The following is a 906078-nucleotide window of genomic DNA, read 5'->3' on the forward strand; positions in this document are numbered from 1 at the left end:
CGGTCATAAAACCGCCGCGAAGCAGTCGACCGATCATTCGAGTTCTACCTTCTTGTTCAGCAGCCTTGAAGCGCGCCAGTAAATCAGCAGCATCAGGCCCATTACCACCGTCAGGGTAATGCTGGTGGCCGAGCCGAACGGCCAGTCACGGATGTTGAGGAACTGGCTTTTAATGACGTTACCAATCAGCAGGTTTTTCGCTCCGCCCATCAGGTCAGAAACGTAAAATAGCCCCATCGCCGGCAACATCACCAGCAGACTGCCCGCGATAATACCGGGCATGGTCAGCGGGATGATAATGCGGGTAAAGGTCTGCAGTTTATTTGCACCCAAATCTTTAGCCGCTTCAAGCAGGGGTTTATCCAGCTTTTCAATGCTGGAGTAGAGCGGCATGACCATAAACGGCAGCAGGATATAGACCAGTCCAACGATCACTGCGCCCGGCGTAAACATGATGCGCACTGGCGTATCAATCACCCCCAGCCACAACAGAAACTCGTTGAGATAGCCTTTAGTACTCAGGAAGATTTTCAGCCCGTAGATGCGAATGAGCGAGTTGGTCCAGAAAGGCACTATCAGTAAAAACAGCAGCACCGGGCGGACCTTTTGCGGCAGATGCGCCAGAAACCACGCAAATGGATAACCGAGCACCAGACAGGCAACGGTGGCGAACAGCGCCATATTGAGTGAATGAAGAAGCACGTCAAAATAGAGCGGATCGAGCAGGCGCGCGTAGTTTTCCAGCGTAAAGACCAGCGAAACGAAGTTTGTATCGTCACGGGTCAGGAAGCTGGTGGCAATGATCATCAGGTTGGGTAAAAAGACAAATAACACAAGCCAACCGACGATAGTGGCAATCACCACATTCTGGAATTTACTTGTGTTCTTCATCAGCCAGTACAACCTCCCAGCTTTCTACCCAGTTGATAACCATTTTCTGGTCGAGAGAGTGGTCGAAGTCAGGATCATCCTCATTAAAGAACTCGCTGACCATCACCATTTTGCCGTTCTCCAGTTCGACGACGGATTCCAGCGTCATCCCTTTATAGTTCCGCTCGCGGATATAGCCGATAAGCCCCTCAGCCTCCGTATTACCGTGAATTTCATCGACACGCAGATCTTCCGGCCGCAGCAGAACGTTGAGTTTTTGTCCCTTTTCGACGGGGAAATTCACCGTGAGATTGCACTCGCGACCTTCAACACTGGCGCGCACCCGCTGGTCGTCCAGGCGTTCAATCACCGTGGCATTGAAGATATTGATCTCACCAATGAAGCTGGCGACAAACAGATTTTTCGGCTCTTCGTAGATTTCGCGTGGCGTACCGTCCTGTTCGATTTTGCCGTCGCGCATGACCACGATACGGTCCGACATGGTCAGCGCCTCTTCCTGGTCGTGGGTCACGAACACAAAGGTGATGCCAAGCTTGCGCTGCAGGGCTTTAAGCTCGTTCTGCATCTGCTTGCGTAATTTGTAATCCAGTGCTGAAAGAGACTCATCCAGCAGGAGCAGACGCGGTTTATTCACCACGGCGCGGGCGATGGCCACACGCTGCTGCTGACCGCCGGAAAGTTGATGGGGCTTACGCTGTGCGAACTCTTCCAGTTGCACCATACGCAGCGCGTCAGTGACACGCGGAGGGATTTCGCCGGCCGGCGTTTTTTGCATGCGCAAACCAAATGCCACGTTCTCGAACACGGTCATATGCGGGAAAAGCGCATAGCTCTGAAAGACGGTGTTAACGTGACGATCTTCAGCGGGGACCTGGGTAATATCCTGGTTTTCAAGATGGATTGTGCCGCTATCGACATTTTCCAGCCCGGCAATAAGGCGTAGTACGGTTGTCTTGCCGCAGCCAGAGGGGCCAAGCAGCGTGAGGAACTCACCGTCATTGATGGTCAGGTTGAGCTCTGAAATAACCTCTTTACCATCAAAACTCTTACGAATTCGTTCCAGTTGCACCAGCGGTGAACGTGAACGGGATTGTGTATTCAATTTTTGCGCTGTCCCATATAGACGCCTCAGGCAGCAGACTGAAGCGGGGTTTGTGTGTAACCACCTTGGTGACTCGTAATGAGGGCGGACATTCTACGGTAAACCACTGGAATCGCCAATCCTTGTCACTGATTCATAAGCTACATTTACTAGCGTATAACGATATAAACGGAAAATATTCTCGTTTGCGGGATAAAAGTGACCTGACGCAATATTTGCGTTTTGATGCTTATTGATAATGTTGTCACAAAAAGTGAGGGTGACTGCATGGATAAATTACTTGAGCGTTTTTTACAGTACGTTTCGCTGGATACCCAATCTAAACCGGGTGTCCGCCAGGTGCCGAGCACCGAAGGCCAGTGGAAGTTATTAAACCTGCTTAAAGAGCAGCTTGACGCCATGGGGCTGGTGAACGTCACGTTAAGCGATAAAGGCACTGTGATGGGAACGCTGCCTGCAAATGTCCCGGGCGATATTCCGGCGGTTGGTTTTATCTCCCATGTCGACACCTCTCCGGACTTTAGCGGTAAACACGTGAACCCGCAGATTGTTGAAAACTACCGCGGCGGTGATATTGCGCTGGGCATTGGTGATGAAGTGCTCTCTCCTGTAATGTTTCCGGTGCTGCACCAGTTACTCGGCCAGACGTTGATCACCACCGACGGGAAAACGTTACTGGGGGCGGATGACAAGGCGGGTATCGCGGAAATCATGACCGCGCTGGCGGTACTGAAGGGCAAAAATATTCCACACGGTGATATCCGCGTGGCCTTCACGCCTGATGAAGAGGTCGGAAAGGGGGCGAAACATTTCGATGTGGAGGCCTTCAACGCGAAGTGGGCTTATACCGTCGATGGTGGTGGTGTAGGTGAGCTGGAGTATGAAAACTTCAATGCCGCATCGGTCACGATCAAGATTGTCGGGAACAATGTTCATCCAGGCTCCGCCAAAGGGGTGATGGTGAATGCGTTGTCGCTGGCATCACGCATTCATGCGGAAGTACCTGTAGAAGAAAGCCCGGAGCAGACGGAAGGCTATGAAGGTTTCTATCACCTGACCAGCATTAAGGGCACAGTCGACAGCGCGCAGATGCACTACATCATCCGCGATTTTGACCGCAAAGCGTTTGAAGCGCGCAAGCGTAAGATGATGGAGATCGCGAAGAAGGTCGGGAAGGGCTTGCACCCTGACTGCTATATTGAGCTGATCATCGAAGACAGCTATTACAATATGCGTGAGAAGGTGATGGCGCATCCGCATATTATTGATATCGCCCAGCAGGCGATGCGCGATTGTGACATTGAACCGATCTTAAAACCGATTCGTGGCGGCACTGATGGATCCCAGCTGTCGTTTATGGGTTTGCCTTGCCCGAACCTGTTTACCGGTGGCTACAACTACCATGGCAAACACGAATTTGTGACGCTGGAAGGGATGGAAAAAGCAGTGAAGGTGATTGTGCGGATAGCGGAGTTAACCGCGAAGCAGTAAGACATTGCCCGGTGTCGCTACGCTTACCGGGCCTACGATCAGAATGTAGGCCGGGTAAGGCGCAGCCGCCACCCGGCGTTAAGGCAAGGAATGCCCATGTCAAACTATCGTCGCCACTACATCCCTGGTGGAACCTGGTTTTTCACCGTCAACCTGCAAAACCGCCAGAGTGATTTGCTTACCCGCCATATCAATAGCCTGCGTTCCGCCACTTCAACGGTTAAGCGAGCTAAAGCCTTCACCATCAACGCTTGGGTTATCCTTCCTGAACATATGCACTGTATCTGGACCTTACCGGAAGGAGACTGTGATTTTTCGGCTCGCTGGCGGGATATCAAAAAAACGTTCAGTCGTAACATTGAAATGCGTCACATCTGGCAGTCGCGCTTCTGGGAACACACCATCCGTAACGAAGAAGACTATCGGCGGCATATGGATTATATCTACATCAACCCGATGAAGCATGGTTATGTTAGCAAAGTTATCGACTGGCCGTATTCAACGTTTCATCGTGAAGTACGGGAAGGGTTGTATCCGGTGGATTGGGCTGGAGAGATTGAGGATTTTGCAGCGGGTGAGCGCAAATAATAATGCCCGGTGGCGCTGCGCTTACCGGGCCTACGGGATCGAGCTTTTGTAGGCCGGGTAAGGCGCAGCCGCCACCCGGCAAATGTTTACAACTCAGTCCTCAAAGAACCAGTACCCGCTGTTTACAAGCGCAGAGAGCATCGCGAGGAAAGAGGGATCTTCCAGCGCATCGCCGAAGGTATCAGCAGTCAGCACCAGATGGCTGGCGATGGCGTCGAGGGCAGGACGGTGTGGCGAATCCAGCTTCTCGCCATTGACGAACACCTCTTCGCCAATCCGCAGAACGCGCAACCCGCCCAGACGAACCAGCTTGTCGCCCTGTTGCAACGCATCATAAATTTCATCGGCCTGATACGGAGGTTCTGGCGGCGCAACGTCCAGCTCATGACGCGACTGGCTGATAAACTCACCAAACCACTGACGGAAATGTTCGGGCTCGTTGATCAAATCCAGCATCATGCCGCGCAGTTTATCCAGCTCTTCTGGCAGAATATCAGCCGGGTGCTCGCGCGCTGGGACATCGGGATCGCTGTAACGATAACTGCCCAGTTCGCGTTGCAGAACATAGTCGGCAAAACCGCTGATCATCTCGCGACCGCTTGGCGCACGGAACCCGACAGAGTAGTTCAGCGAATTTTCCAGTGAATAACCTTCGTGCGGGAATCCTGGCGGAATGTAGAGAATATCCCCCGGCTCCAGCTCTTCGTCGATGATCCCTTCAAAAGGGTCTACCTGCAGCAGGTCCGGATGTGGGCAGTGCTGTTTCATCGGCACTTTTTCGCCCACGCGCCAGCGGCGGCGGCCAGTTCCCTGAATGATAAATACGTCGTACTGATCCAGATGCGGACCCACACCGCCGCCAGGTACGGAGAAGGAGATCATCAGATCGTCCATTCGCCAGTCAGGCAGAGCACGGAACGGACGCATTAATGCGGCAGTCGGCTCGTGCCAGTGGTTGACCGCCTGCACCAGCAGTGACCAGTTGTTTTCACCGAGATGATCATAGCTTTCGAAAGGACCGTGGCTGACCTGCCATTTCCCGTCCTGGTGGCTGACCAGGCGGCTGTCGACTTCGTTTTCCATGGCCAGACCGGCCAGTTCGTCTGGAGAGATGGGGTCGATAAAATTGCTGAACCCGCGTTTCAGAACCACCGGGCGTTTTTGCCAGTAATGTTCAATAAACTCAGGCCAGTTAAGTGTTAAGTGATAGTCCATATTTTTTTATTCCGCAGGCTCTTACTGACTCGGATTATAACGGAAGCTCAGGAGCCTGGGTGCGAGATCCTCGCATTTTTCACATAACGGGTTAACTATCGTTCAATATGGGCTGCTGACGACCAAAAATCACTTCCATTCTGGCGCCGCCCAGTAAGCTATCACCGGTTTCGATGTTGCCATCGTATTGGTCGACAATCTCACGTGCGACAGATAATCCCACGCCCTGGCCGGGACGCAGTGTGTCGGCACGCTGGCCGCGATCGAACACCATTTCACGTTTATTAAGTGGAATGCCCGGGCCATCATCTTCAACAATAATGTGCAGTTCGTTCTCTGTCTGACGCGCCGACACTTCTACAAACTCCAGGCAGTACTTGCAGGCATTGTCGAGCAGGTTCCCCATCACTTCCATAAAATCATTTTTCTCGCCGACGAAGCTGATCTCCGGCGAGATATCGAGGCTGATATTTACCCCTTTTCGCTGGTAAACCTTGTTCAGCGCAGACGTGAGGTTGTCCAGCAGTGGCGCTACAGGATGTAATTCGCGGCTTAATAACGCGCTACCCGAGCGCATACTGGCGCGATGCAGATAGTAGCCAATTTGCTGAGAGATACGGCTGATTTGTTCAAGCATCACCGGTTCAGCATCATCGACGCTGAGTTTTGAACTGCGCATTGAACGCAATGTGCTTTGCATTACCGCAAGCGGTGTCTTGAGGCTGTGCGTCAGGTCGGTAAGTGTGGTGCGGTATTTGTCATAGCGTTCGCGCTCGCTTTTCAGCAGGCGGTTGAGGTTCCGCACAAGGCTTGTCAGTTCACGCGTGGTTGCAGGGTTGAGCTTTTCACGGTGGTGTTCTTCCAGTTCGCGAACCTCTTTCGCCAGTGATTCGATGGGGCGCAAGCTCCACCACGCCGCCACCCACAGCAGTGGGATCACCAGCAGCAGATTCGCGGCCAGAACATAGATGAACCAGCTCCAGACCATATAAGAACGTTTCAGTTCCACAGGAATGGTGTCGATCACTACGATGGTCAACTGCGGCATGTTCAACGTCGCCGGATAAAGATTGATTGCAACGGAGTGGGTCATTTCCGTTTCGGCATCATCGGCGCGGATCTCATTCAGTTTCTGTTGCAGAGAGCGATCTTCACGAATCAGCGAGCTGGTGGTATTGAGATCGGCTTCAATTTCATGAAATCCGTTGGTTTTAAGCCACTCAGGACGAATGCTGTTGACCAGCCAGGGAATATCGCGCTGTGCCCAAAGCAATTTTCCCTTTTCGTTATAAATCAGGGCCAGCGTTGGACTCTGTTGGTTGAGGTTTTCCGGCATTTCAACGGTGATTTTGTTGTTTTCCCACTTTGCCAGGGTATAAAACAGATTACTTTCACCGCGCAACAGCCGGAAAGTCGTTTTATCGAAGCTGACGCTGTAGCCCACCAGCGCCACCATACCGTACGAAAGCGACAAGACCAGGACAACGGCGGCCGTTGCCAGTAAAAAACGAACCCGCAGGGAAAGCGGCAGTATGTGGCGCAAAATCCGTCTCATTTAGCGTAATTCGAACAGGTAGCCCTGACCACGGACGGTGGTAATCACATCCTGTGGATACTGCGCCTGAATTTTCTTACGCAAACGTCCCATCAGTACGTCAATGGTATGGCTCTCGCGCAGTTCAGCATCTGGATAAAGCTGGAGCATTAAAGAATCTTTGCTCACCACTTTGCCATTGTTACGGATCAGCGTTTCCATAATGGTGTATTCGAAGGCGGTTAGCTTGATCACTTCATCGTTGATGGCTAATTCCCGCCGGGAGAGATCAACCTGGAACGGAGGGATAGAAATGACCTGCGAGGCCAGCCCGCTGTTGCGGCGTAACAGCGCCTGCATGCGCGCCGCCACCTCTTCAATATGAAACGGCTTGGTGACGTAATCATCTGCACCCGCACTGAGCACTTCGACCTTGTCCTGCCAGCCTTCACGGGCAGTCAGAACCAGAACCGGGAGAGAAACATCATGGCTGCGCCAGCGACGAATTAACGACAAACCGTCTTCATCAGGTAACCCTAAATCGACGATGGCGATATCCGGCAGGTGTTCATTGAGATAATAATCGGCTTCTTTTGCATCTTCGGCATCGTCCACCTGATGTCCCATCTCCTGAAGCTGTACTTTCAGGTGATGGCGTAGCAATGCATTATCCTCAACAACCAATACGCGCATCATCTCTTCTCCCTAAATTAATGGTATGAATAGTTTAACGCTGATTATGTTGTTGTGGGGATAAACATTTAGTAAACCGGGGGAAAGCAACCCTCTTTCCGGGCGGAAAGAGGGTAGAGGGCCTTTACTTCAGTTCATCAACCATGGTGATGGCGCGACCAATGTAATTCGCCGGGGTCATCGCTTTCAGGCGGGTTTTCTCTTCTTCTGGCAGTGCCAGACTGTCGATAAACTGTTTCATGCCTTCAGCGTCAACGCGTTTACCGCGAGTCAACTCTTTCAGTTTCTCGTACGGTTTTTCGATACCGTAACGACGCATCACGGTCTGGATTGGCTCAGCCAGAACTTCCCAGTTGTGATCCAGTTCGTCCAGCAGACGGTCACGGTTCACTTCCAGTTTGCTCACGCCTTTCAGGGTGGACTGGTAAGCAATCAGCGCGTAGCCAATGCCCACACCCAGGTTACGCAGAACGGTGGAGTCTGTCAGGTCACGCTGCCAGCGGGAAACCGGCAGTTTGCTTGCCATATGTTGCAACACGGCGTTCGCCAGACCCAGGTTGCCTTCAGAGTTTTCGAAGTCGATTGGGTTCACTTTGTGCGGCATGGTAGAAGAACCAATTTCACCGGCGATGGTTTTCTGTTTGAAGTGGTTCAGCGCGATGTAGCCCCACACGTCACGATCGAAATCGATCAGAATGGTGTTGAAGCGGGCGATGCAGTCAAACAGTTCGGCGATGTAGTCATGTGGCTCAATCTGGGTAGTGTACGGGTTCCACTGAATACCCAAAGAGGTGACGAACTCTTCGCTGAACTGATGCCAGTCCACTTCCGGGTATGCGGCGATGTGGGCGTTATAGTTACCGACCGCACCGTTGATTTTACCCAGAATTTCAACCTGTTCCAGCTGACGATACTGGCGCTCCATACGGTACGCGACGTTCGCCATCTCTTTACCCATCGTGGATGGGGTAGCTGGCTGGCCGTGGGTACGGGAGAGCAGCGGAATGTCGCGGTATTCCACGGACAGCGCTTTTACCGCGTCGATGATTTTACGCCAGTAAGGCAGTACCACATCTTTGCGTGCGGTAGAGAGCATCAGCGCGTGAGACAGGTTGTTGATATCTTCTGATGTGCAGGCGAAATGAATGAATTCAGATACGGCATGCAGAGCAGGCACAGCAGCCACTTTCTCTTTCAGGAAATACTCAACCGCTTTCACGTCATGGTTGGTGGTGCGCTCGATGGTTTTGATACGCGCGGCATCTTCTTCGTTGAAGTCAGCAACGATTTTATCAAGGTAATCGTTTGCCTGGGCGTCAAAAGCAGGAACTTCCTTGATTGCTGCCTGGGCGGCTAGCTTTTGCAGCCAGCGTACTTCAACCTGAACACGGAACTTCAGCAAACCATATTCGCTGAAGATCCCGCGCAGCGCGCTGACTTTATCGCCATAGCGTCCATCGACAGGGGATACGGCGGTCAGTGAGGATAATTCCATAATTCGCAACTCCGGGAGGTTAACAATGAGCAAGAATTTGTTTTGCCTGAGTAGTCAGGCGATTACGAGAAAACATTAACTGCAGGCGGCCGCCGCCAACCTGATGCCACAGCACAGCGGCGCGGATCCCGGCCAGCAGGGAGGCACGCACTTTTGCCTGGACCTGAGGGCTTTGCAGAACAGCAGGGGAACCGGTGACCTGAATACGCGGGCCAAGTGGGCTAATGACGTCAACATAAATGGCAGCCATGGCACTCAGCAGCGTTTCGGACTGCAGATCAAAATGGTCGAGCTGACGTTGCAACCCGGCAATGCGGTCACCAAGCGTATTGAGCGCACCTTTCGCTGCGCTCAGTTTACGCTCAAGCACCATCAGGCTTAACGTGTAGCGGGTCAACTCTGCGTTTAATCCCTGACGGCTACTGGCGTTCAGCACGCCAAGCAGGGTTTCAAGACCGAGACGAAGATTAGTTTCACTCCCACCGAAGACACCCAGGGTTGAGCCGGGGTTGAGGTCGATAACGCTGTTGAGTGAAACGTGCAGCGCATCAGCGTCGCAATGACCCTGATGCGCCAGCTGTTGCACCAGACGGGCAGACTGGCAAATTCCCGCCAGTGCCAGGGTGATGTCATAGTAGTTCTTCGCCACACGGTCTCCTTTATGTGTGCAATCGTGTTAAACAGCGGTCAGCGGCAGGCGCTGTTCAATGATCCCGCCACCCAGGCAGATTTCGCCGCTATAGAAAACAGCAGACTGACCCGGGGTGACAGCAGCAACAGGCTCGTCGAAACGCACGGCAATGCGATCGTCATCAAGCGCGGTAACGGTGCAAGGAATATCGGTCTGACGGTAGCGCGTTTTCACCGTGCAGCGCAGCGTGCCTTTCAGCGGTTCGCGATCGACCCAGTGCAGCTGTTGCGCGATCAGGCCAACGGACATCAGACGCGGGTGGTCGTGACCCTGAGCGACAACCAGAATATTGTTTTCGACATCTTTGTCGACCACGTACCACGGATCTTCGCTACCTTCTTTCGTCCCGCCGATACCCAGGCCTTTACGTTGGCCTAAGGTGTGGTACATCAGCCCCTGATGCTGGCCAATCTCTTCCCCGTCGACGGTAACAATTTTACCTGGCTGCGCAGGCAGGTAACGCCCCAGGAAATCGCGGAATTTGCGCTCGCCGATGAAGCAGATACCGGTAGAGTCTTTTTTCTTCGCGGTGATCAGGTCCAGCTCTTCGGCGATTTTACGCACCTGCGGCTTTTCCAGCTCGCCGACCGGGAACAGGCTCTGAGCGATTTGCTCGTGGCTCAGCGTATAGAGGAAGTAACTTTGATCTTTGTTACCGTCCAGGCCGCGCAGCAGCTGGCTTTTGCCATTCACATCGGCACGACGCACGTAGTGACCGGTCGCAATGAAGTCTGCGCCCAGATCTTCCGCCGCGAATTCCAGGAAGGCTTTAAATTTGATCTCTTTGTTGCACAGAATATCCGGGTTTGGCGTACGGCCTGCTTTGTACTCTTCCAGGAACAGTTCAAAAACGTTGTCCCAGTATTCTGCGGCAAAGTTAACGGTGTGCAGTTCAATGCCGAGCTTGTCGCATACGGCCTGCGCATCGGCGAGATCCGCAGCGGCAGTGCAGTATTCCTCGCCATCATCTTCCTCCCAGTTCTTCATGAACAGGCCCTCCACCTTATATCCCTGTTGTTGTAACAGGTAGGCGGAAACGGAGGAATCGACACCGCCGGACATGCCGACGATTACTTTTTTCTGGCTGTTATCTGACATGGAATACTCACGACATTGAACTTCAAGGCGGCGTATTCTATCACGCCCCCCCACCATTGACACCCTCTGTAAACGGCCAGTTAAATTCTCCGATAACATCCAGCGGTAAGCGGCCAGAAGACTGCCAGCAGCGAATGCTTTCCGCAACCAGCGGCGAGCGCAGGTTTGGCGCGTTCAGGATCTCGTCAGCAGTGACCCACAGGCAGCGGTCGATATCATCATCCTGCGGCTCTGTGGCGCACATTTCGTTAAGCTCAACGGCGAATAAAAAGCGCAGGAACGGCGTGTGGTCAGGCGCTATCCACTGGTGCAGGCGGATGAAGTGCTGAGGTTCGGCATGGATCCCCGTCTCTTCCCACAGCTCGCGTTTTGCGGCCTGCACCAGCGTTTCGTTTTCTTCGAGGTGTCCTGCGGGCTGGTTCCATAAGGCTTTGCCGCCAATCGTCTCCTCGACGACCAGGAATTTACCTTGCGCGTGAACGACACAGGCGACAGTGACATGAGGTTTGAACATAGTGACTCCTTAGGAGGTAGCGTCCCGCCATTCACCGTTAGCCAGGCTCTCCAGCGTGTAGTTGCCCATGGCGTAGCGAATCAGGCGCAGGGTAGGGAAGCCAACGTGTGCGGTCATGCGCCGAACCTGACGGTTTCGGCCTTCATAAAGGGTAATTTTGAGCCAGCTTGTCGGAATGGATTTGCGTTCGCGAATGGGCGGGTTACGCGGCCACAGCCACTCCGGTTCATTCACGCGTTCAATACCTGCCGGCAGAGTGGGACCGTCATTCAGCGTGACGCCGCTGCGTAATGTAGCCAGCGTCTCTTCATCCGGTTCACCTTCTACCTGTACGAAGTAAATTTTACCCGTGCGCTTCCCCGGCTGCGTGAGCTTCGCCTGTAGGGCGCCGTCGTTAGTTAAGACCAGCAGGCCTTCGCTGTCACGATCCAGACGCCCGGCAGCATAAACGCCCTGGACTGGAATGTAATCCTTAAGCGTGCTGCGCCCGGCTTCATCAGTGAATTGCGGCAAAACATCGTAGGGTTTATTGAACAAAATAACCCGCTTCGGCTGGCTTTCTTGCGGTCTTCTGGCGGCTTGTCGCGAGCTGAATCGCTCAACCCGGTGTTTTGTAAAAGAAGTTTTCTTCATGGTATTTTCAGGCTCTATCAATTGCCGCATTATAGCCTAATAACGAAGACCTTTCATGGCGTCGGACAATCAGGTACTATCGAAGGGCTCATTACAATTTATTAACATAAGATCAGTAACAACCAGAAGCGCTCGAAGGAGAGGTTAATGGAAAGCAAAGTAGTTGTTCCGGCGGAAGGTAAAAAGATCACCCTGCAAAACGGCAAGATTAACGTTCCTCACAATCCGATTATCCCGTTCATCGAAGGTGACGGTATCGGTGTAGACGTTACCCCGGCAATGCTGAAAGTGGTTGATGCCGCTGTTGAGAAAGCCTACAAAGGCGAGCGTAAAATTTCCTGGATGGAAATTTACACCGGTGAAAAATCTACTCAAGTTTATGGCCAGGACGTCTGGCTGCCAGCGGAGACGCTGGACCTGATCCGCGACTACCGCGTTGCTATTAAAGGCCCACTGACCACACCTGTCGGTGGCGGTATCCGTTCTCTGAACGTTGCACTGCGTCAGGAGCTGGACCTGTACGTGTGTCTGCGTCCGGTTCGTTACTACCAGGGCACACCAAGCCCGGTTAAGCACCCTGAACTGACCGACATGGTTATCTTCCGCGAGAACGCAGAAGACATCTACGCAGGTATCGAATGGAAAGCTGACTCTGCAGACGCAGAAAAAGTGATTAAATTCCTGCGCGATGAGATGGGCGTGAAGAAAATTCGCTTCCCTGAACATTGCGGTATCGGTATCAAGCCGTGCTCCGAAGAAGGCACCAAGCGTCTGGTACGTGCGGCCATCGAGTACGCCATCACCAACGACCGTGACTCTGTGACCCTGGTTCACAAAGGCAACATCATGAAGTTCACCGAAGGCGCGTTCAAAGACTGGGGTTACCAGTTGGCGAAAGAAGAGTTCGGTGGTGAGCTGATCGACGGCGGCCCGTGGCAGAAAATCAAGAACCCGAACACTGGCAAAGAGATCATCATTAAAGATGTGATCGCCGATGCGTTCCTGCAGCAAATCCTGCTGCGTCCTGCTGAATACGACGTGATCGCCTGTATGAACCTGAACGGTGACTACATTTCTGATGCCCTGGCGGCACAGGTTGGCGGTATCGGTATTGCCCCGGGCGCGAACATCGGTGACGAGTGCGCCCTGTTCGAAGCGACCCACGGTACTGCACCAAAATATGCAGGCCAGGACAAAGTGAACCCAGGTTCTATCATCCTGTCCGCAGAAATGATGCTGCGCCATATGGAATGGTTCGAAGCCGCAGACCTGATCGTTAAAGGCATGGAAGGCGCTATCGCTGCCAAGACCGTGACCTATGACTTCGAACGTCTGATGGATGGCGCTAAGCTGCTAAAATGTTCAGAGTTTGGTGACGCGATTATCGCGAACATGTAATCCAGATTCTGGGTTAAACGAGAGCGGGGGCCTGAGGGTTCCCGTTTTTTTTACCTCTGCCTGCAGGAGACAATACGATGTTAGCCACTGTCCTTATCGCTGTCGTTGCATTCATCCATCTCTACATTCTTGTGCTGGAAATGTTTCTGTGGAACACCGAAACAGGGCACAAGGCTTTTAATCTGCGTCCCGATTTTGCGCGCGACACCCGCGTGCTGGCCGCAAATCAGGGGGTGTATAACGGTTTTCTGGCGGCTGGTCTGCTCTGGAGCCTCTGGCTCGGTGAAAAGGGTGTTCATGTGGCCATCTTCTTCCTGAGCTGCGTGCTGATCGCCGGGCTCTTTGGCGCAGTCACCGCCAGCCGAAAAATTTTGTATGTACAGGCCGTGCCCGCTTTCGCTGCGCTGCTTGCGTTACTCATCTGAAGCAATGCTTTGGTTGAGGTAAGGCGTCCGATATACTGATGGCTTTACCCTTACAGGTTAGCAACGAGATAGTTATGAATAACGATATCCCACTGAAATATTATGATATTGCCGATGAGTACGCGACGGAAGCCGCAGAGCAGGTCGCTGAATCAGAGCTCGATGCGCTGGCACATTATTTCCAGCTGCTGCTCACCCGTTTATCAAATAACGAGGAGATCAGCGAGGAAGCCCAGCAGGAGATGGCCACTGAGGCCGGGATCCGTGCTTCTCGCATTGATGATATTGCGAATTTCCTCAATCAGTGGGGGAATGAATAGTCTTCCTCAAAAGCCATTATGCTGATGCTTTGCTATGCAGCTCAGCATCACGCTATCAGACCACATGCATTTTTTACGCAGAATATGTGAAGCGGGTGCGTCGATAAACAACGCGAAAATAACGGTCAGACAGAAAAGTACCACTGGTAATAGTAAGGATAATTTCACGTTTTTAACCAAAATAAGAGTGTGCTTCAGGGTAATCTACCGTCTGATTGTTACAACTATATGTTTTTGGGCGAGGAATGAAAATGCCTGATCCGAAAAAACATGGGCACGCCAGACATCAGTGGCTACCGCGCGACTCCGACAAGTTTCTGCGCCAGCTCACTGCGGGTCAGTGATTTTGAGAAATACCATCCCTGAACCAGGGCATCGGGATATCTGTCGGCAATAAAACGATATTGTATTTCATTCTCTACCCCTTCAAAAACAAGGGATTTATTCAGTCGGGCGAGGGCATCACTAAAAATAACAAAGATGTTCTGTTTATAATGTTCACTGATGCCATCGACCAGCGATTTGTCGATTTTGATTTCATCATATTCCAGAAGTGACAGTCTGGCCAGATTTGAATTTTGCACACCAAAATCATCTATTGATACTTTTATGCCAAGGGATTTTAATTCCCGACAGAATTCTTCAAGAATATCTACAGTGGAAACGGCCTTTTCAGAGAGTTCGATTTTTATCAAGGAGAGTGGAATGCGATGAATTAAACACGCGCGACGTAAGATAGCAATGAATTGCCCGTCTTCAATTTCCGTTCGGCCAACGTTGAGTGAGACGACCAGTTGATGTTTTGTTGCAAGTGGTGCAATTTCTAAAAGGGATTTTTCGATAATATTAATGTAATATTTTTTATACAGGCCGATCTTCTTGATTAATGGAATAAAAAGCTCCGGGGAGACATCACCGTGTTTTTGATCGTGCCATCTCGACAGAACCTCAATGCCCACTATTTTTTTATCCTGAATTCGAATGATTGGCTGATATTTAACACTGATGGTATTGGTGATGACAGCCTTGACCAGCGTTCGTTCGAGAGAAAAACGGTCTTCATAAATGCGGAAGAAAAAGAACGTTATCGCTACCCAGATAAAATACAAAATGACCACAAGAAACGTAAACACAACGGGAGATAGCGAAGCAAGCCCTGCGTTGTGATGTTTCACAATGACGCATAAATCCCAGAAAGTGCTGCACTGCGTGAGGATGATGGTAAACAATGCCGAATGCAGCAAGTCCTGTTGCTTAAACGCAGGGGGGGTCGAAAAAAATGTTCTGCCAAAGTCTTTGGTGGTTGCGCTCAGAGAGTAACTCTCTGTAACCGGAGAGAATTTATCGTAAGCGTAGCGGGAGGTGAAGATAATAATGTTATGATAAATTGCCGCATTACCGGTAAAGAACTCTTTTTTGTCAAACTGGGCCAGGAGAAAGCCCCTTGGGGTTTTATGCAGTTCTGCAGGAAGTGCAACAGGAGTAGCGAGTTTACCCCAAAAAGCAGTACAGACTATTTTTCCTTTCTCTATGAATCCGACGTCACCAAAATAGAGACTGTCGAGTTTTATTTGCCTGTAACTATCAAGACTGGTTTTATCACATCCCTGTGTAGTGATGCTTTTGAGAGCCAGCGCCACGTTTTGGGACAGGTCTTCTGAATATTGTAAAAGCGTATGGGAAATCTCGAGCTGTTTGCTCTTCTGCTGGCTAACGATAACCGCATTGACCGCATAAAGAGACAGGACGACCAGAAGCGTTGAAATGATAGCAACAGCAATGATCTTTTTCATTTTCCCGTTATCCTGTTTGCTCCCTCATTTTACAAATCCTAACACAGACAGGACCAGGCACAAGCCTGATAGTCACGCCCGTTGATCACATTCAGAACGATAACTCATGCAAAAGCATCAGTTTTTTAAGATAGCTTTTGACTAAGCTATTTTTAATTCTATATGCAACGCTGAGTTAAACATAGCGCCTTTTTCAGGAACCCTACTTGTTTTTCTGGTAAGGAAAAATCATGCGCAACCTTATGATGCCCATCCTCTGCGCTTTATTTCTCTTTCTGAGTGGCATGTTAATTATTAACTGGCAGTTATGGCATATGGCTACACTCAGTTACACCCAGACCGCCGCCGCAAGCACTCAAAAAATAGATAATATTCTTGCTGAAGCTGTCAGTGCCGCCAATACCGCTAAGCATGTTGCTGCACAGGGATGTACCCGTGACGGACAGCTGGAGCTGGGGACAGAAGCCGCACTGAAACCGCATCTGCGTGCCGTGATGATCCAGCAGCAAGGCCAAATCATTTGTACCTCACTGCCGGGAAATGGCGTATTAATTGTTCGTCCTCAAACGTTACCCAACGAAACATTGATGCTGTTACCGGGTAATCGACTGGTGAATGGTATTCCGGTTCTCATTTTCCAGATGTCGATCGCGGATGGGCGCGTGATTGTCAGCGTAAGTGACGCACATTTGCGGGATGTGATTGCAAGCGCAACAAATAGCGCTGACATGGCGTTGGTTGTAGGTGAAAGAATGCTTGCGCGCACCGGTGATGTGAGGGACTGGAAAGCCGCCTCATGGGCAGGGGCGTTAACGGCATCGGCGCATTTCCCGTTTAGCGTGGTCTGGCAGCCACCCGCTTTTTTCAGTCTGACGCGATTACTGCAACAAGGATGGAGCCTGATACTGCTCATTCTCGCATTGTCCGTTACGGTTGGATTTTTGATCCGTCGTTACAAGGGGAAAAGCTCCTCATTTGAAGACGATCTGCGGAAAGCCATTTTGCACGGAGAGATCGTTCCTTATTATCAGCCGATCGTCAATGGTGATACCGGTGGGCTGTACGGTGTTGAGGTATTAGCAAGATGGAAGCATCCAAAATCGGGTTTTATCCCGCCGGATGTTTTCATTCCGATTGCGGAACGGAGCGGTTTGATTATTCCTCTGACCAAAGGGTTAATGGCGAAGGTGGTCAACCAGCTAAAGCCGCTTCTGCCTAAGCTACCAGACGGGTTTCACATCGGGGTTAACATCAGCGCCAGACATATCAATGCACCTTCTTTCATTGGTGACTGTCGTGTCTTCGGAAAGGGGTTTCAGGGGAAAGAAGTTAAACTGGTCCTCGAGGTAACGGAGCGTGAACCGTTGATCGATAATCCTCATCTTGTGGAAAATCTCAACACGCTACATAACGCTGGCTTTGTCATTGCACTGGATGATTTTGGGACGGGCTATTCAGGGCTTTCGTGCCTTAATGCACTGGCTATTGATTATATTAAAATTGATAAGAGCTTTGTAAACCGGGTCTCTGAGGAGAAGGATTCAACGATTCTGCTGGACTGCGTCATTGATCTGGCTAAAAAACTGTCATTGCGCATTGTGGCTGAAGGCGTAGAAACGAGGGAGCAACTGGAGTATCTCAACCGTAATGAGATTACCCTTTTGCAGGGATACTATTTTGGTAAGCCCGTCTCCTATATTGACTTTATTAAAGTCATTTTATCTAAGCCCAGGGAGACTATGAGTTTGTAAAATGCAATTAAGGCCAGCTTCTGTTGTATGCTTAAGTGCAATTCATTTTCCTCTTATCCTGAGCTTTGTTACAGTGACAAGAGTTGTCAGCCAGGGATGTCAGGCGTGATAAGGTGGAAAAGCTCGTGCATGTAAAAAATACTTTCTACACAACAACCATTACCGTCATCATTGTCTCATTGATCATCTCGCTTTCGCTTGCTGTCCAAATTAGCACATCCAGACAGCAGTCAATCCAGCAAATTAATACCAGCGTTGCCAACCTGAGTCATACCCTGGATGTGTATACTGAGGGGATCATGCGCCAAAGCGAAATGCTGATTACGACGGTTTCCGACATAATCGAAATTTATGGCATGACCCCACAACAGGCGACAAATATCCAGCGGATGATAAGCAACCAGGATAATCTCCTTACCCAGATTAATAATGTGGCTGTTTACGATGTCCGGGGCGAACTCTTTACCGCATTGCACGAAACTTTTTCTGGCCTCCGGAAAGGAGCGGACAGGGCTTTTTTTATCTACCACAAGAATAATAAGAGTCAGCAGATTTTTATTGGTGAGCCTGTGGTAAGCAGAACTAATGGTAAATGGGTTATCACCATTAGCCGACGCCTTGAAACCCATACCGGAGCGTTTAATGGTGTCGTCGTTGTGACACTGGGCATCGAAAACTTTCTGGCGCTCTACGGGCAGATTAATATTGGTCATTCTGGCGTCATTGGCTTAACGACACAGTCAGGCGTCTTGCTGGTCCGTTATCCCTTTAAAAATAACTATATTGGCGCGATTGTCTCTGATTCGCCTCTCTTCAGAAAATATCTCAAGGTACAAAATACCGGGATCGCCAGTTCTATTTCCCGGTTTGATAAAATCGAACGCATTTATGCCTATGAGAAAAACACACGTTACGGACTGGTCACCACGGTGGCCGTCAGCACCGATGAAGCACTCTCTCCCTGGCGCAAGCAGGCTATTCAGCTTGCCGTTCTTATTTTCGTTTTTACCGTAATACTCATTGTGGCGTCGTATTTCCTGTATTCGGATTTATCACGAAAAACCAGAGATAACAAAGAGCTGAAGATTATTGCCTCTGAAGATGCGCTGACGGGCCTTTTCAACCGCCGCAGTTTTGATGAAAAAATACTCTCGGAAATTGCGGGTTGCATAGCGCGCGGTGCGCCGATTTCGGTGCTGATCGTGGATGTGGATTACTTCAAAAAATACAATGATAACTATGGCCATCCTGAAGGGGATCGTTGCCTGGTTCTAATGGGAGACACTCTCAGGAAAAGTCTTACCCGTGATAACCAGATTGTGGCGCGGTATGGCGGGGAGGAGTTTGCGCTGATCTTACCTGATGCAGATATCCAGGAGGCGCGGCGTATTGCTCAGACGATTATTCGCAATGTCTTCTCTTTACAAATTGAACATGCTTTTAGTCCTTTTGGGCGAGTAACGGTAAGCGTAGGGGTCTCCACTGCACGTGCTGTAGAAATAGCCGGTAGCCAGCAGAGTATTATCATTGCTGCAGACCAGGCGCTTTATCAGGCAAAACGCGCCGGCCGTAACCAGTACGCTTTTGTTGGGGTATGAGCAGAAAAAAAAGCCCACTCAAGAGTGGGCAAGAAATACTGGAAGCAATGTGAGCAATGTCGTACTGAATACTTGAGTCTTTTACTCAACTACTCAGTGTTGAGAAAGATAATCTTTCTCAACAAAAGATGCAACCCCACAATTTATGTGAAACGCTCTTTTTTGTTGGTGAATAAACAGACGCTCTCTCACTGTGATGCTTATCACAAATTTTCTTTCTCTGATCCTGTGCTATTCTTTTTGTGTCGTTGATTTAATGACAAAAACCATACAGAGAGGAAAGTTATGGGAATTTTATCCTGGATTATCTTTGGGCTTATTGCGGGTATTCTGGCGAAGTGGATCATGCCGGGCAAAGATGGCGGTGGGTTTATTGTTACCGTAATACTGGGGATTGTCGGCGCGGTCGTCGGCGGCTGGATCAGTACGCTGTTCGGTTTTGGCAAGGTCGATGGCTTTAACTTCGGCAGTTTTGTCGTTGCAGTGATTGGTGCGCTGGTTGTTCTGTTTGTCTACAGAAAAATCAAAAGCTAAATCTGAACGCGTTGAAAAAGGCTGCCAAAGGGCAGCCTTTTTTACGTAGCGGGTTTACCACCAGCCGAGCTGTGTACCGGCAAAAGCCGCAATGGCAACGATCAACATAATGAGGGTTGTTTTTCTCATTTATGCCCCTGGAGCCGCGTAACCACCGACAAAAAACCACGCCAGAAAAACCACAGCCGTTATAAAAATAACGACCGGGAAGAGGATCCCTATTCTCATATCATCACCTGTTTCGGTTTCTATAACGCCGTAGAGTGTACGGGGTTAATCCATAGTGAGAAAGCGTGTTTTGCTTTTTCCTTTCTTATCCTGATACATCGCGATATCAGCGGCGTGTAACGCACTGTCCGGATCGGTTACGTCAGGATCAACTTCTATAACGCCAATGCTGGCTCCCGGGTAAATGATATGGACACTGCCCAACCAGTATTCACCCGCAATGCAGGCGCTGAGGCGTGTTTTTAGCAGGCTTATCTGCGTGCTATCACCTTCATTGCCCGTTTTGCTCAGAGAAGCCACCAGGAACTCATCGCCGCCCAACCGGCCAATGATATCGTCCTGCTGTTTTTCTTCCGTCAAACGCTTGCCCACTTCAACCAGGAACTGGTCGCCAGCTTCATGCCCGTAACGATCGTTAATCAGTTTGAAATCATTCAGGTCGATAAACGCGATGATGGCATTACGTTTCAGGTGTCGCGCCAGAGAAAACAGGGTCGTCAGATCCTCAAAAATGGCTCGACGGTTGGGTAAGCGGGTAAGGGCATCGGTATAAGAGTGCGCGATGAGCGCGGCATTGGCTTCCCGAAGCTGGGCCACCAGAGACTCTTTCTGAATGTACTGGGCAATCAACCCGGCGAACAATTTCAGAACCTGTTCGCCTCGCTCGCTGAGCGGCTTCTTTACCGTGCTGGTGGCGCAGAGCGTTCCGTAAAGTGAACCATCAGCAAGATGAACAGGAATACTCATGTAGGTGGTAATGCCAAGCGCTTTCGCAGCCTCGCAATCAGGCCAACGTTCAGGAACATCATTGCTGAATAGCGTGTTGCTATCCAGTGCGCGCTTACACAGTGTTTCATCCCATGGAACACTCAGTCCCTCCGGGATCTCCATCTGCTTGCTGTTGCGGGCATAGAGAATATTCTGCAGTCGTGCTTTGATATCGACCTTCGTCAGGTAAGTCGACTCCATATCGGTCACAATCTCCAGCATCTCCAGCAGCTGACGAACGAGACTTTCAAGGGATTGTTCAGTGGCGAGGGTTTCTGAAACACGGGCAAGGATGATATCCGACATGACGTAGAATGACTCCCATGCAGAAGGCGTCTGCATCTGCATGTTATGCTGAATTTTTAGACTTCTGGCATAGTAAAACATGAATATAGAAAATTTAATATATGCAGGGGGAGAGGTGCAGGCGAAAAAAAGCCCCGTTGTTGAGACCGGGGCAAAGACATCTTGATTACGGAATGATGTTCTCTGGTCATGTTGAGAACACGCCACACTATAGCGTTGAAAAGTGCAGTTAAAATGGAGAAACCATGGAGAAAGCGCGAGTGACCCGTTACCCTTACACTATTGATGATGTCAAAAGGATCAATAAGATGAGATTTCTGCTTCTGGCGCTGGCACTTCCCTTGGCCGCCTGCACCACCAAAACACCACCACCTGATGCCCCGAAACCGCCTCACGTTGTCGGTATGGCAAACCCGGCCTCCGTTTATTGTCTGGAGAAAGGCGGGGAACAGATCCCGGTTCAAAGCCCACAGGGTGTCCGCACGGAGTGCAAGTTACCGAGTGGCGAAGTGATCGATGAATGGACGCTTTATCGTCGCGATCATCCGCAACCCACCAGGTGACAATGACATATTGACTGCGATACACTTCTCTTTAGGATTATTCTTAGCCAGTTTCTGGCCACCTTTACCGTGAGAGAAGTATGTTTCAGCTTAAACCGGGCAGCATGGCGATGATCATCGGTGCCCGCACAGCCTCTGGCCGTCGCAATATTGGTAAATCCGTTGAATTGTTTGGTCTTTGCCAGCCCGGCTTGCGTTTCGTTAACCCGGTCAATGGTGTTATGACGGAACTGCCCGCGACGGCGGATCGCGCGCTATGGCTGGTAACGGGAGATGTTTACGCCTTTGACAATCAGCACGGCTTTGCATTTGTTCGCCCTGAACACCTGATGCCGCTTACCCCGGATGAAACACCGCAAACCCTTGATGAGCTGATGATCGACTGATTACAGATGGCGCAGCCAGTCGGCTAATACCAGGGCATGATTTTGTGTCTTATCTTTTGCGCCGTAGAGCAGGGTGACGGTCTGCTTTTTTGCCCGCGCCGCCAGGCGCATTCCTTCCTCTTTGTGCTGCGCCAGCTCTTCACGATAGGCCTTACTGAAGGCTGCGAAATCAATGGCTTCTCCGTGAAAGGCCTTGCGTAATTCATTTGATGGCGTGAGCGTTTTACACCATTCATCATACGCGAGGTCCGTTTTTTTAACCCCTCGCGGCCAGAGCCTGTCAACCAGAACCCGATAACCATCGTCCGGGCTTGCCTGCTCATAGACGCGTTTGCATTGAATCATATTTCCACCCTCCTAATTTAAGGTATTGTGATAATTGCAGAAGATCGGTAGTCTGAGGTTCCTTATGTTATCTGATAATTCCCTGGCATAAGGAACCTTTCATGGAACACCTCCCGGTAAAAACGACGCTGCGCATTGCGCTGGTTGGCGATTACAATCCTAATGTTATTGCACATCAGGCGATTCCGCTGGCCATTGACGACGCCGCAGCAGTCCTCGACCTCACCGCCGATTACGACTGGCTTGCCACAACCGAACTGACCAGTCCTGAAGATCTGGTAGGGTACGATGCCATCTGGCTGGTTCCTGCAAGCCCCTATAAAAACACGGAAGCTGCCTTTATCGCTGCACGCTATGCCCGTGAAAACAGCATTCCGTTCCTCGGTACCTGCGGTGGGTTCCAGCATGCGTTGATTGAGTATGCCCGTAACGTATTGGGCTGGAGCGATGCGGCACATGCCGAAACGGATACCGAAGGCACCATGGTGATTGCGCCGTTGGCCTGTTCGCTGGTGGAAAAAACCGATGCCATTGAGCTGCGTAATAACACGCTGATCGCGAAAGCCTATGGTAAGCCGGAAATTGAAGAGGGCTATCATTGTAACTATGGCGTATCGCCGGCGTTTGCACAGGCGCTTGAAAACGGTGATATGCGCGTTACTGGCTGGGATGATCAGGGTGAGATCCGCGCCGCAGAGTTGGTTACCCACCCCTTCTTTGTGATCACCTTATTCCAGCATGAGCGTGCGGCACTGGAAGGTCGCCCGGTGGTACTGGTACAGGCGATGCTGCGCGCGGCGCGCGGCTAAAAAAGCAGGCCCGACGGCCCGCCACAATGTTTAACGGGGCGTGATCTCTCGGTCACGCCCGGCGAGCATACCGCAGATGGCCATGACCACCGCAGCCAACGCACAGCCCAGAAGTGGGATGCGCCAGTCTCCCGCAGTATCGTGAATTTTTCCCATCAACGGTGGACCGCAGGCAGCGAGCAGATAGCCAATTGACTGCGCCATACCGGATAACGCCGCCGCCTGGTGTGCAGAGCTGGCGCGCAGGCCGATGAACGTCAGGCCGAGGATCATCGTTGCGCCGGTGCCAAAGCCGAACACCAGTGTCCACAGGACTGCCATCTCAGGTACGAACCACAATCCTGCCGCGCTGACTGCACACATGAGGGCCACAACCCCGGCGATTATCCGCTGATCCTTCAGACGGTGGAGGATCAACGGCACAGCAAGACCAGGTACGGCGGTGGCGAGCTGTAACAGACCATGCACCGAGCCGGCCTGTGCTTCGCTGTATCCGTGGCTGAGTAATATCGCCGGCAGCCAGCCGATGATAACGTAGTAAATCAGCGAGTTAATCCCCAAAAACAGCGTCACCTGCCAGGCGAGAGCAGAGCGCCAGATCGCGCGATTATGCAACGCCCCAGCGCCCGTTACCGTCGCGACGTGTTTCTGACGCCACTGTGGCAGCCAGAGCAGCAACGCGATCAGCGGAAACACCATCAGCATCAGCAATGCGCCATGCCAGCCAGCGTCACCTTGTGCCAGAGGAACAATCAGCGCAGAGCCTAACGCCGCAGAGACCCCCATCGTCAGGGAATAGGCCCCGGTGAGACGGGCTACCTGACCTGGAAAATCACGCTTAATTAATCCCGGCAGCAACACATTACCCAGCGCAATACCGCAGCCAATTACCGCCGTACCCATGAAAAGCAACGTTGCCGAGGGCAGGGAGCGAACCGCAATCCCGGCGCAAATCAGCAGCAGGGCGATAAACAGGCTTCGCTCCATGCCGATACGCCGGGCGACACCTGCGGCGAGCGGGGAGACAAGCGCAAAAGCCAGCAGAGGCAGGGTGGTCAGCAGACCGCTTTGTGCCGTGCTTAAGCCATAATCAAGGCGAATAGCGTCGAGCAGCGGGGCTGCCCCGGTGAAGGTAACGCGCAGTGTGGTGGCAATCATCAGGATGCCTGCAATCAACAGCGCGCTTTGTTTTCCAGAGATGCGAATAGCAGTTGTCATTGTGTTCTCATACGTTCAAGCGAGGGCACACAATACCGATTTTCTCAGTGGTTGAAATCAGGCTAAAATGACAGTTTATCGCTAATATCGGACAACATGATGATCGGTCTGGGACTGGATGGCTACGATCCTGATAGCCAGCACGATGCGGCCATCGCGTTCCGCATCCGCGTGGTGGCGGAGGAACAATATATTCCATTGCATCATCACCGTAAGGGGCAGCTGATTCTGGCCCTTGGTGGTGCTATCACCTGCGAAGTAGAAAATGCCATGCTGATGGTACCGCCTCAGTATGCTGTCTGGATCCCCGGCCAGATGCCGCACAGTAACAGGGCTACGCCGGGAGCACAGCTCTGTTTTTTATTCATTGAACCCGGTGCTGCCAGTTTGCCCGATCGCTGCTGCACCCTGAAAATCTCTCCCCTGGTACGGGAACTGATTTTATCTCTGGCAGAAAAGTCGCGTGAACAGCTTCATCTTGCGGCTACGTCACGCCTGGTGGATGTCTTATTTGATGAACTGCCGCTGCAGCGTCAGGAGCATTTGCAGTTACCCGTTTCACCTCACCCCAAAATTCGGCTGATGAGTGAAAAGATGGCGGAAGAACCTGCCGCCTGGCAGACGCTGGCACAGTGGGCGAGCCACTTTGCCATGAGCGAACGCAATCTGGCGCGGCTGGTGGTGAAAGAAACCGGTTTAAGCTTTCGCCGCTGGCGTCATCAGCTGCAGTTAATTGTGGCGCTACAGCATTTGATTAGCGGGAAGTCGGTACAGCAGGTGGCACAGACACTGGGCTATGACTCTACCACCGCATTTATCACCATGTTCAGGAAGGGGCTTGGCCAGACACCGGCACGTTATATGGCTAACCTGACTACGACTTCCCAATAAACAGTGAGACCAGCCCCGCTGCAATCAGCGGGCCCACTGGCACGCCGCGAAACAGCGCTACACCCAGCACAGTTCCCACCAGCAGACCCGCCACCAGCGAGGGCTGACTGCTCATCAGCGTGACGCCACGACCACCCAACCACGAGACAAAAACGCCGACCGCAATCGCCACCAGCGATTTCCAGTTTACAAACGAGTGCAGCAGCGTTGAGGCAGGCAGCGTACCGCTGGCAATGGGAGCCATCACACCAATGGTAAGTATGATTATCCCGATAGTGAGGCCTTGTTTTTCTATCCACGGGAAAAAGGTGTTTAAGGGCGTCACGCGCACGATGATAAGCACCAGAATCGAGATGGCGACGGTGGTGTTATGGCTGATAAAGCCGAGCGCGGCGAGCGCCAGAAGAATGAGCAGAGTAGGGTCAAACATAGGGAATCCTTGCCAAAAAAATCATCCTGCTTACTTTACGCGGAAAAACGGCGGAGGACAGTTTTTAAAAGATCTCATCACTGTCATAACCTTGTCATTTACGCGGATTAAAACGAAGACAGAAATCGCAAAAGGGGTCGCTATCATGAACGATCACATGTTTGTTGAGACGCTAATTATCTCATCGTCGTTTTTCGCAATTGCCGTTATTCTCGTTGCCTCTGTTCTGTTTCTGGAAAGAAAAGGCTGACAGAAATGCCAGCCTGTGTGATTAGGCCTTATGGAACGTCACAAGCTCAGGACGGGCGATACGCAGATAATCCTGGGTATCCATAATCACAGATTTATCCAGCAGACCGGCGTTGAACGCGATCTCGTCAAAACGCTCGAACAGCAGCGGGTCGGCAACCAGCGTCAGATCGGGATGGAAGCTGAAAGGCGGGATAGCGCCGAAAACGCAGGCGGTCAGAGTATCAACTTCGGCCGGGCTGGCGAGAGACGCTTTTAATCCGCCAAAATGGCTGGCAAGCTGGCTCAGGTCGGCCTGCAGATCGGCGGCCAGGATCGCCAGAACGTGTTTTTTTACACCGTTTCCCTTTACTTTGCAGACCAGAGCTTTAGCGCCTTGCCTGAGATCGGTCCCGCGAATTTCACTCACCGCCTCACATTTCCCGACCGCCTCGTGCTCCATGACGCGAAACCGCGCGCCCTGTTCGGTGAGTAAAGCGATCAGCTGCTGGTGAGTCCCTGTCCCAATAACGTCATCAGACATAACGATTTTCCCGGTGATAATTCAGTATGCAGTTTTCTACATTAGCACGGGATGAACGGGGTCGAAAGAAAACAGCCAGCGAATTCGCTGGCTGTAGGGTCAAGCATTGCTGGTTGCAGACTGCTTGTGGAACAGCTCCCTGAACACCGGATAGATGTCATCCTGGTCACGGATATGCTGCATGGCAAAGTTATCGAACATAGATTGCAGATGTTCATATTCCCGCCACAGGGTCTGGTGCGCACGACGGGTAATTTCGATATAGCTGTAGTAACGCACGACGGGCAGAATTTTCTTCGCCAGAATTTCATGACACAGCGGCGAGTCATCTGCCCAGTTATCGCCATCCGAGGCCTGCGCGGCATAAATGTTCCACTGCGCCGGGTCGTAACGCTCTTTTACCACTTCATCCATTAGCTTCAGTGCGCTTGATACAATGGTTCCCCCGGTCTCCTGGGAGTAGAAGAACTCATGCTCATCCACCTCTTTGGCCTGCGTGTGGTGGCGAATATAGACCACCTCCACGTTCTTATAGGTTCTGCTCAGGAACAGGTAGAGCAGAATATAAAAACGCTTCGCCATATCTTTGGTGGCCTGGTCCATTGAACCGGAGACGTCCATTAGACAGAACATCACGGCCTGGCTGGACGGCTCCGGACGTTTTTCGTAGTTCTTGTAGCGCAGGTCGAAGGTGTCGATAAACGGCACCCGATCGATCTTCGCCCTCAACTCAGCAATCTCTTTACGCAGGCGCTCCTCTTCCAGCAGTTGTGCCGGTTCCGTGTTTTCCACGACTTTCAGGTTGCTTTCGAGTTCGCGCAGTTCGCGACGTTTACCTGCCGTCATGGCCGTGCGTCGCGCCAGTGAATTCTGCAATGAACGCACGACGCTGATATTGGCGGGTACGCCATTGGCGGTATAGCCCGCGCGATGGGTTTTGTACTCGTTAAGCTGACGATGCTGATTCTTTCTCAGATTCGGCAGCGCCAGATCCTCAAACAGCAGGTCGAGATATTCATCTTTCGAAATCTGGAAGACAAACTCGTCCTGACCTTCACCATCCTGGCTGGCCTGTCCCTGACCGCTTCCTGAACCACCGCCGCCGCCCTGAGGACGCTCAATTCTGTCGTTCTGAACGAAGTGGTCATTACCTGGGTGTACGCGATGGCGCAGTCCGCCACGCCCCTGATGAAACATCGGTTCGCTGATGTCATCGGTAGGGATGGAGACAGATTCGCCGCTGTCGACGTCGGTCACCGAGCGTTTGTTGATGGCCTCGGAGATAGACTGTTTAATTTGCGCTTTATAACGGCGCAAGAAGCGCTGGCGGTTCACCGTGCTCTTGTTTTTGCCGTTAAGACGCCGGTCAATAAACCAGGTCATATACCCCCCGTACTGCATTTGCCAACTTGCATTTTGTAGGCCCGGTAAGCGCGAGTGCCTACCGGGCACTTGTTTTAAGACGATTTACGCACACGCAGATACCATTCGCAGAGCAGGCGAACCTGCTTGCGGGTGTAGCCTTTTTCCATCATACGGTCGACAAAGTCGTCGTGCTTTTTCTGCTCATCGGTTGAGGTTTTGGCGTTAAACGAAATAACCGGCAACAGCTCTTCGGTATTGGAGAACATTTTCTTCTCAATAACCGTGCGCAGTTTTTCGTAGCTGGTCCAGTTCGGGTTACGTCCGCTGTTATGCGCTCTGGCGCGCAGCACGAAGTTCACAATCTCGTTGCGGAAGTCTTTCGGGTTGCTGATCCCGGCAGGTTTCTCGATTTTTTCCAGCTCTGCGTTCAGGGATTCACGGTCAAACAACTGGCCGGTATCCGGGTCGCGGTACTCCTGATCCTGGATCCAGAAGTCAGCATAGGTGACATAACGGTCGAAAATGTTCTGCCCGTATTCTGAATAGGATTCCAGGTAGGCCGTCTGGATCTCTTTGCCAATGAACTCGGCGTATTTCGGGATCAGGTAGCCTTTCAGGAACTCAAGGTAGCGTTCAGCCTGTTCCTGCGGGAACTGCTCACGTTCGATTTGCTGTTCCAGTACATAGAACAGATGAACCGGGTTAGCGGCCACTTCCGCATGGTCGAAGTTAAAGACGCGGGAGAGGATCTTAAACGCGAAACGCGTAGACAGACCGTTCATCCCTTCGTCGACCCCGGCGTAATCACGGTATTCCTGATACGACTTCGCTTTCGGGTCGGTGTCTTTCAGGCTTTCACCATCGTAAACGCGCATTTTCGAGTAGATGCTGGAGTTTTCCGGCTCTTTCAGGCGCGACAGGATGGAGAAGCGTGAGAGGGTCTCCAGAGTACCGGGCGCGCAAGGGGCATGTACCAGCTCACTGTGGTTAAGCAGTTTCTCGTAAATTTTGATCTCTTCAGAGATCCGCAGGCAATAAGGCACTTTGACGATATAAACACGGTCAAGGAACGCCTCATTATTTTTGTTGTTACGGAAGGTCACCCATTCTGATTCGTTTGAGTGTGCCAGAATGATGCCGTTAAACGGCAGGGCGGAGATACCTTCCGTCCCGTTGTAGTTCCCTTCCTGGGTGGCCGTCAGCAGAGGATGCAGCACTTTAATCGGTGCTTTAAACATCTCTACGAATTCCATGATCCCCTGGTTTGACCGGCACAGCGCGCCAGAATAGCCATAGGCATCCGGGTCGTTTTGCGCAAAGTTTTCCAGCTTGCGAATATCGACTTTCCCCACCAGTGCTGAGATGTCCTGGTTGTTCTCATCGCCGGGTTCCGTTTTGGCGATGGCAATCTGTTCCAGAATGGATGGCCACACTTTCACTACGCGGAATTTGGTAATGTCGCCACCAAACTCATGCAGACGTTTTGCCGCCCACGGCGACATAATAGTGCCAAGATAACGACGCGGGATGCCAAATTCTTTATCCAGAATTTGCGCATCTTCCTGCGGGTTAAACAGACACAGCGGATGGTCGTTTACCGGGCTGCGTTCTCCGTTCGCACTCAGCACATAAATAGGGACGCGCTGCATCAGTGATTTCAGGCGTTCAGCCAGAGATGATTTACCACCCCCCACTGGACCCAGTAAATAGAGGATCTGTTTCTTCTCTTCCAGACCCTGGGCGGCATGCTTCAGATATGAGACAATCTGTTCGATGGCATCTTCCATACCATAGAACTCTTCAAACGCCGGATATCGGGCGACCACCCGATTCGAAAAGAGACGGGAAAGCCGGGGTTCCAGGGCAGTATCAACCATGTTTGGCTCACCAATAGCCATTAATAGCCGTTCTGCCGCATTGGCATAGGCACTGCGATCTTGCCGACAGATGGTAAGAAACTCCTGCAGTGTGAACTCTTCGTCCTTGGCAGCTTCATAGCGCTGGCGATAGTGATCGAATATATTCATGGCATGCCGTCCTTTTGTATAATCTGGGAACATTTGTGAATCAGCACTTTTAGCTTAATTCTTCAACGGGATAAAAAATGCTCCGTCCTATATGTTATGAGAGAGTTTCAACAATCTATCAAGCAGTGATGGCAAATGGTTTGGACGACCAACGGTCATCTTTGACAGCATATTTAGACCGAAATGCTGGAAAATTCAGTGATGACAGGATTTTTATACAGGACGCAGGATTATCGGCATACAAAAATGCCAACATTTCAGCTACGTCGAATCTTGGTAAATTTTTACAGGATGTGCGGGATCGCAAGTACGGTAAGGGTGACGCACTTATAGTCATTAGCCTTGATAGGTTATCGCGTCGTTCAAGTTGGGCTGAAAGTACTATCCAGTTCATCGTGAATAGTGGGATAGAGATTCACGACATTTCTACAAACCTTGTGTTACGGGAAGATGACCCCATGTCGAAGATTCACATGGAACTGATTCAACACCGTTCACACAACGAATCTTTAATGAAGTCTGTACGTGCTAAGTTAGCTTGGGATAACAAAATTTTACGTGCATTACAGAATGGTGAAGTGATTTCCAATCGTATGCCTAACTGGTTAAGGAATGTTGATAACAAGTATCAGGTGATCTCAGAACAGGCTGAACTTATTGTTAAGTGTTTCGAGTGGTATCGGGAAGGTCTTAGTACTGGAGAGATTGTTAAGCGTATCGGTAAAAAGTGGCAGATGGTAACCGTGTCAAGGCTGATACGTGACCGCCGCTTGTTGGGTGAACATGAGCGATACAATGGTGAGGTTGTACCAAATGTTTACCCAAAAATCATTGATGAAGACTTGTTCCTAACGGCGAACAGGATGATGGATCGCGTTATGCTGGAGAAGAAAAAACCAGCCGAGGATCTGTTACTTGAACCTGATGTAGTTCGTGAAATTTTCAATCTATATGAAAGTGGACTTGGCTCAGGGGCAATTGTTAAACGCTTGCCTAAAGGGTGGAGTACTGTAAACGTACTGCGAGTACTACGCGATAAGAAAGTAGTTACTATGAAGATTATCGATAATCTCACTTTTGAACGAGTAAATGCAAAACTCACTGCAAATGGTGTTGCAAACCGCATAAGAAAAGATGTAACCATTGCACAGGATGATTATATTACTAACCTCTTCCCAAAAATTTTAAAGTGTGGTTGTTGCGGTGGTAATATTGCAATCCATTATAACCATGTAAGAACTAAGTATGTAATTTGTAGAACGAGGGAAGAGAAGAAAAGATGTGATGCTAAATCTATTCAATATACTCGTATTGAGAAGAATATACTTAGTGTTGTGATGAATGTTGATTTTGGTAAGGTATTGAGTGAAGACTCAACAAAAAAAGACAAAGTACTTCAAGCGTTGAAAGTTGAGTTGTCAGCACTTCGAAAAGAGGAAAATACTTATCAACTAAAAATTGATGAACGTAAAAAAAGTGGGAAGAAAACATCATTACCTCTTATGGAAGGTCTTACAGATGTACAAGATAGAATTGAAGAAACGGTAGAACAAATAAGTAGATCATCAACAATTAATGAGTTACCTAAATTTGATTATGACATTAATTGTTTACTCGACCCAATGAACGTTGAACTAAGAGCGAAAGTACGGAAGGAACTAAAACATGTAATTTCCAAGGTGACATATCAAGTGATTGATAAGTATATTTTAGTGAGACTGCATTATTATACTGATGTGCTATCACATGTATTGATTATTGATAATAAACGTGGTGGCGGTGATATTGTAAGTCAAATTGCCATTTATACTAAAGATAGTACCACTATCTATACAACACCCTCATTTGCATTGACTACATCTAATGATGAAATTCCACGTATTCATTTTATGGAAAACGTACCACTTAACCAAATTGATTATGAATTATTACTAATTTCTGCTGACTCTGTTGAATGTTCAGATTCTGTTACCTCGTGGATGCGTCATAATCACAATTTCCTCTTTGCAAACAATTAAGCCTCGAAAGGGGCTATTTTGTACCTATTTTTCATCATTCATGATAAATAGTCATGTAATAACAACTTACATTCAATTGAGTACTTCAAGAATGAGGATGCTTTTTGACTGTATTTTTAAGATGGTGAAAAAAAGGAATTAACAAATGGAAAATAAAAATGATGTTGCTCAAGAAGAACTAACACATACTGTAGCTCAAGATGTAGAAAGAAAAATTGTTTTGTGCTATCGCTGCCTAAGTTGTTACGATCTTAATAATGCACCACTTAAAAAAGTAGATAGTTTGAAAAACAAAGAACCGGTATGCCCTCGTTGTGGTTGTAAGGTTTATTTCAGTTAATGAAAAGAACTAAACTTTAAAATCCAGTAAGTACGATAGTGAATTAAAAATATCATTTGAGCATGATTTTGAAGGTTTCGAATAAATATCTATACGATAACTAAAGAGGAACCTCAAATGAATTTTCTAATAGAAGTACTCGCAGCCATTCTTTACATTTTGGTTATATTCCCCATGTACATAGTCTGTTCAATCATCTTTATGGGGTTATGTATCATTACATTACCTTTGAAGATACCAGTGATAAATAGATGGGTTAGGAACTACCTGAGACGGGAAAAATAAACATGGTATAATATAGGTGCTATGTACATAATGCTTTCTCTCAACTTCTTCAGTACTTCCAGATTAAATCAACCATAGGATTTAAAAATCTGTGAAATGATTTTGAATAAAATCCTATACTAAAAATGTCTTCACATCTCTCGCATGTTTCGAAGAATAATAATAAATAATATATAGATTGTGACTCATCTATCCTTCCATTGAAAAGATACCCTACGCCGTAGGGTTCTTTTTACATGGGATTTATTACGAAATCGAAATCATTTAATAAGGAAAAGCAAATGAAAAAAAAGGATGTAAAAACTAATTGTGTGACCGTGCGATTAACTGACGCTCAGTTAACCGCATTGCAGGAACTATCTAAGAGTGGAGTCTGCGAGCGTGAAACACTCGCAAGTGCTTTTCAGTACTTACTAAACCAACACATCATTCTAAAAAAGGGCTAACTCTCACAGGCCAAGTAGATGTGAGAAACGCGATCAAAGGATTTGACGCGTTAATTATAAAAGGAAGTTCAAATGAAAAAATGGAAAAAAACGCAATATGAAAACTACATAGTAAGCTCTGACGGTGAAGTTTTTAATACTAAGACTAATAGAAAACTTAAAAACTCATTAAGTAAATCGAATGGGTATTATAAAGTATCATTATCTGTAAAAGGATATGGTAGTAAAGTTATTGAGGTACATCGACTTGTAGCCGAAGCATTTATACCACGCAATCAATCGTTGAAATTAGTTGTTGATCATATTGATGATAATCCGTTAAACAATGAAGTTAGTAATTTACAATGGATTACTCAGAAAAATAATATTGCAAAAATTAAAAACAGAAAGCCTGGTGTTCGTTTTACAAAGGAAGAGAAAGAAGAAATTATTAGTACTTACAAAACTGGCAAGTACTCATTGATTGGAATAACAAACCATTTCAATAATCTTTGGAATCGTTCAGTATCACGTCAAGCGTATACCAGAATTATAAAAAAAGCAGGGCAATAAAATACAAATGGCCTGTAGTGGGTAGAATTACTACAGGCCAATTATTAATTACATTTATACAGGAGTATTTATCATGGCAAAAACCTATTCAAGTTTTGATAATAGAAACATAAAAGCACTAATAAGTCAGTACAAGCTATACAAAGATATCCCATGTGAAGATATCAAAAACATTATGAAGGATTCAGTGGCTAAACTGGATGTGAGGGATAAGATTAGTGTATACGATGTGTTTACAGTATTGAGTAATGAAGATGAAATACGAAATGATTTACTATTCAATACGATCAATCTTATTAAAGTAAAACAGAATAAGAAACAAGTAAAAGAACGTATGATTAGGTACTACGGGGCAGCGATAACGGATGCAGCAAAACGAATAGAGCAGTATATGATGGAGCACCCTGACGCACTACCAGCACCAACATATGGACAAAGAACGCTAACTTATAAAGAGGTAGGTAAGCTATTAGAACTACAAAAACAAGGTAACTTTATTGATGACATGATTGAGTACTTAAAGAGCTTGCGTTAATTGTGCCTTATTACGGCATAATACGGCATATATCCATGCCGCATTACGGCAGAAAAAGCCCCTGAAACCCGCGTCTTACCATCAATACGGCAACTAAGTATAGAGATACGAAATCCATTCCATTTCATTACATGTATTTCTTTCTCTATCAGTATTCAATGAAACTGTGACTGGCGTCACGAATACTACTCGTCGTGAACTCCTCGTAGTATTGGTTAGAAACGTTCCGTTTTTCTCGCTGTACTCGAAAAGACGGAAGGCGTTTCTTCTCGCTTTGCTCGATAGGTGTTAGTACAGCAAGTGAAGTACCTAAAGTGAATTGGTAAGTACGAAATGCCCCGCCAGTTTCGCACCTCTCGCTCCGGTCATTTCCCCTTACTATGATGCCATTTGATAACTACATAAAGTACTGGATCAAGTGTGCAATTTTTGTGTACAAAGAGGTACTTAAGAGAGGGATAACATGAACAGAAAACAATTCATCCAGTCGCATGGTGCTACTTGTAGTAACTGGACTTGGAGTTGGTCATTTGTTAATCACGACAAGAAGATGGTTATCTTTGGTGCATGGGATGTCGAGAGCGAGCAGGAGCGGTCAGTAATTCTTCGTGAGAGATGGGAAACTAACTCAAATAACAAAAAGCAACCGGGCTATACGCAAGCACTCGAACATATCCGTTTAGTCCATGAAGGCTACGAACTATATACCTTTAACATGATATTCTCTGAACATCCTGATAACCCAGAAGTTGCAGTGATCAAGGATTTTGAGCGAAAATTAAACAGGCGTTACCTTCGAAAAGAAGGTACAGTTTGGTATGCAGACTTCTTACCTAATCCGTTTCCTGATGAAATTACCTCACCTGAAAACTACGCTGAAGGTGCAAAAAAGCAAGTTACAGTAAACTCCTACGAGCGTGATCCAAAGGCACGGCAGGCGTGTATTGACCATCATGGTACGACCTGTGGGTGTTGCGGTTTCGATTTTGAGAAAGTATACGGTGAACACGGTAGGGGCTTTATACATGTTCATCATATCAAACCACTGTACACAGTAGGTGATAATTACACAGTGAATCCCATTACTGATATGGTTCCTTTGTGTCCAAACTGTCATGCTATGGTACATCACAGTGCTAAAGTTTTGACTATCGAAAATTTAAAAGAAATAATGCTTAAAAATTAACACATTGATATTATTAGGTGGTTAGGGATGACAAGAAATAACGAAAATATAAAGTGCTACACTTTTCACGAACTAAAGGAAGTACTTAAAAATGACTGTTTGGCAGAATATTTAAATAATTTCGGTAATAAAGGTAATTTGTCATCAACTCCTGAAATAACTGTCATAGCATATATTATGTCCTTCTTTAAACCTTTATTTTTTAAAAAGATCGCTGGCACTAATGTAATAATCAATGGTATGCATGGGAGGTTTGTTGTAAATTTTCAGTTACAGGAGAAAATCTATAATGCGAGAACCAAAAAATCTTTATCAAATGATTTAACAATTAAGCTATACGAACGAGATGTAAAGGAAGTTATTGCAAAAATTGGTGTTGAGTATGATGGGCACCTCAGACATATGACGTCTTATGGAACATTAGAGGATAAAGAAAAAGACTTAGTGGTCCTAAAAAAAACAGGAATGCCAAGGATCAGAGTTCAACCACAAATGTTTCAAAAAGAAGAAGATAAAAAAGATATATATAGGTCAATAAAAAAATATTTTGAACAATTTACCAAACTGCTGTCAAGAGGGAAAGTTAAGTCGGTTTCCGTTTCAAAATACATGGTATGCCCGCTTTGTGAAGGTGTTCAAATTATGGGGGCTGAATCTTGTCCGGTATGTATTGGCGATGGAACTCTATTAAAAGAAATTTATTTTGGAGTGGAAGTTGATATGTTTGATTCATTTGATTGCCCCGATTGTTCAAAGAGGTCTAACAAGAGTTGTAGAAAGTGTCACGGAAATGGCTACTTAAATAGAACAGACGCTATAAGAATTAGACGTGAAGAGTTAAATGAAAATAGTTAGTTGTTTTTTGTCTTTATATAATGAAACTATAAATACCTATAAAGGTTAGCAGTGCTAACGCACTATAGGATTTACGAAATGATAAGAATAGAATTTAACACCTACGATGATGGGACATACTACTTCCTGTATGTTACAGAGGAAGTACGTATTGAAACTAATGGTGCTGATGGTTTGCAGATGGAAACCTTCGATTCGAGGGTAAGGGATTTAGGTGATCCGTTCCAGTACTTAACAATCAATGAGCGAAAAGATGAGTACTTTAACGAATCATTGATCAATTCACATATTGATACAGTGATTAAGTCCGTGCAAGTACTTGTTCCTCTTTTGACTTTAGATGATTAAAAACATACCCCATTGAGAGGCACGAGGTAATTATTTTATAACTTCGATGAGTTCAGTTATTGGTTTATTATCATCATAAATCGATTTAACAAAATCCTGTAAGCTATGGTTTAATTCTATAGCTTCAAGTTGTATATCAATAATTTCTTTTGCTGTTAAACGTATAGCTTCTTCATCAGCATACATGAGCATTGGAACTTCAGAGGCTGCCAGTTCAAATTGAGTTTGTAGTCGATTGTAACAATCTGCAATATGTTTTATAGTGTTCATTATATTCACTGTATAAGGTGTGATTTTATAGTTATACCTCTGGATTGCCTTTAATCTATTTTGTATTGAATATGATAAGTTGAAAAATTCGATAAGCAAATTTTCAATTTTATCAAAAATTTCGCCTATATCTTTTGGCAGTTCTTCTTTATCGTTTAAACAGTTTTTTAGCGTTTTACTTGTATGAACAATATAGCTTTTATATTGAATGCTCAGTGATGACAACTTTCGTAAGTCTTCATATATTGCTTCTTCGATAACTTTAGAAACTATATCGTAATGTTTTTGAGACAGCCATTCGGGGGCTTTTCTATATGCGGCATAAGCTACACCCAAAGTACCCAATGTCGATAAAGAACTGATCCAATCGGTAAAACTACCCCATTCGAAGTTATTACTTCCAAAAAAAAGTGCTTTCAAGATGACACAAATCAAAAGTAATGAAAGAATCAATACAACTGCAAGTATTGTTCGGTTTAGATTTTTATATTCCATTTACTTGTTTCCGACGTGACAGTGAATCTCGAGTTAGTACTTTACCATTACAGCCACAATCAAGTACACTCTGAACATCACGCCCACCCACTATGGGTAGGTTTGTTTAAGGTATGGGTGCGGCGTGAAACTTCATAACATTTGTGGATCATCAACCAACTACTCCTGATTTGTAGATTATCAATAACCGAAACTGTTACTTCACCTTAAAGAAGGTTATAAATTTCTGCTTTTTGAATAGATTGTAGGCACTCTCTGAAGCAGCCAAACTTTCTAAATATTCCTTATAGTGTTGATTGAAACTTTTTCTACTTAACTCAAATCCTCGTTGGTTATTGTTGACGCACTCAAGAATACTTGATTGGGCTGATATATAAGCATTGCAAGCAGATTCATTAACTTCTCTGAGAGATTTAGTAACTGCGAGGATAACTTCTTTGTTTTCTACTTTGATTGACCATCTTTCTATAAGATCTAATTCTTTTATTAAGTTGTCAATTTTTGATATAAATTCGATGTGTTTATTTTCAGATAATTCAAATTCTTGAGCTTTTTTTATATCAGGTTTTTTTAAACCACTATTTAATTCATTGAGATAATTAAGAACTGGATAAAGATCTTCTATGGTTTTATATGTTGAGTCATAGAGGTTGTCAGTTATAGATAAAATTTCCTCTGCTTTATCAAATCCCTTAGTGTGAGACCTTTGAGAGAACCATTGTTTGGCATTAAACGCGGCATATGCAGCAGCACCAGCCATTACCCAATCCGCTAATGTTCCAGTTATTTCATACCATGCCATAAGTTACCTCAATCAGTAAATAGTTTGCTATAGTGCTTTATTATATTGTTATGTGAGGATCGAACAGTTCTATACTTTTCACTTATCCTCATGTCGAAATCAAAACAAACAGGTAGTTTTAAAAAAATCTCTTCAGATCCTACAGATAATGCATCTCTTATTGTGTATGTCAAAGATAAATGTGAATCTATTATTTTAATAAAATGGCGTTCATTAATAGGCTGCAATCCCCAAAGATACATCCTTTCCATCGCTGTACGTAAATTTATTATGTTTTTTCTATATGTTGTTTCTCTTTGCGAAAGCTCTTCCCAAAGCAGCCTGAATTTAGTTTCATCATGTTGTTCATCAGGTTCTGTATTAATTAATTGTTTTACATCACTGTGTAAGTAAAAAGATTCCTGTTGTAACTTACAGAACTGATCAATAAGTTCATCTGCAAATTTAAATTTTCGCTCATTAAGTTTAGGTGAAAGCCAATCTTTAGCATTTACAGCAGCATACACAGCTACCCCTGCCATTACTGCATTACAGGCAGCACTAATCAGATCTGAACCATTGCCCCAATCCATGAATCACTTCCCGATAAAATCTTATGTATTGTATGTACCACAACCTTGTTTAAGGTGCTATCAAAACGGTAATTCACCCTGCATATCACAGAATGCATCATCCTTATCATGTGTCTCTAACATAGCTTGTTGTGCGTAGAACCAACTACTGACAGCAAAGATATCAACTGGCTGAGCTACCTCAAGCATAAAGTAGTATGCGTTACTTGAAGTCACACCGAACCAGTACAAACGAGTACCATCCTCATGAGGTGTTGTCTCGAACAAGACACATTGCCCGTCTTCAATACGTTCTAAGTACCCTCCAGGATGAACAACCACTATCCGTTGTCCACACTGCCAATACACCTGAACACCTTTTCTAACGCTTGAATCAAACGAATTCTTATTACCCATTTTCCTGCCCTTCTATGAGATTATGGCGCTGTATGTTTATACAGTGGTTTGGTGTTAATCAATACGAAACGCTAAAAATTACATAAAAACGATCATTTTCAATAAGTTAAGTCTAAAAATAAGATGAATAAAACCTTCAATTAATAGTTTCTACCGATCAATAATAATATTATGATCGATAAAACGGATTGATTGAATGATCACAACAAACTTCATAGCAGAACCAATCATGACTACATCAGGCCAGCTCGTAGGATGTGAACTGTTAACCCGCTTCCATTGCGAAGATCTGCCTGTGCTTAACAGTAAGTACTTCATCATGGCTATGTCGGTCGAAGGGAAGAAGGAACTACTGAAACAACAATTAGAGACTGTAGATTTTCATGCGTCATGGTTCAGAGAGCACCGGCTTTTCTGTACCGTTAACGTTGATACTGTACAGGCACGACTATGTGTCTTTGACAGGGATATTATTCAGCTATTGGATAAGCTGGATTTCATCAGGCTTGAGATCTCAGAGAACTTTGAAGGGCTTGAACTTGGTATCAATCATCCAGTACTTAAAACACTGTTAAACGTTGGCTATCGATTGTTCCTTGATGATCTTGGTTCAGGCCGTGCCAACGTCGCAGCACTAACTACTGGATGCTATGAGGCGGTAAAACTTGATAGGGCGTTCTACCATCATGAAGTACAGAAACCTACATTCAACGTACTGATGAAGAACATCATGAAGTACTGCCCGTATGTGATCGTTGAGGGAGTAGAGCAGCAGCAAGAACTACCAGTACTACGTGATACTGGAGTAACAGCGATTCAAGGGTATCTCTACAGGTCAGTTCCTTTCCATAAAGTAAATAGTTTGCTATAGACCTCATTAAATGAAGCCCTACCAATTCTATGCTTGGCAGGGCTTCATTTAACAATTAATTGAAGTCATAAGATAATATTTCGCCAGTCTCACCATTAAATTTGCAGGAATACTGGACATTCTTGTATGCACCAAATCCATTCTGTGCTTGAGCCTGATCACCATACATTTCAATCACTTTTGAATCTTTACTAACCCATGCGTAAGTTACAAAAGCAGGGTTGGTAATCGAATCCTTCCATTTAAAGTCATACTTAGCTAATTTCTCGATAGCTCGCTGACATTCATAAACAGGATTGTGGTGATTTTTTGCATAGCCAATCGGATTTTTATCTTCTTCTGCTTTACGTGCTGCAAATTCGGCATTTTCTTTTGCTTGACCTTCCTGCCCCCAAATACCATAAATCGCAACTGAGGAAACAAAGAACACAGGTATTGCAAGTAATAAGCCTACAAAAATGATACTACCTTTCTCCCAATTCTTTTTTGTACCCTTATGCTTAACCCATTGATAGGAAGCTATAGCTATTGCTGCGGCTATAAACAGACTTGCTTGTAGATTCATATTCATTCCTTGCCATAAAAAGAACTATGAAATTATCATTCTTAACTTAATGGTGATTATTTTAAATGGTATTCTTTTCAAGCATCTCGATGATTAGCTTTTTAGTTTCGATAGAACACAAGGCAACATAAGCTTCTTCATCATTAGCATTAATCTTTTCGATGCGAGTACTAAGTTCTTTGATGAATGTATTGCTTCTTATTAATTCAATGACAGAGTTAGCAAATTCATCTTTTTTCTTTTGAGAGTAAATTGATGGAACTAAAGAACTTACGGCTACCACTGTTCCCTGCCATTGTTGAGGGGTTACTGCTTCCTCAGTAGCTTTCCGTAAATCTTCCTCTTTTTTCTTTTTAAAAAAACGTTTAAAACCAAAAGTCAAAGTAGAGATAATAGCGTTGATTATTTGCTCTTGAACAGATTTTGGCAACTTTGTGAACAACTCAAAGAACTTAAGGATCGCAGCCAGCATAAAACTAACCTCGTATGTGTGTAGATCGAAAAGATTATCACAAAGCACTTTAATAGTTCAATCACCAAAAATGGTAAATAAACAAAAAAGGTTCTCCCTGAATTTTTTAAAGAACGCGTAGTTTCGCCACCGGATATAAACATTTGTGTGTGAACGAAATAACTATACCCGCACCGCAGTCAAAAAAGAACAACGCCAATTTCATTTAATTCACATTGGCAATTATATCTTACTGGACACTCACATAATTTAAAAACAGCGTAAGAGCCATTGAGTTCTTCACTAACGTACTTTTCCATAAAATCGATATCATCTGGTTCACAAAAAAGATGAAACCCGACACCGAGATAATTACGCATTTTGTAGTTACAATGTTTAATAGCATTAATTTTCTTTTGGTCGGCTGCTAAGCCCCTAACTAATGGTGCAACACGTTTAGTACATTTAAACTCTATAAAAATATAATCATCAGAGGGTGAGGATTTTTCACGCAGAATTAAATCTACTTTAGCAAGTCTGCTATCAGGGTAATCTATTGGATCGAGGTATATTGTGACTTCACGATGTAGCTCGTACTTCTTTTTTGAAGTGAGATAATGAGCAAATTCTATTTGCAGCCATTTTTCCCAATCATTAGTTTCTTTTTCAACAAAAGAATATAGCCGTTTTTTTATCTCATCTTTCTTCAAAAACCCGTTCAGCAATTTTACTAATAGAGAAAAATCATTGTTACGGTCTGACATTGTAAACCCTATAAATAAAATAAAAAGGATTAAAAATGGATATCTCATTAAGATCATTAGCGAGACAGTACGGATACGATGAATCTACAGTTCGAACTTGGGTAGAAAAGGGAATGCCGACAGGCACTGATTCTAACGCAAGAAGTTGGATTGTAGATAATGTACTAAAGCCGTTGCGTGATACTAATACAAAAGAACAAATTGAACAAGAACGTTTGAAGAAACTTTCAGCAGAAAGGCAGTTAGCAGAATTAGAATTAGCAGAAAAGAATGGGCTGGTGGTCAGTACTGAATATGTAGAACAAGTACTAACAGAATATCTATTCCAGATCAAAACAGCAGTACGTGCAATACCATCAAAAACTTATCTTGAATTATTTGCACAATCAGATGCAAAGGATTTACGCGATGTATTAAGAACGCATATTGATAAAACATTATACCAATTAGGCTCAATGGAATTTGAGCTACCCGATGACATGGAAGTATTAGAGGATGGAAACAAACAAAAAGAAATTAACGAGGATTCTGAAGAAAGTACAACCAACGATACAACCGCCGAAGATTCAGAAAACCAGTGAGTGGATTAGTAATGGTGTAGTTAAATTTGTTGATGGGCCGAATATGGGCCTTGATTGGATACCCTTTAGTTTCCAAAAAGAACCAATGGATATAGCTCAAGAGAGAAGTACTAAAAAGATTGTACTTCAATCATGTTCACAGCTTTTGAAAACAACAGTACTTCAATCAATAGCTTTTAGTCTAATGGCAAATGATCCCTGTAACTTTGCTTTTGGTAGTAGTTCTGAATCAGAAGTGAAGAAATTCAAGGATGGTAAATTTCTTCCAGCAATTGAAACAAGTGAAGTACTAAAGCCATTAGTAACCGATAAGAATGATAAGAACGCCGCCAATAACTCTAAACAAACACAAATGGTGAACGGTACTTTTATCTATTGGTTAAATCTCAACACGCCGGGGAACCTTCGCGGTATCACAACCAGGTGTGTTCTGTTAGATGAGGTCAGCAACTGCGAAATTACTGATGAAGGGAATCCAATAAAATTAGCAGAAGCACGTACCAGTACCTTTGGTAGTGATTCATTGGTGGTTGTATCCTCAACACCTTTGTATAAAGATGATTTAATTAATGCGGAATATAACCTATCTGATAAACGCCGTTACTTTGTTACACATTCTTGCGGCCATGAGTATATTTTTGAATGGGAGCAGGTAGCATTCGAATTTAAATATTTAGAGAATGGTAGAGCAATTCCAGATAGTACAACTACCCGTTTAATATGTCCGTGCTGTGAACAGGAAATTGGTGAACATACACGACATCAAATGATTGATAACGGGCGATGGGTTGCAACTAATCCAGATGGTGAACCTGGTGTAGTAGGTTATCAAATCAGCCGTATGTATTCCCCATTGAATACGATTACTGAAATGGTAAGTAAGTTTGCTGATGCCCTTTATAACTTCAATCTACAAACATTCTATAACAACGAACTTGGATTACCTTATGAGGATGAATATCAAAAGGAATTAGATATTCTCCAATTGGAATCACTACGCGAAGATGAATTTAACCTACATAAAATCCCTGAAAGTACGTTAGGTATTTGTATATCAGTTGATCAGCAAATTGATAGATGCGAAGCCACTATATTAGGCTTTGATGAGAAGAACATATATGTACTTGGTCACGAATTTTTCTATGGTCACGATGTAACTAAAATCGAATCACAAGCCTGGAAAGACCTTGATCAGTTCTGTAGGCAAGAATTCCGCACGGTAGAAGGTCGTTTAGTACCAACTCTCGCAGTATTCGTGGACAGTTCGAATGGTAACGCTACTGATACGGTTAAGAAGTTCACAGCACGTTGGGCTAAGTACCATCCTATTAAGGGTTCCAGCTCCACTACTGGTGATCTCTTCAAGGAATCAACACAGGCTGGTTACAAGCTACAGATCCTAAACGTACATGATCAAAAGAATACGATACGTAAACTTCTCAATCTGATGCTTAGTACTGAAGCAGATAATGCACCTGTGAAGCTCCGCTTTAGTAGTTCATTACCAACTGATTATTTTGAACAGCTATCAGCCGAAGAGTTAAAACCTGCTGGCGGTAAATTAGTATGGCGATTAAAGAAAGGCCAGAGAAGGAATGAAAGTCTTGATTGTCTTTGTTATGGTCTTATTGCTATTGCCTACGCTCAATCTAAATTAGGTAATCAACCATTTAAAAAATTACGCGAATATAAACAATCTGAAAGTAATAACAAAAACAAAATAAATAAAGCAGAAGAACCAAAAAATACACCTACCAGACGTAGACGTACAGGTATGGGTTCTAATTGGTTCCGCAAAACGTAAAATGATAAGGATATCAAATGGCAATTTTACCAGAACAAATTTATATGGTATCAAACCCGTATGAGTACTCTGTAGCGATTCCTGCAAAAACAATTTTCGTAACTTCATATGTTAGTACTGGTCAATCTGTAACACTTGATAATCAATCAAGTGATGTTGAACGTGATTTTATTATCACGTTTGATCTTGCTATTTCATCAGAAAAACTATTCTGTACTCAGATTACTAACGGTATTGTTAGTACTTCTCAATGTGAAGTAATTGATCCAACAAGGCATACGGCAGAATACGCACGTATTCGCACAATGATTAGTGAAATTGAAGCAGTTATTGAAGCGAAAATACAAGGCGGTGCTAACTATAGCATTGCAATTAATAATAAAACATTAGTTAGTGAATCATTAGCCAATTTAGAAGCAATGCGTACACGTTATATTGAACGTGCTAATTCTCTGTGGGCTAAAATGAATGGTAAACCTGATTCCAATAAACCATTTAAGAGTATTACCGTATTCCGAGATCCTAACTATCCAAATCGTTGGGGGACTCGATAATGTGGTTTAAAAGAAAAAAGGTTGATGTACAACCAGAAGTACGAACAAAGAAAACTGAAGTACGTGAACATTCTGGCAGAACACTGCAACGCGATTTGAATCAAATCAGAACTACAACAAATGGTATTAATGTTTTCAGCTTTAATGCTGGTGTTAGCTCAGTAAGTATTAACAATCTCATAAAATGGCACTTAGCAGAATGGCGTAATGAATCACGACAATCAACCTTAACAAACCCAATCGCACGTAAGTACATGATGTTATCAGTTGATGGTGTTGTAGGTTCTAACGGTATCTATGTAAAACCTTCAGTTGAACTTGATATTGATGAAAATGAAAAGCATCAAATCAATATGCAACTTGAAAAGCTTTTTGACCGTTGGGCCTATGATCAAACCCGTTTCAGTCTGGATAATTCAATGACGTTTGACCTCTTTACTCAGACTCTTGAAAAACACCGTGTGCGTGATGGTGAAGCCTTTGTAAGAATTCATAACTTTAACCGTACCATCAAAATAGAAATGATTGATTCAGCCAGGTTAACACAATTTAACAATGCATTACTCAGCAATGGAAGTTATATCAGCAACGGTATTGAGTTCAATAAATACAATCAACCAGTAAATTACTATTTTGCTAAATACAATCCGGTTACATATACATACGATGCAACGAGCTATGACGTAATTCCGGCTACTGAAATCCTACATTATTATGTGGCAGATGATGCTACGCAAAATCGAGGAATCCCCGATCTTGTTGCAAGTACTAAAGTCCTTTCAGATTTGAAGAACTTTCAAGAAGCGGCTTTATTAGCAAAGCGTATTTCAGCCAGTGTAACTACATTCATTACCAATAGCGGCAACAACGAACTTTCACTAAACGAAAGTGAACAAAGTACTGCTATCTACAATGAGTACTTAGAGCCTGGTGCTATTTTTGAATTAGGTGCTAACCAGGATATCAAATCTGTTGATCCTCGTAATGGTGTTGATGGTATTGCCGAATTCACAGATGTATTACTTGATAATATTTCTATGGGCTTAAACGTAACTAAACAAAGCCTAATGGGGAGTACTGCTGATGCATCATTTAGTGCAGCTAAATTAGCTGAACGTCTTCAGGCTACTACATTCTCAACACGTACAAATGTTCTTGTTAATAAAGTGCTGAAGCCAATCTATTCAGCATGGTTAAAGAATGAAATGCTAAATAATAATAAGTTAAATCTAAAATTCTCTGATTTCGATGATCTTGTTTGTGCTCGTTATATTCAAACTAAACCAATCTCACTTGATCCATTAAAGGATATTCAGTGTGAAGTGGCTGCTATTGATGCTGGATTGAAATCTCGTACACAAGTTATTAGTGAAATGGGCGGTGATCCGCGTCTCGTAATGCAAGAAATAGAAAGTGAGAAGAATATGAACAAGGAAGTTCAAAATGAAGTTCAAAAACCAGACGAGGGAATTAACCTTACCAACGGCGATTAATTCTGATAATCGTACCGTTGAAGTTGCTTTTTGTTCTGAAACTCCCGTAGCACGTGAAATAGAAGGGAAGTTATATAACGAAGTACTTCTATGTAATCCAGATAATGTAGACCTATCGCGTTTGAACAATTCAGGGGCAGTACTTTTTAATCATGACCGAGATCATTTGATTGGCAAAGTCCTATTAGCACGTATTGATTCAGATAAAGTAGGTCGTGCTGTATTACAGATTTCCAATGCTTCGGAAAAAGAATGGGAGCAAATCAATGAAGGCGTATTAACACATATTAGCTTCGGTTATACCGTAAATGATTACCGTATTGAAGGTAACATTATCTATGTAACTCATTTCACCCCATATGAAATATCTCTGGTAACTGTACCTGCTGATGTAACGGCTGGTGTTGGTCGCTCTTTGATAAATAAAAAAGAAGATAACCAAGAGGATATTAATGTCATGGATGACAATCAAGAAATGATGGAAGCGGGTACAAAGGAAGTACAGGAGGAAATTAATGAAACGCCTGAACAAGAAGCTGCTGAATCCGAATCTGAAAAAGTAATTACTGACGAAGAGCTTTTAGAAATGTTTTCTAATCGTCCTGAATTACTTAGCAAGATGTTAAATAAAAGCGATGTTGAAGAACAAAGCGTAAATGATTCTGAAACTAAAGAATCCGATTCTGAAGACGTACCACAAGAAAGTACTAATGAAGAAGTAAATACAAATGAACTGGAACGTAAGCGTGAATTGGAATCAATCGGCGAGGTTCTAAAAGTTGATGTATCTGAAGCCATAGAGAAAGGAATCTCTGTTGTGGACTTCAAGCGATCACTAAATACAAAAAAAATCCAAATGATAAGGAAATCAAAATGGAAAAAACTGTTCTTAATGGCCTAATTCGTTCTTTAAGTGAAGGAAATTTTACAGGCAAAACTGAAATCCCTGCGGGTGATTTCGTGCGTACTTCTACCACTGTTGGTGGTACTGCTTTAATCAAAGAAGTTTACGCAGATTCGTATATTGACGTTCTACGTGCAAATTCTGTATTTGCTGGTTTACCTGTTCAGGTATTTGCAAATCTTGAAGGTGAAGGGAATCTGGTACTACCAAAACTAACTTCTGATTTCACTGATAACTTCGGTTATGTAACTGAAGGTGCTCCAAGCCCGTCATACAACGCATCTTTCGAAAAGATCACTCTGAAACCTGAGATCTTCACAGGTTCTGTAGAACTGACTCGGACTCTTATCAAATCAGCTAATACCGCTGAACAGTATATTCAAGATGCAATGGTTAAGGGTGCTGCTCTTAAACTGGAACGTCTAATTCTTGCTGATGCCGTATCTAAGGCTCCAGCTGTTACTTTGACTGCTGCTCTTACTAAGGAAGATGTGATTGATGCTCTTGCTTCTCTTGCCGCTCATAACGTGCGTGTAGAGAACGTTGTCGCTATCGTACATCCTTCTACCGCTGCTGTTCTACGTACCACTCTTGATGGTGCTAATACCAGTGCCAAGTACCTTCTACAAGGTTACATGGGTGATGGCATCCTCGCTGATTCAGTACGCTTAGTTGAAAGTACTCAAGTTGCCGCCGGTTCTATTGTGTTTGGTGATTGGTCAAATCTGGTACTTGCACAATGGGGTTCTGTAACTATGGATCGTGACGATACCACTCAACGTAATTCAATGGGTATTGTGCTACGTACTTTCAGCTTCCAGGCACACGCATTTGCACATGATGAAGCATTCTTAGTTTTAAAACTAACAAGCTAATAATCAGGAACTAATATGAGAGCATTTTTTAGTAACTCACAATCAGAGTCACTACTTAATGCTTTTGGTGAAAAGCTCGTCATTGTTCAAGATGGTGTATCAATAACGATTACCGCTATTTTCGAACAAGACGAGCTTTTTTTCGATGATAGTCAAACTACCGTGACATATTTTAGTGCTAAGTCAGGTATCAAACTAAATAGCACCTTCAAGATCGATAATATCGAATACGTAGTAAATAGGATAGATGATGATACAAGCGGTATCTCTAATTATCACTATATTCGCAAAGTCGATTTAGAAGAGGAAATATAATATGTTTACGGCAGACTATAAAATCAGAAAGTATTTAATTAATAAACTCTCTCCAGTTACTAATTTACACTTTCCATCAAAAGCATCAGTAGATGATATTACTGTGGTTTATATTGGTGATTCTTCAGTACAACGTACTCAAGTATCTAAAGCAAACACAGTCATTAATAATCAAATTGTGCCATCAATTATTAGAAATTTATGTGAATTTCGTGTTGAGTTTGTGTCTGTCGGACAATCATATAAAGAAGCATCCGATGAAATTGAAAAAATACTTGAAGCAATTTATACGCCTGGTTTCTTTAATGAATTAAACCAGCAACTTCCAATGTCATTATTCAATGTACGTATTGAAGATAGCCTAATGACTACTCAAGCCGAAGCAACGGAAACCGCTTATGTACACACGCAAACTCTATCTTTTAGCTATGGGGAATAATTATGGCTCAAACATTTTTAGGGAATTTAACTACGGTATGGATTAACACCGATACAACTAATGTTGATCCAAATGCCCGTGCTTTTGTTCAAGTAGAAAACCTTTCAGCATTTCCAAGTTTTAGTGAATCAACAACTATTTCAACTGTAGAAACATATGATAGTACTTACACCTCTAAAGTAGCGGGTGATAGTTCATATGGTGATATGACTATTGAAGTTAACTATGTTCCAAGTGAAAACGCCGTACTTGATTCTGTTGTTGATTCTCAGCAATTAGTACAGGTCAAGGTTGAAATGCTTGATGATGGTACTAACGATACGTCGGTGAACTATGTGATGTACAACGGCTATCTATCAAAAGTTTCTGACTCATCGGATATTGATACCGTAGTTACCCGCTCGTATGTGTTTACTCCTGAGACACAGGTAGCAGCAGGTATCCTTGATGAGTCCGTAGTACCGCTTAACCGTGGTGATTGGGGCGTAGGTAGTAACGGTGTAGAGTTCCCCAGTTATCAAGGCCGTGACGGTAACTCATTTGTCAAGATCCCAGCGGTGAACTCTCCATCAGGCGTAGATATGTTGGGTATCACGAACCTTGATGGTTCTAACGGTACTCAGTTAGTGATGAACAAATCCGGTACTCCGGTACTGAATTTCCGTAACTTCTCATCAGCAAGTACTGGTGCATGGTACAAGGTCTATACCACTGCCGATAAGCCTACTTTGTCAGAACTTGGTGCAGCAGCGGCTACTGATCTCAGTAACTACGTACCGATTACCCGTACCATCAATGGCAAACCATTAATCGGAAATATCACTCTTTTAGCAGCCGATATTTCTGATGTGTACTCAAAAACACAGACCGATAACAGCTATGTTCCTAAAGTGTTCCAGTTAAACGGACACGCACTAACAGGTACGGCGTTAAACTTGGTAGCAGCCGATATTTTAGATGTATATTCACAGACGCAGGTTAATACAAACTTTGTAGCAAAAACTACTACAGTAAATGGATTAGCATTAACAGGTAATATTACTCTAACGGCAGCACAGTTAACGGATATGGCAAGCCTAAGTTTTAGTAATGGTACTTTCGTTCCAAAGACGTTCCTAATCAATAACAAGCCATTATCTGGTACTAACATTCAATTGGTAGCAGCAGATATTAGTGACGTATATTCACGTACCCATGCTAACGATCTCTTTGCACTACGTATTACTACTGTTAACGGTTATCCATTAAGTTCTAACGTGTCTCTGAACTATAATGACGTTGACCTGCTCCCCGTTGATTAATACACCCCGATGTTAGTAATGTCTTCATAAGCCACATGAGGACATCCCCATGAAGAAGCGTTTTTCCGACGAACAGATCATCAGTATTCTTCGCGAAGCGGAAGCCGGAGTTTCTGCCCGTGAGCTCTGCCGTAAGCACGCCATTTCCGATGCCACTTTCTACACCTGGCGCAAGAAGTTTGGTGGCATGGAAGTTCCTGAGGTGAAGCGGCTTAAATCTCTTGAAGAGGAGAACGCCCGCCTCAAGAAGCTACTTGCCGAAGCCATGCTGGATAAGGAGGCACTTCAGGTGGCTCTGGGGCGAAAGTACTGACGACAGACCAGAAGCGGGAAGCCGTTGAGTTTATGTGTGATGCGACCGGTCTGTCGCAACGTCGTGCCTGCAGGCTTACAGGTTTGTCCCTGTCGACCTGCCGCTACGAGGCTCAGCGTCCGGCAGCTGATGCGCATTTATCAGGGCGCATCACTGAGCTGGCACTGGAGCGCAGGCGTTTTGGCTACCGCCGCATCTGGCAGCTGCTGCGTCGGGAGGGCCTTCACGTCAATCACAAGCGGGTATACCGTATTTACCACCTTAATGGACTGAGCGTAAAACGCAGACGACGCCGTAAAGGGCTGGCAACCGAACGGTTTCCGCTTCTGCGCCCGGATGCGCCGAACCTGACATGGTCGATGGATTTCGTTATGGACGCACTGGCCAACGGTCGGAGGATCAAGTGCCTGACCTGTGTGGATGATTTCACGAAGGAGTGTCTGACAATCACCGCTGCTTTCGGTATTTCAGGCGTTCAGGTCACGCGTATTCTGGACAGCATCGCGCTGTTTAGGGGCTATCCGGCGACAATAAGAACCGATCAGGGCCCGGAATTTGCCTGCCGCGCGCTCGATCAATGGGCCTTTGAGCATGGTGTGGAACTACGGCTTATCCAGCCAGGTAAGCCAACGCAGAACGGATTTATTGAGAGTTTTAACGGACGCTTTCGCGATGAGTGTCTGAATGAACACTGGTTCAGCGATATTCTTCATGCCCGGAAAACGATTAATGACTGGCGGCAGGATTATAACGAGTGCCGTCCCCATTCATCGCTGGATTACCAGACACCAGCTGAATTCGCAACGGACTGGCGAAACAGGAAATATGAAGAAAAACCAACCGACATTACTAACTGAAGGTTGTATCTAATCCTGGGGGCAGGTCAACGTAGGTACTTACTCAAAATCACAGATTGATGTAAAGAATGCAGCACTACAGGCAAACATTGATACTAAGGTTACTATCACTCAAGATTTGTTAGTACTAAATACCGTAACAGACGCACTTAGTCTTGATATGTCAGATGGTAAAAGAGTGTTCTCTGCAACACTTACCTCTGCGAGTACTCAATTAAGCATTATCAATGCAAGCGGTAGTACTAAGAACAGTCAAACCATCACGGTATATCTGATGCAAGGCACAGGTGCTAATAAAATAGAATGGCCTTCGAATGTTAAATGGTCATACGGGCGTACTCCAGTATTAACCTTCACTAAAGATTCAGTTGATGTTTTTCAATTCACGTCAATAGATGGGGGGAGTACCTGGTACGGCTCCTTACTAATGGCGGATCTTCATTAATGATTAGAAAAGGTAACATAGATAATGCTCTTCAAATGTTAGAGGGGCATTTGAAATTTTTAGAACGTAATACAGGTTTAACTAACGATAACAAAAATCAACATTTTGTTTTTAATCCAGATAAAGTACTTGCAAATAACAGGCACTTTATAGCGGAAACAGGATGGGAAGCACAACCTGATGGTGACGCAACCACCGAAGGGCAGTCATTAGCAATTTTAGGTGCAATATACGCATATCAGGCAACCAAAGAACCCCACTATCTGGAACTGGCAAAGGACTACTTTAACGGGTATCACAATGCATTCTACAGAGGGGTAGCTTTTCCAGATCCACCTGATGGTTCATTACGCTGTAACTGGATATGTAACGGAAAAGCTCCAGTACTGGCACACTACCCATTAGATCCAGAGTACCCAACTCATGGAGGCTTCAAGGGAGTACTGTTTACATGGACAAACGGACAGACACAGATACCACACGGTGCACCAAACTATGGTGAGTACCTCGATGCTGTATGGTTCGCTTTTCCTGAACGTGCTTCTTTAGGCTGGAATCAGGTAAACGCTACTGTATATGCATGGGATTCAGAAGGTTCGGTAGACTGGAAAACCAAAGCACCTACATACAATGTTGATTGGATCATCGACCGTACAGGCCGCAAGGTAGATAGCAATGGTGATGTACTGGCAGAAGGGCTAACAAGCCAGATCGGTACAGTCCAGCTCAAAAATACTTCCATCAACGGTAATTACCGCTTCAACTATGCAACACGTAACCCTGTAGAACATGGCGGTTATCTGATGGGGCGTAATGAACGTTGGCACAACAGGCCAGTACATGTACCAATTGATAACTATGGTTTCTTTGATTTCGCAGATAACGCATCAGATGCCGAATTGTGGTTCTGCCAGGCAGCAAAACTACTATGGGATATCACAAGCGAACGTAAGTACTGGTTAGCCTGGCAAAACTCAATGATTACCTGTATTGGGTACTCTGATATAGATAAATTCGATAAGTTCTTCCGTAAATCTACCGCAGCAACAACACCTTTTACAGACGGTATCTCATATGATTATTTCTATCCAAGTAATCAGGCTGCTACTTACTCGCGTGATGCTGATGGATATATTGTAATTAATCAAAGTGCATCAGCACAAACCACACTTGAACAACAATCAATCTGGTTCAAATTTAATAATAGTAGCAATTTCTATGTTGAATATGGTGGTGTAGATACCTCTGGTGCTGCATTAAGTCTTGCCGTTGCATTAACTGTGAATAAAACAAAAACAGATGAAGGTGCAATTAGATATCGTTGCGGTCTGCCAATTACTCAAACGGATGGCAGTATTCAGGCAATGAGTATACCTATGAACCACTTTACACGAATTGCTAAGCCAGATGGTGGGCAGTACTTAACAGCAGATATGCGTATGATTTCTGATTATGGTAGTAACACCGTAACTAAACTTGAATATCAAAGCGGCATTGCAGGTAAGTACTATGATAACGTCATAAAAAGTACTATGGATAGTGACGGTAGTTCGACAGTAGGTTTCTGGATTTTCAATAAAGAAGAACAGGATTTAGTTTCTTTTACATACCGTACTTATGCTGATGATTTTAACATCCGCATTATTGATGATTTTGGTTGGAGGTGGTGGGCTATGTTACCTGCAAGTAATGGTGCATGGGTTACACAAACATTTTCAGTCTTAGATTTTAAATTAAGCTCATATCAACCTGATCATCAAGAAGGCGATGAACAGCCGGGACAACCAACCCTTACCACACGTAAAGAGTTTACGTTACTACTTGATACCGATCCGGTAGATGGCGTTAGCGGTCGTATTGACTGGTACTGCATTAATGACCTACCAGCACTCTATGATGATGGCGGTACAGGTGACTATTCAGTACTGCTAAGTCTTACGTTTAATGACAGTACCGGAAACGGCTATACAGCCCGCTTAGGCGATTGTGTGATCAAGCAGTATATGCTTGATAGCCTTGCGTACACACCAGGCTTAATACCATTCAGTAACATCACAGATCCGTATGCTCAGTTGTATTCTGGCTGGCGTGGACTTCCATACCCAGGGTATCAATTACCGGTGACCTGCCCCCAGGATTAGATACAACCTTCAGTTAGTAATGTCGGTTGGTTTTTCTTCATATTTCCTGTTTCGCCAGTCCGTTGCGAATTCAGCTGGTGTCTGGTAATCCAGCGATGAATGGGGACGGCACTCGTTATAATCCTGCCGCCAGTCATTAATCGTTTTCCGGGCATGAAGAATATCGCTGAACCAGTGTTCATTCAGACACTCATCGCGAAAGCGTCCGTTAAAACTCTCAATAAATCCGTTCTGCGTTGGCTTACCTGGCTGGATAAGCCGTAGTTCCACACCATGCTCAAAGGCCCATTGATCGAGCGCGCGGCAGGCAAATTCCGGGCCCTGATCGGTTCTTATTGTCGCCGGATAGCCCCTAAACAGCGCGATGCTGTCCAGAATACGCGTGACCTGAACGCCTGAAATACCGAAAGCAGCGGTGATTGTCAGACACTCCTTCGTGAAATCATCCACACAGGTCAGGCACTTGATCCTCCGACCGTTGGCCAGTGCGTCCATAACGAAATCCATCGACCATGTCAGGTTCGGCGCATCCGGGCGCAGAAGCGGAAACCGTTCGGTTGCCAGCCCTTTACGGCGTCGTCTGCGTTTTACGCTCAGTCCATTAAGGTGGTAAATACGGTATACCCGCTTGTGATTGACGTGAAGGCCCTCCCGACGCAGCAGCTGCCAGATGCGGCGGTAGCCAAAACGCCTGCGCTCCAGTGCCAGCTCAGTGATGCGCCCTGATAAATGCGCATCAGCTGCCGGACGCTGAGCCTCGTAGCGGCAGGTCGACAGGGACAAACCTGTAAGCCTGCAGGCACGACGTTGCGACAGACCGGTCGCATCACACATAAACTCAACGGCTTCCCGCTTCTGGTCTGTCGTCAGTACTTTCGCCCCAGAGCCACCTGAAGTGCCTCCTTATCCAGCATGGCTTCGGCAAGTAGCTTCTTGAGGCGGGCGTTCTCCTCTTCAAGAGATTTAAGCCGCTTCACCTCAGGAACTTCCATGCCACCAAACTTCTTGCGCCAGGTGTAGAAAGTGGCATCGGAAATGGCGTGCTTACGGCAGAGCTCACGGGCAGAAACTCCGGCTTCCGCTTCGCGAAGAATACTGATGATCTGTTCGTCGGAAAAACGCTTCTTCATGGGGATGTCCTCATGTGGCTTATGAAGACATTACTAACATCGGGGTGTATTAATCAACGGGGAGCAGGTCACCGGCTATATGGTGCTTTCAGGGTATTGCAATTGATGAAACCAGATTGAATAACAGTATGAGGTTCTTATGTGATGCTCAGAACTGGTTTACGAATAAGTTTCATCCGACTGTACCAGGCCCATGTGCACAGGCGTTTGTGTGGAACCGTCAGGACGCATTAGCGTACTTACCTGATGGTGAACAACCCGACGTATTCATCATGCAGCACTGGTATGAAGAGGCATGGTCTGGTTATGAACCTCGTGCGTTCTTTGCAGGTTGTGATGTAGTACATGAACTGTATCAACGTGGTGATTACACCATTCCACAGAACATACTTACGTACTGTAAGAACTGGATGAACTACTTAAAGTGGTTCATGAAAAATAACGATGGCCATGCACCAACACGATTTAAAGATAATGGTGAAGTTATCTATGATGGCTTTACAGGTCATATGTCAGGGTTATGGCTTGCAGGTGCATCAATGATGGCGATTGCAGGTTATCCAGATCATGAATTACTTGATTTACTCTTTGCTGAGATACAACAAAACTACGATGTAATTAGTGCTAATCACGTGATGAATGGAGCATGGTCGCCAGCCATTAGAAGTGGCACACCAACAACAAGCCAAAACAATTCAATGTACTTTGGTTTCTATACTGGTGAATTACTAAGAGGTTTAGCTTTATATATGAAGTACTACAACCTACATACATAAATAATATATGAAAGGGATAGCAAGGATCGCTATCCCTAAATTTAAAGGAATAATAAAATGGCTTTTAATTCTATTTTCATTGGTAATAATGTCAAAGTTGAAATCGCAGAAGCTCCAGCTAATGGCGGTCAGGCAACTACTTTTAGCGTTGTTGAAGAAGTTGGTGCGTTCCCCGCAGCAGCAGGTGCAGAATCTAATGTTGTTAGCGTAAACACTTTCGGTCAACAGTACGCTAAGAAATTACTTGGTTCTCGTAGTGTTCCAGATTTAACACTGACTGTTAACTGGAAACCAGGTTCAACAGGTCAGGAACTACTTGCATCAGCAGCAGCTTCACAAAAATTAATGCAAGTTAAAGTAACCTATTTCCAAAACATCGCAGATCAAGACGGTCCTGCATATTACAGTATTGTAAATGGTTACGTGAGTTCAGATGTAGTGAACGGTGATTTTGATGGTGTAGTTACTCGTGATTTCGTTGTATCTGTAACTGGTGCTCCAATCGCAGTTGGTGAAGTAACTGGTGCTTAATTACTAAATACTACAAACCAACTAAAAGGATAAAACAAAATGGATTTTTCTAATCTAATGAATACTATTGGTGTGAAACTAACACAAGTAGAACTAACACCAGAATGTACTGTGTATATCAAACTACCTTCCATTACCCAGCATACAGAATGTACCGATCCATATAAGGCAATTTTCTATTGTGTAGTTGATGAGGACGGTAAACATATTTTTGATTCACCTGAACAAGTTGAAGCAAAAGTAGATCTTACTGTACAACTAAAATTGAATGCTGAAATTGGAAACGTTTTCGCTAAATCCTTTAATGTTGAGGATGTAGAGGGAAAGTAAGACGCGATCCGATTCTCAAACTATCACTATCTTTATTGTATAAACACGGGTGTAGTGTGGATGAACTCTGCACTATGCCCGTTTTGCTTTTCTACTACCTATTAGTTCTTAAAGAAATCGTTGATCCTGAATCCTCACAGATAGAGCAAATCAGGCATACCGAACTACTACAGGCAATTTGGTTAAGTACTGGCAATATCAAGAAAGAAGACATACCTAAATTTAATATCTATGAACTCGACTCACTGAATATTATTTCAAATAAAACCTTAGCTGAACAACATGCAGAGAGGGAGAAGAAGATCGCAGAACAACAAAAAGCAAACATGCTTAATTGGATGGGAGTAAAGCCTAATGGCAAATAACAATAGACAATCAATGATCTTTGAAATCACTGGTGATGAATCAGGATTACAAAGATCACTAAAAAATGCAGCCAATGATATAGGTAACTTTGGTGATCAGGCAGGTGGAGTATTTGGTGGTATCAATACTGGCCTTTCTACTACCTCTAAAGCTATGTCTGGTTTCGCTGGTGCTGTAGGGGTCGCAGGTATCGCAATTGCTGCAACTATGGCAAAAGTACAGGAACAATCAGAAAAGGCGTTTGAAGTCTTTCAGGCAGCTTCACTATCACAGTCGGGTATATTACAGATTCAACAGGCCGCTAATATGTTCGCTGCCGTTGGTCTTACTATGGATAACGTAGCGGACCAAATAAAAGACTCTAAGGATAAGTTGGGCGATGCAATAACTAATAATGCAGGTTCTATGTTAACTGACGTAATTCAACCATTGAAGTTGAATATGTTCGAGTTACAGAAAGCAGCAGAAAACGGTGAAGATATTATTGCTAAGATTTACTATCAGGCTAAACAAATGGGATTCAGTCAATCCCAGATAGTAAACATGATGGAAACAGTTGCAAACGATGCGTCAAAACGCATGACTATATACCGAGAGTTCAATAGTGAACAAGAGTACCAAAACAGTCTTGCTAATGAATCCATTCAACTAACCGCAGAACAATCACGACAATTTGAAGAATACAGAGCTGCAACTAATAATTTATCCAGAGCATGGGATACCTGGAAGAACTCAACGCTTGCACCTATCGCACAGAACCTTGCTGAAATTCTCGACTTAATGACGAAAATTATTAATAGTAAACCTGTTAATGCAGCGGCAGCAGCAGTTAGTAAAGAAGGTATTCAGGCTACTCAACAATACCAACAGCAGTTTCAACAGCAGATACTAAAAAATTCTTCAATTTATGGTACTCAGATAGTAGCAGATCAGCAAAAGCAACAGGAGGAAAATAATAAAACCTTTGCAAACTTATTAGCAAACCTTGATGCGGCACATAACCTACTTGATAAACAGAAAGAAGAATATAATAAAGGCTTAGATAGAAGTGTTATTGATACTGCTATAAAACCTTATCTTTCAGCAAAACAAAAAACACAGGCACAGATTGATACCCTTGATGCAACTCATGCACAATTACGAGCGACTATTAAAGATTCTTTAGTACGTGCTTATAAGGGTGATCAAGCGGCAATGAATGCCGATCTCGCTAAACTTGATGAAGGTTATAAAGCTAACCGTGAGAAGTTAGTAAAAAGCCTAACAGCCGATGAAGATAAAGCACGTGAAGATAAAGCTAAGAAAGATGAAGCAGCAGCCAAGAAAGCACAAGCCGCACAAGACAAACTTAATGAACAAACTAAAAGAGCAAAGGCACTATTAGAACAGACGCTATCACAAATCGGTACTAATGAAGCTCAAATACGTATTACTCGTTTTAACTATGAACAAGACCAGATTGAAAAGCGTATACGTGAAGCAGGTAAATTAGCGGGAAGTACTGAATCTGAAATTACAGATATGTTATCCAAGCAATATGAAAGCCGTAAAACCAAGTACAAAGACATGGTTGATCAGATGCTTTCTGAAACTAACAGACTCAAACAGGCACAGAACATTGCAGCCATTGCTAACGATCCTAATGCAACAGCAGATGCTAAGGCACGAGCAGCGGCAGCGGGTACTACCTGGATGAATGACACGGTTAGTCAGGGCTTAGGGTACAAGAACCCATTAGACTTTTCGCCAGATCCGGTACAGAACCAGAACATCAACACCGAAGAACAAGAGAACAAAGATGGGGCTAAGGCTCTATATGATGCCAAAGTACTTGGTTTCCAGGAGTACCAGGATCAGCTAACAGCGATTCAGGCCAACGCCGATATGAAACGTGGCCGATTAACCGCAGACGCACTAACCAGTACTTTAGGGATGTGGCAAACGGGAGCAGGTAACGTAGCGGATATCATGGCTGGTGTATTCGGTGAATCATCAGCAGCGGCTAAGGCAGCATTTGCCGTAAGTAAAGGTATTGCCATTGCTCAGGCAGTGATCAACATCCAGCAGGGTATATCCGAAGCTATCAAACTTGGTTGGCCTACGGGGATCGCAGCAGGTCTACAAGTAGCAGCTCAGGGTGCTTCCATTGTCCGTACTATCAAAGGTACAGCTATCCAGGGGCAAGCCCATGATGGTTGGGATTCACTACCAAGTACTGGTACATACAATCTTGAAAAAGGGGAACGTGTAGTAGGTAAATCACTAAATCAGGATTTAACAAAATACTTGAGTAATCAGGATGGTAGTAAATCAGGTGATATTAAGATTGATGCACCGTTAATTATTAATAGTAATGGTCAAATTTCTGATTCAGATTTCCAAAAGATGTGTGATAAACACGCTGATACTATCGTTCAGGCAACACGTAAATCTCAGAAGAATAACGTATAAATATCATGTAGCCCACATGGATTGTGGGCTAACTATTAAAGGAATAATAATATGTTAAATAACACACTTATTAGTGAGTTCATGTTGACGGATAATATACCGCAATACCAAAACCAAACATGGACAGGTGAAACTATTACACGTGTTGTTGGTTCGCAGTACTTTACCCTTAGCTTCAAAGTTACCTTGAACAAGATGAACCGTGCTGAACTCGCTAACTTCTACGCTTTATATGGTCAGGGCAAACCTTTCTCTATGCCTCTTGGATGGTGGAGTACATACTACGGTACTCAAACATCACAAGTACAGGCAACAGCAGCAAGGGCGGCGGGGGCAACATCCATTGCCGTTAATGCTAATACACTTGAAGTTGGTACGTTAGTTCAATTCAACGGACACAAGAAACTATACCGAATCATAGCCAACACTGGCAACGTAATTACTATCTTCCCTGGATTAATCAGGAACATCCAACTTGGGGAAGTAATGAAATATGACAATATTCAAGGTTCATTTATTCTTACACCACAGAACGCAGCATATCAGATGCCAAGTACAAACATTATGGAAGTGACAATAAATGCAACCGAAAACATCAGGGGTTAATTTATGTCAATTCCAAGTAATGTACTAACTAATGCGGATCTTGTCGCGTACTGGAACCTTACACGAGGCGATAACAAAACCGTACTAACAGAAAAAGAACTATATCAATGTGGTGTTATGATAAAGCTAATAGATGTACTTCCACCTACCGGAAGTAATATATATCTAACAGATGCCATTGCCGATCAAAACTATAATGGAATTAACTATAAGTCTGTACCTGATTTCCTTGATTCATCATTTGCTAACTATGTAGAAAAGAACCAAATCAACAATAACGGTACTTCTTTTAAAGTAAGTAATGTAAGCCAGGATTATCTATCTATGGCGTTAAGAGGATTATGGACCGATGCAAAGGTAAACATCTGGATGGGTATAGTTAACCCAGCTACAGGGGGCATTCTATATGCCTATCGTATGTTTAGTGGTTACATTGATTACTTTAGTTCAGACTTCAACAACACAGCAGGTAATACCACTAATGAAACAACAGTGAATCTAAATTCATTGTGGAAGAAGTTAGACCAAACACAACGCCTGTTATCAAGTACATCAGTACACCAATCAATGCATACTGGCGATAAGTTCTTTGACTTAATCGGCATACTAAATAGTTCAGAGCAATTCTGGAAGAGTAGCAAGAAATAATGAAAAATGGATTTATAACAGAGTACCTAAGTGGTTTAGTTGGTGAACCATTAGTGTACGGTACTAATGATTGTCATATCATGGTGCTAACAGTCATTGATATGATCACCGGTAGTAATTACCGTGAAGAAATCTACCAGAAATACACAACACCAACAGCAGGTAGAAAATACGCAAAAGCAAACTGTAGTTATTCTACTCTACATCTATTGTGTAAAGAAAAAGGCCAATTAGTCAGTGAACCACTTGATGGGGATATCATCATTTCATCAGGTCACAGTACAGTTTATTGGCGTGGGAAAGTAGTAATTTTATCAGAAGATAAATCTAACTATATCGTTTCTCAATATATCCCAAATGAAAAAGACAAAATATACAGATTTAAAGGGGAATAACTATGGCAGTAGCAGCAGTTGCCGTAGCTATTATCGCAGGGGCATCAGCGGCGGCGGCAGCATACGCAGCAGGTTTAGCTTTAGCAGCAGTAGTAGCTATAGGTATTGGTACAGCAGCACTATCTTACATTAGTTCATCACAGATGATGAATGTAGGCCAAATGGGGGTAACGTATCCGAGTACGGGTAGTAACAATGCCCGATCAACATCGCCAAGTACTGGTATTCCGATAGTGTACGCAGGATCTAATAAGAATAGAGATGAAGTAGCATATGTAAAAGTAGGTTCTATCGTAGTTTGGCAGAACGTCTATAAAGGTACTTCAAACCAGTTATGTACGGTTCACGCGATCAGTATCGGTGAAATCGGGCAAGTACCAGGGGAACAATCACAAGGCGTAATCAAGCAGATCTATTTTGATAATGCTCCGGTACTCATGGATGGTGCGTACATCACCACAGAAGGGATCGTACCTACCTCAATGATGATTGAGAAGTACCGCAAATACTTACAGATTGAGGTACGTTTCGGTAAGCCGTCCTATGGTGGTTCTATGACGCTTGCCCGTCAATATGGCGGTAGTCAATGGACTGACAACATGCGTGGTGATGGTCTTGTACAGATCTGTACCGTAATCAAGAAAACCAACGATTCATTGATTGATGGGATTCTAACGAACCAGAACTATACATTATCGGTAGAAATGCGTGGACGTATGATCTATGACTTAACTGATAATGTACGTAAACCAAGTTCAAACCCACCAAGCCAACTATATGACTTTATCACTAATACAGAATTTGGTTTTGGGCTTGATCCTAATGATATTGATATTACCAGTTTCCGTAATATGGCAAACTATTGTGCTCAGAATAATTTCTATTCCAATGGTAGTATTCAATATGATAAATCCTTTAAGGAAAACATTGAAAATTTTCTACAAACATTTGGTGGTGTACTTTATGAATCAAACGGTAAGTACTATCTAACCGTTGATGCTCCCGATATTCCAAGTGTACATTTTGATGAAACAAATATTATTGGCAGTGTGAATATCACGACGGGTTCAAAGTCTGACTATTTTAATACAATGGACAGTACCTATACAAACCCAGGTAATGACTATTCACAAGATATTATCCGTTATCCAAGTGATGCCATTAGTAACGCATCCATTGCTAAAGATGGTTATATTATCAAGAAGGATTTAAACTATCTTTGGGTACAGGATAAGAATCAGCTTGCTATTCTTAGTAACATTGAATTACTAAAATCTAAGTACATTACGAACACAATTACTTTCAATACCTATGTAACAGATATGAAAGTATATGATGTGTTTACAATTGATTTTAAAGAAGCTGGATTTAGTAATAACAAGTACAGATGTATTCAACGTACTGTACCAATGACCGTAGATAAAGCAGGTATTATCCAGATCACCGCGATTTCATATGATGATGGTATCTATCAAGGAAAAGATCCGGGACAATTCCCACAAGATGGATTGACCAATCTACCTAACCCAACATACGTAGAACCGCCAAGTAACCTACAGGCTCAACGTTTAGGGGCTACGGCATCAGGTAACACCGTTCTATTAACATGGGATCTTAGTCAGGATACAACTGTACGTGGTTATAAGATTCGTTATAAACTCAGTGATTCCAGTGTGTGGATCAACGTTGGTAACGTAGGGCAGTACACAAGCAGTTTTGAAATTCTAAATTTACTATATGGCGTACAATATGACTTTGCTCTTGAATCGTATAATACCCTTGGCTATTCATCAGAATTAGTTGCAATCTATAATCAAACGCCACAAGTTATATTCGCATTACCGAAGATTACTAACCTTGATATGTTGAATGATGATGTAGGTTTAAACCAGACTTATGCTCAAGATTTTATTTTACGTTGGGATGATCAGAATAACTTAGCCGTTAATGGTAAAACTTTTGCTGATTTCTTCAAACATTATGAAATTCGTGTGTATGACCGATACAGGAACTACATCACATCGTACTACACCACTACAAGCAACTGGACGTACTCATATTCAATGAATACCAGTGATGGCCTTAGCCGTTACCGTGTGTTTGGGATCATCGCTCATGGTTGGGGTACTGGTATCTATAGTGAAGAAGTTCAGATTGAAGTTAGTAACCCACAACACCCACAGTTGTTAGGTATCAATTTGAAGAGTGGTTATGATTCCGTGTTCATCGACTGGACAGAATCAAACGTACCGGATTATGCGGGAATCGTTCTACAAATCGCACTTGATGAGGGGTTTAGCTCAGGGTCGAAGTACTTTAGCAGTGCTAACCGCTATTCAGCATCATTCGGGATCGAGGACGGTTCATTTTTTGCACGTATTGCCGCTCAAGATATATTTGGGGCCGATGAACTTGTATGGTCGCCAACTATCGGGTTTAACCAGAATACGAAGGTTCCATACAGCAAATTGAACGAAGATGTTATTGATAGCCTACTTAACAGTGATACGGCTACTGGCATTGTTGAGAAACAGATCGTAGATGAACTTGGTTCACGCTGGCAGCTACAGGTATCGAACAATGGAAATGTTTCTGGTATTGCCTTAGCCGCAGACGAGAAAACATCAGTGTTTACCGTCATGGCGGATCGCTTTAGTGTCATCAGTACGGACAGTGCCAAACTATCAGACAGGGTTTATCCTTTGGTTGTTCAGAATGGTAAGGTTTGGCTTAACTCAGCAGTAATAGCCGATGCGAGTATCAATACAGCCCAAATTAACAACTTAGCAGTGACTACCGCCAAGATTCAAAACGCAGCAATTGATAATACTAAGATTGCCAATGCCGCTATTCGTAATGCACATATCATGAATGGTGAAATTGACTCAGCGAAGATAAGCCAACAGATACAATCCAGTAATTGGGATGGTACGAATGGTTGGATGATAAACAAGAACGGTACAGCCAACTTTGGTAACGCTACTATTCGCGGTACGATTTTTGCGAACAGTGGAGTACTCAACAACGTTACTATCAATGAAAACTGTAACATTCTTGGTACTTTAAGTGCCGCACGTATCGTAGGTGATATTTGTCGTCCGCAATCGACTGGTATCAACCCTGTACCGTTTATCTTTGGTTCACGTACTGTTTCAGGTGGTCAGGCCGCATTAGATCCAGTAGCTAACCAACACTATGTAGCGTTGCGTATTCGTGGTGAAGATTTCCCACGTTACTTTGATAGTGATTTATCAATTAGCTTGACCTCATATGAACGTCAATACTTCTATATTCGTATGGGTGGTGATGGAATTGGTTTAACTAACTTGTTCTATTATGATGCTGGTAACGGCGGTAGTTCTACATCGTTCAGATTAAATTCTATATATGTACCGCCTGTTGGTCGTGGAAATTGGAACTATATCTATGTGATGTGTACAACTTCACGTAGTGGAATTGCTTCACTTAATGTTCCTGCTAACTGGTCTTCATTCTTATATCGTGCAGGTGATCAACCTTTATATAATGCGTAATAAATACTATTACCAAATATAATACATAGGAATATAAATGGACATCTTAACGATTGGTTCATTAATTGTTTCAGCTTTAGTATTGTGCTGGACTGTTTATAGGGATTTTACATCTGACTCTGACGAATTAGATGCACGTATTTCTACCGTTGAAACGAAAGTTGCTTTGATGGATCAGTCTCTAACTTCGCTTGAGCAGGAACAAGATCAAATGAAGAAGACATTAAAAAACTTAGAAGATAGTGTACATATGCTTGATATTAAAATTGAGCGTGTAATTACAATGCTTGAAACGCTAAAAAATAAAAGGGGCTAAATAGCCCCTTTTTTATTTGTTGGTGAGTTCTGCAATCATCTGATCTACTCGTGATTTAGTTTGTCTGTACCAGAGTGAATCCTTAGCCTGTACAATCGCTTCTTTATAGTTTTTATCACGTAAGGCTTGAATCATCTTTCTAAACTTTAAAGTACCTGATAGGCCAAGTTGAAAAACCATAATGGTCATGAAGTCCTGCCAGTCAGAAGGCAAATCTAATCCTAATGAGCGAACAGCAGACTTAGCAGTACTGATATCTTCTTCTAACATCCGTTCGGCTTGTTCTGGTGTGATACCGTTTGGATATGATTCACCAGGTTTTATTAGTCGACCGTACCCAATAGTTGGATAACCAAGACTATCTTTATATGTCCAAAATTTACCATTCTTAAAATAACCAACTTTAGTTTGATAGGCAATTGATCCCTCATGGCTAATTAGCCTGTTTTTTAAATCCATTAAATAAATACCTTATAACAATTATCATAGGGTATTTATATGAAGCAATGGAATTACAATGATGATTGGAGTGAGGAGGAATTAACAAACGGTAGTTATGTAGGATTCGTGTACTTGTTCCAGTTTGAAGACAGTACCTCTTATATAGGTAGTAAACAGATGTATAAGAGAGTTAAGGACGTTAAGAAACTAAAAGCTAATTCAGTTGAAAATGGATGGCGTGAGTACAGTTCAAGTTCAAAGATAGTTAATCAAAAGATAGAAGATGGATTAGATTTTACTCGTACCATTTTGTGGGCATTTCCATCAATGAAAGAAACACTATTTGTAGAAACAGCACTTATCATTAATCAGGGATTGAAAACGGGAAATATTAATCTTTCCGTTATGCATAAGGCACGTTTGCCAAGTGGGAAGGATGCAGTACGTATACGTGGAATCCTTCAATCATTATATGAATTACTAAATTAAGGATGATTTATGGCATGGCGTAGAGGCAATAGCCCAAATGATATGAGGCGTTTTATAAACAACAACAGCCCAGCGATAGGGCAAGAGTTCAAAAAAGAACTAAGTAACCGTATGCGTATAGTTACCCAACATATGCAACGTAAAGTAGATAATGATGTAGCAGGTGGTGGTGTACCGTTTACTGGTAAGAGTTTGTACTTTAATTTTAAAAAGATTAGTGACTACAAGACCGTAAACCAGATCATAGTACTACCTAACCAAACCTCATACTTGAAGTACATCCTTGATCCTGCCTACAGACACGTTAATGAAGGTAAAATTATTCCGTATAAGAACGCTAAGTTAACGAAGCAGGGGAACATTACACAGCTACGTTCAAGAACTCAGACTGATAAATACAAAAAGGTAAAGAGCAAGAACGGCACTACGTACTTGATCGATACTACCAAGAAATCCTCTAAACGTAATCCTAAACTGGCACGTGAAAAGAGAGTTATTGGATACTATGGTTCCGTAGGCAGAAAACCATTATTTGATTTCTACGATGAAACCGAGAAAAAAGTAATAGAACAATTAAGAACATTACGCGGTACGTTTGATTACCGTTGGAGGAATTAAGATGGATAACTTAGAAAATTTCCCATGTTATGATCATTCTGTACTAACAGATTTTTCTTTTCAGACAATCCAACCAGTAAGTGTAACCATACCATATGATAAAGCACTATCTGGTAGTAAGCTCATAAAAAAGAAAGTAGATAAAACAAAAGGTGATTTAGTCGTATATAGCTTTCATCATCATACAAAACCTAACGTAAGTGATGGTGATGTACTAATGGTAGAATTGCTAAAAGATAAAATAGACGTTCAGGTACTATTATCTTATAACCACATCTACAAAGGTCATCGCGTATTTTCTTGTGTTTGCCAAATACAATAAGGACTTATTATGATTGGTGTGATAGTAGAACTACTAACAAAAGGTGTGGACTTCTTTCTAAAGCGTAAAACGATAGAACAGGAAGTGCAGAAAACAAATACTGAAGGACAAATAGAAACCAACAAAGAAGAGATCGAAAAGGTTACTTTCCACTGGCGTAATGCTCTTGGATTTGTGATTACCTTAATCATCCTCTATAACTGGATCATAGTACCAGTACTTGATGCTTTTGGAATTATTGTGATCCAAGTTCCATTAGGACAACTTTTGCAGGTGCTATTGATTATGGTTGGTGGAATCTGAAAGATTTTTCCTTTATTATTTATTTTGAGTTAATAAAAATAGCAATCTAAGGATTTGATTTATGAGTGATGTAATTACTACAGCAGCAATAAAAAAATTGTATGGACTTTCCGCTGGACAATGTAATATATGCCGTACTTCTCTTTTTAAAGAGCAGGTTCACATCGGACAAATGGCTCATGTTATAGCCAAGAGCCCAAAAGGACCAAGGGGCGATGACCTGTTAGCAAATGACAATTCTTATGAAAACCTTATCCTACTTTGTGCAAATGATCATATTCTTGTTGATAGAAACCCCCTTACTTATACAGTGGAAAAATTGCATCAAATCAAAAGGGAACATGAAAGTTATATAAAAAGTGTAACCGATAACACATTATTTTCAGATAAAAAAAGACAGTCGGATGTGGAGTTTTTAAACGCTTACTTCCATTATACCCCGTTTGCGAGGGTACGTTCATTAGTTGAAACTTTACCTAATTCGTTTCACACCAATCTTCTTATTTTTGGAGACCAGTTTGATAATATATTAAAGGGTTTTCCAGCGGGCTACCCTTTAAATGATAAATTACTCCACGGTCATTTCCAAAACTTTATTGATTCGTATAACAATATTGATTATATCATATGTGGTCATTTGCCGATTTCAGATAATAGAAACATCCAGGTGTTTGGTGGTGCGAATCATAATCTTCTTTGTCATTTCAATTATGATGAGCTGCCCTCCGATAAAGCATTGATAATAGAACAGGATTTGATTTCACATAAAATATCTCTTCTTAATGCTTATGATGATTTTATAAATTATCTTAGGGCTTATTACCCTGAGGTGGAAATCTACTCTCCTATTCTATGAATGTTGTAAAGTATATAAAAGCCCCTTAGGGGGCTTTTTTTATGGTGGTTGTAATAGTAATGGTTTCTTCGCTTTCTCTAAAAACTGAATGGCTTTGTTTGATTATTTCCCTAACATCTGGTTTCTTTATTTTTTTGTAATTTAAAAAAGCCGAAGCTAAAACAGAAACAAAAAGTATAAATGATACTATACAAATGGTTAAGCGTTCTAAAGATGATAATTGTGGGTCAATATATAAGCCATACATAGAAACAGCGGAGATAGCAATACCGAAAACCATCCACATATCTATAGGGCTTTTATTTGTCGATTTGACCGTAGTGTACTTTTTGACTAAGTCCGTACCAGATAGTACTGTTAAAATTAATGATAAAATAGCGAGGGCAGTATTAACATTAAAATTTAGTATAGCGAATGTAAGCAATAACAGAAAAATGATAATTAGTATCGCTATGATTAAAGCTATTCCTTTCTTGTCCATAAATACCCCATCATGTTTTATTAAAAAAGGTATCTTATGGCAAGAATTAGTAAAAAGGAATCTGCTAATCACAATAAAGTGATGGAATTAATACATTCGGATAAGCAATTAACACAAGATGATAAGGAATTCATATTCACCAATTATAGGGGGGATGGAATAGGGGCTACTGGTGCTTTCTTTACCCCCGAAATGCTCGCATGGGACTTCATCCTTGATGCTGGTTGTACTGGTGACTGTATCGAACTATGTGCGGGTATAGGTCGCCTTAGCTACTACCAGTACTTAAGAAATAATCCAACACACATTACATGCGTAGAACTCAATCCTGAATATGTGATGATTGGGAAGAGGGTACTACCAGAAGCGGAATGGATCACTGGTGACGCTCTACAGTACTCAACAGACCGTTTCTATGAAGTTGCCTATGGCAATCCACCTTTCGGTAAGATCACCACGTCAGAAGCGTATACAGGCCGTTATACAGGCTCAGAGTTTGAATACAAGGTGATTGAACATGCAAGTACCTTATCCTCATATGGGGTATGGATAGTACCGCAGGGTTCAGCAGGGTTTAAGTACTCTGGACATAGGTACTATGACGCTTCAGTACAAACAGCTAAGTACCAGAAGTTTGTTAATGATACGGGGTACACTTTCCAAGCTGGTTGCGGTATTGACACCAGTATCTACAAAGATGAGTGGAACGGTACAACGGTCATTTGTGAGGTTGTGACGGTTGAGTACTAAAAATATGATTTTAAGCAAGCGTAACGCTACATATTGTGCCTATACTTATGGTTGACACCATATGGTGTACTTCATGTAGCGAGTGACATTATGGGTAAAAACCAACATGTAGTGCCTCACAACGGACAATGGGCTGTCAGAGGTGCAGGCAACGGAAAAGTAACTTCAACTCACCGTACTCAGCAAGAAGCTATAGATGCTGGGCGAGTTATTTCTCGTAATCAGGGGAGCGAATTAGTCATACATCGCCCTAACGGACAGATTCGAGATAGCGACTCACATGGAAAGGATCCATACCCACCGAAAGGTTAAAGCTCATTATGACAAAAGAGGCCAAAAGCCTCTTTTTTTTGAGATTTGCAAATGTTCCTATTGATGATCGTATGCGTCCTTTCGTTTTTTAGCACAGGATAAGAGCCGTTCGTATGAGTAGTGGAGGCTCCCGGAAGAGAATCTCTCGCACCTCACTGCCAGAGCAGCAACCTGTGTGCCAGGTCAGACGCTAAGAACCGCAGGGTGTTCAGGAAAACTCTTCTTAAATTAAAGCGTAGATGGCATTTGCAAAACTTGCATGCCGATAAAATCTAATTTCAATGACATATCAATAACTCATCCAAAAATTTCCATTGCCGATATAAGTCATAAGGGCATTCTTCACCTGGTGGTCATATAAATGAAAACGGCCTGTCATCTGAAAAATGAAAAATAACGGGTTAATCAAAGTGATTAGCAGGCAAAAAATTTGGGGAAGTACGGGTCTGGCGGTTACACTTCACCCGCTGATTATTTGACTACAGGAAAGAATGGATTGTGACCAAACTCAAACTTCTGGCATTAGGCGTACTCGCCGTAACCGCAGTTAGCACCGCACAGGCGGAAAGTCAGTGGACGGTTGGGGCGGGCGTTGGCGTCATTAACAGCCCATACAAACAGTATGACCGTGATCTTTACCCCGTTCCGGTTGTCACCTATGAAGGCGATAATTTCTGGTTCCGCGGTCTGGGCGGCGGCTATTATCTGTGGAACGATACGGCCGATAAGCTCTCCATCATGGCCTACTACGATCCGACGCACTTCAAACCAGGTGACAGTGACAGTCACGCCTTGCGTCAGCTCGACAAGCGTAAGAGCACCATGATGGCCGGTCTCTCTTATGTGCATAACACCCAGTATGGCTTCCTGCGTACCGCGCTGGCGGGAGATACACTGGATAACAGCAACGGCTTTATCTGGGATCTGGCGTGGCTTTATCGCTACACCAACGGTGCGCTGACCCTGACGCCAGGTATTGGTGTGCAGTACAACAGTGAGAACTACAACGACTACTACTATGGCGTTTCTAAAAACGAGTCCCGTCGTAGCGGTCTGAAAAGCTACAGCGCAGATGATGGTTGGGATCCGTACCTGGAGCTGACCGCGAGCTACAACTTCCTCGGTGACTGGAACGTATACGGTACTGGTCGTTACGAGCGTCTGAGCGACGAAGTGAAAGATAGCCCAATGGTCGACAAGTCCTGGGCAGGCATTTTCTCTGTTGGTGTGACCTACAAGTTCTGATTGTGCATTAATACGGTGCAGTCAGTGCATCAAAACGGGGCGCAAGCGCCCCGTTTGCTTTATCGTGGTGCAACCAGATTAACGCTTAACAATGCGAATGGTTTGCCCTAAACGAGATGGTTTTTCTTCGCTGGCTTTCTGCGGCGTCGTCACGCAAGCCGTTTCTACGCAGACGAAGGTTTTGTAACCATCGTCAGGTACGTCAGCCATGCTAACAGAAAGTGCCGGACCTGGGTTCCAGCCCACTACGTCGCTGTGATGGTGGTGAACCACTTCAATTCCGCGGTTCAGGGCTCCGTCGTGGATCACGCTGCACGCTTCCGTATGCTGATATACGCGGTCGGTACGATCAGGGAACGTTTGTACCCCGTCGCTGAGCTTGCCTTCTTTGGCGTTGTCCACTTTGTCGATAAAGGTATCGCCAAGACCGCTCACCTTCACTGCGTTGATATCACCCACGTTGAAATAGGTGTGCAGGGCAGAGGTGGTTTCGAACTCGCCATGGGCTTCCAGTTCAATTTCACAGGTTTTAGCCAGCTTAAAGCGGGCGTAAAGGGTGAAATCGTGCGGCCAGAGGGCGCGGGTTTCATCATTAGCCTGCAGCTCAAAGGTCAGCACTGCGCCGTTGTCATCTTCATTATGCGCTTTCAGCGTCCACTGCTGGTTACGGGCAAAACCGTGAGAAGGCAAACCCGGTTGCGCGGACGGGCCGAACCACGGCCAGCAGATCGGCACGCCACCGCGGATCGCGGCCCCTTTTTTGAAAGAGGTTGCATCACTCAGCCACAAACCTTCAACTTCTCCTTCAGGTTTCCAGGAGAGGAGGTGGGCGCCGTTCAGCGCTACGGAGGCTTTTACGCGCGGATGGTCAACGACGATAATATCGGCACCGTCGATCTGACGGCGGGAGAGCACAGGGGTAAGTTGTTCGACTACCGGAAGTGCAAAAATTTTATTAATCATTACGCAATCCTCTGTCTTTAAAGCAATAAAAAAGGCGACCGTAGTCGCCTTTTTGGATCAAGCACTCATCCCAACTTATTTGGAGATGTGAGCGATCAGGTCCAGTACTTTGTTAGAGTAGCCGGTTTCGTTGTCGTACCAGGATACCAGTTTAACGAAGTTGTCGTTCAGTGCGATACCAGCTTTAGCATCGAACACAGAAGTGCACACTTCGCCGTTGAAATCGGTAGATACAACGTCGTCTTCGGTGTAGCCCAGAACGCCTTTCATTGCGCCTTCGGAAGCAGCTTTGATTGCTTTCTTAATTTCTTCATAAGAAGCAGCTTTTTCCAGACGAACGGTCAGGTCAACAACGGATACGTTAGGAGTTGGAACGCGGAACGCCATACCAGTCAGTTTGCCATTCAGTTCTGGCAGTACTTTACCTACAGCTTTAGCAGCACCGGTAGAGGATGGGATGATGTTCTGAGCCGCGCCACGGCCGCCACGCCAGTCTTTGTGAGACGGGCCATCAACGGTTTTCTGAGTAGCGGTGGTCGCGTGAACAGTAGTCATCAGACCTTCGATGATGCCGAAGTTGTCGTTGATAACTTTAGCCAGCGGTGCCAGGCAGTTGGTGGTGCAGGATGCGTTAGACACGATATCCTGGCCAGCGTAAGTTTCGAAGTTTGCACCACGAACGAACATTGGGGTGTTGTCTTTGGAAGGACCAGTCAGAACAACTTTCTTCGCACCCGCGGTAATGTGTTTACGCGCAGTTTCGTCGGTCAGGAAGATACCGGTTGCTTCAGCAACAACGTCAACACCGATTTCGTTCCATTTCAGGTTAGCTGGGTCTTTCTCAGCAGTAACGCGGATGGTTTTGCCGTTAACAACCAGGTGGCCGTCTTTCACTTCAACGGTGCCGTCGAAACGACCGTGAGTTGAGTCGTACTTCAGCATGTACGCCATGTATTCAGCGTCCAGGAGATCGTTGATACCAACGATTTCGATGTCAGAACGTTTCTGAGCAGCACGGAAAACAATACGGCCGATACGGCCAAAACCGTTGATACCTACTTTGATAGTCATATATTCCACCAGCTATTTGTTAGTGAATAAAAGGTTGCCTGTAAAATTACAAAAACCTTACGCAGCGTCAAGCGGAATCGTGTCAATCATTGCGACAAATCAATCCTGTGACTAACGTTTGTGCGACTGACTCGCCTCACTTTCCCTTTGAGCTTGCAACCAAATGGGGGCTGCGCCCGGGATTTTAAAGTCCTCACAGGATAAAAATGTGAACAAGATCACAATTGCCTGACCGCTTTTTCGCGACACATAAGTTTAGAACAAAAGTGCACGCAAGGGTGTTAATGTTTTGTTAGAATCCGGGTTAAAAGATGTCTGTTTCTACAGCGAGATGTAAGCATATGTCGAACCAACGTAACCCTGACGATTTGAAAAAAAACCTCACAGAAATGCAGTTTTACGTGACCCAGAATCACGGAACAGAACCGCCATTCACCGGGCGTTTACTGCACAACAAACGAGACGGCGTCTACCACTGTCTGGTCTGCGATGCCCCACTGTTCAATTCCCAAACGAAATTTGATTCCGGCTGCGGCTGGCCGAGCTTTTATGAGCCGGTAAGCGATGACGCAATCCGCTATCTGACAGATTCCTCACACGGCATGGTGCGCACCGAAATTCGTTGTGGAAACTGCGACGCGCACCTTGGTCATGTCTTCCCGGATGGCCCTCAGCCAACGGGTGAACGTTTCTGTGTGAACTCAGCCTCTATGAGCTTTACCGATGACGAAAACGGCGACCAGATCAAAGGTTGAAAAAACGATTCAGCAAATTATTCCTTTGAAAAGGAGAGATCGTGAATATTGATGACATGATTAACGGTATGACGCCGGAAATTTATCAGCGTCTGGTTACCGCCGTAGAACTGGGAAAATGGCCTGATGGCGTTGCGCTTACCCCGGATCAAAAAGAGAACAGTTTGCAACTGGTGATGTTGTGGCAGGCGCGCAATAACACGGATGCGCAGCACATGACTATCGACACCCAGGGTCAGATGGTGATGAAGAGTAAGCGCGAATTGAAAGAAGACTTTGGTATCACGCCGAAGCCGATTGCGACAATGAAAATGCAATAACGGTGCGCCTTACCCAGCCCTCTCCCTGTGGGAGAGGGCTTGATTGACTCACTACTTGTGTGGGATCCCGAGCGACTCCGCCAGCTGTTTCGCTAGCAGGTTTTCGTCGTCAGCCCCGTACTCCCAGAACATCGCCCCGGCGAGACCTTTCTCTTTGATGTAGTCCGCTTTGATTGCAACGGAACGCGGGTTCTCATAGGAAATCGCAAACAGCGCGTTGCCATCGGCACCCTTCACCGAAAGCCACGGCACTTTCGCCTGATCGTCCCAGTGCTCGGTAAAACGCTTCTGCGGATCGTTCAACAGCTTCTTCACGATATCGTTGTACTTCACGTAAGTATCTTTGGTCAGGTCGTAGCCGAGAGACTTAAATAACCCGATCTCCTGAGTCCCAAAGTACGGCTGGGTGACAGGATTTTTTTGCGCATCCGGTTTGCTCCAGTCAATACCCGGTTCAACAGAGCGTTTCGGCACGCGGCCATAGAAGCCGATCCCAAGGTTCATTTGCTGTGGCTTTAACCCGGCGGCAAGATAGTTGTTCACCACAAAATCGACGCTGTACTTGTCTGCGGCAGCCACCGTCGGCCAGGCGCTGGAATCATACAGATTGGCGTTGAAGTACTGTGTACCGTACGCCATGTCATAGGTCATCAGGTTGATGTAGTCGAGCAGGGGAGCGATGGCTTTGACATCCACCCAGTTTTTCGGACTTTCCGCATTGGCGCCTACCGCGATGGTAACCAGCTTTTTGTGCCCGAAGGCATTGCGCATCTCTTTCAGCAGGGCGGTGAAATTATCCCTGTCGGCAGGCGTACTGGCAACCAGCCCCCAGGCGCCGTTGACCGGATACTCCCAGTCGAGATCGATACCGTCCAGTCCGTATTTGTCGACAATCTCCTGTGCGGAGCGGATAAATACCGCGCGCGTTTCTTTGGTTGCCGCGGCGCCAGAGAAGCCACGTGCGCCCCAGCCGCCAACGGAGAGTAGCACTTTGAGGTTCGGGTTTTGTTTTCGCAGGGCAGGGATGAGGGCCAGATCGGACGCCACTTTTGGCGATAGCCAGATCTGATACAGCTTCGCCGGATCTTTCAGCGCAGCGTTGGTTTCGTCTTTTTCGTCGTTATAGACCAGACCAAACGAGTAGTTCAGGTGGGTGATCTGGCGAACGTCCAGTTTATTGATATCACCACCCGGTCCGGCGGTGACATCTCCACCCCCGTTAAAGTAGCCCACGGACATCAGGGGTGCGGCGGAAGCAAGTGACGCGCAAAGCAAGGGTAATGCTGCCAGCAAGGGCAAACGTTTCATACAAGTTCCTCTTTGACTTAATAAAATTAACCACGCCACGGAAAAGGCGTGGCGAAAAAACAACCTGAGGAGAATAGCATTGCCGCTTCGCTGAGGATGCGAGGGAGTTCACTTTATGGGGATTGGGGAAGAAATGCCGGGTAGCGGCTTCGCCTTACCCGGCCTACTTTCTGTGGTTTTGTAGGCCGGGTAAGCGCAGCGCCACCCGGCTTAAAAGACTACGCCTGCGTCTCGAGCCAGTCTTCGAGCGTATACAGCGTCGCGCCTTCAGCGGCCATATCCATAAACGCCTGGGCGCTGTCCTGTGGTTGAATGTTCACCCCTCGGCAGCCGTCGGTGATGACGCTGACGGTATAACCTAACTGGAGCGCATCCAGCACGGTGAACTTCACGCAGTAATCCGTTGCCAGACCCAGTACAACCAGCTCCGTGATTTCGTGGTGACGTAACCACGCGTCCAGCGCTGTTTTCTGGCGATGCCCGTTATCGAAAAACGCGCTATAGCTGTCGATAGCCGAGTTTTCCCCTTTATGGAACACCGCGTCGATGGCCTTCTGATTCAGGAGCGGATGCAACGCCGCACCTTCCGTCTGCTGCACGCAGTGATCCGGCCAGAAGGTTTGCGCCAGGCCGTCAAGTTCACCCTGGCTGAACGGCTCTACGTTGTGCTGACTGGCAAAACTACCGTGATTCGCCGGGTGCCAGTCCTGGCTTGCGAGAACCGCTTCACCGCGAGCTTTGCACCAGTCAATCAGCGTATTTGCCACGTCAACGGTGCTGTCACCTTCGGCGACGGCCAGCGCACCGCCCGCGCAGAAATCATTTTGCAAATCGACCAGTAGCAGGGCGCGTTGCTTCATGAGCACTCCTTATTCGTCCGGGGTCAGTTCGCCGCGCAGGTTTTGCATCATCGCGCTGCGAATGGACTGAATGTCCAGATCCTGACTCAGTAAATAGTGAAGTTTAGTCAGCGTTGCCTCAACGGTCATATCGAAGCCGCTGATCACCCCAGCATGCGCCAGCGCGTTACCGGTGGCATAGCCGCCCATGTTGACCTTTCCGGACATACACTGGGTCAGGTTCACGACCACAATTCCGCGTTCGCTCGCTTCCTGCAACTCTTTCAGGAACTCGCCGTTCTGCGGCGCATTGCCCACGCCATAGGAGCGTAAAATTAGCGCTTTTACTGGCTGACGCAGGAAGTTGCGCACCACGTCCGCAGAGATTCCCGGGTAAATGGTGACCACGCCAATCGGTTGCGGAGTAATCGGATGCACAATCAGCTCGCCGGCGGTGTTCGGTGCCGGAGGCGTTCCCAGACGACGGATATGAATACCGGCTTCCAGCAGCGGCTGCAGGTTAGGGGAGGCGAAGGCGTCAAAACCGTCGGCATGGGCTTTAGTGGTGCGGTTGCCGCGATACAGACGGTTATTAAAGAACAGCGACACTTCGTTAATCGGGTAATTCGCCGCCACGTACAGGGAGTTAAGCAGGTTGATCTGCCCGTCAGAGCGAAGCTCCGCCAGCGGGATTTGCGACCCGGTAACGATAACCGGCTTGCTCAGGTTCTCCAGCATGAAGGAGAGCGCCGAGGCGGTAAAGGCCATGGTGTCAGTGCCGTGCAGGATCACGAAACCGTCGTACTGGTCGTAATGGGCTTTAATGTCATCCGCGATGTGCTGCCAGTCTTCCGGCGTCATGTCGGAGGAGTCCATCAGCGGTTCGTATTCGTGGATAGTAAAGTCAGGCATTTCCGGACGGTGGAATTCTGGCATCAACGCAAGCTGACGCTGAAGGTGGCCGGAGACAGGGATATAGCCGTTTTCAGAGCGCTGCATACCGATGGTACCGCCAGTGTAGGCTACATAAATCGATTTCTTCTGCATGGTAGTGAGTTCTTGTTCTTCAAAAGAAAAAAATCCCCTCTTCGCAGGAAGAGGGGACGGTTTTTAACGGACGTTCGCGCAGGTCAGGCAAAACGCGTAACGACTCTGTGGATCGTTAAAGGCCGCGAGCTTATCGCTCTCTGCTTTCATCGCTTTGGCGGCAGTCACCACTGGCGCAGGCAGGTACGCCTGCAATGCCTCAGGCAACATGGCGCGAACCGAACCGGACATACTGTTCATCACCAGATCAAAGAACGACGGTTCATCCTGGTAATACTCAACATGCCACTGCTTGAGCTTCGCCAGCTCAGCGGCTTTCTTCACCGCGTCATCGAAGTCGCCCAGGCTGTCGACCAGGCCGTTGCTCTTCGCATCCTGACCGGTCCAGACGTGACCCTGTGCAATCTGGTCTATCTGGTCCGGCGTCTTTTTACGGGAATCTGCCACCAGAGTGATAAAGCGTTTGTAGCCATTCTCAATACTGAGCTGCATCATCTCAGAAACTTCCGGCGGCAGGGATTTGGTCACCGACACATCCGCCAGAGGAGAGGTGGCAACGCCATCGGTGTGCACACCCAGCGAATCCAGACTGTTTTCCACGGTATTGATCACCCCGAAGATGCCAATCGAGCCGGTCAGCGTGCTTGGGTTGGCCACGATGTAGTTGGCTGGCGTTGAGATCCAGTAACCACCAGAGGCGGCCATTCCACCCATTGATACGACGACCGGCTTGCCAGCGGCACGCACTGCTGCCAGTTCAGCGCGGATCACCTCTGAAGCACTGACGCTGCCCCCAGGGCTGTTCACCCGCAGGACGATCGCTTTCACTTTCGGATCCAGGCGAGCATCGCGGATTTGTGACGCGGTAGTATCACCGCCCACGTTACCCGGGGTCTCCTGACCGTCCATGATGGCGCCGTTGGCAAACACCACGGCGACGCTGTCACCGCTGTCATCCGGCTTTTTCGTTGAGTAATCATACATGCTGATGGCGCTGTAATTTTTATCCTCTTTGCTCCAGCCAAACTGCTTGCTCAGGGATTTTTCAATCTCGGCACTCGTGCCCAGAGCATCAACCAGTTTGTTATCAAGCGCATATTTCGCGGTATCACCGTCAACCTTACGCAGGCCATCCAGCACGCCCTGCGCGCCAGGGAACACCTGCTCAGGCGTAATCTGGCGGTTAGCGGCAACGGTGCCCAGATAGTTCTGCCACAGCTCGCCAATCCAGCGGCTGTCGGCTTCACGGGCGGCAGGGGACATATCATCGCGAATAAATGGCTCAACGGCAGATTTATAGGTACCGACGCGGAAGACGTGGGTGGTGACTTTCAGCTTGTCGAGAAGGGATTTGTAGTACAGACCATTGGTGGCAAAGCCGTGCAGATCCACCGTGCCCTGCGGGGAGAGCCAGATTTTATTAGCAAAGCTCGCCAGGTAATACTGCCCCTGGCTGTAGCTGTCCCCTACGGCAATCACTGGCTTGCCGCTGTCGCGGAATTCGCGCAGGGCTTTACCGATGTACTGCATGGATGGCTGATCGCCTCCGGCAAAATCTTTCAGATCCAGCACGATCCCCGTGATGTTACGGTCGTCTTTCGCCTGACGAATGGTATCGACAATATCAAACAGGGAGTTTTCCTGCAGGCGGTCTGAGGTTGCGCCAAACAGCTGGCGACCAATCACGCTCAGGCGACTGCTTGTGGACGGCTTATCAACAATCACACCGGTGATATCGAGTAATAGCGCGCCGCGCGTTGAATGCTGAGCCTGATTTGCACTGCTGATGTGCATCCAGATGCCCGCGCAAACCAGAACCAGGAAGATGAAGAAGATATTCATCACCAGGTTGCGGACGAAGTTGAGCAGTCTCCACGTCCATTTAAAGAAACCGGCAAAGATTCGCCAAAGGGTTCGCATGTATTCTCCCTAACCAGAAAATGACTGTTTCCGTCGCCACTGGACGGTAATGTTGGGTTATCGTAATGACCCAACCGCCACTTGTCAGCAGGAATCGCCTGCCAGGCTGTAACAAAATCTGCCGTCGTGTTAATTTTGTGAGTAAATTTCAAGAAAGGAGTTAACCAATGGACGCACTCGAACTGCTTGTTAACCGCCGTAGCGCTTCCCGTCTGGCCGAACCTGCCCCGGCAGGCGAGCAGCTGGAGAACATTCTGCGTGCCGGCATGCGTGCCCCGGATCATGGCACGCTGCATCCGTGGCACTTCTTTGTGATTGAAGGCGAAGGCCGCGATCGTTTCAGTCAGCTGCTGGAGCAGGGCGCGATTGCCGCCGGACAGGATGAGAAAGGTATCGACAAGGCGCGCAGCGCCCCGTTCCGCGCACCGATGATCATCGCCGTCGTGGCAAAATGCCAGCCAGACCATAAAGTGCCGGTCTGGGAACAGGAAATGTCCGCAGGCTGTGCGGTGATGGCGATGCAAATGGCTGCCGTCGCGCAAGGGTTTAACGGTATCTGGCGCACCGGTGCATTAACCGAAAGCCCGGTGGTTCGTGACGGTTTTGATTGCGGTGAGCATGACAAAATTGTCGGTTTCCTCTACCTCGGCACTCCACAGCTTAAAGCCTCCAGCACCATCAGCGTGCCGGACACCACGCCTTTCGTCAGCCGTTTCTGATAACGCACGCTAAACTGTCTGGATTCTGAGCATCTGCCGCAGAATTCAGACAGTCATACTTACCTCTTTATGGAATGAGCGCTACCATAGCGCGATTGAGATGACAGGAGACGTCCATGAGCGAGCAAACCATTCGTTTAACGCAGTACAGCCACGGAGCCGGTTGCGGTTGTAAAATTTCCCCGAAAGTGCTGGAGACCATTCTGCACAGTGAACAGGCGAAGTTTGTCGACCCGAACCTGCTTGTCGGCAATGAAACGCGCGACGATGCTGCAGTTTATGACTTAGGTAACGGCACCAGCATTATCAGTACCACCGACTTCTTTATGCCGATTGTCGACAATCCGTTCGATTTTGGGCGCATTGCGGCCACCAACGCCATCAGCGATATTTTCGCCATGGGCGGTAAGCCGATTATGGCGATTGCTATTCTGGGCTGGCCGATCAACACCATCCCGCCGGAAGTTGCCCGCGAGGTGATCGAGGGTGGGCGTTTTGCCTGCCAGCAGGCGGGGATTGCGCTGGCCGGCGGTCACTCGATTGATGCGCCTGAGCCTATTTTTGGCCTCGCCGTCACTGGCGTGGTTCCTACTGAACGCGTGAAGCGCAACAGCACTGCGCAGGCAGGCTGCAAACTGTTCCTTACCAAGCCGCTGGGCATTGGCGTACTCACTACCGCTGAGAAAAAATCCCTGCTCAAACCGGAGCACAAAGGGCTGGCAACGGAAGTCATGTGCCAGATGAACCTCGCCGGTGCGGCTTTCGCCAATATTGACGGCGTGAAGGCGATGACCGACGTGACCGGCTTTGGTCTGTTGGGACATCTTTCCGAGGTCTGTCAGGGTGCGGGCGTGCAGGCGCAGGTTTGGTATCAGGATGTGCCGAAGCTGCCTGGCGTGGAAGAGTATATTGCTCAGGGCGCGGTCCCGGGCGGTACCCAGCGCAACTTCGCCAGCTATGGTCATTTGATGGGCGAGATGCCTGAAGAATGGCGTAACCTGCTGTGCGATCCGCAAACCTCTGGCGGCCTGCTGCTGGCGGTCACACCGGAATCCGAAGCAGAGGTACAGGCCACTGCTGCCGAATTTGGTATTACCCTGACGGCGATCGGTGAGCTGGTGACCGCGCGCGGTGGCCGACCGATGATCGAGATCCGTTAATTCGATGCGGTTGTTTATTGCCGAAAAGCCGAGTCTGGCGCGAGCCATCGCCGATGTGCTGCCTAAACCGCATCGCAAAGGCGATGGCTTTATCGAATGTGGCAACGGGCAGGTGGTCACCTGGTGTATTGGTCACCTGCTTGAGCAGGCGCAGCCGGATGTCTACGACAGCCGCTATGCCCGCTGGAATCTGAACGATCTGCCCATTGTGCCAGAGAAATGGCGCCTGCAACCCCGGCCTTCGGTCACCAAACAGCTCAACGTGATCAAGCGCTTCCTGCATGAGGCCACTGAAATCGTCCACGCGGGTGACCCGGACAGAGAAGGGCAACTGTTGGTCGATGAAGTGCTGGACTATCTGGAACTGGCACCGGAAAAGCGTCAGCAGGTGCAGCGCTGCCTGATTAACGACCTCAACCCGCAGGCCGTTGAACGAGCGATCTCCCGTCTGCGCGCCAACAGCGAGTTTATCCCACTGTGCGTCTCCGCGCTGGCCCGCGCCCGTGCGGACTGGCTGTACGGGATTAACATGACCCGTGCGTATACCATTCTTGGGCGTAACGCGGGTTATCAGGGCGTGCTCTCTGTGGGCCGTGTGCAAACGCCGGTGTTGGGGCTTGTTGTGCGTCGCGACGAGGAGATTGAGAACTTTGTCGCCAAAGATTTCTTTGAAGTGAAAGCGCATATCGTCACGCCTAAAGACGAACGCTTTACCGCTGTCTGGCAGCCGAGTGATGCCTGTGAATCGTATCAGGACGAAGAGGGGCGACTGCTGCACCGTCCGCTGGCGGATCATGTGGTTAACCGCATTACAGGTCAGCCGGCTATCGTTACCAGCTATAACGATAAACGGGAATCAGAACCGGCACCGTTGCCGTTCTCGCTATCAGCCCTGCAGATTGAGGCCGCGAAACGCTTTGGTCTCAGCGCACAGAACGTACTGGACATCTGCCAGAAGCTCTACGAAACCCACAAGCTGATCACTTATCCGCGTTCGGATAGCCGTTATCTGCCGGAAGAGCACTTTGCCGGACGTCATGCGGTGATGAACGCCATTAGCGTCCACGCGCCGGATCTGCTGCCGCAACCGGCGGTGAACCCGGATACCCATAACCGCTGCTGGGACGATAAAAAGGTGGATGCTCACCATGCGATTATCCCGACGGCGCGCGCCAGCAACGTCAATCTGACCGATAACGAAGCGAAGGTTTATAACCTGATTGCCCGTCAGTACCTGATGCAGTTCTGCCCGGACGCGGTGTTCCGCAAGTGCGTTATTGAGCTGGAGATTGCCAAAGGCAAGTTTGTCGCCAAAGCGCGTTTCCTTGCAGAAGCAGGCTGGCGTACGCTGTTGGGGAACAAAGAGCGTGATGAAGAGAACGACGGCACGCCGCTGCCTGTCGTCGCCAAAGATGACGAACTGCTGTGTGAGAAGGGCGAAGTGGTTGAACGTCAAACCCAGCCGCCACGCCATTTCACGGATGCGACGCTGCTTTCAGCCATGACGGGAATAGCCCGTTTTGTGCAGGATAAAGATCTGAAGAAGATCCTGCGAGCAACCGACGGATTGGGTACCGAAGCAACGCGTGCAGGTATTATAGAACTGTTGTTTAAGCGCGGTTTTCTGGAGAAAAAAGGGCGTTACATCCATTCAACGGAGCCCGGACGCGCACTGATTCATTCGCTGCCTGAGCTGGCGGCAAGGCCAGACATGACGGCGCACTGGGAGTCCGTGCTGACGCAAATCAGCGAAAAGCAGTGCCGCTATCAGGACTTTATGCAGCCGCTGGTGGGGACGCTTTATCAGCTGATCGATCAGGCGCGCAGCACGCCGGTGAAGCGGTTCCGAGGGATGGTTGCGCCAGGTGCTGGCGCGAAGAAACCCTTTAAAAAGAAGAAGAGCGCGGCATGAGTTTATAGGCCGGGTAAGGCGTAGCCGCCACCCGGCGAAAAACTTAAATCACACCCTGCCCAATCATTGCATCCGCCACCTTAACGAATCCGGCAATATTCGCGCCGCGCACGTAGTTGGTTTGCGATGCCTCACCGCCGTACTCCACACACGCATGGTGAATATCCAGCATGATATGGTGCAGACGCGCATCCACTTTCTCTGCTTTCCAGCCGAGACGTGCGGCGTTTTGCGCCATCTCAAGGCCTGATGTCGCCACGCCGCCCGCGTTCGCCGCTTTACCCGGTGCAAACAGCACGCCTGCTTCCAGGAACAGATCGGTCGCTTCGATGGTGGTCGGCATATTCGCGCCTTCAGCCACCGCCTTCACGCCGTTGCTAATCAGCGTGCGTGCGGCGTCGACGTCCAGTTCGTTTTGCGTGGCACACGGCAGGGCGATATCCACCGGCACGCCCCACGGCTGCTTGCCTTCCAGCCAGGTCAGGCCAAATTCCCGGGCATAGTCCGCCACGCGCCCGTCGCGGCTGGCTTTGATCTCACACAGGCGCGCCAGCTTCTCAGCCGTAAAGCCCGCTTCATCCACCACCGTACCGCCGGAGTCAGAGGCGGTCACCACGCGAGCGCCAAACTGCATTGCTTTCTCAATCGCGTACTGCGCCACGTTGCCGGAGCCCGATACCGCGACGCGCATGCCTTCGAAGCCTAAGCCGTGACGCTTGAGCATGGCTTCAGTGAAGTAAACCAGGCCGTACCCGGTCGCTTCCGGGCGGATCAGACTTCCGCCAAACGACAGACCTTTGCCGGTAAAGACGCAGGCGCTGTTGTTGGAGAGTTTTTTCATCATTCCGGCCATAAAGCCCACTTCACGGCCACCCACGCCGATATCCCCCGCCGGGACGTCGGTGTCCGGACCAAGATGGCGATAGAGTTCGGTCATCAGCGCCTGACAGAAACGCATCACTTCGCCTTCGCTTTTGCCTTTCGGGTCGAAATCACTTCCGCCTTTACCTCCGCCCATTGGCAGGGTGGTTAGGGCATTTTTAAACGTCTGCTCAAAACCAAGGAATTTCAGGATCGACAGGTTCACCGAAGGATGGAAGCGCATCCCACCTTTGAACGGGCCGATGGCGGAGTTGAACTGCACGCGCCACGCGCGGTTGACCTGGACCTGATTGCGGTCATCCACCCAGGTCACGCGGAACTGGATCACGCGCTCCGGCTCTACGAGGCGCTCAAGCAGAGACATCTGACGATAACGCGGGTTTTCTTCAAGGAAGGGCCACAGAGTGGTCATCACTTCACGTACGGCCTGCGCAAACTCACTCTGATGCGGGTCGCGCTGTTGAACATGGGTAAGGAAACTTTCCAGAGAACGTGTCTGATCCATAGATATAAGAACCCCTTATGGTATTTTATGACTATTGCTTATGCGATTTGTGTTGTTTTTTTGACTATACCACCCGCACCGCTTTGTCAGGCAAGCAGAAATTATGCGGAAAGGGAAATTAATCATACGCAGCGCGTCATAACAAAAAGCGATGACGAGATAAATTAAAGGTTCTGCTTCGGTTAACCGTTATAGTTGTTAACAGAACACAACAGGAAGGCAAGTCTATGAACCGTTACGTGATGACCGCGTTATGTTTGATGTTTACCGCAGGCGCTCAGGCTGACCGTATTCGCCCGGATGTTCAGGTGAATGTGCCGCCGGAGGTCTTTAGCTCCAGCGGGCAAAGTGCCCAGCCCTGTAATCAGTGCTGCATCTATCAGGATCAGAACTATTCGGAAGGGGCTGTGGTGAAGGCGGATGGCGTCCTGTTGCAGTGCCAGCGCGATGAGCGCACGATCAGCACGAACCCGCTGGTCTGGCGTCGCGTAAAACAATAAAGGCTTCCAGCAGGGGAATATCCGCGGGGGCCAGGGCGTAGTCGAACGCCTCTTCAGGCGTACACCACACCAGCGCACTGTGGTAATGCGCCGTCAGCTCACCGCTAAACGCGGGAACGTGCCAGGCATGAAGGTTGATTAACCGCTGCGAAACTTCCCGCTGATGGCTTGCCACATACTGCCCCGGCTGGGCCTGAATACCGAGCTCCTCCCACAACTCACGGACAAGCGCCTCGGGTTGTGTCTCTCCGGCTTCAACTTTTCCACCAGCGAATTCCCACATACCGGGTTGGTCAGCATGTGCCGGGCGCTGCGCGAGTAAAATTTTATGGTCTTTTTCGATGATTGCCGCAACGACATCGACTGTTTTAAGCATGGTCGTCAATACTTGAAAGCGAAAACCACCATATTATCTTGCCCTTTGTCAGAGTCCAGTCATCAGGAGAATCAGGTGAAAGAAACCTCCACCTGGGTAGCGCCCATCTCAACCCTTCCGGCGAGTTTAAAACCGATTGCCGCCATGCAGAAAAAACACTTCGGTGTCGTGCTTAACCCCACGCGATGGTGGGGGCGTATGCCGCGTCTTTTCTGGCTGGTGGCGCTGTTTGTCGGTTTCCTCGAACGGCGTCATGCACGCCTGACGCCCGTGCTGCGCTCGCTGCTGATGACGCGGGTGTCGCAGATATGCCACTGTGCTTTTTGTATTGATGCCAACAGTCTGCGCCTTGCCGAACGCGTGGGCGCGCTGGATAAAGTCCAGGCCGTCAGCCACTGGCGTGACTCCGCGCTTTTCAATGAGCAGGAGCGCGCGGCGCTGGCCTACGCTGAGGCCGTTACCGCCACGCCGCCGCAGGTGGATGAGGCGCTCAAACGCGACCTCAAACGTCTTTTCACCGATGAGACGATTACCGAAATGACGGCACTGGTTGCGTTTCAAAATCTCTCCGCCCGCTTCAACGCCGCTCTCGATATCCCGGCGCAGGGACTGTGCGACACGCTAAAAGGAAAGCCGCATGCTTGATCGACATATCCATCCACGGGTAAAGCCCGCCCTTAACCGGCTGGCGGCCTGGCTGGATAAACCCGGTATTACGCCCGACGGATTAACCGTGGCCGGGTTTACCGTGGGCGTGCTGGCGCTACCGTTTCTGGCCCTCGGTTGGTATCTTGCCGCGCTTGTCGCCATCGTATTTAACCGACTGCTGGATGGTCTGGACGGCGCGCTGGCACGGAGGAGAGGGCTGACGGATTCTGGAGGCTTTCTCGATATCGCTCTCGATTTTCTGTTCTATGCCCTGGTGCCGTTTGGCTTTGCACTGGCAGCTCCCGAAGAGAATGCGCTGGCCGCCGCCTGGCTGCTGTTCGCCTTTATCGGCACCGGCAGCAGCTTTCTGGCCTTCGCCGCGCTGGCGGCGAAACACGATATCGACAACCCGGGCTACGCGCACAAATCGTTTTATTACATCGGTGGTTTAACAGAAGGGACAGAGACCATTGCGCTGTTTGTACTGTGCTGCCTGTTTCCGGCGCACTTTACGCTTTTCGCGTGGGTATTCGGCGCGTTGTGCTGGCTGACCACCACAACGCGCATCTGGAGCGGTTATGTGACGTTGAAGTCACTCAATTCTTAGAAGGAACTCTCGGGCCCGTGCTCGCCGGTTGAGACCGGGTTTTGCGGGTGGCTGCTCCATTCGTACCAGCCGCCGTCATAGACGGCGACGTTCTTCCAGCCCATCGCCCGGGCGTACATAAAGGTCTCAGAGGCTCGCCAGCCGGTACCGCAGTAAAATGCGACATGCTGTTCCGGCAGGATATTCCAGCTTTTCCACATGCTGGCGATGTCGTCGGCGCTACGCATGGTGCCATCCGGGTTATGGAAATCCTCCATGTGAGTGGCGTCGCTTCCGCCATGACCCCAGCGGGCACCGGCAATTTCACCTTTCGGTTTGATGTAGCTATAGCCGCTGGTTTCGCCAATAAACTCCGGCCACGAGCGAATGCTGACCAGCGAGGCATCCTTGCGATGTAACATCCCGCGCGCCTGCTCCATATCCACCATCAGCTGCGGCTGACCGGGGATCGGCGCACCAAAATCAGCGGCAGGTTTCACCTCTGCAGGCATACCGCGTTCGACGGGCAGACCCGCATCTGACCACGCTTTCCAGCCACCATCGAGAATACGGACATCCTTCACACCTGCATACAGCATAATCTGCGCCACGCGCGCGGCAGCATACACATCACGGCCATACAAAATGACCGTGGTGTCATGACGGATACCGTGCTTTGCCAGCATCGCTTTCAGCTTGTCGTCAGAGACTTTATTCCACAGCGGCTCGCTTTCCACTTCGTTGGTGTCGATGTAGCCCGCACCGGGAATGTGATTCAGCAGATAAAATTTCGGCGCACCCCAGGCAGCTTCGATCACTTTCCAGTTCCCCGCCGGAGCGGCAGTGACGGGGTTACCCTGCTGGAGCTGGTGGATCCACTGTGGGTAGACGAGTTGCTCGAAGTGAGGCAGGCGCTGTAGACGAGCAGGCGTTTGCAGGGCATCGCTGAGAAGCGAAACATGAGTGTATCCGGCTTTCTCCAGACGGGCTTTCACGGCCTGGTTTGTGTTATCGCCGCCGTAGAGTGCGAGGGAGGTTGCGGGCGTAAGGTGATGCTGTTTTGCCCAGATAGCAATCTGCTCGTCGCTCATTGCGTCAAGCCAGGAGGCTGAAAGATTGAGCGCGGCAGGTTCATGGCCGGAGGTGCCGCTTAGCGACTGTGGCCAGCCGTTATAAAAGGCGCTGGCACGGGTGTCGATCACCGCACCGTGCTGTTCCTGAAGTTGAGACAGCGTCATTGTGTCAGGCATTTCAGCCGCCAGAGAGGAAAGGGAAGCGAGGCTGCAAAACAGAGCCAGCGCGGTCAGTTGAGAAACACGTTTCATCGTATAACCTGACGTCAGTAAAAGAGGGGGGCATTGTCGTCTCTCCCGAAATGTAAAACATTGCGTTAGCACATTATTGCCAGCGAGAAATCGCAATCACTTCACCGCTGGGTGGAATGTCTTCCTCATCATGCGTGACCAGAATAACCGGTATGCCGCGTGCCCGGACAACGTCAAACACCCATGTCCGAAACGTCGCGCGTAGCGTTTTGTCGAGGCGCCCGAACGGTTCATCGAGCAGTAACGCCTGCGGCTCAGCGAGCAGTGCCCGCAGCAGACTGACCCTGGCACGCTCCCCGCCGGAGAGAGTCGCCGGATCGCTGGCGTAGTGGTTTTTAAGCCCGGCGGAACTCAGGGCCTGCTCGACCGCATCCCGCCGTGCGCGTCCGACAATCCGCTCGGGTAATGCCAGCATCAAATTTTGACCAACAGTGAAGTGGTCAAACAGCAGGGCATCCTGAAAGAGAATACCCAGCCCGCGGGATTCTACAGGAAGCCTGTCGCAGCGGCGCTCGTCTAACCATAACTCGCCCTGGGCCTGGAAATCGTCGGACAGCGCGCCCACCATCCAGGCAAAAAGGGTCGATTTCCCACTACCAGATGGTCCCATCAGGGTGACAATCTCTCCGCGAGGCACACAGAAATTGACCTCGCGGAAAAGCGGTTCGATAGTGAGATCTTTTACCTTCAGCATTAACGTAATCCCTGACGATAGCGGCCTGCGAGCCGTGATAGCAGTGCGGCAAGGCCGAACACCATGCCCGTGACCAGCAATAACCCCAGCGCCCGGTTAGCCAGAACCGGGATACTGCCCCCGCTGCTGAGTGCGACGGTCTCCGTGGTGAGCGTGGTGAAACGGCCCGCGCCCAGCCAGAGCGTTGGCATATATTGCGCCATACTGACGGAAAAACCGGTGGCAAAAGCCAGCAGAGCCGGGCGCACCAGCAGGGGACATTTCAGCAGGCAGAAGATTTTTACCCGTCGCCAGCCGAGCGTTCTGGCGGTAAGGATAAGCCGGGGATCGATCCTGTGCCAGGCGGGTTGCAGCACCAGCAGCATCCACGGTAACACCCACAGCAGATGGCTCCAGAGCACGGCGACATACTGCCCGTCGATACCCAGTCGCAACGCAATAAAATATTGCCCGGTGACGAGCGGTAGCGCCGGAAGGGCGAGGGGTAACCACACCCACAACGTACCTCGCTGCGGCCCCCATTCAAGCCAGAGAAAAATGAGGACCAGGGCAATCAGGCTGGAAAGCAGGCCGAAGGAAAGGCTGGTACCCAGGGAGCCCATCTCGTCCCGCTGTGCCAGCATCAGCAGTACTGCTACGCAAAGTACGCCGCACGCGGGTAACAGCCTGCTTATCGACCGCTCGGGCAGTGGGACAGGAGACGTGCGACGCGTCCCCGGCAGATCCGAAAGCGTGCGACGCCATGCCTTCCAGGCACCGTAACCCAGCGCGGCAAGTGCAGCCAACAGCAGGAGGATGAGCAGGCATAGCAGCATCCCTTTTGTTTGTTGCTGTGCGTCGCCCTGGCTGAGCCACTGCCAGGCCAGCACGGCCAGCGTGGGAGGGTTGCCTGGCCCAAGAACGATTGCCACATCCACGACCGAAATTGACCATGCAAGAACGGCCAGCATCACCGCCCCGAGGACTGGGGCGATAGCCGGAAGGAGCAGCCAGTTGAGTATCTGAAAACGTCCATAACCGAAGGTTTGCAGTACAACTTTTTGCTGTGCAAGACGTTTTTCCGGCAGTACGGCGTAAATAGCCCACAGCACAAACGCACTCTCTTTGACGGAGAGCGTCAGGCCCAGCCCTGCACCGTATCGGTCCAGCACAGGTGTACAGACGGTACAGACCTGGTAAAAAAGACCACCTTCCGCGAATAGCAGTAGAGCGCTAGTGGCGAACGCCACGTGGGGAATGGCTAACAGCCACGGCAGGCGCGTGTTGAGACGCCGCCAGCGTTTGCCGGGCCAGAGAAGCGCCAGCAGGGAAAGGGCGATTAGCAAGGAACCCAGCGTCGCAATGAGCGTTGAGACCAGCGTGGCGACGGTCGCCTGAGGCAGTTGCGGGTCGTTAAGCAGCGACTGCCAGTGAGTCACCGAAAATGCCGGGGCGAGCAGCATCGCACCAGCGGGCAGGATCGGCAGATAGATGGCCGCCATTGCCAGCCAGACAAGCCAACTCAACGGGTGCCGTAACGACGCAGCCATTCCTGCTCCAGCGCGTTAACCCAGGCCGATTGCGGCTCAGCCAGTATCTTCGGTAGCCCTTCAGGCGTGTGGGCTTGCAACTGTTTCGCTTCACCTTCGGGGAGTAATTTTACATCCAGTACGCTCGGGTCTCCCCAGATAGCCGGGTCAGCCTTGCGAATTTGCGCCTGCGGTGAAAGCAGGAAATTGGCGACCACTTTCGCACCTGCGCTCGCGCTGGCATTAGCCGGAATGGCGACAAAATGGACGTTACCGATCATCCCGGTGTGAAAACCAAAGCTGTAGCTGTCGGCTGGCAGTTCACCACTGGCGACTTTTTGTTGCGCATGTGCCGGGTTAAAGGTCAGCGACAGGTTCAGACTGCCGCTGGCAAGCAGGGCATCCATACGTGCTGGCGAAGGGGGAAAGTCTTTGCCTTCGCGCCACAGGAGTGGGTGGAGTTTGTCGAGGTAATCCCAAAGCGGGGCTGTTACCTGGGCAAAGGTGTTATCGGGTGCCTTTTGCAGCGCATCCGGCTGTGTGGTAAGTGTCAGGAGCAACTGCTCAAGAAACGCCGTCCCGGTAAAATCGGGCGGGCGAGGATAGCTGACTTTACCCGGATACTGCCGCGCGTAAGCCAGCAACGCCTGCGGATCCTCCGGCGGCGTCGGCATGCTCTTTGTGCGTGAGATAAAGGTCAGCTGCGCGCCGCCCCACGGCGATTCCGCCCCGTCAGTGGGAACAGCAAAATCTTCCGTTACGGGTTTGCGGGGATCGACATAGCGCCAGTTTGGTAGCAACTCTGCCCATCCGGTTTGCAGCAGGTTAGCCTCTTTTAATGTGCGGAAATTTTCGCCATTAACCCACAGCAGGTCGACTGATCCGTTGGTCTTACGTCCAGCGCTGGCTTCCGTCTGAATACGTTTTACCGCATCGGCGGCATCTGCCAGTGGGACAATTTTGAGGGTAATGGCGTAGTGCGTTTTCATCTCACCGCTTACCCACTCAAGGTAGCGGTTTAACGCCGGATCGCCGCCCCAGGCGTTAAACCAGACCGTCTGGCCTTTGGCTTGTTGTTGGATGGATTGCCAGCTGTCTGCGGCATACAAAGGGGTTGCCAGCAGCAGGCTGGTCAGAAACGTGCAAAAACGCACACGGCGCATAATGCCTCACTTTTTAGACGAAGGGGTATAACGGGTAAATAGCCGGCGTGTGACCAGCGGTAATAACCCCAGTAGTGTAAAGGCGAATACCATACCCGGCGACAAAATATCGCGCAGCGTTGACACTTTTCCCAGCTCGCGCCCGGCGTTCAGAAAGACAACCGTGGCGGGCAGCATGGCGAGCTGGCTGACCCACCAGTAACGACGTAGCCCAATGCGGGTAAGACCCATCAGCAAATTCACCAGAAAAAACGGGAACAGCGGCATCAGACGCAGAGCAAAAAGGTAGCCCGCGCCGTCATGCGCCATGCCGGCGTTTACCGTTTTCATCTGCTGAGCAAACCGCCGCTGGACCCAGTCGCGCAGCAGATAACGGCTGGCGAGCATCGCCAGCGTGGCACCAAGCGTTGAGGCAAACGAGACCAGTATGGTGCCTTCCCACAGAGGAAACAGCGCACCACCCAGCAGGGTCAGTATCGCCGCGCCGGGTATCGACAGGGCGGAAACCACCACATAGAGCGCAAAAAAGATCAGCGCACTTTGTAGCGGCGCGTGTTCAACATGAGAGAGTAACGCCTGCTGGTGAGTTTTAATTCCATCCAGGGAAAGTGTGCCCGGAGGAAGCGCGATAAATGTCAGAATAAATGCGCCCAGAAGGGCGCACAGGAAGAGTCTTTTTCGAATGTTCACACGTGGTTACAGCTTGAATTTTGCCCAGACCGGCGCGTGATCGGACGGTTTTTCCATGCTGCGGATATCGTAGTCGATACCGGTTTCAATGCAGCGCTCTGCCAGCGGCGAGCTGGCCAGCAGCAGATCGATACGCAGGCCACGGTTGTCATCAAAGCCTTTTGAGCGGTAGTCAAACCAGGAGAAGCGGTCCTGTGTTTCCGGGTTGGCACTGCGGAACGTATCCACCAGACCCCAGTCAAGCAGACGCGCCATCCACTCACGCTCTTCCGGCAGGAAGGAGCATTTGCCGGTACGCAGCCAGCGCTTGCGGTTGTCTTCGCCAATACCGATATCGAGATCCGTCGGGCTGATATTCATATCGCCCATGATCAGCACCGGATTCTCTTTTTTCAGTTCGGTGGTCAGGTAGTCCTGCAGATCCTGGTAGAACTTTGCTTTGGCCGGGAATTTTGTCTCGTGGTCACGGCTCTCACCCTGCGGGAAGTAACCGTTAATGACCGTGATATTCCCGAGTGCAGAAGGCACTTCCGCCATGATAATGCGACGCTGTGCTTCTTCACCATCGCCAGGGAAGCCGCGGCGGACGGATACCGGTGGCGCTTTAGTGAGCAGCGCAACGCCATAGTGGCCTTTCTGTCCGTGATAGAAGACGTTGTAGCCGAGTTTCGCCACCTCTTCGAGGGGGAACATGTCGTCGTGAACTTTTGTCTCCTGCAGGCCGATCACATCTGGCTGATGTTGCTCAACGATAGCTTCAAGCTGATGAGGACGGGCACGCAGGCCGTTGATATTAAAAGAGACAAATTTCATAGTCGCTGCCAGTGCAAGGTGAATAGTGCATGGATGGTAGCAGAATTTGCGTCAACTGTTACGGGGATTGACCAATAACTGCGACAGATAATGCCAGTGGTGCAATATTTGCACCATTCTGACGCGTCTCGCCCTCAAACAGGGCATAAATGACAGATAAATTTCGCGAGCGATCACAATTCCAGAATTATATTTGGCCTCTGCATACTCTTTCTTATTTTCATGCGGCAAAGCGCCGCTTGTCGTAAAAATATTCACTTTTTATGCACTAATAGTGAATAACTCCATATTGTAACTTATTGATATTCTGTTGGCTCAACCCGTTTATGCATTTTTATCGCTGGCTGGCACGAAGGCTGCAATCTACATTCACAGTGCAAACACTCAATTATTTAACATTCAAATAACTTTTTATTTACCTGATGAGGTCGCTATGTCTCTGTCAATTACGCGTGAAAATTTCGATGAATGGATGATGCCAGTATACGCTCCGGCGGCTTTTATTCCGGTTCGTGGGGAAGGCTCACGCCTGTGGGACCAGCAGGGTAAAGAGTATATCGACTTTGCAGGTGGGATTGCGGTGAACGCGCTGGGCCATGCTCATCCGGCACTGCGTCAGGCACTGAATGACCAGGCGGCGAAGTTCTGGCATACCGGCAACGGGTTTACCAACGAGCCCGCTCTGCGTCTGGCGAAAAAACTGATCGACGCAACATTTGCCGAAAAAGTCTTTTTCTGTAACTCGGGGGCAGAAGCGAACGAAGCGGCGCTGAAGCTGGCGCGCAAATATGCACACGATAAGTTTGGCACACACAAAAGCGGTATTGTCGCGTTTAAGAACGCCTTCCACGGTCGCACGCTCTTTACCGTCAGCGCGGGCGGTCAGCCTTCTTATTCGCAGGATTTTGCACCGCTGCCACCCGATATTCGTCACGGTGTCTATAACGATCTCCAGTCAGCCAGCGAGCTGATCAACGACACCACCTGCGCGGTAATTGTTGAGCCGATGCAGGGCGAGGGTGGCGTGCTTCCGGCGCAAAAAGCGTTCCTGCAGGGGCTGCGCGAACTGTGCGATCGTCATAATGTGGTACTGATTTTTGATGAAGTGCAAACGGGGGTGGGCCGTACCGGTGAACTGTATGCCTACATGCACTACGGTGTGACGCCGGACGTCCTTTCGACAGCCAAAGCGCTGGGCGGCGGCTTCCCGATTGGGGCAATGCTGACCACCGATAAATTCGCCAGCGTGATGACCGTGGGGACCCATGGCACCACCTATGGCGGCAACCCGCTGGCAACCGCCGTTGCCGGACAGGTTCTCGACATCATTAACACCCCTGAGGTGTTGAAAGGCGTTAAGCAGCGTCACGACTGGTTTATTGAACGCCTGAATGCCATCAACAGTAAGACCGGCCTGTTCAAAGAAATTCGCGGTCTGGGGCTGTTAATCGGCTGCGAGCTCACCGCCGAGTTTGCCGGAAAAGCTAAACTTATTTCACAGGAAGCGGCAAAAGTGGGCGTAATGGTGCTGATTGCCGGTGCCAACGTGGTGCGTTTTGCTCCTGCGCTGATTGTCAGCCAGGAAGAGGTGCAAACTGGTTTAGATCGCTTTGCGCTGGCCTGCGAACATGTGAAATCCGGGGTGTCATCATGATGGTCATCCGTCCCGTTGAGCGCGGCGATCTCGCCGGGCTCATGCAGCTTGCCGGTAAGACGGGAGGTGGGTTGACCTCACTTCCCGCCGACGAAAAAACACTGTCGGCGCGCATTGAGCGCGCCCTGCACACCTGGCAGGGGACGTTGCCAAAAAGCGAACAGGGTTATGTGTTCGTTCTTGAAGATACCGACACCGGTGCTGTTGCCGGGATTTGCGCCATCGAAGTGGCTGTTGGGTTAAACGACCCGTGGTACAACTATCGCGTCGGCACGATGGTTCATGCTTCGAAAGAGCTGAACGTCTATAACGCGCTGCCGACGCTGTTTCTTTGTAATGACCACACGGGCGCCAGCGAGCTCTGCACGCTGTTCCTCGACCCGGCGTGGCGCAAAGAGGGCAACGGTTACCTGCTTTCTAAATCACGCTTTATGTTTATGGCCGCCTTCCGCGATCGCTTTAACGAAAAGGTAGTGGCCGAGATGCGCGGCGTGATCGACGACACCGGCTACTCACCGTTCTGGGAGAGCCTGGGCGAGCGCTTCTTCTCGATGGAGTTCAGCCGGGCGGACTATCTCTGCGGTACCGGTCAGAAAGCGTTTATTGCCGAACTGATGCCGAAGCATCCTATCTATACCCATTTCTTAACCCCGGAAGCGCAGGCGGTGATTGGCGAAGTGCATCCGCAAACCGCGCCCGCCCGCGCGGTGCTGGAGAAAGAGGGCTTCCGCTACCGTAACTATGTCGACATCTTTGACGGCGGGCCAACGCTTGAGTGCGATATCGACCGCGTGCGTGCGATTCGTAAAAGCCGGCTGGTTGAGGTCGCTGAAGGTCAGCCCGCGCCGGGTGACTGGCCGGCATGTCTGGTGTCGAATGAGAATTACACCAACTTCCGCGCCATGCTGGTGCGTACCAACCCGAAATGTGAACGTCTGGTGCTGACGGCTGCAGAACTGGATGCCCTGAAATGTAACGCCGGCGATACGGTTCGCCTGGTGCGTCTCTGCCCTGAGGAGAAAACAGCATGACATTATGGATTAACGGTGACTGGGTCACGGGCGAAGGCGAACAGCGCGTAAAGACCAATCCGGTAGGAAAAGAGGTGCTCTGGAAAGGGAATGACGCCAGCGTCGCGCAGGTTGAACAAGCCTGTCATGCCGCGCGCCGCGCGTTTCCGGCGTGGGCAAAACAGCCTTTCGCCGTGCGTCAGGCCATTGTTGAAAAGTTTGCCGGTTTGCTGGAGGCGAACAAAGCCGAACTGACGCGCATCATCGCCTCTGAGACCAGTAAACCGCGCTGGGAAGCAACAACCGAAGTGACGGCGATGATCAACAAAATTGCCATTTCGGTGAAGGCTTACCACACCCGTACCGGTGAACAGCACACCGAGATGCCGGACGGTGCGGCCACGCTGCGCCACCGTCCGCACGGCGTGCTGGCGGTGTTTGGTCCGTACAACTTCCCGGGGCATCTGCCGAATGGTCACATTGTGCCCGCACTGCTGGCGGGCAATACAGTGATTTTCAAACCGAGCGAGTTAACGCCATTAACCGGTGAGGCGGTGGTGAAGCTGTGGGAACAAGCTGGATTGCCACCAGGCGTGCTGAATCTGGTACAGGGTGGGCGTGAAACCGGTCAGGCGCTGAGCGCGTTGAGCGATATTGACGGTCTGTTGTTTACCGGCAGCGCCGGAACGGGCTATCAGTTGCATCGCCAGCTGGCGGGGCAGCCGGAAAAAATTCTGGCGCTGGAGATGGGCGGTAACAATCCACTGATCGTGGAAGATCCTGACGATATTGACGCTGCCGTGCATCTGACCATTCAGTCCGCCTTTATTACCGCCGGACAGCGCTGTACCTGTTCCCGTCGCTTACTGGTAAAACGTGGTGCGCAGGGGGATGCCTTCCTGAAACGGCTGGTTGAAGTGAGCGCGCGTCTGGTACCTGCAACGTGGGATGCCGACCCGCAGCCGTTTATGGGCGGTCTGATTTCCGAGCAGGCGGCGTTGAATGTGCTGAAGGCCTGGCAGGATCACGTCGCGCGCGGCGCGAAAACGCTGCTCGAACCGAAGCAGGTTCAGCCGGGTGCCTCGCTGCTTACGCCGGGCATCGTTGAGATGAGCGGGGCGAGCAACGTGCCGGACGAAGAGGTCTTTGGTCCGCTGCTGTGCGTCTGGCGTTACGACGATTTTGATGAGGCGATTGCAATGGCCAATAACACCCGTTACGGCCTGTCGAGCGGGCTGATTTCGCCGCATCGCGAGAAGTTTGATCGGCTGCTGCTGGAAGCGCGCGCCGGGATTGTGAACTGGAATAAACCGCTGACCGGTGCAGCGAGCACCGCGCCGTTCGGCGGCGTGGGGGCATCGGGCAACCATCGCGCCAGCGCGTGGTACGCCGCGGATTACTGCGCGTGGCCGATGGCAAGCCTGGAAACCCCGGCGCTGACGCTGCCGGAAACGCTCAATCCGGGTCTGGACTTTACCGGAGGGGATCGTCATGAAAGCGCGTGAAGTCAACTTTGACGGGCTGGTGGGGCTGACGCACCACTATGCGGGTCTCTCTTTTGGTAATGAAGCCTCGACGAAGCATCGTTTTCAGGTCTCCAACCCGAAACTGGCGGCGAAACAGGGGCTGCTAAAAATGAAAGCGCTGGCGGATGCCGGTTTCCCGCAGGCGGTTATTCCGCCGCAAGAGCGCCCAAACGTGGCAGTGTTGCGTCAACTTGGCTTCACCGGCAGCGATGAGCAGGTGGTTGAAAAAGCGGGTACACAGACACCGCATCTGCTCTCTGCGGCAAGCTCTGCCTCATCAATGTGGGTGGCCAACGCGGCAACCGTCGCACCGTCAGCCGATACGCTGGATGGAAAAGTCCATTTGACGGTGGCGAACCTGAACAACAAATTCCACCGCGCCACCGAAGCGGAAACCACCGAGCGCGTGTTGCGCGCCATTTTCAGTCATGACGACCATTTTGCGGTGCATCAGGCTCTGCCACAGGTGGCGATGTTTGGCGACGAAGGGGCTGCCAACCATAACCGGCTGGGAGGTGATTATGGCGACCCTGGTGTGCAGTTGTTTATTTACGGGCGTGAGGAGGGCGGTCATTCCGAACCCGTCCGCTATCCGGCCCGTCAGACGCTGGCGGCGAGTCAGGCCGTTGCCCGCCTGAATCAGGTCAATCCTTCCCAGGTGATTTTTGCCCAGCAGAATCCACAGGTGATTGACCAGGGCGTGTTCCACAACGACGTGATTGCCGTCTCCAACCGCCAGGTACTGTTCTGCCATGAGCAGGCGTTTGCCCATCAGGAGAAGCTGCTCGCTACGTTGCATGAACGCGTACCGGGTTTTATGCCGATTCAGGTGCCGACGCAGGCGGTCAGCGTGCAGGATGCAGTGGAAACCTATCTCTTCAACAGCCAGCTGTTGAGCCGTGACGATGGCAGCATGATGCTGGTGCTGCCGCAGGAGTCCCGGGATCATAAAGGGGTGTGGCGTTATCTGTCAGACCTGGTTAAGGCCGATAACCCAATTGACGAACTGCGCGTCTTTGACCTGCGTGAAAGTATGGCCAACGGCGGTGGGCCAGCCTGTCTGCGCCTGCGCGTGGTACTGACGCAGAATGAAATGCAGGCTGTTAATCCGGCAGTGATGATGAACGAGACGCTGTTTAACACCCTGAACGACTGGGTGGATCGTTACTATCGTGACCGGTTAACGCAGGCCGACCTGGTCGACCCTCAGCTGCTGCGCGAAGGCCGTGAGGCGCTGGACGCGTTGACATCCATCCTGCAGCTGGGATCGGTTTATCCGTTCCAGCGCTAAAGGAGTGAGTATGGAAAATCTACTGGCGCTGACCCTGGCTGACGAAACGCCTGAGCAGAGTGAGGGGGAGGGCCCCTCATTCCACTGGCGCTGGTTGGGGCGCGGAGTGCTTGAGCTGACGCCGACTGCGAAAAGCGATCTGTCGCTGCTGCTTTCAACGGGGATTCATGGGAATGAAACGGCACCCGTTGAGATTGTCGATCTGCTGTTGCGCGCGCTGTATCGCGGAGATATCACCCTTAAGTGTCGTGTGCTGGTAGTGCTCGGCAACCCGCCTGCGCTGGCACAAAACAAACGGTATCTGGTGAGCGATATTAACCGCATGTTCGGTGGGCGCTGGTCGCAGTTTCCACAGAGTGACGAAACGGTGCGGGCAGAGTGGCTGGAGAACGTCGTGAGCGCGTTTTTTGCGGCTGCGGGGCCTGCGCGCTGGCATCTGGATCTGCATACGGCGATCCGGGCGTCTTATCATGTTCGCTTTGGCGTTCTGCCGCAGCGTCATCAGCCGTGGGATGAATCGTTCCTGAGCTGGCTGGGCGATGCCGGGCTGGAGGCGCTGGTCTTTCATCAGTCACCGGGGGGAACGTTTACTCACTTTACCTGCGAACGTTTCGCTGCGCTGGCGTGTACCCTGGAGCTGGGAAAAGCACTCCCGTTCGGCCAGAACGATCTGACTCGCTTTGCGCCTACGCATCTCGCTCTTCGGGCGCTGCTGGGAGGAACGGTTCCTGAGCACGCGCATCAGCCCGTTGAACGGTATCGGGTCGTGCAGCAGATCACTCGCCGCAGCGATGCCTTCCTGCTTCATATGGCTGCACATACGCTCAACTTTACCCCGTTCCGTAAAGGCGTCCTGTTGGCCGAAGATGGTGAGGATCGTTATGAAGTACAGAAGACAACCGAATATGTGTTGTTTCCTAACCCGTCGGTGGCGTTTGGTTTGCGAGCCGGATTGATGCTGGAAAAAATCTCCTGAGTATTTCCCCTCTCGTCCTCTGAGGGGGGAAGCAAAAACCTTTTCTTAACGATTAAAGCGTTCGCACTTCTTTTGCAGAATATTCCTGGTGAATTGCTTTATTATTAATCTTCACTTCGCTATACTCATGCTTAATTTCTTTAAAATCATCGTGTTGTTTATTTTTTGTTGCAACTCTCCACGCTTTATCCTTATTTCCTCCACATTTGGCGAAAATTTGTTTTTTACACTTTCATTGTTTTACCGTTGCTCTGACTAATTGACGATAAAGCCCGTAAAGTTAATCTCGTCAACACGGCATAGCGCCGAAGAATAACTGAAAGAAAGGAAATAAATTATGCGTAAACTTACTGCACTGTTTGTTGCTTCTACCCTGGCTCTGGGCGCTACCAGCATGGCGTTCGCCGCAGATACGACCACCACCGCTGCCGCGCCAACTGAAGGCAAAATGATGATGCATCATAAAGGCAAGCCGGGTATGCACAACGAGATGATGATGTTTAAAGATCTGAATCTGACGGATGCGCAGAAGCAGCAGATCCGCGATATCAGGAAAGGCGAACGCGACCAGATGAAACGTCCTCCGCTTGAAGAGCGTCGCGCAATGCATGACATCATCGCCAGCGATAGTTTCGATAAGGCGAAAGCTGAAGCGCAGATCGACAAAATGGCTGAGCAGCACAAAGCCCGCATGCTGGCTCACATGGAAACCCAGAATAAGATCTACAACATTCTGACTCCGGAACAGAAAAAACAATTTAATGCGAATTTTGAGAAGCGTCTGACAGAACGTCCGGCGATGGAAGGTAAAATGCCAGCACCAACCGAATAATCGGTTCAACATCTTAAGACCGCCGGGATCCTGTCCACAAAAGCGCTATCGCTGTGGACAGGACCGGCGGTTTTTCTTTCCTTCCCTCTTGTCTGCCACCGCGAGCGCGGTATGCTCCTGTAGTCGCTTCAGAGAATGTTCGTAGAGTCATGGCGTTAGAATTTTTATTAACGTTCAGTTAATGCCTGCCTGCTCTGCTGCCGATACTGTGTCTGTGAAACCCTAACGATAACAAACAAGACAGCAACGATAGCAATATCCTTGCCCTGGCACAGGTTGTGCCATTCAGGAGTGGTGATGGAGTTCTTTGATATCCGTAAGATGCCGGTCAGTCTCTGGCGCAATGGTGCTGGCGAAACGCGAGAGATTTGTTGTTTTCCTCCCGCGACGCGGGATTTTTACTGGCGTGCCAGTATTGCGACTATTGCCAGTAACGGTGAATTCTCCTCTTTTCCCGGTGTTGATCGGGTCATAACGTTACTGGAGGGAGGAGAGGTGACGCTGGATGCCGGTCAGGCATTCTGTCATACCCTGAAACAGCATCAGCCTTACAGTTTTTCTGGCGATCTACCGGTAAAAGCACTGCTGGCGGATGGAAGGATGGCAATGGATTTCAACATCATGACCCGGCGCGATTGCTGCCAGGCAAAAGTACGCGTTGCCGATCGTACCTTTACCACCTTTGGTTCCCGGGGCGGCGTGGTGTTCGTGTTAGGCGGCGCGTGGCAGTTGGGGGATAAATTGTTGACCGCCGATCAGGGGGCATTCTGGGAAGAGGGTACCCACACTCTCCGTCTGCTGGAGTCTGAAGGCACCTTATTGTTCAGTGAAATTAACTGGCTGGCGGGTCACTCAGCACAATGATCTCATATTTGCCGGTTAATACCGGCTTACAGAGTATTTTGTAGCCGTCATGATCGAATCCGGCGGGTGTGCGTAGCAAGGTTGCCGCGTCGTTTACATTGTCAACGGCGCCCAGCCAAAGCCAGTTATTGATGATGTGATACTGGGTCATCGCTTCACCCACTTCCTTTAGGGCAACGGCATTTTCCCACGGCCAGCAGGCGACACTGATGGCCGCCAGCCCGTTGAGAAGCCGGGCATGATGTTCCTCAACACTTTCTTTCCCACAACAAGCACCTGCGCAGCGCTTCAGAGCGGATCGGAAACAGGCGCGCCCACGGGTGGTTGCCTCCAGACCCAACAGGCTGTAACAAAGCTGTAAATCATCCGCCAGCGTTTGCAGGGCCTGGAGTGCCGCACGTTTATTCGCGAATAACCCATACAGATTTGGGGCATGTGAAAAATCGACTTCACGTGCGTAGACAATCTGCGGTTTGCCCGCGGTTATCTGCAGGGAGCAAAGCTGACGATTGCGGCGCAAGCGCTTATTGAACAGCGGTTGTTGCTCTTTGATAAGTCGGGCTTCAAGCAACAGCGCGCCCATTTCTCCTGCGGTCTGAACCCAGGTAATGCGTCGTGACTGGCGCAGCATGGCGGCCTCGTCCGGCGTACGGAGATGGGATAATACCCGGCTGCGAATATTGACGCTTTTACCGATATAGAGTGGCAGGGTATTACTCTCACCGTGAAAGATGTACACGCCAGGCTGTTTAGGCAGCGCCTCCAGCCATGGGCGAAGGTGCTCGGGATATTCGTAGATAGCCGCCGCTTCAAACTCAAGACGCGGGGCGGATTGACGCCTGCTCACATACCACTCCCTATACTGTTCAGGTATACAGTGTAGCAGGAGTGTGGTGGTTAAAAAAGAGCCGGGTGGCGGCTGCGCCTTACCCGGCCTAGATTATGCGGGTTACCGTTTTGCTCTATTTCTTCCAGAAGTCGTCAAACACCGTGATAGGCGTGTGGCGCTTGTGCTCGGTTTTCAGATACCAGCCTTCGATGATTTTCGCGGTACGTTCATCCAGTTTTTTACCTTCCAGATAATCATCAATATTGTCATAGGTGACGCCAAGCGCCGCTTCATCTGGCAGGGAAGGGCGATCGTCTTCAAGATCCGCTGTCGGCGCTTTCTTGTAAAGATGCTCAGGGCAACCCAGCGTGGCCAGCAGTTGCTTACCCTGACGCTTGTTCAGACGGAAAATGGGGTTGATGTCGGTGCCGCCGTCGCCATATTTGGTGAAGAAACCGGTGATCGCTTCTGCTGCATGGTCGGTTCCAACAACTACACCTTTGGTCATCCCGGCGATGCTGTACTGCGCTTTCATGCGCTCACGGGCTTTCTCGTTCCCACGGACAAAATCACTCAATTCTATGCCGGCTTCGCGGAGCGCCTGCTCGCTTGCCAGGACCGAACCTTTAATATTGACGGTCAGTACGCGGTCAGGCTGAATGAACGAAATGGCATCCTGGCAATCCTGCTCGTCGGCCTGCACGCCATACGGAAGACGCACGGCGATAAACTGCAGTGTCTCATCACCGGTCTCTTCGCGAAGCTCTGAAATGGCCATCTGGCAGAGTTTACCGGTCAGCGTCGAGTCCTGGCCCCCGCTGATGCCCAGCACCAGGGATTTCAGGAAAGGGTTCGTTTTTAAATAAGATTTTAAAAAATCCACGCTGCGGCGGATCTCTTCATGTGCATCTACCGCAGGCTTCGCGCCCAGCGCCTGAATAATCTCTTGTTGCAGAGCCATCATGCCCTCCATATGCAGAACATAAACCGAAAGTATTTACTGCTAAAACTAACCCTTTGGGCGAGAAACGACAAGGATCACAGTTTTGAGTGCGCTAATTTGCGGCGATTTAGCAGGTTATCATTGTTTTATTAGAATTTTCCGAAATTCGTCTGGCGTAATTCACGAAGTTGAACAATCGTACTTTTTATTCCATGCTTAGATAACACGCTGATAAACAAGAGGACGGAATATGAACAAGAACGTAGCAGGAATTCTTAGCGCAGCGGCAGTACTGACTATGCTGGCAGGGTGTACAGCTTACGATCGCACCAAAGATCAGTTCACACAGCCAGTGGTTAAAGATGTCAAAAAAGGCATGACCCGTTCGCAGGTGGCTGCGATTGCCGGTAAACCTTCTTCTGAAGTGACCATGATCCATGCGAAAGGAACCTGCCAGACCTATATCCTGGGTCAACGTGATGGTAAGGCAGAGACCTACTTTGTCGCCCTGGATGATACCGGCCATGTTATTAACTCCGGCTATCAGACCTGTGCTGAATACGACACCGATCCGCAGGCACCTAAGGCGTAGTAACCCTGCGTATCTGAGGATGTTAACAAACCGACCAGTGGGTCGGTTTTTTTATGCATACAAAAATCTTATTTCTTTGCGCGAATTATTTGCCCGAAATGTGAAGGGAGTCAACAAGCCAGGTCAATGAGAGACAATTTGAGTCTGTTCAGAATTATCCCCTGTCTGTACCATTGCGTATACTCACTCCAACGACAAACAACAATACACAAGCTACCTGTCTGCCGGGACAGCGAGTCGAGTGATAGCAAGATGGCAGGTAGTCATACAAGAGGGAAATTATGATGGAAAAGAAACATATTTACCTGTTCTGCTCAGCGGGCATGTCAACCTCGCTTCTGGTGTCAAAGATGCGTGCACAAGCTGAAAAGTATGAAGTCCCTGTGGTGATTGAAGCGTTTCCTGAGACGCTGGCGGGCGAAAAAGGCCAGAAAGCCGATGTCGTTTTATTGGGACCGCAAATCGCTTATATGTTACCCGAAATTCAACGACTGTTACCGAATAAACCGGTCGAGGTGATCGACTCAGGGCTGTACGGCAAGATTGATGGTTTAGGTGTATTGAAAGCTGCTGTTGCAGCCATTAAAAAAGCTGCTAATTAATTTTTATTTTTCCCGTCAAAGAGTTATTTCACACACAATACGCCGTAACTTGTGTTGCGGCATTTAAGGGTATTTTCCTATGAGTAAAGTCATCGCTTCACTTGAAAAGGTACTCCTTCCTTTTGCTGTTAAAATAGGAAAGCAGCCTCACGTTAATGCCATCAAAAACGGTTTTATTAAATTAATGCCGTTGACGCTGGCCGGGGCAATGTTCGTTTTAATTAACAACGTTTTTCTGAGCTTTGGTGAAGGTTCCTTCTTTTATTCATTAGGAATTCGGTTAGACGCTTCGACTATTGAAACCCTTAACGGTTTTAAAGCCATCGGCGGCAACGTCTATAACGGGACGTTAGGTATTATGTCGCTGATGGCGCCTTTCTTTATAGGGATGGCGCTGGCAGAAGAGCGGAAAGTGGATCCACTGGCTGCTGGTTTATTATCCGTTGCCGCATTTATGACCGTGACCCCTTACAGTGTCGGTGAAGCGTATGCAGTAGGCGCCAACTGGCTGGGCGGAGCTAACATCATCTCCGGTATTGTTATCGGGCTGGTGGTGGCGGAGATGTTCACCTTTATTATTCGTCGAAACTGGGTTATCCGTTTGCCAGATAGCGTTCCGGCTTCGGTTTCTCGTTCATTTTCCGCGTTGATTCCAGGCTTCATTATTCTTTCCATCATGGGGATTATCGCCTGGGCGCTTTCTCACTGGGGCACTAACTTCCACCAGATCATCATGGACTCTATCTCTACGCCGCTAGCGTCAATGGGTGGAGTGGTCGGTTGGGCGTATGTGATTTTCACTTCTCTGCTGTGGTTCTTCGGCGTGCATGGTTCACTGGCACTGGCAGCGCTGGACAGCGGGATTATGACCCCATGGGCACTGGAAAACGTAGCACTTTACCAGCAGTACGGCTCTGTTGACGCGGCGCTGGCAGCGGGTAAAACCTTCCATGTGTGGGCGAAGCCGATGCTTGACTCCTATATCTTCCTGGGCGGTACCGGGGCGACCTTGGGTCTGATCATCGCGGTCTTTATTGTCTCTCGTCGTGCTGACTACCGTCAGGTGGCGAAACTGGCGCTGCCTTCAGGTATCTTCCAGATTAACGAACCGATCCTGTTTGGTCTGCCAATCATCATGAACCCGGTGATGTTCATCCCGTTCATTCTGATTCAGCCGCTGCTGGCAGCCATTACCCTGACGGCCTATTACATGGGGATCATTCCACCAATCACCAACATTGCACCATGGACAATGCCGGCGGGTCTGGGCGCGTTCTTCAACACCAACGGCAGCGTGGCGGCCTTCCTGCTGGCGATATTCAACCTCGGGATTGCAACACTGCTTTACATGCCATTCGTGGCGATTGCGAACAAAGCAGCAACCATCATTGATGAAGAAGAGAGCGAAGAGGATATTGCCCTCTCACTGAAATTCTAAGATTGAACGGCGCGGGGAAACCCGCGCCAGCCACAAGGAGCTTAAAATGTTAGATTTGGATAGTATTGTTGCAGAAGAAAGCGCAGAGAACGATCTCGAAGAAGTGGTGATGGGGCTCATCATCAATTCCGGACAAGCCCGCAGCCTGGCCTATGCCGCCCTCAAGCAGGCCAAGCAGGGGGATTTCGCCGCCGCGAAAACCATGATGGATCAGTCCCGTACGGCGCTGAATGAAGCGCACCTGGTGCAGACGAAGCTCATCGAAGGTGACCAGGGGGAAGGGAAGATGAAGGTTAGCCTGGTGCTGGTACACGCGCAGGATCACCTGATGACGTCGATGCTGGCACGTGAGCTGGTGGCGGAGTTAATTGAGCTTCACGAGAAAATGCAATAAGTCAGGTCAGGCAGCAGGAGGTCAGCACGATGGAAATTAAAACCGCACTTGAGCAGCAACTGTTTAATGGCAAGAATTTTCACGTGGTCATTTACAACAAAACGGAGAGCGCCAGCGGTCTGCACCAGCATGACTACTATGAGTTCACGATTGTTCTGACCGGCCGCTACTACCAGGAAATTAACGGTAAGCGCGTCCTGCTTGAACGGGGCGATTTTGTCTTCTTACCGATGGGATCCTATCACCAGAGCTTTTACGAATTTGGTGCCACACGCATTCTGAATGTGGGCGTCAGCAGACGCTTCTTTGAGAAGCACTATCTGCCGCTGGTACCGTTCTGCTTTGTGGCATCGCAGGTCTATCGTGTCAAAAACGAGTTTATGACCTGGATTGAAACGGTTATCGCCTCGCTTAACTTCCGCGACAATGAATTTGATGAGTTTATTGAAACGGTGACATTCTATGTGATGAACCGGCTGCGCCATCATCGCGAAGAGCAGCAGGTGACGGATGATGTTCCGCAATGGCTGCGCGGTACTGTGGAACTGATGCACGATAAAGGGCAGTTCAGTGAAAATGCGCTGGAGAATATGGTTTCACTGTCGGGAAAATCGCAGGAATATCTGACTCGCGCGACACAGCGTTATTATCGTAAAACACCTGTGCAAATTATTAATGAAATCCGCATTAATTTTGCAAAAAAACAGCTGGAAATTACCAACTATTCTGTCACCGATATTGCTTACGAATCCGGATACAGTAGCCCCAGTCTGTTTATTAAAACCTTTAAGAAATTGACATCGTTCACCCCGAACAGTTACCGGAAAAACTTGACGGTAATTAATTAACTTTAGGCGGCTTTACCCGCCGCGAATATTGCCTTGATTGCTTGCCCAAATAGCGGGAAGAGTACGCTATACCTTGCAGGCGATTAACCTGATACGCTAAGGGAGATATTATGCAAAAGAAATTAAAAGTCGTAACCATTGGTGGCGGCAGCAGTTATACCCCGGAATTACTTGAAGGTTTCCTGAAACGTTATCATGAATTACCGGTTAGCGAGTTATGGCTGGTTGACGTTGAGGAAGGTCAGGAGAAACTGAATATTATTTTCGACCTGTGCAAGCGCATGGTTGAGAAAGCCGGTGTGCCTTTAACCGTGCATAAAACCCTGGATCGTCGACTGGCGCTGAAAGATGCGGATTTCGTTACCACCCAGCTACGCGTGGGTCAGTTAAAGGCGCGTGAACTGGACGAACGCATTCCACTGAGTCACGGTTATCTGGGACAAGAGACCAACGGCGCGGGCGGCCTGTTCAAAGGTTTGCGTACCATCCCAGTCATTTTCGACATTATCAAAGATGTCGAAGAGATTTGCCCGAACGCATGGGTGATTAACTTTACCAACCCGGCTGGGATGGTGACCGAGGCGGTCTACCGCCATACGGGTTTCAAACGCTTTATCGGCGTCTGTAATATTCCGATTGGCATGAAGATGTTTATCCGCGACGTTCTGGAACTGACCGACAACGACGATCTCTCCATCGATCTGTTCGGCCTGAACCACATGGTGTTCATCAAAGATGTCATTGTGAACGGAAAATCGCGCTTTGCCGAACTGCTCGACGGCGTGGCTTCCGGCCGCCTGACCGCGGCGTCAGTGAAAAACATCTTTGACCTGCCATTCAGTGAAGGGCTGATCCGCTCGCTGAATCTGCTGCCATGCTCGTACCTGCTTTACTACTTTAAGCAGAAAGAGATGCTGGCTATCGAAATGGGCGAGTACTATAAGGGCGGCGCGCGTGCGCAGATCGTTCAGAAGGTTGAGAAGCAGCTGTTCGATTTGTATAAAGATCCGAACCTGAACGTCAAACCAAAAGAGCTGGAGCAGCGCGGCGGGGCATATTACTCCGATGCAGCATGTGAAGTTATCAATGCCATTTACAACGATAAGCAAGCGGAGCATTACGTTAATGTGCCGCATCATGGTCATATCGACAACATTCCGGCTGACTGGGCCATCGAGATGACCTGTATTCTGGGGCGTGATGGGGCGAAACCACATCCACGCATCACCCATTTTGATGACAAAGTCATGGGCCTGATTCACACCATCAAAGGATTTGAAGTGGCTGCCAGTCATGCGGCGTTAAGCGGTGAGCTTAATGACGTGCTGCTGGCGCTGAACCTCAGCCCGCTGGTCCATTCTGATCGCGATGCGGAGCAACTGGCCAGTGAAATGATTCTGGCACATGAAAAATGGTTGCCGAACTTTGCTGCAACAATAGAGAAGCTGAAGTTCAAACACCGTTAAGGGGATGCGCAATGGAAAACCTGCTGATCGTCAATGCTGATGATTTTGGTCTCTCCAGAGGTCAAAACTACGGCATTATTGAAGCCTGCCGTCGGGGGATCGTGACCTCCACAACGGCACTGGTTAATGGTGAAGCGGTTGAACACGCGGCGCAGTTGAGCCGCGATGTTCCGGCGCTGGGCGTCGGCATGCACTTTGTGTTGACGCTTGGGATGCCGCTTTCGCAGATGCCAGGTCTGACTCGCGACGGACAGCTGGGTAAGTGGATTTGGGAACTGGCGGAGCAGGATGCTCTGCCGCTCGAAGAGATTACCCGTGAGCTGGACTGTCAGTTCAACCGCTTTGTTGATGTGTTTGGCAAGGAGCCGACGCACATTGACAGTCACCATCACGTCCATATGATCCCGGCGATTTTCCCGCTTGTTGCGGAATTTGCGCGACGTAAAGGGGTTGCAATGCGCGTGGATCGTGACGTGCAGGCGCTGCACGGCCTGTCATTCTTCTCTGTGCCCACAACGGACGGATTCAGCAGCGCGTTTTATGGCGAAGGGATCGATGAAGCACTGTTCCTGAAAGTGCTGGATGATTCAGCCGCCCGAGGTGAAAAGTCGGTGGAAGTGATGGCGCACCCCGCTTTTGTTGATAACACCGTGCGTAAAAGCGCCTACTGCTGGCCTCGACTGGCGGAACTGGATGTGCTGACGTCGGCATCGCTCAAGTATGCGATTGCCGAGCGCGGATATCGGTTGGGAACGTTCAGGGATCTGTAAGAAGTGCCGGGGGGCGGTTTCGCCTTACCCGGCATTTTTTTACGCCGGTATCTGGTCAATCTTACTGCTGCGCGACCAGACGCGATGAACAGCGAGCAAATCAAACAGTTTCGTCATAAACGCGTCATTGACGTTATCGCCCTCCACAATGCCATCCTCACCCTGATCCGCCACCTTCAACTGCGCTTTAAACTGTCGCGCATCGCCGGATAGCGCGATCGGTTTAAGGTGTTTATAGGCTTCCAGCAAGTAATAGACGGCGTCGCCGTTGGTCAGCAGACTGTTAATATCCCCGCAAGGCACAATTACCGCATCGACGGTTAGCGATGGCGCGCCGGCAAAAGTCGCCGCCACCGGCAGCACGGAGCCGTCATCGGCGGTCACTTCGCCCATGCGGGAATAAAGCAGTTTGGCGTGCACGCCTTGCTTTTTCAGCGCCTGCATAATTCCCAGCACATCACTGGCGCGGGTTTTATCATTCAGCAGAATGGCGACCACGCGGCCTTTAATTGAGCCACCCGGCACTGCGTACAGACTCAGTGACGGATCTTTTTTCACACCATTAACCGCTTTTGGCGGCGCCAGGTTGCGTTGCTCATCGGTGAGCGTAATACCCAGGTTATCGGCTACGCTTTGAGCAAGCTGAACATCAATATGCGCCAGCTGATCGACCACGCGCTCGCGGATATAGGTGCGCACCACTTTGCTGAGCTCAAAGCTGAAGCCGCCGATAATGTGCTGCTGCTCAATCGGCATCTGGCTGTTCCAGAACAGGCGAGGGTGGGCGTAATACTCGCCAAACGACGGGCTGCGCTCGCGAATTTTGTTGCCATCAATACGCTCCTGATACGATTCGAATCCACCGCGTTTCGGCCCGGGTGGGGTTTCGCGCGGCCAGTTATCGTTGATGGAGTTCGGTTCATAGTTCGCCGGGTTGGTATCAATATCCTGACGGTACATCCCGTCCCGCTGGAAGTTGTGGTACGGACAGGTTGGACGGTTAATCGGGATTTCGTGGAAATTCGGCCCACCTAGACGGCTGATCTGCGTATCGGTATACGAGAATAAACGTCCCTGTAAGAGAGGATCGTTGGTGAAATCCAGCCCCGGCACGATATGCCCCGGGTGGAACGCGACCTGTTCGTTTTCGGCGAAGAAATTATCCGGGTTACGGTTGAGCACCATTTTACCCACCAGCTGAACCGGCACCAGCTCCTCCGGGATCAGTTTGGTCGGGTCAAGGAGATCGAAATCGAACTTGCATTCGTCCTCTTCCGGAATGAGCTGCAGGCCCAGTTCGTATTCCGGGAAATCGCCCGCTTCAATGGATTCCCATAACTCGCGGCGATGGAAGTCCGGATCGCGTCCGGTGAGCTTCTGCGCTTCGTCCCACACCAGCGAGGCTTTACCCGCCACAGGCTTCCAGTGGAAGCGGACAAACGTGGCTTTTCCCTCGGTGTTGATCAGACGGAAGGTATGGATGCCAAATCCCTCCATCGTACGATAACTGCGCGGAATGCCCCTGTCTGACATCGCCCACATCACGTTGTGTAAGGTTTCAGGCTGCAGGGAGACATAGTCCCAGAAGGTGTCGTGCGCACTTTGTCCCTGCGGTATGGCCCAGTGAGGCTCTGGTTTTACCGCATGGACAAAGTCAGGAAATTTATGCGCATCCTGAATGAAAAACACGGGAGTGTTGTTGCCCACCAGATCGAAAATTCCCTCTTCGGTATAAAATTTGGTGGCAAAGCCGCGGATATCCCGGACGGTGTCTGCCGAACCCGCGCCGCCCTGCACGGTGGAGAAACGCACAAACACCGGTGTGATTTTATCCGGGTCGGAGAGGAAATCCGCTTTGGTGATCGCTTTCAGACTCTTATAGGGCTGAAAGTAGCCGTGGGCCGCGGAACCGCGGGCGTGGACGATGCGTTCCGGTATCCGTTCGTGGTCAAAATGGGTGATTTTTTCCCGCAGGATAAAATCTTCCAGCAGGGTCGGCCCGCGCGCGCCCGCGCGAAGGGAGTTCTGATCGTCAGCAATGCGCACGCCCTGATTGGTGGTGAGCGCAAAACCTTCGCCGCCTTTACGGTGTGGCGCTAGAGATTTCAGTTTTTCATTTCCCGTGTCCGGTGATTTCACGCTTCCCGGTGCGGTAGGTTGTTCGCCTGGGGCTGAAGGGCCGGGAGAGGGGCGGTGAGAGCCGTCAGCAGGGGCGAGGGAGTCCATTCCCGGTTGAGACTCTTCAGTGCCATGAATCGGCGATTGATGTGTTTTATCTTTGTTCGACATTGCACGATGCTCCTTGATTCATTGCTAAAAAACCTTTTAAGGATAGGACAATGTCGCAAGATGGTTTGCTAACTAAGAGTTTTCACATGCCGTCATTAGCGAAAGAAGCCATCTCACCCACTCGGGGCGCGACGGAAGGTAGCAGGATCGGCTATCATAGAATTTTCCTGCTTCAAGAATTTGCTTTAGTGAACCAGTCGCTTATGAAACCTCTTCGCCAACAAAACCGCCAGGTTATTAGCTATGTGCCCCGCGTTGAACCCGCGCCGCCGGATCATGCCCTGAAAGTGGAGGGTTTTCGTGATGTCTGGCTGTTACGCGGTAAATATGTGGCGTTTGTGCTGATCGGTGAACATTTCCGTCGTTCCCCGACTTTTACAGTACCGGAATCCGCGCAACGGTGGGCGATGCAGATCCGCCAGGATGAAGAGGTTGAAGAGTAACAGCCATAAAAAAAACCGCCATCAGGCGGTTTTTTTTAATTGTCAGTGTTTAACGGTGCGCCAGTTCGACGTCGTCTTCACTTTCCAGAATCGCTTTGTCAGTCTGCTTCAGCCACTGGCTGGTCAGCGTACCGGCCGTCATTGAGCCGCTTACGTTCAGCGCGGTACGCCCCATGTCGATCAGCGGTTCAACGGAGATCAGCAGCGCAACCAGCGTCACCGGCAGACCCAGAGCAGGCAGCACGATCAGCGCGGCGAAGGTTGCGCCACCACCGACACCTGCAACGCCTGCGGAACTTATGGTCACAATCCCTACCAGTGTAGCAATCCAGACTGGGTCAAGCGGGTTGATACCCACGGTTGGAGCAACCATCACCGCCAGCATCGCCGGATAAAGACCTGCACAACCGTTCTGACCGATGGTGGCACCAAAAGAGGCAGAGAAGCTGGCGATAGACTCAGGCACGCCCAGACGGCGGGTCTGTGCTTCAACGTTCAGCGGAATAGACGCGGCGCTGGAACGGCTGGTGAAGGCGAAGGTTAGCACCGGCCAGACTTTGCGGAAGTATTTCAGCGGGCTAACGCCGTTCACACCCAGCAGGATACCGTGCACCACAAACATAATGCCCAGGCCCAGATAAGAGGCAATCACAAAACTACCCAGCTTGATGATGTCCTGCAGGTTAGAGCCCGCAACCACTTTGGTCATCAGCGCCAGAACACCATAAGGGGTTAACTGCATCACCAGACGAACCAGCTTCATCACCCAGCTTTGCAGGGTATCGATAGCGGTCAGCACGCGTTCACCTTTTGGTGCATCGTCTTTCAGCAGTTTAAGTGCCGCCACACCCAGGAACGCGGCGAAAATGACCACGCTGATGATGGAGGTTGGGTTGGCGCCGGTCAGGTCAGCAAACGGGTTCTTCGGAATGAAGGAGAGCACCATTTGCGGAACGGTCAGGTCCGCCACTTTACCCACGTAGTTGGTTTGAATCGCGGTCAGACGCGCTGTTTCAGCACTGCCCTGAACCAGCCCTTCGGCAGTCAGGCCGAACAGGTTGGTGACCAGTACACCTACCAGCGCCGCAATCAGCGTGGTAAACAGCAGCGTACCAATGGTCAGGAAGCTGATTTTCCCCAGTTGGGTCGCGTTATGCAGTCGGGCAACGGCACTCAGAATAGAGGCAAACACCAGTGGCATAACGATCATCTGCAGCAGCTGAACATAGCCGTTACCAACAATGTTGAACCACTGAATGGAATCTTTCAGAACTGGATTGTCGGAGCCATAAATTGCCTGTAATGCCAGACCAAATACAACACCCATGACCAGACCAACCAGTACTTTTTTCGCCAGACTCCACTGTTTGTGGCGCGCCTGCGCGAGAAGCAATAGCAATACAACGAACACAATGACGTTCGCGATGAGTGGAAAATTCATCCCCGTTCTCCTGATTTATTATGGGGTCGGTTTTTACCGATCCTGTTGGCGGAAGGTTAGCAGAAGTGTGATATAGCGCTTATATCCAAATGGAATGGGTTATGACAAATGAGATAGTTTTGTCTGTTTACTGTTCAATCTGGTGATGAATAAAACGATTGAACTGAAATTGCAGCGAATTAATCATCTGGGAAGACCAGCGGACTGCACTGTTTTCGGGCAATGTTTGCGGCATCCAGACAGCATAGGCAAACAGCGCCATGCACAATACGCGCTCAAGCTGGTTACCTTTCTGCGGTGCAAGGATGGGAAAACGGAAACGCCAGCGGCAGGGCCAAAGCAGCGGCACGCCCGCAGGCGTTAGCATATCGGCGAGAATATGGCTTAAATAGCCCAGCACCATCCCCTGGATGGCATCCGCAGGGACAATCCAGCTTTCGGGCACTTTTAAGTAGAAGAGCGTCAGCAGGCCGAACACGGCCAGCAGACTATGCGTAAATCCCCGGTGGCCAAACGCGCGGGCGATAGGTTTTGATACCCACTTAAGGCGTTGACCAAGGAAGGATTTGGGGTGGTCAATGTCGGGCAGCAAACAGGTCAATACGGCGGAAGGGACAATATGCCACCAGTCCCCCTGCGCCAGCACGGGGGTAAGTTCAGCGTTTTTGGCAAATACTGCGCACGCAATAGAAAAAAGCAGGTGGCCTTCCGCCGTCATAATAAAACCCACAAAACTGTCAATTCATACAGTATAGGGTTTTTATACAGTAGGCGGAAGAGGTGACGGTGTAACTGTTTGTCACAAACCCAACGCAGGCATTAGCCGCCCTGCAGGTGATGCGTCGTCAACCCGACCAGTGAAGTAAGCTTCACATCGGCAAGGGCAAACCGGGGATCGTGGCGGGTTTCTTCAGCGGGCACCACAATGGAGCGCATACGTGCGGCTTTCGATGCCACCATACCGTTTACGGAGTCTTCAAGCGCAACGCAGTTGAGCGGATCAATACCCAGCTTAGCGGCACAGTCCAGATAGACCTGCGGGTGCGGCTTGCTGTAAGGCAATTTTTCCGCTGATGCCAGCGCGTCGAAACTGTCGCGCAGTTCAAACATGATGAGCACTTTTTCCAGCATATGCAGCGGTGAAGCAGAGGCCAGACCGACTTTCAGCCCCTGAGCTTTACACAGCGCGACGGCTTCACGTACCCCAGGCAGCAACGGCTTGTTCTCTTCGACCAGCGAGATGGCGCGGCTGATAATGCGTGCGGTCACTTCATCACGATCCGGGCCAACCCACGGCTGTTGGGCAAACCACAGATCGACGACCATATCAATGCGCAGGCCAAGCGTGTCTGGAAGTTCATTACGGCGGCTGATATCTACGCCAAGGCTGGCGATGACGTCCAGTTCGGCGCGATCCCACAACGGTTCGGAATCGATCAGTAATCCATCCATGTCAAAAATTGCGGCAAGAATTTGGCGCGGTGTCGACATCACAACGTCTCCTTATCCAGGGTGTTCGACAGACGATAAGTGCTAAGCACAACCTGCAATTTAGCATATTGCCTTTAAAGATCGGGCGAAATTGATGACCAGCAGGTAGACTTAGGCACAAATAACGCGTCTTTATGAAGAGGAACTGATGACGTATCAACAAGCTGGACGCATCGCGGTCTTAAAACGTATTGCTGGCTGGGTGATTTTTATTCCAGCTGTCATTTCTACGCTGATCTCTGTACTGAAATTTATGTACGATCACAGCGAAAAACAGCCGGGTATTAATGCGGTAATGCTTGATTTTGCGCATGTCATGATTGAGATGATGCGTTTTAACACACCATTCTTGAATGTCTTCTGGTTCAACTCACCCACCCCGGATTTTCATCAGCAACTGAATATCGGCTTTTGGGGCATTTACGCACTGATCTTTATCGCCCTCGCATTGCAGGCCTCTGGCGCACGAATGAGTCGTCAGACGCGCTTTCTACGCGAAGGGGTTGAGGATCAGTTAATTCTGGAGCAGGCTAAAGGCCCGGAAGGGATGAGTCGGGAGCAGATTGAATCCCGCATTGTTGTGCCGCGTCATACCATTTTTCTGCAAATTTTCCCGCTCTATATCCTCCCGGTGATCATCATTGTGGCGGGATACTTCTTCTTCTCGCTGCTCGGTTTTCTGTAACAGATAAGGGTGGCGAAAGAGCCACCCTTATCTGCCTTCACGCGGCAAGTATACGTTCAAGGGCCCGCTGCGCGTTGACCAGGTGCTCCCCGCCAAACAGGATGGCTCGGTTCATCAGCGTATAAAGCTGATACACCGGCTGGCGATCGAGGAAACCGGGCGGCAGGGGGGAAACCGACTGGTACCCATCGTATATTTGCGGTGGCTGTTCCGGATGCAGCGGCAACATGGCCAGATCGCATTCTCTGTCACCCCAGTAGCAGGCCGGGTCAAAAATATAAGGGCCGTTGGGGCCTAGCGCGCAATTATTTGACCACAAATCGCCGTGTAGCAAAGAAGGCTGAGGCTGGTGGGATGCCAGACGCTGCTGAACGTGCTCAACGATGGCATCTATATTGCCAAATTCCAGCCCTTTTTCTGCGGCCAGCTCAAGTTGCCAGCCAATGCGTTGCTCAGCAAAAAACGTCGACCAGCGACGCTGCCAGGCATTAGGTTGTGGGGTAGTGGAGAGATCGTTGTCGAAATCGAGACCAAACTGCGGCTGGTCGCTCCATTGATGCAGGCGCGCTAACTGTTGGCCGAGAATGAAAGCATTATGGGCATCTAACGGACGGGCTGGGAGATATTCCATCACCAGAAAGCTGTAGTCTCGGTCACTCCCCACGGCCAGAACTTGTGGGACCGTCACCGTTTTACTGCGCGACAACAGTTCCAGCTGGTCAGCTTCGGCGGTAAAGATCGGAAGCAGTTCCCGCTCATCACATTTAACGAAAAGGTCGCGTCCAGCGTAGCGTAAATGCCACGCGGCGTGGATCTCTCCGCCTGGCAGTTCGTTACGCAGTTCAATTTCACCTTCACCCAGTTGTTCACTTAAAAGATGACTGATAGCCTGCCACATGTTGTCTCTCCCATGTTGTCTGCCAGATCATAAAGTTAGCGCATAATTGCGGTAAAAAAATACGAACTAACGCACACCTGAGCGGTTTAAATTCATGCAGGGCACTTATTGTTCTTTTTTCTTCCAGCTTTCCCAGGTTTCCACGTCAATTTCGGCAGGCTTGTCAGTCACGCTTTCCACCAGACTGGTGCCCAGCGCATGTACCTCTTCCTGGCTCAGGGGACTGATTATGCCGAATGTCAGCGTGCCTAAATCATGAACATTGCCCTCGTCATCCGTGAGCGTGAGGAGAAAATTAGCCCGGGTGAACGCGTTGTTGAGCTCATTCAGCTCGGTGAGCGATGCTTCATGAAGGTTGACGGTTACAACGTAGCGGGTGATGTCACCACTGCTCATAATTCACCTCATTGTTATCATGAAAGTTTTCTTAGCATAGTCGATAGTCTGTGTTTGGCGACTACGATGTGAATTTCCCCTCCATAAAGAAGGGGAACGGGTGTTAATTGCGTGACAGGTAATCAACGATTTTTTGCGTATCGGCCAGTGAACAGAGACGCGTGCCCTGGTTGATGGTTGCAGCACTCCCCGCCGCCACACCGTAGCGTGTCATTTCCAGCAGTGATGCGCCCTGTGCCAGTTTCAGCGTCATTGCACCGACCATGCTGTCACCGGCACCCACTGTACTCTGACTTTTCATTGGGGGTGGCACAACCTGAACGGACGACGATTCATCGACTGCCAGCGCCCCCTGAGGACCAAGGGAGACCACAACGCGTCGCGCTTTACCGCTGCGCACCAACTCCTGTGCGGCGGTGCGAACATCATCTGGTTGTGTCAGTTCGCGGTTGACCAGTGCACTCAACTCTTTCTGGTTGGGTTTAACCAGCTCAAGATTGCCAGGCACTAATGCAGCCTGCAGGGCATCGCCGCTGCTGTCGACAATGCAGCGGATCCCGCGTTGTTGTGCAGCCCGGATGAGCGCTGTTAATTTTTCCGTGCTCACGCCGGGTGGCAGGCTGCCGCTTACCACCAGCAGCGCGCCGCTTTCTATCGTCAGCACTTTCTCTTCAAGCTGACGAAACTCGTCATCGCTGAGCTTCGCCCCCGGCATGACAAAACGGTACTGCTCGCCGCTGGATCCCACGTGGACATGCAGGTTTTGCCGCGTCCAGTCTTTGGCCTCGACGGTCTCTACGGCCACCTGTTCATCTGCCAGCAGAGAGACCAGGTGTTCACCGGTGGCACCACCCGTGGGGAAAATGGCCGTGGCTTTGCCGCCGAGGTGGGTAATAGCGCGCGCCACGTTGATCCCGCCGCCGCCGGGCTCAAAGACCGGGGCGCTACAGCGCAATTTACCTTCCGGGTAAATCTGGGGCGTCAGGGTGGCGGAATCAAGGGAAGGGGAGAGCGTCAGAGTGTAGATAGAAACCATCATTACCTCCTTTTAGTATGGGTTCTTATTAGTCTGGCACCATTTATCAGGAAGGCAATGTAAATAACAGTATGATTTTAAATATGAATAGGGATGAAATAACATTTTGGGGATATATAAAATAAAACGCAATTTGAGATCGTTCTTATTCAAAAAATGAAATAAGAAAACATTGCTATGTTATTTGCGGCTTTTTATAATTTGTTACCTTTCTCTGGATGCCTTGTCATTGATCCTCAAGAAAGATTCCGGGACCGTGTGGTCTCTTTTTTTGTTGTACGGACTCCTTAATAAAATGAAGCTTTTGAAGACAGTACCCGCTGCACTGATGCTGGCGGGTGGCGTGTTTGTGGCAATGAACGCGAGCGCCGATGATACCGTTTTTACTGTCATGGACGATCCCACCACCGCGAAAAAACCGTTTGAAGGTAACCTGAACGCCGGGTACCTGGCACAATCCGGTAACACGAAAAGCTCCTCTCTGACAGCGGACAGTACGCTCACCTGGTACGGTAACACCACCGCATGGTCTCTGTGGGGAAATGCCAGCAACACTTCCGCTAATGATGAACGCTCTTCCGAGAAATATGCGGTAGGCGGACGTAGCCGCTACAACATGACTGACTATGACTACCTGTTTGGTCAGGCAAGCTGGTTGACTGACCGCTACAACGGTTATCGTCAGCGTGATGTGTTCACTGCGGGTTATGGTCGTCAGTTCCTGAATGGCCCGGTACACAGCTTCCGTTTTGAATTCGGTCCTGGTGTTCGTTATGACGAGTACACCGATGGCGATACCAAAACCCAACCTCTTGGCTACGCTTCCGGCACCTATGCCTGGCAGATGACCGACAACACCAAATTTACCCAGGGTGTTTCAGTATTTGGTGCCGACGATACGACGCTGAACTCCGAGACAGCGCTGAACGTGGCTATCAACGAACACTTTGGTCTGAAAGTGGCTTACAACGTGACCTGGAACTCTTCACCGCCAGAAACTGCACCGGATCATACCGATCGCAGAACCACTGTTTCACTGGGTTATAGAATGTAATAATGGCGGGCCGATGAAGATGTCGGCCCGTTTTACATCTTAGGCCTGTTGACGTACTTTCTGATGACGACTATTCGCCTCTAGCCCCAAATCATTGCCGCCCAACGCAGTAACAGCATAGCGCCGCAGATGGCTATCAGCACCAGCACCATTTTCCAGTGTTTTACGGCAAATCGTTTTGTTGGCATAACCTAATCCTTGTTCCTTGATACGCATAGTCTATCAAACAGGGCAGAAAAATGCCCCATCGCAGGGCGCGATTAGGTTATACCCGCTTAGGTGAGGCTCAGAACCAGTGGAATCGTTCGGCGAGAATCAACAATAAACCTGTGGCTGAAAGGATGTTCAATATCACAACCGTTCTACTAGATACGTTCATGGTATGCACCTTTGGGTTTAATGACCTGTTCAAGAGTAGCCCATCATCTCTGGAATGCGAGCTCCGGGGATATGCAACCGGCAAATTCATGCAAAAGTGCCAGCACACCAATCTGCCAGCAGAGGGTGCAATCTCCCTTTTGTTAGTGTTAACATTGCAAGGCTTGCCGTAAATCGGACGTTGTCTGATTTTCCTGCGGGTGAATGATGACGAACCAATTTGACGATTGTTGGTCAGATGGTGTCGTAATCTATTGTCAAATCACGATTATTTTCTTTGTATATGCTCTTATGTGTGGGGCATCACTGCAAATAAGGATATAAAATGCCTGTAATTACTCTTCCTGATGGCAGCCAACGCCATTACGACCACGCTGTTAGCCCAATGGATGTTGCCCTGGACATTGGTCCTGGTCTTGCGAAAGCGACCATCGCTGGCCGTGTTAACGGTGAGCTGGTGGATGCTTCCGATTTGATCGAAAATGATGCAACGCTTGCAATCATTACAGCGAAAGACGAAGAAGGTCTGGAGATCATTCGCCACTCCTGCGCACACCTGTTAGGTCATGCCATCAAACAGCTGTGGCCAAACACCAAAATGGCGATCGGTCCGGTAATCGACAACGGTTTTTACTACGACGTTGACCTTGACCACACCCTGACTCAGGAAGATATCGACGCGCTCGAAAAACGTATGCACGAGCTCGCCGAAACGAACTATGACGTCATCAAGAAGAAAGTCAGCTGGCACGAAGCGCGTGAAACCTTCGTGAAGCGTGGCGAGAGCTATAAAGTCTCTATTCTTGATGAAAACATCTCCCATGATGACAAGCCTGGCTTGTACCATCACGAAGAATACGTCGACATGTGCCGTGGACCGCACGTGCCGAATATGCGCTTCTGTCATCACTTCAAGCTGATGAAAATTGCAGGCGCCTACTGGCGTGGCGACAGCAACAACAAGATGTTGCAGCGTATCTACGGGACTGCATGGGCCGATAAAAAAGCACTGAATGCTTATCTGCAGCGCCTGGAAGAAGCCGCGAAGCGTGACCACCGTAAAATTGGTAAGCAACTTGACCTGTACCACATGCAGGAAGAAGCGCCGGGTATGGTGTTCTGGCACAACGACGGCTGGACCATTTTCCGTGAACTGGAAACCTTCGTTCGTTCCAAGCTGAAAGAGTACCAGTACCAGGAAGTAAAAGGCCCGTTCATGATGGACCGTGTGCTGTGGGAAAAAACCGGCCACTGGGACAACTACAAAGATGCGATGTTTACTACCTCTTCCGAGAACCGTGAATACTGCATTAAGCCAATGAACTGCCCGGGGCACGTTCAGATCTTCAACCAGGGTCTGAAGTCCTACCGCGACCTGCCGCTGCGTATGGCAGAGTTCGGTAGCTGCCACCGTAACGAGCCATCAGGTGCGCTGCATGGTCTGATGCGTGTTCGTGGTTTTACTCAGGATGATGCGCATATCTTCTGTACGGAAGATCAGGTACGTGACGAAGTTAACGCCTGTATTCGTATGGTCTACGATATGTACAGCACCTTTGGCTTCGAGAAGATCGTGGTCAAACTCTCAACGCGTCCGGAAAAACGTATCGGCAGCGATGAGACCTGGGACCGCGCAGAAGCGGATCTCGCCGTTGCGCTGGAAGAGAACGGCATTCCGTTCGAATACCAGTTGGGCGAGGGCGCATTCTACGGTCCGAAAATTGAATTTACCCTGTATGACTGCCTCGATCGCGCATGGCAGTGCGGTACTGTACAGCTGGACTTCTCCCTGCCGCAGCGTTTAAGCGCCTCTTATGTTGGCGAAGACAACGAGCGTCAGGTACCGGTAATGATTCACCGTGCAATTCTCGGTTCTCTGGAGCGCTTCATCGGCATCCTGACTGAAGAGTTCGCCGGCTTCTTCCCAACCTGGCTTGCGCCAGTGCAGGTCGTGGTGATGAACATTACCGATTCTCAGGCGGATTACGTTAAAGAATTGACGCAGAAACTACAAAATGCGGGCATTCGCGTAAAAGCAGACTTGAGAAATGAGAAGATTGGCTTTAAAATCCGCGAGCACACTTTACGTCGTGTCCCGTATATGTTGGTCTGTGGTGATAAAGAGGTGGAAGCAGGCAAAGTTGCCGTTCGCACCCGCCGTGGTAAAGACCTGGGCAGCCTGGACGTAAGTGAAGTGATTGAGAAGCTGCAACAAGAGATTCGCAGCCGCAGTCTTCAACAACTGGAGGAATAAGGTATTAAAGGCGGAAAACGAGTTCAAACGGCACGTCCGAATCGTATCAATGGCGAGATTCGCGCCCAGGAAGTTCGCTTAACAGGTCTGGAAGGCGAGCAGCTGGGGATTGTGAGTCTGAGAGAAGCAATCGAAAAGGCTGAAGAAGCTGGAGTAGATTTAGTTGAAATCAGCCCTAACGCCGAACCGCCAGTTTGTCGTATCATGGACTACGGCAAGTTCCTTTATGAAAAGAGTAAGTCTTCTAAGGAACAGAAGAAAAAGCAAAAAGTTATCCAGGTTAAGGAAATCAAATTCCGTCCTGGTACCGACGATGGCGATTATCAGGTAAAACTCCGCAGCCTGATTCGCTTTCTGGAAGATGGCGATAAGGCCAAGATCACGCTGCGTTTCCGCGGTCGTGAGATGGCCCACCAACAGATTGGTATGGAAGTGCTTAACCGCGTCCGTGACGATCTGAGTGAACTGGCAGTAGTCGAATCCTTCCCTACGAAGATCGAAGGCCGCCAGATGATCATGGTGCTCGCTCCTAAGAAGAAACAGTAAGGCCTTCAAGCAGCAAAATCTGTGGAGCCTTCGGGTTTCATAGGTTTTGTTCGCCTATGTTTCGTTTATTTAACAATGCGAAGTGGAAGTTATTAAGATGCCAAAAATTAAGACCGTACGCGGTGCTGCTAAGCGCTTCAAAAAAACCGGTAAAGGTGGTTTTAAGCACAAGCACGCTAACCTGCGTCACATTCTGACTAAGAAAGCTACCAAGCGTAAACGTCACCTGCGTCCAAAAGCCATGGTTTCTAAAGGCGATCTGGGCCTGGTAATCGCGTGCCTGCCGTACGCATAAGTCGTTAACGTTTAACTTTTTTAACTTAGAATAGATACAGGAGAGCACACATGGCTCGCGTAAAACGTGGTGTAATTGCACGTGCACGTCACAAGAAAATTTTGAAACAAGCTAAAGGCTACTACGGTGCGCGTTCACGCGTATACCGCGTTGCCTTCCAGGCTGTTATCAAAGCAGGTCAGTACGCTTACCGTGACCGTCGTCAGCGTAAGCGTCAGTTCCGTCAACTGTGGATTGCGCGTATCAACGCAGCAGCACGTCAGAACGGTATTTCTTACAGCAAATTCATCAACGGCCTGAAAAAAGCCTCTGTTGAAATCGACCGTAAGATCCTGGCTGACATCGCAGTATTCGACAAAGTAGCGTTCACTGCTCTGGTCGAAAAAGCGAAAGCAGCACTGGCATAAGCCAGTTGAGAGAGGGGGCTTAGCTCCCTCTTTTCATTTAACACCATCAGAAGATTGACTTTTACCGGTGCAACCTTTTCAATAAGGTCTCAACGGTATTTACCACACAAGGTAACGCAAGCATGAATGCTGCTATTTTCCGCTTCTTCTTTTACTTTAGCACCTGAATTCAGGAGGCTAGCGCGTGAAAGATGAAACGAAAAACAGCGCCAGATAAGCCTCCCGATGGAGGCTTTTTTTGTGCCTGAATTTGAGAGAATAACTCCACCAAATCGGTGTCTGCACCGACATAATGAGGAAAATCATGTCACATCTCGCAGAGCTGGTTGCCAGTGCAACAGCCGCCATTAATCAGGCCTCAGATGTTGCCGCGTTAGACAATGTCCGCGTCGAATATCTTGGTAAGAAAGGGCACCTGACCCTTCAAATGACAACCCTGCGTGAACTGCCGCCAGAAGAACGCCCGGCAGCGGGTGCGGTAATTAACGAAGCCAAAGAGCAGGTGCAGCAGGCGCTGAACGCACGCAAAGCTGAGCTGGAAAGTGCAGTGCTGAATGCGCGTCTGGCTGCAGAGACTATCGACGTTTCTCTGCCGGGTCGCCGCATCGAAAACGGCGGTCTGCACCCGGTTACCCGCACCATCGATCGCATTGAAAGTTTCTTCGGTGAGCTCGGCTTTACCGTGGCGACTGGCCCGGAAATTGAAGATGATTATCACAACTTCGATGCCCTGAACATTCCCCGCCATCATCCGGCACGTGCTGACCACGACACTTTCTGGTTCGACGCCACGCGTCTGCTGCGCACCCAAACTTCCGGCGTTCAGATCCGTACCATGAAGGATCAGGAACCGCCAATCCGTATTATCGCGCCGGGCCGTGTATATCGTAACGACTACGATCAGACCCACACGCCAATGTTCCACCAGATGGAAGGCCTGATTGTTGATAAAAACATCAGCTTCACCAACCTGAAAGGCACGCTGCATGATTTCCTGAATAACTTCTTTGAAGAAGATCTGCAGGTTCGTTTCCGTCCGTCCTACTTCCGTTCACTGAACCGTCTGCGGAAGTTGACGTGATGGGTAAAAATGGCAAGTGGCTGGAAGTGCTGGGTTGCGGCATGGTGCATCCAAACGTACTGCGCAACGTAGGTATCGATCCGGAAGTTTACTCCGGCTTTGCGTTCGGTATGGGCATGGAGCGTCTGACCATGCTGCGTTACGGCGTGACCGATCTGCGTGCATTCTTCGAAAACGATCTGCGTTTCCTCAAACAGTTTAAATAAGGGCAGGACAGAACAATGAAATTCAGTGAACTGTGGTTACGCGAATGGGTGAACACCACGCTGGACAGCGAAGCGCTTTCTAACCAGATCACCATGGCTGGCCTGGAAGTTGACGGCGTTGAGCCGGTTTCAGGTGCCTTTAATGGCGTGGTCGTAGGTGAAGTAGTTGAATGCGGCCAGCATCCTAATGCAGACAAACTGCGCGTAACAAAAGTGAACGTGGGCGGCGAGCGCCTGCTGGATATCGTCTGCGGTGCGCCAAACTGCCGTCAGGGGCTGAAAGTTGCTGTGGCAACCGTCGGTGCGGTACTGCCGGGCGATTTCAAAATTAAAGCGGCTAAGCTGCGCGGTGAGCCGTCTGAAGGCATGCTGTGCTCGTTCTCCGAGCTGGGTATTTCCGACGATCACAATGGCATCATTGAGCTGCCGTTGGATGCGCCAATTGGCACCGATATCCGTGAATACCTGAAGCTTGATGACAACACCATTGAAATCAGCGTCACGCCAAACCGTGCTGATTGCTTAGGTATCATCGGCGTAGCGCGCGATGTTGCGGTGCTGAACCAGGTTGAGCTGAACGTACCAGACATCACGCCAGTAGCTGCAACCATTACCGACACTCTGCCAATTCAGGTTGAAGCCGCCGATGCGTGCCCGCGTTACCTGGGGCGTGTTGTGAAAGGCATTAACGTTAAAGCGCCAACCCCTCTGTGGATGAAAGAGAAACTGCGTCGCTGTGGTATTCGCTCCATTGATGCGGTTGTTGACGTCACTAACTACGTTCTGCTGGAGCTTGGCCAGCCAATGCACGCGTTCGATAAAGATCGTATCGAAGGCGGAATTATTGTACGTATGGCGAAAGAGGGTGAAACCCTGGTTCTGCTGGACGGCAGCGAAGCAAAACTGAACGCTGATACCCTGGTGATTGCAGATCATGGTAAAGCGCTGGCGATGGGCGGTATCTTCGGGGGCGAGCACTCAGGCGTGAACGACGAGACGCAAAACGTCCTGCTGGAATGCGCCTTCTTCAGCCCGCTCTCCATCACCGGTCGCGCGCGCCGTCACGGCCTGCATACCGATGCCTCCCACCGCTACGAGCGCGGCGTTGACCCGGCGCTGCAGTACAAAGCGATGGAACGTGCAACGCGCCTGCTGATCGATATCTGCGGCGGCGAAGCTGGCCCGGTTATTGATGTGACAAACGAAGACACTCTGCCAAAGCGCGCAACCATCACTCTGCGTCGCAGCAAGCTGGATCGTTTGATTGGGCACCACGTTGCCGATGCGCAGGTCACCGACATTCTGAAGCGCCTGGGCTGTGAAGTCACCGAAGGTCAGGACGAATGGAAGGCCGTTGCGCCATCATGGCGTTTCGACATGGAGATCGAAGAAGACCTGGTGGAGGAAGTGGCTCGCGTATACGGTTACAACAACATCCCTGATGAGCCTGTACAGGCGGGTCTGGTGATGGGCACCCACCGTGAAGCTGACCTGTCTCTGAAGCGTGTGAAAACCATGCTCAATGATAAAGGTTACCAGGAAGTGATCACCTACAGCTTTGTTGATCCGAAGTTGCAGCAGTTGATCCATCCGGGCCAGGAAGCGCTGATCCTGCCAAGCCCAATCTCCAGCGAAATGTCCGCGATGCGTCTGTCTCTGTGGACAGGGCTGCTGGGTACGATTGTTTACAACCAGAATCGCCAGCAAAACCGTGTGCGAATTTTCGAAAGCGGTTTGCGCTTTGTACCGGATAATCAGGCAAATTTAGGCATCCGTCAGGATCTTATGCTGGCTGGTGCCATCAGCGGTAACCGCTATGAAGAGCATTGGGATCTGGCGAAAGGGACGGTTGATTTCTACGATATGAAGGGCGATCTGGAAGCAATTCTCGATCTGACCGGTAAATTATCTGAAATTGAATTCCGTGCAGAAGCCATTCCGGCACTGCATCCGGGGCAAAGTGCAGCCATTTATTTAGACGGCAAACGTGTTGGTTTCATTGGTGTTGTTCACCCTGAGCTGGAGCGTAAACTGGATCTGAATGGCCGTACCATCGTGTTCGAGCTGGAGTGGAACCCGGTTGCAGACCGCGTCATTCCTCAGGCGCAGGACGTGTCACGCTTCCCGGCGAACCGCCGTGATATCGCGGTTGTGGTCGCGGAAAATGTGCCCGCAGCAGATATTTTGGCCGAATGTAAGAAAGTTGGCGTAAATCAGGTAGTTGGCGTAAACTTATTTGACGTGTACCGCGGCAAGGGCGTAGCAGAAGGTTTCAAGAGCCTTGCTATCAGCCTTATCCTTCAGGATACCAGCCGTACACTCGAAGAAGAGGAGATTGCCGCTACCGTCGCCAAATGTGTAGAGGCATTAAAAGAGCGATTCCAGGCATCATTGAGGGATTGAACCTATGGCGCTTACAAAAGCTGAAATGTCAGAATATCTGTTTGATAAGCTTGGGCTTAGCAAACGGGATGCCAAAGAGCTGGTAGAGCTGTTTTTCGAAGAGATCCGTCGTGCTCTGGAAAATGGTGAACAGGTAAAACTCTCCGGTTTTGGCAATTTTGATTTGCGAGACAAAAACCAACGTCCGGGCCGCAACCCGAAGACGGGGGAAGATATTCCCATTACAGCTCGCCGCGTGGTGACCTTCAGACCCGGCCAGAAGTTAAAAAGCCGTGTCGAAAACGCAACGCCCAAAGCAGAGTAATATGAACTAACTAAAAAGGCCGCTCACGCGGCCTTTTTTCTTTGCGCTCTTTGGCAAACCCGCCGTAAAATCAATTACATCTTACGTCAATAAAACTGTACACATGCTTGATTACGCCTATCGCCAGCACCGTTCCGATCAACGTCGCCTGTTTTTGCTGGTGCTGCTTCTTGTTGTCGCCGCCGGCATAAGCCTGTGTGCGGGCGACAGGTGGATAGGGCCTGAAAGCTGGATGAGCCCTGACGGGCAGATCTTCATCTGGCAAATACGTCTGCCGCGCACCGTGGCGGTGATCCTGGTGGGGGCTGCACTGGCGCTCTGCGGCACCATTATGCAGGCATTGTTCGACAACCCGCTGGCGGAACCCGGGCTGCTCGGCGTATCGAACGGCGCAGGCGTGGGGCTGATAGCGGCCGTCATGCTTGGCGGGGGAGCACTTTCCGGGTGGAGTATCAGCCTGAGCGCCATTACTGGCGCATTGCTGATAACGCTCATTCTCCTGCGTTTCGCCAGACGGCACTTATCGACCAGCCGTCTGCTGCTTGCCGGGGTAGCGCTGGGTATCATCTGTAGCGCGCTGATGACCTGGGCGGTCTATTTCTCGACCTCCTTTGACCTGCGTCAGCTGATGTACTGGATGATGGGCGGTTTTGGGGGCGTGGACTGGCACCAGGGCTGGCTGATGGTTCTTCTGATCCCGGTCATATTGTGGGCGACCATGCAGGCACAACCACTCAACATGCTCGCGCTGGGTGAAACATCCGCTCGCCAGCTCGGGATGCCACTGGTGTTCTGGCGTAATGTGCTGGTTATTGCCATTGGCTGGCTGGTGGGGGTCAGCGTGGCGCTGGCGGGGGCGATTGGTTTTATCGGGTTGGTTATTCCGCATATGCTTCGCCTGTGTGGCCTCACCGACCATCGAACCTTACTTCCGGCCTCGGCAGTCGCCGGGGCGGTAACACTGCTGGTGGCCGATATCATAGCCCGGCTTGCCCTGACAGCCGCGGAACTGCCCATTGGTGTAGTGACCGCCACGCTGGGCGCGCCGGTATTTATCTGGCTACTATTAAAAGCCGGACGTTAAATCACGATCCGTAAGACAACCAGAGGGAATGCTATGCAGTCAGATATCCTGAACACCAAAGTGACCACCATTGATGGCGATAACACCACGCTGGAAGGCTACAAAGGCAATGTATTGCTGATCGTCAACGTGGCATCCAAATGTGGCCTGACGCCACAGTACGAGCAGCTGGAGAACATTCAGAAAGCGTGGGAGAAAGACGGTTTCACCGTGCTGGGTTTCCCCTGCAACCAGTTCCTGGGCCAGGAGCCGGGCAGTGAAGAAGAGATCAAAACGTTTTGTAGTACGACCTACGGTGTGACGTTCCCGCTGTTCAGCAAAATTGATGTTAACGGCGAAGATCGCCATCCGCTGTATGCCAAGCTGATTGCTGCCGCGCCGACAGCCGTTGCGCCAGAAGGCAGCGGCTTTTATGAACGTATGGCGAGCAAAGGTCGGGCACCGCTCTACCCGGATGATATTCTGTGGAACTTTGAAAAATTCCTGATTGGTCGTGATGGCCAGGTGGTTCAGCGTTTTTCACCGGATATGACGCCTGAAGATCCGATTGTCATGGAATCTATCAAGCTGGCGCTGGCGAAATAATGTCGTTGCTGATGCAGCTCACGGACGTTGCCGAGAAGGGACGTCTGGAGCCGATAACCGGTACCCTCAATGCGGGAGAGATCCTGCATCTTGTTGGGCCCAACGGCGCAGGGAAGAGCACGTTGTTGGCCCGTATGGCGGGGCTAACCTCCGGGCAAGGGCAGATATCGCTGCTGGAGCATACTCTAACTGACTGGTCGCCGGTCTCGCTGGCGCACCGGCGCAGTTACCTTGTGCAGCAACAAATGCCCCCTTTTGCGATGCCTGTCTGGCATTATCTGATGCTGCATTTGCACGACAAACAACATACGGCACTGCTGACTGAAGTGGCTGCGGCCCTGGGGCTAGAAGATAAACTGTCCCGACACGCCAGCCAGCTTTCCGGCGGAGAATGGCAGCGGGTGCGCCTGGCGGCGGTCATTGTTCAGATTCACCCGGCAGGTAACCCTCACGGGCGGATGCTGCTTCTGGATGAGCCGATGAGCGGTCTGGATGTGGCGCAGCAGGCGGCGCTGGATTCGCTGTTAAGTAGTCTGAGCCGAAAGGGTATCGCCGTGGTAATGAGCAGTCATGACCTCAACCATACCTTGCGGCATGCCCACCGGGTGTGGTTGCTGTCACGTGGAAAGATGATCGCCAGCGGGATGCGGGATCAGGTTCTTACGCCGCCAAATCTTGCCCTTGCGTACAATATGTCTTTCCGCAGGCTGGATATAGAGGGTCATAAGATGCTGATTTCTACCGGGCAGGAGTAACCGTTTCTTGCCTGTTAGCACAATTGCACGCTAAATTACGAAAAGAACAAAAAAAGCAGAGGATTCGTCTGAAAATGCGATTCTGGTTTCTCCTGATGGCAGCGTTATTTCTCGCGGGATGCAGTAGCCATCGTGCGCCGCCGCCTAACCCACGGCTTTCAGATTCTATCACTGTCATTGCCAGCCTCAACGATCAGCTGAGCAACTGGCGCGGTACGCCTTATCGCTATGGCGGCATGAGCCGTGGCGGTGTAGATTGTTCTGGTTTTGTCCTGATGACGTTCCGCGACAAGTTTGACTTACAGCTTCCGCGCGAAACGCGCAAGCAGGCAGAAATAGGGACTGAAATTGATAAAGATGAGCTTCTGCCTGGAGACCTGGTGTTTTTCAAAACCGGGTCGGGTGAAAGCGGTCTTCACGTTGGAATTTATGATACAGACAATCAGTTTATTCACGCCTCGACCAGTCGCGGAGTGATGCGATCTTCTCTCGATAATGTGTACTGGCGTAAAAACTTCTGGCAAGCACGACGTATTTAGTCTGCCCCGGATGTGTCTTTATGACGGCATGGTAGCGAATAAAACATGCCGTTTTTTCGCAAATAAGATGATTAAAGTTAAATTTACCTAAAATTAGCTAAGCCCGCATGTGTCTGTTTTATCTAAAACTGGCTATTATTCAGTAACCAGGATAAGATTATTTTAGATTCAGGGATAAATCTGAAAATTAATACGGAACTAATGAAATTAATCTTATTAAAATCAAGACAGTGGAATTGTGTCGGCAATTGCTCCAGGATGTCCTCTCTCATCTTTAATGCGGGGCGAGTGCAATGATAATTACGCTAGATAATGCTTACCAGTCTGAACTATTGTTCATGCCTGCCCGTAATAGTGCAGGTGAGCTTAAAGGTTTAGAGGTTCTGGTTAACTTTACTGGCGTCGGCACTGATGTAAGGATCCCCACTGACCTCGTTATCCCTCGTCTTACAGCGACAGAAGAGTTAGCGTTGTTTAACGAGAAACTGCAATTGCTTGATACCTGCAAACTGTTTTTTATTCAGCATCAGTTAATTGCATGGATCAATATTACACCTGTTATTGTTGAGTTTTTATTAAGCAATGGAAACGCTGTTTCAATCCTTGAGCGTTATCCGTTTATTGAGTTTACTGTTAATGAGAACTATCCAGGTTTAAATAACGGAAAAGACGATCTCCAGTTGGCAAGAATGGCGATTCATTTCCCGTTGGTTCTGGCAAACTTTGGTGCAGGCGCAGCATCCCTCAAAGCCGTCTATGATGGATTATTTAAACGGGTGATCATCGACAAAGGGTTCATTCAGCAGCGTGCATCGGAGCTCTCTTTTGAACCTTTTATGCGTGCAATTCTCTGGCAAATAACACCACATTGCCAGTCTGTCATCGTAGCCGGAATCGACGATCACAACCTGTTGCAACGTGTCTTGTCCTTTAACGTCGGCGCGATGCAGGGAGCGCTCTGGCCAGCGGTCAGTGCAGAGCACGTCACCACGCTGGTTCAGCGATAACCCTTTCTTTCACCCGTGTTTAAGTGCGGGTAAACCCTCTACACTAAAAGCAGGAGGACTTATGACCCTGTCTTTTACTGCTCACTGGCATGACGAGTTGCCTGGTTTTTACACAGCACTCAAACCAACACCCTTACAAAATTCGCGTCTTATCTGGCACAACGATCGGCTGGCAGAGGAACTGGCGATTCCACCTGCCATGTTTCAGCCTTCAGACGGCGCTGGCGTCTGGGGGGGCGAAAAGCTCCTCGCAGGCATGCAACCCCTGGCTCAGGTCTATAGTGGACACCAGTTTGGCGTCTGGGCGGGGCAACTGGGCGACGGCAGGGGGATCCTGCTTGGTGAACAACAGCTTCCCAACGGGGAGACGGTTGACTGGCACCTGAAAGGCGCAGGCCTTACCCCTTACTCGCGGATGGGGGATGGGCGTGCGGTATTACGTTCAACGATTCGTGAATGCCTGGCATCTGAAGCGATGCATGCGCTGGGGATCCCGACCACCCGTGCGCTGTCGATTGTCACCAGCGACACGCCGGTTGCGCGCGAAACGATGGAAAAAGGGGCGATGCTGATGCGCATTGCGCAAAGTCATTTGCGCTTTGGCCATTTTGAGCACTTTTACTATCGCCGCGAGACGGAAAAGGTGCGTCAGCTTGCAGACTACGCTATCGCTCATCACTGGCCACATTTGCAGGATGAGGATGATAAATACGTTCTCTGGTTCCGGGATGTGATTGCCCGTACTGCATCAATGATCGCGCGCTGGCAAACGGTAGGATTCGCCCACGGCGTCATGAATACGGACAACATGTCGCTCCTGGGGTTGACCTTTGATTACGGTCCGTTTGGGTTCCTGGATGATTATCAGCCGGGATATATCTGTAATCACTCCGATTATCAGGGCCGTTACAGCTTTGACAATCAGCCTGCGGTTGGATTGTGGAACCTGCAACGTCTTGCGCAAACGCTGTCACCGTTTATCGACGTTGATGCCCTGAATGACGCGCTCGATAGCTATCAGGATATTTTGCTGCGTGAATACGGCATGTTGATGCGCAACAAGCTGGGGCTGATGACCCAGGAAAGGGGGGATAACGAGATCCTCAATGACCTGTTTGCCCTGATGGCGCGTGAAGGCAGCGATTACACCCGCACTTTCCGGATGCTGGGCCAGACGGAGCAGCACAGTGCCGCCTCACCGTTGCGGGACGAGTTTATCGACAGGCAGGCGTTTGACGACTGGTTTGCCCGGTACCGCACGCGGTTGCAGCAAGAGCAGGTTGACGATACCACCCGGCACGCGCAGATGAACGCGGCGAACCCGGCGATGGTGTTACGCAACTGGCTGGCCCAACGGGCGATTGAGCAGGCAGAGCAGGGTGAGTATGACGAGTTACACCGTCTGCATGTGGCGTTACGCACGCCGTTTGCCGACAGGGATGACGATTACGTCAGCCGCCCGCCTGACTGGGGCAAGCGGCTGGAGGTAAGCTGCTCAAGTTAGTCATTTTGCCGGGTGACGCGACGCTCACCCGGCTTACCCGTCACTGTGCGACCCACCCACCATCCATGTTCCATGCGACGCCCCGGACATTTACGGCGCTGTCGCTGCACAAAAATAGCGCCAGTTCGCCCAACTGTTCCGGGGTGACAAACTCACCTGAAGGCTGTTTCTCCGCCAGAAGCTGGTCTCGTGCCTGGTCTGGTGCGACGCCATCGGCAATGCGTTTGTCGATTTGCTGTTGTACCAGAGGAGTCAGTACCCAGCCCGGGCAGATCGTATTGGCGGTAATCCCCGTGCGGGCGGTTTCGAGCGCCAGGGATTTCGTAAAGCCCACCACGCCATGCTTGGCGGCGACATAGGCCGACTTTTCTTTTGACGCGACTAGCCCATGAACGGAGGCAATGTTAATGATGCGGCCCCAGTTTTTCTCGCGCATGGCAGGCAGTGCCAGCCGGCTGGTGTGAAACACCGAAGAGAGATTCAGCGCGATAATGTCGTTCCATTTCTCTACCGGAAATGCCTCAACCGGGGCCACATGCTGTATTCCGGCATTGTTAATCAGAATATCCACACTACCAAACTGCGATTCGACGTAGCGCATCATGGCTTCAATTTGCAGTACGTCACGCAGGTCTGCATCGTGATAGCCCGGCTTTTTGCCGAGTTGCGCAATCTCTTCTCTTGCTGATTCGCTGTCGCCGAAACCGTTGAGGATCAGCTGCGCCCCGGCCTTCGCCAGCACGCGGGCGATCCCAAGTCCAATACCGCTTGTCGAACCGGTCACCAGAGCGGTTTTACCCTTCAGATTCATTTTTCTCTCCTTAAACAATGCCGGTCAGATAGAACACGGCAATGACAAAAAGCACTGCCAGACTTTTTATGAGGGTGATGGCGAAAATACCGCCATAGGCCTGACGATGACTCAGGCCGGTGATTGCCAGCAAGGTAATCACCGCGCCATTGTGGGGAAGCGTGTCCATACCACCGCTTGCCATCGAGGCCACGCGGTGCAGAACTTCCAGAGGAATATTGGCGGCGTGCGCAGCGGCAATAAAGCTGTCAGACATTGCCGCGAGTGCAATGCTCATCCCCCCGGAGGCGGAACCGGTGATCCCGGCGAGGACGGTCACGCTGATCGCTTCGTTTAACAGCGGGTTTGGGATCGCGGCCAGCCCTTTTGACAGCACCAGAAAACCAGGCAGTGCAGCAATAACGGCCCCGAAACCATATTCAGAGGCCGTATTCATCGCTGCCAGAATGGCGCCGCTGACCGCCGTCCGGCTGCCTTCAGCCAGACGCCCGCGGATATTGCGAAAACCAAAAATCAGCACCAGCATGATGCCGGAGATCAGCGCCGCCTCCACGGCCCAGATGGCGGTGATTTTACTCACCTCGGTCACAATCGGTTTCGCCAGACCTGGCAGGGTGAGCTCATGGCTCGTACCGTACCAGCCAGGGATCCAGCGGGTAAACAGCAGGTTGAGGATACCCACCAGCAGCAAAGGGGAGATAGCAATCAGCGGATGTGGCAGATTTATGTTGTCCGGCGTTTCTGGTTCATTTTTGAGATCCGAGCCGTAACCTTCATTGTTATTGAGTGCTTTACGGCGCTGACGCTCCAGCCAGAGCAGGCCAAAACAGATAATAAACAGGGAACCGATCACCCCAAGCCACGGCGCGGCCCAGGCGTTAGTACCAAAGAAGCTGGTGGGGATAATGTTCTGGATTTGAGGCGTGCCGGGCAGGGCGTCCATGGTAAACGAAAATGCCCCCAGCGCCACGGTGGCCGGGATCAGCCGTTTGGGGATACCGCTCTGGCGGAACAGTTCGGCGGCAAACGGATAGACCGCAAACGCCACCACGAACAGCGAAACACCGCCATAGGTTAACAGTGCACAGACCAGAACAATGACCGGTATCGCGTGGCGACGACCGAGGATCCGAATGGCGGAGGCGACGATCGATCGTGAGAAACCGGAAAGCTCAATCAGCTTGCCAAAAACGGCACCCAGCAGAAACACCGGGAAGTAGAGCTTGACGAAGCCCACCATTTTTTCCATAAACAGACCGGTAAACGTCGGTCCGACAGCCCCCGGGTCGGTCAGCAACACTGCACCCAGCGCCGCAATCGGCGCAAACAAAATAACGCTATATCCGCGATAGGCCGCCAGCATCAGCAATGCCAGTGCCGCCAGGGCAATTAACACACTCATTACGACTCCTCACTATCATTGTTATATTCGGGTACCAACGAGATGTTTAACGCTCGACGGTCAGAGCGATACCTTGTCCGCCGCCTACGCACAGGGTGACGAGCCCTTTTTTAACCTCCCGACGCTGCATTTCGTACAGCAGCGTGACGAGAATGCGGCAGCCGGATGCACCAATCGGATGACCCAGCGCAATCGCGCCACCGTTGACGTTCACCCTGGACTCATCCCAGCCGAGCAGCTTGCCCACCGCCAGCGCTTGCGCCGCAAAGGCTTCATTGGCTTCAATGAGATCCACGTCATCGAGCGTCCAGCCAGCCCGCGCCAGAGCCGTCTGACAGGCACTGACCGGACCAATTCCCATCACGGATGGGTCGACGCCCGTCACGGCGTAACTCGCGATGCGGCCCAGGATCGGCAAACCGCTTTCCCGCGCTTTTTCCTCGCTCATCAACAGCACCGCGGCGGCACCATCATTGAGCGTTGAGGCATTACCCGCCGTGACCGTGCCTTCCTCGTGTAAAAACGCGGGGCGCAGTTGCGCGAGCTGTTCTGCGGTGGTTCCCGGCCGGGGCTGTTCATCACGGCTGATGATCAGGGGCGGCTTTTTACCCTGTTTCACCGTCACTGGCACTATCTCGGCGTCGAATCGACCGGATTCAGCCGCGGATGCAGCTTTTTGCTGCGACCGGGCGGCAAAGGCATCCTGCTGCTCACGAGAAATGCCGTACTGTCGGGCGATGTTTTCTGCGGTGATCCCCATGTGGTAATCGTTGAACGCATCCCATAGCCCGTCGGTAATCATGCTGTCCTGCAGGCCCGTATGACCAAAACGCAATCCTGATCGCGCACCGTCCAGCAGATAAGGCGCGTTGCTCATGCTCTCCTGACCGCCCGCGATAACCACGTCGGCATCGCCACAGCGGATCGCCTGCGCGGCCAGTTGCACCGCTTTTAAGCCCGCACCACACACCAGATTGACCGTTGTCGCGGGCGTTTTGACAGGTAACCCGGCGCGGATTGCCGTCTGGCGCGCGGGGTTTTGTCCACAACCTGCCGTCAGCACTTGACCGAAGAGCAACTCGTCTATTTGATCTGCATGCAAACCGCTGGTCGCAAGCAGGTGTTGTACCGCTACTGCACCCAGTTCAACTGCAGAAAGGGAGGCGAGCGAGCCGCGAAAACCACCCACAGGGGTTCGTGCTGCCCCGACAATCATGACGTTTTTCATGTTGAGTCCTCAGCTGAAGCGCATCTCGCGAACGTCGTCCGCCACTGTTATTTTCCCGGCCGTTTTCGCCACGATCTCGTCGATACTCACCCCCGGAGCGTATTCCCGAAGAATGAACGTGCCGTCCTTGATCTCCAGTAACGCGAGGTCGGTTAAGACCCGACGGATGCAGCCCACGCCCGTGAGAGGCAGCGTGCAGCGGGGGAGCAGTTTTGATTCACCACTTTTTGAGGCGTGAGTCATCACCACTATGATGTTCTGTGCCCCGGCAACGAGATCCATTGCTCCCCCCATCCCTTTCACCATCTTCCCGGGGATCATCCACGAGGCGATATTCCCTTCGACGTCCACTTCAAACGCACCCAATACGGTCAGGTCGACATGACCGCCGCGGATCATGGCAAACGACTGAGCCGAGTCGAAAATGGCAGCACCGATCCGCGCGGTTACCGTCTGTTTACCGGCGTTAATCATGTCGGCGTCGAGGTTCCGTTCATCCGGAAATTCCCCCATTCCCAGCAGACCGTTTTCCGACTGAAGCATCACATCCATCCCCGGCGGAATGTAGTTCGCCACCAGGGTAGGGATGCCGATCCCCAGGTTGACGTAGTAACCGTCGTGCAACTCGCGAGCGACGCGCATTGCCATCTGTTCACGGGTCAACATTGTCAGACTCCTTCCGCGCGCAGCGTGCGCTGTTCAATGCGTTTTTCAAACTGGCCGACAATCACTCTGTCGACGTAAATTCCCGGGGTGTGAATGGCAGACGGTGGCAGTTCACCCGGTGGCACAATTTCTTCCACCTCTACAACGGTTATCCGGCCCGCCGTGGCCATCAGCGGATTAAAGTTTTGCGCGGTATGGCGATAGATAACGTTGCCGTACCAGTCTGCTTTCCAGCCTTTGATAAGCGCGAAATCACCCGTAATGGCCTCTTCGAGGATGTAGTGTTTCCCCGCAAACTGACGAATTTCCTTGCCAGTCGCAACGGGAGTGCCATAGCCGGTGGCGGTGTAAAATGCCGGAATGCCCGCGCCGCCCGCGCGCACCTTTTCCGCCAGCGTGCCCTGAGGCGTGAGTTCAATCTCCAGCTCACCGCTCAATACCTGTTGCTCGAATAGCGCGTTCTCACCCACGTAAGACGCCACCACCTTGCGTACCTGCCGCGTCTCAAGCAGTATTCCGAGGCCGAAACCATCCACGCCGCAGTTGTTTGAAACCACCGTCAGATCGTTCACCTGACGGCGTCTGACTTCTGCAATCAGGTTCTCTGGGATGCCACACAAGCCGAAACCGCCTGCCAGCAAGGTCATTCCGTTCGTCAGCCCATCCAGCGCTTGCGCATAGCTACTGACGCGTTTATCCAGTCCCGCCATCGTCATCTCTCCCGTTGTCCGTGCCGGTATCATTAGGGGCGGTGACTCATTTGTTAATTTTGAATTTGTGACTCACTCATTTGGTTTTTTTATTAATTTACTGTTAACTAAATTTTTTCAATTAGTTAACAGGGTGAAAAATGAGAATGAGTGTCAAACAGTTACGCGCGTTTTTAGCGGTAGCTCACACTCTGAATTTCGCGCACGCCAGCGAACGGCTAAATCTCTCTCAGCCAGCACTGAGCCTGACGATTAAAGGTCTTGAGGATGTGCTGGGAGGGCCGCTGCTGCAGCGGAGCACGCGTAAAGTGGCGTTGACACAGGAAGGGGAGACGTTTTTGCCCATGGCGCGGCAACTGCTTGCCGACTGGGATAACGTCGAAGAGGCGATGCATCAGTGTTTTACGCTACAGCGTGGCAAAATCTCGGTCGCGGCCATGCCGTCGTTTGCCGCGAATGTCTTACCGGAGGTACTCAAAGCCTTTCGCGATCGCCACGCCGGGATCAACGTCACCGTGCATGATGTCATCAACGAACACGTGATCGAGATGGTTCGGGAAGGGCGGGTGGAGATGGGGATCGCGTTTGAGCCGGCACCCACGCATAACCTGCTGTTTACGCCCCTGGGTCTCGACAGATTTGTCGCCATTGTGCCGAAAGATTCCTCTCTTGCCGGTAAAAAACGCTTGTCATGGGAAGAGCTGCTGACGCTGGATTTCATCACCCTGCAGCGGCCCTCAGCGGTACGTCTGATGATGGAAGAGGAGCTGGCCCGAAGCGGCAGAAAACTGGATGTGGCGCTGGAGAGTCATCAACTGGTGACGGTGGGGCGGATGGTCGCCAGTGGATTGGGCGGCAGCGCTGTTCCGGCATTGTGCGAAACGCAGATGGCAGCGTTAGGCGCGGTCTGTATTCCACTGGATAACCCGCTTATTGAAAAATGCATTGGCGTGATCCATCCAGGGCACACGCAGCTTTCAAAAGCGGCGCGTGCCCTGCTGGAAACACTGAAGGATTTTTATCAGCCTGGTCAGGGGGCGAGAAACACCTGCGGCGTGGCGTAATCTGGATGTCTGCCGACGAGCACTTCTGCCCCGTACCAGTGTGCCAGCGCATCAGCCTGCAAAACAGCTTCAGGTACGCCTTCGCAGACCAATCTGCCATTGTGTAACAGCAGGATCCGATCCGCCCACAGCGCCGCCAGATTAAGATCGTGCAGCACGACGCAGACGTGGAGATCTCCCTGATGGGTCAGGGATTTCAGCAGGCGCAGCAGATGTTGCTGGTGATAGAGATCCAGCGCAGACGTGGGTTCATCAAGGAACAGCCAGCCGCGCGGCGCACCCTCGTGCCACAGCTGCGCCAGCGCCCGCGCAAGCTGGATCCGCTGCTGTTCCCCACCGGAGAGTGCGGCAAACTGCCTGCCCGCCAGCGGTAAACATCCGGTAATCTGCATCACCTCCTGAACAACTGCGGGTTCGGGGTAGCGAGTCCAGGGAGCGCGGCCCATGCCGACTACCGCCTCCACAGGCCAGTCGAAGCCGAGCTGCGTGTTCTGGCGCATCACCGCCCGGCGGCGAGCGAGTCTTTCCGGCTGCCAGGCATTGAGGGGGATATCTGCCAGGTTGCACTGCCCGCCAGTAGGGTTTAAATAGCCCGTGAGCAGCCGCAGTAACGTCGATTTTCCGGCGCCATTCGGGCCAATTAACGCCACCATTTCACCCATGGATAAATCCAAGGATACCTCGTTTATAAGCGTCCGGTGTCCGGTGTGGAAATCTATTTTTTCTGCACAATAGCGTTCAGCCATGCTCGCCTCCACGACGAAAGATCAGCCACAGAAACCACGGCGCGCCGAGAAGGCTGGTCAGCAAACCAACCGGCATTTCCGCCGGGGCGACCAGGGTACGAGCCACCGTATCCGCAATCAGCAGCAGTGCCGCGCCGGCGAGTACAGATCCGGGGATCACCGCCCGGTGATCTGCCCCGAGCCACATGCGCATCAGGTGGGGGACCACAAGACCGACAAAACCGATAACGCCACTGACCGCTACCGCAGCGGCGACCAGCAAGGCGCTACACAGCAGCAGGATCCGCTGCACAACCGCAACCTCCACACCGAGATAGTGCGCTTCTTCTTCACCTAATTGCAGTAAATTGAGCGCGCTGGCAAGACGCCATATCACCAGAAGAGTGGGCATCATCAGCGAGGTGACGGCCAGCAATGTTGACCATTGTGCCTGGCCGAGGCTGCCCATACCCCAAAGTGAAAGCTGGCGAAGCTGTGCATCATTACTGAGCCATGACAGCACACCGACGGCTGCCCCGCACAGGGCATTAATGGCGATACCTACTAGCAACAACCGGGAGAGCGAGCTGTTACGCTGCTGGCTGAGAAGGAAAATCACGAAAGTGGCAGACAGCGCGCCGAAAAAGGCCGCGATCATCGGGGCATAAAGCATGACCAGTGCAGGTAACGAGAGCGGAATAACCACCCATAACGCAACGGCAAGCGCCGCACCGCTGCTGATCCCGAGCAGGCCCGGATCTGCCAGCGGGTTACGAAATAACCCCTGCATTACACAGCCTGCCAGCGCCAGTGAACCCCCAATAACCAGCGCCAACAGCACTCGGGGCAGGCGTATGGTCAGCCAGATCTGACGCAGCGCATCATCGCTGCCGTTCCACAGCAGGCTGACCGGTAGATGCAACGCGCCAAAACCGGTCGCCACGATCGTCATCGTCGTGAGGAGTGCGGTCAGTATCCACAGTGACAAGGTGATCCGTCGGGACATCAGGGTAGTTGCTCCGCTCTGACGCGCAACTGCTGAATTGCCTGCGGCGTTCGCACGCCAAAGCCCAGAAGCGCCATATCATCAATTGCCAGCAGCTGCTTGTTGCGTCCCGCCGGCGTTTGCGCCAGACCCGGCAGTTTCCAGAGATTGTCTTCACCGCCCAGCGCGTTGATACCCTCCTGAGAAATCACCACCAGGTCGGGCTGGCTGGCAATCACGCCCTCCTGTGACAGCGGTTGATAGCGGGTAAAACCTTGCATCGCATTTCTAAGCCCCGCCGCCTGAATGGCGGCATCCGCTGCGGTCTGTTGTCCGGCAGCCATTGCGGTCATCCCTCCATGGTTGAGGATAAACAGCACCCGCTTGTTGAGTGGCGAGGCGGGCAGGGCGGTCAGGGCCTGACGTAACGTGTTACGCAGGATTTCTCCCTCAACCTCGCGATGTGTCGCTTGCGCGATGACCCGCACCTTTTCATCAATGACGCCCAGCGCGTTACTTGCCGGAACAGTGACGACCCTGATATGGCTTTGCTCAACCTGTTTTAATGCCAGAGACGGTTGCGCCTGGGCGCTTGCCAGCACCAGGGTGGGACGCATGGACAAAATGCCTTCCGCATTCAGCTGGCGCAAATATCCCACGTCAGGCAGATCGTTTGCTGCCTGTGGCCACTGACTGGTACTGTCGCGAGCCACCAGAGACGACTGTGCGCCAAGGGCAAAGACAATTTCCGTCACGTCGCCGCCAAGCGTAACGATTTTCTCCTGCGTGGCGGCAAACGCCATCAGGGGCAGGGCGCTGAGAACGGCGAGCCATTTTTTCATGCGGCCAACCCTTTCGCCGTTAAGGCGTCAATCTGGCTACGCCATTGGCTCTGTTCCGGCTCGCCTTCGGTACGCTGACCATACAGCTGAGCGATTTGCGTGCCGTCGGCGGCAAACAGCTCCAGGCTAGTGACATGCCCGTCAGCCGTCGGTTTGCGCGTGACCCACGTTTCCGCAATGGCTTCTTCAAGCAGATGCAGGGTAAAGGTCGGGTTAAAGATGTTGAGCCAGCCTTTCATCGGCACCAGCTTTTCCACCGCGCCGGTGAAGATCTGCACGCAGCCGCGGTTGCCGACAAACACCATTATTTCGTTGCCGTCCTGGCGCGCCGTCTCCAGCAGCTGCGCCAGCGCGGAGTTCTCTACCCTGCAGGCCAGATCGTCACCCACCAGGTTAAACGCCTGCTGGCGGCTGAGATTGTGGCGCTTCAGCAGGCCGAAGAACTGGTGCACGTCGGTCATGGCGCGCCACTCTGTGTCCACGAGCGCGGCTTGCGCGTTTTCTGCGTGAACCGGGACATCGGCCACCTTTAACGCCAGCGGTGGATTATCGGCAAAGATAAAGCGGCGCAGTACGTCGCTCCAGGCGGATACGTCGGTGCTATCGGTGGCGTAGACCTTCAGCAGCGCATCACCCTGATGGTCGAAGAACTGGATGCTCTGACGCTCGCCGCGCGCGGTAGCTTCACTGATGTGAAAAACGCTCGCCCACTGATTGAGGAACAGACGCAGATCCAGTCCGCGTGGGTTCAGTACCAGCCCGGCGTGACCGTGGAGATGCTGATTGGTGAAGGTCCCTACCTGCTCGTGAACGGCATGGTCATTGCGGCAAATGCATTTGGTTTCGCCCACGGCTTCCAGCGCGCCAAGGATATCGCGGATCTCACCGTTCAGGCGCCAGGTATCGTGACCGACGCGGGCAAAGGTCAGTTCAGCTTCACTGATGTTCATTAAACCTGCGATGTCACGCGCGTACTTACCCGGGTTTTCTTCTTTTAGCTCAAGCCAGCGTGTGTAGTGATTCATTGTTTCGTCCTTCTTCATGGATGCCCCGGTGAACCGGGGCGAGGGGGTTACCACTGATAGCTTACGAAAATCTTGCCGTTGCGACCGTCCTGCGGAATACCCTGCGGTGACCAGTATTCTTTGTCGAAGGCGTTACCCAGCACCACCGTCGTTGTGATGCCTTTCAGTTGTGCCTGACCCTGATAGCTGACGTAGAAATCGTTGACCGCGTAGCCAGGCTGCTTTTTGTAACTGCTGCTGATGTGCGTTGAACGGTCAACAAAGGTACCTATCCAGCCCACGGAGAAACCGCTTTGCGCTACCGGGATATCCAGCTTGCTGGTGACGGTGTCCGGGTTAATGCTGGAGATGTACTCTCCCGTGTCGGTATCTTTCCCGCGCGTGCGGTTATAGGCCAGGTCAAGGTTGAAGATCTCGGCGGAGTATTTCGCCATGACGTCCCAGCCCCAGATTTTGGCATTGGGAACGTTATAGGACATGGTGGTCGCCGCCGCGAAATCGACGGTAGTGGAGATGTAGTCTTTGGCTTTCGTATCGAAATAGCTCGCTTTGAACTCCAGCGCATCGTTCGCCAGCATCAGATCGTCAAAGCGCAGACCAAAACCGAACTCCTGAGTTTCATTGGTCTCCGGACGCAGGTTCGGGTTTGGCACCCAGTAGTTGGTATAGAAGCGGCCTATCGAGAAGTGCTTCGCATCGTTATACATTTCACCCATGGTCGGCGCGCGGAAGGCCTGCGCGTAAGAGCCGAACAGCATCAGCCAGTCGGCTGGGCTGACGGTTAAGCCGGCGCGGGATGACCACTTATCGGCATCCACATCGTCATAACCATCACTGCTGCCGCGATAGTTGTCATAACGCGTCCCCCCCAGAAGGGTGATGGGCAGATCGCGCAGGGTAATTTCATCCTGCAGCCAACCGGAGCTGAAGTCGATTTTTGCGTCCGGGAAACCGGTCGTCGCACCGCCCGGGCTTTGCTCCTGGCGGTAATATTCTCCGCCGTAGGTCAGGAGGTGTGAGGCAAAGGAGTCGCTAAACAGTCGGGTGCGGTTTTCCACCTTCCCACCTCTCGTGGTTTGCTTGCGGAATTCACCGCTGCCGTTGATGTTCTGGGCGTTAATGCGCGCTTCAGACCAGTAGATTTTGGCATCGGCGTTCAGCCAGTCATTGCCTTCCGGCGCGATGTTGTAGCCCAACTGAGCGTCACGCTGGATGGTGGAACGGTCAGTCATGGGGTTGCTGGAGGCATCCGCTTTAATGGTTTGCGGATTTTTGGGTTCCTGTGCGTCGTTGTTATAGTAGCGCAGGGAGCCGCTCAGGGTCTGCGCCGGGTCGATTTTCCATCGACCTTTTGCCAGCATGTTGTTAATGGATTCATCATTTGGCGCTGCTGTCCCGTTGCTCTGACGAATGTCACCCCGGTCACGGCTCGACCAGGAGACCAGACCGTCCAGTGTGTCGGTGCGGCCATACGCGCTGGCCCCCATTCCGAGGCTATGATCGCCCGTTGCACCCGTAGCAAATACGCGGTAGCCGCTGTTTTTTCCCGGCTCCAGCAGGTCTTTGGCGTCGGCAGTATCATAGGAGATCACGCCGCCCAGCGCACCACTTCCGTAGAGCAGGGCGGATGGTCCGCGAACCACTTCAACACGTTTAATCAGCGACGGATCGAGGAAGGTGCTGTTCAGGTGGCCGGTATCGGTTCCCTGGCGCACGCCGTCAACCAGCACCAGCACGCCGCGGCGGTCATAGCCGCGCAGGTTCACGTCCTGCCCGTTGGTGCGCCCGGTACCGTCCAGTGTGAGACCAGGAACGTTACGCAGCAGGTCGGCAGCAGAGCTGGCGGTTTGTTTCTCCGGCGCGCTGGCGTCAATCACGCTCACCATCATCGGAGCTTCAAAGGCGCTGCGGGCGTTGCCCGTGGCGGTGACGGTAATATCATCTGCGGCAGCAAACGCGACGCCCGGCAGGGTACTGACGACTGCCAAAGCCAGAATTGACGGGCGTAAAGACGCGGAATGCAGGTATGGCATAGCAACTCTCCATTAAGAATCGAAAGCGCTGGCTGCCTGGGGAACACCTGGGTGGCTGGCGAAGTTATCGTGTTGTTTATTTAGTCAGGATCAGTTTTCCGGCATGGGTCTGGCGTAGCAGGTAGTGCTGACCGTCATGCTCGATAATCACCCGCCCCTCATCGCCGAGCAGGGCTTTGCTGTCAATCCGACGCTCGGTGGAGGCAGGGGCTGTGTGTGTTTTTTCTGGCGTTGCCGCGTTGTTATCCGTACGTGACATAATGTTTATAAATGACAATCAATGTAACAATGATAATCATTATCAATAAACTGTAAATTCACAGCAAGCGTTTTTGTGAAAAAAGGGTGAGAGGATCAAATTTGGGGGTGAAGTGCAGCTTGATGCCCTCACCCCGCCCCTCTCCCTTTGGGAGAGGGAGAAGGAGAAGGGCTGGATTTTAGAAGCGCGTATCTACCGCAGAAGCCAGTTTCTCCAGCAGCAGTTCGCTGTCTTCCCAGCTCAGGCACGGGTCGGTGATCGACTGTCCGTACACCATCTGCTGTCCGGCAACGATCTTCTGCGTGCCTTCCTTGATGAAACTTTCGGCCATAATCCCCGCGATGGCGGTTGAGCCGCTGCGGATCTGCTGGCAAACTTCATCGCACACATCCAGCTGGCGGCGATGCTGTTTCTGACAGTTACCGTGGCTGAAATCCACCACCAGATGTTCCGGCAGGTCGAACTCTGCCAGCGTTTCACAGGCGGCCGCAATATCTTCCGCATGATAGTTGGGTTTCTTCCCACCACGCATAATGATATGCCCGTACGGGTTACCGCTGGTCTGGTAGATGGTCATGTGACCGCTCTTATCCGGCGACAGGAACATATGGCTGGCACGGGCAGCGCGGATCGCATCTACCGCGATACGGGTGTTACCGTCAGTTCCGTTTTTAAAGCCGACCGGACAGGAGAGGGCGGAGGCCATCTCGCGGTGGATTTGGCTTTCGGTGGTACGTGCGCCAATTGCGCCCCAGCTGATGAGATCGGCGATAAACTGCCCGGTCACCATATCGAGAAATTCGGTCGCCGTTGGTACGCCCAGTTCATTGACCTGCAGGAGCAGTTTGCGCGCCAGCTCAATACCGTGGTTCACGCGGTAGCTACCGTTCAGATCAGGATCGGAAATCAGGCCTTTCCAGCCCACTACGGTCCGCGGTTTTTCAAAGTAGGTTCGCATCACGATCTCAAGGCGATGCTGGTATTTGTCCCGCAGCCCCTGAAGTCGTTTGGCATAATCCATTGCGGCATCCAGATCGTGGATGGAGCAAGGCCCAATCACTACCAGAAGACGTTTGTCTTCACCATTCAGGATTTTTTCAATGCGCCGGCGGGAAGCCGTGACATGTTCCGCAACGGTGGCGGAAACAGGATGCCGCAGTGCCAGTTCAGCTGGGGTAACCAGGCTGTCGATGCGCGCAGTGCGGAGTTCGTCGGTTTTATTCATGGAATGTCTCAGAAAATTTTTGCTTCATCGGCAGACTACCGGGAAGTGATGGGCATCACCTTAAACCAATCCCTGCTGATTTCAAGTTCGGGGCGACACCGCCCCGTGGTTGCCGATGATGATACCTGAATCTGAGCTAATGTACTAGCATATTAGTACATGCGACGATTAAGCCCCATGATGTCGAGAATTTTGGTGGCAATTTCTTCAACCGAATAGTTGGTGCTGTTCAGCCACGGGATCTGGTTTTTGCGGTACAGCGCTTCCACTTCGGAGACCTCCATCCGGCACTGGCGCATGGAGGCGTAGCGGCTGTTCTCGCGGCGTTCTTCGCGGATGGCGGCAAGGCGTTCCGGGTTGATCGTCAGGCCGAACAACTTATGTTGCAGAGGCTTAAGGGCGGCAGGTAGCACCAGGTTATCCATGTCGTCAGCAATAAAGGGGTAGTTTGCGGCACGAATACCAAACTGCATCGCCAGATAGAGGCTGGTTGGCGTTTTGCCGCAGCGCGATACGCCAAGCAGGATCACCTGCGCCTGGTCAAGATTACGCAGCGAGATACCGTCGTCATGTGCCAGGGTGTAATCAATGGCAGCGATACGCGCATCGTACTTGGTCAGATTGCCGGGGTTTAGCCCGTGGGTACGATGAGCGATCGGGGTCGGGTCAAGCTTAAGCTCGCTTTGCAGCGGAGCCACCAGCGCCTGGACGATATCCTGACAGAAGCCTTCACTTTGCAGAATGATGGAGCGAATCTCGGGGATCACGATCGAGTAGAACACCAGCGGGCGGACGCCGGTCTGCTGGTAGATGGCATCAATCTGGTCCTTCACCGCTTTGGCGCGGCTCTCATTTTCGACAAACGGCAGCGTGATGCTGTTAATCGAAACGGGAAACTGCGACATCACCGCATGGCCCAGCACCTCGGCGGTGATCGCCGTACCATCAGAAATATAAAAAACGTGGCGATCGACAGCATTATCCATTTTACTCACCCTGAATATCATACCTAATTGCCTGAAAGCATAAATTAAAAAAGTAAATTACACAGCAAAGAACTTATCTTAATTATAAATGAAACGATGTTTTTGATTTTCCTGAAAAGTGGATTTCATTTTTCAAATAGCGACTTTATTTTTGTGGTTTCTGGCTGAATATATAGGAATCATCGGGTTCGTGGGTGATGGGAAAGTATCCGAAAAGTTGAAAATTTAAATTGCTTACACGATTCACCGTTTTTTTAGCGCTAATAAATATGCCACTATAAATACGTAGTCAGGTGTTACTTACTCCGATCAAATATCACAAAAGGATTGTTTCGATGTCCAACAATGGCTCGTCACCGCTGGTGCTTTGGTATAACCAACTCGGCATGAATGATGTAGACAGAGTTGGGGGCAAAAATGCCTCCCTGGGTGAAATGATTACAAATCTGTCGGGTATGGGTGTCTCCGTACCAAACGGGTTTGCCACAACTGCCGATGCGTTTAACCTGTTTTTAGACCAGAGCGGCGTGAACCAGCGCATTTACGACCTGCTGGATAAAACGGATATTGATGACGTTACCGAGCTTGCCAAAGCCGGGTCACAAATCCGCCAGTGGATTATCGACACACCTTTCCAGCCGGAACTGGAAAAAGCCATTCACGATGCGTACAACCAGCTCTCTGCTGACGATGCGCAGGCCTCCTTTGCCGTGCGTTCTTCTGCAACCGCAGAAGATATGCCAGACGCCTCGTTTGCCGGGCAGCAGGAAACCTTCCTGAACGTGCAGGGATACGATGCCGTGCTGGTGGCGGTGAAACACGTGTTCGCTTCCCTGTTCAACGACCGTGCCATCTCTTATCGCGTGCACCAGGGCTATGACCATCGCGGCGTAGCACTTTCCGCAGGTGTACAGCGTATGGTGCGCTCGGACGTGGGCTCATCCGGCGTGATGTTCTCCATTGATACCGAATCCGGCTTCGACCAGGTGGTGTTTATCACCTCCGCGTGGGGTCTGGGTGAGATGGTGGTTCAGGGGGCGGTCAACCCTGATGAATTCTATGTCCACAAACCAACGCTGGCTGCTGGCCGCCCGGCGGTGGTGCGCCGCACTATGGGCTCGAAAAAAATCCGCATGATCTATGCCCCAACCCAGGAGCATGGCAAGCAGGTTAAAATTGAAGATGTACCGCAGGAGCAGCGTGACCGCTTCTCCCTGACTGACGCTGAAGTACAGGAACTGGCGAAGCAGGCGGTACAGATTGAAAAACACTACGGTCGTCCAATGGACATCGAATGGGCGAAAGACGGGAACACCGGCAAGCTGTTTATCGTGCAGGCGCGTCCGGAAACCGTCCGCTCTCGCGGCCAGGTCATGGAGCGTTATACGCTGCACGCGCAGGGTAAAATCGTTGCGGAAGGTCGTGCTATCGGTCACCGCATCGGTGCTGGTCCGGTCAAAGTGATCCACGACATCAGCGAGATGAACCGTATTGAGCCAGGCGACGTGTTGGTGACCGACATGACCGACCCGGACTGGGAACCGATCATGAAGAAAGCGGCGGCTATCGTCACTAACCGTGGCGGTCGTACCTGTCACGCGGCGATCATTGCCCGCGAGCTGGGCATTCCTGCGGTTGTCGGCTGCGGTGATGCCACTGAGCGCATGAAAGACGGACAGAATGTGACTGTCTCCTGCGCCGAAGGCGATACCGGCTATGTGTATGCCGATATCCTCGACTTCAGCGTGAAAAGTTCCAGTGTTGAAACCATGCCGGACCTGCCGCTGAAGATCATGATGAACGTCGGTAACCCGGACCGCGCGTTTGACTTCGCCTGCCTTCCGAACGAAGGTGTGGGCCTGGCACGTCTCGAATTTATCATCAACCGTATGATCGGCGTTCACCCGCGTGCACTGCTGGAGTTTGATGATCAGGACCCGAAACTGCAGAACGAAATCCGCGAGATGATGAAAGGCTACGACTCACCGAAAGAGTTCTACGTCGGCCGTCTGACTGAAGGGATTGCCACCCTGGGTGCTGCCTTCTACCCGAAACGCGTGATTGTGCGTCTGTCTGACTTTAAGTCTAACGAATACGCCAACCTGGTGGGCGGCGAGCGCTACGAGCCGGAAGAAGAGAACCCAATGCTGGGCTTCCGTGGGGCTGGACGTTATGTGTCCGAAAGCTTCCGCGACTGCTTCGCGCTGGAGTGTGAAGCGGTGAAACGCGTGCGCAACGACATGGGACTGACCAACGTCGAAATCATGATCCCGTTTGTGCGTACGGTGGATCAGGCGAAAGCCGTTGTGGACGAGCTGGCGCGTCAGGGGCTGAAGCGCGGCGAGAACGGGCTGAAGATCATCATGATGTGTGAAATCCCGTCCAACGCCCTGCTGGCTGAGCAGTTCCTGGAACACTTCGACGGCTTCTCGATCGGCTCGAACGACATGACGCAGCTGACGCTGGGCCTGGACCGTGACTCCGGCGTGGTTTCTGAGCTGTTCGATGAGCGTAACGAGGCAGTGAAAGCGCTGCTGTCGATGTCCATTCGCGCGGCGAAGAAACAGGGTAAATACGTCGGGATTTGTGGTCAGGGTCCATCCGACCATGAAGACTTTGCCGCATGGCTGATGGAAGAGGGGATTGATAGTCTGTCCCTGAACCCGGACACCGTAGTGCAAACCTGGCTGAGCCTGGCAGAACTGAACAAGTAACACCACCATAACCCGAAAAGGCGAGGAGATTATTCCTCGCCTTTTTTATTTCTCTTCTTATTTGCTCCCCATCACAAATAAAGTAAAAAACCAAATATCATAATTTGTCTGTTAATTTAGACAATTGTTAGCGCGCAAACCGTTGCTAATACTTGAGCCTTACTGCGCATTTCCCTATCGATGATGCGCAACTGGTTGAAATACGTTTTAACCTGATAAAAAGGCAAATAACAATGACACTTTCCTCTGTATTGCGTACCAAAGATAAAATAGGTTACGGCTTAGGTGATATGGCCAGTGCGCTGGTCTGGCAAACGGCTACGTTATTTCTTGCTTATTTCTATACGGACGTTTTTGGGTTGCCCGCCGCGATTATGGGCACCATGTTTTTAGTGGTACGCGTGGTCGATGCGTTTGTCGACCCGTGCATTGGTGCACTGGTCGACCGTACGCAAACGCGTCATGGTCGTTTCCGTCCCTGGTTGCTGTGGTTCGCCATTCCGTTTGGCGTGAGTTGCCTCATCACCTTCTATGTTCCGGACGTGGGACCGACCGCGAAAATTGCGTATGCCTGCGTGACCTACGCGATCTTAAGCCTGATTTATTCCGCGATTAACGTACCTTACTGCGCCATGCCCGGCGCGCTAACGCTGGATCCGCGCGAGCGTCACTCTCTGCAGTCATGGCGCTTTGGCCTGTCGTTTATCGGTGGGTTGATTGTTACGGTTATTGCCCTGCCGCTGGTCTCATTGTTAGGACAGGGCAACGTGCAGAAAGGCTATTTCTATGCCATGAGCCTGATGGGACTACTCGGGATTGTCCTGTTCTTCTGCTGCTTCCTGATGACTCGCGAGCGTTATTCTCCGCGCAATGATACCTCCGGCTCCATGCTCACCGATTTAAAACTGCTGGCCGGAAACAGCCAGTGGCGTATTGTGTTCGTGTTTAATATTTTGCTGTTAACGGCGGTGGTGACGCGCGGTTCCGCCACCATGTATTACGTCAACTATGTGCTGTTGCGTCCGGAGCTGGTTTTTGCCTTTATTGTTTCCGGAATGGTGGCCTCCTTAAGCGGCGCATTATTATCCGAACGGTTGCTGGGCAAATTTGACCGCGTCCGGGCCTACCAGTGGACCATTATTTCCTTCGTCATCTTCGGCGCGCTGATTTTCTTCCTTCCCCCTTCGCAGGTCTGGCTGATCTTTGGCCTCAATATTGTCTTTAGCTTTGTGCAAAACCTCACCACACCGCTCCAGTGGACCATGTTCTCCGATGTGGTCGACTACGAAGAGCACAGAAGCGGTCGTCGCCTGGACGGGCTGGTTTTTTCCACCGCGCTGTTTGCCATCAAATTTGGCCTGGCGCTGGGTGGGGCGGTCGTCGGCTGGGTCCTTGGTATGGTGGATTACGCCCCGGGACAGGCAACTCAGGCACCGCATGTCCTCTCTACCATTAATGCACTGTTCACCCTTATCCCTTGCGCGTTGTTCCTCTGCATGGTCGCGCTGCTTGCTATCTACAAACTTAACAGCCGGCTGGTGGATTCCATTGCCCGGGAGCTGGCCAGCAAACGTGAGGTGAGACCTGACACGGGGCAACTCAGCCCGGCAACCCCTTCCGCACTACAGGAGTAAAACATGACAGCTATCTATAAGGACGCGGGACGTCCAGTACACGAGCGCGTCGCCGACTTACTGGCACGTATGACCCCGGAAGAGAAGTTTGCCCAGATGCATGCGTACTGGCTGATCCTCGATGAAAACGGTAACCATCGTGAGCGCAGCGATCTGAGTGACGAATTCTCCGGGGTGAGCGAGCAGGCTTCGCTCAGTGAACGGCTAAAGCTTGGCGTCGGGCAGATCACCCGTCCACTGGGTACCCATATCGTCGACGCGAAAACTGGGGTGCGTGCCGCTAACCGCCTGCAGCGCATGATGATGGAGGAGACGCGTCTCGGCATACCGGCGCTGTTCCATGAAGAGTGCCTGGTGGGGCTGCTGTGCAAAGACGCTACGCTGTTCCCGTCGTCGCTGAACTACGGCTCTACCTGGGATCCTGAACTGGTACAGCGCGCGGCAGAGCAGATCGGTAAAGAGGCGCGGTCCGTTGGCTGTCAGCAGGGGCTGGCGCCGGTGCTGGATGTCTCTCGCGATGTCCGCTGGGGGCGTACCGAAGAGACCTTTGGTGAAGATCCGTGGCTGGTGGGGGTGATGGCCACCGCCTACGTGAAGGGCTTACAGGGCGATAAACGCGATCTGCTGGCGACCCTGAAACATTACGTGGGTCACTCGTTCAGCGAAGGCGCGCGCAACCATGCGCCGGTCCACCTCGGATTCAGCGAGCTGAACGACACCTTCCTGCTGCCGTTTGAAATGGCGGTCAAGCTGGCAAACGCCGGTTCGGTTATGCCCGCGTACCACGATATTGATAACCAGCCGGGGCACAGCGACAGCTTCCTGCTGACCACCGTCCTGCGCGAGCAGTGGGGGTTCGACGGGATTATTGTCGCGGACTACGGCGGCGTCAGCCTGCTGCACCAGCACCACGGGATTTCCCACGACGCGGCCGAATCCGCTGCGCTGGCGTTCAACGCCGGGCTGGATGTCGAACTGCCGAAAGATGACTGCGCGCGCCATCTGGCAGAAGCCGTTGAGCGTGGACTGATCTCCATGGCCAAAGTCGATGAAATCGTGAGGCGCGTACTGACTGAAAAATTCCGCTTGGGTTTGTTTGAGAAACCGTATGCCGATGAACATGGCATTGATCTGCAGAATGATGTCACCCGCCAGGTCGCGAGGGATGTGGCGACCCGTTCGCTGACGCTGCTTGAGAATAACGGCATTTTGCCTCTGGGCGGTAAACCCCGCATGGCGGTGGTGGGGCCGACGGCGGACGACCCGCTCGCGCTGCTCAGCGGTTACAGTTTCCCGGTGCATTTGATCATCAGCGATATGGTGGAAGAGACCTCGCAGGTCACGACCCCGCGTGCGGCGCTGGAGCATTATCTTGGTGCCTCACAGGTCCGCTACGCCAAAGGGTGTCACATTATCGAAAAACGGATGGCGGGCGCGCCGGTCTTCCCGGGCGACAGCGGCGGCAAACCGATGCAGCAGTCGCCGGTTTCTCAATGTACTGATTTGATCCCCGACGCTGTTAACGCTGCGCAAGAGAGTGATGTTGTGGTGGCTTGTGTTGGCGACCTCGCCGGATTGTTCCAGAGCGGCACGGTAGGGGAAGGGTCTGATACCGATTCTCTGAATCTGCCGGGTGTGCAGCAGCAACTTCTGGAGGCGCTGGTAGCCAACGGCAAACCGGTGATTGTCGTGATGACCGGAGGGCGGCCATACAACCTGCAGGGACTGGAAGACAAAGTAGCGGCACTCATTATGGCCTGGGCTCCAGGGCAGGAAGGGGGCTGGGCGATTGCGGACGTACTGACAGGGCGTGCGGAACCGCAAGGGCGTCTGGTAGTGAGCGTGCCGAAAAGTGCCGGGGCAATGCCGTATTACTACAATCACAAGCTCAAAAGTGGCGGTACGCCGTTTGCGTTCCATTTCGGATCTCGTTATCCGTTTGGTTTCGGCCTTGGCTGGACGCAGTTTAACTGGGGAACGGCGAAAGTGGTGGCATCCAGCGTGCCGGTTGACGGTGAGGTGACGCTGAGTGTGGATATTACCAATACCGGAGAACGCAGTGGCAGCGAGGTGGTGCAGGTTTACGTCAGGGATAAGGTTGCCACGCAGGTACGGCCACTTCAGGAGCTAAAGGCATTCCAGCGCGTCACGCTCTCGCCGGGCGAAACCGCCACGCTCACCTTTATGCTGCCAGTTGAGATGTTCAACTTCACCCGTCGGGACGGAAAACGCATTGTTGAGCCGGGTGAGTTTGAGTTGCAGATTGGCGCATCGTCGACGGATATCCGCGAGGTGGTGACGGTTAATGTGACAGGTGAAACGCGGGTGCTGCCTGCGGAGTGGCGGATGCTCAGTAGCTGTCAGGTTAAGCGCGCAAATGAAGGCATTGCGGTGTGTTAATCAATCGGGAGCAGATCGGTTACCTTTGTTCCTGAAGGAAAGAATGTTAAAACAAGCCCCTGATGGGGCTTTTATGTTTAAAACTCTCTTGAAAGAGTAATGTACCCGTTGAACCTTATAGAGCATTCATCTTTATTCATAAGGCTTGTGGCAATAAAAACAGATTTCTTCCCTACTTTGTTTGTATATGTATATTTTACAGTTATAGATTTCACCTCATTTTCATAATAGCTTGAGAAGTAAATTTTGTTATAGGTTTCTTCTGATTTGTCTTTGGCTGGTGCATTATTGAAATCAACCCTTGCTAGTGATTCCGCATAGATTTTAGATATTGGTGAAACATCAATGATTTCTACTTTTGCTTTTGTCTCGTCTAAAGTTGAAGTGTCTATTTTCAAATCTTTTGAAAGTGCGTCAAATAAAGATGACTCCATTGATAAACCAATTGAGGCACAGCCGTAATCTTTTGCTGAAGACACCACAGGAACAGTAATAAATATACACGCTAGTAGTTTTTTAAACATAATCAGCCTTCCACTACTAAAATTTTATCTGTACTGGCATCAATGAGTTTACGATAGGGTAATATCAGGACAATACATCCATTCGAAGCGTCACTAAGTCCAGATGAGTTATCACCATGTATCAAAAAACCATCACGCCCACACATTTTATTTTCAGGATAGGGTGTTAGCCTCATAGTCCATGCTTTAGTTTTCGGATGGCTGAAAGCAGGACCGATAGTGTAAATCCCTCTGGGAAGGGGACCTTTATTCTTAACACACTCATTAGCTGAATCATTCTTAAACCCGGGTTTACCTGAATATTTAGCATCAAATTGATAGGTCCCATTCAGATAAAAGCTATGTGAGCTTATTTTATATACCCAAGGCATTATGCTACCTCCTTGTTACCGTCCCATAAATCAGAATGTATTATATTACCGTCTAAATAGTGCCATGTTATCTTTTCATAGGCTAAATAGAATTCTTCAAGATGATTGTGCTTTTCAAATGTAGGATTTTTAATATCAAACGTAAAAGGCTCTATTTCATTAATCCTGACAGCATCCATTGTTACGCGGAAATATTCTTCCTCTTGTCCGTTGTAGTTAATACGATAGAACTTTAACACAGCCTGTTTGAATTTCTTACCCGATGATACACCTTGATAGAGGTAAGGGGATGAACAGTCTACTTCTTTGATTAGTGCATAGTCACAGTGGATACGCTTAGCTGTGGGTTTTCCTGTAAGGTTATCAGTAGGCAAATCTACGCTGTGCATCAGTTCCACAATCTCTATCGAACCCTCTCTACCATGAACGTCTACAGATCCTTTTAATTGATTTCCGGCATCATCAATCAGCCACAAATAAACAGGTATAGCCATTTATTATCCCTCCGTTTGGAATGGGACATATTAGCTATAAAGTTAGTAAAATCAATTATTTAGATTGTTAATGAGTTGGGGCTAATTATCATTGAAGAGAGAGAAAACGTCGTGCTTTAACAGCTTCACGACATTTCATAAACCGCTGTTTTTAAGATAAAAAAAAGCCCATCGTGGGAGATGGGCAAAGACTACACACAGCAATTCGTTGTTTCACTCAGGGGATTTCCATGCTTATAAACCAAGGTGTTGATTTATAACCGTGTGCTAATACTAGGCATTGTGTTATTTAGCGTCGATCAGATTCGTCTCAATAGTTAAAGAGACGTAAAGATTTCTTGAGGTTAGCAGCAGATTTAGTGCAGGGAAGGTGGGTCTGACCAGTGCTCAATGAATAAATAGTTAAGTATTGCTTAAGTGTTAAGGGCCGGGTAAGCATATCTTACCCGGCACTGCGGTTACGGACTGTTCTTATCTTCGAGCTCTTCCAGCTCATTCAGGATGAGGTCCGGGTCAGTACCCGGTGGCGGCACTTCATGCACCCAGGCGGAGAACAGACGCCATGTCACGGCGAGAAGCACCGGGCCAATAAACAGGCCAATCATGCCAAAGGCAATCAATCCACCAATAACGCCTGAGAGGATCAGGATCAGCGGCAGGTCAGCACCCATGCGGATGAGTATTGGACGAATGACGTTGTCCATCGTACCAACCACGCAGCTCCACACCAGCAGAACCGTTCCCCACGTGGTATCACCTGTCCAGTAAAGCCAGATGATGCTGGGTATCAGCACCAGCAACGGTCCCAGTTGCGCAAGACAGGTCGTCAACATCACAACGGTAAAGACGGTGGCGTACGGCACACCGGAAATTGCCAGACCGATACCGCCCAGTATCGCCTGCACCAGCGCCGTTACCACAACGCCAAGCGCAACCGCGCGCACAGCCTGTGCAGCCAGCAGTACCGCTGCGTCACCCCGTTTGCCCGCCAGACGGGTAGCAAAATGACGAACACCCAAAGCAACTTGCTCACCACGCCAGTAGAGCAGGGCACTGAAGACCAGCATCAGGGTACAGTGCATCATAAAGCGACCAATATGCGCCGCCTGTCCCACAAACCAGGTGGTGGTGGTACCAATATAAGGACGCACTTTCGCCATCAACGCGCTGCCGCCCATCTCCAGCAGGCTATGCCAGCCGCTATAGAGTTTGGCACCCACCACTGGAATACTGTTTAGCCAGGCGAGATCCGGTAGCGTCAGCTCACCACTGGTAATGGCTCGAATTATCGGACCACTGGAATCCACCAGGCTATTCACCAGTAAAGCAATGGGAATAATAAACAGCAGGAACAACAAGAGTGTCATAACCAGCACCGCTAACCCGCGGCGGCCAAACAGCAGCTTCTGCAAACGCAACAGTAAAGGCCACGTGGCAACGACAACGGTCGCAGCCCAGGCGAAGCCGAGAATAAAGGGTTGAACAATCCACAGACACGCAATAATCATGAGAGCCAGGAACAGCACCGACAGCAAGATTTGCGCAACATCCCTGGGCTGGCGAAGATTGACCATATTTGAAACTTCCTTTAATGAACACCAGCGTGGCTGGCGGGAACGGAAAACCGCGTCTCTCTAATCATTAGTGATCTCGGCGATTTTTGACAGGCGGATTTTGCCCGTAATTCTACGAAGCACATAAGAAAAAAATGTGATAAAACTTTCCAGACACAACGCAAACGATTTCAAATTACTCTAATTAGGGTCGACAGTCATGATCCCACAGATTTCTCAGGCACCTGGCGTCGTTCAGCTGGTGCTTAATTTTTTGCAGGCACTGGAGCAACAGGGTTTTACAGGTGATACCGCCACGAATTATGCCGACAGGCTGACGATGGCGACTGATAACAGTATCTACCAGCTTCTTCCCGATGCCGTTGTTTTCCCTCGTTCAACGGCCGATGTCGCGCTTATCGCCCGGCTGGCAACGCAGGAGCGGTTTGCTTCTCTGGTCTTTACCCCACGTGGCGGTGGCACCGGAACCAATGGCCAGGCGCTGAACCAGGGCATCATTGTTGATATGTCTCGCTATATGAACCGCATTATTGAAATCAACCCTGAAGAGGGATGGGTGCGGGTCGAGGCGGGCGTTATCAAAGATCAGTTGAATCAGTATCTCAAGCCTTACGGCTACTTTTTTGCCCCTGAGCTCTCCACCAGCAACCGCGCGACCCTCGGCGGGATGATCAACACGGATGCCTCCGGTCAGGGCTCGCTGGTGTACGGTAAAACCTCCGATCACGTGCTGGGCGTGCGTGCCGTTCTGCTGGGCGGTGATATTCTTGATACGCAGCCGATGCCGGTTGCACTGGCGGAAACCCTGGGTAAAGATAACACCGCCAGCGGACGGATCTATCGTACCGTGCTGGAGCGCTGCCGCGAAAACCGTCAGTTGATCCTCGACAAATTCCCCAAACTGAACCGTTTTCTGACCGGGTACGATCTGCGTCATGTGTTTAACGATGATCTGACCCAGTTCGATTTAACCCGCATACTGACCGGCTCCGAGGGAACGCTGGCGTTTATTACCGAGGCGCGGCTGGATATCACCCGGTTGCCGAAGGTACGTCGCCTGGTGAACGTCAAATATGACTCTTTCGACTCTGCGCTGCGTAATGCACCTTTTATGGTGGAAGCGCAAGCGCTGTCGGTTGAAACCGTCGACTCCAAAGTATTGAACCTGGCCCGGGAAGACATCGTCTGGCACTCCGTCAGTGAGCTGATTACCGATGTGCCAGATAAAGAAATGCTTGGCCTTAATATCGTTGAATTTGCCGGCGATGACGCGGCGCTTATTGAAAACCAGGTGACGACGCTCTGTCAGCGGCTGGATGAACTTATTGCGCAGGGTGAAGGTGGGGTGATTGGCTGGCAGCTCTGTAACGATCTGGCCGGCATTGAACGTATCTACGCGATGCGGAAAAAAGCCGTGGGGCTACTTGGCAACGCGAAAGGGGCGGCCAAGCCCATTCCGTTTGCCGAAGATACCTGCGTTCCGCCTGAGCATCTGGCGGATTATATCGTTGAGTTTCGTGCCCTGCTGGACAGCCACGGCCTGAGCTATGGCATGTTTGGCCACGTTGACGCCGGGGTGTTGCACGTGCGTCCGGCGCTGGATATGTGCGACCCGCAGCAGGAGATCCTGATGAAACAGATCTCCGATGACGTCGTTGCGTTAACCGCGAAATATGGCGGCCTGCTGTGGGGCGAGCACGGTAAAGGCTTCCGCGCTGAATATAGTCCGGCATTTTTCGGCGAGCAGCTCTACGCGGAGTTGCGCAAAGTTAAAGCGGCGTTTGACCCGGATAACCGTCTCAACCCGGGGAAAATCTGTCCGCCTGAAGGTGTGGATGCGCCGATGCTGCGGGTGGATGCCGTTAAACGCGGCACCTATGACCGACAGATCCCTATCGCAGTACGCTCCTCATGGCGCGGCGCGATGGAGTGCAACGGCAACGGCCTGTGCTTTAACTTTGATGTGAAAAGCCCGATGTGTCCGTCGATGAAAATCACCAGTAACCGTATCCATTCTCCGAAAGGGCGTGCAACGCTGGTGCGCGAATGGCTGCGTCTGCTGGCCGACCGAGGAGTGGATCCGCTCAAGCTTGAGCAGGAGCTACCGGAAAAACGCGCCAGCCTGCGTTCGCTGATTGAGCGCACACGGAATAGCTGGCATGCAAATAAAGGCGAGTATGATTTCTCCCATGAGGTGAAAGAGGCGATGTCTGGCTGTCTGGCCTGCAAAGCCTGCTCAACCCAATGCCCGATTAAGATAGATGTGCCGGAGTTCCGTTCGCGTTTTCTGCAGCTTTATCACACCCGATACCTGCGTCCGGTACGTGACCATCTGGTGGCGACAGTTGAAAGTTATGCGCCGCTGATGGCGCGTGCGCCAAAGACCTTTAACTTCTTTATTAATCAACCACTGGTGCGCAAGCTCTCCGAAAAACATATCGGGATGGTCGATCTGCCGCTGCTGTCGGTACCGTCGCTGCAACGACAGCTTGTCGGACACCGCTCAGCGAACATGACCCTTGAACAGCTTGAGGCGTTAACCCCTGAGCAAAAAGCGAATGTGGTGCTGGTGGTGCAGGATCCGTTCACCAGTTACTACGATGCGCAAGTGGTCGCGGATTTCATCCGCTTGTCAGAGAAGCTGGGTTATCAGCCAGTGGTTCTGCCGTTCTCTCCGAATGGTAAGGCGCAGCACATTAAAGGCTTCCTGACGCGTTTTGCGAAAACCGCGCAGAAAACTTCTGATTTCTTAAACCGTGTGGCGCAACTGGGTATACCGATGGTTGGCGTCGATCCGGCGCTGGTGCTTTGCTATCGCGATGAATACAAGCAGACGTTGGGCGATAAACGTGGTGATTTCCACGTCATGCTGGTGCACGAGTGGCTGCCGATGGCCCTGGAGGATAAGGCTGGTCAGGATGTCAGCGGTGAACCGTGGTATCTGTTCGGTCACTGCACGGAAGTCACCGCGCTGCCGGGTGCCCCTGCCCAGTGGGCCTCAGTCTTTGCCCGCTTCGGCGCGAAGCTGGAGAGCGTCAATGTGGGCTGCTGCGGCATGGCCGGAACCTACGGACACGAAGTGAAAAATCACGCGAACTCGCTCGGTATCTACGAGTTGTCCTGGCATCAGGCGATGCAGCGTTTGCCGCGAAACCGCTGTCTGGCGACAGGCTACTCCTGTCGTAGTCAGGTGAAACGGGTAGAAGGTAACGGGGTACGCCACCCATTGCAGGCTTTACTGGAGATAATTGGATGATCTGGAAACGAGCTGTAACGCTGCAGGCGCTCAACGCCATGGGCGAGGGGAATATGGTGGGACTGCTGGATATCCAGTTCACCCGCATCGGTGACGATGAGATTGAGGCTACAATGCCTGTCGATCACCGCACTCATCAGCCGTTTGGCTTATTGCACGGCGGAGCGTCCGTCGTGCTGGCTGAAACGCTGGGCTCGGTGGCAGGGTATCTCTGTACCGAAGGGGAGCAGAAGGTCGTCGGGCTGGAGGTGAATGCTAACCATATTCGCTCGGTGCGTAGCGGTCGTGTGCGCGGTGTTTGCCGCGCGCTGCACGCCGGAAGTCGCCATCAGGTGTGGCAAATTGATATTCTCGATGAGCAGGATCGTTTGTGCTGCTCGTCGCGGCTGACGACGGCGGTTGTGTAAAGTTTTCAGATGTTTTGCCTTTGGTCAAAAGTTAGCCACTGCGTTGTGATATAGTGGTCAGGTTTTGTACATAAGCGAGGACATCATGGATACTGAAATAACCCCAACACAGCTGGCAATTGAATATTTACGTCGCGATAAGAGCAACCTGTCTCCGGCGCAGTACCTGAAAAAGCTGAAACAGCTTGAGCTGGAATTTGCAGATTTGCTGGCGCTCTCTTCGAATGAACTGAAAGAAGAGATCTACTTTGCCTGGCGGTTGGGCGTTCACGTCCATTGAGTGTATGTAAATGAAAGGGCCGCGATTGCGGCCTTTAATAAACCAGCAGTGGCAAAACGTCTGTGAAAGTTCATGTTTGTCAGAGCCCCATGTTTTGCGCAACTTCCATCTTTACAAGGTTTACCATAGCTACTTTCCTGGGAAAATACTGCGACTATCATGCGCCAGTTTTATCGCATTGTTCTCGAATGTTTCTATATCAAGGTATTCCTGAGCGTGAAATCAATGCATGGAGAGATGAGTCGATAAGTGATGATGAGAACCATCGCCAGCTTTTCGGAGAAGACGCGGCATAATCAAATCATTGATGCCCGCCAGGATCATGCGATTGATAAAATAAATGACGGGGACGACCTGTCTTGCCTGCTGATGATTGGGTAAGGGAAACGAGGCTCGCTGTTGCGAGCCTCATTCATTATCAGACATTCACTGCGTTTATCAACCGCGTTTTCATCGTCTGGTAAGATGAAGCCGCAAAATCCTCCGCCCAGCGCTGATCCTCAATCGCCTCCAGCTGCACCGCGCAGTATTTCGTCTCCGGCGTTTTGGAGATGGGATCGAGGTTGTCCTGCGTCAGTTCGTTACAGGCCCCAATCCACCACTGATAGGTCATATAGACCGCCCCGGCGTTGATACGCTCGCTAATGCTGGCGCGGGTAATCACTTTACCACGACGCGAACGCACCCAGACCAGTTGCCCGTCTGTAATGCCCAGCTTAGCTGCATCGGCAGGGTTCATTTGCACGCGGCCAGGCTCGTCGGCCAGGCTTTGCAGCGCGGCGCAGTTCCCGGTCATGGAGCGGCAGGAGTAGTGCCCCACCTCGCGTACCGTGCAGAGCACCAGCGGGAAATCCGCATCCGGGGTTTCCGCCGGCGCGCGCCACGGGGCGGCAAAGAGCTGCCCTTTACCGGATGCGGTGTCGAACTGATTGCCTTTGTACAGGTACGGGGTTCCCGGATGATCCAGCGTCGGGCACGGCCACTGGACATGACCCATCTCACCCATTTTTTCATACGTCACGCCGAAGAACAGCGGGCACAGCTCGCGCATCTCGTCCCAGATCTGCTGGTTAGACTCGTAATGCATCGGGTAGCCCATTTCGCTTGCGAGCAGGCTGATGATCTCCCAGTCGCGCTTCACGTTGCCGCTGGCCTCGATGGCTTTGCCAAAACGCTGGAACCCCCGGTCGGCACAGGTAAATACACCGCCGTGTTCGCCCCAGGAGGTGGCGGGGAGAAGAACATCCGCCACTTCCGCTGTTTTGGTCATAAAGATGTCCTGAACCACCACAAAGTCGAGGGCCTCAAAACCGCTGCGAACCAGGCCGAGATCGGCCTCGGTCTGAAGCGGATCTTCCCCCATGATGTAATAGGCTTTGACCTTACCTTCCAGTGCCAGGTGTGGCACTTCAGTTATGCGTGTTCCGACACGATCGTCCATTTTGTTGACGTCAATCCCCCACGCATCAGCGAACTTCTGCCTGATTGCCGGGTCCGTGACGTTCTGGTAACCCGGGAACATATTGGGTAGAACCCCCATATCGCAGGCGCCCTGTACATTATTTTGGCCGCGTACAGGGCCAACGCCGACGGCAGGTCGTCCAAGGTTGCCGGTCAGCAGCGCCAGGCTGGAAAGTCCTTTGACCACATCGACAGCCTGACCAAACTGCGTTACACCCATGCCCCACATCACGGTGGCTGAAGGTGCCGCCGCAAAAGTGCGCATCGCCTGGCGAACATCGCGGGCGGGAATGCCGGTAAGATGTTCGACATTCTCTGGTGCGTAGTCTTTTACCGTCTGACGATAGGCCTCAAGCCCTTCTGTAAAACGCGCAACGTAGTTTTTGTCATAGAGTTCTTCTTCCAGCAGCACATAACCAAAGGCGTTCACCAGCGCCATGTTACTGCCGTTTTTCAGTTGCAGATGCTGATCGGCAATGCGCGCCGTTTCAATGCGACGCGGATCGCAGACGATGATTTTTGCACCGTTTTCCCGGGCCTTCAGCACACGTCTGGCGACGATAGGGTGAGAGTCTGCGCAGTTGTAGCCAAAAACCAGCAGACATTTTGAATTTTCGATGTCGTTGATGGAGTTACTCATTGCCCCGTTGCCCAACGTTTCCTGTAAGCCGGCAACGGAAGGACCGTGACAGACGCGTGCGCAGCAGTCGACGTTGTTGGTGTTCAGCACAGCACGGGCAAATTTCTGCATCACATAGTTGGTTTCATTCCCGGTACCACGGGAGGAGCCGGTGGTCATGATCGACCGTGGGCCGTACTGCTCTTTAATGCTGCTGAGTTTGTGGGCGGTATAGCGGATTGCCTCTTCCCAGGTGACGGGAGTAAATGCCTCTCCTTTGTGGTAGCGGATCATCGGTTGGGTCAGGCGTGGGGTGAGGAGACGGGTATCGTTGAGGAAATCCCAGCCGTAAAAGCCTTTCAGACACAGGGTGCCCTGGTTTGTGACGCCCTCTGCCGCTTCGGCACGGATAATACGGTTATTTTCAACGACAAGGTTTAATTTACAGCCTGCACCGCAGTAGGGGCAGACGCTAGCGATCTTTTTCATCAATAACAGACCTGTTAAGAAATGAAGCAAAGTTGGCTGGAAAACCCAGCCCCGTAATCGGAAGTAAGCAGGAACCGTGCCAGGTTGGCTTTGCTGGTTTTACAGGGGGTTAAGCGAGGAAGGCGCGTGTCATCGTCAGAACATTCGTCAGTTTTGACGATGACACGAGAGCAGGATGAGTGGCCGTGATATTACAGGTCGTCCATGGTGTAGCCCACGACAATTTCCAGGGTCTTGCGAATAACATCCGCCTGGACAACGTCGTTGGTCGATTCCAGCGTCTGAATGAGCCAGAGGATGATCGCTTTGTTGGAGAGATGCCCTTCGGAGGCCAGAACACAGCGTACTGCAGTAGAAAAAACAGCGGACTCTTCAGCAAAACGATCGCCTGCGTGACGGAAATATTCCGACAGCGCACTGTCTAAAAAAGCAGAATGGTATTCGGGTTGAAGCTGAATATTTTGTCTCATTTGTTCTCACCGTAGCTGTTAAATGACAGTCAATGTATTTTTTTGGGGTTGGACGGTTTTCCACTTCCAAATAACGGCACAACATTGTCTTTGTTATCGTTGAGAGATCCCTCTCTGTTCGTTCGTCCTTGCGCGGTTCTGCGACGTGTAAAGGCGATGCTGTTTGAGCCGATCTCGGCAATCACCACCGCAAGTGTCTCCCGCCGCCAGGGATCCTTTTCATGTTTTTTCATGACCCGCAGACGCTGTAGCAATCCTTCGGTTGTCACTGGCCCCCGCTCTTTCAGAAGAGAAAGGACGGCTTCACCGATAAGCTGGTCTATCAGTCGATCTGCGTCACTGCTGTTCATGGCATTACCGCTCGAAGAGGAGACCAAGCAGCATGTGATAATGTTGTTCCTCTTCCGGGCCATCGGCCCTTTCGAGGCGGCTTAACAGTTTGGTACAGAGCGATTTGCGATTGAGGTTTCGCCCGTCGCTAAGAATCTCAACCACGACCTGCCCCAATGTTTCCTGCTGAGTAGGAAGTGCTGCTTTTTCGAAGTACTGTGCAATCGCTGCTGCCGAATCTGCGACATAACCGTTCTGTTGCATGTTTCACTCCTGTAAAAATTCGTAATCAGTAACGTTACATTTAAGGTATACATAATTCGCAAATCTGTACATTAAAAATGTACAGATTTTGGATTTATTTGTGATATTTTTAATTAATTTCTATTATTTCAATGTGTTATTTGATTTTCGTGAAACGGTATCTCTACAAGATATATTGTACAAATCAGAGCGGCACTTTTAAGTTGTACGGCGCAAAAAAAAGGAATCATTAAACGGCGTAAATGATTGAGTTGTAAATTATTTGTCAGGCAATTAATGTGCTATAAAAGATCCGTATCCACATGTTTTTGTGGTCAGAACCTTAACCCCCCCAGGAATAGCATGCTTACAACCATCATTTACCGCAGTCATATCTGCGAGGACGTTCCAGTGAAAGCGCTGGAAAAAATGGTCGCTGCTGCAAATAGTAAAAACCGGCAATCCAATGTCACGGGGATCTTGCTGTTTAACGGCACTCATTTTTTTCAATTGCTCGAAGGGCCAGTCGAACACGTTTCGTCAATCTATGAGCAGATCTGTAAGGACGCACGCCACCATAACGTGGTGGAGTTGATGCGCGATCACGGGCCTACCCGGCGTTTTGGCAACGTGGGTATGGAGCTGTTTGATTTGCGCCAGTTCGACAGGGAAGAGGTACTTCAGCAGGTGCTTAACAAAGGCACCACACGTTATCAGTTGACATACAATGACCGTCCTTTGCAGTTTTTCCGCACCTTTGTCGAGGCCACTGAGAAAGCCAACTATTTTGAATTGCCTCCGGCGGATTCATGGGATTTTATCCCCGAAGAAACACCGCTATCCGCGCAACCTGAGGTGGTGGCAAAAGGAGCGGACTGCAGTTTTGCGTTTCAACCCATCGTCGATCCGTTCATGCAGCAGGTCGTCTCCTGGGAAGCGCTTCTCCGCACACCGTCCGGGGATTCACCAGGTGTGTACTTCGCCAACCGCCCACGTGACGACGTGTACGCGTCTGATTTGCACAGCAAGCAGGTTGCGCTCTCAATGGCCAGCGCGCTGGGGCTACAGGACCAGACATTATCCCTCAACCTGCTACCTATGACGCTGGTGAATGTCCCAAACGCCGTGGACTTCCTGCTCACCACGATTGATGCAAATGGCTTTGTGCCCGAGCAAATTGTGGTGGAGTTTACGGAGAGCGAAGCCATTTCCCGTTTCGATGAATTTACCCATTCGGTCAGGCAGTTAAAAAGTGCGGGTATCAGTGTGACGATCGATCACTTTGGTGCCGGTTTTGCCGGGCTACAGTTACTGGCACAGTTCCAGCCGGACAGAATTAAAATTAATCGCGACCTGGTCGCAAACGTGCACAAAAGCGGCCCCAGACAGGCCATCATTCAGGCGATCATCAAGTGCTGTACCTCCCTTGAAATTCAGTTCTGTGCGGTCGGCGTGGAGAAGGCGGAAGAGTGGATGTGGCTGGAGTCTGCGGGAATTTCTCAGTTTCAGGGACACCTTTTTGCCACCCCCCGGCATGGCGGAATTCCGGCTATTGCGTGGCCAGAGAAAAAGTCCGATTTCTGAAAAAGCTGTACACAGTTCGACTGACGTGACTGTACGAACGGTAAAATTTATACAGCAATGTATTAACAGGTAAATGGCTTGTAACGCAATCACCTGCTTAAAACGAGGTCTTAGTTATACAAATGGTTTGTACAATCTGATAAGGTTGGTGTAGTTGGGTATGGAAGTACTGTGCGTGAGGGAGTTAATGGCCTATTACAGTATCGGCGAAGTGGCCGAACGATGCGGTATCAATCCCGTTACGCTGCGTGCCTGGCAGCGCCGTTATGGATTGTTGAAGCCGCAGCGTAGCGAAGGGGGTCATCGTCAGTTTGACGATGAAGATATCCTGCGTATTGAAGAGATCAAGCGCCTGATGAAAAGCGGCGTCTCGGTCGGAAAAGTCAAAGCCTTACTGGAAAACAAGGACGTACTGACTCAGGGTAACTGGGTTTCATTCCAGGAAGAGATGATGACCGTTCTGCGTTATGCCAGCCCGGCAAAGCTGCGCGCCAAAATTGGTGAGTTCCGCCGCGATCACGCGCTGGATGCACTGATTGATAACATCATCTCTCCCGTCCGCCAGCGAATGAATCAGGACCAGAACACCGTGCGTCACATGGCAAGCCTGCTTGACGGCGTCCTGATTGAATTCGCGATTGCAAGCCTGGCGGAGTCCCGCAAGAAAGCGGGTAAAGACGCGCTGCTTATTGGCTGGGAATGCGAGGACCGTACTCATCTGTGGCTTGAGGCTGCTCGCTTATCGCAGAAAGGCTGGCATATTGATGTGCTGGCGGAACCTATTGACTCACCGCGTCCGGAACTTTTCCCGGGGCAAAAAATCTTCGTCTGGACGGGGAAATCCCCAACGCCTCGCCAGCAGGAACAGCTCGATCACTGGCGTGAACAGGGGTTTGCTGTCTCATTTCATCACTGAGTGTAAGAGGCCTTGAAGGCCTTTTTTTATCAGTGTCACTTTCCGGGCATCGTCTATCTTAAAAATAGGCATTTCCGATGCATATTTTATTTTTTCCTCTTCCTTCGTGTTTTTGGATGAATAATGCATTATTTATCAATGCATTGAACAATTAAATCCATCCCTCCGGCCTGTCGCAACAGGGTCTATGCTTAATAAAAGTAGCCAAAAAGGGCGGTTTAGCCGAATGCCCCTGCTGCCAGAGGGTTGAAGTGATAATCGTTATCACTAACATGGTGTTATGCCCTGATGGCTAATCAGATGAGGTGGACCTATGGAACTGCATTCAGAAACCTTCAATCCTGCCGATTTTACCTGGCGCGGTTTAACGCTCACGCCAGCGGCGGCGGCACATATTCACGAGCTGGTGGCGAAAAAGCCCGAGATCCTCGGCGTGCGCCTTGGAGTCAAACAGACGGGATGCGCAGGCTTCGGCTACGTGCTTGATACCGTCACCGAACCCGAGAAAGATGATCTGGTCTTCGAGACCGACGGCGCAAAATTGTACGTCGCGCTGCAGGCCATGCCCTTTATCGACGGTACAGAAGTGGACTACGTACGGGAAGGTTTAAACCAGCTGTTCAAATTTCACAACCCGAAAGCCCAGAACGAATGCGGCTGTGGCGAAAGCTTTGGGGTATAGGCGGAACTATGTCTCGTAATACTGAAGCAACGAGTGAAGTAAATACCTGGAGCGGGGGGCACCTCAACTATAAAGAGGGGTTCTTCACCCAGCTGCAGACCGACGAGCTGGCGAAAGGCATTAACGAAGATGTCGTGCGGGCGATCTCGGCGAAACGTAATGAGCCAGAGTGGATGCTGGAGTTTCGCCTGAGCGCTTACCGCGCGTGGCTGGAGATGGAAGAGCCGCACTGGCTGAAAGCGCATTATGACAAGCTGAATTATCAGGACTACAGCTACTACTCAGCGCCATCCTGCGGCAGTTGCGACGATACCTGTGCCTCTCAGCCTGGCGCAGTACAGCAGACTGGCGCTGAAAACAGCTTCCTCAGCAAAGAGGTGGAAGAAGCCTTCAACCAGCTGGGCGTGCCCGTACGTGAGGGCAAAGAGGTGGCGGTAGACGCCATTTTTGACTCCGTCTCAGTGGCAACCACCTACCGTGAAAAGCTGGCAGAGCAGGGGATCATTTTCTGCTCCTTCGGTGAAGCCATTCACGAGCACCCGGAACTGGTGAAAAAGTACATAGGGACCGTGGTGCCCTCTAACGACAACTTCTTTGCGGCGCTCAACGCGGCGGTGGCCTCTGACGGTACCTTTATCTATGTGCCGAAAGGCGTGCGCTGTCCGATGGAACTCTCGACATATTTCCGCATCAACGCCGAAAAAACCGGTCAGTTTGAACGGACCATTTTAGTGGCCGATGAGGGCAGCTATGTCAGTTACATCGAAGGGTGTTCCGCCCCGGTGCGTGACAGCTACCAGCTGCACGCGGCGGTAGTGGAGGTCATCATCCATAAAGATGCCGAGGTGAAATACTCGACGGTACAAAACTGGTTCCCGGGTGACGGCAATACCGGTGGCATCCTGAACTTCGTTACCAAACGTGCGCTGTGCGAAGGTGAAAACAGCAAGATGTCGTGGACCCAGTCAGAAACGGGCTCGGCTATCACCTGGAAATACCCGAGCTGCATTCTGCGTGGGGATAACTCCATCGGTGAGTTCTACTCTGTGGCGCTGACCAGTGGCCATCAGCAGGCCGATACCGGGACCAAGATGATCCACATCGGGAAAAATACCCGGTCGACCATCATCTCGAAAGGCATCTCCGCCGGACACAGCCAGAACAGCTATCGTGGTCTGGTGAAAATCATGCCGACGGCCACCAATGCGCGCAACTTTACCCAGTGCGACTCGATGTTGATTGGCGCGGACTGCGGGGCGCATACCTTCCCGTACGTTGAGTGTCGTAACAATACCGCCCAGCTTGAGCACGAGGCGACGACGTCGCGTATTGGGGAAGATCAACTCTTCTACTGCCTGCAACGCGGGATCAGCGAAGAAGATGCTATTTCGATGATTGTGAACGGCTTCTGTAAGGACGTGTTCTCTGAACTGCCGCTGGAATTTGCCGTTGAAGCACAGAAACTCCTCGCCATTAGTCTTGAACACAGCGTCGGTTAAGGAAAGCACATGTTACGTATTAAAGATTTACAGGTTAGCGTGGAAGACAAAGCGATCCTGCGTGGCCTCAATTTTGATGTCAAACCGGGTGAAGTTCACGCCATCATGGGGCCGAATGGTTCCGGGAAAAGTACGCTTTCAGCGACGCTGGCAGGCCGTGAAGATTATGAAGTGACCCACGGCTCGGTCGAATTTAACGGCAAAGATCTGCTGGAAATGTCCCCGGAAGATCGTGCGGGAGAGGGCATCTTTATGGCCTTCCAGTACCCAGTAGAAATCCCTGGCGTCAGTAACCAGTTCTTCCTGCAAACGGCGCTGAATGCGGTGCGCAAGTATCGCGGCCTGGAGGCGCTGGACCGCTTCGATTTCCAGGATTTGATGGAAGAGAAGATCAAACTGCTGAAAATGCCGGAGGATCTGCTTACCCGCTCGGTTAACGTTGGTTTCTCTGGGGGTGAGAAAAAACGCAACGACATCCTGCAGATGGCGGTTCTGGAACCCGCGCTGTGCATTCTGGATGAGACCGACTCCGGTCTGGATATTGACGCCCTGAAGATTGTCGCTGACGGCGTTAACTCCCTTCGCGATGGTAAGCGTTCGTTCATTATCGTCACCCACTATCAGCGTATTCTCGACTACATCAAGCCGGACTACGTCCACGTGCTTTACCAGGGGCGCATTGTGAAATCGGGTGATTTTACGCTGGTTAAACAACTGGAGGAGCAGGGTTATGGCTGGCTTACCGAACAGCAGTAATGCGCTCCAGCAGTGGCACAGACTGTTTGAAGCCCAGGGTGAGACACGATCTGAGCAAGCGCAGCAACATTTACAGCAGATGCTGCGTCTCGGCCTGCCTTCGCGAAAGCATGAGAACTGGAAATACACCCCGCTTGATGGCCTGATGAACGGCGAGTTTGTCACCCGTCTGGCGGATATCACCCCGGTGCAGCGCGATGCGTTGGCACTGAGTGTGGATGCCGTGCGTCTGGTGTTTGTCGATGGTCAGTTCCGCCCGGAACTGAGTGATGACACGCAGGAGAGCGGGTTCGGCATCGCGATTAACGACGATCGTCAGAGCCTGACGACAGCAGTTCAGCCGGAAGTGTTTCTGCATCTCACTGAAAGTCTGGCGCAGTCGGTGACGCATATTCATGTGAAGCGTAACCAGCGCCCGGCCAAACCGCTGTTGCTGATGCATATCACCCAGGGGCTGGACGGCGACGAGATCAACACGGCTCACTACCGCCATCATCTTGAACTGGCTGAGGGGGCGGAAGCCACGGTGATTGAGCATTACGTCAGTCTCAACGATATCCGACACTTTACCGGATCGCGTCTGACGATGAACGTTGCCGCCAATGCCCATCTTCACCATATCAAGCTGGCGTTTGAGAATGCGCAGAGTCACCACTTCGCCCATAACGATATTTTGCTCGGTCAGGATGCCGCAGCCTACAGCCACAGTTTTCTACTCGGTGGCGCCGTGCTGCGCCATAACACCAGCACGCAGCTTAACGGTGAAAACACCACGCTGCGCATCAACAGCCTGGCGATGCCGGTCAAAGCGGAAGTGTGCGACACGCGCACCTGGCTTGAACACAACAAGGGCTACTGCAACAGCCGTCAGTTGCACAAAACCATTGTCAGCGACAAAGGGCGTGCGGTGTTTAATGGCCTGATTAACGTGGCGCAACACGCGATTAAAACTGACGGGCAGATGACCAATAACAATCTGCTGCTGGGGCGACTGGCGGAAGTGGATACCAAGCCGCAACTGGAGATCTACGCCGACGACGTGAAATGCAGCCATGGTGCGACGGTCGGGCGGATTGATGATGAGCAGATGTTCTACCTGCGTTCCCGTGGCATCGACCAGCAGGCGGCGCAGAAAATGATTATCTATGCGTTTGCCGCCGAACTGACGGAAGCGTTGCACGATGGCCTGTTAAAACAGCAGGTGCTGGCCCGTATTGGTCAGCGTCTGCCTGGAGGCGAAGTATGAGTTTTCCCGTAGAGAAAGTGCGGGCAGATTTTCCGGTTCTGACCCGTGAAGTAAACGGTCTTCCTTTGGCCTACCTGGACAGTGCGGCCAGCGCACAGAAGCCGAATCAGGTGGTGGATGCGGAAGCCGAGTTCTACCGTCATGGCTACGCCGCCGTGCATCGGGGGATCCACACGCTGAGTGCTGAAGCGACTCAACGCATGGAGAATGTGCGTACGCAAATAGCCGCCTTTCTCAATGCACGGTCACCGGAAGAGCTGGTGTTTGTGCGGGGTACCACGGAGGGGATCAACCTTGTCGCCAACAGCTGGGGCAACGCGCAGGTCCACGCAGGTGACAACATCATCATCACCCAGATGGAGCACCACGCCAATATTGTGCCGTGGCAGATGCTCTGTGAGCGTGTGGGGGCGCAATTGCGGGTCATTCCGTTGAATGAAGACGGGACGCTGCAGCTCGAGCAGCTTGACGCATTACTCGACGATAAAACCCGGCTGGTGGCGGTCACTCAGGTCTCCAACGTACTGGGGACGGAAAACCCGGTCGCAGAGATTGTCGGGAAAGCCCATCAGGCCGGCGCGAAGGTGCTGATTGACGGTGCTCAGGCGGTAATGCACCACGCGGTTGATGTTCAGGCGCTGGACTGTGATTTCTACGTCTTCTCCGGGCATAAGCTGTATGGCCCAACGGGGATTGGCGTGTTGTATGTGAAAGAGGACATCCTGCAGGCGATGCCGCCGTGGGAAGGCGGCGGGTCGATGATCGCCACCGTCAGCCTGTCGGAAGGGACTACCTACGCCCGTGCGCCGTGGCGTTTTGAGGCGGGGACACCTAACACAGGCGGGATTATCGGACTGGGGGCGGCGGTCTCTTATGTCTCCGCGATCGGCCTTGATAGTATTCAGGAGTACGAACAGCTGCTGATGCACTATGCGCTTGCGGAGCTTGCCAGCGTGCCGGATCTGACCCTCTATGGACCTGCTGACCGGCAAGGGGTGATCGCGTTTAATCTCGGGAAACACCATGCCTATGACGTGGGCAGTTTTCTCGATAACTACGGCGTGGCGGTCCGTACCGGACACCACTGCGCCATGCCGCTGATGGCGTTTTACCAGGTGCCGGCAATGTGTCGCGCGTCGCTGGTGATGTACAACACAATGGAAGAGGTCGACAGACTGGTGGCAGGGCTAAAACGTATTCACCAGCTGCTGGGCTAACGGAGAGGCAAAATATGGCAGAGTTGCCGGATAAAGATAAATTGCTGCGTAACTTCGGGCGTTGCGCGAACTGGGAAGAGAAGTATCTCTATATTATTGAGCTGGGACAGCGTTTACCCCCGCTCAGTGAAGAGGCGCATAACCCGGAGAATACTATTCAGGGCTGCCAGAGCCAGGTGTGGATTGTGATGGAGCAAACTCACGACGGCACAATCCAGTTGCACGGCGACAGCGATGCAGCGATTGTAAAAGGGCTTATCGCCGTGGTGTTTATTCTTTATCACCAGATGTCGGCGCAGGACATTGTTGCGTTTGATGTCCGCCCGTGGTTTGAAAAAATGGCTCTGACTCAACACCTCACCCCCTCCCGTTCCCAGGGACTCGAAGCGATGATTCGCGCCATTCGCGCTAAAGCTGCAATCCTTAGCTAGACTTATAAAACAGCATTCATTCTGTTTCGCGAGGTGGTTCCCGCCTCGCTGGTTTTTCAGCTTTCTGACGTTCTGTCAGTGAATAAGGAATCTCAGCATGAAGCGCGCGTCTCTCATAACTCTATTACTCCTTGGTTCGCTCGGTGCTCTTAATTCGGCCCGCGCGATGGACTACCCATTGCCGCCCGCAGGCAGTCGTCTGATTGGGCAAAATCAAACCTACACGATACAGGAAGGGGATAATAAGCTGCAGACCATTGCCCGCCGGTTTAATACTGCAGCCCAGGTGATCCTGGAAACCAACAATACTATTGCGCCGATAAACCCTGCCCCGGGAACCGTTATTACCATTCCGTCGCAAATGCTGTTGCCGGATACGCCCCGCGAGGGGATTGTGGTGAATCTCGCTGAGCTTCGGCTCTACTACTTCCCGCCGGGAGAAAACATTGTTCAGGTTTTTCCGCTCGGCATCGGACAACTGGGGCTGGAAACACCCGTCACGACCACGCGGGTGAGCCAGAAAATCCCTAATCCTACCTGGACACCAACACCGGGCATCAGAGCACGCTCTCTGGAGCAGGGGATTAAATTACCTCCGGTTGTACCCGCCGGGCCGAATAACCCGCTAGGACGCTTTGCACTGCGTTTAGGTGTGGGTAATGGGGAATACCTGATCCACGGCACCAGTGCGCCGGACAGCGTCGGCCTGAGGGTAAGCTCTGGCTGTATGCGGATGAACGCCCCGGATATTAAAGCTCTGTTTGAACAGGTACGGGTTGGCACGCGGGTACAGATTATCAATGAGCCCGTGAAGTTTTCCGTCGAACCGGATGGTAAACGCTATATTGAAGTCCACCGTCCGCTGGCGCAGGTTGAGGGGGAAAACCCGCAGGTTTCGCCAATCACGCACTCCGCAGACTTTGCGACATTTGTTTCTCAGGCGGGAAGTGATAAAACGCTTATCAATAAGGCCCTGTCACGCCGTGCCGGGATCCCGGTTGTTGTATCGTCGGGTAGCGCGCCATCAGCCAGTAATAACGTGTTGTCGGTGCAGAACAGTCAGGCGTCTGCTGCCGTAGCGGAAGATGAAGGGGAGAAGGTGACGCAGTAGCAGTTTGATGCAGGCAAAAAAAATGGCGCACAATGTGCGCCATTTTATTAACAGGTACTATTACTTACGGTATTTAGTAGCCTGGTTGTCCAGACGCTGGTTAGCGCGAGCTGCGTCGTCTTTAGCAGCCTGAACGTCGGAACGCATTGCGTTCACGTCGTTGCTCAGCTGGTCAACTTTAGCGTTCAGAGTCTGAACGTCAGAAGACAGCTGATCGATTTTAGCGTTGCTGGAGCAACCAGCCAGCAGAGTAGAACCCAGGATTACCGCGCCCAGTACCAGTTTAGTACGATTCATTATTAATACCCTCTAGATTGAGTTAATCTCCATGTAGCGTTACAAGTATTACACAAAGTTTTTTGGGTTGAGAATATTTTTTTGGGAATACCCCTATTTTTGATCGTTCGCTCAAAGAAGCATCGAATCAGCCCTTTTCGGGCAAAAATCTATGTAAAAAAAGGCATTTATCATCGGATTCATCTTAGATAATTCGCAATTAAATAGAAAAACCCGATTTGCATTTTGAATGACTTTGGCTAATGCCAGGAATAAAAAAAGCGCCCCGAGGGGCGCTTTTTACCAAAATTAATTCGTTCGGGAATTATTACAGCACGTGAACAGATGCTGTATTGGTAGTTCCGCTTGGTACCAGTGCACCAGAAACCATAACCACAACGTCACCTTTCTGAGCCAGGCCACGATCAACCAGCTCCAGAGCCACTTCTTTACCCAGGCGATAGAAATCATCGGTAGAGGCAATTTCTTTCACCAGGTGAGGCACAACGCCTTTGCTCAGTACCAGCTGACGAGCAGTGGTTTCATTGGTGGTCAGTGCCAGGATGGTCGCATCCGGGAAGTATTTACGCACAGCGCGAGCAGATTTACCGCCCTGGGTGGCAACCACGATCAGTGGCGCTTCCAGTTTCTCTGCAGTTTCAACTGCACCACGGCACACCGCTTCAGTGATGCGCAGTTTACGGCTGTCGTTGTTGTAATCCAGACGGCTTTTCATCACACGGTCGGTGCGTTCGCAGATGGTGGCCATGATGGTCACCGCTTCCAGCGGATATTTACCCTTCGCGGATTCGCCAGACAGCATAACTGCATCAGTACCGTCGAGGATGGCGTTTGCCACGTCGCCTGCTTCTGCGCGGGTTGGGCGTGGGTTTTTGATCATGGAGTCCAGCATCTGCGTTGCAGTGATAACCACTTTACGCGCGCGAACACATTTCTCGATCATCATCTTCTGCGCGAAGATCACTTCTTCAACCGGGATTTCAACGCCCAGGTCGCCACGTGCAACCATGATGCCGTCAGAGGCTTCGAGGATTTCGTCGAAGTTGTTCAGGCCTTCCTGGTTTTCAATTTTGGAGATGATCTGGATCTTCTCGCCGCCGTGCGCTTTCAGGTGCTCACGGATCTCAACCACGTCGGAACGTTTGCGGATGAAAGAGGCTGCAACGAAGTCAACGCCTTGCTCGCAACCGAAGATCAGGTCTTGTTTGTCTTTTTCAGCCAGTGCTGGCAGCGCGATGGAAACGCCCGGCAGGTTAACGCCTTTGTTTTCACCCAGGTCGCCGTTGTTCAGCACTTTACAGATAACTTTGTTACCTTCGATAGCGGTGACTTCCATACCGATCAGACCATCGTCTACCAGTACGGTGTTACCGACGGACAGGTCGCTGGTGAAGCCTTCATAGGTCACTGCAACGATTTCGCTGTTGCCGACAACGGATTTGTCAGTAGTGAAGGTGAAAGTCTGGCCCGCTTTCAGAGAGACGTCGTTACCGCCTTCCAGTTTGATGGTGCGGATTTCAGGACCTTTGGTATCCAGCAGGATCGCGGCTTTTTTACCGGTCTTGCTCATCACGTTGCGCAAATTCTGGATACGCTGACCGTGTTCTGCGTAGTCACCATGGGAGAAGTTCAGACGCATCACGTTCATGCCGGCATCCAGCATTTTGCTCAGCATCTCTTCAGATTCGGTTTTCGGGCCGATAGTACAAACAATTTTCGTCTTTTTCATGACAGTCTTAGTCTTTAAGTTGGGAAGGATATGGAAATCTCGCTCCTGGGGCGCACCGCCGCGGAGTCAAACCTGTGTTGCAAAAGAGTATATGACACGCACTAAGGATAGGAGACATCAAATGAGCGTGCAGAAGAAAGTGTGCCTGAGTGACAGCCCAACGAAGGAGAGGAGAAGTTGTACGTTGTTTTTTGTATTCCAAGCGCTGAAACCATTCACCAGGGATTAGGCGCGCATTATACGCTGATTTTTAGCTAAAAGGAAAATGGAAACGGTGTTTCAGAAATAATCTGTGAAGTTTCACATAATATTGTTATCAAGGCGTTAAGCCATAATGACAACTTATGGCGGCAGGGGATTAACCTGCCGCATTTTGCTTATTTTTTCAGCGCCTGGCTGAGGTCGGCAATCAGGTCTTTTGGATCTTCAATTCCCACTGACAGGCGGATCAGCTGCGGCACAATGCCGTTTGCCAGGCGTTGCTCCAGCGGAATCGAGGCGTGCGTCATGCTGTAAGGCTGGCTCACAAGGCTCTCAACGCCGCCCAGGCTTTCCGCAAGGGTGAACAACTTCAGGTTGCGAATCACTTCTGCTGCACGTTGCGCATCGCCTTTTACCACGACAGAAATCATTCCGCCGGGCAGCGCCATCTGCGTGCGGGCAAGCGAATATTGTGGGTGCGATTCCAGTCCTGGATAGAACACTTTTTCAACCTGCGGATGTTGCTCCAGCCATTGCGCAATCGCCAGCGCGTTGGTGCTGTGCTTTTCTACCCTCAAAGCAAGCGTGCGAATACCGCGCAGCGTCAGGAAACTGCTGAACGGATCCAGTACGCCACCGACCGCGTTTTGCAGGTAGCCAAGTTTATCCGCCAGCGCCTGGTTATCTCCTACCACCGCCAGTCCGGCGACGACGTCAGAGTGGCCGTTAAGGTATTTGGTCGCGGAGTGCACCACGATATCGAAACCCGATTCCAGCGGACGGTGGATCACCGGCGACGCGAAGGTGTTATCCGCCACGCTGATGACGTTATGACGACGGGCGATCGCCGCAATGGCCGCCAGGTCCGCCAGCTTCAGTAGCGGGTTGGTTGGCGTTTCTACCCAGATCATACGTGTATCCGGGCGAATGGCGGCCTCCAGCCCGGCTAAGTCATCCGGTTTAACCCAGCTGACCTGCAGGCCGGTGCTGTGCTTGCGCACGTTCTCGATCAGGCGATACGTCCCACCGTAAACGTCATCGATGGCGACAATATGGCTGTCTTTATCCAGCAGTTCGAGCACCGTGGAAATAGCCGCCAGACCGGAGGCAAACGCGTAGCCGCGCGTGCCGCCTTCCAGTTCGGCGATGGCGGTCTCCAGCGCGTGGCGAGTCGGGTTGCCGCTCCGGGAATATTCATAGCCGGTATGTTCTCCGGGGGACGGTTGCGCAAACGTTGAGGTGGCATAAATCGGCGGCATCACCGCGCCGTGCTGATCGTTGAACTCGCCGCTGTGGACGCTCAAGGTAGCCAGGTTTTTCATCATCTATTCCTTTATTGCTGAAGACGGTTGCGCCAGGCGGTCAGAACGTCGCTGCGCGTAATCAGACCCAGAAAACGGTCGTTGTCATTGATCACGGCCACCAGACCGCGGTCGAAAATGGTATTCAGGTCGCTTTCCGGGGCGCGTTTATCGAGGAACTCCACCTGACGGGTCATGGCCTCAGTTACGGGAAGTGCGAAGCGATCGCCATCGCCGTCGATATTCCGCAGGAGATCCCACTCGTCGATAATGCCGACGACCTTACCGTTCTCCAGCACCGGCAGCTGGGAGATGTCATACAGACGCATGCGTGCCAGGACGGTGGAAAGCGTGTCGTCCGGGGCGGCGGTGACGGTAGCCCCTTCATCGTGGCGCAGGGCGATATAGTCGGAGAGATCGCCTGCCTGCGGGCGCGTGATCAGGCCTTGCTGACGCATCCAGTCATCGTTGAACATCTTCGAGAGGTACTTATTGCCGCTGTCGCAGGCGAAGGTCACCACGCGTTTTGGCGTGGTTTGCGCCTGGCAATACTTCAGCGCCGCCGCCAGCAGCGTGCCGCTGGAGGAGCCTGCCAGAATACCTTCCGTTTTCAGCAGCTCGCGCGCGGTGGTGAAGGCTTCCCGGTCGGTGATGCGCCAGGCGCGATTCACGCCTTCGATGTGGGCCAGCGGCGGAATAAAGTCTTCGCCAATTCCCTCAACCAGCCAGGAGCCGGCATCGTGATATTTCCCGGTTTCTACCTGGTCTGCCAGAACGGATCCTGCCGGGTCTGCCAGCACAAACTCCGTGTGCGGAGAGTGCTCGGCGAACCACGCCTGCAGGCCGCCCAGCGTCCCGCCTGAACCCACACCCACTACGATAGCGTCGATCTTGCCGTCCAACTGCTCATACAGTTCCGGGGCTGTGGTGGTGCGGTGTGCCAGCGGATTGGCTTCGTTATTGAACTGGTCTATGTAAAACGCGCCGGGCAGTTCATTAGCCAGGCGCTGGGCGTAATCCTGGTAATAGGCGGGATGGCCCTTATTAACGTCGGAGCGGGTCAGTACTACCTGGGCACCCAGCGCGCGCAGGTGGAAAATTTTCTCGCGGCTCATTTTGTCCGGTACCACCAGGATCAGCGAGTAGCCTTTCTGAGCGGCGATCAGAGCCAGGCCGAGACCGGTATTTCCCGCCGTCGCCTCAATGATCGTACCGCCCGGCTGCAGCTGCCCGGTACGCTCCGCTTCATTAATCATCGACAGCGCAACGCGATCCTTAATAGAACCGCCCGGGTTCTGGTTTTCCAGCTTCAGGAACAGCGAGCAGGGACCGGTATCAAGCTTATGCAGCTGGATAAGCGGGGTACGACCAATCAGTTCGGTGACGGAGTGATAAATCGTCATGATATTTTCCTTTCTGGATGTCATGACGGGATGATAGGGCGGTGTAATTTTCGCAATAAAGAACCATTCACTGCCGTTTAGAACTGAAAGGAATATAAATGCCATTTTTGGATGTCAGGATAGCAAGACGTAAAGTTGTCTGGATGTGAGGATGGCTATACCAGTGAGAAATGCTGCAAAAATGACCGATTTTTAAGGGTGTCAGCCAGCAGATATACATCTGGCAGATAATCATTGCTGAAATTGGTCTAAATGCTTCCCTCCCGGTAAATCCGCTGTTTATTTCCCACGGTTATAACACATGCCTTTTTATTCATTTAAAAGCTGATAACGCCTGTTTACACTCGTTTGGACATCCATACTTCTAAACCGCCATGCGCGGGACGGATAACGAATAAGAATGATTGTACTGAGTAATATTTCGAAGGTTTTTGACAACGGAAAAGTGGCACTGACTGCCGTTGATGACGTCAACTTGACGGTAGAGCAGGGACAGATTTACGGAATTATTGGTTACAGTGGGGCCGGGAAAAGCACGCTGATTCGTCTGCTGAACGGTCTGGAAAAACCCAGCACCGGAAGTGTCACCATTAATGGGCAGAACATTTCTGCCGCTAGTGGCGAAGCGCTGCGCCAGGCACGCCTGAAAATCAGTATGGTGTTCCAGCATTTCAACCTGCTGTGGTCGCGCACGGTTTCAGAAAACATCGCGTTTTCAATGCAAATTGCAGGTGTGCCGAAAGCGAGAATCAAGGCGCGCGTGGCCGAGCTTGTCGAACTCGTTGGGCTGAAAGGGCGTGAGAATGCCTACCCGTCGCAGTTAAGCGGCGGGCAGAAACAACGTGTCGGCATTGCACGAGCATTGGCGAACAACCCTGACGTGCTGCTTTGTGATGAAGCCACGTCAGCGCTCGACCCGCAGACCACCGATCAAATCCTCGATCTGCTGCTGGATATTAACCGCCGCTTCAAACTGACCATCGTGTTGATCACGCACGAGATGCACGTGGTGCGCAAAATCTGCGACCGCGTGGCGGTAATGGAGAACGGTAAAGTGGTGGAAGAAGGGGATGTGCTGAGCGTCTTTACCCATCCACAACAGCCCATTACGCAGCAGTTTGTCCGCCAGGTGAGTCAGTACGCGGAGGAGGAAACCTTTAATAGCGAGCTGGCAAACGATCTGGAAGGCACGGTCATCAAACTGACGTTTACCGGGCACAGCACGCATAAGCCGATCGTAGGTGAGTTGACCCTCCGCTACGGCCTGCCGTTTAACATCCTGCACGGGAAAATGACGCAAACCGCCCATGGCGTGTTTGGCCAGCTCTGGGTGCACGTCGTGGCATCTGACGAACAACTGAACAATATCCTCGCCGACCTGCAGCACAGCGATATTGAAGGCGAGGTGATTAAACATGGCTGAGAATCTCTTTCCGCATCTCAAATGGGATCAGCTCTGGGCGGCGACGCTGGAGACGCTGTACATGACGGCGCTTTCAGGCGTGGCGACGTTTGTGCTGGGCATCGTGCTGGGTCTGGCGCTGTTTTTAACCGCACGCGGTGGGCTGTTCCACAATCGCACGGTGTATAGCGTCATTTCGATTGTGGTGAACGTGTTCCGTTCTATTCCGTTCATCATTTTGATTGTGTTGCTGATCCCGTTCACCAAGACCATTGTTGGCACCATCCTTGGCGCCAACGCGGCACTGCCGGCACTGATTGTCGGCGCCGCACCGTTCTACGCACGCCTGGTGGAGATCGCCCTGCGTGAAGTGGATAAAGGCGTCATCGAAGCAACTCGCTCGATGGGCGCACGACTGAGCACGTTAGTGTTTCGGGTTTTACTGCCGGAATCATCACCTGCACTGGTATCAGGTATTACGGTGACGCTGATTGCGCTGGTGAGTTACAGCGCGATGGCGGGGGTGATTGGCGCCGGTGGTTTGGGAAATCTGGCTTATCTGGAAGGATTCCAGCGCAACCATGGTGACGTCACGCTGGTGGCAACGGTGACTATTTTAATCATCGTTTTCATCATCCAGTTCTGCGGCGATGTCATTACTTCACTGTTAGATAAACGCTAATAAATACACACAGGAACCACATCATGAAAAAAACACTGACACTGATCGCCGCCGCAACCCTGAGTGCCCTGAGCTTTGCCTCCTGGGCCGACACCCTGACCGTGGGCGCATCCAATACGCCACACGCCGAAATTCTGGAGCAGGCTAAGCCGATTCTGGCGAAGCAGGGTATCGACCTGGAGATTAAACCGTTCCAGGACTACATTCTGCCCAACACCGCGCTGGCGGGTCATGATATCGACGCGAATTATTTCCAGCACATCCCTTACCTGAACAGCGTTCTGAAAGATCATGCGGGCGACAAGGATCATGATTTTGTCAGTGCAGGCGCGATCCACATTGAGCCAATCGGCATTTACTCTAAAAAATATAAATCGCTGAAAGATCTGCCGGAAGGCGGCAAGATCATCATGCGTGACGCTGTTTCTGAAGAGGGCCGTATCCTCTCTATCTTTGAAAAAGAGGGCGTGATCAAGCTGAAACCGGGCATCGACAAAGTGACCGCGCGCATCAGCGACATCGTAGAAAACCCGAAAAAGCTGCAGTTCACCCCTAACGTTGAAGCCTCTCTGCTGCCGCAGATGTACAACAATGATGAAGGCGCTGCGGTGGTGATCAACGCCAACTACGCGATTGACGCCGGTCTGGATCCGGTTCACGACCCGATTGCGGTTGAGAGCGGTGAAAACAACCCGTACGCCAACATCATCACCGTGCATCGCGGTGACGAGAAGAAGAAAGATATCATTGCGCTGGTGAACGTGTTGCACTCGAAAGAGATTCAGGACTGGATCCGCACCAAGTACAAAGGCGCAGTCATTCCAGTAAACAACTAATTAGCTGATTTTACAGATGAAGCCCGGCGAGTTTCTCGCCGGGCTTCTTTTTTGTATCCGGCAGGAGAATCATTTAAGCTCAACGTTTAACAGGCAATGGAGTGATGACGATGGGTAATGTGACTAAAGATGAAGCGCTGTATCAGGAGATGTGCCGGGTAGTTGGTAAGGTGGTGCTTGAGATGCGTGATTTAGGGCAGGAGCCAAAGCATATTGTCATTGCCGGAGTACTGCGTACCGCGCTGGCGAACCAGCGCGTTAAACGCAGTGAATTGACAACCGAAGCGATGGAAACGGTGGTTAAAGCGCTGGCCGGGTGATACGCCAGCGTTTCGCAAGCTGCTCCAGCGAGCAGCAGAGCAGGTAGTAGACCACACCCGTAAAGATAAAAATGGCCGCCGGGTAGATTTGCACCCGGTTGTTGACCTGTCCCGCGACTGTGGTCAGTTCCGGTACGTTCACGATAAACGCCAGCGACGTATCCTTCAGCAGGCTGATAAAAATCCCCACCAGTGACGGCAAAATATTCCTCAGCGCCTGCGGCAGCAGCACGCGCAACAACGTTTGTTGCGTGCTGAATCCCTGAGACAGGGCAGCCTCATATTGCCCGGAGGGTAGCGCGTTAAGTCCGGCCAGCACTGAGTGCATCACGGTTGCCGCCGTAAACCAGGCCAGGGCCAGCGTGACGGTAAGCGCTCCCGGCATGTCGCCTCCGGTAATGAGCGGCAGCAGATACCACATCCAGAAAATCACGAAGATGAGCGGGATACCGCGGATCAGCTCTGCCCACAAGAAGAGCAGCTTGCGTAGGAGCCCGGTAAAGCGCCAGGCCAGACACGCGAGCACTATCCCACCGGGCAGAGCGATGGCGGCGGCTCCAGCCGCCATCATCAACGAGAGCAATACGCCGCCCGGTTCACCCGCTGCCGCACGTCCCCACAGCAGATAATCGAGGTTATCGGTGATGACATTAAGTCCGGCAATCATGTTTTTCACTCCCTGCGATGACAGCGATGGGGCGTTTACGTTTCGCCTGAGGTCCAATACGAACCAGCACCATTCCCATGACCAGACCGGTCAGGAGATAGAGTGCGGTACCGACAGTAAATGCTTCCAGCGCATGCGCGTTGTAGCTTTCAATCTGCCTGACCTGGTAGGTGAGTTCGGCAAAGCCAATCCCGCTGGCGAGCGAGGAGAGCTTCATCAGATTAAGGTACTGCCCCACAACGGGCTGCCAGGCGTTGGCCAGGCCCTGCGGCAGAAGGATGTGACGAAACAAACGCCACGAAGAGAAACCCTGAGCCAGCGCGGCCTCCCGTTGTCCGGCAGGCACAGAACGTAACCCCGACTCCACCTCTTCGATTAAAAACGCCGAGGTAAAGACGCCCAACCCCCAGGCGGAACATAAAAACTCGGGCGTAAACCACCAGACGTCGCCGGGCAGAATTGACCAGCTGTGATCCGCGTTAACCACGTCGCGAAACGCCTGTGGTAATCCGTTCCAGGCGGCAAAATACCAGAACAGCAGCTGCACCAGCAGCGGCGTATTGCGAAACAGCGATACCCAGCCACTGACGATGGCGCTCCCGAGGCGTCCGCCGGAAAGGCGCAGGAGCATAAAAAGTAACGCCAGCAGGCTTGCCAGCATGATCCCCATAATCGTGACCCACAGGGTGGTAAGAAATCCGGAGAATATCCACTGCAGGGGCTGTCCGGTCAGTACCCCGTGCCAGTCGAGCGCGGGCATTACAGATGCTCCTGATGCAGTGGGTTAAGCACCTTTTGCAGGAAACGCTGCGCGCGCGGATGTGAGGGCTGACTAAAAAACTGCGCCGGCGGTGCAATCTCGAGAATTTGCCCGCCGTCGATAAAGACGATCCGGTCGGCAATCTCCCGGGCAAACTGCATCTCGTGGGTCACGACGATCATGGTGATCCCGCTGTGGGCGAGGGCTTGCATCACAAACAGCACTTCGCCAATCATCTCAGGATCGAGAGCCGATGTCGGCTCGTCGAAGAGAATGATTTGCGGCGAAGAGGCCAGAGCACGGGCTATCGCCACGCGCTGCTGTTGACCACCAGAAAGTTCTGCCGGGAAATGGTAGGCTTTTTCCAGCATTCCGACTTTCTCCAGCAGCGACAGCGCGCGCTCCTGGGCAGGTTGCGGCTTCCAGCCGTGAACCTGCTCCAGCGCCAGGGTGATGTTCTGGCTGGCGGTAAGATGGGCATAAAGATTGAATTGCTGAAACACAAACCCCACGCGGCTGCGCAGTTGACGCAGCCCGATACCAGACAGCTTGCCGGTCGGTTTGTTGTCGACAAGGATCTCCCCGCCGCTCAGGGTTTCAAGCTGGTTGATGAGACGAATCAGGGTGGATTTACCGGAACCCGAAGGGCCGAGGATGGCGACCACTTCTCCGGGCGTGATGGTGAGGTTAATGTCGTTTAAAACCTGATGGTCACCGTAACGTTTGTCCACATGACGAAACTCGACGCTGGCCTGTTCCAGATGTGAAAAATCCGCGGCACCGGCCGCGGAGTGTGAAAATAAACCTGAGAGCATATTACTTAGCTTCTATTTTAAAGGCGCGAGGCTGTGGAGCTGGAGTGCCTGGACCAAACCAGACGTCGTAGATTTTTGCCGCCTGGCCGTTCTTCTCGAGATTAACCAGCTCGTCGTTAACGGCCTTCAGAAGCGCGGTTTCACCTTTCTTCACCCCCACGCCAATCTCTTCTTTACTGAGCAGGTCGGGCAGGATTTTAAAGTTGGCTTTATCCGGCGCCTGCGCCAGCAGACCGGCCAGAATGGTGCTGTCCTGGGTGATTGCCTGCACGTTGCCATTGCGCAGTGCCGTCAGCGCCAGTGGAATATCGTCATAAGAGAGCACGCGTGACTGCGGGAAACGCTGGTGCAGCGCCTGCTCGCCCGTGGTTCCTTTGACCGCGCCAATACGCGCCCGGCTGTAGTCATCAAGCTTGTCCGGTGATTTCGCCGGAACCAGGAACTGCTGGCCGGTGACGAAGTAAGGCGTCGAGAAATCAATGACCTGTGCGCGTTCCGGGGTGATGGTGATATCCGCCACGATCAGGTCGGCTTTGCCGGACTGCAGCAGCGGAATGCGGTTGGCCGGATTGGTGGCAACCAGTTCAAGCTTCACGCCGAGTGATTTAGCCAGCGCTTTGGCGAAGTCCACGTCGTAACCCACGATCTCATGCGTTTTGGCATCAATCGAGCCAAACGGCGGGTTGGCATCAAATGTGGCCACTTTCACCACCCCTGCTGCCTTGATATCCGCCAGCTGATCGGCCTGCGCCTGCGCTGAAAACAGGCCCCAGGCTGCCACTAATCCCAGAACCAGCGTCCGTTTTTTAAACCCTTTCATTTTTGCTGCCATAGTCATACGCCATCCCGTTGTTTTTGTTTTACCCCGTTACGCTCCCATAAGGGAAAGCTATCGCCAAATAAGAAATCGTTCTTTGCTATGAGCAAAAAAGCATTAGTGAACAAGGTGTTAATGAAGAGTGAAAAGGACGGGGGGCTATTTGCAGATCCTGCACATCGACAGTGGATTTTGGTATTTCCCCTCCACGGGATTTGGGTGCTTAACTGAAGGCAGATACGGCGAGAGAGGGTAAGACGATGAAAAAATGGATCAGCACGTTACGGCGGTTTTTTGCGGCCCGGCCAGCGAATGCGGAGAACAGCGCGCAACGTGTTCTTGAGTCGATACTGCCTGTCGCCAGCCTGTATGGCGTAGACGTTGCCAACATTGACCCGGAGTGGTTCCATGATAAAACGCCACGCTGAACTGCGCCGCACGCGCGAAACGTACTGGAACGAGGTGTGCGCGACGTTTAACGAGTGAAATAAAAAAGCACCGGTTTCCCGGTGCTTTTTTATTAGATCTTGCAGGCGTCGCCGCAGTCGTCGTCGGCGACAATCGCCTGCGCTTTTTTATCCGCGTCGTCCAGACGTTCCGCATTACGCTCTTCTGCTTCATCCAGACCGTTAAACACTAAGTTATCGAGATCAATTTCCATGTTGCACCTGCTCTGTTCAGTTTTTGATACTGGCACAGTATAGGGCAAAAAAAGCCAGCAATGTACCTCGCAGCACATAAGGATAATCCCTGCCATACTCAGTGCTTTATCGCTGAGGAGAACACATGATTACCCTCTGTAAAACCTGCGGAACCGCCTATGATGCACAGCCTGACAGATGCCCGATCTGCGAGGATGACCGTCAGTATGTGCCCGTCACGGGCCAGGTGTGGACAGATTTCGATACCGTCACTGCCACACACAGCAACAAATGGCAGCAGCTGGAGCCGCAATTGTTTAGTATCAAAACGGTGCCCGCATTTGCTATCAACCAGCGGGCACTGCTCCTGCGTACCCCGCACGGCAATATTCTCTGGGACTGTATTGCTAACCTCGATCCGGCAACTAAAACGCTCATCACTGCGCTCGGCGGCATCAGCGCGATTGCGATTTCGCATCCGCATTATTACACCACGATGCAGGAATGGGCTGCGGCGTTTGATGCACCATTGTATCTGCACGCCAGCGACAGAGAATGGGTCATGCGCGACAGCCCGGCAATCCACTTCTGGCAGGACGATGCGCTGGAAATTTTCCCGTCGGTCACATTGCTGCGCCTCGGCGGTCATTTTGCTGGCGGGACAGTGCTGCACTGGCAGGAAGGTGCGGGGGTATTGCTGGTGGGCGATATTCTGCAGGTCACGCCGGGGAAAGACGCTGTCTCGTTTATGTGGAGTTACCCAAATTATCTTCCGCTGCCGGCCCGGACCGTAGCATCGGTAGTGAGTCATCTGAAAGGCAGAACGTTTGCACGTCTGTACGGTGCTTTCGAAGGGCAGAACATCCAGGCCTTCGCGGACGAAATTGTGCAGCGGTCGGGCCAGAAATATATTGCTTGTCTGAAGTAAACCACGATGGGTAAACTTTACGAGTGTGATCTCGATCATGCCTAAACTAAAACAGATAAAAGAGACATTGCTATGCAACATATCATTGAAGGTTTTCTCAGCTTTCAAAAAGAAATTTTCCCGCAACGTAAAGAACTCTTTCGCAGTTTAGCGTCCAGCCAGAATCCCAAAGCGCTGTTCATCTCCTGCTCCGACAGCCGCCTGGTCCCGGAACTGGTCACCCAGCAGGAGCCAGGACAACTCTTTGTCATTCGTAATGCTGGCAACATTGTGCCGCCGTTCGGACCTGAGCCTGGCGGTGTGTCCGCAACCATCGAATACGCTGTTGTGGCGCTGGGTGTGACGGATATCGTGATTTGCGGTCACTCCAACTGTGGTGCGATGAAGGCGATTGCCGATAACGCGAACCTGGAGCCGATGCCTGCTGTGTCGCACTGGCTGCGCTATTCCGATGCGGCAAAAGCGGTGGTTGAGAAGAAAACCTGGGATAAGCCGATCGATAAAGTCAACGCGATGGTGCAGGAAAACGTGTTTGCGCAGCTGAGCAACATTAAGACCCATCCATCCGTGGCGGTGGGCCTGCGTAACAACTCTATCCGACTGCACGGCTGGGTGTATGACATTGAAAGCGGCGAAATTCGCGCGCTGGATAAAGCGACGAAAACCTTCGTTTCGCTGTCTGAAAACCCGGAAGTGTATTTCGAGTAATCCATTACAGCAGGGCATGGATGCCCTGTCAGTCCTCACTATACGGTAATTTCCGCCGTAACCCAGACGCGGTTTTTTCTGCCGCTTTCGCCATCGCCTCTGCAATCTCTGCACACTCCGCCAGCCCCTGAACGAAGGGACGATCGTGCATTAGCCACGGTATCGCGCCGAAGGCGATGCGCCCGCGAACGGGGTCAGGCGCTTTTAAGGTGTAATCTTCGCCGATGTCGGGTATCTCTTCACCCGTTGCTTCCAGCTGCTTGCGCAGCGTCAGGAAGGGCAGATCTTTCGTTTTGAGCGGCTTTTGCCCGCGCGCATCAATAAAAACGTCGAAACGGTAGACGGTCTCTTTTGTGGCGATTGCTGCGCTATCGCTGCCAATATCCAGCGTGTAATTGTCACCGAGCGCAGCCACGCTAATAATGCCGGCTTCGCGAAGCGCGAGCAGCCTGCGAATAGACTGTGGAGGGATGGCCGCATAGTTGTCGATAAAGACCCGGGCCAGCCCTTGTTTGAAGCGCTTACTGTCGCGATCGTCGAGATGCGGTACGATCGTCTGAACCACTTCATGGAGCCGAAGCACGGTGTAGCGCCAGGCCACGGTGCGGTGTTCCTGTTTGTTTCTCTCAACCTCGTCGAGGTTTTCTTCGACCCAGGTGAACGGGTCGTGTCGTTTACGATCTTCAAACCAGGCCTCACGCATGCTGTCTGCCGTCTGCTTATGCAGAGCAACTTTCTTACACCATGCCGGGTCAGCAAGTTCAAGCTCTCTCACCATCAGGGCAAAAATGCGATCAAGCAGGCCATCCGGCCCTTTGGCAATTTCGCGTTCAACCGCGAGCTCAGTCAACACTGACAACGGTTCGTAAGGAATAGGGCAGTAAAAATCGGCTTCCGGGAGAATGCCCGTTCGGGACATCAGGACAATCTTTAACGCCTCGCTGCCTGTATCCAGAACGAATTTACCGTCGCGAAACGCGCCGTGCTGCATCACTACCGCCATTGCCGCGTCAAGACCGCTTAACGATGTTCCCATAACACCAACACGGCAGGGCGGAATTTTGGCATCCATCAGACCGGACCACGGGCTTGGGAAATACGTACGAGAGGCTTCGTCGTCTGCAGGCCAGACGTGGCCGGTGGCGATAACCGCAAGGTCAAAGCGTTCAGGAAAACTGCTGTCGTTGACGGAAAGCGTGACGCCATCATTCGTGGGCACGATGTCGGTGACCCGGGCAGACTCATGGATTTCAACATGGAACCCGCGTTTTTTCGCCTCTTTTACGATTGACCAAAAGCTGTCGCGGAAATACTCACCCAGCAGGAGACGGGGCAGGAACTGCCGGTCATGCAAACGGGATTTATCCACCTTAAAGCGTGCCAGATGGGTTTCGCTCTGGCCCTTAAGCCAGTCGAGGTAGGACATGAACAGTGGCGGGATTTCAATGCTCGCAATGTTCGCCAACATCAGACGAGAATTATCGTCGTCGTTATAGGGCATACCCACGCCCGCGTTATCAGCTTGCTCAAAGACGTAAATCGAAAGCGGCTGCCGATTTTTAAGAAGTGCGTAAAACGTATAAATCCCTGTAGGGCCGGAACCGATAATGGCGATTTTCTTCATCGACGGTATTCCTCTTTTTTTCCATGAGGAAAGCGTAGCAGGAGAACAGTGATGAAAATAAGGGATTAGGATAATTCAGGAAATCAGAGGATAATTTGCACCATTTCAGGACTGAAATGGTGCGTCCGAGTGGACTCGAACCACCGACCCCCACCATGTCAAGGTGGTGCTCTAACCAACTGAGCTACGGACGCAGAATGGTGCGTTCAATTGGACTCGAACCAACGACCCCCACCATGTCAAGGTGGTGCTCTAACCAACTGAGCTATGAACGCAACGTGTTGTCGGTGACAACGGGGACGAATATTAGCGGCACAGCACCAATGAGGCAAGAGGGAAAATGCATTTTTCTCTCTGATTTCACGCGATTGCTGTATTACCGCGCAAAGTGAAGATAAAGTAGCCGCCGGCTGGCGGCTACTGCGTAATTAACGTGCTGCGCGTTGCAAAATGACCGTTGATGGCTGACGTTGCAGGAAGCGCATTCGCATCATCATCATAATTGCCGCAGAGGTCAGACCGATGATAAAGCCCATCCAGAATCCGGCCGGACCCATGCGGTCAACCACCAGGTCGGTCAGGGCCAGAATGTAACCACACGGCAGACCCAATACCCAATAGGCGATGAAGGTGATAAAGAAGATGGAACGCGTGTCTTTATATCCACGCAGCACACCGCTGCCAATCACCTGAATGGAATCAGATATCTGGTAGACCGCTGCCAGCAGCATCAGATGCGACGCCAGAGCCACGACTTCGGGGTTGTCATTGTAGAGCAGGGCGATTTGTTCGCGTAGCGTGACGGTAAAGAGCGCCGTACAGACAGCCATGCAGACACCGACACCCAGCCCGGTTCGCGCGGCGGTTTGCGCGTCTATCGTCGAACCTTGCCCCAAACGGAAGCCGACACGGATAGTCACCGACGCCGCCAGCGACAACGGCAGGACGAACATCAGCGAGCTGAAGTTCAGCGCAATCTGGTGCCCGGCTACGTTCACAATGCCCAACGGGGAGACCAGCAGGGCGACCACGGCGAAAAGCGTCACCTCGAAGAACAGCGCGAGGGCAATCGGCAAACCTAGCTGCACCAGACGCGTCATGATGCTCCAGTCTGGCGTACTAAATCTGTTCTCGTTGCGGATATCGCGCATGGAACGGGCGCGTTTTACAAAGGCGATCATCGAGAAGAACATCACCCAGTAAACGGCTGCCGTCGCCACGCCGCAGCCGACGCCACCCAGTTCCGGCATTCCGAAATGACCGTAAATAAAGACATAGTTCACCGGAATATTGACCAGCAAACCAATAAAGCCCATCACCATCCCAGGCTTAGTTTTCGCCAGACCTTCACACTGGTTACGCGCCACCTGGAAAAAGAGGTAGCCTGGAGTCCCCCAGAGCAGGGCGCGCAGATAACCCACGGCTTTGTCAGCCAGTGCCGGGTCAATGTTATGCATGGCGCGAATAATATGGCCCGCGTTCCAGAGCACCACCATAATCAGCACGGAGACAAACCCCGCCAGCCAGAAACCCTGACGGACCTGGTGGGCAATGCGCTCGCGACGACCCGAGCCATTGAGCTGGGCGATAACAGGCGTGAGCGCGAGCAGCAGACCGTGGCCGAACAGGATGGCCGGAAGCCAGATTGACGTGCCGATAGCAACGGCCGCCATATCGGTGGCGCTGTAGCCACCTGCCATTACCGTATCCACAAATCCCATTGCGGTCTGGGCCACTTGCGCGACGATCACTGGTATAGCCAGTGCCAATAACTGGCGCGCTTCATTCATGTACTTCTGCACGTGAACACCTTTATTTTGTAGTTATTTGAGAGACTAAAAAAGCCGCCGAAACGGGCAGCAAGAAGAAAATGCAGGGGGGTGCCAGCTATTGTAGCGGGCTTTAGCTATTTATCTAGTGAAAAAATCGCCAGAAAATGCGCTCCGCTGGCAACCTGTTTTTCCAACTGTTATTGTGATGGGATTAAACGGTGTCACCACCGTCCGGAAAAAACAGGAGTTGTAAGCATGTTTACTGGTATTGTGCAGGGCACCGCCAAAGTGGTGTCCATTGATGAAAAACCTAATTTCCGTACTCATGTTGTTGAGCTGCCGGAATATATGCTTGAGGGCATTGAAACCGGTGCCTCGATTGCGCATAACGGCTGCTGCCTGACCGTGACCGAAATTAACGGCAACCAGATTAGCTTTGATTTAATGAAAGAGACGCTGCGTATCACCAACCTGGGTGAGCTGGCGGTTGGGGATACCGTCAACGTAGAACGGGCGGCGAAGTTCAGCGATGAGATTGGCGGGCATCTGATGTCGGGGCACATCATGACCACCGCTGAGGTGGCAAAAATTGTGACCTCGGAAAATAACCGTCAAATCTGGTTTAAAATGCAGGATCCTTCATTAATGAAATACATCCTCTATAAAGGATTTATTGGCATTGATGGGATTAGCCTGACGGTAGGTGAAGTAACGCCGACGCGTTTTTGTGTGCATTTAATTCCTGAAACGCTGCAGCGCACCACGCTGGGGGCGAAAAAACTGGGGCATCGCGTAAATATCGAAATCGATCCGCAAACTCAGGCGGTGGTGGATACCGTTGAGCGTGTGCTGGCGGCAAAAGAAGCTGCAATAATTAAAACAGCAGAAGAAGAATAAAAAATAACCCCGGGTAACCGGGGTTATTTTTTTAGCGGGCGACCCGCAAACCGTGTTCAATGCCACGGCTGAAGACCACCTGCCAGAGCTGAATATCCCGCGCGCGAAACGCCCCCGCGCAGGCATTTAGATAATAGCTAAACATCCGCTTGAATCGTTCAGAATAGTTGTCCGCAATCTCAGGCCAGGCTTCCTGAAAACGAGCATGCCATGCCATCAACGTGGTGTCGTAATCCGCACCGAAGTTATGCCAGTCTTCCATCACGAAATGGGGTTCACTGGCGTTGGCAATCTGGCGAACGGACGGTAAACAGCCATTCGGAAAGATGTATTTATTGATCCACGGGTCAACGTTGTTGTCGGTCCGCTTAGAGCCGATGGTATGCAGCAGGAAGATGCCGTCCGGTTTCAAATTACGATCCACCACGTTAAAGTAGGTGTTGTAGTTCTTTGGCCCCACGTGCTCGAACATGCCCACCGAAACGATACGGTCAAACTGTTCGTTAAGATCGCGATAATCCTGTAGCCGGATATCCACATCGAGATCCTGGCAGCGTTCCCGCGCCAACTTTTGCTGTTCAGCTGAAATAGTGACACCCACCACGCTGACGCCGTAATGCTTCGCCATAAACCAGGCCAGCCCACCCCAGCCGCAGCCGATATCCAGCACGCGCATTCCGGGTTCTAACTTCAGTTTCTCGCTAATCAACTGCAGCTTAGCCTGTTGAGCCTCTTCCAGCGTCGAAGCCTCTTTCCAGTAAGCACAGGAATATTGCATGAAGGGGTCAAGCATACGGTTGAACAGGTCGTTGCCGAGATCGTAATGCTCTTTGCCGACGATCCACGCGCGTTTTTTACTTTGCAGATTAAACAGCCGGGCAGAGGCGACGCGCAGTGTGTCTTTCAGATTGCGGGGGAGTTGATTTTCCAGACCGGCACGCAACACGCTGGAGAAGAAGATATCCAGCCGTTCGCACTCCCACCAGCCGTCCATATAGCTTTCCCCCAGGCCTAACGAACCCTCCCGCAACACGCGCTTAAAAAAGTCGGGATGTTTAACCTGGGGATCGGCTGGCGACGATCCATTGATAGTGATGCCTGCTCGACCTAACAGTTCACTGACGATCCGGGACCAGTTATCGTCCGGAACGCTGACTTCTTCTATACACGATGAACTCATAGCTTCTCCATCACCCTGTGTGATCAGAACCTTCAAACAGCGTAGACGCTTTTTTTGGTTTGTGAGAAATCTCACGGTAAATACCGCGAGGCTAATATCCGACGTAGAACAGAGGAAGGGAGATAACCCTTGCCGAAATGCCTTCCATGGTAAAACGGGAGCACTCCGGCTCCCGTTAACACTTAATATTTATCGTATTTAATCGAACCAAATTTAGTATAGGCCTCAAAATTTGGTGATTCAATAAAAAATTCTTAGCAACCTAATCACTGGAAATTAACATAATTTCCGACGCGATTACGCATGCGACGTTTCAACTGGAGTGCTGTCATTCAGCTCACGCTGTGCGGAAGCCTGCATACGGTAGCCCACAAAGGCCAGCACAACGGTCACCAGCATCACGGTAGTGGTGGTCAGGAGCGGTGTGGCAATCAGCGCAGAGACCACCAGGCTTGCCAGGAAGCACAGACCCAACTGCAGGGTGTTCTGCAGCGCAGCCGCGCGACCCGTCGCCTGCGGGAACGGACGTAATGCCTGCGCCACAACGATCGGGTAGATTGCCCCGTTAGCAACAGCCATCACGCAGAATGGCATTAAAATTTCTACCAGACCGGTGCCAGGGATAAACCCAACGGCCCATGTCCCGATAACGCTCAATGCATACAGCACCAGCAGCCACGGCAGCATCTGCTGACCTTCCCATTTCTGCAGCGCCGCACGACAGCCGTACCCGCCCACCAGGAATGCGATGGTTTGCGGAACGTAGCTCAGGCCGATCGCCGCCGGGCTGTACCCCATATCGTGCAGAATAAATGGCGAACCGGTCAGCCACGCGAAGAAGCTCGCCGAGCAGGCGGCATAAATCAGGACATTACCGCGATACGCTTTGGCACTCAGCAAAGAGGTAAAGGTAATGGGCTTCGCATCCGCATGTGCCTCTTTTTTATGCGCTGGTTTGAGCGCGAATGCCGGCAGCATGAGTACCAGTGTGATGGCAAACAACGTGGCAAAGATAGCCTGCCACTCGAAATGCACCAGGATCCAGCTGCCCAGCAGCGGGGCGAGGGCAGGTGAAAGCCCTACCAGCGGCATAATGGTGGCGAAAATCCGGTTGGTGCGGTTGGCTGGGTAGTAGTCGGTAACAAGAGCCTGCCAGGTCACCGCTGCTGCACAGACGCCGACGGCCTGCACAAAGCGCAGCACCAGCAGCCAGGTCGCATCGCGTACCCATAACATACCCAGACAGCCGACGGCAAAAATGCCCAGGCCCAGCAACAGTACTGGTTTACGGCCAAAACGATCTGATAGCGGCCCCCAAAGTAGCTGCGCGAAGGCGAAACCGGCGAGGAACAAACTCAGGCTGGCGCTGATGGCCGCTGCAGGGGTTTGCAAATCTTCCTGCATGGCGGCGAAAGCCGGCAGGTACATATCAGTGGCCAAAAAGCCAAGCACGCTTAAGCCGCCGAGCCAGACTAAAAAACCTTTCCTGGGTTGCATTGTTTTATTCTCCTGAGGAGGTAGGTATACATTGGCGCTGAGTGTAGGGAGTGCAAAGCCGCTTGTGAAACGCTAATATTTGGCGTGTGCATTCAAATTTTTTGCAGGCAGAAAATGTGGTCAGATTATTCTCTTGAAGTGGTCGATGCTGTCGCGCGTAACGGCAGTTTCAGTGGAGCGGCGCAGGAGTTACACCGCGTGCCTTCAGCTATCAGCTATACAGTACGTCAGCTGGAGGAGTGGCTGGCGGTTCCGCTGTTTGAACGGCGACATCGTGATGTGGAATTAACGCCCGCCGGCGTGTGGTTTTTGAAAGAAGGACGTTCTGTCATCAAAAAAATGCAGATCACCCGCGAACAGTGTCAGCAGATCGCTAACGGCTGGCGGGGGCATCTTTCCATCGCGGTGGATAATATCGTCAAACCCGAGCGTACCCGGCAAATGATTGTCGACTTCTATCGTCATTTTTCTGACGTCGAATTGCGGGTGTCGCAGGAAGTGTTTAACGGCGTCTGGGATGCGCTGGCGGACGGCAGGGCAGAGATGGCGATCGGGGCCACGCAGGCGATTCCGGTTGGGGGACGTTATGCGTTTCGCGATATGGGGATGCTGAGCTGGAAATGCGTGGTGGCAAGCGATCATCCGCTGGCGGCTCTGGAAGGCCCCTTGAGCGACGATACGCTACGCAACTGGCCGTCTCTGGTACTGGAGGATACGTCCCGTTCATTACCCAAGCGTATCACCTGGCTTCTGGACAACCAGCGGCGGGTGGTTGCACCCGACTGGGAATCGTCGGCGACGTGCCTCAGTGCTGGCTTGTGCGTTGCGATGGTGCCTGTTCATTTTGCGCGGCCGCGAATTGACACCGGAGAGTGGATTGAACTGACACTGGAGAACCCGTTCCCGGATGCGGCCTGCTGCCTCACCTGGCAACAAAATGATGTCTCGCCAGCGATGGCCTGGCTGCTGGATTATCTGGGAGACAGCGAAACGCTAAACCGGGAATGGTTACGGGAGCCAGCTTAACTGGCCCCCGTGAAGAGATTACCGGCGGTAGTCGCGGAACGGACCATCCGCAACGGAGCGGCGTTCAATAAGACGCGGGTGAACTTCAATGGACTGTGACTCTTCTCGTTTGTTGACGATCCTGTCCATCAGCATATTAAAGGCGGTTTCACCCAGTGAGTCTTTCGGCTGGTGAATGGTCGTTAATGCCGGCGTAAAGAAGCGCGCGTTACGCACGTTGTCATACCCGATCACAGAAATATCCTGCGGTACACGCAGACCCAGCTCATCGGCAGCACAGAGGGCACCCATTGCCATGATGTCGCCCCCGCAGAAAACGGCGGTCGGACGATGCTGCTGGGAGACGATCTGCTGCATCGCGCGGTAGCCCGACTCCGGTTCGAAGTCGCCCTGCACGATCCAGTTTTCCGGCACGGTGATCAGCGCTTCTTCCATCGCTTTCATAAACCCAGCCAGACGACCTGCACCGGTATTGCGTTCCAGTGGACCCGGGATCACACCGATCTCGCGGTGACCGCGTTCTATCAGATAACGACCCGCCATATAACCGCCTTCAAAGGCGTTATCGATAACGGAATCGGTGAAGTCCGCGCGGGCTTCACCCCAGTCCATCACCACCATTGGGATATGGCGATACTCTTCCAGCATGGACAGCACTGTTTCCGGATACTCGGAACACATCACCAGCAGGCCATCAACGCGCTTTTGCGCCATCATCGACAGGTAGGCGCGCTGTTTTTCAATGCTGTTCCACGCGTTGCCCAGAATCAGGGTATAGCCTTTTTGAAAACAGTTTTTCTCAACCGCTTCAATGATCTCGGCAAAATAGGCCGCTTCACTGCTGGTCGCCAGCAAACCAATAGACTTGGTGTGATTAACCTTGAGGCTACGCGCAACCGCACTTGGCGAATAGTGCAGCTCTTTGATCGCTGCCCAGACGGCGTTGCGCGTCTCTTCCGCCACAAAGCGGGTTTTGTTAATTACATGTGATACGGTTGTAGTGGAAACGTTTGCGCGTTTTGCTACATCTTTAATTGTTGCCATTAAATGTCACTCCAGACCATATCCTAAACTCCTGAAAAACTTGAAGGTAAACGTTTGCCTTCTCTCACCCTTATCACGCAATTTTGAATTGCGACACGCCGGGAAAACGACACAGGACGTCAGGAGGGGGTCAATGGCCGGTACGCTAATAAATTTAGCGTGGAATTTTGTCCTATCTTGATGAAAAGGGGAAGAGGTAAAGTGGTTATCCGTTTAAATCCAGGAAGATTTTTGACGTAAATTGTGCAAAAATGAGCAAGCTCACTTTTCGTGGGGGGATTAAAAGGAGAAAAATTGATGAGTTCCGATCTGAAGTTTTCGCTGTTCACCACCGTTATTGTGCTGGCTTTGATTGTCGCAGCGGGTCTGACGGCCGCACTGCACTGATTTACGCGGAGGGAGAGCTTTCTCCCTCCCGATTCCCCAGATTGTTACTTCTCTGGCAAAAATCTTTTGCCATTTTGTTAACTTCTCATTTTTTGTGATTGATGTCATGCTTTCCGCTTCTTTGTTCTGTGTCACCTCATGACACGGCATCCGGAGTTGACGTATGAAAATCAATTTTCCCCTGCTGGCCCTGGCGATTGGCGCTTTTGGGATTGGCACCACTGAATTCTCCCCGATGGGTTTACTGCCTGTTATTGCCAGAGGCGTGGATGTCTCGATCCCTGCCGCAGGGATGTTAATCAGCGCCTACGCTATCGGCGTGATGGTCGGGGCGCCGCTGATGACGCTTCTGCTTTCGCATCGCGCGCGCCGCAATGCGCTGATTTTCCTGATGGCGATTTTCACCCTGGGCAACGTGCTTTCCGCCATTTCGCCGGACTACACCACATTGATGCTGTCCCGCATTCTGACCAGCCTTAACCACGGCGCTTTCTTTGGGCTGGGGTCGGTCGTTGCCGCAAGCGTGGTGCCAAAACACAAGCAGGCGAGTGCCGTGGCAACCATGTTTATGGGACTAACGATTGCCAACATCGGCGGGGTGCCTGCGGCAACCTGGCTGGGTGAAGCGATCGGCTGGCGTATGTCTTTCCTGGCAACGGCCGGTCTCGGTGTGATCGCGATGGTGGCACTGTTCTTCTCCCTGCCGAAAGGCAGCGCGGGGGAACGTCCTGACGTGCGCAAAGAGTTGTCTGTGCTGGTACGCCCGCAGGTGCTCTCGGCATTGCTGACGACCGTGTTGGGGGCAGGGGCGATGTTTACCCTCTATACCTACATTTCTCCCGTGCTTCACGACATCACTCACGCGACACCGATCTTTATCACTGCGATGCTGGTGTTGATTGGCGTGGGCTTCTCGATTGGTAACTATCTGGGTGGGAAATTTGCCGACCGTTCCGTGAGCGGGACGTTGAAGGGCTTCTTAACCCTGCTGATTGTCATCATGATTGCTATTCCGTGGCTGGCACGTAATGAGTTCGGAGCAGCCATTGCGATGGTCGTCTGGGGAGCTGCCACCTTTGCTGTGGTTCCACCGCTGCAAATGCGCGTGATGCGTGTCGCCCATGAGGCGCCGGGTCTTTCGTCTTCAGTGAATATTGGTGCGTTCAATCTCGGTAATGCGCTCGGTGCAGCCGCCGGTGGCGCGGTTATTTCCGGGGGGCTGGGATACAGTTTTGTACCGGTGATGGGGGCGATTATTGCCGCGCTTGGTCTGCTGTTGGTGATGATGTCCGGTCGTAAGCAGCCAGAAACAGCCTGCGCTGCTGAATAAGCAAAAAAACGCAGAAGGGCGAACCCTTCTGCGTGTCTCTTATGCGGCGAAGTTCTTCGCCACAAACTCCCAGTTAACCAGTGCCCAGAAGTGCTCCAGGTAGTTCGGACGCGCGTTACGGTAATCAATGTAGTAAGCGTGTTCCCAAACGTCCACGGTCATCAGCGGCTTAGCGCTGGTGGTCAGTGGGGTACCCGCGTTAGAGGTGGAAACGATAGCCAGTTTGCCATCGGCTTCTTTTACCAGCCACGTCCAGCCAGAACCGAAGTTCTTGATAGCTGCATCGGTAAATTTCGCTTTGAAATCCGCGAAGCTGCCAAAGGCGGCGTTGATGGCGGTAGCCAGTTCACCGGCAGGTTCGCCACCGGCGTTTGGCGCCAGGCAGTGCCAGTAGAAGGTATGGTTCCACACCTGAGCTGCGTTGTTGAATACGCCCCCCTCAGAGCTGCGGACGATCTCTTCCAGCGTTTTGCCTTCAAAATCGGTGCCCTTGATCAGGTTGTTCAGGTTGGTGACGTACGTCTGGTGATGCTTGCCGTAGTGATATTCCAGGGTTTCCGCAGAAATGTGCGGTGCCAGGGCGTCTTTTGCATACGGTAGTGCAGGTAATTCGAACGACATTGCTTCTCTCCTTATTGTATTTTGTGTTGCCAATAACCACACAGACAACGAGGAGAGAATAGCAAATTGAAAGGGTATGCAAAAGAGGAACTTACCCTGCCGCGACGCGGCAGGGCAGGGATTAGCGAATGGTTTTAGGTGTCATGACGCGACGCGCGCCGACGTAGTGGCGAACCCAGTAGTCTTCACTCAGCGAGGTGATCTGAATATCCTGACCGCTGCGTGGTGACTGAATGAATTTTCCGTTACCGACATAGACACCGACGTGGTCAGCCGTGCCGCGACCCTGTGTACGGAAGAAGACCAGATCGCCGTTTTCCAGCTCACCACGGTCAACCGGAGATGCATCGCGCAGGTGGTACATTTCATTGGCAGTACGTGGAATGCGGAACTTCACCAGATCTTTATAGGCGTAATAGACGAGGCCACTGCAGTCAAAACCGGTACGCGGTGAACTGCCACCCCAGTGATAGGGTTTGCCAATTTGCCCCATCAGTTTGTTCATCGCGGTTTTTTGCGCTTTCTGTACACGCACTTTATGTACTTCCGCTATTTTCGTGACCTTCGTGCATTTCGCCTTGTGGCCTTTACGCGTGATGCATTTTTCAGTCACGAGGTTGGCGGCAGTCTGCGAGGCTTTACTTTTGGATGTGTGAGCAGTGCGGGAAGATTTTGTTTTTGTCTTGCTGGAAGCGGTTTGTTTAGTCTGAGCAGTTGTTTTTTTCTTGTCGTTCTTACTGGTGGTTTTTTTCTTACGTTCTGTGGCTTTCACCAGATGGTTCTTTTGCACAGCAGAATGCCGCGCCTGCTGAGAGGCGTTTGCCACTGGCGTGAAAGTGAGTGATGTAAACAGTAAAGCACAGAGCGTGATCGAGATTTTATTTATCCGCGCCACTGGGCAGTCCCCTGATAAATGCAGGCCATCTATAGTACCTGCGTATGATTTACAAAGCCCGTCGATTCTAATCCATAAAAACCCGAGAAGTTAATAGCATTTTTCAATCTACAATCGTGTTTCGTTAGCAAGTGCAAAAAAATTCATCGTTCTGTCGCACATTTGTTCACTCCCTAAGCAAAACCCTCAGTGCAGCAGGGTTAAACACCATTTGCAATGCAACTTTTCATGAGTCGCGGTAAAATAAATAAACGTGACAAAAATGTTATTTTCCGATGCCAGTCTGAACCGCTACAATGTCAGACTAATGCCGTAACAGAAGTTAAAGGAAGCAAGACATGAGCACCACTATTGAAAAAATCCAGCGCCAGATCGCTGAAAACCCGATTCTGCTGTATATGAAAGGTTCTCCGAAGCTGCCAAGCTGCGGCTTCTCCGCGCAAGCCGTTCAGGCACTGTCTGCCTGTGGTGAGCGTTTTGCTTACGTTGATATCCTGCAAAACCCGGACATCCGCGCTGAGCTGCCTAAGTACGCTAACTGGCCGACGTTCCCACAGCTGTGGGTAGACGGTGAACTGGTTGGCGGTTGCGATATCCTGATTGAGATGTATCAGCGCGGTGAACTGCAGCAGCTGATCAAAGAGACGGCGGCTAAGTACAAAACTGAAGAGCCGGACGCAGAGTAACTTTCTGCCGAAATAAAAAAGCGACCTCTTCAGGTCGCTTTTTTTTACTCTTCGCTGTCGCCCATCGGTAGCGGCCAGCCGCCCAGACGTTTCCAGCGGTTGACGATCTCACAGAACAGCTCTGCAGTGCGTTCCGTGTCATACAGGGCAGAGTGCGCCTGCGTACCGTCAAACTCAATACCTGCCGTGATACAGGCCTTTGATAGCACCGTTTGTCCCAGCGCCAGGCCACTCAGGGCGGCAGTATCGAAGGTGACAAATGGGTGGAAGGGATTTCGTTTGAGCGAGGCACGCTCTGCGGCGGCCATGGTAAAGCTGTGATCGAACGTGGCGTTATGGGCTACCATGATCGCGCGGCTGCAGTTGCTCTCTTTCATGCCTTTACGCACCATCTTAAAAATGGCGTGCAGCGCATCATATTCACTGACTGCACCACGTAACGGGTTATGCGGGTCGATACCGTTAAACGCCAGTGCTTCCGGCTGTAAGTTTGCCCCTTCAAAAGGATCAACGTGGAAATGCAGCGTGGTGTCCGGTGTAAGCCAGCCCTGTTCATCCATCTTCAGCGTGATGGCGGCAATTTCGAGCAGCGCATCGGTTTTAGCGTTAAATCCGGCTGTTTCTACATCAATGACAACGGGATAAAAACCACGAAAACGGTCGCACAGACCGCTAAATTGAGCGTTATCGGACATCAGGGTCTCTTACATGGGGAAAAAGCAGAGCGCATTATGGCAAATTTTGGAAGGGTATGCAGTAAAACTACGGGCGCATATTGCGCCCTGAGGGATCAGTTGCCCAGACCGCGACCGGCGTCTTTGGCTTCAATCAGCTCGATTTTGTAACCGTCCGGATCTTCCACAAACGCAATCACGGTAGTGCCACCTTTGACCGGGCCCGCTTCGCGCGTCACGTTACCGCCGTTGCTGCGAATGCGCTCACACGCTTCGGCCGCGTTGTCCACTTCCAGCGCGATATGGCCGTAGGCCGTACCCAACTCATAGCTGTCTACGCCCCAGTTGTAAGTCAACTCAATCACCGCTTCGTCCGTTTCCGGGCCATAACCCACAAACGCCAGCGAGTATTTGTATTCCGGGTTTTCGCTGGTGCGCAGCAGTTTCATACCCAGTACGTTAGTGTAGAAATCAATAGAACGTTGCAGATCGCCAACGCGCAGCATGGTGTGAAGTAGGCGCATAATTTCCTCATTAACCTATGGAATAGAATATGTTTTTGAACAGAAACGATGTTTTAGTATAGCGGCGAATTGTCGCCGCTATCAATGCTCAATGGAGGGATTACAGAGAAGGGTAGTCGGTGTAGCCTTCTGCACCACCGCCGTAGAAGCTTTCCGGACGCTGTGGGTTCAGTGCCGCTTTCTGCTGCAGGCGGGCAACCAGATCCGGGTTGGCGATGTAGTCGCGGCCAAATGCGACCGCGTCGATCAGACCTTTATTGATCAGATCTTCGGCTTTCTCAGGAGTATAGGCTCCCGCACCGATGATCACGCCGTGGAAACGCTCGCGTACTTTCTGACGGAAAGCCTCTGTGTAAGGCTGACCACCGGCCCAGTCGGGCTCGGACATGTGCAGATAGGCAATACCACGTTTCGCCAGCTCTTCAATCAGATAGAGCGCGTCCGCTTCTTCGTTCGGGCCGTTATCCACGTTCTGGAAAGATCCAATCGGGGAGACGCGGATACCGATACGCTCAGGGCTCCACTCCTGGCATACGGCGTCAACCACTTCCAGTACCAGACGGGCGCGGTTTTCGACGCTGCCGCCATACTGATCGGTGCGATGGTTAGACGACGGTGACAGGAACTGATGCAGCAGGTAGCCATGCGCGGAGTGCAGTTCAATCAGGTCAAACCCGGCTTCACGCGCATTGGCTACGGCCTGGCGGAAGTCGTTAACGATACCCGGGATCTCGTCCAGCTCAAGTGCGCGTGGCATAGAAGTATCAACGCGGATTGCGTGACCATTTTCATCACGCAGTGAAGTACGGGTATTCGCGCTCAGGGCGGAAGCGGAAACCGGTGCCTGACCGCCTGGCTGAATGCTGTTGTGAGAGATACGACCGGTGTGCCACAGCTGAACCGCAATACGACCTTCTTCAGCGTGAACGCCCGCGGTGATTTTCTTCCATGCGGCGATCTGTTCCGGGCTGTGAAGACCCGGCGCGCCCGCATAACCTTTAGCCTGAGCAGAAATCTGTGTGGCTTCCGTGATGATCAGGCCAGAGCTTGCGCGCTGACGATAGTATTCACCCATCAGTGGGGTTGGGATGTCACCCGGCTCAATGCTGCGTAGACGGGTAAGCGGAGCCATAAACACGCGGTTTGGTGCAGTGACGGCACCCACTTTCAATGGGGTAAATAATTTTTCAGCTGACATAAAGACTCCTGAGTAGACCAGTCGACTAGTAATGAGGTAAATAAAAACGCCTGTTAAACGCCAGGCGTAGTAATGCTGTTTTTCACATGTGCCAGTGCGCTTTCCAGCGGCACGGCACTGCGCGAAATCTTGGCCTGCAGATTAGCGCCCAACCAGAGGGCGTATAACACCTGCGCCTGAGTTAAAGGCTCACCGGAAAAGGCCAGCGTTTTTTCATCGCGGCCTTTCTCCAGTGCCTGAGCCAGCAGGGCGATAACACCACTGGCACCTTTATCCATTGCCGTGCGCATGTCTTCGGAGAGATCGCACACTTCAGCAGAAAGTTTTACCGTCAGACATCCGCTGATAATGCCCTGCTGGCAGAACTGGTTCAGCGTTTCCTGATAGTAGTTCAAAACACGATCGCGATAGTTACCTTTACCCGATGCAAAGTGGGACGCCAGACGCTGGTGATAACCAGCATAATGACGCTCCAGCATTGCGACGCCAAACGCCTCTTTGGACCGGAAGTAGTGGTAAAACGACCCCTTCGGTACCTCAGCGGTTTTTAATAGCTCGCTCAGGCCCATACCGGTGAATCCGCGATGCATGCAAAGTTGCTCGCCGGTCGCCAGTAAATGTTCGCGGGTATCGTGTTCAGTATTTCTGCTCATGGCCGCACTCTAATAGACCGTTCGGTCTAATGCAAGCAAGTTTATTGACGACACGCGTGCAGAATATCCAGTTGCTGTTGATAAACCGTTGATTTCACGTCCATCATACCCAGTACAGTCGAGAACAAATTGTCCTGAGAAACCGCATTTTTTGCCGCATGGTCACGTAAACACTGCTCGTTGATGCCAAAGTTTTTCGCGTAGTCCGGTGACAACCAGAACATAAACGGAATGTGTGTTTGCTGTTCCGGTGCCAGCATGTACGGCGTGCCGTGCAGATAGATACCGCTTTCACCCAGCGATTCGCCGTGATCTGAGAGGTAAATCAGCGCAGTGTTCATGCTTGCCTGTCGTGCTTTCAACGTATCAATCGTTTTACTGACCACGCTGTCGGTATACAGGATGGTGTTGTCATAGGTGTTTATCAGCGCCTGATGATCGCAATCCTGGATTTCGTTGGTGTCGCAGGTTGGGGTGAATTTACGGAAATTATCCGGATAACGGCGATAGTACGCGGGGCCGTGACTGCCCATCAGGTGGATAACCAGAACGGTATCTTGCTTCAGGCCATCCAGGACGTTGTCCAGGCGGTAGAAATTCACGTCGTCGATGCAGGACTTGTCTTTGCAGAACTGATCCAGTTTCCACTGCGTCATGTCGGTATGGGGGATGCGATCGCAGGCACCTTTACAGCCGCCATCGTTGTCGCGCCACAGCAGATTGATACCCGCATGCTTGAGCACGTCGAGCAGTCCTTCCCGATGATGAGCCAGGTCAGCATCGTATTTGTTGCGCGTCATGCCGGAGAACATGCAGGGAACGGATACTGCGGTTTCAGTACCACACGAGGAGGCTTGCGGGAAGTTAATCACATCCTGCTTTTTCAGTTCCGGGTTTGTTTCGCGTTCGTAGCCGTTCAGGGAGTAGTTCGCCGCGCGTGACGCTTCGCCGACGACAAGCACCAGAACGGTTTTCTTTTGCTGACCTGAAATCAAGGGTCCTTTGTGTGCATCTTCGCCAATCCGCACCAGCGTCTGATCGCCTGCAAACCAGCGCATTTTGCTGTATTTCATCACGGCACTGACGTAGTTCGCGGGGGTGACCATTTTGACAATGCTTTTGTTATTACGAAACAGCGACGCGTAATCTTTATAAAATACGGCGGCAATAAGGATAATCACCAGCAGGGCACCGAGCATTGCGGCAACGCGCATCAACAGGGCATACCACCATTTCCCGGTACGAATGCGGGTCAATACCAGCGCTACGGATGGAATGAGACCGGCAACAACAATCCACAAAATCATCTGTGGCGTTACCAGGGCGGTGGCTTCCTGGGAGTTCGTTTCGAACACGTTCACGATCATGTTCTGATCGATAACCGCGCCGTAGGTGTACATAAAGTAGGTGGCAGCGGCGCACCCGAGCGTCAGCACAATCAGCAGCGGCTTGCGAATAAAGGGAATATTGAGCAGGCTAAACACAATCACCCAGCCGCAAAACAGCACCAGCGGTACGGTAGCGGCAAAGAGGATATCGTGAAGATGAGCGGGGGCGATAATTGCCCAGCTGCGTTGTATAAATAGCGCGTTTACCAGGGTAAAGAAGAGCGCACAGCCAAGAGTAAATTTAATGTCGTTACACTGTAACTTTTTAATTAACCGCATCGAATGAAAAACCTGTCATTTTAATGATGGGGCGAGTATAGAGAGGGAAGATTAGTGAAACCTTAATGCCACAAATCTGTGGTAAAGCCCTTGCACGAGGCATGTTTAACGTCTTCACTGTAAGTGATAGCGGTAATCTGGAGGTGAGTGTGGCAGAGCAACTGGAGTTTTTCCCCATCCAGAGCCCGTGCCGGGGTATTTGTCAGGTAGATGAACGTGGATATTGCCGCGGGTGCATGCGTACCCGTGATGAACGTTTCAACTGGCAAACCTTTAGCGACACGCAAAAACAGGAGGTGCTTCGACTCTGCCGACAGCGACTTCTGCGCAAAATACGCGCAAATAAAGCGGGCGAGGCAGAAGAACCCCAGCAACCTTCACTTTTTTAACACGGTAATTGCGTATACTCATGACATCACGTCCTTGAGGAAAATGTTATGGTTCAGCGAATTACCCTTGCCCCCCAGGGGCCAGAATTCTCCCGTTTTGTGATGGGCTACTGGCGCCTGATGGACTGGAATATGTCCCCCCTCCAGTTGGCGAGCTTTATTGAAGAGCATCTCGATTTAGGGGTCACCACGGTCGATCATGCCGATATTTATGGTGGCTACCAGTGTGAAGCCGCGTTCGGAGAGGCGCTCAAGCTGGTTCCGGCCCTGCGCGAACGCATGGAGATCGTCACGAAGTGCGGTATTGCCACCACGGCAAAACCTGAGCATGCCCTCGGTCATTACATCACCGACAGTGCGCATATCATCAAAAGTGCTGAGCAGTCGCTGGTCAATCTGGCGACGGATCATATCGACCTGCTGTTAATCCACCGTCCCGATCCGCTCATGGATGCCGATGAAGTGGCCGAAGCGTTTCTGAATCTGCATCAGAGCGGGAAAGTCCGTCATTTTGGCGTCTCAAACTTTACCCCGGCACAGTTTGCGCTGCTTCAGTCGCGCCTGCCATTTACCCTGGCCACTAACCAGGTCGAGATCTCCCCGGTTCACCAGCCGCTGCTGCTGGATGGGACGCTTGACCAGCTACAACAGCTGCGCATTCGCCCAATGGCGTGGTCGTGCCTGGGAGGGGGACGCTTGTTTAATGACGATGAATTCCAGCCGCTGCGCAATGAACTGGAAACCATCGCCCGCGAGCTCAATGCTGAGAGCATCGAACAAGTGGTGTACGCGTGGATCCTGCGCCTGCCGTCAAAACCACTGCCAATTATTGGTTCTGGTAAAATTGAACGCGTACGCTCTGCGATTGTGGCAGAAGAGCTGCAGATGACCCGTCAGCAGTGGTTCCGCATCCGTAAAGCCGCACTCGGCTACGACGTACCGTAAACCAGCAAAAAGTGACTTTCCGGTGAAATGTTTGCCCCTGGTATAAACTTAAGGGGCAAAAAATAACCCGTGGAGGTCATATGAAGCGTTTTGCTCTGGCGCTCGTCACGCTGGTAGTCTGCGCTGGTGCGCAGGCGGCCAGTGATGAAGTGGAAATGAATCTTGTCACCTCTCAGGGTGTGGGGCAGTCCATCGGAACGGTGAAAATAACCGAAACCGACAAAGGACTGGAGTTCGCACCCAACCTCAAAGCACTCCCACCCGGTGAACATGGTTTCCATGTTCATGCCAACGGTAGCTGTCAGCCTGCGCTGAAAGAGGGGAAAGCCTCGGCGGCGGAATCAGCGGGCGGCCACTTTGATCCCCAACACTCCGGTAAACATGAAGGTCCGAACGGGATGGGGCATCTCGGCGATCTCCCTGTTCTGGTGGTGAATAACGACGGGAAAGCCACAGAGCCCGTCGTTGCGCCACGGCTGAAAAAGCTGGCTGAGATTAAAGGCAAAGCGCTGATGATCCATGTTGGCGGTGACAATATGTCCGATCAGCCTAAACCGCTTGGCGGTGGCGGGGTGCGTTATGCCTGCGGCGTAATTTGATCCCCAATGGTTCCCGGAGGAGGCGCTTGCTCCAGCTGTGACAGTGAGCAGTGCAGGCGCCAGATGATCGAGGCCAAATCACGTGCGGCAGGCAAATGGTGCCGCGCGAGGGTATCGCAGATCCGCTGCAGCTCAGTCAGTGTGGCTTCGAGGGGACGTTGCTGGACACCGCGTTCACTCATGACATCACGTAGCAGGGAGATGCAAACATCCCGAACCTGTGAGAGGGGATCAGAGCGTGTTTCCCATACGCGAAGCTGCCAGACGACGTGTGAACAGTTCAACAGCACTACGCCCCAGCGCAACAGCCAGCGGCGGGAAAGTGCGTCCTGGCTGTTATTCAACTGGCTGACATGGTGATATACCAGCGATTCATACTCATTTTCACTCAGATGCGGTTTACGACTGAGTTGGTCGACAAACCCCCGGCGTAACTCCCGGATGTGCCGACGACTCTTGCGCGCATCTGAACCGGGGCGTAACACCGCGAAGGCCAGCCAGGCCAGTCCGACACCGAGGATCTTCGCCAGGTTGTCATTGAGAAAACTGGCGTAATCGTAAACCGGCGGATTCGTCACGGAAATAAACGACCCCATAAAAACAATCAACTGTCCCCATAGCCCCGCCAGTTTAGGCATTTGCAGCTTCAGAAGCTGCATGGTGGTTAACAGCGGAAACAGAAACAGCAGAAACTGCCACAGGTCACTTATCTGCACCATCAGGCCGAACTTCACCACAAAACTGAACAGCGACAGTAATACCAGGGTGCGCATCAGCAGCGTAAGAGAGTTAAACGGTGAGGCAGCAACGGAGTAAAGCACGCAGCTGATGGCAGCGAGCGTCAGGGCAGCTGTACCGGAGTCCCACTGCGTGGCAATGCTCCATGCCCCCACGAGCATCAGTGCGCAGAAGGTGCGAAAGCCGCTCCAAAGTGCTTCGAGATAGTCTGTATGGCGTGCGAGCGCTGGACTACCCGGGACGTTGAATTCAGTCACCGGGGTGGCATTCTCGACGGCGTTAATCCAGCGGCTGCTTCGCAGATACAGCCGGCAAAAATAATTAAGACGCTGCCAGAAGGCGCGATGACGATAATCGTACTCATCGACCGGGGCGAGCGGCGCAATGATCTTCGCGACGGTGTAGATGTCCGCATCCGGGCGTGCAAGCGTTGCGAGCAGTACGTCAATCACCGCACGGGTGTTTTCTGGTGGCGTCGGCCAATTGAGTAACATCCGGCGCAGGCTGGAGATAGCGCTGGTCATGCGTAGCTGCTGGTGCAGCAGAAAGTTAAGCAGGGTATTCTGACGGCGAAAGCGGTAATGGCTCCAGAAGGCCTGGATGCGTAACAGATTCATGGTCAGGATCTGCCCGATGACCTTTTCATGGGCGAGACGGATCTCATCGTTAGTATCAGGTTGCCACAGCAGGCTTGCGTGCTCCAGCAATCGGGCATGCATGGTTTTCAGCGCGGTGATGAGCGCGGTGCCGTCCGACGTACTGGGCAGGATCATCATCATAAACCCGCCGCTGAGGATACCGACAATCACTTCACAGACGCGCGCCTGAGCGATATCCCACAGTTCGGTGGTATCGAGTACGTTAACCACCGGAAAGGCAATGATGGCGGCGGTATAGCCCGCCAGCTGGAAAGCATAGGCGACGTTGTTGGTAAAATGAGCGCAGGCCCAAGTACAGCATCCCAGCCATGCCGCCATGCTCAGCAAGAACAGCCATGGATCGTTCAACGTATGACCGGCGATAATTAACGCTGCAGTGGCACCCAGCAGGCTGCCTGCGATACGACCGAGGCTTTTACTGATAACACCTCCGACCGTGGGAAAACTCACCACCGCCGCAGAGGTCATCGCCCAGTAGGGTTCATCAAGGTTCAGGTAATAGGCGATGGTCAGCGCAAGACACATCGCGATGCCATTACGCAGCGCATAGCGCCACTGGGGACGCGTCGCTTTCATCCACGGCGTGTTACGCCAGGAGAGCACCTGCAGTTTCATTAACGGGTTCCGATGGAGACGGTACAGGTCGTGCCGGATACCAGGGTGATGTCCTGCGGTAGACGGTCAAACTCTACGCGAACCGGAACGCGTTGAGCCAGACGCACCCAGGGAACGTTCGGCTTAATGTCCGGTACCAGGCCGGAATCCGTTTCAACGCTTTGATCGTATATCGCCCGACCAATACTGGATACGTGACCCTGTAACTTTTGCGAGCTACTATAAAGGGTAATGGTTGCCGGAGAACCCTCGCGGATATGGCGAAGTTTGGTCTCTTCAAAATAGCCCACGACATAGAAGGAGTGGCTGTCGACGAGGGCAAACACCGGCTGTCCGGTAGTGGCATAGTTACCCACACGCGCTGAAAGGTTGGTCACCCATCCGTCGACAGGCGATGTTATAACGGTTTGGGTTAGCTCCCACTGGGCTTGTTTCAGCGTAGCCTCAGCCACATTGACGCTTGCCTGCATGGCCTTAACGTTGATATTCGCAGTATCTAAATCTTCTGCAGAGATGTAATTTTGCGATAAATGTCGGCGGCGGTTTGCCTCGTTGTTGGCTTTCGCTAAGTCAGACTGGGCTTTTGCCAGCTGAGCCTGGGCATTCAGAATCGCAATGTGATACGGGGTATCGTCGATACGGAATAGCACGTCCCCCTTTTTAACATACTGGTTATCGTTAACAAGAAGCGCCGTGATACTCCCTGAAACCTGGGGAGTAATGCTGACCTGTTCAGCGCGAATTTTGCCATCACGCGTCCAGGGTGATTGCATATAAAAATTCCACAGCCACCAGCCTGCAACCAGCGCGAGAGCGAGGACAAACAACGTGGAAAAGTACTTCAGCGTTTTCAGGGGCATATTCACCACACCAGCAAGACAGCAAGGCCCAGACACACGGAGAGGGCAAACAGGGAGAGATCCATCAACATGGGATGCCAGATTTCGCCGGAATACATCCAGTCACGAAGCAGACGATGTGCGATGAGCCAGAGAATAAAACCTACCAGTACGGCTTTAAACAGAGGCGGAAAGTAGACTGATGCACCGAAGATCAAGTCCTGAAGGGGCAAACCTTCTGAGTGATGAAAAAACGTCACAGGTAGAAATCCTTTGCAGTGAACAGAATGTCACAATGGCTTGTCTTAGTATGATGAGGTATCACAATTCAGTGTAAGTCATACTTTTAAGTTCCATGAATGCAGTATTGCATTTGTTTTGGCAATATAAATGCTGCACACTATTCTAAAATCAGTATAATAACTTAGCAAGCTAATTATAAGGAGATGAAATTGGAATCGCCATTAGGTTCTGATCTGGCAAGGTTGGTACGCGTCTGGCGTGCTCTGATTGACCATCGCCTGAAACCTCTGGAATTGACACAGACACATTGGGTTACGCTGCATAACATTCATCAGCTGCCGCCTGAACAGTCGCAAATTCAACTGGCAAAAGCGATAGGTATTGAGCAACCGTCGCTGGTGCGTACGCTTGACCAGCTGGAAGAGAAGGGACTCATCTCCCGGCAAACCTGCGCCAGCGATCGTCGCGCTAAGCGGATTAAACTCACAGAGAAAGCGACTCCCATCATTACTGAAATGGAAGCCGTGATTACCAAAACGCGGGGTGAAATCCTCTCGGGTGTTTCTCCGGCGGAGCTTGAAATGCTCATCAGCCTTATTGGTCGCCTGGAACAAAACATCCATGAGCTGCAGTCGCGCGACTGACATTCCAAAGGGCCTTGCAACAGCAAGGCCTTTTTCATTTAAAGACGACTACGCGGTTACGGCCTGTCTCTTTTGCTTCGTACATTGCCTTATCGGCACTTTCCACGCACTCTTCTGCAGTAATCCCTGATGAGGTTGCCGTAAATATTCCCATGCTGATAGTGATCGGTTCTGGTAACTGCCCCTCGCTGCTGGCCTTATCAAAGCCGCTCAGATTGAGCCGTATGCGTTCAGCCACCTTGTAAGCCTCTTCTGAAGAGGTGTTAGCCAGCATCAGTACAAACTCTTCGCCACCGATACGGGCCGCAATATCTTGTGGGCGCACGGAATCCATCAGCAGATGAGCGACAAACTGCAACACTTTGTCTCCCTGGAGATGCCCATAGTTGTCGTTGATTCGCTTAAAGCGGTCGAGATCGCTGACGATAACAGAAACAGGACGACTGGCTTTGGCGATATCCAGGGCCTGATTTAATGATTCATAGAAATAACTGCGGTTATAAAGCCGGGTGAGCGGATCGCGAATCGAGTTCTGATACGATTGCTGATACTTTAAATGTGAGTCACGATACAACCTGAAGACATCATAAAGCAGAACAAAAATAATAAGCAGCGTAGCAACCGTTTCAAATAATCGGGCCCGATACCAGGCGATATCTTCAGCGTGTCCGCCAGCCAGTAGCATTGTCAGCGTCACAATATAACAGACGCATAAGAAATTACCGCCAACCCAGAAAAGGTTACGTACCCGGGTAATAAACATTAGTGTTGCTAACGTTACTATCCAGAGAACAATAAGAAGAATATTAATGGCCTGGCTCCAGAGAACCATAAATTGCCGGGTTTCATTATCGACAAGATCCAGTAATAACAGTGATGAATGACTGGAACAAAACCACGCCAGAGCCACCATAGAAACAGTAAAGATAAATCCGCCAGTCACGATGGAAATATGTACCGGACGTGAAAGCGGGTAATCCCGGATGGTATAAAGCAAGGCTGAAAGGATAATGAGAACCGCCATGATAAGATGGCGGAACATAAAGAAGATCATGGCATCATTATAGTTAACTGCATTGAACTGATAGAGAGCTAACCAGGAAGGGAAGCTGGATAGCGTTCCTACCATCATCATCGCCGAGCCGGCAAAGGCTAAGGCAATTGCAATCAGATACAACCTTCTTCGATCACACCAGTATTTCATTGCCATAAAACAGGCAATAAACAGGTGAAATACCAGTAAGAAAATGGTCAGTGTAGGGAATAATAACGGAGAGAACGACGGTACCCGTTCGACAAGTTCTAAAAATAAACCCTGCAATAGCCCAATGACGGCAATGCAGCCGATACAGAATAAGAAATAACGGTTCTTCACACAATTATTCATCGCAAGCATATAAGTTTTAACAAAATTATAATAAATAAAAAAAGGCAATTGCGATGAGTTTAACTAATGAATTTTATAAATACTTTGCGCAGGAACAATATCAAGACTAATTAATAATAAGTTAAGTATATATTTGTGTGAAAGTATTAATTAATATTATATTTTTGTAAATGGATGTGGCCTGGTGACCACATCCAAAAACGAATTAACGTGGAGAAACGGTAACCTGGCTTCCGTTGCTCGCCAGAACAACGCGCTGGCCTGCAGAGAAACGCGTGCTACCTTGTTTCTGAACAACCATGATGGTGCTGCCATCATCTTTACGGATTTCCAGCTCTACACCCTGGGTTTTGTTCATCGCACCCTGAACGCCCTGGCCTGCTACACCACCGGCAACGGCGCCTGCTGCGGTCGCCAGAGAGCGGCCTGTACCACCGCCGACGGTATTACCCAGGAAACCACCCAGCACAGCACCGCCGATTGCACCCATCACGTTGTTTTCATCACCACCCTGGATTTGTACAGGACGGGCATTAACAACGGTACCGTAAGTCACATTCTGAACCTGTTTCGCTTCAGAAGCGCTGTAAACGTCGCCAGAAAGTGAACTGTCATTCACACAGCCAGCCAGAGTTAAACCAATCAGCGAAACGCCCAGTACACGTAAAATCATTTGAATCTCCTGTTCACCAAAAACGCCCGATTGAGGGCATCCGTTATGGCTAAATTATATGGCATAAGGGGCCATAGTTCATATCTTTGCACTAACAATGGGAAAATTGTACTTGAATTTGACTTAACGAGACATAAACAGTCTTCGCACGTGTTACCCGTCTGACATTGTTAAAAAATATTATCGCCGGATAGCAAAGCAGCGCTGTTTATGGTTGAGTGGATACTCTTAGCCCACGCAACGTAAGGAAAGCGCATGAAATCGGGTCGCTACATTGGTGTGATGTCAGGCACCAGTCTGGATGGGGTAGATGTCGTTCTGGCCGCCATTGATGAAAACATGGTGGCGCAGCAGGCGAGCCTGACCTGGCCAATCCCCATTTCACTGAAAGAGGATATTCTGAGTATCTGTCAGGGGCAGCAACTCACCCTTTCCCAGCTAGGGCAGCTCGATGTACGCCTGGGAGCGCTGTTTGCTGATGCGGTACAGGCGTTAATGCACAAAGAACATCTTCGTCCACAGGATGTGGTTGCCATTGGGTGTCACGGACAAACGGTCTGGCATGAGCCAGGTGGCGAAGCACCGCATACCCTGCAAATTGGTGATAACAACCAGATTGTGGCAAAGACCGGTGTAACGGTGGTGGGCGATTTTCGTCGTCGCGATATTGCGCTTGGAGGACAGGGTGCACCGCTGGTGCCCGCTTTCCATCAGGCTTTACTGGCGCACCCTTCAGAACGCCGTATGGTGCTCAATATTGGTGGTATCGCCAATCTGTCCATGCTCATCCCGGGACAGCCCGTACGTGGCTACGATACCGGCCCGGGCAATATGTTAATGGATGCCTGGATCTGGCGTCAGTGCGGTCAACCGTATGATAAAAACGCGGAGTGGGCGAGCGCGGGTAAAGTGATTATTCCGCTGTTGCAGTCCATGTTAAGCGACCCTTATTTTGCACTACCGGCACCGAAAAGCACGGGGCGCGAATATTTCAACTATGGCTGGCTTGAGCGCCAGCTGGCGCAATTCCCGGCACTCGCGCCGCAGGATGTCCAGGCAACACTTGCTGAGTTAACGGCCGTGTCGATATCTGAACAGGTGCTTCTCAGTGGCGGATGCGAACGTCTGCTGGTGTGCGGGGGAGGAAGCCGAAATCCGCTGGTGATGGCGCGTCTTGCCGGGCTACTGCCGGGTACAGAAGTCACGACGACAGATGAAGCGGGTATCAGTGGAGATGATATGGAAGCGCTGGCCTTTGCATGGCTTGCCTGGCGCACGATTGCCGGGCTACCGGGCAATTTACCGTCGGTAACCGGTGCGCGTGAGGCGAGCGTCCTTGGTGCCATTTTCCCGGCCAACCCTCGTCAGAATCAGAGTTAACTGAAATTCAGCGTCGCGTATTGTCGTTAGAATGGAATAAAAACAGGAGGGCAGTCACGCCCTCCAGGACCAGGAAAGTCGTCGGAATACGCTCATGAAAAAACTTCTTCTTATTGTCGCGCCTTTGTTGCTGTCAGGATGCAGCGTCTATAACCAACTCGTTGAGCGTATGCAGACCGATACGCTGGAGTATCGTTGCGATGAAAAGCCGCTGACCGTTAAGCTGAATAACCCGCGCCAGGAAGCCAGTTTTGTGTACGACAATAAATTGCTGACCCTGAAGCAGGGCATCTCGGCCTCCGGTGCACGTTATACCGATGGTATCTATGTCTTCTGGTCGAAAGGGGACAGCGCCACGGTCTACAAACGTGACCGTATCGTGCTGAACAATTGTCAGCTCGAAAATCCGAAGCGTTGAGATTTTTACAGGGGCGGCGCACAATAGCGCCACCCAATCTCAATGTCAGCTAACGCCATGTCAGATAACGACGAACTGCAGCAAATCGCGCATCTGCGCCGTGAATACACCAAAGGTGGCCTGCGTCGCCAGGACCTTCCCGCTGAACCCCTCGTGCTTTTTGAACGCTGGCTGAAACAGGCTTGCGAAGCGAAACTGGCCGACCCAACGGCTATGGTTGTCGCAACGGTCGATGAAAACGGTCAACCGTATCAGCGCATCGTATTGCTCAAGCATTATGACGAGAAAGGTTTGGTGTTCTACACCAACCTGGGCAGTCGCAAAGCACATCATCTGGAAAACAATCCGCGTATCAGCCTGCTGTTCCCTTGGCATATGCTGGAGCGTCAGGTCATGGTGACAGGCAAAGCGGAACGTCTCTCGACGCTGGAAGTGGTGAAGTATTTCCACAGCCGTCCGCGCGACAGCCAGATTGGCGCCTGGGTCTCAAAACAGTCGAGCCGAATTTCAGCTCGCGGCGTGCTGGAAAGCAAATTTCTTGAGCTGAAACAGAAGTTCCAGCAGGGTGAAATCCCTCTGCCGAGTTTCTGGGGCGGTTTCCGCATCCCGATTGAGCAGATGGAGTTCTGGCAGGGGGGCGAACATCGCCTGCACGATCGCTTTTTATACCAGCGCGACAATGGCGGCTGGAAAATCGACAGACTGGCACCGTAATCCCCGAAATTTGTTGATTTAAGCGCTAGCGCACACCGCGCTTGCGCTTTATTCTATGGTACTTTCGCATCAGGCGAAAAGTCGTGTACCGGCAAAGGTGCAGTCGTTTATACATGGAGAATTTGATGGCAAGCAGTAACTTGATTAAACAATTGCAAGAGCGGGGCCTCGTGGCTCAGGTGACGGACGAGGAAGCGTTAGCAGAGCGACTGGCGCAAGGCCCGATCGCGCTCTATTGCGGCTTCGATCCCACCGCTGACAGCTTGCATTTGGGGCATCTTGTTCCATTGTTATGCCTGAAACGCTTCCAGATGGCGGGCCATAAACCTGTTGCCCTGGTTGGCGGTGCGACAGGTCTGATTGGTGACCCAAGTTTTAAAGCCGCTGAGCGTAAACTGAATACCGAAGATACCGTGCAGGAGTGGGTGGATAAGATCCGCAAACAGGTTGCACCGTTCCTCGACTTCAACTGTGGTGATAACTCCGCCATTGCCGCTAACAACTATGACTGGTTTGGCGGCATGAACGTGCTGACTTTCCTGCGTGACATCGGTAAGCATTTCTCTGTTAACCAGATGATTAACAAAGAAGCCGTGAAGCAGCGTCTGAACCGTGATGACCAGGGTATCTCCTTCACCGAGTTCTCGTACAACCTGCTGCAGGGTTATGACTTTGCCTGTCTGAACAAACTGCACGGTGTTTCCCTGCAGATTGGCGGTTCTGACCAGTGGGGTAACATCACCTCCGGTATTGACCTGACCCGTCGTCTGCACCAGAACCAGGTCTTTGGTCTGACCGTTCCGCTGATCACCAAAGCCGACGGGACCAAATTCGGTAAAACCGAAGGTGGCGCGGTATGGCTTGATCCGAAAAAGACCAGCCCGTACAAATTCTACCAGTTCTGGATCAACACGGCTGATGCCGATGTATACCGCTTCCTGAAGTTCTTCACCTTTATGGACATTGAAGAAATCAATGCCCTGGAAGAAGAGGACAAAAATAGCGGTAAGGCGCCACGTGCACAGTACGTGCTGGCGGACGAAGTGACTAAACTGGTTCACGGTGAAGAAGGTCTGGCCGCGGCAAAACGCATTACGGCAAGCCTGTTTAACGGTACACTGAGCGATCTGAGCGAAGCGGACTTCGAACAGCTGGCGCAGGACGGCGTGCCAATGGTCGAGATGGAAAAAGGTGCTGACCTGATGCAGGCGCTGGTGGACTCCGAGCTGCAGCCTTCCCGTGGTCAGGCGCGTAAAACCATCGCGTCCAACGCTATCACCATCAATGGTGAGAAGCAGTCCGACCCGGAATACACCTTCACTGACAGCGATCGTCTGTATGGTCGCTACACGCTGCTGCGTCGCGGCAAGAAAAATTACTGTCTGATCTGCTGGAAATAATTAAAAGTAGCCAGGGGCGTGGGAAACCACGCCCCTTTTGTTTTTACAGGGTTTGGTAAGAAAAAAATGAAGAACATCCTCGCCATTCAGTCCCACGTTGTTTTCGGACATGCTGGCAATAGCGCCGCGGAATTTCCAATGCGCCGCCTCGGTGCCAACGTCTGGCCCCTCAACACAGTACAGTTCTCCAACCACACGCAATACGGCCAATGGACCGGCTGCGTAATGCCGCCTTCACACCTCACGGAAGTTGTGCAAGGTATTGCCGATATCGGCCAGCTCAAACGTTGTGACGCCGTACTGAGCGGTTATCTCGGTTCAGCGGAGCAGGGAGAGCATATCCTCGGTATTGTTCGCCAGGTGAAAACGGCAAACCCAGCGGCAAAATTCTTCTGTGACCCTGTTATGGGCCATCCGGAGAAAGGCTGCATCGTGGCACCGGGTGTCGCAGAGTTTCATGTTCGCCATGCGCTGCCCGCCAGCGATATCATTGCGCCAAATCTGGTCGAACTGGAGATCCTTTGCGAGCATCCCGTTAACAGCGTAGAAGAGGCGGTAAGCGCGTCCCGCGAGCTGATAGCTCTGGGGCCAGAAACTGTGCTGGTGAAACATCTCGCGCGTGCAGGGCTTAGTAAGGACCGTTTTGAGATGCTGCTGGTGACGAAAGACGATGCCTGGCATATCAGCCGTCCGCTGGTGGATTTTGGCCCACGTCAGCCGGTAGGGGTTGGGGATGTGACCAGCGGTCTGCTGTTGGTGAAACTCCTGCAGGGTGCAACGTTGCGAGATGCCCTGGAGCATGTCACCGCGGCGGTATACGAAATCATGATTGCGACGAAAGAAATGCAGGAGTATGAATTACAGGTCGTTGCGGCACAGGATCGTATTGCTAAGCCGGAACACTATTTTAGCGCAACGCAGCTTTAAAAGATGCCGGGTGGCGCTGCGCTTACCCGGCCTACTCAACCCGTAGGCCCGTGCAAGCGCAGCGCCGCCGGGCGATGTTAGTTAAGACCTTCCGCTTTCAGCGCTGCAGCTACCGCAGGACGTTCTGCCATGCGTGTCATATACGATGCAATATGGTCTAACCCTTCCAGGTTCAGCTTAACCGCGCGCGCCCAGCGCAGTACGGTAAACAGGTACGCATCGGCAATTGTGAAACGCGAACCACAAATCCACTGGTCGTCTTTCAGCGATTCGTTAACGTACTGCAGCTTTTTCTCAAGAAGCGCACGCAAGGTGGGTTTGTACTCTTCTGGCGTATCGGGACGGAACAGCGGCGTAAAGCCTTTATGCAGCTCGGTCGCAATGTAGTTCAGCCACTCCAGCGTTTTATAGCGAGAAACCGTACTTACCGGTGCCAGTAACTGGCGATCGGGCACGCTATCTGCCAGAAACTGCATAATCGCCACACCCTCGGTCAGCAGAGTACCGTCATCCAGCAACAGTGCCGGAACTTGTCCCTTCGGGTTGATGGCAAGAAAATCATCACCGTTTTCCAGACGTTTTTTCATCAGATCAACGCCATCCAGCGTAAAATCTTTGCCGCTCTCGCGCAGGGTGATATGGGAAGCAAGAGAGCACGCGCCCGGTTTGTAGAACAGTTTCATCGGTAACTCCTTTTTGCTGAGGTTTCAGCTATGTTAGTGCGCGAACGGGTAAAAAAAAAGCCGCTAATGCATTAGCGGCTTCTGTTATGTCGTTTCTCAATGATATTACGCGGTAGCGGTTTTAGTCGCTTTAGCGGTCTTGTCGTCGTCCTGAGTCATACGATTCAGTTTCGGTGCCGTCAGCAGCATCAGAGCAGCGATGACTGCTGTAGCGATACCAATCTGCATGAATACAGTACCGTAGACGTTCAGAGAGACCAGTGGGTCAGTGACGTTATCCGGAACGGCCATCAGGTTTGCAATCTTACCTGCAATGATTGCTGCACCGGCAGTGGTCAGGAACCAGCTACCCATAATGAAGCCCATCAGACGCTGTGGTACCAGCTGTGCAACCATCGCCAGACCCAGACCGGAGATCATCAGTTCACCGATAGACTGCAGAGCGTAGCTCAGGATCAACCAGTTAACGGAAACGATACCTGCATCAGTCGCGAATTTGGTACCCAGTGGCAGCACCAGGAAGGCGCCGGAGCACAGCACCATGCCGATGGCAAACTTGTGCGGCATTGGCAGACGGTCACCCATCTTGTTATAGATAGCGGCCAGAATTGGGCTGCCAATCATAATCCAGAACGGGTTCAGGGCCTGATACTGCTCCGGTTCGAATGCGATACCCAGAATTGAGTGCTCAACGTTACGAATAGCGAAGAAGTTCAGAGAGGTTGGCATCTGGCTGTACAGTACGAAGAAGATAATCGCTTCCAGCATCAGAATGAACGCCACAATCATCTTACGACGTGCAGCACCCTGCATGGCGAAGGCTTCTTTTGCGAAGATAATCACGATACCCAGTGCAACCACACCCAGAACCGCACGTGCGATACCCTGGTTGTGCAGCAGCCAGGTCGCGATTGCTGCAAGGATCACAACGCCTACAATGGTCGCCAGCAGTTTACCCACATGTACGGGTTCGAAGTCAGGTTTTGAACCGTAGTTTTTAACCCAGCGTTTGCAGAAGGCAAAGTTGACAACGGTGATCAGCATACCGACCACGGACAGGGAGAACGCCACGCTCCAGCCGAATTTAGCGGCCAGCCACGGTGTTGCCAGCATGGAGAAGAAGGAACCGATGTTCACGGACATGTAGTACATGGTGAATGCACCGTCCAGACGCGGGTCATCTTTGCTGTAACAGGTAGAGAGCAGGGAAGACGGGTTCGCTTTGAACAGCCCGTTACCCACGGCGATGGTCGCCATGCCCATATACACGACAGCAGCATCATGACCAGACCACGCAACCAGCGCATAACCGATTGCCAGTACAATGGCACCCAGCATGATAACGCGTTTAGTACCGAGAACTTTATCACCCAGCCAGCCGCCGATTGCGACCAGACCGTAAACCAGAGCACTGAAGGAGGAGAACAGCGTGATGGAATCGGCTTCGGACATACCCAGCTGTTTTACCAGGTAAACCGCCATGATCCCTTGCAGGCCGTAATAACCAAAACGCTCCCATAACTCGATAGAGAAGATGAGATAGAACGCTTTTGGTTGTTTAAAAGCGTTAAGACTTACGCTTTCATCTGTTGGTTTATTGTTTGCAGTAGACACATATACCTCTTTTTTTACATCCCATATTAACGGGGGTGTTCATAGCGTGATGGCCATAGTCCATACGCCTTATAGTTATTTTGGGAGGAGAAACGGCGGGTAATGTTCACTATCCTGCTCCATCTGGCAATACGTTTGTAATAATCTGTTACATATATCTTGGGTGGTATAATCGTCGGTTTATATAAATGTTATTCAGCGTTAAATTTCATACGGTGAGTAAAGGTAGTTTTTTCGACTGGTAATGACCGGTCATGATTGGGCTTTGGCGATATGTTCTGCTATTTGCCGCCTGGTGCAGTGATATAGCCCATATTCTGAAAAATAGCTGGTCTTATCTACGGTGATGGGAGAGATGTGTCTTGTCAGATAAAGGGTTTAGGCCGATTTTGACAACAAAAAATCAACATGAAGTTATCAAGGTGATCGCGATCACAGATATATAGAAATTTTTGGATATAAAAAAACTATTAACCTGTTTGAGCGTTAAATGGCCGAACAAGTGACAAGCCAGGGTAAGCAACAGGCGGACAAATAACGGCCAAAAGAAGAGCGTTTGGTAGCCCTTCTTTTAGCGGGGGAATTAGCCGATCAGGGATACACTTTTTCTTTGTATTCGCAGAGATCTTCAATGATGCAGGAGCCGCAGCGAGGCTTACGGGCAATGCAGGTATAACGCCCGTGCAGAATCAGCCAGTGGTGGCAGTCAACCTTAAATTCGGCAGGAACCACTTTGAGCAGTTTCTCCTCAACCTGCTCGACATTTTTGCCGGGTGCGAAGTTGGTGCGGTTAGATACGCGGAAGATATGCGTGTCGACAGCGATAGTCGGCCAGCCAAATGCCGTATTTAGCACAACGTTCGCGGTTTTTCGACCTACACCGGGTAACGCCTCAAGCGCCGCGCGATCTTCCGGCACTTCGCCACCGTGCTGTTCCAGCAGGATCCGGCAGGTCTTAATCACGTTCTCCGCTTTGCTGTTAAACAGGCCGATGGTTTTGATATAAGACTTCACGCCTTCCACGCCCAGTTCCAGCATGGCCTTCGGCGTATTGGCAACAGGATAGAGCAGGGCGGTGGCTTTATTGACGCTTACATCGGTAGCTTGTGCAGAGAGCAGCACGGCGATCAGCAGCTCAAACGGGGAGTTAAAGTTCAACTCTGTCGTCGGGTGTGGGTCCTCGTCCCTCAGACGAGTCAGGATCGCAATGCGCTTTTCTTTATTCATGAGGCCTTCTCGGGTATCCCTTCCTGGACGCTGCGCTCTGCCGCGCGGCGCTTACGTTTCTCATCAATCAGGTATTTTATCGCCAGCATCATGCCGAGGCCAATAAATGCGCCTGGCGGCAGCATGGCCAGCAGAAATGGCGTATCGGTGTGGAACACTTCAATGCGCAGCGCCCTGGCCCAGCCGCCCAGCAGCGCGTCTGCACCGTCAAACAGCGTACCGTTGCCGAGGATTTCACGTATTGAGCCCAGCACAAACATGGCTCCCGTGGCGCCCATACCAATCGAAAAACCATCCAGCGCCGACATGGCCGGACTGTTTTTCACCGCGAAGGCTTCCGCGCGTCCAACCACGATACAGTTGGTGACGATAAGCGGAATAAAGATGCCCAGCGACTGATACAGACCGAATGCGTAAGCGTTAATCAGCATCTGGACGATACTCACGACCGAGGCAATGATCATGACGTAAATCGGAATACGGATTTCCGGCGGCGTCCAGCGGCGCAGGGCTGAGATGGAGAGGTTGGTCAGGGTCAGTACCAGCGTGGTCGCCAGACCCAGACCAAGCGCGTTGGTGGCGGTGGAGGTGACCGCCAGCAGTGGACACATTCCCAGAAGCTGTACCAGCGCGGAGTTGTTCTTCCACAACCCCTGGACAATAACTTCTTTTACCTGGCTCATGATTACTCCTCACAGGCCGGAAGATTGTTGATGTGAGCGGGCAGCGTTTCAGCATACAGCCCGGCTCGTTTTACGGCGTTAACCACGGCGCGTGGGGTGATGGTCGCCCCGGTGAACTGGTCGAACTCACCGCCATCTTTCTTCACCGCAAAGGCTGTATCTCCTTCGCCATGAATCACTTTACCGGCAAAATGCAAAATCCAGTCGCTCAGACGGGTTTCAATTTTATCGCCAAGACCAGGCGTCTCATGATGTTCCGTTACGCGGGTGCCCAGTATCGTACCGGAGAAATCGCTGCCAACGAGCAGTTGAATGGCACCGGAATAGCCATCGGGGGCGGTCGCTTCCATCACCGCGCCCACCGGTTTATCCCCTTTACGGGCGATAAAGACGCGATGTGCGCCTTTGCCTAACTGCGGCGCCTGGACGATGAAACAGCTTTGCTGCAGGTCATTATCGTAGAAATCAGACGGGATCACCTGATCGAACAGCGCTTTTTGCTGCTTCGAAGCCTGTTCTTCGATGGTCGTTTTGGTCAACGAATTCACCAGTGCCGTCAGCCCAGTCAGGACCGCGGCGAAGACAGCCAGCGTAACGCCGTGTTTTTGCATTGTTTTCAACATGGCGAAACCCTTAACGATGTCCGTACACGCGCGGACGCGTGTAATAGTCGATGAGCGGAACGGTAATGTTGGCGAGCAGGACGGCAAATGCCACACCATCCGGATAGCCACCAAAGCTGCGGATCAACCATACCAGCAACCCAGCCAGCGCACCGAAGATCAGGCGGCCACGGTTGGTCGTTGACGCGGTAACCGGATCCGTCAGGATAAAGAATGCGCCTAACATGGTCGCGCCGGAGAGCAAATGCAACTGCGGGCTGGCCAGTGACTCGGGGGAGAACACCCAGCCCAGCGTGGCACAAACCGCCAGCGTCACGAGGAAGCTGACCGGGATATGCCAGCGGATGGCTTTTTGTTGCAGCAGGAACAGACCGCCAAGCAGATACGCCAGGTTAACCCACTGCCAGCCTGCGCCTGCCAGCACGCCACTGTAGATGGCTGATTTCATAATCTGTTCAACGCTGTGGCCCGCGTGCAGGGACGTTTTAAACGTATCGAGAGGCGTCGCCTGGCTGATACCATCCACGCCCATACGCAGCGTGTTCATATCAGCGCCGAGTGCGGTATGGCCGGTAAAGATCACGTGCAGGGCATCCATAAAGCCCGGAACCGTTGCCGCAATCTCATGCGGTGGCAACCAGCTTGTCATCTGTACCGGGAAGGAGATCAGCAGCACCACGTAGCCGATCATTGCCGGGTTAAACGGGTTATGGCCGAGCCCACCATACAGTTGTTTGGCAATTATCACTGCGAAGACGGTACCGAGTACCACCATCCACCATGGGGCAAACGGTGGAATACTGATGGCCAGCAGCAGGCCGGTCAGTAGCGCGGAGTTGTCGGCAAGGATGCGGGAAACGACCATCTTGCGCAGTTTAAGCACCAGGGCTTCAGCGGCTAAGGCGCTGACACAGCCCAGGACTATCTGGAACAGGGTTCCCCAGCCGAAAAACCAGCACTGAACGGCAATGCCCGGCAGCGCGGCCAGGCAGACCAGCATCATAATGCGCGATGTCTGGCGCTGGTTGTGGGTGTAAGGGGAACTTGCGATTCTGAAAACCATTTAATCCTCGTTAACTGCTTGCTGTGCGGCTTTCTTCGCCTGAACGCGCGCGATGGCAGCGGCGACGGCAGCTTTACGCGGGTCGTCATTTGCGGCCTGCGGTTGCTCTTCCTGCTGCGCCGCTTTACAGGCTTTGGCGCGGGCTATTGCTGCTTCAACGGCGGCTTTGCGCGGGTCGACCGGCGTTTCGGGTTCGGTAGTTTGCGTCTGTTGTGCTGTCTTACGGGCTTTGGCACGGGCTATTGCCGCTTCGACGGCAGCTTTGCGTGGATCCACGGCCTCTTTCTCGACCACCACGTTTTGCTCACCGGCTTTACGGGCTTTGGCGCGGGCAATTGCCGCTTCAACGGCGGCTTTACGTGGATCAACCTCAACTTCAGCCTGAGCTGTTTGTGCTTTTTCAGCCTGACGGGCGCGAGCCGCTGCTTTACGCGCTTCGCGGGCCGCAATCGCTTCGCTATTATCCGGTTTCTCACCCGCCGGGATCACCACGGTTTGGGCTGCGGTCGCTTTTTTCTCGCGAACGCGCGCCAGTGCCGCGTTAATGGCATCCTGATCTTTCTCACCTGGCTGAACAGCAGCCTGCTTATGGCGTTCCTGACGAGCCGCTTTTTCGCGCTCCAGTCGAGCCTGGCGCGCTTCAAAGCGGGCTTTTGCTTCGGCTGCACGTTTTTCTTCCATTGAGATGGCATAAATTTCAGCCTTCTCCTGGCGGAAATACTGCACCAGTGGAATGTTACTTGGGCAAACCCAGGCGCAGGCTCCGCATTCAATACAGTCAGCCAGATTATGGGCTTGTGCTTTGTCGTGCAGTTGGCCTTTACTGTACCAGTACAACTGCTGCGGAAGCAGGTCCGCCGGGCAAGCGTCGGCACAGGCACTACAGCGGATACAACCTTTCTCCTCCTGCTCTTTGCCCATTTCGATTGGGGAAGGCGCAAGCAGGCAGTTCGTGATTTTGACCACCGGGACATCCAGCCACGGCAGGGTAAAGCCCATCAGTGGGCCGCCCATGATCACCATCTGGTCGCTGCCAGGGCAAAACTCAGCCTGTTCCAGCAGGTGACGAACCGGCGTTCCCAGTCGCGCCCAGACGTTCCCCGGACGCGAGACAGACTCTCCGGTCAGCGTTACCACGCGCTCGGTCAACGGCTCGCCGTCAATCACCGCGCGCTTCACCGCATAGGCGGTCCCGACGTTTTGCATCAGCACACCGATATCTGAGGAGCGTCCACCGTGTGGCACTTGTTTACCGGTAAGAATCTGCGTCAGCTGTTTTGCGCCACCAGAAGGGTACTTGGTTGGAATGACGCGCAGGGCGATATCATGGCTACCGGCCAGTACGGCGCGCAGCATTGAGATGGCCTGTGGTTTATTGTCTTCAATACCAATCAGTACTTCTTTCGGCTGCAGAATGTGCGCGAGAATGCGAATACCTTCCACCACCTGGGCGGCGCAATCCTGCATCAGACGATCGTCTGCGGTAATATACGGCTCGCATTCAGCGGCATTGATAATCAGCGTCTGTATTTTATCGCCACCGCCACGCAGTTTGACACCGGTAGGGAAGCCTGCGCCGCCCAGTCCGGCAACACCGAACTGATGAATACGCTCGATGAGCTCGTCGCGACTCCGGTTGCGGTAGTCGCCCCAGCCGTCACGCTCGATCCAGCGATCTTCACCGTCGGCTTCAATAATGACGCTGAGTTCTGAAAGTGCTGACGGGTGAGCCACCGTATGCGGGGCAATCGCCACCACTTTACCGGACGTTGGCGCGTGTACAGGCAGCATTCGTCCCCGGCCAAAGGTCAGCGGCTGGCCGCGAAGAACCGTATCGCCTTCTTTCACACACAGCTCGCCCTCCGCGCCAATATGCTGCTTGAGCGGCATAACGTAGCGCGTCGCCAGCGGAATTTGACGCAGTGGGGTGCCGTTGGACTGGGTTTTCATCTCCGGCGGATGAATACCGCCGTCAAAGTCCCAGATCTTCTCTTTTCTGAAAGCAGAAAATAACTTAAGCATGTTGTTCCACAGGAATGTTGCGAACCGGAATGGTTTGAAGATCCCACTTCCAGCTTTCGGTAGTCGTTTCAACCGGGCGCAGTTCAATACATTGCGTCGGGCATGGCGCTACGCAGAGGTTGCAGCCAGTACACAGATCAGCGACGACAGTGTGCATGGCGCGGGTTGCGCCAACGATGGCATCTACAGGGCAGGCCTGAATACATTTGGTACAGCCGATGCAGTTCGCTTCGTCGATCACAGCAAGGGCGCGAACCGGCTCCTGGACGTCCGCATCGCCATCAATCGGCTGCGGGTCAACGTTCAGCAGAGCCGCAATTTTCAGCATTACCGCCTCACCACCCGGTGCACAGCGGTTAATTTTTTCACCCTGAATCCCTACCGCTTCGGCATAGGGGCGGCAACCGGGATAGCCACACTGTCCACATTGGCTTTGTGGAAGAAGCTCATCAATTTTTTCAACAACAGGATCGTCCTCTACCGCAAAACGGCGGGAGGCGTAACCCAGGATAAGGCCAAACACCAACCCCAGGACGCTGATAGAGGCGATGGCAATCCAGATAGCATTCATTACAACTTCACCAGACCACTAAAGCCCATAAAGGCCAGAGACATTAAACCTGCGGTCACCAGCGCAATCGCGTTACCGCGAAACGGCGCAGGGATATCCGCTGCGGCGAGGCGCTCACGAATAGAGGCGAACAGCACCATCACCAGAGAAAAACCGACGGCCGCAGAAAAACCATACAGTGCCGATTGCATAAAGTTATGCCCAAGGTTGATGTTCAGCAGCGCTACGCCGAGCACGGCGCAGTTGGTGGTAATCAACGGCAGGAAAATCCCCAGCAGGCGATAGAGCGCCGGACTGGTTTTGCGTACCACCATTTCGGTAAATTGCACAACCACTGCAATAACCAGAATAAAGGCCAGCGTACGGAGATAGGTTAACCCCAACGGGATAAGGATCCAGGTATCAATCCACCACGCGCAAATAGACGCCAGCGTCATGACAAAGGTGGTCGCCAGCCCCATGCCCATTGCAGTTTCCAGTTTTTTGGAAACGCCCATAAATGGACATAGGCCAAGGAACTTCACCAGGACGAAGTTGTTAACCAGCACTGTGCCGACAAAGAGCAGTAAGTAATCGGTCATTATTTAGCCTGAAATAAAAAAGCCGCCTATTATCGGATAAACCAACGCAGGCGACAACAGGTTATCTGTAAGGTTATTACGGGTTCACAAAGGTGTTTTTCACCCGTGTCGAACGCTTAAAATAGGGCACCAGCAGCGCAGCGGCCAGTAAAGGGAAAAGTAGCTGGCGGACGGCCAGTGCGTCAGAAACCGGCGAAAAAGCAAAAGCTTTTACCGCCAGCAGGACCGAAATCAGCAGCCAGATAATGTAATGCTTAGGCACACTTTTACGGCGCTTAAAGAAAGCGATGGTCAGCCACAGCGTGTAGTACCACATCCCTATCGCGAAAACGAACGATACAAACCACATCGCAATATTAAGCACACTTTGCGACATCAGCGTCTGGATGGCATGCGGGGTAATCAGTGCGGTGGTATAAAGCAGCAGCGCAAGTGATGCGCTTAATAAGGCAACCAGCAGCCATGCCAGTGGGGCGATTAACCAGCCTCCAATGCGTTCTCCAGGCGTTGCGGTCATAAACTCTCCCATAATCTGCGCGAAATGTTGTACAGCCAGTTTGCAGGGCGGAGAGTATATAACATTTCGCGCTGATGGCTACTTTCTTATAAAACGTAACGCCAGACAGACTTAGGCACTTCACCCACATTGAACAACCGGCCTCCGGAGACCAGTTCCGCACGGCGATGGTCAGCGGCACGATACATGTTGATGATTTCCTGATTATCCGACAGGGTGTAGTTCAGATGGTCAAACAGTTTTTCCAGGCTTTCAAGCGAATTGATCTTGCGAAATTTTAATAAATAGTCCTGAACTGTCATATTAATAATTTTCCATATAAAAGTGAGTAATACCAGTTAAGGTAATTCGTTCGAATAATAAACGGATTAATAAAGACGTAAACAGCCCACTCAGGTAATGCGACTAAATTAGGAGTTTTCTTTGCTGAAAGTTTCAGGCATCAAATGATGCCTGGAAGAGAAGGTTAACCGTGTTCACCAGGGCTGGCAATACGTAACTGACATATTGTGTCACTCTTTATTGCAGTAACCGGTTACTTAGGTTGGGCGACTGTGACAGGCTCCGGCGGCTGGTAGTTATCGATATGGCTGGCAACGCCAAGCAAAATGACCGATACCCCAAGAACAATCCATCCCGCTAATTCAATGATTCGATTAATAATTGACGTCATGATTCGTAGTTGTAATTTATCCATAAATACAGGGAGCAGATGTTACAGCGGCGTTTCCCCGGCGGCAAGTGCTTTGGGAACGGTTCCCTTAAACAAAATCAGGTGGTTAATACTATGTAACAAAAACAACCCATACAACCTGCTATTTTAAGTCATATGGCACATTATTAATCTGTGGTAATGCCAGGCTAGCCAGTGTGAAATAAGAACGCCATAAAAGAGGATGACACTATGAGTGATAATATCCGCGTCGGGCTTATTGGTTATGGATATGCGGGAAAAACGTTTCATGCGCCTCTGATCGCCGGGACGCCCGGAATGGCGCTGGCTGCCGTATCCAGTAGTGATGCAACTAAAGTCCATGCCGACTGGCCTTCCGTGCCGGTTGTCTCTGAACCTAAACATCTTTTTAACGATCCGAATATTGATTTAATTATCATCCCCACGCCAAACGACACGCACTTTCCGCTGGCAAAGGCGGCGCTGGAAGCCGGCAAGCACGTGGTCGTTGATAAACCCTTTACCGTGACGTTGTCACAAGCACGCGAGCTTGATGCGCTGGCAAAGAGCCTGGGCAGGTTACTTTCGGTATTCCATAACCGCCGTTGGGACAGCGATTTTCTGACCGTAAAAAGGCTTCTCAGCGAAGGTACGTTGGGGGAGATCCTCTTTTTTGAATCGCATTTTGACCGTTTTCGCCCGCAGGTACGAAACCGCTGGCGCGAGCAGGCCGGTCCGGGTAGCGGCATCTGGTACGATCTGGCCCCGCATCTTCTGGATCAGGCCGTGAATCTGTTTGGCCTGCCGGTGAGTATGACGGTCGATCTGGCACAGCTCAGGCCTGGCGCGCAGACAACGGATTATTTCCATGCGGTTTTGAGTTACCCACAGCGTCGAATTGTGCTCCACGGGACGATGGTGGCGGCCGCAGAACCCGCGCGCTATATCATTCACGGTACGCGCGGTAGCTATGTGAAGTTTGGTCTCGACCCGCAGGAAGATCGCTTAAAAAACGGGGAGCGTTTGCCACAGGAAGACTGGGGCTATGATATGCGAGACGGTGTCGTGACGCAGGTTGAAGGTGAGGAGCTGGTGGAGGAAACCTTGCTGACTATTCCGGGTAACTACCCGGCTTATTATGCGGCTATCCGCGATGCGCTGAACGGAACGGGGGAAAATCCGGTTCCGGCAAACCAGGCCATTCAGATTATGGAGCTGATTGAGCTGGGTATCGAATCAGCCAAACATCGCGCCACGCTCTGTCTGGCATAAGGTACAGGTATTTTGTAGGCCGGGTGAGGCGCAGCCGCCACCCGGCAAAAAGGCTTACGCGGATGCCACCTTATCCCGCAGCGCCTGCTTCTCTTCAGGCGTCAGGAAGGCGATCTCCAGGCCGTTGATCTGCGCCTGACGAATTTGCTCGCGGCTCAGACCCGCCTGAGGTGCGGCAATGTTGTATTCGTGAATAATATCCACCCCCTGAACCGCCGGATCGTCAGTGTTCAGTGAGGCCAGCACACCGTGCTCAAGGAACGTTTTCAGCGGGTGCTGTGCCAGCGTTGACACGGTGCTGGTCTGAATGTTGGACGTCAGGCACGACTCAATGCCGATGCGCTGCTCCGCCAGGAAATCCATCAGGGCGCGGTCTTCTACCGCTTTTACGCCGTGGCCGATACGCTCGGCGCCCAGCTCGCGGATGGCCTGCCAGATGCTTTCCGGACCTGCCGCTTCACCTGCATGAACGGTAATGTGCCAGCCAGCGTCACGCGCGCGGTTGAAATGGGACAGGAACAGACTGCCCGGGAAGCCCAGCTCATCACCGGCGAGGTCGACCGCAGTGATGGCATCGCGGTGCGCCAGCAGCGCCTCCAGTTCCTGCAGGCAGGCGGCCTCACCGAACGTACGGCTCATGATGCCAATCAGACGGGCCTGGACATCAAACGTTTTACAGCCTTCTCGGACGCCTTCAATGACGGCTTCCACTACGCCTGCAACGGGCAGGTTGTGGCTCATCGCCATATAGCCTGGCGAGAAACGCAGTTCGACGTAATGCAGACCGTTACGGGCGGCATCTTCGATGTTCTCGAACGCCACGCGGCGGCAGGCATCCAGCGAGGCCAGCATCTTCACGCCCCAGTCGAGTTTGCTCAGGAAGCTGACCAGATCCGGTTCATTGGAGGTGACCTGAACATGAGGGATCAAGGACTCAAGTGTCTGAGCAGGGAGCGTTAAATTGAACTGGCGGCCAAGATCGAGGATGGTTTGGGCACGAATGTTACCGTCAAGGTGACGATGAATATCAGTTAATGGCAGGCGTGTATCAATCATGGTCGCACTCTTTTCTGGTTAAAGTGCGCCATATTATAAAAACAAAACGAGGTAAAAAGCTATTTGCGCAATGGAATATTCCGTTGCGCAAATGAATTACAGTAGCGTGTTAATCCCGGCGATAAGGCGTTGAACCCCTTGTTCCAGCTTGCTGCGCGGGCAGCCAGCATTCAGGCGCACAAAGCCATTTCCCTCTTTACCGTAGGTATTTCCTGGCATGATGGCGACTTTTTGCTGCTCGATCAGCACTTTTTGCAGCGCCCGGTCGTCAATGTTCAGCGGGCGCAGGTCAATCCAGGCCAGATAGGTTGCTTCTGGCGGCTGCCAGTTCAGTTTCGGAAAAGCGCTGTTTATTTCCTGCGCGATATACGACAAATTTTCTTCCAGATAACGCCGCAAGGCATCCAGCCACGGCTCTCCCTGCTGATAGGCGGCGATATGTGCCGTCAGTGCCAGCACGGAAGGGGAAGAGAGTCCGTCCCGGCCTTTCAACGCGCTAAGATAACCGTTACGGCTTTCTTCATCACCAATCAGGCCGTAAGCGCCGGTCAACGCCGGAATATTGAAACTTTTCGAACCGGAGGTGAGAAGCGCCCATTTGCCGCGCGCTACCGCGTTCCACGGTGTGTGACGACGATCTCCCCACACCATGTCCATATGTATTTCATCGCTGATCACCGCCACGTCATAGCGTGCGCACAGTTCCGCCATGTGGGTCAACTCATCCCGCGTCCAGACCTTGCCGGTCGGGTTTTGCGGGCTGCACAGCAGCAAAATTTTGTTTTCAGATTTTGCAAGGGCCGCTTCCAGCGCAGCCATATTTCCCTGCCAGCCTGCGGCATGCTTTTCCATCTCGACGGGCACCACCTGACGAGCATTGCCTTCAATGGTTTTGTAAAACGCATCGTATGCCGGGGTGTGTACCACCACGCCGTCGCCGGGGTTTGACCAGAGACGAATCAATTCAGAGACCATATAAATGACGGAAGGACCATAAACGACGGTTTCCGTATCAATCTGGCTATTAAACCGCTGCTGGAACCAGTGCGCGACGGCTGCCAGGAACTCCTCGTTCTTCCAGCGGCTATAGCCAAACACGCCGTGATGAATGCGCTGTTGCAGCGCCTCGTTAATGCAGGGGGCGGTGGCGAAATCCATATCCGAGATAGTGAAGGGCAGCAAATCGGCCGCGCCAAAACGGTCGGCGACGTAATCCCACTGTGTACACCAGGTGCCGTGACGATCCACGACGGTAGAAAAATCAAACATGACGTGCGTCCTTAAAGTAAAACCCCCTCATGGTGAGGGGGCTGAGGCATCAGGCTTCGACAGTTCGCATCAGGGTCGCCAGCTCATCTTTCACTGACTGTACCTGTGGGCCGATAACCACCTGCAAATTGTGCTGATTGAGTTGCACCACGCCGATGGCCCGGTTGGCTTTCAGGGCGTTGGTGTCTACTTTCGACATATCCGCCACTGACAGACGCAGACGGGTAATGCAATTATCCAGAGAGGTGATGTTATCCGCACCGCCCAGCGCCGCCAGAATAGCAGGGGTGTTATAGCCGGATTTACCCACGCTCCCGGCAACAGCCTGCTCAACATTGCTCGCTGTATCGGTATCACGACCTGGCGTTTTCAGATTAAAGCGGGTGATGGCGAAGCGGAAGATACCGTAATACACCGCGAACCAGATAGCCGCCACGACCGGCACCAGATACCACTTGGTGGACAGGCCGTGCAGAATACCGAACACCACGAAGTCGATCACGTTGCCGTCGGTGTTGCCGATGGTAACGCCCAGTACCGCCATCACGGTAAAGCCCAGACCGGTCAGCACGGCGTGGATGAGATACAGCACCGGTGCGACGAACAGGAACAGGAATTCGATTGGCTCAGTGGTACCGCCTACCACGCAGGCGATCACGCCGGAAATCAGCAGGCCTTTAATTTTATGACGATTCTCCGGGCGTGCACAGTGGTACATTGCCAGCGCAGCGCCAGGAAGGCCGCCGAGGAAGGCAGGCATTTTCCCCTGAGACAGGAAGCGGGTTGCGCTTTCGGAGAAGCCGTGCGTAGTTGGGCAGCTTAACTGTGCCTGGAAGATAGTCAGTGCACCGCTCACATCGTGACCGCACACCTCCATGGTACCACCCGCTTCGGTGAAGCGAATCAGAGCCACCAGGATATGTTGCAGGCCAAACGGCAGCAGCAGGCGTTCACCGGTACCGAAGATCATCGGTCCAAAATCTCCCGCGCCGTTAATGATGCGCCCAATGCCGTTGATACCCATCGCAAAGACTGGCCAGATCAGCGGAATGATCAAACCAAACAGACCCATTACCACCAGGGTAATAATCGGCACAAAGCGGGTACCACCGAAGAACGCCAGCGCATCCGGCAGACGGATATTGTGGAAGCGTTCGTGCAACATCCAGATGATCACCCCGGCGATCACCGCACCGAGGATCCCGGTATCAATAGACTGGATACCAATCACGCTCTGAATGTTGTTGGCTTTCAGCACCGCAGCGTCGGTGGTAGGCAGAATGCCTTTCGCGGTCAGCCAGAAGTTAACGGCCAGGTTCATCACCGCGTAACCCACAAAACCGGCAAACGCGGCCACGCCTTTATTCTCGCGCGCCAGACCCAGCGGGATAGCAATACAGAACATCACGGGCAGGAAACTGAAGGCAAAGGAGCCGACCTTACTCATCCAGATAAAGATCGCCTGCAGCACTGGCGCGCCGAGGAACGGGATCAGCGTGATGACGTCTTTACTGCTGAGTGAACTGCCGATCCCGAGCATGATCCCGCAGAACGAGAGGAGTGCCACGGGCAGCATAAAGGTTTTACCCAGTTGCTGGAAAAACTCCCACAGCGATATTTTTTGTGCTGCTTTCGCCGTCATAAAACGACTCCTTTATTGTTAAAATCAGTTTATCTGCTTCAATGCTGCGAGAAGATAAAACGTTTTATCAAAGTTTAGTGCGCGCTAAATCACATTCTCAGGCTTTGACTGGTAGTATAAAAATAACGTATTGATAAAACGTTTTACCGATCTCATTTCAGGGAGTCACGCCGACACATGGCTGTAGCGAAAAAAATCACCATCAACGATGTTGCGCTGGCGGCGGGTGTTTCCGTCAGCACCGTTTCTCTGGTGCTAAGCGGGAAAGGGCGGATCTCTCCTGCGACCGGCCAGCGGGTGAACGAGGCGGTTGAACAGCTGGGCTTTGTGCGCAACCGCCAGGCATCGGCGCTGCGCGGCGGGCAAAGCGGGGTGATTGGCCTGATTGTTCGCGACCTGACGTCACCTTTCTATGCGGAGCTTACCGCCGGGTTAACCGAAGCGCTTGAAGCGCAGGGACGAATGGTCTTTCTGCTGCACGGCGGTCGCGAGGCCGATCAGCTTCTCTCCCGGCTCGATATGCTGCTGAACCAGGGGGTGGACGGGGTGATCGTCGCCGGGGCGTCGGGCGTGGGCAGCGAACTGTGCGAGCGCGCCGCCGCGAAAGGCGTGCCGCTGGTGTTTGCTTCGCGCGCTAGCTACCTGGACGAGGCCGATACGCTGCGCCCGGATAACATGCAGGCCGCGCAAATGCTGACCGAGCATCTTATTCGTCGCGGGCATCAGCGCATTGCCTGGCTGGGTGGGAAAAGCTCGTCCCTGACCCGCGCCGAGCGGGTAGGCGGCTACTGCGCGACGCTGATTAAATACGGCCTACCATTCCACAGTGAATGGGTCGTTGAGTGCGAATCCAGCCAGAAGAAAGCGGCGGAAGCGATAAGCGCGTTGTTGCGCAGCAGCCCGACGATCAGCGCCGTGATTTGCTATAACGACGTGATTGCCATGGGAGCCTGGTTTGGGCTGATCCGCGCCGGGCGTCAGAGCGGCGAGGGCGGGGTAGAAACCTTCTTCGGCCATCAGGTGGCGCTCGGGGCATTTGCCGACGTCGGCGAAAACGCGCTGGACGATCTTCCAATCGTCTGGGCCACGACGCCCGCGCGGGAGATGGGTTACACGCTGGCAGACAGGATCATGCAGCGCATCGAGAATACGGATGTCCAGGCCGGGCACCAGATTGTGGCGGCGCGGTTGGTGACGGTGAAATAGACGCCTCTGCGCCACCCGGCAATAAAAAACCCCTCTAGCGAGGGGTTTTCGTTGTTTACTGCTGAGATGCAGCCGGTTCGGCTGGCGCTGCCGGTTCAGCCGGGTCCGGCATCCCCAGAGCCGGCATACCAAACATGCCGACGAAGTCTTCCAGCGGCATTTTATCGCCGTTGAGCGTGACCTGGCCGTTGGCGTACTGCAGGCTGGTGGAAATCGTGTTGTTCTCCACCTTGGTGATGCGGAACATCTGGCCCATCGCCGCCAGGCCTTTCACCTGCTGGTTCGCCAGCTTGCCGGCGTCTTCATCACCGTAGCCTTCCAGTTTTGCAATCTGGGTCATAAACTCGGTTGCCATCTCCATTGGGATGGTCAGCTTGCTGTCGAGCGACTTCACGCTGCGATCGACTTCCTGCGCCAGCGTTTGCGGTTCACCCGTGGCGGTTGCCGGATCTTTCAGGAACAGAGACAGGTTGAAGTTGGTTTCACCTTTGCTGTTTTTCCAGCTCAGCGGTGCAACGGTTATCACCGGCTCGCCTTTCAGCAGGATCGGCAGGTTATTGAATAGCACCGCTATCGCCTGCTGCTGATATACCTCAGGGTTCTGCTGCAGTGCGGTATCGGTCAGCAGCGCCTGGCTCTCTTTGCTGTATTTCTGGCTAAACTCATGCCACGCCTGACCGTCAATATTGCCGATCTTCAGAGAGAGTTTGCCGGTTCCCAGATCCTGATTCTGCACTTTCAGGCTCTTCAGCGTGTAGTCCAGTTGAGTATTGATGCTCTTACCGTCTTTGGAAACGTCGGATTTGCCGTTGACGTCCATGCCTTCCAGCACGGCCATCTCTTTTCCTTCAACCGCAATGGCAACCTTATCAAGAGACAGTTTTTGATCGCCGATACGCTCTTTAAAATCGGTCATTCGGCTATTGCCGTCGGCTTTCAGATTATTGAAGGTGAGCTGAACTTTCTGGTTGTATTCATTGACGGCATTGACCAGGCCACTTTCCGCTTCCCCCGTCAGGGAGAACACGTTTCCGTCGCGGTCAGCATCAAGCTTGAAGTTACCGCCGCTGAAGGCGACTTTCTCATTCTCTTTCTCGTAGTTCAGCGCTTTCAGGGCAATATCGGAACTCGTGTCACCGGCATAGCTGATGCGGGTGTTAATCTCGAAAGGTGATTCATTCTTCGCCAGGTCGAACAGCGGTTTGGTCAGGTCGTTGTTCACCAGTACGGTGTGAACGGATGCCATCGACGGGATCAGATTAAAGGACTTCAACTGCGCCAGAGGCAACGGACCGTGGCTGACCACTTCATCCAGCACCACACTCTGGCCCGGTTTCAGCCAGCCGTTTTCAGTACCGGCAACCGGCTTCACCACAACCTGCATATGGCTGGTAAATACGCCGCGCTGATAATTCTGGTAGCTCAGCTCAAGACCGGCTTCCGGCGCGCTGCGTTTAAGCTCGCCGTTAGCCTGCGCCACCATCTCAGCCAGACGGCCTTCCAGCTGTTTCCCGGTAAACCAGGAGGCACCCGTCCAGACCACGCCTAACGCTACAATCACTCCAACCGCTACGACCGATTTTTTCATTGCGACTATCCCTAAAATGAAACCAGGCGGTAGACACCGCCCGGAGATATAAAGCCAGCAACTAGCTTAGCAAGAGTTGTTAAAAAATTCAGTAAGTCCCTATAGCTTATTAAAAACGCGCGCCAGGCGGCCTTTACCGCTAATGCTAACCGGAGATTCATTGGCCGCAACGAAAGCCGACTCGCCCGGCTTGAGCACCAGACGCTGTTCTCCCTTATGCAGCACCGCTTCGCCCTCTACGCAGAACAGGATCGCCGCGCTCTCCTGCGCGATGGTCGTTTCTGTCTGGCTCAGGTCGTGCAGTGAGAAAGCAAAATCCTCAACCGGGATAGGGAAGTCCAGTTCTGCGCCGTTTTTCACCGGCTGAGTCAGCAGCTCGCCGGCCGGTTTCGCCACGAACTGCACATTGGCAACCAGCTCAGGAATATCGATATATTTCGGCGTCAGACCCGCGCGCAGCACGTTGTCGGAGTTGGCCATTACCTCCAGGGCGACACCCTGCAGATAGGCGTGAGGCGTTTCGGCAAACAGGAACATCGCTTCGCCCGGGTTCAGCTTCACCACGTTCAGCAGCAGCGGAGAGAACAGTCCGCTGTCGTCCGGGTAGAATTCGGAAATCAGGCGGATAGTCTCCCACGGTTCACCTTGCTGCGTGTTTAGCGCTGCTTTAAGCACCGCCAGCGCGTGCGATTTCTCTTCACCCTGCATGTTAAGCAGGCTGGCAAACAGCTGGCTCAGCGCGTCTGCGTTTTGGTTTTCGAGGAAGTGGGCGATAGCCTTGCTGGCACCCGCGACCGGTTGCAGCAGGGAAATGATCTCTGAAAACTCGCGGAACGCATTCATCGCCAGGAACGGGGTCAGCGCAAAGACCAGCTCCGGCTTATGGTTAGGATCTTTGTAGTTACGCTCGGCGGCATCTAACGGAATGCCTGCGGCGTTCTCTTTGGCGAAACCAATCTCAGAGGCTTTCTTGTTCGGGTGAACCTGAATGGAGAGCGGCTGGTCGGCGCACAGTACTTTAAACAGGAACGGCAACTCACCAAAACGGCTGGCAACCTTGTCGCCCAGCAGCGCGCCTTTATCGGCATCAATGACGTCGCGCAGAGCGCGAATCTGGCCGCTGGCATCTTCAATTTTTGAGCTGCTCTTCGGGTGCGCCCCCATCCACAGTTCTGCCATCGGCAGGTTGTTCGGGTTCGCGATACCGTAGAGATCCGTTAACGCAGTTTTACTTCCCCAGGCGTAGTTTTGCACTGAGTTAATGAGTTTTTGCATTATCAAGCCCTGATTCAAATGTGGAATTAACTCCGGGTATTAAAGCAATAAACCACGTGGAAGTAACCTGCGGATGTAAAAAGTCGTACTAGTCTCAGTTTTTGTTAAAAAATTGTGTAGGATAAGCTGACTCGCTTTTAAGCGGGCAGCGGAACATCTGCCCAAATAATCAGACTGAAGCAGTAAGTGAGAGAACAATGTCGAATAAACCCTTTCATTATCAGGATCCTTTCCCGCTGAGTAAGGATCAGACCGAGTATTACCTGTTAACCCGCGATCACGTTTCCGTCTCTGAGTTTGAAGGACAGGAGATCCTCAAGGTCGATCCGCAGGCGCTGACGCTGCTGGCGCAGCATGCGTTCCACGACGCTTCGTTTATGCTCCGTCCCGCGCATCAGCAGCAGGTTGCCGATATCCTGAGCGACCCGCAGGCCAGCGAGAACGATAAATACGTTGCCCTGCAGTTCCTGCGTAACTCAGACATCGCGGCGAAAGGTGTTCTGCCAACCTGCCAGGACACCGGCACGGCGATCATCGTCGGTAAAAAAGGCCAGCGCGTCTGGACCGGCGGCGGTGACGAAGCGGCGCTGGCGCACGGCGTCTACAACACCTACACCGAAGATAACCTGCGCTATTCGCAAAACGCGGCGCTGGATATGTACAAAGAGGTTAACACCGGTACCAACCTGCCTGCGCAGATTGACCTCTATACCGTAGACGGTGACGAGTACAAATTCCTCTGCATCGCCAAAGGCGGCGGTTCAGCCAACAAAACCTATCTTTATCAGGAAACCAAAGCGCTGCTCACCCCGGGCAAGCTGAAGAATTACCTGGTTGAGAAGATGCGCACCCTCGGCACCGCGGCGTGCCCGCCGTACCATATTGCCTTCGTGATCGGCGGTACCTCGGCTGAAAGCACGCTGAAGACCGTGAAACTGGCCTCAACGAAATACTACGATGGCCTGCCAACGGAAGGGAACGAGCACGGCCAGGCGTTCCGCGACGTGCAGCTTGAGCAAGAACTGCTGGAAGAAGCGCGTAATCTGGGCCTGGGTGCGCAGTTTGGCGGCAAATATTTTGCTCACGATGTACGCGTGATCCGTTTGCCGCGTCACGGCGCATCCTGCCCGGTCGGGATGGGCGTGTCCTGCTCTGCGGATCGCAACATCAAGGCCAAGATCAACCGCGAAGGTGTGTGGATCGAAAAACTGGAAAACAACCCAGGTAAGTACATTCCGGAAGAACTGCGTAAAGCAGGTGAGGGTGAAGCGGTTCGCGTTGATCTGAACCGTCCGATGAAAGAGATCCTGGCGCAGCTTTCACAGTATCCGGTGTCGACGCGTCTCTCCCTGAACGGCACGATTATCGTCGGACGCGACATTGCGCACGCGAAGCTGAAAGAGCGTCTGGACAACGGCGAAGGGCTGCCGCAGTACATTAAAGATCACCCGATCTACTACGCAGGCCCGGCGAAAACGCCAGAAGGTTATGCTTCCGGTTCGTTAGGCCCAACCACGGCAGGCCGTATGGACTCGTACGTTGACCAGCTGCAGGCCAACGGCGGCAGCATGATCATGCTGGCGAAAGGCAACCGCAGCCAGCAGGTGACGGACGCCTGCCACAAGCACGGCGGCTTCTACCTCGGCAGCATCGGCGGCCCGGCAGCCGTGCTGGCTCAGGGCAGCATCAAGAGCCTGGAGTGCGTGGAATACCCGGAACTGGGTATGGAAGCGATCTGGAAAATTGAGGTGGAAGATTTCCCGGCGTTTATCCTCGTGGATGACAAAGGTAACGACTTCTTCAAACAGATCCAGTCTTCCCAGTGTTCGGCGTGTGTGAAGTAAGCTAAAACTCTGCCGGGTAGCGTCAGCGCCACCCGGCATAATAAAGAGCGCACAAAGCGCCATACAGTAATTCAGAAGCCATCAATACTTATCTCTTAAGCATGTGAGCAATCCCATCTTTGTTATCAAGGAGAAAGTAATGACAACGCATCGTCGCGAAACAGATTCTATGGGCGCGATCGACGTCCCGGCCGACAAGCTATGGGGCGCACAAACCCAGCGTTCGCTGGAACACTTCCGCATCTCAACTGAGAAAATGCCCGTTTCGCTGATTCAGGCGCTGGCACTGACGAAACGCGCTGCAGCCAAAGTGAATCAGGACTTAGGGTTGCTGGCTTCAGAAAAAGCCTCGGCCATCATCAGCGCGGCTGATGAGGTGCTGGCAGGCAAGCACCCTGATGAATTCCCTCTGGCCATCTGGCAGACCGGTTCCGGCACGCAAAGCAACATGAACATGAACGAAGTGCTGGCAAACCGCGCAAGCGAGCTGCTGGGCGGCGTGCGTGGTATGGAGCGTAAGGTTCACCCGAATGATGACGTGAACAAGAGCCAAAGTTCGAACGACGTGTTCCCGACGGCAATGCATGTGGCGGCGGTCATCGCTATTCGCGAGCAGCTTATCCCGCAGCTGAATGTGCTGAAAAAGACGCTTAACGAGAAAGCGCAGGCCTTCCGTGACATCGTCAAAATTGGCCGTACGCACCTGCAGGACGCCACGCCGCTGACGCTCGGCCAGGAGATTTCCGGCTGGGTCGCGATGCTGGAACATAACCTGAAGCATATTGAGTACAGCCTGCCGCATCTGGCGGAGCTGGCGCTCGGCGGGACGGCGGTCGGGACCGGGTTAAATACCCATCCTGAATACGCGGTGCGCGTGGCGGAGGAGCTGGCAAACATCACCGGGCAGCCGTTCGTTACGGCACCCAATAAGTTCGAAGCGCTGGCGACCTGCGATGCGCTGGTTCATACCCACGGCGCGCTGAAAGGGCTGGCGGCCTCGCTGATGAAAATTGCCAACGACGTACGCTGGCTGGCTTCGGGTCCGCGTTGCGGTATTGGTGAAATCAGCATCCCGGAAAACGAGCCGGGCAGCTCCATCATGCCGGGTAAAGTGAACCCGACCCAGTGCGAAGCCATGACTATGCTTTGCTGTCAGGTGATAGGCAACGACGTGGCCGTTAACATGGGAGGCGCATCCGGCAACTTCGAGCTGAACGTCTATCGTCCAATGGTGATCCACAACGTTCTGCAATCCATTCGGCTGCTGGCGGACGGGATGGAAAGCTTTAACGAGCACTGTGCGGTAGGTATTGAGCCAAACCGCGAGCGCATCAGCCAGTTGCTCAACGAGTCTTTGATGCTGGTGACGGCGCTCAATACCCATATCGGCTACGATAAAGCCGCCGAGATTGCCAAAAAAGCGCATAAAGAGGGGCTGACGCTGAAAGCCTCCGCCCTGGCGCTGGGCTATCTGACGGAGGTTGAGTTCGATGCCTGGGTTCGTCCGGAAGCGATGGTCGGCAGCCTGAAATAATCATCCCGCCACATACAGGTGCAGCCGCGGAATAATCAGCTGTAGCGGCTGCGCCTGAGGTCTGTAACGGTGCTGGATATTTTCAGCATCGTAATTCAGAAGTTCACCGATATCCGGCACGATAGCACCCTGATCGGCATCGTAAAGCGCAATCAGCGGTGTCGGACAGGCATACTGCACCTGTTTCTGTTGACCGGAATACCAGACGCGGGCGATAGGCTGGACCTTCACCGGGCGCTTGATTTTGAGGCGCGTGTCCGCCGGTAGCGAGGCGATGCTGTGATACTCCTGCTCCAGGCGTTCAATCCACTGTTCCCGCGACCACGGTGCCACGGTGCGCGGCGTCTTCAGACTTTTTTCCAGTTGCGCCAGAATCTCATCCTTGGTGAAGTTTTTAATGATGTGCTTATTGGCCCAGCCGAAGCGCAGCGTGGCGGGATGACGCAGTACCGTCAGCGTGCGGTAGGCATTCAGGGTAATCAATCCAGGAAGCTGACGATGCACCCACTCGAACCGGGCAGCAGGGGCCAGGCCTGACTCTTCGGTGATGATCTTTTCAAATGCCGCTTTCAGAGTGTTGATATACGTAATCTGACCTTCCAGCGATTCACGCGTTGTCGCATCGGTTTGCAGGCAGATCACGCCAGGCAGACGAACAGCCGCCTTACTGCTGCGTTGTTCTGACTGCTGCTGAATAAAAAGGTGACGATAATGTTTTAGTGCCAGTTCAAATGCGGCTTTGCCGATGTGCTGTTTCACGTCGATGGTATCCAGCGGATCGTGTTCAGCCCCTTTGGCTACATCCGGTAGGGTAAAGACGCGCGCGGCCAGCAGGCGGCAGGTTTGCAAGCGTTCTGTCAGCGTAAGTAATTCATGTTCTATTTCGCGAAAGGTGCTGTTGAGCCTTTCGATGAGATCGTAAGTCGCCATAAATATACTCATTAGTTACAACATACTTATCATATAGCACAGCACGCCGGGTCAGGCCAGCGTGCGGTTTAAGTCAGGCAGGAACGGGAAGGGCGATGTTATGGTAAACCGGCCAGCTAAAGCAGAAGCGCGCGCCACCCAGTTCGCTCTCCTCGCAATGCACCGTTCCGCCCATCGCCTGTGCGATAGAGTAGACAATCGCCAGCCCCAGGCCGCATCCGCCAGTGGCGCGATCGCGGCTGGGATCGAGACGCACAAACGGTTCAAACACCGTTTCTCGCGCTTCCGGGGCTATCCCCGGCCCGTCATCCTCCACCGTCAGACGAGCCTGATTGCCCTGTAAATCCAGTCCAATCTGCAATGTGCTTTCGCTGTAACGCATGGCGTTGTTGAGCAGGTTGTCCAGCACGCGCTCCATCAGGCGCATATCCAGAGCACCATAATCACCCGAGGTAACGCGGGTCAACAGCGTGCGTTGTGGGTTCACGCTCTGGACATCATCAATGTGAGTTTGCAGCCAGTCAGGCAGATCCGGCGTGCTGAGGTTCAGCTCGTTCTGCGGGCGGTCGAGGCGCGCGTAGGTCAGCAGCTCCTCAATCAGCGCTTCAAGCTGGCCAATATCGCGATTCAGAGCCTGAGATTCCGCTTCCGTCAGATTCTCGCTCATTTCAAGACGATAGCGCAGGCGAACCAGCGGCGTTCGCAGCTCGTGTGCAATCCCGTCGATCAACTGCTTCTTACTGGCGATTAGGGCATTGATGTTATCGGCCATCTGGTTAAAGGCCACGCCCAGACGTTCAAAGCTGGAACCGCTGTCGAAGTGAATACGTTCGGTAAAATGCCCCTCGCCAAAACGCTGTGCGGCGGATTCCAGTTTCAGCATGTCCTGCCAGTGTGGCCGCATCCAGATAAAAACCGGAAACGCGAGTGAAATGGCGATAAAGGCCATCAGCGCCATATCCAGCAGACGCATCTGGTGCAGATAATAGAGGTAGGGCACCGGCCCGACGGCCAACACGTAATGGCTGCGCGGAATGCGCTGGATAAAGGTATATTTCTCATCCAGCGCGACAATGTCTCCGTCGCGAAGACGCTGCATGGCACGCGCGTCCAGATCGAAATCTTTCAACGGCTCAATGCGTAAATCAAACGACAGGTTCAGATCCAGCTCTTTCAGGGTCTTTGCCCAGTCGTGCGGTGGGATCTCTCTCAGCTCGCTGCGCATCAGATACAGCGAGCTTTTCATCAGGTCATCCAGCGACTGCCTGCCTGCACGTTCGGCAGTGAATTTATAGACCAGCCCGACCAGCATGGTCATCACCAGGAAGCAGACAAACAGCAGAAGATAAAACTGCACAAACAGCTTTTTCATTAACGATTCCGGATGATGAAATAATCAGGTTTCCCAGGCGTGCGGGGCAAACAGGTAGCCTTTGTTACGCACGGTTTTAATGCGGTACGGCTCGGTGGCGTTATCCTGCAGCTTTTTGCGCAGGCGCGATATCGCCACATCAACGCTGCGATCCATGCCGTCATAACTCACTCCGCGCAGATTTTTCAGCAGCGCATCGCGATCCATGATTTGCCCGGCATGTGTTGCCAGCTCCCAAAGCAGGTCAAAATCTGCTGTCGAGAGCGCAATAAGCTCGTCGGAAAGCAGTACCTGACGGTTGATCGGATCAATGGAAAGCGTCCCAAAACGCATCGCTTTGTGCGGCGTCAGTGACGGAGCAGGCGCTTCGCGTTCAATGCTGGCGTGCTGGCGTAAATGAAGACGCAGGCGCGCGAGCAAAACGGCAGGCGGTGTGGTTTTCAGAATGTAGTCATTGGCACCCATCTCAAGCGACAAAATATGGTTCATATCGCTGTCCAGCGAGGTGAGCAGGACGATAGGACCGTCCCAGCGGGCGCGCAGGTCGCGGCAGAGCGTCATGCCATCTTTTCCTGGCAACATGATATCCAGCAGTACCAGGTCCGGGTTTTCACGCACGACGACCTCTTCGGCGCGATCGCCACGAGGCTCAACAATGACGTCCATATCATGTTTACCCAGATAGGCGGCGATCAATTGCCCGACTTCGGGTTCGTCTTCAACATAAACAATCTTATTCATACAACGTCTGTTATCGTGAAAAATGTCAACATACACCGCAGAACCTTAACCTTCCATTAATCTTTCAAAATTAGCATCAGTTCCGTTATTCTGACTCATATTGTTACTTGATTGTTTCAGGAAAGAAAAAGTATGGGGCTGGTGATTAAAGCCGCGCTTGGGGCGCTGGTGGTGTTACTGATTGGCATTCTGGCAAAAACCAAAAATTATTATATTGCCGGGCTGATTCCACTCTTTCCGACTTTTGCGCTCATTGCACACTATATTGTGGCCTCTGAACGGGGCACAGAAGCATTGCGAACGACCATCGTGTTTGGCATGTGGTCTATCATCCCGTATTTCCTCTACCTGTTATCGCTCTGGTATTTCACCGGTTTTCTGCGACTTCCCCTGGCGCTGAGCGGGGCAGTGGTCTGCTGGGGGCTCAGCGCCTGGGTGTTAATCTTCTTCTGGAGCCGTTTTCACTAGCGCAGTGGTCGGCCTCCGTCCACGGCAAAGGTTCTGCCGGTGACGTAGCAACTGGTGAGCAGGTAATCCACAAGGTCAATCACCTCTTTTTCGCCTGGGGCGATTTTCATCAGCGACTTGTTCAGCGCCTGCTGGCGATACTCCGCATCATCGGTTTCGTTAAATAAAATCATTGCCGGAGCGATGGCATTTACCTTCACCTCGGGCGCGAGTTTGCGGGCAAACGAGCGCGTCATGTTATCCAGCGCGGCTTTACTGGCTGCATAGGCAATGTGCTTGTCGCTGCCACGCTCCACCACATAATCGGTGAAATGGATAATGTCGCCCGCAGCATGCCCGTGGCCGCGCAGCAGATCCTGCAGCGCGTGATTAAGCAAATAGGGCGTATTAACGTGGATCTGTAACATGGCAGAGAGCGTTTCGCTGAGCGACGTGCCGGGCTTTTCGGCACACCAGGCACTGGCGTTATGGATAATGGCACGTAGCCCCGTCGTGGTGGACTTCACCTTATCCGCAAAGGCCAGAATGCCTTCATCGGTTGAAAAATCCGCCTGAATGCAGACAGCTCCTGCTTTCCGTAATCCTTCGACAGAGGGATATTCAGTACGATAACTGACGATGACCGGATGGCGAAGGTTGAGAAAATGATGGGCAAGGGCGAGGCCGATACGGCGGCCTCCACCGGTAATCAGTATTGGGTGAAGCTGTTCATTTCCCATCGTATTCTCCTTTACAGTTCAACAATGGGAAAGGCGATGCTATCCCATTAACATCCAGGTTGCCGGTAAAGCAGCAACCAGTAACAGTCCGATTAAGGCCATCTCGCGGCGTTTAAGTGCGTTTTCCAGCTGATGCGTGCGGCGTGCATAGATAAACACCAGCAAACCCGGTGCATATAACACTACAGACAGCAGCAAATGCATAGGCCCGGAAGCATACAACAACCACAGACCGTAAATACAGGCTCCTACACCCACAACATAGTGCGCCGGGCGTGTGGCGATTTTTAACAAATATGCGCCCACTAAGAAATAGGGTACCAGAATCATCTCGGAGGCGATGGTCATCAGAGTGTTATAGTCAGAACCTGTGAGCCAGATCAGCACCAGACAGACCTGCACGCTGATGTTAGTCAGCCAGAGTGACGCGGACGGCGCACTGTTTTTGTTCTGACGGGCAAACAGGCGTGGAAACGCCTTATGCGTAGAGGCCAGAAACGGGACTTCAGCGGCCATGATGGTCCAGCTCAGGTAAGCGCCACAGACGGAGATGATCAGCCCCGCAGCAATCACCACATCGCCCCAGGGACCGAGCATTTTCACCATCAGCCCTGCCATTGATGGGTTACGCATTCCGGCCAGCTCAGGACGTGCTACCACGCCCAGAGACAGCAGCGTCACCAGCAGATAGACCCCCAGCGCGGCCAGTACGGCCAGCAAAGTTGCACGGCCCACATCGCGTTTATTGCGTGCCCGGGCGGAAACCACGACCGCGCCTTCAACACCGATAAACACCCACAGGGTGATGAGCATCGTGTTTTTCACCTGCTCCCAGACAGGTACGCCCAGCGCAACGCCGGTGAAATCGAGCTTAAATACGTCCATACGGAACGCAATAAAGGCCAGCACGATAAACAGACCAAGCGGGACCAGCTTCGCGAGGGTTGCCACAAGGTTAATACTGGCTGCTGTTTGTACGCCACGTAAAACCAGCCAGTGAACGAACCACAGCAGTACCGAGGCACCCACAATAGACTGCCAGGTGTTACCATCGCCAAAGAGACGCAGCTCAGGCGTGTCGGTAAAGAAACTCAGCGCCGAGAAGACGATCACCAGATAGGAGACGTTGGCGATAACCGCGCATAACCAGTATCCCCAGGCGGAACAGAAGCCAATCAGCTCACCAAAACCTTCACGTGCATAGGTGAAAATACCGCCGTCCAGATCCGGTCGGATGCGGGTCAGCAGCAACATTGCGAACGCCAGCAGCAATATCCCAACGCCGGTGATACCCCAGCCAATGAGGAGTGCGGCTGGGCTAGCCACCGCCGCCATGTTCTGCGGTAAACTGAATACGCCCGCGCCCAGCATTGAGCTTAAAACGAGTGCAGTCAGAGCACTCAGGCCAAGTTTCTTTTCCATTGGCTTCCTGTTATGAAAAGTCCAAATCCAGAATAATTATTTCGCACAGGCGCATAAAAATGGTGGATCACACTAAGGCGCGGGATTTTACGGAGTGTAACGAAAGCATGCAATGACGTGTGGCAGAAATTCAAAAAAAGTAACAAAAAAGGCGGCATTGCGCCGCCTTTGATCAATGATTTTGTTACTTGTAGAGATCGGCGCTGATCGTCACGTTGTTGCCACGTTCCTGCCACTGGCGGGTTATGTGGTAGTATTTCGCCCCTTTCTTCGCCGCACGCTTCGCGACCTGATAAGAGACTTCCGTCATGTTGCCGTAGTTGCCGGTAAACTTGATGCTGTCGAACGGCACCATCTGCGCAGCAGTGGCGTTGTTCAGCTCTTCAATTTTGGTACCGTCTGGCAGCGTCACGGAATAACGGCCACCTTTCGTGGATTGCGTTTCGAAGAAACGGCCCACTTCAGCGCTTGGTGCAGCAGATGTTGCTACGCCAGGGATTTCAACTTTCTTCGCTGCCTCACCGCCTTTCGCGATTGCCGCGCGGCCTGCTTCGGAATCAGCCGGGATAACATCCGGACTTTGCAGAACACGTTTTTTCGCATCTTCTTTATAGATGAACGCGGTAATGCGCTGGTTGCCGCCCTGGTTAGCATCCACCTGACGCACGATATAGAAAGAGTATGCACCTTTCTCTTTCGCCGCTTTGGTGATGGCATCGTTCACTTCAGGCTGGCTGCGATAGAAGCCCTGAACGGTGACGGTGTCATAAGGTTCCAATGCGATCGCTTGATCTTTTGGCAGTTCAACGATGCCATTAATCACGCGATTTTTCGGTGCATCAGCTTTCGGTGCATTGTCTTTGAACAGCGCAATCGTTACGCGCTGATTACCGCTGTTGCCATAATCAGACTGGTCAACGACGTAAAACGAGGCCGCACCATTTTTATCGGCGGCTTTTGATGCTGCGGCGACGGCATCGCCAATGGAATTGTAACGACCCACAATGACCGTATGGTCAAAAGGTTTTAACGCTGCCGCTTGCTCCGGCGTTAACTCTGTTGCGGCATTCGCAGACAGGGCGGTCGCACAGAGAAGTGCGGACGCCAGGAGTGTGTTCTTAAGCTTCATAAAAATAATCCTTCGCCTTGCGCAAACCATGTACTGGTATTGTTGTTAATTTGAGACGGTCCCGATTATGGCATTTAAAACCTGTCGCTGTCTGCGGCATTTTTCACTGCCAGTGCTTACTGAATCACCGAATTCGATAACATTTAGTGATATGTTGAAAAAACAGACGTTTGACAAGTAAAACTGATTAAGCTTATGACTTTCACAAGTTAATTTAATGTTAATAACTTGTTCTCTTATGGCGCTATATCATGTTTTTACCGCTTCGCTTGCGCGATTTATCGGCTTCGACGATGAATTTAAGGTAAATATCACTGTCAGTGACGCCGATCGCTTATTTTTCACAGATAAAGTAAGAAATAGTGTTTTCTGGCGGTAGATCACGGGCGCTATTTTCAGTAGGTTATAGACAGTTTGTTACTGTTTTATTTTCCGGGGTTAATCATATCTCGTCGCTATTGTGATGGCGAAAATTGATACAAACCGCGGGCATTTATCGACAAACCATCATCAAAAACCGATGGAAGGGAAAACTATGCGTATTGGGGTACCAAAAGAACGGTTAGCCAATGAAACCCGCGTAGCGGCAACACCGAAAACGGTGGAGCAACTGCTTAAACTGGGTTTTACCGTCGCGGTTGAAAGCGGCGCAGGCAAACTGGCGAGTTTCGATGACGAAGCCTTCATCCAGGCTGGCGCGGAAGTGGTGGACAGTGCTGAAGTCTGGCAGTCACCGGTGATTCTGAAGGTGAACGCACCGGAAGAGAGTGAGATTGTGCTGCTCAATCCAGGTACGACGCTGGTGAGTTTCATCTGGCCTGCGCAAAATCCTGAGCTGATGGAGAAGCTGGCGGCTCGTGGCGTGACCGTGATGGCCATGGATTCTGTGCCGCGTATTTCGCGTGCGCAGTCGCTGGACGCGTTAAGCTCCATGGCAAACATCGCGGGTTATCGCGCCATTGTTGAAGCCGCCCACGAATTTGGTCGCTTCTTTACCGGTCAAATCACTGCGGCGGGTAAAGTCCCTCCGGCGAAGGTGATGGTGATTGGCGCGGGCGTTGCGGGCCTTGCTGCAATCGGTGCAGCAAATAGCCTGGGGGCTATCGTGCGCGCGTTTGACACCCGTCCTGAGGTTAAGGAACAGGTTCAAAGTATGGGTGCCGAATTCCTTGAGCTGGACTTCAAGGAAGAAGCAGGCAGCGGCGATGGTTACGCGAAGGTGATGTCTGAAGCCTTTATCAAAGCCGAAATGGAACTCTTCGCCGCCCAGGCGAAAGATGTCGATATTATTGTCACCACTGCGCTTATCCCGGGTAAACCCGCGCCGAAGCTGATCACCCGTGAAATGGTAGATTCCATGAAGCCGGGCAGCGTAATTGTCGACCTGGCGGCGCAAAACGGCGGTAACTGTGAATATACCGTCCCGAATCAGGTGACCACGACCGCGAACGGCGTGAAGGTGATCGGTTATACCGATCTGCCAGGCCGTCTGCCAACGCAGTCTTCTCAGTTGTACGGCACCAACCTCGTTAACCTGCTGAAACTGCTCTGCAAAGAGAAAGACGGCAACGTCACCGTTGATTTCGACGATGTGGTCGTACGTGGCGTTACCGTGGTTCGTGAAGGTGAAATCACCTGGCCTGCGCCACCTATTCAGGTTTCTGCTCAGCCTCAGGCTGCACCGAAAGCGGCGCCAGAACCTAAAGAACCTGCCAAACCCGCTTCTCCATGGCGCAAATACGCGATCATGGCGCTGGCGATTATTCTGTTCGGCTGGCTGGCTAACGTTGCACCGAAAGAGTTCCTCGGCCACTTTACCGTCTTCGCGCTCTCCTGCGTGGTGGGTTACTACGTGGTGTGGAACGTCTCCCATGCCTTGCATACACCACTGATGTCGGTCACCAACGCCATCTCGGGGATTATCGTGGTTGGGGCGTTACTGCAGATTGGTCATGGCGGCTGGATCAGCTTCCTGAGCTTTGTTGCGGTGTTGATCGCCAGTATCAATATTTTCGGTGGTTTCACCGTGACTCAGCGCATGCTGAAAATGTTTCGTAAAGGCTAAGGGGTAGCATATGTCTGGAGGATTAGTGACAGCCGCATACATTGTTGCTGCAATCCTGTTTATTTTCAGTCTGGCGGGGCTTTCCAAACACGAAACGTCTCAGCAGGGTAATAACTTTGGTATCGCCGGGATGGCGATTGCACTGATTGCCACCATCTTCGGGCCGGACACCGGCAACGTTGCGTGGATCCTGGTGGCGATGATCATCGGCGGTGCGATTGGTATTCGTCTGGCGAAACGCGTTGAAATGACCGAGATGCCGGAGCTGGTTGCGATTCTGCACAGCTTTGTCGGTCTGGCGGCGGTGCTGGTAGGCTTCAACAGCTACCTGTACCACACCCCGGGTCTGGAACCGATTCTGGTGAACATCCACCTGACGGAAGTGTTCCTCGGAATCTTTATCGGTGCGGTAACGTTCACCGGCTCCATTGTCGCGTTCGGTAAACTGCGCGGGAAGATCTCGTCTAAACCGCTGATGTTGCCAAACCGTCATAAGCTGAACCTGGCGGCGCTGGTGGTGTCGTTTGTGCTGCTGGTGGTCTTCGTGCGTACCGAAAGCGTGGGCTTGCAGGTACTGGCGTTGCTGGTGATGACCATTATTGCGCTGGCATTCGGCTGGCACCTGGTGGCCTCCATCGGTGGTGCGGATATGCCAGTGGTCGTCTCCATGCTGAACTCCTACTCCGGTTGGGCGGCTGCGGCGGCAGGTTTTATGCTGAGCAACGACCTGCTGATCGTCACCGGTGCGCTGGTGGGTTCTTCCGGTGCGATCCTGTCTTACATCATGTGTAAAGCGATGAACCGTTCGTTCATCAGCGTTATCGCCGGTGGGTTTGGTTCTGATGGTTCCTCGACGGGTTCTGACGAAGAAGTGGGTGAGCACCGCGAGATTAACGCGGAAGATACTGCTGATATGCTGAAAAACTCGCATTCAGTCATTATCACCCCAGGCTATGGCATGGCGGTAGCACAGGCTCAGTATCCGGTCGCGGAGATCACTGAGAAGCTGCGCGCGCGCGGGATCAAGGTTCGCTTTGGTATTCACCCGGTGGCAGGGCGTCTGCCTGGTCACATGAACGTACTGCTGGCGGAAGCGAAAGTGCCGTACGACATCGTGCTGGAAATGGATGAAATCAACGATGATTTCGCCGAGACCGACACCGTGCTGGTCATCGGTGCTAACGACACCGTTAACCCGGCGGCGCAGGACGATCCGCGTAGCCCAATCGCCGGTATGCCGGTTCTGGAAGTGTGGAAGGCGCAGAACGTCATTGTCTTCAAACGCTCCATGAACACTGGCTATGCCGGGGTTCAGAACCCGCTGTTCTTCAAAGAGAACACCCATATGCTGTTTGGCGACGCCAAAGCCAGCGTGGATGCTATTCTGAAAGCGCTGTAAGTTGTACTAAATGAAAAAGCCGCCAATTCTGGCGGCTTTTTTATCCCCAAACGCTGTTTAATCGTCTTCCGGGTCGTCCATCTCAACCGGCGTCTGGTACTCATCCGGTTTAATGACCAGCAGGTCACAACGCAGATGGTCGATCACCTGTTCGGCGGTATTGCCGAGGAATGCGGCAGAAATACCGGTTCGACCAATGGTGCCCAGCACGACAATCCCGGCCTGCAAATGTTCGGCTAAATCCGGGATAACCTCTTCAGGCAACCCTTTTTCCACGTGGGTCATTTTCTCATCAATGCTGAATTTCTGGCGCAGCGCTTTCATGGCTAACAGGTGCTGACCACGGATGGCGTCGTTATACACGCTCGGGTCAAATTCAGGCAGTTCAATGGCGATATTGATAGGCGTCACCGGATACGCGCCAACCAGATGCACTTCGGTGTGGTTGACCTGTTCAGCGAGCTGGATTGTCTCCTTAACCAGCTTCTCGTTCAGCGCATTGTGGTAATCCTCTTCGCTGGCGAGATTGACTGCCACGACGGCCTTACCGCCTTCAGGCCACGGCTGGTCTTTCACCATCCAGACCGGGCAAGGGCATTTACGCAGCAGATGCCAGTCGGTAGGGGTGAAGATCACGGATTCCAGCTTGTCGTGCTGGTGCGCCATCTTCAGCAGCAGGTCATGCTCACCGGCAACGACTTCCTGGATAATGGCTTCGAAAGGTCGGTTATGCCAGACCACCTTAATATCAATAGGAACTCCCGCTTCCAGGTAATACTTCGCCTGTTCGCGGATCCACGCGGTACGCTGGCTGATCACTCCCTGACGCATAGCGGTGCGCTCGTCAGGCGACAGAAGGGTGGTCATCTCATATGAGAAGTCATAGATCGGCAAAAACGCTTTGATTTTGCCGCCAATCCGTTGATGTAAATACACAGCACGTCGTAATGCCGGCTGATCGTCCTGATTCGGATCGATAGCTACCAGCATGTTTTGATACTTTGCCATACAGGTCTCCTTACTACTGTCACCACAGTCTGTAATTAAAAGAGTAACCTATATATCCTGAATGAAACAGGGGGGAGGTTTTGCCAGATCAATAATTCATGAAAAATTATCAGAGGAAAAGAACGGTCGTTGTCACCGCAATAAATGCAATAAACAGCAACACCATCACTGCTATCGCAAAGGTCGTGGAATCCTGAACGTAGGTTTTTTCCTCCCCCTTCATCGGGCCGACAAGCATGATCCAGATGAAGATAAAGGTCACTGAGGCAATCACGACTGAAACGAAAAATAAACTTTCTCTCAATTCATAACCTCAACGAGAACCTTTTGGGCGCTGTGTGGGGACGTGCTACGGTGAAAATGTCAGATAACGGAAGTGTTAATATGCCAGACCAATAAATCAAGAAAATTTATTGGTCTGGCAATATACATATGGGCTTTATGCCACGTTACGGGCGTGCCCGGCAAGAACGGCCAGTGCTTCGCCGTTTTCGATCGTGATGTATTTACCCTTAACAGCCAGCATACCGCTTTTCTGGAAACGGCCCAGCAGACGGCTGATGGTTTCCACGGTCAGGCCCAGGTAGTTGCCGATATCGCCACGCGTCATGGTCAGACGGAATTCGCGTGGAGAGAAACCACGCTCAGCGAAGCGACGGGAGAGGTTGTAGATAAACGCAGCCAGGCGCTCTTCTGCATTCTTTTTGGAAAGCAGCAGGATCATGTCCTGATCGCCTTTGATCTCACCGCTCATCAGGCGCATCATCTGCTGACGCAAATTAGGCATTTTTCCGGACAGGTCATCCAGAGTTTCAAACGGGATTTCGCAAACCATAGAGGTTTCGAGTGCCTGAGCAAAGCTCGGGTGGTGGCCAGTGCCGATGGCATCAAAGCCAACCAGGTCACCCGCCAGATGGAAGCCGGTGATCTGCTCATCACCCTGTTCGGTGATGGTGTAGCTCTTGATGGTGCCAGAACGGATAGCATAGAGCGATTTCAGTTCGTCTCCCGCTTTAAACAGCGTCTGCCCTTTCTGAATAGGCTTTTTGCGCTCGATGATATTATCAAGCTGATCAAGTTCATGCTCATTCAGGGTAAACGGGATACAGAGCTGGCTGATGCTGCAATCCTGGCAATGGATAGCACAACCGCCAGACTGAATGCGTCGTATAATTCGCTTTTCCGGGATCATAGGTTTGCTCAAGCCTTAATTGATATTGGTCAATTTTAACATCTTTTTGGTAAGTACGTAAGCCTGGCAAACTCTCAATAAGAACAAGAGACGGCAATGTGCTGCCATCTCCTTGAAATTCCACAGCTTGATTATGGATTTTTAGCCTAACCGGTAGAAAATTAAGCACAAAAAGCCTGGGATTTACAGCAGAAGATACCCTTCGTGACGCAGTAACCACTCTTTGCGCTGTACGCCTCCGGCATACCCCGTCATGGTGCCGTTGCGGCCAATCACTCGATGGCAGGGCACCACGATGCTGACCGGGTTGGAGCCATTCGCGGCACCCACTGCGCGTGCCGCCCCGGCGCGGCCTAACTGCTCCGCGAGCTGGCCATAATGCATGACCTGTCCGCACGGGATAGTCCGCAGCGCTTGCCACACTTCGCGCTGGAAAGGTGTTCCGGCCGTGGCGGTGGGTAGGGTGTCGATGATGCTGAGATCGCCCTCAAAGTACGCCGCAAGCTTGTCGCTCAGTCCACCAGGGTTGGTGGCACTGATACGTTCATACCCCTGTGAGCGGTAATGAATATCGAGCAGATCTTCCATGCGATCGCTGTGCTCTTCCCACTCAACGGCACGCAGACAAAACTGCTCGTCCGCGATCACCCACAGCGGCCCAAGCGGCGTCGCAATCTTATCTTCGAGTAATCTCAGCATCCTCGTTCCTTTAGTTCAGCCTCGGGTAGATCCCCGGTCCAATTGGCAGGCCGACAAGATACCACGCCACCAGCATGACCAGCCATACTCCTAAAAAGATAAGCGGGTAGGGCAAAACAAGCGAATAGTAGGTACCCAGTTTGGCTTCAGGTTTATAGCGCTGCAGGAAGCCTAAAAACAGCGGAACAAACGGCGAAACCGGCGCCAGCGGGATGACGGAGGAGTCAGCGATGCGGAACAGGATCTGGGCAAATGCCGGGTGGAACCCCAGCATCATAAACATCGGCACGAAGATCGGGGCCAGAATTGACCAGATAGCCGATCCGCTGGCGATGAACATACACAGCAGGGATGACAGTAGCGCCAGACCGACAAACGCCGGGACGCCGCTTAACCCGGCAGCCTCCAGCGCGTCGGTCAGGCCGACGGCCATAAATTTGCCCATATTGCTCCAGTTAAACATGGCGACGAACTGAGCCAGCGGGAAAACCATCACGATAAAGCCCGCCATCTCTTTCATCGGCTCGATCATCAGCTGCGGCAGATCGCCCTGACGGCGAATCTTGCCGGTAGCGATGCCGTAGGCGAGCGACACGACAAAGAAAAACAGAATAATTAGCGGCACAATGCCCTGAATAAAGGGTGAGGGAAGTACGGTATGTTTGACCGGATCGCGCAGAATACCGCTTTCCGGCACCACCATCAGCGCCACCAGGGCGATAAAGGCCAGCGAGACCACGCCCGCCACGCGCAGGCCGAAGCGCTGTTCTTTGCTCAGGGTTTCCAGCTTTTCATCGCTGCGACCTTCCCATTTTCCCAGACGCGGTTCGATGATCTTATCGGTTATCAGCCCGCCGACAATCGTCAGGACAATGACCGAGCTTGCCATAAAGTACCAGTTATCGATGACGCTGACATGCATCGCGGGGTCGATAGTTTTCGCCGCCTCCGTACTGATGCCCGAGAGCAGTACGTCGGTAGTGACAATCAGCAGATTGGCGGTAAAACCGCACCCGACACCCGCAATTGCCGACAGCAGACCCGCTACAGGGTGACGTCCGACTGCGAGGAAAATCAGCGCGCCCATGGGCGGCATAATGACCAGCGCAGCATCGGAAGAGATATGGCTGAAGAAGGCGATAAACAGCACCATATAGCTGGCGTAACGTGCGCTGACGTGAGAGGCCATTTTCACCATCAGGGCCGGTAACAGTCCCACGCGTTCCGCGAGCCCTGCACCCAGAACCAGCGCCAGAATGGCACCAAGCGGGGCGAAACCGCTGAAGTTTTTGATGACGTTGGGTAAAAACCAGTGCAACCCTTCCACGCTGAGCAGGTTTTTTACCGCCACCAGGCTGCCGTCAGCCGGGCTGCGCACGCTCACGTCAAAGGCGGAGAGCATGGCAGTGGCGACCATTAAAATCAGAATCAGATAGATAAACAGCAGGAAAGGGTGCGGTACTTTATTGCCGATCCTTTCAACCCAGCCATAGAGCTTACCGGATGGGGAATGCGAAGGTATGGATGACATACTCATGGGCGTTCCTCGTGACTATTGTGTTGTTGTGTTGTGTTTTTTTATTTTAAAGGTGACGGTGTCACACCTTGTGGGATCGGACACACGTACGGTTTTTCTTGTATTTGTTGTTCAAACTCTTCCCGGCATTTTTTCAGCAGTTCTGCATCCTGTAGCAGATTTAGCGCGGTAGCTCCCATCACTTTTCCGGCCAGCAGCATGCCTTTGTGGGCAATGGAGGTACGTCCCTGCGCCACCAGTTGCCAGGTGTGCAGCGGCGTGCCGACGGTAAAGCAGGGGCTGAAGCACTGTGCAACGGGCATTTTCCAGCTGACGTCGCCCACGTCGGTTGAACCCGCCAGCACGTTGTCGGTGATGGCATAGGGCGCGACTTCATCCACCAGCAGCGTCTCCTGGTGGCGCCGGGCAAAGGCTTTACCGGCTTCCCCACCTGTTGCAGCAATATTTTTCAGACTGTTTTGCAGATCGTTTGGCGTCAGCGTGGCGCGGATCTCGCGGGCAAAATCGCGCTCTTCGGTGGTCCATTCGGGCGTACCGTAGTGCTGCATTGCGCGATACATCACCGCTTCGAGCGTACGGTTCGGCAGGTAGCTGGAGCAGGCTTTATCAAAGCGACACTCGACGGTGGTTTCGGTCATCATCGCTGCGCCCTGGGCGATTTTCCCAATGCGTTCATAGATTTGTTGTGCGTCGGCCATCTCCGGAGCGCGGATCAGGTACAACACTTCGGCTTGCGCCTGCACCACGTTGGGTGAAATGCCCCCGGTGTCAGTAATGGCATAATGGACGCGCGCTTTCTCGATGATGTGTTCGTTAAGGAAGTTGGTGCCAGTAGTCATCAGTGTTAAGGCATCCAGCGCGCTGCGTCCAAGATGGGGAGAGTTGGCCGCATGCGCCGCCACGCCGTGAAAACGCCAGGCGGCCTGAATGTTGGCCAGCGTACTGACGTTAAACATGCCAGCAAACGCTTCCGGGTGCCAGGTGACGGCGGCATCGACGTCATCAAACAGACCCTCACGCACCATAAAGGTTTTTCCGGAGCCGCCTTCTTCACCGGGGCAGCCGTAAAAACGCACTGTTCCGCTACCACCGTGTTGTTCCAGCCAGCTTTTTACCGCCATTGCCCCCGCAAATGCTGCAGTACCTAAGAGATTATGCCCGCAGCCGTGGCCGTTAGCTCCCGGCGTGGCGGATTGCGCTGCGGCACAGTGCGCCTGCTGGCTTAAGCCGGCCAGCGCGTCGTATTCGCCCAGCAGAGCGATAACCGGTTTCCCGCTGCCGAAGCTGGCGATAAAGGCATTCGGAATGCCACCCGCTTCACGGGTTAGCGTGAAGCCTTCGGCCTCCAGCGCACTGGCGAGCCGTTCAGCTGACCAGAACTCTTCAAAACGCGTTTCGGGATGATCCCAAATCTCGTCGGCAATATCGGTTAACATCCGACATCGCGTGTCGATCGCATCGGCAATAAAAGCGTAGTTCTCCTGCATCACACACCTCGCGTCCACGGGAAATTAAGCGCAGTCCGCGCCAGCGTTTCGATGGCAACAGCCATTATCTGCTCATCAAAGTCGAATTTTTCATTGTGATGTCCGGCGCTCAAATTCGTGCCAAACACCATATATGACGCCATGCCGCCGTTCTGCTGCACGCGGGCCATCATTAACGTGGCGTCTTCGGAACCCGCCGGGGCTTTAACGTTATCAATGGCATGCACCACGCCGGACACCTGGCCTGCCTGCTCGCGCAGATAATCGACCCAGGCGGGGGTGGGGGCGCTGGAGGTGGCGGCTCCCATCAGGCGTATCTCGGCCGTCACGCCATAGAGTGCCGCCGCGCCGGTAATAACAGACTGTGCCCGTTCAAAGACATACTGATTAATGGCTTCGCTTTCGCCGCGGGTTTCAATCTTGATCATCGCATTGGCGGGCACCACGTTGCGTCCGCTGCCCGCCTGCATTACCCCAACGTTCACCCGGGATGCACCTTCGCTGTGCGGTGCAATGCTGTGCAAGGCGATGGCGGCTTGCGCCGCGGCGAGCAGAGCGTTACGCCCATCCTCCGGTTTACCGCCTGCGTGTGCGGCAACGCCGGTAAAGTTCACGTCGAACTTGGTTGTCGCCATAAAGTTATCGCTGCCGCAGACAACCGTACCGGCAGGCACGCCGGTACCAATATGGATGGCCGTGAAATAGTCCACGTCGTCCAGCGCTCCGGCTGCGACCATGGCGCGTGCGCCGCGCGTCCCTTCTTCGGCAGGCTGGAAGATCAGTTTGAGGGTACCATTGAGTTGTGATTCACTCTGCTTAAGCACCTGTGCCAGTCCCAGACCAATGGTGGTATGGCCGTCGTGCGCGCAGGCGTGCATCATCCCAGGATTGCAGGAGGCAAATCCGTCGCGATACGGGCGGTGGCTGTCGTCGAGCGCTTCACTTAAATCAAGGGCATCCATGTCCACGCGAAACGCCAGAGTCGGCCCTGGTCGGCCGGTATTGAGGGTCGCTACAATCCCGGTAAATCCGCCTTCAAACGGCGCGAGCCATTTCTCAGGCGCGCCTTGTGCACGGGCTCGGTCAAACTCCCGCGCAAGGGTGGCGTCATCAGGCAGCCCCATACGGCTTTCGGCATCCACTACGTCGCGGCCCATCGCCAGTTCGTAACCCATTGAGTCAAGGATTTCCGCGACCTTCGCGGAGGTACGAAACTCCACCCAGCCGGATTCTGCAAAATGGTGAAAATCGCGACGCCATGCCCTTAGCTGCGGCGTTAATGTCTGGATGTATTGCGCCAGTGTGTCCATATCTGTTCCTGTTATCATTAAAATATGTGAACTGCTTCACGATGTGATAGTTTTTACTTATCACTAACCGTTTTTTCACAGTTTTAACCGTTCAGGAATTACCCTCGCACATCCCTTTCTATTAAAGTAGATGACAGTTTCTTTACTCTGATAAACAACGGTTATCGGTCGGGCTATGTCATTTCAGATTAAATTTCATCAAATCCGGGCGTTTGTTGAAGTCGCGCGCCAGGGCAGTATTCGTGGTGCCAGCAGGGCGCTCAATCTGTCACAACCGGCGCTGACCAAATCCATCAAAGAGCTGGAAGAAGGCATGGCGGCGCAGCTTTTTGTGCGCAGGAGTAAGGGCGTGGCGTTGACCGAATGTGGCGAAGGTTTTTACCCGCGCGCCAGGCTGATTCTGGAAGAGTTACGTGCGGCGCAGGATGACATTCGCCAGCGGCAGGGGGAACTGGCCGGGCAAATCAACATTGGGATGGGGGCCAGTGTTTCACGCAGCCTCATGCCCGCCGTCATCACCCGCTTTCATGCGCAGCACCCGCAGGTCAAAGTCCGGATTATGGAAGGGCAACTGGTGTCGATGATCAATGAACTACGCCAGGGGGAGCTGGACTTTACCATCAACACCTATTATCAGGGACCTTACGACCATGAATTTACGTTTGAAAAGCTGTTCGAAAAACCGTTTGCGGTATTTTGCCGGAAAGGGCATCCGGCGACAGGAGCAACCTCTATTAATGAACTTTTGCATTATAACTGGACAATGCCGACGCCACGGGGAAGTTATTATAAGCAATTAGAGGATGTATTTAACCATCGCTCGCAAATACCGCGGATTGGTGTGGTCTGTGAAACGTTTACTTCCTGTATTAGCCTTGTCGCGCAAAGTGATTTTTTAAGTATATTGCCACTGGAACTGGGCTGTGACCCGCTGCTGGCGCACCGTCTGGTCATGATCCCGGTTATCGAGTCGCTTCCAAAAGCGGCATATTATTTAGTTCAGCGCCGTGATTCACGTCAGACGCCTCTTGCCGAATCGTTAATAACGCAATTCAGAAGAGAAGCGAGAAAAATAGTCGTAGAGTGAAGTTTATATAATAAAAAAACAGGGTCTGCCCGACATCAGACAGACCCTACAGTACACACAGCAGTGCGTCCTTTCGCAGATCCTGAGTGTTATATCCATGGGGCAGGTTTATTTAGTTATAACACCTTTCCTGAAAATTGAAAGGCGGGTGAGTGATTGATTTCACGAATTTTTAACACAAATCACTTATTTTATCTTTGCTAAAATTTTAGTTAAGTGTGATTTAAGTCTGTGGGGGGATTATTATATCTATTCATCAGGTTAATATTTATACCATACCTCGCGGTATAACGGTTATTGAGGCCCCTGTCTGGCACAGGTATAGTACAGTCCTCAGATGTAGCCGGAGGATATCCATGAACCCTGACGACAAATCCTTTTTTCTTGACGCCATGGAGGATGTCCAGCCCCTGAAGCGCAGCCCGGATATTCACTGGCAGCCAAGCCGCAATACGCGGTCGCGCCAGGAGATGGATACCGAACAGTTGGATAACTTCCTGACCCTGGGCTTTCTGGAACTTCTGCCCCTTGAAGAGGCGCTGGCGTTCCAGCGCGAAGGGGTGCAGCAGGGCGTTATTGATAAGCTACGCACGGGTAAATATGCCCGCCAGGCCAGCTTAAATCTCTTACGTCAGCCCGCCGAACGCTGCCGTCAGATGCTGTATTCTTTTATTCGCCAGGCCGGACGTGACGGGTTACGTAACCTGATTATCATTCACGGGAAAGGGCGTGAGCAGAACTCCCATCCTAATGTGGTGCGCAGCTATCTGGCGCGCTGGTTAACCGAGTTTGAGGAAGTGCAGGCTTTCTGCGTGGCGCTGCCGCATCACGGCGGCAGCGGGGCATGTTATGTTTCGCTACGAAAATCCGATGAAGCGAAACAGGAAAACTGGGAGCGGCACGCCAAGCGCAGCCGCTAGCGGGCGATAGCCTCGCCCGCCATAGACTTAGAACGTTTCCCAGTTGCTGTCGGTAGAGGCGGTTGTCGTTGCCGGACGCAGCAACTGCGGTGTCTTCACATTGGCCGGGCGCGGGGCTGCGACTTTTTCTTTGCCGTTCAGACGAAATGCCGCCACTGCCTGGCGCAGCTGTTCAGACTGATCTTCCAGCGCCGCCGCCGCCGTGGCGGACTCCTGCACCAGCGCGGCGTTTTGCTGTGTCACGCTGTCCATCTGTGAAACGGCCAGGCTTACCTGTTCGATACCACGGCTCTGTTCATCGGATGCCGACGAAATCTCACCCATAATATCGGTCACACGGGTAACGGCAGCGACAATCTCTTTCATGGTGGTGCCTGCTTCGCTAACCTGCTCAGAACCGGTATTCACCCGGCTGACGGAGTTTTCGATAAGCCCTTTGATCTCTTTCGCAGCCTGCGCACTGCGGCTCGCCAGCGTACGGACTTCGCCTGCCACAACCGCAAAACCACGACCCTGCTCCCCGGCGCGTGCGGCTTCCACCGCTGCGTTAAGCGCCAGAATGTTAGTCTGGAAAGCGATGCTGTCAATCACGCCGGTAATGTGCGCAATTTGCTGCGAACTGTCAGCAATTTCGGTCATGGTGCGAACAACATTATCCACCACGTGACCGCCACGGGCTGCGGTTTCAGAGGCGTTTTTCGCCAGTAGCGTAGCCTGACGGGCGTTATCGGAGTTCTGTTTAACCGTTGCGGTCAGTTCTTCCATGCTGGCGGCGGTCTCCTCGAGCGAGGAGGCCTGCTGCTCGGTGCGGGCGGAAAGATCGTTGCTGCCTGCGGCAATTTCGCCAGCGCCGGTGTAGATGGAGTCAGTGCTCCCACGTACGGCGCTGACGGTGGTCACCAGCGACTGCTGCATATCCTGCAGACCTGCGGCCAGTTGACCCATCTCATTGCGACCCGTGATGACGATATCCTGCGTCAGATCGCCGCCCGCAATCGCGCGAATATGGTTCATAATGGTGTTGAGGGGTTTTAACAGCAGATGTTGTAAACCCTGCCAGATCACTACCAGTACCGCGATAACGGCCAGCAAAATAGCCGCCAGCGTCCATTGCATTTGGGTAAAGCTGCTCTGGTTCTCTTCCGTTGCGGCCTTCAGCAGGGTGTTGTTTTCGGCACGCCAGCGGTTATAGACCGCTTCCATATCGTCCTGGGCCTGTTGAGCGTCCAGATCGCCATAGGCCTGGTAGTTATCGGCACGCAGGTACTCAATCGATAAACGCATCACTTCGTGCATCTGGTTCCAGGACTTCTGCATTTCGTCGGTTAATGCCGCATCCTGACCCTTAACCTGCGGCAGTTTCTGCCACTCTTTGTTGTAGGCCTCGGCTTTTGCCAGCGAGTCGCCTGCGGTGCCAAGCAGTTTGTTTATCGCCGCAAGGGAAGCCGGGTCACGCTGGTTTTTCAGGTAACGGATCGCCACGCGGGTGACGGTGACGCGGGTTTTCACCAGCGTGTTCACGCTGTCGCTCAGACTCTCCTGTTGGGCATTGAGCACCCCGGAGTTCTGGAAGTTATGGCGATCGTTGCTGACAGCAGAGTAGAACAACCCTCCCGTGACAACTTGCAACAGACAGAATATGGTGAGGGCAAAGATAATACCGGTAATCACGTGCAGATTTTTCAGCATAGCGGTCGTCCGTTAGAGAAAATGCAGGGGTACTCCAATACTATCGTCGTAGAGAATTTAAACTTTAATTTAACTCGCGCTTAACCAAGGGTTCTCTCAGGGAACCTGTTGTAAATCCGGATCATTTTTATGAGGCAGGTTAACATGAGCAGCATTGATAAAAGCGGGACGTACGCGCTCGGGACGCGGACGGTTAAACGACTGGGCTATGGCGCGATGCAGCTCGCCGGGCCGGGCGTCTTTGGTCCACCGAAGGATAAGCTGGCCGCGCTGGACGTGCTGCGTGAAGCCGTCGCGGCGGGGGTGAACCACATTGATACCAGTGATTTTTATGGTCCGCATATTACCAATCAGCTGATCCGAGAAGCACTTCATCCTTACCGGGACGATCTGACTATCGTGACCAAAATCGGTGCCCGTCGCGACAGTAAAGGTGCCTGGCTGCCGGCCTTTTCCGCGCAGGAACTGACTCAGGCGGTGCATGACAACCTGCGTAATCTGCAGCTTGACGTGCTGGACGTGGTGAATTTGCGAATTATGTTCAGCACACACGGGCCTGCGGAAGGGTCGATTGCGGAACCGCTTTCCACCCTGGCAGAGTTACAACAGCAAGGGCTGGTGCGTCATATTGGTCTGAGCAATGTGACGGCCACTCAGGTTGCGGAAGCGCAGAAGATGGTGCCGGTGGTGTGCGTGCAGAACATGTACAACATTGTAAACCGGGGGGACGATGCGCTGGTGGATGGGCTGGCACAGCAGGGCATTGCGTATGTACCGTTCTTCCCGCTCGGAGGTTTTACGCCACTGCAATCTTCCGGGCTGCAGGCCGTTGCTGATTCACTGGGCGCAACGGCAATGCAGGTGGCGCTGGCGTGGCTGTTGCAACGTTCCCCGAACATCTTGCTGATCCCCGGAACCTCTTCCGTGACGCATCTTCGGCAAAACCTTGCGGCGGGGGCACTACACCTACCGCCTGAAGCCGTGAAAACGCTCAATTCGCTGGTGGACTAAACCTGATATAAGCAAAGCCCGGAAAATTTCCGGGTTTTGTTTGCAACACCCTGAGATTTGTCTCTTTTTTCAGTGGTTATTTTTAATGTTGTCGACCATGCTCTTTGTACTGATAATGCTAAGTACAGTTGAGACGGCAATGCGCAATGTCTTTATTCCTGTCATAACAGCAGTGGCTATTTTTATTGCTGGCGTTTTTATCCTCAATATACAACTCTGGTATTCAGCTCGGGTTGATAGCTCGTCGGGAGCCAGATACGCCGTTAACAATATCAATGCCATTCTTGATGAAGCACGGGTTGCAGCCAGAACCGCGACGGAAATTATTGCGAAGGGATGTGATGCAGATGGGCAGTATCAGCTTGGTACGGAGGCCGCTCTGCAACCCCATCTCAGAACCATCGTTATTCTGAAAAAGGGGCAACCCTGGTGTTCATCTCTGCCGGGGAATCGTATTTTATTATTAAATATTAATGATATACCTTTTTCAGAATTACTGCTCACGCCGGCGAGCGATACGGTAAACGGACGACCTGTTTTGTTATTTCAGACCCACTTTGCCACCAATCGAATTATGGTCAGCGTGAGCGATAGCCATATCCGTGACGCTCTGAGTACGCCCCTGGAGCATGTTAATTACGCACTGGTGGTGGGCGGTTACGCTCTTGATGCTTCCGGCAATTTCACCATCACTCATCGCCAGGAAACGCAGGTCGGGCAGGCCCGGTCGGGAAATTACCCCTATAGCGTCAGATATAATCTTCCTCCTCTGTTTAGCGTACAAAGGCTGATCGAACACGGGGCAGGCATCATGCTGTTTTTACTGCTGATCTCCGGTACTGCCGCTTACGTTTTGCATAAGTATCTGAACAAAAACACCCTGCCTGAAGAGTCACTTCGTACCGCAATTGCCCGGGGGGAAATCGTTCCGTTTTACCAGCCTGTGGTGAATGGCAGAGAAGGCACTTTGCGGGGCGTGGAGGTGCTGGCAAGATGGAAGCATCCGCAGGCGGGCTATATTTCTCCGGCTACATTCATTCCCATTGCTGAAAAATCGGGGCTGATTGTTCCTCTGACGCAAAGCCTGATGGCGCAGGTGACGACACAGATGAACGCGATTTCCACGAAATTACCGGAAGGGTTTCACGTCGGGTTGAATTTCAGTGCCCCCCACATTGCGATGCCGACCTTCCTGGATGAGTGCCTGAAGTACAAGGATAGTTTCGTCAGAAAAGATCTGAACCTGGTGATCGAAGTGACAGAGCGGGAACCGCTGGATATTGATGAAAACCTTGTCCAGACCCTGAATGTGCTCCATGAAAAAGGGTTCGCTATTGCACTGGATGATTTTGGTACCGGCTATTCTGGACTCTCTTATCTGCATGATCTGCATATTGATTATATCAAAATTGACCATAGCTTCGTCAGCCGGGTGAACGAGCATGCGGACTCTACCCGCATCCTCGACTGTGTGCTGGATCTGGCGCGTAAACTCTCCATCAGCATTGTAGCGGAAGGCGTAGAGACGAAGGCGCAGCTAGACTACCTCAATCGCAATAACATCGTCTTTCAGCAGGGGTACTACTTTTTTAAACCGGTTCCTTTTACCGAGCTTATTCATATTTTGTTGTCGAAGCCGAAGGTCAAAGTGGTGGTGGAGTAACCTGCAGAAGCTGCTGCTGAATTAAATCCTCTCAAACTTCAATGCGTTTGGGATCGTCTGCGGAAATGACCTTGATCCTGGGGCATTATCCGTAATACTGTATTTATATACAGTATTTGGCGAGAAAGGCATTTATGAACACTCTCTTTTCTTATCATCCAAAGCAATACATTGAATTACCTTTATTTTTGGAGCGTGTTGCCTGTGGTTTCCCAAGCCCTGCGCAGGATTATGTGGAGGATCGTCTCGATCTCAACAGGCTGGCGGTCAGACACCCGAGTGCAACCTATTTCGTCAAGGTGAGCGGAGACTCGATGATTGGCGCCGGGATCGGCGACGGCGATCTGCTGGTGGTTGACCGCTCGTTAAATGCTGAACATGGCGATATCGTGGTGGCGTCGGTCGCCGGTGAATTTACCGTGAAAGAGTTGCAGACCCGTCCGGTCCTGAGACTCCTGCCACATAATGTCCGCTATCAGCCGATCACCTTTCAGTCCGAAGAGGAGCTGCAAATCTTCGGGGTTGTTACCCACACACTCAAAACGCATAAACATGTTCGCGCTGGTTGATGTGAATAGTTTCTATGCCTCCTGCGAGAAGGTGTTCCGTCCCGATCTGGAGGGGAAGCCCATCGTGGTAGTTTCGAATAACGACGGCTGCATTATTTCACTGTCGCGGGAGGCAAAGCAGCTCGGTATAAAAATGGGTGAGCCGTATTTCAAATTCAAAGAGAAGAGCTACCCCTCCCGGGTGTACGTCTTTAGTTCGAATTATGCACTCTATGCCGACCTCAGCAGCCGGGTGATGCAAACCCTGACCGATCTTGCCCCGGCAATAGAGATCTATTCCATTGATGAAGCGTTCGTGAATGTGTCAGGTGTCAGCCACTGCATGTCGCTGGAAGCGTTTGGTCGTCAGATGCGTGCGCAGATACTTAAAAATACGGGCTTAACGGTTGGCGTCGGTATTGCCCCGACAAAAACGCTGGCGAAGCTGGCCAACTATGCGGCCAAGCGGTGGTCGAGTACCGGTGGCGTGGTGGATTTATCGGATCGCGAGCGGCAGCGCAAACTGCTGGCGAATGTACCGGTAGACGAGGTGTGGGGCGTTGGACGGCGCATCACGAAAAAACTCAATGCGATGGGGATCTCCACGGCACTGGCGCTGGCGGATGCCTCATCCTGGGTCATTCGTAAACATTTTAACGTGGTACTGGAGCGCACGGTGCGAGAGCTTCGCGGTGAACCCTGCCTTGACCTGGAAGAGTTTACTCCCACAAAGCAGCAAATTATCTGTAGCCGTTCGTTTGGACACCGGATTACGCAATACGAAGAGATGCATCAGGCCATTTGCGCCTACGCGGAACGTGCAGCAGAAAAACTACGCGGCGAGCATCAATACTGCCGCTTTATCAGCGTGTTTTTGCGCACTAGCCCTCATGCCGACAACGAAATTTATTACGGCAATCAGGCTTCAACCATCCTGATGACGCCGACCAACGACTCACGCGATATCATCCGTGCAGCCACGGAGGCGCTGGGGCGTATATGGCTTGACGGGTATCGCTACATGAAAGCGGGGGTGATGCTGGCGGACTTTTTCAGTACGGGTGTCGCCCAGCTTAATTTGTTTGACGATAACCGTCTGCGCGTCAACAGTGCGGCACTGATGGACATGATCGATAGCGTCAATCATTCCGGCAAAGGGAAGATATGGTTTGCCGGGCAGGGGATTGAGAAATCCTGGGCAATGAAACGCGAGATGCTGTCTCCGGCTTATACCACGCGGTACGCGGATTTGCCGGTGGCGAGGTAGAGTACTCCTGCGTTATTTCTTTTGCGTCAACCAGGTTGCCGCCGCCGTCAGCACGCCGATCAACGGCATTTGGCCCGCACCTGCCAGGAAGTTATGGCGATCGATGTCATTATTTTTATGGATATCAGCAAAGCGGGTAAGCGCCGTTTTTTCATCCGCAGCGCTGATCTCCTCAAACTGCTTTTCAAACCCCTGAGCGGTCAGCTGAGAAGCTGCATCGATGTTTGCGCTCTCGATCGCAACGAGATCCGGGCCTTTCCTGAAGAAACTGTAATCGGGCATATGTGCTCCATAAAGAAGAGGATACGGTGAAAATACTCTATTCCTTATGGTCAAAAAGTGCACGTGATTTGCGGGGGGAATGTTCAGTTTTTCTTCATGATCTCAGGCAGTAATTGCTCAATCACGCTGACGACACGTCGGACGCGCTGTGGAATAAAGCGGGCATCAGGGAAAACGGCATAGAGGAATCGGTCGGGTAACCGCCAGGCGGGTAAGATCGGCACCAGTGTGCCATTTTTCAATGCTCTGGCCGCAAGCGGTAGCTGCATGCCTCCGATTCCGATGCCTGACTCCAGCGCCTGTAATAGCGCGTCGCTGGTATTGGCGCGGAAAACGGTATTCACCTTCACGTCGAGGGTCTCTTCCTGAGAAAGCAGCCGCAATGGGGCATCCAGCGGGATGCCGCTAAATCGTACATGTGGCAGCGTCGCCAGCTCCCTGACGCTGTGCACCGCCTGAAATTCAGGGGCGGCAAACAGCGCGGTTTCAACACGTGCCAGCACGCGAGCCGCATGCGCCAGAGGAGGCTCACTGCTTAGTCGTATTGCGACATCCACCCCTTCTGTCACCAGGTCGGCAATGCGGTCATCGAGGGAAAGCATCAGGTGCAATTCTGGATGCAGGCGTTGCAGCGAAAGCAAATGTGGCAAAAAGATCTGGCCCAGCCCGCTCGGCAGCTGGACATGCACTCTCCCCTGAAATTGCTGATCGACAGGATCCAGCCGCATCTCAGCTTCCCGCATGGCATCCAGCACAAGCTGCATATCACGGCTGTAACGCTCTCCCTGTTCAGTCAACTTCATTGATCGCGTTGTACGATGCAGCAACACGACACCAAGCTCTTGTTCAAGGGCGGCGATCTGCTGGCTGACCGCAGATTGCTTCATCCCGCTCTGGCGGGCGGCGGCAGAAAAGGAACCTGCTTTTGCAACGCAAAGAAAGGTGGAAATGGCGTTGAGTTTATTATTCATTTAATGATTTTTCTGATAAGTGCCATCGGTTTAAGGGGATATCCAATAAAAAAATAATATATGACACTGCGCCTGTCACCCTTTCTGGAGAAACTTCATGAATAAGATGCCGCAACAAAACGTCGCGCTGGTCGCTGGTGCCAGCGGAATTGTGGGCAGACAGCTCGTCAAAACGCTCCTGCACAATAAATGGCAGGTGATCGGTCTCAGTCGCCATGCAGTGACCCATCCGGATGCTATTCCGATGGTGAATGTCGATTTACTGGATGCGCAGAACAGCGCAGAGGTGCTGCAACCCCTGAGTGGTATCACCCATATTTTTTACAGCGCCTGGGCGAACGCGGCAAACTGGACAGACATGGTCGAGCCGAACGTTACGATGCTGCGTCATCTGGTCAGTCATATCGAAAAAACAGCACCGCTGCAGACGGTCAGCCTGATGCAGGGGTACAAAGTCTATGGTGCACATCTGGGGCCGTTCAAAACCCCGGCACGCGAAAGCGATCCTGGCGTACCGGGTGCAGAATTTAACGCCGCTCAGCTCACGTGGCTCAGCGATTTTCAGCGTGGGAAAAGCTGGCACTGGAATGCCATCAGACCGGGCGTGGTGGGAAGTACCGTGCCCGGCAACACGATGAATCTGGCGCTGAGCATCGCTCTGTATGCGTCTTTGTGTAAGGCTCAGGGGCTACCTTTGCGCTTTCCCGGTACCGAGCAGACCTGGCACAGTATCGTTGATCATACTGACGCCGGGTTGCTGGCCGAGGCAACGCTGTGGGCTGCCACGACATCTGCGGCGCAGAATCAGGCTTTCAACGTGAATAACGGCGATATCTGGCGCTGGAGTGAGCTATGGCCGCGCATCGCACGCTGGTTTGAACTGGAATCTGCTCCGCCCGTGAGGTTGTCATTTCATCAGCTGTTTAAGGACTATCGTGAGGTATGGCGCGAGCTTGCCAGAGATCGGCTGGTAGAAACGGATATTATGCAGCTGAATGACGGACATTTTGCCGATTTCGTCTTTAGCTGGAATTACGACATGTTCGGTGATGGCAGCAAGCTCCGGCGGTCTGGCTTCACGCGAATGCAGGCAACCGATGAGATGTTTTTCAACCTGTTCGCGCAGCTGAGAGCGGCACGTATTATTCCCTGACTGTAAGGGCGTCCTGGTGCAAGCCAGGACGCGGGGACACTTACTCAACTGTTAACGCATTGACGACGTCGGCGACGCTTTTAACACTACGGATATTTCCGATGCCTGTGCCAAGCGCGATATAACCTTCATCGGTGTTGTCTTCCAGCATACCCAGGCGTAAACCCCGTAATCCTCCCATCACCTTGCCCAACTCTTCGTTGCTTGCACCTGTTTTATCCATCAACGCCAGTTTTTCCGCCAGCTTGCCGGGAAGAGAACGGTAGTAATGGGGCACGGTGCGGAAAAGCAGCAAATCGAGACCGTTGGCGGCAATAATTTTATCTTTGACCCCCTGCGGCACGCGGCTTTCTTCCGTGCTGATAAAGACCGAACCGGCAAACACGCCTTCAGCGCCTAATGCATGGGCCGCTCTGGCGGTGCGGTTATCGGTAATACCCCCCGCAGCCATCACTGGAATGTGCTTCACGGCATCGGCAATCAGCGGCACGATGGAAAAGGTGCCAAGCACCGTTGCGGGCAATGTGCCCCCTTCGTCAAAACCGGTGGCGACGATAATGTCTGCTCCCAGGTCTTCTGCGAGACGAGTGTTTTCAGGCGTTGGGTTGATGTCGCGGTAGATAATGGTGATACCTGCCTCTTTTAACTCGTTAAAAAGCGCTGGAATAATGCTGCCTTCCCCATAACCCGTATACACCACGGCCCTGATACCTTCTTCTTTCACCACCTGAAGGATAGGCCCGGTCCAGATGTCATTAACGGCTGTGGGGATCAGGTTCACGCCAAAGGGTTTTTCGGTCAGCCGTTTGGTTTTACGAATTTCCTCACGCATTTTTTCAGCGGTCTCTTTCGGCGTAGAGACCGCGGTATCGGCGGTTAAACCTGCATTTGGTCCCAGCACACCGAGCCCTCCGGCATTGCTGACTGAGGCGACTAATCGTGCATCAGTGAGCCAGGATAAAGGCCCCTGAATAACAGGTTTTTCGATACCCAGGATCTGACAGATACGGTTATTTTTCATAGCAGACTCTCCCTCACGTTTGAATGGGGGAGAGTGTAGGGCTCAATATTGTTAGGAAAAATAGCCAAAAAGATTCATCACTGTTATAAAATTCATAACAATAACTTTATCCTGCTTGTGGCAAAAACATCCTTTATGCAAATAAACCTCTTTGAATCTATTAGGATTTTTATTGAAATTATTGAGTCAGGGAGTCTTACCCAGGCGGCGGAGAATCTGCAAATCCATCGTCCGGCAGTCACCAAAGCATTACAGCTTCTGGAGCAACACAGCGGCACACGTTTACTGCAACGAACAACGCGTCGTATCAGCCTGACACCTGATGGGGAAGCGTTTTACCGTCAGAGTAAACCTCTGCTGGTGCAGGCGGATGAATTACTGGAGTCGTTTGGCAGTGGCCGGGCAATACACGGTCAGTTACGTGTGGATATGCCCATCTCTTTTGCGGCGTTGCGGGTGATACCTAATCTGCCTGATTTTTATCGCCAGCATCCTGAAATCGATATTATCCTGAGCAGTTCTGACCGTCGTCGGGATATGCTACGAGAGGGCCTGGACTGTGTGCTACGGGTGGGAGAACTCGACGATGGTGACTATATCGCGCGTAAAATCGGGAATATCAAGATTACGACTTGTGCCAGCCCGGCCTGGCTTGCGAAAAACGGCACGCCTGCAACGCTGGATGATTTACGCGAACATCAGGCGATCAACTGGGTTAACAACAACAGCAGACAAATTTATCCGTGGACTTTTACAACGCCAGAAGGGACTGCTGAGATTAAACTTCCCGGAAAACTTGTGGTGGATAACTCCGAAGCCTACATTGCGGCAGGTCTGGCCGGACTGGGATTAATGCAGGGGATGAATCTCTTTCTGCAGCCTTACATTGACCGTGGTCTTCTGGTTGAAGTCTTGCCAGACTACCGATCTCCGGACCGAAAATTGTCACTTCTCTATCCACACCGTCACCTCTCCCGAAAAGTGCGGGTATTTACCGAGTGGCTGGAGAGTCTGGTGTGAAAACAGCCAGTTCGTGACACAACGCGCCAATCTGTTCCACGGCATTCAGCAGGCGGGGCGTTGGTTCGTTTGCGCAGTTTAGCCGCAGAAAGTGCGTTAATTCTGCGCCAGGGGAAAACAGCGGGCCAGGGCTGACGCCGATGCCCAACGCCAGCGCACGACGATGCACCTCCAGCGCGTTGATCTGCTGAGGAAGTTCTACCCACAACAGGAAACCGGCAGTGGGCACGTTAACACGTGTACCCGGTGGGAAACTCGCCTCGACCCGCGCAACGACGGCGTCTATTCCCTCTGCGATCCGGTGCTTTAACCGCCGCAGATGACGATCGTAGTCGCCACTTGCGAGGATCTCGCTCGTTGCGGCTTCCAGCATTGGCGCACCTGCCCACTCTCCGGCCATACGCGTCTGCAATACCTGCGCGTGGTAGCGCCCGGCGGCAATCCAGCCGATCCGCCAGCCTGGCGCAAGCGTTTTAGAGAGCGAACTGCAGTAAATCACGTTTCCGCTCTGGTCGAACGCTTTGCAGGCCGGAGGGCGTTGCCCTTCGCCAACGAGGTCACCATAGACATCGTCCTCAATTAAAGGGATCTCTGCCTGCTCAAGCAGAGCAACAAGCTCTTGCTTGCGTGCAACGGGCATACTGGCACCTAAAGGGTTTTGCACGGTGGGTGAGGCCAAAACGGCAGCGGGGCGGTGGCAGAGAATGGCGTCAGCCAGCGGTTCCAGTAACAGGCCTTCAACGGGATCGGTCGGGATCGCTAAGGCTCTTAGGCCTAAATCTTCCAGCAGCAGGAGTGTACCAAAGTAGGCAGGCTGCTCAATCGCTACGACATCACCTGGCTGGCACACTGCCTGAAGGGCAAGGCGCAGCGCCTGCGTTGCACCCGCGGTGATGATGAGATCATCCGCGCCGAAACGAGCCCCCCATTGCGCAGAACGCGCGGCAATCTTACTTCGTAAATCACGCCTTCCCGGAGGCAGGCTATAGCTTTGTCCGTGTGCGTCCAGACGGCGGACGGCAGAGTGCAACGCCCGTTGCAGCATATCGCCAGGTAGCCATGCGGGGTCAGGCAGGGCTGCGCCCAACGGTATCAGACGGGCTTCTGCACTGCTGAACAGCGAGCGGGCCACGGCGGACATTGTCACAGGGACCGGACCAGGTACGGAGTGCGAAGGTTCCGCACGCGGAGTGATGCTGGTCTGGCAGATGAAGTAGCCCGAACGCGGACGCGCCATAATCAGCCCCTCTGCTTCAAGGCAACGAAGGGCTTCCAGCGCCGTCGGAAGGCTAACGTGTTCGCGTTCGGCCAGTTTACGCGCGGAGATCATCCGGTCGCCTACACGCAACGCACCTGAAGTCAGTGTTAGACGGAGCATCTCAGCTATTCGGCGGTAATGTGGGGACGACGGAGATGGGGCAGACATGGGCATCTGTTCAGGCTGATTTTCGATAAAACTGACTATACAGCCAATGACGCGCGCCATCTATAGTGTCCGACATGTTCAGGACAAGGAGGCATTATGCAGAGCAATAATTTCAACATCTCTACTTATTTCAAACGCATAAACTACACCGGACCGGTGGCTGCCGATACGGCCACGTTACATGCGCTTATGCGTCATCAGCTCTTTTCAGTTCCCTTTGAAAATCTGGACGTGCAGGCGGGCAAAATTGTCTCGCTGGCACCAGACGATATTGCCGATAAGGTGTTAACGCAGGGGCGCGGCGGTTACTGCTATGAGGTGAACGGTCTTTTTGCCATGGCGCTGGAGGCGGTAGGTATTCCTTACCGTTTCGTGGCGGCACGCCCGATGTTCTACCCTGCGCGACGACCGAAAACCCACATGGCGCTCATCGCTGAGGTAGATAGTCGACAGTGGCTTTGCGATCTCGGGTTCGGCAGCTACGGCATCCGTGCACCGATGGCGCTGGACACGCTTGATGTCGATATCACCCAGAATTTCGACACGTTTCGGCTTAGCCGTAGCGCAGAGGGCGAATATCTGCTTCAGGCAAAAGTGGAGGGGGAATGGGCCCGTCAATACGGCTTTGATCTCACGCCTCAGGAATGGATTGATTTCGTTCCGGCCAACTACCTTAACTCCACGCATCCGGATGCCATCTTTGTCCAGAAGCTGGTGGTGGTGCAGCATCGCCCGGAAGGACGTGAGATTTTATTGGGCGATGTGCTGAAGACGATCACTGCGGATGGGGTTGAAATACAGCAACTGGCGGAGGGAGAAATCTCCCGTATGCTGAAAGACCGTTTTGCGTTGACGACGGCGTAAAACAGAGGGGCGGCCTGCTGTCACACTGCCCCGAGAATCGCCCATACGGCTGGTATGGGCGGTGCGAGTTTATTTCTTCTTATTCATCATCGCTTTTAAATCGGCAAACGGGTTAAACGTGGCGACGCCCACGTCTTTTTGCGCGTCTTCCCCTGCAACCACGGTGGTACCGTACTGATCCGCTTCGGTGTATTTCGAGTGTTCATGGTCATGGCAAAACAGGCACAACAGTTCCCAGTTGCTGCCATCTTCCGGGTTGTTGGTATGGTCGTGATCGATATGGTGAACCGTGAGTTCACGCAGATTGGAATAAACAAACTCTCGCGAGCAGCGACCACACACCCATGGATAGATTTTTAATGCTTTTTCGCGATAGCCGCTTTCCAGCCGCGCGTAGTTTTTAGGGATCAAAGCCATTGCCGGTTTTACCTGCCATGAAAAGAGTGGGAGATATTATATCCCATTATGGAGCGTAATGACGAACCCCTCAATTCTGTCAATTTATTTGAATCATTCCGTTAAATAAACGGCGTTTATTCTCACCGGGTAATGCGTAAAGTAGGTGAGATGCAAAGTCCCATCAGGATAAATCGTTATGAAAAAGATCGGGTTTCTGTCGTTTGGTCACTGGACACCTTCACCGCAGTCCGGCACGCGTTCAGCAGCGGATACATTGCTTCAGTCCATTGATTTGGCCGTGGCGGCCGAAGAGCTGGGTGCAGACGGCGCGTATTTCCGTGTGCACCACTTTGCCCGGCAACTGAGCTCCCCGTTCCCCCTGCTGGCCGCAATAGGCGCCAAAACGAAAACCATTGAAATCGGTACTGGCGTCATTGATATGCGCTATGAAAATCCGATGTACATGGCAGAGGATGCTGGAGCCGCAGATCTGATCTCAGGGGGGCGTTTGCAGCTGGGTATCAGCCGGGGTTCCCCGGAGCAGGTTATTGATGGCTGGCGTCATTTTGGCTATGTCCCGCAGGAAGGGGAAAACGAATCTGATATGGCACGCCGCCATACCGAGGTACTGCTCGAGGTATTACGTGGAGAAGGTTTTGCAAAACCGAATCCACAACCTATGTTCCCGAACCCGCCGGGGTTGCTGCGCCTTGAACCTTATTCCGCCGGTTTGCGCGAGCGTATCTGGTGGGGAGCCGGTTCGAATGCGACGGCAGTGTGGGCGGCAAAACTGGGAATGAACCTGCAAAGTTCTACCTTAAAAGACGATGAAACCGGTGAGCCGTTCCATATTCAGCAGGCAAAACAGATCCGCGCTTACCGTCAGGCGTGGGCGGAAGCGGGGCATACGCGTCAGCCGCGAGTCTCGGTTAGCCGCAGTATTTTTGCGCTGATGGACGATCGCGATCGGATGTACTTCGGCTCCAGCCGGAGCGACAGCGATAGCGTCGGTTATCTTGATGAGAAAACGCGTGCGATCTTCGGACGTAGCTATGCCGCAGAGCCTGATAAGCTGATTGAACAGTTGAAAAAGGACGACGCGATTGCCGAGGCCGATACGTTATTATTGACCGTGCCGAATCAACTTGGTGTGGATTACAATGCGCATGTGATTGAGTCCATTCTCAAACATGTCGCACCGGCAATGGGCTGGCGCGAGTAGCCATTCTGTAATCAGCCGTGAGATCGTAATGGAAAACCTGGCCCTCTGGTATCGACGTTTTGGCGAGCCAGATTCTGTTCTGCAGCCGGAAACAGCGCCATTGGGCGAGCTTGCACCGGGTCATATTCGTGTGCAAATGCTGTTTTCCCCGGTGAACGCGTCCGATCTTATCCCCATTACCGGGGCCTATCGCCACCGGACGCCGCTACCGGCGGTGGCAGGGTATGAAGGCGTCGGGATTGTGACCCAGGCACCAGCCCCCTTCATGGGGCTGGTGGGCAAGCGCGTCTTACCCTTACGGGGGCAAGGAACCTGGCAGCGCTATGTTGATTGCCCGGCTGAGTATGCGATCCCCGTTCCGGACAATATCGACTCACGCCTGGCCGCACGGGCCTATATCAATCCGCTGGCGGCGCAGATGATGCTCGCTCACTATCCACCACAGGGAAAGCGGGTGTTGCTCACGGCTGCCGGTTCTGACTGTGCCATTCTGCTCGGGCAGTGGGCGCGTCAGAGGGGAGCGCAAGCGGTATACGGTATTCACCGTTCGCCTGTACATGCTGAAAGGCTGGATGCGATGGGGATCATTCCCGTCGCGCAACAGGATACGAAGAGAATCGGCGCTATCGCTGCGTGTGCCGATGTTGTTTACGATGCGACCGGAGGAGCGCTTGCGGAAGCTATTCTCAACGTGATGCCCGAGCAGGGCATGTTTGTTTGCTACGGACTGCTCTCCGGGCAAACCTTCCGTCAGCAGCGCCCCATGCCGCGCGTGGCATGGTTTCATATTCGTAACTATCTCGATGCGCTCAGCGTGGAGGCGTGGCATGCCGAGTTCGAACGCATCTGGCCTCAGTTGCGTGATAGCCAGTATAGCCATGCCACGGTGTACCCTCTGACGGAATGGCAGAGGGCGCTAAGTGCGTACCGTGAAGGTGGCAGAACCGGCAAGCCTATCCTGTCGATGATGGCGTGACCGCTATTGATGGCTCATATCGCTCAGCAGCACGGCAATACTTTGCCCACCTGCCGTCTGTTCCAGGCCAATCTTCACAATGATGGTCAGCGGAACGGAAAGCAGCATCCCAACGGGGCCGAGCAGCCAGCCCCAGAAAATAAGGGACAAAAATACCACCAGTGTGGACAACCCCAGTCCACGTCCCATCATCCGTGGCTCAAGAATGTTGCCGAACACCAGATTAATCACCAGATATCCTGCCAGCAGAATCAACGCGTCATAGAACCCGCTGAAAACCAGCATCTGAAGAATAGGAGGAATTGCTGCCAGTACGGAGCCGATGTTAGGGATGTAGTTAAGCGCGAACGCCAGCAGTCCCCAGACAAATGCGAAGCGGACATCCAGCGCCATGAGCATTCCCCAGACCACCCCTCCAGTAACCAGACTAATGGCCGTTTTTAACACCAGATAGCGGGAAACGCTGTCCAGCGCACGTTGAATTGCCCCCATACCTTCAACCGGACGAACCATGATCTGCTGCAGCTTTGTGGGAAGTTGCGGTACCTCCAGTAACATGAACACCACCGTTAAGAACAGCAGGAAAATAGAGGTCATGGCATTGGAGAGTTGCGCCAGCAGGCTGGTGACAAGCGTCATGGCCGCGTTGGGATCGATATATTTCAGGAGCTCCTCAACCGAGACTTCTATGCCTGCGCGCTGCAGCCAGGGTTCAATTTGCAGGAGCGGTATCGCCAGTGACGAACGGTATTTCGGCAATGTTCGCGCCAGTTCATTGAGCGACGTCCCCAGGTAAGCGACGAGCAGAACCATCGCAATAATAATGATGCTGATAAGCAGGGTGATCGCCAGTACGCGCGGAATGCGTAATCGAGTCATACGCTGTACCAGCGGGTTAAGGATCACCGCAATAAACAGCGCCAGAACAAAGGGGACAATGATGTCGGCGGCAAAACGAACGCCTGTCAGAATGATCACCAGCATGCCCAGCATGATGACAATTTTTAACCCGTTCAGGGTAATGATGGGTTTAGCCATGGTGACTCCGGAATAATCTTTTTATTTATAATAAATGCGAAACCCGCTGTAATAAAGCAACCAAAATCAAACGGGGTGGGTAAAGAATTGCAAAGACTTTGAGTAAAATCCTGACTTATGGTACAAATCTGGCGTGTTTAACTACCGAGGACAATTTTGATCCGCAAAGACGAGAAGCAACACCGCGGATAATTGTAATTTTATGGACAATTTGTTCAGGACGTACTTTTCAAACAATACTGCTGTATTTTCCTCTTCCTTCTGCCTGCTTTCTGGTGAGCAACACTGGCGCACCGCACTATAGTCACATCTTCTGCCTGAGCTGGCGCTACGCGCTTAGCTGTCCGATTTAATTTCATATTTTTTGGTTTGCTGTTCGCGGCGGGCCACGATGGATTATATTCTCAAGCAGGAGAAAAACATGTTTTACTGGATTTTATTAGCTCTGGCTATTATCGCTGAAATTACCGGCACGTTGTCGATGAAATGGGCAAGTGTCAGCGATGGCAACACCGGTTTTATTTTAATGCTGGTGATGATTTCACTTTCCTATATTTTCCTCTCATTTGCAGTGAAAAAAATTGCGCTGGGTGTGGCCTATGCCCTGTGGGAAGGGATCGGTATTTTGCTGATTACACTGTTCAGCGTCATGATATTTGACGAAACGCTCTCCACGATGAAGGTTGCCGGGTTAACGACCCTGGTTGCGGGTATTGTGCTGATTAAATCGGGTACTCGTAAGCCGACAAAACAGCAGAAGGAGCAGAACCATGCAACAGTTTGAATGGGTTCATGCGGCCTGGCTGGGTTTTGCCATCGTGCTGGAAATTCTGGCTAACGTCCTGCTGAAATTCTCGGATGGTTTTCGCCGTAAAGTGTACGGACTGATGTCGATTGCGGCGGTTCTGGGGGCGTTCAGTGCCCTGTCCCAGGCGGTAAAAGGAATCGACCTTTCTGTTGCCTATGCGCTGTGGGGAGGGTTTGGTATCGCCGCCACGCTGGCAGCAGGTTGGGTGCTCTTCGGTCAGCGTTTAAATAACAAAGGCTGGGTAGGATTGATATTACTGCTTGCTGGTATGATCATGATAAAACTCGCCTGATATACTGACAGCCATTATTTACAGGCAGCGAAATTCGCTGCCTGTAGTACTCTTAGAAAAGCATAACATTGAAGAGGATGGCTGATGTATCGCACATTGAGCTGGCGCAATATTCCTACTGCGAGAACATTGTTTGCCATGGTCTTCATCGCGGGGATCGGCTTAATCATTTCCATTGTCGCACTGCTCTATCTATCCCTGCACCTTATCAGCACGAAAACCAATGAAATTGACGAACACCGCTCGGCACTTTCCGTGCAGGGTGCCATTCAGACATCCGTCAACCGAGTCTCCTCTCTGGTCCTGGATAACGCTGTCTGGGACGATGCGGTACACGAGACGTACCGTCCAACCCTGGATCCCAACTGGCTGTATAACACCTGGGGCGCTGGCTTTAAAATTAACAACCTTTATGACGGCACTTTCGTGCTTGATGAACACTTCAATGTCATCTGGGGATCGTTTCAAAGCCAACCGTTCAAAGAGACGAACCTTGATTTTTTTGGCAAAGGCTTCAAAGGGCTTATTAACCAGCACGGACAAGCACTGCCCGGTGATAAAAATATCTATGCGGGCATCACCCGAACGCGTAACGGCATTGCATTTATTGGGATAGGGCTGATTCGCCCGATGGTTGGAGATTTACAGGTTACCGATGGAACACGCCGCTATCTGGTGATTACGCGTCATCTGAGCGCGAAAATATTATCCGATCTGGGGACGACCTTTCAGATTGATAACCTCAATTTTACCCCTGAAAAAATCAATAATCTGAGTATGCCCCTGCGCAGTTCAGCAGGAGAGTTACTGGGATACCTGAACTGGCAGGCTCGTCTTCCGGGAGCGCAAGCCGCCCGGGCTGCATCGTCTGATATCAGGCAGATTGTGGTGCTGGCGTCGGCGCTGATCCTGCTCTTCATTCTGGTGAGTGGTGTGGGGTTGTACAAACTTGCGCGTGGAGAAAATCAGGCGCGTATGGTCGCGAGAACGGACTGGTTAAGCCATCTGCCGAACCGACGTGCGCTGATCGAAGACCTGGAGCGCGTGAGTTTACGCGGCGATATTGACGTCAAAAGCGTGGTGTTTATCGATCTGGATGGCTTTAAGGATGTCAATGACATCTACGGCCATAGCGTGGGTGACGATCTCATTGTAGTGATAGCGAAAACGCTGAATGAACGCGTCCCACCGGGAGGGATGCTGGCACGCATGGGCGGCGATGAATTTGCCATGACCATCGGCGGTGATGGTGCGGAAGCGCAGGCCACTGCGTTTGCCCGTTCGGTGCTGGATTTTCTCAACATCCCGATTCGGCTAGGGGAGCGCACAATCCATATCGGCGCCAGTATAGGTATTGCCAGCGGCACCCTGATCGAATGCACCAGTACTGAGCTGTTTCGCCGTGCGGATATTGCCATGTATCACGCCAAAATGAGTGGAAAAGGACGCATCACCCACTACGACGCGGCGCTGAACAGTACCCGTGAACGTAAGCTGGCGATTGAGAATCAGATCAGAAGCGGCCTGGAGCGCGATGAGTTTGAGGTCTGGTACCAGCCAATTATTGACGCTCACAGCCAGAAAATGAGCAGTGTCGAAGCGCTGGTTCGCTGGCCGCGTCGACCGGGCGGGCCACTTGACCCGGACACCTTCATCACCATTGCAGAGACCAGTGGTTTGATTTACAAACTGGGCCAGTTTGTCTTGCAGCGGGCCTGTCAGGATCTGGAGCCATTCAGTGAGCTAAAACTCTCCGTGAATATCTCTCCTGCACAATTTCGGGATCCCGAATTTGAAGACAAAGTGGCCAGTGTGCTGGAGACCACGCGTTTCCCGGCCAACAGATTGCAGCTTGAGGTAACAGAGACCTATGTGCTGGAAAACCCGGAGCGAGCCCGCATGGCAATAGCCAATCTTAAAGCGCTTGGAACCGCGGTGGCGCTGGATGATTTTGGCACGGGCTATTCCAGTATTGGGTATTTACGGCGTTTTAACTTCGACACCATTAAGATTGATAAATCACTGGCCGGGCTGGTGGGCAACGATGAACAGGCGGCAGCGCTGGTCAGCGGCACAGTGCGGATCGCCAATGCGCTGGGCATGGCGGTGGTGGCGGAAGGGGTGGAAACCGAAAAACAAATGAAACTGCTACGGCTGGCTGGCTGCGATCAACTGCAGGGTTTTTGGTTCAGCCAGCCGATGCCAATTGAGTCAATCAGAGAATTACATCAGATCAGGCAGTGCTGATTTACTGTTGCGCCAGCGCTTCCAGCTTGTCGCGAAAACCGGTAACAGACAACGCCCGGTTATCTGCGCGCCAGCGATCTTTCGCCGCAGGCGCGGAGCTCTGGACGCCAATCAATTGCCAGCCGTTATCCGTTTTCAGCATTAACGGTGAACCGCTGTCGCCTGGCAGCGTATCGCACTGATGCGAAAGCACGCTGGTTTGTGCCCAGCCCGTCACAACACAGTCGGTGTGAGTGTAAAGCGCATCCAGATGATCAACAGGGTAGCCTGACTGCGTCACCTTGCGGTCGGCAGCTTTCAGGGCGGCGGTGAGTGCGGCTTTATCTCCGTCAAATAACGGCAGCGGCGTAATACCTGAAGGCGGGTAGCGCAAAATGATCAGGCCAAAATCCCATGAGGCGGCTGCCGGTGGCACTATCCAGCCATCACCATCGGGTTTCAGGCGTTTGCCGAGAGAAGGGTCAACCCGGCCTTCAATACCGTGGATTTCATAGCGCCAGATTCCTTTTTGCGACACAAACCGCAAGGCAACCGCTTTGTCTGGCTTACCGTTTGGCGGTGTCAACAGACAGTGGCCGGCCGTCAGGGCAAGCTGCGGGGTGATCAACGTCGCGGTACACAAGTTACCGCTGGCGGTTTCCAGTTGCCCTATCGCATCCCAGGGCGCCTGGGTAGGATCGGTGACGCGAGTCCGGTCATCATGACCGAAAAAAAGCGTTTTTAGATCTTTCGCGCTAATGGTGTCATCACCGCCATCATCCGCATGTGAAAATCCAGAAAAAAGACCAAACGTTCCCAGTAACAACACAACAGATTTACGCATATCACACTCTGGTGGGGGTAATTATGATTATTAAAAGTGAACCCTATGAAAATACTATAGACGGGACAGCGCTAAAGTGGGAGTAAAATCAGCGTGCTACAATCAGGAAAGATAAAAATGGCTTGCGATGAGCGCGCATAAAATAAGCAGGATCAGGATCAGCTCAAACCGATAGCGTCGCAGCATACGCCCTCCGGATAAAAAAACGGCGCGGAACCTGTTCCGGTTCAGCGCCGGTTTACCAACGTGCCCCGAAGGGCACGATTAAGCTTGTACTCTTACGCAGCTGGCTGTGCAGCTGGTTTAGCAGCTTCGTGTTTTACTGCTTTTTTGTGGTGCTTTTTAGCGGCCTGAGCTTTCTGCTCTACAGCTGGTTTGGTCGCTTTTTTGTGGTGGTGCTTTTTAGCAGCCTGCGCTTTCTGCTCTACAGCTGGTTTGGTCGCTTTTTTGTGGTGCTTTTTAGCGGCCTGCGCTTTCTGCTCTACAGCCGGTTTAGCGGCTTTTTTGTGGTGCTTTTTGGCAGCCTGAGCTTTCTGCTCGGTTGGTGCTGCGGTTGCTGGTGCAGCGGCTTCTTTTTTCACTGCTGCTTTATGATGTTTCTTATGGTGAACCGCTTTTGCTGGAGCAGCAGTAGTGGTTGCAGCTGGAGCGGCAGCCGGTGCAGCGGTTGCAGTAGTTTCAGCAGCAAACGCAGCAGAAGACAGACCCATAGCAGCGGCAACAACCAGAGCTAATACTTTATTCATTCTCATACCCTCGAATTTGGTTTTTCATTTAACCCCACTGCGGGGCCGTTGAAATAACTATATCCCTGTAAATTCGAGGTTTCCGTGAGTGATTGGTATCGCTGTGTAACCATATGTACATTGCCGGGGCTCCCCAGAAAATAATGCCTGCACAGATGACCCCTCTCCCTTGAGGGTGTACAGAGGGAGAGGGCAGGAGTGAGGGGGGAACATACGGCTGTAGTGGTCATTCCGTTCACTTTATGTTCCTTGCTACTCTGTAATGACAACACCGGTGAACGTGCCAGGGTGGCTCAATCGCCACCACCCTGGCGACCCCGGGCCAGGGCGTCGCTGCGAGTCAATTATTACGCCTGGAAAATCTGAATCGCTTCTGCTTAAAAAATTTACTGGAGATCCCTCAGCCCTGGCCAAACAGATTACAGATAACGCGAAGTCAGGTGTTCCCGGAAGTAGCGGATATTCAGATCTTCACCTGTCGCCTGGGTAATTAACTGCGACGTGGTAAAGCGGCTACCGTGCTGCCAGATGTTCTGGCGTAGCCAGTCAAACAATGCGGAAAAATCGCCCTCAGCGATGGCGGCCTGTAAACCCGGAAGCGCAGTCTTTGCTGCATGGAATAGCTGTGCAGCATACATCGCGCCCAGCGTGTAGGACGGGAAGTAACCAAAACCGCCATCGGTCCAGTGGATATCCTGCATGCAGCCGTTGCGGTAGTTGTCTTTCGTGGATAATCCGAGCCAGGCCTGCATTTTCTCGTCCCACAGGGCGGGAATATCGTCCACCTCGATCTCGCCGTTGATCAGCGCACGTTCAATCTCATAGCGCAGCACCACATGTGCCGGGTAACTCACTTCGTCCGCATCGACGCGAATATAGCCCGGCTTCACGCGCTGGTTCCAGGCAATAAAGTTCTCTTCGCTGAACGCCGCCTGGCTGCCAAAACGGGCGTGCACCGCAGGGAGGAGATGTTTGAGGAAGGCCTCACTGCGACCGAGTTGCATCTCAAAGAACAGGCTCTGGGATTCATGGATGGCGGTGGAGCGCGCCAGAGCGATAGGCTGTCCTGCCCACGCTCGCGGCAGGTTTTGTTCGTAGCGGGCGTGGCCGGTTTCATGAATCACACCAAACAGCGCGCTAAGCAGTTCATCCTCATCATAACGCGTGGTAATTCGCACATCTTCCGGCACGCCACCGCAGAACGGGTGCGCACTGACGTCCAGGCGTCCGCCGTTAAAATCGAAGCCCAACATCTGCATAGCTTCCAGCCCCAGCTCACGCTGTGTTGCTGTCGGGAAGGGGCCTTGCGGTGGAACAAACGAACGCTGAGCCTGTTTTTCCACCACGTTTGCCAGCAGGTCCGGCAGCCAGGATTTCATATCGCCGAACAGGACGTCCAGACGCGCGCTGGTCATGTCGGGTTCAAAAATATCCAGCAGGGCGTCGTACGGCGTACAGCCTTTGGCTTCGGCCCGCAGGCGAGCCTCTTCGCGACTGAGTTTGACCACCTCTTTCAGGTTGGCGGAAAAGCCCTGCCAGTCGTTGGCGGGGCGCTGCGTGCGCCAGGCGTGTTCACACTTGCTGCCCGCCAGGGATTTGGCTTCCACCAGCGATTCTGGCAGCAGCGAGGCCTGCTGATATTGACGCGTCATTTCGCGCAGGTTGGCTTGTTCTATATCATTCAGATTTTCATCTGCCGCCGCCGCTAACAGGTCGCCGACTTTTTTATCGGTCAGGATCTGGTGTTGCAGGACGCTTATCTCCGCCAGCGCCTCGCCACGGGCAGCGCTGCCGCCTGGCGGCATCATGGTGAACATATCCCAACTGGCGATAGAGGAGAGGTGGGAGAATCGGGAAAGACGCTGGAAGGTGCGGGTGAGTTGTTGGTAGTTGTTGTTTTTCATGAAGTCCTCGTGTCTGAATCAGCCGATGACAAAAATTAGCATCGGCTTGATTTAAACACGAAGGCGGTGGATTGTTAATGCAGACGTTTATGCAAACTGGCGCCAACCAGCAGCGCTGCGCACAGCATCAGCGCAATAAACCCACCCACGCCGTTCCAGCCGTAGTTATGCCAGAACACGCCGCCGAGCGTCCCGGCAATACTGGAACCGAGATAGTAGCTAAACAGATAAAGCGACGACGCCTGACCTTTGGCCCGACGGGCGCGTGGGCCTATCCAACTGCTGGCGACCGAGTGGGCGGCGAAGAATCCCGCGGAGAAGAGCAGCATTCCAGCAAAAATCAGCCACAGGGAGGAGAAGAGCGTCAACAGCAGGCCGAGTAACATCACGCCTGTGAATACCAACATCACCGGTCCCCGACCGAAGCGTGCCGTCATCGCTCCGGCTTTTGGAGAACTCCATGTTCCGGTCAGATAAGCGACAGAAAGCAAACCGACAACGGCCTGACTCAGATGCCACGGTGAGAGCATCAGGCGGTAGCCAATATAGTTAAACAGCGTGACGAAGGAGCCCATCAGCAGGAAGCCGACCAGAAACAGGCGCGGCAACCCTTTATCACGCCAGTGCAGACGGAAGTTGATAAACATCGTTTTAGGGCGCAACGAGGTGGGGCGGAAATGGCGCGATTCCGGCAGAATTTTCCAGAACATCAGTGCAGACGCAAGGGCGAAGCAGCCAATGACAGCCAGCGCAATACGCCAGTTAAAGAGGTCCGTAAATACCCCACTCAGCAGGCGCCCACTCATCCCGCCGATGGAGTTCCCGCTGATGTACAACCCCATTGAGAAGGCAACAAAACTCGGGTGGATCTCTTCGCTGAGGTAGGTCATCCCTACAGCGGCAACCCCACTGAGCGATAAACCAATCAGCGCACGCATCACCAGAATACCGTGCCAGCTGGTCATCATGGTCGAGAGTAACGTACAGACCGAGGCCAGCATCAGCGCGGTAACCATCACCGGTTTACGACCGATGGCATCGGAAAGTGGGCCGGTAAAGAGCAGGCCAATCGCCAGCATCCCGGTGGAAATTGAGAGCGAAACGCTACTGCTGGCAGGTGATACGCCAAACTCGTGAGAGAGAACGGGCAGGATCGGCTGAACGCAATAGAGCAATGCAAACGTTGCCAGACCCGCTGAGAAGAGCGCCAGCGTGACGCGCATAAATTGAGGTGTACCGCGTTTAATGAACTGAACCGGCTGAGATGCTACGGGTAAATCATTGATATCTCTGGCCGGATCGATATCAATGGCAGTTGTACGACTCACACAGTTTCCTTGCTTAAACATCCCCGTGATTTCTGGTGACGGGTATGACCACACGATCAGGGTAGGAAAATGTAAATATTCTGTCTAATATATTAATAATCTCAAATGATACTTTAAAAATATGAATGTTGAGCTGCGTCACCTCCGCTACTTTGTTGCCGTTGCCGAAGAACTGCATTTTGGCCGCGCGGCAGCAAGACTGAATATCTCTCAGCCACCGCTAAGCCAGCAGATTCAGAGCCTGGAGCAGCAGGTTGGGGCGCGTCTTCTGGCCCGTACTAACCGCAGCGTGAGTCTGACGGCGGCGGGAAAACAGTTTCTGACCGACAGCAGACAAATCCTGAGTATGGTCGAGGAGGCCGCGGCCCGGGCAGAACGGTTGTATCTCGGGGAAACCGGAGAACTGCGGATCGGGTTTACCTCGTCCGCACCGTTTATCAGCGCCGTCTCGGAGACACTCTCCTCATTCCGCCGGCATTTTCCGGATGTTCATATTCAGACGCGCGAAATTAATACCCGCGAACAGATTGCGCCACTGAATGAAGGTTCGCTGGATCTGGGACTGATGCGTAACACTCAACTGCCGGACACGCTGTCGTGGCAGGTGATCCTGCGCGAACCGCTGATGGCGATGATCCCTCACGATCATCCGCTGGCTTCGCGTCCGTCTGTCACGCTGGCAGAACTGGCAAAAGAGCCGTTTGTCTTTTTTGACCCGCAGGTCGGGACGGGCCTGTATGATGATATTCTGGGTTTGATGCGCCGCTACGATCTTGCCCCGGTTATCACCCAGGAAGTTGGGGAGGCGATGACCATTATTGGTCTGGTCGCTGCCGGGCTGGGCGTGTCTATTCTTCCGGCCTCCTTTAAACGGGTACAATTGCGCGAAATGCGCTGGGTTACCATCGCTGAAGAGGACGCCGTTTCAGAGATGTGGCTGGTATGGTCAAAACATCATGAACAGAGTCATGCCGCTCAGCGTTTTAAACAGCAGTTAATTAGCGCCTCTGCCGGGCGATATTTATAGGGAAATACGGGTAAAAATGTGCAGTAAATCACATGGCTAAGTAAATATTTGACGACGGCCATGGAAGTGCTTCACCATAGCCCACAGTTTATTTCGAAGCTCGAAAATAAGGGAGTACGAGGTGGTTGCTGATAGTCAGCCAGGGCATATTGATCAGATTAAGCAGACCAACGCTGGCGCGGTGTATCGCCTGATTGATCAGCTTGGTCCGGTTTCGCGTATCGATCTTTCGCGCCTGGCACAACTGGCACCTGCCAGTATCACCAAGATTGTCCGCGAAATGCTGGAAGCCCACCTGGTTCAGGAGACCGAGATCCAGGAGCCGGGCAGCCGTGGCCGTCCGGCGGTCGGGCTGGTGGTCGAGACGGAAGCGTGGCACTACCTGTCACTGCGCATCAGTCGGGGAGAAATCTTCCTTGCGCTGCGCGACCTGAGCAGCAAACTGGTGGTGGAAGACAGGCTTGAACTGCCGCTCAATGCTGAGGAACCGCTCCTCGATGCGATTGTCTCGCATATTGATAACTTCTTTATCCGTCATCAGCAGCGGCTTGAACGCTTAACGGCGATTGCCATCACCATGCCGGGCATTATTGATACCGAAAACGGCATTGTTCACCGTATGCCGTTTTACGACGATGTCAAAGAGATGCCGTTGGGTGAAGTGCTGAAAAACCATACCGGTGTGCCGGTCTATATTCAGCATGACATCAGCGCCTGGACGATGGCTGAGGCACTGTTTGGCGCGTCACGTGGTGCGCGGGACGTCATTCAGGTTGTCATCGATCATAACGTCGGGGCGGGCGTGATCACTGACGGACGCCTTCTGCATGCCGGAAGCAGTAGTCTGGTCGAAATCGGCCATACCCAGGTCGACCCTTACGGTAAACGCTGTTATTGCGGGAACCATGGCTGTCTGGAGACCATTGCCAGCGTGGAAAGCGTGCTGGAACTGGCGCAGGCGAGGCTCGGCCAGTCCATGAGCTCCTCGCTACACGGACAACCCTTAACGGTGGATTCCCTCTGCGCTGCCGCGCGTCAGGGCGATCTCCTGGCGAAGGACATTATTACCGGTGTAGGTAACAACGTTGGCCGCATTCTGGCCATTATGGTGAATCTCTTCAACCCGCAAAAAATCCTGATTGGTTCGCCGCTCAGCCAGGCGGCGGAGATCCTCTTCCCGGCTATTTCGGCCTGCATTCATCAGCAGTCGCTCCCCGCGTACAGCAAAAATATTGCGGTAGAAAGTACCCAATTCTCCAACCAGGGCACGATGGCAGGTGCGGCGCTGGTTAAAGATGCCATGTATAACGGCTCGCTGTTGATCCGCCTGTTACAGGGTTAACTCTTTTCTGCAGATGTAAGAAAAATTGCGCTATCTCAAGCCGGGTAGCGCACGCATCCCGTAGACTTCCCCCACTGAATTATTTACCTGGTTTATATTTCGAAGCATACCCAAGAGGTGGAGCGAGTCATGCTTAAGCGTTTCTTTGTTACTGGTACAGATACCTCTGTCGGAAAGACAGTGGTATCCCGCGCATTACTGCAGGCACTGGCTGCAAGCGGTAAACGCGTTGCAGGGTACAAACCGGTCGCAAAAGGCAGTAAAGAGACGCCAGAGGGATTGCGTAATAAAGACGCTCTGGTGCTGCAAAGCGTCTCGTCGCTGGAGCTGCCTTATGACGCGGTTAATCCAATTGCGTTAAGCGAAGAGGAGAGCAGCGTGGCGCACAGCGGTATGATTAATTACCCCCTGCTGTCTGATGGCCTGGCAAACCTGAGCGGGAAGGTTGATCACGTTGTGGTTGAAGGGACGGGCGGCTGGCGCAGCCTGATGAATGATTTGCGCCCGCTGTCTGAATGGGTGGTGCAGGAACAACTTCCTGTGGTGATGGTTGTGGGTATCCAGGAAGGCTGCATTAACCATGCGCTGCTGACGGCACAAGCCATTGCCAATGACGGCCTGCCGTTGATTGGCTGGGTGGCAAACCGCATCAACCCAGGACTTGCGCACTACGCTGAAATCATCGACGTGCTGAGCACAAAACTGCCTGGGCCTTTGGTCGGTGAGTTGCCGTACCTGCCCCGCGCAGAGCAGCGCGAGTTAGCGCAATACATCGATCTCTCTGCCCTCGGTGGCGTGTTGACCGTAGATCGAGTCGTGGCGTAACGTCCTCGACAGCACGGACGCCACGACACAGGCGACCAACAAGCCGGGCAGTAAAAAATACTGCCCGGTCATTTCACAGACCATCAGCGCCGACATAATGGGCGCATGTGTGGTTGCGGCGAGTAACGTTGCCATCCCTGCCAGCCCCAGCAAAATTGCCGTCTCAGAGCCCGGTAACCACAGCGCGAAAAGTTGAGCAAACAGCATCCCCGTCGCCATACCGACAAACAGCGTAGGCGTAAATACCCCTCCCGGCGCACCCGAGCCGCTGCTGGCCAGTACCGCCAGCAGTTTACAGATAAACACACCGGCAATGACCGACAGCAACGGGGGCGCGATCAGAAAAGCCTGAACCACGCTGTAGCCATTCCCCCACACCTTAGGCGTCAAAAGGGACAGCAGCCCGACGATCAAACCGCCGAGCGCCAGTTGCCACGGCGGTGAAAGTTTGATACGCAGGAATAGCCCATGGCTGAACGTCATCAGCCACATCAGCAGTGGGCCGCAGAGGCCCGCCAGCAGACCCATAGCGAGCAACAGGGCATAATCTGCCGCGTTGAGTATGCCACTCAGATGTACGTCATAGAGCGTGAGGGTTCCGGGCGCTAAAAGATGCGTCGTGAGCAGCGCCACCACCGCAGCAATAACCACGGGGCCAAGCGAGGCCAGCATCAGCGTGCCAAACAGAATCTCCGCAATGAACAGGCTTCCGGCTAGCGGAGCATGGTAGGCGCTGGCCATCCCGGCCGCGGCGCCGCAGGCGATCCAGAGTTTCCATTCGGATTTCGGTGTAAAGCGGCGGGCGAAAAAGGAGGCGGCGAGGGCGGCAAGCAGGATCATCGCCCCTTCGCGGCCAATGGCACTGCCGCTGGCAACGACCAGCAGTGACGCAAGGGATTTCACCAGACTGGCGCCGTAGTCAAACTGACCGTCACCGGTCTCCAGCGCTTCCATATAATCAGTTGGGGCGTGAGGGCGCTGCGCGGTAAATCGTTGCCATCCCCATAACAGTAACCCGGCCGCCAGCCCACCCAGGGCAGGCGTCAGTGCGCGCCGCCAGGGAGAGAGCGCGGCGGCGGCATTCACCAGGCTGCCGCTGTCGTTACTGAGAAACAGCCACTCCAGCAGATACATGCTGTGGCGGAACACCGCAACGGCCAGCGCGGCCAGTACGCCAGTGATGGTGGCTATCAGGAGTCGACGAAACATTGCCCGGATGTCGGGATAAGTGTGAAGACGTTGCATGAGTCGCGATTAAACGGAGTCGATGCAATATTGTGGCGGGAAATGGCAGGGTTAGCAAAAGGTATGCGTGCGAAAAAGCCGGGCGACGCCCGGCCGTATTTCTACACCATTCCGTTATTACCGTGACGCAAAAATGCCGGGCGCTGGTTGAGTCGTTCAAACCAGGCATCAACGGCGGGTACATCAGGTTTGTCGAAAGGGGTCATTTTCCAGCGATTCACCGACAGCCCGAGCACAACATCTGCAAGCGTAAACACTTCGCCTGCGGCAAAGGCACCGGTGCGCTGTAACTGCCCCTCAAGGAGGGTGATGCACCTGTTCCACTCTTTTATCCCCGCTGCAATCCTTTCGGCATCGTTATAGTCCGGGTTGTTACGCCCCAGCGCAGGGAAGACATAGCGCCAGGCGTTATTGAACTCGGTTGCCTGCCAGTCCATCCAGTGTTCGACATTGGCACAGGCCTGCGGTTCTGACGGCAGCAGATCATAACGTCCTGCCTTGCGCGCCAGATAGCGGCAGATAGAGTTGGATTCCCACAGAACGAAATTGTCATCGATCAGCACAGGCACCATGGCGTTAGGATTCAGCGCGCGAAACTCATCCGTTTCGGTGGAGGCAAAGCCGCTGCCGTAATCTTCCTGCTGGTACGCGATACCGGCTTCTTCGCAGGTCCAGAGCACTTTACGAACGTTGATAGAGGTGGTTTTACCGAGGATGTTTATCATTGCGCAGGTGTCCTTTAGAGGCGTTCATTGTGCGAAAACAATACATCAGTTCAGCAGAGGAGGTTGGGGCAAAATTTGGTGGGGAGTGCTTTTCCTGACCAGACGGAACGTTTCTGGAAGACGCCTCGCAAACCGCAAAGTAACCTTGTGAAATTAAGGGCTATGTCTTTTCTTAAACCGATCGGGGTCGTAAAGTGCCTGCGTTGCGGCACATCCGCAATCGGGCGTAGGAACCCGTATCTACCATATAGTGACATTTCGTATGTCGCGGCAGCGCCGATCCCGTTACAATTGCGGTGGCGCTGGCGGAGCAGCCGCAAGGCTGGCCGTTTTTCTATATGGGCGGTATTCCTACCTCTGTCAGCGCTACCCCTCGGGCGTAGGAACTCATTGGGTAGTTAATTGAACTACATATAGAAGGATGCCTTGTATGGCTACTATCCCAACCCTGACTTATCTCCCGTCTGACGAAAGCGTCATTCTGCAGCTTATCTCCCGACCGCTTCCTGCTGATGCCGATCTTTTTGACGTTGCCGACAACTGCGCCGCGCTGGTGAGTGTGCTGGTCGAAATCGAGGATGCAACGATGTTTACGACGCTTTGCGAGCGTCTGCTGCACGCCCTGCGGAAGCTAAGGGAACTCTGCGATGTCGATCTTCCGCCTGACCTGATCGCGCAACTGATCATGGGTGAGAAACTGAACTCCTGCGTGCCGGACTGCTGGCAGGATACCGTGACCCAGGTGGACTATGCTCTGGCGCTGACACAAGCGGTTAAGGGCGGAACGCTACCTGCGAATGTAGCGAAAGAGCTAACGGGCTTGCTGCACGATATGGTGTGGCTGCTGTCGGAGTTTGTGAAGGAGCCGCGCATTACTGCGCATTAAGGGTGCTGGTATGGAGGGGCGGTAGCGCCCCTTTGACGTCGTGATAAAAGTAATCAGTTCCTCGTATCCAGGAGTGACGTCCCGTAGGAATTGTCGATGGTACAAAGCCAGCGACCATCGCTCTCCTGTCGAAAAACATAGGTGGCGCGACGTGATATTTCCGCTCTTCCACCCTTGCCATCAGGAAAACGCAGAATGGTTTCCATGATAACAAGCGCATTGCCGCCACCTTCTATCACCTGCATCTCTCCTTGTTCGACAACCAGCTGATCCTGAAAATAATCTGCGATGGCAATAAACGCGCTGCGGATGTTTTCTTTACCTTTAACGGTCATGCCGGGCTTGACCACCAGAGCCGCATCTTCGGCGTAGTACTCCATCAGGGCGTCATAGTTTTTGGTGGTGATGGCGCGATCGCAGGCTTCGATGATCTGACGCAGCGGATGTGGGGTCATGCGCATTTCCTTTTTAAGTGATTAACACGTATTAACGTAACAGCCTGGTTAGTTTGTATAACTACCAGGTTTATGGGGGAGTTCGGGGTTTAGGTAACGTTAGGGCGGCTATGAGCGAAGAGCTGACGAGATAACGACGTTTAAGATCCGTTCTGAACGTCAAGCGGACGTCGTAACTCGAACAGGATTCCTGCTAAGATAAGGCATTGATGAAAAAGCATTCAATTGCCAGAAGTTGGCGAAGACAATGGAAGGGAGGAATAATGTTTACCCCGGAGTTTATAAATGAAGAACGCGGCGAGTTTCTTCTTGTGGCCAACCACGGTCTGCTATCACCAGAATCGATAAGACTCAGTATTGCATACAATATTGCCAGAATAGGCTGGGGACTATCGCAGCTTCCACCGCATATTCACACATGCCGGGTCGTCTATGACATCAGAGGGCAATCCATCCCTGATCATGTTCAGGCCCAGGTCAGGCAAGCGCTTGAACAAGTAGCCATTGTGGAGTTTAAAAGCTGATGGGACTTCAGTTAATTATCAAAGCAGAACGTAGCAAGATAGAAAAAGCATTGGGATTGCTGACGTCAGAATGTGAAATATTCCCGGTCGCTGAAGGCCTTTTCGGTATTTCCTTTTCGGAGCGAAGTCTCTCATCCGCGGGTGAAGCTGCCATCCTAAAAAAAATTGAACCACTCACACGTTTTGACCTGTGGCAGGGAGCCTGGCAGGAGCCCAGGAGACGTTGGCTTTGGTGAGTTTCAGCGCTGAACGAGTTGTGGAAGTCGTATTGCGTGTTGGGCACAGATCGCCTGTCCTCATTAGCAAAGCGGTTTAAGTCTCTCAATATAAAGATATGTATGTCTGCTCTTTGCACGAAGCTATCGTAGGTTAGGCCCAAGGACAGCTTTGAGCGAGGAGCGGACATTTGATTGCAGCAGATATGTAGAAAGGAGTCTGGGCTAGCCGCAATGAAATAAGGTTCTCAGACTTATTGAGGTGAAAAATAAACATAAACTGATGATTTGGGGTTCAGGCTGGGAGTGCACTGACGCGCTGCGTTTGTCCAACGGCTCACGGGCACGCAATAAATTGTACCCACGCTCACCGTTTTCACTAGTGGGCCCGCGGGCCCATTTTGCGTAAAAGAGACATTCCGGTAGATATTTCGTTTCAAATCTTGAGTCATGCACCCTGATGCATAACCATTCATGCTCTCAGGATTCACCTGCGCTGTTTTGCGTAATTTTGCCTAGTAAGCTGTGGTTTTTCATCGACTCCGCACTCAAATCGCTCTGAGCACGTCTGAGCGGTGCGCGTAATTTGGCGTTATGGTAAATCGATTGTCTGCCCATTGCTAGGTGCTTAATTCATGTTTGTTGTGTGTCGCTTTAGTTGAGCATGTCGTGTTTACTTAATATTATTCAAGCTCTCACACGATTCGACCGATAAAAACTACTTCAATAGAAAAATTGTGGAGTATTTAATGCGTACTGTAACTACAGAAAAAGAGTTGGCTAAAGCCGTTCAAGACGACTTGGATACGATCGTTATTGAAGGAGATTTAGCTAGTAAGACAATAAAAATAAAGGCGACAGGAAAAGCTGCATGGGCAATAGCTTTTGGTGCAATAAGTCTTGCTGCATACTCACTTATTGCAACTTTAGGTACTGGTGGTGCAACTGCGCCTGCTACCGCAACCTCTGGACTAATAGCTGGCGGCGCAGCTGTTACTGTCTTAGGTAGCGCAACTACCGCAAGCGCTATAGCTGTGGCTGTCGCTGCAGGAGGTGTTGGCGTGCTATCAAAATTGAGATCTTATAAAATCGTTGAAAAATCACAGGACCGCGTGGTCTTAGCGCGAGGGTGACTGTTATGCCTATAGCCAGACAGCCGACTACATATGAATGTGTGAGGTGTGGTTGGAAAGAAACCATAGTTAATGGCGGTGATGTCGTTATTGAGGGGGTCGATATGTTTACTGTTTGCCCAAAATGCAAATGTGATCGAATAACAGCAAGGTTATCGTCAAAAAGTGAGAAGCTGATTGGTGAGTTTAAAAAAATTTTTCATTAACACATCAATTAATGGATCAGCAAAAATCCCGTTATTGCGGGATTTTTTATTGGTTCGAGCAATGAGGCGTTATGCATAAATTGATGCTGTGATCTGCCCCCAATGGCTAAGGATAGCGTTGCATCGACCCATTGAACTCACAGCGAACAGCAGACGTTTGTCATTGAGTATCCATGGTTCTTGCTAGCAATGCCGTGAGTCAAACAATTGGGAACATGTCACCGCTCCTGGCACAAAGCGGGCGAGCTAACTATGAAGCAAGTCAGCTGTGAGCGAAGACTGGCTGTTAAACCGACGTTACGTCCTGATGTTCAGCAATTGAATGCCGGAGGTAGCGGGTCGGCGTTGTCCCCGTATATTGGCGGAAGAAGACAATAAAGGCACTGTCACTGACAAAATCTAGCTGCTGTGCAACCTGACTTAGCGACATACCCTCGCACAACATTTCCATCGCTTTCAGCAGCCTCCACTGTTGCCTCCAGCTCTGATAACTCATTCCCGTTTCCCGGATAAATATACGGCTTATCGTGCGTTCACATGCCCCTACCTTCTGGACTAATTGTCCAAGCCGTGGGGGTAATTCGCCCTTACGGATGGTGTTTAGCCAGGTATTCAGGCGAATATCTGAGGGAAACCGTAACGTCCAGTTTTCGCGATGGGCATTTTTAATTTCCTCACAAAAAACATTGATTAGACTGCTTTGTCGTTCTGTGGGCATTCCCCATGGCCAGAATGCCATCCGCTCGATCACCTCAAAGAACAGGGGATTAACTTCAACAATCTGCAGAGGTAATGCCGATAACGGTAAAGTGCCAGAAAAGTACAGCGAACGGTAGGCCATCTTACCCTTCATTATGGCGCGATGAGCCGTGCCGGCCGGTATCCATGCCGCACGCCTGGGTGGAAGCAGGCAAAGGGTATTATCCAGCTCAATTGTGATACTTCCCGCCGCCGAAAAAAGTAACTGATGACGAAGGTGGCTGTGCATCCCTGAATCATGTACCCCCATATCGGATGCAATTCCGATAACCAGATCGTCGAACAGATCCGGATCGAAAGAATCTTGAGGGTTTATCTTCATTGAATGTCCGATTTTAAATATATGTAGTCGTAATAATGGTAATTCGACATGGCAACTTCCGCAATGATAGCAGCATATTCTGCTTATCTGAGGATTGTTGTTATGAACACCGATAAACAGCCACCGTTGTGGCTTCTGACATTACTGATTATGTTTCCTCAACTGGTCGAAACCATTTACAGCCCCGCATTGCCTGGCATTGCCCGTGCGTTTCAGGTAGGCAGTGAACGTGCCGCGCAGACACTTTCTGTCTATTTTGTCGCGTTTGCCGTCGGCGTTACGCTCTGGGGCTGGTTAAGCGACCATATCGGTCGGCGACCAGCGATGATGGCCGGACTACTGTGCTACGGGGCCGGTTCTGCACTGGCGCTTGTCGCTCCAGGCTTTAGTGTTTTGCTCATGGCACGCATGGTCGCGGCCATGGGGGCAGCAGCCGGATCCGTTGTCGTTCAGACCATGCTACGTGATCGTTACGAATCGACGGCCTTAGCCCGCGTCTTTTCTGTTATGGGTGCGGCGTTGGCAATCAGCCCGGTTTTCGGTCTGGTGAGTGGAGGCTGGCTGGTTAGCCTGTACGGACATACCGGCGTATTTGTTGCGCTGGCGTCACTGGCGCTGGTTCTGCTGATACTGACCGCATTCTTGCTGCCAGAAACGCGGTCGGAAAATACTTCCAGTGCCCGTTTTGGCGGGCTGTTTTACCGAATGGCGGGTGATGGAAGGCTGTGGAAAAATGCAGTGCTTGTTGCGCTGCTCAATACGATGATTTTCAGTTACTACAGCCTTGCGCCGTTTCTTTTCGGGCAACTGGGCTGGAGCCCCAGGGCTTTTGGATGGACGGGAGTTTTACTGGCTTTTGCCTCTCTGTCGGGCAGCCTCTGGAACCGGAAACTGTTGTCTGTCGGTTTGTCACCAGAACAGCTGGTGAAGAATGCGTGCCTGCTGGCCCTGTTATCGGGTATTGCAGCATGGGTTTTACAGCAATCTGTATGGATCCTTTTGCCGATGGCCGGGATTGTGGTTGCCTATGGCATCGCGATTCCAAACGTGTTGAGCCAGGCCCTGAGCCAGTATCGTGAACAGGCCGGAGCAGCCGGAGCGCTGTTTGGATTAGTCTACTATATGCTGTTGGGAATGATGCTGGGACTTGCCGGTATCGTGCAGCAGCTGGGATTAGTTCTGACAGCTTGTGCCGTAACAGCATGTTTTTGCAGCCTTTCTCGCCACTAAGCCTGCTGGCGTTAATATTGACCTGGGAACCTGTCAGAGAATGGGTTCCCGGTGCAATATAGAATGGTTTACGCCAGCTGCAGCCCGATTAGCTAAGGAATGGCCGTCATGCTGGAAAATTCATTCAGGCAAGCGTTGATAGCGTAGCGCGTAATTTCTCTGCACCACCGTAAAGAGCATGTCCACTAATCATATGCTCCGTGCCGTTAACCGTCGCCAGCAGCACAGGCACTCCTCGGATACCATGCTGATTCATAAGACGCTTCACTTTCGCGATCCTCTCGTCCGTGATATGCCGCAGCGCTTTATCGGTATCAAGCGCCAGAGTGACCCGTTCATGCTTTAACGCAAGGTTGTTTTTCCCGGCCCAGTCCTCAACGATATCACCCACCACGTCAGGTCTTGAGGTGTCTCGCCCCTCAACATAGCGGGCATGCTGTAGCGTATGAAGAAGATGTGTCTCGGCCGACGGGTTGATGTCACGAACCATGGTCAGAGCACGATTCATAAACGTCGAATCAAACCGCGTACCGCTCAGCAGAAGCTGATGATAGCGCTCGCTGAAAGGCTGCCCGGTGAGTGAAGCGATGCGCCGATCGTTAGACCAGGCGTACTCCGCCCATTCCGCGGTGATGTCCCGGGCTCCCTCATCGCTGAACAGCCCGCTGGGCATTAGCTCAAGTTTATCAGCGTGGTGCTGAGCAAGGTAACCCAGCGCCGGCGCGCTGGCGTAGCACCAGCCGCAAAGTGGATCAAATAAATACTGCAGTCTCTCAAAACGCATGTTGCCTCCTTCATAACGGAATAGCGCCATCATAATGCGTTCGAACCTCGTTAAATACGGGCATTCAGTAAATGCAGTGTTGCGTAAAATGAGCGAATGGCTTAAGCCGGTACACCCACGAATTTATTGTCTGACCGGTAGTCGTCATGACGTCTACCGGTACACGCTCATATTCAGCACCTTCAAACTGATCGAGTACATCCCAGTGATTATGCAAATTCGCTGAAGTGAAAATAAAACCCTGAACACGATTACCTGAGTCATCCAGCACGATCCCCGGATACCCCATCTCTGCACCCCAGCCTTTATTTAACAGAGACCCGCCCACGTGTCCTTCCTGCCACGACCCACCGATATTCTCAAGAATATGCGCATTAGGTCTGCCTGGACCGAGCGTCCCGTACACGAACAAACTTTCCATTATCCCTCCGATAACATGATGAAAATAAAATGGTTATTTGTTTCGATTTTGATTTTGGGACGAGGGCCTGACAAATCATTTGTTCTCACATCATGCGTGAATTATTATCACGCGTATGATGTTCGATCGCCTCCCACCCTTGCAAACGCTTCGGGCTTTTGAAGCCACTGCGCGGCTCTCCAGCATGACGCTGGCGGCAGCGGAGTTGCACGTCACGCACGGCGCGATAAGCCGGCAAATCCGGAAGCTCGAAGATCATCTGGGGATAAAGCTTTTTCACAGACTGACGCGACAGATAATCCTGACGGAGGAGGGGGCTGAATTCCACCCTGCGGTTACCCGCCTTCTGGGTGATTTAGTGAGAGAGTCCGAGCGTTTACGCGAAAGGAGCCCGGCAAAAAGTTTGCGTATCAGTACAACGGTTTCATTCGCCAGTAAGTGGTTGGCCCCGCGTCTCAGCCGTTTCAGGCAGCGGCATCCTGAACTCGATATTCAGCTGGATGTTACTGACATTAACGTGGATCTTAACGATGGTCAGGTCGATGCAGCAATTCGTTATGGCCGTGGTAATTATCGCGACGTCTGTTCTGAGCGAATCTTGAGTGAAACAGTCACCCCTGTCTGTAGCCCCGACTTTATTAAGGAACATAACGGTCTGAAAGAAATTAAGGATCTTTCAAACTGCGTGCTTCTTCATGAGTACAGAATGCTGGCGAACTGGGAGGCATGGTTTGAAATGGCCGGAGAAAACCATTTCAGCGGCCATCAGGGGACCTTATGGACGCTTGGCAGCATGGCGACCGAAGCCGCTATACGTGGCGAAGGCGTGGCTCTGGGACGGAGTGTGCTGATTGCAGATGATGTCGCTGCCGGAAGGCTTGTTGTTCCGTTTCCGCAATACAAACTTAAAGCAGAACGGGGATACGATTTAGTTTACCGTTTGGATAATAAGGATTCGTTTAAAATACGAACGCTGAAGCAATGGCTGTTCGAAGAAATAAGCCTGCTGAAAGATTAACAGGGAACCCTACAAACAGCTAAAAAAGCCGCAAGCAGTTATCTCCTTACGGCTTCGGAACAGGTAATGATTATTCTCGTAATCAGGCCGCTTTCACCGCTCTGATTTTTTTATCATCAACCTCATCGGCTGCTGTTTTATCTGCAACAATAGCGGCATTGAGATCGGGAAGCTTGCTGGTACGCAGAATATGCTGCACGGTCTCTTTCTGCTCGGCGAGATACAGTCCAAGATTTTCAGCCTGCGTTTCATCCATCTGCATTCCGCTTTGCAACAGCCAGTCGGTGAACGCGTCTGCCATATCGAGCAGCTTGTCGTGAGCGTCAGCCTCTTTCTTACTGGCAAATGTCATTTTCTCTTCACCTTTTCTTACGACAACAAATTTTGTTTCAACAGCCATTATGCGCACCTCATACTGTAATTATATACAGCGTAACAGCTCCGGGTTTATGTTGCAGCTAAAAAATGCTGACATTTCTAGCGGGCAGGGGGCTCATTCGAAAATCGTGCGCTGATCGCATCACGTTCATAGCCCTGCGGCTGGGTCAATATCTGGTATAAATCGGGGCGGCGACCGTGGATCCAGCGGCGACCGGTGCTCATGGCAAGCAGACTTAAATCCAGCTCAGCGCTCACCATCGCATCTTCAGCCGCCCAGGTTTCATTCACGATCCTTCCATATGGGTCGAGGATCATGGCATTCCCTGTGCGCACTTCGTCATCATCTGCACCCACACCGTTGCTGAAGAGAACAATTAATCCATTGTCATGTGCACGGGCAGGCAGCCAGCGCATGAGCCATTCCCGACCGCTTGCCCCTTTGAATGCGGCCGTAATTTCCTCCTTGCGCGTTTCCCGCTCCTCCCAGAGCGACAGCGGAATAGGCTTCATTCCGTGAGGGCTGCGGGAATCCGTACCGCCTGTTTGATGCGGTGCGAGAAGAATATCGGCACCCAGCAACGCCGTCGCGCGTACATTTTCGACCAGATTATTGTCCCAGCAAATCAATATGCCGACTTTCACTCCCCACGGCGTATCAAAAACGGTAAAGCTGTCCCCGCTGCTGATAGCCGGATGTTCAAAAGCATGGAGCTTACGGTGCGTATGCATTGAGCCGTCCGGCATACAGGCAACATACGCATTGTAGAGGCGGCCATCGTCGGCGCGTTCAATAAGACCGGCGCCAATAAGCATTTGATGTTTGATCGCCAGAGAGCGAATGAGCGTCAGGGAAGGGCTTTCAGCAATCGGCTCTGCCAGAGCTGATACCTCCGCTGAGGTGAGTTTGGGGACATGCCAGTAGCCGGTGATACACATTTCAGGGAAGGTGAGAATTTTCACCTGCTCAAGCGCCGCTTGCTCAATAAATTTCTCCATTATCAGCAGGTTGTATTTTTTATTATTAGCCTGATGCTGAAACTGTACGGTTGCCGCCTTTAAGGATTGATGTTCGTTCATGATGCGTCTCCAGTTGTTTTCGAAACTGAATTACATAACGCTTTCCAATAACTGTATAATCAAATCATTTCTGATTTTAATAACCATCTGGAATGCAAAATTGAACATCCGGTTGCTTAAAGCCTTTGTGGTACTGGCTGAAAAAGGGAACTATGCCGATGCGGCGCGGGTGCTGTTTATCTCGCAACCGGCATTGACCAAACAGATTAATCTCCTCGAATCTCAGGTGAATATGTCTCTTTTTTCACGAGGTCGTCACGGCGCAGTACTGACGGCCAACGGCAAACGTTTACTGCCAGAGGCTGAAAAAGTGGTCAGGCAAACCCAGTTATTTATGCAGCATGCTGAGCGGGTCTCAAAAGGGGTTGAAGGGCATATTGCCGTCGGGTTTGGTCTCTCAAGCTTTTATCTGGCACCACGCTGTATTGCAGACTTTCGTCGCGACTTCCCGGGAGTCGAGATGTCCTTGACGGATCTGCCTTCATTCCAGCAGTACGAGCAATTGCAAAATGATGAGCTACAGGTGGGATTTGTCAGGGTTCCGCCCCCCGTGGCGCTTGAATACCTGCCGTTATTTACCGATCGGCTGGTTCTGGTTGCGCCCGCCGCGTCGCCGACAATGTCTGTGGCTGAGTGGCTCGCGAAACGCCCTCTGTTGCGGCTTTATGATGAGCGGGGACGGGGTTTAAACGCACAGATTGACCGCTTCCTGCATGACAACGGTCTTTTCATCTCATCGACGCAACTGACTGACGATATACAAACTATCGTCGCGATGGTGGTTGCGGGGATCGGTGTGGCCATTCTGCCCACCAGCGTGACCCATATCGCGCCGCCGGAACTGGTGATTATTCCGCTAACGGGGGAGTCAATAAGCTGGGAGGTGGGCATCGCCTGGGACGCAAGCAGGGAGGATGTCATCCGTGACAATTTCATTGCTAGCGTAGCTGCTGCGTTTCCGGGCCACCCAGACTCCGCCGCCATGCGCCAGGCGCCTGACCATACTGACGCTTAAAGCTGCGGTTGAAGGACTGCTGTGAGTCAAAGCCCAGCGCGATCGCCACGTTCAGGATCGGTTCATCACTTTGAGCCAGCCGTTCGACCGATTTTTGCAGCTTTTGCGCGCGAATATACTCGGCGAGAGGGGAGCCAGTATGCTCTTTGAAGAGCCGCTGGAGGTGCCATTTTGAGTAACCGGATCGCCTGGCGACGGACTCAATGTCCAGACGGCTATCAAGGTTGTTGTCGATCCAGTCGAGTAAATCATGCATAAATGCGCCAGTGTTCATCTGGTTACCCTCATACCGCTCGTCTAAAAGTATCTTTGTCTGTTGCATTTAAAGGTTGGCTGGTTTTTACGTTAATTGCAAGTTTTATTGTTGCATTTAAGTCCTTGAGCGAAACGGCTCTTTTCCCTTCGACTCAAATAGCACATAAAGTGCAACAATTATTCTTGCACTTAGTTAAGCGCCTTCCTACAATCGCCGCGAATAGTGTATTCATTACTGTTACAGTTTTGTGGCGATGAACGGCACAAATGGCCTTAAGCCAGCTACCGGACAAAGGAAGTGGCGCGGCATCTCCTGCGGCGTCTTGTCCGGCGGCTACAATTATCGGAATAAAAATAATGAGCCTGCAAAAAACCTGGGGTAACTTTCATCTGAGCGCGCTGGGGGTAATGTTGCTCTCCGTGCTGCTCGTCGGATGCGATAACAGTGTCGCGCAAAACGCTGCGCCACCTGCGCCCGCCGTCAGCGCTGCTGACGTGGTTGTGAAATCCATTAGCCAGTGGGATAGCTTTAACGGTCGGATTGAGGCAGTGGAGAGCGTTCAGTTACGTCCGCGCGTCTCCGGTTACATTGATAAAGTGAATTACACCGATGGCCAGGAGGTGAAAAAGGGCGAGGTATTGTTCACCATTGATGACCGAACCTATCGTGCGGCGCTGGAGCAGGCGCAGGCGAACCTGGCGAGAGCCAAAACGCAGGCCAGCCTGGCACAAAGCGAGGCCAACCGTACCGATAAACTGGTCAATACCAACGTAGTCTCCCGTGAAGAATGGGAGCAGCGTCGTTCAGCTGCCACCCAGGCACAGGCCAACATTCGCGCCGCGCAGGCGGCGGTTGACGCCGCACAACTTAACCTGGATTTCACCAAAGTCACCGCGCCTATTGATGGCCGCGCCAGCCGGGCGCTGATCACCAGCGGTAATCTGGTGACTGCGGGAGACACCGCCAGCGTCCTCACCACGCTGGTCTCGCAGAAAACGGTTTACGTTTACTTTGACGTGGATGAGTCGACCTATCTTCACTACCAAAATCTGGCCCGCAGCGGGCAGGGGGCGTCCAGCAATCACATGGCGCTTCCGGTGGAGATTGGTCTGACGGGCGAGGAGGGTTATCCCCATCAGGGCAAAGTGGACTTCCTTGATAATCAGTTAACGCCGAGTACCGGCACCATCCGTATGCGCGCGCTGCTGGATAACGCGCAGCGTCAGTTCACGCCAGGGCTCTTTGCCCGCGTACGCCTGCCGGGCAGCGCGGAATTCAAAGCCACGCTGATCGACGACAAAGCGGTGCTGACCGATCAGGATCGCAAATACGTGTATATCGTGGATAAAGAGGGGAAAGCACAGCGTCGCGACATCACGCCGGGACGTCTGGCAGACGGTTTACGCATCGTGCGTCAAGGGCTGAACCCTGGCGATAAAGTCATCGTCGAGGGCTTACAAAAAGTGTTCATGCCGGGGATGCCGGTTAACGCGAAAACCGTTGCCATGACTACCAGCGCCGCCCTTAACTGATCCCTTACCTGAGAATCCGACCCATGGACTTTTCCCGTTTTTTCATCGACAGGCCCATTTTTGCCGCCGTCCTGTCGATTCTGATTTTTATCACAGGATTGATCGCCATCCCGCTGTTGCCGGTGAGCGAATATCCTGACGTTGTGCCGCCAAGCGTGCAGGTGCGCGCGGAATACCCGGGCGCCAACCCGAAAGTGATTGCCGAGACCGTGGCGACGCCGCTGGAAGAGGCGATCAACGGCGTTGAAAACATGATGTACATGAAGTCCGTTGCGGGCTCGGACGGCGTACTGGTGACCACCGTCACCTTCCGTCCGGGAACCGACCCGGATCAGGCGCAGGTACAGGTGCAAAACCGCGTCGCGCAGGCCGAGGCGCGCCTGCCGGAAGACGTGCGGCGTTTGGGGATTACCACCCAGAAACAGTCGCCAACGCTCACGCTGGTGGTGCATCTGTTTTCGCCCAACGGGAAATACGACTCCCTGTATATGCGTAACTACGCCACGCTGAAGGTGAAGGACGAGCTGGCGCGTCTGCCCGGCGTCGGCCAGATTCAGATTTTCGGCTCAGGCGAATACGCGATGCGCGTCTGGCTGGATCCTAACAAGGTGGCAGCCCGCGGGCTGACCGCATCGGACGTGGTCACGGCTATGCAGGAGCAGAACGTTCAGGTGTCCGCCGGGCAACTGGGTGCCGAGCCGCTGCCGAAAGAGAGTGATTTCCTGATCTCCATTAACGCCCAGGGGCGTCTGCATACTGAAGACGAGTTTGGCAATATTGTCCTGAAAACGACGCAGGACGGTACGGTTGTCCGCCTGCGCGACGTGGCGCGTATCGAAATGGGTTCCGGCAGCTATGCGCTGCGTTCCCAGCTTAACAATAAAGACGCGGTCGGGATTGGCATCTTCCAGTCTCCGGGGGCGAACGCCATTGATTTGTCTAACGCGGTGCGAGCCAAAATGGACGAACTGTCCACGCGTTTCCCTGCAGACATGAAGTGGGCGGCTCCTTACGATCCGACGGTCTTTGTGCGCGATTCGATTCGTGCTGTCGTACAAACGCTGCTGGAAGCGGTGGTGCTGGTGGTGCTGGTGGTGATTCTGTTCCTGCAAACCTGGCGCGCGTCGATCATTCCGTTGATCGCGGTGCCGGTTTCTGTCGTGGGGACGTTCAGCATTCTCTACCTGCTGGGCTTTTCACTAAACACCCTGAGCCTGTTCGGGCTGGTACTGGCTATCGGTATCGTGGTGGACGATGCCATCGTGGTGGTGGAAAACGTCGAGCGAAATATCGAAGAAGGGCTTGCTCCGCTTGCGGCGGCGCATCAGGCGATGCGTGAGGTTTCGGGGCCGATTATCGCGATTGCGCTGGTGTTGTGTGCGGTGTTTGTGCCGATGGCGTTCCTCTCAGGCGTCACCGGGCAGTTCTATAAGCAGTTTGCGGTGACGATCGCGATTTCGACGGTGATTTCCGCCATCAACTCGCTGACGCTTTCTCCGGCACTGGCGGCTCTGCTGTTAAAACCGCACGGCGCACCGAAGGATTTTCCGACCCGGCTTATTGACCGTCTGTTTGGCTGGATTTTCCGTCCGTTTAACCGCTTTTTCCACCGCAGCTCGAACGGTTATCAGGGGCTGGTGGGGAAAACGCTCGGACGACGCGGTGCGGTATTTGCGGTGTATCTGCTGCTGCTCTGTGCGGCGGGCGTGATGTTTAAAGCGGTGCCCGGCGGCTTTATTCCGACGCAGGACAAGCTGTACCTGATTGGCGGCGTGAAAATGCCGGAAGGTTCGTCGCTGGCGCGCACCGATGCGGTGATCCGCAAAATGAGCGAAATCGGGATGAATACTGAAGGTGTGGACTATGCGGTCGCGTTTCCGGGGCTGAATGCGCTGCAGTTCACCAACACGCCGAATACCGGGACGGTCTTCTTTGGCCTGAAGCCGTTCGACCAGCGCAAACATACTGCGGCGGAAATTAACGCTGAGATCAACGCAAAAATCGCGCAAATCCAGGAAGGCTTTGGCTTCTCCATCCTGCCACCGCCGATTTTAGGTCTGGGTCAGGGGTCGGGCTATTCGCTGTACATCCAGGATCGCGGTGGTCTGGGCTATGGCGCGCTGCAAAACGCGGTGAACACCATGTCCGGTGCGATTATGCAAACGCCGGGGATGCATTTCCCGATCTCAACGTACCAGGCTAACGTGCCGCAGCTGGACGTGCAGGTTGACCGCGATAAGGCGAAAGCGCAGGGCGTGTTGCTGACCGATCTTTTCGGTACGCTGCAGACCTATCTGGGTTCGTCGTACGTGAATGACTTCAACCAGTTCGGGCGTACCTGGCGCGTGATGGCGCAGGCTGACGGGCAGTTCCGCGACAGCGTGGAAGATATTGCTAATCTGCGCACCCGTAACAGCCAGGGCGAAATGGTGCCGATTGGCAGTATGGTGAAAATCACGACCACCTACGGGCCTGATCCGGTGATTCGCTACAATGGTTATCCGGCGGCGGACCTGATTGGTGATGCCGACCCGCGCGTGCTCTCATCAGCGCAGGCGATGACGCAGCTGGACGCGATGTCTAAGCAGATCCTGCCGAACGGGATGAATATTGAGTGGACGGATCTGAGCTTCCAGCAGGCCACCCAGGGCAATACGGCGCTGATCGTCTTCCCGGTCGCGGTACTGCTGGCGTTCCTGGTGCTGGCGGCGCTGTATGAAAGTTGGACGCTGCCGCTTGCGGTGATCCTCATCGTGCCGATGACCATGCTCTCCGCGCTGTTTGGCGTCTGGCTGACCGGGGGCGATAACAACGTCTTCGTGCAGGTGGGGCTGGTGGTACTGATGGGGCTGGCCTGTAAAAACGCGATTCTAATCGTGGAGTTTGCCCGTGAGCTGGAAATTCAGGGCAAAGGCATTATGGAAGCGGCGCTTGAGGCCTGTCGTCTGCGTTTACGTCCGATTGTGATGACCTCCATCGCCTTTATTGCCGGGACAATTCCGCTGATACTCGGTCATGGTGCGGGTGCGGAAGTGCGCGGCGTCACCGGGATCACCGTCTTCTCCGGGATGCTAGGCGTGACCCTGTTTGGTCTGTTCCTGACACCGGTGTTCTACGTGACGCTGCGTAAACTCGTGACGCGCGGTAAAGTGGAAAGGGAAGTGCTGCCTGCGTAAGGACATTGCAGATAATAAAAAACCGCCTTCACTGTGAAGGCGGTTTTTTTTCGTAAAAATTAATGGGCTTTTTTATACAGGGCGATAAGTTCAGGCACCGGATCGCACCCGCTGGTATCGGCTTTTTTGACCTCTTCCAGCGCGCTTGCCACAGTGTGGCGTGCTAATACCGCTAACGAAGCTTGCTCCGCTTCTTCGGAAATTGACTTGAAATACCAGCAGGCGTTAGCGCTGACTACGCAGCGAGCCGGTACGTCTGGACGCGACGCCCATAGCTTTTTATCTTCGATGACCGAAAGGTAGATGTCGCGCAGGGTGATCTCTTCCGGCGGGCGACCAAGATGAATAGAGCCGTTACGGCCAAGCGTTGAGACAATAATGCCATCACGCGTAAGCGGAACCATCAATTTGCGGATAAAGCTCGGGTTGGCTTCCAGGCCGTAGGCCAGAATGGCACTCGTCGAACGTTCACCCAATTGCTCCGCCATCGCTACGCTGAGAACCATCTGCAAAGCTGTCGGGAAGCGGTAATCTAACATTTCTCTTTCCTGGGTTGCGGTGAATCTTATTCTTTTTGGCACCGCAGAGGTGAATAATCAATGAGCAACAATATAACAAATACGGTCATTTTTTTGAAGCAATCTGCGGCATTCGTGATCGAACATTCTATTTTTTTCACCGCTTCACGCTTTTGTTCATCGCGATCCGATACAACTTGAGCGTGATCGGTGGTGAATGGACAAACCAAAGGCTACGTAATCAACACTTAATCAGAGAGAAAACCATGAGAAAAATCGTTTCGTTTGTTCATGTGTCGCTGGATGGTTTTGTCGCATCTAACGCTGAGGGGCAGGCGAGTCTGGACTGGATTTGCATAAGCCCCGATTTGTTTGAATACGTGGAGAAGCGGATTCAGCAGACCGACACCGCCCTATATGGGCGTACCACCTACCAGATGATGGAATCGTACTGGCCCACTGCTGCCGATAAGCCTGACGCCAGCCCGCATGACCTTGCGCATTCGCGTTGGTATAAATCTGCCAAAAAAGTGGTGTTGTCGAAAACGCTGTTGGAAAAAAATCACCCTAATACGCAAATTATCAGTAGCAACTTAAGCGACGAAATCAATAAGCTCAAGCAAAACGCGGGCAGCGAAATCTTATTGTTTGGTAGCCCCTCAGCGACTCACGCGCTAATGGCGGAAAACCTCATCGATGAATATTGGCTATTCGTCAATCCCGTTCTGCTGGGGCAAGGCATTCCCTTGTTCAAAAATATACAAGACAGAACCTCACTCATGTTGGTGAAGAGTCATATTTTCCCGTCGGGGGTAGTGTGCCTGCAATACGAGTTGAAACGAAATCGCTAAAGTAAGTTCCGCAAACACCTACTAAGTAGGTGTTTTGTCGGAATATTATGATTTACACTTTACCAAGCAGAATATTCAACATGCGACGCAATGGTTCCGCGGCTCCCCACAATAGCTGATCGCCTACCGTCAGGACCGAGTAGATAGGTTCATTGTTTAGCGACATTTTTTTGTAACGGCCAATACCCACCTTAAGCGAACCGCTGATATATGCAGGTGTTAGTGTGCTGATACTCTCAGCCTTGTTATTGGGCACATAGTTAACCCAAGGGTGGGAATTCATCACTAATTCTGCAAATTCCTCTTCGGGGACTTCACGCTTGAGCTTAAGGGTTATAGCAGCACTGTGGCAGCGGATTACGCCGACTCGTATGCATAAGCCGTTTACCGGGATCGTACCGGGAGACAGACCTAAAATTTTGTTCGTTTCAGCCTCACCTTTCCATTCTTCACGGCTATTGCCATCGCCTAAATCGCTGTCAATCCAGGGAATGATGCTGCCCATCAAAGGAGCACCGAAGTTCTGGGTCGGCATATCAGCGCTGTTAATCAACTCACTGACCTTGTTAACTAAAGGAAGCACTGAACCTGAGGACGCCAGCTCATCCGAAGATAAATGGTTACTTATGTAAGCACTTTGTGTGATTAATTCCCGTACATATTGTGCACCCGCACCCGATGCGGACTGATAGTTCATCACACTCATCCATTCGATCAAGTCAGCCTTTATCAACCCAGCCAGGCCCATAAGACTCAGCGTAATGGAACAGTTGCCACCGACAAAAAGCTTAATACCTTCTTTGATTGCTCGATCAATATTTGTGCGGTTGACGGGGTCGAGAATAATGCAGGCTTTCTCATCCATCCGCAACGCGGAGGCCGCGTCAATCCAGTAGCCTTGCCAGCCATGGTTAAGCAAAGCCGGGTAAACGGCTTTGGTATAATCCCCACCTTGACAGGTTATGATGATATCCATATCGGCCAGGGCACTCATGGAATTAGCATCTTTAAGCGTGTAGCTGACACCATTAATGACAGGACCAGCAGCACCTGCACTGGAGGTGCTGAAAAAATGTGCAGAAATATTGTCGAAGTCGTTCTCTTCAACCATTCGCTGTAGCAAAACAGAACCGACCATACCTCGCCAGCCAACAATACCAACTTGCTTCATTTGCTTAACCTTAATTACGTTATGAAAATGTTAATTTTCTTCGGGGCACGTTATATCTCATTCCATAATCAAGGTCATTATGAATTGCATTAGATTCCGGCAATATTAATATATTTCATGCGGCATCAGCATTTGTTATACCTTTGCTATATAAAGTGTCACCGCAACTACTTGATATTTATGGCATTAAACCCATCGTAACCTTTGGTGGTTGTCTGGAATAGATTGGCATTATGGGTGGCATTGAAAATTTATTCCTTGAGCAAGCATCCGCTAAGATGCCAGTGCTATAATTGCTATTATTTTTAGGTGGTACAACAGGGAATGAGCCATCTTGACCAGACAAAAATATATCAGTGCGATTATTCTGATCGTGGTTTGCACAACCTCACTGTTTACCGCGCTGGCTGTTCGTAACGTGCATGATTTACAGAACTATCTGGGGTACGTTGCTGAAAATGGGAAATCGGCACTTTTTCATGAAGAGTCTATTAACCAGAATATTGCCACCCGGCTCTCGCGCGAGTTTTATCGTCGAATAGCCGATCCGGACTCTGACGATAGCGAACGGGCATCAATATGTCAGCAGTTAGAAACCGAGGGTAATATTTACGGATTCAATCTGTTGAAGAAAAACAGGAATAACCTTGAAGGTACCCTGCAAACCCGCAATACCTCGTGTAACGAGTGGGCGGGAGACATTGGCGCACTTTCGGTTATTCACACCGCTGATCGCGCAGCCCAGTCGAAGTACAGCTTTTCAAATTATTCCGGCTATACGTTCAGGAACATCAGATACTATATCGATCTTGCTCATAACTATATTTATATTAATCAGCTAGTTAATACCCACAACTATACCTTCAGTAACTGGCTTGAGGGTAATAATGGCAGCATCAATATTGCACATAGCGCACACACGATTTCGATTGATGATAATGCCCTTAAAGATCTACTGAAGGGGGAAACCACGCTGTCTCATATTTATCAGGATGGCTACACCCGCAATAATATTATTAGCATGCTTACCCCGGTATTTCTGGGTGATAAAGTAAAAGGCATTCTGATTACAGACATCAATGTTGACGATCTGGTCGTTTCGTTTAATACTGTCGATCGTCCGTTGTTATGGCGATTCCTTTCTTTATATGTCACTGATAATGGAACCGGCATCCATATTGCTTTCCATAAGCCATATATCAAATCTTTTGCTTTGATCAGTTATGAAGATTCACTCACCCAGTATTACACTCTGCATGTGAAACTGGATGCTTTCTACGTCATTATTGCGAATTTATGGCTGTTTCTGCTTTATCTCCTTGGTACCTGGGCATTATGCCGATATGCGTATAAGCAGTTAATCAGACAAACGTTGCTTTCCAGGGATAATGTGACGGACGCAATGACCGGACTGTATAACAGAAAAGTCATTACACCTGAGCTGGAACATAAAATCCGCTCACTCGTTGACAGAGCTATCCCTGTCACGATCATCGCCATTGACAGTGATGGCCTCAAAAGAATCAATGATTCTCTCGGTCACCATATGGGGGATAAAGCGATACAGACGCTGGGGATGGTTCTTGGCAATGTCATTCGTAAAAGTGACTACGGTATCAGGCTTGGGGGCGATGAGTTCTGTTTACTTCTTATCGATTATACGCTGAATAAATCCCGCGAAGTTATTACCCGTGCGCAGAAGCAATTACTCACGATTGACCCGGATAAACTGGTGGCATTTTCCTGGGGGGCATATCAGTTGCGGCCTGGAGACACGCTGGATGTCGCGATGCTGAAAGCCGACGAGTTACTCTATCAGCATAAACGCAGCAAATATGAAGAACTCCGATAAACACGCGTGCATGAGTCAATATTTCTTGCACGATAGCGCTCAGAGTAATCTGATTAAGGACGATCTAAGGCCGAACTGTATGGTGGCATGCCATTACATGGGTGATGTATTTTGGCTTTTTTACGATCGCTTCGGGTAGATATATTCCGCTAATCCCTTTGACAGTACATCGAAAACTAATTTGCAGCACCGACTATTACGCAGGTCTTCGTGCATAACGAGCCATGTATCAAGGTATAAAGAAAAGAAATGTGGAAGTATCCGCTGTAGCGGAATAGGTTCATTGGCAAGTGGTACCTGGCATATGCCAATGCCTGCACCGGCGCGAATCAGGCTCAACTGAGCCACGTCGCTGTCAGTGCGTATAGAAAAGAGATCCCGATTTAGCTGCGGGTATTTTGTCAATACATTACGGATGAAGGGCGTATTCCGATCAAAACCAACCAGCGCGTGTTTCAACAGATCTTCGGTACTTTCAGGCGCGCCATGTCGGGCAAGATAAGCAGTGGACGCGTGTAGACCGAGCTCAATGCTACCAACGCGACGAGCAATAAGCTGCTCCTGTATTGGCGTCGTCATGCGTATCGCAATATCTGCTTCTCTATGCAGTAAATCCTGAACCCGATTGGACAGCACTAATTCAATCGTGATTTGCGGGTTGGATTCCCTGAGCTGTGCAATGAGTGGCGGGAGTACCTCGACACCAATAATCTCACTTGCAGAGACACGTACTACACCGCGAATGGACGCGCTGCTAGCACCAACGTTGGCCGCTGTACGCTCCAGGGTGTTAGCCGTACTCTCCATCGCTTCGGCATGTACCCTCAACGCCTGCGCAGTTTCAGTTGCCAGCAATCCCGTTTGCGACCGCGTGAACAATACCTGGCCGAGGGCAGATTCCAGTGCAGCTATGTGCCGACCTGCCGTTGGTTGCGTAATACCAAGCATGCGCGATGCACCGGAAAGAGACCCTTCTCTGAGCACCGCAAGAAATGTTCGGTACCACTCCCATGGAATAGATGTCTTCATACAAATTTGTATACCTGCCCTATATTGATATGCAATACCATTTAGCTCTGCCTGTACTTATGCTGTCAATCTAAAATCAGCAAAGAGGCAAATACGATGGAAACCAGAGGGAAGGTCTTAATACTTGGCGCTACAGGCGGTATTGGTGGTGAAACTGCTCGACAACTCATTCGGGAAAAATGGGAGGTACGTGCATTAAAACGAGGAAGCCATGGAAGCGAACTTAATGGCGAAATCCAGTGGATAGCGGGCGATGCTCTCGACAAAGAACAAGTCGCCTCTGCGGCGAAAGACTGCTCTGTGATCGTACACGCCGTCAACCCACCCGGCTACCGAAACTGGCAGCATCTTGTATTGCCTATGCTGCGCAACACAATCAATGCAGCAGAACGAAATGGATCCTTGATAGTGCTTCCAGGTACCGTTTACAACTATGGCCCTGATGCCTTCCCGCTGTTACGAGAAGATGCTCAGCAAAGGCCAGTCACAAGGAAAGGAGCGATCAGGGTACAAATGGAAAAAGAACTTGAGGCCTATTCACAGCGTGGCGGACGGGTTCTGGTCGTCCGCGCGGGGGATTTCTTCGGTCCACACGCTGGTAATAACTGGTTTTCTCAAGGTTTGATCAAGCCCGGCACGCTGCCAAAAGTAATTTCTAATCCAGGTACGGCTGAAACAGGTCATCAGTGGGCCTATTTACCTGATATCGCGAAAACTATTGCTGCATTGCTGGCGCGACGTGAAGAACTTGAGCCATTTGCGCGATTCCATATGCAAGGACATTGGGATCCCGACGGCAGCCAAATGGTCAGGGCGATACAACGTATCACCGCACACTATGGCGGTGTTGCCAAAATACACTCATTTCCGTGGTGGTTTATGCACCTGGCAGCACCTTTCAACGCAACCTTGCGCGAACTTCTGGAAATGCGGTATCTGTGGCGTCAATCGGTCCGCCTGGACAATACGAAACTCGTGACTTTTTTAGGTGCCGAGCCGCATACCCCTCTTGATGAGGCTGTTCGTATGACATTACAGGGACTGGGATGCCTCACAGCACGAAGCGGACGATCTAACTGAGCCAAAGGTCTGCTTTGAGCGAGAAGCGATCGTGATTGTTGCCGCTGACAGGTGACAAAGATGCCAAAATTGGGCGTGGTGATTCAGTGAGTCGTAGGATAAATTCAGGGTTCAATTTCAGATAATTAAGGAAGCAGGTATGTCGCAGAATTTACCGGGAATTGACGTTTTGTTTGTCGCTGGGTTTGGGCCCATCTCGCAGAACGCAGAAGTCAGTTCCGGGTTTTATGTACAGGTACTCGGTCTGCCGCTTAAGCCAATGGAGGGTAACGGCGATTATCTGCTATCGGAAAACAGGCTGAAGGGTGTAAAGCATTTTGCCGTCTGGCCGTTATCACAGGCCGCCACTTCATGTTTTGGCTCTGAGGAGTGGCCAGCCGAACACCCAATCCCGCAGGGATGGATTGAATATGAGGTTCAGGATCTCGATTCCGCTACCCGTATCTTAAGTGAGAAGGGGTATCGCCTGCTGGTGGCTAACCGCACAGAGCCCTGGGGGCAAACTGTGACTCGTCTGCTTAGTCCTGAAGGGTTGCTCACAGGGCTTACGATAACACCCTGGCTTCGCGGATAAACATCCGTCCGCTTCTGGCACTCAGGTGACCTACATAATGGCGATCACGGAGGCTCAACTGGACAGTAAGATGTTTTTGTCCAGTTGTACCTGCCTGTGGCATTTATCTCAGTAATACCTGAATCAGCTGAACGAAGATATACACTGTCGCTGCCACTTGTATAGTCCGGAACCCCCATCTGAGATAGCGCCATTCCTGGCGTTCTCTGGCATCAGCTGCTTCAATAACGGGGTCAGAACATTTTCTTTTCCTGGCCCTGAATTCATCGATTACCCACAAGATGAGAATAAAGATAATGATGGTTTTCTGAAGGATGGGATTATCCACAAAGAGTGACTCCGGCCTGCCCGCTGATACAAGCAGAATAGATGAACCACCTTCACGTAGCCACCACTAAATGTAGGGGTGATATTCGTTTTCGTTCTGGTGGATTTTGCGGTGATTCTGTCCATGGCAGTTTGCTCCCCTGCTATCTGACCGGCAGCGATGAGCGAGAAGCGGAAGTTAGCTACTCTGTTCAACGTCCCTAAATTCAGCCTTTATTACCCAGTTTTTCGCGAGTAGGACCATCAAAATAGATGCTACTAATGTGGCAACTACGCGGTTGAGCCAACACAAAGCGAATTGTTTCCCAGACCGAGCGCCCATTCATTAAACGCTCCCCCATTTTGAATTGGTCATCGACAAACGTATCTAATCCTGTCACTTCGAAATCTGGGGGATATAACCCAGTCACACGTATATTTTCTTCGGATAACTGGTGTGAGAGTTTAGTTGTAAACCCGCTAAGGCCGTGTTTACTAGCAAAAAATGCGGGATGCGCAATTGAATCTGTAAAATTCGGAATCCCACATGAAGATATAATTGAGACTATATCCGCACTTTCTGAACGTCTTAAACTGGGTAGCAATGCCTGAGTCAGTAGAATCGAACCTGTTAGTCCTGAGCTGACAGTATTGATAATTTCTGTGTCTGGTTGATCGTCTAACGTTCCAGATAACCACTGAGCAGCATTGAGGATTAAAATGTCTATGGGCTTGTCTGAAGTTAACAACTTTGAAGAGAACTGAGAAAGGGATTCAGGCTGGGTTAAATCACAGATATATCCTTTCGCAATTCCGCCTTCAGCCGAGATGATACTGCAAGTTTTTTGAATATCATTGGCACGCCTCGCGCAAAAATCTACCTCGACGCCTTCTCGTGCCAACCACACGCTCACCGCCTGACCAAATCCCGCGCCACCACCGGTAATCACAGCCCTCTTACCTTTTAGCATCTTCATTCATCCTTTCTTAATGACTATGTATGGATGAAGATATACATGAGGAGAGGGATTGGCGTCTTTCAGTTAGTGCCATTTTTAGACGACGGGTTGGATAAGTTGTACTGCAATCTTTTTAATAGCGTGTCAGTCAGTCAGTCCGTCCGCTCTGAGCGAGGAGCGGACATTAACAATGAATTATTTATGGTTTTTTTTCATTTCTCCAGCGAGCCAAGCCTTCAGCCGATTTCGCTAACCGAAGTAAAGGTTGTGCAGGAAAGCTTTGCTGACGTTGGATTGTGACAAAGAAGTCAGTGACAACTGAAATGAATGAGGTATCTGCCATATTGTGATTCGATGACAAACTCTTCATGCAGGGAGCCATACCACACTGGTGGGCTAGTGATGAGGCTATAGAACAGTGCATTACCGGTCATTTCATTGAGATCATCTATGAAATTTGCGAGGATATTCTGCTTCAATGAGGATGGCAGAAGCTGCATGTCCTCATGTTCAAAGAACCATATTTTCACTGTTTCCATAACTATTTTTTGAGAACATTCTTTAAGTTGTGGGTGCCAGTATGCGGCCGGAAACTTATTTGTAATGGATGAATGGTACATCGCCAAAGAAGTCAGCATGCTGTCGCTTTTCTCAAGTTTAACTACAAAATAGTCTGATACACGGTTTGCCGCATCATTCATACAACCTACAGCTCGCATAAACCCTGTAAGTCGTTCCGCATACTTATCCATTTTTCCTCTTTAAGCTCGTTGACGTAGCTGAATTCATGAACAGGACTTCATTATTGATAGTAACCTTTCAGGACATTACAACATAATTGTAAGTTCACGTGTTAAACAGCATGAGGGAACATTAAATCCTTGAATAGCTCCCGACTGATTAAAACAAGCTGTTTTAACAACTTCCGCTTCTGGCACTCAGCGGACAAGATAGCTGAGCTTAAGGTCCGCTGAGAGCGATCAGCGGACGTTCCTAATTCCTTTAAACAATCATCCGGGGAGGATATGATAAAAATATTCAGCTATAAAGCCTAAAGGGAGTGGACATGACATTGTTTGAGGAATGTAAGGACCTGCTCAAGACAGATTTTAATGTTATGGAAGGGGATGATTTGAGTGCGGTAATGGATATTTTTCATCAATATCCATGGTATAGCGGTGATCTCAAATGGTCGGAAATGGACTTTAGCGATTATGAACCTAGTCATGAGATGTTTAACGTGAGCGACTTAGGCAATGAAACTGTATTTGTCGTAGCGGATGATGCGAATGTGCCCGTGTTCAGAACCCATCTACAACTCATTGTCGATAATATCTACGATGTCATCGCCCTGTCACCTAACCTATTTATTTTTAACGATAAGATAATGATTAAGCCTTTATTCCCTCATGATCTTATAAGGGTTGGTCTGCGAAAGTGATGAGCAGAAATGCTGACCAGCTCCCCGTTGATCAACTAAGACTGTTGTTCTCCACGTCCGCTCCTGGCACAAAGCGGACATCATTGTCTGTAACTGGGCCATTGTTCATTCATAGCATTTTGACGACATCATCTAACCAGTCTGGAAGATATTCTCTATACCAGTTGAGATACAAAGGAATGCTTGCTTTTTGCCGCTCATTGAGCAGCACAATGACTTCTGTGACAATCCATGCTTTGGCAATAGCGTTTAGAAATAGCAATAAATGCTCGCTTCGTTCCCAGGCCTTTTATCAGAGGCGCAAGGTCGATAGCGGCACTCCCTTTTCCAAATCTTTCCCAGTCGAAAAGAACTAAAGCACCGTTTTCTCTTCTTCCCCAGTTACCGGCATTGCTATCGCTTGATACCAGGTATTGGTTACCAAACAAAACATCACTATATTTCTGAAAAAGCCGTAGCTGCTGTGCAGTTTTATCAGGTAATGCCAGGAGCTACAGCCAACCCTTCAACCATAAGCAAGTCAAAGCCCTTAGCGGTAGAGCGTTTTTTCGGCCACCGGAATAATTAGCCTTGATTGCCAGTCCGCAAGCGTCAACTGTGCGAGCTTGCCCAGCGCGGTATAAAACGGATGCCCGGCGTTGTCGACAAACACCGACAGGAAGCGGGTGCTCCACGGCAACAGGTGCCAGGCCAGAAGCTGATCGCACTGCGCCTTGCGGCCATTCTCGGCCAGCCACGCCGCAAGCAGCAGCACGGTACCGAAATGATCTTCCGGTTCGTTCTGCTGCATCTCAAAGGCGATATTGTTTTCCCGCATCCACTGGCGCAGCGCGAGAGTCGAGTCGCCAAACAGCACGGATTCGCGGTCGAGCCAGACGGAACCCCATGGCGGAGCGGGCAGGGCGTAAGGGCCGATAAACAGCCGTTGCCAGGCGTCCGTCAGCGGCTCATCGGAAGATAAGGCAAACGTATCGGCAACAGGCAGCAGCGTTTCCGATGGCAGGGGCCAGTCCTGAACCCATTCACCAGCGCAAAGGGCCTGCACCAGCGGTGCAGCCTGCTCGCTGTCAGGAGAAAAATAAAACAGCGCGCCCAGTACCCGGGCGCTAAACGCTAACGATTCACGATGCGATATGTCTTTCATTAAACCTTCCTTGCTCGCGCGAATGACGTCCGCGCGACTGTGTTAACCTATAATACTGACCATAGAATAAACCATGGTCTTGCGTTTCACCCTCTACACCTTCTCGATCTGCACCAGATTGGTATGCTGCGGATTGCCTTTTGCCAGTGGTGACGGGCGGTGAGTTGTCAGTGTGTTGATACAAGAGCCGTGGTCGATACGATCGCCGTTCATACTGGCGTCGTGCCAGGCTCCCTGTCCCATGGCACTCACGCCGGGCATGATGCGCGGCGTGACTTTCGCTTCAATTCTCACCTCACCGCGATCGTTAAAGACGCGCACCGTATCGCCGTTTTTAATGCCACGTTTTTCAGCATCAACAGGATTAATCCAGACCTCCTGACGACAGGCCGCTTTCAGCACGTCGACGTTGCCATAGCTCGAATGAGTGCGAGCTTTAAAATGGAAACCGAACAGCTGCAGCGGGAATTGGGTGCGCTCGGGAGCATCCCAGCCGTCAAACGTCGAAGCGTAAACCGGAAGAGGGCTGATGGTTTCATCTTTGGCCAGTTCCCAGGTTGCCGCAATCTCTGCAAGTTTGCTGGAGTAAATCTCAATCTTACCCGAAGGGGTTTTCAGCGGGTTAGCCTCCGGGTTATCGCGGAATTTTTTATAAGCCACAAAGTGCCCGTTGGGATCTTTGCGCTTATAGATGCCCATTTGTTTCAGTTCATCATACGACGGCAGCTGCGGATCTTTTTCGAGCATTTTGGCATACAGATACTGCAGCCACTGTTCCTGGGTACGGCCTTCCGTAAATTTCTGATGAATATCAGCCCCAAGACGTTTCGCCACCTCGCTCATGATCCAGTAGATAGGCTTGCGTTCAAACTTCGGTGCGGTCACGGGCTGAAGGAAAATCAGGTAACCCATGTTCCCGGCGTAATCATTGGGAATGATGTCTTCCTGCTCGACGGTCATGAGATCCGGCAGCAGGATATCGGCGTATTTCGCCGATGACGTCATGAAGTTGTCGATCACCACGATGGTTTCGCACCTGGTTTCGTCCTGCAGGATGTCGTGGGTTTTGTTGATATCTGAGTGCTGGTTGATGATGGTGTTGCCTGCATAGTTCCAGATAAATTTGATGGGCACATCAAGCTTATCTTTACCGCGAACGCCGTCGCGCAGGGCGGTCATTTCCGGCCCACGAGCGATGGCATCCGTCCAGCTAAAGCAGGAGATTTGCGTTTTTATCGGGTTATCCGGCAGCGGCATTCGCTCGATGGTGATGGTATACGTCGACTCACGCGCGCCGCTGTTACCGCCGTTGATCCCCACGTTTCCGGTTAAAATCGGTAACATGGCGATGGCGCGGGCTGTCAACTCGCCGTTAGCCTGACGTTGTGGCCCCCAGCCCTGACAGATACAGGCCGGTTTTGCGGAGCCAATTTCGCGCGCAAGCTTAATGATGCGGTCTGCCGGTATGCCCGTAATGCGAGAGGCCCATTCCGGGGTCTTGGCTGTCTGGTCGTCACCCTGGCCGAGAATATACGCTTTGTAGTGACCGTTAGCGGGAGCGCCTTCCGGGAGCGTTTTTTCGTCGTAGCCAACGCAGTATTTGTCCAGGAAAGGTTGGTCAACCAGGTTTTCGTCGATTAATACCCAGGCGATACCGGCCACCAGTGCGGCATCGGTGCCTGGACGGATCGGGATCCATTCATCTTCACGTCCTGCAGCGGTGTCGGTGTAGCGCGGGTCGATGACGATCATGCGCGCGTTGGAACGCTCGCGAGCCTGCTCGAGGTAATACGTAATCCCGCCGCCGCTCATGCGGGTTTCCGCCGGGTTATTGCCGAACATCACCACCAGTTTGGTGTTTTCGATGTCAGACGTGCTGTTGCCGTCATTGCTGCCGTAGGTGTACGGCATCGCGCAGGCGATTTGCGCGGTACTGTAGGTGCCATAATGACTCAGAAAACCGCCGTAACAGTTCATCAGGCGCGCGACCAGAGAAGCATAGGGGGAGGAGCGGGTGATATTGCCGCCAACAATACCGGAGGAGTAGTTAATGTAAACCGCCTCGTTGCCGTATTTTTCCACCACACCTTTCAGGTTGCGGGCGATCGTATCCAGCGCTTCATCCCACGAAATACGCTCGAATTTGCCTTCACAGCGTTTGCCCACGCGTTTCATCGGGTAGTTCAGACGGTCAGGGTGATTGATCCGACGCCGAATAGAACGCCCGCGCAGGCAGGCGCGAACCTGGTGATTACCGTAAATATCCTCACCGGTGTTATCGGTTTCGACCCAGTACACTTCGTCGTCACGGACATGCAGACGCAATGCGCAGCGGCTACCGCAGTTGACCGAACAGGCGCCCCAGACCACTTTATCTTCCACAGGGCTTATGGCGTTTTGCACCGCAGCGGCGGCGCTTTTCACGCCAAAGGGCAACGATAAACCACCGGCGGCAAGCGCCAGAGAACCTAAGGCAGTAGATTTCACGAGTGTTCGACGGCTAATTCCGCCGTGATGTTCAGTATCGGACATGGCTCACCCCATCATTATAATTGCGTATTATTTTTCCCGTAATTACAACCGGGCTAATGATGGGGTGAGTGTTACTTATTTGGGGGTATTAAATATTAATCCTCATCAAATCAAAGGGGATTGAGGGTGAATTACTGAGCTTCAGCAGCACCGTTGCCCGTACGGGTGTACAAGATTTTAAAGGTATCGTTGGCGCAATGACCCACCACCTGCGTGCCCGGCTGGTCAGCCTGGTCGTTTGGCACAATGCTCAGGGTAAAACCTGACTCCGGCACGCCGTTGTTGATGATTTTCTGCTGAATGTCGCTTTTCACGCGTTCGCAGGAATCCGGTGCCGCCAGCGCGGCCGTTGAAGCACTCATTAACAGCAGGGCGGTAATCCAGGGTAACCGTTTCATCTGTAGCTCCTTATCTCTGTGTGTAGATTAATTTTAGCAGGCTTCGTGTAAACAACTGTATTTGCTAATATGATTGGGAATAATCTCTCTGTACGGTAATGAATGTGAATAAATACGCAGCGATAACGCTACTGGCAGCGACACTGGTGGGGTGTGATAACAACACCGCGCCGCTGTCGTTTACCCCCGAGATGGCGAGCTTCTCTAATGAGTTTGATTTTGACCCTCTGCGCGGTCCGGTCAAAGACTTTACCCAGACGCTGTTCAATGAAAAAGGGGAAGTGTCTAAACGGGTCACCGGCACCGTGTCGACAGAGGGATGTTTCGATACCCTGGAATTGCACGACCTCGAGGCTAACACCGGTGTGGCGCTGGTGCTGGATGCCAACTACTACCTTGATGCGGAAACTCAGCAGCGCAAAGTGAAACTGCAGGGAAAGTGCCAGTTGGCGGAATTACCATCAGCCGGGGTGACGTGGGATACCGACGATAACGGTTTTGTGGTGGCGGCGCACGGCAAAGAGATGGAGGTGAAGTATCGCTACGACGCGGACGGTTACCCGCTGGGTAAAACCACCGTCTCCGGGGATCAGCATTTATCCGTTCAGTCGACACCGTCTAAGGATATTCGCAAAAGAATGGATTACTCAGCAGTGAGCATGCTGAATGACAAGCCGTTGGGCAACGTGAAGCAGAGCTGCGACTACGATCGTCATAATAATCCTGTCAGTTGCGATCTCACAATAACGGACGATAGCGTCAAACCCGCCGTTGAGCGCAAATACACGATCAAAAACACGATTGAGTACTACTGAGCATAAAGCCGCGCAGGTTACTGCGCGGTAGGTTTCAGCAGGCTGGCACTGGAGGTTTTGTGTCCGGCCAGGTGCTGGTGCTGGAAGATGCACATGCGAATGGTATTGCGGTATTCACCGTTGATAAAGAATTCGTGAATCAACTCACCTTCCACCATAAAGCCCAGCTTGCGGTAGATGTGAATCGCTTTTTCGTTCTCTTTATCGACTATCAGGTAAAGCTTGTAGAGATTCAGGACGTTAAATCCGTAATCCATCGCCAGCTTCGCCGCGCGTGAAGCAAGACCTTTCCCCTGATGCTCAGGTGAAATAATAATCTGAAACTCTGCCCGACGGTGAACGTGGTTGATTTCAACCAATTCAACAAGCCCGGCTTTTTCACCTTCACACTCCACCACAAAACGACGTTCGCTCTGATCGTGTATGTGCTTATCGTAAAGATCGGACAGCTCGACAAAAGCTTCGTAAGGCTCTTCGAACCAGTAGCGCATTACGCTGGCGTTGTTATCGAGCTGGTGGACAAAGCGCAGGTCTTCACGCTCCAGCGGACGGAGTTTTATATCACAGGGCGCTGACATTAAGGCGCTACCGTGCGGCCAGTACGGCGATCCAGGCAGCGCAGGGTATTTGGCTCCCAGTAAGCATTAACGTTTGCACTTTGCTGGCATTTATCACGCGCGTCAAAAGCGACATCCTCTTTGTCCCACTCTTTTTCCGCACGTTTGTTAACCTTCTGACGAAGGTTGCGGGTGTCATTCCATTGTTCTTTGTCCATGGCGGCGTTCTGGCGGCTCTGCGCGCTATCACCAGACTCAATAACGAGTTTACTGGTTTCCGCTGTTGCTGAGGCGGCAAAGGCGAACGATGACAGCGCCAGCAGGGCTGTCAGACAAAGGCGTTTGCTTAATGTAGTCATCGCGTTTCCTTTTAAGTGAGTGCAGATAATCACGTTATCCCGTTCAGATTCTACACCAAAGTAAAATTACGTCATACCCGTAGCCAGGGTATGGAAAAGTAAAGGACATCATCAGGTATGATGTCTAAATAAATCCTCATACAACGTTAAATATGATCAAAACCACACTCCTTTTTTTCGCCACCGCGCTCTGCGAAATCATCGGATGCTTCTTGCCCTGGCTCTGGCTGAAGAAGGGCGGAACGGTCTTGTTGCTCATCCCGGCCGGCGTGGCGCTGGCGCTGTTTGTCTGGCTGTTAACGCTACACCCGGCAGCCAGCGGTCGTGTCTATGCGGCTTACGGTGGAGTCTATGTCTGTACCGCACTGCTGTGGCTGCGCGTGGTGGATGGCGTAAAACTCAGCGCATACGACTGGGCCGGCGCGCTGATTGCCCTGTGCGGTATGCTGATTATTGTTGCGGGATGGGGGCGAGCCTGAGCGCCCGGTTTTTGTGACCGCTCGCTGATTTTATGATCATTATACTTGTATGGTAGTAGTGTAGTTGAGTAAATTTCCAACATCACAACCAACGATGTAAGGAAAGGAATTATGAAGATTGTCGCGGCTGACGTGTTTGTTACCTGCCCGGGGCGGAACTTTGTCACGCTTAAAATCACTACCGACGAGGGGATTATCGGTCTTGGCGACGCCACGCTGAACGGGCGCGAACTTTCCGTAGCGTCTTATCTGAAGGATCACCTCTGCCCGCAGTTAATTGGTCGTGATGCCCACCGCATCGAAGATATCTGGCAGTTTTTCTATAAAGGTGCTTACTGGCGTCGTGGCCCGGTTACCATGTCGGCCATCTCTGCCGTGGATATGGCATTGTGGGACATCAAAGCCAAAGCGGCGAACATGCCGCTCTACCAGTTGCTGGGCGGCGCGTCCCGGGAAGGGGTGATGGTTTATTGCCACACCACCGGGCACACCCTTGACGACGTGCTGGAAGATTACGCCCGTCACAAAGAGATGGGTTTTAAAGCGATCCGCGTCCAGTGTGGCGTACCGGGCATGAAAACCACCTACGGCATGTCAAAAGGGAAAGGGCTGGCGTATGAGCCTGCCACGAAAGGAGACTGGCCGGAAGAGCAGCTTTGGTCCACCGAAAAATACCTCGACTTCACTCCAAAGCTGTTTGACGCGGTACGCAGTAAATTTGGTTTCAATGAACATCTTCTGCACGACATGCACCATCGTCTGACGCCCATCGAAGCGGCGCGTTTCGGCAAAAGCATCGAAGAATTCCGTATGTTCTGGATGGAAGACCCCACGCCTGCGGAAAATCAGGCGTGCTTCCGCCTGATCCGCCAGCACACCGTTACGCCAATTGCGGTGGGTGAAGTGTTTAACAGCATCTGGGACTGCAAGCAGCTCATTGAAGAGCAGCTTATCGACTATATCCGTACCACCATTACCCATGCGGGGGGGATCACCGGGATGCGCCGCATCGCGGATTTTGCCTCGCTCTACCAGGTGCGTACGGGTTCACACGGCCCGTCGGATCTCTCGCCAGTGTGCCATGCGGCCGCGCTGCATTTCGACCTGTGGGTACCGAACTTTGGCGTGCAGGAATATATGGGCTATTCCGAACAGATGCTGGAGGTCTTCCCGCACAGCTGGCGCTTTGATAACGGTTATATGCACCCGGGCGATAAGCCGGGCCTGGGTATTGAATTTGATGAAAAGCTGGCAGCGAAGTATCCGTACGATCCTGCCTATCTGCCGGTGGCCCGTCTTGAAGACGGCACGCTGTGGAACTGGTAAGTGAGGAACGAACGATGAAAAGCATAGTGATTCAGCAGCCGAACCAACTGGTGATTGAAGAGCGTCCACGCCCGGAACCTGCTGCCGGAGAAGTGCGTGTCAGCATTAAACTGGCCGGGATTTGTGGCTCAGACAGCCATATTTACCGGGGGCATAACCCGTTTGCGAAGTATCCGCGAGTGATCGGCCATGAATTTTTTGGCGTCATTGATGCAGTGGGCGAGGGCGTCGACAGTTCGCGCCTGGGCCAGCGCGTCTCGGTTGACCCGGTGATCAGCTGCGGGCACTGCTATCCGTGTTCCGTCGGAAAACCGAACGTCTGCACCTCGCTGGTGGTGCTGGGCGTTCACCGTGACGGCGGCTTCAGCGACTATGCGGCAGTACCTGCTAAAAATGCCTGGCCTATCCCGGACGCGATCCCGGATAAACACGCCGTCATGGTTGAACCCTTCACCATTGCCGCCAACGTGACGGGGCAGGCCAACCCCACCGAGCAGGACGTTGCGCTGATATACGGCGCAGGACCGATGGGGCTGGTCACCGTTCAGGCGCTGAAGGGCGTCTACAAGGTGAAGCAGGTTATCGTGGTTGACCGCATCGATGAACGCCTGAAAATGGCCCAGCGCAGCGGCGCGGACTGGGTGTTGAATAACGGCGAGCAGTCGTTGCAGGCCGCGCTGGAGGAAAAAGGCATCAAACCGACGTTAATCATTGATGCCGCCTGTCATCCGGCGATTTTGCAGGAGGCCATTACGCTGGCCTCTCCGGCGGCGCGCATCGTGCTGATGGGCTTCTCAAGCGAGCCAAGCCAGATTGCTCAGCAGGGCATCACCGGTAAAGAGCTGACGATTTTCTCTTCACGCCTGAACGCCAACAAATTCCCGGTCGTCATTGACTGGCTGGAAAAGGGACTTATCGACCCTGAAAAATTGATTACGCACACCTTTGACTATCACCACGTAACAGACGCCATCGAACTGTTTGAAAAAGATCAGCGGCAGTGCTGCAAAGTCTTGCTGACATTCGACAAATAATAATTCACGCGGTTAAGAGCCTGCGCAGACAGGCTCTATGTGGTACGCATCTTACCTTTCAGAGATAGCCATTATGACGCAAATACAACCTCAAAGAACGACCTCCGATCTGGTGAAAGCCGCCGTCTCCGGCTGGCTGGGCACCGCTCTGGAGTTTATGGATTTCCAGCTTTACTCGCTGGGGGCTGCCCTGGTCTTCCATGAGATCTTCTTCCCGGAACAGTCTGCTGCGATGGCGCTGATCCTGGCGATGGGAACCTACGGTGCAGGCTATATTGCGCGCATCGTCGGGGCCTTTATCTTTGGCAGAATGGGGGACAGCATCGGCCGTAAAAAAGTGTTGTTCATCACCATCACGATGATGGGGATCTGTACCACCCTCATCGGTGTCCTGCCGACCTATGCGCAAATCGGGATTTTTGCACCTGTTCTGTTAGTGACGCTGCGCATTATTCAGGGGCTGGGTGCCGGGGCAGAGATCTCCGGAGCCGGGACCATGCTGGCAGAATATGCCCCGAAAGGGAAACGCGGCATTATCTCCTCGCTGGTGGCGATGGGGACCAACTGCGGGACGCTGAGCGCAACGGCTATCTGGGCAGTGATGTTCTTTGCCCTCGATCGTGAACAGCTGCTCGCATGGGGCTGGCGCGTACCGTTCCTTGCCAGTGTGGTGGTGATGATCTTCGCCATCTGGCTGCGGATGAACCTCAAAGAGAGCCCGGTATTTGAGAAAGTCAGCGATACAGAGACCGTGGTTCCCGATACATCTTTAGGTGCCATGTTTAAGAGCAAATCCTTCTGGCTGGCAACAGGTTTGCGTTTTGGTCAGGCGGGTAACTCAGGTCTGATTCAGACGTTCCTTGCCGGTTATCTGGTTCAGACGTTGCTGTTTAATAAAGCGATTCCCACTGATGCGCTGATGATCAGTTCGATTCTCGGGTTTATCACCATCCCACTGTTAGGTTGGCTGTCGGATAAAGTGGGTCGTCGTCTGCCGTACATTATCCTGAATATCTCCGCCATTATTCTGGCGTACCCGATGCTGTCGATCATCGTTGATAAAAGTTATGCGCCGGGCGTGATTATGCTCTCGATCATCGTTATCCATAATTTTGCCGTTCTGGGGCTGTTTGCACTGGAAAACATCACCATGGCGGAGATGTTTGGTTCGCGTAATCGCTTTACCCGTATGGCCATTTCAAAAGAGGCGGGTGGTCTGGTGGCGGTCGGGTTTGGCCCAGTGCTGGCCGGGATCTTCTGCAATATGACCGGCTCCTGGTGGCCGATTGTCGCCATGCTGGTGGCCTATTCCGTGATTGGGCTGGTTTCTGCATTCCTGATGCCGGAAGTGCGTGACCGTGACCTGAGCGCGGCGCAAGATGCAGCGGAAGTCGCGCCAGAAGAGTCCGTAAGCTTCGGAGCCGTCTCCTCACGGCGCTGATGGTTTATAACTTGAGTAATTTGTCACACAACTTTCAGCGTGTGTCACACCACATGAATAAAAGTTAATATAAATCAAAATTTCAAACTGAAGTATCAGTATGGTTAATGGCAGTTATTTTTTTACCCCAACTGCCATTCTAGTTGGTGTAGTCAGCAGGCGCTGCCGCTCTGGTCAATGGGCGGCAGTGGTTCACAGCGTTCTACTTAACGAGTCTTAATCATGGAAAACCGGTTATTACAGGCGAAAGCCACGCTTCCTCAGTACACTCGCGACGACCTGAAGGCACGCATTGTTCATCTTGGCTTCGGCGCATTTCACCGTGCGCATCAGGCGGTTTATACCGACATTCTCGCAGCGGAACACGGCAGCAACTGGGGTTATTGTGAAGTAAACCTGATTGGCGGCGAGCAGCAGATTGCCGATCTCAACGCGCAGGATAACCTCTATACCGTGGCGGAGATGTCTGCCAATGCATGGACATCTCGCGTGGTCGGAGTGGTCAAAAAAGCACTCCATGCGCAGGTTGACGGGCTGGAGACCGTGCTGGCCGCGATGTGTGAACCGCAGGTGGCAATTGTCTCGCTGACGATCACCGAGAAAGGGTATTGTCACTCACCCGCGACCGGGCAACTGATGTTCGATCATCCGTTAATTGCCGCCGACCTGCAAAACCCCCATCACCCGACATCCGCACCCGGGGTAGTGGTTGAAGCACTGGCGCGCCGTAAAGCTGCGGGTCTGCCTGCTTTCAGCGTGATGTCCTGTGACAACATGCCGGAGAACGGCCATGTGATGCGCAATGTCACCTGTGCTTATGCTCGCGCTGTCGATGGTGAGCTGGCGGACTGGATTGAATCCAGTGTCACCTTCCCGTCAACGATGGTGGACCGCATCGTGCCTGCAGTAACGGTAGACACGCTGAATAAAATCGAACAACTGACTGGCGTGCGCGACCCGGCGGCAGTGGCCTGTGAACCGTTCCGCCAGTGGGTGATTGAAGATAACTTTGTTGCCGGGCGTCCTGAATGGGAAAAAGCCGGGGCCGAGCTGGTGTCAGATGTTATTCCGTTTGAAGAGATGAAGCTGCGTATGCTCAATGGCAGTCATTCATTCCTTGCCTATCTTGGTTATCTGGCGGGTTACCAGCATATCAACGACTGTATGCAGGATGAAAATTACCGCCTCGCCGCGCATAAGCTGATGCTCAACGAGCAGGCGCCAACCTTAAAAGTGAAAGGCGTCGATTTAGGTCATTATGCCGATCTGCTGATTGCTCGCTACAGTAACCCGGCCCTGCGTCATCGAACCTGGCAAATTGCGATGGACGGTAGCCAGAAGCTCCCGCAGCGTATGCTGGATTCTGTGCGCTGGCACCTGGTGCATCAAAAGCCGTTCCCGCTACTGGCATTGGGTGTGGCTGGCTGGATGCGCTATGTTGGCGGTGTGGATGAACAGGGTAATACCATTGAGGTGAGCGATCCGCAACTGGCCGTGATTCAGGCGGCAGTGAAGGGAAGTACCGAGGGGGAAAGCCGTGTGAAAGCCCTGCTTGGCATCGAGGCTATTTTTGGCAGAGAGTTACCTGAAGAGGCTAGCTTTGTGAATGCGGTGATGAGCGCGTATCAGACGTTGCTACAGAAGGGAGCAAAAGCCACGGTGGCACAGTACGCCGCGCAACGATAATTCATCTCATGCCGCCGTTCGCGGCGGCATGTACGGGTACAATTTAGTGCATACCCAGGCGAATCAGTTCAATCGGTTCGAACTTACCTTCGCATCCTTCCACTTCCACCGTTTTGCTACGACGCACTTGCGCGGCATCAAGACCGTCGCTATGGATCGCTTTAATGACCCCAGTATGGCCTGTGCCGTTTATCATGACGCGGCTGCCAGTGGTAATTGCATTACGGTTACGGTCGTATGTCATCATGGTATATTCTCCTCTCTAACTTATCCGTTACGGCGCTAATTCAGGTTTGCCGTTCACGGGGCATATAAATACGCCTGTCCGCGCTTCATGTTTTTGTTTTTGATCAAACTCACACTTTTTTGTTTATTGCATCGAGTGCTGACGGTTCACGACAGCAATTTACAAAGCAGACCGTTATTTTCATAAGCTGATAGTTTCGATAGGGAAGCGTTGAGGGTTGGTTTATATTTCTGATGCCATTCTGGAGGCAGGAAATAACCCTTCATCGGAATAAGGAGTCAGGCTTATGTATAAGAAGATTTTGATGCCTGTTGATGTGTTTGAAATGGAGTTAAGCGATAAAGCGGTACGCCATGCGGCCAACCTGGCAAAGGCTGAGGGTGCGTCGATTACCCTGGTCAACATTCTTCCGGCCAGCAGTCGCTCACTGCTGCGCGGGTTTAACGCTGATATTAAAAAGTTTGAAGAGTATATGACCGCTGAATCCGGGAAAAAAATGAACGAGTTAAAGAGACTGTTCGATATCTCCCCTGAGAATATTCACGGCATGGTTCGTTTTGGCAATGTCCGCGATGAAATTATCAAGCTGAGCAAGGAGGGGGAATATGATGTGATCGTCATCGGGTCGAAAAACCCGGGCATCACCACTCATCTGCTTGGTTCAAATGCGGAATCTATTCTGCGCTACGCCACTATTCCGGTATTAGTCGTTCGTTAATTTCTTCGCCGCATCCGTAAGGGGTGCGGCAAATGTTACTCTTCGCTGAACCACTCGCTATTTTCCTGGCGAATAAGCTGCACAGATTCACTAATTTCCTGCAAATGCAGTGTCATCGCTTTTTCCACACCGTCGGCATCGCGTTTTTCAAGCGCACTGAAAATATCATGATGCTGGCGGAGCAGCATTTCCGGCGGGGAGACGTGATCGAGGCTCATATAGCGCACGCGGTCGATGGTGGCCTTAATGTTCTCGATGGTGTCCCAGGCCAGCTGGCAATCGGCAATCTGCGCCAGTTTCTGGTGGAATTCGTCATCCAGCAGGAAGAAATCATTGAGCTGTTTACGGTCTATCGCAATGCGCTGCTGGTGCAGATTTTGCTCCAGCAGATAACACTGGTTGTCGTTGATAAGCGTTGCAGCACGGCGCGCGACGGCACATTCAATCGCCTGGCGAACAAAACAGCCGTTGCGCACCTGAGAGAGTGAAATTTTGTTCACATAGCTGCCGCGCTGCGGGCGGATCTGAATCAGACCGTTTTCTGCGAGCTTAATAAACGCTTCGCGCACCGGCTGACGGGAAACGTCAAAACGCACGGACACCTCTTTTTCAGAAAGCGGTGTACCCGGTGGGATCAGGCAATGGACAATATCACGTCGCAAAATGCGATAGATTTGCTGGTTTACTGGCTGGGTGGGATTGAGTTGCGATTCAGCGGCCATGAGTTGTCATTTCTCAGAGAGTTAGCCTGAACATACTACCATTTTTTTATAACCCGAAACAGACCCGGCCCGCAGGCCGGGAAGGGCTCAGTTAGCCACGATGGACGCTAAGTCCGGCAAAACTCTGGCTGACCGGCATCATTTCTACGGTGTTGATGTTGACGTGTTTCGGCAGCGTCGCCACCCACCACACCGTTTCAGTGACATCTTCCGGCGTCAGCGCGTTAGCGTTTTCGTAGGTTTTACCCGCTTTCGCGTCATCGCCTTTGAAACGCACGTTGGAGAATTCAGTCCCGCCAACCAGACCCGGTTCGATATCGGTGACGCGAATGGCCGTACCGTGCAGATCGGTACGCAGGTTCAGGCTGAACTGGCGCACAAACGCTTTGGTCGCGCCATAGACGTTGCCGCCCGCATATGGCCAGCTCCCGGCGGTGGAACCAATATTGATAATGTGGCCGCGGTTGCGCTCGACCATGCCCGGCAGCACTGCACGGGTCATATAGACCAGCCCTTTGTTGTTGGTGTCGATCATGTTTTCCCAGTCTTCAACGCTGGCTTTGTGGGCAGGCTCCATGCCCAGCGCCAGACCGGCATTGTTAACCAGCACATCAATGGCACGCCATTCGGCAGGCAGGTTAGTAATCATCTCTTCAATGGCCGCGCGGTTACGCACATCCAGTTGTGCGGTCAGGATGCTGTCACCCAATTCGTCTTTCAGCTCCTGCAGGCGCTCCTGACGACGGCCCGTTGCAATCACCTTGTGTCCGTTGGCGACGAAGCGACGCGTGATGCTTTCACCAAAACCCGCTGTCGCCCCGGTAACTAAAATAATCATCTCACTGTTCCTCAACGCTTTTTGTGTTGTACTAACATAGCACGGTCGCCGAGGGTGCGTTAAGGCAACATTTGTATGACAGCATTGCAGGGGATGGCGGCCTGGCCTATACACAATATCATTCAAGTTGCATCAAGGCGGCGACGCAGCGAATCCCCAGGAGCTTACATAAGTAAGTGACTGGGGTGAACGAGGAAAGCCAACGCAGAGGCAGCTTGAAGGATGAAGTGTATACTCTGGGAGGATACCCGTACTCAGGAGCAAAAGATGACGGCCACGAATCCCTTTTTTGAAATCAGCCTTTTACCTTACCAGGCACCTCATTTTGATGAAATCAACGATAGCCACTATCGCCCGGCTTTCGATGAAGCGCTTCGCCAGAAGCGGGCGGATATTGACGCCATTGTCTCTCAGACCACTGCGCCAGACTTCACCAACACCGTACTGGCGCTGGAGAAAAGCGGCGCCATGCTCACGCGCGTCAACAGCGTTTTCTTCGCCATGACCTCCGCACACACCAATGCGTACCTGCAGGAACTGGAAGAGCAGTTCTCTACCGAACTTGCCGCGCTGGCGAACGATATCTGGCTAAACGACACGCTTTTCGCTCGCGTGGAGAGCGTCTGGCAGGACCGTGCCGCGCTGGACGCTGAATCCCGTCGGTTGGTTGAGGAGACATATCAGCGGTTTATTCTGGCCGGCGCACGTCTGAATGAGACAGAAAAAACCGAGCTGAAGGCGCTTAATACCGAGGCGGCCTCTCTGACCAGCCAGTTTAATCAGCGTCTGCTGGCTGCTGATAAGGCTGGCGGGCTGGTGGTGGATTACGCACACCAGCTTGATGGGCTTAGCGCTGACGAAATCGCTGATGCCGCACAGGCTGCCACCGAGAGAGAGCTTAACGATCGCTGGTTGATCCCGCTCCTGAACACCACCCAGCAACCCGCGCTTTCGGCGCTGCGCAATCGTCAGACGCGGCAAAATCTGTTTAACGCAGGCTGGACGCGTACCCAGAAAGGGGATGAGAACGATACGCGCGCGCTGATCCTTCGTCTTACTGCGTTACGTGCACGTCAGGCTCGCTTGCTGGGCTTTGAGGATTATGCCAGTTGGAGCATTGCCGACCAGATGGCGAAAACGCCAGACGCCGCGCTTACCTTTATGCGTGGCATTGTGCCTGCCGCACGTACCCGCGCGGAATGCGAGCAGGCCGATATTCAGAATGTCATTGATGACGAACAGGGTGGTTTCACCGTGCAGGCCTGGGACTGGGCCTTCTATGCGGAGCGCGTACGTCAGGCAAAATATGCCCTCGATGAGTCGCAAATCAGGCCGTATTTTGCGCTCAATAACGTACTGCACGATGGCGTATTCTGGACGGCCAGCCAGCTGTTTGGCATCCGCTTTGTGGAGCGCTTTGATATCCCGGTTTATCACCCGGACGTTCGCGTATGGGAAATTTTCGACCACACGGGTGTTGGTATGGCACTGTTCTACGGTGACTTCTTTGCCCGTGACTCCAAGCAAGGTGGGGCGTGGATGGACAGTTTTGTCGTGCAATCCTATGAATTTGCCACCCGTCCGGTTATCTACAACGTCTGTAACTATCAGAAACCGGGTAATGGACGCCCGGCGCTACTCTCCTGGGATGATGTGATTACCCTGTTCCACGAGTTCGGCCATACGCTACACGGGCTGTTTGCCAGCCAGCGCTACGCCACGCTCGCGGGTACCAATACCCCACGTGATTTCGTTGAGTTTCCGTCGCAAATAAACGAACACTGGGCCAGCCATCCTCAGGTATTTGCCCATTACGCCCGTCATTTTGAAACCGGTGAACCGATGCCGGAAGCGCTACGGAGAAGCATGCTGAGTGCGACTCAGTTTAACAAAGGCTATGACATGACGGAGACACTCAGTGCCGCGCTGCTGGACATGAACTGGCACAGTATTCGTGAGCCTGTTGAAAGTGTCGAGGCGTTTGAAGCCGCCGCCCTGAAAAAAGAGGGGCTGGATCTGCCCGCCGTACCGCCGCGTTATCGCAGCAGCTACTTTGCCCATATCTTTGGTGGCGGTTACGCGGCGGGGTATTACGCTTACCTGTGGACACAAATGCTGGCGGACGATGGCTATCAGTGGTTTGTCGAGCAGGGCGGTTTAACCCGTGAAAACGGGCAAAAATTCCGTGAGGCGATTTTATCCCGTGGTAATAGTACAGATTTAGCGGAACTGTATCGTAACTGGCGCGGGCACGATCCAAAGATTGAACCGATGCTGGAGAATCGCGGATTGAGCGCGTAATGCCATAGTTGGCGGGTCATCCAGGGTTAGCGCCCGCTTGACCCGCTCACCGTTGAGGACAAATGGTCATAAAAAAAGCCTGCGTTAAGCAGGCGCTAATGATGATGCATAATTGTTATTCTAATCTTAATTCAAAAAATTAACTGCGAACCCGAGACATCACAAATATTTTTGTGCTGCATCGAGTATTTCCTGAGAGGTAAGTTCCCGATCCGAGGCAACATAGATAACATCATGATCGCCTGTTAAAGACGGAAAACCAGCAGACATTATTTGAAGATTAACCTCTTCGCCATTCGGGTATTCTTCACGTATGGATGTAATGCCCTTAAGCACAGTCATAACTTTGCTCGGCTTACCATTAAAGAACACTATCACCTTTTTCATATATCACCCTGTAATCATTCGTGATTTTTTAAGCTGATGCCGTCCAAAGAGACTGATTTATTCATTGTTCTAACTTTTTCGAAAATTAAAGCAAGCAATATCCTGACTTAACGTGTACTGTGGCAGTCCATTTAATCAGGAGAAGCCTATGTCTGGACGTAAAAATACGCAATTTCGTCGAAATCATTTAGTCAAATGTCCCTGCCCAAACTGCTCGAAAGATTCAGAGCACAGCTATAATCGCGTACAAAAGGGCGCACAGCTTGTTTGCCCATATTGCAATACTCTTTTTAAGTCCTCTCAACGATTTTAAAAAAATAATTTCGCCAGAAAATTAAAAAGCAATGCTAAGGACCCGTCTACTCAGGAAAACCGTCATCGTTATCGCGGGTCCGTGGCGATATTATTTATCGCAAAGCGTTACGTTGCCTGCTGCAGGGCCTTTACTGCCGCTAATGATAGCAAACTCGACTTTTTGACCTTCAAAAAGCGTGTTGAAACTGTCCCCCTCAAGGGCGGAAAAGTGGACAAAAATATCTTTACTGCCATCAAGCGGGGAGATAAAACCAAAGCCTTTATCTTCGTTAAACCACTTAACCAGACCTAAAATTTTTGACGACATATATACTCCATTTGAATGCTTTTAAAGTAGTAACGTTATGATAGAGAACGTATAAATTGTATACGTATGGACTCAAAAGGAGGGGGTATCAGCGATAGCGCCTGGTTATGAGGACTGCTTAGTAAAATGTTACATTCAGTATTGCATCGAACCAACGAGATCATTAATACACGGACAGGATTAATTAGCAAATTTTATTTTAGCCGTCTGGGCGCGTGGGCTTGCTGAGTGGTCGCGTAACCGGGCACAGGGCCCGGCTTATGTTCATATTGCATGACAGCTTACGGAAGCGATAATTTTATTACCACCCATATTACCCATAATCAAATCGAGTAATTTTCGGTATTCCTCCCGGGTAATCACTTCAGCCCGAATTTCGGTGGTTCCTTCTGTTTTCGCTGCCGTTGAATAAATGGCTTTCAGACTTAACGTCAGCTCCTGAGCCATTTTGACAACATTCTGCCGCACGGCATCTTCATGCTCATCATTGCAGGTCACTTTCAGAACATAACATTTTTCGCCTTCGTGAAGCGCGGGGAGTTGATTAATCCGCTGCGCGGCTTCGCGAAGCAATATGTTAGCACAGAGAATAATTACGCTGGCCATCGCGGCATTCCAGAATTGGCCTAATCCGCATAGCACACCAATTCCGGCCGAACACCACAGCGTTGCCGCGGTATTCAGACCCCGAATATTCATTCCCTCACGCATAATCACGCCTGCGCCGAGGAAACCTATTCCGGAGACGATCTGTGCTGCGATGCGCCCCGGGCTATCAGGAGAAGTGGAGACGGAACTTAAAATAAACACTGCCGCGCCTGTAGCAACCAGTGCATTGGTACGAAGCCCGGCCATCCGCTGGCGCCATTGTCTTTCTGCGCCAATAATTGCGCCCAGCAGCATTGCTGCGAGCAGATGAGAGATATATGGGAACATCATCCTGTCGCCTGTTTACGTTATTCAATAATAAACGTCAGTGCTAAAGCACTATATGACGCCATTTAAACACTACGTATTTTTAGCGCGACGGCGGCGGGAAGAGTGAATGTGTAAACAGAAACATAGCGATTACCCACAATTATAGCGGTTCTTAAAGTGTCGGGATGCAATCGCGTTGAGATGATTGCTGCCCACCGTTCAGGTAAGCAGCGTGAAATCGCACTAGCTTACCTTCGTATCATATATAAGGTGACTTTCCAACGAAGGACTCCTGTGTAAATTTATCGCCAGTATAATAAGGCTTTATAATGAGTAAAGCGAAAAAACAACGTTCGTTATGAATTGTTTAAGTTCGGGAAAAAGTTTTATAGATGTCACCTGATTTTCAACAATACCCGGTATACTCGATTGTATTTATAACAGGCTGTAACATGCTAAGGCAGGCAGTATGTCTCATCGTTCACTGCGGGCGTTGTGCCTGACCAGTTTTTTCATTGCGGATGTCCGCGATGGTCTTGGTCCTTTTCTCGGTATTTTTCTGACTGAACGTCACTGGTCCCCTGATGATATCGGCATACTGATGACGGCCGGTGGTCTGGCGGGATTATTGGCCACGCTGCCGGCGGGATTTATCACCGACACCTCACGCAGCAAGCGATCCGTGCTGGCGCTGGTGTGCCTGCTCATCACCCTTAGTACGCTCCTGCTCTGGTTTAGCCAGCAGAGCAGCGTTGTCGCTGTTTCGCAAATTGTCAGCGGTATCAGTGCGGCATTTGTGGGGCCGCTGATCGCCGGTATAACGCTGGGGCTGACCGGCCAGGGCGGGTTCAGTGCGCAGATGGGCAGAAATGAGGCGTTCAATCACGGCGGCAACTTTGTCACTGCACTGATTGCAGGCGGCATTGCCTGGTACTGGGGCGTGGGCGGGATCTTCCTGCTGATGACCTGCACGACGCTGCTCACGCTCTGCGCGCTGCTTGCCATTCGCCACGGCGATATCGACAACAACGCCGCGCGCGGACTGTCATCTCAGGCGAGCCTGCCGGTTCCCGGCTTTGCGGTGCTGATGAAAAACCGTGCGCTGTTTGTGACCGGGCTGACGCTGCTGCTGTTCCACCTGGCAAACGCCGCGCTGCTGCCGATGTTGAGCATGAGAGTTGCAGCGGCACCTGCATCGATTAACCCCGGTTTGTATGCGGCGGGTACCGTCATCATCTCACAGGCCGTGATGATCCCCGTTGCCATCTGGGTCGCACACCGCATAGAACACTACGGCTACTGGCGCTTAATTATGCTGGCGCTGCTGGTTATGCCGGTGCGCGCGGCGCTGGCGGCATCTACGGACGCGCCGTTAATGATGATACCGGTACAAATCCTCGACGGACTGGCAGCCGGGATCCTGGGTGTCGTGGTACCGTCGTTTATTGTGGTGCTGCTGCGCGGAAGCGGGCACGTCAATGCCGGGCAAAGCGTGGTGATGCTGATGCAGGGGATTGGGGCATCCATGAGTCCGGCGTTAACCGGTACGATCGCCGGTCATTACTCTTTTGCGACGGCGTTCAGCGTACTGAGCGCGATTGCCCTGGTGGCCGTCCTGCTGTGGTGGCGCTGTGCTCATCGGACATGGGAAACTGACAGTTCGCCGGGTGGGGCATAGCCGCCACCCGGCGCTAGGCTTATGCCAGTTCGTTAGGGCACGCTTCGCCCTTTTCCAGCTGCAGTAGATTCCCCAGCGTGGTTTCCGAAATGCTGATCAGCGCTTCGGCAGTCAGAAACGCCTGGTGTCCGGTAAACAGCACGTTATGACAGGCAGACAGGCGGCGGAACACGTCGTCCTGGATCACATCATTAGACTTGTCTTCAAAGAACAGATCGCGCTCGTTTTCATACACGTCCATCCCCAGCGCGCCAATCTTCTGCGTTTTCAGCGCTTCGATGGCGGCCTGAGAGTCAACCAACCCACCGCGGCTGGTGTTGATGATCATCACGCCATCTTTCATCTGGTCAAATGCCGCCTGGTTCAGCAGGTGGTAGTTTTCCGGCGTCAGCGGGCAGTGCAGGGAGATCACGTCAGACTGTGAGAACAGGGTTGGCAGGTCGACGTATTCGACGCCTAATTCCAGCGCCGCAGCGCTTGGGTAGGGATCAAATGCCAGCAGACGCATGCCGAAGCCTTTCAGAATGCGCAGGGCGGCGACGCCAATTTTACCGGTGCCGATCACGCCGGCGGTTTTGCCGTACATGGTAAAGCCGGTCAGTCCTTCCAGCGAGAAGTTAGCATCACGGGTGCGCTGATAAGCGCGGTGAATACGACGGTTGAGCGACATCATCATGCCAATCGCATGTTCCGCGACCGCTTCCGGTGAGTACGCCGGCACGCGAACCACCTTCAGGCCCAGCTCTTTCGCCGCGTCGAGGTCAACGTTGTTAAAACCCGCGCAGCGCAGGGCGATGTATTTCACCCCCTGTTTTTTCAACTCTTCCAGCACCGGACGACTGCCGTCATCGTTCACAAAAATGCAGACGCCTTCGCAGCCGTGCGCCGTTTTGGCGGTTTTTTCGGACAGCAGAAAGTCGAAAAATTCAAGCTCAAACCCGTAAGCCTCGTTAACATGTTGCAGATACTTTTTGTCGTACTGCTTTGTGCTATATACCGCGAGTTTCATAAGACTTTCTCCAGTGATTTTGCATTCACGTTAGCATGATTAAAATTATCTTACAATTTTTGAAATATTATTGAATTCAATAAGTTCTATCAATTATTCTAGAGCATCTATCCTTAAAAATGGCATTCCCTTCAACTGACTGGCTAAACATGCGACAATGATCGGCAATGTCGGCTTAATTCTTTCGCTAAATCAGGATATTAACTGCCCATGAAGGGTAAATACAAAGCCGCAATTGCGCTTTTACTGCTGTTCATCCTCTTGCCGCTGACGCTGCTGATGACGCTCGCCCAGTGGGTTCCAACGCTTGCCGGTATCTGGCTACCCGTCGGGACACGTATCGCCTTTGAACAAAGCCCCAAAATCACCCGTCACGCACTGGTCATTCCCGACGTTCGCTATCTGGTTGAAGACTGTGAGATTGCCCGGGTCGATAACGTGACGCTGTCACGTCCCAGTCGCTGGGAACTGGATATCGGTGCGCTCGAGCTTAATTCCGCGTGTTTAAGCAAAATCCCTCAGTCTGCACCCTCAACGGTTGCGCCCAAAACGCTGGCACAGTGGCAGGCGGTTTTACCGAAGACCTGGCTTACCGTTCATCGCCTGACGCTCTCGCCCTGGCAACAATGGCAGGGCGAGCTTTATGCCTCGCTGACGCCAGCCAGCCAGGAGATTACCTATAAAGGCGAGCAGGTCAGCATTAAAGGGAAACTTCGTGGACAGTTGCTCTCCGTCAGCCAGTTCGATGTACAGCTTCCCGACCGGCCTCAGCCCATAAAACTGGTGGGCGAGTTCACTCTGCCGCTGGTTCCCGATGGGGTACCGGTTAAAGGGCACGCGGTCGCGACCTTTAACGTGCCACAGCTCACCTCATTGGTCGATGCCGATCTGGACTGGGAGGAAAATCAGGGACAACTGGTGGTGATGGCGCGCGATAACCCCGACCCGCTGCTCGACCTCCCGTGGCAGATCACGGCAGAACAGCTGAATATCAGTGACGGACGCTGGAACTGGGACCTCTCCGGTATGCCGCTGAGCGGGCGAGTTGGCCTGCGAGTCGACAACTGGCAGCAGGGACTGGAGAAAGCTACCTTGTCCGGACGTCTCAATGTGCTTACCCAAGGTGATGCAGGGAAAGGCAACGCGGTTCTGAACCTTGGGCCGGGCAGGCTCAGTATGGAAAACAGCGACATGCCGCTGTATCTGAGCGGTGAGGCGAAACAAAACGACCTTATTCTCTACGCCAGACTGCCGGCAAAACTGACCGGAAGCCTTTATGAACCTCAGCTTTCTTTTGAGCCGGGGGCGCTGCTTCGTTCACGCGGACGCATTATTAACTCCCTCAATATTGATGAAATTCGCTGGCCACTGGCGGGCGTCAAGCTCACGCAAAAGGGTGTTGATGGCCGTTTGCAGGCCATTCTGCGGGCCCATGAAAACGAAATGGGCGATTTTGAGCTCCACCTGGACGGCCAGGCCAACGACTTTTTACCCGACAACGGTCTGTGGCAGTGGCGCTACTGGGGAAAAGGGGGCTTTACGCCGATGAATGCGCGCTGGGATGTCGCCGGGAAAGGCGAATGGCGTGACAACCTCATTGAGCTAACTGCGCTCTCCACCGGTTTTGACAAACTTCAGTACGGTACGATGGAAGTCAGCAAGCCGCGTCTGGTGCTGGATCAACCGGTGCGCTGGTTCCGTGACCCCGAAAAACCCACCTTCAGCGGCGCGCTGGCGCTCAATGCGGGACAAACCCGCTTCTCCGGCGGGAGCGTGTTACCGCCCTCAGTACTGACCTTTAGCGTCGACGGAACAGACCCAACGATTTTCCAGTTCAAGGGCGACCTCCATGCAGACAAAATTGGCCCGGTACAGGTAAATGGTCGATGGGATGGGGAACGTCTTCGCGGGCAGGCCTGGTGGCCGAAACAGTCGCTTACCGTATTTCAGCCGCTGATACCACCGGACTGGAAAATGACGCTGCGTGACGGGGAACTCTATGCGCAGGTCGCCTTCTCGGCGGCGGCCGATCAGGGCTTTGAAGCCGGTGGGCACGGCGTGCTGAAATCCGGCAGCGCCTGGATGCCTGATAACCAGGTCAACGGCGTCGATTTTGTGCTGCCGTTCCGCTTCAGCGAAGGGACCTGGTCCCTGGGCACGCGAGGCCCGGTAACGTTGCGCATAGATGAAGTGGAAAACCTGGTGACCGCGCGAAATATTACGGCGGACCTCCAGGGGGACTACCCATGGACCGAGGAAAACCCGCTCCTGCTCACCAACGTGAAGGTGGAAACCCTCGGCGGGAAAATCACCATGCAGCAGCTGAGAATGCCGCAACACGATCCGGCCTTGCTGCGCGTAGACAATATCTCTTCCAGCGAGCTGATTAGCGCCGTCAATCCGAAACAGTTTGCCATGTCGGGGCCGGTCAGCGGGGCGCTACCGTTCTGGCTGGACAATGAAAAATGGATCATCAAAGATGGCTGGCTGAGCAACCCCGGGCCCATGACGCTGCGTATCGACAAAGATACTGCAGATGCCATTGTGAACGATAATATGGTCGCGGGCGCCGCGATTAACTGGCTCCGCTATATGGAAATTTCGCGTTCGTGGACGAGAATCAATTTAGATAACCTGGGGCAATTAACCATGCAGGCCACCATCAAGGGGACCAGCCGTGTCGATGGCAAAAGCAGCACCGTCAACCTGAACTATACCCATGACGAGAATGTCTTTACCCTCTGGCGCAGCCTGCGTTTTGGAGACAACCTGCAAACCTGGTTTGAGCAACACGCGGCGATACCCGGTCCCCGCAGTTCGACTGGCAAGGAAAGTGAGGAACAACAATGAAAAAGATGGCTGGTGTACTCACCGTTGCCGTTGTCGCGCTACTGAGTGGCTGTACGCCGCGCATTGAAGTCGCGGCACCGAAAGAGCCGATTACCATCAATATGAATGTCAAAATCGAACATGAGATCCACATTAAGGTCGATAAAGACGTTGAAACTCTGCTGAAATCGCGCAGCGATCTGTTCTGAGGACGCCATGAAACGATTAGCTCTGATTTTACTGGCACTGGGGATGAACGTGCAGGCGGCCGCGCTCACCTTAAATGATGCCCGGGCGCAGGGGCGCGTAGGGGAAACCCTGAGCGGGTATCTTGCCCCGATCCAACAGGATGCGGAAACGCTGGCGCTGGTTAACCGTATCAATGCGGCGCGCACGGAAAACTACCAGAAGCTGGCTGACAGCAATAATTTACCGGTCGATGAAGTGGCGAAAATGGCGGGACAAAAACTGGTTGCCCGTGCTCAACCCGGCGAGTATGTGAAGGGCATTAACGGAAAATGGCTGAAAAAATAGTTAGCGGTAGCGCTTGCGGTATTCACCTGGCGAGACGCCAAAACGCTGCTTAAACGCCGTCGAAAAATGGCTATGGTCGGTAAATCCCCAGCTGTAGCCAATCCCCGCCAGCTTTTCGTCATCACTGGTAGAACGCAACACCTGCGCGCACAGATCCAGACGACGGTTTTTAATGTACTGCGCCACCACCAGCCCTTTCTCGGCAAACATGCGGTAGAGGCTGCGCACGGACATACCGCTCTCGGCGGCAATCCATTCCGGGCGCAGAGATTCGGACTGAATATGATCGTCGATCAGCGCCACCACATGCTGGAACTGACGTTCCTTACGCGGCTGAATCAACTCGCGCTGCTGGAAAGCGGGGCGCAGCAGGCAGACCATCGCTTCGAGCGCGGCTTCACTCTCCCGGTCACTCAGATCGGCATTGTTCATACTGTCCATTAACAGACGATGACTCAGCTGTACCGTTGGCAACGAACGGGAAAGGGTGAGCGCGCAGTTGATCTCCTGAAACCGACACTGCTGCTCAATGATCTGACGGGGTACCAGCAGCGAAATCTGACGGGATTTTTCCTGCCAGTTGATTGAGCAGGGGCGGGATGCGTCAAGCAGCGTGATATCACCGGTTTTTAGCACAGAGCGCCGGTCATCCTGCTCAATTTCTGCGCTGCCTTCAAGCTGGAACACGGTATAGAACCAGGCATCATTACTCTGAGCGATCTCCTGACGGGAGCGGAACAGATTCACGCCGCCTGCGGTAACGGTACTGAGCTTCAGGCTGCGCGCGTAGCTGGTTTCCAGTTCACCGAAGAATTTTCCCTCCAGAGGACGCGCGTTAAAGCGCCCGCAAACCTGGTTAATTTGCGCCAGCCACTGCTGATACTGTTCCTGCTCGCTTGCACACGCCATCGTTTCTCTCACTGCGCCGTCAACGTTTTCGCATTGTTGCATTTGTGTTGCATTTTGTCAGAGCTATGAGGCTGACTATAGGAAAGAACACTCACCGGGAACAGTGATATAAGGCGGAATTATCACGATTTGCGGAGCCTGTCACAGGTGGCAAAGCGAATGTCACACAGACAAAAGCGAGAATGCGAAACCCCTCTTAGACTGGATCAACACCCGACGAATAATAACGAAGGAGTACCCTATGTCTGAATCACTGGTGGCAATCCTACCTGCTGTGCAGCAGTTTCTAGACCGACATCATGGCCTGTGGATCGAAGGGCGTCAGGCCGCATCAGACAGTGAAAAACGGCTGAATGTCTACAACCCGGCCACGGGCGAGGTGATTGCCTCGACTGCCGATGCCAGCGTTGACGATGTTGACCGCGCCGTGATGTCCGGCTGGCGCGCGTTTGTTGCCCGCAGCTGGGCCGGAAAATTACCGGCGGAACGCGAGCGGATCTTGCTCCATTTTGCCGATCTGGTTGAGCAGCACAGTGAGGAGCTGGCTCAGCTTGAAACGCTGGAGCAGGGCAAATCCATTAACATTTCCCGCGCTTTTGAAGTTGGCTGCACCCTGAACTGGATGCGCTATACCGCCGGGTTGACCACGAAGATCGCTGGCAAAACGCTGGATCTCTCTATCCCATTGCCACAGGGGGCCCGCTATCAGGCGTGGACGCGCAAAGAGCCGGTTGGCGTGGTGGCCGGGATTGTACCCTGGAACTTCCCGCTGATGATCGGGATGTGGAAAGTGATGCCTGCGCTGGCCGCGGGCTGTTCCATTGTGATTAAACCGTCAGAAACCACGCCGCTGACCATGCTGCGCGTGGCGGAGCTGGCCAGCGAAGCGGGCATCCCGGACGGGGTGTTCAACGTCGTAACCGGTAGCGGCGCGGTGTGTGGCGCAGCGTTGACCTCGCATCCGCACATTGCGAAAGTGAGTTTTACCGGTTCAACGGCAACGGGTAAGCAAATTGCCCGCACGGCGGCGGACACGTTAACCGGGGTGACCCTGGAACTGGGCGGGAAAAACCCTGCCATCGTGTTGAAAGATGCCGACCCTGCCTGGGTGATTGAAGGCCTGATGACCGGCAGCTTCCTGAACCAGGGACAGGTCTGTGCGGCGAGCTCCCGCATCTATATTGAAGCGCCGCTGTTTGACACGCTGGTCAGCGGGTTTGAACAGGCGGTGAAATCGCTGAGCGTCGGGCCGGGCATGTCGCCGGAAGCCTTTATTAACCCGCTGGTTTCGCGTGCGCATTGCGACAAGGTACAGACTTTCCTCGATGAAGCGAAGTCCCGTCATGCGGAACTGATCGCCGGTAACCGTGGGCCGGAAGGTAAAGGCTATTACGTTTCACCTACGCTGGTGGTGAACCCGGATGCCGCGCTGAGGCTCACTCGTGAAGAGGTATTTGGCCCGGTGGTCAACCTGGTGCGAGTGGCCGATGGTGAAGAGGCGCTCCAGCTGGCAAACGACACCGAGTATGGCCTGACGGCCAGCGTCTGGACGCAGAATATCAGCAAGGCGCTGGAATATACCGACAGGCTGCAGGCGGGTACCGTCTGGGTAAACAGCCATACGCTAATCGACGCTAACCTGCCGTTCGGCGGGATGAAACAGTCTGGCACCGGACGTGACTTTGGCCCGGACTGGCTGGACGGCTGGTGCGAAACGAAGTCGGTGTGCGTGCGGTATTAAAAAACAAGCCGGGTGGCGGCTACGCCTCACCCGGCTTTATTAACGGGACCACCGATCCCGCCCGGCCTCTTTCGCCCGATACAGCGCCGCGTCAGCCCGGGCGATGATCTCGGGACCCGCCAGACCGTCCTCCATTCCCGCAATCCCCATGCTGGCGGTGACAACCCCGCTAACCTTCGAGCCACTGTGCGGTATCGCGGCTGAATACAACCCCTCCTGAATGCGTATAGCAACCTGTTCTGCCATGTTCTCCGGACAGTCAAACAGGATCACTACAAACTCTTCGCCACCGTAGCGAGAAACAACGTCGTGAGGTGTACGTACTGATTTTTTCAGCACCTGCGCTACCTGCGCCAGGCAGTCGTCACCCGCCTGGTGGCCATAAGTGTCGTTGTAAAGTTTGAAATAGTCGACATCCAGCATAATCAGCGAGAAGGCTTTTTTCTGATCAACCGCGTTTTCCAGCACGGTTTCCATGGCCCGGCGGTTTGCCGTCTGGGTTAACGCATCCAGATGTGCCAGCGCGTCCAGCCGCAGAATGAGTCGCTGATTCTGCTGGTTACGTCGCCAGGCTTCTTCGAACCAGTTCAGGAGGATAAAGCGCCCGCAAATCAGGATCAGGGTGAATACCACCCAGATCACGGCAAAGCGCAGGTTAACGCTCTGGTTCAGGGCGATGCTTGCAGACGGCAGGGCGATCCAGAGCGGCAGGACAAAAGAGAGCAGCCCCGACGGGTGAAAATAGAGCGCGGTCATTCCCGCGAGCAACAGAATCACGAAGATTGGCCAGGCGTGAGGAAGCTGAACAACCGTGATCAACAAATAACTACACAGTGACCACAGCAGGCTGCAGATAAACAGCACGACACTGATCCCGACGATACGTCGCCAGGCCATAACCATCAGCGCGGTTGATAGGATAATGACCCCCAGCATTGATGTATCGACCATCATCGTAAGGTATTTCGTTGCACCGACCTGGCTGTCGATGTTACCGAACAAGACGTTGCGCAGCAGGAGCATCAGCGCAAAGCTCACGTTCACGAAAGCCAGCCACGGTAGATTCATCGACAGGCCATGGTGCACCATGGATTTTCGGGTGGGCCAGGTGGCTAGCTCGGGTGGTGTATTGCGTCTTTTTTCTATCAAGGGGGATTTCCGTATCGAAAGGAGCGGGAGAAAAATGGGCGGGGTTACCGCCCATCAGGTGATGTGTTACGGTGTCACAATGTTAAACCAGAATTCAAATTTATCCATATAGCCCAGCATCGCATCCAGCTTCGCGCTATCGCCGGTGATCTTAATATCGCCGCTATCCTGCGCCTGTTTCAGCGTCACTTCTTTCAGGATAATTTTGTTCAGCGTATCACGGTTCAGGGTCAGCGTGGCGTCAGCGTCCTTCGCCTCGGCGTTAGCCGTATGGTTCAACACGCCGTTTTCCAGCTCAAGTTTATACTTTCCGCCATCGCTGCCTAAATCAATGTTGAACACGGATTTGGCAGTACCGGCTTTTTCGCCATTGATATGCACAGCCAGATAGTCGAAGAACATCTCTGGCGTCATTGCCCGCACGGTATCCGGGCTGGCGGTATTCGGTGTCGGGCCTTTCACCACGCCGTTACGCAGCTCTTGAGCACCGGTCAGGTAGAAGTTACGCCACGGGCCAGATTCGGCCTGATAACCGAGCTGCTCCAGCGCATCTGCTTCCAGGTTACGTGCCGCCTGATTATTCGGATCGGCAAAGACCACTTTGCTCACGACCTGTGCAACCCAGCGATAATTCCCCTGGTCAAAGTCCGTTTTGGCTTTGTTCAGGATGGCGTCAGCACCACCCATGTACTCAACGAATTTCTTCGCTCCCTCTTCAGGTGGCAGTTCATCCAGCGTCGCTGGGTTGCCATCGAACCAGCCAAGATAGAGGACATAGGTGGCTTTCACGTCATGGCTGACGGAGCCATAGTAGCCCCGGTTAGCCCAGGTGTGCGCCAGCGAATCCGGGAGCTTAAAGTTGGCGGCGATCTCATCACGCGTCTGGCCTTCGTTCGCCATACGTAGTGTCTGGTCGTTGATGTAACGATAAAGATCGCGCTGGCTCTTCAACAGATTGACCACATTTTCGTTACCCCAGGTTGGCCAGTGGTGTTGCGCCATAATAATTTCGGCTTTGTCGCCCCAGCGTACGATCGCCTGGTTAATGTATTTCGACCACGGTAACGGCTCGCGAATTTTCGCGCCGCGCAGGGAGTAAGTGTTATGCAGCGTGTGGGTGACATCTTCTGCTGATTCGATCAGTTTTTTCTCTTCGATGAACCAGAGCATCTCTGATGGTGCTTCAGAGCCCGGCGCCAGCATAAAATCATAGGTCAGGCCGTCAATGACCTCTTTCTGGCCATCTTTTTCTATGATATTGGTCGGAGCGATAAGCGTAACCGTACCGGCAGAGGTCGTTGTACCCAAGCCTGCACCAACTTGTCCTTTCGCATCGGGCTTAAGCAGGTTGCCGTACATATAACTGGCGCGGCGGCTCATGACGTTACCCGCCATGATATTTTCCGCTACTGCGGCTTCCATAAAACCGGACGGGGCGTAAATTTTTACCTTACCAGCTTTTACATCGGCTTCATCTACCACGCCGCGCACGCCACCATAGTGGTCGACATGGCTGTGGGTATAGATAACAGCCACGACCGGTTTTTTCCCGCGATGTTTAAAATACAGGTCCATCCCGACTTTAGCGGTTTCGGCGGATACCAGCGGATCAACGACCGTTATTCCCGCTTTACCTTCAATAATCGTCATATTTGACAGGTCGAGGTTACGGATCTGGTATACCCCGTCGGTGACTTCAAACAGGCCGCTAATATTAATCAGCTGTGATTGACGCCATAAGCTTGGGTTGACGGAATCAGGCGCTTTATCGCCTTCTTTAATAAACGAATATTGCTGCGGATCCCAGATAACATTCCCTTGTTCCCCTTTGATAACCTCCTGAGGGAGAGGGGCAATAAAACCTTTATGCGCGTCGGTAAAATCGGTTTTGTCAGAGAAAGGGAGTTGATTAAAAAGGGCATTATTGGCCTGTTGAGTTGCTGCTGTAGCATCTTTTGGCGCTTCAGCGGCAAATGAAGAACTGACGGAAATAAAAAAACCTGCTAACGCCAGGCTCCTGACAATCAAATTAAATTTCATCCTAAAACCTCTCAGTGATGTATTACGGCTTACGTAGAAACGTCGTGTCCTGGCTGAAAGTGATTCAAGAGATGCAGTGGAAATAAAGAGGGCATGAATAACTATAATCGGGAAGAGGTATTCAGCAAGTGAATGAATAAAAAACCGGGCGTTGCGCCCGGTATGTTATTTAGCGTCTTTTTTCTTCCCCAGGGTGGGGGTCTCGTCAAAGAAGTTCCACGGTTTAAGCAGAGTATGTACCCATTCCGTCGGCATGATCGGCCACTCTTCGGCACGGGCGACGTGGGTTGTCCCTGTGGTCATCCAGACGACGTCATCCTGGTTATTCAGTGACTCATTATCTTTGCTGTACTGCCCCAGGCCCGTATCGTGGATGGAACGGTTAGGAAATTTCCCTTCCGGGTACAACTCATCAGGATGGTAACGGGTGACCCACAGCTGCTTATCCATAAAGCTCAGCCGGTGGTAAATCCACTCGTCCGGGGCAAACTTCGCGCCCGTCGCTACCGGGTGTGTACCGCCCGCGTAAGGGATAATCTGGTACGAGACCGGGTTGCCCATGCGGTTCTCTTTGCTGGTATTGCTTAACAAGCGAATGGTGCCCGGGTCGAATTTCTGTGCTGCCTGCTGCTCGGTATCAATGTCGTACTGATTGATCTGCATGGTACTGGTGCGCGGGCCACCGGCGGTGTTCGGTTTAACCTCCGGATCCATCGCTACCAGTTTATTGTTGATGCCATCCACATCCATATCAAGACGGAAGTTATAGATATGCTGGTGGGTGGTACCCACGATGTTGTGATCGATCAGTGTGCCGTATTTGGTGTCGTCTTTCGCGGTGGCGTCATGCATGGTTTTCGCCAGTACGCCTTTCACCGCTTCGATACCCGTCGCACCAGCATCAATTCCAATGGTGCCATTTTCATGGAATACCCAGTCGAAGATGTAATCGTAGTTACCGACAGTACTCACCCAACGTACCACCAGTTCACGACGCTCGGTGCTGACGTTTGGCTGTCCCATCTCCTGGTGTTTGTATTCCGGCCCGGCGTAGCGTTCGAAAATGGCGATTGCGCGCGGGATCTCCATTGGCGCACCGGTGTAATCCGGGATCGTTTCATTGAGCATCACGGCGTTAGACGGCACGTCTTTCCCCCGTACCAGCGAAGAGGTCAGGGTGCCCATGCCATAGTCGCCGGAATCCAGATAGGCTTTGAAATACCAGCCCACGTCCGGGTCGCCGTAAGGGACGATCATGCCACCTAAGGAGCCCTGATACATAACCTGGCGCTTTTTGCCGTTATCGTTGTACGTCACAGTCGAAATCATCGGGCCGACGCGGGAATCCAGGCTCAGGTGGAAATCCCAGTTCTGCCAGTGCACCATATCACCGGTAATGGTGTAGTTCTTGCCTTCTGGCTCGACGATCTCAAGGGGCTTTTTCGCTGTTTCGATACGGTCACGGCCGTCATACGGACGCGGAGCCATGGGAACCGGAATAACAGCGCCTTCTTCAATTTTCTGGATTTTTTTCTGCTCAAGATCGACTACGGCCACCAGGTTTTCAATCGGATGCGCCCAGTAGTTACCGTCACCGACGTCCAGGTAGCTGACCACTTTCAGCAGGCGATCTTCCTGCTTCAGGCCGTCTTTACCGTCGAAATAGCCGACGGTCAGCGGCGTGGTAATCACTTTCTTCGTATCGGTGATACCGTGTTTTTTAAGCACCTCTGCAAACTCAGTGCTCTCGTTGATGATCTGCTGAACCGCGGTGAAGTCATCCAGCAGCACCATGCCGTGTGCGTCTTTTACGGGTTCCCAGCTCAGGATCTTTTTGTCCTTCAGATCCACCCGGCTTTCGATAACGTGCTTCCCGTCGAGCATAACCACGTTCGCCTGGCGGGGAGAATCCACTGCCGTACCGTTAAGCACAAAGTCCCACACTTTGGTCTTATCTGGCTCAGCAAGGGCAATCTGGGTAAAACGGGTATTCGGTTTGAAATCCGCAGAGGTTTTGACGATCTCTACGGCTTGTTTGATTTCGTCAGCCGTTAGCGCGTTTAACGGGTGAGGGCGTTTTTCAACCTGGAAAGTCTGGTCGAGGCCGGACTGGAAAACGTCGTTGATGAAGGTGTCAGAGATAAAGGCCTTTTTGCCTTTCATCACCACCGGTACCTGCAGCTTGAGGGTTTTACCGTTGACGATAGCGGTTTTCGCCCCCGGTTTGACCTTCACAAAAGCACCGTCTTTCGCGATGGTGAACAGTTGTGCGTAATCATCCCACTGGACAACCGCGCCAAAGTCCTGCAGCGTTTTGTCCATCGGGACCATGTGCGCCTCGCTGCCGTGAGCGAAAACAGGGGATTGCCAGGCGCAACACAGCGCAACAGCCATAGCCAGTGCCGTTCTACGGGCAGAAAAAGAAGAATTGCTTCCCATCGTAGACCTCATCTTGTTGTGTTTATTGTGTGGTGACAGCCTTATCCTGACAGGCGCCTGAGAAAAGCGTTTGCCTGCATCTGCCAGATTATTTGTCAGTCTTGCCAGGTTAAAAAAAGACCGGGGTGGCATCACACCCCGGTCAACGTGCGAGAGAGAAAAGTGTCAGGCGTCACCCTGCTGGCGCGCCACCAGCGTCAGAATGGAGTAGAGCGCCACGGCCTGCTGATGCTGGTTAAAAATCTCAACGGCCCACTCCACCACGCCCGTCGGTTTTTCCTCGGCGGTGCGTTGTTTCTTCAGCGTTTTACGTTTGCAGGTCAGGCGCACCTGAATGGTATCGCCCGGTTTAACCGGCTCGATAAAGCGCAGGTTTTCCATGCCGTAGTTGGCAATCACCGGCCCGACACCCGCATCAACGAACAATCCTGCTGCGGCGGAAATCAGGAAATAACCGTGGACCACGCGTTCGCCAAAGATTGACTCTGCCGCGCCAATCTTGTCCATGTGCGCGTAAAAGTGATCGCCGCTCAGGCAGGCAAAGTTCACGATATCCGCTTCTGTGAGCGTACGACGCGGCGTCAGCAGGCTGTCGCCCGGCTGCAACTCCTCGAAGTATTTACGGAACGGATGAACGCGATCTTCCTGCACGTCAGCACCGCGCACCCACTGTTTGCCAATGGCAGCCAGCATGGATGGACTGCCCTGAATGGCGGTGCGCTGCAGATAGTGCTTCACTGCGCGCAGGCCACCCAGCTCTTCACCGCCGCCCGCGCGACCTGGACCACCGTGGACCAGTTGAGGAAGCGGAGAACCGTGGCCGGTAGACTCTTTCGAGGATTCCTCATTGAGGACCTGAATACGTCCGTGAGCGCGTGCCGCGCCGGCAATAAACTGGCGGGCGGTTGCCAGATCCGCAGTGACCAGCGTCCCGGCCAGGCTTCCACCGCCCGCGCGGGCAAGCTGCATCGCGTGGGCTGCATTGCGATACGGCATCAGGGTCGCAACCGGACCAAAGGCTTCAGTCGCGTGAACTGCCGGTGTTTCATCCGACTGCGGACAGAAAAGCAGGGTCGGTGGGAAGAAGGCACCAGTAGCCTGCAAATCCGCTTTGCCCCCTAGGCGGATTTCACAGCCTGCGGCAACCAGCTGATCCACTTTCTCCTGAACGTCCGCACGCTGTTCGCTGTTCACCAGCGCGCCCATTTTCACCCCTTCATGCGCCGGGTCACCCACCACGACTTTTTCAAGACGCGCAATCAGCGCCTGACTGACGGCATCGAGCTGGCTTTGCGGGACGATAATCCGGCGAATGGCCGTACATTTCTGTCCGGCTTTGGCGGTCATTTCACGGACCACTTCCCGAATGAACAGGGCAAATTCTGGCTGGTCTGGCGTAACGTCTTCCCCGAGTACGCAGCAGTTCAGGGAGTCAGCTTCCATGGTGAAGGGAATGGAATTCGCCACAATATTCGGGTGCACGCGCAGGCTTTGCCCGGTACTGGCGGAGCCGGTAAACGTCACCACGTCCTGGCTGTCGAGATGATTCAGCAGATCCCCTGCGCCACCGCAGATTAGACTGATGGCGCCGTCCGGTACCAAGCCGCTGTCGATAATGGATTTCACCATCGCCTGGGTCACCTGCGCTGTGGCGGTAGCGGGTTTGATGATGGCAGGCATCCCGGCGAGCCAGGTGGGTGCCAGTTTTTCCAGCATGCCCCAGCACGGGAAGTTAAAAGCGTTGATATGGACCGCCACGCCTGATTTTGACGTCAGGACATGGCGTGCGGCAAAACCACCTTCCTTCGACAGAGGGATCAACTCATCCTCAGGCCACAGTGTGTCATCCGGCAGTTCGCGGCTGCCCAGGCTGGCATAGGTGAAGAGGGTACCGATACCGCCTTCAATATCCACCCAGCTGTCTGCCTTTGTCGCCCCGGTCTGGGCGGACAGGGCATAAAACGTCTCTTTGTGACTAAGCAGATGTTTCGCCACCGCCTTCAGCATGGCAGCACGTTCGATAAAGGTCATTTTGTGAAGTGCTTCGCCGCCGTGCTCAATGGCATAGCGACGGGCGGCCGCCATATCCAGCCCTTCGCTGGTCACGCTCCACAGCGCTTCGCCAGTGATGGCGTGATGAATAGTGCGTTCGCGGCCCCGGCCAGACTGCCAGGTACCGGACAAGAAGCTGGCTAACTGCTGCATCGCTTATCTCCAAATGTTACGAAAATTCACCATTAATAGTTTGATCGTGAATCATAAAAATCAAGCTGAGTTTTAATGATTTGTTAACATTGTGATCCGGCACTGATGAAGTGCAGTGCGCAAACGCCCGAATGTTAGGGTGTGCTGTAAAAGCCTTGCGAGCGGCATCACAAAACCAGGAAACAATTCTTGGGGTTATATTTAACCTTTGTGTAACTTTTAAAAAACAAAGTGATTCAACATTTCGCTTTAAATTGCAAACTAACGAATCATAAAGGTGATGACGTGACGCAAGAACAACGGTTTGAGCAGCGCATAGCGCAGGAGACGGCGATAGAGCCCCAGGACTGGATGCCTGAGGCCTACCGCAAGACGCTGATCCGCCAGATTGGCCAGCACGCGCACTCCGAAATTGTCGGCATGCTGCCCGAAGGTAACTGGATCACCCGCGCACCGACGTTGCGCCGTAAAGCGATCCTGCTGGCTAAAGTGCAGGACGAAGCCGGACACGGTTTGTACCTGTATAGCGCGGCAGAAACGCTGGGCTGCGCGCGGGAAGACATCTACCAGAAGATGCTCGACGGCAAGATGAAATACTCCTCCATTTTCAACTACCCAACCCTGAGCTGGGCCGATATCGGCGTGATCGGCTGGCTGGTGGACGGCGCAGCCATCGTTAACCAGGTGGCGCTGTGCCGGACCTCTTATGGGCCGTATGCCCGCGCAATGGTGAAAATCTGTAAAGAAGAGAGCTTCCACCAGCGTCAGGGCTTTGAAGCCTGCATGGCGCTGGCGCAGGGGAGCGAGGCCCAGCGCCAGATGCTGCAGGACGCCATCAATCGTTTCTGGTGGCCGGCACTGATGATGTTTGGGCCGAACGATGACAACTCGCCGAACAGCGCCCGCAGCCTGGCCTGGAAAATCAAACGCTTCGGCAATGACGAACTCCGCCAGCGTTTTGTCGACAACACCATTCCCCAGGTGGAGATGCTCGGCATGACGGTGCCCGATCCCGACCTGCGTTTTGACGACGAGAGCGGTCATTACCGTTTCGGCGAGATCGACTGGCAGGAATTTGAAGAGGTGATTAACGGGCGTGGCATCTGTAACCACGAACGCCTGGCCGCCAAACGCAAGGCCTGGGAAGAGGGGGCGTGGGTGCGTGAAGCTGCACTGGCGCACGCAGAAAAACAACATGCCCGCAAAGTGGCTTGAGAGGAATCACGATGAGCAATGTCTACTGGCCGCTGTACGAAGTGTTCGTACGCAGCAAACAAGGTTTGTCCCACCGTCACGTGGGAAGTCTGCATGCCGCTGACGATCGCATGGCGCTGGAAAATGCGCGTGATGCTTATACCCGCCGCAGCGAAGGGTGCTCCATCTGGGTGGTCAAGGCGAGCGAGATTATCGCCTCCCAGCCGGAAGAGAGCGGCGAGTTCTTCGACCCGGCGGAAAGCAAGGTCTACCGCCACCCGACGTTTTACACCATTCCTGATGGCATCGAGCATATGTGAGGTTGGGGATGAAAACAGTCACTGCATATGCCCTTCGTCTGGGCGACAACGGTCTGGTGCTTTCGCAGCGTCTCGGCGCCTGGTGCGGTCACGCACCGGAGCTTGAGATCGACCTCGCGCTGGCCAATATCGGTCTCGACCTGCTGGGTCAGGCGCGCAATTTCCTGACCTATGCCGCGGAGCTGGAAGGTCAGGGCGATGAAGACACGCTGGCATTTGGGCGTGACGAGCGTCAGCTCCGCAATTTACTGCTGGTGGAGCAGCCGAACGGCAACTTCGCCGACACGATTGCTCGTCAGTACCTGATGGATGCCTGGAATGTGGCGCTATATGAACGCCTTGCACACAGCAGCGACAGTCAGCTTGCCGCCATTGCCGCAAAAGCCATTAAAGAGGCGCGCTACCATCTGCGCTTTAGCCGTGGCTGGCTGGTGCGCCTGGGCGATGGCACCGAAACCTCCGCGCAAAAAATGCAGCAGGCCATCGATAACCTGTGGCGCTTTACGGCCGAACTGTTCGAAGCCGATGACGTTGAGCTGGAGCTGATTGCCTCCGGCGTGGCGGTTGACCCGCGCACCTTGCGCCAGCCGTGGGAAAGCGAAGTGTTTGCCGGCCTGGCAGAAGCCAACCTGAAGGTACCCGACGAAGTGGCGTATCGCACCGGAGGCAAGAAAGGGCTACATACCGAACATCTGGGCCCGATGCTGGCGGAAATGCAATATCTCCAGCGCGCGTACCCGGGTCAACAGTGGTAATAGCGGAGGTCATGATGCAGCGTTTTGCTGAGATTGCACCTGCGGAGATCCCGCAGATCTGGTCGCTGTTAAGCCAGATCCCGGACCCGGAAGTGCCCGTGTTAACCATCACCGATCTGGGCATGGTGCGAAGCGTCGCACCGCAAGGTGAAGGCTGGGTCATTGGCTTCACGCCGACCTACTCAGGTTGCCCGGCGACGGAACACCTGCTGGGTGCTATCCGCGAAACGATGACCGCACACGGGTTTACGCCGGTTCATATTGTGCTCCAGCTTGAACCCGCCTGGACCACCGACTGGATGACCGCCGATGCCCGCGAGCGTCTGCGTGAATATGGCATCAGCCCGCCGGTCGGCCACAGCTGCCATGCCCATGCGCCCGCTGAGGTGACGTGTCCGCGCTGTGCGAGCACCGATACCTCGCTTATCAGTGAATTTGGTTCAACGGCCTGCAAAGCGCTCTATCGCTGCAACACCTGCCGTGAGCCTTTCGATTATTTCAAATGTATTTGAGGCTGCCATGACAACGTTTCATTCATTAACAGTGGCAAAAGTGGAACCCGAAACCCGTGATGCGGTAACGATCACCTTCGCGGTGCCGCAGGAATTACAGGACGCGTACCGCTTTCGTCCGGGGCAGCACCTGACCCTGAAAACGAAACTGGGCGGGGATGAACTGCGCCGCTGTTACTCCATTTGCCGGAGTAGCGCACCGGGTGAGATCAGCGTGGCGGTCAAAGCCATCGAGGGCGGACGATTCTCCCGCTATGCCCGGGATCAGATTAAACAGGGTATGGCGCTGGAGGTGATGGTTCCTCAGGGCCAGTTTGGCTACCAGCCGCAGGCGGAACGTGAAGGACACTATCTGGCGATTGCCGCAGGCTCCGGGATCACCCCGATGCTGGCGATTTTATCCGCAACGCTTGCCACCGAACCGAACAGTCATTTCACCCTGATTTACGGCAACCGCAGCAGCCAGAGCATGATGTTCCGCCAGGCGCTGGCGGACCTGAAAGACAAATACCCGCAGCGGCTGCAGCTGGTCTCCATCTTCAGCCAGGAGCGTCTGGACAGCGATCTTCTCCATGGTCGTATTGACGGGGAAAAACTGCAGGCACTGGCGAAAACGCTGATCAACTTCCGCCAGTACGACGAAGCGTTTATCTGCGGTCCGTCGGCGATGATGGATGAGGCCGAAAGCACATTAAAAGCGCTGGGGATGCCGGAAAAAGCCATCCATCTGGAACGTTTTAATACGCCAGGCTCTACGGCTAAACGCACGGTTAGCGTGCAGGCGGAGGGGCAGAAAGTCACCGTTCGTCAGGACGGCCGTGACCGTGAAATCACCCTGACGGCGGACGATGAAAGTATTCTTGATGCCGCACTGCGCCAGGGGGCGGATCTGCCGTATGCCTGTAAAGGCGGCGTGTGCGCCACCTGTAAATGTAAAGTGCTGCGCGGCAAAGTGGACATGGTGACCAACTATAGCCTGGAGCCGGACGAACTGGCCGCCGGGTATGTGCTGAGCTGTCAGTCGCTGCCGTTAACCGCTGACGTGATCGTCGATTTCGACGCGAAGGGGATGGCATGAGCGAACTGATTGTCACCCGCCATGGCCGCGTGTTGCAGCTGACGCTGAACCGTCCGGCGGCACGCAACGCCCTCAACAATTCGCTGCTGACGCAGATTGCGGAACAGCTTGAGGCGGCGGCCTGTGATAGCGGCATTTCTGCCTGCGTTATTTATGGCAACGAGCGTTGCTTCGCGGCCGGGGCGGATCTCAACGAAATGGCAGATAAAGACTTGCCGGCCACGTTGAACGATATCCGTCCGCAGCTGTGGAAGCGGATAGACGCATTTAACAAACCGCTGATTGCCGCCGTGAACGGCTTCGCGCTGGGGGCTGGATGTGAACTGGCACTGCTCTGCGACGTGGTGATCGCCGGGGATAACGCGCGTTTCGGTCTGCCGGAAATCACCCTCGGGATTATGCCTGGCGCGGGCGGCACGCAGCGCCTCATTCGCAGCGTGGGTAAATCCCTCGCCAGCAAAATGGTGCTGACCGGGGAAAGTCTCTCCGCGCAACAGGCGCTGAGTGCTGGGCTGGTCAGCGATGTGTTCCCGGTCTCCCTGACGCTGGAGTATGCCCTGAAGCAGGCGGCATTGATGGCGCGTCATTCGCCGCTGGCATTGCAGGCCGCGAAACAGGCGCTGCGCCAGTCTCAGGAAGTGCCATTGCAGGCAGGATTGGCACAGGAACGTCAGCTTTTTACGCTGCTTTCCGCGACCGAAGACCGCCGGGAAGGAATCAATGCCTTCTTACAGAAACGCACCCCCGACTTTAAAGGACGCTAATTGTGGAATTTATCCTGAGTAACGTAGAGCAAGGCGTAATGACCATTACGCTGAATCGCCCGGAGCGTCTGAACAGCTTTAACGACGTGATGCATCAGCAGCTTTCGGAGTGCCTGAAACAGGCCGAGCGTGATGACACCATCCGCTGTCTGCTGATCACAGGGGCAGGACGCGGTTTCTGTGCCGGTCAGGATCTGAATGACCGCAATGTTGACCCCAACGGCCCGGCGCCGGATCTGGGCATGTCTGTGGAGACGTTTTACAACCCGCTGGTGCGCCGCCTGGCAAAACTGCCGAAGCCGGTCATCTGCGCGGTCAACGGCGTGGCGGCCGGTGCCGGGGCTACGCTGGCGCTCGGATGCGACATGGTCATTGCGGCGCGTTCCGCCAACTTTGTGATGGCCTTCAGCAAGCTTGGGTTAGTCCCGGACTGCGGCGGCACCTGGCTGCTGCCGCGCGTTGCCGGACGCGCTCGCGCCATGGGGCTGGCGCTACTGGGGGACAAACTCAGCGCCGAAAAAGCGCAGGCCTGGGGGATGATCTGGCAGGTGGTGGACGACGAGCAGCTTTCCGCCACGGCACAGCAGATGGCGCTGCATTTTGCCTCACAGCCGACGTTTGGTCTGGGGCTGATCAAGCAGGCCATCAACGCAGCGGAAACCAACACCCTCGATGCGCAACTCGATCTCGAGCGCGACTATCAACGCCTGGCCGGGCGCAGCGACGACTACCGCGAGGGCGTCAGCGCCTTCCTGGCAAAGCGCGCGCCGAACTTTACGGGGAAATAAGATGTTGAACATACGCACTGTCGCCGTGATTGGCAGCGGCACGATGGGTGCCGGAATTGCCGAAGTCGCGGCCAGCCATGGTCACCACGTCCTGATATACGACATCTCCGCAGATGCGATCTCGCGCGCCATTGACGGCATTCGCCAGCGTCTGGCTTCCCGGGTGACGCGGGGAAAACTCTCCGCAGATGCCGGTAGCCAAATCCTGGTCAGACTGCTGCCAGTGACCGATATCGAGGCACTCTCGGCGGCAGATCTGGTGATTGAAGCGGCTTCTGAGCGTCTGGAGGTGAAAAAGGCGCTGTTTGCACAGCTGGCCGCGATCTGCCCGGCACAGACGGTGCTGACCAGTAACACCTCGTCTATTTCAGTTACCGCGATTGCGGCCGACGTGCACCACCCGGAGCGCGTGGCGGGACTGCATTTCTTTAACCCGGCACCGGTAATGAAGCTGGTGGAAGTGGTCAGCGGGCTGGCGACCTCTCCGGAAGTGGCCGATGCGCTGTGCGAGCTGGCGCTCAACTGGGGGAAACAACCCGTTCGCTGCCAGTCAACGCCGGGGTTCATCGTGAACCGCGTTGCACGTCCGTTCTACTCTGAAGCCTGGCGCGCACTGGAAGAACATGTGGCCGCGCCGGAAGTGATTGACGCCGCACTGCGCGAAGGCGGCGGTTTCCCGATGGGGCCACTGGAACTCACAGACTTGATTGGTCAGGACGTTAACTTTGCCGTGACCTGTTCGGTGTTTAACGCCTTCTGGCAGGAACGCCGTTTTCTGCCTTCGCTGGTCCAGCAGGAGCTGGTGCTGGCGGGGCGACTCGGTAAAAAAAGCGGAAAGGGCGTTTACGACTGGCAAGGGGATAAACCCGACGTGCAGTGGGTTGAGCCCGTGGATGACAGTTATCGTCCGATGCGCATCGAAAAGAAAAGTGACGGCGTCACTGAAATTGACGATGTGTACCTGATGGAAACGCAGGGTGAAACCGCTCAGGCGCTGGCATTGCGCCTTAACTGTCCGGTGGTGATGGTTGACCGTATTGAGCGCGATGTGGCGGTGATTGCGGCGGCAGCCAGCAACCCGCAGACCGCGACGTTGAAAGCCATCTGGTACCTGCAACAGCAGGGCAAACGGGTCGTACAAATTGCCGATTATCCGGGCATGCTGGTCTGGCGCACGCTGGCGATGATTGCCAACGAAGCGCTGGATGCCCTGCAAAAAGGGGTGGCAAGCGAGAAGGATATTGATACCGCCATGCGCCTCGGCGTGAACTACCCGAGCGGTCCGATTGCCTGGGGGGAGCGTCTGGGCTGGCAACGTCTGCTGACGCTGCTGGAGAACCTGCAACGTCATTATGGTGAAGAACGTTATCGTCCCTGTTCACTGCTGCGCCAGCGTGCGCTTCTGGAGAGTAGCTATGAGTCCTAACGCCTGGCATAACGCCCGCACGATGTACGAAAAGGACGCCTGCGCGCAGGCGCTGGGAATCGACATCATTGAAATGGACGAAGGTTATGCGGTGGTGACGATGACCATCACCCCACAGATGCTTAACGGCCATAAAACCTGTCACGGTGGACAGCTTTTCTCGCTGGCGGACACCGCCTTTGCCTACGCCTGCAACAGCCAGGGGCTGGCGGCGGTCGCCTCCGGTTGCTCGATTGATTTTCTGCGTCCGGGCTTTGCCGGGGATACGCTGACCGCCATCGCGCGGGTAAAGCATCAGGGCAAACTCACCGGCGTGTATGACATTGAAATTCAGAATCAACAACAGAAAACCGTCGCCCTTTTTCGCGGAAAATCGCACCGCATTGGCGGCAGTGTGACAGGAGAAGCCTGATGCGTGATGCATTTATTTGTGATGGCGTACGAACCCCCGTGGGGCGTTACGGCGGCGCACTTTCCGCAGTTCGCGCTGACGATCTGGGGGCCGTTCCGCTGCGTGCGCTGCTGGCGCGTTATCCGCAGCTTGATCTGGAGCGGATTGATGATGTGATCCTCGGCTGCGCCAACCAGGCGGGGGAAGACAACCGCAACGTGGCGCGCATGTCGTCCCTGTTGGCAGGATTACCGCAGACGGTTTCCGGCACCACCATTAACCGCCTGTGCGGTTCGGGGCTGGACGCGATTGGCTTTGCAGCCCGCGCTATTAAAGCAGGCGATGGCGATCTGTTGCTGGCGGGCGGCGTGGAGTCCATGTCCCGCGCGCCGTTTGTGATGGGGAAAGCCACCGCCGCGTTTCAGCGTCAGGCAGAGATCTTTGATACCACCATCGGCTGGCGTTTTGTGAATCCGCTCATGCATCAGCACTTCGGAACTGACAGTATGCCGGAAACGGCAGAGAATGTAGCTGAATTGTTAAATATCAGCCGTGCCGATCAGGACGCTTTTGCGCTACGCAGCCAGCAGAGAACCGCCAGGGCGCAGCAGAACGGTATTCTGGCGCAGGAGATTGTGCCGGTGCTGGTGCCGGGTAAAAAAGGCGCGGTAACGGAATGTAGCGTGGATGAACATCCACGGGCGGATACGACACTTGAACAGCTTGCCGGACTGAAAACACCGTTTCGTAAAAATGGGGTGGTTACGGCGGGGAATGCCTCTGGCGTGAACGACGGCGCAGCGGCGCTGATCGTCGCCAGTGAACAGATGGCGCTCACGCAGGGATTAGTCCCGCGTACGCGTATTGTGGCGATGGCGACGGCAGGCGTGGAACCGCGTCTGATGGGCTTAGGCCCGGTACCTGCCACCCGCAAAGTGCTGGAGCGAGCCGGACTCAGTATCAACGATATGGACGTCATCGAGCTTAACGAAGCTTTTGCTTCGCAGGCGCTGGGCGTGCTGCGTCAGTTAGGGTTACCCGATGATGCCGCTCACGTTAACCCGAACGGGGGCGCTATTGCGTTAGGCCACCCGCTGGGGATGAGCGGTGCCAGACTGGCGCTGGCCGCAAGCAATGAATTGCATCGACGCAACGGACGCTATGCGCTGTGTACGATGTGCATCGGTGTGGGTCAGGGCATTGCCATGATCCTTGAGCGTGTTTGAGCGAATAACAATGTGAGTACCCTACAATGACAAATACAACAAAGCTTGACCCGATCGAAACAGCATCCCTTGACGAATTACAGGCCCTTCAGACCGAGCGTCTGAAATGGACGCTGCACCATGCCTATAACAACGTACCGATGTACAAACGCAAGTTTGACGCAGCGGGCGTTCACCCTGACGATTTCAAAGAGCTGGCGGATATCCGTAAATTCCCGTGCACGACCAAGCAGGACCTGCGGGATAACTATCCGTTCGATACCTTTGCCGTACCGATGGAGCAGGTAGTGCGTATTCACGCCTCCTCAGGCACTACCGGCAAGCCAACGGTGGTGGGTTATACCCAAAATGATATCGACACCTGGGCCAATCTGGTGGCCCGCTCCCTGCGCGCCGCGGGCGGCAGTGCAAAAGACAAAATTCACGTAGCCTATGGTTACGGGTTGTTTACCGGCGGTCTGGGCGCGCATTACGGTGCGGAACGTTTAGGCGCAACGGTGATCCCGATGTCGGGTGGTCAGACGGAGAAGCAGGCGCAGCTTATCCGGGATTTCCAGCCAGATATGATCATGGTGACGCCATCCTACTGCCTTAACCTGATTGAAGAACTGGAACGCCAGATGGGCGGCGATGCCAGTACCTGTTCTCTTCGTGTGGGCGTGTTCGGCGCCGAGCCGTGGACGCAGGCCATGCGCCGTGAGATTGAAAAACGGCTAGGGATCACAGCGCTGGATATTTATGGTCTTTCTGAAGTGATGGGCCCCGGCGTGGCGATGGAGTGTATCGAAACTGCTGATGGTCCGACCATCTGGGAAGATCATTTCTATCCGGAGATCGTCAACCCGAACGACGGCACGCCGCTTAATGACGGCGAGCAGGGTGAACTGCTGTTTACCACGCTGACGAAAGAGGCGCTGCCGGTGATCCGCTACCGTACCCGTGACCTGACACGCCTGCTGCCAGCAACCGCGCGCAGTATGCGTCGTATGGACCGGATCAGCGGTCGCAGTGACGATATGCTGATCATCCGTGGCGTCAACGTCTTCCCGTCGCAGCTGGAAGAGGAAATTGTGAAGTTCGAACATCTCTCGCCGCATTACCAGCTGGAGGTGAACCGTCGCGGACATCTTGATTCACTTTCCGTGAAGGTGGAGCTGAAAGAGAGCAGCCTGACGCTGACGCACGAACAGCGTTGCCAGGTGTGCCACCAGTTGCGCCACCGCATTAAATCCATGGTCGGGATTTCAACCGACGTGATGATCGTTAACTGCGGCAGTATCCCGCGCTCAGAGGGGAAAGCCTGCCGGGTGTTTGATTTGCGTAAAGTCGCGGCCAACGGCTGAGTTTCTTCTTCCCTCTCTCCTCCGGAGAGAGGGAATGCAGAACTATGCTATGATTCATCCGGGACAAAAATTACAACAGAATGAATCACATGAAACTCGACGCCTTCATCCAGCACGCAGTCAGCTCCGTTCCGGTCAGCGGGACATCCCTTATCTCTTCATTATACGGTGACGCGCTTTCCCATCGCGGGGGCGAGATTTGGCTCGGAAGCCTGGCGGCATTACTGGAGGGTATGGGGTTCGGCGAACGGTTCGTGCGAACTGCGTTATTCCGCCTTAACAAAGAGGGCTGGCTTGACGTCTCGCGCATTGGACGCCGCAGCTTTTATCGCCTGAGCGACAAAGGGCTACGCTTAACCCGCCGCGCGGAGAATAAGATCTATCGCGCGGAGTTGCCCGCCTGGGACGGAAAATGGTTATTGCTGCTCTCTGAAGGCCTGGACAAAACCACGCTTGCTGACGTCAAAAAACAGCTGATCTGGCAGGGGTTTGGCACGCTGGCGCCGAGCCTGATGGCCTCGCCATCGCAGCATCTGGCGGATGTGCAGTCCCTGCTTCATGATGCTGGCGTGGCGGAAAACGTCATCTTCTTTGAAGCTCACTCGCCGCTGGCTTTATCCCGCGCTGCGCTGCGTTCGCGGGTGGAAGAGTGCTGGCAACTGACCGAACAAAACACGATGTACGAAACGTTTATTAGCTCGTTCCGACCGCTGCTGCCGCTGCTGAAAGAGGCGACACCAGAGGAGCTGACGCCAGAGCGTTGTTTCCAGATCCAGCTGTTGCTTATCCATTTTTATCGTCGTGTGGTGCTGAAAGACCCATTGCTGCCGGAAGAGCTACTGCCAGCGCACTGGGCCGGGCAAAGCGCCCGGCAGCTCTGCATCAATATTTATCAGCGTGTGGCACCGGGGGCGCTGGCGTTTGTCAGTGAGAAAGGCGAAACCTCCGTCGGTGAACTGCCCGTGCCCGGCACGCTCTACTATCAACGCTTTGGTGGTCTTACGAGCACATAAGGAGTGAGGATGCCTGTTTATCAAATTGATGGTCTGACGCCGGTCGTACCTGACGAGAGCTATGTTCACCCGACGGCGGTACTCATTGGTGATGTGATCCTGGGGAAAGGTGTTTATGTCGGCCCGAACGCCAGCCTGCGCGGAGATTTTGGCCGTATTGTGGTGAAAGATGGCGCGAACATTCAGGATAACTGCGTGATGCATGGTTTCCCTGAACAGGACACGGTGGTGGAAGAGGACGGACATATCGGCCACAGCGCGATTCTGCATGGCTGTGTTATCCGCCGTAACGCACTGGTGGGAATGAACGCTGTGGTGATGGACGGCGCGGTGATTGGTGAAAACAGCATCGTCGGCGCGGCGGCATTTGTGAAGGCGAAAGCGGAAATGCCCGCAGGGCATTTGATTATTGGCAGCCCGGCCAAAGCGATTCGCGAGTTGAGCGAGCAAGAACTGGCGTGGAAAAAACAGGGTACAAGGGAATATCAGGTGCTGGTGGAGCGCTGCAAGCTGACCATGCACCAGGTAGAACCGCTGCGTGAAGTGGAGCCTGGGCGGAAACGGCTGACGTTTGATGAGAATTTAAGGCCGAAGTCGGCGGTGTAAGGTGAGGTTTTGAAGCAGGGGCGGATGGAACCGACCCATGCTGCGGTTATCTGTACAGTTGCAATTAAATGAGGCTAATTATTTAATCCCTGGTGCCGATAATCTTTTTCTCTGGTTATATATGAAGGAACATGTATGCATTACGCACGGCCTTTACTACGCCCTCTGTTTTTACTTTCTCTGTTGCCGTTTTCTTTTGCTCAGGCCGCTGAAAAGCCTGAACTTATCGGCGGCGGCATCAACCCCTTGTCTGTTACCCGCATCCACGATCGTGTGAGTTATATGGTGTCGTTAAACTTCAATAACGGCAAAACAGCGCAACAATGGCGTTCAGTGGATTGTAAGCAGGGTAAGTCCGAGCTTCTGTACAAGGATTTACTGGATGATGAAGGGTTAACCAAAGCCCGTTTTTACGGCGACAGCTACATGCGGTATGCGTCAGCACAGGATGATAAGCTGATGACGGCAGAGGATATCCGTAAGATCTGCCAGCTACCGGTAAAAGAACCTCTGTGGGAAAGATTATCAGCCACGTCTGCAACGGGCATTACCGATCTTGTCGATGTTAACAGCATTCATCGCGTTGGCGACATTTTAACGGTACGCATGGGATATGATTTTGCCGATATCATCTGGGAACCGCCTTATGACGCGCCGCTTGAATTAAAGATTGAGCACTATTTCTATAACTGTAAAACCCATCAGGGCGACGCTGTCGCTGCAATGAACTTCGATGGCCAGGGTCGCGTAACGGACTCACTCATCACGGCTGATATTGTTCGCCGCAAAAGTAGCTTCAAGATTGACGCTCAAAAGGCACAACGCTTTGAGCAACTCTGCCAGCTACCTGCAGGCAAAACGTTCACCGCTGAAGGGCGTTTTGTACCCGCGGTGAACAAGTCAGCATCCACGTTGATGGGGCCCTCAATGCCCGATCTGAGCAATAATAATCCGCAATGGTTGAGCAAATACCCCCTTTCTGCTGCTATTGATCGCCAGGCGCAGGCATTGATCAAATCCTGGGCGATGCCGCGTTTTAAACAGGTTCGTTACACCGAAGTCAGCGCGCTCGGTAAGATTAAAGTCCAGCTGGATGCGCAATCGGATGGTTATATACGTAAGCTGGAAGATTATGGCATCTGGACGGTTCAACGTTTAACGCTGGCTAATCTGTTGCAACTGAAATTCGCCATGTCCATCAGTAGCGGTGCCATGTTGCTCAACACATTGCAGACGGATCTGCATTTCCCGTTAGTACAGGGTCAAAAATTTCAGGCTAAATTGGAAAATATTGATGCGGATAAGAAAGTCACATCGTCAGCGATGCGCTGTGAAGTGACGGGGGAAGGGGATGCGCAGCGTATCGCACCTGAGTTTAGTGGGAAATATTTGTTAGTTGAGTGTCATGAAAGTAATGAGGGGCAACCGGATAACAGGAGCAAATTAGCCTGGCTGCAGGATCTCAATATATTCGTCCCTGTTGCTCAGCAACTGGGTGACAAGCCTGAAAGGTTGGTGACGCTGGAAAATGTGAGTGTGACGCGATAATCAATAACCAGGCCTTACCGAGCCATTATGAAATAAGGACATAAAATGACCAATTCAGCGTTTCAGTGGACGTGCATTAAATGTGATAAAGAGATCCCACAGCATCTTGAATATTGTTCTGAGTGCGAAGAAAAACGATATCGCAAAATAGGTGGTTTGTTATATCTGCCATTTATCAATATGCTGTTTATCGCTTACGCCTACTTTAACTCTATGGCAGTAACGTTAAGTGCCGGGATGGAAACGGTAGGTCGTCTTCCGCTCTCCCAGACGACCTATCTCTTTGTTGCTAGTGGGATTAACTTAGTTTTCCTGCTCTTTATCATCTATATTGTTTCTCTGTTTTTGCGGAAAAAGAAAGAGTTACCTCTGGCTTATTGTGCTTTGCTTGTTTCGGGTATCGCTCTGATGCTAATTGACAGGGTCGCCACTTCTTACATCTTTCCGCAGATCTCCCTGAATATGGCTCAGATAATGCCTATTATTATGCATGTGATATACGCTTGTATCTGGATCCCGTACTTCCGTACCTCCGTTCGGGTTAAAAAGACGTTCATTTGGTAGACGAGGCTGGCCGCCAGTACACGATAGGGAAGCAATATTTTTTGGCGTTGTTGGGAGGTCATCTCAGCAACCCAACCAATATTGGGTGTCTCCCACATATCCGAAAGTATGCTAAAATTTGTACAGCAATAAGCCGAAGATAAAACGTCGCAATTTCAGCGCGTTAGCCAAAGTGAGTGATTATGGATAATAGTCCACATGAACAGACAGTTTGGAAAAGATACCTCGCATGGTTGTGGTGCGGAAGTTTTTATCTGGTTGCATTGCATTGTTCTGCAGATGAAATAAACCTGTACTCAATAAACACGGGTTCATACGTCTATCATCTTACAAACAATCACGGACAATATACTGAGAATTTTGAGAATAACTTTATATCCGTGGAGAGGAAGTTCTCGGATGATTCGAAATATAGCTTTGTGCTAGGCACAATGAAAAACAGCTTTGATAACAGATGTCTGGCTGCCGGCGTCAGAAGAGACTGGGCAGGGTGGGATAACGGTTGGGTTTTTAAAGGGATATATGGATACGTCGGTGAGTTTTTCTTTGATGCTTTCAGTGATTGTGGTGACCATGGGTCATACCATGATTTCAAAAAAGTAACAGGAATCGGCTTTTCTCCCTACATATACCATGGATTTCAATACAATTTTACGTCTTATTTTGGGATGGATGTGGGTATTATAATTCCATCCGTATTTGTCATTACAGCACAGTGGAGCTTTAGATGAATCCTTCACCTGGTGTGACGACATTATAGAATGAAGTGATGTACCACCCGTTGGTTGTGCGACATATAGTAACATCCTTCTCTCCGCTTTATCGCAGGGCTGCGACAGCAGCCCTTTGAAAATTCTGGTAATATTCGCCTTCAACCCGTTTGGGGTTATATAACACTACCGGTTTCACCCTCACTCGCAGTCTCTTTGCTTTGAATGAAGCGGAGTGCCAGATAGAGGTCTGGCGCCAGAATCATTTCATCATCATTGATAGTTGGTCGACTTTCTTTGAACCAGCGTGTTAATTCCGTTTTCCTGCCCGCAAGGATGAGCTTAATCTGCCGACCCTTCAGGTCACGCTTTAGCTCATTAATGGTTGCCAGGACACTGATATCTGAATACGTGAAGCAGGCAACGGCATCAATGACCACCCATTTAGGCTGTTCTGCTGCGCCTTCAACTAAGTTCAACACGCGGCGTTTAAAATAAGCCACATTAAAATAGGTCAACGGTGAGTTAAATCGATACATCAGCACGCCCGGAACCATTTTAATATCGGTGGTATTCCCTAATGAGTGGATCATGCCATTTTCGTCTGTTCCCAGTAAATGCTCAGAGGGGCGAAAGACTGTACGGAGGAACTGTAACAGGCCAAGCAGCACCGCAAGGCCGATCCCCTGAATTACGCCGATAATTAAAACACAGCCAAACGTGAAAAAGGCCAGGCGAAATGCCTGTTTATTTCTTCGTCTCAGGTTCCATAGCCCACGCAAATCAATTAATGACCACGACGCATACATTAGAACAATGCCTAAGGCAGAGACCGGAATAAATTGTAAGGGTTGGGTGAAAAAGAGTAATACGACTCCAATGATTAAGGCTGCGACAATGGATACCAGCTGACTTTTTCCTCCAGTGGAATCATTAACCGCGGTCCGGGAATCGGCCCCACTAATAGCAAACCCCTGAGATAACCCCGACATGATATTCGCAATACCCAGCGCTCTGAACTCTGCATCAGCATTAATTTCATAGCCATTTTTCGCGGCAAAACTGCGGGCGGTCAGCATCAGACTGACAAAACTAACCAAAGCCAGGTTCAGCGCCGGGATCACTAAATCACGCATCGGGCCCGGCTGGAACGCCACCCAGTTAACGACCGGTAAACCGGGCTGGAAGCCTTCCCCCCCAATAGTGGCAATACCATACTGTTGCGCAGATGTCCCCCATACCAGAAACGTCGTAATCACGATGGCAATCAACGGTGCGGGCCAGTGGCTGCGAAACGTTTTGATCGCCATTAAAATCGCTAACGTTAAAATGGATATTCCTAAGGTTAATAAATGGCTGTCTGAAATTCGGCCCGGTAAGGCAAGAATTTTCTCAATAACCTGCGCTTCATCAAGCTTGATCCCGAAAACCTTGCCTAATTGCCCGACAATAATCGTCACGGCTACGCCATTAAGCAGGCCAGTCAGAATAGGGTGAGAAAGCAGATCGGCAAGGGCACCCAGGCGAAATTTACTGGCAAGCAGACACCATCCGCCCATCATCAATGTCATGACGATCGTCAGTTGCCAGTGCAGTTCGGGATTTCCGGCAGAAAGAGGAAACACGACGGCGGCAATCACCGCGCAGGTCGTTGCGTCGGGGCCAACAATAAGCTGACGTGAAGAGCCAAACAGCGCATAGGCTATCATTGGTAAAACGCATGAATACAGACCTACGATAGCCCCAACACCCGCCAACTCAGCATAAGCAATAGCAACGGGCAGTGCTACAGCCGCAACGGATAACCCGGCTTTAACATCATGTTTTAACCAGCTTTTATCGTAGGCTAATAAATTTTGTAACCCTGGCATGTAGTTTAATAAAAATTTTCCGAACACGTTTTTCTCCGGATATTGATCTTACCTACGTAATGATGGCACGCTTCTAAATAAAATTTTTGTTTTAAAATGGTTCCAGGCTTTGCCGGCATTGGCAGTTGTTACTCTCAGGAGCGCGATATGACCACCTTTTATCAATTTTCTGCTACCAGTCTGCGCGGCCAGGTTATCTCAATGGCTGACTATGCTGGCAAACTGGTTTTGGTGGTGAACACTGCCAGTCAGTGTGGATTCACTCCACAATACTCTGGCCTTGAAGCGCTCTACAAGAAGTATGCTGGCCATGGGTTTGTGGTGCTGGGTTTCCCCTGCAACCAGTTTGGTAAGCAGGAACCCGGTGGTGCTGATGAAATCGAGCAGACCTGTTATATCAACTATGGTGTGAGCTTCCCGATGTTCGAGAAAGTAGAGGTCAACGGCAACGCCGCGCACCCGGTGTTTCGTTACCTGAAAAATGAATTGCCCGGGGTGCTGGGTGGACGGATCAAGTGGAATTTCACGAAGTTCCTGATAGGTCGCGACGGCACACCGCTTAAGCGTTTTGCACCGTTCACGACGCCGGAGAAAATGGAAGCCTCTATCCTCGCTGCACTCAAGATCTGAGTGTTCCCGTTATTCGAGATATTTGCTTCTGGCGTACTTTCGGCAAACGGCAGGTAGTATGACCGCCCGTTGACAGGGGGGGCGTATACAATACCGCAAGGGATAAACTGATTGAAGCCGTCGCGTAAAATCACTTATTCTTTGCCGTTTAAACATGCAGGAGATGCGTCATGATCGGCGAAACGCGCGGGCGGGGAAGACCACGAAAAACAGAAAGCACCTATGCAGATACCCGTAATGATCTGATCCGCAGCGGACTTGAACTCCTGACGCAGAATGGTTTTCTTTCGACGGGAGTCGATGCCATTGTCAAAAATGCCAGTGTTCCAAAAGGCTCATTTTATTATTACTTCAAGAGCAAAGAGGAATACGTCCAGACCGTTCTGAGTGCTTACGACAGTTTCTTCGAGCACAAACTAAAAAAACATCTGCATGCGCCATCCTGCGCACCCATGCTACGTCTGGAAAATTTTATACACGATGCCTGCGACGGGATTAAAAAATACAATTTCACCCGGGGCTGCCTGGTTGGAAATATGATGCAGGAAAGTCCGGGGCTTCCTCCCTCCTTTATTAAACAGCTACAGGATATTCTTGAAAGCTGGCAAGCGCTTGTGGCGACCTGTTTGTCCGATGCATTATCTTCCGGTGAAATATGTTCTGATATGGATGATAAACAACTGGCCGCTATTTTCTGGAGTGGTTGGGAGGGGGCTGTAATGCGTGCCAAACTTTATTGTTCCACCCAACCTGTGTACGACTTCTGGAGCTACTTCAAAACGTCTGTACGCTATCAGGCCTCGCAGGATGTGGCACCTGAACAGTAAAAAGAGAGGGGCTGATAGCAGCCCCTCAAGAGAACGTTAATCCTGTCGATTTAGCTACATTTAATCACTGCCCGGCCACGAATACCGCCACTAAGAAGTGCTTCGGCCACCGAGATGGCCTCACTGAGCGGATATACGCTGGTCAGGCTATCCAGTCTGGATTCTGGTAAATACGTAATTGCCTGCTGCCAGATCGCCGCTCTTTTCTCTTTCGGGAACATGACACTGTCAATTCCTTTCAGCGTAATGCCACGCAGAATAAACGGGGCCACATTACCCATCATATCCATACCCTGGGCCATACCGCAGGCCGCAACAATACTGCCATAGCGAACTCCGGCGCAGGCATTACAGAGCGTGTGACTGCCGACCGTATCAATCGCGGCAGCCCAGCGTTCTTTCTGCAACGGTTTGCCTGGGCTGGAAAGCTCAGTGCGATTAATAATCTCATTGACCCCGACCGTTTTATAAAGCCATTCGGATTCTTGCGGGCGACCGGTAGACGCGGTGACCTGGAAGCCCATTGACGCCAGGATCATGGCCGCAATACTTCCGACGCCTCCGCTGGCTCCGGTAACAAGTACCGAGCCATCTTCAGGCTTAACACCGTGGTTCAGCAGGGCGTCAACACACAGCATCGCGGTAAAGCCTGCAGTTCCGATGGCCATGACGTGTTTACTGTTTGCGCCAGCCGGAAGCGGCGTCAGCCAGTCGCCTTTTACCCGTGCCTTTTCGGACAACCCGCCCCAGTGTTTTTCCCCTACACCCCAGCCGGTGAGGAGAACCTGATCACCGACCTGATATTCCGGATGCGAACTGGCGGACACAGTGCCAGCAAAATCGATGCCCGGCACCATCGGGAACTGACGAACGATAGGACCTCGCCCGGTGATAGCCAGGGCATCTTTGTAATTGATTGAAGAGTAGTCAATGTTGACAGTGACATCCCCGTCAGGCAGATCGCTTTCAGCTGTCTCAACAAATTGCGCAGAGTAATGGTCTTCTTTCTTGTTGATTAATAATGAGTTAAACATTTTTACCTCGTAAGTTTGGTTGTATGGCTACCCGTAAACAGCAGTATAATTTCAATATTGACCGATCGTCTAATAATCAGTGCTACTATCCCAGCGTTTTAGCAATATTCAAGAATTGTTTGTTAATTCATCGCATTATCGGGTGAGCTTTTGATTCGAATCAAAATGAGGAGCTGAATGCAGATTATGTATGCTCGTTTCAGACGTGAACCGGGAAACAAAACACACGTCAGACTCTGTTCAAATAGCGTTGGGGATAATCAGCGGGGCGGTTATCGGGCCAAACCCGCCGGCCTTTGCCAGCGGGGGAACTGGATCCTTACTCCCAGCGTTTCAACAGCAGGCTAGCGTTGACGCCACCAAAGCCAAAACCGTTCGACAGCGCGTAGTTCATCTTCTGAGGACGAGCCGCCAGCGCCACCAGGTTCAGGCCTTCCGCGTCTTCATCGGGGTGAGACAGGTTCAGCGTCGGCGGCACTATCTGGTCACGCAACGCCTGAATAGTGAAGATGGCCTCAATTCCGCCGGCTGCACCTAACAGATGACCGGTTGCTGATTTTGTGGACGTAATAGCAACGGGATGCGTGCCAAACAGGCTTTTAATCGCTGCCAGTTCACCTTTGTCTCCTACCTGAGTCGAAGTGGCGTGGGCATTGATATGGTCAATCTCTTTTACTGAGACACCCGCCTGACGAATGGCCATTTCCATGGCACGACGTGCGCCGTTACCGTCTTCCGGACCCGCTGTCAGGTGATACGCATCTGCGCTGGTGCCGTAGCCTACCAACTCTGCCAGCGGCGTGGCACCACGCGCCAGTGCATGCTCCAGCGACTCAATCACGATAAGCCCGGCACCTTCTCCCATCACAAAACCATCGCGGTCGCGGTCAAAGGGGCGAGAGGCCGCTTCCGGCTGGTCATTGGATGCGGTGGAGAGTGCTCTTGCTGCGGCAAACCCGGCAAGGCTAACGCGATGAATCGCCGCTTCTGAACCGCCACAGAGGGCGATATCGGCCTCGCCGCTGCGGATCATTCGTGCAGCATCGCCAATGGCCTGCGCACCTGCCGCACAGGCGGTGACCGGCGCGCCGATGGGACCACGAAAACCATGGGCAATTGACACATGTCCGGCGGCGAGATTGGCAAGAAAAGAGGGGATGGTGAACGGAGACAGGCGACGCGGCCCGCGCTCATCCGTCGTATGTACCGCATTGGCGATCTCGCTGAACCCGCCGATCCCAGTAGCGATGACCGTTGCAGTACGATCTTGTTCTGTCGTTGATGCAGGCGACCACCCGGCCTGCGTCAGCGCTTCACGCGCGGCAACCAGCGCAAATTCGATAAAGCGATCCATCTTTTTACGTTCTTTGGCCGGAATGGTTGCCAGCGGATCGAAGCCGTGCAGCGGGTCGTTCTCAATGGACGGAACCTGTCCAGCGACTTTGCAGGGAATATCGTCGACCAACTTCTCGCTAAGCTTTGTAATACCTGACTTTCCTGCCAGCAGCGACTGCCAGACGTGTTGTACACCGCAGCCCAGGGGGCTGACAATCCCCATCCCGGTTACAACAATGCGTTTAGCTGAAACGCCCATAAACAACTCTCCTGTATGAGTAATGTGCCGGCGACTTTTTCAGCAATGAAACCAGCAGCGCGACAATCAAAAAACCGATCATGATGAGGTCAATTACTTCGGGAAATACCTTGCTTCGTTCCTCCCGCTAATTCAGGTCGGATTCATGGCTGGCATCTCTGTAAGGTTCGGGTTGGAATTTTTGCGCGCTATCGCCTTCGCGTTTGCGCAGCAGATATTCGTGGCGGTATTTCATCATCGGTGAGGCTGCGGGTCCCGGTACCATGGTGTATTTGCCTGTAACAATCTCCTCACCGGTTGCTTTATCGACCAGGATCGGCTCCACAGAACGCTGGGTTTCACTTTCCACCAATTGCATCTGACGGCCTTCGGGTGAAAAGTGGCGGCTTCCCCATTCCGCCATCGCCAGCAGAACCATGCGAAAATCGCGTCCGCTTTGTGTGAGGTGATATTCGTAGCGCGGTGGTGAACTGCTGTAGCAAATCTTCTCCAGCAATCCGTCATCTACCAGCGACTTAAGACGGCGCGAAAGAATATTGGGCGCGACGTTACTGCTTTTCTGGAACTCGTCAAAGCGGGTAAAACCCGAAGCGGCGTCGCGCAGGATCATGATGCTCCAGCTGTCACCAATACGGCCAAGACTACGGGCGATGGGGCAGGGAGCGTGGCAAAGCAGTTCATTTTTCATGGGCTGACCTGGATGAATAGGTGGCTTTCGCAAGCAAATTGGCATAGTAACTATCAAAATGCAAGTTACTTGAGAGCAAATCAAAATGTTGCATCCAGTTTCAGCACACAGATAAAAACAGATGAAATGTTAGTCAGTGATGGGGTGGTCAGCCTGGATAAGACGTTTAGCCAGTTTCTTTTGCAGAATAACAATAATAATGGGGGAAACTGATGCGAAAATTGCAGATGCTGCCAGCAACGTGTTGATATTTCGTGGTGCCATGACGTACCCTGGTAACAGGTAAGCAGAGAGGAAAAATGCGACTGTTGTAGTCAAATACATTATTGATGTCTGTAATGAAGCGAACCCGGCTCGTTGTTTGTCATCAGGAAACTGAATCGTCACCACCGAAGTCGAAACCAGACGGCTGTAAGATGCGCCAAGGAATAAAGTAATGAACAGAGCCGGATGCGGATAACCCAGGATGGGTATGAGTAAACTCAGGATAAAGACGATGGTTGACCCTGAGGCCAAAATCAAAGCAGATATACGGGAAGCTAACGCGCCAGTCATTTTTGTAGACAGATACCCACTCATCCCTCCAACGAAGAACAACCAGGGTAACAGGTCCTGCGAAGCGCTCAATTGCTGTGTCATTACCGGCACCAGAACGGGAATGACCAACATCGAACTAAACTGTACAAGTGCATTACTGGAAGCAAACAGTAAAGTATCAGCGTCGAGAGTGAGTGTGCGGGTGGGCTCGAAAGAGACGGGATCCTGAGGGATGATGGAAACAATCAGCGGCAATGCCAACAAACACAGTGCACTGATTAACCACAAAGCGATATGCCAGCCATAATGAGTACACAAAAATAATATTGTGGGCATTCCTGCAATGCTGACTATCGAAAATGATGCAATCACCGTCGCCAACATTTTCCCCCGCAAGTTAGTTGGTGCGTGGCTTATCAATATACTGATACCCACCCCCATTGTCGTTCCTCCGACTAATCCTGCGCAGAATCGTAATATAAGCAGAAGGCTAAAATGGGAGGTAAATGTAGTCAAAAGTGTCACCAGGCCTAGTAATGCCATATTGGCAATTAAAAAACGTTTCCTGTTGAAGTGACCTATCCAGTAAAAGGCGATAATCCCAGACAGCACGGCTCCAGCTGTGTACATGCCGGATACATAGCCAGAGTATGATACGGGGACAGCGAAATCAGCGGCCATAAAAGCAAAAATAGGGTTGAACATCATATATTCCAGCGCATTAGTGAACTGGATAAAAGCCATTACAATCGCTATTCGTATAAGGGTTTTATGATTAAACATTGTGTTGACCAGTGGCATAGCAAGCAACCTGTGGATGAAAGATACCCGAGTTTAACTACTATCAATGCAGTTCATTAGATGGTAAAAATGGCACTTATTATTATCATTTTTGGGATAGTTGATGCGTTCGGCTCTTGATTTTAATACCCTTAAAGTGTTCACGGCGGTGGTTGAAAGAGAAAGTTTTATTGGGGCCTCAAAGTTCCTTGAAATGCCTACATCTAATGTAAGTCGCTGTATTTCTCAGTTAGAAGACAAACTGAATCTTCAGCTTATTGAGCGCAGCACCCGACATATGAAACTTACTCAGGCGGGGCACTTACTCTATGCCCGGGCTAAGCCACTACTGGAGGCGCTTGAGCAAACTGAAACAGAATTAACGTTACGGCAAATGCAACTCAAGGGTCCATTACGCATTTGTATTCCGAATGAAATAGGTCCTGCATTGCTGGGCTCTGTTGTTGCCGATTTCGCTTGCCAGTATCCCGAGTTGGAAATAAGCTGCGTAACAAATTTGTCTGGTTTTGAATCCCTGCGAGATGATCTTGATTTAGCTGTTATCGTTAGCCGTGGTCAAATGGATGACTGTGACTACATAGCCCGTCATCTGGTGACTATCCCTTGCACTATTGTTGCAGCCCCCTCCGTTATTCAGCGTTATGGTACACCTTCTCGGATACAGCAATTTGAAGAGTTACCCTGTATTACAACGGTAAGTGCACTGAGAGGTGCTCCCTGGCAGTTTGTTAATAAAAAAGGGGGATTTGAAACCATTAAGGTTAAAGGTCATTACCGGGTAAACAGCGGAGAAATGGCAGGGCGAGCGGCGGTCGCAGGTGTCGGTTTTGCCATTCTTTCGAAACAAGCCTGTCAGCCATACATTAACAATGGACAGTTAATCGAAGTTGAGTTTGAACAATCGCCAGCGCCATTGCAATTGTTTGCACTTTATTCAGAACGACGCTATTTGCCTGCTAAAACACGAGCGCTCATTGATTTCATGCAGCAGAAATTGAGCAAAAATCCTGAGTAACACAAGGTAATGTTGCATAGCCAAAGGGTTTAGCATCTTATTCGACTTGTTTGTCCATATTTGTCATATGACGACAGCGAGTTTGTATGGCATAAGAGTGATTAACGAACATAAAAAGGAGTGACATTATGACGCTTTATGACCTTCGAGCCGAAGCAATTGCATTACCTGAGAGCTGGCACTCTACTGTATTAGGCCGCATTGGCACCGCAAATCTCAAAGTTTTACGCATGGATGAACGCTCAGTCATTGAAGAGGTACATGCGTACGACGAGGGGTTACTGGTTATTGATGGACGTCTGGAGCTGAGTGTGAAAGGAAACAAAATCTCTGTTACGTCCGGCCAGCTTTATGTCGCGAAAGCGGGTATTCCTCATACGGTAGAACCCGGCAGTTTTGGCACACTGGTTATCATTGATTTACCAGAAACGGACGTTGCTTGACGATAGTATGTCAGCTCAGTGCCAAAGGCGGACGTGGCTTTCCAGCGTTGATTGTCCTAAAAATTAATGACCCTATGTAATCAGGACAATACTATGCTCCTTGAGAAACTTAAACGTCTCGAATGCTCTCTTCATAATAACAAGCGGAACGATCGGAAATGGCTTGAACAGATACTTCATGAGGAATTTCGAGAGATAACGCGATCTGGCATGTTAGTTGATCGGGCAGAAACAATAGAGGCACTTTCTACTGAAGTTGGTGGTTCAATAATACACAGTGACGAATTTAGACTTATCATCGTTAGAAATAATTTCGCAATATTGCATTATAGGACTTTTGATCCAGATGGTAGTAATGCCTCTCTTCGTTCTTCATGCTGGGAAATGAATGGAAATGGCCAATGGCAATTGGTATTCCATCAGGGAACGCCTGAGTCGAAGCGCGTTTAGATCCAGGTCGCAACGTCCGCTCCTCGCTCAAAGAATACCCCCACATTTACTCATGCAGGTCTGCTTCGTGCCGGACGCGGACACCGTTTACCCCCGAAGCCACGGTGTGATCGTCAGCCCGGTCAGCAAACCTTCCGGACTAAGCAGGCGAGTGACGGTTTGCCCCCACGGTTCAGTGCGGTTAGCCACCAGCAGGCGATAACCTTTATCCCTCAGGATACGGGTAGCAGAAGCGAGATCCTGCACCTCGTATTCAATCCATCCCTGAGGTATCGGATGATCGGCTGGCCACTGCTCCTGGCCAAAACATGACGTGGCAGCCTGCGAAAGCGGCCAGACGGCAAAATGTTTAACCCCCTGCAAAAGACCTTCTTCGGCAAGAAGATAGTCGCTATTACCTTCCATCGGCTTTAGCGGCAATCCGAGCGTCTCGACATAAAACCCGTAACTGGACTCTGTATTTCGCGAAATGGGTCCGAAACCCGCGATAAATAACACGTCAACTCCCGGTAAAATCTGCGACATAGCACCCCCTGGATTGCCTGAAATTAATGCTGAATTTAAAGTATGGCTGGCATTAACACTACCCTCAATTCTGGTATCTCATTTACCGTATCGGGCATGCCGCCACGGGTTTAAACGTAAGGGCGATGACGATCAACAGCACGACACCGGCGCTCATTACCAGCCAGGCGCTGGTCAGTGAAACCGCATTGTCGCGAACGATCCCCGCAATTAATGGCATGAGTGCCGCAATCATGTACCCGCCGCCTTGCACTTTCGAAAGTAATTTCCCTGCCTGGGCAGGTGTTTGTGCGTGATCGAATGTGACGATGAGCGACAGCGGGAAGAGGGCGCCGATACCTGTGCCAAGCAGTAAGGTTGATATTACGGGCGTGGTTCCTGGCGAAAAGACCAGACACATTAACCCCGCCAGCAGCAACAGCAGAACAGTAATCAGCGGAACGCGACGGTCGGGGAATTTACCAATTAGCGCAGAGACAACAAACCCTGCGACAACTTCGGTTAATGTTAGCCAGGCCAGCATATAACCGCTGCTGCGTGCGCTCCATCCCGCCTGAATATAGAGCGGTGGCAGCCACGCCAGAACCAGCGTGTAGGCTCCCGTCCCCACACCGAAAAAGAGCAGCAATAGCCCTGTACGGGAAGAGGAGAGAGTCACTGATTCGCGCACTGGCGTTTGCCCGCGATGATGCTTAACCAACGCCAGCCACAGTACCAGCGCAAGCAGCGTTAACACACCTGCCATCGCCAGCGCGGGCTTCAGCGCAAGCCATGAAAATAACGGCTCGGCACTGGCGGCCGCTAATGCGGCCCCGGCCATAATGCCCGTGCTGAACAGGGACATCACCGTGCTGGCCGTCTGTGCATACTCCCTTTTTATCAGAGCAGGCATTAACGCCTGGATCATGCCTATGCTGGCCCCGCCCAATAATGCTGTGGTCATCAGGCCGGTCAGCGTGGCGCTCATCCCCCGGAATGAACAGGCCAGGAGCAGGATGAAAAGTCCGATCATAATCCCCCGGACGGCACCCACTCTGGCTAAAAGCCAGGGGCCGCTTAATGCCGCCAGCCCCATCATGGCGACAGGTAGCGTGGTAAGCAGGCTGAACTCTGTGGCTGATAACCCCACTTCACGTTGAAGTACTGAAAACAACGGTCCGACAGAAGCAAGTATAGGGCGCAGGTTCAACCCGACGATAAAAGCGATAACGGCAAAGAGTAAAGGCGATGTGCGTTTCAACATGAGATCCTTTTCGGTAGTGAGCAGCCAGGGCAAAACACCGCAAGCATTTATCTTAACGTTAAGATAAAATCTTTTTTTGTGTAAGATGTACCGCACAACAGGATAAATTCCCGCGTTATCAGGGGTGAAAATGAAAGACCATGTCGATTTTGTTGTTGACCAGTGGGGCAGTGCCATGCCGGAACTGGATGTCTCATCGATGAAAATTTTTGGCCGCATGCTCAGGTTGATGAAGCATCTTGCAAAAAAGCGTGCGCAGGCCATGGCGTCGTTCGGTTTTCGCGAGGGCGAATTTGATGTGCTTGCCACGTTGCGTCGCGCCGGTGAGCCCTATTGCCTGTCGCCCACGCAGCTGTATAAATCGCTGTTGATCACCTCTGGGGCAATGACTAACCGGCTCAATCATCTGGAACAACAAGGTTTTATCCGGCGGATTGCTGACCCTGAAGACAAACGCAGCACCCTCGTCAGCCTGACGCCTCACGGGCAGGAGTGTATTGAACGCGCGTTGATCGTTCATACAGAAACACAGAATGTACTACTGAAACCGTTATCGGGCGAACAACACGGGCAGCTTGAATCCCTGCTGAGGGAATTACTGCTGACATTTCCTCCGGAGGCGTCGGGGGATAAATGACTGAGCACTGGCCGGAATATCGCAAAAAACAAGGTGAATGATGTCATTACCACCACTGTATGCCCTACGCGCGTTTGAAGCGGCCGCACGGCTGAACTCATTCAGTAAAGCCGCTGAAACGCTCAATATTACGCCGGGCGCGGTCAGCAGACATGTCCGGACGCTTGAGTTGTGGTTCGACTGTGAGCTTTTTAAACGACAAGGCCCGAGAGTCGAGGTGAGTGAGGCCGGACGGATTCTTGCCGGGCAACTCAGCGAAAGTTTCGCCAGCATGGAGTGGGCATGTCGGGCATTCAGAAGTGAACATCACCTCCTGCGCCTCAAAGCCCCCAGCTCGCTTACCATGAGGTGGTTGCTCGATGCCCTGAGAACTTTTCGCGAGAGCCATGCGAAACCCAAAGTTGAAATAGCCAGTGTCTGGATGGACATTGATACCGTTGATTTCACTCGCGAGCCTTACGATTGCGCGATACTCCTCGGAAATGGGTATTTTGGTGAAGCCACAGAGAGCCGCTTGCTTTTCAGTGAATGGCTTATCCCCGCTTGCGCCCCCTCTTTGCTGGAATCTGCCCGGCATCATCTTCCTCAGTGCGATCTTATCCATCCCTCACCGGACAGACGAGACTGGAGAAGGTGGCTGAAAAGGACGGGGAAATTTCCAGGACTCGACGTGAGTGGCGGGATTGTCTTTGATACCCTTGAACAGGGAAGTCTTGCGGCCATGAACGGTCATGGTGTCGCTATGACTGACCTTCGTCTCTCGTCAGAAGCCCTGACGGGTGGCCTTCTCGTCCTTCCCTTTCGGGAGGCCATCGCAACAGGAGAGGGCTACTATATTGTCTGGCCGAAAAATTCGCTCAGAAAGCAAAGTATCGAACGCCTGTTAGGCTGGTTTAATCTTAATACTCCGGTTGTTCCTTCTCTGGATATTGTATGTCTTTATTGGGATTATAAAAGGTCGTACTGAAACAGGATATTCCCTGCGGAGTATCCTGTCTGTCAGCATTATTTATGCGTAGGGGATGTTAGCCATTTTCTTATATCTATCCGGCAATGCACTATTCAGGTTGAGCAATTTATCCAGAATGTAGAGGGCAGGCGCTCCTTTTTCCCGCTCTGCATCGATCAACGCAGTGCGTAATACGTTGGCAGCCGCTGTCATTTTATGAAAATAATCCACTGCTTCAGATGCCTGCATTTCATCTGACGCGGTGTTAGGCACCCGGGACCATTTCGCGAAGTCAGGCAGGGGAAGGGGGATGTCTTCTTTGGGTAAATACGCAGAAAGCAACTCCTCAGCTTTGCCAGGCTCACTAAGGGCGAATGAGAGCAGATGCAGGCGATGTATAAATTGTGAAAGTGCTTCAGAGTTTCCTTTCTCAGCTGAAAGTATTTTTATAAACGTATGTAAATTTTCAGATGTGGTGTTTTTATGTGGTAAAACTATATTCATTAAATGGCATAAAATTTCTAGCGTCATAGGTTCCTCATCAACTCTCATTATTATTTAGAGTATGCGTCTCGATGTTCATTTCATCGAACAGCAATAAAGAAGGTTGAGGGAATGATATTTCAGTGCGGTTAAATTGAAAAACGACAAATAGTAAGACTGAGCGTGAGTTTTACTCAACATCGAATTTTACCCATAACACAGGGCTCGGAAGCTGCAGACGCGTTAAGGTCTTTGCTGGCTCTGAGGAGAATTTATTGAGGATCGCCGTAGCTGATTGTCTGTTTCTAATGGTATAACGTGCTGCGGCAATCGGGTTGCCGTAAGCTAACTACACTCCCAAAGGTTTATATGAAACAAATTACGTTCAGTGACCTGCAGCAACAAAGCGAGCAAGCCGCAAATTCCCCTCGCTTACGCGCTCATCGAAATTTGCACCCTGAGCTCAGCGATCCGGTTCAGCGTCTGGCTATTGCCATGGAACCAGGTACCTATGTTCGTCCTCATCGTCACCCGCACACGTTTGAACTGCTGACGGCTCTTAGCGGGCGCTTTTTAGTACTGAATTTTGATGACAACGGTAACGTGACCCAGCGTGTTGTACTGGGTGAAGATTGCAAGGTGCTGGAGATGGACGCGGGGATCTGGCATGCCGTGTTATCGCTGGATAAAGGCGGGGTCATTTTTGAGGTAAAACACGGTGGCTACCAGCCTGTTGCCGAACAAGATTCAGCCCCATGGGCACCTGCTGAAAACGAGCCAGGTACCGCGGAGCTAATGAAATGGTACGCTCAGGCACAAGTGGGTGACGGTGGTTTTACGCTGTAATGGTGCTCACAAGCCCTTGCAGGAAATCTTCTACCTGAGCAGGTGTCGCTGTATCTGCCTGGAAAAGAATATCGAGCGTGACGTTCTTCAAACCGCAGAAGCCGAAAATACCCTCGATTATCTGCGTCTGAATCGCCGTTGAGTAACCATGCTTATCGAATCCGCTGAGATCGGTGCCAGCAGTTGCTACAAGGCGAACGGGAACGTCACGTAAATTCCCCACAATCCGGCCATCTTCTGCCACCTTGTATGCCCAGTCCAGCGTCAAAACGCGATCAAACCAGCCTTTTAACAGACCGGGGACTGACCACCAGTACACCGGGAAGACAAACACCAGCATATCCGCTCGCTCGACACGCTGCTGCTCGCGCAGAATATCGCCGGGAAGGGCGCTGGGATCGCCGTGATATAAATCAAGATCGGGACGAGACATGGCCGGATTAAACCCTTCAGCATGCAGATCGGCAATTTCAACCTGCGTACCTTGCTCGCGTAATTTCCCGGCAATATGGGTTGCCAGCGAATGGGATAATGAGTTGTCGACAGGGTGAGCCGTCACGATCAATGCGTTATTAATGGCATTTGTAGCAGACATAGTGACCTCGAATGGGTAATAATTGACACCTATGTTACCATTGGTAACTTAAGCGTCAATCCACCCCGAGCGATCATTTTGTGCTATTCACGTAGGTCTCCAGCACGCCAGTCATGGCACCACTGAGCATATCTTCTGCAATATTTCGGGCGAGCGCGCCATTACCTGCGGCTGTGCTGAGAGCATCTGCTGCACCAATGAAGGCCGTCAGTACCGCTTCGCCCTGGACACCTTTCAGAACGATAAAAGGGGAAAGCGCGGTACGCAGACAGTCGGCACATTCCGCCACGCAGGCTTCCCGAAACGTCTGCAACGCGCGGGAGCCAGACAGTGCCGCGGCGATCGGTCCGGTTTCAGGCCCTGCGGTAATGGCGCAGTCGATATAGGCAGCGCTGAAAAAGCGGATCGTCTTTTCCAGGGTTTTGCTGTCGACCGCCAGCGTCTCACGGAATTTCGCCAGTTGCCGATCGCTATAATCCTGGTACAACGCCATCAGCAACCCTTCACGATCGCCAAAGTGGTCGTAGGGGATAGGTTTTGTCACGTTGGCCCGCTCGGCCAGATAACCGAGCGTCAGTGCCTCCGTGCCTTGCTGCCGGACAATACCACGCGCAACCTCCAGCAGTTGCACGCGGCGATCCTCTTTTCTTAAGCGCTTAACAACCATGCTTTCCTCAAAACTTTTATCTACTGATGGTAGTTTACACGTTTTCTGCGGGGCGCTGCACGCGTTGTTCCACCGGGTGGATCCTGAACCAGATCGCATACATTGCAGGCAGGAACACGAGCGTAACGATTGTTCCCCCTAACGTTCCGCCGATTAGCGTATAGGCCAGCGTTCCCCAGAAGACCGAATGCGTCAGGGGAATGAATGCCAGCACTGCAGCCATTGCGGTCAATAATACCGGTCGCGCCCGCTGGACCGTCGCCTCGACTACCGCCTGGAACGGGTCGAGACCTTCTTTCTGGTTATGGTCGATTTGCCCAATCAGAATCAACGTATTGCGCATAAGAATGCCTGAAAGAGCGATCAATCCGACCAGCGCATTGATGCCAAACGGCTGATTGAAAACCAGCAGTACAGGCACCACGCCAATCAGCCCCAGCGGAGCGGTTAAGAACACCATCACCATCGCCGAGAGTGAACGCACCTGCAGAATGATGATGAGAAGCGTCAGGGCAATCATGATCGGGAACAGCGGCAGCATGGCTTTTGTCGCCTTCCCCGATTCCTCAATAGAACCTGCCGTCTCGATACCGTATCCAGGCGGTAGGGCGTCAACAATCGGCTTGAGCTGTTTCATGATGGCGACAGACACATCCGGTGGCTGAAGATTGTCGGCGATATCGCCCCGCACGGTAATCGTGGGGGTACGATCGCGACGGCGCAGTATTGGGTCTTCCATGCCGATCTCAATTTTGCCGATTTGAGACAGCGGAATACGCTGTCCCGCATTGCCGACAAGGGTGAAACCCTCGATTTTTGCCGGGTCAAGACGGATATCACCCGCAGCACGACCAATGACTTCAACCGAACGAATATCTTCCCGCACAGAAGTAATCGGCACCCCGGATAGCAGGAACTGCAGCTGCTGAGCGACGGTGCTGGAGGTTAACCCGGTGGCCTGCAGGCGGTTCTGATCCAGAGTGAAATGTAATACGGGCACGCGCGATCCCCAGTCGGTGTTGACGGTTCTCATCATCGGGCTGGCCTGGAGTACGGCTTTCACCCGATCGGCAATGTCCCGTACTTGATCAACATTCGGCCCTGAGACTCGCCAGGCAACCGGGAAGGGGGAGTACGGACCAAACACCAGCTGCGTCACCCGCACGCGCGCTTCAGGCGCAAGCCCGTTGGCGACGGCGTCTCTGAGCCGCAACTTGAGCGCCTCGCGCGACGTTTCACCGTCCGTCAGGATCACGATTTTCGCAAATGAAGGGTCGGGCAACTCGGGTGCCATCGCCAGATAAAAACGGGGCGAGCCCTGACCAATATAGGCAGTGACAATTTTGGCTTCCGGCTGCTGGCCGAGCCACGCTTCAATTTTTGCCGTTGCGGCGCTGGTTTGCGCAATTGAGGTGCCGTAAGGCATCTGTACCTCAACCAGCACTTCCGGGCGATCGGAGGTCGGGAAGAACTGTTTTTTTACCAGCCCCATGCCGAGCACGGCCAGGATGAAAATGGCGACAACAGCACCTGCCACCTGCCATTTTCTGGCGATAACGCGGCCAAGCAGCTGGCGAAAACGGTTATAGCGGGGCGTGTTATAGATGGCGGCATGACCCCCTTCCACTTTGGGGATGTTGGGCAGGATCTTCACACCCAGATACGGTGTGAATACCACGGCGACAAACCACGACGCAATCAGTGCAAGGCCAACAATCCAGAACATATTGCTGGTGTATTCCCCGGCTGTCGACTGGGCAAAACCATTCGGCATAAAGCCAATCGCCGTTACCAGCGTACCGGCCAGCATCGGCGCGGCGGTATGGCTCCAGGCGTAGGCGGAAGCTTTGATTCTGTCGTAACCTTCCTCCATCTTCACCACCATCATTTCGATGGCGATAATGGCGTCATCAACCAGCAGACCGAGGGCGAGAATCAGGGAGCCAAGGGTGACGCGGTCAAAGTTTATTCCCGCGGCTTCCATCACCACGAAGACAACCGCCAGCGTCAGCGGTACCGCCGCCGCAACGACCACCCCCACGCGCCAGCCCATGCTGACAAAACAGACCACCATGACCACAAGCAGGGCGACAAAGAATTTGATCATGAATTCATCGACCGACGAGCGAATATTCACGGACTGGTCGGTGACTTTGCTCAGGGACATGCCAAGCGGCAGGCTATCATTTATTTTTGCCGTTTCCGCATCCAGCGCTTTACCCAGCGCCAGACCGTTCCAGCCTTCACGCATCACAATGCCCAGCAGAAGAGCGGGTTCATGCTGATTACGAATCAGCATCGTTGGGGGATCTTCATAGCCGCGTTCAACCGTTGCCACATCGGCCAGCCTGAGCGTTTTCCCCTGAGCCACAAAAGGTGTATTGCGGATCTTCTGCAACTCATTGAATGCACCATCCAGGCGGATAAAAATCTGTGCGCCCCGGGTCTCAATGGAACCCGCAGCGGTTAACGCGTTCTGGCTGTTGAGTGCATTGAAAATATCCTGCGGCGAGAGTCCCATTGTCGCCAGACGGTCATGCGAGAAGGAGATATAAATCCGTTCGGCCTGTTCACCAATAATGTTCACTTTCTTCACGCCAGGTACGTGCAGAAGCTGCTGGCGCAGGCCTTCGGCATCACGTACCAGCTGCCGCTGTGGCTCGCCTTTCGCTTTCAGGGCAAAGAGGGCAAAGGTAACATCCGAGAATTCGTCATTGAACATCGGGCCGAGGACGCCCGTCGGGAGATGTTGGGATTCATCCCCAAGCTTCTTACGCGCCTGATAGAACTCCTCCTGTACCTCTGTAGGAGGGGTCTTGTCCTGCAATGATAGCGTGATAAACGCCATACCAGGACGGGTATAGGTCTCCGTACGGTCATACCACTTAAGTTCCTGCAGCCGCTTTTCCAGCGGTTCGGCAACCTGATCCTGGATTTCTTGCGCGGTCGCACCCGGCCAGACGGTAATCACCGTCATTTGTTTCACCGTGAAGGGCGGATCTTCCGCGCGTCCGAGCCCAAAAAAGGCGTAAATACCGGCAATTGTCACAAGAACGATCAGGAACAGCGTGATGGATCGCTCGCGGACGGCCAGCGCTGAGAGGTTGAAGCGATTTCCGCTCATGGCGTGTTCTCCGCCAGGACGGCACTACGTTGTACGGCAAGCCTGACGATTTCACCTTCATGCAGAAGGTGGGCACCTAATGCAACAATCTTCTCGCCGGGCTTCACAGTTCCTGTGACCTGCACCGCATCTTCACCCACGCTCAGTACTTTGACGGGCGTCCATACGACCTTTGTCGGTTGGCTGGAAATGCGCCAGACGCCCGGACCTTTGCCTGCATCATAGAGTGATGCCAGTGGGACCTGCATGACCTGACCTTCCGCTTTATTGTCCTGAATGTTAATCGTGACGGTAGCCCCTAACGGTGCATTCGCCATTGCACCTTCCAGTACGTACCGTGCTTCAAAGGTGCGGGTTGTGGCGTCGGCTGAATCTGACAGCAGGCGCAGCGTTGCGGTGACCGGGTGTTTTTCATTGCCATAAAGTGTGGCTTGCGCTGCGCTGCCGACGGCAGGGCGCAACGTTTCCGGAAGCTGCACGAGCGCTTCACGCTGTCCTGCTCTGGCGAGCCTGATTACGACCTGCCCGGCACTGACAACCTGACCCGGTTCGGCGAGCGTCTCCATTACCACGCCGTCTGAATCCGCCAGCAGAACGGCATAGCCCGTAGCATTTTGCGCTACGTTGGCTTGTGCCCGGGCGGCGCTGAGATCGGCCCTGGCCGTATCGGCCGCCGCTTTGATCTGGTCATACTCCGAGGCAGACACGGCGCCGGAGGCCACAAGGCCGCGATAACGCGCCTCATCGCTGGACGCTTTTCTCGCACGCGCCTGGGCCGCGTCCACCGCGCGTTGCTGTGCCTGGGCCTGTAATCTCAGGTCAACCGGATCCAGGCGCAGTAAGGGTTGCCCCTGTTTGACACTCTGTCCCGTATCAACCAGGCGTTCGAGGATTTTTCCCTGAACCCTGAAACCTAAATCGCTTTGTGTTCTTGCGACCACCACACCCGTAAAAGCGTGGAGAGACTCGTTCGCAAGCTCAACGGAGGCCGAGCTGACAAGCGGTGGCCTGGTGCGTGGGTCATCACTCGCGGAAATATCGCCGCACGCCACAAGGGCAAACGGCAAGAGACAAACGGCAACGCGGGCTGAAGTGAGCCTGAGCATGGGAAACCTTTTTGAAATAACAGGACGGTATCCGCATTCTCTGACTAGTGACCAATATTGTCAATGGTCACAAATCAGGGGGCCAGGCTTCTTAAAATCAGTGAGGAGAGAAGTACCGCCGCAGTGGGGGCCATTTCGAGGTTGTACTGCAACTGAATGGGGTTAATGAAAGGGCACATCACCATGTGTATGGCATGGGTGACTTCATCCAGCGGCGTTTTTCTTTCGAACTCGCCGGCCTGCCTGCCTTCTATAATGATGCTCTCGATAAGCTTCATCAGGCTTTCCGCGTACCTTTCCGTCGAAGGCCACTGCTCGCGTGCGGCAACGGCGGCAATGTCGTAAAGCTTACGGTCGTGGAAAAACAGCTCGCTTCCTGCCTCGGTGAGCGCTTTGAAAAGACGGCGTAATTTCTCGCTTGCTGAAGGCGCATCATTGATGGCGGAAAGCACTGCCGCCATAATCAGCTCCAGGCGGTTAGCGCAGATCACTTCACCAATTGCTTGTTTGGAATCGAAAAACTTATAAATGTAGGACTTTGAAAAACCGATGGATTTAGCCAGTTCGGCGACGGTGGTTTTCTCATAGCCGTAGTGACCGAAGTGCTCAAAAGCCGCTTCGACGATTTGCTCTCTGACAGAGTGGTCAAGGGGACCACGTGTTGATGGGGCGTTCATATTTTTAGTCATTATTTAAGCTTAGCGTGACGGGATTTGATTGACAACGAGTGACCATTTTATACTTTGGTTACCTTCTGTTTTGTCATAAGCCATTCAGACGGGACAATCAACCAGATGGGGTAAGTGTATCACTGTTTTTCGCGCGCGATGGCATCTATCTGTGGCGATGTGTGAGGGTTTCAGTGCAATTCCTTTGCACTGAAACGAGAGTATTTTTCTTAAGGAGAGCGTGGACGTAATATTTTTTCAACGATGAGCAACAGACGTTTGCGTGTTACGAATCGGTGTAACTGCCCCAGTAGCCAGTTGCCACACCCGGTAATCAGATAGCTGCGGTTAGCATCGACAGCCCTTAATGCCAGGGTAACGACTTTATCCACTGGCATCCTTTTACCTACCGAGGCTTCTTCGGCATTGACCACATCAAAAAAGGCCGTGTCCGTTGCACCGGGGCAAAGCGCCAAAATGCGAATACCCTGTGTGCGGTATTCTGCCCAAAGCGCACTCGAGAAGGAGAGTAAAAAAGCTTTTGTTGCGCCATAAATCGCCATGTAGGGGTCCGGTTGTAGCGCCGCGGTTGAAGCCACATTGATGATCACCCCAGACCCTTTCTTGAGCATTCCGGGTAGTATCGCGTGAGTCAGTTCCACGGGTACCAGGCAGTTCACGTTTATCTCATCACGCTGACGATCGATGGACAGTTTTCCGAAGGGACCATAGGTGGCGAACCCGGCGCAATTGATCAGAATGTCGGGGTAACGTCTTAATTTTTCCAGCCGTTCCGTAATGGCAGAAATGGCATCTGGTTCCACTAAGTCCTGGACAATAATAGCGATTGATACACCATGCGTTTTGACTAGCTCTGTAGCAAGTGCCTGTAGCTTTTTCTCGGAGCGGGCGATCAGAATCAATGACACGCCGCGGTTCGCAAGTTGCCGGGCGAAATCACGACCAATTCCCGAGGACGCCCCGGTAATCAACGCTGTTTTTCCTGTATAATCAAAAGAATTCATATTTTAAATCCCGTATCCCTGATAGGTGCAACACAGGATAAACCGTGCACTTAGGTACACGGTCAAGCGTGATTTTTATAAGGTGAGGGCGGCGCGATGCGAATTGGCGAACTGTGTGCGAAAACGGGATTGTCAAAAGAGACGGTACGTTACTATGAAAAGCAGGGGTTGTTAGAGAATATCCCGCAACCTAATCGTAGCAACAACTACAAAGTGTATTCCGCGGTCGATTTACAGCGATTGAAAATGATCAAGCATGCCAAAATGCTGGGCTTTACCTTAGCCGAAATATCAGACGTTTTAGCTGTTTGGGTCGATGACAAATTTACTGCAGAGCAGAAAAAAGCGTCTCTGCACAGCAAGTTGCAGCAGCTGGAAGAGAAAGAAGCGGCGTTAATTGAACTCAGAGCCAGGATAATTAACGCCATTAATAAGGTTGGCGAACCTTGCGTAGATGAATTTTGATAGACCGAGAGAGGAGGCCGCAAAAACCGATGCGGCCTTATATGTCAGGCAGCCAGTTCAGGCATCTGCTCCTTCACAAAATTCAATACCTTTTTCGCGTCCAGAGACGCATATGGCAGACTCTCAACAATGGCGATTGAACGCGTATTCCCCACCGTTTCTTTTATCTCATCGAGTTTGTACTGAATATGCGGCGCAATGAGGAAACCATCGAAAGCGGGAGCGACACTGGCGAAATTATCCAGCCCTACAGCGCTAATCATCAGCGGATAGCCTTCGCGTTCTGCCAGAGACTGCATCTTTTTGGCGAGCGAGTTTGCGGTATTGCCAAACAAACAACATATCAGAAGCTTTTTCATGTTTTGTTCCTCCTGAAAACCGCTCTTAGGGTAGTCCTGAGGGTGTCACCGAAATGCGTGCTGTCTCTTATTTCGGCGACAAATTAATGCTCTTTTAGCCAGTAGAGAAAAAACTGACTAAATGCCGTGACCTGAAGCGGCTGTAATTTGCGCTGCGGGTAAACAAACTGCAGCCCGACGTCTTTGCGGTCGTAACGGCTAAACCCGGTAAAGCTGTCGGCAAACAGCACCGTAAGTTTTCCGCTCTCAATATCGTCTTTAACGTCCCACCACGATTTTCCTGCAATACCTGCGCCACTGAGCGCCCACTGACGAAGCAATGCTCCGTCGTCGCACACCATGGCAGGTTCTATACGAACGATGGTTTCTTCTCCCTCACTTTCAAAACGCCATTCGTTCATCACCACGCCCTGAGACTCAAGTGCCAGGCATCGGTGCTGGGCTAAATCGGCAAAGGTGGAGGGGGTACCACGATCGCTAAGATACGCCCCGGAGGCGACCAGCACCCGATGATTCGGACGGATATTTCTGACGACAAGGCTGCTGTCCGGCAGGTTGCCGAAACGCACGCTCATATCCAGCCGGTTAGCGACCAGATCCTCAACATGCTCCCTTAAGTAGATGAAAAATTTCACTTCAGGATGGCATCGGGAAAATTCAAGAACGGCGGGGCTAAGATACTGTCTGCCAAAGTCAGAGGGTGCAGAAAGGCGAATGTTGCCGCTGAGTACACCTTCTTTTTGCGTCAGTAACGACTCGGCGTGATGCATCTCTTCCAGCACGCGAAGCGCGGCATGGTAAAACTCTTCGCCTGCACGGGTCAGCGTAATGGCGCGCGTAGAACGATGGAACAGGCGTGTCTGGTAACGCTCTTCAATCGCTTTTAACCTGGCCGTCATGGTGGCAGGGGAAAGCGACAGGCGTCGTCCGGCGGCGGAAAGACCACCCGCCTCGGCAACTTCAACCAGTAATGCCATGTCTTCAAGTTTTCCCATTATTCATTTTTTCCGAAAAGTGCATCTGTTTTTGCTGTAATTATCAAAAGAAGAGGTGAGCTGTAAAGTGATTTCATCCAAACCACTCGAGATGAAATCATGAACCGTACTTCACTTTTTGAACGTTACAGGTTAGGTGAGCTAAACCTCAAAAATCGTATCGTTATGGCGCCGATGACCCGCGCGCGTTCCCTTCAGCCAGGAAATATTCCGACCTCACTGATGGCTGAGTATTACCGACAGCGTACCAGCGCGGGATTGATCATTACGGAAGCCACGCAGATCTCGCCTCAGGGCCAGGGATACTCATGGACACCCGGCATCCATTCGCCGGAGCAGGTTTCAGGATGGCAACTCACGACGGGCGCTGTGCATCAGGCGGGTGGGGTGATTTTTTCTCAGCTCTGGCACGTCGGCCGGATGTCGCACGCCAGTTTTCACAAGGACGGTAAGCCCGTCGCCCCTTCAGCACTGGCGCCGGACGCCAAAGTGTGGGTGGTGAATGAACAGGGGGAAGGTCAAATGGTTGACTGCCCGCAGCCGAGAACGCTCTCGCGAAAGGACATTCACAGCATCATCGCGGATTACCGCCAGGCGGCACTGAATGCCGTTCAGGCCGGGTTTGACGGCGTAGAGGTTCACGGCGGAAACGGCTATCTGATCGACCAGTTCCTGCGCCAAACCTCCAACAAACGTACGGATGAGTATGGCGGCACGCTTGCTAACCAGATCCGCTTTGCCCAGGACGTGTTGAACGCGATTGCGGAGGCTATTGGTCCCGAGCGTACGGGCATCCGGCTTTCACCGTTTATTACCCAACGTGGGATGAACGATCCGCAGGTGACGGAAGCCATACTCGCTCTTGCGGCCTGGTGTGAGCAAAAAGGGATCGCGTTCATCCACCTGGCGGAAGCTGACTGGGACGATGCGCCTCAGGTGCCTGACCATTTCCGTCAATCGCTTCGCGAGACGTTTAGCGGAACCCTTATCGTCGCAGGAAACTATGACCTTGATAAAGCGGAAAAAATACTTGCTGCCGGTTATGCCGATTTGATTGCGTTCGGACGGCCGTTTATTGCCAACCCGGATTTACCTCACCGGCTGGCGCACCAGTTGCCTCTGGCTCAGGTGCTAGACCCCGCCACGTTGTTTGGTGGCACTGCGACGGGATATACCGATTATCCAATATACAACCTGCAAGAGAATGATCTGCAGTTATCTAAATGAGGTGTCGAGAGAGATTATGAAATATTCAACATTTTTTGCCCCAGGCATAATGGCGTTTATTCTTGCTGGTACTACGGGAACCGCATTTTCGGCCCAGGTTGAACTGGTGAAGCCGGAACATCTTATTGTCGATAAAAGCCTGACGCAGACGCAATTAGCGGCGAATGAATATGTTGCCAGAGAGTATGCAACGTTCTGGAATACGGGGAAAGAGTCCCTGGCCCGTGATGCCCTGGCGATTAATTTTATTGATAAAACGCCTCCTGAAGGTCGCAAGCAAGGTCCAGAAGGCGCTATTCTAGCTTCCCGGGCATTTCGTACGGCCGTACCTGATTTACGCTGTGACGTTGAGCAAATGATTATTTCGGGTAGCCGTGTCGTATCCCATTTACATTTTCACGGCACATTCACCGGGACATTTGGCAAGCTAAAAGGAAAGGGGCAGAAAATAGATTTTATCGCCACGGATATTTATGAGATCGGTGACGGCAAAATTGTGGCTAACTGGCATATTGAGGACAACCTGACGCTGATGAAGCAACTGGGGGCGTTGTAAATTCATCACTCCGGGGTCTGCCCGGAGTGATGCGAAAATCCTATAAACCCAGATCGCTCAGAGAGGGGTGATCGTCCGGGCGTATGCCCAGTGGCCAGTGGAACAGTCGCTCTGATTCGTTGATCGGCATATCGTTGATACAGGCAAAACGACGCTTCATGAGCCCATTCGGCTCAAACTCCCAGTTTTCATTGCCGTATGAACGGAACCAGTTGCCTGAATCATCATGCCATTCATAGGCGTAGCGAACCGCGATCCGGTTATCCGTAAATGCCCAGAGCTCTTTAATCAGGCGATAATCCAGCTCTTTTTTCCATTTCCGCTCCAGAAACGCCTGGGCCTCTTCACGGTTGGTGGCGAATTCCGCACGGTTGCGCCATTGGGTATCAAGTGAATAGGCGAGTGCGATTTTCGCCGGGTCGCGACTGTTCCAGCCATCTTCTGCCAGTCTGACTTTTTCGATAGCACTTTCACGCGTGAAGGGCGGTAAAGGAGGACGTGTGTTCATGGCGATTACCTCAGGATTATATTATGTAGACAGATCTGTCTACTTGCGGTAATCTATGCCTGTGAAATAACGTTGTCAACATCCGTTTTGAGGCTACCGAAAAGTGAAAACAGACCCCGTAAGCAACGATACAAAAATCAGCGTCAGGGATAAGATATTACTGACGGCGCACGATCTGTTTTATTCCAAAGGTTTCAGGGCGACGGGGGTGGATACGCTGATTAAAGCGTCGAAAGTGACAAAAGTGACTTTCTATCGCCATTTCCCGAGTAAAAGTTTACTTATTCTTGCCTATTTGCACTATCGGCATGAAATATGGATTAGCTGGTTTGAGTCCACGCTGCGTCGACATCTCGTTGAAGGTAAAATACCTTCTGATGCGATATCTGAAACGCTTTACGAATGGTTTATTTCGTCTGATTTCCACGGCTGCGCGTTTATTAATGCCAGCGCAGAGGCAAAATCGGAAGATATTGAAAGCGAAATAAAAGAGATATGCCGCGATCATAAAATCGAAACAAAGAAAATCATTGCGCAGATGACGGGCATGACGAATGAGAACGTCGCCAACGAAATCATGTTGCTGATTGACGGCGCAATTATCCATGCACAAATGGGCATGGATACGGATGATGTCATCACTCCGTTGAAGAGGGCATTAGCCGGGTTGATAGGGGGTTAATGAGACTTCCCCTTAACCCTCAGCGCGGCGGCTGATGAACGTTTTCAGTATTTCTCCTGCACTATGAATATGTCGCATGACTTCAGCCCGTGCTTTCTCTGCATCCCGTTCCTTGCAGGCTGTAAGGATGCCTGCATGGTCATCCTGAAAAACTGGGGTTTCGGAAAGGAGCTTTCGCTGGAGATATTCATATCGCTCTATCTGGTTGCGGGTATCATTAATCAACTTCAGCAGGCGTTGGTTTTTGCAACCACTGTAGATAAGATCGTGGAACTCCCGGTTTAGTGCGCCCTGCATTTCAAATTCAGTCGTTCTGGCGAGCAGCGAATGCGTCAGTTCTGCTCTCGCCAGCGTATCAGAATTCACCATTTTCGCGCTCTGAAAGACGGCTTCACCTTCCAGCAAGGCGCGTAGGGAGTAAATCTCATCCAGATCCTCAACGGATAGCGTTCTGACAACAGCGCCGCGATTCCTGAAAATTTCCACCAGCCCATCGCGTTCAAGCTGTCTGATCGCTTCTCTCATGGGAATTCGGCTGACAGAGAAATAACTGGCGAGATCCCTTTCAACAAGCCTTTCTCCATCACGCAGACGTCCGCTGTTGATCATCTTTCTTAATTCACTGGCGAGCACGTCCGGGGTCGAAAGGGCATTCAGTTGCATACTGTTTCTCCTGAAAAGATGGAATAATGGTATACCATCTGCTAGCTTACGTCGAGTCAGGGGATGTGCGAACAAACATCGCGAGTAAAACCCATCGGGTATCATTATCGGGAGTATCAAGATGAGCCATCGTGAGCATCATTATCAGGTTAAGGTTGAGTGGAAAGGGAACAAAGGCCGTGGGACGGAAGCCTATAAAGCCTATGATCGGCTTTATGACATCACGGCGGGTGATAAATCTCCGATTGCAGGTTCATCAGACCCTGCATTTCTTGGTGATGCATCATGCTGGAATCCTGAAGATCTTCTTGTCGCGTCAGCCTCTGCCTGTCACAAATTATGGTATTTGCATCTTTGCGCTGAAGCGGGGATAAGCGTTTATACCTATATTGACCGGGCGGAAGGAACGATGCGCGAAGGAGAAAAGGGATGTTTCACCTCTATTGTGCTCAAGCCCGACATTACGCTTCGTCCTGGGGATGATATCGATCGCGCTGTGGCACTTCATCACCGCGCGCATGAGCTTTGCTTTATTGCTAACTCGCTGAATTTCCCTGTGACGTGCGAGCCAACAATACTGCATAGCGCCAGCTCACACGTCGATGAGCAATAACGCTAAGCGTTGAATAACCTTCACACCGGAAATGAGCAAATGGCCTGTAACCGTACTTTCGCTCTCGATATAAGCTGGAAAACGCTGCTGAAAGACGCGGGGCTTGAGCCAGTACACATTCTCCGCAGGGCAGGATTACCTGACGATCTCTTTTTGCAAAAAGCGCGCGGACTCGATACGCATGAATACATCCGCTTCTGGAGCGCGCTGGAGGCCGAAACGAACCATCCTGCCTTTCCCGTACCGCTCATTGAGTTGATCTCAGCGGATGTGTTTGATCCACCACTTTTTGCCGCACTGTGTAGCAGCAATATGATGCAGGCTGTCCAGCGTCTGGCCAGATATAAACAGCTTATTGCACCCATGGTTCTGGAAACAACGGTGGAACAAAACGGCATACTTACCGTTTCACCGCGCTGGCTCTATGCGATAGCTATCCCGCCGTCTCTGCAGGTGGCAGAGCTGGGCTTCCTGCTCAAGCTTCTGCGGCTGGGGACCCGCGAACCGGTTAACCCCTTACAGGTCCGTGTCTCTGCACTGCCGTCAGCGGTTCAGAACAGCCACTTTTCCCATTTCTTTGGAACTGACGTGCAATATGGAGAACAGCCTGCCATCAGCTTTTCCTCGACTGATGCTCTTCGGCCGTTTTTAACGGCAAATGAGGGGATGTGGCAGGTATTTGAACCAGAACTTCAGCGTCGTCTCAGTCAGTTAAATGAACTGGCTTCAACCGCCGAGCGCGTTCGTGCGGTACTCCTGGAACTTATTCCCGGTAACGAAGCGACTATTGAAAAAGCGGCGGAGCGTCTGGGAATGAGCAAACGCACGCTGCAACGCAGGCTTGAGCAGGAAGGGGGCAACTTTCGCAACCTTGTTAATGCTTGTCGTGAACACCTGGCCCGTCATTATCTTCGTAATACGCGTCTTTCCGGGTATGAGATCGCATTTTTGCTTGGCTTTGAAGATCCTAACTCATTCTATCGCGCATTTATGGCCTGGACGGGCCAGACCCCTGAAGCGGCCAGGACAGCCATGCGTCTTGAGTAAACAGGTGCATATTTATCGCTCTGATGGCGCAGTTTGCGAGTCATATGGCGCGGTACGCTAGTTAACGTAGGGCCGAAGGAGGGCAAAATAACGACAGTCTACTCACCGAGGTATTTATGTTTACTCAGGACAAGAAAACCGCGCTGGTCACCGGTGCATCGTCAGGTATGGGCAAAGTCATCGCCCGTCGTCTTATTCAGGATGGCTATCAGGTTTACGCTGCTGCCCGTAGCGTTGAGAAAATGAACGATCTCGCCCAGCTTGGTGCGTGCGCTCTGCGGATGGATATCTCGCGTGATGAAGACATTTTGGCTGCAGTAGATACCATCGTGTCGCAGACAGGTGGGGTTGACGTACTGGTCAACAATGCGGGTTTTGGGCTCTATGGACCGGTAGAAGAGATCGGTATTGATGAAGCTCGCTATCAGTTTGAGGTGAACGTGTTTGGAGCGGCCCGCCTTACGCAACTGCTGCTCCCGGCCATGCGCGCCAGACGCCGTGGTTACATTATCAATATCACTTCAATAGGAGGGAAAATTTACACCCCCCTGGGAGCCTGGTATCACGCTACGAAACATGCACTCGAAGGATGGTCTGACTGTCTGCGTCTTGAAGTGGCTGAATATGGAATTAAGGTTGTGATTGTTGAACCGGGTTTAATCGAGACAGGCTTTGGTGAAGTGGTCAGCGGCAGTATTGTCAAACGTTCAGCTAGTGGCCCTTATGGTCATCTGGTGGGGAAGGTGGCGAACTCGGTCAAAAATGCTTACGGGAATGGCAGAGGCAGCGACCCGAAGGTGATTGCGGACGTGGTTGCCCGCGCCGTTAACAGTCCTCATCCGCGTACACGCTATGCTGCCGGCAAGTATGCAAAGATGCTCATCCGCATGCGCGTCTGGTTGGGTGACCGTCTGTTCGATCGCGTTATTCTTAGCCAGACCCGATGAACCGAGCGCCGAGGATAAAAAACCTCGGCCTCCGCATGCACCGCTACACAACGCTGTAAACACCGGCTCCCCAGTACCCCTTACCAGGGCGAGTCTGTTCTTTCCAGCCTAATGCGATCAGTTCTTTTGCAATAAACTGGTTCATGATCCCGTGTCCCATGAGCAAGACGGGTCCGTCGGAGCCCTTAGCCGCCGTCACGAGGAGCTCTGCCGCCTTAACGGCACGACTTTTTGCCATTCTTACGCACTCTACCTCTCCCGACAGGCCACAGAGCCAAAGTACTCGAAATAACGCTGCCCAATGAAAAGGTGATAACCGCAATCCCGGAATACGAAATACCGGCAGCTCTGCCTCCCGAAACACGTCATCAATGAAGCCAGGCTCACACCCCAGTGTTTTTAACGATGAGAGGGCTCTCGGAAGCGGACTGCTGATGAAGGTGAGTGCGCGATAAATCAGCACTTTACTGATTTCCGGCGGCATATCGCGGCCCGTAGAAGAGAGATTATAGTTGTCGATCCATTCCGGCATTTCCCTGCACGACACTTTTGGCGCGCCTGCGTATTGGGGCTTTCCATGTCGCATCAAAATAATTTCCATAAAAATCTTATCGTCTGTCATCCGCTCGTCGCAGGCAGACTAGCGCGTTCTGGCGAAAATGTTCTACCACTTGTTTTAGTGGGGAGTACGCGTTCTATATAACGAGCAGGGGGAAGGCATCTATCCGGTCTACATCATTAGTCATTCGAAGTATAGTTTTAACCAACTGAAATATAAATGATATAAAAAAAATCCCCACACAAACTTGGACAAATAACAACAATTGTGTAAGTTTTAATTATGCGATTACGCCACGTTATATACAGCCGGGATGTGACCCATGAGCACGTTGCACACTGTCGTGAGTCGTTTTGTGAATTACTACACCGCACTGGATAGCCAGCCACCCTCTGCGCTGGCTGAGCTTTATCATTCAAATGCCACGCTTATCGATCCGTTCGGCGAGCATCAGGGGATTTTTGCGCTTCAGCGCTATTTCACCCATCTGCTGGCCAATGTCGAAGATTGCCGTTTCACTATCGATCCGCCGCTGTGCAGCGAAAGCTGCTTTGCGGTCACCTGGGTAATGCACTGGTCGCACCCGCGCATTGCGGGTGGAGAGCCGCTCGAACTGCCGGGGTGTTCGGTAGTGGAGACGGAAAACCATCTCATCACGCGTCAACGTGATTACTACGATGCGGGAGAGATGCTCTACGAACACCTTCCTCTGTTTGGCTGGGCGGTACGCGGCGTGAAGCGGAGGGTGAAATCATGAAGACGGTGCTCATTACTGGCGCAAGCTCGGGTATTGGCGCCGGGCTGGCGAAATCATTTGCCGCTGACGGCTACCACGTGATTGCCTGCGGGCGCGACCCTGCACGTCTTGAAGCCCTGCACCAGAGTTGCCCCAATCTTACCGTTCGCCTGTTCGATATGACAGACAGGGACGCCTGTCGCCAGGCCCTGACCGGCAGCTATGCCGATTTGATCATTCTTTGCGCCGGTACATGCGAATACCTCGATCATGGCGAGGTAGATGCGGCGCTGGTGGAACGCGTTATGGCGACAAACTTCCTCGGCCCGGTGAATTGCCTTGAGGTGCTGCAGTCGCAGATGGCTGTTGGCAACCGTGTGGTGCTGGTGAGCTCGATGGCCCACTGGCTTCCATTTCCACGCGCCGAGGCCTACGGCGCGTCCAAAGCGGCGCTGAGCTGGTTTGCCGAGAGCTTGCGTCTTGACTGGGAGCCAAAAGGGATTGCTGTCACGGTTGTTTCTCCGGGTTTTGTTGACACGCCTCTGACGCGCAAAAATGATTTTGTCATGCCTGGCCGGGTGACTGTCGACGACGCGGTTAAGGCGATCCGCACCGGGCTGGCGGCAGGAAAAATGCATATCGCGTTTCCTGACGGTTTCGGCCTGATTATGCGATTACTCTCCGGACTGCCTGCGTTTCTTCAGCGCGCGCTGCTGCGCAGGATGGTGCGTTCATGAACATTGCGATTATCGGCAGCGGCATCGCCGGCCTGACCTGCGCCTGGCGCCTGGCCGGGCACCATCGGGTGACGCTGTTTGAAGCGGGAGCCACGCCCGGCGGCCATACCGCAACGGTTGACGTGACGACACCTCAGGGCACATACGCGATCGATACCGGGTTTATCGTCTACAACGACCGCACCTACCCGCGGTTTATGGGGCTACTCAGCGAGCTGGGCATCAGCGGGCAAAAAACGCAGATGAGCTTTTCGGTGCACAATCCCGCGACGGGGCTGGAGTACAACGGACACACCCTGACATCGCTGTTTGCCCAGCGTCGAAATCTGGCGAATCCGACGTTCTGGCGGCTGCTCGGGGAGATCGTCCGCTTCAATCGGCTGGCGAAAGAGACGCTGGCTGGGGAGGTGGACCCGAATGCCACGCTACAAACGTTTCTGGAGCAGCACGGCTTCACGCCGTTTTTTGCGCGCCACTACATTCTGCCGATGGGGGCCGCCATCTGGTCATCGTCGTTGCAGGAGATGAAGCGTTTCCCCTTGCCGCTCTTTTTACGCTTCTTTCACCATCATGGCCTGCTGGATATCACCCATCGCCCGCAGTGGTACGTGGTACCCGGCGGCTCGCGGGAGTATATCCGCGCCATGCTGGACAAATTGGGCAACCGCATGACGCTACACCTCAACGTGCCGGTGCAGCGGGTGAGCCGACACGCTCGCGGGGTTACGCTTCAGCTTGAAAACGGCAGCCATACCTTCGACCAGGTCATTTTTGCCTGCCACTCCGACAGTGCCCTGGCGATGCTTGATGACCCCACGCCCGCAGAGCGCGAGGTGCTGGGCGATATCGGCTGGCAGCGCAACGAGGTCGTTTTACACAGCGATCCGCGCTGGCTGCCGGTGCGGCAGCGGGCATGGGCCAGCTGGAACTACCGCCTGAGCGAACACGAGCAGGCCAGCGCCTGTGTTACCTACAACATGAATATTTTGCAGGGGTTGCCTGTGGGTAGCCCGCTGTTCTGCGTCACCCTGAACCCGGACACGCCGGTGGATGAACGCTTCGTTCTGCAACGTTTTGTTTATGAACATCCGCTTTTTAACCCGAAAAGTTGGCGGGCACAGGCGCGGCGGGGCGAGATCAACGGCCACCAGAGAAGCTGGTTTTGCGGGGCCTACTGGTACAACGGTTTTCATGAAGATGGCGTGCGCAGCGCGCTGGACGTGGTCAATGCGATAGCGTCCGGAGAGGGGAACTGAGATGAACAGCTGCCTCTATCATGGCGTACTACGCCACCGTCGCCTTCAGCCGAAAACCCATGAATTCCGCTACACCGTCTTTATGGCCTGGCTGGATCTGGATGAACTGCCGCTGCTGGCCTCCGTCGGCGTGCGGCGCAATCGCTTTGCCGCCGCCGCGTTTTATGACGCGGACTATCCGCTCGGCTCGCCGCTCAAAGAGAACGTGCTGAACAGGCTGGAAAGCCTGACCAGAGAACGCCCGGACGGGCGGGTGATGCTTCTGACGCAGTTGCGCTATTTCGGCTTTCATTTCAATCCGGTCAATTTTTACTACTGCTACGACGGGAAGGGAACGCTGCGCTGGGTGCTGGCGGAGGTCCGCAACACGCCGTGGAATGAACGTCATTACTATGCCGTTAACGGACAAAATGCGCAGCCCACGGAAAAAGCATTTCACGTTTCCCCCTTCAACCCGATGGACATGGTCTATCACTGGCGCTTTAACGACCCGGATAACACGCTGCATATGCACATTGAAAATCATCAGGAAGGGAAAGTTTTCGATGCCACGCTGGCGCTACGCCGGGCGCCTCTGACACGCCCGGCACTGCGCTCACTGCTATTGCGCATCCCGCTCATGACCCTGAAAACCGTTTTTGCCATTTACTGGCAGGCGCTGCGCCTGTGGCTCAAGCGTGTGCCGCTGTATAACCATCCCGTCAGCAGGAGTGAACGCTCATGACCGATCCTGTCTTTGCGCTTGAACCCGATATCCCGCGCAACGTCCGCATCGCGCGCTGGCTGCTTTTTCGTTTGCTAAGCGGTATTCGCGGCGGCTCGCTGACGCTGCGCGAAGGGGCACAAACTTTCCATTTTGGCGAGACATCCTCCGCGCTGCATGCGGATGTGCAAATCCTTTCTCCCGGCGTCTACTGGCGTGTCTTAACCGGCGGTAGCCTTGCCGCGGCAGAAGCCTGGATGGACGGCGAATGGGAAACCACGCAACTCACGCCGCTTCTCGAGCTGTTGGCGCTTAACGGCGAGGTACTTGGCCGTCTGGAGAAAGGATTCCGTTTTCTCGGCAAGCCTCTGGAGCGCTTACGTCACTGGACGCGGCGTAATTCCCGCGCGCAGGCACGTGAAAATATTGCCGCCCATTACGATCTGGGCAACACCTTTTATGCCCATTTTCTGGATAAGGAACTGCTCTATTCCAGCGCGCTATTTACCGCGGACGAGCAGGATCTTACGGCGGCGCAGCAGGCAAAAATGGCGCGTTTGTGCGAACAACTGGCTCTGAATGAGACCGATCACCTGCTGGAAATTGGCACGGGCTGGGGTGCGATGGCGGAATACGCCGCGCGTCACTACGGCTGTCGGGTAACCACTACCACGTTGTCGAAAGAGCAATATCTCTGGGCGACGGAGCGGATCGCCCGCGCCGGATTGCAGGATCGCGTCGAGGTACTGCTTTGCGATTACCGTGACCTTACCGGGCAGTATGACAAGCTGGTCTCAATAGAGATGATTGAAGCCGTAGGGCAGCGCTACTTGCCAGTGTTCTTCCGTACCTGCCAGGCGCGGCTGCGTCCGGGAGGTCGCATGGCAATTCAGGCCATTACCATTCAGGACCAGCGCTATCGCGACTACAGCAAAAGCGTCGATTTCATCCAGCGCTATATTTTTCCCGGCGGCTTCTTGCCGAGCATTACCGCGATGAATGAGCTGATGACACGCCACACCGATTTCGTGGTGCGTAATCTCTTCGACATGGGGCCTGACTACGCCCGCACGCTGGCCCACTGGCGGCAGCGCTTTATCCATACCTGGCAGGAGATTGAAAAACTCGGGTTCGACGATCGTTTTCGCCGGATGTGGCTTTACTACTTTGGCTACTGCGAAGCCGGGTTTAACGCCCGCACCATTAGCGTGGTGCAGTTGACCGCTGAGCGCGTATGAAACGATACATTCAGGTCTTCCTGCTGGCCATCGCGTTCGATCTTTACTGGGCGCTGGTGGTGCTTTTTCGAGAACAGGGCCTGATTATCTGGCTCGCGCTGGCGATCCTTGCCTGTCTGTTGTTGCCGTCAGCATACCGTCTGTACGCAATTGGTCTGGCCGCAGCGGGCTGCCTGCTGGATGCGCTCTGGGCGTTAACGGGGCTGATTTCCTTCAGGAGCGAGTCCCTGATACCGCTATGGATGGTGGCATTGTGGCTGATGTTCGCCACCGTCTGGACACAGCTTACGCTCACTACGACCTTACCCGGCTGGCTGCTGACGCTGCTGGCGGCCACAGGAGGACCGGTGGCGTACCTGATTAGCGAGCGACTGGGGGCCATCACGTTTCTGGAGCCGACCTTTATCGTCGTCAGTTGGATGGTGCCGGGCTGGCTGGTGTTGATGCTGTTTTTCCACCTGCTGTTGGGGAGACAAAAATGAGGTCTGCCGTTTTGCTTATCTGGCTGATGACCATGTCCCCTCTGGTTCAGGCGGCCGACTGGCTGGCCTGGCGTAAGGTAGGGGATGCCACGCTGACGTGGGGACCGTTCACCGTCTATACCTCCCAACTGCGCACTCCCGATGGTCGATACAGCCGGGAAAATCAGGATCAGGCGCTAATTATTACCTATGCGCGCGATATCGATGGCGAATATCTGGTTGAAGCGACCCGCGACCAGTGGAAGGCTCAGGGGATCCTGGCGCAGGAACCGCAAAGCGAAGCCTGGCTGCGTATGCTTCAGTCACTGTGGCCGGATGTCAGACCGGGTTCGCAACTGGCATTTGTCATCAATGATAAGCAGGGGCAGTTCTGGTATCGCGAACCCACTCCCCAGAAAAGTTTTATTCCCCTGGGACCACGCCAGTCAGAAGCATTCAGTACTCGCTTTCTGGCGATCTGGCTTGGCCCACGCACGCAGTATCCAGACCTGCGTCAGCAGTTAATCGGAGGCCAAAAATGAAACGTATCCTGATGATGGCACTGGCATTCTTGATGCTGCTGGCCGGCTGTAGCACCGACGTGACCGAGTATCGCCAGCAGCAGCCACGGCTCGATATCTTCCACTATTTCCAGGGCAAAACCGAAGCGTGGGGGATGGTGCAGGATCGCAGCGGTAAGCAGATCCGCCGTTTTCATGTGGAGATTACCGGGGACGTTATCGGCGATACGCTGACGCTCAATGAACACTTTGTTTATGACGACGGTGAAAAGCAGCAGCGGGTCTGGCATATCCGCCGCGTGGGGAACGATCGCTACGAGGGAACGGCAGGGGACATTGAAGGGGTCGCCACCGGGCAGGCAGCAGGCAACGCCTTTAACTGGCATTACAGCATGAATGTGAAGGCTAACGGCAGTACCTGGCTGCTCAAGTTTGACGACTGGATGTACCTGCAGGATGAGACACATCTGTTCAACAAAACCGAGATGAAGAAGCTGGGCGTCACCGTCGCCACGGTGACGCTGTTCTTTACCCGGAAGGGTGAGTGATTCGCCGTTATGCGAGCTCTTTGCGAATAATCTCCGCCCCGGCGCTCAGGGCCTTCAGTTTACCGTTGGCAACCTGACGGGAAAGAGGAGCCATACCGCAGTTGGTTGATGGGTAAAGCTTATCGGCATCAACAAACTGCAGGGCTTTACGCAGCGTATCGGCCACTTCTTCTGGCGTTTCGACGCTGTTAGTGGCGACATCAATCGCGCCAACCATCACTTTTTTACCGCGAATCAGCTCCAGCAGATCCATCGGTACGCGGGAGTTGTGGCACTCCAGGGAGATAATGTCGATGGTAGAGGTCTGCAGTTTAGGGAAGGCCTCTTCGTACTGGCGCCACTCCGAGCCGAGCGTCTTTTTCCAGTCAGTGTTGGCTTTAATACCGTACCCGTAGCAGATATGTACCGCCGTTTCACATTTCAGGCCTTCAACGGCGCGTTCCAGCGCGGCGATGCCCCAGTCGTTGACCTCATCAAAAAAGACGTTAAACGCCGGCTCATCAAACTGAATAATATCGACGCCAGCTGCTTCTAATTCTCTTGCTTCCTGATTCAGGATTTTGGCGAACTCCCAGGCCAGCTTTTCACGGCTTTTATAGTGCGCGTCGTAAAGGGTGTCGATCATGGTCATCGGCCCGGGCAGGGCCCATTTGATTGGCTTGTCCGTGAGCTGGCGTAGGTACTTCGCGTCATCCACGAATACCGGTTTCTGGCGCGCAACGGCAGAGACCACGGTCGGCACGCTGGCGTCATAGCGGTTACGAATGCGTACGGTCTGGCGGTTTTCAAAATCAACGCCGCTCAGGTGTTCAATAAAGGTGGTGACAAAGTGCTGGCGGGTTTGTTCACCGTCGCTGACGATATCAATACCCGCACGGATCTGCTCATCCAGAGATAAACGAAGTGCGTCCTGTTTCCCCGCGAGTAATTCCTGATCCTGTAATTTCCAGGGTGACCACAGCGTTTCAGGTTGAGCAAGCCAGGTCGGCTTAGGCAGGCTGCCAGCCGTAGAAGTCGGGAGCAATGTTTTCATAGTAAAAGACCTTTTTTGATGTATTAAAGCGTGTAGTTATCAGACCACTGCTCAAGAATGTGTTGGTAAGGCTTAATGAAGTATTCTTCGGTAAATCGACCCTGTTCAATCGCCAGACGGCTTCGCTCTTCGCGGTCATAAACAATTTTTGTTAATGAGTGATCCTGCTGGTTCAGATCCGGTCGATAGCAAAGTCCCGCCGCCGAGTTAGCGTTATAAATTTCCGGGCGATAGATTTTCTGGAACGTTTCCATCGTGCTGATGGTGCCGATCAGTTCCAGATCGGTGTAATCACTCAGCAAATCGCCGGTAAAAAAGAACGCAAAAGGTGCGACGCTGTTTTCAGGCATGAAATAGCGTACGTTCAGGCCCATCTTCGCGAAGTACTGTTCTGTTAAAGACTCGCCATCTGGCTGATACTCGATGCCGAGCACAGGGTGCTCGTTTCCCGTACGGCGGTAGGTATCTTTGCTGGAGACGCTCAGGCAAATTACAGGTGCCTTATTGAAGTTCTCTCTGTACTCCGATGAGCTCATAAAATGGCGGAAGATATTGCCATGCAGTTCGCCAAATTTTTCCGGAATGCTGAAGTGTTGCTGGTTCTTGTTGTGCTCAAGCAGCAGCACGCTGAAATCATAATCCCGCACATACGACGAGAAGTTATTCCCGACAATGCCAGGGATACGCTGGTTGTTTTTCTTGTCGACAATAGTGGTCTGCAGTATCTCAATGGCCGGGAATGCTTTCTCAGCACCGATGTTCATCTCAACTGAAATGATTTCAAGTTCGACCGCATAGCGATCGGCATTTGGGTTATCCCAGCGCGCCAGGGCGTTAAAACGGTTGTTGATCATCACCAGCGTATTGCGCAGGTTTTCCTGACGCTTTTCCCCGCGCGCCAGGTTGGCAAAGTTGGTGGTCGTACGCGTATTTTCAGACGGGTTGTAATTCTCATCGAAGCAACTGCGCTTAAGGGTATATGTGAAAGCTTTGCTCATTGTGGTTATGCATCCTAAGTTCATGTTGCCAAGAAGTTACCGATGCATAATTTATGCCTGAGCCCGCGGCAGAGGGGAAGTGACTTAATTTCAATGCAACATGAGGGAAGTTCATGATGTTGATCACATTTTCTGACCACGCTAGATCATCATGAATTTTTTAGCGAAACAGACTGCTTCTTGCCTGCCGATGTAGGGTCCGTAGTTGTCGATTACGCTGTAGCCATTCCGCTCATAGAAATTCACAGCGCGCCTGTTCACTTTTCGTGTTTCAAGCAAGATTTCACCGTAGCCTAAATTTTGCGCAGAGGCTTCAAGAAAAGCCAGTAAAGCCTGCCCAATACCGGGTTCGCTTCGGTCGGAGTACATTCGCTTAAGTTCGGCAACTTGCCCGGAGAGCGGGCGCAATGCCGCACATCCCACGGCGTCACCCTTGTCATTTTTAGCGACAACCCACAGCGTGCGTTCGGCCATCATGGCGTCGACGTTAAAATGTTGTGTACCGCCATCCCCGGTAATCGCTGCCAGTTCTGATGACAGATTTTCAATGAGGCGTTGGGATTCGGACGCGTGCAGGTCTGCGACTTTAATCGTTATCATGGGTGTATCCCGTGTGCTTTATTTGGCAGCCGCCAAATTATCAGACAGTTAAGGCGAGCTGTCCTATGTTTTACTTATGTTTCGGCACGGGCTTAATGACGCTATAATCCCCAAAATTTCCAATCGGTTTAGAAACGATCATGACAAAACTCACCTTACAAGAGCAGATGCTGAAAGCAGGCCTGGTCAGCAGCAAGAAAGCGGCGAAAGTGCAGCGCACGGCAAAGAAATCACGCGTTCAGGCGCGTGAAGCTCGGGAAGCGGTAGAAGAGAACAAGAAAGCGCAGATCGAGCGAGATAAACTGCTGAGCGAGCAGCAAAAACAGGCAGTACTGGCGAAAGAGTTTAAAGCCCAGGTGAAACAGTTGATTGAGATGAACCGCATCACCGTTTCAAGGGGCAACATCACCTTTAACTTCACCGACGGTAATCTGATCAAGAGAATCGAGGTTGATAAGCAGACTCAAACTCAGTTGATTAACGGTCGTCTGGCGATTGTCCGCCTGGTCATCAACGCCAGCGGTGACTGTGAATACGCAATTATCCCGGCGGTGGTGGCAGACAAAATTGCCCAGCGCGATGCCGACAGTATCGTATTAAACAGCGCGCTAAGCCAGGAAGAGCAGGACGAAGACGATCCGTACGCGGACTTCAAAATTCCGGACGATTTGATGTGGTAAATCCCCTTCAGAACGGGGCGGCGTGACGGGCGTTAACCGGCTCTCCGCTCACGGGATGAATAAAATTCAATTCGCAGGCATGCAGCATCAGCCGGGGCACGTCTTCCGCCCCCGGTACTTCAAGACCACCATACAGATCGCAGCCCAGAATCGGGTGCCCCAGCTGCTGGCAGTGAATGCGCAGCTGGTGGGTTCGCCCGGTCTCCGGGGTGAGTTTCACCCGTGTTAACGGCAGGCCCGTCTCCTGATAAAACCGTTCCACCACCCGATAGTGGGAGCGGGCGGGTTTACCGTTTTTCGCGCAGATCGACATCAATGGGAATAGCGCCGGATCTTTGGCAATCGGCGCATCAATTACACCTTCGTCATTTTCAACATGTTCGCAAAGCAGGGCGCTGTAGACTTTCTCCACGCTACGCTGGCTGAACTGTTCGCACAGTGCGGCATTGATAGCTTTATTGCGCGCAACCACCATCAACCCTGAGGTACCAAAATCCAGGCGGTGTACCAGCGTGCAGCCAGGGAACGTCTGGACCAGACGATAATGGACAGAATCGAGGTTTTGCGGATTTTTGCCCGAGAGGCTGAGCAGACCGGAAGGTTTATTGATCAGCAGCAGATGTTCATCCTGCCAGAGGATCTCGATGTCGTCGTGACACGGTGGGGCAATAAAAGAATCAATAATCGCAGACATCAGGCCGCCCGGCTGGAGAGTGGGAGCGGATGATAACGAAATGCGGAGAAAAGAAAAACCCTCCCACCGGGCGGTGAGAGGGGAATATCTTAAGCAGCTACGAAACTGTCGATAGCAGATTTCGCATCGGTCTGCGCTTTGGTCGCCATTTCAGGACCGTAGGCAATACCTTCAGCGAACACGAAGTTCACATCAGTGATACCGATGAAGCCCAGGAAAACGGTCAGATATGGTGCAACCAGGTCGGTTGGGGTGTCTTTGTGGATACCGCCACGGCTGGTCAGTACGATCGCACGTTTACCTTTTACCAGGCCTTCAGGACCGTTCTCGGTGTAACGGAAGGTTACGCCAGCACGCGCCACCAGGTCGAAATAGTTCTTCAACTGAGTTGGGATGTTGAAGTTGTACATTGGGGCGTTAATGACGATAACGTCGTGCGCCTGCAGCTCAGCAATCAGTTCGTCGGACAGGGCCAGAGCTTCCTGCTGACGTGGGCTCAGTGGTGCATCGCTTGGACGCAGCGCGCCAACCAGCTCGCCGTCCAGCACAGGAATTGGGTTTGCAGCCAGGTCACGCACGGTGATTTCGTCAGCAGAATGCTGTTCACGCCACTGTTCAACGAAGTAATCAGACAGCTGACCAGACTGAGAGTACCCTGCCAGAATACTGGATTTCAAAACTAATACTTTGCTCATGGGTGATTCCTGTTATTGCATTTGATTGAAGGGGGTTGCCCCGTTGCTTGTTGACACTCTATTCACAATCCTGCCATAGAGATAGCGCAATATATCGAAGCCTATGTTCGAATTTTTTGAATAAGGCGCTGAAAGCACCAATGTGGTACTCTATAGCAATCATTAAAAAGAGATTTTACCTGGCAGTGCACTGCCCGTTAACGCTATGACAGAACAACAAAAACTCACCTTCGCGATGCTACTGCAACAGCTTGATTCGCTGACGCTGCGTGATAAACAGCGCTTTGCCCGACGTTTACACGGCGTGAAGAAGGTTAAAAATCCTGATGCACAACAGGCCATTTACCAGGATATGGCAAAAGAGATTGAACAGGCGGCAGGGAAAGTTGTGCTGCGTGAAGCTGCACGTCCGGCGATCAATTACCCGGATAACCTGCCCGTCAGTCAGAAAAAACAGGACATCCTCGAAGCTATCCGCGATCACCAGGTGGTGATTGTCGCCGGCGAAACCGGTTCGGGGAAAACCACCCAGCTGCCGAAAATCTGTATGGAGCTTGGCCGCGGGATCAAAGGGCTGATCGGCCACACCCAGCCGCGTCGTCTGGCGGCGCGTACTGTTGCGAACCGTATTGCCGAAGAGCTGCAAACGGAGCCGGGCGGTTGCATCGGTTACAAAGTGCGATTCAGCGACCACGTTAGCGATAACACCATGGTCAAGCTGATGACCGACGGTATTCTGCTGGCGGAAATCCAGCAGGATCGCCTGCTGATGCAGTACGACACCATCATTATTGACGAAGCGCACGAACGCAGTCTGAACATCGACTTCCTGCTCGGCTACCTGAAAGAACTGCTGCCGCGTCGCCCGGATCTGAAAATCATCATCACCTCCGCAACCATCGACCCGGAACGCTTCTCGAAGCATTTCAACAATGCGCCGATTATCGAGGTGTCTGGACGCACGTATCCCGTGGAAGTGCGCTATCGCCCGATTGTGGAAGAGGCGGATGATACCGAGCGTGACCAGCTGCAGGCTATTTTCGATGCCGTTGACGAACTGGGTAACGAAAGCGCGGGTGATATTCTGATCTTTATGAGCGGCGAGCGCGAAATTCGCGACACCGCCGACGCGCTCAGCAAGCGCGATCTGCGCCACACGGAGATCCTGCCGCTGTACGCACGTCTGTCAAACAGCGAACAGAACCGCGTGTTCCAGGCGCACAGCGGGCGACGTATCGTGCTGGCGACCAACGTGGCGGAAACCTCGCTGACCGTACCGGGGATCAAATACGTTATCGACCCGGGTACGGCGCGTATCAGTCGCTACAGCTATCGCACCAAAGTTCAGCGCCTGCCGATTGAGCCGGTTTCCCAGGCCTCGGCGAACCAGCGTAAGGGCCGCTGTGGTCGTGTGTCAGAAGGGATCTGTATTCGTCTTTACTCTGAGGACGATTTCCTGTCGCGTCCGGAATTTACTGACCCGGAAATTCTGCGTACCAACCTGGCGTCCGTTATCCTGCAGATGACTGCCCTGGGGCTGGGCGACATCGCGGCGTTTCCGTTCGTGGAAGCGCCGGACAAACGCAATATTCAGGACGGTGTACGTCTGCTGGAAGAGCTCGGCGCTATTACCACCGATGAGCAGGCAACGGCTTATAAGCTGACGCCGCTGGGCCGTCAGCTCAGCCAGTTGCCGGTCGACCCGCGTCTGGCGCGTATGGTGCTGGAAGCACAAAAACACGGCTGCGTGCGTGAAGCGATGATCATCACCTCGGCGCTCTCCATTCAGGATCCGCGTGAACGTCCGATGGACAAACAGCAGGCGTCTGATGAAAAACACCGCCGCTTCCACGACAAAGAGTCCGATTTCCTCGCCTTCGTGAACCTGTGGAACTACCTCGGCGAGCAGCAGAAAGCGCTCTCCTCGAACCAGTTCCGCCGCCAGTGTCGCGTGGATTTCCTCAACTACCTGCGCGTACGCGAGTGGCAGGATATCTACACCCAGCTCCGCCAGGTGGTGAAAGAGCTGGGCATTCCGGTCAACAGTGAACCGGCGGAATACCGGGAAGTGCATATCGCACTGCTGACCGGTTTGTTGTCCCATATCGGGATGAAGGACGCAGAAAAGCAGGAGTATACCGGCGCGCGTAACGCCCGTTTCTCCATCTTCCCCGGTTCCGGCTTATTCAAAAAACCGCCGAAATGGACCATGGTGGCCGAGCTGGTGGAAACCAGCCGTCTGTGGGGGCGCATTGCGGCGCGTATCGATCCGGAATGGGTTGAGCCGGTGGCGCAACATCTGCTGAAACGCTCGTACAGTGAGCCACACTGGGAGCGTGCGCAGGGCGCGGTAATGGCAACTGAGAAGGTGACCGTCTACGGTCTGCCAGTTGTTGCCGCGCGTAAGGTTAACTACAGCCAGATTGATCCGGCGTTGTGCCGCGAGCTGTTTATCCGCCATGCGCTGGTGGAGGGTGACTGGCAGACGCGCCACGCCTTCTTCCGCGAAAACCTCAAGCTGCGCGCCGAGGTGGAAGAGCTGGAACACAAATCCCGCCGTCGCGACATTTTGGTGGACGACGAGGCGCTGTTTGAGTTTTACGATCAGCGCATCAGCCATGATGTGATCTCTGCCCGTCACTTCGACAGCTGGTGGAAGAAGGCCAGCAAAGAGACGCCAGACCTGCTCAACTTTGAGAAGAGCATGTTGATTAAGGAAGGGGCGGAGTCAGTCAGCAAACTTGATTACCCGAACTTCTGGCATCAGGGCAACCTCAAGCTGCGGTTGACCTATCAGTTTGAACCCGGCGCAGACGCGGATGGGGTGACCGTACACATTCCGCTACCACTGTTAAACCAGGTGGAAGAGAGCGGGTTCGAGTGGCAAATTCCTGGCCTGCGTCGCGAACTGGTCATTGCATTAATCAAATCGCTGCCGAAACCGGTGCGCCGTAACTTTGTGCCTGCGCCAAACTATGCGGAAGCCTTTTTAGGCCGCGTCACGCCGCTGGAACTGCCGCTGCTGGACGCGCTGGAGCGTGAATTCCGACGCATGACCGGCACGACCATCGACCGCGATGACTGGAACTGGGATCAGGTGCCCGATCACCTGAAAATCAGCTTCCGCGTGGTGGACGATAAAAACAAAAAGCTGCAGGAAGGGCGTTCCCTGACCGAATTGAAAGAGGCGTTGAAAGGCAAAGTCCAGGAGACGCTCTCTGCGGTTGCGGATGACGGTATTGAGCAGAGCGGATTGCACATCTGGAGTTTTGGCCAGCTTCCGGAAAGCTACGAGCAGAAGCGCGGTAACTATAAGGTGAAGGCCTGGCCTGCGCTGGTCGATGAGCGCGACAGTGTGGCGATCAAGCTGTTTGATAACCCGCAGGAACAGCAGCAGATGATGTGGCGCGGCCTGCGCCGCTTGCTGCTGTTGAATATCCCGTCGCCGATTAAGTATCTGCACGAGAAGTTACCGAACAAAGCCAAACTGGGGCTGTACTTTAACCCATACGGTAAAGTGCTGGATCTGATCGACGACTGCATCTCCTGCGGCGTGGACAAACTGATCCACGAGGCGGGTGGTCCGGTCTGGACGGAAGCAGGTTTTGCTCAGCTTCATGACAAGGTGCGCGCGGAGCTGAACGACACGGTGGTAGATATTGCCAAACAGGTCGAGCAAATCCTCACCACCGTTTTCAATATCAACAAACGTCTGAAAGGGCGCGTGGATATGACCATGGCGCTGGGGCTGTCAGATGTAAAAGCACAGATGGCCGGGCTGGTGTACCGCGGGTTTGTCACCGGAAACGGCTTTAAGCGACTCGGCGATACGTTGCGTTACCTGCAGGCGATTGAAAAACGGCTCGAGAAAATGGCTATCGACCCACATCGCGATCGCGCTCAGATGTTGAAAGTGGAGAGCGTGCAGCAGGCGTGGCAGCAGTGGCTGAATAAACTGCCACCGACACGCCGCGACGATGAAGACGTTCAGGCAGTCCGCTGGATGATCGAAGAGCTCCGTGTCAGCTTCTTTGCCCAGCAGCTCGGTACGCCGTATCCGATTTCGGATAAACGTATTTTGCAGACAATGGAGCAGATTTCCGGTTAAAACCCTTGCCCGGTGGCGCTGCGCTTACCGGGCCTACGGAAGAAAATGTAGGCCGGGTAAGGCGTAGCCGCCACCCGGCTGGTTATCGTTCCACAATTGCCAGCGTAAACCCGTCCCACCCCTTAACCCCCACCGTCTGCAACGCGGTGGCGGTTAAACGGGGATTGTCCCCAATCATCTCGATAAACCGACGAACACCCTGCACGCGCGCATCGTCACTTTGCTCGTTAATCACTTCGCCCTCGCGTACCACGTTATCACCAATAATCAACGTCCCTGGGCGGGAGTAGTGCAGCGCCCATTCCAGATAACCTGGGTTGTTTGGCTTATCTGCATCAATAAAGATCAGGTCGAATGGCGGTATATCACCGAAATTCTCGAGCGAGTTCAGAGCCGGGCCTTCTACCAGTTCAATACGGTTGTTTAGCCCCGCGAGGTGGATATTCTGGCGGGCAATTTCGGCATGGGTTGGATCCGCTTCAAGCGTAATCAGCTTTCCGTCTGGCGGCAGAGCGCGAGCCATCCAGATGGAACTATAGGCACCGAGCGTGCCAATCTCAAGAACACGCCGCGACTGCGTCAGACGGACAAACAGCGCCAGCAGTTGACCCTGATTGGCCGCTACATCGTGTTCGGGGAGCCCGCCGCGTTTGTTGTTTTCCAGTACCTGACGCAAAACATCATCTTCAGGAATAAGCGAAGAAATCATGAAATTATCTACTGCTGACCACTGTTGTTGCATAGATTGGCTCCTGAGAGTAAAAACTGGGGGCGAAATAGGGACCTGGTAATCGTAGCACTTCAGGCATTGAACCTTCGTAAATCTGGCCCCGAAGTTCCCTGTAAAATCGTTCACGGTATAATTGAGCCGCACTGGGTACTTTTTTAAACAGCACACGCAACAGAATGTTTTGAGTGATAGAAAACCAATAGCATAATAGGCAGATGCAATCCGATTCGGCGCTCGCCTGTACTTTATTAGCCAGAAGCCGTCCCCCTGAAGAGACTTACAGGAGAAGTTCATCATGGTTCAGACCCATTTCCCCATTCTGCCTGATGCCACTCTGGCGGCGATTAATACTCTCGGCACATGGCTGGCGCAGGATGATCTGAGCGGTTCCCGTCAGAACCCGGATGTCGATGGGGTGGTTCTGGCAGGAAACGCGGTCATTCCGACTATTGATGCGGCCTGCCGTATCGCCGCGCAAAACGAGATCCCGTTGCTGATTAGCGGCGGTATCGGCCATTCGACCGCGTTTCTATATGCGGCCATTGGCAGTCACCCGCGTTATCACACGATACCGGTCACTGGGCGGGCGGAAGCCGGTATTCTTGCCGACATTGCACGCGAGTTCTGGCAGATCCCTGAGGGACGTTTGTGGATCGAAGATCAATCCACCAACTGTGGTGAAAACGCGCGTTTTAGCTGGAACATACTGAAACAGCATCAGCGAGCTACCGGGCGAGTGCTGGTGGTGCAGGATCCGACAATGCAGCGACGTACCATGGCGACGTTTGCCCGCGTGTGCCGGGATGAACCCGTTGCACCTCAGTGGATAAGCCACCCGGGTGTTACGCCGACACTGCGGAACGGCAAAGATGGGGTGGAATTTAGCGAGGGCAACACCGGACTGTGGCCCGTTGACCGCTACCTGTCACTGGTTCTGGGGGAACTGCCGCGACTGTATGATGACGTTAACGGCTATGGTCCTGCCGGACGTGATTTTATCGCTCACGTTGAGTTTCCTGATGCCGTGGCTGACGCATGGGCATTGCTACAGCAGGATCCGGTCCTGAAAACCGCCTTATCCCGGCGCTCGCTTCTCTGAGCATCCTGCGGTTTCCCCCTCCGCAAAGAGGGGGAAGGCATTACAGTGCGGCGTACTTATCCAGCGTACGCACCAGCTGCGTCACAAAACCATATTCGTTGTCATACCAGGCGACGGCTTTCACCAGTTGCAGATCGCCCGCTTCCGTTACCTCAGTTTGCGTGGCATCAAATACAGAACCAAAGTGCGAACCGATCACATCTGACGACACAATCTCTTCATCGGTATAACCAAACGATTTATTTCCCTGTGTCGCCTTTTTCAACGCGGTATTGATCTCCTCAACCGTGACCTTTTTACCCAGAATGGCGACCAGTTCGGTGACGGAGCCGGTTTTAACCGGCACGCGCTGCGCGTGGCCTTTCAGTTTGCCACTCAGCGCGGGGATGACCAGGCCGATGGCTTTTGCCGCACCGGTGGTATGCGGAATGATATTTTCTGCCGCCGCGCGTGAGGCACGAAGATCTTTTCCGCGAGGCCCATCTACCAGCGCCTGGGTACCGGTATAGGCGTGAATAGTCGTCATGGTACCGACTTTAATTTCAAAGGCATCATGCAGCGCTTTTGCCAGTGGGGCGAGGCAGTTGGTGGTGCAGGAAGCGACGGAAATGATGGTATCACTGGCGTCAATGGTGTCGTCATTCACGTTATAAACGATGGTTTTCATCTCTCCGGCAGGGGCAGAAATAAGCACTTTCTTCGCGCCTGCATCCAGATGCGCTCGTGATTTTTCTTCGGAGGTGTAAAAGCCGGTGCACTCCACAACGATATCCACACCTGCGGCTTTCCACGGAATATGCTTCGCCTCTTTTTCGGCGTAGACCGCAATGGTTTTACCGTCAACAATCAGCGCATCTTCAGTGAAATCTACGCTCCACGGGAAACCACCGTAGTTGGAATCATGCCTGAGCAGATAGGCCAATACTTTGGGAGAGGTGAGGTCGTTGATGGCGACGACGGTGTTGCTATCCTGGGTTTCAAGAAGGCGGCGCAGTACAAGGCGTCCAATGCGTCCAAATCCGTTAATGCCAATTTTACTCATGGTGTTCTCCTGTGAACGTGTCGATACGACAGTTTGAACTCATCCAGGCTTAGACCATCACGGGCTGGGCGGCAATTGAAGATGCTTCATGCGGAAGGAAGTATTTGAAAAACCATACAGAAAAATTGATGAATTTTTAAGGAAAGGGGATTATGTTGACGCGATATCCGTTTTTTTCAGGAAATCCCATGCGCACTAAATATACAAGCCTGCAAATCGCAATTCACTGGCTGGTGTTTCTGTTAATCATCGTTGCTTATTGCGCGATGGAGTTTAAAGGTTTCTTCCCGCGTACCGCTCGCCCATTGATCAATATGATCCACGTCTCATGCGGAATCACCATTCTGGTGCTGATGGTGACGCGTCTGCTGGTTCGTCTCAAGTTCCGCGCACCACCGATTCAACCAAAGCCAAAAGCGATGGTGACGGGGATGTCTCATCTGGGGCACCTGGTGGTGTATATGCTGTTCATTGCGTTACCGCTGATTGGTATTGTGATGATGTACAACCGGGGCAGCGACTGGTTTGCTTTTGGCATGGTGATGCCGCATGCGGCGGAATCCAATTTTGACCTGGTCGATGTGCTGAAAGAGTGGCACGTTACGCTGGCGAATCTGGGCTATTTTATGATTGGCCTGCACGCACTGGCAGCACTGATGCACCACTATTTCTGGAAAGATAATACCCTTCTGCGCATGATGCCGAAAAAGCGTCAATAAATGCGGAAAACAGGCCGGGTAAGCGCAGCGCCACCCGGCTTTTTTTTAGCGCAGCTGAGCACGCTCTTCAGTAGTTAACACCAGCGCCTGCGTTGATCCGGTCTCAGACGATTTCACTGCCGCTTCCAGTACAGCCATAACCGCTAATGCTTCGACAGGATTAACGGGGTTGGTGATTTTCCCGAGAACCGCATCACGTACGTTAATGTAATACTGGCGCTGATCGCCTTTCGGGGTCGCAATAGTCTGCTGTGCTCCGTCTGCTCCATAGAGCACCATGCTGTCGCTGTCTTCGCCCCAGGTTGCACTGCCGGGAATAACCCCTGCGAGCAGCTGCGCTTCCTGCTGATCGATTCTGGCTTTTACCACGCTGCCCTTATCCCCGTGGACCGTAAAGCGTGCCGTACCGCCTGCGACCAGCATGCTGGCATGCAGAATGACCTCATGTTGCGGATAATTTAAGACCACGTGCGCCCAGTCGTTAATTTCTGCACCGTCGCGCAGCGTCGCAATATTCCCCTGAACCGACTGCGGCAGGCCAAAGAGCTGAAGCGTCTGGTCAATCAGGTGAGGACCCAGGTCAAACCACAGGCCGCTCCCGGGTACGTTCTGCTCGCGCCAGCGCACGCGTACTTCCGGACGGAAACGGTCAATATGCGACTCCAGATGTTTAATCTTGCCGAGCGTACCTTGCTCAATAATCTGCTTAATGCCGAGGAAATCGCTGTCCCAGCGGCGGTTGTGAAAGACGGAGAGCAAAAGCTGCTTTTCATCCGCCAGCGCAATCAGGTCGCGGGCTTCCTGCATGTCGAGGGTGAAAGGCTTATCCACGACCACATGTTTCCCGGCGTTCAGCGCAAGCGTGGCCAGCGGCGCGTGGGTGGCGTTGGGGGAGGCAATAACGACCAGATCGACATCCGGATGCTGAATGGCCTCTTCCGGTGTTGCAACCACCTGAACATCCGGAAGATCGCGTTTAACTTTTTCTTCATCACGAGAAGAGACGACCGCCAGCTTAAGTCCATCGACGGACTGGATCAGCGGTGCATGGAAGGTTTTGCCGACAAATCCATACCCGATCAATGCAATGTTGATTGTTTTCACTTTACTCATGACCTTCTCCACGTTGATTCGCGCAAACCGTGACCTGCAATGCGCTATGGTCCCCAAGCTCAGGCCAGGGACGATCCAGAAACAGTTGTTGGATGTTGGATAACTCGCAAACCAGATACGGTTCGCAGCGGTTGACTTTAAGGTGGTCGGCGACAATCCAGTGAGCATGGCTGACGGCAAGCATCGCGCGCTTGACCTCCGCATCTGCTTCTGTACTGGCACTCAGACCGAGTTCGGCATGGATGGCGCACGCCCCGAGAATAGCGATATCCGCACGATAACGGGACAGGAGGGACAGGGTGGCGCTTCCGGCGAACAGGCGCTGCTTTTGGTCCCATTTTCCACCGAGCAGGATCAGCTCAATATTATCCTGGTCGCTAAAATGCTGGGCAATATCCAGCGAGGTGGTGATAACAGTCAGCGGCCCCTGAAGAAAGGTGGCAACAGCCATCACCGTGCTTCCGGCATCCAGAAACAGGGTGGAGCCCGGTGGAACTGCCTGCGCGACCTGTTTACCCAGACGCTGTTTGGCTTCGGGCAGCAACGTACTGCGCCCCTGACGATTCATGGCGGAAAGATTGAGTGCAATAGCCCCGCCATGATTCTTCTGCGCAAGGCCCTGGTTTTCAAGGTCAGTCAGATCGCGGCGGATGGTGTCTGCTGAAACCTGAAGCTTTTCTGCCAGCTCGGTGATACTGGCCTGTCCTTGCTCACTAATAATATCAAGTACATATCGTTGACGAGCCGTTTTGTGCATGAACAAATCCTGCAAAATGTCGCAATAGTTCGCATAATACAGCATTTCAGCGCAGAGAGAAGCACAATGTCGTCACCAGGATATGCAAGTGGGGTAATGATTCAGGTGGGTGATTATTAAAATTATATTAAGTGCTTATAAGTAAACCGTTTTAAATGTTAATCATAGTGTTATTGTTATGTTTTATTTAATAGTTTGGATTATGTTGCTATTGCATCACCCTTACCTGGCTATATATTTCAATTAAATTTGAATTAACGAATTAAAATAACGTAAGTTTGTTTTTTAATGGTCATATGTGTCGCCGTGTAGGCTTTAACTACGTAAGTTGACACTTCTTTGAAAATCTTTGTGTCTGACCCGTCATGAAATTAACGCAAAAATGTGCATATAACGAATTAGGAATTTTCCTTAAATAACAGGGGGTTTATATGTTTCATTTGAAAGTCCATTTTCGAGGTTTTGTCCAGAAACCCCATGTTTTTTCTTATTTGTAACACCGCATTAACATTGTGGGTGTAGTGGCCTATACCGCATTTTGTTATGCTGCTAACCAGTTTAAGAAATAAGTAAATTCTTAATTGAAATAAGACGCAGACAGAACTCAGTTCCAATGGAAATGGGTATGGGAAGTATTACCTGAAATCCGGCAAGGAAACCGAAGAAATATTTGTCTAATTATCTATACCTCTTTTTGGGTATTTGTTTGAGTATCACTCAGAGTCAGGGAGATAAAATGACGAAATTGAGTAAACCTAAGTTCCTTCGATATGCAGCCGCGATGGCATTATTTTCGATAGCCATAAATACCGCTTGTGCCAATAGTGGGCAGGTGGGGATTGCCCCGGTTTCCACAACAACATTAAAAGAAAGTATTCTTTTTGCTATCGATCGCGATCCGTCAATTAGTCAGCAGGCCGCGCAATTAGGTATCGGTCAGGCACAAATAGATGAAGCGCGCAGCGGTTGGATGCCGCAAATATCGTTATACGGGAGTACAGGGCACAGCCAGACCACCGATTCCAGCGGGTCACTGAAGAATTCAGCCGCCTGGGGGCTGAGCCTGACGCAGCTGCTGTACGATTTTGGAAAAACCAATAACAGCATCAGTCAGTCTTCCGCCCAGCGTGATAGCTACCGCTATCAGCTGATGGGCACGCTTTCGGATGTGGCGGAAAAAACGGCGCTGAGCTATGTAGAGGTCAAACGCTATTCCGATCTGTTGCTGGCGGCAAAAGAGAATGTTCAGGCGCTCAAAAACGTAGAGCAGCTGGCAAAACTGCGCGCTGATGCAGGCGTGAGCTCCACGTCCGATGAGCTCCAGACCCGCACGCGTATTGCCGGCATGCAGGCGACGGTCGCTCAGTATCAGGCCGCCCTTAACAGCGCCCGCGCCAGGCTAGCGGTTTTAACCGGAATGCAGGCAGAGGTCTATTCGCCGGTGCCTGCAAATCTTGCCGTGGAGCCGGACTCGCTCAATCGCATAGATTATTCGCTGATACCGGCGGTGATGGCCGCGCAGAACATGGAACGGTCTGCTCAGTATGGCGTGGAAACGGCGAAGTCCCAGCACTGGCCGACGCTAAGTCTGAAAGGAGGGCGTACCCGTTATGAATCGGACAACCGTTCTTACTGGGACGACCAGATACAGCTCAACATAGATGCCCCACTGTATCAGGGGGGCGCGGTTTCCGCACGCGTTCGGCAGGCGGAAGGCGCACGGGCCATGGCCTCCTCTCAGGTCGATCAGGCGCGTTTCGATGTCCTGCAAAAGGCTTCCGTGGCGCAGGCGGACTGGACCGGCGCACGGGGAAGAATGGAAGCCGGGAAGCAACAGCTCGAAAATGCACTGCGCGCCCGCGATGTCTATAAAAATGAATACACCCTGAGCAAGCGGAGCATTAACGATCTGCTCAGCGTTGAGCAGGATGTCTGGCAGGCCACCTCGGCAAAAATAATCGCTGAGTATGATGGCTGGAGTTCGGCAATTAATTATGCTGCCGCGGTTGATAATTTAATGCCACTTATTGGAGTAGAGAAAAGCGCTACCGCAAAACTACCCGATTTGAGTTAAAAAAAGGCGCACATTGGTTGCGCAAAATAAGTCTGAAAATAATGGGTGATTTTTCCCAGGGATAGCTACATCCATCTGGTGGACATATCCACAGGAATCCTTACACCTGCAAGGAGAAGAAAATGAGTAACGTAAAGGTTGTTGATGTCATCATTCGCAAAACGGCGGAGAAAACGAAATTAACAGGTGAAGGAAATCTGTCGGTCTCTATTTCATCGCCAAGCGTGATTGAAATCCAGGGTTCTGCTCAGGATGTGGCGCGTTATGTTCGCCAGGGTAAAGATCTCCTCATTTATATGAAAGATGGCAGCGTTATTCGCTGCAATAACTATTTTGTCGAAGATCCAGAAACGCATAATCAGTCAGAACTGGTGTTCAACGACCGTCAGGAACTGACACATATTTCTTTTGCCGATGCCGGGGAAGCGTCAGGCGCTGCAGTAACTGAATTAACCGCGCAGGCCACACCGATTAGCAGCATTGAGCCTTTCCTCGAGCAGGGAAGCGTTTTGAGCGACGCGCCGTGGGGCTGGATTGCGGGCGCTGCGTTAGGCGGTGGTGCCATCGGGGCACTGCTGGCTCACGGGGGAGACGGTGAAACCAAAACAAGGGTTGTTGATAATACCAAAGAGGTTGAAAGCGCAACGCCCACCTTTTTGCTGACAGATAAAGCGGGTGACAAGCAGGGGGTGCTGAGTGCAAAAGAGGTCACGGACGATAACACCCCAACCTTTAGTGGTACCGGCCAACCGGGCGCAACCATCCAGATCAAAGACAGCAGCGGCAGTACCATCGCCAGTGCAATGGTCGCTAAAGACGGTACCTGGACGGTAAAATTACCAACCCAGACCGACGGGGAGCATACCTGGTCGGTCGTGCAGATCGACGGCAGTAAAACCACCGCTGCGGGCAGTATTACCGTGACGGTTTCTACCGCCGATGCCTCTATTACGCTGGCCACCACGGCGGGCGATAACGTGCTTAACGCCAGCGAGCAATCCGCGGGCTTTACGCTTTCCGGTGCCAGCAAAAACCTGGCGCAGGGTACTGAACTCACCGTAACGCTGAACGGCAAAACCTACACGGCCGAAGTGGGCGCAGACGGCGCATGGCTCGTTAACGTGCCTGCAGCTGACGCGCAGGCGTTGGGCGACGGCACCTGGACGGTCAACGTCAGCGGTAAGGACGAGGCGGGGAACACCGTGAACGGAAGCCAGACGATTGGCGTCGATACCACCGCGCCAACGCTGTCTGTTGATACCCTCGCGCAGGACAACATCATCAATGCGGCTGAGCACAACCAGCCGATGACGCTGACCGGTAAAACCAATGCGGAAGCCGGTCAGATTGTCACCGTGACGCTGAACGGTAAAAACTACAACGCCACCGTGGCGGGTGACGGTACCTGGACCGTCACGCTGGCGGCGAACGACGTACAGGCGCTCAGCGAGGGCAATCACACCCTGACGGTGAACGTCAGCGATAAAGCGGGCAACGGCTCGTCTGTTACCGCAGATTTCACGGTTGATATCACCGCACCGGTTGTCACCGTCAATACCGTGGCGGGCGACGATGTTCTCAATACCAGCGAGCAGGGTCAGGCACAGATTATTTCCGGCCTGGCGAACGGTGCAGCTGCGGGCGATGTGGTCACCGTGACCCTTGGCGGCCAGACTTTCACCGGCGTGGTGCTTGCGGACGGCAGCTGGAGCGTCGGCGTTCCTGCGTCCGTGCTGGGCGCGCTGGGTGAAGGCAGCCACACGCTTTCGGCTTCCGTGACTGACGCGGCAGGCAACACCGGCAGCGCCACGCACGGCATTACGCTGAGCGGACACCCGCCAGAATTTACGATTGACGCCATCAGTCAGGACAATGTTCTGAATGCTCAGGAGGCGATGCAGCCGCTGAGCCTGACCGGTACCAGCAATTTGCCGAACGGCAGCGCTATCACGGTGACGCTGAACAACGTTAACTATCAGGCGACCGTCGAAAACGGTATCTGGGCGGTACAGGTGCCGGTTTCTGACGTGTTGAATCTGGCGAACACGCTTTATACCGTCAGCGTCAGCGGTACCGACAGCGTGGGTAACAGCGGTTCTGCAGAAGCGAATCTGCTGGTGGATACTATCCTTCCGCAGGTCATTATCAATACGTTTGCGGGCGACAACCTGGTCAATAACGCCGAAGCGGACGTCGATCAAACCCTTAGCGGCCGCGTTATCGGCGCGGCGGCGGGCGATACCGTCTCTGTCAACGTCGGCGGCAAGAGCTATACCGCAACGGTTGGCAGCGATCTGACCTGGAGCGTGAAAATCACGTCAGCGGATCTTCAGGCGTTCGGTGACGGTGATTTAACCTTCACCGCATCGGTGACCAATGGGCACGGCAATACCGGCACCGGCGAGCGTGATATCAATATCAACGCTGAGCTGCCGGGCCTGCGCGTGAACACCATTTCCGGCGATGACGTGATCAACGCCATCGAGCAGCAGCAGGATCTGAGCGTCACCGGCTCCAGTACTCATCTGGCAGCGGGGACGCAGATTGTCGTCACCATTAACAACGTCGAGTATGTCACCGCGGTTAACGCCAGCGGCAACTGGCAGATCGGCGTACCCGCGGCGGACCTTCAGGCCTGGACGGCGGGAGGTATGACGGTCAGCGTCAGCGCTGAAGATACCTGGGGCAACACTGTTGCGGCTGAACACCCGATCGAACTCGATCTGAACGCAGTGGCGGTCACTATTGATACCGTCTCCGGCGATGACCTGCTGAATGCGGCAGAAAAAGGCAGTGATTTAACCCTTTCCGGCCAGACGCAGGGCGTGGAAGCGGGGCAGACCGTGGTGGTGAAATTCGCTGACCAGACCTTTACCGCGCAGGTGCAGCAGGATGGCTCCTGGAGCCTGACCGTACCCGTCAGCGCCATGGAAACCCTGATCGACGGTCGCGCGCAGGTGAGCGTTAGCGTCACTAACGTCAACGGTAACAGTGCCGAGGCGTCGCGCGTGGTCACCGTAGATACTCAGCCGCCGACAATAACGATCGATAATCTGACCACCGACAACATCATCAATGCGGCAGAAGCGCAGCAGGATTTAGTGTTAAGCGGCAGCAGCAATGCTGAAGCAGGCCAGGTGGTCACTGTGACGATGAACGGTAAAACCTATCAGACCACGGTTCAGACGGACGGTACCTGGCAGTTGAGTGTACCTGCGGCTGACGTCGGCGCGCTGGCAGATGGCATTGTGACCGTGACGGCAACCGTGAGTGATGTGGCGGGGAACACCAGCAGTGCCGATCGCATTGGGCTGGTGGACGCGACCGTGCCGCAGGTGACGATTAACGACTTTGTCACCGATACCAACACCGTTAACCAAATCGCCCATTCACAGGCGCAGATCCTGAGCGGCTCCGTCACCGGTGCGGCTGCGGGCGACAGGGTAACCATCTCCATTAATAACGTGGATTACACCACCGTGGTCGATGCGGCAGGTCACTGGAGCCTGGGACTGCCTGCGTCAGTGGTGCAAGGTCTGGCTGACGGTACCTGGACGATTAACGTCTCCGTGACCGACCAGTCCGGTAATACCGGAAGCCATTCACTGGATGTGGTGGTGAATACCGTGACGCCTGTCATCGGTATCAACACGCTGGCGGCGGACGATGTGATCAATGCTACAGAGAAAGGCGAAGATCTGCTGCTCTCCGGCACCAGCAACCAGCCGGAAGGCACCACCGTTACGGTGACCCTGAACGGCATTCACTACACAGCCACTACTGACGCCAGCGGAAACTGGAGCGTCACCGTGCCTGCTTTCGCGGTGAGCGCGCTGGGTGAAGCCCATTACACCGTGACGGCGGACGTCACCGACAGCGTAGGTAACAGCGCGTCAACCTCACACGACGTGCTGGTGGACAGCTCGCTGCCGGTTGTGACGATCAACACGCTGGCGGGCGACAACATCGTTAACGCAGCGGAAGTGGCGGCAGGGCAAACCCTGACCGGTAAGGTAACGAACGCGGCTTCAGGTGACACTGTCACTATTATCCTGGGCGGCCAGACATACACCGCTACCGTGCAGGACGATCTGACCTGGAGCCTGCCGTTAAGCGAGAACCAGCTGACCGCGCTCGGCAACGGCGATCTCACCGTATCCGCCAGCGTCACCAACGCGCACGGTAATACCGGCTCTTCTTCTCTCGACTTCACCATCGACGCCCAGCTCCCGGGACTGCGGATTGATACCGTGGCGGGTGACGACGTGATTAACGTGATCGAGCACGCTCAGAACCTGATTGTGTCCGGCACCAGCACCGATCTGGCCGCGGGCAGCATCGTCACCGTAACCATTAACGGCAACACTTATTCTGCAACCGTGCTGGCGGACGGTTCCTGGCAGGCGGCAGTGCCGGCGGCGGATGTATCTCAGTGGGCGGACGGTTCGCTGAAGATCACAGCAAGCGCACAGGATACCTCCGGTAATCCGGTCGCTATCGGGACTGTCGTGGATGTCGATCTCGCACCTGTGGCTATCACCATCAACAGCGTGACCGATGACAACGTGCTCAACGCGGCGGAAAAAGGCCAGGATCTGGTGCTGTCCGGCACCTCATCCAACGTTGAAGCGGGCCAGACCGTGACCATCACCTTCGCGGGTAAAACGTATACCACCACGGTGGATGCCAACGGGGACTGGACGTACACCGTACCGGCAGCCGATTTGAGCGGCCTGAAAGACGGTGACGCCAGCGTGCAGGTCAACGTCACCAATGTGAACGGTAACGCGGCGTCTTCGGCGCAGGAATTCAGCGTCGATACCACCGCGCCGACGGTGACCATCAACACCATCAGCCAGGACAATATGCTGAACGCGGCCGAGGCGGCTCAGGATCTGACCCTGAGCGGCACGTCTACTGCCGAAGCAGGCCAGACGGTGACCGTGACCTTCAACGGCAATCAGTACGCTGCGCAGGTGCAGGCCGACGGTAGCTGGACGCTGGACGTCCCGGCGGCGGACATGGCAGGCATCACCGACGGCAATGCGGCGGTCACGGCGACGGTGTCCGATAAAGCAGGCAACCCGGCCAGTGCGGGTGCTTCTGTGCTGGTTGACACCACCGTACCGCAGATTACCTTCAATATCGTCGCGGGCGACGACATCGTGAATATTGCCGAGCACGGCCAGGCGCTGATTGTTTCCGGTAAGGTTACGGGGGCACAGGCGGGCGACGTGATTACCGTGACCCTGAACGGTAAAGACTACACCGCGATGCTGGATGCGTCCGGAAGCTGGAGCGTGGGTGTTCCGGCGGCGGACGTGAGCGCGTTGGCTAACGGCGACCAGGCAATGTCGGCGACCCTCACCGATAAAGCGGGCAACAGCACCACTGCCACGCATGATTTTGACGTCTCCCTGACCGCACCGGTTATCGCCATCAATACCCTGGCGGGTGACGATGTGATCAATGCGGCAGAGAAAGGTGAAGATCTGCTTCTTTCCGGTACCAGCAACCAGCCGGACGGAACCACCATTACGGTGACGCTGAACGGTATCAATTACAGCGCCATCACAGACGCCAGCGGTAACTGGAGCATCACCGTTCCGGCGGCAAACGTCTCTGCGCTGGGAGAAGCAAGCTACGTCGTGGCGGCGAGTGTAACTGACGCCGCAGGCAACAGCGCGAGCACCAGCCACAGCGTACTGGTCGACAGCGCATTGCCGCAGGTCACCATTAACCCTGTCGCCACGGACGATGTCATCAACGCAGCGGAAGTGGCTGCCGGGCAGACCCTGAGCGGCAAAGTGAGCGGCGCAGCGAGCGGTGACACTGTCACTATTAGCATCGGCGGAAATACGTATACGGCTACGGTTCAGGACGATCTGAGCTGGTCGGTCAACGTGCCGTCTACGGTCTTAACCGCCATCGGTAACGGCGATCTGACGGTTTCAGCCAGCGTCACCAACGGCCACGGCAACACCGGAACAGTCGAGCGCGACATCACCATTGATGCCAACCTGCCGGGCCTGCGCGTTGATACCGTGGCCGGTGACGATGTGATCAACAGCATCGAGCACGCTCAGAACCTGATTATCACCGGCTCCAGCGAGGGCCTGGCAACGGGTGCGGCGCTAATCGTGACCGTTAACGGCAAAACCTACGCGGCGACGGTGCTCGCTGACGGTACCTGGGCGGCAGCCATTCCGGCGGCAGACGTCAGCGCGCTGACTGCTGGCACGCTCACTGTGACCGTTGAAGGCCAGAGCGCAGCGGGTAACCCGGTTTCTATCAGCCATGACGTGAAGGTGGATCTGGCGGCAGTCGCCATCAGCATTGACCCGATTGCCACAGACGACGTGATTAACGCGGCGGAGAAAGGCGCGGACCTGGTGCTGTCCGGCAGCACCACTAACGTGGAAGAAAACCAGACCGTCACCATCTCATTTGGCGGTAAGTCTTACACCGCGACGGTGGATGCGGACGGCAACTGGACGGCGACCGTAGCGTCTGCCGATTTGGGCAGCCTGAAAGACGGCGACGCCAGCGTGCAGGTAAGCGTCACCAATGTGAACGGTAACAGCGCGTCGGCGGGCCGCGAGTACAGCGTGGATGCAACCGCGCCGACGGTGTCTATCGAAATTATCAGCGATAACAACATCATCAATGCGGCCGAAGCGCAGCAGGATCTTGTGATCAACGGTGTGACCAACGCCGAAGCGGGCCAGACCGTTACCGTCACGCTGAACGGCGCGAATTACACCACCACCGTGCAGGCAAACGGCAGCTGGAGTGTGACCGTACCGTCTGCGGATCTGGGGGCGATTGCCGACGGCAACTATACCGTCAGCGCCGCCGTGTCTGATAAAGCGGGTAACCCGGCCTCAGCGGATCGCGATGTGCTGGTTGATACAACCGTACCACAGCTGACCATTAATACCGTTTCCGACGACGACGTGATCAACAGCGCCGAGCATGCGCAGGCATTGATTGTTACCGGCTCTGTGACCGGCGCGGCGGCGGGCGATGTGGTCACCGTCACCATCAATAACAAATCTTACACCGCCACGATCGACGCCGCTGGCAACTGGAGTGTGGGCGTGCCGGCAGCAGATGTTACGGCTCTGGCCGCCGGGGATTACACCATCACCGCGGCGCTGACGGATAAAGCGGGCAACAGCAACAGCGCCACGCGCAGCGTGGAAGTCAACCTGACCGCACCGGCGCTGACCATTGACACCGTTTCCGGTGACGATGTGATCAATAGCACCGAGAAAACGCAGGATCTGACCCTTTCCGGTACGGCGTCCGGGCTGGCTGCAGGCGCGGCCGTGACCGTAATGCTCAACGGCAAAGCGTACAGCGCTACGGTTGATAGCAACGGAAAATGGACCACGACCGTTCCGGCTAACGAGGTGGGGCAACTTGGCGAGGCGCTTTATACCGTTACCGCATCGGCAACGGATAGCGTCGGCAACAGCACCAGCACGTCGCACACCGTGAACGTGGAATCCGTTCTGCCGGGCGTGATTATCAACACCGTTGCGGGCGACGACGTGATCAACGCTGCTGAGCTGGCAGCCGGCCAGACCATCAGCGGCAAAGTGGTGAATGCCGAAGCGGGCAACACCGTGACCGTGACGATTGGTGGTAACAGCTACACCGCAACGGTGCAGAGCGACCTGACCTGGTCCGTTAACCTGCCGTCCGACGTTCTGACCGCGCTGGGTAACGGCGATCTGACTGTGACCGCTAACGTCACAAACGGCGTGGGTAATAGCGGAACGGGCGAGCGCGATATTGCTATCGACGCTAACCTGCCGGGCCTGCGCGTGGATACCGTGGCGGGTGACGATGTGATCAACAGCATCGAACACGGGCAGAATCTGATTATCACCGGCACCAGCGACGGGTTGGCGACTGGCGCGGCGCTGACCGTGACCGTTAATGGCAAAACCTACCCGGCTATCGTGCTGGCTGACGGCTCCTGGAGCGCGGCGATCCCAGCGGCAGACGTGGGGGCACTGGCTGCAGGCACGGTCACGGTGACCGTTGCAGGCCAGAGCAGCGCCGGTAACCCGGTCTCCATTAGCCACGATGTGACGGTGGACCTGGCAAACGTCGCCATCAGCATTGACGCCATTGCCTCAGACGATGTGATCAATGCGGCTGAAAAGGGCGCGGATCTGGTGCTCTCCGGTGCGACTTCGAACGTGGAGGAAAACCAGACCGTCACCATCACCTTTGGCGGCAAGAGCTACACCGCGACCGTTGGCGCTGACGGCAAATGGACCACCACGGTGCCCGCCGCCGATCTGACCAACCTGAAAGACGGCGATGCCAGCGTGCAGGTGAGCGTGACCAACGTGAACGGCAATAGTTCATCGGCGGGTCGCGAGTACAGCGTGGATACCACCGCGCCGTCCGTGACTATCAATACGCTTGCGGCTGACGACATTCTGAATGCGACAGAGGCTCAGGCTGACCTGACCGTGTCCGGCACCAGCACCGCCGAAGCGGGTCAGACGATAACGGTGTCACTGAACGGCAAAGACTACACCACAACCGTGGGCGCTGACGGCGGCTGGACGCTGAACGTCCCGGCGGCGGATGTTGCGGCGCTGACGGACGGCAGTGTGACCGTCACCGCATCGGTAAGCGACAAAGCGGGTAACCCGGCGTCGGTTGATCACAACCTGACGGTGGACGTCACCGTCCCTGCAGTGACCATCAACACTATCGCTGGCGACGACGTGATTAACGTGGCTGAACACGCGCAGGCGCAGATCATCAGCGGCTCCGCCACCGGCGCGGCAGCAGGTGATAAGGTGACCGTCACGATTGGCGGACAGACTTACACCACCGTGCTGGACGCGGCGGGTAACTGGAGCGTGGGTGTACCGGCGAATGTAATTTCCGGCCTCAGCGACGGTACCGTGACCGTCACGGCGTCAGTCACCGACGCGGCGGGGAACACGGGCAGCGGCACCCATAACGTGACCGTTGATACCGGTCTGCCATCGGTCAACTTCAACGCCATCAGCGACGATAACGTGCTGAACGCGGTGGAAAAAGATCAGGATCTGAACGTGAGCGGCACCAGCGCTAACCTCGCGGAAGGCACCGTGGTGACGGTGACCCTGAACGGTAAAAACTACACGGCCACCACGGCTGCAGACGGCAGCTGGAGCCTGACGGTTCCGGCAGCGGATCTGGCCGGCCTCGGCCAGGCTAATTACACCCTGAACGCGACCGCCACCAACGGCGTGGGCAACAGCGTGAGTAATACCGCGAACCTGCTGGTGGACACTGCGCTGCCGACCGTCACCATCAATACCGTGGCGGGTGATAACGTCATCAACGCGGCGGAAGTGGCTGCAGGTCAAACCCTGAGCGGTTCGGTGGCGAATGCCGAAGCGGGCAATACCGTCACCGTCACCATTGGCGGCAACAGCTACACCGCAACGGTGCAGAACGATCTGACCTGGTCCGTGAACGTGCCGTCAGACGTGCTGACCTCGCTGGGCAACGGTAGCCTGAGCGTAACGGCGACCGTCACCAACGGTCATGGCAACACCGGAACCGGCGAGCGCGGTATCACCATCGACGCTAACCTGCCGGGTCTGCGCGTGGATACCGTGGCGGGTGACGATGTCATCAACAGTATTGAACATACGCAAAACCTGATCGTCACCGGCTCCAGCGACGGGCTGGCGGCAGGTACGGCGCTGACCGTCACCGTCAACGGTAAAGACTATGCGGCCACGGTGCTGGCGGACGGCACCTGGAGTGCGGCGATCCCGTCCTCCGACGTGAGCGCGTGGCCGGAAGGCACCGTCAAAATCAGCGTTACCGGCGACAGCTCAGCGGGCAACCCGATTACCATCAGTCACGATGTGACGGTGGATCTGGCGACCGTTGCCATCAGCATCAATGCCATCGCCACCGATGATGTGATTAACGCGGCGGAGAAGGGCGCGGATCTGGTGCTGTCAGGTGCGACCACCAACGTGGAAGCCGGGCAGACCGTGACCCTGAGCCTGAACGGCAAAATCTATACCACCACTGTCGATGACAGCGGTAACTGGACCTACACCGTACCATCTGCGGATCTGGCACACCTCAAGGATGGCGACGCCAGCGTGCAGGTGAGCGTCACCAACGTGAACGGCAACAGCGCCTCGGCGGGCCGCGAGTACAGCGTGGATGCTACCGCGCCGTCCGTGACCATCAATACGCTTGCGGCTGACGACATCCTGAATGCCACCGAAGCGCAGGCTGACCTGATCGTGTCCGGCACCAGCACCGCCGAAGCGGGTCAGACGGTGACCGTGAGCCTGAACGGTAAAGAGTACACCACAACCGTGGGCGCGGATGGCGGCTGGACGCTGAACGTTCCGGCGGCGGATCTGGCCGCGCTCGGCGACGGCAGCGTCACGGTGACGGCGAGCGTCAGCGACAAGGCGGGTAACCCGGCGTCGGTTGATCACATGCTGACGGTGGACGTGACCGTGCCAGCGGTGACCATCAATACCGTGGCGGGCGACGACGTGATTAACATCACTGAGCACGCGCAGGCGCAAATCATCAGCGGCTCCGCCACCGGCGCGGCAGCGGGCGATAAGGTCACCGTCACCATCGGTGGACAGACGTACACCACCGTGCTGGACGCGGCGGGTAACTGGAGCGTTGGCGTACCGGCGAATGTGATTTCCGGCCTCAGCGACGGCACCGTAACCGTTACTGCGTCAGTCACCGACGCGGCGGGCAATACCGGTACCGGCAGCCACAACGTGACCGTCGATACCGGTCTGCCATCGGTGGCCTTCAACGCCATCAGCGGCGATAACATCCTGAACGCAGTGGAGAAAGGTCAGGATCTGAGCGTCAATGGAACCAGCGCCAACCTGACGGAAGGCACCGTGGTTTCCGTGACCCTCAACGGTAAAAACTACACCGCCACCACGGCGGCGGATGGCAGCTGGAGCCTCACGGTTCCGGCGGCGGATCTTGCCGCGCTGGGCGAAGCCAACTACACCCTGAGCGCGGTAGCGACCAACGCCGTGGGCAACAGCGTCAGCAACACCGCGAACCTGCTGGTCGACACCGCGTTGCCGACCGTTACCCTCAACACCATAGCGGGTGATAACGTCATCAACGCGGCAGAAGTGGCCGCGGGGCAGACCATTAGCGGCAAGGTAGCGAACGCGGAAGCAGGCAATACCGTCACCGTATCCATTGGCGGCAACACGTACACGACAACCGTGCAGAGCGATCTCACCTGGTCCGTTAACGTGCCGTCCGACGTTCTGACCGCGCTGGGCAACGGCGATTTGACTGCGTTAGCTTCCGTCACCAACGGCCACGGCAACACCGGCACAGGCGAGCGTGATATCACCATCGACGCCAACCTGCCGGGTCTGCGCGTGGATACCGTGGCGGGCGACGACGTGATCAACAGCATCGAACACGGACAGAACCTGATCCTCACCGGCTCCAGCGACGGGCTGGCAGCAGGTACCACGCTGACGGTAACCGTCAATGGCAAAACCTATGCGGCATCGGTGCTGGCGGACGGCAGCTGGATCGCGGCGATCCCGGCGGCAGACGTCGGGGCCCTGGCAGCAGGCACGGTAACCGTGACCGTTGCAGGCCAGAGCGCGGCGGGCAACCCGGTAACGATCAGTCATGACGTGACCGTCGACCTGGCGGCGGTGGCTATAAGTATTGATGCAATTGCCACCGACGACGTGATTAACGCGGCGGAGAAAGGTACGGATCTGGTGCTGTCCGGCAGCACCTCGAACGTGGAGGAAAACCAGAGCGTCACCATCACCTTCGCCGGCAAGACCTATACCGCGAAAGTGGATGCTGACGGTAACTGGACCGCAACCGTGCCTTCTGCGGATCTGGCGGGCCTGAAAGACGGCGATGCCAGCGTTCAGGTGAACGTGACCAACGTCAACGGCAACAGCGCCTCGGCGGGCCGCGAGTACAGCGTGGACGCCACCGCGCCAACCGTGACCATTGATACGGTTGCAGGCGATAACGTGATTAACGCCAGCGAAGCGTCCGCAGGTGTGACCCTCTCCGGTACTACCACGGCGGAAGTCGGGCAGACGGTCAGCGTGACGCTGGGCGGTAAAAGCTACACCACGCAGGTACAGCAGGGTGGCATCTGGAGCGTGAACGTGCCGGGTACCGATCTGTCAGCTCTGGCGGATAACGGCTACACCGTGCAGGTCAGCGTGAACGATGCTGCCGGTAACCCGGGCAGCGCGGGCAAAGCGATTACGCTTGATACCACGCCGCCAACCGTCAGCTTTAACGTTGTCGCGGGCGATGATGTCATTAACAGCGTGGAGCACGGACAGGCACAGATTGTTAGCGGCACGGCAACCGGTGCGAGCGTTGGCGATAAGCTGGTCATTACCATCGGTTCGAATCAGTACACCACTACCGTTGACGCCAGCGGTAACTGGAGCGTGGGCGTTCCGGCAAGCGTGATTTCCGCGCTCACCGACGGCACCGTGACCCTTAGTGCGACCATTACCGACAGCGCGGGCAACAGCAGCACCCAGACACACGATGTGGTGGTCAACACCGCGTCTGTGGCACTGACGGTTAACACCCTCAGCGGGGATGATGTGATCAACGCGTCTGAAGCCGGTTCGTCACTGGTGATTAACGGTTCCAGCGCCCAGTTCGCCAGCGGGACCCAGGTCACCGTGACCCTGAACGGCAAGAGCTATACGGCCACCATCCAGAGCGACGGCAGCTGGACGACCACCGTACCTGCCGCCGACGTGGGCGCGCTGGCCGATGGCGCGAGCTACCAGGTGTCTGTGTCGGCGCAGGACAGCGCGGGCAACAGCGCGTCGGCGACGCACAGCATCAGCGTAGATACTACGGCGCCAGTCGTGAGTATTGCGACGCTGTCGGGCGATGACATGCTGAATGCGGCAGAAGCGCAGCAGCCGCTGACGGTGCATGGTTCGTCCAGTGCAGAGGCGGGTCAGACCGTCACCGTGACGCTCGGCGGGAAAACCTACACTGCAACCGTAGCTAACGATGGCACCTGGACGCTCGACGTGCCGGCAGCCGATCTGGCTGCGTTGAGCCAGGGCGCTCTGACCTTGACCGCATCTGTCAATGACAAAGCCGGTAACAACGGCCAGACCACGCACACGTTAACGGTCGATACCGTCGCGCCAACCGTGACCATCAGCACCGTGGCCGATGACGATATCGTCAACAACGCAGAGCAGCTGGCGGGCCAGACCATCCGTGGCACAACCACAGCGGAACAGGGTCAGACGGTGACCGTCTCCTTCAACGGACACAGCTATCAGGCGACCGTCGGGGCAGATGGTTCGTGGTCGGTCTTCGTACCGGGACGTGATTTCCTCGGTCTGAGCGACGGGGATTACACGATTACCGCCTCGGTGAACGATAAGGCGGGTAACCCGGGCAGCGCCACGCATGACGTCACGCTGAACGGCGACGTCCCAACCATCACCATTAACACTTTTGCGCAGGACGATATCGTCAACGCCGCCGAGCACGGCACGCCGCTGGTTGTTAGCGGCACCACCAACGCCCCGGCTGGGCAGACGGTGACCATCACGCTGAACGGTAAAACCTACGCGGCAACCGTCCAGAATGACGGTACCTGGAGCTACACGGTCGGCAGCGCAGAGGTGAGCGCGCTGGCAGACGGCGGTTCTTACGTCATCAACGCGCAGGTCAGCAACACCATCGGCAATAGCGCCAGCGACAATCATACCGTTACGGTGGATCTCACCGCGCCGTCGATGGGGATCAGCATTGATTCCCTGCAAAACGACACCGGTCTGAGCGCGAGTGATTTCATCACTAACGATAATCAGGTGGTGGTGAATGGCTCGCTGACCGCGCAGCTCGGCAATAACGAGAAGGCGCAGATCAGCCTTGACGGCGGGTTAACCTGGATTGACCTGACGGTGACGGGTACCACCTGGCGCTACACCGATGGCCGCAGCCTGACGGACGGAACGTATCAGTACCAGGTTCGCGTGATCGATAACGCGGGTAACGTGGGGGCAACGGACAGCCAGGACGTAGTGATTGATCTGACGAAGCCTGCGGCAACGACCATTACCGTGGATTCCATCACTCAGGATACCGGTCTGTCCGGCAGCGACTTTATCACCAGCGACAACCAGATCAGCCTGAAAGGGACGCTTGGCGCGGCGCTGGGCGCTGGCGACCACGCGCAGATCAGCCTCGACGGTGGCGTTACCTGGACCGATGTGAGCGTCAGCGGCCTGAGCTGGACCTATGTGGATGGGCGTACCCTGGCCGACGGGGATTACAACTACCAGCTGCGCGTGATTGACGACGCGGGCAATATCAGCGCCACCGCCAGCCAGGTGGTGACGATTGATACGGTGGCACCGGACGCCAGTAAAACGATCGCCATCGACAGCATCAGCGACGATACCGGCCTGAGCAGCAGCGACTTTATCACTCGCGATACGTCCCTGACGCTGCACGGCTCGCTCGGCGCGACGCTGGCCGACGGCGAATATGCCCAGATCAGCCTCGACGGCGGCGTCACCTGGCAGAACGTGATCGTCACCGGCAACAGCTGGTACTACGTCGATAGCCGCACGCTGGGTAACCAGACCTATGACTACTATGTCCGCGTGGTAGATGCGGCGGGTAACGTGGGGGCCAGCGCCCATCAGCAGGTGACTGTCGATACGGTCGCCCCGGATGCGGCCATTACGGTGACCGTGGATAACATCACCGTGGATACCGGCTTCGACAATAACGACTTCCTGACCAGTTCGACCTCGTACACGCTGCACGGAACGCTCGGCGCAGAACTTGGCGCGGGTGAATTCGTGCAGGTGAGCATGGACGGCGGCAACACCTGGGTGTACGCCACCGTAAGCGGTACGCAGTGGAGCTACAGCGACACGCGTACCCTGACCGACGGTAGCCATAACTATCAGGTGCGGGTCGTCGACCAGGCGGGGAACGTTGGGGCAACCACCTCGCAGGCGGTAACGGTGGATACCCAGGCACCGCAGTACGGCATCACCGTTGACAGCATCAGTGAAGATACCGGGCAGTCCAGCAGTGACTTCATCACCATGGACACCACGCTGACGATCAACGGCTCGCTGGGCAGCGCGCTGGCAAATGACGAGCGCGTACAGATCAGCCTGGACGGCGGGAATACCTGGCTCGACACCACGGTCACCAACCAGCGCTGGAGCTACACCGATACCCGCGATCTGCCTGACGGGGACTATACCTACCAGGTTCGGATTATTGACCAGGCGGGCAACGTGGGCTCTACCGCCTCTCAGGTGGTGACGGTGGACACCACGCCGCCAACCACGGTAGGCACGGTAGTGAGCTATACCGACGGTGAAGGCGAGCGTCAGGGCACCTTTGGCAGCGCGGTGGCAACAGACGATAACTCGCCGCTGATCAACGGGACGCTTAACCGCGCTCCGGACGACGGTGAAATTGTGCAGCTCTATCGTGACGGGGTCCTGCTCGGCCAGGTGACCATGAACGGCAGTGCCAGCTGGTCCTTCCAGGACAACGGCCTGAGTGATGGTAACCACACTTACATTGTGCGTGTCACCGACAGGGCCGGTAACTACACGGAATCGGACGGGTTTGTCCTGAACGTGGATACCAGCATCCCGACCACCACGGCGGCGATTACCGCGCAGACCACATCGGATACCACGCCGATTGTCAGCGGTACCGTCTCCGCTGACCTGGTGAACGGCGAATACCTGGTGGTGACGGTGAACGGCAAAACCTATACCTCCCAGACGGGCGGCGCGGTAGTGGTCGATCCGGCACATAACACCTGGTATCTGCAGATCCCGGACGGCGATGCGCTTAGCGTGTCGAGCTACAGCGTGACGGCGCAGGTGAAGAGCAGCGCGGGTAACGGCAATACCACCGGCACGGCGACCGGCAGCCTGGTGATTGATACCACCTCGGTGAATACCGACTGGGCAACCACGGCGGGGAACAGCAACAACTCCACCATGACCCTCGGCATGAACAGCAGCGGTCTGTGGAATATCATTGCTAACGGCCAGTCTTACTCCAGCAGCGATAGCTCGAGCTATGCCGGGAATACGCTGACCAACACCCGCGGCTTCTACGTGGTGAGCCAGACCGCCGCCGACTTTGACCGTAACGGCACGCAGGACATTTTCGCCACGGAGAACACCTATGGTGGATCCACGCAGGTGATGTGGACCTACGATGGCAGCACCTATAACGCCAGCCAGCTGGCAATGGGGACCACCATCTGGTACGGCGGCGTGATTGCGTACGACAAAACCGGGGATGGCTACCTGGATCTGGCGTACGGCGATGCGGGTGCTGACTCCATTACCTACCTGATCAATAAGAACGGCGTTCTGTCGCCGGATGGCACCAACGGCGGGGCCGGGTTCTGGGGACAATTCACCACCATGCGTGAAATTTCAGGCGTTGACCTGAACAACGACGGCACGGTGGATATTGTTCAGCACACCAACCGCAGCGGCGCGAACTCGTTAACCGTGATCAACAACAACGGTAACGGCACGCTCTCCATCGGTCAGAACCTGACCAACGTGTTTGTGGCAAACGCCTCGAATACCACCACGGCGGCGTCCATGACGTGGGCGGATTTCAACGGCGATGGCTACATGGATCTGTACCTGGGCAGCAGCTACAACAACAACGGCGGGGTGATCTACTACAACGACGGTACCGGGAAGCTCTCTGCCACCAAGAGCGCGGTGGAAGCCTCGAACGCCACGGCAGGTTATCTGTCGGTGGCGGTGGACTGGAACGGCGACGGGCAGATGGACATCATCAAGCTCAGTACCTATGGCGGTTCGCAGACGGCGACTCTGTTCACCAACAACGGTTACGGCTCCACCTGGACCTCAAGCCAGCTGGCGTCAGGACTGGCGAACGTCACCGGCGTGGCGGCAGTGGACTACAACTGGGACGGCGCACAGGATCTGCTGGTGTCTCAGCAAAACGGTAAGGTGGTGCTGGTACAAAACAGCAAAACCATTGCTGACGGCACCGCGATGCATCTGCACATTGTCGATAGCGAGGGCATCAACGCCTACTACGGCAACACGGTCAATCTGTATAACGCCGCGGGCGTGCTGGTGGCGTCGCAGATCATCAACGCCCAGTCCGGTATCGGTTCGAACGATACCTCTGCACTGGTGAGTTTCTACGGGCTGGATCCGAAAGAAACCTATTCGGCAGAGATCCTGAAGATCACCAACGGCGTGTCGGATAACGTCACCTGGAGCGGTCTGGAGGCGGGCAACGGCAAAGAGGGCTACGTCCTGACGGCCGAAGCGGCCACCGGCGGCCACAGCGGGACCATCACCGGGACCGGGTATAACGACACCTTTATCGCAGAGGATGGCACCTATACCTACAACGGTTCCGGCGGCTGGAATACCCATTCCGACTACGACACCTGGAGCAATACCGGTGGGATGGACGTGGTGGATTACCGCAACGCAACGTCCGGGATTACGGTTGACTTACGCCTCTCAACCGCCCAGAACACCGGGTTCGGTACCACGCGACTGCTGAACATTGAAGGGATTAACGGCTCTGACTTCGACGACGTTATCACTGGCAACAGCGGTGATAACCAGTTCGAAGGCCGAGGCGGAAACGACACCTTCAACATCGGCAGCGGCGGTCACGATACGCTGCTCTATAAGCTGATCAACGCGTCGGATGCCACGGGCGGTAACGGTCACGACGTGGTGAACGGCTTTACGGTCGGCACCTGGGAAGGGACGGCGGACACGGATCGTATTGACCTGCGCGATCTGCTCTCCGGCAGCGGCTACACCGGCACGGGCTCGGCGAGCTATGTGAACGGTGTGGCCACGCTGGACAGCAGCGCGGGCAATATCAGCGATTACATCCGCGTGGTGCAGAACGGCAGCAATACCGAAATCCAGGTTGACCTGGACGGTACCGGTGGTCAGTTCACGCCAACCACCCTGGTGACACTCAACGGCGTTCAGACGGATCTGGCGACGCTGCTGGCAAACCATCAGCTGTTAATTGCGTAAAACAGCGCCGCGGGGAGCGATCCTCGCGGCTTTTTGCGTTTCTTTACACGAATAGCAATAACCCTATATTTCATAAGATTATTTTGCGGGCTCGTTTAGAGACGGTTCGATTTTCAATCATCCCGTAAAGGTATCATTTCAGTGCGTAATTATCGCGCTGGACAGGACGTAGCATTATGAAGACACATCCACAGTACGAACCCTGGCTGCAGGGCATGTTCATCATCGCGAAGCATTATCGGCTGGATTTTTCTGCGGAGCATGTTCGGGTCACCATTAATCATGAAAGTCAGTCTCCGCGCCAGCTGGTGCTGGAGGAGATGGCGCGCCAGCTTGGACTGGGGATGCGTATGGTCGCGGCAGATGCCGTATCCCTTGACCCGTGGCGCTTGCCGATGCTGGCGGAATTCACCGGCGGGCAAATCGCGGTGATCGCTCGCATGGACGGTGAAGGTAATGTCAGTCTGCAGTTCAGTGGCGACGGAGGTCTGGAGACAACGCTAACGCGTGAGGAGCTAGGTTCACGGTTAACAGGACTGATGGTGCTGCGCCCGCTTGAATCCGCGCCGGATGCCCGCGTGGATGACTACATCAAACCGTATGAAAAAAACTGGTTCTGGCAACTGGCGCTGAAGGACTGGCGACGCTACAGCGACATTATGCTGGTGGCGCTGGTCGCTAACGTGCTGGCGCTTTCCGGCATGGTCTTCTCCATGCAGGTCTACGACAGGGTGGTACCGTCGCAGTCAGAAGCCACGCTGTGGGTGCTGTTTGGCGGCGTGATGATTGCCATCGTGTTTGAATTCATCATGCGTATGCTGCGCGTGCATATCTCTGACGTGGTGGGGAAGCGTGCCGATCTGCGCATCTCCGAACGCGTTTTTGCCCATGCGCTAAGGATTAAAAACGGCGCGCGCTCTAAATCAACCGGATCGTTTATTGCCCAGATCCGCGAGCTGGAGTCGGTGCGTGAGCTCATCACCTCCACCACCATTGCGGCACTCTCCGATCTGCCGTTTTTCCTGCTGTTCGTCTTCATCCTGTGGATGATTGGCGGTCCGCTGGTGCTGGTGGTTCTGCTCGCCGTACCGTTGCTGCTCATTCCGGGTCTGCTGGTGCAGCGTCCGCTGGGTAAACTCTCCAGTGAGGGGATGCGCGAATCCGCCATTCGTAACGCCACGCTGGTTGAAGCGGTGCAGGGCATTGAAGACATCAAGCTGATGCGCGCCGAGCAGCGTTTCCAGAACCAGTGGAATAACACCAACGACGTTGCTGCCAGCGTCGGAATGAAGCAGCGCTGGCTGACGGGCCTGCTGCTCACCTGGACGCAGGAGGTGCAGTCGATTGTCTATGCGGTGGTACTGCTGGTGGGCTGTTATCTGGTGATCAGCGGCGACATGACCACCGGTGCGCTGGTGGGGACCTCGATTCTGGCATCGCGCACAATTGCGCCGCTGTCGCAGATCTCAGGCGTGCTCTCGCGCTGGCAGTCGGCAAAAGTGGCCCGCAAGGGGCTGGACGACCTGATGCAGCGTCCGATTGACGATCCGCAGAACGGCAAAAAGGTGCACAAAGCGCACCTGCGCGGCGACTACAGGCTTGAGGACGTCGGGTTTTACTACGACGAAGAAGAGAAGCTCACCGTGCTTAACATCAGCAAGCTGCAGATCCGTGCCGGAGAACGGGTTGCGGTGCTGGGGCGAAATGGTTCCGGTAAAAGTACGCTGTTACAGCTTCTGGCGGGTATGCAGGAGCCGCAGCAGGGGAGCATTCTGCTGGACGATATTGCCCTGAACCATCTTGATCCGGCCGACGTGCGTCGTGATATGCAGTTGCTCAGCCAGCAGGCGCGCCTGTTCTTTGGCTCGGTGCGTGACAACATCCTGATGGGGAACCCGCTCGCCACTGACGATGAAATTCATCATGCGCTGGTCAACAGCGGTGCGCTGGAGTTTGTGCGCAAACAGAAAATGGGGTTGAACACCATCATCAACGAGGGAGGCACGGGGCTATCGGGCGGCCAGCGCCAGGCGCTGTTGTTGGCGCGCGCCCTGATCACCTCACCGCATATCCTGCTGCTGGATGAGCCTACCGCCTGGCTGGATGAAGTGAGTGAGAAGCAGTTTATTCAACATCTTCACAAGTGGCTGGGTAAACGCCGGACGTTGGTTGTGGCAACTCACCGCTTGCCTATTCTGGACCTGGTCGACCGTATCATTGTGCTGGAAAACGGTAAGGTGGTGATGGACGGTCCACGTGACGCGATCCTGCATCAGCACGGTATGGCACCGCAAAAAACGGCTCAGCGCACCGTGACCATGAAACCGGCAGCGGTGGCAGAGGAGGGCGCGGCATGAATGATTTCTCTCGTTTCAATAGTCGTCTGAAGGAGCCGCGCTTACCGCGTTCGTCCCTGGTGGCATGGTCGCTGTTCGCCCTGCTGGCGGTGTTTATCATCTGGGCGAGTCTTTTCCAGCTTGATGAAGTCACTACCGGCAACGGCAAAGTTATACCTTCATCGCATGAGCAGGTGATTCAGTCTCTTGAGGGCGGCATTATTCACAGCCTGATGGTGCGCGAAGGTGACATTGTTGAACGCGGTCAGCAGCTTGCGCAGCTTGACCGGACCAAAACCGAGTCAAGCGTGCTGGAGAGTGAGTCTCGTCTGAATGCCGCGCTGGCAACGGCTGCGCGCCTGAAGGCCGAAGTGAACGATACGGAGCTCGCATTTCCTGAGGAACTGGATGACGACGTTGAGCTGGTCAAGCAGGAAACAGCGCTTTACCAGTCCCGTCGCGAGAGTCTGGAAAAAGGGCTGGCTGGTTTGCGTCAGGGGGCTGAACTGGTGCAGCGAGAGCTGTCGTTAACCCGACCACTGGTGACCCAGGGTGCGGCCAGCAAGGTTGAGGTATTACGTCTTGAGCGTCAAAAAAATGAGCTTGAGAATAAAATCACCGAGATGAAAAATCAGTACTACGTTCGCGCCCGTGAAGAGCTGGCAAAAGCGAATGCGGAAATTGAAGCCCAGCGTTCGGTGATGAAGGGGCGCGAGGATTCCCTGACAAGGCTGACCTTCAATGCGCCGGTTCGCGGGATTGTTAAGGATATTGACGTTACAACCGTTGGTGGCGTTATTCCCCCCAACGGCAAACTGATGAGCCTGGTTCCGCTGGACGATCAGATGGTGGTTGAGGCGAAAATCTCACCGCGTGATGTGGCCTTTATCCATCCAGGCCAGAAAGCGCTGGTAAAAATTACGGCCTATGACTACTCCATTTATGGTGGGCTGGAAGGGGAAGTGACCATGATTTCCCCGGACACCTTACAGGATGAAGTGAAAAGAGACGTCTACTACTATCGCGTTTACATCCGTACCGACAATAACCATCTGACCAATAAGCAAGGCAAAGAGTTTCCGGTCTTTCCGGGCATGATAGCCACGGTTGATATTAAAACGGGCAGTAAAACTATTCTGGATTATCTGTTGAAACCATTGAATAAAGCGAAAGAGGCGTTACGAGAGCGATAGGCGAATGGCGTTCGGAACACCGAACGCCTGCTGAGTTAAGCGGTTGACGTCACGTGATGAGCGTGGCGGCGATCTTTAGGAACAACGTTAATGTAATGCGTGACATATGCAAAATATAATCCGGCATAATTTTCAACGAGTTCGATAAACGCCGGGTATATAGACATACGCCCATCACCGCGATCTTTCAGATAACCTGCCTCTTGTGCCGATTTGATGATTCGGTTGACGTGAATTCTTGAAACAAAAAATTCTTTTGCGAGTGTGCTTGCTGAATATTCAATAGTTGCACCATGGGCAGATTTGTTTTTTATGGCCTGCAGGTATAGATAGAGCATAATCATTCGACCGCCATCTTTATCGATAAATAATCCTACTTCAGGCAAAACCTTTCTGAACGTTAATCCCCGAAAAAGATATTCTGCCGCGCGACGGAAAAAATTATTTCTCAACACGTCATTATCCAAAAGGTTAACGTCAATATTAAATGCCGGATAAAGAATGCTGACCGGCAAAAATGCCCCGGACATATATCGCTTTAGTTCATTCAGGCCTTTTTCAGTTGGCGCTATTCTCGTTTTGCGTCTGTCTTCCGTGCAGCGCCAGGTGCTGATGCGCCCGGTGGTTCTGAGTATCGTAATGATTGCAATAACGCTGTTGGGGCTGGCTATTTTATAGCGAGAACATAACTCTTTTATTTCCGATACAGATTCAGCCTGATTTCCAAAAATAAAACAACACATGGAAAGGATAATGTTAAATCGTGATTCCTGCAGCATCGTTTTGTAGAATAAAGGTTGTTTTTTGTAGATGGTGTCATTAATGGTGTAGTGCTCTAATATTGCCTCACTGAATCGCGGGTTGTTCTTTATAACATCCCTTCGATGTAGCAAGGCCCTGGATGAGATATGATTATCCATAGCGTATTTCTCGTATTTGAATGAGCCGATAGATGAAGTATCCAGCCTTCTTTTTCGGAATTTTCATTATACCCTGAGAATGAAACATTTACCGTGGTTATTTGAAAAGAAAAGTATATTTTCACGTTGTGTGGCGTGAAGTGATTAACGCAAAGATGTTCCGGTGAGGACTGTTTCTTACCCTGTTGTTGTACGGTAAAATTAATACTCACATCAGGTGCATGACATTTTATGCATTCACAAATGGAAATGGCGCGTTGGTGCCCAGGAGCAGGTTATGACCCAAAAAATTTCTCTCAGAAATGGGGCTTGCGATGACCAAAAGTTTGTCATCTCAGCCTGCGGCTTCACATTTCAGGGATATCGTCTGATCCTGGAAAAATACGGGATAGAGGCATCGCTTATTCGCTTTGTTGGGGATGAGATATCGCAACGAGACAGAAAAAATATTCTTATAAATCAGAGTGCTCACATTGTGGTGTTCCTCGGGAAAGGTATTGTCAATCTCCTTGAGAGTCTGAAACGCCTGGCATCCGTACTTAATTCGCTACCCGTTATTCAACGTGTTACTCTGTATGGTGATATACCAGACAGCTGGCTGTATCGCACCCTGGGTAGCCTTTTAAATAGCAGCCGTCAGTTATCGCTGATTCGCATAGCCAGCGTGTCTGATATAATAGGCTCCATCAGCATGCATGATAATATATTTAAGGATGGTTCTCGTTTATTGCGGGATCACTCTCTGGATTATTCTGCTAAAGGAACTTTTAAATGGCTAACCCGAAGGGAGGTTGATGTTTTATTAAGTTTCTACCGGGGTATGTCCGTAAAAGAATTGTGCGATACAATGGGGTTGTCTAATAAAACGGTATATACTCACCGAAAGGAAGGTGTTCAAAAATTACATTTAATCAAGCAGTGGGTAAACGATCCACACAATTTCAATGTGGGTGAGAGTATTAAGCGAAAAAATCAAAAGACAGACTTTACGAAAAAGGAAACAGAGATTTTTAACGCACTGCTTAAGCGGGAGATCTTCCCTGTGTACCAGATCATTACCGACCATAACAAAAAAGGGGTTGGTTTTGAAATACTTATTCGCTGGAATAAAAATGGTAAAATCGTCAAGCCAGTCAGTTTTTTGGCTGATATTTCAAATAATGAAATATGGCTAAAGATTACGGCGTTAGTTATCCATGCTGCCGTGTCAGGTATTAATAAATATAACGGGAAATATTATTTTTCAGTTAATATACCACCCCGACTGGCTTCCGGGAATGCATTGCCTGATATGGCAAAGAAAGCTATCGACATGCTACTCAAACCGCGGTGGGCCGAAAATTTAGTCTTTGAATTCGCGGAGGATATTGATGTCACTAAGGACACCAGGATCCCTGAAACTATGCGGCATTTACGGAGTACGGGATGTCGATTATTTTTGGATGACTGCTTCTCTAACCATCAAACCATGTTCCCGGTGCGACAGGTACATTTTGATGGGCTCAAACTGGACAAGGACATTGTTGAGCATTTCGTGGCAAATGACAATGACTATCACCTTATTAAAGCGATACAACTTTATAGCGATATGACCGGAACGGATTGCATTGCAGAGGGAGTTGATAGCGAAGAAAAGTTTGAGAAATTAGCTGCCCTGGGCGTCAAAAACTTTCAGGGGTATTATTTATCTCGTGCTGTGAAAGAAGATGAGTTAGACCGCATGGTACGGTTATTTAGCTAGTAAGGAAAATAAAGCCCCGAAGGGCCTTGAGTTATTTTCGACCCAGCAGCAGGCCGAGCACAATACCGACAGCACCGGCGGCGATTAGGCCAGTAAGAGGGTTGTTTCTGACCGCTTCGGTGACATCGGAGACCGCATCGCTGGCCTGCGCGGCATATTTTTTCGCGGCACCTTTTATCTGATGTTTTGGTGAGTCAACGAATTCACCAAACTGCTGCTGCGCTGAACCTGCGAGTTCATCAAGTTTATTTTTTGCTTTGTCTTCAGCAAACTGGGTATTTTTATCAGTACCGAAATCAGACATTTTTGCCTCCTTTTGTTGATAGTTAAAGGATAGCCGCTCTTTGTAGAGGTGAGAGACGAAAGGCTAAATTTGGCACCTGACAGGATGGTTTTCGGATATATCTCTATATCGGGAACCCGTTATTTCTCATTGTCATCCTGACCGTAATTTATGCCAGGGTAGCACAGTTTCAGGAGAGGCAGGCCGGGTAAGCGCAGCTACCCGGCCGAAATAGCGGTCAATGAGGTATAGTCATTTTAACGGCAGGTAGATATCCGTTTGCAGCGCATGTTCCGGCACCTCGTGAATAAAGTTGAGGTAGTGGAAAAATACCGGGGCATCGCGCAGCGTTTCGCCGCTGGCCGGTAGCCAGTCGCGAAACATCACCCATACCGTGGCGGAAATGTTATCCAGCGAACCTGTGTGACGCCCGACGGCGTATCGACCACCGTCGATTTCACCACTGGAAAACCCGAAGTCATTTTCTGGTATCGCTTCAGAGATACTGCCGCAAATATCGAAACGAAAGGCGTCTGCGGGTGTGGTTGCCGGGTCATCCCAGGCAATGCCAAAGGTGCTGCTTTCGTGTACGGGTGATAAGCCCGAGGTTTTACGCCAGGCAATAAATTTCGCCGCGCTGTCATTAACCCTATCCGGGCTGCCACGGTGCTGCAGCACTGCCACTCGGGTCTGTGGGAAATCGACAATCTTAATTTCCATTGTTTTTTGCTCCTGAAAGGTCATTTTCGGTACGCGCTGGTGCCAGCTCAGCCAGTCCGGCTGTTGCCGAAACTGACGGGGGCTTTTTCCAAATGCGTTTCTGAAGGCGCGGCTGAACGATTCGGGGTTCTGAAATCCGGCATCGAGCGCAATATCAATCACCTTATCCTGTGGATTAAACGCCAGTCGCCAGGAAGCACGACGAAGGCGTAGCCACTGGATATAGCGATACAGCGGCTGGCCGCTGAATGCCAGAAACTGCCGGTGAAAATGATAAGGCGAACAGCAGGCTATCGCGCTGAGCTTCTCCAGCGTGAGCGGTTCATCGAGATGGTGGGCGATATAGTCGCACACCATCGTGAAGCGCTCGCGGTAGGCCGTTTTGATTGCAACGTTCATTGCATCCTCCTGATGACCCACTTTGCCTCACCAAACGGCCAGAATCCTGACCGATCTTGCTAATTATGGAGAAGTTATACTGGCCGCATATCGTTGTGCGGCAGCAATCGCCCTGTCGTCAAAAATATACTGTTCGAAATGATGGCTCGCATCGGTGACGCGATAAATTTTCCATTTACCGTCTTCATTGAGCAGATACACGTTTAACCGCTGTTTTTGCCCATTACCTGCACCCAGCTTGACGTTAACAACTTTTCCGGACACTGAGTTTATTGCGTTGCTTACACTCAGGTCAGGGATCCACTCCGCGGCATAGTCTTGTGTATAGGTAAAATAATCGGAACCGATAATTTCCTGCTCATTGAGAGAAAGAATTTTCTTCAGACGGAAGAGCGTGTCGCGCGCAATATACTCACGCATTTTTGGTGAATCGAGATTATCTTCATGGGTATCTGTAACGAAGGCCGTGAGGTAGAACGAATAAAAATCATTGATACGTTTTTCCGGCGAATCCATCTGTGCTGAACATCCCGTCAATAACAGGCACATCATAAGAATGTTACGCATCAGTTTTTCCTGTAAATTTTGTAAGAAGGTGCGCAGAACGATATCCCGGACCACCCCACATATCTCTTTGTCTGAAATCTGAGTACCAGGTAGTGCCGTCGTAAATTGCCATGTGACCCGCAGGATTACCGTCATCACAGGGCTGAATAACAACCACATCGCCTTCCTGTAATGTTTCGCCTTGTCCTAAAATTAGGAAACCTGCCCGTTCAGGGCCGCTGCGTGTTTGTTCCATGCCATGTGTTAACTCCTGTTGTAGATGAAAGTGTCACTAAACAACGAGAGCTTCAATCCGCTTAGGCAAAAAATGTTATTAAAAGATTATATATTTCATAGTCTTATATGTTTTTGGGGTTTTATTCGCTTGGTTGATGATATGCGGTAGATACGCTGATGTAGCAACGGAAACAGAAGGTTTACATCCCCTGTTAAGTGAAATACCATACCCCCCTATAGTATCAGGAGGGCGTATGCCGCATTCACCCGAAGACAAAAAACGTATCCTTACCCGCGTCCGTCGCATTCGTGGGCAGGTCGATGCCCTTGAACGCGCGCTGGAGTCGGGCGATCCCTGTTTAGCCATCCTGCAGCAAATCGCCGCCGTGCGCGGTGCTGCCAATGGCCTGATGGGCGAAATGGTCGAAATTCACCTCAACGATGAGCTGGTGACGGGGGAAACAACGCCGGATCAGCGAGCCGTGCGCATGGCGGAAGTCGGCCATTTGCTGCGCTCTTATCTAAAATAAACCCACATACCTCACAATAAGGGAAGACAATATGAAATCTCGCGCTGCTGTCGCATTTGGCCCCGGCCAGCCGCTCAAAATCGTTGAAATCGACGTGGCACCGCCGAAGAAAGGCGAAGTGTTGATCAAAATAACCCATACCGGCGTATGTCATACCGATGCGTTTACGCTGTCGGGTGACGATCCGGAAGGCGTTTTCCCTGCGGTACTCGGTCATGAAGGTGGCGGGATTGTGGTAGAAGTGGGCGAGGGCGTGACCAGCCTGAAACCAGGGGATCACGTGATCCCGCTGTACACCGCGGAGTGCGGCGAGTGTAAGTTCTGTAAATCCGGTAAAACCAACCTCTGCCAGGCGGTTCGCGCCACTCAGGGCAAAGGGCTGATGCCGGACGGCACCACCCGTTTCTCTTATAACGGCGAGCCTGTTTATCACTACATGGGCACCAGCACCTTCAGCGAGTACACCGTTTGCGCGGAAATTTCCCTGGCGAAGGTGAACCCGCAGGCGCCGCTGGATAAAGTCTGCCTGCTGGGCTGCGGTGTGACCACCGGTATTGGCGCGGTGCATAACACGGCAAAGGTCAAAGAGGGCGATACCGTGGCGGTGTTCGGTCTCGGCGGCATTGGTCTGGCGGTGATTCAGGGCGCGGTTCAGGCGAAGGCCGGTCGTATCATCGCAGTCGACACCAATCCGGAGAAATTCAAGCTGGCGGGTGAAATGGGCGCGACCGATTTCGTGAACCCGAAAGATCACGAAAAACCGATTCAGGATGTCATCGTTGAGCTGACCGACGGCGGCGTTGACTTCAGCTTCGAATGCATCGGCAACGTGAACGTCATGCGTTCTGCGCTGGAGTGCTGCCACAAAGGCTGGGGCGAGAGCATCATTATTGGGGTTGCCGGGGCGGGTCAGGAGATTAAAACTCGTCCATTCCAGCTGGTGACAGGTCGCGTGTGGCGCGGTTCCGCGTTTGGCGGCGTGAAAGGGCGTACTCAGCTCCCGGGTATGGTTGAAGATGCCATGGCCGGAAAAATCCAGCTCGATCCGTTCATCACCCATCGTTTGCCACTGGAGCAGATCAACGACGCGTTCGATCTGATGCACGAAGGGAAATCCATCCGCACCGTTATTCATTTCGGCGACAAGTAATTCTTCTGCCAGCGGTTTTTCACCGCTGGCATTTCTTTAATAATCTTCTCTAAAGTGTGACCAGTGCGGCGTTTTTAGCCGTAATCTAAATCTCTGCCGTGCCGATGACTATTTAACGGGCGTGTTTTTACGCATCTTACCTATAAGAGAGTCGACGGTCATGGACAACACTACTTCGATGCAGGCGCAGCGCAAGCTGAGCTTCTTGCATCACATCAGGCTGGTTCCGCTGTTTTCCTCCATTCTCGGTGGCATTATTCTGCTTTTTGCCTTGAGCTCAGGTCTGGCGGGATATTTCCTGCTTCAGGCCGATCGCGATCAGCAGGATGTCACATCTGAAATTCAGGTGCGTATGGGGCTGTCGAACAGCTCAAACCATCTGCGAACCGCGCGTATCAATCTTATCCACGCCGGTGCGGCAAGCCGTATCGCGGAGATGGATGCCATGAAGCAGAACATCAGCGATGCGGAAACGCGTATTAAGCAGTCTCAGGAGAGTTTCACCGCCTATATGAATCGCGCCGTGCGTACCGCAGAGGGCGAAGCGCTGGATGCTGACCTGAAAGCACGATATGACGCCTATATTGCGGGTATGCAGCCGATGGTGAAATTCGCCAAAAACGGTATGTTCGAAGCGATTATCAACCATGAAAACGAAACCGCGCGTCCGCTGGACGACGCTTACAACGCCGTGCTGCTGAAGGCGATTAAGATCCGTACCGACCGTGCCAATGCCCTGACGGCACAGGCGCACAGCCGCACACAGCTGGGTCTGATGTTTATGATCGGCGCGTTCGCGCTCGCACTGGTGCTGACGGCATTGACCTTTACCGTGCTGCGCCGCACGGTGATCCATCCTCTGCAGCGTGCGGCGAAACGTATCGAGAATATCGCCAAAGGCGACCTGACGATGCCGGACGATGTGGCCGGACGTAGCGAAATTGGCCGCCTGACGCGCGATCTGCAAACCATGCAGCACTCGCTTGAAAACACCGTGGGTACCGTACGTCAGGGGGCGGAGGAGATCTACCGTGGAACCAGTGAAATCTCTGCCGGTAACACCGATCTCTCTTCGCGCACTGAACAGCAGGCTGCTGCCATTGAGCAGACCGCCGCAAGCATGGAACAACTGACCGCAACGGTGAAACAGAACGCGGATAATGCTCACCATGCCAGTAAACTGGCGGAAGATGCCTCCGGTAAAGCCAGCCGTGGCGGCCAGATGGTCTCCGGGGTGGTCAAAACCATGGGTAACATCTCCAGCAGTTCGAAAAAAATCTCTGAGATTACCGCAGTGATTAACAGCATTGCCTTCCAGACCAATATCCTGGCGCTTAACGCAGCGGTAGAAGCGGCGCGTGCGGGTGAGCAGGGCCGTGGTTTTGCTGTGGTGGCAAGTGAAGTACGTACCCTGGCAAGCCGCAGTGCGAATGCCGCAAAAGAGATTGAGAGCCTGATCAACGAGTCGGTCTCGCTGATCGACCAGGGTTCTGGTGAAGTTGTCGCCGCCGGCAACACCATGAATGAAATCGTGGAGGCGGTTAAACGGGTGACTGACATCATGCTGGAGATTGCCGCAGCGTCTGATGAGCAGAGTCGTGGCATTGTGCAGGTGAGTCAGGCGATTTCTGAAATGGATAAAGTGACCCAGCAGAACGCCTCGCTGGTGGAAGAAGCTTCAGCAGCCGCAGCATCTCTGGAAGAACAGGGCGCGCGTCTGACCGAGGCAGTTGGCGCGTTTCGTTTGAGCAGCGTGAAGCCAGGCCGAGTGGCTACACCAGCCTCAGTGACGAAGAGCACGCCGCTACGCCCCGCGGCGACGGTTTCCGGGGATAACTGGGAAACGTTCTGAGTTGCGCCACCAGAAAAAAAGGGACCTTTCGGTCCCTTTTTTCATCTGTTACTTCTTATCGGGTAAGGCATACGCGATAACGTAATCACCGCGATCCGGTGACTGACGGGCACCACCGGCGTTAATGATGATGTACTGTTTGCCGGTTTTCGGCGACACGTAGGTCATCGGGCCGGACTGGCTGCCCACCGGCAGACGGTCTTTCCAGATCTCTTTCCCGGTGGCGGTATCAAACGCGCGCAGGTAGAAGTCCTGAGTGCCGGCAAAGAACAGCAGACCAGACTGAGTAGAGAGTGACGCACCCAGTGTCGGCATACCAATTGGGATCGGCATATGCATACGAATGCCCAGCGGGCCGGTATCTTCCACCGTGCCGACAGGAACCTGCCACACCAGCTTGCCGGTTTTCAGGTCAACGGCTGACATGGTGCCAAACGGCGGCTTCTGGCATGGAATGCCCAGCGGCGACAGGAAGCGTTCGCGCATGGCGCCGAACGGCGTGCCGTCCATCGGTACGATACCCATCTCGATGCCGCTGGCGTTTTTCGCCACGTTAGCGCGCGGTACCATGTAGTTTGCCAGCCCCAGGCGCATATCGTTGACGAACATCAGGCTGTTGTTCGGGTCAACGGAGACGCTGCCCCAGTTCATCCCGCCGAGCGAGCCAGGGAACTGCAGGGAACGGTCGAGACCTGGCGGCGTGAAGACGCCCTGATGGCGCATCTCTTTGAACTGAATACGGCACAGCAGCAGGTCGACAGGCGTCGCCCCCCACATGTCGGACTCGGTCAGCGTCTGGTTGCCAATCATCGGCATACCAACAGAATACGGCTGGGTTGGAGAGTAGCGCTCACCTTCGACGTTACCCGCCGGGACAGGACGCTCCTCAACCTTCGCCACCGGCTTACCGGTTTCGCGGTTGAGCATGAAGATCATACCCTGCTTGCTGGTCTGCACCAGTACAGGCGTGGTACCGCCCTTACCGTCGGGCAGGTCGTACAGCAGCGGCTGGGAAGGCAGATCAAAGTCCCACAGGTCGTGGTGGGTGGTCTGGAAATGCCAGCGGACCTGACCTGTGGCTGCATCAACCGCCACGATAGATGAGCTGTATTTATCATCCAGCGCGGTACGTTCACCTGCCCAGAAATCCGGGGTGGCGTTGCCGGTTGGCAGGTAGATCAGGTTCAGTTTGGCGTCGTAAGACATCGCCGACCAGACGTTCGGCGTACCGCGCGTGTAGGTCTGGCCTTCCGGCGGCAGGCCGGTCAGGTTCGGGTTACCCGGATCCCACGCCCACGCCAGTTTACCGGTGTGAACGTCATACGCGCGCACCACGCCCGGCGGTTCGCCGGTGGAGTAGTTATCCGCGACACGACCGCCGACGACGACAACATTCCCGGCAACCAGCGGCGTAGACGTTTGCTGATAGTAGCCCGGCTTGATCTCGCCCATGCCAACGCTCAGGTCAACGGTGCCATGGTCGCCAAAGTCTTCGCAGACCTTACCGGTATCCGCGTTGATGGCAATCAGGCGGGCATCAGTAGTGGGCAGGAACAGGCGGCGAGGGCACGCGGCAGGCTGCGTCTCAACCTGTGACGTTGTCACTGAAGAGCGATCTTCAAAATAGCCCAGACCACGACAACGCTGCCAGTTAGGTGCCGTGGCTTTGGAATCATAGCGCCACTTCTCTTTACCGGAGTCGACATCCAGCGCCAGCACTTTACTGTATGGCGTACAGACATACAGCGTGTCGCCAATCTGCAATGGCGTGTTTTGATCTTCCGCGCCAGAACCATTGCTCTGCGGGATATCACCCGTGTGTGCAACCCAGGCAACTTTCAGGTCACTGACATTCTGCTTGTTAATCTGGTCCAGCGCGGCGAAGCGGTCGCCGTGCGTGGTGTTGCCCCAGTGCTCCCAGTTTTTTTGCTGCTCGCCGGGTGCGACGGGTTTAACCGGAACGGGCTCGTTAGCCGCCACGAGGGTTTGCGGTTTAAACATCCAGCCCAGGCTGACCAGCATAGCCACCGCAAGCACGGCTGCGATACCAAAAGCGGGAGCCTTGTTCGGTGCGTTATGGTTTGCTGCACGCAGAAAAGGCCACACGATGGCGCAGAGGAATGCCAGTACGGCAAACGTAAAGAGGCGGGAGAAGAGCGGCCAGAAATCCCAGCCCGCATCGCTTACCGCCCAGAACAGCGAGGCGATAAACGCGATGCTATAAAGCACTATCCCACTGGTGCGACTGGTAAAAATGAGGATCGCGGCAATCACCATCACCACGCCCATTATCAGGAAGTACCAACTTCCACCTACGGAGGCGAGCTTAAAGCCCAACCCGCCGACGGCCAGACCGATGAGCATCATCAGTCCGGCAAGTAGCCACTGCAGAATACGAGGTATCCCGCGCGGCGCGCTGCCAAATGCCATTTTCTGTCTCCTTTAGATCCCCCCGCCGTGCCGGAAATGTACCAGTTGGGTAATAATTGAAGGGGGAATAATGATAAATACGAGTGAATTCGGGTTTGTAAAATGATTTGTGAACCATTTGGTGAATTCACGGGTATGATAAAACTGTTAAATTGTTTTACGCAATTGTTAATGAATAATTTCGCATTAATTGATTAGAGCACAGGACTGCCCCTCGCCCCCTTTGGGGAGAGGGGTAGAGTGAGGGGAAGGGTTTCTAGACCGGCATAGATTTGCGAATGGCGCTCAGTAGCGTCTGTGCGCCTGTGGAAAGCGGGGTATCTACCCGCGTCAGAATACCGATGGGTTCACCGGCGCCAGGCGACGTCACCGGCAGTGCGGTAAGCGTACCCTGGCGTAAATCATCTTTTACTGCGCCGGAGGGAACGAACCAGACGTAGTCATAATCCAGGGTAAGCTGGCGTGAAAGCGAGGCCGAAAGCGTTTCGATACAACCCGAAGGCAGCGAACATCCCTGCATTTTAAGCAGTGTCTCGGCAGTGTCTCGCGGGACCGTCCCTTTAGGGCAGACCACCACAGGCCACTCCATGACGCGGCTTAACGTCACGGTATCCTGCAACAGAGGGTGGTCAGGACGCACAACCAGCTTCAGTGATTCCAGGAACAACAGTTCGTAATTCAGACCACCCATCAGTTCAGGATCGGACATTCGACCGATGCCAAGATCCAACTCACCTGATTTCAGCCCCGCGAGCAGCATGGTGTTATTCATGGTGGCAACCTGAATCGTGGTATGTCTTTGCTGTTTGTGGAACTGACCGATGACCGGAGGAAGAATACCCAGTGCAGCGGTAGGCAGGGCTCCCACGCGCACAACTTCGCTGGCGTGCTCTTCTTTGCGATTGAGGGACTGGCCCGCGGTGTTGAGGGCATCAAGCACTTTTACGGCGTGCGTGAGAAATTGCTCGCCCACCAGGGTCAGTTGTGCCCCTAAACGGCCACGGTCAAAAAGACGTGTACCGGTAAGTTGTTCCAGCTCATTCAGCGTTTTCGAGAGAGCAGGCTGGCTCAGGTTAAGAGTTTCAGCCGCACGCCCCAGCGTTCCCTGTTGAGCGACGGCCACAAATGTATGCAAATGGCGCAAGCGGATGCGCTGACTGAACAGACCATTTTTTTCCATAGGCGATGTTAAAAACAGAGCGATGCGGGTGACAAGTTAAGTTGTTTAATTTTGATAACCTGATAGCAAAATATTTTTAACATTTGATCTGTTTGAGTTACAACATGTTTTTCGACGGGAGCACAAAAGCGAACGTCCGTGTTCATTTATCGCGCATTCAGGAGAGGAGTGGCTAACCGGTTTAGATCACGCCGTCACCGCCGTCAGAGCACCACACCTGGCCGGACGTAAAGGAACATTCATCCGAGGCCAGCGTGACGTACAATGGCGCAATCTCGACGGGCTGACCCGGACGCCCCAGCGGGGTGTCGCCACCGAACTCCTTCACTTTTTCCATCGGTTGCCCGCCGCTGGATTGCAGCACCGTCCAGTAAGGACCTGGGGCGACCGCGTTGACGCGAATGCCTTTTGGCCCCAGCTGTTTGGCTAATGCTTTGGTAAATACCGCCAGACAGGCTTTCGTCTGGGCATAATCCAGCAGTACGGGGCTGGGCTTCACCGCCTGCACGGAGGAGGTATTAATGATAACGGATGAGGCTTTCAGGTGGCGCAGAGCGGCTTTGGTGATCCAGAAAGGGGCATACACGTTCGTTTTAAACGTCGCGTCGAATTCTTCGGTAGTCAGTTCTTCAATTGATTCCCGGAACTGCTGGCGACCGGCGTTATTCACCAGAATATCCAGCCCGCCAAGTTGGGTGGCGGCCTCATCAACCAGGTTCTGGCAGAAGGTTTCGTCCCTGATATCGCCCGGAAGCGCGACGGCAGTGCGGCCTTCAGCTTTAATCAGGTCAATAACGGCTACCGCGTCCTGCTCCTCTTCCGGCAGGTAGTTGATGGCAATATCGGCACCTTCACGGGCATAGGCAATCGCCACCGCACGTCCAATACCGGAGTCTCCGCCGGTTATCAGCGCTTTTTTACCGGTGAGGCGTCCATGCCCTTTGTAACTGGTTTCCCCATGGTCAGGTACAGGTTGCATTTCGGATGCCAGTCCCGGCGGCGTTTGCGGCTGTTCCGGGAACGGGGGTTGCGGGTAAGCGTTCGTACGTTGTTGGGTATCGCTCATAGCTGACTCCTTAAGCCAAGGGGTGAGATTTGATGGATAACTGCAGCGTTAACGCTTCGCTGAATTATTTCTGCAAACGATCTACGCGGACGACGGCAGGGGATGATTTTTTATCAAGCGAACCGTTAATACCGATCATCTGGTCGGGTTTTACCGTTCTGCCGTCGAAGACTGTCTGGGGAATAATAACGTCGATTCTTCCGGTTTTATCCTGAAATACAAATTTATCGCCGCTACCGTCAATAAGATTACCGCGCTATGAAATTGTCGCACCATCGTGCATTTGTTTTGCCTGAGTGATTGTCATAATGCGCGCATCGTCGGTTCCGCGATATCCGCTATCCAGCGAATGAGGTGGCGGTGGGGCTTCGCCTTTTTGTAATCCGCCGTTATTATCTGCCCATGCGGTCGGAGCCAGAAATATCACTAAAGCGAAAGCGGATGATAATTTCATCTGATATCCTTCATCTTTGGGTGTATTGAATTATTAAGTATTATTGCTATTCCTTTATGGGGCAAATGTGATAAGTCCTAAAAACACGCACCTTAAAAATCGAAGGTATTCTGCTATTGGCCGCCATAATAATTGCTATACAGGTATGCGTGAAATTAAAACAGGTATGCGTGAAATTAAATATGCCATGATTGAACGCCATGTATATATTTCGAATATTCCTTTCGAGAAATGACAGGCGGACAGAGAAACATTCTTTTTCGCGACAACAGTCCGCCGTCATGGCGTTCCTCAGTGATAGCCTTCAGTATCCGAAACCTTGCCCCGGAAGACGTAGTAGCTCCAGGCGGTGTACACCAGGATCACCGGAATAATCAGTAATGTCCCGACCAGCATAAACAGCTGGCTGGCAGGCGGGGCTGCGGCCTCCCACAGGGTGATACGCGGCGGAATAATGTTCGGCCAGAGGCTAATGCCCAGTCCGCTAAACCCGAGGAAAATAAGTCCCAGCGTCAGCAGAAAAGGGCGCGCGTGGCTGGTCGGATTGCGGGTCAGGCGCCAGATCAACACGCTGAAGATCCCGACCAGCAGAGGAACCGGCAGGAACCAGAAGAAGTTGGGTAGGGTAAACCAGCGGTCGGCCACGTACTGCCAGCCGAGCGGCGTCCAGACGCTCACCACCGCAATTACCACTATCAGCGCCAGCAGCACGTGGCGGGTCAGCTCGCGCATACGGACCTGCAACGCGCCTTCGCTTTTCATAATGAGCCAGGTTGTGCCCAGCAGCGTGTAGGCGACGACCAGACCGATGCCGCAGAAGAGGTTAAAGGGTGTGAGCCAGTCCAGCGCCGAGCCAACAAACCGCCGTCCCTCCACGTCGAAGCCGTTTATCATCGCCCCCACCACCACGCCCTGGCTGAAGGTGGCGAGCAGGGAGCCGCCAGCAAAGGAGTAGTCCCAGAACTTGCGGTGTGAGGGGGTGGCTTTGAAGCGGAACTCAAAGGCGACGCCGCGAAAAATGAGGCCGATCAGCATCGCGGTGAGGGGGATCGTCAGCGCATCAATAATGACCGCATAGGCCAGCGGAAATGCGCCGAAGAGCCCCGCGCCGCCGAGTACCAGCCAGGTCTCGTTACCGTCCCAGACGGGCGCCACGCTGTTGACCATCACATCGCGCTCTCTGGCATCGCCCACGAAGTTGAACAGCAGGCCAATGCCCAGATCGAAGCCATCCATAATGATGTACATCAGCGTGGCAAACACGATGATGGCAAACCAAATCACTGAGATATCGACACCCATCAGATTTTCTCCTCTTCCGGAACAGACTCAGCGGCAGACAGCGGACGGGCAGGCGTGCCCGAGGTGTTTGACGTCAGCGTATCGACGGGCTGAGGACCTTTCTTAATCAGCCGGATGAGATAGAGATAGCCTACGCCAAACACCGACGAGTAGACGACGAAGAACGCCAGCAGGCTGATGCTCATCTGCAAAGTGCTGTGCAGCGATACCGCGTCGATGGTGCGCAGGTAGCCATAGACGACCCACGGCTGACGTCCCACTTCGGTGGTTACCCATCCGGCGAGCAGCGCCAGCAGCCCGGCAGGCCCCATGCAGAGGGCAAACCAGTGGAACGGGCGCGAGTGGTAAAGTCGATGGCGATAGCGCAGCCAGACGCTGATAAGACCAAGGGTAATCATCAGCAGTCCCATCCCGACCATCACGCGGAACGACCAGAAAACGATGGTCGAGTTTGGGCGATCTTCTTTCGGAAAGTCTTTCAGCGCCGGGACCTGCTTGTCCAGGCTGTGCGTCAGGATAAGGCTGCCGAGCGCGGGGATTTCCAGACCGTATTTGGTGCGCTCCTCCTCCATATCCGGCAGGCCAAACAGCAGCAGCGGGGTAGCCTCGCCGGGAGGATTTTCCCAGTGCCCCTCAATGGCGGCAATTTTTGCCGGCTGATGCTCAAGCGTGTTCAGGCCGTGCATATCGCCCACCACCGCCTGAATGGGCGCGACCACCAGCGCCATCCACATTGCCATCGAAAACATGGTGCGAACGGCGGGGGTATCGTTACCGCGCAGCAGATGCCATGCGCCCGATGCCCCGACAAACAGCGCGCTGCTCAAAAAAGCGGCGATAGCCATATGAATAAGGCGGTAAGGGAACGAGGGGTTAAAGACAATCGCCAGCCAGTCCTGCGGGATAACCTGCCCGTTCTCGATAGTGAAACCCTGCGGGGTATGCATCCAGCTGTTGGAGGCAAGGATCCAGAAGGTCGACATCAGCGTGCCGAGCGCCACCATGCAGGTTGAAAAGAAGTGCAGACCCGGACCAACCTTATTCCAGCCGAACATCATAACGCCAAGGAAACCGGCTTCCAGGAAGAAGGCGGTTAACACCTCATAGGTCAGGAGTGGGCCGGTAATACTGCCGGCGAACTGTGAGAAGCCGCTCCAGTTGGTGCCAAACTGATACGCCATGACCAGACCGGAAACGACGCCCATCCCGAAGTTAACGGCAAATATCTTGAGCCAGAAATGGTACAGCGATCGCCAGACGTCGTTTTTGGTGCGCAGCCACATGCCCTCCAGCACCACCAGATAGCTGGCGAGCCCGATGGTGATTGCAGGAAACAGGATGTGGAACGAGACGGTAAAAGCGAACTGAATTCTTGCTAAATGGAATGCATCAAGTGCGAACATGGTCCGTACCTCTGAAACGATGGGGCACGCGCATCGCCGGGCTGCTTTTTGCTACCAGGCAAAACCGATTACGGTTTTTGATACCGGTACCGCAATCGGCCACGGTGAGCAGGTCGGAATGCGGATCGCCGTGCCAACTTCCGCGAACCTCTTTACCTAAAGATAGAGTGTAGACCCTGTTGGCAAAATCCTCGTCTGGAGACAGTGTGAGGATAAAATAATGGTTCCGTTCGGGGTTGTTCAGGGGGCCAGTAGCACACAGTTTGACCACTGTCGTCTTAAGATCACAAATCAGAAATTCTTCCCCCAGGAAGGAACGGGTTTCTCTACACTCCAGGTAATATTCACTGGAGGCATGACATCATGGCGAACACCATCACGGCTGATGACATTCGGGAACGCTTTTCGCAGGCTATGTCGGCGATGTACCAGCAGGAAGTTCCGCAATACGGCACTTTGCTCGAACTGGTCGCGGACGTAAACCTGGCGGTTCTGGAAAATAACCCGCTATTACATGAACAACTGGCTAATGCCGATGAACTGGCGCGCCTGAACGTGGAGCGCCACGGGGCGATCCGCGTCGGCACGGCACAGGAACTATCAACCCTGCGTCGTATGTTTGCCATCATGGGCATGTACCCGGTCAGCTATTACGATCTCTCTCAGGCGGGGGTGCCGGTCCACTCCACTGCGTTTCGTCCGATAGACGATGCGGCGCTGTGCCGTAATCCGTTTCGTATCTTTACCTCGCTGCTGCGTCTTGAGCTGATTGAAAACGTTGCGCTGCGTGAACGTGCGGCGGAGATCCTGTCTCACCGGAACATCTTTACCCCACGCTGTCTAGCGCTGATCGAGCTCCATGAGTCGGAAGGGCAGTTTACTGACGCACAGGCGCACGAATTTGTGCAGGAAGCGCTGGAAACCTTCCGCTGGCATCGTCATGCGACGGTCGATCAGGAAACCTATCTGGCCCTGCACAACGAACACCGGCTGATTGCCGATGTGGTTTGCTTCCCGGGCTGCCACATTAACCACCTCACGCCGCGTACCCTGGATATTGACCGGGTGCAGGAGCTGATGCCGAAGTATGGTATAGAACCAAAAGTGCTGATCGAAGGACCTCCTCGTCGCGAAGTGCCTGTGCTCTTACGACAGACCAGTTTTAAGGCGCTTGAAGAACCAGTGCTGTTTGCCGGAGAACATAAAGGCACACATACCGCGCGGTTTGGTGAAATTGAACAGCGCGGCGTGGCGCTGACGCCAAAAGGCCGTGAACTGTACGATAGCCTGCTCGCACAGGCCGGTACCGGTAAAGATAACCTGACCCACCAGCTGCATTTGCGGGAGATCTTTAACGCTTTCCCGGACAGCGAAATGCTAATGCGTCGTCAGGAGCTGGCCTATTTCCGCTATCGTCTGACGCCTGCGGGGGAAGCGCATCGCCACGCGTTTCGTCCCGGAGACGATCCGCAGCCGCTGATCGAACGTGGGTGGGTGGTCGCTCAGCCGATTACCTACGAAGATTTCCTGCCGGTCAGCGCTGCCGGGATATTCCAGTCCAATCTCGGGAACGAAACCCAGGCGCGCAGCCACGGAAATGCCAGCCGCGATGCCTTTGAAGCGGCGCTGGGCTGCCCGGTGTATGACGAGTTTACGCTCTATCAGGAGGCTGAAGTACGAAGCAAACAGCGTTGCGGTTTGCTCTGAAACCGTTACTCTGCTGGGGTGTGATGGAAAAATTAAGGTCGTTATGCAAAATCCTTCCGCCCCTGTGGTTGAAACGCGCTGCGGCGCACTGTCTGGTTTAACCGATGAAAATGTCCATGTCTGGTGCGGTATTCCCTACGCCGCACCGCCCGTGGGCGAGTGGCGCTGGCGTTCCCCGCGGCGGCCTGAACCGTGGGATGGACTTCGCGAAGCCACCACCTTTTCGGCCTCAAGCTGGCAAAGCAGCGAGTATTGTCAGGAGCTAGGCGGCGGCGATCCGGGCCAGTTTTCTGAAGATTGTCTCTATCTCAACGTCTGGTCTCCCAAAGAGCGCGCGGAATCGCTTCCGGTGATGGTCTGGTTGCACGGCGGCGGGTTTACCATTGGTGCCGGGGGCCTGCCGCCCTATAACGGCAAAGCGCTGGCAATGCGCGGTGTGGTTGTAGTCACGATCAACTATCGCCTCGGTCATCTTGGCTTCTTTGCCCATCCTGCACTGGAGGGTGAAGAAGATCGCGTTGTGCATAATTTTGCCCTGCTGGACCAGATTGCCGCGCTCGAATGGGTGCGGGATAACATTGCTGCGTTTGGCGGCGACCCTGCTAACGTGACCCTGTTTGGCGAATCCGCTGGCGCGCGCAGCGTGCTTTCGCTGCTGGCCTCGCCATTGGCAGAAGGATTGTTCCATAAGGCGATTGTACAAAGCGGTTACACCTTACCTGACACGCCGCGCGAGCAGGCACTGCAGAAGGGGGAAGCGCTGGCCGCCCATTTTGGCCTGGAGAATGCGACAGCCGAGGAGCTACGCGCTATTCCGCCCGACGCGTTCTGGCCATTAACCGCACCGCTGAACATTGCCCCGGCACCCATCGTCGGGGATTGCGTGCTGCCGGAAGCGATGCTCGATGTCTTCTTTGCCGCCCGACAACATCCTGTGCCGGTGATGATTGGCTCAAACAGCGATGAAGCCAGCGTGATGGCGGTGTTTGGTATCGATCTTGCCGGGCAAATCCAGAAACTGCGCCGCGAACGTCGCTTTGGTCTGGGGCTGATTAAGCTGCTCTATCCTGGCGTCAAAGGGGACGAAGAGCTGGGCCGACAGGTGTGCCGCGATATGGCGTTCACCACGATGGGCTACGTAGTGATGCAGGCTCAACAGCGTATCGGCGGATTGTGCTGGCGTTACTGGTTCGACTATGTCGCGGAAGCAGAACATGACACCTATATCAACGGCGCCTGGCACGGCAATGAAGTTCCCTATGTGTTCGATACGCTTGGTCAGGTAGAACCGTCGCGTCAGTATGTTAATGCACGCGATCTCCAGTTTGCTGCCCAGGTGGCCGATTATTGGGTAAGTTTCGCGCGTGACGCGGGGAGGCGCGACATTCTGCCGGGACCCACGCACTGGCCCGCGTGTCGCAAGGGGCGGGACGTTCTGTTACGTATTGGAGTGAATAAACATGCAGGTTTCAGGCTTGAAAACCGCTTTATGCGCGCGCGCATGAGTCTCTTCAAGCGGGTGATGAAGCATCACGTCAGCCTCGACTAAGCAAACAAGCGCGAAACGCCGCCAGCCCATTTTCTTCGCCAGGCGTTTCGCGCAGCACCAGGCGGTAACTCGCGCCGGTTTTTATACTTGTCTCATAGGGCCGCGTTAGCCTTCCGGCACGGACATCTTCTTCTACCAGCGTTTCGTCGGCAATGGCGACGCCCAGCCCCTGAATGGCCGCCGTAATGGCGAGATCCATCGTATCGAAGTGTTGATTTTTGTGCATAACAAAGCCCGGGCCTTCCTGTTTTGCCAGCCACAATGACCAGTCTGTCTTATCCCTTGTGGGGTGAAGAAATGTCAACGAACCCAGTGCGGCACTCGCGCGCATAGGGCTAAGCACCGGGGTTAACGCCTCTTCAAACAGCAGGTCTCCGGCACTCATGTGCGTTCCGAACACGATGGCCGCGTCGTAAGATTCGGTTTTGAAATTCACGTTGTGATCGGTGGTGGTGGTCAACGCAATTTGCAGATCCGGCTGTTCACGCTCCACCTCCAGCAGGCGGGGGACCAGCCAGCGCATGGCGCAGGTGGGGGCTTTTAAGCGGATGACGGTTTGCTGGCTGCGGGCCCGGTCGGCCACCGTCAGCAATTGCTCAAAAGACGATTGCAGTTCAGGCAACAGGGCGCTTCCCTGCGGTGACAGCCGCAACCCACGCGCATGACGCTCAAATAGCGGAAAGCCAAACCACGCTTCAAGGGAAGCGATCTTGCGGCTCACTGCCCCCTGTGTCAGGCAAAGCTCAGCGGCGGCGTGGGTGAGGTTCAGGTGACGCGCGGTGACTAAAAATGCGTCGATGGCATTGAGCGGGAGCGAACGGCGCGACATATAAACACCTCAGCTATGCATTTTTCTCATGGCTATTATGACAACAATTCGATTGTCCCGACAACTCACTTGTTGTTTGAATAGTTATGCAATGTCCATGAGAAGGGAAAGAGGATGACTTTACGAACGCCGGTGCAAACACGCTCTAAACTGCCTGATGTGGGTACCACCATTTTTACCGTTATCGGCCAGCTCTCGGCGCAGCATAACGCGATTAACCTTTCTCAGGGCGCACCGAACTTTTCCTGCGACCCGAAGCTGATTGCGGGCGTCACCCGCGCAATGGAGGCAGGGCATAACCAGTATGCAGCGATGACCGGTCTGCAGCCGCTCAAAGAACGCATTGCCGATAAAATTGCCACCCTCTACGGCACGCAGTATGACCCAGGTAGCGAGGTGCTGGTCACCGCCAGCGCCAGCGAAGGGCTTTATTCGGCAATCAGCGGGCTGGTGCACCCGGGCGATGAGGTGATCTATTTTGAACCGTCATTTGACAGCTATGCGCCAATTGTCCGCCTGCAGGGGGCAACCCCGGTCGCCATCAAACTCACGGTGCCGGATTTTGCCGTCAACTGGGATGAAGTGCGTGCCGCGATCACCCCGCGTACGCGTATGATTATCATCAATACCCCGCACAACCCGAGCGGTCAGGTTTTCTCAGCTAATGATCTGCAGCAGCTGGCGGCGCTGACGCGCAATACCGATATCATTATTTTGTCTGACGAAGTGTACGAACACGTCGTTTTTGATGGTGAACCGCACCACGGGATGGCTACACACCCGCAGCTGGCGGAACGTAGCGTGATTATCTCTTCTTTCGGAAAAACCTATCACGTTACCGGATGGCGTGTGGGTTACTGTGTTGCTCCGGCGGTACTGATGGACGAGATTTGTAAAGTCCATCAATTTTTAATGTTTTCTGCCGATACGCCAATGCAGCATGCCTTTGCTGAACATATGGTCGACCCGCAAACCTGGCTGTCGCTGTCGGCGTTTTACCAGCGTAAGCGCGATCTGCTGCAAAGCCTGCTTGAGGATTCGCCGTTTACCCTGTTGCCGAGTGCCGGATCGTTCTTCATGCTGGCGGACTACAGCCAGTTTAGCGATGAGCGTGATAGCGAGCTGGTGAAACGGCTGATCGTTGAGTACGGTGTTGCCACCATTCCGCTGTCGGCGTTTTATGCGGACGGTACGGATAGTAAATTGATTCGTCTCTCTTTTGCGAAAGATGAGGCGACGTTACGGGCAGGTGCCCAGGCCCTGTGTCGGGTTAAACCACGCTGAGGAGTATTGGATGAAATTACGCGCGTTAGTTGTCGGCATGGGATTGCTGTGTACTTTTTCTTCCTTCGCGGCTACCGAGCTGCGTTACGGTCTGGAAGCGGAATATCCGCCGTTTGAGAGCCGTAATTCGGCGGGCGAACTGGAAGGGTTTGACGTTGAACTGGGGAATGCCATTTGTAAAGCCGCAGCGCTGAAGTGCACCTGGGTTGAAACCTCGTTTGATGCGTTGATTCCGGGGCTGGTGGCGAAGAAATTCGACGCGATCAACTCGGCGATGAATATCACCGAACAGCGCCGCAAGAGTATTGATTTTACCCAACCGATCTACCGTATTCCGTCGCAGCTGGTCGGTAAGGCCGGAACGGCGGTAGAGGCGACTCCCGAAGGGCTGAAGGGAAAAACCATCGGTGTGCTGCAGGGATCCATTCAGGAAACCTATGCGAAAGAGCACTGGGAAAAGCAGGGTGTCACCGTGGTGTCTTATAAAGATCAGAATATGGCCTGGGGCGATCTGCTGAATGGTCGGATCGACGCCTCGCTGGTCATGTCAGCGGCCGGGCAGGCAGGTTTCCTCAGCAAGCCGCAGGGGAAAGGGTTTGGCTTCATCGGCAAACCGGTGTCTGACGACACTATCCTCGGCAGTGGGATCGGTTTTGGGTTGCGTAAAGGTGACGAGGCCACCAAAAAGCAACTTGATGCCGCGATTGATAAAGTACGTGCCGACGGCACGATCGCTAAACTCGCTGATAAGTACTTCCCGGGTATCGATGTCAGCGTAAAATAACCGCCTCATTGGCCCCGGCGAACGATGTCGCGCCGGGGCATTTTTCTACACATTCTCCAGGCTTTCTTTACACCACTTTCGGGCCGTTCTGGTCGACAGAAAATATTTCACACTTTGTTCATATAATCACCGGCCAACAATTGGATTCTTAACCATTTTTGTTTAGGCTGTGCGTTCTTTCTTGCCGTCATTTCGCCGAGCGCGAAACACATTCACACGACCATAAGGACGTTTTTCCAGGCATGAATCGCAGACGTTTTCTAAAAGGCTCGCTGGCAGTGGCAGCCCTGAGCGGCACATCTGGCCTTGCTTCTCTGTTTTCCAAAGCGGCATACGCTGCTGACTCTGACATTGCTGACGGCCAGAGCCGTCGTTTTGATTTCTCCGTACTGCAATCCATGGCGCATGACCTGGCGAAAACCCCGTGGGGTGGTGCGCCGCGCCCGCTGCCGGACACGCTGGCCACCATGCCGCCGCAGGCGTACAACGCCATCCGCTACGATGAAAAGCAGTCTCTGTGGAATAACATTGAAGGGCGTCAACTGGACGTGCAGTTCTTCCATATGGGAATGGGTTTCCGTCGCCGCGTGCGGATGTTCTCGCTCGACCAGTCTACTTCTATGGCGCGCGAGATCCACTTCCGTCCGGAGCTGTTCAGCTATGGTGAAACGGGTGTGGATACCAAACAGCTGGAAGGGCAAAGCGATCTCGGCTTTGCGGGCTTCCGTGCGTTTAAAGCCCCTGAACTGGCGCGTCGCGATATCGTCTCTTTCCTCGGTGCGAGCTATTTCCGTGCGGTTGATGACACCTACCAATATGGTCTTTCCGCACGTGGTCTGGCGGTGGATACCTTTACCGACACGCCGGAAGAGTTCCCGGATTTCACCTCGTTCTGGTTTGAAACCGTCAAACCTGGCGACACCACTTTTACCGTTTATACGCTGCTGGACAGCCCAAGCATCACTGGTGCTTATAAATTCGTGATCCACTGCGAGAAGAGCCAGGTGATTATGGAGGTGGAAAACCACCTCTATGCGCGTAAAGACATTAAGCAACTCGGCATCGCGCCGATGACCAGCATGTTCAGCTGCGGTAATAACGAACGCCGCATGTGTGACACCATTCACCCGCAAATTCATGACTCCGACCGCCTGGCCATGTGGCGCGGCAACGGGGAGTGGATCTGTCGTCCGCTGAACAACCCGCAGAAGCTGCAGTTCAATGCCTATATGGACAAGAATCCGAAAGGGTTCGGCCTGCTGCAACTTGATCGCGATTTCTCGCACTATCAGGACGTGATGGGCTGGTATAACAAACGCCCAAGTCTGTGGGTTGAGCCGCGCAATGACTGGGGCAAAGGCTCAGTTGGCCTGATGGAGATCCCGACTACGGGTGAAACGCTGGATAACGTCGTCTGCTTCTGGCAGCCAGAAAAAGCGGTCAAAGCGGGCGACGAGCTGGACTTCAAATATCGCCTCTACTGGAGCGCCATGCCGCCAGTGCGTTCTCCGCTGGCAACGGTCTTCGCGACCCGCACCGGTATGGGTGGCTTCCCGGAAGGCTGGGCGCCGGGCGAGAATTACCCGAAAGTGTGGGCCCGTCGCTTCGCTATCGACTTTGTCGGTGGCGACCTGAAAGCGGCTGCACCAAAAGGCATCGAGCCGGTCATTACGCTCTCCAGCGGTGAAGCGAAGCAGGTTGAGATCCTTTACGTTGAACCGTTTGACGGCTATCGCATTCTGTTTGACTGGTATCCAACATCGGATTCGACCGAACCAGTGGACATGCGTTTGTTCCTGCGCTGCCAGGGGGATGCCATCAGTGAAACCTGGCTGTATCAGTATTTCCCGCCAGCCCCGGACAAACGTCAGTACGTTGATGACCGGGTAATGCGTTAACGATTGATACCCTCTCCCTGTGGGAGAGGGTTAGTGTGAGGGGTCATGACCGCAGCACAATCCGAAATTATCCCGGTGTCTGACACCGTCGAACTGCGCGCCGTTGAAGAGCGCTACGCCGCCGAACTGCACAACCTCGTCGTCAAAAACAGAGCTTTTCTGCAAACCGCCTTTGACTGGGCGCAGCACGTGGGCAGCGAAGAAGATACCCGCCGTAACGTGCAGAGTAACCAGATGCTGCACCAGCGCGGCTACGCCAAAATGTTTTTGATCTTTAAGGATGATGGGCTGGTCGGCGTGCTGTCGTTTAACACGATTGAACCGGCCAACAAAGCCGGGTACATCGGCTACTGGCTGGATGAAGCGCATCAAGGGCAGGGGATCCTCTCTCAGTCATTGCAGGCGTTTATGCGTTACTACGCTGAACGCGGTGAAATCCGTCGTTTTGTGATTAAGTGTCGGGTCGCGAATCAGCACAGCAACAATGTTGCCCTGCGCAACGGTTTTACGCTGGAAGGTTGCCTGCGGGAAGCGGAATTCCTCAATGGTCATTTCGACGATGTGAACATCTACGGCAAGATTTATACGCTATAGCGCGCCCAGCAGGGGCGTGCGGGTAATGCGCTGGTTGCCATTAATGACCTTCTCGCCGCGCAGATGAATATTCTCACCGGCAAACGCTTCAATCACCGCATCGTCGGTGATTTCAACCCGGTGCTCAATCAGCACATCGCCGCTGATCCTCGCCCGTCCCTGAATCACGACTTTATCATCCAGCATGATCGGCCCACCGCGTAGCCATGCCTGTCCCCCAATCAGAACGTGGTGTTTAATGATGCAGTTTCCTTCTACCACCGCATCCTCCGCGACCTGAGAGCTGTAGCGCACCGTCGGAATGGCATCGTCATCAAAACCGGCAATCAGGCGGGCGTTGCCATAGACCTTTGCGCAGTCGCACACCCAGACGTTATTGAGATCGTTGCCTTGAAGGATTGCGTTGTCGAATATTTCGGCGCGGTGCTCAACAAAGGCATCATTCACCATCGCATCGCCGTAGATTTGCGCCTGATGCACAATGCGTGACTGGCTCACCGTCGCGTTATCGTAAATTTGCAGGATCTGTTCATGGTCCGGCGTCAGGCCTTTGGCGGCAATAACGACGCTGTTGTGAAGCACGCGGGCATTGCCATAAATATGACATTCACCCCGAACACAGGAGTGCTGAATGGTGACGTTGTCACTTATTCGGGCTCCATGGCTGACTTCAGCCTCGTCCAGCCAGCAATTGTCGCCGATATGCGCTTCGTGGCTGATGATGCAAGGCAGGGTAAGCCGCGCGTTGCCGGATACGGTGGCACCGGCGAACACCACGCTGTTTTCGTCGTAGATCCAACAGTCACCGTCTTGTGCGAGGGCGCGCTCATCGTCAATCCATCCACCTTTCGTACCTATCGTCACGTCGTTAAACTCCGCCGTGGCGATAATCTGCCGTAATGTGGTCGAGTGGGTTGTTTCGCCATTTTTCCATTGCCAAAGGCGTGTATCGTCGCTCAGGCGATATTTGTTCATCTTGATCTCTCTGATAACCGTCTTAACTAAACGTAGCAAATATTTCGGTTTTCGAACGGTTGGCAACCAGACGGTAAACGCCTTAAAATGGCATTCAAAATGCACTTTAAATTTATGCAGGATCAGGAAAAAATAATGACCGTCGATGAGAATTACTTCACAGAGAAATATGGCTTAACCCGAACGCATTCCGAGGTGCTGTTCAGTGCAGAAAGGGTTAAACCGGGTAAAACGCTGGATCTGGGCTGTGGAAATGGCCGTAACAGTCTCTACCTTGCTGCTAACGGTCACGAGGTGACGGCCTGGGATAAAAACCCGATGAGCATTGATAATATCGAGCGCATCAAGGCCGAAGAAGGGATCAACAACCTCCACACGGCGATAAAAGATCTCAACACCCTGAGTTTCGACGGTGAATACGATTTTATTTTGTCCACCGTCGTGCTGATGTTCCTGGATGCAAAAACCATCCCCGGTCTTATCGCCAATATGCAGCGCTGCACTACACCAGGCGGCCACAACCTGATTGTCGCCGCCATGGATACGACTGATTATCCGTGTACCGTCGGCTTCCCGTTTGCGTTTAGAACGGGCGAACTGAGCAACTACTATGAAGGCTGGGAGTTGCTCAAATACAACGAAGACGTTGGTGAACTGCACCGCACCGATGAAAACGGCAATCGCATTAAGCTGCGCTTTGCCACCATGCTGGCGCGTAAACCCACTTAACGGGCGGCCAGCAGGCAGAGTTGCAGGGCTGTCTGGTAAGAGGCCTCGAACGACGACAGCGGCAGAAATTCAAACCTCGAGTGGAAGTTATGCGCGCCGGTGAAGAAGTTTGGCGTAAGTAGCCCTTTTGCCGAGAGTGCCGCACCGTCTGTGCCGCCGCGCATCGGCGTCGGTTTCGGCGTGATGCCGAGCGATTCCATCGCTTCAAACATCAGGTCGATGGCGCGCCTGTCTTCGCCAATCGCATTGCTGATATTGCTGTAGGTATCTTCAATGCGATAGTCCACGTTGGCCGTTGGATGTTGGGCGGCTATCAGCGCGGCAACGTCGGCAATCTGCTGCTTGCGGGCGGCAAAGCTGTCCTTGTCAAAATCGCGGATATTCGCTTTGAGGATGGCCTCGTTTTGCCCCGCCTGAATACCGTTAAACCAGATATAGCCCTCACGACCTTCGGTACACTCGGGCGTTTGCTGGCGGTCAAAATGGTTGATGTAATCGGTCGCCATCAGCAGGGGGTTCACCAGCACGCCTTTGGCGGACATGGGGTGTGCCGTTACGCCGGTAAAGCGGATTTCCGCGGCTGCCGCATTAAAATTCTCGTAGACAATTTCACCCAGCTCGCAGCAGTCAATGGTCCAGGCAAAATCAACATCGAAGCGTTTCAGATCGAGCGCCTTCGCGCCGCACAGGCCGATTTCTTCATCCGGGACAAATGCGACCACAATGTCGCCGTGTTGATGCTCCACGGTCAGGTTTTCCAGCACGGTCATGACTACGGTAACGGCTGATTTATTATCTGCGCCCAAAACGCTGGTTCCGTCGCTGAAAATAATCTCCTCATTAGGGTAGGACAGAATTTCCGGGTGCTCTTTTACGCGTAACCAAATGTCTTTGTCTTTATTCAGACAGAGGTCTTCACCTGTAAATGTTAATATCTGCGGATGAATATCCGGTGATAATCCCACGTCGACGGTATCAATATGGGTAATAAAACCAATACGCGGCGCACCGGCGACGTTACCTTTTTTCACCGCGGTCACCGTGGCAAATTCATCAATCACAATGTCGTCTAACCCCAGCTGTGCCAGCTCCTGAGCAAGCTCCCGCGCCATGTTGTGTTGGCCTGGCGTAGAGGGCAGCGTTTTTACTTTGGCATCGCTCTGGCTGGTGATGGAGAGATAGCGAAAAAAGCGGTGCGTTAATTGTCTGGAAAGTAGCGAGCCCATAGTGATTTATTCCTTATTTATTTTTCAGGTGTTTGCCACTTCACTTTAATGTTATTTATGAAATGGCAAAAGAATTAATTAGCCGTCGAATTAAAAAGACAGGAATAAATGATGAAAAGCAAACTCACAATCTTAACGCTTGCTCTTGCGGCGCTCACCGTCAGTTCCACTGTCGCTGCGAAAACGCTCGTGTATTGTTCCGAAGGATCGCCGGAAAACTTTAATCCTCAGTTATACACGTCGGGCACCAGCGTGGATGCCAGTGCCGTACCCGTTTATAACCGGCTGGTCGATTTCAAACCTGGCACCACGGAGCTGGTACCCAGTCTGGCAGAGAGCTGGGAGGTCAGCGACGACGGTAAAGTCTATACCTTCCATCTGCGCAAGGGGGTGAAATTCCAGAGCAATAAATTGTTCACACCGACCCGGGACTTTAACGCCGATGACGTCATCTTCTCGTTTATGCGGCAGAAAGATGTGAATCATCCTTACCATAACGTCTCTAACGGCAGCTATTCCAATTTCGAAAGTCTGGAGTTTGGCAGTCTGATAACCGCCATTGATAAAGTCGATGATCACACCGTGCGCTTTACGCTGGCACACCCGGAGGCGCCGTTTGTCGCGGATCTGGCATGGTATTTTGCCTCGATCCTCTCTGCGGAGTATGCCGACGCGATGCTGAAAGCGGGGACACCACAGAAGGTGGATATGGAGCCGATTGGCACCGGGCCGTTTAAGCTCACACAGTATCAGAAGGACTCCCGCATCCTTTTCACCGCGTTTGCAGACTACTGGCAGGGTAAATCGAAACTCGATCGACTGGTGTTTACCATCACGCCGGATGCTTCAGTACGTTTTGCCAAAATCGAAAAGAACGAATGTCAGGTGATGCCGTTCCCGAACCCAGCCGATCTGCCGCGTATGAAGGCGAACAAAGACATCAACCTGATGAGCAAGGCAGGGCTGAACACTGGTTTTCTGGCGTTTAACACCCAAAAGCCACCGCTGGATAACGTGAAGGTTCGCCAGGCGCTGGCCATCGCCATCAACAAATCAGCCATTATTGACGCGGTGTTCCATGGCACGGGGACCGCCGCGAAGAACCTGCTGCCGCCAGGGGTATGGAGCGCCGACAGTGAACTTAAGGATTACGATTACGATCCGGAAAAGGCAAAAGCGCTGCTGAAGGAAGCAGGTTTTGCAAACGGGGTGAACATTGATTTGTGGGCAATGCCGGTTCAGCGTCCGTACAATCCGAATGCGAAACGTATGGCCGAAATGATTCAGGCCGACTGGGCGAAAGTGGGCGTACAAACTCACATTGTCACCTATGAATGGGGTGAATACCTCAAGCGCGTGAAGGGCGGGGAGCATCAGGCTGCGCTGATGGGCTGGACGACCGCAACGGGCGATCCGGACAATTTCTTTGGTCCGCTATTTACCTGCACCTCTGCAAATGGCGGTTCGAACTCGGCGAAGTGGTGCTATAAGCCGTTTGATAAAATTATTGCGGAGGCAAAATCAATAACCGACCACGATAAACGTGTGGCGCTGTATAAAGAGGCTCAGCAGATGATGCATGACCAGATGCCAGCGGTGATGATTGCGCATTCAACCATTTTCGAACCGGTGCGCAAAGAGGTGACGGATTATGAAATTGACCCGTTCGGTAAGCATCTGTTCTGGCAACTGGATATACATCAGTAATTTTTCACTGCCCGGCACGCATCCGGGCAGTCTTTTTGCAATTTGTGCTCCCGACATCATTTTTTGTCACAACAAACCCTCCAGTCCTTTGCTATAACTTCAAATGCATACTTGCAGATAACATGGAAAACCATCATGCGTACTCAAACTTTTTTAAAAGTTGCAGTGCTTACTGGTCTGTTGGCTTTGGCGGGCTGTTCATCAAAAGTGGCCGCTCCCGAACAATACTCAGGCTTTTTAAAAGACTATTCTGGTTTAAAGGAAACAACTTCTGCAACGGGTAAACCGACCTTACGTTGGGTTGATCCGTCATATAACGAAGCTAATTATGACAATATTGTCTGGAACCCGATTACTTATTATCCGGCTCCAAAACCAACCACGCAGATTGGTCAAAAAACACTGGATGAGCTGCTGAGTTATACCAACAACAAAATGAAAACCTCGATTGGTCAGCGTAAACCGATCGTTACCACAGCAGGGCCGCGTAGCCTGATCTTCCGTGGTGCGATTACCGGTGTAACCTCTAAGCAAGAAGGTTTGCAGTTCTATGAAGTGGTGCCAGTGGCACTGGTTGTTGCAGGTACGCAAATGGCGACCGGTCACCGCACAATGGATACCCACCTTTACTTTGAAGGTGAGTTGATTGATGCAAAAACCGGTAAACCTGTTATTAAAGTGGTTCGTAAAGGCGAAGGTAAAGAGCTGACGAACAAAAATACCCCAATGGGCTTTGCAACCCTGAAACAGGTTGTTGATGACATGGCGACCGATGCCACCATGTTTGATGTGAAAAAGACCATGAAATAACCAGGAAAGGCCTGCATTGCGCAGGCCTTATTTATTTACGCTGTTCGTAAGCGCCTGATCCAGGTTTCGGGTTTAGTAAACATCACCATATTCCCCCCCAGAATCAGCAACAATCCGACGATACCGTTAATATGCCACACGTAACCTTCATAAACCGTTGAGATGGAGAGGGCGACCAGCGGGAAGAGCAGCGTACTGTAGGCCGCTTTGCCTGGGCCGATACGTCCCACCAGCGTAAAGTAAGCACCGAAAGCAATCACCGAACCAAACAAAGCCAGATAGAGCAGCGCGCCAATGTAGCTCACCGTCCATTCCGGGGTGAAACTGTCGCCTCTGAAAAGGGCAATGCAGCCCATCACCAGTGTGCCATACAGCATCGCCCAGGCGTTGGTAGTCATGGTTTCAAGGCCTTTGCGCTGATGGCGCATGCTGATCATATTGCCCAGCGAGAAACCGTAGGTACCGAGTGCGGAGAGACCAATACCCGTCAGGAGTGACGCGCTCCAGCCACTGGCCAGAAGATCGTCCCAAAAGAGGGTGATAATGCCAATCAGCCCCAGAGCCGCAGCGGTCCAGAACCGCGCTGGTGGGCGTTGGCCGAAGAAAATAAAGCTGTTAATGGCGTTATAGAGCACCGCCATTGAGAAAATCACCGATTCCAGCCCGGTGTTGATGTGCGAGGCCGCGGTATAAAAGCACCAGAAGTTAAAGCAAAAAACGCAGCATCCCTGAAGTATGCAAAACAGATGATCCCGCAGCGCCAGTTTGCGCAGTCTACGCAGGGCGAGTAACACCACCATCATCGTGAGGCTGGCAACCGCGAAGCGCCAGAAAATGGATACGGGGGCCGCCACGGAACCCTGCTGCAGGAAAATCGCGATCCAGGTGGTTCCCCAGATAATTACCACCAGTCCGTATAATAATGCGTTCATACTTTTTCTCTTCTCAAACCACGGAAGTGGGCAGTATGGCGCGCTGAGCCGCAAGGGGCTTGCACTGCCTTGCGGTAGACTTGCAAATTCTTGCGCTTTTTTCTTTTATGGGGACTGGCAACCGGCGGCAACAATTCTTAGACTGATATTCTGATCAATAACACGCTAACGGTTATGTCTCACGCTTACGATACCTTTGAAACGCTGCGCCAACAGAATGCAGTCCTGCGGGAAACCGTCTCGCTGAACTCGGGTATTCAGCTGGCAGCGTGGTACAACAAGCACGATACGATAACGGTAAAAAGCAATCATCATACCCTTAGCCTGTACGTGGCTGACGGTTACGAAAGTTATCAAAAAACGCCGGGCGGCTGGAAAAATGGCGGTGGTCCGGATCGTTTCTGTTTGATGCCCAAAGAGAGCGAATCAACGTGGGATATCCGGGATGACCTGTCGTTTGTGCATCTCTACTGCACCGATGAACATCTGCGCGACGTGGGAGAAAAAATCTGGGACAAGCGGCCACTTTCGCTGACCCTGGACGAGCGTATTTTCGGCAGTGACCCGAAGATAACCGCGTTGTACCGTCAGTTTTTACTCGGCTGCGACTGGCAGCAGCACGCTAACCAGCTCACCCTGAGCACGGCCTCTACGCTGCTGTTAACGCATCTGCTGCAAAACTACTCGAACGTTCAGTGGAAATTGCCGGTCGTCACGGGCGGGTTATCCCCGTTCGTGTTGCGTAACGTGCTGGCCTTTATCGAAGAGAACCTGGGGCAGCCCCTGACGCTGGCAGAACTGGCTGCACAGGCCGCCCTCAGCGAATACCATTTTGCCCGCATGTTCCGCCAGTCGACGGGGCTGGCGCCGCATCAGTACGTGATGCAGCGCAGAATGGAAAAGGCGAAAGCGCTGGTACAACACACGGCGACGCCGCTGACGGACATCGCGCTTGCCTGTGGATTTAACTCCGCCAGCCACTTCAGTAACCGCTTTCGCAGCGTGACGGGAATGACGCCTTCTCAGCTACGCGCGGCGAGTGCGTGATAACAGGGCATAGCACACACCGCCCAGAACCAGTCCCCAGAATGCCGAACCAATGCCCAGGAGCGTCACACCGCTTGCAGTCATCAGAAATGTGACTATCGCTGCGTCACGTTCCGCTTCGTGATTCAGCGCCTGATACAGACTTCCGCTGATGGTGCCCAGTAGCGCCAGACCCGCCAGCGTCTGGATCCAACTGAGCGGTAGCGCCGTCATGATTGCAGTAATAGAACCACCGAAAATACCGGCTAACAGATAAAATCCCCCGGCCGCGATGGCTGCCAGCCAGCGTTTACCTGCATCCGGGTGCGCATCCGGGCTCTGACAAATGGCGGCGGTAATCGCCGCGATACAGATGGAAAAGACGCCAAAGGGCGAAAACAGCAGTGCCAGCCCGCCCGTAAAGATGATGAGCGGCGAAACCGCCAGCGGGTAGCCGGAGGCTTTCATCGTGGCGAATCCCGGGGCATTTTGAGAGGCCATGGTCACCAGGAAGAAAGGGATACCCACGCTCACCAGGCTGGTGAAGGTGAAGGATGGCGTAATAAACTCCGGCATAACAAGGGAAAGGGTGAATTTATCCGTGACAACGTCACCACTTACCCAGGCCACGATGCCGCCTGCCAGAAGCGTAACCACAATGGCATAGCGGGGGGCCAGCGCTTTTGTCATTAGCCACGCGGCAATCATGCTGCCACACAGCAGAAAGTTCCCCTCCAGATGGGCAAACGCATGCAGCCCAAACTGCAAAAGCACCCCTGCCAGCATGGCAGCGGCAAGCGAATGGGGGATCAACTTCATCAGCCGGGCGAATAGCCCGGTGATGCCGCAGAGTAAAATGAGCGCATTGGCAAAGATGAACACGCCGATCGTTTCAGCCAGCGTGACACCGTGCAGGCTGGTCGCGAGCAGCGCTGCACCGGGTGTTGACCAGGCGGTGAGTACCGGCGCTTTATACCACCATGAAAGCGCCAGCGTGCTGACTCCCATCCCAATCCCGAGTGCCGTCATCCAGCCCGCAATCTGTTGCGCATTTGCGCCGGCTGCCGCTGCGGCCTGCCAGATGATGGCAGCAGAACTGGCGTAGCCGACCAGGACGGCGACAAAACCCGCCAGAACGGCTGGAACAAGGTGTGTTGAAGAATCGCGCATGAAGACTCCGTTGTGCGTTATAGCGTCCGTGGTAAGGTAACACTGTGCGTTATAGCGTACAAGTGGTATGCTCATCCTCACCAGGAGGGCACATGGACATCACACAACATCTTGCAACCACACTGAAAACACTGCGCCAGGATCGCGGCTGGAGTTTGTCGAAGCTGGCAGAAGAGACGGGGGTTTCAAAAGCGATGCTCGGGCAAATCGAGCGCAATGAATCCAGCCCGACGGTATCAACATTGTGGAAAATCGCCACCGGGCTGAACGTACCGTTTTCCACCTTTATCACCCCAGAGGCGGACAAGCAGGCTGTTTTTGACCCGCAGCAGCAGGCCATGGTGGTAAAACCGCTGTTCCCGTGGGATGAGACGCTGAAGTTTGATCATTTCTCCATTACCCTGGCACCCGGCGCGCTAAGCGAGTCAACGCCCCATGAAACGGGAGTGATTGAGCATGTGGTGGTGATAAGCGGCGAGCTGGAAATGCAACTGGAGGGTGAGTGGCAGACAATTCCTGCCGATTCGGGCATCCGTTTTGCCGGAGACAAACCGCACGCGTACCGTAACAGCAGCGACCGGACGGTGCATTTTCACTCCCTAATCCATTATCCCCGCTGACGCTACGCAAAACTGTTTCGCTGTCGCATACTTCTGACTACAATAGCCGCCATTTTGACCATAACGGATAACGACGAAGTATGCGCCTGCAATCCCATCATCTTGAACTTTTAAGCCCGGCCCGCGACGCCGCCATTGCCCGTGAAGCGATCCTTCACGGTGCAGATGCCGTCTACATTGGCGGTCCAGGCTTTGGTGCCCGCCATAACGCCAGCAACAGTCTGCAGGATATTGCTGAACTGGTACCGTTCGCCCACCGTTTCGGGGCGAAAGTGTTCGTGACCCTGAACACCATTCTTCATGATGATGAACTGGAACCTGCGCAACGTCTGATCACCGATCTCTACCAGACCGGGGTCGATGCCCTGATTGTCCAGGATATGGGCGTTCTTGAGCTGGATATTCCACCTATTGAACTGCACGCCAGCACCCAGTGCGATATCCGCACCGTTGAGAAAGCCAAATTCCTCTCCGACGTCGGTTTTTCGCAGATCGTTCTGGCGCGTGAACTGAACCTGAACCAGATCCGTGATATTCACCAGGCGACAGACGCGACGATTGAATTCTTTATCCACGGCGCGTTGTGCGTAGCCTATTCCGGCCAGTGCAATATTTCTCACGCCCAGACCGGGCGCAGCGCTAACCGTGGCGATTGCTCTCAGGCTTGTCGCCTGCCATATACCCTGAAAGACGATCAGGGGCGCGTCGTGGCGTTTGAAAAACATCTGCTTTCCATGAAGGATAACGATCAGACCGCCAACCTCGGTGCGCTGATTGATGCAGGCGTGCGCTCCTTCAAGATTGAAGGGCGGTATAAAGATATGAGCTACGTGAAGAACATCACCGCGCACTATCGTCAGATGCTGGATGCCATTATTGAAGATCGTGGTGACCTGGCACGCGCGTCAGCCGGTCGTACCGAACATTTCTTTATTCCGTCGACCGATAAAACCTTCCATCGTGGCAGTACCGACTATTTCGTGAACGCCCGTAAAGGTGACATCGGCGCGTTTGATTCGCCGAAATTTATCGGCTTGCCGGTCGGTGAAGTTCTGAAAGTGGCGAAGGATCATCTGGACGTGGAGGTCACGGAGCCGCTGGCGAACGGCGATGGCCTGAACGTGATGATTAAGCGTGAAGTCGTAGGCTTCCGTGCCAATACGGTTGAAAAAACCGGAGAAAATCGCTATCGCGTGTGGCCGAATGAAATGCCTGCCGATCTCTATAAGGCAAGGCCGAACGCGGCGCTAAACCGTAACCTGGATCATAACTGGCAGCAGGCGCTGCTGAAAACCTCCAGCGAGCGTCGCATCGCGGTGGATATTGAACTGGGAGGCTGGGAAGAGCAGCTGATTTTGACCATGACCTGCGAAGACGGCATCAGCGTGACGCATACGCTTGATGGCCAGTTTGAGGTCGCCAACAATGCGGACAAAGCGCTAAACAACCTGAAAGAGGGGGTGGCGAAGCTGGGGCAGACGATTTACTACGCGCGTAATATTGAGGTGAATCTGTCTGACGCACTGTTCGTGCCGAACAGCCTGCTTAACCAGTTCCGTCGGGAAACCTCGGAAATGCTCGATGCGGCTCGTCTGGCTCACTATCCGCGAGGTAGCCGTAAAGCTGAAGCTGTTCCAGCGCCCGTTTACCCGGATACGCATTTGTCGTTCCTGGCTAACGTCTACAACCATAAAGCACGTGAATTCTATCATCGTCACGGCGTGCAGCTGATCGACGCGGCCTATGAAGCACATGAAGAGAAGGGTGATGTGCCGGTGATGATCACCAAGCACTGTCTCCGTTTTGCGTTTAACCTGTGTCCTAAGCAGGCGAAAGGGAACATCAAGAGCTGGAAGGCCACACCTATGCAACTGGTGAATGGTGACGAAGTGCTTACCCTGAAATTTGACTGCCGTCCTTGCGAAATGCATGTAATTGGCAAGATGAAAAACCATATTTTCAAAATGCCAGCGCCGGGGAGTGTCGTAGCCTCAGTAAGCCCGGACGAACTTATGAAAACCCTGCCTAAACGCAAAGGTAATTAACGAAAGTGTGTATCTGGTTTGCGCGATTTTTGCCACAGGTGGTGTTCGCGCAAACCTTCCGCTGATTCTTCTGCTTCACTTCGCAACTCATCGCTGTCAGCTTCATGCCGAAGCTGATGCCCAACATTTTTTACCCATAAATACTCATGACCTTTGTGCCCGGCCATCAGTTGGCCTGAAAACAGGGCGCAAATCAGCATTATGAGTGTTAACCCTTTTTTTATCATGTGTTCACCGCGAAATGACAGAGCAGGAATATCATGCCTGTTATTTCATGGTGTTATTATTCAAAAGTTCAAATTATCGCAAAGAGAATGTCAAATATTGTCGGAATGAAATACAGCCAGGAAACATCTTAAAAATCATCTGATATATTGCAAACCGCCATTTTTGGTACATAACTGGACAGTTACTTTAAAGATTATTCCTATATAATAGCGAGTCTATGGCTAAGGAATGGGTCCTGATTAATGAAAAAAATGATAACGTTTGGGATTGTAGCGGCTGCTGTTGTGGCTGCTGCTGGGTTTCACTACGCTGGTGACAACGAACCGGAATATATTAAGTCCGCACAAACACGTGTTGGTTCATATTTAACCAGCGATTATGGCCGTGTTGCCTGCAATAGCACCAAAGTGAACGATCAACATTGGGAATTAGACTGCACCAATCAGTTGCGGGGAAAAACATTTCAGTTTGCCGTGTATCCTTCTGATAAAGCGCCTTATAGCGTCGCGCGTTCGTTTTATCTGGAAGCAATGAATGATGACGCAAAATTGAGCGCTGAACAGGGGCTGATGCGTTATTTGCAAATCAATATCAAAGCGGGTTAATAGGGCTGTTTACCTCTCGTTAAGATAAAAGGTGTTAGGTTGTAATGGATCCGCTGCCCGGCCATGGAGTGTCGGGACGTAGAGCATAAAATACAAATCTATCCATGCAAGCATTTACCGCCAGATAATGGCGGTTTTTTTTTACATGTCGTTACGATGTTTGCCGCGGTTTATGATTTCAGCCGATAGTGCGACTGTACCAGACCTGAAGGGAAGCTGTGGCTTGATACCAGTGTCAAATCAATATCCTGGTGCAGGCTTCCGAACAAAGACTTTCCTGAACCAAGCAGAACAGGGACGGTCGTGATAACCATATCCGCGACCAGCCCTTCGCGCAGGAACGACTGTATCACCTGTCCGCCATCGAGATAGACGCGATGGACGTTCTGCGCCGCCAGGTCATCGAGCACCTCTGTTGGTGTGCGATGAGAGAACTGTACTTTGCCCTTCAGGGCCTCCGGCACGGGAGTATTCGCCAGCTGTCGGGAGAGTACCAGCACGGGCCGGTCATAAGGCCATGTGTCAAAGGACAATACCTTCTCATAGCTCCCTCGTCCCATTACGATCCACTCTTTGTCCGCGATGAACGCTTCATAGCCATGATCTTCTGTCGGGTCATCGCGCTGCAAAAGCCAGTCGATATCGTCATTCTCTCGGGCGATATAGCCATCAAGACTGACCGCGATAAAAACGTGTGTGGTGATCATCAGGTGCTCCGTATTTCAACACAACCAAAAGAGTGATGCCTCAGCGGGCAGAACCTGGACCTGAAAATTGCTTGCGATACTGTGCCGGGGAAAGTGCAAACTGCTGGCGAAAATGATGGCGCAACGTCGATGCCTGACCAAATCCAGTTTGTTCTGCAATACTGTCGATACTTAAACGGCTGCTTTCAAGATAATCTTTTGCCCGCAACAGGCGTTCATTGATCAACCAACGCGCTGGGGTCATTCCTGTCGCTGCCTCGAAGCGACGAAGGAAAGTGCGCTGGCTCATGCCCACCCGACGCGCCAGCGAATCGACGCTATGAGGCTCGACAAGATGATTGTGGAGGAAATCAAAAAGCTGGCCCAGGCGCTGGCTTTCCCGCAACTGCGCGACCGGGCGACTCAGCTGTTGCGGTTGTGAGCCATCCCTGTGAGGGGGAATGACCAGCCGACGCGCAACGCTATTGGCCGTTTCCATTCCATAATCCCGCCGTACAACGTGCAGGCAGAGATCAATTCCTGCCGCACTGCCTGCGGAGGTAAGAATATCTCCCTCATCCTGATAGAGCACATCCTCGACCACCTGGATGTCAGGGTAACGGGCTTTAAGCGCGTCAAGATAGCGCCAGTGCGTCGTGGCTTTACGTCCGTTCAGCAACCCCGATGCCGCCAGCACAAAGACCCCCGAACAGATGGACAGCAACTGGCAGCCTCGCGCGCTGGCCTGGCGTAATGCCTCACAAAGTGTGTCCGGGACTGGTGAATCCAGGCCTCTCCAGCCAGGAATCACGATCAGATCGGCAGATTCAAGCAGGCTTAAATCGCCGTCGGTTATTATACGGATCCCACCGGTTGCCCGAAGTTCACCGCTATCAATACCCGCCACCGCAAAACGATACCATTCGTCCCCCAGTTCAGGACGCGGTAGACCAAAGATCTCCACCGCCACGCCAAACTCAAAGGTACACAGACCGTCATACGCCAGTACAACCACCAGCGGCCGCGTTATCTGTCTTAAGTTTGTCATCTTTTTGCTGTTTTCTGGCATACGCGCGGGCATTCACGGGCTGAATTTGTGGATAGAGTAGTGTTAACACAAACGCCAAAGATGAGGAAGTATCATGAGTTATGTTACTGAATTTCCGGCTGCGGAACCGCAGGAAGCTGTCACCCATTTTCTACGCCGCCTGAGCGTCGAAACCGACTGTGCTGATGTGCATCATGCCATCGTCAACCAGGAGCAAGATTTTGTGCTGCTGCACGTAGTGGGGAGTCCGGAGCAGTTTGCGCGCCGTCATGTGCCTGGCGCATTGCACCTGCCGCGTAGCCAGATTACTCCTGAGCGCATGGCGCAATGGCCTGAAGGCACGCTTTTCGTTGTCTACTGCGCAGGGCCGCACTGTAACGGCGCGGACAGAGCGGCGCTCAAGCTGGCACGACTCGGGCTGCCGGTCAAAATCATGCTCGGGGGGATCACCGGCTGGGAAGATGAAAAGTTCGCCTTTGCCAGCAGCGAAACCGCTACCACGCTGTGAAGATGAATTTTATTCAACACCCGTGAAATTTTCTCGTTTGCCGGAATATGACAGATATGACATCTTTTTTGGATATTTAGACATCCAGAAGTCTAAATATTCAAGTAATGAATTATCACTTCTGGCAATTATCGCCGGCAGACTGAGGAGAATTCCATGCAACGACAACACGCCCCGTATCGCGCCGATGTAGTAGGCAGTTTTTTACGTCCGGACACCATCAAACAGGCCCGCCTGAAATTTGCCAGCGGCGAAATTGATGCCGGAGAACTTCGCGCGGTGGAGGATGAGGCGATCCGCCATGTTGTCGAGCAGCAGTGCGCATGTGGGCTCCATGTGGTCACCGACGGAGAGTTTCGCCGCGCCTGGTGGCATTTCGATTTCTTCGACGGTCTGCAGGGCGTTGAGCGTTACGATTCACAGCAGGGTATTCAATTTAACGGGGTACAAACCAAAGCCCATGGCGTGCGCGTCATCGGCAAGCTGGGCTTTGGCGAGCATCCGATGCTGGAAGATTTTCGTTATCTGAAAAGCATCAGCGGCAACGCTCAGCCGAAGATGACCATTCCCAGCCCGAGCGTGCTCCATTTCCGCGGAGGCCGTAAAGACATTGATGCGACGGTTTACCCGGATCTGAATGACTATTTTGACGACCTGGCGACCACCTGGCGTGATGCCATCCGCGCATTCTACGATGCAGGCTGCCGTTATCTGCAGCTGGATGACACCGTCTGGGCGTATCTCTGTTCTGACGATCAGCGCCGTCAGATCCGCGAACGCGGCGATGATGCCGATGAACTGGCGCGTATCTATGCCCGCGTGCTAAACAAGGCGCTGGAAGGGAAACCGGACGATCTGACCATCGGGCTGCACGTCTGTCGCGGGAATTTCCGTTCAACCTGGATTTCCGAAGGCGGCTACGAGCCGGTGGCGGAAGTGCTGTTTGGCACGGTCAATGTTGATGCCTTCTTCCTTGAGTATGACAACGACCGCAGCGGTGATTTTGCACCCCTGCGCTTTGTTCGCCCGGGCAAGCAGCAGGTGGTGCTGGGCCTTATCACCACTAAAAACGGCGAACTTGAAAACCCGGAAGGGGTAAAGGCACGTCTGGAGGAGGCGGCAAAATACGTGGCGAAAGCGCAAATTTGCCTCAGCCCACAGTGTGGTTTTGCCTCCACGGAAGAGGGCAACACGCTAAGTGAAAACCAGCAGTGGGATAAAGTGCGTCTGGTGACGCAGATCGCCAGCGAAGTCTGGTAAACCCTTTGTTCCCGGCGCTGCATTATTAAAGTGCAGCGCTGTGCCATTCTGAGTCGTTCTCTTTACATCCTGCTTTCACTTTCCCTGCAATCGCGCTTTTTCCATTCTGGCATCCTTTTTGCTCCTGCTTAGCTGGCACATTTTTATCCGCGTCCACGCCGTAACGGACGTCTTCGCACAGCGTTCTTTTTCAGGAGTGAAAATATGCACCGTCGTACCTTATTGAAAGCCTTCGCGTTGTCAGCTTCTGTTGTTGCTATGGGAATGAGTTTTGGCGTGCAAGCGGCCGATACCATCAAAGTGGGCATCATGCATTCTTTGTCCGGCACGATGGCTATCTCCGAGACCCCGCTGAAAGATGTTGCGCTGATGACGATTGATGAGATCAACGCCAAAGGGGGCGTACTGGGTAAAAAGCTGGAACCGGTAGTGGTTGACCCGGCGTCGAACTGGCCGCTGTTTGCTGAGAAAGCTCGCCAGCTGTTAAGCCAGGATAAAGTCGCGGTCGTGTTCGGTTGCTGGACATCGGTGTCGCGTAAATCGGTTCTGCCGGTGTTTGAAGAACTGAACGGCCTGCTGTTCTACCCGGTGCAATATGAAGGCGAGGAGATGTCACCGAACGTCTTCTATACCGGCGCGGCACCGAACCAGCAGGCGATCCCGGCGGTGGAATACCTGATGAGTGAAGACGGCGGTGGGGCAAAACGCTTCTTCCTGTTAGGTACCGATTACGTTTACCCCCGTACGACCAACAAGATCCTGCGTGCCTTCCTGCATTCGAAAGGTGTCGAGGATAAGGATATCGAAGAGGTTTACACCCCGTTTGGTCACAGCGACTACCAGACTATTGTTGCCAACATTAAGAAATTCTCCGCAGGCGGTAAAACCGCCGTGGTATCGACCATCAACGGAGACTCCAACGTACCGTTCTACAAAGAGCTGGCCAACCAGGGTCTGAAAGCGACCGACGTGCCGGTAGTGGCATTCTCCGTGGGTGAAGAAGAGCTGCGCGGGATAGACACCAAACCGCTGGTCGGCAACCTGGCTGCGTGGAACTACTTTGAGTCTGTGGATAACCCGACCAACCAGGCGTTCGTGGCGGATTACAAAGCGTATGCGAAAGCGCACAAACTGCCGAATGCCGACACCGTGGTCACGAATGACCCGATGGAAGCCACCTACGTGGGCATCCATATGTGGGCACAGGCGGTGGAAAAAGCCGGTTCTACCGATGTAGATAAAGTGCGCGCGGCGATGGCAGGCCAGTCATTTAAAGCCCCTTCAGGTTTTACGCTCACCATGGATGCCACCAACCATCACCTGCATAAGCCGGTCATGATCGGTGAAATTGAAGGGAACGGTCAGTTTAACGTGGTGTGGCAGACTGAACAGCCGGTACGTGCCCAGCCGTGGAGCCCCTTCATTGCCGGGAATGACAAAAAGCCCGATCAGCCGATGAAAACCGCCAGCAACTGAGCCATTACCGCAGGGAGATAATCCATGAACGTCATGCGCACGATCGTCGCTATTGTGTGGCTTGCCGGTCTGCTGCCAGGGATGGCGCAGGCATCGGATGCCGATCGTTTTGTTGCCGCCAGTCGCAGCCAGCAGGCTGAGCTGCTGACGCAGTGGGCCGCAGCGCCGGATGCCGCAAGGTTGCCGCTGCTTCAGGCACTGCAAGATGAAAACCTCTACACCGACAGCCAAAAGCACGCGTTTGTGCAACGTAATGGCGACATCATGCCGCTGGGGGAAACCAAAACTGCAGAGGGGCCAACCAAAGCCGTGCGTCTGACCAACCGGCTACGGGTGCTTGCCGCAACAGCCATTGCTACACATCAGCTTGTGAGTGACAGTGTCACTGAAAGACGTGCTGCGGCTCGCCAGCTTCAGCGTGACGCTCAGCCCGGCATGCTCGGTTTCCTGCAAACGCGGGTTGTGAGTGAAACCGATGATGTGGCGCGCCAGGCGCTGCTGCTGGCGGTGGCGAATCTTCAGCTGGCAAGTCCGCAGGCAGAGGTGCGCCGCAAGGCAGTCGAGCTGTTAGGTCAGTCCGACGATCCGGATGTGCAGTCAAAGCTAACACCGTTTGCGCAGGTGCAGACCGAGCCTGATGCTGGCGTTCGCGCTGCCGCAGAAGAGAGCCTTAGCCAGATTAAGCATCGCCTGATGTGGGGCGATCTGCTGGGACAGGCGTTTATGGGACTCTCTCTGGGATCGGTGCTGCTGCTGGCCGCGCTGGGTCTTGCTATCACCTACGGTTTGCTGGGGGTCATTAATATGGCGCACGGCGAGATGCTGATGCTCGGGGCGTACGCTACATGGATGGTGCAGCAGGTGATGGCCGGGCTTGCGCCCCAGTGGCTGGCGCTCTATCCGATTATCGCGTTGCCGGTGGCGTTCTGCCTGACGGCGGGCATCGGGATGGTGCTGGAGCGTACCGTGATCCGTCACCTGTACGGTCGTCCGCTGGAAACGCTGCTGGCAACCTGGGGCATCAGCCTGATGCTCATCCAGCTGGTGCGCATGACCTTTGGCGCACAGAATCTGGAGGTGGCAAACCCGGCATGGTTGTCTGGCGGCGTGCAGGTCTTTGCTAACCTGACGTTGCCGTGGAACCGCATAGTGGTGCTGGGATTCGTGCTGCTGGTGCTGTTCTTCACCTGGCTGATTCTGAATAAAACCCGTCTGGGGCTTAACGTGCGTGCGGTGACACAAAACCGCAGCATGGCTGCCTGTTGTGGGGTGCCGACGGGGCGTGTCGATATGCTGGCTTTCGGGCTTGGCTCAGGCATTGCCGGGTTAGGCGGCGTGGCGTTATCTCAGCTTGGGAACGTCGGGCCAGAGCTGGGTCAGGGCTATATCATCGACTCTTTCCTCGTGGTCGTTCTCGGTGGCGTAGGCCAGCTGGCAGGCAGCGTGGCCGCAGCCTTTGGTCTTGGGATCTTTAATAAAATCCTTGAGCCGCAGATGGGGGCGGTACTGGGCAAGATTCTGATTCTGGTGGCGATCATTCTGTTTATTCAGAAACGACCGCAGGGGTTGTTTGCACTGAAAGGGAGGGTTATTGACTGATGAGCCAGCCACTCACCTTAACGCTGGCGCGTAAAGCGCCACGAACCATTCAGATTGTCGGCAGCCTGCTGGTGGCGTGTCTGCTGATATTACCGTTTTTTGCCTTACTCCCTGCCACGCATCCGCTGGCGTTATCAACCTGGATGCTGACGCTTATCGGTAAGATCCTCTGCTACGCCATCGTTGCGGTGGCGCTGGATCTGGTGTGGGGCTATGCCGGAATGTTGTCCCTTGGGCACGGCATTTTCTTCGCGCTGGGTGGCTATGCGATGGGCATGTACCTGATGCGCCAGGCCGCAGGTGACGGCTTGCCCGCGTTTATGTCGTTTCTCTCCTGGACCGAAATGCCGTGGTTCTGGTGGGGAACCCAGTACTTTGCCTGGACGCTGGTGCTGATTGTCATGGTGCCTGGCCTGCTGGCGCTGGTGTTTGGCTGGTTTGCCTTCCGCTCGAAGATCAAAGGGGTCTACTTCTCGATTATGACCCAGGCGCTGACCTATGCGGGGATGTTGCTGTTCTTTCGCAACGAAACCGGTTTTGGCGGTAATAACGGCTTTACCGGTTTCACCACGTTGCTGGGGTTTTCGGTGACGGAAACGACCACGCGTATTGCGCTGTTTCTGGCGACCGTATTGTTGCTGCTCCTGGCGTTAGGCACCGGATTTGCACTGGCGAAGAGCAAGTTTGGCCGTATTTTGACTGCCGTACGGGATGCCGAAAACCGCCTGACGTTTTGCGGGTACGATCCTCGCGGGTTCAAGCTGCTGGTGTGGACACTTTCTGCAGTGCTGTGTGGCCTTGCAGGGGCACTCTACGTTCCGCAGGTGGGCATTATCAACCCAGGAGAGATGTCGCCGACAAACTCGATAGAAGCGGCAATCTGGGTAGCGCTGGGCGGACGTGGCACGTTGGTGGGGCCGGTGATAGGCGCTGCGCTGGTGAATGGGGCAAAGAGTGTTTTCACGGTCGCGATGCCGGAATACTGGCAACTGTTTCTCGGGATGATTTTTATCGCCGTGACCCTGTTTTTACCACGCGGCGTTTACGGTCTGTTTCGTAAGGGAGAGAAGTAATGCAGCCAGCTGAAGGATTATTCACCCGCCAGTTACCTGGCGATCGCTACCGTGAGCAGACTGACCCTGTGCTGCAACTGGAAAAGATCAACGTTAACTTTGATGGATTTCAGGCATTGACGGATCTCACATTGAACATCGGCGTGGGCGAGTTGCGCTGCGTGATTGGTCCCAATGGTGCAGGTAAAACCACGCTGATGGATGTCATCACTGGCAAAACACGGCCGAAAAGCGGCAAAGCGATTTATGACCAGTCTATTGACCTGACGCTGCTTGAGCCCGCCGCCATTGCCCGTCAGGGGATTGGCCGAAAATTCCAGAAACCGACGGTATTTGAAGCGCTAACGGTGTGGGAAAACCTTGAGATTGCCATGAAAACCGATAAATCCGTGTGGGCGAGCCTGCGGGCAAAACTCAACGGGGAACAACGTGACCGGATTGATGAAATGCTGGTTTTGCTGCGTCTGAGTAGTGAACGTGACCGCCTGGCCGGGCTACTTTCGCACGGGCAAAAACAGTTCCTCGAGATCGGCATGCTGTTGGTCCAGGATCCGCATCTGTTGTTGCTGGATGAGCCGGCGGCCGGGATGACCGATGCGGAAACCGAATATACCGCTGAGTTGTTCAAAACGCTGGCGGGCAAGCATTCTCTGATGGTGGTGGAGCACGATATGGGCTTTGTAGAAACCATTGCCGATCACGTGACGGTACTGCACCAGGGGCGCGTGCTGGCGGAGGGATCGCTTCGCGAGGTGCAGGCCAATGAGCAGGTGATTGAAGTCTATCTGGGACGCTAAGGAGCGGTGATGTTACAGGTTAACGAACTGAATCAATATTATGGCGGCAGCCATATTCTGCGCGGCGTGAGCTTTGAAGCCATCACTGGCGAAGTCACCTGCCTGCTGGGGCGTAACGGCGTCGGGAAAACTACGCTGCTGAAGTGCCTTATGGGTCTGATCCCGGCGAAAACCGGGGAGGTGATTTGGCAGGGCAAAAAAATCACCCATAGCAAGCCGCACCAGCGGGTGCAGTCTGGCGTGGCGTATGTCCCGCAGGGGCGTGAAATTTTCCCTCGCTTAACCGTTGAAGAAAATTTGCTGCTGGGCCTGTCACGGTTTTCTGCCCGCGATGCAAAGCAGGTTCCGGAAGAGATCTGGCAGTTGTTCCCGGTGCTTAAAGAGATGAAACAGCGTCGCGGGGGCGATCTCTCCGGAGGACAACAGCAACAGCTGGCGATTGGTCGAGCGCTGGCAAGCCGCCCGCAATTGTTGATCCTCGATGAACCCACCGAAGGTATACAGCCGTCTGTCATAAAAGAGATAGGTCAGGTGATCCGCACCCTGGCGGATCGGGGGGATATGGCGATCCTGCTGGTCGAGCAGTTTTATGATTTTGCTGCCGGGCTGGCCGACAGCTATCTGCTGATGTCGCGCGGCACCATCATTCAGCGCGGACGAGGTGAAAACATGGAGCAGGAGGGCGTTCGCGGCCTGGTTGCGATTTGAAATGTTATAATATAACATTCGCATTCTTATCAAACGGAATGAGGATGTTATGTTGGCTGCACATATTGGAAAATTTGCCATGACTCTGGGGGCGCTGCTGGTCAGCGGCCAGCTGTTTGCTCACTCGCACGGACATCAGATGACCGAAGCGGAACAGAAGGCGGCGAACGGCGTGTTTGAGGATAAAGACGTGAAGGACAGAGCGCTGTCTGACTGGGACGGTACCTGGCAGTCGGTCTATCCGTTCCTGCTCGATGGTTCGCTGGATCCGGTCTTTAAGCAGAAAGCGCAGAAGGATAAAAGCAAATCCTTCGATGAGGTGAAAGCCTACTACCGCACGGGATATGCGACGGACGTGGATGCCATCGGCATTGAAAATAACGTTATGGAATTTCATAAAGGTAAAGAGGTTAGCCGCTGTCATTATGATTACAGCGGCTACAAAATCCTGACCTACGCGTCAGGTAAGAAAGGCGTTCGCTATCTGTTTGAGTGCAAGGACACCAGCAGCAAGGCGCCGAAATTCGTGCAGTTCAGCGACCATACCATCGGACCGAAGGCCTCTTCGCACTTCCATATTTTCATGGGCAACACCTCCCACGAGGCGCTGCTGAAAGAGATGGATAATTGGCCGACCTACTACCCGAACGAGATGTACAAAGAGCAGGTGGTGGAGGAAATGTTACACCATTGATGCTTTACGGCCGGGTAGCGGCAATGCCTTACCCGGCCTACACGTGTTACGCTACGTTGGGTGACTCGCACCATGCCTTCACGCTCATCCCGCGCAAGATCATCAGCCAGGCAATCACAATGGCGACCATCATAATCACAAATAACGACCAGTGCGGCAGGTTGGTCAGGATAATACCGGTGATCATCGGGTTTGCCGCTGCGCCGAGCCAGCCCAGCGCCTGCGCGGAGAAATAGCTCGCTTTCATTCCTGGTGGAGCGATATTGTCGATCAACATGTATTCACCCGGTGCATAGATGATTTCGCCGAGCGTAAAGATGGCGGCAGCAATACCCCAGTAAATCAGGTTTTCTCCGGAGAGCATGAAGCCGCCGAGTCCCATAATAAAAAACAGGGTCGCGAGGGACATCAGCGGGCGAATATTGCTGGCAGAGATCTTGCGGCCCAGGGCATATTGCAGCGTCACCACCACGGCGGCGTTGACGGGCAGCACCACGGCGACCACTTTTTCAGCGAAATCACTGTCTGCATGTGCAGCCAGAACGTATTGCGAAATACAGCTCGCGAACGACCCGCCCACGTAGGACGCCAGCAGGCCAGAGAGCGTGTACCAGAACAGCGCGCGGTCTTTCAGCAATACTGACGGCTGCCAGGGCATTTTCTCCTCGGTGGTATCCAGTGCGACGCTTTTTTGCACGAAGAAATGGATAAATCCGAGCGGCAGTGCGGCACAGAAGGCGGCCAGCCAGAACGGCAGCTGCAGGCTGTACATCACCAGCAGGGTGCCAATGGGCGGCCCGATCGTCCAGCCAATATTCAGGAAGCTGTAGTTCAGCGAGAAGACACGCGCTTTCTGACTTGCGGTGAGCACGTCGGAGAACCAGGCCTTCAGCACCGTCGAAAAGACGGAATAGGCGCAGTTGATCAGCGCAAAGAACAGCACCACCAGCGTGACGTTATCGACCAACGGGATCGCGACAAATCCGGCAATAAAAGCCACGATCGCGATCAGCATGTAGCGTTTTTTATCAAACTTATCGGCAAGAATGCCAAACCCCAGGCTGAACACCACGCCGATAGTCAGCGCAATCGTCAGGGCATAACCAATATTCTCGACGCTCATGCTATAGACGCGCGTGAGATAAATGGTCATAAACGGCAGCGTTGCCCCCCGACCGATTGTTAACAACAATGACGATGCCAGCAGCGCTGCGGTTGAGCGCCTGAGAGATGGTTTCATATTCCTGCCCGACAATTGCTTATGCTTTTTATGTTGTGTTCTAAAAGGAGTATCACGACATAAGGGGCTTGTATAGCACCCAATTTATCCGTAAGTGCTTCGCCTGACTGCCAGAATTAATGATCTTCTCGCAGCGTGCTTTTTTCTGTTACCTTGAAGTGTTAACAAATAATTAATAATTCAGGGGCAGGGTATGACGCGTAAAGACGGGCTGCTGGCGTTGCTGGTGGTCGTAGTATGGGGGCTCAATTTTGTGGTCATCAAGCTGGGGTTGCACAACATGCCCCCGCTGATGCTGGCCGGTTTACGTTTCATGCTGGTGGCGTTCCCGGCGCTTTTTTTCGTCGCCCGTCCTAAAATCCCGTTGAAACTGCTGCTGGGCTATGGCCTGACCATCAGCTTTGGCCAGTTCGCTTTTCTCTTCTGTGCCATCAAGTTCGGAATGCCGGCCGGTCTTGCCTCGCTGGTGTTACAGGCGCAGGCGTTCTTTACCATTATCCTCGGCGCGTTTGTGTTTGGTGAGCGCCTGCAGGGCAAACAGCTGGCGGGGATCACGCTCGCGGTGTTTGGCGTGCTGGTACTGATTGAGGCCAGTCTGAACGGTCAGGATGTGGCGTTGCTCGGCTTTATGCTGACGCTGGCGGCGGGGCTGAGCTGGGCCTGCGGGAATATCTTCAACAAATTGATCATGCAGCATGAGGCGCGCCCGGCTGTTATGTCGCTGGTGGTCTGGAGTGCGCTGATCCCGATAATCCCGTTTCTGGCGGCGTCGTTTATTCTGGATGGTCCGGATGTGATGCTGAACAGCCTGGTTGAAATCGATCTCACCACGATTTTGTCGCTACTCTACCTGGCGTTTGTCGCCACTATTATCGGCTATGGGATCTGGGGGTCACTGCTTGGCAAGTATGAAACCTGGCGCGTCGCACCGCTGTCGCTGCTGGTTCCGGTGGTGGGGCTTGCCAGTGCGGCACTCTTACTGAATGAAACGCTGAGCGCGCTGCAGCTGCTTGGCGCTGTGCTGATCATGGCCGGGTTGTATATTAATGTCTTTGGTTTGCGCGTGCGTCGGGCGACGCGGGTCAGTGGAAAGGCATAAAAAAGCCCCGCATCTGCGGGGCAAAACGAATCAGAGGCCGTGCTAATTGTAATAAGGCACGCCTAATTCGTCGGACTTGTCGCTACCTGCACCCATGTGGTTGAAATCGTAGGGTGACCGGTCATGTGCTGACGGCAAAATCATCGTATCAGGATTATTTTGCTGCGTTGCACGAGGGGTTTGCTCCGCGAAGGTCTGGCTGGAGAACAGCACCAGCAAGGCGAGGGCGGCGGAGGCGATAGCTTTCATGATTTCCTCGGTTACGTCTTTAAAGGCGATGATTAACTACAATGTTTTAACGGATACAGGTATCGGGATTCGCCTGGCACGCTGGTAATTCGGTACTTATGAGGCGGCACGTCAAAGTAGTTCTTGAACGTACGCGTCAGGGTTTGTTGCGATTCAAATCCGTAACGCTCCGCCAGATAAAGGATCGGCTCATTGCTTTCTTTCAGTTTCTGGGCAATTTCTGTCAGCTTGCGGCTGCGAATATATTGACCTAATGAATGGCCGGTCTCTTTTTTGAACATCCGTTGCAGGTGCCATTTGGAGTAACCTGAACGCTCGGACACTTTTTCAAGGGAGAGCGGCGATTCCAGGTTATCTTCGATCCAGTCCAAAATGCTATGAATGGTAATAGCGTCAGTATTGCGTCTGGACATCGTCATACCTCTTATTCTGATTACGGCAGTATTTTCTTAAGCAAAAGCTCAAGGGTTGCCACTTCATCTGCCGTTAAGTTTTTTGTGAGTTCCTGATGTAATTTTTGTCCTACTAATTGATGACATTGTTCGCACATCGCTGCGCCATCCTCGGTGAGTTTCACCAGTACGCCGCGTTTGTCATTCGGGTTAGGGCTTCGTTCTATCCATCCTTTGCAGACGAGACGATCCAGCATGCGGGTTAGCGCACCCAGATCGACAGAGAGCACCTTTTTCAGCTCAACCGGCGTGATACACATTTCGCAGCGAATGGAACACAGCACTTTGAACTGTGTTGCGGTGATATCCAGCGGTGACAGGTAGTCATTGAGCAGGCGATCTTTTTTCTGATTGACCATATGAATAAGACGACCCAGTGGAATAATGTCGTTAAAGAGATCACTGGTGCTTTTCACAATGGTTGCCCTGGCAAGTAGTTTAGTCACGGCAGATATTATTGCTCAGGCAAGTATAAGTCAACTGAATGAATTAACCGATGCCACGAATTGCTAAAACGTTTCATGTACGTTTTTTGAGGTCTTTCAAATCAAATAGATAACCGGGAGTAATTGTTCACGGAGGAAAATAATCGTTACGTTGAGCAGATGGCTGAACGTCACACTTTCCCCCTATAATTGCTGTGTTAAATATGAATAAGGACAACAACGCACTATGTTGGATTTGATTAAAGCAATTGGTCTTGGGCTGGTGGTATTGCTGCCGTTGGCCAACCCGTTAACGACGGTTGCGCTCTTCCTCGGGCTCGCGGGGAACATGAACAGCGCCGAGCGTAATCATCAGTCGATGATGGCCTCCGTGTATGTATTCGCCATCATGATGGTGGCTTACTACGCCGGACAACTGGTGATGAACACCTTCGGGATTTCTATCCCTGGCCTGCGTATCGCCGGGGGGCTGATTGTGGCCTTTATCGGTTTCCGTATGCTGTTCCCGGCACAAAAAGCGCATGAGTCACCGGAAGCGACCAGTAAATCGGAAGAGCTGGAAACCGAACCGAGTGCGAATATCGCCTTTGTACCAATTGCCATGCCGAGCACGGCGGGGCCGGGTACCATCGCGATGATCATCAGTTCCGCATCCACGGTGCGTGACAGCGCAACCTTCCCGGACTGGGTACTGACGGTTGCGCCACCGCTGATCTTTGCGATTATAGGGATTATCGTGTGGGTGTCACTGCGCAGTTCTGGCGCCATTATGCGCTGGGTAGGCAAGGGCGGTATCGAGGCTATTTCCCGTCTGATGGGCTTCTTACTGGTCTGTATGGGCGTGCAGTTTATTATTAACGGCGTGCTGGAGATTATTAAAACTTACCATTAATTTCATTGCCGGGTGGCGGCTTCGCCTCACCCGGCACAAACAAACGTCACCCGTGCTGCCTGTGTTCTTCAAGCGCCACCGGCCATTTACGGAAGATCAGCACTGACCAGATCAGCGCTACCAGCGCAGGGATGGCTCCCAGATAGCCGATCGCCGACATCGACACATGCAGGCTAATTTGATTTCCCACCAGCGCGCCCGCGCCAATGCCCAGATTAAAAATCCCCGAGAACAGTGACATGGCGACGTCCGTCGCATCGGGTGCCAGGGCCAGGACTTTCACCTGCATGCCCAGACCAATAATCATGATCGCCACTCCCCAGAACAGGCTGAGGATCGCCAGATGGTTTTCACTTCCCGCCGCGGGCATCAGTAACAGCAGGCAGGCCAGCAGCAGGCCAATGGCACTACTCACCAGAGTGGAGGCATGCTGGTTACCCAGCTTACCAAACAGAATGCTGCCAATAATTCCCGCTCCACCAAGGATCAACAGTAATACCGTGGCAAAGTTGGCGCTAAAGCCCGCCACAACCTGTACAAACGGCTCAATGTAGCTATACGCCGTGTAATGCGCCGTCACCACAATGACGGTAAGCAGGTAGATACTCAGTAACGCCGGGCGACGCATCAGCAGCGGCAGGCTTTTCAGCGAGCCAGAATGTTCGCTTGGCAGCGTCGGCAGCAGTTTGATCAGGCAAACCAGCGTGATCAGTGCCCCCATGCCGATAGCGAAGAAGGTGGTACGCCAGCCGAAATATTGCCCTACGATGCGGCCAATAGGCAGACCCAATACCATCGCCAGCGCCGTACCGGTGGCAATCAGGCTCAGCGCCTGGGCTCGTTTACCGGCCGGTGCCAGCCGTATAGCCAGAGACGCAGTAATTGACCAGAACACCGCGTGGGCAAAGGCAATACCGACGCGGCTAATGACCAGCACGGTAAAGCTCCACGCCATAAACGACAAAACGTGACTGGCAATAAACAACGCAAACAGACCGATTAACAGCTTACGCCGCTCCATCTGGCTGGTCATGAGCATAAACGGCAGGGACATCAGCGCCACCACCCAGGCGTAGATGGTCAACATAATGCCCACCTGCGCCGTTTCCATCTGGAAACTTTCCGCGATATCAGACAACAGCCCAACCGGAACAAATTCTGTGGTGTTAAAAATAAATGCGGCAATAGCCAGCGTGACCACCCGTAGCCACGCAACTCTGCGGGAAACTGTGTTCGTTGTCATAGGGATGTCGGAGATTCGTTGCTGAAAAGAAGAGAGGTCGATCTTAAAACGTTAAATGGTGAAAACTCAATCATTATGTGATGCAGATCTCAATATTTACCTTATGAAAGCGGTAGCCGGGAACGTCGTTTTCATTGAATATAAAAGAACAACATAATAAAAACAGGCGGTAAGACAATGCAGGAGATTGATTTTTATCTGGTTGATGCCTTCAGTGACAAAACCTTTGGCGGCAATCCGGCAGCGGTTTGCCCGTTGAAGACATGGTTACCCGATGAGACCTTGCTGAGAATGGCGCAAGAGCATAATCAGTCGGAGACGGCTTTTTTCGTCTGCAGTAAAGGGGGGATTGAGCTACGCTGGTTTACCACCCTTACGGAAGTGAATCTCTGCGGTCACGCCACGCTGGCGGCGGCGTATGTCCTGTTTACCGAACTGGATTATCCCGACTCGCGGATCCACTTTGATACCGCATCTGGCCGCCTGACGGTAAGCCGTGAAGGTGACTGGATGACACTGGATTTCCCGGCATGCCCAACTCATGAAGAGACGCCCCCGCCGGAGATGCTCTCGGCCCTGGGGATCAGCCACTACGCTGAAGCCCGTAAAGGCCGGGCCTGGCTCATCGTCCTGGACGATCGCCAGCAGGTCGAAGCGCTCGCGCCAGACATCTCCGCGATGACGCCAGGCGAACATAAAGTGACGGTAACGGCACGGGGAGACGGTGAATATGATTTTGTCAGCCGCTTCTTCTCGCCGGGGGTGTCCGTCCCGGAAGATCCGGTTACCGGCTCTGCACATACGATGCTCATTCCTTACTGGAGTGAAAAACTGCGTAAAACGACGATGCTTGCTCGTCAGGTTTCCGCACGAGGCGGCGATATACGCTGCGAACTGAAAGGCTCGCGCGTGCTGATGGGCGGACAGGCCACACTTTATCTGAAAGGCACAGTTTTTCTGCGCTAAATAGCCATAACAAGAGAGGAAGAGACAATGCAGGAAATTGATTTTTATCTGGTGGATGCCTTCAGCGACAAAACCTTCGGCGGCAACGCCGCAGCGGTATGTCCTCTGGAAGAGTGGCTGCCTGACGAGATGCTGCTCAAAATGGCGCAGCAGCATAACCAGTCTGAAACCGCCTTTTTCGTGCGCACCGACGGCGGGTTTGAGCTGCGCTGGTTCACCACGCTGGATGAAATTAACCTCTGCGGCCATGCCACGCTTGCCGCATCACACGTCATTTTTGAATACCTTGATTATCCGCATACCGAAATCACCTTCACCACGCGCTTTGTCGGCGAGCTGACCGTCAAACGCAGCGGCGACTGGCTGACGCTGAACTTCCCCGCGTGGACGACAGAAGTCGTGGAAAACCCACCCGAAGTGCTGCTTAGCGCGCTGGGCATCCCAGAGGCGAAAGAGGTGCGCGTCGGACGCGATTACATGGTGGTGCTGGAGAGCCAGCAACAGGTGGAAGCGTTAACGCCGGATATTGGGGCGATGCTTCCGCTGGATAAAATGGTCTGCGTGACGGCGCCGGGAGAGCAGTATGACTTCGTCAGCCGCTTCTTCTGCCCGGGGGAAGGGGTACCAGAAGATCCGGTCACCGGGTCTGCCCACAGCATGCTGATCCCGTACTGGAGCGAAAAGCTGGGTAAAACGTCACTGAACGCCCGCCAGGTATCGTACCGTGGCGGGGACCTGCGCTGCGAGCTGAAGGGCGACCGCGTGCTGATTGGTGGCCAGGCGACCCTGTATCTGAAAGGGCGCATCTTCCTGCGCTAGCCGAGTGAGGCGCCGCCGCATATCACCATCTCCTGGCCGGTGATGGCGGCGGCGTCGTCGCTAAGCAAGAAACTCACCAGTCCCGCCACCTCCTCTGGCGAGATTAAACGCCCGATTGGCGGACATTTGGGGGGCGAGGTTTCCCGCCCCGGCGCGCTGAGCATCGGCGTATGGGTGGCGCCCGGCGCGACCACGTTAGCGGTGATCCCGCGCGGGGCCAGCTCCGCCGCCCAGCTTCTGACCATTCCCACCATCGCCGCCTTGGTGGCAACATACTGCGATCGTCCTGCTGCCCCGCGGGAGGTTCTGCTGCCTATCGCCACCAGCCGTCCACGCGGGGCCATTGCGGGGGCAAAATGGTTAAACAACGCCTCACAGGCCATGACGTGGAGCTGCCACAGGGACTCGCTAACGCGGCTTTCCAGCTGGCCCAGCGGCGCGGCGGCCATCATCCCGGCGGCATGGATCACCGCCCGAGGCGTAGCGATGGTGTGCATGGCGCGGCTCAGGGCGTCCGGGTCGGTGATATCCACCTGAAGGCAGGTGAAGCCGGGGGTATACGGCATCACGGCCCGTCGGCTCAGCCCGGTGACCTGCCAGTCCTCCGCCAGTAAACGCTTAACGATGGCCTCCCCAATTCCGGAGCTGGCTCCGGTAACGACGGCGTGGCGCATGTCATACCTCCAGCATCGCGCGCGGAATTTTAAACACCGCTTTGCGCACGGTCATCGGTGCCTCTGCGGCGCACAGCGCCTGGTGAGGTTCACCGGGACAAAACACTGCAAAGTCGCCCGCGGCCAGGCGGATCCTGACGCTGTGCCCGGCGGATGAAGCAATAAAGAGATCCGGCTTACGCTCTTCGTCACCCGGCCTGCCTGCGGGAAGCGCGCCAGCGTATATGTATTCTTCACCGGCTAACACGATTTGGATATCCGCCCACTGATGATGATACTCCGTGTGCCGCTCGGCGCGCGGCTGGGTTTTCGCCGGGCCGACGTGACAAAACCATGGCGCATCGTCTGGCTGCCAGCGCCCGTCATTGCGTTCGCTGAGCGCCTTAAGCGTGCAGTCCGGGCGCGAAAGCAGGGCGTACAGCGCCGGCGGGAGCCCTGCCAGCGGCAGGGCGTTGAGATGTCCGATAATCATACTGACTCCTTGACCCATTCTGGCGTCACCCGCACGTATTTGATGGCCTGACGGAAGTACGTATACGCGATATGCAGATCCCCTTCAGGACCCTGCTTGATGCTGGGATAGGAGAATTCGCGGTTGAGCTTTTCCAGAGAGTTGTTGGTCATACAGTAGCCATCCCCCTCGTCCAGATGACGTTGCCACGGCCAGCTTTGACCACCGTCCGGCGAAATGGCGACGGTCATCGGCGCGCGCGGTGCACCCCAGAAGGCAGCCCGACCGTGGGTGACAACCGGCTCTTTGCGCCCGTCGCCATCGTCTATTTCATCGTATAGTGAGGCCCGACGTTCCCGCGCGCCGGCGGCGCTCATGGGGTTAAACACCAGCGCCAGCTCACCGCTCGCAAGCGTGGTCACCTGGATAGACGAGTTGTTATTGGGTAGCTCCGTGGGCTCCGGTACGGACCAGCTTTCACCGTTATCGGTTGATTGGCTGTAATAAATATTGTCCGCCCAGCGGCTGCGGAACAGGGCGACCAGCGTGCCGTTGAGAAGCGGAGTGATGTTCATATGCACGCAGCCCAGGCTGTCCGGCACCTCGACGTCGCGCCACGTTTTGCCACCGTCTTCGGAGATTTTTACCGCGCTTATGTCGTCATTGCCGACCCATTTCTCACCTGGCCGCGTGCGGCAGTAAAACACCGGCAGCAGCCAGCTGCCGTTGTCCAGCACGGCAATCGGCTGGCGGATAAACGTGCCCGGTTTATCGAGCAGGGTGGCGATATCTCCCCAGGTTTTACCCAGATCTCGGGACTGGCGATAGCGCACGATGGCTGTGTCCTGATTCCCGGAAACCTGCGCGGTCCACAGCAGCCACAGCATGTTGTCCGGGGCCAGGAACAGAACCGGGTTTTGTTCGGAACGCGTGGCATCGTCCGACAGTTTTACCGCATCGCTCCACTGCTTGCTGCCCTGCGCCAGGCGTGACCCCCATACGGAGATATCCGCAATGCCTTCCTGGGTACCGCCAAACCAGACGCACATCAGCGAGCCGTCCGGCAGCGGCAGCAGGTTCGCCGCGTGGTTTTGTGGGCAAGAGGAAGGCAGCATGGCGGCCTTCACGTGAGCGTCCTGTTGCGGGCGAAGAATCCCGTCGCGAGTTACGGTTACAGACATATCAGACTCCATTATTTTGAGCGGGGGTTGGCGCTTTACCCTGCGCTTTTCCCGGAATGAGGCGGTCGATCGCCATGATGACGGCTGGGGTTATCAGGGCGATATACATATTGTTGATGCCGAAAGGATCGCCCAGCAGATACCAGACCGAGGTCACGACGCAGGCGCCAATCAGGCCCGCATTGGCCCCGCGGGTGCTGCGGAAGAACGGGGCGTAAAACGCGATGACGGCCACCACGGAAATCGACAGGCGAATGGCGCGGGTAAAGAACGAGAGCTTCAGCACTTCAGGCACCAGCAGCACAAAAATCAGCGGCAGGAAGCCAATCAACAGGGAGATCCAGCGGGTGGCCTTAAACTCCTGCTCGGGCGTCGGGTTGCGCATCGGCACGTAAAAGTCTTTGACCACCAGGGAGGCGATGGCCAGCGCAACGGTACTGACGCTGACGAAGATGGACGCCACCAGAGAGGTGGTTACCAGGCCGGCCAGCCACGGGTTCATATCCTGCAGGAAAATCGGCATCGCATAGAGGCTGTCGATCTCAGGGTGCAGGTATTTTGCCGCCACGCCAATCACCGCGATGGCCAGCGCGATCGGCAGGCAGAAGAAGAAGGCAACCCAGGTAGAGCGTTTGGCTGATTTCACGTCTTTGGTGGAGGAAATCGCCTGAATGACAAACTGGGTACAGAAGATGGAGCCGATGGTGCCAATCAGCCACGCGAAAATGGTCGACGCGCCGATGTTGCCATCCCAAGTCCAGTAGAAGTCCGGCATGTTTTCAATCATCGGCGTAAAACCGCCGGTTTTCGACAGCGCAAAGCCCATGATGGCGAGGATGCCGAAGTATTTCAGCGCGCTGTGCAGCACCGTAACCCAGGCCACGCCCTTCATGCCGCCAAAGGCGAAATAGAAGGTGCTGACAATGGCCGTAATAAAGGCGGCCACCGGGAGGTTGACTTTCAGTACCGTGGAAATGGCCGCCGCGCCGCTGACGTAGTTCCCCACGTTAACCAGCAGCAGGGCGTAGATCATGATGATGGAGATAATGTTTTTGGTGCTGTTACCGTATTTTTCAGCAATCGCACCCGAGATGGTGATTTTCCCGGTGTTGTAGATGCGCTTCACCAGCAACAGGCCAAAGAGCGGGAAGCCAATCGCGGCCCCGATAACGGACCATGACGCGGCAAACCCGTCTTCAAACGCCGCCTGCGCGGTACCGATGGTGGATTTAGCGCCGATATACTCGGACATCAGCAGGATCCCGACGATAAACGCCGGCATCGCGCGGGAGCCTTCCATAAAGTCGCCGGAGTTTTTACTGCGGATCCGAAAGGTCAGCCAGGTGGTGAACAGGATGTAGGCAATGACTATGCCCACAATGATCAGGGTATCTTCAGCGGTAAAATTATTCATCTTTGCCTCTCTTCAGGGCGAGTGAATCCTGGGCACCTCAGGCACCCGGTATTCTTATGGACGAAACCAACGCCGGTTAAATGCGTGACGTTGTCACTATTCGGCGTATCTCTGCGAGCTGTTTATCGTTAAACGCCACGGCATAGCGGCTTTCGCCGACCTCTTCTCCCATGAGCTGCAACGCTTTTTTGACGGCGGCAGGCGAAAACGCCACGCTGTACAGATCGGTGCGCAACTGCGTAACGCTCTCCTGCGCCAGGCGGGAGCCTTCGATATCGCCCGCGTTAAAGAGTGACCAGATGGCGTTGATGGCCGCCGGCGCCACGTTCGCCAGCCCGGAAATGCAGGCTGAACAGCCGTCGACGAAGCCCTGGTGGATCAGCGAGTCCGGACCGTTGAGCACGTCGAACCCGTCAATGTCGCTTACCGCATTGAGGAATCCGCGCAGGCTCTCGTAGCTTCCGGCGCTGTCCTTGATACCGATGATGTTGGGATGTTCGGCCAGGGCGCGTGCGGTGGCGGGCTCCATGGTGTTGCCGGTCCGCGCCGGTATGTTGTACAGAAACACCGGCACGGCCAGCGCGTCGGCAATCGCGGTGTAGTGCGCCACAAGTTCAGCCTGCTTTAGCGGCACGAAGTAAGGGGTAATGACGGATACGGCATCGACGCCCAGGGCGGCGATCTGTTTCCCCAGACTGATGGTGTCGCGGGTCGAGATCTCCCCAATGTGCGCCACGACCGGGGCGCGCCCGGCCACCGTTTCGACACAGGTACGGGTGACGGCGATTTTTTCCTCTTCGTTCAGCACGAAAAACTCGCCGTTGGTGCCGCCGCAGAAGATGCCGTTGCCCGCGCTGAGCTGACGTTCGATCTGTCGTTTAAGGCCCGACAGATTCAGCGCGCCTTCCGCGTCAAAGGGGGTCACGATGGCCGTCAGTACGCCCCTGATTGTGTTACGCATTTCTCACTCCTTCGATATTAATGTTGGGGAAACAGCGTCCGGTAAATTGCCTGCACTTCGTCATGGTTGACCTGGCAAGGGGCGTTGTTCATTAGCCGCTTAACGTTAAGGGCCGCATCGCTCAGTGCGGCGATGTCCTCGCGCGGGACACCCAGCGTCTCCAGGTTGTCTGGCAGGCTGAGCCTGCGCACCAGCGCGGCAAAGTAATCCACCAGCGCGTGGGATTTCTCTTCGTCTGACATCGACGTCAACGCGCCGGGCACCAAATCCCAGACCTGCGCAAATTTCGTCACGCAGTGGGGACGAACCGCTCGCATGCAGGGCGCCAGGAGAATGGCGTTGGCGACGCCGTGAGGCAGGTGATATTTGCCGCCGAGTTGATAGGAAAGGGCGTGAACCAGATGCGTGCCGGCATGCGCAATGGCGACCCCGCCGTAATAAGACGCCCACAGCATCTCCAGCTTCGCCAGCAGATTGCCCGGTTCGGCGCAGGCCGTTTCAATGTTGTTGAGCAGCTTAGACAGCCCCATCAGCGCGGCGTTATCGCTGACCGGGTTGGCGACCGTAGAGGTGAAACACTCGATCAGATGGCACAGGGCATCAATCCCGGTGGATGAGGCAATGTGCGCGGGCATGCTGGTCGTCAGCTCCGGCAGCAGGGCGACGTAGTCAGGCAGCAGGACGGGGGAGATAATGCCCACCTTCGTGTTTTGCTCCGGGATGGCCAGAATGGCGTTCGGCGTAGCTTCCGATCCGGTTCCGGCAGTGGCCGGGATCAGCAGCGAGGAGATGCGCGCCACGGGTTTTGTTCCCGCCAGCAGGCTGTCCAGCCCCGGTGACTGCGGGTGGCAGAGCACCGAAAGCAGCTTGGCCACATCCAGGACGCTACCCCCGCCAAGCCCGACGACCAGCCCAAACGTTCCCGTTAACCCGGCAAGCAGCTGGCTCACGTCATGGTGTGAGGGTTCAGGCGGCACCGTATCGATAATCGTGACGCGGCGGTTGTCCTCTTCGAGGATCGCGCGGATCTGCTTTGCCGCCTCCAGACGCGCAATATTGCCGTCCGTCACCAGCAAGAGCTGCGCTTTGTCAGTCAGTAACGGCCTGATGGCGGCGATGGCGTTCGCGCCGCTAATTATGGTGCTGTTAATAGTTACCACGCTTTTCTCCTGTCTCTGGGTCCATGATTGATTTCGCTCAAACAAGACGCTTCATGGTCATCGTGTAGCTAAATTTATAATTTATTCGCAAACTGATTAACTTGATCTTGCTCACATATAATCAATCATGATTGAATATAATCATTAACAGGAAAGGCGAACCCGGAGTGGGATGAAAGTGAACAATCTGTACAGAGAGGTCGTGGTGGTCGCAGATGACTTTACCGGCGCTAACGACGCCGGCGTAAGCCTGGCGCTGTGCGGCAAAAAAGTCAGCGTGGCGTTTCATACGCCCTTTACCCAGGCGGCCGATGCGCTGATCGTCAACACCGATTCCCGGGCGCTGCGGGCATCGCAGGCGGCGGAAAAGGTGGCCGCGCTCGGGGCGGACATCGCGGATGCCCGCTGGCTCATCAAAAAGATGGATTCCACGCTGCGCGGCAACGCGGGGGTTGAATCACAGGCCCTGAAGGCATTAAGCGGCAAGCGCCAGGCGATCGTGGCCCCGGCGTACCCCGCGGCAGGGCGCATCACGCGGCACGGCAGGTGCCTGATGAACGGCATTCCGGTGAATGAAACCGAATTTGCCAGCGATCCCAAAACGCCCGTTCCGTCTGCCGCCATTGCTGACCTGTTTAGCGGCGTGAGCGTTAAAAACGTGACCGTGAAGACGCTGACAGCCGAACTGGCGCAGGGAACGGAGTGGTTGATCGTTGATGCGCAAACCGACGAGGAGCTGGACGCCATTATCGCCGCCGCGCAGGGCTGCGCGCAGACCCCGCTGCTGGTGGGCTCGGCCGGGCTGTGCGATGCGCTGGCCCGCCATCTGGCCCCGGCCCGACGCAAACAGCTGCTGGCCGTGGTGGGCTCGATGAGTGAGATCGCTCAACGACAAATTACGCGGGCTAAATGTAAGAGGGGCGTCTCGTCGGTACTCATCGATGTGAATGACGCGCTGCGCGGCGACGCGGACGGGTATCTCACACAGATTGCGCAGGTGCTCCAGGCTGACCATCACTGCATCGTGCATACCAGCGCGGGCCACGCGGCTCGTCATCAGGTGGAGCAGCTCTGCCAGCAACATCACGTCACCCGAGCGGGTCTGGGCGAAAAAATCTGTACGTTTTTAGGCGAGCTGACCCGACAGGTGCTTGCGGTGCACGAGCCGGACGCGCTGTACGTCTCCGGTGGCGATGTGGCGATGGCCGTCGCCAGGGCACTGGATGCCCGCGGGTTTGAAATCACCGGGTGCATCGCACGATGCGTACCTGTCGGACAATTTGTGGGCTGTAGCTGGCAGCGGCCGGTAATGACCAAAGCAGGGGGCTTCGGAAAGGAAGAGACGCTGCTTGAGGTTTTGCATTTTATCGAGGAGAGACTGAGTGACTAAAATCATCGCTGTAACCATGGGTGACCCGGCCGGCATTGGCCCGGAAATCATTATTAAATCCCTCATCGGGGGCGAGCTGTCAGGGGCGCCCGTGGTGGTGGTGGGCTGTGCCAGAACGCTGCAGCGGGTGCTGGAGAAAGGGATCGCCGGGCAGGCGGATATGCGGATCATCGACGCGGTGAGCGACGCGCGGTTTGCTCCCGGCGTGATCAACGTGCTTGACGAACCGCTTGCAGAACCCGATGCGCTGCAGCCGGGCGTTGTGCAGGCTGCGGCAGGGGACCTGGCGTATCGCTGCGTGAAGCGCGCCACCGAGCTGGCGATGGCGGGCGAGGTGAAAGCGATTGCAACGGCGCCCCTGAACAAAGAGGCACTGCACCTTGCCGGTCACCTTTATCCGGGGCATACCGAACTGCTGGCGCACCTGACCAACAGCAAAAATTACGCCATGGTGCTGTATACCGATAAGCTGAAGGTGATTCACATCACCACCCACATTGCGCTGCGCAAATTCCTTGATACGCTCAATCAGGATCGGGTAAAAACCGTGATTGGCATTGCGGATAGCTTCCTGAAGCGCGTCGGGTTCGAGCATCCCCGCATCGCGGTTGCCGGCGTTAACCCGCATGCGGGGGAGAACGGCCTGTTTGGTGATGAAGAGATCAAGATTGTCGGCCCGGCCGTTGCGGCGATGAAAGCGCAGGGGTTAAACGTCACCGGACCGTGTCCGCCGGATACGGTATTTATGCAATGCCACGAAGGAATGTATGACATGGTCGTTGCGATGTATCACGATCAGGGGCATATTCCGCTAAAATTGCTCGGCTTTTACGACGGGGTAAATATCACCGCCGGCTTGCCGTTTATCCGTACCTCTGCAGACCACGGAACCGCGTTCGATATTGCATGGACCGGTAAAGCCAAGTCTGAGAGCATGACGGTGTCTATTCAGTTGGCTATGCAAATCACACGGGAATGATATGAAGGGATATAACCGGTTAGAGCAGATAATGGATTACCTGAAAGGGCACAATCTGGTGACGGTGGATCAGCTGGTGGCGATTACCGATGCCTCGCCGGCGACGATTCGCCGGGATTTGATCAAGCTCGATCAGGAAGGGGTGATCAGCCGTACCCATGGCGGGGTCACCCTCAACCGGTTTATTCCTTCCCAGCCCACGACGCATGAAAAAATGCAGCGCAGCCTGGCGGAAAAACACGCCATCGCCAGCGCGGCCGCGAGCTTTGTTAAGGCAGGTGACGCCATTGTGCTTGATGCCGGTACCACGATGATTGAACTTGCGCGTCAGCTGACGCATCTGCCGCTTCGCGTAATCACCAGCGACCTGCACATCGCGCTATTTCTCTCGGAGTTCCGCCAGATTGAAGTGACGATTATCGGCGGGCGTATCGATGATTCGAGCCAGTCCTGCATTGGTGAACACGGGCGTCGCCTGCTGCAAAACGTGTGGCCGGACGTGGCTTTTGTCAGCTGCAACGGTTGGGATATCACCCGCGGCATCACGTCGCCAACGGAAGAGAAGGCCGCGCTGAAGCGTGATTTACTTGCCAATGCAAAACGTCGCGTGCTGCTGGCGGACAGCTCCAAGTACGGTGCCTGGTCGCTGTTTAACGTAGCGCATCTTAATACCCTCACGGATATTGTCACCGACGGCAGGCTGGATGAAACGACGCAGGCGCAGCTTCGGGCGCTGGATATCCCGCTGACGCTGGCGTCATGACATAAGTTAATACTATGAAGCACCCCGGCAGGCCTGCGCTATGTTAAAAACAAAATAGCAAGGAGCCTGCCATGTATTCCATTTCCTCTGCATCTGCACGTCATCCGGACATTCTCACCCTGATCGCGGCGCTCGACCGCTACCAGAGCGAACTCTATCCCGCCGAAAGCAATCATCTGCTCGACCTGGCTGCGTTGCCGGAAGCCTCACTTATCCTGATGGTCATTCGCGACCAGCAGCTCCAGGCTGTCGGGTGTGGAGCGGTCGTTCTCAACGGTGACGGAACGGGGGAGATGAAGCGGGTCTATATCGACCCGGCCCATCGGGGCCAACATCTTGGAGAGACGCTGCTGGCCGCACTGGAGGACGAAGCCCTCAGCCGACATTGCCACACGGTACGGCTGGAGACGGGCATCAAACAGCGCGCTGCGGTTCGGCTTTACGAACAGTGCGGGTACGAAATGCGCCCGGCGTTTGCGCCGTACGTTGACGATCCCCTCAGCCTGTTTATGGAGAAGGCACTGGTTGTGGACGTTCGTTTAGCTGCGCTATAAAGGCCTCCAGCTGGCGAGTCATTGCCCCGCGGCGCCACACCAGCCAGGTGGTCAGCCAGCGCCAGTTTTCCGCCAGCGGCCACGCCTCAACCTGATGATGCCCCGGCATGCTTTCCAGCATTGAACGGGGCATCAGCGCAATACCCGCACCCGCGATAACACAGGCGAGCATACCGTGATAGGACTCCATCTCGTGAATGCGCCCGGGCGTGGCTCTGTCCGCATGAAACCAGCTTTCCAGGTGTCGACGGTACGAGCAGTTCGCGCGAAAAGCGTAGACGTCGCTACCGCTCGCCTGCGTGGCACGTTTGACCTCCGCATGTCCGGCGGGGGTGACCAGCATCATTTCTTCGCGGTAGACGGGCATTCCCTCCAGCTCCGGGTGCGAAAGTGGCCCGTCGACAAAGGCGGCGCTTAAGGTTCCCTCCAGTACGCCATCAATCATCGTCCCGGATGGCCCGGTAGAAAGGGCAAACTGGATACGCGGGTAGCGCTGGTTAAACTGCGCCAGCGTCTCAGGGATGCGTACCGCAGCGGTACTTTCCAGCGCCCCGAGGGCAAATAACCCCTGGGGTTCATCTCCCGCGACGACCATGCGCGCTTCATCCACCAGCGCCAGGATCTGCTTGCTGTAGCGCAGGAAGTTATGCCCGGCGGGGGATAAACGCAAACGCTGGTTCTCACGAATAAACAACTCAACGCCAAGGTCAGCTTCCAACTGGCGGATGCGGGTCGTCAGGTTAGACGGCACGCGATGCACCTTCTGCGCCGCCTGGGTGATACTGCCCGTCTGTGCGACGGCGTTAAACATTTCAAGCTGGGTTAAATCCATAACATTCTCGATTCGTGAATAAGGTGGTTAGTATTATTCATTTTTAAGAAATAGCAGAGTGGGCCACAATTAATCAACCGTTTTAACGTGGAGAACATCATGACTTATTCACCTGCAACACATGCCCTCTCTGTGAACCCGACGACGGGGGAAATGCTCGCAGCCTGGCCGTGGGCAACCCAGGAGGAAGTTGAGCACGCGATTTCACTGTCTGACGCGGGTTTTCGTCAGTGGCGACGCGAAAGCGTTTCACACCGTGCGCAGAAACTACGCGATCTCGGCGCAGCGCTGCGCAACCGTGCGGAAGAGATGGCGCAGACGATCTCCCGGGAAATGGGAAAACCCATTCTGCAGGCGCGGGCGGAAGTGGCAAAATCCGCCGGTCTGTGCGATTGGTATGCAGAGCATGGCCCGGCGATGCTGCGTGCGGAGCCCACGCTGGTGGAAAACCAGAAGGCGATGATTGAGTACCGACCAATGGGACCGGTTCTCGCGGTGATGCCGTGGAACTTCCCGCTCTGGCAGGTGCTGCGCGGTGCGGTACCGATCCTGCTCGCCGGGAACAGCTATCTGCTTAAGCATGCGCCAAACGTCCTCGGTTCAGCCGATCTTATTGCGCAGATTTTTGCAGACGCAGGGTTTCCTGAAGGCGTTTTTGGTTGGGTGAATGCCACTAATGATGGCGTGAGCCAGGTGATTAACGATCGTCGTATTGTGGCAATTACCGTAACCGGCAGCGTGCGTGCCGGTGCGGCGATTGGCGCCCAGGCCGGGGCGGCGCTGAAAAAATGCGTGCTTGAGCTGGGTGGTTCCGATCCGTTTATTGTTCTCAACGATGCCGACCTCGATCTTGCCGTGAAGGCGGCGGTGGCGGGTCGCTACCAGAACACTGGACAGGTGTGTGCGGCAGCAAAACGCTTCATTGTGGAAGAGGGTATTGCGGATACCTTTGCCCAACGTTTTGTCGATGCGGTTTCTGCGCTGAAGATGGGTGCTCCGGATCGGGAAGAGAACTATATTGGCCCGATGGCGCGTTTTGACCTGCGGGATGAACTGCATCAGCAGGTGCAGGCCACGCTGGCTGAAGGGGCAACACTGCTGCTGGGCGGGGAGAAAATCAGCGGTGAGGGCAATTATTATGCCCCGACCGTACTCGGCAATGTGACGCCTGAGATGACGGCCTTCCGCCAGGAGCTGTTTGGTCCGGTCGCGGCCATTACGGTTGCGAAAGACGCGGAGCACGCTCTGACGCTTGCCAATGACAGCGACTTTGGTCTGTCAGCAACCGTCTTTACCGCTGACGCAGCGCTTGCGGATAAATTCTCGCGCGAGCTGGAGTGCGGCGGCGTGTTTATCAACGGCTTTAGTGCCAGCGATGCACGCGTGGCCTTCGGTGGCGTGAAGAAAAGCGGCTTTGGCCGCGAGCTTTCCCACTTTGGGCTGCATGAGTTCTGCAACGTGCAGACGGTGTGGAAGGATCGCGTGTAATTTATTCGGCCCTCATCACGAGGGCCGTTGTCATTTCTTTGCAATGGTTCTGTCATTTTCATTTCGTAGACTCGCACGCGTCTAACGCATTGTTAATGAAGAAAATCATGAACCTAACGCAAATTTTCCGCCGTATTGCGCAGCGTGTTATCCCTCGTCACTTTGGCCTGCTGACGGGTATTTTTTGTATTATTGGCCTTTTCTCCGCGCTGCAGCTCTCCTCTTCATTTTTGCTTAACGCCTCACTGAACGAAGCCCAACGCAACGAGCAGCAAAATCTGCTGGCGTATCAGCAACAGAGTAAGCTGGATCTGGCCCGCGTTTCCCTGCTGGCAGCAAGCGATCTGCTTAACCGATCCGGCGTCTGGTTTATGCAGGATAAAGAGACCGGCTCCGACGGAAGCTGGCATAGCCTGATGGATGACGCGCAAAAGGCGCTGACGGTTTCTCAGCAGGCATGGAAGGCCTGGCTGGCGCTCAATCCGCCGAAAGATGAAGCCCTGACGAACAGCTATCAGCTGTTCTACGGCGCGATCAAAGAGCAGGCGGAAGGTCTGGTCAAAACCAACACTATCGACGCGTTTTTTGCCGTACCGGCTCAGGCTTTTCAGACAGACTTTAACGACAATTACGCGCGCTACCAGCAAGCCAGCGAGCAGCAGGCTGTGCAGGGCCGCCAGACGTTGATGGCGCAGCTTTCCGGTCTGCAAACGTTGTTCCTGTTTGCTCCGGTTTTGTTACTCGCCATCGCTATTGCCGTCTGGTTCGGCATGTCCCGATGGGTGATTACGCCGTTGCGTCGGTTGATTGCGCATATCAACCGACTGGCTGCCGGAGATCTCTCCGGCATCCCGCCGGGTGTCATACGTTTCAACCGGGAAATAGGGCAGCTCAGCGACAGTATTGCCACCATGCAACAGGGTTTGCAGCAGCTGGTGTCTGAGGTCAGCAATGCGACCACCTCTATGGTTGAGAACATTGGTGCCCTGGCGCAGGGCAACCAGAAGCTGTATCAGCAGTCGGCACGTCAGGCGAAAGAGCTTGAGGACGTAACGGCGCATATTGCGGCACTGGAAACGCATGTAGAAGGGAACACCGGTTACGCCAGACTCGCCAGCTCGCGGGCTGATGAAGCGCGCCAGGCGGTAGTTGGCGGAGATCGGATGATGTCTGCCGTTAATGCCTCTATGCAGGCGATCGTCGACCGATCCTCAGAGATGCGCGGGATCGTGGCAATGATCGACAGCGTGGCGTTTCAGACCAATATCCTGGCGCTGAATGCCGCCATCGAGGCTGCCCATGCCGGGAACCAGGGGCGGGGGTTCGCCGTTGTCGCCAGGGAAGTCGGACTGCTGGCCAGAAAGAGCAGTCATTCGACGCAGACTATCCAGGAGCTAATCAATCGCTCTTTGCAGGGCATTGAAGACGGTTCCCGCGCCGTTAACCTGATGGAGGAGAACTTGCAGCAGGTCACCGGTCTGGTGGGGAATTTAAGTAGTTTGCTGAATGAGATCTCAGCCGCCACGCTCAGTCAGGGAGAGAGTATTCATCGGATGACGAGCCAGCTGCAGGCGCTTAATCAGGTCTCCCGTCAGACGGATTTACTGGTCTCTGACGCCTCGGATTCCTCAGTGCGGCTGCAAAAGCAATCCGATCTTTTATTGCAGGCGGTTTCGCGTTTTCGTCTTAGCGCCTGACGCAATACATTAGCCTCTGTTATACTCGCAGCCCGTTTTAGCCTGAGGGCAAGGAGCAAAGTGTGGCTGCGGTCATCCATAATGAGATGTTGGACGAGATTCTGGCGCAGGTTCGTCCGTTAATTGGAAAGGGGAAAGTTGCCGACTACATTCCGGCCCTTGCCTCGGTCAGCGGGAATAAACTTGGCATCGCTATCTGCACCCTGGACGGACAGCGATACCAGGCAGGCGACGCAACTGAACGTTTTTCCATTCAGTCCATTTCCAAAGTGCTGAGTCTGGTTGCAGCTATGCGCCAGTATGAAGGTGACGAGATCTGGCAGCGCGTGGGTAAAGATCCTTCCGGCCAGCCTTTTAACTCACTGCTGCAGCTTGAAATCGAACAGGGTAAACCGCGAAATCCCTTTATCAATGCCGGGGCGCTGGTGGTCTGCGACATGTTGCAAAGCCGCCTCAGCGCGCCGCGTCAGCGAATGCTTGAGATTGTTCGCCAGCTTTCAGGCGTAGACGATATCGCCTACGATCCGGTGGTTGCGCGCTCGGAATTTGAACACTCCGCCCGCAATGCCGCCATCGCCTGGCTGATGAAATCCTTCGGCAATTTCCATAATGACGTGGCGACTGTTCTGCAAAATTATTTCCATTACTGCGCCCTGAAAATGAGCTGCGTTGAGCTGGCTCAGACATTCCTGTTCCTGGCGCACCAGGGGCACGCTCCGCATCTTAACCAGCCGGTGGTTTCGCCTCTGCAGGCGCGTCAGATTAATGCGCTGATGGCAACCAGCGGGATGTATCAAAACGCTGGCGAGTTTGCCTGGCGCGTCGGCCTCCCGGCAAAATCGGGCGTTGGCGGCGGTGTGGTGGCAATTGTGCCTCATGAAATGGCGATTGCCGTCTGGAGCCCGGAGCTGGATGAAACGGGGAATTCACTTGCCGGTGTGGCGGTTCTGGAAAAACTGACCCAGCGTCTTGGGCGTTCCGTGTACTGATGCCTGACCTTGACCCTCTCTTTTCCCGCCTGGCGCGATCGACTTTTCGTTCGCGCTTTCGCTTAGGTGATAGGGAAAGACAGTACTGCTGGGACAAAGGTGCCGAAACCATCGATCGGCATGCCGCTGACTTTGTAGAAAAGCGCCTTGCTCCGGCCTTGCCGGTAAATGATGGCAAACAGACACCGATGCGTGGTCACCCGGTGTTTATTGCCCAACATGCTACGGCCACCTGTTGTCGGGGTTGTCTGGCAAAATGGCATAACATTCCGCAGGGTGTTCAGCTTACGGCGCAGCAACAGCATTATATCGTCAGCGTGATCCACCACTGGCTGGTGCTCCAGATGAACACCTAAATTTGACGAGTTATGATCCCGTTGTAATTGTGTTATAGATGCATCCTAAGTTAGTCCCGATCATGCTGACGACCGCAGTAATTGCCATAAGCAACATATGGAATGATATTTAATGCGTTCTGCTCTTACCGCTTTCAGGCTGTTCCAACCCGATACGCCGCTGCGAAATGCGTTGGCGATTTTTATTCTCACCTCCTTGTTCTATTTTGTCGGGGCGGAATTACGGCTGATTGAGGCTTTGTCGCTGTTCTGGCCGCTGAATGGCGTCATGGCGGGGATCTTTGCCCGTTATGTCTATCTGAATCGCCTGCATTATTACGCGGTGTCGTATGTTGCTATGCTGACGTACGACGCAGTGACGACCAACTGGGGAATGGCCTCAGTGGTGATTAATCTGTCTAATATGATCTTTATCGTTGTTGTCGCCGTGCTGGTTCAGCGCGACAGACGGTTAATGAAGAAAACCCCCGACCCGCTCAACGCGTTACGTCTGTTTAACTACTGCCTGATTGCCGCGCTGCTTTGTGCGTTGCTCGGTGCGGTGGGGTCAGTGGGGATTGATAGTCACACCTTCTGGCCGCTGTTTGCCGACTGGTTTAGCGAACAATTCTCAACCGGCGTGCTTGTTGTGCCTTGTATGCTCACGTTACGTATGCCCCTGCGTGAATTCAGGTTACGTCTTGAACAGCTCTTGCCGGTGATTGCCTTGATCGTCTCGGTGGTTGCATCGGTGGTGATTGGCGGGGCGGGGAGTCTCTCATTTCCTCTTCCAGCGCTTATCTGGTGTGCGGTTCGCTACTCATTGCCTGCGACCTGTCTGCTGACGTTTATCACGGGCGCGACTGAAATCATTCTGGTCGCCAACTCGATTATTAATATTGCCGTGGCGACGCCGTTTACGACGCCGATGATGTTTTCAGCCCGTCTGGGGATCGCCACAATGGCAATCTGCCCGGTGATGGTATCCGTCAGCATGGCAGCGATTAATTCCCTGATTCGCCAGGTTTCTCTCAGGGCGGATTACGACTTTTTAACGCAGGTTTACTCGCGTTCCGGCCTTTATGAGGCGTTAAAGCGTGAAGAAACGCACCGCCATTCACGTTTTCTGACCGTCATGCTGCTGGATATTGATTACTTCAAAAGCATTAATGATAACTACGGCCATGAGTGCGGTGATCGTGTGCTCGCGTCGTTCGCCCAGCAGGTTCAGGAAGTCGTTGGTGAAGATGGGATGGTGGCGCGAATGGGCGGAGAAGAGTTCGCGGTGGTGGTAAATTCTGGCGACGCACAGAATGGTTTTGAACTGGCTGAGCGTATCCGGTCCACTGTTTCCAGTCACCCTTTTACATGGCGTCAGCAAGCGCTCCATCTGACGGTCAGTATTGGCCTGGGGAGTGGCAAGGCTGAGTCATGGCAGTTGACTGAGGTCTTCAACAAACTGATGGCCGAAGCGGACGATCATCTCTATCGTTCAAAAAAAGCGGGTCGAAATCGTACCAGCGCCCGGGTGTCGGACGAGCAAATTGCCGCGACCTCCGGGAGTGAAACATAGCTGCGTTAATCGTCATAAGGCATTGACGTGAATAGTAAGCGACTTAGCAGGATGTTAGAACACTGACAATGTCCCTGTTTAAGCTACGCTTTGAGTAACGCTTTACGTCAGGAGACATTATGAAAGCACCTGCAATCCCTGAAAATGAAACGGAACGTCTTAACTCACTGCGTGAGTCTGGTTTGCTCGAGATTGACGGTTCCCCATCGTTTGACCGCTTAACACGACTGGCAAAGCGATTCTTCCAGGTGCCGCTTGCGATGGTCAATCTTATTGATGAACATGCCCTGATCGTTAAATCAGCCGATGGGCAGGCACCCGGCAGTGTGCCACGTAACATCTCATTTTGTGGCCATACGATCCTTACCGAAGCGCCGCTGGTGGTGGGAGATATGCTACAGGACGATCGTTTTGCTGATAATCCGCTGGTGGCAGGCGAACCCGGTGTTCGTTTCTACGCGGGCTTCCCGCTGCGCCTGCGTGACGGCGCAAGCGTTGGTTCACTGTGCCTGATTGATTACGCTCCCCGGGAGTTTTCTGACGCCGACCTTGCTGTCCTGGGAGACCTTGGCGCACTGGCGGAAGATGAATTTGCTGCCATCAGCGCGGCGACCACGGATGAATTAACCGGGCTATTCAACCGTCGGGGTTTTAATCAACTCGTGCGTTTCACGCTTTCCGTTGCCCGGCGCCGGGCCGAGCCGCTGACGCTCGGCTGGCTGGATTTGGATCGCTTTAAGGAAATTAACGATCGCTTCGGGCATGAAGAGGGGGATAAGGCGCTGAAAGCCATGGCGCAACTGATGCGTGCTTCTTTCCGTGAAGCGGATCTGCTGGTTCGTTTTGGCGGGGACGAGTTCGCCGTGCTGTTTGCGGATACGGATGAGCAGGGCGCCTGGATTGCCATGCAGTACCTCGTCGAGCAGGTAGAAAACTATAACGCCCGCAAGTTACACCCTTGGTCGCTTCACTTCTCATGGGGGCTAAGTGAATTCGATCATAACGGCAACGACCTGCAGCAGTGGTTAAAAGATGCTGATGAAAAGATGTATGCCATGAAACAGCAGCGCCAGCGCGCCCGGTGACATAACAAAAGCCTATGTCCGATCCGTTTGCGTTAAGAAGATGTTAAATGCACAGTGAGCGTATTCAACGTAAGGAATAACAATGAATACCTCACTGCAAATCAAAAGCCTCACCCGCGAAGACATTCTCACCCATATTGATGCCCTGGCCGGGATCCTCGAAAACTGTGTCAACGGCGGCGCATCCGTCAGCTTTATGTTTCCCTTTAGTCTGGAGAAGGGCCGCTCTTTCTGGCGCGGTATTGCTGAAAGCGTAGGGCGCAATGAGCGCCTCGTGCTGGCCTGTGTCGACCCGCAGGACGGCATCATCGGAACGGTGCAGTTAATCACAGACCAGCCGGAAAACCAGCCGCATCGCGCCGATGTAGCGAAGCTGCTGGTTCATGAGAAAGCGCGTCGGAAAGGGGCCGCGATGGCGCTAATGGAAGCGCTTGAAGTTCAGGCCAGAACCAGAGGCATTTCCGTGCTGGTGCTTGATACTTCCGCAGGCAGCGGCGCCGAGACGTTTTACCAGCGCGCTGGCTGGCAAAAGGTCGGCGAGATCCCACGCTATGCTCTTATGCCGGACGGTGCCATGACGGCCACGTCCGTGTTCTACAAGTTCCTGTAATTATTTTGCACAACTGCACCGGGATTGATCAAAACAGGGTTTCTGGTCGTCAGGTTTTGATAAGTTATCGTACCAATCTTATCAGGCTGTATGACTAATTATAAAAGGAACCTAAAGTGGACACTCTCAACCGTCGTGATTTTCCCGGTGCGCAATATCCTGAACGTATCATTCAGTTTGGTGAAGGCAATTTCCTGCGTGCGTTCGTCGACTGGCAACTCGATTTGTTAAATGAACATACCGATCTTAACGCTGGTGTGGTTATCGTTCGTCCTATTCAAAGTGACTTCCCGCCGTCGCTTAGCACACAGGATGGCCTGTATACCACGATTATTCGTGGCCTGAATGCGCAGGGTGAGGCGGTGAGCGATGCCCGTCTTATCCGTTCCGTTAACCGGGAGATCAGCGTCTATAGCCAGTATGATGAGTTCCTGAAACTGGCTCACAACCCGGATATGCGCTTTGTTTTCTCGAATACCACCGAAGCCGGGATAAGTTATCACGCCGGTGACAGATTTGAAGATGCCCCCGCAGTGAGTTACCCGGCGAAGCTGACGCGACTGCTGTTTGAGCGTTTCAGTCACTTCAACGGCGCGCCAGACAAAGGCTGGATAATCATTCCCTGTGAATTGATTGACTACAACGGAGATGCACTTCGTGAACTGGTGTTGCGCTATGCGCAAGAGTGGGCGCTGCCTGCCGCTTTTATCCGCTGGCTGAACGAGGCCAACAGCTTCTGTTCGACGCTGGTCGACCGTATTGTGACCGGTTATCCGCGTGACGAAGTGGCCACGCTGGAAGCTGAGCTGGGTTATCACGATGGGTTCCTGGATACGGCTGAACATTTCTATTTATTTGTCATTCAGGGACCGGCATCCCTTGCCCGTGAGCTTTGCCTGGATAAATACCCGCTAAATGTGCTGATTGTTGATGACATCAAGCCATACAAAGAGCGAAAAGTCGCGATTCTGAACGGTGCACACACGGCGCTGGTGCCGGTGGCATTTCAGGCAGGGCTGGATACGGTAGGTGAGGCGATGAATGATAGCGACGTTTGCGCCTTCGTCGAGAAAGCGATTTATCAGGAAATTATTCCTGTTCTGGATCTACCGCGTGATGAACTGGAATCTTTCGCCAGCGCGGTAACAGGTCGGTTCCGTAATCCTTACATCAGGCATCAGTTGCTCTCTATTGCGCTCAACGGCATGACCAAATATCGCACTCGTATACTGCCGCAGCTGCTGGCAGGGCAGAAAGCGACAGGTAAATTACCTGCACGCCTGACATTTGCCTTAGCGGCACTGATGGCGTTCTATCGTGCAGAGCGTAACGGGGAACGCTATCCGGTGCAGGATGATGCACACTGGCTCGAACGTTATCAACAGCTGTGGGCGCAGCATCACGATAAGCAGATCAGTACCCGTGAGCTGGTGCAGGCGGTATTGAGCGTAAGTGAGCACTGGGAGCAGGATCTCACTCAGGTTCGTGGCCTCGTAGACCAGGTGACACTGGATCTTGATGCCATTTTGTTGAAAGGAATGCGCTCAGCGGTAAAACCGCTTTGCTAAGGACGTTACCCGGCTTCGGCCGGGTTTAATAATAACGCCATTTAGTTACAACATACTATTATGCCTGTTTTAAAATTCAGATGCAGCACCGTGCGGTTAAAGCTAAACAGGTGTGAAAATTCAATGTTCCATTAACATGCTTGCAACCGTGTGGGGGATCACGTTTAATAACCACGCTCTTTTCTTTTCTGAAACTCACTATGATTGTTCGTCCTAAGCAGCACTGGCTGCAAATGATTTTTGTCTGGCATGGCTCAGTACTGCCTAAAATCTATACCCGACTATTACTTAACTTCCTGTTATCTATCGCCGTGATCGTGATGCTACCGTGGTATACCTCTCTCGGCATCAAATTTACGGTTGCGCCATTTAGCATTCTCGGCGTGGCGATCGCTATCTTTTTAGGTTTCAGAAACAACGCCTGTTATTCGCGCTACGTTGAAGCTCGCCTGCTTTGGGGGCAACTGATGATAGCGGCCCGCTCTCTGTTTCGCGAGGTAAAAAACACCCTACCAGACGATAAGTATCTGGGTGAATTTGTCCGCCTGCAGATTGCCTTCGCCAACTGTTTACGCATGACCCTGCGCCGGGAAATGAACGCCGGTCAGTTCTCTCGCTATCTTGCCGCAGATGATTTAAAAAAAGTGATGGAAGCCAACTCGCCGGCGAACCGTATTTTGCTGATCATGGGAGAGTGGTTGGCTGTTCGACGTCGTAACGGACAACTATCAGACATTCTTTTCCACAGTCTGAATAACCGTCTGAACGACATGTCCATCGTTCTGTCTGGGTGTGAGCGTATTGCGACGACCCCAGTGCCGTTTGCGTATACGTTAATTCTGCACCGTACGGTGTATCTGTTTTGCATCATGCTGCCGTTCGCGCTGGTTGTGGACCTGCATTACATGACGCCGTTTGTCTCTGCGCTGATTTCTTACACTTTCATCTCGCTGGATGCACTGGCGGAAGAACTGGAAGACCCGTTTGGTACAGAAAATAATGACCTGCCATTGGACGCCATCTGCAACATGATGGAACGCGATCTGCTGCAGATGAACGATGAAGAGACTATTCCTGACAGGCTGATGCCGGATAAACATTATCAGCTGACCTGACGGGCGTTCCACTCGTCGCGGGTGATCTCCCACAGCTCAGAATCCAGTATTCCGCTGACGTACGCTTTCTTTTCTGTCCTGATAAGCCGCATGCCGCTACTGTCCGAAATACGTCGGGAGCGGCTATTTGCAGCGGCTTTTGGCGCACGCAATACCGACTTGTTCAGTGTATTAAACCAATAATCCGTTGCTGCAATACTGGCCTCACGCATAAATCCCTGACCCTGAAACTCCGGATCCAGCCAAAAACCACGGTTATTATCTTCGACATCGTAAAGGCAGATAATGCCCATCAGTTCATCGGGAACGTCGCGACGGCGGATGCTCCAGAACCAGGCAATTCCTTTTGCCATATCCGGCAGCGCCACATTATTGACATAGTTTTCCGCGCCGTTATCCGGGTAGGGCCAGGGTACAGAAGAGACCATATAGCGGACGATCTCCCAGCGCGGATAAAGCTTCTGTATCTGGACGGCATCTTCGGCAACCAACGGTTTTAGCAATAGGCGTTCTGTCGTGAGAGTCGGTATCGTCATCCGCGGATCTCCATATTTAAGCGTTATGCTTTTGTTTGGGTTCTGATATTTTCACTTCTATCACATTCTATTTGGTTGCGTTATAAGTAATTTACTACCAAAATTTTGCTTTGCATTCCGAACGGTTACAGTCAGATAGGTTGAGTTCAACTTATCCACACGCAAAAGGAGTATTGTATGGTTTTGCCTGGAATGAACCCTGAGAGAAATCTCCCCGGCTATGATTTTGCACGCATTGCAGGGCTTGGGGCTGCAGATTTTGATTTCAACGCGCTAGGTTCCGCTATGGACTGTAATCGCGAATTTGCTAAGGCCGGGATCATTTATTCTGACGGTGCTCAACGCTACCTGGTTCGATCTGGGCAACGTCATGCTAATGGGCAAAGTGGCATTGTAACCCATGTTATTGTAACTAAAGCAACATCCCAGCCATCCGCTTCTATCGTAGGTAAATCCTTGACTGATGCAGTGACATCCACATCCATGGGAACTGAGCTAGCATCAACAGTACTTTCATGTGGTGCGATGATCATTACTGGAGGCGTGATGCTTGCGGGCACTGCAGCAACACCTATTACCGCAGGAGGCAGTGGCGTCTTAGTGGCTATTGGCTACGCTGGTACCATCGCCACTGGGTTGCAATGTGTTAATGGTCTTTATCGTATCTATGATTTGGTTGAAAACGGTGGCGGAAATGTTGCCTGGCTCGATACGCAAGAATGGTACGTAGCAACCTCTACATCACTGGATTTAATTTCGTTAGCAAGTGCCGGAGGTGCATTAAAAGAAGCGATTACCACCTGGCGTGCAATGAAATCCATATCTTCTTTGAAAGCCACTGAGTGGTTGAAAAACTATCCTCGTCAGGATCGCGCTCGTTTGACCGAATTGATAATTCGCGCACAAAACCCGGGTATAAGTAACAAAGAGATTAAAGCTCTTATTCGCGCAGGTCTTTATCCGAAACGCTTTCCTACCGGACCGGTTCAGATAGAACTCACTCGACAACTTGGACAAGTGGTCACAAGTGCCGCGGCTCTGGCTGGGAGTGCAGTCAGTGGAGTTGTTGCAGCGCCCAGTAACATACCACGGACCGGTAAATACATTATCGGTACCATCCAGTCGCTGGCGGTATTCTGATGAGGTTTCTGAGTTTTTTAACCGGACGGGTTTTCCTGGATCTTCTGCAGCATGGCAGAGAGATAGAGGAAGCTATTGCTCGTCGTGATCCTCGTTTGTTGAACTATTCCACTCCCGAGATGGAACAGTATTTTTCTCGTCCCCTTAGCGAGTTGCCGCGTCAAAATCCTTACCCGGTAGCCACGTTGTTCCCTCTGTTTTTAGTGGTGTTTGCGTTTAACCTTTTGCCTTTTCTCCATACTATGCAGGGGTTATCTCCATTAAATCATGCACTGAGCTTTTTCGTACCATCATTAATAATGACAGGCGCGCTCATTGTTATAAGCGCGCTTCTGGCACGAGGGGCAACGTCGGGATTGCTGGGGTTTATGACGCTGTTCATAGTTATGCTGGTACTAACCCTCGTTCAGACGCTATATCTTCTGCTTTCCCATGACGGAAGTATTTGGCCACTAGTCATCGCATTCTCCGCACTGTTACTTTGTCGGGTAGTGATGAATAGCAGTGGTTTTGTGCTGTTTACGCTGTATTGTCGTACTCAGCGTCTTGCCAGGCTGGCACGTGAAATGCGGCTAAAAATCCGTTAAAGAGGTGTTGTGACGTTACCGAAAACTAAGTCGGGTTTTGATAATGGCGAACTCTTTGTAATACGAGGGAATACATGGCTGTCACGGTAAGAGCTTTACGCGCAGATGATTATTCTCAATGGCGTCCCCTGTGGGATGGCTATACCCATTTTTATGACTGCTTCCTCGAGGAGTCTGTGACCGCATCGACATGGGAAAGGGCGTTATCAGATCGTTCACAGATGTTCTGCCGCGTAGTAGAGAAGAACGAAAAGGTCATCGGTTTTGCGATGTGCATTCTGCACGAAGGAACCTGGTCGACAGCGCCCATTTGTTACCTGGAAGATCTGTTTGTCGATGCCACCGAGCGCGGGGCGGGAGCCGGAAAGGCGCTCATTGATGCTCTGATAGAGGAAGGCAAACGGGAAGGGTGGTCAAAACTATACTGGGTCACCCGGGAGAACAATCCGGCGCGTAAACTCTATGATAAATATGGTGAAGCTGACGATTACGTCCGCTATCGCCTCTCCCTGTAAATCTGTAACGCCTGTGTTTGTATCACACTGTATCAGCGCCCGGGATACATACACAGGCTTGCAATAAACCCGCTTTCGCACATATCCGCTATACATTGAGGTGTTGTTATATCCCCGTGAAATGTACTCAACCGGAGATACCAACATGTTCAGCAAACTCGCGTACTCAACCCTCGCACTGACCGTTTCTCTTGGCACGGTGATGTCCTGTCAGGCCGAAGCCACCGGCACAAACTTCGCGTCAGCTTTTGATCATCCACTGCAAATTAACGCCGGCGATCTGAATGTCGGTTATGTCGACATCGGCCCCAAAAATGGTCAACCGGTCATTTTATTACACGGCTGGCCTTACGATATTCACAGCTACGCCGAGGTAGCGCCTGCGCTGGCGGCCAAAGGCTACCGGGTGATTGTGCCTTCTCTGCGCGGCTACGGCACCACGCGCTTCCTGTCTGCAAAAACGCCGCGCAACGGCCAGCCTTCGGCGATGGCGAAAGATATTGTTAACCTGATGGACGCTTTGAATATCAAACAGGCGGTGTTCGCGGGATACGACTGGGGTGCCCGTACGGCGGATATCGTTGCGGCGCTTTGGCCAGAGCGCGTTAAATCACTGGTGTCGGTGAGTGGATATCTCATCAGCAGCCAGCAGATTGGCAAACAACCGTTGCCGCCAAAAGCCGAACAGCAGTGGTGGTATCAGTTCTATTTCGCCACCGAGCGTGGTGCTGAAGGCTATGCCAAAAACACGCATGATTTCGCGCGCTTAATCTGGTCGCAGGCATCGCCTGACTGGAAATTTAGCGATGCAGCCTTTAACGCCAGCGCCAAATCCCTTGATAACCCGGATCACGTCGCGGTGACGCTCAGCAACTATCGCTGGCGTTTAGGGCTGGAAAAAGGGGAGCGTAAATACGACAGCTACGAGCAAAAACTGGCGACTTTGCCGAATATTACCGTCCCGACCATTACCATTGAAGGCGGAAATAACGGTGCGCCGCACCCGGCACCGCAGGCCTATGCAGGTAAATTTACCGGTAAATATGAGCACCGCACCTTCGGCGCAACCGTGGGGCACAACCCTCCTCAGGAAGATCCACAGGATTTCGTCAAGGCGGTTATCGACGCTGATAAGCTGTGATATGTGCTATTTTCAATACGTTACCCCTCATTCAGGAGAGTTCGGTGGAGCATATTGATCATATCCTTGTCGTCGATGACGACAGGGATATTCGTGAACTGATTGTCGACTATCTCATTAAGTCCGGTTATCGCGCGACCGGTGCGGCAAACGGTAAAGAGATGCGTGCGGTGCTGGATAAACAGCATATCGACCTGGTAGTGCTGGATGTCATGATGCCCGGTGATGATGGACTCACCCTGTGCCGACAGCTTCGCAGCGGCAAACACAAAGATTTGCCCATCCTGATGCTGACGGCGCGCAGCGAAGAGACGGACAGGATCCTGGGACTGGAAATGGGGGCGGATGATTACGTTGTGAAGCCGTTTGTCGCCCGTGAGCTACTGGCACGTATCAAAGCAATTTTGCGGCGGTTTCGCACAATGCCGCCCAATTTACAGGTGACCGAGGCAGGACGACTGGTGACGTTTGGCGAATGGCAACTGGATACCGTCGCCCGCCACTTAATTGACCCGGAAGGGGTGATCGTGGCGCTCAGCGGGGCGGAGTATCGCCTGCTGCGCGTATTCCTCGACCATCCTCAACGTGTTCTCTCCCGGGATCAGTTGCTCAACCTGACGCAAGGGCGAGACGCCGAACTGTTTGAACGTTCTATCGATTTGCTCGTAAGCCGGGTTCGCCAGCGTCTGAATGAAGATGCACGCACGCCTGCCTATATTAAAACCGTGCGCAGTGAAGGCTATGTTTTTACCATGCCCGTGACAATCAAAGAGGTTAATGAATGACGCTTTGGCCACGCTCACTGCTTGCCCGACTGCTGATCATTGTGCTTGCGGGTCTCTTGCTGGCCAACGCCCTGAGTATGACGCTGGTCATGGTTGAACGAATGCACAGTGCCCGCACGGTGATGCTCGGTAATCTGGAATACGATGTTGCAACCAGCTTGGCCATTTTAGACCGGTTACCCGCCAGTGAACGCGCGGCCTGGCTTCCGCGACTTGAACGGGGTAACTATCGTTATATCCTCGGTGCAGGTGAGCCTGGCGCCGCGCCGACGGATAAGCGTTCTCAGGATGCCATCCGAACGTTAAAAGAGACCCTCGCGGCTGACTATCCGCTCAGTTTTACCGCGGTTCCAGGTTCTGTTTCCCATATTCAGGCACATCTCACATTGCACGATGGCTCGCCGCTGACCATTGACCTGATCCCCCGAATGCCGCCGGTCGCAAGCTGGCTACCTGTTGTTCTCATCCTGCAACTTTTGCTCCTTGCTGCCTGCTCCTGGATCGCGGTACGACAGGTGATACGGCCTTTTTCACAATTTACCCATGCGGTAAATACGCTGGATCCTTCTGCAAATGCCCCCATGAAAGAGAAGGGACCGGTTGAAGTACAACGAGCAGCGCATGCCTTCAATGCAATGCAGGCTCGCATCCAGTCCTATATCAAAGACCGCGCGCAGATCCTCGCCTCCATTTCTCACGATCTCCAGACTCCAATAACACGCATGAAACTGCGTGTCGAAATGGCAGAACAACCTGAGCTTCGCGACAAGCTATTAAATGACCTTGATAACATGTCGCGTCTGGTGCGGGAGGGGATTGCATATGCCCGTTCATCAGAATCACTGGAAGAGACGTCGCTGAAACTGGAGTTGAACGCGTGGGTAAATAGCATAGCGTGCGATTATCAGGACATCGGTAAAAACGTGCAGTTTCAGGCAAGCGAGGCTCGTTTACCCGTTGTTACGCGCCCGCAGGCGCTTCGTCGGGTGATGACTAATTTGCTGGATAACGCTCTGAAATTCGGCGAGCGTGCCGTCATCGCTATAGATGATTCGTCTACCGAAGAGGTGGTCATTCACATCATGGACGGTGGGCCGGGAATACCCGAGGCCGAGCTCGCGGCCGTGTTGCAGCCTTTTTATCGGGTTGAAACATCGCGCAACCGTGACACCGGCGGAACCGGGCTTGGTCTGGCTATTGCCGCGCAGCTCACCGCCCAACTCGAAGGAAAGCTGAAGCTGGTAAACCGCGCAGAGGGAGGGCTCGACGTCTCCATTGCACTGCCTCGACGCTAATTGTACGGCTTTGTATCTCTCAGGGAGACAGATACAGAGCCAGACAAAACCTCAGGTTTTACACATATCCTGAACACATCGGTACGATGAAATAGCCTCACTGCAGCGTTGCAGCATCTGTCATGTGAGGTCACTATGTTTCTGATAATCGCTTTTTTAGGTGGGATGATAAGCCTGCTCAGTCCATGTACGCTCCCGGTTATTCCGCTCCTGTTCGCCGGCTTTCAGGGGCAACGACGACATATTCTGGCGCTCTTTGCGGGGATGATCGTGATGTTCACCCTGGTGGCGATGGCCGTCACCGTCGCCAGCGAGTGGATTGCAGAGGCAACCATTATCGGGCGCTGGGTCGCGCTTGTCATTCTGGCTATCGCCGCGCTGAGCTTAATCTCTCCGTCCTTTGCCCGGCGTATTGCGCAGCCTGCCGTCAGCGTGGGAAATGCCCTCAATACCCGAAGCGGGCAAACGCGCGGTATAGCATCGGCTTTTCTGGCCGGACTAGCCGTGGGGTTGCTCTGGTCTCCCTGTGCCGGACCGATTCTGGGCGCCATTTTCAGCATTAATATTGCGGGGAATTCAGCCATTGCGACAGGGGCTCTGCTGGCCGCCTATGGCAGCGGATGCGCGCTGATGCTGGGATTGCTTATTATCGGTGGGCGAAAACTGATGGCACCGCTGAGAGCAAAGTCGGCGCTGATGGAGAGATTACGCAAGGCTGCGGGGGGCGTGATGCTAGCGGCTGTGGCTTTGAATGCAACAAGCGTAACATCCATATTGAAAGGCGCTAACGGCGTTGCCGACTATCTGGAAACATCGTTGCTGAATCTGGCAAAACCGGCAACCACACCGGTGAAGCTTCAGCCAGTCGTGATGGCTGAGCCCAGCAGTCAGTTACCTTCGTTAAGCGGTGGAACAGGGTGGATAAATGGTGACAGTGTCACGTCTGAATCGCTGCGCGGTAAGGTAGTGCTGATCGATTTCTGGACATGGGACTGTATCAACTGCCAGCATACGCTCCCGCATGTGCGTGACTGGGCGACAAAATACCAGTCACAGGGTCTGGTGGTGATTGGGGTCCACACGCCCGAGTACCCCTGGGAAAAACCGCTTTCCTCGGTAAAAAATGCGGTGAATAAGTGGCAGTTGCCCTATCGGGTTGTGACCGATAACAACTATCAAATCTGGAATGCTTTCGGCAACCAGTACTGGCCCGCACATTACTATTTTGATGCGAAAGGGCAGTTACGCTACACCTCTTTTGGCGAAGGCAACTATGAACAGCAAGAGAAGGTCATTCAACAGCTGCTCAAAGAAGCCCGCTCATAAGCCATCAGGGTTGACGTTTAGCAACAATAAACAGCCGTGGAAAAGCCAGCAGTATCTGCCCGTTTTCCTGGAGCGGATACTGCTCTACCAGTAGTTCATGGTAGCGTTTCAGAAAATGTTTCTGCTCGCTCTCATTCAGCTCCTGCAGCCAGGGGCGCAAACCGGTGGCGCTGACCCAGTCAATAATGGCCTGGTGAGAGCTCATTTTATGAAAATACGTTGTCCGCCAGATATCTACGTCGCAACCGGCTTCTGACAAAATATCAAAATAGGCATGTACGCCGGGCAACGGTTCACGACCACGATCGGGATAATCTTGCTCCAGCGCCACTTCACGCATCGCCACATGGGTGGGTTCGAGCCAGTTGTCAGGCATCTGGATCGCCAGCACGCCATTTAACATAAGCAAAGAAACAAGGTGAGGCAGGAGATCGTAATGGTCAGGGATCCATTGCAGCGATGCATTAGCGTAAATCAGACTCAGCGGCTGGCCGGGCTTATACTGGCGAATATCGGCTTCAACAAAATGGCAGTCAGGTAACGCCTTGCGTGCTTCTTCCAGCATCGCAGGTGAATTATCAACCCCAGTGATATGTGCCGATGGCCAGCGATGCTGTAACAGGGCAGTACTGTTGCCTGGCCCGCAGCCCAGATCAACGATGGAGGTGACGTCATCCAGTGGAATTCTGGCGAGCAGTTCAGCGGCAGGACGCGTTCGTTCTGCACCATATTGCAGGTAAAGAGAAGGGTTCCAGTCAGCCATTGTCAGATCTCCGTTTTGCCTTTTTTTGCAAGAATAGCACAGGCAGACACCTGCACAGTGGCAGGTGTCATGACTCAGGCAAATTACAAAATGCCTTTCAGTGCAACATGGTAAAGCAGCATGATGGTTTTCCCGTCGACAATCTTACCCGTTTCAATGCCCTGTAATGCTTCTTCCAGCGTCATTTCGAGTACATCGATATCTTCGCCCTCAGCCTTGAGCCCGCCGCCTGAGCTGGTTTTGTCTTTCGGATGGTACTCGGCAAGGTAAAAATAGAGTTTTTCCGTGACGGATCCCGGGCTCATATACGCTTCAAAGATTTTCTGCACGCATGAAACGCTAAACCCGGTTTCTTCTTCCGCTTCTGCTTTAATGCGGCTCTCTGGATCCATGTTATCGAGCAACCCGGCAGCGGCTTCGATCAAATCGTCCTCATGGCCGTTGATAAATACAGGAAAACGGAACTGGCGGGTCAGGATCACCGTCTTTTTCTCACGGTTGTAGAGCAGGATTGTCGCGCCGTTACCCCGGTCATAAACTTCACGGTTTTGCCGCTGCCATTCGCCATCACGGCGCTGCAGGTCAAAGGTATATTTTTTAAGGACATACCAGTTATTTGACAGCGTTTCACTGTCAATAATGCGTACATCTGCACGTTTTGATTGCACGATTGTTCCTCCTTACGTAAAGTAATCATCATAACCAGCATTATCGTGCAACTTCAAGATTAAACATGCAACACCAGGAATCCTAATGCTCACCAGTCAGCGAAAACAATTGATTATTGAAAAGCTCGAAGCCGAAGGGCAGGTTCAGTCGAAAGCACTCAGCATTCTCTTCGATGTCTCTGAAGACACTATACGGCGCGATCTACGTGAGCTGGCGGCAGAAGGGCGTTTACAGCGCGTTCACGGTGGCGCGCTACCGTCATCTTCCGCTATTGCTCCGTTTGCAGAGCGTCAATTTGTTAAGATGGATGCGAAAAAAAAGGTGGCTCAAAAAGGTGCACAGCTCATCTCTTCGGGTCAGGTGGTGATCGTTGACGGTGGAACAACGACCGCCGAACTGATTACGTTTTTACCTCCTGACTTGCACATCACCGTGGTAACGCACAGCCCGAGTATCGCTCTGGGACTGGTTAATCATCCTTCTGTCGAGGTGATTCTGATTGGTGGCCGCCTGTATAAACACTCTATTGTTGCGGTCGGCGCGGGTGCCATTGAAGGTATCGAAAATATTCACGCAGATCTGTTCTTTATGGGAGTGACCGGCATCCACCCTGAGGCGGGACTGACGACCGGTGATTTTGAAGAAGCGTGCATCAAACGTGCATTTTCCGGCAGAGCCGCCGAGACGGTTGTCCTGGCCTCACCGGAAAAAATAAACACCGCGTCATCGTTTGTGATTGGCGATGTGTCTCTGGCGAATACCATCGTTATCGATGGCAATACCGATGAGGACTGGATCCGTGCGATATCGGAAAAAGGGGTATCTATCATTGCGTAAGTGAAGGGCTGGTCTATGCTAAAAAAGCGATCGGCCTTGATTTGGCATTTTGAAAAATAACGATAATTCTCGCGTTTTCGGTGGCGAATATGAACAGGATTGTGCTCGCGCTTTTAACGTGTTTTCTCTTCTCTGTGCTTGTGAATTCCCATGCGGCGGAACCTCGACAGGAGCCCACTGAAAAGGAGCGTGCCCGCACGGTCTATATTTTCCATCAACCGATCGTCATGCTACAGGCGAAATTCGGACTTACCACGCCAGAAGAACGGGTGTTACGCATCCGCAATACGCTACGAAATTTCACTGAAGCTGATGTTCGCGAACCGCTAAAGATTGTGTCAGTAAATCGTTATAACCAGCCGGGACGGCTCATCGTAATGAACGGCAAACCGGTGATGCTACTGACAGCAGGCGATCTCGACGAGGGAGACGATCTTACGCTTGACCAGGCGGCGCAGCGCGTACTGGCGCGTATGGAAGCGCAACGCTCAGCCTTGAGCGATCAGTATAACAGCGGCTGGCTGGCGCTATCGGCGGTGAAGACCGTAGCGGGACTGCTGGCACTGGTGCTGTTCTGGTACGGCACATACCGTTCATGGCGCTGGATCAAACGTGTTTATCGCCGGCGTATTTTTGAGAATCGAAGCTGGATACCCCAGCGCTGGCGGCGGTTTATCGGTGCTATCGAAACGCGCCTGTATGCGTTGTTGATGATTTTACTGGGAATTGTCGCACTCTATGTCTGGCTGAGTTGGACCTTCAGCCTGTTCCCATGGACGCGCGTCTGGGGAGAGTCTCTGGGAGAGTGGTCCGTACGCGTGGTACGCGATATCGCGCTGTCTATTGTCTCAGCGTTACCGGGCCTGTTGATTGTTCTGATCATCTTCCTTATTACCGCCTTCATTTTGAAGTTGTTAAAGATGGTACTCAATCAGGTGGAAGCAGGGCGTTTGCAACTGCCCGGTATCCATCCTGAAACGGTTGGTGCAACCCGCAAGCTGATTTCAGTCGTAGTGTGGCTCTTTGCGCTTTCGGCAGCATATCCTTTTTTGCCCGGGGCCAATTCACTGGCTTTTAAAGGCATCAGTGTTTTCTTTGGCCTGATGCTCACGCTAGGCTCTGCCGGGGTGATGAACCATGCAATGAGTGGTCTGGTTTTGATTTACTCGCGTGCTCTCCGCAAAGGAGACATGATTCGGGTGGCAGATAACGAGGGGCTGGTAAGTGAAATTGGTATGCTTGCAACCAAAATTATCACCCGTGAAAACTACGTGGTTACCGTGCCGAACGCTGTCGTGGTAAGCGGTAAAATTACCAATTTGAGTGCGCAAAGTACAAACGGTGGCGTTAACCTGACTGTCGGCGTCACCATTGGTTACGACACGCCATGGCGTCAGGTTCATGCAATGTTGGAGCTGGCGGCCAAACGTGCCAAAGGAATCGATCTTTCACAGCCACCGTTGGTGCGACAGTTGAGTCTGATGGATTGGTACATTGCTTATGAATTACAGGTACGACTGCTGCCGGATGTGTCACTGGCAGATGGCCGTAACGAACTGCACAGCAATATTCAGGACGTCTTCAATGAATTTAACGTGCAGATCATGTCTCCGAACTTTGTATTGCAACCGGAAAACAGTGTGATGGTGCCAAAAGACAACTGGTATAGCGCACCAGCGACGCCACCTGAAAACGGAAAATGATGAACAGCGTCTGGAAGGTACTTTCAGTGGGCTCAATGACCAGGGCAATAACAACAGATAATGTGTAGATTTCCCATGGATTCATATTTGTCAAAGCAAGTTTAAAATGTCACCTCTTTGTGCAAGATAGAAAGGGCACTTTCAGCCTATGTAATCATATTAATGTGACTGCTGCGTTATCCCACTCAACCAATTAATAAAGCAAAAGTTAAATATGAAAGACTGGAATAAAAATATAACGAAAACATCTTAATATGGAAATATCTGTGTCAACGGGATCTTTAGTTATTGAATATCTGGTTCTAAATAGGTTCTACATTCAACGGGAAGGGAAACCAAATATCTATATGTTTTTTATAAATACCATTACGTGGCAAACAACAATCTGCATATTTTTTTAAAGAATCTCCACATGGACAAATATTTTCTGGCGATAATACTCCATCATGTTCTTTCGCCTTAAATCTCCAGGTCGTAATATTGAAAATTTGATGTGGGGATTGTATGTATTTGACAACACTAATTAAAGTTGAATAGTTATAATGATCACCATCATTGGAGAAAAAAACACTACATTTGTTAACGGGATTACTAACTATGTCATAAGTAATTAATTCAAAATCGATCACTTCATCAAAGCAAAGAACTCCATTATAAAGTTTATTTTTAACATGACCACAATCATTAATAAAACTACGGGTTGTATTACATACTGAACATTTCACTTCTTTTATTATTTCACGAGAACTACCGAAGATTTTATATGGGAATAACGCCTGCCAATTACATACCATTCTCGCTAAGAAGTTAACACCATAGAAATTAACCTCAGGCAGAAACTCATTATTTTCTTTAATATGTATTAAATCTATTTCTATCCTTTCAAGTTCTACCCATGCTTCATAAAAATCACCTCTTGTAAGTAAATTAATGACTTGAATATATTTTAAATGGGCTAGTAAAATTGTTTTGTATAAAAACAATCTGTTTGATTCATTATTCAAGCTCAAGGATTGAGCTTTTTTTAACTCAGCATTAAGATAATCAAGAATAGCACTATCTTCTTGAGTAATACACATCCAACGCTTTAACTTTTCGTGAATATTCATAATATCTATATAGATTTTTATTTGATTTTGTTAATTACTTTTAAAACATCGTCTACTTTTCCAGAAACAGTGTATTTCACATGTTTTCCTGATTTATTTTTTTTAATTATAGAGACTTTAACGTCTATATCTCTAGTTCCAAAGTTATCAATTTTTTTCTGAATATAATTTGAAACAAGATTTACTAAAAAAGGTATCATTACTGATGTGGCAAAGAAAGTGCCTAACGCTAACGTTATACTGTTTAATTGCAGGTACGAAACACCATTAGAATCTCCGTACACTTTAACATTAGAATGTGATTGCTTGGTGAACTGGAAAAAATCCAGTGCATTACCTCCAGTAATTTTTGAACTATCAAAAACGATCGCAATCTCATCATCTTGAGGTTCATATGAAGAAATGATTTTTACCTCTTCATCTTCATCACTCATTTCACTCAAAGTAATGGGGTTCATTCTCAACTCCTTGTTTTATATTTTTACATTCAAATTTTACTATACGACTGGTTAATTGCTCCTGTCCAACACACACCAGAGTTCATATGCTTAGCATACAAGGGACCAATGCCAGTAGCGACAGGCTAGTGTGTCAAAAAACCACATGAAGATCAATCTCCTGCGGAAAATTTGGCCGCAATTAGTTTCATTGTCCTTTCCATGCCTTGATAAACTGTCGCATCTGTAATGTTTAACCTTGCGAGTTCCTTAAGTATTCTAGCTTTGTTTCTGATCACTATTTTTTCTACTTTAAACTCTTGCATAGCATCATCAGGGTTTGAAACTAAATCGGGATAAACAGCATTATTCCCAAATAATAAGAATGCACCTGACTGTGATGACATCCTTTCATTATTATTTCTTCCTTTAACGAAAATTAACCTTTCCAAATCTGATGGTATAATTACATCTTTAAAATAAGGTTTTTCATCTTTAATGTAATGTATGAGTTTTTGACAAGCTTCAGTTTTATTGAAAGCCTCCTTGTCCATTTTACAATCCAGCTGATCTTTCAGTGTTTGACTTAGCATTGATATATTTGATATGCAACTTACTGTATCAGAGTCAAAGAATTTTATACGATCCCTTTTTGTTTTGAAAATAATAACATGTCCATCAACCTCATTTGTATTTTCATTATTACTAATGTCGCAACAAGCGAAATACAGAGCGATTAGTGGATTTGATGTTATATCCAACAAACGAGTTGGTAGTCCGTAGTGTTGCATCCTTACTAACTTGTCTAGCATTGTTTTATCATCAACAAACTCAGTTGGCCTTGCTGTTAGGGCTTCACGGACTAAATTTGATTCACTGTGCAAATGCTTGAAGTTACCTTTTTTGTTTTTCCTGAAAACTGATGGAGCCAACTCGTAAGATACATCAGAATGTCCACGATAAAATATTTCTGCATCTTCTTCATGATCTTGTTCTAAAACACGCGCCATGAAACTTTGAACATTATCTATTATTGGGTAGTTATCAACTTCATCAGGAAGTGCTTCAGTAGGAGGAAGTGGTGTACTTCTTGTCGTTATATTTAGAAGTGCTAATGTTTGATTTAAATCACGTGCTTTTATTCCCCAGTGAGTCCGTTTCAGCCCATATGCACCTAATTCTAAAGCTGTTTGATATAACTCTTTGTTTATCACTACGACATCATCTTGTGAGTGAGTGATTCTGAAATCAAACTCAACATTTTTGTTAACTGTTCGTAGATTTGAAATTACACCAAGTCGCAAAGTAATGTATTCAACATTGTCTCGGGAATAAAGTTCTGACATAAAAAGCGTAGGTAATTTCTCAATATAAGATAATGCTTTATCATTCAAAGGCGTTAACTTCAACCGGATGTCATCAGAGGTGCCTTCTAACATACGTGATATAGGAAAATCACAACTCCCACTAACCCGTTCATACATGGGCCAATGTTCAAAATAGTCAGGTTCTCCGCCCATAATTAGATTAAACATTAAAACTAAATCCTTATATTTTACTTAATGAATTATTTACAATCCAATCAATTGCGCCAGAGGTGCGAATCCAAGGCTTTATATTATGATTCACATAATAAATGGCTTCATCCATTCCACCTAACGTGATATATCCACTGTTAGACTTGATCTGTAATCTGCACTTCGATAACAAGCCGGGGATGTGTCTATTAGAATCAATCGCAGCTTTAGCGATATCATCGGCATCCGGGGATGACTGTCGGTAGGCGAGTAGGGCGCGTGTATACTGAAAAAACGAACGCATATCCCCAGGATAATCGTCCAGTAGCAAGGCCAGATCATCCACCATTTCAAGCTCAAGGTAATAGTTCGCTAATAAATGACGAATCCCCTGGTTATCGTTCGGGTTGAGCTTCAGCATTTCGCGGCTATGAGCCATAGCCGGATAAAAATTACCAGACTCCCATAAGGCCTCAGCCAAAGCTGCTTTTGCTCTCATATATGGACGTGTTTCGACAAATCCCCAGAAACGTCCTGCGAACTCCTGAAAATCCTCGCCAAGTGCAATGCTGGCTGCGTACAAAGCAGTCTCCAGCTTCCCGATTTTTGACTCAGGAGGTTCTTGAGATATCTCGCAGTAGAATGAGTATGCGTCAGCACAGAGCGGGGATTTCTTGATAGCTTTTCTGATGAGTTTCAGCACAACTTCCAGGTCATCATTTTCCCAGGCATCGAACATGAACTCCTGAGCCGCAACCAGATCTAGATGTAATTGCTCAGAGCTGACAGCAGTTTTATACAAATCAACGCGCTTTGTAGTCGGGAATTTAATCATCTCAAGTATCCTTTTGGGGACTCACTGTTCCGGTACTTTGCAGCACTGATGGTCGATTCTATCGCTTTGAACTTGCCACAAACAAGCTCGGGTCTGCCAGAACGGGATTGATAGCCCGGAGCTGTTCCTGGATGCGCACCTGAGCCTTACGGCTGGGCGATTTTTTGCTTCGTTCCCGTTTGCCTTCGCTTTCCCGCTCATCCTGTTTTACCTGAGCCAGTCGGAGTACAGTCCCGAGACGTTTGTTATCAACAATCTGCCCCTGGTCGACACAGGCCAGCTTATCAAATGCCTGGCACTTAAGGCTCCGGTGCCCATAGAGGAAGGCGAGGGTGCCATCGGGATAATCCAGTACTTTAATTTTTTCACCGGCAAGACGGCTATTTTCTTCTGTGGTGTCCATGAGATAAAGGATCTTATCGTACTGGAAGGTCAGTGATTTCGACACGGTACGAACATCATGCCAGGCAAAGATGTCTCTTAATTCATCGGGGCTTTCCTGCACCGGACGATGCAAATCTTTGGGGAACTTAGCCGGTCGTGAAAACCGGCTGTTAAAGTCAGCGATGAAAGTGGCAAGCCAGGCATTTGCGGCCTCAATGCCGGTTATACCTTCCAGACGCATTTCTTTGATCAGCCGATCCTGAAGTGTCTGATTCGCACGTTCCACGCGGCCTTTAGCTTCAGAGCTGTTGGCACAAATAAGCTCGATTGCCAGGTCATAAAGCACACGTCCGAACTGGGTAACGGTGGTATTGCGTTTCTCCGGACCACTGACGCGAAATATTGCGTGTTTGTCACTGTACAGCGATACCGGCTTCCCATGCTGCTCGATGTATTCCCGGGTTGCCAGCATGTAGTCAAAGGCTGTTTCTGACTCGCTGAACCGCAAATGCATCAGACGCCCGGTGGCATCATCGATAAAGACCAGCAGGCAGCATTTTGGCGCACGGCCTTCAAACCAGTCATGGTGGGAGCCGTCGATCTGGATAAGTTCACCCAGACAATCACGCCGATGTCGGGGTTGATAAACCCGTGACTTACGGCGAGCATGCGGGACCCAGAGTCCGTCAGACGTCATCCAGTTGCGGACGGTCTCGATTGAAAGCCGGATATTATGGCGCTCTCTGAGTTTTTCTGCGGCCAGTGTGGGCCCAAAGTCACTGTAGTTTTCACGTATCAGCGTGAGTACTCGTAGTTTGAGAGATTCGGTCAACCGGCGGTTGCTGGGCTGGCCGCGTTTGCGGCTGACAAGTCCTTCAGCACCAGAAACTCGGTAACGATTGATAAGTCGTTGCGCCTGACGTTCTGAAATGCCAAGCTGTGATGCTGCATCACGACGGCGTAGACGCTTTTCACAAACTGCCTGTATCACCGGTAGGCGGTGGATCTCTTTATCTGACATGGTCACCAACATGCGTTGAGCCCCTTAGAATTGCATTCAGTTTAGCTTACTCTAAGGTGACGTTTCTATCTGGATAAAAAGTGACATTACTAAATGGTTCTAACACATATTGGTGCGCATAATGTATATTATGTTAAATTGAGTCTGTCGTTCATTTAGTTCATAACCGCCCGCAGACAACGACTAGTCATACACTTACCCACCCCTTCAACTATAGCAAGATGGCTTCTGGCTTTTTCACATTCCTGCTCCAGTCGTTTAAATACTTTTGTATTCATGCCCAGGGCGATTATAGAGAAGCCTGCTTTATAGCAGGCTTCTGCTTTTGGATTAGTCTTCAGTGGACTTGTTTGCCCTTCCCGATGGCTTTTTATGCCCATCATTGATGTTGTAACTGTCGGGTGTGCAGAAGCGCCCTTTTGGCATTTTCAGCTTATTATTTTCAAAATGTTTATACCAGCGCGAGGCTGTAGCCCAGATGGCTTCAGGACTCGATGCACGAGTTTCCAGCCCTGGGGTGAGATCCATCCCCGCACCACTATATAAACTTTCCAGCATGCAGGCGGTAGGCAGCCCAATACCATCATTAATCGGCGTGGGAGTTCTTGCGACACCCCACGCAAAAGCCAGCCAACGGAGAATATGCTCAAGTGCGTCAATATAGTTGCGTCCCCTCTGAAAATGAGGAAGCGAATTCAGTACGTCTTCTTGAGCTTTTGGAAAAGCTATCAATGCGATATTTTTCCAGTGCTCAGAATCCTTAAAAATTGAGACCGGTGATTCCACAACGCCATTGCGCTCAGTGGCAAAAACACCTCCCTGGGGTTGGAAAAGTGGAATATGCAGCACTTTCGATTTATCCACATTTTCAGCATTAGCGCACAGCAGCGCCGAGGTAGACCAATACGAAGGCAACATATCAAAGCGCAGCTGTGACTGGCCAGCACGAATTCGCCACGACAACGTATCCGTACCACCAAGCAGCAAAATGTATGACTGCGCCAAAGGCTCTTTACCTTTAAGCGCATTAAAGGCACGTAACAACCACTCAAGGTTGTTCTCATTATCGGCGCGTTTTTGCTCAACCAGTTTAGGGTTCTTTTCTGACCCTGGGGCATAATTCATGACCATTATTATTCTCCAGAAGCTAAGTATTAACGTTGATAATCGGATACGTTCTCGTAGAAACGGCAGGAGACGCTGGATAAGTAATGGGATAATAATTCACCGTCATATTTACCCCTGAACCTGAACGAGTAAATTCGATAATTGCGACGTGATTGCCTCTCATTCCGTAGAACTTTTCAAACGGGCTGAACTGATTTTTTTCACCAACATATTTCGGAGGGGTATCGGGATCGGAATGTCTTTTCCAGTCAGAATTTTTACCGAATAATCCCCCTACCGTGTGTTTGGCAATATTCGCCAGGTCAACTCCTGGCGTCACACACAAACTGGTCGGCGAGCAGATGACCTCCGTCAGAGTGGTCCTTTTCGTCCGGGTATGGTTAGCTTGAGCCACTCTGTTCCAGTGCACATCTCCCGTCAGGAAGATCACCTGTACACCACACTCACCAAGCTTATCAATTGATTCCATAAGTTTCGCAAACTGTGTTGTATAGTTCGCGAGCTCAGCATCTCCCATTTTGTTTAATAACCACCCCGTTGGTTCGCAAAACAAGGCCTGCCCTGTGGCAAGTACACCGATAAGCGGCTTACCGTTAATTTGGTGATCCAACAGATTATCCCGCCATTTCTCGACGGCCTTCCACGCGCTGTCAGGCATAAGTCCAGTCGGGCTGGTAAAGTTTTTCTGTCGATAGCTTCGCGTGTCCAGGAACAACATACTGAGTGGCTCAATTTCCAAAAACGTCCAGGGTTGTTGGGAAGCAGGAGCGCCTCCCAGTTGAAAATCCTGTAACAGCTCTCTTGCGACAACTTCCCAATGATTAATCCCATTTGCACCTGGCTCCGGCCCCGTCCCCTCTTTCCAGACTTGTTCCCAGGGATAGTTATTCCAGAATTCGTGATCATCAGGCAGACATAATGTCGGCGCTTTGGTTAACGCTTTCTGTAACCCCCTTTGCCCGGTGAAATCTGACAACCAGTTTCGACGGTACTTGGCGGCAATGTTTTTTCGGAGTTCCTCAGCAGAGTCCGGCATGTGAAAGAAAGGCGGTTGATCCAGATAAACCTGATCACCCGCAAAAAGCGTCATATCCGGACGTACCGGTATCTGTTGCACAAAATCACCCACTCCCACTGCATCGGTACCCGCGCAGTAACATGACATCAGCATAATTTTGAAGCTGTTACCCAAAAATGGCACTTTCGCAGGGAGCGACTTCACAGCCAGAAATCGCGATGTGCCATCTTGCGGGATGCTCACATTAAAGCGGTGCTCACTGTCATTTCCCTGGACACTGAACTCATAAATCCCCTGATAACTTAGCGGCCGCTTGTTCAGACAGTCATCATCACGAATCGGAGCCAGAGGCTGACTACTTATTTCCGGGCTAACCGCTTTTTCATTCAACGTAAAGTTCAATATCGGGGCTGTCTTATACCCAAAAACACCCACCCACAGCTGGATGACACCAACATTACCTAACAACGGTCGAACCATCAGATATGGCATTCCACACCTCGTTATGGCCAGAAGGCCCGGATGTAATTGTGAGGGGCGTGATCGGCGAGCCAACGCACCGGAACATGATTCAGGCGGTCGGCTTCATAGAGCGGAGCATAGATTTTACGCCCTGCCGCCCGATCGCTTTTCAGTGCGCTAGCGGTTGGGTTATGCAGAAGCTTTCCATTGCAATCAAGGTAGAGAGCATTTCCGGCATGCTCATAGCCCAGGAATGTCGGGGGGACGGTCGGCACCGCATCGCAGCAGTTGACCACCCGGATTACCTGCAAATGAGGCTGGCCCAGCAGGGAACTGACAAATTCATCGTCTCCGACTCTGGGGCAACCTATAGTTATTAACGTGTCCGGCTGTAACGCCATCGCCAGCAAAGTAGCTATTGCCCCACCTAGGCTGTGGCCACAAATCAGCAAATGGGTTCGCTTTGCTGTCATTTTCTTGAGCCAGTTTTCCGCCAGAGGCTGTAGGGCTTGGGCGCTTTTTTGAAATCCGGTATGTACTCGTCCATAGCGACAATATTCAGGCAATGTCTGAATATTGGTCAGAAAATCCTGGTAGTGATCAATCTGCGTTCCCCGAAAGGCAAGCACGCACAGGCCGCTGGCATGACAGGTGGCAAACCCGTAAGCATCACGAGCAACATCGTTCAACAGTTCGGGCGCGCCAAACCCCGCCGCTTTTAATATGCCCGTTAACTTCTCTTTTTCTCCAGCCCCCTTTTTTTCTGCCCTCAGATATGCCAGCCGTGATAATTCTGCTGCCAGCGCGATTTCATCTGGCCAGTCAGAATCACACAATAATGTTATATCTCGTTCAGGATGATAAAGTGATTGATTATCTGCACTATAAGCAACAGGCATATATTTTCCCTATCTGTTGATACAAACGTTTATGGTCTCACGCTACTGTCAGAAAGCTGCATTAATAATTATAAAAGCCATCACCCAGGCAACACATTGTCACTAAAAGAAAATCAGAACCCATATTTAAAGAAAGCAAGCGCCGATAATTATAAGTTTTTTTTACTCCTCATCAGCAACGTATTCAGGATAATAAAAAACCAACAACTAGCTAAAATATTCTTGAGTGTAGTTTGAGTCTGTTATTTTCTCAACAATGCGACTCACAGAACGCACTGACTTTGCAAAGGCAGCGATAAACTGCTCGCTCTTCTGCCATCCATCACGGCCAGTATGACGGATTCATTACCTATCCACCTCGACATTACTCAAGCATCTGTTAAAACAATATTAGCTCCGCTTAACAGGTGGCTTCGACAAAATTATTCACCATGATAATGAAGTGCGATATTTTTTTTGTGTTTCACGCTTTTGTGCTATCGAACCCTGAACAAAAAAGAAAATACTTAAGCGTATTGTCCCTCGCACTTATCAGATTGCTGAGGAAACACTATGTTCAGCCCTCTGGAAGATAATATTGCCGTATTTATGACAACATTGCGGATACGCAAGCCATTTGATTTTTGCAACCATCTTGATCCCTACATGGATTCTGACGCTGACATTCAAAATGCAGGAAAGCAGCTGGAAGCGGCCATCAATACCAGTGCAATCGCCGCTAGCATAATAGCACCAACCGCTATGGTGGCGACGTCGCTGGCAGAAGAAGTACTCCAGGGCATTGCTCACGGCATGCAACAAAATAAAGACGCCCCCAATATGTTTGTACACGACAGTTGGCTTCAAGGGCTGACGCCGCCGTACGGGATTAATCAGTATAAATTACATGCCAGCGACAGTGCTGAAATCAGCCTGCGCGTCAGCCCAATCATGAAGCAATCTAAGCAGAATGTAGTGACTATTGCACATATTGAGGTGAATAAATGAGCGAATTAACATTAGGAACCGCGCTCTCTGCCTTGATTTTATGCGGTGTGGCGGGGATGGTTGGACAAGGGATTCGGGCCGTTGTCGGGCTGAGAAAAGCAGGTTATCTGCAACTTGAAGCGGGCGACAGTAAGCAGAACTTCAGTGCCAGCTATTTAATGGTCACTCTGATGATCGGTTTTATTGCTGGCAGCCTTTCAGGGATAACAATGGGGTTGGACACATTTGCCGGAAAATTTCCTGCTGAATCGCTAATGGCCGTGGTAGCCGCAGGATATGCCGGTGTCGATTTTATTGAGGGGAGTTTTAATTCTCGCATCAAATCTGCCGTATCCCCCTATATCGGTCCTGATGCCAAAAAAGCCGATGGTGGGGGATCGGTTGGCAGTATTGGCACAGGTGATGACACCCCACCCACGCCCGTCAGCCCTGCCTCACCCAAGCCAGCACCTGAGGCAGCCCCTGCCTATACGACGCTTCCACAATCGCCGCTTGCCAGCGCCTTAAAACAGGTAAGCCCACGCCTGAATATCGATATCTGGGCTCCGGCGCTTGGCAACGCATTCAATCACTACGAGATCCATTCCGAACGACGCATTGCCGCCGCTGTCGGGCAATTTATGGTGGAAGCAGGGGCAACGTTTTCCGAGCTTGAGGAAAATCTGCGATACACCACGCTGAACCAGTTAATAAAGATTTTTGGCCGTCACTTCAAAGACGACCAGGAAGCCGAACAGTTCTTACGTCAGCCAATGAAACTGGCAAACCGTGTCTATGCCAACCGACTGGGCAATGGCGATGAAGCCTCGGGAGACGGTTACCGCTATCGCGGGCGAGGTTTGATCCAGTTGACGGGAAAATCGGAATATCAGGAGTTTGCCAGATTTATCAACATGCCCGTTGAGGAAGCTGCCGAATGGTGTACAAGCCCTGAAGGAGCAGCCGCTTCAGGCTGCTGGTATCTGAAAACCCGCAACTGCCTGCCGCTCGCCGACAACTGGGATTTGGTGAAGTTAACAGAGCGAGTCAATGGCAAAGCCAAAGTGATCCTCGAAGATCGAATCGCTTTCTCAAAGGCGATGCTGAAAGCCCTTTCATGAGAGGGGGGCGTCAGGGAAGACGCTCAATTAAAAACCACATAAGTTGAATCATGTTGATTGTTAACTTAATTCATGAACCAAGATGAACACCGGATTAACTATAGTGAAATTGTGCTATTCCGGATCATGACGTTATTTTTGGCTCCCCCGCAATTTTACCCAGACGAATCTGTTTCTTCTGAACTAAAATTGAGTAGTTGAACATATTCAACTGAGTAGGATTATCATATGGGTATTCATAATCGGCACAATTTACTGCTGTATTTACTGCTTATTCTACAATGTATAATCTTTTCCTCTAATGCTTGGAGCGAAACCATCCCTGCCGATGAGACAGATGTACTCTTTGTAGGTTATGACAACAGTTCCCCTTTCTTTTTGGTTACGCAGGGTATTGCCCGCAAAGGCTCAGGTGATTTATTAAATATCGAGAACCCAGATAAGTTACCTGTTGAGCATGTCCGTGAAGACGGTTCCGGAGGTGCGTGGTTCACATTAGGTGGATTAAACCTTTACCATATTGACAGTAAAGGACAAACGATCAGGAGTGACTTAACTACTTTACCTGTAGAAAATCCTGTTATTGAAGTCATCGCCTCAGAAAATTCAGCTACTGCGATTCAGTTGTGCGGAAGCATAACAAAGACAGATGCCACCGGGAAAATAATTAAGAAAATTAATGTATTAGATGAGGGGGGATGTCAAAAAGTAGTTACTGCTGCCACCAGTACTGGTGAAAACACGTTATGGTTAAGCCTTAACGATGGGGAGATTTTTCAGGTAAACATCGATACCGGCGTAAAACTCAGTTCACAGTCACAGATTGATGCTGATGATTCTCCCATGACAATCACTGGTAGCGAGAATGGCACTGTAATAATGCAAACTGAAAAAGGTCTGCTTTTCTATGCGGCCTACCATGACGGTAGCATTAATATACAAAAAATGCCTTTGCCGCGAAAATTAGATTATGTGGCCAATCTATTTACTTTGGGAAGCCATGTAATTGTCGGATTTAAAAGCGGCGCTCTCGGGATTACAGACTCTTCGCAGATAAAAATTATTTCAAACCCGCAAAATATGCTAAGTGATAGTACAACTGGCACGTCTTTTTATGCTGCATTAATTAATGCTAAAAATAATTATGCCGTACTCGCAAACACTCGCGGGGAAATTTTCCAGTTATATAACAGCATTGTTAAAAAGATCGCCAGCGTGCAGTCACCAGTCATTGATGTAATACGTAGCACTGATGATGGCGCCTGGATAATATGTCAGGATCAGGTGTATAAAGTCTTCCGTGAAAATATCTTTGAAGTTCCTGATTTATCAGACTCATCTAATCCCGTCGTACGCCTTTTTGAGGACTCCCATGGATTGTGGGCCGCACATTTTTACGGGGGGGCATCATTTTATTCAGAACCAGCGCCAGAGTTAGTGGCAGCCCTGAATAGTCGAAAAATATCTAACGGTAGGTTTTCTGCAAGCATGCCATCCGTAAGCCCTCTTGTAGCCTTTGCTGTACTGAATGATGGTAGTAAACAAAGTATTGTGAATGCTCAGATTACAGATAAAGAACTAAAATTCAGTATCCCTCAGGATATGGATACTCCACAACTTACTGAATTACGGGCTTATTCATCAACGGGATTGCTCTTCCCCTGGCGCGAGCTATTACAGGCACCGTTAACATTGGAAATGGAAGACAGCGTAGTCTACACCATTGCCAAATATACCAAATATACGGCCGTAGCACTCGCTATTGCCGAGTCATTGCTGCTTATCATGCTATTCCTGCGTTACCGAACATCAGCCACTACCCGTGCTATCATCTGGCAAAATCCCATGCTACGGAAAATTTTAACATTGGGCATACTGGATTTACTTCTTAATGTTCCGGGTGTCACACGATTCCTGATAAAACCTGTCGTCCAGCAAATTCATAAAAAACGCGCAGCTGTTACATTTTATTTCAATGGGATTAATGCCGAAGCACTCCTGGACAATGGCTCCTGGTCTGAGTCAAAGAATATCGCCGAAATGCTCGAAAAACCTTCCGGCTACACATTACTTACTGGCGTGTCAGGCTCAGGTAAAAGCGTGTATGTGAAGAGTCTTGTGCATCGAATGCAATCTCCGGTGATAATGATTGGTGCCCGTCAATGTGAAGAAGGTGTTATCGCTGCTGTTTATGCCAGATTACCGGAGGAAGCATCGGACTTTAAAATCATCGAAAGAGCACTGGCAACCGGTGCACTTAGTATCATCATTGATGGCTATAATGAAGGCAGTCCTGTCGCGAGAATGCGGATCCAAGATTTTTGCCTGCGATACACCACAGCAAACGTCATTATAACGTCACAGCCAGGTATTGTTCCTGAGTTGCAGGATTGCAAACAGTTACGCATTACACCATTGACTATGGACAGTGCCGAGAAGTATTTAACGGAAGCATTACTCCACGATAAAATACAGACAACCTCGTTAGAAGAGATACGGGATATTATTCATGGCCTTCCTGCCAATTTTAAATTTGGTGAAGGATTGACGCCGTTCGATCTTGAAATTATCAAACAGCTATTTAAGCATAATGTTGCAGTGAGCAATGAAAATATTATATCTCAGTTTATGGAGAACATCTCACTACGTTATAAAGGTAAATTTTATCGAGAACTGCCACTCACCAGATTATCTGAACTGGCCTACAATGAGCGGAAAAACAATAGCTCATGTATTTCAGAGTCAGAATTTACAACGGATGAGCTTACGTTTTTTCGGGATGAGCGATTAATCATTACCGGAGGGGGAATAACAGGCAATATTTATGCATTCAGACATGAGCGGTTGCAGGACTGGTTTGTGGCAAATTTCTTCAGGGCAAGACAAGACCTCTGGAAAGAAGCTGCTGCCGTCCCAGTAATGGCACAGGCTTTTGTCATGCTGATTGCGCTCATACCTCGTGAGCGCTGGCAGATGGTCATTCATGTTGTCGCTGAAGTGGGGGCCGTGACGGGAGATCACACCATCATCGATCGGGTTATGATTCATCTTCATGTTATGGATGGTAAATATGTCTGAACTCCTACGGCCTCGGCTTTTTATTTGCGCGCTGGCTATACTGTCGACGATGGTTTTTGCTGGGAAAGGTTTAGTGTCCCCGAATAATGCTAATTACATATATACAGCAAACCTTGAACGGTACGTGCATTCAGTCCCTCTCGATTTGACCTATAATTCACGTTCGCTGCTGAGATCATCATTTGGTCTGGGCTGGTGCAGTGATATCGGCACTACACTTACTCTACAGGAAAATGGACTGGCAGTTAATATATGTGGCGGGGGAGTTAAAATAATGCTCAAGTCTCCTTCACACGAATTTAAATACCGACAATTTATAGAGCATCATAAAGAAGAGTTTGAGTCAAATATAGCTGGATATAATGAACCATCCAGTGACCGCAGCCAACTTATTGCTGACTACCTTATCACTCAACATAATTATAATTGGTATGATGAATTCAATATCGAGCAGTATTCAAATGGGCCCAAAACCTTTCTGAGAAAATCCGGCAGTGGTGTGATTTCACAAATCGATTCTATAAGCTATAGATTCGACCGCTTCGGTAGGTTACTCAAAGAGAAACATACTCAGTTATCTGACGATATCTCAGTTTATTATTTTGGAGGTAGCATCATCGGAATGAAGCGAGGAAACACAAGGCCTGTCATTAACATAGATCAGGATCAATTTGGTTTTATTACCCAATTGTTTGCAAAGGGAAAAGCCGTTCAGATAGCTTACTGGCCCCCCCCCTCCACTGAAAATTACTCAACCCTATCAAAATTAGAAATGGCCGGCATTACCATCAGTTTTCAGTACTCGGACTTATTTAATATGATCCGCAAAACTGAAACGGGCGAGCCAACAGAGGAGATGAGTTATGATGAAAAAAATGACTGGGCGCTGACGCATAAATTTAGCAACGGTTGTAATTATAAAAACATATACACATTTGATACGCCGCATAGTGATATGCATTATTTCACAGAAGTTATAGAGTCATGTAAAGATTCAGGTAAGCAGAGTTATTATTTCGAATTCAGGTATGAAGCTCCTAAGTCCGATGCGTTATATACCATTGCACGCACAGGTCAGAGAACCATTTCTTACGAATCAGGCACAAACCTTTTTCAATATTATTCCGATGATAGTGTTACTGAGCAACGCATTCTGGTACCTGTAAGCGGAAACTTCATCACAACCACACCAAAGGGAGTTGTACAATATAAAACCGACCCCAGGTGTAACAGCGTCGCTGACAGAACATCCACGGATTTTCTGGCTATTCAATACACGAACAATTGCAAGCCGCTAAGAGTTAGATGGCAAAACCATGGGAATTACCTGTTGGGATATGAAGGGCATGACGAACTCTCAACCATTACAGATCTGAGTCGACATCAGTCATACCGGCTCATTCAGGGTGCCAACGGCCAAATCCATGCCGTAGAAAAAAAAGGAAGCTGGACAAGGCTGGTCGGAAATCAGTCAAATAATACGTCTGGTAAAGAAGATTTACAACGTCTCGTAGAGGTGTTAAAAGCGGTGAAAATGAATAGCATTGCCGGAATGGTCTTCCCCGAGAAAAATGATCCCTTCGCTGTCTGGTGTGAGTGCGACATTCCATTATTTCCACCGCAGCAATTACACTAGAGTGTTATCTCCGTATGGCCGCTTTGTAAGCAAACATCGCAGAGATCCTCTCTCGAAACTAGTATCAGCATGATGCCATATAGATAACGATAAGGTCGACAAACATCACCTTTTATCTGTTAGTTCATGAAGTCATCTATGTAGCCAGTAGAATTTTTAAATATTCATTTAAAACAAGATCATATTGATGATTATTTCTTATGAACTAAATTCTTGCACAACATAAGTTAAATGGAGTCTGCCGTTCATACAGACTACGATTAATCATACACTTACCTATCTCCCCAACTACCTGATTTTTCCTGGCGAACATTTTCATATTCACCTCTGTATATTATCGATGTAAACCCTGACATTCATGACAAAGATGTCATTAGCATGTCATGCAGCAAACAGAAGCCATTCGATATAATTAGTGCAACTTATCAGAAAGGCTGAATCACTTCATCAATACTCGGCGTCAGAGTATGCCAGGAAATGAATATCCAGCCCTCTCCCGGATAAATAAACACTGCCGAACCTGTTTCAGTTATGGAACTGAAAATATCGGTTGTACTTCCCCGGACATCACTAATTCAGAAATGGAGAGTTATCATGAAAAATATCGTATTAACATCTTTGCTGGGCTTTGGTTTAATTTCTTCGGCCTGGGCCACTGAAACCGTGGATATCCATGAGCGCGTCAACAATGCGCAAGCTCCTGCTCACCAGATGCAGTCTGCCGCGGCTCCTGTCAGGATCCAGGGTGTGGAAAGTCATCAGAAGATGATGGGAAATAACACTGTATCCATGACCGTCTCGTCAACGTCTTACGCAGCGCTGGATGAGCATGAAAGAGCAGCGGTTGCCCATGAATTCATGAATAACGGTCAGTCCGGCCCACATGAGGCCATGGCCGAAGCGCACCGCCGCATGATCAATGCAGGCTGAATGCGATTGCATTCCCTGCTCTGTTTTGTACCCCTCACCTTCAGCCAACAGCGCTGACGGTGTACCGCCTTCGGACGGAAACAAGCCTGTCTGCCCGGCGGTTACCGGGCAGCAGCAGCCAAATATTAATCTTCGCTTGTCATGCACTCGACTTCAGTTCATTTGCGGGAACAGTATTGAAAGGCAGCGGCCCTAACTGCATCACGCTTCCCGCCTGTTCACCTAGCTGTTGCCACTGGCGTTTCATCGCACTCAGCCTCAGTGCCAGATAACCCTTTGAACTCTGCTGCAGGTTGGTCAGCGTTTGCTGGTAGCTATCAGCAACGGTCTGCCATCCGTTGACCAGCAGCTTAGCGGAATCAATGGCAGACTGAGAAAGTCTTTCACTGGCCGTCAACTGGTTATAAACCGTGTCAAAAACAGCCACCTCCAGTTCAAGCCCGACGAGATTGGTCAACGTTGTGCTGTACTCTTTTTGCGCTTTGACGATATCGGCAGAGCTTATGGTCATCGCCAGCGTTCCGCCTGCGACCAGGGTAATACCCGCAGCCAGAAGCGTTTGCGTTGCCCCACCGGTTTCGATAATTGTTGTGGCCGCAATGACAATCATGCCGATCCCTATAATGTCGCTCACCGCTCCCGCCGAAATCTGCACAATATCTGCATCCATCTGTTTATTCAGATCGTTTAGCTTCTGCCGGAGTGCCGATATTTCCCCTTTATCACCGGTAATTTGCGTCTGCACGGTTTCTTTAGCCGCTTTAAATGTGCTCTGACTGCTGTTGATCCCATTCACATAAACCTGGACGTTATCGACAAACACTCCCGTGGAAGTGACGTTTTTCTGAGCAAGAGAAAGCAACTGTTGGATACCCTGCTGGATATAATGAAGCTGGCTTTTATCCCCCATGTCATATTTTTGTGCCGCCGGAAGAAGTGCATCGACATAAGCCCCCACCTGATTCGAAAAATTACGCACATTCACCAGCGAAGAGATGGCCGCCGGATTAATCGAAGATAACCATTCCTGCGCCTGATCGCGCGCAATAGCCTGCTGTGCAGGAAGATCGGGTAAAATATCTAAATGAATATTGGGTTGACATAATACAGTGCTCGCATAAGTCTGTTGAGCAATCGATGAAGCACCGATGCCCTGAATACCTGTCATTAAGGCATTGGTTGATGATGATTCAGTATCATTTTTCGCAGCTGCAATGGCTTGCATGATCATAATGAAAACCTCAAAGTCGTTAATTGGTTTTTGGCTTACTGCAATTGCTCAACGGTGCGCATCACTTCCTGCCAGTTCGCCTGTACGGTATTAACGGAGACTATAAGAAAATCCGCAGTCACCTGTTGTTGGGTGACCTCCGACAGGTCGGCCGTCACGGTTTGCCAACCATATTGAAGAGATTGTGTCAGGCCACACAAAATAGCGGTTCCTTTGGTCAATGCGTTCAATGCATCACTGGTGGCGCCGAGTTGTCCTATTTCCTGATAAAGCATCCCCGTTTCCTGTTGCGCCTGAGCAATCGCCTGCTCCGTGCTTTGCACATAGCCAGTTAATTCCATAATCGCGGCGCCAATCCCAAAAGTAAAAATGCCGATGATAATTTCCATCCTCTTTTTACTTTCAAGCTCAGCTTTCAGCGCATTCAGCTGAGCGTTAAGAGCCTCTAACCTTGCCCGATCGGCAGCTAATAACTGTTGCGCCCTTTGCTGATCGGCTAGCAAGTTCCTTGAGTCCGTCGTAATGTCATTATTAAAGGAAATAACAACCTCATTGAAATCATTCAGAGATGCAGATAGCGGCGTGCTGTCGGAGAGTAATTGCTTAATCTGCCCCTGAGCTTTTGTGAGATATTCCTGTCCGTCAGGCCCATTTAATTCAGAACGGATGTTGGCAACCGTAGAATCCAGCTCGTCTCCAAACTTGATAACCTCGGAATACAACGAATCCATTCTCACCACAATGTCAGACAGATAATAATTCGCATGATTGTGGACGGAGAGGATATTTCCATTCAGATCGGGGATCTGCGGATCGTTAATGGGCGGAAGCTGTTCTAATTGTTGTGCGACCTGCGTCATCTGTTGACGCACATTTTGTTGAGCCGTTAATGCCTGAGTAAAGCTGACTTTCAATGCTGGCATACTCTGAACCTTAGACACGGGTCACTTATTGGCATCATCGTGAAACGATGCGTCCGGTTTGTCTGTTAAAACAATCAGACCCTCACGGGCCTGATTGATGATTAATAAACGCTATGCAGCAGCCAGCCGTGCAAACGTCGCCGTTGGGTTAGGCAGCAGGATCCCACTGCTGGTGACCGAGGCGTTGCTGACCGGTAAAGAACCATAATCCAATAGCTTACGGGCATGATTGCCAACATCATCCCAGTCCGCTTTCGCCGCATTGAGTTGCGCGATCAGGAAATAGCCTAAATCAGGGGTCGCGCTGGTCAGCGCCGACTGGAAGACAATAAAGTCCTGTTCAAGCGTCTGCCAACCTGCCAGTAAAGAACCCGCGGCCTGAACCGCAGCGGATGCCTGGCCCGAAAGATTCTGAACAATCGTATTCACGTTTTTGGTGGCAGAATACTGTTGTTGTAGTTTTGTTTTGGTTGTAATGGCCGTGCTGAGCGCGCTGGTTTGCTTGGCATAGTCAACTCCCCCGGCAATGGCAACACCAGCACCGGCCCCGACGACCACCAATCCACCGACAATCAGTGCGGTACTGACACCTGCGGTCGCAATTTCCGCCAGTGCCCCCACGGCAATCATTAATCCTCCTACCACTGCAGCGGTTGAACCCGCTGCAATCATAGTCAAGTCTTTACTCATGGCGGAATTAATAGCGTCGATCTGTTTCCCCAGTGCGGCAATTTGTCCGTCTTTACCGGCTAATGCCGCTTCTGCCGTAGTAAAATCACTGGCGAAATTGCGGGCATCTTCGGCAAGCGTGGTCTGGAAACCGCCCACTGAATTAACCACGTTATGCGTAGCGGTTTGTTTTTGAGCGACCAACGCCTGAAGTTGCTGAACACCCAGTTTAAAAGTATTAATTGATGCTGTGTCCGAAGGGTTTTGCTGTATTTTTACCGCCAGCTTAACCAAAGGATCATAATAGGAATCAAAATTGTTAGAGAAGCTCACAATATCCGTATTGGTTGAGATCATTTGCGGCTGTATGACATCACGCCAGGATGTGGCATGGTCTCTGGCCTTTGCCTGATGTTCCGGTAGATCGGGTAATATATCCGGCAGGGAGAGATCGGCCTGCGTTAAAATGGTGCCGACATAGTTTTGAATGATCACGGCTGCTGTGGTAGAGGCATCAGCGCTCGCTTTCATGTTATTACTGTTAATCGATGGATTGGTGCCAGCCTGTAGAATATGATTTAGCATTATTAAATACCCTTTCAGTTACTAAGAACGGAGTGAACTCTTTGAACTCGGTTAAATATAAAACACCAAGTTAATAAAAATCACTTATTTAAGAAAAGACCGTCAAAGTCTGGAATGCTTTCCTAAATCACGCATTGACACAGTATTAATTAAAATTCAGATTCTGGTGATTCCGACAATATGTGGAGCACCCTGCAAAGGCTGGAAGATTTCAACAATAGATTCCCACACCACTAATGCAGGCGGAATTGAAGCAAGGCACTTGAAGCGATAATTTGTCCCGGCCACTAACTGCGTTGAGACGGCCTGCGGCTCATACGTTACACCAACAAATCCCGCCATGGCTTCTTTAAATACCTGCCAATCTTTTTCGGTCAACGTATGATAAGCCGTCCAGCCACCAACAATAGTCTCTTGATTCGACATGATATTTCCTCGATATTAGTCATCCTACTCATTTGGCTTTTCGGAGTTCGCCCCATCTATTTTGAAATGGTTTCTGGGATCCATTTATTTCCATACAGATTTGTCAACAAAGCCCCCGCCAGCTTCAATCTGGCAGAAGCTGTTTGTGATATATTTTATATTTTAGCCAGTGCAATAACTGGCAATCAGAACGTTCTTAAATATGGGTGGTGTAATCACTTCCCGCAACTGACTTTAATAATACAGAATTTCATTTTGCTGCTCCATTAATCGTGCAATGTAATACACCACTTAATGACAAAAACAAAGCATCAATAACAACCATAAGCTCTTAATCAAGAATAAAATCTCAAGTGCTTAATTATTATCAGGATAAATACCCCTCCATTCAGAAAAAGGTAAAAAAACGGTTTTGTTTTAAATTAACAATTAAGCAATCGTTAATTGTTAATTTATTTTTCTTAATCAAAACTTAATTGCATAAATATTTTATATTTTGATTTATCGACCTTTTTGTGGCTGGAATAAAAAACCCGCAAAGTCATCTGCGGGTTTTCAACTTCATAAGCTAAGGTCCGAATGCATTGCATTATCCCAGACGCGATATCCTTGGCCTCGCCTCGTCAAGATGTGCGCGTAACGCCGCCACGCATGGCGCAAAGCTGGCAGAAAAACGGTTGCAATCGCTGACCAAAGCATAAAAGCGCTCAGCCAGTTCAAGTGACTCATGCCAGATTTCTCCCGCAATCGCATCAAGGAGCATTGCCGGACGAAGTGTATTCACCATTCCGCCCCCCGACTTCGGCGCAAATCCCATGGGCAGCATGTCATAGGCAGGCGCAAGATGATAAGGACGCCCATGGGCGCTAATAAACGACAAATTCCCGTGGTGCATGTCGGTATTGCCGATCAACATGCCAAATGCCCAAAGCCGCGCCGTTCCTGCGATGGCATCAGGATGAACACATCCCTGCTTAACCAACTCGTTAACCAATACGGGCCAGGCCTCTCTTGCTCGGCCGACAAATTCCGCCTCCAGAGCCCGTAAAGAAAAAAGACCTTTACGGCCAAGTGGTCCTACACGATCAAACCGTGGGATTTCAAGGAAACGCTGTCCACCAAAATCAAATACCTCTGTTTCAACATCAAGCACTTTTAACGCAAGATGTTCTGCCAGTAGAAGATCTCGCCAGCGTTCGCTTATGGGGTTATCGTCGGGAGCCGTGAACTTCACGATGACATGACCACGTTCTGTATAGGTGCAAAATTTTGGTTGCTCACCGCCAGCGGAGGAACCCGGCACCTCTCCGGAGCTAACGGCCAGAGCCAACGACGGATATGCCGTTGCCCGCTCCACTGCAACAGGCTGCGGCATATCCACAAAATGGTTTCGCGCTTGCTCTCCTATTAATACGTTCCCTACCGCATCGTGCCCATGAGCCAGTAAGGCCCTTATAACATCGGAGTCTGTCCAGTTTTCAGGATTTGCCGGCAGGCCAAGTTCAGTTGAAAATCGGGATGCATACGCCCGGCCAAGATATCCCTGAGGCCGCATATCAAAGAGCCACCACGGCAGCCCATCGCTATGAAGACAGATGTTATCCGCTTGCTCCATCACAAAACCATCGGGATAAACCGGTATGAGCTGCCCCAGCGGCTTGACCTTGCCCTCTTCGGTGATGCGGTAAATGGGGGCCGAACTGAACCCACGAAGCGCATCGCGTAGTACGTAATGAATAGATGGACCAGAGCCAATACGCACCACTTCATCACCAAGCGCTTTAATCGCTCTCGAAGCCGTAGGCTGACTAATTCCCATATTATCAGTAAGTTGCCTTACCGATATTGGGCCTTTCCTCAGCAACTGACGTAACGTTTCGGATCGATTTGTCATGGTGTTGAATCGCTTTATGAATAGGTTATTGAATAGCTAATTTATCAGCTATCCGTTCCCCTGTCATCTTCACGAAATGCGCTCGCTGTTTTGTGCCTCCGCATCCAAACCAATTTATACGCCGCAGGAATAATAAACAGCGATAACAGCGGAGCCGTGATCATCCCCCCAATCATTGGTGCTGCTATCCGGCTCATCACTTCTGACCCCGCACCGGTTCCCCAGAGAATAGGCAGTAAACCTGCAATGATCACCGCAACGGTCATCGCCTTCGGTCGAACACGCAGTACGGCACCATGATAAAGCGCTTCATCGAGCCCCTCTGAGGTAAATGTTTCCCGATGAGATAACTCCGGATGCGCTTCAATGGCATGTCGCAGATACATCAGCATGACCACACCAAACTCGGCTGCAACCCCGGCAAGAGCGATAAACCCGGTACCTGTTGCCACAGACATATGGAAGCCCTGCCAGTAGAGGAACCATATCCCCCCGACCAGGGCGAACGGCAGACTCATCAGGATCAATAAGGCTTCATCTACGCGACGGAATGCCAGGTACAGCAGAATGAAGATGATCATCACCGTCATCGGCACCATCAGCTTCAGTTTCTTGTTCGCGTGCTCGAGCAGTTCAAACTGTCCGGAGAATGACACGCTGGTACCTGGCCGCAGCTTCACGTTCTGACTGATGGCCGTCTTAATGTCATTTACCACCGATACCATATCCCTGCCCCGCGCATCGATGTAAATCCAGCTGGCGGGCCGGGCATTCTCCGTTTTAAGCATCGTGGGGCCGGACACGACCTTAATATCAGCCACATCTCCCAGCGTGATCTGCTGTTTCATCGGCGTAAGGATCGGCATCTGTTTCAGCGCATTTGGGCTGTTCCGGTAGTCCTGGGGATAGCGGATATTTATTGGATAGCGGGCGACACCTTCCACCGTTTCACCCACCGTCGCCCCACCGATGGCCGAAGAGACGAACAGTTGCACATCGCCCACCGTCATCCCATAGCGGGAAGCTTTTTCACGGTCGATGTCCACATCAATATAGCGCCCCCCTTCCAGGCGTTCTGCCAGGGCAGAAACCACGCCCGGCACCGTTTTGGCTACTGCTTCAATGCTCTGCGCCGTGGCATCGATATCAGCCAGAACGGTACCCGACACCTTGATGCCAATGGGGCTTTTTATCCCGGTTGAGAGCATATCAATGCGGTTGCGGATAGGCGGGACCCAAAGATTTGCCAGGCCAGGCAAACGAACGGTTTTGTCCAGTTCGTCAATAATCTTGTCAATCGTCATGCCGGGCCGCCACTGATCTTCCGGTTTCAACTGTATCGTGGTTTCTACCATTTCGAGCGGTGCGGAATCCGTTGCCGTTTCGGCTTTACCGGTTTTGCCAAAAACAGAGGCGACTTCAGGAACGGTTTTGATGAGTTTATCCGTGGTCTGCAGGATTGCGGCGGCTTCAGCCGGCGAAACGCCTGGCAAGGTTGACGGCATATACAGCAGGTCCCCCTCATTGATCTTCGGCAGAAACTCACCGCCAACCTGGCTCAGTGGCCAGATAACCGTGAAGATGGATAACGCCGCGACCAGCAGAGTGGTTTTCGGCCAGTGAAGCACCCTAATCAGTAGCGGATGATAGGCCTTAATCAACAACCGGTTCAGTGGATTACGGGTCTCAGCAGGGATCTTCCCGCGTATCCAGAACCCCATCAGGATAGGAATCACGATGATAGCCAACGCGGCCGCACCCGCCATGGAATAGGTTTTTGTAAACGCCAGCGGACCAAACAACCGCCCTTCCTGCCCTTCAAGGGTAAAAATGGGGATGAACGATAAGGTGATGATCAGCAGACTAATAAACAGCGCAGGGCCCACTTCGACGGAGGCGTTAGTGATAACCTTCCAGCGCGTGGCGTTGTCAATCTGTTCCCCCGGATGTTGATGATCCCACTCCTCCAGCCGTTTGTGTGCGTTTTCAATCATCACGATGGCCGCATCCACCATCGCGCCAACGGCAATAGCAATGCCTCCCAGCGACATGATATTGGCGTTCAGCCCCTGGAAGTGCATGACAATAAAGGCAATACACAGCCCAAGCGGCAGTGAGATAATCGCCACCAGCGCAGAGCGTACATGCCACAGAAACAGCGCACAGACGATGGCGACCACAATAAATTCTTCGAGGAGTTTAGAACTCAGGTTATCTATGGCCCGGTCAATTAACTGGCTGCGATCGTAAGTCGTCACGATCTCGACCCCTTCGGGCAAACTCGCCTTTAGCGTTTCCAGTTTATCTTTCACCGCCGTAATGACGTCGCGCGCATTTTTACCCGAACGCAGGATCACGACGCCACCAGCGACCTCTCCCTGACCGTTAAACTCTGCTATCCCACGCCGCATTTCCGGGCCTGTTTGTACGCGGGCAACGTCACGCAGATAAACCGGGACCCCGTTTACACCGGTTTTCAGGACAATGTTATTGAAATCATCAATGGTCTGGAGATAACCGCTGGCGCGGACCATATACTCCGCCTCCGCGATTTCAACAGATGATCCCCCTGCTTCCTGATTAGACGATTCAAGCGCCTGCTTAACTTCCGGCAGGCTGATACCGTACTGGGCCAGTTTTAACGGATTGACCTGAATCTGATACTGCTTAACCACACCGCCCACGGACGCGACTTCAGCCACGTTCGGGATGGTTTTGAGTTCAAATTTCAGGAACCAGTCCTGCAATGAGCGCAGTTCTGAAAGATCGTGCTTTCCACTGTGGTCAACCAGAGCATATTCAAATATCCAGCCCACGCCCGTGGCATCAGGACCGATTTCAGAACTCACCCCCGCAGGCAGTTTGCCCTGAACCTGATTAAGGTATTCCAGTACGCGAGATCGGGCCCAGTACAGATCGGTACCATCTTCAAAAATAACATATACATACGAGTCGCCGAACTGAGAAAATCCGCGCACGGCTTTTGCGCCTGGCACCGACAACATGGTAGTCGTAAGCGGATACGTGACCTGATTTTCAACAATCTGCGGGGCCTGGCCGGGATAGCTGGTTTTGATAATCACCTGAACGTCAGACAGATCGGGCAAGGCGTCGACCGGGGTATTGATGATGGTCCAGGTACCCCACACGCTGAGGAACAGCGCCCCCATCATCACCAGGAAACGGTTGGCGACTGACCGCCGGATAATCCATTCAATCATCATCGTCTCCTTAATGACCTGAATGCGTGTCGTCAGTTTTTTCAGCACGGCGCATACGTTCCAGCGCACCGGTAATATTGGCCTCGGAGTCAATCAGGAACAGACCACTGACCACCACCGAATCCCCTTCGTTCAGTCCAGTATCAATAGCGGACTGCTGCTGAGATTCGTGCAGAACGTGGATCTTTTTGGGCACAAAACGACCATCAGCATCGACGGTAATCACACGCTGTTCTTTGCCGGTGTCTATCACGGCCTGGGATGGGATCAGCAGCATTTCCGGGCTTTGGGTATTCAGTTTCAGAAACGCATTCATGCCCGGTTTCAGGAGTTCATCCTTATTTGATACCTGCAACCGCACCTGCAGGGTGCGAGTCGTTTGATCCACGCTGGGCAGAAGGTTCCATTTTTCGACCGGGAACGATTTATCCGGATAAGCGGGTACGGAAATATCAAATTGCGACGAGTTTTTCAGCAGATAAGCGATAGATTCAGGTACTGCAGCGCTGATCCAGACCGGATCCATTCCCTGAATTTGCGCGACCACTTTCTCTTTAGAAATATTCATACCGGTACGCAGGTCAAAAGCCGTGATCACGCCGTCAATCGGTGCCTTTATGGTAAACCGGGTCTGGATAGTCCGGGTTGCACGTAGCCTCTGAATGTCATCGTCCGGCATGCCGGCAAGCCGAAGCCGTTCCAGAACCCCCTTTATTTGCGTGGGTGTACCGCCGGTACCGGATAACAGCAGAAACTCACTCTGCGCCTCAACCCAGTCCGGTATGGTGATATCAATAAGTGGTGTGCCTTTCTTCACATGATCGCCAATTGTCAGGGGGTACACTTTCTCAACAAAGCCTTCCGAGCGTGCCTGAACAATGACGAATTGATATTCGTTATAACTGACGTTAGCCGGGATCGTCTGGGAGTAATTCAGTGCTCCACGGGTGACTTTTTGTGTTTTTAACCCCAGATTCTGGACCTGCGTCGGATCAATGCGTATACCGGCACTGCTTTTTTCGCTATTTTCATCCGCATATTTCGGCACCAGGTCCATATCCATAAACGGCGATTTACCGGGCTTATCGAATTTAACGTCTGGTTTCATCGGGTCATACCAGAAAAGTACCTTTCTTTCAGATGCGCTATTTTCTGTTTTTTCAGATGCATGAATTGTTTGCCATGCCGTCACGGATATCACTCCTCCAATCAGGAGACTGCTGATAATCATGGCGGCATATTTTATTTTGAAAGAGGTCATGCCAATCCTCTCTATTTAATGCTCTTAAGTAAAGAGATATTACCCTGCTGAACAAATGAAAAATCAACATGACGGCCTGGTTTTAAGGCATTGATGCTCTCGTCAGCATTGGTAAAAGTGAAACGCATGGTCATTGCAGGCCAGCCGATTGCAGGTATAGCTTCGTGAGAAATCGTGACTTTTTTATTCGTGAGGTCAATGTCTTTCACGACACCCGTGGCGTTGATGATTTGCTCTGTGCCGGCATCACTGGCGACACTCATCTCCCCATGCTGATGAACTTCAGCCTGAAGGCTGGCGGAGAACATCACAGAGATCGCACCGAATACAACGGCTTTAAGAGAATTACGCATTTTTATTTTCCTGTTTAATTAAATAAGTTTACTCAACCCAACCGCCACCCAGCGCGGTGAACAGATTAATTTCATTAACCTGCCGGGAATAGATAAGGTCGAGGATGTTTTGTTGCGTAGAGAAAAGCGAACGTTCCGCATCAAGCACATTCAAATAACTGACCGCGCCACTGGAATATAACCCTCGGGCACGCTGAAGCGTTATTTGCAGCGAATTAAGATAACGCTGCTGTGCATCAAGCTGCTGGTTGATGCTGTCTCGCAACGCGAGCGCGTCAGCAACCTGTTTGAAAGCGGACTGAATTTTCTGTTCATAATTAACAACGGACTGCTGCTGGCGAATTTCAGCCAGTTTCAGATTGGCTTTATTCCTGCCCGCATTAAAAATGGGGATCTCAATTTTAGGGATAAAATTCCACATCCCACTCCCTGGCGTAAAGAGGCTGGATAATTCCGTGCTGCTTGTCGAAAGACCACTGGTTAACGATATGGATGGGAAAAAGGCCGCACGTGCCGCGCCGATACTGGCATCAGCCGCTTTAAGCTGATACTCCGCTTCCATAATATCCGGACGCTGCAGCAGTATTTCTGATGACAGATGCGGCGGCAGTTTTACTGGTGCAATATCGCTGGCGTCCATCTCTTTTTCGGACGGGAGCGCGCGATAGGTTCCAAGAATCAGCTGCAGGGCATTGTTGGCCTGCGACAGTTCCCCTTCTCTTTTGGCAATTTCTGCCCGGGTACTTTCAATTTGCCCACGAGCTTGTTCAAGCGCCAGGACGTTCGTACTGCCGGTCACCAGCTGTTGCTCAACGAACGCCAGGGACTGCTGGTAATTTTTCAGCGTATCCCGTGCAATACGCAGTTGTTTATACGCCAGTTGTTGGTTGAAATAGCTCTGCGACACATTCGAGACGAGCAAAATATGCACGGCGCGACGCGCCTCTTCACTGGCGAAATAATTTTGTCGGTCAGCCTCACTCATGTTTCTGAGCTTGCCGAAGAAATCGAGATCGTAGCTAAGCGCAATACCCGCGTCATACTGTTGTGTGCCAGGTTTGTCACCTTTCAGACCACCGCTGTAAGTGATACCAGACGATCCATTCAGCTGAGGATAACGATCTGCGTCGGTCACATTGAACTGTGTCCGGGCCTCCTCAACCTTCAGCGCGGCCATTTTTAAATCTCGATTGTTATTCAGGGCTACGGTAATCAACCCGGCGACCTGAGGATCAGCAAAAAAATGACGCCAGCCAGTGTCCTGATATCCCGTCACTGCGGGTGTGAGGCCGTTGCGTGAAAGCGAAAATTGCTGAGGTACTGGTGCCGCCGGTCGCTGGTAGTCAGGTGCCAACGAGACGCAGCCTGCCAGAATAAATACCGTGCTGATGCTAAGTCGTTTTAACAGGAACATAACGGTTCAAATGAAGTCCAGAGTATTGTGAGGGCTACTCTACTGAACGCATCCTGTTTGACGGGTGACAGGATAATGACAATGTTGTCATTTTTACCCTAAGTCATTGTTAACGATCGCAGGCTCACTAGAATGTCATCAGCAGTCAGTCAGGGGAGCAAGATGAAAATATTGATCGTTGAAGATGAAATTAAAACCGGTGAATACCTCAGCAAGGGGCTCACTGAAGCAGGGTTTATTGTCGACCACGCTGACAATGGGCTGAATGGGTACCATCTCGCCATGACCGCCGAATATGATCTACTGATACTGGATATCATGCTTCCCGATGTGAACGGCTGGGATATTGTCCGCATGCTTCGTTCTGCCGGAAAAGGCATGCCGATACTGTTACTGACAGCCCTCGGCACGATCGAACACCGGGTTAAGGGGCTGGAGCTGGGGGCAGATGATTATCTGATTAAGCCATTTGCTTTTGCTGAGCTTCTCGCCCGGGTGAGAACGCTGCTAAGACGTGGAAATACGGTGATCACAGAAAGCCAGTTTCAGGTGGCGGACCTGACGGTAGATCTCGTTTCGAGAAAAGTGAGCCGCGCCGGAAACCGTATTCTGTTGACCAGCAAAGAATTCAGCTTGCTGGAATTTTTCATGCGTCATCAGGGAGAAGTGCTCCCCCGCTCCCTGATAGCCTCCCAGGTTTGGGATATGAACTTTGACAGCGACACAAACGCGATTGACGTTGCGGTGAAGCGTCTGCGGGCGAAAATTGATAGCGATTATGAACCCAAACTGATCCAGACGGTGCGCGGCGTAGGTTATATGCTGGAGGTCCCGGATGCGCAGTAAGCCACTCAGGCGCCCTTTTTCTCTTGCTCTACGGCTAACCTTTTTTATCAGCCTCTCCACGATCCTGGCCTTTTTCGCCTTTACCTGGTTTATGCTGCATTCCGTTGAAAAACACTTTGCCGAGCAGGATGTTAACGATTTGCAGCAAATCAGCACCGCGATGCAGCGCATCTTGCAGTCCCCGTCAGAACCCGATCAGAAGAAAGTCAGTAAAATCAAAGAGTCGATTGCCAGTTACCGCAACGTTGCCGTCCTGCTTCTTGATCCGCAGGGAAATGAACTGTTCAGCTCGGCACGAGGGGCGGCATTACGCCCGGCGATGAACTCGGCAGACTTTAGCATGCACCGTCGCGCACAGGACGTATTTCTCTGGTCGGTAGAGGAACCCGCCGGGTCAATGCACGCCGGGTCTGATATGAAAATGGAAACGTACCGGATTATCGCCTCTTCAGGAACAGCGACGCTGCAGGGAAAAACGCAGCGCTATGTCATGCTTATCGGGCTCTCCATTAATTTCCATCTGCACTACCTTGAGGCGCTGAAAAAAAATCTGTTTGCGATCGCCACGGCGATCGGCCTGCTGATTATTCTTATCGTTCGAATCGCGGTTCGCCAGGGACACCTGCCGCTGCGTAACGTCAGCAACGCCATTAAAAACATCACCTCTGAAAATCTGGACGCGCGGCTGGAGCCCACCCGCGTGCCTGTCGAACTGGAACAGCTGGTGATCTCATTCAACCATATGATTGAAAAAATTGAAGATGTCTTTACCCGCCAGGCCAACTTCTCTGCCGATATCGCGCACGAAATCAGAACGCCCATCACGAATCTGGTGACGCAAACCGAAATCGCGTTGAGCCAGAACCGGTCGCAGAAAGAGCTAGAAGATGTTCTCTACTCAAGCCTTGAAGAATACAACCGGATGACCAGAATGGTCAGCGATATGCTTTTCCTCGCCCAGGCGGATAATAACCAGCTCATTCCAGACAGGGTCCTATTCGACCTGAGCGCAGAAGTCGTTAAAGTGTTCGATTTCTTTGAGGCGTGGGCGGAAGAACGCAACGTATCGCTGAAATTCAACGGTATGCCCTGCCTGACGGAAGGCGATCCGCAGATGTTCCGAAGAGCAATTAGTAATCTGATCTCTAATGCGCTGCGCTATACCCCAGAAGGGAAAGCGGTCACCGTCTCGATAAGAGAACAGGACAGCGATTTTGAACTGGTGATTGAAAACCCCGGAGCCCCCATCCCGGAAGAACATCTGCCAAGGTTGTTTGATCGTTTTTATCGGGTTGATCCATCCAGACAACGTAAAGGTGAAGGGAGCGGCATTGGGCTTGCCATCGTCAAGTCCATCGTCACTGCGCATCACGGTAAAGTGCATGTGGAATCGGATACCGTATCGACTCGCTTCATCCTCACCGTACCGCGAAAAGGTGTATGAGTCGTCAGCGTACCGACCGACACACGTCGCGAACTTTCTCCCTGAGCCACTGATGACCAGGGTCCCTTTCCATTCGCGGGTGCCACATTTGTGAGACCGTAATGGTTCGGGTCCTGAAGGGCAGTTCAAAGACGTGCGCATGCCCGGTCATCGGTTGATTCAGCAAATACAACGCCGGCACCATCGCGATCAGATCGGACGTCAGCGCGACGGATAATGCCGTCGGAAAACTGGGCACCACGCTGGCGACTTTACGTTTCATCCCTAATTCCGCCAGCGCCTCATCGACAAAACCGTGTAACGATCCGTCTGGCGAGGCGACCACATGCCCCCAGGAGACATAGTCATTCAGGCTCACTGTCGGGCGTGACGCCAGCGGATGCCCCTTGCGCACCGCGCCAACAAACCGATCCTGAAATAACCTTTGCAGACGGATTTCAGGCCCCATATTGCTCTGCACGCCAATTTCCAGGTCAACTAATCCCTCGCGAAGATAGCGCGACGTTTTCTCCGGTTTCGGGGTGAAACGGATACACACGTCAGGCGCGACGTCCGCCACGGCGGCAATCAGCAAGGGTCCAAACGCCACCACAAAACCGTCGTTGGCTCTGATGGTGAACAGCCGCTCCAGACTTTCCACCTTCAGTGTGTCGGCAGAGGGTTGCAGCACCGCCCTCGCCTCATGCACGGCGCTTCTGGCACGGTCCCGTGTGGCTTCGGCCCAGGGTGTCAGTACCATATGACGCCCGGCCCGCACCAGGATCGGATCGCCAGTCACCTCCCGAAGTCTGCTCAACGTACGGCTCATGGCGGAGGTACTCAGGTTTAAACGCCGCGCCGCGCCCGCAACACTGGCTTCAGCCAGCAGGATGTCGAGCGCAACAAGCAGATTAAAATCGGGATCGGACACGGTGGTTCCTCATATAAGGCGTTTAATGCAACGATAAGTTGCAGGTGCTGCGTCTTCCGCCCTGTATACCCCATGGTTATAGTTTCGTCATCAACATTCTTATCTGGAGTTACGGTGATGATGCTATTTTCAAATCAACCCGGCGATGAAGGGCTGCCGGGAGATGAACGCGCCCGGGTCATGGCTGCAGTGATGACCACCACGCTGATGGGCGTCTTTGATGGCACCATGATCAACATAGCGCTGCCCTCCATGGCGAATGCCATGCAGGTGTCCGCGAATGTCGCGGTCTGGTTTGCGAATGGTTATCTGTTGTCGGCGGCAATGACACTCGCCATTTTCGCTGCGCTGGCGGCTCGCATTGGCTATCGGCGGGTCTTTCTGGCCGGGCTTACCACCTTTACGCTCACCTCCCTCGGCTGTGCACTGGCGAAAACACCCGAGGTGTTGATCGGAATGCGTATATTGCAGGGTATCGGCGGTGCGGCCACCCTCAGTATAGCCCCGGCGATACTGCGTTCCGTGTTCCCCGGTCGACTGCTTGGCCGCATTCTGGGGTTACACGCTCTGCTTATCGCCTCCAGCACCGCGATTGCGCCCGTGCTGGGCGGCACGATACTGGACACACTGAGCTGGCAATGGTTGTTCGCCATTAACATTATTCCAGGAAGCATTGCCTTGCTGCTGGCCTGGAAGGCTTTACCGCGCAAAGCGGCTGTTGATAGTGCTCCCTTTGATACGATAGGGGCAGTGCTCTCTGCCGCACTGTTAGGTTCGACGATCATGACGGCCAACAGTTTTCAGCACGTGTTGCAAAGCGCTGGTCAGGAAAGCGGGACGTGGGCGCTTATCGCCATGGTCAGTGCCATCGCCTTTATCTGGCATATTCGCCGCAGCCGGGCGCCATTACTGCCCCCCGTCATGTTCAAAAATAGCCGCTTTACACTTGCCGCGTTGACCTCTCTGGCTTCGTTTGTGAGTCAGGGCATCACGTTTGTCGCGCTGCCGTTCCTGTTTCAGAGCGTCTATGGCTACAGTCCGGTCGTTTCCGCCCTGCTTTTCACACCGTGGCCAATCGGTATCGTGCTGATTGCCCCGCATGCCGGGCGTTGGGCGGATACGCTTTCAGCACCGCTGATCTCGACCATCGGACTGATTATTTTTGTCGTCGGGTTGGTTCTGCTGGCGACGTTACCTTCCAATCCTTCCGCATGGAATATCTGCCTGCGTAGCCTGGTTTGCGGTGTGGGGTTTGGTTGCTTCCAGAGCCCCAATAACCGGGAAATGCTCTCGAATGTGGCGCGGGAAAATGCCAGTTATGCATCCGGGGTGTTGTCTATCGTCCGAACATTTGGTCAGTGTCTCGGCGCTGCCGTGGTAGGCGTTCTGCTGACCGTCGCCGCAGCACCCGAACATCAAACGCTTGATGAGCAAACGGTCCATCTGGCGCTGTGGATCGCCGTGATTGCCTCAACGGGATCGGTATTGTTTAGCCTGAGCAGGCTACGTCCCGCAGTTCGGGCCGCAGCCTAAACCTGGTGCAGCGCTTGACGGCGCTGCACCTTCGTTTATTCCAGAGCGAGCAACGCAAAGCTCGCCAGCCAGTGTCCGCCGCTGTAGTGGCTACCCACCACATGCTCTACGCTTGCGGCAAGATGTTTTGTCACGGCATCACGCAATGCCTGCTGTGCCGGATGGTTTGCCGGCAATGCTTTGGCAATATGCTTCATACACCAGGCACGGCTCAGGTTTAATCCGTCCAGATGAGCAATTTTCGGGTCGGTTCGGTCACTCACTTCCGCCGGGTTCATCAGTGCCGCAATCGACCCCACCTCCGGCAGAAACGCGTCAAACCACGCCGGGAAGTCCTCTGACACCTTGCTCATCAGCAGCGCTTCGGTCAACGCACCGGAAATATACTCATCACCGCCGGGTTCGTAGTGGGCCGGATAGCGCGTGTCGGCAAGATAAAACCGCTCCGCCGCCGTCAGAATAGCCTGCTCAAGCGCGCTATCTTCCACTGCCCGGGCGTAATCAAGCGCCAGGGCGAGCGCAAACGCCGTGTTGTAGTGCGTCCCGACGCGGATCGGATAGGTGAGCTTGTTCAGGTAATCTACCAGCCTGTCGCGAATGTCCAGCGTTAAGGGTTGGAGTGCCTGATACCAGCCTGCGGCCTGAGGCAACGACGACTGTTTCAGTTCCTGGGCCAGCGCCAGCAGCCAGCCGTAACCATACGGCCGCTCAAACGACGCGCGGAACGGTGCGGTGAAATAGGCCAGCTCCTTCGCCACGTTCGCTTCAGTCAGGTGCTCAGCGAAGAGCGCGACAATCTCCTCTCTGCACGGCAATTTTGGATAAAGACGCACGCAGCGCAGCAGCAGCCAGTAGCCGTGCACCGCCGAATGCCAGTCAAAACAGCCGTAGAAAATCGGGTGCAATTCGCGAGGTGGCAGAACATCTCCATCATCATTCAGCAGGTGCATAATGTGGTTCGGATATTCCTGGCGCAAATAGGTCAATGGCATGCGGGCAAACGCGTCAGCCTGATGTTGCGTTAATTCCATAACAGCTCCTTAGCGAAACACGAGGAAATACATTAAGAAAACGTTCACCACCAGCAGGGTTAACGCGGTCGGGATCTGGATCTTGATCACCTGATATTTGTCTTTCAGCTCAAGCAGCGCGGCGGGAACGATATTGAAGTTCGCGGCCATCGGCGTCATTAGCGTGCCGCAATAGCCCGCGTACATGCCAATCGCCAGCAGCGGCGCCGGGTTGCCGTGATGCACGTTGATCAGGAACGGTAAGGCGATGCCGGCACTCAGCACCGGGAAGGCCGCAAACGCGTTACCCATGATCATGGTGAACAGCGCCATACCCACGCAGTAGATGACCACCAGCATGAAGCGGCTATCCGGGTTCACGAAAAGGCTGACCACTTTCTGTACTGAATCGCCCGTATTTGCCGCCACAAATACCCCGCCGAGCATGGCCAGCATTTGTGGCAGGATCACCGCCCAGCCGATGGTATCGACAAGACGACGGGACTGACGAACCGCATGCAGCGGCGTGCCTTTGGTCAGCCACCAGCCTGTGAGGATCGCCGCGACACAAGCCACGCAAAGTGCCGCCAGGGTGAGTTGTTTCTGATCGAGCAGGAACACACCGCCTACAGAAACCCCTTTCAGGAATAACGTCCCGAGAACCGTCACCACCGGGATCATCAGTGCGGGCAGGAACAGCCAGTTTTTGAGCCGGTTTGACGAGGCAACCCGCTCTTCATCGGAGGCCATTTTATAGTGCCCTTTCCCGACCAGCCCAAAACCCGCCAGCAGCGCGATAACGATAACGCCGCCGCCAATGATCCGGTAGGCCAGCGATTTACCGAGCTCCTGCACCATCAGGTCGCCAAACAGGAAGATCCCGCCGAATAAAAACCAGAACAGCGCAGTGGTAAAACGCTTAGGATTGGCACGATCGCGCAGGGTCATCACAACCAGCAGCATCACGACAAAGCCAATCAGGTAGTACACGCGGTTAATGGTAATAAGCGTCATCATTGCGCGGCCTCCTGCGTTCCCTGCTCCGCGCGCCAGGCCATCACGTCGCGACGGATGCTCGCATCCAGACGCAGCAGCCGGGTCATATGAATAATCAATGCCGCAATGGCGGTCGGGATAGCCCACAGACCAATATGGAGCGGTTCAATACCCTGAATGCCATTCTCTTTCAGGAACGCGTCAATCAGCAGCACCGCGCCAAAGGCAATAAAGATGTCTTCCCCAAAGAAGACCGCGATGTTGTCACACGCGGCGGCATGGGCTTTGATTTTGTCGCGAATGTGCTGCGGCAGCTCGCCATATTCGTTCAGCGCCGCCCCTTCGGCCATCGGTGCCAGCAGCGGGCGCACCGTCTGCGCATGACCGCCCAGCGACATCAGACCCAGTGCAGCCGTACCCTCACGGGCGACAAAATAAAGCATGAGAATACGCGCCGAGGTCGCGCTGGCGATCTTCGCCACCCAGGCCTGGGCGCGCTCTTTAAGCCCGTAGTATTCCAGCAAACCGATAACGGGCAGGATCAGAATGAAGGTCGCCAGCGATCGGCTATTCACAAACTTCTCGCCGAAGGTTTCCAGCAGCATACCGAAATCCATGCCGACCAGCAGACCCGTCGCCAGCCCCGCCACCACAACCACCAGTAGCGGGTTGAAGCGCAGTGCAAAACCAATAACCACGATCGGTATCCCGATCAGCGGTAACAGCGTAGTACCGTCCATAAACGTTTACCCTATCGAAAGTGAGCGTTGCGCGCCGACGGCTATTTTTTTAATTTGCGGCGAGCGATGTTGTGTTTTGTTGGCAGGCTTCGCAAAACCTGCGCTAAAAAGCTATATCTGAACCTCAAAAACATGTAAACAAATTATCAATAAAATGTTCTTATTTTATCGACGAGTTTACATTTCTGGCTAAGGACCCTTATGACCACCAAAAAGAGTGCTTCAACACCTCGCGACGATATCAATGATGGCCGTATCGTCTCTTCCCGCCATCTGGTATCCGAGCGCTGCGCAGAGTTATCAGAGCTGGAATACGCGCTGATCATGACCAGTAACGCGTTTAACAAATGGATGGTGCGCTGTATGGCCGCAGCTGGTGAGCCTGATATGGGGGCGTTTGATGTCTCACTGCTGCATCATGTGAATCACCGCAACCGCAAGAAAAAGCTGGCCGATATCTGTTTCGTCCTCAACGTGGAAGATACCCACGTAGTGACCTATGCCCTGAAAAAGCTGGTCAAAGCAGGCTACGTGACGAGCGAGAAAGCGGGTAAAGAGCTCTTCTTCTCCACAACGGAGGAAGGTAAAGCGTTATGTATGAAATACCGTGATGTACGGGAAGCGTGTCTTATCAATATTCAGGCAGAGAGTGGCATTTCAGGGGCATCTATTGGAGAAACCGCACAACTGTTACGCACGATAGCATCACTGTATGACACTGCGGCCCGGGCGGCAGCCTCACTGTAAGTTGAGTTGCCACATAAGGTTCATTTTTCTGTCATTGAACTCCATTACGCTTTCGTGATTTTAACAAGGTGTTGAGGAAAGAAGTGTGAATTCAATGGCTAAGGTATTACTGCTGGCATTACCCGTATTCAGTGCAACGGCAATGGCGGCTAATCGTGACCTGTGTGAACCCAAAGCGTATGAAATGGCGCTGCGCTATCAGCAGAAATCAGCCGAGATTATGGCGCTTCAGATGCAGACGTATCGGTTTGCTACTGAACGTTTCAATGAAAAATTAAAAGATCTGAAAACGCCTGAAAATTACGCCGTCGTCATGGATCTGGATGAAACCGTCCTTGATAACACCCCTTTACTGGTGCGCGATACGGAACAGTGTCACGATTTTACCCAATGGGACACCTGGAGTGACTGGGAGAAACAGGGAAAACCGGGTTTGATCCCTGGCGCGAAAGCCTTTCTTGACCACGTGAATCAAAGCAAAGTCCGTATTTATTATGTTTCGGATCGTATGCAGGAAAACAAAGCCGACACGCTCAATACGTTAAAATCTCTGGGACTTCCACAGGTTACAGACGAGAGCGTACTTCTGGATACGGTCAGCAAAGAAGAGCGTCGCCAGAGTACCCTCAAAAAACAGCAGATCGTGATGCTGTTCGGCGACAGCCTGCCGGATTTCGCCGTGCAATTTAAAAACAAAAAACCGAGCGAGCAGCAACGTGAGCTGGTTGAGGCCAGCGCTGAACACTTCGGCAATGACTGGATTGTGCTGCCTAATGCCGCTTATGGCTCCTGGTCAAAAGCGACCCCGGACAGCTGGAACGCACCGCTGAAAAAATAACACCTTACGAGCCGGGAATGGGACCTGCACCACCCGGCTATTATGCTGGCCCCTGTCATTATTAGGTAGGTTCTTCTATTTTTACGGAGAAGTAAGATGAGCGCTTTCAAAGGAGATTCTTATGCTTACCGTGAAAAAACTTGCTCTGTCCACGCTGATATCCAGTGCATTACTTCTCTACCCTTCATTACAGGTATTGGCAAATACGCCTCAGCACGTTGTTGAACAACCAGCTGGCGGATACCGCGTTCAGGTCGGCGATATTATCGTCACTTCGTTTACAGACGGGAGCGTTGCGCAGGATCTGCATAAATTACTGCGCCGGACAACGCCACAAAAGATTGATGCTTTGCTCGCGAAAAATTTCCAGACCAACCCGGCTGAAGTGTCCATTAACGCTTTCCTGATTGCGATGCCCGGACACAAAATCCTGGTGGATACCGGTTCAGGCCAGCTCTTTGGCCCCGATAACGGTGGACGTCTGATTGAGAGCCTTGCCACGCAGGGGGTTAAGCCGCAGGATATTACCGAAATCCTGCTCACTCACGTCCATTCCGATCATGCTGGCGGCCTGGTGAAAGACGGTAAGCCGGTGTTCAGCAATGCGCGCGTTTTCGTTGGAAAACCGGAAATCGACTTCTTCTTTAACGAAGACAATCAGAAAAAAACGGGTTACGGGCAGAACTACTTTGACGTCGCGCAGAAGACCTTAAAACCTTACCTTGATGCCGGTAAAGTGGTGCCTTTTAGCGGCACTTCTGAGATCCTGCCGGGCATTACCGGCACGGTACATCCCGGCCATACACCGGGTTCGGCATTCTATACACTGGAAAGTAAAGGCGAGAAAATCACCTTTGTGGGCGACATTATTCATGCCGCGGCGGTCCAGTTCCCGCAGCCCGACGTGACCATCACCTACGATGAAGATCAGAACAAAGCGGCACGCGTGCGCGAAGAGGCGTTTGCGGACTTTGTGAGAAATAGGGACCTGGTTGCTGCCCCCCATTTACCGTTCCCGGGTATCGGCTATGTCACCAAAGGCGAAAACGGCGGCTATGGGTGGGTGCCTGTCACCTATACCAACCGGGACGCCAGCCGTGCGGAATAAGCATCAGCGCGGGATGTCATTGCCGCTTCCCGTGCTTTCTTGTACCCTTTCACCGGTTAACCCAACCCCATTAAAATTGAGACATCCGGACGCTTATGACTGCACACATTTCTAACGATCCTTTGCATGGCGTAACGCTGGAGATGATGGTCAACGCCCTTGTGGCGAAATATGGCTGGAACGAGTTGGGCGACCGAATCAAAATTAACTGTTTCAGAAAAGATCCCAGCGTTAAATCGAGCCTGAAATTTTTGCGCCGTACCCCGTGGGCGCGCGCGGAAGTCGAAGCCCTGTATCTGGACTCCCTCAACGATGAAGGACGCGCAGAACAGGAAACGCCCGCCTTTAATCCCTGGGCTAACAGTCGGATTATCAAGAGCTAATACGCAAATGACGCGACATGTAAAACGGATTGGTGCGCTGGCTGGCTGCGCGCTTTTACTTGTGAGTTGCTCCTCAAAACCACCGAAATCACTGGTTACCCCTCTTCCCACCGTCAGCACACCGACGCAGCAGTCCAACGAGCCGATGCGCGGGATCTGGCTGGCGACCGTCTCCCGCCTCGACTGGCCACCGGTCGCATCAGTGAATGGCCGCAGCGCTGACCAACGCATCGCGATGCAAAAGCAGGCACTGACCAGCAAGCTCGACAATCTTAAGCGTCTCGGGATTAACACCGTGTTTTTCCAGGTGAAACCGGACAGCACGGCACTCTGGTCGTCAAAAATTTTACCGTGGTCAGATATGCTGACGGGCAATATCGGTGAATATCCAGGTTACGATCCACTGCAGTTTATGCTGGATGAAGCGCACAAGCGCGGCATGAAGGTGCATGCCTGGTTCAACCCATACCGCGTGTCGACCAACACCAAACCCTCGACCATCGCCGCCCTGAACCGGACGTCATATCAGACCCCGTCCAGCGTCTATGTCCAGCATCCGGAGTGGGTACGCATTTCTGGCGATCGTTTCGTACTCGACCCGGGCATTCCGGAAGTGCGCGACTGGATCACCCGAGTGGTCACCGAAGTGGTGGCAAACTACCCGATAGACGGTGTGCAGTTTGATGATTACTTTTATGCCGAATCACCTGGTTCGGCGCTCAATGACGGGAAGACTTACCGGCAGTACGGCCAGGGATTTGCCTCAAAAGCCGACTGGCGCAGGCACAACACGCAGCAGCTGATCGTGCAGGTTTCCCGCGCGGTTAAACGGACAAAACCCGGTGTCGAGTTTGGCGTCAGCCCGGCTGGCGTGTGGCGTAACCGTTCATTTGACCCGGCAGGCTCGGACACACGCGGCGCTGCAGCCTATGATGAATCCTACGCCGATACGCGTCAGTGGGTGCAGCAAGGCCTGCTGGACTACATCGCCCCGCAGATTTACTGGCCTTTCTCCCGGGATGCTGCGCGCTACGACGTGCTGACCAAATGGTGGGCAGATGTCGTTAAGCCGACCCACACTCGCCTGTATATCGGCGTTGCGTTCTATAAAGTGGGCGAACCGTCGAAAAATGAACCGGACTGGATGGTTCAGGGCGGCGTGCCGGAGCTGAAAAAACAGCTCGATTTGAACGATTCTCTACCCAACGTGAATGGTACGATCCTGTTCAGGGAAGATTACCTGAACCAGCCGCAGACCCAGCAGGCGGTTAACTACCTGAAAGGTCGCTGGGGTAGCTAAGTGAAGAGCAGGCAGAAACGCCCCGTTTCTGCCTGTTTTTTTATGGCTTCGGCCCGAACATTGCCTCAAGCTGTTTTTCATCCGGCATACCCACCACCTGCTGAAGCTCATTTTCCGCATTCAGATAATAAATGGCTGGCGTGGCGTTAGCGCCCAGAGCGTCCATTAATGCCTGGTGTTTCTGCAGTATTTCAACGGTTTCACGGGATGCGCTGCCTTCCGGTTTGGGCAATTTTTTACCGCCAGATAATTCGTAATCACGCCAGGCCGAGACCGGATCTTTCGCATTTAGTATAGCGGCGGCATTACGTCCGCTGTTGGGGTTGAGAAACGCCACCAGCAGCGTATTGAGCTGAACGTTACCGGCCTTCACCCACGATTGCGCCTCTGACCAGAACTGTTTGCAGTACGGGCAGAACGGATCGGCAAAGACGAAGACTTTACGCGGAGCGTTCTCCGCCCCTTCTTTCAGGGGATGCGCCGCGTTAAGCTTTTTCCACATTTCGCGTCCCATTGGGGCATAGATCTCTTTCTGGAAATATCCTTCGCTGAGGTTTTTTCCTTTGTCATCGTACAGATACCCCGAGATCACGTGCTTGCCGTCCGGCGTTAAAAAGAGCGTCACGCCCATATCCTGATATTGTCCAAGCCAGGCTGGCGCGCCGCCTGGCGCATCCAGTTTCTTAATGATTTTGATGTCCTGCTGCTCGCTGAAGTGTTTTACCACATCCGGTATGGCTTCAGCCGCCTGCGCCAGCCCTGAAGATACCAGCGCCGAAAGTAACAGTAATTTATTCATTTCCCTCTCCGGTTTATCGGGGGCATCAAGCCCCCTTTCAGGTTAGCGGTTTTTCAGTGCGTCACTGACCATTTCATCGAACTGTTCAAACGGCACCCAGCCGGGAAGCAATCCTTCACCGATGAGCGTGGCGGGTGTTCCCTGAATCCCCATTTTCTCTGCAACGATCAGGCTGCGCTTAATCGTCATCAGGCTCTCCTCATCTGGCGTCGTGACACTCACCCCCGCCCGTTTTTGCGCCTCCTGAATGCTGGCGTCATCGTGGTACCCCTTTCTGGCCATCAGGGTATGGTTCAATTTCATAAACTGCTCCGGATGCGCGCGCCAGAGCGTTAGGGCATCACGCGCTGCGGTCAGCGAACTTTCCGAGCGGAAAGGCAAAAACTTAAAGACCACTGCGACATCCGGGTATTTTTCGACAATTTTCTCCAGGTACGGGTCGAATTTTTTGCAGTACGGGCAGTTGTAGTCCGTAAAAACCACAAGCGTCAGTTTTGGGTTTTTCGCGCCGATGCGCGGGGAGTTCGGATCGTTAAACAGGAAATCAGAGATCATCTTCTGCGCACGTTGTTCCTGGTCCGGCGTCAGGGGTGTTGCCGCCATCACCTGAACAGAGGCCAGAAGTAGCAGCAGCGTAATAAGGATTTTTTTCATAAAACGGTTAGCCTTTTGCGTTGTTCAGGGTAGTGACAAGGGTGCGCTTATCCAGCAGCGGCGAGAGGATCTCCCCGTCCGGGATACCGGGGCCATACACCTCATTAAACGGAATGGCGTAGCGATTTCGCTTCTCAAGAAACGCAGCGATAAGCGCGGAAGGCTGGCTCCAGTCTCCGCGCAGGGCCACCACGTCCGGCTGACTCAGTGCGGCAATGATGTCCGGCTGATTCAGTACCCGATGCTCGTTAACCTTACAGGTTACGCACCAGTCGGCAGAGATATCCACAAACACCCGTTTCCCCTGCGCAAGCGCCATCTGGATGGCCTCTTCACTTAGCGGCTGCCACGGGATCGTCTGCTCCACACTTTGCGTTGCGAGAACAGGTGATGCGTTAAGCAACCCGCGCAGTTGGTATCCACCAAATACTGACAGGGAGATCACCACCACCCAGAACAACGGTGAGGACCTTTGCCCCTTCAATGCAAAAAGCGTCAGTGCGACAACAATCAGCACCAGCATCACGATCTGGCTGACCGCCTCGCCCAGATGCACGCTTAACAATGTTGCCAGCCAGAGGCTTGAGGCCAGCATCATCAGGCCCAAGATGACTTTGAGCGTGTTCATCCAGCGGCCAGGTTTCGGCAGCAGCATGGCCGTTTTGGGCACCAGGGCGACGAACAGCCACGGCAAACTCATTCCCACGCCGAGCATCAGAAAAATGAGCCACAGGGTCTGCAGCGGTGCGCCGAGGGCAAACGCCACGGCAGTACCGAGGAATGGTGCGGAGCACGGCGTGGCCAGCAGCGTGGCGAACATCCCTTCACAGAAACTGCCGCCCAGCCCCGCGCCGCCTGTTGCAGCCAGGCGTCCTGCGGTGGCAGAAGGCAGCAGCATCTCAAACACCCCAAACAGATTCAGCGCGAAGAGGAAGGTCACGGCGACCATCAGGCCGATAAACCACGGGTTCTGGAACTGAATACCCCAGCCCAGAGATGCCCCGGTCAGCTTAAGCGCAGTCACCATCGCGGCAAGCAGCATAAAGGAGGTGAGGATCCCGGCGCTGGTTGCCAGAAAACGCAGCCTGATCGTTCGTTTGTTCGAGCCCGCATGCAGGATACTGTTGAGCTTCATACCCATCACTGGCAATACGCAGGGCATCAGGTTCAGGATCAACCCACCCAACAGCGCAAAGAACACCATTTTTCCCGTGCCGGGCGCTGCGGACGCAGCAGGCGTTGTTCCAACCGTCATTACGGTTTGCTGGGCTTTAATGCCATTGGTCAACACAAACGACAGAGCTTTCCCTTCCAGCGAAGTGGGCTTATCTCCCCACTCATCGGTGACGGGAACGGTCACCCGAAGCTGATGGCTGTCGTGTTTAATGACGGGTTCTCCCGGAAGAATATCCCCATCCAGCGGGTCAAAATAGATCCCCGGATTGTCCCACTTTCCTTCCGTTGTCCCTGTAATAACCAGATTGCCGTCCGCCAGCCAGGCGGTGAGGTCAGATGAAACGCCCGACGAGCCGGGAATGGAGCGCATCGCATGGTCAAAGGCGTCACGAAAACCTGCATCGACCGGCTGGGTAAAATCGAGATGCAGCGGGTAGTCCGTCAGCAGACAGACGTTACTGCACGTGGAGAGCGTCAGCGTTCCGTCGAGCGCGTCTCCCTTCACCCCGTCGAGGACAATCGGGATCGTGACCTTGTCGTGATATCCCTGCGTGGTCATGCCGGAGATATCGAAACGCGAAGGCTCTGGCCAGGACCAGCTGTCCGTTACGCCTTCCGGCCAGCTGATTTTCGGCGCGACACCGCCCTCGCCCGGCGAACGCCAGTAGGTTTTCCAGCCGGGCTTTAGCTCGACGGTGAGCAAGCCCTGAATGCGGTTTTGATCTCTTTCCGCCTGAAAGCGGATACGCGCGTGATCGTTTTGTGGGGAGACCTGCCAGCCAGTGTCTGCCGCATGGGTAATACCGATGCAGGACAGCCACAGGAAGACGAACCCCCTGAAAAGGTTAAACATGTTTTACTCCATGAATAGTGAAAATTATCGTGTGGTAACGATGTTTTTCATTCACGGAAGACGCAGTTTTTAAGATGTATTCGGGGAGGCGGCGCCTGAACGGGTTGTTCTCTGGAAACAAATACCCGCCCCTGCGTAAACAGCTGCAGGAGGGCAAAGAAGATAATAATGGCCGGTAGCGCACCGTCGAAGAACAGCGGCTGCGCGCAGAGAAGCGAGTGCGCGCCAAGCTGACAAGGTGACGGGCCGGGCTGTTCAGTGTTGCTGTTTTGAGCTGGGGCGTCAGCCATCTGGGACGTTTGCGGATCCAGTCCCTGTAAAAAATGGTTGAGATACACCGCACGCTGCACGAGACAAAGTGCCATCGCGAGACAGGTGACGATCAAAAGCCATTTTCCGAGAAGCTGACGGTTGCGCATAACATTCCAGAGTAACAAGACGCCCCGATCATAAACGATAGTGATGAATCTACAAGTGCCGGAAGTGTAAGGTTTTGTCTGTCGCCGCTATTCACCGGTCAGAGCGTCATAAACATCCCGCAGCCGCGTACGCAGAAACAACACCGCCTTGTGCTTACGGGATAACAGCGCCTGCTCGCTGGCACCCGTCTCCTCTGCCAGCATTTTAATGCTGTAGCCGTGAAGCTCGGTCTTTTCGAATACCTCCCGCTGCGGCGGTGGAAGTTCAGACAACGCCTGTTCCAGTTCTTCCCACAACAGCGTTTTGAGATACTCCTCTTCCGGTGTCTGCGGCACACCGAACAGGGTTTCGGCCAGCTCGTCTTCCGGAAAACCGTCTTCATCATCGCCCGTAAAATAGCCGGAGAGCGAAACCTCGCGTTTTTTCCGCGACCGGTCAATCATCTCATTACGCGCCGCGCGGAACAGCCACGCAGCAACGTTCTCGACCGGCTGTTCCACTTTCATCAGCTGATAAGTGACTTCCTGCAAAATGTCGTCGGCATCATCACGGACGGACGTGCGCCCGCGTATGAAGGCTTTCAGCCTGGCGCGACAGGCATTGAGCGCCGACATCAGCATGGATCCGCCCGCCTCCCCGGCTTTCATTTCGCTCACTCTGCTTCCGGCGTTTTTGGCGCGTTGTCATCGCGCTTATCGTCACGATGGCCGTGCCAGCCGCAGTGACCGCGCCCGTGGCGACCAAACCCTTCACGACGCTGCTGAATAAACGCCTCGCGCTGTTCGGGGGTCATGTTCATCCAGCGCTCGTGCATCCGGCGGTGTGCACCAAACATGCCGGGGCGGAAACCCAGCCCGCCAAACAGAATTCGGCTCAACACCAGTATGCCCAGCGCCTGCCAGAACCCGATGGCTTTCACACCGAGGATCGCCGGAAGCAAGGCGTTCCACAGGGACATTACCAGCAGGCCGAGTACAACGAAGATCACGGCGCCGATGACTAAACCCTTGCCCATACGGTGGCGACCGAATCCGCGTCCGTGACCTCTTTCGTGCATATCAAAATCTCTCATGGTGTTTACCTCGTTTACAGTAACTGATTATGGCTTGTGATGAGGTAGACGATTGAGGGAGGGAAATATTGCTGGGGTGAATGAAATAATTACTCTGGCCGCACATTCGCGGTTATTGCCCGGCGGCGCTTACGCTTGCGCGGGCCTACGGGTTTCGTAGGCCGGGTAAGCGCCAGCGCCACCCGGCACATGTCAAAGGCTTACGCCTGCACCGGCAAACTAAAACTCGAAATACTTCTCGAAAGCTGCTGCGCCTGCTCTTCCAGCGATGCCGCGGCCGCGGCGGACTGCTGCACCAGCGCGGCGTTCTGCTGGGTTACGCCATCCATCTCGGTTACCGCCTGTCCGACCTGGCTGATCCCACGGCTCTGCTCTTCAGAGGCTACGGAGATCTGCTCCATCAGCGTATTCACTTTATTAACAGAACCGATAATGGAATCGATCACCTCGCCCGAACGGTTCACCAGCTCGGCACCGTTTTTCACGCTGGAAACCGACTACGCAATAAGGCTCTCGATGTCCTTAGCCGCCACTGCGCTTTTCTGCGCCAGGGTGCGAACTTCACTGGCCACAACCGCGAAACCGCGTCCCTGCGTACCGGCGCGTGCCGCTTCAACCGCCGCGTTCAGCGCCAGAATATTGGTCTGGAAAGCGATGCTGTTGATGACGCTGGTAATGTCTTCGATGCGCTTCGAGTTCGCCGCGATGGTATTCATGGTGTCGATGACTTCACGGGTCACCGCTTCACCGGTATGGGCATTTTTCACCGCATCCTGCACCAGTTTTCCGGCCTGATAGACGTTATCGGTATTGTTCGCCACGGTTGCGCTCAGTTCTTCCATGCTGGCCGCCGTCTGGGTTAACGCGGAAGCCTGCTGCTCGGTACGTGACGCCAGGTCAATATTCCCGGAGGCAATCTCTTGCGCTGCGTGGGTCACGGTATGGCTCGCATCGCGCACCTGGGCGATCGTCGCAAGCAGCGCCTGGCGCATCTGCTCCATCGAACTCATAAGATGGTCGATTTCGTTACCGGAGCGTCCCTTCACCGGCACCGGGATGTCCAGCTTGCCTGCCGCAATCTGGCTGCAGTGTTCGCGTGCCAGGTTTACCGGGGCAAACACAAATCGCTTCATCAGCAGGCTGACCGCGACAATCACCACCACAAACAGGCAGGCGATAGCGGCAATCATCACCAGGCCGGAGACGAAGTTGCTGCTCGCATCTTCGTTCAGGCTTTTGGCGTATTTCTGGTGGACGGAAAGCACCTGGTCGAGAACGATCTCGTACTGGCGGTCGAGGCGGGACACGTCCGGGATCAGGGCGTTAAATTTGGCAACATCGTGCGCTTCGGCAGCATTGATCAGCGGTACCAGTCCCTGGTTGCGGTAGTTTTGCCAGGCATCCTGATAGGCACTCACCAGCGGCGCTTCATCCGTCAGACGCGGTGAATCCATAAAGGCAGCAAAGGCGTGGTCCGCTTTGGTCAGCGCCTCTTTCACTGCGGCAAGCTTCGCAGACTCATCTGCCGAGTTGCCCGCTTCCACCATCTTCACATACTCCATCACCCGAACGCGCAGGGTGCGGCTGTGGTTGATGGGGTCAATAATCGACAGCACAACCTGGATCTCTTTGTTCACATTATCCAGGGAATTATTACTTTTAATGATGAGGCCAACGCTGGTGACGGTGCTGACAACAAAAAAGAAAAGCAGTGAGAACAGGACAATCAGGGACGACTTTTTCAACGACATAGACCAATACCTCAAGGAGAATTATTCCTTATGGTTATCGGCGCATCCAAAACTTAAATTAATTAAAGTTATTGATGTATCGGTCAGAGCTATATAGATGACTTATAGCGTCGTTGCAGGGTGGCATCCAGCTTGCGCTGCAAGGGCTGTGGTGTCTCCCCTTCGATCAATTTGCTAATTAAATCAAAGCAGTGCCAGGCCAGCTGGCGGTTATCCTGACGAATGGTATCGACAGGGATCGTCAGCGAATCGTAGAGGTAGTGATCGTCAAAACTGGCTAACCTGATATCGCTTTGCAACAGGTTGTGTTGACCCATGTAGCGCAATACCCCTTCCAGCAGACCGCAGGCGGCGGTGAAAAGCGCTTTCGGCGGACGTCCCAGGCGGGCGCAAAGTTCAGCGAACATCTCGTATCCGGAGCTCGGATGATAGTTGCCGTGAATGATCCACTCCGGGCGCAGCGTTACATTGGCTTCACGCAAACCTTGCTTAAACCCTTCCAGGCGGTCGCGCGTCGGGGAAAGGCGCGGTTGACCGCCGAGGAAGTAAAACTCATCAGGATGCTGACGCGCTATGTCAGCCACCAGTTCCGTCGTCGGGGTAATGGAATCGGTGATCACCAGCGGCAGCGCGCTGTCGTTGATGTGGCGGTCAAAAAGGACAACGGGCAGTTGCTCACTCAGCTTGTGGTAGTCCGCATCGTTAAGCATGCTGGAAGCCACAATCAGCCCGTCCACCTGACGCGCCACCATGTTGTTCACCACTACCGTCTCCTGCCCCGGGTTTTCATCGCTACAGGAGATCAGCAGCTGAACGCCAGCCTCACGGCACAGCGTCTCCAGCTCGTGAGAAAACACGGCAAAACCGTAGTTGGTAATTTCAGGAACCACCAGCCCAATGGTGTGGCTACGGTTATCACGCAGCGACCGGGCATGAATGCTGGGCTGATAGTGGTGCTCTTTGGCAATCGCCAGCACGCGTTCACGCGTCTCTTCCGCTACGCGCAGCTCTTTGCTGCGTCCGTTCAGGACCAGGCTGGCGGTGGCTTTTGATACCCCCGCCAGTTCCGCGATGTCTTTAATGGTGACGCGTTTTGTTTTTCTCACAACGACTTAGATCCGGCTGCCAAAACCCTCATTCTATCATGCAGGCGCGCAGCGACCAGTAGCGTAATGTGATGACGGACTCACCTTCGAATCGTACACGGGCTGGATGGTCAGGAAAATAGCGGCTGCTCAGCACTCCTTCACCGTGGTTGATGAAAATTTCAACGCTGGAGCGGTCGCACAGAACGCGTAAATGGCTGACGCCCCCCAGCCAGTAGCGGGTCAATGTTTCCCCGGTTTTCAGACTGGCGCGTTCCAGACGCAGCCCCTGGTCATCGACCGTGAGACGCAAAGTTCCGCCGAAATCAACGTTCACGCGCGATGTACTCAGTTCAAACTCCAGACGCGTCGCATCCAGTTCTGGCGCATCACTGGCGATCCCCTGCCAGCGTTGTTCACCTTCACGCAGCGCTTCCAGTTCACGAGCTGGGTTTTGCCAGAGCTTGCCGTCGTGGTAGCGTAATTCGCGCGGACAGGTCATCTGGTGCATCCAGCCTTGCGTTCGCGTTGGCTGAAGCATCTCTTCTCCGTCCGGCACGCCCATCCAGCCGATCAGAATGCGGCGACCGTCTTCCGCCAGCGTCGTTTGCGGCGCGTAAAACTCAAACCCGGCGTCCAGCTCGTGCAGAGCGCCGTGATCGAATGCGGCGTTTGCATAGTCAAACGCCCCGCTCATCCATGCGGCTGGATAGGTGTTGAGGTAGCGATGCGGCTCGCGCGCCAGCCCCTGCGGACAGCAGATCAGAACATGCGTCCCGTCGAGGGCAAACAGATCGGGGCACTCCCACATATACCCTGCGTCCGTCAGGCCGTTAACACCGTGACCGGCGATCTCGCCGCAGGACGCCCAGGTGTGCAAATCAGCGGATTTGAACAGCAGCACTTTGCCGCGTTTTTGCAAATCCTGCGCGCCCAGCACCATGTACCACTCCCCATTGTGCTGCCACACCTTCGGGTCGCGCACGTGGCCGGTGTAACCTTCCGGTAGCGCAAGCACAGGTCCGAGTTTCTTAAAGCTGCCGTCCGGTTGTTCCACGGCCAGACACTGCCAGGCGGTGCGGTTGCCGTCATCGAATTTGACGTTGCCGGTGTAACACAGGGTCAAAACACCCTCGTTATCCACGGCGCTACCAGAGTAGCAGCCGTTGCGGTCATACTCTTCGTCGGGCATCAGCGCCAGCGGCTCATGCTGCCAGTGCACCAGATCCGCAGAACTCCAGTGCCCCCAGCATTTAAACCGATGCTCGCAGTCCAGCGGGTTCCACTGATAAAACAGATGATAACGCCCGGCAAACCAGATAAACCCGTTGGGATCGTTCATCAGCCCCGTCACCGGCGCGGCGTGCCATTGCGGATAATGGCTGTCTGCGAGCGCACGCGGCTGGCCTGTCATAACGGCCTGCAGGATCGCAGGCCAGCGTGAAGGTAACGTCATTATTCTGAGTCCGTTTTATATTTCAGCAGCAGCGAGACGGTAAACGCCACGCCGAAGGCAATCACCATGCCGATAATATAGTTGAGCAGAGAGCTTGCCTGCACAATGGCCATACCTGGAATAGCGGTCAACCCAACGGCAGTCATATAAACATGCACTGAGACCACCCAGGCCCCGCCCACCGCACCGCCAATCAACGCGGCAATAAACGGTTTTACGAAACGCAGGTTGATACCAAAAATGGCCGCTTCAGTAATACCGAGCATGGCAGAGAAAGCCGAAGGTAAGGTAATGGCTTTGATTTTGGCATCTTTGGTTTTGAACCACACCGCCAGACAGGCGCCGCCCTGTGCTACGTTCGCCATCGCCCAGATCGGCAGCAGGAAGTTAACGCCAATCGACGGGTTACCCAGCAGACCTGCTTCAATCGCGTGGAAACTGTGGTGAATACCGGTGATCACAATCACCGAGTAAAGCCCGCCAAACAGCAGCCCGGCCAGCCAGCCCGCGTGTTCAATTAATGTGCTCAGGATAAAGGAGATGCCGTCGCCCAGCGCACGGCCCGCCGGACCAATAATCAGTAAGGCGATAAATCCGGAGATAACGACGGTGAGGAACGGCGTCAGGATCAGGTCTAACGCATCCGGGATCGCGCGGCGCAGGTTTTTCTCCACGATGCTCATGAACCAGACGGCCAGCAGCACCGGGAAAACCGTGCCCTGGTAACCAATCATTGCGATCTCAAGGCCGAAGAAATTCATGGTGTGGAAGCCCGACGCCACGCCCCAGGCGTTGGTCAGCGCCGGGTGCGTCAGAATGCCGCCCAGCGTCGCGCCGAGATACGGGTTGCCGCCAAATTCCCTCGCGCCGGTAAAACCAATCAGAATAGGCAGAATGATAAACGCCGCCGAGCTGCACATGTCCAGCATGATGTAGATGGCGTTATCCGCATTGACCCAGCCGTAGGTTTTCACCATACCGAGCAGACCCATCAGCAGGCCGGACGCCACAATCGCGGGAATGATCGGCACAAAGATATTGGAAAGCAGACGGGCAATGCGCTGGAACGGGTTCAGCTTGCGCGCCGCCAGATCCGCGGCTTCAGATTTACTGGATTCGCTAATCCCCGCAGCCTGAATAAACGCGGCGTAAACCTTGTTGACCACGCCCGTGCCAAAAATCACCTGCATCTGCCCGGCGTTACGGAAACAGCCCTTCACGCCCTCGACCTTGCCGATAGCCTGCTGATCTGCCAGCGCGTCATCGACCAGCACCAGACGAAGACGGGTTGCGCAATGCGCCGCGCTGGCGATATTTTCCTTGCCACCGAGCAGCGGAATAAGCTCGCGGGCGATTTGATTAAAATCCATAGATACCTCTGCCTGACTTCTTTTTATGATGTGCGAAACGCCCCCGCCAGGCGGGAGCGTGATGGGTTAAAACCAGGTTTCCATCTGGACCCCAAAGTTCCATTCCCCGCCTGCGTTGAAACCGCTGCTGCCAAAGGCATCATCGCTGGCGTAATGATCCAGTTTGCTGCTCCAGTCCATCCAGGTGGCAAACAGGCGCAGCTCCGGACGGCTGAAGAAATCGCCGATTTTGCTCGCTTTTAACGTTGGCGCAAAGGTCAGCTTGTAGAAACTGCCGTTGACGGCGTTGCGTTCCTTATAGCCTTCCGGGTTTAAATCCATGTACTGATAGCTTCCCTCAAACGCCAGGGCGAAGTTCTGCGTCACCTCTTTAATCAGGCGGGTGTTGAGCGTCACCCACTCATAGCTATCGCCCTTGACGTAACGATCTTTACTGCTTTGCGCCAGGACAGCAGGCGCAACGCTCCAGCCCCCGCCAATCGGCGTGACACCGTAACTTGCAAAGCGCCAGGTATCCGCCTCAGACAGCAGTGCGCCATCGGAACCGATACTTTTCACTTCCGCACCCAGCCCGTGACCGTACAGCAGCGCCGTTTTGGCTGTCCCTTCCCGCAGGCCGTAGAAACTCTCATTGTGCAACCCGACCAGAGCATGAACGCCGGTATTGGCGGCGTCAGTTTTGATGAGATCGCCGTTGGTGTCTTTACGGTCGTCGTTATCTTTCGCCCGCAGGCCGCTTACCATCAACTGGAACGGTCCGGCGAAGTGGTTCATGCTGAGGATATAGTTCTGAACGTTATTGTCGGTCTGCTCCACGCTGCCGAAGTTGCGGCCGTAAATAGAGAAGTTACTGCGCAGCGAATCGTTCCATTTCACGTCATATACACCGCCACCGGTACCGGCAAGGAACACGACGTCGGAATCCAGCCAGTGAATATCAAAGTTGTCGCGGTCAAAGCGTTTACCCGCCCAGAAGGTACTGCCCTTCAGCGCACCGGTGAAATCAGGCAAGTTACCCAGCTCCGCAAAGGCCTGACGAATATTGAGATCGCTGGTATCGGCTGACCAGTCGTTATAGGTTCGCTGACCGTCGGCCAGCATCGCTTTGAAGCGCGTGGTCGCCCCGTTATCCAGGGTTTGTTTATGCTCCAGGTTCAGCTCAACGTAGGTGTCGGCTTCGTTACCCAGACGCCCTACTGCTCCGCCCGTTTCCCCGGCGGGTGTCAGATAAGGGCCGCTTTTGCTGCTGGAGGCCGCATCGTTCATCAGCAGGCCAGAACGGGCATAGCCGTGGAACTCAAACCCACCGCTTTGGTCCGCTTTTTTCTCCAGCGCGGCGGTGCGTTGAGCCACTTCCTGAGTTGTCGTTTGCGCCTGCTGCTGAGCCGCAACCAGTTGCTGCGTTTTTTGTTCTGCATCCATCGCGCGTTTCTCAGCAACCTGTGCGCGCGTCTCCGCGTCCTGAAGACGCTGTTCCATCGCCGCAAGTCGCGCTTCGATGCTTGTCATATCCGTTTGGGCAAAAACAGAGGTACTTCCGGCCAGCATGCCTATCATCACGGCAAGTCTGCGTTTTTTATACATTTTGTCGCATCCCTAAAAGAAGTCATTAAACGTGCTAAATTGCTAAACCGGTTTAGGTTGCTGATACTAAACCTCTGAATTTTGGATCGGCAATCTTTTTTGCTAAACCGTTTTAGTAAGTGTGATCGAGGCGACAATTCAGGCCGCCGGATGGCGGCCAGCAATGGGAGGAATTACAGGGCGTGCTGATATGGCAGAGCCGTCATGGCTCCTTTTGCCGTGGTGGCTAACGCACCGCAGCGTTGAGCTAAAGCGATAACGGACGTCAACGGCTGACCGGCGGCCAGCCCGTAAAGCAGCCCCGCCACAAAGGCATCGCCTGCGCCGGTCGTATCGACACATTTCACAGGCGTGGCCGGATAGTGTTTCACGGTGCCCTCATGCCATGCGATGACGCCCTCTTTACCCTGTGTAACCAGCACCAGATGTGCCGGGCAGCGATTCATGAGCTTATCCAGACCGGTCTCCACCTGCGTTTCGCCAGTGAAAAAGGCCAGCTCTTCGAGAGAAAGTTTCACCACGTCTGCACCCTGCAGAGCGCGTTCGAGACAGCGGCGAAGTTCGTTCTCATCCTGCCAGAGGTCCGGGCGAATATTGGGATCGAAACTGACGTAACCACCCGCTTCCCGGATGGAGGCCATCGCCCTGAAGGTCGCAGAACGGCTTGGCTCTGCGCTCAACGCGATGGAACAGACATGCAGCCACTCCCCGACGCTGAAGCTCGGCAGATCGGCCGTTTCCAGAAACAGATCGGCGCTCGGGCGCACCATGAAGGTAAACGAGCGTTCGCCGTGGTCATCCAGATCCACTACCACCGTAGAAGTACGATGCGCCGGGTCCAGGCGCATATACTTCACGTCGACTCGCTCGTCGGCTAATGTCTTAGACATAAAACGCCCGAACGGGTCATCGCCAACTCTGCCGATAAAGGCGCTTCGACCGCCCAGCCGGGCTATACCGACGGCGACGTTTGCCGGTGCACCGCCGGGACACTGCAGTAATCTGCCTTCGCCGTCAGGCAGCAAATCCACTACCGCATCGCCAAGTACCCAGATTTTTTTCATGTGATCCTCTTAGCTAAACATTGTTAAACCGTTTTAGCTATTTAAGCACAGGTCAGGAAAAGGGGAAATAACGAGGGTGGAAAATTGGCTTAACGCACCAGATGCGGCCAGTGAATATCGCCTACGCCATTAAGCTGTGGACGGGCAAACAGAAAGCCCTGGAAACGGCGGATCCCGGCTGATTCAAGCCAGCACCACTCCTCCATTTTCTCGATCCCTTCCGCCACCAGGGTGATTTCGAGGTCGGAGCAACAGCTGACAATCGAGCGCACGATCGCCTGTTTCGGGCCGCTAAGATGAATATTGCTGACAATTTCCCGGTCAATTTTAATTTTATCCGGCTGGAACCGGGTCAGCAGCGAAAGCCCCGCATAGCCGGAACCAAAATCGTCAATCGCCAGGCCAATGCCTTCAGCACGAAGTTGTTTAATGGCGCTATTAAACTGGTTGAAGCCGGAAATCATCTCGTTTTCAGTGACTTCAATGACAACCTGCTCCGGTTTAAGCCCGTGTTTTTTAATTTGATCCGCCAGAAATGCCACGGCGCCAGGAACATTGACCAGCGACATCGGTAACAGATTTACCGCAATTTTATGGTTACCAATACCGAACTTTTCAGCCAGCGCAAAGGCATAGGCTTTCGTCTGAAGGTCAATTTCGTAGATTTTGTCCGGGTCGAGGGAGCTGAAAAAATGCTCCGGACTGCCGCCATCATTACCGCGAATGAGGGCTTCAAGTGAACTAATCTTCCCTTCGGAGGGCTCAACAATGGGCTGGAGCGCAAACTGGCAAGATTGGTTAGCCAGCAGGCCCAGGCTATCACCAAACGGTAATGTCTCCGGTGAGAGCGTCCATTTTGTCGGGTCGTAACGTTCCCCAGACGAGGACGGTCGCTGATCTGTAATAAACCTCTGGATAAATTTGAATACCCGATCATCAGAGGCGAGATAGCTGTCCAGCTTGCTGTAACGCAGTACCGACTGTAGCACGTCTTTCGCCGACTGGATCTGCAGGTCGAAGAGCAGCATACCGACATTTTCGAACCGTCTGCGCGGACCGTAGTCCCGCATCAGTTCAACCACACCACTGTGCCGTTTATCCTCACGGATGGTGTGGAACAATTTGACCACACTCTCTTCCGACCCTTCTAGGATTTGCATAACATCACTCCCTTTAGCCAGGAGGACGCCGGTAATATCCAGTTTTGTGTTGCGGCCCCTGGCCCGCTCCACCAGCTCCCGCAGTTCGGTGGACGGGTGGGATAAATTCAACTGGCTTCGATAAATGAGCGTTGTCAGCACAAGAGCGGGTTCCAATGAGAGAGAAAGGTGCCTTGAACCTACTGTTTATCATAATTAATCAGTGCGACCTAACATATTCACGCCACAAGGGTTCTTTACGGTTATTGATCCCCGATCCGGCCGTCGATCCTCTCCAGCATGTAGTCGTAGAACGGGTTCGAGGTGACTCGCATGAGCGCCTCTTTTCCGACGCTCAACACGGACGTTTCTCCCCAGAGCGCAATCGTCCCCAGGCTAATGCCATAGTGGTTTTTCACGCCAGGTTCGCGGCCATACAGATCGTCATCCGGTGGGAACGGCACGGCAATATGCGACAGAGAATAGATATCCTTCGGCCAGGATTGCGCAAGCGGCACGACCGACTCCTGCGTGCTGCCTGCCGGGGTTATTTTCGCCACCGTCGAGAAACTGTGCTCGCTGGCATTGGTGATAATCGTGACACTGTAACGTCTCTGTTCGACGGGCAGCAGCGACGAGGCCGCCGTCCAGGACGATGGCTTAAATAGCGGGCGGAAACTTGCCGCCTGGTTGATATCAAACATGACCAGTTCACTGCCGTTCAACGGAAGCTGATCAAATAACCCGGTTACCACCGCGCGGGTACTGACCGTGGAATCCATCACTGACTGAAACGCCAGAATCGGCGGCAACTGCCCCAGTTTATGTTCCCGCGCCGCGCGGCCAATCTGCTCCTGAAGGGTCTTCGTCAACAGCCACGACTGGCGGGCGGCGTTCACCGGGAACGAGTTGTATTTATACGGATTATATTCCGGCGAGATATTCAGCCACGCCGCTTTGGCAAACGCCGGCAGCAGCGCCGGTAGCCCGGCGAAACCGGCAAACCGCGCAAAGGCCGTCACGCCAATCATCGGTGAAAGCAGTACCACCTGCTGCGGTCGATGAAGTGAAGTGGAATCCAGCGCATCAAGGGTATATTTCATCGCCAGCGCCCCGCCGTTGGAGTACCCCACCAGATGGAGTGGCGCACTCTCTCCCGCCAGACGCGTGGCTTCCCGCACAGCAAGGCGCGTTGCCGCCAGCCACATCTCCCAGTCAACGTCCGTCAGCGCGCCGGGCGCGGTGCCGTGTCCGGGTAGCCGCGGTACCACTGCCACAAACCCGTGCTGCTGATAATGTAAAGCCAGGTGTCTGACGCTGTAAGGAGAGTCCGTCAATCCGTGCAGCAACACCACCGCACCGCGCGGCTTTCCGGCAGGCATCAGCACAAATGAACGGTTGGCATCTGGTGAAAACTGACCGGGCCATACCAGGCTCTGGCGGTAATAACGGTTTAACGGGGTTTGTTCCTCGCCCGCTGTTTTAGCCGTCACCGCGTTATCCAGATCGGTGAAAATCGCCTTTTCCCGGGCCTGATACCTGGCAAAATCGGCTTTGTCCAGCTCGCGCACGGACATCTCATCTGCCCGCCAGGTATGCCAGAGGTGCAGTTCCGGGCCCTGCTGAGACAGATACACCCGCACAGCAAGCAGCACGACCAGAACGATCCCCGCTACCATCGCTATTTTTTTTGCGAGAGACATCAGGCGCACGCTGACACGCCAGGACAAATTCGCCATGCCGGGATCCCTTTTATTTTCACTGTGTTTATATCTTATCAAAAATGTGAAGAAGCTGACGTATTCAACAAATTCATACCTGCCCGCTCAGCCAGTGCACCAAAAGTGAACTAGGCTGCACAAATGTTGATCATTGGTTAATTAAATATTGCATGAAGTTTGCGTCGCAGCAGGTTCTCACTGCCCTGTGACTCTGGCACGCGTCATGCATTGTTAATCAGGTAACACAATTCTGGCGACTGACAGCCTGTTAACAGCGAGGCGGTATGACGACAAAACCCGAGATGTTGAGCCGTATCGAAGCGACCTTCAGCCAACTGACGCCCAGCGAAAAACGGGTTGGCAGCTGGCTACTGGCGCACACCGCGCAAATTCCGTTTGAAACGGCAGAGAGCGTCGGTCTGGCGACCGGTACCAGCGGCATCACCGTCGGACGCTTCCTGCGCAAGCTGGGGTATCGTAACCTGGAAGACGCCAAGAAAAGCCTGCGCGACCCTTACCAGCCCTGGGGCATGAATGAGCGTCTGGACTCCTGGCAGCAGCAGCGCCCCCTGCCCAATCGCCTTCAGCACGCTTTGTCGCTGGAAGTGGATGCCATCACGCAGGTGTATCAGTTGGCGCAAACGGACACCTTCCGCCAGGTGGTGCATCAGTTGGCTCACGCGGAGGCCGTTTTTGTGCTGGGAATTCAGTCGACGCGCGGGATCGCCAACGCTTTCTTCAGCCATCTCGAGTATCTCCGCCCGGGCGTCAGCTATTCCGAGGGGGCATCCGGGAGCTGGGTTGAATCTCTGAACTCAGGATTTTCTCATCCCTATGTGGTGCTGACAGATACCCGTACCTACTCCGCAGTCGCTCGGCAGTACTGCCGTGTGGCGAGTGAGAAACAGATCCCCCTGGCCTTGATCACTGATATCTGGTGTCCGTGGGCACGCGATTATCCGATTGATTTACTGCAAGTGAAAACCGATACCGGCCATTTCTGGGATTCACTTGCCCCCGTGAGCTGTCTGTTCAACCTGCTGCTGTCGGGCGTGGTGGAAGCGTTAGGTGACGCGCTTCCGGCGCGCCTGGCCGTAAACCGACAATTACAACAAGAGTTTGGCCAATTCGAACGCTAAAGGAGCGGAGCTATGCCCGAAGAGAGTGAACTGATTGATGTGGCGAAAGCGTTTCCCACGCTGCACATCGATCTGAAGTACGCCACCGCCGACAACATCACTGGCCGCCCGATCTATCAGGAAGCACAGTGCCTGCTGCATACCGACGCTGCCACCGCACTCGCGAAAGCCATCGGTATTGCCACGCTGGCCGGGTTGAAACTGGTGGTGTACGACGCCTATCGACCGCAACAGGCGCAGGCCCAGCTGTGGGATGCCTGCCCAAACCCGGAATATGTGGTGGATGTGGCGATTGGCTCCAATCACAGCCGCGGTACGGCTATCGACGTCACGCTGATGGATGAACATAACACCGTGCTGGATATGGGTGCCGGTTTTGACGAAATGCATGACCGCTCGCATCCGTATCATCCCTCCGTGCCACCGCACGCCCAGCGCAACCGTCTGCTGCTGAACGCCATCATGTTCGGCGGCGGTTTTGTGGGGATCAGCAGCGAATGGTGGCATTTCGAACTGCCGAATGCCGCCAGCTATCCGCTGCTTGACGACCGTTTTGCCTGTTTTCCATTGACGCACACCCCTCTTTGAACCTGGAGCACTGCCATGAAAACAACGCTTCTCACGACCGTAATTGCCGCCACGCTGGCACTGAGCGCCCCGCTGGCGCTGGCTGCCGTCCCGAAAGACATGCTGGTGATCGGTAAAGCAGCTGACCCGCAAACGCTCGATCCTGCCGTAACGATTGATAACAACGACTGGACCGTCACCTATCCGTCCTATCAACGACTGGTGAAATACAAGCCCGGTACAACCGAAGTGGAAGGCGATCTGTCAACAGGATGGAAAGCCTCCGACGACCAAAAAGAGTGGACCTTTACCCTGACGGACAACGCGAAATTCTCCGACGGCACGCCGGTCACCGCCGAAGCGGTCAAGCTCTCGTTCGAACGCCTGCTGAAACTCAGCCAGGGGCCGTCTGAAGCCTTCCCGAAAGATCTGAAAATTGATGCCGTTGATGACCATACGGTGAAATTCACGCTCAGTCAGCCGTTTGCCCCGTTCCTCTACACGCTGGCGAACGACGGTGCCTCCATCATTAACCCGGCGGTGTTGAAAGCCAATGCGGCGGACGATGCGCGCGGTTTTCTGGCGCAAAACACCGCTGGATCAGGCCCGTTTATGCTGAAAAGCTGGCAGAAAGGTCAGCAACTGGTACTGGTGCCAAATCCCCACTGGCAGGGTGATAAACCGCACTTTAAACGCGTGTCCGTGAAAATAATCGGTGAGAGCGCCTCCCGCCGACTGCAGCTTTCCCGTGGCGATCTGGATATTGCTGACTCTCTGCCGGTGGATCAGCTGGCCGCACTGAAACAGGAAGGCAAAGTGGCCGTCGCAGAATACCCTTCTTTGCGCGTGACCTACCTGTATCTTAACAACAGTAAGGCACCGCTCAATCAGGTGGATTTACGCCGGGCTGTCTCATGGGCGACGGATTATCAGGGAATGGTGAAAGGTATTCTTAGCGGCAATGGCAAGCAGATGCGTGGCCCGATCCCGGACGGCATGTGGGGCTTTGACGCGACGGCCATGCAGTACAGTTTTGACGAGGCCAAAGCCAAAGCCGCGCTGGAGAAGGTTAAAGACAAACCGGCCAGCCTGACCTTCCTCTACTCGGACAACGACCCGAACTGGGAGCCTATCGCCCTCTCCACCCAGGCCAGCCTCGGCAAACTCGGCATTAACGTCAAGCTGGAAAAACTGGCAAACGCCACCATGCGCGACCGTGTCGGTAAAGGTGATTATGACATTGCCATCGGCAACTGGAGCCCGGACTTTGCCGACCCGTATATGTTCATGAACTACTGGTTCGAGTCGGACAAAAAAGGGCTGCCAGGCAACCGTTCGTTCTATGAGAACAAAGAGGTTGATTCACTGCTGCAGGCCGCGCTGAAAACCACCGATCAGGCGGAGCGCACCAAAGACTACCAGCAGGCGCAAAAAGTGGTGATCGACGAAGCCGCGTACGTTTATCTGTTCCAGAAGAATTACCAGCTGGCGATGAACAAAGACGTTAAAGGCTTCACCTTTAATCCGATGCTCGAGCAGGTGTTCAACATCGCCACCATGAGTAAGTAACGGTTCTCGCCGGGGGAAAGTGTATGACGTTCTGGAGCATTGTGCGCCAGCGCTGCTGGGGGTTACTCCTGGTGGTGGCCGGTGTCTGTATTATTACTTTTATTATTTCACACATGATCCCCGGCGATCCGGCCCGTCTGCTGGCCGGTGACCGTGCCAGCGACGAAATTGTACAAGGCATCCGCCAGCAACTGGGGCTGGACCAACCGCTGTACATCCAGTTTAGTCGCTACGTGGAGGCTCTCGCCCACGGTGATTTAGGGACGTCGATTCGCACCGGACGTCCGGTTGCGGAAGATTTAAAAGCCTTTTTCCCCGCCACGCTGGAACTGGCTTTTTGTTCCCTGCTGCTGGCCCTGGTGATTGGCGTGCCGCTGGGGATTTTATCGGCGGTGCATCGTAACCGCTGGCTGGATCATCTGGTGCGGTTGATGGCAATGACCGGGATCTCCACCCCCGCATTCTGGCTCGGGCTGGGCGTCATTGTGCTGTTCTATGGTCATCTGCAAATTCTTCCCGGTGGCGGTCGGCTGGACGACTGGCTTGACCCGCCAGCTCATGTCACCGGGTTTTATCTGATCGATTCCCTGCTGGAAGGCAACGCAGAGGTGTTTTTGAACACCCTGCAGCATCTGATTTTACCCTCACTGACGCTGGCGTTTGTGCATCTGGGCATTGTGGCGCGGCAGGTACGTTCGGCCATGCTTGAGCAGTTGAGCGAGGATTACATTCGTACCGCCCGCGCCAGCGGGTTGCCAGGCTGGTACATCGTGCTGCGCTATGCCTTACCAAACGCCATGATCCCGTCAATTACCGTACTTGGGCTGGCTCTGGGCGATCTGCTTTACGGTGCCGTGCTCACCGAGACCGTCTTCGCCTGGCCCGGAATGGGGGCCTGGGTGGTGACGTCCATCCAGGCGCTGGATTTCCCGGCGGTGATGGGCTTCGCGGTCGTCGTCTCGCTGGCCTACGTGCTGGTTAATCTGGTGGTCGATCTGCTTTACCTGTGGATCGACCCGCGAATCGGGCGCGGAGGTGCCGAATGATGTTAACGCAGGAAACGCCCGTATCGGGTAAAACCGTGAGACAACGCATCAACTGGGCAAAGCTCTTCTGGATGCTGCGTCAAAGCCCGCTCACGATCGTCGGTGGCGTCATTATGATCGCCATGCTGCTCCTGATGGTGACCTCACCGTGGATAGTGCCGCACGACCCGAACGCGCTGGATCTGACCGCCCGCCTGCAGGCACCGTCGGCGCAACACTGGTTTGGCACTGACGAGGTGGGCCGCGATCTGTTCAGCCGCGTACTGACGGGCAGTCAGCAATCCATTACCGCCGGGCTGGCCGTTGTGGTCATTGCAGGAGGGATTGGCTCGCTGCTGGGCTGTTTGTCCGGTGTTCTGGGCGGGCGCGGCGACGCCATCATCATGCGGGTGATGGACATTATGCTCTCTATTCCCTCCCTGGTACTCACCATGGCGCTGGCAGCCGCGCTGGGCCCGAGCCTCTTTAACGCCATGCTGGCGATTGCGATTGTCCGCATTCCGTTTTACGTCCGCCTGGCGCGCGGACAAACGCTGGTGGTGCGCCAGTTTACCTATGTCCAGGCCGCCCGCACGTTTGGCGCATCGCGCTGGCATTTAATCCGCTGGCATATCCTGCGCAATGCCCTGCCACCGCTGATTGTGCAGGCCTCACTGGATATCGGTAGCGCCATTCTGATGGCCGCCACGCTGGGCTTTATTGGTTTGGGTGCTCAGCAACCGACCGCCGAATGGGGCGCAATGGTGGCCGTTGGCCGTAACTACGTCCTCGACCAGTGGTGGTACTGTGCCTTTCCTGGTGCAGCCATTTTGATTACTGCCGTGGGCTTTAATCTGTTTGGTGACGGTATCCGCGATCTGCTGGATCCGAAATCGGGAGGGAAACAGTCATGACCGAATCGGTATTAACCATTGAAGATTTACATCTGAGCTTCCCGATTTTTCGCGGTGAGGTCCATGCCCTCAACAACGTCTCGCTGGAGATCAAACGAGGTGAAATCGTTGGCGTTGTTGGTGAGTCGGGTTCGGGAAAATCGGTTACCGCCATGCTGGCTATGCGCCTGCTGCCGGAAGGCAGCTACCATATTCATCACGGTCAGGTGAGGCTATTGGGTGAAAATGTCCTGACGGCATCCGAGCAACAGCTTCGCCAGTGGCGAGGCGCTAAAGTGGCGATGATTTTTCAGGAGCCGATGACTGCACTCAACCCGACACGGCGGATTGGCAAACAGATGGTGGAGGTGATCCGCCAGCACCAGCCGCTTTCGCGGGGTGAGGCGCAGCAGAAGGCGATTACTCTGCTGGAGGAGATGCAAATCCCGGACGCGAAGCAGGTCATGGAACGCTATCCGTTCGAGCTATCAGGCGGCATGCGCCAGCGGGTGATGATCGCCCTTGCCTTCTCCTGCGAGCCTGAACTTATCATCGCCGACGAACCGACCACGGCACTGGATGTCACCGTTCAGTTACAGGTGCTCCGGCTGCTGAAGCACAAAGCACGCGCCAGCGGCACCTCGGTGCTGTTTATTAGCCACGATATGGCCGTGGTGTCGCAACTCTGCGATCGCATGTATGTGATGTACGCGGGTAGCGTGATAGAAAGCGGATCCACGCAAACGCTGATCCACCATCCCGTACACCCTTATTCTATTGGTCTGTTGCAGTGTGCACCGGAAAATGGTCAGCCGCGCGACATGCTTCCGGCGATCCCCGGCACAGTACCCAACCTCAGCCAGCTTCCGCAAGGATGCGCTTTCCGCGAGCGTTGCTTTGCCGCCGGGGCGAAATGCAGTGAAACACCGCGCTTACAACCCAATGGCGCTGAAGGCCAACAGGCTGCCTGCTGGTATCCACAACGGGAGCAACACCATGTCTGATGTACTGCTGGAACTGGATAGCGTGCACGTGAATTTTCCGGCACGCAAAAACTGGCTTGGCCAGGTAACGGAACAGGTACATGCCCTCAACGGGCTTGATTTACAGATCCGCCGGGGAGAAACACTGGGTATCGTCGGTGAGTCCGGCTGCGGGAAAAGCACCTTGGCTCAGCTATTAATGGGTATGCTTAAACCCAGCACCGGCGCCTGCCAGCGGACACAGCACGCGGGCGGCATGCAGATGGTTTTCCAGGACCCGCTCTCCTCACTCGACCCGCGTCTACCGGTCTGGCGCATTATCACCGAGCCGGTGTGGGTGCAAAAACGCAGCAGCGAGCGCGAGCGCCGCCAGCTGGCTGAAAACCTGGCACTGCTGGTAGGTATTCGCCCGGAGTATCTCGACCGACTCCCGCACGCCTTTTCCGGTGGACAACGTCAGCGCATTGCCATCGCCCGGGCGCTATCGTCCGATCCGGATATTATAGTGCTCGATGAACCCACCAGCGCGCTGGATATCTCGGTGCAGGCGCAAATCCTCAACCTGCTGGTAAAACTGCAACAGCAGCGTAATCTGACCTTTGTTTTGATCTCCCATAACGTTTCGGTGGTCAGGCATATGAGCGACCGCGTGGCAGTAATGTACCTGGGTCAGATTGTTGAACTGGGCAGTGCCGCACAGGTGTTGGGGGAGCCGCGCCATCCTTACACCCGGCTGCTGCTTGACTCCGTTCCCAGAACAGGTCAACCGCTGGATGAGGGGCTGGCGCTGCGTAAGACTGAACTTCCCGGAAACCGTCATTTGCCGGTTGGCTGTTTTTTCCGTGATCGCTGCCCGATGGCAATGGAGGGATGTGAACATCCGCAACCGTTACAGCCCTCACATGAGGGCCGGAACGTTCGCTGCTGGCGGAATCTGGATTAGATTTGCGCCATCCCGCCGTCTACAAACAGCTCGATGGCGTTAATAAAGCTGGCCGCGTCGGAGGCCAGAAACGCCACTGCTTTACCCACTTCACCCGGCGCGCCCAAACGTCCGAGCGGTACCTGAGCGGCCAGCGCGTCATACAACCCCTGACGGTGTTCTTCAGGCACCAGATCGCCAAGCCCCGGGGTTTTGATCGGGCCCGGGCTCACCACGTTGACGCGGATCCCCCGGCCCTGCAAATCCAGCGCCCAGGAACGCGCAAAGTTGCGCACGGCAGCTTTACTGGCGCTGTAGACGCTAAAGTTGGCCGTCCCCTTAACGGAGACCGTCGAGCCGGTCAGAATAATCGACGATCCGGCGGAGAGCAGCGGCAGCGCCTTCTGCACCGTAAACAGCACCCCGCGAACGTTGGTGCCGAAAATACGGTCAAACTGCTCTTCGGTGATCGCGCCCAGCGGCAGCATATCGCCGCCACCCGCATTGGCGAACAGGATATCAAGGCGACCTTCTTCTTTGGCGATCCGGGCATAGACCTCGTCCAGATCGGCAAGCTTAGAGACGTCCGCGCGAATGCCCACTGCACCAGAAGCAATCTCTGCGACCGCCGCGTCCAGCTCGGCCTGACGACGTCCGGTGATGTACACCTTCGCGCCCTGCGCCGCCAGCTCCTGTGCCGTTGCCAGACCAATACCTGTGCTGCCGCCGGTTATCAGTGCAATTTTTCCTGAAAGAGTCGTGTTCATGTTATTTACCTTGTGTTGGGTTTGCTATGGACAAACTTTAGCCCTTGTGTGATTAGTGAAAAATGGGCAAAAATGAAAATGACTATTCACATACAGAAATAATCAGGGGGCCTAATGGACCAGTTAATGGCGATGCGCGCCTTTACGCGGGTAGTGGAATCCGGCAGTTTTACCCGCGCGGCAGACTCTCTGAATATGCCGATAGCCACCCTGAGCAAGCTGGTGAAATCGCTTGAGGCGCATCTGGAAATACGACTTTTGCACCGCACGACGCGCCGGGTCGTCACCACACCTGAAGGGGCGAAATACTATGAAAAAGCGCTCAGGGTTCTGATAGATATCGAAGATATCGACACCGCGTTTCGCGTTTCCCGCGCGACGCCAAAAGGGCGTTTGCGGGTTGACGTGGGCGGCTCCACCGCCCGCGACGTGCTCATTCCCCTGCTGCCGGATTTTATGCAGCGTTATCCGGAAATCCGCATCGACCTTGGGGTAGCCGATCGTCCGGTGGATCTCATCAGCGGTAACGTTGATTGCGTGATCCGCGGCGGCCCGCTGAACGACTCGACCCTCATCGCCCGCCATATTGGCAACGCCGAAATGGTCACCTGCGCGACGCCAGGCTACCTGAAAAATCACGGCGTTCCCGCCTATCCGCAGGAGCTGTGCAATGGCCACAAGCTCATCAGCTACCTCTCGCCCGTCACCGGGCGGGCATTTCCGTTTCGCTTCAGAGAGAACGGCGAGACGCTGGAAATAAATATTCCGCATTATCTCGGTGTAAATGAAAGTAATGCCCACCTGGCGGCTGCCGCGGCGGGGCTGGGCATTGTGCAGACCTTTGAGTATTCGGCAAATGCGTATTTACAGGCGGGTACGCTGACGGCGATCCTGGGCAACTGGCGCCCTGCTGCCTATCCGTTTCACGTGGTATACCCGCAGAACCGCCATTTGACGCACCGTCTTAAGGTGTTTATTGCGTGGCTGGCGGAGGTGTTCCCCGCCGCGCTGAAGGGATAGCCGGGCGCGAACCCGGCTGGGACTTAGTTAAGCTTATAGTCCAGCGTAATTTCGGCTTTCAGGAGCTGCGATACCGGGCAGCCCGCTTTCGCTTTCTGAATAATGCCATCGAACTGCTGAGGGGCAATGCCTGGGACGGTCACCTTACTTTTCAGGGCAACCTTCGTGATAGCAAAGCCGCCGTCGGTTTTATCCAGAGAGACGTCCGCGGTGGTATCAATGGAATCGGCGGTATAGCCCGCTTCGCCAAGCATCAGCGACAGTGCCATCGAAAAACAGGCCGCATGTGCTGCGCCAATCAGCTCTTCGGGGTTGGTCCCCTTTTCGCCCTCAAAACGGGTATTGAAACCATAAGGCTGTTGATTGAGAACGCCGCTCTCGGTGGAAACCGTTCCTTTTCCGCGCTTAATGTCGCCAGACCAGTGTGCCGAACCGTGCTTATGAATAGTCATTCTTGCTCTCCTTTTGGCTTACAAAGGGTTAAGTATAGACTACGCATCTGACCCACCCTGGAACACAGACTTTTCCAGGACTTTCACCTGCTGCACCAACAAAAAGGATAATGATATGGCGCTAAAAATCAGGATGGCCGTTGCCGTAACCACACTGGCTCTATCGCTGTCTTCACTGGCGAAAACGCCGGAGAACTTTATCTATACCAGCTCCGGCGATCTCGATGCGGCGTTTCCGCTTGTTGCGCGAAGCGACATCGGCGGCGTGCAGATTGTTTACAACTGGCGCTTGCTTGAACCCGAGAAGAGCAAGTATGACTTCTCGCGCATTGAGCAGGATCTGGCGCGTCTTAAGACTGCCAGGAAAAAGCTCTTCATCCAGATTCAGGATCGTTTCTTTGAGCCTAATGCCCGCTACGTGCCGGATTATCTGATGCACGATAAGCAATATGGTGGCGGGATTGCAACGCAGTTCGATAACCCCGGCGAAGGAAAGCCAGTCGGTTCAGGATGGGTGGCGCGTCAGTGGGATCCTGCCGTGCGCCAGCGCTACCAGGCGCTGCTGGCCGCCCTGGCGAAACGCTTTGATGGCGAGGTATACGGGGTAAACCTGCCGGAAACCGCCATTGATATCGACGAAAAAAATCCGCCGGCCGGATTTACCTGCGACAGCTATTTCGCGGGTGAAATGGAAAACCTCGCCTTTGCGCGAAAGGCTTTTCAGAAATCACACGTTGTGCAATACGTGAACTTCTGGCCGTGCGAGTGGGATAATGACCACAACTACATGGGGCGTCTGTTTGCGTATGCCAGCGCCAACAATATCGGCCTGGGTGGACCGGACATTGTTCCCAACCGCAAGGCCCACATAAAGAACGCCTATCCCTTCTTCCATAAAAATAAACACACGCTGCCGCTCATCGCGATGGCGGTTCAGGAACCGACCCTGACCTATAAAAATCCACAGACCGGTAAGCCCTTTACCAAAGCCGAGTTTGACCAGTTCGCAGAACAGTACCTCGGGGCCGATATTATTTTCTGGAGCACCGCCACGCCCTGGCTAAAGGCAAAGTAATCACGAGCGTTCGCGGCTATCATGCCAGATAACCGGCCAGTTCATCGAGAAACACGCGCAGTGCAGCTGGCTGATATTCCCGGGACTGATAAATGCCATGGATGGCAAGCGGTTTCGGATCCAGAGCGCTCAGCACCGGCACCAGTAAGCCCTGGTCCAGCGCGGCAGACGCTTCACGCTCCGGCAGCATCGCAATACCACAATGCTTTATCGCCGCATCCATCAACAGCGAAGAGATGCTGGCGCTCAGGTTGCCGCTGACGGCCACGCTCAGGTTTTCGCCTTCCGGGGTCAGAAAGTGCCAGGACTGCCCGGCGAAAAAGCTGTAGTGCAGGCAGTTATGCTGTGCTAATTCTTCGGGGCTGACGGGCGTCCCGTGCAGTGCAAGATAATCGGGTGAGGCACAGAGAACCGAGCGACATTCTCCCAGCCGACGGGCAATCATGCCGGGTTCAGGGTTATCCGTAATGCGCACAGCGACATCAATGCGCTCTCCCACCAGGCTGACCGGGTGGTTGTTCACATCCAGCTCGATGCGCAGTTGCGGATAGCGCGAAAGCAGACCGGGCAACACCGGCGCAATCAGGTGCATGGCGGTAAAGTGCGCACAGGCCACCCGCAACGTGCCAGACGGCAGATCTTTCTCTGACTGACCTTCGATTTCCTGCGAGATCTGCGAGAGTGTCCGCGTTTTTTGCAGCACCTTTTCCCCTGCCGCGGTCAGGGTTAACTTGCGCGTTGAGCGGTTAACCAGCCGTGTTCCCGCCCACTTCTCCATTTGTTCAAGGTAGCGGCTCACCATCGGTCGGGAAATCCCCAGCGCGCGGGCCGCCGCGCTCAAACTTCCCAGCTCGCATATCCGGTTGTAGACCTGAGCGGCAATAACGCGATCCATAGAAACTCCATTTGCTCGATTTATGAAACTAAGCATGTCTTGTTTCAGGAATTCTGGCAAATGCGAATATCCGTACAATAGAGACTTTCCTGCACAACAGAGACAACAGTATGAAACTCACTCACCTTGCTTTGCTTTCCACCCTTTTCACTCCGGCTGTTTTTGCCGCACCGTTGACCATTGATACCTATAACCCGCAAGAAAAAGGGATTTTCGCAGTCTCATCAACGCTGGTCTCCGGCCCGAAAGAAGCGGTTCTGTTTGATGCGCAGTTCAGTGTGAAAGATGGCGAAGCGCTGGTAGAGAAAATTCGCCACAGCGGTAAAACGCTGAATAAGATTGTGATCACGTCTGGCGACCCCGATTTTTACTTCGGTCTGCAGCCGCTGGTAAAAGCCTTCCCGAATGCCAAAGTGGTAGCCACCCAGCATGTCGTTGACCATATTAAAGCCACCAAAGACGCCAAGCTCGCCTTCTGGGGTCCACAGATGAAAGACGGCGCGCCAACCGAGCTGGTTGTGCCGCAGGTGCTTACCTCCACCACGTTTATGGTTGACGGGGAAAAGATTGATATTGAGCAACCAGACAGCTACGCGGCTTATGTCTGGATCCCGTCAGCGAAAACCATTCTTGGCGGTACCGGGGTTTCCTGGGGCATTCACGTCTGGACAGCAGACACCCAGACACCAGCGAGCCGTAAGCAGTGGCAAGAAACGCTGGATGATATGGCCGCACATAAGCCCGCGCGCGTCATTCCGGGGCATTATCTCGGCACGCCGCCAGCCGGAACCGGGGCTATCGACTTTACCCGTCAGTACCTTCAGCAGTTCGAACTGGCGTTGGGTCAACATAAAAACTCAGCCAGCGTAATCGACACGATGAAAAAACAGTGGCCGAACCTTGCAGAAGCCAGCTCACTGGAGCTGAGCGCCAAAGTGAATACCGGCGAAATGAAGTGGTAATGTAAAAACCTGCTATGCTGGATGTGCAACCTAAGGGGTTACATTTCGTTTGCGTGAGCAAACTGGTCCTTAAAACTATCAACAGGATTGAGGAGTTAACATGAAATCGAACCGTCAGGCACGCCACATTCTGGGGCTGAACTACAAGCTTTCAAACCAACGTAAAGTGGTGATTGAAGGCGACCATGAAACGCAAGTCACCCACGCCACCGGCAGAAAACGCCACGCGGGCAAGTAAGTTCCAGAAACAGAACCTCAACACCATCGGTCTTCCGATGGTGTTTTTGTTTATGTGTTGCGGTAATTCATATTTAGCTCCTTTATAATACCGCTGACCGAATCCCGTAGCACAGGCCAGAAAGATGACAAACAGCAGTGTCAGGGACGGATCTTCATAAAAAGAGTGAGTGACATGGACAACAAACTGAAAAAACATCGTTCCTTATATATCCCTTATGCCGGACCGGTTTTACTCGAATTCCCCCTGCTTAACAAAGGCAGCGCCTTCAGCATAGAAGAGCGCAGCAGCTTTAACCTGCTGGGTTTACTGCCCGAAGTGGTTGAGACCATTGAAGAACAGGCAGAGCGCGCGTGGATCCAGTATCAGGGTTTCAAAACTGAAATCGACAAACACATCTACCTGCGTAACATTCAGGACACCAACGAAACCCTCTTCTATCGCCTGGTACAGAACCATCTCGAAGAGATGATGCCGGTGATCTACACCCCGACGGTGGGTGCGGCTTGCGAGCGCTTCTCAGAGATCTATCGTCGCTCTCGCGGCGTTTTCATCTCTTATCAGAACCGTCACAACATGGACGACATTCTGCAAAACGTGCCTAACCACAATATCAAAGTGATTGTGGTGACCGACGGCGAGCGTATTCTCGGCCTCGGCGACCAGGGCATTGGCGGGATGGGTATCCCCATCGGTAAACTCTCCTTGTATACCGCCTGTGGTGGTATCAGCCCGGCGTATACCCTGCCGGTGGTACTGGACGTCGGCACTAACAACCAGCAGTTGCTCAACGATCCACTTTATATGGGCTGGCGTCATCCGCGAATCACCGACGATGAGTACTATCAGTTTGTTGATGATTTCATCCAGGCCGTGAAGCACCGCTGGCCGGACGTGCTGCTGCAGTTTGAGGACTTCGCGCAGAAAAACGCCATGCCGCTGCTGAACCGCTATCGCGACGAGATCTGCTCGTTCAACGACGACATCCAGGGTACCGCAGCGGTCACCGTGGGTACGCTGATCGCCGCCAGCCGCGCGGCAGGCAGCCAGCTGAGCTATCAGAAAATTGTCTTCCTTGGCGCAGGCTCTGCCGGCTGCGGTATTGCCGAGCAGATTATCGCGCAGACGCAGCGTGAAGGGTTAAGCGAAGAGCTGGCGCGCTCTCGCGTCTTTATGGTTGACCGTTTCGGCCTGCTGACCGACGGTATGCCAAACCTGCTGCCGTTCCAGACGAAACTGGTGCAGAAGCGCGAAAACCTGAAAAACTGGGATACCGACAACGAAGTGCTTTCCCTGCTGGACGTGGTGCGCAACGTGAAGCCGGATATTCTGATCGGCGTTTCCGGGCAAACCGGCCTCTTCACCGAAGAGATCATTCGCGAGATGCACAAGCACTGCGAGCGCCCTATCGTGATGCCGCTCTCTAACCCAACCTCCCGCGTGGAAGCGACGCCGCAGGACATCATCGCCTGGACTGAAGGTAACGCCCTGGTTGCCACCGGCAGCCCGTTCGATCCAGTGGTGTGGAAGGATAAAACCTATCCGATCGCCCAGTGCAACAACTCTTACATCTTCCCGGGCATTGGTCTGGGCGTAATCGCCTCCGGCGCGTCTCGCATCACCGATGAAATGCTGATGTCGGCGAGCGAAACCCTCGCAGGCTACTCGCCGCTGGTCAACAACGGTGAAGGTCTGGTGCTGCCGGAGTTGAAAGACATTCACAAGGTGTCGCGCGCTATCGCGTTCGCGGTAGGTAAAATGGCGCAGCAGCAAGGCGTGGCGGTGAAAACCTCTGCCGACGCGCTGCAGCAGGCCATTGACGACAACTTCTGGAAGCCTGAATACCGGAGTTATCGCCGGACGTCGATTTAACTCTGCGTTCCAACCGTTCCCTCTCCTCAAAAGGGAGAGGGAACGTGAACACCCTCCTCTCTTTATTTTCTTAGCCGCTACAACGGCGTTCCCCTACCCCTTATTTAAAAAATCAATAATTCAACGATAATTCATATCTCGTTGAAATATAAAATTTTCACATAACACTTTTTGCCTAATAAACAAATTCTTTTAAGGGTTTAGTAACGTTCCACATCACTAAACTCATTAATTTAAAAAGGGTATTAAAATGGCAATTCCGGCATATCTTTGGCTTAAAGATGACGGCGGTGCAGATATCAAAGACGCTGTTGATGTACAAGATCGCGAGGGAAGCAAGGAGCGGTCATGTGCTACAGAGATGAAGTGATAAGTTACTTGCAGGCGAATAAAATTCTTGCGTTAAAACTCGACCACGCATTAACGGGTGTAGGAAAAGCCGTATCAAATCAGATTGAAACGATCGGCGCAGGTGCAACGCGCGCACTGTATTATACGTCCTGCTTTACTGATGAATATCAGGACGTATGCAAGAAACAAAAAACTGAAGACATTCGATTTAGAGACGGTGTTATTTATCTTCTTCGACATAACAATGTTGCGTATGACATGTTCAAAATTTATTTCGAAGAAATATTTAAAGATAAAACCACAGAACAGCTTGAACGTATCAAACAAATGCTTATGGCTGTTAATATCCATATTGCCGCAAGCTCACTCACAAACGTGGGGTTTGCTTTAGCAACGGCATCATTTGTCGCAGCAGGCATGAATCTAAACCTTGAAATCAGTGCCCTGGCAGGGCGAAGAGCGGGACAGGTTGTTGGGATTATTGGCATATACGGCATTGTCCAAAAAGCAGCAGACAGCGCGCATCGTCTTCACATTACTTATCCCGCTTACTACTCAGCGCTATACGTTCAAGAGTTGGAAATGATGTATTTCCTGATAGAGCCAGTGTTTGAGCGGGCTAAGGCGCTTACAGCACAATGGGCATCGGATGATGAAATTGCGGATATCATAACCAGGATGGTTCGATAACCATGATGAATCTTATTAAAAGATTTTTCAGGCGAATGTTCAGGTCGTTAGTTTCGTATTATGGCCCATCAGCGCTGACAGTAGTATTCGCCTTGATTCAGGGCTCATTATTTCCTGACACCACAATCTGGCTGATCCCCTTATTCTTTGTGTTTGTGATGGTTGTTTTATCAATATATGAAATTGCAAGATTCAAACGTTAGCATTATCGTAAATTTATGCATAAGGATATATTATGTCTATAACCGCACACTTATGGCTTGAAGATGAAAATGGTTCACCGATCGTTGGCAGTTGCCTTATGCCACTTCGTCTGGGGTCTATCGAGTTAAAATCCTTCTCTCACGGTGTCACTATCCCGGTCGATCCAAGCTGGGGAAAACTAACAGGAACGCGTGTCCATCGCCCTATCACAATAGTGAAGGAATTTGATCAAACAACACCACTTTTGTACCGTGCTGTCTGTGAAGGCCGAACCATGAAGAAGGCCACAATTAAAATGTACCGTATTCTGGAATCAGGTATTGAGGCCGAGTATTTCAATATCATTCTGGAAAACGTCAAGTTTACAACAGTTGCACCCTACCTGTCTCCTAACGGTATAAGCAGTACGCACCTTGAAACGCTCGAATTACGTTATGAAGCGATTACCTGGAAGTATACAGAGGGTAATATTATCTATCGTGATTCATGGAACGATCGTTGTTGTGCATGATGACGAAGAAAGCAAAGGATGCTTCGCCTCTAACTAAGAGAGAAAATGTTTAATTTAACCGCAGAGCAACGACAAGTGGTGAGAATGAAACTATATGATTGTCCATTAGTGAAGGTGGTACTCCTTGTAATTCTATGGTGTACCGTAGTATTTCTGTCATTAATCACATTATATAAAGTTATTCCACCAGATGCGCAGTACTCTTTTGCGGAGCATTTTGAAATCTATGGCGACGAATTGATTATGGATTTTGTGCTGTACCTTTTTTCAGTATAGCCGCATTCATTGCCTCAGCTCTTACACTAGCCCTGTATTTGCTTATACGGAAAAGATAATACAGGGCAGCAATGCTGCCCCTCTACTTGGTATACACTCGAAAACGTTGTATAGTGGTAGTTCATTACAAACTCATAACATATAAGGAGGCCAATTATGCTGTACTGTGAAATTTTCAATGTTTCACATACATTTGGTGATCGCACCAGCTCAAGCGTTATCGGTATCGTGCTGCGATAACTTCTGCTTGAGCGAAGACACCAACCCCTGAAATCCCTTCTCTCGGGCTTACTGAGTTATCGTCAGCGATGTTTGACGAGGCATAAACATGCCTGTAACTCTTGGGTAAGCAACAATGAGCACTTTACTCACTGCACAATCTTTACGCGTTGATACGGCGTTTGACACGCTCTTCGACTCGCTCTCCTTTACGCTAAAAAAAGGCGACCGCATTGGCCTGCTGGGCGATAACGGCTGCGGCAAAAGTACGCTGCTGAAGGTGCTGGACGGCACTGACGCTCCTGCCGCAGGAACGGTTTCGCTGGCCGGGCAGTGCCTGATGGCACGGGTAGAACAACACCTCCCGGACGCTATTTTTCCGCTGACCATGCTGGATGCCGTGCTGGCACAGTTACCTTCTGCTGAACGTGACAGCCTGCGCTGGAAAGCCGAAACGCTGCTGGCAAGCATGGGCTTCACGCCGCAGGATATGATGCTGCAATCCGCCACGCTGAGCGGCGGGCAGCACACTCGCCTGCTGCTGGCGCGGGCATTGATTCACGAGCCGGATCTGCTTTTGCTGGATGAACCGAGTAACCATCTCGATTTACCCACCATGCTTTGGCTTGAGCAATTTTTGCAGAACTGGTCAGGCAGTTTCGTACTGGTTTCACATGACAGACAGTTACTTGATGCCGTCACCAACGGTAGCTGGATCCTGCGCGATAAAACGCTGCACTACTTCGCCCTTCCCTGCACGGCCGCCCGCAAGGCGCTTGAAGCAAAGGATGAAAGCGACGCGCAGCGCCACAAGGCGGAGCAAAAGGAGATCGACCGTGTGACCGCCAGCGCGAAGCGGCTGGCGACCTGGGGCAAGGTTTACGACAACGAAGACCTGGCCCGCAAAGCCAAACAGATGGAAAAACAGGTCGAACGGCTGAAGGAGAGCCAGACGGCGCTCACGGCAGGCAGTCCGTGGACGTTAACCCTGCGTGGTGATGCGCTGCGGGCCGACCGTCTGCTGGAGATGGAAAATCTCGGCGTCCCCCCTGCTCCTGGGCTACCCAGCCTGTTCAGCATTGAGACAACGCGCCTGAAAAGCGGCGATCGCGTGGCGATTGTCGGACGCAACGGCTGCGGCAAATCGTCGCTGATGAGGCTTATCTGGCAACAGTTCGCCGATGAGTCCGCAGACAGCGGGCTGAAAATCCACCCCCGCGTGTCACCAGGCTATTACGACCAGACGCTGAATCAGCTACCGGACAACGCCACGCTGCTCGACGCGCTGGAGCCTTTCGCGCCGGATCCGCAGAACCGCAAAATGGCGCTGATAAGCGCAGGTTTCCCGTGGGCGCGTCACGGGCAAACGGTCAGCACGCTCAGCGGTGGCGAGCGTTCACGCCTGTTGTTCGTGGGCCTGACGCTTGCTCGCTATAGCCTGTTGATGCTGGATGAACCCACCAACCACCTCGACATGGAAGGCAAAGAGGTGCTGGCGCAAACCCTTCAGCAGTTCGAAGGCGGTGTTCTGCTGGTCAGCCATGACCGTCAGTTGATCAGCCAAAGTTGTAATCGTTTCTGGCTGATTGAGAATGGGACACTGAGCGAATGGCACGATGCAGAAGCGGTGTTTGAGCGTCTGCGTGAAAGCGCTGGGCTAGTGACATCTGCGCCGCCCGCTGCCGCCGCGACGGTTCAACCCTCGCCGTATGACGATCTGCTTGAACGGCTGGTCGCTCTGGAAACGCTGCTGGAAGACGATCTGGCGCGTAAGCCGAAGCATCAGAAGCCGCAGCTTCAGGCGCAATGGCGTAAAGAGATTAAGGAGATAGAAGCACAGCTGTAAAACTGCGCCCGGCGAGTTGCTCGCCGGGCCAGTCTTTTCCCCCTTAATAATTAGAGGGATCGCCGTATTCTTAATCTTAAATCGAATCAAATGATGACATTATGTTGCCGTAGCCTTGCATTACCAGGCTAATGTATCAATCCTTAAGGGGTATTACACCTGCTATGCAAATTCTAATCATGAACAAGGAGATACACATGAAGGCTGCTGTTGTCACTCAGGATCACCAGGTCAATGTCACCGAAAAAACGTTAAGACCGTTAAAGCATGGAGAAGCCCTGCTTAAGATGGAGTGCTGTGGCGTATGCCATACCGATCTCCACGTGAAGAACGGTGATTTCGGCGATAAAACCGGGGTTATCCTGGGCCATGAAGGGATTGGTATCGTAAAAGAAGTTGGTCCTGGCGTGAAATCGCTTAAAGTCGGCGATCGCGCAAGCGTGGCATGGTTTTTTGAAGGCTGTGGTCACTGCGAATACTGTAATACCGGCAACGAAACCCTGTGTCGCGATGTAAAAAATGCCGGTTACTCCGTGGATGGCGGCATGGCGGAAGAGTGCATTGTTACCGCGGATTACGCGGTAAAAGTGCCGGACGGTCTGGATTCGGCTGCTGCCAGCAGCATCACCTGCGCCGGCGTGACCACCTACAAAGCGGTAAAAGTGTCGGGTATTAAACCGGGCCAGTGGATTGCAATTTATGGTCTTGGCGGGCTGGGTAACCTCGCACTGCAGTACGCTAAAAACGTCTTTAACGCCAAAGTCATCGCTCTTGACGTTAACGATGAACAGCTGAAGCTGGCGGCAAGCATGGGTGCGGATTTAACTATCAACTCACGCAGCGAAGATGCCGCTAAAATTGTGCAGGAAAAAACCGGCGGCGCGCATGCCGCAGTCGTCACTGCCGTCGCAAAAGCAGCATTCAACTCAGCGGTTGATGCCGTGCGTGCCGGTGGCCGCGTGGTCGCGGTTGGCCTGCCACCGGAAGCAATGAGCCTCGATATTCCGCGTCTGGTGCTGGACGGTATTCAGGTTGTCGGTTCGCTGGTCGGTACCCGTCAGGATCTGCAGGAAGCGTTCCAGTTTGCGGCAGAAGGCAAGGTCGTGCCGAAAGTCACGATGCGTCCGCTGGAAGACATCAACGCCATCTTTAAAGAGATGGAACAGGGTCAGATCCGTGGCCGTATGGTGATTGACCTGCGTTCATAATCACCCCCCGTTCAAGTACCGCTCCTGACAGGGGCGGTTTTTTTATAGCCATTTTCCGGCAATCCTTATCTTAATTCCTTTGTTCCCTTGTTTTCCCCCGCGCCCGATGATGAATCCGACGCTAACAAGAAGATAACAAAGGAATTCACCATGCAAACCCCGTTTCGTCTGCCGCTGCTGACGGCGCTGATTCTGACGACCACCGCAGCCTGGTCCGCCGATGCGCCTGTTAAAGGCGGCACGCTGATTTATCTGGAGCAACAGGCACACACCAACCTCTACCCGCCCGCCGGTGGCTTCTACCCGAACGGCGGCATTCTGAACCAGATCACCGACAAACTGACGTGGCAGAACCCCAGGACGCTGCAGGTGGAGCCCTGGGTGGCAGAAAGCTGGACCACCAACGCCGATAAAACCGAATACACCTTTAAAATTCGCCCTGGCATCACCTTCTCTGACAGCACGCCGCTGGACGCGAACGCCGTGGCAAAAAACTTTGATACCTACGGTTTAGGCAATAAGGCGCAGCGCCTGCCGGTGTCAGAAGTGATCAATAACTACGATCGCAGCGAAGTCATCGACCCGCTGACCGTGAAGTTCTACTTCAAAAAACCGTCGCCGGGGTTCCTGCAAGGTACCGCCACCATTGGCTCGGGTCTGGTCTCGCTCAGCACGCTGAAACGCAACTTTGAAGAGCTGGGGGATGCCCGTCATATCATTGGCTCTGGCCCGTTTGTGGTAAAGGACGAGAAGCTGGGTCGCGAAGTAACGCTGGAAGCGCGTAAGGACTACCAGTGGGGTCCCAAAAATCTGGCGCAACAGGGGCCAGCCAATCTTGATGGCATCAAGTTTATCGTGACTCAGGAAGACAGCGTGCGCGTGGGCGCCCTGCTGGCCGGTCAGGCTGATTTTATTCGCCAGGTACAGGCATATGACGAAAAGCAGGCTACAGATCAGGGCTATAAGATCTATGCTGCCCCGACGCGCGGGGTGAACGACAGCATCAGCTTCCGTCCGGATAACCCGCTGGTCTCCGATATTCGCGTGCGCCAGGCGCTGCTGCATGCCACCAACGCAAAACAGGTGGTTGAGACCCTCTTCTCGGCCAACTATCCGCAGGCGAAGTCAGTGATTGCCGATTCCGCCGCAGGTTTTGTCGATCTCAGCGACAAATTGGCCTTTGACCCGGCTAAAGCCAACCAGCTGCTGGACGACGCAGGCTGGAAAGCAGGCAGCGACGGGATCCGCGCCAAAGACGGCCAACGTCTGGCACTGACGGTGTATGAATCCCTGCCGCAGCCGCAAAACAAAGAGGTGCTGCAACTGGTTGCCCAGCAGTGGCGACAGGTGGGCGTGGCGCTGAGCGTCAAAGCCGGTGACGCAGGCAGCCGCACGCTGGATAACCTTGACCCGCTGAAAACCCCGTTAACCGTCTCCGAAGTGGGCCGCGCCGATCCTGACGTGGTGAAAAGCATGTTCTACCCGGCTAACCGCGACGCGCTGCTGCAAAAAGGCGGGTCCAGCGACAAGGTCAAAAACTTCCGTGACGACAAGCTGAATGAACTGCTGGTGAACATTTCTGCTGAAGTCGATCCGCAAAAACGCCTGCAGCTGACGGGGGACGCCCAGCGCTACCTGCTGGATAACGCCTACGTCATTCCGATTTTCGAGGAGCCGCAGGTCTTTGCCGGTGCGCCGTGGCTGAAAGGCGTCAATTTTGAAGCGGTAGGCCGCCCGTCGTTCTACGGCGCGTGGATTGAGAAACACTGAGGAGCCGACGATGCGCCACGCACTTCTTCAACGCTTTGGGCACGGGCTGCTGGTACTGTGGGCCGCCTTTACCCTCTCGTTCGTGTTGCTCCAGGTGCTGCCGGGCGACGCGGTGCTGATTAAATTTCAGAACCCGGACCTGGGCTTAAGCCCGGCGCAAATCGAGGAGATGCGCGTGGCCTACGGCGCGGACAGCCCGCTGTGGCAGCAATACGGTCATACGCTGCTGGCGATGCTGCACGGGGATTTTGGCTATTCGCTACAGGCAGGGGTGCCGGTCAGCGAGCTGATTGCCAGCAATCTGCCGGATACCCTGAGCCTCGCCCTGCCTGCCTTTTTACTCGCGGTCCTGCTGGCATTTGCGCTGGCCTTTGCGTCGCGCCTGCCGGGTCTGCGCTGGCTGAGTAATACCCTCCAGTCTCTGCCAGTCCTGTTTATCTCTTTACCGACGTTCTGGCTGGGGATTGCCCTTATCCAGCTCTTTTCTTTCCAGCTCCGGCTGATCCCGGTGATTAACCCGACGCCGCTGCAGGGGCTGATCCTGCCAATCGTAACCGTCGCGATCCCAATCTCCGCCCCGCTGGCACAAATTCTGATGCGCAGTCTGGACCAGGTGGCGACGCAGCCGTTTGTCGCCGTCGCCCGTGCCAAAGGGCTGAGTGAAACCGCTGTCCTGTGGCGTCACGTGACCGGCAACGCCCTGCTGCCAGTGCTAAATATTGCCGGGCTGCTGCTCGGCGAGCTGATTGCCGGGGCGCTGATCACGGAAACCGTTTTTGGCCGCAGCGGTCTCGGGCAACTGACCCAGCAGGCGGTGAATAACCAGGATATTGCCGTACTTCAGGCGGTGGTGATGATTTCCGCCCTCGGTTTTGTCCTGATCAATCTGCTGGTGGACCTGCTGATGCCGCTGCTGGATCCCCGTCTGCAAACCGTTACCGGAGGTGCATCATGAGCCTGGTCGATTACGCTGCCGCCGCGCGAAAACGCGTTCCCGCCTGGCAGGGCGTCGCGTGGCAACCAGGACTGTGGCTGGCATGGGCAGTAATTATCATTGCGCTTTTTGCCGCCGTGGCGCCCGGCCTGTTAACCCACTACAGCCCGATTGAGGGCATCGCCGGTGCACAGCGCCTGGCGCCGCAGGCGGGCCACTGGCTCGGCACCGATCAGCTTGGTCGCGATGTTTATACCCGTATTGTTTATGGTGCGTCCCACTCCCTGAGCGCGGCGCTGGCCGCCGTGACGATGGGTCTGCTGGCAGGCACCGGCTTAGGGGTGGTTGCCGGGGCGTTCGCCGGACGCGTCGAGTCTCTGCTGATGCGCTTCGTCGACGTGCTGCTGTCCATCCCATCTCTGCTGCTCTCGCTGACGGTGATTATTCTGCTCGGGTTTGGCACCGTTAACGCCGCGATTGCCGTAGGCGTGGCTTCAATAGCCAGCTTCGCCCGCCTCGCGCGCGGTGAAGTCGTGCGCATCCGCCACACGGATTATGTCGAAGCGGCGTTTGGCAGCGGCGGGACGTTTTTCGCCGTGCTGTGGCGACACATCCTGCCCAATGCCTTAACTGCCGTCATCGCCTTTGCCACGCTGCAGTTTGGTCAGGCCATCCTGGCGCTCTCCACGCTGAGCTTCCTCGGTTACGGCACCCCGCCGCCGGTGCCGGAGTGGGGCTTATTGATTGCAGAAGGCCGTAACTATCTCTCTACCGCCTGGTGGCTCACCACCTTCCCCGGCGTGGTCGTCATCGCCGTGGTGCTGGCCACCAACCGTATCAGTCAACAGTTCAGCGGAGGCCTGAAATGACCGTACTCTCGGTAGAAAACCTGACCATCAGCTACCGTACCGCGCGCCAGTGGCGCGAGGTGGTGCATAACGTCAGCTTCACGCTCGGGCGAGGAGAAATGCTGGCCTTTGTCGGCGAGTCCGGCTCCGGCAAAACGACCACGGCGCAGGCGATCATCGGTCTGCTGGCCGATAACGCCCGGCGCGATGCGGGAAAAATCATTCTCAACGGCGAGGAGATAAGCCAGTGGTCCGCTAAGCGTCTCGATACCCTTCGCGGCGCGCGAGTTAGCCTGGTTCCGCAGGACCCGGGTAATTCGCTCAACCCGGTGAAGACCATCGGTGCGCAGGTTGGAGAGATTATTCAGCTACACCAGAAAGTGACTCGCGCTCTGCGCGACGAGCAGGTGCTCGCCCTGCTGACAAAGGTCGGCCTGAGCCACCCCGAACAGCGCATGACCCAGTATCCGCATCAGCTCTCCGGCGGGATGAAACAGCGTGTGCTGATTGCCATCGCCATAGCGCTGCGCCCGGACGTCATCATTGCCGATGAGCCTACCAGCGCGCTGGACGTGACGGTGCAAAAACGCATTCTTGACCTGCTGGATATCCTGCGCCGGGAATCGGGTACCGCCGTTCTGTTTGTCACCCACGATCTCGCGCTGGCCGCTGAGCGCGCGGACAGGCTGCTGGTTTTTCGCGATGGCGAGGTTCAGGAGCAGGGAAACACCGCCGATATCGTGCGCACGCCGCAGCACGCCTACACCCGCCAGCTGTTAAGCGATCTCCAGGGCCAGCGCCTGACCATTGCCCCGGTGGCAGGTCTGCCGCTCGCGTCACCGGCCATTCGCGCCCGCGCCATCAGCAAACAATTCTCCCTGGGCAAAGGCCATCAGCTTCAGGCGCTGGATCGGGTAACGTTTGACGTCAGGCGCGGCAGCACACATGCGCTGGTGGGTGAGTCCGGCTCCGGAAAAACCACCCTCGCCCGTATTTTGCTGGGTTTCGAACAGGCAGACAGCGGACAGGTCATTATTGATGATATTGATGCCACCACGCTTAGCCGCGAGGCCCGTCGCCAGCTGCGCCAGAAGATCCAGTTTGTCTACCAGAACCCGTTTGCCTCTCTCGACCCGCGTCAGACGCTGTTTGAGATCATCGAAGAGCCCCTGAAGAACTTTTCTCGCCTCAGTAAGGCGGAGCGAAAGGTCCGGGTGGAGACCGTGGCGCAGCGGGTTGCCCTGCCCGTCGATATTCTGAGCCGCACTGCCCGAGAGCTTTCAGGCGGGCAGCGCCAGCGCGTGGCTATCGCCCGGGCGCTGATCCTGGAGCCGACCATTCTGGTGCTGGACGAAGCCACCTCCGCGCTGGACGTCACCGTGCAGGCGCAGATCCTGGCACTGCTTCAGCAGCTGCAGCAGCAACTGGGGTTGACCTATCTCTTTATTACGCACGATCTGTCCACGGTTCGCCGAATCGCCCACAGCGTCACGGTGCTGCGCAGCGGTCAGGTGGTCGAACAGGGCGACGTCGGAACCTTATTCACGTCGCCACAGAACGACTATACCCGCGAGCTGATTGCCGCCATTCCCCATTTTTCACCCGCTACAGAGGAGTTCGCATGACGCGAAAACGCCTGGGATTTTTCACCCGCCTGCTTGACGACGCTACGCCGAAGGAGCGCTATCGTCTGGCAACTGAACAGATCCGCCACGCCGAACGCCACGGTTTTGACAGCGCCTGGATTGCTCAGCACCACTTCCATGAAAGTGAAGGCGGCCTGCCGTCGCCGCTGCTGTTTCTGGCACACGTTGCGGCGCATACCGAAACCATTCGACTCGGCACGGCCATCATTACGCTACCAATGGAAAACCCGCTGCGCGTCGCAGAAGATGCCGCGGTGCTGGATTTACTCGCCGATGGACGTCTCGAAGTCGGTTTTGGTTCGGGCGGCACGCCGACCTCTTTCCTGCCGTTCGGACTGACGTTCGAACAGCGCGGCGCGGCCTTTGCTGACCATCTACATGTGATCCAGAGCGCCTGGCGCGGGGATTCGCTCACCCATCCGGATAACCACCTGTACCCGCCAGCGCCACAGCTGGCCGACCGTATCTGGATAGCCACCTTCTCAGTTGACGGTGCCGTTCGCGCCGCGCAGGCCGGACACGGTTTAATGCTCTCCCGCACGCAGCCGCGCCCGGCAGATCGGCTGGATTTAACGCTCGACGCGATCCAGAACCCGATTGTGGATGCCTACCTCGATGCGCTGCCAGCAGGCATCGCCCCGCGTATTCTGGCCTCCCGTACAGCCTTCGTCGCTGACAGCGATGACTATGCGCTCAGAGTCGCAACGCCGGGTCTCGCGAAACAAGCCCAGCAGCATCGCGCTGCCGGATACACGGTTAAAGGTGACAACGTCACTGATTATCGTCGTCAGTTCGATGCCCATATCGGTTCGCCTGAGACGGTGCTGCGTTCGCTGCAGGCCGATTCCGTTCTCCGGCGCGCCACGGATATCTCATTCCAAGTCCATTCGGTCGAGCCTTCGCATCGCGACACGCTGCGCTCCATCGAACTGATCGCCGAACATATTGCCCCCCACATCCTTTGAGGAGACACCTATGTCATTAAGTCAGGACATTCTCGCCGAGCTGGCGGAAATTAAACCCGGTTCCCCTCTGGCAGAGGCGCGCGCCACGCGTGATGCCGCCACACGACACGCGCAGGGCAGCTACGAAATTCTCTTCAGCCAGCAGGACACCAATTTCCCACTCGATGCACGCTTCACTGTGGCAGCAAAAGTTGCCAGATGGCACAACGCAGAGGCGCTGGCCGCGCACTACGCGGGGTTTGGCCTGGCCGATCCGACCACGGAACGGCTGACCCCGGCGCTGAACTTCGCGCGTCTGCTGACGTTCTCACCCGTCGAAGCGACGCCTGCAGCGTTAAAGGCGCTGACCCAGGCGGGATGGAGCAAGGAAGGCATTGTTACCCTGGCGCAGCTCGTCGCGTTTGTGAGCTTCCAGAGCCGACTCATCACCGGGCTGCGGCTGCTGAACGACAGGCCTGTCGCCACAAGCGATGCGCCGGTGGCGGCAGGCGTCTGGCACACGACCGCCACCACGGTCACCGGAAAGGCGGCACCCGTCGCGTTCACCCAGCAGGAGCTGGGATGGGAACCGTGGATCGCCGCCAAACCGCTGGCGGATTTTCGTGATGACGAGGTTGCGATCCTGGCGAAGTTTGGCCACACCGATTCCGACTATTTCCGCCTGCTGGCGCGCAACCTGCCGGTGCTTGAACAGCGCACGTTGACCGATAAAGGAATTTTTTATACATCGGGGGGATTACCGCGCGCCGAGCGCGAGCTGGCCGCAACGGTCGCCAGTAAAATCAACGGCTGCATTTACTGCGCATCTGTCCATGCGCGTAAAGCCAGCCAGCTGTCAAAGGATGACGCTGCGGTAGAGGCGCTTCTGGCGGTGCGTCCGGGGCAATCCCTGAGCGACGGGCAGTCTGCGCGCTGGCAGGCGGAGATCAATTTTGCAGCGGCGCTGTCGGTTACGCCGCCTGCCGCCACGCCGCTGCACCTTGCCGCGCTGGAAAAAGAGGGGCTGGATACCCTGGCGCAGCTTGATCTGGTGCAGTCCGCCGCGTTCTTCGCCTGGGCCAACCGCCTGATGCTGACGCTGGGAGAGCCCTGGCTAGCATGACTCCATCAGGCTAGCGCGCGAGCGTTAGCCTGAGCCTGTCTGGCCCGCAGATGGCCGTAGATCAGCAGCGAACTCATGGCCGAAAACGAAAGGAGTGCGGCAGGCAGCGTGACATAACTCCAGCTAAAGCCAAGCGTAATCATCATGCCGCCGAAAAATGCGCCAACCGCACTGCCGAGATTAAATGCCATCTGACCGCCTGCGGCACCCAGCATCTCACCGCCCTTAGCATTCTGCAGGAGCAGAATTTGCAGCGGCGCAGAGAGCGCGAACAGCCCGGCACAGCAGATAAACCCCATGACCAACGAGGCCGTTTTCAGTTCACCAAAGGCAAAAAGCAGCAGCAGAGAAGTCACAATCACCATGTCGGTGGTGGCCGCAATGCGCAGCGGGCTAAAGCGCCCCGAGAGTTTGCCGCTCAACAGATTGCCCAACACCATACCAAGTCCCATCAGCATCATGATGGCTGTCATCACCCCTTCGGTGAAGCCAGAGACGTTGACCATAAATGGTTTAACGAAACTGAACCAGGCAAAAACCCCGGCGTTGCCAAACATGGTGGCAGCAAAAATCAGCCAGGGTTCTGGTTTTTTAAGGAAGTGGAACTGCTCGGTCAATTTGATTTCTGATGTGTCGTGGATATCCGGTACCCAGAGCAGAACCGAGAGGATCACCAGCGCATCGAACACGGCAATCAGGAAAAAGGTATAGCGCCAGTTGAATTCATGCCCCAGCCAGGTGCCCAGTGGAACGCCCACCAGGTTGGCTACGGTCATACCGGCGATCATCCCGGCCACCGCGACCGTCACTTTCCCCGGTGGCGCAATTTTAGAAAGGATAATTGCCCCGACGCCGAAAATCGCGCCGTGCGGAAAACCGGATATTAAGCGTCCCGTCGCCAGCCAGAAATATGACGTTGAAAAGGTAAACAGGGCGTTTCCGACGGCGGACATCGCCACCAGAAACAGCAGCGTGGTTTTTAAGGAGAACTTGCCCGAAAACAGCGCCATAATCGGCGCGCCAATCACCACCCCGAAGGCATAAAACGAGATCATATTCCCGGCAGAGGGAATTGAAATCCCGGTGTCATGGGCCAGCTCGGTTAACACTCCCATAATGCCAAATTCAGCCATTCCCAGACCAAAGGTGCTCAGCGCCAACGAAAAAATTGTCTTTTTCATACCTCAACCACTGGTTAATCACTCGCGACGGGCATTATTGAATAATCTTGTATGGTGAGCCAGTTCAAATGAGCTGGCTGACACGTTAATCCATTAATTCAGGTATTTAATCCAACATTCTTAATGTTCGCTGTTTCAAATAATTACATAAAAAACGGAATAAAAGTCGCCAACATCAGGTTGAATTATTGTTTGATTGATTTCTATATATCATTTAGATAGTGGTTAATAACACGTCATTATTCCTTACATAACTCAACAGCTTATTGGCGTAGTGTTTCACTTATTGCTCATTCAATCGATAAGTGATTACATCATGTGGAATGCTCATAAAGCCGTCGCTTACGCCAGACTGCACGCTGGACAGCATAGTAAGAAAAGATGCGCTGAGTTCGTATCTAATGCCATACGCGCAGGCGGTGCTAATCTTCTTAACACGCCTTATGCAAAAGATATGAAAAGTAATTTGATACTGGCTGGCTTTCATCAGGTTTACGGTGATCCGCTCGAAGGCGATGTGGCAGTAATTCAGTCCACGGCCCACCATACAGCCGGACACGCATGCATTTATGGTGGTAACGGTGTTTGGTATTCCGATTTCGTGCAGAGAACAATGTATCCGGGGCCGGAATACAGGGAAATTAAACCGACATATGCAATTTACCGGCATAACTGATATGAAAAAAATACTTCTGGCCTACCTCCTTCTACCCTCACTTTCACTGGCAGCGCAGAAATTACCCCCCGAAGCAACCACAGCACTTCAGTTTAACAGGTGGTACATATCGCAAATTATGAGCGGCAAAGACCCCCTCACAGATTACAGGACTTTAAGTCGCTATGTCACCCGCGAGACCATCAGCAAATTGAAAGCAATGGAAAAACTTGATCCGAATGAGTATGACGTACCTGATGTTGATATGTTCATTAAGGCTCAGGGTTATGAAAATGACTGGGGCGCCGTTAGTACCCGTGCACTGGATTACGATGCTGCATGCATGCAGGTTTATATCTCTTTCGGTAAGAAGCAGGAACATACCGTAATTGACTGTATGGTTAAAGAAGAAGGTGTGTGGAAAATTCAATCCGTAGCCGGTGTTGATATTCCAAACAATTTGATCAGCGAGTAAAAAAGACGATCTGACAGGAGAACTGATGCAATGCATCTTTGTTAATACCCTGTCGGATCACCGAAAAGTAAAAATACGCATGCCACAATGCTAAGTGTCCGCTCATAAAAATGTTGTGAAATTAGTTACCTAAAAACATTACGTATAATATCAGGTGGATTACACTTCTATGTGCGGCCTCGCTTTTTTCCCGCGCCGGATAACCTGAGGATGACAATCATGGTAAGCAAAAAGAAAACCAGTGCCACTGTTGATGTCGTAAAAAATGCACCGCTAAAAACCAAAGAGTATGAGCAAGAGCTTCGTCGCCTGCACGTTGAACTGGTTAAGCTCCAGCAATGGGTTGTCGCCAAAGGACTCAAAGTGTGTATTGTTTTTGAAGGACGCGACGGCGCCGGCAAAGGCGGTACCATTAAAGCGATCACCGAGCGCGTCAGTCCACGCGTGTTCCGCGTGGTTGCCCTCCCCGCGCCAACTGAAAAAGAGAAAACCCAGCTCTATTTTCAACGTTATGTTCCCCATTTGCCTGCCGCCGGGGAGATCGTCATATTTGACCGAAGCTGGTATAACCGCGCGGGTGTCGAGCGGGTAATGGGATTTTGCACCCCTGAGCAAGTTGAGAAGTTCCTTGATGGTGCGCCGGTTATGGAAAAAGCGATGGTGGATGCAGGGATCATCCTGCTGAAGTACTGGCTGGAGGTGACGCCGAAAGAGCAGGAGCGCCGTCTGCGTGACCGCATTAACGATGGTCGTAAAATCTGGAAGCTGTCACCGATGGATATTAAATCCTTTAACTTGTGGGACGAGTATACCCTTGCGCGCGACGCAATGTTTGAAGCCACCGATACCGCCTGGGCGCCGTGGTTTGTGGCGCGTTCAGAAGATAAAAAACGCGTGCGCCTGAATATTATTTCGCACCTGCTTACGCAAATCCCGTATAAAGAAATTCATGTCGACAAGGTGGATTTACCGAAGCGTAAAATAGGCAAAGTGAAACCCACCAAATACCCGTTCCGGTATGTTGAAGAGCGGTTTTGATATAGCAAGGGATAGGCCCGCGCAAGTGCAGCGCCGCCGGGCAAAGCCGACGGCGCAGGTCTTACTTCATCCCTTCCGTACTTTCCTGTTTCGCTTCCAGTCGTTCCACATCACGGTACCAGCGCGGGTGATGTTTTTGCGCCCAGCGGCGGCTCACCTTCCCTTCAATCATCCCTTTAATCGACCCTTTTACCCAGAATGCCATATACATATGGATCAGGATGGCGTGGATCAGAATGATTGCTGACGTCGCGTGGATCAGTAGCGCATAGCGCACCACCTGAATCGGAAAGAAGTGTGCAAAATACGGACGCCAGATAATCACGCCGGTCACCAGCAGCACAAAAATCATGCTCATGATGGTCCAGAACATCATCTTCTGCCCTGCATTGTATTTGCCCACTTTCGCGACTTTATGCTCGTTACCCTTCAGGACTTCGACGATCCCTTTCACCCATGGGATATCCTGCTTGTCCGGGATGTTGTGATGGACAAAGCGCACGAACATAAACATCAGCACCACGAAAATCAGCACGCCGAAAAACGGGTGCAGAATACGCCCCATTTGCGGAGTACCGAAGGTTTCGGTCAGCCACTGCAGCGTCGGGAAGAAGAACGAAATCCCCGACACCGCCACCAGGAAGAAGCAGATCACCACCGTCCAGTGACAGGCGCGGTCGACAAACTTCGTGCGCACGATCATTTTCGACTTACTCATGATGATCCTCCTCGTCGTCTACCTCTTTGTTTGGCCCAATCCCAATGTAGTGATAAATCAGCCCGGCAAAGGTGGCGATAAAGCCCGCCGCTGAGAGCGGTTTAAGCGCCCCTTTCCACAGATTGATGGACGTATCGATCGCCGGATCCTTCGGTAAGTGGTGGTACAGCTCCGGCTGGTCGTTATGGTGCAGCACATACATCACGTGCGTGCCGCCCACACCCTGCGGATTATAAATACCGGCCTTGTCGTAACCGCGTGCTTTCAGCTTGTCTACCCGCGCCTGCGCCACGTCCAGCATCTCTTTTTTGGTGCCGAAGTGGATAGCGCCGGTCGGGCAGGTCTTCACACAGGCTGGCTCCTGCCCGACGCTGACGCGGTCCACGCACAAGGTGCATTTGTATACCCGGTTATCCTCTTTATTGAGGCGCGGGATATTAAACGGACAACCCGCAATGCAGTACCCGCAGCCGATGCAGTTATCCTGCTGGAAGTCGACGATCCCGTTGGCGTACTGAATAATCGCGCCGGCAGACGGGCACGCCTTCAGGCAGCCCGGATCTTCACAGTGCATGCAGCCATCTTTGCGGATCAGCCACTCCAGCCTGCCGTTCTGCTCGGTTTCGCTAAAGCGCATTACTGTCCAGGATTTGGCGCTCAGATCCGCCGGGTTATCGTAAACCCCTACGCAGTGCCCAATGTTGTCGCGGATATCGTTCCACTCCGAGCACGCCACCTGGCAGGCCTTGCAGCCCACGCAGGAGGAGACATCGATAAGCTTGGCGACCTCTGCCTTGTAGTCCCGCGCGCGGGGCGCGGGAGTTATCGGGTTAGTCGCGGAGCGTTTGATAACGTCTTGTGTTTCCATCGCCATGTAATCGCTCCTTACGCTTTCTCGATGTTAACCAGAAAAGCCTTGTACTCCGGCGTTTGCGAGTTGGAATCGCCAACGTTTGGCGTCAGGGTATTGGCGATGTAGCCTTTCTGCGCCACGCCCTCAAAGCCCCAGTGCAGCGGGATACCGACGGTTTCCACCTGCTGCCCGTGCACGTTCAGACTTTGAAGACGTCGGGTCACCACCGCCACTGCGCGAATAAAGCCGCGCTTGCTGCTCACCTTCACGCGGTCGCCGTTGGTAATGCCCTTCGCTTTTGCCAGGGTTTCGCTTATCTCCACAAACTGTTCCGGCTGGGCGATGGCATTAAGCCGTGCATGCTTGGTCCAGGTGTGGAAGTGCTCGGTCAGGCGATAGGTGGTCCCCACATACGGGAACTTATCCTTCTTACCTAAACGCAGCACATCGTCCTCATAGATACGCACCACCGGGCTGGAGACCACGTTTGGATGCAGCGGGTTGGTGCCGAGCGGCGTTTCCATCGGCTCGTAGTGTTCCGGGAACGGCCCTTCCGCCAGCTTGTTGAGGGCAAACAGGCGTCCCAGTCCTTCCGGCTGCATGATAAACGGCCCGGTGTTGCTGCCCGGCGCGGCGGTGTTGTAGTCCGGGATATCGTTCCCCGTCCATTTTGTCCCGTTCCACTGAATCAGCATCCGTTTCGGATCCCACGGTTTACCGTCGATATCCGCCGAGGCACGGTTGTAAAGCACACGACGATTGAGCGGCCACGCCCACGCCCAGCCCAACGTATTGCCCAGCCCGGACGGGTCGGCGTTATCGCGGTTGGACATTTGGTTACCCTGCTCCGTCCAGCTGCCGGCGTAGATCCAGCAGGAAGACGCCGTCGTGCCGTCGTCGCGCAGCAGCGCGAAGCTGTTCAGCAGTTGGCCTTTCTTCGCCACCAGGTTGCCCTTAGCGTCATAGAGATCCGCCAGCGCAACGCCATTGTTCTCTTTGGCGACTTCCTCTGACTCAGGATGGTCAGGCTGCTTGTAGTTCCAGCTCATCATCAGCAGCGGCTCAGCGCCTTTGCCGCCTTCGGTGCGGTACATTTCGCGCAGGCGATGGTAAATCCCGGCCAGGATCTCGCCGTCGTTACGCGCTTCGCCCGGAGCGTCCTGGCCTTTCCAGTGCCACTGCAGCCAGCGGCCAGAGTTAGCAATAGACCCGTCTTCTTCCGCAAAGCAGGTGGACGGCAGGCGGAACACTTCGGTCTGAATGGATACGGTATCGACATCGTTCATCTCGCCGTGGTTCTGCCAGAAGTTAGAGGTCTCAGTGACCAGCGGGTCGATAACCACCATGTACTTGAGCTTGCTCAGGCTGCGCACAACCTTGTTTTTATCCGGGAACGAGGCCACCGGGTTGAAGCCCTGGCAGATGTAACCCGTGACGTTGCCTTTATCCATCATGTTGAAATACTTGATGACGTCGTACGCCTGATCCCATTTTGGTAGCCAATCGAAGCCCCAGTCGTTCTCTTTTTGCGCCGCGTCGCCGTAGAAGGATTTCATCAGGCTGACGTAGAACTTCGGATAGTTGCTCCAGTAGTTCACCTGATCCGGCAGCGTCGCTTTTGGCGTATTGGCCTCAAGATACGTTTGCAGATCCGCCTGCTTTTCAGACGGCAGCGTCAGGTAGCCCGGCAGGCTGGTCGACAGTAAACCAAGATCCGTTAAGCCCTGAATATTGGAGTGACCACGCAGGGCGTTAACACCACCACCGGCCATCCCCATATTGCCGAGCAGCAGCTGGATCATCGCCATGGTACGGATGTTTTGCGCACCAACGGTATGCTGCGTCCAGCCCAGCGCGTACAGGAACGTCGTGGTTCTGTCGGCGGCGCTGGTGGAGGCCAGCACTTCACACACCTTCAGGAAGTCCGCTTTCGGCGTGCCGCAGATGTTCTCCACCACATCCGGCGTATAGCGGGAGACGTGCTGCTTCAGCAGGTTCCACACGCAGCGCGGGTGCGTCAGCGTTTCATCCCGCAGCGCATAGCCGTTTTCATCGAACTGATAGTTCCAGGACGTTTTATCGTACTGGCGTTTTTCGGCGTCATAGCCGCTAAACAACCCGTCATCGAAGGCAAAATCATCCCGCACCAGCAGGTTCGCGTTGGTGTAGTGCTTAACGTATTCCGCGTTAATTTTGTTGTTTTCGATCAGGTACAGCAGCACGCCGGACAGGAACGTAATGTCCGTCCCGGAGCGGATCGGCGCATAGATATCGGCCACCGATGCCGTACGCGTAAAGCGCGGATCGACGACGATAAGCGTCGCATCGTTGTTATTTTTCGCTTCCATCGCCCAGCGGAACCCCACCGGATGAGCTTCCGCGGCGTTACCGCCCATCACCACCACGACGTTAGCGTTTTTGATATCAACCCAGTGGTTGGTCATCGCACCGCGACCAAATGTTGGAGCAAGACTTGCTACCGTTGGTCCGTGTCAGACGCGCGCCTGGTTGTCTACCGCCAGCATGCCGAGAGAGCGCACAAATTTTTGCGTCAGCATGCCGGTTTCATTACTCGCCGCAGACGCGCACAGCATCCCGGTGGAAAGCCAGCGGTTAACCGTTACGCCCTGGGCGTTCTTTTCAATAAAGTTGGCGTCGCGGTCGGCTTTCATTAATTTGGCAATACGGGAGAAGGCCTCATCCCAGGAGATACGCTGCCACTTGTCGGAACCCGGCGCGCGGTATTCCGGGTAGCGCAGGCGGTTTTCGCTGTGAACATAGTCCAGCAGCCCCGCCCCTTTCGGGCAAAGCGCCCCGCGGCTCACCGGATGATCCGGGTCCCCTTCAATATGGTAAATCGCTTCTCTGGCGTTCTTCGCGCCATCGCCCAGGCTATACATTAAAAGCCCACAACCTACGGAGCAGTATGTGCAGGTGTTACGGATCTCTTTTGCGCGCAGCAGCTTATGGTTGCGTGCCTGAGCCAGCGCCATTTTGGGAGCAAACCCCAGCATGGCTGCCGTTGTTCCGGCCATACCGCCCGCGCAGATTTTAAAAAATTGTCTGCGGCTGACGTCCATTGTTGTCCTCTTTTTCGAATAAGACTTCGCGCCGCAAACTAGCAGTAACTCCCCTGATTTTTTTGCGTCAAATCAAGGTCATCTGTCTTCACCCCCTTAATAGTCACCACCGGTACATTTAAATACCCCTTTTTGATTAACGGTTTAAGAGAATAATTGGCGACAGCGTCAGGATGAATGCGATACATTTTTCCTTTGATTTTTATTGCAATGGCGAAGTAATGGACAGAAAAAAAGCAACGCTTATTGGGCTGGCGGCAATACTGTTATGGAGCACGATGGTTGGGCTCATTCGCAGCGTGAGCGAGGGGTTAGGGCCAGTAGGCGGTGCGGCAATGATCTACACCGTCAGTGGATTATTGTGTCTGGTGACGGTGGGATTTCCTGATATCCGCAAATTCTCGCCACGCTATCTTATTGCAGGCAGCGTGCTGTTTGTCAGCTATGAAATTTGCCTGGCACTCTCGTTGGGCTATGCCGCAACGCGATCGCAGGCCATTGAGGTCGGCATGGTCAATTATCTGTGGCCGAGCCTGACGATTGTATTTGCCATTTTGTTCAACGGGCAAAAATCAACTCTGTGGGTGATACCCGGCTTAGCCATCTCATTGCTGGGCGTCTGCTGGGTATTAGGCGGTGAACAGGGATTACATCTTGAGGAGATCACCCGCAATATCGTTTCCAGCCCGCTGAGCTACGCGCTGGCGTTTGCCGGGGCATTTATCTGGGCGGCCTACTGCACCGTAACCAGCAAATTTGCCAAAGGGCAAAACGGTATTACCCTTTTTGTTTTGCTGACTGCGTTGAGTCTTTGGGTGAAATATGCCCTTAGCGAGCAGCCAGAAATGGTATTCAGTGTCCCGGTTGTCGTGAAGCTATTAATGTGCGGTGTTGCTCTGGGTTTTGGCTATGCCTCATGGAATATCGGTATTCTCCATGGCAACGTCACGGTACTTGCCGCCGTATCCTATTTTACCCCTGTACTTTCTGCCGCTCTGGCTGCCGCCCTGCTGAGCTCTCCACTCTCTTTCTCGTTCTGGCAAGGTGCGCTGATGGTCTGCGCCGGGTCGCTGCTTTGCTGGTTCGCGACACGAAAATAAGGGTCCGTCGCTCTGCCGGGAGGCATGTAACCCGGCAGAAAATTAACATAAATTTAATATGTGATCGCACGTCAATATATTCATAAGCTCATTAGAGAATGTGTTTAAATTCTGTTTATATTATCGTTGTTTCGCATTCCCCCCTCCTCTCTTCTTGACATAAACTGACACCGTAGCGCAATTACTCTCCTGCGAATATTAACAACCTTAATAGCACAAAGTGCAATAGTGTGTTTCTGTGTATTTCAGCAAAAAACACGGTAATTACGTGCATTCAATAACCTAACACAATGATTTACGGTAAACAGTTAAGCTTAATTCTACAAAATGCACCGATAAAATTGATAGTAACATAACTAAATTAAACCATTAAAAAACTATATTGCGGATAATAGATCTGATAAGAAAATATACAAAACCCGGTTAAACACTCTTCATTTCATTCTGTTTAGCGACCATTTATCCGATCTCGATCACACTAAAGGAAATTATTAGCAATAATTTGAAACTTATTATTGAAAGGCAACTACAACATTTTTAAAAATAGCATGCCATTGACGAACAGCCTCGTTTAGAAATCGTTCGAAGTGGCTCAGGAAATACTTAAGAAAATTATAAGGAATATTTAAGATGAAACTTAAATTAGTTGCAGTGGCAGTGACTTCCATGTTGGCAGCAGGCGTTGTTAACGCTGCTGAAATTTATAACAAAGACGGTAACAAGCTGGATCTTTACGGTAAAGTAACAGGTCTGCACTATTTCTCTGATGACACCAGCAACGACGGCGACAAAACCTACGTACGTCTGGGCTTCAAAGGTGAAACTCAGATCAACGACCAGATGTCCGGTTACGGTCAGTGGGAATATGAATTCAAAGGCAACAACGATGAAAGCAACGGCGACAAAGGCAACAAAACGCGTCTGGCTTTCGCTGGTCTGAAATTCAACGAATTCGGTTCTTTCGACTACGGTCGTAACTACGGTGTTGCTTACGACATCGGCGCATGGACTGACGTTCTGCCAGAGTTCGGTGGTGATACCTGGACGCAGACTGATGGCTTCATGACTCAGCGTGCCACTGGCGTTGCAACCTACCGTAACACCGACTTCTTCGGTCTGGTTGACGGTCTGAACTTTGCCGCTCAGTACCAGGGTAAAAACAACAAGCGCGACATCACCGAAGCGAACGGTGACGGTTGGGGCTTGTCTTCTACCTATGAAATGGACGGTTTCGGCGTGGGTGCAACCTATGCGAAATCTGACCGTACCAACAATCAGGTTCGTGCTGGTGAAGTGGCTAATACCATGAACGCTGGCGGTGACAACGCAGAAGTTTGGGCTGCTGGCCTGAAATACGATGCAAACAACATCTACCTGGCAAGCACCTACTCTGAAACCCGCAATATGACCAACTTCGGTAAAGGTTATATCGCGAACAAAGCTCAGAACTTTGAAGTTGTTGCTCAGTACCAGTTCGATTTCGGTCTGCGTCCATCCGTTGCTTACCTGAAATCCAAAGGTAAAGACATCGGTACTTATGGCGACCAGGATCTGGTTGAATACGTTGATGTTGGCGCGACTTACTACTTCAACAAGAACATGTCTACCTACGTTGATTACAAAATCAACCTGCTGGACGACAACAAGTTCACCAAAGATGCAGCTATTGCTACCGACAACATCGTTGCTCTGGGTCTGACTTACCAGTTCTAAGATTTGTCAGTATAAAAAGGCCAGCCTTCGTGGCTGGCTTTTTTTATACCGTTTGACTGGCGTAATAAAGGAGCACGCCATGCACATATTCAAAGGACGCTGTCTATGCGGGATGAGCCAATTCAGCGTTTCCCTCAACAATTTCGACGTCTATGCCTGCCACTGCACGCAATGTCAGAAGTGGTCAGGTGGAATTGCCATGTATCTGGAAGCCGCGGGTAAACCGCTTGTGGAGCAAGACTCGATTGCCCCTTCTCACTTCTCGTCCTCTGCGCGAGGAGAACGCTGGTTCTGTCCGGGGTGTGGTTGTCCTCTGTGGTTCAAGCTGACCTCAACAGCACGCTATTTCATCCCATGGACATTACTTGAGATGAGCGAGGATGAACGACGTCGTCTGGTGCTCGCCGCTGAAATCTATACCGAAACCCAGCCCGCATTCTTTGGTCTGACCGGACAATATGCGCGCTACAGCGGTTCAGAAATTGAAGCCATGGATAAGCACTGTTTGCTTACCTCATAGGAGATTCTCCCCCGCGGCCCGACGAAGCCAGTTTTGCAGTAGCTTACCGTCCTCGGTCATCTCTGAATCCGAACGCACGCAGAGGTGATAGTCGCGCCCGTCATCAATGGGTAAGTCAAATATCTTCACCAGCTCGCCACTCTCAAGATAAGGCGCGATCAGCGGCTCACGCATCAACGCGCAGCCCAGCCCGGCCTGTACTCCCGCCAGCGTCAAAAGTCCGTCCTCAAACAGGGGGCCACTGCGCCGCAGAGGGCGTTTCACTCCCTGTAACAGGAACCACTGTGACCATGTGGTGCGCTCCTCATCGTGCAGCAACGGCATTTGCAGCAGTTGCTCTGGCGTGTCGATATGGCCATGAATGCGCAAAAATGCACGGCTGCATACAGGCACCATCTGACCGGAGATCAATTTTTCACTCTGATATCCCGCCCACTGCCCGTTGCCGAAGCGAATCGACATATCCGACGCATCGCTCAGATAGTTACGATGATTGGCATACACTACGTTGATCTCGGTTTGCGGATTGGCACGCATAAAAGCAGGCAGACGCGGGATAAACCACCCCATGCCAAAAAGCGGGATCAGGCTGATGGTGACCTGACGCGTTTGCGCCTGTTCAGCCAGATGCTCCGTTGCCTGGCGCAACACGTTAAAAGCCGCACGGATGGAGCGGTAATATTCACGTCCGTGCTGGCTCAGCACCAGCCTGCGCCCCTGGCGTTCCGTCAGCGGCATTTGCAGGAACCCTTCGAGCACCTTGAGCTGGTGACTGACAGCAGACGGTGAAATATCCAGCTCCTGTGCCGCCAGCGTAACACTGCCCAATCGGGCGATAGCTTCAAAAGCACGTACAGCCCGTAGCGGCGGATCATTGGCCAGTCGACTTTCTCCATAAATGGGTAGGCCAGGTGACTGTTCTGTTTTATTCATATGTTGATTTCTTTAGGCTTTATATCCGAAAACGGAATTTTTATATTTTCATATAAATCATAAAGATAAAACAATATCTGTTTATCATAAGAAATAATATATGTGTATTTTACAATTTATTTCATTTGTTGGATGGTAGCCGCAGAAAGAGCACTTTGCAGGAACCTACGTTGGATACATTCATACAACAACTGATCAACGGTGTGATGCTGGGAAGCATCTACGCGTTGATCGCGCTGGGCTATACCATGGTGTATGGCATTTTGCGCATTATTAACTTTGCCCATGGCGATATTCTGATGGTGGGTGCATTAACCACACTTTCTGCCATGAACATCCTCAACAATTCTTTCCCGCACCTGCCGCTTCTGATTCAGCTCGGTTTTGCCTTGCTGATCGCCATGTCCGTCTGTGCCCTGCTGGCGATGGCCGTGGAGCGCTTTGCCTACCGACGCCTGCGTAACGCGCCGCGTCTGGCACCGCTGATCTCCGGGATTGGCGTCTCGGTGCTGCTGCAAACCGTGGCGATGATCGTCTGGACGCGCAACCCTCTGATGTTCCCTCAGATCCTGCCCATGGAACCGATCGCCGTGACGTCAGGAAGTGAACTGCATCCCCCTGCCATTGTGACCGTCACCGGCATTGTTACCGTGGTGCTGGCGCTTACAGTGATGACAGGGCTATGGCTGCTGGTGGAATACACCCGCCTGGGGCGCGGCATGCGCGCCGTGGCGGAAAACCCGCGCGTGGCCACGCTGATGGGGGTTAACCCCAATGCCATTATTACCCTGACGTTCGCCATTGGCGGCATCTTTGCCGCGCTGGCAGGCGTCATGATGGCGAGCAACTACGGTAACGCCAGCTTCTCAATGGGCTTCCTGCCGGGAATTAAAGCATTTACAGCCGCCGTGCTGGGCGGTATCGGCAATATTCGCGGCGCAATGATTGGCGGGATCCTACTTGGCATTATTGAGGCACTGGGCGCTGGCTACCTGGGTGAACTGACCCACGGAGTGTTCGGCAGCAATTACCAGGATGTCTTTGCCTTCATCGTGCTGATTCTGGTACTGGTCTTCCGTCCGGCAGGTCTGCTGGGTGAGCGTGTGGCAAACCGAGCGTAAGGGATACTATGACAACCGTACAACTACAAACGCCGACCGCTACGCGCAAATTCTGGTCCGGTATGAGTTTGTTCTGCCTCGCGCTGCTGATTGCGCCAGTGGTTGCCAGCCAGCTCGGCGGAAATTACTGGGTGCGCGTCATCGACTTCGCCCTGCTCTACATCATGCTGGCGCTGGGGCTGAACATTGTGGTCGGCTACACCGGCCTGCTGGACATGGGCTTTATCGCCTTTTACTCAGTGGGGGCCTATCTGGCCGCCCTGCTGGCTTCACCGCACCTGCTTGAAGTGTTCCCGATCCTCACGGTCTGGTTCCCGGACGGGCTGCACACGTCTTATCTGTTGATTATTCCCATAGCGGCACTGGTTGCAGCGGTGTGCGGCATCGTGCTCGGTGCGCCAACGTTAAAGCTTCGTGGGGATTATCTGGCGATCGTGACGCTGGGGTTTGGGGAGATCATCCGCATCCTGATGCGTAACCTTGACCGTCCGGTGAATATCACGAACGGTGCGAAAGGTATTACTGGCGTCGATACCCTGAATCTTTTCGGCCTGAAATTCAGCGGTGTGTATCACTGGTTCGGTTTTAAAGTGCCTGCCCTATTGCTGTGGTACTACCTGCTGATGCTGGTGATTGTGGCCATTATTTTTGTTTGCCTGCGCCTGCAACACTCGCGTATTGGTCGCGCCTGGCATGCCATTCGTGAAGATGAGGATGTGGCCCGCGCGATGGGCATCAACGTCCGTAACTATAAGCTACTGGCCTTTGCGATGGGTGCCTCATTTGGCGGCGTGGCGGGTGCCTTGTTCGGCGCGTTTCAGGGCTTTGTCTCCCCGGAATCCTTCACGTTACAGGAATCCATTGCCGTGCTGGCGATGGTGGTGCTGGGCGGTATGGGGCATATTCCGGGCGTGATCCTCGGCGCGATACTGCTTACCGCCCTGCCGGAACTGCTGCGCAGTCAGGCAGCCCCGGTTCAGCAGGCGCTGTTCGGTACGGTGCTGATTGACCCCGAAGTGTTGCGTCAGCTGTTCTACGGCCTGGCGCTGGTGCTGGTCATGCTGGTTCGTCCTGCCGGGATCTGGCCGGTACGCCACAAGGAGGTGAATACATGAGTCTGTTAACCGTACGCAACATGTCCAAACGTTTCGGTGGGCTTACCGCCGTGGATGACGTTTCGATCGCCGTGAACAAGGGTGAAATCTACGGGCTGATAGGTCCTAACGGGGCGGGAAAAACCACCTGCTTTAACCTGATCACCGGGCTTTATCCGGCGGACAGCGGTGAATTTTCAATCGCCGATAAGCCCTATTTCCCCAGACACATTGAAAAGGTCACCGCCGCCGGGATTGCGCGTACCTTCCAGAACGTGCGCCTCTTTAACGACATGTCGGTGCTGGAAAACGTAATGGTGGGTCGACACGTGCGCACCCGTAACGGTCTTTGGGCCGCGCTGAGCCGCCACAAACGCGCCCGCGCAGAAGAAATGCAAACCCGTGAGCTGGCCTGGCACTGGCTGGAATACACCGGCATTGCGAAGTTCGCCCACTACCGAGCCTGCGATCTGGCCTACGGCCATCAGCGTCGACTTGAAATCGCCCGAGCGCTAGCAACCGACCCTCTGCTGCTGGCACTGGACGAACCCGCCGCCGGGATGAATGCAGCTGAAAAAGTAGCGCTTGGCGAGTTACTCATCCGCCTACGTGATGACGGTAAAACCCTGCTGATGATTGAACATGACGTCAAGCTCGTGATGGGCATCTGCGATCGCCTGACGGTGCTGGATTACGGCAAAACGCTCGCCAGCGGCACGCCGGAGAGCGTTCGTCGCGACCCGGCAGTGATCGCCGCCTGGCTTGGAGGCAACGCCCATGTCTGAATTACTGAAAGTGGAACGCGTGGACGTGCATTACGGCGGTATTCAGGCCGTACGCGATGTCTCTTTTACCCTGCACGAGGGCGAGCAGGCCACGCTGATCGGCGCTAACGGTGCGGGTAAAAGCTCCACCGTGCGCGCCATTACCGGGCTGGAAAACTTTAGCGGCCATATTGAATTCAACGGTAAAGCGGTGCGTAAGCACAAGCCCGAAACCCTGCTCCGTGACGGACTGGTGATGGTCCCGGAAGGCCGGGGAATCTTCTCCCGAATGACGGTGCTGGAAAACCTGCAGATGGGCGCCTGGCTCAGGCGTGACACTGTCACCGTTAAGCGCGAGATGAACGAGATTTTCGAGCGCTTCCCGCGTCTGGGCGAGCGCCAGCATCAGCTTGCCGGGCTGCTGTCCGGCGGAGAGCAACAGCTGCTGGCCCTTAACCGCGCCCTGCTCAGTCGCCCGCGCCTGTTGATCCTCGACGAACCCTCAATGGGACTTGCACCGAAGATGGTAGAAAACATTTTTGCCGTCATAGCCGGCCTGCGCGAGCGCGGCGTTGCCCTGCTGCTCATCGAACAAAACGCCCGCCTGGCGCTGGAAGTCACCGACAGCGCGTGGGTGATGGACAGTGGCAGCATTGTTCATCACGGCGAATCGAAAGCGCTGCTCAATGACGACCAGATTGCACAGATTTATTTGGGCGAAATGCCCGCTTAACAACACTAACCAGCATCAGGGAAATACAATGAAAACAGTAAAAATCAGCGCGCTCAGCGCCGCTATTCTGCTCGGTGGTTTTGCCTCAACGGGCGCATGGGCCGCCGACAGTGAAACCGTGGTTATCGGTCTGGCGGGCCCGCTCACTGGCCCATCGGCCCGTATCGGTAAAGATCTGGAGAATGGCGCACAGCTGGCGATTGATGACATCAACAAGCAGCACCCGACCATCGGCGGCAAAGCGGTGACATTCAAACTGCAGTCCGAAGACGATCAGTCTGACCCGCGCACCGCCGTGGCCGTGGCGCAACGTCTGGTGGATAGCGGCGTGGCGGGCGTTGTCGGTCACTGGAACACCGGTACCAGTATTCCGGCTGCGCGTGTGTATCACGATGCCGGTATCGCTCAGGTTGCGCCCGTAGCGACCGGTCACGCCTATACCAAACAGGGTTTCGATACCAGCTTCCGCGTGATGGGCCACGACGATGACGGCGGCCAGTTGGCCGGACAGTACGCGGTAAATACCCTGAAAGCGAAACGCATTGCGGTGATTGACGACCGTACCGCGTTTGGTCAGGGGCTGGCGGACCAGTTCATTAAATCGCTGGAAGCACAGGGCGTGAAGGTTGTCGATCGTCAGTACGTTGATGACAAAACGGTGGACTTCAGCGCCGTACTGACCGCCATCCGGAGTAAAAACGCCGATCTGATCTTCTTCGGCGGCGTCGACAGCCAGGCCGCACCGCTGGCGCGTCGTATCAAACAGCTGGGCATGAACGCCACGCTGATGGGCGCAGGCGGATTTGTCAGCCAGACGTTCCTGCAGCTGGCGCAGAAAGAAGGCGAAGGCGTGGTCGCGCTGGAGCCGGGTCTGCCCGTTGACCAGATGCCGGGTGGAAAGGCATTCGAACAGGCCTATCAGGCCCGCTACCACACCCATATCGAACTGCACGCCCCGTTCGCCTATGACGCCACCCGCGTGCTGGTTGCTGCGATGGAAAAAGCAGATTCCGTTGAGCCGTCCGAATATCTGCCCGCCCTGCGCGCCATCAGCTACTCCGGCGTCACCGGCCAGATAGCGTTTGATAAAGAAGGTAACCTGAAATCGCCGTCTTTCACCGTTTACAAGGTCGTCGATGGCAAATGGCAGCCGCAAACCGTGCTGGGTGGCACAAAAGCGAAGTAACGCAGTGAGGGCAATGTGATGAGTAATAATAACGAGCTGGGCATTCTCGCCCGCCGCAAAATTGAAGCAGAAATTATTAAGCCAATTTATGAAATCCTGGTGCGCGAGATAGGGAAAACCCGCGCCCAGGCGGTCATTGGTGAGGCCATTGAGCAGGCCGCGATTGACGCAGGCAAAGCGTTTGCCAGCAAAGAACCCAACGGCGCGGACGTAAAGAGTTTTATCGCACTGCAATATCTGTGGGAGAAAGATAACGCGCTTGAGGTGAAGGTGATTGACGCCGACGACCAGCAGTACAACTACAACGTGACCCGCTGCCGCTACGCGGAGATGTATCACGAAATGGGGCTGGGCGAGATTGGTCATCTGCTCTCCTGCGCGCGCGATGAAAAATTCATCGTTGGCTATGCACCGGATGTGGAACTGACCCGCACCACCACCATCATGCAGGGCGGTTCATGCTGTGATTTCCGCTACCGCAGCAGTAAGGACAAGACATGATCCGCGTCAACGCCGAACGACTGTGGTCAACGCTTGAGATGATGGCGCAGATCGGCGGCACGCCTGCCGGTGGCGTCACCCGTCTGGCACTGAGCGAGGAAGATCGTATTGCGCGAAACCTGCTGCGCGGCTGGGCGCTGGAAGCGGGTTTCACCTGCGACGTCGACAGCATGGGCAATATGTTTATCCGTCGCCCGGGGAAAAACCCGCAGCTTGCCCCGGTCATGACGGGTTCACATGTGGATACCCAGCCGCAGGGCGGTAACTACGACGGTGTTTACGGCGTGCTGGCAGGGCTGGAGCTGCTGCGAACCCTTAACGATCATCACGTTGAGACTGAACGTGACGTTGTGCTGGTGAACTGGACTAACGAAGAAGGTGCGCGCTTTGCGCCAGCCATGCTCTCTTCAGGGGTCTGGACGGGGCAATTTAGCGAAGCGTACGCGCATGCCCGTGCGGATAACGATGGCATCACCGTGGGTGAAGCGCTGGATAGCATTGGCTACCGGGGTAAAACCCCTGCCCGCGCGTTTCCTGTTCACGCCTGCTACGAACTGCACATCGAGCAGGGACCGATCCTGGAAGATGAAGCCATCGATATCGGCTTAGTCCGCGCGGCAATGGGCCAGCGCTGGTTTACCCTGACGCTGGACGGATTTGCCGCCCACGCAGGCACCACGCCGATGCACAGCCGCCGCGATGCGCTGACCGCCTTCGCAGAGCTGGCGCTGAAGGTGGAAGAGATTGGCTATCGGCATGCCCCAGACGGACGCGCGACGATCGGTATGGCGCAGGTTACGCCAAACTCGCGCAACGTCGTGCCGTCTCGCGTGGAATGCAGCGTTGAGTTTCGCCACCCGGAGCAGCAGGCGCTGGAAACCATGGAGGCGGCGCTGCATAAGGTGGCTGAAAGCCTGAGCCTGCGCGGCGTGTCGGCTCTCGTTGAACGTATTTTTGACTACGCGCCCATTGCGTTTGATGCCGAATGCCTGGCTCGTACGGAGAAGGCCGTGGCGAAACTAGGCTATTCGTCGAAACCGATGGTCTCCGGCGCGGGTCACGACACCTGCTATGTCAGCAAAATTGCGCCCGCCAGCATGATCTTTATCCCCTGCGTGAAAGGCATTAGCCATAACGAAGCGGAAAGGATCCTGCCAGAATGGTCGGAGAAAGGGGCGAATGTGTTATTGCATAGTGTCCTGTCTGCGGCGCTTGAGAAATAGAATGGTGCGAAAGCAGAGGACCTCTGCTTTCGCCAGAGTCTACACGGCAACGCGTCGGCTGATTTCGACAACCCTGTCGCTGGGAAGGTGATAGTGGTTGATGACGTGCGTGCAGTTGCGCTTCATGAAAGCAAAAATATGCCGTTGCCATGCTGCCATACCCGCTGTTCCATCACCGGCTACGATAGTTTCATGTCCAACATACCAGGTGGCATCATCATTCGCGAACAGCACGTTGATTTCACTGACACCCTGCAACAAATGCGGGATATCCGGGTGCTCCATAAAACCGTATTGTGCCACGCCGTGCCAGTAACCTGGCGCGCGCTGCTCTACCCTGATCCGTTGTTCTTCCCCAACATAGGGCACATTCAGGATGTCAATGGTCAGCGATAACACATCTCGCTGTAGCACCTTGTTGCGCGCAACATGCCAGCGCATGACCGGGGGGATATTGTTCTGTGTACGGGTCAAAAAAACGGCGGAACCTGCAACTCTGGGTACCGTCTTTTGCTGAAGCTGGTTAAAGAACGCATCCACGCTGATGCCCTTCTCGCCCACCGATGCGGATACCGCCTTAACGCCGCGGTGCCAGATCAGCATCACCGTACAAATCGCTGCGGCCATCAGCAGCGGAATATAGCCGCCTTCCAGGACCTTAATCAGATTGGCAAACAAGAAGGTGGCATCAATCACCAGGAAACAGAGGGCAATAACCGCGCTGCTGACCCGGCTCCAGTGCCACACTTCCCGCATTGCCACAAACAGCAGGCCCGTCGTCATCAGCATGGTTAATGACACGGCAATACCGTATGCAGCAGCAAGCTTGTCGGAAGATTTGAAGAACACCACCAGCCCAATCGTTACCACCATAAGCAGCCAATTGATTGTGCCTATATAGATTTGACCGTAGCTTTCTGCCGCCGTTTGTTTAATCCGTAAACGAGGTAACCAGCCGAGCTGAATAGCCTGCCGCGTCATGGAAAAAGCGCCCGTAATTATCGCCTGACTGGCGATTATCGTCGCCAGTGCGGCAAGAATAATGAGCGGAAACTGCATCACAGGCGGACACAGCATAAAGAAAAGGTTTTGTTTACTGTCGGCACCGGCCAGGATCAGCGCGGATTGCCCCGCATAATTGAGCAGCAATGCGGGAAATACGACACCGTACCAGGCAAGCCAGATGGGCTTTTTACCGAAATGCCCCATATCGGCGTACAGCGCTTCAGCACCAGTCACACAGAGAAAAACGCCCCCCAGGACCAGAAAACTGGTGTACCCGTTCGAAAACAAAAACGCGATGCCATACGCAGGATTCAGCGCCAGCAATACCGATGGGTGCTGAATGATCCCCCATACGCCCAACGCTGCAATTGCAAAAAACCACAGCGCCATGATCGGACCAAATATCTTTCCTATACGAGCGGTACCAAAAGGTTGGATCAGAAAAAGTGCCAGTAAAACCATGACCGTGAGCGGCAATATATACGGCTGCGATTCAGGAAAAACAATTTCCAGCCCTTCCAGAGCGGAAAGTACGGAGATTGCCGGGGTTATCGCGCCATCACCGTAAATCAACGCAGCGCCGATAAGTGCGGAAAAAATGACCCAGCGCCCGCCTTTCCCTTTTTCCACCAGAAGCGACATCAATGCCATGATGCCGCCCTCGCCATGATTATCAATTCGCATGGCGAATGCAGCATATTTTATGGATGTCACCAGGATGAGTGTCCAGGTAATCAGCGAGAGCAGTCCCAGAACCACTGCGGGCGTAGGATCATGCTCAGAGAGCGACAACACGGTCCTGAAGGTATAGAGCGGACTGGTGCCAATATCACCAAAAACGACACCCAGCGCACCACCGGCAAGCAGGGTTAACCGGGAGAACGGTTGGCGCGATTCACTGCGGTGGAGCAGGCTCATATTTTCCAGCAAGAGTCAGATAATCCTTTAAAAAACATAGTGCATCTGCCCCACTGACGCCAACCATAAACCTGGTTTTCCGGATCTATTTACCGCGGGTTGACCTTAGCCAGGCTAAACCAAACGCCAACGGCCAGCAACAGCAGCATTCCCCCAGCACTCCCCAACGCTACGCTATGCGAAGTGATAAACGCGCTTTTCGCTGCTTCAATCAGTGTTTCCGCCATCGTGGGTGTCAGATCCTGCGCCACCTTCATCGCTTCACCAATGGATGACGACGCTTTGTCGACGAGAGAAGCACTCAGCCCCTGTGGCAATTCGATCGACGCCGTGAAGCTGCGGGTCAACAGCAGACCAAAAATGGCGATCCCCAGACCGGCACCCAGTTCATACGACATGGTTTCAATCGCTCCTGCTGCAGCGGCTTTCTCTTTTGGCGCAGCAGCCATGATCGCTGAGGTTGAAGCCAACAGCGCGCTGGCAGCACTGAAGCCCAGCAGCACCATCAGGCACCACGCCTGCCACTGCTGGGTGCTGAAGTCGAGCAGCGACAGACCAATAAAACTGACGGCACTCAGCCCCATTCCGCCAGCGGCGACGATGCGTAACCCCAGATGTCCAACCAGTACACCGGCGATCGGCCCACTGAAACCGCTGGCAACCATCAGAGGCAGCATAAACATCCCCGCTTCAAACGGCGTAAAGCCGTGAACAAACTGCAGCTCCTGGGCCATCAGCAGCTCAAACCCGACCAGCGCAATCATCGCAGTCATCGCCATTACCACGCCACTCAAAATGATGCGGTGGCAGAACAGACGCATGTCGATCATCGGCACGCGCGCGCGAAGCTGAATACGCACGAAGATAAACAGCAGCACCGAGCCGGTAACCAGCGCGGACACGACGACGCCTGGTGCCAGGACGCCTTTTAGCGCGGTCTTCGCACTGTAGACCAGCAGTAAAATCGCCGCGATTAGCATGATGGCATGGCTAATATTAAGCGGTTGTTCCGGGCGACCTTGCTGACGTGGCACAAAACGTGCGGCCAGCGAAACCACGACCAATACAATGGGTACGTTGATTAAAAACACCGATCCCCAGTAAAAATGTTCGAGCAGCATACCGCCAATCAGCGGACCAAATGCCGCGCCACCAGACCCCACAGCCGCCCAGACGCCAAGCGCGATATTACGATCCCGCGCTTCAGTAAACAGCGTGCGGATACCCGCGAGCGTAGCCGGAATAATCATCGCCGCACCAATCGCCAGCGAGGCGCGCGCCGCAATCAGCCATCCAGCAGACGGGGCAAACGCGGCCGCCAGCGATGACAAACCAAACAACGTACTGCCGATCATTAACAGCCGTTTGAAACCAATACGATCACCCAGTGCCCCCATCGGCAGCACCATCCCCGCCATCACCAGCGAGTAAATATCGATGATCCAAAGCAATTCATTGCCGCTGGCCCCCAGCGTCATGCTCAATGTCGGCGCCGCCACGTGCAGCACCGTTGCGTCGATCGCTACCGGGATATACACCAGCACGATAATCACTAACGCTAACCACTGACGAAACATAAATTTCCTTTTAATTAAATCATGGACACATGTCCAGAATGCGATCCTACGTAAAGTTGAACGCGTGTCCAGCTTTTTGTTACACTCGTTTCATTCCTATTGAGAGTGAGTCGAAATGCGATATCTGAGCAAGGATGAACGGCGGGAAGAAATCTTACAGGCCGCCATGCGCGTGGCGCTGTCCGAAGGACTGGCCGCAATGACGGTACGCCGCGTTGCAGCTGAAGCCGGGGTCGCGACCGGACAGGTTCACCATCATTTTACCTCCGGCGGGGAGCTAAAATCGCTGGCTTTTGTTCGCTTGATCCGTGAACTGCTGGATGCAGATGTCGTCGGCAAACAGGCTGGCTGGCGGGAGCAGCTTCATGCCATGCTCGGGAGTGATGATGGCAGGTTTGAACCTTACATTCGCCTGTGGCGTGAAGCGCAGATCCTGGCCAACCGCGATGCTGACATTAAGGGTGCCTATATTATGACCATGGAAATGTGGCACCAGGAAACGGTGGCGCTAATCAAAGCGGGAACGGAGGCCGGGGTATTTCGTCCTGGCGATAGAGCGGAAAATATCGCCTGGCGCTTGATTGGTCTGGTGTGCGGTCTGGACGGGATGTATATCTTAAACATGCCCGAAATGAACGAAGCCGCGTTTAATAGGCATCTCGATAAATTGATCGACCTTGAATTGAATTAATCATCGTTAGACGTTATTTAACCCATACATTAAGAGCCTGCTGTAGAGTACAGGTTCTTAATCTGCGCAGACATCCTTTCACACACATTCAAGCCATGAATATTTAACACAAAATCAGAAATAATGCGAGCCACCTCAAATTCCTTAACAAAAGAAACATATTGCACTAAATCACTTGCGTTCTCATATACACTTCATACTGCCCTTCCAATAAAAAGGAAAATTTAACCGCAAAGTGAATCAGACAATTTTAGAATAGATTTCCTCCATTACAAACAAAGATAACTTTTTACTCAACGTGGGATTAAATCATGCCTTCATATGTTATGTCTGTTCGTAAAGCATCAAGAGGTAAATTTACCTCCGATATTGGTGGAACAAGCTATTTGGTTGTTCCTGATGGAGAGGACCCCAGTCCCGACCATGCCATTCCTGAACAAAAATGGTTTGATCAAGTTATACAAGGTGCACAGTGGAAAAACGAGAAAGGCGAAAAGCGAGGGGATTTACTTTTTTCTGTGCATGGTTACAACATGAGCGAGAGCGAAGTGATCGAGCGACACAGACTTTTGGCAAACGGATTGTCTGATATTGGTTTTAAAGGAATAGTGGTTTCCTTTGACTGGCCAAGTGATGACAAGGCGCTGGCCTATTTACCTGACCGTCACAAGGCAAAACTTACCGCAATGCGCCTTATGACAGAAGGAATTTCCTACGTATCAGAAAAACAAAAACCCGACTGTCCGATTAATATTCATGTTTTGGGTCATTCTACTGGGGTTTATGTGCTCACTGAAGCATTTGATGATGCGGATGATACCAACCTGCCAAATAGTGCTTGGAAAGTGAGCCAGATCATTTTCGTCGCAGGCGATGTATCGAGCAGCGTAATGTCAAACCCTGACCCGCGAAGTGATTCTATTTACCGCCATGGTATTCGTCTAACTAATTATTCCAGCCGTCGTGACCAGGCTCTGGATATATCGAATGTGAAACGTGTCGGCGTTGCTCCTCGGGTTGGGCGTGTGGGTCTTCCTGAGAACGCACCTTCAAATGCAATAAATGTAGACTGTACACAGTATTACGAAAAACTAGAAAGTGACTCTGCTATTCTCGTACAGGATGAACCCGCAGGGATTAAAGGAATGCCATCACATTCGTGGTATTTCGGAAATAAAGTATTTACCCGAGATCTGTTTTGCACACTGATTGGCATTGATCGCTATGTTATTCCAACCCGATCGGTTGACGGCGAAGGAAAAACAATCCTGATACGCTAGCCGGAAATTGTGACAGGTGCAGGGTGGCGGTTACGCCTTACCCGGCCTACTGTTTTATCCGTTCCAGATCCGGTAAGGCGTAGCCGCCATCGGACAATTAAGACTGCAGCATGCCGTGCTGCATCAGGAAACCCCACCAGGGAATGCCGAGGAACATGTGAACTAAAAACGTGCAGTCGGGAGCAGTGGCTGAATAAAGAACAGAGAAGCAAGCTCAGCAAGCCCTGATAATGCCAGGGCCAGAATCACGCGAATATGCGCACTGGCTTTTACAGGATCAGGAGCCCTCTGGGTATTGTTAGCATGAGTTAACGCCATAATAACCTCAGTATTATAGTTAAGTTACAGAATGTAATTTTTTTAATGCTTATCGATCAGGCGTTTGAGAAAATGGCGTGGAAGCCTAACTGGTTTTATGAAGTTCGACATCTTTCAACGTCACTGGGGATGGTGGAAGCGGGTCTCGGGGTCTCTGTCGTTCCCAGCCTGGCTATGCCGGCCGATGAGCATCATATTCTGGTCAGTCGGCCGCTGATTGAACCCGTCATACGGCGCACGTTAGGCCTTGTACAGCGCAGGGAAACGCCTCTCAGCCCGGCGGCGGAAAAATTCAGAGACATGCTTGTTCAACTGTGGTCTGGTGAAAAAAACAGCCCGTGGATCAGCAAGTTTACCCAGCTGTAAGCCTTATGTGGCAAAGGGGCGTTAGCCCCTTTTCACCTTATTTCCCTGCCTGTGGATGTGTTTCAAACCCTGCCATCACCGCTGTCAGTTCCGCCAGTGAAAAGCCGTGCTTAGGATCATCAATGCCCAACCCAAAACGCGTCTGCATCAGTTGATACAGCGCCGCAGCATCAGGAAGATGGATCTGCTCCTCCACATGGCCATTCTGCCAGTGGGTAAAGTTGAAGTTGGTCAGCGTCAGCTTGCCACCGTCCGGCAAGTGGCGGCACATCAGCAAATGATGACGGAAATGCGACTGCGGCCAGTGTGCTGACCAGAAGTTGCCCATGACATAATCACTGAAATATTGCGTCGTCAGATCAAAATGGTACATCGACTGCCAGTGCTCGTGGTGCCGGAACTGCAATACCCAGTCATTGCCCTCGCTCAGCAAACGATACGCCCCGTGCGGCGTTGTCTGTTCTTCGTTAGCGAGCAACCGAATCGGCGCCGTCAGCGTCTGTCCGCCAAAGCCTACGTCCGCAATCCAGCGCTCACCGTTAAGCTCAATCAGCAGCAGGCGGTGTGTTCGCGGTGGCATTTGTGGTGGATTTGCTAATACCACGCGCCCGAGCACACTGCGTACCGTAAAACCGACTTCGCGCAGCACCCGTTCGAATAAGCCATTTTGCTCAAAACAATATCCCCCACGTCGCGCTGTTAGCAGTTTGTCGACCAGACACCGATCGTCAAGATGGATTTCACGCGGCAGGACGACATCAATATTCTCGAAAGGGATCGCACAGTTGTGGTGTAAATGCAGCGCGCGCAGCGTGTCGATATTAACCCCGGTCGGTTGATTCCAGCCGATACGGGCGAAATAGGCAGTCAGAAATGGGGACATGCATCAGTTTCCTTTGATAGTGATGTTTTGTTTATAAACTAATTCTACGCGCCCACTTTGATTTACGTGCTTTTTCGTCATACTCATCGTTGTACATGAGGAGACCCTATGAGTTACTTTCGCCCCGTTGAATTACATCATGCCAGCCGTCTGCTAAACCACGGCCCTACTGTGCTTATCACCAGTCGGGATGAAAGCCTCGACAGACGCAACGTTATGGCCGCCGCATGGTCAATGCCCGTTGAGTTTGAACCGCCGCGTATCGCGATCGTCGTGGATAAAAGTACCTGGTCACGTGAGCTGATTGAACACAGTGGGATGTTCGGCATCGTTATCCCCGGCGTGGCGGCGGCAAACTGGACCTGGGCAGTCGGTAGCGTTAGCGGGCGCGATGAAGACAAATTTAACTGCTACGGGATCCCGGTGGTGAACGGTCCGGAACTCGGTTTGCCCGTCATTGAAGAAAAATGTCTGGCATGGATGGAGTGTCGTTTACTCCCGGTGACCGCAGCGGCTGAAAAATATGACACGCTGTTTGGTGAAGTGGTTTCTGCCGCAGCCGATGAACGCGCGTTCTTCGCCGGACGCTGGCAGTTTGACGGAGATAAGCTGAATACGCTGCATCATCTTGGTGCGGGGACGTTTGTGGCTAGCGGGAAGATAGTGAAGGCGCTGGATTGATTTAATTAATTATATCCTACTGAATTATATTAAATTTTTATGGCATTTTAAGTTTACCATGACGTGGTAAAACGGAGGATATTTCCAAAGTTGTTGCATTAGCGATCTCTCAATAAGGAAATATCAATGTCATGGAATAAATATGCCGCTGTTGAATATGCCAAAAATCATGTTTATCGAGAAAGTCACAGAAAGTGTGAGCTTTTTGTGAAAAACGCGATAATTGCTGGCGGCTTGCCTATTCATGGAATAGGTTCGGCAAAGAACATGGGTCTAACTTTGTCTCAGGTTGGGTTCCAAAAAGTTATCGGAGCCCCGCAGTTAGGCGATGTTGTAGTTATACAGTCCATAGCAAACCATCCAGATGGTCATGTTTGTATTTATGATGGCCATCAATGGCTAAGCGACTTCGCGCAACGTACTATGTATCCTGGTTCAGGATATAGAAAATCCCACCCTTCTTATCAGCTTTGCAGGCATTATTGATATGAAAATCATACCCATTCTTTCCTTATTAATAACCTACTCGGCCTGCGCAGGCTATAGTGATAATGCGGCAAAAGCAGCGTTAAATTTCAATAAATGGTACATTGCGCAATATGCTGCAAACAAATTCCCCATCACGGACAATGCTGAAATAAATAAATACGTCACAGCAAGCACCATGAAAAAATTGCGTCATGCTCAGGATCCTCGCTTTGCTGATGAAGAGTTTTATGATGCTGATTTCTTTCTGAAGTCGCAGGATATTGAGGAAGATTGGGCAGATAATGTGACTGTGGTTTCATCCGAATACGATCCCGTTTGCACCAATATTTATGTGTCGTTCGGGAAGAAAGAGGAATATACGGTCATCGATTGTATGGTTAAAGAAAAAGGTATCTGGAAGATTCAGTCTGTTTCAGGACAAGCAATTCAGCGCAACGAACATCTCAAATAGAAAAACACATGGTAGCCCAACGACTACCATGTGCAATTAATTAACTCTTCGCACGTCGTGAAATAATCTCATCCGCAACATTTCGCGGTGCTTCCGCAAAATGATGGAACTCCATCGTATACGTCGCACGCCCCTGTGACATCGAGCGCAGCGTGGTGGCATAACCAAACATCTCTGCCAGCGGCACGTCAGCGCGAATAATCTGGCTTCCGTACTGCTCTTCCATCCCCTGCACCATGCCACGGCGAGAAGAGAGATCGCCCATAATGTTGCCAGCGTACTCTTCCGGTGTTTCCACCTCGACATGCATGATCGGCTCAAGAATCACCGGATCCGCCCTGCGAGCGCCCTCTTTAAATCCGAGGATCGCCGCCATGCGGAACGCCATCTCCGAGGAGTCGACATCGTGATACGAACCAAACGTCAGGGTCGCTTTAACATCAACTACCGGATACCCCGCCAGCACGCCGCTGTTCATCGCTTCCCGAAGCCCTTTCTCAACGGACGGGATATACTCGCGCGGCACCACGCCGCCCTTGGTGGCATCTTCAAACGTAAATCCGCTGCCTGGTTCTGTCGGTTCGAGGCTCAGTACCACATGACCGTACTGTCCTTTACCGCCGGACTGACGGACAAACTTACCTTCGATATCCTTCACCGCTTTACGCAAGGTTTCCCGGTAGGTCACCTGTGGACGACCGATGTTCGCCTCGACGCCAAACTCACGCTTCATGCGGTCGACGATAATCTCAAGGTGTAACTCACCCATCCCGGAGATAATCGTCTGGCCGGACTCTTCGTCAGTATGCAGGCGGAAAGAGGGATCTTCCGCCGCCAGACGCTGCAGCGCGATCCCCATTTTCTCCTGATCGCCTTTGGTTTTCGGCTCGATAGCAAGGGAGATAACCGGATCCGGAAACTCCATGCGTTCAAGCGTGATGACGGCATTCGGATCGGTGAGCGTGTCACCGGTTGTCACATCTTTCAACCCAACGCAGGCCGCGATATCACCGGCGCGCAGTTCATCCACCTCGTGGCGATCGTTGGCATGCATCAGCACAATACGCCCGATGCGCTCTTTCTTCCCTTTCACCGGGTTATACACCGCGTCGCCTTTGCGCAGCACGCCAGAGTAAACGCGGATAAAGGTCAGTTGCCCGACGTACGGATCGCTCATCAGTTTGAATGCCAGAGCGGAGAACGGCTCATCATCACTGGGATGACGCTCAGCGTGCTGGCCTTTTTCATCCACGCCATCAATGGCTGGCACATCCAGTGGTGACGGCATCAACTCAATGACCGCATCGAGCATGCGCTGCACGCCTTTGTTTTTGAACGCGCTGCCGCACAGCATAGGCTGGATTTCACCCGAGATAGTGCGAATACGCAGACCTCTGATGATTTCCGCCTCGTCCAGATCGCCGGTTTCCAGATATTTATCCATGAGCTCATCGCTGGCTTCCGCCGCCGCAGAGACCATTTTTTCCCGCCATTCCTTCGCGGTACTCAGTAAATCATCCGGCACGGGCGCATAGGTGAACACCATGCCCTGGGTGGCATCGTCCCACAAAATGGTACGCATTTTGATAAGATCCACCACGCCGGTGAAGTGTTCCTCCGCGCCAACCGGAATAACAATCGGTACTGGGTTCGCTTTCAGACGTTCCTGCATCATGCGTACGACGCGGAAGAAATCGGCACCCGGACGGTCCATTTTGTTAACGAAGGCCAGCCGCGGCACGTGATATTTATTCGCCTGACGCCAGACGGTTTCGGACTGCGGCTGAACGCCGCCAACGGAGTCATACACCATCACGGCACCGTCGAGTACACGCATGGAACGTTCCACCTCAATGGTGAAATCCACGTGCCCCGGGGTGTCGATGATGTTGATCCGGTGCGGTTCAAACCCTCTGTCCATACCCGGCCAGAAGCAACTCACGGCCGCGGACGTAATGGTGATCCCGCGCTCTTGCTCCTGCGCCATCCAGTCAGTTGTTGCCGCGCCATCGTGTACTTCACCCAGTTTGTGGCTCATCCCGGTGTAAAACAGGATGCGCTCGGTGGTGGTCGTTTTACCGGCATCGATATGCGCGGAGATACCGATGTTGCGATAACGTTCGAGGGGGATGGGTCGGGGCATAATATTTCCTTAGTCAGTAAGACAGGTTGTGACGACCAGGATGGTCGTGTATTCGTTCGTTTGCTATAATAGTCCTATTGTACGAGTATTATCGAACTATTTTTTAACGATTGACCTATTGTTGATATAGCTCAATCTGACACCAGACGCAGGAAAACGATGATCCAAAACCACCCCGAAACTGAACAGATACTGCTGGAAAATGTGTTGTTTGCCCTCGGCAACCCGCTCAGGCTGTCAATTATCCGCAGGCTGGCCGATGGTTGCGAGCTAAGCTGTAACGCACTACGCCCGGAAGATGTGGTGAAGTCCACAATGACACATCACTGGCGCGTATTGCGTGACAGCGGAGTGATCTGGCAACGTCAGCAGGGACGAGAGAATATGATTTCTTTGCGTAGAGACGATCTCGATGCCCGTTTCCCGGGGCTGATGGACATACTGTTACAGGCTAAATAATAGGTTGAAAACGCCCCGTCAACATTTGAGGGGGCATCACGTCAGCGAAGGGATTTATCTTACGTGCATACGATATTCAATCATGCCGCTTTTTTTCGCGACCCAGTCATACAATCGTTGCCCGCGGTAGTTGGTTTCATGTGTATGCCAGTAAAGATGACGAGCATGATGTTTTCTGGCTTCTCGCTGAACATATTCTATTAATTGTTTACCAATGTGTTTGCCCCTGACGGCATCACAAACATATAAATCTTCAAGATAACAGTAATCGCTCTCCGCCCAGGTTGAACGGTGGAAAAGATAATGCGCAAAACCCACCACCTCTCCGTTATATCTTGCCACTAAGCAAAATAGTGGCTCAATAGGGCTGAAAAATCGTTGCCAGGTGCGCTGAGTGACTACCCCGGAGAGATCGACGTTATAAAATTCTTGATATTTACCCCACAGTGGTATCCAGCTCTCGTAATCACTTTCCTGAACAGCCTCAATGGTCACAATCGTATTATTCATAACAACCTCTTTGTTTATTCATTCACGGTTTCGGGATGAGTGTATGCGCTAAATGGCACGTTTAGCCCCACCAATTTCCGCAAATGAAGCAGACCAATTTTGCCGTGTTGTTTTATAATGGAGGCCACACGAGGGAGAGTGGAAAAAGATGTTTAAGCACGCACAACTTGAAACGGTTAAGGCATGGATTATTGATCCTTCCAACGGATCGCTGCCCCTGCATGAAAGGATCCAGAGAGCGATACGGACACTGATACTGGAAGGGATCTTATCTCACGGTAAGGCCCTTCCCGCTTCACGCGCGCTGGCGAGTTCACTGTGTGTTTCCCGGGATACGATTGAAGCAGCTTATTCCAGCCTGCATGCAGAAGGTTTTATTGAGCGGCAAACAGGCAGAGGAAGCTTTGTCTCTTCCAGCGCACGGTTTTTAAAACCGCATTCCCGGCAGCAGCATCCTGCCGCTGATAGACGAAAGGCAAAACTCAGCGCTCGTGGAAAGATCATCTATGAAAGTGGCGGGATCCGCGAATTTTCCTCGCCCCGCCCACTGGCACCGGGTATCCCCGAGACGCGCATGTTTCCCATTCCAACCTGGGAGCGACTTCAGCGGCAGGTTCTTAAGGAATATCAACACCAGATATTAGAGCAAAGCCCTCCACAGGGCATGGAACGCCTACGGCGAGCAATCGCGGAATATGTCAATCTTGAGCGCGGGACGCGTGCGAGGGCTGAACAGATCATCATTCTGACAAGTTCTCAGCAGGCGCTTGCTCTCTGTTCCCACGTGCTGATGGACGCAGAGGATGGCATTGCCATTGAAGATCCCTGCTATCAAGGAGCATACAAAGCGTTTAAATCTGCCGGACTGCGCTGTCTTCCGGTTCCTCTTGACGATAAAGGCATCTCAATTGACGCGCTGAATGCTCTGACCAGTCCTGCCAGGGCTATCTACCTTACGCCTTCTCATCAATATCCTACCGGGGTGACGCTCTCTCTTGACCGACGCCTGGCTGTCATTGACTGGGCAAATCGTCACTCCGCCTGGATCATTGAGGACGACTACGACAGTGAGTTTCACTATGAAGGGAAGCCTATGGCCTGTCTTCAGGGGCTTGATGCTTACAACCGGACAATTTATATCGGGACTTTCACAAAGTCCCTGTTCCCCGGGCTACGTATTGCGTACATGATTGTTCCCTCAGAACTGGTAGAGTCGATGACCATGGCCAGGACATTAATGGACGGCCATACCGCCTCAATATCCCAACTGACGCTGGCGAAATTTTTGGAGGGAGGGCATTTTGGTGCCTATATTCGCAAGATGCGTAGCGTTTATGTTACTCGCCGCAACAAACTGGCCAGTCTGATGGATGAGTATCTTTCTGATTATGTTGAGTGCGTAATACCAACAGGTGGAATGCAGATGCCTTGTCACCTCAGGCACGGGATCTCCGAGAAGGAGATTGCCGCCGCCGCCCGTCGCGCAAATGTTGATATATTAGGGCTTACCAGTTTATATGCAGACAAACCCCTGACCAGCGGTTTTTTGATGGGTTTTGCCGCTTATACGGAGAGGGAAATAGAAGACGCAGTCAAAAAACTGGCCGCAATTTTCCGTCTTGTTTGAAGCTGTCGACTGTCCATCGGTCGAAACTCGTTGCGGGCGAACCCGGCTGCAAACAAGGTTTCACCGGGAGATACTGTGTCCCTCCCGGCCTCTTATCAGGACGCCTGCGTCGACGCGAATTTCTTCGCAATCATTTCAGCGGTAGGCTGTAATCCCCCCAGGCTCCATTGCTCCGGGTCATGCTCATCAATACGGATCCAGACCGAGCGCCGGAACTCCGGATCCCCTTTCCCTTCGATTTCCACCATTAAGTCCGTCATTCGGCGCAACAGCTCGCTCTTCTGCTCGGCATTCATGATCCCTTTAATCGTTTGTACATTTACAAAAGGCATTGTATTCTCCCTATAAGCAAGGTCTAAAAATCATACTTAGATTAAAAAGGAAAACATCCTGTGTCAAAAGATAAATTGTTGCCTTACCTCTCGCCCGAACTGTGCGGTCTGGCTGAAGGGGCAAAAATCGTGGGCGATCAATGGATTTTGTTGATTCTGAGAGAGGCGTTTTACGGTGTGACGCGTTTCGAAACCATGCGAATACATACCGGAATAACGAAACAGACGTTAGCGACACGTTTAAAGTTGATGACAGAACTGGGGTTGCTTTCCCGTATACCTTACCGGGAAGAGGGAGCACGGGAACGGTATGAGTACCAGCTTACCGACAAAAGCCGCACCCTTGCCCCGGTGCTTTTATCTTTGATGGAATGGGGACACAAACATGTTTTACACACCGCACCGCATTTAACCCTGGTGGATAAAGAAAGCGGCGATCCGGTGCATATTGGTTATGTTAATGCGCAGGGTCATGAGGTGAAACAAAACCATGTTCAGATTGTGCCGACAACAAAGGGGTAAGCCCGGGTGTGTTACCCGGCTTACCCCTGCTACATCACATAATCCAGCCCATCAGCAGCGTGGCGATGATCACCGTCGATGCGCCGCCGATACGGGTGGCAATCTGTGCAAACGGCATGAGCGACATTCGGTTAGAGGCAGACAAAATAGCCACATCCCCTGTCCCGCCCAGACCACTGTGGCAGCAGGTGACAATGGCCGCTTCCACAGGATACATATTCAGACGCGAGGCAATAAAATAGCCGCTTAGCGCCATCGCAATCACCACCGAACCACAGACCACCACGTAGCCCACCGAGAAGACTGACACCACGCTCTCAAGCGGCACGTATAACATTCCCAGACCAATCATCAGTGGCCAGACGAGCGCAGCCGAGACGAATTTATAGCAACTGTGCGCGCCCTGTTCCATTGAAGCCGGGATCACCTTGAAGTACTTACACAATACGGCTATCAGGATCATCAGCACCGGACCGGGAATGTGTACCAGTTTTTCAAACAACCCGCCGACGATGAAAAATGCGCACACCATCAGTAACCCGCCTCCCATCAGATGGAAATCTGTCTGCTGAGCACTGTCCGCGCCCGCAAAGAGGCTGCTGTCTTCTTTGCTACGGGTTAACATGCCATTACCCGACAATGCAGGACGTTTCATTCCCAGACGCGCCAGCGAGCCTGCACAAATAATGGCGAAGATATTCCCCACCACCGCGGCAGGCGCCAGTTGAGCAACATAGACGTCCGGCGTATGACCAAGGATTGCCGAATAGGCCAGGGACAACGGCAAAATCCCCTCACCAATCCCGCCACCAATGATCGGCACGATGATAAAAAAGAACGTGTGGTACGGGGTATAGCCAAACAGTGAACCCACGATGAGCCCGCTCAGTACTGCCATGAAAGTCCCGGCCACCAGCGGGATAAACATGCGCATCATCCCCTGGATAAGCAGTATCCGGTTCATTCCCAGAATGCTCCCTACCACCAGACAGGCGATGACGAAATAGAGCAGATTTGCCTCTTTCATCAACAGATGCACCGTATCCAGCGTGTGTTTTTCGAAGACACCAAAATAGACCAGTACGGAGGGGACCATCAGACACAGGATTGCCGGGCCGCCGATGTCTTTCAGCAACGGGATTTGCCGCCCCACTTTCGCAAACGCAAAACCAAGGGTCATGATGACTGCGAGTCCGCCGATCATATTTTTCGGCAGCAAGCCTGCCCAGGCAGAGGTCGCCACAATGGCAGCGATCCCGACGAATAGCATCAACGGGACTGCGCCAACCTCGGTATTGTAAAGCCCAAAGGCAAAACGCGTGGACGACAACTCAGAAGTCGGTACAGGATTATCTTTCATATAATCACCTGATAATTGTGTTCGGATATGCAAAGAAAAGGAATAAACACGGAATTATTCCAATACGGATAAATGTTCTTAAATATAAATTAAAGACTTACGTGGCCTTTTCTAAAAACAGGCTCAGTGTAAAAATAACATGCGGGGACTGAAAGAAGTGTGAACAATACAACCCTTTCCCGTTAATTAACTTTATTCATCATTAAGTAACTAAAGTTATTTAAGGCAAGCACTGCTGTTTTCTTGTGCCTAATCAATTTTTGCCACACCTATTACTTATCCAACTAATGCAATCATTTTGAAATTAATAAAACCAGAGAGAGTGTGACCATTGTCACTCTTACCCTGCTATCTAACCGCTAGATTAGCGCTGCAACAAAACACATAAAATACCCTACAGGAAATACTATGCCTTCATTACTATTACAGTCGCTGTTTCCGCTCGTCTTTATAATGCTGCTTGGGTGGTTAAGCGGGAAACTCGGGTATTCCCGACGTGAAGATGCAAACGTTATGGCGACCGTGGTGATTCGTTTTGCACTTCCCTTTCATCTTTTTATTGGCGCATTGCATACCGACCCGAGCAAAATTAAGAACCTGACGTTTATGGCGGTCCTGGTTGTCGGTTTAATGGGTTCGTATTTATTGACATTATTTATTTCACGTTTTGTTTTTCGTCACGATATAAAAACCAGTGCCATTCAGTCTCTGGTTTGTGCCTTTCCGGATATGGCCTACTTTGGGGCACCCGTGCTTGCTGTGTTGATTGGGCCAGAAGGATTCATTGGCGTACTGATCGGCAATATCATCACCAGCGTTATCATGATCCCGTTGACTATCGTCCTGATTCGTATGGGAGATAAGAACAGTCATGATGGTCTGGAATCGCTGCATCCTGGCGCGATGGTGATACAAAACCTCATCAAAGCGGCACGTAATCCTATCGTCTGGATACCCGTTTCCGGTGTATTGCTCAGCCTGGCTGGCGTACAGATCCCGTCAATTCTCAGTATGCCCATTGAGATGGTTGGCAAAGTCTCCGGTGGACTGTCACTGTTTGCTCTCGGCCTGTTATTTTACGGTGAACGTCCAAAATTGAATGTGCAGACATTTACCAATATCAGTATTAAAAACCTCATTCAACCCGCCATCATGGCCGTAGCCGGTATCGCATTTGGTCTTAGCCATACCTTACTCCAGCAGGTTGTTATTATTGGGGCGACGCCTTCCGCTATCGCCGCAGGTATGTTTGCCATACGCAGCGACACCTATATTGATACTGCCTCATCCTCCATATTAATTGGCACTGCCGTCGGCGTACTGACTGAAGGCATTATGATCTATTTAATCTCTTAATCTGTTTTATTTAAAAAATTCAGGAGTTAACCATGTCTCGCAAAGAAGTTCTGTACACTCCCTATAACGGGGCCGTATTGCTGGAAAACCCATTATTAAATAAAGGTCTCGCGTTCATAAAAGAAGAACGTGATAATTTCAACCTGCATGGTTTATTGCCTCACAACGTTGAAACCATTGAAGAACAGACGGAACGCGCGTGGGTACAATTCTGTCATTTTAAAAGCGATATTTCCCGTCATGTGTATCTGCGTAATATTCAGGATACCAATGAGACCCTGTTTTACAATCTCTTACGCTCGCACCTGAAAGAGACATTGCCAATTATCTATACGCCGACGGTAGGTGAAGCCTGCGAGCATTTCTCCACCATTTACCGTCGGGCACGCGGGTTGTTTATTTCATGGCCAAACCGCCATCGTATTGATGAGATGCTGCAAAGTTTCTCGCGCAACGATATTCGAGTGATTGTAGTGACTGACGGGGAACGTATTCTGGGGCTTGGCGATCAGGGTATCGGTGGAATGGGCATCCCGATTGGTAAGCTGTCGCTGTATACCGCCTGCGGAGGGATCCATCCGGCTTCCACCTTGCCCATTATGCTGGATGTCGGGACGAATAATCAGCAGCACCTCGACGACCCGATGTATATGGGCTGGCGCCATCCGCGCATCAGCGACGATCAATATGCTGAATTTATGGATATGTTTGTCAGCACCGTCAAAGCACGCTGGCCAAATGTTCTTCTGCAGTTTGAAGACTTCGCGCAGAAAAACGCCACTAAACTGCTCCAGCGCTACCGCGACCAGCTGTGCTGCTTCAATGATGACATTCAGGGAACGGCAGCCGTCACCGCAGGTACGCTGATTGCGGCAGCCCATGCAGCGGGCACACGCATTCGCGATCAGCGTGTGGTCTTCCTGGGCAGCGGTTCCGCCGGATGCGGAATAGCAGAAAAAATTGTGGCCCTGATGGTTGATGACGGCCTGACAGAGTCCGAAGCCCGCAGCCGGATCTTTATGGTCGACCGCTTTGGCTTGCTGACCGACGATATGACCAACCTGCTCGACTTCCAGAAAAACCTTCTCACCGCGCGTGATGCGATTAGCCACTGGCAGGTAGAAGCCAATAATATCTCCCTGCTGGAAGTGGTAAAAAATGCACATCCGACGGTGATGATCGGCGTTTCAGGCCAGCCAGGACTCTTCAGTGAAGAAATTGTGAAAGAGATGCATCGGCACTGCCCGCGCCCTATTATCATGCCGCTCTCGAACCCGACATCACGGGCAGAGGCGCAGCCACAGGATCTTATCGCGTGGACCCAGGGTGCCGCACTGGTGGCCACCGGTAGCCCGTTTGCCCCGGTGTTCTGGCAAAACGAGCAGTACGACATCGCCCAGTGTAACAACGCCTATATTTTCCCGGGTCTGGGGCTAGGGATCCTGGCCAGCAACGCCCGCCGTGTGACGGAAGAGATGTTGATGGCGGCAAGCCACAGCCTGGCCGCGCAGTCTCCACTGGTTACCACCGAGAAAGGGGGCTTGTTGCCGCCGGTCGATCGCATTGAAACGGTGTCACGCCAGATTGCCCTCGCCGTTGCCCGTGCGGCGATTGATCAGGGCGTCGCCCCGTCGATAGACAACGAAATCTTGCTGGCGCGCATCGAGCAGACCTGGTGGCAAGCAGATTACGCACCTTATCGCAGGTCTGCCCTGTAGGGGATATTTATGCCCTCACCACAAGAGTGAGGGCATGGTTTTTTGCCTCAGTGCTGTATGCCAGACCGCTCAGAAATCTCTTCAGCGGATAAGATATTAACGGAGGACGTCACGTCTTTTGTGCGCGCATACCGGTCCGGCACACCCTCCGGGCGGGTTTTGAAGCGCCGGTGCAGCCACATATACTGTTCTGGTGCCATGCGTACCGCTTGTTCGATCGCTCTGTTCATCTGCGTCGCAACAGATTCTTTATCTCCCCCCTGCAACGCCTCGCTGATATCCTCCAGAATAATCAGTTCATAACCGCTGCCATCCGCCCTGCGTCGCGGCACAAAGGGAATGACGGCGGGCTTAGCGCTTTTGACCAGCATATAGCTTCCAGCGGTCGTCGCGGCATCCGGAACCGCAAAGAACGGCACAAAGACGCTATTGGTTTTGCCATAGTCATGATCCGGGGCATACCACAAAATTTCATTCTGCTTCAGCGAGCGGATCATGCCTTTTAAATCATGACGATCGAGCATAGATTTATTGGAACGCAGACGCCCTCGCGTCTGTAGCCAGTCCAGCAGGGCATTATTATTAGGACGATATACGCCAATACCGGGGTTGAGCATGCCAAATATCCGCGCGCCCAGCTCAAGTGTGAGAAAATGCATTCCCACCAGCACCACGCCATTACCTTTCGCCCGCGCCGTTTCCATGTGCTCATAGCCCCTAACGGTAAAGCATTTCTTAACCCGCCACGCAGGCCAGAACCATGCCATTCCGGTTTCAATCACCCCCATTCCTACCGATTCAAAATTACGCTGCAGCAATGACTCTCGCTCCGCCTTTTTCATCTCCGGGAAACAAAGCTCAAGGTTGCGGCGGGCAATTTCGACGCGGCGGGTAAGCAAGCGCATCGCCAGTCGACCAAGACCATGACCAATTCTGAACAGAAGCGGATAAGGGAGCAGCATGATAAGCCACAGCGCGGCAATGCCTGCCCAGCTTAGCCAGTAACGGGGATGAAGAAAGGCGAATGAAAAACGGGGTAATTTTGTCATCAGAAAATTATCCTTTAACGTATCTGTCCTTAATTGATTCTGGTGGAGATCTTTCCTAAGGATTAATAATAAGTCAGTCAGAAACGTTAAGTGTAGCGGATAAGACAAAACGCATTTTTATCGTTTTTTGCGAAAAACGGGAAGTTGAGCCGGGGAGAACTTATCCGCTCCCCGGCAAAAGATTTACATCGAATACCCTGGCTTCTTAATCAGCTCATCCAGCTTCGGACCTATCTCGGTATCCCAGACCTCGGCTTTCCAGTCTTCCGGCGCTACCTGGTTCAGCGCAACCGACACGGAACTGTCTTTGCTGTTGAAATGGCGAATGATGACGTCGGCAATATCCGCCGCCAGCGCAGTTTTTTGTTCGTCGTTCAAATCGCGGGGAAAACATTTGATATCTACATGTGGCATGTGCAGGTTTCCAGTTATGAGCCAGGGTTCCACGTTATCAGATAATATTGTTTGCCTTTAACACCTTGTGCAGTTTCGGAAGCTGAGTAACTGTATCCGCAATCGCTGTTATCTTCGGGGTATTCGCGGCAAACCATTCATGACGAGGCCCCCAGGTGCGCGTGACCACAATATACACATCAAGCAGCGTCAGGCGTTCACCCAGCGCATAAGGGCTCGCCTTGAGCTGACCGTCGAACCACTGATAGAGCGATTTACGGTACTCAATGCAATTTTTCTGCAGCTGCTCCGGCGCATCTGGCGCCCAGCGCTCGGGGTAATCGGCATACGTGAAGGTGGGGTAAACATTGGCGACAAACCAGATCAGTAAACGCTGAAACTGCTGGCGTTCGGCCTGTTCTGGAGGTGGAGCAAGGTCGGGACATTTATCAAGTACCATCAAAGCAATCGCCGCGGTTTCTGTCATGATGGTCCCATTTTCCAGCTCCAGCGTGGGCACCTGGCACAGCGGGTTCAGCTTGTGCAACAGCTCACGCTGCGGACCGGGCTGGTCAAACCCGTCCACGTTGATAAATTGATAAGGGATATCAGCCAGGGTTAGCATCACTTCGCTGATTGCCGAGCCCCAGCCGGGTACGCCATAGAGTTTAATCATGTTGCCCCCTCAGGGATAAAAACCCTAAGTGTAGAGCACCTTTAGTAGGTTAGTAGGTTATCCCAGGGGGGTTGACCTCGGAGCGATCCACTGCTTCGCCCTGCTCTCCCCAGCGCGCCAGCACCTTCTGGTAATCTCCCCGCTTAATTGCCCCGTCCAGTGCGGCTTGCAGAGCATAAACCAGCTGATTCCCTTTTTTGGTCGTGGTGGCAACCCAGGCTTTTTTCGGCCCTAAACCGACCACGCGGGTTTTGCCGGTCAGTGCAGCTTTATACGCCGACACCGACTGCGGCCCAAAAAAGACATCTGCCCTGCCGGACTGAATATAGAGATTGCCCGAGGCATCGTCGGTCAGATAGACCGGTAGCGCAGGTTCACGCCCTGCCTTTTTGTTCTCTTCGTTCCAGCCCAGCAGAATACGTTCCTGATTCGTGCCAGAGCCAACGATCACCTTTTTCCCTGCCAGATCTTCCGCACTTTTGATTGACTGAATCTCGCTCGTGGATTTCACCGAAAAGGCCAGTGAATCGACGCGATAGGTCGCAAAATCAAATTTCTCTTTCCGCTGCTCGGTTACTGCAATATTCACCAGCGCCACGTCATAGCGCCCGGAGGTGATCCCCAGCGGCCAGTCTTCCCACGCCGTGGGGACCAGCTTCAGTTTTAGCCCCAGACTGCCCGCCAGCAGACGAGCAATATCCGGATCGCTGCCAATCCGCGTTCGATTATCGCTGGCAAGCAGCGCCAGCGGCGGAGAGTTCAGCGCCGAAATGGCCACCGTCAGTGTTCCCGGTTCAACGAACGTATAATCCGCAGGTATCTTTGCCACCGCCTGGGGATCGACCGTTACCGGCAGAGGTCGCTCGTTTGCTGTTAAATCTAAGCTTGCGTGGCTGGCAGCCGAAAAGATCAGCCCCGCCAGAAGTCCATATTTCATCTGCGCTCCTTACAGCACTTTTGACAGAAACTGGCGCGTTCGCGGGTGCGATGGGCGGTTTAGAACCTCGTCACTGCTGCCCTGCTCCACAATTTTACCGTCGACCATAAACACCACCTGATCTGCCACTTCCCGGGCAAAACCAATCTCGTGGGTCACCACCACCAGCGTAGTGCCGGATCGGGCCAGTTTTTTGATCACGTCCAGTTCTTCACCCACCAGCTCCGGGTCGAGAGCCGAGGTGGGTTCATCAAACAGCATCACGCGAGGACGTAACGCCAGCGCACGAGCAATGGCAATGCGCTGCTGCTGACCGCCGGAGAGATGACGCGACCAGGCATCCGCTTTATCGCGTAAACCCACGACGTCAAGCAGGCTCCAGGCATGCTCTACCGCCTCTTTTTTGCTGAGTTTCTTATGCGCGACAGGCGCCTCAATTAAATTTTCCAGCACCGTGAGATGCGGAAAGAGATTGAAGTTCTGGAACACGTAGCCCACGTTGACACGCTGTTTGAGGATCTCTTTCTCCTTCAGCTCGTAGAGTTTGTCTCCCTGACGGCGATAGCCAATATAATCCCCATCGATCTGGATAAAACCCTCGTCGACTCGCTCCAGATGGTTAATGGTGCGTAAAAGGGTCGATTTACCCGAGCCGGACGGCCCGAGGATCACCGTGACCGATCCCGGAGGGATCTCAAGCGTGACGTTGTCGAGCGCTTTGTGGCGGCCAAAAAACTTACTGACGCCGGTAATGGAAATGTGTCCTTCAGGAGAGGCTTGCATGGATGGGCTCCTGTACTGGCGCGGTGGTAACAGACCGGGTACGGCTGGCCGCACGGTTCTGATTAACGGCAGAACGGCGTTCGCTGCGGGCAAGACCGCGCTCAACGACATGCTGTATAGCGGACAAAACGGTGGTAATCACCAGATACCAGGCAGCCCCCACCATCAGCAGAGGGATCACCTCCTGCGTACGGTTGTAGATCATCTGAATGGTATAAAACAGTTCCGGCATCGCCAGGACATAAACCATCGCCGTACCTTTGGCGAGACTGATGATTTCATTGAATCCCGACGGCAGAATGGTGCGCAGTGCCTGGGGCAAAATGATGCGCACCGTGCGTCGCCATGCAGGCAGACCAAGCGCAGCGGCAGCTTCATATTGCCCGTGGTCAACGCCGAGAAATCCGCCGCGAATAATCTCTGCGGTATAGGCGCTCTGAACGAGGGTTAACCCCACTACCGCAGTGGAAAACTGCCCCAGCACGTTGATGGTTTCAAAGCTGCCCCAGGTGATGCCGGTGAACGGCACGCCGAGCGAGAGTGTGTCGTAGAGATAGGAAAAGTTGTACAGGATGATCAGCACCACGATCAGCGGTAACGATCGAAACAGCCAGATGTAACCCCACGCCAGGCTGCTCAACAGCCAGGATGAAGAAAGTCTCGCCAGGGCCAGCATGCCGCCAATCACCACGCTCAGCGCGGTGCCGATCAACGTCAGCAGAAGCGTTTGCCCTACACCTTCAAGGATCACCGGGTCAAAGAACCAGCGGGCGAACACTGCCCACTCCCAGCGCGGGTTAAAGGCTACGGACTGAATCACGACCGCCAGCACAAACAGCGCTACCGCGGCACCAACGGCCCGCAGCGGATAACGCGCCGGGACCACCTTAATGGTTTCAACGTTGCTCATCGTCGTTCCTCATGCGGTTTTACTGAACGCTTCGCGTACCAGCGTTTTGGTGAAACGCAGCCGACCGTCAAACGGTGGCTGACTGTACTCTTCCGGATTGCGGTTGAGATCGAACTGCGGTTGGTACCCCTGGCTGAGATAGAGCCTGACCGCCTCCGGCTGACGAAAACCGGTGGTGAGGTAAATCTGGCTGTAACCGGCCAGCACCGCCCTGCGCTCCAGTTCCGCCACTACCCGGCCAGCAAGTCCCTGCTGACGCAGGGATTTATTTGTCCAGATACGTTTAATTTCAGCGGTACGCTCGTCAAAGGGTTTGTATGCGCCGGTGGCAATAATCTCGCCATCGCGCTCCAGCACGATGAACAGCCCCTGCGGCGCTAAGTACCACTCGGTAAGTTCCACTTCAGCGTCTTTAGAGAAGTAGTCACCGTAGCGGGCCGCATATTCTCCAAATAGCCCCTCGATAACAGGTTGAAGATCCGCATCTTCTGGTGACACATCCCGGAATTGTTCGCTCATAGCCCCTCCTTAGTCACCCAGACCCGCCGGGTTTACTTCAGATTGCGGGATACGCTCCACTCCTTCTCCCCAGCGGTTCAGCACTTTGTCGTAATCACCGTTTTTGATGACGCCGTTAAGTGCGGTTTGCACCGGCTCGACCAGGCCACTGCCTTTTTTCAGCGTCACCGCGATGTGCGCCGCCTTCGGCCAGCCACCGTCGACGCTGCCCACCAGTTTGGTTTTACCGGTTAACGCCGCTTTCCACGCGCCTATTACGTTCGGGCCAAAATAGGCATCCGCACGTCCTGACTGGAGTGCCAGCGTTTGCGCCGCATCGTCTTTGGTGTAGACAGGGGTAAAGGGTTTGAGCCCTTTCTTGAGGTTTTCGTCATTCCAGGCCAGCAGGATGGCTTCCTGATTGGTGCCTGAGCCGACGATAATTTTCAGCCCGGCAATATCCTCTGCTTTCTCTATCGACTTCAGCGGGCTGGTCGATTTCACGTAGAAGCCGAGGGAATCCTTACGGTAGGTGGCAAAATCAAACTTCTCTTTGCGCGCTTTAGTGACCGTGATATTGCTGATGGCCGCGTCATATTTACCGGAGGCCACGCCCAGCGGCCAGTCCTCCCAGGAGGTGGGCACCACGTTCAGCTCCAGGCCCAGGCTGTCGGCCACCAGACGGGCGACATCAACCTCGCTGCCCAGCAGCGTTTTGTTGTCATCTGAAAACACCGTCAGCGGCGGTTGATTCAGCCCTGCCACCGCGACGGTAAATTTCCCCGGCACGGCAAACCGATAATCCTTAGGCAGTTTTGCTACTGCATCACTGTTTTTGGTCGTGTTGATCGGCGTTTTATTGGCCTCAATGCTGACGCCAGTACCGTTAATGTTCACATTCTCTGCCCAGACGGCAGGGGTAAAGGCCAGCGCAAGCGCCAGAATAAGCGTTGTTTTCTGCATAGCGGTATTCTCTTTTATTGTTTTATGAACTGGTTTTGGGGTTCGTCTAAGCCCAGACTTTCGCGCAGCGTGGTGCCCGGGTATTCGGTACGGAACAGGCCACGGGCTTGTAAAACGGGCACCACCTGGTCAACAAAGCGCGGGAAGGTGTCCGGCGTCCCGCCCTGAATGATGAATCCGTCAGCCGCATAATCCTCAAACCAGGCTTGCAGACCGTCCGCCACCTGCTCCGGCGTACCGGAAAAACGCGGGCGCGGTGAAGCCGCCTCAAGCGCCACCTGACGCAGGGTTAAGTTGCGCTCCCGGGCATTACGTTTGATTTCATCGGTAGTACTACGGAAGCTGTTTTTACCTAAATCACCGATATCCGGGAACGGTTCGTCGAGTGGATACTGGCTGAAATCGTGGTGCTCGAAATAACGCCCGAGGTAGTTCAAAGCATCATTAATCGACACCAGCGCCGCCGTCGTTTGATATTGGTTTTCCACATCTTCGGCGTCTTTTCCGACAATCACGCTGACGCCCTGGAAAATATGCAGATCTGACGTGCGGCGTCCGTTAGTGTCCAGTTGCTGCTTCACGTCGCGGTAAAAAGCTTTTGCCTCGTCGAGCGTATCGTGATGGGTAAAAATGGCGTCGGCATGTTTCGCCGCCAGTCTTTTACCGTCATCCGACGCGCCCGCCTGAAAGACAATCGGACGCCCTTGTGGTGTACGGCCAATATTCAGCGGTCCGGCGACCTGGAAGAAGTCACCGTGGTGATCCAGCGCATGCAGTTTGGCCGGGTCAAAAAACTGACCGCTCTCTTTATTGCGTACAAAGGCGTCACCTTCCCAGGAGTCCCAGAGCCCTTTCACCACGTCGAGATACTCGTCTGCAATCCGGTAACGCAGGGCATGTTCCGGGTGCTTTTCGCGGGAAAAGTTCTTCGCAGAACCTTCCAGCGGCGAGGTCACCACGTTCCAGCCCGCACGCCCGTTGCTCAGGTGGTCAAGGCTGGCAAACTGGCGCGCCGTGGTAAAGGGCTCGCTGTAAGAGGTGGATAAAGTTCCCACCAGCCCCAGACGCGAGGTGATACTTGCCAGCGCGGACAATACCGTCAGCGGTTCAAAACGATTTAAAAAATGCGGGATCGATTTTTCGTTGATATAAAGGCCATCAGCAACGAATAAGAAATCGAGTTTCCCCTCTTCCGCTTTTAATGCCGTCGCTTTTACAAATTCAAAATTAATACTGGCATCAGCGGTGGCCGCCGGGTGGCGCCAGGCTGACATATTCCCGGATGCACCATGCAAAATGGTCCCCAGCCGCAATTGTCGGGTTGCAGACATATTTACCTCTTCTGAATTAAACGTGTTGCAGGGCTTTTTCCGCAAGCTGTGCAAAATAGCGGGCAGCCGGCTCAATTAGGGCTTCATCCGGATTAAATGCCGGGTGGTGTAAACCAAACGAACTATTGCTGCCAATGCTGACAAATGCCCCCGGGATCTGCTGCAAATAGACGGCAAAATCTTCCCCTCCCATATGCAGTTCGGCGTGCCGGGTCTCATACCCCGCTTCCCGGGCGACCGAGGTGGCAAAATCTGCCCAACGTTCATCATTCACCAGCGCGGTGGGTCCGGCGTACCAGGTAATATCAATCTGTGCGCTGAAGGCGCTGGCAAACCCGGCGGCGATTTCTTCCACGCGGGTTTTAACATTCTGCTGCACCTCCGTACGATGAGTGCGCAGTGTGCCTTCCAGCTCGACGCTTTCTGGCAACACGTTCCAGGTATTCCCACCCGCAATACGCGTAACGCTCAGTACCACCGAATCCAGCGTATTGACGTTACGGCTGGCGACGCTTTGCAGAGCGGTCACCAGTTGACTCGCCAGAACGATCGCATCGTTGCCTTCGTGTGGCCGGGCAGCATGCGCGCCTTTACCGGTTATGCGAATCACAAATCTGTCGACGTTGGCATAGAATGGCCCGCCACGGGTGGCGAACTCGCCGACCGACAGCGAAGGTTCGTTATGCATGCCGAAAATCGCGCTGACATCACGCAACGCACCGGCCCGCACCAGGCTTTTCGCACCACCGAAGTTCTCTTCGGCAGGCTGGAACAGGATTCGCACCCGGCCGTTGAGCGAGGCTTCCCGCTCTTTCAGTTTTAACGCGGCCCCAAGGATCACGCTGGTGTGAATATCATGCCCGCAGGCATGCATCACACCCGCACGCTGTGAGCTAAACGGCACCCCGCTGCGCTCTTCAATCGGCAAAGCGTCTATATCTGCCCGTAGCGCAATCAGCTTGTCACCGGTCCCGATTTCCGCCACCAGACCGGTTGGCAGCGCGTAAGGCAACGGCGTTATGCCTGCCTTTGTCAGCCACTGGTGCAGGCGTGCGGTGGTTTCTACTTCCTGACCTGACAATTCCGGGTTCTGATGCAGCTCGCGCCGCCAGGCAATCAGTTGTTCGCCAAAGCTCATACCGTGACCTCCTTGTTAAGCCGCGCCTGGGCCAGCAGACGCAGGGACTGCACGCGCGCAACGCCATCCGCAACCGGGGTATCAATAATGAATTCGTCAATGCCCCACTGTTCATGCAGGGCGTTCAGTTGTTCCAGGACTGATTCAGCCGTACCGGCCAGCAGAGCCTGGGCCCGACGGGCAATACGTACCGGTTCGCTGCCCGCCTGACGTGCAAAGGCATAAGCCTGTTCTTCGCTGGCGACGGTCACGCGCTGGCCGTTTGCCAGCTCAACGCCCCACACCTCGACCTTCTGCGCAAGCGCGTCCGCTTCAGCCTGCGTCGGCGCAACAATCGCCTGCACCGCCACCATCACGTCGCGGACGCTGTTTTCACGCCAGGTGGCGATCACCTCGCGCAGCAGGTCAGGATCGCCATTCAGGTGCGCAGCAAAAACAAAGTGCCAGTCGAGTTTTGCGGCCAGCAGCGCGCTTTCAGCACTTGCGCCCAGCAGAAAACCCTGTGCAGGTACGGGCGGTAGCGGCGTTGCGCGAACAACCTCTTCCGCAGCCTGGTTTTCTGGGCGGATCCAGTGGTCAAGATGAGCCAGTTGTTCGGCAAAGCTGCCCTTTTCCTGTTGATTCAGACCCTGCTGCAGCGCGCGGGTCGAGAGTGGCAGCCCGCCCGGGGCTTTTCCGACGCCGAGATCAACGCGACCCGGCGCCAGGGCGGCCAGAACGTTAAAATTCTCGGCAACTTTATACGGGCTATAGTGCTGGAGCATGACGCCGCCCGACCCCACTCGAATGCGCGTTGTTTGTCCCAGGATCCAGGCAATCAGCAGCTCCGGTGAGGGACTGGCCAGCTGCGGTGTGTTGTGATGTTCGGCAATCCAGAAGCGGTGATAACCCAGGTTCTCTGCCTGTTGCGCCAGCGTCAAAGTACGCGCCAGTGCATCGGCAGCGGTTTCGTTTTCAGCGATGGGGCTTTTATCCAGAATGCTGATTCGCCATGACATGTTGCGTTCTCGTTTGACTTAACATGGCGACATTATTAAAGGCGTATTTCACTACTGAGAAACAATTAATTTACATTTAGTTTGCCGGAAATCAGATATCCAAAACCATGCAAAGACTAAGACTTTTGAGGTGCAACCACTTTTCTGCCCGCATCCGAGCCAACAGGGTCGCGCAAATCATCACGTTTTCATTCTGTTAACGAAACGCTATTTCGACATCTTAATTTACCTCGCGGAGGTGATCTCCCGCTTTTAATTTGGCTTATGTCATTTATTTGCAGGGGATGACGAAACTGCGCTCGAAATTATTTTCATTTTTATTACATTGACTCAGTTTAATAGATAAAAAATAATTAGCACCAGGTATTTCGGACAAGCAGGATTTAATAGAGAATACACGGCAGACAGCTATAAAAATAATCACATCAATCTTGCCTGAGTGTTTACCAGGCGGTTTTTATTCTTTCACATCATCATGGAGTTACTCATGAGGCGTAACAGTCCCGTTACACAAAGCGAGTATTTTCTTAACGAAGGCTCGACGTTAATGTCGACCACCAATACGCAAAGTCATATTACCTATGCCAATTCCGCTTTTATTGAAGCTAGCGGATATAAAGAAGAACACCTTATGGGTGAACCGCATAATATTATTCGCCACCCCGACATGCCTGCCGAGGCGTTTGGTGACATGTGGTTTACCCTACAACAGGGGGAAACCTGGACAGGGCTAGTCAAGAACCGTCGTCAGAACGGCGATCACTATTGGGTACGCGCTAATGTGACGCCAGTCTGGCAGGATGGAAACTTAACAGGCTATATCTCCGTGCGGAATATTCCAGCACGCGAAGAGATCGCTGCCAGTGAAAAACTCTATGAGAAAGTACGCAATAACGAATTAACGCATCATCGTTTTTACAAGGGATTATTGGTTCGTCGCGGTTTATTTTCTTTCATGTCTCTTTTTAAACGACTCAGTACCAGCAAAAGAATCTATCTCGGTATTACAGTGACGGCCCTGCTTTCCTGTTTGCTGATTTTATTATTCCCGAATACGCTTACACAGTTCGGCGGTCTGGTTCTGCTATTTATAACCCTGGCATATTATCTTCATGCACAAATTGCCCGGCCGGTAAAATCCATTGTTCAACAGATGCAGTGCGTGGTTTCAGGGCGTAAAACCGAGTATTACCACTTTGACAGGATCGATGAAATCGGTCTGATGATGCGTCTGGTCAACCAATCCGGTTTAAACCTGAATTCTCTGGTTGACGATGTCGGGGCGCAGATTAACGGGATTGGCACTATCAGCCAGCAGGTCGCCAAAGAGGGCGCGGATCTGCAGGCGCGTTCTGAAGAGACCGCAGACTTTCTGCAGCAAACCGCAGCGGCGGTGGAAGAAATTGCCAGTGCCGTTAAGCAAACGGCGGAAACCGCAAAAGAAGCGATCCTGATGGCGGATCGCACCAGTGCCAGCGCCCACTGCGGTGAAGCGATGATGAAAGAGACTATCGGCATGATGCAATCCGTTTCGCAGGATAACAGTCAGATCGTCGATATCATCAGCGTTATCGATCGCATCGCCTTTCAGACCAATATACTGGCGCTAAATGCTGCCGTTGAAGCGGCACGCGCAGGTGAAGCCGGGCGCGGTTTTGCGGTGGTGGCGGCTGAAGTGCGAAACCTTGCGCAGCACTCCGCGACGGCGGCTAAAGAGATCAAAACGCTTATTGAGAAAAACGTCTCCAGTGTGAACGCGGGTGTGGAAAAGGTGGAACAAACCGAAACGCAGCTGACGGTCATGATCGACAATGTTCTGCAGATGTCCTCCCTGATTAAGGAGATCGGTCATGCCACTCAGGAACAGACTCAGGCGCTGACGCTTATCAACGCGTCCATCTCCCGTATTGGTGCAATGACGCATAACAATACGGGGATGGTGGATAATGTCACTCAGGCCGCTAATCACCTGACGCAGCGCACAACGCGCCTGCAGCAGGCAATTTCCGTTTTTGGCGGTTAGTCGTTCAGGCACTGCTCGTCAGTAACTTTTTCCAGCCACTTTACCGGGCTACCGTTTACGGATTCGGCGATGGCAATGTGCGTCATCGCCCTGGTTAAGCGGCTCAGCCTCTTTGCCCCACTCCTGTAACCAGCCACGACCCTGCGTCACGATCATCTTTATTACCCAAGCCGTCGCCAGCATACCCTCGCCTTTTCGTTGCTGATTGAAGCGTTGCGTTTGCAATGAGTTCATTTCACTGCGCAACCATTAAGCAATATTGATGAATAAATCATCAAGTCACTAATGGGTTCGTCTAAAAAATCACCACGATTCAGCATCTTGTGATCCACGTCTGCTCTGACCACACGATTTCCTTCGACCTGCATCACTTTCGGCACGGTTATATTTTGCGTCGCTTATGAATTGCAGGTAGGATGCCTCGCCATGTTTCGCCTTATCCATACGTAGAATCACTGGGAAGGCGACATGTGTTTGCGCAGAAGCAATCGTTTGTATTGCACTCTGCCAGGCAGGACTATCACGATAATGGTTCAGACAGGCAAACAGGTAACTCAATGAAAACAAGCAATAAAAGCGCAGCCGATCATCATGCTGCTAAACGTCGCTGGTTGAACTCCCACGAAGAGGGCTACCACAAAGCGATGGGCAACCGTCAGGTTCAAATGATCGCCATCGGCGGCGCTATCGGAACGGGTCTGTTTTTAGGTGCAGGCGCTCGCTTGCAGATGGCGGGCCCAGCTCTCGCCCTGGTCTATCTGGTGTGCGGGATCTTCTCTTTCTTTATTCTTCGTGCACTGGGCGAACTGGTATTGCATCGCCCTTCAAGCGGCAGTTTTGTCTCTTACGCCCGTGAATTCCTCGGTGAAAAAGCGGCCTATGTTGCAGGCTGGATGTACTTCGTCAACTGGGCGATGACCGGTATTGTCGATATCACCGCCGTGGCGCTGTATATGCACTACTGGGGCGCGTTTGGTGATGTGCCGCAGTGGGTCTTTGCGCTTGGCGCGTTGGCCATTGTCGGTACTATGAACATGATCGGCGTGAAGTGGTTTGCGGAGATGGAATTCTGGTTTGCACTGGTCAAAGTGCTGGCCATCGTCGTGTTCCTGATCGTGGGTACTGTCTTCCTCGGCAGCGGTAAACCACTGGATGGTAATGCCACTGGCTTCCATCTGATAACCGATAACGGCGGATTCTTCCCGCACGGTCTGATGCCAGCGCTGGTACTGGTTCAGGGTGTGGTATTTGCCTTTGCCTCTATCGAACTGGTGGGTACTGCTGCGGGTGAATGTAAAGATCCGCAGACGATGGTGCCAAAAGCCATTAACAGCGTGATCTGGCGTATCGGTCTGTTCTACGTTGGTTCCGTGGTACTGCTGGTTCTGTTACTGCCGTGGAACGCCTATCAGGCGGGTCAGAGCCCGTTTGTGACCTTCTTCTCTAAGCTGGGCGTGCCTTATGTTGGCAGCATCATGAACATCGTGGTACTGACCGCAGCGCTCTCCAGCCTGAACTCCGGGCTTTATTCTACCGGTCGTATCCTGCGCTCCATGTCCATGGGTGGTTCTGCGCCGAAGTTCATGTCGAAAATGAGCAAGCAGCACGTGCCGTATGCCGGTATTCTGGCGACGCTGGTAGTGTATGTATTCGGCGTATTCCTGAACTATCTGGTCCCGTCCCGGGTCTTCGAAATCGTTCTGAACGTTGCTGCGCTTGGTATTATCGCATCCTGGGCCTTTATCGTGGTCTGCCAGATGCGTCTGCGTAAAGCCATTAAAGAAGGTAAAGCCGCTGACGTGAGCTTTAAGCTGCCTGGCGCGCCGGTGACCTCCTGGCTCACCCTGCTCTTCCTGTTCAGCGTGCTGGTACTGATGGCGTTCGATTACCCGAACGGCACCTACACCATCGCCACTATACCGCTGCTGGCTGTACTGCTGATTGCTGGCTGGTTTGGCGTACGTAAACGCGTTCACGAAATTCACAGCACCGCGCCGGTTCATCCTGATGATGAAAAACACGACGCGCCGCTGGTTGAAGAAACGTCGCGTTAATCATTAAAAAGGGAAGGCAGATGCCTTCCCTTTTTTTACATCACAGCGTGATACGAATTACGTCGTCAGGTTGGGTTGCTTCCTGCTGACGAGTAGATTTCTGTTTTACCGTCACATACAGCGTTTTGCCATCCGCAGAGAGCGCCAGGCTGTTCGGGTAGACCGGCGTGTCGAAGGTTTTCGTCACTTTGTAAGATTTCGCGTCAATCACGCTCACCTTACCGGCTTCACGGTGCGTCACATACGCTTCATTGCGTGCCGGGTTAAACAGCACGGCCAGTGATTCTGGTGCTGAGATTTTCTCGATCACGCTGCCGTCTTTCAGGCTAACCACCAGCACTTCCGGCTGTTTTGAATCAGTCAGGAACGCGCGCTGGCCGGCAGTATCGAGGCTCAGATTCAGGTAGAAGTGCTCTTTCCCGTCGTCCTGCACTTTTTTACGACTCAGGATTTTGTTGGTGGCCGTATCAATCGTCACCAGCTCACCGTCGGCATTGGTGGTATAGAGGCGTTTCGCCTGCGCATCCAGCGCCAGGCCGGTGCTATAGGTGCCGGTATTAGCAATAGTCTCTTTCAGCTTCAGCGTTGCGCCATCCACCACCCAAATCACGCTCTCTTTACCCACACCAGTGATATAGACGGTGTTAGTGCTGTCATCAGCCACCAGCTGGCGCGGCTGCAGCGGTTTGACGGTTTCACTGCGCTGGCGATTATCGAGCACAAGACGCCCTTTCACGTCGCCCGTTTTGGCATCAATGGCCGTCACCGCACCGTTGATGGTGTTACCGAACCACAGCGTTTGGCTCGCCTTGTCAAAGGTAGCACCGAAAGGTTTGAGATCGCTATGAATCGCCTGCGTCACGTCCAGCGTGACCGGGTCAAGGCGATAGATAACCCCGCCCTTATCGGTTTTACGGCTTTGCGACGTCGCAACCCACAGCGCATTCTCCTGCTGGCTTACCGCCATTTCATACGCCCCTTTCCCCACCGCTTTACGCAGGATCTCTTCGGCGGCATGCACCTGGAAGGTGCTGGCAAACAGTAACGTAGCAGACAGCAGAGAAAGGCTCAGTCGCGGCGAGCACAGATGACGTAAAGACATAACAATTCCTTTTCTGAAAAGAGGGTTTTCTGCTGACATCACTTCCGGCAGGCAACGTCCTGGCATTGCCTTTTGATAATGAGAATAGTAATCATTAATCAACAAAATGTGGAGTTTTTCTTTCCCTCGCCCACATTCATTAACGCAACGTGCGGTTAAAGTTTTCAAAACATTTACAAAACCTTTAACATATAGGCACATGTTCCATTTGGTTCGTTTAGATACCACAACCGGTTTTACTCATGAAAATCATTTCCGCCCGTAAGGCATCTCTGATGCTGGTTCCTGTTATTGTTGCGCCTCTCACTGCGATGAGTGCGGATGAACAGACCATGATCGTCAGCGCTACACCGCAAACTGTATCGGAACTCGATACTCCAGCCGCGGTGAGCGTCGTGAATGGCGATGATATGCGTCAGGCCACGCCACGCATCAACCTGTCTGAATCACTGGGTAGCGTTCCAGGCCTGCAAATTCAAAACCGCCAGAACTATGCGCAGGATCTCCAGCTGTCAATGCGTGGATTTGGTGCCCGTTCAACATTTGGCGTACGCGGTATCCGCATGTATGTCGACGGTATTCCAGCCACCATGCCTGACGGACAAGGGCAAACCTCCAACATCGATCTTTCCAGTGTGGACACTGTTGAAGTGCTGCGCGGCCCCTTCTCTGCCCTGTACGGCAACGCCTCGGGGGGTGTGATTAACATCAACACCCAGACCGGGCAGCAGCCACCGACCATTGAGGCCAGCAGCTATTACGGCAGTTACGGTACCTGGCGCTATGGCATGAAAGCCACGGGCGCAATGGGTGACGGGACACACGCAGGCGATGTGGATTACACCGTTTCCACCACCCGCTTCACCACTAAAGGCTATCGTGACCACAGCGGTGCGCGGAAGAATCTCGCCAATGCCAAACTGGGTGTGCGTATAGATGATGTCAGTAAACTCACGCTAATCGTTAATAGCGTGGACATGAAGGCTAACGATCCGGGTGGACTCGATTACCAGGAGTGGCGGAATGACCCGCGCCAGTCTCCGCGCGGCGATCAGTACAACACCCGTAAGACCATCAAACAGACCCAGGCCGGTCTGCGCTATGACCGCCAGCTCAGCGCCCAGGACGACCTTAGCGTGATGATGTATGCCGGTGAGCGTGAAATGACGCAGTACCAGTCGATACCTTATCAACCGCAGCTTAAGCCATCTCACTCTGGTGGTGTGATTGATATGCAGCGCCATTACCAGGGCGTTGATACCCGCTGGACGCACCGTGGCGAGCTGCTGGTGCCGGTGACCCTTACCACCGGCCTGAACTATGAAAACCTGAGCGAAGATCGTCGCGGGTATGAAAACTTCGTGATGAATAACGGCGTGCCGGAATACGGTGTGAAGGGTGATAAGCGCCGTAACGAGCGTAACCTGATGTGGAACGTCGACCCTTATCTGCAAAGCAGCTGGCAGCTGACACAGAAGCTCTCTGTGGATGCGGGTGTGCGTTACAGTTCGGTCTGGTTCGACTCCAACGATCATTACATTACGCCGGGCAACGGGGATGACAGCGGTGACGCAAGCTATCACAAGTGGCTCCCGGCGGGCTCCGTGAAATATGCCATGACGGACGCGTGGAATCTCTATGCTGCTGCCGGGCGAGGATTCGAAACGCCAACAATCAACGAACTCTCATATCGTTCAGATAACCAGGGCGGTCTGAATATTGGCCTGAAACCTTCCACCAACAATACGTATGAAGTGGGGAGCAAAACCCGTATCGGCAATGGTCTGCTGACGGCTGCGCTGTTCCGCACAGATACGGATGATGAGATCGTGGTCGATTCCAGTTCCGGCGGCCGTACCAGCTATAAAAATGCCGGTAAAACCCGTCGTCAGGGGGTGGAGGTTTCCCTGGACCAGCAGTTTGCTGAAAACTGGAAGCTGAAAATGGCGTGGACCTATCTGGACGCCACCTACCGTACCAACGTATGCAGCGACGCAGACTGTAATGGAAACCGCATGCCAGGTATCGCCCGTAACATGGGTTATGCCTCGTTTGGCTGGCAGCCGGAGGAAGGCTGGTACGCGGGTTCAGATGTCCGCTACATGAGCGATATCATGGCCGACGACGAAAACACGGCGAAAGCACCGTCGTACACCGTGGTTGGGCTGAATACCGGGTATAAGCTCAACTATGGTAACTGGGGAATGGACGTCTTTGGCCGCGTAGATAACCTGTTCGACAAAGAGTACGTTGGCTCGGTTATTGTCAACGAATCCAATGGTCGTTATTACGAGTCTGCACCCGGGCGTAACTATGGCGTAGGTATGTCGATCTCTTATCGCTTCGAGTAAGCAAAAAGAAAAGTTTATTTTATTAATGAAATAACCCTCCTGATGGCAATAAGCCATCAGGAGTTATTCACCGAATAAATAATTAGCTACGGTATATAGTCGCTGTGTTAAATAATCTCTTAGTTAAAATATTGTCGCTGTAAAAGAGAATTTGCTTCATCAATCAACTTATCAATCGCCTTCTGGCAGTCGCCCACATCCCGTCGCTCAAGGGCCGCAAGTAGCTCATCATAGTGATACGTCGACATCGTGATGTCGTTGAGTTCCTGGTGCAAATAGTTAATGCACGGCCCGATGCGGACCCATAACTGTTCAATTAAGGCATTGAGCGTAGGCATTTCCGCATACTGATAAAGCGTAAACCGGAAGACACGATTCGCATGCAAGGCCTGCTGAACGTTACCATTACGCATGGCGTCATGAAAGGCGTCCGACAATTTGTGCAGCACCTCCAGCTTGCCGTCAGACATATTCTGACATGCTGCGGCAACCGCCATCGGCTCAAGTTGTTTTCGGATGGCATTAATCTCGTTATAACGCTCCAGCGTCACCTCAGGCACAAGAAATGCCTGTGCTGGCGTGGCATGTAATGCCCCTGATGACACCAGACGCAAAAGCGCCTCACGAACCGGGGTAATACTGGTGCCTAATTTATCGGCGATCTCTTTCGTAATCAGTCGTGCCCCAGGTTTGAGTGAGCCTGTAATTAACGCTCCTTTCAAACTGAGTTCAACTTGCATGGTAAGACTGATCCTTTGCGCTTTTTCTAAATGATCCAAATCAAGCATGTTCAATTCCTGTAGCTAAAGCTCAATGCTATTTTTAAACGTCAGTTTAATAAAACGACGCCGGTCCGATATATCCTGTATCGTCATGCCTGGTGGTGGGAAGTACGTAAAAACATCAAAACGTGCAAAATTTGTATTTTTCGTTTTCGGGCTCATCCGGGATGATGGCGCGAAAAGCCATGTCAGTTAATTAAAGACAATATATCGTATCTTCACAAATAAATATGGCGGGAAACCCCGCCATATTGTGGTTTATTTATTGTCGCCCGCGACGCGAATCACGACTTTGCCGAAGTTTCGCCCTTCCAGAAGGCCAATCAGCGCCTCAGGCGCGTTCTCCAGGCCGTCAGTCACCTGTTCACGATAGTGAATTTTGCCCTCCTGCACCCAGCGCCCCATCTCTTGCTGGAACTCTTTAATGCGATGCCCATAGTCCTGGCCGATGATAAAGCCCTGCATACGAATGCGTTTCTTCAGAATGGTCGCCATCAGGAGCGGCAAACGGTCCGGGCCGTCAGGCAGACCCGTCGCATTATAGCCACTGACCAGACCACACACCGGGACGCGCGCGGAGGTATTCAGCAGCGGCAGAACGGCGTCAAAGACTTTCCCGCCGACGTTTTCATAATAGACATCAATTCCTTTCGGACAGGCGTGTTTCAACTGGTCGGCAAAATCCGCAGCGTGGTGATCCAGACAGAGGTCAAACCCGAGGACCTCAACCGCATGGCGGCATTTTTCTGCGCCACCGGTCACGCCGACCACCCGGCAACCTTTGATTTTGCCAATCTGCCCAACGGTCGCGCCAACCGGGCCTGTTGCGGCAGCAACCACCAGCGTTTCCCCCGCTTTAGGTTGCCCGATATCCAGCAACCCCATATAGGCGGTAAAGCCCGGCATACCCAGAATACCCAGCGCCCAGGAAGGATGAGACGGATTTTCACCCAGCTTGACCAGGCCGCTGCCGTCCGAGAGTTCATACTCCTGCCAGCCGCTGTAGCCCAGCACCCATTCACCAGCTTTGAAGTCTGGATGGTTTGACCGCTCAACGCGACTGACCGTCCCTCCCACCATCACCGCACCGATCTCAACCGGCGGTGAATAGGATGGCGCATCGCTCATGCGGCCACGCATGTAAGGGTCCAGCGACAGCCAGACCGTACGGAGCAAAAGCTGCCCCTCAACTGGCGCTGGAACAGGTTGCTCCTCCAGACGAAAATTCTCCGCGACCGGCGCACCCTGTGGGCGGGAGGCCAGTACCCAGCGGCGATTAAGGGAAACAGATTGATTCATCAGGAACTCCTTCTGGTTCAAATGTCATTACAGCCTGGCTCACGATCGGCGTTATCGCTTTAACATTACGAGCCAGATTGGTTAAGGCGTACGACCAGATAGATGCAGGTTTCATTCGTCTCGTTGATGAACCGACAGTCATTAGGCGGCCCCAGCTCCAGACAGTCCCCGGCCCGCATCTCGTGGCGCGTATCGCCCTCCTGGAACACCAGCTCACCCATTTGTAACCAGATAAGCTGACGTGCCAGCGCATAAGAAGAGGCAGGCATAGGCACATCGCTCCCCGCCGGGAGTTCAACCTGAACAAGGTCAATGGGAAGATCTGTGCGGGGAGAAACGTGGCGGCGAAGGTAATGCGTTTGTGGATCGCGCCAGACGGGCTGGTTGGCGAGGCGCAGTAGTTTTCCCTCTTGCATCTCGGCTCTGGCAATCAGCGTCGACATGCTGATGCCAAAAGCCCCCGACAAGCGGGCAAGCAACGTTGCCGTAGGGCTACTGTCCCCACGTTCTATCTTGTGGATCATCGCACGCGAAACGCCTGCCCGGTCAGCAAGCTCGCTCAAAGACCATCCGCGAGACTCGCGTTCAAGGCGAATTCTTGCGCTAATCCGTTGATTCATGGTGTCTGTTATGGTGTTCATGACGTCATACTATAGTGTATGAACGGCATTTCAATGGGCTTTTGATAACAAAAAAATATGGCTTATGTCATAGCTATCTGGCGATACAGTTGTGTAATATCGTAGTTAAATCGTAATACTATAGTGAACAACACACAGAGGTTTCATCATGATCGTTCGTCATGCCTGCAAAGAAGACTGCGCTGCGATAGGAGAAATATACAACCACGCGGTGTTGCACACTGCTGCAATCTGGAACGATAAGACCGTCGACACCGATAATCGTATCGCCTGGTTTGAGGCACGCACCCTCGCAGGTTACCCGGTACTGGTCAGTGAAGAAGACGGTGTTATCACGGGCTATGCCTCTTTTGGTGACTGGCGTGCCTTCGACGGTTTTCGTCATACGGTAGAACATTCGGTCTATGTTCATCCGGATCATCAGGGCAAAGGGATTGGTCGCACATTGATGAAAGCGCTGATTAACGAAGCCCGTGCCATCGGCAAACACGTGATGGTCGCAGGCATCGAAGCGCAGAATCATGCCTCGATTCATCTCCATGAAACGCTCGGTTTTGTGACGACGGGTCAAATGCCGCAGGTGGGTACCAAGTTTGGCCGCTGGCTGGACTTAACCTTTATGCAGCTGCAGCTGGATGAGCGCAGCGACCCGGACGCCATCCCATGAATCAGTCAATGACGCTGGCTTTTTTGGTGGCGGCGGGAATCGGTCTGGTGGTGCAAAATACCTTAATGGTGCGCATCACCCAGTCCTCCTCCACTATTCTTATCGCGATGCTGCTGAATTCACTGGTCGGCATTGTGCTGTTTGTCAGCATTCTGCTGCTGAAACAGGGCTTCGCCGGATTTAGCGAGCTGGCCGCAACGGTGCGCTGGTGGACGCTGATCCCAGGGCTGCTGGGTTCGTTTTTCGTGTTTGCAAGTATCAGCGGATACCAGAACGTAGGCGCGGCGACGACCATCGCTGTGCTGGTGGCAAGCCAGTTGATCGGCGGACTGGTGATGGACGTGCTGAGAAGCAACGGCATACCGCTGCGCGCCCTGATCGGCCCGGTGTGCGGCGCGGTGATGTTGGTCGTGGGGGCCTGGCTGGTCGCGCGACGCCAGTTTTGATCGCTACAGAATGGTGCCGCCTTTCGTTAGCTGTTCCTGTCGCGCTTCCAGCTCCTCTTTATGCTGCTTACCGTGGTGTGAAATCGCGGTGCGCAGACGTTGCTGCTGGGTGTAGCGATCTTCACGGCTGAGCTCTGCATCATCGCTTAATTCAATCAGCAGTTCATTCATGTGGGTAATTACGCTCTCTTCGATGGCGGCATCGACGCGGGCGATAACATCGTTTAAATGTGACATTGTCACTCCTTGTGAATTGCCGGGTGGCGGCTACGCCTTACCCGGCAATAATACGCTTAGTTCAGCTTCGCTTTTGAGAAATCGCTGCCCATCAGGCTCACGCTGTAACCCGTGACGTTGCTGCGGGTAGCGTAGAACGTTTTCCCGTTCGCCAGTGCGATCCACGGCGCCTGCTGGTAGAAAATCTCCTGCGCCTGACCGTAGAGTTTAGCGCGCTCAGCCGGGTTGCTGGTCAGCTTCGCTTTTTGCACCAGGGAATCATACCCCTTATCGCACCAGCGTGCTGCGTTTGAACCCGTTTTAATGCTGTTGCACCCCAGCAGTACGTCAGCAAAGTTGTCCGGGTCACCGTTATCGGACATCCAGCCGAACAGCGCAGAGTCGTGCTCACCTTTACGCATGCCGGAGAGGTATTCGCCCCACTCGTAAGAGACAATTTTGGCCTTCACACCGACTTTCGCCCAGTCGCTCTGGATCATCTCCGCAATACGGCGCGAATTAGGGTTGTACGGACGCTGCACCGGCATTGACCACAGCGTCACTTCCGCGCCCTTCTCCAGCCCGGCCTGCTTCAGCAGGGCTTTCGCTTTTTCGGGGTCGTAGCTGTAGTCCTTCAGGTCTTTATTAAAGCCCATCATGTTTGGCGGAATTGGTGATTTTGCCACCGTACCCGAGCCCATAAAGACCGCATTGACGATGGCTTTCTTGTCGGTTGCGTAGTTTAGCGCCTGACGTACCAGAACATTATCAAACGGTTTTTTCTCGGTGTTAAACGCCAGATAGCCGACGTTCAACGCATCGACAGAGTGCAGCGTCAGGTCTTTGTTGTTTTTAATCACATCAAACTGCACCGGGGATGGAGCAGGAATGATCTGGCATTCGTTGGTCTGCAATTTCGCCAGACGCGTTTCCACATTTGGCGTGATGGAGAAGATCAGGTGTTTTGTCGGTACCTCGCCCTCCCAGTAGTTCGGGTTAGCGACATAGCGGATCAGTGAATCCACTTTGTACTGCTGCAGCACATAAGGTCCGGTACCGATCGGCCAGGTATCCACGTTCTCCGGCGTGCCTTTTTTCAGCATCGCGTCGGCGTATTCAGCGGAGAGAATCGAGGCAAAATCCATTCCCCAGTCGGCAAGGAATGCAGCGTTGGGTTCACTGAGGGTGAACTGAACATGGTAATCATCGACCTTTTTAACGTCCTGAATCAGTTTATCGAGGCCGACGTCATTAAAGTATTCGTAGTTGCCCTGCGAGACGTTGTGATATGGATGCTTAGGGTCTTTCTGACGCATGACGGAGAAAATGACGTCATCGGCGTTAAAGTCACGGGTCGGTTTGAAGTATTTATTGCTGTTGAACTTCACCCCTTTACGCAGGGTAAACGTATAGGTCTTACCGTCCGGTGAGATTGTCCAGGACTCCGCCAGCGACGGAACCGGCGTATTTTTCACCGGGTCGAAATTGATCAGACGGTTATACAACACCTGAGAGCTGGCCACGAAAGATGGGCCGGAGCTGGCGATTTGCGGGTTGAAAGACTCGGGTGAGGCTTCAGAGCAGTAAATAATGGTGTCATTATTTGCCGCCAATGCGGCACCGGCTGGTAAAAGCGTGCTCAGCGCAAGGGCGAGCAGTGTTTTCCCTGTAGACATGGTTATAACCCTGGATGTTTTATTATATAGGACAGTAATAACAGCACAGGCTTAATGACCTGGCAAATAACGAAACACTATCAGGTTATTCTAAAGTCACGTTTTTCGCTGGTTTTGCAGTCAATGCAGAAAAAGATGATTTGCCTTAAGTGCCATTATCCGTCAAGCACAACCGTCACTTTCTATGCCGCAAGAAATCGGCGCTTTTAGCGTCTCTTCCTCCGTTTGTTTGCTTCCTCATTTCGTTAAAGTAACGGTGTGAAGAAGTATATGGGATCAAATCGTGGCAAAAACTCTTTTACGCAGCGGTAATCTGGATGATTTTCAGGCCGTTGGCGGCGGCGGACAAGCCGTTTTTGAATCAGCGTTACAAATCCGGGAAGCGCTCCGGTTGCGCAAACAACAGGCCATTGTCGACTGTCTGGCCATTCCACAGGTCAACGATAGCGGTGACCGTGTAGACTGGTATTCCCCGATAGAGGGGAGTGTTACCAGTTGGAAAGCGGCCGATGAAGACGACCGTTTTCGCGCCCTGCGCTATCTGGAAAATACGCTTGCCAGCGTCGAGTCGTTGAGTAAGAAGTGCCTTCAGTCACCTAAAACAGCACAGCAGCTTTTTGGCTCACTGCTGTCAAAAGCGTTCCAGTTTCCGGGCGAAAACTTTCTCTTTCTGGTCGAAGGAAAACCGGTCATTAGCTTCTGGGGCTTTGTAAACCTGAACGAAAATGCGCGCGACGATGTTCTCGACTGCCTGCGCGAATCACTGATCCCTGAGCCCGCCCCCGTTGTGATTGAAGATCCTGAACCGCAACCTGAGCCGGAACCGATCATCACCTTCGAACAAGCAGACGAGCCACTGATTGCACCGTCGACGGTGGTGCGCATTACGCCGGAGGATCTGTATGAGCCAGAACCAGCTCCAGTCGCGACACAACCACAACCTGCTCAGGAACCCGCCCCGACAACCGTTGTGAAAAAGCGTCGTATCCCGCTGTGGACGCTGCCCGTTGCCGCCGTGATCGTTGCCGCCATTGCCGCACCGCTGCTGTGGCCAAAACAGGCCCCTTCCGCGCAGCCAGCACCTGCACCTATGCCAGCACCTGTAGAAATTGCGCCGAAACCGATCAAAGCAGTGGAACCACTGGCGATGAAACTACCGTTGCATCAGGCTGAGGTAGTGGCAAGCAAAGAAAAAGAACCTGCTCCTGCTCCAGCGCCCGCCCCGGTCGTTATCGTCGCGATCCCGAAAGATGCGATGGTCATGGAAGGTCAGCAAGTGAAAGCGGGATCGACGCGCTTCCTCAACGGGACCTGGCGCGCCATCCTCGATGTGAAAGATCCGGTGACCGGTAAGCCACCGTCACTGCGCTACCAGATCCAGAACAATAAAGGTTTCGCCCGTGTAGTACATGGTGACAACATTGTCTGCCGCGCAGAGATCTTCTCCGGGCTTCACAGCAATGGTGAACTGATGATTAAGAGTCGCGGTAATGCCCGCTGCACCGACGGTTCACGCTACCCGATGCCGGAGGTTTCCTGTAAAGCAGGCACCAGCGATATCGCAGAATGTCGTGCTCGCTATGATGCAAACACCGTCGTCCCACTGACGTTCAAGAAAGCAGGTGCCTGATCCTATGCTGGTAAATCTTTGCGACTATAAACAAAGCGTCACGCTTATCGCTAACAGCGGCGTGCAGTTCCTTGATTTCGGCCTGACGCCGCAGGACACCGCCAGCAACGGGCGCTTCGTACGTAAAACCGCGAACGGCCCGCTTCTGCGTCTCGATTTCGACCTGGTGAACGGGCGTTATACTCTGCCCGGGTTGAACGGCGGGCAGCCTGAAGTGGTGAAACCGGAAACCACCATTGCGCTACATCAGTCGCTGGCGGTCCTTGATGGTGTCTGGCTTCCTGTTCCGTTCCTGCGCTTTAACCCGCCACGGACCTTTGTTGACGGCCCGGATAACTGGGCTCGCGTTCAGGTTCGCAAGCTTGATAAACCCGACACGGCAGGCAATACGCACCGCGTGACCCTCGCGCTTGACAGCCAGATTGCCGAACATGCCACGTCCGCGCTGTCCCCGGTCGAAAACGACATTCTGAACGGAACCCGTTTCGCTCTGGCCTGGCGGGATAACGAAGTGGAAAGTTTCCTCGATCAGACCTGGATTGACGGCTGGCTGCGTGAGGCATTTACCCAGTATGCCGATAGTGTTGAAAACCGCTCTGAACGTGACCTGCAACAGGCAATGCGTAGTTTTGAATATCAGGCCCACTGGCTCAACCTGCTGACCATGCTCGGTGAGCAGCTTACCGTGCCGGAAGTGAAATTTGTCACTCATACGCTCAGTACCCCTGCCATTCCGGTCGACCTGATCCTCGATGTGGGCAATACCCATACCTGCGGCGTGATTATTGAAGACCACGGGGATGCGAACGATGGTCTGCGCCAGACTGCCGAGCTGCAGGTCCGTTCGTTGAGCGAGCCACAATTCCTCAATGAACCCTTGTTCACCAGCCGTCTGGAGTTCTCAGAAGCGCGTTTTGGCAAGCAGCACTTCTCGGTTGAAAGCGGTCGCGAAGATGCCTTTGTCTGGCCGTCGATTGTCCGCGTCGGCGATGAAGCACGGAAACTGGCTACCCAGCGCCTGGGAACCGAAGGTAACAGCGGCATCTCCAGCCCGCGTCGCTACCTCTGGGATGAAACACCGGTGGTTCAGGACTGGCGATTTAGCCAGATGAACAGCAAAACCCAGCGTGAACCTCTGGCTACCGCGTTTCCGCTGATGAACCTGATGAACGATGACGGTGAGCCGCTCTTTACGCTGCCGCAGGACGAGCGACTGCCAGTCTTCTCGCCGCAGTACAGCCGTAGCACGCTGATGACACACATGTTGTGCGAGCTGCTGGCACAGGCTCTGGGTCAGATCAATAGCGTCGCCACGCGCTTGCGTCTGGGCTTCCCGGCATCTCCGCGCCAGTTACGTACCCTGATCCTTACCCTGCCGTCGGCCATGCCAAAGCAGGAGAGGGAGATTTTCCGTCGTCGCATGTTCGAAGCGATCGCCATTGTCTGGAAAGCAATGGGATGGCACCCGCAGGATGAAGATTTCGCCACCCGCAAACAGCAGGAAAAAAGTGTGGTGCCGGTTCCTGAAATCCAGATGGAGTGGGATGAAGCCAGCTGCGGTCAACTGGTCTGGTTGTATAACGAAGCCATTTCTCGTTTTGGCGGCCAGACTGAGGCGTTCTTTGCCTCCCTCGCCCGCCCGGACCGTGAACCTGAGCCCGGCGCTCAGCCTGGGCGTTCACTGCGCGTCGCGTCCATCGACATTGGTGGCGGCACAACGGATATGGCGATCACCCATTATCAGCTTGATGATGGCTCGGGTAACAACGTTAAAATCACGCCGCAACTGCTGTTCCGTGAAGGGTTTAAAGTCGCGGGCGACGATACCCTGCTTGATGTGATTCAGCGCTATGTACTGCCCGCCCTGCAAACGCAACTGCAGAAATCGGGTATTGCGGACGCCTCGCTGCTGATGGCTTCGCTCTTCGGTGACTCCGGCCGAATTGACACCCAGGCAGTATTGCGCCAGCAAACAGCGCTTCAGCTCTTTATGCCGATTGGCCATGCCATTCTTGCCGCGTGGGAATCGAGCGATATTGACGATCCGCTGGCTGGCCTGCATGCCACCTTTGGCGATCTCCTGCCGCAGAAACCGACCCGCAACGTGATGAATTATCTGCAACAGGCGATCGATCATGCCCTGCCTGCGGGTTCTGAAACGTTCGATCTGTTCACCGTTCCGCTGCACGTAAATTTCCGTGAGATGCAGGATGCGATGCTGGCTGGTCAGTTTACGCTGGCTTCGCCGCTCCATGCAGTATGTGAGGCGATTTCCCATTACAGCTGCGATATTTTGCTGATCACCGGGCGTCCTGGCTGCCTGCCTGGCGTTCAGGCACTGATTCGTCACCTGCAGCCGGTTCCGGTCAATCGCATCGTCTGGCTGGATAAGTATCAGGTTCATGAGTGGTATCCGTTCAGCCAGCAGGGCCGCATTGGCAACCCCAAATCAACAGCCGCCGTGGGTGCGATGCTTTGCAGCCTGGCGCTTGATCTTCGTCTGCCGCGCTTTAACTTTAAGGCAGCAGATATTGGTGCGTATTCAACCGTGCGGTATTTGGGTGTGTTGGATAATACGGTCAACACCCTGCGCGAAGAGAACGTCTGGTATCAGGATATCGATCTCGATAAACCCGGTGCGAAACTCGATGCGCGTCTGCACTTCCCGCTGCGCGGTAACGTCACCCTCGGCTTCCGCCAGCTGGCAAACGCACGCTGGCCGGCCACACCGCTCTATACACTTAGCATCAACTCGGCTGAACTGGCCAAAGCGATTGCGGGTGATGGCGTGCTGAACGTACGGCTTAAACTCTGCGGTGGCAGCAAGCAGGAAGGCCCGGAGTCCTTCGAACTGAGCGATGCCTGGCTCCAGGACGGCACCCCGGTCGCCCCTGACGCGTTAACCTTCAAACTGAATACTCTGGCCGATCGCCGTCACAGCGGTAGCCACTACTGGATCGACAGCGGGAGCGTATACCTGAAATGACAGTGACGACGACCACCACTCAGGCCTTAATCGGGTGGATTAATGAGACGCGCCTGAACGCCCCGGTGCTGGATAACGATGCCGACGCCCTGCTTGCTCGCATCAACGCGGTGCAGGCGCGGGAACAAGCCATTGAACATGCCCTGATTCGCCAGAGCAGCATTGGGCTTTACGGTCATTCTCAGAGTGCAAAAGCGCACCTGCTTTTGTCTCTGTGCGGTAGCGGCAACGGACGCCTGAACGTGACACCAGGCCAGCGCACCTTTGACTATTTTTCCCATATCAATCCGGGACATGCCCTGACAAACATGGCCGTCCGCTTCACCCGGGAACATGCAAATGTCGTTGATGAGGCGTTTCCTCTGCGTCTGAGTCTGATCACCGAGGCCGAACTGGTACAGCTGTTTATTGCCCGCACGACGCAGCACCCGCAGATGCGCGCCGTGGATAAAGCCGTCATTGAGACGCGCCTGGAAACATGGCGCGGTCTGCGTCAGCCGCAGGGCGTGCCTGGCATCACGTCTCAGGAAGTCGGGGCAATTGCCCGCTTCTGGCAGAACACGGTACCCGCCGCAAAACAGCAAATTGATGATGCCCTGTGGCACCAGTTTGCCCAGCTGGTCCCCTCCCTTGATCTCAGCACGCGAGCCAGCGTCTGGTCCCTGCTGTGGGGTGAGCAACAGGAGTTGACCCAGCAGTGGTTAAAACTCGCCCATGTGCTGCATCAGACCAGCCATGCCAGCGAACTTGCCGCGCCGCTTAGCCTGCTGGTGGATAGCTTCGGCCTGCCCGGTGAAGGGTTCCTGACGCACGACGGCACGTTAACCCTTCAGGAAGCGCAGGAGACGCTGCTTCATCCACTGAATAACGGTGAAATGCTCAATGCCATCAGCATCCCCGTCGATGTGCTTGCCTTCCTAACCCGCGAGCTGGTGTTGCCGGTTGAGAACGGCGCTCTGGATAATGTCGATATTATTGATATCCCGGTATTTGAAGAAAATAATGCCGACCCGTTACACCAGGCTAAATCACAGTGGCTGCTTGAGCACTACCGTCAACAGCTACAGCCAGATGTTCTGGTTATTTGCAATGCGACCGCACAGCACGAGCAGACGGCCAAAAAAGCAAAAGTGCTAATGAACTGGGTTAAAGAGACACAGCCTAGTGAAGAATCTGTCCTGCCGGGTCTGGTGTGGGCAATTACCCCTCATGACGCTCGTTTTACCACCCGCCAGAATCTCGATGAAGCCGTGCAGCATCTGCTCGGTAAACCGGGTTTGCGCTGGGGCACCCTCCAGGCACTGGACAGCCACAGCATGCAGCGCGTGATCGAGTGGTTGTCTCAGGCTACATTACCTGCCCAGCGGCAGAAGCGTCTTAGTACGCTGAAAAACTTGCTGCGGCAGGAGCTTTCGTCTCTGATGCAAAGCTATCTGGCGCCACTGGTTGAGGCCCCCGGAGCCAGACGAACCCGTGCAGAAAGTATGGTGCGAACCCTTCAGGGCTGCGCCGCCCGCCACGGTGAACTGCTGGAGGGTCTTCTGCCGCCGCTTAAAGCCTTTGAAACCCTGCTGGCCGTCCAGCAGCCCCGAGAGGAGCAAGTTAACGGGTTGTTTACGGATTCAATTGACCTGTTTGCCGATAACGCACAGGAAAGTACCGGCATGTTCCATACCAAAGACAAAGCGCGTCTGGCACACCGAGTGTGGATAAATCATCTGCGTCAATGGAGCCGCAATGAGGCCACGGCAGCTCGTCTTGGACTGGAGCCCGGGGTGTTGCAGCAAATCGCAGATGTTCTGGTGGTAACCAGCTACCGGCTTAACCTGCCTCAGCAACTTCAGCGCATTGTTGAAACGGATAAAAGTAGCGCCGCACAACTCCATGCTGTGATGGGTAACTTTGTTGGCTGGTTGGGTTACGACCAGACACCTGTTACAGCACGTCCGGCAAGCCGCATCCGTAAGGGGCAGGCCATCTTTGTCACGCCGGTGGTGAGTAGCGCGGAACCTCGTCTTACCCGACTGGGGGAACAACCCGTACATGCGGCTACCGCGTATGTTTACGACTGGCTGGTTGCGCTCTATAGCCGGGCGATAGAGAACATTGATTACCAGCATCCGCATGATGTTCAGCCCGCCTCTCGTCAGGCGCTGCAGGCATTATTGCGCTGATCTTTTTAGCCCGCAGCAATGCGGGCTATTATCACGCTGCCACGCATTCTGCTAATGCCTGTGCCAGCGCGGACGGGTTTTCCCAGGACATTGAATGCCCGGCTGCTGGGATGAATTTCACTTCAACGCCCTTCTGCTTCAGATTATCCACATCGTTATCCGGCAGCGACAGCTCGCCGAAAATCAACGTCACCGGGCAGGTCAGAGACAGGAATTGTGCTTCCCATTCGGGTTCCACACCTTCCACCAGGCTTGATGCGCCCCGCCACACGGCATAAGGGGCATTACTCTGCAGGCACCCCGCCCACGCCGTCGTTTCTGCGCTGAGCATGGCACCATAACCCTGTTCCAGAAACTGTTGCTCGGTTTGCGCTGCAATAGAACGGCTGAACATTCCGCCACCTGCGTGAAAATTGGGTTCTGACACCATCAATCCTCTGACGCGCGGTGCCAGCAGCCCCGCTGCTTCGATAGCAATGCTGCCACCCATGCTGTGACCATAGAGCCAGAAGGTATTCAGTTTAAGATGGTCAATCAGTTCCGCCACAACGTGCGCCTGGTCAGTGGTTTTGTAGCTGTAGTGCTCAGGCTTATCGCTATAACCGCTGCCTGGCAAATCAATAAGAATGGCTCTGCGCGCGCCAAATGATGGATCACGAACGACTCGGGGATATTCATAGGAAGAGGCGCAACCCAACCCGTGAATGAACACGACGGGATCGTCAGCACCGGGCAAATCATGCCAGCGCACAGTGCAACCAGCCTGTTGCGAGTAAAAACTGTTCATAAGCACTCCTTTTATGATGAACTGTGTATTTATACAGTTATCACATCTGGAATGCTATGTTCATCTTTTAAAACTGGAAGCGAGCTTCAGAAAAGCGAGACCAGCAGCGCAACGGGAAAGCTCATTGGCCAGGTAGAGCCCACCAGAAAAGCACTCAGCAGGCGTATACGTTTACGGTCTTTAGAGAGGAACCAGGTAATTAATGCGCAGATGGAAGCCATGATTGCGTAAAAAACCAACATCTTTTGATACAACGTCATTCTGTATACCAGAGCCGAAAAAATAACCGCACGCAATATGCGTCATATGTTGATACAGATCAAGTTTTTTCGTTACAGAATAACCACTTAAAAATTATGGCTAATAACAATTGGGTATTTTACGCAACATTCGTGGCGAAATGAGAGTACACCCGGCCGCGCAAGCGACCGGGCATGATGGTCAGTGTTTAATCATAACGTGCCGGACAACCGTATAATCCTCAAGCCCGTAAACCGACATATCTTTTCCGTATCCGGACAATTTCATGCCGCCATGTGGCATTTCGCTCACCAGCATAAAATGGGTGTTAACCCAGGTACATCCGTACTGCAGGCGCGCACTCAGGCGATGGGCGCGCCCCACATCTTTGGTCCAGACCGATGATGCCAGGCCATATTGCGAGTCGTTAGCCCATGCCAGCACCTGCGCTTCATCATCAAACTCGGTCACGCTCACCACCGGACCAAACACTTCTCGCTGAACAATGGCATCTTCCTGTTTTGCACCCGCCAGTAGGGTTGGCTGGAAGTAGTAGCCCGTCCCCTCTTTTTTACTGCCTCCCGTGACAACGCGGATATGGCCGAGCGCTTTCGCCTCATCAACAGCTTTACAGACCCGTGAAAGATGGGCTGCCGAACTCAGCGGCCCAAGCTCGGTAGAGGCATCCTCCGGGGCACCCATTTTGAGGCTGGCTACTGCTGCCCCCAGTTTTTCAACAAGCCGGGCATAAATCCCCTTCTGGGCATAAATACGGCAGGCTGCCGTACAGTCTTGTCCGGCATTGTAGAAACCGAAAGTACGAACACCTTCGACAACGGCATCGAGATCGGCATCATCAAAGACGATAACCGGCGCTTTGCCCCCCAACTCCATGTGGGTGCGCTTAATCGAAGATGCGGTATGCCCGATGATATGTTCCCCGGTGGCAATCGAACCGGTCAGTGAGACCATACGCACTTTTTCATGTCCGGTTAGCGGATCACCTACCGTTTTACCTCGACCAAACAGCACGTTCAGAACGCCTGCCGGGAAGATATCCTTCGCCAGTTCTGCCAGTTTTAAGGCTGTCAGCGGCGTAATTTCAGAGGGTTTGATCACCACACAGTTACCGGCCGCCAGCGCAGGTGCCAGCTTCCATGCAGCCATCATCAGCGGGTAGTTCCACGGTGCGATAGAGGCGACAACACCAATCGGGTCGCGACGGATCATCGAGGTGTGGCCATCAAGATATTCCCCGGCGGCCAGCCCGTTCAGGCAACGCGCAGCCCCGGCAAAGAAACGAAAAACGTCGACGACGGCCGGAATTTCATCACCCAGAACACAGTGCAGCGGCTTGCCACAGTTAAGAGATTCAAGCCGGGCAAACTCTTCACCATGCGCCTCAATGACATCAGCCAGTTTCAGCAGGCACTCAGCACGCGTTTTAGGTGTGGTTTGCCCCCAGTCGCTGAAAGCATGATCCGCAGCCTGAACGGCCGCATCGACCTGAGCAGGCGAGGCTTCCGCAATCTCCAGCAGTATCTCTCCGGTGGCAGGGTTATAAACCGGCTGTTTTTCTCCTTCTCCGGCAACCAGTTCACCCTTTATCAGCAGATGTTTTTGCATAGCATTATCCTGTTGAAATTAAAGTTATTTCCCGCTACCGGCAGTGTTCTCGCCGTCGCGGGTTAGCCACCAGGCTCCCAGAATGGGGATGGTCGTCACCAGCATCACCAACAGTGCAACAACGTTGGTGACCGGCACGTCGCGTGGACGCCCGAGCTGATTGAGTAACCACAGCGGTAACGTACGCTCGTGTCCCGCGGTAAATGTTGTGACGATGATCTCGTCGAATGACAGCGCAAACGCCAGCATGCCCCCGGCCAATAGCGCTGAGCCCAGATTGGGCAGCACGACATACCGGAAGGTCTGCCAGCCGTCAGCCCCCAGATCCATCGACGCCTCAACCAGACTCCAGGAGGTACGTCTGAACCGGGCAATCACGTTGTTAAACACCACCACCACACAGAAGGTGGCGTGTCCGACCACAATGGTGAAAAATCCCGGTTCGAGGTTGATAGCCTTAAATGCTGTCAGTAGCGCCAGACCGGTGATGATCCCCGGTAGCGCAATCGGCAACAGCAACAACAATGAGATCGCGTTTTTGCCGAAAAACTCACTGCGCCACAGTGCCGCTGCAGCAAGCGTGCCAAGCACGAGGGCAATTACGGTGGATAAGGCGGCAATTTGAAGTGACAACGTCACGGATTCAATAATATCGCCGCGCCCTGCCGCCACGCTAAACCACTTCAGCGTCAACCCTTGTGGCGGGAAACTGAACGCGGCGTCTTCGGTGTTAAAGGCATAGGTCGCGATAATCAGCAGCGGGAAGTGCAGGAAGATTACCCCTCCCCACGCTGCCACTTTCAGGAACAACGGTGCGCGTTCAGAGTGCATCGAATGCTCCCAGACGTTTCACGAACGCCAGATAGAGAGAAATAAGCACGATGGGAACCAGAGTAAACGCCGCAGCCATGGGCATATTGCCGATCGCCCCCTGCTGAGAATAGACCATGTTCCCGATGAAATAGCCCGGCGGCCCCACCAGTTGCGGAACAATGAAATCCCCCAGCGTCAGGGAAAAGGTGAATATTGACCCTGCGGCAATACCCGGGATCGCCAGCGGTAAAACGACATAACGAAAGGTCTGACGGGGACGCGCACCCAGATCGGCCGAGGCCTGCAGTAAAGAAGCGGGCAACCGTTCCAGCGCCGCCTGTACGGGCAGGATCATAAACGGCAACCAGATGTAGACGAAGACCAGAAACCGCCCCAGCCCTGAGGTGGACAACGTGTTTCCACCAATCGCCGGTAGCGTCAGCATTGAGGTCAGGATCGGCTCCAGCCCCATATGGCTGAGAAACCATTGCGCCACGCCATCCTTCGCCAGCAGTAAAGTCCAGGCGTACGCCTTAACAATATAGCTCGCCCACATCGGCAGCATCACCGCGATATAGAAGAATGCTTTCCACTTACCGCTGGTATAACGCGCCATATACCAGGCCATCGGGAATGCCAGGATTGCGCTGGCAATGGTGACCGCTATTGCCATCATCAGCGTACGCAGGATGATATCGTAGTTTGCCGGGTTGAAGAGTGCCTGGATATTAGCCAGCGTCAGATCCGGCGTCACCGCCATAGTGAAGTCGTCAAAGGTGTAAAACCCCTGCCACAGCAGGCTCAGGAGCGAACCTAAGTAGACGATGCCAAACCACATCAGCGGAGCAAGCAGGAGCAGGAACAAGCCGAGCGATGGCTTTCGCCAGAACAGAGCCGTTATGCGGCTTAAGCGGCTGCGTGGTGCGGGAGGATGAGCGACACTCATATCCATTTCACCTCTCCTCAGACAGACGGATCATGGCATCCCGTGACCACGACGCCATCACTGCCTGCCCCGGCTCAACGCCACTCAGCATCGTGATATCACTGAGATTGGCCTGGCTCACCAGCAGTTTTGCCCCATCAGCGAGTTTAAGCTCCAGACGTGTTGCCGCCCCCTGATACTGTACCGCCTGCACGACGCCCTGAACCTGAACTTCACCGCTCTCATTGAGGCGAATATGCTCAGGACGTAGCGAGTAAGTGCCTTCCAGACCACAGACTTTCTGCGCAAGGCCAGCATCAAAGACATTGGAGGTGCCGACAAAACCGGCCACAAACGGGGTGCGCGGGCGCATGTAGAGATCGCGGGGTGTATCGACCTGCTCAATACGTCCGTTATTGAACACCGCCACCCGGTCTGACATGGAAAGGGCTTCGCCCTGATCGTGGGTGACAAAAATAAAGGTGATACCCAGTTCCTGCTGAAGCTTCTTCAGCTCGAACTGCATCTGCTCGCGCAATTTGAGGTCAAGTGCGCCTAAAGGTTCGTCCAGCAGCAAGACGCGTGGTTCATTGACCAACGCACGTGCAATAGCAACGCGCTGGCGCTGACCGCCAGAAAGTTGTGAGGGCTTACGGGCTACGGCAAAGCTTAAGCCCACTTTTTCCAGGGCATCCCGGGCCTGTGCATGGCGTTTTTTCTTGTCGACACCTTTGACCATCAACCCGTAGGCGACATTATCGAGGATCGACATATGCGGGAATAACGCATAGTCCTGGAATACGGTGTTCACATCCCGTTCCCACGGAGGAAGTTCGCTCGCCTCTTTGCCAAAGATAGCGATCGTGCCGCCTGAGAGCTGTTCAAAACCGGCAATCAGACGCAGGCAGGTGGTTTTGCCGGAGCCCGAAGGCCCCAGCATGGAGAAAAATTCTCCGTCACGAATCGCAATAGTGACCCCATCCACCGCCCGTACCTCGCCGTACAGACGAGAAACGTTATTAAACTCTACGGCATACGTCATGTTCTGCTCCCGGGCGATTAACGGCCGCCCATGATGGCGATGTAATCCTGCGTCCAGCGACTGTATGGCACATATTTGCCGCCTTCAGCGATAGGGGTTTTCCAGAACATGATTTTGTCGAACTCGTTATATCCGTTTGTTTCGCAACCTTTATCACCCAGCAACGTACTGGCTTTACACCCTTCAGGAACCACAGGCAGTGAGCCAAACCATGCCGCCAGATCGCCCTGCACCTTCGGTGTCAGCGACCAGTTCATCCATTTGTAGGCGCACATCGGATGTTTTGCCTGCGCGTGAAGCATGGTGGTATCCGCCCAGCCAGTAACCCCTTCTTTCGGGAAGACGGTGGCAATCGGCTGGTTCTCAGCTTTCAGGGCATTCGCCTGATAAGGCCAGGCGCTGGAGGCGACGACGCCTTCATTTTTGAAGTCACTCATTTGTACGGTCGTGTCATGCCAGTAACGGTGGATCAAGGCGTGCTGATCGCGAAGCACCTTGAGTACGGCGGCATACTGTTTCTCCGTGAGCTGGTACGGATCGGTAATACCCAGTTGCGGTTGAGTAGCTTTGACAAACAGCGCGGCATCGGCGATGTAAATCGGGCCGTCATACGCCTGCACACGCCCCTGATTGGTTTTACCGTCCGGGAGATCCTGTTTGGTAAAGACCACGCCCCAGCTATCCGGCGGTGTCGGGAAGGTTTTGGTGTTGTACATCAGCAGGTTTGGCCCCCACTGATAGGGAGTGCCGTAGACTTTGCCACCTACGTTAAACCATTCTCCTTTCACAATCCGTGAATCGAGGGTTTTCCAGTTGGGGATGAGGTCGGGATTAATGGGCTGCACGCGTTTGCCCATGATCAGGCGCAGGGAAGCATCACCCGACGCGGTGACCAGGTCGTATCCCCCTTTCGCCATCAGGCTCACCATCTCATCCGACGTGGCCGCCGTTTTGACGTTGACCGCGCATCCGGTCTCTTTTTCAAACTGGGTGACCCAGTCATAATTTTTATCCGTCTGTCCGCGTTCGATGTATCCCGGCCAGGCAATAATATCCAGTCGTCCTTCCCCGTCACCGATAGCCTTTGGTGGTTCTGCGGCTTGCGCTGTCATGATAGTCATGCCGAGCGCACACAGGCTGCTGCGGGCAAATTTTTTGCTCATAAGGGTTACTCCTGTCGCAATGGAATTTAGCGGCAGCCGTGCCGTAAAAATATCTCCCTTATTAAACGTAGACCGCGTAAATGCGCCGCACCGTGCGGCTTAAGGAAATTTCATCAAGGTGTGACCGAGGGCGCATTCCCCGTTAACTGGATTATAGACAAGGAGTTAGCGATGGGAGACGGTATGCAGATTTCCTGGGATATGGCGCCACGAAATATTCGCCGTGCCGCCATACGAATAAGGAATGATTATTTAAATGAAGGTAAGAAAAGTTTATTCCAGCATACTGCTAATTAATTTCCCCAACTGAATAACCGCCTGTTCTTCACGCTCCCCCCATGCCCAGGAGGTATTAAAACGAAAGAATGGCGTCCAGGCGTCAGAGGTGGAAAACATCTTTCCGGGGGCAATACTAATGTGGTGAATTAAGGCCTTTTCGCTAAGCAGCCCTGCATCCAGCTGCGCCGGAAGCTCCAGCCATAAAAAGTAGCCGCTATCATTATGGTGAATTTTGACCCCGGCAGGCATATGCCGCAAAAGGGACTGCCAGGCCTGCTGCTTTCGCTCGGCCAGCGTGCGTCGCAGGCGGCGCAGATGCGCGTCGTAACGTTTAGTCGCCAGATAGTCCACCAGCGCCAGTTGCATCGGAGAACTGGTCGATAACGTGCTCATCAGTTGAAGCTGCTGAATACGGCGTGCGTGTTTTCCCGCCGCCACCCAGCCGATACGAAACCCCGCCACCAGACATTTCGAAAACGATGAGCAGTGAAGCGTCATCTCCTCCCGGTCCCAGGCCTTCGCCGGAAGCGGTTTTTCCCGACCAAAGTAAAGCTCGCTATAGACATCATCCTCAATCAGGGTGACGTTATGCTTCGTTAACAGCGCCACCAGATGCGCTTTTTTCTCGGCACTCAGCGTAAAGCCAAGCGGGTTTTGCCCATTGGTCATGAGCCAGCAGGCTTTTACCGGGTATTCATTCAGCGCCTGCTCAAGCGCATTCAGGTCGATCCCCTCGCGGACATCCGTCGCAACAGACAGCGCCTTGAGTTTCAGGCGTTCCAGCGCCTGCAATGCGCCGTAGAAACAGGGATTCTCGACAATCACCCAATCCCCGGGTTCAGTCACTGCCTGCAAACTGAGATTCAGCGCTTCAAGCGCGCCAGCGGTAATGACGATCTCTTCCGGTGAGATGTTCATCCCCTGCTGAGCATAGCGACGAGCAATGGCGTGGCGGAGATCAACATTACCCGGAGGTAAATTTTCAATGACGCTCATTGCGGTCGCCGTTTTACTGACATTCGCCAGCGATCGGTTGAGCTGCTGAAGCGGGAAAAGTCGGGGATCGGGAAACGCAGAAGCAAAAGGAACAACCGATGGATCGCGGCTGGCCTGCAATACGTCGAAGATATAGGTGTTGATATCGACCGCTTCGTCACGCATCACCTGGGCAGGCGGAGCAGGCTGTTGTGTCGTCGGGCGCGAAGCAACGTAATAGCCCGACTGCGGTCTGGCGACGATGCGCCCCTGACTTTCCAGCATCTGGTACGCGTGGCCAACGGTCATAAAACTCATGCCGCTGCTCACCACCTGCTCGCGCAGAGAAGGCAACTTATCGCCCGGCAACCATACGCCAAGCTCAATCTGCGAGATAATTTGTTGCGCCAGACGCTGGTATTTTTTCATCAGATTCTCCTTAATGCCGACAGTGTATATCAGCAGGAGAAAAAGAGAAGTTTTTGCTAACTGTTATGAAAACGGTGTTGATTACTTGCGGTACTCGATAACGTGGCTCTGGGCTGAATGTGCAACGGTCAGGTGATCGAGCGTAATCATCGACGATTTGCAAAAAATGCATTTCGCACCAAACGGGTTTTTCTCAGACACATCAAAGACTGAGGTACGGTACTGCGAACCATGACAGCATGGGCAGCGGAAATGAATGTAAGAAGTCATAGGATTCTCCTGTGAACGTTAAAACGTAAATTGCTAATGGGCCTTTCAGGCGATAGTGGTTTGAAACAAAAACTAATCGGAGTGTAGAAAGAGAACCAGGAGCGGCTGCGGAGAGGCACAACGTGATGAGGACTACTTTATAAAACTACGTCAGATATTTTTTTGGACTCAAAACCAGAAGGTCATTAACGCATGGTGTTGAAGACAAAGCAAGCAGTTTCATGCGTAAAATTCATAAAAATAAATTTTTTATTCACAAACACGATGTATATCAGATGTTCAATTCCTGATTATTCCTCCAACTGTTATAGATAAATTTTACTTTTCTGCCTCTGATAGTTTGATTTCTGCCCCTATAGCATAACAGCACACCGTTTGACATTGAGGTTGTGCATGTTTGGTTTAGATGCTTTTCATCTTGCGCGGATGGAGATGAAAAGATTTCAAATTAATTCAATAAAATCAAAAGAATACCCAATTAAATATCGCTTACCCATGCTGTAAAACGGCTTAAAATAAAGCTTTTTAAATCAAGCATATAAAAATAGTTTTGGGGAAGAACTTCTTTCACATCCTTGTGCACTTAATGAGCTACATCACCGGATTATCGTCAAATTCCATCGTTCGCATATCGTTCACCGCATGCATAATCACGCCGAAAATCCCGTCATCATCTTCTGTATTTATCCGGTCCTTACGACCATCACCACCCAGGCTTTCCAGGTGTTTATACGGGTGAGTCCTGAATCGTCTAATGTGGAACTCCCCCGCCAGCTTGCAGACGACTACCGAACCGTCGCAAGGGGTAGCTGAGCAATCAACGATAAGGAGCGCCCCCTGAGTTATACCGGCACGCCAGTATGTGTTAGCCGCCTTCATAAAATATGTGGCGCTCGGGTGAGAAATGAATAGTTTATCCAGCGATATCCGCTCTTCAATGTAGTCTGTTGCCGGTGATGGAAATCCCATATCAGAGCCCTCCGTTCGGGTTGAACAACTGAAAGGTTCGGGCCTCTCCTTCCTGGCCGGAGATATCCTTAAACGTCGTGACGTATGTTTCGATCCAGATGTTTGCCTCTCTCATTGTCCAGTGCCAGTTGACAGCTTTAAGATTCTCCAGGAAAGTCTGCGTTGTGACCGTTCTTCGCCCACTCGGCTCAATGACTATCGCTTTACGGAAAGCTGCTTCAATCTCGTACCTACGCGGCATAATAAGTTCCCCCATCAGAAAAACACTGTATGCACATACAGTATCGCAATAACTCAAAAGATCGCAATTTTTAAGCGATAAAATTTAATTATCCCTGTAAAATATGTTGCTTAATTTCGCGAATAAAACAAAGGAATCAGGGATGTATGAACACCTAAAAAAATGCCTGAAGGAAGAGGTTCAGAAAGGAAGTAAGGGGTTCAGCTGGTCCCGGACTGTACGCCGTGCTTTCAAGTGTGTCGATCGTCGTTTCTACTTTTGGTACAGAATCTGGTGTTACCTTTACCAAACCAATAAGTATGGCCTTCGTGATTTTGCTAAACATCGGATGATCAAACTTAACAGACGTTACTCCACGGACATAAACCCTAAGGCAGTGATAGGTCCTGGGCTTAAGATTGTCCACTTCCCGGGCATTGTGATACGGGGGAATACTGTCATAGGGAATAATGTGATCATTCGCCAGGGGGTGACGATTGGTGCGAGGAATGATACTGATGAAGGGTACAGCCAAATCGGGGATAATGTGGAAATTGGCGCGAATGCCTGCCTGATCGGCGACATTGATATTGGTGACAACGTTATCATCGGTGCTATGTCTTTCGTCAACAAAAGCATCCCTGACAACTCGATCGTCTACTCGCGAAACGAAATGGTGATTAAGGAAAGATAAAGCCTGCAGTGCAGGCTTTTTTTGGGGCGGATTTATGCGGAAGGGATCTCGGGCCATTCAATATCTGGCGCCGTAGAGGTGTCTAAGCGGTTTAACTGGACCCTGTATTTTTTCCAGGCCAACAGCAGAGCTTTCTCCTCTTCAGTAGCCTCGTCTATGTCCACCGCATCCTGCAGCGGAGCAATGGCTGTTGCTGCTGATGATAAGCGCCAGGCTTTATCATATTCCGCGTTAGCGACCGCTTCTTTCCCACCAGTAACAACTGGACGATCCTGCAGTACGGGATAAAGCCCTTTTCCAGGAACCTGCCCGGGTACAATCATTTTTCCGCTCTGTTGCCCGGCCATGAGAGTTTTGTAGTCCTCATCGGTGATACGGACAAAGAATCCCGGCCATGTTCCCGCTTTACGATAATCCGCTTCCAGTTCGTCACAGTAAAAACCACCTGTCATTGGTCTGTATACATAGCCCATGATTAATACCCCTCCGCTACATACATCAGCGTGACAGTACCACCGCCAGCGATGCGCAAGTTAAATCCCTTTGTGTCGACGTTGTAAGGTTGCATTGCAGCGCCGTTACCCGGCTCTTCATTACGAGTAGGAACCACCGACGCACACACATTCGCGAATGCGGTTGGGAAGTAAACCCTTCCCCCGTTTGGTATCCCTCCGACCTTAGCAGCCATCGTCATTTTTCCTGTACTTCCGCAGCGCCACCATAAGGCAGGGCCATTAAATCCGGCTGTATTAGGCGCGGCGTACTGGTCGCGAGGTGGCGGGTTGTTAGGTGAATAAACGCGTACATTGCCGCCTGACTCAAACACGCCAGAACCTGCGACAACATTTCCTCCCACGCTAACCTGTCCGGCGGCATACAGGCTGCCACCGTTAGAACGAATATCCCCCGCAGCGCCTATAATGCCCCCGCTATAAAGCTGGGATGGAGCATTGAATATTCCATCAGTACCAAACTGATATACAGCGCCGGAACCATTGTCACCGATGATATGGACGACAGCTGAGCCAAAATCATTATTTCCTGAGCGCAGGATGCCAAAGCTTACAGCAGCCCCAAAACCATATCCTTGGGTGCTGGAAATACCTTTAATAATTGGAAGATACTGAGATATACCCTGGGGTGTTGAGCGACCGTAAGGGATTATAAACGGCGCCAGCGGATTGCTGTATTGTTTTGCGAAAGCACCTACACCCGGCCATGCCGCTGGGTTTGTTTTGTAGTAACTTGCTCCGTCTAAATACTCAACGCTACCGCCATAGTTAGTTAAAACGTTCGTCCAAGTATTCCCCCAAGTGGCGTTATCACCATTGAAGGTACGGAATTTAAGCCATTTCCCACCATCTGCATACGACGCCGCATACTGGACACGATAGTCATTATTTAATCCAGCAACATCAAGAATGGTTGCTTCATAACCCGGGGAATGGGCTGCACTTGCATAGCAGAAACTCACAGAGTTAATAGGCAAATCGTTTGCGTCTTTGATATCCCTGTCGTTACTGGCCGCCACAGACCGCAACGCCAGCGCACCGCCGTTAACCAGCACGCGTCCGGGCGTAACGTCATCGCGGGATGTCTGGACATCCCTGAAAGCTGCTGTTCCTAACCCAGCGTAAATTGCTCCAGGGTTCGCCACATTGAAAAATGTCTTTGTATTATCCAGCAGGCAAACCAGCGCAACATCCTTCAGAATATCGTTCGCTACCAGCTCTGATTTATTACCCTTGTAGAGCTTAAACGTGCCGAGAACGCGGCCGCCCATCGTCAGCTGCAGCGTACTGGCCCCGGTGTTGTTTTGCGTTGGATAAACAACTATTGGCGTTTTCAGCACCCAATCAGCTGAGCCATTCAAAAAGAATGTTGTAGGAAGCTCGAGAGTTAAAGCATTGGCTGTTCCGCCAGCATTTCCAGCCGTGTAAAAACCGCTTTGGATATGAGCTATTTGAGTAAACGAATTTTCCGAACCTCGAGTGGCAAAGTTAGCCACCACATCCTTAAGTGACCACCCCTTTGCTGCGGTTCCCTCCTGCCCCCGAACGACCGTCAGAGTGTCTCCGCTTACTGAGAGAAGATGACAAACTTCAAAGGCTGTTTCTCCGCTATCCGTGAGAGTGATCTTCGCATAATTTTTTAATTCTGTCGCATTGTTACTAAAATCGGATGTCAGGAGCGCCGAAAATAAAGGGCCTTCCCCCGGAAAGACCGGAATAGATGTCTGGCTTGCCGTAATATCTGATGCCAGAGAAGAGACTACGTTATTACCAAAACCGAGTATCATTTTTTCACCATTTTCTGTGAAAGATATTAATTAGAAAAATCGACAACGTAGGAGTAGGTAAAAGGGAGTTTTACAATCCCTTGCTCAATCGCATCTTTTAGAAAACGCCCTACACTGTCGTTTGAATTCGGTAGCAATATAGTGAACACGCCATTGTCTGGTACCACCGAAATATCAAAGGTGTCTGTAACAGGTGGATCAATGCCGTTAGGCCCACGTAAAAACCGCGCTATTCGCCGCTTAAGCCAGTCAATATTGAACTGCACACCATCACCTTTATAAAAATTCCATGTCAGTATGCGTTTGAAATAATCGTCGACAACGTAGGTTGTTGAGCTAGGGATAAAATTCTTTAATCCAGCGTAGGGAATAGTGTTGTAATCAATTGTGTTATAGGCGCCTTTCGCGATGGCATCCTGTGAAACTTGCAGAAGAGGCCTGGTTTCTCCATAAATTCCTTCAACAACCCAATCCAGCAGTTTTCCAAATAGTGCCGGTGACGGCCAGTAAGGAATGCCGAGGGAGTTAATATCTTCCAGGTATTCCTGAGCCATTTCGTTGTATGAGTTAAAGAATGCAACAACGTTCGGGTCGTCTCTGTATTGCACAAACGGGTATGACGGAATGATTTTACTTACTGGTGTTTCCATATTTTTCTACCTGAATCTGCCCCGCAGTCGTCGAGAAATATCCGTAGGTATCGCCATATACCAGCTTCGAGTTGTCAGCTGGCGGAACGATAGTTCCATTAATGCCGATCTGAATATCAACCATTGAAACCAGAGATGGCGGAATAAGCCCCTGCACTGAATTGAGGAAAATTTCCTGTATCTGAAGAAGGTTGATTGGCTGACCAGTTGCAATGGCGTTGATGTAATCGGCTACCGGCTGCTGCACTGCGTTTGAAACCCCTGCGGGGTCGATATAGTTCGTTGATGCAGTATTCCAGGTAATGAACACAGCAGCAGTTTGTGAAGTAGGAACGACGAACGGCACCTGATACGAATCCGGGTATACGTCGATCTGAATCGTTTTCTTCTCAACTTCTGCGCCTGAAGGATTACTCACATCATTCGTAAGCGTCGAAATATCAGGGACGGACTTATAAATCGCATAAGCGACCTCATAAGGATCTCCACCTCCCACAATAACAACCCATTTCCCCGGCGTGGGCTGACGCAATGATATGAGATTTTCCTGAACCCCATCCACTTCCTGCAGCATAGTGCGCAAGAAATCAGGAACGCCCTGTACCGCTTTCATCCCTGACTGCATTACCTGTGCCCGGTATGATGCCCAGGACTGTTCGGTTAGCCCTGGTAGCCCGGCTGTGAGGTTCGTGCATGTAACATTGTAATCTTTGGGCACCGAAGTGATGATCTGCGTAACAGTTCCCTCAGGTACTGCCCAGGTACCGGGAGAAGTTGCAAGGCTATACACTGGCTCTGTTTGTCCACTCGAAGGGATCACCGTATCGCGAACCACTGCGTACTGATTATTCCCGTCGCCGACCGTAAAACCTTTTGGTAAAGGAAATCCTGGCGGACCTGAGAACGTAACGTATACCGAGGTGTTGGTTCCCTCTCCCTGCGGCACGCCGTAGATATCACCCAATTGCTTAAGCAGAGGAATGTTCGCGCCATAGGGTGAAACTGAGTTGATAAGATCGACGCGGGCCTGATCAATCAGAGCTATTGCTCCGGTAGCCGTGCCGGCCAGATCAGTTATTAAACCTGGTGGCAAATTGGCTGTATAACCAGGTACTTTTTGAGCCACTCTGCTGATAAGATTCGAAAGCAACGTTTTCGGCGGCGTAGGCTGTGCCCCGGCCTCGGTCATGATTATGGGTAGATAAGACATAGACTCCCCTAAGGATATTTATGAGAAAATTATTAATTGCGTCATTGTGTTTATTTGTTGTATCCAATAACGCATTTGCAAAAACTGAGTGGTATACAGAGACAATGCCAAATGGCCTTGCGACACTTACAGGCGTATTCAATAAAAATGGAATTGGCTTGATGTTCGGATGTACTGAAAATTTCTTTTCCGCAGGGGTTATAGTTCTGAACGTAAATAAAAAAGGGAGCCAACCCGGACCAACCCAAATAAACGTCACCACATTGGATAATGAAAGTGCAAATTTTATTGCTGAACCCATACCTTCGGCTGACAACAACTATACTTTCATGTCATCCAACGCCATGGCCTCCATCTCAACATTTCACATGCTGGATACTGCAAATAAAAAACCATTTCAGATTGAACTGATTAACGACAAGCTATCACTCAGTAACAAATGGCTGATTGATACAAAAGATTCTGGTGAGGCCATCAGAACATTTAAGCAAAGCTGCCAGTTGATAAATAATTGAAATCAAACAGCAATGTTTTCTTGAATGCTGACGCCATTAAAAAAAACAGCTTCGATGTTATAGGTGGGGTTAATAGCCCCATCTACCTTAGATATTGTCAGTGATGCAAAATACCCCGCAAATTGCTGTTGAGTCATATTTACGTAATAGTCCGGGTAAACCTGTTGAACAATCGACTGCTGCGCCGGGATGCCGTACTGAGCGTAAAAGGGTGACTCCCCCAGGCCAAGCTTAAGTGTCTGTATCAGCGTCGTGAGCCAAACGTATGAAGAATCGCCATTTTCGTCTGTTTCCACTGCCACCCACGTTTTGTTGCCGTTCGCGTCAGTGACGCGCCCCCATGTTCTCATCGTCATCCCGCCTTTGGTTTCTCCGACTGTACAGTGCTGCCACCGCTTTGCACGTTTTTAACATCGTGGGGGTGATTCATCAGGCTGATGCCACCGGCCACAACATCGTTCGTCACGTTCATCGGTCCTATAAACGTCGCAGTGGTTTCACCCATTTCACCCGCATCCTGGACAATCGGCCCGTTAAGATGCAGCACTCCCTTCAGGTATATGTCCTTCCCTTCGAGATAAATGGCGTCGGCTTTTTCAGTAATTTTCCCCGGCTCCACGGTGATGCTGCTGGCGCCATCCGCCGTTTTAAGGATCGCCCCGTCAGGCCCGTAAAGTACAATTTTGTTCGGGTCTTCTTTCGTCCACCCAGCATTCGAAAGCGGCACGAAAAATAGCGGCACCAGTGAAAGCGTCAGTGACCTGCTGGCGATGCCGGTACCAAGACCAGAGATCCCTCTGAGAGAAACATCAGCGGCGACTGTTACGCCCTTATCTCCCACCTGGATCGGGTACCGGATATATTCGAATGTCGCAATCGGGATCGTAACCTGAGGGTATTGCATCCCATCCGGCAACATGTCGAATTGCACAGTGACGATTTGCCCGGTGACAGCGACTACGTGACAGGGTAACGAGCGCCCTTCTATCGCGGCGCGGTCTTCGGTTGCCGTATGGATGGTATTGTTAAGTGCTTTAAGGAATGGGAATTTCTGTCCGTTGCTCATGTTGTGTTTTTCGCCAGCGCGACGGCCTCGTAAATAGTTACCCAGGAATTGTCGTTATCAGGATTAAGGAAATCACCAACTTGTCTGACCGAAGTGATCAAGAAATTCCCTGAAAAATTCACCTGTTCTCGAAGTGATGAATACGAACGTTCGGTGTTAACGGCAAGTAGCGCTCCCGGCCCGGAGATGATGTTTTCTGGTAATTTAACGGTATCGCCACAACGCAAATCCGCACGCATTGGGCATTTGAAGGAAACGCTGACAGGGCCAATCCATGTTGGTTGCCCGACCAGTTCAGCCGGGAGTATTTGGATTCCGCCTCCCGCAACCTGAGTGTTATCGAACACACGGATGGTCTTATTCTGCATGACCATCTGTACCCCGGTGTAATCATCCCTGTTTAATATCGAAAATGACTGACTGCGCAACGTCGCTGCGAGTTGTGTTAATCGTGTGTATACGCCCACCCCGTCTTCAGCCAGAACGAGCTGGTCGCTGATTGAAATATCCAGAGTGAACCCCGGGTAAGCAGCCGTCAGAGCACGAGTAAGAACATCTTTCAACTTCTCACCTTTTTTACCGTCAAGGGTAATGCTGGCTGCCTGCCCCTTGTCATTAAGAAGCGGGCTGGGATTGACGATGAAATTTAGCGACTGGTGGGTACCGAGCCAGTTAGCGTACGGGTTATAAATCTGCCCGCTGAGGATCAGCCCCGCCTGGCCGGGATTAGCAAGCGGCAGACCCGCGGTAAAGCCTGCGGTTAAATCAATCTGGCATCCGGCGAGCTGGGTGCTCTCACGCAGCATAGTGACGGGCACGCCGTAAATAGCGATATTGGTACCGCTGCTCACCACATCGTAGCCAGTTATCAGCGCATCAAATTCGATATGCAATGCTGAGCCCGGCGTAAGCGAGCTGTCAAAAGGCCCAATTGGATTGCCAGCCCCATCGAGTGGCGCATTCCCATCTTTATCAGTAATTTCCAGTTTGTAGTATTTCATCAAGTAGCCTCAAACTGGTTTGAACTTACCCTGTAGACGAGTGACCCTGGTGCATAAGGCAACGCCAGATTAATATCAAAATCGTCAGGGGAGCCAATAAGTGGCACGTATGAAACAACGCTCCCCTGGCCGTCGGTGAGCCTGAGGTAATAGCGTTGGGAATAGATATTAAACGGTACAGTCGCGAACAGCTTCGCACCGCCGACGGTCGCCTGGAAGGTAAAAGGCGTTTTCCCGTCCGGGGTAAAGGCAATCGTGGTTGTCATAAAGTGGCCTATAATTTCGGAACGGCTGGAATCAGGTCGCCATTACTCCACCAGGATTGTGTATCTGCCGGAATAGTGGTCGGCATACCAGAGTCGAATTTACTCATCAACCCGCCGAGCGCAGCGTCTACCTGAGAAATTGAAAGCAACGGTTGTTCAAATTCCAGCTGCCAGGTGTGCTGGACCTGCTTGTTCTGCTCAGAAAAACCCGATACGTCGATCATCGCCCTCAGCAGACACCCGGTGTAAATGTATGAGGGCGTCATCACCACATAATAGCCACCGCTCTGATTATGCTTATCAAGAGCCAGCTTCAGCGCAGCGAACGTAATGCCCTTCGTGGCGTACCCTCCATTTTTTGTAGAAGCCGGCCGTATCATTTGCATGATCACTCGGTTGGGGCGATTTACCACTGAGTTTGCCGCCGTCACCATGTTGTAAAAATTTAGGGTGCCGATATCCTGTTGAACGAGCGTCGTCCCGGCCATCGGCGTGAATGCTGTCGATTGATCGGCGATCTCCCCGTGCAGCAGCCCGTCAACAATGCTGACCCCCTCAGTTAATACCGCGATGGGCATCGTACCGCCCGGAATAGAAGCGGCGATGCCATCAACGAGTAATATCGGGGAGATCTCAAAGGCCAGCCTGAACGCCTGACCAAAATAGTTCAAAGCCATTGATTACCTCGGTGTAACGTAGATCCCCTTAACCTGCGCGGAAATGTCAGAACCCGGTACCTGAGCGATCTGCAGATTAATCGTCGCCCTGTCATTTTTCCCGCCCTGGGCCAGCGTGCTGCTGGCTGTTTCAAGCTGTTGCCTGATGCCGGGATGCTGCTGCAGTCCTCCCTGTACTTGCGGCAGAATTTTCAGCAGATAATCCACGGTTTCTTTTTTCAGGCTTAGGTTGCCGTCTGCAGTTACAGCCGCGTTACCACCGTTGTACTGAGCCAGTGATTTGGCAATATCTCCGCCGTATCGTTTAAGGTTGTCCTGGAAATACTGCGCAGCTGCAGCAGCTGATTTTTCAGGGTCATAGCGTTCCTGAGCGCTCAACCCGTAACGATTGCCGGTATCAGCTGTGAACTGGAAAAGACCCGCGGCGCCGGAGGACGAATTAAGGGCTTTTGGGTTCCATGATGATTCGGTCCCGGCCACAGCTGGCAATAAGCCACTCGGCAACCCGGCGTTTTCATTTGTGTTTGTAACGCTTTTTATCAGGTCTTCCTGGTAACCACTCCAGCCGCCGGAACTCCATCGTTGTCCTATCGAGTCGACAGTAACGTTGCCCCCAGTCAGTAGTCCCAGCGTTGTGTTACCCATCGCTTTAAGGAAGCCCAGCGCACCGCCATTCTCCTCAGCAGCCTGCTGGGCCGTCTGGCCTTTGCTGGCAAGTTCTTCCTTCGTTCTGGTAACGTCAAAGCTGCTCTGATTACGAGCCTCATCGACAGATGTGGGTGCCTTAATCCCATAACCGGCAAGCCAGTCGATAGCAGACCCAATCGCCTGCGCGATTCGCTTGACCGCCTTAGAGAAACTATCGAGGTCTCGCTGAAAATCGTCGCTTCCCAGCCAGTTTCCCAGCTTCTGTAAGCCGTTAGCCAGTGTGTCGAAAAGAGCCTGGCCATTACGTCCGTTAAGGAATTTTTCAATACTGGCTGTTAGGTTGTCAGATATTCGTCCGATGGGCCCGTTGAGCCTCGCAAGCGTCTTCAGGAACGTATTGCCTATCCGGTCTGCGTTCATCGCAAACCGGGATGAAAGCTCCTGATAGCTCTGCTGCGTATCGCTGCCTAAGTCGCGGTCGAGGCGCCGGGACTGAGCTGCATACTGCTGGCTCAGCTGCGGTAATCGGTCGCTGTTCGCCAGCACCTGATTTGCGGTCGCAACGTCGATCACCCCATCCAGCCCATACCCCTTCAGTACAGCCTGGGAAACCCCGGTGCCTTTGTACTGTTCGAGTAATTTTGATACGCCTTCCAGCAGTTTCGGCAGGTTTGCCGCGGCGCCATTCTGCGGGTTAATGCCTAGACTTAACAGTCCGGCGTATTGGGGATTAGTCGGATCATTTTGAGCGGCCGCCAGCGCCTGCATAATATTGCTGGTGCCAGAAATGCGTGAGCCATAAACGTTATTGGCCGCCTGCATCTCCCCTGTACTCACGCCAAGCCCCTGAGCTGTTTTGTATTGCTCTGTGGCGCGATGAGCCATGAAGCCGTAACCGAACAGACCGCCACCGCCGATCGCTGCGATGCGTGCAGCCCAGGTTACGGTAGTGGTAAACAGTCCCTTAAGCGTGGAAGTAGTGGCACCGAGCGTTTTGTTGATCAGACCGAACGTCTTGAGGGTTCCTTGAGCCTCCTTGTTCAGGTTTTTTAAGAATTTATCAAAGGCGCCATCATCACCTTTTTTATTTTTGTCCTTTGCAGGATCAGGTGTTGGAATGGCTGGCGGTCGATTTGTTTGCGGCACCGGGAACCCGCCAGGACCGATCGCAAACGCCGCTTTGAATTTCTCTGAAATTTCGTTCAGAGCGGTAATTTTTGACTCGTCGATATCGAGAGTCAGGACGGGCAACTGATCACCTGCCATCAGATCATCCCTCGTGGCTCTTTAAATTTAAGCAGCTCGCGGAGCTGAGCTGCTGTTTTCAGGTTTAGCCCGCTATCTGTCCAGATTTCTGAGAATCCGGTTGCGGCTGAGTAGTCGAGGATACTGCTGATGATGTGCTCCCCGTCTCGCCAGAACTGTCTGCAGGCTTCAATGTCAGCAATGAACGCATCCAGTCCGTAACATTCGAGAACGAGGTTTGACTGTTCCACATTCCATTGACCTGCTCCATCAGCCCTTTCGCCTGTGCGGGTTTGTTTATCGACGAGACGCATGTAAAAAAAACCAGCTCGCCGATTACCTCGTCGAGATCGACAATTTCGCGCTCCAGCGCCACTTCAAGGGGTTTGGTATCCCAGCCCTTACCCTCGACGGGGTACACCAGGTTGGAGAGGCGTATAATCTCGTTCACCAGGGTATTGCGCACCCCCGTAGCCCCTTCCCAGATCTCGTCCTTTTTGCAGATACTCTCAAGCATGAGGTAAGCGACGCGAGGACCGGCCACAACACCCAGGCCTTCTGAAAAAATGGCAGAAAAGGTTTTGCTGAGAACGAAGAAATGCTCCCTGTACACTTCCTTCGAAATGGGCGCAGCGTGGATGTAGGCATTACCCATTTCCGTTTCAACCGGGATAATCAGGTGCATATTTCGAGAAATTTTCATTACAGGTCCCACATTTCCGAGTTGATGTAATAGGTTCCGGTGATGGTGATCGCGACGCCCGGCTGGCCACCCGCAAAGCTCATGTCCTGCACGTTTGTGATCGCTGTATTGAGGACCTCAAAATCACCAAAGGTTGAGCTATCGGAGTAGACTTTCGCGTCTCCGATCGCTGTATTGGTTTCCCACTGAGTTTTGTACTGCGCACCCAGCGCCTGGCTACGTACCAGGTGAACTTTTGCCTGCATGATCATGTACGGCTGCGGCGACTGAACGGCTCCCGTCATCACCGGGAGAAAATCTGTCATGTTGCCCTGAAATACCAGCTCAACCCCTTCTTTCGCCAGATAGGAAGCCGACACATTCAGCTCAGGATGATCAGAGAATTTAATACTTGCGCGGACGCGGTTAAGCACGCCAACGGGGATCATTGGATTCGGCACGGTTCAACTCCTTAGGAAAGCTGCATTGTCACGTTGATGTTGAAGATGATTTCCACGAACCCGCGCATCGGCGTGTATGTGGCTGACAGACCCGCGTAACGGCCAATACCGTAATCGTTAGGGTTGTTTTTGACGTAGGTTTTGAACGGTACCGCGTTCACCGGAGTCTGGCCGTTGACCAGCCCATAGGAAACGCCAGTATTAAAGACGCCCTGGGCAACCTGCTGCAGACGGTCTATACCATCCTGGTTGTAATACAGCGGATTAATCGGGTTGTTGCTGCCGTTGATGACAGCGTTGGCCAGCATCATATCGACGTTGATCTGCACCCAGTCCACGCTGTACCAGTAGGTCATGTCATTACCGTCACTGGTGACCCCTTTCACCAGCATGGTGTTCGAAATGCCGCCCTCCGCGCCTGTGTCCACATAGTTGATATTCTGCTTCACCATCGTGGTCAGGATGCTTGCCTTCGCAGCGTTCGCGTTTACCGCCTGCAGGTAGCGGAACGCCATTGGTGGCACTTTGTTAATTTCAGACGGCGACGCGGATACCAGATTCCACATAGCCGCCGCCGCGGCGTTCGTTACCGGGTAAGTATCATCGGCCATCGCGATGATGGATTTGATACCGGCATACGGCGTGACGTAGTTGGTATCGTCTGGCGTGTCTTCCAGCACGAAGAAATACTGCTTCGCTTCGTTCGCAGTGTAGAGTTTCGCGAGGTTGATAAAGTCAGCGTTAGCCTTCCAGTTTTCCGGGACCAGGTAAGCGTAAAAGCGCTTCAGGGGCTCTTGCATGTAGGTTTTGAGTGCGGCCACCTCATTCTTAGGCAGATCATCCTGATACCCCAGCTCCAGGAGATAGGTGCCAACAGAGTTACCCTGGGCAAAAAAGGTGTCTACTGCAGTGACCAGCGCTTCACTACCGATGAGAGAGAATGTCCCGACCGTCGTTGGCTGCCCGTCCAGCGTTGACCCAGGAACTGTCCAGCTAAGGGTTTTGCTGTCAACGACAGTCGCGAGGTGCGTCCCGTTCCATGTGTTTGGAGAGCACTTCTGAATAGTTATCTGAACTTCACTCCCCGGGTCCCGGTTTATGGAATTCGTAAACGGTAAGACCAGAGTAAAGTCAGAACCGAACGAAGCCGCTTCCGCCGTCAGTGAGGAAATTGGGTTGTTAACTAAATCTGAAATATCGGAAGGCTGAGTTAACAGCACCGGCTTACCCGCTTCCTGAAAGGTTGCGCCGAAGGAAAGAACGGCTGACATTTGCTGCAAATTCGACGGCGTGGCGCCAATCGTCTGCGAGACGTTCACAGTAACGATGTTGTAGCTCATTATCGGACCTCGTAGTTAAAAATGACTTCTTTGATAAGCTGTTGCGATATGTCTCGCGTCGTGGCCTGGTAGTAGTTCACGTCGAAATCCACGATTTTTTTCTTCGCCAGGGCGTTGATTTCGACCTGGTTCGATTTGGCGTCACTGACGATCGGGATGTTGGTGATGCCAAACTCCTCATCTTCCAGCGCCTTGTTCACCACGAAATCGACGAACTCGAGCGCCATCTGATTGCTGAACCCGTAGAGCGTCACGCGCACTGAATCCTGAGCAAACTGGTACCGATGACCTCCGCGAGTGGCCGGAGCCAGTTGCAGGGGAATGGTCCCGCGCACGTCGGCGGCGATATAAGGCGGCTTCAGGTTGGCGGGAACCAGAAAGGATGGGTAAACCGTGGCGAACTGCTTCAGAGCCAGCCAGATGGGGGTGCTGTTCGAGATAATCTGTTCATCGCTGATATCGTCCGGGCTATCGATGATCTGCGAGCGCATGGTCGGAAAAATAGCCATTCCCCGATAATGGAAAATTCCAGACTGCGTGTACCGACTTTCCATGCGGGAGAAGGCAAACTGCGTGCCCTCGTATTCCCCAAGGTAGATGGCATTCGGATCCTCAACGTTGAAATCGTCGGCCTTTTCTATGGGTGTGAATATGATGTTATTGACGTCCCGCGAGGCAGTGGCATTTTGTTCAGTTACCACCTGGCGATGCAAACTGCCTTTGATTGTCGCCACCAGAGGATTGTTGATCCCCATCCTTTCGAGTTCGTCCGGGTCGACAATCGCCGCGTTTATCCAGTAGACGAAACCATCCAAAGGCAGCACCTGGCGGACGTAGAGTCGAAAGGTGATCTCCTGCCCGGATGAAATCGTTTCGACTGCAGCCTGAAGAACGGTTGAAAGTTGGGTGCCGGTATTCGCGGCAATTTCATCAAGACTCGGCATCGTTACCTATCCATGCGACAAAGGAGGATTTGAAAAGGCCGCCATCGATGAACGAAGGCCGGCGTTCGCCACGCTCAATTTTCAGACGAGAGTTTTTCCCCTCAAGCGCCGCCTGTGTCGGTACGCCATCAATGGACAGCCCCGCCATTTCCTCGCCCTCGAGGAAAACGTTGAACGCCTTCATGGTTTCTCCCAGCAGCTCGCCGCCCGGCATCGGCGCACCGTACTGGATGTGGTTGACTATCGCCCAGGCCAGCGCCTCACCCACTTCAGGAATAATTTCCTTCTGGTGAAGGTCCCAGAAATGGGTGAAAAGCTTGTAGCGCTCCTGCAGGTCTTCAGCGACCTCGTAGGTAGTTGCGGAGCTGTCGCCGTAGTCGTAAGGAATATCGATGACGCCCAGGCAGACTTTCATGGCGTGTACCCCCAGAGCGAACCCATTTCCATCAGCACCGCTACGGCGGCCCGGCCATACGGATCCTGCATCAGCATCAGGTCAGCGAGAGAGAGGTTGCTGAGAGCATCACTGATTGTCATGGAACCAGAGGTGCCCTGATCTGCAGCAGAGTTTACGAGCCCGTAAACGGCATTATTCAGCCCAAGGTTTTTACGCAGGTCAGCGAAGTAAGTGCTGGGTGGTGTATCGATGGCATAGCGCAACAGCAGAGAGCCGCCAGCGTTATACACGGTGTTCGTGTAGATAATGGGCAGACATTCCAGCCCCAGCTGTTTCGGGATCAACTCAAGCGCTGACTGAAAACAACACTCCAGCGTCGGGTTATCGTCAGAAATAGCAGTGTCAGGAACACCCATCACGCCACGAACGAAACGGATATAACCGTCGAGCGTCGGGCGTATGGTCATTATTTTTGCACCTTCACGGTTTTATTCAGTTTCGGTGGGTTCGCCTGATCCTGATTAACGGCTTCACCTACGATCTCGATCTGAACCCCGTCATCCTTCGGCTTTTCGCCGTTCTGGATGACAACGTTATCAACGGTGTTATTAAGCGAAACCGCGTTGGCTTCGAGGATTTGCTGTGACATGTCATCAAGGTTTTCCACTTTCTGCTCGTGGTTCTCTTCGATACGTCCCACCGTTACTGGTTTGTCGATGGAATAACAAATACCGGAAAAATTCTTATCCACTTTGTCGCAGCGCTGGAACCCGTAAGGCTCATGTTGCTTGATGATATGGTTAATCACATCAGCGTTGTTTTCGAGCTGGTGCTGGGAACCGGCCAGGATTTTTACAGCAAAAGACTGACTTTTTTCCGGCACTTTGTAATTGAACATATGTGGCTGGCTGGAGCAGTTGGCGATGAATAATTTCATGGAATTTCCTCATAAAAATGGGGAGCCAAAGCTCCCCAAAAGGCACGGATTAGAACCGGATTAAGAATATTTTGCAGAAAGCAGCGTCACGCCTTCTGGACGGAAGTTCCAGCCCGGTGTCGCTCGCTCGGTGTACAGCGTGGTAATACCGCCGTCCGGCATCGGAGACGGGATTTCTGTTGGCGCTGCGACGTCAGTGAACATGACATTTACGGCCTGCTGGTTTGGCATCAGGGTCGCAAAGATGTTGGTATTGATGTCCTGACGTGCTTCCGGCACGACAATTTCCGGGTTAGTGATAACAATCAGGTCGGTACCGCCTGCTCCTTTGCCGATCAGCGTGTCATCCTGACAAAAAATAACGTCGTCACCGCTCGCATCTCCCGCGATTGTTTTAACGAGTCCGCCAACCGTCTGAGTACCACCACCAGGACGCTGGTAACTGGTAAGCTCAACGATACCCGTCCATTCCAATGCTTTCATAAAGCGTTGTGGGCACAGAACGACGGTGGTAAGTGTCTGACCAAGCAGCAACATTTGAGTCTTCTGATTCGCAATGGTGCTGAGGATAAATTTCGACATTTCACCTGAATCCCAGGTCGTGTAGGAATCGTTACCCTGGCTGTCGCTGCCGAGGTTCACGGTCACCGCGTTCGGTGAGTTAGTGATGCCTTCGTTATTGGATGCTTTCACACCGTACAACAGCATGTTACGGAGTGTCTGGGCATGCCCCTGTCGGTTCGCCAGCTGCAGCCCGTTGTTTAACGAATACCCCCACGCGCTTGCTGCCTCTGTATCGAGATAGCTGTACTGGGAACGGGTTGAAATACGATAAGTCATCATCTGGTCGTAGCTCGGTACGATGGATGATGAAGGCAATTGGCCCGGCAGGGACTGGCCGACATGCGCCTGGGTGCGAGCACGCAGGAAGCGCTGGTAAACAACCAGATCGTTGGAGCCGATTTTAACGGTCGGTGCTCCGCCAGAAAGAATGTCGAATGCGCCGGAAGCCATGCTGTATTGCATGACAATCTCCGGAAGCATCATGGAAGGCGATACCGTGGTAATCGCAGGTGCGAATGCGCTCATTAAATACTCCTTAAATCAAGAACAGGCCGCACGGTTTGTCATTTTCCCAGACAACCGTACCATCGGTGTTTTTCTTCACTGTCAGGTTCCCTTTCTGGGAAACCATCAGCAGTTTGATATCCAGTTTCGGATTGGCAGAGGTCGCGCTGGAGTAAACATCAATGATGTTGTTCGTCAGGTCCCAAACGAAACCATCCGCGCCAACTGCGTCGTTGCCAGTCGCCAGCGCAGCCACAGCAGCGCTAACCGGAAGAGGGATACGAGCACCTGAGCCAACGCGGTAGTAGTGCACCGAACCGTTACCGACATACAAGGGAACGTTATTCCCTGCAGTGATAATGCCGTGGTATGCCTGATTAGAAACGATGAACGCGTTGCACACCGAGGCAGTAGCAGGTTTCATATTTGAGCCAGCGATGTTGGCTGCATCAGTGGCGATGCATTCCATTGCACCAACACCAGCCCAAACTGCATCGGTACCAGACCAGGAGCCTGAGCAAAGTTGCAGACGAATCGCAGGATCATCTTGCGCATCACCCTGAACGAGGCCACGCGACTCGACGTTGAACATGCCTGTCGGTGAACCTTGGGTTTTAAATGGGTTAAAAGTGATATCAGACATTGTTCATGGTTCCTTGAGTGTAGAATTTAGCAACACGGCGCGGCGGGGTTTTAAAGGCCGCTAACCAGACATTTGGATCACCGGCATACTCAGTAATACGACGACCTGCTTCATCGCTGCGTACACGTTTGTGAAGCTGGCCCTGAGTGTTGTTCATCTCTTCGGTGATGGTTTTACGGGCAGCTCCGTAAATCGCATCCTCCAGTACGGAAAGCGTTGCAGAGTCTGCGATTGCTCGGATGTTGACTTCCGCATGCTGAGGTGAATGTTTCTGCATTGCGATCAAAGCGCGTTTACGGAAATCCAGCGCTTTTTCACCAGAGAACGGTTCAGGAGCACGCTTGCCTAACGAGGTATACGCAGAGTCGGCTTTTGCTTGCGCTTCGCTCATCGCTGCATCGTTGCGCTCTTTTTCCTCCGCATCGGCTTTACGCTTCTCTTCTTCCGCAGCTTCATCGGCTTTGGCCTTTTCCTCATCGGCTTTTTTCTGCGCTTCTGCCTCATCAGCCTTACGCTGCTCCTCTGCAGCGGCATCAGCCTTTTTCTGTTCTTCTTCGTCCGCTTTGGCCTTTTCATCCGCCTGGCGTTTCGCTTCATCATCTGCGTCGGCGCGGGCTTTATACCCCTGCTCCAGAGAGTCCATGCGAGCGGTTAACTGCTGGATGCCCTGGTTAACACCGCCCATTGCATCGCCTACCGCTTTTGCAAGCATCGTCTGAAACGCTTCGAGCTGTTTCTCGTCCATATCTATGTCACCTGTTTTGTTGGAAACCTCGACCCCTGTGGGGATCTTTTCTTTGTCCCACACTCCCAAAGAGCCGTGGTCCTCTGTTACCAGGGCGATGTGATCGAGCAGGAAAGGCACGCCTTCAATTAAGAAATTCGTGTCTCCGTCCTGCACCTCCACATTTCCTGATGCGTTGTTGAATACGACAGATGGGCTCGTGGAGACCTTGCCAGTGGCTATCTGGTCCACAATGTCGCGTATATAAATGCGGCAGACAGCCCAGACCTCATCCCCACGTATGTAAGGCAGCATGACGGAGCCAACGATACGTTCGGTAAAGTCGTCCTCGGTGAGGATCGCTTCGTCAGGGTGATTGGCAATGACGGGCAAGCCGTTACACCGCTGCAAAAACTCATCGTTAAGGTAGAGTTTCGGATCACGCCAGACGTGTTCTTTCAGCCCGGAACGGTACGCCAGCCCGGTACCCGTAATGCGCAGGTTCACCAGCCACATGTTCGAAAACTTCATGGGTGACGGTGCTGTGCCATCCCGTATTCGCTGCGCTAATTCAAGCTCTGTTAAATTCACGTTTTCCCTTCTCCGTTAAAAATTCGATGGGCAGTTTTTGAGGCGCATAAATCGGGAATACCTGGCAGCTGCAGAAAACCTCTTCGCCGGCCGCAGTGATTTCGTCGTAAAAACCGTGCACTGGTTTGATCAGACCCTGTTCCACGGCCCATGAGCCGCGCAGGAGGTAAATCAGCGTGTCGCGGTCTTTATGGTCAACTCGATAGTCGTAACCGGGCCGCCGCCAGTTCGAATGCCACCTGAAGGCGATAGCCCCGCTCTGCACTGAAAGCAGGTATTTCACATTGCTGGCAAGTTTATGGCCCTGGTCTATCGCTACCCGGCGACTGATGAAGTCGAGATCGGAAACCGATTTTCGAATCGCCTGTTTCTGTGCGTTTTTGTCGATTTCGCTAACGCCATCCGGCGGTATCGATGTCACCCACCCCTGAAAACGCTGCACCGTGCGCTCAATCGCCTGGTCCCGGTTCAGCTGAATCAGGTTGGCGCTGGAAAAGATCCTTTTATTGAGTTCTTCGCGGAACTGCGGCTTCAGCTTATCGAGGGTGACTTTCGTGGGACCGTCTGGCGGCTGGTCTTTCAGTGCACCACCATCAACGACGAGGCGGCTGTATATTGCGGTGAGGTGCTTCCGGGCGACTTCAGGGCTGGGCGATTCCCGCGTGGCCGCGACGCGCAATTTGCGGCTCCACTCGAGCAAAGATTTCTCTGAATCCCAACCGTTGTTGACGTAGTAATTTACAGCGTCGGTAAGCACCTCATAGAGGCTTTTAACCCTCCTCTTCTTCCCCGCCCGGCTGATTGTTGCCATTCGGTTGCTCCTGAGGTGGTGGCGGCGGTACGTAATTCGCCAGCGCTTCTGTATCGATGATGAGAGGGACGTCACCGTATGTCTGAGTGGCGTTGACAACACTCGACAGCCAATCAGCGACAATTGCCCGGTTTTCTGGATCGATATTGGCGGTCAACGCCGTGAAGAGGTCCTTAGCCTGTTGAATCACCTTACTGTCCGCTTCGCGACGTTTATCCGGGGATTCTTCGACGAGTTCCTGCCACTTCGCAGTAAACTCCCGACGCCACATGAAGAACGTTGTCTGGTAGTCCTCCGTGATGATGTCCGGATAATCGTTTTTGAGGGAGTTGTAAAAATCTTCGCTCCAGGCGATGTACTGGACAAGACGCTCGAAATAATCCATCACAGGTTCGATAAGCTGGCGAACGCCGTCGATATACTGGCTGATCGCCTTTGAATCCTCCGCCCCATCACTCCAGCCTTTGGAAAACGCCTCCTCTTTGATGAGGATCGCAGGCACATCACTGCCTGAGGCGATATCAGAAATGATGCTGTCGCGGGATGTGGTGAGAGCTTTATCGATGTTCTGCAAGTTTAGGGATTCGATATCCTCACTCGGGGTGATATTCAAAACGCCCTTATTCCGTGCTTCTTTAACGAATTCGCGTTTCTTCCCGGTAGCTGCAGCCATGATTCCGTTCATCACTGAACCGTTCTGCTGAACCTTCGCCACCAGCACGCCCGCTTTCTGGCTCACGAGATCGTTAGCAACCATCGTTCCGACGTACGATTTCATCGAATACAGAACACGCTGGAACACACTGCGGCCAGTAAAGCCAAACGCTGAATTCTGATACTCCAGGTAGATTGGCGTGCCGTTGAAAACCTTCAGAGTTCGGGATGAATGCCAGTTTTTCCCGCTGATTTTCAGGACATCGTTGGCCTTCTGGAAATACCGGCTATTCGGATTCTGGTCTGTCACCATCGAGCCTGCAGCATTCAATGGATCCCAGACGTTCACATACACCTCATCCTCGGTAAGCCCAAATGTCGGCAACGGTTCCTTGCATGATGTGGACGTCGTTCCCACTCCGATCGCCGCGGCCCCGTAACACCGGGAGATGAAGAAGAAATTTTTTATTTTCTCGTTCAACTCCATGCGTTCCCAAACTTCCTGGAAGCGGCGAACAACACGTTCATCCGGGTCAGTATCAACGCTGTATTGCCGGGGCTTACACATCGCCATTGAGATGGGTTTTTCAACGAGTTTCCCGCCGAGCGGGTGGAACTGCCAGAGCAGCTTACAGACCTCATAACCGACGTCGGTACCGGGTTGAATTTCTTCAGACTCCAGTATCTTCGCCAGCGCAGAGCTGAGAGCCGCGTCAATCTGAATCTCTGCCATGGGGCTTCCTGTCTATAGTGCTTCGTAGTTCCCGAACGCGATGATCAGGCCATACGTGTAGCAATCGAAAAGGTCGTCTGCGCGTTTGTGCGCTTTGGGATCAGCCAGGTGGAAACCAGCTATCTGACGCCAGAGGTGATTAGCGGTCTTTTTCTTGAACTCAACCGTTTTATCGAATGCAGGTTTCGCTATTTTTGCTTTCTCCTGCCAGTGATGACCGGACGCCAAAACGCCACGTTCGTCTTTTCCCTTCCCTGTCAGTGCTGATTTGATAGGCTGCATTTGCCAGCCCTCTGTCTCTGCTTTCTGGTTCAGGATGGCACCCATAGCGGCATCTTCCATGAACACGCCCTGGCTTCCCAATCGCGGACGGCATAGCTTCGCCAGACGTTCGAGGTTGTCATAAACGCCAGGCATGTACTCCGGCAAAAGAGACGCTTTAATCTGCGTTACGTCCCAATCGATGATGGTCAGGCGTGGCTCGGAATACGTTTGCTCATAAGCGAAGTACACTGCGCCAGTGCCGTCGTTCTCAGTACCGCCTTTGAGCGCTGTATCCATCACCGCGAATATCACGTCGCAGGAGCTTGGCATCTCAACAGGCAATCCATCCACCAGCAGCTTATTCACGTCCAGCAGCGCTTCTTTCGACCAGTCGATAAACTTGGCCAGAAATTCCTGCTGCCATACGCGGGGATCTGTCGTCCTCTCTATTTCCGCAAGTTCATCTGCAGGAAGGTGAGGGTTTGATGAAGACGGTGCGTGATGCTCATGGAAGCCGTGAGCCGGGTCGTTACAGATGGCGTAGAAAAAGTTCTGATCGTTTATACCGTCAGGAGTGGAAAACACCCAGGCGCGACCGCGATAATCCACCAGCGTTGGCTTGATAGCGCGGGGCCAGATTTCTTCCAGCATTTCCGGTGATTTGGTAAAAGCGGCTTCATCGATCAGGACGCAGTGGTATTTACGGCCACGCCCGGCCAGTTTGTTATCGTCAGTAACCCAGAAGTCAATTTTGCCGCCGTTCTTAAGCAGGATTCGCTTTTCACTGCGCGACTGCGTTTTGATCAGCGGCTTAAGATATTCGACCAGCTCGTCAAAGATTTCCTGATATTGGCGATATTGCGCGGTAAAGATCCCCACGCGTCCGGCTATTGACCTCTTTGTACCCGGTATGACGAATTTATTGGTGACATAGCTCACTGCTATATCGACCAGCATTACGGTTTTGCCCCAACGTCGGCCACAACGAATAGCGTTGTATCGGTGTTCAGAACCTTCCGTCCAGACACGCAATTGCTCGGAATGTAATTCCGGTAAGAAAATTTCCGCCACGATACACCCTGCTTATTCAGCGCCTGGCGGCTTCAGCGAATTGTGAATAATGATCTGCTCGTTACCGTTCGCCCCATTGCGGAGGTTTTCGATTTCGGCTTTGATTTTTTCATTGCTCAGGCGGACACGTTCGATTTCAAGTAACCGAAGTTCTCTTTCCTGCTCGCTGGAGGCCAGATTGTGGAATGCTGCGAGGTTTTTCAGTGCAGCGTCCTGGTCACGCGTCATGACCTCGATGCCAAATTTGGTTTTCTTCACCCCGGCAATGAGTCGACGCGCCGGGCCAACTAAATCCCTCGTATCAGCAAGGAAAACATCTTCGATGCCCTCACCCGCGCATTTCGGACAATCTGGGTTGGGATCGTCGTTAGCTACGAAACCAAATCCCCCAGACGGATCCGGAGGTGGTTTGCTGTCCTTCGCAGCTTTGGCGGCAGCCTTGTCATATTCATCTTCGTCAATCCACTGATAGCGGTTATCGAATCCCCAGCAGTAGCGGCAGCACACACGGCGCATCTGAGAAATCTCAGCGGGATCGGCAATCGCTATTTCATGCCAGTGCCTGAGAATGTCCTGCGCATTTAATATGGCCTGCTCGCTTAACTGTTCGATGCCCTGATTTATGGCTCTCGCTACCGATGGCTTGCGATACAGCATCCGGGCGTTTCTCTCGCCTCCTGTATAACCTGCCTTCCTGTATGCCTCGTACTTATTTCGGCACTCCAGATAGTAGGAAACGAACAGTTTTTCTTTATCGGAGAGATCTGCGCAAAAAGGGGATCTTACGGGATCTGGTTTTGCGCAGTTTTTTACCGCCCTTCTCTTTCCCTTCCCCTGTTCTGGAGCGGCTTTATCAGGATTCTGCTCAATTGTCTGCGCAGTTTTTTTTTGCGCATTATTTTGCGCAGATTTTTTTATGTAGCGGCGGGCTGTGTCGTAAACCAATCCCTGCTTTTCACACCAGTCTTTCAGCTTTATTCCCGTACTGGCGTGAGCGGCAGCAAACTGAGATTGCAGCTCCTTCCAGTCGGGTTTGCTCATCAATCACTGTCCTTACTGCGCGAAAGCCTCATCAGCTCGTTATAGGCGTATACGTCACCGTTACGGGCACGTTTGTATAACGCCCCCCGTAATTCAGCTTCGCCTTTTGCCGTCCCGATACGGATGGCCTCGCGAAATAGCGCTAGCCTCTCCCTGTCCTGCCTCAGTTCGTCCATATCGATATCGAGTACGTCTGCAATCTGCTGTTCCGTCAGGCGACGGGCGGCCAGCGCCTCTACTTTTTCACGAACGAACATAAACACCCCTACGATTTGATATGGAGTACCATTCCGTAGTCGTTTGTGCCGGCAGGCAGTTCTAAATCCTCTCTCAGTCGAAGACGCAATTTTTTGAACCCCCGATAGTCCACATAATGATGAACCCGACCGAAGCGGTGCGTCATACGGGAAATATCAGGGTGCATCTCAACCTGCATTTTGCTTTTGTTGTAAGTTCCCTCTTTCGCGTAAAACTCCGCGGTGTTTCCACCCTTTGTTTTTTGCGTCTGGATTTTTTGCTGAAGAAACGCATTGAACTGGACCGTACACCAGCCCGCTTTCAGCATTCTTAGCGATAAATCCGTATCCTCGTTGTAACGCCCCCGCCACCGAAACGGGAGGTCGTTGCGAATAAGGTTGCAGGAGTAAATGCGGGTATTGGTAACAAAGGGCGGTAGCTTGTCCCTCTCCGGGGCAAACATGGCGTAATTCGGTCCCGCCATTCCCACATTTTCATACCGCTGCACAAAATCCTCCATACAGCGAAAAATGGTTCCGTCACCCACGCGGATCCGCTTGTTTTGATGCAGACGGAAAAAGTGACGGATGTTGTCGTCCATAACCCAGTGCCAGGCGAATCCGTTGGCTATCGAGTGATCCCACGCAAAATTCCGCGCCGCACCCGGACCGACGCTTTTAGTCAGCCCCAGATCGTCAAAGGTGTCATAGTCACGCTGGTATTGCTTATCGAGCACCAGAATATTCTTCACATCGATGACAGCGGCGTACTGGTCGTACTCCTGCTCCTCGATCACAATGTGATACGGTACACCGATGTGCTCCAGCGCTTTCGCTGTCATGCGCGTATCAGCCCGGCCTTTACTGACAATATAAATCGGGTAATTAGGATTCATCGCTGATGTATGCCTTATTCACCGTGGATTCCCGTTTATGTTCCGGGTACCAGATATATTTCGTTTTTGCCGTGATCTGCTGCTGAACAAGCTGGGCGAACAGCGCAACGTCAGCATCCGTTTCGAAATGCACGATAATCTGCCGGACGCCGTTGTTGTTCTCTTGGTCAAATGCCGGCATTCCCACCCAGTGATCATTCGGGTCGTCTGGTTCAACGCCCAAAATATCGCCTAACTCCAGATCGCTAAATCCCAGCAGCCCGACATCAAACTCAATGTCCTGCAATGCCTCGATTTCCAGCTTAAGTAGCTCGCCATTCCAGCCCGCATTCAGAGGAAGCTTGTTATCAGCTATCCGATATGCCTCCTTTTGTGCATTGCTGAGCCCCGAAAGCGTAATCGTGGGGTCGGAAGCAATTCCTATCTGCTCGGCGGCCAGCACCCGGCCATGTCCGGCAATAATTTCACCGTGTTCATCAATAAGTATCGGGTTCGTCCAGCCAAATTCCTCAATGCTGGCCACAAGCTGCAACACCTGCCGATCGTCATGCGTTCGGGCGTTGCGGGCGTATGGGGTTAAATCCTTTAACGGTCGATAGACGATTTTTAGTTTCTCGGTCATATCTCCGCTCTCTGATAAAAAAGCAGTAACGATCAATGCGCTGGGTGCGCGGCGGGTACCATTACGGCTTTAACAATCACTATCGGGCGCCATCGTAATGACACCCTGTAGTGGCTGCTGTTCTAAAGCAGAGCCAGGGAAACCCGGCTTTTATTTGAATACAAATTTTTCATCCATAATTGCAGTACAGTGAAGCATCAATTTTTTGGCAACAGGCTTCCCATCCATATAGTCCATGTGCTTATCCACAAGACCTTTCCAGTTATCAAATACTACTTTATTCGATTTCAGGAGACCCTCACACGCCATCCAATCAAAAGAACATTTGCCGTACAGACTCCGTAACTCTTCCTTGTTAACTTTCGACATATGAGTAAGCGCATAAGCGTACTGTGTTACCGATTTTTTAAAATCAAGCTTCACTCTTAACTCGTCCTGCTTTTTCCACCGGAAAATCGCCCAACCTGCCACACCAACAGCCGCTGCGGTGAATATCGCTGATATCGCCGACCAGATAGTCGCCCACGGCCAGTTGTATATTGTATGCCACATGAAAACCTCCTTGATTTAAGGAGATTATTCTATCCTGGCAAACGCATAACTGCCGATACCCTCTCGCCCGAGCTGCGTCTCAATTCCGTTGCTTTCCACCAGCTCAAAACCCTGCTCGACGAACCAGGCCACCAGCCCGTCGTGGGTCCAGTACCAGATGTGCTCATCCCGGCGGAAATGGCGGGACCGAATGACGTGCTCAGCACCGGAAAAGATCGGTACCGAGACGAATACCCATTTTTCCGCTCGCCCGACGGCGATATCCGGGCGGTCGATGTGTTCCAGGCTATCCCAGAACGTCAGGGCAGAATAACGATCACGGTAGAGGTTCCCCCACGCTCCGCGCTCTTTCAGCCACTCAACGCCTGCAGGGTTGACGTCGAACCCTTTAGTCTCCGGCCGCGCTGTGACAAATTGCCCTGCACCAATCCCCACATCGAGAACCGGCCCGGTATAGTGCCGTGCCACCAGCCGAATACGCGCCTCAGTCAGTTCCCGTCCGAGGTCCGTGTCGGCCAGCTCCTGGTACCGGGAGAAATACTCTGCATCATAGGGACGATCTTTTGGTACCGGATAACGCCCCATACCGAGTTCAGGCAGCCAGACCAGACCGCTCTTAATTTCCTGAGAAAAACGTTTCATGCTGCGTTCCGCCTGCGTGCCTGCTGGTGCACCGTGGTGATGAAACCTTCCACCTTTTCTGGCAGTCCGGTGATCATTTTGTCACAGTCGTGGATCATTTCCTGGCAATGACAATATCGGTCCGGGTAGACGAATAAAGCACGGGACAAATCCATACAGCGTGGATCGGTTACCTTCAGATGGTGGTTATTGCCGCCATTGCCACCAGCGAGGCAAATCATCGGTCTCTGGTAGGCCAGCGCCGCGTGCATGATGACGCAGGGCCCTGTCAGTACGATGTCGGCACGCTCCACCAGCGCCAGCATTTGCCAGATAGTCAGTTCGCCATGGTGGAATTTCTGGTGAGCGAATGGCTCACCGTCGGGGATCCATTCCTTCCCCTCCTGGACATCGGCAACGCTGATGACGTGATATCCGCAGATAGCCAGGCGACGCGCCACGTCGTCAATGTATTGATTCAGAGGGCCACGGCTTGCGTTATGCCATTCGGTTCGCTCCGTTGTAGGGCGAATCACTGCCACCGGCTTACCCGCCGGAACTCGGATATCTGCAGATGTATAGCTGGGTAAATCCATACACGCTGGCGCGGTACCGAACTGCTGTTCCATCGCGTCGAAGATGCTGCCCGACTGCAGGTGACCGTTCCCGTAAAAAATTCTGGTGCGCGGTATGCCTGGCGGTTCGCGTTCGAACATCACGGTGGAAGACTGCTCGCTTTTCTTCTGGGTGCGCAGAGGCGAGTTGGCGTGAACGAAGTGGAGGTTAGAAATTCCGGCGTAAATTTCCGGCAATGGTGTTTTCAGCCAGATTTCGTGGCCTTTTTGCACCAGCGCTTTGATGAAACAGCGCTGGTTAATATTGTCACCGATGCCGTGCATCCCGTCGAAGTACAGTTTTCCAGGCATAAAGTGCCGCCTCAAGTGGTAAACGTTTAAAGCAAGTCAGCGCGGTCTCGCGTGACGCGTTGATAATCTCCACGCCCGGCAAAGCACCAGCGAGAGAAGAAAAGTCGGAGTGCCAGCGCCCTACTTCGCGCGGTACCGGATTGTGCATCGTTGCAGGGTGGCGGCCATGCCAGTGTGCGCCGTTCGCCAGGGTGCAGTCGTAGCCGAGAAGAATCACCCTCTCTGCGCCGAGGTGTGCAGCCAGCTGAATGGCACGCTGCCCGGAGTTGAACGGGCCGTTATCTGATGGGTTGAAAAGCTTCACGCCGTACCGGGCGTGCGCCCGCTTGCTCTGAGTCCAGAGTTCCGCGCTGGTTTCCAGCGAGTCGTGGTAATGATCCCACCAGGTGAAATCGGCTGCGTAGATGTGCTGGCAGTCTGGCACTGCCCTCCAGCTCGAATTAACCGCGATGACCGGATAACCGGAGCCAGAGGCCAGTGCGCAGTCGTTCGCCGTCAGCGACGGGCCGCTGGCGACGCAGATAAAGGTTTTGATCATGAATTTAGGCGTAAAAAAACCGCCCGAAGGCGGTTAGAAGAAGATGTGTTCTTACTTATTTAGAGCAGCCTGAATTGCATCTGCCAAATTTGAAATTTCTTTCGCTACATTGGTCAAATCATCGTCAGCTTTGGAATACACAGCCTGCTGAGCGTTACCCACACAATGTTTAGCAATTTCAAGCGCTGCCTGAACTGCCAGCAGACGTTGAACTTTTTCACGACCTTCACTTTCCCAGAAATAACCTTCTAACATTATCGATCTCCATATTCGCCCTAGCATTTCTAAGGCAATTTGAAATCTTGGGGAGATTTCTTGAAAAACAATGTTCTTCATGCCTCATAACATGAATTTATTCATTTTCTTTGCTTGAGATCACTTTGTCGTAGGTTCGTTCGCAGCTTGATCCTGCTGCATAGCGTTCATCAGCCTCTTTCGCATAGATTCCCGCTCTTTTGTCAGATTCGCCAAGCAACTCGGCGAGCACTCGGGTGGTCTCGGCTTTTGTCGCGCCTGCTGCTGCAATTGCGGAAATGCGGCCGGTTTCACTTCTTGCGAGTTGCCTGCGTAATGTGGCGAGTTGTTGCTGCAGGCCGTCACCAGCACGATTAGCAGCATCAACATTGGCCTGTACTTTCGCCAGTTCGTCATCTGCACGTTTTCGCTCCTCCACCACCACCAGCTGTCGCCGCCGTTCTTCGGCACGCTCTGCGACCTCTCGATGTAAAGTCGCGGTTGAATCGGCAAGATCCCGCTGTAGCCATTGCTGCTTCCAGGCAGAATCCGCCGACTCATATCCCGCGTCGAACACTCGCCAAAACAAAAAAGCCACCAGCAAAGTGATCGCGAACGGCTTCCAATATTTTCCCAGCAACGCTAACAACGGCGTCATACAAGCACCGATTTCGCCTTGTCATAGCGCGCCTGTCGATCATCGAGGCCATTAGTGCCGCCGTTAATAATTTTCGTAACGGCTTTGACATCCCCGGAGTGCTTCAGACAGCCTTTTGCAGCATAGAACCACGCAGCAGAGCGAGCAGCGTATTCGTCCTGCTCTAGTAGCTGCGGAACCAGCAGCAAATCAGTGCCGAGGCCGGTGCCGCAATCCCGGTAATTGTCGTGACCGGTAATCTGAATCAGTCCACGACCGCGGTAGTTCCAGCCATCATTTGATCCTGGAAAACTGTTACCCATTCGGTTCGCGTAGACAATATTTGCAATTGCCTGCTGGTTAGCCGGGTGCTCAGGGGTACGGCCGTATTCCTGAGCACTTTCTGCGTCGAAATATTTCCCGAATGTAGCCAGTAAACCATCTGCCGAATAATTCAGGTTCTCCACAATGTGAGAGAAACCTCCGGACTCGTGACCTACCTGAGCGATAAACATTGCCTGATCGTCAATTGATGTAATGCCAAACTCAGCCATCGCCGCATCTATTGGCTGAAACCAACGCGCAGCTAATTCGGCGCTGATATTAGCCGCCTTTTGAAACTGTGATTTATTCATTCGCTTTTCTCTGTGCTGATGCCGGTACGCTTGGTAAACAACGCGACGGCAATATCACGCAATCGGTCAGCGCCAATAAAACCAATCATGCCGCCAACGAATGCGCCGGAATTTGCAGTCAGGCCCAAATATTCGAGAATTGCTGATACTGCCAATGCTGCAATTCCGCAAACCAGCGCCCCGGTAGCTGTATAGATTTTGGGCTTTCCAGCCCTTATATCCATTAATGCCGAAATCCCTAAAGCCGTCAGCCCGGCATAAACCGACGGCAGGTATACAGCCAACCATTTCATTGCTTGCTCAATTATTCCGTGTTTTTCCATAGTCACCTCCGGAACGGGGCGCCGTGTGAGAATAAAAAATCCCCGAATATCCAGGAGCGGCAACGGGGAAAGGCGTCGCACTAAATTGACCTGTCAGCGGCCTTAATATGAGAAAGCCCCGGCGAATGCCGAGGCCTTTAAAAAACAAAACCCCACCGAAGTGAGGTTTCTTGAATAGAGAGGCATCTCATCCAACAAACCACCCGAGGTTAACTGGAATTTAACGAGATGCTTTTGGATGAGCGCTGAACCCAAAGGTCAGTATTTTTACGCAGCAATTTTGCAAAAAGCAGCGCCCATTCAAAACGAGGTTGCTTTTCAGTCGCTCCGGGGAACCCATCATCGCATACCGAAAAGCTTAAACTGGAGCGGGCAGCGGGAATCGAACCCGCATCATCAGCTTGGAAGGCTGAGGTAATAGCCATTATACGATGCCCGCAAATGGTGCCGACTACCGGAATCGAACTGGTGACCTACTGATTACAAGTCAGTTGCTCTACCTACTGAGCTAAGTCGGCGTTGGTCCGCCACCGGAGCCTCGAACCCCGTACTACAACACCAAGGTTGTCGCTCTTCCCGATGAGCTAGTGGCGGTGTGGTGGCCCTTGCTGGACTTGAACCAGCGACCGGGCGATTATGAGTCGCACGCTCTAACCAACTGAGCTAAAGGGCCGGGAGCGAGATGATACATAAGTGAAACTAACCATGCAATCCCCGGCAATTGTCGTCGGTGAGTATCCACCAGCGGCTGAAATCTGATCCGGTAGAATACAAAACCCAGGCATATACCAGGGCTTGAAAGTTTTGATGATGTTTACCGCTCCAGAACAGTGATTGCGGCTTCCATCGCTTTACGCATGTATTCAGTGTGACCGTGATCACCAGATAAAGCCGTTCTGAGCGCATTCGCAATATTGTACTTCTTCGTTTCTATGTCAGTATCACAAAGAATAAATACCGCATCTCCGACTATCCGGCACATCTCATTGTAGAGCGCATCCGCTTCACTTTCTTTCATGAATTCACCTGTGTTAAGTAATATTGGTGATTTTACATTCAGAAATTTGCAAGAAACCAGATCGAAAACAAAAAACCCGCAATTAAGCGGGTTTGTACAATTTTGGCAACATACCAAATTAGCCTTAAATATCGGCTATTTTGTTCGGTTTTGCAATAGTCAGCCTATATCTTCCTCAAAATTTGGTTCAGGCATCCTGACTAAAACGCTACTCAACGACTCAAGATCCAGCAACTCCACAGCGCTCTTCAGCATCTTCCAGTGAGGTGCATAAACCTCACACCATGTTGATCGTGAAACCCCCAGGTGTGTAGCGAGCAACGCGCCAGCATATTGCTTATATGTGTCGTTCATCTGCTGCGCCGCCACTTCCTGCACAGCCAGCCAGACGAGAGAAATAATGCGCTTTTTCGTTTTCTTAAGCAGGCCAGGCGGCAGCGCGTGCTGGTGCCCATTCCAGATAGCTTCACATATCATCGTCTGATAACGGAACGTAAGATCAAACCCATAGCAATAACGAAGCCATGCCTGTTCATGCTCCGGAAGCATGTTAACTGCGCGGCGCCACGGTGCGGCAGAAAATTCATTATCGTTAATTGGCGGCAGCGGCCTGCGGCGGCTTCGGGTTTCCAGCACATAGACGGCGCTATTTTCAGCTTTTACACACCGGACGCCGCCCCGGCCGTTATCCAGTTCTACAACATGAATTGGTTTGCGCGGATTGCGATCTTTATCTGCTGGTGGATGTTCACAGAATGCCTGCAACTGCCCTTTCGTTTTACCTGAGTTATCCATCAGTGCATAGGTAAGCTCAATCCGGGCGTATTCAATTAATTGCGGATCCATCAGATAAAACCCTCTTTTTTCCAGATTGCGAGCGTACGAAATACACCCTCTGCATGCATCAGGCGCAATTCTTCGTATGTGTATTCATTGGTTTTAACTCTGCCGTCGATAACATCGTGGCACCCGTTACATGCAATGGCCCCCTGTAAATCATCGGGCTTGCTGCCAGTACCGCAGGTTCCGGCAAGGCGATAATGTGCGAGTACGCTGGTTTCAGGGTTGAAGGTGCAGTGACCAGGTATTCGAACGGTGCACTCACGCCCACGGGCTTCTTTACGAAGATTCACAGATCGAGACATTGCTGACCTCCTCCCTGTTCAAGCTTCAGACCGTTCTGGTAATCGTTACTGAATCCCGCCCAGTGAGCGCGGCGTATGGTCACCGCTTGCCCCGGTGAGTAAATCAGGCGATGAACCGTCTGGGGATAGGCTGGGAGATCACGAATGCAGATAGGGCAATAATCAACGGTTTCGATCCGGCATCCTTTCCCACGGCTGCAAATGTGCATCATCGCCTGCTGCACTGTGCAGCTACTGCACATAGGTGCATCACAGGTATAGGGATGAAACGGGTCGATAAACTCCTGCCCGTCTATAACTTTTGGTGGATAGCCAAGACGCCCATCGCATAATAGCGTTGCCGGTGCTCCACAAAACATACAGGCCTCTTTTTTCATGCGCCTACCCCGACTAACTTCATTGCTGCCCGCTGGATTTGAGTCAGGATCATGCGGCCTGTGTTTTCAAGCGCCTCCCGGCTGATGTAGCTTGTCGCCGGACCTGTCCATGTTTTATCGAATATCGCGATCGCCATACCGAACCCCGCAGAGGATTCAGACGGCTCACCTTCAGCCGGGATATACCAGTCAGGAAGGTCAAAGCTGATACGCCCACGCACGAAGGCGATGTGATCAGCATCTTCCGGCCACCAGCTTTCACTTGTTGCCGACTTAATGAAGAAAACATACCGCCCACCGCGCTCCCGCATTGCGAAGGTATGTTGCATGATCGGTACCATTCCGGTGATGTACTGGCCTTCGAATTGAGTGGCACGGCTGTAAGGAGGATTAGCGTATCCAGCGCCGCCAAGTGTAGACAGACGAGCAGACCAGTCCTGCGCCAGCGCGTTATCTTCTGCGGTGTAATAGTGTTCACATTTGGAGTTGTGATCGTCTGCAAACAGGTCGAGGGAAAATGGTCCAAACTTCGCGTTTATACCCCACCAGATCGCGTCTGGTGTCCGCCACTGGTCGCCAACCTCTTTCAGTTTGTGTGACCTGCGATTACGAAGTTCTTCAAGTGCCTTGCAATATGGATTGAGGTTCACGCGGCATACTCCAGAAGCTGAGCAGCGACGTTCTCTACCTCATCAGGGGATTTAAACGACCGAAACAGGATGAAATTCCATAAAACATTCAAACTGGATTTATAGAATTGCTGGAATTCGAGGTCGTCCATTTTTGCGAAAGAAATAGACTTCGCCCGGCGGTTACGACTTCCGTCAGGGTAAACGTGTTCCGTGTAGTAACCAGCCTGAATGGTTACCCATTCGCGATATGCTTCGAATGATTTGAGCAACGCAATATCGCGTGTACGCGTGTGTGCGGCATCGGACAGGTATTGTTCTGCTGCGTCGGAAAGCGCAACGCTATGCTGCTGACCTACCTGCCGGCAGAGAAAATCGACGAAGCCATTAACCAGCTTTTGCTCTTCGGGCAGAATAGCGCCGCCGGTTGGCGTCCAGTAGTCAAAGCCAAGCTGGAGCAGTTTGAAAAAACGCTTGTGAAACTGGTAGTTGCGCACACGCTTAAAGTCGGCGTGGATCCACTCACCGATTTTGATACGTTGCAAAAATTCGCTGGCCTCGGGCGTTGCCGGGGTCAGGGTTTCGGAGCTAATTTTTTGAAGTTGAATCTGTGCCATCGGTTTTCTCCGGTGACACAGTGATATCTCAGAAGGTTGTTCAGACCTGTCTATAGATTATAGTGGATTATCAGCATCATCAACAGCCGATAATCCGGCAGTTTTACGCGCTTCAGCCATCTGCTGCACACTGGTTACAAACTCGTCAGGGCGCAACACAAAACCATATACAACATCGCCGTGTTCGTCCCTGTACAGCACAACGGGTCTGGTGCTGTTGTTCAGGCCACGAACTAAGTGGTCAGGTATGATCATCACTTCGCTCCAGCATGTTCTTGGGGATCCATCACTTTCCTTCGCGCGTCCCGATAGTTAAGCCGATGCGTACGCTTATCTCAATCAACCCGACAGGACTATTTGAGATAAGTGGCATCAATACACTGTATATAAAACCAGTATAATTCACCAGTGTCTATAGCTTTCTTTTTGATCATAACGATAAAAATCAATTGGTTGTGTGTTTTTTGTTCAATGTAATAGCAGCTAAGTAAGATAGCGAAACGTATGAGGGGAACGGCCTAAATATGAGGGAATGGGTGCCTGGGAACGCCTCAGCTTAACACGCTGGTGGCGGGGATTTCTCCCCGCCGGTTACCCTTACTGGTTGGACTCACATGCCATGACTGCCGCGACCTCCCTGCTACCATCCCGTATTCGCAGTTCGTAAAGCGAATGGCGGGTCAACAGAGTGAATGCCAGTATCGTCAGGCAGACGATAAGCAGGCACCAGATAACAGAATTTTGCGGCTTCATGGCTGCTTCTCCTTGACCTTGCGGTCTGTAAGAGGCTAACCTTGTACGTGCGAGCATACGAGGGGCCTCGGGTTGTACTGACCCCAAAAAGTTGGACAGTTAAACACGAGGCACATAGGTCTGGGTTCGATATTCAATTGGACTCAGACCTTTTAATTTCAGGCTAATTCTTCTGCTGTTGTAGTAGTCAATATATTCCGTAACAGCATCCTTCAGTTCGCTTATATTACTGAACTCGTCAAGATAAAAACACTCCGACTTTAAGGTTCCAAAGAAACATTCCACGACTGCATTATCCAGACAATTCCCTTTTCTTGACATGCTCTGTGTAATTCCTTGTTCTTTAAGGATGTTTTGATACCTTCTCATGCGATACTGCCATCCCTGGTCAGAGTGCAGAATAGGATGCTCGTGAGGCTTAAGCTTTTTGAATGCCTGATCGAGCATATTCTCGACCATGTTCATCACAGGTCTTTCCGACAGGCTGTAAGAAATAACTTCGTTGTTGAAGAGATCTATTACTGGAGACAAATACAGCTTGCGCCCATTGACTGCAAATTCAGTAACATCGGTAACCCACTTCTCGTTTGGCCGTGTAGCCTTGAAATCCCTTTGGAGAACATTGGGGGCGGTTTGCCCTACTTCTCCTCTGTAGGAGCTGTATCGCTTGACCTTAATCGCTGCCTTAAGCGAGAGGGTTCCCATCAGGCGCTGAACAGCTTTATGGTTAATCCGTTCCCCGTCTCGATGGAGAGACAACGTTACCCTGCGGTATCCGTATCGACCTTTATTCTCGTGATAAATCTCACCAATACGCTTTTTAACATCCGCATACTTATCAGGCTTGCTGAGAGCCTTTAGATGGTAATAAAACGTACTGCGCGGTATCTCCGCTGCCTTGAGAAGCTCATCAAGAGGGTAAAACTGCCTTAGCTCGTTGAGTACTTTCACTTTTTCGCGGGATGAGCTAAGGCTTTCAGCTTTTTTAGATACGTAAGCCGCATTTCAAGGAATCGAACTTGTCTTTCAAGATCCTCGATACGTCGGTCTTTCGACAGCTCCAATGCTAACGCCGCTTTTTCTGGATCAACTGACATTGTAATGTTTCTTTTGGTGCCGATCTTGAGTGCGCGTAAACCAGCTTCTCCGTGCTCCTCATAGACTTTCAGCCACTTGGCTACAGAACCACTACCAGCAAGCATAAAGTGAGCAGCAGCCTGATTGAGGGACATTTGCTGCTCGGTCACGGCTTTCACGACCTTAATGCGCAACTCTGGATCAGCACTAACGCCTTTAGGTTTGGGAATTAAACCTTTTTCTCCATGTTTTTCATAGAGGGCAACCCACGTCCTGACCTGGGTTCGGGGTACTCCAAAACGTGCAGAGATGATCCTGTAACCATCATCAGTTGTGAAGTAGTGATTCACGACTTCAAGGCGCTTTTCGAAGGGGTATTTTGGCTTTGACATATCAGGGACTATTCCATTTCATCGTCCAACAAAATGGGTGCAGTACATACAGGTTGATTTATCAGCTCGGGGCTTTTCTCTTTCTGCTTCGTGTATGCCTGAAACAGAAAGTCTCAAGCACCCGGCGCAATCATACCCTGCCATTTTCCCGGCGCAACCATTACCGCTCTTCATTCCTCTGAATCTCAAAGAGTTTTACCTCCAGCTTCGATAAGCTAAGCAACGCCGGTTTTATCTCATCAGGTGCAGCGTTGTACTCCCGACGGTTCAGGTGCAGGTGCTCTGCCTTACTGACTTTAACCAGGTTGCCGGGAGTGACGTTCTGCTTGTCACCATCGAGAAAGCGGATAACCGCCCCGGGCGGGATTGGGCCGTTTTGCTGCTCCCACACCCGGAGGTGAACAAACTCCCACTCGTTCGGATCAGCAACCTTCACACGACGATAGCCATCACCATCAATAATTTCAGTCCCAACGGGAACATAGTTCGCCGGGCGATTACCCTTCTTGAATGATGTGGCGTTAGGCGTTTTGGCGCCAGAACCGGGTATTTTGGGCTGCCCCGCCTTAAACCGACCATCACGGCCGGTCAGCCACCCTTTTCGCTTCCTCAGCGAAACCAGCTGTTCCGCTGTCTGCGTAGTACCGAACCGCTCGTTAAATTTGTCGGCCAGCTCCTGCCGCCCGAGCGCAGCGTGCCACTTAACCCAGTTCAATTCTATTTCGCTGTATTTATGCGCCATTTGCTTTACCCACCCGCAGAACGTCCGGAGTGTCTCCCGGTTTCAGACCACGGCTATAATCCTCTGCATCAAGCACCAGACGCGCATTACTGATGATCTGCGATGAAACGCCGGTGACAGCTTTTGCCCGGTGTATTTCTTCCTGAAGTTTCTCACCGGTAAGCGATTCATCACTCAGGCGTTCCATCTGTGCAAACAGGTGGTTATTCAGATCGGATAATGAATTTTTCACATAAACCTCTTTTCGCGATTATTTTACCAGGCGCAAGTGAGTAACCTTGTTTCGGTAACTCTCCCACGCAAAATTTACCCACATGCCCGAATCCATTTTCAGGCGGTCCACTACGCGCTCGCCCAGGGTCGCGGCCAGCTCGTCAAAGTTCAGGTTGGTCAGAATGCCTACCGGCCGCATCGATGCCAGACGGCGATCGATAATCTGATTGATGATTATTTTTTCGTGCTTCGAATCCTTCTGGATCCCGACTTCATCCAGAACCAGCAGATCGACGCGGCACAACTCATCGAGCAGCGAGGCCTCTGATTGCCCGCCGTCATAGCAAGCCCGCACCCTCAGCATCAGGTCTGCCACTGTGACAATCAGCACTGTGCTATCCCGAGCCAGCAGATAATTGCCTATCGCCGCGGCAAGGTGGTTTTTCCCGGTGCCAGGGCTGCCGCTGAAAACAAAGCTGGTGAAGCCATTACCAAAATTCATTGCGTAGCTCTTTGCCAGGCTAAGTGCGTGACGCTGGCCATCGTTCTTCACCTCGTAATTTTTGAACGTGCAGTTCTGGTGAAGACTCTGGATCCCGGAGCGCCCGAGAATCTTCTCGGCTCTCGCCGTCTGGTTCAGCTTGTCCACTTCGGCAGCCCGTTTAAGCCCTTCCTCGGTCTGCCACTTACGCCACTCGTCAGCGGTGGAAAACTTCGGCTGCACGCCAGCCGGGATTAATTTTTTGAGGCGCTCCATCGCGCCGCCTGCCGAAATATTTTTCATGCTCACCCCGTAAAGCCATCAGGAACTTTGCTATCAGGTTTCGATATGCCGTTAACGTCTCTCCCTCTCTGCCCGCTATTCGGTACCGCCCACGTTTCCTCGTAATGCAGTGATTTCCCGAAAAACGTTGCAGCTTGTTTTACGTACTCCGTATTCAATTTGCCGGTGGCTTTGATGAATGCCGCATACCGCAGCACACCATCGTGAAGTACCTCTGGCTCCACGCCAGATTTCACTCGAGCATTCCAGGCCTTGAAAGCATCGGCTTTGCTATTTCCACCAGCTCGTTTTGGATAATTTCCCCAGGCCTCTTCGAACTCAGCCGGGTATGATTTTTTCTTTCCTGCTGGCTGTTCTGGGGAGGATGAATCTCCGTTTGGGGGTGTGGCACCGCCATGCCCCGAATTAGTTTCTTCCTGATCCTGTTCCTGATCCTGTTCCTGATCTTGGCTTGCAAGCACCTCCGAAGCCCCTTTCAACCCCCTTTCAGTTCCGCGCTTTACAGTCATGTGAAAATCAACCTGGTAACGGTCAAAAAAACCAGGCAGGAAGGGGTTCTCAGGCAATGACGCATATTCATTACGAACACCAGCACAACGGTTATCGCCAGGCTTCAACGATCGTCCGACCTGATACCCAGCCATTTCATGCACCCATACCATCTCGGAATGCCCGTCATAGCTGCAAAACCCCGCTTTGATAGCCCTTTCAAGCCCCTTCGATGCTCCTTCCAAGCCCAAGCCGGTTTCATGAGCCAGGTACAGCACCGGCAGGTAATACAAGCCAAGCATGTTCGCGTGTGGAGAGGTCATCAGATAAAAAGCGACAACCTGCGCCTCAGCTCCCGCGCTTCTCAGTTCTCGACCTGTTTTCCCCAACCAAAATTGAGGTGATACGGTTGCGTAATCACGCATAACTTCCCCGATATACTTCCCGCGAATCGGCGTGACAAAGCGGCTCAATTACCGATTTCACAGCCAGAAATGCGGATATGGCTTCGTTAATTTCTTTCAATGCAACAGCAGGCGCAGCACGAAGATGAACAGCATTCACCGCCTCGATACTCTCTTTAGCCGCTACTGTGGCCAGAAGTGCAGGATCCCGTGGAGATTCAATCCGGGCTCGCCGCGCAGCGGGCATCACAGCCAGTGCAACGGGCTTAAGCTCAATAGCGAGTGATGCATATCGAGGGCCATCAAAGCCCCTGAAAATTCGTTTCACTCTCTGCGTTGCGTTCCGAAGGCCGTCACCGGTATCGACCGCCGGTAGAATGTCGCAACCACCAGCGGCGTGGTACTGCTCCGCTATGGCCATCCCGATCGCCTTCCAGCCTACTTCGAGCGCCCAAGCCTCCAGCTCTGATGCAACGGCATCAATCTGAGGACTGATTTTCATGATTCAGTTCCTCTTCCGCTCCTCCATTATCCTGAGCAGCGTACAAACCGGCTTCATACCGCAATGCGTTATTTGTGAGTGCTGCCAGTTCCATAGCTCGTAATTTGGGAATGATCTTCCCCCATCGAGTAACTGACGGACGGCTCACATTCGCGGCAGCCGCCAGCTTGCTCTTACTACCAAAGAATTTAATTGCATCTTCTTTGTACACTTTATGAACTCCATTTGTTAGCCATAGCTAACAATATAGAAGTTAACACAAACAGAGTAAAGAAGAATTAGCATTAGCTAACTATGAAAAATTTAAGCATTGGCGAACGAATCCGAAATCGTCGGAAAGAAATGAAGTTCACACAGCGCTCTTTAGCGAAGGCGCTGAAGATCTCCCATGTTTCCGTATCTCAGTGGGAGCGCGATGATAGCGAGCCTACAGGAAAGAACCTTTTTGCCTTAACTAAGGTTCTTCAGTGCACTCCGACGTGGATTCTTTTCGGGGATAATGATCAAGCCCCATCTGAACCAAGTGATACCCCACCTGAGCTTGATGATAAACAGCGAGAATTACTTGAGCTCTTTATCGCGATCACAGACTCTGAACAAGATGAGTTATTGAACGAATTGAGAGCTCGAGTCGAAAATAACAAAATCCGCTTAGAAGAACTTCTAAAAGCCCGCCAACGCGCAAGTAAAAAATAATCTCTTAGCTAACAATGCGTTAGCTATTTTTTACGCCTCAATCGTTAGTTTTGACTAACATTCTCTTGATCTAATGGTTAGCTTTGGCTAACTTATTCACATCGAAACCACACAGTGATTTCTCAGAAAAACGTTCAGCCAGCCTGGCTACAAGGGCACAACAAGGAACCTCCAATGACTACTAAGCAAAACGCACAGACACTAGCAGCCGTAGCTCACGCACTTATCGCTAAACTGCCACGAATGACTCTCGCCGCAGCTGTTGCTGAGTGGAACGCTGTAGCGGGCAAGTTCGAAATCATCGGCGTCCCAGGCCGTAAAGCTCACCTGGAGCGCTTGCTCACCGCGCTGGTTGCTGACATCGAAAGCGAGGCTGCCAAAGCGCTGGAAATGGACGCGCAGCACGACGAAAACAACGCCTTTGCCGCGATGTGGATTGCTCAGGATTCCCGTCTGATTGATTGCTTGATTAACCCGACACTGGTTGAGGCTGACCACGCCGAAGCGCTGCAATGGAACGCCTTTATCGACTACTGCTGGCCTCTCGAAGTTGAAGACGTCATGGTCGGTATTGAAATTACTGCCCATGAAGAAAACAACCGTTTCAACTGGCTCGCTAACCGCTGGGGGCTGTTCCATGCATCAATCAAGTGGGTTCAGGTCGAGATGTTGAATGCAGCTCACGGCGAAGCTATCGCGTTTAACCGCGAGCATACAGCCGCGCTTGTTGCCCTAAGTTGTGATGGCTTCCGTAGCCGTTGGGGTACTCATGCCCCACACCATGAAGCAATGAGCGTGATTTACTGCCATGAGCAAGCCCTGCAAATGAACAGTGCTTTTGATAACGATTCAATCGCTCAATTCAAAAAGGTAGCACCGGCCATCGTTCATAACGTAAAAGCCCGTATTACTGGCAGCGAACGCGATGAAGCGCTTATGAAAATCATCCATGAGGAAATCGCACACCACTTTGCAGGATGGCAGCGCTTCTTCACTCAATACGTGAACTTCACAGAAGACCAACGGCGCGAATTTTCCGGGATTATGTACGATCTGGTAGCCCCTCTCTCACAAGGATTAAAAGGATCGGTAAACCCTATTTACGAAAATTTTGTAAAAACGACAGGGAAAACCGGGGCACTTAATTTCATCACCCATCACTCCAGCGTGGGAGGGTTAGCATAATGTACGGCACTCAGGAAGTTATCCGGGCATGTGTTAAACCGGGAATGTTGGTTAAGCATGAAGGGAAAACATATCAGGCATCGGCAAATAAAAACGGAAAACTTTATTTATTCAATCTGACTGAGTCAAAGCGCATTACCGACATTTTTGTTGAGGTCTGCCTTAATTCTCGCGGCGAACCTTTCATTAACTAAGCAGTAAACGTAACACCCGTTTTATTTATGCCCTTACGGGCAGGACATTGTTCAACCAAAATTCAGGAGCAAATATTATGGAACACAAATTCACAGTTACATTTTCAGCAGTTAATTTTTTCAAATCTGAAGTTTGTGAAGTAACTGAAATATTTATCGGAAAGCAAAGCATCGGTTTTATTGCTGAAAACAGCGATCCGGAACAAAACCATGCAGCACCGATTGTCACGCCATTCACTCCCGCTGGCCTGATGGATGAATCTCACTGTGTGGGGTGTGCCGCAGAACAGCTTTTTGCATCACATACGGGGGTTCCTTCTGACGTGATTGGTATCACCGCCAGTTCAGACCGTTCGCCTCTCGCCGCCTTATTAATGGCTGGCGTGTTGAGTGCAGCGATGAAACGTTAATTTCATCCAGCCCCGTTAATTCGGGGCGTTTATCAACATAAGCATTTGCACAGTGCTTAATTTGATAAATGAGGAGTTTTACTGTGGATATTACACTCGCATTTAAACAGTTATCTCTCGTCAATGGCGATGAAATAACGTTGAGCATCGCACCCAGCGCAATGAAAAAAATGATTATGGAGCTAGTCGCTAACGGTTATTTAACTACTGAAGAATTAATCATTCTTTCCATTGGTCAGCTGAAACTTTGCGATAAGCGTCACCGTGAACATGTATTACCAGAAATAGTGTTAAACAAATTAAATCAAACTTATCAAGCCGTAAATAACGGAGGTGAAAATGTCTAAATATATTGGCTGTTGGTTTGGCCTGGAAGAAGCCGCAGAAGAAAATGGGGAAATGCGCATTGCCCACGCCTATGAAGCTGCAAACGATAAGCAGGCAAAAGCAAAAGGGACTCTGCTGTTCATGGAAGCATTTCCGGATGCTGACGAAACCCAGTTCGAGTTTCGCATGTACGCAGCAGCGGAAGGCATTCCCAGCCCAGTTGATGAGTGGGACGAAGAATTTTTATTCGATTACACATGGGATGAGCAGTTGGGTCACCCTGTCGCACCGGTAACAAAAAAACCGGCGAAGCCTATTGAGTTCGGTGAGTTGAGCGAATCTCTGCGTGTTGCCACGCTGGTGAAACATCACAGCACCGAAATCGATAGCGATCAACTCCGTGGTGCCATTGAGTTACAGCAGGACGATTCATCAACGTTCGACGGCCATATTTATTTGGCGATAACAAAAACCCCATCCGTTGCCGTCATGTATCCAGAACGAATTCTGGAAGCTATCGACTTTATCCGCGAGAACTGCGCACCGACGAAGAAGTGGCCTGAAATTAAGGGAGCTCTTGCGGGATGGCTGAAAAACCACGAAGCCGACCGTAAGGATGGCGGCGTAACAGCTACTTCCCCGGACGAGCATAAGCCCGGAAGCGGCGATCCGAAGCGATTTGACCTTGTGCTTGCGCTGCTGGTTATGGGTAAAGAGCCTTCAAAAGCTGGCGCCAGCGATGTGAAAAACGCGAAGTACCTGATCGAGACACGCGAGGCCGCATGGAGAGCCTGGAGAACAACTCTGGTTGGCGTTCCCGGCATTTATTCTTTCCCCGAGCAGTTGCTGTATGAGCTGACCCTTGACGGCATGAAAGACCTCAATCTGATTGGAGATAACGCGAGCCGCCTGGCATACGTGCGCAAGCACTTTGCTGGTCACCCTCTCCTTCCCGATTACATCATTGATGAGAGCGACAACCATGAAACCGAGCAGGACACGACAACAACAATTGACCCACTGGACGCTGAATCGCCAGCGTCTAATACAGTGGCGCCGGAACACTCTGATGATGTGCCAACATCGGGGGCGGTGGAAAATACGACATCTGTAGAGCGTATTGGGCCATTCTACTATCGCACTGTTGCGGGCGATAAAATAGGCCGCGCCAACAAGCTGCCGAAGCTCCAGGAAGTTATTGCACAGGGCTGCGTTGAAATCTCACAGGAGGAATATCAGGAGCGCAAAACTGGGACGTATCAAGCGCCACAGGAAACCAGCGAGAAACCAGCCGCACAGACCGAAGTGAAGAAAATTGCCGACGGAGTTTTCTCGATCGATAACCTAATGGCCGAGCAGCCAAAAGCCGCGGCTGAGCAGCTAGCCCCCTCAAATGAGGTCGTAAATCAGGAAGCACATCCTAAAGCAGAACCTGACGCCGCACAGCCGGTAGTTGATTTCCAGAGTGTTGGCGCCAGCCTGGAAAAAGATTTGCAGGATAAATCAGAAGACGCTCAGGACAACCTCAAAATCTGGCGCAGCGTTATGCGTACAGATCCACGCTTCACCAAGCAAATGACCGGAACTGGTTTCGAAGGTACCAGCATCAACGCTGAGTACATGATCATGCGCGCGACTGAAATTTTCGGGCCAATCGGCAGCCGCTGGGGATTCGAAATTTTGGAAGACCATATGATCCCCGGCGCGCCGTTCTCCGAACCGGTTTACGAGGATAAGAAATTTATCGGCAACCGGATGCTACGTGACGGCGACGGTACCCTGCTTTTTGAACAAAACCACAGTCTGAAAATTCGGCTCTGGTACACGACGGAAACCGACGAGGGATCCGTACATGCTTATGGCGCAACGCCTTACATGTATAAAACCAAAAATGGGATCAAGTGTGACGGGGAAGCACAGAAAAAATCCCTCACTGATGCCCTGAAAAAAGCCCTGTCCTTGCTCGGTTTCAGCGCTGACGTTTGGCTCGGTCTGTACGACCTCCCGGAATACCAGGCAGAAAACATCACTGAATTCGCCATTAAGAATGCCAGCGATAAAGCCGAGGACGTGACACGCCTGCGTAACGAGTTGGACGAAAAACTCACCCGCGTGGCGAACACCATCGAAAACGCCGTCAGCACCAACGAAGCGAAAAAGGTATTCGACACCCTGGCGCGCGAAGTGGAAGTACACCGCAAAGCAGCCGAAGCCAAAGGCGATCAAGAACACGCCAAATATCTGTCTGGCCGCCTGCGCCGTCTCTCACAGATCAAAGATCAACGCATCAAAACCTTAACTGAAAATCAGGAGCAATCCGCATGAGCCAGAACACCACTGCAATCGCCATCGCCGCCAACATGACCAAGCTACTGGCCCTCGTTGAGTCCGGGGAATTTTCCCCGGAGGACATCGCCGACACCATCGAAGGTGAAGAGCTGGCGCTGGGCGACAAATTTGACGGGATTATGACACTGGTCCGCAACCTTGAAGGCCAGGCCAAGACTGTAGACGAAGAAGTGAAGCGCCTCAGCGACCGTAAGAAATCGTTTGAGGGCCAAGCCAAAAATCTCAAAGCCTACATTCTGAAATGCTTACAGGCTGCTGAACTTAAAACGTTCAAAACTGAACGCAACACCCTCACCGTACGCAAAGGGTCTATTTCTGTGGTGATCGACAACGTGGATCAACTTCCCGACGAACTGGTTGACGTTGCCACCGTAGTCGCCCCTGATAAGAAAAAAATCAAAGAGGCCATTGAAGCTGGTGAGGACATTAAAGGTGCTCACCTTGAAATCGGCGCTGAATCTTTGCAGGTGCGCTAAGCCTGATGCGGCCTGCAATGGCCGCTCACTGAGACAGAGATATGAGCGACGAATTCAGCAGTCTTTTGTTTCCCAAGAGAACAGAACCAGATGACTTTAAAGACCACACCGAAGAGATCATCTGGCATATGCGAATCGGGTACCGACGGCACCACGGAATAGTTGAGCAGCCGCCGGAAGTGAAAGCACCGAAATTGAAGGCCAAGAGAAAATGAAAATTATCAAATTAGACCAACTTTGCACCGTTGAGCGTCAGGGGAATTACGGCTGGGAAGCCAGCACTATTAACGAACCAATTTATATTGTGGCGGATTATATCGAGTCTATGTATTACACGGGTAATACAACTATAAAAATGACTTCCGGTGACACTATTAAGGTGAAAGAAAGTCCAGAGGAAATATTAAAGCTGTTGGAAGAAAAGCAGGAGCAACCCCATGACTGAAGTTAAAACTCCTGCAAACCCAAGCCGTAAAGCAATGGCTCGCGTTAAAAATCCCCTACCCGCACCAACTGAATGCCGCTTCTGCCATTCAGAAGTACGTGTGGCTACGCACCAGGAAGTATACGGCCGCGATTATAGCGACTGGCCTTACATGTACTTATGCGGTAATTGCGGTGCCTGTGTGGGTATGCATCCCTTCACCAATATACCGCTTGGAACATTGGCAGACAGAGCAACGCGCGAAGCCAGAAAGAACTGCAAAAAACCATTCGAAGCGCTTTGGCGCAGCGGGCAAATGAGCCGAACGGAGGCTTATACCTGGCTGGCTGCCGAACTAAATATACCTGTCGGTGAATGCCACTTTGGTTGGTTTGATATTTCCCAATGCGAAGCTGCTAAACGAGCTTGCGAGGAACGTACAGCATGAGCAATACCGCGAAACTACAACTTGGCTTTTCTCCGCTTACCAAAACCATCCAGCTCGCAAAAATGCGCAATGACGGTGAAGGTCGCCGGATCCGTGTAGGCAATGATCGGGGACGAGATGTGACTGACGAAGCCGCACAGTTGGTATGGCAGTTGGTCATGGCCGAAGGTGGGGAAATTGGTTGGGCGCTGCCAGACGGTAGCCGCATGGTGCTGAAGGCTGAAAAACAGGAGATCAAATGAATAACGTCATCGCATTACCTGTCCAGCGCGACTCTTACGGCTGCTGGACCCATCCCGAATACGACAAATTCTGTGACGGTCGTGACCACATCCCTAACTCAGAATTTAGCGACTGGATTAAAGCCAATGGTCTGGAATGGGCTTTCGAGCTACGTGATGAATCGCTTGATTTTTCTGACGATGGACCTTTCGCCCCTGAGCTTTCTGAATGGCAACCTGAACCACCTGCCGGTGATGGTTGGTTTATTGGTTCAATCCACGACACAGAAGATGGCCCTGTGTGTCTTTGGTTTCGCATCGTCGAAGGCGGTGTGGCATGAACAGATGGGTACGCGCAGAAATGATGATTATCCGCCAATGTGCCGGAACCATGACTGTAGAAAACATCGGCCGTCTGATTGGCAGAACAGGCGCGGCGGTAAGAACAAAAGCCCGTGAACTGCGTATCAAGATGTACTTACGTGGCGATTACCACCAATCAGCGAAATACCGCCAGGCAGATATTGAGCTGGCGCGAGAGCTGCACTGTAAAGGCGTAAGCCGCCGCGATATTGCGGAAAAAATGGAAATGCCGATCGGCGTTGTTAACCAATACGTTTACTTCGAACGAAGAGTTGAAGGGGCTGCATCATGAATAACCAAATCGTATTTGTTAACGGAAAATCAAAATGTGGCTGTGTAATGAATTATAGCGACGGTAGTGGTGAATATTCAGACGTTCACGAGATAACAACCTGTGCCGCACATTCCCAGAATGAGACTATTAAGGAAGTGAGTGATATGGCTAAAGAATTGAGATTTTATGGTGCCAGCGATGATTTATTTGAATGTGAAGGCGCTATCCGAGAAGAAATTGGCTGCTTCAATAAACCAGGAATTTATCACCTAAAATCAGCAGAGGGCGAACTACTCGTCGTTGGCTATTACCTTGATTCAGGTCTTTGGAGTATTGGGGTTAGTCAGGTAGCTGAAAACATTCCTCTGCCGGCATGGCCTGTCACCTACTCCATTCATGAATGCGGATACAGCCCACTGGTTACTATTGAAGTACCTAATGACGTTACCTTAGCTGAACTATGTGAGGAAGCGTAATGACGGGAATATCCAGAAAACGTGTTTTGTGGCTTCACGATGCTGCGACCGAACTTGCCAGCACCAAGTTAAGAATGACCATGAAGCCTGAAGAGGTTTTGCAGTTAACAACGGAGCTACTAGCCGGAATGGACGCCGAACCAGTGGTGTGGGACTACGAATGGGCTTCCTGCGTCACCTACGAGGGACCACAGGGATTTAAGCGCGTCATTGAGCGCGAGGCCCCTCCTGAATGGGCTATTGATGAAGGTCGAGCCAGGGACATCATCCCACTATATCGACACCCGCAATCAGCGCCTGACAGCAAACAAGTGGACGAATTGACGATATGGATTAAGCGATTAGCCCACTCACTCAAATATGCAAACCAGTTAAGTAAATTACCTGGTGATGCAATGGAATATCTGAGCCGTAAAGGGCTAATCAGCGTGGAGGACGTATTGCGATGATGCCAGATATTCACGATACCCAGACCATGCGCATAGACGCGATGATTCAGATTCTGAGGAACATGAAATCCGATGTGAAGCGACTGGGGAAACTTAGCGCACTGAATTACCAAGATATGACGCCGAAGCAATGTCAGAAACGCGATGCCGATGCCAACTGGATCGGTATGGAGCAAATCAAGCGAAGGCATGAACTCCACGCGCTGGCGGTTGAACTGGGTTTTGCTGAACGCCGCACCAGCTATGAACCCATCGAGTTAACCGATGGTTGGCATCGCTTCAAACACCAGCCACGCGAACCCAAGTGAATCTTGATAATCAGTTTTGAAGCCCGGCCAGCATTATCCTGCAGGCCGGGTATGAGGTGACTCATGACCAAAAAAGTTTTACTTCAGGATTGGGCTACCGGACCAAACGGATTCGACTACCCACAGAAACAATCCAGGCTTAATTATCTGGCAAAAACAGGTCAGATTTTCCCTCCAGCTACAAAAGACGGGAAACGCTGGGTTGTCGATGAGGATGCCATTTTTATTGGCTGTGTAGGTAAACCCAAAATTTCTCAGAATCTCCCTGAAGCGGCGAAAAACCTCGTGGAGAAAGTGATCAATGGGCGCACCTCGTAAGCACAAAATCGACATCGAGAACCTTTACGTGAAACTCGATAAGCGAAACAACAAAGTTTACTGGCAGTACAAGGATCCATTCACCCAAACCTGGCAAAGCTTCGGCACCTGTGAAGAAACCGCCAAGGCTGCCGCTACGGAACTAAATCGCCTTTTCGCCTCCCAGCAGGTTGAACAGAGTTTTGCCCTTATCGATCTAGCGAAACAAAAACGTGCCGGTAACGGGGTGGATGTTCGATTTAAGGATTGGGTGGAAAAATATCTCTCATTGCTGGATAAAAAGCTTCAAAAAGGAGAGCTATCCCGGTCAACGGTCGATGGGCGAAAACGAGCCGCTAACCTCCTTTGTGACCGGGTGGCGAATACACCACTTAAGGAAGTAGGCTCGCGCGAGATGGCAGCTATTCTTGAAGAATTTATTGATCAGGGAAAATTTAGCCAGGCAAAAAATATCAGAGCGGATTGGGTCGATATCTTCAAAGAGGCTCAGTTTGCGGGAGAAGTGCCGCCCGGATTCAACCCGGTCATGGCAACACGAAAACCTCAGATAAAGGTCACCCGGGCGCGGCTGAAGCTGGAAGACTGGCTACTGATATTCGAGCATGCGAAAAAAAATGAATCGCCCTGGGCCGTTAATGCGCTGTTGCTGGCCATCGTCACCGCGCAGCGCTTATCAGATATCCTGAAGATGAAATTTAAGGACATTAAGGACGGGTATTTATACGTCGAACAGGGTAAAACTGGCGCGAAGCTCGCCCTTCCCCTTTCCCTTCGTTGCGAGGCAATTGGCCTGTCACTGGGGGAAGTCGTTGATAGATGCCGGGATAATGCACTGAGTGCTTACCTTGTCCATCATGTCAGAACGACGAAGAAATACAGGTCCGGCGATCCTATCAACAAAGCTACGGCGAGCACCATGTTTGCGCGTTGCCGTGACCATGTTGGCATTGTTCCGCCAGAGGGTAAAACCCCAACGTCATTTCATGAGCAACGCTCTTTGTCGGAACGTTTATACGAAAAACAGGGGGTCGATACTCAGCAACTTCTGGGGCACAAATCTGCAGCAATGACGGAGATGTACCACGATGAGCGCGAAGATGAATGGACGTTTATTGCCGCTCAGTAATTAACCTGTATTGGGGAAGAGTTTTGGGGGGATTTTGGGGAAGAGGTTGTACGGTGGGCAAACTGTTATAGGTAATTAGGCTGGGTCTGTTTCTGCAACCCAGAGCTGGCGCGGCTTAGAATGGCATCGACATAATTACATCGCGGAGTTTTGCATGTTTGGTTTGGATGCTTTTCACCTTGCACGGATACAGTTTGCTTTTACCGTATCCTTTCACATCATTTTCCCGGCCATCACCATCGGCCTGGCCAGCTATCTTGCCGTGCTCGAAGGCCTGTGGCTTAAAACCAAAAATCCGGTCTGGCGCTCGCTGTACCATTTCTGGTCGAAAATTTTTGCCGTTAACTTTGGTATGGGCGTTGTCTCCGGGCTGGTGATGGCCTACCAGTTTGGTACCAACTGGAGTGGATTTTCGCAGTTTGCGGGCAGTATTACCGGCCCGCTGCTGACCTATGAAGTGCTGACCGCCTTCTTCCTGGAAGCAGGTTTCCTTGGTGTGATGCTTTTCGGCTGGAACAAAGTCGGGCCTGGTTTGCACTTCTTCGCCACCTGCATGGTGGCACTGGGGACCATTATCTCCACCTTCTGGATCCTCTCATCAAACAGCTGGATGCAGACCCCGCAAGGCTATGAGATCGTCAACGGTCAGGTCGTGCCGGTGGATTGGTTCGCCGTGGTATTTAACCCCTCCTTCCCTTACCGACTGCTGCATATGTCGATAGCCGCGTTCCTCAGCAGTGCGTTGTTTGTCGGCGCTTCCGCGGCATGGCATCTGCTGCGCGGGAATAATACTCCTGCCATCCGCGCGATGTTTTCTATGGCGCTGTGGATGACGCTAATTGTCGCCCCCATCCAGGCCATGGTCGGTGATATGCACGGGTTGAACACGCTAAAGCACCAGCCCGCTAAAATCGCCGCCATTGAAGGTCATTGGGAAAACCCGCCAGGAGAACCCACCCCGCTGCTGCTGTTTGGCTGGCCGGATATGGAACAGGAGCGCACCCGCTTTGGTCTGGAGATCCCTGCGCTGGGGAGTCTTATCCTGACGCACAGCCTGGATAAACAGGTTCCGGCTCTCAAGGAGTTCCCGAAGGAAGACCGCCCGAACTCGACCATCGTCTTCTGGTCATTCCGCATTATGGCCGGCTTAGGCATGCTGATGTTGCTGCTCGGCGTTGTGGCGCTGTGGTTACGCTATAAAAAGCGTGTTTACGCTTCTCGCCCTTTCCTGTGGTTTGCCCTGTTGATGGGGCCATCCGGGCTGATTGCGATTCTGGCCGGATGGATCACCACCGAAGTGGGTCGCCAGCCGTGGGTTGTTTATGGTCTGCAACGAACGAAAGATGCGGTTTCAGCGCATGGTGACCTGCATATGAGCGTGAGTTTGCTGGCCTTTTTCGTCGTTTACACCTCGGTGTTTGGCGTGGGTTACAGCTATATGGTGCGCCTTATCAGGAAAGGTCCGCAGCCTCATGAATCTTATGCCACCGAATCAGACGGACGTCCGGCACGCCCACTCTCTGCCGTCACAACTGAACATAAGGAGCAGCCATAATGGGTATCGATCTTTCCATTATCTGGTTTGTCATCATCGTCTTCGCCACACTGATGTATATCGTGATGGACGGTTTTGATCTCGGGATAGGTATTCTGTTTCCGGCGACACAAAATGCCGACGATCGCGATGTGATGGTCAACAGCGTCGCCCCGGTCTGGGACGGAAATGAAACCTGGCTGGTGCTCGGCGGTGCGGCCCTATTCGGTGCATTTCCACTGGCCTATGCGGTGATCATTGATGCCCTCACCATCCCGCTGACATTAATGCTGATCGGACTTATTTTCCGTGGCGTAGCATTCGAGTTTCGCTTTAAAGCAACGCCGGCGCACCGTCCCTTCTGGGATAAAGCGTTTATTGGTGGTTCAATTCTGGCTACGTTTACCCAGGGTGTCACGGTGGGCGCAGTGATCAACGGCTTTACCGTGACTGGCCGGGCCTATACTGGCGGACCCTTTGACTGGTTCACCGTGTTTAACCTGTTCTGCGGTGCCGGTCTGGTGGTGGCCTATGCACTGTTAGGCTCTACATGGCTGGTGATGAAAAGCGAAAATGCCCTTCAGCAGCGGATGCGTGGAGTATCCAGAACACTGTTAATCGCTCTTCTGGCCTTCATTGCCGCAATCAGTATCTGGACACCGCTGGCGCAGCCAGCCATCGCCGCGCGCTGGTTCACGCTGCCGAATCTGTTTTATCTGTTGCCTGTTCCGGTGCTGGTGGTGCTTCTGAGCCTGTATCAGTGGCGTTGCCTCAATAATCCTGCAAGCCATAATCGCCCATTCATCCTGACGTTAGGATTGATATTCCTCGGCTTTAGCGGTCTTGGGATCAGCATCTGGCCGCATATCATTCCACCGTCAATCACCCTGTGGCAGGCCGCCGCGCCGACGCAAAGCCAGGGCTTTATGCTGGTGGGCGCGTTGTTGATCATTCCCATTATCCTGGTCTACACCTTCTGGAGTTACTACGTGTTTCGCGGAAAAGTTCAGCATGGGGAGGGTTATCACTGATGCAACAACCTGTCTGGAAAAGATTGATGTGGCTGGCCATTATCTGGGGCGGAAGCGTACTGGCGCTGGCTGCGGTCAGTATGTTCTTTCGTATGTTGATGACGGCCGCAGGGTTTAAATCTCACTAATCTTCATGTCGGGCAACGTCTTCGTTGCCCGACACCTGCCCGCACTTTCAGATAAACCCCATTAACGCACGACAGCGTATCGTTACACTGGAAAAAGATTCACAGTATTTATAGTTTGAGACGAAAAATGAAAAAGCTCATTGCGTTAAGCGTTATTAGCCTGGTCCTCTCCGGTTGCGTTAATCCGGGGAAAGCTTCCGTTCAGCCGGAGCAACTGAAGAATCATCGCTTTGTTCTGGAAAATGTCGACGGTAAAGCCGTGAAGGCCACAGCAACGCAACCTGAGATCAGCTTTAGCGCCCTGCCAGATATTAGCCTGGTGAATAACATTCGTGTTTCAGGCCTGATGTGTAATCGCTTCAACGGGCAGGGGAAATTATCCGAAGGCGAGCTGAAAGTCAGCGGTCTGGCCATGACGCGTAAACTTTGTACTGAACCGCAGCTTAACGAGCTTGATCGCGCTATCGGCGACATGCTGCGCAAAGGGGCGCAGGTCGACCTGACAGAAGACCAGTTAACGCTGGCGACAGCCGATAAAACGCTGTTGTTTAAGCGTGCAGAATAATCAGTAGTTACCGCAAGTTCCAACGGCAAGCGACTGTTCGCTGCAGCGTTTGCCGTTTGGCAAGGCGCACATCCCGATAGCAGAACCGTCAAGCTGGCGGGCAACAGACAACGAACCGCCAATCATCGCGCAGTTGGCCTGGCCGGAGCTGGACATCGCCGCTTTCATTCCAGGCGCCACGTGGGCCGCCGTTGCTTGCTGGACTGGTTCACTGCTACATGCCGACAATAATAACGCCGCACACCCTACCAAAAATGCTGAGCGCATGCTCTCTCCCCCATGAATAATGCGAAACCTATGCATAATAGGCATCACTTCGTGTGTCGTCGAGAGTGGAAGTGCGTATTTATGCGCTCCTGAAACACTTTCTCGCAATTTTTTTGGCAAAAGTTTGATCTACTCATTGATGCCGGGAATACCGAGGACACAAAAGCGAAAATTGTAGAATCCCCTGTTTGCTAGACTAAAGAGATAATATTCAGGGGTAGTCGCCTAATGACTGCCCCTCTAATTTTGCGCAATGTAAGGGTGTCGTCCTATGCAAACTATTGACGGTAATGGTGCAGTTGCCTCAGTCGCGTTTCGCACCAGCGAAGTTATCGCCATCTATCCGATTACGCCAAGTTCTACCATGGCTGAGCAGGCAGATGCCTGGGCGGGAAATGGCTTAAAAAACGTCTGGGGCGATGTCCCAAGAGTGGTTGAAATGCAGTCTGAAGCCGGTGCGATTGCCACGGTACATGGTGCGCTTCAGACAGGCGCGCTCTCCACGTCGTTTACCTCTTCTCAGGGATTGTTATTGATGATCCCGACGCTGTACAAGCTCGCCGGTCAACTCACCCCCTTTGTTCTGCATGTTGCGGCACGAACCATCGCCACCCACGCCCTTTCCATCTTCGGTGACCACTCCGACGTGATGGCCGTGCGCCAGACGGGCTGCGCGATGCTTTGTGCCAGCAGCGTACAGGAAGCACAAGACTTTGCCTTAATTTCGCATATCGCCACGCTGAAAAGTCGCGTTCCATTTATTCACTTCTTTGATGGTTTCCGCACCTCTCACGAAATCAACAAAATTGTCCCGCTGGCTGACGACACTATTCTGAATCTTCTGCCGCAGGCGGAAATCGACGCGCACCGCGCCCGCGCCCTTAACCCGGAGCATCCGGTGATCCGTGGGACATCCGCGAATCCGGATACCTATTTCCAGTCCCGTGAAGCCACGAATCCATGGTACAACGCGGTTTACGACCATGTTGAACAGGCGATGACAGATTTTGCCGCCGCAACCGGTCGAGAATACAAACCCTTCGAGTACTACGGCCACCCGCAGGCAGAACGCGTGATTGTTCTGATGGGATCCGCCATTGGAACCTGTGAAGAGGTGGTTGACGAGCTACTGACGCGCGGCGAAAAAGTTGGCGTGCTTAAAGTGCGTCTCTATCGTCCGTTCTCGGCTAAACATCTGCTTTCCGCTCTACCTGAAAGCGCGCGCGCTGTGGCGGTGCTCGACCGTACCAAAGAGCCCGGCGCACACGCGGAACCCCTGTATCTGGATGTCATGACCGCGCTGGCAGAAGCATTTAATAACGGCGAACGTGAAACGCTACCGCGCGTGGTCGGTGGCCGATATGGTTTGTCCTCCAAAGAGTTTGGACCGGACTGCGTGCTGGCGGTATTTAACGAGTTAAATGAAGCGAAACCGAAGCCTCGCTTTACGGTCGGTATTTATGATGATGTGACTAACCTTTCCCTGGCTTTGCCAGAAAACACGTTACCATCGAATGCCAAACTTGAGGCACTGTTCTATGGTCTGGGCAGCGACGGCAGCGTCTCGGCGACCAAAAACAACATCAAAATCATCGGCAATTCTACCCCGTGGTATGCCCAGGGATACTTCGTCTATGACTCCAAAAAAGCCGGTGGTCTGACCGTTTCCCACCTGCGCGTGAGTGAACACCCCATCCGCTCGGCTTATCTTATTTCGCAGGCTGATTTTGTTGGCTGCCACCAGCTGCAGTTTATTGATAAATACCAGATGGCCGAGCGCCTGAAACCCGGCGGTATTTTCCTGCTGAATACGCCATACAGTGCAGACGAAGTCTGGGCGCGTCTGCCGCAGGAGGTACAGGCGGTCCTCAACCAGAAGAAAGCCCGTTTTTATGTGGTTAACGCTGCGAAAATTGCCCGCGAATGTGGTCTGGCCGCGCGTATTAATACCGTTATGCAAATGGCCTTTTTCCATCTGACCAACATCCTGCCTGGCGACAGTGCACTCATGGAACTGCAGGGCGCAATTGCCAAAAGCTACAGCAGCAAGGGGCAGGAACTGGTCGAACGCAACTGGCAGGCGCTGGCACTCGCTCGCGAATCTCTGTTTGAAGTAGCGCTGCAACCTGTGAATGCTGCAAGTCCAAATCGTCCTCCGGTGGTATCTGATGCGGCGCCTGATTTCGTTAAGACCGTGACGGCGGCAATGCTGGCCGGGCTGGGCGATGCCCTTCCCGTCTCTGCCCTGCCGCCAGATGGGACCTGGCCAATGGGGACCACGCGGTGGGAAAAACGCAACATCGCCGAAGAGATACCCATCTGGAAAGAAGATCTGTGTACCCAGTGCAATCACTGTGTAGCGGCATGCCCACATTCGGCCATTCGCGCCAAAGTGGTTTCCCCGGAAGCAATGGCGGATGCCCCGGCCAGTCTGCATTCTCTGGATGTGAAATCGCGTGATATGCGCGGACAGAAATACGTTCTGCAGGTCGCACCGGAAGATTGCACCGGTTGTAATCTGTGCGTTGAGGTGTGCCCGGCGAAAGACAGACAGGACCCGAATATCAAAGCCATCAATATGATGTCGCGTCTGGAGCACGTTGAAGAAGAAAAAGTAAACTATGACTTCTTCCTGAACTTACCGGAAATCGATCGCAGCAAGCTGGAACGTATTGATATTCGAACGTCGCAGCTCATCACGCCGTTATTCGAGTACTCCGGTGCCTGCTCTGGCTGCGGTGAAACGCCTTATATTAAGCTGCTGACTCAGCTCTACGGCGACCGGATGTTGATTGCCAATGCCACCGGCTGTTCATCTATCTACGGCGGTAACCTGCCCTCCACGCCGTACACCACCGACGCGAATGGTCGAGGCCCGGCATGGGCAAACTCATTGTTCGAAGATAATGCCGAATTTGGTCTCGGCTTCCGTCTGACCGTCGACCAGCATCGCGCTCGAGTGATGCGTTTGCTGGAACAGTTTGCCGGGCAGATCCCTGCTGAGCTTAATGAGGCACTACGCGCAGAAGCCACACCAGAAGTTCGTCGCGAGCAAGTTGCTGAGCTGCGGCATGCCCTTCAGGGGGTGGCAGGTGCAGAACAACTTCTGACTGACGCTGACGCCCTGGTTGAAAAATCGATCTGGCTGATTGGTGGTGACGGCTGGGCTTACGATATTGGTTTTGGCGGGCTGGATCACGTGTTGAGCCTGACCGAAAACGTCAATATTCTGGTCCTGGATACGCAGTGTTATTCCAATACCGGCGGTCAGGCATCAAAGGCTACGCCGTTGGGCGCCGTCACAAAATTTGGTGAACACGGAAAACGTAAGGCGCGCAAAGATCTCGGTGTGAGCATGATGATGTACGGTCACGTTTACGTCGCGCAAATCTCGCTGGGTGCGCAACTTAACCAGACGGTGAAAGCTATTCAGGAGGCGGAAGCGTATCCAGGCCCGTCGTTGATCATTGCTTACAGCCCATGCGAAGAGCATGGCTACGACCTGGCACTCAGCCACGATCAGATGCGTCAGCTGACGGCTACCGGATTCTGGCCACTTTACCGGTTCGATCCGCGCCGTGCGGACGAGGGCAAGTTACCGCTGGCGCTGGATTCGCGTCCACCGTCAGATGCCCTGGCCGAAACGTTAATGCAGGAACAACGCTTCCGCCGCCTTAATGCGCAACAGCCTGAGGTCGCTGAACAGTTGTGGAAAGATGCCGCCGCAGACCTGCAAAAACGGTATGATTTCCTGGCGCATATGGCCGGTAAAGCCGAAAAATCAACCAGCGATTAATCCTCCCGCCCGGTTAACCCGGGCATTTTTTTGCCATAAAAAAAGCCCGATGTAATCACATCGGGCCAATCCAGTTAATTAATAAATATCTATTTAGAAAACTAAATAGCATTCATTTAAATTATGGATAAATAATCTTAAAGGCATATAACAGCACAGAGACTAGCTTACTTAATCCCTTATTAATAATTTTTATTTTATATAATTCATCACGAATTATTCATGAAACCAATGATCATTTCCGTCGTTTTATTCAGTTTAGATTTTACTTAGTTCGTAACAATTATACTTTATTACTCTTACACTGGAGTGATTTAGCATGGGACAACTTTCTCATTCGGAAAGTTCAACAGGTAATTAAATAAAAACAACTGCAAAGGAATATCACAATGCAAAGAAAAGTACTGGCTCTGATGATTCCGGCTCTGTTAATGGCTGGTGCTGCGCATGCAGCAGAGATTTATAATAAAGACGGCAACAAATTAGATCTGTACGGAAAAGTAGATGGCCTGCACTATTTCTCCGACGATAAAGGCGCTGATGGCGATCAGACCTACATGCGTTTGGGTTTCAAAGGTGAAACACAAATCAACAACATGATGACCGGTTACGCACAGTGGGAATACAACATTCAGGCGAACAACACTGAAGGCTCAGATAACCAGTCCTGGACACGTCTGGCCTTCGCGGGTGTAAAAGTCGGTGACTACGGTTCCTTCGACTATGGCCGTAACTATGGTGTTCTGTATGACATTGAAGGCTGGACAGATATGCTGCCAGAGTTCGGTGGCGACTCCTACACCAAAGCTGACAACTTTATGACCGGTCGTGCGAACGGTGTAGCAACCTACCGTAACACCGACTTCTATGGTCTGGTACCGGGCCTGAACTTTGCTCTGCAGTATCAGGGTAAGAATGAAGACGCCAGCAACAACCAGGAAGGTACCAACAATGGCCGTGACACACGCCATGAAAACGGTGACGGCTTCGGTATCTCTACCACCTATGACTTTGGGATGGGGATCAGCGCAGGTGCGGCCTATACCTCTTCTGACCGTACCAACGAGCAGGTCATGAATACCACGGCTGGTGGTGACAAAGCCGATGCCTGGACTGCTGGTCTGAAATATGACGCCAATAATATCTACCTGGCGGCAATGTATTCTGAAACCCGTAACATGACACCTTATGGTGATAATACCGACGCCGTGGCGAACAAAACTCAGAACTTCGAAATCACCGCGCAATACCAGTTCGACTTCGGTCTGCGTCCAACCCTGTCCTACCTGCAGTCTAAAGGTAAAGACCTGGGCAACGGCCAGGGCGATCAGGATCTGGTTAAATATGCTGAAGTAGGTGCGACCTATTATTTCAACAAAAACATGTCCACCTATGTTGATTATAAAATCAACCTGCTGGACGAAGATGAAAGTTTCTACAAGAACAACGGCATCGGTACCGATGATGTTGTTGCGTTAGGCCTGGTGTACCAGTTCTAATTGTCCGGGCCCGTAAAATTATGCGGGCCCATTTTTTTTGAACCACGTCACAAAATGGAGAGTTTCTGACGAACTGGTTGAGAGTAAGTTGAAAGAAAGCTGGTTACACTTACGGTTTAGCCCTTTCATCACTAAGGACAACAGCGTTGTTAAGTCGTGTATCCGTTGCAGTACTTACTCTTTTAGCGCTTCTGTGGATGGCGCTAATTTTTGATTTTGGTGATATCGTTGGTCACCTCAGCACTCTTCTGAACCACCTGGATGGCGGTTAGCCTTAATCCTGAAAACACTCATTTTTTGCGGAAAGAGAGATAGCCAAAAACCCCACTATCCCCGTCCATAGGATGGTTAACCCCGTCCATCACCGTAACCTCCGGGAAGTCGAACGGCGATACGTTTTCAAAACAGGCAACATTCACACCGTATTCGTTCGGGTTGGAACGCCGCTGATGGAACGTATAAATCCCGCATATTGAGCAGAAGAAATGCCGGGCCGTACCCGTGTTAAATCGGTACTCCGTGAGCTTATCCTCCCCTTTGGTTACGGTAATCCCCGATAACGGCGCGGATACCGCCACAGCCCCCCGCATTCGGCAAAAAGAACAGCTGCAGCGCCGCGCAGTATTAAAGCCATCAGACAGTGCGACGGTAAATACCACCGCGCCACAATGGCACTGCGCATGACGAAGTTCACCCATCGGTTACACCCCTTTCCTCACAAGCGCAGCAGCCTTAACGAAAACCTCATCTTCAACGCCGTCTCCCTTCTGCCTGCCTAGCCTGACCAGTTCATTGACGATGCTATCGCGATCGATCGGTTTCTGCGCTGAAACCAGCCCAATGACGGCGGCACCGATCGCCAGCCCCACTAAACCTGTTTGTTCATCTTTGTTTTGCATATTCGAGCTCCCTTTTACAACAGAAAAGCGTAGCAGGAATATGTTAAAACGGAATGGTGTTCAACTGCTCTGTTAATACCATGAAAGCGGTTCAAACAGGTACGACTTCCAGTATCGACAGGTACGAGCGGGTGTTTATTATTGTATTTAACTTAAGATTCGCCTGTTCAAACAAGTTTTGATATTCAGATATTGTCCTTGCCCGCCCTCCGTCAAAGCTTGTTAAAAGAAGCAGGTCAATCTCATACCACCCCTGCTCATTATTTTCGTCTTTGTATTGCTGCCCGTAACCGTGTCATCATGCTGCCAGTATTCGTAAAAAGGCTTACCAAACAATTCATTGAAAACAGGTTTGCCTTGTAATATTTCATCCATTCTGGACGCTGGCTGCCAGAAAGTGGGATCGGTCAGCATAAGTACCGCTGCACGCAAGGAAAATTCATACTCAGAACAAAGGAATTTTGCTGAATGGCTAAGACTGTATTCGTCTTCAGTTAATTCGTTGAACACCCCACGGGAGGATAATAATCGCATGATCCTATGCAGATAGTCGCGATCGACATTAAGCTCCAGGGCCAGTTGCTTAATTGATTTTTTCCCTTCGATCAGATGGTCCGCGACGCCTAACACCGCAACTGCCCTAAGTGCTGCCTGCCAGACAAAACCCATACTTTGCTCTAATAAACACATCCCTTCTTTACGGCTGAGTGAATCCAGACTATTAAGCTGTGTCATTTTCTGCTCCTTACCCAGCACAGACGTGTTGAACAACTAAAAAGCTGTTAGCAAGCGTAAGACTGAAAGTGAGCTTTATCCATCATGAAAAGAATATTTAGCAAAGTTAACTCATACAATTTCGTATCGCTTTAAGTACAGAATTTTCAATACGTAAAAAAACAAGTCCACTTATCATTTTTTGGAATAATAAAACAATGAAATTATTATAGAGGAAATAATTGTTGGCGATTGCTAAAACCCCGTAAAAAGACGGGGTTTCAGTATTTAGAATCTGGGTGTCAGTCCGTATTTTGGTGTTTTAATATTTGCCGCCCATACCTTTATGTCGTTTTGAAGCAGTACGGTGAAATCAGACTTAAGATGCGTCACCATGCCATTAACACTATCAGCATCAATCACAGAAAAATGTTCAATTTTGCTCAGGCCCACCTGAACACAGTGATATTGTGCAGGCAGTGCTTTGCCATTGACGTTAAGCTCTTTCCTGTCTCCACCACATTGTCCTTCAGAAATATAGGACACCAGCAGATTGGCAGACCGCCGCTCCGGTTGGGATATACTCACCATGACAGGAAAACCCTCTGAAGTTTGTGTCATGTCATAAAGAACGGCATTTTTTATATACCATGTATTATATTCCCGCTCCTGAAACGCGGACCAGGCAGGTGCAGCAATGAATGCCAGCATCGCCAGTGTAATAGATTGAATTTTCATGGGATGTTGTCTTATGTGTTGTTGCACTTATTATTCAGATTGTGCAAAAAACAGCAAGCCATAGAGAATAAACCTACTACTATTAGCGGTGCCGGTGTCTGTATTGAGAAACTTTTGACGATCTTTTAATGCCGCAGGTGTTCCTCTTTCAGCAAGGCATAACAATATTCATCACCCCATTCTCCCTTAAAAAAGATGTTCTGCCGATAATGGGCTTCCCGTCGAAAATGGAGTTTTTGCAAAAGGTTTGCAGCGCGAATATTACGTGTATCCACAACGGCGATAAGCCGGTGCTTGTTATAGTGCGTAAATAGCAGCGTGATTATGGCATTGATAGCTTCCCGGGCATAACCCTGATTCTGATATTTCACATCAAAGGTCATACCCAGTTCAGCCTGCCTGCCCTCGTCAAAAAAATGAACACCAATATCCCCAATCACAGCCCCGTCCATTTGCCGTTCAACGATAATCTGGTACCACGTGTCATCGCAGTTAAACGCAAGGGTGTTCTGCTGAGCATATAATTTCTCCGCATCCTGCATCGTAAAACGATCCCAGCTCTGAAAACGGGCCACCTCAGGCTGGTTCCGGTAGCACGAAATTTCCGGCAAATCGGCGGATGCCAGTGGACGCAGTAACAAACGCGAGGTTTGTAATGGCAATCTGTATTCCATTATTTCTCTCTTATATCCCGTTATCTTTACTTTCTGGATGAGCCGTTCGGATTGCTTCAAGCCCAACGCGCTGACCGAAAGACAGTTCTAACGTGTTACCGTCAGGGTCGGCAAAAAATACATAGTAACCGACGGGATCCCCCAACTCTTCCGGCGCTTTTCTTAACACACCTTCAGCGCTTGCCATCTCCGTTTTCCTGTCGAGTTCTTCACGGGTGGCGCAGGCAATGCCCAGATGACCAAAGTTACCCAGCGGTGTATCGGTTACGTTATCCGCCTGTACCAGCACCAGGGCGAAAGGACGGGTATGGTCGCTTAGCCACGCCACTTTACGGGCATCAGGAATATCGGGTTCACGGGAGTGAATAATCTCCATACCCGCGTAACGACGATAGAAAGCAATGCTCTTCTCAAGATCCCTGACCATGAACGCGACATGTGTAAAACCGACATCAATATCTTTCATTTTAAGATGTTACTCCTTTATCAACCTGTGGCAGGCATCTTAAAAGCTCAAGTTAACTTGATGTCAACAGGCATTTCGCCAGCCCCTGCCGACGCTCATGAAGAGGTAAAAGGAGAGAAATGGTAAGCTGTCGCCATCACGGCGATGCTGACGACAACGCTGATAAAAAAGTACGTTTTGAATGGCTGCTTTTGGGTTTTATGGCGAAAGAGTTGTTGCCCCAAAATGGCCCCAGGCCAGCCCCCAGTCACACCAAATACCAGCAACGTCGCTTCAGGAACCCTGCGCATACCTTTACGCGCCGCCATTTTATCTGCGCCATACATGACCATCGTCAGCACATTGATCAGCAGCAACCACATCACCACTGGATACGAGGTAAGAATGCTGGCGACCGCAGCGAGGATCAGGAGTAAATAACAAAAACGATTGAGAGTCATAGTACAAGCCAGTGGATGTTAAGCGATTTTGAAGAAGCATTATACGCGATATCACGCATGTATCAGGCTCAGGCTATTTATCTTTTGTCATTCGGAGTTGCATTGACCAGCCAATAACTTTGCGCGAGAACAGGTCAACACAGCCAGCCTTTGTGGGTTCGGGTGTAAAGTTCAGAATACCATTTAGAGCAACGTAAACCATGAGCTAGCTAAACACGTTGCTTATGTGTAAAAAGGGGGATTCATTCAGCAGGTGTTCATCGTGAAATACATTCGGCTAATTTTAAAGCTCATAACAGCATCACTTTATGTGTTCCTGGTTGTTTTTGGCTCTGGATTTGTAGGTTCCAGTACAACCAATGCAATTAACCTTGAAACACTTAACCTAAATTATTCATTAATTGCAAAGGACTCGGCAGTATACGCAATCTGCGCAACTGGTGCGGCATTGGTTGTTCTACCTGCCCTATATTTCATCCAGCATTATGTCTGGCCAGTGTTGAAGTTTATCGGCTTGAAGATTCGCTACTTCTTCCATGGATACTAAAAGTCTCGCCACTGGCGAAGCGATCTGCTAGAGCCTGTGATTCGTTTTCATACCCCGGATGCGCAAGGGAGAACAGAAAGCCTACTACTCTTTATCAAGTATCGGCGCCAGATTTAACGCTGCTGTAAAACGTGCTGGCATTCGCCGCCGGAATCCGTACCATACGCGGCATACTTTTGCCTGCTGGCTTTTATCTGTCAGCGCTAACCGTCTTTCATAGCCAGCCAGATGGGGCATGAAAACGCGCAAATGGTTTATGAAGTCTACGGTGCGTGGATTGAAGAAATGAATGGCGAACAGGTGCTGATGCTTAACGATAATCTCGCACGCTGAAAAATTTTTGCCCCTATTGGCTCCGAAGGTAGTAATACATGCAAGAAAATCAAGCAAATACAAAGAAAGAGCAATACAACCTGAACAAACTGCAAAAGCGACTGCGCCGTAACGTGGGCGAGGCCATTGCAGACTTCAACATGATTGAAGACGGTGACCGTATTATGGTTTGCCTGTCAGGGGGTAAAGACAGCTACACCATGCTGGAGATCCTGCGTAATCTTCAGCAAAGCGCGCCTGTGAAGTTTTCCCTGGTGGCGGTCAACCTTGACCAGAAACAGCCGGGCTTCCCGGAGCACATTCTGCCGGAATATCTGGAGAAGCTGGGCGTTGAGTACAAAATCGTTGAAGAAAACACCTACGGTATTGTGAAAGAGAAGATCCCGGAAGGGAAAACCACCTGCTCTCTCTGCTCCCGTCTGCGCCGCGGCATTCTGTATCGCACCGCAACGGAACTGGGCGCAACCAAAATTGCGCTGGGCCATCACCGCGACGATATCCTGCAGACACTGTTCCTGAACATGTTCTACGGCGGCAAGATGAAAGGCATGCCACCAAAACTGATGAGCGATGACGGCAAGCACATTGTCATCCGCCCTCTTGCCTACTGCCGCGAGAAGGATATTGAGCGTTTCTCTCAGGCCAAAGAATTCCCGATTATTCCATGTAACCTCTGTGGCTCTCAGCCTAACCTGCAGCGCCAGGTGATTGGCGACATGCTGCGTGACTGGGACAAACGTTATCCGGGTCGCATCGAAACCATGTTCAGCGCGATGCAGAACGTTGTGCCGTCCCACCTTGCGGATGTTGAGCTGTTCGACTTCAAAGGTATCAACCACGAATCAGACGTGGTGAATGGCGGCGATCTGGCGTTTGATCGGGAAGAGATCCCTATGCAGCCTGCTGGCTGGCAGCCAGAAGAAGATGACAATCAGTTCGAAGAACTGCGTCTGAACGTACTCGAAGTGAAATAAAATGATAGCGTCTCAGAAAGAGATTCTGAGACGCTATATCCTTTACTTCAGTAGACGAACGCGGCAGGTTTTCCCTTTAATTTTCCCGTTTTGCAGCTGCTTCCAGGCCTTATGCGCAACCGCCTGGCGAACCGCCACATAAACATGTGACGGATGCACCGCAATCTTACCGATATCCGCCCCATCCAGACCCACATCTCCTGTCAGCGCACCTAATACATCGCCTGGACGCATTTTGGCTTTTTTACCGCCATCAATGCACAGCGTCGCCATTTCAGCCTCCAGCGGCACGAGGCTGACACCGGCTGGTGGGGTCATCCAGTTCAGCTTAATCTGCAGCATTTCTGAGAGAATATTGGCGCGTTGCGCCTCTTCCGGCGCACAGAAGCTTATCGCAAGGCCGCTGTTTCCTGCTCGCGCCGTACGGCCGATACGATGGACGTGGACTTCAGGATCCCACGCCAGCTCATAGTTCACCACCAGCTCAAGCGATTTGATATCCAGACCACGCGCCGCCACGTCGGTCGCAACCAGTACACGGGCGCTGCCGTTGGCAAAACGGACCAGCGTCTGATCGCGATCGCGCTGCTCCAGATCGCCATGCAGCGACAATGCACTCTGCCCCACCGCATTTAGCGCATCGCATACTGACTGGCAGTCTTTTTTGGTATTACAGAACACCACGCAGGATGCAGGCTGATGCTGGCTCAGCAATTTCTGCAGTAGCGGGATTTTTCCCTGCTGCGAAGTTTCAAAGAACTGCTGTTCAATGGCTGGCAGGGCGTCAACACTGTCGATTTCAATGGTAAGCGGATTTTTCTGCACGCGGCCGCTGATGGCGGCGATGGCTTCCGGCCATGTGGCAGAGAACAACAGCGTCTGGCGATCGGACGGTGCAAAACGGATCACCTCGTCAATCGCATCGCTGAAGCCCATATCCAGCATCCGATCGGCTTCATCCATCACCAGCGTTTGTAACGCATCCAGCGAAACGGTGCCTTTTTGCAGGTGGTCCAGCAGGCGACCTGGCGTCGCGACAATAATGTGCGGCGCATGCTGGAGCGAATCACGCTGTGCACCGAAAGGCTGTCCGCCGCAGAGGGTTAAAATTTTGGTGTTTGGCAGGAAACGCGCAAGGCGACGCAGTTCACCCGCGACCTGGTCTGCCAGTTCACGGGTGGGACATAACACCAGAGACTGGGTCTTAAACAGCGCGGCATCAATATGTTGCAACAGGCCAAGACCGAATGCCGCTGTTTTCCCACTGCCCGTTTTCGCCTGTACGCGTACATCACGGCCCTCAAGAATAGCGGGCAGTGCCGCCGCCTGAACCGGCGTCATCGTGAGGTAACCCAACTCGTTGAGGTTGTCGAGTTGGGCGGCGGGCAGAACATTCAGGGTAGAAAAAGCAGTCACAATAATCTCTCGTGGTCATCTTCGCAGTCAGATGGCGCGTATCCTCGCAGATCTCGCGGTTTGATGCGACATTTTAATCGGTTCTTCATCTGGCGGCGGGTCGGGCATCGGCTGAGGACGCGGGATGGGATCGGGCATCGGTACGGGATCGTTGGGGGTTGGGCCGGTCGGAATGGACTGTAACAATGGCATGCTCATAATTCCCTCCAGGTTTAGGCGTACTCTTCTTAGGGTAGACGCTGGGAAACAGGAGGCAAAAAAAAGCCGACTATGAAGTCGGCGTCGTACGAATCAATTGTGCTATGCAGTAATTCAAAAAAGGAAGTAAGACAATATGGAGCGCAACGCCCATCGCTTGACGTTGCATTCACCTGCGGGAGTAATATTGCACCTTACGGGGTAGATGTTTATTGACTTCGCTCAATTAAAAGAGCGTTTTGAACCGCGTAAAACGTGAAAAAAACGTAAATTTACAGCCATTTACTGCGATGTAACCACCATGCAACACCACCAATCACAACAACTAACATGACGCAAAAAGCGGTAAAGCCGTAGCGATAGGCATTCCCCGGAATTCCCCCCAGGTTCACACCAAACAAGCCGGTCAGAAACGTGCTGGGCAAAAATACCATCGCCATCAGGGACATTGTATAGGTTCTTCTCGCCAGGGATTCCTGCATCACCTGGGCGATTTCGTCTGCCATCACTGCCGTTCTGGCGATACAGGAATCAATTTCGTCCAGCCCGCGGCCCAGCCGGTCGGCGATATCCTGCATTCTGCGTCGCTGATCGTCATTCATCCAGGTCAGTCTTTCGCTTGCCAGACGGGCATATACGTCACGCTGCGGCGTCATATAGCGACGCATAACGATCAACTGCTTACGCAATAACGCCAGAAATCCACGCGGTGGGATCTGCTGATCGAGCAAGTTATCTTCCAGGTCGATGATTTTATCGTGCAGTTCTTCGATAAACTCGCTCGCATGATCGGTAAGGGCGTCGCAGACGTCCACCAGCCAACTGCCACAGTCGATCGGCCCGGTACCTTCTTTCAGATCGTTAACAATGTCATCCAGCGCCAGGACTTTACGCTGCCGGGTGGAAACAATCAGACCATCATCCATATAGACGCGCATCGCAACCAGCTGATCGGGACGTTCATCCGTGCTGCCATTAATGCAGCGCAGGGTAATCAACGTTCCGTCTCCCATTCTGCTCACGCGAGGTCGCAGACTTTCTCCCGCCAGCGCATCGCGCACATTGTTAGGCAGGAGCGGCGTCGAAGCCAGCCAGTTAGCGCTGTCCGGGTGGGTGTAGTTCAGGTGTAGCCAGCAAGGATGCTCGTTATCAATGACATCGCTATCCTCCAGCGGTCGGGCACCGCCGCGCCCATCCAGCACCCACGCAAAAACTGCGTCAGGAACGTTAAGTTCAGATCCTTTAATGCTCTCCACTGCGCCTCCACCTTTTAAGCTCTTTCGATGTCAGTCTAGCTTTCATCAGGGGTTAAGCAACAACTATATGCGGCATCGCGCTGAAATCGCTCAGGAATTGAACGTATTGCAACAGGTTCCTCTAGACAGTCGCAGGCAAATCATTAGAGTTAAAGAAATGCTGCTAGATTGATCTAAAAATATGCTGGGGTAAGTGCGTGACCATAAAAAAGAACTGCGTCGCATTCGATTTGCGCCTGACAGAAATGCGCGCAATCGCGATAAAAACCAGCATGACCTGGTTCCTGTGGGTGAACATATTGTTTTCGCTGTTCATCCTGGGGAGACGTTATTTTGCTCCAATTGGGGTGTTAACACCTTCCCTTCATCCAGCAGGATTGATGGAAGGCATGATGGTTATCATTCTTACCCTCTCAGCAGGCGTTCTCTTTATACTGCGAATGGCACCGCTGCAAAACGCCCCCTGGCTCAGAAGCCTGGCCAGAGGCGTTGTTGTCGGATTAAGCCTCTGCTGGGCGACGTGCTTTTACGTATTAATCACCAGTGAAGATATTCGGATCATCTTCCCGTTCGCTGCACTCCTACTGTTTGCGTCGCTCATTTCCCTCTATTTCGACCCCAGAGTGCTATTAAGTTTTATCATCCCTGTGTGGGTGACCATTCTGGTTACCACACTGTTTCACCCCACTCAGCTCACCGTCCTGAGCGCGCTGCAATGGGTCTTACTGGCAGGCTTAATTGAATCCGGGAGACGGATCCTTAACCGCTGGTTTATTCTTGCGCTGCAACGTGAACAAGAAAACGCCGATCTTATTCATCAGCTAGGTCTGCTCGCCAGCAAAGATCCGTTGACCGGGTTAGCCAACCGTCGAAGCTTTGAAGAGCGTATGGATCAGGAAATTGCCAGCCATCAGCAGGATGGGAAAGGATTTGGATTGATTATGCTGGATGTCGATCATTTTAAACTCTACAACGACCATTACGGGCATCAACAAGGGGATCGCTGTCTAATCATGATTGCGGGTGTACTTGAATCTGCGAGCCGTGAAAACGAAGGCATTGTAGGCCGGGTGGGTGGCGAGGAGTTTATGGTCTTACTCCCCGAGGCCGATGTCAGCACGGTGCGATCAACTGCGGAACGCATTTCCCGCATGCTGGAAAGCCAGGCATTCGCTCACGCCCTCTCCCCAGTCAATCCTCACGTAACGGTGAGCCAGGGGCTGACGCTCTGGACACACGGGCAATCGCCCCAATCGGTCATTGGCTGTGCGGATAAAGCCCTGTATATGGCGAAGCTGCAGGGACGTAATCGCTGGGTAGAAGCATAAAAAAGCCCGGCGTACCAGGCTTTTTTGTTCCGTCACAGGGAGTGACCGGGTCGCGGGTGGAACGACAAATTGCCCGCATGTGATGAGGACGTGATGTCTGCCTCATCGCTATTATTAAGCCGGAAGTTACGTGTGCGCGTCTGCAGTTCGATCACCTGATTACGCAACACATCAGATGAACCATTGAGTTCCTCAGCCATCGCAACATTGCTTTGTGTGACCCGTTCAAGCTCGGACAACGCCAGAGTGATCTGAGAAATGCCTTTCTCCTGCTCTGATGTGGACGTGGAAATCTCGTCCATCAACCGGCTAACTTTTCCCGACCCCGCCACGATCTCATGCATATTCTTTTCTGCCTGAGACACAACGGTGACACCCTGAGTGACGTTAGTGCTGGTGACTTCAATCAGCGCTTTGATATTTTTCGCGGCCTCCGCGCTGCGGTGTGCGAGGTTTCTTACCTCTTCCGCAACCACCGAGAAGCCTTTTCCATGATCTCCCGCCCTCGCCGCCTCGACGGCCGCATTAAGCGCCAGAATATTCGTCTGGAACGCAATACCATCGATGAGCGAGATGATTTCTGTCATCTGCTGTGCGCATTCGGTAATGGATTGCATATTAGTCGCGACCTGCCCCATCAGCTCTCCTCCCTTGCGAGCCTGTAACGTCGCCACATTCGCCTGTTCGCTCGCCAGCCGGGTGTTATCGGCATTGTTTTTAGTGCTCGCGGCCATCTGTTCCATGCTGGCCGCAGTTTGCACCAGAGATGCAGACTGTTGCTCCGTTTTCACCGAGAGCTGCGCACTTCGGGAAGAGAGTTGATCCGATAACGTCATGGCGGTTTGCGACGATGCCCTGATCTCCCGGACAAGCGTGGCAATGTTGCTGGAAAGGCTATTAATCCCCGGGATTAATCTGCCTGCACAGTTATTACCAAACTCAGGAATATATACGCCAAGATTGCCTGCGGTCACTTCTTCAATACTTTTTTTCACAGTATTGATCGGTGTCACAAGATACTTTGTCATGTAGCCCCAAAGTAAAAATAGCGCAACGAAATTTAATAAATTAAGTGAAACGAAAAGCGAGACATTGCTGGAAAATAGAACAACGACACCTGCATTAACCAAAAAAAGACAAAAAAGAAACCAGACAATGAAGGTTCTGACACTAATATTTCTTAGCATGATTATACCCACGTTTTATATTTTGGTCGGCATTTAGACTTATAGCATCGGCTCTGAACTTTGTCCTCACAAACACCGTCTGTTTTTTGTTTTACCGTTAGCTGCCTGAGATTTAGCTTAAGTCAGTTAAAAAGAGTGTATTAGTAAAAATGTTCTGCGTGGCATGCTGCGATACTGGTCTCCTGCCACGTTAAGCGATACCATCCCCTGCGGTGAGAGGTTGTTTTTAGCCTCATATTTAAGGAGCTTTGCTATAGTTATTCCTGTTTGTTTAGCAATGCTAAATAGATTAATAAATGGAATATATTTTATATTCCTTACTATTTTTAGAGTTTTAATATGACTGGCCATTTTTCACGATAAATAACTAATATTGTTTAATGCGCATGTTCGTTGCCAGATAGAGATGTGCCCGGCAGGCGAAATCGGTAACCCTCTCAGGAGTGGGATTGCATAATGCTCAATATATCGTGGGACCCTGTACTCATCGCCATCTCTTATCTGGTGGCTTTTATCGCCTCCTTTGTCGCTCTGGACAGTGCCGGGAAAATCCCCCTTTCCAGTCGCAAGGCGGCAATGTTCTGGCGCATTGCCGGAGGCGTCACGCTGGGCATCGGGATTTGGTCAATGCACTTCATCGGCATGCTGTCGATGCAAATGCCAATGATGATGAGCTACGACCTTTGGTTAACACTTGCGTCTCTTGGTGCGGCAGTTGTTGCGTCGTCCGTGGCCATTAATATTGCCGTCACCGGCAAAAAACTTTCTCCCTTTCGACTGTTCTTCGCCACGGTGATCCTGAGTGCGGGCGTGGTGTCTATGCACTACATCGGTATGGCCGCATTGATGCTGGACGGCAGCATCGTCTGGGATCGGCGTATTGTGGGTTTATCTGTGCTGATTGCCGTTGTTGCTTCCGGCGTTGCCCTGTGGCTGGCTTTCCGGCTGCGCGATATTCACAAAGGGGTTTTTGTCAGTCGCATTCTTGCAGCCTTTATTATGGGCGCCGCCATCTGTGCGATGCACTATACCGGTATGAGTGCCGCGCATTTTCATGAAATGTCACATACCCTCCCCGGTGGGATCAGCGAGCTGGGATTGTCTATCTGGGTTTCGGTCACTACGCTCACCCTGCTCGGCGTAATGCTTATTATCTCGCTTGTAGATTCTCACTGGCGCACCAATCGCCTGACTGAAAATCTTCGACAACTCAACCGCCAGTTAGAGCTACAGGCTCGCTTTGATGCACTCACTGGGCTCGCCAACCGCCACCAGATGGATATTCGCATGCAGGATTGTCTGCGCAGCGCGTTGCTCAGCAACAAGCAATTTGCCGTGATTTTCCTGAATGTCGATCACTTCAAACGGGTCAACGATACCTGGGGTCACAATGTCGGTGATGAGTTGTTAATCACGCTTGCACAACGCATCACGGCCCGACTCACGCGTGAGATGACCCTGGCCAGACTAGGAGGGGATGCCTTTATCTTACTGGTTCCAGAATGCGACGACGACAAACTCAATGCTCTGCTCGCTACGTTACTCGGGGATATGCGTCGTCCTCTTTCAATCTGTGGACACACGTTAAGTACAACCGTCAGCGCGGGGGTTAGCCTCTACCCACAGGATGGAGAAACGTTGCATGAACTTAAACTGAAGGCGGATGCGGCTTTACATCACGTTAAAGAGGATGGCCGTAATGGCTGGGCTATTTACCGGACTGAAATGTCGACGGCGGTTCCGGCTAAACCTGGCTTTTTGCAGGAACTCACCCAGGCACTTGAACGCGATCAGTTTGAACTTTGGTACCAACCAACCTGGCATGCCGAAGAGAAAACGATTCACGGTTTTGAAGCGCTTCTCCGCTGGCGCCATCCTGAGCAAGGGGTGTTGCTGCCTAATCTGTTCTTACCCTCGCTGGAACAAACAGGTTTAATTATTCCGGTTGGCAACTGGGCAATTGAAGCAGCATGCCGACAGCTTCATTTCTGGACTGAACAAGGTTTTAGCCAGTGGACGTTGTCATTCAACTTATCCCCTGTTCAGTTCGAACAGCCAGACATCTTCTATATCGTATCGTCGATGCTGGAAAAATATAACCTGTCTCCTTCCCGGCTGATCCTTGAGGTGACTGAGAGTACCGCGCTTAAAAATCTCGACCGCAGTATCGAGTTACTCAATGCGTTTACTCAAGCGGGGATCACCGTCTCGATTGATGATTTCGGGACTGGCTATTCAAACCTGCTGATGTTGAGCGTTCTTCCGGCAAAAGAGCTCAAAATTGATAAAAGTTTTGTGATGTCGATGCTGGAAAATGAAAAAAGCCGCAAGCTGGTGGAAACCATTATCAACATTGCGCGGACCATGGAGATGAATGTGGTTGCAGAAGGGATCGAAACAGAAGAGCAGCAAGCGGTACTGACCAGCCTCGGCTGCGATTATCTGCAGGGGTTCCTTTTTTCCCGTCCTTTACCTGCCGAACAGGTGCCGTGGCTGCTGTTGCAGAAGAACTCAGACAAACAAATTATACCAATTGGTAAAATTCATTCAGAACACGTATTTATTTCACAAAAAAATCATGCCTGACGAGTTTAAGTAGAGTATGTTTCAAAAGAGTACACACGAGTCAATCCGATCATGATTGTCAGGCACAATGTGCCGATGAACAGGAAATACCTATGTCGCAAAATGGTTTTGATGCGCTGAATGTAATTAAAACACCCGTGTGGCTTATTTCAGCTGTTTCGGAACAGATCATTTTTGCAAATGTGGCCGCAGCTCAGGTAATGGGTGACAAAACACTGAATGATTTACGCAAAGGAATTTATTCCGCGAGTGCGCAAACTGTGCTGTCGATGTACGTTTCTGAACTCAAAACGGAGCAGGAGATCGTCGAAATCTGGACCATTAAGCGGGATGGACAAGATGCTCCACTGAGCTGTCGACTCTCGCTGGCCCACTACGCACCCTATGGTGATGTGATTGTTTTCGAAGGGATCTCTTCGCAAATCGTCTCCGGGCTGAAAGCCAGCCGTTCTGCAACCTACCGGCGCAAAAAACAGGGGTTTTACGCACGCTTTTTCCTGACCAACAGCGCACCGATGCTGTTAATCGATCCTGCCCGCGATGGCCAAATCGTCGATGCAAACCTGGCTGCACTCAATTTTTATGGTTATTCACATGATGAAATGTGCAGTAAACATACCTGGGAAATAAATACTCTTGGAAGAGATGTTATACCCATTATGACCGAAATTGCCGCACTGCCCGGTGGTCATAAACCTCTCAACTTTGTTCACCGTCTTGCCGATGGTTCCACTCGTCATGTTCAGACGTATGCCGGGCCTCTTGAGATTTACGGTGACAAGCTCATGCTGTGCATCATCCACGATATCACCGAGCAAAAAAGGCTGGAGCAAGAGCTGGAACACGCTGCCTCGCGTGACGCCATGACGGGTCTGCTCAATCGTCGGCAGTTTTACACCCTTATCGATCAAACCAGCCAGAATCAACTTCCCGCGCAACAGCAATTTAGCCTGCTGCTAGTGGATACCGATCATTTTAAAAACATTAACGATCTCTTTGGTCATCTTAAAGGTGATGAAGTACTTATCGCGCTCTCCCGAACGCTGGAAGCCTGTGGCCGGAAAGATGATCTGGTGTTCCGCTGGGGTGGTGAAGAGTTCGTCATCCTGCTGCCGCGTACATCCCTCGAAACCGCTTTGCTGATTGCCGAATCGATCCGCTCTGCTGTTTCCCGCATCACTATCCCGGGCTTACCTCGGTTTACCGTCAGCATTGGCGTGGCGCGACATACCCCGGGTGAGAGTATTGATGACCTGTTTAAGCGTGTGGACGATGCGCTTTATCGCGCCAAAAATGATGGACGCAACAAGGTCCTTGCAGCGTGAAACTGGAGTATCCAGGAAAGCCCCGTTACAATGCCCACCTCGTATAAACCGAATAGCGGTGGGTAACGTCTTCAATGAGTAAAACAGAAATAATACTCACCTTAATTATTTTGAGCCTTATTATATTGGGTTTTTGGTTTATTTTTAGCGGTGAAATCTGGTACCTGGTAGAATTTCTGGAAAACAGCCTCTACCCCACTTTCGATACGCCATAACACACGTTTAATTTATTGTTTCACCTACCGAATTTGTCAGCTACCTGAATCCCTTAACGCCACGTAAAATACGCGGCGTTATCATCCAGTAACGTTGATAACGAATCACTAAATCATTTGCTTATGTTGCCCGTTCTCTGACGGGCTTTTTTTATTTCCGGCATTTCAGCCATACCAGGCTATATCTTAATCATCTTTATTCACAGAGGTGAGGAATGATGAGCAAGAAGATCCTGATGCTGGTTGGCGATTACGCCGAAGATTACGAAACGATGGTGCCCTTTCAGGCTTTACAGATGATTGGTCACCAGGTTGATGCTGTCTGCCCCGATAAATCAAAGGGCGATTATGTCATGACGGCGATCCATGATTTTGACGGTGCCCAGACCTATAGCGAGAAACCCGGTCACCGTTTTACGCTCAATGCCGACTTTTCCGCAGTAAAAGAGCAGGACTACGACGCACTGCTTATCCCCGGCGGGAGAGCCCCCGAATATCTGCGGTTAAATGATGACGTGCTGAAGCTGGTACAGGCATTCGACGCCGCGCGTAAACCGATTGCCGCCGTGTGTCACGGCCCGCAATTGCTTGCTGCCGCAGGCATTCTGAAAGGACGTACCTGTAGCGCCTACCCGGCCTGTGCCCCTGAAGTCCGTCTCAGCGGCGGACACTACGCGAATATTGGCATCGATCAGGCACATGTGGACGGCAATCTGGTTACTGCTCCCGCCTGGCCTGCACATCCCCAGTGGCTGGCAAAATTTAATGCATTGTTAGAATAGTGCGGTAAGTAAAAACTGGCGCAGCTTAGCGCCAGTTTCGCTTAGGTGATGGCTATACGTCAGTGCTTCTCAATATACATCGTACGGCTATACGCCACGTCTTCCGGGTTATTGATAGGATACCCTTTCACCCAGGGCTTAATCAGGCGACCATTGGTGTACTGGTAAATTGGCGCAATGGGGGCTTTCTCCATGAGGATTTTCTCCGCCATGTTGTAGTCCGCATTACGCGCTTTCGCCGTTGTTTCCAGCGTCGCCTGGTGAACAATTTTATCGTAAGCCGGATCGTTAAAACGCGAAATATTGCCGGTATGAGTTGACGTCAGCAGCGACAGGAACGTCGAGGGTTCGTTGTAATCACCGACCCATGAGGCGCGGATTACGTCAAAATTGCCGGTGTTGCGGCTATCAATGTAGGTTTTCCACTCCTGGTTTTGCAGTTTGACATCCACACCAAGATTTTTCTTCCACATGGACGCCACCGCAATGGCGATTTTCTGGTGGTTTTCGGATGTGTTATACAGCAGGTTCAATTTCAGCGGGCGCTGAGGACCGTAACCCGCAGCCTGCAGCAAGGTTTTTGCCTGAGCATTCAGCTCCTGCTGTGACATCTGCTCAAACGGTGAAGACTCCGGGGTAAAGCCCGCCGTCACGTCTGGGGTAAAATGCCAGGCTGGCTTCTCACCGGTCCCTAATACCTTTTCCGCCATAATGCGACGATCGATGGTCATACTCAGTGCCAGACGAACGCGGGCATCCGCTGTCGGACCTTTTTGCGTGTTAAACGCGTAATAATAGGTACCCAGTTGAGGAGGAGTATAAACTTGCCCCGGTATATCCTTCAGGAGTTTCTGATACATGTTTTTCGGGAACGATTCGGTAATATCAATATCTCCCGCCAGATAGCGTTTGGTGGCAGACGACTCCTGATTGATTGGAATGAACGTCACTTTTTGCAGGACAGTTTTTGCATTGTCCCAGTAATGCGTATTTGGAACGACAACCAGTTTTTCATTCACCACGCGGTCATTAAGAACGTATGCGCCATTTCCAACCAGAGCTCCTGGACGCGTCCATTCCTTACCACTTTCAACGTTGGCTTTTTGCACCGGGTAGAACGCAAAGCTAGCCGTCAGGTTGCTAAACCACGGCAGCGGCTTATCCAGCTGAACGCGTAACGTTCTGTCGTCGACAGCCGCCACACCCAGGGTGTCTGGTGCCGCTTTACCGTCAATAATGGCCTGGGCGTTGTTGATACCTGCCAGTGCGGCAAACCAGGCAAACGGAGAGGTGGTTTTCGGGTCGACCAGACGCTGCCAGCTGTAGACAAAATCCTGCGCGGTGACGGGCGTTCCGTCAGACCATTTCGCGTTATCGCGCAGGGTGAACGTCCAGATACGGTTATCGTTACTCTGCCAGCGCGTCGCTACCCCCGGAGTTAATTCCCCTTTCTCATTCTGATTAACCAGTCCTTCGAAGAGATCGCGAATCACCTGAATCTCTGGCAACCCCACCGCTTTTGCCGGATCGAGCGAGGCAGGCTCATCTTTAATATGTCTGACCAGCTCCTGTTGTTGCGCCAGTACCGTGCCCTGTGGCACATCAGCAGCGTACGAGAGTGTTGAGAGTCCGCACAGACATAGTGCAGCACAAAGACGCGAGACAGGATGCTTCATACGATCCCCTTTAATGAATTCAGATAACAAGCAGATGCGTAATTATTTGTTTCGAAAAAGAGAAATGCAAATACCTTCGCCCGGAAAAGTGATTTGCGACAATTCTCAACCGATAAGGAAACTATTTGATTAACAGCGAATTTTGCACAACACTGCCTGTAGAGACTTCTTTATCAGGATTTCGTATGGCAATCACCCGACCAAGAGCGGAACGAGGCGCCTTTCCGCCGGGCGCTGAGCAATATGGCCGCTCATTTTTAGGCGCATCGCTGATCTGGTTCCCTGCCCCCGATGCCGATCGCAATAGCGGTCTGGTCATTGCCGGCACGCATGGCGATGAAAATTCCTCTATCGTCACGCTCTCATGTGCACTGAGAACACTGACGCCCAAACTACGGCGCCATCACGTCATTCTGGCGGTGAATCCGGATGGATGTCAGCTTGGATTACGCGCGAATGCGAGAGGAGTCGACTTAAACCGTAATTTCCCGGCAGCAAACTGGCATGCCGGGGAAACGGTTTATCGCTGGAACAGCGCCGCTGAAGAGCGGGATGTGGTCCTGCTGACGGGAGACACCCCGGGTTCGGAGCCGGAAACACAAGCGTTGTGCCAGCTTATCCATAAGATCCACCCCGCCTGGATTGTCTCCTTCCACGATCCGCTGGCCTGCATTGAAGATCCACGGCACACCGAACTGGGCGCATGGCTGGCAGAGGCTTTCGCCCTGCCGCTGGTTACCAGCGTTGGCTATGAAACGCCCGGCTCATTCGGAAGCTGGTGCGCCGATTTGAGCTTACCGTGTATCACCGCTGAATTCCCGGCAATCTCATCCGATGAAGCCAGCGAAAAATACTTAAAAGCGATGGTGGAACTTCTGCGCTGGCAGCCTCAAAGATGAAGCACGCCGCTGGTAAAATTAAGCGCCGGTGAAACGTCAACCGCCAACCATGTCGGGCCATCCAGGTCAGCAAAACTGGCCTGATTGACCAGCGGGAGCGCCGCATTGATCGCCCGGGATGTACAAAGCATGCATCCCAGCATCACGGAAAAACCCTCCGACCGGGCCTGAGCCGCCAGGGCCAGCGCTTCCGTTAGCCCACCGGTTTTGTCGAGCTTAATGTTGATCATCTCATAGCTGCCCTGTAGCCCGCTCAGACTCTCGCGGGTATGACAGCTTTCATCCGCGCACACAGGCAACGGATGGATAAAATTCTTCAGCGCCGCATCATCCTTTGCGGGTAGAGGTTGTTCCAGCATCGCCACGCCCAGGTCAGCCAGCAGCTGACATCGCGCGGCAAGCCCTTCGGGATGCCATGATTCGTTGGCGTCAACAATCAGTGTGGCCGACGGCACTGCCGCGCGAATGGCAACCATTCTTTCGCTAATCAGACGATCGTCGAGCTTCACCTTTAACAGGGTGGCCCCTGCATCAAAAAGCGCTTTTGCGCTGGCAGCCATCTGTTCCGGCTCACCAATAACAACGGTTTGCGCCGTAACGACCGATTGCGGCAAGGTCACCCCCAGCAACGATGTCAGGGATTTTTGCTCTTTAGCAGCTTCAAGATTCCAGAGCGCGCAATCAATAGCGTTACGTGCCGCTCCTGCAGGTAAACGCTGCTGTAATGCTTCGCGCGAGAGCCCTTTTTGCAGATCGGGTACCAGAGTCATGATAGCCGCCATCACTGACGCAGCACTTTCTCCATAGCGTGGGTATGGCGTGCATTCTCCCGTACCTTTAAACCCCTCTTCTTCAATTTCAACCACCACCACACCGGCCTCACTTCGGCTGCCGCGGGAGATGACAAATGGGCTATGCAATGGCCAGGCTTCTTCATAGACTTTAACGCTTCTCATCACTGACTCCTTGCGGCCCGGAAAGGCGAAAAATTTGGTTTGCCGTGTTATCCGCTGATGGCATACACTAGCCCCGACGTTAACTATATGTAAACAGGAAGATATCTATGTCACAACTCGTTCATTTCCAGGGCAACCCGGTTGCTGTTGCAGGTTCCATTCCGCAGGCTGGCAGCAAAGCTCAGGCTTTTACTCTGGTGGCTAAAGATCTGTCTGACGTCACACTGGCTCAGTTTACGGGTAAACGCAAAGTGCTGAACATTTTCCCAAGCATTGATACCGGTGTTTGTGCTGCATCCGTACGTAAGTTCAACCAGCTGGCGACTGAAATGGACAACACGGTTGTGCTGTGCATTTCCGCTGACCTGCCGTTTGCCCAGTCTCGTTTCTGCGGTGCCGAAGGCCTGAGCAACGTTATCACCCTCTCCACTCTGCGCAGCCAGGATTTCCTGGAAAAATACGGCGTCAGCATCGCGGAAGGCCCGCTGAAAGGCCTGGCAGCACGCGCTGTACTGGTTATTGATGAAAATGACAATGTCGTATTCAGCGAACTGGTTAACGAAATCACCACCGAACCAGATTACACTGCTGCGCTGGACGTGCTGAAAGCATAATAATTGCTTAGCAATCTATACAGTACTTTCTAAACCTCGCGATGGCGGGGTTTTTTATTTCCTCAAAGCTGAATCGTTCAAGCTATTATTGCCATAATTCACATTAATTATGCAAAACCATTCGCAATATTTAACAATATAGCGATCTATATCCCATAACCATTCCCAAAAATTCATATTTTCATGCCTGGTGAAGCACATCACATTTCCATTTTTGTTAAACCTTTAGATTTTCTTACGAAATCAAATAATCGTTTCAGCAAAAAGGAATGAAAATGAAAATCAAACTGGCGTTTACGATACTCGCAGTACTGATCTCTGGCCAAGTTGCGGCTAAAACCTGGGTGCTGACAAGTGCTGAAAGCAGCGTGGAGAAAGGGAACTGGAAGATTTCCAGCGGTGAGCTGAACGTTAAAGATCAAACGTTCAGCATTGAGCAAAAAGTCTTACACGGGGGTAAACAGGAAGGCAGTAAAGTCATCATCATCAGCAGTAAAAATGGACTGATAATTGCGTTAAGCCCGACTCGTGGCATGGATCTCCTGCATGTCGAAGGGTTTGGTACCAAACTCGGGTGGAATTCCCCAGTTAAAGAGGTCGTGAACCCGGCCTATATTAATCTGGAAAGTCGAAACGGACTCGGCTGGCTGGAAGGTTTCAATGAGATGATGGTGCGATGTGGCTATGAGTGGACAGGCCATCCGGTCACCGCTGATGGACAAATCTATACCCTTCACGGTAAGGCGGGTAATACGCCTGCCTCGCAGGTGGAAGTGGAAGTTGCTGATGCTGCCCCACATGAGATTCGCATTCGCGGTTTAATCAAAGAGAGTACGTTCAAGAAAGCCGATCTGCAGACCATGACCGAACTGCGTTACGTTCCTGGAAGCAACCAGTTCAGCCTGCATGATGTTCTGACTAACCATGCTGATTACCCTCATGATTATCAAATCATCTATCACAGTAACTTTGGAACACCGATCCTCGAAGAAGGCGCGCGATTCCTTGCCCCGGCGGTAAGCGTGAGCCCATTCAATGATTACGCCAAAGCCGGTGTTAACGACTGGCAGACTTATGCAGGGCCAACAAAAGGCTTTGATGAGATGGTCTTTAATATCAAACCGCTCGCGGATAATAACCACGAAACGCTTGCAGCAGTGATCAATAAAGCCGGTGATAAAGGTGCGTCAATTCAGTTTGATACTCGCCAGTTGCCCGTGCTGACTCTCTGGAAAAACACCGACACGCTGAAACAGGGTTATGTCACAGGTATTGAGCCAGGCACCAGCTACGCGTACCCCGTCACCATCGAACGCGAGCAGAAACGCGTTAAGCAGTTGCAGCCTGGCGCCAGCACGCAGTTTGATTTGACCTATACCCTGCTTCACAACCCGCAACAGGTGAAAGATGTGGAAAACAGAATTGCGTCGATTCAGGGAGACACCAAAACAGAAATCGTAACCACGCCTCTTGCGAAGGAATAAGCGAAAAAAAAAAGCCTCTTTACAGAGGCTTTTTGTTATTCGTCGCCCTTCTTATGATTTAAACCATACTCACGCAGCTTATTCGCTATCGCGGTATGCGAGACACCAAGGCGTTTCGCCAGCTTGCGGGTGCTTGGATAGCTGCGATAAAGCTGTGTCAGCACTGAACGCTCGAAACGGCTAGTGATCTCATCCAGTGAACCTTCCATCGCCTCTTCACCGACGGATACTGACCCGGCGTCGTAATCTGGCAACAAGATATCCTGCGGACGTAATTCATATCCTTCCAGCTGCGTCAGAGCCCGGTAAACGGCGTTTTTGAGCTGACGAATATTGCCCGGCCAGCCATAGCGCATTAATACCGTGCCGAGATCGGCAGACAGCTTAGGACGGGGAACCCCCTGCTCGTCGGCAAAGCGAGCCACGAACAGTTCCGTTAATGGCATGATATCCTGCGGACAATCGCGCAGCGGTGGAATGATGAGTGTCAGGACGTTGAGGCGATAATAGAGATCCTCGCGGAAGATCCCCTTTTGCACCAGTTCCACCAAGTTTTTCTGGGTGGCGCAAATGACGCGCACGTCCACATGCACTTCGTGATCCTCACCGACGCGGCGGAACGTTCCGTCGTTCAGGAAACGCAGCAGCTTAGCCTGCATGCGCGGCGACATTTCGCCGATCTCGTCCAGCAGCACCGAACCACCGTTCGCCTGTTCGAAGAACCCTTTTTTGCCTTCTGGGGCGTGACCGAATAACTCGCTTTCGACGGCATCTTCAGGGATGGAGGCGCAGTTAAGCGCCAGATACGGTTTTGCAGCACGCGGGCTCGCCAGGTGTACGGCGTGAGCGAGCAGGTCTTTCCCGGTGCCGGTATCGCCGGTAATCAGCAGCGGCGCAGTCAAACTCGCGAGCTTACGGGCCTGGTCAATCACATGACGCATTTTCGGGCTGACGGCAATAATCTGGCTGAATGCCCCTACATCCTGACTGGAGAGGTTTTGCAACTGACGTCCCATACGTAACGTTGATCGCAGCATGATCACCGCACCAGTTAACACGCGGGTATTGCTTTCCCCTTTCAGATAGACCGGCGTGATCTCCATCAGGAAATTCTGTCCGTTGATAACAACGTGCTCGCTATGTGTGTTCTGGGGGTTGCTGTCCAGCCAGCGCTGGAAGTTAAAACCGGGAATCAACTGCGCGGCGTTGTGGTTGCTGAGCTTGTCCTGGCTCTGCGCAAAAAGCTGACAGCTGGCGTGGTTAACGCGTTCTACTTTGCTTTTCAAATCCAGAGAGAGGAAAGGCTCTGGCATCGCTTCCAGCAGCGCGCTCAGCGCCAGATGCTCACGCTCAGAGGGCATCCACGGGATAGTACGTACATCCGTAACGCCAGCGATACGGCGGATTTCGGCCATCAGGCTACTGAAGGTATTAAATTCAATTTCGGCAAAATTGAGGTAAATCTTCCCGACAGGGTCGATCTCAATGCCACGTAAATCAATGCTACGTAAAACAAGAAGATCGAGTAATTCGCGGGTCAGACCGAGACGGTCTTCACAGAAGACTTCAAGACGCATGGGAAATTCACCGTTTTAAGCCAATAACAGTAAAATGATATGTCAGAACACGGTGATCCGGAAGATGGCTGTCAACAAATATTGACAGCCAGCACGATTAGTGAACAAAACCTCACGGGGCAGGTTTTTTATTGAGCGTTTCTTTGAGCTGACCGATCAACTCGCGCCTGAAATCCCCCAGCCGCGGCTTGTCGTCATCAATCCAGGGAAGCGGACGACAGACTTCCATCGCTTTAATACCTAAACGCGCCGTCAATAAACCCGCCCCAATACCCTGAGCAGCACGGGCTGAGAGCCTGGCCGCCAGATCCTGTGACATCCAGTCCATTCCCACTTCGCGCACCAGCTCACTCGCACCGGCAAAGGCGATATTGAGCAAAACCAGTTTAAACAGTCTGAGCCGGCTGTAATAACCCAACTCGATGCCGTAAAGATTCGCGATACGGTTAATCAGGCGCAAGTTACGCCAGGCGATAAATGCCATATCGACCAGCGCCAGCGGGCTGACGGCAATCATCAACGTGGATTCCGCCGCAGAGCGGCTAATCTCGCGCCGCGCCTGGGCGTCCAGCACCGGCTGGACCATATGAGAATATAGCGTGACCACTTCACGGTCATTCTGGGTTTCATGGATGGCGGCATACCAGCGCTGAAGTGCCGGATGCGATTGATCAATTCCTGCCTGACTGGCGAGCTTTTCACAAAATGCGCGACCTTTTCCGGTAGCGTGACTGTGGAGCAGATCCCGCGCTTCATCGCGCTCATGCGCGCGCTGCCGCAGACGCCAGAGGCGACGCCACTCCGTTACAACCGAGCCAATACCCGCCCCCACAATCAGAGCACCCGCAGCACACCCGCCGAGCGCAACCCAGTCCTGGGTTTGCCAGGCATTCATCGTCCATTGTACGCCCTGCCCAACCACACTTACTCCAAACAGCGCCAGACCGGCGGTGACCATCTTGCGCCACAGGCTGCGTTTCGGGCGTAAAGCAGCCTCAACGACAGCTTCCGCCTGGCCTTCCTCTACATCAGGCTCCTCCGTCAGCGCCGGGGCAAAGTTTTCAGCCTGCGCACCACTGAACGTTTGTGCCGTTTTAAACGCTTCCTGATTCTTTTGCTCAAGCGTTCCGGTAAAGTCTATGCGTGGTTTTAACGGTTCCGTCATCGCAATTTATCTCCAATCAAAAACTCCAGTGCCGCATCCAGACGAATGTGCGGTAACGGTTGATCGACGCTCATGGCCTGGGGTCGGAAGGCTTCAAACTGGAAGCCCTGGCTCAGCCAGAACGCCTGGCCTGGAAGCCGCGCGGGCACTTCACCCGGATAAACGGTAAGTGGCTCGCCGTCGCTGAGACGGTTCCCGCGCAATGCCGGTATTTTTTCGCCGTTAAGGTCTATCAGCCCACTTTGCGTCGCCTGCACGGACGCCAGCCCAAGGCAATCCATGCTGATCCCTTCGAAAGCGGCATTTTGCCAGGCATCCTGGACCAGTTGTTGCAGCAGCGACACCATATTGGCGTGTTGATCGACCGTAACATGATCGGCTTTGGTGGCCGCAAACAGCAGCTTGTCGATCACCGGCGAGAACAGGCGGCGAAATAACGTCCGCTGACCATAGTGAAAACTCTGCATCAGCTGTGTCAGCGCGAGGCGCATATCGTTGAAAGCCTGTGGCCCGCTGTTAAGCGGCTGAAGACAATCCACCAGCACTATCTGACGATCAAAACGTAAAAAGTGGTTTTTGTAGAAACCTTTGACCACCTTTTCACAGTAGTAATTGTAACGCTCGCGCAGCATCCCGGCATTCGTGTGCTTGTCGGCCTGAGCCAGTTTTGACTCTCCGGTGCCATCCACGTCCGGCCACGGGAAGAACTGCAGCGCGGGCGCTCCGGCTAAATCGCCCGGCAGGACAAAACGCCCCGGCTGGATAAAATGCAGGCCTTCCTGTTTGCACTGATGCAGATACGCCGTCCAGGCTTCCGCGATAGCCGCCAGACGGTTTTCATCAGCAGGCGCGAGCGGATCTAAGCCTTCGCACAATTGCCGCCATTTTGCTGACCACTCCGCGCGGTGACCCTGTAACAAACTCGTCATCTGACGGGACCAGCTAAGATAATCCTGCGCCAGCATGGGTAAATCGAGCAGCCATTCGCCAGGATAATCGACGATTTCAAGATACAGTGTTGAGGTATCTTTGAAGTGGCGCATCAGGGATTCATTGGAACGAAAGCGTAACGCAAGACGAATTTCACTTACCCCTCGGGTTGGCGTCGGCCACGTGGGTGGGTCGCCATAAAGCTGTGCCAGCCCTTCATCATACGTAAATCGTGGAATGCCAAAATCGCGCTGAGGTACGCGCTTAACGCCCAGCAGACGCTCTTCCCGCACGGCGCTAAGCAAAGGCAAGCGTGCCCCGGCGTGCAGGTTAAGAAGCTGATTCACCATCGCGGTGATAAATGCCGTCTTACCACTGCGGCTCAAACCTGTCACCGCCAGACGCAAATGACGGTCAACACCGCGGTTCACCAGTGAATTGAATTCGTTCTTAAGTCGCTTCATCGCCGTCCTTTTTGCCTGAAGGATTATCTCTTTTTAAAAATATGACATGGGGGCTACATGAAAGGAATAAAACCGTACAGTGAAACGGCACGCTGATGCGCATGCCATACCACTATTATTTAAATTTTCCTGCGAGACGTCCGGCCAGTTTCTGCAGCAGTGGCTCCAGCGCCACGGCCAGCAACAATCTGACGGGCTTACGGGCAACAGATTTGATTGCCCAGCCCGCCACACCCGCCGGGCCGTAACGTAACGCCGTCAGCAGGACCAGTTTACCTGCGATTTTCAGGCCGGGTTTGACCTTCTGACCGGCCTGTTGCCAGTTTTGCTTCATGTAGGCTCTCTCTTAAAGCTGACGAAAACGACTGCGCAGCGTAAAGGTATCCGAGGTGACATAGCGCTCCATTTCCCGCAACCGCTTTTCACCTGCGGCCAGTTGATCGTCCACTGCATTCAGGAGATCGCTGCTGGTTGGCGCACCTTCCGCAGCCAGTTCACCTTCCGGCATCGGGTCGAGTACAAATGACAGAATGATGTACGCCACCAGGGTGATAAACGCGAGGCCGAAGAAAATAGACAATACCGTGACGACACGGACCAGCTTCACTGGAACATCAAGATAATGGGCCAGCCCGGCGCAGACGCCGCGCACCATACCCTGCTGCGGAATTCGCCACAGTTTTTTGTTCAGATTCAGTCCAGACATTAACGATCCCTCCAGTTTGGATGCTCGGCATCCAGGATATCTTCCAGTGCCTGAATGCGTTCGCGCATTTTATTCGCCTGTTCGGATAGCTGTACCAGACGCTGTTGTTCATTCTGGGAAAGCTCGCCCCGTGAAGAACGGTTGCTGTAGTGCAGCCATAACCAAATCGGCAAAACGAACAGCACGAAAATAGTCAGAGGTATGGCCAGAAAAAGCGCGCTCATGTGTACTCCTTGTCTTACGATGCATGGCGGCACGCTCAGGTGCCGCATAAATTATTATTGGTTATCTTGCTTCATTTTGGCTTTCAGTGCCGCCAGCTGCTCGCTGATTTCATCGTCGGCTTTCAGGTCAGCGAACTGTTGATCCAACGACTTTTGCTTACCGATGCTATGGCTTTCGGCTTCCGCTTCCATTTGATCGATACGACGTTCAAACGATTCAAAACGCGCCATCGCTTCATCCAGTTTACCGCTGTCCAGCTGACGGCGAACGTCTCGTGAAGAGCTTGCCGCCTGGTGGCGCAGAGCCAGTGCCTGTTGACGCGCACGGGTTTCGCTCAGTTTGTTTTCAAGCTCACCAATCTCTTTCTTCATGCGGTTGAGAGTGTCATCCACCAGCGTCACTTCATGCTCAAGCGCTGCAATCATGTCCGCCAGCTTCTGTTTTTCAATCAACGCTGCACGGGCCAGATCTTCTTTATCTTTACGCAGCGCAAGCTCGGCTTTTTCCTGCCATTCGTTCAGCTGAGCGGTAGCCTGTTCAATACGACGCGTTAACTGTTTCTTCTCAGCCAGCGCACGGGCGGAGGTAGAACGCACTTCAACCAGCGTGTCTTCCATCTCCTGAATCATCAGACGTACCAGCTTCTGCGGATCTTCCGCTTTCTCAAGCAGTGAGTTGATGTTGGCGTTCACGATGTCGGCAAAACGAGAAAAAATACCCATAATCTAGTCCTCATAGTTCTGTTATCGGGCAATGCCCTGCTGAACAGATAATACAAATACCATGCCAGTTTTTTATCTTATTGATTTTACTTGATCTGATTGATTTTAACGCAACGGATAACTATGCTTACCTGGTGAATATCGCTAAGGAGTGGTTAATTTCATCATGCCTGGATACAAAGACAATCTACTCGGTGAAGCAAACAGTTTTCTGGAAGTGCTGGAACAGGTCTCTCGCCTCGCGCCGCTGAATAAACCGGTGCTCATCATTGGTGAGCGCGGTACAGGTAAGGAACTGATCGCCAACCGCCTGCATTATCTATCCGGGCGCTGGGATGGCCCCTTCATTTCCCTCAACTGTGCGGCGCTGAATGAAAACCTGCTCGACACCGAGCTTTTCGGCCATGAAGCGGGCGCGTTTACCGGCGCTCAAAAACGCCATCCGGGGCGTTTTGAACGCGCCGATGGCGGCACACTCTTTCTTGATGAACTGGCCACCGCACCCATGCTGGTACAGGAAAAACTGCTGCGCGTGATTGAGTACGGCGAGCTGGAACGCGTAGGCGGCAGCCAGCCGCTGCAGGTCAATGTGCGCCTGGTGTGCGCCACTAACGCCAACCTGCCGGAAATGGTGGCGGAGGAAAAATTCCGTGCCGATCTGCTTGACCGCCTGGCTTTTGACGTCGTTCAGCTTCCACCGCTGCGCGAGCGCAAAAGCGATATCATGCTGCTGGCAGAGCAGTTTGCTATTCAGATGTGCCGGGAGCTCGGCCTGCCGCTGTTTCCAGGTTTCAGCGAATCTGCTCAGGAAACACTCCTTGCTTACCGCTGGCCGGGCAATATCCGTGAACTGAAAAACGTCGTTGAGCGTTCTGTTTACCGCCACGGCAGCAGTGAGACGGAGCTGGATAACATCATTATCGATCCTTTCCAGCGCACCATACAGCCGGCTTCCGCACCGTCGTTAGCGAGCGAGTCACCCACTCTTCCTCTTGATTTGCGTCAGTTTCAGCATCATCAGGAGCAGCAGTTGCTTGAGCAAAGTCTGAAGACGGCGAAATATAACCAGAAACGCGCGGCTGAACTCCTGGGTCTGACCTACCATCAATTAAGGGCATTGCTCAAAAAGCATCAAATGCGCTGACAATATCAGCACTTACCCGCAGACATTTTTACGAAGCAGGCGTAAGTGCGATACACTTTGCAGATCGAACCTAAAAACCTTAAAAATTATGCGTCTGGTTTTATCGTCCTTTTTTGCACTCGGTCTCTTCAGCAGCCTGGCCTTTGCTGCGCCCGAGCACGTTGCGCAGCCTGATATTCGTGACAGCGGCTTCGTCTATTGCGTAAGCGGTCAGGTGGATACTTTCAACCCGCAAAAGGCGGGCAGCGGCCTGATTGTCGATACGCTTGCCGCACAACTTTACGATCGTCTGCTGGATGTCGATCCTTACACCTATCGTCTGGTGCCTGAGCTTGCGGAAAGCTGGGAAGTGCTTGATAACGGCGCCACCTACCGTTTTCATCTGCGTGATGATGTCGCGTTTCAAAAAACGCCGTGGTTTACCCCAACGCGCAAGCTGAATGCGGATGATGTGGTCTTTACCTTCCAGCGAATCTTTAACCGCAACCACCCGTGGCATAATGTTAACGGCAGCAACTTCCCCTATTTCGACAGCCTGCAGTTTGCCGACACGGTTAAAAGCGTGCGCAAGCTGGATAACCGGACCGTTGAATTTACACTGACGCGCCCGGATGCCTCCTTCCTCTGGCACCTGGCAACCCATTATGCGTCAGTCATGTCTGCTGAATATGCGGCGAATCTGACTAAATCGGACCATCAGGAGCTGCTCGATCGTCAACCTGTCGGCACCGGTCCGTTCCAGCTCGCCGAATACCGCGCGGGTCAATATATTCGCCTGCAACGTCACGAGCATTTCTGGCGCGGCACGCCGCTGATGCCGCAGGTCGTGGTCGATCTCGGTTCTGGCGGGACGGGACGACTGTCAAAACTGCTGACCGGGGAGTGCGACGTGCTCGCCTGGCCTGCTGCCAGCCAGCTCACCATTTTGCGCGACGATCCGCGCCTGCGCCTGACGTTACGCCCGGGTATGAATATTGCCTATCTGGCGTTTAATACCGACAAACCGCCGTTAAATAATCCTGCCGTCCGCCATGCCCTTGCGCTGGCGATCAACAATCAGCGCCTGATGCAGTCGATCTACTACGGCACGGCGGAAACCGCCGCCTCAATTTTACCGCGCGCCTCATGGGCCTATGACGGTGAAGCTAAAATTACGGAGTACAATCCGGCAAAAGCGCGTGAACAACTGAAAGCGCTGGGCGCGGAAAACCTGACCCTGCAACTTTGGGTGCCCACCAGCTCCCAGGCATGGAACCCAAGTCCACTGAAAACCGCCGAACTGCTGCAGGCCGATATGGCGCAGGTGGGCGTGAAAGTGATCATCGTACCGGTTGAGGGTCGTTTCCAGGAGGCACGCCTGATGGACATGAACCATGATTTAACCCTGACCGGCTGGGCGACCGACAGTAACGATCCGGACAGCTTCTTCCGGCCGCTTCTGAGCTGTGCGGCGATCAACTCGCAGACCAACTATGCCCACTGGTGTAACCGGGAGTTTGACGCTGTGCTGCAAAAAGCACTGGCTTCCCAGCAGCTGGCCTCACGTATCGACGCCTATGACGAAGCACAGAAGATCCTTGCCCAGGAGTTGCCCGTACTGCCGCTGGCCTCTTCCCTGCGCCTTCAGGCCTATCGTTATGATATTAAAGGTCTGGTGTTGAGCCCGTTTGGCAACGCCTCGTTCGCCGGAGTGTCGCGCGAAAAAGAACAAGAGGTGAAAAAACCATGATTATTTTTACCTTACGTCGGCTTCTTCTGTTGCTGGTGACGCTCTTTTTCCTGAATTTCGTCGGCTTCAGCCTGAGCTATTTCACGCCGCATGCCCCACTTCAGGGGTCATCGCTGTGGGATGCCTGGATCTTCTGGTTTAACGGTCTACTGCACTGGGATTTTGGCGTCTCCAGCATTAACGGGCAGTTGATCTCCGATCAGCTAAAAGAGGTTTTTCCGGCCACGATGGAGCTGTGCATTCTGGCCTTCGGCTTTGCTTTGATGGTCGGCATTCCCGTGGGCATGCTGGCCGGAATTTATCGCAACAAATGGCAGGATAAGTTTATCAGCGCTCTCGCCCTGCTCGGCTTCTCGATCCCTGTCTTCTGGCTGGCGCTGCTGCTGACGCTTTTCTTCTCACTGACCATGGGCTGGCTTCCGGTCTCCGGTCGTTTTGACCTGCTCTATACCGTTAAATCGGTGACCGGTTTTGCAATCATAGACGCATGGCTCTCTGATTCGGTGTGGCGTCATGAGATGATCGTCAGCGCGCTGCGCCATATGGTATTGCCGGTGCTAACGCTGGCGGTTGCCCCAACGACCGAAGTGATCCGTCTGATGCGTCTGAGCACCATCGAGGTGTTTGATCAAAACTATGTCAAAGCCGCCGCCACGCGTGGATTATCACGTCTGACCATTTTGCGCCGTCATGTGCTACACAATGCGCTGCCACCGGTGATCCCACGACTCGGGCTACAGTTCTCCACCATGTTAACGCTGGCAATGATCACCGAGATGGTCTTTAGCTGGCCGGGGCTCGGACGCTGGCTGATAAACGCCATCCGCCAGCAGGACTATGCGGCTATTTCCGCAGGTGTCATGGTGATTGGCTCGCTGGTGATTATTGTTAACGTGATCTCCGATATTTTGGGTGCGATGGCTAACCCATTGAAGCATAAGGAATGGTATGCCTTACGATAACGTATACAGTGAAAAGCGCACGCCCGGTGTGCTGCGTACCGTGTGGCGTAAATTCTATGGTGACACCACGGCAATGATCGGCCTGTATGGCTGTGCCGGTCTGGTCTTGCTTTGCGTCTTTGGCTCGTGGTTTGCGCCGTATGGCATTGACCAACAGTTCCTTGGCTATCAGCTGCTGCCGCCTTCCTGGTCACGCTACGGTGAGGTCTCTTTCTTCCTGGGCACTGACGACCTTGGGCGCGATGTGTTAAGCCGCCTGTTGAGCGGTGCAGCGCCAACGGTGGGTGGCGCATTTGTGGTGACCTTTGCGGCAACGATCTGTGGTCTGGCGCTCGGCATTTTTGCAGGTTCCACCCATGGCCTGCGTTCGGCGGTGTTGAACCACATTCTGGACACCCTGCTCTCGATCCCGTCTCTGCTGCTGGCAATCATTGTCGTCGCGTTTGCGGGTCCGCATCTGTCGCATGCCATGTTCGCCGTCTGGCTAGCGATTTTACCCCGCATCGTTCGCTCGGTTTACAGCATGGTGCATGATGAGCTGGAAAAAGAGTATGTCGTCGCCGCCCGTCTGGACGGGGCAACAACGTTCAATATTCTGTGGTTCGCCGTTCTGCCGAACATCGCTTCCGGGCTGGTCACCGAGATCACCCGCGCCCTGTCGATGGCGATTCTGGACATCGCGGCGCTCGGTTTCCTCGACCTCGGCGCACAGCTGCCGTCACCTGAATGGGGTGCAATGCTCGGCGATGCCCTGGAGCTCATCTACGTGGCGCCGTGGGTGGTTATGTTGCCAGGTGCGGCCATTATGGTGAGCGTGCTGCTTATCAACCTGCTGGGCGACGGTATTCGCCGTGCAATTAACGCGGGGGTGCAATAATGCCGCTTCTTGATATTCGCAACCTCACTATCGAGTTCAAAACCGGTGAAGGCTGGGTTAAAGCCGTCGATCGCATCAGTATCACCCTCGCTGAGGGTGAAATTCGCGGGCTGGTGGGAGAATCCGGTTCGGGCAAGAGCCTGATCGCTAAAGCCATCTGCGGTGTGGCAAAAGATAACTGGCGCGTGACCGCTGACCGTATGCGGTTCGATGATATTGACCTGCTGCGCCTCTCCCACCGCGAGCGTCGTAAGCTGGTGGGCCATAACGTCTCAATGATTTTCCAGGAGCCGCAATCCTGTCTCGACCCGTCCGAGCGCGTGGGCAAACAGCTGATGCAGAACATACCAGGCTGGACCTATAAAGGCCGCTGGTGGCAGCGCATTGGCTGGCGCAAGCGTCGCGCCATTGAGCTGCTGCACCGCGTCGGGATCAAAGATCATAAAGATGCCATGCGCAGCTTCCCGTATGAGCTGACCGACGGCGAGTGTCAGAAAGTGATGATTGCCATCGCGCTGGCTAATCAGCCGCGTTTGCTGATTGCCGACGAGCCGACAAACGCGATGGAACCGACCACGCAGGCGCAAATTTTCCGCCTGCTGTCGCGTCTCAACCAGAATAACAACACCACCATTTTGCTGATCAGCCATGACCTGCAGATGCTTAGCAAATGGGCCGACAAAATTGATGTCATGTACTGCGGGCAAACGGTCGAAACAGCGCCCAGTGAAGATTTAATCAACGCGCCGCATCATCCATACACGCAGGCGCTGATCCGTGCCATTCCGGATTTTGGCAGCGCCATGCCGCATAAGAGTCGCCTGAATACGTTGCCAGGAGCCATTCCACTGCTGGAGTCCTTGCCGATAGGCTGTCGTCTCGGCCCGCGTTGCCCGTATGCTCAGCGTAAATGTATTGAGACGCCACGCCTGACCGGGGCCAAAAATCATCTTTACGCCTGTCATTTCCCACTGAACATGGAGAGAGAGTGAAATGGTCGAAACTTTGCTGGAAGTTCGCAACCTGAGTAAGACCTTTCGCTACCGTACGGGGCTGTTTCATCGTCAAACCGTCGACGCGGTGAAACCGCTGAGCTTTACGCTGCGTGAAAAACAGACCCTGGCGATCATCGGCGAGAACGGTTCCGGGAAATCCACCCTGGCGAAAATGCTCGCCGGCATGGTTGAACCGACGGCAGGTGAAGTGTTGATTGACGATCATCCCCTGGAATTCGGTGATTACTCTTTCCGTAGCCAGCGCATCCGTATGATTTTCCAGGATCCGTCAACCTCGCTCAATCCACGTCAGCGCATTTCACAAATTCTGGATTTTCCGCTGCGTCTGAACACCGATCTGGAGCCAGAGGCGCGCCGTAAGCGTATCTTCGAAACCCTGCGTATGGTTGGGTTGTTGCCCGATCACGAAAGCTATTACCCGCATATGTTAGCCCCGGGTCAGAAACAGCGTCTGGGCCTGGCGCGCGCGTTGATTTTGCGCCCGAAAGTGATCATTGCCGACGAAGCGCTTGCCTCGCTGGATATGTCGATGCGTTCGCAGTTAATTAACCTGATGCTGGAATTGCAGGAAAAACAGGGTATCTCTTATATCTACGTCACCCAACATCTGGGGATGATGAAACACATCAGCGACCAGGTGATGGTCATGCACCAGGGCGAAGTTGTCGAGCGCGGCAGCACGGCGGATGTGATGGCCTCTCCGCTTCATGAGCTGACAAAACGGCTGATTGCCGGTCATTTCGGTGAAGCGTTGACGGCTGATGCGTGGAGAAAGGACCGCTAAGCGCGACGGTAAACACAAATCCCCCCTAAATTAAGGATTAAATAGCCTGCGTACGCTATTTAATCCTTTAATTTTTCGTCTCCACCCCTGCTCCATATTTTAAGCAATATCAATCAACAGTTCTTCTCCAGAATATCCGGACAATACGGAGGAGAAGAAATGAACACTGTCACTTACGTTCTAAAATACACAGAGTATCTCATCAGAAAATGCCGTTCATTTTTAATGACGGACCTGCACTTTCATACCATGAGGCTTAAAAGAGTATCCGGGAAAAACCCTGACATTAACTCACCCACAACGTTGAGTGAAAAAATATGCCATCGTCTGGTCTATGACCATAATAACTTCTACACGATGCTTGCCGATAAACTCGCCGTTCGGGCGTACGTTTCCTCCAGAACAACGCGCGTGAAAACAGTGCCATTAATCGGCGTTTATACGAGGCCGTCGCAGATTGATTTTTCAGTTCTTCCTGACAAATTCGTCCTTAAGTGCAACCATGACAGCGGCAGCACAATAATTATGTACAAACAAATCGCAATTTAATGAAAGAGAAGCGTGTAAAAAGCTGAGCCTCGCGTTAAAGAAAAATCTTTACTACACCACGCGCGAATGGCAGTACAAAAACATTACGCCGAGTATACTTTGCGAGCCGTTTGTCGATCTCTTCGACGATGCTGACAGGAACACAACGCCCGAAATGCTGAGGATCCATTGCTTTCATGGTGTTGCTCACTATGTAGAAGCGGATTTTACGGATGATAACGGCAAAGGGTTTATCAACGTTTATGACAGGCACTGGAACTTACAACCCTTCCGGATGGAATATCCGAATACTTCAGTAGAGCCAGGCGAACCGCTCTTGTTCCGACAGGCTTTGTTAGCCTCCCAGGAGCTGGCGCATGGCATTGACTACTGCCGTGTGGACCTTATGTTAAAAAGAGACGAAATCTATTTCAGCGAGATAACCTTAAGCCCGAGACGCGGTAAACTGACGATTACCCCGCAGGAATGGGATGCTAAGTTAGGAAAAATATGGCATTTATCGCCGGCAGGCACATTTGACCTGCCGCTGAAGCTCACGAGTCGGGCCAGGTGAGTTTAAATATCGAGTGGTTTTGCGTCGATAAGGTATAGGTAACATCGCCACCATGAGCCAGCATGATGGCTTTTACCACCGACAAGCCCAAACCACAGCCTTCCGGGTTCACATGTCTGGCGCCATTATCGCGCTGAAAGGGCTGAAACAGGAAATCATGAAACTCTCCGGGGATGCCCGGTCCCCCGTCCTGAATAAGGATATAATTGCCTTTATCAGAAACGCCATTTTTCACGATGAGCGTGCGCGAGGTTGAATAGTGTAAGGCATTATCAAATAAAACGGTCAGACACTGATTGATGCGTAATGGATCGAATACGCATTGCTGATCCCTCAGGTCTGTATTGACGGTAAACGCCTTACGGCTGAACTCGGGCATGAACGTATCGAGTGCATTCTGTATTGTCCCTTTGAGATCCGTTCTGGACTGGCATAACGTGTAACCCGCCCCGCCATCCGAACTGATAACCCGGAGATCTTCAATCAGGCGGGTTAACCCTTCCGTCTGTTTGAGAAGATTATTAAACAGCACCGGGTCCGGGGTAAAAACGCCGTCAACCAACCCCTGAAGCCGTCCGCGTAATATCGTGACTGGGGTTCTCAGCTCATGCGCAATAGCGGCATTCCAGGATTTCCTCTGAATATCCAGCGTCTGTAATTTTTCCGCCATTTCATTGAAATCCGTCACCAGGTGATTGATCTCACCCAGCCGGGAACTGGCGCAGAATGCCCTGGCGTCCAGATCGCCCTGAGAAATCTTTTTCAGGCTGGACGCTACCGCGTTTAGCGGGGTGAGGATCCGCGATGAAAGTTTGATCGTGAAAAAGAGTGCAATAATCAGACTGATCGTTGTCGCGGTCCCAATCCATACCCAGTCCCACATCGTCATCTGCTCGTCATCGCCCGCAGCAGCGCCGCCCGGGAGGTGTTCCAGAATAAAGGAGTAAAAAAACCAGGAGCCGAGTACGGCGATGGCAATGATCGTAAACGTCAACAACAGCATATACGTTAAGATCTGACGACTCAGAACAGACTCTTTGTTCATTTCTTTTCCCCAAGCCGGTAACCCATGCCTCTGATGCTCTCTGGAACACCGTAAAGGCCAGCAAGCTCCAGTTTTTTACGCAACTTGCTCATATGGCTGTCGACCGTTCTGTCGAGCGTATCCCCTTCCGGCAGACATGTGTTGAGTAGCTCTTCGCGGGAGCAGACCTTTCGCGGGTATCTCACCAGGTATGTGAGCAATTTAAATTCGGTCGTCGTTAATACCGGGGAGACAACCTCTGCCTCCACGGTGACTTCCACGTAGAAGTCATCCGGATAGACCGTAATAAATGGCGTTCTGAGCGGCTGGGAACCCGTCTGCTGAAGCGCGGGTTTTGTCCTGCGCAGCACCGCCTCAACCCGTGCGACAACTTCAGAAGGGTTGAAGGGTTTGATCACGTAATCATCCGCGCCCAGCCTCAGCCCCATGAGCTTATCGACATCCTGATCGAGAGCGGAAACCATAATGACGGGGACAACACTTTCCTGACGAATCGTGGTGAGTACACTCCAGCCGTCACATACGGGCAGGTGAATGTCCAGCAATATGAGATCAGGTTTATGGAGGCGATTGAGCGCTATGGCCTGCTCGCCCTGCCGGGCTCGGAGCGTTTTCATTCCCGAACGCTCTAAGTAGCTCATCAGTATATCGGCGATTTCGTCTTCATCTTCAACAACTAGGATCAGCGTATTTTTGTACATTTTATCTCCGTGGGTGAAAACCCTTTGAGCTCGCTATCAGATCTCTTTAGCACAATAAGACACAGCCGCCGGGAGAAAGTGCCGTAGTCACGAAAAATTCCCGGCTGATTTACCTGCCCGGTTAATTCTCCATACAGCCTACACATTTCGTCAATAAAGACTCGACAATGCCCGTACACAATCGTTATTGAGACAAAACTCTTTTTACATTGGGCGTTGCAAATTAATCCTGTTACTTAATGACTTTATGAAGTTGACTCAAATAATGAACATGGAACTTTCTAAATATTTCTCTCCCAAAAAGCTGGGCATATATTCCCTGTTCCTGCTGCTGTCCTGGGGATTACTTTATACCTGGCTGGTGCTGGTACACAAAATGGATGAAAAAGTCGCCTCAACGCTACTCTCTTCACCCATCATCTATGGCTGCATCGCATTGTCGGTTGTCTCTCTGATAATCCAGAATAAAGCTGGCGCGTTGACTGAGCTACTCGTCGTCGCCTTCTGGTTGATGGTGATTTTTGTTTATCTCATTATTACGTTCACCGTGCTGTTAAACGTGATACCTGATATCGAGGATCTGATCTTTTACTACGAGTGTTATTTGATCATTTTTTTTGGTGGAGCCCCGCTGTACCTTATTATAAGAATGATTTGAGCCGTTGCTCCACACAACCTCCACAAACCGCCCATTTCCGCTAAACAGGTGCGCGGTAGACTCTCCCTCACGCTATTTTGCACAAAAATAACTCACTGAAAAAACCTGATAAAAATTACCCATAATGATGAACCGTAATAATCTTCGTTCTTCTGAACCTGCCGGAGTAATGCACTCGCTAAAAAAACTCGCAATACGGCACCGGAAAAAACTGGTTGTCACTTTTTTCCTGGTGGTGGCCGAAAACGTGACGTTTTTACTTTATCCCGTACTGGCTGGCATCGCGATAAATGCCATCCTCGCCGGTGAAACGCTTAACGCCGCGCTGTATGGCCTGATGGTACTTTGCATGTGGTTCATCGGTGCAGCCAGACGGAGCGTAGACACGCGCACGTTTGCACGCATTTATGCCGGACTCGCGGTTTCCGTCGTCCTGGCACAGCGCAAATATCAGCTTAACCATTCGGCGATCGCCGCCAGGGTAACGCTCTCACGCGAATATGTAGATTTCTTTGAAATGCACCTTCCCCTGCTTATTACTTCGCTGAGCTCACTTTTTGGTGCCGCAATCATGTTGATGTTTATTGAATTTTGGGCCGGCGTCATGTGCTTTGCGATTGTATTTATCCTGCTCGGATTTGTTTCAGGATACGCCCGTAAAAATGAATGGCTGTTCATGCGCCTGAATAATCGGCTGGAAAAAGAAGTGGATTATGTTCATAAGGCGGGCACGGCCACGCTTCACCGACATTACTCCACGCTGGCGCGTTTACGTATCGCATTATCTGACCGCGAGGCGTGGGGTTATTTGTGGGTTGGCGTGCTTGTTGCCGCGCTTTTTACGCTGACCATCGTCTGGATGACGCGCTCAACCGGCATCACCGCCGGACATATTTATTCGGTGATGACCTACATGTGGATGTTCGCGACGAGCCTCGATGATGCACCGCAGCTTCTTGAGAAATTTTCGCAGCTCAGGGATATCGGTAAGCGCGTATCCACTGATGATGAAATTCACGTAACGGGACGTTAATTTAATGCCGCATTTTTTTATTGAACGCCCCGTTTTCGCCTGGGTAGTGGCGCTTTTTATCGTTCTGGCAGGACTCCTGTCTATTCCCCGTTTGCCGGTTGCGCAGTATCCGGCGGTGGCGCCCCCTGGAATCATTATTTCCGTCAGTTACCCGGGGGCCAGCCCCGATGTCATGAACACGTCGGTGGTATCGTTAATCGAGCGCGAAATCTCTGGCGTAGATAATTTGCTCTACTTTGAATCATCCAGTGACACAACCGGTTCAGCATCGATTACCGTTACGTTTAAACCGGGCACGGACATCAAGCTGGCGCAGATGGATCTGCAGAATCAGATTAAGATCGTCGAGCCTCGTCTACCTCAGGCGGTAAGGCAAAACGGCATTAACGTTGAGGCCGTTAACTCTGGGTTTTTAATGATGGTGGGGCTGAAGTCCGCGACGGGTCAATTTGAGGAAGCCGATTTAAGCGACTACTTTGCCAGAAATGTCAGTGACGAGCTTCGTCGCGTGCCCGGCGTAGGGAAAGTTCAGCTGTTTGGCGGCGAAAAAGCGCTGCGCATCTGGTTGGATCCCATGAAGCTCCACAGCTACGGGCTTTCGGTGAGTGATGTTCTTACCGCTGTTGGCCAGCAAAATGCCCTTGTTTCGCCTGGTAAAACGGGAGATGAGCCCGCATCTGCAGGACAAGGGGTGACGTATCCCATCACCGTGAAGGGACAACTCTCCTCGGTAGAGGCGTTCAGAAATATCACCCTGAAATCTGACGCATCCGGCGCCCGCCTGAAATTGTCCGACATTGCGCGGATTGAATCTGGCCTGCAAAGCTACGCCTTTGGTATCCGTGAAAATGGCGTGCCCGCAACGGCGGCGGCAATCCAGCTCTCGCCTGGCGCGAATGCAATGAGTACAGCTTCCGGCGTACGGGCGCGCATCGACGAGCTTTCCCGGGTGTTACCCGAAGGAATGGGGTTTACGGTTCCCTTCGATACCGCGCCGTTTGTGAAACTTTCTATCATGAAGGTTGTTCAGACATTTGTAGAGGCGATGGTCCTGGTCTTCCTGGTTATGCTGCTGTTTCTGCACAAGATACGCTGTACGCTTATCCCGGCGATTGTTGCGCCCGTCGCACTTCTTGGCACCTTCACGGTGATGCTATTGAGCGGCTACTCCATCAATATTCTGACGATGTTCGGCATGGTCCTGGCGATAGGGATTATCGTTGATGATGCCATCGTGGTTGTGGAGAACGTTGAACGACTGATGGAGGAAAAAAGCCTGTCCCCGCGTGACGCCACGCGGCAAGCCATGCAGGAAATCACCCCGGCGATTATAGGCATCACGCTGGTACTAACCGCCGTCTTTATCCCCATGGGGTTTGCCGAAGGATCCGTCGGGATTATCTACCGACAATTTTGTATTTCCATGGCAGTCTCCATACTGCTGTCCGCGTTTCTTGCCCTGACGCTGACGCCTGCCCTGTGCGCAACGTTACTCAAGCCGCATAAGGCAGAAAAGAGCGGAGGTGGAAGGTTCGCAGTCGGGTTTAACGCGCGCTTTCGTTCGCTCACCGCCTGTTACGAAGCCGGGCTGGGTGCCGTTCTGAAGCGAACCGGGCGTATGCTGCTCCTGTACGCTGCGCTTTGTGCTGCGCTGTTTTTGGGATTGTCTTCGTTACCGTCGTCCTTTCTGCCGGATGAAGATCAGGGCTACTTTATGTCCTCAATCCAACTGCCTTCTGATGCCACAATGCAGCGTACCCTCGACGTGGTTAAAAAATTTGAAGAGGAAATTGCGGCCCGACCGGATATTGAAAGCAACATTATGATCCTGGGGTTTGGATTTTCAGGTTCAGGACCAAATTCGGCTATGGCCTTCACCACGCTGAAGGACTGGAAAGATCGGCAGGGCTCGACGGCCCAGGGGGAAGCCGACTGGATACAGGCCAGTATGGCAAACGTCCCTGATGCCGTCACGATGAGCCTGCTCCCGCCGGCCATTTCGGATATGGGCACCTCCTCGGGCTTCACCTGGTACGTGCAGGACAGAGCGGGACTAGGCTACGAGGCGTTAAAGCGCGCTGCCGACGCACTGGTCCTGCAAGCCAACCAACGCCCTGAACTCAATGACGTCTATATAGACGGACTTCCGGAAGGAACAAGCCTTGCGCTCCAGGTTGATAGAGAAAAGGCGGAAGCGATGGGCGTCTCATTCGATGAAATCAACCAGACGCTCTCCGTCACCCTGGGCTCAAATTACGTCAATGACTATACGAATAACGGCCGCGTTCAGCAGGTGATTATTCAGGCCGATGCGCCCCACCGAATGCAGCCAGAGCAGATACTGACATTATCAGTGAAAAACCGGATGGGACAGATGGTGCCGGTATCGACGTTTGCCACGCTTTCCTGGAACGTTGCGCCGCAGCAGTTGACGCGTTATCAGGGATATTCGGCTATTCGCATTACCGGAAATGCGGCGCCGGGAGAGTCCAGCGGCACCGCAATGAAGGTTATGGAGAACGTGTCCAGGAGTCTGCCTCAGGGCATGGCTGGCGAGTGGGCCGGGAGTTCATTGCAGGAGAGAAAATCGGAATCTCAGCTTCCGGGCCTTATCGTCCTGTCGATACTGGTCGTGTTTATGGTGCTGGCCGCCCTGTATGAGAGCTGGTCTATTCCTTTTGCGGTCATGCCGGTTGTTCCGCTGGGTCTTATCGGCGCGGTGATAGCGGTGTCCGTTACCGGCATGACGAATGACGTTTTCTTCAAGGTCGGCCTGATTACGCTTATCGGCCTGTCGGCCAAGAACGCCATTCTGATTGTTGAATTTGCCAGGCAGCTCCATCGACAGGGGCAGCCCCTGCTGGCTGCAACCATTCATGCTGCCAGCCAGCGTCTGCGCCCCATTCTGATGACGTCGTTAGCCTTCACCTTAGGGGTTGTTCCGTTGATGCTGGCCAATGGTGCGAGCGACAGTACGCAGCATGCCATCGGTACCGGCGTATTTGGCGGAATGATTAGCGGTACGCTTCTCGCGATCTTCTTCGTACCGGTTTTCTTTATCGTCATCGCGCGCTTCATCGATAACCTCAGCAAAGCGTGAATACCCTTGCGGGATCGCGCTTTCTCGCTGGTTGGATGAGGTGAACGTGTTGCCGGGTGATATACTGGACTAATGCTGAAATTTTGAGTCCCCGCGAGTCCGCGACGCATTCTTCGGGGCATGCGTCTTCGGAGAAGTGCGAGAAATATCGTGACACAAGGGGCTGTGAGTGGGCTATAATTTCGAGCTAATTTCGAATGATTTTGAAATACTGCCTGTAACACTATGAATTACAAGGCAAAATAAGCAATGAATATAAGGATTAAAGCTATGGGTTTTCTTTCCGGTAAGCGCATTCTGGTGACCGGCGTTGCCAGCAAACTGTCCATCGCATACGGCATCGCACAGGCTATGCACCGCGAAGGCGCTGAGCTGGCGTTCACCTACCAGAACGACAAGCTGAAAGGCCGTGTTGAAGAGTTTGCCGCGCAGCTGGGTTCCAGCATTGTTCTGGAATGTGACGTTGCACAAGACGAAAGCATCGATGGCATGTTTGCTGAACTGGCAAAAGCATGGCCGAAATTCGACGGTTTCGTTCACTCCATCGGCTTCGCTCCTGGCGACCAGTTGGACGGCGACTACGTGAACGCGGTTACCCGTGATGGCTTCAAAATCGCTCACGACATCAGCTCCTACAGCTTCGTGGCGATGGCTAAATCTTGCCGCGCGATGCTGAACCCGGGCGCAGCGCTGCTGACCCTGTCCTACCTGGGCGCTGAACGTGCTATCCCTAACTACAACGTCATGGGTCTGGCTAAAGCGTCTCTGGAAGCCAACGTACGCTATATGGCGAACGCAATGGGTCCTGAAGGCGTGCGCGTTAACGCCATCTCTGCAGGTCCTATCCGCACCCTGGCAGCTTCCGGTATTAAAGATTTCCGTAAAATGCTGGCACACTGCGAAGCGGTTACCCCGATTCGTCGTACCGTTACCATTGAAGATGTGGGTAACTCTGCTGCATTCCTGTGCTCTGACCTTTCCGCTGGTATCTCCGGTGAAGTGGTTCACGTTGACGGTGGCTTCAACATCGCGGCAATGAACGAGCTGGAAATTAAATAAGTTTTGGCTCTCTTCCCGCATGGGAAGAGAGTTTTTCCCTCCGCGCCCCCCCTTCGTTATTCCGTTCTGCTATTTGTTATCACCTAACAATATTTTTCCCTTTATCAGCCTTACGCCAGGATATTGATCGCCATTTTGAGATCAAGGAACGCACATGGAACAACGCCGTTTTTCCGGCAAAGGCCACTGGTACCACGAAACCCAGTCCAACCACGCGCAAACGGATGTTCTGCCCCTGGTGCCCGAAGCCGCTAACGTCGACGATCGTTTTTTGCTCGATTTAGCCCTGCCTGATGAGATTGTCGCCGCCTGTACAGGCTGGCTTACTCCTGCAAGAGCCTTATGCCAACTGCTGTTTCCGCTCTCAGTTCCCGTGAATCGCCTGCAAACGCTCAGCGCTTACGATCGGCTCAGTACCGCGTTAACCGTTGCGCAGGCCTGCGGCGTTCAGCGGCTGTGTAACCACTACGCCGCCCTCCTCGCCCCGCTTCCCGGCCCGGACTCCTCGCGTGAAAGCAACCGACGTCTGGCGCAAATCACCCAGTATGCCCGCCAGCTCGCCAGCTCTCCTGATGTCATTGATGATAAAGCCCGGAACCAGCTTGATGAGGTGGGCTTGTCAACCTACGACATTGTGGTGATTAACCAGATTATCGGCTTTATTGGTTTTCAGGCTCGCGTAGTCGCGGTGTTTCAGGCTCTGCTGGGACATCCTGTTCGCTGGTTGCCGGGCCATCATATTCAGCCGCACACCCTGCCCACGCCCCATGACGCGTGGGTACCGCTTTTACCCGTCGTCGAACTGCGCTATGCAAGTGCACATCAGCTTGAATCTCTCTCCCGCTGGCAGTCGGAACCCGCGCTTGAAGCGCTGACGCCGGTCCTTTGCCATGAACCGACGCTACTCGACCTGACGGGAGAAATCCTGATCAACATTCGCGAAGAGATTTCTCTGACCTCTCCCGCACTTTCGGCAGCGACAGAACTGCTGACACGCTCTCCTGACCGCTTCAGCGCCGCACAGTTTACCCCGCTCATGGATGCAGGACTCCCTGCCGTACACGCAATCGAACTGCTAAGCCAAAGCGCATTTGATGGCTGGCTCAATCGTCTGAACGTCGCGTTTGGTAAAGAGGAATAACCATACTAATTACCCAAAGAGCGCTTGCTGATACAGTGAGAATCGCGTAAAACTGTCAGCCGCTCAATGGCTACGAAAATAGAACATTATGTTTCAGGACAACCCGCTGCTAGCGCAGCTTAAACAGCAACTGCATTCCCAGACGCCGCGTGCAGAAGGGGTCGTAAAAGCCACAGAAAAGGGTTTTGGCTTCCTTGAAGTTGACGCGCAGAAAAGCTATTTCATTCCGCCACCGCAGATGAAAAAAGTGATGCATGGCGATCGCGTCATGGCCGTCATTCATACCGAGAAGGATCGTGAGTCCGCCGAGCCGGAAGAACTGATCGAACCGTTCCTGACCCGTTTTGTGGGCAAGGTGCAGAGAAAAGACGATCGTCTTTCTATCGTGCCGGATCATCCCCTGCTGAAAGATGCTATTCCCTGCCGCGCCGCCCGTGGCGTTGAGCATGATTTTAAAGAAGGTGACTGGGCAGTAGCAGAAATGCGCCGTCATCCTCTGAAAGGCGATCGCGGTTTTTATGCTGAATTGACCCAGTTCATCACCTTTGGCGACGACCATTTCGTGCCGTGGTGGGTGACGCTTGCACGCCATAATCTTGAAAAAGAGGCGCCGAATGGCGTTACAACTGAGATGCAGGATGAAGGCCTGGTTCGTCGCGATCTCACTGCCCTGGAATTTGTCACCATTGACAGCGCCAGTACAGAAGATATGGATGATGCCCTCTACGCTGAAGAGAGTGCCGATGGCAAACTGCATTTGACTGTCGCCATTGCGGACCCAACCGCGTGGATTGCTGAAGGCAGCAAGCTGGACGATACGGCGAAAACCCGCGCATTCACCAACTACCTGCCTGGCTTTAACATCCCGATGCTGCCGCGCGAGCTGTCAGACGACCTCTGTTCACTGCGTCCACATGAAGTGCGTCCGGTACTTGCCTGCCGCATGACCATCGCTGCAGATGGCACGATTGAAGATGATATTGAGTTCTTCGCCGCGACCATTGAATCAAAAGCCAAGCTGGCTTATGACAATGTTTCCGACTGGCTGGAGAACACCGGCAGCTGGAAACCGGAATCAGACGCCATTGCCGCTCAGATTCGTCTGCTGCACCGTATCTGTCTGAACCGCGGCGAGTGGCGTAAAACCCATGCGCTGGTGTTCAAAGACCGTCCGGATTACCGCTTTGTTCTGGGTGAAAAAGGCGAAGTGCTGGATATCGTGGCCGAGCCACGACGCATTGCCAACCGCATTGTTGAAGAAGCGATGATTTCTGCCAACATTTGCGCCGCTCGCGTGCTGCGAGACAAACTGGGCTTTGGCATTTACAACGTCCACACTGGATTTGATCCGGCCAATACCGAAGCGCTGGCAGCCTTGCTGAAAAATCACGATGTGCACGTTGATCCAGAAGAAGTACTGACGCTGCCGGGCTTCTGCAAGCTTCGTCGCGAGCTTGACGCACAGCCTTCTGGTTTCCTGGATAGCCGCATTCGTCGCTTCCAGTCCTTTGCAGAAATCAGCACAGAGCCAGGTCCGCACTTTGGCCTGGGACTGGAAGCCTACGCGACCTGGACATCCCCGATCCGTAAGTATGGCGATATGGTTAACCACCGCCTGCTGAAAGCGATTATCAAAGGCGAAACGATTGCACGTCCTCAGGACGATACCACCCAGCAGATGGCCGATCGTCGTCGTCTGAACCGGATGGCAGAACGTGATGTTGGGGACTGGCTGTACGCGCGTTTCCTGAAGGACAAAACCGGTACAGATACCCGCTTTGCTGCGGAGATCATTGATATCAGCCGTGGCGGTATGCGCGTCCGTCTGGTGGATAACGGTGCTGTCGCCTTTATCCCTGCTCCGTTCCTGCACGCTGTCCGTGACGAAATGGTCTGTAGCCAGGAAAATGGGACTGTGCAAATTAAAGGTGAAACGGTTTACAAAGTCACAGATGTGATTGACGTAAACATCGCTGAAGTTCGCATGGAAACCCGCAGCATTATCGCGCGCCCTGTCGCCTGATAACCTGTTAAAATGTCGGTCCTTTCTTTGCAGGAGAGGCCGACATTTTACTTTTATCTTTCACCACAAAATCATCACTTTTTCTTACTATTTTCAATCTCCCTCCGCCCAAACTCACCATAATTATCTACAGTAAAAGAGTGTTGTTATATTCGGTTACGTGAATTTTTATACGCTACGTATCCTTTTTAGCGTGACTCGTTTTATTATAAGAATTCAGGGAAAAAACAATAAGTTCACTTCGGTTTTGCCGCTGTTTCACAACGGAAAAGTCGACAGCAAATGAATAATTTGTGCGCTAATGAGCAGCTGCGGGAGAATACATGATGGACGATCTGGAGCAGAATTTGCTGTTTCGTTACATGGGCACTCACAGCCCATGGTGGCGATTATCAGCTGACAGCAACGCTCTGCATCTTGCCGCAAGTGAAAATGCCGACGTGACTCAGGTGGTGTCGCTGGACGACGAACAGGCTGACCTCATCCGTCAGTTAACTGTTATTACCTCCAGCATTTCAATGACACTCTCTTTGTACGGGGAAAATGTCCCTGTCCATCTTGTCGGACGCAAAATAACCCGCAATGAGTGGGCTGGCACCGCTTCCTCCTGGAATGATACCCCCTCCGTGGCCCGCGATCTGGCACAGGGTCTCTCATTTGCGGAACAGGTAGTCTCAGAGGCCAACTCCGTCATTGTTATTCTCGATCATAACGGTAATATCCAGCGTTTTAACCGACTAAGTGAAGAGTATACCGGCCTGAAAGAACAGGAAGTCATTGGCCAGAACGTGTTTAAGCTCTTTATGAGCCGCAGCGAAGCAGCGGCCTCAAAGCGCAATATTACCGGTTTCTTTCGTAACGGCAGTTCGTATGAAGTCGAACGCTGGATCAAAACGCGAAAAGGACAAAGATTGTTTCTGTTCAGAAACAAATTCGTTCACAGCGGCAGCGGTAAAAATGAAATTTTTCTTATCTGTTCCGGTACCGATATTACAGAGGAACGCCGTGCTCAGGAGCGGCTGCGCGTGCTGGCCAATACCGACACCATCACCGGGTTGCCAAACCGCAATGCGATCCACGAACTGATTTCAGATGCCATCGACAGCCGTGGCGAAACGCAGGTTGGCGTGGTCTATCTCGATCTTGATAACTTCAAAAAGGTCAACGATGCCTACGGGCATATGTTTGGCGATCAGCTGCTTCAGGCTGTCGCCCTCGCTATTTTGAGTTGTCTTGATGAGGGCCAGATACTGGCTCGACTCGGCGGTGATGAGTTTATTGTCATGGCCACAAATACCTCGCAGGGTTCTCTGGAGGCAATGGCGTCGCGCATTTTAACCCGTCTGCGCCAGCCGTTCAGAATTGGTCTGATTGAAATTTACACCGGTTGTTCTCTGGGTATCGCGCTCGCACCACAGCATGGCATTGACCGGGAAAGCGTCATTCGCAATGCCGATACTGCGATGTACACCGCCAAAGAGAACGGACGGGGTAAGTTCTGTGTCTTCTCACCTGAGATGAACCAGCGCGTGTTTGAATATCTCTGGCTGGACACCAACCTGCGTAAAGCGCTTGATAACGATCAGTTGCTGATCCACTACCAGCCCAAAATAACCTGGCGTGGGGAAGTCCGTAGTCTTGAAGCGCTGGTCCGCTGGCAGTCACCAGAACGCGGTTTGATCCCTCCGCTGGAATTTATCTCTTATGCCGAAGAGTCGGGTTTGATTGTGCCCTTAGGTCGCTGGGTGATGCTGGACGTGGTTCGCCAGATCGCTAAATGGCGCGACAAGGGGATTAATCTGCGCGTGGCCGTGAACGTCTCTGCGCGCCAGCTGGCCGATCAGACTATTTTCAGTGATTTAAAACAGGCGCTAAAAGATCTGAACTTTGAATACTGCCCTGTGGACGTTGAGTTAACCGAAAGCTGTCTTATCGAGAACGAAGAGCTGGCGCTTTCAGTAATCCAGCAGTTCAGCAAGTTAGGGGCGCAAATTCATCTGGATGATTTTGGCACGGGCTACTCTTCGCTCTCGCAACTGGCCCGATTTCCGATCGATGCCATTAAACTCGATCAATCTTTTGTCAGGGATATTCATAAGCAATCCATCTCCCAGTCCCTGGTTCGCGCGATTGTTGCGGTGGCACAGGCGTTAAATCTGCAGGTGATTGCGGAAGGCGTGGAAAGTGCAAAAGAAGACGCCTTTCTGACTAAGAATGGCGTCAACGAACGGCAGGGTTTTCTTTTTGCTAAGCCGATGCCCGCTGCCGTATTCGAGCGATGGCTAAAACGATATCAATCGCGAAATCAGCGTTAACTGGCTTTGCGTAAACCCGCCGCATGATGGCGGTTTTGCAGTATAACCAGACGCTCCATATAGGCGATATCTTTTGGCTCGAGGCAGAATGCGGCATCAACCCAGTCTTCTGTAATGTCCATCAGCTCGCTGCGGGGCAATTGCAGAACGCGTGTACGGGCACGTAACATTGATCTTATACCGTTCAATTTTGGCCGCAGCGTGTCGATAAATGTCCTGACAGAGACGTAGCTTTGTCCAGGTTCAAACAGCACATCCACCAGCCCGTGCTGTTCGTACCATTCTGCCGTATGCGATTCCCCTTTATAGATGAGTTCCTCTGCCAGTTTCATACCGGAGCGACGTGCAACAAGTGAGTATCCCCCCATGCCCGGGAACAGGTTGAAGGCAATCTCGGGGAAACCTAAACGGGCATCGCGCTGAGCCAGTACGAAATGGTGCGCCAGAGCGGCCTCAAACCCGCCACCTAACGCACTGCCTTCTACCATTGCCAGCGTGATAGCCCCCGTATCAAACCCGCGTGATGCCGCATGAACGCAATCAACGCAGGCGCGTGCATATGCCCGTAACGCTTCCCGACGTCCGTTCTGAATGCACTCGACGAAGAACTGTAAATCACCTCCTGTATTGTACATTTCAGGAACCAGCGATCCGGTTACCCAAAAATCGACCTCAAAACCAGACTGACGCACCAACCATGAGAGGTTCATGATCTCCTCAATTAGCGCATGATTGAAGCAAGGACGCGGCTGGGCCTGCAGCATCATCCAGACTGTACGGCGCTCCGCCTCGTAATACCCTGATAACTGCGTGAAACGTTTAGAATCGGTAAACAGTGTGCATGTAGGCTGATTGATAACTGTCATAGTCTAATTCCTCTTATAAAAAAGCGCCTTGCGCGCAGTTTTAGACTAATCCACTCATTAAGCCCACTGCATGAGAGGGAATAAATTTATCACTGTTGTTTATGTAATTTAGTTATTGCATTTTTTCCCTTCTCTTTTGATCCTATTTTCTGCATCATTGAAAATATTAACTTTTCGCTCCTGGGGTGAGATTATGTCTACTATTGATGCACAAGCTGTAGCACAACGTATTGATACCGTGCTGGATATCCTGGTGGCGGGCGATTATCACTCTGCGATCCGTAATCTTGAGATCCTGAAGTCTGAACTTCTTGCTCAGAATGGTGCCGACAATGCGCCAGAAAACCGTCAGCCAAAGGCGCCGTGGGAAGTTTAACCCCAGCGTTCCCGACCTCGTTTCGCTTTATTAAATGGATGCTATGAATTCCCGACAACAAATCATTTTGCAGATGGTCATCGATCAGGGGCGCGTAAGCGTGGTCGATCTTGCTAAAACCACGGGTGTTTCTGAAGTCACCATCCGTCAGGATCTTAATCTGCTGGAAAAACAGAGCTACCTCCGTCGTGCGCATGGATATGCTGTCCCACTCGACAGCGAAGACGTTGAAACGCGAATGATGAATAACTACGCGCTTAAACGTGAACTGGCAGAATTTGCCGCGTCTTTAGTGAACAATGGTGAGACCGTTTTTATTGAAAACGGCAGCAGCAATGCCCTTCTGGCGCGTACGCTTGCCGATCAAAAAGACGTTACCATCATCACGGTCAGCAGCTATATCGCGCATTTACTCAAAGAAACACGCTGTGAAGTGATTTTGCTGGGGGGAATTTACCAGAAAAAAAGTGAAAGTATGGTAGGTCCTCTGACACGCCAGTATGTCCAGCAGGTTCATTTCAGCAAGGCGTTTATCGGGATCGACGGCTGGCAACCGGAGACAGGTTTCACCGGCCGGGATATGATGCGTTCTGACGTAGTAAATGCTGTACTCGAAAAAGAATGTGAAGCCATTGTGCTTACGGATAGCTCTAAATTTGGCGCTGTTCACCCTTATACAATGGGGCCAATTTCTCGCTTTAGTCGCGTCATTACCGATGAACGTTTGAGCGACGTCCACCGTAATAAACTGGAAGATGACGGACTCATCGTCAATATTATTAAAACCCCCGCCTGAGCACAGTATGCGCCCGACTTTCGGGCGCATACGCAGCCCATTCTCTGAGATGATTCCTAACCTCCCTTTAAGAGTTTTTACCTGTTTAAGCTGGCCTAAAGTCGTAAAATTAATGTTAGCGATATAACAGGAAGTGACTATCACCTGCGTGATTACGTAACGCCTGCGCGACCAGCTTTCGCGGAGAACAGAATTAAGTATTCGATTCGTCTATACTTAATGTGTACATCTTTCCGTGAATCGATAATTCAGGAGAAAGTATTATGACCTTAACCAGCAAAAAAGTAGCCGCCGCTGTTCTGGCAATCACTGTAGCAATGTCCCTGAGCGCTTGCTCTAACTGGTCTAAACGTGACCGCAACACCGCTATTGGTGCCGGTGCCGGTGCTCTCGGTGGTGCAGTATTAACAGATGGTAGTACGCTGGGGACATTAGGTGGGGCGGCTGTCGGTGGTATTATCGGTCACCAGGTTGGTAAATAATAATTCGATAAGCCATCCCCGATATTACTCTATTTAGAACGCATTTCAGGTCTGACTTACGCACGTATATAAAACAAGCCACGGCATTTGTCGTGGCTTATTTCTGTTAGCCGCCTGCCAGCTTAACTTTCATGCCTTTGGCTTCGAGCAGCGATTTAATTAAATCGCGTTTATCACCCTGAATTTCGATTATGCCGTCTTTCACGGCACCACCGCAGCCACATTTCTTTTTCAGTTCAGCCGCCAGCTTTGCCAGTTCCGCATCATCCAGATCGATCCCGGAGATAAGGCATACCCCCTTTCCTTTTCGCCCACTGGTCTGACGCTGGATCCGAACAATACCGTCCCCCTTCGGACGTTCCGCTTTCGTTTTCGGTTCGTCTATCCGTCCGCTTTCGGTAGAGTAAACAAGACGGCTGTTGGAATCTGTCATTACGCCCCCTTTTTCAGCGACGCGTTGATAGCCTTAAGGGTCTCTGCCGGGTTCGCAGACTGCGTCACCGGACGTCCGATGACCATGTAGTCAACACCTGCAGCCAGTGCCTGTTCAGGTGTCATTATACGGCGCTGATCGCCCACGTCGCTGCCTGCGGGGCGGATCCCCGGGGTAACAAGTTTAAAATCCTGCCCCAGGACTGATTTGAAACGCACCGCTTCCTGAGCCGAACAGACAACACCATCAAGACCGCAATTTTGTGTCAGACGTGCGAGGCGCTCAGCATGTTCCGCAGGTGACAACGTCACACCCAGGTCGCGTAAATCACTTTCGTCCATACTGGTCAGCACGGTGACCGCAATCAGCAGCGGTGCATCTTTACCGAACGGCAGAAGCGCTTCGCGGGCGGCCGTCATCATTCTTGCTCCACCCGACGCATGAACGTTAACCATCCATACCCCCAGCTCCGCGGCGGCTGCAACAGCGTGCGCCGTGGTGTTTGGAATATCATGGAATTTAAGGTCGAGGAAAACGTCAAAGCCGCGCTGTTGCAGATCGCGTACGATTTGCGGCCCAAACAGCGTGAACATCTCTTTGCCAACTTTCAGACGGCAGTCGCGAGGATCGATACCGTCGACAAAGGCCAGAGCTGCGTCGCGCTTATTGTAATCAAGCGCAACAACAACAGGAGAATCCGTAATTACGCGGGAAGTGGAGGAAGTAACAGACGTCATGACCAGCCCTTTTCGTCTATGGGCGCGCAGCGGCGCGGAACAGATAAACGGCGAGCATTCTACCTGCCGCCGCCGCAAATTGACAGAATCCATTTGTTTTCCTGCCAGGCTGGCAAACCGCACGGAGTTCAGGAAGCGGTAAACATCATCAGTATGTTGTAACTAAAATGCAGTGTTTTAAAAAATTACTGCCCGTCGAGGCCACGAATTGGCTTGATGGTGGACCATGCACGGCATGAAGGACAGTGCCAGTAGAGCGTATACGCGGTAAACCCGCACTTCTGGCAACGATAGCGCGGCTTGCTGCGCACCTGCTCGCCTACCATGTCGCGCAGCACCATCAGGCTCTCTTTAGCACGCCCCTCTTCAGCATCATTCAGGTGGTAATCCATCAGCTTATGGAATACCCGCATGGTCGGATGACGCTGCAACTGACGCGTAATATAAACCTGCGCGGTGTCGCTCCCCTCATACTTCTCAACCACGTCTGAAAGCATCAGCTCTGCGGTCGCACCGGTATTCTCTTCCACACAACGACGCAGGAACGCCACCCACTCTTCCTGCTTACCCAACTGTTGATAGCAGGTTTGCAGCATCTCCAGCGTTTCGCTGACCAGCTCTTTGTCCTGGTCGATAACACGCAGCAAGCTTTCAACGGCTTTGGCGTAATCGCCATTCGCCATAAAGACGCGCCCCATCATGATCGAAATACGCGCGCTATTACGATCGGCGGCGGCGCCTTTCTTCAACAACGCCATGGCTTTGTCCATGTCGTCGCTGCCCATCTGCTGAAGGGCTAATTCGCAGTAGAAATGCGCTATCTCTACGCGCTGTTTATCTTTACCCAGCTTAACCAGACGTTCCGCGGTATCGATAGCTTTTTGCCAGTCGCTGGTGGCCTGATAAATCTGCAGCAGTTGCTGTAGTGCGCCGATACGGAAATCAGTTTCATCCACCAGCTGCGAGAACATATCTTCAGCACGATCGTACAGCCCTGCGGCCATATAATCCCGCCCCAGCTGTTGTACCGCAAGGAGTCGCTGGTCGTAGGTCAGGGAGGCACTTTCCATCAGGGTCTGGTGGATACGAATTGCGCGGTCAACCTCGCCGCGTGAGCGGAACAGGTTCCCCAGGGTGAGATGCGCTTCAACGGTTCCCGTATCCTCTTTAAGCATATCGAGGAACAGGTCTACCGCTTTGTCCTGCTGATTACTCAGCAGGAAGTTAACCCCCGCAACGTAGTCACGGGAGAGTCGGTTGGCCTCATCCTGCTTTGTTTGTTGCGCACTTCTGCGGCCCATATACCAGCCATAGGCTGCGGCTACAGGCAAAAGCAGAAACAACAACTCCAGCATAGTCGATTATTCCTTCACGACCGGCACACCAGAGCTTTCCGGAATGTCGGACGCAGGCGCAATGTTATTTTCGAGGCGTTTAATTTTACGTTCAGCGCGCGCAAGAGAAACACGGACTTTCAACCAGAAAAGACCACAAACCAGCCAGCCAATGGCAAAGCCCGCAGCAAATAAGACCGCCAGCAGGCTCGATACCCGGTACTCGCCCTGCGCCAGCAGATAGTTAAACGTCACCTGTTGGTCGTTTTGTGCACCCAATGTGACTGAAATGACAAAAATCGCCAATACCAGTAAGAAAATGAGTAAATATTTCACATTACTTCCCGTTATGTGGTTCAAGCGAATAAAGTGTGTTCAATTCACCGCAATCAGTCTTATAAACTACCATTTTAGTGACGGGCGCGAAACGGAAAAAGTAACGCGCCAGCTATGGATTTATGGGCGAAAGACGGATTATCAACCGTCAACCGTCACTTTGCTCCCTTTCGGCAATTTCTTCTTTCTCTTCGAGCGGTGGCGTTAACGGACCGCAGAGTCGTTCGGCAAGCCAGGTCGCCAGCGTGACCAGCAGCCATGAGATCAGCGTAGCGACCGCCAGGTCCTGCGGCCAATGCATCCCCAGCAATAGGCGGCTGCCCATCACTCCGGTCGCCCAGGCCAGTAAAATCACGATAGTCACGGTTCGTCGTCTCGGCCAGAGTAATCCAACGCCCAGTAACGCCCAACTGGCCGCAAACATGGTGTGGCCAGAAGGAAACGCGAACCCCGTCTCTTTTTGCCAGTGTTTACGCAAAAACTTCGGAATATCCTGCTGTTCAGCAAGCTGTTCTTTCACCAGTGCGCCACGATCTTTACGTTTTAAATTGTAGAATTCATCCACAGGAATATGGTGAGTTTTTTCCAGCCAGACGACAAAAGGCCGTGGCTCCTGAACGCGATCTTTAACCCAGGATTTCACGCCCTGACCAATCAAAATGGCAGCACCGAGGATCGCAAAAAGCATTAGCGCCGCCCGCAGTCGAAAACGCAGACACCACAGAAACCACGCGCAGAGAAGGACGTGAGTAATAATTCCCCACGGCTGTGTGACGGTTTCCGTTATCCAATATAACGTTTTCAGCCATGCCGCATTCTGCCCAGGCTGCCACATCCAGCCCGAAACCCATACGGCCAGAGGCATAATCAGTAAAATGGCCGCACCTGCTGCCGTTCGTCTGGCGATTGAAAGCATGTCTTCTCCTTTTTTGCTAAGCGTCACAATCATAACTGAAATTTATTCGATACGTGGATATGTCGGATCGTGCGTTTAACGTTCATATAGCATGGTGCCCATTAGGTGAACATGCTGAGCTTGTGGCAAAATGAACTGATACAGAAAGCAAAACAGGCGAAAGGCACGGCACGTGTCAGCCTACTCTGGAGAATCACATGCAGCTTAAACGTGTGGCAGAAGCCAAACTGCCAACCCCATGGGGCGATTTCCTGATGGTGGGATTTGAAGAACTGGCAACCGGACAGGATCATGTCGCGCTGGTGTACGGCGACATTTCAGGGCAGACACCGGTTCTGTCCCGCGTACATTCGGAGTGTCTGACGGGTGATGCGTTGTTCAGCCTGCGCTGTGATTGCGGTTTCCAACTGGAAGCAGCGCTGACTCACATCGCAGAGGAAGGCCGTGGGGTTCTGCTCTATCATCGTCAGGAAGGCCGTAACATTGGTCTGCTGAATAAAATCCGCGCCTACGCGCTGCAGGACCAGGGCTACGATACGGTGGAAGCGAACCATCAGCTCGGCTTTGCCGCCGATGAGCGTGACTTCACCCTGTGCGCCGATATGTTCAAGCTTTTGGGTGTAGATGAAGTTCGTCTGTTGACCAATAACCCGAAAAAAGTGGAAATCCTGACCGAGGCGGGGATCAATATCGTTGAGCGTGTACCGCTGATTGTGGGCCGCAATCCCAAAAATGCCCACTATCTTGATACCAAAGCCGCAAAAATGGGCCACCTGCTGAAAGAGTAAGAGCAAAAAGCCCGGCACGCGTGCCGGGCTGGTTTCGTCAATCCAGCATCTTACGAATCACGTAATGTAAAATACCGTCGTTCTGGTAATAGGTCAGCTCTGTTGCCGTATCAATACGACACCGGCACTCCAGTACCTCGGTTTTTCCGTCTGCCCGCGTTAATTTCACTGGCACCGTTTTACCGGGCTGTAAATTTTGCAGACCACTAATGTCAATCTGCTCCTCTCCGCTCAGGCCCAGCGTTTTACGCGTGACGCCCTGCGGAAACTCAAGCGGTAGGATCCCCATCCCAATAAGATTCGAGCGGTGAATTCGTTCGAACGATTCGGCAATGACCACACGAACACCAAGCAGACGCGGACCTTTCGCTGCCCAGTCACGGCTTGAGCCAGAACCGTACTCTTTCCCGGCGATCACCGCCAGCGGCGTACCTTCCTGTTGATATCTGACAGCCGCATCATAAATCGAAACGACTTCCGTACCTGGCAGATAGCGCGTCATGCCCCCTTCCACGCCCGGAACCATCTCGTTACGGATGCGAATATTGGCAAACGTCCCGCGCATCATGACTTCATGGTTACCGCGACGCGACCCGTAGGAGTTAAAGTCACGGCGTTCGACACCCCGACTTTGCAAATAACGGCCTGCCGGGCTGTCGGCTTTGATGCTCCCTGCCGGAGAGATATGGTCCGTAGTGACAGAATCTCCCAGCATCGCCAGAATGCGCGCACCGTGGATATCTTTAAGCGGCGCAGGTTCAGCCTGCATTTCATCGAAGAACGGCGACAGGCGAATATAGGTCGAATCATCCTGCCAGTCATAGGTATCCGACCCTGCGACGTTGATGGCTTTCCATTCCGGCGTACCTTCAAAGACTTCCGCATACTCTTTGCGGAACATCTCGGTTGACACTTTTTCAACGGCCAGCGCGATCTCACGCGAAGACGGCCAGATATCTTTCAGGTAGACCGGGTCATTCTTGCGATCGTGACCAATAGGGTCGGTCACCAGGTTGATATTCATGTTTCCTGCCAGCGCATATGCCACCACCAGCGGAGGCGAGGCGAGCCAGTTGGTTTTCACCAGCGGATGTATGCGCCCTTCAAAATTTCGGTTGCCGGAAAGGACCGCGCCTACCGTCAGATCACCCTGTTTGATCGCCGTTTCAATCGGCTCAGGAAGTGGGCCAGAGTTACCGATGCAAGTGGTGCAACCGTAACCCACCAGGTTAAAGCCCAGTTCGTCGAGATACGGTGTCAGTTTGGCCTGAGCCAGGTAATCCGATACGACTTTGGAGCCCGGTGCCAGCGAAGCCTTGACCCACGGCTGAGGTTTTAGCCCAAGCTCAACCGCTTTTTTGGCCAGTAAACCTGCCGCCATCAATACGCTGGGGTTTGAGGTATTGGTACAGGAGGTAATGGCTGCAATAACCACCGCGCCATCCGGGAGCTGATACTGATGCCCGTTCAGGACATAGTCGATCGGGCGATGATCTTTTTGCGCCACGTTCACTTCCAGTGCATTGCTGGCGGAAAACGCTTTGGGCACGTCAGTCAACGCGACCCGATCCTGAGGGCGTTTCGGCCCGGCAAGGCTCGCTTCAACGCTGCCCATATCGAGCTCAAGCGTGCTGGTGAAGACCGGTTCATCGCCCGGGTTGCGCCACATGCCCTGCGCTTTGGTATAGGCTTCCACCAGCGCGACCTGCTCTTCGCTGCGACCGCTAAGCCGCATGTATTCCAGCGTCACATCATCGATGGGGAAAAAGCCGCAGGTTGCGCCATATTCCGGAGACATATTGGCAATGGTGGCGCGGTCGGCCAGCGGCAGCGAATCCAGCCCATCACCATAGAATTCAACAAATTTACCTACCACACCATGCTTACGCAGCATCTGAGTGACGGTGAGTACCAGATCGGTAGCTGTTATGCCCTCTGACAGTTTTCCGGTGAGCTTGAAGCCCACCACATCCGGGATGAGCATGGATACCGGTTGTCCGAGCATCGCGGCTTCGGCTTCAATGCCACCGACACCCCACCCCAGCACGCCGAGGCCGTTGATCATGGTGGTATGTGAATCCGTTCCCACCAGCGTGTCCGGATAAGCCACCCACTCTTTATCCTGCAGTTCACTCCAGACGGCTTTACCCAGGTATTCAAGGTTAACCTGATGGCAAATTCCGGTGCCTGGTGGCACGACGCTAAACCGGCTGAATGCCTGTTGCCCCCACTTCAGGAAGACATAGCGCTCGTGGTTGCGTTCCATCTCCAGACGTACGTTTTCACCAAAGGCGTCGTCATCACCAAAGCGGTCAACGGTTACGGAGTGGTCAATGACGAGATCCACAGGCGAAAGCGGATTCACTTTTGCGGTATCCCCGCCAAGGCGTTTAACGGCCTCGCGCATAGCGGCTAAATCAACCACTGCGGGAACACCGGTGAAGTCCTGCATCAGGACCCGGGCCGGGCGATAAGCGATTTCTCTGTCGGCGTGGGCATGCTTCAACCACCCTGCCAGCGCCTGGATATCTTCGAGGGTGACAGAATCACCATCCTGCCAGCGTAAGAGATTTTCCAGCAAAACTTTCAAGGACTTGGGTAAACGCGAAATGTCCCCAAGCGTCCTGGCAGCCAGCGGCAGGCTGTAGTAATGCCAGGTTTTATTTTCTGCCTGTAATGTGTCCTTACTGGCTTCGCGTAGGGTTAACGACATAAGCTCCTCCTTAATTACAGAGATGTCCTGACAATCATCAGGGCCGTAATTAAAGATAACACAAAGACGCTGTAACGTTTTGATAACAACCCAAATTGATAAATTCAGATGTGTTCAGAAGGTGAAAACAAAAAACCCCGCCGCAGCGAGGTTTTACAATTTAACGGAAGGCCAGCCAGATGAGCTGGCTCCAGAACAGAATCGACACGGTAAAAACGCCGATCCATGACCAGTATTTATGAGACGTCATGTTATTCATCATAGGGACACCAGGCATTATTTATAAACGTTTCCGAGGTTGCCCTCAGTTCTATATTGCTGATGTGTATTTATTAAAGAGTACAAAAATGCGGAGTCACTATTCAGACTATTTGCATCATTACGCAATCAACTAAATTATTGTTTTTTGGGTTCGTCTTCCGCGAACACATCAATAAAGGCTTGCTGCTGCGGCGTCAGTTTCCAGGATGCAGGCACAGTATTCGCAGGGGCTTTCCGCACCTTGTGACCATTGTCACGATGCTGACGCATCTGTTTTACCGTCTCTGTTCGTACCGTCAGTGCCATAGTTAACCCCAATATTTCCAGGCCAGGAGAGCAACCACCGCCCAAAAGGAGGCGGAGACGAGAAAGACCGCCAGCCAGGCTTTACGCTTAAGCGCAGGATCCCTTTGCGGTTCTTCACTTCCAGAAGGCATTGCTAACCTCATACAATCGACATCGCTTATCATTTAGGACCAAACAATTGGTACAATTAATCATCTGTTGAGATAAATCCTAAAGAAACTTTAGCCGAAAAGCCAGTGAATTTATGCATTGGGAGGTATGAAATATTCAATCTTTTGACCAGAAATAAATAACTGAAAAGAAATATTTGCGAAGCGTCAAATTAGTTTCTACTTTTGTCGCCAATTCACGACATTATAACCCTGCAGATAAAATGGGTAATGACATTATATGGCAGGGGAAGCGTAGATGATGATAATTCTAATTTAGCTTTGAGACGTTATTTCGGTATCTTTCCCTGATGGAAAGATACCGGGAGTGATTATTTTGCCGGGAGTTTGATGTCTTTAAACATCTCTTCAATATCTTCATTCGAGCGTAATGCGACGGCAGTATCAACCACGTCACGTGTTAAATGCGGGGCAAAGCGCTGAATAAAATCATACATATAGCTACGCAGGAAGGTACTGCGACGGAATCCAATTTTCGTTGTGCTGTGGCTGAAAATATCGTGCGCATCAAGACGCACCAGATCGGGGTCTGAAACCGGATCAACCGCCATGCTGGCAATGACACCCACCCCAAGGCCAAGCCGTACATAGGTCTTAATAACGTCAGCATCGGTGGCGGTAAAGACAATACGCGGCGTTAATCCTGCGCGGTTAAAGGCTGTATCAAGTTCTGACCGTCCGGTGAAGCCGAATGTATAGGTCACTAAAGGATATTGCGCCAGCTCTTCAATAGTCACCGACCCTTTACCCGCCAACGGGTGATCGGGAGTCACCACAATCGAACGGTTCCAGTGGTAGCACGGGAGCATAACCAGATCGTCATACAGGTGAAGTGCTTCCGTCGCGATGGCAAAATCCGCGTTTCCCTTCGACACCGCTTCAGCAATTTGCGTCGGTGACCCCTGATGCATATGCAAAGAGACGCGCGGATAACGCTCAATAAAGCCCTTAATAACACCTGGCAAGGCATAACGCGCCTGGGTATGCGTCGTGGCAATATACAGTGAGCCTTTGTCCGGCCAGGTATGCTCCCCCGCCACAGACTTAATCGCGTCGACTTTAGAGAGGACTTCCCGCGCAATGCGGATGATTTCCTGTCCTGCCGGCGTTACCTGCGTGAGATGTTTGCCGCTGCGGGCGAAAATCTGGATACCTAATTCGTCCTCCAGCATACGCACTTGTTTGCTGATGCCAGGTTGCGAGGTATAAAGCCCCTCAGCGGTAGACGAGACGTTAAGGTTGTGATTCACCACCTCAACGATATAACGAAGCTGCTGTAATTTCATGCCAGACCATCCGATTTAGCGCATGCGGTCAATCGCTTAAGACGATTTAATAATAAAAAACAGATTAACTATAACCACTATATCATTTATAGCCTGACTGTATAGTACGGAACAAAAAATAATAACAAGGTAATAAAAAAGGGCCGGAAATCCGGCCCTTTTACAGGTAAGTTACGGTTAGGGAAGATTATTTCTTGCCTTCAACCCATTTGCCATCGACAAAGAAGGCTGACCATCCGGTCGCTTTACCCTCTTTCTCTGCCGCAACGTACTGCTGCTTAGTTTTACGGCTAAAACGCACCACGGTTTTGTTGCCTTCCGGATCCTGCTGTGGCGCATCGGCCAGATACCGCAGTTTCTCAGGCAGACGATCGCGGAAGCGATGCAACTCTTCCACCAACGGTGCGCGCGTTTCACGCGATTTCGGGAAGGTGTTGGCGGCAAGGAAGACACCTGCGGCGCCGTCACGCAACACGAAGTACGCGTCTGATTTCTCACACGGCAACTCAGGCAGCGGAACAGGATCTTCCTTCGGCGGCGCCACCTCACCATTACGCAGAATTTTGCGCGTGTTTTTACACTCGTCGTTAGTACACGCCATGTACTTACCGAAACGCCCCATTTTCAGGTGCATTTCAGAACCACACTTCTCGCACTCCACAATCGGACCGTCATAGCCTTTGATGCGGAATTCACCCTCTTCGATCTCGTACCCGTCACACGTTGGGTTATTACCGCACACGTGCAGTTTACGTTTTGGATCGATCAGGTAGCTGTCCATTGCCGTGCCGCATTTTTTACAACGGCGTTTGGCGCGCAGGGCGTTGGTTTCTGCGTCATCACCTTCCAGCACGTTAAGAACTTCGTTCTCAGGAACCAGGTTAATGGTGGTTTTGCAGCGCTCTTTTGGCGACAGCGCATAACCGGAGCAGCCAAGGAACACGCCCGTTGTTGCAGTACGGATCCCCATCTTGCGGCCGCAGGTTGGGCAGTCGATGCTGGTCAGTACCATCTGGTTAGGCAGCATCCCGCCTTCTTCAGGATCTTTCTCCGCTTTTTCAAGCTGACCGGTAAAGTCGCTGAAGAAGCTGTCGAGTACCTTTTTCCATTCCGCCTGATGGCTGGCAACCTGGTCGAGGCTGTCTTCCATCTGCGCGGTGAAATCGTAATTCATCAACTCGCGGAAGTTGGCTTCCAGACGGTCAGTCACGATTTCACCCATTTTCTCCGCATAGAAACGACGGTTTTCAACGCGTACGTAGCCACGGTCCTGAATGGTCGAGATGATTGACGCGTAGGTCGACGGACGACCAATACCGCGTTTTTCCAGCTCTTTCACCAGGGAGGCTTCGCTGAAGCGCGCAGGCGGCTTGGTAAAGTGCTGAGCCGGGATCAATTCGACCAGAGACAGCTCGTCACCTTTGTTAACCGCCGGCAACGTGCGGTCTTCATCACCTTTACGCAACGCTGGCATGACTTTCGTCCAGCCATCGAAGCGCAGGATGCGGCCACGCGCCTTCAGTCGGAAATCACCTGCGCCGACAGTCAGCGTGGTGGAGTCGTACTGCGCTGGCGTCATCTGACATGCTACGAACTGGCGCCAGATCAGCTGATAAAGCTTCTGCGCGTCGGCTTCCATGTCTTTCAGCGACTCGGCTAAAACAGAGACGTCAGAAGGACGGATCGCTTCGTGCGCTTCCTGAGAGTTCTCTTTGCTGGCGAACTGATTGGCACTTTCCGGCAGGTATTTCTTACCGAAATTGTCACTGATGTAGCTGCGCACCATGTTAACCGCGTCCTGGCTCAGATTGGTTGAGTCGGTACGCATGTAGGTGATGTAACCCGCTTCATACAAACGCTGGGCCATCATCATGGTTTTCTTTACGCCATACCCCAGACGCGTGCTTGCAGCCTGTTGCAGCGTAGAGGTAATAAACGGCGCACCTGGCTTGCTGCTGGTCGGTTTGTCTTCACGCTCCAGCACCTGATAGCGTGCTTTTTCCAGCAGCGCCACGGCGGCCATGGTCTGGTCACGGTTTTCAGGGCGGAACGGTTTGTCGTTCTGATGACTCACCTGTAACGGCAGAGCGTCACCGCCCGGCGTGGTCACATTGGCGTCGACTTCCCAGAACTCTTCCGGCACGAAGGCTTTAATTTCGCGTTCACGCTCGACGACAAGACGCACAGCGACAGACTGCACACGACCTGCAGACAGGCCACGGGCAATCTTCTTCCACAGCAGTGGAGAAACCATGTAACCCACAACGCGGTCCATAAAGCGACGCGCCTGCTGGGCGTTTACACGGTCGATATTCAGCTCGCCCGGCTTCTCAAACGCCTGGCGAATCGCATTCTTCGTAATTTCGTTAAACACTACACGGCTGTAGCGTTTGTCATCACCACCGATCACTTCCCGCAGGTGCCACGCAATGGCTTCCCCTTCGCGGTCAAGGTCGGTTGCGAGATAGATGTGGTCTGCTTTTTCAGCAAGCTGCTTCAGCTCGTTAACGACTTTTTCTTTCCCGGGCAACACTTCATATTGTGCATCCCAGTTATGCCATGGGTTAACCCCCATGCGGTTGACAAGCGCGCTACGTTCATCCTTTTTAGGCTTTTTGGCCCCTTTGGTGGAGGTAGAGTCTGCGCTCTTTTTGCTGGCTGAGCCACTGGTCGGCAAATCGCGGATATGACCCACGCTGGACTTAACCACGTAGTCATTACCCAGATACTTATTGATCGTTTTGGCTTTTGCCGGGGACTCAACGATGACGAGAGCTTTACCCATATTCACCTTTACCTAATTTAATTCTTCCAGGAATACGCCGCACGTTGATTTCCCTTCCGCTGACGGCGAGCCAATGATATTGCGGCCGCGTCAGGAGATATCAACCCCTTTGTCTTACCGGACGTCAAAGAAAACACGCCCAGGTGATTGAGTTATCGGGTATTTTTCTCACATTTCGTATAATTCGTGACGAATTCCCGGTCGAATGTCAAGCAATTCTGTTGCCAGAATGACGAAAGCGCACACTCTACCTGATAAAATTCGTTACGCAACTTTATTAGCATGCAAAAGCAAATCCCGCCAGCCAGGCCCCTGCTCCTTATCCCCTCAGATTACAGGGAAAATTTGCCCCCAAAGCGCGCTCGGCGTAGACTATTGTCACTGTTTAAGGAGTGGATTATGCAGAATACGACCCAACCTATTGACCGAGCCTCTCTGCTTATCGAAGCAAACAAGCTTATCCGTGACCATGAAGATACGCTGGCAGGCATTGAAGCCACAGGCGTAGAGCAGCGCAATGGCGTGCTGATTTTCAGCGGCGAATACTTCCTTGACGAACAGGGGTTACCGACCCCGAAAAGCACCGCCGTGTTTAACATGTTTAAATACCTGGCGCATACGCTTTCAGAGAAATATCACCTGGTCGATTAATGCAAAACGCGAGGCATGTGCCTCGCGTTATTGTTTACAGCAGCGGTTTTTGTCCGCGCTGCAGCCAGCGGAGCAGCAGGCGGTCCGCACTCTCTGCCGCACTGTTGGTGAAGCGGTCAAGCAGTCGCTTACGTTGGGTATAACGCACGCCGACCAGCTCACGCCCGTCCATCAGATTCAACAACAGGTCGTCACTGGTACCCACTTCATCCACCAGCCCTTTCTCCTGCGCCTGGATACCGTACCAGTGCTCGCCCGTCGCGACCTGTTCAATATCGAGCGTGGGGCGCATACGGTGCACAAAGTCTTTAAAGAGGTGATGCGTTTCATTCAGGTCTTCACGGAATTTCTGTCTCCCTTCTTCCGTGTTTTCACCGAGCAGCGTCAGGGTCCGTTTGTACTGACCCGCCGTGTGAAGTTCGATATCAATCTCTTTATTCTTCAGGAAACGGTTAAAGTTAGGGATCTGCGCGACCACACCGATTGAGCCAATAATGGAGAACGGCGCGGCAACAATTTTGTCCGCTACGCAGGCCATCATATAACCCCCGCTCGCCGCCACTTTGTCCACCGCAACGGTTAATGGGATCTGTTTTTCACGCAGACGCTGCAACTGTGAGGCTGCCAACCCGTAACCGTGAACGACACCGCCAGGGCTTTCAAGACGCACGACAACCTGATCCTGCGGGGTCGCCACGGCCAGAACGGCAGTCACTTCCTCCCGCAGCGAGGAAACTTCATGCGCATCCATACTCCCCTTAAAATCGAGTACATAGACACGTGGCGTAGCCTTATCCTGCGGCGCATTGAGCTTTGCTTTTGCCTTTGCCGCTTTGGCTTCCTGTTTGTGCTTTTTCTTCTGCGCTTTCTGCCACAGTTTTTGTTGATGACTATCAAGCAGCGCCAGAGACATATCTTCCTGCATCTCTTTATATTGCTCGCTCAGACGCGTGATGCGTAACTCCCCACGCTGACGCTTGCGCTGCGTCAGGTTGACAATCAGAACGGCAACCACTGCGATGGCAATGACAACCGTCGCGATTTTGGCCAAAAACAACCCATATTGAGAAAGTAACTCCACGCGTTCCACCTTGATTTAACCACGAATCTTTCACGGCAGTGTACAACAGCCCTGCCCATGCGTCTCGCTCGTGACATTACCTCTGCGAGCCGTCTTCAGGAATCCCCGGCCTGGAGTTTAAATATTTGCAAATTGTTAATTTTACAGTAATGCGTCCTGTAGACTGATTGAATTATTAGGCTAATTCGGGCATAAAGCCGAAAAGTCATCATGAAGGCGTCATCGCGTCACTGTACGCCTGAGGAGTCACCGTGCATTATCAACCACAAAAAAACCTGCTACAGAACCGGATCATTCTCGTTACTGGTGCCAGCGACGGAATTGGCCGCGAGGCGGCTCTGACGTACGCTGAATATGGCGCAAGCGTTATTCTGATTGGCCGCAACGAAGAGAAATTGAAAGGTGTCGCGCAGGAAATTGAAGCTGCTGGTGGAACACTGGCGGCGTGGTACACGCTCGATTTACTCACCTGCACTCCCGAAGTGTGCCAGGAACTCGCCCAACGCATCAGTACCCGCTACCCAGTACTGGACGGTGTGCTACACAACGCCGGCTTGCTTGGGGATGTTTGCCCAATGGATGAACAGGATCCTGATACCTGGCAGCAGGTGATGCAGGTCAACGTCAACGGGACGTTTTTCCTTACCCAGGCATTGCTTCCTTTATTACTCAAATCTGAGTCAGGCTCGCTGGTCTTCACCTCTTCCAGCGTGGGTCGCGAAGGCCGGGCGAACTGGGGAGCTTATGCCGTATCAAAATTCGCCACCGAAGGCATGATGCAGGTGCTGGCGGAGGAATATCAGAGCCGCCATCTGCGCGTAAATTGCATTAACCCCGGTGGAACGCGCACCAAAATGCGTGCCAGCGCGTTCCCGACCGAAGATCCACAGAAGCTGAAAACTCCGGCTGATATAATGCCGCTCTATCTCTGGCTAATGGGCGATGACAGTCGCCGCAAGACAGGGATGACCTTTGACGCCCAGCCAGGCCGTAAACCAGGAATTTCCCAATGAGTGAAGAACGCCATCAGCAGCGCCAGCAGCGTCTGAAAGAACAGGTCGATGCTCGCGTCGCGGCAGCCCAGGACGAACGCGGGATCATTATCGTGTTCACCGGCAACGGTAAAGGTAAAACCACTGCCGCATTTGGTACCGCTACGCGTGCCGTCGGGCACGGGCAGAAAGTCGGTGTCATCCAGTTTATCAAAGGCATATGGCCCAACGGCGAGAGGAATTTGCTTGAGCCTCATGGCGTCGAGTTTCAGGTAATGGCGACCGGGTTTACGTGGAATACCCAGAACCGGGAAACGGACACCGCCGCCTGTCTCGCCGTCTGGGAACATGCCAAAAGAATGCTGGCCGATCCTTCGCTAAACATGGTGCTACTGGATGAGATCACCTATATGGTCGCCTACGACTACCTGCCTCTGGAAGCAGTGCTGGGTGCGCTGAAGAACCGACCTGCACATCAGACGGTGATCGTCACGGGGCGTGGGTGTCATCGGGATATTCTGGAGCTGGCAGATACCGTTAGCGAGCTGCGTCCGGTGAAACATGCGTTTGATGCGGGTATCAAAGCGCAAATCGGTATTGATTACTAAAAAAAGCCCGGTCACGCTGACCGGGCTTCTGTTTTAACCGTTGTTGTTACGGCTGCCGGAACGGCGGTTGCTGCTCACCTGGCTGTGGCGTTTCACCGCACGACGGATCTGATTCGCCTTCATGCGACGACGATCTTTCTCTACTGCCACTTTAGAGGTGGTTTCTGGCGTCAGACCAACCAGCTCGCGCAGATAGTTAGTTTGCGTCAGATCCAGTTCGGTATAACCGCCACGCGGCAGACCTTTTGGCAGCAGAATGTCGCCGTAACGGACGCGGATCAAGCGGCTCACCTGAACGCCGACGGCTTCCCACAGACGACGTACTTCGCGGTTACGGCCCTCGGTCAGCGTTACGTTGTACCACTGGTTAATACCTTCACCACCGGTAAATTTGATGGTTTTGAACGCAGCAGGACCGTCTTCCAGCTGAACGCCGCGCGACAGATCGCGCAGTTTATTCTCATCAACCTGACCAAAGACGCGCACAGCGTATTCACGTTCCACTTCACGGCTTGGGTGCATCAGACGGTTTGCCAGTTCACCATCGGTGGTAAACAGCAGCAGACCGCAGGTATTCACGTCCAGACGACCTACTGCAATCCAGCGAGCGCCACGCAGTTTAGGCAGACGGTCAAACACCGTCGGGCGACCTTCCGGGTCGTTGCGGGTACACAGTTCGCCTTCCGGCTTGTAGTAAGCCAGCACGCGGCAAATCTGTTCAGCGGACTCTTTTACGGAGATAAGATGACCGTCAATACGGATCTTCAGCCCCGGTACAATTTCTACGCGGTCGCCCAGCGTGGCGATTTTACCGTCCACACTCACGCGGCCCGCTTCAATAATGGCTTCGATTTCACGGCGTGAACCGTGGCCGGCGCGCGCCAGCACTTTCTGTAACTTCTCGCTCATTGAGCTTCCTCAGGTGTCGCCTTCACAGGCGTCGAATCAGGTCAAAACAGGGTCGGGCCCTGCTTTGATGGCCGCGTAGTATATCTGCTTATACCTTTACAAGAAAGGCTTTACATCGCCCACGCCTTCACGAATCACTTCCGGGGCGTCTTCGGTTAAGTCGACGACGGTGGTCGGCTGCTGGCCGAGATAGCCGCCGTGAATAATCAGCTCGACCACCTTCTCGAGACGATCTTTGATCTCTTCCGGATCGGATTCGGTAAACTCGCTCCCCGGCAGCATCAGCGAGGTCGAGAGCATCGGTTCGCCGAGGGTTTCCAGCAGCGCCTGCGCAATCGGGTTCGACGGTACGCGCATGCCGATGGTTTTACGTTTCTCCTGCAGCAGACGACGCGGTACTTCCTTCGTGCCCTTCAGGATAAAGGTGTAGTTACCCGGCGTATTGTTCTTAATCAGGCGAAACGCCACGTTATCCACATAAGCATAGGTCGACAACTCAGAGAGATCGCGACACATCAGGGTAAAGTTATGGCCGTCCGGTAGCTGGCGAATACGGCAAATGCGTTCCATCGCCCCTTTGTCTTCAATTTTGCAGCCCAGCGCATAGCCAGAATCGGTCGGATAGACAATGACACCGCCTTTGCGAACGATCTCTACGGCCTGGTTAATCAGGCGTGGCTGCGGGTTATCCGGATGGATATAGAAAAATTGACTCATACTTCCCTCTCTTCAATTTGCTGCGGCTGTTCCCAGAGCTGCCAGACGGGTTCAACACCTGCGGGTAGCCAGAGCTTGCGCCCCAGTTCGATCCAGGCGCAAGGCTGATGGAAATCAGACCCTTGTGACCCAAGCAGGCCGAACTGACGGGCATAAGTTGCGAGCTGCGCGCGCTCATTGGGCGCCTGCTGACACTGGGCGACTTCCATCGCCTCACCACCGCATTCGGCAAAGTGTGCCAGCAGTCTTTTCAGCCATTTAGCAGAAAGATTATATCGCCCCGGATGGGCCAGCACGGCCTTGCCACCAGAATGATGAATCACATCAATAGCTTGTTTTATTGTACACCACTGTGGCGGAACGTATCCGGTTTTCCCGCGAGCAAGATATTTTTTAAAAACATCCGCCATTGTCGTGGCTTTTCCCGCCTCTACCAGAAAACGGGCGAAATGACCGCGCGTGACCGCCCCGCCGTTCGCCAGCTTTTGAGCACCTTCCAGCGCGCCCGGAATATGCGCCTTTTCCAGACGTTCACCAATCATCTCTGCGCGCTGGTTGCGGCGCGTTTTTTGTTCTTGCAAAAAGGCCCGAAGTGCCGGATGGTCTATATCGATATTCAGGCCAACAATATGAATTTCATGGTTTTCCCAGACGGTGGAGATTTCGACACCGGACACCAGATTAAGCGCCAGCCCGCTGCGGGCGATTTCGGCGCGCGCCGCCGGAATGGCATCTGTCGTATCGTGATCGGTTATCGCCAGCGTACCGACGCGCATTTCAACGGCACGATGAACCAGGTCCTCGGGTGTCAGCAGGCCATCAGAGGCCTGTGTATGGCTGTGTAAATCATAAATAATCGCGTAGGTGGTATCGCTCAAAGCACTTCCCATAGCAGGTTGGAGACATCCGAAACCGCCATGATACCGACTTAACGTGAAATTCTGAAATCAAGGGTTGACAACTCGCCATTGAACTAGTTAACTAGTACGCAAGTTCACACGAGAAAGGTATCTGAAAATGACAGCACATTTCACTCTGCACGGTTGGTGGCGCACTTCCTGATCATCGGGCAGTGTCACGCGTCTGCGAAATGCAAACAGATACCCAGCCCGCTACTAAGCGGGCTTTTTTGAACAGAATAAATGAGAACAACATCATGCAAACAGCCAAACCACACCTCGAACTGCTAACCTGCGAGGCGGCCTATCGCCACAACCCCACCGCGCTTTTTCATCAGGTGTGCGGTGCACGCCCGGCAACGTTGCTGCTGGAATCTGCGGATATCGACAGCAAAGACGATCTCAAGAGCCTGCTGCTGGTTGATAGCGCGTTGCGCATTACCGCTTTAGGTGACACTGTCACGATTAAGGCACTGTCAGAAAATGGCGCGTCGCTGCTGCCGCTGTTGGATGCCGCCCTGCCTGCCGGAATTGAAAATGAACGTCATCCGGAAATGCGGGTTCTGCATTTCCCGCCGGTCAGCCAGTTGCTGGATGAAGACGCACGTCTCTGTTCTCTGTCCGTTTTCGATGCTTTCCGCCTGCTGCAAAACCTGGTGTCCGTACCGGAAGATGAGCGTGAGGCAATGTTCTTCGGTGGGCTGTTTGCGTATGACCTGGTCGCGGGTTTTGAAGATTTGCCGGAAACAGAGCAAGGCAACCGCTGCCCTGACTACTGCTTCTACCTGGCGGAAACCTTGCTGGTGATCGACCATCAGAAAAAATATACCCGCATTCAGGCGAGCCTGTTCACGCCGTCTGTGTCTGAGAAACACCGCCTTGAACACCGCATCTCGCAGCTGCAGCAGCAAATGACCGAAGCACCGCCTGCGCTTCCAGTGCAGCGCGTGGAGAAGATGGCGTGCGACGTCAACCAGACTGACGATCAGTACGGCGCCGTTGTTCGCCAGATGCAAAAAGCGATTCGTGCCGGTGAAATTTTCCAGGTTGTACCTTCCCGTCGCTTCTCTTTGCCCTGCCCGTCTCCGCTGGCGGCCTACGACGTGCTGAAGAAAAGCAACCCGAGTCCGTACATGTTCTTTATGCAGGACAACGATTTCACCCTGTTTGGCGCGTCACCAGAAAGCTCACTGAAATACGATGCCACCAGCCGCCAGATTGAGATCTACCCTATTGCCGGGACGCGTCCGCGCGGTCGTCGTGCTGATGGTTCACTGGATCGCGATCTCGACAGCCGCATCGAACTCGAAATGCGTACCGACCACAAGGAGCTTTCCGAGCACCTGATGCTGGTCGATCTGGCGCGTAACGACCTGGCACGCATTTGTACTCCGGGTAGCCGTTACGTCGCTGACCTCACCAAAGTCGACCGTTATTCATTTGTGATGCACCTGGTTTCCCGAGTGGTCGGTGAACTGCGCAGCGACCTCGACGTGCTGCACGCCTATCGCGCCTGCATGAACATGGGAACCCTGAGCGGTGCGCCAAAAGTCCGCGCCATGCAGTTGATTGCCGGTGCCGAAGGCCGTCGTCGCGGTAGTTACGGCGGTGCGGTGGGTTACTTCACCGCCCACGGCGATCTTGATACCTGTATCGTAATCCGTTCTGCCTATGTCGAAGACGGTATTGCCACCGTCCAGGCGGGCGCAGGCATTGTTCTTGATTCTGTTCCGCAGTCTGAAGCTGACGAAACACGCAGTAAAGCGCGTGCGGTACTTCGCGCCATTGCTACCGCACACCATGCACAGGAGATTTTCTGATGGCTGACATTCTGCTGCTCGATAATATCGACTCCTTTACTTATAACCTTGCAGATCAGCTACGTGCGAATGGTCATAACGTCGTTATCTACCGCAACCACGTGCCGGCACAGACGCTGATTGACCGACTGGCCACCATGCAAAACCCAGTGTTGATGCTCTCTCCAGGACCCGGTGCACCGAGTGAAGCTGGCTGTATGCCAGAACTGCTGACGCGTATGCGCGGAAAGCTGCCGATTATCGGTATCTGTCTCGGCCACCAGGCCATTGTGGAAGCCTATGGCGGCTACGTCGGCCAGGCGGGCGAAATTCTGCACGGTAAAGCGTCCAGCATCGAACATGACGGTCAGGCGATGTTTGCCGGGTTGCCTAACCCACTCCCGGTGGCGCGCTACCACTCGCTGGTGGGGAGCAACATTCCAGCCGGGCTGACCATTAACGCCTCGTTTGAAGGGATGGTGATGGCGGTGCGTCATGATGCGGATCGCGTCTGCGGTATGCAGTTCCACCCGGAATCGATTCTGACCTCTAACGGAGCCCGTCTGCTGGAACAAACTCTCGACTGGGCATTACAGAAGCTGGAACAGACTAATACCCTGCAGCCGATTCTGGAAAAACTGTACCAGGCGCAGACCCTGAGCCAGCAGGAAAGCCACCAGCTCTTCTCCGCCGTGGTTCGCGGCGAGCTGAAACCTGAACAGCTTGCTGCTGCACTGGTGAGCATGAAAGTGCGCGGTGAAAGCCCGCAGGAGATCGCCGGTGCCGCTACGGCCCTGCTGGAAAATGCCGCTCCGTTCCCACGCCCGGACTATCCGTTTGCCGATATTGTTGGCACCGGCGGTGACGGCAGCAACAGCATCAACATCTCCACCGCCAGCGCCTTCGTGGCGGCGGCGTGTGGTTTGAAAGTCGCGAAACACGGTAACCGCAGCGTTTCCAGCCGGTCAGGTTCTTCCGATTTGCTCGCCGCATTCGGTATTAATCTCGATATGAACGCCGAGCGTTCCCGTGAAGCGCTGGATGACCTGGGTGTCTGTTTCCTGTTTGCGCCGAAGTACCACACCGGTTTCCGCCACGCGATGCCAGTTCGTCAGCAGCTCAAAACCCGTACGCTGTTTAACGTACTGGGGCCACTTATCAACCCGGCTCATCCGCCGCTGGCGCTGATTGGTGTCTATAGCCCTGAACTGGTGCTGCCGATTGCTGAGACACTGCGTGTTCTGGGATATCAACGTGCCGCCGTGGTCCACAGTGGAGGAATGGATGAGGTGTCGCTGCATGCGCCAACGCTGGTAGCCGAACTGCGCGACGGCGAGATCCTGAGCTATCAGCTGGAAGCAGCCGACTTCGGTTTAGCACCGTATCACCAGGAAGCGCTGGCAGGCGGTACGCCGGAAGAAAACCGTGACATTCTGACGCGCTTATTACAAGGTAAAGGAGAGGTCGCTCATGAGGCCGCCGTTGCTGCCAACGTCGCCATGCTGATGCGTTTGCACGGAGAGGAAGACCTGAAGGCCAACGTTCAAAAAGTTCTGGATGTACTGCGCTCTGGTGCAGCTTACGATCGCGTTACCGCACTTGCGGCAAGAGGGTAAAGAATGCAGACCGTTTTAGCGAAAATCGTTGCCGATAAGGCCATCTGGGTGGAAGCACGCAAGCAACAACAGCCGCTTGCCAGTTTCCAGAATGACGTCGTTCCAAGTAGCCGTCGTTTCTATGATGCCCTTCAGGGTGCACGCACTGCGTTTATCCTTGAGTGCAAAAAAGCGTCCCCGTCTAAAGGTGTTATCCGTGACGATTTCGACCCAGCGCGTATCGCTGGTATTTATAAGCATCATGCGTCCGCCATTTCTGTGCTGACGGATGAGAAATATTTCCAGGGCAGCTTTGATTTTCTGCCCATCGTCAGCGGCATCGCACCACAGCCGATTCTGTGCAAAGACTTTATTATCGACCCGTATCAAATCTGGCTGGCGCGCTTTTACCAGGCTGACGCCTGCCTGCTGATGCTCTCGGTGCTAGACGACGAACAGTATCGCCAGCTTTCTGCCGTGGCACACAGTCTGAACATGGGCGTGCTGACAGAAGTCAGTAATGAAGAAGAACTGGAACGCGCGATTGCGCTGGAAGCCAGAGTGGTCGGCATTAACAACCGCGATCTTCGCGACCTGTCGATCGACCTCAACCGCACCCGCCAGCTCGCGCCGCGTCTGGGCTCCGGTGTGACGGTGATCAGCGAGTCCGGTATTAACAGCTACGCGCAGGTACGTGAGTTGAGCCACTTCGCCAACGGTTTCCTGATTGGCTCCGCCATGATGGAACATGACGACCTCAACGCTGCGGTGCGCCGGGTGTTGCTGGGTGAAAACAAAGTGTGCGGCTTGACCCGCGAACAGGATGCCCGGGCTGCGTATGACGCGGGGGCGATTTACGGCGGGCTGATTTTTGTCGATTCATCTCCACGAGTTGTCAGCGTAGAACAGGCGCGCGAGGTGATAGCGGCAGCGCCGCTCAGCTATGTCGGCGTTTTCCGCAATGCGGATATCACGGACGTGGCGGCAAAAGCCGACGCTTTATCCCTTAGCGCGGTCCAGCTCCACGGTGATGAAGATCAGGCGTATATAGACGCTCTGCGTACCGCGCTGGCACCGCAGGTGCAGATCTGGAAAGCCCAGAGCGTAGGTGACACCCTGCCAGCGCGTAATCTTAATCATGTTGATAAATACGTGCTGGATAACGGCCAGGGCGGCACCGGTCAGCGTTTTGACTGGTCGCTGCTGAATGGTGAAAAGCTGGATAACGTCCTGCTGGCGGGCGGATTAAGCCCGGATAACTGCGTGGAAGCCGCCAAAACGGGCTGCGCAGGCCTCGATTTCAATTCAGGCGTAGAGTCGCAACCGGGTATCAAAGATGCCAGCAAGCTGGCCTCGGTATTTAAAACTCTGCGTGCATATTAAGGAAGAGAAGATGACGACATTACTAAACCCTTATTTTGGTGAGTTCGGTGGGATGTACGTCCCGCAAATCCTGATGCCCGCTCTGCGCCAGCTGGAAGAGGCGTTTGTCAGCGCGCAGAAGGATCCGGCATTTCAGGCTGAATTTACCGACCTGCTGAAAAACTACGCTGGTCGTCCAACGGCACTGACCAAGTGTCGCAACCTGACCGAAGGCACCAAAACCACGCTGTACCTTAAGCGCGAAGATTTGCTGCACGGCGGCGCACACAAAACTAACCAGGTGTTGGGTCAGGCGCTACTCGCCAAACGTATGGGTAAAACCGAAATCATCGCCGAGACCGGCGCGGGTCAACACGGTGTCGCCTCTGCTCTCGCCAGCGCCCTGCTCGGTCTGAAATGCCGCATTTATATGGGCGCAAAAGACGTTGAACGTCAGTCGCCGAATGTGTTCCGTATGCGTCTGATGGGTGCGGAAGTGATCCCGGTTCACAGTGGTTCAGCCACGCTGAAAGATGCCTGTAACGAAGCGCTGCGCGACTGGTCTGGCAGCTATGAAACCGCGCACTATATGCTCGGTACCGCTGCGGGTCCTCACCCGTTCCCGACTATCGTACGTGAATTCCAGCGCATGATTGGTGAAGAGACCAAAGCGCAGATCCTTGAAAAAGAGGGTCGTCTGCCGGATGCGGTGATCGCCTGCGTCGGCGGTGGATCTAACGCTATCGGCATGTTTGCCGATTTCATCAACGACACCCGCGTTGGCCTGATTGGCGTTGAGCCTGCTGGTCATGGAATTGAAACGGGTGAGCATGGTGCGCCACTGAAGCATGGCCGCGTTGGGATCTACTTCGGTATGAAGTCCCCGATGATGCAGACCGACGAAGGCCAGATTGAAGAATCATACTCTATCTCAGCGGGCCTGGATTTCCCGTCTGTTGGGCCACAGCATGCGTACCTGAACAGCATTGGTCGTGCGGATTATGTTTCCATTACCGATGATGAAGCGCTGGAAGCATTTAAAACATTGTGTCGTAGCGAAGGGATTATCCCGGCGCTGGAGTCTTCTCACGCACTGGCACACGCGCTGAAAATGATGAAAGAAAACCCGGAGAAAGAGCAGTTGCTGGTGGTTAACCTTTCCGGTCGCGGTGACAAAGATATCTTCACCGTTCACGATATTCTGAAAGCACGAGGGGAAATCTGATGGAACGCTACGATAACGCATTTGCAGAACTGAAATCCCGCCAGGAAGGCGCGTTCGTTCCCTTCGTTACCCTGGGCGACCCGGGCCCGGAACAGTCGCTGAAGATTATTGATGCCCTGATTGAAGCCGGTGCCGATGCGCTGGAGCTGGGTATCCCGTTCTCTGACCCGCTGGCGGATGGCCCAACCATTCAGAATGCGACGCTGCGCGCCTTTGCGGCGGGCGTAACGCCAACCCAGTGCTTTGAGATGCTGGCCGCCATTCGACAGAAACACCCGACAATCCCAATCGGCCTGCTAATGTACGCCAACCTGGTGTTTAACCGCGGGATCGATGAGTTCTATGCCGAGTGCGCACGCGTGGGTGTTGATTCTGTACTGGTGGCGGATGTGCCGGTTGAGGAATCTGCACCGTTCCGCCAGGCAGCAATGCGCCACAACGTTGCCCCGATTTTCATCTGCCCACCGAATGCTGATGACGAGCTGCTGCGCCAGATTGCCTCTTACGGTCGCGGGTATACCTACCTGCTCTCCCGTGCGGGCGTGACCGGTGCTGAGAATAAAGCCGCACTGCCGCTGCATCATCTGGTAGAAAAGCTGGCTGAATACCATGCCGCACCGCCGCTGCAGGGATTCGGGATTTCCTCTCCTGAACAGGTCTCGGCAGCGATTGAAGCAAAAGCAGCAGGGGCGATTTCCGGCTCGGCTATTGTCAAAATCATCGAGAAGAACGTTGATAAGCCCGAGCAGATGCTGGCCGAACTGAAAACATTCGTAAGCGCAATGAAAGCCGCAACCCGAAGAGCATAACCCCTTCGCCGTCTGGCAACTCCGCCAGACGGTTCCCTTCTTCTTTTTATACTCCCTCTTCACTTTACAGCATTAATATCAACTGCAATAAATAGCAAACTAATACTTAATTACCCACTTCACTAAACAGGCAGTCAACAATATCGTTTTATCGATTTACTTATTATAAGGAAAGTATAATGTATGCGCATGTTTGCTATTGTAATAATATTTGGACAACATGTTGAGAAATTTCATTTTTGGCTGGGAAGAGTGTGACCTGAGTATTTACCGTCAGGCATATGCTACTTATGGCGGTAGTGTATGCACACATCCGGATGTGCTAACTTATCTTTCGAGCAAACGAAATAAAGAAATCAAGTTCTTTTGCAGAAAAAAAGATGGCATTGTCGTTTCATCAATTTATTCTATTAATGGGTCACTGAATCTCTACTCAAAATCACATCCTTTTGTTTTTGAGGATATAATTTTACCCAGCGCCACCCATTCAAAATCCTTTCTTCCCGTCAGGACGAAAAAGCTTTCACCACTACAGAAAAGTTCATTCATCAACTCCTTCAGCAGTAAAATACTGAATGATGAGATATGTCACATGAAACCGCTATTTTCTACAAAAACGGTTAGAAAAAGAAATGGGGAAAGGAGTCGTTTTCTCAAGCTTGGAGGTGAAATACTGGATGTGAACAATCTTTCCACTGACGAGATTTGCGACAGTTACATAGACTTGTTTAATGTTCGCTGGCGCGGCAAAGTATCGCCCTACCCAAGAGAAAATCTACTGGATGCCATTAATAGCTTGAGACATATGATTTTTGGATCCGCACTCGCAATCAATAAGAAAATCATAGCCATTGATTTAATATTTAAAACCGAATGCCCCGGGTGGATTTACTTCGACGACATCAATGGAGGATACGACCCTCAATACAATAATATTGGTGCGGGAAGCATCTTGCTTTGGGAAAATTATAATCGAGCCAGAGAACTGTGTGAGCAGAATGAGAAAAAAATCATTTTCTCTCTTGGGAAATACTTCAGCGGAATGGAGTATAAAAAACAGTGGTGCAACATTAGTCCATTGAGGTGTGTATTTTAATTACGTTTTGATGAAAAACCTCACGCTCACCTACTATAGTTAATCTATTGTCCCTTCACAAACACACTCACATTATGCTCTTTTCTGTCAGATCTTATTTTCACGGGCGCATGCGGTTAATGCTCGCCATTTTGGCCGGAGTAACCTGCTTTGTAGCCCTTCCCCCTGATCTGGGATATCTGCAACGGCTGCTGATAGGCTGGAATGTGCTGGCGTGGCTATATCTGTGCTTTATGTGGTTTCGTATGTTACGTACTGATGTGCGGGATATTCCGCATATTGCCAAAATGCAGGATGAGAGCGCGGGGCTGGTGCTGGGCATGGTGATAATCGGCTGCCTGGCCAGCATTCTGGCGATCCTCATTGAGCTAACCTCACTCAAGCACCTCACCGGATCGCCGCGCGTGCTGCATCTGCTGTTGACGGGCACCACGCTGGCCGTTTCCTGGGCCTTACTGCCCACCTCATTTGCGATGCATTACGCTCACCACCATTACCTGCACCGAACTAAAGACGTCATACCCATGATTTTTCCAGAAAAACCGGAGGAACCCGGTTACTGGGATTTTCTTTATTTTTCGTTCACCATCGCGGTAGCGTCACAAACTGCCGATGTGGCGACCGGTACCACCGACATGCGGCAAATTACGTTGCTCCAGTCGGTGATTTCTTTTGTTTTCAATCTGGCGATTCTGGGTCTGTCAGTAAACGTTGGAGCCGGGCTACTGAGCTAAACCCATCTGAATTTCCGCATCGAAGAAACAACTCAGTATAACCGGTGTTCAGTGCTATCTCTGTTTCGAAGTCGTGCTGCCGTTGGGTGAGCAGCACGGTTTAATGATTGAGGTCATAAAAACAGGCAGTATTTTGGAGAGCAGTTTTGGAGAAACAAAAAACGTTATATATTCCAGTCCGTTAAATCAACATACTCCTTCTGAGTTCAGAGGCTTTCTCATGTCATGGCAATACTTTAAACAGACTTACCTGGTTAAGTTCTGGTCGCCTGTACCGGCCGTTATCGCGGCGGGGATCCTTTCTACCTACTATTTCGGCATTACCGGCACCTTCTGGGCCGTCACCGGCGAGTTCACGCGCTGGGGTGGGCAACTGTTACAACTGGCTGGGGTACATACCGAAGAGTGGGGTTACTTTAAACTCATTCATCTGGACGGCACACCGCTCACCCGCATTGATGGGATGATGATCATGGGTATGTTCGGCGGATGTTTAGCTGCGGCGTTATGGGCAAATAACGTCAAGCTGAGGCTGCCTAAAAGCAGAATCCGTATTCTGCAGGCGATTGTCGGCGGCATGATTGCCGGCTTCGGCGCGCGTCTGGCGATGGGGTGCAACCTTGCCGCCTTCTTCACTGGTATTCCTCAGTTTTCACTGCATGCCTGGTTCTTTGCCGTCGCCACGGCTATCGGCTCTTACTTTGGCGCAAAATTTACCCTTCTCCCGCTGTTCCGTATTCCGGTCAAAATGGTCAAGGTGAGTGCGGCTTCTCCACTGACGCAAAAGCCCTCTCAGGCCCGTCGCCGCTTCCGCCTGGGTATGTTGGTCTTTTTCGCCATGCTGGCGTGGGCGCTGTGTACAGCCCTGAACCAGCCAAAACTCGGTCTGGCGATGCTGTTTGGCGTGGGTTTTGGCCTTCTCATTGAACGCGCACAGATCTGCTTTACTTCGGCGTTTCGCGATATGTGGATCACCGGCCGCACGATGATGGCGAAAGCGATTATCGCCGGGATGGCGGTCAGTGCCATCGGCATCTTCAGCTATGTCCAGTTGGGTGTCGAACCGAAAATCATGTGGGCAGGTCCTAACGCGGTGATTGGCGGCCTGCTGTTTGGCTTCGGGATCGTGCTGGCTGGCGGGTGTGAAACCGGCTGGATGTACCGCGCCGTTGAGGGTCAGGTGCATTACTGGTGGGTGGGTCTGGGAAATGTTATCGGCTCGACGATACTGGCTTACTTCTGGGACGACCTCTCCCCTGTGCTTGCCACCAACTGGGACAAGGTGAACCTGCTGAGCACCTTCGGCCCCCTCGGCGGTCTGCTGGTCACTTATGGTCTGCTGCTGGTAGCCTTTTTACTGGTTGTCGCACAGGAAAAACGTTTCTTCCGCAGAGCCACTGTTAAAACCCAAACGCAGGAGAATGCCGCATGAAAGAGATCGTGCCTGATTATCGCCTGGATATGGTCGGCGAACCCTGCCCCTATCCGGCAGTTGCCACACTTGAAGCGCTTCCGCAGCTCAAAAAAGGTGAAATTCTGGAAGTGGTGAGTGACTGTCCGCAGTCCATCAACAATATTCCGCTGGATGCCAAAAACCTCGGTTACACGGTGTTAGATATCCAGCAGGACGGACCGACCATCCGCTATTTAATTCAGAAATAATGCTGTCACGGACGCCCCTATCAGGGGTGTCTCTCCCGCCTCAAAACCTGCCTTATATCCCACTTTGACCGCGAATACAGTGAATGTCATTACAACAGCACTACACTTTAAGTGGATAAAAAACAAACAGGAGGTGTGGCATGTTTAATTCGATTCTTGTTCCTGTCGATATCTCTGAGAGTCGCCTGACCGAACAGGTGATCCCTTATGTACAGGCAAACGCAGCAATCAGTAACGGTAAAGTTCATTTTCTGACGGTCGTTCCCTCTTTCCCCTACTACTCCTCTCTTGGGCTGGCCTATTCTGTTGAAATGCCAAAACTGGCGGAAATACAGCAGGAGGCGCTGGAGAAACTCAATGAAATGGTAAAACAGTTCAATTTGCCCGCAGAACGCGTTCAGACACATGCCATTTCTGGCGCGCCTAAAGACCAGATCCTGAAACTGGCAGACAGTATCAACGCAGACCTGATCATTATTGCCTCTCATCGGCCTGATATTACGACCTATCTGTTAGGCTCAAACGCGGCAGTCGTTGTTCGCCACGCAAAATGTCCGGTGCTGGTTGTGCGCTAGGGGAAATTCTGCAGAAAGACTGGCCGTTTTTTGGCCAGTCTCAGGAGATGAAATCAGAAACGATAACCCGCGGAGAACATAAATACCCACGGATCCAGGCGAGTACTGATACTTTGCTGCTGACCGCCTGCTTTGAAGCGTACGTCAGTATCAATATCCATGTACCAGACAGAGGCGTTAATTAACCAGTCACGGTTAATCAGATAATCAAGACCTACCTGCCCGGCCATGCCCCAGGAATCTTTCAGACTGAGGTCTGACAAACCAGCCTCTTTACCGGTATCGTTAAATTTCTCATCAAAGAAGGTCGTGTAGTTCACACCGGCGCCAATATACGGACGCACTTTGCTGCTGGCATCGCCAAAGTACCACTGCGCCATCAACGTTGGTGGTAAATGGTGAACTGTGGCGATATCGCCTGTCGGCCCAAGGCCTACGCGATGGCGGAATGGCGTTGCAGCCAGAAGCTCAACACCAACGTTATCCGTCGCCATATAGGTGAACGTTAAACCTAACTGGGTGTTATTACTGACGTTAAAACCGCCCATACCCAGCACATTATCGGAACCTTCAGTAGGGCGAACCGTAGCCGAACCGGCACGAATAAAGAATTCGCCTGCTTCATGCGCATACGCGCCGCCAGAGAGACTGCTTAATACAAGGGCTGCCACCGCTAATTTTTTCATATCCGCTCCATCGTTGTGGTTTTAATCGCGGGTGAGAATATACTCACAAATGAGTAATAAGTGATCTGCCACAGATCACATTAAAACCAGTAACTTAACATTCATTGATCTGGGTTAATTTTTTGTGGCACATTGAAAAGCAATAAGTTGTTTCTATGTCAATTTTTGGCATTTCACAGTTACAAAATTTTCCCTTTTCCCCCTCTTGCTCTTCCTCTGGTGGCTGGATAATTTATCGCTCTCACAAGTTGATTTGATGCGTTCTTCTTTTGCAGGTGTGCCATGAGTGATACGAACCCGTGCATGACGTGCGGAGCCTGTTGTGCGTATTTTCGAGTCTCTTTCTACTGGGCCGAAGCCAGCGATGGTGGCGGTACCGTTCCGGTTCATCTCACAGAGCCGCTAACGCCTTTTCTGCGCTGCATGAGTGGCACCAACCAAAAACAGGTCCGCTGTGCAGCGCTACAGGGTGAGCCTGGAGTCTCGACCCGATGCTCCATCTATGAGGATCGCCCCAGCCCGTGCCGGGAATTTGCCATGTCTGGGGAAGATGGGCAGGTCAACGAAGCCTGTAACCGCGCACGCGCGCGCGTTGGATTACCGCCGCTTTACAAAGATATGCTTTTCCATACAAGCCTTGATGCTGCCACAGCAGGTGCATCCGGTGTACAATTGCCGGCTAATTAACACCTGCAATACTCAAGGAGAGTGCATGTCTATCACGGCGAAGTCTGTCTACCGTGACACGGGAAACTTTTTCCGCAATCAGTTCATTACCTTTTTACTGATCGCGTTGCTTTGCGCCTTTATCACGGTGGTGCTTGGCCATGCGTTCTCACCGAGTGAAGAACAAATTGCCAGCCTGAGCCAGGGCGACCACCTTGCAGGAAGCGTAGGGTTGTTTGAACTGGTACAAAACATGACGCCTGAGCAGCAACAAATTCTGCTGCGGGCTTCCGCTGCATCCACTTTCTCAGGTCTTATTGGTAATGCGGTGCTAGCCGGTGGCGTTCTGCTAATGATTCAGCTGGTGTCGGCGGGACATCGGGTCAGCGCTTTACGGGCGATTGGAGCCAGCGCACCGGTCTTACCTAAGCTGTTTATCCTAATCTTCTTAACCACCATGCTGGTGCAGATGGGGATTATGCTGGTCGTGGTACCAGGTGTGTTGCTGGCTATCGTGCTCTCTTTTGCCCCTGTGATGGTTGTGCAGGATAAGATGGGGATTTTTACCGCAATGCGCAGCAGCATCAGACTGGCATGGGCTAATATGCGTCTGGTGTCCCCTGCCGTGATCGGCTGGCTGCTTGCTAAAACGCTCTTGTTATTGTTTGCGCCGAATTTTGCGGTATTAACGCCTAATGTTGGCGCCGTGGTGGCGAATACGCTGAGCAATCTCATTTCAGCGGTACTGCTCGTCTATCTGTTCCGCCTGTATATGTTAATTCGTCAGTAATCCCGAGGCGGGGGGACATCGCTGTCTCCCGCCCCGCTCAGAAGATGGAATCACAGAATGAAGCAGTTTCTTGATTTTTTACCACTCGCGGTGTTTTTCGCTGTCTATAAGTTGTACGACATTTTTGCTGCAACAAAAGCACTAATCGTTGTGACCGCCGTTGTGCTGATCTATAGCTGGATTCGCTATCGCAAAGTCGAAAAAATGGCGCTCATCACGTTCATTTTAGTGGCGGTGTTTGGTGGATTGACCATTGCCTTGCATGATGTTGAATTTATTAAGTGGAAGGTTACTGTTATTTATGCGTTGTTTGCAGCAGCGTTACTGTTCAGTCAATGGTTCATGAAAAAGCCCCTTATCCAGAGCATGTTAGGTAAAGAACTAACGCTACCGCAGGTAGTCTGGTCGCGTCTGAATACTGCCTGGGCAATCTTCTTTATTCTCTGCGGTCTCGCTAATATCTATATCGCCTTCTGGCTGCCGCAGGATATCTGGGTCAACTTTAAGGTCTTTGGCCTGACCGCGCTGACGCTTATCTTCACGCTGTTAAGCGGTGTATACATCTATCGTCATATGCCGCAGGACGACAACCACTGATTAATGACTGACCAGAACGTCAACGACAGGCGTTCTGGTCTATTCTCTCCGCACGCGAATCATAGTAGCATCCCGCCTGAAGTCTTCCGTTACGAGTTAAAACAATGACAACAACTAACGCCCCTCAGGGCGAACTGGTTTTACGCACACTGGCAATGCCCGCTGACACCAATGCCAATGGCGATATTTTTGGCGGCTGGCTGATGTCGCAGATGGATATGGGCGGCGCAATTCTGGCAAAAGAGATCGCCCACGGGCGCGTGGTGACGGTGCGGGTGGACGGCATGACCTTCCTGCGCCCCGTTGCGGTAGGGGATGTGGTCTGCTGCTACGCGCGCTGTGTCAAACGCGGCAACACCTCTATTTCCATCAACATCGAGGTCTGGGTGAAGAAAGTCTCTTCTGAGCCGATTGGACAACGCTATAAGGCCACCGAAGCACTGTTTATTTATGTCGCCGTGGACAGCGAGGGTAAACCGCGTCAGCTTCCGCAGGCCTGATCGACAGGCAAAAAAAAGCCTCCTTTCGGAGGCTTTTTTTATTCCATCTGCGCCCCGCCGTTCAGGCGGAAAACGATATTGACGATCAATCCGCTGCCAGGCTTGCCTGGCTCATAGCGCCATCTGCGCATCGCCGATTTCACTTCGCGCTCAAACATATTAGAAGGTTGAGCAGATAAGATTTCCACGTTATCCACGCGGCCATCCGCAGTGACGTCAAATTTTACCCGTACGCGGCCTTCAATACGTAAGGCCTGCGCACGTGCCGGATACTGAGGCTGGTTGCGACTTACGGCACGCGGGCCCGCTGGTGCGGTAACCGTTGGCTTTGAGGTCGTTGCCGTATTGTTCATAATCGGGCGTGAAGGCGCCGCATTTTCTACTGGCTGGGTCGCGCGCGGTTCTACCGGACGTTCCTCGCGTTTTGGACGCTCCTCGACCTTCTTCACCGGTTTTGGCTTCGGCTTAGGTTTGGGCTTCTGTTCAGGCTTGTGGATCACCACCGGCGCTTCCTTCGGTGGTGCCGGAACAGGCTCGGGCTCTGGCTCAGTTTCAGCCACTGGCTGTGGTGGCGGAGGTGAAACCTGCGGCGGTTCAAGATCCGCTGGTGATACCATCGTCACCGAAATCGGCTGCGCGGGCGCGGGCATTTCAATAACCTGATGAACCGAGGTATACAGCAACCCCGCCACAACAGCACCGTGAATCACGACAGAAAGCAGCGTCGGCCAGGGAAAGCGGCGAGGTAAATCAAGGGTCATTGTATTTGAGCTATTCGGCGAGGTAGCATAAGCCATAGTTTTTCAAGGTTCTTTGCTAATTGATAATCATTTACGTCGAGTCTATCACTATGCGTCAAGTAATTACATACCTTCGTTTCAGCAGTAAGCCACAAGAACGTGGTGACTCAATACGCCGCCAGAAAGGTCTATTTGAGAGATGGCTGAAAGATAACCCTGATGCAAAAGTTGTCGATGAATTCTCAGATGAAGGTGCATCGGCATATCACGGTCACCATCTGAAAGGCGATTTTGGACGAATGCTTCAAAACATACAGGATGGTAAGTACCTGTCAGGGCAAACTGTCTTACTTGTCGAATCAGAAACCCGTCTTAACCGACAGAAAGCACGTAATACCGAAAACCTTGTAGACCTCATTACGGGTAAAGGTGTTGATGTGATTTGTCTCGAATCAGGCAAAATCTACACCAGCACCAATATTGATGACCTTGATACATCTATTCAGTTGAAGATAGCCGCACACATCGCACATCAGCAATCAAAAGAGAAATCAATCAAGGTAAGTGCTGCATGGGAGCATAGAGCACAGCTTGCATTAGAAGGCAAACAGCAACTGACTAAAAATGTCCCTGGCTGGATAGACCCTGATACTCGTAAACTTAACGAGCACTCATCAACCGTTGTGACAATTTTCGATTTGCTCCTTTCTGGTGAATCTCTTCACAACATTGCTCGTTACCTTCAGGCAAACAACATTAAGTCATTCTCTCGACGTGAAAAAGCGAATGGCTTTAGTGTTCACTCTGTCCGTACTATCTTACGCTCTGAGTCAACCGTTGGAACACTGGCAGCATCCAAGCGTAATGACCGCCCCGCTATCCCCAACTACTATGAACCAGCGATTGATGTTGCCACCTTTAATAAGGCTCAGGAGATTCTGTCAAAAAATCGTGTTGGCAGAGCGCCAGCCAGTGACAATCCAATTACTATCAACCTATTTAAGGGAATCATTCGCTGTCAATGCGGTGCCTCAGTACATCCCACAGGTGTCAAGGCAACCTATCAAGGTGTTTACCGTTGTAACAATGTCCCTGATGGACGTTGCAATGTTCCTACCATTAAACGTAAACCCTTTGATAAATGGATGCTTGATAACATCATTGGCTTCCTTGAGAGGTCTGATGGTAACAACACTGATAAACGAAAAGCTGAGATTGAGTATCAAATCTCGTTAGTCACCAGCAAGCTAAAAAAGGCAGCCACCCTGCTTCTCGAACTGGATGATGTTACAGAGATTAAAGAACAGGTCAAAGAACTGAACATTCAACGCATTAACATGCAAAGTGAATTAGACGACCTCAATCAGCGTGAAACATTAAGTGATAAGCCGTTGCATCACCTATCGGAGATTGATTTGACGACCAAAGCAGGAAGAGTAGAAGCACAACTCATACTGTCAAAATTCGTACAATCCATCGAGTTACAACGTGAAATGATAATAATCACACTTCGAAACGGTGCGGTCATTGGAAAATCAAGAGACTTATCCCCTGCGTTATCGCAGGATTTAATGAAGCAAGTTGTATCATCCTCATCACCTAGAGACATCGACATGTTCAGCGTCATTACATCTGATGAAGAGTTCAAGAAGTCTGGTAAGCCGGTTACAAAACGTTCTTAGCAAGAGATTTTACGCTATGACCTGACGGCTTCCCTTTTTCATCTTTGAAAAGTGCATAGATAAACACCAAAACCCTGATAATACTGAGAAAGATGCATAAACAATCACTTTATTAACAGGGTTTATCAGTGTATCAAGACATCTGAATTTTCACCATCAGCCCAGTGATACCAACGTTTGAGGGCATTTTACTGTTTCACGTAAGGCTACAGGACTGATTCTGTTAGTTTACTCACTGATGCTCAGAGGATGTCACTAAAAATCAGCTTACACTATGTATTTACAAACAGAAAACATTTTATAATGTTTCGGATTATTACTATTGCGAAGGAATTGTGCATGGCAAGTTACGTTGATTCAAACTTATCCAAAGGTGAAGAGGTTATCGTGAGGGCACATGTCTCATGGTTATCATTCCTTATTACTATTATTGTTTCGCTGTTCTTTCTTTTCATTGCTTTTGGTGGATTCATGGCATCAGCAGCAGCGAAAGAAGGGGAAGCTCATCCAAATAGTGTAGGCTGGGTCTTTCTGTTTCTGGGGCTGTTTATGCTGCTTAATGTTGTTGTTAAGGTTGCAACAACGGAACTCGCGCTGACCAACAAACGTATCATTGCGAAATTCGGTTTTATTCGTCGCTCAACCATCGAGTTGCGCCTTGAAAAGGTTGAAAGTATCAGTATCAATCAAGGGCTTTTAGGGCGCTTGCTGGGTTACGGTACGGTTGTTGTAAAAGGAACTGGCGGTACAGGTACGCCGATTCCATCAATTAAGAAACCTCTTGATTTCCGCAGAATTGTTAACAATTTCTTAGAAGAAAAAGAAACCTCGGCTTAATAAATTTTTCTGGGGCTTCCTCTTTAGGTTGCCCCTCAATCTCCGCTTACCCCTTCTTTTTTCTCCTGTCATTTTTTTGGTCTGGTTAGGGTATACCTCAACAAGCACCGATTTAGTGAACCAGTTCACCTCAAAAATGATTTATTGAACCATGCAAAACAGACTGATATAATTGAACCATCTTAAACAGACTACTACGGCTAACTATCATGACTTCACGTGTCTACGCTTACCTCAGAGCTTCCACCACTCAGCAAGACGCAACACGCGCCAAAGGTCAGTTGGATGAATTCGCTACAGCCAACGGTATGACTATTTCAAGCTACTTCGCAGAGAATGAATCAGGTGCATCTCTAAAGCGTCCTGAGTTGTTCAGATTACTTGAGATTGCACAGAAGGGAGATGTTCTCTTAGTCGAGCAGGTAGACCGCCTGTCACGTTTGAGCGGTGAAGACTGGAACAAGTTACGGTCACTGATTAATGAGAAAGGTGTGAGAGTGGTTGCCTTAGACCTGCCAACAAGCCACCAGCTTATTCAGTCAGGGGATGAGTTCACCAGCAGGATGCTAGAGGCGTTAAACGGGATGATGCTGGACATGCTCGCCGCTATTGCCAGAAAGGATTACACAGACCGTAAGAGAAGACAGGCACAGGGCATTGTAAAGGCCAAGTCAGACGGTAAGTACAAAGGCCGTCCAGAGGACACACAGCGCAATGAGAGAATAGCCAAGCTGTTACAGGCTGGTATGTCCTACAGTGACGTAATGGAAACGGTGAGTTGCTCAAGGGCAACGGTGGCAAAGGTTAGTAAGAGTCTCAAAGAGATGGCTTAATTTGACTGGCGAAGAGTCACGCCCTGCTTTGTGCGGGGCTTTCTTATTGATTTCATTGCAGATATGTCAAAAAAGTGCTTGTTAAACGCTACTTTCTCAGGTTCACCTTCTAAGCAGGTATCCATCTGCTCATCATTTCTTCCCAGACCTTCACAGATATGTTCCATCATGTATGAATATTGGACTATCAAACGACCTTACCCAATTCGGGGAAAAATAAGATTAATGCTATTCGAGATGGATGCATAGTCTGTCATGATTCATTCATGTAGATGAAAAAAAACCAGATATTGCTTCATTACTGGATTTTCGGTCTGTTGATATGTGAAAAGGAAGAATAAATATGAATAAAGTTAAAGCTGTTGTTTTCGGAGTTATGATGTCTGCTGCTATAACAGCCAATGCTGCAAATGAAACTACCACTGTAACAGGTGAAGTCGGGAAAGATATCAAACTATCCCTTGAGTCCAATCCGACTACGGGTTACGGCTGGATGATTAAAGACCTTCCTGATGGATTGATTTTCGTTTCTGGAGGATATGAGCAGTCAAAAGACTGTCCGAAAGGTGCTGTAGGGTGCGGTGGTGAAGAAGTGCTTCACTTCATTGGTGAAAAGAAAGGGGAAAGCACACTAAAACTCATTTACGGTCAGTCATTTAACAAATCAAGCTGGCAGGAAAAAGAAGTTAAAGTTGTGATTAAGTAGTCTTGCCCTCCCTCTTTGTTTTCGCAGGGAGGGATGTATCATCTACTCACAGCCTAATACCTTTGAAAAATACCGCTGCAATTGTATAGGCAGAGCTAAAAGGTTTGATGTCTGGATCCGGCTTGCTCTTACCGTTATCTCTATACCATTGTTTCTGGCATTCAACACAAGCCATGCAGCTTGAGTAATGTTCACTAGCACCATGTCTCTTGCAGATGTGAACAAAGAAACGCTGACCGCGTGCTCTGGCAATCTTTGCCGCAGCAGTTTTTCGGATGGTGAAGTCTTCGTTTCCGGTTAGAAACAAAAATCGGTTTGATGTCTGTACAGTAGGTTTCATTCTTCCAGTCTCCGGTGTGGAAAATCATTCAGCCCACCAGCGATTAACGCTTGATGGGAAGGAACCCTTTTCACCGTGATGGATTGCCTGTGGCTTAACAGATGGGAAAGTCTGAAAAGTTGCAATTCACAATATTGCTGTAGGGTGAGGTGACTCAACAATTTGGGGTTGTTTAGTATTCACTCTTATTGTGAATGTCTGCCATTTGATAAATCTCTTTAGATATGGCTGGACTAGTTGAACTCTCAAGCTATCCCGACTCAACGGGGGCTTAAGCAACGACACCAGATATTCCCACAACCCAAAGAGAACTCATCTCTAACAGGCTGATTATTATATCAAACGCAATGGTTTGATGCAATTGTAACCTGAGCTATTTTAGCGCTCTCTGAGGGCTTATGATGGGCCTTGAGGGGAGAATGTATGGTTGATATTGGGAACGCTTCAGAATGGCATACAGGGGTTCTGATAGGCTATCTGAATAGATTACAAGGCGAAAGCAAGAAGCATGACAACGCGAAGCCATGCGAAAGTTGAAAGGATAACTCCTTGATTGGTGATTCCACATCTTAACAGTAATCTTTAAAGGCATTGATTAAGTATCTTTGAAGAGATAATAAGATTTTAATGGCTTTTGGCGTAAGCCATTTTCTTATTGTAGTATTCAATTAGTGATAATCAGAAAACTTTAAAGATAATCTGTAAAGGTCTTAATGCATTATATCAATCATAAAAATTACGTCAATAGCAAAAAGTGCTAAATATGTATTTCTACCATCCCATCCACCCCGCCAATAATAACCATTCATCAATTACTGCAATAACAAAATACCACTGGACAAAAACACAGTTCCGTATGATAATAATACAGTAATGCTCATTTATCAAAATCGGTCAACAGGGTCTTAGATAGATGAGAATAGCTGGAGGGTCACTTTCTCAGGTTTTATCATGGGGGGTGACCTTTCCTGTTTAAGGATTATTAATATGAATGAAGAAAAGAAAGAAATACTTTACTATCGTAGCTGAAAAGACACATCAATTCTACATGCAGTATAAGAGCCTTTCCGAATTAACAGGAATTACATCTCCCTCTGGTTACACCCCGCCTCGCATGATGACTAAAACCAGACGGTATGAAATCATTAAAGCTATTTGTCAGAAAACTGAAACCCCTTGACAGAATTTAACAATATGTTAACATTTATATATTGAATTGATTTCCTGACAAATTAATGGCTTTCCTGTGGCATCCTTCCTCGGAGACAGGTTAGCCAACCCTTTACACATTCCAGATTACACTACACGGGTTACGTAAAAGACGGCCTGTGTGGTGTATTTTTGTATCTGAATTTCACGAGAGCGTTACTAATGAATAGTCCTACACAGAAACGAATTGAAATCGAATCACATTTCATCCCCCAAATCAAAGCTGCACTGGAAAATATCGAAGATACAAAGGATATTTACAACGCAGACAGACTGAACAAAGATACTCTTATTGCTGTCAAGACTAAGCAACTAATGTCTCAGCCAGTCGAAGATTATGGATTCAGAATCCGACAGGTTACACATCCAGCGATGGTACAGACTATTGTTCACAGCATGATGAATGAGAATTATGTTGTGTATGAAATGGGCGCTGGATTTATCAAGTTTGTACCATTACAGCAGTCACCAAAACATAACCCGCTTGCTGAGATTGAAAAGGCATGTAAGAAAGCTGCTGAGAAATTTGTTGATGCAGGAATCACTGAGAAAGCGAATAAGGTAAATAAGGCTATCCATGCTCACAACGTATTGGTGAAACAGGCTGAAGAAGCGTTATCGGGAATTAAATCGCTTGAATCCTATCTGTCTGTGATTGTCGCCGATGAGGTGGGTAATGACTAACAAAGTCACTGAAGCCGCTTACAAGGCTCAGATTGCCACTTTACAGGCTCAGTTAATGCAACGTCATACAGTGACTGCCATCGACGCTGTACAGCCTTTCTGTGAAGCTATAGGTATCAATCCCGCTGATTACGTTAAGGCCACCAGCGCTATGAGTAACCAGCATAAAGCGTTCTGTGACGGGATTCTGAAAGCAGCTTCTTCAAAGGTCACCCGCTTGCAGCGTGATGCAACTGTACGAATCCTTGAAGCACAGACAAAACGAAACAAAGCCATAACAGCAGCCTCAGAAGCGGCTGAAGTTGCTCAGTCGATGGGAGGGCTAAATGAATCAACTCTTCAATGAATATGGTCAGAAAGTAAGTTGTAATCTTCTGATGACGCTGCATCCATCGCTTATCACAAAGCTGGAAAAGCTTTCTGAACAGATTGGTCAAGGCGTGGTATCAGAAGACCAACGTTTAACACTGGCAATCGGGGAGATGCTCAGGAGGTTTGAATGACGCTTTATCCGTGTAATCCTCTGAAGTCTCAAGGGGATGCAATTCCGTTAACTCAAAATCTCGCCCTGAATATTCCTGTCCCAATGCTACAGAAGCTGGACAGAGTAGGTTATGAACTCGCGGGACGTTACAAATTGGGCGGATTATCAGAGCAGCGCGTGAGATTGCTGGCATTGGCTCACCTGATAGAGCGGGCTTAGTGCTTGTAATGTGAATGAAAACCAGATACTTTCAAAACCCGAATAGCCTATATTCAAGGGTCATCGAAGTCATATTCATCAACGTTAAAAAACCGAACCCTGATTTTAAATGCAAATAGCAATCATATTCAATAAGACACTTTGTTCTGGAGCAACTTTAGCGCATGAGAGGCCAAAAAAGTCGCATTCAGATCAGGGTTTTAACATTGTTTTTATTTTACATTGCAGTCGTTTGCCCCTTCACATAACGTAACTGACACTTTTACCGGTTAAGGAGCTTCGCCGTGTTTTACGTGATTTACTCTGAAGATGTTGCTGATTCGCTCGAAAAACGCCAGGCTGTGCGCCCTGCGCATCTGGCACGTTTGCAGCTGCTCCAGGATGAAGGCCGTTTACTGACCGCCGGCCCTATGCCTGCAGTAGACAGCAATGACCCGGGTGCCGCCGGTTTTGCCGGTTCCACAGTGATTGCTGAGTTTGAATCTCTGGAAGCTGCTCAGGCCTGGGCTGATGCGGACCCATACGTTGCGGCCGGTGTGTATGCGAAGGTGACGGTTCGCCCTTATAAAAAAGTGTTCTGATGTTAAAAGGCTCCAGCAGGGGCCTTTTTTACGTTAGACGTCTTTACACCGGGTAAATTGCTGCTCTGTCATCAGACTTCCCCACTGGTCCCCCTCCCACTCTTTGGCTAATCTGAAACCAAATAATTCATACAGACGTCGTGCGGCGGATAGTTTATTGAATGTCCACAAATGCACAGCAGAAAAGCCCACGTTATCGCAAAAACCTATAGCTTCGGTCAGAAGTTTTTTCCCCACGCCAAATCCGCGACAGCCATCATCAAGAATAAACCAGCGAAGGTGAGCTTCCCCCGGTTCTAAATCTTCACCATCAATAGCCACCGAGCCGACGATTTTATCGTTCAATATTGCCAGCCAGACCTGATTACACGGCTTCTCCAGTCGCCCACTAAACTCGGCCAATCCAGAAGCCACTTTGGCCTCGAAGAAACGGCCAAAATTATGTTCCCGGGAATAATAACTGGCATGCATCTCCGCGATACGGCCAATCATGCCAGGCAGATAGCCCGGCACAATTTTCAGCGCGTCAGATTGAATCTCAACCGGCGTTTCACGGCCAGCCAGCAGCGCCCTGGCATAAAGTGAAAGACCCTGAGATATTGTTTTCTGTTGCAACGGATCCAGTGGTTTTATTGCAGTGAGCACCCGAGCGCTACTGTAGGTATTAATTTGTCTGACGGTTTCCTGCCCTTTTGCCGTCAGTCGTAGATACTTCGTTCTGGCGTCTTCACTGGAAACGACTTCTTCAAGTTCGCCTGCTGCAATAAGGCGTGCCAACATCCGGCTGACGCTGGATTTTTCCAGGCCTAACAGTTGCACCAGTTGACCAGCGGTCATTTCTTTCCGCAAATCAATTTCGACAAGTGTATGAACCGCCGAGGGTGAATAATTCGTTGAGGCCAGCGTCGAGGCCATAAAACCTAATTCGCGCACCATCAAACGTGAGGCGCTACGGATATCGCTGACAAGAGGGGTTTCGATGTGCATGTTATTGTCTCCGCCATTTAGTTGTACTATACAACCAAATGGCGGGAAGTTGTCAAACATTAAAAAGGCTCCCGCAGGAGCCTTTTTGTTTCTTCACATCAATGCAGCGATGCCAACCTTGCCGCAAACCCAACAAACAGCAGCCCTATCAGACCGTTCCCCAGCTTTGCCAGTTTCTTTTTGGTTTTCAGGTAACGCGTAACAAACGCGCCAGAGAAGATCAGGAAGCTCATATACACAAAGCTTATTAGCTCCAGCGTTGTCGCGAGGATCAGGAAAGAAGTGCCGGTGCTCTGGGCATTCACATCAATAAACTGAACGAAGAACGATACGTAGAACAGAATCGCTTTGGGATTGGTCAGGCTTAACACCAGCGAGCGTTTCATGATCGTACTGGCAGGTTCGGGCCCGCTCTCATGAGCGTTTTTTTGACGGTTCACCACCGACCAGAGCATTTTGCCCCCCAGCCAGAGCAGATAAAAAGCCCCGAGATAGCGCACGATGTTAAACAGTACCGGCGTGGTCTGGATTAATGCCGCAACACCCGCCCAGGCCAGAAACATCAGTACCGCATCGCCGATAAATACACCTGTCGCGGCGAGATAACCTTTTTTAACGCCGTGACCAATCCCGGTTTTCAGCACAAACAGGGTATTCGGCCCAGGTACCAGCACGATAAAAAATGCGCCTACAACGTACGTCCAGAAATTCAGTACACCAAACTCCGCAAACACTTCTCCCTCCTTTTGCTAAAAACAACGGGAATATCGCTGCAAAAACGCTATTCCTAAAAATCAGACGCTATAAAATCAGTGGGCACCTTGCGGTGCCCTCATGGTTCTCAGATATCCTGGACTGCGAACAGCAACGCGTTGCGGTGCCGGGTCATTCCACATTTTCTGATGGCGTGAATACGCATATTGCGGCGGGATTGTGCTTCCAGCCAACGTGCCTTGCGACGACTCACCTGTCGCAACATGCGCCAGCGCCCTACTTCAGTTCTACTGCGCTTCATGTCTACAACTCTTTCTCTAACAGAGATGCCATTATAAACCCAACCCTGCAGCAAACCAGCGCTTTTACCTGGCGTTTTTATTTGCCAGATGAATCCTGATGCGTACACTCATAACAATACGCTTTCAAAAGGATTTTTTAACCTATGACAACCTTCTACACCGTGGTGAGTTGGCTGGTCATTCTGGGATACTGGCTGTTAATCGCGGGTGTGACATTACGCATCCTGATGAAGCGCAGAGCCGTACCCTCTGCCATGGCCTGGCTTCTGATAATCTACATCCTCCCGCTGGTAGGGATCATTGCCTATCTCTCTTTCGGTGAGCTTCATCTGGGCAAGCGCCGCGCCGAGCGTGCCCGCGCCATGTGGCCCTCGACCGCGAAGTGGCTTAACGACCTTAAAGCCTGCAAACATATTTTTGCCGAAGAGAACAGCAGTGTTGCCGCGTCGCTGTTTAAACTTTGCGAGCGCCGTCAGGGGATTGGCGGTGTCAAAGGAAATCAACTCCAGTTGCTGACCACTTCTGACGATGTTATGCAGGCGTTGATCCGCGATATTCAATTGGCCCGCCATAACATTGAGATGGTGTTTTACATCTGGCAGCCCGGTGGTATGGCCGATCAGGTTGCTGAATCCCTGATGGCCGCAGCACGTCGGGGCATTCACTGCCGACTGATGCTGGACTCTGCAGGCAGCGTGGCATTTTTCCGCAGCCCGTGGGCGGGAATGATGCGTAATGCCGGTATCGAAGTGGTTGAGGCGCTGAAGGTTAACCTCCTGCGTGTCTTTTTGCGCCGGATGGATCTCCGCCAGCACCGTAAGATGATCATGATCGATAACTATATTGCCTACACCGGCAGTATGAACATGGTCGACCCACGCTTCTTTAAACAGGATTCGGGGGTTGGGCAATGGGTTGATTTGATGGCAAGAATGGAGGGGCCGATTGCCACCTCTATGGGTATCGTTTACTCATGCGACTGGGAGATTGAAACCGGTAAACGTATTCTGCCACCACCACCGGACGGCAATATTATGCCGTTTGAAGAGGCCAGCGGGCACACCATTCATACGATTGCATCCGGGCCAGGCTTCCCTGAAGATTTGATTCATCAGGCGCTGCTGACGGCAACCTACTCAGCCCGTGAATACCTGATCATGACCACGCCATACTTTGTCCCCAGCGATGACCTGCTGCACGCAATCTGCACGGCGGCGCAACGCGGTGTCGACGTGAGTATCATTTTGCCACGCAAAAATGACTCCCTACTGGTAGGCTGGGCCAGCCGGGCATTCTTTAGCGAACTGTTGGCCGCAGGAGTGAAAATTTATCAGTTTGAAGGCGGATTACTCCATACCAAGAGCGTTCTCGTCGACGGTGAATTAAGCCTGGTGGGCACAGTCAACCTGGATATGCGGAGTCTGTGGCTCAATTTTGAAATCACACTTGTGATTGATGACGCCGGTTTTGGCGGTGACCTGGCGGCGGTGCAGGATGATTATATCTCCCGCTCGCGACTGCTGGATGCCAGACTGTGGGTAAAACGTCCAATGTGGCAGAGAATTGCCGAACGACTGTTTTACTTCTTTAGTCCGTTGCTGTAAAACGTGCCCAACGATGTTAAACAGGTAGTCATCATGGAAATGGATCTGAACAATCGCCTGACCGAAGACGAAACGCTCGAGCAGGCCTATGACATTTTTCTCGAACTGGCGGTTGATAACCTCGATCCCGCAGACGTGATCCTCTTTAATCTGCAGTTCGAAGAGCGCGGCGGTGCCGAATTGTTCGACCCTTCAGAAGACTGGGCTGAGCATGTGGATTTCGACCTTAATCCTGACTTCTTTGCCGAAGTAGTGATTGGGCTGGCCGATGAAGATGGCGGCGAAATAAATGACATCTTCGCCCGCGTCCTGCTGTGCCGCGAGAAAGACCACAAACTGTGCCATATCCTCTGGCGCGAATAGTAAAAAAGGCTGCGATTGCAGCCTTTTTTATTTAATCCGGTAATTCGCTTCCGCAGCGGTTACAAAACCGTGCGCTGTGTTCATGCTCACCCTGATGACAATTCGGGCATTTGCGCTGCTGTTTGCGACTCTGAAAGGCACTGCTCATATGTGTGGTAATGAGCCCTGTCGGGATTGCAATCACCGAATAGCCAATCAGGATCAGCACTGATGCCACAATACGTCCCAATGGGGTATGCGGTGTGATATCACCATAACCCACGGTCGTCACGGTCACGATGGCCCAATAGACCGAGGCATTAAGCGTCGTGAAGCCATATTTTGGCCCTTCTATCAGATACATCAGCGCGCCGAAAACAATCATGACGATGGCAATAAATGAATAGAACAGAATAAGCTGGTGCCGTGCGCTGACTATCGCGCTCCAGAACACGTGCAATGACGGCATAAAACGCAGTAATTTAAGGATACGTAATACCCGAATGACGCGCATCGCTCGCCAGGCAAAGACGTAACTCAGGCTAATTTCCGGCCACAGCCACATCACATAGAGCGGCAGGATGGTCGCTAAATCAATAAATCCCCAAAAGCTGAAAACATATCTGGCCGGGTTGGGCCAGCAAATGACTCTCAGGAAATATTCCGCGGTAAAGACCAGAGTAATCGCCAACTCAAGCCAGACAAAAATATGCCACTCGTCAAACGTCAGGTGGTATTGCGTCCCGACACCAGACTCAATAAAGATCACAAATACGCTTAGCAGCGCAAATAAACCACAGAGGCCTTCGAAGCGTCTCCCGGATACGGTTTCAGGATCGAATAAAAAATGGTAAAGCCGCCGACGGGCGGGCGTGATTAAAAGCGACACAGTAACCTCGCAAAAAATAAGGGCTGACATCATGTCAGCCCTTGCGATTATAACGGGTCTACTTTCAGGCAGGAAACCGCATGTCGGAAACTGCCTTCCAGAACCGGTCGCGTTTTCGCACATTCCGGCCCGGCCATTGGGCATCTCGTACGGAAGACGCAGCCCGACGGCGGGTTAATCGGTGAGGGTAATTCCCCTTCCAGAAGCTGAATCGTTTTATTCTTTTCCAGATCGGGATCGGGGATCGGTACTGCGGACATCAGCGCTTTGGTATAAGGGTGCAACGGGTTGTGGTACACCTCATCATAGGTGCCCAGCTCCACTGCATGGCCTAAGTACATTACCAGTACGCGGTCCGAGATGTGTTTCACCACGGCCAGATCGTGCGCGATAAAAATGAGTGACAGCCCCATTTCACGCTGCAGTTTCTGCAGCAGGTTGACCACCTGTGCCTGAATGGATACGTCCAGCGCGGAGACGGGCTCATCACAGATGATCAGCTTCGGTTCGAGGATCAACGCACGTGCAATACCAATACGCTGACACTGGCCGCCTGAGAATTCGTGCGGGTAGCGGTTGATAAGGTTAGGCAACAGGCCAACTTTCATCATCATCGCCTTCACGCGATCGCGAACTTCCTGACGAGCCATCTTCGGATGATAAGTACGCAGCGGCTCGGCAATAATCTCACCGATGGTCATACGCGGGTTCAATGATGCCAGTGGATCCTGGAAAATCATCTGGATATCACTACGCACGTCACGCCACTCGTCAGGCTTCATCCCCAACAAGTCTTTACCCAGCCAGGCCACTTTGCCGCCGGTGGCTTTTACCAGACCAATAATGGCGCGCGCGAAGGTGGATTTACCGCAGCCAGACTCCCCTACCACGCCCAGGGTTTCGCCTTCGTACAAACGCAGCGTGACACCATCGACCGCTTTCAGGGTCTTAGATGGTTGCCAGAACCACTGTTTACCGTCTTTGATGTCAAAATGCACTTTAAGGTCAGCGATTTCGAGCAGCACATTGCGTTTTTCATCTAATGCGTTCATACCAACTCCTCCTGCGGCTTAAAGCAGGCGCGCAGGCGGCCTGGTGCAAACGCTTCCAGCGGCGGAGCGCTGTTGCAGATTTCCATCGCATGCGGGCAACGCGGCTGGAACGGACAACCTTTCGGCAGACGCAGCAGGTTTGGCGGGTTACCCGGAATGGTGAGCAGAGATTCCCCTTCCGCATCGAGACGCGGTACCGCATTCAACAGACCAATTGAGTACGGGTGGGCTGGGTGATAGAACACATCACGCGCGTTGCCATATTCCATGGTACGGCCGGCATACATCACCAGCACTTTGTCACAGATGCCCGCCACAACGCCAAGGTCGTGGGTGATCATGATGATCGCTGTGTTGAACTCGCGCTTAAGCTCGTTTAACAGGGTCATGATTTGTGCCTGAACGGTGACGTCCAGCGCGGTGGTGGGTTCATCAGCAATCAGCAGTTTTGGCCGGCACAGCAACGCCATCGCAATCATCACACGCTGACGCATGCCGCCAGAAAATTCGTGCGGGAACATACGCATGCGCTTACGGGCTTCCGGCATTTTCACCGCATCCAGCATTTTGACTGACTCTTCAAACGCTTCCGCTTTGCCCAGACCTTTGTGCAGCATCAGGACTTCCATCAGCTGCTCGCCAACACGCATGTACGGGTTCAGCGAAGTCATCGGATCCTGGAAAATCATCGAGATCTGCTCGGCACGCAGCTTGTTCAGCTCATGTTCCGGCAGGTTGAGGATTTCACGTCCGTTGAATTTCGCGGAACCTCCGATAACACCGTTTGCAGCCAGCAGTCCCATCAACGCAAATGCAGTCTGGGATTTTCCGGAACCAGATTCACCAACAATCCCCAGCGTTTCACCTGCACGCAGGTCGAAGTTGAGATCGTTAACGGCGGTTACGTCTCCGTCCGGGGTTTTAAAGGTTACACGGAGATCTTTCACATCCAGCAGAAGTTTGCTCTGCTGTTGCGCCTGCGGCGCAGTGGCCGTTTCAATAATTGTCATGACGGCGCTCCTTAACGGTCTTTCGGGTCGAGGGCATCACGCAGGCCATCGCCGATAAAGTTGAAACAAAACAGGGTAACGACCAGGAAACCCGCCGGATAAAGTAGTAACCACGGAGAGACTTCCATGGAGTTTGCACCATCACTCAGGAGTGCACCCCAGCTGCTCAGAGGCTCTTGCGTACCCAGCCCCAGGAAGCTCAGGAAGGATTCGAACAGAATCATGCTTGGTACCAGCAGTGAAGCATAAACCACCACCACCCCCAGCACGTTAGGAACGATATGGCGAACCACAATATTACCGATTGATACGCCACCCACCTGCGCGGCTTCGATAAACTCTTTGCGTTTGAGGCTCAGTGTCTGTCCGCGGACAATACGCGCCATATCCAGCCAGGAAACCATCCCGATAGCCACGAAAATCAACAGGATGTTCTGGCCAAAGAAGGTCACCAACAGGATAACGAAGAACATGAACGGGAAGGAGTTCAGGATTTCCAGCAGACGCATCATCACAGAGTCCACTTTACCGCCAATGTAGCCTGAGAGTGAGCCATAGAGCGTGCCCACAATCACCGCCACCAGTGCAGCAGCGATACCGACCATCAGCGAAATACGGCCTCCGATAGCGACTCGTACCAGCAGATCGCGTCCGGAGGAATCCGTACCAAAATAGTGTCCGGACTCCATATCAGGTGCGCTGGACATCATGCCCCAGTCGGTGTCGAAATAGGTAAATTGCGACAGCATCGGCGCCAGGGTCACAAACAGCGCGATGATCACCAGTACGGCCAGACTGGCTACCGCGGCACGGTTGTGCATAAAGCGGCGGCGCGCGTCCTGCCAGAGGCTACGACCTTCTACTTCCAGTTTTTCACTGAAGTTTTCCAGCGCCTCGCTGTTTTTCTTACTCAACATCATGGCGTGCTCCAGTTAGTAACGGATTTTCGGGTCGATGACGGCATACAGCACATCGACAATTGCGTTAAAGAGAATGGTCAGCGCACCAACGAGAATGGTCAGGCTCAGTACCAGCGAATAGTCGCGGTTGAGCGCGCCATTTACGAACAGTTGACCAATACCCGGCAGACCGTAGATCGTTTCGATAACCATTGAGCCAGTGATGATACCGACGAATGCCGGCCCCATGTAGGAGAGCACAGGCAACAGCGCCGGTTTGAGCGCGTGGCGGAAGATAATCCGACGCATCGGCAGCCCTTTAGCGCGCGCGGTTCGAATGAAGTTCGAATGCAACACTTCGATCATTGAACCACGGGTGATACGCGCAATGCTGGCGATGTACGCCAGAGATAATGCCACCATCGGCAAAATCATGAACTTTAACGCCCCGCCGTTCCAGCCACCGCCAGGTAGCCATTTCAGCGTGATGGCAAATATCATCACCAGTAACGGCGCGACAACGAAGCTGGGTATGACTACCCCAGTCATCGCCACCCCCATTACGGTATAATCCCATTTGGTATTTTGTTTAAGCGCGGCGATAACGCCTGCAGTCACCCCGAGAACAACGGCCAACAAGAATGCCGCAGCACCCAGCTTTGCCGATACCGGGAAGCTGGAAGCCACCAGGTCGTTAACGGAATAGTCTTTATATTTGAATGACGGTCCAAAATCACCGTGAGCCAGCTGCTTCAGATAATTGAAGTATTGGGTGGAGATAGGATCGTTCAGGTGATATTTCGCTTCAATATTCGCCATGACTTCTGGCGGCAACGTACGTTCACCGGTAAATGGACTTCCCGGCGCAAGACGCATCATGAAGAAGGAAATTGTTATCAGAATAAACAGCGTTGGAATCGCTTCAAGACAGCGACGTAGGATAAATTTAAACATTGCCCGTACCTTCTGGCGTGTGCCTATATATTGTGACGTCGGTTAGACACCGTGGGGCGAGTGAACTCGCCCCACTCATTGCCATTAATGCTTGATAATATACAAGTTTTTAACGTAGATATTATCCATCGGGTCTTTACCGGTATAGCCACCTACCCACGGTTTCACCAGACGGGCGTTGACGTAGTAGTAAACCGGAACGATCGCGGAATCTTTATCCAACTGCAGCTCAGCTTTAGAGTACAGTTCAGTACGCTGTGCTTCGTCAGTTGTTTTCAGCGTGTCGCCAATCAGCTTGTCGAATGCCGGGCTCTTATAGTGCGCGGTGTTGTTCGAGCTGTCGCTCAGCATGGTGTTCAGGAAGGAGGTTGGTTCGTTATAGTCCGCACACCAGCCAGCACGCGCGACATCGAAGGTGCCCTGATGACGGCTATCCAGGAAGGTCTTCCACTCCTGGTTCTCCAGCTTCACGTTTGCGCCCAGGTTCTTTTTCCAGATCGAGGCGACGGCGATAGCCAGTTTTTTGTGCAGATCGGAGGTGTTATACAGCAGGCTGAAGGTCAGCGGCTTATCAGCAGTATAGCCAGCTTCGGCGAGCAGTTTCTTCGCTTCTGCGTTACGCTGCTCTTGCGTCTGTTTGAACCAATCTGGTTCAGTCAGTTTTGCGCCATCGGTGTATGGAGGGGTATAGCTGTATGCTGGCAGATCGCCCTGGTTTTTCACTTTGTTCACGATGATATCGCGATCCAGTGCCAGTTTCAGTGCCGTACGGACACGAACATCGGTGAATGGTGCTTTCTGGTTGTTGATTTCGTAGTAATAGGTGCACAGATACGGATCAACATGCACTTCTTTAGGAATTTCTTTTTTCAGCTTCTGGAACAGTTCAATCGGCATGTTGTTATAGGTCATGTCAATTTCACCACTACGGTAGCGGTTAACGTCAGTCACTTCGGAAGAAATTGGCAGGTACGTCACCTGATTAATCACGGTTTTCGCGTTGTCCCAATATTGCGGGTTACGCTCCAGAACCATACGTTCGTTGACTACCCAGTCTTTCAGTTTGTAGGCACCGTTGGTCACGATATTGGCAGGCTGAGTCCATTTTTCACCAAATTTTTCCACTGCGGATTTTGGAACTGGAGAAACAGACGGGTGAACAAGCAGCTTATAGAAGTACGGAACAGGTTCGCTCAACGTGACTTCAAAGGTATTCGCATCGATCGCTTTCACGCCCAGGTCGGTGACCGGTTTTTTGCCTGCGATGATGTCATCAATATTGGCAATGTGGCCATATTGCAGGTAGCTCGCATACGGAGAGGCAGTATTTGGATTCGCCAGACGCTGCCAGCTATAAACGAAATCTTCGGCGGTAACCGGCGTGCCGTCTGACCATTTCGCATCTTTACGCAGATGGAAAGTCCAGACTTTGAAATCTTTATTTTCCCATTTTTCTGCTACACCCGGAGCCGGGTGGCCGTCTACGTCAGTCACCAGCAGACCTTCGAACAGGTCGCGGTTAACGTTTGACTCGGGAACACCTTCAATTTTATGCGGGTCAAGAGACTGAACTTCCGCACCGTTGTTACGAACCAACGTCTGTTTTTCAGCCAGTTGAACACCTGCAGGTACGTCCGCAGCCATTGCAGCGTTGCCCGCGATTAGCGCAGTTAAAATCCCCGCCGCTACCAGATTTTTTTTTGTGATGATGGACATTGTGTTGGTACTCCACTCATTATAATGACTGGCCTTCGCCAGCTGTGTAATCCCCTGTTGGGGCCTGTACAGCGCAGGAGTTTTTTTTGCTGCTGCCAGGTTCTTCTTTTTTACTTCTTGCTATCACCGACTTTTTTATTACTGACCGCTCGTATGGCCGTCTTGCGTCGATTCTTTACAGGCCTCCCCTGTTTGAGACCTGCGCTGGATATCTGAGAAGAGAAGCATATGAAAATAATTCTCATCTACTTGTTTTATGCTGCAAAATAGTAGGCCGGAAAGTATCAAATGGCGTAAACGCACGCCAATACATTTTGCAAATTTGTTAAGCAATTCTCTTTTACGGTGAGAGCCGTATCGTTGAGGGCAGCCCTGCCAGACATCAAACGCCACTAAAAAACATGACATTCAATAAGATATAGGAAACCTCCTCTACAAGCGCGTCGCTGCGCTATCATCGAGTGTTTTTGTACAAAAATTTAACAACTGGTTATTATTTAGCACATTCATCTAGGGGAATGTTGAAATTACTAATATCATTTCGGTTATCTCTCAGCAAGCCCCAGAGTATCATGTGAGTAAAATAACAGAGCGTTCGAAGGTTTTCTGCGCAGGCGGGTTGGAAGGAAATTAATAACTTATTGAAATACAAGAGATGAATATTATTAGTAGAATTTATTATGATATGTGAGCATTTCAACTTTAGTTATATGATTTGCTGATAATCACGTAAAAAAACGGAGCTGTAGCTCCGTTCTTTCATATGAAATATTAGTGTAACAAGCCGGGGAAAATGCTTTTAATACCGGTGACAATAAATTCGATCCCTAACGCCATCAACAGCAGGCCCATGATACGCGTTATAACGTTGATGCCCGTCTGCCCCAATAAGCGCACCAGCCAGGGCGCCATACGGAATACTCCCCAGCAGCAGAGCGCGAAAATGGCAATGGCCACGGAAAAGCCAATCAAATGCATCAGGCTATGGTAACGCGTACCCCAGACAATCGTTGAACTGATGGCGCCGGGGCCAGCCATAAGCGGTAACGCCAGCGGTACCACGCCAATGCTTTCACGGATGGCAGTTTCTGACTTCTCCTGTTTGTTCTGTTTATCCTCACCCAGCTTACCGCTGATCATAGACATGGCGATGGTCACAACCAGGATCCCACCCGCAATGCGGAAAGAGTCGATCGAAATCCCGAAGAGCTGAAGAATGGCGTCCCCCAGAAAAAGGGAGGTGAGCAATATGATAGCCACTGACAGGTTGGCGGTGAGGTTGGTCTTGTTCCTGGCCGCCGCCGTCTGGTAACTGGTCATACTAATGAAGACAGGAATGATCCCCACCGGGTTGACCAGGGCAAACAAACCAATAAAAAATTTAAAATACGTTGGAAAATCAAAGAGCGTTTGGATCACGTTTTGCTCCGCTTATGCGCATGCCCGGGACTGACAATTTGTCATGTGAAATCGCGCTGAAGATACCCTTTTTATTAGCATACTTCACTCGAAATCTGTGCCAAAACGTTATCATTTCAGGATGTTAAACATATGTAGAATCAATGATAGCGCCACTTCCAATACTTACGTAATTATTTAACACTGGAAAAATCTCAAAGAAATAACCCTGCTGAAAGGTATCAGCTTGGGGGAAAATTGACGCAGATCATGATTTCCGTACTCAGAAGTGAGTAATCTTGGTTACACCCCAGGGAGGTCACCTGACAAAAAGGGATGATGCTAAGGTAAGGCTCTTTTAGTAAATTAGTGTGCTGGTGTAGAAAGTAACTCTTTGTTTTATTTTGTGTTACGCAAGTCATATCAGCTCTGTCTATACTGTCTGACGTATCGAGCGCTGGTTTACTAAAAGAGTTTAAACATTATCAGGAGAGCATTATGGCTGTTACTAATATCGCTGAACTGAACGCCCTCGTCGAGCGCGTTAAAAAAGCCCAGCGTGAATATGCCAATTTCACCCAAGAACAGGTTGATAAAATCTTCCGCGCGGCCGCTCTGGCTGCTGCAGATGCTCGAATCCCTCTCGCTAAAATGGCCGTTGCCGAATCCGGTATGGGTATCGTTGAAGATAAAGTGATCAAAAACCACTTTGCTTCTGAGTATATCTACAACGCCTATAAAGATGAGAAAACCTGTGGCGTGCTGTCTGAAGACGACACCTTCGGTACTATCACGATTGCAGAACCTATCGGCATCATTTGCGGTATCGTTCCAACCACCAACCCAACGTCTACTGCTATCTTCAAATCACTGATTAGCCTGAAGACCCGTAACGCAATCATCTTCTCCCCGCATCCACGTGCGAAAGATGCAACGAACAAAGCTGCTGATATCGTATTGCAGGCGGCTATCGCTGCAGGCGCACCAAAAGACCTGATCGGCTGGATTGACCAACCTTCTGTTGAACTGTCCAACGCACTGATGCACCACCCAGACATTAACCTGATCCTGGCGACCGGTGGTCCTGGCATGGTTAAAGCAGCGTACAGCTCCGGTAAACCAGCAATCGGCGTAGGCGCAGGTAACACTCCTGTTGTTATCGACGAAACGGCTGATATCAAACGTGCTGTTGCTTCTGTACTGATGTCCAAAACCTTCGATAACGGCGTTATCTGTGCATCTGAACAGTCCGTTGTTGTTGTAGATTCCGTATATGACGCGGTTCGCGAACGCTTCGCCAGCCACGGCGGCTACATGCTGCAGGGCAAAGAGCTGAAAGCCGTTCAGGACATCATCCTGAAAAATGGCGCACTGAACGCCGCTATCGTTGGGCAGCCAGCGTATAAAATTGCTGAACTCGCAGGTTTCACCGTTCCGGCAACCACTAAGATCCTGATCGGTGAAGTGAAAGTTGTTGATGAGAGCGAGCCATTTGCACACGAAAAACTGTCTCCGACTCTGGCAATGTACCGCGCGAAAGATTTCGACGATGCAGTAGAGAAAGCAGAGAAACTGGTTGCCATGGGCGGTATCGGTCACACCTCTTGCCTGTACACCGACCAGGATAATCAGCCAGAACGTGTTGCTCACTTCGGTCAGAAGATGAAAACTGCACGTATCCTGATTAACACCCCTGCTTCTCAGGGTGGTATCGGTGACCTGTACAACTTCAAACTCGCACCTTCCCTGACTCTGGGTTGTGGTTCCTGGGGTGGTAACTCCATCTCTGAAAACGTTGGTCCAAAACATCTGATCAACAAGAAAACCGTTGCTAAGCGAGCTGAAAACATGTTGTGGCACAAACTTCCGAAATCTATCTACTTCCGCCGTGGCTCTCTGCCAATTGCGCTGGATGAAGTGATTACTGATGGCCACAAACGTGCGCTCATCGTGACTGACCGTTTCCTGTTCAACAACGGCTACGCTGACCAGATCACCTCTGTTCTGAAAGCGGCTGGCGTCGAAACTGAAGTCTTCTTTGAAGTTGAAGCTGACCCAACCCTGAGCGTTGTTCGCAAAGGTGCTGAACTGGCGAACTCCTTCAAACCAGATGTGATTATCGCACTGGGTGGTGGTTCCCCAATGGACGCCGCGAAAATCATGTGGGTAATGTACGAACATCCGGAAACTCACTTCGAAGAACTGGCGCTGCGCTTTATGGATATCCGTAAACGTATCTACAAGTTCCCGAAAATGGGCGTAAAAGCGAAAATGATCGCCGTTACTACCACTTCCGGTACCGGTTCAGAAGTGACTCCGTTTGCGGTTGTTACTGACGATGCAACAGGTCAGAAATACCCACTGGCTGACTACGCACTGACCCCAGACATGGCGATTGTTGACGCCAACCTGGTCATGGAAATGCCGAAATCACTGTGTGCCTTCGGTGGTCTGGATGCGGTAACTCACGCTCTGGAAGCTTACGTTTCCGTACTGGCGTCTGAGTTCTCTGATGGTCAGGCTCTGCAAGCTCTGAAACTGCTGAAAGAAAACCTGCCAGCGTCCTACAATGAAGGGTCGAAAAACCCTGTAGCACGTGAGCGTGTACACAGTGCAGCAACCATCGCCGGTATCGCGTTTGCTAACGCCTTCCTGGGTGTTTGCCACTCAATGGCGCACAAACTGGGTTCTCAGTTCCACATTCCTCACGGTCTGGCGAACGCCCTGTTGATCAGCAACGTTATCCGTTATAACGCGAATGATAACCCAACCAAGCAGACTGCATTCAGCCAGTACGACCGTCCGCAAGCACGTCGCCGTTACGCTGAAATCGCTGACCATCTGGGTCTGAGCGCTGCGGGTGACCGTACTGCTGCTAAGATTGAGAAACTGCTGGCATGGCTGGAAAGCCTTAAAGCTGAACTGGGTATTCCTAAATCTATCCGTGAAGCTGGCGTTCAGGAAGCTGACTTCCTCGCCCACGTAGATAAACTGTCTGAAGATGCCTTCGATGACCAGTGTACTGGTGCTAACCCGCGCTACCCACTGATCTCCGAGCTGAAACAGATTCTGCTGGATACCTACTACGGTCGTGAGTTCAAAGAAGGTGATGTAGCAGTGGCTAAAGTTGAAGCTCCTGCGGTAAAAGCTGACAAAAAAGCGAAGAAAAGCGCTTAACTGACAGTCTGATAAAAAACCCGCCAATGGCGGGTTTTTTTATGTCTGAAGAACACGGTGAAAATTATTTTCTGTTGTCGTGCTGAATCGCCGTCAGCGAGCCTACAGACAGCGCTTCTTTATAATGCTTACGGCAGACAGAAACATAGCGTTCATTGCCGCCTATCACCACCTGCTCACCATCTGCATAAGGCTTTCCGGCCTGGTCGAGACGAAGCACCATACTGGCTTTCCTGCCGCAAAAGCAGATAGTTTTGAGTTCGACGAGTTTATCTGACCAGGCAAGCAAATACTGGCTCCCTGCGAATAGCTCGCCACGGAAGTCTGTACGCAGCCCATAGCAAAGAACAGGGATATCGAGCTCATCTACCACCTCTGAAAGCGCATGAACCTGCTCACGCGTCAGAAACTGGCTCTCATCAACCAGAACACAATGAATAGGCTGCGCGGCATGCGCTGCGCTAATGTCCTCCAGCAGGTCAGTTTGCGGGTTAAACAGCCTGGCCGGAGACGAAAGGCCTATTCTGGAACTCACCTTCCCTGCACCAAAGCGATCGTCAATTTCAGCCGTATAAACAACAGTACGCATTCCTCGTTCCTGGTAATTGTACGAGGATTGAAGCAGTGCTGTGGATTTTCCGGCATTCATTGCCGAATAGTAGAAATAAAGTTGTGCCATTGGCCGTAAAACCCTAATCAATGTGTAATATTCCCGATGATTGATTGTACCATATTTTGTCTGGTCAACAGCGACTCAGCGCACAGACGATGCGGTTCAGAGCGGAGTTAAGCACCCTCAGATTACGAAAATAATCCGTTAAAACAGAGAGTAAACGTAATCAATCAGGTCTATATGTTATAAGGTCAGTCAAACATAACACTTCATTTTATAGTGGAATCAATGTTCATTAAAATTCACTATTTATTAACTATTACTGTCTTAACAACGCTCAATGGAACTAATACAAAAGGCTGATATTTATCCGCAGCAACTATAATTCCTGCGGTAAATGTCACAAAAAAAGATGCAATCGAGCAGGTTGCGCAGGCTTACGCTGATAACAAGCGAGATTCCTGGGAGATGAAATTTAAGTTAGCGTAATTAATAATAGTGGCTTTATTTAGTATTTTTTGAATTCCTTACATTCCTGGCTATTGCACAACTGAATTTATGGCTCTATTATTAGGTCAACAAACCACCCCCCCATTATAAGTTTGAGATTACTACAATGAGCGAAGCACTTAAAATTCTGAACAACATCCGTACTCTTCGTGCGCAGGCTAGAGAATGCACCCTCGAAACGCTTGAAGAAATGCTGGAAAAATTAGAAGTTGTAGTTAATGAACGTCGCGAAGAAGAAAGCGCTGCAGCAGCTGAAATCGAAGAGCGCACTCGTAAACTGCAACAATATCGTGAAATGCTGATTGCTGATGGTATCGATCCAAACGAATTGCTGAACAGCATGGCTGCAGCTAAAACCGGCACCAAAGCAAAACGCGCTGCCCGTCCTGCTAAATATAGCTACGTTGATGAGAATGGCGAAACTAAAACCTGGACTGGCCAGGGTCGTACTCCTGCTGTTATCAAGAAAGCCATGGATGAGCAAGGTAAACAGCTGGATGACTTCCTGATCAAGGATTAATCAAGCCACATTCCATAAAATCCCGCGTAATGCGGGATTTTTTTTAACCACAATTTTATCACCAACATCCCCTTACACTCTGTCATAGAATCTTATTCGGCTATTGCCATCTCTTACATTCAAGCGGGATAACGAGTGTTATGGGCATAAAAAAACCGGTGGGCAACGCCTCACCGGTCTCAAACATTTGCTGCCTTGGTTATTTCTTAATACCCACGCTCTCTTTGAGCCAGGTTTTAAATTCTTCACCCAGGGTATTGTGGCGAATGCCATATTCAACAAATGCCTGCATATAACCGAGCTTATTACCGCAGTCATGGCTCTTACCTTTCATATGGTAAGCCTCAACGGTCTCTTTCTCGATCAGCATATCAATAGCATCGGTCAGTTGGATCTCATCACCCGCTCCTGGAGGCGTTTTAGCAAGCAGAGGCCAGATTTCCGCACTCAGGACATAGCGACCCACCACTGCCAGGTTAGAAGGCGCCACGTCGGCTTTTGGCTTCTCTACAACGCCAACCATTGGCACGCTTTCGCCAGGCTCAAGGTTAACGCCTTTGCAGTCAACCACACCGTAAGCGGTTACGTCTTCAACTGGCTCAACCATAATCTGGCTGCTACCTGTTTCATCAAAACGCTTGATCATCTCAGCCAAATTATCCTGAGAAAGATCTGATTCGTATTCATCCAGAATAACGTCAGGCAGTATTACCGCCACTGGCTCATCACCGACAACAGGGTGGGCACACATAACCGCATGACCCAGGCCTTTAGCCAGCCCCTGACGAACCTGCATAATAGTCACGTGCGGAGGGCAAATAGACTGCACTTCCTGTAACAACTGACGCTTAACACGCTTTTCCAGCATGGCTTCAAGTTCAAAACTTGTATCGAAATGGTTTTCGATAGAGTTTTTTGATGAATGCGTAACCAGCACAATTTCAGTGATGCCGGCTGCGATACACTCATTAACGACGTACTGGATTAATGGCTTATCAACCAGAGGCAGCATCTCTTTAGGAATCGCCTTAGTTGCTGGTAACATCCTGGTCCCCAATCCCGCTACCGGGATAACGGCCTTTCTGACTTTCGAATTTAGGGCAGCCATTCAAATTCTCCTGAGCTGTTCAAGTTTTGAACTTTTATGCAATAAATAACGCGTTGAGTATATCAGCCTCGCCCCACAGTTCGGGTCTGAAAAGAACGCGTTGCCGATCAATTAGGATAAATACGCATGAATCTGGGCAGGGATAGTAGCACTCCCCACAAAACACAGGTAAAGCAATCTTAAAATTACGATCCAATTGCTTATTCCGTGGACAACATTAATCGTAACCGTCCCCCGGCACCCCAAATTTGGCACTGCCAGGAGGAGCAACGATGGCTAATTTGATTAAGATACGCTGTTCCCAGTGTCCCAAGCGGCACACCGTTGCTTACCTGAATATGATGTTCACCCGTATTCAGTGAGGCGTTGAGGCCCGCTGAAACGAGGATCAGATTCTTTAAACCACTATGGTAATAACCGACCAATAGCGGAAACTGTCCAGGCAAATTGGCCTGACGAAAAAGTTGGTTCACTTGTTTTAGTAAACTGCCCAGTTCCGGAAGCCGTTGCCCCTGATGCGATAGCTGCTCTTGCAAGAGACCATTAAATAGCGCACGAAGTAATAACGCCGCTAATACACCATTATCCCCTGCCCGGGTAACATCCAGGGAATAAAAAGCCAGGTCTGAATCAGACAGCGGTGCAATATCCAACACCAGCCCAGGTTGGTCCGCAGCAACCAGCTGGCGATAGTTTATCCGACAATGTGAAATAGTTTGCTGTACGGGCGGCTGGAGTTCCTGTAACAGTTTAGCCGCGGCAGGTGGATTACTTACCAGGGCATCCCAGTCCTGAAACAGACGTTCCTCTTCCTCTACCCGGGAATTAAACATGTTCGGATAAAGACAAGCTAACACCGTCTCTCGTAACCGGTTCAGGTCCTTGACCGGTTTAAGCAGGATATCCTGAACCCCAATTCGCAGCGCTTTGGCAATATCTGCCATATTCTCTGTGGCAGATATCACCAGAATCGGTGTCTGATTGCCTTCGTTACGGAGATGTTCAACCAGCTTCAGTCCGTTCATACGCGGCATCGCAATGTCACAAATCATCAGGTCCGGGGTGATGCTGACCATTTTTTCCAGTGCGTCTATGCCATCTTCAGCCAGCGAAGTGATTGCTCCCATTGAGGATAACCACGAATCCAGTAGCGATCGGAAAACGGCCTCGTCTTCAACAATCAAAATGTGTTTTCCGGCCAATGGCTGCGTCATGGTTCCTCCCCTGGCTGACAGTAATTAAATAGTGGCATGCTATCAGCACTACCGCCTGTCAGATTTTGCTGAAGTAATCAAAAAAAGGTGCTTAACGTGCTGTTCGCACAAAAGGCAACAGCTCATCCATTTTCTTTTCGACGGCTATCGAGCCCGCTGCGATGGCGGCCTCAGCTCGATGGAAATCAAGGGTAGATATTTGCGGACAGTACGGTTGAATCAGAATATCTGGAGGGTCGCCAGCCATGCGGTTTCGCTTAAGGCGATTCTCAAGAACCTGGATAGAGGTAGTCATAATTTCAATGGCCGTCGGCGCAGTCACAGAGCGTCGAGCGGCCATACGCCCGATTCGTCCACGCAAACGTTCATGCCAGGCCAGTTTCTCGCCTTCGGCATCTTCGCTCTGGAGATTCACCGGCATGAGATCTTGTTGCATCAGGTGGGCGTCATGCTGTAAATCCACGGCAATGACGATGTCGGCACCCATCGCACGCGTCAGGGAGATAGGGACCGGGTTAACAACGCCACCATCGACAAGCCAGTAACCGTTATGCGGAACAGGAGCCATTAGTCCCGGCATACTGCAGGAGGCACGAACGGCAAGATGAATATCACCTTCAGTAAGCCAAAGCTCGCGTCCCGTGCTGAGGTTCGTCGCAACAGCGCCGAAAGGCATCTGACAGTCAGTGAAGTATTCAAGAGGCATAACCTGGCGGAACTGGTTAAAAACGCGTTCACCGCGCAACAGCCCACCACGCTGCCATGAGAGGTCCATCAGGCGCAGCACGTCCCAGTAGCTGAAGGAACGTACCCAGGTTTCAAGTTCCGGAAGCTTTCCGCACGCGTAAGCGGAGCCGACAAGCGATCCTATTGAACACCCTGCAACAATATCAACCTCAACACCCATCTGGTTTAAGGCATTAATCACGCCGATGTGTGACCATCCCCGGGCTGCACCTGAGCCCAGCGCCAGTCCAATTTTAACCTTTCTCATTAGCCCTGTTTTACGTCCCCTGGATTCCTGACATGACATCAACGCAACTGCTCAGTTAACATAGTGCTACCCGAAGCGTTTTACGCCCTTATTTTTTGTTCCAGGAAGAGAATCGTGTCTCAACTCTGCCCTTGTGGTAGCGCTCTGGAGTATAGCCTATGTTGCCAGCGATATCTTTCTGGCGATCAGGTTGCACCAGACCCGTCACACCTCATGCGTTCACGGTACACTGCTTTTGTGATCAAAGACGCAGACTATCTGATCAAAACCTGGCACCCGTCTTGCCATGCCGCCGATTTTCGCCAGGACATTGAAGCTGGCTTCGCCAACACGCAGTGGCTTGGACTGACCGTTTTTGAAGCATCGGCCGGAAACGACGACAACGAAGGCTACGTCAGCTTTGTTGCCCGCTTTATCGAGCGCGATAAAACGGCGGCCATTATCGAGCGTTCCCGGTTCTTAAAGGAAAGCGGGCAATGGTATTATATTGACGGAACGCGCCCACAGTTTGGTCGTAACGATCCCTGCCCATGCGGTTCAGGTAAAAAATTTAAAAAGTGTTGCGGGCAGTAATGCCTGACAACCCAGACTTCGCAAATACACAAACAGGATTTCCCGGCGATGCAATCACTACAACGTAAAGTTCTGCGCACCATCTGTCCCGATCAAAAAGGACTGATCGCACGAATTACCAACATTTGTTACAAACATGAACTGAATATCGTGCAGAACAACGAGTTCGTTGACCACCGTACCGGTCGTTTCTTCATGCGTACCGAACTGGAAGGTATTTTCAACGACACGACCCTGCTTGCCGATCTGGATAGCGCGTTGCCGGAAGGCTCCATACGTGAACTGACGCCTGCAGGTCGACGCCGCGTCGTGATTCTGGTGACCAAAGAAGCACATTGCCTTGGCGATCTGTTGATGAAAGCAAACTACGGTGGTCTGGACGTCGAAATTGCTGCCGTGATCGGCAATCACGAGACGCTGCGCACGCTTGTTGAGCGTTTTGATATTCCGTTCGAACTGGTGAGTCACGAAGGTCATACGCGTGAAGAGCACGACGACCTGATGGCGCAGGCCATTGAAGCGCATAATCCCGACTACGTCGTGCTGGCGAAATACATGCGCGTGCTGACGCCATCCTTCGTGGCGCGTTTCCCAAACAAGATTATCAACATTCACCACTCGTTCCTGCCAGCCTTTATTGGCGCACGTCCTTATCATCAGGCGTACGAGCGTGGCGTGAAGATTATCGGTGCGACTGCGCACTACGTGAATGACAATCTGGATGAAGGTCCAATTATCATGCAGGACGTGATTCACGTGGATCACACCTATACCGCAGAGGACATGATGCGCGCGGGACGTGACGTCGAGAAGAACGTCTTAAGCCGTGCGTTGTATCAGGTGCTTGCCCAGCGCGTCTTCGTCTACGGTAACAGAACTATCATTCTTTAATCTTTTGGAAAATGAATTGATTAGCTTTGCACCTTTACGGATAAAAAGCAGCCAAACAACTTCATTTCCCTAAAGGAATGCTTTACAGGGGCGTCTCATTTGATATGATGCGCCCCGCTTCCGACAGGAAGCAGGCCAGTAAAAAGCATTACCCCGGTGGGGGTTCCCGAGCGGCCAAAGGGAGCAGACTGTAAATCTGCCGTCATCGACTTCGAAGGTTCGAATCCTTCCCCCACCACCATCTCTCAGCAGTACCTCAAAATTTGAATTACCCCCGGTGGGTTCCCGAGCGGCCAAAGGGAGCAGACTGTAAATCTGCCGTCATCGACTTCGAAGGTTCGAATCCTTCCCCCACCACCATCACTTTCAAATGATCCCAAATCTTCTGTTCGCACCCAGTATCATGTATTTCCGTAACGGGGAAGGATGAGAAGCTTCGACTAAGGTTCGATTCGAGCGTAGCGAGAAAGCGTTGCCGCAGGCAACGACCCGAAGGGCGAGGCGCAACGCGCCGAGTAATCCTTCCCCCACCACCATCACTTTCAAATAACTCCAAATCTTCTGTTCGCACCCTGTATCATGTATTTCCGCAACGGGGAAGGATGAGAGGCTTCGACGAAGGTTCGATTCGAGCGTAGCGACAAAGCGTTGCCGCAGGCAACGACCCGAAGGGCGAGGCGCAACGCGCCGAGTAATCCTTCCCCCACCACCATCACATTAAAATCAACAATTACATCGGCGGTAGCCGTCTCTTCACCGGCGAACTCTTCACGATCGACGTATTACACTGGGCATGCTCCGCCAAACCGTCCAGCAACCCATCAAGCTGCTCGATTGAACGCACCACCAGCCTAATCACAAAGCAATCTTCCCCGGTGACTTTGTCGCTCTCAATACACTCCGGCATCGCCTGAATGTATTTATCCACCTTATGCAATAACCCCGGTAAAGGCCGCACACGCACCAGCGCCTGCAGCGTATACCCCAGCGCCGCCAGATTAACTCGTGCGCCATACCCCTGAATCACACCACGCTCTTCCAGCCTTTTCAGCCGCTCTGCCGTGCTGGGTGAGGTCAGACCGATGCGTCCGCTGAGCACCTTCAAAGACATACGCGCATCCTCGACCAGACAGGCCAAAATTTGTCGGTCGATATCATCGAGAAGGAATTCCATCATTTTCACCTAATTTTAAAAAGCCATCACTGCATTTCACCTTATCTCATCCCTGTAAAACCCGACAGTGATTCTCGACAATAGCGTCATACAATCAGGAGGTGGATGATGCGTGATTTACATAAAGGCGTCTGGCAAATGAGCCTGGCGATGTTAATTTCCGGCTCGATTGGCGCGTTTGTTTTACTTTCCGGTCTGCCTGTAACGGAAGTTGTGTTCTGGCGCTGCCTTATCGGGGCCATTGCACTGTTTATTTTTGTTCGGATGAGTCAAAAGCCGTTCAGTCCCCTCACCCGGACAACACTGTTACTGGCCATTCTCGGTGGTGTGGCACTCGTGGTGAACTGGCTCCTGCTCTTCGCTGCCTATGAACGAATCTCTATTGGTCTTTCTACTGTGGTGTATAACACCCAGCCGTTTATGCTGGTTTTGATGGGGATGTTTTTAGGTGAACGTGTCAGCCTGGTGAAATGGGGTTGGCTATTCCTCGCCTTTGGCGGTGTGGTGATATTGCTTTCCAGTGAGCTGACCGGAGCGCATAGTGCCAACTGGCTGACGGGTATCGGTCTGGCAATGGCGGCAGCCTTCTTCTACGCAGTGACCGCCATTATCGCTCGTAAGCTGCGATCCATTGCGCCGCAGCATATTGCCTTTATTCAGGTGCTGACCGGCGTGGTAATGCTTCTGCCGTTTGCCCACATGCCCTCATTATCAGGGGATTTTCCGTGGCCAATTTTGTTGACGCTGGGCATCGTCCATACCGGCATTATGTATCAGTTGCTCTATAGCGCGATCCAGAAGCTGCCTACACCCATTACCGGCTCGTTGTCGTTTATCTATCCGGTGGTAGCGATTATTGTCGATAATCTGGTATTCGGACACTCGCTGAACCTGACGCAGCTGGCGGGCGGCGCACTGATATTGTTTGCTGCGGCTGGCAATAACCTGGGCTGGGGCGAAAAAAAACCCCGCGAGTGCGGGGTTGGGATCAAAACAGCAAATTAGCGACGGGCGCGCACAATCTGGTATTTGCGCGTCAAATACTCTACCGGCGCGCTCCAGATATGTACCAGTCGGGAGAACGGGAACAGCACAAACAGCGTCATCCCCAGCACCAGATGCAGGCGGAAGATAAACGCCACGCCGTCCAGATGCGCCGACGCACCACCATGGAAAGTCACCACAGATTGTGCCCAGCCGACCAGCTTCATCATTTCGCTGCCGTCCATATGCTGTGCAGAGAACGGAATGGTCAGCAGGCCCAGCGCGCACTGCACCATCAGCAGGGAAAGGATGAGGATGTCCGCTGCGGTAGTGGTCGCACGCACACGCGGGCTGAACAGACGGCGTTTCAACAGCAGTAAACCACCCACCAGCGTCATCACACCGCAAGCGCCCCCTGCGATCATCGCCATCTTCTGCTTCACCTCAATGGGCAGCCACGCTTCATACATCCAGTGCGGCGTCAGCATCCCGAGGAAGTGACCGGCAAAAATCCCCAGAATACCGATGTGGAACAGGTTAGAACCCACATGCATCCCTTTCCGATCCAGCATCTGGCTGGAGGCAGCACGCCAGGTGTACTGACCGTAGTCATAACGCAACCAGCTTCCCACCAGGAACACGGTGCCCGCGATATACGGGTAAATGTCAAAGAAGAACATATTCAGGAAGTGCATTATTGCCGTCCTCCGTTAGAGATATTCAAATATTGCGGGGCCACAGCGCCTGCAAAACGGCGCTGGTGAGCCGAGATTTCAGACTCGCCGCAGCTCTGGTCAGCAAAGAATTTCACCTGTTCTTCTTCCCAGACGGCATCCAGCGCCTGCGGCGTATCGTCGCGGGCTTCATCGGCGATTTTCTCCGCCACTTTTTCACTGTCGACAGATGCGTTAGCCAGTTTCACCAGCAACTCGAACAGTACCGCATAGCGGCTCTCGCGCTGCTGAAGACGCGCGCTGAGCAACGCCAGGATCGGCGCGATGTCCTGGAGACCACCGAGGGCCTCTTCTTTCGGCAACTGCGCCAGATACTCCAGATACAGCGGCAGATGGTCAGGCAGCTCGCGGCTGTCGAGTTGCAGGCCGTGCTGCTCATACTGCGCCATCAGGTCAACCATCGCCTGACCACGGTCACGGGATTCACCGTGAACATGTTCAAACAGCAGTAAAGAGGTTGCGCGACCCCGGTCAAACAGTTGGCTGTAATCCGCCTGCGCATCCAGAAGATCACGCGTTAACAGGTCCCGGAAGAAAATGCCCAATGTCTGGGCATCCTCTTTATCCAGGTTTTCAGATGCTGCGAGTGCATCGAAAAGTTCCTGTTGATGCTGCACAAGCGCAGCATCCGGGTACTCGAGCAAACGAGAAACGATAACAAGTTCAATCATGGGTGCGGCTCCGTTTTACTGGTCACATCCATGGCGTCGATGCGGCGGCTGTTGAACAGGTTGAATTTGCTGTCTGACCCGTGGCAACCGTCGCCAAAGGTAAAGCCGCAGCCGTTTTTCTCCGGGAAGGCTTCGCGAGCCAGTTCACGGTGGCTGCTCGGTACGACGAAACGGTCTTCGTAGTTGGCAATGGCCAGATAGCGGTACATCTCCTGCGCCTGCGCTTCACTCAGACCGACCTCTTCCAGCGCACGGGTATCAATAACACCGTCTACCGTTTCCGCACGTTTGAAGTGGCGCATTGCCAGCATCCGCTTGAGTGCCAGCAGTACTGGCTGCGTATCACCGGCAGTCAGCAGGTTCGCCAGGTATTGAACCGGAATACGCAGGCTTTCCACGTCCGGCAGAATGCCGTTGCTGCCCAGCTCGCCCGCATCTGCAGCTGACTGAATCGGCGACAGAGGCGGCACGTACCAGACCATCGGCAGAGTGCGGTATTCCGGATGCAGCGGCAGCGCCAGCTTCCAGTCCATTGCCATTTTGTACACAGGAGACTGCTGTGCGGCGTCGATCACGCTCTGCGGTACGCCATCTTTCAGCGCCTGTTCAATCACTTTTGGATCGTTAGGATCGAGGAACACGTCCAGCTGACGCTGATACAGATCTTTCTCGTGCTCGGTGCTGGCGGCGTTTTCAATCGCGTCCGCGTCATACAGCAGCACGCCGAGGTAGCGAATACGACCTACACAGCTTTCAGAGCAGACGGTCGGCATCCCCGCTTCAATACGGGGATAACAGAAGATGCACTTCTCGGATTTCCCGCTCTTCCAGTTGAAGTAGATTTTTTTGTACGGGCAGCCGGTGATGCACATACGCCAGCCGCGACATTTATCCTGGTCGATCAGCACGATGCCGTCTTCTTCACGCTTGTAGATGGCGCCGCTCGGGCAGGTCGCCACGCACGCCGGGTTGAGGCAGTGCTCGCACAGGCGCGGCAGATACATCATGAAGGTATTTTCGAACTGGCCGTACATCGCCTTCTGCATGTTCTCGAAGTTCTGGTCTTTGGCGCGTTTCTCGAACTCGCCGCCCAGAATCTCTTCCCAGTTTGGACCGCTGGTGATCTTGTCCATGCGCTGGCCGGTAATCAGCGAGCGAGGACGGGCGATCGGCTGGTGTTTGCCTTCCGGCGCGTTGTGCAGATTCTGGTAGTCGTAGTCAAACGGCTCGTAGTAATCATCGATGCCCGGCAGATGCGGGTTAGCGAAGATTTTTCCCAGAAGCCAAGCGCGGTTACCCATGCGCGGCTGCAGCTTGCCGTTGATTTTACGGATCCAGCCGCCCTTCCACTTCTCCTGGTTTTCCCAGTCGGTCGGGAAGCCGGTGCCCGGCTTGCTTTCCACGTTGTTGAACCAGGCGTATTCCATACCTTCACGGCTGGTCCAGACGTTTTTACAGGTGACCGAGCAGGTATGGCAGCCGATGCATTTATCCAGATTCAGCACCATGCCGACTTGTGAACGAATTTTCATTTTACGCTCTCCTGTACCTGGTCATTACCTTCGCCGTCTAACCAGTTAATATTCTTCATCTTACGTACCACCACGAACTCATCGCGGTTCGATCCTACGGTGCCGTAGTAGTTAAAGCCGTAGGCCAGCTGAGCATAGCCACCGATCATATGGGTCGGCTTCGGCGTAATGCGGGTCACGGAGTTGTGGATCCCGCCGCGCTGCTCGGTAATTTCTGACCCCGGCAGATTAACGATACGTTCCTGCGCGTGGTACATCATGGTCATCCCGGCCGGTACGCGCTGGCTCACCACCGCACGCGCCGTCAGGGCACCGTTGCTGTTGAACACTTCGATCCAGTCGTTATCTTCAATACCCAGATCTTTGGCATCCGTTTCGCTCATCCAGACAATCGGACCGCCGCGCGACAGGGTCAGCATCAGCAGGTTGTCGCTGTAGGTGGAGTGAATACCCCACTTCTGGTGCGGCGTCAGGAAGTTCAGCGCCTTCTCAGGGTTACCGTTCGATTTCGCGCCCATCACGGCTTTCACGGAGCGGGTGTCGATTGGCGGACGGTACACCAGCAGGCTTTCACCGAAGTCGCGCATCCACTGGTGATCCTGATACAGCGACTGGCGGCCTGACAGGGTGCGCCATGGGATCAGCTCGTGAACGTTGGTGTAGCCCGCGTTATAGGACACATGCTCATCTTCCAGGCCTGACCAGGTCGGGCTGGAGATAATCTTGCGCGGCTGGGCCTGAATATCGCGGAAGCGGATTTTCTCTTCCTCTTTATTCGTCGCTAGGTGGGTATGGTCGCGACCGGTGAACTCGCTCAGGGCCGCCCAGGCCTTCACCGCCACGTGGCCGTTGGTTTCCGGTGCCAGAGTCAGGATCATCTCTGCGGCATCAATCGCCGTGTTCAGCATTGGCTGGCCTTTGGCCGGGCCGTCCGCTTTGGTGTAGTTAAGCTTGCGCAGCAGATCCATTTCGCTCTGGGTGTTCCAGGCGATCCCTTTCCCGCCGTTACCGATTTTCTCCATCAGCGGGCCGATAGAGGTAAAGCGCTCCCAGGTTGCCGGGTAGTCGCGTTCAACCGGAATAATGTGCGGTGCGGTCACGCCCGGGATCAGGTCGCACTCGCCTTTTTTCCAGTCCTTCACGTCCAGCGGCTGCGCCAGTTCGGCAGCGGAGTCGTGCTGGATTGGCAGCGTCACCACGTCGGTTTCTTTACCCAGATGCCCGACGCAGACTTCAGAGAATGTCTTCGCGATGTCTTTGTAGATATCCCAGTCGCTTTTCGATTCCCACGCCGGGTCAACGGCCGCAGACAGCGGATGAATAAACGGATGCATATCCGAGGTATTCATGTCGTCTTTTTCGTACCAGGTCGCGGTTGGCAGCACAATGTCGGAGTACAGGCAGGTGCTGGACAGACGGAAGTCCAGGGTCACCACCAGATCCAGCTTGCCGTCCAGGCCGTTATCTTTCCATTCCACTTCTTCTGGCTTCACGCCTCCCTGCTTGCCCAGATCTTTCCCCTGAATACCGTTCTCGGTACCGAGCAGGTATTTCAGCATGTACTCGTGGCCTTTACCGGACGAGCCCAACAGGTTGGAGCGCCAGATGAACAGGTTACGCGGATGGTTTTTTCCGTTCTCCGGCTGTTCTGCCGCGAAACGAATGGAACCGTCTTTGAGAGACTTAACGGTGTAATCCACCGGCGACATGCCCACTTTCTTCGCCTCTTCTGCAATGCGCAGTGGGTTGGTGCCCAGTTGAGGTGCCGATGGCAGCCAGCCCATGCGCTCTGCGCGCACGTTGAAATCGATCAGGTGGCCGCTGTAACGGGATTTATCCGCCATTGGCGAGAGCAGTTCTTGCGCGGTTACGGTCTCGTAACGCCACTGGCTGGAGTGGTTATAGAAGTAGGATGTGCTGTTCATGTGGCGTGCCGGACGCTGCCAGTCGAGGGCAAACGCCAGCGGCTGCCAGCCGGTCTGCGGACGCAGCTTTTCCTGGCCCACGTAGTGCGCCCAGCCACCGCCGCTCTGACCGACACAGCCGCAGAAGATCAGCATATTGATCAGGCCACGATAGTTCATATCGAGGTGATACCAGTGGTTCAGACCGGCACCGACGATGATCATCGAACGGCCGTGCGTCTTGTCGGCATTTTCCGCAAATTCACGCGCGATACGGGTGATTTGTGCCCGAGGAACGCCAGTGATCTGCTCCGCCCACGCAGGGGTGTAGGCTTTCACCTCGTCGTAGTGAGTTGCGCAGTTTTCGTCGCCCAGACCACGTTCCAGACCATAGTTTGCCATGGTCAGGTCATAAACGGTGGTGACCAGCGCCATGGAGCCGTCAGCCAGCTGCAGGCGTTTTACCGGCAGCTTATGCATCAGAACGTTCTGCAGCTCGACCTTGTTGAAGTGCTCGGAACCTTCACCACCGAAATACGGGAAGCCCACATCGGCGATCTCATCCTGACTGCCCAGCATGCTCAGGCGCAGTTCCGTCTCTTCACCGGTCGTGCCGTTGCGTTGCTCAAGATTCCACTTACCCTTCTCACCCCAGCGGAAGCCGATAGAACCGTTCGGCGCCACCAGCTCGCCGTTGCTGGTGTACGCAACGGTTTTCCACTCAGGGTTATTTTCCTGGCCCAGCGCGTCCACCAAATCGGCGGCACGCAGCGTACGGCCTGCAGCGTAGTAGCCATCACGCTCTTCCAGCATGACCAGCATTGGCATGTCAGTGTAACGACGCACGTAGTCGGTGAAGTACTGGCTAGGCTTATCCAGGTGGAATTCACGCAGCATGACGTGGCCCATCGCCATCGCCATCGCGGCATCGGTACCCTGCTTCGGTGCCAGCCACAGATCGCAGAGCTTGGCGATTTCCGCGTAGTCAGGGGTCACTGCTACGGTTTTGGTGCCTTTGTAACGGACTTCGGTGAAGAAGTGCGCGTCAGGCGTACGGGTCTGAGGCACGTTAGAGCCCCAGGCGATGATGTAGCTGGAGTTGTACCAGTCGGCGGATTCCGGCACGTCGGTCTGCTCGCCCCAGGTCTGCGGAGACGCCGGCGGCAGGTCGCAGTACCAGTCGTAGAAGCTCAGGCAGGTACCGCCGATAAGTGACAGATAGCGAGCTCCGGAGGCGTAAGAGACCATCGACATCGCCGGGATGGGTGAGAAGCCCGCTACACGATCAGGACCGTAGGTCTTAACGGTGTAGACGTTAGAGGCAGCAATCAGCTCGTTCACCTCTTTCCAGGAAGAACGCACAAAGCCACCGCGGCCACGAGCCTGCTTAAAACTTTTCGCTTTGTCAGCGTCTTCGATAATCGACGCCCAGGCATCAACCGGATCGCTGTGCTGAACTTTCGCTTCACGCCACATTTTCATCAGGCGCTTGCGCATCAGCGGGTATTTCAGCCGGTTAGCACTGTAGAGATACCAGGAGTAGCTCGCCCCACGCGGGCAGCCGCGCGGCTCATGGTTTGGCATATCCGGACGAGTGCGCGGATAGTCGGTCTGCTGCATTTCCCAGGTCACCAGACCATTCTTAACGAAAATCTTCCAGCTACATGAGCCAGTGCAGTTCACGCCGTGGGTCGAACGGACGACTTTGTCATGCTGCCAGCGCTGGCGGTAACCGTCTTCCCAGTCCCGGTTGGTATCCAGAACCTGGCCGTGCCCATCGGCAAAGGTTTCGCCCTTCTGCTTGAAGTAGCGAAACCGGTCCAAAAATTTGCTCATCGGGTATCTCCTGTGTGGAGCCTGTGGCTCTCTAAATCGACATTGCTGATTTGCAGCGAAGGTAACGCCCTGAAAGAGGGGGAGAATTGATAACGATCAAGACGACGAGGGACTTTCAGGCGAGGTATTAAAGCGAATACCACCAAAGCGGTAGCTTTTTATTTCCCATATAACGATGATTTATATGAATATTTTTATTTCGCCATACAAAAAGACGGAGACGATTTAACATCCCAGGTATTAAGGGGTAGAACCACCTGCAAAGCGATGGCGATCACAGTGTTACCCGCAGATTTCCTCTTCAAACTCGTCAGTATGTTGTAACTATTCACGAGCCAAAAAAAACGCGGCCCGAAGGCCGCGTAAACGGATAATCAAACTTACTTATTTTTCTTAGTATTACGGCCATATACCAGCCACGTGATCACAACGCAGGCGATATAGAAGACGAGAAATACTTTCATTGCCCCCGCCGGAGAACCGGTCAGATCAAGAGAGATACCGAACGCTTTCGGAATAAAGAAGCCGCCAATTGCGCCGATGGCAGAGATAAAGCCCAGCGCTGCCGCCGTGTCCGTCGCCGCTTCACGCATCGCCTGCTCTACGGTTCCACCCTGCGCTTTTACGCGATCCATGGTCAGTTTACGGAAGTTCACGGAAATCATCTGGAAAGTAGAAGCGCTGCCCAGCCCGGCAGTCAGGAACAGCACCATAAACACACCGAAGAAGGCGGTGAAGTTACCCCCCTGTCCGTCAGTTGGCAGCGTCAGGAACAGCAGCGCACAGAAGACAGCCATTACCACAAAGTTCACCAGCGTCACACGCGTCCCGCCCAGACGGTCAGACACCATGCCACCCAGCGAACGCGCCAGGGCACCAATAAATGGCCCAAAGAAGGCAAACTGTAGGATCTGAATGTCCGGGAACTGCGTTTTCGACAGCATGGCGAAGCCCGCAGAGAATCCGATAAACGAACCGAACGTTGCCAGATACAGCAGCGCCATTACCCACAGATGCCCGCGCTTCAGCACCGGCAACTGCTCGCTCAGTGACGCTTTTGAAGCTGACAGATCGTTCATAAAGAACCAGGCTGCCAGAGTAAAGATCACCAGGAACGGAACCCAGATCCAGGAGGCGTTTTGCAGATACAGGGAAGATCCATCCGCTTGCTCAACGCCACCGCCGCCAAACGCTGCGAAAATGGAGACAGAGATCGCCAGCGGTGCAATCAGCTGCATCACGCTCACGCCCATGTTGCCGAGACCGCCGTTAATACCCAGCGCGCCGCCCTGTTTCGCTTTCGGGAAGAAGAAGCTGATGTTTGCCATACTGGAGGCGAAGTTCGCACCCGCAAAACCACACAGCAAGGAGATAATCACGAACACGCTAAACGAGGTAGACGTATCCTGCACCGCAAAACCGAGCCAGACACATGGTACGATCATGATACCGGTGCTGAATGCCGTCCAGCGACGGCCGCCAAACACCGGAACCATAAACGCGTAAGGCACTCGCAGCAATGCGCCGGATAAAGACGGCAGCGCGGTCAACATAAACAGCTGATCGGTTGTAAAGGTAAAACCGACTTTTGGCAGGTTTACCGCCACCGCACTAAACAACATCCAGACGCAAAACGCTAACAACAAGCACGGAACGGAAATCCACAGATTCCGGCTTGCTACACGATGGCCGCGCTGTTGCCAGAACGCCGGATCCTCTGGACGCCAGTCTGTAATAACGGCACCATTTTCCCTTTCGGGAGCGGATGAGTGACTCATAGACACCTCTGATTCTCGAATGATGCTGCAAACATTAGGGTTTTAGAGCGGCGGTAAGTTGATATAAATCAAAGGAAAAGTGGGAGGATTTGCGGCGAAAAAAAAGCTCTCATCCTTAATGAGTAGGTTATTACGGTAAAAAAGATGTGGTTTTTCACGGTACTGACGTTTCCTTGCTACCCCCACCCCCTTCCCGTTACTCCGTTGGCAATTTGGGAGTAATCCTTTATTGGTATGGGTATACTCCAGGGTATGCACCAGAATAGCGCCATTCCTGCAAGCAGGCCACGTCAGGAGCACGGCAACTCTATGTTAAAAAGATGTTTATCTCCGCTGACACTCGTGAATCAGGTCGCGCTGATCGTTTTGCTGTCCACCGCCCTCGGCGTGACGGGCATGGCGATCTCCGGCTGGCTGGTACAGGGAGTACAGGGTAACGCGCATGCCATCAATGAGGCAGGCTCGCTACGTATGCAGAGTTACCGTCTGCTGGCATCGGTTCCTCTGACGCAGGGCGATCAGCCACTGATCGATGAAATGGAACGCACGGCGTTCAGCCCGGAACTGGAAAACGCCGCCATTCGCGCCGGTCAGCAATCTCAGCTTAAAGCACTCCAGGGCTACTGGCACACTCAACTGCAGCCGGGGCTGAAGCAGGCGCGCGGTCCAGAAGCGGTTGCGCATGACGTTGCAGGTTTCGTATCACGCATTGATTCCCTGGTCTCCGCATTTGACCAAACCACCGAATTACGTATTGACCGGGTAGTGATGATGCACCGTGCAATGGCGCTGTGTATGGGGCTGTTACTCATCTTCACCATTGTCTGGCTGCGCGCACGGCTGCTGAACCCCTGGAAACAGCTGCTGGCAATGGCCCGCGCCGTCACCGCACGCGATTTTACCCAGCGCACGCACATTAGCGGGCGCAACGAGATGGCGATGCTCGGCCAGGCGCTGAATACCATGTCGGCAGAACTCTCCGAAAGCTACGCGGTGCTGGAGCAGCGCGTTCAGGAAAAAACGGCCGGGCTGGAGCAGAAAAACGAGATGCTCTCCTTCCTGTGGCAAGCCAACCGTCGTCTGCATATGCAGGTACCGCTATGCGAGCGTCTCTCGCCGGTACTGAATGGCCTGCAAAATCTAACCTTACTCCGCGACCTGGAGCTGCGGGTCTACGATGTTGAAGATGAGGAAAATCATCAGGAATTTACCTGTCAGTCCGATATGACCTGTGATGACAAAGGTTGCCATCTTTGTCCTCGCGGCTTGCCGCCGTTGACGTCAAGCGGCACCACGCTGAAGTGGCGGTTGACGGACAACCACACCCAGTACGGCATTCTGCTGGCAACCCTGCCGGCTGGTCGTCACCTTAGCCACGACCAGCAACAGCTGGTTGATACGCTGGTTGAACAGTTGACGGCCACGCTGGCACTCGACCGTCATCAGGAAAAACAGCAGCAGCTGATCGTCATGGAAGAGCGCGCAACCATCGCCCGCGAGCTTCACGACTCCATCGCCCAGTCGCTCTCCTGTATGAAAATGCAGGTGAGCTGCCTGCAAATGCAGGATACGGAGATGCCGGAAAGTAATAAACAGCTGCTGAGCCAGATCCGCAACGAGCTGAATACCTCCTGGGTGCAACTTCGTGAACTGCTGACCACTTTCCGTCTGCAGCTCACTGAGCCGGGCCTGCGCCCCGCTCTGGAATCCAGCTGTCACGAATTTAGCGCCCGGCTGGGGTTCCCGGTGAAGCTGGATTACCAGTTACCGCCACGGTTTGTTCCGTCGCATCAGGCCATTCATTTACTGCAGATCGCCCGTGAAGCGTTGAGTAACGTGCTCAAACATGCCGGCGCGACGGCGGTAACCGTCACCGTCAGCCAGCACGCTAATCAGGTCAGGCTCACGGTTCATGACAACGGCCGCGGCGTGCCGGAAAATGCCGAACGAACTAACCACTATGGTTTAATCATCATGCGAGACCGCGCCCAAAGCCTGCGCGGTGATTGCCAGGTTCGCCGGAGAGAGACAGGTGGCACGGAAGTTGTTGTCACCTTTATTCCCGAGAAACCGCTCACAACTGCTCAAGGAGAAACCCATGACTAATCAGGAACCGGCATCAATTCTGTTGATCGACGACCATCCGATGCTGCGTACTGGCGTGAAACAGCTGGTCAGCATGGCACCCGATATCACCGTCGTTGGCGAAGCCAGCAACGGTGAACAAGGCATTGAGCTTGCCGAAGCGCTTGATCCCGATCTGATCCTGCTTGATCTCAATATGCCCGGAATGAACGGTCTGGAAACCCTCGACAAGCTGCGGGAAAAATCCCTTTCCGGTCGCGTGGTGGTCTTTAGCGTGTCGAACCATGAAGAAGATGTGGTCACAGCGCTAAAGCGTGGCGCGGACGGCTATCTGCTGAAAGATATGGAGCCGGAAGATCTGCTTAAAGCGCTGCAACAGGCTGCCGCAGGTGAGATGGTGCTGAGCGAAGCATTAACGCCGGTACTGGCCGCCAGCCTGCGCGCCAACCGCGCCACCTCCGATCGCGACGTCAGTCAGTTAACGCCACGCGAGCGCGACATTCTCAAGCTGATTGCTCAGGGTCTGCCAAACAAGATGATTGCCCGCCGCCTGGATATCACCGAAAGCACGGTCAAAGTACATGTGAAGCACATGCTGAAGAAAATGAAGTTAAAATCCCGCGTTGAAGCCGCTGTGTGGGTACATCAGGAACGGATTTTTTAAGCATTACTCATCCGGCAGCAGCCTCCAGCGCGGGTCATCGTTGGGTAATGCGACCAGCGGTTGCACCACGATAAGCGTGATCTCATTGGAAGAGACGCGCTGGCCTTTCTCATCGTCTACCACTGCCGACAAGTGCCAGCGGTTAGTTGCCCCTTCCCGGCTATCCCAGGCAGGCATAATCACACTCCAGCCATCGCCGCTGTTGCTGTTCGCCGGTGATGTCAGGCTCAATGCCTGGGTATCACCCTGCCAGTGGATCTGACGAATACCATGCGCGCTGCGAATTTGTAGCTTCAGCATCACGGTCTCGCCCCCTTTCAGATCCCACGGTGGCGTCGCCAGATACACTGATAACGTTTTGCGCTGGCGGAACTCCATAACCGGCAGGTTGTCCCGCTCCGGCGAGTCGTAGCGGCTCCCGCGCAGGGAGCGCGTGGCGGCGACTTCTCCGGCAGAGATCTGCTTTATAAACGGTACGCCGAAGCGATAGTTAAGCTTCAGTCCGAGATTATTTTGACTGACGCCACTCTCTCCCTGCTTATGGGCGGCCGTCAATGTGACCAGCGGAACAGGGGTATAGTTGAGCCCCAGATTTACCGCGACAGGGTTGTGATAGCCGGTTCCGGTATTGAACAGGTCGACGTTATCGCCAAAATATTGCTCGAAGCTAACGCTGGTGTTCAGATGATGGAACCACGGCAACCAGGCTTTGGCGGTGACATCATACCCGCGCGCCATGCGCTGCTCCTGTACGTCGGAACCGTCGCGCCAGCTGGCAAACGGCTGATAGTAGTTAGCAGACAGACGCAGATTTTCGCCCCACGCTTCCGCGCCCAGCCCGGCACGCTGCAGGTTTTCATCCAGCAGGTTATCGTAAAACGTGTTGTAGCCCACCAACCACTTGCCGGCGATCCAGCGCTGACCTACCCCGGCGTTACTGACCAGGCCATCCGTCTGCTGCGTCACGCCAAACTGGCTCCAGCTCAGGTAACGGTTGTTATCATTCCAGGGGATAAACCAGCTCCCGCTACTGCCGTTAAATTTACCGTCGTCATTCACCAGCAAGTTTACGCTGGCGTTACCCCACGGGGAGAGCCAGGATTCAATCTGCTGGTTCACTTCCCCACTCACCGCATCACGTACCTGACCAAACGCAAACTGGCGCGCCTGCTCGCCCGTGGTCAGACCGTTATCGGTCATACTGGCTTCACCAAACGCTTTTGCCATTTCGGCCAGGTGTTTTTCTCCCTCGCCAGTTGGGGGGGACATACCGAGATCGGGCAAACTATCCCCGTTGTTATCAAAGGGATTTTCTGCCTGATGCATAAAGGAATTCGGGGCACCGTGAACGGCTCCCGCCGTAAGAAGGGGGAGTAATAACAGAAAACGAATGCAGGACGATACAGCCATCAACGTCGGGTTTAGCGCCTGGGTTTTGTTAAAGACGCTCTTACCTTAACGCTATTAAGAAAGAATTGCAGCCTTACGGGAAATTTCAGGAATATCCTGAAGTTTATTGTCGGCTGTAGACGGCGTAAACTCGGTAAACCCTATATTATTCGTGCCTTTTTAAGAACAGGAGTCAACATGCAGAAGATAGTGATCATCGCCAACGGTGCGGCTTACGGCAGCGAATCCCTTTTTAACAGCCTGCGTCTGGCTATCGCACTCCGCGATAAAGAGAGCGAACTGGAGTTACGGCTCTTTTTAATGTCGGACGCGGTCACTGCCGGGCTGAAGGGACAGAAACCTACAGAAGGCTACAACATTCAGCAAATGCTGGAGATCCTCACCGCGCAAAATGTGCCGGTGAAGCTGTGCAAGACCTGCACCGACGGCCGCGGCATTACCGGTCTACCGCTGATTGATGGCGTAGAGATTGGTACGCTGGTTGAGCTGGCCGAGTGGACGCTGTCCGCCGATAAAGTATTAACTTTTTAATAATAAACCCGTAAAAATATTATTTTCTTATGGACGCGGTTTCAGCATCAAGTTTACCTGCAAGGTTGCCGATAGGCATGGAAACAACACAGCAGGTATTTCACTTATGTTCAGATCGATTCGTGCACGCATCATCGCCGCGACGGCAGGCTGTCTGGTCGTCGCCCTTCTCCTCAATACCGTTATTAACTTCCAGGTCACGCGTCAGGATAACCAGCAGTCACAGCGCGATATCCTGACCAGCACCAGCGCCAGCCATAACATGGCGATTGCCGACTGGGTAAAAAGCAAAATGACGGTGATCGCCTCCGCTCAGACCGTGGCGCTGAGTGACGATCCGGTTCCGGTATTCAAACAGCTTGCGCAGGCGGGGGGATTCACCAACGTCTATGTTGGTTATGCCAGCAAGACAGCCAAATTCTCTGACCCAGCGGGCGTCCCCGCGGATTATGACCCGACCATTCGCCCCTGGTATCAGCAGGTGGTAAGCCAGGACGCCCCGGTCGTCACCGCACCTTACGTAGATGCCGGTACCGGGAAGCTGGTGGTGACGTTCGCCGTGCCGGTGAAAGAAAATGGCACCCTGAAAGCCGTGGTAGCAGGCGATGTGGCCATGGATAGCGTGGTCGCTAACGTGCGCGGGATCCATCCGACCCCGGCAAGTAGTGGATTACTTCTGACCAGCGATGGCACCGTGATTGCTGCCAATGATCCGGCGCTGACGCTTAAACCGTTTGCCGAGACGATCAAAGGTATCGATTTTGCGGCGCTGAAAAGCGGTAATCCGGTTGACGGCACATTCGATGACAAAGAAAAAACCTTTGTTGCGACGGCCGTGCCAGGCACTAACTGGATGTTAGTTGTCGCCCTCGACAATGGCGATGCGACATCCGGCATGCGTTCCCTGCTTAAAGCGTCGGCTATCTCGCTGGTGATCCTGGCTCTGCTGAGCGCCGCTATTGTTCACTTCCTGATTGCCCGTCTTCTGAAGCGACTGTCTGACATCCGCGACGCGATGCACAACATTGCTAACGGGACTAACGACCTGTCGCAGCGCCTGCCGGATGATGGTGAAGACGAAGTCGCGCAGATTGCACAAGCGTTTAACGCCTTCAGCGATAAACTCTCCGTCGTCATGGTACAGCTCCGTGATGCCAGCGCATCGGTGAAAAATGCCGCGCAGGAAATTGCGGCTGGTAACCAGGATCTTTCCGGACGCACCGAACAGGCGGCATCCAGCCTGCGCGAGACCGCCAGTGCCGTGGAGCAGATCACCGCCTCCGTGACGCAGTCGAATGAATCGGCAGCAGAAGCCAACGACCAGGCGAGCAAAGCCTCAGCGGCCGCGGCGCGCGGTGGAGAGGTGGTATCGCAGGCAATCAGCACCATGCAGTCCATCGAAGTGGCATCCGCAAAAATTGGCGATATCACCAGCGTAATTGACGGCATTGCCTTCCAGACCAATATTCTGGCGTTGAACGCCTCGGTGGAAGCAGCACGAGCCGGGGAACAAGGGCGTGGGTTTGCCGTGGTGGCAGGAGAGGTGCGTAACCTGGCAAGCCGTAGCGCTCAGGCGGCGAAAGAGATCAAATCGCTTATCGATTCCACCACTGACAGCGTGGCAACGGGCTCCCGTTACGTGCATCTGGCAGGGGAAAGCATGAATGAAATCCGCGCCAGCATCGGCAGCGTCTCGGGCATCATGCGTGAAATCTCCATCGCCACCAGCGAGCAAATGAAAGGTATCCATGAGATCAACCATGCGGTAACCCATCTCGACAGAATGGTACAGCAGAACGCCGAGCTGGTTGTGCAATCCGCCGCCGCCGCGGGCGCCCTGCAGAGCCAGGCGGGTGACCTTGCTGAAACCGCCGGACATTTCCGCATTTAATTTTATCCCGGCGCGCGTTTAGCGGGTAAAACGCGCGCCAGCTGAAATTTTTAGGGATTTTGTCATTTTTGTTTAATCGTTATGCCATTTTTTGATCAAAATCAGCATCCCGGCCCCTCCCCTTTGGTGTTATGCCATGAGTGAATTGTGAACAATATCACGCTCGGATATGGCAGCAGGGAGAGCGTTGTTTAAGACTACGGGGTAAAAAATGGCACTGGTAAAAACAAGTTTGAAACTGTTTGGCGGGGATACGGTAGTGGTTCGTTGTTCAGAGCGCTGCCGTATTCATCTGATGAGTTCAAAAGCACAAAAACAATCGCAGGCAGATATTCTGACCGTGCAGGATGATAAAGCCTGGCTTACGGTGCCCTATACCGGCACGTGGGATGTGTTGATCGACAGCCACAGTCAGTCACTGGAGCATTCTGTCAGCTACGTAGCAGCATGACATTAAACGCCCGGCGAGCCGGGCGTATTCTCAGGCAAAACCCGGTCGCAGCGAGCTGTTGAGCGGGTTCCCTTCCAGAAGTGCCTTCACCTTCACCACCAGTTCGTTCAGACAGTCGTCCTTCATACCGAGGCGGGTCAGTTCGTCATCAAGAGAGAAGAGATATTGCGCATTAGTACCCAACGGGCCACTGGCGGCAGCAATCAGCGGGGCAATCACCTGCGTACGGGTATCCGCTTCATACAGCGGATGGCGCGGGTCCATAATAAAGACCAGTGCATTGACGGTACGTCCGTCGTCCAGTTCCAGCTTGCACCAGCTCGGCATATAGCAGCCGGTAATCATCTCGCGCTTCCAGAGCAGCGTGAGCTCCTCTTCCAGCGTGGCGTCCGGAAGGCGATATGCCACACCCGTGGTGCGTCCGCCCTCTTTCAGTGCAAGCATGCGCCCAGGTTGACACGCGCTGCCACGCCCGGCCGTCAGACGCAGGCAAAATGCGCGGTGCCAGCCCGGCAGCGTTCCCGTTGCCGATTCGACAAATTCCAGAGCCGGGTTCCACATCAGAGAGCCGTAGCCAAAAATCCATACCGGGCCATCATCCGGGCGGCAGGCAAGCGTGGCAGCGAGTGACGCCGCACGTTGTTCAGCCGACCAGAGAAGCGATTCCTCAATAGCACCAAATGCCGTCTTACAATCTGCCTTCATTAAGAAATCACGCGTTAACACTTTACACCTCCGCCACTGCATGCTTCCTTGCGACATCTGTAATTCGCCTTCCCGGCATTATGTGCTGGTCATTTTGCCAGCAGTCAAATAACGATAAGCAATTAGCGGACCAGTTGCAATACAACGGAAGTTCAACCGCCTGAAAAGTCAAAATGAAGGCAGCGAATAATTTCACGGCTATTTCTTTTTATGCCATTTATCGTCGCCTCCTTTCTCATATTCATGTTTTACTGCGGCCCAGGCGACTTTGTGCGCCGTCTCTTCACGGCTGGCATCATCCCGGCGATCTTCTTTATCTTTGTATTGTTCCCAGGCGCTATTAAACGCTTCTTTGTAGATATCCTGTGCATGCGCGGGCAGCACGTTTTGCACGTTATCAGGTAATTCGCGTTTCGTTTTATAGGGCATCGCTAACCTCTCTTTTGGTTAAAGAGATAAGTGTGGACGACGATATGTCATGGTGCCAGTCGGTAAAAATTTCTGAAGACATTACATTCATAATGCAATGATATTTAAAATATATTTAATGAAGATCGCATCTTATATGCATCAAAGATAAAAATTACCACAAAGGGTAAAACTAAGTAAAAATTTAGGGGTATTTAACAGAGATCTGTTAGTTTAATGACCTCAAAAATCTATCTATAATTACAAGCACCTGCATTGATGGAGAAGCACATGACAGCAACACACGAGGCGGTAAAGACCCGCCACAAGGAGACGTCACTCATTTTCCCGGTTCTTGCACTGGCTGTGCTGCTCTTCTGGGGAAGCAGTCAGTCACTGCCAGTGGTGGTTGGTATCAATATTCTTGCTCTGGTTGGTATTTTAACCAGCGCCTTTAGCGTCGTTCGCCATGCCGACGTATTAGCCCACCGTCTGGGCGAGCCGTACGGTTCGTTAATTCTTAGTCTTTCCGTTGTTATCCTCGAAGTTAGCCTGATCTCCGCGCTGATGGCGACCGGTGATGCCGCACCGACGCTGATGCGCGATACGCTCTACTCAATCATTATGATTGTGACAGGCGGTCTGGTGGGCTTCTCGCTGTTATTGGGTGGTCGTAAATTCGCGACCCAGTATATGAACCTGTTCGGCATTAAACAGTATCTGATTGCCCTCTTCCCGCTGGCGATTATCGTGCTGGTGTTCCCGATGGCGCTGCCGGGTGCGAACTTTTCCACCGGTCAGGCATTGCTGGTTGCGCTGATTTCCGCGGCCATGTACGGCGTATTCCTGCTGATTCAGACCAAAACGCACCAGAGTCTGTTTGTGTATGAGCATGAAGACGACAGCGACGATGACGACCCGCATCACGGTAAACCGTCGGCCCACAGCAGCGCGTGGCACACGGTTTGGCTGATCGTGCATCTGATTGCGGTTATCGCGGTGACCAAGATGAACGCCAATCCGCTGGAGACGCTGTTAACCGAGTTGAACGCGCCGGTGGCCTTTACCGGCTTCCTGGTAGCGCTGTTGATTCTGTCCCCTGAAGGACTGGGCGCGCTGAAAGCGGTACTGAATAATCAGGTGCAACGCGCAATGAACCTGTTTTTCGGCTCCGTGCTGGCGACGATTTCACTTACCGTACCAGTGGTGACGCTGATTGCTTTTATGACCGGTAATGAGCTGCAGTTTGCGCTGGGTGCGCCAGAGATGATCGTGATGGTGGCATCACTGTTGTTGTGTCAGATTTCGTTCTCGACGGGACGCACCAACGTGCTGAACGGTGCAGCGCATATGGCCTTGTTTATTGCGTATCTGATGACGATATTTGCGTAGCCTTTTTGCCCTGCAAGCGAAGCGCCACCCGGCAATATGCCCCATAAAAAAACCCGCCGAAGCGGGTTTTTTTATTAGTTGCTGGTATCCAGCTCGTCGAAGCTCTTCACCAGATCGTCAATCGCTTTGATCTGTTTCAGGAACGGCTCGAGCTTATCCAGCGGCAGCGCGGATGGACCGTCACATTTCGCGTTAGCCGGATCCGGATGCGCTTCGATAAACAGACCCGCCAGGCCGGTTGCCATACCGGCGCGCGCAAGCTCGGTAACCTGGGCACGGCGTCCGCCGGACGCTGCACCAAACGGATCGCGGCACTGCAGTGCGTGCGTCACGTCGAAGATCACCGGAGACTGATTAGAGACGTTCTTCATCACGCTGAAGCCCAGCATATCCACAACCAGGTTGTCGTAACCGAAGTTTGAACCACGATCGCACAGAATAACTTTGTCGTTGCCACCTTCGATAAACTTATCGACGATGTTGCCCATCTGACCCGGGCTCACGAATTGTGGTTTCTTCACGTTGATCACCGCACCGGTTTTCGCCATCGCGGCAACCAGGTCAGTCTGGCGAGCCAGGAACGCCGGCAGTTGGATAACATCTACCACATCGGCCACAGGCTGCGCCTGAGCGGCTTCATGCACGTCGGTGATCACTTTCACGCCAAAGGTCTGTTTCAGCTCCTGGAAAATTTTCATTCCCTCTTCCAGGCCCGGGCCACGGTAAGAGTTGATGGAGGAGCGGTTGGCTTTGTCAAAAGAGGCTTTAAACACGTACGGGATACCCAGTTTCTGGGTCACAGTCACGTAGTGTTCGCAGATACGCATAGCGAGATCGCGGGATTCCAGCACGTTCATACCGCCAAACAGCACGAACGGCAGGTCGTTTGCCACGTTGATATCACCAATGCTAACCACTTTTTGTTTCATAGGATCGCCTTATTCAGGTGTGAATCGGAATTAAGATTAATGCAGTGTAATTTGTTTGTGCGAGATCGCGTTGATCTGCGCGCGAATCATTTCGCTAATCGGATCTTCCGGACATTGTTCCACGAAATAACTCAAATCATTCAGCGCGACGTGTTCACAATCGAGCTGAGCATAAATAAGCCCACGGTCGCGAATTTCATACGGATCTTCCGGATTAAACTGCAGCAGCACTTCACTGGCACGCAAAGCCAGTTCCATCTGACGCTCTTCCATCAGCGCTGATTTCAGCGTATCCAGCAGCTTGCGGATCACTTCTGAGTTATCCGCCTCGTCGAGATCTTCGTTAAAAAGCTCGGCCACCGGGCTGATATTGCCTTTCAGCCAGACGTCCAGCGTATGCTCATCCAGCGTGTCGCCGTTAAACGGATTAATGAGCCACATCTCACCATCCAGCCACTCGGCACGCAGGATCATCTGCGTCGGGAAGATGACCGGCACCAGTGGAATATCCAGACGGTGTGCGACCCACAGCAAAATAGAGCCCAGCGCAACGGCACTGCCCTGACGATTTTTTAAGACCTGATCCAGCCATAATGCGTCAGACAGGCGATACACGCCACGCGTGTCGCAGAAACCCCATTCGCCGTAGAAAAGTTCCAAAAGCTTCTCTAATTGCCAGTCCTGCGGACGCGCCTGATTAATCTCTTCACGCGCCAGGCTGACCAGATTTTCCAGCTCATCGTAGACATACTGCGACGTAAAATCGTCACGGATCATCTCCGAAATCAGGATCATGCCATCGCAAAGCGGCACTTTATTAAATTCGAAATCGGCTAAGGACTTCATGACTTACCCCAGTAACGGTATTCTTGTGGTGGCGAGTTTAATGATGATGTACAGCACCACCAGACCCAGCAGAAAGGCAATAAATCCCACCTGCTGGCTGCGCGGACGACGACGCCCAAGCGCGATAAAACCCAAAACGATATAGATGATAACGCCAAACAGCTTTTCAGTCAGCCATGCGCCTTTATCAGTAAATGGCAGATAGCCGGTCTTCCACATGAGTCCGGCGCCAGTCAGGAACAGAACCGTATCGATACAGTGCGGTGCGACACGCACCCAGCGGGCATCCATCAGCGGATTGTTGCTGTAACGCCACCAGTAGCGCACGATGAAAAAACCGATGGTCAGCGCAACGGAAATCAGGTGAGCGGAAATAAGCACAGTAAACAGGCTCATCACCACTGCCCCAGCGTCAGACGTTCGTTGCCGCCGTAGTCGCGGCAGGTTTCCACTGCGGTGTAGCCTGCTTGCGTAAACAGCGCCCGCACGGCTTCTCCCTGCGTCCAGCCGTGCTCCACCAGCAGCCAGCCGCCGCGAACTAAATGCTTCCGTGACGTTGTCACAATGTGATCAAGATCGGCCAGTCCCTCGTTAGCGGCGACCAGGGCCGTCAGCGGTTCGAAACGGACATCTCCCTGCGCAAGATGCGGATCATGTTCGTCAATGTAAGGAGGGTTGCTGACAATCATCCCAAACGTGTGATTTTCCAGCGCGCTAAACCAGCTGCTGTGCAGTACGGTGACATTAGTCAGGCCGAGCCTGTCCACGTTACGCTTTGCCAGCGCTACCGCGTCTGGCATCACATCCACTGCCGTCACATCACAGTCCGGGCGTTCACTGGCAATCGCCAGTGCAATAGCGCCCGTGCCAGTACCAAGATCGAGGATTCGACTGGCGCTAGCCGGTAAACGCGCCAGCGCCTGCTCGACCAGACACTCGGTGTCCGGGCGTGGGATCAGGGTCGCTGCCGAAACGTACAAAGGTAACGACCAGAATTCCCGCTCTCCAACCAGATGCGCCACCGGCTCACCGGCCTTACGACGGGCAAGCAGTATGGCGAGTTGCGCCTCCTGCTCAGAAACCAGCTGTGTTTCCCCAAAAGCCAGCAGATACGTGCGCGGTTTCCCCGTCACATGCTCAAGCAAGATTTCGGCGTCGCGTTTTGGACTCTCACTTTCTGAAAGCTCACCGACGGCCTGGCGTAACCAGCGCTGGAAATCCATTATTCCTGCTCGGACAGCGCCGCCAGCTGATCGGCCTGGTATTCCTGCACAATAGGCTCAATCAGCATATCCAGCTTGCCTTCCATCACTTCGTCCAGACGGTAAAGCGTCAGGTTGATGCGGTGGTCGGTCACGCGCCCCTGCGGGAAGTTGTAGGTGCGGTTACGGTCGCTGCGGTCGCCGCTGCCCAGCAGGTTACGGCGGGTAGACGCTTCTGCCTGCTGGCGTTTTGCCATTTCTGCCGCGTGGATACGCGCACCGAGCACGGAAAGCGCTTTGGCTTTGTTTTTATGCTGCGAACGTTCGTCCTGACATTCAACGACAATACCGGTCGGCAGGTGGGTAATACGGATGGCGGAGTCGGTGGTGTTTACGTGCTGACCACCCGCTCCGGAGGAACGGAAGGTATCAATACGCAGGTCCGCCGGGTTGATGTCCGGCAGTTCCGCTTCCGGCAGCTCCGGCATGACCGCAACGGTACAGGCTGACGTATGAATACGCCCCTGCGATTCGGTGGCAGGTACGCGCTGTACACGATGACCGCCAGATTCAAACTTGAGACGACCGTATACGCCGTCGCCGCTGATCTTCGCGATCACTTCTTTAAAACCACCATGCTCGCCTTCGTTGGCGCTCATGATCTCCACACGCCAGCGGCGCGATTCAGCGTAGCGGCTGTACATGCGGAACAGATCCCCGGCAAACAGGGCCGCTTCATCACCACCGGTACCGGCGCGGACTTCCACAAATGCGTTACGTTCATCGTCCGGATCTTTTGGCAGCAACAGCACCTGGAGCTGCTGTTCCATCTCTTCCGAACGCACTTTCGCATCCTGCAACTCTTCCTGCGCCATTTCGCGCATTTCAGGGTCATCAAGCATCATCTGCGCAGTTTCAATATCTTCCTGAACCTGTCGCCAGTCAGTAAAGCATTTAGAAACATCACTTAACTGCGCGTATTCGCGAGAGAGCGCGCGAAAACGTTCCTGGTCCGCAATGGTCCCGGCATCACCGAGCAGCGCCTGTACTTCCTCATGGCGCTCGTGCAGAGCTTCCAGTTTAGCGACGATAGAAGGCTTCATAGGCGTAAGTGCACCTTGTCTTAGAAAATGGGTATAGGGCGCTATTCCAGCCCGAGGCTGTTGCGCAGAATAGTCAGGCGTTCATCATCCCCGTCACGGGCAGCCTGCTGAAGAGATTTGGTTGGGGCATGGATCAGGCGGTTGGTCAGTTTCCATGCCAGATCCTGCATAATAGCGTGTGCGTCGCCGCCCTGTTCCAGGGCCGCTAACGCTTTGGCTGTCAGGTCATCACGCACCTGCTCCGCCTGCCCGCGGTACTCGCGGATGGTCTCGCTGACGCTTTGCGCGCGCAGCCAGGCCATAAACTCACTGGTTTCCTGCTCAACAATGGTTTCAGCCTGCACTGCCGCCGCTTTACGCTGGGCAAGGTTGTGCGAAATGATACTTTGCAGGTCGTCCACGCTGTAAAGATAGGCGTTAGCCAGTTTACCGACTTCTGGCTCAACATCGCGCGGGACGGCGATATCCACCAGCAGCATCGGCTGATTACGACGGGATTTCAGCGCACGCTCCACCATCCCTTTACCGATGATCGGCAGTGGGCTGGCGGTAGAGCTGATAATAATGTCCGCCTCTTTCAGGCGTTCATCAATGTCGCTTAACGCCACCACCTCTGCGCCCACTTCGTCCGCCAGCACCTGAGCACGTTCGCGGGTACGGTTGGCGATAATCATCTTTTTCACTTTATGTTCGCGCAGATGGCGCGCGACAAGTTCGATGGTTTCGCCCGCACCCACCAGCATCACGGTAACGGTCGACAGGGATTCAAAGATTTGGCGTGCAAGGGTGCAGGCCGCGAAAGCAACAGAAACCGCACTGGCACCAATGTCGGTTTCGGTTCGCACACGCTTAGCCACGGAGAATGACTTCTGGAACATACGTTCCAGCTCACTGGCCTTCAGATGCCCTTTTTGCGAATCTGCAAACGCTTTTTTCACCTGCCCCAGAATTTGCGGCTCGCCGAGAACCAGCGAATCCAGCCCGCTGGCCACGCGCATCAGATGGCTGACGGCATCATTGTCCTGATGCCAGTACAGGCTATTGCGCAGTTCGTCTTCGTTGAGATTGTGGTAGTCGCATAGCCAGCGGATCAGCGCCTCGTGCAGGTTATCCTGCTCTTCCACACTCAAATAAAGCTCGGTACGGTTGCACGTCGAGAGCACCACGCCACCCTGCACCATAGGTTGTGCAAGCAAGCTGTCCAGCGCCAGGTCAAGCGTGTCTGGCGAAAACGTTACGCGTTCTCGCAGCGAAACCGGGGCTGTTTTGTGGTTAATGCCGAGTGCTAATAAGGTCATGTTGAGCGGGAGTAGTACCAGCGTTAATAAGGTTAGCAGAACGCATCATACAGGATGCGCGAGATCAATAAAAGAGACTGCCCCCTTTCGGAGTAATAGGTTACATCGCGCTTTGAGATAATTTGAACGTAGACGGTGGGGCCCTTCAACGCTAGCATTAACAGTTATAACTGCAACGTATCTCAAGGATTTGTCCTCATTATGACCCGACTGATTCGCCTGCTGCCGCTGGCCGCACTGGTTCTGACCGCCTGTACTGTCACCCAACCAAAAGGCCCAGGCAAAAGCCCTGATTCTCCGCAGTGGCGTCAACACCAGCAGGACGTCCGTAATTTGAGCCAGTACCAGACTCGCGGCGCTTTCGCGTATCTCTCTGACGAACAAAAGGTTTATGCGCGTTTCTTCTGGCAGCAAACAGGCCAGGACAACTACCGTCTGCTGCTGCTGAACCCGCTGGGCAGCACCGAACTGGAGCTTATCGCGAAACCGGGCGAAGCGCAGATCACCGATAACAAAGGCCAGCATTACACCGCGACAGATGCCGAAGAGATGATTGGTAAGCTGACGGGAATGCCTATTCCGCTCAACAGCCTGCGCCAGTGGATCCTTGGCCTGCCGGGGGATGCCACCGACTACCAGCTTGACGATCAGTACCGTCTGAGCCAGGTGAATTACGCGCAGAATGGCAAAACCTGGAAAGTGGTGTACAGCGCCTATGACAGCAACAGTAAACCTTCTCTGCCATCGAATATGGAACTGACCCAGGGCAGCCAGCGTATCAAGCTGAAAATGGACAACTGGATCGTTAAATGATGACCCACTGGCCCTCTCCGGCAAAACTAAACCTGTTTTTATACATCACCGGCCAGCGTGCTGATGGCTATCACACCCTGCAGACGCTGTTTCAGTTTATTGACTATGGCGACACAATCTCGATTGAGCTGCGTCAGGACGGGCAGGTTTGCCTGCTGACGCCTGTCGAAGGTGTTGCGCATGAGGACAACCTGATTGTCCGCGCGGCGCGCCTGCTGATGAAAGCGGCAACTGACGCCGGACGACTACCGACAGGAAGCGGCGCAGATATCCGCATTGAGAAACGTCTGCCAATGGGTGGCGGTCTCGGTGGAGGCTCATCCAATGCCGCAACCGTGCTGGTTGCTCTGAACCATCTCTGGGGTTGTGGGCTGTCGACGGACGAACTGGCAGCCTTAGGATTGACGCTGGGCGCGGATGTACCGGTGTTTATTCGTGGTCATGCGGCATTTGCCGAAGGTGTAGGTGAGATCCTCTCTCCGGTCGAGCCGCCGGAAAAATGGTATCTCGTTGCCCATCCCGGCGTGAGCATTCCGACCCCGGTCATCTTTAAAGATCCTGACCTGAAAAGAGATACTCCGGTTCGGTCAATAGAAACGTTATTAAATTGTGAATTCAGCAACGATTGCGAGGATATCGCAAGAAAACGTTTTCGCGAGGTTGATGCGGTGCTTTCCTGGCTGTTAGAATACGCGCCGTCGCGCCTGACTGGTACAGGGGCCTGTGTCTTTGCTGAATTTGACACCGAATCCGCCGCTCGTCAGGTGCTTGAGCAAGCGCCGGTTTGGCTGCATGGTTTTGTAGCGCGTGGGATGAACACCTCTCCCCTACAGCAGGCCATTCTGGCGCAGACTGAGTTTCGGTGACAACGTCACCCTGTTCCAGACGTTGCATCGCGCTCTTTAATACACCGCCTGGGTAGTATTCGCCTGGCCCGCACAGTTTGCGGCGAACGCTATCCACCACTGGACGCATGCCTGAGGTTCTTCTCGTGCCTGATATGAAGCTTTTTGCTGGTAACGCCACCCCGGAACTAGCACAACGTATTGCCAACCGCCTGTACACTTCCCTCGGCGACGCCGCCGTAGGTCGCTTTAGCGACGGCGAAGTCAGCGTACAAATTAACGAAAATGTACGCGGTGGTGATATTTTCATCATCCAGTCCACCTGTGCTCCAACAAATGACAACCTGATGGAACTGGTTGTTATGGTCGACGCGCTGCGTCGTGCTTCAGCAGGCCGTATCACTGCTGTAATCCCTTACTTCGGCTATGCCCGTCAGGACCGCCGTGTTCGTTCTGCACGTGTACCTATCACCGCCAAAGTTGTCGCTGACTTCCTGTCCAGCGTCGGCGTTGACCGCGTACTGACCGTTGACCTGCACGCAGAGCAGATCCAGGGCTTCTTCGACGTCCCGGTTGATAACGTATTCGGCAGCCCTATTCTGCTGGAAGACATGCTGCAACTGAACCTGGACAACCCAATTGTGGTTTCTCCGGACATCGGCGGCGTGGTACGTGCTCGTGCTATCGCGAAGCTGCTGAACGATACCGATATGGCGATCATCGACAAACGTCGTCCGCGCGCTAACGTTTCTCAGGTGATGCATATCATCGGTGACGTAGCTGGCCGTGACTGCGTGCTGGTTGACGACATGATCGATACCGGCGGTACGCTGTGTAAAGCTGCAGAAGCACTGAAAGAACGTGGTGCCAAGCGCGTATTCGCTTACGCAACTCACCCGATCTTCTCCGGTAACGCGGTAAACAACCTCCGTAACTCCGTCATTGACGAAGTTGTGGTGTGCGATACCATCCCACTGAGTGACGAAATCAAAGCGCTGCCAAACGTGCGTACTTTGACCCTGTCCGGGATGCTGGCCGAAGCGATTCGTCGTATCAGCAACGAAGAATCCATCTCAGCTATGTTCGAACACTAATCGAGCACGGCCAAAAAACCCGCTGCGGCGGGTTTTTTTGTCTTTAATATTTATTTGTATGATCAATGCCTCCTTCACCTGCCATTCACATGACAGATGATGCGCATCTGGAAGATAGATAATTGTGAAAAACGTAACCTCCTCACATGTTCTGCCCTTTCGCGCCCTCATCGACGCTTGCTGGAAAGAGAAATACACCTCGTCACGCTTTGTACGTGACCTGATAGCCGGGATCACCGTCGGCATTATCGCCATTCCGCTGGCAATGGCGCTGGCGATTGGCAGCGGCGTTGCACCACAGTATGGCCTTTATACTTCGGCCGTTGCCGGGATCGTCATTGCCCTGACCGGTGGTTCACGCTTTAGCGTCTCTGGCCCGACCGCTGCCTTTGTGGTGATCCTCTACCCGGTTTCCCAGCAGTTTGGCCTGGCAGGCCTGCTGGTTGCCACCCTGATGTCCGGCGTCTTTTTGATTTTGTTTGGTCTGGCCCGTTTTGGCAGGTTGATAGAATACATTCCCCTTTCCGTGACGCTGGGGTTCACCTCCGGGATTGGTATCACCATCGGAACCATGCAGATCAAGGACTTCCTGGGCCTGCAGATGGCTCACGTACCTGAACACTATCTGCAAAAAGTCGGTGCGCTATTTATGGCGCTGCCGACCGCCAACCTGGGCGACGCCGCCATCGGGATTGTGACGCTGGGTACACTGATTGTGTGGCCTCGTCTGGGCATTCGTCTTCCTGGCCATCTGCCCGCACTGCTGCTAGGCTGCGCGGTAATGGCCATCGTCAATATGTTCGGTGGCCATGTCGCTACTATCGGCTCGCAGTTCCACTATGTTCTGGCGGACGGTTCACAGGGAAGCGGTATTCCGCAGCTGTTACCGCAGCTGGTGTTGCCGTGGGATATGCCCGGTTCCAGCTTCACGCTAAGCTGGGATTCCCTGCGCGCCCTCCTTCCCGCAGCCTTCTCAATGGCAATGCTGGGGGCCATTGAATCTCTGCTCTGCGCGGTGGTACTGGACGGCATGACGGGAACGAAGCATAAAGCTAACAGCGAGCTCGTTGGTCAGGGTCTGGGTAACCTTATCGCACCGTTCTTTGGCGGCATCACTGCAACGGCAGCCATCGCACGCTCCGCGGCAAACGTGCGTGCCGGGGCAACATCCCCCATTTCGGCAGTGATCCACTCCGCGCTGGTGATCCTCGCCCTGCTTATCCTTGCTCCGCTGCTCTCCTGGCTACCGCTTTCTGCCATGGCCGCCCTGCTGCTGATGGTGGCCTGGAACATGAGTGAGGCGCATAAGGTGGTGAACCTGCTGCGTCGCGCACCGAAAGACGACATTATCGTGATGCTGCTTTGTATGTCGCTGACCGTGCTGTTTGATATGGTCATTGCCATCAGCGTCGGGATTGTGCTGGCGTCCCTGCTGTTTATGCGTCGTATTGCGCAGATGACGCGTCTTTCCCCGGTGAACGTCGAAGTGCCTGACGATGTGCTGGTTCTGCGCGTGATTGGCCCGCTGTTCTTTGCCGCCGCGGAGGGGCTGTTCAGCGATCTCGAATCCCGCATCGCGGGTAAACGGATTGTGGTGCTTAAATGGGATGCCGTTCCGGTGCTGGATGCCGGTGGCCTGGATGCCTTCCAGCGCTTTGTGAAACGTCTGCCGGAAGGCTGTGAGCTGCGCGTGAGTAACCTGGAATTCCAGCCTCTACGCACCATGGCGCGCGCGGGCGTGCAGCCAATCCCTGGCCGACTCTCCTTCTACCCTAACCGTGAAGCCGCATTAGCGGATCTGTGAGTGGCCTGATGCAGAATAACGTCTCTGCATCATCACCCGGGTGGCCTGCTGGAGCGATGCAAGCACGGCAGGCACCATCCATATTCCCTTCATCATATGCGGTTCCTGCTTCATGTCCGTGCAAAAAAAACGACTCCCTCGGGAGCCGTTTCGGTGTTCTTTATCGTCGCACTAACTGTGCTTGTGCTGGTCGCGACGACAGCGCTTGTCGTAGTGGCGCACCCACCAGTATTTGTCACACACTTCCTCACGGCCGCTCATGCGAGCCCCTGCCAGCCACAATACCGCACCAATGAAGATGCTCAATATCGCGCCGTGCGCGAAGTATTGCGGGAGGTCAAGCTGCGGCAGTTGGTTTAAAATTGAATAACCCACGCCGGCTACCATCACGAACAGTCCCAACCCCATCAGCACGTTACCGAATAACGAAGCGTTTTTGCGTTTCATGTGTCACCTCCGGAACTTTGGGTTGTCAGGGGAAAAGCCCCTAATCCTTGTGTGTAAAGTATAGACAACGCCTCTTTTATGAGTTGCGTGAATGATCACAATTACCGATCACATCCAAACAAAAGTTTACAAATAAGACGTTGAACAGCTTGAAATTCTAATTGTTCAAATAAGAAATTATTCGTATTCCGCTGTGAAGATCGCAGAATTTTGTCAAGCGGCTCGTCAGACAGTAAACTTCGCGCCAGATCTGGAACCCATTAGGAATTGAATCGTGACGATTAAACTGATTGTCGGCCTCGCCAACCCAGGCGCAGAGTATGCGGCAACACGCCATAATGCCGGGGCATGGTACGTCGATCTCCTGGCCGAGCGGTTACGTGCTCCTTTGCGTGAAGAACCTAAATTCTTTGGCTATACCTCACGTATCAACCTTGCTGGCGCTGATGTTCGTCTGCTGGTGCCAACCACCTTTATGAACCTGAGCGGTAAAGCCGTGGCGGCGATGGCAACGTTTTATCGTATCAACCCGGATGAAATTCTGGTGGCACACGATGAGCTGGATCTCCCGCCTGGTGTGGCAAAATTCAAACTGGGCGGCGGGCACGGTGGCCACAACGGTCTAAAAGATATTATCAGCAAGCTGGGCAATAACCCGAATTTCCACCGTTTGCGCGTGGGAATCGGTCATCCGGGCGATAAAAACAAAGTTGTTGGTTTCGTACTCGGTAAACCCCCGGTTTCTGAGCAGAAACTGATTGACGAGGCGGTAGACGAAGCGGCTCGCTGCACTGAAATCTGGCTGAAAGATGGGTTAACCAAAGCGACAAACCGCTTACACGCTTTCAAAGCGCAATAATCCGCCAGATCCGGCTTTTTTACCGCGCGTCATGCGGGTTACGTGTATAATAGGCGTAGTTATTTACTTTTCATCAATCGGTTATCATTAACGGATTGATTATCAAGATATTAAGGTGATTTAGAAATGGGATTCAAATGCGGTATCGTCGGTCTGCCAAACGTGGGCAAATCCACCCTGTTTAACGCGCTTACCAAAGCGGGTATCGAAGCGGCGAACTTCCCGTTCTGTACCATCGAACCTAACACCGGTGTTGTACCAATGCCGGACCCGCGTCTGGACCAGCTCGCGGAAATCGTGAAGCCGCAGCGCATTCTGCCAACCACCATGGAATTCGTGGATATCGCGGGCCTGGTAAAAGGCGCATCCAAAGGTGAAGGTCTGGGTAACCAGTTCCTGACCAATATTCGTGAAACCGAAGCGATCGGTCACGTTGTGCGCTGCTTCGAGAACGACAACATTATCCACGTAAACAACAAAGTGGATCCGGCTGACGACATCGACGTTATCAACACCGAGCTGGCGCTCTCTGATCTCGACACCTGCGAACGCGCAATTCACCGCGTGCAGAAGAAAGCCAAAGGCGGCGACAAGGACGCGAAAGCGGAACTGGCTGCGCTGGAAAAATGTCTGCCACAGCTGGAAAACGCAGGCATGCTGCGCGCGCTGAAAAACCTGACTGAAGAAGACAAAGCGGCAATCAAATACCTGAGCTTCCTGACCCTGAAACCAACCATGTACATCGCCAACGTTAACGAAGACGGTTTCGAGAATAACCCGTACCTCGACAAAGTGCGTGAAATCGCGGCGGCTGAAGGTTCTGTGGTTGTGGCGGTGTGCGCTGCCGTTGAATCCGACATCGCCGAGCTGGACGACGCTGACCGTGAAGAGTTTATGGCTGAGCTGGGTCTGGAAGAGCCGGGCCTGAACCGCGTGATCCGCGCAGGCTATGAACTGCTGAACCTGCAGACCTACTTCACCGCTGGCGTGAAAGAAGTACGTGCGTGGACCATCCCTGTAGGTGCAACTGCGCCTCAGGCGGCTGGTAAAATCCACACTGACTTCGAGAAAGGCTTTATTCGTGCGCAGACAATCGCGTTTGAAGACTTCATCACCTACAAGGGTGAGCAAGGCGCGAAAGAAGCGGGCAAGATGCGTGCGGAAGGGAAAGATTATATCGTTAAAGATGGCGATGTGATGAACTTCCTGTTTAACGTCTGATTCGTCTTGAATGAAAAAAATCCACGCCCTGGCGTGGATTTTTTTATTGCGGGGTCAAAACACACTGTCTAAGAGTTCTGTTTTCATGCTGGGTTCAAAAGGAATGATTTCAGCAGTCGCAAGCTTTAAGACCTGAAAAGGATCCTCACGTAAGCGCTCCTCAAGAGAGGCAAAACTCTCACATTTCGCGAGAATGACCCCACCGTTTCTTGGGATCCGTCTACCCGATGCCAGAAATATCCCCTCAGAATACCCCTTTTTTAGCCACTCAACATGAGCAGGTATCGCTGCGTCAATCTCTTCCAGTGGTTTGATATAGGTTAAAATGACAATGTAAACCGTGCTCATCCTTTGCCTCTCAGCTCTGTTTTAAACCGCTTGTTGAAACTGCTTATGCAGCCCTCTTTTGCCACCGGTTATTGTTATCATTTTTTGGCGCTTTTGATGTTAATACGCGGGGCCCAATAGAGACAACGCGTTACGCTTCATATCCCAGGAATAAAACCAATCATGCCAGCCATTTTGCTTTTCCGCATAGCTACAGACCACAACCACTTCCTTTGACAGGTTGAAAGTTAAGTAATAGAAAGCTGCGCCTTCAGGAGGCGCAGACCAAAATAGTTTTTCACCCTGCGCATTGAAGATGGTCAAAACGGTTGGTAGTGGCTTTGACTCGCTTAACGCAAAGACTAACTGGCGTGTCGAGTCGACCATTGCATAGTCTAAAAATGGCATACTAACCAGTATGTTACTTTCACCACATGCCCATTGAAGCAGGTCATTTTCTTTAATACAAATGAGATTTTCAATCATAGTCAAACCTCAAATTACTTGATAACTATAAACCTGCGGGTTACCATTGAGTGTTACAAAGAAATTAACTCTATAACAATAGTTACCGCACTAAATAAAACGATAACTTTTTTCAAATATTAAAATCTAGAAAAGTTTCAAGTTTAAATGAAAGAGCATTATTTAATATGAAATTAATTAACTTCCCACGCACTATAATAATATATTATTCTTATGAAAAGAAAGGCTTGTTTTTTCCTTCTCTAGTCTGAGTGGCTATAATAACCTCATAAGCATCATTTTCACTTTTCTGTGCTTTCAATGCCTCTTCCGGAGTAATTTTTGACTCCTTTTCAATCATAGCAATAGTTCCGGTATCATATCGGAAAAAATATTCACCATCTCTTTTGATTATGTCAACACCAAAACCTGTAAAAATAACTTCATTCATTTTTCATAGTTCTATTTATAATTGGTGTAATCAAAGCATCACCGACAGGTGTTTGATCTATTACGGCATCAGGGATACTTCCCGACGTCTTACCACCAGGAAACCAAAAATCTTTGCCGATTGTTGATTTAATATTTTATTGCCATACATTGAACAACTGCTTCCATATCTCCAGTTCCTCAATAGTAGGGACTCTATAATCCTGAGTCTTTCGTCTATATTCCATAAAACATGAGTCTATAGCTCGCATAGCCACCATTTTTTCTTTTCGACAACCATCTAAAATAGATTGCATATCCTGTAGACAATTAGAATCAAGAATATATTTTTGAAAAAACAGATCCAGGAAATCTAATACTTCATTATAAGATTGTAAATTTATCATGGTTCTTCGGATAGAAGATCAATCTTGTCGAAATTAATAACTCTATTTTCAGCATGAAACTGTTGAACATTACTTGGGCCATATTCAGGGTATGCCTTAGTAAACGGTTCAAGTGGCGCTTCTGGTATATCGCCGAACATTCTCGGAGTACGCACTTGCTGAACACCATTTTCATATAATTGAAGCGTATCAAACTCAGCCCTAAGACGCCCATCACTCCATGATTTATCAAAAGGATCATGTGGATTCAATTTATCTGCTCCTTTGATTTAGAATGCCTCCCTGACTGCGCGTTCGGAGTCTAATTTATCAAAGCCCAAATAAGTGACTGGTGCGGATTTGGATTCAATTGTTTTTGGCACCCATTCGTTAATCGAACCGTCATCTTCGAGAAACCTCATTTAGAATGGCAACTGTTTAATTTATATTGAAATGCTATGACATAACCATATAAGCGACTTCAATTGAATCATATGATTTTACCAGTTCTCCACTTACAACTCATGATGGTCTAAGCAATAGTGACAGACAATTGTTCCAGTTAGGTTGTGAGGGTCATAAGCAGCATCAACATGTCCCCACTCCCTTGATACAGGAAGAACAATAGCCGATTTAGCTTTGAACCATTCCCTTAAACATCGGGTGACTTTCCCTTCGGGTTTATTCTGTTTTCCCATCAATAATTTTTCTGGGGCGAAGCGCCAACTGCGAATTAATGAATTTGGGTCATTAGGAACCAAGAAATCAATTATGAGATATATATCTCCGAACTCATGGTCGCCTTTAAGGATAGTTCTGTATGAGACTGTTTCATTGTCTTTTTTTTCAGGCCACCCCTCCCACCCTACATTTGTATTATAAAACAACTCTGCCTTAGTAACTCTTGGTCCTAATAGCACCCTTTTATTAAATTGAAGAACACCAGTTACTGCGTCAAAATTCATTTTCATATCCCAATATCAAATGGAAGACCAATAGGTTCCAGAACTTTTTTGTAATTCGAAAGGAAGAATTGGGTACCGCCACCGCTTCCAAACATTCCAGTATCTTGTGACAAAGCTTGTCCCGTACCTGCAATAGCATCTCGTTTGACTCTATACATCTGAATCTTACTTCTAAACCCAAATTTTTCATGAGGTAGGACTTGTAAGCTTTCCCATAATTTTTGTCGACTACCATTAGCAGCATCTAGAGTGGCTTTGTCGAAATAAAATCCTGACTGCCCAGGCGCTCCACCATAAACAATATCGGCTTCTTTAAGCATTGTGTTTGACCAGGAATCACGGCCTTTATAAATTCCTCTTCCTTGCCACTGCCTACCAAATGCCGCCTGGTTATGGTCGTTTGCTCGAGTCGGTGCACACTTCGCTTTCAATCCTAATGGATCAACCCAATTCAGCGGATTAATGGCGTAAACGTAAGTATTTATACCGCCACTTAAACCTATCGGGTCCTGCTGCGTAAACCTTCCGCAGTCCGGGTCGTAATACCGGAACAGATTGTAGTGCAGCCCTGTCTCACGGTCCAGGTATTGCCCCTGCATCCGCAGGTTCTGAGAATATCCTGATCGCTGCGTCTCGCTTTCCCGCAGCAGCTTGCCCCAGGCGCTGTTCACCCCTTCCCAGCGCACCTGCCCCTCGATATCCGTCATCCGCTCCGGCGTACCGTTGGGCTGGCAGTGGAACCAGAAAATCTCCGGCGCATCCACGCCGTCAATACGTGCCAGCGGGTCGTAGCTGTCCTGGTCGCTGTAGACGTAGGTCAGCGGCACATCCCCGTGCACTTCCTGCAGCAGGCGGAACCCTTCCCAGACAAACCGGGTGGTGACCGGCTTGCAGGTTGGCTGACCGCCCAGCATCTGGCGTCGCGTTTTGCTGATGCGTCGCCCGAGCGGATCGTAGCGGAAGCTCACCTGCGTCTGCGGTTTATTGCGGTCCCGCGGCTGGCTGATAACCTCCGTCAGGCGATGTTCACCGTCGTAGCGATAGTGCCAGCGGGTCTGGCCGTTATCCTTCTCCACGGTGCGGCCGTGAATGTCATAGCGCCAGCGAATGCCGTTCAGCTGCGTCAGGCGGTTGTGCGTGACCTTCTCAGCAGAGCCTTCGAGCGGGTTACCGGCAGCATCCCAGCGCCACTGCTCCTGTCCGGGCAGCGTACCGTCCTGAACGAGCAGACGTCCGGCGCTGTCGTACTGCCAGCGGTACCAGCTGAACGGGTTATCGTCCCGCTCTTCCCGCACCAGGTTATTGCGGTAGTCGTAATCCCAGCGGCGGGACCAGCGACGCGGCGACGGGCGCTGAGCGTTGCCGGTGAAGACGTCCCGGCGATGCAGGCGGCCGAGGCGGTCGTACTCGCTGCGGGTGGTCAGCAACCCCTGGGTGCGGCTGGTCTCCCGGTGAAGTTCGTCGCGGGTAAAGTCGGAGACCGACAGCTTATCGAGAGCAAGGCGCGAAAAAAGCAAGCAAGATGCGTGCAGAAGGAAAAAAGAATAATGTTAAAAATGGCTACGTGGTGAACTAATTATTTAACATTTTTTTGGATGAAAAAATCCACGCCAGGGCGTGGATTTTCATTCAGAGATAAACTCCCTCTTCTAATGAGTTTTCAGTACACGTTGCTTTTGCAAAGGAAATTAGAACGTCTGAACCATGCTTTTTATATTTAACATTGTAACTATCAGGTTTTAAATTAATAAACTCACCTGATATAACATCTGAGTCATCAGGCTCAAGATCTCCGCCCGTGACATCTTCTCCCGCCCCAATGAAAACCTTTCCAGAAGGTACGTTTAAAAATAGTGACCCGGTATATTTATCAACATCATTTTTAATATGAACTTTATAGACACCATCATCTCCAAGATTTAGAAATAATACATTCCCTTTATTTATTTCTTCAACTTCATCTTCTGGAAGACTCCACCAATCTGCATCATCATTAATTCTATGCTTTAATGACATCAAATCATAAATAACTAATGTGGCAGTATCTGTTTGTATGCTTATGATTTTTATCATGGCGTAAGCAAAAGACCGGAAATATCTCCCCGGCCTAGTCTATTAGTTAATAAAGCTTTCTATAGATTTTATAACGCTTTTATAGAATTGAATCGACTCTTCACCGATTGGTATATTCTCAGTCGGTGAGTCAATTGCCACTCCATGCTGATCATATATTTTATTTCTGACAGGATTTTTAAAATAATGTTGTGGTAAGATATCCACTTCGCTCGTTTCGATAGTTTTAAATGTTACGAAGCAACCGTTTTTCCAGCATGAATTATCAGTAATAATTGGCGGCAATAGCAAATTATCTCTTGCCAATACAGCATCTTCTTGAAGCGAAGATGTAAAATAGTTATATATATATATAACTATAGCATTTTTGAATGGGCCGACATCTATTTTACCCAAGGAGACCATACCATAGCCTAATCGGCCATCATTTAACTGAAAGTAAAAAACATCGCCTTCTTTAGGCCACTTTTTTTGCTTTTCATTTCCTGACACTACTGTAAGTTTGTCGGCCATTTTACATTAATCCCATTCTTTTTAAGCCAATTTTCACCCCACGAAACAGCATCCGAGTATAACTTTCTTGTCGGACTTATGCTATTGATAGAATTCTCAAAATGGGGATTATTATGAATAACTGCTTGTTCTATGCTCCGTGCATGACCGCGATTTAACGGTTCTTCAGTGATTCTAACTAATTTGTCGAATCTTTCACCATGCTGTACAGCACGAATATCTACATCCTTACTGATACCTACATAGACAGGTTTACCATCTCTATATCCTAAATACACATGGGTATTATTCCCACCTTTTGCCTTTCTTTTAATCCAGTCAGCAAAAGACATGTTTCTCACTGACCGTTTAGGGCTCCCATTTTTGCAAGCGGTTAAACCTATAGGATCCACCCACCCCAGCGCATTCGGCGCATACTGGTAAAGGTTTATCCCCCCCGCCAGCCCTATCGGGTCCTGCTGCGTAAACCTTCCGCAGTCCGGGTCGTAATACCGGAACAGATTGTAGTGCAGCCCTGTCTCACGGTCCAGGTATTGCCCCTGCATCCGCAGGTTCTGAGAATATCCTGATCGCTGCGTCTCGCTTTCCCGCAGCAACTTGCCCCAGGCGCTGTTCACCCCTTCCCAGCGCACCTGCCCCTCGATATCCGTCATCCGCTCCGGCGTACCGTTGGGCTGGCAGTGGAACCAGAAAATCTCCGGCGCATCCACGCCGTCAATACGTGCCAGCGGGTCGTAGCTGTCCTGGTCGCTGTAGACGTAGGTCAGCGGCACATCCCCGTGCACTTCCTGCAGCAGGCGGAACCCTTCCCAGACAAACCGGGTTGTGACCGGCTTGCAGGTTGGCTGACCGCCCAGCATCTGGCGTCGCGTTTTGCTGATGCGGCGTCCGAGCGGGTCGTAGCGGAAGCTCACCTGCGTCTGCGGTTTATTGCGGTCCCGCGGCTGGCTGATAACCTCCGTCAGGCGATGTTCACCGTCGTAGCGGTAGTGCCAGCGGGTCTGGCCGTTATCCTTCTCCACGGTGCGGCCGTGAATGTCATACCGCCAGCGAATGCCGTTCAGCTGCGTCAGGCGGTTGTGCGTGACCTTCTCAGCAGATCCTTCGAGCGGGTTACCGGCAGCGTCCCAGCGCCACTGCTCCTGTCCGGGCAGCGTACCGTCCTGAACGAGCAGACGTCCGGCGCTGTCGTACTGCCAGCGGTACCAGCTGAACGGGTTATCGTCCCGCTCTTCCCGCACCAGGTTATTGCGGTAGTCATAATCCCAGCGGCGGGACCAGCGACGCGGCGACGGGCGCTGAGCGTTGCCGGTAAAGACATCCCGGCGATGCAGTCGGCCAAGACGATCGTATTCGCTGCGGGTGGTCAGCAGCCCCTGTGTGCGGCTGGTCTCCCGGTGAAGTTCGTCGCGGGTAAAGTCGGAGACCGACAGTTTATCGAGGGCAATGCTGAGCAGATGCCCGCTGCCGTAGTAGAACTGCTTCAGCTCGCGGCCATCCGGCAGCGTGATGGACGTGCGGTTGCCCAGCGCGTCGTACTCCCACGCCAGCTCGCCGTGCTCGCCCGCCTCGCGCGTGACGCGACCGAGCGCGTCATATTCAAAGGCAAGCTCCTGCTCTGCCTCGGTGGTCCAGGCATCCGCTGAAAGCGCAGGGTGCAGGCCAATCCGGCTTAACAGCCCGGACGGGGTGTAATGGTAGCGGGTCTGCCCTTCCGGCGTGGTGCGGGCGACCAACTGGCCGCTCGCGCTCCAGGCAAAGGCGTGAGTAATGGCTTCGGGATGACCGGCGGCAAAGGTACGCGCTATCGTGCGCCCGCAGGCGTCGTAGCGATACTGCGAGGCCACCCCATCGAGCCCCACCTCTTCCAGCAGCAGCGAGTCTGCGCCCCAGCGGAACTGATACGCTTCGCCGTTTTCGTTTTCCAGAGCAATCAGACGCCCGCGGCTGTCCCAGCGGCGGCGAACCTCTTCGCCCCGGGTATTGCGGGTGGCGGTTAAGCGCCCTGCCTCATCGTATCTGAACTCACTTTCTTTCCCGTCTGCGCCAGCATGCTTCACAGGCAGGCCACGTTCGTTCCATTTGAGCGACTCTGTCCAGCCTTCAGGGCGATCAAGCTGCACCGGACGCCCTGCAGCGTCATAGCGGTAATGGGTCTCTTCACCGTCAGCGCTTATCTCAGTCGTCAGCCAGCCCAGCGGATGATAGTGATACCGGGTCGTGCGGCCAGAGCAGTCCGTCGCACGCACGACTTGTCCGGCCTCGTTGTACTCCTGGTAGCGGCTGTTCCCGGCGGCGTCCACCTCTTCAACCACCTGACCGAACTCATCCCTTCGCAGCTGCGTGGTCTGCCCCATCGGGTCCACCACGCGCTTCAGACCGTGATGTTCGTCGTACCAGAACCGGGTGGCACTGCCGTCGGCTTCAATGATGGCTGACGGCAGCGCACGGTGCTCCAGCCAGGTCGTGGTACGGGCATTGCCGTCGGCGTCGATCTCCTGCACCCGATTGCCCATGTCGTCGTAGACGAAGGTGACGACGTTCCCGAGCGGATCGATGCGTTGCGTGAGGAGCTCGTTGTCATCCCACGCGTAGCGCCAGTTCTCGCCGCGCTCGTCAACGTAGCGGACTATCAGATTTTGCGCGTTCCAGTAGTGCTGACGTTTCTGACCATCGTAGTGTTCAACGCTGGTCAGCCCGGCGTCCAGATCGTAGGTGAAGCGGCAGCCATCCCCGGTGCTGGTGCGGTTTTCCACTACGCGCCAGTGGTCAAATTTTTTCCAGCGGTATTCACTTTCCAGACCGCCCGGCAGGCGATGCCAGACCATCAGGCCGTGGTCGTTATAGCGGTATTCACGCGTCACCACGCCGGAAGCATCCGTCGCGCTCGCCAGCTGTCCGCGCGCATCGTAGCGCCACTGCATCAGCGGCCATGTCTGGTTACCGTCAAAATGGCTGGCAGCGGTAACTCGCTGCGGGAAACGTTCATCTTCATAGCGCAGGGTGACATCTATCGCCCGCAACTCATCGTGCAGACCGACCAGCCTGCCGTGCTCATCCCACTCCGTCAGCAGCGCGTTGCCGTATTCGTCGCTGAGAGAGGCCAGACGCAGGATAGATGGCTCCGCCCGGGTTGGTTTATACAGACGCCACACCGCGCCATCATCGTCGGCAATCGCCACGTCGCCGCTCTCATTACGGCGGATAATGATGCCTTCGCTGATGCTGTAAAACGCGCGGTCAACCGACGGCAGCTCAAAAGTCAGCTCTCGTCCGGTTTCATCGAACCAGGTGGCGTTGTTCTCTTCCAGCGTCAGATAACTGTCAAAGGTAGTTGCCCAGCCCAGACCGAACAGCCCTTCGCGGGTGGTCAGGCTGTTATAGCTGCGCTGCCAGCGAAGCGGGAAACGCCCCGGCAGCGAGAAGTCGAGCTCGTCGTCGTCATTCAACACCTTCACGCCGGTGGCGGCGTGAACCGGATGCGAGGAGCCAAACACGGCATTGACGGCCATATCGGCCAGCATCCCGCCTCCGGCTGCCGCCAGCGCACAGGGCATGTTTTTCAGGATCTTGCCCGGACGCCCGCGCAGCAAGGATAGTGCAATCATCCCCAGCGCCAGCCCAGGCGTTTTGCCGCTTTTGATATCGCGGACCGTCAGCGTTTCGCCGCCGATGATCACGTTCGGGGAGACATCGTCGGAAACGGTGCCTTCGCAGGTGGTGCGATCTTTCGCACGCACAGCGGGTTGTCCGTTGATGAAGACGCTTTTGGAGCCTTCTGCCAGATACTGCGGCCCGGAGTGTTTTTCGCACGCCACCTTGTCTTCTTCCAGCGGCGAAGTCCCCGCAGCAGCAGATGCCACACTCGGCTGCCACATTTCACTGCCGAACTGTCCGGCGGCGGAAAGCAGCATACCCGCGTAATCGGCAAAGCTTCCCGGAGACTGCGGTTCGGGTGAAGGGGTATCCGCGGGCGTCAGCGTGCCCGCCGCGCGTGCAGCAGGGATCGCATTCGTCAGAACATTATTCGAGCCGGTGGTGATTTTACCCGCAGGCGATGGCGGGAAAAGTGCATTACCCAATCCCTCCGCAGCGTTGCTGATATCGTCGGTGATGCCCGCCACGTTTGCCAGCACACCGCCAATGATGCCGCTCAGCAAGCAGCTGGAACCAATCGCCGCCACGCCTGCGGCAGCAGCCCCCGCCCCCAGCAATGGTGCAGCCACGGTGGCTGCCGCGCCCACCGCCGCACCGATCACCGCATAGGCGGCACCTTCCGCCACAATGCTGGTGATGTCAGCAAAAATGCTGGAGTGAATAATCTCGTCGCCCTTACGGGCCGCGTTGTTATCGCTCATGCCTTACACATTCCGGTTGTCGTTTAGCGTCAGACTCTGCTTAAGCGCGCTCCAGCGCACCTCGTCCTCTTCGGTGAAGGCTCTGAGTGCCGAGAGGGTAAAAATCATCAATACCGGTTTGCCCGGTGTCTGAACGGCCAGCTGTTTTTGCCACAGGCGCTGGCCATTACGGTCAAAGGTGGTCTCGACTTCCAGCCCGTTAATTTTTCCGTCAGGCCCGGCTTTTAGGTTGCGGAATTCGCTCTGGGCAATCTCACCCATCTGAGGACGCAGCGCATCCCACTGGCGGTGGAACTCTTGTTCGTAGTCGCTGCCATCCGGGATAACGCCGCGGCTGACCACCACGGACAACCCGCTTTCGTCATCACGAATAATGTTCATGCTGTTATCCTGCCAGGCAGCAGGGAATAGGGAAAATGAGCCTTCCTGAAGGGTGTATTTCATAAGTGAACTCGGGATGATGACTATTGAGAGAGGAATGGCCAATCCACGCTGGCCTGTTGGCTGGCTATTTTATTTTGTAAGCCAATGACCTGACTGGTCGACTAAAATATGGCTGCCTTTGCTGACAATCAATTTCGCGGGTGAATACGTCACGGTGTAAACGATTTCGCCATTGTTGTACGTTGAGCCAATAACTTTACCTGCGGGATCGCGCAACGTTTTTCCCTTTAAAGAGATCGTACTGTTATCACTTTTCCGTACGCCGAGGTAATACATCTGGTCACATTCACTATCAAACTGACCGCATTTACTTACCAGTGAAATAGCGAATTTTTCGGTATCCAGTATTCTGGTTTCAGCGTTATGAACCGAAGCGGCTTTACGTAACGTATAACGCTGCGGAGCATAATAATTTCCATTTTGAGGAGGAGTAGCTAAACGCCATTCCATTTCACTCCCCTTTATTTCCAGAACAGCATGTCCGCCCGTACCGCCAAACGATGAGTTGAACTCAACGTTCGCACGATTGCCAGCGATTGTACCGCTAAGATTACGCTCATCATCTTCCGGGCAATCTATGCGATTTCCCTGCCGGGAGATATAGCAATAAGAGCCAGTGATACGGTTGCCTGATTCAGCCAAACGCAGGGTTAACGTCGAATCGTTCCCGATTTCGCCAGCCCAATCCCCATCAAAAGCGAGTTTTGAATGGCTGTTCGTTGCAAAATGCATCGTCTTGAATCTGGCGGCCCATTGCTGAATATCGGCATGAATATCCGGACTATTATCAGATGACCGATATTGTATAACGTCCGACTCCGGAACCACCCAGGCCGCAAAGATTTTGCCGTCAGGATTGATGACCAGAGCTGATGCGTTCTCCTGATAAAGATCTTTTAGCCAGCCTTCAACAAACAATCCGCCACCTGGGGTGGTATGCGGTTCACCAAAGACATCAAAGTTATCAATAAACGTCTCATAATCTCGGCCCAGCGCCTTCCTGAGATTGTCTGTCACTGCACTGTCGTCAACGATGCGACTTACCGTATCGAGGTTATTGTACTGTGATAATTCAAGTGCAAATGACGGTTCAACAGTGCCAGTCAATAAAGCTGCGAGCAAGGCAGCTGCCAAATATTTTCTGGTCATAATCACTCTGAAGTACCATTATCGTAATTCATTGTTATTTTTGCGATCTTGCTGTCTTTAATCTCAAAAGAGAGCAATTTCTTACCCAATTCATAGGAAACCCACCGTTCCCCGGAATCATTTTCGACCAGACCGTCACCGTATGCTTTATTCAGTTCCGTCGTCGTTGAACCCACATGGATACCACGCGGCGTTTTGATATCCGCTACCGTCAGCGTAATCTGCGACACGATATAATCATCAACGCGTCTTTCCGCTTTATCCCACCAGAGATTGGAACTGAATATTTCTAACCCAGCCCTTTGATGCTGGTAGAATTTATAATTGGTTCCGTCAAAAGGAACCTCACCAACAAAATTCCCTTCAACCGGCACCTCGATTTTACGCGCAACGTCATGAGTCCACCTGTCGCCCAATGCGACAGTATGGTCTTTTACCTGCACAGAAAAATCCTGTTTTACTAAAACCTGTTGAGCCAATACTTCATAACTGCTCAGACAGGTCAACATCAGGGCACAGCAGAGATATGTTGGGATGCACTTTTTCACGTTATTTGTCATTTAAGGAATGTGTATTGCGTTTCTCACCACTGGAGAAAAATGAAGACTAAAGCAAGAGAGTCAGGTTTTTTCATGGTGAAACCGAAGCGGTGCAGCACTCAGATTCATAACGGATAACGTTTTAAGTGAGCGGCAAGCACCGCTCCTGCCTTACTCACCTTTGGTCGTAAATTTCTCCTGCACCGCCGCATCAATATCCCCTTTATGTCCCGCTCCCGGTGCCGTGGTACCTGGATTTGTACCGGAGGTATTCAGATGCAGCTTACCGCCTGTGGTGATATAACCATCGCCCTCAACAAAGAAGTTAAACTCTTTGCCGATCAGGTTAATCTTGCCGTTAGCATTCAGCTCAATAGCGCTTTCACCTGAGACCAGCCGCAGCTTCGTCCCGGAAGCAATGACATACTGCTCTACCGCCGCATCCAGCTTGCCTTTACCCGTCAGGATTTCGGTTCCGCCTTTTACGGCCTGGATTTGGTTTGCTTCCACCCGATGCAATTCATTTTTCTTAACATAATGGCTGCGCTCCCCGCCGACGCTGTGCGTTTCATCGTTTTTAACGCTGGTATCCATATTGCGCTCGGCCTGGATCCACACCTGCTCTGCACCTGCTTTGTCCTCAAAGCGCAGAGCGTTTGCGTTGTCGACGGAACCGTCTTTCGTGCGGCTCATAAAGCCCATCTGCGTAGCCGCAGCCGGTAGCGCCCACGGCGGCATGCTCGCGTCGTTATACACGCGGCCGGTAATAATCGGACGGTCCGGGTCGCCGTTGATAAAGTCCACCACCACCTCATCGCCGACGCGCGGGATTTGTACCCCGCCGTAGCCCTGGCCCGCCCACGCGCTCGACACGCGTACCCAGCAGGAGCTGGTGTCATCGCCCTTCGCCAGACGGTCCCAGTGGAATTTCACCTTCACGCGGCCATATTTATCCGTCCAGATACTTTCCCCCTGCGGTCCCACCACTTTCGCGGTCTGCGGCCCGTAGGTGCGTGGCCACGCCGTGGACTGCGCCGGACGGTAGACCACCGCCGACGGGATGACCGTGAAATCGGTACGGTGAATGGTTTCCCCCTCGCCGCTGGCATAGCGGTTCTCTTCGAGGTGGTAACCTGCGGCCGTCACCAGATACTCACCGTTATCGCTGAAGAACGGCGCGTTGGTTAACGTGAAGGTGTGGCCTGGCGCAATTCCTGCCGCCGTCGCGGTGGCCTGAATCTGCTGATGCTCCACCTGCCAGCGCTCCTGGCGTATACGGGCATAGAACTCCGCATGCCCTGTCTCTACAAAGCGACCCGGCCAGTCGTAAACGTCGATGCTGCCCGGTTTCGGTGACGCCGGGTTCTGCTGAGCCTGGAACAACCACGCATTCGGCTTGCGGAAGTCATAATCGTCGAGGCTGTAAATCCCCGGCGTGACGCTGTCTTCCAGCGCCCACTGGCTGATGCCCTCTTCGTCCGTACTGCCGCCGGACGGTGTCTGGTGGTAAGGAATGACCTCATAGCCACTGAACGGCTGATGCTGCGTCGCGGCGTCGGTCAGCACCAGCGTATGTTTGTCCGCTTCGTGATTAAAGTGATAAGCAATCCCTTCCAGCTCCATCAGACGGCTGATGAAGTCCAGACTGGACTCCTGATACTGCACGCAGTAATCCCACACCCGGTAGCTGCCGGTGAGTTTATCCTCAACGTTGACCTGATGCTCACCCAGCAGGGTTTTCACAATCTGTGGCACCGTCTGGCCCTGGAAGATTCGCAGGTTACGGTCACGTTTCATCGGCCACAAATCTGGCTCTACCGTCAACTGATAGACCGCATAGCGGGTGCCCGTCAGTTCCACGGCGCTGACCCCCACACGTGTGACTTTGCCGTTGATGTAGCGGGAAGTGAGCAGATTCTGCGTCGGAATGGTGACCGTGACCGGCTGCCCCAGCAGTTTACTGCGGTCAATGCGCGCATCCGTGCCGAGCAGCGTCAGCGTCAGGGCGAACGATTCGGACATCGCCTCTCGGCCAGAAAGTTTCCAGAAAAGAAGCCCCTCGACCGGGAGCTGAACGGTAATTCGGTTGAGCATAATCGTTAATCCATATGGCTTATGCGATGTAGATAATTACGGCAATAAACGTACGATGATAATGGCTATTCTGAATCAGACTTGATATTCACAGAACAATATTTTTTCATTACAAATATGAGCGAACCAATTTTCACTATTTCAGAAAAAACAAACAGCGTGATATTGAGAGTGATAACACTCATTCCAAGACCGACTATAATCATCGGGAACAAGGTCACCGAACAACTCATGGTGAGCAGGCGCAGTACTTCCTGCGCCAGAGCAAACCGGACGGCATATCGGTGCGTTGAGAAAAAAAACCAGGCAGAGAAGCATAATGAAACCGGCCACAGAAGGTAAACGAGGTAAAAAAGCCCCGCCAATAAACCGTTTACCCCTCCTGCTATCAGCATAAAGATAATGACACCAAAGTTTCCGCCTGTAGAGTCCCACCATGACTGAAGCAAGTGGTATGGGCCAATTGAATAAAACACAATACCAATGACATCCATAATGCCCCAGAAATAGAATATTTTATTTTTCGCGGTTATATTCACTCAATCCCTCTTTTGACCGGCTCTGGTGGCCACTTACCACCATGTCGAATAAGTGATTCTTTAATAGCAATAAGGTCTTTATACTCGTCGCTGTCTTTTTTTGTTTTTCTCAGAAAACGCTGCAACTGATTTCCTAATGTCCAACCATTATCAGCACGAATGTCAGGATCAGCCCCACGCTCCAGTAAAAGGAAAACATGATCGTAGGAATGAAAATCGAAAGCATCAATGAGCAGCGTATTACCAAGTGAATCCGTAATGTTGATATTACCGCCCCGGTCAAGCATCACTTTCAGCGTCTCGGTATTTTTTGCTTCAATTTATTGAAAAATAATGGGTTTATCAAAAACGCAATCTTTTGCATTCGGGGATAAACCACCATCCAGCATCGCCTTTATCCACTTCCCACTGTCTGCCATAAGAACAAATTCTGCCGGGCTACTTTTTCCATTAGGCCTTGGTTGAAGCGGGTCGGCTCCAGCCCTTATCAGTTCCGTCACAATCTGTAGGCGCGGTTGCGTTTTCTTATCATAGAGCGTATTCATCAGCGCCCAAAAGAGCAGCGTCATGTCCTCTTTACCAGGTTTGTTGAATTCAGTTGTTGCCACAAGTTTTTTTACATGACTCGTATCGCCACGCTCAATTGCCTCAGTCAGAAAAAACTGTGAACCACCGAAATAATCCCGGGACCTATCTCTACATCCTAATTGCAACCTGGCAAAAGGATTACTATTACTAACACGAAAAAATTTCGAAGAATCATTCGCCCCTCAGTGCTTGATAAAAGCACTATTTTACGCAGAAACTCCCTTCTGCACATATTTATAATATTTTAGGGAGTACAATTTTAGCGTTTCGGAGATTATGAATAAAATAAGATTAACCCAAACATTCGAGATACCAGTAACGCCCACCAGCAACGGGAATAATGAAACGGAACAACGGAATGATATCAATCGAAAAACTTCTTGAAACAGAGCAAACTTAACTGCCCAGTGCTTCCGTTTAAAGAAAAGAATTGCTGAGACAACAAAAGAAAGCAGAAGTCCTAGATCCAGGATAAAAAGGACCATTACGAATATGCCAGGCACTACAGCGTTGTGTGCATACCATAGATCAATAAATGATTGGGTATCCGAAATGACAGGTATTCTTCCCATTCGTACTGAGTTCACACAATAGAGTATGATGGCAAGAATATCCATACCACCCCAGAAAAAGAAAACCTTATCTTTTCCAGTCATGTCCTGCTTATCTCTTATTTTGCTGGGACTGGTGGCCATTTACCGCCATGTTGAATAAGCGCCTCTTTAATTTCGTTAAGCTTCTTGTATAACTCGCTGCACTCTTGCGCTCTCTCCAGTTCGAGCTGCAATTGATTTCCCATTGACCAGCCACTTTCAGCTTTTATCTCAGGGTTTGCTCCACGCTGCAGCAAAAGAAGTACATGATCGTAGGCTCCGTAATCAAGGGCATCAATCAGCAACGTTTTACCTAATGAATCAGCAACATCAATATTGCTTCCTTTATCAAGCATCACTTCCAACGTTCTGGTATTTTTGGCTTTAATGGTTTCGAAGATAATGGGTTCATCAAATATTTTATCTTTCGCATTCGGGGATAACCCACCATCCAGCATTGCCTTTATCCACTCCCCACTGTCCGCCATAAGAACAAATTCTGCCGGGCTACTTTTTCCATTAGGCCTTGGTTGAAGCGGGTCGGCTCCAGCCCTTATCAGCTCCGTGACAATCTGTAGGCGCGGTTGCGTTTTCTTATCATTGAGCGTATTCATCAGCGCCCAAAAGAGCAGCGTCATATCATGCTGACCGGGCCTGTTGAGATCGGTTCCCGTTAGACGCTTTTTAACTTCATCTATCTTGCCGCTTTCAATAGCCTGAGCCAGAACGAGTTGCTGGCCGCTGAAGTAGTCTTGCGGATTTTGATCTGTATTCTGTCTACATCCCTGTATCAGAAAGATAAAAACTACTATCAGGCTAGTAATTAACCGTGCTTTCACGTCAACTCCATGTAATATCTCGAAATTATTCCCTATTACAGAAAGAGAATTATTTCATGTTACATGCTACTTATCACTGACTTACTGGTGCAGGTGGCCATTTACCGCCATGTTGAATAAAAAGTTCTTTTATTTCGTTAAGCTTTTTATACTCATCACTACCTTCTTTAGCTCTTTCAAGATAGCGCTGCAGTTGATTGCCCATCGCCCAGCCATTTTTGGCTCTAATTTCTGTATCAGCACCACGTTTAAGCAGTAGTATTACGTGATCATAAGCATGATAATTTAAAGCTTCAAACAATAATGAACTGTTTAGTGAATCGGTGATATTAATGTTTGCCCCCCGATCCAACATAGCCTCAAGCGTGTTCGTATTTTTTGCTTTAATAGCTTCAAAAATTATAGGCTCATGAAACGTTTTATCTTTAGCGTTAGGCGATAGTCCCCCGTCAAGTAAAGCATTGATCCAATCTGCACTGTCCGCATTCAATACAAACTCAGCGGGGCTGTTTTTACCCTGAGGCCTCGGCTGGAGAGGGTCTGCACCAGACTTAACCAATAAGGTGATGATTTTTAATCGAGAAGGTGTTTTATTTTCATTGATGCTATTTCCAAGTGCCCAAAAAAGAAGCGTCATATCTTGCTTTCCGGGTTTGTTAAGATCATTTTGCGGTATAAGTTTCTCGACACCGTCAATATCGCCACGCTGGATATTTTCAGCCAAAGCTAGCTGCTGACCGCTGAAATAATCTTGCGGATTTAGATCCATATTTTGTTTACACCCCTGAATCAGCAATGAAAATAGAATTACGAAAAAGGATACAAAAAGCTTATTCACAAACGACTCCTGATTATCGAAATATCTTCGTCTTTTTGCTGTTCTATACAATTAATGGCTTGTCCAATTCCGTGTTTGTCGAATGCTCCACCAACACCACCAGACAGATCATGAGGAATACCTGCGGCATCAGGTGCAAGTGCTGACAATTCTTCTTTAGCGATTAAGGATGGGATATGCCCTTTCACCATTTTGAAGTCCTCAGCAAGATCGACTTCCTGAATTTTAGTCAGCAGTTCTCCTTTGACGCGGTAGGCCTGAATGTTTTCAGATCTTCCCAACAAACGCCCGCCATATTTTTCTACTGTCCCGCTATTTAGCCCTGAGGCATTAAATGTCCAGGCCGCTTTTCCACTCGCTATAGACGTTGCCGAGGCCAATCCTCCACCTAAAGAATGTCCCGCAATATCAATAGGCTGGGAAGACATTGCTAATTTTTCACCAAGTTGCACTGCACTGCGGTAATAAGGTGCATCAAACCCAATTCCTTGCTTAAAGTTATTCGCCCAATCGGCACCATTTTTTATTGAGGCGAGTCCATTTTTATTTCGCAGTGAATCCAGATGCTCTGCGAGCGATGGTAAACCCGGCTCCCTTGACCCTCTGAAAACCAGCGTCGAATTCATGTCTTTACCGAATACACCCGGATCAGGCTGATATACGCGTGACAGAAAATCTGGTGAGTCAGCTTTATCGAAAAGATCTTTGCTTTTAAGGCCAAACTTTTCCAAAGCACCCGCATCATTACTAATATCCTTCCACCCCTCAGGCACCCCAGGCGTGGTTTCCAGCGGGTTCACGGTCTTATACACATTCTCCGCGAGTTTCGCTTTTTCTACCGCGATATTATTCGCCGCCAGGCGTTTAGCCGCAATCTGCGCGTCGGGATACACGCTATTGCTTCCCTTCGCAATCAGATCCTTACGTGCCTGCCAACGCTCTGCCTTGGTCATCTCCTGCAGTTGCGCCGCGTAGGTTTTACCGTCTTTGCCCGGTGTCGGCTTATCCGGCATCTGTGCCGTTTTGGATTTCACAACCTGCTTCGGCAGCACTGTTGGCGCAGGGCGAGAACCATAGGTTCGCACCATCGTTTCGTAACGATCGACAATGGTACTTACCGGGTACCAGCCCAGACCGTTCAACGAGGCGGCCTGCAGACGGCCATCGGCATTGATATAAAACATCTCCGTCACCGACGACCAGTTGCGATAGCTCTCGTCAATAGCAACGACCCTGCCCATATCGAGATCCTGCACAATCAGCTTACGGGTATCACGCCCTGACTGATAAGGATTCGCGCCAGTGATGGCGTGCAGCAAATCGTAGCGCGTGAACAGGGAGCGCAGCGAATTGTCAGGAACCGACATAATCCACTGCCCGGCAACGGACGGGCGGATAATTTTCGCAAAAAGCGCTGGCGAGACATTCTCGTTGAAAAGATAGACAAACTTAATGTTATACATTCGCTCCGTCCTGTTACCTGTCCCTGTCTACCTTACTTATGGATTCACCAGCCAGGTGCCAGGCTTCGCAATATCCAGCGTCTGGCTACGCGTTCTTCCGTTGCCCTGCAATTCAATCTTCACTTCACCAGCGGGCAGCTTGAGCGACGCATAGCCGTTGGTTGCCGGACGCAGCGCTTTTGTCTCGCCGTTTACTCTCAGCGTTTCGCCGTCGAGAATACGGATATAGACCAGGGCAACCGGGCTGGCGTCAACAGGTGGTGGCGTCTGCTGCGCCGTCGCCTGTTCATTAACCTTCGCCGTTTCTGGCTTCACGTCTGGCGTGTTCGCGGCGGTTTCTGCCGGACGTGTTTCTGCCGGTGCCTGTGCAGCCTGCTCAGGCGCATCATGGCCGCCGCTAAACAGCATCGCCCCGGCGACAACGCCCACCAGCACACCTGCGGCAACCATCCCAGGGATCTTGTAGCGACGCCAGTCGAGTACAGAAGCTGGTTTTTCCTCTTCCACCGGAACCAGCATCGTGCCGGGTTTTTTCGCCGTCAGCACGTCGTTGATACCGGCAACCGGCATCTCAATCAGCGCGGCAAACTCGTCGATTGACTGCGGACGGTCTTCCATGTGAAGCGCCAGCGCGCGGTCAATGGCCTGCAGCAGCGGAATGGAATAGCCCTGCGGCATGATTTCTACCAGCGGTTTGCAGGTGTCCTGGATAGAACGCACCACGCTGACCGGCGGTGGCGATCCCACGATTAGCGTACGCAACACCGCGCCGAGGGCGTAAATATCCGTCCACGGGCCCTGCTCGCTTTCGTTGTCGTCGGTGTACTGCTCAATCGGCGCAAAGCCAGGGCGCAGCATGGTTTCCGTTTCGTCAGACAGGTTACCAATAGTGCGACGTGCGGAGCCGAAATCGAGCAGTACCGGCAGACCGTTCTCCTGAATTTGAATGTTATCCAGGGAGATGTCGCGATGCAGATAGCCTTCGTCATGGATGGTCTTAATCGCGCCAAACAGCATCGGCAGCGTACGACGGATCCAGGCCTCGTTAATCAGCTCCGGCTTTTCTTCACGCAGGCGAGAAAGCGTGGTACCGCTGTAAAACAGCGTCCCCATATAGGCCGTGTCGTTTTGTACCCAAAAACGCAGGACGTGCAGCAGGTTCGGGTGGTTAAAACGCGCCAGCAGACGGGCCTCCTGAATAAAGCTATTCAGGCCTGCGGAAAAGGCTTTGCCAAAGCGCTCACTGCGCAGCACGAGGGTCATGTCGTCGCCACGCACGGCGAGCGAAGAAGGCATAAATTCTTTGATAGCGATAGTGCGTTCGAGCTGGTGATCCCACGCGCGATAGACGATGCCGAATCCACCGCCGCCGATCACCTCTTTGATTTCAAACTCGTTGAAGCGATACCCGACCGGGAGCGCGTTTGGAACAGTCCGATTGTTATCATTATCCGTCATCTTTTACAGTTCTCTTGATGATTATTACGCGGCAAACTGACAGTGAAACTCGCCCTGCTCGCAGGTGACATGCAGACGTCGGTACTGCTCGTCGCTGCGGCTGGCGGTAAGTAAGATCTGGC

Annotated in this window: 892 protein-coding genes, 7 tRNA genes, 3 other RNA genes, 15 pseudogenes and 2 other annotated features (2 of these 919 cut by a window edge); of the genes and pseudogenes, 450 read left to right on the forward strand and 467 right to left on the reverse strand. The window is 52.4% G+C overall.

Annotated elements, in window-relative coordinates; genetic code table 11:
* The 3 genes in view from potC to potA are tightly spaced (each overlapping or abutting the next) and all read right to left on the reverse strand, a layout consistent with a single transcriptional unit that may run on beyond the window.
* Positions 1 to 37 carry the beginning of a spermidine/putrescine ABC transporter permease PotC gene (gene potC, locus ACJ9Y9_RS09090; protein WP_014169603.1) on the reverse strand. It extends 755 nt beyond the left edge of the window, so 37 of the gene's 792 nt are visible here — the first part of the coding sequence; the start codon lies at positions 35 to 37; its stop codon lies off the left edge, out of view.
* Entirely contained in the window at positions 34 to 891 is an 858-nt protein-coding gene (gene potB, locus ACJ9Y9_RS09095; protein ID WP_028019021.1) for a spermidine/putrescine ABC transporter permease PotB, read from the reverse strand. The genes potC and potB overlap by 4 nt, the downstream gene beginning before the upstream one ends.
* On the reverse strand, positions 875 to 2023 hold the full coding sequence (gene potA / locus ACJ9Y9_RS09100; RefSeq protein ID WP_195757733.1) for a spermidine/putrescine ABC transporter ATP-binding protein PotA: 1149 nt from the start codon (positions 2021 to 2023) through the stop codon (positions 875 to 877). Before potA ends, potB begins: the two co-directional genes overlap by 17 nt.
* A gap of 237 nt (positions 2024 to 2260) precedes the next feature.
* On the opposite strand from potA, the gene pepT (ACJ9Y9_RS09105) reads away from it, so the two are divergent.
* Positions 2261 to 3484 (forward strand): peptidase T, encoded by a 1224-nt coding sequence (gene pepT / locus ACJ9Y9_RS09105; protein ID WP_032666982.1) that lies wholly within the window; start codon positions 2261 to 2263, stop codon positions 3482 to 3484.
* Between the two features lie 96 nt (positions 3485 to 3580).
* Positions 3581 to 4072, forward strand: coding sequence for an REP-associated tyrosine transposase (locus ACJ9Y9_RS09110; RefSeq protein WP_028019018.1), 492 nt, complete (start codon positions 3581 to 3583; stop codon positions 4070 to 4072).
* 93 nt (positions 4073 to 4165) lie between these two features.
* Here ACJ9Y9_RS09110 and ACJ9Y9_RS09115 read toward each other — a convergent pair whose 3' ends face one another.
* From ACJ9Y9_RS09115 to rluE, 8 genes are all read right to left on the reverse strand, one after another.
* On the reverse strand, positions 4166 to 5287 hold the full coding sequence (locus ACJ9Y9_RS09115) for a cupin domain-containing protein (protein WP_028019017.1): 1122 nt from the start codon (positions 5285 to 5287) through the stop codon (positions 4166 to 4168).
* Between the two features lie 91 nt (positions 5288 to 5378).
* Positions 5379 to 6842, reverse strand: coding sequence for a two-component system sensor histidine kinase PhoQ (gene phoQ, locus ACJ9Y9_RS09120; RefSeq protein WP_028019016.1), 1464 nt, complete (start codon positions 6840 to 6842; stop codon positions 5379 to 5381).
* Complete coding sequence (gene phoP, locus ACJ9Y9_RS09125) at positions 6843 to 7514, reverse strand: two-component system response regulator PhoP (protein WP_028019015.1); 672 nt, start codon at positions 7512 to 7514, stop codon at positions 6843 to 6845.
* A gap of 124 nt (positions 7515 to 7638) precedes the next feature.
* Positions 7639 to 9009, reverse strand: a complete 1371-nt coding sequence (gene purB, locus ACJ9Y9_RS09130; protein ID WP_028019014.1) for an adenylosuccinate lyase — start codon at positions 9007 to 9009, stop codon at positions 7639 to 7641.
* A 19-nt stretch (positions 9010 to 9028) separates the two neighbouring features.
* Entirely contained in the window at positions 9029 to 9658 is a 630-nt protein-coding gene (hflD, locus tag ACJ9Y9_RS09135) for a high frequency lysogenization protein HflD (protein ID WP_028019013.1), read from the reverse strand.
* Between the two features lie 27 nt (positions 9659 to 9685).
* Positions 9686 to 10798: a tRNA 2-thiouridine(34) synthase MnmA gene (mnmA, locus tag ACJ9Y9_RS09140; RefSeq protein ID WP_028019012.1), complete on the reverse strand. Its 1113-nt coding sequence runs from the start codon at positions 10796 to 10798 to the stop codon at positions 9686 to 9688.
* A gap of 40 nt (positions 10799 to 10838) precedes the next feature.
* Positions 10839 to 11312: an NUDIX hydrolase gene (locus ACJ9Y9_RS09145; RefSeq protein ID WP_028019011.1), complete on the reverse strand. Its 474-nt coding sequence runs from the start codon at positions 11310 to 11312 to the stop codon at positions 10839 to 10841.
* A 9-nt stretch (positions 11313 to 11321) separates the two neighbouring features.
* Entirely contained in the window at positions 11322 to 11975 is a 654-nt protein-coding gene (gene rluE, locus ACJ9Y9_RS09150; RefSeq protein WP_028019010.1) for a 23S rRNA pseudouridine(2457) synthase RluE, read from the reverse strand.
* A 117-nt stretch (positions 11976 to 12092) separates the two neighbouring features.
* On the opposite strand from rluE, the gene icd reads away from it, so the two are divergent.
* From icd to ACJ9Y9_RS09165, 3 genes are all read left to right on the forward strand, one after another.
* Positions 12093 to 13343: an NADP-dependent isocitrate dehydrogenase gene (gene icd, locus ACJ9Y9_RS09155; protein ID WP_028019009.1), complete on the forward strand. Its 1251-nt coding sequence runs from the start codon at positions 12093 to 12095 to the stop codon at positions 13341 to 13343.
* Between the two features lie 77 nt (positions 13344 to 13420).
* A complete protein-coding gene (locus ACJ9Y9_RS09160; protein ID WP_028019008.1) occupies positions 13421 to 13768 on the forward strand; it encodes a DUF1304 domain-containing protein in 348 nt (115 codons plus the stop codon).
* Positions 13769 to 13842: 74 nt separating this feature from the next.
* Complete coding sequence (locus ACJ9Y9_RS09165) at positions 13843 to 14088, forward strand: DUF2543 family protein (protein ID WP_028019007.1); 246 nt, start codon at positions 13843 to 13845, stop codon at positions 14086 to 14088.
* A gap of 293 nt (positions 14089 to 14381) precedes the next feature.
* Here the strand turns inward: ACJ9Y9_RS09165 and ACJ9Y9_RS09170 are convergent, their stop codons facing one another.
* Complete coding sequence (locus ACJ9Y9_RS09170; RefSeq protein ID WP_028019006.1) at positions 14382 to 15881, reverse strand: cyclic diguanylate phosphodiesterase; 1500 nt, start codon at positions 15879 to 15881, stop codon at positions 14382 to 14384.
* Positions 15882 to 16111: 230 nt separating this feature from the next.
* On the opposite strand from ACJ9Y9_RS09170, the gene ACJ9Y9_RS09175 reads away from it, so the two are divergent.
* From ACJ9Y9_RS09175 to ACJ9Y9_RS09185, 3 genes are all read left to right on the forward strand, one after another.
* On the forward strand, positions 16112 to 17632 hold the full coding sequence (locus ACJ9Y9_RS09175) for a cyclic diguanylate phosphodiesterase (RefSeq protein WP_028019005.1): 1521 nt from the start codon (positions 16112 to 16114) through the stop codon (positions 17630 to 17632).
* Positions 17633 to 17745: 113 nt separating this feature from the next.
* Positions 17746 to 19230: a diguanylate cyclase gene (locus ACJ9Y9_RS09180; RefSeq protein ID WP_407226086.1), complete on the forward strand. Its 1485-nt coding sequence runs from the start codon at positions 17746 to 17748 to the stop codon at positions 19228 to 19230.
* Between the two features lie 285 nt (positions 19231 to 19515).
* On the forward strand, positions 19516 to 19764 hold the full coding sequence (locus tag ACJ9Y9_RS09185; RefSeq protein ID WP_028019003.1) for a GlsB/YeaQ/YmgE family stress response membrane protein: 249 nt from the start codon (positions 19516 to 19518) through the stop codon (positions 19762 to 19764).
* Positions 19765 to 19893: 129 nt separating this feature from the next.
* Here the strand turns inward: ACJ9Y9_RS09185 and ACJ9Y9_RS09190 are convergent, their stop codons facing one another.
* Positions 19894 to 19992 carry a YoaK family small membrane protein gene (locus tag ACJ9Y9_RS09190; RefSeq protein WP_014883431.1) on the reverse strand — a complete coding sequence of 33 codons (99 nt, stop codon included), beginning with the start codon at positions 19990 to 19992 and terminating at the stop codon, positions 19894 to 19896.
* Positions 19993 to 20037: 45 nt separating this feature from the next.
* The gene (locus ACJ9Y9_RS09195; RefSeq protein WP_028019002.1) at positions 20038 to 21066 is read right to left on the reverse strand and encodes a sensor domain-containing diguanylate cyclase; all 1029 of its coding nucleotides are present in this window, start codon (positions 21064 to 21066) and stop codon (positions 20038 to 20040) included.
* A 308-nt stretch (positions 21067 to 21374) separates the two neighbouring features.
* Here ACJ9Y9_RS09195 and ACJ9Y9_RS09200 point away from each other — a divergent pair, with 308 nt between their 5' ends.
* Positions 21375 to 21629: a DUF333 domain-containing protein gene (locus ACJ9Y9_RS09200; RefSeq protein WP_028019001.1), complete on the forward strand. Its 255-nt coding sequence runs from the start codon at positions 21375 to 21377 to the stop codon at positions 21627 to 21629.
* A gap of 80 nt (positions 21630 to 21709) precedes the next feature.
* Positions 21710 to 22015, forward strand: coding sequence for a hypothetical protein (locus tag ACJ9Y9_RS09205; RefSeq protein WP_028019000.1), 306 nt, complete (start codon positions 21710 to 21712; stop codon positions 22013 to 22015).
* On the opposite strand, the gene ACJ9Y9_RS09210 is transcribed toward ACJ9Y9_RS09205, so the two are convergent.
* Positions 22016 to 22360, reverse strand: coding sequence for a DUF488 domain-containing protein (locus ACJ9Y9_RS09210; protein WP_028018999.1), 345 nt, complete (start codon positions 22358 to 22360; stop codon positions 22016 to 22018). It lies immediately after the preceding gene.
* A gap of 101 nt (positions 22361 to 22461) precedes the next feature.
* Between ACJ9Y9_RS09210 and ACJ9Y9_RS09215 the strand changes: the two genes are divergently transcribed.
* On the forward strand, positions 22462 to 23169 hold the full coding sequence (locus ACJ9Y9_RS09215) for a CTP synthase (protein WP_028018998.1): 708 nt from the start codon (positions 22462 to 22464) through the stop codon (positions 23167 to 23169).
* Positions 23170 to 23199: 30 nt separating this feature from the next.
* Here the strand turns inward: ACJ9Y9_RS09215 and ACJ9Y9_RS09220 are convergent, their stop codons facing one another.
* A complete protein-coding gene (locus ACJ9Y9_RS09220; RefSeq protein ID WP_028018997.1) occupies positions 23200 to 24387 on the reverse strand; it encodes a CynX/NimT family MFS transporter in 1188 nt (395 codons plus the stop codon).
* Between the two features lie 99 nt (positions 24388 to 24486).
* Between ACJ9Y9_RS09220 and ACJ9Y9_RS09225 the strand changes: the two genes are divergently transcribed.
* Positions 24487 to 25278: a helix-turn-helix transcriptional regulator gene (locus ACJ9Y9_RS09225; RefSeq protein ID WP_028018996.1), complete on the forward strand. Its 792-nt coding sequence runs from the start codon at positions 24487 to 24489 to the stop codon at positions 25276 to 25278.
* Here the strand turns inward: ACJ9Y9_RS09225 and ACJ9Y9_RS09230 are convergent.
* Positions 25262 to 25708, reverse strand: coding sequence for a DUF441 domain-containing protein (locus ACJ9Y9_RS09230; RefSeq protein WP_023332736.1), 447 nt, complete (start codon positions 25706 to 25708; stop codon positions 25262 to 25264). The two genes, ACJ9Y9_RS09225 and ACJ9Y9_RS09230, sit on opposite strands and share 17 nt — an antisense overlap.
* A gap of 145 nt (positions 25709 to 25853) precedes the next feature.
* Between ACJ9Y9_RS09230 and yoaI the strand changes: the two genes are divergently transcribed.
* A complete protein-coding gene (gene yoaI / locus ACJ9Y9_RS09235; RefSeq protein WP_010430055.1) occupies positions 25854 to 25958 on the forward strand; it encodes a small membrane protein YoaI in 105 nt (34 codons plus the stop codon).
* Between the two features lie 21 nt (positions 25959 to 25979).
* Here yoaI and ACJ9Y9_RS09240 read toward each other — a convergent pair whose 3' ends face one another.
* From ACJ9Y9_RS09240 to yeaG, 3 genes are all read right to left on the reverse strand, one after another.
* Entirely contained in the window at positions 25980 to 26480 is a 501-nt protein-coding gene (locus ACJ9Y9_RS09240) for a YbaK/prolyl-tRNA synthetase associated domain-containing protein (RefSeq protein ID WP_028018995.1), read from the reverse strand.
* A gap of 99 nt (positions 26481 to 26579) precedes the next feature.
* Entirely contained in the window at positions 26580 to 27863 is a 1284-nt protein-coding gene (locus ACJ9Y9_RS09245) for a YeaH/YhbH family protein (protein WP_028018994.1), read from the reverse strand.
* Positions 27864 to 27937: 74 nt separating this feature from the next.
* On the reverse strand, positions 27938 to 29872 hold the full coding sequence (yeaG, locus tag ACJ9Y9_RS09250; RefSeq protein WP_028018993.1) for a protein kinase YeaG: 1935 nt from the start codon (positions 29870 to 29872) through the stop codon (positions 27938 to 27940).
* 77 nt (positions 29873 to 29949) lie between these two features.
* Here yeaG and ACJ9Y9_RS09255 point away from each other — a divergent pair, with 77 nt between their 5' ends.
* The 8 genes from ACJ9Y9_RS09255 (at position 29950) to ACJ9Y9_RS09290 (ending at position 36437) form a co-directional block, all read left to right on the forward strand.
* Positions 29950 to 31890, forward strand: a complete 1941-nt coding sequence (locus ACJ9Y9_RS09255) for a recombinase family protein (RefSeq protein ID WP_229255561.1) — start codon at positions 29950 to 29952, stop codon at positions 31888 to 31890.
* Positions 31891 to 32035: 145 nt separating this feature from the next.
* Entirely contained in the window at positions 32036 to 32230 is a 195-nt protein-coding gene (locus tag ACJ9Y9_RS09260; RefSeq protein WP_032666981.1) for a hypothetical protein, read from the forward strand.
* A gap of 566 nt (positions 32231 to 32796) precedes the next feature.
* Positions 32797 to 32961, forward strand: a complete 165-nt coding sequence (locus ACJ9Y9_RS09265) for a hypothetical protein (protein WP_231079271.1) — start codon at positions 32797 to 32799, stop codon at positions 32959 to 32961.
* A gap of 72 nt (positions 32962 to 33033) precedes the next feature.
* Positions 33034 to 33513, forward strand: coding sequence for an HNH endonuclease signature motif containing protein (locus tag ACJ9Y9_RS09270; RefSeq protein WP_252070400.1), 480 nt, complete (start codon positions 33034 to 33036; stop codon positions 33511 to 33513).
* A 73-nt stretch (positions 33514 to 33586) separates the two neighbouring features.
* On the forward strand, positions 33587 to 34048 hold the full coding sequence (locus ACJ9Y9_RS09275; RefSeq protein ID WP_028018992.1) for a hypothetical protein: 462 nt from the start codon (positions 33587 to 33589) through the stop codon (positions 34046 to 34048).
* Positions 34049 to 34511: 463 nt separating this feature from the next.
* Positions 34512 to 35234 carry an HNH endonuclease gene (locus ACJ9Y9_RS09280; RefSeq protein ID WP_028018991.1) on the forward strand — a complete coding sequence of 241 codons (723 nt, stop codon included), beginning with the start codon at positions 34512 to 34514 and terminating at the stop codon, positions 35232 to 35234.
* 27 nt (positions 35235 to 35261) lie between these two features.
* Entirely contained in the window at positions 35262 to 36089 is an 828-nt protein-coding gene (locus ACJ9Y9_RS09285) for a hypothetical protein (RefSeq protein ID WP_028018990.1), read from the forward strand.
* Positions 36090 to 36167: 78 nt separating this feature from the next.
* Positions 36168 to 36437 carry a hypothetical protein gene (locus tag ACJ9Y9_RS09290; protein WP_028018989.1) on the forward strand — a complete coding sequence of 90 codons (270 nt, stop codon included), beginning with the start codon at positions 36168 to 36170 and terminating at the stop codon, positions 36435 to 36437.
* 30 nt (positions 36438 to 36467) lie between these two features.
* On the opposite strand, the gene ACJ9Y9_RS09295 is transcribed toward ACJ9Y9_RS09290, so the two are convergent.
* From ACJ9Y9_RS09295 to ACJ9Y9_RS09310, 4 genes are all read right to left on the reverse strand, one after another.
* The gene (locus ACJ9Y9_RS09295) at positions 36468 to 37202 is read right to left on the reverse strand and encodes a hypothetical protein (protein WP_028018988.1); all 735 of its coding nucleotides are present in this window, start codon (positions 37200 to 37202) and stop codon (positions 36468 to 36470) included.
* Between the two features lie 196 nt (positions 37203 to 37398).
* Positions 37399 to 38004 (reverse strand): hypothetical protein, encoded by a 606-nt coding sequence (locus tag ACJ9Y9_RS09300; RefSeq protein WP_028018987.1) that lies wholly within the window; start codon positions 38002 to 38004, stop codon positions 37399 to 37401.
* A gap of 8 nt (positions 38005 to 38012) precedes the next feature.
* Entirely contained in the window at positions 38013 to 38576 is a 564-nt protein-coding gene (locus ACJ9Y9_RS09305) for a hypothetical protein (protein ID WP_028018986.1), read from the reverse strand.
* A gap of 60 nt (positions 38577 to 38636) precedes the next feature.
* A complete protein-coding gene (locus ACJ9Y9_RS09310; RefSeq protein WP_028018985.1) occupies positions 38637 to 38972 on the reverse strand; it encodes a hypothetical protein in 336 nt (111 codons plus the stop codon).
* A 196-nt stretch (positions 38973 to 39168) separates the two neighbouring features.
* Here ACJ9Y9_RS09310 and ACJ9Y9_RS09315 point away from each other — a divergent pair, with 196 nt between their 5' ends.
* Positions 39169 to 39843, forward strand: coding sequence for an EAL domain-containing protein (locus tag ACJ9Y9_RS09315; protein ID WP_050482947.1), 675 nt, complete (start codon positions 39169 to 39171; stop codon positions 39841 to 39843).
* A 55-nt stretch (positions 39844 to 39898) separates the two neighbouring features.
* Here the strand turns inward: ACJ9Y9_RS09315 and ACJ9Y9_RS09320 are convergent, their stop codons facing one another.
* The 3 genes from ACJ9Y9_RS09320 to ACJ9Y9_RS09330 form a co-directional block, all read right to left on the reverse strand.
* Positions 39899 to 40408, reverse strand: coding sequence for a hypothetical protein (locus ACJ9Y9_RS09320; protein WP_050482946.1), 510 nt, complete (start codon positions 40406 to 40408; stop codon positions 39899 to 39901).
* Between the two features lie 61 nt (positions 40409 to 40469).
* On the reverse strand, positions 40470 to 40880 hold the full coding sequence (locus ACJ9Y9_RS09325) for a hypothetical protein (protein ID WP_028018983.1): 411 nt from the start codon (positions 40878 to 40880) through the stop codon (positions 40470 to 40472).
* A gap of 179 nt (positions 40881 to 41059) precedes the next feature.
* Entirely contained in the window at positions 41060 to 41623 is a 564-nt protein-coding gene (locus ACJ9Y9_RS09330) for a hypothetical protein (RefSeq protein WP_028018982.1), read from the reverse strand.
* A gap of 35 nt (positions 41624 to 41658) precedes the next feature.
* On the opposite strand from ACJ9Y9_RS09330, the gene ACJ9Y9_RS09335 reads away from it, so the two are divergent.
* The 11 genes from ACJ9Y9_RS09335 to ACJ9Y9_RS09385 all read left to right on the forward strand — a co-directional run bounded on the left by ACJ9Y9_RS09335 (position 41659) and on the right by ACJ9Y9_RS09385 (position 53645).
* Entirely contained in the window at positions 41659 to 42204 is a 546-nt protein-coding gene (locus tag ACJ9Y9_RS09335; protein ID WP_229255560.1) for a terminase small subunit, read from the forward strand.
* Positions 42119 to 44008, forward strand: coding sequence for a terminase gpA endonuclease subunit (locus ACJ9Y9_RS09340; protein WP_231079300.1), 1890 nt, complete (start codon positions 42119 to 42121; stop codon positions 44006 to 44008). The genes ACJ9Y9_RS09335 and ACJ9Y9_RS09340 overlap by 86 nt, the downstream gene beginning before the upstream one ends.
* 17 nt (positions 44009 to 44025) lie before the next feature.
* Positions 44026 to 44562, forward strand: a complete 537-nt coding sequence (locus tag ACJ9Y9_RS09345) for a hypothetical protein (protein WP_152546609.1) — start codon at positions 44026 to 44028, stop codon at positions 44560 to 44562.
* Positions 44562 to 46055, forward strand: a complete 1494-nt coding sequence (locus ACJ9Y9_RS09350; protein ID WP_045617191.1) for a phage portal protein — start codon at positions 44562 to 44564, stop codon at positions 46053 to 46055. Before ACJ9Y9_RS09345 ends, ACJ9Y9_RS09350 begins: the two co-directional genes overlap by 1 nt.
* Positions 46006 to 46956 carry an HK97 family phage prohead protease gene (locus ACJ9Y9_RS09355; RefSeq protein ID WP_407226087.1) on the forward strand — a complete coding sequence of 317 codons (951 nt, stop codon included), beginning with the start codon at positions 46006 to 46008 and terminating at the stop codon, positions 46954 to 46956. The genes ACJ9Y9_RS09350 and ACJ9Y9_RS09355 overlap by 50 nt, the downstream gene beginning before the upstream one ends.
* Complete coding sequence (locus ACJ9Y9_RS09360; RefSeq protein WP_407226088.1) at positions 46929 to 47834, forward strand: phage major capsid protein; 906 nt, start codon at positions 46929 to 46931, stop codon at positions 47832 to 47834. The genes ACJ9Y9_RS09355 and ACJ9Y9_RS09360 overlap by 28 nt, the downstream gene beginning before the upstream one ends.
* 15 nt (positions 47835 to 47849) lie before the next feature.
* A complete protein-coding gene (locus tag ACJ9Y9_RS09365; protein ID WP_045617188.1) occupies positions 47850 to 48149 on the forward strand; it encodes a hypothetical protein in 300 nt (99 codons plus the stop codon).
* A 1-nt stretch (position 48150) separates the two neighbouring features.
* Positions 48151 to 48588, forward strand: coding sequence for a hypothetical protein (locus ACJ9Y9_RS09370; protein WP_395280721.1), 438 nt, complete (start codon positions 48151 to 48153; stop codon positions 48586 to 48588).
* A gap of 2 nt (positions 48589 to 48590) precedes the next feature.
* Complete coding sequence (locus ACJ9Y9_RS09375) at positions 48591 to 49889, forward strand: hypothetical protein (RefSeq protein ID WP_407226089.1); 1299 nt, start codon at positions 48591 to 48593, stop codon at positions 49887 to 49889.
* A 49-nt stretch (positions 49890 to 49938) separates the two neighbouring features.
* Positions 49939 to 51059, forward strand: a protein-coding gene (locus tag ACJ9Y9_RS09380) for an IS3 family transposase (protein ID WP_134708787.1) whose coding sequence is annotated in 2 segments (ribosomal slippage) — positions 49939 to 50197 and positions 50197 to 51059 — 1122 coding nt in all. Because the reading frame shifts where the segments join, the coding sequence is not laid out codon by codon here.
* 444 nt (positions 51060 to 51503) lie between these two features.
* A complete protein-coding gene (locus ACJ9Y9_RS09385) occupies positions 51504 to 53645 on the forward strand; it encodes a hypothetical protein (RefSeq protein ID WP_407226090.1) in 2142 nt (713 codons plus the stop codon).
* 9 nt (positions 53646 to 53654) lie between these two features.
* Here ACJ9Y9_RS09385 and ACJ9Y9_RS09390 read toward each other — a convergent pair.
* A protein-coding gene (locus tag ACJ9Y9_RS09390) for an IS3 family transposase (RefSeq protein WP_134708787.1) occupies positions 53655 to 54775 on the reverse strand; the annotation gives its coding sequence in 2 pieces (ribosomal slippage) (positions 53655 to 54517 and positions 54517 to 54775; 1122 coding nt in all).
* Between the two features lie 209 nt (positions 54776 to 54984).
* On the opposite strand from ACJ9Y9_RS09390, the gene ACJ9Y9_RS09395 reads away from it, so the two are divergent.
* From ACJ9Y9_RS09395 to ACJ9Y9_RS09440, 10 genes are read left to right on the forward strand one after another with little or no spacing between them, the layout of a single operon-like run.
* Complete coding sequence (locus ACJ9Y9_RS09395; RefSeq protein WP_407226091.1) at positions 54985 to 55551, forward strand: hypothetical protein; 567 nt, start codon at positions 54985 to 54987, stop codon at positions 55549 to 55551.
* A gap of 57 nt (positions 55552 to 55608) precedes the next feature.
* Complete coding sequence (locus ACJ9Y9_RS09400; protein WP_407226092.1) at positions 55609 to 56082, forward strand: hypothetical protein; 474 nt, start codon at positions 55609 to 55611, stop codon at positions 56080 to 56082.
* 39 nt (positions 56083 to 56121) lie between these two features.
* The gene (locus ACJ9Y9_RS09405) at positions 56122 to 56412 is read left to right on the forward strand and encodes a hypothetical protein (protein ID WP_407226093.1); all 291 of its coding nucleotides are present in this window, start codon (positions 56122 to 56124) and stop codon (positions 56410 to 56412) included.
* Positions 56413 to 56468: 56 nt separating this feature from the next.
* Entirely contained in the window at positions 56469 to 56777 is a 309-nt protein-coding gene (locus ACJ9Y9_RS09410; protein ID WP_126535116.1) for a hypothetical protein, read from the forward strand.
* Complete coding sequence (locus ACJ9Y9_RS09415) at positions 56767 to 59229, forward strand: hypothetical protein (protein ID WP_028018552.1); 2463 nt, start codon at positions 56767 to 56769, stop codon at positions 59227 to 59229. Before ACJ9Y9_RS09410 ends, ACJ9Y9_RS09415 begins: the two co-directional genes overlap by 11 nt.
* Before the next feature lie 51 nt (positions 59230 to 59280).
* A complete protein-coding gene (locus ACJ9Y9_RS09420) occupies positions 59281 to 59835 on the forward strand; it encodes a hypothetical protein (RefSeq protein ID WP_028018551.1) in 555 nt (184 codons plus the stop codon).
* A 3-nt stretch (positions 59836 to 59838) separates the two neighbouring features.
* The gene (locus tag ACJ9Y9_RS09425; RefSeq protein WP_050482934.1) at positions 59839 to 60483 is read left to right on the forward strand and encodes a hypothetical protein; all 645 of its coding nucleotides are present in this window, start codon (positions 59839 to 59841) and stop codon (positions 60481 to 60483) included.
* Positions 60483 to 60878 (forward strand): DUF6950 family protein, encoded by a 396-nt coding sequence (locus tag ACJ9Y9_RS09430; protein ID WP_407226094.1) that lies wholly within the window; start codon positions 60483 to 60485, stop codon positions 60876 to 60878. The genes ACJ9Y9_RS09425 and ACJ9Y9_RS09430 overlap by 1 nt, the downstream gene beginning before the upstream one ends.
* Before the next feature lie 2 nt (positions 60879 to 60880).
* Entirely contained in the window at positions 60881 to 64411 is a 3531-nt protein-coding gene (locus ACJ9Y9_RS09435) for a phage tail tip protein (protein ID WP_028018549.1), read from the forward strand.
* A 37-nt stretch (positions 64412 to 64448) separates the two neighbouring features.
* Positions 64449 to 64727 (forward strand): hypothetical protein, encoded by a 279-nt coding sequence (locus tag ACJ9Y9_RS09440; RefSeq protein ID WP_028018548.1) that lies wholly within the window; start codon positions 64449 to 64451, stop codon positions 64725 to 64727.
* A gap of 12 nt (positions 64728 to 64739) precedes the next feature.
* Here ACJ9Y9_RS09440 and ACJ9Y9_RS09445 read toward each other — a convergent pair whose 3' ends face one another.
* Positions 64740 to 65186 carry a glycoside hydrolase family protein gene (locus ACJ9Y9_RS09445; RefSeq protein ID WP_028018547.1) on the reverse strand — a complete coding sequence of 149 codons (447 nt, stop codon included), beginning with the start codon at positions 65184 to 65186 and terminating at the stop codon, positions 64740 to 64742.
* A gap of 39 nt (positions 65187 to 65225) precedes the next feature.
* On the opposite strand from ACJ9Y9_RS09445, the gene ACJ9Y9_RS09450 reads away from it, so the two are divergent.
* The 5 genes from ACJ9Y9_RS09450 to ACJ9Y9_RS09470 all read left to right on the forward strand — a co-directional run bounded on the left by ACJ9Y9_RS09450 (position 65226) and on the right by ACJ9Y9_RS09470 (position 67756).
* A complete protein-coding gene (locus tag ACJ9Y9_RS09450; protein WP_028018546.1) occupies positions 65226 to 65657 on the forward strand; it encodes a hypothetical protein in 432 nt (143 codons plus the stop codon).
* Between the two features lie 9 nt (positions 65658 to 65666).
* On the forward strand, positions 65667 to 66275 hold the full coding sequence (locus ACJ9Y9_RS09455; RefSeq protein ID WP_063201643.1) for a hypothetical protein: 609 nt from the start codon (positions 65667 to 65669) through the stop codon (positions 66273 to 66275).
* A 1-nt stretch (position 66276) separates the two neighbouring features.
* Positions 66277 to 66597 (forward strand): hypothetical protein, encoded by a 321-nt coding sequence (locus ACJ9Y9_RS09460; protein WP_100152823.1) that lies wholly within the window; start codon positions 66277 to 66279, stop codon positions 66595 to 66597.
* Positions 66598 to 66606: 9 nt separating this feature from the next.
* The gene (locus tag ACJ9Y9_RS09465) at positions 66607 to 66900 is read left to right on the forward strand and encodes a 3TM-type holin (protein WP_028017176.1); all 294 of its coding nucleotides are present in this window, start codon (positions 66607 to 66609) and stop codon (positions 66898 to 66900) included.
* Between the two features lie 61 nt (positions 66901 to 66961).
* Positions 66962 to 67756, forward strand: a complete 795-nt coding sequence (locus ACJ9Y9_RS09470) for a hypothetical protein (protein ID WP_028017177.1) — start codon at positions 66962 to 66964, stop codon at positions 67754 to 67756.
* 25 nt (positions 67757 to 67781) lie between these two features.
* Here the strand turns inward: ACJ9Y9_RS09470 and ACJ9Y9_RS09475 are convergent, their stop codons facing one another.
* A complete protein-coding gene (locus tag ACJ9Y9_RS09475; protein WP_028017178.1) occupies positions 67782 to 68237 on the reverse strand; it encodes a hypothetical protein in 456 nt (151 codons plus the stop codon).
* Between the two features lie 36 nt (positions 68238 to 68273).
* Between ACJ9Y9_RS09475 and ACJ9Y9_RS09480 the strand changes: the two genes are divergently transcribed.
* The 3 genes from ACJ9Y9_RS09480 to ACJ9Y9_RS09490 all read left to right on the forward strand — a co-directional run bounded on the left by ACJ9Y9_RS09480 (position 68274) and on the right by ACJ9Y9_RS09490 (position 70544).
* Positions 68274 to 68987, forward strand: coding sequence for a methyltransferase (locus ACJ9Y9_RS09480; RefSeq protein WP_028017179.1), 714 nt, complete (start codon positions 68274 to 68276; stop codon positions 68985 to 68987).
* A 90-nt stretch (positions 68988 to 69077) separates the two neighbouring features.
* A complete protein-coding gene (locus ACJ9Y9_RS09485) occupies positions 69078 to 69299 on the forward strand; it encodes a DUF2188 domain-containing protein (protein ID WP_129327987.1) in 222 nt (73 codons plus the stop codon).
* Positions 69300 to 69797: 498 nt separating this feature from the next.
* Positions 69798 to 70544 carry a MipA/OmpV family protein gene (locus ACJ9Y9_RS09490; RefSeq protein ID WP_028017180.1) on the forward strand — a complete coding sequence of 249 codons (747 nt, stop codon included), beginning with the start codon at positions 69798 to 69800 and terminating at the stop codon, positions 70542 to 70544.
* Positions 70545 to 70622: 78 nt separating this feature from the next.
* Here ACJ9Y9_RS09490 and ACJ9Y9_RS09495 read toward each other — a convergent pair whose 3' ends face one another.
* Both ACJ9Y9_RS09495 and gapA read right to left on the reverse strand, forming a co-directional pair.
* Positions 70623 to 71507 (reverse strand): D-hexose-6-phosphate mutarotase, encoded by an 885-nt coding sequence (locus tag ACJ9Y9_RS09495; RefSeq protein WP_028017181.1) that lies wholly within the window; start codon positions 71505 to 71507, stop codon positions 70623 to 70625.
* 75 nt (positions 71508 to 71582) lie between these two features.
* Positions 71583 to 72578, reverse strand: a complete 996-nt coding sequence (gene gapA / locus ACJ9Y9_RS09500; RefSeq protein WP_014831506.1) for a glyceraldehyde-3-phosphate dehydrogenase — start codon at positions 72576 to 72578, stop codon at positions 71583 to 71585.
* Positions 72579 to 72919: 341 nt separating this feature from the next.
* On the opposite strand from gapA, the gene msrB reads away from it, so the two are divergent.
* A complete protein-coding gene (msrB, locus tag ACJ9Y9_RS09505; RefSeq protein WP_028017182.1) occupies positions 72920 to 73333 on the forward strand; it encodes a peptide-methionine (R)-S-oxide reductase MsrB in 414 nt (137 codons plus the stop codon).
* Between the two features lie 41 nt (positions 73334 to 73374).
* Positions 73375 to 73653: a YeaC family protein gene (locus ACJ9Y9_RS09510; RefSeq protein ID WP_028017183.1), complete on the forward strand. Its 279-nt coding sequence runs from the start codon at positions 73375 to 73377 to the stop codon at positions 73651 to 73653.
* 51 nt (positions 73654 to 73704) lie between these two features.
* Here ACJ9Y9_RS09510 and ACJ9Y9_RS09515 read toward each other — a convergent pair whose 3' ends face one another.
* The 4 genes from ACJ9Y9_RS09515 to sppA form a co-directional block, all read right to left on the reverse strand.
* Positions 73705 to 74961, reverse strand: coding sequence for a glycoside hydrolase family 18 protein (locus ACJ9Y9_RS09515; RefSeq protein ID WP_028017184.1), 1257 nt, complete (start codon positions 74959 to 74961; stop codon positions 73705 to 73707).
* Positions 74962 to 75179: 218 nt separating this feature from the next.
* Positions 75180 to 75821: a bifunctional nicotinamidase/pyrazinamidase gene (gene pncA / locus ACJ9Y9_RS09520; protein ID WP_028017185.1), complete on the reverse strand. Its 642-nt coding sequence runs from the start codon at positions 75819 to 75821 to the stop codon at positions 75180 to 75182.
* Positions 75822 to 75830: 9 nt separating this feature from the next.
* Complete coding sequence (gene ansA, locus ACJ9Y9_RS09525; protein ID WP_008500705.1) at positions 75831 to 76847, reverse strand: asparaginase; 1017 nt, start codon at positions 76845 to 76847, stop codon at positions 75831 to 75833.
* A gap of 63 nt (positions 76848 to 76910) precedes the next feature.
* On the reverse strand, positions 76911 to 78767 hold the full coding sequence (sppA, locus tag ACJ9Y9_RS09530; RefSeq protein WP_028017186.1) for a signal peptide peptidase SppA: 1857 nt from the start codon (positions 78765 to 78767) through the stop codon (positions 76911 to 76913).
* Positions 78768 to 78934: 167 nt separating this feature from the next.
* Here sppA and ACJ9Y9_RS09535 point away from each other — a divergent pair, with 167 nt between their 5' ends.
* The 3 genes from ACJ9Y9_RS09535 to ACJ9Y9_RS09545 all read left to right on the forward strand — a co-directional run bounded on the left by ACJ9Y9_RS09535 (position 78935) and on the right by ACJ9Y9_RS09545 (position 82558).
* Complete coding sequence (locus tag ACJ9Y9_RS09535) at positions 78935 to 79486, forward strand: NAD(P)H nitroreductase (protein WP_028017187.1); 552 nt, start codon at positions 78935 to 78937, stop codon at positions 79484 to 79486.
* 116 nt (positions 79487 to 79602) lie between these two features.
* Positions 79603 to 80646: a selenide, water dikinase SelD gene (selD, locus tag ACJ9Y9_RS09540; protein WP_028017188.1), complete on the forward strand. Its 1044-nt coding sequence runs from the start codon at positions 79603 to 79605 to the stop codon at positions 80644 to 80646.
* 4 nt (positions 80647 to 80650) lie between these two features.
* Positions 80651 to 82558: a DNA topoisomerase III gene (locus tag ACJ9Y9_RS09545; protein ID WP_028017189.1), complete on the forward strand. Its 1908-nt coding sequence runs from the start codon at positions 80651 to 80653 to the stop codon at positions 82556 to 82558.
* Positions 82559 to 82601: 43 nt separating this feature from the next.
* Here the strand turns inward: ACJ9Y9_RS09545 and gdhA are convergent, their stop codons facing one another.
* On the reverse strand, positions 82602 to 83945 hold the full coding sequence (gene gdhA, locus ACJ9Y9_RS09550) for an NADP-specific glutamate dehydrogenase (protein ID WP_028017190.1): 1344 nt from the start codon (positions 83943 to 83945) through the stop codon (positions 82602 to 82604).
* Positions 83946 to 84172: 227 nt separating this feature from the next.
* Between gdhA and ACJ9Y9_RS09555 the strand changes: the two genes are divergently transcribed.
* On the forward strand, positions 84173 to 84445 hold the full coding sequence (locus ACJ9Y9_RS09555) for a YnjH family protein (protein WP_028017191.1): 273 nt from the start codon (positions 84173 to 84175) through the stop codon (positions 84443 to 84445).
* Here ACJ9Y9_RS09555 and ACJ9Y9_RS09560 read toward each other — a convergent pair.
* On the reverse strand, positions 84405 to 84821 hold the full coding sequence (locus tag ACJ9Y9_RS09560) for a pyrimidine (deoxy)nucleoside triphosphate diphosphatase (RefSeq protein WP_028017192.1): 417 nt from the start codon (positions 84819 to 84821) through the stop codon (positions 84405 to 84407). The two genes, ACJ9Y9_RS09555 and ACJ9Y9_RS09560, sit on opposite strands and share 41 nt — an antisense overlap.
* A 75-nt stretch (positions 84822 to 84896) precedes the next feature.
* On the opposite strand from ACJ9Y9_RS09560, the gene ACJ9Y9_RS09565 reads away from it, so the two are divergent.
* Both ACJ9Y9_RS09565 and ACJ9Y9_RS09570 read left to right on the forward strand, forming a co-directional pair.
* Positions 84897 to 85466 carry a carboxymuconolactone decarboxylase family protein gene (locus ACJ9Y9_RS09565; protein ID WP_028017193.1) on the forward strand — a complete coding sequence of 190 codons (570 nt, stop codon included), beginning with the start codon at positions 84897 to 84899 and terminating at the stop codon, positions 85464 to 85466.
* Complete coding sequence (locus tag ACJ9Y9_RS09570; protein WP_028017194.1) at positions 85459 to 86076, forward strand: CDP-alcohol phosphatidyltransferase family protein; 618 nt, start codon at positions 85459 to 85461, stop codon at positions 86074 to 86076. The genes ACJ9Y9_RS09565 and ACJ9Y9_RS09570 overlap by 8 nt, the downstream gene beginning before the upstream one ends.
* Here the strand turns inward: ACJ9Y9_RS09570 and ACJ9Y9_RS09575 are convergent.
* The 6 genes from ACJ9Y9_RS09575 to xthA all read right to left on the reverse strand — a co-directional run bounded on the left by ACJ9Y9_RS09575 (position 86073) and on the right by xthA (position 92248).
* On the reverse strand, positions 86073 to 87380 hold the full coding sequence (locus ACJ9Y9_RS09575; RefSeq protein WP_028017195.1) for a sulfurtransferase: 1308 nt from the start codon (positions 87378 to 87380) through the stop codon (positions 86073 to 86075). The two genes, ACJ9Y9_RS09570 and ACJ9Y9_RS09575, sit on opposite strands and share 4 nt — an antisense overlap.
* A 73-nt stretch (positions 87381 to 87453) precedes the next feature.
* Positions 87454 to 88074: an ATP-binding cassette domain-containing protein gene (locus tag ACJ9Y9_RS09580; protein WP_028017196.1), complete on the reverse strand. Its 621-nt coding sequence runs from the start codon at positions 88072 to 88074 to the stop codon at positions 87454 to 87456.
* Positions 88074 to 89603, reverse strand: coding sequence for a thiamine ABC transporter permease (locus tag ACJ9Y9_RS09585; RefSeq protein ID WP_028017197.1), 1530 nt, complete (start codon positions 89601 to 89603; stop codon positions 88074 to 88076). Before ACJ9Y9_RS09585 ends, ACJ9Y9_RS09580 begins: the two co-directional genes overlap by 1 nt.
* Positions 89576 to 90745 (reverse strand): ABC transporter substrate-binding protein, encoded by a 1170-nt coding sequence (locus ACJ9Y9_RS09590; protein ID WP_032666812.1) that lies wholly within the window; start codon positions 90743 to 90745, stop codon positions 89576 to 89578. The genes ACJ9Y9_RS09585 and ACJ9Y9_RS09590 overlap by 28 nt, the downstream gene beginning before the upstream one ends.
* Before the next feature lie 6 nt (positions 90746 to 90751).
* Positions 90752 to 91435, reverse strand: a complete 684-nt coding sequence (locus ACJ9Y9_RS09595) for a TVP38/TMEM64 family protein (protein ID WP_028017199.1) — start codon at positions 91433 to 91435, stop codon at positions 90752 to 90754.
* A gap of 6 nt (positions 91436 to 91441) precedes the next feature.
* Complete coding sequence (xthA, locus tag ACJ9Y9_RS09600) at positions 91442 to 92248, reverse strand: exodeoxyribonuclease III (RefSeq protein WP_032666813.1); 807 nt, start codon at positions 92246 to 92248, stop codon at positions 91442 to 91444.
* Positions 92249 to 92681: 433 nt separating this feature from the next.
* Here xthA and ACJ9Y9_RS09605 point away from each other — a divergent pair, with 433 nt between their 5' ends.
* From ACJ9Y9_RS09605 to ves, 7 genes are all read left to right on the forward strand, one after another.
* Positions 92682 to 93902 carry an aspartate aminotransferase family protein gene (locus ACJ9Y9_RS09605; protein WP_028017201.1) on the forward strand — a complete coding sequence of 407 codons (1221 nt, stop codon included), beginning with the start codon at positions 92682 to 92684 and terminating at the stop codon, positions 93900 to 93902.
* Positions 93899 to 94933 (forward strand): arginine N-succinyltransferase, encoded by a 1035-nt coding sequence (astA, locus tag ACJ9Y9_RS09610; RefSeq protein ID WP_028017202.1) that lies wholly within the window; start codon positions 93899 to 93901, stop codon positions 94931 to 94933. The genes ACJ9Y9_RS09605 and astA overlap by 4 nt, the downstream gene beginning before the upstream one ends.
* Positions 94930 to 96417 carry a succinylglutamate-semialdehyde dehydrogenase gene (astD, locus tag ACJ9Y9_RS09615; RefSeq protein WP_028017203.1) on the forward strand — a complete coding sequence of 496 codons (1488 nt, stop codon included), beginning with the start codon at positions 94930 to 94932 and terminating at the stop codon, positions 96415 to 96417. The genes astA and astD overlap by 4 nt, the downstream gene beginning before the upstream one ends.
* Complete coding sequence (astB, locus tag ACJ9Y9_RS09620; protein ID WP_028017204.1) at positions 96404 to 97729, forward strand: N-succinylarginine dihydrolase; 1326 nt, start codon at positions 96404 to 96406, stop codon at positions 97727 to 97729. Before astD ends, astB begins: the two co-directional genes overlap by 14 nt.
* Before the next feature lie 10 nt (positions 97730 to 97739).
* Complete coding sequence (gene astE, locus ACJ9Y9_RS09625) at positions 97740 to 98705, forward strand: succinylglutamate desuccinylase (protein WP_028017205.1); 966 nt, start codon at positions 97740 to 97742, stop codon at positions 98703 to 98705.
* A gap of 337 nt (positions 98706 to 99042) precedes the next feature.
* Complete coding sequence (gene spy, locus ACJ9Y9_RS09630; RefSeq protein WP_028017206.1) at positions 99043 to 99537, forward strand: ATP-independent periplasmic protein-refolding chaperone Spy; 495 nt, start codon at positions 99043 to 99045, stop codon at positions 99535 to 99537.
* Positions 99538 to 99834: 297 nt separating this feature from the next.
* Entirely contained in the window at positions 99835 to 100401 is a 567-nt protein-coding gene (gene ves, locus ACJ9Y9_RS09635) for an environmental stress-induced protein Ves (RefSeq protein WP_028017207.1), read from the forward strand.
* Here ves and cho read toward each other — a convergent pair.
* Positions 100370 to 101248, reverse strand: coding sequence for an excinuclease Cho (gene cho / locus ACJ9Y9_RS09640; RefSeq protein WP_032666814.1), 879 nt, complete (start codon positions 101246 to 101248; stop codon positions 100370 to 100372). The genes ves and cho overlap by 32 nt on opposite strands.
* Before the next feature lie 115 nt (positions 101249 to 101363).
* Complete coding sequence (nadE, locus tag ACJ9Y9_RS09645; RefSeq protein ID WP_028017209.1) at positions 101364 to 102191, reverse strand: ammonia-dependent NAD(+) synthetase; 828 nt, start codon at positions 102189 to 102191, stop codon at positions 101364 to 101366.
* Positions 102192 to 102423: 232 nt separating this feature from the next.
* On the opposite strand from nadE, the gene osmE reads away from it, so the two are divergent.
* The 7 genes from osmE to chbG all read left to right on the forward strand — a co-directional run bounded on the left by osmE (position 102424) and on the right by chbG (position 108283).
* Positions 102424 to 102765, forward strand: coding sequence for an osmotically-inducible lipoprotein OsmE (osmE, locus tag ACJ9Y9_RS09650; protein ID WP_008500677.1), 342 nt, complete (start codon positions 102424 to 102426; stop codon positions 102763 to 102765).
* A 284-nt stretch (positions 102766 to 103049) separates the two neighbouring features.
* Positions 103050 to 103367 (forward strand): PTS N,N'-diacetylchitobiose transporter subunit IIB, encoded by a 318-nt coding sequence (chbB, locus tag ACJ9Y9_RS09655; RefSeq protein WP_014883474.1) that lies wholly within the window; start codon positions 103050 to 103052, stop codon positions 103365 to 103367.
* Positions 103368 to 103446: 79 nt separating this feature from the next.
* Positions 103447 to 104805 (forward strand): PTS N,N'-diacetylchitobiose transporter subunit IIC, encoded by a 1359-nt coding sequence (gene chbC / locus ACJ9Y9_RS09660; protein WP_028017210.1) that lies wholly within the window; start codon positions 103447 to 103449, stop codon positions 104803 to 104805.
* Between the two features lie 46 nt (positions 104806 to 104851).
* Entirely contained in the window at positions 104852 to 105199 is a 348-nt protein-coding gene (chbA, locus tag ACJ9Y9_RS09665; protein ID WP_028017211.1) for a PTS N,N'-diacetylchitobiose transporter subunit IIA, read from the forward strand.
* A complete protein-coding gene (gene chbR / locus ACJ9Y9_RS09670) occupies positions 105196 to 106047 on the forward strand; it encodes a transcriptional regulator ChbR (protein WP_256125016.1) in 852 nt (283 codons plus the stop codon). The genes chbA and chbR overlap by 4 nt, the downstream gene beginning before the upstream one ends.
* Before the next feature lie 110 nt (positions 106048 to 106157).
* A complete protein-coding gene (locus ACJ9Y9_RS09675) occupies positions 106158 to 107513 on the forward strand; it encodes a 6-phospho-beta-glucosidase (RefSeq protein ID WP_028017213.1) in 1356 nt (451 codons plus the stop codon).
* 11 nt (positions 107514 to 107524) lie between these two features.
* The gene (chbG, locus tag ACJ9Y9_RS09680) at positions 107525 to 108283 is read left to right on the forward strand and encodes a chitin disaccharide deacetylase (protein WP_028017214.1); all 759 of its coding nucleotides are present in this window, start codon (positions 107525 to 107527) and stop codon (positions 108281 to 108283) included.
* Between the two features lie 39 nt (positions 108284 to 108322).
* Here the strand turns inward: chbG and katE are convergent, their stop codons facing one another.
* Positions 108323 to 110572: a catalase HPII gene (gene katE / locus ACJ9Y9_RS09685; RefSeq protein WP_407226095.1), complete on the reverse strand. Its 2250-nt coding sequence runs from the start codon at positions 110570 to 110572 to the stop codon at positions 108323 to 108325.
* 86 nt (positions 110573 to 110658) lie between these two features.
* On the opposite strand from katE, the gene cedA reads away from it, so the two are divergent.
* Positions 110659 to 111015, forward strand: a complete 357-nt coding sequence (cedA, locus tag ACJ9Y9_RS09690; RefSeq protein WP_080282770.1) for a cell division activator CedA — start codon at positions 110659 to 110661, stop codon at positions 111013 to 111015.
* Between the two features lie 49 nt (positions 111016 to 111064).
* Here cedA and ACJ9Y9_RS09695 read toward each other — a convergent pair whose 3' ends face one another.
* The 3 genes from ACJ9Y9_RS09695 to hxpB all read right to left on the reverse strand — a co-directional run bounded on the left by ACJ9Y9_RS09695 (position 111065) and on the right by hxpB (position 113947).
* Positions 111065 to 112456, reverse strand: coding sequence for an L-cystine transporter (locus ACJ9Y9_RS09695; protein WP_028017216.1), 1392 nt, complete (start codon positions 112454 to 112456; stop codon positions 111065 to 111067).
* 127 nt (positions 112457 to 112583) lie between these two features.
* A complete protein-coding gene (locus ACJ9Y9_RS09700; RefSeq protein WP_014883483.1) occupies positions 112584 to 113174 on the reverse strand; it encodes a metal-dependent hydrolase in 591 nt (196 codons plus the stop codon).
* Between the two features lie 101 nt (positions 113175 to 113275).
* On the reverse strand, positions 113276 to 113947 hold the full coding sequence (gene hxpB, locus ACJ9Y9_RS09705; RefSeq protein ID WP_028017217.1) for a hexitol phosphatase HxpB: 672 nt from the start codon (positions 113945 to 113947) through the stop codon (positions 113276 to 113278).
* 148 nt (positions 113948 to 114095) lie between these two features.
* Between hxpB and ACJ9Y9_RS09710 the strand changes: the two genes are divergently transcribed.
* A complete protein-coding gene (locus ACJ9Y9_RS09710) occupies positions 114096 to 114632 on the forward strand; it encodes a YniB family protein (protein WP_028017218.1) in 537 nt (178 codons plus the stop codon).
* Between the two features lie 37 nt (positions 114633 to 114669).
* Here ACJ9Y9_RS09710 and ACJ9Y9_RS09715 read toward each other — a convergent pair whose 3' ends face one another.
* The 3 genes from ACJ9Y9_RS09715 to pfkB form a co-directional block, all read right to left on the reverse strand.
* Entirely contained in the window at positions 114670 to 115530 is an 861-nt protein-coding gene (locus ACJ9Y9_RS09715; protein WP_028017219.1) for a fructosamine kinase family protein, read from the reverse strand.
* Between the two features lie 105 nt (positions 115531 to 115635).
* Positions 115636 to 115926 carry a type V toxin-antitoxin system endoribonuclease antitoxin GhoS gene (gene ghoS, locus ACJ9Y9_RS09720; protein ID WP_028017220.1) on the reverse strand — a complete coding sequence of 97 codons (291 nt, stop codon included), beginning with the start codon at positions 115924 to 115926 and terminating at the stop codon, positions 115636 to 115638.
* Between the two features lie 103 nt (positions 115927 to 116029).
* The gene (pfkB, locus tag ACJ9Y9_RS09725; protein WP_028017221.1) at positions 116030 to 116962 is read right to left on the reverse strand and encodes a 6-phosphofructokinase II; all 933 of its coding nucleotides are present in this window, start codon (positions 116960 to 116962) and stop codon (positions 116030 to 116032) included.
* A gap of 295 nt (positions 116963 to 117257) precedes the next feature.
* Between pfkB and ACJ9Y9_RS09730 the strand changes: the two genes are divergently transcribed.
* Positions 117258 to 118016, forward strand: a complete 759-nt coding sequence (locus ACJ9Y9_RS09730) for a YdiY family protein (RefSeq protein ID WP_028017222.1) — start codon at positions 117258 to 117260, stop codon at positions 118014 to 118016.
* Positions 118017 to 118096: 80 nt separating this feature from the next.
* Here the strand turns inward: ACJ9Y9_RS09730 and yniD are convergent, their stop codons facing one another.
* Complete coding sequence (gene yniD, locus ACJ9Y9_RS09735) at positions 118097 to 118204, reverse strand: small membrane protein YniD (RefSeq protein ID WP_008500658.1); 108 nt, start codon at positions 118202 to 118204, stop codon at positions 118097 to 118099.
* Between the two features lie 98 nt (positions 118205 to 118302).
* Positions 118303 to 118485 (reverse strand): stress response membrane protein YncL, encoded by a 183-nt coding sequence (gene yncL / locus ACJ9Y9_RS09740; RefSeq protein WP_080282767.1) that lies wholly within the window; start codon positions 118483 to 118485, stop codon positions 118303 to 118305.
* 234 nt (positions 118486 to 118719) lie between these two features.
* Between yncL and thrS the strand changes: the two genes are divergently transcribed.
* The 14 genes and pseudogenes from thrS (at position 118720) to selO (ending at position 131364) form a co-directional block, all read left to right on the forward strand.
* Positions 118720 to 120648, forward strand: a complete 1929-nt coding sequence (thrS, locus tag ACJ9Y9_RS09745) for a threonine--tRNA ligase (RefSeq protein ID WP_028017224.1) — start codon at positions 118720 to 118722, stop codon at positions 120646 to 120648.
* Positions 120649 to 120651: 3 nt separating this feature from the next.
* Positions 120652 to 121194: a translation initiation factor IF-3 gene (gene infC, locus ACJ9Y9_RS09750; RefSeq protein WP_023616141.1), complete on the forward strand. Its 543-nt coding sequence runs from the start codon at positions 120652 to 120654 to the stop codon at positions 121192 to 121194.
* A gap of 97 nt (positions 121195 to 121291) precedes the next feature.
* Positions 121292 to 121489, forward strand: coding sequence for a 50S ribosomal protein L35 (gene rpmI / locus ACJ9Y9_RS09755; protein WP_001124225.1), 198 nt, complete (start codon positions 121292 to 121294; stop codon positions 121487 to 121489).
* Between the two features lie 50 nt (positions 121490 to 121539).
* Positions 121540 to 121896, forward strand: a complete 357-nt coding sequence (gene rplT / locus ACJ9Y9_RS09760) for a 50S ribosomal protein L20 (protein ID WP_000124850.1) — start codon at positions 121540 to 121542, stop codon at positions 121894 to 121896.
* A gap of 117 nt (positions 121897 to 122013) precedes the next feature.
* Positions 122014 to 122138, forward strand: a sequence feature (Phe leader region).
* Positions 122019 to 122063 (forward strand): pheST operon leader peptide PheM, encoded by a 45-nt coding sequence (gene pheM, locus ACJ9Y9_RS09765; protein ID WP_001386830.1) that lies wholly within the window; start codon positions 122019 to 122021, stop codon positions 122061 to 122063. (Overlaps the previous feature by 45 nt.)
* Before the next feature lie 62 nt (positions 122139 to 122200).
* A pseudogene (gene pheS / locus ACJ9Y9_RS09770) lies at positions 122201 to 123183 on the forward strand (phenylalanine--tRNA ligase subunit alpha).
* Positions 123184 to 123198: 15 nt separating this feature from the next.
* Positions 123199 to 125586 (forward strand): phenylalanine--tRNA ligase subunit beta, encoded by a 2388-nt coding sequence (gene pheT, locus ACJ9Y9_RS09775; protein ID WP_028017225.1) that lies wholly within the window; start codon positions 123199 to 123201, stop codon positions 125584 to 125586.
* Between the two features lie 4 nt (positions 125587 to 125590).
* Positions 125591 to 125890 carry an integration host factor subunit alpha gene (gene ihfA / locus ACJ9Y9_RS09780; protein WP_003857805.1) on the forward strand — a complete coding sequence of 100 codons (300 nt, stop codon included), beginning with the start codon at positions 125591 to 125593 and terminating at the stop codon, positions 125888 to 125890.
* A gap of 103 nt (positions 125891 to 125993) precedes the next feature.
* Positions 125994 to 126974: a vitamin B12 ABC transporter permease BtuC gene (btuC, locus tag ACJ9Y9_RS09785; protein WP_028017226.1), complete on the forward strand. Its 981-nt coding sequence runs from the start codon at positions 125994 to 125996 to the stop codon at positions 126972 to 126974.
* Between the two features lie 33 nt (positions 126975 to 127007).
* Positions 127008 to 127559, forward strand: a complete 552-nt coding sequence (locus tag ACJ9Y9_RS09790) for a glutathione peroxidase (RefSeq protein WP_028017227.1) — start codon at positions 127008 to 127010, stop codon at positions 127557 to 127559.
* Positions 127559 to 128314, forward strand: a complete 756-nt coding sequence (gene btuD, locus ACJ9Y9_RS09795; protein WP_028017228.1) for a vitamin B12 ABC transporter ATP-binding protein BtuD — start codon at positions 127559 to 127561, stop codon at positions 128312 to 128314. Before ACJ9Y9_RS09790 ends, btuD begins: the two co-directional genes overlap by 1 nt.
* Before the next feature lie 74 nt (positions 128315 to 128388).
* A complete protein-coding gene (locus tag ACJ9Y9_RS09800) occupies positions 128389 to 128853 on the forward strand; it encodes an NlpC/P60 family protein (RefSeq protein ID WP_028017229.1) in 465 nt (154 codons plus the stop codon).
* 293 nt (positions 128854 to 129146) lie between these two features.
* On the forward strand, positions 129147 to 129860 hold the full coding sequence (locus ACJ9Y9_RS09805) for an EAL domain-containing protein (protein WP_028017230.1): 714 nt from the start codon (positions 129147 to 129149) through the stop codon (positions 129858 to 129860).
* A gap of 61 nt (positions 129861 to 129921) precedes the next feature.
* On the forward strand, positions 129922 to 131364 hold the full coding sequence (gene selO, locus ACJ9Y9_RS09810) for a protein adenylyltransferase SelO (protein WP_028017231.1): 1443 nt from the start codon (positions 129922 to 129924) through the stop codon (positions 131362 to 131364).
* A gap of 40 nt (positions 131365 to 131404) precedes the next feature.
* On the opposite strand, the gene ACJ9Y9_RS09815 is transcribed toward selO, so the two are convergent.
* Genes ACJ9Y9_RS09815 through ACJ9Y9_RS09835 form a run of 5 tightly spaced genes read right to left on the reverse strand, consistent with a single transcriptional unit; the run spans position 131405 to position 136181 of the window.
* Positions 131405 to 132175 (reverse strand): 3-hydroxybutyrate dehydrogenase, encoded by a 771-nt coding sequence (locus ACJ9Y9_RS09815; protein WP_028017232.1) that lies wholly within the window; start codon positions 132173 to 132175, stop codon positions 131405 to 131407.
* 10 nt (positions 132176 to 132185) lie between these two features.
* The gene (locus ACJ9Y9_RS09820) at positions 132186 to 133577 is read right to left on the reverse strand and encodes a GntP family permease (RefSeq protein ID WP_028017233.1); all 1392 of its coding nucleotides are present in this window, start codon (positions 133575 to 133577) and stop codon (positions 132186 to 132188) included.
* A gap of 46 nt (positions 133578 to 133623) precedes the next feature.
* On the reverse strand, positions 133624 to 134805 hold the full coding sequence (locus ACJ9Y9_RS09825; RefSeq protein ID WP_028017234.1) for an acetyl-CoA C-acetyltransferase: 1182 nt from the start codon (positions 134803 to 134805) through the stop codon (positions 133624 to 133626).
* 9 nt (positions 134806 to 134814) lie between these two features.
* Positions 134815 to 135471 carry a CoA transferase subunit B gene (locus ACJ9Y9_RS09830; protein WP_028017235.1) on the reverse strand — a complete coding sequence of 219 codons (657 nt, stop codon included), beginning with the start codon at positions 135469 to 135471 and terminating at the stop codon, positions 134815 to 134817.
* Between the two features lie 2 nt (positions 135472 to 135473).
* Complete coding sequence (locus ACJ9Y9_RS09835; RefSeq protein ID WP_028017236.1) at positions 135474 to 136181, reverse strand: CoA transferase subunit A; 708 nt, start codon at positions 136179 to 136181, stop codon at positions 135474 to 135476.
* A 140-nt stretch (positions 136182 to 136321) separates the two neighbouring features.
* Here ACJ9Y9_RS09835 and ACJ9Y9_RS09840 point away from each other — a divergent pair, with 140 nt between their 5' ends.
* Positions 136322 to 137245 carry a LysR family transcriptional regulator gene (locus tag ACJ9Y9_RS09840; protein WP_032666815.1) on the forward strand — a complete coding sequence of 308 codons (924 nt, stop codon included), beginning with the start codon at positions 136322 to 136324 and terminating at the stop codon, positions 137243 to 137245.
* Here ACJ9Y9_RS09840 and ACJ9Y9_RS09845 read toward each other — a convergent pair.
* From ACJ9Y9_RS09845 to ppsR, 8 genes are all read right to left on the reverse strand, one after another.
* Complete coding sequence (locus tag ACJ9Y9_RS09845) at positions 137212 to 137991, reverse strand: heme ABC transporter ATP-binding protein (RefSeq protein WP_028017237.1); 780 nt, start codon at positions 137989 to 137991, stop codon at positions 137212 to 137214. The genes ACJ9Y9_RS09840 and ACJ9Y9_RS09845 overlap by 34 nt on opposite strands.
* Positions 137984 to 138976 carry an iron ABC transporter permease gene (locus tag ACJ9Y9_RS09850; RefSeq protein WP_028017238.1) on the reverse strand — a complete coding sequence of 331 codons (993 nt, stop codon included), beginning with the start codon at positions 138974 to 138976 and terminating at the stop codon, positions 137984 to 137986. Before ACJ9Y9_RS09850 ends, ACJ9Y9_RS09845 begins: the two co-directional genes overlap by 8 nt.
* Positions 138976 to 139797 carry a hemin ABC transporter substrate-binding protein gene (locus ACJ9Y9_RS09855; RefSeq protein ID WP_028017239.1) on the reverse strand — a complete coding sequence of 274 codons (822 nt, stop codon included), beginning with the start codon at positions 139795 to 139797 and terminating at the stop codon, positions 138976 to 138978. The genes ACJ9Y9_RS09850 and ACJ9Y9_RS09855 overlap by 1 nt, the downstream gene beginning before the upstream one ends.
* A complete protein-coding gene (gene chuS, locus ACJ9Y9_RS09860) occupies positions 139794 to 140822 on the reverse strand; it encodes a hematinate-forming heme oxygenase ChuS (RefSeq protein WP_028017240.1) in 1029 nt (342 codons plus the stop codon). Before chuS ends, ACJ9Y9_RS09855 begins: the two co-directional genes overlap by 4 nt.
* Before the next feature lie 47 nt (positions 140823 to 140869).
* Complete coding sequence (locus ACJ9Y9_RS09865) at positions 140870 to 142855, reverse strand: TonB-dependent hemoglobin/transferrin/lactoferrin family receptor (RefSeq protein ID WP_028017241.1); 1986 nt, start codon at positions 142853 to 142855, stop codon at positions 140870 to 140872.
* A gap of 76 nt (positions 142856 to 142931) precedes the next feature.
* The gene (gene hemP / locus ACJ9Y9_RS09870; protein ID WP_028017242.1) at positions 142932 to 143114 is read right to left on the reverse strand and encodes a hemin uptake protein HemP; all 183 of its coding nucleotides are present in this window, start codon (positions 143112 to 143114) and stop codon (positions 142932 to 142934) included.
* A gap of 178 nt (positions 143115 to 143292) precedes the next feature.
* The gene (gene aroH, locus ACJ9Y9_RS09875) at positions 143293 to 144339 is read right to left on the reverse strand and encodes a 3-deoxy-7-phosphoheptulonate synthase AroH (RefSeq protein ID WP_028017243.1); all 1047 of its coding nucleotides are present in this window, start codon (positions 144337 to 144339) and stop codon (positions 143293 to 143295) included.
* A 152-nt stretch (positions 144340 to 144491) separates the two neighbouring features.
* The gene (gene ppsR / locus ACJ9Y9_RS09880; protein WP_028017244.1) at positions 144492 to 145325 is read right to left on the reverse strand and encodes a posphoenolpyruvate synthetase regulatory kinase/phosphorylase PpsR; all 834 of its coding nucleotides are present in this window, start codon (positions 145323 to 145325) and stop codon (positions 144492 to 144494) included.
* Positions 145326 to 145660: 335 nt separating this feature from the next.
* Here ppsR and ppsA point away from each other — a divergent pair, with 335 nt between their 5' ends.
* The 3 genes from ppsA to ACJ9Y9_RS09895 all read left to right on the forward strand — a co-directional run bounded on the left by ppsA (position 145661) and on the right by ACJ9Y9_RS09895 (position 152073).
* Positions 145661 to 148039, forward strand: a complete 2379-nt coding sequence (gene ppsA, locus ACJ9Y9_RS09885) for a phosphoenolpyruvate synthase (protein ID WP_028017245.1) — start codon at positions 145661 to 145663, stop codon at positions 148037 to 148039.
* Positions 148040 to 148272: 233 nt separating this feature from the next.
* Positions 148273 to 149673 carry an MFS transporter gene (locus ACJ9Y9_RS09890; RefSeq protein ID WP_028017246.1) on the forward strand — a complete coding sequence of 467 codons (1401 nt, stop codon included), beginning with the start codon at positions 148273 to 148275 and terminating at the stop codon, positions 149671 to 149673.
* A gap of 3 nt (positions 149674 to 149676) precedes the next feature.
* Positions 149677 to 152073, forward strand: a complete 2397-nt coding sequence (locus ACJ9Y9_RS09895; RefSeq protein ID WP_028017247.1) for a glycoside hydrolase family 3 N-terminal domain-containing protein — start codon at positions 149677 to 149679, stop codon at positions 152071 to 152073.
* Between the two features lie 77 nt (positions 152074 to 152150).
* Here ACJ9Y9_RS09895 and ACJ9Y9_RS09900 read toward each other — a convergent pair whose 3' ends face one another.
* The 5 genes from ACJ9Y9_RS09900 to ydiK form a co-directional block, all read right to left on the reverse strand.
* Positions 152151 to 152597, reverse strand: a complete 447-nt coding sequence (locus tag ACJ9Y9_RS09900; RefSeq protein WP_032666816.1) for a hypothetical protein — start codon at positions 152595 to 152597, stop codon at positions 152151 to 152153.
* A gap of 2 nt (positions 152598 to 152599) precedes the next feature.
* Complete coding sequence (locus ACJ9Y9_RS09905; RefSeq protein WP_028017249.1) at positions 152600 to 152968, reverse strand: tlde1 domain-containing protein; 369 nt, start codon at positions 152966 to 152968, stop codon at positions 152600 to 152602.
* Positions 152968 to 153462 (reverse strand): type VI secretion system tube protein TssD, encoded by a 495-nt coding sequence (locus tag ACJ9Y9_RS09910; RefSeq protein ID WP_028017250.1) that lies wholly within the window; start codon positions 153460 to 153462, stop codon positions 152968 to 152970. The genes ACJ9Y9_RS09905 and ACJ9Y9_RS09910 overlap by 1 nt, the downstream gene beginning before the upstream one ends.
* Positions 153463 to 153618: 156 nt before the next feature.
* Positions 153619 to 153726, reverse strand: an RNA gene (rprA, locus tag ACJ9Y9_RS09915) — antisense sRNA RprA.
* Positions 153727 to 153920: 194 nt separating this feature from the next.
* The gene (gene ydiK / locus ACJ9Y9_RS09920) at positions 153921 to 155036 is read right to left on the reverse strand and encodes an AI-2E family transporter YdiK (protein ID WP_028017251.1); all 1116 of its coding nucleotides are present in this window, start codon (positions 155034 to 155036) and stop codon (positions 153921 to 153923) included.
* A 199-nt stretch (positions 155037 to 155235) separates the two neighbouring features.
* Here ydiK and ACJ9Y9_RS09925 point away from each other — a divergent pair, with 199 nt between their 5' ends.
* From ACJ9Y9_RS09925 to ACJ9Y9_RS09935, 3 genes are all read left to right on the forward strand, one after another.
* Entirely contained in the window at positions 155236 to 158292 is a 3057-nt protein-coding gene (locus ACJ9Y9_RS09925; RefSeq protein ID WP_028017252.1) for an FAD-binding and (Fe-S)-binding domain-containing protein, read from the forward strand.
* The gene (gene menI, locus ACJ9Y9_RS09930; protein ID WP_028017253.1) at positions 158289 to 158699 is read left to right on the forward strand and encodes a 1,4-dihydroxy-2-naphthoyl-CoA hydrolase; all 411 of its coding nucleotides are present in this window, start codon (positions 158289 to 158291) and stop codon (positions 158697 to 158699) included. The genes ACJ9Y9_RS09925 and menI overlap by 4 nt, the downstream gene beginning before the upstream one ends.
* Before the next feature lie 85 nt (positions 158700 to 158784).
* Entirely contained in the window at positions 158785 to 158979 is a 195-nt protein-coding gene (locus ACJ9Y9_RS09935; protein WP_010430192.1) for a YdiH family protein, read from the forward strand.
* Positions 158980 to 159397: 418 nt separating this feature from the next.
* Here ACJ9Y9_RS09935 and fdhF read toward each other — a convergent pair whose 3' ends face one another.
* The 4 genes from fdhF to ycgZ form a co-directional block, all read right to left on the reverse strand.
* The gene (gene fdhF, locus ACJ9Y9_RS09940; RefSeq protein WP_407226096.1) at positions 159398 to 161548 is read right to left on the reverse strand and encodes a formate dehydrogenase subunit alpha; all 2151 of its coding nucleotides are present in this window, start codon (positions 161546 to 161548) and stop codon (positions 159398 to 159400) included.
* A gap of 191 nt (positions 161549 to 161739) precedes the next feature.
* Positions 161740 to 162018: a biofilm/acid-resistance regulator YmgB/AriR gene (locus tag ACJ9Y9_RS09945; RefSeq protein ID WP_028017255.1), complete on the reverse strand. Its 279-nt coding sequence runs from the start codon at positions 162016 to 162018 to the stop codon at positions 161740 to 161742.
* Positions 162019 to 162047: 29 nt separating this feature from the next.
* Positions 162048 to 162368, reverse strand: a complete 321-nt coding sequence (locus ACJ9Y9_RS09950) for a hypothetical protein (protein WP_028017256.1) — start codon at positions 162366 to 162368, stop codon at positions 162048 to 162050.
* Between the two features lie 4 nt (positions 162369 to 162372).
* Positions 162373 to 162612, reverse strand: a complete 240-nt coding sequence (gene ycgZ, locus ACJ9Y9_RS09955) for a regulatory protein YcgZ (RefSeq protein WP_028017257.1) — start codon at positions 162610 to 162612, stop codon at positions 162373 to 162375.
* Positions 162613 to 162954: 342 nt separating this feature from the next.
* Between ycgZ and ACJ9Y9_RS09960 the strand changes: the two genes are divergently transcribed.
* The 9 genes from ACJ9Y9_RS09960 to ACJ9Y9_RS10000 all read left to right on the forward strand — a co-directional run bounded on the left by ACJ9Y9_RS09960 (position 162955) and on the right by ACJ9Y9_RS10000 (position 172033).
* The gene (locus tag ACJ9Y9_RS09960) at positions 162955 to 164175 is read left to right on the forward strand and encodes a diguanylate phosphodiesterase (RefSeq protein WP_028017258.1); all 1221 of its coding nucleotides are present in this window, start codon (positions 162955 to 162957) and stop codon (positions 164173 to 164175) included.
* A gap of 187 nt (positions 164176 to 164362) precedes the next feature.
* Positions 164363 to 165091, forward strand: a complete 729-nt coding sequence (locus ACJ9Y9_RS09965; RefSeq protein WP_028017259.1) for a MerR family transcriptional regulator — start codon at positions 164363 to 164365, stop codon at positions 165089 to 165091.
* Positions 165092 to 165404: 313 nt separating this feature from the next.
* Complete coding sequence (gene sufA, locus ACJ9Y9_RS09970) at positions 165405 to 165773, forward strand: Fe-S cluster assembly scaffold SufA (protein WP_028017260.1); 369 nt, start codon at positions 165405 to 165407, stop codon at positions 165771 to 165773.
* Between the two features lie 8 nt (positions 165774 to 165781).
* The gene (gene sufB / locus ACJ9Y9_RS09975) at positions 165782 to 167272 is read left to right on the forward strand and encodes a Fe-S cluster assembly protein SufB (protein ID WP_028017261.1); all 1491 of its coding nucleotides are present in this window, start codon (positions 165782 to 165784) and stop codon (positions 167270 to 167272) included.
* Positions 167273 to 167281: 9 nt separating this feature from the next.
* Positions 167282 to 168028: a Fe-S cluster assembly ATPase SufC gene (gene sufC / locus ACJ9Y9_RS09980; RefSeq protein WP_028017262.1), complete on the forward strand. Its 747-nt coding sequence runs from the start codon at positions 167282 to 167284 to the stop codon at positions 168026 to 168028.
* Positions 168003 to 169274 carry a Fe-S cluster assembly protein SufD gene (sufD, locus tag ACJ9Y9_RS09985; protein ID WP_028017263.1) on the forward strand — a complete coding sequence of 424 codons (1272 nt, stop codon included), beginning with the start codon at positions 168003 to 168005 and terminating at the stop codon, positions 169272 to 169274. Before sufC ends, sufD begins: the two co-directional genes overlap by 26 nt.
* On the forward strand, positions 169271 to 170491 hold the full coding sequence (gene sufS, locus ACJ9Y9_RS09990; protein WP_028017264.1) for a cysteine desulfurase SufS: 1221 nt from the start codon (positions 169271 to 169273) through the stop codon (positions 170489 to 170491). The genes sufD and sufS overlap by 4 nt, the downstream gene beginning before the upstream one ends.
* 14 nt (positions 170492 to 170505) lie before the next feature.
* Positions 170506 to 170922, forward strand: a complete 417-nt coding sequence (gene sufE / locus ACJ9Y9_RS09995) for a cysteine desulfuration protein SufE (protein ID WP_028017265.1) — start codon at positions 170506 to 170508, stop codon at positions 170920 to 170922.
* Positions 170923 to 171019: 97 nt separating this feature from the next.
* Positions 171020 to 172033 carry a L,D-transpeptidase family protein gene (locus tag ACJ9Y9_RS10000; protein ID WP_028017266.1) on the forward strand — a complete coding sequence of 338 codons (1014 nt, stop codon included), beginning with the start codon at positions 171020 to 171022 and terminating at the stop codon, positions 172031 to 172033.
* A gap of 60 nt (positions 172034 to 172093) precedes the next feature.
* Here the strand turns inward: ACJ9Y9_RS10000 and lpp are convergent, their stop codons facing one another.
* The 4 genes from lpp to ACJ9Y9_RS10020 form a co-directional block, all read right to left on the reverse strand.
* Positions 172094 to 172330, reverse strand: a complete 237-nt coding sequence (gene lpp, locus ACJ9Y9_RS10005; protein ID WP_001082307.1) for a murein lipoprotein Lpp — start codon at positions 172328 to 172330, stop codon at positions 172094 to 172096.
* Positions 172331 to 172637: 307 nt separating this feature from the next.
* Positions 172638 to 174059, reverse strand: coding sequence for a pyruvate kinase PykF (pykF, locus tag ACJ9Y9_RS10010; protein ID WP_028017267.1), 1422 nt, complete (start codon positions 174057 to 174059; stop codon positions 172638 to 172640).
* A gap of 377 nt (positions 174060 to 174436) precedes the next feature.
* Positions 174437 to 175582, reverse strand: a complete 1146-nt coding sequence (locus tag ACJ9Y9_RS10015) for a PLP-dependent aspartate aminotransferase family protein (RefSeq protein WP_028017268.1) — start codon at positions 175580 to 175582, stop codon at positions 174437 to 174439.
* An 11-nt stretch (positions 175583 to 175593) separates the two neighbouring features.
* Positions 175594 to 176964: a cystathionine beta-synthase gene (locus ACJ9Y9_RS10020; protein WP_028017269.1), complete on the reverse strand. Its 1371-nt coding sequence runs from the start codon at positions 176962 to 176964 to the stop codon at positions 175594 to 175596.
* Positions 176965 to 177364: 400 nt separating this feature from the next.
* On the opposite strand from ACJ9Y9_RS10020, the gene ACJ9Y9_RS10025 reads away from it, so the two are divergent.
* From ACJ9Y9_RS10025 to fumD, 4 genes are all read left to right on the forward strand, one after another.
* Positions 177365 to 178387 carry a methionine ABC transporter ATP-binding protein gene (locus ACJ9Y9_RS10025; protein WP_028017270.1) on the forward strand — a complete coding sequence of 341 codons (1023 nt, stop codon included), beginning with the start codon at positions 177365 to 177367 and terminating at the stop codon, positions 178385 to 178387.
* Positions 178380 to 179048: a methionine ABC transporter permease gene (locus ACJ9Y9_RS10030; RefSeq protein ID WP_028017271.1), complete on the forward strand. Its 669-nt coding sequence runs from the start codon at positions 178380 to 178382 to the stop codon at positions 179046 to 179048. The genes ACJ9Y9_RS10025 and ACJ9Y9_RS10030 overlap by 8 nt, the downstream gene beginning before the upstream one ends.
* A gap of 23 nt (positions 179049 to 179071) precedes the next feature.
* Entirely contained in the window at positions 179072 to 179884 is an 813-nt protein-coding gene (locus ACJ9Y9_RS10035; RefSeq protein WP_407226097.1) for a MetQ/NlpA family ABC transporter substrate-binding protein, read from the forward strand.
* A gap of 110 nt (positions 179885 to 179994) precedes the next feature.
* The gene (gene fumD, locus ACJ9Y9_RS10040; RefSeq protein ID WP_008500615.1) at positions 179995 to 180204 is read left to right on the forward strand and encodes a fumarate hydratase FumD; all 210 of its coding nucleotides are present in this window, start codon (positions 179995 to 179997) and stop codon (positions 180202 to 180204) included.
* Here fumD and ACJ9Y9_RS10045 read toward each other — a convergent pair.
* The 4 genes from ACJ9Y9_RS10045 to ACJ9Y9_RS10060 are packed head-to-tail and all read right to left on the reverse strand — an operon-like array spanning position 180185 to position 183278.
* Positions 180185 to 180871 (reverse strand): amino acid ABC transporter permease, encoded by a 687-nt coding sequence (locus tag ACJ9Y9_RS10045; RefSeq protein WP_028017273.1) that lies wholly within the window; start codon positions 180869 to 180871, stop codon positions 180185 to 180187. The two genes, fumD and ACJ9Y9_RS10045, sit on opposite strands and share 20 nt — an antisense overlap.
* Positions 180855 to 181631 (reverse strand): amino acid ABC transporter permease, encoded by a 777-nt coding sequence (locus ACJ9Y9_RS10050; protein ID WP_028017274.1) that lies wholly within the window; start codon positions 181629 to 181631, stop codon positions 180855 to 180857. The genes ACJ9Y9_RS10045 and ACJ9Y9_RS10050 overlap by 17 nt, the downstream gene beginning before the upstream one ends.
* Positions 181631 to 182446, reverse strand: coding sequence for an amino acid ABC transporter ATP-binding protein (locus ACJ9Y9_RS10055; RefSeq protein WP_028017275.1), 816 nt, complete (start codon positions 182444 to 182446; stop codon positions 181631 to 181633). The genes ACJ9Y9_RS10050 and ACJ9Y9_RS10055 overlap by 1 nt, the downstream gene beginning before the upstream one ends.
* 1 nt (position 182447) lies before the next feature.
* A complete protein-coding gene (locus tag ACJ9Y9_RS10060) occupies positions 182448 to 183278 on the reverse strand; it encodes an ABC transporter substrate-binding protein (RefSeq protein WP_028017276.1) in 831 nt (276 codons plus the stop codon).
* Positions 183279 to 183523: 245 nt separating this feature from the next.
* On the opposite strand from ACJ9Y9_RS10060, the gene ACJ9Y9_RS10065 reads away from it, so the two are divergent.
* On the forward strand, positions 183524 to 183691 hold the full coding sequence (locus ACJ9Y9_RS10065; RefSeq protein ID WP_032666818.1) for a hypothetical protein: 168 nt from the start codon (positions 183524 to 183526) through the stop codon (positions 183689 to 183691).
* 92 nt (positions 183692 to 183783) lie between these two features.
* On the opposite strand, the gene ACJ9Y9_RS10070 is transcribed toward ACJ9Y9_RS10065, so the two are convergent.
* Positions 183784 to 183924, reverse strand: a complete 141-nt coding sequence (locus tag ACJ9Y9_RS10070) for a hypothetical protein (protein ID WP_003857665.1) — start codon at positions 183922 to 183924, stop codon at positions 183784 to 183786.
* Between the two features lie 125 nt (positions 183925 to 184049).
* Here ACJ9Y9_RS10070 and ACJ9Y9_RS10075 point away from each other — a divergent pair, with 125 nt between their 5' ends.
* Positions 184050 to 184832 (forward strand): MBL fold metallo-hydrolase, encoded by a 783-nt coding sequence (locus tag ACJ9Y9_RS10075; RefSeq protein ID WP_028017277.1) that lies wholly within the window; start codon positions 184050 to 184052, stop codon positions 184830 to 184832.
* A gap of 72 nt (positions 184833 to 184904) precedes the next feature.
* The gene (locus ACJ9Y9_RS10080; protein WP_028017278.1) at positions 184905 to 185540 is read left to right on the forward strand and encodes a carbonic anhydrase; all 636 of its coding nucleotides are present in this window, start codon (positions 184905 to 184907) and stop codon (positions 185538 to 185540) included.
* Between the two features lie 28 nt (positions 185541 to 185568).
* Here ACJ9Y9_RS10080 and ACJ9Y9_RS10085 read toward each other — a convergent pair whose 3' ends face one another.
* The 4 genes from ACJ9Y9_RS10085 to mdtK all read right to left on the reverse strand — a co-directional run bounded on the left by ACJ9Y9_RS10085 (position 185569) and on the right by mdtK (position 188966).
* Complete coding sequence (locus ACJ9Y9_RS10085) at positions 185569 to 187164, reverse strand: FAD-NAD(P)-binding protein (RefSeq protein ID WP_028017279.1); 1596 nt, start codon at positions 187162 to 187164, stop codon at positions 185569 to 185571.
* A 117-nt stretch (positions 187165 to 187281) separates the two neighbouring features.
* A tRNA-Val gene (locus tag ACJ9Y9_RS10090) sits at positions 187282 to 187358 on the reverse strand.
* A 4-nt stretch (positions 187359 to 187362) separates the two neighbouring features.
* Positions 187363 to 187439: transfer RNA gene (locus ACJ9Y9_RS10095), tRNA-Val, on the reverse strand.
* Between the two features lie 153 nt (positions 187440 to 187592).
* The gene (gene mdtK / locus ACJ9Y9_RS10100) at positions 187593 to 188966 is read right to left on the reverse strand and encodes an MdtK family multidrug efflux MATE transporter (protein ID WP_028017280.1); all 1374 of its coding nucleotides are present in this window, start codon (positions 188964 to 188966) and stop codon (positions 187593 to 187595) included.
* A 225-nt stretch (positions 188967 to 189191) separates the two neighbouring features.
* Here mdtK and ACJ9Y9_RS10105 point away from each other — a divergent pair, with 225 nt between their 5' ends.
* Positions 189192 to 189833, forward strand: a complete 642-nt coding sequence (locus ACJ9Y9_RS10105) for a riboflavin synthase (protein WP_028017281.1) — start codon at positions 189192 to 189194, stop codon at positions 189831 to 189833.
* 31 nt (positions 189834 to 189864) lie between these two features.
* Here the strand turns inward: ACJ9Y9_RS10105 and cfa are convergent, their stop codons facing one another.
* Both cfa and punC read right to left on the reverse strand, forming a co-directional pair.
* A complete protein-coding gene (gene cfa, locus ACJ9Y9_RS10110) occupies positions 189865 to 191013 on the reverse strand; it encodes a cyclopropane fatty acyl phospholipid synthase (RefSeq protein WP_028017282.1) in 1149 nt (382 codons plus the stop codon).
* 297 nt (positions 191014 to 191310) lie between these two features.
* Positions 191311 to 192510: a purine nucleoside transporter PunC gene (gene punC, locus ACJ9Y9_RS10115; protein WP_028017283.1), complete on the reverse strand. Its 1200-nt coding sequence runs from the start codon at positions 192508 to 192510 to the stop codon at positions 191311 to 191313.
* Positions 192511 to 192624: 114 nt separating this feature from the next.
* Between punC and punR the strand changes: the two genes are divergently transcribed.
* Positions 192625 to 193536, forward strand: coding sequence for a DNA-binding transcriptional activator PunR (gene punR, locus ACJ9Y9_RS10120; protein ID WP_407226098.1), 912 nt, complete (start codon positions 192625 to 192627; stop codon positions 193534 to 193536).
* 18 nt (positions 193537 to 193554) lie between these two features.
* On the opposite strand, the gene purR is transcribed toward punR, so the two are convergent.
* Positions 193555 to 194580: an HTH-type transcriptional repressor PurR gene (gene purR / locus ACJ9Y9_RS10125; RefSeq protein ID WP_028017285.1), complete on the reverse strand. Its 1026-nt coding sequence runs from the start codon at positions 194578 to 194580 to the stop codon at positions 193555 to 193557.
* Positions 194581 to 194877: 297 nt separating this feature from the next.
* On the opposite strand from purR, the gene ACJ9Y9_RS10130 reads away from it, so the two are divergent.
* Both ACJ9Y9_RS10130 and ACJ9Y9_RS10135 read left to right on the forward strand, forming a co-directional pair.
* Positions 194878 to 194967 carry a YnhF family membrane protein gene (locus ACJ9Y9_RS10130; RefSeq protein ID WP_020688313.1) on the forward strand — a complete coding sequence of 30 codons (90 nt, stop codon included), beginning with the start codon at positions 194878 to 194880 and terminating at the stop codon, positions 194965 to 194967.
* A 163-nt stretch (positions 194968 to 195130) separates the two neighbouring features.
* Positions 195131 to 196297 carry an MFS transporter gene (locus ACJ9Y9_RS10135; protein ID WP_028017286.1) on the forward strand — a complete coding sequence of 389 codons (1167 nt, stop codon included), beginning with the start codon at positions 195131 to 195133 and terminating at the stop codon, positions 196295 to 196297.
* A gap of 39 nt (positions 196298 to 196336) precedes the next feature.
* Here the strand turns inward: ACJ9Y9_RS10135 and sodB are convergent, their stop codons facing one another.
* Positions 196337 to 196918, reverse strand: coding sequence for a superoxide dismutase [Fe] (gene sodB / locus ACJ9Y9_RS10140; protein WP_028017287.1), 582 nt, complete (start codon positions 196916 to 196918; stop codon positions 196337 to 196339).
* A 121-nt stretch (positions 196919 to 197039) separates the two neighbouring features.
* A complete protein-coding gene (locus ACJ9Y9_RS10145; protein ID WP_028017288.1) occupies positions 197040 to 197813 on the reverse strand; it encodes a C40 family peptidase in 774 nt (257 codons plus the stop codon).
* A 338-nt stretch (positions 197814 to 198151) separates the two neighbouring features.
* On the opposite strand from ACJ9Y9_RS10145, the gene grxD reads away from it, so the two are divergent.
* Positions 198152 to 198499, forward strand: a complete 348-nt coding sequence (grxD, locus tag ACJ9Y9_RS10150) for a monothiol glutaredoxin 4 (RefSeq protein ID WP_003832760.1) — start codon at positions 198152 to 198154, stop codon at positions 198497 to 198499.
* Positions 198500 to 198543: 44 nt separating this feature from the next.
* Here the strand turns inward: grxD and rnt are convergent, their stop codons facing one another.
* The 5 genes from rnt to eptA form a co-directional block, all read right to left on the reverse strand.
* The gene (rnt, locus tag ACJ9Y9_RS10155) at positions 198544 to 199194 is read right to left on the reverse strand and encodes a ribonuclease T (protein WP_049006331.1); all 651 of its coding nucleotides are present in this window, start codon (positions 199192 to 199194) and stop codon (positions 198544 to 198546) included.
* A gap of 95 nt (positions 199195 to 199289) precedes the next feature.
* The gene (gloA, locus tag ACJ9Y9_RS10160) at positions 199290 to 199697 is read right to left on the reverse strand and encodes a lactoylglutathione lyase (protein ID WP_013096923.1); all 408 of its coding nucleotides are present in this window, start codon (positions 199695 to 199697) and stop codon (positions 199290 to 199292) included.
* Positions 199698 to 199797: 100 nt separating this feature from the next.
* The gene (locus tag ACJ9Y9_RS10165) at positions 199798 to 200895 is read right to left on the reverse strand and encodes an alkene reductase (protein ID WP_028017290.1); all 1098 of its coding nucleotides are present in this window, start codon (positions 200893 to 200895) and stop codon (positions 199798 to 199800) included.
* Positions 200896 to 200948: 53 nt separating this feature from the next.
* Entirely contained in the window at positions 200949 to 201548 is a 600-nt protein-coding gene (locus tag ACJ9Y9_RS10170) for a TetR/AcrR family transcriptional regulator (protein ID WP_028017291.1), read from the reverse strand.
* 41 nt (positions 201549 to 201589) lie between these two features.
* Positions 201590 to 203215, reverse strand: a complete 1626-nt coding sequence (gene eptA, locus ACJ9Y9_RS10175) for a phosphoethanolamine transferase EptA (RefSeq protein WP_028017292.1) — start codon at positions 203213 to 203215, stop codon at positions 201590 to 201592.
* Between the two features lie 101 nt (positions 203216 to 203316).
* Between eptA and ACJ9Y9_RS10180 the strand changes: the two genes are divergently transcribed.
* The 3 genes from ACJ9Y9_RS10180 (at position 203317) to sodC (ending at position 205148) form a co-directional block, all read left to right on the forward strand.
* The gene (locus ACJ9Y9_RS10180) at positions 203317 to 203604 is read left to right on the forward strand and encodes a DUF1289 domain-containing protein (protein WP_161788399.1); all 288 of its coding nucleotides are present in this window, start codon (positions 203317 to 203319) and stop codon (positions 203602 to 203604) included.
* Positions 203605 to 203652: 48 nt separating this feature from the next.
* The gene (locus ACJ9Y9_RS10185) at positions 203653 to 204549 is read left to right on the forward strand and encodes an aldo/keto reductase family oxidoreductase (RefSeq protein WP_028017294.1); all 897 of its coding nucleotides are present in this window, start codon (positions 203653 to 203655) and stop codon (positions 204547 to 204549) included.
* 80 nt (positions 204550 to 204629) lie between these two features.
* On the forward strand, positions 204630 to 205148 hold the full coding sequence (sodC, locus tag ACJ9Y9_RS10190) for a superoxide dismutase [Cu-Zn] SodC (RefSeq protein WP_028017295.1): 519 nt from the start codon (positions 204630 to 204632) through the stop codon (positions 205146 to 205148).
* On the opposite strand, the gene ACJ9Y9_RS10195 is transcribed toward sodC, so the two are convergent.
* From ACJ9Y9_RS10195 to ACJ9Y9_RS10205, 3 genes are read right to left on the reverse strand one after another with little or no spacing between them, the layout of a single operon-like run.
* The gene (locus ACJ9Y9_RS10195) at positions 205127 to 207160 is read right to left on the reverse strand and encodes an FUSC family protein (protein ID WP_028017296.1); all 2034 of its coding nucleotides are present in this window, start codon (positions 207158 to 207160) and stop codon (positions 205127 to 205129) included. The genes sodC and ACJ9Y9_RS10195 overlap by 22 nt on opposite strands.
* Positions 207160 to 208020, reverse strand: a complete 861-nt coding sequence (locus ACJ9Y9_RS10200) for an HlyD family secretion protein (RefSeq protein WP_028017297.1) — start codon at positions 208018 to 208020, stop codon at positions 207160 to 207162. Before ACJ9Y9_RS10200 ends, ACJ9Y9_RS10195 begins: the two co-directional genes overlap by 1 nt.
* Before the next feature lie 2 nt (positions 208021 to 208022).
* The gene (locus ACJ9Y9_RS10205) at positions 208023 to 208259 is read right to left on the reverse strand and encodes a DUF1656 domain-containing protein (RefSeq protein WP_028017298.1); all 237 of its coding nucleotides are present in this window, start codon (positions 208257 to 208259) and stop codon (positions 208023 to 208025) included.
* A 186-nt stretch (positions 208260 to 208445) separates the two neighbouring features.
* On the opposite strand from ACJ9Y9_RS10205, the gene slyA reads away from it, so the two are divergent.
* Positions 208446 to 208886: a transcriptional regulator SlyA gene (slyA, locus tag ACJ9Y9_RS10210; RefSeq protein ID WP_028017299.1), complete on the forward strand. Its 441-nt coding sequence runs from the start codon at positions 208446 to 208448 to the stop codon at positions 208884 to 208886.
* A 34-nt stretch (positions 208887 to 208920) separates the two neighbouring features.
* Here slyA and ACJ9Y9_RS10215 read toward each other — a convergent pair whose 3' ends face one another.
* Together ACJ9Y9_RS10215 and slyB are read right to left on the reverse strand one after the other, a co-directional pair.
* Positions 208921 to 210282 (reverse strand): GGDEF domain-containing protein, encoded by a 1362-nt coding sequence (locus ACJ9Y9_RS10215; RefSeq protein WP_028017300.1) that lies wholly within the window; start codon positions 210280 to 210282, stop codon positions 208921 to 208923.
* Between the two features lie 196 nt (positions 210283 to 210478).
* Complete coding sequence (slyB, locus tag ACJ9Y9_RS10220; protein WP_008500578.1) at positions 210479 to 210946, reverse strand: outer membrane lipoprotein SlyB; 468 nt, start codon at positions 210944 to 210946, stop codon at positions 210479 to 210481.
* Positions 210947 to 211201: 255 nt separating this feature from the next.
* On the opposite strand from slyB, the gene anmK reads away from it, so the two are divergent.
* The 5 genes from anmK to pdxY all read left to right on the forward strand — a co-directional run bounded on the left by anmK (position 211202) and on the right by pdxY (position 215785).
* The gene (gene anmK / locus ACJ9Y9_RS10225; RefSeq protein ID WP_028017301.1) at positions 211202 to 212326 is read left to right on the forward strand and encodes an anhydro-N-acetylmuramic acid kinase; all 1125 of its coding nucleotides are present in this window, start codon (positions 211202 to 211204) and stop codon (positions 212324 to 212326) included.
* 94 nt (positions 212327 to 212420) lie between these two features.
* Positions 212421 to 212744, forward strand: coding sequence for a C-type lysozyme inhibitor (mliC, locus tag ACJ9Y9_RS10230; protein WP_028017302.1), 324 nt, complete (start codon positions 212421 to 212423; stop codon positions 212742 to 212744).
* A 57-nt stretch (positions 212745 to 212801) separates the two neighbouring features.
* Positions 212802 to 213458, forward strand: a complete 657-nt coding sequence (pdxH, locus tag ACJ9Y9_RS10235; protein ID WP_028017303.1) for a pyridoxamine 5'-phosphate oxidase — start codon at positions 212802 to 212804, stop codon at positions 213456 to 213458.
* 125 nt (positions 213459 to 213583) lie between these two features.
* Positions 213584 to 214858 (forward strand): tyrosine--tRNA ligase, encoded by a 1275-nt coding sequence (gene tyrS / locus ACJ9Y9_RS10240; RefSeq protein WP_028017304.1) that lies wholly within the window; start codon positions 213584 to 213586, stop codon positions 214856 to 214858.
* A 66-nt stretch (positions 214859 to 214924) separates the two neighbouring features.
* Positions 214925 to 215785, forward strand: coding sequence for a pyridoxal kinase PdxY (gene pdxY, locus ACJ9Y9_RS10245; protein WP_028017305.1), 861 nt, complete (start codon positions 214925 to 214927; stop codon positions 215783 to 215785).
* Between the two features lie 77 nt (positions 215786 to 215862).
* Here the strand turns inward: pdxY and gstA are convergent, their stop codons facing one another.
* From gstA to blr, 12 genes are all read right to left on the reverse strand, one after another.
* On the reverse strand, positions 215863 to 216468 hold the full coding sequence (gene gstA, locus ACJ9Y9_RS10250; protein ID WP_028017306.1) for a glutathione transferase GstA: 606 nt from the start codon (positions 216466 to 216468) through the stop codon (positions 215863 to 215865).
* A gap of 105 nt (positions 216469 to 216573) precedes the next feature.
* Entirely contained in the window at positions 216574 to 218082 is a 1509-nt protein-coding gene (dtpA, locus tag ACJ9Y9_RS10255; RefSeq protein ID WP_028017307.1) for a dipeptide/tripeptide permease DtpA, read from the reverse strand.
* A 591-nt stretch (positions 218083 to 218673) separates the two neighbouring features.
* The gene (nth, locus tag ACJ9Y9_RS10260; RefSeq protein WP_028017308.1) at positions 218674 to 219309 is read right to left on the reverse strand and encodes an endonuclease III; all 636 of its coding nucleotides are present in this window, start codon (positions 219307 to 219309) and stop codon (positions 218674 to 218676) included.
* Entirely contained in the window at positions 219306 to 219992 is a 687-nt protein-coding gene (locus ACJ9Y9_RS10265; protein WP_028017309.1) for an electron transport complex subunit E, read from the reverse strand. Before ACJ9Y9_RS10265 ends, nth begins: the two co-directional genes overlap by 4 nt.
* Positions 219993 to 219994: 2 nt before the next feature.
* On the reverse strand, positions 219995 to 220615 hold the full coding sequence (gene rsxG / locus ACJ9Y9_RS10270) for an electron transport complex subunit RsxG (protein WP_028017310.1): 621 nt from the start codon (positions 220613 to 220615) through the stop codon (positions 219995 to 219997).
* Positions 220616 to 220625: 10 nt separating this feature from the next.
* On the reverse strand, positions 220626 to 221678 hold the full coding sequence (gene rsxD, locus ACJ9Y9_RS10275; protein ID WP_028017311.1) for an electron transport complex subunit RsxD: 1053 nt from the start codon (positions 221676 to 221678) through the stop codon (positions 220626 to 220628).
* Positions 221679 to 223700, reverse strand: coding sequence for an electron transport complex subunit RsxC (gene rsxC / locus ACJ9Y9_RS10280; RefSeq protein ID WP_407226099.1), 2022 nt, complete (start codon positions 223698 to 223700; stop codon positions 221679 to 221681).
* On the reverse strand, positions 223693 to 224271 hold the full coding sequence (gene rsxB / locus ACJ9Y9_RS10285) for an electron transport complex subunit RsxB (protein WP_028017313.1): 579 nt from the start codon (positions 224269 to 224271) through the stop codon (positions 223693 to 223695). The genes rsxC and rsxB overlap by 8 nt, the downstream gene beginning before the upstream one ends.
* Positions 224271 to 224852 (reverse strand): electron transport complex subunit RsxA, encoded by a 582-nt coding sequence (gene rsxA, locus ACJ9Y9_RS10290; RefSeq protein ID WP_008500564.1) that lies wholly within the window; start codon positions 224850 to 224852, stop codon positions 224271 to 224273. Before rsxA ends, rsxB begins: the two co-directional genes overlap by 1 nt.
* Positions 224853 to 224928: 76 nt before the next feature.
* Positions 224929 to 225369 carry a DUF2569 domain-containing protein gene (locus tag ACJ9Y9_RS10295; RefSeq protein ID WP_023311379.1) on the reverse strand — a complete coding sequence of 147 codons (441 nt, stop codon included), beginning with the start codon at positions 225367 to 225369 and terminating at the stop codon, positions 224929 to 224931.
* 86 nt (positions 225370 to 225455) lie between these two features.
* Entirely contained in the window at positions 225456 to 225671 is a 216-nt protein-coding gene (gene ydgT, locus ACJ9Y9_RS10300; RefSeq protein WP_006174966.1) for a transcription modulator YdgT, read from the reverse strand.
* 233 nt (positions 225672 to 225904) lie between these two features.
* Entirely contained in the window at positions 225905 to 226030 is a 126-nt protein-coding gene (gene blr, locus ACJ9Y9_RS10305; protein ID WP_168112406.1) for a division septum protein Blr, read from the reverse strand.
* 243 nt (positions 226031 to 226273) lie between these two features.
* Between blr and ACJ9Y9_RS10310 the strand changes: the two genes are divergently transcribed.
* On the forward strand, positions 226274 to 227314 hold the full coding sequence (locus tag ACJ9Y9_RS10310) for an oxidoreductase (RefSeq protein ID WP_028017314.1): 1041 nt from the start codon (positions 226274 to 226276) through the stop codon (positions 227312 to 227314).
* A 54-nt stretch (positions 227315 to 227368) separates the two neighbouring features.
* Here the strand turns inward: ACJ9Y9_RS10310 and add are convergent, their stop codons facing one another.
* The 3 genes from add to malX form a co-directional block, all read right to left on the reverse strand.
* The gene (add, locus tag ACJ9Y9_RS10315; RefSeq protein ID WP_028017315.1) at positions 227369 to 228370 is read right to left on the reverse strand and encodes an adenosine deaminase; all 1002 of its coding nucleotides are present in this window, start codon (positions 228368 to 228370) and stop codon (positions 227369 to 227371) included.
* Between the two features lie 96 nt (positions 228371 to 228466).
* Positions 228467 to 229639: a MalY/PatB family protein gene (locus tag ACJ9Y9_RS10320; RefSeq protein WP_028017316.1), complete on the reverse strand. Its 1173-nt coding sequence runs from the start codon at positions 229637 to 229639 to the stop codon at positions 228467 to 228469.
* A 49-nt stretch (positions 229640 to 229688) separates the two neighbouring features.
* On the reverse strand, positions 229689 to 231281 hold the full coding sequence (gene malX / locus ACJ9Y9_RS10325; RefSeq protein ID WP_028017317.1) for a maltose/glucose-specific PTS transporter subunit IIBC: 1593 nt from the start codon (positions 231279 to 231281) through the stop codon (positions 229689 to 229691).
* 177 nt (positions 231282 to 231458) lie between these two features.
* Between malX and ACJ9Y9_RS10330 the strand changes: the two genes are divergently transcribed.
* Positions 231459 to 232487 (forward strand): Mal regulon transcriptional regulator MalI, encoded by a 1029-nt coding sequence (locus ACJ9Y9_RS10330; protein ID WP_028017318.1) that lies wholly within the window; start codon positions 231459 to 231461, stop codon positions 232485 to 232487.
* Between the two features lie 55 nt (positions 232488 to 232542).
* Here the strand turns inward: ACJ9Y9_RS10330 and ACJ9Y9_RS10335 are convergent, their stop codons facing one another.
* Positions 232543 to 234075 carry a YdgA family protein gene (locus ACJ9Y9_RS10335; protein WP_028017319.1) on the reverse strand — a complete coding sequence of 511 codons (1533 nt, stop codon included), beginning with the start codon at positions 234073 to 234075 and terminating at the stop codon, positions 232543 to 232545.
* 99 nt (positions 234076 to 234174) lie between these two features.
* Positions 234175 to 235350 carry a mannose-6-phosphate isomerase gene (gene manA / locus ACJ9Y9_RS10340; RefSeq protein WP_028017320.1) on the reverse strand — a complete coding sequence of 392 codons (1176 nt, stop codon included), beginning with the start codon at positions 235348 to 235350 and terminating at the stop codon, positions 234175 to 234177.
* A 197-nt stretch (positions 235351 to 235547) separates the two neighbouring features.
* Between manA and fumA the strand changes: the two genes are divergently transcribed.
* Entirely contained in the window at positions 235548 to 237194 is a 1647-nt protein-coding gene (gene fumA, locus ACJ9Y9_RS10345; RefSeq protein ID WP_028017321.1) for a class I fumarate hydratase FumA, read from the forward strand.
* A 139-nt stretch (positions 237195 to 237333) separates the two neighbouring features.
* Positions 237334 to 238728, forward strand: coding sequence for a class II fumarate hydratase (fumC, locus tag ACJ9Y9_RS10350; protein ID WP_028017322.1), 1395 nt, complete (start codon positions 237334 to 237336; stop codon positions 238726 to 238728).
* Here fumC and tus read toward each other — a convergent pair whose 3' ends face one another.
* The 3 genes from tus to rstA all read right to left on the reverse strand — a co-directional run bounded on the left by tus (position 238729) and on the right by rstA (position 241771).
* Positions 238729 to 239658, reverse strand: coding sequence for a DNA replication terminus site-binding protein (tus, locus tag ACJ9Y9_RS10355; RefSeq protein ID WP_028017323.1), 930 nt, complete (start codon positions 239656 to 239658; stop codon positions 238729 to 238731).
* 73 nt (positions 239659 to 239731) lie between these two features.
* Positions 239732 to 241030, reverse strand: a complete 1299-nt coding sequence (gene rstB / locus ACJ9Y9_RS10360) for a two-component system sensor histidine kinase RstB (RefSeq protein ID WP_028017324.1) — start codon at positions 241028 to 241030, stop codon at positions 239732 to 239734.
* A gap of 24 nt (positions 241031 to 241054) precedes the next feature.
* Positions 241055 to 241771, reverse strand: a complete 717-nt coding sequence (gene rstA / locus ACJ9Y9_RS10365; RefSeq protein ID WP_028017325.1) for a two-component system response regulator RstA — start codon at positions 241769 to 241771, stop codon at positions 241055 to 241057.
* A gap of 132 nt (positions 241772 to 241903) precedes the next feature.
* On the opposite strand from rstA, the gene ACJ9Y9_RS10370 reads away from it, so the two are divergent.
* Positions 241904 to 242239 carry a GlpM family protein gene (locus tag ACJ9Y9_RS10370; RefSeq protein WP_028017326.1) on the forward strand — a complete coding sequence of 112 codons (336 nt, stop codon included), beginning with the start codon at positions 241904 to 241906 and terminating at the stop codon, positions 242237 to 242239.
* Here ACJ9Y9_RS10370 and folM read toward each other — a convergent pair.
* From folM to ydgH, 3 genes are all read right to left on the reverse strand, one after another.
* The gene (gene folM / locus ACJ9Y9_RS10375; protein ID WP_231078930.1) at positions 242236 to 242958 is read right to left on the reverse strand and encodes a dihydromonapterin reductase; all 723 of its coding nucleotides are present in this window, start codon (positions 242956 to 242958) and stop codon (positions 242236 to 242238) included. The two genes, ACJ9Y9_RS10370 and folM, sit on opposite strands and share 4 nt — an antisense overlap.
* A 39-nt stretch (positions 242959 to 242997) precedes the next feature.
* Positions 242998 to 244380, reverse strand: a complete 1383-nt coding sequence (locus tag ACJ9Y9_RS10380; RefSeq protein WP_407226100.1) for an amino acid permease — start codon at positions 244378 to 244380, stop codon at positions 242998 to 243000.
* A gap of 184 nt (positions 244381 to 244564) precedes the next feature.
* Entirely contained in the window at positions 244565 to 245509 is a 945-nt protein-coding gene (gene ydgH, locus ACJ9Y9_RS10385; RefSeq protein ID WP_028017329.1) for a DUF1471 family protein YdgH, read from the reverse strand.
* A 535-nt stretch (positions 245510 to 246044) separates the two neighbouring features.
* Between ydgH and pntA the strand changes: the two genes are divergently transcribed.
* On the forward strand, positions 246045 to 247574 hold the full coding sequence (gene pntA / locus ACJ9Y9_RS10390) for a Re/Si-specific NAD(P)(+) transhydrogenase subunit alpha (RefSeq protein WP_028017330.1): 1530 nt from the start codon (positions 246045 to 246047) through the stop codon (positions 247572 to 247574).
* 10 nt (positions 247575 to 247584) lie between these two features.
* A complete protein-coding gene (gene pntB, locus ACJ9Y9_RS10395) occupies positions 247585 to 248973 on the forward strand; it encodes a Re/Si-specific NAD(P)(+) transhydrogenase subunit beta (RefSeq protein WP_028017331.1) in 1389 nt (462 codons plus the stop codon).
* A 57-nt stretch (positions 248974 to 249030) separates the two neighbouring features.
* On the opposite strand, the gene uspE is transcribed toward pntB, so the two are convergent.
* The 7 genes from uspE to ACJ9Y9_RS10430 form a co-directional block, all read right to left on the reverse strand.
* Entirely contained in the window at positions 249031 to 249981 is a 951-nt protein-coding gene (uspE, locus tag ACJ9Y9_RS10400) for a universal stress protein UspE (protein WP_028017332.1), read from the reverse strand.
* Positions 249982 to 250090: 109 nt separating this feature from the next.
* Entirely contained in the window at positions 250091 to 250285 is a 195-nt protein-coding gene (locus ACJ9Y9_RS10405; protein ID WP_008500541.1) for a hypothetical protein, read from the reverse strand.
* A gap of 135 nt (positions 250286 to 250420) precedes the next feature.
* Entirely contained in the window at positions 250421 to 251173 is a 753-nt protein-coding gene (gene fnr, locus ACJ9Y9_RS10410; protein WP_006174991.1) for a fumarate/nitrate reduction transcriptional regulator Fnr, read from the reverse strand.
* 183 nt (positions 251174 to 251356) lie between these two features.
* Positions 251357 to 251872, reverse strand: coding sequence for a methylated-DNA--[protein]-cysteine S-methyltransferase (ogt, locus tag ACJ9Y9_RS10415; protein WP_028017333.1), 516 nt, complete (start codon positions 251870 to 251872; stop codon positions 251357 to 251359).
* 10 nt (positions 251873 to 251882) lie between these two features.
* Positions 251883 to 253409 (reverse strand): p-aminobenzoyl-glutamate transporter, encoded by a 1527-nt coding sequence (gene abgT / locus ACJ9Y9_RS10420; RefSeq protein WP_028017334.1) that lies wholly within the window; start codon positions 253407 to 253409, stop codon positions 251883 to 251885.
* A gap of 41 nt (positions 253410 to 253450) precedes the next feature.
* On the reverse strand, positions 253451 to 254896 hold the full coding sequence (locus tag ACJ9Y9_RS10425; RefSeq protein ID WP_028017335.1) for a M20 family metallopeptidase: 1446 nt from the start codon (positions 254894 to 254896) through the stop codon (positions 253451 to 253453).
* Positions 254896 to 256206 (reverse strand): M20 family metallo-hydrolase, encoded by a 1311-nt coding sequence (locus ACJ9Y9_RS10430; protein WP_028017336.1) that lies wholly within the window; start codon positions 256204 to 256206, stop codon positions 254896 to 254898. Before ACJ9Y9_RS10430 ends, ACJ9Y9_RS10425 begins: the two co-directional genes overlap by 1 nt.
* Positions 256207 to 256381: 175 nt before the next feature.
* Between ACJ9Y9_RS10430 and ACJ9Y9_RS10435 the strand changes: the two genes are divergently transcribed.
* Positions 256382 to 257293, forward strand: coding sequence for a LysR family transcriptional regulator (locus ACJ9Y9_RS10435; RefSeq protein WP_028017337.1), 912 nt, complete (start codon positions 256382 to 256384; stop codon positions 257291 to 257293).
* 356 nt (positions 257294 to 257649) lie between these two features.
* Positions 257650 to 258213, forward strand: coding sequence for a DNA endonuclease SmrA (gene smrA / locus ACJ9Y9_RS10440; protein WP_028017338.1), 564 nt, complete (start codon positions 257650 to 257652; stop codon positions 258211 to 258213).
* Positions 258214 to 258240: 27 nt separating this feature from the next.
* On the opposite strand, the gene tcp is transcribed toward smrA, so the two are convergent.
* On the reverse strand, positions 258241 to 259902 hold the full coding sequence (tcp, locus tag ACJ9Y9_RS10445) for a methyl-accepting chemotaxis citrate transducer (protein ID WP_028017339.1): 1662 nt from the start codon (positions 259900 to 259902) through the stop codon (positions 258241 to 258243).
* 144 nt (positions 259903 to 260046) lie between these two features.
* Here tcp and ACJ9Y9_RS10450 point away from each other — a divergent pair, with 144 nt between their 5' ends.
* From ACJ9Y9_RS10450 to umuC, 4 genes are all read left to right on the forward strand, one after another.
* Positions 260047 to 260913, forward strand: a complete 867-nt coding sequence (locus ACJ9Y9_RS10450) for an aldo/keto reductase family oxidoreductase (RefSeq protein ID WP_028017340.1) — start codon at positions 260047 to 260049, stop codon at positions 260911 to 260913.
* A gap of 139 nt (positions 260914 to 261052) precedes the next feature.
* A complete protein-coding gene (locus ACJ9Y9_RS10455) occupies positions 261053 to 262576 on the forward strand; it encodes a cyclic diguanylate phosphodiesterase (protein ID WP_028017341.1) in 1524 nt (507 codons plus the stop codon).
* Between the two features lie 134 nt (positions 262577 to 262710).
* Positions 262711 to 263145 (forward strand): translesion error-prone DNA polymerase V autoproteolytic subunit, encoded by a 435-nt coding sequence (gene umuD / locus ACJ9Y9_RS10460; RefSeq protein WP_028017342.1) that lies wholly within the window; start codon positions 262711 to 262713, stop codon positions 263143 to 263145.
* Complete coding sequence (gene umuC, locus ACJ9Y9_RS10465) at positions 263129 to 264391, forward strand: translesion error-prone DNA polymerase V subunit UmuC (protein WP_028017343.1); 1263 nt, start codon at positions 263129 to 263131, stop codon at positions 264389 to 264391. Before umuD ends, umuC begins: the two co-directional genes overlap by 17 nt.
* Before the next feature lie 12 nt (positions 264392 to 264403).
* Here umuC and ACJ9Y9_RS10470 read toward each other — a convergent pair whose 3' ends face one another.
* Both ACJ9Y9_RS10470 and ACJ9Y9_RS10475 read right to left on the reverse strand, forming a co-directional pair.
* Positions 264404 to 264673, reverse strand: coding sequence for a hypothetical protein (locus tag ACJ9Y9_RS10470; protein WP_028017344.1), 270 nt, complete (start codon positions 264671 to 264673; stop codon positions 264404 to 264406).
* Positions 264674 to 264756: 83 nt separating this feature from the next.
* Positions 264757 to 265644: a LysR family transcriptional regulator gene (locus ACJ9Y9_RS10475; protein ID WP_028017345.1), complete on the reverse strand. Its 888-nt coding sequence runs from the start codon at positions 265642 to 265644 to the stop codon at positions 264757 to 264759.
* Between the two features lie 97 nt (positions 265645 to 265741).
* On the opposite strand from ACJ9Y9_RS10475, the gene ACJ9Y9_RS10480 reads away from it, so the two are divergent.
* Positions 265742 to 266797 carry an SDR family oxidoreductase gene (locus ACJ9Y9_RS10480; protein WP_028017346.1) on the forward strand — a complete coding sequence of 352 codons (1056 nt, stop codon included), beginning with the start codon at positions 265742 to 265744 and terminating at the stop codon, positions 266795 to 266797.
* A gap of 40 nt (positions 266798 to 266837) precedes the next feature.
* Here ACJ9Y9_RS10480 and ACJ9Y9_RS10485 read toward each other — a convergent pair whose 3' ends face one another.
* Positions 266838 to 267818 (reverse strand): nitronate monooxygenase family protein, encoded by a 981-nt coding sequence (locus ACJ9Y9_RS10485; RefSeq protein WP_028017347.1) that lies wholly within the window; start codon positions 267816 to 267818, stop codon positions 266838 to 266840.
* A gap of 135 nt (positions 267819 to 267953) precedes the next feature.
* Between ACJ9Y9_RS10485 and ACJ9Y9_RS10490 the strand changes: the two genes are divergently transcribed.
* Positions 267954 to 268838: a LysR family transcriptional regulator gene (locus ACJ9Y9_RS10490; protein ID WP_028017348.1), complete on the forward strand. Its 885-nt coding sequence runs from the start codon at positions 267954 to 267956 to the stop codon at positions 268836 to 268838.
* Here the strand turns inward: ACJ9Y9_RS10490 and ACJ9Y9_RS10495 are convergent.
* The gene (locus ACJ9Y9_RS10495; protein WP_028021365.1) at positions 268810 to 270324 is read right to left on the reverse strand and encodes a PLP-dependent aminotransferase family protein; all 1515 of its coding nucleotides are present in this window, start codon (positions 270322 to 270324) and stop codon (positions 268810 to 268812) included. The two genes, ACJ9Y9_RS10490 and ACJ9Y9_RS10495, sit on opposite strands and share 29 nt — an antisense overlap.
* Before the next feature lie 36 nt (positions 270325 to 270360).
* Between ACJ9Y9_RS10495 and ACJ9Y9_RS10500 the strand changes: the two genes are divergently transcribed.
* Positions 270361 to 271128, forward strand: a complete 768-nt coding sequence (locus tag ACJ9Y9_RS10500) for an arylamine N-acetyltransferase (RefSeq protein WP_028017350.1) — start codon at positions 270361 to 270363, stop codon at positions 271126 to 271128.
* 69 nt (positions 271129 to 271197) lie between these two features.
* Here the strand turns inward: ACJ9Y9_RS10500 and yajD are convergent, their stop codons facing one another.
* Positions 271198 to 271545, reverse strand: a complete 348-nt coding sequence (gene yajD / locus ACJ9Y9_RS10505; RefSeq protein ID WP_006808895.1) for an HNH nuclease YajD — start codon at positions 271543 to 271545, stop codon at positions 271198 to 271200.
* 178 nt (positions 271546 to 271723) lie between these two features.
* On the opposite strand from yajD, the gene ACJ9Y9_RS10510 reads away from it, so the two are divergent.
* Both ACJ9Y9_RS10510 and ACJ9Y9_RS10515 read left to right on the forward strand, forming a co-directional pair.
* Positions 271724 to 272749 (forward strand): LLM class flavin-dependent oxidoreductase, encoded by a 1026-nt coding sequence (locus tag ACJ9Y9_RS10510; RefSeq protein WP_028017351.1) that lies wholly within the window; start codon positions 271724 to 271726, stop codon positions 272747 to 272749.
* Between the two features lie 28 nt (positions 272750 to 272777).
* Positions 272778 to 273725, forward strand: a complete 948-nt coding sequence (locus ACJ9Y9_RS10515) for a zinc-dependent alcohol dehydrogenase family protein (protein WP_028017352.1) — start codon at positions 272778 to 272780, stop codon at positions 273723 to 273725.
* A gap of 3 nt (positions 273726 to 273728) precedes the next feature.
* Here ACJ9Y9_RS10515 and ACJ9Y9_RS10520 read toward each other — a convergent pair whose 3' ends face one another.
* Positions 273729 to 274763, reverse strand: coding sequence for an AI-2E family transporter (locus tag ACJ9Y9_RS10520; RefSeq protein ID WP_028017353.1), 1035 nt, complete (start codon positions 274761 to 274763; stop codon positions 273729 to 273731).
* Positions 274764 to 275184: 421 nt separating this feature from the next.
* On the opposite strand from ACJ9Y9_RS10520, the gene mdtJ reads away from it, so the two are divergent.
* The 3 genes from mdtJ (at position 275185) to ACJ9Y9_RS10535 (ending at position 278110) form a co-directional block, all read left to right on the forward strand.
* The gene (gene mdtJ, locus ACJ9Y9_RS10525; RefSeq protein WP_028017354.1) at positions 275185 to 275547 is read left to right on the forward strand and encodes a multidrug/spermidine efflux SMR transporter subunit MdtJ; all 363 of its coding nucleotides are present in this window, start codon (positions 275185 to 275187) and stop codon (positions 275545 to 275547) included.
* A complete protein-coding gene (gene mdtI, locus ACJ9Y9_RS10530) occupies positions 275534 to 275863 on the forward strand; it encodes a multidrug/spermidine efflux SMR transporter subunit MdtI (protein WP_028017355.1) in 330 nt (109 codons plus the stop codon). Before mdtJ ends, mdtI begins: the two co-directional genes overlap by 14 nt.
* Before the next feature lie 84 nt (positions 275864 to 275947).
* Complete coding sequence (locus ACJ9Y9_RS10535) at positions 275948 to 278110, forward strand: bifunctional diguanylate cyclase/phosphodiesterase (protein ID WP_028017356.1); 2163 nt, start codon at positions 275948 to 275950, stop codon at positions 278108 to 278110.
* A gap of 1 nt (position 278111) precedes the next feature.
* On the opposite strand, the gene ACJ9Y9_RS10540 is transcribed toward ACJ9Y9_RS10535, so the two are convergent.
* The 4 genes from ACJ9Y9_RS10540 to ACJ9Y9_RS10555 form a co-directional block, all read right to left on the reverse strand.
* Positions 278112 to 278933 carry a serine protease gene (locus ACJ9Y9_RS10540; protein WP_028017357.1) on the reverse strand — a complete coding sequence of 274 codons (822 nt, stop codon included), beginning with the start codon at positions 278931 to 278933 and terminating at the stop codon, positions 278112 to 278114.
* A gap of 278 nt (positions 278934 to 279211) precedes the next feature.
* Positions 279212 to 279679 carry an acid resistance repetitive basic protein Asr gene (asr, locus tag ACJ9Y9_RS10545; protein WP_028017358.1) on the reverse strand — a complete coding sequence of 156 codons (468 nt, stop codon included), beginning with the start codon at positions 279677 to 279679 and terminating at the stop codon, positions 279212 to 279214.
* A gap of 419 nt (positions 279680 to 280098) precedes the next feature.
* Positions 280099 to 281583: a carboxypeptidase M32 gene (locus ACJ9Y9_RS10550; RefSeq protein ID WP_028017359.1), complete on the reverse strand. Its 1485-nt coding sequence runs from the start codon at positions 281581 to 281583 to the stop codon at positions 280099 to 280101.
* 74 nt (positions 281584 to 281657) lie between these two features.
* The gene (locus ACJ9Y9_RS10555) at positions 281658 to 282911 is read right to left on the reverse strand and encodes an MFS transporter (RefSeq protein ID WP_028017360.1); all 1254 of its coding nucleotides are present in this window, start codon (positions 282909 to 282911) and stop codon (positions 281658 to 281660) included.
* A 121-nt stretch (positions 282912 to 283032) separates the two neighbouring features.
* Here ACJ9Y9_RS10555 and ACJ9Y9_RS10560 point away from each other — a divergent pair, with 121 nt between their 5' ends.
* The 3 genes from ACJ9Y9_RS10560 (at position 283033) to bioD (ending at position 286105) form a co-directional block, all read left to right on the forward strand.
* A complete protein-coding gene (locus ACJ9Y9_RS10560) occupies positions 283033 to 283938 on the forward strand; it encodes a LysR family transcriptional regulator (protein WP_407226101.1) in 906 nt (301 codons plus the stop codon).
* A gap of 121 nt (positions 283939 to 284059) precedes the next feature.
* The gene (gene mlc / locus ACJ9Y9_RS10565; protein ID WP_028017362.1) at positions 284060 to 285280 is read left to right on the forward strand and encodes a sugar metabolism global transcriptional regulator Mlc; all 1221 of its coding nucleotides are present in this window, start codon (positions 284060 to 284062) and stop codon (positions 285278 to 285280) included.
* A gap of 129 nt (positions 285281 to 285409) precedes the next feature.
* The gene (gene bioD, locus ACJ9Y9_RS10570) at positions 285410 to 286105 is read left to right on the forward strand and encodes a dethiobiotin synthase (RefSeq protein ID WP_028017363.1); all 696 of its coding nucleotides are present in this window, start codon (positions 285410 to 285412) and stop codon (positions 286103 to 286105) included.
* On the opposite strand, the gene clcB is transcribed toward bioD, so the two are convergent.
* On the reverse strand, positions 286040 to 287350 hold the full coding sequence (gene clcB, locus ACJ9Y9_RS10575; RefSeq protein WP_028017364.1) for a voltage-gated ClC-type chloride channel ClcB: 1311 nt from the start codon (positions 287348 to 287350) through the stop codon (positions 286040 to 286042). The genes bioD and clcB overlap by 66 nt on opposite strands.
* A gap of 101 nt (positions 287351 to 287451) precedes the next feature.
* A complete protein-coding gene (locus ACJ9Y9_RS10580) occupies positions 287452 to 288075 on the reverse strand; it encodes a glutathione S-transferase family protein (RefSeq protein ID WP_028017365.1) in 624 nt (207 codons plus the stop codon).
* Positions 288076 to 288505: 430 nt separating this feature from the next.
* Here ACJ9Y9_RS10580 and ACJ9Y9_RS10585 point away from each other — a divergent pair, with 430 nt between their 5' ends.
* The gene (locus ACJ9Y9_RS10585) at positions 288506 to 288961 is read left to right on the forward strand and encodes a hypothetical protein (RefSeq protein ID WP_028017366.1); all 456 of its coding nucleotides are present in this window, start codon (positions 288506 to 288508) and stop codon (positions 288959 to 288961) included.
* A 53-nt stretch (positions 288962 to 289014) separates the two neighbouring features.
* Here the strand turns inward: ACJ9Y9_RS10585 and ACJ9Y9_RS10590 are convergent, their stop codons facing one another.
* Positions 289015 to 289416 (reverse strand): SgcJ/EcaC family oxidoreductase, encoded by a 402-nt coding sequence (locus ACJ9Y9_RS10590; protein ID WP_028017367.1) that lies wholly within the window; start codon positions 289414 to 289416, stop codon positions 289015 to 289017.
* Positions 289417 to 289679: 263 nt separating this feature from the next.
* Between ACJ9Y9_RS10590 and ACJ9Y9_RS10595 the strand changes: the two genes are divergently transcribed.
* The 3 genes from ACJ9Y9_RS10595 to ACJ9Y9_RS10605 all read left to right on the forward strand — a co-directional run bounded on the left by ACJ9Y9_RS10595 (position 289680) and on the right by ACJ9Y9_RS10605 (position 291288).
* Positions 289680 to 289940 (forward strand): hypothetical protein, encoded by a 261-nt coding sequence (locus ACJ9Y9_RS10595; RefSeq protein ID WP_028017368.1) that lies wholly within the window; start codon positions 289680 to 289682, stop codon positions 289938 to 289940.
* Positions 289940 to 290176, forward strand: coding sequence for a hypothetical protein (locus ACJ9Y9_RS10600; protein ID WP_028017369.1), 237 nt, complete (start codon positions 289940 to 289942; stop codon positions 290174 to 290176). The genes ACJ9Y9_RS10595 and ACJ9Y9_RS10600 overlap by 1 nt, the downstream gene beginning before the upstream one ends.
* Before the next feature lie 728 nt (positions 290177 to 290904).
* Positions 290905 to 291288: a hypothetical protein gene (locus ACJ9Y9_RS10605; protein ID WP_028017370.1), complete on the forward strand. Its 384-nt coding sequence runs from the start codon at positions 290905 to 290907 to the stop codon at positions 291286 to 291288.
* 492 nt (positions 291289 to 291780) lie between these two features.
* Here ACJ9Y9_RS10605 and ACJ9Y9_RS10610 read toward each other — a convergent pair whose 3' ends face one another.
* Positions 291781 to 292575, reverse strand: coding sequence for a helix-turn-helix transcriptional regulator (locus ACJ9Y9_RS10610; protein WP_028017371.1), 795 nt, complete (start codon positions 292573 to 292575; stop codon positions 291781 to 291783).
* Positions 292576 to 292677: 102 nt separating this feature from the next.
* Here ACJ9Y9_RS10610 and ACJ9Y9_RS10615 point away from each other — a divergent pair, with 102 nt between their 5' ends.
* Positions 292678 to 293805: a Bcr/CflA family efflux MFS transporter gene (locus ACJ9Y9_RS10615; protein ID WP_028017372.1), complete on the forward strand. Its 1128-nt coding sequence runs from the start codon at positions 292678 to 292680 to the stop codon at positions 293803 to 293805.
* 124 nt (positions 293806 to 293929) lie between these two features.
* Here the strand turns inward: ACJ9Y9_RS10615 and ACJ9Y9_RS10620 are convergent, their stop codons facing one another.
* Together ACJ9Y9_RS10620 and ACJ9Y9_RS10625 are read right to left on the reverse strand one after the other, a co-directional pair.
* On the reverse strand, positions 293930 to 294589 hold the full coding sequence (locus tag ACJ9Y9_RS10620) for a DsbA family protein (protein WP_028017373.1): 660 nt from the start codon (positions 294587 to 294589) through the stop codon (positions 293930 to 293932).
* 64 nt (positions 294590 to 294653) lie between these two features.
* Positions 294654 to 295010: a gamma-glutamylcyclotransferase gene (locus ACJ9Y9_RS10625; RefSeq protein WP_028017374.1), complete on the reverse strand. Its 357-nt coding sequence runs from the start codon at positions 295008 to 295010 to the stop codon at positions 294654 to 294656.
* A 118-nt stretch (positions 295011 to 295128) separates the two neighbouring features.
* On the opposite strand from ACJ9Y9_RS10625, the gene gcvA reads away from it, so the two are divergent.
* On the forward strand, positions 295129 to 296028 hold the full coding sequence (gene gcvA, locus ACJ9Y9_RS10630; RefSeq protein WP_028017375.1) for a transcriptional regulator GcvA: 900 nt from the start codon (positions 295129 to 295131) through the stop codon (positions 296026 to 296028).
* Positions 296029 to 296110: 82 nt separating this feature from the next.
* On the opposite strand, the gene ACJ9Y9_RS10635 is transcribed toward gcvA, so the two are convergent.
* Together ACJ9Y9_RS10635 and ACJ9Y9_RS10640 are read right to left on the reverse strand one after the other, a co-directional pair.
* Positions 296111 to 296428, reverse strand: coding sequence for a YebG family protein (locus ACJ9Y9_RS10635; protein ID WP_028017376.1), 318 nt, complete (start codon positions 296426 to 296428; stop codon positions 296111 to 296113).
* 77 nt (positions 296429 to 296505) lie between these two features.
* The gene (locus ACJ9Y9_RS10640) at positions 296506 to 297486 is read right to left on the reverse strand and encodes a nitrilase family protein (protein WP_028017377.1); all 981 of its coding nucleotides are present in this window, start codon (positions 297484 to 297486) and stop codon (positions 296506 to 296508) included.
* Positions 297487 to 297586: 100 nt separating this feature from the next.
* Between ACJ9Y9_RS10640 and ACJ9Y9_RS10645 the strand changes: the two genes are divergently transcribed.
* Positions 297587 to 298501 carry a LysR family transcriptional regulator gene (locus tag ACJ9Y9_RS10645; RefSeq protein ID WP_200871035.1) on the forward strand — a complete coding sequence of 305 codons (915 nt, stop codon included), beginning with the start codon at positions 297587 to 297589 and terminating at the stop codon, positions 298499 to 298501.
* Here ACJ9Y9_RS10645 and ACJ9Y9_RS10650 read toward each other — a convergent pair.
* The gene (locus tag ACJ9Y9_RS10650; RefSeq protein WP_028017378.1) at positions 298425 to 298775 is read right to left on the reverse strand and encodes a helix-turn-helix domain-containing protein; all 351 of its coding nucleotides are present in this window, start codon (positions 298773 to 298775) and stop codon (positions 298425 to 298427) included. The genes ACJ9Y9_RS10645 and ACJ9Y9_RS10650 overlap by 77 nt on opposite strands.
* A 338-nt stretch (positions 298776 to 299113) precedes the next feature.
* Here ACJ9Y9_RS10650 and ACJ9Y9_RS10655 point away from each other — a divergent pair, with 338 nt between their 5' ends.
* Together ACJ9Y9_RS10655 and oqxB are read left to right on the forward strand one after the other, a co-directional pair.
* Positions 299114 to 300289 (forward strand): efflux RND transporter periplasmic adaptor subunit, encoded by a 1176-nt coding sequence (locus ACJ9Y9_RS10655; protein ID WP_028017379.1) that lies wholly within the window; start codon positions 299114 to 299116, stop codon positions 300287 to 300289.
* A 23-nt stretch (positions 300290 to 300312) separates the two neighbouring features.
* Positions 300313 to 303465, forward strand: coding sequence for a multidrug efflux RND transporter permease subunit OqxB (gene oqxB, locus ACJ9Y9_RS10660; RefSeq protein WP_028017380.1), 3153 nt, complete (start codon positions 300313 to 300315; stop codon positions 303463 to 303465).
* A 59-nt stretch (positions 303466 to 303524) separates the two neighbouring features.
* Here the strand turns inward: oqxB and ACJ9Y9_RS10665 are convergent, their stop codons facing one another.
* On the reverse strand, positions 303525 to 304004 hold the full coding sequence (locus tag ACJ9Y9_RS10665; RefSeq protein WP_028017381.1) for an Rrf2 family transcriptional regulator: 480 nt from the start codon (positions 304002 to 304004) through the stop codon (positions 303525 to 303527).
* A gap of 245 nt (positions 304005 to 304249) precedes the next feature.
* On the opposite strand from ACJ9Y9_RS10665, the gene ACJ9Y9_RS10670 reads away from it, so the two are divergent.
* A complete protein-coding gene (locus ACJ9Y9_RS10670) occupies positions 304250 to 304834 on the forward strand; it encodes a dihydrofolate reductase family protein (protein WP_028017382.1) in 585 nt (194 codons plus the stop codon).
* Between the two features lie 52 nt (positions 304835 to 304886).
* Here ACJ9Y9_RS10670 and asd read toward each other — a convergent pair whose 3' ends face one another.
* Positions 304887 to 306005 carry an aspartate-semialdehyde dehydrogenase gene (gene asd / locus ACJ9Y9_RS10675; RefSeq protein ID WP_028017383.1) on the reverse strand — a complete coding sequence of 373 codons (1119 nt, stop codon included), beginning with the start codon at positions 306003 to 306005 and terminating at the stop codon, positions 304887 to 304889.
* Positions 306006 to 306339: 334 nt separating this feature from the next.
* Here asd and dgcJ point away from each other — a divergent pair, with 334 nt between their 5' ends.
* The gene (gene dgcJ, locus ACJ9Y9_RS10680) at positions 306340 to 307857 is read left to right on the forward strand and encodes a diguanylate cyclase DgcJ (RefSeq protein ID WP_028017384.1); all 1518 of its coding nucleotides are present in this window, start codon (positions 306340 to 306342) and stop codon (positions 307855 to 307857) included.
* Between the two features lie 120 nt (positions 307858 to 307977).
* Here dgcJ and ACJ9Y9_RS10685 read toward each other — a convergent pair whose 3' ends face one another.
* On the reverse strand, positions 307978 to 308886 hold the full coding sequence (locus ACJ9Y9_RS10685) for a LysR family transcriptional regulator (protein WP_028017385.1): 909 nt from the start codon (positions 308884 to 308886) through the stop codon (positions 307978 to 307980).
* A 96-nt stretch (positions 308887 to 308982) separates the two neighbouring features.
* On the opposite strand from ACJ9Y9_RS10685, the gene ACJ9Y9_RS10690 reads away from it, so the two are divergent.
* Positions 308983 to 309966: an NAD-dependent epimerase/dehydratase family protein gene (locus ACJ9Y9_RS10690; RefSeq protein ID WP_028017386.1), complete on the forward strand. Its 984-nt coding sequence runs from the start codon at positions 308983 to 308985 to the stop codon at positions 309964 to 309966.
* A 139-nt stretch (positions 309967 to 310105) separates the two neighbouring features.
* Positions 310106 to 310540 (forward strand): VOC family protein, encoded by a 435-nt coding sequence (locus ACJ9Y9_RS10695; protein ID WP_028017387.1) that lies wholly within the window; start codon positions 310106 to 310108, stop codon positions 310538 to 310540.
* Between the two features lie 103 nt (positions 310541 to 310643).
* On the opposite strand, the gene ACJ9Y9_RS10700 is transcribed toward ACJ9Y9_RS10695, so the two are convergent.
* The 3 genes from ACJ9Y9_RS10700 to ACJ9Y9_RS10710 all read right to left on the reverse strand — a co-directional run bounded on the left by ACJ9Y9_RS10700 (position 310644) and on the right by ACJ9Y9_RS10710 (position 312557).
* Complete coding sequence (locus tag ACJ9Y9_RS10700) at positions 310644 to 310868, reverse strand: hypothetical protein (protein WP_028017388.1); 225 nt, start codon at positions 310866 to 310868, stop codon at positions 310644 to 310646.
* A 205-nt stretch (positions 310869 to 311073) separates the two neighbouring features.
* The gene (locus tag ACJ9Y9_RS10705) at positions 311074 to 311817 is read right to left on the reverse strand and encodes an SDR family oxidoreductase (RefSeq protein WP_028021364.1); all 744 of its coding nucleotides are present in this window, start codon (positions 311815 to 311817) and stop codon (positions 311074 to 311076) included.
* 296 nt (positions 311818 to 312113) lie between these two features.
* Positions 312114 to 312557, reverse strand: coding sequence for a hypothetical protein (locus ACJ9Y9_RS10710; RefSeq protein WP_028017579.1), 444 nt, complete (start codon positions 312555 to 312557; stop codon positions 312114 to 312116).
* 314 nt (positions 312558 to 312871) lie between these two features.
* On the opposite strand from ACJ9Y9_RS10710, the gene ACJ9Y9_RS10715 reads away from it, so the two are divergent.
* Positions 312872 to 313246 (forward strand): hypothetical protein, encoded by a 375-nt coding sequence (locus tag ACJ9Y9_RS10715; RefSeq protein ID WP_028017578.1) that lies wholly within the window; start codon positions 312872 to 312874, stop codon positions 313244 to 313246.
* Positions 313247 to 313355: 109 nt separating this feature from the next.
* On the opposite strand, the pseudogene ACJ9Y9_RS10720 reads toward ACJ9Y9_RS10715, so the two are convergent.
* The 4 genes and pseudogenes from ACJ9Y9_RS10720 to ACJ9Y9_RS10735 form a co-directional block, all read right to left on the reverse strand.
* Positions 313356 to 313737: pseudogene (locus ACJ9Y9_RS10720) on the reverse strand (phosphotransferase family protein); the annotation flags it as partial.
* A gap of 38 nt (positions 313738 to 313775) precedes the next feature.
* Entirely contained in the window at positions 313776 to 314390 is a 615-nt protein-coding gene (gene dmsD / locus ACJ9Y9_RS10725; RefSeq protein ID WP_028017577.1) for a Tat proofreading chaperone DmsD, read from the reverse strand.
* Between the two features lie 93 nt (positions 314391 to 314483).
* Positions 314484 to 316922 carry a selenate/tellurate reductase subunit YnfE gene (ynfE, locus tag ACJ9Y9_RS10730; protein ID WP_407226102.1) on the reverse strand — a complete coding sequence of 813 codons (2439 nt, stop codon included), beginning with the start codon at positions 316920 to 316922 and terminating at the stop codon, positions 314484 to 314486.
* 131 nt (positions 316923 to 317053) lie between these two features.
* The gene (locus ACJ9Y9_RS10735; protein ID WP_028017576.1) at positions 317054 to 317320 is read right to left on the reverse strand and encodes a DUF1161 domain-containing protein; all 267 of its coding nucleotides are present in this window, start codon (positions 317318 to 317320) and stop codon (positions 317054 to 317056) included.
* Between the two features lie 104 nt (positions 317321 to 317424).
* Between ACJ9Y9_RS10735 and ACJ9Y9_RS10740 the strand changes: the two genes are divergently transcribed.
* A complete protein-coding gene (locus ACJ9Y9_RS10740) occupies positions 317425 to 318135 on the forward strand; it encodes a YnfC family lipoprotein (RefSeq protein WP_028017575.1) in 711 nt (236 codons plus the stop codon).
* Between the two features lie 17 nt (positions 318136 to 318152).
* Here the strand turns inward: ACJ9Y9_RS10740 and speG are convergent, their stop codons facing one another.
* Both speG and ACJ9Y9_RS10750 read right to left on the reverse strand, forming a co-directional pair.
* Positions 318153 to 318713 (reverse strand): spermidine N1-acetyltransferase, encoded by a 561-nt coding sequence (gene speG / locus ACJ9Y9_RS10745; RefSeq protein ID WP_028017574.1) that lies wholly within the window; start codon positions 318711 to 318713, stop codon positions 318153 to 318155.
* A complete protein-coding gene (locus ACJ9Y9_RS10750; RefSeq protein WP_028017573.1) occupies positions 318713 to 319051 on the reverse strand; it encodes a DUF1283 family protein in 339 nt (112 codons plus the stop codon). The genes speG and ACJ9Y9_RS10750 overlap by 1 nt, the downstream gene beginning before the upstream one ends.
* A 152-nt stretch (positions 319052 to 319203) precedes the next feature.
* On the opposite strand from ACJ9Y9_RS10750, the gene ACJ9Y9_RS10755 reads away from it, so the two are divergent.
* The 5 genes from ACJ9Y9_RS10755 (at position 319204) to ACJ9Y9_RS10775 (ending at position 325017) form a co-directional block, all read left to right on the forward strand.
* A complete protein-coding gene (locus ACJ9Y9_RS10755; protein WP_028017572.1) occupies positions 319204 to 319530 on the forward strand; it encodes a YnfA family protein in 327 nt (108 codons plus the stop codon).
* Positions 319531 to 319641: 111 nt separating this feature from the next.
* Positions 319642 to 320856 carry a D-mannonate dehydratase ManD gene (gene manD, locus ACJ9Y9_RS10760; RefSeq protein WP_108090004.1) on the forward strand — a complete coding sequence of 405 codons (1215 nt, stop codon included), beginning with the start codon at positions 319642 to 319644 and terminating at the stop codon, positions 320854 to 320856.
* A gap of 14 nt (positions 320857 to 320870) precedes the next feature.
* Complete coding sequence (locus tag ACJ9Y9_RS10765; protein WP_028017570.1) at positions 320871 to 321890, forward strand: Zn-dependent oxidoreductase; 1020 nt, start codon at positions 320871 to 320873, stop codon at positions 321888 to 321890.
* Between the two features lie 73 nt (positions 321891 to 321963).
* A complete protein-coding gene (locus tag ACJ9Y9_RS10770; RefSeq protein ID WP_028017569.1) occupies positions 321964 to 323331 on the forward strand; it encodes an MFS transporter in 1368 nt (455 codons plus the stop codon).
* A 222-nt stretch (positions 323332 to 323553) separates the two neighbouring features.
* On the forward strand, positions 323554 to 325017 hold the full coding sequence (locus ACJ9Y9_RS10775; RefSeq protein ID WP_028017568.1) for a mannitol dehydrogenase family protein: 1464 nt from the start codon (positions 323554 to 323556) through the stop codon (positions 325015 to 325017).
* 43 nt (positions 325018 to 325060) lie between these two features.
* Here ACJ9Y9_RS10775 and ydfZ read toward each other — a convergent pair whose 3' ends face one another.
* On the reverse strand, positions 325061 to 325264 hold the full coding sequence (gene ydfZ / locus ACJ9Y9_RS10780) for a putative selenium delivery protein YdfZ (RefSeq protein ID WP_014831738.1): 204 nt from the start codon (positions 325262 to 325264) through the stop codon (positions 325061 to 325063).
* A gap of 286 nt (positions 325265 to 325550) precedes the next feature.
* Here ydfZ and ACJ9Y9_RS10785 point away from each other — a divergent pair, with 286 nt between their 5' ends.
* Positions 325551 to 325982, forward strand: coding sequence for a universal stress protein (locus tag ACJ9Y9_RS10785; RefSeq protein ID WP_028017567.1), 432 nt, complete (start codon positions 325551 to 325553; stop codon positions 325980 to 325982).
* A 35-nt stretch (positions 325983 to 326017) separates the two neighbouring features.
* On the opposite strand, the gene ACJ9Y9_RS10790 is transcribed toward ACJ9Y9_RS10785, so the two are convergent.
* Together ACJ9Y9_RS10790 and ydfG are read right to left on the reverse strand one after the other, a co-directional pair.
* Positions 326018 to 326704, reverse strand: a complete 687-nt coding sequence (locus ACJ9Y9_RS10790) for a GntR family transcriptional regulator (protein ID WP_028017566.1) — start codon at positions 326702 to 326704, stop codon at positions 326018 to 326020.
* A gap of 91 nt (positions 326705 to 326795) precedes the next feature.
* Positions 326796 to 327542 carry a bifunctional NADP-dependent 3-hydroxy acid dehydrogenase/3-hydroxypropionate dehydrogenase YdfG gene (gene ydfG, locus ACJ9Y9_RS10795; RefSeq protein WP_028017565.1) on the reverse strand — a complete coding sequence of 249 codons (747 nt, stop codon included), beginning with the start codon at positions 327540 to 327542 and terminating at the stop codon, positions 326796 to 326798.
* A gap of 267 nt (positions 327543 to 327809) precedes the next feature.
* Here ydfG and dcp point away from each other — a divergent pair, with 267 nt between their 5' ends.
* On the forward strand, positions 327810 to 329843 hold the full coding sequence (gene dcp, locus ACJ9Y9_RS10800; RefSeq protein ID WP_028017564.1) for a peptidyl-dipeptidase Dcp: 2034 nt from the start codon (positions 327810 to 327812) through the stop codon (positions 329841 to 329843).
* Between the two features lie 159 nt (positions 329844 to 330002).
* Here the strand turns inward: dcp and ACJ9Y9_RS10805 are convergent, their stop codons facing one another.
* Positions 330003 to 330230 (reverse strand): hypothetical protein, encoded by a 228-nt coding sequence (locus tag ACJ9Y9_RS10805; protein ID WP_028017563.1) that lies wholly within the window; start codon positions 330228 to 330230, stop codon positions 330003 to 330005.
* A gap of 148 nt (positions 330231 to 330378) precedes the next feature.
* Between ACJ9Y9_RS10805 and ACJ9Y9_RS10810 the strand changes: the two genes are divergently transcribed.
* On the forward strand, positions 330379 to 330543 hold the full coding sequence (locus ACJ9Y9_RS10810; protein WP_218064858.1) for a YnfU family zinc-binding protein: 165 nt from the start codon (positions 330379 to 330381) through the stop codon (positions 330541 to 330543).
* A gap of 90 nt (positions 330544 to 330633) precedes the next feature.
* On the opposite strand, the gene ACJ9Y9_RS10815 is transcribed toward ACJ9Y9_RS10810, so the two are convergent.
* Together ACJ9Y9_RS10815 and ACJ9Y9_RS10820 are read right to left on the reverse strand one after the other, a co-directional pair.
* Entirely contained in the window at positions 330634 to 330852 is a 219-nt protein-coding gene (locus tag ACJ9Y9_RS10815; protein WP_028017562.1) for a cold shock domain-containing protein, read from the reverse strand.
* A 264-nt stretch (positions 330853 to 331116) separates the two neighbouring features.
* Positions 331117 to 331791, reverse strand: coding sequence for an MgtC family protein (locus tag ACJ9Y9_RS10820; protein ID WP_371128440.1), 675 nt, complete (start codon positions 331789 to 331791; stop codon positions 331117 to 331119).
* A 448-nt stretch (positions 331792 to 332239) separates the two neighbouring features.
* Between ACJ9Y9_RS10820 and ACJ9Y9_RS10825 the strand changes: the two genes are divergently transcribed.
* Positions 332240 to 333448 (forward strand): MFS transporter, encoded by a 1209-nt coding sequence (locus ACJ9Y9_RS10825; protein WP_028017560.1) that lies wholly within the window; start codon positions 332240 to 332242, stop codon positions 333446 to 333448.
* Between the two features lie 19 nt (positions 333449 to 333467).
* Here ACJ9Y9_RS10825 and ACJ9Y9_RS10830 read toward each other — a convergent pair whose 3' ends face one another.
* Entirely contained in the window at positions 333468 to 334457 is a 990-nt protein-coding gene (locus ACJ9Y9_RS10830) for a 2-hydroxyacid dehydrogenase (RefSeq protein WP_028017559.1), read from the reverse strand.
* Positions 334458 to 334667: 210 nt separating this feature from the next.
* Here ACJ9Y9_RS10830 and ACJ9Y9_RS10835 point away from each other — a divergent pair, with 210 nt between their 5' ends.
* The 3 genes from ACJ9Y9_RS10835 to ACJ9Y9_RS10845 are packed head-to-tail and all read left to right on the forward strand — an operon-like array spanning position 334668 to position 337820.
* Positions 334668 to 337307 (forward strand): YdbH family protein, encoded by a 2640-nt coding sequence (locus ACJ9Y9_RS10835; RefSeq protein ID WP_407226103.1) that lies wholly within the window; start codon positions 334668 to 334670, stop codon positions 337305 to 337307.
* A complete protein-coding gene (locus tag ACJ9Y9_RS10840) occupies positions 337304 to 337495 on the forward strand; it encodes a YnbE family lipoprotein (RefSeq protein WP_028017557.1) in 192 nt (63 codons plus the stop codon). The genes ACJ9Y9_RS10835 and ACJ9Y9_RS10840 overlap by 4 nt, the downstream gene beginning before the upstream one ends.
* Before the next feature lie 7 nt (positions 337496 to 337502).
* Positions 337503 to 337820 (forward strand): YdbL family protein, encoded by a 318-nt coding sequence (locus ACJ9Y9_RS10845; protein ID WP_028017556.1) that lies wholly within the window; start codon positions 337503 to 337505, stop codon positions 337818 to 337820.
* Here ACJ9Y9_RS10845 and feaR read toward each other — a convergent pair whose 3' ends face one another.
* The gene (feaR, locus tag ACJ9Y9_RS10850; protein ID WP_028017555.1) at positions 337821 to 338729 is read right to left on the reverse strand and encodes a transcriptional regulator FeaR; all 909 of its coding nucleotides are present in this window, start codon (positions 338727 to 338729) and stop codon (positions 337821 to 337823) included.
* 241 nt (positions 338730 to 338970) lie between these two features.
* Here feaR and ACJ9Y9_RS10855 point away from each other — a divergent pair, with 241 nt between their 5' ends.
* Entirely contained in the window at positions 338971 to 340470 is a 1500-nt protein-coding gene (locus tag ACJ9Y9_RS10855) for an aldehyde dehydrogenase family protein (protein ID WP_028017554.1), read from the forward strand.
* Between the two features lie 39 nt (positions 340471 to 340509).
* On the opposite strand, the gene ACJ9Y9_RS10860 is transcribed toward ACJ9Y9_RS10855, so the two are convergent.
* From ACJ9Y9_RS10860 to paaZ, 4 genes are all read right to left on the reverse strand, one after another.
* On the reverse strand, positions 340510 to 341616 hold the full coding sequence (locus ACJ9Y9_RS10860) for a GGDEF domain-containing protein (protein ID WP_028017553.1): 1107 nt from the start codon (positions 341614 to 341616) through the stop codon (positions 340510 to 340512).
* A gap of 69 nt (positions 341617 to 341685) precedes the next feature.
* Complete coding sequence (locus tag ACJ9Y9_RS10865; protein ID WP_028017552.1) at positions 341686 to 343659, reverse strand: alkyl/aryl-sulfatase; 1974 nt, start codon at positions 343657 to 343659, stop codon at positions 341686 to 341688.
* Between the two features lie 165 nt (positions 343660 to 343824).
* Positions 343825 to 346098, reverse strand: coding sequence for a primary-amine oxidase (gene tynA / locus ACJ9Y9_RS10870; RefSeq protein WP_028017551.1), 2274 nt, complete (start codon positions 346096 to 346098; stop codon positions 343825 to 343827).
* Between the two features lie 165 nt (positions 346099 to 346263).
* A complete protein-coding gene (gene paaZ / locus ACJ9Y9_RS10875; RefSeq protein WP_028017550.1) occupies positions 346264 to 348303 on the reverse strand; it encodes a phenylacetic acid degradation bifunctional protein PaaZ in 2040 nt (679 codons plus the stop codon).
* A 285-nt stretch (positions 348304 to 348588) separates the two neighbouring features.
* Between paaZ and paaA the strand changes: the two genes are divergently transcribed.
* The 16 genes from paaA to ACJ9Y9_RS10955 all read left to right on the forward strand — a co-directional run bounded on the left by paaA (position 348589) and on the right by ACJ9Y9_RS10955 (position 362562).
* Positions 348589 to 349518: a 1,2-phenylacetyl-CoA epoxidase subunit PaaA gene (gene paaA, locus ACJ9Y9_RS10880; RefSeq protein WP_028017549.1), complete on the forward strand. Its 930-nt coding sequence runs from the start codon at positions 348589 to 348591 to the stop codon at positions 349516 to 349518.
* Positions 349519 to 349529: 11 nt separating this feature from the next.
* Positions 349530 to 349817 carry a 1,2-phenylacetyl-CoA epoxidase subunit PaaB gene (gene paaB / locus ACJ9Y9_RS10885; RefSeq protein ID WP_006175064.1) on the forward strand — a complete coding sequence of 96 codons (288 nt, stop codon included), beginning with the start codon at positions 349530 to 349532 and terminating at the stop codon, positions 349815 to 349817.
* Between the two features lie 8 nt (positions 349818 to 349825).
* On the forward strand, positions 349826 to 350572 hold the full coding sequence (paaC, locus tag ACJ9Y9_RS10890; protein ID WP_028017548.1) for a 1,2-phenylacetyl-CoA epoxidase subunit PaaC: 747 nt from the start codon (positions 349826 to 349828) through the stop codon (positions 350570 to 350572).
* Between the two features lie 14 nt (positions 350573 to 350586).
* The gene (gene paaD / locus ACJ9Y9_RS10895) at positions 350587 to 351084 is read left to right on the forward strand and encodes a 1,2-phenylacetyl-CoA epoxidase subunit PaaD (RefSeq protein WP_028017547.1); all 498 of its coding nucleotides are present in this window, start codon (positions 350587 to 350589) and stop codon (positions 351082 to 351084) included.
* Between the two features lie 7 nt (positions 351085 to 351091).
* A complete protein-coding gene (paaE, locus tag ACJ9Y9_RS10900) occupies positions 351092 to 352162 on the forward strand; it encodes a 1,2-phenylacetyl-CoA epoxidase subunit PaaE (protein WP_028017546.1) in 1071 nt (356 codons plus the stop codon).
* On the forward strand, positions 352159 to 352926 hold the full coding sequence (gene paaF / locus ACJ9Y9_RS10905; protein WP_028017545.1) for a 2,3-dehydroadipyl-CoA hydratase PaaF: 768 nt from the start codon (positions 352159 to 352161) through the stop codon (positions 352924 to 352926). Before paaE ends, paaF begins: the two co-directional genes overlap by 4 nt.
* Positions 352926 to 353714, forward strand: coding sequence for a 2-(1,2-epoxy-1,2-dihydrophenyl)acetyl-CoA isomerase PaaG (gene paaG / locus ACJ9Y9_RS10910; RefSeq protein ID WP_028017544.1), 789 nt, complete (start codon positions 352926 to 352928; stop codon positions 353712 to 353714). Before paaF ends, paaG begins: the two co-directional genes overlap by 1 nt.
* 1 nt (position 353715) lies before the next feature.
* Complete coding sequence (gene paaH / locus ACJ9Y9_RS10915; RefSeq protein WP_028017543.1) at positions 353716 to 355140, forward strand: 3-hydroxyacyl-CoA dehydrogenase PaaH; 1425 nt, start codon at positions 353716 to 353718, stop codon at positions 355138 to 355140.
* On the forward strand, positions 355130 to 355552 hold the full coding sequence (gene paaI / locus ACJ9Y9_RS10920) for a hydroxyphenylacetyl-CoA thioesterase PaaI (RefSeq protein ID WP_028017542.1): 423 nt from the start codon (positions 355130 to 355132) through the stop codon (positions 355550 to 355552). The genes paaH and paaI overlap by 11 nt, the downstream gene beginning before the upstream one ends.
* Positions 355552 to 356757 carry a 3-oxoadipyl-CoA thiolase gene (gene pcaF / locus ACJ9Y9_RS10925; RefSeq protein ID WP_028017541.1) on the forward strand — a complete coding sequence of 402 codons (1206 nt, stop codon included), beginning with the start codon at positions 355552 to 355554 and terminating at the stop codon, positions 356755 to 356757. Before paaI ends, pcaF begins: the two co-directional genes overlap by 1 nt.
* Before the next feature lie 26 nt (positions 356758 to 356783).
* Positions 356784 to 358100 carry a phenylacetate--CoA ligase PaaK gene (gene paaK / locus ACJ9Y9_RS10930; RefSeq protein WP_028017540.1) on the forward strand — a complete coding sequence of 439 codons (1317 nt, stop codon included), beginning with the start codon at positions 356784 to 356786 and terminating at the stop codon, positions 358098 to 358100.
* An 80-nt stretch (positions 358101 to 358180) separates the two neighbouring features.
* Positions 358181 to 359113, forward strand: a complete 933-nt coding sequence (gene paaX, locus ACJ9Y9_RS10935; RefSeq protein WP_028017539.1) for a phenylacetic acid degradation operon negative regulatory protein PaaX — start codon at positions 358181 to 358183, stop codon at positions 359111 to 359113.
* Between the two features lie 9 nt (positions 359114 to 359122).
* Positions 359123 to 359719 (forward strand): phenylacetic acid degradation protein PaaY, encoded by a 597-nt coding sequence (gene paaY, locus ACJ9Y9_RS10940; RefSeq protein ID WP_028017538.1) that lies wholly within the window; start codon positions 359123 to 359125, stop codon positions 359717 to 359719.
* A 135-nt stretch (positions 359720 to 359854) separates the two neighbouring features.
* Positions 359855 to 361267 carry a hypothetical protein gene (locus tag ACJ9Y9_RS10945; protein ID WP_028017537.1) on the forward strand — a complete coding sequence of 471 codons (1413 nt, stop codon included), beginning with the start codon at positions 359855 to 359857 and terminating at the stop codon, positions 361265 to 361267.
* Between the two features lie 45 nt (positions 361268 to 361312).
* The gene (locus ACJ9Y9_RS10950; RefSeq protein ID WP_028017536.1) at positions 361313 to 361831 is read left to right on the forward strand and encodes a DUF2569 domain-containing protein; all 519 of its coding nucleotides are present in this window, start codon (positions 361313 to 361315) and stop codon (positions 361829 to 361831) included.
* A gap of 182 nt (positions 361832 to 362013) precedes the next feature.
* Positions 362014 to 362562: a hypothetical protein gene (locus tag ACJ9Y9_RS10955; protein ID WP_229255533.1), complete on the forward strand. Its 549-nt coding sequence runs from the start codon at positions 362014 to 362016 to the stop codon at positions 362560 to 362562.
* A gap of 155 nt (positions 362563 to 362717) precedes the next feature.
* On the opposite strand, the gene ACJ9Y9_RS10960 is transcribed toward ACJ9Y9_RS10955, so the two are convergent.
* On the reverse strand, positions 362718 to 364439 hold the full coding sequence (locus tag ACJ9Y9_RS10960; RefSeq protein WP_028017534.1) for a SulP family inorganic anion transporter: 1722 nt from the start codon (positions 364437 to 364439) through the stop codon (positions 362718 to 362720).
* Positions 364440 to 364559: 120 nt separating this feature from the next.
* Between ACJ9Y9_RS10960 and ACJ9Y9_RS10965 the strand changes: the two genes are divergently transcribed.
* Together ACJ9Y9_RS10965 and ACJ9Y9_RS10970 are read left to right on the forward strand one after the other, a co-directional pair.
* Positions 364560 to 365042, forward strand: coding sequence for a glutathione peroxidase (locus ACJ9Y9_RS10965; RefSeq protein ID WP_028017533.1), 483 nt, complete (start codon positions 364560 to 364562; stop codon positions 365040 to 365042).
* Between the two features lie 170 nt (positions 365043 to 365212).
* Positions 365213 to 365869: a TetR/AcrR family transcriptional regulator gene (locus ACJ9Y9_RS10970; RefSeq protein WP_028017532.1), complete on the forward strand. Its 657-nt coding sequence runs from the start codon at positions 365213 to 365215 to the stop codon at positions 365867 to 365869.
* Positions 365870 to 365919: 50 nt separating this feature from the next.
* Here the strand turns inward: ACJ9Y9_RS10970 and ACJ9Y9_RS10975 are convergent, their stop codons facing one another.
* The 4 genes from ACJ9Y9_RS10975 to ACJ9Y9_RS10990 all read right to left on the reverse strand — a co-directional run bounded on the left by ACJ9Y9_RS10975 (position 365920) and on the right by ACJ9Y9_RS10990 (position 370523).
* Entirely contained in the window at positions 365920 to 366903 is a 984-nt protein-coding gene (locus ACJ9Y9_RS10975; RefSeq protein WP_028017531.1) for an MDR family oxidoreductase, read from the reverse strand.
* 319 nt (positions 366904 to 367222) lie between these two features.
* A complete protein-coding gene (fabF, locus tag ACJ9Y9_RS10980; protein ID WP_028017530.1) occupies positions 367223 to 368497 on the reverse strand; it encodes a beta-ketoacyl-ACP synthase II in 1275 nt (424 codons plus the stop codon).
* Between the two features lie 127 nt (positions 368498 to 368624).
* A complete protein-coding gene (locus ACJ9Y9_RS10985; protein ID WP_028017529.1) occupies positions 368625 to 369185 on the reverse strand; it encodes a helix-turn-helix domain-containing protein in 561 nt (186 codons plus the stop codon).
* A 129-nt stretch (positions 369186 to 369314) separates the two neighbouring features.
* Complete coding sequence (locus tag ACJ9Y9_RS10990; RefSeq protein WP_028017528.1) at positions 369315 to 370523, reverse strand: MFS transporter; 1209 nt, start codon at positions 370521 to 370523, stop codon at positions 369315 to 369317.
* A gap of 103 nt (positions 370524 to 370626) precedes the next feature.
* Between ACJ9Y9_RS10990 and ACJ9Y9_RS10995 the strand changes: the two genes are divergently transcribed.
* The 3 genes from ACJ9Y9_RS10995 to ACJ9Y9_RS11005 all read left to right on the forward strand — a co-directional run bounded on the left by ACJ9Y9_RS10995 (position 370627) and on the right by ACJ9Y9_RS11005 (position 372431).
* Entirely contained in the window at positions 370627 to 371538 is a 912-nt protein-coding gene (locus ACJ9Y9_RS10995; RefSeq protein WP_028017527.1) for a LysR family transcriptional regulator, read from the forward strand.
* A gap of 128 nt (positions 371539 to 371666) precedes the next feature.
* A complete protein-coding gene (locus tag ACJ9Y9_RS11000; RefSeq protein WP_028017526.1) occupies positions 371667 to 371981 on the forward strand; it encodes a cupin domain-containing protein in 315 nt (104 codons plus the stop codon).
* Between the two features lie 93 nt (positions 371982 to 372074).
* The gene (locus ACJ9Y9_RS11005; protein WP_028017525.1) at positions 372075 to 372431 is read left to right on the forward strand and encodes a DUF4440 domain-containing protein; all 357 of its coding nucleotides are present in this window, start codon (positions 372075 to 372077) and stop codon (positions 372429 to 372431) included.
* A gap of 87 nt (positions 372432 to 372518) precedes the next feature.
* On the opposite strand, the gene ACJ9Y9_RS11010 is transcribed toward ACJ9Y9_RS11005, so the two are convergent.
* Both ACJ9Y9_RS11010 and ACJ9Y9_RS11015 read right to left on the reverse strand, forming a co-directional pair.
* Positions 372519 to 372956: a glyoxalase/bleomycin resistance/dioxygenase family protein gene (locus ACJ9Y9_RS11010; RefSeq protein WP_028017524.1), complete on the reverse strand. Its 438-nt coding sequence runs from the start codon at positions 372954 to 372956 to the stop codon at positions 372519 to 372521.
* An 82-nt stretch (positions 372957 to 373038) separates the two neighbouring features.
* Complete coding sequence (locus tag ACJ9Y9_RS11015; RefSeq protein ID WP_032666831.1) at positions 373039 to 374199, reverse strand: MFS transporter; 1161 nt, start codon at positions 374197 to 374199, stop codon at positions 373039 to 373041.
* A 130-nt stretch (positions 374200 to 374329) separates the two neighbouring features.
* On the opposite strand from ACJ9Y9_RS11015, the gene ACJ9Y9_RS11020 reads away from it, so the two are divergent.
* Both ACJ9Y9_RS11020 and ACJ9Y9_RS11025 read left to right on the forward strand, forming a co-directional pair.
* A complete protein-coding gene (locus ACJ9Y9_RS11020; RefSeq protein WP_028017522.1) occupies positions 374330 to 374836 on the forward strand; it encodes a MarR family winged helix-turn-helix transcriptional regulator in 507 nt (168 codons plus the stop codon).
* 40 nt (positions 374837 to 374876) lie between these two features.
* On the forward strand, positions 374877 to 375803 hold the full coding sequence (locus tag ACJ9Y9_RS11025) for a LysR substrate-binding domain-containing protein (protein WP_032666830.1): 927 nt from the start codon (positions 374877 to 374879) through the stop codon (positions 375801 to 375803).
* 42 nt (positions 375804 to 375845) lie between these two features.
* Here the strand turns inward: ACJ9Y9_RS11025 and ACJ9Y9_RS11030 are convergent, their stop codons facing one another.
* Positions 375846 to 376316, reverse strand: coding sequence for a hypothetical protein (locus tag ACJ9Y9_RS11030; protein WP_028017519.1), 471 nt, complete (start codon positions 376314 to 376316; stop codon positions 375846 to 375848).
* A 321-nt stretch (positions 376317 to 376637) separates the two neighbouring features.
* Here ACJ9Y9_RS11030 and ACJ9Y9_RS11035 point away from each other — a divergent pair, with 321 nt between their 5' ends.
* Complete coding sequence (locus ACJ9Y9_RS11035; RefSeq protein WP_028017518.1) at positions 376638 to 377114, forward strand: WbuC family cupin fold metalloprotein; 477 nt, start codon at positions 376638 to 376640, stop codon at positions 377112 to 377114.
* Here ACJ9Y9_RS11035 and ACJ9Y9_RS11040 read toward each other — a convergent pair.
* The 6 genes from ACJ9Y9_RS11040 to ACJ9Y9_RS11065 form a co-directional block, all read right to left on the reverse strand.
* On the reverse strand, positions 377104 to 377709 hold the full coding sequence (locus ACJ9Y9_RS11040; RefSeq protein ID WP_028017517.1) for an NAD(P)H-dependent oxidoreductase: 606 nt from the start codon (positions 377707 to 377709) through the stop codon (positions 377104 to 377106). The two genes, ACJ9Y9_RS11035 and ACJ9Y9_RS11040, sit on opposite strands and share 11 nt — an antisense overlap.
* Before the next feature lie 73 nt (positions 377710 to 377782).
* Positions 377783 to 378376, reverse strand: coding sequence for a TetR/AcrR family transcriptional regulator (locus ACJ9Y9_RS11045; RefSeq protein WP_028017516.1), 594 nt, complete (start codon positions 378374 to 378376; stop codon positions 377783 to 377785).
* Positions 378377 to 378410: 34 nt separating this feature from the next.
* Positions 378411 to 381500, reverse strand: coding sequence for an efflux RND transporter permease subunit (locus ACJ9Y9_RS11050; protein ID WP_028017515.1), 3090 nt, complete (start codon positions 381498 to 381500; stop codon positions 378411 to 378413).
* The gene (locus ACJ9Y9_RS11055; RefSeq protein WP_028017514.1) at positions 381497 to 382606 is read right to left on the reverse strand and encodes an efflux RND transporter periplasmic adaptor subunit; all 1110 of its coding nucleotides are present in this window, start codon (positions 382604 to 382606) and stop codon (positions 381497 to 381499) included. Before ACJ9Y9_RS11055 ends, ACJ9Y9_RS11050 begins: the two co-directional genes overlap by 4 nt.
* 74 nt (positions 382607 to 382680) lie before the next feature.
* On the reverse strand, positions 382681 to 383295 hold the full coding sequence (locus ACJ9Y9_RS11060; RefSeq protein ID WP_028017513.1) for a TetR/AcrR family transcriptional regulator: 615 nt from the start codon (positions 383293 to 383295) through the stop codon (positions 382681 to 382683).
* Between the two features lie 209 nt (positions 383296 to 383504).
* The gene (locus tag ACJ9Y9_RS11065; protein ID WP_028017512.1) at positions 383505 to 384299 is read right to left on the reverse strand and encodes an SDR family oxidoreductase; all 795 of its coding nucleotides are present in this window, start codon (positions 384297 to 384299) and stop codon (positions 383505 to 383507) included.
* A gap of 96 nt (positions 384300 to 384395) precedes the next feature.
* Here ACJ9Y9_RS11065 and ACJ9Y9_RS11070 point away from each other — a divergent pair, with 96 nt between their 5' ends.
* Complete coding sequence (locus tag ACJ9Y9_RS11070; protein WP_028017511.1) at positions 384396 to 384764, forward strand: MerR family transcriptional regulator; 369 nt, start codon at positions 384396 to 384398, stop codon at positions 384762 to 384764.
* Between the two features lie 44 nt (positions 384765 to 384808).
* On the opposite strand, the gene ACJ9Y9_RS11075 is transcribed toward ACJ9Y9_RS11070, so the two are convergent.
* Together ACJ9Y9_RS11075 and ACJ9Y9_RS11080 are read right to left on the reverse strand one after the other, a co-directional pair.
* Positions 384809 to 385123 (reverse strand): PTS sugar transporter subunit IIB, encoded by a 315-nt coding sequence (locus tag ACJ9Y9_RS11075; RefSeq protein WP_028017510.1) that lies wholly within the window; start codon positions 385121 to 385123, stop codon positions 384809 to 384811.
* An 83-nt stretch (positions 385124 to 385206) separates the two neighbouring features.
* Positions 385207 to 386118, reverse strand: a complete 912-nt coding sequence (locus ACJ9Y9_RS11080) for a LysR family transcriptional regulator (protein ID WP_028017509.1) — start codon at positions 386116 to 386118, stop codon at positions 385207 to 385209.
* A gap of 99 nt (positions 386119 to 386217) precedes the next feature.
* Between ACJ9Y9_RS11080 and ACJ9Y9_RS11085 the strand changes: the two genes are divergently transcribed.
* Both ACJ9Y9_RS11085 and ACJ9Y9_RS11090 read left to right on the forward strand, forming a co-directional pair.
* Positions 386218 to 387345, forward strand: coding sequence for an alkene reductase (locus tag ACJ9Y9_RS11085; protein WP_028017508.1), 1128 nt, complete (start codon positions 386218 to 386220; stop codon positions 387343 to 387345).
* A 16-nt stretch (positions 387346 to 387361) separates the two neighbouring features.
* Positions 387362 to 387901, forward strand: a complete 540-nt coding sequence (locus ACJ9Y9_RS11090; RefSeq protein ID WP_108089977.1) for an ester cyclase — start codon at positions 387362 to 387364, stop codon at positions 387899 to 387901.
* Between the two features lie 40 nt (positions 387902 to 387941).
* Here the strand turns inward: ACJ9Y9_RS11090 and ACJ9Y9_RS11095 are convergent, their stop codons facing one another.
* Positions 387942 to 388409, reverse strand: coding sequence for a nuclear transport factor 2 family protein (locus ACJ9Y9_RS11095; RefSeq protein ID WP_032666829.1), 468 nt, complete (start codon positions 388407 to 388409; stop codon positions 387942 to 387944).
* 103 nt (positions 388410 to 388512) lie between these two features.
* Between ACJ9Y9_RS11095 and ACJ9Y9_RS11100 the strand changes: the two genes are divergently transcribed.
* A complete protein-coding gene (locus tag ACJ9Y9_RS11100; RefSeq protein ID WP_028017505.1) occupies positions 388513 to 389091 on the forward strand; it encodes a TetR/AcrR family transcriptional regulator in 579 nt (192 codons plus the stop codon).
* A 12-nt stretch (positions 389092 to 389103) separates the two neighbouring features.
* On the opposite strand, the gene ACJ9Y9_RS11105 is transcribed toward ACJ9Y9_RS11100, so the two are convergent.
* A complete protein-coding gene (locus ACJ9Y9_RS11105; protein ID WP_028017504.1) occupies positions 389104 to 389754 on the reverse strand; it encodes a GntR family transcriptional regulator in 651 nt (216 codons plus the stop codon).
* 121 nt (positions 389755 to 389875) lie between these two features.
* Between ACJ9Y9_RS11105 and ACJ9Y9_RS11110 the strand changes: the two genes are divergently transcribed.
* The 3 genes from ACJ9Y9_RS11110 to ACJ9Y9_RS11120 all read left to right on the forward strand — a co-directional run bounded on the left by ACJ9Y9_RS11110 (position 389876) and on the right by ACJ9Y9_RS11120 (position 392361).
* Entirely contained in the window at positions 389876 to 390367 is a 492-nt protein-coding gene (locus ACJ9Y9_RS11110; protein WP_028017503.1) for an OsmC family protein, read from the forward strand.
* A gap of 39 nt (positions 390368 to 390406) precedes the next feature.
* Positions 390407 to 391414, forward strand: a complete 1008-nt coding sequence (locus ACJ9Y9_RS11115) for an AraC family transcriptional regulator (protein ID WP_028017502.1) — start codon at positions 390407 to 390409, stop codon at positions 391412 to 391414.
* Positions 391415 to 391530: 116 nt separating this feature from the next.
* Positions 391531 to 392361, forward strand: coding sequence for an oxidoreductase (locus tag ACJ9Y9_RS11120; RefSeq protein ID WP_028017501.1), 831 nt, complete (start codon positions 391531 to 391533; stop codon positions 392359 to 392361).
* Between the two features lie 43 nt (positions 392362 to 392404).
* Here the strand turns inward: ACJ9Y9_RS11120 and ACJ9Y9_RS11125 are convergent, their stop codons facing one another.
* Positions 392405 to 392983 carry a histidine phosphatase family protein gene (locus ACJ9Y9_RS11125; RefSeq protein WP_028017500.1) on the reverse strand — a complete coding sequence of 193 codons (579 nt, stop codon included), beginning with the start codon at positions 392981 to 392983 and terminating at the stop codon, positions 392405 to 392407.
* A 259-nt stretch (positions 392984 to 393242) separates the two neighbouring features.
* Here ACJ9Y9_RS11125 and ACJ9Y9_RS11130 point away from each other — a divergent pair, with 259 nt between their 5' ends.
* The 8 genes from ACJ9Y9_RS11130 to ACJ9Y9_RS11165 are packed head-to-tail and all read left to right on the forward strand — an operon-like array spanning position 393243 to position 399120.
* A complete protein-coding gene (locus ACJ9Y9_RS11130) occupies positions 393243 to 393677 on the forward strand; it encodes a nuclear transport factor 2 family protein (protein ID WP_407226104.1) in 435 nt (144 codons plus the stop codon).
* Complete coding sequence (locus tag ACJ9Y9_RS11135; protein WP_028017498.1) at positions 393674 to 394393, forward strand: SDR family NAD(P)-dependent oxidoreductase; 720 nt, start codon at positions 393674 to 393676, stop codon at positions 394391 to 394393. The genes ACJ9Y9_RS11130 and ACJ9Y9_RS11135 overlap by 4 nt, the downstream gene beginning before the upstream one ends.
* Positions 394390 to 395649: an NAD(P)/FAD-dependent oxidoreductase gene (locus ACJ9Y9_RS11140; protein ID WP_028017497.1), complete on the forward strand. Its 1260-nt coding sequence runs from the start codon at positions 394390 to 394392 to the stop codon at positions 395647 to 395649. Before ACJ9Y9_RS11135 ends, ACJ9Y9_RS11140 begins: the two co-directional genes overlap by 4 nt.
* A 1-nt stretch (position 395650) precedes the next feature.
* Entirely contained in the window at positions 395651 to 396373 is a 723-nt protein-coding gene (locus ACJ9Y9_RS11145) for a DUF1365 domain-containing protein (RefSeq protein WP_028017496.1), read from the forward strand.
* Positions 396370 to 397590, forward strand: a complete 1221-nt coding sequence (locus tag ACJ9Y9_RS11150; RefSeq protein ID WP_028017495.1) for a cyclopropane-fatty-acyl-phospholipid synthase family protein — start codon at positions 396370 to 396372, stop codon at positions 397588 to 397590. The genes ACJ9Y9_RS11145 and ACJ9Y9_RS11150 overlap by 4 nt, the downstream gene beginning before the upstream one ends.
* Complete coding sequence (locus ACJ9Y9_RS11155; RefSeq protein WP_028017494.1) at positions 397587 to 398072, forward strand: DUF2878 domain-containing protein; 486 nt, start codon at positions 397587 to 397589, stop codon at positions 398070 to 398072. The genes ACJ9Y9_RS11150 and ACJ9Y9_RS11155 overlap by 4 nt, the downstream gene beginning before the upstream one ends.
* Positions 398069 to 398593, forward strand: a complete 525-nt coding sequence (locus tag ACJ9Y9_RS11160) for a hypothetical protein (RefSeq protein ID WP_028017493.1) — start codon at positions 398069 to 398071, stop codon at positions 398591 to 398593. The genes ACJ9Y9_RS11155 and ACJ9Y9_RS11160 overlap by 4 nt, the downstream gene beginning before the upstream one ends.
* Positions 398590 to 399120, forward strand: coding sequence for a DUF3833 domain-containing protein (locus tag ACJ9Y9_RS11165; protein WP_028017492.1), 531 nt, complete (start codon positions 398590 to 398592; stop codon positions 399118 to 399120). Before ACJ9Y9_RS11160 ends, ACJ9Y9_RS11165 begins: the two co-directional genes overlap by 4 nt.
* Positions 399121 to 399127: 7 nt before the next feature.
* On the opposite strand, the gene ACJ9Y9_RS11170 is transcribed toward ACJ9Y9_RS11165, so the two are convergent.
* The 3 genes from ACJ9Y9_RS11170 to ACJ9Y9_RS11180 all read right to left on the reverse strand — a co-directional run bounded on the left by ACJ9Y9_RS11170 (position 399128) and on the right by ACJ9Y9_RS11180 (position 401751).
* Positions 399128 to 400153: a methionine synthase gene (locus tag ACJ9Y9_RS11170; RefSeq protein WP_028017491.1), complete on the reverse strand. Its 1026-nt coding sequence runs from the start codon at positions 400151 to 400153 to the stop codon at positions 399128 to 399130.
* Between the two features lie 23 nt (positions 400154 to 400176).
* Positions 400177 to 401151, reverse strand: a complete 975-nt coding sequence (locus ACJ9Y9_RS11175; RefSeq protein ID WP_028017490.1) for a DUF1852 domain-containing protein — start codon at positions 401149 to 401151, stop codon at positions 400177 to 400179.
* Positions 401152 to 401292: 141 nt separating this feature from the next.
* The gene (locus tag ACJ9Y9_RS11180) at positions 401293 to 401751 is read right to left on the reverse strand and encodes a GNAT family N-acetyltransferase (protein WP_028017489.1); all 459 of its coding nucleotides are present in this window, start codon (positions 401749 to 401751) and stop codon (positions 401293 to 401295) included.
* 140 nt (positions 401752 to 401891) lie between these two features.
* On the opposite strand from ACJ9Y9_RS11180, the gene ACJ9Y9_RS11185 reads away from it, so the two are divergent.
* Positions 401892 to 402431, forward strand: a complete 540-nt coding sequence (locus tag ACJ9Y9_RS11185) for a DUF2058 domain-containing protein (protein ID WP_028017488.1) — start codon at positions 401892 to 401894, stop codon at positions 402429 to 402431.
* A gap of 7 nt (positions 402432 to 402438) precedes the next feature.
* On the opposite strand, the gene ACJ9Y9_RS11190 is transcribed toward ACJ9Y9_RS11185, so the two are convergent.
* Both ACJ9Y9_RS11190 and azoR read right to left on the reverse strand, forming a co-directional pair.
* Positions 402439 to 403125: an RluA family pseudouridine synthase gene (locus ACJ9Y9_RS11190; protein WP_028017487.1), complete on the reverse strand. Its 687-nt coding sequence runs from the start codon at positions 403123 to 403125 to the stop codon at positions 402439 to 402441.
* Between the two features lie 89 nt (positions 403126 to 403214).
* Positions 403215 to 403820, reverse strand: a complete 606-nt coding sequence (azoR, locus tag ACJ9Y9_RS11195; RefSeq protein WP_028017486.1) for an FMN-dependent NADH-azoreductase — start codon at positions 403818 to 403820, stop codon at positions 403215 to 403217.
* Between the two features lie 205 nt (positions 403821 to 404025).
* Between azoR and hrpA the strand changes: the two genes are divergently transcribed.
* The gene (gene hrpA / locus ACJ9Y9_RS11200) at positions 404026 to 407928 is read left to right on the forward strand and encodes an ATP-dependent RNA helicase HrpA (RefSeq protein ID WP_028017485.1); all 3903 of its coding nucleotides are present in this window, start codon (positions 404026 to 404028) and stop codon (positions 407926 to 407928) included.
* Positions 407929 to 408010: 82 nt separating this feature from the next.
* On the opposite strand, the gene ACJ9Y9_RS11205 is transcribed toward hrpA, so the two are convergent.
* Positions 408011 to 408670: an O-methyltransferase gene (locus ACJ9Y9_RS11205; RefSeq protein WP_028017484.1), complete on the reverse strand. Its 660-nt coding sequence runs from the start codon at positions 408668 to 408670 to the stop codon at positions 408011 to 408013.
* 283 nt (positions 408671 to 408953) lie between these two features.
* Between ACJ9Y9_RS11205 and ACJ9Y9_RS11210 the strand changes: the two genes are divergently transcribed.
* A complete protein-coding gene (locus ACJ9Y9_RS11210; protein ID WP_028017483.1) occupies positions 408954 to 409757 on the forward strand; it encodes a YdcF family protein in 804 nt (267 codons plus the stop codon).
* Between the two features lie 40 nt (positions 409758 to 409797).
* On the opposite strand, the gene gap is transcribed toward ACJ9Y9_RS11210, so the two are convergent.
* On the reverse strand, positions 409798 to 410799 hold the full coding sequence (gap, locus tag ACJ9Y9_RS11215; protein ID WP_028017482.1) for a type I glyceraldehyde-3-phosphate dehydrogenase: 1002 nt from the start codon (positions 410797 to 410799) through the stop codon (positions 409798 to 409800).
* A 188-nt stretch (positions 410800 to 410987) separates the two neighbouring features.
* Here gap and cybB point away from each other — a divergent pair, with 188 nt between their 5' ends.
* Entirely contained in the window at positions 410988 to 411518 is a 531-nt protein-coding gene (cybB, locus tag ACJ9Y9_RS11220) for a cytochrome b561 (RefSeq protein WP_032666827.1), read from the forward strand.
* A 45-nt stretch (positions 411519 to 411563) separates the two neighbouring features.
* On the opposite strand, the gene ACJ9Y9_RS11225 is transcribed toward cybB, so the two are convergent.
* Together ACJ9Y9_RS11225 and ACJ9Y9_RS11230 are read right to left on the reverse strand one after the other, a co-directional pair.
* On the reverse strand, positions 411564 to 412631 hold the full coding sequence (locus ACJ9Y9_RS11225; protein ID WP_028017480.1) for an oxidoreductase: 1068 nt from the start codon (positions 412629 to 412631) through the stop codon (positions 411564 to 411566).
* The gene (locus ACJ9Y9_RS11230) at positions 412624 to 413388 is read right to left on the reverse strand and encodes a DeoR/GlpR family DNA-binding transcription regulator (RefSeq protein WP_028017479.1); all 765 of its coding nucleotides are present in this window, start codon (positions 413386 to 413388) and stop codon (positions 412624 to 412626) included. Before ACJ9Y9_RS11230 ends, ACJ9Y9_RS11225 begins: the two co-directional genes overlap by 8 nt.
* Before the next feature lie 781 nt (positions 413389 to 414169).
* Here ACJ9Y9_RS11230 and ACJ9Y9_RS11235 point away from each other — a divergent pair.
* The 4 genes from ACJ9Y9_RS11235 to ACJ9Y9_RS11250 all read left to right on the forward strand — a co-directional run bounded on the left by ACJ9Y9_RS11235 (position 414170) and on the right by ACJ9Y9_RS11250 (position 437119).
* Positions 414170 to 415462, forward strand: a complete 1293-nt coding sequence (locus tag ACJ9Y9_RS11235; RefSeq protein ID WP_407226231.1) for a TolC family outer membrane protein — start codon at positions 414170 to 414172, stop codon at positions 415460 to 415462.
* A 122-nt stretch (positions 415463 to 415584) separates the two neighbouring features.
* Positions 415585 to 433590: an Ig-like domain-containing protein gene (locus tag ACJ9Y9_RS11240; RefSeq protein ID WP_028017477.1), complete on the forward strand. Its 18006-nt coding sequence runs from the start codon at positions 415585 to 415587 to the stop codon at positions 433588 to 433590.
* 176 nt (positions 433591 to 433766) lie between these two features.
* The gene (locus tag ACJ9Y9_RS11245; protein WP_028017476.1) at positions 433767 to 435947 is read left to right on the forward strand and encodes a type I secretion system permease/ATPase; all 2181 of its coding nucleotides are present in this window, start codon (positions 433767 to 433769) and stop codon (positions 435945 to 435947) included.
* Positions 435944 to 437119, forward strand: a complete 1176-nt coding sequence (locus tag ACJ9Y9_RS11250; protein WP_028017475.1) for an HlyD family type I secretion periplasmic adaptor subunit — start codon at positions 435944 to 435946, stop codon at positions 437117 to 437119. The genes ACJ9Y9_RS11245 and ACJ9Y9_RS11250 overlap by 4 nt, the downstream gene beginning before the upstream one ends.
* Positions 437120 to 437154: 35 nt before the next feature.
* On the opposite strand, the gene ACJ9Y9_RS11255 is transcribed toward ACJ9Y9_RS11250, so the two are convergent.
* Positions 437155 to 438039, reverse strand: a complete 885-nt coding sequence (locus ACJ9Y9_RS11255) for a hypothetical protein (RefSeq protein WP_028017474.1) — start codon at positions 438037 to 438039, stop codon at positions 437155 to 437157.
* Positions 438040 to 438316: 277 nt separating this feature from the next.
* On the opposite strand from ACJ9Y9_RS11255, the gene ACJ9Y9_RS11260 reads away from it, so the two are divergent.
* A complete protein-coding gene (locus tag ACJ9Y9_RS11260) occupies positions 438317 to 439780 on the forward strand; it encodes an EAL domain-containing protein (protein WP_028017473.1) in 1464 nt (487 codons plus the stop codon).
* 31 nt (positions 439781 to 439811) lie between these two features.
* On the opposite strand, the gene ACJ9Y9_RS11265 is transcribed toward ACJ9Y9_RS11260, so the two are convergent.
* The 4 genes and pseudogenes from ACJ9Y9_RS11265 to ACJ9Y9_RS11280 form a co-directional block, all read right to left on the reverse strand.
* A complete protein-coding gene (locus tag ACJ9Y9_RS11265) occupies positions 439812 to 440084 on the reverse strand; it encodes a YqjD family protein (RefSeq protein WP_028017472.1) in 273 nt (90 codons plus the stop codon).
* Positions 440085 to 440315: 231 nt separating this feature from the next.
* A complete protein-coding gene (locus ACJ9Y9_RS11270) occupies positions 440316 to 441182 on the reverse strand; it encodes a GyrI-like domain-containing protein (RefSeq protein WP_407226105.1) in 867 nt (288 codons plus the stop codon).
* A gap of 63 nt (positions 441183 to 441245) precedes the next feature.
* Positions 441246 to 441749, reverse strand: a complete 504-nt coding sequence (locus ACJ9Y9_RS11275) for a YbjP/YqhG family protein (protein WP_028017470.1) — start codon at positions 441747 to 441749, stop codon at positions 441246 to 441248.
* Positions 441749 to 441954, reverse strand: a pseudogene (locus ACJ9Y9_RS11280) (hypothetical protein); the annotation flags it as partial. The gene ACJ9Y9_RS11275 and the pseudogene ACJ9Y9_RS11280, both read right to left, overlap by 1 nt.
* A 265-nt stretch (positions 441955 to 442219) precedes the next feature.
* On the opposite strand from ACJ9Y9_RS11280, the gene ACJ9Y9_RS11285 reads away from it, so the two are divergent.
* The 3 genes from ACJ9Y9_RS11285 (at position 442220) to ACJ9Y9_RS11295 (ending at position 445497) form a co-directional block, all read left to right on the forward strand.
* Positions 442220 to 442495, forward strand: coding sequence for a metal/formaldehyde-sensitive transcriptional repressor (locus ACJ9Y9_RS11285; RefSeq protein WP_028017469.1), 276 nt, complete (start codon positions 442220 to 442222; stop codon positions 442493 to 442495).
* Positions 442496 to 442526: 31 nt separating this feature from the next.
* Complete coding sequence (locus ACJ9Y9_RS11290; protein ID WP_028017468.1) at positions 442527 to 443645, forward strand: S-(hydroxymethyl)glutathione dehydrogenase/class III alcohol dehydrogenase; 1119 nt, start codon at positions 442527 to 442529, stop codon at positions 443643 to 443645.
* Between the two features lie 160 nt (positions 443646 to 443805).
* Entirely contained in the window at positions 443806 to 445497 is a 1692-nt protein-coding gene (locus ACJ9Y9_RS11295) for a methyl-accepting chemotaxis protein (RefSeq protein ID WP_028017467.1), read from the forward strand.
* A gap of 48 nt (positions 445498 to 445545) precedes the next feature.
* Here ACJ9Y9_RS11295 and ACJ9Y9_RS11300 read toward each other — a convergent pair whose 3' ends face one another.
* The 6 genes and pseudogenes from ACJ9Y9_RS11300 to ACJ9Y9_RS11325 form a co-directional block, all read right to left on the reverse strand.
* Positions 445546 to 447927, reverse strand: coding sequence for a glucose/quinate/shikimate family membrane-bound PQQ-dependent dehydrogenase (locus ACJ9Y9_RS11300; protein ID WP_028017466.1), 2382 nt, complete (start codon positions 447925 to 447927; stop codon positions 445546 to 445548).
* A 256-nt stretch (positions 447928 to 448183) separates the two neighbouring features.
* The gene (locus tag ACJ9Y9_RS11305) at positions 448184 to 449107 is read right to left on the reverse strand and encodes a LysR substrate-binding domain-containing protein (RefSeq protein ID WP_028017465.1); all 924 of its coding nucleotides are present in this window, start codon (positions 449105 to 449107) and stop codon (positions 448184 to 448186) included.
* A gap of 181 nt (positions 449108 to 449288) precedes the next feature.
* Positions 449289 to 450173 carry an SDR family oxidoreductase gene (locus tag ACJ9Y9_RS11310; RefSeq protein WP_028017464.1) on the reverse strand — a complete coding sequence of 295 codons (885 nt, stop codon included), beginning with the start codon at positions 450171 to 450173 and terminating at the stop codon, positions 449289 to 449291.
* Positions 450174 to 450237: 64 nt separating this feature from the next.
* Positions 450238 to 450627 (reverse strand): annotated as a pseudogene (locus ACJ9Y9_RS11315) (YdeI family stress tolerance OB fold protein).
* 291 nt (positions 450628 to 450918) lie between these two features.
* Positions 450919 to 451929, reverse strand: coding sequence for a cytochrome d ubiquinol oxidase subunit II (cydB, locus tag ACJ9Y9_RS11320; protein WP_028017463.1), 1011 nt, complete (start codon positions 451927 to 451929; stop codon positions 450919 to 450921).
* Positions 451929 to 453332 carry a cytochrome ubiquinol oxidase subunit I gene (locus ACJ9Y9_RS11325; protein WP_028017462.1) on the reverse strand — a complete coding sequence of 468 codons (1404 nt, stop codon included), beginning with the start codon at positions 453330 to 453332 and terminating at the stop codon, positions 451929 to 451931. Before ACJ9Y9_RS11325 ends, cydB (ACJ9Y9_RS11320) begins: the two co-directional genes overlap by 1 nt.
* Between ACJ9Y9_RS11325 and ACJ9Y9_RS11330 the strand changes: the two genes are divergently transcribed.
* From ACJ9Y9_RS11330 to ACJ9Y9_RS11340, 3 genes are all read left to right on the forward strand, one after another.
* On the forward strand, positions 453331 to 453492 hold the full coding sequence (locus ACJ9Y9_RS11330) for a hypothetical protein (RefSeq protein WP_154231557.1): 162 nt from the start codon (positions 453331 to 453333) through the stop codon (positions 453490 to 453492). The two genes, ACJ9Y9_RS11325 and ACJ9Y9_RS11330, sit on opposite strands and share 2 nt — an antisense overlap.
* Before the next feature lie 203 nt (positions 453493 to 453695).
* Positions 453696 to 455039, forward strand: a complete 1344-nt coding sequence (locus ACJ9Y9_RS11335; RefSeq protein ID WP_028017461.1) for a VOC family protein — start codon at positions 453696 to 453698, stop codon at positions 455037 to 455039.
* A 43-nt stretch (positions 455040 to 455082) separates the two neighbouring features.
* The gene (locus ACJ9Y9_RS11340) at positions 455083 to 456588 is read left to right on the forward strand and encodes a carboxylesterase/lipase family protein (RefSeq protein ID WP_028017460.1); all 1506 of its coding nucleotides are present in this window, start codon (positions 455083 to 455085) and stop codon (positions 456586 to 456588) included.
* Here ACJ9Y9_RS11340 and ACJ9Y9_RS11345 read toward each other — a convergent pair.
* Positions 456575 to 457417: a LysR family transcriptional regulator gene (locus ACJ9Y9_RS11345; protein ID WP_028017459.1), complete on the reverse strand. Its 843-nt coding sequence runs from the start codon at positions 457415 to 457417 to the stop codon at positions 456575 to 456577. The genes ACJ9Y9_RS11340 and ACJ9Y9_RS11345 overlap by 14 nt on opposite strands.
* A gap of 114 nt (positions 457418 to 457531) precedes the next feature.
* Between ACJ9Y9_RS11345 and ACJ9Y9_RS11350 the strand changes: the two genes are divergently transcribed.
* The 4 genes from ACJ9Y9_RS11350 to rimL all read left to right on the forward strand — a co-directional run bounded on the left by ACJ9Y9_RS11350 (position 457532) and on the right by rimL (position 461977).
* Positions 457532 to 458701: a pyridoxal phosphate-dependent aminotransferase gene (locus tag ACJ9Y9_RS11350; protein ID WP_028017458.1), complete on the forward strand. Its 1170-nt coding sequence runs from the start codon at positions 457532 to 457534 to the stop codon at positions 458699 to 458701.
* Between the two features lie 10 nt (positions 458702 to 458711).
* Positions 458712 to 459485 (forward strand): transporter substrate-binding domain-containing protein, encoded by a 774-nt coding sequence (locus ACJ9Y9_RS11355; protein WP_028017457.1) that lies wholly within the window; start codon positions 458712 to 458714, stop codon positions 459483 to 459485.
* Positions 459486 to 459727: 242 nt separating this feature from the next.
* Complete coding sequence (locus ACJ9Y9_RS11360; RefSeq protein ID WP_407226106.1) at positions 459728 to 461383, forward strand: glucan biosynthesis protein D; 1656 nt, start codon at positions 459728 to 459730, stop codon at positions 461381 to 461383.
* 45 nt (positions 461384 to 461428) lie between these two features.
* Positions 461429 to 461977, forward strand: coding sequence for a 50S ribosomal protein L7/L12-serine acetyltransferase (rimL, locus tag ACJ9Y9_RS11365; protein WP_028017455.1), 549 nt, complete (start codon positions 461429 to 461431; stop codon positions 461975 to 461977).
* Here rimL and ydcK read toward each other — a convergent pair.
* Positions 461972 to 462952 carry a YdcK family protein gene (gene ydcK / locus ACJ9Y9_RS11370; RefSeq protein ID WP_028017454.1) on the reverse strand — a complete coding sequence of 327 codons (981 nt, stop codon included), beginning with the start codon at positions 462950 to 462952 and terminating at the stop codon, positions 461972 to 461974. The genes rimL and ydcK overlap by 6 nt on opposite strands.
* A 135-nt stretch (positions 462953 to 463087) precedes the next feature.
* On the opposite strand from ydcK, the gene tehB reads away from it, so the two are divergent.
* The gene (tehB, locus tag ACJ9Y9_RS11375; RefSeq protein ID WP_028017453.1) at positions 463088 to 463681 is read left to right on the forward strand and encodes a tellurite resistance methyltransferase TehB; all 594 of its coding nucleotides are present in this window, start codon (positions 463088 to 463090) and stop codon (positions 463679 to 463681) included.
* Here tehB and pepT (ACJ9Y9_RS11380) read toward each other — a convergent pair.
* Complete coding sequence (pepT, locus tag ACJ9Y9_RS11380) at positions 463678 to 464907, reverse strand: peptidase T (protein ID WP_028017452.1); 1230 nt, start codon at positions 464905 to 464907, stop codon at positions 463678 to 463680. The two genes, tehB and pepT (ACJ9Y9_RS11380), sit on opposite strands and share 4 nt — an antisense overlap.
* 111 nt (positions 464908 to 465018) lie before the next feature.
* Here pepT (ACJ9Y9_RS11380) and ACJ9Y9_RS11385 point away from each other — a divergent pair, with 111 nt between their 5' ends.
* Positions 465019 to 466614 (forward strand): ABC transporter substrate-binding protein, encoded by a 1596-nt coding sequence (locus ACJ9Y9_RS11385; RefSeq protein WP_028017451.1) that lies wholly within the window; start codon positions 465019 to 465021, stop codon positions 466612 to 466614.
* Positions 466615 to 466749: 135 nt separating this feature from the next.
* Positions 466750 to 467424 (forward strand): DUF3313 domain-containing protein, encoded by a 675-nt coding sequence (locus ACJ9Y9_RS11390; RefSeq protein WP_028017450.1) that lies wholly within the window; start codon positions 466750 to 466752, stop codon positions 467422 to 467424.
* Positions 467425 to 467459: 35 nt separating this feature from the next.
* Here the strand turns inward: ACJ9Y9_RS11390 and ACJ9Y9_RS11395 are convergent, their stop codons facing one another.
* On the reverse strand, positions 467460 to 468356 hold the full coding sequence (locus ACJ9Y9_RS11395) for a DMT family transporter (protein WP_028017449.1): 897 nt from the start codon (positions 468354 to 468356) through the stop codon (positions 467460 to 467462).
* A 174-nt stretch (positions 468357 to 468530) separates the two neighbouring features.
* Between ACJ9Y9_RS11395 and ACJ9Y9_RS11400 the strand changes: the two genes are divergently transcribed.
* Positions 468531 to 469403: a helix-turn-helix transcriptional regulator gene (locus tag ACJ9Y9_RS11400; protein WP_028017448.1), complete on the forward strand. Its 873-nt coding sequence runs from the start codon at positions 468531 to 468533 to the stop codon at positions 469401 to 469403.
* Here ACJ9Y9_RS11400 and ACJ9Y9_RS11405 read toward each other — a convergent pair.
* Positions 469383 to 470552, reverse strand: a complete 1170-nt coding sequence (locus ACJ9Y9_RS11405; protein ID WP_028017447.1) for a benzoate/H(+) symporter BenE family transporter — start codon at positions 470550 to 470552, stop codon at positions 469383 to 469385. The genes ACJ9Y9_RS11400 and ACJ9Y9_RS11405 overlap by 21 nt on opposite strands.
* A 92-nt stretch (positions 470553 to 470644) precedes the next feature.
* On the opposite strand from ACJ9Y9_RS11405, the gene ACJ9Y9_RS11410 reads away from it, so the two are divergent.
* Together ACJ9Y9_RS11410 and ACJ9Y9_RS11415 are read left to right on the forward strand one after the other, a co-directional pair.
* Positions 470645 to 471172 (forward strand): helix-turn-helix domain-containing protein, encoded by a 528-nt coding sequence (locus ACJ9Y9_RS11410; protein WP_028017446.1) that lies wholly within the window; start codon positions 470645 to 470647, stop codon positions 471170 to 471172.
* 80 nt (positions 471173 to 471252) lie between these two features.
* Positions 471253 to 473217, forward strand: a complete 1965-nt coding sequence (locus tag ACJ9Y9_RS11415) for a U32 family peptidase (protein ID WP_028017445.1) — start codon at positions 471253 to 471255, stop codon at positions 473215 to 473217.
* Here the strand turns inward: ACJ9Y9_RS11415 and ACJ9Y9_RS11420 are convergent.
* Complete coding sequence (locus ACJ9Y9_RS11420; RefSeq protein WP_028017444.1) at positions 473214 to 473444, reverse strand: DUF2554 family protein; 231 nt, start codon at positions 473442 to 473444, stop codon at positions 473214 to 473216. The genes ACJ9Y9_RS11415 and ACJ9Y9_RS11420 overlap by 4 nt on opposite strands.
* Before the next feature lie 243 nt (positions 473445 to 473687).
* Between ACJ9Y9_RS11420 and ACJ9Y9_RS11425 the strand changes: the two genes are divergently transcribed.
* Positions 473688 to 474050 (forward strand): hypothetical protein, encoded by a 363-nt coding sequence (locus tag ACJ9Y9_RS11425; protein WP_028017443.1) that lies wholly within the window; start codon positions 473688 to 473690, stop codon positions 474048 to 474050.
* 170 nt (positions 474051 to 474220) lie between these two features.
* Here ACJ9Y9_RS11425 and ACJ9Y9_RS11430 read toward each other — a convergent pair whose 3' ends face one another.
* Positions 474221 to 474757 (reverse strand): dihydrofolate reductase family protein, encoded by a 537-nt coding sequence (locus ACJ9Y9_RS11430; protein ID WP_028017442.1) that lies wholly within the window; start codon positions 474755 to 474757, stop codon positions 474221 to 474223.
* A gap of 40 nt (positions 474758 to 474797) precedes the next feature.
* Positions 474798 to 475805 carry a transcriptional regulator FtrA gene (gene ftrA / locus ACJ9Y9_RS11435; protein WP_028017441.1) on the reverse strand — a complete coding sequence of 336 codons (1008 nt, stop codon included), beginning with the start codon at positions 475803 to 475805 and terminating at the stop codon, positions 474798 to 474800.
* Between the two features lie 73 nt (positions 475806 to 475878).
* Between ftrA and ACJ9Y9_RS11440 the strand changes: the two genes are divergently transcribed.
* The 8 genes from ACJ9Y9_RS11440 to zinT all read left to right on the forward strand — a co-directional run bounded on the left by ACJ9Y9_RS11440 (position 475879) and on the right by zinT (position 483899).
* Positions 475879 to 476292 (forward strand): rhodanese-like domain-containing protein, encoded by a 414-nt coding sequence (locus ACJ9Y9_RS11440; protein ID WP_028017440.1) that lies wholly within the window; start codon positions 475879 to 475881, stop codon positions 476290 to 476292.
* A 156-nt stretch (positions 476293 to 476448) separates the two neighbouring features.
* The gene (locus tag ACJ9Y9_RS11445; RefSeq protein ID WP_028017439.1) at positions 476449 to 477552 is read left to right on the forward strand and encodes a cobalamin-independent methionine synthase II family protein; all 1104 of its coding nucleotides are present in this window, start codon (positions 476449 to 476451) and stop codon (positions 477550 to 477552) included.
* Between the two features lie 204 nt (positions 477553 to 477756).
* Entirely contained in the window at positions 477757 to 479028 is a 1272-nt protein-coding gene (urtA, locus tag ACJ9Y9_RS11450; RefSeq protein ID WP_028017438.1) for an urea ABC transporter substrate-binding protein, read from the forward strand.
* A gap of 24 nt (positions 479029 to 479052) precedes the next feature.
* On the forward strand, positions 479053 to 480627 hold the full coding sequence (gene urtB / locus ACJ9Y9_RS11455) for an urea ABC transporter permease subunit UrtB (RefSeq protein WP_028017437.1): 1575 nt from the start codon (positions 479053 to 479055) through the stop codon (positions 480625 to 480627).
* Positions 480627 to 481700: an urea ABC transporter permease subunit UrtC gene (urtC, locus tag ACJ9Y9_RS11460; protein ID WP_028017436.1), complete on the forward strand. Its 1074-nt coding sequence runs from the start codon at positions 480627 to 480629 to the stop codon at positions 481698 to 481700. The genes urtB and urtC overlap by 1 nt, the downstream gene beginning before the upstream one ends.
* On the forward strand, positions 481700 to 482497 hold the full coding sequence (gene urtD / locus ACJ9Y9_RS11465) for an urea ABC transporter ATP-binding protein UrtD (protein WP_028017435.1): 798 nt from the start codon (positions 481700 to 481702) through the stop codon (positions 482495 to 482497). Before urtC ends, urtD begins: the two co-directional genes overlap by 1 nt.
* Positions 482498 to 482506: 9 nt before the next feature.
* On the forward strand, positions 482507 to 483205 hold the full coding sequence (urtE, locus tag ACJ9Y9_RS11470) for an urea ABC transporter ATP-binding subunit UrtE (RefSeq protein WP_028017434.1): 699 nt from the start codon (positions 482507 to 482509) through the stop codon (positions 483203 to 483205).
* Positions 483206 to 483257: 52 nt separating this feature from the next.
* Complete coding sequence (zinT, locus tag ACJ9Y9_RS11475) at positions 483258 to 483899, forward strand: metal-binding protein ZinT (RefSeq protein WP_028017433.1); 642 nt, start codon at positions 483258 to 483260, stop codon at positions 483897 to 483899.
* A gap of 46 nt (positions 483900 to 483945) precedes the next feature.
* Here the strand turns inward: zinT and ydeE are convergent, their stop codons facing one another.
* Positions 483946 to 485139 (reverse strand): efflux MFS transporter YdeE, encoded by a 1194-nt coding sequence (ydeE, locus tag ACJ9Y9_RS11480; RefSeq protein WP_028017432.1) that lies wholly within the window; start codon positions 485137 to 485139, stop codon positions 483946 to 483948.
* A gap of 193 nt (positions 485140 to 485332) precedes the next feature.
* On the opposite strand from ydeE, the gene eamA reads away from it, so the two are divergent.
* The gene (gene eamA, locus ACJ9Y9_RS11485) at positions 485333 to 486238 is read left to right on the forward strand and encodes an O-acetylserine/cysteine exporter (protein ID WP_028017431.1); all 906 of its coding nucleotides are present in this window, start codon (positions 485333 to 485335) and stop codon (positions 486236 to 486238) included.
* Between the two features lie 42 nt (positions 486239 to 486280).
* Here the strand turns inward: eamA and marB are convergent, their stop codons facing one another.
* Genes marB through marR form a run of 3 tightly spaced genes read right to left on the reverse strand, consistent with a single transcriptional unit; the run spans position 486281 to position 487355 of the window.
* Positions 486281 to 486487 (reverse strand): multiple antibiotic resistance protein MarB, encoded by a 207-nt coding sequence (marB, locus tag ACJ9Y9_RS11490; RefSeq protein WP_028017430.1) that lies wholly within the window; start codon positions 486485 to 486487, stop codon positions 486281 to 486283.
* 32 nt (positions 486488 to 486519) lie between these two features.
* Positions 486520 to 486900 (reverse strand): MDR efflux pump AcrAB transcriptional activator MarA, encoded by a 381-nt coding sequence (gene marA, locus ACJ9Y9_RS11495; protein ID WP_008502237.1) that lies wholly within the window; start codon positions 486898 to 486900, stop codon positions 486520 to 486522.
* Between the two features lie 20 nt (positions 486901 to 486920).
* A complete protein-coding gene (marR, locus tag ACJ9Y9_RS11500) occupies positions 486921 to 487355 on the reverse strand; it encodes a multiple antibiotic resistance transcriptional regulator MarR (protein WP_028017429.1) in 435 nt (144 codons plus the stop codon).
* A 256-nt stretch (positions 487356 to 487611) separates the two neighbouring features.
* Here marR and ACJ9Y9_RS11505 point away from each other — a divergent pair, with 256 nt between their 5' ends.
* The gene (locus ACJ9Y9_RS11505) at positions 487612 to 488277 is read left to right on the forward strand and encodes a MarC family NAAT transporter (RefSeq protein ID WP_028017428.1); all 666 of its coding nucleotides are present in this window, start codon (positions 487612 to 487614) and stop codon (positions 488275 to 488277) included.
* 46 nt (positions 488278 to 488323) lie between these two features.
* Here ACJ9Y9_RS11505 and ACJ9Y9_RS11510 read toward each other — a convergent pair whose 3' ends face one another.
* On the reverse strand, positions 488324 to 489520 hold the full coding sequence (locus tag ACJ9Y9_RS11510) for a sugar transporter (protein ID WP_128347735.1): 1197 nt from the start codon (positions 489518 to 489520) through the stop codon (positions 488324 to 488326).
* A 177-nt stretch (positions 489521 to 489697) separates the two neighbouring features.
* Here ACJ9Y9_RS11510 and ACJ9Y9_RS11515 point away from each other — a divergent pair, with 177 nt between their 5' ends.
* Both ACJ9Y9_RS11515 and ACJ9Y9_RS11520 read left to right on the forward strand, forming a co-directional pair.
* Complete coding sequence (locus ACJ9Y9_RS11515) at positions 489698 to 490486, forward strand: PhzF family phenazine biosynthesis protein (RefSeq protein WP_028017426.1); 789 nt, start codon at positions 489698 to 489700, stop codon at positions 490484 to 490486.
* 27 nt (positions 490487 to 490513) lie between these two features.
* Positions 490514 to 491305 (forward strand): PhzF family phenazine biosynthesis protein, encoded by a 792-nt coding sequence (locus ACJ9Y9_RS11520; protein WP_028017425.1) that lies wholly within the window; start codon positions 490514 to 490516, stop codon positions 491303 to 491305.
* On the opposite strand, the gene ACJ9Y9_RS11525 is transcribed toward ACJ9Y9_RS11520, so the two are convergent.
* From ACJ9Y9_RS11525 to ACJ9Y9_RS11550, 6 genes are all read right to left on the reverse strand, one after another.
* Positions 491302 to 491979 carry an SDR family NAD(P)-dependent oxidoreductase gene (locus ACJ9Y9_RS11525; protein ID WP_028017424.1) on the reverse strand — a complete coding sequence of 226 codons (678 nt, stop codon included), beginning with the start codon at positions 491977 to 491979 and terminating at the stop codon, positions 491302 to 491304. The two genes, ACJ9Y9_RS11520 and ACJ9Y9_RS11525, sit on opposite strands and share 4 nt — an antisense overlap.
* A 1-nt stretch (position 491980) precedes the next feature.
* A complete protein-coding gene (locus tag ACJ9Y9_RS11530) occupies positions 491981 to 492451 on the reverse strand; it encodes a YhcH/YjgK/YiaL family protein (RefSeq protein ID WP_028017423.1) in 471 nt (156 codons plus the stop codon).
* Positions 492448 to 493611, reverse strand: a complete 1164-nt coding sequence (locus ACJ9Y9_RS11535; protein WP_028017422.1) for an exo-alpha-sialidase — start codon at positions 493609 to 493611, stop codon at positions 492448 to 492450. The genes ACJ9Y9_RS11530 and ACJ9Y9_RS11535 overlap by 4 nt, the downstream gene beginning before the upstream one ends.
* A gap of 1 nt (position 493612) precedes the next feature.
* The gene (locus tag ACJ9Y9_RS11540; protein ID WP_028017421.1) at positions 493613 to 495025 is read right to left on the reverse strand and encodes a sodium:solute symporter family protein; all 1413 of its coding nucleotides are present in this window, start codon (positions 495023 to 495025) and stop codon (positions 493613 to 493615) included.
* Between the two features lie 76 nt (positions 495026 to 495101).
* The gene (locus ACJ9Y9_RS11545) at positions 495102 to 495986 is read right to left on the reverse strand and encodes a dihydrodipicolinate synthase family protein (RefSeq protein ID WP_028017420.1); all 885 of its coding nucleotides are present in this window, start codon (positions 495984 to 495986) and stop codon (positions 495102 to 495104) included.
* Between the two features lie 17 nt (positions 495987 to 496003).
* Positions 496004 to 497146 (reverse strand): iron-containing alcohol dehydrogenase, encoded by a 1143-nt coding sequence (locus tag ACJ9Y9_RS11550; RefSeq protein WP_028017419.1) that lies wholly within the window; start codon positions 497144 to 497146, stop codon positions 496004 to 496006.
* 172 nt (positions 497147 to 497318) lie between these two features.
* On the opposite strand from ACJ9Y9_RS11550, the gene dtnK reads away from it, so the two are divergent.
* From dtnK to ACJ9Y9_RS11570, 4 genes are all read left to right on the forward strand, one after another.
* Entirely contained in the window at positions 497319 to 498536 is a 1218-nt protein-coding gene (gene dtnK / locus ACJ9Y9_RS11555; protein WP_028017418.1) for a D-threonate kinase, read from the forward strand.
* Complete coding sequence (locus tag ACJ9Y9_RS11560; RefSeq protein ID WP_028017417.1) at positions 498529 to 499515, forward strand: D-threonate 4-phosphate dehydrogenase; 987 nt, start codon at positions 498529 to 498531, stop codon at positions 499513 to 499515. Before dtnK ends, ACJ9Y9_RS11560 begins: the two co-directional genes overlap by 8 nt.
* A 1-nt stretch (position 499516) precedes the next feature.
* Positions 499517 to 500278 (forward strand): DeoR/GlpR family DNA-binding transcription regulator, encoded by a 762-nt coding sequence (locus tag ACJ9Y9_RS11565; protein WP_028017416.1) that lies wholly within the window; start codon positions 499517 to 499519, stop codon positions 500276 to 500278.
* A 71-nt stretch (positions 500279 to 500349) separates the two neighbouring features.
* Entirely contained in the window at positions 500350 to 500832 is a 483-nt protein-coding gene (locus ACJ9Y9_RS11570; protein WP_028017415.1) for a GNAT family N-acetyltransferase, read from the forward strand.
* Here ACJ9Y9_RS11570 and ptrR read toward each other — a convergent pair.
* A complete protein-coding gene (gene ptrR / locus ACJ9Y9_RS11575; RefSeq protein ID WP_028017414.1) occupies positions 500786 to 501664 on the reverse strand; it encodes a putrescine utilization regulator PtrR in 879 nt (292 codons plus the stop codon). The two genes, ACJ9Y9_RS11570 and ptrR, sit on opposite strands and share 47 nt — an antisense overlap.
* Before the next feature lie 99 nt (positions 501665 to 501763).
* On the opposite strand from ptrR, the gene sad reads away from it, so the two are divergent.
* The 9 genes from sad to ACJ9Y9_RS11620 all read left to right on the forward strand — a co-directional run bounded on the left by sad (position 501764) and on the right by ACJ9Y9_RS11620 (position 512124).
* Positions 501764 to 503152 carry a succinate-semialdehyde dehydrogenase gene (sad, locus tag ACJ9Y9_RS11580; RefSeq protein WP_028017413.1) on the forward strand — a complete coding sequence of 463 codons (1389 nt, stop codon included), beginning with the start codon at positions 501764 to 501766 and terminating at the stop codon, positions 503150 to 503152.
* 107 nt (positions 503153 to 503259) lie between these two features.
* Complete coding sequence (locus ACJ9Y9_RS11585) at positions 503260 to 504849, forward strand: methyl-accepting chemotaxis protein (protein WP_028017412.1); 1590 nt, start codon at positions 503260 to 503262, stop codon at positions 504847 to 504849.
* Positions 504850 to 504911: 62 nt separating this feature from the next.
* The gene (glsB, locus tag ACJ9Y9_RS11590) at positions 504912 to 505838 is read left to right on the forward strand and encodes a glutaminase B (protein WP_028017411.1); all 927 of its coding nucleotides are present in this window, start codon (positions 504912 to 504914) and stop codon (positions 505836 to 505838) included.
* Positions 505838 to 506194 carry a DUF4186 domain-containing protein gene (locus ACJ9Y9_RS11595; protein ID WP_028017410.1) on the forward strand — a complete coding sequence of 119 codons (357 nt, stop codon included), beginning with the start codon at positions 505838 to 505840 and terminating at the stop codon, positions 506192 to 506194. The genes glsB and ACJ9Y9_RS11595 overlap by 1 nt, the downstream gene beginning before the upstream one ends.
* Before the next feature lie 112 nt (positions 506195 to 506306).
* Positions 506307 to 507746, forward strand: a complete 1440-nt coding sequence (locus tag ACJ9Y9_RS11600; protein WP_028017409.1) for a GGDEF domain-containing protein — start codon at positions 506307 to 506309, stop codon at positions 507744 to 507746.
* Between the two features lie 119 nt (positions 507747 to 507865).
* The gene (locus tag ACJ9Y9_RS11605) at positions 507866 to 508831 is read left to right on the forward strand and encodes a sensor domain-containing diguanylate cyclase (protein ID WP_028017408.1); all 966 of its coding nucleotides are present in this window, start codon (positions 507866 to 507868) and stop codon (positions 508829 to 508831) included.
* A gap of 82 nt (positions 508832 to 508913) precedes the next feature.
* Positions 508914 to 509441, forward strand: a complete 528-nt coding sequence (locus tag ACJ9Y9_RS11610; RefSeq protein ID WP_028017407.1) for a GNAT family N-acetyltransferase — start codon at positions 508914 to 508916, stop codon at positions 509439 to 509441.
* A 116-nt stretch (positions 509442 to 509557) separates the two neighbouring features.
* Positions 509558 to 511009 carry a tagaturonate reductase gene (locus tag ACJ9Y9_RS11615; protein WP_028017406.1) on the forward strand — a complete coding sequence of 484 codons (1452 nt, stop codon included), beginning with the start codon at positions 509558 to 509560 and terminating at the stop codon, positions 511007 to 511009.
* A gap of 200 nt (positions 511010 to 511209) precedes the next feature.
* Positions 511210 to 512124 (forward strand): bestrophin family protein, encoded by a 915-nt coding sequence (locus ACJ9Y9_RS11620; protein WP_028017405.1) that lies wholly within the window; start codon positions 511210 to 511212, stop codon positions 512122 to 512124.
* Here the strand turns inward: ACJ9Y9_RS11620 and ACJ9Y9_RS11625 are convergent.
* Positions 512112 to 512660, reverse strand: a complete 549-nt coding sequence (locus ACJ9Y9_RS11625) for a GNAT family N-acetyltransferase (protein WP_028017404.1) — start codon at positions 512658 to 512660, stop codon at positions 512112 to 512114. The genes ACJ9Y9_RS11620 and ACJ9Y9_RS11625 overlap by 13 nt on opposite strands.
* A 177-nt stretch (positions 512661 to 512837) precedes the next feature.
* Between ACJ9Y9_RS11625 and ACJ9Y9_RS11630 the strand changes: the two genes are divergently transcribed.
* From ACJ9Y9_RS11630 to ACJ9Y9_RS11660, 7 genes are all read left to right on the forward strand, one after another.
* On the forward strand, positions 512838 to 513800 hold the full coding sequence (locus tag ACJ9Y9_RS11630) for a hypothetical protein (protein ID WP_028017403.1): 963 nt from the start codon (positions 512838 to 512840) through the stop codon (positions 513798 to 513800).
* On the forward strand, positions 513800 to 514387 hold the full coding sequence (locus tag ACJ9Y9_RS11635) for a hypothetical protein (RefSeq protein ID WP_028017402.1): 588 nt from the start codon (positions 513800 to 513802) through the stop codon (positions 514385 to 514387). The genes ACJ9Y9_RS11630 and ACJ9Y9_RS11635 overlap by 1 nt, the downstream gene beginning before the upstream one ends.
* A gap of 74 nt (positions 514388 to 514461) precedes the next feature.
* Positions 514462 to 514902, forward strand: a complete 441-nt coding sequence (locus tag ACJ9Y9_RS11640; protein ID WP_028017401.1) for a GNAT family N-acetyltransferase — start codon at positions 514462 to 514464, stop codon at positions 514900 to 514902.
* A 145-nt stretch (positions 514903 to 515047) separates the two neighbouring features.
* A complete protein-coding gene (locus ACJ9Y9_RS11645) occupies positions 515048 to 516043 on the forward strand; it encodes an alpha/beta fold hydrolase (protein WP_028017400.1) in 996 nt (331 codons plus the stop codon).
* A gap of 44 nt (positions 516044 to 516087) precedes the next feature.
* The gene (locus ACJ9Y9_RS11650; RefSeq protein WP_028017399.1) at positions 516088 to 516828 is read left to right on the forward strand and encodes a response regulator; all 741 of its coding nucleotides are present in this window, start codon (positions 516088 to 516090) and stop codon (positions 516826 to 516828) included.
* The gene (locus ACJ9Y9_RS11655) at positions 516825 to 518123 is read left to right on the forward strand and encodes an ATP-binding protein (protein ID WP_028017398.1); all 1299 of its coding nucleotides are present in this window, start codon (positions 516825 to 516827) and stop codon (positions 518121 to 518123) included. Before ACJ9Y9_RS11650 ends, ACJ9Y9_RS11655 begins: the two co-directional genes overlap by 4 nt.
* A gap of 135 nt (positions 518124 to 518258) precedes the next feature.
* Positions 518259 to 519449 (forward strand): cytochrome c biogenesis protein/redoxin, encoded by a 1191-nt coding sequence (locus tag ACJ9Y9_RS11660; RefSeq protein WP_028017397.1) that lies wholly within the window; start codon positions 518259 to 518261, stop codon positions 519447 to 519449.
* Between the two features lie 4 nt (positions 519450 to 519453).
* On the opposite strand, the gene tam is transcribed toward ACJ9Y9_RS11660, so the two are convergent.
* A complete protein-coding gene (tam, locus tag ACJ9Y9_RS11665; RefSeq protein ID WP_134708425.1) occupies positions 519454 to 520212 on the reverse strand; it encodes a trans-aconitate 2-methyltransferase in 759 nt (252 codons plus the stop codon).
* A gap of 83 nt (positions 520213 to 520295) precedes the next feature.
* The gene (locus ACJ9Y9_RS11670) at positions 520296 to 520880 is read right to left on the reverse strand and encodes an NUDIX domain-containing protein (RefSeq protein WP_028017395.1); all 585 of its coding nucleotides are present in this window, start codon (positions 520878 to 520880) and stop codon (positions 520296 to 520298) included.
* A gap of 85 nt (positions 520881 to 520965) precedes the next feature.
* Between ACJ9Y9_RS11670 and ACJ9Y9_RS11675 the strand changes: the two genes are divergently transcribed.
* Complete coding sequence (locus tag ACJ9Y9_RS11675) at positions 520966 to 521718, forward strand: DeoR/GlpR family DNA-binding transcription regulator (RefSeq protein WP_028017394.1); 753 nt, start codon at positions 520966 to 520968, stop codon at positions 521716 to 521718.
* Between the two features lie 89 nt (positions 521719 to 521807).
* Positions 521808 to 523421 carry a mechanosensitive ion channel family protein gene (locus ACJ9Y9_RS11680; RefSeq protein ID WP_028017393.1) on the forward strand — a complete coding sequence of 538 codons (1614 nt, stop codon included), beginning with the start codon at positions 521808 to 521810 and terminating at the stop codon, positions 523419 to 523421.
* A 302-nt stretch (positions 523422 to 523723) separates the two neighbouring features.
* Here ACJ9Y9_RS11680 and ACJ9Y9_RS11685 read toward each other — a convergent pair whose 3' ends face one another.
* The 8 genes from ACJ9Y9_RS11685 to ACJ9Y9_RS11720 all read right to left on the reverse strand — a co-directional run bounded on the left by ACJ9Y9_RS11685 (position 523724) and on the right by ACJ9Y9_RS11720 (position 532231).
* The gene (locus ACJ9Y9_RS11685; RefSeq protein ID WP_016239971.1) at positions 523724 to 524530 is read right to left on the reverse strand and encodes a hypothetical protein; all 807 of its coding nucleotides are present in this window, start codon (positions 524528 to 524530) and stop codon (positions 523724 to 523726) included.
* A 17-nt stretch (positions 524531 to 524547) separates the two neighbouring features.
* The gene (locus ACJ9Y9_RS11690) at positions 524548 to 524988 is read right to left on the reverse strand and encodes a hypothetical protein (protein ID WP_016239970.1); all 441 of its coding nucleotides are present in this window, start codon (positions 524986 to 524988) and stop codon (positions 524548 to 524550) included.
* A gap of 152 nt (positions 524989 to 525140) precedes the next feature.
* Entirely contained in the window at positions 525141 to 526502 is a 1362-nt protein-coding gene (locus tag ACJ9Y9_RS11695; protein WP_000482601.1) for an FRG domain-containing protein, read from the reverse strand.
* Between the two features lie 13 nt (positions 526503 to 526515).
* Positions 526516 to 527319 (reverse strand): hypothetical protein, encoded by an 804-nt coding sequence (locus ACJ9Y9_RS11700; RefSeq protein ID WP_000589340.1) that lies wholly within the window; start codon positions 527317 to 527319, stop codon positions 526516 to 526518.
* 58 nt (positions 527320 to 527377) lie between these two features.
* Positions 527378 to 528724 carry an ISNCY-like element ISLad2 family transposase gene (locus tag ACJ9Y9_RS11705; RefSeq protein WP_076611902.1) on the reverse strand — a complete coding sequence of 449 codons (1347 nt, stop codon included), beginning with the start codon at positions 528722 to 528724 and terminating at the stop codon, positions 527378 to 527380.
* Positions 528725 to 529054: 330 nt separating this feature from the next.
* Complete coding sequence (locus ACJ9Y9_RS11710; protein WP_050482917.1) at positions 529055 to 529855, reverse strand: hypothetical protein; 801 nt, start codon at positions 529853 to 529855, stop codon at positions 529055 to 529057.
* Between the two features lie 16 nt (positions 529856 to 529871).
* Entirely contained in the window at positions 529872 to 531362 is a 1491-nt protein-coding gene (locus ACJ9Y9_RS11715) for an alkaline phosphatase D family protein (RefSeq protein WP_050482916.1), read from the reverse strand.
* A gap of 11 nt (positions 531363 to 531373) precedes the next feature.
* Complete coding sequence (locus ACJ9Y9_RS11720; protein WP_028017391.1) at positions 531374 to 532231, reverse strand: lipase family protein; 858 nt, start codon at positions 532229 to 532231, stop codon at positions 531374 to 531376.
* A gap of 552 nt (positions 532232 to 532783) precedes the next feature.
* Between ACJ9Y9_RS11720 and ACJ9Y9_RS11725 the strand changes: the two genes are divergently transcribed.
* The 5 genes from ACJ9Y9_RS11725 to ACJ9Y9_RS11745 all read left to right on the forward strand — a co-directional run bounded on the left by ACJ9Y9_RS11725 (position 532784) and on the right by ACJ9Y9_RS11745 (position 539962).
* On the forward strand, positions 532784 to 533218 hold the full coding sequence (locus ACJ9Y9_RS11725) for a hypothetical protein (protein ID WP_028017390.1): 435 nt from the start codon (positions 532784 to 532786) through the stop codon (positions 533216 to 533218).
* A complete protein-coding gene (locus ACJ9Y9_RS11730) occupies positions 533215 to 534318 on the forward strand; it encodes a glycoside hydrolase family 19 protein (protein WP_050482915.1) in 1104 nt (367 codons plus the stop codon). Before ACJ9Y9_RS11725 ends, ACJ9Y9_RS11730 begins: the two co-directional genes overlap by 4 nt.
* Before the next feature lie 228 nt (positions 534319 to 534546).
* Complete coding sequence (locus tag ACJ9Y9_RS11735; RefSeq protein ID WP_231079157.1) at positions 534547 to 537396, forward strand: hypothetical protein; 2850 nt, start codon at positions 534547 to 534549, stop codon at positions 537394 to 537396.
* Entirely contained in the window at positions 537389 to 539032 is a 1644-nt protein-coding gene (locus tag ACJ9Y9_RS11740) for a hypothetical protein (RefSeq protein ID WP_028018980.1), read from the forward strand. The genes ACJ9Y9_RS11735 and ACJ9Y9_RS11740 overlap by 8 nt, the downstream gene beginning before the upstream one ends.
* 594 nt (positions 539033 to 539626) lie before the next feature.
* A complete protein-coding gene (locus ACJ9Y9_RS11745; RefSeq protein ID WP_028018979.1) occupies positions 539627 to 539962 on the forward strand; it encodes a hypothetical protein in 336 nt (111 codons plus the stop codon).
* 139 nt (positions 539963 to 540101) lie between these two features.
* Here ACJ9Y9_RS11745 and ACJ9Y9_RS11750 read toward each other — a convergent pair whose 3' ends face one another.
* From ACJ9Y9_RS11750 to ACJ9Y9_RS11790, 9 genes are all read right to left on the reverse strand, one after another.
* Positions 540102 to 541193, reverse strand: a complete 1092-nt coding sequence (locus ACJ9Y9_RS11750) for an HBL/NHE enterotoxin family protein (RefSeq protein WP_028018978.1) — start codon at positions 541191 to 541193, stop codon at positions 540102 to 540104.
* A 35-nt stretch (positions 541194 to 541228) separates the two neighbouring features.
* On the reverse strand, positions 541229 to 542116 hold the full coding sequence (locus ACJ9Y9_RS11755) for an HBL/NHE enterotoxin family protein (protein ID WP_028018977.1): 888 nt from the start codon (positions 542114 to 542116) through the stop codon (positions 541229 to 541231).
* A gap of 111 nt (positions 542117 to 542227) precedes the next feature.
* Complete coding sequence (locus ACJ9Y9_RS11760; RefSeq protein WP_028018976.1) at positions 542228 to 543370, reverse strand: HBL/NHE enterotoxin family protein; 1143 nt, start codon at positions 543368 to 543370, stop codon at positions 542228 to 542230.
* 156 nt (positions 543371 to 543526) lie between these two features.
* Entirely contained in the window at positions 543527 to 543796 is a 270-nt protein-coding gene (locus tag ACJ9Y9_RS11765; protein ID WP_024908520.1) for a hypothetical protein, read from the reverse strand.
* A gap of 589 nt (positions 543797 to 544385) precedes the next feature.
* Positions 544386 to 545690 (reverse strand): type II toxin-antitoxin system HipA family toxin YjjJ, encoded by a 1305-nt coding sequence (gene yjjJ / locus ACJ9Y9_RS11770; RefSeq protein WP_028018975.1) that lies wholly within the window; start codon positions 545688 to 545690, stop codon positions 544386 to 544388.
* Positions 545691 to 545734: 44 nt separating this feature from the next.
* Positions 545735 to 548911, reverse strand: coding sequence for a Cu(+)/Ag(+) efflux RND transporter permease subunit SilA (gene silA, locus ACJ9Y9_RS11775; protein ID WP_028018974.1), 3177 nt, complete (start codon positions 548909 to 548911; stop codon positions 545735 to 545737).
* 10 nt (positions 548912 to 548921) lie between these two features.
* Positions 548922 to 550172 carry an efflux RND transporter periplasmic adaptor subunit gene (locus ACJ9Y9_RS11780; protein ID WP_028018973.1) on the reverse strand — a complete coding sequence of 417 codons (1251 nt, stop codon included), beginning with the start codon at positions 550170 to 550172 and terminating at the stop codon, positions 548922 to 548924.
* An 11-nt stretch (positions 550173 to 550183) separates the two neighbouring features.
* Positions 550184 to 550525, reverse strand: coding sequence for a cation efflux system protein CusF (gene cusF / locus ACJ9Y9_RS11785; RefSeq protein WP_028018972.1), 342 nt, complete (start codon positions 550523 to 550525; stop codon positions 550184 to 550186).
* A 28-nt stretch (positions 550526 to 550553) separates the two neighbouring features.
* On the reverse strand, positions 550554 to 551939 hold the full coding sequence (locus ACJ9Y9_RS11790) for an efflux transporter outer membrane subunit (protein WP_028018971.1): 1386 nt from the start codon (positions 551937 to 551939) through the stop codon (positions 550554 to 550556).
* Positions 551940 to 552101: 162 nt separating this feature from the next.
* On the opposite strand from ACJ9Y9_RS11790, the gene ACJ9Y9_RS11795 reads away from it, so the two are divergent.
* Positions 552102 to 552785 (forward strand): copper/silver response regulator transcription factor, encoded by a 684-nt coding sequence (locus ACJ9Y9_RS11795; RefSeq protein ID WP_028018970.1) that lies wholly within the window; start codon positions 552102 to 552104, stop codon positions 552783 to 552785.
* Positions 552775 to 554229 (forward strand): Cu(+)/Ag(+) sensor histidine kinase, encoded by a 1455-nt coding sequence (locus ACJ9Y9_RS11800; RefSeq protein ID WP_028018969.1) that lies wholly within the window; start codon positions 552775 to 552777, stop codon positions 554227 to 554229. Before ACJ9Y9_RS11795 ends, ACJ9Y9_RS11800 begins: the two co-directional genes overlap by 11 nt.
* Positions 554230 to 554233: 4 nt before the next feature.
* Here ACJ9Y9_RS11800 and ACJ9Y9_RS11805 read toward each other — a convergent pair whose 3' ends face one another.
* Positions 554234 to 555139, reverse strand: coding sequence for a LysR family transcriptional regulator (locus tag ACJ9Y9_RS11805; protein ID WP_028018968.1), 906 nt, complete (start codon positions 555137 to 555139; stop codon positions 554234 to 554236).
* Between the two features lie 117 nt (positions 555140 to 555256).
* Here ACJ9Y9_RS11805 and ACJ9Y9_RS11810 point away from each other — a divergent pair, with 117 nt between their 5' ends.
* On the forward strand, positions 555257 to 556672 hold the full coding sequence (locus ACJ9Y9_RS11810) for an MFS transporter (protein ID WP_028018967.1): 1416 nt from the start codon (positions 555257 to 555259) through the stop codon (positions 556670 to 556672).
* A 35-nt stretch (positions 556673 to 556707) separates the two neighbouring features.
* Here ACJ9Y9_RS11810 and ACJ9Y9_RS11815 read toward each other — a convergent pair whose 3' ends face one another.
* From ACJ9Y9_RS11815 to ACJ9Y9_RS11825, 3 genes are read right to left on the reverse strand one after another with little or no spacing between them, the layout of a single operon-like run.
* A complete protein-coding gene (locus ACJ9Y9_RS11815; protein WP_028018966.1) occupies positions 556708 to 557703 on the reverse strand; it encodes a DUF2891 domain-containing protein in 996 nt (331 codons plus the stop codon).
* A 9-nt stretch (positions 557704 to 557712) separates the two neighbouring features.
* On the reverse strand, positions 557713 to 558699 hold the full coding sequence (locus tag ACJ9Y9_RS11820) for a DUF979 domain-containing protein (RefSeq protein ID WP_028018965.1): 987 nt from the start codon (positions 558697 to 558699) through the stop codon (positions 557713 to 557715).
* Positions 558696 to 559418: a DUF969 domain-containing protein gene (locus tag ACJ9Y9_RS11825; RefSeq protein ID WP_008501655.1), complete on the reverse strand. Its 723-nt coding sequence runs from the start codon at positions 559416 to 559418 to the stop codon at positions 558696 to 558698. The genes ACJ9Y9_RS11820 and ACJ9Y9_RS11825 overlap by 4 nt, the downstream gene beginning before the upstream one ends.
* Before the next feature lie 201 nt (positions 559419 to 559619).
* Here ACJ9Y9_RS11825 and ACJ9Y9_RS11830 point away from each other — a divergent pair, with 201 nt between their 5' ends.
* From ACJ9Y9_RS11830 to ACJ9Y9_RS11850, 5 genes are all read left to right on the forward strand, one after another.
* Entirely contained in the window at positions 559620 to 560165 is a 546-nt protein-coding gene (locus ACJ9Y9_RS11830) for a winged helix DNA-binding protein (RefSeq protein WP_028018964.1), read from the forward strand.
* Positions 560166 to 560259: 94 nt separating this feature from the next.
* Positions 560260 to 561003, forward strand: a complete 744-nt coding sequence (locus ACJ9Y9_RS11835; protein WP_407226107.1) for a 5'-nucleotidase, lipoprotein e(P4) family — start codon at positions 560260 to 560262, stop codon at positions 561001 to 561003.
* 121 nt (positions 561004 to 561124) lie between these two features.
* The gene (locus ACJ9Y9_RS11840) at positions 561125 to 562111 is read left to right on the forward strand and encodes an MBL fold metallo-hydrolase (RefSeq protein WP_028018962.1); all 987 of its coding nucleotides are present in this window, start codon (positions 561125 to 561127) and stop codon (positions 562109 to 562111) included.
* Between the two features lie 95 nt (positions 562112 to 562206).
* Positions 562207 to 562494: a VF530 family DNA-binding protein gene (locus ACJ9Y9_RS11845; RefSeq protein WP_028018961.1), complete on the forward strand. Its 288-nt coding sequence runs from the start codon at positions 562207 to 562209 to the stop codon at positions 562492 to 562494.
* Between the two features lie 7 nt (positions 562495 to 562501).
* Entirely contained in the window at positions 562502 to 563794 is a 1293-nt protein-coding gene (locus ACJ9Y9_RS11850; protein ID WP_028018960.1) for a glycoside hydrolase family 10 protein, read from the forward strand.
* Positions 563795 to 563834: 40 nt separating this feature from the next.
* Here the strand turns inward: ACJ9Y9_RS11850 and dsbG are convergent, their stop codons facing one another.
* From dsbG to ACJ9Y9_RS11920, 14 genes and pseudogenes are all read right to left on the reverse strand, one after another.
* Positions 563835 to 564593, reverse strand: a complete 759-nt coding sequence (gene dsbG, locus ACJ9Y9_RS11855; protein WP_028018959.1) for a thiol:disulfide interchange protein DsbG — start codon at positions 564591 to 564593, stop codon at positions 563835 to 563837.
* 42 nt (positions 564594 to 564635) lie between these two features.
* Positions 564636 to 565247: a DsbA family protein gene (locus ACJ9Y9_RS11860; RefSeq protein ID WP_028018958.1), complete on the reverse strand. Its 612-nt coding sequence runs from the start codon at positions 565245 to 565247 to the stop codon at positions 564636 to 564638.
* Between the two features lie 7 nt (positions 565248 to 565254).
* Entirely contained in the window at positions 565255 to 567276 is a 2022-nt protein-coding gene (locus tag ACJ9Y9_RS11865; protein WP_028018957.1) for a protein-disulfide reductase DsbD, read from the reverse strand.
* A gap of 47 nt (positions 567277 to 567323) precedes the next feature.
* The gene (locus tag ACJ9Y9_RS11870; RefSeq protein WP_028018956.1) at positions 567324 to 567695 is read right to left on the reverse strand and encodes a hypothetical protein; all 372 of its coding nucleotides are present in this window, start codon (positions 567693 to 567695) and stop codon (positions 567324 to 567326) included.
* Between the two features lie 87 nt (positions 567696 to 567782).
* Complete coding sequence (locus tag ACJ9Y9_RS11875; RefSeq protein WP_080282765.1) at positions 567783 to 568343, reverse strand: RNA polymerase sigma factor; 561 nt, start codon at positions 568341 to 568343, stop codon at positions 567783 to 567785.
* 5 nt (positions 568344 to 568348) lie between these two features.
* Positions 568349 to 568768 carry a hypothetical protein gene (locus tag ACJ9Y9_RS11880; protein WP_028018954.1) on the reverse strand — a complete coding sequence of 140 codons (420 nt, stop codon included), beginning with the start codon at positions 568766 to 568768 and terminating at the stop codon, positions 568349 to 568351.
* Positions 568769 to 568968: 200 nt separating this feature from the next.
* A pseudogene (locus tag ACJ9Y9_RS11885) lies at positions 568969 to 570519 on the reverse strand (methyl-accepting chemotaxis protein).
* Between the two features lie 89 nt (positions 570520 to 570608).
* Entirely contained in the window at positions 570609 to 571625 is a 1017-nt protein-coding gene (locus ACJ9Y9_RS11890) for a LacI family DNA-binding transcriptional regulator (protein ID WP_028018952.1), read from the reverse strand.
* 28 nt (positions 571626 to 571653) lie between these two features.
* Positions 571654 to 573060 carry a sucrose-6-phosphate hydrolase gene (locus ACJ9Y9_RS11895; RefSeq protein WP_028018951.1) on the reverse strand — a complete coding sequence of 469 codons (1407 nt, stop codon included), beginning with the start codon at positions 573058 to 573060 and terminating at the stop codon, positions 571654 to 571656.
* The gene (locus ACJ9Y9_RS11900) at positions 573060 to 574430 is read right to left on the reverse strand and encodes a sucrose-specific PTS transporter subunit IIBC (RefSeq protein ID WP_028018950.1); all 1371 of its coding nucleotides are present in this window, start codon (positions 574428 to 574430) and stop codon (positions 573060 to 573062) included. The genes ACJ9Y9_RS11895 and ACJ9Y9_RS11900 overlap by 1 nt, the downstream gene beginning before the upstream one ends.
* 66 nt (positions 574431 to 574496) lie before the next feature.
* The gene (locus ACJ9Y9_RS11905; RefSeq protein WP_407226108.1) at positions 574497 to 576014 is read right to left on the reverse strand and encodes a carbohydrate porin; all 1518 of its coding nucleotides are present in this window, start codon (positions 576012 to 576014) and stop codon (positions 574497 to 574499) included.
* A gap of 173 nt (positions 576015 to 576187) precedes the next feature.
* The gene (locus tag ACJ9Y9_RS11910) at positions 576188 to 577078 is read right to left on the reverse strand and encodes an aminoimidazole riboside kinase (protein ID WP_028018948.1); all 891 of its coding nucleotides are present in this window, start codon (positions 577076 to 577078) and stop codon (positions 576188 to 576190) included.
* Positions 577079 to 577167: 89 nt separating this feature from the next.
* Positions 577168 to 578379 (reverse strand): diguanylate phosphodiesterase, encoded by a 1212-nt coding sequence (locus ACJ9Y9_RS11915; RefSeq protein ID WP_028018947.1) that lies wholly within the window; start codon positions 578377 to 578379, stop codon positions 577168 to 577170.
* A 101-nt stretch (positions 578380 to 578480) separates the two neighbouring features.
* Positions 578481 to 579956, reverse strand: coding sequence for a carboxylesterase (locus tag ACJ9Y9_RS11920; RefSeq protein WP_028018946.1), 1476 nt, complete (start codon positions 579954 to 579956; stop codon positions 578481 to 578483).
* Positions 579957 to 580222: 266 nt separating this feature from the next.
* On the opposite strand from ACJ9Y9_RS11920, the gene ACJ9Y9_RS11925 reads away from it, so the two are divergent.
* From ACJ9Y9_RS11925 to ACJ9Y9_RS11955, 7 genes are read left to right on the forward strand one after another with little or no spacing between them, the layout of a single operon-like run.
* Positions 580223 to 581077 (forward strand): MurR/RpiR family transcriptional regulator, encoded by an 855-nt coding sequence (locus tag ACJ9Y9_RS11925; protein WP_028018945.1) that lies wholly within the window; start codon positions 580223 to 580225, stop codon positions 581075 to 581077.
* Between the two features lie 12 nt (positions 581078 to 581089).
* Positions 581090 to 581665: a D-alanyl-D-alanine dipeptidase gene (gene ddpX / locus ACJ9Y9_RS11930; protein WP_028018944.1), complete on the forward strand. Its 576-nt coding sequence runs from the start codon at positions 581090 to 581092 to the stop codon at positions 581663 to 581665.
* Positions 581666 to 581680: 15 nt separating this feature from the next.
* A complete protein-coding gene (locus tag ACJ9Y9_RS11935) occupies positions 581681 to 583213 on the forward strand; it encodes an ABC transporter substrate-binding protein (protein WP_028018943.1) in 1533 nt (510 codons plus the stop codon).
* 23 nt (positions 583214 to 583236) lie between these two features.
* Positions 583237 to 584259 (forward strand): ABC transporter permease, encoded by a 1023-nt coding sequence (locus ACJ9Y9_RS11940; protein ID WP_028018942.1) that lies wholly within the window; start codon positions 583237 to 583239, stop codon positions 584257 to 584259.
* Entirely contained in the window at positions 584256 to 585152 is an 897-nt protein-coding gene (gene ddpC / locus ACJ9Y9_RS11945; RefSeq protein ID WP_028018941.1) for a D,D-dipeptide ABC transporter permease, read from the forward strand. The genes ACJ9Y9_RS11940 and ddpC overlap by 4 nt, the downstream gene beginning before the upstream one ends.
* Positions 585149 to 586135, forward strand: a complete 987-nt coding sequence (locus ACJ9Y9_RS11950) for an ABC transporter ATP-binding protein (RefSeq protein ID WP_028018940.1) — start codon at positions 585149 to 585151, stop codon at positions 586133 to 586135. Before ddpC ends, ACJ9Y9_RS11950 begins: the two co-directional genes overlap by 4 nt.
* Positions 586128 to 587057 (forward strand): ABC transporter ATP-binding protein, encoded by a 930-nt coding sequence (locus ACJ9Y9_RS11955; protein ID WP_028018939.1) that lies wholly within the window; start codon positions 586128 to 586130, stop codon positions 587055 to 587057. The genes ACJ9Y9_RS11950 and ACJ9Y9_RS11955 overlap by 8 nt, the downstream gene beginning before the upstream one ends.
* On the opposite strand, the gene ACJ9Y9_RS11960 is transcribed toward ACJ9Y9_RS11955, so the two are convergent.
* Positions 587054 to 587803, reverse strand: coding sequence for an SDR family NAD(P)-dependent oxidoreductase (locus ACJ9Y9_RS11960; protein WP_028018938.1), 750 nt, complete (start codon positions 587801 to 587803; stop codon positions 587054 to 587056). The genes ACJ9Y9_RS11955 and ACJ9Y9_RS11960 overlap by 4 nt on opposite strands.
* A 114-nt stretch (positions 587804 to 587917) precedes the next feature.
* Here ACJ9Y9_RS11960 and ACJ9Y9_RS11965 point away from each other — a divergent pair, with 114 nt between their 5' ends.
* Complete coding sequence (locus tag ACJ9Y9_RS11965) at positions 587918 to 588823, forward strand: LysR family transcriptional regulator (RefSeq protein WP_028018937.1); 906 nt, start codon at positions 587918 to 587920, stop codon at positions 588821 to 588823.
* Between the two features lie 23 nt (positions 588824 to 588846).
* On the opposite strand, the gene ACJ9Y9_RS11970 is transcribed toward ACJ9Y9_RS11965, so the two are convergent.
* Positions 588847 to 589275: an OsmC family protein gene (locus tag ACJ9Y9_RS11970; protein WP_023311893.1), complete on the reverse strand. Its 429-nt coding sequence runs from the start codon at positions 589273 to 589275 to the stop codon at positions 588847 to 588849.
* A gap of 115 nt (positions 589276 to 589390) precedes the next feature.
* Here ACJ9Y9_RS11970 and ACJ9Y9_RS11975 point away from each other — a divergent pair, with 115 nt between their 5' ends.
* Complete coding sequence (locus ACJ9Y9_RS11975) at positions 589391 to 590350, forward strand: hypothetical protein (protein ID WP_028018936.1); 960 nt, start codon at positions 589391 to 589393, stop codon at positions 590348 to 590350.
* A gap of 19 nt (positions 590351 to 590369) precedes the next feature.
* On the opposite strand, the gene ACJ9Y9_RS11980 is transcribed toward ACJ9Y9_RS11975, so the two are convergent.
* Complete coding sequence (locus ACJ9Y9_RS11980) at positions 590370 to 591245, reverse strand: LysR family transcriptional regulator (protein WP_028018935.1); 876 nt, start codon at positions 591243 to 591245, stop codon at positions 590370 to 590372.
* 110 nt (positions 591246 to 591355) lie between these two features.
* Between ACJ9Y9_RS11980 and ACJ9Y9_RS11985 the strand changes: the two genes are divergently transcribed.
* From ACJ9Y9_RS11985 to ACJ9Y9_RS12050, 14 genes and pseudogenes are all read left to right on the forward strand, one after another.
* On the forward strand, positions 591356 to 592207 hold the full coding sequence (locus ACJ9Y9_RS11985; protein WP_028018934.1) for a Vmh family MBL fold metallo-hydrolase: 852 nt from the start codon (positions 591356 to 591358) through the stop codon (positions 592205 to 592207).
* Between the two features lie 100 nt (positions 592208 to 592307).
* A complete protein-coding gene (gene sra / locus ACJ9Y9_RS11990; RefSeq protein WP_008501714.1) occupies positions 592308 to 592445 on the forward strand; it encodes a stationary-phase-induced ribosome-associated protein in 138 nt (45 codons plus the stop codon).
* A 174-nt stretch (positions 592446 to 592619) separates the two neighbouring features.
* Positions 592620 to 594317, forward strand: coding sequence for an NAD-dependent malic enzyme (locus ACJ9Y9_RS11995; RefSeq protein WP_028018933.1), 1698 nt, complete (start codon positions 592620 to 592622; stop codon positions 594315 to 594317).
* Positions 594318 to 594567: 250 nt separating this feature from the next.
* Positions 594568 to 594660 (forward strand): annotated as a pseudogene (locus ACJ9Y9_RS12000) (type VI secretion system tube protein Hcp); the annotation flags it as partial.
* A gap of 5 nt (positions 594661 to 594665) precedes the next feature.
* A complete protein-coding gene (locus ACJ9Y9_RS12005; protein WP_028018932.1) occupies positions 594666 to 595358 on the forward strand; it encodes a hypothetical protein in 693 nt (230 codons plus the stop codon).
* A 235-nt stretch (positions 595359 to 595593) separates the two neighbouring features.
* Entirely contained in the window at positions 595594 to 596073 is a 480-nt protein-coding gene (locus ACJ9Y9_RS12010; protein ID WP_028018931.1) for a type VI secretion system tube protein TssD, read from the forward strand.
* Between the two features lie 631 nt (positions 596074 to 596704).
* Positions 596705 to 598414: an ABC-F family ATP-binding cassette domain-containing protein gene (locus tag ACJ9Y9_RS12015; RefSeq protein ID WP_028018929.1), complete on the forward strand. Its 1710-nt coding sequence runs from the start codon at positions 596705 to 596707 to the stop codon at positions 598412 to 598414.
* Between the two features lie 197 nt (positions 598415 to 598611).
* A complete protein-coding gene (adhP, locus tag ACJ9Y9_RS12020) occupies positions 598612 to 599622 on the forward strand; it encodes an alcohol dehydrogenase AdhP (RefSeq protein ID WP_028018928.1) in 1011 nt (336 codons plus the stop codon).
* Positions 599623 to 599772: 150 nt separating this feature from the next.
* The gene (locus ACJ9Y9_RS12025; RefSeq protein ID WP_028018927.1) at positions 599773 to 601392 is read left to right on the forward strand and encodes a TIGR04028 family ABC transporter substrate-binding protein; all 1620 of its coding nucleotides are present in this window, start codon (positions 599773 to 599775) and stop codon (positions 601390 to 601392) included.
* Between the two features lie 10 nt (positions 601393 to 601402).
* Positions 601403 to 602347 carry an ABC transporter permease gene (locus tag ACJ9Y9_RS12030; protein WP_008501721.1) on the forward strand — a complete coding sequence of 315 codons (945 nt, stop codon included), beginning with the start codon at positions 601403 to 601405 and terminating at the stop codon, positions 602345 to 602347.
* Entirely contained in the window at positions 602344 to 603195 is an 852-nt protein-coding gene (locus ACJ9Y9_RS12035) for an ABC transporter permease (protein ID WP_028018926.1), read from the forward strand. The genes ACJ9Y9_RS12030 and ACJ9Y9_RS12035 overlap by 4 nt, the downstream gene beginning before the upstream one ends.
* On the forward strand, positions 603192 to 604799 hold the full coding sequence (locus ACJ9Y9_RS12040; RefSeq protein WP_028018925.1) for an ABC transporter ATP-binding protein: 1608 nt from the start codon (positions 603192 to 603194) through the stop codon (positions 604797 to 604799). Before ACJ9Y9_RS12035 ends, ACJ9Y9_RS12040 begins: the two co-directional genes overlap by 4 nt.
* A complete protein-coding gene (locus ACJ9Y9_RS12045) occupies positions 604796 to 605785 on the forward strand; it encodes a putative FMN-dependent luciferase-like monooxygenase (RefSeq protein WP_028018924.1) in 990 nt (329 codons plus the stop codon). The genes ACJ9Y9_RS12040 and ACJ9Y9_RS12045 overlap by 4 nt, the downstream gene beginning before the upstream one ends.
* Positions 605786 to 605795: 10 nt before the next feature.
* Positions 605796 to 606887, forward strand: a complete 1092-nt coding sequence (locus ACJ9Y9_RS12050) for an alkylhydroperoxidase domain protein (RefSeq protein ID WP_028018923.1) — start codon at positions 605796 to 605798, stop codon at positions 606885 to 606887.
* 5 nt (positions 606888 to 606892) lie between these two features.
* Here the strand turns inward: ACJ9Y9_RS12050 and araJ are convergent, their stop codons facing one another.
* The gene (araJ, locus tag ACJ9Y9_RS12055; protein WP_028018922.1) at positions 606893 to 608068 is read right to left on the reverse strand and encodes an MFS transporter AraJ; all 1176 of its coding nucleotides are present in this window, start codon (positions 608066 to 608068) and stop codon (positions 606893 to 606895) included.
* A gap of 677 nt (positions 608069 to 608745) precedes the next feature.
* On the opposite strand from araJ, the gene ACJ9Y9_RS12060 reads away from it, so the two are divergent.
* Both ACJ9Y9_RS12060 and ppk2 read left to right on the forward strand, forming a co-directional pair.
* Positions 608746 to 609198 carry a DUF3828 domain-containing protein gene (locus ACJ9Y9_RS12060; protein ID WP_028018920.1) on the forward strand — a complete coding sequence of 151 codons (453 nt, stop codon included), beginning with the start codon at positions 608746 to 608748 and terminating at the stop codon, positions 609196 to 609198.
* A 219-nt stretch (positions 609199 to 609417) separates the two neighbouring features.
* On the forward strand, positions 609418 to 610236 hold the full coding sequence (ppk2, locus tag ACJ9Y9_RS12065; RefSeq protein WP_028018919.1) for a polyphosphate kinase 2: 819 nt from the start codon (positions 609418 to 609420) through the stop codon (positions 610234 to 610236).
* 61 nt (positions 610237 to 610297) lie between these two features.
* Here ppk2 and fdnI read toward each other — a convergent pair whose 3' ends face one another.
* The 3 genes from fdnI to fdnG are packed head-to-tail and all read right to left on the reverse strand — an operon-like array spanning position 610298 to position 614887.
* Positions 610298 to 610954: a formate dehydrogenase-N subunit gamma gene (fdnI, locus tag ACJ9Y9_RS12070; RefSeq protein ID WP_028018918.1), complete on the reverse strand. Its 657-nt coding sequence runs from the start codon at positions 610952 to 610954 to the stop codon at positions 610298 to 610300.
* Complete coding sequence (gene fdxH / locus ACJ9Y9_RS12075) at positions 610947 to 611828, reverse strand: formate dehydrogenase subunit beta (RefSeq protein WP_028018917.1); 882 nt, start codon at positions 611826 to 611828, stop codon at positions 610947 to 610949. The genes fdnI and fdxH overlap by 8 nt, the downstream gene beginning before the upstream one ends.
* An 11-nt stretch (positions 611829 to 611839) precedes the next feature.
* Positions 611840 to 614887 carry a formate dehydrogenase-N subunit alpha gene (fdnG, locus tag ACJ9Y9_RS12080; protein WP_152546586.1) on the reverse strand — a complete coding sequence of 1016 codons (3048 nt, stop codon included), beginning with the start codon at positions 614885 to 614887 and terminating at the stop codon, positions 611840 to 611842.
* A gap of 221 nt (positions 614888 to 615108) precedes the next feature.
* Between fdnG and yddG the strand changes: the two genes are divergently transcribed.
* The 3 genes from yddG to ACJ9Y9_RS12095 all read left to right on the forward strand — a co-directional run bounded on the left by yddG (position 615109) and on the right by ACJ9Y9_RS12095 (position 618220).
* Complete coding sequence (gene yddG, locus ACJ9Y9_RS12085; RefSeq protein WP_028018914.1) at positions 615109 to 615987, forward strand: aromatic amino acid DMT transporter YddG; 879 nt, start codon at positions 615109 to 615111, stop codon at positions 615985 to 615987.
* A 630-nt stretch (positions 615988 to 616617) separates the two neighbouring features.
* Positions 616618 to 617700, forward strand: coding sequence for a porin OmpC (gene ompC / locus ACJ9Y9_RS12090; protein WP_028018913.1), 1083 nt, complete (start codon positions 616618 to 616620; stop codon positions 617698 to 617700).
* Between the two features lie 79 nt (positions 617701 to 617779).
* Complete coding sequence (locus ACJ9Y9_RS12095) at positions 617780 to 618220, forward strand: GFA family protein (protein ID WP_028018912.1); 441 nt, start codon at positions 617780 to 617782, stop codon at positions 618218 to 618220.
* Here the strand turns inward: ACJ9Y9_RS12095 and ACJ9Y9_RS12100 are convergent.
* Complete coding sequence (locus tag ACJ9Y9_RS12100; protein WP_028018911.1) at positions 618215 to 619153, reverse strand: LysR substrate-binding domain-containing protein; 939 nt, start codon at positions 619151 to 619153, stop codon at positions 618215 to 618217. The two genes, ACJ9Y9_RS12095 and ACJ9Y9_RS12100, sit on opposite strands and share 6 nt — an antisense overlap.
* A gap of 170 nt (positions 619154 to 619323) precedes the next feature.
* Here ACJ9Y9_RS12100 and ACJ9Y9_RS12105 point away from each other — a divergent pair, with 170 nt between their 5' ends.
* From ACJ9Y9_RS12105 to ACJ9Y9_RS12135, 7 genes are read left to right on the forward strand one after another with little or no spacing between them, the layout of a single operon-like run.
* Positions 619324 to 620274, forward strand: a complete 951-nt coding sequence (locus ACJ9Y9_RS12105; protein ID WP_028018910.1) for a branched-chain amino acid ABC transporter permease — start codon at positions 619324 to 619326, stop codon at positions 620272 to 620274.
* Positions 620275 to 620282: 8 nt separating this feature from the next.
* Positions 620283 to 621389: a branched-chain amino acid ABC transporter permease gene (locus ACJ9Y9_RS12110; protein WP_028018909.1), complete on the forward strand. Its 1107-nt coding sequence runs from the start codon at positions 620283 to 620285 to the stop codon at positions 621387 to 621389.
* Positions 621386 to 622153, forward strand: a complete 768-nt coding sequence (locus ACJ9Y9_RS12115) for an ABC transporter ATP-binding protein (protein ID WP_028018908.1) — start codon at positions 621386 to 621388, stop codon at positions 622151 to 622153. The genes ACJ9Y9_RS12110 and ACJ9Y9_RS12115 overlap by 4 nt, the downstream gene beginning before the upstream one ends.
* Positions 622146 to 622865, forward strand: a complete 720-nt coding sequence (locus ACJ9Y9_RS12120; RefSeq protein ID WP_028018907.1) for an ABC transporter ATP-binding protein — start codon at positions 622146 to 622148, stop codon at positions 622863 to 622865. The genes ACJ9Y9_RS12115 and ACJ9Y9_RS12120 overlap by 8 nt, the downstream gene beginning before the upstream one ends.
* A gap of 28 nt (positions 622866 to 622893) precedes the next feature.
* Positions 622894 to 624051 carry a branched-chain amino acid ABC transporter substrate-binding protein gene (locus tag ACJ9Y9_RS12125; protein WP_028018906.1) on the forward strand — a complete coding sequence of 386 codons (1158 nt, stop codon included), beginning with the start codon at positions 622894 to 622896 and terminating at the stop codon, positions 624049 to 624051.
* 18 nt (positions 624052 to 624069) lie between these two features.
* A complete protein-coding gene (locus ACJ9Y9_RS12130; RefSeq protein ID WP_028018905.1) occupies positions 624070 to 624552 on the forward strand; it encodes an L-2-amino-thiazoline-4-carboxylic acid hydrolase in 483 nt (160 codons plus the stop codon).
* Entirely contained in the window at positions 624549 to 625775 is a 1227-nt protein-coding gene (locus ACJ9Y9_RS12135) for a Zn-dependent hydrolase (protein ID WP_028018904.1), read from the forward strand. Before ACJ9Y9_RS12130 ends, ACJ9Y9_RS12135 begins: the two co-directional genes overlap by 4 nt.
* 39 nt (positions 625776 to 625814) lie before the next feature.
* On the opposite strand, the gene ACJ9Y9_RS12140 is transcribed toward ACJ9Y9_RS12135, so the two are convergent.
* Positions 625815 to 627698: a potassium transporter Kup gene (locus ACJ9Y9_RS12140; RefSeq protein ID WP_028018903.1), complete on the reverse strand. Its 1884-nt coding sequence runs from the start codon at positions 627696 to 627698 to the stop codon at positions 625815 to 625817.
* Between the two features lie 89 nt (positions 627699 to 627787).
* Complete coding sequence (locus ACJ9Y9_RS12145) at positions 627788 to 629275, reverse strand: MFS transporter (RefSeq protein WP_028018902.1); 1488 nt, start codon at positions 629273 to 629275, stop codon at positions 627788 to 627790.
* Positions 629276 to 629390: 115 nt separating this feature from the next.
* Here ACJ9Y9_RS12145 and ACJ9Y9_RS12150 point away from each other — a divergent pair, with 115 nt between their 5' ends.
* Both ACJ9Y9_RS12150 and ACJ9Y9_RS12155 read left to right on the forward strand, forming a co-directional pair.
* Positions 629391 to 629966 carry a TetR family transcriptional regulator gene (locus tag ACJ9Y9_RS12150; RefSeq protein WP_028018901.1) on the forward strand — a complete coding sequence of 192 codons (576 nt, stop codon included), beginning with the start codon at positions 629391 to 629393 and terminating at the stop codon, positions 629964 to 629966.
* A 311-nt stretch (positions 629967 to 630277) separates the two neighbouring features.
* Positions 630278 to 631246, forward strand: coding sequence for an alpha/beta hydrolase (locus tag ACJ9Y9_RS12155; protein WP_050482943.1), 969 nt, complete (start codon positions 630278 to 630280; stop codon positions 631244 to 631246).
* A gap of 177 nt (positions 631247 to 631423) precedes the next feature.
* On the opposite strand, the pseudogene ACJ9Y9_RS12160 reads toward ACJ9Y9_RS12155, so the two are convergent.
* Positions 631424 to 631564, reverse strand: a pseudogene (locus ACJ9Y9_RS12160) (MFS transporter); the annotation flags it as partial.
* 45 nt (positions 631565 to 631609) lie between these two features.
* Between ACJ9Y9_RS12160 and ACJ9Y9_RS12165 the strand changes: the two are divergent.
* Positions 631610 to 631930, forward strand: a pseudogene (locus ACJ9Y9_RS12165) (LysR substrate-binding domain-containing protein); the annotation flags it as partial.
* 37 nt (positions 631931 to 631967) lie between these two features.
* Here the strand turns inward: ACJ9Y9_RS12165 and nhoA are convergent.
* The gene (gene nhoA / locus ACJ9Y9_RS12170; RefSeq protein ID WP_028018899.1) at positions 631968 to 632813 is read right to left on the reverse strand and encodes an N-hydroxyarylamine O-acetyltransferase; all 846 of its coding nucleotides are present in this window, start codon (positions 632811 to 632813) and stop codon (positions 631968 to 631970) included.
* Between the two features lie 108 nt (positions 632814 to 632921).
* Between nhoA and ACJ9Y9_RS12175 the strand changes: the two genes are divergently transcribed.
* The 3 genes from ACJ9Y9_RS12175 (at position 632922) to ACJ9Y9_RS12185 (ending at position 634434) form a co-directional block, all read left to right on the forward strand.
* A complete protein-coding gene (locus tag ACJ9Y9_RS12175) occupies positions 632922 to 633494 on the forward strand; it encodes a flavin reductase family protein (protein ID WP_028018898.1) in 573 nt (190 codons plus the stop codon).
* A gap of 126 nt (positions 633495 to 633620) precedes the next feature.
* Positions 633621 to 633980: a hypothetical protein gene (locus tag ACJ9Y9_RS12180; RefSeq protein WP_028018897.1), complete on the forward strand. Its 360-nt coding sequence runs from the start codon at positions 633621 to 633623 to the stop codon at positions 633978 to 633980.
* A 1-nt stretch (position 633981) separates the two neighbouring features.
* Positions 633982 to 634434, forward strand: coding sequence for a DUF3828 domain-containing protein (locus ACJ9Y9_RS12185; RefSeq protein ID WP_108089822.1), 453 nt, complete (start codon positions 633982 to 633984; stop codon positions 634432 to 634434).
* A 40-nt stretch (positions 634435 to 634474) separates the two neighbouring features.
* Here the strand turns inward: ACJ9Y9_RS12185 and fusA are convergent, their stop codons facing one another.
* Positions 634475 to 636577 carry an elongation factor G gene (gene fusA / locus ACJ9Y9_RS12190; RefSeq protein ID WP_028018895.1) on the reverse strand — a complete coding sequence of 701 codons (2103 nt, stop codon included), beginning with the start codon at positions 636575 to 636577 and terminating at the stop codon, positions 634475 to 634477.
* A 159-nt stretch (positions 636578 to 636736) separates the two neighbouring features.
* Between fusA and ACJ9Y9_RS12195 the strand changes: the two genes are divergently transcribed.
* Positions 636737 to 637036, forward strand: coding sequence for a helix-turn-helix transcriptional regulator (locus ACJ9Y9_RS12195; protein ID WP_028018894.1), 300 nt, complete (start codon positions 636737 to 636739; stop codon positions 637034 to 637036).
* A 54-nt stretch (positions 637037 to 637090) separates the two neighbouring features.
* Here the strand turns inward: ACJ9Y9_RS12195 and ACJ9Y9_RS12200 are convergent, their stop codons facing one another.
* Positions 637091 to 637546: a GNAT family N-acetyltransferase gene (locus tag ACJ9Y9_RS12200; RefSeq protein ID WP_028018893.1), complete on the reverse strand. Its 456-nt coding sequence runs from the start codon at positions 637544 to 637546 to the stop codon at positions 637091 to 637093.
* Positions 637547 to 637694: 148 nt separating this feature from the next.
* Here ACJ9Y9_RS12200 and ACJ9Y9_RS12205 point away from each other — a divergent pair, with 148 nt between their 5' ends.
* Positions 637695 to 639173, forward strand: coding sequence for a PLP-dependent aminotransferase family protein (locus tag ACJ9Y9_RS12205; RefSeq protein WP_028018892.1), 1479 nt, complete (start codon positions 637695 to 637697; stop codon positions 639171 to 639173).
* Positions 639174 to 639268: 95 nt separating this feature from the next.
* Here the strand turns inward: ACJ9Y9_RS12205 and ACJ9Y9_RS12210 are convergent, their stop codons facing one another.
* Positions 639269 to 639505, reverse strand: a complete 237-nt coding sequence (locus tag ACJ9Y9_RS12210; protein WP_028018891.1) for a tautomerase family protein — start codon at positions 639503 to 639505, stop codon at positions 639269 to 639271.
* Positions 639506 to 639565: 60 nt separating this feature from the next.
* Here ACJ9Y9_RS12210 and ACJ9Y9_RS12215 point away from each other — a divergent pair, with 60 nt between their 5' ends.
* Positions 639566 to 640027, forward strand: coding sequence for a helix-turn-helix domain-containing protein (locus ACJ9Y9_RS12215; RefSeq protein WP_028018890.1), 462 nt, complete (start codon positions 639566 to 639568; stop codon positions 640025 to 640027).
* A 34-nt stretch (positions 640028 to 640061) separates the two neighbouring features.
* Here the strand turns inward: ACJ9Y9_RS12215 and ACJ9Y9_RS12220 are convergent, their stop codons facing one another.
* Positions 640062 to 641387: a 2-hydroxycarboxylate transporter family protein gene (locus tag ACJ9Y9_RS12220; protein WP_028018889.1), complete on the reverse strand. Its 1326-nt coding sequence runs from the start codon at positions 641385 to 641387 to the stop codon at positions 640062 to 640064.
* A 408-nt stretch (positions 641388 to 641795) separates the two neighbouring features.
* Between ACJ9Y9_RS12220 and ACJ9Y9_RS12225 the strand changes: the two genes are divergently transcribed.
* Entirely contained in the window at positions 641796 to 642743 is a 948-nt protein-coding gene (locus ACJ9Y9_RS12225) for an AEC family transporter (protein ID WP_028018888.1), read from the forward strand.
* 32 nt (positions 642744 to 642775) lie between these two features.
* Complete coding sequence (locus ACJ9Y9_RS12230) at positions 642776 to 644461, forward strand: NAD-dependent malic enzyme (protein ID WP_028018887.1); 1686 nt, start codon at positions 642776 to 642778, stop codon at positions 644459 to 644461.
* Between the two features lie 47 nt (positions 644462 to 644508).
* On the opposite strand, the gene ACJ9Y9_RS12235 is transcribed toward ACJ9Y9_RS12230, so the two are convergent.
* From ACJ9Y9_RS12235 to ACJ9Y9_RS12280, 10 genes and pseudogenes are all read right to left on the reverse strand, one after another.
* Complete coding sequence (locus ACJ9Y9_RS12235; protein ID WP_028018886.1) at positions 644509 to 645510, reverse strand: Kdo(2)-lipid IV(A) acyltransferase; 1002 nt, start codon at positions 645508 to 645510, stop codon at positions 644509 to 644511.
* 183 nt (positions 645511 to 645693) lie between these two features.
* Positions 645694 to 645924, reverse strand: a complete 231-nt coding sequence (pptA, locus tag ACJ9Y9_RS12240; protein ID WP_028018885.1) for a tautomerase PptA — start codon at positions 645922 to 645924, stop codon at positions 645694 to 645696.
* A gap of 37 nt (positions 645925 to 645961) precedes the next feature.
* Positions 645962 to 646579, reverse strand: coding sequence for a glutathione S-transferase family protein (locus ACJ9Y9_RS12245; RefSeq protein ID WP_028018884.1), 618 nt, complete (start codon positions 646577 to 646579; stop codon positions 645962 to 645964).
* Positions 646580 to 646628: 49 nt separating this feature from the next.
* Entirely contained in the window at positions 646629 to 647516 is an 888-nt protein-coding gene (locus ACJ9Y9_RS12250) for an ABC transporter substrate-binding protein (RefSeq protein WP_028018883.1), read from the reverse strand.
* 9 nt (positions 647517 to 647525) lie between these two features.
* The gene (locus tag ACJ9Y9_RS12255; RefSeq protein ID WP_407226109.1) at positions 647526 to 648299 is read right to left on the reverse strand and encodes an amino acid ABC transporter ATP-binding protein; all 774 of its coding nucleotides are present in this window, start codon (positions 648297 to 648299) and stop codon (positions 647526 to 647528) included.
* Positions 648283 to 649209 carry an amino acid ABC transporter permease gene (locus ACJ9Y9_RS12260; RefSeq protein ID WP_028018881.1) on the reverse strand — a complete coding sequence of 309 codons (927 nt, stop codon included), beginning with the start codon at positions 649207 to 649209 and terminating at the stop codon, positions 648283 to 648285. The genes ACJ9Y9_RS12255 and ACJ9Y9_RS12260 overlap by 17 nt, the downstream gene beginning before the upstream one ends.
* Positions 649210 to 649218: 9 nt before the next feature.
* A complete protein-coding gene (locus ACJ9Y9_RS12265; RefSeq protein ID WP_028018880.1) occupies positions 649219 to 649728 on the reverse strand; it encodes a GNAT family N-acetyltransferase in 510 nt (169 codons plus the stop codon).
* 9 nt (positions 649729 to 649737) lie between these two features.
* Positions 649738 to 652001 (reverse strand): annotated as a pseudogene (locus ACJ9Y9_RS12270) (NtaA/DmoA family FMN-dependent monooxygenase).
* 16 nt (positions 652002 to 652017) lie between these two features.
* Complete coding sequence (locus tag ACJ9Y9_RS12275) at positions 652018 to 653139, reverse strand: amidohydrolase (RefSeq protein ID WP_028018877.1); 1122 nt, start codon at positions 653137 to 653139, stop codon at positions 652018 to 652020.
* Positions 653136 to 654137 carry an LLM class flavin-dependent oxidoreductase gene (locus ACJ9Y9_RS12280; RefSeq protein WP_028018876.1) on the reverse strand — a complete coding sequence of 334 codons (1002 nt, stop codon included), beginning with the start codon at positions 654135 to 654137 and terminating at the stop codon, positions 653136 to 653138. Before ACJ9Y9_RS12280 ends, ACJ9Y9_RS12275 begins: the two co-directional genes overlap by 4 nt.
* A gap of 487 nt (positions 654138 to 654624) precedes the next feature.
* Between ACJ9Y9_RS12280 and ACJ9Y9_RS12285 the strand changes: the two genes are divergently transcribed.
* The gene (locus tag ACJ9Y9_RS12285) at positions 654625 to 656160 is read left to right on the forward strand and encodes a PAS domain-containing methyl-accepting chemotaxis protein (RefSeq protein WP_028018875.1); all 1536 of its coding nucleotides are present in this window, start codon (positions 654625 to 654627) and stop codon (positions 656158 to 656160) included.
* On the opposite strand, the pseudogene ACJ9Y9_RS12290 reads toward ACJ9Y9_RS12285, so the two are convergent.
* A pseudogene (locus tag ACJ9Y9_RS12290) lies at positions 656157 to 656316 on the reverse strand (cupin domain-containing protein); the annotation flags it as partial. The gene ACJ9Y9_RS12285 and the pseudogene ACJ9Y9_RS12290 sit on opposite strands and share 4 nt — an antisense overlap.
* Positions 656317 to 656717: 401 nt before the next feature.
* Here ACJ9Y9_RS12290 and ansP point away from each other — a divergent pair.
* Positions 656718 to 658214 carry an L-asparagine permease gene (gene ansP / locus ACJ9Y9_RS12295; RefSeq protein WP_028018874.1) on the forward strand — a complete coding sequence of 499 codons (1497 nt, stop codon included), beginning with the start codon at positions 656718 to 656720 and terminating at the stop codon, positions 658212 to 658214.
* 40 nt (positions 658215 to 658254) lie between these two features.
* Here the strand turns inward: ansP and ACJ9Y9_RS12300 are convergent, their stop codons facing one another.
* A complete protein-coding gene (locus tag ACJ9Y9_RS12300) occupies positions 658255 to 659316 on the reverse strand; it encodes a YncE family protein (RefSeq protein WP_028018873.1) in 1062 nt (353 codons plus the stop codon).
* A 242-nt stretch (positions 659317 to 659558) separates the two neighbouring features.
* On the opposite strand from ACJ9Y9_RS12300, the gene pqqU reads away from it, so the two are divergent.
* Positions 659559 to 661667, forward strand: a complete 2109-nt coding sequence (gene pqqU / locus ACJ9Y9_RS12305) for a TonB-dependent receptor PqqU (protein ID WP_028018872.1) — start codon at positions 659559 to 659561, stop codon at positions 661665 to 661667.
* 119 nt (positions 661668 to 661786) lie between these two features.
* On the opposite strand, the gene ACJ9Y9_RS12310 is transcribed toward pqqU, so the two are convergent.
* The 3 genes from ACJ9Y9_RS12310 to ACJ9Y9_RS12320 form a co-directional block, all read right to left on the reverse strand.
* Positions 661787 to 662455, reverse strand: a complete 669-nt coding sequence (locus ACJ9Y9_RS12310) for a GntR family transcriptional regulator (RefSeq protein ID WP_028018871.1) — start codon at positions 662453 to 662455, stop codon at positions 661787 to 661789.
* Between the two features lie 252 nt (positions 662456 to 662707).
* The gene (locus ACJ9Y9_RS12315; RefSeq protein ID WP_028018870.1) at positions 662708 to 663748 is read right to left on the reverse strand and encodes an NADP-dependent oxidoreductase; all 1041 of its coding nucleotides are present in this window, start codon (positions 663746 to 663748) and stop codon (positions 662708 to 662710) included.
* A 65-nt stretch (positions 663749 to 663813) separates the two neighbouring features.
* The gene (locus tag ACJ9Y9_RS12320; RefSeq protein ID WP_028018869.1) at positions 663814 to 664389 is read right to left on the reverse strand and encodes a helix-turn-helix domain-containing protein; all 576 of its coding nucleotides are present in this window, start codon (positions 664387 to 664389) and stop codon (positions 663814 to 663816) included.
* Between the two features lie 148 nt (positions 664390 to 664537).
* Here ACJ9Y9_RS12320 and ACJ9Y9_RS12325 point away from each other — a divergent pair, with 148 nt between their 5' ends.
* Positions 664538 to 665056, forward strand: coding sequence for a GNAT family N-acetyltransferase (locus ACJ9Y9_RS12325; protein WP_028018868.1), 519 nt, complete (start codon positions 664538 to 664540; stop codon positions 665054 to 665056).
* Complete coding sequence (locus ACJ9Y9_RS12330) at positions 665053 to 665502, forward strand: DMT family transporter (protein ID WP_028018867.1); 450 nt, start codon at positions 665053 to 665055, stop codon at positions 665500 to 665502. Before ACJ9Y9_RS12325 ends, ACJ9Y9_RS12330 begins: the two co-directional genes overlap by 4 nt.
* A gap of 3 nt (positions 665503 to 665505) precedes the next feature.
* Here ACJ9Y9_RS12330 and ACJ9Y9_RS12335 read toward each other — a convergent pair whose 3' ends face one another.
* Both ACJ9Y9_RS12335 and ACJ9Y9_RS12340 read right to left on the reverse strand, forming a co-directional pair.
* Entirely contained in the window at positions 665506 to 665739 is a 234-nt protein-coding gene (locus ACJ9Y9_RS12335) for a YdcY family protein (RefSeq protein ID WP_028018866.1), read from the reverse strand.
* Between the two features lie 56 nt (positions 665740 to 665795).
* Positions 665796 to 667394: an ABC transporter substrate-binding protein gene (locus ACJ9Y9_RS12340; protein WP_028018865.1), complete on the reverse strand. Its 1599-nt coding sequence runs from the start codon at positions 667392 to 667394 to the stop codon at positions 665796 to 665798.
* 283 nt (positions 667395 to 667677) lie between these two features.
* Between ACJ9Y9_RS12340 and ACJ9Y9_RS12345 the strand changes: the two genes are divergently transcribed.
* The 3 genes from ACJ9Y9_RS12345 to ACJ9Y9_RS12355 are packed head-to-tail and all read left to right on the forward strand — an operon-like array spanning position 667678 to position 674184.
* On the forward strand, positions 667678 to 669024 hold the full coding sequence (locus ACJ9Y9_RS12345; protein WP_028018864.1) for an SrfA family protein: 1347 nt from the start codon (positions 667678 to 667680) through the stop codon (positions 669022 to 669024).
* Between the two features lie 4 nt (positions 669025 to 669028).
* A complete protein-coding gene (locus tag ACJ9Y9_RS12350; RefSeq protein ID WP_028018863.1) occupies positions 669029 to 672010 on the forward strand; it encodes a virulence factor SrfB in 2982 nt (993 codons plus the stop codon).
* Entirely contained in the window at positions 672007 to 674184 is a 2178-nt protein-coding gene (locus ACJ9Y9_RS12355) for a virulence factor SrfC family protein (RefSeq protein ID WP_407226110.1), read from the forward strand. Before ACJ9Y9_RS12350 ends, ACJ9Y9_RS12355 begins: the two co-directional genes overlap by 4 nt.
* Before the next feature lie 31 nt (positions 674185 to 674215).
* On the opposite strand, the gene ACJ9Y9_RS12360 is transcribed toward ACJ9Y9_RS12355, so the two are convergent.
* The 11 genes from ACJ9Y9_RS12360 to ACJ9Y9_RS12410 form a co-directional block, all read right to left on the reverse strand.
* Positions 674216 to 674971 carry an alpha/beta fold hydrolase gene (locus ACJ9Y9_RS12360; RefSeq protein WP_028018861.1) on the reverse strand — a complete coding sequence of 252 codons (756 nt, stop codon included), beginning with the start codon at positions 674969 to 674971 and terminating at the stop codon, positions 674216 to 674218.
* Positions 674972 to 675057: 86 nt separating this feature from the next.
* Entirely contained in the window at positions 675058 to 675231 is a 174-nt protein-coding gene (locus ACJ9Y9_RS12365; protein WP_013096478.1) for a GhoT/OrtT family toxin, read from the reverse strand.
* Between the two features lie 181 nt (positions 675232 to 675412).
* Positions 675413 to 676837 (reverse strand): aminobutyraldehyde dehydrogenase, encoded by a 1425-nt coding sequence (patD, locus tag ACJ9Y9_RS12370; RefSeq protein WP_028018860.1) that lies wholly within the window; start codon positions 676835 to 676837, stop codon positions 675413 to 675415.
* A 24-nt stretch (positions 676838 to 676861) separates the two neighbouring features.
* Positions 676862 to 677668 carry an ABC transporter permease gene (locus ACJ9Y9_RS12375; protein ID WP_028018859.1) on the reverse strand — a complete coding sequence of 269 codons (807 nt, stop codon included), beginning with the start codon at positions 677666 to 677668 and terminating at the stop codon, positions 676862 to 676864.
* Positions 677658 to 678602: an ABC transporter permease gene (locus ACJ9Y9_RS12380; protein WP_028018858.1), complete on the reverse strand. Its 945-nt coding sequence runs from the start codon at positions 678600 to 678602 to the stop codon at positions 677658 to 677660. The genes ACJ9Y9_RS12375 and ACJ9Y9_RS12380 overlap by 11 nt, the downstream gene beginning before the upstream one ends.
* A 1-nt stretch (position 678603) precedes the next feature.
* Entirely contained in the window at positions 678604 to 679617 is a 1014-nt protein-coding gene (locus tag ACJ9Y9_RS12385) for an ABC transporter ATP-binding protein (protein ID WP_028018857.1), read from the reverse strand.
* A gap of 17 nt (positions 679618 to 679634) precedes the next feature.
* Positions 679635 to 680780 carry a putative ABC transporter substrate-binding protein YdcS gene (gene ydcS / locus ACJ9Y9_RS12390; RefSeq protein ID WP_028018856.1) on the reverse strand — a complete coding sequence of 382 codons (1146 nt, stop codon included), beginning with the start codon at positions 680778 to 680780 and terminating at the stop codon, positions 679635 to 679637.
* A gap of 273 nt (positions 680781 to 681053) precedes the next feature.
* The gene (locus ACJ9Y9_RS12395) at positions 681054 to 682463 is read right to left on the reverse strand and encodes a PLP-dependent aminotransferase family protein (protein ID WP_028018855.1); all 1410 of its coding nucleotides are present in this window, start codon (positions 682461 to 682463) and stop codon (positions 681054 to 681056) included.
* Between the two features lie 81 nt (positions 682464 to 682544).
* Complete coding sequence (locus ACJ9Y9_RS12400; RefSeq protein WP_032666971.1) at positions 682545 to 682733, reverse strand: hypothetical protein; 189 nt, start codon at positions 682731 to 682733, stop codon at positions 682545 to 682547.
* Positions 682734 to 683324: 591 nt separating this feature from the next.
* Entirely contained in the window at positions 683325 to 683702 is a 378-nt protein-coding gene (locus tag ACJ9Y9_RS12405; protein ID WP_337253060.1) for a S24 family peptidase, read from the reverse strand.
* A gap of 1 nt (position 683703) precedes the next feature.
* Positions 683704 to 683943 carry a DNA polymerase V gene (locus ACJ9Y9_RS12410; protein ID WP_407226111.1) on the reverse strand — a complete coding sequence of 80 codons (240 nt, stop codon included), beginning with the start codon at positions 683941 to 683943 and terminating at the stop codon, positions 683704 to 683706.
* Positions 683944 to 684085: 142 nt separating this feature from the next.
* On the opposite strand from ACJ9Y9_RS12410, the gene ACJ9Y9_RS12415 reads away from it, so the two are divergent.
* Entirely contained in the window at positions 684086 to 684616 is a 531-nt protein-coding gene (locus tag ACJ9Y9_RS12415) for a serine acetyltransferase (protein WP_407226112.1), read from the forward strand.
* A 32-nt stretch (positions 684617 to 684648) separates the two neighbouring features.
* Here the strand turns inward: ACJ9Y9_RS12415 and ACJ9Y9_RS12420 are convergent, their stop codons facing one another.
* From ACJ9Y9_RS12420 to ACJ9Y9_RS12435, 4 genes are read right to left on the reverse strand one after another with little or no spacing between them, the layout of a single operon-like run.
* Positions 684649 to 685089, reverse strand: a complete 441-nt coding sequence (locus ACJ9Y9_RS12420; RefSeq protein WP_407226113.1) for a tail fiber assembly protein — start codon at positions 685087 to 685089, stop codon at positions 684649 to 684651.
* Positions 685090 to 685091: 2 nt separating this feature from the next.
* Positions 685092 to 686915: a hypothetical protein gene (locus ACJ9Y9_RS12425; protein ID WP_407226114.1), complete on the reverse strand. Its 1824-nt coding sequence runs from the start codon at positions 686913 to 686915 to the stop codon at positions 685092 to 685094.
* A 26-nt stretch (positions 686916 to 686941) separates the two neighbouring features.
* Positions 686942 to 687565: a hypothetical protein gene (locus ACJ9Y9_RS12430; RefSeq protein WP_407226115.1), complete on the reverse strand. Its 624-nt coding sequence runs from the start codon at positions 687563 to 687565 to the stop codon at positions 686942 to 686944.
* Entirely contained in the window at positions 687546 to 688775 is a 1230-nt protein-coding gene (locus tag ACJ9Y9_RS12435; RefSeq protein WP_407226116.1) for a baseplate J/gp47 family protein, read from the reverse strand. Before ACJ9Y9_RS12435 ends, ACJ9Y9_RS12430 begins: the two co-directional genes overlap by 20 nt.
* Before the next feature lie 20 nt (positions 688776 to 688795).
* Between ACJ9Y9_RS12435 and ACJ9Y9_RS12440 the strand changes: the two genes are divergently transcribed.
* Complete coding sequence (locus tag ACJ9Y9_RS12440; RefSeq protein WP_407226117.1) at positions 688796 to 689290, forward strand: hypothetical protein; 495 nt, start codon at positions 688796 to 688798, stop codon at positions 689288 to 689290.
* 2 nt (positions 689291 to 689292) lie between these two features.
* Here ACJ9Y9_RS12440 and ACJ9Y9_RS12445 read toward each other — a convergent pair whose 3' ends face one another.
* From ACJ9Y9_RS12445 to ACJ9Y9_RS12685, 49 genes are all read right to left on the reverse strand, one after another.
* Positions 689293 to 689640: a hypothetical protein gene (locus tag ACJ9Y9_RS12445; protein ID WP_407226118.1), complete on the reverse strand. Its 348-nt coding sequence runs from the start codon at positions 689638 to 689640 to the stop codon at positions 689293 to 689295.
* 2 nt (positions 689641 to 689642) lie between these two features.
* A complete protein-coding gene (locus ACJ9Y9_RS12450; protein WP_407226119.1) occupies positions 689643 to 690356 on the reverse strand; it encodes a phage baseplate protein in 714 nt (237 codons plus the stop codon).
* Complete coding sequence (locus ACJ9Y9_RS12455) at positions 690353 to 691357, reverse strand: hypothetical protein (protein WP_407226120.1); 1005 nt, start codon at positions 691355 to 691357, stop codon at positions 690353 to 690355. The genes ACJ9Y9_RS12450 and ACJ9Y9_RS12455 overlap by 4 nt, the downstream gene beginning before the upstream one ends.
* Positions 691357 to 691623 carry a hypothetical protein gene (locus tag ACJ9Y9_RS12460; RefSeq protein WP_241175329.1) on the reverse strand — a complete coding sequence of 89 codons (267 nt, stop codon included), beginning with the start codon at positions 691621 to 691623 and terminating at the stop codon, positions 691357 to 691359. The genes ACJ9Y9_RS12455 and ACJ9Y9_RS12460 overlap by 1 nt, the downstream gene beginning before the upstream one ends.
* A gap of 8 nt (positions 691624 to 691631) precedes the next feature.
* Complete coding sequence (locus tag ACJ9Y9_RS12465) at positions 691632 to 692300, reverse strand: hypothetical protein (protein ID WP_407226121.1); 669 nt, start codon at positions 692298 to 692300, stop codon at positions 691632 to 691634.
* Positions 692301 to 692303: 3 nt separating this feature from the next.
* Complete coding sequence (locus ACJ9Y9_RS12470; protein WP_407226122.1) at positions 692304 to 694214, reverse strand: transglycosylase SLT domain-containing protein; 1911 nt, start codon at positions 694212 to 694214, stop codon at positions 692304 to 692306.
* 64 nt (positions 694215 to 694278) lie between these two features.
* Complete coding sequence (locus tag ACJ9Y9_RS12475) at positions 694279 to 694896, reverse strand: hypothetical protein (protein WP_407226123.1); 618 nt, start codon at positions 694894 to 694896, stop codon at positions 694279 to 694281.
* Positions 694896 to 695324, reverse strand: coding sequence for a hypothetical protein (locus ACJ9Y9_RS12480; RefSeq protein WP_407226232.1), 429 nt, complete (start codon positions 695322 to 695324; stop codon positions 694896 to 694898). Before ACJ9Y9_RS12480 ends, ACJ9Y9_RS12475 begins: the two co-directional genes overlap by 1 nt.
* Before the next feature lie 23 nt (positions 695325 to 695347).
* On the reverse strand, positions 695348 to 696676 hold the full coding sequence (locus ACJ9Y9_RS12485; protein WP_407226124.1) for a hypothetical protein: 1329 nt from the start codon (positions 696674 to 696676) through the stop codon (positions 695348 to 695350).
* Positions 696676 to 697620 carry a hypothetical protein gene (locus ACJ9Y9_RS12490; RefSeq protein ID WP_407226125.1) on the reverse strand — a complete coding sequence of 315 codons (945 nt, stop codon included), beginning with the start codon at positions 697618 to 697620 and terminating at the stop codon, positions 696676 to 696678. Before ACJ9Y9_RS12490 ends, ACJ9Y9_RS12485 begins: the two co-directional genes overlap by 1 nt.
* A complete protein-coding gene (locus ACJ9Y9_RS12495; RefSeq protein ID WP_241175335.1) occupies positions 697607 to 698035 on the reverse strand; it encodes a hypothetical protein in 429 nt (142 codons plus the stop codon). The genes ACJ9Y9_RS12490 and ACJ9Y9_RS12495 overlap by 14 nt, the downstream gene beginning before the upstream one ends.
* Positions 698032 to 698484, reverse strand: coding sequence for a hypothetical protein (locus tag ACJ9Y9_RS12500; protein ID WP_407226126.1), 453 nt, complete (start codon positions 698482 to 698484; stop codon positions 698032 to 698034). The genes ACJ9Y9_RS12495 and ACJ9Y9_RS12500 overlap by 4 nt, the downstream gene beginning before the upstream one ends.
* Positions 698484 to 698954: a hypothetical protein gene (locus ACJ9Y9_RS12505; RefSeq protein WP_407226127.1), complete on the reverse strand. Its 471-nt coding sequence runs from the start codon at positions 698952 to 698954 to the stop codon at positions 698484 to 698486. Before ACJ9Y9_RS12505 ends, ACJ9Y9_RS12500 begins: the two co-directional genes overlap by 1 nt.
* Before the next feature lie 60 nt (positions 698955 to 699014).
* Positions 699015 to 700043 (reverse strand): hypothetical protein, encoded by a 1029-nt coding sequence (locus ACJ9Y9_RS12510; protein WP_407226128.1) that lies wholly within the window; start codon positions 700041 to 700043, stop codon positions 699015 to 699017.
* A 10-nt stretch (positions 700044 to 700053) separates the two neighbouring features.
* Entirely contained in the window at positions 700054 to 700665 is a 612-nt protein-coding gene (locus ACJ9Y9_RS12515) for a hypothetical protein (protein WP_407226129.1), read from the reverse strand.
* The gene (locus ACJ9Y9_RS12520; protein ID WP_407226130.1) at positions 700658 to 701980 is read right to left on the reverse strand and encodes a DUF2213 domain-containing protein; all 1323 of its coding nucleotides are present in this window, start codon (positions 701978 to 701980) and stop codon (positions 700658 to 700660) included. The genes ACJ9Y9_RS12515 and ACJ9Y9_RS12520 overlap by 8 nt, the downstream gene beginning before the upstream one ends.
* A complete protein-coding gene (locus tag ACJ9Y9_RS12525; RefSeq protein WP_407226131.1) occupies positions 701961 to 702791 on the reverse strand; it encodes a hypothetical protein in 831 nt (276 codons plus the stop codon). Before ACJ9Y9_RS12525 ends, ACJ9Y9_RS12520 begins: the two co-directional genes overlap by 20 nt.
* Positions 702751 to 704178 carry an anti-CBASS protein Acb1 family protein gene (locus ACJ9Y9_RS12530; RefSeq protein ID WP_407226132.1) on the reverse strand — a complete coding sequence of 476 codons (1428 nt, stop codon included), beginning with the start codon at positions 704176 to 704178 and terminating at the stop codon, positions 702751 to 702753. The genes ACJ9Y9_RS12525 and ACJ9Y9_RS12530 overlap by 41 nt, the downstream gene beginning before the upstream one ends.
* A 12-nt stretch (positions 704179 to 704190) precedes the next feature.
* The gene (locus ACJ9Y9_RS12535; protein ID WP_407226233.1) at positions 704191 to 705516 is read right to left on the reverse strand and encodes a terminase large subunit domain-containing protein; all 1326 of its coding nucleotides are present in this window, start codon (positions 705514 to 705516) and stop codon (positions 704191 to 704193) included.
* Between the two features lie 9 nt (positions 705517 to 705525).
* Positions 705526 to 706554, reverse strand: coding sequence for a terminase small subunit (locus ACJ9Y9_RS12540; protein WP_407226133.1), 1029 nt, complete (start codon positions 706552 to 706554; stop codon positions 705526 to 705528).
* Complete coding sequence (locus ACJ9Y9_RS12545) at positions 706554 to 706811, reverse strand: hypothetical protein (protein WP_006119763.1); 258 nt, start codon at positions 706809 to 706811, stop codon at positions 706554 to 706556. Before ACJ9Y9_RS12545 ends, ACJ9Y9_RS12540 begins: the two co-directional genes overlap by 1 nt.
* Before the next feature lie 8 nt (positions 706812 to 706819).
* On the reverse strand, positions 706820 to 707686 hold the full coding sequence (locus tag ACJ9Y9_RS12550) for a hypothetical protein (protein ID WP_407226134.1): 867 nt from the start codon (positions 707684 to 707686) through the stop codon (positions 706820 to 706822).
* Positions 707676 to 708308: a ParB/Srx family N-terminal domain-containing protein gene (locus tag ACJ9Y9_RS12555; RefSeq protein WP_407226135.1), complete on the reverse strand. Its 633-nt coding sequence runs from the start codon at positions 708306 to 708308 to the stop codon at positions 707676 to 707678. Before ACJ9Y9_RS12555 ends, ACJ9Y9_RS12550 begins: the two co-directional genes overlap by 11 nt.
* Before the next feature lie 150 nt (positions 708309 to 708458).
* Positions 708459 to 708860 carry a hypothetical protein gene (locus ACJ9Y9_RS12560; RefSeq protein WP_407226136.1) on the reverse strand — a complete coding sequence of 134 codons (402 nt, stop codon included), beginning with the start codon at positions 708858 to 708860 and terminating at the stop codon, positions 708459 to 708461.
* A 24-nt stretch (positions 708861 to 708884) separates the two neighbouring features.
* Positions 708885 to 709502, reverse strand: a complete 618-nt coding sequence (locus ACJ9Y9_RS12565) for a methyltransferase domain-containing protein (protein ID WP_407226137.1) — start codon at positions 709500 to 709502, stop codon at positions 708885 to 708887.
* Positions 709499 to 710407: a hypothetical protein gene (locus tag ACJ9Y9_RS12570; RefSeq protein WP_407226138.1), complete on the reverse strand. Its 909-nt coding sequence runs from the start codon at positions 710405 to 710407 to the stop codon at positions 709499 to 709501. Before ACJ9Y9_RS12570 ends, ACJ9Y9_RS12565 begins: the two co-directional genes overlap by 4 nt.
* Complete coding sequence (locus ACJ9Y9_RS12575) at positions 710364 to 710945, reverse strand: hypothetical protein (protein ID WP_407226139.1); 582 nt, start codon at positions 710943 to 710945, stop codon at positions 710364 to 710366. Before ACJ9Y9_RS12575 ends, ACJ9Y9_RS12570 begins: the two co-directional genes overlap by 44 nt.
* Before the next feature lie 51 nt (positions 710946 to 710996).
* On the reverse strand, positions 710997 to 711200 hold the full coding sequence (locus tag ACJ9Y9_RS12580; protein WP_407226140.1) for a hypothetical protein: 204 nt from the start codon (positions 711198 to 711200) through the stop codon (positions 710997 to 710999).
* Positions 711201 to 711297: 97 nt separating this feature from the next.
* Positions 711298 to 711837, reverse strand: coding sequence for a DUF2514 family protein (locus tag ACJ9Y9_RS12585; RefSeq protein ID WP_407226141.1), 540 nt, complete (start codon positions 711835 to 711837; stop codon positions 711298 to 711300).
* The gene (locus tag ACJ9Y9_RS12590) at positions 711834 to 712451 is read right to left on the reverse strand and encodes a glycoside hydrolase family 19 protein (protein WP_407226142.1); all 618 of its coding nucleotides are present in this window, start codon (positions 712449 to 712451) and stop codon (positions 711834 to 711836) included. Before ACJ9Y9_RS12590 ends, ACJ9Y9_RS12585 begins: the two co-directional genes overlap by 4 nt.
* Entirely contained in the window at positions 712448 to 712774 is a 327-nt protein-coding gene (locus ACJ9Y9_RS12595; protein WP_407226143.1) for a phage holin, lambda family, read from the reverse strand. Before ACJ9Y9_RS12595 ends, ACJ9Y9_RS12590 begins: the two co-directional genes overlap by 4 nt.
* A gap of 364 nt (positions 712775 to 713138) precedes the next feature.
* A tRNA-Gly gene (locus ACJ9Y9_RS12600) sits at positions 713139 to 713213 on the reverse strand.
* 3 nt (positions 713214 to 713216) lie between these two features.
* Positions 713217 to 713292, reverse strand: a tRNA-Thr gene (locus ACJ9Y9_RS12605).
* Between the two features lie 78 nt (positions 713293 to 713370).
* Positions 713371 to 713447 (reverse strand) — tRNA-Ile (locus ACJ9Y9_RS12610).
* Positions 713448 to 713588: 141 nt separating this feature from the next.
* Positions 713589 to 713792 carry a DUF2767 family protein gene (locus ACJ9Y9_RS12615; RefSeq protein WP_109844027.1) on the reverse strand — a complete coding sequence of 68 codons (204 nt, stop codon included), beginning with the start codon at positions 713790 to 713792 and terminating at the stop codon, positions 713589 to 713591.
* A 159-nt stretch (positions 713793 to 713951) separates the two neighbouring features.
* Positions 713952 to 714638, reverse strand: a complete 687-nt coding sequence (locus ACJ9Y9_RS12620) for a bacteriophage antitermination protein Q (RefSeq protein WP_407226144.1) — start codon at positions 714636 to 714638, stop codon at positions 713952 to 713954.
* Positions 714638 to 714937 (reverse strand): DUF1364 domain-containing protein, encoded by a 300-nt coding sequence (locus ACJ9Y9_RS12625; RefSeq protein WP_407226145.1) that lies wholly within the window; start codon positions 714935 to 714937, stop codon positions 714638 to 714640. Before ACJ9Y9_RS12625 ends, ACJ9Y9_RS12620 begins: the two co-directional genes overlap by 1 nt.
* A complete protein-coding gene (locus ACJ9Y9_RS12630; RefSeq protein WP_407226146.1) occupies positions 714922 to 715296 on the reverse strand; it encodes a hypothetical protein in 375 nt (124 codons plus the stop codon). Before ACJ9Y9_RS12630 ends, ACJ9Y9_RS12625 begins: the two co-directional genes overlap by 16 nt.
* A 14-nt stretch (positions 715297 to 715310) precedes the next feature.
* Complete coding sequence (locus tag ACJ9Y9_RS12635) at positions 715311 to 715964, reverse strand: phage N-6-adenine-methyltransferase (RefSeq protein WP_407226147.1); 654 nt, start codon at positions 715962 to 715964, stop codon at positions 715311 to 715313.
* On the reverse strand, positions 715961 to 716560 hold the full coding sequence (locus ACJ9Y9_RS12640; RefSeq protein WP_407226148.1) for a DUF1367 family protein: 600 nt from the start codon (positions 716558 to 716560) through the stop codon (positions 715961 to 715963). Before ACJ9Y9_RS12640 ends, ACJ9Y9_RS12635 begins: the two co-directional genes overlap by 4 nt.
* Positions 716561 to 716617: 57 nt before the next feature.
* Positions 716618 to 716815, reverse strand: coding sequence for a hypothetical protein (locus tag ACJ9Y9_RS12645; RefSeq protein WP_407226149.1), 198 nt, complete (start codon positions 716813 to 716815; stop codon positions 716618 to 716620).
* Positions 716816 to 717157: 342 nt separating this feature from the next.
* Positions 717158 to 717313: a type I toxin-antitoxin system Hok family toxin gene (locus tag ACJ9Y9_RS12650; RefSeq protein ID WP_407226150.1), complete on the reverse strand. Its 156-nt coding sequence runs from the start codon at positions 717311 to 717313 to the stop codon at positions 717158 to 717160.
* 99 nt (positions 717314 to 717412) lie between these two features.
* A protein-coding gene (locus tag ACJ9Y9_RS12655) for an IS3-like element ISKpn8 family transposase (RefSeq protein ID WP_085949440.1) occupies positions 717413 to 718782 on the reverse strand; the annotation gives its coding sequence in 2 pieces (ribosomal slippage) (positions 717413 to 718302 and positions 718302 to 718782; 1371 coding nt in all).
* Between the two features lie 160 nt (positions 718783 to 718942).
* Positions 718943 to 719524, reverse strand: a complete 582-nt coding sequence (locus ACJ9Y9_RS12660; RefSeq protein WP_407226151.1) for an HNH endonuclease signature motif containing protein — start codon at positions 719522 to 719524, stop codon at positions 718943 to 718945.
* Positions 719514 to 719756 (reverse strand): hypothetical protein, encoded by a 243-nt coding sequence (locus ACJ9Y9_RS12665; RefSeq protein ID WP_407226152.1) that lies wholly within the window; start codon positions 719754 to 719756, stop codon positions 719514 to 719516. The genes ACJ9Y9_RS12660 and ACJ9Y9_RS12665 overlap by 11 nt, the downstream gene beginning before the upstream one ends.
* A gap of 18 nt (positions 719757 to 719774) precedes the next feature.
* Positions 719775 to 720521 carry an ATP-binding protein gene (locus ACJ9Y9_RS12670; RefSeq protein ID WP_407226153.1) on the reverse strand — a complete coding sequence of 249 codons (747 nt, stop codon included), beginning with the start codon at positions 720519 to 720521 and terminating at the stop codon, positions 719775 to 719777.
* A 2-nt stretch (positions 720522 to 720523) separates the two neighbouring features.
* Positions 720524 to 721435 (reverse strand): DNA-binding protein, encoded by a 912-nt coding sequence (locus ACJ9Y9_RS12675; protein ID WP_407226154.1) that lies wholly within the window; start codon positions 721433 to 721435, stop codon positions 720524 to 720526.
* Positions 721428 to 721916, reverse strand: coding sequence for a hypothetical protein (locus ACJ9Y9_RS12680; RefSeq protein ID WP_407226155.1), 489 nt, complete (start codon positions 721914 to 721916; stop codon positions 721428 to 721430). Before ACJ9Y9_RS12680 ends, ACJ9Y9_RS12675 begins: the two co-directional genes overlap by 8 nt.
* Positions 721894 to 722127 (reverse strand): Cro/CI family transcriptional regulator, encoded by a 234-nt coding sequence (locus ACJ9Y9_RS12685; protein ID WP_407226156.1) that lies wholly within the window; start codon positions 722125 to 722127, stop codon positions 721894 to 721896. Before ACJ9Y9_RS12685 ends, ACJ9Y9_RS12680 begins: the two co-directional genes overlap by 23 nt.
* A gap of 83 nt (positions 722128 to 722210) precedes the next feature.
* Between ACJ9Y9_RS12685 and ACJ9Y9_RS12690 the strand changes: the two genes are divergently transcribed.
* From ACJ9Y9_RS12690 to hslJ, 22 genes are all read left to right on the forward strand, one after another.
* On the forward strand, positions 722211 to 722612 hold the full coding sequence (locus ACJ9Y9_RS12690; protein ID WP_407226157.1) for a helix-turn-helix domain-containing protein: 402 nt from the start codon (positions 722211 to 722213) through the stop codon (positions 722610 to 722612).
* Positions 722613 to 722786: 174 nt separating this feature from the next.
* Positions 722787 to 723797, forward strand: a complete 1011-nt coding sequence (locus ACJ9Y9_RS12695; RefSeq protein ID WP_407226158.1) for a hypothetical protein — start codon at positions 722787 to 722789, stop codon at positions 723795 to 723797.
* Positions 723797 to 723991 (forward strand): hypothetical protein, encoded by a 195-nt coding sequence (locus ACJ9Y9_RS12700; RefSeq protein WP_407226159.1) that lies wholly within the window; start codon positions 723797 to 723799, stop codon positions 723989 to 723991. The genes ACJ9Y9_RS12695 and ACJ9Y9_RS12700 overlap by 1 nt, the downstream gene beginning before the upstream one ends.
* 77 nt (positions 723992 to 724068) lie before the next feature.
* The gene (locus tag ACJ9Y9_RS12705) at positions 724069 to 724401 is read left to right on the forward strand and encodes a hypothetical protein (protein WP_407226160.1); all 333 of its coding nucleotides are present in this window, start codon (positions 724069 to 724071) and stop codon (positions 724399 to 724401) included.
* Positions 724402 to 724484: 83 nt separating this feature from the next.
* A complete protein-coding gene (locus ACJ9Y9_RS12710; protein WP_407226161.1) occupies positions 724485 to 724748 on the forward strand; it encodes a hypothetical protein in 264 nt (87 codons plus the stop codon).
* Between the two features lie 44 nt (positions 724749 to 724792).
* On the forward strand, positions 724793 to 725023 hold the full coding sequence (locus ACJ9Y9_RS12715) for a DUF2002 family protein (RefSeq protein ID WP_407226234.1): 231 nt from the start codon (positions 724793 to 724795) through the stop codon (positions 725021 to 725023).
* Positions 724915 to 727053 (forward strand): exodeoxyribonuclease VIII, encoded by a 2139-nt coding sequence (locus tag ACJ9Y9_RS12720; RefSeq protein WP_407226162.1) that lies wholly within the window; start codon positions 724915 to 724917, stop codon positions 727051 to 727053. The genes ACJ9Y9_RS12715 and ACJ9Y9_RS12720 overlap by 109 nt, the downstream gene beginning before the upstream one ends.
* Entirely contained in the window at positions 727050 to 727553 is a 504-nt protein-coding gene (locus ACJ9Y9_RS12725) for a siphovirus Gp157 family protein (RefSeq protein WP_407226163.1), read from the forward strand. Before ACJ9Y9_RS12720 ends, ACJ9Y9_RS12725 begins: the two co-directional genes overlap by 4 nt.
* Before the next feature lie 211 nt (positions 727554 to 727764).
* Entirely contained in the window at positions 727765 to 727998 is a 234-nt protein-coding gene (locus ACJ9Y9_RS12730; protein WP_407226164.1) for a flagellar FlbD family protein, read from the forward strand.
* On the forward strand, positions 727991 to 728425 hold the full coding sequence (locus tag ACJ9Y9_RS12735) for a zinc-finger-containing protein (protein WP_407226165.1): 435 nt from the start codon (positions 727991 to 727993) through the stop codon (positions 728423 to 728425). The genes ACJ9Y9_RS12730 and ACJ9Y9_RS12735 overlap by 8 nt, the downstream gene beginning before the upstream one ends.
* On the forward strand, positions 728422 to 728667 hold the full coding sequence (locus tag ACJ9Y9_RS12740) for a hypothetical protein (protein ID WP_407226166.1): 246 nt from the start codon (positions 728422 to 728424) through the stop codon (positions 728665 to 728667). Before ACJ9Y9_RS12735 ends, ACJ9Y9_RS12740 begins: the two co-directional genes overlap by 4 nt.
* On the forward strand, positions 728664 to 728987 hold the full coding sequence (locus tag ACJ9Y9_RS12745) for a hypothetical protein (RefSeq protein WP_407226167.1): 324 nt from the start codon (positions 728664 to 728666) through the stop codon (positions 728985 to 728987). Before ACJ9Y9_RS12740 ends, ACJ9Y9_RS12745 begins: the two co-directional genes overlap by 4 nt.
* The gene (locus ACJ9Y9_RS12750; protein ID WP_407226168.1) at positions 728984 to 729301 is read left to right on the forward strand and encodes a DNA-binding protein; all 318 of its coding nucleotides are present in this window, start codon (positions 728984 to 728986) and stop codon (positions 729299 to 729301) included. The genes ACJ9Y9_RS12745 and ACJ9Y9_RS12750 overlap by 4 nt, the downstream gene beginning before the upstream one ends.
* Entirely contained in the window at positions 729298 to 729759 is a 462-nt protein-coding gene (locus ACJ9Y9_RS12755) for a hypothetical protein (protein ID WP_407226169.1), read from the forward strand. The genes ACJ9Y9_RS12750 and ACJ9Y9_RS12755 overlap by 4 nt, the downstream gene beginning before the upstream one ends.
* Entirely contained in the window at positions 729759 to 730208 is a 450-nt protein-coding gene (locus ACJ9Y9_RS12760; protein ID WP_407226170.1) for a hypothetical protein, read from the forward strand. The genes ACJ9Y9_RS12755 and ACJ9Y9_RS12760 overlap by 1 nt, the downstream gene beginning before the upstream one ends.
* Entirely contained in the window at positions 730205 to 730516 is a 312-nt protein-coding gene (locus ACJ9Y9_RS12765) for a regulator (protein WP_407226171.1), read from the forward strand. The genes ACJ9Y9_RS12760 and ACJ9Y9_RS12765 overlap by 4 nt, the downstream gene beginning before the upstream one ends.
* 63 nt (positions 730517 to 730579) lie before the next feature.
* A complete protein-coding gene (locus tag ACJ9Y9_RS12770) occupies positions 730580 to 730834 on the forward strand; it encodes an excisionase (protein WP_095442344.1) in 255 nt (84 codons plus the stop codon).
* Complete coding sequence (locus ACJ9Y9_RS12775; protein WP_407226172.1) at positions 730818 to 731960, forward strand: tyrosine-type recombinase/integrase; 1143 nt, start codon at positions 730818 to 730820, stop codon at positions 731958 to 731960. Before ACJ9Y9_RS12770 ends, ACJ9Y9_RS12775 begins: the two co-directional genes overlap by 17 nt.
* A 154-nt stretch (positions 731961 to 732114) precedes the next feature.
* On the forward strand, positions 732115 to 733515 hold the full coding sequence (locus tag ACJ9Y9_RS12780) for a cytochrome ubiquinol oxidase subunit I (RefSeq protein WP_028018854.1): 1401 nt from the start codon (positions 732115 to 732117) through the stop codon (positions 733513 to 733515).
* Positions 733515 to 734525, forward strand: a complete 1011-nt coding sequence (gene cydB, locus ACJ9Y9_RS12785; protein WP_028018853.1) for a cytochrome d ubiquinol oxidase subunit II — start codon at positions 733515 to 733517, stop codon at positions 734523 to 734525. Before ACJ9Y9_RS12780 ends, cydB (ACJ9Y9_RS12785) begins: the two co-directional genes overlap by 1 nt.
* Positions 734525 to 734653 (forward strand): DUF2474 domain-containing protein, encoded by a 129-nt coding sequence (locus ACJ9Y9_RS12790; RefSeq protein ID WP_032666970.1) that lies wholly within the window; start codon positions 734525 to 734527, stop codon positions 734651 to 734653. The genes cydB (ACJ9Y9_RS12785) and ACJ9Y9_RS12790 overlap by 1 nt, the downstream gene beginning before the upstream one ends.
* 127 nt (positions 734654 to 734780) lie before the next feature.
* Positions 734781 to 735218 (forward strand): heat shock protein HslJ, encoded by a 438-nt coding sequence (hslJ, locus tag ACJ9Y9_RS12795; protein ID WP_028018852.1) that lies wholly within the window; start codon positions 734781 to 734783, stop codon positions 735216 to 735218.
* Here hslJ and ACJ9Y9_RS12800 read toward each other — a convergent pair whose 3' ends face one another.
* The gene (locus tag ACJ9Y9_RS12800) at positions 735219 to 735485 is read right to left on the reverse strand and encodes a DUF333 domain-containing protein (protein WP_025759109.1); all 267 of its coding nucleotides are present in this window, start codon (positions 735483 to 735485) and stop codon (positions 735219 to 735221) included.
* A 271-nt stretch (positions 735486 to 735756) separates the two neighbouring features.
* On the opposite strand from ACJ9Y9_RS12800, the gene nifJ reads away from it, so the two are divergent.
* A complete protein-coding gene (gene nifJ, locus ACJ9Y9_RS12805) occupies positions 735757 to 739281 on the forward strand; it encodes a pyruvate:ferredoxin (flavodoxin) oxidoreductase (protein WP_028018851.1) in 3525 nt (1174 codons plus the stop codon).
* A gap of 389 nt (positions 739282 to 739670) precedes the next feature.
* Positions 739671 to 740780, forward strand: coding sequence for a porin OmpC (gene ompC / locus ACJ9Y9_RS12810; protein ID WP_028018850.1), 1110 nt, complete (start codon positions 739671 to 739673; stop codon positions 740778 to 740780).
* A gap of 290 nt (positions 740781 to 741070) precedes the next feature.
* Here the strand turns inward: ompC (ACJ9Y9_RS12810) and ACJ9Y9_RS12815 are convergent, their stop codons facing one another.
* The 7 genes from ACJ9Y9_RS12815 to ACJ9Y9_RS12845 form a co-directional block, all read right to left on the reverse strand.
* Positions 741071 to 741478 (reverse strand): GFA family protein, encoded by a 408-nt coding sequence (locus ACJ9Y9_RS12815; protein ID WP_028018849.1) that lies wholly within the window; start codon positions 741476 to 741478, stop codon positions 741071 to 741073.
* 3 nt (positions 741479 to 741481) lie between these two features.
* A complete protein-coding gene (locus ACJ9Y9_RS12820; RefSeq protein ID WP_028018848.1) occupies positions 741482 to 741679 on the reverse strand; it encodes a hypothetical protein in 198 nt (65 codons plus the stop codon).
* A 222-nt stretch (positions 741680 to 741901) separates the two neighbouring features.
* Complete coding sequence (locus tag ACJ9Y9_RS12825) at positions 741902 to 742414, reverse strand: hypothetical protein (RefSeq protein WP_050482942.1); 513 nt, start codon at positions 742412 to 742414, stop codon at positions 741902 to 741904.
* 267 nt (positions 742415 to 742681) lie between these two features.
* Positions 742682 to 743131 carry a hypothetical protein gene (locus ACJ9Y9_RS12830; RefSeq protein WP_028018847.1) on the reverse strand — a complete coding sequence of 150 codons (450 nt, stop codon included), beginning with the start codon at positions 743129 to 743131 and terminating at the stop codon, positions 742682 to 742684.
* Between the two features lie 125 nt (positions 743132 to 743256).
* A complete protein-coding gene (locus tag ACJ9Y9_RS12835; RefSeq protein WP_028018846.1) occupies positions 743257 to 743805 on the reverse strand; it encodes a GNAT family N-acetyltransferase in 549 nt (182 codons plus the stop codon).
* A gap of 10 nt (positions 743806 to 743815) precedes the next feature.
* Positions 743816 to 744271, reverse strand: a complete 456-nt coding sequence (locus tag ACJ9Y9_RS12840) for a VOC family protein (protein ID WP_028018845.1) — start codon at positions 744269 to 744271, stop codon at positions 743816 to 743818.
* Positions 744272 to 744366: 95 nt separating this feature from the next.
* On the reverse strand, positions 744367 to 744711 hold the full coding sequence (locus ACJ9Y9_RS12845; RefSeq protein ID WP_032666969.1) for a DUF1294 domain-containing protein: 345 nt from the start codon (positions 744709 to 744711) through the stop codon (positions 744367 to 744369).
* A gap of 262 nt (positions 744712 to 744973) precedes the next feature.
* Between ACJ9Y9_RS12845 and ACJ9Y9_RS12850 the strand changes: the two genes are divergently transcribed.
* From ACJ9Y9_RS12850 to ttcA, 3 genes and pseudogenes are all read left to right on the forward strand, one after another.
* Positions 744974 to 745258 carry a hypothetical protein gene (locus ACJ9Y9_RS12850; RefSeq protein WP_028018844.1) on the forward strand — a complete coding sequence of 95 codons (285 nt, stop codon included), beginning with the start codon at positions 744974 to 744976 and terminating at the stop codon, positions 745256 to 745258.
* Between the two features lie 40 nt (positions 745259 to 745298).
* A pseudogene (locus ACJ9Y9_RS12855) lies at positions 745299 to 745591 on the forward strand (tyrosine-type recombinase/integrase); the annotation flags it as partial.
* Between the two features lie 38 nt (positions 745592 to 745629).
* Positions 745630 to 746565 carry a tRNA 2-thiocytidine(32) synthetase TtcA gene (gene ttcA / locus ACJ9Y9_RS12860; RefSeq protein ID WP_028018842.1) on the forward strand — a complete coding sequence of 312 codons (936 nt, stop codon included), beginning with the start codon at positions 745630 to 745632 and terminating at the stop codon, positions 746563 to 746565.
* A gap of 42 nt (positions 746566 to 746607) precedes the next feature.
* On the opposite strand, the gene dbpA is transcribed toward ttcA, so the two are convergent.
* The 3 genes from dbpA to zntB all read right to left on the reverse strand — a co-directional run bounded on the left by dbpA (position 746608) and on the right by zntB (position 749435).
* Positions 746608 to 747981: an ATP-dependent RNA helicase DbpA gene (gene dbpA / locus ACJ9Y9_RS12865; protein ID WP_028018841.1), complete on the reverse strand. Its 1374-nt coding sequence runs from the start codon at positions 747979 to 747981 to the stop codon at positions 746608 to 746610.
* A 27-nt stretch (positions 747982 to 748008) separates the two neighbouring features.
* Complete coding sequence (locus ACJ9Y9_RS12870; RefSeq protein WP_257278716.1) at positions 748009 to 748173, reverse strand: hypothetical protein; 165 nt, start codon at positions 748171 to 748173, stop codon at positions 748009 to 748011.
* A 278-nt stretch (positions 748174 to 748451) separates the two neighbouring features.
* Positions 748452 to 749435 (reverse strand): zinc transporter ZntB, encoded by a 984-nt coding sequence (gene zntB, locus ACJ9Y9_RS12875; protein WP_028018840.1) that lies wholly within the window; start codon positions 749433 to 749435, stop codon positions 748452 to 748454.
* A gap of 197 nt (positions 749436 to 749632) precedes the next feature.
* Here zntB and ACJ9Y9_RS12880 point away from each other — a divergent pair, with 197 nt between their 5' ends.
* A complete protein-coding gene (locus tag ACJ9Y9_RS12880; protein WP_028018839.1) occupies positions 749633 to 750763 on the forward strand; it encodes a GGDEF domain-containing protein in 1131 nt (376 codons plus the stop codon).
* 32 nt (positions 750764 to 750795) lie between these two features.
* On the opposite strand, the gene ACJ9Y9_RS12885 is transcribed toward ACJ9Y9_RS12880, so the two are convergent.
* Positions 750796 to 751950 (reverse strand): methyl-accepting chemotaxis protein, encoded by a 1155-nt coding sequence (locus tag ACJ9Y9_RS12885; protein ID WP_032666968.1) that lies wholly within the window; start codon positions 751948 to 751950, stop codon positions 750796 to 750798.
* A gap of 456 nt (positions 751951 to 752406) precedes the next feature.
* On the opposite strand from ACJ9Y9_RS12885, the gene ACJ9Y9_RS12890 reads away from it, so the two are divergent.
* From ACJ9Y9_RS12890 to ACJ9Y9_RS12905, 4 genes are all read left to right on the forward strand, one after another.
* Positions 752407 to 754536, forward strand: a complete 2130-nt coding sequence (locus tag ACJ9Y9_RS12890) for a bifunctional diguanylate cyclase/phosphodiesterase (RefSeq protein WP_028018837.1) — start codon at positions 752407 to 752409, stop codon at positions 754534 to 754536.
* 92 nt (positions 754537 to 754628) lie between these two features.
* Positions 754629 to 755861, forward strand: coding sequence for a sensor domain-containing diguanylate cyclase (locus tag ACJ9Y9_RS12895; RefSeq protein WP_028018836.1), 1233 nt, complete (start codon positions 754629 to 754631; stop codon positions 755859 to 755861).
* Between the two features lie 74 nt (positions 755862 to 755935).
* A complete protein-coding gene (locus ACJ9Y9_RS12900) occupies positions 755936 to 756076 on the forward strand; it encodes an Ecr family regulatory small membrane protein (protein ID WP_032666966.1) in 141 nt (46 codons plus the stop codon).
* Between the two features lie 218 nt (positions 756077 to 756294).
* Entirely contained in the window at positions 756295 to 756858 is a 564-nt protein-coding gene (locus ACJ9Y9_RS12905; protein WP_028018835.1) for a DJ-1/PfpI family protein, read from the forward strand.
* Between the two features lie 59 nt (positions 756859 to 756917).
* Here the strand turns inward: ACJ9Y9_RS12905 and ACJ9Y9_RS12910 are convergent, their stop codons facing one another.
* Entirely contained in the window at positions 756918 to 758534 is a 1617-nt protein-coding gene (locus ACJ9Y9_RS12910) for an ABC transporter substrate-binding protein (RefSeq protein WP_028018834.1), read from the reverse strand.
* A 185-nt stretch (positions 758535 to 758719) separates the two neighbouring features.
* Between ACJ9Y9_RS12910 and mpaA the strand changes: the two genes are divergently transcribed.
* Entirely contained in the window at positions 758720 to 759433 is a 714-nt protein-coding gene (mpaA, locus tag ACJ9Y9_RS12915; RefSeq protein WP_028018833.1) for a murein tripeptide amidase MpaA, read from the forward strand.
* Here mpaA and ycjG read toward each other — a convergent pair.
* Entirely contained in the window at positions 759424 to 760389 is a 966-nt protein-coding gene (gene ycjG / locus ACJ9Y9_RS12920; RefSeq protein WP_028018832.1) for an L-Ala-D/L-Glu epimerase, read from the reverse strand. The two genes, mpaA and ycjG, sit on opposite strands and share 10 nt — an antisense overlap.
* Positions 760390 to 760496: 107 nt before the next feature.
* On the opposite strand from ycjG, the gene tpx reads away from it, so the two are divergent.
* Together tpx and ACJ9Y9_RS12930 are read left to right on the forward strand one after the other, a co-directional pair.
* Positions 760497 to 761003: a thiol peroxidase gene (tpx, locus tag ACJ9Y9_RS12925; RefSeq protein ID WP_028018831.1), complete on the forward strand. Its 507-nt coding sequence runs from the start codon at positions 760497 to 760499 to the stop codon at positions 761001 to 761003.
* A 275-nt stretch (positions 761004 to 761278) separates the two neighbouring features.
* A complete protein-coding gene (locus ACJ9Y9_RS12930; RefSeq protein ID WP_028018830.1) occupies positions 761279 to 762487 on the forward strand; it encodes an aldose 1-epimerase family protein in 1209 nt (402 codons plus the stop codon).
* Between the two features lie 35 nt (positions 762488 to 762522).
* Here the strand turns inward: ACJ9Y9_RS12930 and tyrR are convergent, their stop codons facing one another.
* The 7 genes from tyrR to pspA form a co-directional block, all read right to left on the reverse strand.
* Positions 762523 to 764064, reverse strand: a complete 1542-nt coding sequence (tyrR, locus tag ACJ9Y9_RS12935) for a transcriptional regulator TyrR (RefSeq protein WP_028018829.1) — start codon at positions 764062 to 764064, stop codon at positions 762523 to 762525.
* 112 nt (positions 764065 to 764176) lie between these two features.
* The gene (locus ACJ9Y9_RS12940; protein ID WP_028018828.1) at positions 764177 to 765229 is read right to left on the reverse strand and encodes a YcjF family protein; all 1053 of its coding nucleotides are present in this window, start codon (positions 765227 to 765229) and stop codon (positions 764177 to 764179) included.
* Positions 765226 to 766623 (reverse strand): YcjX family protein, encoded by a 1398-nt coding sequence (locus ACJ9Y9_RS12945; protein WP_407226173.1) that lies wholly within the window; start codon positions 766621 to 766623, stop codon positions 765226 to 765228. Before ACJ9Y9_RS12945 ends, ACJ9Y9_RS12940 begins: the two co-directional genes overlap by 4 nt.
* Positions 766624 to 766738: 115 nt before the next feature.
* A complete protein-coding gene (gene pspD, locus ACJ9Y9_RS12950) occupies positions 766739 to 766957 on the reverse strand; it encodes a phage shock protein PspD (RefSeq protein ID WP_028018826.1) in 219 nt (72 codons plus the stop codon).
* Positions 766958 to 766969: 12 nt separating this feature from the next.
* On the reverse strand, positions 766970 to 767329 hold the full coding sequence (gene pspC / locus ACJ9Y9_RS12955) for an envelope stress response membrane protein PspC (protein WP_028018825.1): 360 nt from the start codon (positions 767327 to 767329) through the stop codon (positions 766970 to 766972).
* Positions 767329 to 767553, reverse strand: coding sequence for an envelope stress response membrane protein PspB (pspB, locus tag ACJ9Y9_RS12960; protein ID WP_028018824.1), 225 nt, complete (start codon positions 767551 to 767553; stop codon positions 767329 to 767331). The genes pspC and pspB overlap by 1 nt, the downstream gene beginning before the upstream one ends.
* A 54-nt stretch (positions 767554 to 767607) precedes the next feature.
* Positions 767608 to 768276: a phage shock protein PspA gene (pspA, locus tag ACJ9Y9_RS12965; RefSeq protein ID WP_028018823.1), complete on the reverse strand. Its 669-nt coding sequence runs from the start codon at positions 768274 to 768276 to the stop codon at positions 767608 to 767610.
* Positions 768277 to 768442: 166 nt separating this feature from the next.
* On the opposite strand from pspA, the gene pspF reads away from it, so the two are divergent.
* The 7 genes and pseudogenes from pspF (at position 768443) to ACJ9Y9_RS13000 (ending at position 775890) form a co-directional block, all read left to right on the forward strand.
* Complete coding sequence (gene pspF / locus ACJ9Y9_RS12970) at positions 768443 to 769420, forward strand: phage shock protein operon transcriptional activator (RefSeq protein ID WP_028018822.1); 978 nt, start codon at positions 768443 to 768445, stop codon at positions 769418 to 769420.
* Positions 769421 to 769508: 88 nt separating this feature from the next.
* Positions 769509 to 771149, forward strand: a complete 1641-nt coding sequence (sapA, locus tag ACJ9Y9_RS12975; RefSeq protein WP_028018821.1) for an ABC transporter substrate-binding protein SapA — start codon at positions 769509 to 769511, stop codon at positions 771147 to 771149.
* Positions 771146 to 772111: a putrescine export ABC transporter permease SapB gene (sapB, locus tag ACJ9Y9_RS12980; protein ID WP_028018820.1), complete on the forward strand. Its 966-nt coding sequence runs from the start codon at positions 771146 to 771148 to the stop codon at positions 772109 to 772111. The genes sapA and sapB overlap by 4 nt, the downstream gene beginning before the upstream one ends.
* The gene (gene sapC, locus ACJ9Y9_RS12985; RefSeq protein ID WP_028018819.1) at positions 772098 to 772988 is read left to right on the forward strand and encodes a putrescine export ABC transporter permease SapC; all 891 of its coding nucleotides are present in this window, start codon (positions 772098 to 772100) and stop codon (positions 772986 to 772988) included. Before sapB ends, sapC begins: the two co-directional genes overlap by 14 nt.
* On the forward strand, positions 772988 to 773980 hold the full coding sequence (gene sapD, locus ACJ9Y9_RS12990; RefSeq protein ID WP_028018818.1) for a putrescine export ABC transporter ATP-binding protein SapD: 993 nt from the start codon (positions 772988 to 772990) through the stop codon (positions 773978 to 773980). Before sapC ends, sapD begins: the two co-directional genes overlap by 1 nt.
* A gap of 1 nt (position 773981) precedes the next feature.
* Positions 773982 to 774788 (forward strand): putrescine export ABC transporter ATP-binding protein SapF, encoded by an 807-nt coding sequence (sapF, locus tag ACJ9Y9_RS12995; protein WP_028018817.1) that lies wholly within the window; start codon positions 773982 to 773984, stop codon positions 774786 to 774788.
* 159 nt (positions 774789 to 774947) lie between these two features.
* Positions 774948 to 775890, forward strand: a pseudogene (locus ACJ9Y9_RS13000) (ATP-grasp fold amidoligase family protein).
* On the opposite strand, the gene ACJ9Y9_RS13005 reads toward ACJ9Y9_RS13000, so the two are convergent.
* Both ACJ9Y9_RS13005 and ACJ9Y9_RS13010 read right to left on the reverse strand, forming a co-directional pair.
* A complete protein-coding gene (locus ACJ9Y9_RS13005) occupies positions 775871 to 776935 on the reverse strand; it encodes an ATP-binding protein (protein WP_028018816.1) in 1065 nt (354 codons plus the stop codon). The pseudogene ACJ9Y9_RS13000 and the gene ACJ9Y9_RS13005 overlap by 20 nt on opposite strands.
* Entirely contained in the window at positions 776932 to 777636 is a 705-nt protein-coding gene (locus ACJ9Y9_RS13010) for a response regulator (RefSeq protein ID WP_028018815.1), read from the reverse strand. The genes ACJ9Y9_RS13005 and ACJ9Y9_RS13010 overlap by 4 nt, the downstream gene beginning before the upstream one ends.
* A gap of 265 nt (positions 777637 to 777901) precedes the next feature.
* Here ACJ9Y9_RS13010 and ACJ9Y9_RS13015 point away from each other — a divergent pair, with 265 nt between their 5' ends.
* The 7 genes from ACJ9Y9_RS13015 (at position 777902) to pdeR (ending at position 788965) form a co-directional block, all read left to right on the forward strand.
* Positions 777902 to 778294 carry a transporter gene (locus tag ACJ9Y9_RS13015; protein ID WP_374936333.1) on the forward strand — a complete coding sequence of 131 codons (393 nt, stop codon included), beginning with the start codon at positions 777902 to 777904 and terminating at the stop codon, positions 778292 to 778294.
* A 169-nt stretch (positions 778295 to 778463) separates the two neighbouring features.
* Positions 778464 to 779327, forward strand: a complete 864-nt coding sequence (locus ACJ9Y9_RS13020) for an ABC transporter six-transmembrane domain-containing protein (protein WP_028018813.1) — start codon at positions 778464 to 778466, stop codon at positions 779325 to 779327.
* Positions 779328 to 779331: 4 nt separating this feature from the next.
* Positions 779332 to 782427: a multidrug efflux RND transporter permease subunit gene (locus ACJ9Y9_RS13025; RefSeq protein ID WP_028018812.1), complete on the forward strand. Its 3096-nt coding sequence runs from the start codon at positions 779332 to 779334 to the stop codon at positions 782425 to 782427.
* A gap of 270 nt (positions 782428 to 782697) precedes the next feature.
* Positions 782698 to 783486, forward strand: a complete 789-nt coding sequence (gene fabI / locus ACJ9Y9_RS13030) for an enoyl-ACP reductase FabI (protein ID WP_003856831.1) — start codon at positions 782698 to 782700, stop codon at positions 783484 to 783486.
* 154 nt (positions 783487 to 783640) lie between these two features.
* Positions 783641 to 784627 (forward strand): CMD domain-containing protein, encoded by a 987-nt coding sequence (locus ACJ9Y9_RS13035; protein WP_028018811.1) that lies wholly within the window; start codon positions 783641 to 783643, stop codon positions 784625 to 784627.
* Between the two features lie 88 nt (positions 784628 to 784715).
* Positions 784716 to 786650, forward strand: a complete 1935-nt coding sequence (locus ACJ9Y9_RS13040) for an exoribonuclease II (RefSeq protein WP_028018810.1) — start codon at positions 784716 to 784718, stop codon at positions 786648 to 786650.
* 323 nt (positions 786651 to 786973) lie between these two features.
* Positions 786974 to 788965 carry a cyclic di-GMP phosphodiesterase gene (gene pdeR / locus ACJ9Y9_RS13045; RefSeq protein WP_028018809.1) on the forward strand — a complete coding sequence of 664 codons (1992 nt, stop codon included), beginning with the start codon at positions 786974 to 786976 and terminating at the stop codon, positions 788963 to 788965.
* Here pdeR and ACJ9Y9_RS13050 read toward each other — a convergent pair.
* Positions 788962 to 789831 (reverse strand): crotonase/enoyl-CoA hydratase family protein, encoded by an 870-nt coding sequence (locus ACJ9Y9_RS13050; RefSeq protein WP_028018808.1) that lies wholly within the window; start codon positions 789829 to 789831, stop codon positions 788962 to 788964. The two genes, pdeR and ACJ9Y9_RS13050, sit on opposite strands and share 4 nt — an antisense overlap.
* A 193-nt stretch (positions 789832 to 790024) precedes the next feature.
* Here ACJ9Y9_RS13050 and ACJ9Y9_RS13055 point away from each other — a divergent pair, with 193 nt between their 5' ends.
* From ACJ9Y9_RS13055 to osmB, 3 genes are all read left to right on the forward strand, one after another.
* Complete coding sequence (locus ACJ9Y9_RS13055; RefSeq protein ID WP_024907126.1) at positions 790025 to 790207, forward strand: hypothetical protein; 183 nt, start codon at positions 790025 to 790027, stop codon at positions 790205 to 790207.
* Positions 790208 to 790250: 43 nt separating this feature from the next.
* Positions 790251 to 791003: a DNA-binding transcriptional regulator YciT gene (locus tag ACJ9Y9_RS13060; protein WP_028018807.1), complete on the forward strand. Its 753-nt coding sequence runs from the start codon at positions 790251 to 790253 to the stop codon at positions 791001 to 791003.
* Between the two features lie 263 nt (positions 791004 to 791266).
* Positions 791267 to 791485 (forward strand): osmotically-inducible lipoprotein OsmB, encoded by a 219-nt coding sequence (gene osmB, locus ACJ9Y9_RS13065; RefSeq protein WP_028018806.1) that lies wholly within the window; start codon positions 791267 to 791269, stop codon positions 791483 to 791485.
* A 106-nt stretch (positions 791486 to 791591) separates the two neighbouring features.
* On the opposite strand, the gene yciH is transcribed toward osmB, so the two are convergent.
* The 5 genes from yciH to pgpB all read right to left on the reverse strand — a co-directional run bounded on the left by yciH (position 791592) and on the right by pgpB (position 795241).
* A complete protein-coding gene (yciH, locus tag ACJ9Y9_RS13070; RefSeq protein WP_028018805.1) occupies positions 791592 to 791918 on the reverse strand; it encodes a stress response translation initiation inhibitor YciH in 327 nt (108 codons plus the stop codon).
* Positions 791918 to 792655: an orotidine-5'-phosphate decarboxylase gene (gene pyrF, locus ACJ9Y9_RS13075; protein WP_028018804.1), complete on the reverse strand. Its 738-nt coding sequence runs from the start codon at positions 792653 to 792655 to the stop codon at positions 791918 to 791920. Before pyrF ends, yciH begins: the two co-directional genes overlap by 1 nt.
* A 185-nt stretch (positions 792656 to 792840) precedes the next feature.
* On the reverse strand, positions 792841 to 794010 hold the full coding sequence (gene lapB, locus ACJ9Y9_RS13080) for a lipopolysaccharide assembly protein LapB (RefSeq protein WP_028018803.1): 1170 nt from the start codon (positions 794008 to 794010) through the stop codon (positions 792841 to 792843).
* Positions 794011 to 794016: 6 nt separating this feature from the next.
* Positions 794017 to 794325, reverse strand: a complete 309-nt coding sequence (locus ACJ9Y9_RS13085) for a LapA family protein (RefSeq protein WP_023312067.1) — start codon at positions 794323 to 794325, stop codon at positions 794017 to 794019.
* Positions 794326 to 794473: 148 nt separating this feature from the next.
* On the reverse strand, positions 794474 to 795241 hold the full coding sequence (pgpB, locus tag ACJ9Y9_RS13090) for a phosphatidylglycerophosphatase B (RefSeq protein ID WP_028018802.1): 768 nt from the start codon (positions 795239 to 795241) through the stop codon (positions 794474 to 794476).
* Between the two features lie 197 nt (positions 795242 to 795438).
* Between pgpB and ribA the strand changes: the two genes are divergently transcribed.
* The gene (gene ribA, locus ACJ9Y9_RS13095; protein ID WP_028013401.1) at positions 795439 to 796029 is read left to right on the forward strand and encodes a GTP cyclohydrolase II; all 591 of its coding nucleotides are present in this window, start codon (positions 795439 to 795441) and stop codon (positions 796027 to 796029) included.
* Between the two features lie 37 nt (positions 796030 to 796066).
* On the opposite strand, the gene acnA is transcribed toward ribA, so the two are convergent.
* From acnA to topA, 6 genes are all read right to left on the reverse strand, one after another.
* Positions 796067 to 798742 (reverse strand): aconitate hydratase AcnA, encoded by a 2676-nt coding sequence (gene acnA / locus ACJ9Y9_RS13100; RefSeq protein ID WP_028018801.1) that lies wholly within the window; start codon positions 798740 to 798742, stop codon positions 796067 to 796069.
* 160 nt (positions 798743 to 798902) lie between these two features.
* Entirely contained in the window at positions 798903 to 799001 is a 99-nt protein-coding gene (gene ymiC, locus ACJ9Y9_RS13105; protein WP_032666976.1) for a small membrane protein YmiC, read from the reverse strand.
* A gap of 137 nt (positions 799002 to 799138) precedes the next feature.
* A complete protein-coding gene (locus ACJ9Y9_RS13110) occupies positions 799139 to 799309 on the reverse strand; it encodes a hypothetical protein (protein ID WP_032666965.1) in 171 nt (56 codons plus the stop codon).
* A gap of 2 nt (positions 799310 to 799311) precedes the next feature.
* Positions 799312 to 799452: a YmiA family putative membrane protein gene (locus ACJ9Y9_RS13115; RefSeq protein WP_218064857.1), complete on the reverse strand. Its 141-nt coding sequence runs from the start codon at positions 799450 to 799452 to the stop codon at positions 799312 to 799314.
* 338 nt (positions 799453 to 799790) lie between these two features.
* A complete protein-coding gene (gene cysB, locus ACJ9Y9_RS13120) occupies positions 799791 to 800765 on the reverse strand; it encodes an HTH-type transcriptional regulator CysB (protein WP_006175683.1) in 975 nt (324 codons plus the stop codon).
* Positions 800766 to 800952: 187 nt separating this feature from the next.
* Entirely contained in the window at positions 800953 to 803550 is a 2598-nt protein-coding gene (gene topA / locus ACJ9Y9_RS13125; protein WP_028018800.1) for a type I DNA topoisomerase, read from the reverse strand.
* A gap of 399 nt (positions 803551 to 803949) precedes the next feature.
* Between topA and ACJ9Y9_RS13130 the strand changes: the two genes are divergently transcribed.
* Complete coding sequence (locus tag ACJ9Y9_RS13130; RefSeq protein ID WP_023312072.1) at positions 803950 to 804201, forward strand: YciN family protein; 252 nt, start codon at positions 803950 to 803952, stop codon at positions 804199 to 804201.
* 34 nt (positions 804202 to 804235) lie between these two features.
* Here the strand turns inward: ACJ9Y9_RS13130 and sohB are convergent, their stop codons facing one another.
* Entirely contained in the window at positions 804236 to 805282 is a 1047-nt protein-coding gene (gene sohB, locus ACJ9Y9_RS13135; protein ID WP_028018799.1) for a protease SohB, read from the reverse strand.
* Between the two features lie 251 nt (positions 805283 to 805533).
* On the opposite strand from sohB, the gene ACJ9Y9_RS13140 reads away from it, so the two are divergent.
* Together ACJ9Y9_RS13140 and cobO are read left to right on the forward strand one after the other, a co-directional pair.
* On the forward strand, positions 805534 to 806295 hold the full coding sequence (locus tag ACJ9Y9_RS13140) for a YciK family oxidoreductase (protein ID WP_028018798.1): 762 nt from the start codon (positions 805534 to 805536) through the stop codon (positions 806293 to 806295).
* Entirely contained in the window at positions 806292 to 806882 is a 591-nt protein-coding gene (cobO, locus tag ACJ9Y9_RS13145) for a cob(I)yrinic acid a,c-diamide adenosyltransferase (RefSeq protein WP_028018797.1), read from the forward strand. The genes ACJ9Y9_RS13140 and cobO overlap by 4 nt, the downstream gene beginning before the upstream one ends.
* Positions 806883 to 806915: 33 nt before the next feature.
* Here cobO and rluB read toward each other — a convergent pair whose 3' ends face one another.
* The 3 genes from rluB to rnm form a co-directional block, all read right to left on the reverse strand.
* Positions 806916 to 807791, reverse strand: coding sequence for a 23S rRNA pseudouridine(2605) synthase RluB (gene rluB, locus ACJ9Y9_RS13150; protein ID WP_008502809.1), 876 nt, complete (start codon positions 807789 to 807791; stop codon positions 806916 to 806918).
* Between the two features lie 96 nt (positions 807792 to 807887).
* The gene (locus tag ACJ9Y9_RS13155) at positions 807888 to 808508 is read right to left on the reverse strand and encodes an L-threonylcarbamoyladenylate synthase (protein ID WP_003856793.1); all 621 of its coding nucleotides are present in this window, start codon (positions 808506 to 808508) and stop codon (positions 807888 to 807890) included.
* Positions 808505 to 809398: an RNase RNM gene (rnm, locus tag ACJ9Y9_RS13160; protein WP_028018796.1), complete on the reverse strand. Its 894-nt coding sequence runs from the start codon at positions 809396 to 809398 to the stop codon at positions 808505 to 808507. Before rnm ends, ACJ9Y9_RS13155 begins: the two co-directional genes overlap by 4 nt.
* Before the next feature lie 127 nt (positions 809399 to 809525).
* Here rnm and trpL point away from each other — a divergent pair, with 127 nt between their 5' ends.
* The 11 genes from trpL to uspF all read left to right on the forward strand — a co-directional run bounded on the left by trpL (position 809526) and on the right by uspF (position 820264).
* The gene (gene trpL / locus ACJ9Y9_RS13165) at positions 809526 to 809570 is read left to right on the forward strand and encodes a trp operon leader peptide (protein ID WP_106993556.1); all 45 of its coding nucleotides are present in this window, start codon (positions 809526 to 809528) and stop codon (positions 809568 to 809570) included.
* Positions 809547 to 809641 (forward strand) — a sequence feature (Trp leader region). It overlaps the preceding gene by 24 nt.
* 23 nt (positions 809642 to 809664) lie before the next feature.
* Positions 809665 to 811227: an anthranilate synthase component 1 gene (locus ACJ9Y9_RS13170; RefSeq protein WP_028018795.1), complete on the forward strand. Its 1563-nt coding sequence runs from the start codon at positions 809665 to 809667 to the stop codon at positions 811225 to 811227.
* A complete protein-coding gene (gene trpD, locus ACJ9Y9_RS13175) occupies positions 811227 to 812822 on the forward strand; it encodes a bifunctional anthranilate synthase glutamate amidotransferase component TrpG/anthranilate phosphoribosyltransferase TrpD (protein ID WP_028018794.1) in 1596 nt (531 codons plus the stop codon). Before ACJ9Y9_RS13170 ends, trpD begins: the two co-directional genes overlap by 1 nt.
* A gap of 3 nt (positions 812823 to 812825) precedes the next feature.
* Complete coding sequence (gene trpCF / locus ACJ9Y9_RS13180) at positions 812826 to 814184, forward strand: bifunctional indole-3-glycerol-phosphate synthase TrpC/phosphoribosylanthranilate isomerase TrpF (RefSeq protein WP_028018793.1); 1359 nt, start codon at positions 812826 to 812828, stop codon at positions 814182 to 814184.
* A 10-nt stretch (positions 814185 to 814194) separates the two neighbouring features.
* Positions 814195 to 815388, forward strand: a complete 1194-nt coding sequence (gene trpB / locus ACJ9Y9_RS13185; protein WP_028018792.1) for a tryptophan synthase subunit beta — start codon at positions 814195 to 814197, stop codon at positions 815386 to 815388.
* On the forward strand, positions 815388 to 816197 hold the full coding sequence (gene trpA / locus ACJ9Y9_RS13190) for a tryptophan synthase subunit alpha (protein WP_028018791.1): 810 nt from the start codon (positions 815388 to 815390) through the stop codon (positions 816195 to 816197). The genes trpB and trpA overlap by 1 nt, the downstream gene beginning before the upstream one ends.
* A gap of 220 nt (positions 816198 to 816417) precedes the next feature.
* Positions 816418 to 817293, forward strand: coding sequence for a hypothetical protein (locus ACJ9Y9_RS13195; RefSeq protein ID WP_032666962.1), 876 nt, complete (start codon positions 816418 to 816420; stop codon positions 817291 to 817293).
* Between the two features lie 74 nt (positions 817294 to 817367).
* Complete coding sequence (locus ACJ9Y9_RS13200) at positions 817368 to 818027, forward strand: DUF1345 domain-containing protein (RefSeq protein WP_028018789.1); 660 nt, start codon at positions 817368 to 817370, stop codon at positions 818025 to 818027.
* 220 nt (positions 818028 to 818247) lie between these two features.
* Positions 818248 to 819459, forward strand: coding sequence for a selenium metabolism membrane protein YedE/FdhT (gene yedE / locus ACJ9Y9_RS13205; RefSeq protein ID WP_028018788.1), 1212 nt, complete (start codon positions 818248 to 818250; stop codon positions 819457 to 819459).
* Positions 819456 to 819689 carry a sulfurtransferase-like selenium metabolism protein YedF gene (gene yedF, locus ACJ9Y9_RS13210; protein WP_407226174.1) on the forward strand — a complete coding sequence of 78 codons (234 nt, stop codon included), beginning with the start codon at positions 819456 to 819458 and terminating at the stop codon, positions 819687 to 819689. The genes yedE and yedF overlap by 4 nt, the downstream gene beginning before the upstream one ends.
* 140 nt (positions 819690 to 819829) lie before the next feature.
* A complete protein-coding gene (uspF, locus tag ACJ9Y9_RS13215; protein ID WP_028018787.1) occupies positions 819830 to 820264 on the forward strand; it encodes a universal stress protein UspF in 435 nt (144 codons plus the stop codon).
* A gap of 53 nt (positions 820265 to 820317) precedes the next feature.
* Here the strand turns inward: uspF and ompW are convergent, their stop codons facing one another.
* Positions 820318 to 820950 (reverse strand): outer membrane protein OmpW, encoded by a 633-nt coding sequence (gene ompW / locus ACJ9Y9_RS13220; RefSeq protein WP_028018786.1) that lies wholly within the window; start codon positions 820948 to 820950, stop codon positions 820318 to 820320.
* A 282-nt stretch (positions 820951 to 821232) separates the two neighbouring features.
* Here ompW and ACJ9Y9_RS13225 point away from each other — a divergent pair, with 282 nt between their 5' ends.
* The 4 genes from ACJ9Y9_RS13225 to yciA all read left to right on the forward strand — a co-directional run bounded on the left by ACJ9Y9_RS13225 (position 821233) and on the right by yciA (position 823503).
* Positions 821233 to 821637: a YkgJ family cysteine cluster protein gene (locus tag ACJ9Y9_RS13225; RefSeq protein WP_028018785.1), complete on the forward strand. Its 405-nt coding sequence runs from the start codon at positions 821233 to 821235 to the stop codon at positions 821635 to 821637.
* A 25-nt stretch (positions 821638 to 821662) separates the two neighbouring features.
* Complete coding sequence (locus ACJ9Y9_RS13230) at positions 821663 to 822406, forward strand: YciC family protein (protein WP_028021359.1); 744 nt, start codon at positions 821663 to 821665, stop codon at positions 822404 to 822406.
* 57 nt (positions 822407 to 822463) lie between these two features.
* Positions 822464 to 823003, forward strand: a complete 540-nt coding sequence (locus ACJ9Y9_RS13235) for a septation protein A (RefSeq protein ID WP_028018783.1) — start codon at positions 822464 to 822466, stop codon at positions 823001 to 823003.
* 104 nt (positions 823004 to 823107) lie between these two features.
* Positions 823108 to 823503 (forward strand): acyl-CoA thioester hydrolase YciA, encoded by a 396-nt coding sequence (yciA, locus tag ACJ9Y9_RS13240; protein WP_008502796.1) that lies wholly within the window; start codon positions 823108 to 823110, stop codon positions 823501 to 823503.
* A 38-nt stretch (positions 823504 to 823541) separates the two neighbouring features.
* On the opposite strand, the gene tonB is transcribed toward yciA, so the two are convergent.
* Positions 823542 to 824264 (reverse strand): TonB system transport protein TonB, encoded by a 723-nt coding sequence (gene tonB, locus ACJ9Y9_RS13245; protein WP_028018782.1) that lies wholly within the window; start codon positions 824262 to 824264, stop codon positions 823542 to 823544.
* Between the two features lie 89 nt (positions 824265 to 824353).
* Between tonB and ACJ9Y9_RS13250 the strand changes: the two genes are divergently transcribed.
* The 4 genes from ACJ9Y9_RS13250 to ACJ9Y9_RS13265 all read left to right on the forward strand — a co-directional run bounded on the left by ACJ9Y9_RS13250 (position 824354) and on the right by ACJ9Y9_RS13265 (position 828301).
* A complete protein-coding gene (locus tag ACJ9Y9_RS13250; RefSeq protein ID WP_407226175.1) occupies positions 824354 to 825925 on the forward strand; it encodes a recombinase family protein in 1572 nt (523 codons plus the stop codon).
* Between the two features lie 339 nt (positions 825926 to 826264).
* The gene (locus ACJ9Y9_RS13255) at positions 826265 to 826762 is read left to right on the forward strand and encodes a PH domain-containing protein (RefSeq protein ID WP_004898926.1); all 498 of its coding nucleotides are present in this window, start codon (positions 826265 to 826267) and stop codon (positions 826760 to 826762) included.
* A gap of 209 nt (positions 826763 to 826971) precedes the next feature.
* Positions 826972 to 827595: a recombinase family protein gene (locus tag ACJ9Y9_RS13260; RefSeq protein WP_049162241.1), complete on the forward strand. Its 624-nt coding sequence runs from the start codon at positions 826972 to 826974 to the stop codon at positions 827593 to 827595.
* 343 nt (positions 827596 to 827938) lie between these two features.
* Entirely contained in the window at positions 827939 to 828301 is a 363-nt protein-coding gene (locus tag ACJ9Y9_RS13265; RefSeq protein ID WP_053092156.1) for a protease inhibitor I42 family protein, read from the forward strand.
* Between the two features lie 46 nt (positions 828302 to 828347).
* Here the strand turns inward: ACJ9Y9_RS13265 and ACJ9Y9_RS13270 are convergent, their stop codons facing one another.
* Positions 828348 to 828641, reverse strand: coding sequence for a hypothetical protein (locus tag ACJ9Y9_RS13270; RefSeq protein ID WP_075202356.1), 294 nt, complete (start codon positions 828639 to 828641; stop codon positions 828348 to 828350).
* 1371 nt (positions 828642 to 830012) lie between these two features.
* On the opposite strand from ACJ9Y9_RS13270, the gene ACJ9Y9_RS13275 reads away from it, so the two are divergent.
* The 5 genes from ACJ9Y9_RS13275 (at position 830013) to ACJ9Y9_RS13295 (ending at position 831818) form a co-directional block, all read left to right on the forward strand.
* Positions 830013 to 830534 carry a hypothetical protein gene (locus tag ACJ9Y9_RS13275; protein WP_407226176.1) on the forward strand — a complete coding sequence of 174 codons (522 nt, stop codon included), beginning with the start codon at positions 830013 to 830015 and terminating at the stop codon, positions 830532 to 830534.
* Positions 830527 to 830880, forward strand: coding sequence for a hypothetical protein (locus ACJ9Y9_RS13280; protein ID WP_023322119.1), 354 nt, complete (start codon positions 830527 to 830529; stop codon positions 830878 to 830880). The genes ACJ9Y9_RS13275 and ACJ9Y9_RS13280 overlap by 8 nt, the downstream gene beginning before the upstream one ends.
* Complete coding sequence (locus ACJ9Y9_RS13285; RefSeq protein WP_008804422.1) at positions 830861 to 831037, forward strand: hypothetical protein; 177 nt, start codon at positions 830861 to 830863, stop codon at positions 831035 to 831037. The genes ACJ9Y9_RS13280 and ACJ9Y9_RS13285 overlap by 20 nt, the downstream gene beginning before the upstream one ends.
* The gene (locus tag ACJ9Y9_RS13290; RefSeq protein ID WP_008804421.1) at positions 831034 to 831237 is read left to right on the forward strand and encodes a hypothetical protein; all 204 of its coding nucleotides are present in this window, start codon (positions 831034 to 831036) and stop codon (positions 831235 to 831237) included. The genes ACJ9Y9_RS13285 and ACJ9Y9_RS13290 overlap by 4 nt, the downstream gene beginning before the upstream one ends.
* Before the next feature lie 284 nt (positions 831238 to 831521).
* Entirely contained in the window at positions 831522 to 831818 is a 297-nt protein-coding gene (locus ACJ9Y9_RS13295; protein WP_028018781.1) for a YciI family protein, read from the forward strand.
* A 33-nt stretch (positions 831819 to 831851) separates the two neighbouring features.
* On the opposite strand, the gene ACJ9Y9_RS13300 is transcribed toward ACJ9Y9_RS13295, so the two are convergent.
* The 3 genes from ACJ9Y9_RS13300 to ACJ9Y9_RS13310 form a co-directional block, all read right to left on the reverse strand.
* Positions 831852 to 832805, reverse strand: a complete 954-nt coding sequence (locus tag ACJ9Y9_RS13300; protein ID WP_028018780.1) for a helix-turn-helix domain-containing GNAT family N-acetyltransferase — start codon at positions 832803 to 832805, stop codon at positions 831852 to 831854.
* A 98-nt stretch (positions 832806 to 832903) separates the two neighbouring features.
* On the reverse strand, positions 832904 to 833539 hold the full coding sequence (gene leuE, locus ACJ9Y9_RS13305) for a leucine efflux protein LeuE (RefSeq protein ID WP_028018779.1): 636 nt from the start codon (positions 833537 to 833539) through the stop codon (positions 832904 to 832906).
* Positions 833540 to 833646: 107 nt separating this feature from the next.
* The gene (locus tag ACJ9Y9_RS13310; protein WP_021240326.1) at positions 833647 to 833820 is read right to left on the reverse strand and encodes a YciY family protein; all 174 of its coding nucleotides are present in this window, start codon (positions 833818 to 833820) and stop codon (positions 833647 to 833649) included.
* A 144-nt stretch (positions 833821 to 833964) separates the two neighbouring features.
* Here ACJ9Y9_RS13310 and cls point away from each other — a divergent pair, with 144 nt between their 5' ends.
* Positions 833965 to 835425 carry a cardiolipin synthase gene (gene cls / locus ACJ9Y9_RS13315; protein ID WP_028018778.1) on the forward strand — a complete coding sequence of 487 codons (1461 nt, stop codon included), beginning with the start codon at positions 833965 to 833967 and terminating at the stop codon, positions 835423 to 835425.
* A 33-nt stretch (positions 835426 to 835458) separates the two neighbouring features.
* Positions 835459 to 835788, forward strand: a complete 330-nt coding sequence (locus ACJ9Y9_RS13320; RefSeq protein ID WP_006810881.1) for an HI1450 family dsDNA-mimic protein — start codon at positions 835459 to 835461, stop codon at positions 835786 to 835788.
* A 31-nt stretch (positions 835789 to 835819) separates the two neighbouring features.
* Here ACJ9Y9_RS13320 and ACJ9Y9_RS13325 read toward each other — a convergent pair whose 3' ends face one another.
* From ACJ9Y9_RS13325 to ACJ9Y9_RS13355, 7 genes are all read right to left on the reverse strand, one after another.
* Positions 835820 to 836689 carry an ion transporter gene (locus tag ACJ9Y9_RS13325; protein ID WP_032666961.1) on the reverse strand — a complete coding sequence of 290 codons (870 nt, stop codon included), beginning with the start codon at positions 836687 to 836689 and terminating at the stop codon, positions 835820 to 835822.
* 14 nt (positions 836690 to 836703) lie between these two features.
* Positions 836704 to 837708 (reverse strand): murein tripeptide/oligopeptide ABC transporter ATP-binding protein OppF, encoded by a 1005-nt coding sequence (gene oppF, locus ACJ9Y9_RS13330; RefSeq protein WP_028018776.1) that lies wholly within the window; start codon positions 837706 to 837708, stop codon positions 836704 to 836706.
* Positions 837705 to 838718, reverse strand: a complete 1014-nt coding sequence (locus ACJ9Y9_RS13335) for an ABC transporter ATP-binding protein (protein ID WP_028018775.1) — start codon at positions 838716 to 838718, stop codon at positions 837705 to 837707. Before ACJ9Y9_RS13335 ends, oppF begins: the two co-directional genes overlap by 4 nt.
* A gap of 11 nt (positions 838719 to 838729) precedes the next feature.
* Positions 838730 to 839638, reverse strand: coding sequence for an oligopeptide ABC transporter permease OppC (oppC, locus tag ACJ9Y9_RS13340; RefSeq protein WP_028018774.1), 909 nt, complete (start codon positions 839636 to 839638; stop codon positions 838730 to 838732).
* 12 nt (positions 839639 to 839650) lie between these two features.
* The gene (gene oppB / locus ACJ9Y9_RS13345; protein ID WP_028018773.1) at positions 839651 to 840571 is read right to left on the reverse strand and encodes an oligopeptide ABC transporter permease OppB; all 921 of its coding nucleotides are present in this window, start codon (positions 840569 to 840571) and stop codon (positions 839651 to 839653) included.
* 84 nt (positions 840572 to 840655) lie between these two features.
* The gene (oppA, locus tag ACJ9Y9_RS13350) at positions 840656 to 842287 is read right to left on the reverse strand and encodes an oligopeptide ABC transporter substrate-binding protein OppA (protein ID WP_028018772.1); all 1632 of its coding nucleotides are present in this window, start codon (positions 842285 to 842287) and stop codon (positions 840656 to 840658) included.
* A gap of 771 nt (positions 842288 to 843058) precedes the next feature.
* Complete coding sequence (locus ACJ9Y9_RS13355; RefSeq protein WP_021240330.1) at positions 843059 to 843706, reverse strand: YchE family NAAT transporter; 648 nt, start codon at positions 843704 to 843706, stop codon at positions 843059 to 843061.
* A 477-nt stretch (positions 843707 to 844183) separates the two neighbouring features.
* Between ACJ9Y9_RS13355 and adhE the strand changes: the two genes are divergently transcribed.
* Positions 844184 to 846862, forward strand: a complete 2679-nt coding sequence (adhE, locus tag ACJ9Y9_RS13360; protein ID WP_028018771.1) for a bifunctional acetaldehyde-CoA/alcohol dehydrogenase — start codon at positions 844184 to 844186, stop codon at positions 846860 to 846862.
* Positions 846863 to 846926: 64 nt separating this feature from the next.
* Here the strand turns inward: adhE and tdk are convergent, their stop codons facing one another.
* Positions 846927 to 847541 (reverse strand): thymidine kinase, encoded by a 615-nt coding sequence (gene tdk / locus ACJ9Y9_RS13365; RefSeq protein ID WP_028018770.1) that lies wholly within the window; start codon positions 847539 to 847541, stop codon positions 846927 to 846929.
* 550 nt (positions 847542 to 848091) lie between these two features.
* Between tdk and hns the strand changes: the two genes are divergently transcribed.
* Positions 848092 to 848505 (forward strand): histone-like nucleoid-structuring protein H-NS, encoded by a 414-nt coding sequence (hns, locus tag ACJ9Y9_RS13370; RefSeq protein WP_008502781.1) that lies wholly within the window; start codon positions 848092 to 848094, stop codon positions 848503 to 848505.
* Between the two features lie 199 nt (positions 848506 to 848704).
* On the opposite strand, the gene galU is transcribed toward hns, so the two are convergent.
* The 3 genes from galU to rssA all read right to left on the reverse strand — a co-directional run bounded on the left by galU (position 848705) and on the right by rssA (position 851821).
* Complete coding sequence (gene galU / locus ACJ9Y9_RS13375) at positions 848705 to 849613, reverse strand: UTP--glucose-1-phosphate uridylyltransferase GalU (protein ID WP_028018769.1); 909 nt, start codon at positions 849611 to 849613, stop codon at positions 848705 to 848707.
* A 200-nt stretch (positions 849614 to 849813) separates the two neighbouring features.
* Positions 849814 to 850827, reverse strand: a complete 1014-nt coding sequence (gene rssB / locus ACJ9Y9_RS13380) for a two-component system response regulator RssB (protein ID WP_028018768.1) — start codon at positions 850825 to 850827, stop codon at positions 849814 to 849816.
* Positions 850828 to 850918: 91 nt separating this feature from the next.
* Positions 850919 to 851821, reverse strand: coding sequence for a patatin-like phospholipase RssA (rssA, locus tag ACJ9Y9_RS13385; protein ID WP_032666960.1), 903 nt, complete (start codon positions 851819 to 851821; stop codon positions 850919 to 850921).
* Between the two features lie 114 nt (positions 851822 to 851935).
* Here rssA and ACJ9Y9_RS13390 point away from each other — a divergent pair, with 114 nt between their 5' ends.
* From ACJ9Y9_RS13390 to ACJ9Y9_RS13415, 6 genes are all read left to right on the forward strand, one after another.
* Positions 851936 to 852394, forward strand: coding sequence for a YchJ family protein (locus tag ACJ9Y9_RS13390; protein WP_032666959.1), 459 nt, complete (start codon positions 851936 to 851938; stop codon positions 852392 to 852394).
* Between the two features lie 48 nt (positions 852395 to 852442).
* The gene (gene purU / locus ACJ9Y9_RS13395; protein WP_028018765.1) at positions 852443 to 853285 is read left to right on the forward strand and encodes a formyltetrahydrofolate deformylase; all 843 of its coding nucleotides are present in this window, start codon (positions 852443 to 852445) and stop codon (positions 853283 to 853285) included.
* 155 nt (positions 853286 to 853440) lie between these two features.
* Positions 853441 to 853526: transfer RNA gene (locus ACJ9Y9_RS13400), tRNA-Tyr, on the forward strand.
* A 35-nt stretch (positions 853527 to 853561) separates the two neighbouring features.
* A tRNA-Tyr gene (locus tag ACJ9Y9_RS13405) sits at positions 853562 to 853645 on the forward strand.
* A gap of 45 nt (positions 853646 to 853690) precedes the next feature.
* A non-coding RNA gene (locus tag ACJ9Y9_RS13410) (RtT sRNA) lies at positions 853691 to 853821 on the forward strand.
* A gap of 45 nt (positions 853822 to 853866) precedes the next feature.
* Positions 853867 to 853997, forward strand: a non-coding RNA gene (locus ACJ9Y9_RS13415) — RtT sRNA.
* 18 nt (positions 853998 to 854015) lie between these two features.
* Here ACJ9Y9_RS13415 and ACJ9Y9_RS13420 read toward each other — a convergent pair.
* Positions 854016 to 854459 carry an Lrp/AsnC family transcriptional regulator gene (locus ACJ9Y9_RS13420; RefSeq protein WP_028018764.1) on the reverse strand — a complete coding sequence of 148 codons (444 nt, stop codon included), beginning with the start codon at positions 854457 to 854459 and terminating at the stop codon, positions 854016 to 854018.
* Positions 854460 to 854567: 108 nt separating this feature from the next.
* Here ACJ9Y9_RS13420 and ACJ9Y9_RS13425 point away from each other — a divergent pair, with 108 nt between their 5' ends.
* Complete coding sequence (locus ACJ9Y9_RS13425; RefSeq protein ID WP_028018763.1) at positions 854568 to 855464, forward strand: DMT family transporter; 897 nt, start codon at positions 854568 to 854570, stop codon at positions 855462 to 855464.
* On the opposite strand, the gene narI is transcribed toward ACJ9Y9_RS13425, so the two are convergent.
* From narI to ACJ9Y9_RS13450, 5 genes are all read right to left on the reverse strand, one after another.
* Positions 855461 to 856138, reverse strand: a complete 678-nt coding sequence (gene narI, locus ACJ9Y9_RS13430) for a respiratory nitrate reductase subunit gamma (protein WP_028018762.1) — start codon at positions 856136 to 856138, stop codon at positions 855461 to 855463. The genes ACJ9Y9_RS13425 and narI overlap by 4 nt on opposite strands.
* Positions 856138 to 856848: a nitrate reductase molybdenum cofactor assembly chaperone gene (gene narJ / locus ACJ9Y9_RS13435; protein WP_028018761.1), complete on the reverse strand. Its 711-nt coding sequence runs from the start codon at positions 856846 to 856848 to the stop codon at positions 856138 to 856140. Before narJ ends, narI begins: the two co-directional genes overlap by 1 nt.
* Complete coding sequence (gene narH / locus ACJ9Y9_RS13440) at positions 856845 to 858380, reverse strand: nitrate reductase subunit beta (protein WP_028018760.1); 1536 nt, start codon at positions 858378 to 858380, stop codon at positions 856845 to 856847. The genes narJ and narH overlap by 4 nt, the downstream gene beginning before the upstream one ends.
* Entirely contained in the window at positions 858377 to 862120 is a 3744-nt protein-coding gene (locus tag ACJ9Y9_RS13445; RefSeq protein WP_028018759.1) for a nitrate reductase subunit alpha, read from the reverse strand. The genes narH and ACJ9Y9_RS13445 overlap by 4 nt, the downstream gene beginning before the upstream one ends.
* Positions 862121 to 862500: 380 nt before the next feature.
* Positions 862501 to 863898: a NarK family nitrate/nitrite MFS transporter gene (locus ACJ9Y9_RS13450; RefSeq protein ID WP_407226177.1), complete on the reverse strand. Its 1398-nt coding sequence runs from the start codon at positions 863896 to 863898 to the stop codon at positions 862501 to 862503.
* Positions 863899 to 864207: 309 nt separating this feature from the next.
* Between ACJ9Y9_RS13450 and narX the strand changes: the two genes are divergently transcribed.
* Both narX and narL read left to right on the forward strand, forming a co-directional pair.
* Positions 864208 to 866004, forward strand: coding sequence for a nitrate/nitrite two-component system sensor histidine kinase NarX (narX, locus tag ACJ9Y9_RS13455; protein WP_032666958.1), 1797 nt, complete (start codon positions 864208 to 864210; stop codon positions 866002 to 866004).
* Complete coding sequence (narL, locus tag ACJ9Y9_RS13460; RefSeq protein ID WP_028018756.1) at positions 865997 to 866647, forward strand: two-component system response regulator NarL; 651 nt, start codon at positions 865997 to 865999, stop codon at positions 866645 to 866647. Before narX ends, narL begins: the two co-directional genes overlap by 8 nt.
* A 3-nt stretch (positions 866648 to 866650) precedes the next feature.
* Here narL and ACJ9Y9_RS13465 read toward each other — a convergent pair whose 3' ends face one another.
* Complete coding sequence (locus tag ACJ9Y9_RS13465; protein WP_028018755.1) at positions 866651 to 868057, reverse strand: YchO/YchP family invasin; 1407 nt, start codon at positions 868055 to 868057, stop codon at positions 866651 to 866653.
* A gap of 177 nt (positions 868058 to 868234) precedes the next feature.
* Here ACJ9Y9_RS13465 and ACJ9Y9_RS13470 point away from each other — a divergent pair, with 177 nt between their 5' ends.
* From ACJ9Y9_RS13470 to ACJ9Y9_RS13480, 3 genes are all read left to right on the forward strand, one after another.
* On the forward strand, positions 868235 to 868588 hold the full coding sequence (locus ACJ9Y9_RS13470; protein ID WP_028018754.1) for a DsrE/DsrF/TusD sulfur relay family protein: 354 nt from the start codon (positions 868235 to 868237) through the stop codon (positions 868586 to 868588).
* Between the two features lie 106 nt (positions 868589 to 868694).
* The gene (locus ACJ9Y9_RS13475) at positions 868695 to 870479 is read left to right on the forward strand and encodes a methyl-accepting chemotaxis protein (protein WP_028018753.1); all 1785 of its coding nucleotides are present in this window, start codon (positions 868695 to 868697) and stop codon (positions 870477 to 870479) included.
* A gap of 211 nt (positions 870480 to 870690) precedes the next feature.
* Positions 870691 to 870930: a DUF1883 domain-containing protein gene (locus ACJ9Y9_RS13480; RefSeq protein ID WP_010432930.1), complete on the forward strand. Its 240-nt coding sequence runs from the start codon at positions 870691 to 870693 to the stop codon at positions 870928 to 870930.
* Positions 870931 to 870960: 30 nt separating this feature from the next.
* Here the strand turns inward: ACJ9Y9_RS13480 and ACJ9Y9_RS13485 are convergent, their stop codons facing one another.
* Both ACJ9Y9_RS13485 and chaB read right to left on the reverse strand, forming a co-directional pair.
* Positions 870961 to 871656 (reverse strand): gamma-glutamylcyclotransferase, encoded by a 696-nt coding sequence (locus ACJ9Y9_RS13485; protein WP_028018752.1) that lies wholly within the window; start codon positions 871654 to 871656, stop codon positions 870961 to 870963.
* Positions 871657 to 871833: 177 nt separating this feature from the next.
* Positions 871834 to 872064, reverse strand: coding sequence for a putative cation transport regulator ChaB (chaB, locus tag ACJ9Y9_RS13490; RefSeq protein ID WP_028018751.1), 231 nt, complete (start codon positions 872062 to 872064; stop codon positions 871834 to 871836).
* A gap of 270 nt (positions 872065 to 872334) precedes the next feature.
* Here chaB and chaA point away from each other — a divergent pair, with 270 nt between their 5' ends.
* On the forward strand, positions 872335 to 873435 hold the full coding sequence (gene chaA / locus ACJ9Y9_RS13495) for a sodium-potassium/proton antiporter ChaA (protein WP_024907071.1): 1101 nt from the start codon (positions 872335 to 872337) through the stop codon (positions 873433 to 873435).
* Positions 873436 to 873509: 74 nt separating this feature from the next.
* Here the strand turns inward: chaA and kdsA are convergent, their stop codons facing one another.
* The 6 genes from kdsA to hemA are packed head-to-tail and all read right to left on the reverse strand — an operon-like array spanning position 873510 to position 878813.
* The gene (gene kdsA / locus ACJ9Y9_RS13500; RefSeq protein WP_028018750.1) at positions 873510 to 874364 is read right to left on the reverse strand and encodes a 3-deoxy-8-phosphooctulonate synthase; all 855 of its coding nucleotides are present in this window, start codon (positions 874362 to 874364) and stop codon (positions 873510 to 873512) included.
* Between the two features lie 36 nt (positions 874365 to 874400).
* A complete protein-coding gene (gene sirB1, locus ACJ9Y9_RS13505) occupies positions 874401 to 875210 on the reverse strand; it encodes an invasion regulator SirB1 (protein ID WP_028018749.1) in 810 nt (269 codons plus the stop codon).
* A gap of 3 nt (positions 875211 to 875213) precedes the next feature.
* Positions 875214 to 875606: an invasion regulator SirB2 gene (gene sirB2, locus ACJ9Y9_RS13510; protein WP_028018748.1), complete on the reverse strand. Its 393-nt coding sequence runs from the start codon at positions 875604 to 875606 to the stop codon at positions 875214 to 875216.
* A complete protein-coding gene (gene prmC, locus ACJ9Y9_RS13515) occupies positions 875606 to 876433 on the reverse strand; it encodes a peptide chain release factor N(5)-glutamine methyltransferase (protein WP_028018747.1) in 828 nt (275 codons plus the stop codon). Before prmC ends, sirB2 begins: the two co-directional genes overlap by 1 nt.
* On the reverse strand, positions 876433 to 877515 hold the full coding sequence (gene prfA, locus ACJ9Y9_RS13520) for a peptide chain release factor 1 (RefSeq protein ID WP_028018746.1): 1083 nt from the start codon (positions 877513 to 877515) through the stop codon (positions 876433 to 876435). The genes prmC and prfA overlap by 1 nt, the downstream gene beginning before the upstream one ends.
* A 41-nt stretch (positions 877516 to 877556) precedes the next feature.
* Positions 877557 to 878813: a glutamyl-tRNA reductase gene (hemA, locus tag ACJ9Y9_RS13525; protein WP_028018745.1), complete on the reverse strand. Its 1257-nt coding sequence runs from the start codon at positions 878811 to 878813 to the stop codon at positions 877557 to 877559.
* 201 nt (positions 878814 to 879014) lie between these two features.
* Between hemA and lolB the strand changes: the two genes are divergently transcribed.
* From lolB to dauA, 4 genes are all read left to right on the forward strand, one after another.
* The gene (lolB, locus tag ACJ9Y9_RS13530) at positions 879015 to 879626 is read left to right on the forward strand and encodes a lipoprotein insertase outer membrane protein LolB (RefSeq protein ID WP_028018744.1); all 612 of its coding nucleotides are present in this window, start codon (positions 879015 to 879017) and stop codon (positions 879624 to 879626) included.
* Positions 879623 to 880492, forward strand: a complete 870-nt coding sequence (gene ispE, locus ACJ9Y9_RS13535; protein WP_028018743.1) for a 4-(cytidine 5'-diphospho)-2-C-methyl-D-erythritol kinase — start codon at positions 879623 to 879625, stop codon at positions 880490 to 880492. Before lolB ends, ispE begins: the two co-directional genes overlap by 4 nt.
* A gap of 125 nt (positions 880493 to 880617) precedes the next feature.
* Complete coding sequence (gene prs / locus ACJ9Y9_RS13540) at positions 880618 to 881565, forward strand: ribose-phosphate diphosphokinase (protein WP_003856663.1); 948 nt, start codon at positions 880618 to 880620, stop codon at positions 881563 to 881565.
* A 124-nt stretch (positions 881566 to 881689) separates the two neighbouring features.
* The gene (dauA, locus tag ACJ9Y9_RS13545; protein ID WP_028018742.1) at positions 881690 to 883369 is read left to right on the forward strand and encodes a C4-dicarboxylic acid transporter DauA; all 1680 of its coding nucleotides are present in this window, start codon (positions 881690 to 881692) and stop codon (positions 883367 to 883369) included.
* Here dauA and ACJ9Y9_RS13550 read toward each other — a convergent pair.
* Both ACJ9Y9_RS13550 and ychH read right to left on the reverse strand, forming a co-directional pair.
* Positions 883355 to 883483, reverse strand: a pseudogene (locus tag ACJ9Y9_RS13550) (MerR family transcriptional regulator); the annotation flags it as partial. The gene dauA and the pseudogene ACJ9Y9_RS13550 overlap by 15 nt on opposite strands.
* 57 nt (positions 883484 to 883540) lie before the next feature.
* Positions 883541 to 883816, reverse strand: coding sequence for a stress-induced protein YchH (ychH, locus tag ACJ9Y9_RS13555; RefSeq protein WP_028018741.1), 276 nt, complete (start codon positions 883814 to 883816; stop codon positions 883541 to 883543).
* A 274-nt stretch (positions 883817 to 884090) separates the two neighbouring features.
* Between ychH and pth the strand changes: the two genes are divergently transcribed.
* A complete protein-coding gene (pth, locus tag ACJ9Y9_RS13560; protein ID WP_023336005.1) occupies positions 884091 to 884675 on the forward strand; it encodes an aminoacyl-tRNA hydrolase in 585 nt (194 codons plus the stop codon).
* Positions 884676 to 884801: 126 nt separating this feature from the next.
* On the forward strand, positions 884802 to 885896 hold the full coding sequence (ychF, locus tag ACJ9Y9_RS13565) for a redox-regulated ATPase YchF (RefSeq protein WP_010432886.1): 1095 nt from the start codon (positions 884802 to 884804) through the stop codon (positions 885894 to 885896).
* A 54-nt stretch (positions 885897 to 885950) separates the two neighbouring features.
* On the opposite strand, the gene ACJ9Y9_RS13570 is transcribed toward ychF, so the two are convergent.
* From ACJ9Y9_RS13570 to tssH, 21 genes and pseudogenes are all read right to left on the reverse strand, one after another.
* The gene (locus ACJ9Y9_RS13570; protein WP_028018740.1) at positions 885951 to 886244 is read right to left on the reverse strand and encodes a YciI family protein; all 294 of its coding nucleotides are present in this window, start codon (positions 886242 to 886244) and stop codon (positions 885951 to 885953) included.
* Positions 886245 to 886343: 99 nt separating this feature from the next.
* A complete protein-coding gene (locus ACJ9Y9_RS13575) occupies positions 886344 to 886709 on the reverse strand; it encodes a hypothetical protein (RefSeq protein ID WP_028018739.1) in 366 nt (121 codons plus the stop codon).
* Positions 886710 to 886920: 211 nt separating this feature from the next.
* Positions 886921 to 887139, reverse strand: a complete 219-nt coding sequence (locus ACJ9Y9_RS13580; RefSeq protein ID WP_028018738.1) for a hypothetical protein — start codon at positions 887137 to 887139, stop codon at positions 886921 to 886923.
* Between the two features lie 381 nt (positions 887140 to 887520).
* Positions 887521 to 887775 (reverse strand): hypothetical protein, encoded by a 255-nt coding sequence (locus ACJ9Y9_RS13585; RefSeq protein WP_152546585.1) that lies wholly within the window; start codon positions 887773 to 887775, stop codon positions 887521 to 887523.
* Between the two features lie 243 nt (positions 887776 to 888018).
* Complete coding sequence (locus ACJ9Y9_RS13590; protein WP_133175276.1) at positions 888019 to 888468, reverse strand: hypothetical protein; 450 nt, start codon at positions 888466 to 888468, stop codon at positions 888019 to 888021.
* Between the two features lie 2 nt (positions 888469 to 888470).
* Positions 888471 to 889970 (reverse strand): annotated as a pseudogene (locus ACJ9Y9_RS13595) (RHS repeat domain-containing protein); the annotation flags it as partial.
* A 127-nt stretch (positions 889971 to 890097) separates the two neighbouring features.
* A complete protein-coding gene (locus tag ACJ9Y9_RS13600) occupies positions 890098 to 890541 on the reverse strand; it encodes a DUF6386 family protein (RefSeq protein WP_028018736.1) in 444 nt (147 codons plus the stop codon).
* A gap of 42 nt (positions 890542 to 890583) precedes the next feature.
* Positions 890584 to 891054: an Imm26 family immunity protein gene (locus tag ACJ9Y9_RS13605; protein WP_028018735.1), complete on the reverse strand. Its 471-nt coding sequence runs from the start codon at positions 891052 to 891054 to the stop codon at positions 890584 to 890586.
* A complete protein-coding gene (locus ACJ9Y9_RS13610; RefSeq protein WP_231078988.1) occupies positions 891033 to 895412 on the reverse strand; it encodes an RHS repeat-associated core domain-containing protein in 4380 nt (1459 codons plus the stop codon). The genes ACJ9Y9_RS13605 and ACJ9Y9_RS13610 overlap by 22 nt, the downstream gene beginning before the upstream one ends.
* A gap of 3 nt (positions 895413 to 895415) precedes the next feature.
* Complete coding sequence (locus tag ACJ9Y9_RS13615; protein ID WP_028018734.1) at positions 895416 to 895856, reverse strand: DcrB-related protein; 441 nt, start codon at positions 895854 to 895856, stop codon at positions 895416 to 895418.
* 69 nt (positions 895857 to 895925) lie between these two features.
* A complete protein-coding gene (locus tag ACJ9Y9_RS13620) occupies positions 895926 to 897005 on the reverse strand; it encodes a hypothetical protein (protein ID WP_028018733.1) in 1080 nt (359 codons plus the stop codon).
* 2 nt (positions 897006 to 897007) lie between these two features.
* Positions 897008 to 897448: a hypothetical protein gene (locus ACJ9Y9_RS13625; protein ID WP_229255555.1), complete on the reverse strand. Its 441-nt coding sequence runs from the start codon at positions 897446 to 897448 to the stop codon at positions 897008 to 897010.
* A 267-nt stretch (positions 897449 to 897715) separates the two neighbouring features.
* On the reverse strand, positions 897716 to 899638 hold the full coding sequence (locus tag ACJ9Y9_RS13630; protein ID WP_028018731.1) for a type VI secretion system Vgr family protein: 1923 nt from the start codon (positions 899636 to 899638) through the stop codon (positions 897716 to 897718).
* A 65-nt stretch (positions 899639 to 899703) separates the two neighbouring features.
* Entirely contained in the window at positions 899704 to 900177 is a 474-nt protein-coding gene (locus ACJ9Y9_RS13635) for a hypothetical protein (RefSeq protein ID WP_028018730.1), read from the reverse strand.
* Positions 900174 to 900890, reverse strand: a pseudogene (locus tag ACJ9Y9_RS13640) (ankyrin repeat domain-containing protein). The gene ACJ9Y9_RS13635 and the pseudogene ACJ9Y9_RS13640 overlap by 4 nt, the downstream one beginning before the upstream one ends.
* Positions 900891 to 900971: 81 nt before the next feature.
* The gene (locus ACJ9Y9_RS13645) at positions 900972 to 901460 is read right to left on the reverse strand and encodes a hypothetical protein (RefSeq protein ID WP_229255553.1); all 489 of its coding nucleotides are present in this window, start codon (positions 901458 to 901460) and stop codon (positions 900972 to 900974) included.
* The gene (locus ACJ9Y9_RS13650) at positions 901436 to 902197 is read right to left on the reverse strand and encodes an ankyrin repeat domain-containing protein (RefSeq protein WP_028018728.1); all 762 of its coding nucleotides are present in this window, start codon (positions 902195 to 902197) and stop codon (positions 901436 to 901438) included. The genes ACJ9Y9_RS13645 and ACJ9Y9_RS13650 overlap by 25 nt, the downstream gene beginning before the upstream one ends.
* Before the next feature lie 73 nt (positions 902198 to 902270).
* A complete protein-coding gene (locus tag ACJ9Y9_RS13655; protein WP_028018727.1) occupies positions 902271 to 903035 on the reverse strand; it encodes an ankyrin repeat domain-containing protein in 765 nt (254 codons plus the stop codon).
* Complete coding sequence (locus tag ACJ9Y9_RS13660) at positions 903032 to 904498, reverse strand: hypothetical protein (protein ID WP_028018726.1); 1467 nt, start codon at positions 904496 to 904498, stop codon at positions 903032 to 903034. The genes ACJ9Y9_RS13655 and ACJ9Y9_RS13660 overlap by 4 nt, the downstream gene beginning before the upstream one ends.
* A 36-nt stretch (positions 904499 to 904534) precedes the next feature.
* Positions 904535 to 905956: a serine/threonine-protein kinase gene (locus tag ACJ9Y9_RS13665; protein WP_028018725.1), complete on the reverse strand. Its 1422-nt coding sequence runs from the start codon at positions 905954 to 905956 to the stop codon at positions 904535 to 904537.
* A gap of 24 nt (positions 905957 to 905980) precedes the next feature.
* Positions 905981 to 906078, reverse strand: the 3' portion of a protein-coding gene (gene tssH, locus ACJ9Y9_RS13670) for a type VI secretion system ATPase TssH (protein WP_028018724.1). Its footprint extends 2518 nt past the window's final position; 98 of the gene's 2616 nt are visible here — the last part of the coding sequence; its start codon lies beyond the right edge, outside the window; the stop codon is at positions 905981 to 905983.

Origin of the sequence: Enterobacter sp. CPE_E1241, assembly GCF_045618265.1 — a bacterium.
Taxonomy (GTDB): Bacteria; Pseudomonadota; Gammaproteobacteria; order Enterobacterales; family Enterobacteriaceae; genus Enterobacter; species Enterobacter adelaidei.

Coding starts and splice junctions, on each gene's coding strand:
- ACJ9Y9_RS09285 (WP_028018990.1), top strand. CDS start 35,262: ATGACAAGAAATAACGAAAATATAAAGTGCTACACTTTTCACGAACTA.
- ACJ9Y9_RS11260 (WP_028017473.1), top strand. CDS start 438,317: ATGACCCAAAAAATTTCTCTCAGAAATGGGGCTTGCGATGACCAAAAG.
- ACJ9Y9_RS12460 (WP_241175329.1), bottom strand. CDS start 691,623: ATGACAACCACGATTGCCTTTACCCCGGACGGGAAAACGCCTTTTACC.
- pepT (WP_028017452.1), bottom strand. CDS start 464,907: ATGGGCTCGCTACTTTCCAGACAATTAACGCACCGCTTTTTTCGCTAT.
- ACJ9Y9_RS13155 (WP_003856793.1), bottom strand. CDS start 808,508: ATGAGTCAATTTTTCTATATCCATCCGGATAACCCGCAGCCACGCCTG.
- ACJ9Y9_RS12490 (WP_407226125.1), bottom strand. CDS start 697,620: ATGCCGAGTCTTGATGAAATTGCCGCGAATACCGGCACCCAACTTTCA.
- ACJ9Y9_RS12765 (WP_407226171.1), top strand. CDS start 730,205: ATGATGCCAGATATTCACGATACCCAGACCATGCGCATAGACGCGATG.
- ACJ9Y9_RS11620 (WP_028017405.1), top strand. CDS start 511,210: ATGATTGTTCGTCCTAAGCAGCACTGGCTGCAAATGATTTTTGTCTGG.
- ACJ9Y9_RS13600 (WP_028018736.1), bottom strand. CDS start 890,541: ATGATAAAAATCATAAGCATACAAACAGATACTGCCACATTAGTTATT.
- ACJ9Y9_RS09110 (WP_028019018.1), top strand. CDS start 3,581: ATGTCAAACTATCGTCGCCACTACATCCCTGGTGGAACCTGGTTTTTC.
- cfa (WP_028017282.1), bottom strand. CDS start 191,013: ATGAGTTCATCGTGTATAGAAGAAGTCAGCGTTCCGGACGATAACTGG.
- clcB (WP_028017364.1), bottom strand. CDS start 287,350: ATGCAACGTCTTCACACTTATCCCGACATCCGGGCAATGTTTCGTCGA.
- gap (WP_028017482.1), bottom strand. CDS start 410,799: ATGAGTAAAATTGGCATTAACGGATTTGGACGCATTGGACGCCTTGTA.
- ACJ9Y9_RS11940 (WP_028018942.1), top strand. CDS start 583,237: ATGACGTTCTGGAGCATTGTGCGCCAGCGCTGCTGGGGGTTACTCCTG.
- ACJ9Y9_RS12320 (WP_028018869.1), bottom strand. CDS start 664,389: ATGAACACCATAACAGACACCATGAATCAACGGATTAGCGCAAGAATT.
- oppC (WP_028018774.1), bottom strand. CDS start 839,638: ATGATGTTGAGTAAGAAAAACAGCGAGGCGCTGGAAAACTTCAGTGAA.
- paaC (WP_028017548.1), top strand. CDS start 349,826: ATGAAAACAGTCACTGCATATGCCCTTCGTCTGGGCGACAACGGTCTG.
- ACJ9Y9_RS11780 (WP_028018973.1), bottom strand. CDS start 550,172: ATGACCTCTTTCAAAATAAAATATGCCGCCATGATTATCAGCAGTCTC.
- ACJ9Y9_RS12720 (WP_407226162.1), top strand. CDS start 724,915: ATGTACGCAGCAGCGGAAGGCATTCCCAGCCCAGTTGATGAGTGGGAC.
- prfA (WP_028018746.1), bottom strand. CDS start 877,515: ATGAAGCCTTCTATCGTCGCTAAACTGGAAGCTCTGCACGAGCGCCAT.
- ACJ9Y9_RS10810 (WP_218064858.1), top strand. CDS start 330,379: ATGTCTGGACGTAAAAATACGCAATTTCGTCGAAATCATTTAGTCAAA.
- ACJ9Y9_RS12025 (WP_028018927.1), top strand. CDS start 599,773: ATGCAAACCCCGTTTCGTCTGCCGCTGCTGACGGCGCTGATTCTGACG.
- ACJ9Y9_RS10985 (WP_028017529.1), bottom strand. CDS start 369,185: ATGAAAAATGAACTGCTTTGCCACGCTCCCTGCCCCATCGCCCGTAGT.
- pgpB (WP_028018802.1), bottom strand. CDS start 795,241: ATGCTTTCAATCGCCAGACGAACGGCAGCAGGTGCGGCCATTTTACTG.
- ACJ9Y9_RS12005 (WP_028018932.1), top strand. CDS start 594,666: ATGTGCTACAGAGATGAAGTGATAAGTTACTTGCAGGCGAATAAAATT.
- ACJ9Y9_RS09115 (WP_028019017.1), bottom strand. CDS start 5,287: ATGGACTATCACTTAACACTTAACTGGCCTGAGTTTATTGAACATTAC.
- ACJ9Y9_RS13130 (WP_023312072.1), top strand. CDS start 803,950: ATGCAGAATACGACCCAACCTATTGACCGAGCCTCTCTGCTTATCGAA.
- cybB (WP_032666827.1), top strand. CDS start 410,988: ATGCGCACTAAATATACAAGCCTGCAAATCGCAATTCACTGGCTGGTG.
- ACJ9Y9_RS12640 (WP_407226148.1), bottom strand. CDS start 716,560: ATGGCACAGATTCAACTTCAAAAAATTAGCTCCGAAACCCTGACCCCG.
- ihfA (WP_003857805.1), top strand. CDS start 125,591: ATGGCGCTTACAAAAGCTGAAATGTCAGAATATCTGTTTGATAAGCTT.
- ACJ9Y9_RS09865 (WP_028017241.1), bottom strand. CDS start 142,855: ATGCCATACCTGCATTCCGCGTCTTTACGCCCGTCAATTCTGGCTTTG.
- ACJ9Y9_RS10665 (WP_028017381.1), bottom strand. CDS start 304,004: ATGTTAGATTACCGCTTCCCGACAGCTTTGCAGATGGTTCTCAGCGTA.
- ACJ9Y9_RS11795 (WP_028018970.1), top strand. CDS start 552,102: ATGAAAATATTGATCGTTGAAGATGAAATTAAAACCGGTGAATACCTC.
- ACJ9Y9_RS12195 (WP_028018894.1), top strand. CDS start 636,737: ATGATCCAAAACCACCCCGAAACTGAACAGATACTGCTGGAAAATGTG.
- malX (WP_028017317.1), bottom strand. CDS start 231,281: ATGACGGCGAAAGCAGCACAAAAAATATCGCTGTGGGAGTTTTTCCAG.
- dsbG (WP_028018959.1), bottom strand. CDS start 564,593: ATGAATAAATTACTGTTACTTTCGGCGCTGGTATCTTCAGGGCTGGCG.
- ACJ9Y9_RS12790 (WP_032666970.1), top strand. CDS start 734,525: ATGCAACAACCTGTCTGGAAAAGATTGATGTGGCTGGCCATTATCTGG.
- fabF (WP_028017530.1), bottom strand. CDS start 368,497: ATGGGCGTTTCAGCTAAACGCATTGTTGTAACCGGGATGGGGATTGTC.
- ACJ9Y9_RS11135 (WP_028017498.1), top strand. CDS start 393,674: ATGAAGACGGTGCTCATTACTGGCGCAAGCTCGGGTATTGGCGCCGGG.
- ACJ9Y9_RS10975 (WP_028017531.1), bottom strand. CDS start 366,903: ATGTTTAACTCATTATTAATCAACAAGAAAGAAGACCATTACTCTGCG.
- ACJ9Y9_RS12530 (WP_407226132.1), bottom strand. CDS start 704,178: ATGGCAGAGATTCAGATTGACGCGGCTCTCAGCTCTGCGCTGGCGAAG.
- ACJ9Y9_RS09805 (WP_028017230.1), top strand. CDS start 129,147: ATGATAATTACGCTAGATAATGCTTACCAGTCTGAACTATTGTTCATG.
- ACJ9Y9_RS12030 (WP_008501721.1), top strand. CDS start 601,403: ATGCGCCACGCACTTCTTCAACGCTTTGGGCACGGGCTGCTGGTACTG.
- phoP (WP_028019015.1), bottom strand. CDS start 7,514: ATGCGCGTATTGGTTGTTGAGGATAATGCATTGCTACGCCATCACCTG.
- ACJ9Y9_RS10045 (WP_028017273.1), bottom strand. CDS start 180,871: ATGATTGCCGGACTTAATGTCATCACCGATAACCTCGATTATCTGCTG.
- ACJ9Y9_RS13660 (WP_028018726.1), bottom strand. CDS start 904,498: ATGTATAACATTAAGTTTGTCTATCTTTTCAACGAGAATGTCTCGCCA.
- ACJ9Y9_RS13450 (WP_407226177.1), bottom strand. CDS start 863,898: ATGAGTCACTCATCCGCTCCCGAAAGGGAAAATGGTGCCGTTATTACA.
- ACJ9Y9_RS10075 (WP_028017277.1), top strand. CDS start 184,050: ATGATTACCCTCTGTAAAACCTGCGGAACCGCCTATGATGCACAGCCT.
- ACJ9Y9_RS09275 (WP_028018992.1), top strand. CDS start 33,587: ATGGCAAAAACCTATTCAAGTTTTGATAATAGAAACATAAAAGCACTA.
- chbA (WP_028017211.1), top strand. CDS start 104,852: ATGTTAGATTTGGATAGTATTGTTGCAGAAGAAAGCGCAGAGAACGAT.
- pdeR (WP_028018809.1), top strand. CDS start 786,974: ATGATGGACGATCTGGAGCAGAATTTGCTGTTTCGTTACATGGGCACT.
- ACJ9Y9_RS09580 (WP_028017196.1), bottom strand. CDS start 88,074: ATGCTGAAGGTAAAAGATCTCACTATCGAACCGCTTTTCCGCGAGGTC.
- cydB (WP_028018853.1), top strand. CDS start 733,515: ATGGGTATCGATCTTTCCATTATCTGGTTTGTCATCATCGTCTTCGCC.
- ACJ9Y9_RS09355 (WP_407226087.1), top strand. CDS start 46,006: ATGAAGTTCAAAAACCAGACGAGGGAATTAACCTTACCAACGGCGATT.
- ACJ9Y9_RS10180 (WP_161788399.1), top strand. CDS start 203,317: ATGTTTAACGTCTTCACTGTAAGTGATAGCGGTAATCTGGAGGTGAGT.
- ACJ9Y9_RS11755 (WP_028018977.1), bottom strand. CDS start 542,116: ATGCCAGCATTGAAAGTCAGCTTTACTCAGGCATTAACGGCTCAACAA.
- ACJ9Y9_RS13260 (WP_049162241.1), top strand. CDS start 826,972: ATGACTTCACGTGTCTACGCTTACCTCAGAGCTTCCACCACTCAGCAA.
- sppA (WP_028017186.1), bottom strand. CDS start 78,767: ATGCGAACCCTTTGGCGAATCTTTGCCGGTTTCTTTAAATGGACGTGG.
- ACJ9Y9_RS13005 (WP_028018816.1), bottom strand. CDS start 776,935: ATGAACAAAGAGTCTGTTCTGAGTCGTCAGATCTTAACGTATATGCTG.
- ACJ9Y9_RS10195 (WP_028017296.1), bottom strand. CDS start 207,160: ATGAAACTGCAGGTGCTCTCCTGGCGTAACACGCCGTGGATGAAAGCG.
- ACJ9Y9_RS09305 (WP_028018986.1), bottom strand. CDS start 38,576: ATGGATTGGGGCAATGGTTCAGATCTGATTAGTGCTGCCTGTAATGCA.
- oqxB (WP_028017380.1), top strand. CDS start 300,313: ATGGACTTTTCCCGTTTTTTCATCGACAGGCCCATTTTTGCCGCCGTC.
- ACJ9Y9_RS09385 (WP_407226090.1), top strand. CDS start 51,504: ATGATTAGAAAAGGTAACATAGATAATGCTCTTCAAATGTTAGAGGGG.
- ACJ9Y9_RS12670 (WP_407226153.1), bottom strand. CDS start 720,521: ATGAAAAATATTTCGGCAGGCGGCGCGATGGAGCGCCTCAAAAAATTA.
- ACJ9Y9_RS10050 (WP_028017274.1), bottom strand. CDS start 181,631: ATGCCCGCGCTCGACTGGCACGGGGTACTGACCGGACAGCCCCTGCAG.
- gapA (WP_014831506.1), bottom strand. CDS start 72,578: ATGACTATCAAAGTAGGTATCAACGGTTTTGGCCGTATCGGCCGTATT.
- ACJ9Y9_RS09790 (WP_028017227.1), top strand. CDS start 127,008: ATGCAGTCAGATATCCTGAACACCAAAGTGACCACCATTGATGGCGAT.
- sapF (WP_028018817.1), top strand. CDS start 773,982: ATGGTCGAAACTTTGCTGGAAGTTCGCAACCTGAGTAAGACCTTTCGC.
- ACJ9Y9_RS11345 (WP_028017459.1), bottom strand. CDS start 457,417: ATGTCGCGCCGTTCGCTCCCGCTCAATGCCATCGACGCATTTTTAGTC.
- ACJ9Y9_RS11595 (WP_028017410.1), top strand. CDS start 505,838: ATGCCTGACCTTGACCCTCTCTTTTCCCGCCTGGCGCGATCGACTTTT.
- ACJ9Y9_RS11540 (WP_028017421.1), bottom strand. CDS start 495,025: ATGAATAATTTTACCGCTGAAGATACCCTGATCATTGTGGGCATAGTC.
- ACJ9Y9_RS09190 (WP_014883431.1), bottom strand. CDS start 19,992: ATGAGAATAGGGATCCTCTTCCCGGTCGTTATTTTTATAACGGCTGTG.
- ACJ9Y9_RS10815 (WP_028017562.1), bottom strand. CDS start 330,852: ATGTCGTCAAAAATTTTAGGTCTGGTTAAGTGGTTTAACGAAGATAAA.
- pspF (WP_028018822.1), top strand. CDS start 768,443: ATGCCTGGATACAAAGACAATCTACTCGGTGAAGCAAACAGTTTTCTG.
- chaB (WP_028018751.1), bottom strand. CDS start 872,064: ATGCCCTATAAAACGAAACGCGAATTACCTGATAACGTGCAAAACGTG.
- ACJ9Y9_RS12590 (WP_407226142.1), bottom strand. CDS start 712,451: ATGAATAAATCACAGTTTCAAAAGGCGGCTAATATCAGCGCCGAATTA.
- ACJ9Y9_RS10805 (WP_028017563.1), bottom strand. CDS start 330,230: ATGAAAAAGGTGATAGTGTTCTTTAATGGTAAGCCGAGCAAAGTTATG.
- ACJ9Y9_RS10200 (WP_028017297.1), bottom strand. CDS start 208,020: ATGCCCCTGAAAACGCTGAAGTACTTTTCCACGTTGTTTGTCCTCGCT.
- purB (WP_028019014.1), bottom strand. CDS start 9,009: ATGGAATTATCCTCACTGACCGCCGTATCCCCTGTCGATGGACGCTAT.
- ACJ9Y9_RS12340 (WP_028018865.1), bottom strand. CDS start 667,394: ATGTCTACAGGGAAAACACTGCTCGCCCTTGCGCTGAGCACGCTTTTA.
- gdhA (WP_028017190.1), bottom strand. CDS start 83,945: ATGGATCAGACACGTTCTCTGGAAAGTTTCCTTACCCATGTTCAACAG.
- ACJ9Y9_RS12815 (WP_028018849.1), bottom strand. CDS start 741,478: ATGGGTGAACTTCGTCATGCGCAGTGCCATTGTGGCGCGGTGGTATTT.
- trpB (WP_028018792.1), top strand. CDS start 814,195: ATGACGACATTACTAAACCCTTATTTTGGTGAGTTCGGTGGGATGTAC.
- ACJ9Y9_RS11000 (WP_028017526.1), top strand. CDS start 371,667: ATGACGCTTTATGACCTTCGAGCCGAAGCAATTGCATTACCTGAGAGC.
- ACJ9Y9_RS11510 (WP_128347735.1), bottom strand. CDS start 489,520: ATGACAACGAACACAGTTTCCCGCAGAGTTGCGTGGCTACGGGTGGTC.
- chuS (WP_028017240.1), bottom strand. CDS start 140,822: ATGAATCACTACACACGCTGGCTTGAGCTAAAAGAAGAAAACCCGGGT.
- ACJ9Y9_RS10320 (WP_028017316.1), bottom strand. CDS start 229,639: ATGTTTGATTTTTCTACCGTCGTGGATCGTCACGGCACCTGGTGTACA.
- ACJ9Y9_RS12200 (WP_028018893.1), bottom strand. CDS start 637,546: ATGAATAATACGATTGTGACCATTGAGGCTGTTCAGGAAAGTGATTAC.
- ACJ9Y9_RS11420 (WP_028017444.1), bottom strand. CDS start 473,444: ATGATAAAAAAAGGGTTAACACTCATAATGCTGATTTGCGCCCTGTTT.
- ACJ9Y9_RS12645 (WP_407226149.1), bottom strand. CDS start 716,815: ATGATCATACCTGACCACTTAGTTCGTGGCCTGAACAACAGCACCAGA.
- grxD (WP_003832760.1), top strand. CDS start 198,152: ATGAGCACCACTATTGAAAAAATCCAGCGCCAGATCGCTGAAAACCCG.
- osmE (WP_008500677.1), top strand. CDS start 102,424: ATGAACAAGAACGTAGCAGGAATTCTTAGCGCAGCGGCAGTACTGACT.
- ACJ9Y9_RS10585 (WP_028017366.1), top strand. CDS start 288,506: ATGGCTACTATCCCAACCCTGACTTATCTCCCGTCTGACGAAAGCGTC.
- ACJ9Y9_RS10955 (WP_229255533.1), top strand. CDS start 362,014: ATGGATAATAGTCCACATGAACAGACAGTTTGGAAAAGATACCTCGCA.
- ansA (WP_008500705.1), bottom strand. CDS start 76,847: ATGCAGAAGAAATCGATTTATGTAGCCTACACTGGCGGTACCATCGGT.
- dcp (WP_028017564.1), top strand. CDS start 327,810: ATGACGGCCACGAATCCCTTTTTTGAAATCAGCCTTTTACCTTACCAG.
- ACJ9Y9_RS13110 (WP_032666965.1), bottom strand. CDS start 799,309: ATGGCACTGACGGTACGAACAGAGACGGTAAAACAGATGCGTCAGCAT.
- ACJ9Y9_RS09195 (WP_028019002.1), bottom strand. CDS start 21,066: ATGTCGGATATCATCCTTGCCCGTGTTTCAGAAACCCTCGCCACTGAA.
- ACJ9Y9_RS12450 (WP_407226119.1), bottom strand. CDS start 690,356: ATGAGCAACGGACAGAAATTCCCATTCCTTAAAGCACTTAACAATACC.
- cysB (WP_006175683.1), bottom strand. CDS start 800,765: ATGAAATTACAGCAGCTTCGTTATATCGTTGAGGTGGTGAATCACAAC.
- ACJ9Y9_RS11740 (WP_028018980.1), top strand. CDS start 537,389: ATGTCTGAACTCCTACGGCCTCGGCTTTTTATTTGCGCGCTGGCTATA.
- ACJ9Y9_RS09845 (WP_028017237.1), bottom strand. CDS start 137,991: ATGGCTGAACGCTATTGTGCAGAAAAAATAGATTTCCACACCGGACAC.
- ppsR (WP_028017244.1), bottom strand. CDS start 145,325: ATGGATAATGCTGTCGATCGCCACGTTTTTTATATTTCTGATGGTACG.
- hxpB (WP_028017217.1), bottom strand. CDS start 113,947: ATGTCGACACCGCGCCAAATTCTTGCCGCAATTTTTGACATGGATGGA.
- narH (WP_028018760.1), bottom strand. CDS start 858,380: ATGAAAATTCGTTCACAAGTCGGCATGGTGCTGAATCTGGATAAATGC.
- ACJ9Y9_RS09855 (WP_028017239.1), bottom strand. CDS start 139,797: ATGAAAAAATGGCTCGCCGTTCTCAGCGCCCTGCCCCTGATGGCGTTT.
- ACJ9Y9_RS12335 (WP_028018866.1), bottom strand. CDS start 665,739: ATGTCACATTTAAACGATGTTATCGCCCGCGTCGATGCCGCCATCGAA.
- ACJ9Y9_RS12040 (WP_028018925.1), top strand. CDS start 603,192: ATGACCGTACTCTCGGTAGAAAACCTGACCATCAGCTACCGTACCGCG.
- ACJ9Y9_RS13610 (WP_231078988.1), bottom strand. CDS start 895,412: ATGAGCGATAACAACGCGGCCCGTAAGGGCGACGAGATTATTCACTCC.
- ppk2 (WP_028018919.1), top strand. CDS start 609,418: ATGGTAAGCAAAAAGAAAACCAGTGCCACTGTTGATGTCGTAAAAAAT.
- marB (WP_028017430.1), bottom strand. CDS start 486,487: ATGAAAGCTATCGCCTCCGCCGCCCTCGCCTTGCTGGTGCTGTTCTCC.
- ACJ9Y9_RS12440 (WP_407226117.1), top strand. CDS start 688,796: ATGAGAAAATTATTAATTGCGTCATTGTGTTTATTTGTTGTATCCAAT.
- paaK (WP_028017540.1), top strand. CDS start 356,784: ATGACAAATACAACAAAGCTTGACCCGATCGAAACAGCATCCCTTGAC.
- ACJ9Y9_RS10470 (WP_028017344.1), bottom strand. CDS start 264,673: ATGCCCGATTACAGTTTCTTCAGGAAAGGCCCGGATCTCGTTGCGATC.
- ACJ9Y9_RS11815 (WP_028018966.1), bottom strand. CDS start 557,703: ATGGAATTAACGCAACATCAGGCTGACGCGTTTGCCCGCATGCCATTG.
- ACJ9Y9_RS11070 (WP_028017511.1), top strand. CDS start 384,396: ATGCGAATTGGCGAACTGTGTGCGAAAACGGGATTGTCAAAAGAGACG.
- ACJ9Y9_RS12705 (WP_407226160.1), top strand. CDS start 724,069: ATGGAACACAAATTCACAGTTACATTTTCAGCAGTTAATTTTTTCAAA.
- ACJ9Y9_RS10835 (WP_407226103.1), top strand. CDS start 334,668: ATGAAGGGTAAATACAAAGCCGCAATTGCGCTTTTACTGCTGTTCATC.
- phoQ (WP_028019016.1), bottom strand. CDS start 6,842: ATGAGACGGATTTTGCGCCACATACTGCCGCTTTCCCTGCGGGTTCGT.
- ACJ9Y9_RS09170 (WP_028019006.1), bottom strand. CDS start 15,881: ATGAAAAAGATCATTGCTGTTGCTATCATTTCAACGCTTCTGGTCGTC.
- ACJ9Y9_RS11950 (WP_028018940.1), top strand. CDS start 585,149: ATGACCGAATCGGTATTAACCATTGAAGATTTACATCTGAGCTTCCCG.
- ACJ9Y9_RS11265 (WP_028017472.1), bottom strand. CDS start 440,084: ATGTCTGATTTCGGTACTGATAAAAATACCCAGTTTGCTGAAGACAAA.
- ACJ9Y9_RS11875 (WP_080282765.1), bottom strand. CDS start 568,343: ATGAAAGCCGGGGAGGCGGGCGGATCCATGCTGATGTCGGCGCTCAAT.
- ACJ9Y9_RS12745 (WP_407226167.1), top strand. CDS start 728,664: ATGAATAACGTCATCGCATTACCTGTCCAGCGCGACTCTTACGGCTGC.
- ompW (WP_028018786.1), bottom strand. CDS start 820,950: ATGAAAAAATTAGCGGTGGCAGCCCTTGTATTAAGCAGTCTCTCTGGC.
- ydcS (WP_028018856.1), bottom strand. CDS start 680,780: ATGAGCAAAAAATTTGCCCGCAGCAGCCTGTGTGCGCTCGGCATGACT.
- silA (WP_028018974.1), bottom strand. CDS start 548,911: ATGATTGAATGGATTATCCGGCGGTCAGTCGCCAACCGTTTCCTGGTG.
- ACJ9Y9_RS10380 (WP_407226100.1), bottom strand. CDS start 244,380: ATGGAAAAGAAACTTGGCCTGAGTGCTCTGACTGCACTCGTTTTAAGC.
- ACJ9Y9_RS09375 (WP_407226089.1), top strand. CDS start 48,591: ATGGCTCAAACATTTTTAGGGAATTTAACTACGGTATGGATTAACACC.
- ACJ9Y9_RS12420 (WP_407226113.1), bottom strand. CDS start 685,089: ATGGGCTATGTATACAGACCAATGACAGGTGGTTTTTACTGTGACGAA.
- pcaF (WP_028017541.1), top strand. CDS start 355,552: ATGCGTGATGCATTTATTTGTGATGGCGTACGAACCCCCGTGGGGCGT.
- ACJ9Y9_RS10435 (WP_028017337.1), top strand. CDS start 256,382: ATGTCATTTCAGATTAAATTTCATCAAATCCGGGCGTTTGTTGAAGTC.
- ACJ9Y9_RS12300 (WP_028018873.1), bottom strand. CDS start 659,316: ATGTCTTTACGTCATCTGTGCTCGCCGCGACTGAGCCTTTCTCTGCTG.
- ACJ9Y9_RS11995 (WP_028018933.1), top strand. CDS start 592,620: ATGGACAACAAACTGAAAAAACATCGTTCCTTATATATCCCTTATGCC.
- paaX (WP_028017539.1), top strand. CDS start 358,181: ATGAATCACATGAAACTCGACGCCTTCATCCAGCACGCAGTCAGCTCC.
- ACJ9Y9_RS09890 (WP_028017246.1), top strand. CDS start 148,273: ATGACACTTTCCTCTGTATTGCGTACCAAAGATAAAATAGGTTACGGC.
- ACJ9Y9_RS11095 (WP_032666829.1), bottom strand. CDS start 388,409: ATGAACACACGTCCTCCTTTACCGCCCTTCACGCGTGAAAGTGCTATC.
- ACJ9Y9_RS09730 (WP_028017222.1), top strand. CDS start 117,258: ATGAAGCTTTTGAAGACAGTACCCGCTGCACTGATGCTGGCGGGTGGC.
- ACJ9Y9_RS10605 (WP_028017370.1), top strand. CDS start 290,905: ATGCGTACTGTAACTACAGAAAAAGAGTTGGCTAAAGCCGTTCAAGAC.
- punC (WP_028017283.1), bottom strand. CDS start 192,510: ATGCAACCCAGGAAAGGTTTTTTAGTCTGGCTCGGCGGCTTAAGCGTG.
- ACJ9Y9_RS12825 (WP_050482942.1), bottom strand. CDS start 742,414: ATGACACAGCTTAATAGTCTGGATTCACTCAGCCGTAAAGAAGGGATG.
- fusA (WP_028018895.1), bottom strand. CDS start 636,577: ATGCCCCGACCCATCCCCCTCGAACGTTATCGCAACATCGGTATCTCC.
- ACJ9Y9_RS11255 (WP_028017474.1), bottom strand. CDS start 438,039: ATGGATAATCATATCTCATCCAGGGCCTTGCTACATCGAAGGGATGTT.
- ACJ9Y9_RS11840 (WP_028018962.1), top strand. CDS start 561,125: ATGCTTACCGTGAAAAAACTTGCTCTGTCCACGCTGATATCCAGTGCA.
- ACJ9Y9_RS09585 (WP_028017197.1), bottom strand. CDS start 89,603: ATGGCTGCGTCGTTACGGCACCCGTTGAGTTGGCTTGTCTGGCTGGCA.
- pfkB (WP_028017221.1), bottom strand. CDS start 116,962: ATGGTTTCTATCTACACTCTGACGCTCTCCCCTTCCCTTGATTCCGCC.
- ACJ9Y9_RS09430 (WP_407226094.1), top strand. CDS start 60,483: ATGAAAAATGGATTTATAACAGAGTACCTAAGTGGTTTAGTTGGTGAA.
- ACJ9Y9_RS11105 (WP_028017504.1), bottom strand. CDS start 389,754: ATGCAACTGAATGCCCTTTCGACCCCGGACGTGCTCGCCAGTGAATTA.
- ACJ9Y9_RS10615 (WP_028017372.1), top strand. CDS start 292,678: ATGAACACCGATAAACAGCCACCGTTGTGGCTTCTGACATTACTGATT.
- ACJ9Y9_RS11935 (WP_028018943.1), top strand. CDS start 581,681: ATGAAAACAACGCTTCTCACGACCGTAATTGCCGCCACGCTGGCACTG.
- ACJ9Y9_RS09965 (WP_028017259.1), top strand. CDS start 164,363: ATGGCCTATTACAGTATCGGCGAAGTGGCCGAACGATGCGGTATCAAT.
- ACJ9Y9_RS09480 (WP_028017179.1), top strand. CDS start 68,274: ATGGCAAGAATTAGTAAAAAGGAATCTGCTAATCACAATAAAGTGATG.
- rnt (WP_049006331.1), bottom strand. CDS start 199,194: ATGTCCGATAACGCTCAATTTAGCGGTCTGTGCGACCGTTTTCGTGGT.
- ACJ9Y9_RS10620 (WP_028017373.1), bottom strand. CDS start 294,589: ATGCGTTTTGAGAGACTGCAGTATTTATTTGATCCACTTTGCGGCTGG.
- narX (WP_032666958.1), top strand. CDS start 864,208: ATGTTAAAAAGATGTTTATCTCCGCTGACACTCGTGAATCAGGTCGCG.
- ACJ9Y9_RS12110 (WP_028018909.1), top strand. CDS start 620,283: ATGACAACCGTACAACTACAAACGCCGACCGCTACGCGCAAATTCTGG.
- ycjG (WP_028018832.1), bottom strand. CDS start 760,389: ATGAGAAGCGTTAAAGTCTATGAAGAAGCCTGGCCATTGCATAGCCCA.
- ycgZ (WP_028017257.1), bottom strand. CDS start 162,612: ATGCAACAGAACGGTTATGTCGCAGATTCGGCAGCAGCGATTGCACAG.
- ACJ9Y9_RS13035 (WP_028018811.1), top strand. CDS start 783,641: ATGGAACAACGCCGTTTTTCCGGCAAAGGCCACTGGTACCACGAAACC.
- sodC (WP_028017295.1), top strand. CDS start 204,630: ATGAAGCGTTTTGCTCTGGCGCTCGTCACGCTGGTAGTCTGCGCTGGT.
- ACJ9Y9_RS11535 (WP_028017422.1), bottom strand. CDS start 493,611: ATGTCTGTAACCGTAACTCGCGACGGGATTCTTCGCCCGCAACAGGAC.
- ACJ9Y9_RS11025 (WP_032666830.1), top strand. CDS start 374,877: ATGTCATTACCACCACTGTATGCCCTACGCGCGTTTGAAGCGGCCGCA.
- lpp (WP_001082307.1), bottom strand. CDS start 172,330: ATGAATCGTACTAAACTGGTACTGGGCGCGGTAATCCTGGGTTCTACT.
- ACJ9Y9_RS11030 (WP_028017519.1), bottom strand. CDS start 376,316: ATGACGCTAGAAATTTTATGCCATTTAATGAATATAGTTTTACCACAT.
- ACJ9Y9_RS11075 (WP_028017510.1), bottom strand. CDS start 385,123: ATGAAAAAGCTTCTGATATGTTGTTTGTTTGGCAATACCGCAAACTCG.
- ACJ9Y9_RS10430 (WP_028017336.1), bottom strand. CDS start 256,206: ATGGACACACTGGCGCAATACATCCAGACATTAACGCCGCAGCTAAGG.
- ydiK (WP_028017251.1), bottom strand. CDS start 155,036: ATGGTCAATCTTCGCCAGCCCAGGGATGTTGCGCAAATCTTGCTGTCG.
- ACJ9Y9_RS09570 (WP_028017194.1), top strand. CDS start 85,459: ATGCTTGATCGACATATCCATCCACGGGTAAAGCCCGCCCTTAACCGG.
- paaI (WP_028017542.1), top strand. CDS start 355,130: ATGAGTCCTAACGCCTGGCATAACGCCCGCACGATGTACGAAAAGGAC.
- acnA (WP_028018801.1), bottom strand. CDS start 798,742: ATGTCGTTAACCCTACGCGAAGCCAGTAAGGACACATTACAGGCAGAA.
- ACJ9Y9_RS11010 (WP_028017524.1), bottom strand. CDS start 372,956: ATGTCGCAGATTTTACCGGGAGTTGACGTGTTATTTATCGCGGGTTTC.
- ACJ9Y9_RS10170 (WP_028017291.1), bottom strand. CDS start 201,548: ATGAGCAGAAATACTGAACACGATACCCGCGAACATTTACTGGCGACC.
- ACJ9Y9_RS11300 (WP_028017466.1), bottom strand. CDS start 447,927: ATGGCATTTGGCAGCGCGCCGCGCGGGATACCTCGTATTCTGCAGTGG.
- tdk (WP_028018770.1), bottom strand. CDS start 847,541: ATGGCACAACTTTATTTCTACTATTCGGCAATGAATGCCGGAAAATCC.
- ACJ9Y9_RS10540 (WP_028017357.1), bottom strand. CDS start 278,933: ATGCGTAAATCTGTTGTGTTGTTACTGGGAACGTTTGGTCTTTTTTCT.
- ACJ9Y9_RS10510 (WP_028017351.1), top strand. CDS start 271,724: ATGAAAAAGATCGGGTTTCTGTCGTTTGGTCACTGGACACCTTCACCG.
- ACJ9Y9_RS09950 (WP_028017256.1), bottom strand. CDS start 162,368: ATGAACAGCAGTGACGCAGATCGACTGATAGACCAGCTTATCGGTGAA.
- ACJ9Y9_RS13050 (WP_028018808.1), bottom strand. CDS start 789,831: ATGACAGTTATCAATCAGCCTACATGCACACTGTTTACCGATTCTAAA.
- ACJ9Y9_RS13025 (WP_028018812.1), top strand. CDS start 779,332: ATGCCGCATTTTTTTATTGAACGCCCCGTTTTCGCCTGGGTAGTGGCG.
- ACJ9Y9_RS11390 (WP_028017450.1), top strand. CDS start 466,750: ATGCGTACTCAAACTTTTTTAAAAGTTGCAGTGCTTACTGGTCTGTTG.
- ACJ9Y9_RS09405 (WP_407226093.1), top strand. CDS start 56,122: ATGGATTTTTCTAATCTAATGAATACTATTGGTGTGAAACTAACACAA.
- ACJ9Y9_RS11965 (WP_028018937.1), top strand. CDS start 587,918: ATGGACCAGTTAATGGCGATGCGCGCCTTTACGCGGGTAGTGGAATCC.
- ACJ9Y9_RS10455 (WP_028017341.1), top strand. CDS start 261,053: ATGCGCAATGTCTTTATTCCTGTCATAACAGCAGTGGCTATTTTTATT.
- ACJ9Y9_RS12820 (WP_028018848.1), bottom strand. CDS start 741,679: ATGCAAAACAAAGATGAACAAACAGGTTTAGTGGGGCTGGCGATCGGT.
- ACJ9Y9_RS13325 (WP_032666961.1), bottom strand. CDS start 836,689: ATGATGTCAGCCCTTATTTTTTGCGAGGTTACTGTGTCGCTTTTAATC.
- ACJ9Y9_RS11180 (WP_028017489.1), bottom strand. CDS start 401,751: ATGATAACGATTAAAGTCGCAGACCTGCACGCGTCCGAATCCCAACGC.
- ACJ9Y9_RS09160 (WP_028019008.1), top strand. CDS start 13,421: ATGTTAGCCACTGTCCTTATCGCTGTCGTTGCATTCATCCATCTCTAC.
- ACJ9Y9_RS10595 (WP_028017368.1), top strand. CDS start 289,680: ATGTTTACCCCGGAGTTTATAAATGAAGAACGCGGCGAGTTTCTTCTT.
- ACJ9Y9_RS12315 (WP_028018870.1), bottom strand. CDS start 663,748: ATGAATCAATCTGTTTCCCTTAATCGCCGCTGGGTACTGGCCTCCCGC.
- hemP (WP_028017242.1), bottom strand. CDS start 143,114: ATGTCACGTACGGATAACAACGCGGCAACGCCAGAAAAAACACACACA.
- tam (WP_134708425.1), bottom strand. CDS start 520,212: ATGGCTGACTGGAACCCTTCTCTTTACCTGCAATATGGTGCAGAACGA.
- ACJ9Y9_RS12400 (WP_032666971.1), bottom strand. CDS start 682,733: ATGACTTCTTACATTCATTTCCGCTGCCCATGCTGTCATGGTTCGCAG.
- cydB (WP_028017463.1), bottom strand. CDS start 451,929: ATGGGTGTCGATATCTCAGTGATTTGGTTTGCCATCATCGTGTTTGCC.
- ACJ9Y9_RS12210 (WP_028018891.1), bottom strand. CDS start 639,505: ATGCCTTTTGTAAATGTACAAACGATTAAAGGGATCATGAATGCCGAG.
- ACJ9Y9_RS11520 (WP_028017425.1), top strand. CDS start 490,514: ATGCAGGAAATTGATTTTTATCTGGTGGATGCCTTCAGCGACAAAACC.
- ACJ9Y9_RS09200 (WP_028019001.1), top strand. CDS start 21,375: ATGAGATTTCTGCTTCTGGCGCTGGCACTTCCCTTGGCCGCCTGCACC.
- ACJ9Y9_RS11715 (WP_050482916.1), bottom strand. CDS start 531,362: ATGCCATATCTGATGGTTCGACCGTTGTTAGGTAATGTTGGTGTCATC.
- ACJ9Y9_RS10490 (WP_028017348.1), top strand. CDS start 267,954: ATGCAAATAAACCTCTTTGAATCTATTAGGATTTTTATTGAAATTATT.
- ACJ9Y9_RS11825 (WP_008501655.1), bottom strand. CDS start 559,418: ATGGACGGTACTACGCTGTTACCGCTGATCGGGATACCGATCGTGGTT.
- ACJ9Y9_RS10990 (WP_028017528.1), bottom strand. CDS start 370,523: ATGCCACTGGTCAACACAATGTTTAATCATAAAACCCTTATACGAATA.
- ACJ9Y9_RS12125 (WP_028018906.1), top strand. CDS start 622,894: ATGAAAACAGTAAAAATCAGCGCGCTCAGCGCCGCTATTCTGCTCGGT.
- astE (WP_028017205.1), top strand. CDS start 97,740: ATGGAAAATCTACTGGCGCTGACCCTGGCTGACGAAACGCCTGAGCAG.
- ACJ9Y9_RS10950 (WP_028017536.1), top strand. CDS start 361,313: ATGACCAATTCAGCGTTTCAGTGGACGTGCATTAAATGTGATAAAGAG.
- ACJ9Y9_RS10995 (WP_028017527.1), top strand. CDS start 370,627: ATGCGTTCGGCTCTTGATTTTAATACCCTTAAAGTGTTCACGGCGGTG.
- ACJ9Y9_RS12625 (WP_407226145.1), bottom strand. CDS start 714,937: ATGTCTCGATCTGTGAATCTTCGTAAAGAAGCCCGTGGGCGTGAGTGC.
- ACJ9Y9_RS10580 (WP_028017365.1), bottom strand. CDS start 288,075: ATGATAAACATCCTCGGTAAAACCACCTCTATCAACGTTCGTAAAGTG.
- ACJ9Y9_RS11150 (WP_028017495.1), top strand. CDS start 396,370: ATGACCGATCCTGTCTTTGCGCTTGAACCCGATATCCCGCGCAACGTC.
- ACJ9Y9_RS10845 (WP_028017556.1), top strand. CDS start 337,503: ATGAAACGATTAGCTCTGATTTTACTGGCACTGGGGATGAACGTGCAG.
- ACJ9Y9_RS09925 (WP_028017252.1), top strand. CDS start 155,236: ATGATCCCACAGATTTCTCAGGCACCTGGCGTCGTTCAGCTGGTGCTT.
- ACJ9Y9_RS10500 (WP_028017350.1), top strand. CDS start 270,361: ATGCAGAGCAATAATTTCAACATCTCTACTTATTTCAAACGCATAAAC.
- ACJ9Y9_RS12910 (WP_028018834.1), bottom strand. CDS start 758,534: ATGAAGCATCCTGTCTCGCGTCTTTGTGCTGCACTATGTCTGTGCGGA.
- ACJ9Y9_RS09320 (WP_050482946.1), bottom strand. CDS start 40,408: ATGAATCTACAAGCAAGTCTGTTTATAGCCGCAGCAATAGCTATAGCT.
- ACJ9Y9_RS10695 (WP_028017387.1), top strand. CDS start 310,106: ATGTCGCAGAATTTACCGGGAATTGACGTTTTGTTTGTCGCTGGGTTT.
- ACJ9Y9_RS09835 (WP_028017236.1), bottom strand. CDS start 136,181: ATGGCGGGACTGGATAAACGCGTCAGTAGCTATGCGCAAGCGCTGGAT.
- oppF (WP_028018776.1), bottom strand. CDS start 837,708: ATGAACGCATTAGATGAAAAACGCAATGTGCTGCTCGAAATCGCTGAC.
- ACJ9Y9_RS11210 (WP_028017483.1), top strand. CDS start 408,954: ATGGTTCAGACCCATTTCCCCATTCTGCCTGATGCCACTCTGGCGGCG.
- ACJ9Y9_RS09300 (WP_028018987.1), bottom strand. CDS start 38,004: ATGGCATGGTATGAAATAACTGGAACATTAGCGGATTGGGTAATGGCT.
- ACJ9Y9_RS12245 (WP_028018884.1), bottom strand. CDS start 646,579: ATGATTAAACTCTATGGCGTACCCGGCTGGGGCTCGGCAATCAGCGAA.
- ACJ9Y9_RS12010 (WP_028018931.1), top strand. CDS start 595,594: ATGTCTATAACCGCACACTTATGGCTTGAAGATGAAAATGGTTCACCG.
- ACJ9Y9_RS13235 (WP_028018783.1), top strand. CDS start 822,464: ATGAAGCAGTTTCTTGATTTTTTACCACTCGCGGTGTTTTTCGCTGTC.
- ACJ9Y9_RS11705 (WP_076611902.1), bottom strand. CDS start 528,724: ATGTCAGATAAAGAGATCCACCGCCTACCGGTGATACAGGCAGTTTGT.
- ACJ9Y9_RS11625 (WP_028017404.1), bottom strand. CDS start 512,660: ATGACGATACCGACTCTCACGACAGAACGCCTATTGCTAAAACCGTTG.
- ACJ9Y9_RS12430 (WP_407226115.1), bottom strand. CDS start 687,565: ATGGAAACACCAGTAAGTAAAATCATTCCGTCATACCCGTTTGTGCAA.
- sufE (WP_028017265.1), top strand. CDS start 170,506: ATGGCAGAGTTGCCGGATAAAGATAAATTGCTGCGTAACTTCGGGCGT.
- ACJ9Y9_RS13275 (WP_407226176.1), top strand. CDS start 830,013: ATGAATAGTCCTACACAGAAACGAATTGAAATCGAATCACATTTCATC.
- ACJ9Y9_RS10425 (WP_028017335.1), bottom strand. CDS start 254,896: ATGCAGGAGAACTACGCTTTTATTGCCGATGCGATCGACACGCGATGT.
- ACJ9Y9_RS13475 (WP_028018753.1), top strand. CDS start 868,695: ATGTTCAGATCGATTCGTGCACGCATCATCGCCGCGACGGCAGGCTGT.
- slyB (WP_008500578.1), bottom strand. CDS start 210,946: ATGATTTTACGTGTACTGGGCGTTTCGCTGATTGGTTTAACTCTGGCT.
- ACJ9Y9_RS12485 (WP_407226124.1), bottom strand. CDS start 696,676: ATGAGCTACAACATCGTTACTGTGAACGTCTCGCAGACGATTGGCGCC.
- ydgH (WP_028017329.1), bottom strand. CDS start 245,509: ATGAAGCTTAAGAACACACTCCTGGCGTCCGCACTTCTCTGTGCGACC.
- ACJ9Y9_RS10970 (WP_028017532.1), top strand. CDS start 365,213: ATGATCGGCGAAACGCGCGGGCGGGGAAGACCACGAAAAACAGAAAGC.
- ACJ9Y9_RS10105 (WP_028017281.1), top strand. CDS start 189,192: ATGTTTACTGGTATTGTGCAGGGCACCGCCAAAGTGGTGTCCATTGAT.
- yeaG (WP_028018993.1), bottom strand. CDS start 29,872: ATGAATATATTCGATCACTATCGCCAGCGCTATGAAGCTGCCAAGGAC.
- ACJ9Y9_RS13010 (WP_028018815.1), bottom strand. CDS start 777,636: ATGTACAAAAATACGCTGATCCTAGTTGTTGAAGATGAAGACGAAATC.
- ACJ9Y9_RS12150 (WP_028018901.1), top strand. CDS start 629,391: ATGCGATATCTGAGCAAGGATGAACGGCGGGAAGAAATCTTACAGGCC.
- ACJ9Y9_RS13605 (WP_028018735.1), bottom strand. CDS start 891,054: ATGGCCGACAAACTTACAGTAGTGTCAGGAAATGAAAAGCAAAAAAAG.
- ACJ9Y9_RS12465 (WP_407226121.1), bottom strand. CDS start 692,300: ATGGCTTTGAACTATTTTGGTCAGGCGTTCAGGCTGGCCTTTGAGATC.
- ACJ9Y9_RS12905 (WP_028018835.1), top strand. CDS start 756,295: ATGAGCAAGAAGATCCTGATGCTGGTTGGCGATTACGCCGAAGATTAC.
- tus (WP_028017323.1), bottom strand. CDS start 239,658: ATGGCGACTTACGATCTCATCGAAAGGCTCAACAGCACCTTTCGCGAA.
- ACJ9Y9_RS11880 (WP_028018954.1), bottom strand. CDS start 568,768: ATGAGAGATTTTGATATGCACGAAAGAGGTCACGGACGCGGATTCGGT.
- ACJ9Y9_RS09850 (WP_028017238.1), bottom strand. CDS start 138,976: ATGTCCCGACGGATCACCTTGTCACTGTGGATACTGACCGCACTCCTC.
- thrS (WP_028017224.1), top strand. CDS start 118,720: ATGCCTGTAATTACTCTTCCTGATGGCAGCCAACGCCATTACGACCAC.
- ACJ9Y9_RS13020 (WP_028018813.1), top strand. CDS start 778,464: ATGCACTCGCTAAAAAAACTCGCAATACGGCACCGGAAAAAACTGGTT.
- ACJ9Y9_RS10830 (WP_028017559.1), bottom strand. CDS start 334,457: ATGAAACTCGCGGTATATAGCACAAAGCAGTACGACAAAAAGTATCTG.
- ACJ9Y9_RS12135 (WP_028018904.1), top strand. CDS start 624,549: ATGATCCGCGTCAACGCCGAACGACTGTGGTCAACGCTTGAGATGATG.
- ACJ9Y9_RS09245 (WP_028018994.1), bottom strand. CDS start 27,863: ATGACCTGGTTTATTGACCGGCGTCTTAACGGCAAAAACAAGAGCACG.
- ACJ9Y9_RS09475 (WP_028017178.1), bottom strand. CDS start 68,237: ATGGACAAGAAAGGAATAGCTTTAATCATAGCGATACTAATTATCATT.
- ACJ9Y9_RS10475 (WP_028017345.1), bottom strand. CDS start 265,644: ATGAATAATAAACTCAACGCCATTTCCACCTTTCTTTGCGTTGCAAAA.
- rnm (WP_028018796.1), bottom strand. CDS start 809,398: ATGGGAAGTGCTTTGAGCGATACCACCTACGCGATTATTTATGATTTA.
- uspE (WP_028017332.1), bottom strand. CDS start 249,981: ATGGCAAAGTATCAAAACATGCTGGTAGCTATCGATCCGAATCAGGAC.
- ACJ9Y9_RS12895 (WP_028018836.1), top strand. CDS start 754,629: ATGTCGCAAAATGGTTTTGATGCGCTGAATGTAATTAAAACACCCGTG.
- ompC (WP_028018913.1), top strand. CDS start 616,618: ATGAAACTTAAATTAGTTGCAGTGGCAGTGACTTCCATGTTGGCAGCA.
- ACJ9Y9_RS12255 (WP_407226109.1), bottom strand. CDS start 648,299: ATGCAAGCCTCTCCTGAAGGACACATTTCCATTACCGGCGTCAGTAAG.
- dmsD (WP_028017577.1), bottom strand. CDS start 314,390: ATGAAAGACATATCGCATCGTGAATCGTTAGCGTTTAGCGCCCGGGTA.
- ACJ9Y9_RS09340 (WP_231079300.1), top strand. CDS start 42,119: ATGGAAACAAACAAAAAGAAATTAACGAGGATTCTGAAGAAAGTACAA.
- sirB1 (WP_028018749.1), bottom strand. CDS start 875,210: ATGAAGTCCTTAGCCGATTTCGAATTTAATAAAGTGCCGCTTTGCGAT.
- ACJ9Y9_RS11980 (WP_028018935.1), bottom strand. CDS start 591,245: ATGGATCGCGTTATTGCCGCTCAGGTCTACAACCGGATATGCGAGCTG.
- ACJ9Y9_RS11005 (WP_028017525.1), top strand. CDS start 372,075: ATGCTCCTTGAGAAACTTAAACGTCTCGAATGCTCTCTTCATAATAAC.
- ACJ9Y9_RS11830 (WP_028018964.1), top strand. CDS start 559,620: ATGACCACCAAAAAGAGTGCTTCAACACCTCGCGACGATATCAATGAT.
- ACJ9Y9_RS11505 (WP_028017428.1), top strand. CDS start 487,612: ATGTTGGATTTGATTAAAGCAATTGGTCTTGGGCTGGTGGTATTGCTG.
- ACJ9Y9_RS12015 (WP_028018929.1), top strand. CDS start 596,705: ATGAGCACTTTACTCACTGCACAATCTTTACGCGTTGATACGGCGTTT.
- narI (WP_028018762.1), bottom strand. CDS start 856,138: ATGCACTTCCTGAATATGTTCTTCTTTGACATTTACCCGTATATCGCG.
- rsxB (WP_028017313.1), bottom strand. CDS start 224,271: ATGAATGCTATCTGGATTGCCATCGCCTCTATCAGCGTCCTGGGGTTG.
- ACJ9Y9_RS11530 (WP_028017423.1), bottom strand. CDS start 492,451: ATGATTATCGGACATCTCAACGCCCTGCCGCTGGCAGGGCTCCCGCCG.
- ACJ9Y9_RS12495 (WP_241175335.1), bottom strand. CDS start 698,035: ATGAAAGTCTGCCTGGGCGTCATCGATATTCCTTACGACTACGGCGAC.
- ACJ9Y9_RS11360 (WP_407226106.1), top strand. CDS start 459,728: ATGAATCGCAGACGTTTTCTAAAAGGCTCGCTGGCAGTGGCAGCCCTG.
- mdtI (WP_028017355.1), top strand. CDS start 275,534: ATGCAACAGTTTGAATGGGTTCATGCGGCCTGGCTGGGTTTTGCCATC.
- pykF (WP_028017267.1), bottom strand. CDS start 174,059: ATGAAAAAGACGAAAATTGTTTGTACTATCGGCCCGAAAACCGAATCT.
- ACJ9Y9_RS12580 (WP_407226140.1), bottom strand. CDS start 711,200: ATGTTAGAAGGTTATTTCTGGGAAAGTGAAGGTCGTGAAAAAGTTCAA.
- urtB (WP_028017437.1), top strand. CDS start 479,053: ATGAACGTCATGCGCACGATCGTCGCTATTGTGTGGCTTGCCGGTCTG.
- ACJ9Y9_RS12680 (WP_407226155.1), bottom strand. CDS start 721,916: ATGAAAATCAGTCCTCAGATTGATGCCGTTGCATCAGAGCTGGAGGCT.
- ACJ9Y9_RS09895 (WP_028017247.1), top strand. CDS start 149,677: ATGACAGCTATCTATAAGGACGCGGGACGTCCAGTACACGAGCGCGTC.
- ACJ9Y9_RS09360 (WP_407226088.1), top strand. CDS start 46,929: ATGGAAAAAACTGTTCTTAATGGCCTAATTCGTTCTTTAAGTGAAGGA.
- ACJ9Y9_RS11410 (WP_028017446.1), top strand. CDS start 470,645: ATGGACATCACACAACATCTTGCAACCACACTGAAAACACTGCGCCAG.
- rluE (WP_028019010.1), bottom strand. CDS start 11,975: ATGCGGCAATTGATAGAGCCTGAAAATACCATGAAGAAAACTTCTTTT.
- ACJ9Y9_RS11905 (WP_407226108.1), bottom strand. CDS start 576,014: ATGTATAAAAAACGCAGACTTGCCGTGATGATAGGCATGCTGGCCGGA.
- pepT (WP_032666982.1), top strand. CDS start 2,261: ATGGATAAATTACTTGAGCGTTTTTTACAGTACGTTTCGCTGGATACC.
- ACJ9Y9_RS11690 (WP_016239970.1), bottom strand. CDS start 524,988: ATGAACCCCATTACTTTGAGTGAAATGAGTGATGAAGATGAAGAGGTA.
- ACJ9Y9_RS12725 (WP_407226163.1), top strand. CDS start 727,050: ATGAGCCAGAACACCACTGCAATCGCCATCGCCGCCAACATGACCAAG.
- slyA (WP_028017299.1), top strand. CDS start 208,446: ATGAAATTGGAATCGCCATTAGGTTCTGATCTGGCAAGGTTGGTACGC.
- ACJ9Y9_RS12220 (WP_028018889.1), bottom strand. CDS start 641,387: ATGAAAGATAATCCTGTACCGACTTCTGAGTTGTCGTCCACGCGTTTT.
- paaD (WP_028017547.1), top strand. CDS start 350,587: ATGCAGCGTTTTGCTGAGATTGCACCTGCGGAGATCCCGCAGATCTGG.
- feaR (WP_028017555.1), bottom strand. CDS start 338,729: ATGGCGTGTGCAAGCGAGCAGGAACAGTATCAGCAGTGGCTGGCGCAA.
- tpx (WP_028018831.1), top strand. CDS start 760,497: ATGTCACAACTCGTTCATTTCCAGGGCAACCCGGTTGCTGTTGCAGGT.
- ACJ9Y9_RS12715 (WP_407226234.1), top strand. CDS start 724,793: ATGGGGAAATGCGCATTGCCCACGCCTATGAAGCTGCAAACGATAAGC.
- ACJ9Y9_RS09260 (WP_032666981.1), top strand. CDS start 32,036: ATGGAAAATAAAAATGATGTTGCTCAAGAAGAACTAACACATACTGTA.
- ACJ9Y9_RS11235 (WP_407226231.1), top strand. CDS start 414,170: ATGGCATTATTTTCGATAGCCATAAATACCGCTTGTGCCAATAGTGGG.
- tonB (WP_028018782.1), bottom strand. CDS start 824,264: ATGACCCTTGATTTACCTCGCCGCTTTCCCTGGCCGACGCTGCTTTCT.
- asd (WP_028017383.1), bottom strand. CDS start 306,005: ATGAAGCAAGTTGGTATTGTTGGCTGGCGAGGTATGGTCGGTTCTGTT.
- ACJ9Y9_RS11340 (WP_028017460.1), top strand. CDS start 455,083: ATGCAAAATCCTTCCGCCCCTGTGGTTGAAACGCGCTGCGGCGCACTG.
- tcp (WP_028017339.1), bottom strand. CDS start 259,902: ATGCTGAAAAATCTGCACGTGATTACCGGTATTATCTTTGCCCTCACC.
- rssA (WP_032666960.1), bottom strand. CDS start 851,821: ATGAGAAAGGTTAAAATTGGACTGGCGCTGGGCTCAGGTGCAGCCCGG.
- ydfG (WP_028017565.1), bottom strand. CDS start 327,542: ATGATTATTTTAGTTACCGGGGCGACAGCGGGTTTTGGTGAAAGCATC.
- ACJ9Y9_RS11655 (WP_028017398.1), top strand. CDS start 516,825: ATGACGCTTTGGCCACGCTCACTGCTTGCCCGACTGCTGATCATTGTG.
- chaA (WP_024907071.1), top strand. CDS start 872,335: ATGACAGCAACACACGAGGCGGTAAAGACCCGCCACAAGGAGACGTCA.
- ACJ9Y9_RS09175 (WP_028019005.1), top strand. CDS start 16,112: ATGCGCAACCTTATGATGCCCATCCTCTGCGCTTTATTTCTCTTTCTG.
- yjjJ (WP_028018975.1), bottom strand. CDS start 545,690: ATGACAAATCGATCCGAAACGTTACGTCAGTTGCTGAGGAAAGGCCCA.
- ACJ9Y9_RS10035 (WP_407226097.1), top strand. CDS start 179,072: ATGAAAAAAACACTGACACTGATCGCCGCCGCAACCCTGAGTGCCCTG.
- sufD (WP_028017263.1), top strand. CDS start 168,003: ATGGCTGGCTTACCGAACAGCAGTAATGCGCTCCAGCAGTGGCACAGA.
- ACJ9Y9_RS10670 (WP_028017382.1), top strand. CDS start 304,250: ATGAGAAAAATCGTTTCGTTTGTTCATGTGTCGCTGGATGGTTTTGTC.
- ydfZ (WP_014831738.1), bottom strand. CDS start 325,264: ATGATGACATACGACCGTAACCGTAATGCAATTACCACTGGCAGCCGC.
- adhE (WP_028018771.1), top strand. CDS start 844,184: ATGGCTGTTACTAATATCGCTGAACTGAACGCCCTCGTCGAGCGCGTT.
- ACJ9Y9_RS12385 (WP_028018857.1), bottom strand. CDS start 679,617: ATGACGTATGCCGTAGAGTTTAATAACGTTTCTCGTCTGTACGGCGAG.
- paaB (WP_006175064.1), top strand. CDS start 349,530: ATGAGCAATGTCTACTGGCCGCTGTACGAAGTGTTCGTACGCAGCAAA.
- ACJ9Y9_RS11760 (WP_028018976.1), bottom strand. CDS start 543,370: ATGCTAAATCATATTCTACAGGCTGGCACCAATCCATCGATTAACAGT.
- eptA (WP_028017292.1), bottom strand. CDS start 203,215: ATGCGGTTAATTAAAAAGTTACAGTGTAACGACATTAAATTTACTCTT.
- ddpC (WP_028018941.1), top strand. CDS start 584,256: ATGATGTTAACGCAGGAAACGCCCGTATCGGGTAAAACCGTGAGACAA.
- ACJ9Y9_RS11050 (WP_028017515.1), bottom strand. CDS start 381,500: ATGAGCGGAAATCGCTTCAACCTCTCAGCGCTGGCCGTCCGCGAGCGA.
- ynfE (WP_407226102.1), bottom strand. CDS start 316,922: ATGTCCGATACTGAACATCACGGCGGAATTAGCCGTCGAACACTCGTG.
- ACJ9Y9_RS12835 (WP_028018846.1), bottom strand. CDS start 743,805: ATGGAATACAGATTGCCATTACAAACCTCGCGTTTGTTACTGCGTCCA.
- ACJ9Y9_RS10370 (WP_028017326.1), top strand. CDS start 241,904: ATGGGGCTGGTGATTAAAGCCGCGCTTGGGGCGCTGGTGGTGTTACTG.
- ACJ9Y9_RS11065 (WP_028017512.1), bottom strand. CDS start 384,299: ATGAATTCTTTTGATTATACAGGAAAAACAGCGTTGATTACCGGGGCG.
- ACJ9Y9_RS11090 (WP_108089977.1), top strand. CDS start 387,362: ATGAAATATTCAACATTTTTTGCCCCAGGCATAATGGCGTTTATTCTT.
- ACJ9Y9_RS12180 (WP_028018897.1), top strand. CDS start 633,621: ATGTCATGGAATAAATATGCCGCTGTTGAATATGCCAAAAATCATGTT.
- ACJ9Y9_RS12415 (WP_407226112.1), top strand. CDS start 684,086: ATGTATGAACACCTAAAAAAATGCCTGAAGGAAGAGGTTCAGAAAGGA.
- cusF (WP_028018972.1), bottom strand. CDS start 550,525: ATGCGTAATTCTCTTAAAGCCGTTGTATTCGGTGCGATCTCTGTGATG.
- yciA (WP_008502796.1), top strand. CDS start 823,108: ATGACAACAACTAACGCCCCTCAGGGCGAACTGGTTTTACGCACACTG.
- ACJ9Y9_RS11790 (WP_028018971.1), bottom strand. CDS start 551,939: ATGTTCCTGTTAAAACGACTTAGCATCAGCACGGTATTTATTCTGGCA.
- rsxD (WP_028017311.1), bottom strand. CDS start 221,678: ATGGTTTTCAGAATCGCAAGTTCCCCTTACACCCACAACCAGCGCCAG.
- bioD (WP_028017363.1), top strand. CDS start 285,410: ATGCTTAAGCGTTTCTTTGTTACTGGTACAGATACCTCTGTCGGAAAG.
- trpCF (WP_028018793.1), top strand. CDS start 812,826: ATGCAGACCGTTTTAGCGAAAATCGTTGCCGATAAGGCCATCTGGGTG.
- gcvA (WP_028017375.1), top strand. CDS start 295,129: ATGTTCGATCGCCTCCCACCCTTGCAAACGCTTCGGGCTTTTGAAGCC.
- ACJ9Y9_RS10215 (WP_028017300.1), bottom strand. CDS start 210,282: ATGCTTGCGATGAATAATTGTGTGAAGAACCGTTATTTCTTATTCTGT.
- ACJ9Y9_RS10495 (WP_028021365.1), bottom strand. CDS start 270,324: ATGGCGCGCGTCATTGGCTGTATAGTCAGTTTTATCGAAAATCAGCCT.
- ydeE (WP_028017432.1), bottom strand. CDS start 485,139: ATGAAACCATCTCTCAGGCGCTCAACCGCAGCGCTGCTGGCATCGTCA.
- ACJ9Y9_RS10070 (WP_003857665.1), bottom strand. CDS start 183,924: ATGGAAATTGATCTCGATAACTTAGTGTTTAACGGTCTGGATGAAGCA.
- ACJ9Y9_RS13200 (WP_028018789.1), top strand. CDS start 817,368: ATGCTCTTTTCTGTCAGATCTTATTTTCACGGGCGCATGCGGTTAATG.
- ACJ9Y9_RS13230 (WP_028021359.1), top strand. CDS start 821,663: ATGTCTATCACGGCGAAGTCTGTCTACCGTGACACGGGAAACTTTTTC.
- sodB (WP_028017287.1), bottom strand. CDS start 196,918: ATGTCGTTCGAATTACCTGCACTACCGTATGCAAAAGACGCCCTGGCA.
- ACJ9Y9_RS10335 (WP_028017319.1), bottom strand. CDS start 234,075: ATGAAAAAATCGGTCGTAGCGGTTGGAGTGATTGTAGCGTTAGGCGTG.
- ACJ9Y9_RS11045 (WP_028017516.1), bottom strand. CDS start 378,376: ATGGTTGTTAAGCGCTTAAGAAAAGAGGATCGCCGCGTGCAACTGCTG.
- ACJ9Y9_RS12650 (WP_407226150.1), bottom strand. CDS start 717,313: ATGAAGCCGCAAAATTCTGTTATCTGGTGCCTGCTTATCGTCTGCCTG.
- ACJ9Y9_RS10330 (WP_028017318.1), top strand. CDS start 231,459: ATGGCTGTAGCGAAAAAAATCACCATCAACGATGTTGCGCTGGCGGCG.
- oppB (WP_028018773.1), bottom strand. CDS start 840,571: ATGTTTAAATTTATCCTACGTCGCTGTCTTGAAGCGATTCCAACGCTG.
- paaF (WP_028017545.1), top strand. CDS start 352,159: ATGAGCGAACTGATTGTCACCCGCCATGGCCGCGTGTTGCAGCTGACG.
- ACJ9Y9_RS11730 (WP_050482915.1), top strand. CDS start 533,215: ATGAGCGAATTAACATTAGGAACCGCGCTCTCTGCCTTGATTTTATGC.
- ACJ9Y9_RS12425 (WP_407226114.1), bottom strand. CDS start 686,915: ATGATACTCGGTTTTGGTAATAACGTAGTCTCTTCTCTGGCATCAGAT.
- ACJ9Y9_RS11900 (WP_028018950.1), bottom strand. CDS start 574,430: ATGGATTTTAATCAAATCGCCCGCGAGCTTATTCCGCTGCTCGGTGGC.
- cobO (WP_028018797.1), top strand. CDS start 806,292: ATGAGTGAAGAACGCCATCAGCAGCGCCAGCAGCGTCTGAAAGAACAG.
- ACJ9Y9_RS09675 (WP_028017213.1), top strand. CDS start 106,158: ATGCAAAAGAAATTAAAAGTCGTAACCATTGGTGGCGGCAGCAGTTAT.
- ACJ9Y9_RS12230 (WP_028018887.1), top strand. CDS start 642,776: ATGTCTCGCAAAGAAGTTCTGTACACTCCCTATAACGGGGCCGTATTG.
- ACJ9Y9_RS11400 (WP_028017448.1), top strand. CDS start 468,531: ATGTCTCACGCTTACGATACCTTTGAAACGCTGCGCCAACAGAATGCA.
- ACJ9Y9_RS12540 (WP_407226133.1), bottom strand. CDS start 706,554: ATGAGCAAACCCGACTGGAAGGAGCTGCAATCTCAGTTTGCTGCCGCT.
- kdsA (WP_028018750.1), bottom strand. CDS start 874,364: ATGAAACAAAAAGTGGTTAGCATTGGTGATATCAACGTGGCAAACGAC.
- ACJ9Y9_RS12545 (WP_006119763.1), bottom strand. CDS start 706,811: ATGTTCGTTCGTGAAAAAGTAGAGGCGCTGGCCGCCCGTCGCCTGACG.
- ACJ9Y9_RS12280 (WP_028018876.1), bottom strand. CDS start 654,137: ATGTCATGGCGAATCAGCATTCTGGATAAAAGCCCCATCGCTGAAAAC.
- pheT (WP_028017225.1), top strand. CDS start 123,199: ATGAAATTCAGTGAACTGTGGTTACGCGAATGGGTGAACACCACGCTG.
- purR (WP_028017285.1), bottom strand. CDS start 194,580: ATGGCAACAATTAAAGATGTAGCAAAACGCGCAAACGTTTCCACTACA.
- narJ (WP_028018761.1), bottom strand. CDS start 856,848: ATGATTGAACTTGTTATCGTTTCTCGTTTGCTCGAGTACCCGGATGCT.
- ptrR (WP_028017414.1), bottom strand. CDS start 501,664: ATGGATTTAACCCAGCTTGAAATGTTTAACGCCGTCGCACAGACGGGC.
- fdxH (WP_028018917.1), bottom strand. CDS start 611,828: ATGGCGATGGAAACACAAGACGTTATCAAACGCTCCGCGACTAACCCG.
- tynA (WP_028017551.1), bottom strand. CDS start 346,098: ATGGGAAGCAATTCTTCTTTTTCTGCCCGTAGAACGGCACTGGCTATG.
- ACJ9Y9_RS11565 (WP_028017416.1), top strand. CDS start 499,517: ATGAAGGGATATAACCGGTTAGAGCAGATAATGGATTACCTGAAAGGG.
- ogt (WP_028017333.1), bottom strand. CDS start 251,872: ATGCTGAGATTACTCGAAGATAAGATTGCGACGCCGCTTGGGCCGCTG.
- ACJ9Y9_RS12355 (WP_407226110.1), top strand. CDS start 672,007: ATGACAGTGACGACGACCACCACTCAGGCCTTAATCGGGTGGATTAAT.
- osmB (WP_028018806.1), top strand. CDS start 791,267: ATGACCTTAACCAGCAAAAAAGTAGCCGCCGCTGTTCTGGCAATCACT.
- ACJ9Y9_RS13060 (WP_028018807.1), top strand. CDS start 790,251: ATGAATTCCCGACAACAAATCATTTTGCAGATGGTCATCGATCAGGGG.
- ACJ9Y9_RS12690 (WP_407226157.1), top strand. CDS start 722,211: ATGAAAAATTTAAGCATTGGCGAACGAATCCGAAATCGTCGGAAAGAA.
- anmK (WP_028017301.1), top strand. CDS start 211,202: ATGAAATCGGGTCGCTACATTGGTGTGATGTCAGGCACCAGTCTGGAT.
- ves (WP_028017207.1), top strand. CDS start 99,835: ATGGAGTTCTTTGATATCCGTAAGATGCCGGTCAGTCTCTGGCGCAAT.
- sad (WP_028017413.1), top strand. CDS start 501,764: ATGACTTATTCACCTGCAACACATGCCCTCTCTGTGAACCCGACGACG.
- sufB (WP_028017261.1), top strand. CDS start 165,782: ATGTCTCGTAATACTGAAGCAACGAGTGAAGTAAATACCTGGAGCGGG.
- rsxG (WP_028017310.1), bottom strand. CDS start 220,615: ATGTTGAAAACAATGCAAAAACACGGCGTTACGCTGGCTGTCTTCGCC.
- ACJ9Y9_RS13040 (WP_028018810.1), top strand. CDS start 784,716: ATGTTTCAGGACAACCCGCTGCTAGCGCAGCTTAAACAGCAACTGCAT.
- ACJ9Y9_RS11145 (WP_028017496.1), top strand. CDS start 395,651: ATGAACAGCTGCCTCTATCATGGCGTACTACGCCACCGTCGCCTTCAG.
- dtnK (WP_028017418.1), top strand. CDS start 497,319: ATGAAAGTGAACAATCTGTACAGAGAGGTCGTGGTGGTCGCAGATGAC.
- ACJ9Y9_RS09495 (WP_028017181.1), bottom strand. CDS start 71,507: ATGATTAATAAAATTTTTGCACTTCCGGTAGTCGAACAACTTACCCCT.
- ACJ9Y9_RS11545 (WP_028017420.1), bottom strand. CDS start 495,986: ATGCGTAACACAATCAGGGGCGTACTGACGGCCATCGTGACCCCCTTT.
- ACJ9Y9_RS09440 (WP_028018548.1), top strand. CDS start 64,449: ATGGACATCTTAACGATTGGTTCATTAATTGTTTCAGCTTTAGTATTG.
- ACJ9Y9_RS11680 (WP_028017393.1), top strand. CDS start 521,808: ATGAACAGGATTGTGCTCGCGCTTTTAACGTGTTTTCTCTTCTCTGTG.
- manD (WP_108090004.1), top strand. CDS start 319,642: ATGAAGATTGTCGCGGCTGACGTGTTTGTTACCTGCCCGGGGCGGAAC.
- ACJ9Y9_RS12780 (WP_028018854.1), top strand. CDS start 732,115: ATGTTTGGTTTGGATGCTTTTCACCTTGCACGGATACAGTTTGCTTTT.
- urtD (WP_028017435.1), top strand. CDS start 481,700: ATGCAGCCAGCTGAAGGATTATTCACCCGCCAGTTACCTGGCGATCGC.
- ACJ9Y9_RS10295 (WP_023311379.1), bottom strand. CDS start 225,369: ATGACCGCAACGCCTGGAGAACGCATTGGAGGCTGGTTAATCGCCCCA.
- ACJ9Y9_RS11585 (WP_028017412.1), top strand. CDS start 503,260: ATGAACCTAACGCAAATTTTCCGCCGTATTGCGCAGCGTGTTATCCCT.
- ACJ9Y9_RS12570 (WP_407226138.1), bottom strand. CDS start 710,407: ATGCCTGGAAAACTGTACTTCGACGGGATGCACGGCATCGGTGACAAT.
- chbG (WP_028017214.1), top strand. CDS start 107,525: ATGGAAAACCTGCTGATCGTCAATGCTGATGATTTTGGTCTCTCCAGA.
- rimL (WP_028017455.1), top strand. CDS start 461,429: ATGACCGCAGCACAATCCGAAATTATCCCGGTGTCTGACACCGTCGAA.
- msrB (WP_028017182.1), top strand. CDS start 72,920: ATGTCGAACCAACGTAACCCTGACGATTTGAAAAAAAACCTCACAGAA.
- ACJ9Y9_RS09365 (WP_045617188.1), top strand. CDS start 47,850: ATGAGAGCATTTTTTAGTAACTCACAATCAGAGTCACTACTTAATGCT.
- ACJ9Y9_RS10020 (WP_028017269.1), bottom strand. CDS start 176,964: ATGACGATTTATCACTCCGTCACCGAACTGATTGGTCGTACCCCGCTT.
- ACJ9Y9_RS11240 (WP_028017477.1), top strand. CDS start 415,585: ATGAGTAACGTAAAGGTTGTTGATGTCATCATTCGCAAAACGGCGGAG.
- ACJ9Y9_RS12870 (WP_257278716.1), bottom strand. CDS start 748,173: ATGCCATTGTTACAGTCCATTCCGACCGGCCCAACCCCCAACGATCCC.
- pntA (WP_028017330.1), top strand. CDS start 246,045: ATGCGTATTGGGGTACCAAAAGAACGGTTAGCCAATGAAACCCGCGTA.
- yddG (WP_028018914.1), top strand. CDS start 615,109: ATGGACAGAAAAAAAGCAACGCTTATTGGGCTGGCGGCAATACTGTTA.
- ACJ9Y9_RS11985 (WP_028018934.1), top strand. CDS start 591,356: ATGAAACTCACTCACCTTGCTTTGCTTTCCACCCTTTTCACTCCGGCT.
- ACJ9Y9_RS12755 (WP_407226169.1), top strand. CDS start 729,298: ATGAATAACCAAATCGTATTTGTTAACGGAAAATCAAAATGTGGCTGT.
- ACJ9Y9_RS11245 (WP_028017476.1), top strand. CDS start 433,767: ATGAAGACACATCCACAGTACGAACCCTGGCTGCAGGGCATGTTCATC.
- ACJ9Y9_RS10705 (WP_028021364.1), bottom strand. CDS start 311,817: ATGCTAAAAGGTAAGAGGGCTGTGATTACCGGTGGTGGCGCGGGATTT.
- ACJ9Y9_RS11660 (WP_028017397.1), top strand. CDS start 518,259: ATGTTTCTGATAATCGCTTTTTTAGGTGGGATGATAAGCCTGCTCAGT.
- ACJ9Y9_RS11955 (WP_028018939.1), top strand. CDS start 586,128: ATGTCTGATGTACTGCTGGAACTGGATAGCGTGCACGTGAATTTTCCG.
- tyrS (WP_028017304.1), top strand. CDS start 213,584: ATGGCAAGCAGTAACTTGATTAAACAATTGCAAGAGCGGGGCCTCGTG.
- ACJ9Y9_RS12435 (WP_407226116.1), bottom strand. CDS start 688,775: ATGTCTTATCTACCCATAATCATGACCGAGGCCGGGGCACAGCCTACG.
- ACJ9Y9_RS10515 (WP_028017352.1), top strand. CDS start 272,778: ATGGAAAACCTGGCCCTCTGGTATCGACGTTTTGGCGAGCCAGATTCT.
- ACJ9Y9_RS09715 (WP_028017219.1), bottom strand. CDS start 115,530: ATGTGGCAGGCTATCAGTCATCTTTTAAGTGAACAACTGGGTGAAGGT.
- ACJ9Y9_RS09825 (WP_028017234.1), bottom strand. CDS start 134,805: ATGAAAAACGTCATGATTGTCGGGGCAGCACGAACCCCTGTGGGTGGT.
- ACJ9Y9_RS09215 (WP_028018998.1), top strand. CDS start 22,462: ATGGAACACCTCCCGGTAAAAACGACGCTGCGCATTGCGCTGGTTGGC.
- ACJ9Y9_RS12515 (WP_407226129.1), bottom strand. CDS start 700,665: ATGTCTGATATCACTTTTAACCCATTTAAAACCCAAGGTTCACCGACA.
- ACJ9Y9_RS12555 (WP_407226135.1), bottom strand. CDS start 708,308: ATGACCGAGAAACTAAAAATCGTCTATCGACCGTTAAAGGATTTAACC.
- ACJ9Y9_RS12930 (WP_028018830.1), top strand. CDS start 761,279: ATGAAAATCAAACTGGCGTTTACGATACTCGCAGTACTGATCTCTGGC.
- ACJ9Y9_RS12045 (WP_028018924.1), top strand. CDS start 604,796: ATGACGCGAAAACGCCTGGGATTTTTCACCCGCCTGCTTGACGACGCT.
- cls (WP_028018778.1), top strand. CDS start 833,965: ATGACAACCTTCTACACCGTGGTGAGTTGGCTGGTCATTCTGGGATAC.
- ACJ9Y9_RS10650 (WP_028017378.1), bottom strand. CDS start 298,775: ATGAACACTGGCGCATTTATGCATGATTTACTCGACTGGATCGACAAC.
- ACJ9Y9_RS12760 (WP_407226170.1), top strand. CDS start 729,759: ATGACGGGAATATCCAGAAAACGTGTTTTGTGGCTTCACGATGCTGCG.
- ACJ9Y9_RS12155 (WP_050482943.1), top strand. CDS start 630,278: ATGCCTTCATATGTTATGTCTGTTCGTAAAGCATCAAGAGGTAAATTT.
- ACJ9Y9_RS11515 (WP_028017426.1), top strand. CDS start 489,698: ATGCAGGAGATTGATTTTTATCTGGTTGATGCCTTCAGTGACAAAACC.
- ACJ9Y9_RS12360 (WP_028018861.1), bottom strand. CDS start 674,971: ATGAACAGTTTTTACTCGCAACAGGCTGGTTGCACTGTGCGCTGGCAT.
- ACJ9Y9_RS13290 (WP_008804421.1), top strand. CDS start 831,034: ATGACGCTTTATCCGTGTAATCCTCTGAAGTCTCAAGGGGATGCAATT.
- ACJ9Y9_RS09910 (WP_028017250.1), bottom strand. CDS start 153,462: ATGGCTATACCTGTTTATTTGTGGCTGATTGATGATGCCGGAAATCAA.
- pdxH (WP_028017303.1), top strand. CDS start 212,802: ATGTCAGATAACGACGAACTGCAGCAAATCGCGCATCTGCGCCGTGAA.
- ACJ9Y9_RS10265 (WP_028017309.1), bottom strand. CDS start 219,992: ATGAGCCAGGTAAAAGAAGTTATTGTCCAGGGGTTGTGGAAGAACAAC.
- ACJ9Y9_RS11600 (WP_028017409.1), top strand. CDS start 506,307: ATGCGTTCTGCTCTTACCGCTTTCAGGCTGTTCCAACCCGATACGCCG.
- ACJ9Y9_RS11080 (WP_028017509.1), bottom strand. CDS start 386,118: ATGGGAAAACTTGAAGACATGGCATTACTGGTTGAAGTTGCCGAGGCG.
- ACJ9Y9_RS11140 (WP_028017497.1), top strand. CDS start 394,390: ATGAACATTGCGATTATCGGCAGCGGCATCGCCGGCCTGACCTGCGCC.
- ACJ9Y9_RS09345 (WP_152546609.1), top strand. CDS start 44,026: ATGGCAATTTTACCAGAACAAATTTATATGGTATCAAACCCGTATGAG.
- ACJ9Y9_RS10770 (WP_028017569.1), top strand. CDS start 321,964: ATGACGCAAATACAACCTCAAAGAACGACCTCCGATCTGGTGAAAGCC.
- ghoS (WP_028017220.1), bottom strand. CDS start 115,926: ATGAGCAGTGGTGACATCACCCGCTACGTTGTAACCGTCAACCTTCAT.
- xthA (WP_032666813.1), bottom strand. CDS start 92,248: ATGAAATTTGTCTCTTTTAATATCAACGGCCTGCGTGCCCGTCCTCAT.
- ACJ9Y9_RS12550 (WP_407226134.1), bottom strand. CDS start 707,686: ATGAATCCTAATTACCCGATTTATATTGTCAGTAAAGGCCGGGCTGAT.
- ACJ9Y9_RS12740 (WP_407226166.1), top strand. CDS start 728,422: ATGAGCAATACCGCGAAACTACAACTTGGCTTTTCTCCGCTTACCAAA.
- ACJ9Y9_RS10135 (WP_028017286.1), top strand. CDS start 195,131: ATGAAAATCAATTTTCCCCTGCTGGCCCTGGCGATTGGCGCTTTTGGG.
- ACJ9Y9_RS12175 (WP_028018898.1), top strand. CDS start 632,922: ATGAGTTACTTTCGCCCCGTTGAATTACATCATGCCAGCCGTCTGCTA.
- ACJ9Y9_RS10610 (WP_028017371.1), bottom strand. CDS start 292,575: ATGAAGATAAACCCTCAAGATTCTTTCGATCCGGATCTGTTCGACGAT.
- ACJ9Y9_RS13195 (WP_032666962.1), top strand. CDS start 816,418: ATGTTGAGAAATTTCATTTTTGGCTGGGAAGAGTGTGACCTGAGTATT.
- ACJ9Y9_RS11765 (WP_024908520.1), bottom strand. CDS start 543,796: ATGTCGAATCAAGAGACTATTGTTGGTGGCTGGACGGCTTATCATACG.
- ACJ9Y9_RS09290 (WP_028018989.1), top strand. CDS start 36,168: ATGATAAGAATAGAATTTAACACCTACGATGATGGGACATACTACTTC.
- pptA (WP_028018885.1), bottom strand. CDS start 645,924: ATGCCACATGTAGATATCAAATGTTTTCCCCGCGATTTGAACGACGAA.
- gstA (WP_028017306.1), bottom strand. CDS start 216,468: ATGAAACTGTTCTACAAACCGGGCGCGTGCTCTCTTGCTTCCCATATC.
- fdnI (WP_028018918.1), bottom strand. CDS start 610,954: ATGAGTAAGTCGAAAATGATCGTGCGCACGAAGTTTGTCGACCGCGCC.
- ACJ9Y9_RS10715 (WP_028017578.1), top strand. CDS start 312,872: ATGACATTGTTTGAGGAATGTAAGGACCTGCTCAAGACAGATTTTAAT.
- ACJ9Y9_RS11640 (WP_028017401.1), top strand. CDS start 514,462: ATGGCTGTCACGGTAAGAGCTTTACGCGCAGATGATTATTCTCAATGG.
- ACJ9Y9_RS12945 (WP_407226173.1), bottom strand. CDS start 766,623: ATGAAGCGACTTAAGAACGAATTCAATTCACTGGTGAACCGCGGTGTT.
- ACJ9Y9_RS10750 (WP_028017573.1), bottom strand. CDS start 319,051: ATGACTACATTAAGCAAACGCCTTTGTCTGACAGCCCTGCTGGCGCTG.
- pncA (WP_028017185.1), bottom strand. CDS start 75,821: ATGAAGCAACGCGCCCTGCTACTGGTCGATTTGCAAAATGATTTCTGC.
- mnmA (WP_028019012.1), bottom strand. CDS start 10,798: ATGTCAGATAACAGCCAGAAAAAAGTAATCGTCGGCATGTCCGGCGGT.
- ACJ9Y9_RS13425 (WP_028018763.1), top strand. CDS start 854,568: ATGCGTGATTTACATAAAGGCGTCTGGCAAATGAGCCTGGCGATGTTA.
- pqqU (WP_028018872.1), top strand. CDS start 659,559: ATGAAAATCATTTCCGCCCGTAAGGCATCTCTGATGCTGGTTCCTGTT.
- ACJ9Y9_RS10735 (WP_028017576.1), bottom strand. CDS start 317,320: ATGAAACGGTTACCCTGGATTACCGCCCTGCTGTTAATGAGTGCTTCA.
- sapA (WP_028018821.1), top strand. CDS start 769,509: ATGCGTCTGGTTTTATCGTCCTTTTTTGCACTCGGTCTCTTCAGCAGC.
- hns (WP_008502781.1), top strand. CDS start 848,092: ATGAGCGAAGCACTTAAAATTCTGAACAACATCCGTACTCTTCGTGCG.
- ACJ9Y9_RS13225 (WP_028018785.1), top strand. CDS start 821,233: ATGAGTGATACGAACCCGTGCATGACGTGCGGAGCCTGTTGTGCGTAT.
- ACJ9Y9_RS10785 (WP_028017567.1), top strand. CDS start 325,551: ATGTATAAGAAGATTTTGATGCCTGTTGATGTGTTTGAAATGGAGTTA.
- nhoA (WP_028018899.1), bottom strand. CDS start 632,813: ATGTCCCCATTTCTGACTGCCTATTTCGCCCGTATCGGCTGGAATCAA.
- ACJ9Y9_RS13575 (WP_028018739.1), bottom strand. CDS start 886,709: ATGATTGAAAATCTCATTTGTATTAAAGAAAATGACCTGCTTCAATGG.
- ACJ9Y9_RS11970 (WP_023311893.1), bottom strand. CDS start 589,275: ATGACTATTCATAAGCACGGTTCGGCACACTGGTCTGGCGACATTAAG.
- ACJ9Y9_RS12730 (WP_407226164.1), top strand. CDS start 727,765: ATGAAAATTATCAAATTAGACCAACTTTGCACCGTTGAGCGTCAGGGG.
- ACJ9Y9_RS13270 (WP_075202356.1), bottom strand. CDS start 828,641: ATGAAACCTACTGTACAGACATCAAACCGATTTTTGTTTCTAACCGGA.
- ACJ9Y9_RS09315 (WP_050482947.1), top strand. CDS start 39,169: ATGATCACAACAAACTTCATAGCAGAACCAATCATGACTACATCAGGC.
- sapB (WP_028018820.1), top strand. CDS start 771,146: ATGATTATTTTTACCTTACGTCGGCTTCTTCTGTTGCTGGTGACGCTC.
- aroH (WP_028017243.1), bottom strand. CDS start 144,339: ATGAATAAAACCGACGAACTCCGCACTGCGCGCATCGACAGCCTGGTT.
- ACJ9Y9_RS12890 (WP_028018837.1), top strand. CDS start 752,407: ATGCTCAATATATCGTGGGACCCTGTACTCATCGCCATCTCTTATCTG.
- ACJ9Y9_RS09535 (WP_028017187.1), top strand. CDS start 78,935: ATGGACGCACTCGAACTGCTTGTTAACCGCCGTAGCGCTTCCCGTCTG.
- ftrA (WP_028017441.1), bottom strand. CDS start 475,805: ATGCCAGAAAACAGCAAAAAGATGACAAACTTAAGACAGATAACGCGG.
- ACJ9Y9_RS09325 (WP_028018983.1), bottom strand. CDS start 40,880: ATGCTGGCTGCGATCCTTAAGTTCTTTGAGTTGTTCACAAAGTTGCCA.
- ACJ9Y9_RS09820 (WP_028017233.1), bottom strand. CDS start 133,577: ATGAGTGTGTTAATTGCCCTGGCGGCACTGGCATTGCTGATGCTGGCG.
- ACJ9Y9_RS11720 (WP_028017391.1), bottom strand. CDS start 532,231: ATGCCTGTTGCTTATAGTGCAGATAATCAATCACTTTATCATCCTGAA.
- ACJ9Y9_RS09240 (WP_028018995.1), bottom strand. CDS start 26,480: ATGTCTGATGACGTTATTGGGACAGGGACTCACCAGCAGCTGATCGCT.
- ACJ9Y9_RS11865 (WP_028018957.1), bottom strand. CDS start 567,276: ATGTTTAACCTTTTCAGGGGGTTCGTCTTCCTGTGGCTGTCCTGCATC.
- speG (WP_028017574.1), bottom strand. CDS start 318,713: ATGTCAGCGCCCTGTGATATAAAACTCCGTCCGCTGGAGCGTGAAGAC.
- ACJ9Y9_RS12140 (WP_028018903.1), bottom strand. CDS start 627,698: ATGAGCCTGCTCCACCGCAGTGAATCGCGCCAACCGTTCTCCCGGTTA.
- yncL (WP_080282767.1), bottom strand. CDS start 118,485: ATGAATTTGCCGGTTGCATATCCCCGGAGCTCGCATTCCAGAGATGAT.
- ACJ9Y9_RS11635 (WP_028017402.1), top strand. CDS start 513,800: ATGAGGTTTCTGAGTTTTTTAACCGGACGGGTTTTCCTGGATCTTCTG.
- ACJ9Y9_RS11130 (WP_407226104.1), top strand. CDS start 393,243: ATGAGCACGTTGCACACTGTCGTGAGTCGTTTTGTGAATTACTACACC.
- ychH (WP_028018741.1), bottom strand. CDS start 883,816: ATGAAACGCAAAAACGCTTCGTTATTCGGTAACGTGCTGATGGGGTTG.
- ACJ9Y9_RS13320 (WP_006810881.1), top strand. CDS start 835,459: ATGGAAATGGATCTGAACAATCGCCTGACCGAAGACGAAACGCTCGAG.
- ACJ9Y9_RS09310 (WP_028018985.1), bottom strand. CDS start 38,972: ATGGGTAATAAGAATTCGTTTGATTCAAGCGTTAGAAAAGGTGTTCAG.
- ACJ9Y9_RS11605 (WP_028017408.1), top strand. CDS start 507,866: ATGAAAGCACCTGCAATCCCTGAAAATGAAACGGAACGTCTTAACTCA.
- ACJ9Y9_RS12330 (WP_028018867.1), top strand. CDS start 665,053: ATGAATCAGTCAATGACGCTGGCTTTTTTGGTGGCGGCGGGAATCGGT.
- ACJ9Y9_RS12375 (WP_028018859.1), bottom strand. CDS start 677,668: ATGCACTCTGAACGCGCACCGTTGTTCCTGAAAGTGGCAGCGTGGGGA.
- paaZ (WP_028017550.1), bottom strand. CDS start 348,303: ATGCAGCAGTTAGCCAGCTTCTTGTCCGGTACCTGGCAGTCTGGCCGG.
- ACJ9Y9_RS11960 (WP_028018938.1), bottom strand. CDS start 587,803: ATGAACACGACTCTTTCAGGAAAAATTGCACTGATAACCGGCGGCAGC.
- prmC (WP_028018747.1), bottom strand. CDS start 876,433: ATGGATTTCCAGCGCTGGTTACGCCAGGCCGTCGGTGAGCTTTCAGAA.
- sufC (WP_028017262.1), top strand. CDS start 167,282: ATGTTACGTATTAAAGATTTACAGGTTAGCGTGGAAGACAAAGCGATC.
- ACJ9Y9_RS10640 (WP_028017377.1), bottom strand. CDS start 297,486: ATGAACGAACATCAATCCTTAAAGGCGGCAACCGTACAGTTTCAGCAT.
- ACJ9Y9_RS10085 (WP_028017279.1), bottom strand. CDS start 187,164: ATGAAGAAAATCGCCATTATCGGTTCCGGCCCTACAGGGATTTATACG.
- ydcK (WP_028017454.1), bottom strand. CDS start 462,952: ATGAACAAATATCGCCTGAGCGACGATACACGCCTTTGGCAATGGAAA.
- asr (WP_028017358.1), bottom strand. CDS start 279,679: ATGAATAAAGTATTAGCTCTGGTTGTTGCCGCTGCTATGGGTCTGTCT.
- btuD (WP_028017228.1), top strand. CDS start 127,559: ATGTCGTTGCTGATGCAGCTCACGGACGTTGCCGAGAAGGGACGTCTG.
- ACJ9Y9_RS10025 (WP_028017270.1), top strand. CDS start 177,365: ATGATTGTACTGAGTAATATTTCGAAGGTTTTTGACAACGGAAAAGTG.
- ACJ9Y9_RS09350 (WP_045617191.1), top strand. CDS start 44,562: ATGTGGTTTAAAAGAAAAAAGGTTGATGTACAACCAGAAGTACGAACA.
- ACJ9Y9_RS11425 (WP_028017443.1), top strand. CDS start 473,688: ATGAAAAAAATGATAACGTTTGGGATTGTAGCGGCTGCTGTTGTGGCT.
- ACJ9Y9_RS09830 (WP_028017235.1), bottom strand. CDS start 135,471: ATGTTGACCCGTGAACAGATGGCAATGCGCGTCGCTCGCGAGTTGCAC.
- ACJ9Y9_RS09470 (WP_028017177.1), top strand. CDS start 66,962: ATGAGTGATGTAATTACTACAGCAGCAATAAAAAAATTGTATGGACTT.
- pspA (WP_028018823.1), bottom strand. CDS start 768,276: ATGGGTATTTTTTCTCGTTTTGCCGACATCGTGAACGCCAACATCAAC.
- ACJ9Y9_RS10865 (WP_028017552.1), bottom strand. CDS start 343,659: ATGAAATTTAATTTGATTGTCAGGAGCCTGGCGTTAGCAGGTTTTTTT.
- ACJ9Y9_RS11845 (WP_028018961.1), top strand. CDS start 562,207: ATGACTGCACACATTTCTAACGATCCTTTGCATGGCGTAACGCTGGAG.
- ACJ9Y9_RS11110 (WP_028017503.1), top strand. CDS start 389,876: ATGAGCCATCGTGAGCATCATTATCAGGTTAAGGTTGAGTGGAAAGGG.
- sirB2 (WP_028018748.1), bottom strand. CDS start 875,606: ATGAGCCTGTTTACTGTGCTTATTTCCGCTCACCTGATTTCCGTTGCG.
- ACJ9Y9_RS11415 (WP_028017445.1), top strand. CDS start 471,253: ATGCGCCTGCAATCCCATCATCTTGAACTTTTAAGCCCGGCCCGCGAC.
- ACJ9Y9_RS12265 (WP_028018880.1), bottom strand. CDS start 649,728: ATGAGCGAACAATTCCGGGATGTGTCACCAGAAGATGCGGATCTTCAA.
- ACJ9Y9_RS09185 (WP_028019003.1), top strand. CDS start 19,516: ATGGGAATTTTATCCTGGATTATCTTTGGGCTTATTGCGGGTATTCTG.
- ACJ9Y9_RS12475 (WP_407226123.1), bottom strand. CDS start 694,896: ATGAAAATTTCTCGAAATATGCACCTGATTATCCCGGTTGAAACGGAA.
- ACJ9Y9_RS10535 (WP_028017356.1), top strand. CDS start 275,948: ATGTATCGCACATTGAGCTGGCGCAATATTCCTACTGCGAGAACATTG.
- ACJ9Y9_RS13480 (WP_010432930.1), top strand. CDS start 870,691: ATGGCACTGGTAAAAACAAGTTTGAAACTGTTTGGCGGGGATACGGTA.
- tyrR (WP_028018829.1), bottom strand. CDS start 764,064: ATGCGTCTTGAAGTCTTCTGTGAAGACCGTCTCGGTCTGACCCGCGAA.
- ACJ9Y9_RS13335 (WP_028018775.1), bottom strand. CDS start 838,718: ATGACAATTATTGAAACGGCCACTGCGCCGCAGGCGCAACAGCAGAGC.
- ydgT (WP_006174966.1), bottom strand. CDS start 225,671: ATGACAGTTCAGGACTATTTATTAAAATTTCGCAAGATCAATTCGCTT.
- ACJ9Y9_RS09590 (WP_032666812.1), bottom strand. CDS start 90,745: ATGCGCCGTGTGCGTTTTTGCACGTTTCTGACCAGCCTGCTGCTGGCA.
- ACJ9Y9_RS10030 (WP_028017271.1), top strand. CDS start 178,380: ATGGCTGAGAATCTCTTTCCGCATCTCAAATGGGATCAGCTCTGGGCG.
- ACJ9Y9_RS12770 (WP_095442344.1), top strand. CDS start 730,580: ATGACCAAAAAAGTTTTACTTCAGGATTGGGCTACCGGACCAAACGGA.
- ACJ9Y9_RS11190 (WP_028017487.1), bottom strand. CDS start 403,125: ATGTCTGCGATTATTGATTCTTTTATTGCCCCACCGTGTCACGACGAC.
- ACJ9Y9_RS12115 (WP_028018908.1), top strand. CDS start 621,386: ATGAGTCTGTTAACCGTACGCAACATGTCCAAACGTTTCGGTGGGCTT.
- hslJ (WP_028018852.1), top strand. CDS start 734,781: ATGAAAAAGCTCATTGCGTTAAGCGTTATTAGCCTGGTCCTCTCCGGT.
- mdtJ (WP_028017354.1), top strand. CDS start 275,185: ATGTTTTACTGGATTTTATTAGCTCTGGCTATTATCGCTGAAATTACC.
- ACJ9Y9_RS10015 (WP_028017268.1), bottom strand. CDS start 175,582: ATGAAAAACCTGGCTACCTTGAGCGTCCACAGCGGCGAGTTCAACGAT.
- ACJ9Y9_RS13620 (WP_028018733.1), bottom strand. CDS start 897,005: ATGACCAGAAAATATTTGGCAGCTGCCTTGCTCGCAGCTTTATTGACT.
- ACJ9Y9_RS11675 (WP_028017394.1), top strand. CDS start 520,966: ATGCTCACCAGTCAGCGAAAACAATTGATTATTGAAAAGCTCGAAGCC.
- ACJ9Y9_RS12700 (WP_407226159.1), top strand. CDS start 723,797: ATGTACGGCACTCAGGAAGTTATCCGGGCATGTGTTAAACCGGGAATG.
- ACJ9Y9_RS10685 (WP_028017385.1), bottom strand. CDS start 308,886: ATGAAGACATCTATTCCATGGGAGTGGTACCGAACATTTCTTGCGGTG.
- potB (WP_028019021.1), bottom strand. CDS start 891: ATGAAGAACACAAGTAAATTCCAGAATGTGGTGATTGCCACTATCGTC.
- ACJ9Y9_RS11115 (WP_028017502.1), top strand. CDS start 390,407: ATGGCCTGTAACCGTACTTTCGCTCTCGATATAAGCTGGAAAACGCTG.
- ACJ9Y9_RS11700 (WP_000589340.1), bottom strand. CDS start 527,319: ATGATTAAATTCCCGACTACAAAGCGCGTTGATTTGTATAAAACTGCT.
- ACJ9Y9_RS10765 (WP_028017570.1), top strand. CDS start 320,871: ATGAAAAGCATAGTGATTCAGCAGCCGAACCAACTGGTGATTGAAGAG.
- ACJ9Y9_RS12695 (WP_407226158.1), top strand. CDS start 722,787: ATGACTACTAAGCAAAACGCACAGACACTAGCAGCCGTAGCTCACGCA.
- ychF (WP_010432886.1), top strand. CDS start 884,802: ATGGGATTCAAATGCGGTATCGTCGGTCTGCCAAACGTGGGCAAATCC.
- ACJ9Y9_RS12205 (WP_028018892.1), top strand. CDS start 637,695: ATGTTTAAGCACGCACAACTTGAAACGGTTAAGGCATGGATTATTGAT.
- ACJ9Y9_RS09335 (WP_229255560.1), top strand. CDS start 41,659: ATGGATATCTCATTAAGATCATTAGCGAGACAGTACGGATACGATGAA.
- manA (WP_028017320.1), bottom strand. CDS start 235,350: ATGCAAAAACTCATTAACTCAGTGCAAAACTACGCCTGGGGAAGTAAA.
- ACJ9Y9_RS09255 (WP_229255561.1), top strand. CDS start 29,950: ATGCTCCGTCCTATATGTTATGAGAGAGTTTCAACAATCTATCAAGCA.
- yedF (WP_407226174.1), top strand. CDS start 819,456: ATGAAAGAGATCGTGCCTGATTATCGCCTGGATATGGTCGGCGAACCC.
- yciH (WP_028018805.1), bottom strand. CDS start 791,918: ATGACAGATTCCAACAGCCGTCTTGTTTACTCTACCGAAAGCGGACGG.
- ACJ9Y9_RS11325 (WP_028017462.1), bottom strand. CDS start 453,332: ATGTTCGCACTTGATGCATTCCATTTAGCAAGAATTCAGTTCGCTTTT.
- astB (WP_028017204.1), top strand. CDS start 96,404: ATGAAAGCGCGTGAAGTCAACTTTGACGGGCTGGTGGGGCTGACGCAC.
- ACJ9Y9_RS11285 (WP_028017469.1), top strand. CDS start 442,220: ATGCCGCATTCACCCGAAGACAAAAAACGTATCCTTACCCGCGTCCGT.
- ACJ9Y9_RS12410 (WP_407226111.1), bottom strand. CDS start 683,943: ATGCCGCGTAGGTACGAGATTGAAGCAGCTTTCCGTAAAGCGATAGTC.
- ACJ9Y9_RS11645 (WP_028017400.1), top strand. CDS start 515,048: ATGTTCAGCAAACTCGCGTACTCAACCCTCGCACTGACCGTTTCTCTT.
- ACJ9Y9_RS09605 (WP_028017201.1), top strand. CDS start 92,682: ATGTCTCTGTCAATTACGCGTGAAAATTTCGATGAATGGATGATGCCA.
- ACJ9Y9_RS10000 (WP_028017266.1), top strand. CDS start 171,020: ATGAAGCGCGCGTCTCTCATAACTCTATTACTCCTTGGTTCGCTCGGT.
- ACJ9Y9_RS11870 (WP_028018956.1), bottom strand. CDS start 567,695: ATGCGCAACCGTCAGCTTCTCGGAAAATGGCTTTTGATCGTCACCTGT.
- punR (WP_407226098.1), top strand. CDS start 192,625: ATGTGGTCAGATTATTCTCTTGAAGTGGTCGATGCTGTCGCGCGTAAC.
- ACJ9Y9_RS12060 (WP_028018920.1), top strand. CDS start 608,746: ATGAAAAAAATACTTCTGGCCTACCTCCTTCTACCCTCACTTTCACTG.
- ACJ9Y9_RS11975 (WP_028018936.1), top strand. CDS start 589,391: ATGGCGCTAAAAATCAGGATGGCCGTTGCCGTAACCACACTGGCTCTA.
- ACJ9Y9_RS10965 (WP_028017533.1), top strand. CDS start 364,560: ATGACCACCTTTTATCAATTTTCTGCTACCAGTCTGCGCGGCCAGGTT.
- ACJ9Y9_RS11305 (WP_028017465.1), bottom strand. CDS start 449,107: ATGGAAAAAAATGGTCTGTTCAGTCAGCGCATCCGCTTGCGCCATTTG.
- ACJ9Y9_RS11750 (WP_028018978.1), bottom strand. CDS start 541,193: ATGATCATGCAAGCCATTGCAGCTGCGAAAAATGATACTGAATCATCA.
- ACJ9Y9_RS13420 (WP_028018764.1), bottom strand. CDS start 854,459: ATGGAATTCCTTCTCGATGATATCGACCGACAAATTTTGGCCTGTCTG.
- ACJ9Y9_RS12750 (WP_407226168.1), top strand. CDS start 728,984: ATGAACAGATGGGTACGCGCAGAAATGATGATTATCCGCCAATGTGCC.
- ACJ9Y9_RS11810 (WP_028018967.1), top strand. CDS start 555,257: ATGATGCTATTTTCAAATCAACCCGGCGATGAAGGGCTGCCGGGAGAT.
- ACJ9Y9_RS12565 (WP_407226137.1), bottom strand. CDS start 709,502: ATGAAACGTTTTTCTCAGGAAATTAAGAGCGGTCTGGTCTGGCTGCCT.
- ACJ9Y9_RS11725 (WP_028017390.1), top strand. CDS start 532,784: ATGTTCAGCCCTCTGGAAGATAATATTGCCGTATTTATGACAACATTG.
- ACJ9Y9_RS09265 (WP_231079271.1), top strand. CDS start 32,797: ATGAAAAAAAAGGATGTAAAAACTAATTGTGTGACCGTGCGATTAACT.
- ACJ9Y9_RS13445 (WP_028018759.1), bottom strand. CDS start 862,120: ATGAGCAAATTTTTGGACCGGTTTCGCTACTTCAAGCAGAAGGGCGAA.
- rluB (WP_008502809.1), bottom strand. CDS start 807,791: ATGAGCGAGAAGTTACAGAAAGTGCTGGCGCGCGCCGGCCACGGTTCA.
- ACJ9Y9_RS11330 (WP_154231557.1), top strand. CDS start 453,331: ATGGTCCGTACCTCTGAAACGATGGGGCACGCGCATCGCCGGGCTGCT.
- ACJ9Y9_RS12445 (WP_407226118.1), bottom strand. CDS start 689,640: ATGAGAACATGGGGGCGCGTCACTGACGCGAACGGCAACAAAACGTGG.
- katE (WP_407226095.1), bottom strand. CDS start 110,572: ATGTCGAACAAAGATAAAACACATCAATCGCCGATTCATGGCACTGAA.
- ACJ9Y9_RS12470 (WP_407226122.1), bottom strand. CDS start 694,214: ATGGCAGGTGATCAGTTGCCCGTCCTGACTCTCGATATCGACGAGTCA.
- ACJ9Y9_RS09485 (WP_129327987.1), top strand. CDS start 69,078: ATGGGTAAAAACCAACATGTAGTGCCTCACAACGGACAATGGGCTGTC.
- ddpX (WP_028018944.1), top strand. CDS start 581,090: ATGCCCGAAGAGAGTGAACTGATTGATGTGGCGAAAGCGTTTCCCACG.
- ACJ9Y9_RS12900 (WP_032666966.1), top strand. CDS start 755,936: ATGAGTAAAACAGAAATAATACTCACCTTAATTATTTTGAGCCTTATT.
- ACJ9Y9_RS12800 (WP_025759109.1), bottom strand. CDS start 735,485: ATGCGCTCAGCATTTTTGGTAGGGTGTGCGGCGTTATTATTGTCGGCA.
- ACJ9Y9_RS10065 (WP_032666818.1), top strand. CDS start 183,524: ATGAAAAAATGGATCAGCACGTTACGGCGGTTTTTTGCGGCCCGGCCA.
- ACJ9Y9_RS11170 (WP_028017491.1), bottom strand. CDS start 400,153: ATGAAAACATTGCTCCCGACTTCTACGGCTGGCAGCCTGCCTAAGCCG.
- ACJ9Y9_RS11920 (WP_028018946.1), bottom strand. CDS start 579,956: ATGGCGAATTTGTCCTGGCGTGTCAGCGTGCGCCTGATGTCTCTCGCA.
- ACJ9Y9_RS11445 (WP_028017439.1), top strand. CDS start 476,449: ATGCAACGACAACACGCCCCGTATCGCGCCGATGTAGTAGGCAGTTTT.
- ACJ9Y9_RS09460 (WP_100152823.1), top strand. CDS start 66,277: ATGGATAACTTAGAAAATTTCCCATGTTATGATCATTCTGTACTAACA.
- ACJ9Y9_RS11685 (WP_016239971.1), bottom strand. CDS start 524,530: ATGAATATTCACGAAAAGTTAAAGCGTTGGATGTGTATTACTCAAGAA.
- yoaI (WP_010430055.1), top strand. CDS start 25,854: ATGAACGATCACATGTTTGTTGAGACGCTAATTATCTCATCGTCGTTT.
- ACJ9Y9_RS12575 (WP_407226139.1), bottom strand. CDS start 710,945: ATGATCAAAACCTTTATCTGCGTCGCCAGCGGCCCGTCGCTGACGGCG.
- ACJ9Y9_RS10060 (WP_028017276.1), bottom strand. CDS start 183,278: ATGGCAGCAAAAATGAAAGGGTTTAAAAAACGGACGCTGGTTCTGGGA.
- ACJ9Y9_RS11335 (WP_028017461.1), top strand. CDS start 453,696: ATGGCGAACACCATCACGGCTGATGACATTCGGGAACGCTTTTCGCAG.
- ACJ9Y9_RS09935 (WP_010430192.1), top strand. CDS start 158,785: ATGGATACTGAAATAACCCCAACACAGCTGGCAATTGAATATTTACGT.
- fumA (WP_028017321.1), top strand. CDS start 235,548: ATGTCGAATAAACCCTTTCATTATCAGGATCCTTTCCCGCTGAGTAAG.
- ACJ9Y9_RS10635 (WP_028017376.1), bottom strand. CDS start 296,428: ATGGCTGTTGAAACAAAATTTGTTGTCGTAAGAAAAGGTGAAGAGAAA.
- eamA (WP_028017431.1), top strand. CDS start 485,333: ATGACGCGTAAAGACGGGCTGCTGGCGTTGCTGGTGGTCGTAGTATGG.
- ACJ9Y9_RS09370 (WP_395280721.1), top strand. CDS start 48,151: ATGTTTACGGCAGACTATAAAATCAGAAAGTATTTAATTAATAAACTC.
- abgT (WP_028017334.1), bottom strand. CDS start 253,409: ATGAGTATGTCATCCATACCTTCGCATTCCCCATCCGGTAAGCTCTAT.
- ACJ9Y9_RS09555 (WP_028017191.1), top strand. CDS start 84,173: ATGAACCGTTACGTGATGACCGCGTTATGTTTGATGTTTACCGCAGGC.
- ACJ9Y9_RS12630 (WP_407226146.1), bottom strand. CDS start 715,296: ATGTTTTGTGGAGCACCGGCAACGCTATTATGCGATGGGCGTCTTGGC.
- ACJ9Y9_RS11035 (WP_028017518.1), top strand. CDS start 376,638: ATGAAACAAATTACGTTCAGTGACCTGCAGCAACAAAGCGAGCAAGCC.
- ACJ9Y9_RS12380 (WP_028018858.1), bottom strand. CDS start 678,602: ATGGATATGAGTGTCGCTCATCCTCCCGCACCACGCAGCCGCTTAAGC.
- ACJ9Y9_RS11155 (WP_028017494.1), top strand. CDS start 397,587: ATGAAACGATACATTCAGGTCTTCCTGCTGGCCATCGCGTTCGATCTT.
- ACJ9Y9_RS12455 (WP_407226120.1), bottom strand. CDS start 691,357: ATGAAATACTACAAACTGGAAATTACTGATAAAGATGGGAATGCGCCA.
- ACJ9Y9_RS09165 (WP_028019007.1), top strand. CDS start 13,843: ATGAATAACGATATCCCACTGAAATATTATGATATTGCCGATGAGTAC.
- ACJ9Y9_RS13255 (WP_004898926.1), top strand. CDS start 826,265: ATGGCAAGTTACGTTGATTCAAACTTATCCAAAGGTGAAGAGGTTATC.
- ACJ9Y9_RS12050 (WP_028018923.1), top strand. CDS start 605,796: ATGTCATTAAGTCAGGACATTCTCGCCGAGCTGGCGGAAATTAAACCC.
- tehB (WP_028017453.1), top strand. CDS start 463,088: ATGACCGTCGATGAGAATTACTTCACAGAGAAATATGGCTTAACCCGA.
- ACJ9Y9_RS11230 (WP_028017479.1), bottom strand. CDS start 413,388: ATGCACAAAACGGCTCGTCAACGATATGTACTTGATATTATTAGTGAG.
- ACJ9Y9_RS12775 (WP_407226172.1), top strand. CDS start 730,818: ATGGGCGCACCTCGTAAGCACAAAATCGACATCGAGAACCTTTACGTG.
- ACJ9Y9_RS10080 (WP_028017278.1), top strand. CDS start 184,905: ATGCAACATATCATTGAAGGTTTTCTCAGCTTTCAAAAAGAAATTTTC.
- ACJ9Y9_RS12560 (WP_407226136.1), bottom strand. CDS start 708,860: ATGTGGCATACAATATACAACTGGCCGTGGGCGACTATCTGGTCGGCG.
- ACJ9Y9_RS11440 (WP_028017440.1), top strand. CDS start 475,879: ATGAGTTATGTTACTGAATTTCCGGCTGCGGAACCGCAGGAAGCTGTC.
- ACJ9Y9_RS09415 (WP_028018552.1), top strand. CDS start 56,767: ATGGCAAATAACAATAGACAATCAATGATCTTTGAAATCACTGGTGAT.
- ACJ9Y9_RS10775 (WP_028017568.1), top strand. CDS start 323,554: ATGGAAAACCGGTTATTACAGGCGAAAGCCACGCTTCCTCAGTACACT.
- add (WP_028017315.1), bottom strand. CDS start 228,370: ATGATTGATACACGCCTGCCATTAACTGATATTCATCGTCACCTTGAC.
- paaY (WP_028017538.1), top strand. CDS start 359,123: ATGCCTGTTTATCAAATTGATGGTCTGACGCCGGTCGTACCTGACGAG.
- urtA (WP_028017438.1), top strand. CDS start 477,757: ATGCACCGTCGTACCTTATTGAAAGCCTTCGCGTTGTCAGCTTCTGTT.
- nifJ (WP_028018851.1), top strand. CDS start 735,757: ATGCAAACTATTGACGGTAATGGTGCAGTTGCCTCAGTCGCGTTTCGC.
- ACJ9Y9_RS09435 (WP_028018549.1), top strand. CDS start 60,881: ATGGCAGTAGCAGCAGTTGCCGTAGCTATTATCGCAGGGGCATCAGCG.
- ACJ9Y9_RS12365 (WP_013096478.1), bottom strand. CDS start 675,231: ATGACGTTGTATCAAAAGATGTTGGTTTTTTACGCAATCATGGCTTCC.
- pspC (WP_028018825.1), bottom strand. CDS start 767,329: ATGTCTGGACTGAATCTGAACAAAAAACTGTGGCGAATTCCGCAGCAG.
- ACJ9Y9_RS12095 (WP_028018912.1), top strand. CDS start 617,780: ATGCACATATTCAAAGGACGCTGTCTATGCGGGATGAGCCAATTCAGC.
- ACJ9Y9_RS09400 (WP_407226092.1), top strand. CDS start 55,609: ATGGCTTTTAATTCTATTTTCATTGGTAATAATGTCAAAGTTGAAATC.
- ACJ9Y9_RS09225 (WP_028018996.1), top strand. CDS start 24,487: ATGATCGGTCTGGGACTGGATGGCTACGATCCTGATAGCCAGCACGAT.
- ACJ9Y9_RS12235 (WP_028018886.1), bottom strand. CDS start 645,510: ATGACAAAATTACCCCGTTTTTCATTCGCCTTTCTTCATCCCCGTTAC.
- sra (WP_008501714.1), top strand. CDS start 592,308: ATGAAATCGAACCGTCAGGCACGCCACATTCTGGGGCTGAACTACAAG.
- ACJ9Y9_RS10485 (WP_028017347.1), bottom strand. CDS start 267,818: ATGAAAAATAACCGTATCTGTCAGATCCTGGGTATCGAAAAACCTGTT.
- ACJ9Y9_RS09280 (WP_028018991.1), top strand. CDS start 34,512: ATGAACAGAAAACAATTCATCCAGTCGCATGGTGCTACTTGTAGTAAC.
- ACJ9Y9_RS13580 (WP_028018738.1), bottom strand. CDS start 887,139: ATGAATGAAGTTATTTTTACAGGTTTTGGTGTTGACATAATCAAAAGA.
- astA (WP_028017202.1), top strand. CDS start 93,899: ATGATGGTCATCCGTCCCGTTGAGCGCGGCGATCTCGCCGGGCTCATG.
- ompC (WP_028018850.1), top strand. CDS start 739,671: ATGCAAAGAAAAGTACTGGCTCTGATGATTCCGGCTCTGTTAATGGCT.
- ACJ9Y9_RS13570 (WP_028018740.1), bottom strand. CDS start 886,244: ATGAGCACGGTTTACATTGTCATTTTAACCTATATCAAACCACTGGAA.
- ACJ9Y9_RS09960 (WP_028017258.1), top strand. CDS start 162,955: ATGCTTACAACCATCATTTACCGCAGTCATATCTGCGAGGACGTTCCA.
- ACJ9Y9_RS12395 (WP_028018855.1), bottom strand. CDS start 682,463: ATGAAAAAATACCAGCGTCTGGCGCAACAAATTATCTCGCAGATTGAG.
- ACJ9Y9_RS12185 (WP_108089822.1), top strand. CDS start 633,982: ATGAAAATCATACCCATTCTTTCCTTATTAATAACCTACTCGGCCTGC.
- yajD (WP_006808895.1), bottom strand. CDS start 271,545: ATGGCTTTGATCCCTAAAAACTACGCGCGGCTGGAAAGCGGCTATCGC.
- ACJ9Y9_RS11910 (WP_028018948.1), bottom strand. CDS start 577,078: ATGAAAAAAATCTGGGTACTTGGCGATGCGGTAGTGGATTTGCTGCCT.
- ACJ9Y9_RS09205 (WP_028019000.1), top strand. CDS start 21,710: ATGTTTCAGCTTAAACCGGGCAGCATGGCGATGATCATCGGTGCCCGC.
- ACJ9Y9_RS13280 (WP_023322119.1), top strand. CDS start 830,527: ATGACTAACAAAGTCACTGAAGCCGCTTACAAGGCTCAGATTGCCACT.
- ispE (WP_028018743.1), top strand. CDS start 879,623: ATGATGACCCACTGGCCCTCTCCGGCAAAACTAAACCTGTTTTTATAC.
- pspD (WP_028018826.1), bottom strand. CDS start 766,957: ATGAAGCAAAACTGGCAACAGGCCGGTCAGAAGGTCAAACCCGGCCTG.
- araJ (WP_028018922.1), bottom strand. CDS start 608,068: ATGAAAAAGACAATTTTTTCGTTGGCGCTGAGCACCTTTGGTCTGGGA.
- narL (WP_028018756.1), top strand. CDS start 865,997: ATGACTAATCAGGAACCGGCATCAATTCTGTTGATCGACGACCATCCG.
- pspB (WP_028018824.1), bottom strand. CDS start 767,553: ATGAGCGCGCTTTTTCTGGCCATACCTCTGACTATTTTCGTGCTGTTC.
- ACJ9Y9_RS13615 (WP_028018734.1), bottom strand. CDS start 895,856: ATGAAATACACCCTTCAGGAAGGCTCATTTTCCCTATTCCCTGCTGCC.
- ACJ9Y9_RS13465 (WP_028018755.1), bottom strand. CDS start 868,057: ATGGCTGTATCGTCCTGCATTCGTTTTCTGTTATTACTCCCCCTTCTT.
- rstB (WP_028017324.1), bottom strand. CDS start 241,030: ATGAAAAAGCTGTTTGTGCAGTTTTATCTTCTGCTGTTTGTCTGCTTC.
- ACJ9Y9_RS12505 (WP_407226127.1), bottom strand. CDS start 698,954: ATGAAATTATTCATCGCCAACTGCTCCAGCCAGCCACATATGTTCAAT.
- ACJ9Y9_RS09695 (WP_028017216.1), bottom strand. CDS start 112,456: ATGAATTTTCCACTCATCGCGAACGTCATTGTGTTCGTTGTATTGCTA.
- ACJ9Y9_RS11850 (WP_028018960.1), top strand. CDS start 562,502: ATGACGCGACATGTAAAACGGATTGGTGCGCTGGCTGGCTGCGCGCTT.
- icd (WP_028019009.1), top strand. CDS start 12,093: ATGGAAAGCAAAGTAGTTGTTCCGGCGGAAGGTAAAAAGATCACCCTG.
- ACJ9Y9_RS12285 (WP_028018875.1), top strand. CDS start 654,625: ATGAGGCGTAACAGTCCCGTTACACAAAGCGAGTATTTTCTTAACGAA.
- ACJ9Y9_RS11895 (WP_028018951.1), bottom strand. CDS start 573,060: ATGACGTTACCTTCACGCTGGCCTGCGATCCTGCAGGCCGTTATGACA.
- paaE (WP_028017546.1), top strand. CDS start 351,092: ATGACAACGTTTCATTCATTAACAGTGGCAAAAGTGGAACCCGAAACC.
- ACJ9Y9_RS10450 (WP_028017340.1), top strand. CDS start 260,047: ATGAGCAGCATTGATAAAAGCGGGACGTACGCGCTCGGGACGCGGACG.
- ACJ9Y9_RS09455 (WP_063201643.1), top strand. CDS start 65,667: ATGGCATGGCGTAGAGGCAATAGCCCAAATGATATGAGGCGTTTTATA.
- gloA (WP_013096923.1), bottom strand. CDS start 199,697: ATGCGCCTACTTCACACCATGCTGCGCGTTGGCGATCTGCAACGTTCT.
- ACJ9Y9_RS12260 (WP_028018881.1), bottom strand. CDS start 649,209: ATGAGCAACGTTGAAACCATTAAGGTGGTCCCGGCGCGTTATCCGCTG.
- sufA (WP_028017260.1), top strand. CDS start 165,405: ATGGAACTGCATTCAGAAACCTTCAATCCTGCCGATTTTACCTGGCGC.
- ACJ9Y9_RS11205 (WP_028017484.1), bottom strand. CDS start 408,670: ATGCAACAACAGTGGTCAGCAGTAGATAATTTCATGATTTCTTCGCTT.
- ACJ9Y9_RS11925 (WP_028018945.1), top strand. CDS start 580,223: ATGACGACAAAACCCGAGATGTTGAGCCGTATCGAAGCGACCTTCAGC.
- ACJ9Y9_RS11055 (WP_028017514.1), bottom strand. CDS start 382,606: ATGCTCAGGCTCACTTCAGCCCGCGTTGCCGTTTGTCTCTTGCCGTTT.
- ACJ9Y9_RS09945 (WP_028017255.1), bottom strand. CDS start 162,018: ATGAGACAAAATATTCAGCTTCAACCCGAATACCATTCTGCTTTTTTA.
- fdhF (WP_407226096.1), bottom strand. CDS start 161,548: ATGAAAAAGATCGCTAGCGTCTGCCCCTACTGCGGTGCAGGCTGTAAA.
- hemA (WP_028018745.1), bottom strand. CDS start 878,813: ATGACCTTATTAGCACTCGGCATTAACCACAAAACAGCCCCGGTTTCG.
- ACJ9Y9_RS12275 (WP_028018877.1), bottom strand. CDS start 653,139: ATGAGCTTTGGCGAACAACTGATTGCCTGGCGGCGCGAGCTGCATCAG.
- ACJ9Y9_RS11385 (WP_028017451.1), top strand. CDS start 465,019: ATGAAAAGCAAACTCACAATCTTAACGCTTGCTCTTGCGGCGCTCACC.
- ACJ9Y9_RS10590 (WP_028017367.1), bottom strand. CDS start 289,416: ATGACCCCACATCCGCTGCGTCAGATCATCGAAGCCTGCGATCGCGCC.
- ACJ9Y9_RS12350 (WP_028018863.1), top strand. CDS start 669,029: ATGCTGGTAAATCTTTGCGACTATAAACAAAGCGTCACGCTTATCGCT.
- ACJ9Y9_RS10625 (WP_028017374.1), bottom strand. CDS start 295,010: ATGGAAAGTTTGTTCGTGTACGGGACGCTCGGTCCAGGCAGACCTAAT.
- ACJ9Y9_RS12830 (WP_028018847.1), bottom strand. CDS start 743,131: ATGAAAATTCAATCTATTACACTGGCGATGCTGGCATTCATTGCTGCA.
- btuC (WP_028017226.1), top strand. CDS start 125,994: ATGCTTGATTACGCCTATCGCCAGCACCGTTCCGATCAACGTCGCCTG.
- cedA (WP_080282770.1), top strand. CDS start 110,659: ATGCCGTCATTAGCGAAAGAAGCCATCTCACCCACTCGGGGCGCGACG.
- ACJ9Y9_RS11040 (WP_028017517.1), bottom strand. CDS start 377,709: ATGTCTGCTACAAATGCCATTAATAACGCATTGATCGTGACGGCTCAC.
- ACJ9Y9_RS13300 (WP_028018780.1), bottom strand. CDS start 832,805: ATGCACATCGAAACCCCTCTTGTCAGCGATATCCGTAGCGCCTCACGT.
- ACJ9Y9_RS11570 (WP_028017415.1), top strand. CDS start 500,350: ATGTATTCCATTTCCTCTGCATCTGCACGTCATCCGGACATTCTCACC.
- fabI (WP_003856831.1), top strand. CDS start 782,698: ATGGGTTTTCTTTCCGGTAAGCGCATTCTGGTGACCGGCGTTGCCAGC.
- smrA (WP_028017338.1), top strand. CDS start 257,650: ATGAACCCTGACGACAAATCCTTTTTTCTTGACGCCATGGAGGATGTC.
- ACJ9Y9_RS10055 (WP_028017275.1), bottom strand. CDS start 182,446: ATGCTCTCAGGTTTATTTTCACACTCCGCGGCCGGTGCCGCGGATTTT.
- ACJ9Y9_RS11395 (WP_028017449.1), bottom strand. CDS start 468,356: ATGAACGCATTATTATACGGACTGGTGGTAATTATCTGGGGAACCACC.
- spy (WP_028017206.1), top strand. CDS start 99,043: ATGCGTAAACTTACTGCACTGTTTGTTGCTTCTACCCTGGCTCTGGGC.
- ACJ9Y9_RS10690 (WP_028017386.1), top strand. CDS start 308,983: ATGGAAACCAGAGGGAAGGTCTTAATACTTGGCGCTACAGGCGGTATT.
- ACJ9Y9_RS09295 (WP_028018988.1), bottom strand. CDS start 37,202: ATGGAATATAAAAATCTAAACCGAACAATACTTGCAGTTGTATTGATT.
- ACJ9Y9_RS13285 (WP_008804422.1), top strand. CDS start 830,861: ATGAATCAACTCTTCAATGAATATGGTCAGAAAGTAAGTTGTAATCTT.
- umuC (WP_028017343.1), top strand. CDS start 263,129: ATGTTCGCGCTGGTTGATGTGAATAGTTTCTATGCCTCCTGCGAGAAG.
- ACJ9Y9_RS13170 (WP_028018795.1), top strand. CDS start 809,665: ATGCAAACAGCCAAACCACACCTCGAACTGCTAACCTGCGAGGCGGCC.
- ACJ9Y9_RS12845 (WP_032666969.1), bottom strand. CDS start 744,711: ATGACTCTCAATCGTTTTTGTTATTTACTCCTGATCCTCGCTGCGGTC.
- ACJ9Y9_RS11735 (WP_231079157.1), top strand. CDS start 534,547: ATGGGTATTCATAATCGGCACAATTTACTGCTGTATTTACTGCTTATT.
- ACJ9Y9_RS11405 (WP_028017447.1), bottom strand. CDS start 470,552: ATGCGCGATTCTTCAACACACCTTGTTCCAGCCGTTCTGGCGGGTTTT.
- ACJ9Y9_RS11525 (WP_028017424.1), bottom strand. CDS start 491,979: ATGCGCCACGCCGTCGTTACCGGAGCCAGCTCCGGAATTGGGGAGGCC.
- ACJ9Y9_RS10755 (WP_028017572.1), top strand. CDS start 319,204: ATGATCAAAACCACACTCCTTTTTTTCGCCACCGCGCTCTGCGAAATC.
- ACJ9Y9_RS11355 (WP_028017457.1), top strand. CDS start 458,712: ATGAAATTACGCGCGTTAGTTGTCGGCATGGGATTGCTGTGTACTTTT.
- ACJ9Y9_RS10480 (WP_028017346.1), top strand. CDS start 265,742: ATGAATAAGATGCCGCAACAAAACGTCGCGCTGGTCGCTGGTGCCAGC.
- urtC (WP_028017436.1), top strand. CDS start 480,627: ATGAGCCAGCCACTCACCTTAACGCTGGCGCGTAAAGCGCCACGAACC.
- ACJ9Y9_RS13250 (WP_407226175.1), top strand. CDS start 824,354: ATGCGTCAAGTAATTACATACCTTCGTTTCAGCAGTAAGCCACAAGAA.
- ACJ9Y9_RS09900 (WP_032666816.1), bottom strand. CDS start 152,597: ATGTTTAAAAAACTACTAGCGTGTATATTTATTACTGTTCCTGTGGTG.
- ACJ9Y9_RS13055 (WP_024907126.1), top strand. CDS start 790,025: ATGTCTACTATTGATGCACAAGCTGTAGCACAACGTATTGATACCGTG.
- ACJ9Y9_RS11835 (WP_407226107.1), top strand. CDS start 560,260: ATGGCTAAGGTATTACTGCTGGCATTACCCGTATTCAGTGCAACGGCA.
- ACJ9Y9_RS12675 (WP_407226154.1), bottom strand. CDS start 721,435: ATGCGTGATTACGCAACCGTATCACCTCAATTTTGGTTGGGGAAAACA.
- ACJ9Y9_RS13115 (WP_218064857.1), bottom strand. CDS start 799,452: ATGAGGTTAGCAATGCCTTCTGGAAGTGAAGAACCGCAAAGGGATCCT.
- ACJ9Y9_RS12525 (WP_407226131.1), bottom strand. CDS start 702,791: ATGGCAACAATCAGCCGGGCGGGGAAGAAGAGGAGGGTTAAAAGCCTC.
- ACJ9Y9_RS09840 (WP_032666815.1), top strand. CDS start 136,322: ATGAGAATGAGTGTCAAACAGTTACGCGCGTTTTTAGCGGTAGCTCAC.
- ACJ9Y9_RS12660 (WP_407226151.1), bottom strand. CDS start 719,524: ATGGCGCATAAATACAGCGAAATAGAATTGAACTGGGTTAAGTGGCAC.
- yedE (WP_028018788.1), top strand. CDS start 818,248: ATGTCATGGCAATACTTTAAACAGACTTACCTGGTTAAGTTCTGGTCG.
- marA (WP_008502237.1), bottom strand. CDS start 486,900: ATGTCCAGACGCAATACTGACGCTATTACCATTCATAGCATTTTGGAC.
- ACJ9Y9_RS11350 (WP_028017458.1), top strand. CDS start 457,532: ATGACTTTACGAACGCCGGTGCAAACACGCTCTAAACTGCCTGATGTG.
- ACJ9Y9_RS09330 (WP_028018982.1), bottom strand. CDS start 41,623: ATGTCAGACCGTAACAATGATTTTTCTCTATTAGTAAAATTGCTGAAC.
- ACJ9Y9_RS11270 (WP_407226105.1), bottom strand. CDS start 441,182: ATGAACGTTGCAATCAAAACGGCCTACCGCGAGCGCTTCACGATGGTG.
- uspF (WP_028018787.1), top strand. CDS start 819,830: ATGTTTAATTCGATTCTTGTTCCTGTCGATATCTCTGAGAGTCGCCTG.
- trpA (WP_028018791.1), top strand. CDS start 815,388: ATGGAACGCTACGATAACGCATTTGCAGAACTGAAATCCCGCCAGGAA.
- ACJ9Y9_RS12840 (WP_028018845.1), bottom strand. CDS start 744,271: ATGAAAGATATTGATGTCGGTTTTACACATGTCGCGTTCATGGTCAGG.
- ACJ9Y9_RS12310 (WP_028018871.1), bottom strand. CDS start 662,455: ATGCTTGATTTGGATCATTTAGAAAAAGCGCAAAGGATCAGTCTTACC.
- ACJ9Y9_RS12225 (WP_028018888.1), top strand. CDS start 641,796: ATGCCTTCATTACTATTACAGTCGCTGTTTCCGCTCGTCTTTATAATG.
- sapC (WP_028018819.1), top strand. CDS start 772,098: ATGCCTTACGATAACGTATACAGTGAAAAGCGCACGCCCGGTGTGCTG.
- pdxY (WP_028017305.1), top strand. CDS start 214,925: ATGAAGAACATCCTCGCCATTCAGTCCCACGTTGTTTTCGGACATGCT.
- ACJ9Y9_RS11430 (WP_028017442.1), bottom strand. CDS start 474,757: ATGATCACCACACACGTTTTTATCGCGGTCAGTCTTGATGGCTATATC.
- ACJ9Y9_RS11860 (WP_028018958.1), bottom strand. CDS start 565,247: ATGAAAAAAATCCTTATTACGCTGCTGCTACTTCTGGCCTCTGTTCAG.
- ACJ9Y9_RS10600 (WP_028017369.1), top strand. CDS start 289,940: ATGGGACTTCAGTTAATTATCAAAGCAGAACGTAGCAAGATAGAAAAA.
- ACJ9Y9_RS12510 (WP_407226128.1), bottom strand. CDS start 700,043: ATGAGCGCATTCGCACCTGCGATTACCACGGTATCGCCTTCCATGATG.
- adhP (WP_028018928.1), top strand. CDS start 598,612: ATGAAGGCTGCTGTTGTCACTCAGGATCACCAGGTCAATGTCACCGAA.
- ACJ9Y9_RS09145 (WP_028019011.1), bottom strand. CDS start 11,312: ATGTTCAAACCTCATGTCACTGTCGCCTGTGTCGTTCACGCGCAAGGT.
- fumC (WP_028017322.1), top strand. CDS start 237,334: ATGACAACGCATCGTCGCGAAACAGATTCTATGGGCGCGATCGACGTC.
- ACJ9Y9_RS12325 (WP_028018868.1), top strand. CDS start 664,538: ATGATCGTTCGTCATGCCTGCAAAGAAGACTGCGCTGCGATAGGAGAA.
- ACJ9Y9_RS10165 (WP_028017290.1), bottom strand. CDS start 200,895: ATGTCAGCTGAAAAATTATTTACCCCATTGAAAGTGGGTGCCGTCACT.
- ttcA (WP_028018842.1), top strand. CDS start 745,630: ATGCAAGAAAATCAAGCAAATACAAAGAAAGAGCAATACAACCTGAAC.
- ppsA (WP_028017245.1), top strand. CDS start 145,661: ATGTCCAACAATGGCTCGTCACCGCTGGTGCTTTGGTATAACCAACTC.
- ACJ9Y9_RS11310 (WP_028017464.1), bottom strand. CDS start 450,173: ATGAGCGATACCCAACAACGTACGAACGCTTACCCGCAACCCCCGTTC.
- ACJ9Y9_RS12100 (WP_028018911.1), bottom strand. CDS start 619,153: ATGAATAAAACAGAACAGTCACCTGGCCTACCCATTTATGGAGAAAGT.
- ACJ9Y9_RS11275 (WP_028017470.1), bottom strand. CDS start 441,749: ATGCGTAACATTCTTATGATGTGCCTGTTATTGACGGGATGTTCAGCA.
- ACJ9Y9_RS10945 (WP_028017537.1), top strand. CDS start 359,855: ATGCATTACGCACGGCCTTTACTACGCCCTCTGTTTTTACTTTCTCTG.
- ACJ9Y9_RS10820 (WP_371128440.1), bottom strand. CDS start 331,791: ATGATGTTCCCATATATCTCTCATCTGCTCGCAGCAATGCTGCTGGGC.
- ACJ9Y9_RS12035 (WP_028018926.1), top strand. CDS start 602,344: ATGAGCCTGGTCGATTACGCTGCCGCCGCGCGAAAACGCGTTCCCGCC.
- ACJ9Y9_RS10825 (WP_028017560.1), top strand. CDS start 332,240: ATGTCTCATCGTTCACTGCGGGCGTTGTGCCTGACCAGTTTTTTCATT.
- astD (WP_028017203.1), top strand. CDS start 94,930: ATGACATTATGGATTAACGGTGACTGGGTCACGGGCGAAGGCGAACAG.
- umuD (WP_028017342.1), top strand. CDS start 262,711: ATGAACACTCTCTTTTCTTATCATCCAAAGCAATACATTGAATTACCT.
- ACJ9Y9_RS10655 (WP_028017379.1), top strand. CDS start 299,114: ATGAGCCTGCAAAAAACCTGGGGTAACTTTCATCTGAGCGCGCTGGGG.
- ACJ9Y9_RS09515 (WP_028017184.1), bottom strand. CDS start 74,961: ATGAAACGTTTGCCCTTGCTGGCAGCATTACCCTTGCTTTGCGCGTCA.
- ACJ9Y9_RS09220 (WP_028018997.1), bottom strand. CDS start 24,387: ATGACAACTGCTATTCGCATCTCTGGAAAACAAAGCGCGCTGTTGATT.
- ACJ9Y9_RS09465 (WP_028017176.1), top strand. CDS start 66,607: ATGATTGGTGTGATAGTAGAACTACTAACAAAAGGTGTGGACTTCTTT.
- ACJ9Y9_RS11290 (WP_028017468.1), top strand. CDS start 442,527: ATGAAATCTCGCGCTGCTGTCGCATTTGGCCCCGGCCAGCCGCTCAAA.
- ACJ9Y9_RS13590 (WP_133175276.1), bottom strand. CDS start 888,468: ATGAATTTTGACGCAGTAACTGGTGTTCTTCAATTTAATAAAAGGGTG.
- sufS (WP_028017264.1), top strand. CDS start 169,271: ATGAGTTTTCCCGTAGAGAAAGTGCGGGCAGATTTTCCGGTTCTGACC.
- ACJ9Y9_RS10310 (WP_028017314.1), top strand. CDS start 226,274: ATGAGTGATAATATCCGCGTCGGGCTTATTGGTTATGGATATGCGGGA.
- topA (WP_028018800.1), bottom strand. CDS start 803,550: ATGGGTAAAGCTCTCGTCATCGTTGAGTCCCCGGCAAAAGCCAAAACG.
- ACJ9Y9_RS12130 (WP_028018905.1), top strand. CDS start 624,070: ATGAGTAATAATAACGAGCTGGGCATTCTCGCCCGCCGCAAAATTGAA.
- ACJ9Y9_RS10185 (WP_028017294.1), top strand. CDS start 203,653: ATGGTTCAGCGAATTACCCTTGCCCCCCAGGGGCCAGAATTCTCCCGT.
- urtE (WP_028017434.1), top strand. CDS start 482,507: ATGTTACAGGTTAACGAACTGAATCAATATTATGGCGGCAGCCATATT.
- ACJ9Y9_RS11125 (WP_028017500.1), bottom strand. CDS start 392,983: ATGACAGACGATAAGATTTTTATGGAAATTATTTTGATGCGACATGGA.
- ACJ9Y9_RS11085 (WP_028017508.1), top strand. CDS start 386,218: ATGAACCGTACTTCACTTTTTGAACGTTACAGGTTAGGTGAGCTAAAC.
- pntB (WP_028017331.1), top strand. CDS start 247,585: ATGTCTGGAGGATTAGTGACAGCCGCATACATTGTTGCTGCAATCCTG.
- ACJ9Y9_RS11160 (WP_028017493.1), top strand. CDS start 398,069: ATGAGGTCTGCCGTTTTGCTTATCTGGCTGATGACCATGTCCCCTCTG.
- folM (WP_231078930.1), bottom strand. CDS start 242,958: ATGGGAAATGAACAGCTTCACCCAATACTGATTACCGGTGGAGGCCGC.
- ACJ9Y9_RS13015 (WP_374936333.1), top strand. CDS start 777,902: ATGAACATGGAACTTTCTAAATATTTCTCTCCCAAAAAGCTGGGCATA.
- azoR (WP_028017486.1), bottom strand. CDS start 403,820: ATGAGCAAAGTATTAGTTTTGAAATCCAGTATTCTGGCAGGGTACTCT.
- ACJ9Y9_RS11060 (WP_028017513.1), bottom strand. CDS start 383,295: ATGACTAAAAATATGAACGCCCCATCAACACGTGGTCCCCTTGACCAC.
- ACJ9Y9_RS10560 (WP_407226101.1), top strand. CDS start 283,033: ATGAATGTTGAGCTGCGTCACCTCCGCTACTTTGTTGCCGTTGCCGAA.
- ACJ9Y9_RS12595 (WP_407226143.1), bottom strand. CDS start 712,774: ATGGAAAAACACGGAATAATTGAGCAAGCAATGAAATGGTTGGCTGTA.
- ansP (WP_028018874.1), top strand. CDS start 656,718: ATGAAAACAAGCAATAAAAGCGCAGCCGATCATCATGCTGCTAAACGT.
- fumD (WP_008500615.1), top strand. CDS start 179,995: ATGGGTAATGTGACTAAAGATGAAGCGCTGTATCAGGAGATGTGCCGG.
- ACJ9Y9_RS12585 (WP_407226141.1), bottom strand. CDS start 711,837: ATGACGCCGTTGTTAGCGTTGCTGGGAAAATATTGGAAGCCGTTCGCG.
- ACJ9Y9_RS10520 (WP_028017353.1), bottom strand. CDS start 274,763: ATGGCTAAACCCATCATTACCCTGAACGGGTTAAAAATTGTCATCATG.
- ACJ9Y9_RS12120 (WP_028018907.1), top strand. CDS start 622,146: ATGTCTGAATTACTGAAAGTGGAACGCGTGGACGTGCATTACGGCGGT.
- mpaA (WP_028018833.1), top strand. CDS start 758,720: ATGGCAATCACCCGACCAAGAGCGGAACGAGGCGCCTTTCCGCCGGGC.
- ACJ9Y9_RS12500 (WP_407226126.1), bottom strand. CDS start 698,484: ATGACCATACGCCCGACGCTCGACGGTTATATCCGTTTCGTTCGTGGC.
- fnr (WP_006174991.1), bottom strand. CDS start 251,173: ATGATCCCGGAAAAGCGAATTATACGACGCATTCAGTCTGGCGGTTGT.
- lapB (WP_028018803.1), bottom strand. CDS start 794,010: ATGCTGGAGTTGTTGTTTCTGCTTTTGCCTGTAGCCGCAGCCTATGGC.
- ACJ9Y9_RS13470 (WP_028018754.1), top strand. CDS start 868,235: ATGCAGAAGATAGTGATCATCGCCAACGGTGCGGCTTACGGCAGCGAA.
- ACJ9Y9_RS11630 (WP_028017403.1), top strand. CDS start 512,838: ATGGTTTTGCCTGGAATGAACCCTGAGAGAAATCTCCCCGGCTATGAT.
- ACJ9Y9_RS10710 (WP_028017579.1), bottom strand. CDS start 312,557: ATGGATAAGTATGCGGAACGACTTACAGGGTTTATGCGAGCTGTAGGT.
- ACJ9Y9_RS09560 (WP_028017192.1), bottom strand. CDS start 84,821: ATGCTTAAAACAGTCGATGTCGTTGCGGCAATCATCGAAAAAGACCAT.
- ACJ9Y9_RS11120 (WP_028017501.1), top strand. CDS start 391,531: ATGTTTACTCAGGACAAGAAAACCGCGCTGGTCACCGGTGCATCGTCA.
- ACJ9Y9_RS09210 (WP_028018999.1), bottom strand. CDS start 22,360: ATGATTCAATGCAAACGCGTCTATGAGCAGGCAAGCCCGGACGATGGT.
- ACJ9Y9_RS09815 (WP_028017232.1), bottom strand. CDS start 132,175: ATGAATCTGAAGGGTAAAACCGCTCTGGTGACCGGTTCGACAAGCGGT.
- ACJ9Y9_RS11165 (WP_028017492.1), top strand. CDS start 398,590: ATGAAACGTATCCTGATGATGGCACTGGCATTCTTGATGCTGCTGGCC.
- selO (WP_028017231.1), top strand. CDS start 129,922: ATGACCCTGTCTTTTACTGCTCACTGGCATGACGAGTTGCCTGGTTTT.
- ACJ9Y9_RS09230 (WP_023332736.1), bottom strand. CDS start 25,708: ATGTTTGACCCTACTCTGCTCATTCTTCTGGCGCTCGCCGCGCTCGGC.
- ribA (WP_028013401.1), top strand. CDS start 795,439: ATGCAGCTTAAACGTGTGGCAGAAGCCAAACTGCCAACCCCATGGGGC.
- purU (WP_028018765.1), top strand. CDS start 852,443: ATGCAATCACTACAACGTAAAGTTCTGCGCACCATCTGTCCCGATCAA.
- paaH (WP_028017543.1), top strand. CDS start 353,716: ATGTTGAACATACGCACTGTCGCCGTGATTGGCAGCGGCACGATGGGT.
- menI (WP_028017253.1), top strand. CDS start 158,289: ATGATCTGGAAACGAGCTGTAACGCTGCAGGCGCTCAACGCCATGGGC.
- ACJ9Y9_RS13645 (WP_229255553.1), bottom strand. CDS start 901,460: ATGGCCACCAGTCCCAGCAAAATAAGAGATAAGCAGGACATGACTGGA.
- galU (WP_028018769.1), bottom strand. CDS start 849,613: ATGGCTGCCCTAAATTCGAAAGTCAGAAAGGCCGTTATCCCGGTAGCG.
- nadE (WP_028017209.1), bottom strand. CDS start 102,191: ATGGCTCTGCAACAAGAGATTATTCAGGCGCTGGGCGCGAAGCCTGCG.
- sapD (WP_028018818.1), top strand. CDS start 772,988: ATGCCGCTTCTTGATATTCGCAACCTCACTATCGAGTTCAAAACCGGT.
- ACJ9Y9_RS11695 (WP_000482601.1), bottom strand. CDS start 526,502: ATGTTTAATCTAATTATGGGCGGAGAACCTGACTATTTTGAACATTGG.
- ACJ9Y9_RS09450 (WP_028018546.1), top strand. CDS start 65,226: ATGAAGCAATGGAATTACAATGATGATTGGAGTGAGGAGGAATTAACA.
- ACJ9Y9_RS09270 (WP_252070400.1), top strand. CDS start 33,034: ATGAAAAAATGGAAAAAAACGCAATATGAAAACTACATAGTAAGCTCT.
- ACJ9Y9_RS12480 (WP_407226232.1), bottom strand. CDS start 695,324: ATGATCCCCGTTGGCGTGCTTAACCGCGTCCGCGCAAGTATTAAATTC.
- ACJ9Y9_RS11250 (WP_028017475.1), top strand. CDS start 435,944: ATGAATGATTTCTCTCGTTTCAATAGTCGTCTGAAGGAGCCGCGCTTA.
- ACJ9Y9_RS09445 (WP_028018547.1), bottom strand. CDS start 65,186: ATGGATTTAAAAAACAGGCTAATTAGCCATGAGGGATCAATTGCCTAT.
- rsxA (WP_008500564.1), bottom strand. CDS start 224,852: ATGACCGATTACTTACTGCTCTTTGTCGGCACAGTGCTGGTTAACAAC.
- mliC (WP_028017302.1), top strand. CDS start 212,421: ATGAAAAAACTTCTTCTTATTGTCGCGCCTTTGTTGCTGTCAGGATGC.
- ACJ9Y9_RS10130 (WP_020688313.1), top strand. CDS start 194,878: ATGAGTTCCGATCTGAAGTTTTCGCTGTTCACCACCGTTATTGTGCTG.
- patD (WP_028018860.1), bottom strand. CDS start 676,837: ATGCAAAAACATCTGCTGATAAAGGGTGAACTGGTTGCCGGAGAAGGA.
- ACJ9Y9_RS12940 (WP_028018828.1), bottom strand. CDS start 765,229: ATGACGGAACCGTTAAAACCACGCATAGACTTTACCGGAACGCTTGAG.
- ACJ9Y9_RS09800 (WP_028017229.1), top strand. CDS start 128,389: ATGCGATTCTGGTTTCTCCTGATGGCAGCGTTATTTCTCGCGGGATGC.
- ACJ9Y9_RS11015 (WP_032666831.1), bottom strand. CDS start 374,199: ATGTTGAAACGCACATCGCCTTTACTCTTTGCCGTTATCGCTTTTATC.
- ACJ9Y9_RS11185 (WP_028017488.1), top strand. CDS start 401,892: ATGACAAAACTCACCTTACAAGAGCAGATGCTGAAAGCAGGCCTGGTC.
- ACJ9Y9_RS12620 (WP_407226144.1), bottom strand. CDS start 714,638: ATGGATCCGCAATTAATTGAATACGCCCGGATTGAGCTTACCTATGCA.
- ACJ9Y9_RS09575 (WP_028017195.1), bottom strand. CDS start 87,380: ATGAAACGTGTTTCTCAACTGACCGCGCTGGCTCTGTTTTGCAGCCTC.
- ACJ9Y9_RS10550 (WP_028017359.1), bottom strand. CDS start 281,583: ATGAAAAACAACAACTACCAACAACTCACCCGCACCTTCCAGCGTCTT.
- ACJ9Y9_RS09905 (WP_028017249.1), bottom strand. CDS start 152,968: ATGCCTTGGGTATATAAAATAAGCTCACATAGCTTTTATCTGAATGGG.
- ACJ9Y9_RS12615 (WP_109844027.1), bottom strand. CDS start 713,792: ATGAAAGAAAGTGAAGCGGATGCGCTCTACAATGAGATGTGCCGGATA.
- ACJ9Y9_RS11610 (WP_028017407.1), top strand. CDS start 508,914: ATGAATACCTCACTGCAAATCAAAAGCCTCACCCGCGAAGACATTCTC.
- ACJ9Y9_RS09710 (WP_028017218.1), top strand. CDS start 114,096: ATGACGTATCAACAAGCTGGACGCATCGCGGTCTTAAAACGTATTGCT.
- ACJ9Y9_RS11295 (WP_028017467.1), top strand. CDS start 443,806: ATGGACAACACTACTTCGATGCAGGCGCAGCGCAAGCTGAGCTTCTTG.
- ACJ9Y9_RS10790 (WP_028017566.1), bottom strand. CDS start 326,704: ATGGCCGCTGAATCGCAACTCAATCCCACCCAGCCAGTAAACCAGCAA.
- ACJ9Y9_RS13265 (WP_053092156.1), top strand. CDS start 827,939: ATGAATAAAGTTAAAGCTGTTGTTTTCGGAGTTATGATGTCTGCTGCT.
- ACJ9Y9_RS09425 (WP_050482934.1), top strand. CDS start 59,839: ATGTCAATTCCAAGTAATGTACTAACTAATGCGGATCTTGTCGCGTAC.
- ACJ9Y9_RS12885 (WP_032666968.1), bottom strand. CDS start 751,950: ATGCTAAGAAATATTAGTGTCAGAACCTTCATTGTCTGGTTTCTTTTT.
- rplT (WP_000124850.1), top strand. CDS start 121,540: ATGGCTCGCGTAAAACGTGGTGTAATTGCACGTGCACGTCACAAGAAA.
- chbC (WP_028017210.1), top strand. CDS start 103,447: ATGAGTAAAGTCATCGCTTCACTTGAAAAGGTACTCCTTCCTTTTGCT.
- ACJ9Y9_RS11710 (WP_050482917.1), bottom strand. CDS start 529,855: ATGGTCATGAATTATGCCCCAGGGTCAGAAAAGAACCCTAAACTGGTT.
- ACJ9Y9_RS10855 (WP_028017554.1), top strand. CDS start 338,971: ATGTCTGAATCACTGGTGGCAATCCTACCTGCTGTGCAGCAGTTTCTA.
- nth (WP_028017308.1), bottom strand. CDS start 219,309: ATGAATAAAGAAAAGCGCATTGCGATCCTGACTCGTCTGAGGGACGAG.
- yniD (WP_008500658.1), bottom strand. CDS start 118,204: ATGCCAACAAAACGATTTGCCGTAAAACACTGGAAAATGGTGCTGGTG.
- ACJ9Y9_RS12735 (WP_407226165.1), top strand. CDS start 727,991: ATGACTGAAGTTAAAACTCCTGCAAACCCAAGCCGTAAAGCAATGGCT.
- rsxC (WP_407226099.1), bottom strand. CDS start 223,700: ATGCTTAAGTTATTTTCTGCTTTCAGAAAAGAGAAGATCTGGGACTTT.
- trpD (WP_028018794.1), top strand. CDS start 811,227: ATGGCTGACATTCTGCTGCTCGATAATATCGACTCCTTTACTTATAAC.
- ACJ9Y9_RS11175 (WP_028017490.1), bottom strand. CDS start 401,151: ATGAGCAAAGCTTTCACATATACCCTTAAGCGCAGTTGCTTCGATGAG.
- ACJ9Y9_RS13665 (WP_028018725.1), bottom strand. CDS start 905,956: ATGACGGATAATGATAACAATCGGACTGTTCCAAACGCGCTCCCGGTC.
- oppA (WP_028018772.1), bottom strand. CDS start 842,287: ATGTCCATCATCACAAAAAAAAATCTGGTAGCGGCGGGGATTTTAACT.
- selD (WP_028017188.1), top strand. CDS start 79,603: ATGAGCGAGCAAACCATTCGTTTAACGCAGTACAGCCACGGAGCCGGT.
- ACJ9Y9_RS09545 (WP_028017189.1), top strand. CDS start 80,651: ATGCGGTTGTTTATTGCCGAAAAGCCGAGTCTGGCGCGAGCCATCGCC.
- hrpA (WP_028017485.1), top strand. CDS start 404,026: ATGACAGAACAACAAAAACTCACCTTCGCGATGCTACTGCAACAGCTT.
- ACJ9Y9_RS13310 (WP_021240326.1), bottom strand. CDS start 833,820: ATGAAGCGCAGTAGAACTGAAGTAGGGCGCTGGCGCATGTTGCGACAG.
- ACJ9Y9_RS11800 (WP_028018969.1), top strand. CDS start 552,775: ATGCGCAGTAAGCCACTCAGGCGCCCTTTTTCTCTTGCTCTACGGCTA.
- ACJ9Y9_RS12405 (WP_337253060.1), bottom strand. CDS start 683,702: ATGGGATTTCCATCACCGGCAACAGACTACATTGAAGAGCGGATATCG.
- ACJ9Y9_RS10840 (WP_028017557.1), top strand. CDS start 337,304: ATGAAAAAGATGGCTGGTGTACTCACCGTTGCCGTTGTCGCGCTACTG.
- ACJ9Y9_RS11225 (WP_028017480.1), bottom strand. CDS start 412,631: ATGAGTAAAGTGAAAACAATCAACATTGCATTGATCGGGTATGGATTT.
- ACJ9Y9_RS11745 (WP_028018979.1), top strand. CDS start 539,627: ATGAAAAATATCGTATTAACATCTTTGCTGGGCTTTGGTTTAATTTCT.
- ACJ9Y9_RS09420 (WP_028018551.1), top strand. CDS start 59,281: ATGTTAAATAACACACTTATTAGTGAGTTCATGTTGACGGATAATATA.
- ACJ9Y9_RS12145 (WP_028018902.1), bottom strand. CDS start 629,275: ATGTTTCGTCAGTGGTTAGCGTTAGTGATTATCGTGCTGGTGTATATC.
- lolB (WP_028018744.1), top strand. CDS start 879,015: ATGACCCGACTGATTCGCCTGCTGCCGCTGGCCGCACTGGTTCTGACC.
- ymiC (WP_032666976.1), bottom strand. CDS start 799,001: ATGAATAACATGACGTCTCATAAATACTGGTCATGGATCGGCGTTTTT.
- rpmI (WP_001124225.1), top strand. CDS start 121,292: ATGCCAAAAATTAAGACCGTACGCGGTGCTGCTAAGCGCTTCAAAAAA.
- ACJ9Y9_RS11820 (WP_028018965.1), bottom strand. CDS start 558,699: ATGATGACGCTTATTACCATTAACCGCGTGTACTACCTGATTGGCTTT.
- rssB (WP_028018768.1), bottom strand. CDS start 850,827: ATGACGCAGCCATTGGCCGGAAAACACATTTTGATTGTTGAAGACGAG.
- ACJ9Y9_RS13630 (WP_028018731.1), bottom strand. CDS start 899,638: ATGCTCAACCGAATTACCGTTCAGCTCCCGGTCGAGGGGCTTCTTTTC.
- ACJ9Y9_RS11020 (WP_028017522.1), top strand. CDS start 374,330: ATGAAAGACCATGTCGATTTTGTTGTTGACCAGTGGGGCAGTGCCATG.
- ACJ9Y9_RS12250 (WP_028018883.1), bottom strand. CDS start 647,516: ATGAAATATGGACTTCTGGCGGGGCTGATCTTTTCGGCTGCCAGCCAC.
- ACJ9Y9_RS09700 (WP_014883483.1), bottom strand. CDS start 113,174: ATGACGGCGGAAGGCCACCTGCTTTTTTCTATTGCGTGCGCAGTATTT.
- chbB (WP_014883474.1), top strand. CDS start 103,050: ATGGAAAAGAAACATATTTACCTGTTCTGCTCAGCGGGCATGTCAACC.
- pyrF (WP_028018804.1), bottom strand. CDS start 792,655: ATGACGTCTGTTACTTCCTCCACTTCCCGCGTAATTACGGATTCTCCT.
- rstA (WP_028017325.1), bottom strand. CDS start 241,771: ATGAATAAGATTGTTTATGTTGAAGACGAACCCGAAGTCGGGCAATTG.